General features: G+C 53.1%; 847 protein-coding genes, 19 tRNA genes, 3 rRNA genes, 2 other RNA genes, 4 pseudogenes, 1 CRISPR repeat array, 1 riboswitch and 2 other annotated features (2 of these 879 running past the window's edge). Of the genes and pseudogenes, 407 read left to right on the forward strand and 468 right to left on the reverse strand.

What is annotated here, in order from left to right:
- Together pgm and seqA are read right to left on the reverse strand one after the other, a co-directional pair.
- Positions 1 to 657, reverse strand: the 5' portion of a protein-coding gene (gene pgm / locus GN242_RS14710; RefSeq protein WP_154752124.1) for a phosphoglucomutase (alpha-D-glucose-1,6-bisphosphate-dependent). It extends 984 nt beyond the left edge of the window; the window shows 657 of its 1,641 coding nt (coding positions 1-657); it begins with the start codon at positions 655 to 657; its stop codon lies beyond the left edge, outside the window.
- Between the two features lie 24 nt (positions 658 to 681).
- Positions 682 to 1,233 carry a replication initiation negative regulator SeqA gene (gene seqA, locus GN242_RS14715; RefSeq protein ID WP_154752532.1) on the reverse strand — a complete coding sequence of 184 codons (552 nt, stop codon included), beginning with the start codon at positions 1,231 to 1,233 and terminating at the stop codon, positions 682 to 684.
- Between the two features lie 259 nt (positions 1,234 to 1,492).
- Between seqA and ybfF the strand changes: the two genes are divergently transcribed.
- The 4 genes from ybfF to fur all read left to right on the forward strand — a co-directional run bounded on the left by ybfF (position 1,493) and on the right by fur (position 4,344).
- Positions 1,493 to 2,257 (forward strand): esterase, encoded by a 765-nt coding sequence (gene ybfF, locus GN242_RS14720; protein ID WP_156287736.1) that lies wholly within the window; start codon positions 1,493 to 1,495, stop codon positions 2,255 to 2,257.
- A gap of 294 nt (positions 2,258 to 2,551) precedes the next feature.
- Positions 2,552 to 2,833, forward strand: coding sequence for a LexA regulated protein (gene ybfE / locus GN242_RS14725; RefSeq protein ID WP_154752126.1), 282 nt, complete (start codon positions 2,552 to 2,554; stop codon positions 2,831 to 2,833).
- Between the two features lie 141 nt (positions 2,834 to 2,974).
- On the forward strand, positions 2,975 to 3,505 hold the full coding sequence (fldA, locus tag GN242_RS14730) for a flavodoxin FldA (protein ID WP_154752127.1): 531 nt from the start codon (positions 2,975 to 2,977) through the stop codon (positions 3,503 to 3,505).
- Positions 3,506 to 3,900: 395 nt separating this feature from the next.
- Positions 3,901 to 4,344, forward strand: a complete 444-nt coding sequence (gene fur / locus GN242_RS14735) for a ferric iron uptake transcriptional regulator (RefSeq protein ID WP_154752128.1) — start codon at positions 3,901 to 3,903, stop codon at positions 4,342 to 4,344.
- A gap of 57 nt (positions 4,345 to 4,401) precedes the next feature.
- On the opposite strand, the gene GN242_RS14740 is transcribed toward fur, so the two are convergent.
- The 5 genes from GN242_RS14740 to GN242_RS14760 form a co-directional block, all read right to left on the reverse strand.
- The gene (locus tag GN242_RS14740) at positions 4,402 to 7,056 is read right to left on the reverse strand and encodes a beta-N-acetylhexosaminidase (protein WP_156287737.1); all 2,655 of its coding nucleotides are present in this window, start codon (positions 7,054 to 7,056) and stop codon (positions 4,402 to 4,404) included.
- 72 nt (positions 7,057 to 7,128) lie between these two features.
- The gene (chiP, locus tag GN242_RS14745; protein ID WP_154752130.1) at positions 7,129 to 8,532 is read right to left on the reverse strand and encodes a chitoporin ChiP; all 1,404 of its coding nucleotides are present in this window, start codon (positions 8,530 to 8,532) and stop codon (positions 7,129 to 7,131) included.
- A gap of 230 nt (positions 8,533 to 8,762) precedes the next feature.
- Positions 8,763 to 10,010, reverse strand: coding sequence for a tryptophan permease (gene mtr / locus GN242_RS14750; protein ID WP_156287738.1), 1,248 nt, complete (start codon positions 10,008 to 10,010; stop codon positions 8,763 to 8,765).
- A 116-nt stretch (positions 10,011 to 10,126) separates the two neighbouring features.
- Complete coding sequence (locus GN242_RS14755; protein WP_156287739.1) at positions 10,127 to 10,516, reverse strand: hypothetical protein; 390 nt, start codon at positions 10,514 to 10,516, stop codon at positions 10,127 to 10,129.
- Positions 10,504 to 11,862 carry an MFS transporter gene (locus tag GN242_RS14760; RefSeq protein ID WP_156287740.1) on the reverse strand — a complete coding sequence of 453 codons (1,359 nt, stop codon included), beginning with the start codon at positions 11,860 to 11,862 and terminating at the stop codon, positions 10,504 to 10,506. Before GN242_RS14760 ends, GN242_RS14755 begins: the two co-directional genes overlap by 13 nt.
- Positions 11,863 to 11,942: 80 nt before the next feature.
- Between GN242_RS14760 and GN242_RS14765 the strand changes: the two genes are divergently transcribed.
- Positions 11,943 to 12,833 carry a LysR family transcriptional regulator gene (locus GN242_RS14765; RefSeq protein ID WP_197094734.1) on the forward strand — a complete coding sequence of 297 codons (891 nt, stop codon included), beginning with the start codon at positions 11,943 to 11,945 and terminating at the stop codon, positions 12,831 to 12,833.
- A 56-nt stretch (positions 12,834 to 12,889) separates the two neighbouring features.
- Here the strand turns inward: GN242_RS14765 and glnS are convergent, their stop codons facing one another.
- Together glnS and nagE are read right to left on the reverse strand one after the other, a co-directional pair.
- A complete protein-coding gene (gene glnS, locus GN242_RS14770; RefSeq protein ID WP_154752133.1) occupies positions 12,890 to 14,557 on the reverse strand; it encodes a glutamine--tRNA ligase in 1,668 nt (555 codons plus the stop codon).
- Between the two features lie 202 nt (positions 14,558 to 14,759).
- A complete protein-coding gene (gene nagE / locus GN242_RS14775) occupies positions 14,760 to 16,706 on the reverse strand; it encodes a PTS N-acetyl glucosamine transporter subunit IIABC (RefSeq protein ID WP_156288288.1) in 1,947 nt (648 codons plus the stop codon).
- A 338-nt stretch (positions 16,707 to 17,044) separates the two neighbouring features.
- On the opposite strand from nagE, the gene nagB reads away from it, so the two are divergent.
- The 11 genes from nagB (at position 17,045) to GN242_RS14830 (ending at position 23,869) form a co-directional block, all read left to right on the forward strand.
- Positions 17,045 to 17,845 (forward strand): glucosamine-6-phosphate deaminase, encoded by an 801-nt coding sequence (gene nagB / locus GN242_RS14780; RefSeq protein ID WP_154752135.1) that lies wholly within the window; start codon positions 17,045 to 17,047, stop codon positions 17,843 to 17,845.
- Between the two features lie 99 nt (positions 17,846 to 17,944).
- Positions 17,945 to 19,093, forward strand: a complete 1,149-nt coding sequence (nagA, locus tag GN242_RS14785; protein ID WP_154752136.1) for an N-acetylglucosamine-6-phosphate deacetylase — start codon at positions 17,945 to 17,947, stop codon at positions 19,091 to 19,093.
- Positions 19,094 to 19,100: 7 nt separating this feature from the next.
- On the forward strand, positions 19,101 to 20,321 hold the full coding sequence (gene nagC / locus GN242_RS14790; protein ID WP_156287741.1) for a DNA-binding transcriptional regulator NagC: 1,221 nt from the start codon (positions 19,101 to 19,103) through the stop codon (positions 20,319 to 20,321).
- Between the two features lie 22 nt (positions 20,322 to 20,343).
- Positions 20,344 to 21,096 (forward strand): HAD-IIA family hydrolase, encoded by a 753-nt coding sequence (locus GN242_RS14795; RefSeq protein WP_154752534.1) that lies wholly within the window; start codon positions 20,344 to 20,346, stop codon positions 21,094 to 21,096.
- A gap of 276 nt (positions 21,097 to 21,372) precedes the next feature.
- The gene (gene asnB / locus GN242_RS14800) at positions 21,373 to 23,037 is read left to right on the forward strand and encodes an asparagine synthase B (protein WP_156287742.1); all 1,665 of its coding nucleotides are present in this window, start codon (positions 21,373 to 21,375) and stop codon (positions 23,035 to 23,037) included.
- Between the two features lie 221 nt (positions 23,038 to 23,258).
- Positions 23,259 to 23,335 (forward strand) — tRNA-Met (locus tag GN242_RS14805).
- A 10-nt stretch (positions 23,336 to 23,345) separates the two neighbouring features.
- Positions 23,346 to 23,430, forward strand: a tRNA-Leu gene (locus GN242_RS14810).
- 23 nt (positions 23,431 to 23,453) lie between these two features.
- Positions 23,454 to 23,528 (forward strand) — tRNA-Gln (locus GN242_RS14815).
- Between the two features lie 41 nt (positions 23,529 to 23,569).
- Positions 23,570 to 23,646, forward strand: a tRNA-Met gene (locus GN242_RS14820).
- Positions 23,647 to 23,653: 7 nt separating this feature from the next.
- Positions 23,654 to 23,728, forward strand: a tRNA-Gln gene (locus tag GN242_RS14825).
- 66 nt (positions 23,729 to 23,794) lie between these two features.
- Positions 23,795 to 23,869: transfer RNA gene (locus GN242_RS14830), tRNA-Gln, on the forward strand.
- A 150-nt stretch (positions 23,870 to 24,019) separates the two neighbouring features.
- On the opposite strand, the gene ubiF is transcribed toward GN242_RS14830, so the two are convergent.
- On the reverse strand, positions 24,020 to 25,198 hold the full coding sequence (ubiF, locus tag GN242_RS14835; protein WP_154752139.1) for a 3-demethoxyubiquinol 3-hydroxylase: 1,179 nt from the start codon (positions 25,196 to 25,198) through the stop codon (positions 24,020 to 24,022).
- A 185-nt stretch (positions 25,199 to 25,383) separates the two neighbouring features.
- Here ubiF and miaB point away from each other — a divergent pair, with 185 nt between their 5' ends.
- The 9 genes from miaB (at position 25,384) to GN242_RS14880 (ending at position 34,820) form a co-directional block, all read left to right on the forward strand.
- Positions 25,384 to 26,808: a tRNA (N6-isopentenyl adenosine(37)-C2)-methylthiotransferase MiaB gene (gene miaB / locus GN242_RS14840; RefSeq protein ID WP_154752140.1), complete on the forward strand. Its 1,425-nt coding sequence runs from the start codon at positions 25,384 to 25,386 to the stop codon at positions 26,806 to 26,808.
- 198 nt (positions 26,809 to 27,006) lie between these two features.
- The gene (locus tag GN242_RS14845) at positions 27,007 to 28,071 is read left to right on the forward strand and encodes a PhoH family protein (RefSeq protein WP_156287743.1); all 1,065 of its coding nucleotides are present in this window, start codon (positions 27,007 to 27,009) and stop codon (positions 28,069 to 28,071) included.
- The gene (gene ybeY, locus GN242_RS14850; RefSeq protein WP_154752142.1) at positions 28,068 to 28,535 is read left to right on the forward strand and encodes an rRNA maturation RNase YbeY; all 468 of its coding nucleotides are present in this window, start codon (positions 28,068 to 28,070) and stop codon (positions 28,533 to 28,535) included. Before GN242_RS14845 ends, ybeY begins: the two co-directional genes overlap by 4 nt.
- Before the next feature lie 126 nt (positions 28,536 to 28,661).
- On the forward strand, positions 28,662 to 29,540 hold the full coding sequence (corC, locus tag GN242_RS14855; protein ID WP_154752143.1) for a CNNM family magnesium/cobalt transport protein CorC: 879 nt from the start codon (positions 28,662 to 28,664) through the stop codon (positions 29,538 to 29,540).
- A 7-nt stretch (positions 29,541 to 29,547) separates the two neighbouring features.
- Positions 29,548 to 31,083: an apolipoprotein N-acyltransferase gene (gene lnt / locus GN242_RS14860; RefSeq protein WP_154752144.1), complete on the forward strand. Its 1,536-nt coding sequence runs from the start codon at positions 29,548 to 29,550 to the stop codon at positions 31,081 to 31,083.
- A gap of 402 nt (positions 31,084 to 31,485) precedes the next feature.
- Positions 31,486 to 32,415: an amino acid ABC transporter substrate-binding protein gene (locus GN242_RS14865; protein WP_154752145.1), complete on the forward strand. Its 930-nt coding sequence runs from the start codon at positions 31,486 to 31,488 to the stop codon at positions 32,413 to 32,415.
- A 270-nt stretch (positions 32,416 to 32,685) separates the two neighbouring features.
- Positions 32,686 to 33,417, forward strand: coding sequence for an amino acid ABC transporter permease (locus GN242_RS14870; protein ID WP_154752146.1), 732 nt, complete (start codon positions 32,686 to 32,688; stop codon positions 33,415 to 33,417).
- Complete coding sequence (gltK, locus tag GN242_RS14875) at positions 33,417 to 34,094, forward strand: glutamate/aspartate ABC transporter permease GltK (RefSeq protein WP_154752147.1); 678 nt, start codon at positions 33,417 to 33,419, stop codon at positions 34,092 to 34,094. The genes GN242_RS14870 and gltK overlap by 1 nt, the downstream gene beginning before the upstream one ends.
- Positions 34,095 to 34,820, forward strand: coding sequence for an amino acid ABC transporter ATP-binding protein (locus tag GN242_RS14880; RefSeq protein ID WP_154752148.1), 726 nt, complete (start codon positions 34,095 to 34,097; stop codon positions 34,818 to 34,820).
- A 61-nt stretch (positions 34,821 to 34,881) separates the two neighbouring features.
- On the opposite strand, the gene GN242_RS14885 is transcribed toward GN242_RS14880, so the two are convergent.
- Positions 34,882 to 35,364 carry a zinc ribbon-containing protein gene (locus GN242_RS14885; RefSeq protein ID WP_154752149.1) on the reverse strand — a complete coding sequence of 161 codons (483 nt, stop codon included), beginning with the start codon at positions 35,362 to 35,364 and terminating at the stop codon, positions 34,882 to 34,884.
- A 217-nt stretch (positions 35,365 to 35,581) separates the two neighbouring features.
- On the opposite strand from GN242_RS14885, the gene leuS reads away from it, so the two are divergent.
- From leuS to lipA, 13 genes are all read left to right on the forward strand, one after another.
- Positions 35,582 to 38,164: a leucine--tRNA ligase gene (leuS, locus tag GN242_RS14890; protein ID WP_154752150.1), complete on the forward strand. Its 2,583-nt coding sequence runs from the start codon at positions 35,582 to 35,584 to the stop codon at positions 38,162 to 38,164.
- 14 nt (positions 38,165 to 38,178) lie between these two features.
- Positions 38,179 to 38,778: an LPS assembly lipoprotein LptE gene (gene lptE / locus GN242_RS14895; RefSeq protein ID WP_156287744.1), complete on the forward strand. Its 600-nt coding sequence runs from the start codon at positions 38,179 to 38,181 to the stop codon at positions 38,776 to 38,778.
- The gene (gene holA / locus GN242_RS14900; protein ID WP_154752152.1) at positions 38,775 to 39,806 is read left to right on the forward strand and encodes a DNA polymerase III subunit delta; all 1,032 of its coding nucleotides are present in this window, start codon (positions 38,775 to 38,777) and stop codon (positions 39,804 to 39,806) included. Before lptE ends, holA begins: the two co-directional genes overlap by 4 nt.
- Positions 39,799 to 40,455 carry a nicotinate-nucleotide adenylyltransferase gene (nadD, locus tag GN242_RS14905; RefSeq protein WP_156287745.1) on the forward strand — a complete coding sequence of 219 codons (657 nt, stop codon included), beginning with the start codon at positions 39,799 to 39,801 and terminating at the stop codon, positions 40,453 to 40,455. Before holA ends, nadD begins: the two co-directional genes overlap by 8 nt.
- A 134-nt stretch (positions 40,456 to 40,589) precedes the next feature.
- Positions 40,590 to 40,907, forward strand: coding sequence for a ribosome silencing factor (rsfS, locus tag GN242_RS14910; RefSeq protein WP_154752154.1), 318 nt, complete (start codon positions 40,590 to 40,592; stop codon positions 40,905 to 40,907).
- 3 nt (positions 40,908 to 40,910) lie between these two features.
- Entirely contained in the window at positions 40,911 to 41,381 is a 471-nt protein-coding gene (gene rlmH / locus GN242_RS14915; protein ID WP_056240011.1) for a 23S rRNA (pseudouridine(1915)-N(3))-methyltransferase RlmH, read from the forward strand.
- A gap of 33 nt (positions 41,382 to 41,414) precedes the next feature.
- Complete coding sequence (gene mrdA, locus GN242_RS14920; protein ID WP_154752155.1) at positions 41,415 to 43,319, forward strand: peptidoglycan DD-transpeptidase MrdA; 1,905 nt, start codon at positions 41,415 to 41,417, stop codon at positions 43,317 to 43,319.
- A 6-nt stretch (positions 43,320 to 43,325) separates the two neighbouring features.
- Entirely contained in the window at positions 43,326 to 44,438 is a 1,113-nt protein-coding gene (gene mrdB / locus GN242_RS14925; RefSeq protein WP_156287746.1) for a peptidoglycan glycosyltransferase MrdB, read from the forward strand.
- Positions 44,439 to 44,449: 11 nt separating this feature from the next.
- On the forward strand, positions 44,450 to 45,583 hold the full coding sequence (rlpA, locus tag GN242_RS14930; RefSeq protein ID WP_154752157.1) for an endolytic peptidoglycan transglycosylase RlpA: 1,134 nt from the start codon (positions 44,450 to 44,452) through the stop codon (positions 45,581 to 45,583).
- A 98-nt stretch (positions 45,584 to 45,681) separates the two neighbouring features.
- Positions 45,682 to 46,893, forward strand: a complete 1,212-nt coding sequence (gene dacA, locus GN242_RS14935) for a D-alanyl-D-alanine carboxypeptidase DacA (RefSeq protein WP_154752158.1) — start codon at positions 45,682 to 45,684, stop codon at positions 46,891 to 46,893.
- Between the two features lie 134 nt (positions 46,894 to 47,027).
- Positions 47,028 to 47,291, forward strand: coding sequence for a DUF493 family protein YbeD (gene ybeD, locus GN242_RS14940; protein WP_062745316.1), 264 nt, complete (start codon positions 47,028 to 47,030; stop codon positions 47,289 to 47,291).
- Positions 47,292 to 47,375: 84 nt separating this feature from the next.
- Positions 47,376 to 48,035, forward strand: coding sequence for a lipoyl(octanoyl) transferase LipB (lipB, locus tag GN242_RS14945; RefSeq protein WP_156287747.1), 660 nt, complete (start codon positions 47,376 to 47,378; stop codon positions 48,033 to 48,035).
- Positions 48,036 to 48,225: 190 nt separating this feature from the next.
- Positions 48,226 to 49,191: a lipoyl synthase gene (lipA, locus tag GN242_RS14950; protein WP_154752159.1), complete on the forward strand. Its 966-nt coding sequence runs from the start codon at positions 48,226 to 48,228 to the stop codon at positions 49,189 to 49,191.
- A 62-nt stretch (positions 49,192 to 49,253) separates the two neighbouring features.
- On the opposite strand, the gene tatE is transcribed toward lipA, so the two are convergent.
- The 11 genes from tatE to ltnD all read right to left on the reverse strand — a co-directional run bounded on the left by tatE (position 49,254) and on the right by ltnD (position 58,310).
- Positions 49,254 to 49,457, reverse strand: coding sequence for a twin-arginine translocase subunit TatE (gene tatE / locus GN242_RS14955; protein ID WP_154752160.1), 204 nt, complete (start codon positions 49,455 to 49,457; stop codon positions 49,254 to 49,256).
- A 125-nt stretch (positions 49,458 to 49,582) separates the two neighbouring features.
- Positions 49,583 to 50,371 carry a deaminated glutathione amidase gene (locus GN242_RS14960; RefSeq protein WP_197094799.1) on the reverse strand — a complete coding sequence of 263 codons (789 nt, stop codon included), beginning with the start codon at positions 50,369 to 50,371 and terminating at the stop codon, positions 49,583 to 49,585.
- Entirely contained in the window at positions 50,371 to 50,799 is a 429-nt protein-coding gene (locus GN242_RS14965; protein ID WP_154752162.1) for a GNAT family N-acetyltransferase, read from the reverse strand. The genes GN242_RS14960 and GN242_RS14965 overlap by 1 nt, the downstream gene beginning before the upstream one ends.
- A 400-nt stretch (positions 50,800 to 51,199) precedes the next feature.
- Positions 51,200 to 51,409, reverse strand: a complete 210-nt coding sequence (gene cspE / locus GN242_RS14970; RefSeq protein ID WP_004156612.1) for a transcription antiterminator/RNA stability regulator CspE — start codon at positions 51,407 to 51,409, stop codon at positions 51,200 to 51,202.
- Positions 51,410 to 51,560: 151 nt separating this feature from the next.
- Positions 51,561 to 52,130, reverse strand: a complete 570-nt coding sequence (gene pagP / locus GN242_RS14975) for a lipid IV(A) palmitoyltransferase PagP (RefSeq protein WP_156287748.1) — start codon at positions 52,128 to 52,130, stop codon at positions 51,561 to 51,563.
- A gap of 921 nt (positions 52,131 to 53,051) precedes the next feature.
- A complete protein-coding gene (locus GN242_RS21980; RefSeq protein ID WP_445224722.1) occupies positions 53,052 to 53,153 on the reverse strand; it encodes a small membrane protein YohP in 102 nt (33 codons plus the stop codon).
- A 77-nt stretch (positions 53,154 to 53,230) separates the two neighbouring features.
- Complete coding sequence (locus GN242_RS14980; protein WP_154752163.1) at positions 53,231 to 54,586, reverse strand: GntP family transporter; 1,356 nt, start codon at positions 54,584 to 54,586, stop codon at positions 53,231 to 53,233.
- A 148-nt stretch (positions 54,587 to 54,734) separates the two neighbouring features.
- Positions 54,735 to 55,511 (reverse strand): HPr family phosphocarrier protein, encoded by a 777-nt coding sequence (locus GN242_RS14985; protein WP_156287749.1) that lies wholly within the window; start codon positions 55,509 to 55,511, stop codon positions 54,735 to 54,737.
- A 2-nt stretch (positions 55,512 to 55,513) separates the two neighbouring features.
- Complete coding sequence (gene otnC, locus GN242_RS14990; RefSeq protein ID WP_154752165.1) at positions 55,514 to 56,137, reverse strand: 3-oxo-tetronate 4-phosphate decarboxylase; 624 nt, start codon at positions 56,135 to 56,137, stop codon at positions 55,514 to 55,516.
- Positions 56,134 to 57,396 (reverse strand): 3-oxo-tetronate kinase, encoded by a 1,263-nt coding sequence (gene otnK, locus GN242_RS14995; RefSeq protein WP_156287750.1) that lies wholly within the window; start codon positions 57,394 to 57,396, stop codon positions 56,134 to 56,136. The genes otnC and otnK overlap by 4 nt, the downstream gene beginning before the upstream one ends.
- Positions 57,396 to 58,310: an L-threonate dehydrogenase gene (gene ltnD / locus GN242_RS15000; RefSeq protein WP_156287751.1), complete on the reverse strand. Its 915-nt coding sequence runs from the start codon at positions 58,308 to 58,310 to the stop codon at positions 57,396 to 57,398. Before ltnD ends, otnK begins: the two co-directional genes overlap by 1 nt.
- A 318-nt stretch (positions 58,311 to 58,628) precedes the next feature.
- Between ltnD and ygbI the strand changes: the two genes are divergently transcribed.
- Positions 58,629 to 59,390 carry a DNA-binding transcriptional repressor YgbI gene (gene ygbI, locus GN242_RS15005; RefSeq protein WP_154752168.1) on the forward strand — a complete coding sequence of 254 codons (762 nt, stop codon included), beginning with the start codon at positions 58,629 to 58,631 and terminating at the stop codon, positions 59,388 to 59,390.
- Positions 59,391 to 59,565: 175 nt separating this feature from the next.
- Positions 59,566 to 59,817 (forward strand): hypothetical protein, encoded by a 252-nt coding sequence (locus tag GN242_RS15010; protein WP_156287752.1) that lies wholly within the window; start codon positions 59,566 to 59,568, stop codon positions 59,815 to 59,817.
- A 225-nt stretch (positions 59,818 to 60,042) separates the two neighbouring features.
- Here GN242_RS15010 and GN242_RS15015 read toward each other — a convergent pair whose 3' ends face one another.
- Positions 60,043 to 61,143: a hypothetical protein gene (locus GN242_RS15015; protein ID WP_230320673.1), complete on the reverse strand. Its 1,101-nt coding sequence runs from the start codon at positions 61,141 to 61,143 to the stop codon at positions 60,043 to 60,045.
- A gap of 1,023 nt (positions 61,144 to 62,166) precedes the next feature.
- Between GN242_RS15015 and GN242_RS15020 the strand changes: the two genes are divergently transcribed.
- From GN242_RS15020 to GN242_RS15045, 6 genes are all read left to right on the forward strand, one after another.
- Positions 62,167 to 63,591, forward strand: a complete 1,425-nt coding sequence (locus GN242_RS15020) for a cytochrome ubiquinol oxidase subunit I (RefSeq protein WP_154752170.1) — start codon at positions 62,167 to 62,169, stop codon at positions 63,589 to 63,591.
- Position 63,592: 1 nt separating this feature from the next.
- The gene (cydB, locus tag GN242_RS15025) at positions 63,593 to 64,600 is read left to right on the forward strand and encodes a cytochrome d ubiquinol oxidase subunit II (protein ID WP_156287753.1); all 1,008 of its coding nucleotides are present in this window, start codon (positions 63,593 to 63,595) and stop codon (positions 64,598 to 64,600) included.
- Between the two features lie 205 nt (positions 64,601 to 64,805).
- A complete protein-coding gene (locus GN242_RS15030) occupies positions 64,806 to 65,060 on the forward strand; it encodes a CsbD family protein (protein ID WP_154752171.1) in 255 nt (84 codons plus the stop codon).
- 166 nt (positions 65,061 to 65,226) lie between these two features.
- Positions 65,227 to 65,583 carry a carbohydrate porin gene (locus GN242_RS15035; protein WP_156287754.1) on the forward strand — a complete coding sequence of 119 codons (357 nt, stop codon included), beginning with the start codon at positions 65,227 to 65,229 and terminating at the stop codon, positions 65,581 to 65,583.
- A gap of 315 nt (positions 65,584 to 65,898) precedes the next feature.
- On the forward strand, positions 65,899 to 67,242 hold the full coding sequence (locus GN242_RS15040) for a carbohydrate porin (RefSeq protein ID WP_156287755.1): 1,344 nt from the start codon (positions 65,899 to 65,901) through the stop codon (positions 67,240 to 67,242).
- A 118-nt stretch (positions 67,243 to 67,360) separates the two neighbouring features.
- The gene (locus GN242_RS15045) at positions 67,361 to 68,704 is read left to right on the forward strand and encodes a carbohydrate porin (protein WP_154752174.1); all 1,344 of its coding nucleotides are present in this window, start codon (positions 67,361 to 67,363) and stop codon (positions 68,702 to 68,704) included.
- A gap of 33 nt (positions 68,705 to 68,737) precedes the next feature.
- On the opposite strand, the gene fetB is transcribed toward GN242_RS15045, so the two are convergent.
- Genes fetB through arnB form a run of 9 tightly spaced genes read right to left on the reverse strand, consistent with a single transcriptional unit; the run spans position 68,738 to position 77,555 of the window.
- Positions 68,738 to 69,496, reverse strand: coding sequence for an iron efflux ABC transporter permease subunit FetB (gene fetB / locus GN242_RS15050; RefSeq protein ID WP_154752175.1), 759 nt, complete (start codon positions 69,494 to 69,496; stop codon positions 68,738 to 68,740).
- Positions 69,483 to 70,148: an iron efflux ABC transporter ATP-binding subunit FetA gene (gene fetA, locus GN242_RS15055; protein ID WP_156287756.1), complete on the reverse strand. Its 666-nt coding sequence runs from the start codon at positions 70,146 to 70,148 to the stop codon at positions 69,483 to 69,485. The genes fetB and fetA overlap by 14 nt, the downstream gene beginning before the upstream one ends.
- A gap of 46 nt (positions 70,149 to 70,194) precedes the next feature.
- Positions 70,195 to 70,578 carry a 4-amino-4-deoxy-L-arabinose-phosphoundecaprenol flippase subunit ArnF gene (arnF, locus tag GN242_RS15060; RefSeq protein ID WP_156287757.1) on the reverse strand — a complete coding sequence of 128 codons (384 nt, stop codon included), beginning with the start codon at positions 70,576 to 70,578 and terminating at the stop codon, positions 70,195 to 70,197.
- The gene (gene arnE / locus GN242_RS15065; RefSeq protein ID WP_154752178.1) at positions 70,578 to 70,904 is read right to left on the reverse strand and encodes a 4-amino-4-deoxy-L-arabinose-phosphoundecaprenol flippase subunit ArnE; all 327 of its coding nucleotides are present in this window, start codon (positions 70,902 to 70,904) and stop codon (positions 70,578 to 70,580) included. The genes arnF and arnE overlap by 1 nt, the downstream gene beginning before the upstream one ends.
- Positions 70,901 to 72,562 (reverse strand): lipid IV(A) 4-amino-4-deoxy-L-arabinosyltransferase, encoded by a 1,662-nt coding sequence (gene arnT / locus GN242_RS15070; RefSeq protein ID WP_156287758.1) that lies wholly within the window; start codon positions 72,560 to 72,562, stop codon positions 70,901 to 70,903. The genes arnE and arnT overlap by 4 nt, the downstream gene beginning before the upstream one ends.
- Positions 72,563 to 72,567: 5 nt before the next feature.
- Complete coding sequence (gene arnD, locus GN242_RS15075) at positions 72,568 to 73,461, reverse strand: 4-deoxy-4-formamido-L-arabinose-phosphoundecaprenol deformylase (RefSeq protein ID WP_156287759.1); 894 nt, start codon at positions 73,459 to 73,461, stop codon at positions 72,568 to 72,570.
- Positions 73,458 to 75,440 carry a bifunctional UDP-4-amino-4-deoxy-L-arabinose formyltransferase/UDP-glucuronic acid oxidase ArnA gene (gene arnA / locus GN242_RS15080; RefSeq protein ID WP_156287760.1) on the reverse strand — a complete coding sequence of 661 codons (1,983 nt, stop codon included), beginning with the start codon at positions 75,438 to 75,440 and terminating at the stop codon, positions 73,458 to 73,460. The genes arnD and arnA overlap by 4 nt, the downstream gene beginning before the upstream one ends.
- Positions 75,437 to 76,414, reverse strand: a complete 978-nt coding sequence (gene arnC / locus GN242_RS15085) for an undecaprenyl-phosphate 4-deoxy-4-formamido-L-arabinose transferase (protein ID WP_154752182.1) — start codon at positions 76,412 to 76,414, stop codon at positions 75,437 to 75,439. The genes arnA and arnC overlap by 4 nt, the downstream gene beginning before the upstream one ends.
- Position 76,415: 1 nt before the next feature.
- On the reverse strand, positions 76,416 to 77,555 hold the full coding sequence (gene arnB, locus GN242_RS15090; RefSeq protein WP_156287761.1) for a UDP-4-amino-4-deoxy-L-arabinose aminotransferase: 1,140 nt from the start codon (positions 77,553 to 77,555) through the stop codon (positions 76,416 to 76,418).
- A gap of 488 nt (positions 77,556 to 78,043) precedes the next feature.
- On the opposite strand from arnB, the gene GN242_RS15095 reads away from it, so the two are divergent.
- A complete protein-coding gene (locus GN242_RS15095; protein WP_154752184.1) occupies positions 78,044 to 78,508 on the forward strand; it encodes a PNPOx family protein in 465 nt (154 codons plus the stop codon).
- 92 nt (positions 78,509 to 78,600) lie between these two features.
- Here GN242_RS15095 and GN242_RS15100 read toward each other — a convergent pair whose 3' ends face one another.
- The gene (locus GN242_RS15100; RefSeq protein WP_156287762.1) at positions 78,601 to 80,982 is read right to left on the reverse strand and encodes a glucose/quinate/shikimate family membrane-bound PQQ-dependent dehydrogenase; all 2,382 of its coding nucleotides are present in this window, start codon (positions 80,980 to 80,982) and stop codon (positions 78,601 to 78,603) included.
- Positions 80,983 to 81,138: 156 nt separating this feature from the next.
- Complete coding sequence (gene pqqU, locus GN242_RS15105; protein WP_374189835.1) at positions 81,139 to 83,241, reverse strand: TonB-dependent receptor PqqU; 2,103 nt, start codon at positions 83,239 to 83,241, stop codon at positions 81,139 to 81,141.
- A gap of 542 nt (positions 83,242 to 83,783) precedes the next feature.
- On the opposite strand from pqqU, the gene GN242_RS15110 reads away from it, so the two are divergent.
- Together GN242_RS15110 and GN242_RS15115 are read left to right on the forward strand one after the other, a co-directional pair.
- Positions 83,784 to 84,140 carry a hypothetical protein gene (locus tag GN242_RS15110; protein WP_156287764.1) on the forward strand — a complete coding sequence of 119 codons (357 nt, stop codon included), beginning with the start codon at positions 83,784 to 83,786 and terminating at the stop codon, positions 84,138 to 84,140.
- A gap of 212 nt (positions 84,141 to 84,352) precedes the next feature.
- A complete protein-coding gene (locus GN242_RS15115) occupies positions 84,353 to 84,769 on the forward strand; it encodes an RcnB family protein (protein WP_156287765.1) in 417 nt (138 codons plus the stop codon).
- Positions 84,770 to 84,839: 70 nt separating this feature from the next.
- Here GN242_RS15115 and GN242_RS15120 read toward each other — a convergent pair whose 3' ends face one another.
- The 9 genes from GN242_RS15120 to GN242_RS15160 form a co-directional block, all read right to left on the reverse strand.
- Positions 84,840 to 86,495 carry a methyl-accepting chemotaxis protein gene (locus GN242_RS15120; protein ID WP_156287766.1) on the reverse strand — a complete coding sequence of 552 codons (1,656 nt, stop codon included), beginning with the start codon at positions 86,493 to 86,495 and terminating at the stop codon, positions 84,840 to 84,842.
- A gap of 173 nt (positions 86,496 to 86,668) precedes the next feature.
- A complete protein-coding gene (locus tag GN242_RS15125) occupies positions 86,669 to 88,261 on the reverse strand; it encodes an ABC transporter ATP-binding protein (protein ID WP_156287767.1) in 1,593 nt (530 codons plus the stop codon).
- Positions 88,262 to 88,264: 3 nt separating this feature from the next.
- Positions 88,265 to 89,074: an ABC transporter permease gene (locus GN242_RS15130; protein WP_154752190.1), complete on the reverse strand. Its 810-nt coding sequence runs from the start codon at positions 89,072 to 89,074 to the stop codon at positions 88,265 to 88,267.
- A gap of 70 nt (positions 89,075 to 89,144) precedes the next feature.
- The gene (locus tag GN242_RS15135) at positions 89,145 to 90,134 is read right to left on the reverse strand and encodes an ABC transporter permease (protein WP_156287768.1); all 990 of its coding nucleotides are present in this window, start codon (positions 90,132 to 90,134) and stop codon (positions 89,145 to 89,147) included.
- A gap of 6 nt (positions 90,135 to 90,140) precedes the next feature.
- Positions 90,141 to 91,685 (reverse strand): ABC transporter substrate-binding protein, encoded by a 1,545-nt coding sequence (locus tag GN242_RS15140; protein WP_154752192.1) that lies wholly within the window; start codon positions 91,683 to 91,685, stop codon positions 90,141 to 90,143.
- 59 nt (positions 91,686 to 91,744) lie between these two features.
- Positions 91,745 to 92,647 carry a homocysteine S-methyltransferase family protein gene (locus GN242_RS15145; protein ID WP_156287769.1) on the reverse strand — a complete coding sequence of 301 codons (903 nt, stop codon included), beginning with the start codon at positions 92,645 to 92,647 and terminating at the stop codon, positions 91,745 to 91,747.
- Positions 92,648 to 92,775: 128 nt separating this feature from the next.
- Positions 92,776 to 93,237 carry a hypothetical protein gene (locus tag GN242_RS15150; protein ID WP_231617104.1) on the reverse strand — a complete coding sequence of 154 codons (462 nt, stop codon included), beginning with the start codon at positions 93,235 to 93,237 and terminating at the stop codon, positions 92,776 to 92,778.
- A 302-nt stretch (positions 93,238 to 93,539) separates the two neighbouring features.
- Positions 93,540 to 94,004, reverse strand: coding sequence for an RcnB family protein (locus GN242_RS15155; protein WP_156287770.1), 465 nt, complete (start codon positions 94,002 to 94,004; stop codon positions 93,540 to 93,542).
- Between the two features lie 168 nt (positions 94,005 to 94,172).
- The gene (locus tag GN242_RS15160) at positions 94,173 to 94,604 is read right to left on the reverse strand and encodes an OsmC family protein (protein ID WP_154752195.1); all 432 of its coding nucleotides are present in this window, start codon (positions 94,602 to 94,604) and stop codon (positions 94,173 to 94,175) included.
- 367 nt (positions 94,605 to 94,971) lie between these two features.
- Here GN242_RS15160 and GN242_RS15165 point away from each other — a divergent pair, with 367 nt between their 5' ends.
- Positions 94,972 to 95,349: an ApeI family dehydratase gene (locus tag GN242_RS15165; RefSeq protein ID WP_154752196.1), complete on the forward strand. Its 378-nt coding sequence runs from the start codon at positions 94,972 to 94,974 to the stop codon at positions 95,347 to 95,349.
- A gap of 4 nt (positions 95,350 to 95,353) precedes the next feature.
- Positions 95,354 to 95,848 (forward strand): acyl-CoA thioesterase, encoded by a 495-nt coding sequence (locus tag GN242_RS15170; protein WP_154752197.1) that lies wholly within the window; start codon positions 95,354 to 95,356, stop codon positions 95,846 to 95,848.
- Here the strand turns inward: GN242_RS15170 and fabG are convergent.
- Positions 95,838 to 96,596 (reverse strand): 3-oxoacyl-ACP reductase FabG, encoded by a 759-nt coding sequence (gene fabG, locus GN242_RS15175; protein ID WP_154752198.1) that lies wholly within the window; start codon positions 96,594 to 96,596, stop codon positions 95,838 to 95,840. The two genes, GN242_RS15170 and fabG, sit on opposite strands and share 11 nt — an antisense overlap.
- A 369-nt stretch (positions 96,597 to 96,965) precedes the next feature.
- Between fabG and GN242_RS15180 the strand changes: the two genes are divergently transcribed.
- The 6 genes from GN242_RS15180 (at position 96,966) to GN242_RS15205 (ending at position 101,644) form a co-directional block, all read left to right on the forward strand.
- Entirely contained in the window at positions 96,966 to 98,186 is a 1,221-nt protein-coding gene (locus tag GN242_RS15180) for a beta-ketoacyl-[acyl-carrier-protein] synthase family protein (protein WP_156287771.1), read from the forward strand.
- Positions 98,186 to 99,694 (forward strand): phytoene desaturase family protein, encoded by a 1,509-nt coding sequence (locus GN242_RS15185; RefSeq protein WP_156287772.1) that lies wholly within the window; start codon positions 98,186 to 98,188, stop codon positions 99,692 to 99,694. Before GN242_RS15180 ends, GN242_RS15185 begins: the two co-directional genes overlap by 1 nt.
- 115 nt (positions 99,695 to 99,809) lie before the next feature.
- The gene (locus GN242_RS15190) at positions 99,810 to 100,067 is read left to right on the forward strand and encodes a phosphopantetheine-binding protein (protein ID WP_154752201.1); all 258 of its coding nucleotides are present in this window, start codon (positions 99,810 to 99,812) and stop codon (positions 100,065 to 100,067) included.
- A 21-nt stretch (positions 100,068 to 100,088) separates the two neighbouring features.
- The gene (locus GN242_RS15195; protein WP_154752202.1) at positions 100,089 to 100,511 is read left to right on the forward strand and encodes an ApeP family dehydratase; all 423 of its coding nucleotides are present in this window, start codon (positions 100,089 to 100,091) and stop codon (positions 100,509 to 100,511) included.
- Positions 100,512 to 100,528: 17 nt separating this feature from the next.
- A complete protein-coding gene (locus GN242_RS15200) occupies positions 100,529 to 101,422 on the forward strand; it encodes an alpha/beta hydrolase (RefSeq protein ID WP_154752203.1) in 894 nt (297 codons plus the stop codon).
- Positions 101,423 to 101,545: 123 nt separating this feature from the next.
- Complete coding sequence (locus GN242_RS15205) at positions 101,546 to 101,644, forward strand: YoaK family small membrane protein (RefSeq protein WP_231617105.1); 99 nt, start codon at positions 101,546 to 101,548, stop codon at positions 101,642 to 101,644.
- A 2-nt stretch (positions 101,645 to 101,646) separates the two neighbouring features.
- Here GN242_RS15205 and GN242_RS15210 read toward each other — a convergent pair whose 3' ends face one another.
- Both GN242_RS15210 and ymcF read right to left on the reverse strand, forming a co-directional pair.
- A complete protein-coding gene (locus GN242_RS15210) occupies positions 101,647 to 102,315 on the reverse strand; it encodes an SMI1/KNR4 family protein (RefSeq protein WP_197094736.1) in 669 nt (222 codons plus the stop codon).
- Between the two features lie 70 nt (positions 102,316 to 102,385).
- Positions 102,386 to 102,571, reverse strand: coding sequence for a cold shock small protein YmcF (gene ymcF, locus GN242_RS21985; protein WP_445224723.1), 186 nt, complete (start codon positions 102,569 to 102,571; stop codon positions 102,386 to 102,388).
- Between the two features lie 179 nt (positions 102,572 to 102,750).
- On the opposite strand from ymcF, the gene GN242_RS15215 reads away from it, so the two are divergent.
- The 13 genes from GN242_RS15215 (at position 102,751) to GN242_RS15275 (ending at position 123,692) form a co-directional block, all read left to right on the forward strand.
- Complete coding sequence (locus tag GN242_RS15215) at positions 102,751 to 103,116, forward strand: copper resistance protein (RefSeq protein ID WP_154752204.1); 366 nt, start codon at positions 102,751 to 102,753, stop codon at positions 103,114 to 103,116.
- 46 nt (positions 103,117 to 103,162) lie between these two features.
- Complete coding sequence (locus tag GN242_RS15220; RefSeq protein WP_156287773.1) at positions 103,163 to 105,196, forward strand: protein-disulfide reductase DsbD family protein; 2,034 nt, start codon at positions 103,163 to 103,165, stop codon at positions 105,194 to 105,196.
- Entirely contained in the window at positions 105,193 to 105,912 is a 720-nt protein-coding gene (locus GN242_RS15225; protein WP_156287774.1) for a DsbA family protein, read from the forward strand. Before GN242_RS15220 ends, GN242_RS15225 begins: the two co-directional genes overlap by 4 nt.
- Positions 105,909 to 106,412 (forward strand): protein disulfide oxidoreductase, encoded by a 504-nt coding sequence (locus GN242_RS15230; RefSeq protein ID WP_156287775.1) that lies wholly within the window; start codon positions 105,909 to 105,911, stop codon positions 106,410 to 106,412. The genes GN242_RS15225 and GN242_RS15230 overlap by 4 nt, the downstream gene beginning before the upstream one ends.
- Before the next feature lie 145 nt (positions 106,413 to 106,557).
- Positions 106,558 to 107,022, forward strand: coding sequence for a hypothetical protein (locus tag GN242_RS15235; protein WP_156287776.1), 465 nt, complete (start codon positions 106,558 to 106,560; stop codon positions 107,020 to 107,022).
- Between the two features lie 185 nt (positions 107,023 to 107,207).
- Positions 107,208 to 107,576 (forward strand): hypothetical protein, encoded by a 369-nt coding sequence (locus tag GN242_RS15240; RefSeq protein ID WP_154752209.1) that lies wholly within the window; start codon positions 107,208 to 107,210, stop codon positions 107,574 to 107,576.
- A gap of 142 nt (positions 107,577 to 107,718) precedes the next feature.
- On the forward strand, positions 107,719 to 108,084 hold the full coding sequence (locus GN242_RS15245) for a hypothetical protein (RefSeq protein WP_154752210.1): 366 nt from the start codon (positions 107,719 to 107,721) through the stop codon (positions 108,082 to 108,084).
- Positions 108,085 to 108,117: 33 nt separating this feature from the next.
- Positions 108,118 to 111,750, forward strand: a complete 3,633-nt coding sequence (locus tag GN242_RS15250) for a hypothetical protein (protein ID WP_156287777.1) — start codon at positions 108,118 to 108,120, stop codon at positions 111,748 to 111,750.
- A complete protein-coding gene (locus GN242_RS15255; protein WP_154752212.1) occupies positions 111,747 to 112,037 on the forward strand; it encodes a hypothetical protein in 291 nt (96 codons plus the stop codon). Before GN242_RS15250 ends, GN242_RS15255 begins: the two co-directional genes overlap by 4 nt.
- Entirely contained in the window at positions 112,034 to 112,528 is a 495-nt protein-coding gene (locus GN242_RS15260) for a hypothetical protein (RefSeq protein WP_154752213.1), read from the forward strand. Before GN242_RS15255 ends, GN242_RS15260 begins: the two co-directional genes overlap by 4 nt.
- Before the next feature lie 65 nt (positions 112,529 to 112,593).
- Positions 112,594 to 119,643 carry a hypothetical protein gene (locus tag GN242_RS15265; protein ID WP_156287778.1) on the forward strand — a complete coding sequence of 2,350 codons (7,050 nt, stop codon included), beginning with the start codon at positions 112,594 to 112,596 and terminating at the stop codon, positions 119,641 to 119,643.
- Positions 119,643 to 122,348 carry a glycosyltransferase gene (locus GN242_RS15270; RefSeq protein WP_156287779.1) on the forward strand — a complete coding sequence of 902 codons (2,706 nt, stop codon included), beginning with the start codon at positions 119,643 to 119,645 and terminating at the stop codon, positions 122,346 to 122,348. Before GN242_RS15265 ends, GN242_RS15270 begins: the two co-directional genes overlap by 1 nt.
- A gap of 672 nt (positions 122,349 to 123,020) precedes the next feature.
- On the forward strand, positions 123,021 to 123,692 hold the full coding sequence (locus tag GN242_RS15275) for an SDR family oxidoreductase (protein WP_156287780.1): 672 nt from the start codon (positions 123,021 to 123,023) through the stop codon (positions 123,690 to 123,692).
- Here GN242_RS15275 and GN242_RS15280 read toward each other — a convergent pair.
- The 3 genes from GN242_RS15280 to GN242_RS15290 all read right to left on the reverse strand — a co-directional run bounded on the left by GN242_RS15280 (position 123,678) and on the right by GN242_RS15290 (position 125,229).
- Positions 123,678 to 124,061 (reverse strand): cupin domain-containing protein, encoded by a 384-nt coding sequence (locus tag GN242_RS15280; protein WP_156287781.1) that lies wholly within the window; start codon positions 124,059 to 124,061, stop codon positions 123,678 to 123,680. The two genes, GN242_RS15275 and GN242_RS15280, sit on opposite strands and share 15 nt — an antisense overlap.
- 447 nt (positions 124,062 to 124,508) lie before the next feature.
- Complete coding sequence (locus GN242_RS15285; RefSeq protein WP_156287782.1) at positions 124,509 to 124,931, reverse strand: DUF4186 domain-containing protein; 423 nt, start codon at positions 124,929 to 124,931, stop codon at positions 124,509 to 124,511.
- Positions 124,932 to 124,935: 4 nt separating this feature from the next.
- A complete protein-coding gene (locus GN242_RS15290; protein ID WP_156287783.1) occupies positions 124,936 to 125,229 on the reverse strand; it encodes a hypothetical protein in 294 nt (97 codons plus the stop codon).
- Between the two features lie 228 nt (positions 125,230 to 125,457).
- Here GN242_RS15290 and GN242_RS15295 point away from each other — a divergent pair.
- From GN242_RS15295 to GN242_RS15315, 5 genes are all read left to right on the forward strand, one after another.
- Positions 125,458 to 125,531, forward strand: a tRNA-Gly gene (locus tag GN242_RS15295).
- A 306-nt stretch (positions 125,532 to 125,837) separates the two neighbouring features.
- Positions 125,838 to 126,680 carry an ABC transporter substrate-binding protein gene (locus GN242_RS15300; protein ID WP_154752220.1) on the forward strand — a complete coding sequence of 281 codons (843 nt, stop codon included), beginning with the start codon at positions 125,838 to 125,840 and terminating at the stop codon, positions 126,678 to 126,680.
- A 17-nt stretch (positions 126,681 to 126,697) separates the two neighbouring features.
- The gene (locus GN242_RS15305) at positions 126,698 to 127,528 is read left to right on the forward strand and encodes an amino acid ABC transporter ATP-binding protein (RefSeq protein ID WP_154752221.1); all 831 of its coding nucleotides are present in this window, start codon (positions 126,698 to 126,700) and stop codon (positions 127,526 to 127,528) included.
- Complete coding sequence (locus GN242_RS15310) at positions 127,525 to 128,310, forward strand: amino acid ABC transporter permease (RefSeq protein ID WP_156287784.1); 786 nt, start codon at positions 127,525 to 127,527, stop codon at positions 128,308 to 128,310. Before GN242_RS15305 ends, GN242_RS15310 begins: the two co-directional genes overlap by 4 nt.
- Entirely contained in the window at positions 128,300 to 128,986 is a 687-nt protein-coding gene (locus GN242_RS15315) for an amino acid ABC transporter permease (RefSeq protein ID WP_154752222.1), read from the forward strand. The genes GN242_RS15310 and GN242_RS15315 overlap by 11 nt, the downstream gene beginning before the upstream one ends.
- A gap of 53 nt (positions 128,987 to 129,039) precedes the next feature.
- Here GN242_RS15315 and GN242_RS15320 read toward each other — a convergent pair whose 3' ends face one another.
- The 22 genes from GN242_RS15320 to GN242_RS15425 all read right to left on the reverse strand — a co-directional run bounded on the left by GN242_RS15320 (position 129,040) and on the right by GN242_RS15425 (position 147,744).
- Positions 129,040 to 129,756, reverse strand: a complete 717-nt coding sequence (locus tag GN242_RS15320; RefSeq protein WP_154752223.1) for a YoaK family protein — start codon at positions 129,754 to 129,756, stop codon at positions 129,040 to 129,042.
- Positions 129,757 to 129,974: 218 nt separating this feature from the next.
- Positions 129,975 to 130,868: a putative lateral flagellar export/assembly protein LafU gene (gene lafU, locus GN242_RS15325; protein WP_154752224.1), complete on the reverse strand. Its 894-nt coding sequence runs from the start codon at positions 130,866 to 130,868 to the stop codon at positions 129,975 to 129,977.
- Positions 130,865 to 131,731, reverse strand: a complete 867-nt coding sequence (gene motA / locus GN242_RS15330; protein WP_154752225.1) for a flagellar motor stator protein MotA — start codon at positions 131,729 to 131,731, stop codon at positions 130,865 to 130,867. The genes lafU and motA overlap by 4 nt, the downstream gene beginning before the upstream one ends.
- An 11-nt stretch (positions 131,732 to 131,742) precedes the next feature.
- On the reverse strand, positions 131,743 to 132,438 hold the full coding sequence (locus tag GN242_RS15335; RefSeq protein ID WP_154752226.1) for a FliA/WhiG family RNA polymerase sigma factor: 696 nt from the start codon (positions 132,436 to 132,438) through the stop codon (positions 131,743 to 131,745).
- Between the two features lie 9 nt (positions 132,439 to 132,447).
- Positions 132,448 to 132,918, reverse strand: coding sequence for a flagellar basal body-associated FliL family protein (locus GN242_RS15340; RefSeq protein ID WP_195918343.1), 471 nt, complete (start codon positions 132,916 to 132,918; stop codon positions 132,448 to 132,450).
- 8 nt (positions 132,919 to 132,926) lie between these two features.
- The gene (locus tag GN242_RS21795) at positions 132,927 to 134,693 is read right to left on the reverse strand and encodes a flagellar hook-length control protein FliK (RefSeq protein WP_231617106.1); all 1,767 of its coding nucleotides are present in this window, start codon (positions 134,691 to 134,693) and stop codon (positions 132,927 to 132,929) included.
- The gene (locus tag GN242_RS15350; RefSeq protein WP_156287785.1) at positions 134,693 to 134,998 is read right to left on the reverse strand and encodes a hypothetical protein; all 306 of its coding nucleotides are present in this window, start codon (positions 134,996 to 134,998) and stop codon (positions 134,693 to 134,695) included. The genes GN242_RS21795 and GN242_RS15350 overlap by 1 nt, the downstream gene beginning before the upstream one ends.
- Positions 134,995 to 135,378, reverse strand: a complete 384-nt coding sequence (fliS, locus tag GN242_RS15355) for a flagellar export chaperone FliS (RefSeq protein WP_154752230.1) — start codon at positions 135,376 to 135,378, stop codon at positions 134,995 to 134,997. Before fliS ends, GN242_RS15350 begins: the two co-directional genes overlap by 4 nt.
- A gap of 17 nt (positions 135,379 to 135,395) precedes the next feature.
- Entirely contained in the window at positions 135,396 to 136,715 is a 1,320-nt protein-coding gene (gene fliD / locus GN242_RS15360) for a flagellar filament capping protein FliD (RefSeq protein WP_195918344.1), read from the reverse strand.
- A gap of 213 nt (positions 136,716 to 136,928) precedes the next feature.
- Positions 136,929 to 137,840, reverse strand: a complete 912-nt coding sequence (locus GN242_RS15365; protein ID WP_154752232.1) for a flagellin N-terminal helical domain-containing protein — start codon at positions 137,838 to 137,840, stop codon at positions 136,929 to 136,931.
- Positions 137,841 to 138,039: 199 nt separating this feature from the next.
- Complete coding sequence (locus GN242_RS15370) at positions 138,040 to 139,080, reverse strand: hypothetical protein (protein ID WP_156287786.1); 1,041 nt, start codon at positions 139,078 to 139,080, stop codon at positions 138,040 to 138,042.
- A 9-nt stretch (positions 139,081 to 139,089) separates the two neighbouring features.
- Entirely contained in the window at positions 139,090 to 139,998 is a 909-nt protein-coding gene (flgL, locus tag GN242_RS15375; protein ID WP_154752234.1) for a flagellar hook-associated protein FlgL, read from the reverse strand.
- A 17-nt stretch (positions 139,999 to 140,015) separates the two neighbouring features.
- On the reverse strand, positions 140,016 to 141,380 hold the full coding sequence (gene flgK / locus GN242_RS15380) for a flagellar hook-associated protein FlgK (protein WP_156287787.1): 1,365 nt from the start codon (positions 141,378 to 141,380) through the stop codon (positions 140,016 to 140,018).
- Positions 141,381 to 141,382: 2 nt separating this feature from the next.
- Positions 141,383 to 141,688 (reverse strand): rod-binding protein, encoded by a 306-nt coding sequence (locus tag GN242_RS15385; RefSeq protein ID WP_154752236.1) that lies wholly within the window; start codon positions 141,686 to 141,688, stop codon positions 141,383 to 141,385.
- Positions 141,688 to 142,791, reverse strand: coding sequence for a flagellar basal body P-ring protein FlgI (locus GN242_RS15390; RefSeq protein WP_156287788.1), 1,104 nt, complete (start codon positions 142,789 to 142,791; stop codon positions 141,688 to 141,690). Before GN242_RS15390 ends, GN242_RS15385 begins: the two co-directional genes overlap by 1 nt.
- A gap of 10 nt (positions 142,792 to 142,801) precedes the next feature.
- Complete coding sequence (gene flgH / locus GN242_RS15395) at positions 142,802 to 143,467, reverse strand: flagellar basal body L-ring protein FlgH (protein WP_154752238.1); 666 nt, start codon at positions 143,465 to 143,467, stop codon at positions 142,802 to 142,804.
- 75 nt (positions 143,468 to 143,542) lie between these two features.
- Positions 143,543 to 144,328 carry a flagellar basal-body rod protein FlgG gene (flgG, locus tag GN242_RS15400; protein ID WP_154752239.1) on the reverse strand — a complete coding sequence of 262 codons (786 nt, stop codon included), beginning with the start codon at positions 144,326 to 144,328 and terminating at the stop codon, positions 143,543 to 143,545.
- A gap of 20 nt (positions 144,329 to 144,348) precedes the next feature.
- Positions 144,349 to 145,080: a flagellar basal body rod protein FlgF gene (locus GN242_RS15405; protein WP_156287789.1), complete on the reverse strand. Its 732-nt coding sequence runs from the start codon at positions 145,078 to 145,080 to the stop codon at positions 144,349 to 144,351.
- Between the two features lie 2 nt (positions 145,081 to 145,082).
- Positions 145,083 to 146,282 (reverse strand): flagellar hook protein FlgE, encoded by a 1,200-nt coding sequence (gene flgE, locus GN242_RS15410; protein ID WP_154752241.1) that lies wholly within the window; start codon positions 146,280 to 146,282, stop codon positions 145,083 to 145,085.
- A gap of 18 nt (positions 146,283 to 146,300) precedes the next feature.
- Complete coding sequence (gene flgD / locus GN242_RS15415) at positions 146,301 to 146,966, reverse strand: flagellar hook assembly protein FlgD (RefSeq protein WP_154752242.1); 666 nt, start codon at positions 146,964 to 146,966, stop codon at positions 146,301 to 146,303.
- Positions 146,966 to 147,391 carry a flagellar basal body rod protein FlgC gene (gene flgC, locus GN242_RS15420; RefSeq protein ID WP_156287790.1) on the reverse strand — a complete coding sequence of 142 codons (426 nt, stop codon included), beginning with the start codon at positions 147,389 to 147,391 and terminating at the stop codon, positions 146,966 to 146,968. Before flgC ends, flgD begins: the two co-directional genes overlap by 1 nt.
- Positions 147,392 to 147,393: 2 nt before the next feature.
- Complete coding sequence (locus tag GN242_RS15425) at positions 147,394 to 147,744, reverse strand: flagellar basal body protein (RefSeq protein ID WP_156287791.1); 351 nt, start codon at positions 147,742 to 147,744, stop codon at positions 147,394 to 147,396.
- A gap of 83 nt (positions 147,745 to 147,827) precedes the next feature.
- On the opposite strand from GN242_RS15425, the gene flgA reads away from it, so the two are divergent.
- The 4 genes from flgA to GN242_RS15445 all read left to right on the forward strand — a co-directional run bounded on the left by flgA (position 147,828) and on the right by GN242_RS15445 (position 150,545).
- A complete protein-coding gene (gene flgA, locus GN242_RS15430; protein ID WP_156287792.1) occupies positions 147,828 to 148,583 on the forward strand; it encodes a flagellar basal body P-ring formation chaperone FlgA in 756 nt (251 codons plus the stop codon).
- A 148-nt stretch (positions 148,584 to 148,731) separates the two neighbouring features.
- Positions 148,732 to 148,995, forward strand: a complete 264-nt coding sequence (gene flgM / locus GN242_RS15435) for a flagellar biosynthesis anti-sigma factor FlgM (RefSeq protein WP_154752245.1) — start codon at positions 148,732 to 148,734, stop codon at positions 148,993 to 148,995.
- The gene (locus GN242_RS15440) at positions 148,992 to 149,423 is read left to right on the forward strand and encodes a flagellar protein FlgN (RefSeq protein WP_154752246.1); all 432 of its coding nucleotides are present in this window, start codon (positions 148,992 to 148,994) and stop codon (positions 149,421 to 149,423) included. The genes flgM and GN242_RS15440 overlap by 4 nt, the downstream gene beginning before the upstream one ends.
- A gap of 15 nt (positions 149,424 to 149,438) precedes the next feature.
- Complete coding sequence (locus GN242_RS15445; RefSeq protein ID WP_231617167.1) at positions 149,439 to 150,545, forward strand: CDP-glycerol glycerophosphotransferase family protein; 1,107 nt, start codon at positions 149,439 to 149,441, stop codon at positions 150,543 to 150,545.
- Here the strand turns inward: GN242_RS15445 and GN242_RS15450 are convergent.
- From GN242_RS15450 to GN242_RS15495, 10 genes are all read right to left on the reverse strand, one after another.
- Entirely contained in the window at positions 150,538 to 150,936 is a 399-nt protein-coding gene (locus GN242_RS15450; RefSeq protein WP_154752248.1) for an FAD synthase family protein, read from the reverse strand. The two genes, GN242_RS15445 and GN242_RS15450, sit on opposite strands and share 8 nt — an antisense overlap.
- 6 nt (positions 150,937 to 150,942) lie before the next feature.
- The gene (locus GN242_RS15455; RefSeq protein WP_156287794.1) at positions 150,943 to 151,842 is read right to left on the reverse strand and encodes a hypothetical protein; all 900 of its coding nucleotides are present in this window, start codon (positions 151,840 to 151,842) and stop codon (positions 150,943 to 150,945) included.
- A gap of 69 nt (positions 151,843 to 151,911) precedes the next feature.
- Entirely contained in the window at positions 151,912 to 153,318 is a 1,407-nt protein-coding gene (locus tag GN242_RS15460; protein ID WP_156287795.1) for a glycosyltransferase family 2 protein, read from the reverse strand.
- 4 nt (positions 153,319 to 153,322) lie between these two features.
- Positions 153,323 to 153,772, reverse strand: coding sequence for a flagellar FliJ family protein (locus tag GN242_RS15465; RefSeq protein ID WP_156287796.1), 450 nt, complete (start codon positions 153,770 to 153,772; stop codon positions 153,323 to 153,325).
- Positions 153,773 to 153,809: 37 nt separating this feature from the next.
- The gene (gene fliI / locus GN242_RS15470) at positions 153,810 to 155,129 is read right to left on the reverse strand and encodes a flagellar protein export ATPase FliI (RefSeq protein WP_154752252.1); all 1,320 of its coding nucleotides are present in this window, start codon (positions 155,127 to 155,129) and stop codon (positions 153,810 to 153,812) included.
- Positions 155,126 to 155,845 (reverse strand): flagellar assembly protein FliH, encoded by a 720-nt coding sequence (gene fliH, locus GN242_RS15475; RefSeq protein WP_156287797.1) that lies wholly within the window; start codon positions 155,843 to 155,845, stop codon positions 155,126 to 155,128. The genes fliI and fliH overlap by 4 nt, the downstream gene beginning before the upstream one ends.
- Positions 155,846 to 155,849: 4 nt before the next feature.
- On the reverse strand, positions 155,850 to 156,887 hold the full coding sequence (locus tag GN242_RS15480) for a flagellar motor switch protein FliG (RefSeq protein WP_154752254.1): 1,038 nt from the start codon (positions 156,885 to 156,887) through the stop codon (positions 155,850 to 155,852).
- Positions 156,862 to 158,490, reverse strand: a complete 1,629-nt coding sequence (gene fliF / locus GN242_RS15485) for a flagellar basal-body MS-ring/collar protein FliF (RefSeq protein WP_156287798.1) — start codon at positions 158,488 to 158,490, stop codon at positions 156,862 to 156,864. Before fliF ends, GN242_RS15480 begins: the two co-directional genes overlap by 26 nt.
- 9 nt (positions 158,491 to 158,499) lie before the next feature.
- Positions 158,500 to 158,856, reverse strand: a complete 357-nt coding sequence (gene fliE, locus GN242_RS15490; RefSeq protein WP_374189539.1) for a flagellar hook-basal body complex protein FliE — start codon at positions 158,854 to 158,856, stop codon at positions 158,500 to 158,502.
- 27 nt (positions 158,857 to 158,883) lie between these two features.
- Positions 158,884 to 159,894, reverse strand: a complete 1,011-nt coding sequence (locus tag GN242_RS15495; RefSeq protein WP_154752256.1) for a sigma-54 interaction domain-containing protein — start codon at positions 159,892 to 159,894, stop codon at positions 158,884 to 158,886.
- 482 nt (positions 159,895 to 160,376) lie between these two features.
- Between GN242_RS15495 and GN242_RS15500 the strand changes: the two genes are divergently transcribed.
- The 27 genes from GN242_RS15500 to GN242_RS15630 all read left to right on the forward strand — a co-directional run bounded on the left by GN242_RS15500 (position 160,377) and on the right by GN242_RS15630 (position 191,310).
- Positions 160,377 to 161,327: a FliM/FliN family flagellar motor switch protein gene (locus GN242_RS15500; RefSeq protein ID WP_231617107.1), complete on the forward strand. Its 951-nt coding sequence runs from the start codon at positions 160,377 to 160,379 to the stop codon at positions 161,325 to 161,327.
- On the forward strand, positions 161,320 to 161,700 hold the full coding sequence (fliN, locus tag GN242_RS15505; RefSeq protein ID WP_154752257.1) for a flagellar motor switch protein FliN: 381 nt from the start codon (positions 161,320 to 161,322) through the stop codon (positions 161,698 to 161,700). Before GN242_RS15500 ends, fliN begins: the two co-directional genes overlap by 8 nt.
- Positions 161,697 to 162,464 (forward strand): flagellar type III secretion system pore protein FliP, encoded by a 768-nt coding sequence (gene fliP / locus GN242_RS15510; protein ID WP_154752258.1) that lies wholly within the window; start codon positions 161,697 to 161,699, stop codon positions 162,462 to 162,464. The genes fliN and fliP overlap by 4 nt, the downstream gene beginning before the upstream one ends.
- Positions 162,461 to 162,733, forward strand: coding sequence for a flagellar biosynthesis protein FliQ (fliQ, locus tag GN242_RS15515; protein ID WP_195918345.1), 273 nt, complete (start codon positions 162,461 to 162,463; stop codon positions 162,731 to 162,733). Before fliP ends, fliQ begins: the two co-directional genes overlap by 4 nt.
- Positions 162,734 to 162,735: 2 nt before the next feature.
- Complete coding sequence (gene fliR, locus GN242_RS15520; RefSeq protein ID WP_156287799.1) at positions 162,736 to 163,509, forward strand: flagellar biosynthetic protein FliR; 774 nt, start codon at positions 162,736 to 162,738, stop codon at positions 163,507 to 163,509.
- The gene (flhB, locus tag GN242_RS15525; RefSeq protein WP_154752260.1) at positions 163,509 to 164,642 is read left to right on the forward strand and encodes a flagellar biosynthesis protein FlhB; all 1,134 of its coding nucleotides are present in this window, start codon (positions 163,509 to 163,511) and stop codon (positions 164,640 to 164,642) included. The genes fliR and flhB overlap by 1 nt, the downstream gene beginning before the upstream one ends.
- The gene (locus tag GN242_RS15530) at positions 164,629 to 166,734 is read left to right on the forward strand and encodes a flagellar biosynthesis protein FlhA (protein ID WP_156287800.1); all 2,106 of its coding nucleotides are present in this window, start codon (positions 164,629 to 164,631) and stop codon (positions 166,732 to 166,734) included. Before flhB ends, GN242_RS15530 begins: the two co-directional genes overlap by 14 nt.
- Positions 166,735 to 167,339: 605 nt before the next feature.
- A complete protein-coding gene (locus tag GN242_RS15535) occupies positions 167,340 to 167,480 on the forward strand; it encodes a hypothetical protein (protein ID WP_154752262.1) in 141 nt (46 codons plus the stop codon).
- Between the two features lie 245 nt (positions 167,481 to 167,725).
- Positions 167,726 to 169,447, forward strand: a complete 1,722-nt coding sequence (locus tag GN242_RS15540; RefSeq protein WP_156287801.1) for a ShlB/FhaC/HecB family hemolysin secretion/activation protein — start codon at positions 167,726 to 167,728, stop codon at positions 169,445 to 169,447.
- Between the two features lie 315 nt (positions 169,448 to 169,762).
- Positions 169,763 to 172,138, forward strand: a complete 2,376-nt coding sequence (locus tag GN242_RS15545) for a two-partner secretion domain-containing protein (protein ID WP_197094737.1) — start codon at positions 169,763 to 169,765, stop codon at positions 172,136 to 172,138.
- A 320-nt stretch (positions 172,139 to 172,458) separates the two neighbouring features.
- Positions 172,459 to 175,413: a two-partner secretion domain-containing protein gene (locus GN242_RS15550; RefSeq protein WP_154752265.1), complete on the forward strand. Its 2,955-nt coding sequence runs from the start codon at positions 172,459 to 172,461 to the stop codon at positions 175,411 to 175,413.
- A gap of 325 nt (positions 175,414 to 175,738) precedes the next feature.
- Positions 175,739 to 178,189: a two-partner secretion domain-containing protein gene (locus GN242_RS15555; RefSeq protein WP_197094738.1), complete on the forward strand. Its 2,451-nt coding sequence runs from the start codon at positions 175,739 to 175,741 to the stop codon at positions 178,187 to 178,189.
- Between the two features lie 470 nt (positions 178,190 to 178,659).
- A complete protein-coding gene (locus GN242_RS15560; RefSeq protein ID WP_156287804.1) occupies positions 178,660 to 179,463 on the forward strand; it encodes a transcriptional regulator in 804 nt (267 codons plus the stop codon).
- Positions 179,463 to 179,981: a FidL-like protein gene (locus GN242_RS15565; protein ID WP_154752268.1), complete on the forward strand. Its 519-nt coding sequence runs from the start codon at positions 179,463 to 179,465 to the stop codon at positions 179,979 to 179,981. The genes GN242_RS15560 and GN242_RS15565 overlap by 1 nt, the downstream gene beginning before the upstream one ends.
- Positions 179,982 to 180,386: 405 nt before the next feature.
- Positions 180,387 to 180,665, forward strand: a complete 279-nt coding sequence (locus GN242_RS15570) for a BMC domain-containing protein (RefSeq protein WP_001540796.1) — start codon at positions 180,387 to 180,389, stop codon at positions 180,663 to 180,665.
- Between the two features lie 17 nt (positions 180,666 to 180,682).
- Positions 180,683 to 180,967: a BMC domain-containing protein gene (locus GN242_RS15575; RefSeq protein WP_154752269.1), complete on the forward strand. Its 285-nt coding sequence runs from the start codon at positions 180,683 to 180,685 to the stop codon at positions 180,965 to 180,967.
- A gap of 14 nt (positions 180,968 to 180,981) precedes the next feature.
- A complete protein-coding gene (locus GN242_RS15580) occupies positions 180,982 to 181,260 on the forward strand; it encodes a BMC domain-containing protein (RefSeq protein WP_154752270.1) in 279 nt (92 codons plus the stop codon).
- A 53-nt stretch (positions 181,261 to 181,313) separates the two neighbouring features.
- Positions 181,314 to 182,921: an acetaldehyde dehydrogenase (acetylating) gene (locus tag GN242_RS15585; protein WP_154752271.1), complete on the forward strand. Its 1,608-nt coding sequence runs from the start codon at positions 181,314 to 181,316 to the stop codon at positions 182,919 to 182,921.
- A 25-nt stretch (positions 182,922 to 182,946) separates the two neighbouring features.
- Positions 182,947 to 183,204 carry a EutN/CcmL family microcompartment protein gene (locus GN242_RS15590; protein WP_154752272.1) on the forward strand — a complete coding sequence of 86 codons (258 nt, stop codon included), beginning with the start codon at positions 182,947 to 182,949 and terminating at the stop codon, positions 183,202 to 183,204.
- Positions 183,205 to 183,218: 14 nt separating this feature from the next.
- A complete protein-coding gene (locus tag GN242_RS15595) occupies positions 183,219 to 184,370 on the forward strand; it encodes a 1-propanol dehydrogenase PduQ (RefSeq protein WP_154752273.1) in 1,152 nt (383 codons plus the stop codon).
- A gap of 18 nt (positions 184,371 to 184,388) precedes the next feature.
- On the forward strand, positions 184,389 to 187,781 hold the full coding sequence (cutC, locus tag GN242_RS15600) for a choline trimethylamine-lyase (protein WP_156287805.1): 3,393 nt from the start codon (positions 184,389 to 184,391) through the stop codon (positions 187,779 to 187,781).
- 56 nt (positions 187,782 to 187,837) lie between these two features.
- A complete protein-coding gene (gene cutD, locus GN242_RS15605) occupies positions 187,838 to 188,785 on the forward strand; it encodes a choline TMA-lyase-activating enzyme (protein WP_156287806.1) in 948 nt (315 codons plus the stop codon).
- 12 nt (positions 188,786 to 188,797) lie between these two features.
- Complete coding sequence (locus GN242_RS15610; protein WP_154752275.1) at positions 188,798 to 189,223, forward strand: BMC domain-containing protein; 426 nt, start codon at positions 188,798 to 188,800, stop codon at positions 189,221 to 189,223.
- Positions 189,220 to 189,840 (forward strand): phosphate propanoyltransferase, encoded by a 621-nt coding sequence (locus GN242_RS15615; protein WP_154752276.1) that lies wholly within the window; start codon positions 189,220 to 189,222, stop codon positions 189,838 to 189,840. The genes GN242_RS15610 and GN242_RS15615 overlap by 4 nt, the downstream gene beginning before the upstream one ends.
- 11 nt (positions 189,841 to 189,851) lie before the next feature.
- A complete protein-coding gene (locus tag GN242_RS15620; RefSeq protein WP_156287807.1) occupies positions 189,852 to 190,520 on the forward strand; it encodes a hypothetical protein in 669 nt (222 codons plus the stop codon).
- A gap of 32 nt (positions 190,521 to 190,552) precedes the next feature.
- Positions 190,553 to 190,948 (forward strand): DMT family transporter, encoded by a 396-nt coding sequence (locus GN242_RS15625; RefSeq protein ID WP_156287808.1) that lies wholly within the window; start codon positions 190,553 to 190,555, stop codon positions 190,946 to 190,948.
- A gap of 32 nt (positions 190,949 to 190,980) precedes the next feature.
- Entirely contained in the window at positions 190,981 to 191,310 is a 330-nt protein-coding gene (locus GN242_RS15630) for a DMT family transporter (protein ID WP_154752279.1), read from the forward strand.
- A 92-nt stretch (positions 191,311 to 191,402) separates the two neighbouring features.
- On the opposite strand, the gene GN242_RS15635 is transcribed toward GN242_RS15630, so the two are convergent.
- The 13 genes from GN242_RS15635 to GN242_RS15695 all read right to left on the reverse strand — a co-directional run bounded on the left by GN242_RS15635 (position 191,403) and on the right by GN242_RS15695 (position 207,994).
- Positions 191,403 to 191,867, reverse strand: a complete 465-nt coding sequence (locus GN242_RS15635; protein WP_156287809.1) for a fimbrial protein — start codon at positions 191,865 to 191,867, stop codon at positions 191,403 to 191,405.
- A gap of 249 nt (positions 191,868 to 192,116) precedes the next feature.
- Positions 192,117 to 193,259 carry a glycerate kinase gene (locus tag GN242_RS15640; protein WP_154752281.1) on the reverse strand — a complete coding sequence of 381 codons (1,143 nt, stop codon included), beginning with the start codon at positions 193,257 to 193,259 and terminating at the stop codon, positions 192,117 to 192,119.
- A gap of 140 nt (positions 193,260 to 193,399) precedes the next feature.
- Complete coding sequence (locus tag GN242_RS15645; protein ID WP_154752282.1) at positions 193,400 to 194,746, reverse strand: MFS transporter; 1,347 nt, start codon at positions 194,744 to 194,746, stop codon at positions 193,400 to 193,402.
- 162 nt (positions 194,747 to 194,908) lie between these two features.
- Entirely contained in the window at positions 194,909 to 195,790 is an 882-nt protein-coding gene (gene glxR, locus GN242_RS15650; RefSeq protein ID WP_154752283.1) for a 2-hydroxy-3-oxopropionate reductase, read from the reverse strand.
- A 10-nt stretch (positions 195,791 to 195,800) separates the two neighbouring features.
- Positions 195,801 to 196,580, reverse strand: coding sequence for a hydroxypyruvate isomerase (hyi, locus tag GN242_RS15655; protein ID WP_154752284.1), 780 nt, complete (start codon positions 196,578 to 196,580; stop codon positions 195,801 to 195,803).
- A gap of 11 nt (positions 196,581 to 196,591) precedes the next feature.
- On the reverse strand, positions 196,592 to 198,373 hold the full coding sequence (gene gcl / locus GN242_RS15660; RefSeq protein ID WP_154752285.1) for a glyoxylate carboligase: 1,782 nt from the start codon (positions 198,371 to 198,373) through the stop codon (positions 196,592 to 196,594).
- 134 nt (positions 198,374 to 198,507) lie between these two features.
- Complete coding sequence (allR, locus tag GN242_RS15665) at positions 198,508 to 199,323, reverse strand: HTH-type transcriptional repressor AllR (RefSeq protein WP_154752286.1); 816 nt, start codon at positions 199,321 to 199,323, stop codon at positions 198,508 to 198,510.
- 51 nt (positions 199,324 to 199,374) lie between these two features.
- The gene (locus GN242_RS15670; RefSeq protein WP_154752287.1) at positions 199,375 to 199,875 is read right to left on the reverse strand and encodes an ureidoglycolate lyase; all 501 of its coding nucleotides are present in this window, start codon (positions 199,873 to 199,875) and stop codon (positions 199,375 to 199,377) included.
- Positions 199,876 to 200,280: 405 nt separating this feature from the next.
- Complete coding sequence (gene manA, locus GN242_RS15675; RefSeq protein ID WP_156287810.1) at positions 200,281 to 201,459, reverse strand: mannose-6-phosphate isomerase, class I; 1,179 nt, start codon at positions 201,457 to 201,459, stop codon at positions 200,281 to 200,283.
- A complete protein-coding gene (locus GN242_RS15680) occupies positions 201,456 to 202,865 on the reverse strand; it encodes a glycoside hydrolase family 1 protein (RefSeq protein WP_154752289.1) in 1,410 nt (469 codons plus the stop codon). The genes manA and GN242_RS15680 overlap by 4 nt, the downstream gene beginning before the upstream one ends.
- Before the next feature lie 70 nt (positions 202,866 to 202,935).
- Positions 202,936 to 205,104: a CBM35 domain-containing protein gene (locus GN242_RS15685; RefSeq protein ID WP_156288297.1), complete on the reverse strand. Its 2,169-nt coding sequence runs from the start codon at positions 205,102 to 205,104 to the stop codon at positions 202,936 to 202,938.
- Positions 205,105 to 205,142: 38 nt separating this feature from the next.
- Positions 205,143 to 206,480 carry a maltoporin gene (locus GN242_RS15690; RefSeq protein ID WP_156287811.1) on the reverse strand — a complete coding sequence of 446 codons (1,338 nt, stop codon included), beginning with the start codon at positions 206,478 to 206,480 and terminating at the stop codon, positions 205,143 to 205,145.
- A 239-nt stretch (positions 206,481 to 206,719) separates the two neighbouring features.
- A complete protein-coding gene (locus tag GN242_RS15695) occupies positions 206,720 to 207,994 on the reverse strand; it encodes a PTS sugar transporter subunit IIC (RefSeq protein WP_154752549.1) in 1,275 nt (424 codons plus the stop codon).
- Between the two features lie 178 nt (positions 207,995 to 208,172).
- Between GN242_RS15695 and GN242_RS15700 the strand changes: the two genes are divergently transcribed.
- The 5 genes from GN242_RS15700 (at position 208,173) to GN242_RS15720 (ending at position 212,178) form a co-directional block, all read left to right on the forward strand.
- Positions 208,173 to 208,487 carry a PTS sugar transporter subunit IIB gene (locus tag GN242_RS15700; RefSeq protein WP_154752291.1) on the forward strand — a complete coding sequence of 105 codons (315 nt, stop codon included), beginning with the start codon at positions 208,173 to 208,175 and terminating at the stop codon, positions 208,485 to 208,487.
- A gap of 10 nt (positions 208,488 to 208,497) precedes the next feature.
- Positions 208,498 to 209,823, forward strand: coding sequence for a PTS sugar transporter subunit IIC (locus GN242_RS15705; protein ID WP_156287812.1), 1,326 nt, complete (start codon positions 208,498 to 208,500; stop codon positions 209,821 to 209,823).
- A gap of 31 nt (positions 209,824 to 209,854) precedes the next feature.
- Complete coding sequence (locus tag GN242_RS15710; RefSeq protein ID WP_154752293.1) at positions 209,855 to 210,160, forward strand: PTS lactose/cellobiose transporter subunit IIA; 306 nt, start codon at positions 209,855 to 209,857, stop codon at positions 210,158 to 210,160.
- 52 nt (positions 210,161 to 210,212) lie between these two features.
- Positions 210,213 to 211,133, forward strand: coding sequence for an ROK family protein (locus GN242_RS15715; protein WP_156287813.1), 921 nt, complete (start codon positions 210,213 to 210,215; stop codon positions 211,131 to 211,133).
- Positions 211,134 to 211,215: 82 nt separating this feature from the next.
- On the forward strand, positions 211,216 to 212,178 hold the full coding sequence (locus tag GN242_RS15720) for a LacI family DNA-binding transcriptional regulator (RefSeq protein ID WP_154752295.1): 963 nt from the start codon (positions 211,216 to 211,218) through the stop codon (positions 212,176 to 212,178).
- A 100-nt stretch (positions 212,179 to 212,278) separates the two neighbouring features.
- Here the strand turns inward: GN242_RS15720 and GN242_RS15725 are convergent.
- A tRNA-Arg gene (locus tag GN242_RS15725) sits at positions 212,279 to 212,355 on the reverse strand.
- Positions 212,356 to 212,642: 287 nt separating this feature from the next.
- Between GN242_RS15725 and folD the strand changes: the two genes are divergently transcribed.
- Together folD and ybcJ are read left to right on the forward strand one after the other, a co-directional pair.
- A complete protein-coding gene (gene folD, locus GN242_RS15730; RefSeq protein ID WP_154752296.1) occupies positions 212,643 to 213,509 on the forward strand; it encodes a bifunctional methylenetetrahydrofolate dehydrogenase/methenyltetrahydrofolate cyclohydrolase FolD in 867 nt (288 codons plus the stop codon).
- Positions 213,509 to 213,721 (forward strand): ribosome-associated protein YbcJ, encoded by a 213-nt coding sequence (gene ybcJ / locus GN242_RS15735; RefSeq protein WP_154752297.1) that lies wholly within the window; start codon positions 213,509 to 213,511, stop codon positions 213,719 to 213,721. Before folD ends, ybcJ begins: the two co-directional genes overlap by 1 nt.
- Before the next feature lie 107 nt (positions 213,722 to 213,828).
- Here the strand turns inward: ybcJ and cysS are convergent, their stop codons facing one another.
- Positions 213,829 to 215,217 (reverse strand): cysteine--tRNA ligase, encoded by a 1,389-nt coding sequence (gene cysS / locus GN242_RS15740; protein WP_154752298.1) that lies wholly within the window; start codon positions 215,215 to 215,217, stop codon positions 213,829 to 213,831.
- Positions 215,218 to 215,486: 269 nt separating this feature from the next.
- Between cysS and ppiB the strand changes: the two genes are divergently transcribed.
- The 5 genes from ppiB (at position 215,487) to GN242_RS15765 (ending at position 219,614) form a co-directional block, all read left to right on the forward strand.
- Positions 215,487 to 215,981, forward strand: coding sequence for a peptidylprolyl isomerase B (ppiB, locus tag GN242_RS15745; RefSeq protein WP_154752299.1), 495 nt, complete (start codon positions 215,487 to 215,489; stop codon positions 215,979 to 215,981).
- Entirely contained in the window at positions 215,981 to 216,697 is a 717-nt protein-coding gene (lpxH, locus tag GN242_RS15750) for a UDP-2,3-diacylglucosamine diphosphatase (protein WP_154752300.1), read from the forward strand. Before ppiB ends, lpxH begins: the two co-directional genes overlap by 1 nt.
- Before the next feature lie 153 nt (positions 216,698 to 216,850).
- Positions 216,851 to 217,360, forward strand: coding sequence for a 5-(carboxyamino)imidazole ribonucleotide mutase (gene purE, locus GN242_RS15755; RefSeq protein ID WP_154752301.1), 510 nt, complete (start codon positions 216,851 to 216,853; stop codon positions 217,358 to 217,360).
- On the forward strand, positions 217,357 to 218,424 hold the full coding sequence (gene purK, locus GN242_RS15760) for a 5-(carboxyamino)imidazole ribonucleotide synthase (RefSeq protein ID WP_154752302.1): 1,068 nt from the start codon (positions 217,357 to 217,359) through the stop codon (positions 218,422 to 218,424). The genes purE and purK overlap by 4 nt, the downstream gene beginning before the upstream one ends.
- Before the next feature lie 437 nt (positions 218,425 to 218,861).
- A complete protein-coding gene (locus GN242_RS15765; protein ID WP_154752303.1) occupies positions 218,862 to 219,614 on the forward strand; it encodes a helix-turn-helix transcriptional regulator in 753 nt (250 codons plus the stop codon).
- A gap of 30 nt (positions 219,615 to 219,644) precedes the next feature.
- Here GN242_RS15765 and ybbP read toward each other — a convergent pair whose 3' ends face one another.
- Together ybbP and ybbA are read right to left on the reverse strand one after the other, a co-directional pair.
- Positions 219,645 to 222,062 carry a putative ABC transporter permease subunit YbbP gene (ybbP, locus tag GN242_RS15770; RefSeq protein WP_154752304.1) on the reverse strand — a complete coding sequence of 806 codons (2,418 nt, stop codon included), beginning with the start codon at positions 222,060 to 222,062 and terminating at the stop codon, positions 219,645 to 219,647.
- On the reverse strand, positions 222,059 to 222,745 hold the full coding sequence (ybbA, locus tag GN242_RS15775; RefSeq protein WP_154752305.1) for a putative ABC transporter ATP-binding protein YbbA: 687 nt from the start codon (positions 222,743 to 222,745) through the stop codon (positions 222,059 to 222,061). Before ybbA ends, ybbP begins: the two co-directional genes overlap by 4 nt.
- On the opposite strand from ybbA, the gene tesA reads away from it, so the two are divergent.
- The 7 genes from tesA to GN242_RS15810 all read left to right on the forward strand — a co-directional run bounded on the left by tesA (position 222,716) and on the right by GN242_RS15810 (position 227,925).
- Complete coding sequence (tesA, locus tag GN242_RS15780; RefSeq protein WP_154752306.1) at positions 222,716 to 223,339, forward strand: multifunctional acyl-CoA thioesterase I/protease I/lysophospholipase L1; 624 nt, start codon at positions 222,716 to 222,718, stop codon at positions 223,337 to 223,339. The two genes, ybbA and tesA, sit on opposite strands and share 30 nt — an antisense overlap.
- Positions 223,340 to 223,370: 31 nt before the next feature.
- Positions 223,371 to 224,144, forward strand: a complete 774-nt coding sequence (locus tag GN242_RS15785; RefSeq protein WP_154752307.1) for an SDR family oxidoreductase — start codon at positions 223,371 to 223,373, stop codon at positions 224,142 to 224,144.
- 69 nt (positions 224,145 to 224,213) lie between these two features.
- Entirely contained in the window at positions 224,214 to 225,071 is an 858-nt protein-coding gene (locus tag GN242_RS15790; RefSeq protein WP_154752308.1) for a co-chaperone YbbN, read from the forward strand.
- A gap of 344 nt (positions 225,072 to 225,415) precedes the next feature.
- Positions 225,416 to 226,357: a hypothetical protein gene (locus tag GN242_RS15795; protein WP_154752309.1), complete on the forward strand. Its 942-nt coding sequence runs from the start codon at positions 225,416 to 225,418 to the stop codon at positions 226,355 to 226,357.
- A gap of 72 nt (positions 226,358 to 226,429) precedes the next feature.
- Positions 226,430 to 226,699 (forward strand): hypothetical protein, encoded by a 270-nt coding sequence (locus GN242_RS15800; protein WP_154752310.1) that lies wholly within the window; start codon positions 226,430 to 226,432, stop codon positions 226,697 to 226,699.
- Positions 226,696 to 226,962 carry a hypothetical protein gene (locus GN242_RS15805; RefSeq protein WP_156287814.1) on the forward strand — a complete coding sequence of 89 codons (267 nt, stop codon included), beginning with the start codon at positions 226,696 to 226,698 and terminating at the stop codon, positions 226,960 to 226,962. The genes GN242_RS15800 and GN242_RS15805 overlap by 4 nt, the downstream gene beginning before the upstream one ends.
- A gap of 72 nt (positions 226,963 to 227,034) precedes the next feature.
- A complete protein-coding gene (locus tag GN242_RS15810; RefSeq protein WP_309547401.1) occupies positions 227,035 to 227,925 on the forward strand; it encodes a hypothetical protein in 891 nt (296 codons plus the stop codon).
- A 97-nt stretch (positions 227,926 to 228,022) separates the two neighbouring features.
- Here GN242_RS15810 and GN242_RS15815 read toward each other — a convergent pair whose 3' ends face one another.
- The 5 genes from GN242_RS15815 to fdrA all read right to left on the reverse strand — a co-directional run bounded on the left by GN242_RS15815 (position 228,023) and on the right by fdrA (position 234,079).
- Complete coding sequence (locus tag GN242_RS15815; protein ID WP_154752312.1) at positions 228,023 to 229,255, reverse strand: MFS transporter; 1,233 nt, start codon at positions 229,253 to 229,255, stop codon at positions 228,023 to 228,025.
- A gap of 59 nt (positions 229,256 to 229,314) precedes the next feature.
- Positions 229,315 to 230,217 (reverse strand): carbamate kinase, encoded by a 903-nt coding sequence (locus GN242_RS15820; protein ID WP_154752313.1) that lies wholly within the window; start codon positions 230,215 to 230,217, stop codon positions 229,315 to 229,317.
- Between the two features lie 69 nt (positions 230,218 to 230,286).
- Positions 230,287 to 231,105 carry an oxamate carbamoyltransferase subunit AllH family protein gene (locus GN242_RS15825; protein WP_154752314.1) on the reverse strand — a complete coding sequence of 273 codons (819 nt, stop codon included), beginning with the start codon at positions 231,103 to 231,105 and terminating at the stop codon, positions 230,287 to 230,289.
- Positions 231,106 to 231,133: 28 nt separating this feature from the next.
- Positions 231,134 to 232,399 (reverse strand): YlbE family protein, encoded by a 1,266-nt coding sequence (locus tag GN242_RS15830; protein ID WP_154752315.1) that lies wholly within the window; start codon positions 232,397 to 232,399, stop codon positions 231,134 to 231,136.
- 9 nt (positions 232,400 to 232,408) lie between these two features.
- On the reverse strand, positions 232,409 to 234,079 hold the full coding sequence (fdrA, locus tag GN242_RS15835) for an acyl-CoA synthetase FdrA (protein ID WP_156287815.1): 1,671 nt from the start codon (positions 234,077 to 234,079) through the stop codon (positions 232,409 to 232,411).
- 384 nt (positions 234,080 to 234,463) lie between these two features.
- Here fdrA and allD point away from each other — a divergent pair, with 384 nt between their 5' ends.
- The 7 genes from allD to GN242_RS15870 all read left to right on the forward strand — a co-directional run bounded on the left by allD (position 234,464) and on the right by GN242_RS15870 (position 241,663).
- Positions 234,464 to 235,513 carry an ureidoglycolate dehydrogenase gene (gene allD / locus GN242_RS15840; protein WP_154752317.1) on the forward strand — a complete coding sequence of 350 codons (1,050 nt, stop codon included), beginning with the start codon at positions 234,464 to 234,466 and terminating at the stop codon, positions 235,511 to 235,513.
- 157 nt (positions 235,514 to 235,670) lie between these two features.
- Positions 235,671 to 236,918 carry an allantoate deiminase gene (gene allC / locus GN242_RS15845; RefSeq protein ID WP_156287816.1) on the forward strand — a complete coding sequence of 416 codons (1,248 nt, stop codon included), beginning with the start codon at positions 235,671 to 235,673 and terminating at the stop codon, positions 236,916 to 236,918.
- Complete coding sequence (locus tag GN242_RS15850; RefSeq protein ID WP_154752319.1) at positions 236,915 to 238,195, forward strand: MFS transporter; 1,281 nt, start codon at positions 236,915 to 236,917, stop codon at positions 238,193 to 238,195. Before allC ends, GN242_RS15850 begins: the two co-directional genes overlap by 4 nt.
- Positions 238,196 to 238,252: 57 nt before the next feature.
- Positions 238,253 to 239,038: a (S)-ureidoglycine aminohydrolase gene (allE, locus tag GN242_RS15855; protein WP_154752320.1), complete on the forward strand. Its 786-nt coding sequence runs from the start codon at positions 238,253 to 238,255 to the stop codon at positions 239,036 to 239,038.
- A 184-nt stretch (positions 239,039 to 239,222) separates the two neighbouring features.
- Complete coding sequence (allS, locus tag GN242_RS15860; RefSeq protein ID WP_156287817.1) at positions 239,223 to 240,146, forward strand: HTH-type transcriptional activator AllS; 924 nt, start codon at positions 239,223 to 239,225, stop codon at positions 240,144 to 240,146.
- Between the two features lie 150 nt (positions 240,147 to 240,296).
- Entirely contained in the window at positions 240,297 to 241,211 is a 915-nt protein-coding gene (locus GN242_RS15865) for an SPFH domain-containing protein (RefSeq protein ID WP_154752321.1), read from the forward strand.
- The gene (locus GN242_RS15870; RefSeq protein ID WP_156287818.1) at positions 241,211 to 241,663 is read left to right on the forward strand and encodes an NfeD family protein; all 453 of its coding nucleotides are present in this window, start codon (positions 241,211 to 241,213) and stop codon (positions 241,661 to 241,663) included. The genes GN242_RS15865 and GN242_RS15870 overlap by 1 nt, the downstream gene beginning before the upstream one ends.
- Here the strand turns inward: GN242_RS15870 and cueR are convergent.
- Complete coding sequence (gene cueR / locus GN242_RS15875) at positions 241,660 to 242,070, reverse strand: Cu(I)-responsive transcriptional regulator (RefSeq protein ID WP_154752323.1); 411 nt, start codon at positions 242,068 to 242,070, stop codon at positions 241,660 to 241,662. The two genes, GN242_RS15870 and cueR, sit on opposite strands and share 4 nt — an antisense overlap.
- 95 nt (positions 242,071 to 242,165) lie before the next feature.
- On the opposite strand from cueR, the gene copA reads away from it, so the two are divergent.
- From copA to ybaK, 3 genes are all read left to right on the forward strand, one after another.
- Positions 242,166 to 244,688: a copper-exporting P-type ATPase CopA gene (gene copA, locus GN242_RS15880; protein WP_156287819.1), complete on the forward strand. Its 2,523-nt coding sequence runs from the start codon at positions 242,166 to 242,168 to the stop codon at positions 244,686 to 244,688.
- A gap of 87 nt (positions 244,689 to 244,775) precedes the next feature.
- Entirely contained in the window at positions 244,776 to 245,582 is an 807-nt protein-coding gene (locus GN242_RS15885; RefSeq protein ID WP_154752325.1) for a TraB/GumN family protein, read from the forward strand.
- A gap of 178 nt (positions 245,583 to 245,760) precedes the next feature.
- On the forward strand, positions 245,761 to 246,243 hold the full coding sequence (ybaK, locus tag GN242_RS15890; RefSeq protein WP_154752326.1) for a Cys-tRNA(Pro)/Cys-tRNA(Cys) deacylase YbaK: 483 nt from the start codon (positions 245,761 to 245,763) through the stop codon (positions 246,241 to 246,243).
- A 6-nt stretch (positions 246,244 to 246,249) separates the two neighbouring features.
- Here ybaK and GN242_RS15895 read toward each other — a convergent pair whose 3' ends face one another.
- Entirely contained in the window at positions 246,250 to 247,116 is an 867-nt protein-coding gene (locus GN242_RS15895; RefSeq protein WP_154752327.1) for a LysR family transcriptional regulator, read from the reverse strand.
- An 88-nt stretch (positions 247,117 to 247,204) separates the two neighbouring features.
- Between GN242_RS15895 and GN242_RS15900 the strand changes: the two genes are divergently transcribed.
- The gene (locus tag GN242_RS15900) at positions 247,205 to 247,654 is read left to right on the forward strand and encodes a multidrug/biocide efflux PACE transporter (RefSeq protein WP_154752328.1); all 450 of its coding nucleotides are present in this window, start codon (positions 247,205 to 247,207) and stop codon (positions 247,652 to 247,654) included.
- Positions 247,655 to 247,730: 76 nt separating this feature from the next.
- On the opposite strand, the gene ushA is transcribed toward GN242_RS15900, so the two are convergent.
- Complete coding sequence (gene ushA / locus GN242_RS15905; RefSeq protein ID WP_156287820.1) at positions 247,731 to 249,512, reverse strand: bifunctional UDP-sugar hydrolase/5'-nucleotidase UshA; 1,782 nt, start codon at positions 249,510 to 249,512, stop codon at positions 247,731 to 247,733.
- Between the two features lie 288 nt (positions 249,513 to 249,800).
- Between ushA and GN242_RS15910 the strand changes: the two genes are divergently transcribed.
- Together GN242_RS15910 and ybaL are read left to right on the forward strand one after the other, a co-directional pair.
- Entirely contained in the window at positions 249,801 to 251,000 is a 1,200-nt protein-coding gene (locus GN242_RS15910; protein ID WP_154752329.1) for an MFS transporter, read from the forward strand.
- 333 nt (positions 251,001 to 251,333) lie between these two features.
- Positions 251,334 to 253,016, forward strand: a complete 1,683-nt coding sequence (gene ybaL / locus GN242_RS15915; protein ID WP_154752330.1) for a YbaL family putative K(+) efflux transporter — start codon at positions 251,334 to 251,336, stop codon at positions 253,014 to 253,016.
- Between the two features lie 66 nt (positions 253,017 to 253,082).
- Here the strand turns inward: ybaL and GN242_RS15920 are convergent, their stop codons facing one another.
- From GN242_RS15920 to GN242_RS15950, 7 genes are all read right to left on the reverse strand, one after another.
- Complete coding sequence (locus tag GN242_RS15920; RefSeq protein WP_156287821.1) at positions 253,083 to 254,387, reverse strand: inosine/guanosine kinase; 1,305 nt, start codon at positions 254,385 to 254,387, stop codon at positions 253,083 to 253,085.
- 88 nt (positions 254,388 to 254,475) lie between these two features.
- The gene (gene hemH, locus GN242_RS15925; RefSeq protein ID WP_156287822.1) at positions 254,476 to 255,435 is read right to left on the reverse strand and encodes a ferrochelatase; all 960 of its coding nucleotides are present in this window, start codon (positions 255,433 to 255,435) and stop codon (positions 254,476 to 254,478) included.
- A 125-nt stretch (positions 255,436 to 255,560) separates the two neighbouring features.
- Entirely contained in the window at positions 255,561 to 256,205 is a 645-nt protein-coding gene (gene adk / locus GN242_RS15930; RefSeq protein WP_154752333.1) for an adenylate kinase, read from the reverse strand.
- A gap of 93 nt (positions 256,206 to 256,298) precedes the next feature.
- The gene (locus GN242_RS15935) at positions 256,299 to 257,201 is read right to left on the reverse strand and encodes a DMT family transporter (RefSeq protein ID WP_156287823.1); all 903 of its coding nucleotides are present in this window, start codon (positions 257,199 to 257,201) and stop codon (positions 256,299 to 256,301) included.
- Complete coding sequence (locus GN242_RS15940; RefSeq protein WP_154752335.1) at positions 257,198 to 258,073, reverse strand: DUF6024 family protein; 876 nt, start codon at positions 258,071 to 258,073, stop codon at positions 257,198 to 257,200. Before GN242_RS15940 ends, GN242_RS15935 begins: the two co-directional genes overlap by 4 nt.
- Entirely contained in the window at positions 258,073 to 258,471 is a 399-nt protein-coding gene (locus GN242_RS15945; RefSeq protein ID WP_154752336.1) for an NUDIX hydrolase, read from the reverse strand. Before GN242_RS15945 ends, GN242_RS15940 begins: the two co-directional genes overlap by 1 nt.
- Before the next feature lie 53 nt (positions 258,472 to 258,524).
- Positions 258,525 to 259,229, reverse strand: coding sequence for a hypothetical protein (locus tag GN242_RS15950; protein ID WP_154752337.1), 705 nt, complete (start codon positions 259,227 to 259,229; stop codon positions 258,525 to 258,527).
- 207 nt (positions 259,230 to 259,436) lie between these two features.
- On the opposite strand from GN242_RS15950, the gene GN242_RS15955 reads away from it, so the two are divergent.
- Positions 259,437 to 260,312, forward strand: coding sequence for a LysR substrate-binding domain-containing protein (locus tag GN242_RS15955; protein ID WP_154752338.1), 876 nt, complete (start codon positions 259,437 to 259,439; stop codon positions 260,310 to 260,312).
- Positions 260,313 to 260,426: 114 nt separating this feature from the next.
- Entirely contained in the window at positions 260,427 to 260,912 is a 486-nt protein-coding gene (locus GN242_RS15960; RefSeq protein ID WP_154752339.1) for a transposase, read from the forward strand.
- Between the two features lie 375 nt (positions 260,913 to 261,287).
- Here the strand turns inward: GN242_RS15960 and htpG are convergent, their stop codons facing one another.
- The 7 genes from htpG to GN242_RS15995 form a co-directional block, all read right to left on the reverse strand.
- The gene (gene htpG / locus GN242_RS15965; RefSeq protein WP_197094801.1) at positions 261,288 to 263,156 is read right to left on the reverse strand and encodes a molecular chaperone HtpG; all 1,869 of its coding nucleotides are present in this window, start codon (positions 263,154 to 263,156) and stop codon (positions 261,288 to 261,290) included.
- A gap of 105 nt (positions 263,157 to 263,261) precedes the next feature.
- Complete coding sequence (gene recR / locus GN242_RS15970) at positions 263,262 to 263,867, reverse strand: recombination mediator RecR (protein WP_154752341.1); 606 nt, start codon at positions 263,865 to 263,867, stop codon at positions 263,262 to 263,264.
- The gene (locus tag GN242_RS15975; protein ID WP_017799391.1) at positions 263,867 to 264,196 is read right to left on the reverse strand and encodes a YbaB/EbfC family nucleoid-associated protein; all 330 of its coding nucleotides are present in this window, start codon (positions 264,194 to 264,196) and stop codon (positions 263,867 to 263,869) included. Before GN242_RS15975 ends, recR begins: the two co-directional genes overlap by 1 nt.
- A gap of 52 nt (positions 264,197 to 264,248) precedes the next feature.
- Complete coding sequence (gene dnaX / locus GN242_RS15980) at positions 264,249 to 266,189, reverse strand: DNA polymerase III subunit gamma/tau (RefSeq protein ID WP_156287825.1); 1,941 nt, start codon at positions 266,187 to 266,189, stop codon at positions 264,249 to 264,251.
- Positions 264,849 to 264,910, reverse strand: a sequence feature (DnaX frameshifting element). (Overlaps the previous gene by 62 nt.)
- 247 nt (positions 266,190 to 266,436) lie before the next feature.
- The gene (locus GN242_RS15985; RefSeq protein WP_154752343.1) at positions 266,437 to 267,039 is read right to left on the reverse strand and encodes an Ail/Lom family outer membrane beta-barrel protein; all 603 of its coding nucleotides are present in this window, start codon (positions 267,037 to 267,039) and stop codon (positions 266,437 to 266,439) included.
- 193 nt (positions 267,040 to 267,232) lie between these two features.
- A complete protein-coding gene (gene apt / locus GN242_RS15990; RefSeq protein ID WP_154752344.1) occupies positions 267,233 to 267,784 on the reverse strand; it encodes an adenine phosphoribosyltransferase in 552 nt (183 codons plus the stop codon).
- 156 nt (positions 267,785 to 267,940) lie between these two features.
- Positions 267,941 to 268,318: a DUF454 family protein gene (locus GN242_RS15995; protein ID WP_154752345.1), complete on the reverse strand. Its 378-nt coding sequence runs from the start codon at positions 268,316 to 268,318 to the stop codon at positions 267,941 to 267,943.
- 66 nt (positions 268,319 to 268,384) lie between these two features.
- Here GN242_RS15995 and priC point away from each other — a divergent pair, with 66 nt between their 5' ends.
- From priC to rsmS, 3 genes are all read left to right on the forward strand, one after another.
- Complete coding sequence (gene priC, locus GN242_RS16000; RefSeq protein WP_154752346.1) at positions 268,385 to 268,921, forward strand: primosomal replication protein PriC; 537 nt, start codon at positions 268,385 to 268,387, stop codon at positions 268,919 to 268,921.
- Positions 268,922 to 268,989: 68 nt separating this feature from the next.
- Positions 268,990 to 269,235: a GlsB/YeaQ/YmgE family stress response membrane protein gene (locus GN242_RS16005; protein WP_154752347.1), complete on the forward strand. Its 246-nt coding sequence runs from the start codon at positions 268,990 to 268,992 to the stop codon at positions 269,233 to 269,235.
- A gap of 36 nt (positions 269,236 to 269,271) precedes the next feature.
- Positions 269,272 to 269,421, forward strand: coding sequence for a pleiotropic regulatory protein RsmS (gene rsmS / locus GN242_RS16010; protein ID WP_154752348.1), 150 nt, complete (start codon positions 269,272 to 269,274; stop codon positions 269,419 to 269,421).
- Positions 269,422 to 269,428: 7 nt separating this feature from the next.
- On the opposite strand, the gene acrR is transcribed toward rsmS, so the two are convergent.
- Complete coding sequence (gene acrR, locus GN242_RS16015) at positions 269,429 to 270,067, reverse strand: multidrug efflux transporter transcriptional repressor AcrR (RefSeq protein WP_154752349.1); 639 nt, start codon at positions 270,065 to 270,067, stop codon at positions 269,429 to 269,431.
- 141 nt (positions 270,068 to 270,208) lie between these two features.
- On the opposite strand from acrR, the gene GN242_RS16020 reads away from it, so the two are divergent.
- The 5 genes from GN242_RS16020 (at position 270,209) to GN242_RS16040 (ending at position 276,539) form a co-directional block, all read left to right on the forward strand.
- Positions 270,209 to 271,408, forward strand: coding sequence for an efflux RND transporter periplasmic adaptor subunit (locus tag GN242_RS16020; RefSeq protein ID WP_154752350.1), 1,200 nt, complete (start codon positions 270,209 to 270,211; stop codon positions 271,406 to 271,408).
- 16 nt (positions 271,409 to 271,424) lie between these two features.
- A complete protein-coding gene (gene acrB / locus GN242_RS16025) occupies positions 271,425 to 274,577 on the forward strand; it encodes a multidrug efflux RND transporter permease subunit AcrB (protein WP_154752351.1) in 3,153 nt (1,050 codons plus the stop codon).
- Between the two features lie 139 nt (positions 274,578 to 274,716).
- On the forward strand, positions 274,717 to 274,977 hold the full coding sequence (locus GN242_RS16030; RefSeq protein ID WP_154752352.1) for a type B 50S ribosomal protein L31: 261 nt from the start codon (positions 274,717 to 274,719) through the stop codon (positions 274,975 to 274,977).
- Positions 274,978 to 274,986: 9 nt separating this feature from the next.
- Positions 274,987 to 275,130, forward strand: a complete 144-nt coding sequence (ykgO, locus tag GN242_RS16035; RefSeq protein ID WP_154752353.1) for a type B 50S ribosomal protein L36 — start codon at positions 274,987 to 274,989, stop codon at positions 275,128 to 275,130.
- Positions 275,131 to 275,465: 335 nt separating this feature from the next.
- Positions 275,466 to 276,539, forward strand: coding sequence for a hypothetical protein (locus GN242_RS16040; protein ID WP_154752354.1), 1,074 nt, complete (start codon positions 275,466 to 275,468; stop codon positions 276,537 to 276,539).
- Between the two features lie 36 nt (positions 276,540 to 276,575).
- On the opposite strand, the gene GN242_RS16045 is transcribed toward GN242_RS16040, so the two are convergent.
- The 3 genes from GN242_RS16045 to GN242_RS16055 are packed head-to-tail and all read right to left on the reverse strand — an operon-like array spanning position 276,576 to position 279,006.
- Positions 276,576 to 277,454, reverse strand: a complete 879-nt coding sequence (locus tag GN242_RS16045; RefSeq protein WP_156287826.1) for a metal ABC transporter substrate-binding protein — start codon at positions 277,452 to 277,454, stop codon at positions 276,576 to 276,578.
- 2 nt (positions 277,455 to 277,456) lie between these two features.
- On the reverse strand, positions 277,457 to 278,320 hold the full coding sequence (locus GN242_RS16050) for a metal ABC transporter permease (protein WP_154752356.1): 864 nt from the start codon (positions 278,318 to 278,320) through the stop codon (positions 277,457 to 277,459).
- Positions 278,317 to 279,006, reverse strand: a complete 690-nt coding sequence (locus tag GN242_RS16055; RefSeq protein ID WP_156287827.1) for a metal ABC transporter ATP-binding protein — start codon at positions 279,004 to 279,006, stop codon at positions 278,317 to 278,319. Before GN242_RS16055 ends, GN242_RS16050 begins: the two co-directional genes overlap by 4 nt.
- Positions 279,007 to 279,418: 412 nt before the next feature.
- On the opposite strand from GN242_RS16055, the gene GN242_RS16060 reads away from it, so the two are divergent.
- The 3 genes from GN242_RS16060 (at position 279,419) to GN242_RS16070 (ending at position 280,548) form a co-directional block, all read left to right on the forward strand.
- Positions 279,419 to 279,772 (forward strand): hypothetical protein, encoded by a 354-nt coding sequence (locus tag GN242_RS16060; RefSeq protein ID WP_154752358.1) that lies wholly within the window; start codon positions 279,419 to 279,421, stop codon positions 279,770 to 279,772.
- Positions 279,773 to 279,919: 147 nt separating this feature from the next.
- Positions 279,920 to 280,300: an Hha toxicity modulator TomB gene (gene tomB / locus GN242_RS16065; RefSeq protein ID WP_154752359.1), complete on the forward strand. Its 381-nt coding sequence runs from the start codon at positions 279,920 to 279,922 to the stop codon at positions 280,298 to 280,300.
- Positions 280,301 to 280,329: 29 nt separating this feature from the next.
- Positions 280,330 to 280,548 carry an HHA domain-containing protein gene (locus tag GN242_RS16070; RefSeq protein ID WP_154752360.1) on the forward strand — a complete coding sequence of 73 codons (219 nt, stop codon included), beginning with the start codon at positions 280,330 to 280,332 and terminating at the stop codon, positions 280,546 to 280,548.
- A gap of 60 nt (positions 280,549 to 280,608) precedes the next feature.
- On the opposite strand, the gene ffs is transcribed toward GN242_RS16070, so the two are convergent.
- Positions 280,609 to 280,705: signal recognition particle sRNA small type (gene ffs, locus GN242_RS16075), an RNA gene on the reverse strand.
- A 133-nt stretch (positions 280,706 to 280,838) separates the two neighbouring features.
- Between ffs and GN242_RS16080 the strand changes: the two genes are divergently transcribed.
- Positions 280,839 to 281,153, forward strand: coding sequence for an MGMT family protein (locus tag GN242_RS16080; RefSeq protein ID WP_154752361.1), 315 nt, complete (start codon positions 280,839 to 280,841; stop codon positions 281,151 to 281,153).
- Positions 281,154 to 281,180: 27 nt separating this feature from the next.
- On the opposite strand, the gene GN242_RS16085 is transcribed toward GN242_RS16080, so the two are convergent.
- Positions 281,181 to 281,738 (reverse strand): YbaY family lipoprotein, encoded by a 558-nt coding sequence (locus GN242_RS16085; protein ID WP_154752362.1) that lies wholly within the window; start codon positions 281,736 to 281,738, stop codon positions 281,181 to 281,183.
- 226 nt (positions 281,739 to 281,964) lie between these two features.
- Here GN242_RS16085 and tesB point away from each other — a divergent pair, with 226 nt between their 5' ends.
- Positions 281,965 to 282,825, forward strand: coding sequence for an acyl-CoA thioesterase II (tesB, locus tag GN242_RS16090; RefSeq protein WP_154752363.1), 861 nt, complete (start codon positions 281,965 to 281,967; stop codon positions 282,823 to 282,825).
- Between the two features lie 93 nt (positions 282,826 to 282,918).
- On the opposite strand, the gene amtB is transcribed toward tesB, so the two are convergent.
- The 5 genes from amtB to GN242_RS16115 all read right to left on the reverse strand — a co-directional run bounded on the left by amtB (position 282,919) and on the right by GN242_RS16115 (position 288,873).
- Positions 282,919 to 284,220: an ammonium transporter AmtB gene (gene amtB / locus GN242_RS16095; RefSeq protein WP_154752364.1), complete on the reverse strand. Its 1,302-nt coding sequence runs from the start codon at positions 284,218 to 284,220 to the stop codon at positions 282,919 to 282,921.
- Positions 284,221 to 284,239: 19 nt separating this feature from the next.
- Positions 284,240 to 284,578 carry a P-II family nitrogen regulator gene (glnK, locus tag GN242_RS16100; RefSeq protein ID WP_007886947.1) on the reverse strand — a complete coding sequence of 113 codons (339 nt, stop codon included), beginning with the start codon at positions 284,576 to 284,578 and terminating at the stop codon, positions 284,240 to 284,242.
- A gap of 271 nt (positions 284,579 to 284,849) precedes the next feature.
- Complete coding sequence (locus GN242_RS16105; protein WP_156287828.1) at positions 284,850 to 286,613, reverse strand: SmdB family multidrug efflux ABC transporter permease/ATP-binding protein; 1,764 nt, start codon at positions 286,611 to 286,613, stop codon at positions 284,850 to 284,852.
- Positions 286,606 to 288,375 (reverse strand): SmdA family multidrug ABC transporter permease/ATP-binding protein, encoded by a 1,770-nt coding sequence (locus GN242_RS16110; RefSeq protein WP_156287829.1) that lies wholly within the window; start codon positions 288,373 to 288,375, stop codon positions 286,606 to 286,608. Before GN242_RS16110 ends, GN242_RS16105 begins: the two co-directional genes overlap by 8 nt.
- Before the next feature lie 24 nt (positions 288,376 to 288,399).
- On the reverse strand, positions 288,400 to 288,873 hold the full coding sequence (locus tag GN242_RS16115) for an Lrp/AsnC family transcriptional regulator (RefSeq protein WP_154752366.1): 474 nt from the start codon (positions 288,871 to 288,873) through the stop codon (positions 288,400 to 288,402).
- Positions 288,874 to 288,978: 105 nt separating this feature from the next.
- On the opposite strand from GN242_RS16115, the gene GN242_RS16120 reads away from it, so the two are divergent.
- Entirely contained in the window at positions 288,979 to 289,908 is a 930-nt protein-coding gene (locus GN242_RS16120) for a DMT family transporter (RefSeq protein WP_156287830.1), read from the forward strand.
- 49 nt (positions 289,909 to 289,957) lie between these two features.
- Here the strand turns inward: GN242_RS16120 and cof are convergent, their stop codons facing one another.
- On the reverse strand, positions 289,958 to 290,776 hold the full coding sequence (gene cof / locus GN242_RS16125; protein ID WP_154752553.1) for an HMP-PP phosphatase: 819 nt from the start codon (positions 290,774 to 290,776) through the stop codon (positions 289,958 to 289,960).
- A gap of 103 nt (positions 290,777 to 290,879) precedes the next feature.
- Between cof and GN242_RS16130 the strand changes: the two genes are divergently transcribed.
- Together GN242_RS16130 and queC are read left to right on the forward strand one after the other, a co-directional pair.
- Positions 290,880 to 292,580 carry an SgrR family transcriptional regulator gene (locus GN242_RS16130; RefSeq protein ID WP_156287831.1) on the forward strand — a complete coding sequence of 567 codons (1,701 nt, stop codon included), beginning with the start codon at positions 290,880 to 290,882 and terminating at the stop codon, positions 292,578 to 292,580.
- A 79-nt stretch (positions 292,581 to 292,659) separates the two neighbouring features.
- The gene (gene queC / locus GN242_RS16135; protein WP_154752369.1) at positions 292,660 to 293,355 is read left to right on the forward strand and encodes a 7-cyano-7-deazaguanine synthase QueC; all 696 of its coding nucleotides are present in this window, start codon (positions 292,660 to 292,662) and stop codon (positions 293,353 to 293,355) included.
- A 31-nt stretch (positions 293,356 to 293,386) separates the two neighbouring features.
- Here queC and GN242_RS16140 read toward each other — a convergent pair whose 3' ends face one another.
- The 6 genes from GN242_RS16140 to clpX (GN242_RS16165) all read right to left on the reverse strand — a co-directional run bounded on the left by GN242_RS16140 (position 293,387) and on the right by clpX (GN242_RS16165) (position 300,771).
- Positions 293,387 to 293,785, reverse strand: a complete 399-nt coding sequence (locus GN242_RS16140) for an acyl-CoA thioesterase (protein WP_154752370.1) — start codon at positions 293,783 to 293,785, stop codon at positions 293,387 to 293,389.
- A gap of 106 nt (positions 293,786 to 293,891) precedes the next feature.
- Positions 293,892 to 294,221: a ComEA family DNA-binding protein gene (locus GN242_RS16145; protein WP_154752371.1), complete on the reverse strand. Its 330-nt coding sequence runs from the start codon at positions 294,219 to 294,221 to the stop codon at positions 293,892 to 293,894.
- Positions 294,222 to 294,359: 138 nt separating this feature from the next.
- Positions 294,360 to 296,234 (reverse strand): peptidylprolyl isomerase, encoded by a 1,875-nt coding sequence (ppiD, locus tag GN242_RS16150; protein ID WP_154752372.1) that lies wholly within the window; start codon positions 296,232 to 296,234, stop codon positions 294,360 to 294,362.
- A gap of 221 nt (positions 296,235 to 296,455) precedes the next feature.
- Positions 296,456 to 296,728, reverse strand: coding sequence for a nucleoid-associated protein HU-beta (hupB, locus tag GN242_RS16155; RefSeq protein WP_156287832.1), 273 nt, complete (start codon positions 296,726 to 296,728; stop codon positions 296,456 to 296,458).
- 223 nt (positions 296,729 to 296,951) lie between these two features.
- Entirely contained in the window at positions 296,952 to 299,306 is a 2,355-nt protein-coding gene (lon, locus tag GN242_RS16160) for an endopeptidase La (protein ID WP_154752373.1), read from the reverse strand.
- Positions 299,307 to 299,496: 190 nt separating this feature from the next.
- The gene (gene clpX / locus GN242_RS16165) at positions 299,497 to 300,771 is read right to left on the reverse strand and encodes an ATP-dependent protease ATP-binding subunit ClpX (RefSeq protein WP_154752374.1); all 1,275 of its coding nucleotides are present in this window, start codon (positions 300,769 to 300,771) and stop codon (positions 299,497 to 299,499) included.
- Between the two features lie 285 nt (positions 300,772 to 301,056).
- Here clpX (GN242_RS16165) and GN242_RS16170 point away from each other — a divergent pair, with 285 nt between their 5' ends.
- The gene (locus GN242_RS16170; protein WP_154752375.1) at positions 301,057 to 301,650 is read left to right on the forward strand and encodes an ATP-dependent Clp protease proteolytic subunit; all 594 of its coding nucleotides are present in this window, start codon (positions 301,057 to 301,059) and stop codon (positions 301,648 to 301,650) included.
- 62 nt (positions 301,651 to 301,712) lie between these two features.
- Here the strand turns inward: GN242_RS16170 and clpX (GN242_RS16175) are convergent, their stop codons facing one another.
- The 4 genes from clpX (GN242_RS16175) to bolA all read right to left on the reverse strand — a co-directional run bounded on the left by clpX (GN242_RS16175) (position 301,713) and on the right by bolA (position 305,996).
- Entirely contained in the window at positions 301,713 to 302,987 is a 1,275-nt protein-coding gene (gene clpX, locus GN242_RS16175) for an ATP-dependent protease ATP-binding subunit ClpX (protein ID WP_154752376.1), read from the reverse strand.
- Between the two features lie 107 nt (positions 302,988 to 303,094).
- Entirely contained in the window at positions 303,095 to 303,718 is a 624-nt protein-coding gene (gene clpP, locus GN242_RS16180) for an ATP-dependent Clp endopeptidase proteolytic subunit ClpP (RefSeq protein ID WP_154752377.1), read from the reverse strand.
- A gap of 333 nt (positions 303,719 to 304,051) precedes the next feature.
- On the reverse strand, positions 304,052 to 305,356 hold the full coding sequence (gene tig / locus GN242_RS16185; protein WP_154752378.1) for a trigger factor: 1,305 nt from the start codon (positions 305,354 to 305,356) through the stop codon (positions 304,052 to 304,054).
- A gap of 325 nt (positions 305,357 to 305,681) precedes the next feature.
- Positions 305,682 to 305,996: a transcriptional regulator BolA gene (gene bolA, locus GN242_RS16190; RefSeq protein ID WP_154752379.1), complete on the reverse strand. Its 315-nt coding sequence runs from the start codon at positions 305,994 to 305,996 to the stop codon at positions 305,682 to 305,684.
- A gap of 287 nt (positions 305,997 to 306,283) precedes the next feature.
- Here bolA and GN242_RS16195 point away from each other — a divergent pair, with 287 nt between their 5' ends.
- The 8 genes from GN242_RS16195 to GN242_RS16230 all read left to right on the forward strand — a co-directional run bounded on the left by GN242_RS16195 (position 306,284) and on the right by GN242_RS16230 (position 315,411).
- On the forward strand, positions 306,284 to 306,862 hold the full coding sequence (locus tag GN242_RS16195) for a lipoprotein (protein ID WP_154752380.1): 579 nt from the start codon (positions 306,284 to 306,286) through the stop codon (positions 306,860 to 306,862).
- Positions 306,863 to 306,905: 43 nt separating this feature from the next.
- Positions 306,906 to 308,390, forward strand: a complete 1,485-nt coding sequence (gene ampG / locus GN242_RS16200) for a muropeptide MFS transporter AmpG (RefSeq protein ID WP_154752381.1) — start codon at positions 306,906 to 306,908, stop codon at positions 308,388 to 308,390.
- A 527-nt stretch (positions 308,391 to 308,917) separates the two neighbouring features.
- Complete coding sequence (gene cyoA / locus GN242_RS16205) at positions 308,918 to 309,856, forward strand: cytochrome o ubiquinol oxidase subunit II (RefSeq protein WP_154752382.1); 939 nt, start codon at positions 308,918 to 308,920, stop codon at positions 309,854 to 309,856.
- Positions 309,857 to 309,860: 4 nt separating this feature from the next.
- Complete coding sequence (gene cyoB, locus GN242_RS16210; protein WP_154752383.1) at positions 309,861 to 311,852, forward strand: cytochrome o ubiquinol oxidase subunit I; 1,992 nt, start codon at positions 309,861 to 309,863, stop codon at positions 311,850 to 311,852.
- Positions 311,842 to 312,462 (forward strand): cytochrome o ubiquinol oxidase subunit III, encoded by a 621-nt coding sequence (locus GN242_RS16215; RefSeq protein ID WP_154752384.1) that lies wholly within the window; start codon positions 311,842 to 311,844, stop codon positions 312,460 to 312,462. Before cyoB ends, GN242_RS16215 begins: the two co-directional genes overlap by 11 nt.
- Positions 312,462 to 312,791: a cytochrome o ubiquinol oxidase subunit IV gene (locus GN242_RS16220; RefSeq protein WP_133846311.1), complete on the forward strand. Its 330-nt coding sequence runs from the start codon at positions 312,462 to 312,464 to the stop codon at positions 312,789 to 312,791. Before GN242_RS16215 ends, GN242_RS16220 begins: the two co-directional genes overlap by 1 nt.
- Before the next feature lie 13 nt (positions 312,792 to 312,804).
- Entirely contained in the window at positions 312,805 to 313,692 is an 888-nt protein-coding gene (gene cyoE, locus GN242_RS16225) for a heme o synthase (protein ID WP_154752385.1), read from the forward strand.
- A gap of 351 nt (positions 313,693 to 314,043) precedes the next feature.
- Entirely contained in the window at positions 314,044 to 315,411 is a 1,368-nt protein-coding gene (locus GN242_RS16230) for an MFS transporter (protein ID WP_154752386.1), read from the forward strand.
- Positions 315,412 to 315,607: 196 nt separating this feature from the next.
- On the opposite strand, the gene GN242_RS16235 is transcribed toward GN242_RS16230, so the two are convergent.
- On the reverse strand, positions 315,608 to 316,099 hold the full coding sequence (locus tag GN242_RS16235) for a YajQ family cyclic di-GMP-binding protein (protein WP_154752387.1): 492 nt from the start codon (positions 316,097 to 316,099) through the stop codon (positions 315,608 to 315,610).
- A gap of 127 nt (positions 316,100 to 316,226) precedes the next feature.
- Here GN242_RS16235 and panE point away from each other — a divergent pair, with 127 nt between their 5' ends.
- Positions 316,227 to 317,147, forward strand: coding sequence for a 2-dehydropantoate 2-reductase (gene panE, locus GN242_RS16240; protein ID WP_154752388.1), 921 nt, complete (start codon positions 316,227 to 316,229; stop codon positions 317,145 to 317,147).
- Entirely contained in the window at positions 317,101 to 317,697 is a 597-nt protein-coding gene (gene yajL, locus GN242_RS16245) for a protein deglycase YajL (RefSeq protein WP_154752389.1), read from the forward strand. Before panE ends, yajL begins: the two co-directional genes overlap by 47 nt.
- A gap of 154 nt (positions 317,698 to 317,851) precedes the next feature.
- Here the strand turns inward: yajL and thiI are convergent, their stop codons facing one another.
- A complete protein-coding gene (gene thiI / locus GN242_RS16250; protein WP_156287833.1) occupies positions 317,852 to 319,300 on the reverse strand; it encodes a tRNA uracil 4-sulfurtransferase ThiI in 1,449 nt (482 codons plus the stop codon).
- Positions 319,301 to 319,556: 256 nt separating this feature from the next.
- On the opposite strand from thiI, the gene xseB reads away from it, so the two are divergent.
- The 4 genes from xseB (at position 319,557) to GN242_RS16270 (ending at position 323,649) form a co-directional block, all read left to right on the forward strand.
- Complete coding sequence (gene xseB / locus GN242_RS16255; protein ID WP_154752391.1) at positions 319,557 to 319,799, forward strand: exodeoxyribonuclease VII small subunit; 243 nt, start codon at positions 319,557 to 319,559, stop codon at positions 319,797 to 319,799.
- Positions 319,799 to 320,698, forward strand: coding sequence for a (2E,6E)-farnesyl diphosphate synthase (gene ispA, locus GN242_RS16260; RefSeq protein WP_154752392.1), 900 nt, complete (start codon positions 319,799 to 319,801; stop codon positions 320,696 to 320,698). Before xseB ends, ispA begins: the two co-directional genes overlap by 1 nt.
- Before the next feature lie 18 nt (positions 320,699 to 320,716).
- Entirely contained in the window at positions 320,717 to 322,582 is a 1,866-nt protein-coding gene (gene dxs, locus GN242_RS16265; RefSeq protein WP_156287834.1) for a 1-deoxy-D-xylulose-5-phosphate synthase, read from the forward strand.
- 92 nt (positions 322,583 to 322,674) lie between these two features.
- Positions 322,675 to 323,649: an aldo/keto reductase gene (locus GN242_RS16270; protein ID WP_154752394.1), complete on the forward strand. Its 975-nt coding sequence runs from the start codon at positions 322,675 to 322,677 to the stop codon at positions 323,647 to 323,649.
- Positions 323,650 to 323,693: 44 nt separating this feature from the next.
- On the opposite strand, the gene pgpA is transcribed toward GN242_RS16270, so the two are convergent.
- The 6 genes from pgpA to nrdR all read right to left on the reverse strand — a co-directional run bounded on the left by pgpA (position 323,694) and on the right by nrdR (position 327,758).
- The gene (gene pgpA / locus GN242_RS16275; RefSeq protein WP_374189540.1) at positions 323,694 to 324,152 is read right to left on the reverse strand and encodes a phosphatidylglycerophosphatase A; all 459 of its coding nucleotides are present in this window, start codon (positions 324,150 to 324,152) and stop codon (positions 323,694 to 323,696) included.
- A gap of 25 nt (positions 324,153 to 324,177) precedes the next feature.
- Positions 324,178 to 325,155, reverse strand: coding sequence for a thiamine-phosphate kinase (gene thiL, locus GN242_RS16280; protein ID WP_154752396.1), 978 nt, complete (start codon positions 325,153 to 325,155; stop codon positions 324,178 to 324,180).
- Between the two features lie 51 nt (positions 325,156 to 325,206).
- Entirely contained in the window at positions 325,207 to 325,626 is a 420-nt protein-coding gene (gene nusB / locus GN242_RS16285) for a transcription antitermination factor NusB (RefSeq protein WP_133846297.1), read from the reverse strand.
- Positions 325,627 to 325,642: 16 nt separating this feature from the next.
- Entirely contained in the window at positions 325,643 to 326,113 is a 471-nt protein-coding gene (gene ribH / locus GN242_RS16290; protein WP_154752397.1) for a 6,7-dimethyl-8-ribityllumazine synthase, read from the reverse strand.
- 87 nt (positions 326,114 to 326,200) lie between these two features.
- The gene (gene ribD, locus GN242_RS16295) at positions 326,201 to 327,304 is read right to left on the reverse strand and encodes a bifunctional diaminohydroxyphosphoribosylaminopyrimidine deaminase/5-amino-6-(5-phosphoribosylamino)uracil reductase RibD (RefSeq protein WP_154752398.1); all 1,104 of its coding nucleotides are present in this window, start codon (positions 327,302 to 327,304) and stop codon (positions 326,201 to 326,203) included.
- A gap of 4 nt (positions 327,305 to 327,308) precedes the next feature.
- Entirely contained in the window at positions 327,309 to 327,758 is a 450-nt protein-coding gene (nrdR, locus tag GN242_RS16300; RefSeq protein ID WP_154752399.1) for a transcriptional regulator NrdR, read from the reverse strand.
- Positions 327,759 to 327,948: 190 nt separating this feature from the next.
- Between nrdR and GN242_RS16305 the strand changes: the two genes are divergently transcribed.
- Positions 327,949 to 328,512: a SadB/YajI family lipoprotein gene (locus tag GN242_RS16305; protein WP_156287835.1), complete on the forward strand. Its 564-nt coding sequence runs from the start codon at positions 327,949 to 327,951 to the stop codon at positions 328,510 to 328,512.
- A 426-nt stretch (positions 328,513 to 328,938) separates the two neighbouring features.
- Positions 328,939 to 329,163 carry a hypothetical protein gene (locus GN242_RS16310; RefSeq protein WP_154752401.1) on the forward strand — a complete coding sequence of 75 codons (225 nt, stop codon included), beginning with the start codon at positions 328,939 to 328,941 and terminating at the stop codon, positions 329,161 to 329,163.
- Between the two features lie 62 nt (positions 329,164 to 329,225).
- Here the strand turns inward: GN242_RS16310 and secF are convergent, their stop codons facing one another.
- The 5 genes from secF to queA form a co-directional block, all read right to left on the reverse strand.
- Positions 329,226 to 330,194: a protein translocase subunit SecF gene (gene secF, locus GN242_RS16315; protein ID WP_156287836.1), complete on the reverse strand. Its 969-nt coding sequence runs from the start codon at positions 330,192 to 330,194 to the stop codon at positions 329,226 to 329,228.
- A 10-nt stretch (positions 330,195 to 330,204) separates the two neighbouring features.
- Positions 330,205 to 332,052 (reverse strand): protein translocase subunit SecD, encoded by a 1,848-nt coding sequence (gene secD / locus GN242_RS16320; RefSeq protein WP_156287837.1) that lies wholly within the window; start codon positions 332,050 to 332,052, stop codon positions 330,205 to 330,207.
- Between the two features lie 26 nt (positions 332,053 to 332,078).
- Positions 332,079 to 332,408 carry a preprotein translocase subunit YajC gene (gene yajC, locus GN242_RS16325; RefSeq protein ID WP_062747803.1) on the reverse strand — a complete coding sequence of 110 codons (330 nt, stop codon included), beginning with the start codon at positions 332,406 to 332,408 and terminating at the stop codon, positions 332,079 to 332,081.
- A 17-nt stretch (positions 332,409 to 332,425) separates the two neighbouring features.
- The gene (gene tgt, locus GN242_RS16330) at positions 332,426 to 333,556 is read right to left on the reverse strand and encodes a tRNA guanosine(34) transglycosylase Tgt (protein ID WP_156287838.1); all 1,131 of its coding nucleotides are present in this window, start codon (positions 333,554 to 333,556) and stop codon (positions 332,426 to 332,428) included.
- Positions 333,557 to 333,707: 151 nt separating this feature from the next.
- A complete protein-coding gene (gene queA, locus GN242_RS16335; protein WP_154752557.1) occupies positions 333,708 to 334,778 on the reverse strand; it encodes a tRNA preQ1(34) S-adenosylmethionine ribosyltransferase-isomerase QueA in 1,071 nt (356 codons plus the stop codon).
- A gap of 208 nt (positions 334,779 to 334,986) precedes the next feature.
- Here queA and GN242_RS16340 point away from each other — a divergent pair, with 208 nt between their 5' ends.
- The 7 genes from GN242_RS16340 to GN242_RS16370 all read left to right on the forward strand — a co-directional run bounded on the left by GN242_RS16340 (position 334,987) and on the right by GN242_RS16370 (position 342,583).
- Positions 334,987 to 335,568, forward strand: a complete 582-nt coding sequence (locus GN242_RS16340; RefSeq protein ID WP_156287839.1) for an ACP phosphodiesterase — start codon at positions 334,987 to 334,989, stop codon at positions 335,566 to 335,568.
- A 197-nt stretch (positions 335,569 to 335,765) separates the two neighbouring features.
- Entirely contained in the window at positions 335,766 to 336,368 is a 603-nt protein-coding gene (locus GN242_RS16345) for a peroxiredoxin C (RefSeq protein WP_154752404.1), read from the forward strand.
- A gap of 146 nt (positions 336,369 to 336,514) precedes the next feature.
- Positions 336,515 to 337,822, forward strand: coding sequence for a histidine-type phosphatase (locus GN242_RS16350; protein WP_156287840.1), 1,308 nt, complete (start codon positions 336,515 to 336,517; stop codon positions 337,820 to 337,822).
- Between the two features lie 51 nt (positions 337,823 to 337,873).
- On the forward strand, positions 337,874 to 338,857 hold the full coding sequence (locus GN242_RS16355) for a LacI family DNA-binding transcriptional regulator (RefSeq protein WP_154752406.1): 984 nt from the start codon (positions 337,874 to 337,876) through the stop codon (positions 338,855 to 338,857).
- A 129-nt stretch (positions 338,858 to 338,986) separates the two neighbouring features.
- Positions 338,987 to 339,796, forward strand: a complete 810-nt coding sequence (locus tag GN242_RS16360; RefSeq protein ID WP_154752407.1) for an inositol monophosphatase family protein — start codon at positions 338,987 to 338,989, stop codon at positions 339,794 to 339,796.
- A gap of 112 nt (positions 339,797 to 339,908) precedes the next feature.
- Positions 339,909 to 341,267: an MFS transporter gene (locus GN242_RS16365; RefSeq protein WP_156287841.1), complete on the forward strand. Its 1,359-nt coding sequence runs from the start codon at positions 339,909 to 339,911 to the stop codon at positions 341,265 to 341,267.
- Between the two features lie 41 nt (positions 341,268 to 341,308).
- Positions 341,309 to 342,583 (forward strand): histidine-type phosphatase, encoded by a 1,275-nt coding sequence (locus GN242_RS16370; RefSeq protein WP_154752409.1) that lies wholly within the window; start codon positions 341,309 to 341,311, stop codon positions 342,581 to 342,583.
- A 61-nt stretch (positions 342,584 to 342,644) separates the two neighbouring features.
- Here GN242_RS16370 and proY read toward each other — a convergent pair whose 3' ends face one another.
- The 6 genes from proY to phoB all read right to left on the reverse strand — a co-directional run bounded on the left by proY (position 342,645) and on the right by phoB (position 350,695).
- The gene (proY, locus tag GN242_RS16375) at positions 342,645 to 343,997 is read right to left on the reverse strand and encodes a proline-specific permease ProY (protein ID WP_154752410.1); all 1,353 of its coding nucleotides are present in this window, start codon (positions 343,995 to 343,997) and stop codon (positions 342,645 to 342,647) included.
- A gap of 54 nt (positions 343,998 to 344,051) precedes the next feature.
- Entirely contained in the window at positions 344,052 to 345,374 is a 1,323-nt protein-coding gene (gene brnQ, locus GN242_RS16380; protein ID WP_154752411.1) for a branched-chain amino acid transporter carrier protein BrnQ, read from the reverse strand.
- A 415-nt stretch (positions 345,375 to 345,789) separates the two neighbouring features.
- Positions 345,790 to 346,890 (reverse strand): cobalamin-independent methionine synthase II family protein, encoded by a 1,101-nt coding sequence (locus GN242_RS16385; protein ID WP_154752412.1) that lies wholly within the window; start codon positions 346,888 to 346,890, stop codon positions 345,790 to 345,792.
- A gap of 835 nt (positions 346,891 to 347,725) precedes the next feature.
- On the reverse strand, positions 347,726 to 348,649 hold the full coding sequence (locus tag GN242_RS16390; protein ID WP_154752413.1) for a PstS family phosphate ABC transporter substrate-binding protein: 924 nt from the start codon (positions 348,647 to 348,649) through the stop codon (positions 347,726 to 347,728).
- Positions 348,650 to 348,668: 19 nt separating this feature from the next.
- A complete protein-coding gene (phoR, locus tag GN242_RS16395) occupies positions 348,669 to 349,982 on the reverse strand; it encodes a phosphate regulon sensor histidine kinase PhoR (protein WP_156287842.1) in 1,314 nt (437 codons plus the stop codon).
- 23 nt (positions 349,983 to 350,005) lie between these two features.
- Complete coding sequence (gene phoB / locus GN242_RS16400; protein WP_133846278.1) at positions 350,006 to 350,695, reverse strand: phosphate response regulator transcription factor PhoB; 690 nt, start codon at positions 350,693 to 350,695, stop codon at positions 350,006 to 350,008.
- Between the two features lie 214 nt (positions 350,696 to 350,909).
- Here phoB and sbcD point away from each other — a divergent pair.
- Positions 350,910 to 352,132: pseudogene (gene sbcD, locus GN242_RS16405) on the forward strand (exonuclease subunit SbcD).
- Positions 352,129 to 355,488, forward strand: coding sequence for an exonuclease subunit SbcC (gene sbcC, locus GN242_RS16410; RefSeq protein ID WP_156287843.1), 3,360 nt, complete (start codon positions 352,129 to 352,131; stop codon positions 355,486 to 355,488). The pseudogene sbcD and the gene sbcC overlap by 4 nt, the downstream one beginning before the upstream one ends.
- A gap of 55 nt (positions 355,489 to 355,543) precedes the next feature.
- On the opposite strand, the gene GN242_RS16415 is transcribed toward sbcC, so the two are convergent.
- From GN242_RS16415 to GN242_RS16435, 5 genes are all read right to left on the reverse strand, one after another.
- Positions 355,544 to 356,191, reverse strand: a complete 648-nt coding sequence (locus GN242_RS16415) for a DUF799 domain-containing protein (RefSeq protein WP_154752416.1) — start codon at positions 356,189 to 356,191, stop codon at positions 355,544 to 355,546.
- The gene (locus GN242_RS16420; protein ID WP_154752417.1) at positions 356,191 to 356,541 is read right to left on the reverse strand and encodes a DUF4810 domain-containing protein; all 351 of its coding nucleotides are present in this window, start codon (positions 356,539 to 356,541) and stop codon (positions 356,191 to 356,193) included. Before GN242_RS16420 ends, GN242_RS16415 begins: the two co-directional genes overlap by 1 nt.
- Before the next feature lie 17 nt (positions 356,542 to 356,558).
- A complete protein-coding gene (locus tag GN242_RS16425) occupies positions 356,559 to 357,233 on the reverse strand; it encodes a CsgG/HfaB family protein (protein ID WP_156287844.1) in 675 nt (224 codons plus the stop codon).
- Positions 357,234 to 357,483: 250 nt separating this feature from the next.
- Positions 357,484 to 358,551, reverse strand: coding sequence for an AraC-like transcriptional regulator QhpR (gene qhpR, locus GN242_RS16430; RefSeq protein ID WP_156288301.1), 1,068 nt, complete (start codon positions 358,549 to 358,551; stop codon positions 357,484 to 357,486).
- Between the two features lie 152 nt (positions 358,552 to 358,703).
- A complete protein-coding gene (locus GN242_RS16435) occupies positions 358,704 to 359,708 on the reverse strand; it encodes a phosphotransferase enzyme family protein (protein ID WP_154752419.1) in 1,005 nt (334 codons plus the stop codon).
- Positions 359,709 to 359,992: 284 nt separating this feature from the next.
- Between GN242_RS16435 and eat the strand changes: the two genes are divergently transcribed.
- On the forward strand, positions 359,993 to 361,357 hold the full coding sequence (gene eat / locus GN242_RS16440; protein WP_154752420.1) for an ethanolamine permease: 1,365 nt from the start codon (positions 359,993 to 359,995) through the stop codon (positions 361,355 to 361,357).
- Positions 361,358 to 361,414: 57 nt separating this feature from the next.
- Here the strand turns inward: eat and mak are convergent, their stop codons facing one another.
- Positions 361,415 to 362,320 (reverse strand): fructokinase, encoded by a 906-nt coding sequence (mak, locus tag GN242_RS16445; protein WP_156287845.1) that lies wholly within the window; start codon positions 362,318 to 362,320, stop codon positions 361,415 to 361,417.
- Between the two features lie 145 nt (positions 362,321 to 362,465).
- Here mak and rdgC point away from each other — a divergent pair, with 145 nt between their 5' ends.
- The gene (gene rdgC / locus GN242_RS16450) at positions 362,466 to 363,377 is read left to right on the forward strand and encodes a recombination-associated protein RdgC (RefSeq protein WP_154752421.1); all 912 of its coding nucleotides are present in this window, start codon (positions 362,466 to 362,468) and stop codon (positions 363,375 to 363,377) included.
- A gap of 100 nt (positions 363,378 to 363,477) precedes the next feature.
- Here rdgC and ppnP read toward each other — a convergent pair whose 3' ends face one another.
- The 4 genes from ppnP to aroL all read right to left on the reverse strand — a co-directional run bounded on the left by ppnP (position 363,478) and on the right by aroL (position 365,960).
- The gene (ppnP, locus tag GN242_RS16455) at positions 363,478 to 363,768 is read right to left on the reverse strand and encodes a pyrimidine/purine nucleoside phosphorylase (RefSeq protein ID WP_154752422.1); all 291 of its coding nucleotides are present in this window, start codon (positions 363,766 to 363,768) and stop codon (positions 363,478 to 363,480) included.
- Positions 363,769 to 364,158: 390 nt separating this feature from the next.
- The gene (locus tag GN242_RS16460) at positions 364,159 to 364,950 is read right to left on the reverse strand and encodes an IclR family transcriptional regulator (protein WP_154752423.1); all 792 of its coding nucleotides are present in this window, start codon (positions 364,948 to 364,950) and stop codon (positions 364,159 to 364,161) included.
- Positions 364,951 to 365,101: 151 nt separating this feature from the next.
- Positions 365,102 to 365,293 carry a YaiA family protein gene (locus GN242_RS16465; RefSeq protein WP_154752424.1) on the reverse strand — a complete coding sequence of 64 codons (192 nt, stop codon included), beginning with the start codon at positions 365,291 to 365,293 and terminating at the stop codon, positions 365,102 to 365,104.
- A gap of 142 nt (positions 365,294 to 365,435) precedes the next feature.
- Entirely contained in the window at positions 365,436 to 365,960 is a 525-nt protein-coding gene (gene aroL, locus GN242_RS16470) for a shikimate kinase AroL (RefSeq protein WP_154752425.1), read from the reverse strand.
- Between the two features lie 309 nt (positions 365,961 to 366,269).
- Between aroL and GN242_RS16475 the strand changes: the two genes are divergently transcribed.
- Positions 366,270 to 366,962, forward strand: a complete 693-nt coding sequence (locus GN242_RS16475; protein WP_156287846.1) for a DUF2076 domain-containing protein — start codon at positions 366,270 to 366,272, stop codon at positions 366,960 to 366,962.
- A 42-nt stretch (positions 366,963 to 367,004) separates the two neighbouring features.
- On the opposite strand, the gene GN242_RS16480 is transcribed toward GN242_RS16475, so the two are convergent.
- A complete protein-coding gene (locus GN242_RS16480; protein WP_154752427.1) occupies positions 367,005 to 367,454 on the reverse strand; it encodes a YaiI/YqxD family protein in 450 nt (149 codons plus the stop codon).
- A 171-nt stretch (positions 367,455 to 367,625) separates the two neighbouring features.
- Here GN242_RS16480 and proC point away from each other — a divergent pair, with 171 nt between their 5' ends.
- On the forward strand, positions 367,626 to 368,438 hold the full coding sequence (gene proC, locus GN242_RS16485) for a pyrroline-5-carboxylate reductase (RefSeq protein ID WP_156287847.1): 813 nt from the start codon (positions 367,626 to 367,628) through the stop codon (positions 368,436 to 368,438).
- A gap of 49 nt (positions 368,439 to 368,487) precedes the next feature.
- Here proC and GN242_RS16490 read toward each other — a convergent pair whose 3' ends face one another.
- The 3 genes from GN242_RS16490 to GN242_RS21665 all read right to left on the reverse strand — a co-directional run bounded on the left by GN242_RS16490 (position 368,488) and on the right by GN242_RS21665 (position 369,577).
- Entirely contained in the window at positions 368,488 to 368,793 is a 306-nt protein-coding gene (locus GN242_RS16490) for a PsiF family protein (protein ID WP_154752429.1), read from the reverse strand.
- 156 nt (positions 368,794 to 368,949) lie between these two features.
- A complete protein-coding gene (gene iraP, locus GN242_RS16495; protein WP_154752430.1) occupies positions 368,950 to 369,213 on the reverse strand; it encodes an anti-adapter protein IraP in 264 nt (87 codons plus the stop codon).
- Positions 369,214 to 369,418: 205 nt separating this feature from the next.
- The gene (locus GN242_RS21665; RefSeq protein WP_195918348.1) at positions 369,419 to 369,577 is read right to left on the reverse strand and encodes a hypothetical protein; all 159 of its coding nucleotides are present in this window, start codon (positions 369,575 to 369,577) and stop codon (positions 369,419 to 369,421) included.
- A gap of 295 nt (positions 369,578 to 369,872) precedes the next feature.
- Between GN242_RS21665 and GN242_RS16500 the strand changes: the two genes are divergently transcribed.
- Complete coding sequence (locus GN242_RS16500) at positions 369,873 to 372,977, forward strand: beta-galactosidase (protein WP_156287848.1); 3,105 nt, start codon at positions 369,873 to 369,875, stop codon at positions 372,975 to 372,977.
- Between the two features lie 95 nt (positions 372,978 to 373,072).
- Here GN242_RS16500 and GN242_RS16505 read toward each other — a convergent pair whose 3' ends face one another.
- Positions 373,073 to 374,293, reverse strand: coding sequence for a multidrug efflux MFS transporter (locus GN242_RS16505; RefSeq protein ID WP_154752432.1), 1,221 nt, complete (start codon positions 374,291 to 374,293; stop codon positions 373,073 to 373,075).
- Positions 374,294 to 374,513: 220 nt separating this feature from the next.
- A complete protein-coding gene (gene cspE, locus GN242_RS16510; protein WP_013200976.1) occupies positions 374,514 to 374,726 on the reverse strand; it encodes a transcription antiterminator/RNA stability regulator CspE in 213 nt (70 codons plus the stop codon).
- 442 nt (positions 374,727 to 375,168) lie between these two features.
- Between cspE (GN242_RS16510) and GN242_RS16515 the strand changes: the two genes are divergently transcribed.
- From GN242_RS16515 to GN242_RS16525, 3 genes are all read left to right on the forward strand, one after another.
- A complete protein-coding gene (locus GN242_RS16515) occupies positions 375,169 to 375,837 on the forward strand; it encodes a MarC family NAAT transporter (RefSeq protein ID WP_154752433.1) in 669 nt (222 codons plus the stop codon).
- Between the two features lie 214 nt (positions 375,838 to 376,051).
- The gene (locus tag GN242_RS16520) at positions 376,052 to 376,297 is read left to right on the forward strand and encodes a biofilm development regulator YmgB/AriR family protein (RefSeq protein WP_156287849.1); all 246 of its coding nucleotides are present in this window, start codon (positions 376,052 to 376,054) and stop codon (positions 376,295 to 376,297) included.
- 253 nt (positions 376,298 to 376,550) lie between these two features.
- Positions 376,551 to 377,084: a thioredoxin domain-containing protein gene (locus GN242_RS16525; RefSeq protein WP_154752435.1), complete on the forward strand. Its 534-nt coding sequence runs from the start codon at positions 376,551 to 376,553 to the stop codon at positions 377,082 to 377,084.
- 61 nt (positions 377,085 to 377,145) lie between these two features.
- Here the strand turns inward: GN242_RS16525 and GN242_RS16530 are convergent, their stop codons facing one another.
- Entirely contained in the window at positions 377,146 to 377,442 is a 297-nt protein-coding gene (locus GN242_RS16530; protein WP_156287850.1) for an I78 family peptidase inhibitor, read from the reverse strand.
- Positions 377,443 to 377,818: 376 nt separating this feature from the next.
- Here GN242_RS16530 and GN242_RS16535 point away from each other — a divergent pair, with 376 nt between their 5' ends.
- The 7 genes from GN242_RS16535 (at position 377,819) to GN242_RS16565 (ending at position 385,277) form a co-directional block, all read left to right on the forward strand.
- Entirely contained in the window at positions 377,819 to 378,475 is a 657-nt protein-coding gene (locus GN242_RS16535; RefSeq protein ID WP_156287851.1) for a CPBP family intramembrane glutamic endopeptidase, read from the forward strand.
- A gap of 143 nt (positions 378,476 to 378,618) precedes the next feature.
- The gene (locus GN242_RS16540) at positions 378,619 to 380,187 is read left to right on the forward strand and encodes an ABC transporter substrate-binding protein (RefSeq protein ID WP_156287852.1); all 1,569 of its coding nucleotides are present in this window, start codon (positions 378,619 to 378,621) and stop codon (positions 380,185 to 380,187) included.
- Entirely contained in the window at positions 380,187 to 381,242 is a 1,056-nt protein-coding gene (locus GN242_RS16545) for an ABC transporter permease (protein ID WP_154752439.1), read from the forward strand. The genes GN242_RS16540 and GN242_RS16545 overlap by 1 nt, the downstream gene beginning before the upstream one ends.
- The gene (locus GN242_RS16550; protein ID WP_154752440.1) at positions 381,239 to 382,099 is read left to right on the forward strand and encodes an ABC transporter permease; all 861 of its coding nucleotides are present in this window, start codon (positions 381,239 to 381,241) and stop codon (positions 382,097 to 382,099) included. Before GN242_RS16545 ends, GN242_RS16550 begins: the two co-directional genes overlap by 4 nt.
- Positions 382,089 to 382,937, forward strand: a complete 849-nt coding sequence (locus GN242_RS16555; protein ID WP_154752441.1) for an ABC transporter ATP-binding protein — start codon at positions 382,089 to 382,091, stop codon at positions 382,935 to 382,937. The genes GN242_RS16550 and GN242_RS16555 overlap by 11 nt, the downstream gene beginning before the upstream one ends.
- A complete protein-coding gene (locus GN242_RS16560; RefSeq protein ID WP_154752442.1) occupies positions 382,930 to 383,595 on the forward strand; it encodes an ABC transporter ATP-binding protein in 666 nt (221 codons plus the stop codon). The genes GN242_RS16555 and GN242_RS16560 overlap by 8 nt, the downstream gene beginning before the upstream one ends.
- Positions 383,596 to 383,699: 104 nt before the next feature.
- The gene (locus tag GN242_RS16565) at positions 383,700 to 385,277 is read left to right on the forward strand and encodes an ABC transporter substrate-binding protein (RefSeq protein WP_156287853.1); all 1,578 of its coding nucleotides are present in this window, start codon (positions 383,700 to 383,702) and stop codon (positions 385,275 to 385,277) included.
- Between the two features lie 59 nt (positions 385,278 to 385,336).
- On the opposite strand, the gene GN242_RS16570 is transcribed toward GN242_RS16565, so the two are convergent.
- On the reverse strand, positions 385,337 to 385,531 hold the full coding sequence (locus tag GN242_RS16570; protein WP_154752444.1) for a hypothetical protein: 195 nt from the start codon (positions 385,529 to 385,531) through the stop codon (positions 385,337 to 385,339).
- Positions 385,532 to 385,884: 353 nt separating this feature from the next.
- Between GN242_RS16570 and GN242_RS16575 the strand changes: the two genes are divergently transcribed.
- The 3 genes from GN242_RS16575 (at position 385,885) to GN242_RS16585 (ending at position 387,665) form a co-directional block, all read left to right on the forward strand.
- The gene (locus GN242_RS16575) at positions 385,885 to 386,088 is read left to right on the forward strand and encodes a KTSC domain-containing protein (protein ID WP_154752445.1); all 204 of its coding nucleotides are present in this window, start codon (positions 385,885 to 385,887) and stop codon (positions 386,086 to 386,088) included.
- A gap of 198 nt (positions 386,089 to 386,286) precedes the next feature.
- Positions 386,287 to 386,535: a hypothetical protein gene (locus tag GN242_RS16580; RefSeq protein ID WP_154752446.1), complete on the forward strand. Its 249-nt coding sequence runs from the start codon at positions 386,287 to 386,289 to the stop codon at positions 386,533 to 386,535.
- A 116-nt stretch (positions 386,536 to 386,651) separates the two neighbouring features.
- The gene (locus tag GN242_RS16585; protein ID WP_154752447.1) at positions 386,652 to 387,665 is read left to right on the forward strand and encodes an acyltransferase; all 1,014 of its coding nucleotides are present in this window, start codon (positions 386,652 to 386,654) and stop codon (positions 387,663 to 387,665) included.
- Between the two features lie 80 nt (positions 387,666 to 387,745).
- Here the strand turns inward: GN242_RS16585 and GN242_RS16590 are convergent, their stop codons facing one another.
- Both GN242_RS16590 and GN242_RS16595 read right to left on the reverse strand, forming a co-directional pair.
- Positions 387,746 to 387,976, reverse strand: coding sequence for a hypothetical protein (locus tag GN242_RS16590; protein ID WP_154752448.1), 231 nt, complete (start codon positions 387,974 to 387,976; stop codon positions 387,746 to 387,748).
- A gap of 75 nt (positions 387,977 to 388,051) precedes the next feature.
- Entirely contained in the window at positions 388,052 to 388,636 is a 585-nt protein-coding gene (locus GN242_RS16595; RefSeq protein WP_197094740.1) for a class I SAM-dependent methyltransferase, read from the reverse strand.
- A 426-nt stretch (positions 388,637 to 389,062) separates the two neighbouring features.
- On the opposite strand from GN242_RS16595, the gene yjbE reads away from it, so the two are divergent.
- Positions 389,063 to 389,305: an exopolysaccharide production protein YjbE gene (gene yjbE, locus GN242_RS16600; RefSeq protein WP_154752449.1), complete on the forward strand. Its 243-nt coding sequence runs from the start codon at positions 389,063 to 389,065 to the stop codon at positions 389,303 to 389,305.
- Positions 389,306 to 389,366: 61 nt separating this feature from the next.
- Here yjbE and GN242_RS16605 read toward each other — a convergent pair whose 3' ends face one another.
- Positions 389,367 to 390,257: a dihydrodipicolinate synthase family protein gene (locus GN242_RS16605; protein WP_156287854.1), complete on the reverse strand. Its 891-nt coding sequence runs from the start codon at positions 390,255 to 390,257 to the stop codon at positions 389,367 to 389,369.
- Positions 390,258 to 390,404: 147 nt separating this feature from the next.
- Between GN242_RS16605 and GN242_RS21670 the strand changes: the two genes are divergently transcribed.
- Positions 390,405 to 390,575, forward strand: coding sequence for a hypothetical protein (locus GN242_RS21670; protein WP_195918350.1), 171 nt, complete (start codon positions 390,405 to 390,407; stop codon positions 390,573 to 390,575).
- Here the strand turns inward: GN242_RS21670 and iraP (GN242_RS16610) are convergent.
- The gene (gene iraP, locus GN242_RS16610) at positions 390,572 to 390,865 is read right to left on the reverse strand and encodes an anti-adapter protein IraP (RefSeq protein ID WP_154752451.1); all 294 of its coding nucleotides are present in this window, start codon (positions 390,863 to 390,865) and stop codon (positions 390,572 to 390,574) included. The two genes, GN242_RS21670 and iraP (GN242_RS16610), sit on opposite strands and share 4 nt — an antisense overlap.
- 197 nt (positions 390,866 to 391,062) lie before the next feature.
- Between iraP (GN242_RS16610) and GN242_RS16615 the strand changes: the two genes are divergently transcribed.
- Positions 391,063 to 391,260, forward strand: coding sequence for a hypothetical protein (locus GN242_RS16615; RefSeq protein WP_154752452.1), 198 nt, complete (start codon positions 391,063 to 391,065; stop codon positions 391,258 to 391,260).
- 1 nt (position 391,261) lies between these two features.
- Positions 391,262 to 392,011: a hypothetical protein gene (locus GN242_RS16620; RefSeq protein ID WP_154752453.1), complete on the forward strand. Its 750-nt coding sequence runs from the start codon at positions 391,262 to 391,264 to the stop codon at positions 392,009 to 392,011.
- 2 nt (positions 392,012 to 392,013) lie between these two features.
- Here GN242_RS16620 and crcB read toward each other — a convergent pair whose 3' ends face one another.
- Positions 392,014 to 392,391: a fluoride efflux transporter CrcB gene (crcB, locus tag GN242_RS16625; RefSeq protein ID WP_156287855.1), complete on the reverse strand. Its 378-nt coding sequence runs from the start codon at positions 392,389 to 392,391 to the stop codon at positions 392,014 to 392,016.
- 82 nt (positions 392,392 to 392,473) lie between these two features.
- Positions 392,474 to 392,546: riboswitch (Fluoride riboswitch) on the reverse strand.
- 136 nt (positions 392,547 to 392,682) lie between these two features.
- Between crcB and GN242_RS16630 the strand changes: the two genes are divergently transcribed.
- The 3 genes from GN242_RS16630 (at position 392,683) to GN242_RS16640 (ending at position 395,263) form a co-directional block, all read left to right on the forward strand.
- On the forward strand, positions 392,683 to 393,393 hold the full coding sequence (locus GN242_RS16630; RefSeq protein WP_156287856.1) for a helix-turn-helix transcriptional regulator: 711 nt from the start codon (positions 392,683 to 392,685) through the stop codon (positions 393,391 to 393,393).
- Positions 393,390 to 394,313: a pyridoxal-phosphate dependent enzyme gene (locus GN242_RS16635; protein WP_156287857.1), complete on the forward strand. Its 924-nt coding sequence runs from the start codon at positions 393,390 to 393,392 to the stop codon at positions 394,311 to 394,313. Before GN242_RS16630 ends, GN242_RS16635 begins: the two co-directional genes overlap by 4 nt.
- Positions 394,314 to 394,441: 128 nt before the next feature.
- Positions 394,442 to 395,263, forward strand: a complete 822-nt coding sequence (locus GN242_RS16640; protein ID WP_154752457.1) for a shikimate 5-dehydrogenase — start codon at positions 394,442 to 394,444, stop codon at positions 395,261 to 395,263.
- Positions 395,264 to 395,284: 21 nt separating this feature from the next.
- Here the strand turns inward: GN242_RS16640 and GN242_RS16645 are convergent, their stop codons facing one another.
- Complete coding sequence (locus GN242_RS16645) at positions 395,285 to 396,124, reverse strand: helix-turn-helix transcriptional regulator (protein WP_154752458.1); 840 nt, start codon at positions 396,122 to 396,124, stop codon at positions 395,285 to 395,287.
- A 234-nt stretch (positions 396,125 to 396,358) separates the two neighbouring features.
- Between GN242_RS16645 and GN242_RS16650 the strand changes: the two genes are divergently transcribed.
- The 5 genes from GN242_RS16650 to GN242_RS16670 all read left to right on the forward strand — a co-directional run bounded on the left by GN242_RS16650 (position 396,359) and on the right by GN242_RS16670 (position 401,818).
- On the forward strand, positions 396,359 to 397,549 hold the full coding sequence (locus GN242_RS16650) for a glycoside hydrolase family 88 protein (RefSeq protein ID WP_154752459.1): 1,191 nt from the start codon (positions 396,359 to 396,361) through the stop codon (positions 397,547 to 397,549).
- Positions 397,550 to 397,622: 73 nt separating this feature from the next.
- Positions 397,623 to 398,324 (forward strand): oligogalacturonate-specific porin KdgM family protein, encoded by a 702-nt coding sequence (locus GN242_RS16655; RefSeq protein WP_156287858.1) that lies wholly within the window; start codon positions 397,623 to 397,625, stop codon positions 398,322 to 398,324.
- Between the two features lie 151 nt (positions 398,325 to 398,475).
- Positions 398,476 to 399,783 (forward strand): BNR repeat-containing protein, encoded by a 1,308-nt coding sequence (locus GN242_RS16660; RefSeq protein WP_156287859.1) that lies wholly within the window; start codon positions 398,476 to 398,478, stop codon positions 399,781 to 399,783.
- Positions 399,784 to 399,786: 3 nt separating this feature from the next.
- Complete coding sequence (locus GN242_RS16665; protein ID WP_156287860.1) at positions 399,787 to 401,040, forward strand: oligosaccharide MFS transporter; 1,254 nt, start codon at positions 399,787 to 399,789, stop codon at positions 401,038 to 401,040.
- Positions 401,041 to 401,128: 88 nt separating this feature from the next.
- Positions 401,129 to 401,818 (forward strand): macro domain-containing protein, encoded by a 690-nt coding sequence (locus GN242_RS16670; RefSeq protein WP_154752463.1) that lies wholly within the window; start codon positions 401,129 to 401,131, stop codon positions 401,816 to 401,818.
- Here the strand turns inward: GN242_RS16670 and GN242_RS16675 are convergent.
- Both GN242_RS16675 and GN242_RS16680 read right to left on the reverse strand, forming a co-directional pair.
- Positions 401,815 to 402,933, reverse strand: a complete 1,119-nt coding sequence (locus tag GN242_RS16675) for a DarT ssDNA thymidine ADP-ribosyltransferase family protein (protein ID WP_156287861.1) — start codon at positions 402,931 to 402,933, stop codon at positions 401,815 to 401,817. The two genes, GN242_RS16670 and GN242_RS16675, sit on opposite strands and share 4 nt — an antisense overlap.
- A gap of 86 nt (positions 402,934 to 403,019) precedes the next feature.
- The gene (locus GN242_RS16680) at positions 403,020 to 404,534 is read right to left on the reverse strand and encodes an ATP phosphoribosyltransferase regulatory subunit (RefSeq protein WP_309547408.1); all 1,515 of its coding nucleotides are present in this window, start codon (positions 404,532 to 404,534) and stop codon (positions 403,020 to 403,022) included.
- 780 nt (positions 404,535 to 405,314) lie between these two features.
- Between GN242_RS16680 and hdcC the strand changes: the two genes are divergently transcribed.
- The 3 genes from hdcC to hisS all read left to right on the forward strand — a co-directional run bounded on the left by hdcC (position 405,315) and on the right by hisS (position 409,208).
- Positions 405,315 to 406,664 (forward strand): histidine-histamine antiporter, encoded by a 1,350-nt coding sequence (gene hdcC / locus GN242_RS16685; protein WP_154752466.1) that lies wholly within the window; start codon positions 405,315 to 405,317, stop codon positions 406,662 to 406,664.
- 40 nt (positions 406,665 to 406,704) lie between these two features.
- Positions 406,705 to 407,841, forward strand: a complete 1,137-nt coding sequence (locus tag GN242_RS16690; RefSeq protein ID WP_154752467.1) for a histidine decarboxylase — start codon at positions 406,705 to 406,707, stop codon at positions 407,839 to 407,841.
- A 95-nt stretch (positions 407,842 to 407,936) separates the two neighbouring features.
- Complete coding sequence (hisS, locus tag GN242_RS16695) at positions 407,937 to 409,208, forward strand: histidine--tRNA ligase (protein WP_154752468.1); 1,272 nt, start codon at positions 407,937 to 407,939, stop codon at positions 409,206 to 409,208.
- A gap of 102 nt (positions 409,209 to 409,310) precedes the next feature.
- Here hisS and proA read toward each other — a convergent pair whose 3' ends face one another.
- On the reverse strand, positions 409,311 to 410,564 hold the full coding sequence (gene proA, locus GN242_RS16700; RefSeq protein ID WP_154752469.1) for a glutamate-5-semialdehyde dehydrogenase: 1,254 nt from the start codon (positions 410,562 to 410,564) through the stop codon (positions 409,311 to 409,313).
- Between the two features lie 9 nt (positions 410,565 to 410,573).
- Positions 410,574 to 411,677 (reverse strand): glutamate 5-kinase, encoded by a 1,104-nt coding sequence (gene proB / locus GN242_RS16705; protein ID WP_154752470.1) that lies wholly within the window; start codon positions 411,675 to 411,677, stop codon positions 410,574 to 410,576.
- Between the two features lie 249 nt (positions 411,678 to 411,926).
- Here proB and GN242_RS16710 point away from each other — a divergent pair, with 249 nt between their 5' ends.
- Positions 411,927 to 413,057 carry a porin gene (locus GN242_RS16710; protein WP_154752561.1) on the forward strand — a complete coding sequence of 377 codons (1,131 nt, stop codon included), beginning with the start codon at positions 411,927 to 411,929 and terminating at the stop codon, positions 413,055 to 413,057.
- Positions 413,058 to 413,178: 121 nt separating this feature from the next.
- Here the strand turns inward: GN242_RS16710 and crl are convergent, their stop codons facing one another.
- The 3 genes from crl to gpt all read right to left on the reverse strand — a co-directional run bounded on the left by crl (position 413,179) and on the right by gpt (position 415,537).
- Positions 413,179 to 413,580: a sigma factor-binding protein Crl gene (gene crl / locus GN242_RS16715; protein ID WP_154752471.1), complete on the reverse strand. Its 402-nt coding sequence runs from the start codon at positions 413,578 to 413,580 to the stop codon at positions 413,179 to 413,181.
- 81 nt (positions 413,581 to 413,661) lie between these two features.
- On the reverse strand, positions 413,662 to 414,912 hold the full coding sequence (gene frsA, locus GN242_RS16720; protein WP_154752472.1) for an esterase FrsA: 1,251 nt from the start codon (positions 414,910 to 414,912) through the stop codon (positions 413,662 to 413,664).
- Positions 414,913 to 415,078: 166 nt separating this feature from the next.
- Positions 415,079 to 415,537 carry a xanthine phosphoribosyltransferase gene (gpt, locus tag GN242_RS16725; RefSeq protein ID WP_154752473.1) on the reverse strand — a complete coding sequence of 153 codons (459 nt, stop codon included), beginning with the start codon at positions 415,535 to 415,537 and terminating at the stop codon, positions 415,079 to 415,081.
- Positions 415,538 to 415,800: 263 nt separating this feature from the next.
- On the opposite strand from gpt, the gene pepD reads away from it, so the two are divergent.
- Positions 415,801 to 417,258 (forward strand): beta-Ala-His dipeptidase, encoded by a 1,458-nt coding sequence (gene pepD, locus GN242_RS16730; RefSeq protein WP_156287863.1) that lies wholly within the window; start codon positions 415,801 to 415,803, stop codon positions 417,256 to 417,258.
- A 315-nt stretch (positions 417,259 to 417,573) separates the two neighbouring features.
- Here the strand turns inward: pepD and dinB are convergent, their stop codons facing one another.
- Positions 417,574 to 418,629: a DNA polymerase IV gene (dinB, locus tag GN242_RS16735; RefSeq protein WP_156287864.1), complete on the reverse strand. Its 1,056-nt coding sequence runs from the start codon at positions 418,627 to 418,629 to the stop codon at positions 417,574 to 417,576.
- A gap of 212 nt (positions 418,630 to 418,841) precedes the next feature.
- On the opposite strand from dinB, the gene dpaA reads away from it, so the two are divergent.
- Positions 418,842 to 419,576, forward strand: a complete 735-nt coding sequence (gene dpaA / locus GN242_RS16740; protein ID WP_154752475.1) for a peptidoglycan meso-diaminopimelic acid protein amidase — start codon at positions 418,842 to 418,844, stop codon at positions 419,574 to 419,576.
- Here the strand turns inward: dpaA and GN242_RS16745 are convergent.
- Together GN242_RS16745 and lpcA are read right to left on the reverse strand one after the other, a co-directional pair.
- Complete coding sequence (locus GN242_RS16745) at positions 419,547 to 420,314, reverse strand: class II glutamine amidotransferase (protein WP_154752476.1); 768 nt, start codon at positions 420,312 to 420,314, stop codon at positions 419,547 to 419,549. The two genes, dpaA and GN242_RS16745, sit on opposite strands and share 30 nt — an antisense overlap.
- Positions 420,315 to 420,484: 170 nt before the next feature.
- Positions 420,485 to 421,066: a D-sedoheptulose 7-phosphate isomerase gene (gene lpcA / locus GN242_RS16750; protein ID WP_154752477.1), complete on the reverse strand. Its 582-nt coding sequence runs from the start codon at positions 421,064 to 421,066 to the stop codon at positions 420,485 to 420,487.
- 217 nt (positions 421,067 to 421,283) lie between these two features.
- Between lpcA and fadE the strand changes: the two genes are divergently transcribed.
- Together fadE and GN242_RS16760 are read left to right on the forward strand one after the other, a co-directional pair.
- A complete protein-coding gene (fadE, locus tag GN242_RS16755) occupies positions 421,284 to 423,731 on the forward strand; it encodes an acyl-CoA dehydrogenase FadE (RefSeq protein WP_156287865.1) in 2,448 nt (815 codons plus the stop codon).
- A gap of 195 nt (positions 423,732 to 423,926) precedes the next feature.
- Positions 423,927 to 424,685 carry a COG4705 family protein gene (locus GN242_RS16760; RefSeq protein ID WP_154752479.1) on the forward strand — a complete coding sequence of 253 codons (759 nt, stop codon included), beginning with the start codon at positions 423,927 to 423,929 and terminating at the stop codon, positions 424,683 to 424,685.
- A gap of 86 nt (positions 424,686 to 424,771) precedes the next feature.
- On the opposite strand, the gene mtnK is transcribed toward GN242_RS16760, so the two are convergent.
- Positions 424,772 to 425,971 carry an S-methyl-5-thioribose kinase gene (mtnK, locus tag GN242_RS16765; protein ID WP_156287866.1) on the reverse strand — a complete coding sequence of 400 codons (1,200 nt, stop codon included), beginning with the start codon at positions 425,969 to 425,971 and terminating at the stop codon, positions 424,772 to 424,774.
- 115 nt (positions 425,972 to 426,086) lie between these two features.
- Between mtnK and mtnA the strand changes: the two genes are divergently transcribed.
- Complete coding sequence (gene mtnA / locus GN242_RS16770; RefSeq protein ID WP_156287867.1) at positions 426,087 to 427,112, forward strand: S-methyl-5-thioribose-1-phosphate isomerase; 1,026 nt, start codon at positions 426,087 to 426,089, stop codon at positions 427,110 to 427,112.
- A 342-nt stretch (positions 427,113 to 427,454) separates the two neighbouring features.
- Here the strand turns inward: mtnA and GN242_RS16775 are convergent, their stop codons facing one another.
- Genes GN242_RS16775 through GN242_RS16785 form a run of 3 tightly spaced genes read right to left on the reverse strand, consistent with a single transcriptional unit; the run spans position 427,455 to position 429,294 of the window.
- Positions 427,455 to 427,997, reverse strand: coding sequence for a 1,2-dihydroxy-3-keto-5-methylthiopentene dioxygenase (locus GN242_RS16775; protein ID WP_154752482.1), 543 nt, complete (start codon positions 427,995 to 427,997; stop codon positions 427,455 to 427,457).
- On the reverse strand, positions 427,994 to 428,683 hold the full coding sequence (mtnC, locus tag GN242_RS16780; protein WP_156287868.1) for an acireductone synthase: 690 nt from the start codon (positions 428,681 to 428,683) through the stop codon (positions 427,994 to 427,996). Before mtnC ends, GN242_RS16775 begins: the two co-directional genes overlap by 4 nt.
- Complete coding sequence (locus GN242_RS16785; protein WP_154752484.1) at positions 428,680 to 429,294, reverse strand: methylthioribulose 1-phosphate dehydratase; 615 nt, start codon at positions 429,292 to 429,294, stop codon at positions 428,680 to 428,682. Before GN242_RS16785 ends, mtnC begins: the two co-directional genes overlap by 4 nt.
- A 128-nt stretch (positions 429,295 to 429,422) precedes the next feature.
- Here GN242_RS16785 and GN242_RS16790 point away from each other — a divergent pair, with 128 nt between their 5' ends.
- Both GN242_RS16790 and GN242_RS16795 read left to right on the forward strand, forming a co-directional pair.
- Complete coding sequence (locus GN242_RS16790; protein ID WP_156287869.1) at positions 429,423 to 430,583, forward strand: pyridoxal phosphate-dependent aminotransferase; 1,161 nt, start codon at positions 429,423 to 429,425, stop codon at positions 430,581 to 430,583.
- Positions 430,571 to 431,338: an amidohydrolase gene (locus GN242_RS16795; protein WP_156287870.1), complete on the forward strand. Its 768-nt coding sequence runs from the start codon at positions 430,571 to 430,573 to the stop codon at positions 431,336 to 431,338. The genes GN242_RS16790 and GN242_RS16795 overlap by 13 nt, the downstream gene beginning before the upstream one ends.
- A 55-nt stretch (positions 431,339 to 431,393) precedes the next feature.
- Here GN242_RS16795 and uraH read toward each other — a convergent pair whose 3' ends face one another.
- From uraH to hpxU, 9 genes are all read right to left on the reverse strand, one after another.
- Positions 431,394 to 431,729, reverse strand: a complete 336-nt coding sequence (gene uraH / locus GN242_RS16800) for a hydroxyisourate hydrolase (RefSeq protein ID WP_156287871.1) — start codon at positions 431,727 to 431,729, stop codon at positions 431,394 to 431,396.
- Positions 431,726 to 432,220, reverse strand: a complete 495-nt coding sequence (uraD, locus tag GN242_RS16805) for a 2-oxo-4-hydroxy-4-carboxy-5-ureidoimidazoline decarboxylase (RefSeq protein WP_156287872.1) — start codon at positions 432,218 to 432,220, stop codon at positions 431,726 to 431,728. The genes uraH and uraD overlap by 4 nt, the downstream gene beginning before the upstream one ends.
- A complete protein-coding gene (gene hpxK / locus GN242_RS16810; protein ID WP_156287873.1) occupies positions 432,201 to 433,496 on the reverse strand; it encodes an allantoate amidohydrolase in 1,296 nt (431 codons plus the stop codon). The genes uraD and hpxK overlap by 20 nt, the downstream gene beginning before the upstream one ends.
- Entirely contained in the window at positions 433,493 to 434,731 is a 1,239-nt protein-coding gene (pucG, locus tag GN242_RS16815; protein ID WP_156288306.1) for a pyridoxal-phosphate-dependent aminotransferase family protein, read from the reverse strand. Before pucG ends, hpxK begins: the two co-directional genes overlap by 4 nt.
- A gap of 93 nt (positions 434,732 to 434,824) precedes the next feature.
- Positions 434,825 to 435,559: an amino acid ABC transporter ATP-binding protein gene (locus GN242_RS16820; protein ID WP_154752488.1), complete on the reverse strand. Its 735-nt coding sequence runs from the start codon at positions 435,557 to 435,559 to the stop codon at positions 434,825 to 434,827.
- Positions 435,540 to 436,196 (reverse strand): amino acid ABC transporter permease, encoded by a 657-nt coding sequence (locus tag GN242_RS16825; RefSeq protein ID WP_154752566.1) that lies wholly within the window; start codon positions 436,194 to 436,196, stop codon positions 435,540 to 435,542. Before GN242_RS16825 ends, GN242_RS16820 begins: the two co-directional genes overlap by 20 nt.
- A complete protein-coding gene (locus GN242_RS16830) occupies positions 436,196 to 436,861 on the reverse strand; it encodes an amino acid ABC transporter permease (protein WP_154752489.1) in 666 nt (221 codons plus the stop codon). Before GN242_RS16830 ends, GN242_RS16825 begins: the two co-directional genes overlap by 1 nt.
- A gap of 14 nt (positions 436,862 to 436,875) precedes the next feature.
- The gene (locus GN242_RS16835) at positions 436,876 to 437,658 is read right to left on the reverse strand and encodes a transporter substrate-binding domain-containing protein (protein ID WP_154752490.1); all 783 of its coding nucleotides are present in this window, start codon (positions 437,656 to 437,658) and stop codon (positions 436,876 to 436,878) included.
- 283 nt (positions 437,659 to 437,941) lie between these two features.
- Positions 437,942 to 438,781: a MurR/RpiR family transcriptional regulator HpxU gene (gene hpxU, locus GN242_RS16840; RefSeq protein ID WP_154752491.1), complete on the reverse strand. Its 840-nt coding sequence runs from the start codon at positions 438,779 to 438,781 to the stop codon at positions 437,942 to 437,944.
- A 204-nt stretch (positions 438,782 to 438,985) separates the two neighbouring features.
- Here hpxU and GN242_RS16845 point away from each other — a divergent pair, with 204 nt between their 5' ends.
- The 5 genes from GN242_RS16845 (at position 438,986) to GN242_RS16865 (ending at position 442,999) form a co-directional block, all read left to right on the forward strand.
- The gene (locus GN242_RS16845; RefSeq protein ID WP_156287874.1) at positions 438,986 to 440,572 is read left to right on the forward strand and encodes a gamma-glutamyltransferase family protein; all 1,587 of its coding nucleotides are present in this window, start codon (positions 438,986 to 438,988) and stop codon (positions 440,570 to 440,572) included.
- A gap of 24 nt (positions 440,573 to 440,596) precedes the next feature.
- On the forward strand, positions 440,597 to 440,785 hold the full coding sequence (gene hpxX / locus GN242_RS16850; protein WP_154752493.1) for an oxalurate catabolism protein HpxX: 189 nt from the start codon (positions 440,597 to 440,599) through the stop codon (positions 440,783 to 440,785).
- Entirely contained in the window at positions 440,782 to 442,185 is a 1,404-nt protein-coding gene (locus tag GN242_RS16855; RefSeq protein ID WP_156287875.1) for an AtzE family amidohydrolase, read from the forward strand. The genes hpxX and GN242_RS16855 overlap by 4 nt, the downstream gene beginning before the upstream one ends.
- Positions 442,182 to 442,565, forward strand: a complete 384-nt coding sequence (hpxZ, locus tag GN242_RS16860; RefSeq protein WP_154752495.1) for an oxalurate catabolism protein HpxZ — start codon at positions 442,182 to 442,184, stop codon at positions 442,563 to 442,565. The genes GN242_RS16855 and hpxZ overlap by 4 nt, the downstream gene beginning before the upstream one ends.
- Before the next feature lie 116 nt (positions 442,566 to 442,681).
- Positions 442,682 to 442,999, forward strand: coding sequence for a helix-turn-helix domain-containing protein (locus GN242_RS16865; protein WP_230320678.1), 318 nt, complete (start codon positions 442,682 to 442,684; stop codon positions 442,997 to 442,999).
- Positions 443,000 to 443,021: 22 nt separating this feature from the next.
- Here the strand turns inward: GN242_RS16865 and GN242_RS16870 are convergent, their stop codons facing one another.
- The 5 genes from GN242_RS16870 to GN242_RS16890 all read right to left on the reverse strand — a co-directional run bounded on the left by GN242_RS16870 (position 443,022) and on the right by GN242_RS16890 (position 447,101).
- Complete coding sequence (locus tag GN242_RS16870; RefSeq protein WP_154752496.1) at positions 443,022 to 443,729, reverse strand: helix-turn-helix transcriptional regulator; 708 nt, start codon at positions 443,727 to 443,729, stop codon at positions 443,022 to 443,024.
- 43 nt (positions 443,730 to 443,772) lie between these two features.
- Positions 443,773 to 444,480: a helix-turn-helix transcriptional regulator gene (locus tag GN242_RS16875; protein WP_197094741.1), complete on the reverse strand. Its 708-nt coding sequence runs from the start codon at positions 444,478 to 444,480 to the stop codon at positions 443,773 to 443,775.
- A 161-nt stretch (positions 444,481 to 444,641) separates the two neighbouring features.
- Positions 444,642 to 445,601: an allantoinase PuuE gene (gene puuE, locus GN242_RS16880; RefSeq protein WP_154752498.1), complete on the reverse strand. Its 960-nt coding sequence runs from the start codon at positions 445,599 to 445,601 to the stop codon at positions 444,642 to 444,644.
- Between the two features lie 43 nt (positions 445,602 to 445,644).
- Positions 445,645 to 446,385 (reverse strand): allantoin racemase, encoded by a 741-nt coding sequence (hpxA, locus tag GN242_RS16885; protein ID WP_154752568.1) that lies wholly within the window; start codon positions 446,383 to 446,385, stop codon positions 445,645 to 445,647.
- Between the two features lie 2 nt (positions 446,386 to 446,387).
- A complete protein-coding gene (locus GN242_RS16890; protein WP_156287877.1) occupies positions 446,388 to 447,101 on the reverse strand; it encodes a GntR family transcriptional regulator in 714 nt (237 codons plus the stop codon).
- A gap of 146 nt (positions 447,102 to 447,247) precedes the next feature.
- Between GN242_RS16890 and GN242_RS16895 the strand changes: the two genes are divergently transcribed.
- Positions 447,248 to 448,744 (forward strand): NCS1 family nucleobase:cation symporter-1, encoded by a 1,497-nt coding sequence (locus GN242_RS16895; protein ID WP_154752500.1) that lies wholly within the window; start codon positions 447,248 to 447,250, stop codon positions 448,742 to 448,744.
- Positions 448,745 to 448,843: 99 nt separating this feature from the next.
- Here GN242_RS16895 and GN242_RS16900 read toward each other — a convergent pair.
- Both GN242_RS16900 and dnaQ read right to left on the reverse strand, forming a co-directional pair.
- A tRNA-Asp gene (locus GN242_RS16900) sits at positions 448,844 to 448,920 on the reverse strand.
- 131 nt (positions 448,921 to 449,051) lie between these two features.
- Positions 449,052 to 449,804: a DNA polymerase III subunit epsilon gene (dnaQ, locus tag GN242_RS16905; RefSeq protein ID WP_154752501.1), complete on the reverse strand. Its 753-nt coding sequence runs from the start codon at positions 449,802 to 449,804 to the stop codon at positions 449,052 to 449,054.
- 52 nt (positions 449,805 to 449,856) lie between these two features.
- On the opposite strand from dnaQ, the gene rnhA reads away from it, so the two are divergent.
- Positions 449,857 to 450,324, forward strand: a complete 468-nt coding sequence (gene rnhA / locus GN242_RS16910) for a ribonuclease HI (RefSeq protein ID WP_154752502.1) — start codon at positions 449,857 to 449,859, stop codon at positions 450,322 to 450,324.
- A gap of 53 nt (positions 450,325 to 450,377) precedes the next feature.
- Here rnhA and GN242_RS16915 read toward each other — a convergent pair whose 3' ends face one another.
- Positions 450,378 to 451,100, reverse strand: a complete 723-nt coding sequence (locus GN242_RS16915) for a class I SAM-dependent methyltransferase (RefSeq protein ID WP_156287878.1) — start codon at positions 451,098 to 451,100, stop codon at positions 450,378 to 450,380.
- 43 nt (positions 451,101 to 451,143) lie between these two features.
- On the opposite strand from GN242_RS16915, the gene gloB reads away from it, so the two are divergent.
- Positions 451,144 to 451,899 carry a hydroxyacylglutathione hydrolase gene (gene gloB / locus GN242_RS16920; RefSeq protein WP_156287879.1) on the forward strand — a complete coding sequence of 252 codons (756 nt, stop codon included), beginning with the start codon at positions 451,144 to 451,146 and terminating at the stop codon, positions 451,897 to 451,899.
- A gap of 71 nt (positions 451,900 to 451,970) precedes the next feature.
- Positions 451,971 to 453,350, forward strand: coding sequence for a murein transglycosylase D (mltD, locus tag GN242_RS16925; RefSeq protein ID WP_154752505.1), 1,380 nt, complete (start codon positions 451,971 to 451,973; stop codon positions 453,348 to 453,350).
- Positions 453,351 to 453,410: 60 nt separating this feature from the next.
- Here the strand turns inward: mltD and GN242_RS16930 are convergent, their stop codons facing one another.
- The 8 genes from GN242_RS16930 to gmhB all read right to left on the reverse strand — a co-directional run bounded on the left by GN242_RS16930 (position 453,411) and on the right by gmhB (position 461,468).
- Positions 453,411 to 454,175, reverse strand: coding sequence for a class I SAM-dependent methyltransferase (locus tag GN242_RS16930; protein WP_156287880.1), 765 nt, complete (start codon positions 454,173 to 454,175; stop codon positions 453,411 to 453,413).
- 17 nt (positions 454,176 to 454,192) lie between these two features.
- On the reverse strand, positions 454,193 to 454,996 hold the full coding sequence (locus GN242_RS16935) for an endonuclease/exonuclease/phosphatase family protein (protein WP_156287881.1): 804 nt from the start codon (positions 454,994 to 454,996) through the stop codon (positions 454,193 to 454,195).
- Positions 454,997 to 455,175: 179 nt separating this feature from the next.
- Positions 455,176 to 455,252: transfer RNA gene (locus GN242_RS16940), tRNA-Asp, on the reverse strand.
- Positions 455,253 to 455,352: 100 nt separating this feature from the next.
- Positions 455,353 to 455,468, reverse strand: a 5S ribosomal RNA gene (gene rrf, locus GN242_RS16945).
- Positions 455,469 to 455,676: 208 nt separating this feature from the next.
- A 23S ribosomal RNA gene (locus GN242_RS16950) occupies positions 455,677 to 458,582 on the reverse strand.
- Between the two features lie 220 nt (positions 458,583 to 458,802).
- Positions 458,803 to 458,878 (reverse strand) — tRNA-Glu (locus GN242_RS16955).
- Between the two features lie 72 nt (positions 458,879 to 458,950).
- Positions 458,951 to 460,493 (reverse strand): 16S ribosomal RNA (locus GN242_RS16960).
- Together the 16S, 23S and 5S rRNA genes with 2 tRNA genes alongside form the textbook arrangement of a ribosomal RNA operon.
- Positions 460,494 to 460,907: 414 nt before the next feature.
- Positions 460,908 to 461,468 (reverse strand): D-glycero-beta-D-manno-heptose 1,7-bisphosphate 7-phosphatase, encoded by a 561-nt coding sequence (gene gmhB / locus GN242_RS16965; protein WP_156287882.1) that lies wholly within the window; start codon positions 461,466 to 461,468, stop codon positions 460,908 to 460,910.
- A 188-nt stretch (positions 461,469 to 461,656) separates the two neighbouring features.
- Between gmhB and metN the strand changes: the two genes are divergently transcribed.
- From metN to proS, 7 genes are all read left to right on the forward strand, one after another.
- Positions 461,657 to 462,688 carry a methionine ABC transporter ATP-binding protein MetN gene (metN, locus tag GN242_RS16970; protein WP_154752569.1) on the forward strand — a complete coding sequence of 344 codons (1,032 nt, stop codon included), beginning with the start codon at positions 461,657 to 461,659 and terminating at the stop codon, positions 462,686 to 462,688.
- Complete coding sequence (locus tag GN242_RS16975) at positions 462,681 to 463,334, forward strand: methionine ABC transporter permease MetI (protein WP_154752570.1); 654 nt, start codon at positions 462,681 to 462,683, stop codon at positions 463,332 to 463,334. The genes metN and GN242_RS16975 overlap by 8 nt, the downstream gene beginning before the upstream one ends.
- A 37-nt stretch (positions 463,335 to 463,371) precedes the next feature.
- Entirely contained in the window at positions 463,372 to 464,187 is an 816-nt protein-coding gene (locus GN242_RS16980) for a MetQ/NlpA family lipoprotein (RefSeq protein WP_154752571.1), read from the forward strand.
- A 140-nt stretch (positions 464,188 to 464,327) separates the two neighbouring features.
- Positions 464,328 to 464,732, forward strand: coding sequence for an envelope stress sensor lipoprotein RcsF (gene rcsF / locus GN242_RS16985; protein ID WP_154752572.1), 405 nt, complete (start codon positions 464,328 to 464,330; stop codon positions 464,730 to 464,732).
- A gap of 208 nt (positions 464,733 to 464,940) precedes the next feature.
- Positions 464,941 to 465,336, forward strand: a complete 396-nt coding sequence (gene rcsF / locus GN242_RS16990) for an Rcs stress response system protein RcsF (RefSeq protein WP_154752573.1) — start codon at positions 464,941 to 464,943, stop codon at positions 465,334 to 465,336.
- Positions 465,336 to 466,043, forward strand: coding sequence for a tRNA (N6-threonylcarbamoyladenosine(37)-N6)-methyltransferase TrmO (gene tsaA / locus GN242_RS16995; RefSeq protein WP_156287883.1), 708 nt, complete (start codon positions 465,336 to 465,338; stop codon positions 466,041 to 466,043). Before rcsF (GN242_RS16990) ends, tsaA begins: the two co-directional genes overlap by 1 nt.
- Before the next feature lie 94 nt (positions 466,044 to 466,137).
- A complete protein-coding gene (gene proS / locus GN242_RS17000) occupies positions 466,138 to 467,856 on the forward strand; it encodes a proline--tRNA ligase (RefSeq protein ID WP_156287884.1) in 1,719 nt (572 codons plus the stop codon).
- Positions 467,857 to 468,053: 197 nt separating this feature from the next.
- Here the strand turns inward: proS and arfB are convergent, their stop codons facing one another.
- Both arfB and GN242_RS17010 read right to left on the reverse strand, forming a co-directional pair.
- The gene (arfB, locus tag GN242_RS17005) at positions 468,054 to 468,470 is read right to left on the reverse strand and encodes an alternative ribosome rescue aminoacyl-tRNA hydrolase ArfB (protein ID WP_154752575.1); all 417 of its coding nucleotides are present in this window, start codon (positions 468,468 to 468,470) and stop codon (positions 468,054 to 468,056) included.
- Positions 468,467 to 469,021 carry a YaeQ family protein gene (locus GN242_RS17010; RefSeq protein WP_156287885.1) on the reverse strand — a complete coding sequence of 185 codons (555 nt, stop codon included), beginning with the start codon at positions 469,019 to 469,021 and terminating at the stop codon, positions 468,467 to 468,469. Before GN242_RS17010 ends, arfB begins: the two co-directional genes overlap by 4 nt.
- A 132-nt stretch (positions 469,022 to 469,153) precedes the next feature.
- Here GN242_RS17010 and GN242_RS17015 point away from each other — a divergent pair, with 132 nt between their 5' ends.
- Positions 469,154 to 469,357: a YaeP family protein gene (locus tag GN242_RS17015; RefSeq protein WP_156287886.1), complete on the forward strand. Its 204-nt coding sequence runs from the start codon at positions 469,154 to 469,156 to the stop codon at positions 469,355 to 469,357.
- Positions 469,341 to 469,607, forward strand: coding sequence for a Rho-binding antiterminator (gene rof, locus GN242_RS17020; RefSeq protein ID WP_154752577.1), 267 nt, complete (start codon positions 469,341 to 469,343; stop codon positions 469,605 to 469,607). Before GN242_RS17015 ends, rof begins: the two co-directional genes overlap by 17 nt.
- A gap of 41 nt (positions 469,608 to 469,648) precedes the next feature.
- On the opposite strand, the gene GN242_RS17025 is transcribed toward rof, so the two are convergent.
- The 21 genes from GN242_RS17025 to rpsB all read right to left on the reverse strand — a co-directional run bounded on the left by GN242_RS17025 (position 469,649) and on the right by rpsB (position 494,112).
- Positions 469,649 to 469,963, reverse strand: coding sequence for a c-type cytochrome (locus GN242_RS17025; RefSeq protein ID WP_197094742.1), 315 nt, complete (start codon positions 469,961 to 469,963; stop codon positions 469,649 to 469,651).
- Positions 469,920 to 471,284, reverse strand: coding sequence for a tRNA lysidine(34) synthetase TilS (gene tilS, locus GN242_RS17030; protein ID WP_156287887.1), 1,365 nt, complete (start codon positions 471,282 to 471,284; stop codon positions 469,920 to 469,922). The genes GN242_RS17025 and tilS overlap by 44 nt, the downstream gene beginning before the upstream one ends.
- Before the next feature lie 53 nt (positions 471,285 to 471,337).
- Positions 471,338 to 471,733: a VOC family protein gene (locus GN242_RS17035; protein ID WP_156287888.1), complete on the reverse strand. Its 396-nt coding sequence runs from the start codon at positions 471,731 to 471,733 to the stop codon at positions 471,338 to 471,340.
- An 81-nt stretch (positions 471,734 to 471,814) separates the two neighbouring features.
- Positions 471,815 to 473,965, reverse strand: a complete 2,151-nt coding sequence (locus GN242_RS17040) for a lysine decarboxylase LdcC (protein WP_156287889.1) — start codon at positions 473,963 to 473,965, stop codon at positions 471,815 to 471,817.
- Positions 473,966 to 474,066: 101 nt separating this feature from the next.
- Complete coding sequence (gene accA / locus GN242_RS17045) at positions 474,067 to 475,026, reverse strand: acetyl-CoA carboxylase carboxyl transferase subunit alpha (protein WP_154752582.1); 960 nt, start codon at positions 475,024 to 475,026, stop codon at positions 474,067 to 474,069.
- A gap of 12 nt (positions 475,027 to 475,038) precedes the next feature.
- Positions 475,039 to 478,521, reverse strand: coding sequence for a DNA polymerase III subunit alpha (gene dnaE / locus GN242_RS17050; protein ID WP_154752583.1), 3,483 nt, complete (start codon positions 478,519 to 478,521; stop codon positions 475,039 to 475,041).
- 88 nt (positions 478,522 to 478,609) lie between these two features.
- Complete coding sequence (rnhB, locus tag GN242_RS17055) at positions 478,610 to 479,233, reverse strand: ribonuclease HII (RefSeq protein WP_154752584.1); 624 nt, start codon at positions 479,231 to 479,233, stop codon at positions 478,610 to 478,612.
- A complete protein-coding gene (lpxB, locus tag GN242_RS17060; protein WP_154752585.1) occupies positions 479,230 to 480,375 on the reverse strand; it encodes a lipid-A-disaccharide synthase in 1,146 nt (381 codons plus the stop codon). The genes rnhB and lpxB overlap by 4 nt, the downstream gene beginning before the upstream one ends.
- Before the next feature lie 3 nt (positions 480,376 to 480,378).
- Positions 480,379 to 481,167 carry an acyl-ACP--UDP-N-acetylglucosamine O-acyltransferase gene (gene lpxA, locus GN242_RS17065; protein ID WP_156287890.1) on the reverse strand — a complete coding sequence of 263 codons (789 nt, stop codon included), beginning with the start codon at positions 481,165 to 481,167 and terminating at the stop codon, positions 480,379 to 480,381.
- A gap of 3 nt (positions 481,168 to 481,170) precedes the next feature.
- Complete coding sequence (gene fabZ / locus GN242_RS17070) at positions 481,171 to 481,626, reverse strand: 3-hydroxyacyl-ACP dehydratase FabZ (RefSeq protein ID WP_133842187.1); 456 nt, start codon at positions 481,624 to 481,626, stop codon at positions 481,171 to 481,173.
- 147 nt (positions 481,627 to 481,773) lie between these two features.
- On the reverse strand, positions 481,774 to 482,796 hold the full coding sequence (gene lpxD / locus GN242_RS17075) for a UDP-3-O-(3-hydroxymyristoyl)glucosamine N-acyltransferase (protein ID WP_154752586.1): 1,023 nt from the start codon (positions 482,794 to 482,796) through the stop codon (positions 481,774 to 481,776).
- 3 nt (positions 482,797 to 482,799) lie between these two features.
- Positions 482,800 to 483,297, reverse strand: a complete 498-nt coding sequence (gene skp, locus GN242_RS17080) for a molecular chaperone Skp (protein ID WP_156287891.1) — start codon at positions 483,295 to 483,297, stop codon at positions 482,800 to 482,802.
- A 117-nt stretch (positions 483,298 to 483,414) separates the two neighbouring features.
- The gene (gene bamA, locus GN242_RS17085) at positions 483,415 to 485,826 is read right to left on the reverse strand and encodes an outer membrane protein assembly factor BamA (RefSeq protein ID WP_154752588.1); all 2,412 of its coding nucleotides are present in this window, start codon (positions 485,824 to 485,826) and stop codon (positions 483,415 to 483,417) included.
- Between the two features lie 166 nt (positions 485,827 to 485,992).
- On the reverse strand, positions 485,993 to 487,342 hold the full coding sequence (gene rseP / locus GN242_RS17090) for a sigma E protease regulator RseP (RefSeq protein WP_154752589.1): 1,350 nt from the start codon (positions 487,340 to 487,342) through the stop codon (positions 485,993 to 485,995).
- 9 nt (positions 487,343 to 487,351) lie between these two features.
- On the reverse strand, positions 487,352 to 488,209 hold the full coding sequence (cdsA, locus tag GN242_RS17095) for a phosphatidate cytidylyltransferase (protein WP_154752590.1): 858 nt from the start codon (positions 488,207 to 488,209) through the stop codon (positions 487,352 to 487,354).
- 18 nt (positions 488,210 to 488,227) lie between these two features.
- Positions 488,228 to 488,980, reverse strand: coding sequence for a (2E,6E)-farnesyl-diphosphate-specific ditrans,polycis-undecaprenyl-diphosphate synthase (ispU, locus tag GN242_RS17100; protein WP_154752591.1), 753 nt, complete (start codon positions 488,978 to 488,980; stop codon positions 488,228 to 488,230).
- A 294-nt stretch (positions 488,981 to 489,274) separates the two neighbouring features.
- Complete coding sequence (gene ispC, locus GN242_RS17105) at positions 489,275 to 490,489, reverse strand: 1-deoxy-D-xylulose-5-phosphate reductoisomerase (protein ID WP_154752592.1); 1,215 nt, start codon at positions 490,487 to 490,489, stop codon at positions 489,275 to 489,277.
- A gap of 148 nt (positions 490,490 to 490,637) precedes the next feature.
- Entirely contained in the window at positions 490,638 to 491,195 is a 558-nt protein-coding gene (gene frr, locus GN242_RS17110) for a ribosome recycling factor (RefSeq protein WP_156287892.1), read from the reverse strand.
- Positions 491,196 to 491,328: 133 nt separating this feature from the next.
- A complete protein-coding gene (gene pyrH, locus GN242_RS17115; RefSeq protein ID WP_062747112.1) occupies positions 491,329 to 492,054 on the reverse strand; it encodes a UMP kinase in 726 nt (241 codons plus the stop codon).
- 154 nt (positions 492,055 to 492,208) lie between these two features.
- On the reverse strand, positions 492,209 to 493,060 hold the full coding sequence (gene tsf / locus GN242_RS17120; RefSeq protein WP_154752594.1) for a translation elongation factor Ts: 852 nt from the start codon (positions 493,058 to 493,060) through the stop codon (positions 492,209 to 492,211).
- Between the two features lie 326 nt (positions 493,061 to 493,386).
- A complete protein-coding gene (rpsB, locus tag GN242_RS17125) occupies positions 493,387 to 494,112 on the reverse strand; it encodes a 30S ribosomal protein S2 (RefSeq protein ID WP_062747118.1) in 726 nt (241 codons plus the stop codon).
- Between the two features lie 371 nt (positions 494,113 to 494,483).
- Between rpsB and map the strand changes: the two genes are divergently transcribed.
- The 4 genes from map (at position 494,484) to GN242_RS17145 (ending at position 499,772) form a co-directional block, all read left to right on the forward strand.
- Entirely contained in the window at positions 494,484 to 495,275 is a 792-nt protein-coding gene (map, locus tag GN242_RS17130) for a type I methionyl aminopeptidase (RefSeq protein WP_154752595.1), read from the forward strand.
- A 107-nt stretch (positions 495,276 to 495,382) separates the two neighbouring features.
- On the forward strand, positions 495,383 to 498,040 hold the full coding sequence (gene glnD, locus GN242_RS17135; RefSeq protein ID WP_154752596.1) for a bifunctional uridylyltransferase/uridylyl-removing protein GlnD: 2,658 nt from the start codon (positions 495,383 to 495,385) through the stop codon (positions 498,038 to 498,040).
- Between the two features lie 183 nt (positions 498,041 to 498,223).
- Positions 498,224 to 499,048 (forward strand): 2,3,4,5-tetrahydropyridine-2,6-dicarboxylate N-succinyltransferase, encoded by an 825-nt coding sequence (gene dapD / locus GN242_RS17140; RefSeq protein WP_154752885.1) that lies wholly within the window; start codon positions 498,224 to 498,226, stop codon positions 499,046 to 499,048.
- Positions 499,049 to 499,379: 331 nt separating this feature from the next.
- Positions 499,380 to 499,772: a DUF3461 family protein gene (locus GN242_RS17145; RefSeq protein WP_154752597.1), complete on the forward strand. Its 393-nt coding sequence runs from the start codon at positions 499,380 to 499,382 to the stop codon at positions 499,770 to 499,772.
- Between the two features lie 93 nt (positions 499,773 to 499,865).
- Here the strand turns inward: GN242_RS17145 and degP are convergent, their stop codons facing one another.
- Both degP and dgt read right to left on the reverse strand, forming a co-directional pair.
- Positions 499,866 to 501,311 (reverse strand): serine endoprotease DegP, encoded by a 1,446-nt coding sequence (degP, locus tag GN242_RS17150; RefSeq protein WP_154752598.1) that lies wholly within the window; start codon positions 501,309 to 501,311, stop codon positions 499,866 to 499,868.
- A gap of 148 nt (positions 501,312 to 501,459) precedes the next feature.
- Positions 501,460 to 502,965, reverse strand: a complete 1,506-nt coding sequence (gene dgt, locus GN242_RS17155) for a dGTPase (RefSeq protein ID WP_154752599.1) — start codon at positions 502,963 to 502,965, stop codon at positions 501,460 to 501,462.
- Positions 502,966 to 503,079: 114 nt separating this feature from the next.
- Here dgt and mtnN point away from each other — a divergent pair, with 114 nt between their 5' ends.
- The 3 genes from mtnN (at position 503,080) to GN242_RS17170 (ending at position 504,960) form a co-directional block, all read left to right on the forward strand.
- Complete coding sequence (gene mtnN / locus GN242_RS17160) at positions 503,080 to 503,778, forward strand: 5'-methylthioadenosine/S-adenosylhomocysteine nucleosidase (RefSeq protein ID WP_154752600.1); 699 nt, start codon at positions 503,080 to 503,082, stop codon at positions 503,776 to 503,778.
- Entirely contained in the window at positions 503,771 to 504,574 is an 804-nt protein-coding gene (gene btuF / locus GN242_RS17165) for a vitamin B12 ABC transporter substrate-binding protein BtuF (RefSeq protein WP_156287893.1), read from the forward strand. Before mtnN ends, btuF begins: the two co-directional genes overlap by 8 nt.
- Before the next feature lie 128 nt (positions 504,575 to 504,702).
- Positions 504,703 to 504,960 (forward strand): hypothetical protein, encoded by a 258-nt coding sequence (locus tag GN242_RS17170; RefSeq protein WP_156287894.1) that lies wholly within the window; start codon positions 504,703 to 504,705, stop codon positions 504,958 to 504,960.
- 615 nt (positions 504,961 to 505,575) lie between these two features.
- On the opposite strand, the gene erpA is transcribed toward GN242_RS17170, so the two are convergent.
- Both erpA and clcA read right to left on the reverse strand, forming a co-directional pair.
- Positions 505,576 to 505,923, reverse strand: a complete 348-nt coding sequence (gene erpA, locus GN242_RS17175) for an iron-sulfur cluster insertion protein ErpA (protein ID WP_154752602.1) — start codon at positions 505,921 to 505,923, stop codon at positions 505,576 to 505,578.
- Between the two features lie 95 nt (positions 505,924 to 506,018).
- Positions 506,019 to 507,434: a H(+)/Cl(-) exchange transporter ClcA gene (clcA, locus tag GN242_RS17180; RefSeq protein WP_154752603.1), complete on the reverse strand. Its 1,416-nt coding sequence runs from the start codon at positions 507,432 to 507,434 to the stop codon at positions 506,019 to 506,021.
- Between the two features lie 168 nt (positions 507,435 to 507,602).
- Here clcA and hemL point away from each other — a divergent pair, with 168 nt between their 5' ends.
- Entirely contained in the window at positions 507,603 to 508,883 is a 1,281-nt protein-coding gene (gene hemL / locus GN242_RS17185) for a glutamate-1-semialdehyde 2,1-aminomutase (RefSeq protein ID WP_156287895.1), read from the forward strand.
- Between the two features lie 68 nt (positions 508,884 to 508,951).
- Here the strand turns inward: hemL and fhuB are convergent, their stop codons facing one another.
- From fhuB to GN242_RS17220, 7 genes are all read right to left on the reverse strand, one after another.
- On the reverse strand, positions 508,952 to 510,928 hold the full coding sequence (fhuB, locus tag GN242_RS17190; RefSeq protein WP_156288308.1) for a Fe(3+)-hydroxamate ABC transporter permease FhuB: 1,977 nt from the start codon (positions 510,926 to 510,928) through the stop codon (positions 508,952 to 508,954).
- Entirely contained in the window at positions 510,928 to 511,809 is an 882-nt protein-coding gene (fhuD, locus tag GN242_RS17195; RefSeq protein WP_156288310.1) for a Fe(3+)-hydroxamate ABC transporter substrate-binding protein FhuD, read from the reverse strand. Before fhuD ends, fhuB begins: the two co-directional genes overlap by 1 nt.
- Positions 511,810 to 511,859: 50 nt before the next feature.
- Complete coding sequence (fhuC, locus tag GN242_RS17200) at positions 511,860 to 512,654, reverse strand: Fe3+-hydroxamate ABC transporter ATP-binding protein FhuC (protein ID WP_156287896.1); 795 nt, start codon at positions 512,652 to 512,654, stop codon at positions 511,860 to 511,862.
- A 48-nt stretch (positions 512,655 to 512,702) separates the two neighbouring features.
- Positions 512,703 to 514,913, reverse strand: coding sequence for a ferrichrome porin FhuA (fhuA, locus tag GN242_RS17205; protein WP_154752606.1), 2,211 nt, complete (start codon positions 514,911 to 514,913; stop codon positions 512,703 to 512,705).
- 231 nt (positions 514,914 to 515,144) lie between these two features.
- On the reverse strand, positions 515,145 to 515,879 hold the full coding sequence (locus GN242_RS17210) for an acid phosphatase (RefSeq protein WP_305038621.1): 735 nt from the start codon (positions 515,877 to 515,879) through the stop codon (positions 515,145 to 515,147).
- 246 nt (positions 515,880 to 516,125) lie between these two features.
- Positions 516,126 to 518,666 carry a bifunctional glycosyl transferase/transpeptidase gene (gene mrcB / locus GN242_RS17215; RefSeq protein WP_156287897.1) on the reverse strand — a complete coding sequence of 847 codons (2,541 nt, stop codon included), beginning with the start codon at positions 518,664 to 518,666 and terminating at the stop codon, positions 516,126 to 516,128.
- A gap of 194 nt (positions 518,667 to 518,860) precedes the next feature.
- Positions 518,861 to 519,823: a LysR family transcriptional regulator gene (locus GN242_RS17220; protein ID WP_197094803.1), complete on the reverse strand. Its 963-nt coding sequence runs from the start codon at positions 519,821 to 519,823 to the stop codon at positions 518,861 to 518,863.
- Positions 519,824 to 519,965: 142 nt separating this feature from the next.
- Here GN242_RS17220 and GN242_RS17225 point away from each other — a divergent pair, with 142 nt between their 5' ends.
- The 7 genes from GN242_RS17225 to GN242_RS17255 all read left to right on the forward strand — a co-directional run bounded on the left by GN242_RS17225 (position 519,966) and on the right by GN242_RS17255 (position 525,594).
- The gene (locus GN242_RS17225; RefSeq protein ID WP_156288312.1) at positions 519,966 to 521,429 is read left to right on the forward strand and encodes an NAD(P)-binding domain-containing protein; all 1,464 of its coding nucleotides are present in this window, start codon (positions 519,966 to 519,968) and stop codon (positions 521,427 to 521,429) included.
- Complete coding sequence (locus GN242_RS17230) at positions 521,426 to 521,908, forward strand: CMD domain-containing protein (protein ID WP_156287898.1); 483 nt, start codon at positions 521,426 to 521,428, stop codon at positions 521,906 to 521,908. Before GN242_RS17225 ends, GN242_RS17230 begins: the two co-directional genes overlap by 4 nt.
- Complete coding sequence (locus GN242_RS17235) at positions 521,905 to 522,471, forward strand: peroxidase-related enzyme (RefSeq protein WP_154752609.1); 567 nt, start codon at positions 521,905 to 521,907, stop codon at positions 522,469 to 522,471. Before GN242_RS17230 ends, GN242_RS17235 begins: the two co-directional genes overlap by 4 nt.
- A 38-nt stretch (positions 522,472 to 522,509) precedes the next feature.
- Positions 522,510 to 523,250: an amino acid ABC transporter ATP-binding protein gene (locus GN242_RS17240; RefSeq protein ID WP_156287899.1), complete on the forward strand. Its 741-nt coding sequence runs from the start codon at positions 522,510 to 522,512 to the stop codon at positions 523,248 to 523,250.
- 19 nt (positions 523,251 to 523,269) lie between these two features.
- The gene (locus GN242_RS17245) at positions 523,270 to 524,100 is read left to right on the forward strand and encodes a transporter substrate-binding domain-containing protein (RefSeq protein WP_154752611.1); all 831 of its coding nucleotides are present in this window, start codon (positions 523,270 to 523,272) and stop codon (positions 524,098 to 524,100) included.
- A 74-nt stretch (positions 524,101 to 524,174) separates the two neighbouring features.
- Entirely contained in the window at positions 524,175 to 524,882 is a 708-nt protein-coding gene (locus GN242_RS17250) for an amino acid ABC transporter permease (RefSeq protein WP_154752612.1), read from the forward strand.
- Between the two features lie 19 nt (positions 524,883 to 524,901).
- Positions 524,902 to 525,594, forward strand: coding sequence for an amino acid ABC transporter permease (locus GN242_RS17255; RefSeq protein WP_154752613.1), 693 nt, complete (start codon positions 524,902 to 524,904; stop codon positions 525,592 to 525,594).
- A 54-nt stretch (positions 525,595 to 525,648) separates the two neighbouring features.
- Here the strand turns inward: GN242_RS17255 and hrpB are convergent, their stop codons facing one another.
- On the reverse strand, positions 525,649 to 528,099 hold the full coding sequence (gene hrpB, locus GN242_RS17260) for an ATP-dependent helicase HrpB (protein ID WP_156287900.1): 2,451 nt from the start codon (positions 528,097 to 528,099) through the stop codon (positions 525,649 to 525,651).
- Between the two features lie 79 nt (positions 528,100 to 528,178).
- Here hrpB and thpR point away from each other — a divergent pair, with 79 nt between their 5' ends.
- From thpR to panD, 9 genes are all read left to right on the forward strand, one after another.
- Entirely contained in the window at positions 528,179 to 528,706 is a 528-nt protein-coding gene (gene thpR / locus GN242_RS17265; protein WP_154752615.1) for an RNA 2',3'-cyclic phosphodiesterase, read from the forward strand.
- Between the two features lie 9 nt (positions 528,707 to 528,715).
- Complete coding sequence (gene sfsA, locus GN242_RS17270; protein ID WP_154752616.1) at positions 528,716 to 529,420, forward strand: DNA/RNA nuclease SfsA; 705 nt, start codon at positions 528,716 to 528,718, stop codon at positions 529,418 to 529,420.
- A gap of 372 nt (positions 529,421 to 529,792) precedes the next feature.
- On the forward strand, positions 529,793 to 530,248 hold the full coding sequence (gene dksA / locus GN242_RS17275; protein ID WP_062747161.1) for an RNA polymerase-binding protein DksA: 456 nt from the start codon (positions 529,793 to 529,795) through the stop codon (positions 530,246 to 530,248).
- 67 nt (positions 530,249 to 530,315) lie between these two features.
- Positions 530,316 to 531,224 carry a tRNA glutamyl-Q(34) synthetase GluQRS gene (gluQRS, locus tag GN242_RS17280; RefSeq protein WP_154752617.1) on the forward strand — a complete coding sequence of 303 codons (909 nt, stop codon included), beginning with the start codon at positions 530,316 to 530,318 and terminating at the stop codon, positions 531,222 to 531,224.
- A gap of 58 nt (positions 531,225 to 531,282) precedes the next feature.
- Entirely contained in the window at positions 531,283 to 532,704 is a 1,422-nt protein-coding gene (gene pcnB / locus GN242_RS17285; protein ID WP_231617168.1) for a polynucleotide adenylyltransferase PcnB, read from the forward strand.
- Positions 532,701 to 533,180: a 2-amino-4-hydroxy-6-hydroxymethyldihydropteridine diphosphokinase gene (folK, locus tag GN242_RS17290; RefSeq protein ID WP_156287901.1), complete on the forward strand. Its 480-nt coding sequence runs from the start codon at positions 532,701 to 532,703 to the stop codon at positions 533,178 to 533,180. Before pcnB ends, folK begins: the two co-directional genes overlap by 4 nt.
- Positions 533,181 to 533,599: 419 nt before the next feature.
- Positions 533,600 to 534,394, forward strand: coding sequence for a 3-methyl-2-oxobutanoate hydroxymethyltransferase (panB, locus tag GN242_RS17295; RefSeq protein WP_154752620.1), 795 nt, complete (start codon positions 533,600 to 533,602; stop codon positions 534,392 to 534,394).
- Between the two features lie 15 nt (positions 534,395 to 534,409).
- A complete protein-coding gene (gene panC / locus GN242_RS17300) occupies positions 534,410 to 535,264 on the forward strand; it encodes a pantoate--beta-alanine ligase (RefSeq protein WP_156287902.1) in 855 nt (284 codons plus the stop codon).
- A 64-nt stretch (positions 535,265 to 535,328) separates the two neighbouring features.
- Positions 535,329 to 535,709 (forward strand): aspartate 1-decarboxylase, encoded by a 381-nt coding sequence (panD, locus tag GN242_RS17305; RefSeq protein WP_062747172.1) that lies wholly within the window; start codon positions 535,329 to 535,331, stop codon positions 535,707 to 535,709.
- A 45-nt stretch (positions 535,710 to 535,754) separates the two neighbouring features.
- Here panD and GN242_RS17310 read toward each other — a convergent pair whose 3' ends face one another.
- Together GN242_RS17310 and GN242_RS17315 are read right to left on the reverse strand one after the other, a co-directional pair.
- A complete protein-coding gene (locus tag GN242_RS17310) occupies positions 535,755 to 536,525 on the reverse strand; it encodes an ABC transporter permease (RefSeq protein ID WP_154752621.1) in 771 nt (256 codons plus the stop codon).
- The gene (locus GN242_RS17315) at positions 536,522 to 537,448 is read right to left on the reverse strand and encodes an ABC transporter ATP-binding protein (RefSeq protein ID WP_154752622.1); all 927 of its coding nucleotides are present in this window, start codon (positions 537,446 to 537,448) and stop codon (positions 536,522 to 536,524) included. The genes GN242_RS17310 and GN242_RS17315 overlap by 4 nt, the downstream gene beginning before the upstream one ends.
- A gap of 107 nt (positions 537,449 to 537,555) precedes the next feature.
- Between GN242_RS17315 and can the strand changes: the two genes are divergently transcribed.
- The gene (gene can / locus GN242_RS17320) at positions 537,556 to 538,218 is read left to right on the forward strand and encodes a carbonate dehydratase (RefSeq protein WP_156287903.1); all 663 of its coding nucleotides are present in this window, start codon (positions 537,556 to 537,558) and stop codon (positions 538,216 to 538,218) included.
- Positions 538,219 to 538,320: 102 nt separating this feature from the next.
- Here can and hpt read toward each other — a convergent pair whose 3' ends face one another.
- Together hpt and GN242_RS17330 are read right to left on the reverse strand one after the other, a co-directional pair.
- Complete coding sequence (gene hpt / locus GN242_RS17325) at positions 538,321 to 538,857, reverse strand: hypoxanthine phosphoribosyltransferase (protein ID WP_133842233.1); 537 nt, start codon at positions 538,855 to 538,857, stop codon at positions 538,321 to 538,323.
- Between the two features lie 42 nt (positions 538,858 to 538,899).
- Positions 538,900 to 539,037 (reverse strand): hypothetical protein, encoded by a 138-nt coding sequence (locus GN242_RS17330; protein ID WP_156287904.1) that lies wholly within the window; start codon positions 539,035 to 539,037, stop codon positions 538,900 to 538,902.
- 75 nt (positions 539,038 to 539,112) lie between these two features.
- Between GN242_RS17330 and GN242_RS17335 the strand changes: the two genes are divergently transcribed.
- From GN242_RS17335 to cas6f, 5 genes are all read left to right on the forward strand, one after another.
- The gene (locus GN242_RS17335; RefSeq protein WP_154752625.1) at positions 539,113 to 540,390 is read left to right on the forward strand and encodes a cystathionine gamma-synthase family protein; all 1,278 of its coding nucleotides are present in this window, start codon (positions 539,113 to 539,115) and stop codon (positions 540,388 to 540,390) included.
- 653 nt (positions 540,391 to 541,043) lie between these two features.
- Entirely contained in the window at positions 541,044 to 542,396 is a 1,353-nt protein-coding gene (csy1, locus tag GN242_RS17340; RefSeq protein WP_156287905.1) for a type I-F CRISPR-associated protein Csy1, read from the forward strand.
- Positions 542,393 to 543,352, forward strand: coding sequence for a type I-F CRISPR-associated protein Csy2 (csy2, locus tag GN242_RS17345; RefSeq protein WP_156287906.1), 960 nt, complete (start codon positions 542,393 to 542,395; stop codon positions 543,350 to 543,352). Before csy1 ends, csy2 begins: the two co-directional genes overlap by 4 nt.
- A gap of 23 nt (positions 543,353 to 543,375) precedes the next feature.
- Positions 543,376 to 544,380: a type I-F CRISPR-associated protein Csy3 gene (gene csy3, locus GN242_RS17350; RefSeq protein ID WP_156287907.1), complete on the forward strand. Its 1,005-nt coding sequence runs from the start codon at positions 543,376 to 543,378 to the stop codon at positions 544,378 to 544,380.
- 8 nt (positions 544,381 to 544,388) lie between these two features.
- Positions 544,389 to 544,943: a type I-F CRISPR-associated endoribonuclease Cas6/Csy4 gene (gene cas6f / locus GN242_RS17355; protein WP_156287908.1), complete on the forward strand. Its 555-nt coding sequence runs from the start codon at positions 544,389 to 544,391 to the stop codon at positions 544,941 to 544,943.
- A 235-nt stretch (positions 544,944 to 545,178) separates the two neighbouring features.
- Here cas6f and cas3f read toward each other — a convergent pair whose 3' ends face one another.
- The 3 genes from cas3f to cueO form a co-directional block, all read right to left on the reverse strand.
- Positions 545,179 to 548,502 carry a type I-F CRISPR-associated helicase Cas3f gene (cas3f, locus tag GN242_RS17360; RefSeq protein ID WP_156287909.1) on the reverse strand — a complete coding sequence of 1,108 codons (3,324 nt, stop codon included), beginning with the start codon at positions 548,500 to 548,502 and terminating at the stop codon, positions 545,179 to 545,181.
- Entirely contained in the window at positions 548,499 to 549,476 is a 978-nt protein-coding gene (cas1f, locus tag GN242_RS17365; protein ID WP_231617108.1) for a type I-F CRISPR-associated endonuclease Cas1f, read from the reverse strand. The genes cas3f and cas1f overlap by 4 nt, the downstream gene beginning before the upstream one ends.
- 281 nt (positions 549,477 to 549,757) lie before the next feature.
- Positions 549,758 to 550,501: a CRISPR direct-repeat array (repeat unit 28 nt; unit sequence CTTCTAAGCTGCCTGTGCGGCAGTGAAC).
- Positions 550,502 to 550,511: 10 nt separating this feature from the next.
- A complete protein-coding gene (gene cueO / locus GN242_RS17370; protein ID WP_156288314.1) occupies positions 550,512 to 552,173 on the reverse strand; it encodes a multicopper oxidase CueO in 1,662 nt (553 codons plus the stop codon).
- 240 nt (positions 552,174 to 552,413) lie between these two features.
- Between cueO and GN242_RS17375 the strand changes: the two genes are divergently transcribed.
- The 3 genes from GN242_RS17375 (at position 552,414) to speD (ending at position 554,670) form a co-directional block, all read left to right on the forward strand.
- A complete protein-coding gene (locus tag GN242_RS17375; protein ID WP_048914955.1) occupies positions 552,414 to 552,761 on the forward strand; it encodes a YacC family pilotin-like protein in 348 nt (115 codons plus the stop codon).
- Positions 552,762 to 552,975: 214 nt separating this feature from the next.
- Positions 552,976 to 553,833 (forward strand): polyamine aminopropyltransferase, encoded by an 858-nt coding sequence (gene speE / locus GN242_RS17380; protein ID WP_154752632.1) that lies wholly within the window; start codon positions 552,976 to 552,978, stop codon positions 553,831 to 553,833.
- Positions 553,834 to 553,860: 27 nt separating this feature from the next.
- Positions 553,861 to 554,670, forward strand: a complete 810-nt coding sequence (gene speD / locus GN242_RS17385) for an adenosylmethionine decarboxylase (RefSeq protein ID WP_154752633.1) — start codon at positions 553,861 to 553,863, stop codon at positions 554,668 to 554,670.
- 106 nt (positions 554,671 to 554,776) lie between these two features.
- On the opposite strand, the gene yacL is transcribed toward speD, so the two are convergent.
- The 4 genes from yacL to GN242_RS17405 all read right to left on the reverse strand — a co-directional run bounded on the left by yacL (position 554,777) and on the right by GN242_RS17405 (position 560,900).
- Positions 554,777 to 555,139, reverse strand: a complete 363-nt coding sequence (yacL, locus tag GN242_RS17390; protein WP_154752634.1) for a protein YacL — start codon at positions 555,137 to 555,139, stop codon at positions 554,777 to 554,779.
- Between the two features lie 214 nt (positions 555,140 to 555,353).
- Positions 555,354 to 557,951 (reverse strand): bifunctional aconitate hydratase 2/2-methylisocitrate dehydratase, encoded by a 2,598-nt coding sequence (acnB, locus tag GN242_RS17395; protein WP_156287911.1) that lies wholly within the window; start codon positions 557,949 to 557,951, stop codon positions 555,354 to 555,356.
- A gap of 506 nt (positions 557,952 to 558,457) precedes the next feature.
- Complete coding sequence (gene cspE / locus GN242_RS17400; protein WP_133842250.1) at positions 558,458 to 558,670, reverse strand: transcription antiterminator/RNA stability regulator CspE; 213 nt, start codon at positions 558,668 to 558,670, stop codon at positions 558,458 to 558,460.
- A 1,225-nt stretch (positions 558,671 to 559,895) separates the two neighbouring features.
- A complete protein-coding gene (locus GN242_RS17405; RefSeq protein WP_156288316.1) occupies positions 559,896 to 560,900 on the reverse strand; it encodes an aldo/keto reductase in 1,005 nt (334 codons plus the stop codon).
- Between the two features lie 101 nt (positions 560,901 to 561,001).
- Here GN242_RS17405 and GN242_RS17410 point away from each other — a divergent pair, with 101 nt between their 5' ends.
- Both GN242_RS17410 and GN242_RS17415 read left to right on the forward strand, forming a co-directional pair.
- Positions 561,002 to 561,943: a LysR family transcriptional regulator gene (locus GN242_RS17410; RefSeq protein ID WP_156287912.1), complete on the forward strand. Its 942-nt coding sequence runs from the start codon at positions 561,002 to 561,004 to the stop codon at positions 561,941 to 561,943.
- Positions 561,940 to 562,722: an enoyl-CoA hydratase/isomerase family protein gene (locus GN242_RS17415; RefSeq protein ID WP_156287913.1), complete on the forward strand. Its 783-nt coding sequence runs from the start codon at positions 561,940 to 561,942 to the stop codon at positions 562,720 to 562,722. Before GN242_RS17410 ends, GN242_RS17415 begins: the two co-directional genes overlap by 4 nt.
- A 2-nt stretch (positions 562,723 to 562,724) precedes the next feature.
- Here GN242_RS17415 and GN242_RS17420 read toward each other — a convergent pair whose 3' ends face one another.
- Genes GN242_RS17420 through GN242_RS17430 form a run of 3 tightly spaced genes read right to left on the reverse strand, consistent with a single transcriptional unit; the run spans position 562,725 to position 565,841 of the window.
- Positions 562,725 to 563,930 (reverse strand): thiolase family protein, encoded by a 1,206-nt coding sequence (locus tag GN242_RS17420; RefSeq protein ID WP_156287914.1) that lies wholly within the window; start codon positions 563,928 to 563,930, stop codon positions 562,725 to 562,727.
- Positions 563,893 to 565,404, reverse strand: coding sequence for an AMP-binding protein (locus GN242_RS17425; RefSeq protein WP_156287915.1), 1,512 nt, complete (start codon positions 565,402 to 565,404; stop codon positions 563,893 to 563,895). The genes GN242_RS17420 and GN242_RS17425 overlap by 38 nt, the downstream gene beginning before the upstream one ends.
- Before the next feature lie 5 nt (positions 565,405 to 565,409).
- Positions 565,410 to 565,841 (reverse strand): acyl-CoA thioesterase, encoded by a 432-nt coding sequence (locus GN242_RS17430; RefSeq protein ID WP_374189813.1) that lies wholly within the window; start codon positions 565,839 to 565,841, stop codon positions 565,410 to 565,412.
- A 46-nt stretch (positions 565,842 to 565,887) separates the two neighbouring features.
- Here GN242_RS17430 and GN242_RS17435 point away from each other — a divergent pair, with 46 nt between their 5' ends.
- Positions 565,888 to 566,874: a zinc-dependent alcohol dehydrogenase family protein gene (locus GN242_RS17435; protein WP_154752641.1), complete on the forward strand. Its 987-nt coding sequence runs from the start codon at positions 565,888 to 565,890 to the stop codon at positions 566,872 to 566,874.
- Between the two features lie 506 nt (positions 566,875 to 567,380).
- On the opposite strand, the gene GN242_RS17440 is transcribed toward GN242_RS17435, so the two are convergent.
- From GN242_RS17440 to pdhR, 8 genes are all read right to left on the reverse strand, one after another.
- Complete coding sequence (locus GN242_RS17440; RefSeq protein WP_154752642.1) at positions 567,381 to 567,917, reverse strand: biotin transporter BioY; 537 nt, start codon at positions 567,915 to 567,917, stop codon at positions 567,381 to 567,383.
- Positions 567,917 to 568,561: an energy-coupling factor transporter transmembrane component T family protein gene (locus tag GN242_RS17445; RefSeq protein ID WP_154752643.1), complete on the reverse strand. Its 645-nt coding sequence runs from the start codon at positions 568,559 to 568,561 to the stop codon at positions 567,917 to 567,919. Before GN242_RS17445 ends, GN242_RS17440 begins: the two co-directional genes overlap by 1 nt.
- Positions 568,558 to 569,232, reverse strand: coding sequence for an energy-coupling factor ABC transporter ATP-binding protein (locus tag GN242_RS17450; RefSeq protein ID WP_156287917.1), 675 nt, complete (start codon positions 569,230 to 569,232; stop codon positions 568,558 to 568,560). The genes GN242_RS17445 and GN242_RS17450 overlap by 4 nt, the downstream gene beginning before the upstream one ends.
- A 13-nt stretch (positions 569,233 to 569,245) precedes the next feature.
- The gene (locus GN242_RS17455) at positions 569,246 to 569,950 is read right to left on the reverse strand and encodes an SDR family NAD(P)-dependent oxidoreductase (protein ID WP_156287918.1); all 705 of its coding nucleotides are present in this window, start codon (positions 569,948 to 569,950) and stop codon (positions 569,246 to 569,248) included.
- Between the two features lie 131 nt (positions 569,951 to 570,081).
- The gene (gene lpdA, locus GN242_RS17460; protein WP_154752895.1) at positions 570,082 to 571,509 is read right to left on the reverse strand and encodes a dihydrolipoyl dehydrogenase; all 1,428 of its coding nucleotides are present in this window, start codon (positions 571,507 to 571,509) and stop codon (positions 570,082 to 570,084) included.
- 194 nt (positions 571,510 to 571,703) lie between these two features.
- Complete coding sequence (gene aceF, locus GN242_RS17465; RefSeq protein WP_156287919.1) at positions 571,704 to 573,305, reverse strand: pyruvate dehydrogenase complex dihydrolipoyllysine-residue acetyltransferase; 1,602 nt, start codon at positions 573,303 to 573,305, stop codon at positions 571,704 to 571,706.
- A 14-nt stretch (positions 573,306 to 573,319) separates the two neighbouring features.
- The gene (gene aceE / locus GN242_RS17470; protein WP_154752646.1) at positions 573,320 to 575,983 is read right to left on the reverse strand and encodes a pyruvate dehydrogenase (acetyl-transferring), homodimeric type; all 2,664 of its coding nucleotides are present in this window, start codon (positions 575,981 to 575,983) and stop codon (positions 573,320 to 573,322) included.
- Positions 575,984 to 576,120: 137 nt separating this feature from the next.
- Entirely contained in the window at positions 576,121 to 576,885 is a 765-nt protein-coding gene (gene pdhR, locus GN242_RS17475; protein WP_154752896.1) for a pyruvate dehydrogenase complex transcriptional repressor PdhR, read from the reverse strand.
- A 594-nt stretch (positions 576,886 to 577,479) separates the two neighbouring features.
- On the opposite strand from pdhR, the gene aroP reads away from it, so the two are divergent.
- From aroP to GN242_RS17490, 3 genes are all read left to right on the forward strand, one after another.
- Entirely contained in the window at positions 577,480 to 578,835 is a 1,356-nt protein-coding gene (gene aroP / locus GN242_RS17480) for an aromatic amino acid transporter AroP (RefSeq protein WP_156287920.1), read from the forward strand.
- A 170-nt stretch (positions 578,836 to 579,005) separates the two neighbouring features.
- Positions 579,006 to 580,421, forward strand: coding sequence for a glycoside-pentoside-hexuronide (GPH):cation symporter (locus GN242_RS17485; protein WP_154752648.1), 1,416 nt, complete (start codon positions 579,006 to 579,008; stop codon positions 580,419 to 580,421).
- Positions 580,418 to 581,392, forward strand: a complete 975-nt coding sequence (locus GN242_RS17490; RefSeq protein ID WP_156287921.1) for a glycoside hydrolase family 43 protein — start codon at positions 580,418 to 580,420, stop codon at positions 581,390 to 581,392. Before GN242_RS17485 ends, GN242_RS17490 begins: the two co-directional genes overlap by 4 nt.
- Here the strand turns inward: GN242_RS17490 and ampE are convergent.
- From ampE to GN242_RS17505, 3 genes are all read right to left on the reverse strand, one after another.
- Positions 581,363 to 582,217 carry a beta-lactamase regulator AmpE gene (gene ampE, locus GN242_RS17495; protein ID WP_154752650.1) on the reverse strand — a complete coding sequence of 285 codons (855 nt, stop codon included), beginning with the start codon at positions 582,215 to 582,217 and terminating at the stop codon, positions 581,363 to 581,365. The genes GN242_RS17490 and ampE overlap by 30 nt on opposite strands.
- On the reverse strand, positions 582,214 to 582,783 hold the full coding sequence (ampD, locus tag GN242_RS17500; RefSeq protein WP_154752651.1) for a 1,6-anhydro-N-acetylmuramyl-L-alanine amidase AmpD: 570 nt from the start codon (positions 582,781 to 582,783) through the stop codon (positions 582,214 to 582,216). The genes ampE and ampD overlap by 4 nt, the downstream gene beginning before the upstream one ends.
- Before the next feature lie 220 nt (positions 582,784 to 583,003).
- Positions 583,004 to 583,915, reverse strand: a complete 912-nt coding sequence (locus tag GN242_RS17505; protein WP_154752652.1) for a LysR substrate-binding domain-containing protein — start codon at positions 583,913 to 583,915, stop codon at positions 583,004 to 583,006.
- A 104-nt stretch (positions 583,916 to 584,019) separates the two neighbouring features.
- On the opposite strand from GN242_RS17505, the gene GN242_RS17510 reads away from it, so the two are divergent.
- The 6 genes from GN242_RS17510 (at position 584,020) to hofC (ending at position 588,985) form a co-directional block, all read left to right on the forward strand.
- On the forward strand, positions 584,020 to 584,340 hold the full coding sequence (locus tag GN242_RS17510) for a carboxymuconolactone decarboxylase family protein (RefSeq protein WP_154752653.1): 321 nt from the start codon (positions 584,020 to 584,022) through the stop codon (positions 584,338 to 584,340).
- A gap of 3 nt (positions 584,341 to 584,343) precedes the next feature.
- Positions 584,344 to 584,742 carry a tautomerase family protein gene (locus tag GN242_RS17515; RefSeq protein ID WP_154752654.1) on the forward strand — a complete coding sequence of 133 codons (399 nt, stop codon included), beginning with the start codon at positions 584,344 to 584,346 and terminating at the stop codon, positions 584,740 to 584,742.
- Between the two features lie 80 nt (positions 584,743 to 584,822).
- Entirely contained in the window at positions 584,823 to 585,719 is an 897-nt protein-coding gene (nadC, locus tag GN242_RS17520; protein ID WP_154752655.1) for a carboxylating nicotinate-nucleotide diphosphorylase, read from the forward strand.
- A gap of 236 nt (positions 585,720 to 585,955) precedes the next feature.
- Positions 585,956 to 586,399: a prepilin peptidase-dependent pilin gene (gene ppdD / locus GN242_RS17525; RefSeq protein ID WP_154752656.1), complete on the forward strand. Its 444-nt coding sequence runs from the start codon at positions 585,956 to 585,958 to the stop codon at positions 586,397 to 586,399.
- Entirely contained in the window at positions 586,396 to 587,793 is a 1,398-nt protein-coding gene (gene gspE, locus GN242_RS17530; RefSeq protein WP_154752657.1) for a type II secretion system protein GspE, read from the forward strand. The genes ppdD and gspE overlap by 4 nt, the downstream gene beginning before the upstream one ends.
- Positions 587,786 to 588,985: a protein transport protein HofC gene (gene hofC / locus GN242_RS17535; protein WP_156287922.1), complete on the forward strand. Its 1,200-nt coding sequence runs from the start codon at positions 587,786 to 587,788 to the stop codon at positions 588,983 to 588,985. Before gspE ends, hofC begins: the two co-directional genes overlap by 8 nt.
- 52 nt (positions 588,986 to 589,037) lie before the next feature.
- Here the strand turns inward: hofC and GN242_RS17540 are convergent, their stop codons facing one another.
- Positions 589,038 to 590,078: a GMP reductase gene (locus GN242_RS17540; RefSeq protein ID WP_156287923.1), complete on the reverse strand. Its 1,041-nt coding sequence runs from the start codon at positions 590,076 to 590,078 to the stop codon at positions 589,038 to 589,040.
- A 249-nt stretch (positions 590,079 to 590,327) separates the two neighbouring features.
- Here GN242_RS17540 and coaE point away from each other — a divergent pair, with 249 nt between their 5' ends.
- The 3 genes from coaE to yacG are packed head-to-tail and all read left to right on the forward strand — an operon-like array spanning position 590,328 to position 591,903.
- Complete coding sequence (gene coaE, locus GN242_RS17545) at positions 590,328 to 590,939, forward strand: dephospho-CoA kinase (protein ID WP_154752660.1); 612 nt, start codon at positions 590,328 to 590,330, stop codon at positions 590,937 to 590,939.
- 5 nt (positions 590,940 to 590,944) lie between these two features.
- A complete protein-coding gene (gene zapD / locus GN242_RS17550) occupies positions 590,945 to 591,688 on the forward strand; it encodes a cell division protein ZapD (protein ID WP_154752661.1) in 744 nt (247 codons plus the stop codon).
- Positions 591,689 to 591,699: 11 nt separating this feature from the next.
- Positions 591,700 to 591,903: a DNA gyrase inhibitor YacG gene (gene yacG, locus GN242_RS17555; RefSeq protein ID WP_154752662.1), complete on the forward strand. Its 204-nt coding sequence runs from the start codon at positions 591,700 to 591,702 to the stop codon at positions 591,901 to 591,903.
- A gap of 18 nt (positions 591,904 to 591,921) precedes the next feature.
- Here yacG and mutT read toward each other — a convergent pair whose 3' ends face one another.
- Positions 591,922 to 592,314, reverse strand: coding sequence for an 8-oxo-dGTP diphosphatase MutT (mutT, locus tag GN242_RS17560; protein ID WP_154752663.1), 393 nt, complete (start codon positions 592,312 to 592,314; stop codon positions 591,922 to 591,924).
- Between the two features lie 625 nt (positions 592,315 to 592,939).
- On the opposite strand from mutT, the gene GN242_RS17565 reads away from it, so the two are divergent.
- Positions 592,940 to 593,410: a winged helix-turn-helix domain-containing protein gene (locus tag GN242_RS17565; RefSeq protein WP_154752664.1), complete on the forward strand. Its 471-nt coding sequence runs from the start codon at positions 592,940 to 592,942 to the stop codon at positions 593,408 to 593,410.
- Between the two features lie 344 nt (positions 593,411 to 593,754).
- Positions 593,755 to 594,525, forward strand: coding sequence for a prepilin peptidase (locus tag GN242_RS17570; RefSeq protein WP_154752665.1), 771 nt, complete (start codon positions 593,755 to 593,757; stop codon positions 594,523 to 594,525).
- 100 nt (positions 594,526 to 594,625) lie between these two features.
- On the opposite strand, the gene secA is transcribed toward GN242_RS17570, so the two are convergent.
- Both secA and secM read right to left on the reverse strand, forming a co-directional pair.
- Positions 594,626 to 597,331: a preprotein translocase subunit SecA gene (gene secA / locus GN242_RS17575; RefSeq protein ID WP_156287924.1), complete on the reverse strand. Its 2,706-nt coding sequence runs from the start codon at positions 597,329 to 597,331 to the stop codon at positions 594,626 to 594,628.
- Between the two features lie 71 nt (positions 597,332 to 597,402).
- On the reverse strand, positions 597,403 to 597,909 hold the full coding sequence (secM, locus tag GN242_RS17580; protein ID WP_156287925.1) for a secA translation cis-regulator SecM: 507 nt from the start codon (positions 597,907 to 597,909) through the stop codon (positions 597,403 to 597,405).
- A gap of 21 nt (positions 597,910 to 597,930) precedes the next feature.
- Between secM and GN242_RS17585 the strand changes: the two genes are divergently transcribed.
- The gene (locus GN242_RS17585; RefSeq protein WP_154752668.1) at positions 597,931 to 598,440 is read left to right on the forward strand and encodes a DUF721 domain-containing protein; all 510 of its coding nucleotides are present in this window, start codon (positions 597,931 to 597,933) and stop codon (positions 598,438 to 598,440) included.
- Positions 598,441 to 598,571: 131 nt separating this feature from the next.
- Here the strand turns inward: GN242_RS17585 and lpxC are convergent, their stop codons facing one another.
- The 19 genes from lpxC to ilvI form a co-directional block, all read right to left on the reverse strand.
- Positions 598,572 to 599,489 (reverse strand): UDP-3-O-acyl-N-acetylglucosamine deacetylase, encoded by a 918-nt coding sequence (gene lpxC, locus GN242_RS17590; protein ID WP_154752669.1) that lies wholly within the window; start codon positions 599,487 to 599,489, stop codon positions 598,572 to 598,574.
- 103 nt (positions 599,490 to 599,592) lie between these two features.
- Positions 599,593 to 600,747 carry a cell division protein FtsZ gene (gene ftsZ, locus GN242_RS17595; RefSeq protein ID WP_154752670.1) on the reverse strand — a complete coding sequence of 385 codons (1,155 nt, stop codon included), beginning with the start codon at positions 600,745 to 600,747 and terminating at the stop codon, positions 599,593 to 599,595.
- Between the two features lie 101 nt (positions 600,748 to 600,848).
- Complete coding sequence (gene ftsA / locus GN242_RS17600) at positions 600,849 to 602,105, reverse strand: cell division protein FtsA (RefSeq protein WP_048914885.1); 1,257 nt, start codon at positions 602,103 to 602,105, stop codon at positions 600,849 to 600,851.
- Positions 602,102 to 602,941 carry a cell division protein FtsQ gene (gene ftsQ / locus GN242_RS17605; RefSeq protein ID WP_156287926.1) on the reverse strand — a complete coding sequence of 280 codons (840 nt, stop codon included), beginning with the start codon at positions 602,939 to 602,941 and terminating at the stop codon, positions 602,102 to 602,104. The genes ftsA and ftsQ overlap by 4 nt, the downstream gene beginning before the upstream one ends.
- 1 nt (position 602,942) lies before the next feature.
- Positions 602,943 to 603,863: a D-alanine--D-alanine ligase gene (locus GN242_RS17610; protein WP_154752672.1), complete on the reverse strand. Its 921-nt coding sequence runs from the start codon at positions 603,861 to 603,863 to the stop codon at positions 602,943 to 602,945.
- Positions 603,856 to 605,331, reverse strand: a complete 1,476-nt coding sequence (murC, locus tag GN242_RS17615) for a UDP-N-acetylmuramate--L-alanine ligase (protein WP_154752673.1) — start codon at positions 605,329 to 605,331, stop codon at positions 603,856 to 603,858. Before murC ends, GN242_RS17610 begins: the two co-directional genes overlap by 8 nt.
- Positions 605,332 to 605,454: 123 nt before the next feature.
- Positions 605,455 to 606,513, reverse strand: a complete 1,059-nt coding sequence (gene murG, locus GN242_RS17620; protein WP_154752674.1) for an undecaprenyldiphospho-muramoylpentapeptide beta-N-acetylglucosaminyltransferase — start codon at positions 606,511 to 606,513, stop codon at positions 605,455 to 605,457.
- A 3-nt stretch (positions 606,514 to 606,516) separates the two neighbouring features.
- On the reverse strand, positions 606,517 to 607,725 hold the full coding sequence (ftsW, locus tag GN242_RS17625) for a cell division protein FtsW (protein WP_156287927.1): 1,209 nt from the start codon (positions 607,723 to 607,725) through the stop codon (positions 606,517 to 606,519).
- Positions 607,725 to 609,041 carry a UDP-N-acetylmuramoyl-L-alanine--D-glutamate ligase gene (gene murD, locus GN242_RS17630; RefSeq protein ID WP_154752676.1) on the reverse strand — a complete coding sequence of 439 codons (1,317 nt, stop codon included), beginning with the start codon at positions 609,039 to 609,041 and terminating at the stop codon, positions 607,725 to 607,727. The genes ftsW and murD overlap by 1 nt, the downstream gene beginning before the upstream one ends.
- A 2-nt stretch (positions 609,042 to 609,043) precedes the next feature.
- Positions 609,044 to 610,126, reverse strand: a complete 1,083-nt coding sequence (gene mraY, locus GN242_RS17635; RefSeq protein WP_154752677.1) for a phospho-N-acetylmuramoyl-pentapeptide-transferase — start codon at positions 610,124 to 610,126, stop codon at positions 609,044 to 609,046.
- Positions 610,120 to 611,481 carry a UDP-N-acetylmuramoyl-tripeptide--D-alanyl-D-alanine ligase gene (gene murF, locus GN242_RS17640; protein WP_154752678.1) on the reverse strand — a complete coding sequence of 454 codons (1,362 nt, stop codon included), beginning with the start codon at positions 611,479 to 611,481 and terminating at the stop codon, positions 610,120 to 610,122. Before murF ends, mraY begins: the two co-directional genes overlap by 7 nt.
- The gene (gene murE, locus GN242_RS17645) at positions 611,478 to 612,965 is read right to left on the reverse strand and encodes a UDP-N-acetylmuramoyl-L-alanyl-D-glutamate--2,6-diaminopimelate ligase (protein ID WP_156287928.1); all 1,488 of its coding nucleotides are present in this window, start codon (positions 612,963 to 612,965) and stop codon (positions 611,478 to 611,480) included. The genes murF and murE overlap by 4 nt, the downstream gene beginning before the upstream one ends.
- Complete coding sequence (gene ftsI, locus GN242_RS17650) at positions 612,952 to 614,718, reverse strand: peptidoglycan DD-transpeptidase PBP3 (protein WP_154752679.1); 1,767 nt, start codon at positions 614,716 to 614,718, stop codon at positions 612,952 to 612,954. The genes murE and ftsI overlap by 14 nt, the downstream gene beginning before the upstream one ends.
- Before the next feature lie 15 nt (positions 614,719 to 614,733).
- On the reverse strand, positions 614,734 to 615,054 hold the full coding sequence (gene ftsL, locus GN242_RS17655; protein WP_154752680.1) for a cell division protein FtsL: 321 nt from the start codon (positions 615,052 to 615,054) through the stop codon (positions 614,734 to 614,736).
- Complete coding sequence (gene rsmH, locus GN242_RS17660; RefSeq protein ID WP_154752681.1) at positions 615,051 to 615,992, reverse strand: 16S rRNA (cytosine(1402)-N(4))-methyltransferase RsmH; 942 nt, start codon at positions 615,990 to 615,992, stop codon at positions 615,051 to 615,053. The genes ftsL and rsmH overlap by 4 nt, the downstream gene beginning before the upstream one ends.
- Positions 615,993 to 615,994: 2 nt before the next feature.
- On the reverse strand, positions 615,995 to 616,453 hold the full coding sequence (gene mraZ, locus GN242_RS17665) for a division/cell wall cluster transcriptional repressor MraZ (protein WP_154752682.1): 459 nt from the start codon (positions 616,451 to 616,453) through the stop codon (positions 615,995 to 615,997).
- A gap of 515 nt (positions 616,454 to 616,968) precedes the next feature.
- Complete coding sequence (gene cra / locus GN242_RS17670; RefSeq protein WP_156287929.1) at positions 616,969 to 617,979, reverse strand: catabolite repressor/activator; 1,011 nt, start codon at positions 617,977 to 617,979, stop codon at positions 616,969 to 616,971.
- Positions 617,980 to 618,187: 208 nt separating this feature from the next.
- Complete coding sequence (gene ilvN / locus GN242_RS17675; protein ID WP_154752683.1) at positions 618,188 to 618,679, reverse strand: acetolactate synthase small subunit; 492 nt, start codon at positions 618,677 to 618,679, stop codon at positions 618,188 to 618,190.
- 2 nt (positions 618,680 to 618,681) lie between these two features.
- Positions 618,682 to 620,406 carry an acetolactate synthase 3 large subunit gene (gene ilvI / locus GN242_RS17680; RefSeq protein ID WP_154752684.1) on the reverse strand — a complete coding sequence of 575 codons (1,725 nt, stop codon included), beginning with the start codon at positions 620,404 to 620,406 and terminating at the stop codon, positions 618,682 to 618,684.
- Between the two features lie 474 nt (positions 620,407 to 620,880).
- On the opposite strand from ilvI, the gene leuL reads away from it, so the two are divergent.
- From leuL to leuD, 5 genes are all read left to right on the forward strand, one after another.
- The gene (leuL, locus tag GN242_RS21945; protein ID WP_374189542.1) at positions 620,881 to 620,964 is read left to right on the forward strand and encodes a leu operon leader peptide; all 84 of its coding nucleotides are present in this window, start codon (positions 620,881 to 620,883) and stop codon (positions 620,962 to 620,964) included.
- A 94-nt stretch (positions 620,965 to 621,058) separates the two neighbouring features.
- The gene (gene leuA / locus GN242_RS17690) at positions 621,059 to 622,627 is read left to right on the forward strand and encodes a 2-isopropylmalate synthase (protein WP_154752686.1); all 1,569 of its coding nucleotides are present in this window, start codon (positions 621,059 to 621,061) and stop codon (positions 622,625 to 622,627) included.
- Position 622,628: 1 nt separating this feature from the next.
- Complete coding sequence (leuB, locus tag GN242_RS17695) at positions 622,629 to 623,717, forward strand: 3-isopropylmalate dehydrogenase (RefSeq protein ID WP_156287930.1); 1,089 nt, start codon at positions 622,629 to 622,631, stop codon at positions 623,715 to 623,717.
- Positions 623,718 to 623,721: 4 nt separating this feature from the next.
- Complete coding sequence (leuC, locus tag GN242_RS17700; protein WP_154752688.1) at positions 623,722 to 625,119, forward strand: 3-isopropylmalate dehydratase large subunit; 1,398 nt, start codon at positions 623,722 to 623,724, stop codon at positions 625,117 to 625,119.
- Positions 625,120 to 625,128: 9 nt separating this feature from the next.
- Positions 625,129 to 625,734 carry a 3-isopropylmalate dehydratase small subunit gene (leuD, locus tag GN242_RS17705; RefSeq protein ID WP_154752689.1) on the forward strand — a complete coding sequence of 202 codons (606 nt, stop codon included), beginning with the start codon at positions 625,129 to 625,131 and terminating at the stop codon, positions 625,732 to 625,734.
- Positions 625,735 to 625,822: 88 nt separating this feature from the next.
- Here the strand turns inward: leuD and GN242_RS17710 are convergent, their stop codons facing one another.
- Positions 625,823 to 627,004, reverse strand: coding sequence for an MFS transporter (locus tag GN242_RS17710; protein WP_154752690.1), 1,182 nt, complete (start codon positions 627,002 to 627,004; stop codon positions 625,823 to 625,825).
- A gap of 359 nt (positions 627,005 to 627,363) precedes the next feature.
- Here GN242_RS17710 and sgrR point away from each other — a divergent pair, with 359 nt between their 5' ends.
- The 4 genes from sgrR to thiQ all read left to right on the forward strand — a co-directional run bounded on the left by sgrR (position 627,364) and on the right by thiQ (position 632,374).
- Entirely contained in the window at positions 627,364 to 629,025 is a 1,662-nt protein-coding gene (gene sgrR / locus GN242_RS17715) for an HTH-type transcriptional regulator SgrR (protein WP_154752691.1), read from the forward strand.
- Positions 629,026 to 629,101: 76 nt separating this feature from the next.
- On the forward strand, positions 629,102 to 630,088 hold the full coding sequence (gene thiB, locus GN242_RS17720; protein ID WP_156287931.1) for a thiamine ABC transporter substrate binding subunit: 987 nt from the start codon (positions 629,102 to 629,104) through the stop codon (positions 630,086 to 630,088).
- Positions 630,064 to 631,674 carry a thiamine/thiamine pyrophosphate ABC transporter permease ThiP gene (gene thiP, locus GN242_RS17725; RefSeq protein ID WP_154752692.1) on the forward strand — a complete coding sequence of 537 codons (1,611 nt, stop codon included), beginning with the start codon at positions 630,064 to 630,066 and terminating at the stop codon, positions 631,672 to 631,674. Before thiB ends, thiP begins: the two co-directional genes overlap by 25 nt.
- On the forward strand, positions 631,658 to 632,374 hold the full coding sequence (thiQ, locus tag GN242_RS17730) for a thiamine ABC transporter ATP-binding protein ThiQ (protein WP_154752693.1): 717 nt from the start codon (positions 631,658 to 631,660) through the stop codon (positions 632,372 to 632,374). Before thiP ends, thiQ begins: the two co-directional genes overlap by 17 nt.
- Here thiQ and GN242_RS17735 read toward each other — a convergent pair.
- Positions 632,351 to 633,112 (reverse strand): DedA family protein, encoded by a 762-nt coding sequence (locus tag GN242_RS17735; RefSeq protein ID WP_154752694.1) that lies wholly within the window; start codon positions 633,110 to 633,112, stop codon positions 632,351 to 632,353. The genes thiQ and GN242_RS17735 overlap by 24 nt on opposite strands.
- 298 nt (positions 633,113 to 633,410) lie before the next feature.
- Here GN242_RS17735 and polB point away from each other — a divergent pair, with 298 nt between their 5' ends.
- The 3 genes from polB (at position 633,411) to rluA (ending at position 639,548) form a co-directional block, all read left to right on the forward strand.
- Positions 633,411 to 635,774 carry a DNA polymerase II gene (polB, locus tag GN242_RS17740; RefSeq protein WP_156287932.1) on the forward strand — a complete coding sequence of 788 codons (2,364 nt, stop codon included), beginning with the start codon at positions 633,411 to 633,413 and terminating at the stop codon, positions 635,772 to 635,774.
- A gap of 173 nt (positions 635,775 to 635,947) precedes the next feature.
- The gene (rapA, locus tag GN242_RS17745) at positions 635,948 to 638,854 is read left to right on the forward strand and encodes an RNA polymerase-associated protein RapA (protein ID WP_156287933.1); all 2,907 of its coding nucleotides are present in this window, start codon (positions 635,948 to 635,950) and stop codon (positions 638,852 to 638,854) included.
- 40 nt (positions 638,855 to 638,894) lie between these two features.
- Positions 638,895 to 639,548 carry a bifunctional tRNA pseudouridine(32) synthase/23S rRNA pseudouridine(746) synthase RluA gene (gene rluA / locus GN242_RS17750; RefSeq protein WP_154752697.1) on the forward strand — a complete coding sequence of 218 codons (654 nt, stop codon included), beginning with the start codon at positions 638,895 to 638,897 and terminating at the stop codon, positions 639,546 to 639,548.
- An 87-nt stretch (positions 639,549 to 639,635) separates the two neighbouring features.
- Here rluA and djlA read toward each other — a convergent pair whose 3' ends face one another.
- Positions 639,636 to 640,457 (reverse strand): co-chaperone DjlA, encoded by an 822-nt coding sequence (gene djlA, locus GN242_RS17755; protein ID WP_156287934.1) that lies wholly within the window; start codon positions 640,455 to 640,457, stop codon positions 639,636 to 639,638.
- Between the two features lie 222 nt (positions 640,458 to 640,679).
- Here djlA and lptD point away from each other — a divergent pair, with 222 nt between their 5' ends.
- The 6 genes from lptD to apaH are packed head-to-tail and all read left to right on the forward strand — an operon-like array spanning position 640,680 to position 647,421.
- Positions 640,680 to 643,052: an LPS assembly protein LptD gene (lptD, locus tag GN242_RS17760; RefSeq protein WP_154752699.1), complete on the forward strand. Its 2,373-nt coding sequence runs from the start codon at positions 640,680 to 640,682 to the stop codon at positions 643,050 to 643,052.
- A gap of 54 nt (positions 643,053 to 643,106) precedes the next feature.
- Entirely contained in the window at positions 643,107 to 644,402 is a 1,296-nt protein-coding gene (gene surA, locus GN242_RS17765) for a peptidylprolyl isomerase SurA (RefSeq protein WP_154752700.1), read from the forward strand.
- Positions 644,392 to 645,384 (forward strand): 4-hydroxythreonine-4-phosphate dehydrogenase PdxA, encoded by a 993-nt coding sequence (gene pdxA, locus GN242_RS17770; protein ID WP_156287935.1) that lies wholly within the window; start codon positions 644,392 to 644,394, stop codon positions 645,382 to 645,384. The genes surA and pdxA overlap by 11 nt, the downstream gene beginning before the upstream one ends.
- Positions 645,377 to 646,198 carry a 16S rRNA (adenine(1518)-N(6)/adenine(1519)-N(6))-dimethyltransferase RsmA gene (gene rsmA, locus GN242_RS17775; RefSeq protein WP_154752702.1) on the forward strand — a complete coding sequence of 274 codons (822 nt, stop codon included), beginning with the start codon at positions 645,377 to 645,379 and terminating at the stop codon, positions 646,196 to 646,198. Before pdxA ends, rsmA begins: the two co-directional genes overlap by 8 nt.
- Before the next feature lie 2 nt (positions 646,199 to 646,200).
- Entirely contained in the window at positions 646,201 to 646,578 is a 378-nt protein-coding gene (apaG, locus tag GN242_RS17780) for a Co2+/Mg2+ efflux facilitator ApaG/CorD (RefSeq protein WP_154752703.1), read from the forward strand.
- 15 nt (positions 646,579 to 646,593) lie between these two features.
- A complete protein-coding gene (gene apaH / locus GN242_RS17785; RefSeq protein WP_156287936.1) occupies positions 646,594 to 647,421 on the forward strand; it encodes a bis(5'-nucleosyl)-tetraphosphatase (symmetrical) ApaH in 828 nt (275 codons plus the stop codon).
- A 66-nt stretch (positions 647,422 to 647,487) separates the two neighbouring features.
- Here the strand turns inward: apaH and folA are convergent, their stop codons facing one another.
- On the reverse strand, positions 647,488 to 647,970 hold the full coding sequence (gene folA / locus GN242_RS17790) for a type 3 dihydrofolate reductase (RefSeq protein ID WP_195918356.1): 483 nt from the start codon (positions 647,968 to 647,970) through the stop codon (positions 647,488 to 647,490).
- A gap of 187 nt (positions 647,971 to 648,157) precedes the next feature.
- On the opposite strand from folA, the gene GN242_RS17795 reads away from it, so the two are divergent.
- Together GN242_RS17795 and GN242_RS17800 are read left to right on the forward strand one after the other, a co-directional pair.
- Positions 648,158 to 648,772: a LysE family translocator gene (locus tag GN242_RS17795; protein WP_154752705.1), complete on the forward strand. Its 615-nt coding sequence runs from the start codon at positions 648,158 to 648,160 to the stop codon at positions 648,770 to 648,772.
- Between the two features lie 293 nt (positions 648,773 to 649,065).
- Entirely contained in the window at positions 649,066 to 649,431 is a 366-nt protein-coding gene (locus GN242_RS17800) for a DUF805 domain-containing protein (RefSeq protein ID WP_154752706.1), read from the forward strand.
- Between the two features lie 53 nt (positions 649,432 to 649,484).
- Here GN242_RS17800 and carB read toward each other — a convergent pair whose 3' ends face one another.
- The 8 genes from carB to ribF form a co-directional block, all read right to left on the reverse strand.
- Positions 649,485 to 652,709, reverse strand: a complete 3,225-nt coding sequence (gene carB, locus GN242_RS17805; protein WP_154752707.1) for a carbamoyl-phosphate synthase large subunit — start codon at positions 652,707 to 652,709, stop codon at positions 649,485 to 649,487.
- Positions 652,710 to 652,727: 18 nt separating this feature from the next.
- A complete protein-coding gene (gene carA, locus GN242_RS17810; protein ID WP_156287937.1) occupies positions 652,728 to 653,864 on the reverse strand; it encodes a glutamine-hydrolyzing carbamoyl-phosphate synthase small subunit in 1,137 nt (378 codons plus the stop codon).
- A gap of 468 nt (positions 653,865 to 654,332) precedes the next feature.
- Positions 654,333 to 655,154, reverse strand: a complete 822-nt coding sequence (dapB, locus tag GN242_RS17815; RefSeq protein ID WP_154752709.1) for a 4-hydroxy-tetrahydrodipicolinate reductase — start codon at positions 655,152 to 655,154, stop codon at positions 654,333 to 654,335.
- A 205-nt stretch (positions 655,155 to 655,359) separates the two neighbouring features.
- Positions 655,360 to 656,313, reverse strand: coding sequence for a 4-hydroxy-3-methylbut-2-enyl diphosphate reductase (gene ispH, locus GN242_RS17820; protein WP_154752710.1), 954 nt, complete (start codon positions 656,311 to 656,313; stop codon positions 655,360 to 655,362).
- Positions 656,294 to 656,764 carry an FKBP-type peptidyl-prolyl cis-trans isomerase gene (gene fkpB / locus GN242_RS17825; RefSeq protein WP_154752711.1) on the reverse strand — a complete coding sequence of 157 codons (471 nt, stop codon included), beginning with the start codon at positions 656,762 to 656,764 and terminating at the stop codon, positions 656,294 to 656,296. The genes ispH and fkpB overlap by 20 nt, the downstream gene beginning before the upstream one ends.
- A gap of 2 nt (positions 656,765 to 656,766) precedes the next feature.
- Positions 656,767 to 657,276, reverse strand: coding sequence for a signal peptidase II (lspA, locus tag GN242_RS17830; RefSeq protein ID WP_156287938.1), 510 nt, complete (start codon positions 657,274 to 657,276; stop codon positions 656,767 to 656,769).
- The gene (gene ileS / locus GN242_RS17835; RefSeq protein WP_154752713.1) at positions 657,273 to 660,089 is read right to left on the reverse strand and encodes an isoleucine--tRNA ligase; all 2,817 of its coding nucleotides are present in this window, start codon (positions 660,087 to 660,089) and stop codon (positions 657,273 to 657,275) included. The genes lspA and ileS overlap by 4 nt, the downstream gene beginning before the upstream one ends.
- A 36-nt stretch (positions 660,090 to 660,125) precedes the next feature.
- The gene (ribF, locus tag GN242_RS17840) at positions 660,126 to 661,061 is read right to left on the reverse strand and encodes a bifunctional riboflavin kinase/FAD synthetase (protein ID WP_154752714.1); all 936 of its coding nucleotides are present in this window, start codon (positions 661,059 to 661,061) and stop codon (positions 660,126 to 660,128) included.
- 316 nt (positions 661,062 to 661,377) lie between these two features.
- On the opposite strand from ribF, the gene rpsT reads away from it, so the two are divergent.
- Positions 661,378 to 661,641, forward strand: a complete 264-nt coding sequence (rpsT, locus tag GN242_RS17850) for a 30S ribosomal protein S20 (RefSeq protein WP_048914793.1) — start codon at positions 661,378 to 661,380, stop codon at positions 661,639 to 661,641.
- A gap of 106 nt (positions 661,642 to 661,747) precedes the next feature.
- Here rpsT and nhaR read toward each other — a convergent pair whose 3' ends face one another.
- The 6 genes from nhaR to mog form a co-directional block, all read right to left on the reverse strand.
- A complete protein-coding gene (gene nhaR / locus GN242_RS17855; RefSeq protein ID WP_154752715.1) occupies positions 661,748 to 662,641 on the reverse strand; it encodes a transcriptional activator NhaR in 894 nt (297 codons plus the stop codon).
- Positions 662,642 to 662,658: 17 nt separating this feature from the next.
- Positions 662,659 to 663,834 carry a Na+/H+ antiporter NhaA gene (nhaA, locus tag GN242_RS17860; protein WP_154752716.1) on the reverse strand — a complete coding sequence of 392 codons (1,176 nt, stop codon included), beginning with the start codon at positions 663,832 to 663,834 and terminating at the stop codon, positions 662,659 to 662,661.
- Between the two features lie 254 nt (positions 663,835 to 664,088).
- A complete protein-coding gene (gene dnaJ, locus GN242_RS17865) occupies positions 664,089 to 665,228 on the reverse strand; it encodes a molecular chaperone DnaJ (RefSeq protein ID WP_154752717.1) in 1,140 nt (379 codons plus the stop codon).
- A gap of 107 nt (positions 665,229 to 665,335) precedes the next feature.
- Positions 665,336 to 667,249 carry a molecular chaperone DnaK gene (dnaK, locus tag GN242_RS17870; RefSeq protein ID WP_154752718.1) on the reverse strand — a complete coding sequence of 638 codons (1,914 nt, stop codon included), beginning with the start codon at positions 667,247 to 667,249 and terminating at the stop codon, positions 665,336 to 665,338.
- A gap of 235 nt (positions 667,250 to 667,484) precedes the next feature.
- Positions 667,485 to 668,789 carry an MFS transporter gene (locus GN242_RS17875; protein ID WP_156287939.1) on the reverse strand — a complete coding sequence of 435 codons (1,305 nt, stop codon included), beginning with the start codon at positions 668,787 to 668,789 and terminating at the stop codon, positions 667,485 to 667,487.
- 128 nt (positions 668,790 to 668,917) lie between these two features.
- Complete coding sequence (gene mog / locus GN242_RS17880) at positions 668,918 to 669,505, reverse strand: molybdopterin adenylyltransferase (RefSeq protein WP_154752720.1); 588 nt, start codon at positions 669,503 to 669,505, stop codon at positions 668,918 to 668,920.
- Between the two features lie 429 nt (positions 669,506 to 669,934).
- On the opposite strand from mog, the gene GN242_RS17885 reads away from it, so the two are divergent.
- Genes GN242_RS17885 through GN242_RS17900 form a run of 4 tightly spaced genes read left to right on the forward strand, consistent with a single transcriptional unit; the run spans position 669,935 to position 674,806 of the window.
- Positions 669,935 to 670,537, forward strand: a complete 603-nt coding sequence (locus GN242_RS17885; RefSeq protein ID WP_156287940.1) for a fimbrial protein — start codon at positions 669,935 to 669,937, stop codon at positions 670,535 to 670,537.
- 34 nt (positions 670,538 to 670,571) lie between these two features.
- Positions 670,572 to 671,258 (forward strand): fimbrial biogenesis chaperone, encoded by a 687-nt coding sequence (locus GN242_RS17890; RefSeq protein WP_156287941.1) that lies wholly within the window; start codon positions 670,572 to 670,574, stop codon positions 671,256 to 671,258.
- Between the two features lie 41 nt (positions 671,259 to 671,299).
- A complete protein-coding gene (locus GN242_RS17895) occupies positions 671,300 to 673,708 on the forward strand; it encodes a fimbria/pilus outer membrane usher protein (RefSeq protein ID WP_231617109.1) in 2,409 nt (802 codons plus the stop codon).
- Between the two features lie 12 nt (positions 673,709 to 673,720).
- Positions 673,721 to 674,806: a fimbrial protein gene (locus GN242_RS17900; RefSeq protein ID WP_156287943.1), complete on the forward strand. Its 1,086-nt coding sequence runs from the start codon at positions 673,721 to 673,723 to the stop codon at positions 674,804 to 674,806.
- A gap of 49 nt (positions 674,807 to 674,855) precedes the next feature.
- Here the strand turns inward: GN242_RS17900 and tal are convergent, their stop codons facing one another.
- Positions 674,856 to 675,809 carry a transaldolase gene (tal, locus tag GN242_RS17905; protein WP_154752725.1) on the reverse strand — a complete coding sequence of 318 codons (954 nt, stop codon included), beginning with the start codon at positions 675,807 to 675,809 and terminating at the stop codon, positions 674,856 to 674,858.
- A 259-nt stretch (positions 675,810 to 676,068) separates the two neighbouring features.
- Here tal and yaaA point away from each other — a divergent pair, with 259 nt between their 5' ends.
- Both yaaA and GN242_RS17915 read left to right on the forward strand, forming a co-directional pair.
- Entirely contained in the window at positions 676,069 to 676,839 is a 771-nt protein-coding gene (yaaA, locus tag GN242_RS17910) for a peroxide stress protein YaaA (protein WP_154752726.1), read from the forward strand.
- Positions 676,840 to 677,299: 460 nt separating this feature from the next.
- Entirely contained in the window at positions 677,300 to 677,512 is a 213-nt protein-coding gene (locus tag GN242_RS17915; RefSeq protein WP_156287944.1) for a hypothetical protein, read from the forward strand.
- A gap of 37 nt (positions 677,513 to 677,549) precedes the next feature.
- Here the strand turns inward: GN242_RS17915 and thrC are convergent, their stop codons facing one another.
- From thrC to GN242_RS17940, 5 genes are all read right to left on the reverse strand, one after another.
- Positions 677,550 to 678,836: a threonine synthase gene (thrC, locus tag GN242_RS17920; RefSeq protein ID WP_156287945.1), complete on the reverse strand. Its 1,287-nt coding sequence runs from the start codon at positions 678,834 to 678,836 to the stop codon at positions 677,550 to 677,552.
- A 3-nt stretch (positions 678,837 to 678,839) separates the two neighbouring features.
- Complete coding sequence (gene thrB / locus GN242_RS17925; protein ID WP_156287946.1) at positions 678,840 to 679,769, reverse strand: homoserine kinase; 930 nt, start codon at positions 679,767 to 679,769, stop codon at positions 678,840 to 678,842.
- A 2-nt stretch (positions 679,770 to 679,771) separates the two neighbouring features.
- Positions 679,772 to 682,234: a bifunctional aspartate kinase/homoserine dehydrogenase I gene (gene thrA / locus GN242_RS17930; protein ID WP_154752729.1), complete on the reverse strand. Its 2,463-nt coding sequence runs from the start codon at positions 682,232 to 682,234 to the stop codon at positions 679,772 to 679,774.
- Between the two features lie 25 nt (positions 682,235 to 682,259).
- Positions 682,260 to 682,381: a sequence feature (Thr leader region), on the reverse strand.
- A complete protein-coding gene (gene thrL / locus GN242_RS21950) occupies positions 682,317 to 682,388 on the reverse strand; it encodes a thr operon leader peptide (RefSeq protein ID WP_099753906.1) in 72 nt (23 codons plus the stop codon). It overlaps the preceding feature by 65 nt.
- A gap of 209 nt (positions 682,389 to 682,597) precedes the next feature.
- Positions 682,598 to 683,278 carry a tRNA/rRNA methyltransferase gene (locus tag GN242_RS17940; protein ID WP_156287947.1) on the reverse strand — a complete coding sequence of 227 codons (681 nt, stop codon included), beginning with the start codon at positions 683,276 to 683,278 and terminating at the stop codon, positions 682,598 to 682,600.
- Positions 683,279 to 684,017: 739 nt separating this feature from the next.
- Here GN242_RS17940 and arcA point away from each other — a divergent pair.
- Positions 684,018 to 684,734: a two-component system response regulator ArcA gene (arcA, locus tag GN242_RS17945; protein ID WP_154752731.1), complete on the forward strand. Its 717-nt coding sequence runs from the start codon at positions 684,018 to 684,020 to the stop codon at positions 684,732 to 684,734.
- Between the two features lie 36 nt (positions 684,735 to 684,770).
- Here arcA and creA read toward each other — a convergent pair whose 3' ends face one another.
- Positions 684,771 to 685,244: a protein CreA gene (gene creA, locus GN242_RS17950; RefSeq protein ID WP_154752732.1), complete on the reverse strand. Its 474-nt coding sequence runs from the start codon at positions 685,242 to 685,244 to the stop codon at positions 684,771 to 684,773.
- Positions 685,245 to 685,447: 203 nt separating this feature from the next.
- Between creA and robA the strand changes: the two genes are divergently transcribed.
- Positions 685,448 to 686,323, forward strand: coding sequence for an MDR efflux pump AcrAB transcriptional activator RobA (gene robA, locus GN242_RS17955; protein ID WP_154752733.1), 876 nt, complete (start codon positions 685,448 to 685,450; stop codon positions 686,321 to 686,323).
- A 49-nt stretch (positions 686,324 to 686,372) separates the two neighbouring features.
- Here robA and gpmB read toward each other — a convergent pair whose 3' ends face one another.
- On the reverse strand, positions 686,373 to 687,020 hold the full coding sequence (gene gpmB, locus GN242_RS17960) for a 2,3-diphosphoglycerate-dependent phosphoglycerate mutase GpmB (protein WP_154752734.1): 648 nt from the start codon (positions 687,018 to 687,020) through the stop codon (positions 686,373 to 686,375).
- Between the two features lie 50 nt (positions 687,021 to 687,070).
- Between gpmB and yjjX the strand changes: the two genes are divergently transcribed.
- On the forward strand, positions 687,071 to 687,619 hold the full coding sequence (yjjX, locus tag GN242_RS17965; protein ID WP_154752735.1) for an inosine/xanthosine triphosphatase: 549 nt from the start codon (positions 687,071 to 687,073) through the stop codon (positions 687,617 to 687,619).
- Here the strand turns inward: yjjX and trpR are convergent.
- Entirely contained in the window at positions 687,605 to 687,937 is a 333-nt protein-coding gene (gene trpR / locus GN242_RS17970) for a trp operon repressor (protein ID WP_154752736.1), read from the reverse strand. The genes yjjX and trpR overlap by 15 nt on opposite strands.
- A 111-nt stretch (positions 687,938 to 688,048) precedes the next feature.
- Positions 688,049 to 689,971 carry a murein transglycosylase gene (gene sltY / locus GN242_RS17975; RefSeq protein ID WP_154752737.1) on the reverse strand — a complete coding sequence of 641 codons (1,923 nt, stop codon included), beginning with the start codon at positions 689,969 to 689,971 and terminating at the stop codon, positions 688,049 to 688,051.
- Positions 689,972 to 690,309: 338 nt separating this feature from the next.
- On the opposite strand from sltY, the gene atzF reads away from it, so the two are divergent.
- The 10 genes from atzF to ettA all read left to right on the forward strand — a co-directional run bounded on the left by atzF (position 690,310) and on the right by ettA (position 704,692).
- Positions 690,310 to 692,109, forward strand: coding sequence for an allophanate hydrolase (gene atzF, locus GN242_RS17980; protein WP_156287948.1), 1,800 nt, complete (start codon positions 690,310 to 690,312; stop codon positions 692,107 to 692,109).
- The gene (uca, locus tag GN242_RS17985) at positions 692,102 to 695,719 is read left to right on the forward strand and encodes an urea carboxylase (RefSeq protein WP_156287949.1); all 3,618 of its coding nucleotides are present in this window, start codon (positions 692,102 to 692,104) and stop codon (positions 695,717 to 695,719) included. The genes atzF and uca overlap by 8 nt, the downstream gene beginning before the upstream one ends.
- 10 nt (positions 695,720 to 695,729) lie before the next feature.
- Positions 695,730 to 696,431, forward strand: a complete 702-nt coding sequence (locus GN242_RS17990; protein ID WP_156288325.1) for a GntR family transcriptional regulator — start codon at positions 695,730 to 695,732, stop codon at positions 696,429 to 696,431.
- A 79-nt stretch (positions 696,432 to 696,510) separates the two neighbouring features.
- Complete coding sequence (gene urtA / locus GN242_RS17995) at positions 696,511 to 697,779, forward strand: urea ABC transporter substrate-binding protein (RefSeq protein WP_156287950.1); 1,269 nt, start codon at positions 696,511 to 696,513, stop codon at positions 697,777 to 697,779.
- 62 nt (positions 697,780 to 697,841) lie between these two features.
- A complete protein-coding gene (gene urtB / locus GN242_RS18000) occupies positions 697,842 to 699,401 on the forward strand; it encodes an urea ABC transporter permease subunit UrtB (RefSeq protein WP_195918358.1) in 1,560 nt (519 codons plus the stop codon).
- Positions 699,401 to 700,477: an urea ABC transporter permease subunit UrtC gene (urtC, locus tag GN242_RS18005; RefSeq protein ID WP_154752742.1), complete on the forward strand. Its 1,077-nt coding sequence runs from the start codon at positions 699,401 to 699,403 to the stop codon at positions 700,475 to 700,477. The genes urtB and urtC overlap by 1 nt, the downstream gene beginning before the upstream one ends.
- Complete coding sequence (gene urtD / locus GN242_RS18010) at positions 700,470 to 701,261, forward strand: urea ABC transporter ATP-binding protein UrtD (protein ID WP_154752743.1); 792 nt, start codon at positions 700,470 to 700,472, stop codon at positions 701,259 to 701,261. Before urtC ends, urtD begins: the two co-directional genes overlap by 8 nt.
- A gap of 1 nt (position 701,262) precedes the next feature.
- A complete protein-coding gene (gene urtE / locus GN242_RS18015; RefSeq protein WP_154752744.1) occupies positions 701,263 to 701,961 on the forward strand; it encodes an urea ABC transporter ATP-binding subunit UrtE in 699 nt (232 codons plus the stop codon).
- A gap of 190 nt (positions 701,962 to 702,151) precedes the next feature.
- Positions 702,152 to 702,895 carry a DNA-binding transcriptional repressor DeoR gene (gene deoR, locus GN242_RS18020; protein ID WP_156287951.1) on the forward strand — a complete coding sequence of 248 codons (744 nt, stop codon included), beginning with the start codon at positions 702,152 to 702,154 and terminating at the stop codon, positions 702,893 to 702,895.
- Positions 702,896 to 703,024: 129 nt separating this feature from the next.
- Positions 703,025 to 704,692: an energy-dependent translational throttle protein EttA gene (gene ettA / locus GN242_RS18025; protein WP_156287952.1), complete on the forward strand. Its 1,668-nt coding sequence runs from the start codon at positions 703,025 to 703,027 to the stop codon at positions 704,690 to 704,692.
- A gap of 66 nt (positions 704,693 to 704,758) precedes the next feature.
- On the opposite strand, the gene GN242_RS18030 is transcribed toward ettA, so the two are convergent.
- A complete protein-coding gene (locus GN242_RS18030) occupies positions 704,759 to 705,655 on the reverse strand; it encodes a LysR family transcriptional regulator (protein ID WP_156287953.1) in 897 nt (298 codons plus the stop codon).
- A 96-nt stretch (positions 705,656 to 705,751) separates the two neighbouring features.
- Between GN242_RS18030 and GN242_RS18035 the strand changes: the two genes are divergently transcribed.
- The gene (locus GN242_RS18035) at positions 705,752 to 706,753 is read left to right on the forward strand and encodes a zinc-binding alcohol dehydrogenase family protein (protein WP_154752747.1); all 1,002 of its coding nucleotides are present in this window, start codon (positions 705,752 to 705,754) and stop codon (positions 706,751 to 706,753) included.
- A 53-nt stretch (positions 706,754 to 706,806) separates the two neighbouring features.
- Here the strand turns inward: GN242_RS18035 and nadR are convergent, their stop codons facing one another.
- The 3 genes from nadR to serB are packed head-to-tail and all read right to left on the reverse strand — an operon-like array spanning position 706,807 to position 710,416.
- Complete coding sequence (gene nadR / locus GN242_RS18040; protein WP_156287954.1) at positions 706,807 to 708,033, reverse strand: multifunctional transcriptional regulator/nicotinamide-nucleotide adenylyltransferase/ribosylnicotinamide kinase NadR; 1,227 nt, start codon at positions 708,031 to 708,033, stop codon at positions 706,807 to 706,809.
- A 13-nt stretch (positions 708,034 to 708,046) separates the two neighbouring features.
- A complete protein-coding gene (gene radA, locus GN242_RS18045) occupies positions 708,047 to 709,429 on the reverse strand; it encodes a DNA repair protein RadA (RefSeq protein ID WP_154752749.1) in 1,383 nt (460 codons plus the stop codon).
- A 9-nt stretch (positions 709,430 to 709,438) separates the two neighbouring features.
- A complete protein-coding gene (gene serB / locus GN242_RS18050) occupies positions 709,439 to 710,416 on the reverse strand; it encodes a phosphoserine phosphatase (protein WP_154752750.1) in 978 nt (325 codons plus the stop codon).
- A gap of 134 nt (positions 710,417 to 710,550) precedes the next feature.
- Between serB and GN242_RS18055 the strand changes: the two genes are divergently transcribed.
- A complete protein-coding gene (locus GN242_RS18055; protein ID WP_156287955.1) occupies positions 710,551 to 711,276 on the forward strand; it encodes a YtjB family periplasmic protein in 726 nt (241 codons plus the stop codon).
- Between the two features lie 103 nt (positions 711,277 to 711,379).
- On the opposite strand, the gene deoD is transcribed toward GN242_RS18055, so the two are convergent.
- The 9 genes from deoD to GN242_RS18100 form a co-directional block, all read right to left on the reverse strand.
- Positions 711,380 to 712,099: a purine-nucleoside phosphorylase gene (gene deoD / locus GN242_RS18060; RefSeq protein WP_154752752.1), complete on the reverse strand. Its 720-nt coding sequence runs from the start codon at positions 712,097 to 712,099 to the stop codon at positions 711,380 to 711,382.
- A 148-nt stretch (positions 712,100 to 712,247) separates the two neighbouring features.
- Positions 712,248 to 713,471, reverse strand: a complete 1,224-nt coding sequence (gene deoB / locus GN242_RS18065; protein ID WP_154752753.1) for a phosphopentomutase — start codon at positions 713,469 to 713,471, stop codon at positions 712,248 to 712,250.
- Between the two features lie 133 nt (positions 713,472 to 713,604).
- A complete protein-coding gene (gene deoA / locus GN242_RS18070; RefSeq protein WP_154752754.1) occupies positions 713,605 to 714,924 on the reverse strand; it encodes a thymidine phosphorylase in 1,320 nt (439 codons plus the stop codon).
- A 59-nt stretch (positions 714,925 to 714,983) separates the two neighbouring features.
- The gene (deoC, locus tag GN242_RS18075; protein WP_156287956.1) at positions 714,984 to 715,763 is read right to left on the reverse strand and encodes a deoxyribose-phosphate aldolase; all 780 of its coding nucleotides are present in this window, start codon (positions 715,761 to 715,763) and stop codon (positions 714,984 to 714,986) included.
- Positions 715,764 to 716,038: 275 nt separating this feature from the next.
- On the reverse strand, positions 716,039 to 716,815 hold the full coding sequence (locus tag GN242_RS18080) for a TatD family hydrolase (RefSeq protein WP_156287957.1): 777 nt from the start codon (positions 716,813 to 716,815) through the stop codon (positions 716,039 to 716,041).
- A gap of 205 nt (positions 716,816 to 717,020) precedes the next feature.
- A complete protein-coding gene (locus tag GN242_RS18085) occupies positions 717,021 to 717,182 on the reverse strand; it encodes a DUF1328 domain-containing protein (protein WP_154752903.1) in 162 nt (53 codons plus the stop codon).
- A gap of 201 nt (positions 717,183 to 717,383) precedes the next feature.
- Positions 717,384 to 717,998 (reverse strand): molecular chaperone OsmY, encoded by a 615-nt coding sequence (gene osmY, locus GN242_RS18090; RefSeq protein WP_154752757.1) that lies wholly within the window; start codon positions 717,996 to 717,998, stop codon positions 717,384 to 717,386.
- A gap of 297 nt (positions 717,999 to 718,295) precedes the next feature.
- On the reverse strand, positions 718,296 to 719,885 hold the full coding sequence (gene prfC, locus GN242_RS18095) for a peptide chain release factor 3 (protein ID WP_154752758.1): 1,590 nt from the start codon (positions 719,883 to 719,885) through the stop codon (positions 718,296 to 718,298).
- A 170-nt stretch (positions 719,886 to 720,055) separates the two neighbouring features.
- A complete protein-coding gene (locus GN242_RS18100) occupies positions 720,056 to 720,700 on the reverse strand; it encodes a DNA-3-methyladenine glycosylase I (protein WP_154752759.1) in 645 nt (214 codons plus the stop codon).
- Between the two features lie 136 nt (positions 720,701 to 720,836).
- Between GN242_RS18100 and yghU the strand changes: the two genes are divergently transcribed.
- Complete coding sequence (gene yghU / locus GN242_RS18105) at positions 720,837 to 721,688, forward strand: glutathione-dependent disulfide-bond oxidoreductase (RefSeq protein ID WP_156287958.1); 852 nt, start codon at positions 720,837 to 720,839, stop codon at positions 721,686 to 721,688.
- Between the two features lie 51 nt (positions 721,689 to 721,739).
- On the opposite strand, the gene yjjG is transcribed toward yghU, so the two are convergent.
- The 3 genes from yjjG to GN242_RS18120 are packed head-to-tail and all read right to left on the reverse strand — an operon-like array spanning position 721,740 to position 723,258.
- On the reverse strand, positions 721,740 to 722,420 hold the full coding sequence (gene yjjG / locus GN242_RS18110) for a pyrimidine 5'-nucleotidase (protein ID WP_154752761.1): 681 nt from the start codon (positions 722,418 to 722,420) through the stop codon (positions 721,740 to 721,742).
- A 15-nt stretch (positions 722,421 to 722,435) separates the two neighbouring features.
- On the reverse strand, positions 722,436 to 722,876 hold the full coding sequence (gene rimI / locus GN242_RS18115) for a ribosomal protein S18-alanine N-acetyltransferase (RefSeq protein ID WP_154752762.1): 441 nt from the start codon (positions 722,874 to 722,876) through the stop codon (positions 722,436 to 722,438).
- Entirely contained in the window at positions 722,839 to 723,258 is a 420-nt protein-coding gene (locus GN242_RS18120; protein ID WP_154752763.1) for a DNA polymerase III subunit psi, read from the reverse strand. The genes rimI and GN242_RS18120 overlap by 38 nt, the downstream gene beginning before the upstream one ends.
- A 416-nt stretch (positions 723,259 to 723,674) precedes the next feature.
- Here GN242_RS18120 and rsmC point away from each other — a divergent pair, with 416 nt between their 5' ends.
- From rsmC to GN242_RS18140, 4 genes are all read left to right on the forward strand, one after another.
- A complete protein-coding gene (gene rsmC, locus GN242_RS18125) occupies positions 723,675 to 724,703 on the forward strand; it encodes a 16S rRNA (guanine(1207)-N(2))-methyltransferase RsmC (RefSeq protein WP_156287959.1) in 1,029 nt (342 codons plus the stop codon).
- A gap of 313 nt (positions 724,704 to 725,016) precedes the next feature.
- A tRNA-Leu gene (locus tag GN242_RS18130) sits at positions 725,017 to 725,103 on the forward strand.
- Between the two features lie 33 nt (positions 725,104 to 725,136).
- Positions 725,137 to 725,223, forward strand: a tRNA-Leu gene (locus GN242_RS18135).
- 34 nt (positions 725,224 to 725,257) lie between these two features.
- A tRNA-Leu gene (locus GN242_RS18140) sits at positions 725,258 to 725,344 on the forward strand.
- Between the two features lie 144 nt (positions 725,345 to 725,488).
- On the opposite strand, the gene GN242_RS18145 is transcribed toward GN242_RS18140, so the two are convergent.
- Entirely contained in the window at positions 725,489 to 725,725 is a 237-nt protein-coding gene (locus GN242_RS18145; protein ID WP_154752765.1) for a DUF1435 domain-containing protein, read from the reverse strand.
- Between the two features lie 249 nt (positions 725,726 to 725,974).
- On the opposite strand from GN242_RS18145, the gene GN242_RS18150 reads away from it, so the two are divergent.
- Positions 725,975 to 727,072 carry a GGDEF domain-containing protein gene (locus GN242_RS18150; RefSeq protein WP_154752766.1) on the forward strand — a complete coding sequence of 366 codons (1,098 nt, stop codon included), beginning with the start codon at positions 725,975 to 725,977 and terminating at the stop codon, positions 727,070 to 727,072.
- Positions 727,073 to 727,211: 139 nt separating this feature from the next.
- Here the strand turns inward: GN242_RS18150 and GN242_RS18155 are convergent, their stop codons facing one another.
- The 7 genes from GN242_RS18155 to GN242_RS18185 all read right to left on the reverse strand — a co-directional run bounded on the left by GN242_RS18155 (position 727,212) and on the right by GN242_RS18185 (position 740,410).
- Positions 727,212 to 728,417, reverse strand: a complete 1,206-nt coding sequence (locus GN242_RS18155) for an MFS transporter (RefSeq protein ID WP_156287960.1) — start codon at positions 728,415 to 728,417, stop codon at positions 727,212 to 727,214.
- A gap of 170 nt (positions 728,418 to 728,587) precedes the next feature.
- Positions 728,588 to 729,022: a VOC family protein gene (locus tag GN242_RS18160; protein ID WP_156287961.1), complete on the reverse strand. Its 435-nt coding sequence runs from the start codon at positions 729,020 to 729,022 to the stop codon at positions 728,588 to 728,590.
- A gap of 222 nt (positions 729,023 to 729,244) precedes the next feature.
- Positions 729,245 to 729,811, reverse strand: coding sequence for a hypothetical protein (locus GN242_RS18165; RefSeq protein WP_154752769.1), 567 nt, complete (start codon positions 729,809 to 729,811; stop codon positions 729,245 to 729,247).
- A gap of 17 nt (positions 729,812 to 729,828) precedes the next feature.
- Entirely contained in the window at positions 729,829 to 730,191 is a 363-nt protein-coding gene (locus tag GN242_RS18170) for a DUF596 domain-containing protein (RefSeq protein ID WP_156287962.1), read from the reverse strand.
- Positions 730,188 to 738,167: a two-partner secretion domain-containing protein gene (locus GN242_RS18175; RefSeq protein ID WP_156287963.1), complete on the reverse strand. Its 7,980-nt coding sequence runs from the start codon at positions 738,165 to 738,167 to the stop codon at positions 730,188 to 730,190. Before GN242_RS18175 ends, GN242_RS18170 begins: the two co-directional genes overlap by 4 nt.
- 19 nt (positions 738,168 to 738,186) lie before the next feature.
- Complete coding sequence (locus GN242_RS18180) at positions 738,187 to 738,705, reverse strand: toxin-activating lysine-acyltransferase (protein WP_154752771.1); 519 nt, start codon at positions 738,703 to 738,705, stop codon at positions 738,187 to 738,189.
- Between the two features lies 1 nt (position 738,706).
- The gene (locus tag GN242_RS18185) at positions 738,707 to 740,410 is read right to left on the reverse strand and encodes a ShlB/FhaC/HecB family hemolysin secretion/activation protein (protein ID WP_154752772.1); all 1,704 of its coding nucleotides are present in this window, start codon (positions 740,408 to 740,410) and stop codon (positions 738,707 to 738,709) included.
- A gap of 421 nt (positions 740,411 to 740,831) precedes the next feature.
- Here GN242_RS18185 and GN242_RS18190 point away from each other — a divergent pair, with 421 nt between their 5' ends.
- Together GN242_RS18190 and GN242_RS18195 are read left to right on the forward strand one after the other, a co-directional pair.
- The gene (locus tag GN242_RS18190) at positions 740,832 to 741,275 is read left to right on the forward strand and encodes a DUF2946 family protein (RefSeq protein WP_156287964.1); all 444 of its coding nucleotides are present in this window, start codon (positions 740,832 to 740,834) and stop codon (positions 741,273 to 741,275) included.
- 53 nt (positions 741,276 to 741,328) lie between these two features.
- Complete coding sequence (locus tag GN242_RS18195) at positions 741,329 to 742,753, forward strand: PepSY-associated TM helix domain-containing protein (RefSeq protein WP_156287965.1); 1,425 nt, start codon at positions 741,329 to 741,331, stop codon at positions 742,751 to 742,753.
- A 640-nt stretch (positions 742,754 to 743,393) separates the two neighbouring features.
- On the opposite strand, the gene GN242_RS18200 is transcribed toward GN242_RS18195, so the two are convergent.
- The 3 genes from GN242_RS18200 to GN242_RS18210 all read right to left on the reverse strand — a co-directional run bounded on the left by GN242_RS18200 (position 743,394) and on the right by GN242_RS18210 (position 746,924).
- Positions 743,394 to 744,377: a nucleoside hydrolase gene (locus tag GN242_RS18200; protein ID WP_154752774.1), complete on the reverse strand. Its 984-nt coding sequence runs from the start codon at positions 744,375 to 744,377 to the stop codon at positions 743,394 to 743,396.
- A complete protein-coding gene (locus tag GN242_RS18205; protein WP_156287966.1) occupies positions 744,374 to 745,405 on the reverse strand; it encodes a LacI family DNA-binding transcriptional regulator in 1,032 nt (343 codons plus the stop codon). The genes GN242_RS18200 and GN242_RS18205 overlap by 4 nt, the downstream gene beginning before the upstream one ends.
- A 124-nt stretch (positions 745,406 to 745,529) precedes the next feature.
- Positions 745,530 to 746,924, reverse strand: coding sequence for an MFS transporter (locus GN242_RS18210; RefSeq protein WP_156287967.1), 1,395 nt, complete (start codon positions 746,922 to 746,924; stop codon positions 745,530 to 745,532).
- 568 nt (positions 746,925 to 747,492) lie between these two features.
- Here GN242_RS18210 and GN242_RS18215 point away from each other — a divergent pair.
- From GN242_RS18215 to GN242_RS18225, 3 genes are all read left to right on the forward strand, one after another.
- The gene (locus GN242_RS18215) at positions 747,493 to 748,047 is read left to right on the forward strand and encodes a histidine phosphatase family protein (protein ID WP_154752776.1); all 555 of its coding nucleotides are present in this window, start codon (positions 747,493 to 747,495) and stop codon (positions 748,045 to 748,047) included.
- Positions 748,048 to 748,304: 257 nt separating this feature from the next.
- A tRNA-Ile gene (locus tag GN242_RS18220) sits at positions 748,305 to 748,381 on the forward strand.
- A 192-nt stretch (positions 748,382 to 748,573) separates the two neighbouring features.
- Positions 748,574 to 749,074: an Hcp family type VI secretion system effector gene (locus GN242_RS18225; RefSeq protein ID WP_154752777.1), complete on the forward strand. Its 501-nt coding sequence runs from the start codon at positions 748,574 to 748,576 to the stop codon at positions 749,072 to 749,074.
- Positions 749,075 to 749,134: 60 nt separating this feature from the next.
- On the opposite strand, the gene GN242_RS18230 is transcribed toward GN242_RS18225, so the two are convergent.
- Positions 749,135 to 749,320 (reverse strand): hypothetical protein, encoded by a 186-nt coding sequence (locus GN242_RS18230; protein ID WP_156287968.1) that lies wholly within the window; start codon positions 749,318 to 749,320, stop codon positions 749,135 to 749,137.
- Positions 749,321 to 749,889: 569 nt separating this feature from the next.
- Between GN242_RS18230 and GN242_RS18235 the strand changes: the two genes are divergently transcribed.
- Positions 749,890 to 750,255: a hypothetical protein gene (locus GN242_RS18235; protein ID WP_156287969.1), complete on the forward strand. Its 366-nt coding sequence runs from the start codon at positions 749,890 to 749,892 to the stop codon at positions 750,253 to 750,255.
- A 39-nt stretch (positions 750,256 to 750,294) separates the two neighbouring features.
- Here the strand turns inward: GN242_RS18235 and GN242_RS18240 are convergent, their stop codons facing one another.
- The 11 genes from GN242_RS18240 to GN242_RS18290 all read right to left on the reverse strand — a co-directional run bounded on the left by GN242_RS18240 (position 750,295) and on the right by GN242_RS18290 (position 763,615).
- Positions 750,295 to 752,517, reverse strand: a complete 2,223-nt coding sequence (locus tag GN242_RS18240) for a TonB-dependent receptor domain-containing protein (protein WP_156287970.1) — start codon at positions 752,515 to 752,517, stop codon at positions 750,295 to 750,297.
- Positions 752,514 to 754,628: a S9 family peptidase gene (locus GN242_RS18245; protein WP_156287971.1), complete on the reverse strand. Its 2,115-nt coding sequence runs from the start codon at positions 754,626 to 754,628 to the stop codon at positions 752,514 to 752,516. The genes GN242_RS18240 and GN242_RS18245 overlap by 4 nt, the downstream gene beginning before the upstream one ends.
- 30 nt (positions 754,629 to 754,658) lie before the next feature.
- Positions 754,659 to 755,450: a TonB family protein gene (locus GN242_RS18250; protein ID WP_154752781.1), complete on the reverse strand. Its 792-nt coding sequence runs from the start codon at positions 755,448 to 755,450 to the stop codon at positions 754,659 to 754,661.
- On the reverse strand, positions 755,450 to 756,319 hold the full coding sequence (locus GN242_RS18255) for a ChaN family lipoprotein (protein ID WP_231617110.1): 870 nt from the start codon (positions 756,317 to 756,319) through the stop codon (positions 755,450 to 755,452). The genes GN242_RS18250 and GN242_RS18255 overlap by 1 nt, the downstream gene beginning before the upstream one ends.
- A gap of 206 nt (positions 756,320 to 756,525) precedes the next feature.
- A complete protein-coding gene (gene pqqF / locus GN242_RS18260) occupies positions 756,526 to 758,904 on the reverse strand; it encodes a pyrroloquinoline quinone biosynthesis protein PqqF (RefSeq protein WP_156287972.1) in 2,379 nt (792 codons plus the stop codon).
- A gap of 3 nt (positions 758,905 to 758,907) precedes the next feature.
- Positions 758,908 to 760,056 carry a pyrroloquinoline quinone biosynthesis protein PqqE gene (gene pqqE, locus GN242_RS18265; protein ID WP_156287973.1) on the reverse strand — a complete coding sequence of 383 codons (1,149 nt, stop codon included), beginning with the start codon at positions 760,054 to 760,056 and terminating at the stop codon, positions 758,908 to 758,910.
- Entirely contained in the window at positions 760,043 to 760,300 is a 258-nt protein-coding gene (gene pqqD, locus GN242_RS18270; RefSeq protein WP_231617169.1) for a pyrroloquinoline quinone biosynthesis peptide chaperone PqqD, read from the reverse strand. Before pqqD ends, pqqE begins: the two co-directional genes overlap by 14 nt.
- A 20-nt stretch (positions 760,301 to 760,320) precedes the next feature.
- Complete coding sequence (gene pqqC / locus GN242_RS18275) at positions 760,321 to 761,076, reverse strand: pyrroloquinoline-quinone synthase PqqC (protein WP_154752783.1); 756 nt, start codon at positions 761,074 to 761,076, stop codon at positions 760,321 to 760,323.
- The gene (gene pqqB, locus GN242_RS18280) at positions 761,073 to 761,984 is read right to left on the reverse strand and encodes a pyrroloquinoline quinone biosynthesis protein PqqB (protein ID WP_154752784.1); all 912 of its coding nucleotides are present in this window, start codon (positions 761,982 to 761,984) and stop codon (positions 761,073 to 761,075) included. Before pqqB ends, pqqC begins: the two co-directional genes overlap by 4 nt.
- Positions 761,985 to 762,324: 340 nt before the next feature.
- On the reverse strand, positions 762,325 to 762,396 hold the full coding sequence (pqqA, locus tag GN242_RS18285) for a pyrroloquinoline quinone precursor peptide PqqA (protein ID WP_072166356.1): 72 nt from the start codon (positions 762,394 to 762,396) through the stop codon (positions 762,325 to 762,327).
- A gap of 181 nt (positions 762,397 to 762,577) precedes the next feature.
- Positions 762,578 to 763,615: a dipeptidase gene (locus GN242_RS18290; RefSeq protein ID WP_156287975.1), complete on the reverse strand. Its 1,038-nt coding sequence runs from the start codon at positions 763,613 to 763,615 to the stop codon at positions 762,578 to 762,580.
- Between GN242_RS18290 and GN242_RS21855 the strand changes: the two genes are divergently transcribed.
- Positions 763,614 to 763,739: a hypothetical protein gene (locus tag GN242_RS21855; protein WP_255474431.1), complete on the forward strand. Its 126-nt coding sequence runs from the start codon at positions 763,614 to 763,616 to the stop codon at positions 763,737 to 763,739. The genes GN242_RS18290 and GN242_RS21855 overlap by 2 nt on opposite strands.
- Here GN242_RS21855 and GN242_RS18295 read toward each other — a convergent pair.
- The 5 genes from GN242_RS18295 to GN242_RS18315 form a co-directional block, all read right to left on the reverse strand.
- Positions 763,717 to 763,941 (reverse strand): ogr/Delta-like zinc finger family protein, encoded by a 225-nt coding sequence (locus tag GN242_RS18295; RefSeq protein WP_154752786.1) that lies wholly within the window; start codon positions 763,939 to 763,941, stop codon positions 763,717 to 763,719. The genes GN242_RS21855 and GN242_RS18295 overlap by 23 nt on opposite strands.
- Before the next feature lie 108 nt (positions 763,942 to 764,049).
- The gene (gene lysC, locus GN242_RS21800) at positions 764,050 to 764,343 is read right to left on the reverse strand and encodes an Rz1-like lysis system protein LysC (protein WP_230320701.1); all 294 of its coding nucleotides are present in this window, start codon (positions 764,341 to 764,343) and stop codon (positions 764,050 to 764,052) included.
- 273 nt (positions 764,344 to 764,616) lie between these two features.
- Positions 764,617 to 765,126 (reverse strand): lysozyme, encoded by a 510-nt coding sequence (locus GN242_RS18305; protein ID WP_154752788.1) that lies wholly within the window; start codon positions 765,124 to 765,126, stop codon positions 764,617 to 764,619.
- Entirely contained in the window at positions 765,110 to 765,337 is a 228-nt protein-coding gene (locus tag GN242_RS18310) for a phage holin family protein (RefSeq protein WP_154752789.1), read from the reverse strand. Before GN242_RS18310 ends, GN242_RS18305 begins: the two co-directional genes overlap by 17 nt.
- Before the next feature lie 428 nt (positions 765,338 to 765,765).
- Positions 765,766 to 765,954 carry a hypothetical protein gene (locus GN242_RS18315; RefSeq protein WP_156287976.1) on the reverse strand — a complete coding sequence of 63 codons (189 nt, stop codon included), beginning with the start codon at positions 765,952 to 765,954 and terminating at the stop codon, positions 765,766 to 765,768.
- Between the two features lie 499 nt (positions 765,955 to 766,453).
- Here GN242_RS18315 and GN242_RS18320 point away from each other — a divergent pair, with 499 nt between their 5' ends.
- Complete coding sequence (locus tag GN242_RS18320) at positions 766,454 to 767,068, forward strand: phage repressor protein CI (protein WP_154752790.1); 615 nt, start codon at positions 766,454 to 766,456, stop codon at positions 767,066 to 767,068.
- A 22-nt stretch (positions 767,069 to 767,090) separates the two neighbouring features.
- Here the strand turns inward: GN242_RS18320 and idnR are convergent, their stop codons facing one another.
- The 4 genes from idnR to idnD all read right to left on the reverse strand — a co-directional run bounded on the left by idnR (position 767,091) and on the right by idnD (position 771,399).
- Positions 767,091 to 768,086 (reverse strand): DNA-binding transcriptional regulator IdnR, encoded by a 996-nt coding sequence (idnR, locus tag GN242_RS18325; RefSeq protein WP_154752791.1) that lies wholly within the window; start codon positions 768,084 to 768,086, stop codon positions 767,091 to 767,093.
- Positions 768,087 to 768,170: 84 nt separating this feature from the next.
- On the reverse strand, positions 768,171 to 769,490 hold the full coding sequence (locus GN242_RS18330; RefSeq protein ID WP_154752792.1) for a gluconate:H+ symporter: 1,320 nt from the start codon (positions 769,488 to 769,490) through the stop codon (positions 768,171 to 768,173).
- Between the two features lie 103 nt (positions 769,491 to 769,593).
- Positions 769,594 to 770,358 carry a gluconate 5-dehydrogenase gene (gene idnO, locus GN242_RS18335; RefSeq protein ID WP_156287977.1) on the reverse strand — a complete coding sequence of 255 codons (765 nt, stop codon included), beginning with the start codon at positions 770,356 to 770,358 and terminating at the stop codon, positions 769,594 to 769,596.
- A gap of 9 nt (positions 770,359 to 770,367) precedes the next feature.
- On the reverse strand, positions 770,368 to 771,399 hold the full coding sequence (idnD, locus tag GN242_RS18340; protein ID WP_156287978.1) for an L-idonate 5-dehydrogenase: 1,032 nt from the start codon (positions 771,397 to 771,399) through the stop codon (positions 770,368 to 770,370).
- A 241-nt stretch (positions 771,400 to 771,640) separates the two neighbouring features.
- On the opposite strand from idnD, the gene GN242_RS18345 reads away from it, so the two are divergent.
- Together GN242_RS18345 and GN242_RS18350 are read left to right on the forward strand one after the other, a co-directional pair.
- On the forward strand, positions 771,641 to 773,638 hold the full coding sequence (locus GN242_RS18345) for an NADPH-dependent 2,4-dienoyl-CoA reductase (RefSeq protein WP_156287979.1): 1,998 nt from the start codon (positions 771,641 to 771,643) through the stop codon (positions 773,636 to 773,638).
- 108 nt (positions 773,639 to 773,746) lie between these two features.
- The gene (locus GN242_RS18350; RefSeq protein ID WP_156287980.1) at positions 773,747 to 774,460 is read left to right on the forward strand and encodes a purine nucleoside phosphorylase YfiH/LACC1 family protein; all 714 of its coding nucleotides are present in this window, start codon (positions 773,747 to 773,749) and stop codon (positions 774,458 to 774,460) included.
- Between the two features lie 335 nt (positions 774,461 to 774,795).
- Here the strand turns inward: GN242_RS18350 and rlmG are convergent, their stop codons facing one another.
- Positions 774,796 to 775,923: a 23S rRNA (guanine(1835)-N(2))-methyltransferase RlmG gene (gene rlmG / locus GN242_RS18355; protein WP_154752797.1), complete on the reverse strand. Its 1,128-nt coding sequence runs from the start codon at positions 775,921 to 775,923 to the stop codon at positions 774,796 to 774,798.
- Positions 775,924 to 776,005: 82 nt separating this feature from the next.
- On the opposite strand from rlmG, the gene GN242_RS18360 reads away from it, so the two are divergent.
- A complete protein-coding gene (locus GN242_RS18360) occupies positions 776,006 to 776,509 on the forward strand; it encodes a M48 metallopeptidase family protein (RefSeq protein ID WP_154752798.1) in 504 nt (167 codons plus the stop codon).
- 20 nt (positions 776,510 to 776,529) lie between these two features.
- On the opposite strand, the gene GN242_RS18365 is transcribed toward GN242_RS18360, so the two are convergent.
- The 4 genes from GN242_RS18365 to GN242_RS18380 form a co-directional block, all read right to left on the reverse strand.
- Positions 776,530 to 777,666: a hypothetical protein gene (locus GN242_RS18365; RefSeq protein ID WP_156287981.1), complete on the reverse strand. Its 1,137-nt coding sequence runs from the start codon at positions 777,664 to 777,666 to the stop codon at positions 776,530 to 776,532.
- A 146-nt stretch (positions 777,667 to 777,812) separates the two neighbouring features.
- Complete coding sequence (locus GN242_RS18370; RefSeq protein WP_156287982.1) at positions 777,813 to 778,751, reverse strand: TPM domain-containing protein; 939 nt, start codon at positions 778,749 to 778,751, stop codon at positions 777,813 to 777,815.
- Between the two features lie 9 nt (positions 778,752 to 778,760).
- On the reverse strand, positions 778,761 to 779,375 hold the full coding sequence (locus GN242_RS18375; RefSeq protein WP_156287983.1) for a LemA family protein: 615 nt from the start codon (positions 779,373 to 779,375) through the stop codon (positions 778,761 to 778,763).
- Between the two features lie 69 nt (positions 779,376 to 779,444).
- Positions 779,445 to 781,145, reverse strand: a complete 1,701-nt coding sequence (locus GN242_RS18380; RefSeq protein WP_154752799.1) for a chloride channel protein — start codon at positions 781,143 to 781,145, stop codon at positions 779,445 to 779,447.
- 130 nt (positions 781,146 to 781,275) lie between these two features.
- Between GN242_RS18380 and GN242_RS18385 the strand changes: the two genes are divergently transcribed.
- From GN242_RS18385 to sstT, 3 genes are all read left to right on the forward strand, one after another.
- A complete protein-coding gene (locus GN242_RS18385; RefSeq protein ID WP_154752800.1) occupies positions 781,276 to 782,262 on the forward strand; it encodes a Gfo/Idh/MocA family protein in 987 nt (328 codons plus the stop codon).
- A gap of 318 nt (positions 782,263 to 782,580) precedes the next feature.
- Positions 782,581 to 783,543, forward strand: coding sequence for a TerC family protein (locus GN242_RS18390; RefSeq protein WP_156287984.1), 963 nt, complete (start codon positions 782,581 to 782,583; stop codon positions 783,541 to 783,543).
- 209 nt (positions 783,544 to 783,752) lie between these two features.
- A complete protein-coding gene (gene sstT, locus GN242_RS18395; protein ID WP_154752802.1) occupies positions 783,753 to 784,991 on the forward strand; it encodes a serine/threonine transporter SstT in 1,239 nt (412 codons plus the stop codon).
- Between the two features lie 96 nt (positions 784,992 to 785,087).
- On the opposite strand, the gene GN242_RS18400 is transcribed toward sstT, so the two are convergent.
- From GN242_RS18400 to uxaC, 3 genes are read right to left on the reverse strand one after another with little or no spacing between them, the layout of a single operon-like run.
- The gene (locus GN242_RS18400; protein ID WP_156287985.1) at positions 785,088 to 786,578 is read right to left on the reverse strand and encodes a UxaA family hydrolase; all 1,491 of its coding nucleotides are present in this window, start codon (positions 786,576 to 786,578) and stop codon (positions 785,088 to 785,090) included.
- Between the two features lie 10 nt (positions 786,579 to 786,588).
- Positions 786,589 to 788,037: a tagaturonate reductase gene (locus tag GN242_RS18405; RefSeq protein WP_154752804.1), complete on the reverse strand. Its 1,449-nt coding sequence runs from the start codon at positions 788,035 to 788,037 to the stop codon at positions 786,589 to 786,591.
- 22 nt (positions 788,038 to 788,059) lie between these two features.
- Positions 788,060 to 789,469 (reverse strand): glucuronate isomerase, encoded by a 1,410-nt coding sequence (gene uxaC, locus GN242_RS18410; RefSeq protein WP_154752805.1) that lies wholly within the window; start codon positions 789,467 to 789,469, stop codon positions 788,060 to 788,062.
- 359 nt (positions 789,470 to 789,828) lie between these two features.
- Here uxaC and GN242_RS18415 point away from each other — a divergent pair, with 359 nt between their 5' ends.
- The 12 genes from GN242_RS18415 to GN242_RS21860 all read left to right on the forward strand — a co-directional run bounded on the left by GN242_RS18415 (position 789,829) and on the right by GN242_RS21860 (position 798,720).
- The gene (locus GN242_RS18415) at positions 789,829 to 791,136 is read left to right on the forward strand and encodes an MFS transporter (RefSeq protein WP_154752806.1); all 1,308 of its coding nucleotides are present in this window, start codon (positions 789,829 to 789,831) and stop codon (positions 791,134 to 791,136) included.
- Between the two features lie 130 nt (positions 791,137 to 791,266).
- On the forward strand, positions 791,267 to 792,043 hold the full coding sequence (gene exuR / locus GN242_RS18420) for a transcriptional regulator ExuR (RefSeq protein WP_154752807.1): 777 nt from the start codon (positions 791,267 to 791,269) through the stop codon (positions 792,041 to 792,043).
- Between the two features lie 318 nt (positions 792,044 to 792,361).
- A complete protein-coding gene (locus GN242_RS18425) occupies positions 792,362 to 793,036 on the forward strand; it encodes a DedA family protein (protein ID WP_154752808.1) in 675 nt (224 codons plus the stop codon).
- Positions 793,036 to 793,425: an EnvZ/OmpR regulon moderator MzrA gene (mzrA, locus tag GN242_RS18430; protein WP_154752809.1), complete on the forward strand. Its 390-nt coding sequence runs from the start codon at positions 793,036 to 793,038 to the stop codon at positions 793,423 to 793,425. The genes GN242_RS18425 and mzrA overlap by 1 nt, the downstream gene beginning before the upstream one ends.
- 194 nt (positions 793,426 to 793,619) lie before the next feature.
- A complete protein-coding gene (locus tag GN242_RS18435; protein WP_154752810.1) occupies positions 793,620 to 793,991 on the forward strand; it encodes a DUF1090 domain-containing protein in 372 nt (123 codons plus the stop codon).
- 47 nt (positions 793,992 to 794,038) lie between these two features.
- A complete protein-coding gene (locus GN242_RS18440; RefSeq protein ID WP_154752811.1) occupies positions 794,039 to 794,344 on the forward strand; it encodes an ElaB/YgaM/YqjD family protein in 306 nt (101 codons plus the stop codon).
- 1 nt (position 794,345) lies between these two features.
- A complete protein-coding gene (locus tag GN242_RS18445) occupies positions 794,346 to 794,738 on the forward strand; it encodes a phage holin family protein (protein ID WP_156287986.1) in 393 nt (130 codons plus the stop codon).
- Entirely contained in the window at positions 794,739 to 795,020 is a 282-nt protein-coding gene (locus tag GN242_RS18450; RefSeq protein ID WP_154752813.1) for a YqjK-like family protein, read from the forward strand. It begins immediately after the preceding gene.
- 254 nt (positions 795,021 to 795,274) lie between these two features.
- The gene (locus tag GN242_RS18455) at positions 795,275 to 795,664 is read left to right on the forward strand and encodes a DoxX family protein (protein WP_154752910.1); all 390 of its coding nucleotides are present in this window, start codon (positions 795,275 to 795,277) and stop codon (positions 795,662 to 795,664) included.
- A gap of 154 nt (positions 795,665 to 795,818) precedes the next feature.
- On the forward strand, positions 795,819 to 796,805 hold the full coding sequence (locus tag GN242_RS18460) for a glutathione S-transferase family protein (protein WP_156287987.1): 987 nt from the start codon (positions 795,819 to 795,821) through the stop codon (positions 796,803 to 796,805).
- Between the two features lie 224 nt (positions 796,806 to 797,029).
- Complete coding sequence (locus GN242_RS18465; RefSeq protein WP_156287988.1) at positions 797,030 to 798,427, forward strand: cytochrome c peroxidase; 1,398 nt, start codon at positions 797,030 to 797,032, stop codon at positions 798,425 to 798,427.
- Between the two features lie 158 nt (positions 798,428 to 798,585).
- Positions 798,586 to 798,720, forward strand: coding sequence for a hypothetical protein (locus GN242_RS21860; protein ID WP_255474432.1), 135 nt, complete (start codon positions 798,586 to 798,588; stop codon positions 798,718 to 798,720).
- 23 nt (positions 798,721 to 798,743) lie between these two features.
- On the opposite strand, the gene GN242_RS18470 is transcribed toward GN242_RS21860, so the two are convergent.
- On the reverse strand, positions 798,744 to 799,646 hold the full coding sequence (locus GN242_RS18470; protein ID WP_154752816.1) for a LysR family transcriptional regulator: 903 nt from the start codon (positions 799,644 to 799,646) through the stop codon (positions 798,744 to 798,746).
- Between the two features lie 126 nt (positions 799,647 to 799,772).
- On the opposite strand from GN242_RS18470, the gene GN242_RS18475 reads away from it, so the two are divergent.
- A complete protein-coding gene (locus tag GN242_RS18475) occupies positions 799,773 to 800,477 on the forward strand; it encodes a pirin family protein (RefSeq protein WP_156287990.1) in 705 nt (234 codons plus the stop codon).
- Between the two features lie 13 nt (positions 800,478 to 800,490).
- On the opposite strand, the gene panB (GN242_RS18480) is transcribed toward GN242_RS18475, so the two are convergent.
- Entirely contained in the window at positions 800,491 to 801,291 is an 801-nt protein-coding gene (panB, locus tag GN242_RS18480) for a 3-methyl-2-oxobutanoate hydroxymethyltransferase (protein WP_156287991.1), read from the reverse strand.
- An 11-nt stretch (positions 801,292 to 801,302) separates the two neighbouring features.
- Positions 801,303 to 801,917 (reverse strand): LysE family translocator, encoded by a 615-nt coding sequence (locus tag GN242_RS18485; RefSeq protein ID WP_156287992.1) that lies wholly within the window; start codon positions 801,915 to 801,917, stop codon positions 801,303 to 801,305.
- 117 nt (positions 801,918 to 802,034) lie between these two features.
- On the opposite strand from GN242_RS18485, the gene GN242_RS18490 reads away from it, so the two are divergent.
- A complete protein-coding gene (locus GN242_RS18490; RefSeq protein WP_154752819.1) occupies positions 802,035 to 802,487 on the forward strand; it encodes an Lrp/AsnC family transcriptional regulator in 453 nt (150 codons plus the stop codon).
- A gap of 38 nt (positions 802,488 to 802,525) precedes the next feature.
- Here the strand turns inward: GN242_RS18490 and GN242_RS18495 are convergent, their stop codons facing one another.
- Positions 802,526 to 803,650 carry a ribosomal protein uL16 3-hydroxylase gene (locus tag GN242_RS18495; protein WP_156287993.1) on the reverse strand — a complete coding sequence of 375 codons (1,125 nt, stop codon included), beginning with the start codon at positions 803,648 to 803,650 and terminating at the stop codon, positions 802,526 to 802,528.
- Positions 803,651 to 803,879: 229 nt separating this feature from the next.
- Between GN242_RS18495 and allB the strand changes: the two are divergent.
- A pseudogene (gene allB, locus GN242_RS18500) lies at positions 803,880 to 805,445 on the forward strand (allantoinase AllB); the annotation flags it as partial.
- A gap of 261 nt (positions 805,446 to 805,706) precedes the next feature.
- Here the strand turns inward: allB and rnpB are convergent.
- Both rnpB and rsmI read right to left on the reverse strand, forming a co-directional pair.
- An RNA gene (rnpB, locus tag GN242_RS18505) (RNase P RNA component class A) lies at positions 805,707 to 806,086 on the reverse strand.
- 32 nt (positions 806,087 to 806,118) lie between these two features.
- Entirely contained in the window at positions 806,119 to 806,982 is an 864-nt protein-coding gene (gene rsmI / locus GN242_RS18510) for a 16S rRNA (cytidine(1402)-2'-O)-methyltransferase (RefSeq protein WP_154752821.1), read from the reverse strand.
- Between the two features lie 62 nt (positions 806,983 to 807,044).
- On the opposite strand from rsmI, the gene GN242_RS18515 reads away from it, so the two are divergent.
- The 4 genes from GN242_RS18515 to dolP are packed head-to-tail and all read left to right on the forward strand — an operon-like array spanning position 807,045 to position 810,635.
- Positions 807,045 to 809,072, forward strand: coding sequence for a penicillin-binding protein activator (locus tag GN242_RS18515; protein ID WP_156287994.1), 2,028 nt, complete (start codon positions 807,045 to 807,047; stop codon positions 809,070 to 809,072).
- Positions 809,030 to 809,422 carry a YraN family protein gene (locus GN242_RS18520; RefSeq protein WP_156287995.1) on the forward strand — a complete coding sequence of 131 codons (393 nt, stop codon included), beginning with the start codon at positions 809,030 to 809,032 and terminating at the stop codon, positions 809,420 to 809,422. The genes GN242_RS18515 and GN242_RS18520 overlap by 43 nt, the downstream gene beginning before the upstream one ends.
- A gap of 39 nt (positions 809,423 to 809,461) precedes the next feature.
- Positions 809,462 to 810,052, forward strand: coding sequence for a DnaA initiator-associating protein DiaA (diaA, locus tag GN242_RS18525; RefSeq protein ID WP_156287996.1), 591 nt, complete (start codon positions 809,462 to 809,464; stop codon positions 810,050 to 810,052).
- Positions 810,053 to 810,062: 10 nt separating this feature from the next.
- Positions 810,063 to 810,635, forward strand: coding sequence for a division/outer membrane stress-associated lipid-binding lipoprotein (gene dolP / locus GN242_RS18530; protein ID WP_154752823.1), 573 nt, complete (start codon positions 810,063 to 810,065; stop codon positions 810,633 to 810,635).
- A 97-nt stretch (positions 810,636 to 810,732) separates the two neighbouring features.
- Here dolP and GN242_RS18535 read toward each other — a convergent pair whose 3' ends face one another.
- The 12 genes from GN242_RS18535 to pmbA all read right to left on the reverse strand — a co-directional run bounded on the left by GN242_RS18535 (position 810,733) and on the right by pmbA (position 821,194).
- Positions 810,733 to 812,643 (reverse strand): BglG family transcription antiterminator, encoded by a 1,911-nt coding sequence (locus GN242_RS18535; RefSeq protein WP_156287997.1) that lies wholly within the window; start codon positions 812,641 to 812,643, stop codon positions 810,733 to 810,735.
- 99 nt (positions 812,644 to 812,742) lie between these two features.
- Positions 812,743 to 813,480, reverse strand: a complete 738-nt coding sequence (gene dagF / locus GN242_RS18540) for a 2-dehydro-3-deoxy-phosphogluconate aldolase (RefSeq protein WP_156287998.1) — start codon at positions 813,478 to 813,480, stop codon at positions 812,743 to 812,745.
- A complete protein-coding gene (locus GN242_RS18545; protein WP_156287999.1) occupies positions 813,477 to 814,598 on the reverse strand; it encodes a DgaE family pyridoxal phosphate-dependent ammonia lyase in 1,122 nt (373 codons plus the stop codon). Before GN242_RS18545 ends, dagF begins: the two co-directional genes overlap by 4 nt.
- Entirely contained in the window at positions 814,582 to 815,715 is a 1,134-nt protein-coding gene (locus GN242_RS18550) for an amidohydrolase/deacetylase family metallohydrolase (RefSeq protein ID WP_156288000.1), read from the reverse strand. Before GN242_RS18550 ends, GN242_RS18545 begins: the two co-directional genes overlap by 17 nt.
- A 45-nt stretch (positions 815,716 to 815,760) precedes the next feature.
- A complete protein-coding gene (locus tag GN242_RS18555; RefSeq protein WP_154752827.1) occupies positions 815,761 to 816,411 on the reverse strand; it encodes a DUF4310 family protein in 651 nt (216 codons plus the stop codon).
- A 7-nt stretch (positions 816,412 to 816,418) separates the two neighbouring features.
- A complete protein-coding gene (locus GN242_RS18560) occupies positions 816,419 to 817,195 on the reverse strand; it encodes a DUF4311 domain-containing protein (RefSeq protein WP_154752828.1) in 777 nt (258 codons plus the stop codon).
- Positions 817,196 to 817,286: 91 nt separating this feature from the next.
- The gene (locus tag GN242_RS18565; RefSeq protein ID WP_154752829.1) at positions 817,287 to 817,586 is read right to left on the reverse strand and encodes a DUF4312 family protein; all 300 of its coding nucleotides are present in this window, start codon (positions 817,584 to 817,586) and stop codon (positions 817,287 to 817,289) included.
- Positions 817,586 to 817,945, reverse strand: a complete 360-nt coding sequence (locus tag GN242_RS18570; RefSeq protein WP_154752830.1) for an SFCGS family glycine-rich protein — start codon at positions 817,943 to 817,945, stop codon at positions 817,586 to 817,588. The genes GN242_RS18565 and GN242_RS18570 overlap by 1 nt, the downstream gene beginning before the upstream one ends.
- Positions 817,946 to 818,151: 206 nt before the next feature.
- A complete protein-coding gene (locus tag GN242_RS18575; RefSeq protein ID WP_255476742.1) occupies positions 818,152 to 818,493 on the reverse strand; it encodes a glycine dehydrogenase in 342 nt (113 codons plus the stop codon).
- A 323-nt stretch (positions 818,494 to 818,816) separates the two neighbouring features.
- Complete coding sequence (locus GN242_RS18580; protein WP_156288001.1) at positions 818,817 to 819,068, reverse strand: hypothetical protein; 252 nt, start codon at positions 819,066 to 819,068, stop codon at positions 818,817 to 818,819.
- Between the two features lie 280 nt (positions 819,069 to 819,348).
- Positions 819,349 to 819,735: a cytochrome b562 gene (cybC, locus tag GN242_RS18585; protein ID WP_156288002.1), complete on the reverse strand. Its 387-nt coding sequence runs from the start codon at positions 819,733 to 819,735 to the stop codon at positions 819,349 to 819,351.
- Positions 819,736 to 819,853: 118 nt separating this feature from the next.
- Positions 819,854 to 821,194, reverse strand: coding sequence for a metalloprotease PmbA (pmbA, locus tag GN242_RS18590; RefSeq protein ID WP_154752832.1), 1,341 nt, complete (start codon positions 821,192 to 821,194; stop codon positions 819,854 to 819,856).
- Between the two features lie 163 nt (positions 821,195 to 821,357).
- Between pmbA and yjgA the strand changes: the two genes are divergently transcribed.
- The gene (gene yjgA, locus GN242_RS18595) at positions 821,358 to 821,903 is read left to right on the forward strand and encodes a ribosome biogenesis factor YjgA (RefSeq protein WP_154752833.1); all 546 of its coding nucleotides are present in this window, start codon (positions 821,358 to 821,360) and stop codon (positions 821,901 to 821,903) included.
- Between the two features lie 84 nt (positions 821,904 to 821,987).
- On the opposite strand, the gene mpl is transcribed toward yjgA, so the two are convergent.
- A complete protein-coding gene (gene mpl / locus GN242_RS18600; RefSeq protein ID WP_156288003.1) occupies positions 821,988 to 823,340 on the reverse strand; it encodes a UDP-N-acetylmuramate:L-alanyl-gamma-D-glutamyl-meso-diaminopimelate ligase in 1,353 nt (450 codons plus the stop codon).
- A gap of 166 nt (positions 823,341 to 823,506) precedes the next feature.
- Between mpl and fbp the strand changes: the two genes are divergently transcribed.
- Positions 823,507 to 824,505, forward strand: a complete 999-nt coding sequence (gene fbp / locus GN242_RS18605) for a class 1 fructose-bisphosphatase (protein WP_154752835.1) — start codon at positions 823,507 to 823,509, stop codon at positions 824,503 to 824,505.
- Between the two features lie 58 nt (positions 824,506 to 824,563).
- On the opposite strand, the gene GN242_RS18610 is transcribed toward fbp, so the two are convergent.
- A complete protein-coding gene (locus tag GN242_RS18610; protein WP_154752836.1) occupies positions 824,564 to 826,129 on the reverse strand; it encodes a methyl-accepting chemotaxis protein in 1,566 nt (521 codons plus the stop codon).
- Positions 826,130 to 826,559: 430 nt separating this feature from the next.
- On the opposite strand from GN242_RS18610, the gene ppa reads away from it, so the two are divergent.
- Complete coding sequence (gene ppa / locus GN242_RS18615; protein ID WP_133842529.1) at positions 826,560 to 827,090, forward strand: inorganic diphosphatase; 531 nt, start codon at positions 826,560 to 826,562, stop codon at positions 827,088 to 827,090.
- Positions 827,091 to 827,163: 73 nt separating this feature from the next.
- Here the strand turns inward: ppa and GN242_RS18620 are convergent, their stop codons facing one another.
- The 3 genes from GN242_RS18620 to tamA are packed head-to-tail and all read right to left on the reverse strand — an operon-like array spanning position 827,164 to position 832,999.
- Positions 827,164 to 827,511, reverse strand: coding sequence for a gamma-glutamylcyclotransferase family protein (locus GN242_RS18620; RefSeq protein ID WP_154752837.1), 348 nt, complete (start codon positions 827,509 to 827,511; stop codon positions 827,164 to 827,166).
- A gap of 2 nt (positions 827,512 to 827,513) precedes the next feature.
- On the reverse strand, positions 827,514 to 831,287 hold the full coding sequence (gene tamB, locus GN242_RS18625) for an autotransporter assembly complex protein TamB (RefSeq protein WP_154752838.1): 3,774 nt from the start codon (positions 831,285 to 831,287) through the stop codon (positions 827,514 to 827,516).
- On the reverse strand, positions 831,284 to 832,999 hold the full coding sequence (gene tamA, locus GN242_RS18630; RefSeq protein ID WP_154752839.1) for an autotransporter assembly complex protein TamA: 1,716 nt from the start codon (positions 832,997 to 832,999) through the stop codon (positions 831,284 to 831,286). Before tamA ends, tamB begins: the two co-directional genes overlap by 4 nt.
- A gap of 682 nt (positions 833,000 to 833,681) precedes the next feature.
- Here tamA and paeA point away from each other — a divergent pair.
- On the forward strand, positions 833,682 to 835,022 hold the full coding sequence (paeA, locus tag GN242_RS18635; RefSeq protein WP_154752840.1) for a polyamine export protein PaeA: 1,341 nt from the start codon (positions 833,682 to 833,684) through the stop codon (positions 835,020 to 835,022).
- Positions 835,023 to 835,124: 102 nt separating this feature from the next.
- Here paeA and GN242_RS18640 read toward each other — a convergent pair whose 3' ends face one another.
- Positions 835,125 to 835,331, reverse strand: coding sequence for a DUF1107 domain-containing protein (locus tag GN242_RS18640; protein ID WP_154752841.1), 207 nt, complete (start codon positions 835,329 to 835,331; stop codon positions 835,125 to 835,127).
- A 343-nt stretch (positions 835,332 to 835,674) separates the two neighbouring features.
- Between GN242_RS18640 and GN242_RS18645 the strand changes: the two genes are divergently transcribed.
- Entirely contained in the window at positions 835,675 to 836,208 is a 534-nt protein-coding gene (locus GN242_RS18645) for a YtfJ family protein (RefSeq protein WP_230320709.1), read from the forward strand.
- A 98-nt stretch (positions 836,209 to 836,306) separates the two neighbouring features.
- Here the strand turns inward: GN242_RS18645 and cysQ are convergent, their stop codons facing one another.
- Entirely contained in the window at positions 836,307 to 837,053 is a 747-nt protein-coding gene (gene cysQ / locus GN242_RS18650; RefSeq protein ID WP_156288004.1) for a 3'(2'),5'-bisphosphate nucleotidase CysQ, read from the reverse strand.
- Between the two features lie 472 nt (positions 837,054 to 837,525).
- Positions 837,526 to 838,146 (reverse strand): BamJ family beta-barrel-assembly machinery protein, encoded by a 621-nt coding sequence (gene bamJ, locus GN242_RS18655; RefSeq protein WP_154752843.1) that lies wholly within the window; start codon positions 838,144 to 838,146, stop codon positions 837,526 to 837,528.
- 341 nt (positions 838,147 to 838,487) lie between these two features.
- Here bamJ and GN242_RS18660 point away from each other — a divergent pair, with 341 nt between their 5' ends.
- Entirely contained in the window at positions 838,488 to 839,024 is a 537-nt protein-coding gene (locus GN242_RS18660) for a LysM-like peptidoglycan-binding domain-containing protein (protein WP_154752844.1), read from the forward strand.
- 100 nt (positions 839,025 to 839,124) lie between these two features.
- Here the strand turns inward: GN242_RS18660 and rplI are convergent, their stop codons facing one another.
- The 5 genes from rplI to yjfP all read right to left on the reverse strand — a co-directional run bounded on the left by rplI (position 839,125) and on the right by yjfP (position 841,528).
- The gene (gene rplI, locus GN242_RS18665) at positions 839,125 to 839,577 is read right to left on the reverse strand and encodes a 50S ribosomal protein L9 (RefSeq protein WP_154752845.1); all 453 of its coding nucleotides are present in this window, start codon (positions 839,575 to 839,577) and stop codon (positions 839,125 to 839,127) included.
- A 38-nt stretch (positions 839,578 to 839,615) separates the two neighbouring features.
- Positions 839,616 to 839,843, reverse strand: coding sequence for a 30S ribosomal protein S18 (gene rpsR, locus GN242_RS18670; RefSeq protein WP_062745644.1), 228 nt, complete (start codon positions 839,841 to 839,843; stop codon positions 839,616 to 839,618).
- Positions 839,844 to 839,847: 4 nt separating this feature from the next.
- Positions 839,848 to 840,165 (reverse strand): primosomal replication protein N, encoded by a 318-nt coding sequence (priB, locus tag GN242_RS18675; RefSeq protein ID WP_156288005.1) that lies wholly within the window; start codon positions 840,163 to 840,165, stop codon positions 839,848 to 839,850.
- Between the two features lie 5 nt (positions 840,166 to 840,170).
- Positions 840,171 to 840,566, reverse strand: coding sequence for a 30S ribosomal protein S6 (rpsF, locus tag GN242_RS18680; protein WP_004160104.1), 396 nt, complete (start codon positions 840,564 to 840,566; stop codon positions 840,171 to 840,173).
- A gap of 212 nt (positions 840,567 to 840,778) precedes the next feature.
- Positions 840,779 to 841,528 carry an esterase gene (gene yjfP, locus GN242_RS18685; protein ID WP_154752846.1) on the reverse strand — a complete coding sequence of 250 codons (750 nt, stop codon included), beginning with the start codon at positions 841,526 to 841,528 and terminating at the stop codon, positions 840,779 to 840,781.
- A gap of 198 nt (positions 841,529 to 841,726) precedes the next feature.
- On the opposite strand from yjfP, the gene GN242_RS18690 reads away from it, so the two are divergent.
- Together GN242_RS18690 and bsmA are read left to right on the forward strand one after the other, a co-directional pair.
- On the forward strand, positions 841,727 to 843,664 hold the full coding sequence (locus GN242_RS18690) for a methyl-accepting chemotaxis protein (RefSeq protein WP_154752847.1): 1,938 nt from the start codon (positions 841,727 to 841,729) through the stop codon (positions 843,662 to 843,664).
- Between the two features lie 42 nt (positions 843,665 to 843,706).
- Positions 843,707 to 844,060, forward strand: coding sequence for a biofilm peroxide resistance protein BsmA (gene bsmA / locus GN242_RS18695; protein WP_154752848.1), 354 nt, complete (start codon positions 843,707 to 843,709; stop codon positions 844,058 to 844,060).
- A gap of 5 nt (positions 844,061 to 844,065) precedes the next feature.
- On the opposite strand, the gene rlmB is transcribed toward bsmA, so the two are convergent.
- From rlmB to nnr, 14 genes are all read right to left on the reverse strand, one after another.
- Entirely contained in the window at positions 844,066 to 844,803 is a 738-nt protein-coding gene (rlmB, locus tag GN242_RS18700; protein WP_154752849.1) for a 23S rRNA (guanosine(2251)-2'-O)-methyltransferase RlmB, read from the reverse strand.
- 61 nt (positions 844,804 to 844,864) lie between these two features.
- Entirely contained in the window at positions 844,865 to 847,306 is a 2,442-nt protein-coding gene (rnr, locus tag GN242_RS18705; protein WP_154752850.1) for a ribonuclease R, read from the reverse strand.
- Between the two features lie 16 nt (positions 847,307 to 847,322).
- Positions 847,323 to 847,766: a nitric oxide-sensing transcriptional repressor NsrR gene (nsrR, locus tag GN242_RS18710; protein WP_156288006.1), complete on the reverse strand. Its 444-nt coding sequence runs from the start codon at positions 847,764 to 847,766 to the stop codon at positions 847,323 to 847,325.
- A 186-nt stretch (positions 847,767 to 847,952) separates the two neighbouring features.
- The gene (locus GN242_RS18715) at positions 847,953 to 849,251 is read right to left on the reverse strand and encodes an adenylosuccinate synthase (protein ID WP_154752851.1); all 1,299 of its coding nucleotides are present in this window, start codon (positions 849,249 to 849,251) and stop codon (positions 847,953 to 847,955) included.
- A 135-nt stretch (positions 849,252 to 849,386) separates the two neighbouring features.
- Positions 849,387 to 849,587, reverse strand: coding sequence for a DUF2065 domain-containing protein (locus GN242_RS18720; RefSeq protein WP_154752852.1), 201 nt, complete (start codon positions 849,585 to 849,587; stop codon positions 849,387 to 849,389).
- A gap of 84 nt (positions 849,588 to 849,671) precedes the next feature.
- Positions 849,672 to 850,676 carry a protease modulator HflC gene (hflC, locus tag GN242_RS18725; protein ID WP_154752853.1) on the reverse strand — a complete coding sequence of 335 codons (1,005 nt, stop codon included), beginning with the start codon at positions 850,674 to 850,676 and terminating at the stop codon, positions 849,672 to 849,674.
- 3 nt (positions 850,677 to 850,679) lie between these two features.
- A complete protein-coding gene (hflK, locus tag GN242_RS18730; protein WP_154752854.1) occupies positions 850,680 to 851,936 on the reverse strand; it encodes an FtsH protease activity modulator HflK in 1,257 nt (418 codons plus the stop codon).
- Positions 851,937 to 851,990: 54 nt separating this feature from the next.
- On the reverse strand, positions 851,991 to 853,274 hold the full coding sequence (gene hflX / locus GN242_RS18735; protein WP_154752855.1) for a ribosome rescue GTPase HflX: 1,284 nt from the start codon (positions 853,272 to 853,274) through the stop codon (positions 851,991 to 851,993).
- A gap of 234 nt (positions 853,275 to 853,508) precedes the next feature.
- Positions 853,509 to 853,823, reverse strand: a complete 315-nt coding sequence (gene hfq / locus GN242_RS18740; protein ID WP_154752856.1) for an RNA chaperone Hfq — start codon at positions 853,821 to 853,823, stop codon at positions 853,509 to 853,511.
- A 102-nt stretch (positions 853,824 to 853,925) separates the two neighbouring features.
- Positions 853,926 to 854,876 carry a tRNA (adenosine(37)-N6)-dimethylallyltransferase MiaA gene (gene miaA, locus GN242_RS18745; protein ID WP_154752857.1) on the reverse strand — a complete coding sequence of 317 codons (951 nt, stop codon included), beginning with the start codon at positions 854,874 to 854,876 and terminating at the stop codon, positions 853,926 to 853,928.
- On the reverse strand, positions 854,869 to 856,719 hold the full coding sequence (gene mutL / locus GN242_RS18750; RefSeq protein ID WP_154752858.1) for a DNA mismatch repair endonuclease MutL: 1,851 nt from the start codon (positions 856,717 to 856,719) through the stop codon (positions 854,869 to 854,871). The genes miaA and mutL overlap by 8 nt, the downstream gene beginning before the upstream one ends.
- A gap of 76 nt (positions 856,720 to 856,795) precedes the next feature.
- Positions 856,796 to 858,472, reverse strand: a complete 1,677-nt coding sequence (gene amiB, locus GN242_RS18755) for an N-acetylmuramoyl-L-alanine amidase AmiB (RefSeq protein ID WP_156288007.1) — start codon at positions 858,470 to 858,472, stop codon at positions 856,796 to 856,798.
- Entirely contained in the window at positions 858,469 to 858,945 is a 477-nt protein-coding gene (gene tsaE, locus GN242_RS18760) for a tRNA (adenosine(37)-N6)-threonylcarbamoyltransferase complex ATPase subunit type 1 TsaE (protein ID WP_156288008.1), read from the reverse strand. Before tsaE ends, amiB begins: the two co-directional genes overlap by 4 nt.
- Complete coding sequence (nnr, locus tag GN242_RS18765) at positions 858,942 to 860,465, reverse strand: bifunctional ADP-dependent NAD(P)H-hydrate dehydratase/NAD(P)H-hydrate epimerase (protein WP_154752861.1); 1,524 nt, start codon at positions 860,463 to 860,465, stop codon at positions 858,942 to 858,944. The genes tsaE and nnr overlap by 4 nt, the downstream gene beginning before the upstream one ends.
- Here nnr and queG point away from each other — a divergent pair.
- Entirely contained in the window at positions 860,464 to 861,603 is a 1,140-nt protein-coding gene (gene queG, locus GN242_RS18770) for a tRNA epoxyqueuosine(34) reductase QueG (protein WP_154752862.1), read from the forward strand. The two genes, nnr and queG, sit on opposite strands and share 2 nt — an antisense overlap.
- 317 nt (positions 861,604 to 861,920) lie before the next feature.
- On the opposite strand, the gene GN242_RS18775 is transcribed toward queG, so the two are convergent.
- Positions 861,921 to 861,996: transfer RNA gene (locus tag GN242_RS18775), tRNA-Gly, on the reverse strand.
- 575 nt (positions 861,997 to 862,571) lie between these two features.
- Here GN242_RS18775 and GN242_RS21955 point away from each other — a divergent pair.
- The 3 genes and pseudogenes from GN242_RS21955 to GN242_RS18785 form a co-directional block, all read left to right on the forward strand.
- Positions 862,572 to 862,664 (forward strand): annotated as a pseudogene (locus tag GN242_RS21955) (ESPR domain-containing protein); the annotation flags it as partial.
- Positions 862,665 to 862,730: 66 nt separating this feature from the next.
- Positions 862,731 to 866,660: a YadA-like family protein gene (locus tag GN242_RS18780; RefSeq protein WP_231617112.1), complete on the forward strand. Its 3,930-nt coding sequence runs from the start codon at positions 862,731 to 862,733 to the stop codon at positions 866,658 to 866,660.
- Positions 866,661 to 866,748: 88 nt separating this feature from the next.
- Positions 866,749 to 867,324 (forward strand): tetratricopeptide repeat protein, encoded by a 576-nt coding sequence (locus GN242_RS18785; RefSeq protein ID WP_154752864.1) that lies wholly within the window; start codon positions 866,749 to 866,751, stop codon positions 867,322 to 867,324.
- 180 nt (positions 867,325 to 867,504) lie between these two features.
- Here GN242_RS18785 and GN242_RS18790 read toward each other — a convergent pair.
- From GN242_RS18790 to orn, 3 genes are all read right to left on the reverse strand, one after another.
- Positions 867,505 to 867,580 (reverse strand) — tRNA-Gly (locus GN242_RS18790).
- Positions 867,581 to 867,609: 29 nt separating this feature from the next.
- A tRNA-Gly gene (locus tag GN242_RS18795) sits at positions 867,610 to 867,685 on the reverse strand.
- Between the two features lie 202 nt (positions 867,686 to 867,887).
- Positions 867,888 to 868,433: an oligoribonuclease gene (gene orn, locus GN242_RS18800; protein WP_154752865.1), complete on the reverse strand. Its 546-nt coding sequence runs from the start codon at positions 868,431 to 868,433 to the stop codon at positions 867,888 to 867,890.
- A 133-nt stretch (positions 868,434 to 868,566) separates the two neighbouring features.
- On the opposite strand from orn, the gene rsgA reads away from it, so the two are divergent.
- The 3 genes from rsgA to mscM all read left to right on the forward strand — a co-directional run bounded on the left by rsgA (position 868,567) and on the right by mscM (position 874,116).
- The gene (rsgA, locus tag GN242_RS18805; RefSeq protein ID WP_156288010.1) at positions 868,567 to 869,628 is read left to right on the forward strand and encodes a small ribosomal subunit biogenesis GTPase RsgA; all 1,062 of its coding nucleotides are present in this window, start codon (positions 868,567 to 868,569) and stop codon (positions 869,626 to 869,628) included.
- 243 nt (positions 869,629 to 869,871) lie between these two features.
- Positions 869,872 to 870,771, forward strand: a complete 900-nt coding sequence (gene asd / locus GN242_RS18810; protein ID WP_156288011.1) for an archaetidylserine decarboxylase — start codon at positions 869,872 to 869,874, stop codon at positions 870,769 to 870,771.
- Positions 870,772 to 870,780: 9 nt separating this feature from the next.
- On the forward strand, positions 870,781 to 874,116 hold the full coding sequence (gene mscM / locus GN242_RS18815; protein ID WP_156288012.1) for a miniconductance mechanosensitive channel MscM: 3,336 nt from the start codon (positions 870,781 to 870,783) through the stop codon (positions 874,114 to 874,116).
- 55 nt (positions 874,117 to 874,171) lie between these two features.
- Here the strand turns inward: mscM and epmA are convergent, their stop codons facing one another.
- Entirely contained in the window at positions 874,172 to 875,149 is a 978-nt protein-coding gene (epmA, locus tag GN242_RS18820; RefSeq protein WP_154752868.1) for an elongation factor P--(R)-beta-lysine ligase, read from the reverse strand.
- Between the two features lie 315 nt (positions 875,150 to 875,464).
- Between epmA and frdA the strand changes: the two genes are divergently transcribed.
- The 5 genes from frdA to GN242_RS18845 are packed head-to-tail and all read left to right on the forward strand — an operon-like array spanning position 875,465 to position 879,337.
- Positions 875,465 to 877,255 carry a fumarate reductase (quinol) flavoprotein subunit gene (gene frdA, locus GN242_RS18825; RefSeq protein WP_156288013.1) on the forward strand — a complete coding sequence of 597 codons (1,791 nt, stop codon included), beginning with the start codon at positions 875,465 to 875,467 and terminating at the stop codon, positions 877,253 to 877,255.
- Positions 877,248 to 877,982: a succinate dehydrogenase/fumarate reductase iron-sulfur subunit gene (locus GN242_RS18830; protein ID WP_154752870.1), complete on the forward strand. Its 735-nt coding sequence runs from the start codon at positions 877,248 to 877,250 to the stop codon at positions 877,980 to 877,982. The genes frdA and GN242_RS18830 overlap by 8 nt, the downstream gene beginning before the upstream one ends.
- An 11-nt stretch (positions 877,983 to 877,993) precedes the next feature.
- Complete coding sequence (gene frdC / locus GN242_RS18835; protein WP_154752871.1) at positions 877,994 to 878,389, forward strand: fumarate reductase subunit FrdC; 396 nt, start codon at positions 877,994 to 877,996, stop codon at positions 878,387 to 878,389.
- 9 nt (positions 878,390 to 878,398) lie between these two features.
- A complete protein-coding gene (gene frdD, locus GN242_RS18840; protein WP_154752872.1) occupies positions 878,399 to 878,755 on the forward strand; it encodes a fumarate reductase subunit FrdD in 357 nt (118 codons plus the stop codon).
- A gap of 57 nt (positions 878,756 to 878,812) precedes the next feature.
- Positions 878,813 to 879,337, forward strand: coding sequence for a lipocalin family protein (locus GN242_RS18845; protein WP_156288014.1), 525 nt, complete (start codon positions 878,813 to 878,815; stop codon positions 879,335 to 879,337).
- 51 nt (positions 879,338 to 879,388) lie between these two features.
- Here GN242_RS18845 and GN242_RS18850 read toward each other — a convergent pair whose 3' ends face one another.
- Together GN242_RS18850 and efp are read right to left on the reverse strand one after the other, a co-directional pair.
- On the reverse strand, positions 879,389 to 879,520 hold the full coding sequence (locus tag GN242_RS18850; protein WP_154752874.1) for an entericidin A/B family lipoprotein: 132 nt from the start codon (positions 879,518 to 879,520) through the stop codon (positions 879,389 to 879,391).
- A 158-nt stretch (positions 879,521 to 879,678) separates the two neighbouring features.
- The gene (gene efp, locus GN242_RS18855; protein ID WP_154752875.1) at positions 879,679 to 880,245 is read right to left on the reverse strand and encodes an elongation factor P; all 567 of its coding nucleotides are present in this window, start codon (positions 880,243 to 880,245) and stop codon (positions 879,679 to 879,681) included.
- 41 nt (positions 880,246 to 880,286) lie between these two features.
- Here efp and epmB point away from each other — a divergent pair, with 41 nt between their 5' ends.
- Positions 880,287 to 881,315 carry an EF-P beta-lysylation protein EpmB gene (gene epmB / locus GN242_RS18860; protein ID WP_154752876.1) on the forward strand — a complete coding sequence of 343 codons (1,029 nt, stop codon included), beginning with the start codon at positions 880,287 to 880,289 and terminating at the stop codon, positions 881,313 to 881,315.
- Between the two features lie 33 nt (positions 881,316 to 881,348).
- Here epmB and GN242_RS21865 read toward each other — a convergent pair.
- The 5 genes and pseudogenes from GN242_RS21865 to GN242_RS18885 form a co-directional block, all read right to left on the reverse strand.
- A pseudogene (locus tag GN242_RS21865) lies at positions 881,349 to 881,420 on the reverse strand (DUF2442 domain-containing protein); the annotation flags it as partial.
- Between the two features lie 226 nt (positions 881,421 to 881,646).
- On the reverse strand, positions 881,647 to 881,991 hold the full coding sequence (locus GN242_RS18870) for a DUF4156 domain-containing protein (RefSeq protein WP_154752877.1): 345 nt from the start codon (positions 881,989 to 881,991) through the stop codon (positions 881,647 to 881,649).
- A gap of 224 nt (positions 881,992 to 882,215) precedes the next feature.
- Positions 882,216 to 883,859, reverse strand: coding sequence for a chaperonin GroEL (gene groL, locus GN242_RS18875; RefSeq protein ID WP_154752878.1), 1,644 nt, complete (start codon positions 883,857 to 883,859; stop codon positions 882,216 to 882,218).
- Positions 883,860 to 883,906: 47 nt separating this feature from the next.
- On the reverse strand, positions 883,907 to 884,200 hold the full coding sequence (locus GN242_RS18880; RefSeq protein WP_154752879.1) for a co-chaperone GroES: 294 nt from the start codon (positions 884,198 to 884,200) through the stop codon (positions 883,907 to 883,909).
- Between the two features lie 230 nt (positions 884,201 to 884,430).
- Entirely contained in the window at positions 884,431 to 884,892 is a 462-nt protein-coding gene (locus GN242_RS18885; protein WP_197094743.1) for an FxsA family protein, read from the reverse strand.
- A 368-nt stretch (positions 884,893 to 885,260) separates the two neighbouring features.
- Here GN242_RS18885 and aspA point away from each other — a divergent pair, with 368 nt between their 5' ends.
- From aspA to GN242_RS18950, 13 genes are all read left to right on the forward strand, one after another.
- Complete coding sequence (gene aspA, locus GN242_RS18890) at positions 885,261 to 886,697, forward strand: aspartate ammonia-lyase (protein ID WP_154752881.1); 1,437 nt, start codon at positions 885,261 to 885,263, stop codon at positions 886,695 to 886,697.
- A 116-nt stretch (positions 886,698 to 886,813) separates the two neighbouring features.
- The gene (locus tag GN242_RS18895; protein ID WP_154752882.1) at positions 886,814 to 888,115 is read left to right on the forward strand and encodes an anaerobic C4-dicarboxylate transporter; all 1,302 of its coding nucleotides are present in this window, start codon (positions 886,814 to 886,816) and stop codon (positions 888,113 to 888,115) included.
- Positions 888,116 to 888,235: 120 nt separating this feature from the next.
- Positions 888,236 to 889,951, forward strand: a complete 1,716-nt coding sequence (locus GN242_RS18900) for a protein-disulfide reductase DsbD (RefSeq protein ID WP_156288016.1) — start codon at positions 888,236 to 888,238, stop codon at positions 889,949 to 889,951.
- 41 nt (positions 889,952 to 889,992) lie between these two features.
- A complete protein-coding gene (dicD, locus tag GN242_RS18905; protein ID WP_156288017.1) occupies positions 889,993 to 890,571 on the forward strand; it encodes a division control transcriptional repressor DicD in 579 nt (192 codons plus the stop codon).
- 110 nt (positions 890,572 to 890,681) lie between these two features.
- Positions 890,682 to 890,757, forward strand: a tRNA-Phe gene (locus GN242_RS18910).
- A gap of 1,107 nt (positions 890,758 to 891,864) precedes the next feature.
- Entirely contained in the window at positions 891,865 to 892,428 is a 564-nt protein-coding gene (locus tag GN242_RS18915) for a tyrosine-type DNA invertase (RefSeq protein WP_154754621.1), read from the forward strand.
- A 445-nt stretch (positions 892,429 to 892,873) separates the two neighbouring features.
- Positions 892,874 to 893,446 carry a type 1 fimbrial major subunit FimA gene (fimA, locus tag GN242_RS18920; protein ID WP_154754620.1) on the forward strand — a complete coding sequence of 191 codons (573 nt, stop codon included), beginning with the start codon at positions 892,874 to 892,876 and terminating at the stop codon, positions 893,444 to 893,446.
- 370 nt (positions 893,447 to 893,816) lie between these two features.
- Positions 893,817 to 894,356, forward strand: a complete 540-nt coding sequence (locus GN242_RS18925; RefSeq protein ID WP_154754619.1) for a fimbrial protein — start codon at positions 893,817 to 893,819, stop codon at positions 894,354 to 894,356.
- A gap of 102 nt (positions 894,357 to 894,458) precedes the next feature.
- Positions 894,459 to 895,151 (forward strand): fimbria/pilus periplasmic chaperone, encoded by a 693-nt coding sequence (locus tag GN242_RS18930; protein ID WP_154754626.1) that lies wholly within the window; start codon positions 894,459 to 894,461, stop codon positions 895,149 to 895,151.
- Positions 895,152 to 895,269: 118 nt separating this feature from the next.
- Positions 895,270 to 897,861, forward strand: coding sequence for a fimbrial biogenesis usher protein (locus GN242_RS18935; RefSeq protein ID WP_195918406.1), 2,592 nt, complete (start codon positions 895,270 to 895,272; stop codon positions 897,859 to 897,861).
- A 22-nt stretch (positions 897,862 to 897,883) separates the two neighbouring features.
- Positions 897,884 to 898,411, forward strand: a complete 528-nt coding sequence (gene fimF / locus GN242_RS18940; RefSeq protein WP_154754617.1) for a type 1 fimbrial adaptor subunit FimF — start codon at positions 897,884 to 897,886, stop codon at positions 898,409 to 898,411.
- Between the two features lie 12 nt (positions 898,412 to 898,423).
- Positions 898,424 to 898,927: a type 1 fimbrial minor subunit FimG gene (gene fimG / locus GN242_RS18945; protein WP_154754616.1), complete on the forward strand. Its 504-nt coding sequence runs from the start codon at positions 898,424 to 898,426 to the stop codon at positions 898,925 to 898,927.
- 51 nt (positions 898,928 to 898,978) lie between these two features.
- Positions 898,979 to 899,908 (forward strand): fimbrial protein, encoded by a 930-nt coding sequence (locus GN242_RS18950; RefSeq protein WP_197094804.1) that lies wholly within the window; start codon positions 898,979 to 898,981, stop codon positions 899,906 to 899,908.
- A 55-nt stretch (positions 899,909 to 899,963) separates the two neighbouring features.
- Here the strand turns inward: GN242_RS18950 and GN242_RS18955 are convergent, their stop codons facing one another.
- From GN242_RS18955 to GN242_RS19050, 20 genes are all read right to left on the reverse strand, one after another.
- On the reverse strand, positions 899,964 to 900,380 hold the full coding sequence (locus GN242_RS18955) for an RbsD/FucU domain-containing protein (protein WP_154754615.1): 417 nt from the start codon (positions 900,378 to 900,380) through the stop codon (positions 899,964 to 899,966).
- 50 nt (positions 900,381 to 900,430) lie between these two features.
- A complete protein-coding gene (locus GN242_RS18960) occupies positions 900,431 to 901,195 on the reverse strand; it encodes an SDR family NAD(P)-dependent oxidoreductase (RefSeq protein ID WP_156288019.1) in 765 nt (254 codons plus the stop codon).
- A 38-nt stretch (positions 901,196 to 901,233) separates the two neighbouring features.
- Positions 901,234 to 902,541, reverse strand: a complete 1,308-nt coding sequence (locus GN242_RS18965) for an MFS transporter (RefSeq protein WP_154754624.1) — start codon at positions 902,539 to 902,541, stop codon at positions 901,234 to 901,236.
- An 86-nt stretch (positions 902,542 to 902,627) separates the two neighbouring features.
- Positions 902,628 to 903,113 (reverse strand): gluconokinase, GntK/IdnK-type, encoded by a 486-nt coding sequence (locus tag GN242_RS18970; RefSeq protein WP_154754623.1) that lies wholly within the window; start codon positions 903,111 to 903,113, stop codon positions 902,628 to 902,630.
- A 169-nt stretch (positions 903,114 to 903,282) separates the two neighbouring features.
- Positions 903,283 to 904,329: a LacI family DNA-binding transcriptional regulator gene (locus tag GN242_RS18975; protein ID WP_156288020.1), complete on the reverse strand. Its 1,047-nt coding sequence runs from the start codon at positions 904,327 to 904,329 to the stop codon at positions 903,283 to 903,285.
- Between the two features lie 287 nt (positions 904,330 to 904,616).
- The gene (locus GN242_RS18980) at positions 904,617 to 906,017 is read right to left on the reverse strand and encodes a VasL domain-containing protein (protein ID WP_156288021.1); all 1,401 of its coding nucleotides are present in this window, start codon (positions 906,015 to 906,017) and stop codon (positions 904,617 to 904,619) included.
- Between the two features lie 302 nt (positions 906,018 to 906,319).
- The gene (tssE, locus tag GN242_RS18985) at positions 906,320 to 906,763 is read right to left on the reverse strand and encodes a type VI secretion system baseplate subunit TssE (RefSeq protein ID WP_154754609.1); all 444 of its coding nucleotides are present in this window, start codon (positions 906,761 to 906,763) and stop codon (positions 906,320 to 906,322) included.
- Complete coding sequence (tssJ, locus tag GN242_RS18990) at positions 906,763 to 907,317, reverse strand: type VI secretion system lipoprotein TssJ (RefSeq protein ID WP_156288022.1); 555 nt, start codon at positions 907,315 to 907,317, stop codon at positions 906,763 to 906,765. Before tssJ ends, tssE begins: the two co-directional genes overlap by 1 nt.
- Entirely contained in the window at positions 907,292 to 908,389 is a 1,098-nt protein-coding gene (gene tssG, locus GN242_RS18995) for a type VI secretion system baseplate subunit TssG (protein WP_156288023.1), read from the reverse strand. The genes tssJ and tssG overlap by 26 nt, the downstream gene beginning before the upstream one ends.
- On the reverse strand, positions 908,344 to 910,104 hold the full coding sequence (gene tssF, locus GN242_RS19000) for a type VI secretion system baseplate subunit TssF (protein WP_156288024.1): 1,761 nt from the start codon (positions 910,102 to 910,104) through the stop codon (positions 908,344 to 908,346). Before tssF ends, tssG begins: the two co-directional genes overlap by 46 nt.
- 40 nt (positions 910,105 to 910,144) lie before the next feature.
- The gene (gene tssA / locus GN242_RS19005; protein WP_156288025.1) at positions 910,145 to 911,740 is read right to left on the reverse strand and encodes a type VI secretion system protein TssA; all 1,596 of its coding nucleotides are present in this window, start codon (positions 911,738 to 911,740) and stop codon (positions 910,145 to 910,147) included.
- A 24-nt stretch (positions 911,741 to 911,764) separates the two neighbouring features.
- Positions 911,765 to 915,112 carry an ImcF-related family protein gene (locus GN242_RS19010; protein ID WP_156288333.1) on the reverse strand — a complete coding sequence of 1,116 codons (3,348 nt, stop codon included), beginning with the start codon at positions 915,110 to 915,112 and terminating at the stop codon, positions 911,765 to 911,767.
- A 76-nt stretch (positions 915,113 to 915,188) separates the two neighbouring features.
- The gene (locus GN242_RS19015) at positions 915,189 to 916,370 is read right to left on the reverse strand and encodes a KPHS_23130 family T6SS system protein (RefSeq protein WP_156288026.1); all 1,182 of its coding nucleotides are present in this window, start codon (positions 916,368 to 916,370) and stop codon (positions 915,189 to 915,191) included.
- Between the two features lie 3 nt (positions 916,371 to 916,373).
- The gene (locus GN242_RS19020) at positions 916,374 to 916,631 is read right to left on the reverse strand and encodes a PAAR domain-containing protein (RefSeq protein WP_156288027.1); all 258 of its coding nucleotides are present in this window, start codon (positions 916,629 to 916,631) and stop codon (positions 916,374 to 916,376) included.
- 42 nt (positions 916,632 to 916,673) lie between these two features.
- Complete coding sequence (locus GN242_RS19025; protein WP_156288028.1) at positions 916,674 to 917,363, reverse strand: DUF3592 domain-containing protein; 690 nt, start codon at positions 917,361 to 917,363, stop codon at positions 916,674 to 916,676.
- Between the two features lie 107 nt (positions 917,364 to 917,470).
- A complete protein-coding gene (locus GN242_RS19030; protein WP_231617113.1) occupies positions 917,471 to 918,430 on the reverse strand; it encodes a formylglycine-generating enzyme family protein in 960 nt (319 codons plus the stop codon).
- Between the two features lie 10 nt (positions 918,431 to 918,440).
- Positions 918,441 to 919,388, reverse strand: a complete 948-nt coding sequence (locus GN242_RS19035; RefSeq protein ID WP_156288029.1) for a formylglycine-generating enzyme family protein — start codon at positions 919,386 to 919,388, stop codon at positions 918,441 to 918,443.
- A gap of 10 nt (positions 919,389 to 919,398) precedes the next feature.
- Entirely contained in the window at positions 919,399 to 920,370 is a 972-nt protein-coding gene (locus GN242_RS19040) for a formylglycine-generating enzyme family protein (RefSeq protein ID WP_156288030.1), read from the reverse strand.
- Positions 920,367 to 922,610, reverse strand: a complete 2,244-nt coding sequence (locus tag GN242_RS19045; RefSeq protein WP_156288031.1) for an ATPase — start codon at positions 922,608 to 922,610, stop codon at positions 920,367 to 920,369. The genes GN242_RS19040 and GN242_RS19045 overlap by 4 nt, the downstream gene beginning before the upstream one ends.
- A gap of 64 nt (positions 922,611 to 922,674) precedes the next feature.
- Positions 922,675 to 922,746, reverse strand: the 3' portion of a protein-coding gene (locus GN242_RS19050) for a type VI secretion system Vgr family protein (protein WP_156288032.1). The gene runs 2,445 nt beyond the window's last position; only the last 72 of its 2,517 coding nucleotides appear in the window; its start codon lies off the right edge, out of view — the gene reads right to left on this strand; its stop codon occupies positions 922,675 to 922,677.

Raw genomic sequence — 922,746 nt, forward strand, 5'->3', positions numbered from 1 at the left:
CACGATCTCAGCCAGACCTTCAATATACGGCTGGATCAGATCCTTTTCCGTCAGATGTCCACTGGCCCATGCCTGATCGAGAGGAATACGTTTTACATCTTTCAGCCCGTCTTTAATCAGCGCATTGGCGCGATCTTCCACCACTTTCGTGACGTTAGTATCTGCCGGTCCACCGTTTGGCGGATTGTATTTAATCCCGCCATCTTCCGGCGGATTATGCGAAGGCGTGATCACAATGCCATCGGCCTGTGCGCCACCGGCTTTATTGTGTTCGAGGATCGCATTTGAGATAGCAGGGGTTGGCGTATAGCCGTTGTCCTGCTGAACGATCACATCAACACCGTTAGCCGCCAGTACTTCCAGTACCGAGATAATTGCCGGTTCAGAGAGCGCGTGCGTATCTTTACCCACGAAACAAGGGCCGGTTACACCGTTCTTTTTACGTTCTTCCGCAATCGCCTGGGCAATAGCCAGAATGTGCATCTCATTGAAGCTGTGACGACCCGCACTGCCGCGATGTCCGGAAGTACCAAACTTCACTGCATGCTCTGGATTACCCAGCTCAGGTTGCAGGACATAATATTGAGATGTTAATTGTGCAACGTTAATCAAATCGCTCTGCCGGGCGGGTTGCCCGGCACGGGGGTGATTGGCCATTGGCGCTTCTCCCTGACGCTTCAGTTAGAGGGTACCGCAAACTTTCTCTGTCAGCTCCACCGGGAACTGCATCGACAGCATAATGTGTTCCACCATGCTCCGTTTACGGTCAGTGTTTGTGTTGGTAATCACCCAATACGGTGTGCCCGGAATGTGCTGCGGCTTGGTATGGGTGCCGTTCTCTACCAACGTTTGCTGGTTGCCTGCGAAGTAAACGCGAGTACGCCCTTGCAGAGACTCAGTCGCTGCACCAAACGCTTTGGCATCCAGACTGTATAAAGTCGATAAAATCAGCATAAAACGATTCACCGCGCGTTTCTGCTCTGCATACTCATCTGAAAGCAGCAGTTCACGCATCGCGCGGACACGATCCTGCGGTCGGGATTCAGATTTAATGCTTTCCGCAGCGGAGGCTTTAACCGCCGTCGCCGCAGAAACATTAGCCGCAGCAGAGGCAGTCTGACCCGCAGTGAACTTCAGCATACGGCGCAAAATATCGGATGCGCTTTCTCCGATATGCTGAGTGTGGCTGGCAATATAACGGTATAGCTCTTCGTCGACTTCTATCGTTTTCATCATGATCCAGTACAGTTATAGCTAGTATCAGAACCGATCGTTCAGGAAAAAATCCTTGTCGCCAGCATGGCGTTGAAACGTTCCAGTTCTAACATCAGGATTATAAAGTTAAATCCTGCCGGGGTGTAGCGCCAGACCCGTTTCAGGGCAAAAGTAGGAATATGCCGCAAAAGGATCATGCCTGCTATTTGCACCAGCGGCAGAAGTTGTAAAATCCATGATACCCTAAGCCTTCATGCCAACTGTAAGAACTTTCACTATGAATTTGAATTTCCGCCTGCAAACTGAACAATCCGCCACCGAAGGACTTCCGCTGGTGTTGATCCACGGCCTGTTTGGTAGCCTGGATAATCTCGGCGTACTGGCAAGGGGATTAAAAGACGATCGCCGTCTGATTCAAATCGATGTGCGTAATCACGGTTTGTCTCCGCGTGCGCAAGAGATGGATTATGCGCTGATGGCGCAGGACGTCCTCGATACGCTTAACGAACTAGAGATCGATCGTTTCAGCGTGATTGGGCACTCAATGGGCGGCAAGATCGCCATGTCCCTGACCGCGCTGGCTCCCGATCGGGTGGCTGAGATCGTGGTTATCGATATTGCACCGGTTGCCTACAGCACCCGCCATCACGACAATATTTTTACCGCACTGAATGCAGTCACCGAGGCCGGTATCACCACGCGCAGTGATGCAACAGCGCTGATGCGCCAGACGATCGATGAAGAAGGGGTGATTCAGTTTCTGCTTAAATCATTCCACGACGGTGAATGGCGCTTTAACGTTCCGGTGCTGTTGGCATGTTATGACAAGATTATCGGCTGGCAACCGCTGGCCACCTGGGATAAACCTGTTCTGTTTATCCGCGGAGATCGCTCGCCCTACGTCGCCGACGAGTATCGTGATGCGCTGCTGACCCAGTTCCCGCAGGCACGCGCGCATGTTATTGCTGGTGCCGGCCATTGGGTACATGCAGAAAAACCAGATGCGGTTTTGCGCGCAATCCGTCGTTTTTTAGCGTTGTAAAAACGATTATTTACGCCAATGATTATCCTCACAATAATCCGGGCCTCCTCTTCGAGCGTACTTTTGGCGCTGACGGACGGCCTGGCTATCACTCCCCTGGAGCATTGATAACGATGTGACCGGTGGAATCGAGGCAGCCAGCGCAGGTGCGGCTTGAAGTATCAAGGGTATAAATGATTGTCGTCACCTCTTTCGCTGGGGTATGATGGCGCGCTAAAATTTTGCCGCTGCGCCTTATCAGGCGGCATAACGGCCCTATTCATCAGCAATCCAGCCTTCAGTATTACGATTCCTATGGCAAAAGAGAACACGGACCGCACGACGATCGATCTGTTTGCAGATGAACGGCGTCCGGGACGACCCAAGACTAATCCGCTGACGCGTGATGAGCAGCTGCGTATCAACAAACGCAACCAGCTCAAACGCGATAAAGTGCGCGGCCTGAAGCGTGTCGAGCTAAAAATGAACAGTGACGCGGTTGATGTCCTGAATCAGTTGGCGCTGGAGCGCAATATGAGCCGCAGTGAGCTGATCGAAGAGATGCTGCTGGAACAGTTGCAACGCCACCAGTCCTGATTGTATCGGGGCCTTAGCACTCAGCGACAAAACTGACAGCATTACTGATTTATCCGCTCACGACGGTCTGTTATCATTAGCGATATCTGCTAAAAAATCAGCAGTCACCATATCATTAAGATTCAAGAGGTTATTAAACTCATGGCACTCGTCGGCATTTTCTTTGGTAGCGATACAGGCAATACCGAAAACATTGCAAAAATGATCCAGAAGCAACTGGGGAAAGATGTTGCAGAAGTTCGTGATATTGCTAAAAGCAGCAAAGAAGACCTTGAAGCCTTTGATATTCTGCTGCTTGGTATTCCTACCTGGTACTACGGTGAAGCCCAGTGTGACTGGGATGACTTCTTCCCGACGCTGGAAGAGATCGACTTCACTGGTAAACTGGTAGCGCTGTTTGGCTGTGGCGATCAGGAAGACTATTCCGAATATTTCTGCGATGCCATGGGCACCATTCGCGACATTATTGAGCCAAATGGTGCCGTGATTGTTGGCCACTGGCCAAGCGAGGGTTATCACTTCGAAGCCTCTAAAGGCATGGCAGATGACAACCACTTCCTTGGTCTTGCCATTGATGAAGATCGTCAGCCAGAACTCACTAACGAGCGCGTTGAAAAGTGGGTAAAACAAATTTCTGATGAACTTCAGCTGAAAGATATCATCGAAGCATAACCACACCCGCTTGATGTGGGAGCTATCTCACATCAAGCAAGTGGTTTTTCCTATAGAAGTAATAGATACATGTTTGTAACTTTCATCTGCAAAACTGTACAATAACCCCATCGGTTACCCGCTTACTCAGCGCCTGCCCCACTTTTTGAGAATGTGAGTCGCTCAAAGAGTGGTGAGATGGTGTAAATCGAAATGCTGACCCGGCATAATTCGGACGCGCGCTTCCCTGGATGTAACGACACTTATCCTTACATCCCTTGCGGTTTCAGGCATCCCTTTAGGTTTTCATTTCGCAGTATCAGCTCTATACTGAAACGCACTCATCTTTAGCGTTGACCGATGTTCAGGGCTTTACAGCCACTAAGTGACTAGCAAAGTAACAGGACAATATCCGCATGACTGACAATAACACCGCATTAAAGAAGGCCGGCCTGAAAGTCACGCTTCCCCGACTGAAAATTTTGGAAGTGCTTCAGGAACCAGAGGGCCATCACGTCAGTGCGGAAGATTTGTACAAACGCCTGATTGATATGGGCGAAGAGATCGGTCTGGCCACGGTTTACCGTGTGCTGAACCAGTTCGATGACGCGGGGATCGTTACCCGCCACAATTTTGAAGGCGGTAAATCCGTTTTCGAATTGACCCAGCAGCACCACCACGATCATCTGATCTGCCTGGACTGCGGTAAAGTCATTGAGTTTAGAGACGAATATATTGAGGAGCGTCAGCGTGAAATCGCTACGCGTCACGGTATCAAACTTAGCAATCATAGCCTGTATTTGTATGGCCACTGTGCGCTGGGTGACTGCCGTGAAGACGAGACTCTGCACGATAAATAATCTGTACGACTCAGTGTTAAAAACCGGTGGTTTACCACCGGTTTTTTTATACCTGTTTTACAGTGACTCCTCCCGGCTGAAACGCTGCCCATCGGCACTGACACTGCGGATTTTCACCCCAGGTTTAACCAGCGGTGGGTTTTGCCTGTCGTAGCGCTGCCAGCTCTTCCCGTCATCAGTGCTAAACGCTATCTCCACCCCAGGTAAAGCGGTATTAGCTTCAAGCTTTCCGCTTACAATACGCGCCCCTGGCACCGGCAAACGGTATCTGATGCCGTGCTTCTCAAGCTTCGCCAACTCACGCTGACCGAGAATATTGGCAAACCGCTGCCAGTCCAGAAGCAGAGCCTGCTGGTCAACCCAGTGTGTCTCACCGCCCCGATACTCTTTACCCGCCTGATAATCCTGCTCCCAGGAGGCACGATGCCAGGCCCGTTCAGCCAGAGAGAACAGACGCGGGAACATCATATATTCCATATTGTCATCAGTTCTCACCGTTTCACTCCACAGCTGGGCTGACATACCCGCTGCACCCGGCCAGGCTTTATCAGACTTCGCGCTGAAATAATGGCCGTCACGGTCTGTGGATGTTTCCGCATTTTGTGGCAGGTTATCCGGTGCAAAACTGAACATTTTCCGCTCGTCACTGAAACGGGTTCCCCAGTAATATCCTCTTTCGAGCGGGTTCACCTCATAGGGGAAATCCATATAGAGATAGTCAGGATTGGAAATAATCACCTGATAGCCCTTGTTTGCCCAGTCATTTACCGTATCGAAACCACCCCAGTAAAGCGTATCCCAGAAGTTAACTGCGACCTCTGGCGTGGCAAATGCGTGAGCATCTTCGGCATTTTTTAATCCATCCTGCCATGCCTGCATTCGGTTAATGCCATGCTGTTTCAGCAAACCGCTGACCTTAAGTGCAAAATAACTGGGAAGATGAGCAAGATCGCTTACCTTTCCTGAGGCGATCATCCCCTGACAAACCGGAGATTTTGCCCATGGCAGATCTTCTCTGCTCATATCAAGCTGGCCTTTACCCGCTTCCGGGCGTTTGATATCGGTGTAGCCTGGACCAAGACGGATATTTTTGGCTTCATCACCGCCGAAGTGCCAGCTGCGCAGCGGCTGCCCCGCTTCGTGATGCATAAGCTGAATCTCACTGATAACTTTATCGGCAAAGTGCAATGATGAATCCAGGCAGGGATTCAGATAGCTGGTGCGATCGTAAAGCTGTACTGAGGTGGTATTGGAGTCATCCTCCGGATCGACCAGCCGGTATTCTGACGCCAGTTTATCCTGTCCGGCCTTTTTCAAACGCTGATAGCGCGCTTCCATGGCGATCACCGCCGCACGAGCATGGGCAGGCATATCCACCTCTGGCAGAACCTGAATCCCGCGTGCTTTAGCGAATTTCACAATCTCAATGTAGTCCTGGCGGCTGAAATAGCCGCTGCCGTTATTATCGCTGAACGGCCCTGAACCTAACTGCGGTAACAGACAGCGTTGTTCTTTGAGATCGTGGCATCGCCGGCCGCCAACCTCGGTCAGCTCAGGCAAGCCGGGGATCTCAATACGCCAGCCTTCATCATCGGTCAGATGGAAATGGAAGACGTTAACTTTCCAGGCAGCCATCTGGTCAAGCATCCGCAGGATCGCCGCTTTACTGTGAAAATTTCTCCCTACATCAAGGAAGATGCCCCGGTAAGCAAACCGAGGAGCATCATCAGCTTTCAGCGTGGCAATGCGGCCGCTGCCGTCCGCCGGTAACAGTGACATAATCGATTGCAGCCCGTAGAAAACGCCCTGCTCATCATAGCCAGTCACCTCAGCCCGATCTTTATTGATAACCAGACGATAGGCACCCGATTGCGCAGGAATATCCTTTAGCGCTGCCGGATCAATGCGGGTACTCACCGGATACCCTGCCTTATTCAGGCTGATACCGAGCAGCGAAAAACGCTGTCTGACCGCTTCCGCACGCTCGGCTGGCAGGCTTGCCAGCTCAAGGTGGACGCCGTTGCTAAGGTCGGCATCGTCTTTTGCTATCACAACCTTTAGTGGCGTGGGGGTAATCTGACCGCGCAGATCATCAGGTGCCAACTGTTTGATGTCATGATTTTTCGTAAACCGGCTGTTAGCCTGCATCAGGATATTTTTATCCTCAGCCTTACTTTTCCACTGGTCGCCAAAAGGTGCCACAAAGCTGGTGAGGTCTTCGGTATCGGTAACCTTAATGATTTGTGGGCTGGCATCCCCCGATGTCACATACCAGCGTGGCATGACATCAGTGATAAACAACTGCCAGTATTCATTGACGATCGGAATGGCAATTGACGCACCGGCCGCAATACCAGCAAACTTTTCTGTTGGCTCCAGTCGGGTCAAATCACCAACAATATGCACCATCCGAAACTGATCGCTCTCCACGGCCAGCGTTTTGTGCACATTACTCATATAAATCGCCCAGTTTTTACTGGTGATTGTCGGGCCATTGTTCGTGAGCGTAATTGTGGCGCGGTTACAGGAAGCCCAGTCGGCCCCCAGCGCGGCGCAGTCTACCCCGTGCAGAGCGGCCTGGTTATCAGTGACCTCATAGCGAACACCAAAGTGACTGATTTGATTGACCAGACTCTGACTGGCAGGAACCGCACTGCTCCCCAGGAAACTAACGACAGCCAGGGCTAACAGGCTGATTTTTTTATTGTTCATAGTTGCATCCTTCCTTGTCGCTTACCGAATATTTCATCTACATTTCCAGCCCTTTTTCCTCACGCTACAGAGTCAAAACAGGGTAAAAGGCGCAATGACGATAAACTTAACGTCTTTTTCATCCTGGAAAATATTGTTGTAACCACCCCCGTAGCTGGGAATATTGCTGTGATTGTCATAGCGGGTGTAATGCAGCTTAAATAGCGTTCCTTTGGCTGCACCGCCTTGAATTGTATAAAGTAAGTCAAGATTCCATGCTGACTCCTTCAGGCGCCTGTGCTGATCGTATACCGGGTTGCTGCTGGGTTTTGCATCCCATCCATAGGCATAGGAAGTGCCTACCCCCCATCCGGGAAGTTGCCAGCCAGCCAGATCGTAAATCACTCCGGCAAACAGCGCTTTTTCACCGTTGGCATTCCAGTCAGAGCGGGCATCCCACCATACGTCGAGGCGACCATTTGATGAGGCGTAACCCGGCGTCATACGTTGCAGGAAATAGCCCTGATTACCCTCCGCTTTTACCCAGGTACCTTCCAGACGTAAATCAAACGGCCCTGCGCTATATGCCAGAGTCAGTGCCTGTAACCACGCCATCCCATCATAGACATCATTGACATTATCACTACCGCCCTGCTCTTTATCCTTCGCACCATAAAATTGCCAGCTGGTGAGCAGCTCATTACCGATCAGTGGAAATGCATAAGATGCTTTGGCAAAATACTGATCCATATAATCTGCCGCCTGGCCGAAGGCTCCCTCAATGACCAATTTATTGGTGAAGTCATATTTAAAACCTAAGGAATGCAGATAGCGTATTCCAGTTTCACCATCAGCCTTGCGGAAGTTATACATATTTTCATACCACGGGGCTTTATAGCGGTTGCTCCACATATAAGAAAATGACAGTACACCTGCCTCACCATAGTCGCGGCGGTAGCCACTTTCTGCACCGAGATAAGTCCCGGGTAAAAAACTCCAGTGTGGTGCCAACAGCGTTTGTCCGCCAGGTTGTAAATATCCCGCCCGCAGCCAGATATCTTCATACTTAACTTTTACCGCCGCCTTATAAATGCTGCTACCGCTACGATCGCCACTCCAGCGCTCATCCCAGCGTGTTTTTGCATTACTGAAGCCAATTTCATTCGGAGCCGCAGGCCCGCTGTTCGACATCTCAATAGCGCCAAAAAGCGCCAGATCAAAGCCAATAATATCAGCCGCATATCCGGATGAAAAATCCAGACTGCCGTTGAACGTTGAATGATGCAGGTTCTGCTGATACTGGCCATATTTCTCACTGCCAGGAATAAGATCTTTACGGTCGCGCTGCCGCTGCCAGTAGTAAATAGTACCGTTCAGAGAGGAATCAGCAATTAAACCACTCGCCATCGAGGGAGTAGAATATAAAACCGCAGGTAAAAATAGACTAAACACCAGCGGGGCCGCCAGCGCACGTTGCACAGAGGTAATTGAAAGCATCGAATAATCCCTATTCTTAATTCTTATCGGGCGATAAAAATAACAACTTTCGGTGCCTGATAAATTAGCGCCTTATATATCCCGTGCATCTATACTATTTTTCGCGTCGCGAATTATCAATTAAAAATAAATTATGATGGTAAAAACATGATCCAGGCCACAGATCATTGGGAAGGAGAAATACCATTTTCACTGCGTTTCAAATGGTATTTATTTTTCATTTTTGAATGTTATCCAGCATATTTCGGCAACCAGCCCGCGTAAGAGAGCAGTGAAACCAGCGCATTTAACGCACCGAACAGCAGTACCAGCACAATCGGAGTTATTCCTCCTTTTACCCGCCATCCTGGCGTAGTAAAACGCCGACGGGCCTGCCAGGCCAGCAGCGCGGGAGTAATCACCGCCCAGACGGTGGCAGCCAGACCGGCATAACCTATTGCCAGCAAAAAGCCATCAGGCCAGATCATCGCGGCCATCAGAGGCAGGCTAAACGTCAACAGAGTCGTTTTCAGCCGTCCGCTTGCGGAGTTATCCAGCTTGAAAAGATCTGCGAGGTAATCAAAAAATCCGAGGCTGACACCGAGGAAAGAGCAGGCAACCGCAAAGTTGGAGAAGATATCCAGCAACAGATTCAGCGAGCGATTGTGCAGTACGCCGGACAGCGCGCCTACCAGCACATCAATATTGCCGCCCTGTGCCGCAATCATTTTAAACTGGCTGCGGGGGATATTACCCATCGTGCCAATAATCCAGATAAAGTAGATTGCCAGCGCCATCAGAGTGCCGTAGATCAGACAACGGCTGACGCGTCCCGCATTTTTCTGGTAGTAGCTCATTAGCCCGGCGATATTGCCATGATAGCCGAATGAGGCCAGGCAGAATGGCACCACAATCCAGAGATAAGGCAGATAAGTGCTATCAGCCCCCTGTCTGTCGAGCAGTATAGCGGGCTGTACATGCCACAGCAGACCGCCAAAAATCATCAGGAAAGTAATGATTTTTGCACCAAGAAAAATCAGTGTCATACGGCTGACCACCGCCGTTCCCAGCCAGATAAACAGTGCCACCAGCAGAGTAAACAGCAGTCCGGCGGTTCGCGCCGATATACCGAAGGCTAACTGATTAAGGCTGTGCTGAATAATTGCCCCGCTGGCAGAAATGTAGGCATAGGTCAGGATGCCCAGCACAAACACCACCGAAACACCGTTGATCAGATTCCAGCCACGCCCAAGCAGATCGCGCGTAACCGTATCAAAACTGGCTCCGGCAGGATAATGCAGGCTGGCTTCAAGATAGAGTAACCCGGACAGCAGCATGCAGAACCAGGTGAGGATCAGCAGCCCTGAAGACCAGAGGAACCAGGCACCGGACATCACAACGGGTAGCGAGAACATTCCGGCACCAATAATAGTGCCGCTGATAATCAATGAACCCCACAGGGTTGAGGGCAAACGAACAGCAGAAGCGGGTGCAGCCATGGGATCCCTTAGCGAATACAGAATAAAACCTGCCGCACACCGGGATAATAAACTGGCTTTACGGCAAGAACGCCGCATATTCTACACAGAATTGCACCCGCGAACTAGTACAATAATCAGCTGACGACCATCGTTTCCTGTAAATAGCGCCAGCGCGGTGGTGTAGAGCCACAGTCAATCACCGCCAGTGCAATACGATGAGTATGATTCTCTCCCTGCTGCTGCAATTCGTGATACTGAATCGCCACTTCCTCACCAAACCGGGCGATCACCTTACATTGCTCAATGGTGATTGCCACTCCCTGCCGTCCGCCGGTCAGACGGGTAAACAGCGCAGCAACTTCGTCCAGAGGCATACTTTTTCCGCCGGGGGTGATCATCGTAAAGTCAGAGGAAAAATGCCGCAGCAGTTCAGGAACATAGCTCCCGTCACCGTGGAACACTTTCTCAATGATTTGATGTAATACAATGACGCTTTCGCGCGCTTTTTCGTTTAATTCTGACACAAGGAATCCTTATAACGGTGTAGACGAAAGATTATCCACAGGGGGATCAGGCCGGCAACAGCGGCGATGATAAATACCTGACGATAGGCCTGAACAGCAGAAAAGTGACTGCTTAACAGGGTAAACAGTAGCGTGAACAGTGCAGCTCCGAGACTGAATGAGAGCTGACGATTAATATTCCATATCACGCTGGCCCGCGTCATCTGTTCATCGTGAAAATCAGCCAGGGCGCTGGTTTGTGCCGTATTGGCGCTGACACCACCGCCAACACCCATCAGCAAATAGGCCAAATTGAGTAACATCACCTGTTCCGGGGTGTGCACCAGTGCCAGCAGCGCGATACCTGCCGCATGCATCACTAATCCGAAACTGAACAGAGTAACAGCGCCCAGACGATGATAAAACCGGCCACACAGCAGCATCGCCACCAGCGCCCCGCCTCCGTACAGCAGCATAAATGCCCCGCAACGTTCTGCGGAAAAATGCAGGCACTGTTGCAGATAAAATATGTTGAGCAGATTCACCCCGGTAAAAATCCCCGGAACCGCGTAGTACACCACCACAGAAAGCCTGAGCCGTGAATTTCGCAGCAGACTCAAATCAATAACTGCATAAGGATGATTGCGGTAGTGAAACAGATAACCGAGCGCCAGAACGAGTGAGGCTGAGAGCCACAGTGCAGCCGGGATAACAGAACCAGCCTCAGCCAGTCGCGACAGCCCAAGCAGAACGGTGGTCAGGGACAGGCAGACCAGCAAAATGCCACGGATATCAGGTTTTGAAACTGACAGCGTTTCGCGCCGTACCCAGCTTACGGCCAGCACGGCGGCCATCAAACTGAATGGAATATTGCACCAGAAAATCCAGCGCCATGAGAGGCTATCGACTATCATGCCGCCGAGCATCGGCGACAGCGCAGGGGCAATCAGCGCCACGCTCATAATCAGCGTGGAGATGGTGGCCCGCTCCCGGCCTTTAAACAGGTTAAAGGTCAGCGCCTGCCCGACCGGGATCAGCATTCCCCCCGCCATCCCCTGTATAAAGCGCCAGAGTACCAGCGAGCCAAATGTCTCTGACACTCCGCATCCCAGCGCTGCCAGGCTGAATAACAGCATCGACCCTGCCAGTACCGGCCGGGCACCATAGCGCGCGGCAAGCCAGCCGCTAACCGGAATAATCACCGTTAATCCCAGAATATAGCTGTTAGCCACCCAGCCGAGGGATCCGCTGGCAATATGCAGTTGTCCGGCTATCTCTGGCAGTGCAATCGCAGACATAAAAATATTAATACAATCAATAAAAAAACCGAGCAGGAAAATGGCTGCTATGCGGTAACGATAGCTCATAGTGATACCTCCGGGCGCAGCATAGCGGCGATTGACTACTTAGATCGAGTGGCATAAATTGAAATGATTGTTTGATAAAAGTGAACAATAGAATGCATGCACAGCTCGATAAAATTCATACTTTTTTTGCCGTAGTTGAAAGCGGCAGCTTTACCCGCGCCGCCGATAATCTTGGCCTCAGCAAAGCAATGGTCAGCCTGCATATTAAGGCGCTGGAACAGGCGCTTGGTGTCACCCTGCTTGCGCGTAATACCCGTAATCTGGCGTTAACGGAGAGCGGAAGCCAGCTCTATCAGGACTTCAAGGCCATCTTCTCCGATATCGACCTTGCCGTTGGACGTGTCACTGATGACAGCCAGCCGCTATCAGGCGAACTGCGCATCACCTCCACCTGGGAGTTTGGGCAGCGGTTCCTGATGGCGCCCATCGCACATTTTTGCCAGCGTCATCCCGGGCTAAAACTGAGCTACAACGTTGGCGCTTCGCTTGACGATCTGGTCAGTCACAAACTGGATGTCGCAATCCGGCTTGGTACCCTGCGCGACTCTTCGCTAAAAAGCCGCAGACTGGGGCAGTACCGGATTCTGCTGGTCGCATCTCCCCGGCTTATTGCCCGTTACCCGCTGCAATGCCTCCGCGAGGTTGCCCCGCTACCGTGGATCCATAACAGTAATTTGTCACAGCCTGGCCGCTGGCAGCTTCAGCATGGTGAGGAGCGTTTTGAGCTAAAAAGCGAGGCAAGCTATAGCGCTAATTCAGCGCAGATAATGCGTCAGATGGCGCTGGCCGGTATGGGCGTGGCAATACTGCCAGAATGGCTGATCGAAGAGGATTTAGTGAGTGGAGAGCTTCAGATACTGTTTCCCGGCTGGCAGTTACCACTTCAACCCATCAGCGCTGTGTTTAATGCCGGGCCTGCCCTGCCGCGCAAAACGCGTATGTTTATTGATTATCTGTGTAGCGAATTATAAAAATCAGCCAAAAAAAAGGCCGCATCAGCGGCCTTTATTCAGCAAATCGCGTCGGCTTACTCGCCAGCTTTTGCCCAGGTATCACGCAGGCCAACGGTGCGGTTAAACACCAGCTTGCTGGCGCTGGAGTAAACGCTATCGGCACAGAAGTAGCCTTCACGCTCAAACTGATACGGTGCTGAGGCTTCCGCCTGCTGCATACCCGGCTCCACAAAGCCCTGACGGATCACCAGAGACTGCGGGTTGATGCTGGCAAGGAAGTCCTCTGCTGCCCCCGGGTTCGGTACGCTGAACAGACGATCGTACAGGCGGAATTCCGCAGGCAGCGCATGAACAGCAGATACCCAGTGGATAACGCCTTTCACTTTACGGCCATCAGCCGGATCTTTGCTCAGGGTATCCACATCGCAGGTACAGAACAGGCAGGTAATGTTGCCTTCATCATCTTTGGCAACGCGCTCGGCTTTGATCACGTAAGCATTACGCAGACGCACTTCTTTACCCAGCACCAGACGCTTGTACTGCTTGTTGGCTTCTTCGCGGAAATCGGCACGGTCGATATAGATTTCACGGCTGAACGGCACTTCACGGGTACCCATTTCCGGCTTGCTCGGATGATTCGGCATGCTGATCATCTCTTCATGATGCGCAGGCAGGTTTTCAATCACCACTTTGACCGGATCCATCACCGCCATCGCGCGCGGTGCATTTTCGTTCAGATCGTCACGAATACAGGATTCCAGCGCGGCCATTTCAACGATGTTGTCCTGTTTTGTCACACCAATACGGCGACAGAACTCACGGATAGACTGAGCGGTATAGCCACGGCGACGCAGACCAGAAACGGTCAGCATACGTGGATCATCCCAGCCTTCGACCACTTTTTCTGTCACCAGCATGCTTAACTTACGCTTGGACATGATGGCGTATTCGAGATTCAGACGAGAGAATTCGTACTGACGCGGATGAACCGGGATAGTGATGTTATCCAGCACCCAGTCATACAGGCGACGGTTATCCTGGAACTCCAGGGTACACAGGGAGTGAGTAATGCCTTCCAGCGCATCAGAAATACAGTGGGTAAAGTCGTACATCGGATAGATGCACCACTTGTTGCCAGTCTGGTGATGTTCGGCAAACTTGATACGATAAATAACCGGATCGCGCATAACGATAAAGTTAGAGGCCATATCAATTTTGGCACGCAGGCAGGCCGTACCTTCCGCAAAACCACCGGCACGCATTTTGGCAAACAGCTCAAGGTTCTCTTCCACACTGCGGTCGCGGTATGGGCTGTTTTTGCCCGCAGAGGTCAGGCTGCCACGATATTCGCGGATCTGCTCTGGAGAAAGCTCATCAACGTAAGCCAACCCTTTGGTGATCAGCTCAACGGCATAGTTATGCAGCTGCTCAAAATAGTCAGATGAGTAGCGTACTTCGCCGCTCCACTCGAAACCAAGCCAGCGCACGTCGTGCTTAATCGACTCAACAAACTCCAGATCTTCTTTTACCGGGTTGGTGTCATCGAAGCGCAGGTTACACTGCCCTTGATAATCTTGGGCAATACCAAAGTTCAGGCAGATAGACTTTGCATGGCCAATATGCAGATAACCATTCGGCTCAGGCGGGAATCGGGTATGCACCGAGCTGTGCTTACCGTTCGCCAGATCTTCGTCGATGATCTGACGAATAAAGTTAGTTGGGCGGGCTTCAGCCTCACTCATCTCAATTTCCTCAATTAATGCTGGGCATTGACTCTTAATAACTCGAGTTGCAACAAGGCGGCAACCTGACGTATGACGAGTATGATTTAACGGAGTATGATCCACAAAGCTGCAAGGGGAAACAACCGTTTGTTGAGGGAATCAGATAAAAAAAGGGCGGAAATCGCTTCCCGCCCCGTTACGATCGCACTAACCGACGAAGTTAGCCGTTAATTTCGTACAAACGTGTCTCACCTGCTACCACGGTGTCGCCTGCCAGCAGCGTTAAACCAGCAAAATCTTCGATATTGCTGACCACTACCGGGCTGATCATCGAGCGGGCATTGGCGTTGAGGAACGCAAGATCCATTTCCAGCACTGGCTGCCCCGCCACTACCGCAGAACCTTCCTCAGCCAGGCGAGTGAAGCCTTTACCTTCCAGCGCTACCGTATCCAGCCCCATATGCACCACAATTTCGATGCCTTTTTCGGTTTCAAGACAGAACGCATGGTTAGTATTAAAGATTTTTACCAGCGTACCGGAAGCCGGAGCCACTACCGTGGTGCCGGTTGGCAGTATAGCAAGTCCGTCACCCACCGCTTTACTGGCAAACGCTTCATCCGGTACCTGCTCGATGGCTACAACAGTACCGCTAACCGGAGCAACCAGCGTAGCAATAACGCTTTTGGCTGCATTCGGCACCGCATGTGGAGCGGGTGCGGAAGCAACAGGAGCAGCACTCACCGCAGCAGCGGCAATCGGGCCTTTGGCGATCTGTTTCTTCATCTCTTCGGCGATAGACTCCGCTTTCGCGCCGACAATCACCTGAATGGTCTGTTTATTCAGTTTGACCACGCCGGATGCGCCCAGACGTTTACACATCGCATCGTTCACGCGGGATGCATCTTTTACCGACAGACGCAGGCGGGTAATACAGGCGTCAATAACGTTCAGGTTATCTGAACCACCAATGGCACCAATATACTGACGGGAAAGCTCGCTTAAGCCCTCTTCGGTATTACTGTTAGCTTCATCTTTCACCAGCAGGTCGCCTTCATCTTCACGACCCGGGGTTTTCAGATTCATCATGCGGATCACGGCGCTGAACAACACGAAGTAAACCACAAACGCTACCAGCCCCATCACCAGCAGTAACCAGACATTGCTGCTGGCCGCTGGCAGTTTATACATTAATGCATAGTCGATGGCGCCCGCAGAGAAGGAGAACCCGGCGTGAATACCCAGTGTAGTGGCAACAAACAGACTGATACCGGTCAGGACGGCGTGGATCAGATACAACATCGGCGCCAGGAACATAAACAGGAATTCCAGCGGCTCGGTCACCCCTGTCAGGAATGCAGTCACCGCTACGGAGAGCAGCATACCGCCAACCATCGGACGACGGGCTTTTGGAGCAGCCAGATACATCGCCAGCGCGGCACCCGGCAGACCGAACATCATGATCGGGAAGAAACCGGACATAAACATACCGGCAGTGCCATCACCTGCGTAGAAGCGGTTGATATCACCGTGGAACACCGCACCGGCAGCATTGGTAAACTCACCAATCTGGAACCAGGCAATGGTATTCAGCACCTGATGCAGACCGGTTGGGATCAGCAGACGGTTAACGAAACCGAAGATACCGGCACCGAACGCGCCTTCAGAGACGATCCACTCGCCGCCCGCATGGATGGCAGCCTGTACCGGAGGCCAGATGTAGCCAAACACCGCCGCCAGCACCAGACAGAAGAAGCCCGTCGCAATAGGAACAAAACGTTTGCCGCCAAAGAAGCTCAGGAAGTCAGGCAGTTTAATATCGGCCCAGCGGTTATAGGTCATACCGGCGATCAGGCCGGTGATAATCCCCGCCAGCACGCCCATATTAACCGTAGGGTTGATGGTCACCATCGCCTTGGTCAGGATAAAGTAACCGACTGCACCAGCCAGCGCGGCAGCACCGGCGTTGTCTTTAGACCAGGTTGAGGCCACACCAATAGCGAAGATCAGCGCAAGGTTGTCGAAGATTGCTCCACCGCCCTGGGCGATAAACGGCATATTAAGTAAATCTGGCTGGCCGAAGCGCAGCATCAGTGCAGCAACAGGCAGCACCGCGATTGGCAGCTGTAACGACCGCCCTAATCTTTGAAAGAATCCTAGAATATTCACCATTTCCCCCTATGAGACCCGTTAAGGCGGCAAAAACCGTCTGTTTTTTTTCACGGCTTTTGTAATTCAGTTCGACACTACACACCACGAAACGGAGTGTAAGAAAAAATTAATTCGCTTCGCAAATTAAACGGCCATTTATGTGACTAAAATCACCTAAAAACGCATTATTGTTAGCATGTGACTGGCTAACTGCACAAACTTATTTTATGATTCGAAAAATCAAAACGGACAAATTCCTCTGCTCCGTGACGGTAATCGCGTTACGCTTACCGAAAGCGCAGACAGAGCCCCGTTTTAAACCTATATCCAACTCTGCTTATAAAATGAGGTGCAACATGAGACTGATTCCTCTGGCAACGCCAGCCCAGGTCGGAAAATGGGCAGCACGCCATATCGTTAATCGTATTAATGCGTTTAACCCTACTGCTGATCGCCCCTTCGTGCTGGGCTTACCTACCGGTGGTACCCCACTGGAAGCTTACAAACACCTTATTGAGATGCATAAAGCGGGCCAGGTTAGCTTTAAGCATGTAGTGACCTTCAATATGGACGAATATGTCGGCCTGCCTAAAGAGCATCCGGAAAGCTATCATAGCTTTATGTATCGGAACTTTTTTGATCATGTTGATATTTCGAGTGAAAATATTAACCTTCTGAACGGTAATGCGCCGGATATTGACGAAGAATGTCGCCAGTATGAGCAAAAAATCCGCGCATACGGCAAAATTCACCTGTTTATGGGTGGCGTAGGCAATGACGGCCATATCGCGTTTAACGAACCTGCTTCTTCTCTGGCTTCGCGTACCCGTATTAAAACGCTGACGCACGATACCCGCATCGCCAACTCCCGTTTCTTCGGTGGCGACGTTGATCAGGTACCAAAATATGCGCTGACCGTCGGTGTGGGCACATTACTCGATGCGGAAGAAGTCATGATTTTGGTTACCGGTCACCTTAAGGCGCAGGCGCTGCAGGCTGCCGTTGAAGGCAATGTGAACCATATGTGGACTATCAGCTGTCTGCAATTACATGCTAAAGCCGTTGTGGTGTGTGACGAACCCGCCACCATGGAATTGAAGATGAAAACCGTTAAATATTTCCGCGAGATGGAAGCTGGAAACATTAAAGATCTGTGATCATTCCTGATCGCTGTCATCATTTCAGTACGGTGCCTGCCGGCGGGGCCACTCCCCCACCGGCAGGACAAGAGATATCAGTAAGTCAGGAGAACAACTATGTACGCGTTAACCCAGGGCCGTATCTATACAGGCCATAAAATTCTCGATCGGCATGCGGTGGTGGTCGCCAATGGCCTGATTGAGCGCATCTGTCCGCTGGAGGAGCTGCCCCCAGGCATCGAAACTCGTCAGGTCGACGGAGCAATTATTGCCCCTGGCTTTATTGATCTACAGCTTAATGGCTGTGGCGGCGTGCAGTTTAACGATGATATTTCTGCAATTAGTGTAGAAACTTTGCATACCATGCAGAAAGCGAACGAAAAATCTGGCTGCACCAGCTTTCTGCCTACGCTGATTACCAGCACCGATGAACTGATGAAGCGTGCCGTTGAAGTGATGCGTGCCTGGCTGGCGCAGAACAGTCATCAGGCACTGGGCCTGCATCTGGAAGGCCCGTGGTTAAACCCGCTGAAAAAAGGTACGCATAATCCTGACCTGATCCGTTCACCTGATAAAGAACTGGTCGACTTCCTCTGTGCCAATGCGGATGTTATTAGTCAAATTACGCTTGCGCCGGAACAGGTAGACGCTGCCGTTATTCGTCAGCTGCGCGATGCCGGAATTGTGATCTCTGCCGGTCACTCATACGGCACCTACGATGAAGCCCTTGCCGGTATTGATGCCGGAGTCTCGTTTGCAACGCATCTTTACAATGCCATGCCCGCCACCAGCGGCCGCGAACCAGGCCTGATTGGCGCGCTGTTTGATTCTCCGGATGTATGGTGCGGCATTATCGCTGATGGCCTGCACGTGCATTACGCAAACATTCGTAACGCTAAACGAATTAAAGGCGATAAACTGATTCTGGTCACCGATGCCACTGCACCCGCAGGCGCTGCTATTGATCGATTCATTTTTGCTGGTAAAACAATATACTATCGCGACGGGCTGTGTGTTGACGAGAACGGCACTCTGAGCGGATCTGCGTTAACTATGATTGAAGCTGTAGCTAACAGCGTCGAACATGTAGGCATTTCCCTTGATGAGGCGCTGCGTATGGCAACACTGTATCCAGCCCGCGCAATGGGGGTAGACACTCAATTAGGGTCAATTGAAGTCGGAAAAGTGGCCAATTTGACGGTGTTTACCCGTGACTACAAAATCACCCGGACTATCGTTAACGGTAACGAGGTCTTTAGCGAGTAGATATTTAATGACCACTGGCGGCCAGGCTCAAATTGGAAATGTTGATCTAGTTAAACAACTTAATAGCGCAGCCGTCTACAGGCTGATTGATCAGCAAGGCCCTATCTCACGAATCCAGATTGCCGAGCACAGCCACCTTGCGCCCGCCAGTGTCACCAAAATCACGCGCCAGCTTATTGAGCGCGGTCTGATTAAAGAAGTTGACCAGCAGGCCTCCACCGGAGGCCGCCGCGCCATCTCCATCATCGCTGAAACCCGCGGCTTTAATACAATCGGCGTGCGGCTGGGCCGCAATGATGCCACCGTCACCCTGTTTGACCTGAGCGGAAAATCGCTGGCAGAGGAGCACTACCCGCTGCCGGAGCGTACCCAGGAAACTCTCGAAAACGCACTGTTTAAGGCCATTGCTGATTTTAGCGAACTGCATCAACGCAAATTACGTGAGCTGATTGCCATCTCCGTGATCCTGCCGGGCCTGGTTGACCCAAGCAATGGCATTATTCGCTATATGCCGCATATCAGCGTCAGCCACTGGCCGCTGGTCGCCAATCTGAAGCAGCGGTTTAACGTCACCAGTTTTGTCGGCCACGACATTCGTAGCCTGGCACTGGCAGAGCACTATTTTGGCGCATCACGCGACTGTGCTGACTCCATTCTGGTGCGTGTCCACCGTGGAACCGGGGCCGGGATTATCGCCAACGGTCAGATTTTCCTCGGCAGCAACGGTAACGTAGGCGAGCTGGGGCATATTCAGGTCGATCCATTAGGGGAACGCTGCCACTGTGGAAATTTTGGCTGTCTGGAAACCATTGCTGCCAATAGTGCCATCGAGCACCGGGTGCGCCATCTGCTGACGCAGGGTTATCCCAGTACCCTGAGCCTGGACGATTGTCATATACAATCCATCTGCCGCGCCGCCAATCGCGGCGATGCGCTGGCAGCAGAGGTTATCGAGCACGTTGGCCGTCACCTGGGAAAAGCGGTCGCCATTGCCATCAATTTGTTCAATCCGCAAAAAATAGTCATTGCCGGTGAAATTACTGAAGCAGATAAAGTGCTGCTTCCTGCTATCGAAGGCTGCATCAATACTCAGGCACTGAAAGCATTCCGTAAAAATCTTCCCGTTGTTCGTTCGGAGATAGATCACCGATCGGCAATTGGTGCTTTTGCGCTGGCAAAACGTGCCATGCTCAACGGGATCCTGCTTCAGCGCCTTTTGGAAGGTTAATTGAATGATGGACTCTGAACGCATGACGATAAAAAACGTAATCTGCGATATTGACGGCGTGCTGATGCACGACAATACAGCCATACCCGGCGCACGTGAGTTTTTACAACGTATCGTCGGTAACAACATGCCGCTGGTGGTACTGACAAATTACCCTTCTCAGACCGCGATGGATCTGTCGAATCGGTTTGCTTCAGCCGGAATTGAACTGCCGGAAAGCGTGTTCTACACCTCAGCCATGGCAACGGCGGACTTTCTCAAGCGACAGGAAGGCAAAAAAGCCTATGTCGTTGGCGAGGGGGCGCTGATTCATGAGCTATATAAAGCCGGATTTACCATTACCGATATCAATCCTGACTTCGTTATCGTTGGTGAAACACGCTCATTTAACTGGGATATGATGCACAAGGCCGCTTTCTTTGTGGCAAACGGGGCGCGGTTTATCGCCACTAATCCGGACAGCCGTGGTCATGGGTTCTCCCCTGCCTGTGGCGCACTGTGTGCCGGTATTGAAAAGATCTCTGGCCGTCAGCCCTTCTACGTTGGTAAACCCAGCCCGTGGATTATGCGTGCAGCGCTGAACAAAATTCAGGCGCACTCGGAAGAGACAGTGATTGTCGGTGACAACCTGCGCACCGATATTCTTGCGGGCTTCCAGGCAGGCCTGGAGACTATCCTGGTTCTGTCCGGCGTTTCGACGCTGAGTGACGTCGACGCTATGCCATTCCGCCCTACGTGGATCTATCCTTCCGTTGCCGATATTGACATCATTTAAGTCTTTTTAAGTTCTGTTGCCCGTTTAGCCGGGCATCAGGCCTTTTATCTGACCATTTTCTCTCCGCTTTTTGCCATTTTTTGTCGATCCAACAATAAAAACCTCCCAAAACTGAATATTCGTTAAGAATTAACGGCGGTCAACACTCTATTTTTCACCTAATGCCTAAATTACTTGCATCACCTGTCGGGTTAGCGCATTTTCTTATACATGACGCGATAACTGTCGCTTTAAACCAATATCATCACCGTAAGGTAAGTCGTTAGGGAGCTGTATATGTGTTCTATTTTTGGTGTACTCGATCTGAAAACCGATCCTGCTGAACTGCGCAAGAAAGCCCTGGAGCTTTCACGTCTGATGCGTCACCGTGGCCCGGACTGGTCTGGTGTTTATGCCGATGACCATGCGATCCTCGCCCATGAGCGTCTGTCGATCGTTGACGTGAACAACGGCGCGCAGCCGCTATACAACGCAGCACATACCCACGTTCTTGCGGTAAACGGTGAAATTTACAACCATCAGGCACTGCGCGCTGAACTGAGCGACCGTTATGAGTTCCAGACGGACTCTGACTGTGAAGTTATCCTCGCGCTGTATCAGGAAAAAGGCATCGACTTCCTTGATGACCTGCAAGGTATGTTTGCCTTTATCCTGTATGACTCGGTGAAAAACACCTATCTGATTGGCCGTGACCACATCGGGATTATCCCGCTGTATATGGGCAACGACGAACATGGCAACCTGTATGTCGCTTCCGAAATGAAAGCGCTGGTGCCGGTATGCCGCACCATGAAAGAGTTCCCGCCGGGAAGCTACCTCTCCAGCACCGACGGCGAAATTTGCCGCTACTGGCAGCGCGACTGGTTTGACTATGAAGCAGTAGAAAACAACACTACCGATGCTACTGCGCTGAAAAATGCGCTGGAAGAGTCGGTGAAAAGTCACCTGATGTCTGACGTGCCATACGGCGTGCTGCTCTCCGGAGGTCTCGACTCCTCTATTATTTCAGCCATCACCAAACGTTATGCCGCGAAGCGCGTTGAAGATCAGGATAAAAGCGAAGCCTGGTGGCCACAGCTCCACTCCTTTGCCGTTGGCCTGGAAGGTTCACCGGATCTGACCGCCGCAAAAGCAGTGGCAGAACATCTGGGTACCGTGCATCACGAAATCCATTTCACCGTGCAGGAAGGTCTGGATGCTATCCGCGATGTGATTTACCACATTGAAACCTATGATGTGACCACCATCCGCGCCTCCACGCCGATGTACCTGATGTCGCGTAAGATCAAGGCAATGGGCATTAAGATGGTGCTTTCGGGTGAAGGTGCTGATGAAGTGTTTGGCGGCTACCTCTACTTCCATAAAGCGCCGAATGCCCGCGAATTCCACGAAGAAAACGTGCGCAAGCTGCATGCCCTGCATATGTTTGACTGCGCCCGTGCTAACAAAGCCATGTCCGCATGGGGTGTTGAAGCTCGTGTACCGTTCCTGGATAAGAAATTCCTGGATGTGGCAATGCGCATTAACCCACAAGACAAAATGTGTGGCAGCAACGGTAAAATGGAAAAACACATTCTGCGCGAGTGTTTTGAGTCTTACCTGCCAGCAAGCGTAGCATGGCGCCAGAAAGAACAGTTCTCTGACGGCGTAGGCTACAGCTGGATTGATACGTTGAAAGAAGTGGCCGCAGAGCAGATCAGCGACCAGCAGCTGCAAACAGCGCATTTCCGTTTCGCGTACAACACGCCGACCTCGAAAGAAGCGTATCTGTATCGTGAAATCTTTGAAGAACTGTTCCCTCTGCCAAGCGCGGCAGAATGCGTCCCTGGCGGCCCGTCAGTGGCCTGTTCGTCCGCTAAAGCAATAGAATGGGATGAAGCGTTCAAAAACATGGACGATCCATCAGGTCGCGCTGTGGGCGTACACCAGTCCGCTTACTAATACGTTCCGGATGGTTTATCTCTTACGGGCCATTGTGGCCCGTTTTTATTTAACCGTTGCGTCTGTTAGCATCAGAATTCGTTGATTTTATCGACATCCTGGTCACAAGGCAGCCAAACAACACGATTGTGACAAAAAACGGGAAAAAACTAGTTGACGCTTTTAGGCCAACTACGCATAATGCGCCCCGCAACGCCGCAGAAGGTTACGCGAAAAAAGAAGGCTACTTAGCTCAGCTGGTTAGAGCACAGCACTCATAATGCTGGGGTCACAGGTTCGATTCCCGTAGTAGCCACCATCTTTTTTGCGCGGGAGTGGCGAAATTGGTAGACGCACCAGATTTAGGTTCTGGCGCCGCAAGGTGTGCGAGTTCAAGTCTCGCCTCCCGCACCATTTCCAACAGCGGTTTGCACGGATGGGGTATCGCCAAGCGGTAAGGCACCGGTTTTTGATACCGGCATTCCCTGGTTCGAATCCAGGTACCCCAGCCATTTTTTTAGAAGTGTGTTAGTATAGTAAAGCAGTAAAATTAGGCTACTTAGCTCAGCTGGTTAGAGCACAGCACTCATAATGCTGGGGTCACAGGTTCGATTCCCGTAGTAGCCACCAATTTTATTGGGGTGTCGCCAAGTGGTAAGGCTCTGGTTTCTGATACCAGCATTCCGGGGTTCGAATCCCTGCACCCCAGCCATATTTAGACGGCTGGTAGTACGAGTCGCAAAGAAAAAGACGCCTGGTTCGCCAGTCGCATAAAAATTGGGGTGTCGCCAAGTGGTAAGGCTCTGGTTTCTGATACCAGCATTCCGGGGTTCGAATCCCTGCACCCCAGCCACAAAGTAAAAAAGCCCGCGCAAGCGGGCTTTTTTACGTCTGTCGTTTGGTCACTGCTCAAAAAACTTAATGGCTGTTTAAAAACCACAATAAGTGCGTGAGTTGTGAGCTTTGCCCGTCACGCGCCATTCCTGCCGCGTGACGAGATCGATTACAGCCCTAACGCGTAACGCAGCGCCTGCCGTTTCAACGCCCCGGAACGCTGCGCCACAATCAGCCCCAGATTACGCAGCACTTTTAACGGTGCCGCCTGATTGCTGAAGGTGAAATAGAACAGATCCATGCCGGTTTGCATCAGCAGATTATCTTTCAGACGTTTACGCTGATAGCGCTGTAATACCGCTTCTGATGCCCAGTCTTCCGCACGCAAACGCGACTCACTTAACACGCTGATTAATGCATCAACATCGCGGTAGCCAAGATTAACGCCCTGCCCTGCCAGCGGATTAATGGTGTGGGCCGCATCGCCGACCAGCGCCAGACCGGACTGCACATAGCGCGTGGCGTGGCGACGAACCAGCGGGAATGATCCGGCAGCAACCGGCGTAACGCGGCCGAGGCGCGCCGGAAAATGCGCCTGAATCTCCTTCTGGAGCTGAGGCATCGTCATCCCTTGCAGCTGGCGAATCCGCGCCGGGCTGTCATACCACACCAGCGAAGCCCAGCGGTCGAACAGCGGCAGGAAAGCTCGCGGCCCCTCCGGCGTAAACTGCTGCCAGGTAGTGTCGCCGGCATCCTGTTCACAGCGCACGCTGATCAACATACAGGACTGCGCATAGTTCCAGCCGTGAATACCGATACCCGCTAACTGACGTACCTGCGAATTAGCGCCATCGGCCCCCACCACCAGCCGGGCGGTCAACGTCTCGTCATTGTCCAGCAGGAGCTGCCAGCCGTCGTTAACCTGCTTTAAATCACGCAGACGGGCCGGACAAAGCAGCTCAACCGGCTGCTGCTGCAAACGCTGCCACAGCGCACGCTGCAACACGCTGTTTTCCACCATATAGCCCAGCTCAGGTAAACCGAGCGACTCCGCATCAAATGCAACATGCGCAGTTTGCCACTCCCAGGTCTCCAGTTTGCGGTAAGGGGCACAGCGCATATCCAGCACCGCAGGCCACACTTCCAGCTGCTTCAGCAGCGCCACGGAAGCGGCGCCAATGGCCGAAATCCGCACATCAGGATGGCCTGATGCGTCAAATGCCGCCGGCGCTTCCTGTTCCAGCACGGCCACCTGAAAACCCTGCTGCGTCAGCCCACTCGCCAGCGCGGCACCTACCATGCCGCCACCAACGATGGCCACATCCACTTTATGCTTTATTTCCGTCATTTTTTTTCCTTCTCCGGCCGTATCACGCGTGCTGTGCAACTACACCTCACCGGCAGAATTCTGTTATCCTGATCGTCCGTAAGTGTACCGGATTTTTCTGCGACATACAGAACACCGGCCTCACTGGCAGCGAAGCACAACAATACGCGCCCCGCACTTCTTTCTGCATGACAAATGGCAAGTCGATGACAAAAAAACTACATATCAAAACCTGGGGCTGTCAGATGAATGAGTACGACTCATCCAAAATGGCAGACCTGTTAAACAGCACCCATGGTTACACCCTGACCGATACGGCGGAAGATGCCGATGTCCTGCTGCTTAATACCTGTTCAATTCGTGAAAAGGCCCAGGAAAAAGTTTTCGCTCTGCTTGGCCGCTGGAGAAAACTGAAGGAGTCAAACCCAGACGTCATCATCGGTGTTGGCGGCTGCGTGGCCTCTCAGGAAGGCGACCAGCTGCGCCAGCGCGCCAGCTGTGTGGATATCGTCTTTGGCCCGCAAACCCTGCACCGTCTGCCAGAAATGATCAACACCGTGCGCGGCACGAAAAGTCCGGTGGTGGATGTCAGCTTCCCGGAAATTGAAAAATTTGACCGGATGCCTGAGCCACGCGCGGAAGGGCCAACCGCATTTGTCTCGATTATGGAAGGCTGCAACAAGTATTGTACCTTCTGTGTGGTTCCCTACACGCGCGGAGAAGAAGTCAGCCGCCCTTCAGACGATATCCTGTTCGAAATCGCCCAGCTGGCCGCCCAGGGTGTACGTGAAGTGAATCTGCTTGGGCAGAATGTTAACGCCTATCGCGGTGCAACCTTTGACGGCGGTATCTGTTCGTTCGCCGAGCTGCTGCGCCTGGTCGCGGCGATTGACGGCATCGACCGTATCCGCTTCACCACCAGCCACCCGATCGAATTCACCGACGATATCATTGATGTCTACCGCGATACGCCAGAGCTGGTGAGTTTCCTGCACCTGCCTGTACAGAGCGGCGCTGACCGTATTTTGACGCTAATGAAGCGTGCGCATACGGCGCTGGAGTATAAAGCGATCATTCGTAAACTGGTTGCTGCCCGTCCGGATATCCAGATGAGTTCAGACTTTATTATCGGCTTCCCTGGCGAAACCCAGGCAGACTTTGAGCAGACCATGAAGCTGGTAGGCGAAATCAATTTTGATACCAGCTACAGCTTTATCTATTCAGCGCGGCCGGGCACCCCGGCGGCCGACCTGCCGGATGACGTCTCCGAAGAGGAGAAAAAACAGCGCCTGTATATCCTGCAGGATCGCCTCCACCAGCAGGCCATGGCCTGGAGCCGCCGTAAGCTCGGCACCGTACAGCGTATTCTGGTCGAGGGCACCTCACGTAAAAATGTGATGGAGTTATCGGGCCGAACTGCCTGTAATCGCGTGGTGAACTTTGAAGGCACCCCTGAGCACATTGGAAAGTTCGTCGATGTGGAAATTGTCGACGTCTACGCTAACTCTCTGCGCGGTATTTTCGTGCGTGGTGAAGAGCAGATGGATCTGCGCACTCTCGAAACCCCCGCCTCCGTCATTGCGCGTACGCGCAAAGAGAACGAGCTGGGCGTCGGCACCTTCCAGCCCTGATCCCCCGATAATTGCGGCGTGCCTTCCGGGTTCGCCGCACGATTTCATTGCGCTACACTTGCTTTCTGACTGACGCGCCCAAATATCCACCCAGACGCTTGCAGCTTTTCGTGCTGCCATAAATAATTCGTTTACCGCGCTCAAGCCCGGACTGTCATCCATTTATCAACCTGGCCCTGTGTGACCCAAAGGATTAGTTTGAATATTGAAACACGTGAAGTAACGCTGGAACCCATCGATAACGCCCGGCTGTTGAGCCTGTGCGGCCCGTTTGATGACAACATCAAACTGCTGGAACGCCGACTGGGTATTGAGATCAACCGCCGTGAAAATGCCTTTAAGATGGTTGGACGCGCACTGAGCGTTCATGCCGCCGTGGATATTCTGCGTCATCTTTATGTGGATACTGCGCCCGTGCGCGGCCATATCCCGGATATCGATCCGGAACAGATTCATCTGGCAATTAAAGAGAGCGGCGTGCTTGAACAGACTGCCGACAGCGTGCCCGAGTTTGGCAAAGCGATTCATATCAAAACCAAACGTGGTGTGATTAAGCCGCGTACGCCGAATCAGGCACAGTATATCGCCAATATCTTCGACCATGATGTTACCTTTGGTATCGGCCCTGCGGGGACAGGTAAAACTTATCTGGCGGTCGCTGCCGCAGTGGATGCTCTTGAACGCCAGGAGATCCGCCGCATTATGCTGACACGCCCTGCGGTTGAGGCCGGTGAAAAACTCGGCTTCCTGCCTGGCGACCTGAGCCAGAAAGTTGATCCGTACCTGCGTCCGCTGTATGACGCCCTGTTCGAGATGCTTGGTTTCGAACGCGTCGAAAAGCTGATTGAACGTAATGTGATTGAAGTTGCGCCGCTGGCCTATATGCGTGGCCGTACGCTGAACGATGCGTTTATCATTCTGGATGAGAGCCAGAACACCACCATCGAACAGATGAAGATGTTCCTGACCCGTATTGGATTTAACTCAAAAGCGGTGATCACCGGTGACGTGACGCAGATTGACCTGCCGCGTAACCTGAAATCCGGCCTGCGCCATGCTATTGAGGTGCTGTCTGATGTGGATGAACTGAGCTTTAACTTCTTCCACAGCGAAGACGTGGTGCGCCATCCTGTGGTTGCGCGCATCGTTGTTGCATATGAAGCCTGGGAAGCTGCCGATCAAAAACGGCGCGATACTCAGGCCGAAGAACGTAAACGTGAAGCCCTCGCTGCCCAGCAGCAGGCCTCACAGGAGAACAAATGAGTAATGTGATTCTGGATCTGCAACTCGCCTGCGAGAGCGAACAGGGACTGCCGGCTGAAGCCGATTTTCAACGCTGGCTGGAGGCGGTGCTTCCGCAGTTTCAGCCAGAGAGTGAAGTCACCATCCGGGTTGTTGATGAAGCAGAAAGCCATGAGCTCAATCACACCTATCGTGGTAAAGATAAACCGACCAACGTGCTGTCGTTTCCGTTCGAGGCCCCTCCGGGCATTGAGCTGGCGCTGCTGGGCGATTTAGTTATCTGCCGGCAGGTTGTGGAACAGGAAGCCGCAGAGCAGGAAAAAGCGCCTGAGGCCCACTGGGCGCACATGGTGATCCACGGCAGCCTGCACCTGTTGGGTTATGATCATATCGAAGACGACGAAGCCGAAGAGATGGAATCGCTGGAGACCGAGATAATGCTTGCTCTTGGCTATCCCGATCCGTACATTTCGGAGAAAGAATAAGTACCTGGCCTGTACAGCCTGCAAAGAGTGCCCCGTGCATTCAGCTAACTAAGCTGTACCGGCCATCACGCCTGCGCCTCCACCGGGCAGCCGATTTCCTAATAGAGAGACAAACTCAAAAACGCCATGAGCGATGACCATTCACAAAACAATGACAGTCCCAGTAGCAAAAAGGGATTTTTTACGCTGATTCTCAACCAGCTGTTCCATGGTGAGCCGAAAAACCGCGATGATTTGCTGGAGCTGATCCGGGATTCTGAGCAGAATGACCTGATCGACCCGGACACCAGGGATATGCTGGAAGGCGTGATGGATATCGCCGAGCAGCGTGTACGCGACATCATGATCCCCCGCTCCCAGATGGTCACGCTGAAGCGTAACCAGACCCTGGAAGAGTGCCTGGCGGTGATTATTGAATCGGCTCATTCGCGCTTCCCGGTAATCAGCGAAGACAAAGACCATGTAGAAGGCATCCTGATGGCCAAAGATCTGCTGCCGTTTATGAGCAGTGAATCTGAGCCGTTCAGCATGGACAAGGTGCTGCGTCCTGCGGTTGTGGTTCCGGAAAGCAAACGCGTTGACCGGATGCTGAAAGAGTTTCGTTCACAGCGCTATCATATGGCGATTGTGATTGACGAATTTGGTGGCGTCTCCGGCCTGGTCACTATCGAGGATATCCTTGAGCTGATCGTGGGTGAAATCGAAGACGAATACGACGATGAAGAAGATCGTGATATTCGCCAACTCAGCCGCCACACCTATACCATTCGCGCCCTGACGCCAATTGAAGACTTCAACGAGGTCTTTAACACCCACTTCAGCGATGAAGAAGTGGATACGATCGGCGGTCTGGTTATGCAGGGCTTTGGCCATCTGCCAGCACGCGGTGAAAGCATAGAGATCGATGGTTACCAGTTTAAAGTCGCGATGGCAGACAGCCGTCGTATTATTCAGGTTCACGTCAAAATCCCGGAAAATTCGCCGCAACCGACTCTGGAAGAGTAACCGACTTATGGCAATTGCCTCATTATATCAGCGCCAGCGGGTTCGCCTGCTTTTAGCGCTAATCACGGGTGCCATTGGCACCCTTTCTTTCTCCCCTTATGATTTCTGGCCCGCGGCATTAGTCTCGCTGATTGGCCTGCAGGCGCTGACACTCAGCCGTACCACTCGCCAGGCCAGCGCCATCGGCTTCGTCTGGGGTATGGGCCTGTTCGGCAGCGGCATCAACTGGGTTTACGTCAGCATCGCCACCTTTGGCGGTATGCCAGGCCCGGTCAACGTTTTCCTGGTAATACTGCTGGCAGCTTACCTCTCTCTTTATACCCTGCTGTTTGCCGCCCTGCTCAACCGCCTTAGCCCGAAAACCACGCTGCTGCGCCTCGCCCTCGCTGCGCCGGTATTGTGGCAAATCACCGAGTTCCTGCGCGGCTGGGTGCTGACAGGATTTCCGTGGTTACAGTTTGGCTATAGCCAGATTAATGGCCCGCTGAAAGGCCTGGCTCCGCTGCTGGGCGTCGAAGGCATCACCTTCCTGCTGATGATTATTGCCGGGCTTGCCGTCTATGCGATGCTTAAACGTCGCCTGGCCGCTGGTATTGCAGCTCTGGCACTGCTGCTGCTGCCGTGGCCGCTGCGTCAGATTAGCTGGTTCCAGCCGTTACCCGAACGTGCGGTAGAAGTGGCGCTGGTGCAGGGGAATATTGAGCAGTCGATGAAGTGGGATCCGGATCAGCTGATTAATACGCTGAAAACCTACACCGCTCTCAGCCGCCCGTTTGTAGGTAAAGCGCCGATAATCATCTGGCCGGAATCAGCGATTCCTGATCTGGAAACCCGTCAACAGCCATTCCTGAAGGCGATTGATGAGCAGCTGCGCTCTGGTGGCAGCAGCCTGGTCACCGGAATTGTTGATTCACGCCTCGAAAACAATCGCTACCACGATTACAACTCGATTATCGTGCTGGGTGAATCACAGCCATACAGCTATTTGAGCAAAAATCGCTACCAGAAAAATCACCTGGTGCCGTTTGGCGAGTTCGTACCGCTGGAAACACTGCTGCGGCCGCTGGCACCGTTCTTTGACCTGCCGATGTCATCTTTCAGCCGTGGTGACTACGTACAGCCGCAGCTTCAGGTCGCTGGCTACAACCTTACCGCCGCCATCTGCTACGAGATTGTGCTGGGCCAGCAGGTGCGAGACAACTTCAGGCCGGATACCAACTTCCTGCTGACCATCTCTAATGATGCCTGGTTTGGCCACTCCATTGGCCCCTGGCAGCATTTACAAATGGCGCGTATGCGCGCACTGGAGCTGGGTCGCCCACTGCTGCGCAGCACTAACAACGGTGTGACGGCAGTGGTTGGTGCTGATGGTGATATTGCGCAGATTATTCCGCAGTTCAAAGCGGAAGTGCTGGCGGCAAAAGTAACGCCAGCCACCGGACTAACGCCTTATGCGCGTTTTGGTAACTGGGGTATCTGGGCGATCTCATTGCTGTTTGCTCTGACAGGTCTGTTCTGCACCTGGCGTTCACGCCGTTCATAACTCCACCCGGGCGAGGCATGCCTCGCCCTGCATTTTAATCCTCACATCCCCCCACAGCTTATGCTGCATTTCTGTTAAAAAACCGCCGTTGGCACGATGATTGCAAAATATTTCCGTGAAACGTGTGTCAGCCCGATAACAAGTCGATACGAAATCGCTCCCGCACCGCCATGGCGCAGTAACTGCACCCTTGCGAAGCATTGCGGATAAAACCGCACTGAATTGGTGCGGCGCACCTCGCAAAAAAGAAACTTTTTCGTATCACGCCATTAACATTCAGCTATGTTATTGGGGAAAGGCACCGCTTATAAGTCTGAATAAAACAGATAACTAGCAGGAAACACACATCACATCATGTCGGCGTAAGTTTATTGCGCGCTACAACTGCAAAGGAGTTGGAAAATGAAATTACGGAAACTGGGGCTTTGCCTTGCACTGGCTGGGTTAGCCTCCGGTATAGCTCAGGCTGAGGATGCAAAACCACAGGCCGCTGCTGATGCACAACAGCAAGCGTCTACCCTGGAAAAAATTGCCAAAAACGGCGTAATCGTCGTTGGCCACCGTGAATCCTCCGTCCCGTTCTCCTACTACGACAACCAGCAGAAAGTGGTGGGTTACTCTCAGGATTACTCCAACGCAATTGTTGACGCTATCAAGAAAAAACTGAACAAGCCTGACCTTCAGGTTAAATTGCTGCCAATTACCTCTCAGAACCGTATCCCGCTGTTGCAGAACGGCACCTACGATTTCGAATGTGGCTCGACAACCAATAACCTTGAACGCCAGAAACAGGCCAGCTTCTCTAACAGCATCTTCGTAGTGGGTACGCGTCTGCTGGTGAAAAAAGGCGGGCCAGTTAAAGACTTCGCCGATCTGAAAGGCAAAAGCGTCGTTGTCACCTCAGGTACCACCTCAGAAATTCTGCTCAACAAGTTAAATGAAGAGAAGAAACTGGGTATGCGCATTATCAGCGCGAAAGATCACGGTGACTCTTTCCGCACTCTGGAAAGCGGCCGCGCGGTCGCGTTTATGATGGATGATGCCCTGCTGGCAGGCGAACGAGCTAAAGCGAAAAAACCGGCCAACTGGGAAATTCTCGGCACCCCTCAGTCTCACGAAGCTTACGGCTGTATGCTGCGTAAAGACGACGGCGAGTTTAAAAAGCTGATGGATGAAACCATCGCGCAGGCGCAGACCTCTGGCGAAGCCACTAAGTGGTTCGACAAATGGTTTAAACAGCCAATCCCACCAAAAAACATGACCATGGACTTTGACCTGTCTGATGACATGAAAGCCCTGTTCAAAACGCCTAACGACAAGGCAATGAATTAATAAAGAAAAAACACGCAGAGACGTTCGCGTGTCAACAGGGCGGTGCGCCGCCCTACGATTGTTGAAAACAGGCTCGGACAGACACAGTCAGGCGGACAGGGCTTAAGCCATGCAGCCTGGCGAAGATGCAACGCGGTCGTTCCCCGCTGCGCATATTAAAAATAATCGCAAGAATTGAGTAGCTGGAAAGCCGCTCAAAGAAGGAGATTATTTGAGCCTCTCATCAATCTTCAGGGTAGCGTCTGCTACCCTTTTTTTCCGGAGTATTTTATGTCTATTGATTGGAACTGGGGAATATTCCTGCAAGAGGCCCCATTTGGTAACACCACCTATCTCGGCTGGCTATGGTCTGGCTTTCAGGTCACCATCGCCGTCTCCGTTTGCGCCTGGCTCATCGCTCTGTTAGTTGGCTCCCTGTTTGGTATTCTGCGAACGGTTCCTAACCGCCTGCTTTCCGGCCTCGGCACCTGCTACGTTGAACTGTTCCGTAACGTGCCGCTGATTGTGCAATTTTTTATCTGGTATCTGGTGGTACCGGAACTGCTGCCGGAAGGTATCGGCATGTGGTTTAAATCGGAAATCGATCCGAATATCCAGTTTTTCACCTGTTCGGTGCTGTGTCTCGGCCTGTTTACCGCAGCCCGCGTCTGTGAGCAGGTGCGCGCCGCTATTCAGTCCCTGCCCAGCGGCCAGAAAAATGCCGGCCTGGCAATGGGCCTGACGCTGCCGCAAACCTATCGCTATGTACTGCTGCCGAACGCCTACCGGGTGATTGTGCCGCCAATGACCTCAGAGATGCTTAACCTGGTCAAAAACTCAGCCATTGCCTCCACTATCGGGCTGGTTGATATGGCCGCGCAGGCCGGGAAATTGCTGGACTACTCCGCACACGCCTATGAGTCGTTCACGGCAATTACCCTCGCCTATATCGCCATCAATGCGGTGATCATGCTGTTGATGGGGCTGGTTGAGCGCAAAGTCCGTCTGCCGGGGGGCAAATAATGTACGAGTTTGACTGGAGTACCATTGTTCCCAACCTGCCTTATTTATGGGCGGGTATGGTGGTTACGCTGAAAATTACCGTCACTGCGGTCATCTTCGGTATCGTCTGGGGCACCCTGCTGGCGGTTATGCGCCTGTCATCATTCAAGCCCATCAGCTGGTTCGCCAAAATTTACGTCAACCTGTTCCGCTCTGTTCCGCTGGTAATGGTACTGCTGTGGTTCTACCTGGTGGTGCCGAGCTTCCTGCAACAGGTACTCGGGCTGTCGCCGAAGACGGATATTCGTCTTATCTCCGCGATGGTGGCATTCTCACTGTTTGAAGCGGCCTATTACTCAGAGATTATCCGCGCAGGTATTTTGAGTATCGCTCGCGGTCAGGGCAACGCCGCGCTGGCGCTGGGCATGACCAACTGGCAGGCGATGCAGCTAATCATCCTGCCGCAGGCGTTTCGTGCCATGGTGCCGCTGCTGCTCACCCAGGGCATCGTCCTGTTCCAGGATACATCACTGGTTTACGTTCTGAGCCTCGCGGACTTCTTCCGTACTGCCGATACCATCGGCGTGAATAACGGTACTGAAATTGAAATGGTGCTGTTTGCCGGTGCGGTTTACTTCGTTATCAGCCTGAGCGCATCACTGTTGGTCAGCTATTTAAAGAAAAAAAGGACTGCTTAAATGATTACCCTGAAAAATGTTTCTAAGTGGTATGGTCACTTTCAGGTGCTGACCGACTGCTCAACCGAAGTGAAGAAAGGCGAAGTTGTGGTGGTGTGTGGCCCTTCAGGCTCAGGGAAATCGACGCTAATCAAAACGGTGAACGGCCTTGAACCTATCCAGAAGGGGCTGATTGAGGTAAACGGCACTGCGGTTAACGATAAGAAAACCAATCTTGCACAGCTCCGCTCTAAAGTCGGTATGGTATTTCAGCATTTTGAGCTGTTCCCGCATCTCTCGATCGTTGAGAACCTGACGCTGGCACAGGTAAAAGTGCTGAAACGTAATAAAGAAGAAGCGCGACAGAAAGGCCTGAAACTGCTGGAACGTGTGGGACTGGCCGCTCATGCCAATAAATTCCCCGGCCAGCTCTCCGGCGGTCAGCAGCAGCGCGTGGCAATTGCCCGGGCGCTCTGTATGGATCCCATTGCAATGCTGTTCGATGAACCGACATCGGCGCTGGATCCGGAAATGATCAATGAAGTGCTGGATGTAATGGTTGAACTGGCGAATGAAGGCATGACAATGATGGTGGTCACCCATGAAATGGGCTTCGCGCGCAAGGTAGCAAACCGGGTGATCTTTATGGATGAAGGAAAGATTGTTGAAGATTCACCGAAGGATGAGTTCTTTAATAATCCGCAGTCGGAACGCGCCAAAGACTTCCTCGCCAAGATACTGCATTAACCCGAAGGGGTCGGTATGCCCGCCCCCTGCATTCATTATTTTCCCCGGAGCCAGGATTGGTTTACGGCTCAAACGGCTGACGTACAAACTGGTCATGGTTGCATTCCGGGCAGCGTGTCAGCACCTCTGGCGTATAGATCGCCCGGGTAAACTGACACTGTTCACAGACAAGATTACCCAGCCCTACCACCTCGCCACTTTGGTAGACACCATGGTGGTTCAGATCCTGGAAAACTTCGCGCCACTCCAGCTGGCTCTTATCGGTGATATCTGCCAGCTCTTTCCACAGGCTCTGACGGATTACCCGCATAAATACGCTGTCGCTGAGTTCATCCTGGTTTTCCGCATAGCTGCGGGCAAACTCTTCCAGATCGCGGCGCACAGCCCGACTGACATCATCAATTTCACTACGGGTTAACTCTCCCCGGTTTTGCATTCGCTGACGGGCGCTCTCCACCAGAGCGTCGATGTCGCGTTCTCCACGCTCAAGGCGTTGAGTCATGGAGGAGACCAGCTCACGATAATACTGAGCAACCTTGTTCATAGACACTCCTTATTGATAACGAAAGCGTTTCTCCTCATTCTAGTTGCTGATAGCAAATTCCCATGTTTTCACACTAAATTTTGCCGCCGCGCTTCCAGCTTGCAGAGAAATGCCATCCGGCAGGACGCTTACTGTTGTTGCCCCGGGGGCGGATCAGCTATGCTATGCGGATCTGAACGAACACGAAAAAAATTTATACAAAGGACTACTGGCTACTATGCAAGAGCAATATCGCCCGGAAGAGATAGAATCCCATGTCCAGCAGCAGTGGGATAATAAGCAAACGTTCAAAGTGACCGAAGAAGAAGGTAAAGAGAAGTACTACTGCCTCTCTATGCTGCCTTACCCTTCCGGCCGCCTGCACATGGGGCACGTGCGCAACTATACTATTGGCGATGTGATCTCCCGCTACCAGCGTATGCTCGGTAAAAACGTACTACAGCCAATCGGTTGGGATGCTTTCGGCCTGCCGGCTGAAGGTGCAGCAGTAAAAAACAATACTGCACCGGCCCCATGGACTTACTCCAATATCGACTACATGAAGAACCAGCTTAAACTGCTGGGCTTCGGCTACGACTGGAACCGCGAACTGGCTACCTGCCAGCCGGAATACTATCGCTGGGAACAGTGGTTCTTCACCAAACTCTACGAAAAAGGCCTGGTCTACAAAAAGACCTCGGCGGTGAACTGGTGCCCGCACGATCAGACGGTGCTGGCTAACGAACAGGTAATCGACGGCTGCTGCTGGCGTTGTGATACCAAAGTTGAGCGTAAAGAGATCCCACAGTGGTTTGTGAAAATCACTGATTACGCCGACGAACTGCTGAATGACCTCGACACGCTGGAAAGCTGGCCGGATCAGGTTAAAACCATGCAGCGCAACTGGATTGGCCGCTCTGAAGGGGTGGAGATCGAGTTCAATGTCAGCAACAGCCAGGAAAAACTGCGCGTTTACACCACGCGCCCTGACACCTTTATGGGCGTCACCTATCTGGCAGTTGCCGCAGGCCACCCTCTGGCTGCGCAGGCCGCAGCAAGTAACCCAGCGCTGGCTGACTTTATCGCCGAATGCCGTAACACCAAAGTTGCCGAAGCAGATATGGCGACCATGGAGAAAAAAGGCATGGCCACCGGCCTGTACGCCCAGCACCCGTTAACGGGTGAAGACGTGCCGGTATGGGTTGCCAACTTCGTACTGATGGAATACGGCACCGGTGCGGTAATGGCCGTTCCGGGCCACGATCAGCGTGACTGGGAATTTGCCACTAAATACGCATTGCCGATCAAACCCGTTATCCTTGCGGCCGACGGCAGCGAACCGGAAGTAAGCGCAGCGGCAATGACCGAAAAAGGCACCCTGTTTAATTCCGGTGAGTTTGACGGCCTGTCGTATGAAGAGGGCTTCAACGCCATCGCCACTAAACTGGCTGACAAAGGCGTGGGTGAGCGTAAAGTTAACTACCGTCTGCGTGACTGGGGCGTTTCCCGTCAGCGTTACTGGGGCGCACCAATTCCTATGGTCACCCTGGAAGATGGCACGGTGATGCCAACCCCGGAAGACCAGCTGCCGGTGATCCTGCCGGAAGACGTGGTCATGGACGGTATTACCAGCCCAATTAAAGCTGACCCTGAGTGGGCAAAAACCACGGTAAACGGCCAGCCTGCGCTGCGTGAAACTGACACCTTTGACACCTTTATGGAGTCCTCCTGGTATTACGCACGTTATACCTGCCCGGACTATGATAAAGGTATGCTTGACCCGGCAGCGGCCAACTACTGGCTGCCAGTAGATCAGTATGTTGGTGGTATCGAACACGCCATCATGCACCTGCTGTACTTCCGTTTCTTCCACAAACTGCTGCGTGATGCAGGGCTGGTCAACTCAGATGAACCGGCAAAACGCCTGCTGTGTCAGGGAATGGTGCTGGCGGATGCCTTCTACTATCTCGGCGCCAGCGGTGAGCGTAACTGGGTCTCTCCCGTTGACGTTACCGTAGAACGTGATGAAAAAGGCCGTATTACCAAAGCTGTCGATGCCGAAGGCCACGAGCTGGTGTACGCAGGCATGAGCAAAATGTCGAAGTCGAAAAACAACGGCATCGACCCGCAGATCATGGTTGAACGTTACGGTGCCGATACCGTTCGTCTGTTTATGATGTTCGCTTCTCCGGCTGATATGACGCTGGAATGGCAGGAGTCGGGTGTTGAAGGCGCTAACCGCTTCCTGAAACGCGTGTGGAAACTGGCATTCGAACATACGGAAAAAGGCGCGACCGCAGAGCTTAACGTCAGCGAACTGAACGATGAGCAGAAAAAGCTGCGTCGTGACCTGCACAAAACCATCAGCAAAGTGTCCGATGATATCGGCCGCCGTCAGACCTTCAATACCGCCATTGCGGCGATTATGGAGTTGATGAACAAGCTGACGCGCGCTCCACAGGAGAGCGAACAGGATCGTGCGCTGATGCAGGAAGCTCTGCTGGCCGTTGTTCGTATGCTGAACCCGTTTACTCCGCATGCCTGCTTCGTGCTGTGGCAGGCGTTGGGTGGCGCTGGAGATATCGACAATGCTCCGTGGCCACAGACTGATGATGCCGCGATGGTGGAAGATTCAGTGCTGGTTGTTGTACAGGTTAACGGCAAAGTGCGCGGTAAAATCACCGTAGCAGCTGACGCTAATCAGGAACAGGTGCAGGCTCGCGCTGCGCAGGAGCATCTGGTGGCCAAATATCTTGATGGCGTCACCATTCGTAAAGTGATTTACGTACCGGGCAAGCTGCTTAACCTGGTCGTTGGCTGATGTCTGGAGGAATTGTGCGACATCCGATAGTCTCTCTGTTACTCAGCCTGGCGGTGTTGATCACCGCCGGTTGTGGCTACCATCTGCGCGGCACCACTTCGGTGCCGCCGGAAATGAAAACGCTGATACTCGATACCGCTGACCCGTATGGCCCACTGACACGTGAAGTACGTGAGCAGCTCAGGCTAAATGCAGTGACGATTCTCGACAGTACAGATAAACGTCAGGATGTTCCTTCACTGCGTCTGATGGGTGAAAGATCAGGCCGTGATACTGCGTCGATTTTCCAGGACGGTAAAACAGCTGAATACTCAATGATGATGACGGTGAATGCTCAGGTTCTGGTGCCAAATAAAGGTATCTACCCGATCAGTGCCACCGTGTACCGTTCATTCTTTGATAACCCGCTGGCCGCGCTGGCTAAAGACTCTGAGCAGCAGATCATCATTCATGAGATGCGTACTCAGGCCGTTCAGCAGCTGATACGTAAGCTGCTGACCGTACATGCAGCAGAGAACGATCCGTCAATCAACACCCTTGGCAATACGCCATCGGCGGTTGATCGTATGCCTGATGATGCGAGCAGCATGTCGGACAGCTCCTACACACGATGATCAGGATTTACCCTGAACAGCTGGGCGCTCAACTCCGTGAGGGGCTGCGCGCCTGTTATTTATTGAGCGGTAATGAACCGCTGCTGCTCCAGGAAGCGCAGGATGCTATACGCGCCGCCGCCCAGCAGCAGGGATTTACCGAGCACTTCAGCGTGACGCTGGAGGCAGGTACCGACTGGCAGGATATTTTTGCCTCCTGCCAGGCACTCAGCCTGTTTTCCAGCCGCCAGACGCTGCAACTTACTCTGCCTGAAAATGGCCCCAATGCCGCGATGGGGGAGCAGCTGCTTACCCTGTCTACCCTGCTGCACAACGATATTTTGCTGATTCTGCGCGCAGCCAAATTGACCAAAGCGCAGGAAAATAGCGCCTGGTTTAAAGCACTGAGCGCCCAGGGTGCTATCGTCCCCTGCCAAACACCTGAACAGGCACAGCTTCCGCGCTGGCTGGCTACCCGGGCTAAAAAGCATCAGCTGACACTGGACGATGCAGCCAGCCAGCTGCTCTGTTACTGCTATGAAGGCAACCTGCTGGCGCTGTCTCAGGCACTGGAGCGGCTCTCTTTACTGTGGCCTGACGGCAAGCTGACGTTACCGCGTGTAGAGCAGGCCGTGAACGATGCCGCGCATTTCACCCCCTTCCACTGGGTGGATGCCCTGCTGGCAGGAAAAAGCAAACGCGCCCTGCACATCCTGCGCCAGATGCACTCAGAAGAGAGCGAACCGGTAATCCTGATGCGCACCCTGCAACGGGATCTGCTGCTGCTGGTTACGCTTCAGCGACAGATGGCGCACACGCCATTGCGCACGCTGTTTGATCAGCACCGCGTATGGCAGAACCGTCGCACGCTGTTCAGCGATGCCCTACAGCGCCTGAGTGCGACACAGCTGACTCAGGCCGTGCACCTGCTGACGCAGATTGAGCTGACGCTAAAACAGGATTACGGCCAGTCCGTCTGGTCAGAACTGGAAACCCTGGCGCTGGTACTATGCCATCCGTCCTTCCCGGCAAGTTTTTGTGATGTCTAATCCCTGTGCACTGCATGCGCTGTTCGGCGGCACCTTTGATCCGATTCACTACGGTCATTTGCGGCCGGCAGAAGCTCTGGCAAAGATTACCGGCCTGGAAAAAATTACGCTGCTGCCTAACAACGTTCCGCCGCATCGCCCGCAGCCGGAAGCCAGCCCGACTCAGCGGATTGAGATGGTGAAACTGGCGATTAGCGGTAATCCTCTGTTTGATCTCGATTTACGCGAAATGCAGCGCGATACGCCGTCATACACCATCGATACGCTGGCGGCCCTGCGTCTTGAGCGTGGTGATAAGCAGCCGCTGGCCTTTATCATTGGCCAGGATTCTCTGTTAACCTTACATAAGTGGCATCGCTGGCAGGATCTGCTGTCACTGTGTCATCTGCTGGTCTGCCAGCGCCCTGGCTATCGTAGTGAAATGGAGACGCCGGAGCTGCAAAGCTGGCTCAACCTGCATCTGACATCGCAGCCGCAGGCACTCCGGCAATCGCCCGCAGGTAAAGTTTTCCTGGCTCAAACACCGCTGATTGATATCTCCGCTACGGAAATTCGTACGCGCCGCCATCAGGGACAATCGGATGCAAATCTGCTGCCTCCGGCGGTTAGCGAATATATCGATCGCGAGGGTTTATATCAGAACCTTTAACAGCGTGATATACTGCGCCGCTCGAATTTTCAGGGCGTAAGCCCCATAAAACACACAATGTTACGGTTATCGTTTCGGCTATTAAAAGCGAATATGAGATAACCCATCAGACTTAAATCCCAAGGGGGAACCTTTTGCAAGGTCAAGCACTCCAAGACTTCGTCATTGATAAATGTGACGATTTAAAAGCTCAGAATATCGTCGCTATCGACGTTCAGGGCAAATCAAGCATCACCAGCTGCATGGTTATCTGTACTGGCACCTCAACGCGTCATCTGGTGTCAATCGCCGAACACGTGGTACAGGAAGCCCGTCTCATCGGTCTGGATGCATTTCGTGTTAACAGCCGTGCTCCAAGTGACTGGGTAGTGGTAGATCTGGGTGAAATTATCGTTCACGTCATGGAAGAAGAGAGCCGTAAGCTCTACGAACTGGAAAAGCTCTGGAGCTAAAGCGTGAAGCTGCAACTGGTCGCTGTCGGCACCAAGATGCCTGACTGGGTACAAACAGGTTTTATGGAATATCTGCGGCGTTTTCCAAAAGATATGCCATTTGAACTGGTTGAAGTACCCGCCGGAAAGCGCGGTAAGAATGCGGATATCAAGCGCATTCTTGAAAAAGAAGGCGAACTGATGCTGGCTGCCGCAGGTAAAGGCAACCGCATTGTCACGCTGGACATACCCGGCCAGCCGTGGGAAACCCCGCAGCTTGCCAGCCAGCTGGAGCGCTGGAAGCAGGATGGCCGCGATGTCAGCCTGTTTATCGGCGGCCCGGAAGGCCTGTCACCCGCCTGCAAGGCTGCGGCGGAACAAAGCTGGTCACTCTCAGCGCTGACCCTGCCCCATCCGCTGGTACGCGTATTGGTAGCAGAGAGTTTATATCGTGCATGGAGCATTACTGCGAATCATCCTTATCATCGCGAATAGCGAATAAGACTAACCGGACTGACAAAGCAGCGGATGAAATTACAACGTAACTCCTTTCGTGACTACACCGCCGAGCAAACACTTTTTGTTCGCCGGGCGCTGATTGCCTTTTTTGGCATTATCACGCTTTCCGGTGTTCTGGTGGCTAATCTTTACCACCTGCAAATCGTCCGTTTTGATGACTACAGCACGCGCTCCAATGAAAACCGTATCAAACTGGTTCCCGTCTCCCCCAGTCGTGGAATTATTTACGATCGCAACGGCATCCCGCTGGCGCTTAACCGCACCATCTATCAGCTTGAGCTGATGCCGGAAAAGGTGGATAACCTGCAACAGACCTTGCAGGAACTGAAACCTATTGTCGATCTGACCGATGACGATATCGAAGCCTTCGAAAAAGAGCGTAAACGCTCGCGCCGCTTTACCTCTATAGCGGTGAAAACCAGCCTGAACGATGTCGAAGTGGCACGATTTGCCGTCAACCAGTACCGCTTCCCTGGTGCTGAAGTCAAAGGCTATCAGCGCCGCTACTATCCCTACGGCTCTGCACTGACACATGTGCTGGGCTATGTATCGAAAATAAACGATCGTGATGTCGAACGCCTCGATAAAGAGGGGAAATGGCCGAACTATGCCGCCACCCACGATATCGGCAAGCTGGGCATCGAGCGCTATTACGAAGATGTACTGCACGGTAAAACTGGATACGAAGAGGTAGAGGTTAATAACCGGGGCCGCGTCATCCGCCAGCTGCATGAGCAGTCACCGCAGGCCGGACGCGATATCTACCTGACCATCGACCTTAAACTTCAGCAATATATTGAAACTCTGCTGGCAGGCAGCCGTGCGGCAGTGGTGGTTACCGATCCGCGTAATGGCGAAGTGCTGGCGATGGTTTCCATGCCAAGCTATGACCCGAATCTGTTTGTCGATGGTATCTCCAGTAAGGACTACAACGCCCTGCTGCACGACGAGAACCGTCCATTAATCAACCGTGCCACCCAGGGCGCTTACCCTCCCGCCTCAACGGTGAAGCCTTATATTGCCGTGTCTGCGCTGACGGCCGGGGTAATTACCCGCAACACCAGCCTGTTCGATCCCGGCTGGTGGCAGCTGCCGGGATCTGAAAAACGCTTCCGTGACTGGAAACGCTGGGGGCATGGCCGCCTGAATGTTACCAAATCACTGGAAGAGTCCGCCGATACCTTCTTCTACCAGGTCGCCTATGATATGGGCATTGACCGTCTGGCTGAGTGGATGGGCAAATTTGGCTACGGTCACCTTACCGGTATCGACCTGATTGAAGAGACGCCGGGCAATATGCCCACTCGCGAATGGAAGCTGAAGCGCTTTAAGAAGCCCTGGTATCAGGGTGACACCATTCCGGTAGGTATCGGTCAGGGTTACTGGACGGCAACGCCCGTTCAGATGAACAAAGCGCTGATGATCCTGATTAACGACGGTGTGATCAAAACGCCTCACCTGATGATGGATACTATGCAGGGCGGAGCGAAGGTGCCGTGGCGTCAGCCTGCGGCTGCCCCCATCGCTGATATTCATACCGGATACTGGGAAATTGCCAAAGACGGAATGTATGGCGTAGCGAACCGCCCGAACGGTACTGCGCGTAAAAGCTTTGACAATGCTCCCTACAAAATTGCTGCCAAATCCGGTACTGCCCAGGTATTTGGCCTGAAAGCGAACGAAACCTATAACGCCCATAAACTGACCGAACGCCTGCGTGACCATAAGCTGATGACCGCTTTTGCGCCCTATGACCATCCGCGCGTAGCCGTCAGCATTATTCTCGAAAACGGCGGCGCAGGCCCGGCAGTCGGCACTATCATGCGCCAGATACTCGACCATATTATTCTTGGCGATAACAATACCAACCTGCCTGACGCTGCTCCAACACCGCCAGGCTATGAAGGTGAATAACCGGTTATGAATGATAGCCATCAGAAACGGTCAATCTGGACTCGCATCCACGTTGATCCTCTATTTTGCCTTATCGTCACTGCGCTGCTGATCTACAGCGCGCTGGTGATGTGGAGCGCCAGCGGCCAGGATCCGGGCATGATGGAGCGTAAGCTCGGTCAGATCGCCATGGGTATTATTGTGATGCTGGTTATGGCGCAGATCCCGCCGCGAGTTTATGAAGGCTGGGCACCCTACCTCTATATTATCTGCGTTATCCTGCTGATAGCCGTCGATGCTTTCGGCCATATCAGTAAAGGCGCACAGCGCTGGCTGGATCTCGGCGTGGTGCGATTTCAGCCCTCGGAAATTGCTAAAATTGCCGTACCGCTGATGGTGGCACGCTTTATTAACCGCGATATCTGCCCGCCTACGCTAAAAAATACGGCGATTGCGCTGGTGCTGATCTTTATGCCTACCCTGCTGGTGGCGGCGCAACCGGATCTGGGTACCGCGATACTGATCGCCGCATCCGGGCTGTTTGTGCTCTTTCTTTCCGGCATGAGCTGGAAACTGATCGCCGTGGCATTACTGCTTATCGCCGCATTTATCCCGATACTCTGGTTCTTCCTGATGCACGACTATCAGCGCGACCGCGTGATGATGCTGCTGGATCCGGAAAGTGACCCATTGGGTGCGGGTTACCACATTATTCAGTCGAAGATAGCCATCGGCTCTGGGGGCCTGCGTGGTAAGGGCTGGCTGCACGGAACCCAGTCGCAGCTGGAATTTCTACCCGAACGTCATACCGACTTTATTTTTGCCGTATTGGCAGAAGAATTAGGATTAGTCGGGGTGCTGGTTCTGCTGATACTCTACGTGCTGCTGATTATGCGCGGCCTGATAATGGCCGCCCGCGCGCAGACAACTTTTGGTCGCGTGATGGCTGGCGGCATGATGCTGATCTTCTTTGTCTATGTATTTGTTAATATTGGTATGGTCAGCGGCATTCTGCCCGTGGTTGGGGTACCGTTACCGCTGGTCAGCTATGGGGGTTCCGCGCTGATCGTCCTGATGGCCGGGTTCGGGATCATTATGTCGATTCACACCCATCGAAAACTGTTGTCGAAGAGCGTTTAAGAGGCATAAACATGCGTAAGGATTGGCTTTGGATTGCCCTGGCTTCAGCACTGCTGGCAGCCTGTACTACAGACAGCGACCAGCAGGCGCCCGTCACTCAGCAGCAAGCAGCCTACAACGGCCCGGTGGTCGAAATTGGTGGCGCTGAACCGCGCTATGAACCCGTAAATCCTGCCACTAACCAGGATTACTCGGTAAATGGCAAAACTTATAAGATCGTCAAAGACCCGTCGAACTTCAGTCAGGTAGGCCTGGCCGCCTGGTATGGCGAAGAAGCTAACGGCACCCGCACTGCTATCGGCGAAACCTTTGATCCGAACGCCATGACTGCGGCACACCCAACGCTGCCGCTGCCAAGCTATGTGCGCGTCACCAACGTCGCCAATGGTCGAATGATTGTGGTACGCGTTAACGATCGTGGCCCCTACACGCCAGGACGTATTATCGACCTGTCGCGTGCTGCAGGCGATCGCCTGAATATTTCCAATAACAGCAAAGTACGCATTGATTATATCAGTGTCGCACCGGACGGTACTCTTTCAGGCCCTGGCACCATCGGTACCACCGTGGCAAAACAGAGCTATGCCCTGCCCGCACGTCCTGAGATTGGGGGCGGTATGACAATGGGTGGTGGTGCGGCTGCCGCGCCGGTAATGTCATCACAGACACAGCCCGTTGAGTACTCCAGCCCGCAGCCCCAGGAAACTGAGCAGACACAATCGCGCCCTGTCGATAACAGCTCGCTTAACAGCGACAACACGATGGGTGCCCCGGTGCGCAGCAGCGGTTTTCTTGGCGCAGCCCAGCCTCTGCCGGGCGGCGTACTGGAAAGCAGTGAACCGGCAGTAGCAACGGCACCATCAGCATCTGCTGCTGCGGCACCAGCTGCTGCTGTGGCGGCAGGCGCTAGCGGTAATTATGTCGTGCAGGTCGGCGCACTTAACGACAGCGCACGCGCACAGCAGCTGGCGACCAGTCTGGGTAAACAGTTTGGCGTACCCGGTTCGGTAGATAGCCGGGGAAATGTTTATCGCGTCCAGCTCGGACGGTTCACTTCGCGCCAGCAGGCCGCAGCCCTCCAGCAGCGCCTGGCGAGTGAAGCGCAGCAACAATCGTTTATTACTGTCGCACCTGACGCAATGTAATTCTTGCCGACCCGCTGATTTAGGCGGGTCGTAGCAGGATGATTTTGCTATAGTGAGTCACTTTTTTTAACCTTGCCCATGGATGTTGTCGTCCTTACATGAACACTCTGAATCCATCCCGACTGCTAAAACGCCTGACTACAGGCACGCTTATCGCCCTCAGCCTCAATGTTGTCGCTTACGCTGACGACCTGAACATTAAAACAATGATCCCCGGCGTGCCGGAAATTGACGCTGAAGCCTACGTCCTGATTGATTACAACTCAGGAAAAGTCCTGGCTGAGAAGAATGCCGATGCACGCCGCGATCCGGCAAGCCTGACAAAAATGATGACCAGCTATGTCATCGGCCAGGCAGTCAAAGCCGGTAAAATCCATCAGGATGATATCGTCACTATCGGGAAAGATGCCTGGGCGACCGGCAACCCGGTATTCAAGGGTTCCTCCCTGATGTTCCTGAAACCTGGCGACCGCGTACCCGTTTCTCAGCTGACACGCGGCATTGTGCTCCAGTCAGGCAATGATGCCTGTGTGGCGATGGCTGATTACGTTGCTGGCAGTCAGGATGCATTTGTCGGTCTGATGAATAACTACGTGAAAGCGCTGGGCCTGCAAAACACGCATTTCCAGACGGTACACGGCCTGGATGCTGAAGGGCAGTACAGTTCCGCACGTGATATGGCGCTGATTGGCCGCTCTCTGATCCGTGATGTACCGGATGAGTACGCGATTTACCACGAGAAAGAGTTCACCTTTAACAATATCCGTCAGACGAACCGTAACGGTTTGCTGTGGGATACCAGCCTGAACGTGGACGGCATCAAAACCGGCCATACCGATGCTGCGGGATACAACCTGGTGGCATCAGCCACCGAAGGCCAGATGCGTCTGATCTCTACCGTTATGGGTGGGCATACTTATAAAGGGCGTGAAACCGAAAGCAAGAAATTGCTGACCTGGGGCTTCCGCTTCTTCGAAACAGTAGCACCGCTGAAAGCCGGTAAAGAGTTTGCTTCTGAGCCGGTATGGTTCGGTAACAGCGACCGTGTGCAGCTGGGCGTGGAGAAAGATGTGTTCCTGACCATCCCGCGCGGCCGCATGAAAGATCTGAAAGCCAGCTATACCCTGAGCAATACCGAGTTGCACGCTCCGTTGCAGAAAAATCAGGTTGTCGGCACCATTAACTTCCAGCTGGATGGCAAAACCATTGAACAGCACCCGCTGGTGGTGCTCAATGAAATGCCGGAAGGTGGCTTCTTTGGCCGCATCATTGACTATATCAAGCTGATGTTCCACCACTGGTTCGGTTAACAGCGGATCCGGGTCGGGCCTGCCCGACCCCGTACGATCGCACACGCCTTGAAATAAACCTGAAACATCCCCATATTGTAAAGATGTGAACTCCTGCTGCGGCAGGAGTACTTGTTAGTGTCACCGGAGTCTATATGAAAACCAATCTTAAAGAACTGCTCGAATTCCCCACTTCTTTTACCTATAAAGTAATGGGTCTGGCACAGCCGGAGCTGGTCGATCAAGTGGTTGAAGTGGTGCAGCGCCATGCACCGGGTGACTACTCTCCGGATGTAAAACCTAGCAGCAAAGGCAATTACCATTCCGTATCAATCACCATTACCGCCACCCATATCGAGCAGGTTGAAACCCTGTATGATGAACTGGGCAAGATTGAAATTGTTCGTATGGTGCTGTAACCCCAACGCTGGCAGGGGCAGGCTGGTTCTTGCCCTGTGCCAACGTTATACTGTCCCCCTCATTACCCAACCGGATTGTCCGTTGTGTCCTACACTAGCCTGATTGTCCGCCAACTCGGCATGCAGCCCTGGCTGCCCGTCTCTCAAGCCATGCATCAGTTCACCGACCAGCGCACTGAAGATACGCCGGATGAAATCTGGCTGGTGGAACATCCTCCGGTATTTACTCAGGGGCAGGCAGGGAAAAGCGAGCATCTGTTAATGCCCGGCGATATTCCGGTCATGCAGAGCGATCGCGGCGGCCAGGTGACCTACCACGGCCCGGGTCAGCAGGTGATGTATGTGCTGGTGAATCTGAAACGCCGTAAAATTGGCGTACGCCAGCTGGTAACCGCTCTTGAACAGACCGTAGTCGACACCCTGGCTCACTTCTCAGTTACAGCTAATGCGCGCCCTGACGCCCCCGGCGTCTATGTTGACGGCAAAAAAATCTGTTCACTGGGCCTGCGTATCCGCAATGGCTGCTCATTTCACGGCCTTGCGCTCAACGTCGATATGGATTTGACGCCGTTCCTGCGCATCAATCCCTGCGGTTATGCCGGTATGGAGATGACCCACCTGGCGGCCCTCACCTCCCGTGTGGCGACTACCGATATTCAACCGTTGCTGATCAAACATTTCGCTCTTCAGCTGGCAATAACTGACGTTTCCTGGAGCGAAAGCGCTGAACTCCCGCTAAGATAGGGGGAAAAACGCATGCTGATTTACAATTCTGTAACGCTTTCTCGCACTGGCAGGCTGAATCTGCCGCGAGGAGGTGATATAATTTTTTGCGCTTTATCAAAAAAAGTTGAAAATCACCAACTCATTGAGTGTTAGCGGCTGTTTTGTAAACAGACAGATTGCCGCAATCCAACCTGGAACCTGCAAGAATATGAGTAAACCGATCGTGATGGAACGCGGTGTTAAATACCGCGACGCAGACAAAATGGCCTTGATCCCGGTGAAAACCGTGATAACCGAGCGTACGGAGATCTTGCGTAAACCAGAATGGATGCGTATCAAACTCCCAGCCGATTCCAGCCGTATTCAGGGCATTAAAGCCGCGATGCGTAAAAATGGTCTGCACTCCGTCTGCGAAGAGGCTTCCTGCCCTAACCTTGCTGAATGTTTCAACCACGGTACTGCCACCTTTATGATTCTGGGTGCCATCTGTACGCGTCGCTGCCCGTTCTGCGATGTGGCTCATGGCCGCCCGATGACGCCGGATGCTAATGAACCCGGCAAACTGGCGCAGACTATCGCCGATATGGCCCTGCGCTACGTGGTGATCACCTCTGTTGACCGTGACGATCTGCGCGATGGCGGAGCACAGCACTTTGCTGACTGCATCCGCGCAATCCGTGAAAAAAGCCCGGCAATTAAAATTGAAACGCTGGTTCCGGATTTCCGTGGTCGTATGGATCGCGCTCTGGAAATCCTGATTGATACTCCACCGGATGTGTTTAACCACAACCTGGAAAACGTGCCACGCGTTTACCGTCAGGTGCGTCCGGGGGCGAACTATGACTGGTCACTGAAACTGCTGGAGCGCTTTAAAGAAGCCCACCCGCATATCCCGACCAAATCAGGCCTGATGGTCGGTTTAGGTGAGACGAATGAGGAAATCGTTGAGGTGATGCGAGACCTGCGTCGCCACGGCGTAACGATGCTGACGCTGGGGCAATATCTGTCGCCAAGCCGCCACCATTTACCGGTACAGCGCTACGTCAGCCCTGCCGAATTCGACGAAATGAAAGAAGCAGCAATGGACATGGGTTTCACCCACGCGGCCTGTGGCCCGTTTGTGCGTTCGTCCTACCATGCCGATATGCAGGCGAAAGGTCTGGAAGTGAAATAATCGCGCCTCCGATGGCAAAAAAAACGGATGACTATATGTCATCCGTTTTTTTTTGAGCACTATCACTCTTTATTAGCGATCTGCCCGGCAGGTTTCTCTTCTGCCGCCGTTTTATGCGCGGAAGTTTCATCGTCATTCATGGCTTTTTTAAAACCCTTGATGGCTGAACCTAAGTCCCCACCCAGAGTACGCAGCTTTTTGGTTCCGAATAACAGGACGATTAATGCACCAACGATCAGTAACTTGGCGAGACTGATACCTTCCATACTTACCTTCTTTGATTGACCAGAGCACCGGGACGGCCTTTACACTCGTTACATCACGAATATACCGGTCGCTATTAACGCGCTCTTCACGGGTCAGTTCAACCGCAAGCTGTAACAAAATATGTTCAGGTAAGCTCCGGACGACCGAAGCGCCGATTCAACAGCACAGGCAGCGCACGGCGTGCATCCGCAATCCGCTGCGGATCAATGTCGGCCAGAACCAGCGCAGGCCCCTCCGCCGCTCTGGCAACCGCAACACCAAGCGGGTCAACAACCATACTATTACCAATATTACGCGGCCCGCACTCACCTGCCGCTACCACATAGCAGGTATTTTCCAGCGCACGGGCAGTGATCAACACCTCCCAGTGCATCTCTTTAAGCGGGCCGCGCACCCAGGCCGCAGGCAGTACCAGAAGATCGGCACCGTCAAGCGCCAGACGGCGGGCCAGTTCAGGAAATCGGATGTCATAACAGGTCATCAGCCCGACGTTCAGCCCATCGACCTCCACCAGCGGCGGCACGCGATCGCCCGCGCTAACATTGCGCGACTCCTGCACCGCAAAAGCATCGTAGAGATGCAGCTTGTCGTATCGTGCGACAATTTCACCGGCGCGGATAACCACCAGCGCATTCCACACGCGGCCGTCATTACCCGGCACATGCAGAGTCAATACCGTGGTCAGCGTGTTATTGCTGCTGGCGGCCAACAGCTGGCTGAGAAAAGGGCCATCCAGCGGCTGTGCCGACTTTACGGCAAGGTCAGGGTCACTGATGTCACGAGCCAGCACCGCTTCCGGTAGCACCAGCAGGCGCGCTCCCTGCTGCTGTGCCTGCTGCATCAGATCCACGCAGATCCGCGCATTTTCCTGCCACTCTCGGCGGACAGCAAACTGCCCAAGGGCGACTTTTATCATGCGGACAGCTCTTTAATATGGTAACGCGGAGATTCACTGTAACCTTCACGAGCATAAAATGCGTTGGCCTTTTCACGAAGCTGATGGCAGTGAACTTCCATGCGATCGCAGCCACGATCGCGCGCCAGCTGCTCGGCATGTTGCAGCAAATGCTGCCCGGCACCTTTACTGCGCTCGCCCTCGGCAATACAGAAATAGCTGATGCGGCCGAAATCTCCGGCCAGAGCCAGCTGCGGAATAAAATGCAGCGATAAAAATCCCAGCACCGTATTCCCCTCTTCGGCAATCAGCAGTCGCTCCGTCTCATCGACAATGAGCTGTGCAAGCCTGCGCTCAATAAAGGGAGCGGTATCCGCATATCCCAGTTCAGCTAACAGCGCGCTAAGGGCAAAAGTATCTTTCGATTCAGCCAGACGAATATTCATGGTCATTCTCCGCGGTATGCTGACAAGCTGGGGTTAGCTGGTAAAAAGTTCTGCTTATGTTTATAGCTGGAGCGAGGCGTTCACTGCAAGGCGCGAGATCACAGGGTAATGTTACAAAAGCTAATTAGCGTAATAAATCATCCTTTTCGTGGCAGAAGCAGCGCCAGATTAATGTTTCCTTAATAATAGCCCGGCACACTGGCTATCATTCAGCCAACAGAGATAACCGCCATGAATATCCTTCCTCGTAACAAAAGCGAATACCTTGCCGTGCTGGTGGCATGCAGTGCGGCGATTATCTGGCTAATGCAATATTTTAACGCCTAGGCCCCACCGGGCCGTGGATTGCAGGCAAAAAAAAACCCGCCAGAGGCGGGTTTTTAAAATTCTGTCTGATAACTTAAATAGCGGCAACGTTAGCAGCAGATGGGCCTTTGGCACCGTTGGTGATTTCGAACTCTACGCGCTGACCTTCAGCCAGAGTTTTGAAACCATTGCTCTGGATGGCAGAGAAGTGCACGAACACGTCTTTGCTACCATCTTCAGGAGTAATGAAACCGAATCCTTTGGACTCATTAAACCACTTAACGCTACCTTTGATCTTAGACATCTATATTACCTTTACATGAAAAATGGACACTAAACTGTGTCGGGGGTTAGTACAGCAATTGCTAAGGCTTTTGTCCAGTAGGCGAGCTCGAAAAAGTGATAAATATCGCCTTTTTTCACCCTGCATCATATTTTATGACAAAGCCCGGAGATTAAAACTGCCAGCGCACCCAGGCGAAAAAAACGTTGCCGTTATTGTAAGTTCCTGGAATGTAAGTCATCTGGAAAGATGCCGGCCCATAGCCCACTGAGGCCAGCGGCAGCACCAGCGGAATGGGTATATAGTTCCAGTTATCACGCATTGTTACCCCGGCGGTATAGCCCAGACCCAGGTGAAAATCAGGATCATTCAGTGGCCGCCAGGTCTTCTCCCATCCGTAGCCGCCAATCGGCTCCCACTTATTGTAAGAGTCCTTAAACGCCATTAGATAAATGCCGTTCCAGTTACCTTTCTCATCATAGCGAGAGATGCCACCACCTGCCCCCCATGGCCGCTCATTATAGCGATCGGTTTTCTCTTTATCGTATGTCCAGCGGTTATGCCAGGTGATGGCGGGAACATACAGGTCTACAGTTTGCGGCTCATTCCACGTCTGACTGACGTTTCCACTGAAGGTGTGCCATGTATTGGCAACTCCATCAGCCAGCGTTCCCGCCTGCGCCGCGCTCAAAGTCAATCCTCCGAGCAGTGTCGAAAGTAATAAAGTTGATTTGGTTTTCACAATAAATTCACTGCTCCCTGGATGATAACACTAGCTAACATCCTAAAAATTAGTCAGAAATTCCGACCAAATGAATTGCCTTTTAGGCAAAAGATTCCAAAAAACACCTAAACACTCCATTAATCACCGAAATATGCTTCTCTGGTGAAAAGAGTTTCACGTTATTTCACATTATAAAACATCATGATACCGAAAAAAAATATAATTCAGCGGAGTGAATATAACACCAGGAAAAATCGCAAACATCAATCAACATTCTTCCATAACATGTGCCAAACCTTCATGGCGCTAATCAATTAATGCTGTCCGAATCACTTATCCTGATTAAAATCATTGCAACATGCTTTGAAATTAACTTTTTTATCATTAAAAACAGCACAAAAACCTCAAAAAACAATTAAAATCATCAAGTTAGATTAAATAGCACCCATGAACTATTAGTAAATATAATTTATAGATATCTGTGCGGATTTTGATAAGATATTTCTTATCTGGTTGGGCTCAGGAAGAGTAGAGGATATGGCAATGCTAAGGTGTGGCCGATGCGGAAGTTCCAAATTTATATTTACAACACCCAGTAAAAATAGCGATTACCATGGCGCTGCCTGTGCCGAATGCGGTAAACGTCTGGATGTTAACGATGCTTACGCCCGTTCTGACGAGCCGATATCGGCATGGAGATCATCGCAGAGTGAGAAACTCTCAGCCTGTCGCTATACAGAAAAACCTTTGCGCGGATGATACGGCTGAATAACATGGAGTGCTGATCCGGGAGATCGCGTCCATAATGTTCTCTCTTTCCATTCTGTCATCGCCTTTATATCTTATTTCCGCAAAGCATTATAATGTCAGGTACTAAAGTACGGGGCCAGCAACTGCTGACCGCCGCGTTCAATTGCTATAACACCCTGCAATACACAATTAAAAGATCAGCTTAAATACACCCGTTATGGTCAGTAAACCAACGATGAAAATGATCGCAATAATCCAGAGAATAATCTTCATTCCATGCCCTCTTCTCATTAAAAAAGTCACTACAACGTAGTGACTTAAGTATAGAAGAAGATTTTATCTTCGCGTGGTGCCGCCTGAATCAGAAACTACAGCACCAGCGACAGCATCCACACCAGAATAAATCCAGTCAGCCCCATAGCTGTTGTCAGTACGGTCCAGGTTCGCAGACCATCAGCCACTGACAGACCAAGATAGCGGGTCACCACCCAGAAACCGGCATCATTGACGTGAGACAACCCTAAACCACCAAAGCAGGCGGAGAGTGTGACCAACACCAGCTGCATATCACTCAGCCCGGTAACCGCCTGGGTCAGCAGACCGCTGGTGGTAAGAATCGCCACGGTGGCAGAACCCTGTGAAGCACGCAGCGCCAGCGACAGAATAAAAGCGGCCGGGATCAGCGGCAGGTGAATAGTTTCCAGCGACAGCGCCAGCGCTTTACCTACGCCTGATTCCACCAGCACCTTACCAAATGCGCCCCCCGCACCGGCGACCAGGATCACCCCTGCCGAACTCGGAATAGCACGATCCAGCAGATCTCCCAGCTTCTCTTTACTCCAGCCCCGACGCAGCCCCAGCAGCCAGGCTGAAAGCGCAAGGGCTATCAACAGTGCGATTGCCGGTGTTCCGACCAGCGTCAGGAGCTGGCGCAGGCTATTACCTTCCGGCAGCACGCTATGAGCCAGTGTGCCAACGACGATCAGAATGATAGGAACCACAATCAGCGAGGAGATCATCCAGGCACCCGGAGGCTGCTCATGATTCTGACGCGGTGTGTTTTCCGGTTTCGCCAGCTGAAGCTGTTCCAGCACGCTCAGTGACAGATGATACTGGCGGCGATTCATCGCTTTTGCGACAAAATAGCCCACCACCCCGACCGGAATCGATACCGCAATACCCAGCAGCATCAGCCAGCCCATATCAGATCCTAACAGCCCGGCCGCCGCCGCTGCTCCGGGATGGGTTGGCAACGCCACATGCACAGTTAACATCACGCCGGCCATTGGAAGGCCATATTTTAACGGTGAAACGCGAGCCACCTTAGTAAAGCCATAAATCAGCGGGATAACAATGATAAAACCCACTTCAAAAAAGACCGGGATCCCGAGGATAAACGCCGCCATCGTCAGTGCAGCAACCGTGCGTTTTACTCCCAGCGTATGGGTAAATCGCTGCGCCAGCGACTCTGCCCCACCGGAGGATTCAATAATTGCCCCCAGCATAGCTCCCAGCACAATAATAATCGTGATCGAACCAAGCAGACCGCCCATACCGGAGACAATCACTTTCATAATATTATCAGCGGGAATACCGGTAGCGATGGCCACCAGCAGACTGACTACCAGCAGCGCAACAAACGGATGAACTTTCGCTTTTATTACCAGCAGCAGCAGTATCAGCACGCTGGCAACAGCAATGGTTAACAACAGGGCAGTAGACATCTTTGCGGCCTCGTAGGATTTTATTTTTACGCAGTGCTCTACAGCACCGTTATTTTTATATCTTTCCCTGGCTTTGCCCTCAGATTCAGGCAGCAAAAAGCCAGCGCTGCGCGCCAGAACGCGCAGCGTTATTCAAAAAATCATCTGGTTATTTAAAGGCGTTAAACCAGCCCAGTCCTTCCAGCGTGGTGGTGCGCGGGAAATATTCACAGCCGATCCAGCCGTCATACCCGCTCCGATCCAGCAGGTCAAACAGCCACGGATAGTTGATTTCACCCTCATCCGGTTCATGGCGATCCGGCGCTGAGGCAATCTGGATATGCTGGTATTGCCCGATGTAATCAGTAATCAAATGGCTTAAGTTGCCGTCGACCAGCTGTGCATGAAACAGGTCAAGCTGGCTGAAAACACCCGGGCGATCGATTCGTTTTACTATCTCCAGCACCTGATACTGACTGGAGTAAAGATAATTTGGTTTCGTCTTTGGATTCAGCGCTTCCAGCAAAATACGCACCCCGTGCGGGGCGAAACGATCGGCTGCATAGCGCACATTATCAATAAAGGTTCGGCAGTAGGCTTCACGGTCGGCACCTTCCGGCACCACCGCTGCCATGATATGCACCTGGCGGCAGTTAAGCTCCAGCGCGTACTCCAGCGCGCGGTCGATATCTGCGCGAGCATCAGCTTCACGCCCGGGAATCGCAGCAACACCCCACTCTCCCGCTGCGCTGTTGCCCGGTGCGGTGTTGAACAACACCAGCTCCAGATGATTGCGGGTTAACGCCTGCTTCAGTTGATCCGCGTGGTAGTCATAGGGAAAAAGAAACTCCACCCCATGAAATCCGGCCTGAGCAGCCGCGTCAAAACGCTCCAGAAAAGGCAGCTCATTAAACAAGGTCGAAAGATTGGCAGCAAATTTAGGCATATTCAGCTCCGTAACTCAGCCACTTCGTCATCATTGAGATAGCGAATCGGGCGGTCGCCCAGCGTAAAGATCAGCCGGGCAGTCTCTTCCAGTTCTTCTGTATTATCGGCAGCTTCACGCAGGGTTTTCCCCACCACCACCGGACCATGATTCGCCAGCAGAAACGCCTTATAGTGCGGGGCCAGTTTCGCCAGGTCTTCACCCAGCCGCCGATCGCCAGGACGATAATAAGGCACCACCGGCACATCCCCCACGCGCATCACCACATAAGGCGTGAAGGGACGAATACAGTTTTTCACATCCAGCCCCTCCAGGCAGGAGAGCGCCGTGAGATAGAGGCAGTGCAGGTGAACTATCGCCCCACATGCCGGGTTATTCAGGTAGATTGCGCGATGAAAGCTGATCTCTTTCGAAGGCTTATCTCCGCCGATCCACTCCCCTTCTGGGGTCACTTTTGACAGCCTGTCGGCGACTAATTCGCCCAGGCAGGAACCCGTTGGCGTTGCCAGTAACGAACCATCTTCCAGGCGCATGGACAGATTTCCGGCGGAGCCTGTGGCGTAGCCACGCTGGAAAAACGAGGCCCCGAGCCGAACCATCTCTTCACGTGCTTGTTGTTCAGTCATACTACGAACTCCGTTTGTGCGCGGGCAAAAAAGTTTTCATCACCGAAATTTCCGGACTTCAACGCCAGCGAGATCGGCTGCCCAACGGCTCGCACCCAGGGCACGCCGGGAGAGATCGCCGGGCCGATATGGAACGCATCAATGCCCAGCGTCTGCGCTACCACGCCTGAGGTTTCGCCCCCCGCCACGATAAAGCGCTGCCAGCCTCGCTGTTGTAATTCGCGCGCCACGGCGGCAAACAGCTGCTCAATCGCCTCGCTGCTCTGCTGCGCCCCATACTGCTGCTGAATGCGTTGCAGGCTTTCCGGATCTGAAGTCGCAAACAGCAGCGGAGCCAGCGCATCACCCTCATGCTGTGCCACCCAGTCGCACAGCTCACGGGCATAGGAATCGCGATGGTGCAGCGCACGCTCAACATCAATCGCGGATGCTGCCGCCTGCTGGCGATAGCGCGCCACCTGCCGATTGGTCATGGTCGAACAGGAACCGGACAGCACCACGGCACGCTGGCCCTGAGGTGCACCCGCCGCCTGAGCCACGGTGCAGTCATGTCCGGCGCTGGCCCACTGCCGCGCCAGGCCAATAGCCAACCCGGAGCCGCCGGTCACCAGGCGCATATCGCGCAGCGCCTCACCCTGGGTCAGCAGATGCTGCTCATTGAGTGCGTCCAGCACCACATAGCGCACACCCTGCTGTGCCAGCGCATCCAGCGCCTGACGTACCGCACCCGCCCCCTGATCAAGAACCTGGCTGTTAATCAACCCTGCCTTACCGCTGGCCTGCGCTTCCATCAGCCGCAGCAGATTGCTGTCAGTCATCGGCGTGACCGGGTGGTGGCGCATACCGGAATCGGAGAGCAGCTGATCCATGACAAACAGATACCCCTGATACACGGTACGGCCATTGACCGGCAGTGACGGCGAGATAATAGTTTGTGACTCACCCAGCGCGGTGAGCAGCGCATCGGTAACCGGGCCGATATTTCCCCGGGCGGTACTGTCAAAGGTGGAGCAATATTTGAAGTAGAAGCGCTCGCAGCCCTGCCGTTGCAGCCAGGCCAGCGCCTGTAACGAGTCAGCAACGGCTTTTTCTGGCGCACAGGAGCGCGATTTAAGGCTGACAACGATAGCGTCAGCCTGCGATACCAGCGGTTGCGCCGGAATACCATTCACCTGCACGGTGGACATACCGTTTTGCACCAGGAAACTGGCAATATCCGTCGCCCCGGTAAAATCATCGGCAATGACACCCAGACGCATTATTTCTGCTCCTGTTTAACCGGCAGCGTAATGCCGCTGAAAATTTTAATCACTGCACTGTCATCTTCACGACCAAAGCCTGCATTACTGGCTGAGGTAAACATATTGAACGCAGTGGAAGCCAGCGGTAGCGGGAAATGCAGGGCTTTGGCGGTGTCAGCCACCAGCCCCAGATCCTTAACAAAGATATCAACCGCTGATTTCGGCGAGTAATCACCGTCAACCACGTGGCGCATCCGGTTTTCAAACATCCAGGAGTTACCTGCCGCGTTGGTCACCACGTCATACATGGTATCCAGAGGGATCCCGGCGCGGGCGGCCAGAGCCATGGCTTCTGCACCGGCGGCAATATGCACTCCGGCCAGCAGCTGGTGGATAATTTTTACGGTAGAGCCAAGGCCAATCTCGCTGCCAATGCGATACACCTTCCCGGCGACGGCATCCAGCACCGGCTGTAAACGTTCAAACGCCTCATCGCTGCCGGAGGCCATCACGGTCATTTCACCCGTTGCTGCTTTCGCTGCGCCGCCAGATACCGGTGCATCCAGCATGATTAACTGATGTGCAGCCAGCTGCTGCTCAATCGCCTGGGCATCCTGTGAAGAAATAGTAGAAGAGACCATGACCACGGTGCCGGGTTTTAAACGCATTGCCAGTCCCTGCTCCGCAAACAGGATCTGTTTCACCTGAGCGGCATTCACCACCAGCAGCAGCACGGCATCAAGCTGGGTTGCGAAGTCATTGGCCGAGGTTTCGGCAGCCTGTGCACCACTGTCACGCAATGTTTGCAGCGCCTGCGGGTTAAGATCGACCCCCCAGGTTTTCAGGCCAGCCTTAATACAGGATTGCGCGGCACCCATTCCCATAGATCCGAGACCGACGACGCAAACCGACATTGATGTTGCCTTTAACATACGCTCTCCGTGTTAATTTTAGTGATTATTTGTTTTGATGTGTGAAGTATAGGCGTTTTATTCGGCATTTATGGTGACAGGCATCACAACAATTAACATAAAAAAAGACGATATAACAAGAATTAACACCAGCAATATAAATATGAAACAGTAAAATATGCTTTTATATTCATAGAGATAATCACAATAATCGCTGAATACAGGAAGAGTATTTCCTTCCCATCGTGATAATTTGATAAAAATTGTGGTGCAGAGGACTAACGCACTCCTTTACACTCTGAACAGCTCAAACGGCCATCGCCACAGGACAGGAAAATTATGATCCCGGTAGAACGTCATCAACAAATTTTAGCGCTGGTACAGGAACGCGGTGTGGTGAGCATTGCCGAACTGACCGAACGCCTTGCCGTATCGCATATGACCATTCGACGCGATCTACAAAAACTGGAGGAACAGGGGACAGTATTGCTGGTGTCGGGTGGGGTACGTTCAACGGATCGCCTCGCCAGCGAGCCTACGCATCTGGATAAAACCAGTATGTTCAGCCAGGAAAAACAGGCCATTGGTACCGCTGCTGCACGCCATATCCCGCGTAACAGCTGCATCTATCTTGATGCGGGCACCACCACGCTGGCGCTGGCGCGTGAACTGGGTGTTCGTGACGATCTGCTGATTATCACCAATGATTTTGTGATTGCTAATTTCCTTATTGATACCAGCCAGTGCCGGATGATCCATACCGGCGGCACGCTTTGCCGGGATAACCGCTCCTGCGTCGGAGATGCAGCGGCTACGGCGCTACGCGGTCTTTCGGTAGATATCGCCTTTATTTCTGCCTCCTGCTGGGGAGTTCGCGGCATATTTACCCCCGATGAAGAAAAAATTGCGGTGAAACGTGCAGTCAGTGAAGTCAGCCGCAAACGCGTTCTGCTGGCCGATAGCTCTAAGTACAACAAAATAGCCACCTTCCTCGCCCTGCCGCTAACGCAGTTTGACAGCATCATTACCGACCCTCATCTCCCTGCCGCAGCGCGTCAGGAGCTGGCTGCATTCGAGCTTGACGTAACCCTTGCAAGTTAAATGACCTTGAACCGCCACCCTGAAAAGCAATAAATTTTAGCGAGGGAGATCACGCTATTTCACTTCTTTACGTTTCATACTGAGAGGATTGTGTGCAGCCTGACTAAACTTATCAGGTCACTTTATGGACTCACTTGCTACCCTTTTTTCCCCTGAAAAGTCACAAGGAGATCTTATGAGCACAATCAATACCAGCATGGGCCGTTACAGTCTGAAGGCAAAAAATACAGGCGATCATATCAAAGGTTCGATAGCGATTAACGATGAGGGCGGTGCCCCGCTGACCTCACAGGAGTTCAGGGAACACGATCTGGATGATGTGGTGAACAACGTTATTTTCCCCGTCACCGGTGGCAACCGGCTGATCACCAGTGCCCTGCGTGATGAAATGGAGAAGGCCGGATTCAGGCAACAGCGGCGGAACTGAGAATGAGATTGATGGTATTTTCGGCAATTGATTGCCGAAAGCGGCGATAAATGTACTACCCACTTCACACTTTTATGATCAATCGATTTCGCCGATCGATCCCCTAAAATCGATCTGTATTATCACTTATAATTTCTACGGGAAAAGTGCGATTATTAATTGCCGTAACGATTATGGCAAAGTCAGACGAATAGCTTTAGTTGCCCACTTAAATGTGGGCTTTTTTTATGATGCTGACGGAGGTAAAGCTTCCTCTTTCCGCTCTTCACTATCTGCCTCTTCAACCTCCTGTTTACGCCGGCTGCGCAGGCTTTGACGCACCAGAAACACCGGAGCAGCCAGTAACAGCAACAGGCTACCGGACATCCCGCAAATCACCAGACTGACCAATCCTAACCAGCCTCCACCAGCCGTTACGCCAGCAGCTACCAGCGAAAGCAGGAAGAAAAACATCAATGTCATCGTAACTGGCCATATATTCGCAATATCCATATCGCTCAGAGCCATTTTTACCGGTTTAGACTCCAGCAGAGCAGCCTGCTTTTCAACTTCCATTTTCTCTTGCAGCGCCAGTAAATCGACGCAGGGCGCAACAAAATCCTCTGCGGGCTGCGGATGATGTAGCTCATCAAAAATACGTTCAGGAGACGGGAAGGTCTGTGGCCAGACCGCACTGTGTACTCCGTAACGGCTCAGAGCTGGCAGCGTAATACGCGGCCACTGGATAGCCTGCAAATAGCGATCGTTCAGTACCACCCAGCTCTGTCGCGTGTTGCCCCGGGTCACATGGTAAAGCTTAAAGCGGTCGGCGGGCGGATAGGAGAGATAGGTTACACGTGCCGTAATATAGGGAATATGTCGCTGACGACAGTAATTCACCCTGCTCTGGCCCTGTACCGCCAGCAGTACAGCCAGCGCAGAAATAAAATAGTAAGAGGTGCTTTCAGCCGCGTGTGGCCCTTCAAGATGCTCACGCAGTTTCTCTTCGCTATTGCCATTAAGGTGATCGGGCCACCAGCGCCAGCTGCGTCCAATCACCCGCTCGGTCGGCACCCGATAAATACCCATTGGCTCGGTTTCCGACGGGAGAATAGCAAAGGGGAAAACCTTACTGAAGAAAGTCAGCGCATCGTCCGGGCCATTCCACTCACCGCTGGCCTCCAGCCCGTGCAGGTTGGCGGTAAGCTCACCCCAGCCGTTTTTCCCCAGCATATCAATCTGATATTTGGTATCTGCCAGCCGCTTACCCAGAGCCAGCATATCGCGCGAGATTGCAGACAGATCCAATAAGGGAATGCTGCTGGGCTCGATGTGTTCACTTTCCATACGGCTGTTTACCCCAAAGGCGTGCTAGTATCCGCGCAAAAAATTTGGCTTTAGTAAAAAAATCAATACATATCAATGTAATAGTATACTTAGCAACCGCGATAATTAGCAATATGCCGGACTAAACTGCCGTGATTTTGATGGGGTAAAAAGCGGGATATGGCAAGGATTTATACGAAAAAACAGCAATTAATCGTTTAAAAATAAGCAGTAACCTTGATGAGTTTAAGGCAAAAAAAGTACGCCTGACCGGGCGATGACTGGATGAACTGACAGGCTCTGTCCGGGTTAAACAATCCAGTCCAGCACGATTGTCACAATTGCCACGCAAGATCACCCTTTGCTGGGGGTACATTGATTTTCAGCAAGAACAGAGCAGATACTCGCCACCCAATTGTAACTATATATTTCTAATTACATAATTATGTGTATTACATTCTTAACATTTACCGGCGGCATAATATCATTTCCTCCCTGTAAAATATGTCGCAAGAGAAATGAATTGTTAACATCACGCCATTATAAAATAACAGCGGCAAACAATAACAATATTGCTACATATCTTTCATAAGTCGTGACAAACCATAGGGTTATTATAATAAGGATGCGTAAACGACTTTTTTTATAGCAGTTAAAGCTATATAAAAACAGCTGGCCGCCGGGTTGCTTCAGAATACGAACGTGATAACCCACGCAGAAATCAGCCCCCGACAAAGCAAGAAAAAACGCTTTCACGACATAAAGATACAGCATTTTCACATTCAGGCATCATCCTGATATCCCGAATTAACATTATCCCGCATTGATTTAACCTGATAGCGAAACAATTACTCGTAATAATCGTTACTGTTATAGGCCAGTTCACCTTTACTGTTGCTACTTCTTCACCTGTTTTGGTCTTAGGATCAAACTTCCGATGAGAAGTCCCCGCTGACAAATTTTCTTTTTGGCTATATGTCGCCTATTTGTTAACTGTGGGTAAAAAAATAAAAGGCAGTTGTTCATGTTAGATCGAGGTAAGCAATGTTCGGATTAGATGCGTTCCATCTGGCGAGGATACAGTTTGGTTTCACCGTAGCCTTCCACATTCTCTTCCCAGCCATCACCATTGGCCTGGCCAGCTTTTTGGCTGTGCTCGAAGGCCTGTGGCTGAAAAGCAAAAATGAGGTCTATCGCGACCTTTACCATTTCTGGTCAAAAATCTTTGCCGTTAACTTCGGTATGGGTGTGGTATCCGGCCTGGTGATGGCCTACCAGTTTGGTACCAACTGGGCAGGTTTTTCGCAGTTCGCAGGCAGTATTACCGGCCCGCTATTGACCTATGAAGTGCTTACCGCGTTCTTCCTTGAAGCTGGCTTCCTCGGTGTAATGCTGTTCGGCTGGAATCGCGTCAGCCGTGGCCTGCACTTCTTTGCCACCTGCATGGTTGCGCTGGGTACCATTATCTCGACCTTCTGGATCCTCGCTTCCAACAGCTGGATGCAGACACCGCAAGGTTACACGCTGCAAAACGGCATCGTCGTGCCTGAAGACTGGTTCAAGATAATTTTCAACCCGTCCTTCCCGTACCGCCTGCTGCATATGTCCGTTGCCGCCTTCCTGGTCACCGCATTCTTCGTTGGCGCTTCAGCTGCCTGGCACCTGCTGCGTAAAAACGATACCCCGGCAGTGCGCAAAATGCTGTCAATGTCTCTGTGGATGGCGCTGATTGTCTCCCCGATCCAGGCGATGATTGGTGATGCCCACGGTCTGAACACCCTGGAGCATCAGCCGGCAAAAATCGCTGCGATTGAAGGCCACTGGGAGAACCCGCCGGGAGAAGCTACCCCGCTGATCCTCTTTGGTATCCCGGATATGCAAGAAGAGCGCACCAAGTACGCGCTGGAAATCCCTTACCTCGGCAGCCTGATACTGACCCACAGTCTGGATAAGCAGGTTCCGGCACTGAAAAGCTTCCCGAAAGAGGATCGCCCCAACTCCACCGTGGTGTTCTGGTCATTCCGCGTGATGGTGGCGCTGGGTATGCTGATGATTCTGCTGGGCGTGGTCAGCCTGTGGATGCGTCGCGGTCAGCGTCTCTACACCTCACGTCCGTTCCTGTGGTTTGTCCTGCTGATGGGGCCATCCGGCCTGATTGCGCTGGTAGCAGGGTGGATTACCACAGAAATTGGCCGTCAGCCATGGGTTATCTATGGCCTGCTGCGCACCCGTGACGCTGTTTCGTTGCACAGTACGCTGCAAATGAGCATCAGCCTGATTGCCTTCCTGCTGGTCTACTGCGCCGTGTTTGGCGTCGGCTACAGCTATCTGGCTAATCTGATCAAGAAAGGCCCGCAGACCGGTGAAGGTGACCATACGCCAGAAGGCGGCCCGGGCACATCACATACCCCGTCACGCCCGCTCTCTGCGGTGCAGGATAAATTACATTCGCCGCAGGAGGAGAAGTAAGGTGGGCATCGATCTCTCAATTATCTGGTTTACTATCATCATCTTTGCCACCCTGATGTATATCATCATGGATGGGTTCGATCTGGGTATCGGTATTCTGTTCCCGTTCAATAAAGATCCCATCGAACGCGATATGATGGTCAACACCGTCGCCCCGGTATGGGACGGCAACGAAACCTGGCTGATCCTTGGCGGTGCTGCGCTATTTGGTGCCTTCCCGCTGGCCTATGCGGTGATCACCACCGCGCTGGCGGCACCGTTAACCATTATGCTGATTGGCCTGATTTTCCGTGGCGTGGCGTTTGAATTCCGTTTTAAAGCTACGGAAGAGCATCGCCCGTTCTGGGATAAAGCCTTTATCGGTGGTTCTTTCGTTGCCACCTTCAGCCAGGGCGTCGTGCTGGGCGCGGTGATTAACGGATTCGAAGTGACCAACCGCACCTACAGCGGCCCTGAGCTGGCCTGGCTGACCCCGTTCACCCTGTTCTGCGGTGTCGGTCTGGTTCTGGCCTATGCCCTGCTCGGCAGCACCTGGCTGATTATGAAGACCGAGAACGAGCTGCACCGGAAAATGACCGCGCTGACTAAGCCGCTGCTGATAGGGCTGCTGGTGGTCATTGCCATCGTCAGCGTCTGGACGCCGCTGGCCCACGCTAACATCATGCACCGCTGGTTCACTCTGCCTAACCTGTTCTGGTTTATGCCGGTGCCTTTACTGGTGCTGGCGGCAGCCTGGGGGCTGTGGCGCGCACTGGAACGCCACGCGCATTACACGCCGTTCCTGCTGACCCTGGCGCTGGTGTTCCTTGGTTTTACCGGTCTTGGTATCAGCATCTGGCCGTATATTATTCCGCCTTCCATTACCATCTGGGATGCCGCTTCACCGCCGCAGAGCCAGGGCTTTATGCTGGTTGGTGGTCTGCTGATTATTCCGGTGATCCTGGTCTACACCTTCTGGAGCTACTACGTGTTCCGCGGAAAGATCAAAGCGGACGAAGGCTACCACTGATAGTCTGAGCCACACTTAACACTATTCGCTGTACGGGGGCTGAACACTCCCCATCAAAAGAGGGCAGATCGACGATTTGCCCTCTTTTTTGTCAGTAACTGAGCGGCTTTTAAACATTTTCACACATATCATCTCCGGTAATTCCTCCTGCATGGTCTACGCTTAAAGTCGTTTCAGGAAATCATGCCATCAAAAAGGAGGCACAATGAGTCTGTTTGATAAAGCTAACGATAAAGCGCAAGAAGCCGTCGGCAAAGGTCAGGAAGAGTTTGGTAAAGCCGTAGACTCGCCGGAGCATGAATTCAAAGGTAAAGTGCGTCAGCAGGCAGCAAGAGCCTCTTACGCCGTGGATGATGCGCTGGACTGCGTGAAAAGCAAAACCCAGGATTCTCCCCTGGTATCACTGGCGATTGCCGCTGGTGTTGGATTCCTGGCCGCCAAAATTTTCGGCCGCCGTTAATCCTGCCAGAGCACTCTCTCAACGCCCCTTGCGGGCGTTTTTTTATGCCTGATTTTCCGAATATTTTACCTGCGCATTAAACAGTGAAACGCACACGCCTCGATGTGATTTACTGAAAGAGTCATAAAGTGACTCCAAAAGGTTAATTGCAGCACAAGGTGAACTCATGGAAAGAAAATCACATCTGAACGTATGCGCGTATGCCGTCGGCATCGCCGCACTGTTAATGGCCACCAGCTCCTCTGCCACTTCCCGGCAACTGCTCGCCCACTCCCCGACCGTCGCGCCGAATAATGTTATTACCTTTGATTCGCAAACCATCGCGATCCCTGAGGAGTATCAAAACAATGAACCGCAGCCGCTGATGCGGGGCGAAGGGTTTAATTACAATCTTTACTACAACTACCGTTTAACGCCCCATCTGATTTTGCGACCGAACGTCCAAAAAACAACCAAGCCTGGCTCGGTCAGCGACAGTTCACATCCCTTTGTTGGCGGATTGAGCGCAGGCATTAACTTCTGAAACTACTGACACCCGTTTCAATTCGAAGCGGGTATTTTCAACCAGATGGAACCCAGGCGGATGGTTATCTCACTCAGACATATTTGGTCATCCCTGCCGTTATTTTTATACAATTCAATTAGCTTGCTAATTAAATTCAGCACAAAAATATACTCTCCGCTATTCACTCACATGATGTCATAGCTCGTCGGGAACAGTTTTCGGTAGCCGACGATAAGCATTGTGCATTTTTACCTCGAGCAATCCTCACATCGTCTCCCCACAGAAACCAGCACCCCAGGAGCAAGTGTAGATTGATCGCCTAAGGAGAGAAAAATGAAAAGAAATGGCCTTTTTCAGCGGACGAGTACACATGCCATCCTGGTGTGCAGCAGCGCACTGCTATGGGTTTCAGCGCCAGTATTGGCGGATATGCGCCCATTTAGCGTCGATTCGGATTATCTGTTTGGTGACTGGGGAGGCTATCGCAGCAAATTAAAAGATGACGGGGTCGACTTCCAGGTCAACTACACCATGGAATCAGCCGCTAACCTCGCTGGTGGCTATCACTCCTCGACCACCGCCCGCTATACCGACCAGTGGGCATTTGGTACCACCCTCGACCTGGAAAAACTCCTCAACTGGGATGACACCCAGTTCCAGTTCACGATTACCAGCCGTAGCGGCCGCGACCTGACCCCCTATATCAATGACCCGCGCACCGGCGGTCTGTCGTCATTAGAGGAAGTGTGGGGGCGCGGTCAGACCTGGCGTTTAACCCAATTTTGGGTAAATAAAGGGCTGTTTAATCACCTGGTTGAGATCAAAGCGGGGCGTCTCACCACCGGTGAAGACTTCGACACTACCGATAACAAATTCCAGAACCTTTCATTAGGCAGCGGCCAGCCGGGCAACATGCGCGGCGATCGCTGGTTTAACTGGCCTGTTGCCCAGTGGGGCGGCCGCCTGAAAATTAATTTTACGCCAGAGGTCTTCCTTCAGGTCGGCTTCTATAACCAGTCTCCCGGCAACTACAATACCAGCAATGGTTTCCGTCTGGATACCAGCCCAACCCTGGGCAACCTGGTGCCCGCTGAACTGGTCTGGCAACCCGCTTTCGGGCCGGACAAACTGCCGGGCAATTACCGCATCGGTGCTTTCTACTCCTCAGTCCACGGTGATAACTACTCCAGCTACCATGATGGCGGCTACCACGATAAGAACCATGCTTACGGCGGCTGGCTGCTGTTAGAACAGCAACTCACGGCGACCGGCGGAGATAACAAACGCGGCCTCGATTTAAAACTGCAAGCCGTTATGAACGATCATCAGACCTCAAAAATGGATAACTATCAGGCAATAGCCATGACCTGGAAAGGGCCAACGGAATCACGTTCTCAGGATGAGATCGGTCTGGGTGCCTCTCGTATTCACGTCAACAAAAGCTATGGCCAGATGCAGCGCACTGCCAATCATGAGCACGGTATCAGTGATTACAATAATCCTGGCTACCTGCCGATACAGCGCGGTTCCGAATATAACTTTGAGCTTTATTACAACGCGCATGTCACCAACTGGCTGAATCTGCGGCCTAATCTGCAATACGTTGTCTCACCGGGTGCCGTCAGCCAGGTAAGAAACGCCTTTATCGGCGGCCTGAGCGCCAATATAAACTTCTGACCTGAGTCGGGATGATCTGTGCATACCCGTCGCCGGCATCCTCACTTTGCTTAAGGTCATCCTGAATACCAATAGCGGTCAATCACCAGCAGGAGATATCAATGAGAAGGGGAGAACAATGAAAAAACGTGGCGTTTTTCAGTGGACGAGTAAACATGCCATCGCGATATACAGCAGTGCACTGCTATGGGCTTCTGTTCCGGCCCTGGCAGATATGCGCCCTCTGAGCGCTGACTCAGATTACCTCCTTGGCGACTGGGGAGGTTATCGCAGCAAATTAAAAGATGACGGGATCGACTTCCAGATCAATTACAGCATGGAGTCTGCCGCTAATCTCGCCGGTGGTTATCACTCTTCAACCACCGCGCGTTATACCGACCAGTGGACATTTGGCACCACTCTCGATCTGGAGAAACTCCTCAACTGGGATGACACGCAGTTCCAGTTAAGTATCACCGACCGCAACGGTCGCGATCTGAGCGAGCACATTAATGATCCGCGCACCGGCGGCCTGTCATCGGTGGAGGAGATCTGGGGTAGCGGTCAGACCTGGCGTATGACCCAGTTCTGGATCAATAAAGGCTTCTTTAACCATCTTATTGAAGTCAAAGCGGGCCGTGTTACCAGTGACGAGGATTTTGACAGCACCGACGGGAGTTTTCAGAACCTTGCTTTTGGCGGGGGCCAGCCGGGCAACTGGCGCAGCGATCGCTGGTACACCTGGCCTATATCGCAGTGGGGCGGCCGCGTGAAGTTTAATTTCACCCCGGAAATCTATCTGCAAGTTGGCTTCTACAATCAGACGCCGGGCAACTACGAAACAGGAAATGGTTTCCGCCTGGATACCAGCCCCACTCTCGGCAACATGGTGCCTGTTGAACTGGGCTGGAAGCCCGTTTTCGGGCCGGACAAACTGCCGGGCAGGTATCTTCTTGGTGCCTGGTACTCCTCCGTCAGCGGTGACAACTACTCCAGCTATCATAACGGCGGCTACCATGATAAAAACCGCGCCTACGGCGGCTATGTGCTGTTACAACAGCAGCTTACAGCCACCGGTGGAGATAACCAGCGCGGGCTTGGTATTACCTTGCAGGGGATCATGAACGATCATCAGACCTCGAAAATGGATAACTACCAGTCCATTGCCATGACCTGGAAAGGGCCGACGGCGTCGCGAGCGCAAGATGAGGTCGGGCTGGGTGCCGCGCGTATTCACGTGAACAAAAGCTACAGCCAGATGCAGCGCACGATGAATGGTGAGAGCGGTATCAGCGACTACCGCAACCCGGGCTATCAGCCAATACAGCACGGTTCCGAATATGATTTCGAGCTGTATTACAACGCCCACCTTACCAACTGGCTGAATGTGCGGCCTAACCTGCAATACGTCGTCTCACCCGGTGCTGTCAGCCAGGTAAGAAACGCGTTTGTTGGCGGCCTCAGCGCCGATGTCACTTTCTGATCTGAGCCAGGGCGCACAATTTCAGCCGCCCTGCTATTTCAGCTGCACCCGTGCAGTATAAAAACGCCGCGCCGCCAGGTAGCCGGCAACAATGGTCGACAGGCTGGCGGTGCCAAGCAGCATAAAGGTCACCATAATCTGATACTTAATCGCCTGCACCGGATCGATCCCGGCAAATATCAGACCGGACATCATACCCGGCAAGCTGACCAGCCCAACCGTTTTTGCCGCATCAACCGTCGGGATCATCGCCGCACGGATGCTGTCGCGCACTATTGAAGCGGATGCAAGCCTGGCACTGGCTCCGAGACTGAGCATCTCTTCCACCTTCTGGCGATTATCACTAAAACGCTGATTCAGATTGCTGAAGCACAGCCCCACCGCCACCATCGCGTTTCCGGCAATCATCCCGGAAATCGGGATCACCTGCATTGGCATAAACTCAATTGCGCCACTGAGCAGCAGAATGGTTAACGTCAGCGTGGTGCCGGAGGTAATAGCAATAAACGAAATCACAAAACCCCGATCGATAGCGCGACTGCGTTTTTTCGCATTCAGCGCAGCATTCACGCAGATAAACAGCACCATCAGCACCGTCAGCCAGCGGTTATTCAGATCGAAGATATACTTGAGTACATAGCCAACAATGACCAGCTGAACAATCGCTCGCGCCACGCTCCAGATAATATCTTTTTCCAGCCCCAGCCGCTCTTTTCCGCTGACCAGCAGCGCGATAACCACCAGCACCAGCGCCAGTGCGAGGGATTCGTTGGTAATATTATGCTGATTCATGCTGGCTCTCCTGTCCGCCGGGCAACAGCGTGATTCGCCGCCTGCCATCATCCATCTCAACGCTGTCATGGCTGATCCAGATCGCCGCCGTACCGGTGGCTACCAGCCGATCGATTAACTGCTGCACCTTCTGCTTATTGGCTTCATCCAGCGCGCTGCTGATCTCATCCAGCAACAAAATATCCGGAGGGAACTGAAGATTCCGTAGCAACGCCACGCGCTGTTTCTCCCCGCCGGAGAGCTGATCCACGGGCTTATCGAGCATATCTGGCGACAAACCAACGCGCTGCAATTCAGCGGCAAGATGCTGGCGATTAACCGGCTGCTGACGGATTTGATAAGGCAGGGAGAGGTTGTCATATACCGTGCGGCCAAACAGCTGCGGCGTCTGAAATACGTAGGAGACCCGCTGACGATAAGCTTCCGGTGTCAGTTCATTAATCGGCTGGCCTTTGAACCGTACTTCGCCGCCGGACGGCTCAAGCAGCGAGGCGATAATCTTGAGCAGCGTGCTCTTACCCGCGCCGGATGGCCCCGTCAGCCAGAGAAATTCGCCCTGATGAAGGTCAAAAGAGACCGGTGCGAGCAGGGTTTTCCCCTCACGCACAAAAATAACCTCTCTGACCTGCAAGAGAGGGGATAAATCGCCCATGTCTTTCTAAACTCGCGGTAATTTCGATAGCGCAATAGTAACACTTTCAACGTGCCTTTTGCTGCGGCCAGAAGATTAACAGCAGCCCGGACAGGATCAGCGCCCCCCCGCCCAGCTTGCCCCAGAGAAAGGTTTCATTCAGTCCCGGCAGCCACAGTGCCGCCGTCCACACCAGCAGATAGCTCAGGCTTAACAGGGGATAAGCGCGGCTTAACGGCATGCGCTTTAATGCCAGCAGCCAGAACAGCATCGACAGCACATAAGCCAGCAGCCCGCCAAGCAGTGCCATGGCGGGTAATGGCCCACTTAAAACCACCGAAATAAAGTGCCCTGCCTGGCCGATGGGGGGAAGCTGCATCATCGCCCAGCGCAGCAGCAGCTGTGCAGCACTGACCAGCAGCACGCTGCAAAAAGCAAAGAGCAGGCCCATCAGGTATAGCTCCCCATCACCGCCACTCCGGCGACAATCAGCACAATCCCCAGGCCATGACGCCAGGGAATCGCTTCACGCCACAGCCAGCGGGCGGCAAGAGAAACAAAAATAAAGTTAAGACTCAGCATCGGATAAGCTACCCCCACCGGCACCGCTTGCAGCACCCGCAGCCACACCAGCATCGCCATCGCCAGCAGCAGCACGCTCGCCGCCAGCCATACCAGCAGATGGCGGCGATCATCGCTGCGCACGGTAGCCTGTTTCTGGCACAGCTGCCCGCCACAGCTCAACAGGCTTGCCAGCACAATGAATAGCGTGTTCATGGCTGCTGGCGATAGAAATACAGCAACATTCGCCCGCGCTTTTCAAGGCGATCCGGCGCGGGGATACGCGCATCAATCTCTCCGCTGGCATCTGAGAGTTTCATCACCAGCGAGATATTACCCTGCCGCCGCCGCTGACTCAGCCACCGGGTAAAATCCTCGGTGGATATCAGGCGACTGGCCGCGTCAGGATAGCTTAAGCCATAGGCCAGCTCGCCGGACTGATCCAGCAGCACGATATCGCTGCGTTTCAGCGCCCAGGCCAGCGCCGATGCCGTGCCAATACTGTTTGCCAGCACAAAGCGACTCTGCTGTAACTCCGCGCTGACGCTGGAAATAAACGGCTGTGGCTGCTTGGAGTAAATCACCTTATCGGGAATAGCGACACCAATCACCAGCGCCAGACCGAGTGGACACAGCGCCGCCAGCCGCCAGTATTTTGCTCCACCCCGCATGCTCAACCACCCCACCAGCGCCCAGAACAGAAAGGCACTGGCCCCCAGCAGCACTTTACTCACCTCATGCGAAGCATAAACCGGATGCCTGACCAGACTCCACGGTGCCAGCACAACCATCATCACCAGCAGCAGCACGCCTCCCACCACCAGATTGATTACCCCGTTAGCTTTCAGTCCGCGCCTCCCTGCGGCGGAGAGCGCCAGCGCATGATGGGCCAGCAGCATTGCCAGCGGGGCGAAACAGGGCAGGATATAGGTCGGCAGCTTGCCTTTTGCCACGCTGAAAAATAGCAGTGGCATCACCACCCATCCCAGTAAATAGGCCGTTCCTGCGCTGGCCTGACGTTCACGCCATGCGCGGCGTAATGCACCTGGCAACAGCCCAAGCCACGGCAAGGCTCCGGCAATCAGCACCGGCAGGTAGTACCAGAACGGTGCCTTATGCTGGGCATCACTCTCAGCGAAACGCTGAATATGCTCCACCCAAAAGAAATAGTTCCAGAAGTCAGGCTCATGAAAAGCGATGCTGATTGACCAGGGTGCCGAGATCGCTACGGCACTCAACAACGCCAGTGGACCAAACAGTAACAGCTCTTTCAGCCTGCGCTGCCACACCATCCATGGGACAATCGCAATCACCGGTACCGCCAGCGCCAGAAAACCTTTGGTCATAAAACCCATTCCGCAGGCCAGCCCCAGCAGCAGCCAGCCTGCCGCTCTCTGCCGCAGGCTTCCCCCCTCGCCCACCAGCCAGAAACTGCACATCGCCGCCGTTAACCACAGCGTAATCATCGGATCCAGTACCGCATAGGTGCCGATGCTGTAAACCAGCAGACAGGTGAGGAAGATCACCGCAGAGTGCAAAGCGGTAGCTCGCTGATGCCACAGCCGCAGCGCCAGCCAGTAAATCAGCAGCGCACTGAGCGTGACAGAGAACACCGAACCAAATCGCACGGCGAAATTTGTGCCGCCAAAGATCCACTGGCTGATGTTATTAATCCAGTACCCTGCTATCGGCTTCTCAAAATAGCGCAGGCCAAGAAAATGCGGCACCACCCAGTTTCCACTGCCGAGCATTTCACGGCTGATCTCCGCATAGCGCACTTCATCCGGCTGCCACAGCGCACGGAACTCAAGCGGGATCAGGTAATAGAGCGTATACAACAGGGGCAGTAACCATATATAACGGCTGTATTTCATCCGTATCACTCTGTTGACTGCTGGCATCCCAGCCAGCCTTCTCTGCCGGGGAGACTACCCCGAATGACTTTGCCCGTCGGCAGCTGCGTAACATCCTGCGGCAGCAGCTCACTTAGCGGACAAAAATGGATACCGCGCTGACGCGCCTCCGTCAGTAACGCATCAAACATCTCTGCCAGCACAATCCCTTCCGCTTCCGCATGAATGGTGTAAACCGGAACCCCCTGCTGACGCAGGATCTCATCGAGAATAAACGCGTTATAGCTGGCGCGGGTGACCTGAGTCCCGACCACCTCATCCCATGTCGGCAGTGTGACCGGGATCTGTACGGTACCCGGCTGTCCGTCCGGAAGCAGGGGCCGGAATGGGGTATGGCCACGGCAGTCGCTGTTATAGCGAAAATCATAAGGTTGTTTGGCGGCAATCACCCGACCATCCGCACGCCAGCCCGCTACCGCAGAACAGGCCACCGGCTGGCCGGTGATCTCAGTTAACGCCTCCAGGCCAAGACTAATCTGTTCACTTAGCTTCTCTGCGGGCCACACTCCCGCCCAGGTTTGCCAGGCGAAATGATCCCAGGCATGCAGGCCGATTTCATGCTGCTGACCAGCCGCACGGATCACATCCGCCAGCCCTTCACTGATACGCCGTCCAGGCCAGGCCGTACCCGCCAGCAGAATGTCCCAGCCATACAGCGAAGCAGCATTGGAGCGCAGCATTTTCCAGAGGAAACGCGGTTTCAGCAGACGCCATAAATGTCGGCCCATATTGTCCGGCCCGACGCTGAAGAAAAAACTGGCGCGGATGTGATGGCGTTCCAGAATGGAGAGCAGGCGCGGCACCCCGTCACGGGTGCCGCGCCAGGTATCAACATCGATACGCAAACCCGCATTAATCATTCGGCGTTCTCGCCTGGCTCGACGGTTTGCAGAAAGAAGTCCAGCGTCGCGTCAATGGTGTAGTTCATTGCCACTTCCGGCTGCCAGTTCAACAGGCGTTTAGCATTGCGTATCGACGGTTTACGATGCTCCACATCCTGATATCCCTTGCCGTAATAGCTGCTGCTTTCCACCTCACGGAACCCGGCAAACGGCGGGAAGCGGTGGCGCAGCGGATGGCGTTCAAAGCTCGCCAGCAGCTGTTCAGCCAGCTCTTTAATACTGGCTTCGTTATCCGGGTTACCGATATTAATAATCTGGCCATCGCAGTTCTGCTGCTTGTTTTCGATAATCAGGAACAGCGCTTCAATGCCGTCACTGATATCGGTAAAGCAGCGTTTCTGTCGCCCACCGTCGATCAGTTTGATCGGCGATCCCTCTACCAGATTAAGGATCAGCTGCGTGATAGCGCGTGAACTGCCGATACGTGCCGCATTAAGATTATCCAGCCGCGGCCCCATCCAGTTAAATGGCCGGAACAGGGTAAAATGCAGCCCCTCTTTTTCGCCATAGGCCCAGATAACCCGATCCAGCAGCTGTTTTGATACCGAGTAGATCCAGCGCTGTTTATTAATCGGCCCGACCACCAGGTTTGAGTGATCTTCGTCGAACGTAGCGTCGGTGCTCATGCCATACACTTCGGAAGTGGAAGGGAAGATAATGCGTTTTTTGTACTTTACGCAGTCGCGGATAATCTTCAGGTTCTCTTCGAAATCCAGCTCAAATACGCGCAGCGGATTGCGGGTATATTCAATCGGCGTGGCAATCGCCACCAGCGGCAGCACGACATCACACTTTTTAATGTGATATTCGATCCACTCTGAGTGAATGCTGATATCCCCTTCGACAAAATGAAAGCGCTGATGACCGACAAAGCGGCTGATGGCATCGGAGCCAATATCCAGGCCATAAATCTCGAAATTATCGTCGGCCAGCAGGCGCTCGGTCAGATGATTACCAATAAAACCGTTTACGCCAAGAATCAGCACGCGGGTACGGCGTTTTGCCGCTACCGCTGGCAGACTGTGCAGCAATGCTCCGGCCACCAGACCCAGCGTTTGTGCCAGCTGGCTGCCCTGCATATATACGCCGCTGTCGCTTTGCCCGGTCACCACTTCCAGCGCGCCGTCAACGCAGGCAACGATAAAGGGCGCAACAGAGAGCACCGTACCCGGCTTCGCTGGCTGAAGGTCGTAATGCATCCGCGACTGCCAGATAATAAAGCGTGCGCCACCGGCATAGCTAAATGCCCCCGGCCACGGATCGGTGACCGCACGAACCAGGTTATGGATGCGCTGTACCGGCTGCTGCCAGTTAATACGTCCATCTTCCGGCGTGCGCCGCCCGACATAGCTTGCCTGGCTTTCATCCTGCGGCTGTTCAGAAAAATCTCCACTTTTCAGCTGCGGCAAACTCTGCGCCAGCAGCTGTTGCGCACTTTCACAAACTTTGTAATGGAGGGTCAGCGCATTATCATCTGCCGCTATAGCTACCGACTGGCGGGCAATAATTGCTCCGGCATCGGCACGTTTCACCATACGGTGCAGCGTTACGCCGGTCTCCTCCTCACCGTTCACCAGCACCCAGTTTAACGGTGCGCGGCCGCGATATTTCGGCAGCAACGAGGCATGCAGATTAAAGGCCCCCGCCGATGCGCAGGCGAGGATCTCGTCATTCAGCATCTGACGATAGTGGAAGGAGAAGATCATCTCCGGCTTCATATCACGGATGCGATCAACCCACAGCGGATGGTTAACATCTTCAGGAGCGTAAACCGGCACCCCAAGCTGCGCGGCCACCCGCGCCACCGATCCAAAGAAGTGATTCTCAGCCGGATTATCCGCATGAGTGAATATCGCGCAGATATCAAAACCTGCTTCAGCCAGAGCACGGATCCCGGTGCAGCCCATATCATGGTAGGCAAAAACGACGGCTTTCATGATGATTTATCCTGTGTGGTGTTGGCGTCGTGGCTGACAACGCGCTGAATAAAATAACGGGGACGGGCGCGCACATCGTTATAAATGCGCCCGATATACTCGCCAAGCAGCCCCATACCAACGAACTGCGCGCCGATAAAAATAAACAGCACGGCAAACAGCATAAATACCCCTTCCGCTGCCCACTGCGGGCCGAGGAAGAGACGCAGCGCAATCAACAGCAGGGAAATAGCAAAACCGGCCAGCGCAATCACGCTGCCAAAGACGCTTAACAGACGCAGCGGCGTGGTAGTCAGGCAGGTAATCAGGTCATACATCAGGTTGATCAGACGCATCAGGCTGTATTTAGAGTCGCCAAATTCACGCTCGGCGTGCAGCACCGGGATCTCCGTCGCCCGACGGGCAAAGGTGTTTGCCAGAATAGGGATAAAAGTGCTGCGCTCATGACAGTTGAGCATCGCATCGACAATATGACGGCGATAGGCACGCAGCATGCAGCCGTAGTCACCCATCGCTTTGCCCGTGGTGCGCTGAATCAGATGATTGATCAGGCGCGAGGCGCGCTTGCGGAACCAGCTATCCTGGCGGTTCTGACGCACAGTCCCTACCACGTCATAGCCCTGCCGGGCGGTTTCAACCAGATTGACGATCTCTTCCGGAGGGTTTTGCAAATCGGCATCAAGAGTGATCACCAGATCGCCGCTGATATGGCTGAAACCGGCCATAATCGCTGAATGCTGACCGTAATTTCGATTCAACAGCACCGCGACAATATGGCTGTCCGGGGCTTCTGCGGCGGCAGTCATTATTTCAGCGGAGGCGTCGCTGCTGCCGTCATCTACCAGCAGAATTTCATAGTCGATGCCCAGCTGTGCGCAGGCGGCATCGGTGCGGCGCATCAGCTCCGGCAGGCTTTCCTGCTCGTTGTACACCGGGATCACTACTGAGATTTTGTTGAGTGGTTGATCTGTCATATTATTTACCCACCAGCGTGCGCAGAGCGGTAATCACGCGGTCGCAATCGTCATCGGTCATCCCCGGGAACAGCGGAATTGAGCAGATACGATCTGAGTTCCATTCGGTATGCGGTAAAGAGAGATGCGGGAAGCATTCGCGGTAATACTTCTGCGTGTGTGCCGCACGGAAGTGCAGCCCGCTGCCGATCCCCTGCTCTTTCAGCGCCTGCATCAGTTCGTTACGGCTCAGGCCGCAGCGCGCGGCATCTACGCGCAGGATAAACAGATGCCAGGCGTGCTGATGGGGCCAGGCTGGCAGCGCGAGAGGCCGTAACGGAGTATCAGCCAGTTCGTTAAGGTAACGCAGCGCGATCTGCTCACGCCGGGCGTTGTTCGCCGCCAGCTTATCCAGCTGCACCAGTGCGATCGCCGCATTAATATCGGCCAGATTGTATTTAAAACCGGGGGAGATAACTTCCGCCTGCGGTGCCCGCCCCTGAGTATGGCGATCGAACGCATCCACACCGAGGCCGTGAAATTTCAGGCGCTGTATGCGTTCGGCCAGCCCGGCATCATCGGTAACCACCAGCCCGCCCTCGGCACAGCTCATATTTTTAATCGCGTGGAAAGAGAAGATCGCCGTACCACGATTGCCAATATGGTGCCCGCGATAGTAAGTACCCGCCGCATGAGCGGCATCTTCAATGACCGCAATACCCCGCCGCTCGCCCACTGCGCGAATAGCATCAATATCAGCGGGCGCACCGGCGTAATGCACTGGAATAATGGCTTTGGTTCGCGGGGTGATGGCCGCTTCAATCAGTTCAGGCGTCACCATCAGCGTATCGCGGTCAACATCGATCATCACCGGGGTTGCTCCCAGCAGAACAATCATATTCAGCGTTGAAACCCAGGTCAGCGACGGGGTGATCACCTCATCGCCGGGCTGAATGCCCAGCGCCATCAGGGTGACATGCATCCCCGCCGTTGCCGAACAGACGGCAATCCCGTAACGGTTTCCGGTTAGCTGGCAAAAAGCCTGTTCAAGCTGCTGACTTTTGGGGCCGGTGGTGATCCAACCTGAGCGCAGCACTTCAGCCACTGCATCCAGCTCGTCCGCTCCCATTGCCGGACGTGAGAAAGGCAAAAATTCAGACATTAATAAATTCCATTAAACAATTAACACCACAGATGGATAATCAGAACGGTGGACGCTGGTATTCTGACCTCTGAACTTGAAATGCGAACTGCGAACTGCCACATATTGCCCTTCAGGTGATATACCTCCGCTTCCCGTCACAGGATAAAAAACAGACAAAAACAATTAAGTGTTGCGCTAAAAACATGCAAAAAGAAGTTAAAAGCACCTCATACACGAAGCATAGATGAAAATACTTAGGGGAAGATTAAGAAATATTAGTTGGGGGCAGATTAAATCAGGACGGTTGAAGAAAGGTTTAGCTATAAAAGTTGTTGCCAAAAATTCGTATTAAGAAAAACCGTAAATATAAAATAAACTTCACTGTTTTGTAGCAAAACATGTTTAATGCAACAGATGATGCTGAAAGCCAGCAGGCGGGAAAGTGATGGTGTGAGTTAGTCTCATCACGGGTTAAACTGACCTTTTTTAGCCAGAAGGAATCTGATATGAGCCAAACCACCCTGCCTGACAATCTGCTGGCACTGCTTGACGGTTCGCTGCCTGCCAGCCATCTGCATCAGGCTATTCGCCTTGCAAGCATTGGGGAAAACGGCTGGCCCTATGCGGCACAGCTTAGTTTAGGTGAGATTATTGCCCGTTCAGCGAATGAGCTGCTGTTTGCCATCTGGCCGCAGTCAACCACCACGGGTAATCTGCGCCGTAACGGTAAAATCACCCTCGCGCTGGTTCTGGATGGTGCGGTTATGGAGATTCAGGCGCAGGCAACTCCCCGTGAAGAGACCCTGACGGATCTGTCGCTGGCAGTATTCCATGCGGAGGTGAAGCAGGTGATCGCTCATCGCGCACCTTATGCCACGGTCACCAGCGGCTTAACCTTCACTCTGAAAGATGAAACAGCAGCGCTGGCACGCTGGCGCCAGCAAATCATGGCGCTGAAAGCGCTGGCATAAAAAAAGGGCGACTGTGAAGTCGCCCTTTTGCTTCCTGATCAGGCTAACCTGACCGCAACAGTATTACCTGAGCAACTATGCCCCGGCACTGCTTATTTGCTGTCTGGCAGCGCATACGCTTTCACGTAATCGCCCAGCCTGGTACCAAACGAACCGTGACCACCGGCTACAATCAGAACGTACTGTTTGCCATTCACTTCATACGTCATTGGCGTTGCCTGACCACCTGCTGGCAGACGCGCTTCCCACAGCTGTTTGCCGTTAGAAACGTTGAACGCACGCAGATAGTTATCGGCAGTTGCCGCAATAAAGAACACGTTACCGGCAGTGGTAATAGGTGCGCCCAGCATTGGCATACCCATTTTGAACGGCAGCGGAACCGGTGAGCTGTCGCGCACGGTGCCGATACGTTTTTTCCACACGATATCGTTAGTCTTCAGATCAACCGCAGAGATATAGCCCCATGAAGGCTGCTTGCACGGGAAGCCCAGCGGAGAAAGGAACGGATTCAGCGTTACGCCGTACGGCAGGCCGTACTGTGGCTGTACGCCAGACTCAGTACCGGTGCCGCCTTTATCATTTTCATCCGGCTCAATCGGGTTACCCGGGCCACGAGGGATCAGACGGGAAACAAACGGCAGCGCCATTGGGTTAGTTACCGCAACCTGACGGTCAGTATCCACGGCAATACCGCCCCACTCGAACATCCCCAGGTTACCCGGGAACACCAGAGTACCCTGCTCAGACGGCGGGGTGAACGGGCCTTCATAACGTAACTGATGGAACATCACCCGACAGATCAGCTGATCGTAGATGGTGGCGCCCCACATATCTTTCCCGGCCAGCTGCGCTTTCGGACGGAAGCTCAGTTCAGAGTACGGCTGCGTTGGCGACACGTGATCGCCCTTCGCTGCACCACCCGGAACTTTCATTTCAGGAGCAGGAACAACCGGCTTACCGTTGGTACGGTTCAGCACAAAGATGTCACCGGTTTTGGTCGGAATATAGATGACCGGAACCTTGTTACCGTCTTTGTCGTTGATATCAGCCAGGGTTGGCTGTGCCGGAACGTCCATATCCCACAGATCGTGGTGAACCGTCTGATAGAACCAGGCCAGTTTACCGGTAGTGGCGTTCAGGGCCAGCATACCAGTGGCGAAACGCTCCATCTCAGGGGTACGGTGACCACCCCAGATATCCGGCGTTGAAACACCAATTGGCAGGTAAACCAGATCCAGTTTGGCATCATAAGCAGCTGGTGCCCATGAGTTCGGCGAGTTCGGCGTGTAGTGCTGATCCCCTTCCGCAATCACATTTGGATCTTTCGCGCCGGTATCGAAGGCCCACAGCAGTTTACCTGTGTTGACATCGAAACCACGGATCACACCGGACGGCTCTTTAGTCGAGTAGTTATCGGTGACCGCACCAGCCATTACAATGGTGGTGTTAGTAACGATTGGCGGTGAAGTTGGCTCGTAAGAACCCACTTTGTTGTAAGGCAGGTTGCTTTGCAGGTTCAGCTTACCGTTCTCACCGAATTCCGGGCACAGTGCACCGGTTTCTGCATCCAGCGCATACAGGTTGCCGTCGTTAACCGGCAGCAATATGCGACGTGAGCAGAGCGCAGGCTGAGTCCCGGCTGGGGTAGCTGCGGCTTCCGGCGTCTGATAGTAAGAAACACCACGGCAGGTCACATGCTGGAAGGTCGGATCCGTCTTCATTTTCGGATCAAACATCCACTTCTGCTTACCGGTAGCTGCGTCCAGCGCAAACAGTTTCTGGTGTGCCGTACACAGATACAGAGCATCGCCGATCTTAATCGGGGTCACTTCGTTAGTGATCTCGCCTGGATCGTTAGGCGTTTTCAGGTCGCCGGTCTGGAAAGTCCAGGCTTCCTGCAACTTATCCACGTTGCTGTCGTTAACCTGCTTCAGCGGGGAGTAGCGTGTACCACCCTGAGTACGACCATAGGCCGGCCAGTCGCCTGCCGGGATACCGTCGTCAGCAGGTGCCGGAGCTGCCTGATCTGCACTGAGCGTGCCGTTGATCTCCTGCGGGTCGTTAAACACCGAGTAAGCCAGCACCACCACCACAAACGCCAGCACCGCTGAGAGTGCCACACGTGGGAAGGCGCCGCTTGATCCGAGGCCACGCCAGATAAATGGCAGCACCATCCACAGGCCGAGGAAGAAGGTAACATCCAGACGCGGAGTCAGCGCCCAGAAGTCAGAACCCACTTCCCATAGCGACCAGACAGTGGTCGCCAGCAGGAATAACGCGTAGAGCAGCAACGCTGCGCCACGGCGGCGATAGAGCAGAAAAGCGGTAATCAGCAGAACCACACCAGCGATGATGTAGTAGAGCGAGCCACCCAGTTTAGCCAACCAGATACCGCCAATTAACAGATAAAGGCCACTCAGTGTGGCGAAAATTGCTGTTAACAGGATCAGTATTCTTGATGCTTTACTTTGCATAGTTTGAACCTTACAAAATTTAAAGTCGTCGATTGAGTATTAACCCAATCTTTTAGTTTTGAACTTGCCTATCCATACGGTGTTGTTGGCCTGCGTTTACTCGCGCAGCGGCAGGCCAATACTGGATTCATTGCCGCCATTTAAGGCAGCGAAAACTTAAAACTGATAGATCATAGTGGCACCGCCACCCCAGTTACGGCCCGGGGCCGGTTCGTAGTAGCGGTTATTGCCTTCGTTGACGATTACTGAGCCAACATACTGGCGGTCAAACAGATTATCGACGCGGCCAAACAGATCCAGCGACCACTGGCTCCAGTTGAAACGGTAGCCGGTATTCAGGCTGGTCACGGCATAAGACGGTGCCTGCGCATCGTTGGCATCGTTAGCCTGAATATTGCTCATATAGCGAATATCTGCCCCCGCATGCCAGCCGCTTTCCGGTGCCCATGCCAGTGAAGCGTAGCCCATATTTCGTGCAATGCCCGGCAGACGGTTGCCCGCAGGAGTACAGCTGCTGCCCGAGGCATTGCAGGTTTCATTACGGTATGTCGCATCCAGCAGCGTCCAGGCCAGCTTCAGCTGCCAGTCCATGGCAAACTGCTGGTCGAAGCCCAGTTCCAGACCACGACGGCGCGTCTCGCCAGCGTTTTTATACACCGCACGGCCGCCGGTACTGCTATCAACAACCAGCTCATTATCGGTATTGGTCTGGAACACTGCGGCGGTCAACAGGCCATAGCCGATACGGGTTTTACTGCCCAGCTCAACGGTATCGCTGGTGGCGGGTTTCAGTCCGAGGTTCAGGCCAGTCTGGCTGCCGGAAGTCGAACGGTAGGAGAGTTCGTTAATGGTCGGTGTTTCAAAACCGCGCCCGGCAGAAGCGTAAACATTCCATGCATCGGTAACGGCATAGTTCACTGACCCCATCGGCAACAGCTTGTGATAGCGCGCACTGCCGCTGTCATCGCCATTACTGCTGGTTATATAGTAGTCGGTGGAATCGAAACTCACCGTGCTGTAGCGCAGCCCGGCATCCAGCGTCCACTTTGGCGTCAGCTGCCAGCTGGTTTGCAGATAGGGATCGAGATTCCACATCGTGTTCTTCTCGTTGCGCCGCTGATCGCCCTTCTCACCAAACTGATTAACGCCGTTCACGGTGTTGTAGTTCTGGAACCCCTGACGGCGCTCGGTCATGGTTTCATAATCAAGGCCGCCGATCAGCGTTACCGGCATGGATCCAAGCTGGCCATCGTGTTTCCAGCGGGTATCTACCCCCTGATATTTACGCTCCAGCACAATCACACCGCCAGGATAAGTGGCAAGCTGCTGCGGGCCATAGGGAATTGACTGATACTGCGTGGTGTGGCGTTCGCCGTGCCAGGTCGTCAGCGTCAGCTGGTCGTTCTCACTCATCTCCCGCTGATAGCGCAGGCCGACCTGGGTCTGATCAAGGCTTTTGCGCGTATTGTACTGATCGCCTCGCGGGGACTGTCGCGGGTTGGCTTCGTACTCGGAGGCATCCAGACCACCGGGATCGTTAGCATCTACGGACACGCTGTTAAACATCAGCGTCAGAGTGCTCACGTCATCAAGGCGCACGCCCAGCTTGCCGTTACCGAGGCTTTTTTGCGTACCGCTGTGGTCGCGGAAGCCGTGAGTGGTAAAGCGTGAACCGGAAATAGTGTAATTCACATCACCCTGCCGGGTGCCGTCGCCGGTGGCACCGCTCGCTTTTACGCTATTGCGCCAGGTGCCATAGCTACCAAAGTAAGTACCCGCTTCCAGCGTGGTCGGCTGACTACCGGTGGTGGTATCAATATTCACTACACCACCGGAGGCATTGCCATACAGTGCAGAATAAGGACCGCGCAGCACTTCTACTTTGCCCACAGAGTTAATATCAATATTTGAGGTCTGGCCCTGCCCATCCGGCATGGTGGCGGGAATGCCGTCAACATAGAGCCGGACGCCGCGCACGCCGTACATGGAACGGCTGCCGAAGCCGCGCACGGAGAGTTGCAGATCCTGAGCGTAGTTCTGACGGTTCTGGATTTGCAGCCCCGGAACGCTGCCAAGGTTTTCTGAAAGATTAACCTGTGGGCTGGAGCGTCGCAGATCGTCACCCCCGACCACGCTGACCGCCGCTGGCGTATCCAGTTCGGAGAGGCCGCTACGTTGTTTGATTACCATCAGGGAGGGTTCCTGCCCCTGAGCAGTAGCAGAGGAAGTTTGTGCGTAGCTGATGGCCACTGGCGTCATCAAAAACAGAGGCGTCAGAAAGTAAGCAGAGGTTTTATTATTCACTGGAATTATTCGACAAGTAAAAAAATGCTAATCGTCTTACCCGGCTCCGCCCGGTAAGTGCCCGACATTCCCTGACGTGCAGTGGCTTTGGCATCGCCAGGCAACCCCGCCAGAAGTATATAACCCCCGGAGTAATTTGCTCAGTTTCTCGCCAAAGAACTCTTCCCTGTTACGCGCTGACGTCTTTTTTCCGTGCGGCAGTTACGCGTTCCCGCATGCACTTGTGTGACGTATGTCACAAAACGGTGGCGATTGTAGCACTCATTAATTCGCTTGCGAACTATTGTTAACGATTTAGCTGAATTGATTCAGTTTAACGTTACAAAGTGAAGGGTTATTGAATCCGGCTATCTATAGAGATAGTAAACACTAACTATCAAAACTGGCATTACTACACAATGACGTCGCTGCCGCGCCGGACTATAATCAAACGCATCCCACCTCATGTGAAAACTTCACGAACAGGATGTACTATGCCGAAGTCAGGACTCAGGCTGATGCCATATTTTCCTTCTCCGCAGACAATGAGCCGTGCGCTGCTTGCGTCCATGATATTGCTGCTTGCGGCCTGTTCTTCCGACTATGAAGGTCAGCAGTGCAGCGCAGAGATACAAACCCTGACCGGGGAGCCAAGGGGGAATATTAATGGAATGGTTATCGACCGCTTCAGTTCTTTCTCCATTGCCTTGCCCGACCTCAAGCTCGACAGCGGGCCATTACACTCTAACGACCATCAGCTCTATATCCCTTCGGCAACCACGCCTGATGGCTGGCTGGCACAGCGAATTTCCGATCACCGATTTACCATTATTAACGCCCCCAAAGACCAGGTAATTAACTTTACCTGTCCATAATCCTGGCGGGTAAGCACTGCTGCTACTCACAGTTAAAGATCGTCCGGCTTGCACGCTGCGTCACCGTATCTGCTGGTGACGCAGGATCCCGTAAGGCAATGTTAAAGATTTCGTTAAACCGAATAACTTCAGACTTTTACCCTTGTTGATCCCCTCGTCAGACGCCACATTCCTCCTGTCTGAACACTGATTCAATCGCAAGGAATAACAAGATGAACAAGATCGCCACAATTGCCCTTTCGGCCATGATTTTCGCCAGCAGCAGTCTGAGTGCCTTTGCTGAAGGCCCGGGCAACGGCCCGGATCAACGCCCGCAGCAGCCGGTAAAACATTCACAGCAAAAACAGCAGCACAATTCTCAGCCGCAGGGTCACAGCGCGCAGCCACAGCATACTTCGCAGCATCAGCCAGGTGATGCACAGCGTACAGAACATCAGCAGAAGCCTGAGTTCCGTCGCGGGCACGCGCTGCCGCAACAGTATCGGGGTGAGGGTTATCAGGTTAATGACTGGAAAAAACATGGTTTGAAATCGCCGCCATCCGGTCATCGCTGGATGAACGTTGACGGCAATTATGTATTGATCGCGGTTGCCACCGGGGTGATCGCATCAGTGATTGCTCACCCGTAAGGGCAGCTGTGGATTGAATCAGATAGCCTCAGGGCCGGTTTTTTCCATCCCCGGCCCTCACGCCTGATACTTAAAAAGAACTCCAGTTATCATCCACGGATGCCATCGCAGGCTTCGCTAAACGTGCGGCAGGAGCAATAGCAGGAACTTTATTTCTGTTAGTTTCCCCCGGAAGATGGCGGTCAGCCTGAAGACGGAATGCTGACACCAGCTGGCTCAGAGTGGATGCCTGCTCCTGCAACGACTGCGACGCGGCTGATGCTTCTTCAACCAGCGCGGCGTTCTGCTGAGTGACGGTATCCATCTGACCAATTGCCAGGTGCACCTGCTCGATACCCTGACTCTGTTCGGAGGTGGCTGCCGCCATTTCACCCACGATATCGGCCACCTGACGAATAGAACCCTGCACTTTCGCCATATTTTCCCCCACGTCCGCTGCCTGCACGGAACCGCTTTCTACCAGCTGTGCCGAAGTCACGATCAGATCTTTAATCTCACGGGCGGCAGTGGATGAACGCTGGGCCAGATTACGCACTTCGCTGGCAACAACAGCAAAGCCACGCCCCTGCTCCCCGGCGCGGGCGGCTTCTACCGCCGCGTTTAACGCCAGGATATTGGTCTGGAAGGCAATACCTTCGATCAGCCCGGTGATATCAGAAATTTTACTGGAGCTGGTTCTGATTTTTTCCATTGTGCCGACCATCGCAGCCACGGCATTTCCACTATTTACCGAAAGCTCGTTAGCAGTGCTGGCAAGAGAACTCGCCTGACGGGCATTCTCAGCGCTCTGTTTTACCGTATCGTTCAGCGTACTGATGCTGGCAGATGTCTGCTCAAGTGAGGCTGCCTGCTCCTCTGTTCGAGCGGAGAGATCTTCGTTACCGGCTGCAATCTGAGTCGAGGCAGAACTGACCGACTGGGCAGAGGAAGTGACCGAGCCGAGAACACCAGAAACGCGCGCCATCAGACTGTTAAATGCGGCGGCAGTTTTACCAATCTCATCACTGCGCGATGCATCGGCCTGCTGAGTCAGATCCAGAGACTCGCTTACCGATACCATTAAGCTTTGCATACCGTTCAGGCTGTTACGCACGCTGAAGATGGTTTTGATCGCCAGCAGCCCCAGAACAATAATCGCCGCACTGGCAAAACTCAGCATTCCCCAGAAAACCTTGCTGTAGATTTGTGTATTCTCACGGCGCAGATCGTTGCTGATATCAATATTGAGCTGGATCTGCTCCTTCAGGCCTGCGGAAAGCTTACGAACCACTGAACCGATCCCGTTCTCACCCTGCAATAATGGCAGTGATTTGGCATCATCATGAGTGCGGGAAGCACTAACAAACTCCGGTAACGCTGCCTGAATAACCGAAATGGAGTCCAGTGCATCCTGGGTCATCTTACGATCCAGATCGCTGGAAATATCATTCGTCTGGTAGTAGTCGATCAGCGTCTTAAGCTGGCCAATAATCTGCTCAATTTTCGCTTCAACGGCAGGCTGTTTGCTGCTGTTATTTTCGCTCTGATGTTCATATAGCGCCAGGTTCAGTTCGCTGGCAGCGTTAATGGCTTTATCCAGATCTTTGATACTGGGGATCGCATTCACCTGAACGAACTCGAAACGAGACTGGAACCCGCTTATTGCTGAGAGGGAATACGCCGACAGCGCGATCAACGACAGCGCCAGTAAGGAGAAAATCAAGAACAGCCTTTTCGTGATGGTCATGCGGAATCCCCGATGTGTTTGCAGATGCACTCATAAATGATCCTCGCTGCCTGACGTTGATCGCAGCTGAAGAAGAGTGAGTTTTGTAGGCCAGTCCTGGCTGGCCCTCACACAGGGTTATCGGTAATTCAGCAGCGTAACTTTATTCATTACGCCGCTCTTTTCACTTTATTTTAACTGGACGCGACGGATGCACTCGCTTCCTCAAGCCAGCCGGCGCGCATTTCCGGCACAGCCCGCAGCAGACGCTCCGTATAGTCATCCAGCGGCGCAGTAAATACCTGTTCCAGGCGCCCCTGCCGCACCACACGGCCATAACGTAAAACCATGACTTCGTCAGCTACCGCTCTGACCACGTGCAGATCATGGGTGATGAACAGTAGCGAAACGCCGGTTTCCTGCTGCAACTTTTTAAGCAGCGCCAGCACTTCACGCCCGACCAGCGGATCGAGTGCTGAGGTAGGTTCATCGCAGACAATCAGTTCAGGCTCCACCGCCAGCGCCCGCGCGATGCATACGCGCTGCTTCTGGCCGCCGGAAAGTGCATGTGGATAGCGCCCGGCCAGCAGAGGTGACAGCCCCACCTTCTCCAGCAGCTCTGCCACCCGGGCCTGGCGCTGCTGCGCCGACAGTGCCGTCAGACATACCATCGCCCGCTCAATTTGCAGACCGATTGTCAGGCGCGGGTTAAGTGCGGTATCGGGATGCTGGTGAATCATCTGAATGGTCTGCATCTGCTGACGCGAACGCTGGCGCAGCTGTGGCGGCAGCTGCTGACCATTGAACGTAATATCCCCTGCTGATGGAGCCACCAGACCACACACTGCCCGGCCAAGGGTCGATTTTCCCGCACCTGATTCGCCGATCAGCGCCAGCGTACGTCCGCGCCCCACCGTCAGCGAAACCCCATGCAGCACTGGCGCGCCGTGATAGCCAATATTCACTTCGCGCAGGCTTAACAGCGGTAGCGTTACGCTACGCGGTTGGTGAGGTTCACCGTGGCTGTGCAACAGCTCACGGGTGTACGCCTGGGCAGGTTGAGCCAGCAGCTCCGCCGTCTCGCCGCTTTCTACCTCGCGCCCCTGGCGCAGCACCATAATGCGTTGACTAAGCTGTGCCACCACGGCCAGATCGTGACTGATATAAAGTGCGGCAACGCCGGTCAGGCGGATTATTTGCTGAATGGCTTTAAGCACTTCCAGCTGGGTTGTTACATCCAGCGCGGTGGTGGGTTCATCAAAAACAATCAGCTCCGGTCCGGCGCAGATTGCCATCGCAATCATCGCTCGTTGCAGCTGACCACCAGAGACCTGGTGTGGAAAACGGTGAAAAAACTCCTCCGGCTGCGGCAGTTGCAGCTGGGCGAAGATTTCAACAGCGCGGCGGATTGCCTCCTGCCGGTTAAATACACGGTGGCGAATGGCACTCTCTATTACCTGTTCACCGATCTTCCTCGCCGGGTTGAAAGCGGCGCTGGCCGACTGCGCTACATAGGCTATTTTTGCCCCGCGCACTTTACGCCACTGACGCTCCGACAGCGCGGTAAGTTCCTGTCCGGAAAAATGGATCTGTCCGCCGCTCAGTGTCATTCCGTGGCGAAAATGGCCCAGGACGGCCTGGCCGATAGTCGATTTTCCAGCGCCAGACTCGCCAATCAGCCCCAGTACCTCGCCTTTATGCAGGTTGAATGAGATGTTCTCAACCAGCACCGCATCACCGGCGGTGACCCGCAATTTCTTAACGCTTAACAACGCTTGTTCACTCATCTTCTACTCCTGCCAGCTTCGGCTATGCTGACTTAACAGCCAGTCAGCTACGCTGTTTAATGCCAGTGCCAGCAGAGCGATTGCGGCGCCGGGGATCAGGGCAGCCCAAACACCGAACAGAATACCGTCTTTATTATCACGCGCCAGACCGCCCCAGTCGGCGGTTGGTGGCTGAATGCCCAACCCAAGGAAAGAGAGCGCCGACAGGAACAGCAGAATAAAGATAAAGCGCAGAGCAAACTCTGCCACCAGGGTAGTAAATGCGTTCGGCAAAATCTCACGCCACAGCACCCACCCTAATCGCTCGCCGCGCAGGCGCGCCACTTCGATAAACTCCTGGGAGGCAATATCCAGCGCCAGTGAACGTGCCACGCGCAGCACACGGGTTGATTCGAGGATCCCCAGCACCGCCACAATCACCGGAATGGTTTTCGGCAGCATCGCCAGCACTACGAGAGCTAAGATCAGCGTCGGGATGGCCATCAGAATATCGTTAATACGAGAGATGAGCTGATCTACCCAGCCGCGATAATAACCAGCGAGAAAACCGAGGAAGGTGCCGATGGCAAAGGCCAGCAGCGTAGCTACCGCGCTAACGCTCAGTGAGGTACGGGTACCCCAGATCAAACGCGAAAAGAGATCGCGCCCGAGATTGTCAGTACCCAGCCAGTTTTCTGGCGTGACGCCACTCCAGGCGCTGCCTACCACCTCACCGGGTGCATAAGGGGCCAGCCACGGGGCAAATAGTGCCACAAAAATGAACAGCAGCAGCCCGGTAGCACCGGGAAGCACAGCAAGTTTCAGCCTAAACATCCACATCAGTTCCTTGTAAACCCCTGCCAGCCCCATCGGGCACCGTCAGGATATAAAGCATGGCTATCGGTTAGCGGCTGTGGCGCAGGCGCGGGTTTGCCAGCAGGGCAACGATATCTGCCAGCAGATTGAGCAGGATATAAATTCCCGCCAGCAGCAGCGCACAGTCCTGAATCACCGGGATATCGCGTTTGCTGATACTGTCCACCATATACTGCCCCAGCCCCGGGTAGACAAAGACATTTTCAACTATCACCACGCCGACCATCAGCCAGGCAAGGTTAAGCACAATTACGTTAATGATTGGCCCCCAGGCGTTTGGCAATACATGACGAAACAGAATGGCTGATGGCGACAGCCCTTTCATTAGCGCAGTATCGACATAGGCAGCATTCTGCGCGCTGACCAGCGCCGCACGCGTCATATTGCTCATATGCCCAAGGATGGCAAAAATCAGCGTCAGGCAGGGCAGCGCAATAGCAAGCAGCCGGTCAGTAAGCGGCATATCGTCAGCAATACTGCTGTTGCTGGGCAGCCAGAACAGGGTGATAGAGAAGATCAGAATCAGCAGATAGCCTGAGAAAAACTCCGGTAAAGAGACCGCTGCACGGGTAAACAGGTTAAGCAGGCGGTCAATCCAGCTTCCCTGATAACGTGCCGAAATAAAGCCGATGACCAGCGCCAGCGGCACCGCAACAATGGCGGTGAAAAATGCCAGCGAGAGGGTATTTGCCAGACGATCCAGCAGCACCGGTGCGATGGCCTCACGGCTGGTAAAGCTGTGACCAAAATCACCGTGGAGCACGCCGCCCAGCCAGGCCAGATAGCGGCTAAACGCCGGCTGATCCAGACCAAGCTGCTGGTTTAGCGCCGCCACCGCCTGTGGCGTTGCGGTCTGCCCGAGGATGGCCGTAGCAGCACTGCCCGGCAGCAGTTGAATACCGGCGAAGATCAGTATCGACACCACCAGCAGCATCACCACGCCAGCCAGCAGACGCTGGGCCGTCAGTTTTAACAGGGGAAAGTTGCCCTTCCTTTGACGTTCACTAAAATCACTCATTCGCGGTTATGCAAACCACACTTTTTCTGCGGCGCGGTTACCGCTCATGGTGAAGCCCGGAATGGCAACGAAGCCATGGATTTTACGGCTGGCGGCGTCCAGCGCATCGGCGTACAGCGGAATGATTTCACTGCCCTTCTCCACCAGCATCACCTGAATATCGTGGTAAATCTGACGACGTTTCTGCTCATCCTGTTCGCCACGCGCCGCTGTGACCAGCTGATCAAAGGCTGGTTCTTTCCACTGTGACTCATTCCACGGCGCATTGCTGGTAAACACCAGAGACAGCAGAGCATCCGCCGTCGGGCGCAGCGACCAGTTGGAGGAGACAAATGGCTTCTTCATCCAGACGTTATCCCAGAAGGCATCATCAGGCACACGCTCCACCTTCAATGGAATACCGGCGCGTTCAGCCGAGTTCTGATACAGCTGCCCTGCATCGACTGCCCCCGGGAAGCCTGCTTCAGCTACCGACAGTACCAGCGGCCCGCTGAAGCCGGTTTTCTGCCAGTGATATTTAGCCTTTTCCGGGTCGTAAGGACGCTGCGGGATATCTTTGGCAAAATAGGGGCTGGACGGAAAAATCGGGTTATCGTTGGCGACCGTGCCGTAGCCGCCCAGCACGGTTTTAATAATCTGCTGGCGATCGATGGCGTATTTAAGTGCAAGGCGGCCATCCAGAGTATTAAAGGGCGCTGCCGTCGCCAGACCCGGGAAGGTGAAAATCTGGCTATCACGTGAGCGCAGCAGTTGGATGGTTGGAATATTCTTCAGACGTTCAACAATACGCGGATTTACGCGGTTAATGATATGCGCAGAACCGCTGGCGAGGGCTGCCACACGGGCAGTAGAGTCATTCATTGCCAGCGTTTCAACGGAGTCTACATGACCGCGAGCCGGGTTCCAGTGATTCGGATTGCGCTTCACCAACGTGCGTACGCCCGGCTTAAAGCTCTCCAGAATAAATGCCCCGGTACCGATGCCTTTATCGAAACTTTCGTTTTCGGCGGTAATAGCAAAATGCACGTCACTCAGCAGCGCAATAAACTCTACATTTGGCTCTTTCAGCTTGATAGTTACCTGGTTTGGTGAGGTCGCTTCAAGTGACACAACCGGCTCCAGATAGCCCTTCACCGATGAGCTCGATTTCTCATCGCGATGGTGGTTCAGTGAATAGACCACATCTTTCGCTGTCAGAGTACGGCCATCGTGAAACTGCACACCTTGACGAATGTTCAGTACCCAGGTTTTGCTTCCATCGCTGCTTTCCCAGCTTTCAGCCAGTGACGGTGTGATTTTACCCTGCTCATCGACTTCAGCCAGGCAGTTAAACAGCTGCGAGCCGACAAAATACATATAGGACTCAAACCAGAAGGCCGGATCAAGACGGTCTGTGCTGGAAGCATTATCCATACCGACAATCAGATGACCGCCTTTCTTTGGCGTAACAGGAGCGGTTTCTGCCGCCCATAATGAGTGTAATGGCAGGCCGGAACAGACGGCGGCGACAGAGAGTGCGCCGGTAGTTTTGATAAAGTCGCGACGATTCATGATGTTGTTTTTTTCCTGATATTTTTATTTTTCCGCCGCAGCGGTAGAGAATCTGGTGCTTATTTAAATGCAGAGGCCAGGCGCTGGATATGTTCCGGGCCAATACCGCAGCAGCCGCCTACCAGTGTTGCTCCGGCAGCAACCCACTCCTGCGCCCAGTGCAGGTAGCCTTCAGGGTGGGTGTCTTTACGTAAACCGCTCAGGCCTTCATTGGCACCACCGCCGTTGCTGCCATGCTCAAAAGCGTTGGCATATACGCCAACGCCAGCAGCAGATCCAAGCCGTTGTAGCGTAGCCACAGCCTGCTGTACCGCTGACAGCATTACCTCAGGGTGGCTACAGTTAAACAGAATATTCTCCGCCCCCAGCTCAACCGCTCTGGTCACCGCAGCGGAGACGCTTTCCCCTGAGCGCAAGGTGCTGGCTGTCTTCGGCTGTTCAGGATCGTCATGCAGGCTGAAGGAGAGCCACAAAGGCTGTGAATGGCCCGATAGCGCCTGATGAATAGCCTCTGCTTCAGCAATAGAACTGATGGTCTCACCCAGCCAGATATCAACATAGGGTGACTGCGCTGCTACCAGCACACGATGGATATCCAGCGCGCGCGATGCTTCAAACAGGTCGGGGCGATATGACCCGAGCGCTGGCGGTAAGCTGCCTGCCACCTGAACAGGATGTGCGGCAGCATTAGCGGCATCTCGCGCTAACTCACCAGCCAGTGCGGCCAGACGCTGACCGTCAGCGGAAAATCGCACGTCACCGATATGAAAAGGGACGACGGCATAGCTGTTAGTGGTTATCGTACCCGCCCCGGCAGCCACATAGCTGTCGTGGACTTCGCGAACGCGTTGGGGTGCTTCATAGAGGGCCAGTGCTGACCACTCTGGCTGACGGAAAGGTGCACCTATCCTGGCCAGCTCGCGCCCCATGCCACCATCCAGAATTTTTATATGCTGCGTCATCGGCCTGTTCCCGTTCAGAATTTTCTAATGTCTGCATGCTACATAAATTGATGGCTACATGTCCAGACGTCTATAAGGTGAAATTCGGGATAGTTATATACGGCAGCGTGGAACAGGCCGAAAAACGATTAAAACAGCAGTTTTGCCAGACCAAGCCCCAGAGCGAGCAGGCCGAGCTGCGAGGAGGCAAACCACTTGGTTTGCGTCACCAGTGACTGGTGCAGTTCAGTACGCAATCCCTCCAATTTATTGTCCAGCCGAAAAATGTCCTCTTTGGTGGCATAGTTGGATTTGATCACCGCAACATCTATTTTCAGGGTGCTGACATCCTCCTTAAGTATGCTGACATCCTTTTGCAGGATGCCGACATCTTTCTGCAATATCCCCACATCCTTCTGCAAAATACCGACATCATTCTTTAAGATACCGACATCTTTCTGCAAAATACCGACATCATTCTTTAAGATGCCGACATCCTTTTGCAAAATACCGACATCCTTCTGCAAGATACCGACATCCTTCTGCAAGATACCGACATCCTTCTGCAAAATACTGACGTGCCCTTCCAACTTCCCTACGCGGGTTTCCATGGCTCTTTCTCCCTGAGGTTGCAGCTAAAAAGTGAATTATCGTGCTGGCCTGAATGGCGACCAGCCGACCAGAAAATTGAACATAGTTCATCCCGAGAGAAGAATATTAGATGAAGCAGAGAGGTGAAAACAAGCCGGTGGGAGGCACTCTTTTGCGGCCTGTGCCGTAAAATTGAAATGCAACGCTATGCAACGAGGAAGATAAAAAAATATTTTAAATTAATGAGTTACGCAATCACGTTAGAGGCAGCATGAATAAGAAACAGTATTGCCGGCGGCGGGCGCCACCGGCAAGGGAGACTTTAACGATGACCTAAAACGTTGCCGAGTATGATCGAGGTGATCACACCGGTCGCTGCCGCAATCAACACATAATTGCCGTCAACGTAGGCCCAGTGCTCACCGCGAGGCGGTTCGTCAAGACCACGGTCACGCCAGTCGTTTACGCGGTAATCATCCCCACGATAACGCTCGGGAGCGGGATGACCACGGCGGAAGTCATGGCCGTTCCATGCAAAGTGATCGCGATCGTCATATCTGCCGCGATCGTCGTGCCCCCGACCGCCAGGATTACCATGGTCGCGATGATCGCGATCGTCATGACGATCATCGCGACCGTGCGGGCTATCTCCACGGCTGTTGTGACCACCACTCTGATACCTCGGCTGGTCAGGGCCGTTACCCGGGCCATCGGCATAGGAGAAGCTGGAGAAAAGGCTGCCTGCTGTAAAAAGGCCAATTATCAATGTCAGTGCTGTGTTTTTCATTTTGTTATCCTCGGTTGCTCACGGCCTGATAACTGCCGCAACATCAATATCGGGGATACCACAACACTTCCCTATCTCACGAACTCCTAAACGCAGGTAATTAGCGCCATTTTTTCACAGCCTTAACAGATTCCTTACTCTTGCATGGTTAAAACATCTGTTTGAGGCTTAGTTTTCCAGCTGATAGTCGAGGGTGATCTCAGCACTGAGCAGTTTCGACACCGGGCATCCGGCTTTTGCCTGCTGGATAATTTCGTCAAAAGCCGCTTTTTCAATGCCCGGCAGCTTCACTTTACTTTGCAGGGCAACTTTGGTGATGGCGAAACCACCGTCAACTTTGTCCAGCGACACATCAGCAGTGGTATCGATACTTTCCGGGGTATGACCGGCATCGCCCAGCATCAAAGAGAGCGCCATGGAGAAGCAGGCAGCATGCGCGGCACCAATCAGCTCCTCCGGGTTCGTACCCGCTTTGCCTTCGAAACGGGTATTAAAACCATACGGCTGCTGACTTAATGCGCCGCTCTCAGTTGAGATGGTACCTTTACCCTGCTTGATATTGCCTTCCCAGTGCGCCTGTCCTTTCTTATGAATGGTCATTTTATTCTCCGGTTATTTAACATCAGCTACCAGTATAGACGCTGTGCCGGGAAACGACGGCGGCAAGCCATTGAATGCCTGGTTTCTCACCATCCATGGCGCACTCGCCTCACCCTGAAACTGGAGAAGCATCATCATCCCCTAAATAAACCGGATTACAGGGAAAGTTTACATCAGTAGCTCTCTGTGTCTGAGAGGCGATAGATTTAAAACCCATTTTAAGTTAAAGAGAAAAATAATAACCTGTGGTAATAAAGTCAAAAAATATTGTTTAACTCTGATGACCATAAGGCCATAAGCAATCACCACTCTTTTTTAGCTTTTATTGCCAGCTGGCCGTCATCCCATTTACTACAGCGAGGGCTTTATGTCGGCACTATTTGACGAACTCATTGATGCAGTAACTTCTCCTCCGTCATTGAAAACAACTCAATCAGGTGTTCATGTAATAACGGCAGACTTTTATTTCCCTGCCGAATTTATTGGTTTTCAGGGACATTTTCCAGGTAACCCAATTTTACCCGGTATTGTGCAAATTATGCTGGCGCGTTATACCGCGGCTCAGGGCGGTAGCGGGTTAGTTCACTGTATCAAGCGCTGTAAATTCCTCCAGTCAATCAGACCAAAAGATAATGTGACGGTGCGCGTCGAACAACGCGGCAACGAAAACAGGTATCAGGCTGTTATTTCAGCCAATAATAACCTGTGTGCCATGCTCTCCTTTTCACTCCAGCGAGCGCTTTAATATCATGAGACGTTTCCCATGGAGAGATTCACAATACTGTCTTGATGGCTCGCCCGCTCCTGCCCCGCTGGAGTTTGAGGTAGAACGCATTGCTCGTTTCGATGAAGTTGATGCTCTTGCCATTGTCTGGCACGGACATTACGCCAGCTATTTTGAAGATGCCCGCGTCGCGCTGGGTGAGCACTTCGGCATTGGCTATTCCACGCTTAAGCGCGAACTTACACCCGCGCCAATTAAGCAGCTTTATGTTAACTATCATTTACCACTGGAGTTTGGCGAGCGTTGCCGGATCCTTGTACGCCTGCACTGGTGCGAGGCGGCGCGCATGAATATGTCCTATCAGATCATTAATAACCGTAGCGAAAAAGTCGCCAGCGGCTTCACCGTGCAGATGTTCGCCCAGCCAGGTGGGGGCTATCTCATTGAACAGCCCGCCTTTTATGCTGAATTTTGTCAGCGCTGGAAGCAGGGACAACTGACTAACGGCTTCACCCGGTAAATATCCCGCCGTTAACGCCTATTACCTGCCCGGTTATATAGCTCGACTCATCGGACGCAAGAAAACTGACGACGGCAGCCACCTCTTCAGGCTGCCCGACCCGGCGCAGTGGGATGGTTGCGCTGATGTTCTCCAGCGGCAGCCCGGCGATCATATCTGTAGCAATAAACCCGGGCGCTACCGCATTTACCCGAATATTGCGCCGTCCAAGCTCCACCGCTAAAGAGCGGGTAGCGCCAATTAATCCAGCTTTCGCCGCAGAATAGTTCACCTGCCCGGCCACACCGGTCTGCCCGGAGGTGGACGCGATATTGATAATTCGCCCATGTTTGCAACGCAACATCGCCGCAATCACCGATGAGGTCACGTTGAAGAATCCTCCCAGATGTACCGCCAGTACGCGGTTCCAATCCTCCAACTGCATCATTGCGATAACGCTGTCGCTGGCAAATCCGGCATTGTTGACCAGCACTTCAGGCGGGCCATACTGCTCAATCAGCGGGAGCAACACACTGCGGCACTGTTCAGCATCTGACACATCAAACGATAGCAGCTGACACTCCCCTCCCGCAGCCAGGATATCTGCACGCACACTTTGTGCAGCTGTATGATCGCGGTGGTAATTAACCCATAGCGTGAATCCATCATGGGCCAGTCGCCTGGCAATAGCCGCACCAATGCCTTTGCTCGCCCCGGTGACTAACGCAATTTTCCCACCTGGCACCGTCGGTGCCTTAACTGTCTCCATTCTGCTCTCCTTAATCGTCATAAAAATTCGCTTTTAAACTACCCTAAATAAACTTTACTGTTGGTTAAATTGATAAAATCTTACACTCCATAAAGAATAAAAATAAAAACAATTCCAGAGAAATATTTATCTTCCTGTTTAAGATCGATGAAATAACATTAAATGTTAAACACCCAATCCATTAACTTAAAACCAGATAAAATTATAAACAGCATGTAAATAATAAAGTGATTTCCATTACCGCACCCGACACTCCTGATAAATTATTCTGAAAATGAAGACACGCAGAGTTCACTCTCAATTATTGAAAATGATTAATATGAAGCTGAACGTTAAGCTCATCAACAGAATTAGACCAGGGAGAGCACTATGTTACACCGGGTTGCAATAACAGGATTAGGTATTATTTCCAGTATTGGGACGTCACTGGATGAAGTAACCGAATCTTTATATACCGGTCGTTCCGGCATTGTTGTCGATGAGGAACGCACCTCAATGGGTTTTATCTCCCCACTGACAGCGGCAATTAAAGACTTTACCTGGCGCTATCCTCTGACCAGAAAACAGCGTAAGACGCTGCCACTTTTCGCAGAGTGGGCGGCCGAAGCAGCGATGTGTGCGCTGGCTGATGCCGGACTGAGTCCGGACGATATTCGCAATGACCGCACCGGCTTGATATTTGGCTGTGACTCCAGCCTGCTGGCAGCAGTTGAACAGACTGAACGCCTGAGAGAGACCCACAATACCGCTCTTCTCGGCAGCAGTCTGGTGTTTCGTGCGATGAACTCGACTATTACGATGAATCTTAACGCAATTTTGAAAACTCAGGGTGCCAGCTGGACTCTCAGTGGAGCCTGTGCCAGCAGCGGACATGCGGTGGGTCAGGCTGCGGATTTAATCAGGCTGGGGCGTCAGGATCGGATCATCTGCGGAGGTGCGCAGGAGATCAACTGGCCGTCGATGTGCAGTTTTGATGGTCTGGGCGCGTTCTCCACCCGTATTGATACTCCACAGGCCGCCAGCCGCCCTTTTGCTCGCAGCCGTGATGGTCTGGTGCCGGGAGGGGGGGCCGCCGTTGTGGTGCTGGAGCGTTATGACCTTGCACAGCAGCGTAACGCTCACATCTGGGGAGAGGTGGTGAGCTATGGCTTCTCTTCTGACGGTGAAAATATCGTCGCACCCAGCAGTACCGGCCTGAGGCGGGCCATTCGCCAGGCGCTCGATAATGCCAGATTGAGGCCGCAGGATATCTCCTATGTCTGTGCACACGCCACCGCCACCCCGATTGGAGACAGGATGGAGGCGGGCAGTATCGCGAATATTTTCGGCCCACAGGGCGTGCCAGTATCCTCTACCAAATCGATGACCGGACATGAACTTTGGATGAGCGGTGCCGCGCAGGTGGTTTATACCTGCCTGATGGCAAAGCACGGTTTTATGGCACCCAACATCAACTTTGACGGCCCGGACGAGGCCTCAGAGCCGTTAGATATTATTACCACCACCCGCCAGCAGCCGATCAAATATGCAATGTGCAATGCTGCCGGATTTGGCGGCACCAACTCCTGCCTGACCCTGGGTTTCGCGTAATGATGAAAAATAAACCTACCGCTGTGGTCATCGGTGCTGGCGCTTCCGGTATGGCTTCTGCGCTATTGCTGGCGATGCATGGCTATGAGGTTTCTCTGGTTGAGCGTGCGAAAAAAACCGGCGTAACGATGCGCGGTTTTTTGAAAAGTCGTATCTATTTCGATAGCGGCGTGCATTTTGTCGGAGAGCTGTCGCCACATGGTGTACTGAGCGCCTATCTGCGCTATCTCGGTTTGGAATCGTTGCAGTGCCTCGACTTCGATCAGGATAACTTTGAAACCGTACGTTTTTCGGACGGCAGACAATATGCGCTGTCGGTGGGGTTTGAAGCGATGGTAGCCAGTCTGTGCGCCGATTTTCCGGGGGAAAAAGTCGGTATCTGCGGCTATATGGCAGAGGTCAGAGCCGCTTATAACGCATCCACGTTCCATTCATTGCAGGGGCCATTAAGCAATCCGCAAGAAAATCAGCAGCGCTGGCAATACTCATTGCAGGCGGTTATTGCGCACTTTACCAGCAACCCTTATCTGCAAACGCTGCTGGCGGTGCCCTGCCTCTACCACGGCGTATCACCCTGTAAGGTTTCATTCCTGCAACATGCCCGTGTAGCCGGTAGCCACTTTAATGGTGTACGTACTTTCTCACAGGGAGGAGCTTCACTGGTGCGCTCATTTGAGCAGCGACTACGCGAAGAGAACGTTTCGTTATCCTGTGGAAACAGCGTCACTAAAATCCACTGCGACGCTGATGGCAACCTGAAAAACGTCGAGCTGGATAACGGTGAATGCCTGCCTGGTTCTGTGGTGATTTATACCGGCCATCCGCACTATTTACCGGATATGCTGCCGGAAAATGCCCTTCGCCCGGCGTCCTGTCGCCGCCTGCACCAGCTGTATGACGGAATGTCAGCTCACCTGCTGTATCTCACAGGCGATCGGCATCCCCCTGCTCTGCTGGACAAAAAAAATCTGCTGTACTGCCGTCACGATCGGCCGCTTGAGCAGGCGTTTATGCCCCGGCATAACGGTAATGAGGGGCCATTTTATGTTATGCCCGGCCCTTCGGTACTCGGCAACAGCGGTGCGCATGAGTCGGTGGATTATGTCGCCGTTATTCCCTGTGATGCCACCGAGTATCACGCCTTTTATGGCAGCGGGGTGGGTAAACGTCCGGCTGCCTATCGCCAACAGAAAAAACGTCGACTGGCCGAGCTGGCCGCATCCATGCACCGGGCACTGCCAGAGCTGGCAACGCTGCGGATGGTCGACGGTGCAACCCCTTTGACCTTGCAGAAATACCTGAACACCCCCCATGCGGGGATGTATGGCGCGGCCCATGATATGACGCAGTTTAATCCTCAGCCCACCACTCGTCTGCCCGGGCTGTACCTGGCCGGACAGGCAGTAACCGGCCCTGGCATACTCGGTGCGGTGATCTCCGCTTTTCTGGCCTGCGGTTATCCGCTTGGTCACCAGAACTTGCTGGATGGGGTCAGAATATGTCGTTAAATCTGTAAGTTACAAAAATTCGGGAAGAAATCAGACCTCCCGTTCAAGCGAGTGTTAAATAAATCTTATTGCCTTAGGTGGCATCATCTACAGCATCATTTTGAGGAATAGTTAAATGGATCAAAGTTCTCTGAAAGAAAAAATCAATCAGGTTCTTTTACAGGAATTTGAACTGGAACCTGGCGATATGGTTAGCGAAGCCCTTCTCTACGAAGATCTCGGTCTGGACAGCCTGGACGCGGTGGATATGGTGGTGAGTTTTGAAAAAGCATTTGCGATAAACATAGGGAAAAATACTGAACTGGTATCGATAAAAACGCTCGGAGAGCTCCAGGAATTTATTATCCGCATTATTGCAGCACAACACGGCTGATTATTCCGGAGAGGGACAGCAATGAAATTTCCCCTACGGGCTGAAACGGTGATCCCGCATCGTGCAGGTATGTGCTGCATTGATTCTCTGCTGAGTATCACCCCTCAGCAGGTCACCGCCTGTGTCACGCTACATCCACAGCATCTGCTGCTTACCGCCAGCGGAATGTTGGATCGTAGTGGGTTTATTGAACTGGCCGCTCAGGCGGCCTGTGGCTTAAAAGGTGCCAGTGCCAAAGGCAGACAAGATGCAGCTATCGCTCTGCTCGGAGGGGTGAACAATTTTAACGTCTGCGAAGATGCCTGGGTCAATCAGACGCTGATGATTTACGTCACGATTAGCGGTGAAGTGGCCAAATTAAGCCTGCTGGACTTTCGTATTGAGTGCGAATCGCGACTGCTGGCCAGCGGTGAGCTGAGAGTATTTTATCAGGCCGAAACATAGTGGAGTTGTGCTGCAAAATGACAAATGCCATTTTTTTTAAGGGGAGCCGGATTGCGGTGTTGCTCATTCATGGCCTGACGGGAACGCCCAAAGAGATGGGCTCCGTGGCAATGCGTTTACATCGCTACGGTTTCACTGTTTCCATCCCGGTGTTACCCGGCCACTGTAGTGATATGAGTGCATTATTAGACAGCGATCGACAACAGTGGCTGGCTGCTATCGCTGTGGAATATCAGCGTCTGCACAGGGCTGGCTATGTGGTTTTTGCTGGCGGACTTTCGGTCGGTGCCTCGCTGAGTATTTTGCTGGCGCATCAGTTCCCGGAGCTGCGCGGGCTGGCGCTGTATGCAATCACCCTGAAATGCAACGGCTGGGCGGTGTCAAAGTTATCGTTCTTGCTGCCGCTGCTGCTAAATATTCCGCTATTTCGCAACCACTTTCGCTTTAAGGAGTCATTTCCTTATGGGATTAAAAATCCACAGCTACGTGAACGTGTTCTTATTAAATTACAGAGCGGTGACAGTGCCGCCGCCGGACACACCAATACACCGGGGGTAATTTTGCGGGAGATTTTACGTATCGCTGCGGAAGCAAAAAAGGTGATGCCGGAAATTAAGACCCCCGCGTTGCTGATCCATGCACAAGAAGACGATCTCTCAGATATCTCCAACTCGCGCTATGTTGAACGCCATTACGGCGGCAAAACCGTTTTTGTGCGGCTGGAGCAGAGTTACCATCTGGTGACTATCGATCAGGAGCGCCATCGGGTGGCGGATATAACTGCTGGTTTCTTTTATCAACAGTTAAATGAAGAGGAGCGCCATGAGCTGGCACAGCATGCCCGTAAACCTGTCCCGGGGAGCGCCGGTCAACCGGAAGGCCACTATTCAGAAGGTTCTTCTGAGTCATAAGCGCTGATGAGAAGCAGTCAGCATCTTGCCGTCCGCGCGGCGCGTTGAATATGTTACACTCAGCGCCGCCGCCCGGGAGCCTGGCTCCCTGCTTCTTTTGACTCCACAGAAAGGTGTTATGCCGTGAATAAAAGAGCCATTGCCCCGACCCTGATTTTTGTTGCCGCGATGGCATTTCTGGTGTGGTTTATCGCCTCAGGCGCGGCAATGCCGGGCAGCTGAAATCACTCTTCCGGATCGGATGGAGTGACAGCAATGCGCGTTCCGTCAGGCAGATTCCTGATCTGAACGGCAAACTGAGCACGGCTGCGCATGCCCTCTTCGCTGCGTACCGCATGAAGATTTTCCGGCACAAACTCACCGCCGGCAATAAACGGTGTTTTGGGCACCAGACGGCAGCCAGCAGGCAGTGCGCCATGCTGATCCTGCCAGTCCTGCGCCAGCGGATAGCCGGTCAACACGGAATACTCTTCCAGAATCAGGGCGCTCCAGTGCTCCAGACTTGCTGCCAGCCAGCTAAACTCGCCCGTTTCTGGCTCAAAGCTGAACACGCCATCCTGCCGCAGGCAAAACTGCACGCCAAAGATATCTTCTGCAAAGAACAGCGCATCGCGCGCCATATCCTGAAACGCATCTATCCATAGTTCCGGCTGGTTCCACTGTTGCAGGCCGTGTTCACTGTCGGTAGCCTGCCAGGGGAAGATATGGAGTGCAGAAACAAAACCATAGCAGCCGTTTTTTTGGATAAGCATTTGACGCAGTTCTTCCACCAGCGCGGGGTTAACCGTGGTAGTGAAGTGCATATCCTGCGGGGCGGCAGCAAGGCTGTCACTACAGAGGGAGAGAAGTTTTGCAGTTGAGGTGGTCATCATACGGCCCTGAGATGTCGACATTTAACGGTGGTAAGCCGCTAAGGTTAACATCAACAACAGGCCAGGGGAAAACGCTTGAAAGGTTTTAGCTCTACGCAGCTACAGCCGCAGCGGGCAGACAAACCATCTGTGCTTTACAGAAAATGCAGTTGGCACCATGGGGATTTTTAGCGGTGATACTGAAAGGTGAAAAGCGGTACTGACATCCGTGACAAGACGGGCACTGATATTTAATATTTTGGATAATAGACCTACATATTTTTATTTTAAGAGAAATTTAATTTAAGAGAGATGACGTTAACACACTTTTTACATGCCGTCTGTTTTATCTTTGCAGGGTAACAGCACCTGAAACAGGTATATCCGATCGGATAGCAGACAAAAGTTTACACGCGCGACCATTGTCAAACGCGACCGCCTGGTTAAGATAGGCGCTTATTTCTTTTGGGGCGGGTAATGGCAACACGGCAACGCATTGCAGGGGGTTTTCTGGCACTCGCGTGCCTGGTCATACTGGTCTGTATGGCACAGCGCGTGGCGAGCCTGCACGCCCTGCAAATGCCCCTGGCACCTGCCTCCTCCAGCACTGGCGATACCCTGCCAAATAGCGCTGACGAACCCGCCACCTCCCCCTGTGAGCTAAGTGGAAAAACTCTGCTGCTGGCGATGCCGCTGCTGTTTGAAAGCGCCCTTCCGGCTGTAGCAATACTGCTGTTGGTGCTGGCAGTACGCTGCACTCTTCCACTGATTTTTCCTCCGCCGCGCAGCACTCGCGCTCCGCTGCTACGCATCCACCTTCTGCACTGTAATTTCCGCGAATGATACGCCGCTTACCCCGGCCTTTTTTTATCATTTACGGAGAAATAATATGTTTACGCTTATCAGGAGCTTTGCTCTCCTGCTGTTGTTCTGGCTACCTGCGCTTCAGGCGGCTGACAGCGGCTGGCTGCAAAATCCGCAAAACAGCCACGCTCAGGTGCGCCTGCGCGCCGACCACTCCCAGGCTGACCGCACCCTTATCCTGCTGGATATTCAGTTGCAGGACGGCTGGAAAACCTACTGGCGCTCGCCGGGTGAAGGCGGTATTGCCCCAGAGATCCGCTGGCAAAACAGCGCAATCAATGCCCGCTGGTTCTGGCCGTTACCGCAGCGTTTTGACGTCGCCGGTATCAGCACCCAGGGTTATCATCAGCGGGTAACGCTACCGATTACGCTATCCGGCCCGGTGCCGGACAACCTTGCCGGAGTCCTGACGCTCTCCACCTGTAGTAACGTCTGTATCCTGACCGATTACCCGTTCAGCCTCGATCTGGCCGCCTCTGCGGATGTGTCGTTCGCCCATGATTACGCCCAGGCGATGGGCCGCGTGCCGATTGAAAGCGGTCTGACTGACAGCGTTACAGCGGGTTATCAGCAGGGTGAGCTACAGATTATCGCCGGTCGTCCGGACGGCTGGCAGCACCCTGCACTGTTTATTGATACGCTGGAAGGTGCCAGCTTTGGCGAGCCGCGTTTCACCCTTAACGGATCGCAGCTGGTGGCACATATACCGGTCAGTGATGAATGGGGTGACAGCGCGCCGGATATCGCCGGGAAAAACCTCTCACTGGTGCTGGCCGATGGTGGTCTGGCGCAACAAATCACCCTGCCGGTCAGTGCAGGTGTGCCGTTTAATTCCCCGGCAGTACCGTTCTGGCAGATGCTGCTGATAGCGCTGGCGGGGGGATTTATCCTCAATCTGATGCCCTGTGTGCTGCCGGTGCTGGGGATGAAACTCGGTACGATTATCCATGCTGAACGGCGCGATCGTCGCAGCGTTCGCTTGCAGTTCCTCGCCTCCAGTGCCGGGATTATTGCCTCGTTTCTGGCGCTGGCACTGCTGATGACAGCGCTGCGCCTGGGTAATCACGCCCTGGGTTGGGGTATTCAGTTCCAGAACCCGTGGTTTATTGGCGTGATGGTAGCGGTGACGCTGCTGTTCAGTGCCAGCCTGTTCGGCCTGCTGCATCTGCGCCTGCCCTCCGCATTCAATACCCGGCTGGCCACCCATTCCGGCCGGGGGCTGGGCGGGCATTTCTGCCAGGGGGCGTTTGCCACTCTGCTGGCGACCCCCTGCTCGGCTCCTTTTTTGGGAACGGCAGTAGCCTTTGCGCTGGCGGCCCCGCTGCCGCTGCTGTGGGTGATGTTTGTTGCCCTTGGCATTGGCATGAGTCTGCCCTGGCTGTTGATTGCCGCCTGGCCTGTGCTGGCGCTGAAAATGCCGCGTCCGGGGCGCTGGATGAATGGGCTACAGACGTTGTTAGGTATGCTGATGCTTGGTTCCTGCTTCTGGTTAATCAGCCTGCTGGTCAATCATATTGGCTTCACCGCAACTCTGCTCGTGGCAGCAATAATCGCCCTGCTGCTGCTGGCCGCACTGATAAAACAGTGGGGCATCCGGCGCACGGGCAGCGTAGTGGCGGTGCTGTTACTCACTGCGGGCGGCCTGTGGCAGGCTGGCTTTTATGGCGGCAACACGCCGGCAAAATATGCGTTGCAGGATCGGCTCAACTGGCAGCCGCTATCGGAACAGGCAATCCGCCAGGCGCTGGATGCCCGAAAGCGGGTGTTTATCGATGTCACCGCCGACTGGTGTGTGACCTGTAAAGCCAATAAATATAACGTACTGCTGCGCGATGATGTGCAGCAGGCGCTGCTGGCGGATGACGTCGTCACCCTACGCGGTGACTGGAGCCGTCCTTCGGCTGAGATCGCCCGTTTCCTGCAACAACGCGGCAGCGCTGCCGTCCCCTTTAATCAAATTTATGGCCCGGGCGTCCCGCACGGAGTGGTGCTCTCTCCGCTGCTTGACCGTGCCGACCTGCTGAAAATCCTGGATGATGCCAAAGGAACTGAACAATGAAAAAATCCCTGACAGCCCTGTTACTGGTGACCACTCCCCTGTGGGCCGCTGCGCCGTTTACTGCGGAACAGGAAGCGCGTATTAAACAGCTGATCCGTGAAACACTGGTGGAAAACCCGCAAATTCTCTCTGAAGCCGCCGATGCTTACCAACAACAGACGCAGAAACAGCAGGCCGATGTTATCGGGCAGGTGATTGAGCAGAATAAAGCCGCGCTGTATGAGGACGCAGGATCGCCGCGTATCGGTGCAAAGAACGCCAAACTGACGCTGGTTTCATTTACCGATTACAACTGCCCTTACTGCAAACAGTTCGATCTGCTGCTGGAAAAAATTGTGCAGAAAAACCCTGATGTCGCAGTGATCATCAAGCCGCTGCCGTATCGTTCCGAGAGTTCATTAACCGCTGCACGCGAAGTGCTGACACTCTGGCAGCAACAGCCGGATCGCTGGCTGGCACTGCACCAGCGGCTGATGGCGAAGAAAGGCTACCACGACGACGCCAGTATTCAGGCCGCTGAACAGAAGCTTGGCATCACCATTGAGCAGCCGGATAAGCAGAGTCTGGAGACGGTCAATACTAACCTGAAGCTGGCACAGCATCTGGGGATTGAAGGCACTCCTGCCACGCTGATTGGCAACCATCTGCTGCCCGGAGCCGTCTCGTGGGAGGAGCTGGAAAGCCTGGTGAAACAACAGCTGGCGCAGACGCCATGAGCCGCCTGAAACGCTGGGGGCGCGATCTGCTGGTGCTGGCGCTGCTGATGCTGGTGATGATCTGGGTGATGGACAGCTGGCGTGCCCCACAGGTGCCGCTGGCCTTTGCCGACCAGCCAATGCATACCGTTGACGGGAGAGAGGTCACGCTGAGTACCCTGAGCCAGGAGCGCCCGCTTTTGGTCTATTTTTGGGCCAGCTGGTGCAATATCTGCCGTTTTACCACGCCAGCGGTAGCGGCGATGGCGGAGGATGGCAGCAACGTAATTGGCATCGTATTGCGCTCCGGCGAGGATGCCAAAGTTGAGCGCTACTTACAGGCAAAAGAGTATCGAATGCCGCTGATTAACGACCAGGACGGCAGGCTTTCAGCCAGCTGGCAGGTAAGCGTCACGCCAACGCTGGTGATCATTGATAAAGGCAGGGTGGTAAGTTCCACCTCAGGCTTTACCAGCAGCTGGGGCATAAAACTGCGGCTGTGGTGGGCAGGCTGGCGCTGATCGCAGGAGGCGGGCGGATATATTGTCGCCCGTCTCGCTATATTGACGGGGGGAAATAAATCTGTGCAAAGTGTGAGCAATAACATTACCAGTACTAATCTAAAACAACCCTCCCGCCCGTTGCCTTCAGGAGAATCAACAGTCTATGAGCCAGTTTGTAATTTTCAATGCCAGCAAGTCAGCTATCCATATCAGCGTCAATCAGGGGGATTATTTTATTGTCCCGGCCGCAAGTCAGCCGTCATGGATCCCGGCCCAGCCGCAGGCGGAACCTGATTTTATTAACAAAACAGTGGCGGGGCCTGGGCAGCTTCATCTGGGAGACAACAGCATTACTATTTATCCTGATACCAGTGGCCCTGCGGACTCAGGGGTGTGTACGCTCAAAATCTCCACAGAAATTCCGATCAATTCGCTGCAACTTTATCTGTTCTGGAAAAGTGCTACCAGCGTGGCCCTGGTGGCGTTGCAGGATGGCCAGCCTTTTCAGGCCTCGATCGTTACCCATGACATCACCAGTGTGACCACCAGCACCAGTCCGGCTTTATCCGGCGCGGCTCGCAGCGCTGTTCTGCTTCAGACGGGGCATCAGGTACAAATCAACATGTAAAAATAATTTATGATTTTATTGCGAATGATAAGCCCTAACGTATACTCAATCTCGCGGGCCGGAGTATTCAGAACATTCTTAATGAAATAACAGCCTGTCACCTCTCACCAAAACTGATTTTGAAAACATATCCGCTTAATGAGCCATCGTTAAGCGCCGCAGCGCGATAACAGGAAGAAAAGATCATGCCAAACGCATATATTTTCAACGCATCTGCTGTAAAGATTTCAGTGAGTGTCAATAACGGCGATTTTTTTAGTCTCCCCCCGGCAGACGGTACCAGCTGGGTACCCAGTGCCCCCGCCACAGCCCCCACCTTTGTCAATAATACCAATCCTGGCAGTGGCCAGCTGGGGCTGGGCGCAAACATGATCACACTGTATCCCTCTACCAGCGGACCGGGTTCCAGCGTTAATTTCGTACTCGAAATTCCTACCGAAGTGACCGTCAGTTCACTTCAGCTTTACCTGTTCTGGAAAGATGCACAGAACGTCGCCTGGGCCGCATTGAACGGTGGCCAGTTTATTCAGGTATCAAGCGAAAAGACTTCCTGATAACAACACTGGTGTATATACCTTAAACAGCTCCCGATTATCTATCGTGGGCTTTTATCCGGCCTGATTATTATTTTATTCAGGCCGGGTAAATATTGTATTTAAACGCTCCAGATGAAAATATTTCGACGGGGAGTTGGCGATGGCGAGTGTTAACTTTTTTAATGCCAGCAGCGTTAAATTAATGTTCAGCATTAATAATGGCACTTATATCCCGATAGCCAGCACCAGTGATACTTTTGACTGGGTGCCATTACCGCCAGGGATCAATCCCACCTTTATTAACCAGAGCACCCCGCCGCAGGGCGTTCTTGGGCTGGGCTGCAATCAGCTTACACTTTATCCGGCCAGCAGCGGAGCGGCAGCATCCGCAACGTTAGCCGTGATTATCCCTGAAGCGACCAGTGTCAGCTCGGTGCAGATTTATCTCTACTGGAAAGATGCAAAAAATCTTGGTGCGGTGGTGTGTAATGGTGGGCAATTTATTCAGGCCATCTCATTACCCTAGATAAATTTAATCTATTTTGGGAGTCCGTTTCCAATGTCCAGCCCAGCCACGTCATTAGAAGAGATCTGCCCCGGACTCTATTTAATTGCCGCACCGGCGTTGCCTGATGCCGATACCAGCCCGCTATGGGTCTATTTTCTTGTGAGTGAAACCAGCAAACTATTAAAAAAACCCGGTAAGAAAAAAACAGCTATTCTCTCGCAGACGTTAAATAAAGATGCAGCAGAGATAACGCTGACGGGCAGCTGGAGCACACTTTCTGGCTGGTACTTTTTTACCCAAAGCGAAATAAACCCACAGCAGGCGTTGCAGTTTGTCATCGATGCCCGTCAGGCATTTCCGCCGCTACCAGCCTCTACCAGCCGTGCACATACTATTTTATGGCTACCCGATCCAAAGATTCTGACGGCGGTCGGCAGCATCAGCACGCAGCAGGTCGGGCGCTTTAATACCATTGCGGCAGCAATGACGCTGGACTGGGATGGTTTATCTCTCAGTTTACAGAGTGGGATCCGCGCCGATCTGACGCAGGTTAACGGTTATCCGGTGATCCAGTTCAGCACTAAAAGCGCCGATCTCGATCTGGTCACCCTGAGTTACTATCAGGTACAGCAAACGCTGGGCTATCGCAGTGACGGCTGGCTGATAAATCTCTATCTGGATGGCCCTGCCGCAGGCAGCCTCAGCTTCGGCGTCGGGCTGGATCTGAATCTGCTGACCGCGAGTTTCGGCTGTAACTTCAGCTATACCGTTGGCCAGTCCCGCACGGATCTGCTGCAATATCCTCTCTACCCGGCAATACCGTTCCAGTCAGGGGAGTACTGCGCTTTCGCTGTCTGGCTCAATCCTCTGCTGCCGCTGCGGGCTGGCTCCAGCCGTTTTCAGTTCGATACCACCGGATTGATTGGCAAAATCAGCTGGAAAAACCAGGCCACCAGTCTGCTGACAGATTATTTTTTCACTAACAACGGCGCGGCGCTGCAATTACAGCCGGTTGACCCGATGAGCGGCATTTCGCCTGCTCCAATGGCAACGGGGGCTGGATTTGCCTTTTCCCTGCGACCGGCCGCTGCTTCGCCGTCAGGCTGCGAACTCTATCTCTCTCCGGTGGGTGATTATCACCTGACCGCTGCCAGTTCACCTGAACAGCCGGCGCTACTTCAGGTGATGCCAGGGCTATTTACCCGCGAATTTTTTCGCATCAATAGCGGCGATACCCTGCGCTTTATTAATCATCAGCCCGGCCGGGCGCAGGCTTTTAGCCTGGCAGCATCCCCCGGTGAACCCGCGCCGGATGAAGATCAAGATGAGATCCTCACAGCAGCCTGCACCACCTCCTGGGCGCAGTGGCAGGAGCTGGCCGCTCCCGGATGCTATTTTGGCCAGCCTGCCTCCGCCAGCTTTTTTGGCGACATGCCCGGACAGCCGTTTCCCATCGCTATTGATGTGCTGCTGGAAACCTTCACCACCAGTGCCCTCTTTCCGTGGGTACCCTATGGCGGCAGTGCAGGCAACGGCATGCTTAACCCGGCCGCCAGCAGCGCCGACTTCTCCCGCTTTGAGGCCTCAATTCTTGGTGCCGCACGCCACAGTGCACTGACGATTAATTCCGACGGCCCGGTATTTATACCGCAGAATGCCACGCTTCCCTCAGCGAACCTGATCAGCGTCACCAACCCTCAGGGGGTGTTGATTGACGTGAACAGCGATGGTCGCTGGAACAGCCTGACGCTGGCGATGGAAGAGGCGCATGAGGATGCCAGCCCACCGGAACCGCAGAGTTTTTTACAGTTTCTGTCGAACGACTCTCCCACGGGTTTTCCCAGAGATCTGGCGCTGACCCTGACGCAGAATCAGCTGTTTTATGTGGTCACACTCCCCGGTGCCGACTGGCTGTTTCACAGCATAACGTGGGTGGGTGGCTTTAAGTTCGATATGTCGCTGCTGGACGGGCAGACGATTATGGTATTTAAGTTCAACACAACCGCCACACTCAATGAACTGAGCCAGCGCCACGGCTTATGGACGGCGGCAAAACGGTATAATCGCAACCCCGCCGCCGTATCCGGCTCGTTACAAAGTGCTATCGCCTTTGCGCAGGCTGAGTCGCTGGCACCAAACGATCCTTTTGAAAACTTCAACCGTATCGTCAACGATAAAGAGTGGACGGGCGTGCTGTTTTTCAATGCCAGAATCAACGGTAACGGGATGCCAGCCGACCTGCAAATGCTGCTGGGTGGGATCAACGGCGGGCTGCGCGCGCACCATATTGGTATTCAGGGCAATCTCTTTGGCCACAGCGCATCACCTGAGCAGCTCAGAATTAAAAAAACATCGCTGTTTGGCGTGATTTTCTATGATGGTGCCAGCCATATGGCCAGCCCTGCGGTGCAGGAACAGCCGGTGGATTATGAGGTGGAAAAACTGATCGTGGTCTTCAGTAACTCGGCTATCGCCCAGTTCAATACCACGGTGGGGCTGACGCTGAATCAGCTGTTTGGCCGGGCGGTTATCAAACAGGATGGTGGCACTGCCAGCCCAAATATCAATCCGAATACGTTAAGCATTAAAGGTAAATATCAGGCCAATAGCGATGGCGTCGGGCAGGTGATCTTTATCAGCGACAGCGGCTTTACCTATCGCATTAAGCCTGCCACCGTGAGTGCCACCCAGGTTATTGACCATATCAGGCTCGACAGAGCCTCGCTGGTTCCGGTCAGCAGTACGCCGGGCAGTGGCGATAACAGCAGCATCGTGGTGGCGCAGTTTATCCTCTCCGGACAGCTGTGGTTTAACGCCGATCCCTTCCCCAATAGTGACGGTCTGGATCTGTTCTCCTACGGTAACGACAGCGAAGGACTGGCGCTGTCAGGGCTGGCGGTCAATATTCAGTTCACCCTGGACGAGACAGGATCCAGCGAACCGGGCAGTAAAACGGTGATGCTGGATATCAGTAAACTCAGCGCACAGCCAAAAAATGAGGCCATCCGCCCCGATAGCCTGATGTACAGCATTCCTCTAAAGTTCTCACGCTTTCTCAGCGCCGAAGGCGGTTCACCGCTTAATGCGGCAAAACTCAGCGCCACCAGCGTCAATATTTTACAGCTGGAGGGGCATACCCCTCCCGCCCTCTCCGTACCCACGATCCTCTCCTCACCGGATGCACCTGTTTCACCGAAAGTGACCCCGGCAGTACCCGTTTCATATGTCACCAGTTCGGCACGCTATGCGCTGGAGTTCGACATGTTGCTTGGCTCTTTGGGGGCGCTAGGTGCCAATGCCAGGCTGAATGCCAAAGTGATCCTCGCCTGGGGGCCGTCTGCCACCGTACCGGATAACGACGCCGCAGCGCTGTTCGTCCAGCTGCCGCAGCTGTCGGCCGGGGCAGGCGGCTTTGAGCTGGAGGGGATTCTGAAAACCACCTTTGGTGATGCCAATCTGCTGAAGGTGGATCTCGATGATGGCCGTCAAACGGTCTATGCCTTTTTGTTCAACAACATTCAGCTCAGTGTCTTCGGCTACCGCTTCCCGCCTGGCATGCTGATTGATTTTATGGTGTTTGCCGGAGCAACAACCCCCGGTAAAAAAGAAGCCACCAATGGCAATAATCTGGCGTGGTTCCTCTCGGCTCAACCGCAAAATGCCACTCCTCAGGGGGCGCGATGAAAGCAACAGAAAAGACGGTCAACGATGTGATGCTGTGGCTTAACCAGAACTATGGCCTCTCTCTGCCGGTTTTACCGTTAAAAGGCTGGGCAAAAACGGTAGTGGCACTGTGGCAAAAACTGGTCAACGGTGCGCCGGAACCAGGCCCGCTGCCGCAAAGCATCGAGATCGAAGGTGAATGGCAGCCGCTGGCCGGGAGCCGTTTTACCGTCACCCATATTCGGATCGAGATTCGTGATTCCGATAAAACCGGCAGTAAACCGTTAGTCCACAAGAGGAAGGCATGATGACCAAATTGGCGGTAACAGCTTCTCCCGCAGGTTCCCCCGCCGGGAACGCGGTGACAGTGGCAATCAGCAGCTCATTTCTGATCAATGGACAGTCCGTGGCGATTAGTAGCCAGGATATCGACAATATCAAAAAAGGGATCAACTTCCAGCTGGCGCAGCCCGTGGCGCTCGGCAGCATCAATGATTTTCTCGACTGGCTGAACGAAACCTTTAGTGTGCCGTTAACGGCAAAAGAGCTGGGCGACATGATCGGCAAACTGCCGGACTCGCCGCTGGTGGTGAAAAATATCAAGGATGCCCTCAACGGGATTTTATCGGCGGTGATCACTATTACGGTGCTCTCGGTCAATACTGCCACCGGCGAGTACCGTTTCGGCGTCACCATGACACCGCTGGAGCCAATCAGCATTCTGAATGTGCTGAGTCTGGAAACCATCGGCGTGGAGATCGGTTCATCAGAAACGCCAGCGGGCAGTCCGGCGGGCTGAACGCTGAAATCCTGAGCTGAAGCACTGCGGCGAAATCCTCACTTCCCCTAACCGACTGGCTGACTATGACTGATATCATTCTGAAAATTGCAGGTAGCGCGTTTGGTGTGCCGATGAATGTGGATATGCAGGTGGCCGGTGGCCCCTTCTCATTTTCACTGAAAACGGAACAGTCCATTTCTATCAACGATATCTGGGATTTGTTCAGCGAGCAGCTTGCATCAGTGACCGGCGTGGCATTGCCCACCATTCCGCCCGGCCCATGGCAGAAGATAATGGACGTGAGGATTTTTCCCTCTTTATGGATCACCCCTGATGGCGGTACCGGCAACACCAGCGCGTTTCTGCTGCTGACGCTGGAAGAAGAGCTGTCGCTTGGGGTGAATTACCATGCTGCCGGATTCGACATCACCATTGAACCGAACATTATTATTACCGGACTGGTGATTGGTTATGACGGTGCAGGCGATGGCCTGACGGTGAAAGCCCGTATTAAAACCCCGGTGAGCAGCGGTAATAGCCGCAGCCTGAACGCCAGCCCGGCAAACAGCAAAGAGCAGCTGGTTAACTTCCCGTTCCCGCTTCCGGCACAGAACTCCGTCTCCTCTTTCAAACTGAATTATCTTGGCATCGGCCAGCGCGTTGGCCCGACTCCTCAGGTGCCCGGCAGCGGCAACCCGATGGATCTCATTTTTAATCAGCTGGAAACCCAGCTGACAGGCAACGATCCGGAAACTATTATCACCCGGCTGGCACATGATTTTTACCAGCCGGATCGCGACTGGTTTATCGCCGCAGACGTTGAGTTGCGCGAACTGCGCCTGCGTGTGCTGTTTAACGATCCGGCGATGTACGGCCTTGAAGTCAGTATTCCGATGACCAGCCCGCCCTCATTTTTTAGCGGTCTGCTGTTTGAAATTCTCTATCAGAAGCTCGGGCCAAATCTTGGGGTTTACTACGGCGCTCTGACGCTGCCTTACGGTATGCGGCGCATCCCGCTGGAAGGTTTTATCCTGATTCTGCCAGGCTTTTCCGCGTGGATCTATACCAACGGCGATTTTCGCATCAACGTTGGCTGGCCGGTCACCCCGGATAACGCCATCGGCATCTCTTTCGATATTCTCACCGGCTGGGCCGGATTTTATTTCGCTAAATTACGCAGCGGTGATAACCCCGGAGCCCTGCCCAGCGTTAATTACAATCCGATTCTGGAGTTCGGTATTGGCGTAGCGGTGACGGCAGGCATCAGTATCAGCGCCGGCCCGCTCAGTGCCAGCCTGGCCGTCAGCCTGTCGGCCAGCTTCCAGGGATTGCTGGCATGGGAGGCCAGCGGCAGCTCTATTGCCAACCCGCCAGACCACTACTGGTTTGCCGGCAGCGCCTCGATATCCGTGCTACTCCAGGGCAGCGTCGATCTGGCAATTATTAAAGCCTCGGTGATGGTGAGCTTCAGCGTCAGCGCCGGGGTGGCGTTTGAAACCGGTTATCAGACGGTCATCCCCATCTCAGCATCGGTCAGCGTCAGCGTCTCACTGAAGGTGGTTTTCTTTACCATTCATCTCTCCTTCCACACTACGGTAAATCATACTTTCTATATTGGTGATGGCACCCCGGCTTCGCTTAATGGCCCGCTGGCACCCGGACTAAACGTAATGTCGTCGGCGCCGCAGGCCTGGCAGAAGATAGTCACCAGTGCCAGAGAGTATGCCACGCTGCAACGCACGCAGCTGGCAGACGCCCTGCGCCCGCTGCATGATGTGCATGAGCCGTTACGTTTTCGTGCCAGCAGCGCCCGGCAGCCAGGCATAAACAGGCTGCAATCGGCGCTGACTACCCTCGACGTGGTGTTTGTGCTGCAACCGACCGTGGTCTGGGATAATCAGCAGCAGCCCTGCGTTAATCTGATCGCCTCGCTGGTGATGGAGTGCCCGGCCCCCAACGCGCCAGCGCTGGCCTCCCCCGATGCGGCCACCGGATACGAAGTTGTCATCATTAAGCTGCTGAAATGGTTAATGACTTTTATTCCAGAGCCGCATATTGACCAGCCGCTCTCCGTGACCTTACAGGCTTTATCTGCCCGGCTCGGCAGCGGCAGCGCCGAACCCGGCCCGGCCTTTGGTGGCAAAGATGGTTTCCGCACGCTGCTGGAGGCGTTCTTCGCCAGTACATTGTGCTTTACGCTACGCGGTGTCAGTAGCGGAGAGATCCCCTTTGCTACCGCCGCTGTGCTGCCGATGTTCGACTATTTGCGCATGGAGACAGGTGCCGACAGCGTGGACTTTTCTCGCTTTAATCCCACGCCTGCTAACTACGCCAGCGCACTTAACATCTATTTTGATAACGTCGGGCTGGTCGGCAGCGAGCGCACGGAGCAAGTAAACAGCAGCATCTTACAGGCGGAAGTCTCGCCGCCGGAAGGGCCTGCAATGGCCAGCTATCTGTTTGCTGACTACTTCCTGATGATTGCCCGCTACGCGCTGGAAACGCTGATCCAGGATGCGCAGCAGTACGAAAAACAGCAGGAAACCCAGCTAAGACGCCGGGCGAAACAGGCTGCCGCTAACCATATTGATGCCAATAATCCGCTCGCTTTTCTTGCCGCCATCGGCCCGGAACTCCTGACCGCAAACCCGACTCAGGAGCTCAACACTCTGCTGGATAACCTGGCTTACTGGAGCATTGCCGGTTTTGGTTCGCGCTATCTGATGTCCGGACTGCAACTGCCGGATCCGGCGCAGGTGCCGCCGCAGGTAACGCCGCAAAATATTACCGCCATCCCGACCTCTGCGTTATATCTGCTGTCGGGCCAGCAGTATGCAGTCAGCGGCAGCCCGCCGGATGCCGCTGCCACATTGCGATTTACCCCTGGTCTCGAGGTTGACTGGATCCAGTTTGCTGCGGCCAGCCCCGGCAGCGCCAGCGCCGGATTTGATATTCCCGCCGCTCTGCCAGAGAATCCGGATCCGCAGTGGATATTCCATACCACTTCCGCCTCTCCGGCACCGCTTACCGCCGATACCCTGCTGGTTAATCCGCTGCCTGCGGCGCTGTCAGCCCCCCTGGGCTATCAGCTGAAAAACAGCCTTGCATGGCGTAACGTGCAGGATGCCCGCACGCTGTATATCTTCCCGCAACCGCTGCTGAACCGGCTACAGGCACTGCTCACTCAACCGCCAGAGCAAGCGCACCTGCAACTCAGCCTTGAGGGCAGCGAGCAGGATCAGGACATAGCCAACAGCCCCATCGGCGCAGTTGCCACGCTACAGATTCGCCTTTCGCTGACTCAGGTCAGTACAGCCGCTCTCCATCGCGACGGCTCCCCGGCCTCACCGCAGCCAAAAGTGCAGCCCAATATCTACCAGCTGAACGGCACGGACGAAGCGACCCGGGAACTGATCTATCAGGCACTGCAGGGGGATCTCTCAGGCGCTACGCTGCGCCTGCTCTATCTGCCGCAGGGCAGCACTGAATGGGTATCCGATGATCTGGATCCGCTGGTGCTGTTAGCCAAACTCAACCTGTCGACGCTGAATCAGGTTGAGCAGGTCAGCCGTATGCACAGTATGATGCTGGCTGCCCTGCCAGCCGACAGCGATGCAGCACTGGTCAGTGATGCACAGCGTTTCCTGCGGCTGGTGTGGGAACTGAGCGTGGTTCGTGCGCCGGGTTATTATCTGCATTATCGTTCCCGCGACGGGCAGGGGCTGCCGGACACGCTGTTTGCCGATACCGCCAGCTCCAACGGCTCGCCTGATGATCCCACCCAGAAAACGGTACAGGGCAGCCATGCCGGCACCGCCGACCTGATGATTATTGTTGAGTTTGGCGACCAGCCCGCCAGCCAGCTGACTCTCTCACCCTGCCATAACAGCCTGTGGATTGACGCTGACAGTCAGATCGCCGCGCTGATCGGCCAGCTGTACGATGCCAGCGGAGAGCCGCTCTACGCCTGGCAATCGGCGTACGCTGCGGGCAATATCGGCTTTGCCGCCAGCTGGACGCCGGCCAGCGCTCCTTCCCCTGCACCATCGATTGCGGTCAGCCACCTGTATCATCTGATGCAGTACCGCATTGTCGCCGACGGCACGGAGTACCGCGACTCGGTTTGGAGCCTGCCGGTGGGGCCGACGGAGAGTAGCGCAGCATCCTCGCCCGATGCGCTTTGGCAGCTGCAACAGCTGGTGCCGCTGGTGCCGTTCTGTAGCGCCGGCAGCAACCCTTATGCGGTTATCGGCCACCCCGCCACGCTCTCATTCCGCCTGTGCGATATGTACGGCAACCCGCTGGCCAGCACGCACAATGACAGTTTTATACCGCTATACAGCGACCCGCTGATCGCACTGGGAGAGTGGCCGGGATTAAAGAGCACTTACGCTTTCCTGGCTGACAGCGCAGCCTCGCCGGATAAGGCACTGCTGCTGGTGGAGCTGGAGTTCAGCCCCAATATCGTTGAGCCGCTGACGTCCCCGGGCAATGACACCCGCGCACAGTGGATCAGCATGCGTGACAAATTCCAGCGCATTATCGATCAGCTGAACGATGCACACTGCCACTTTTCACTAAGCTGTAGCCTGATAAACGGCCCGCTGCCTGACGATCCCACGCCGGATCTGCTGGCGTTCGCGACTCTGATTCTCGGTGAGATTAACCAGCATATTCTCGGCAGTCACTCTGCGTTGATCGGCGCGCCGGATACCGTGCTGAAGCAGCCCCTTTTATTTGATCTGCCCTATGCCCTGCTGACGCAGCAGGTGCACGATATTGTCGATATTGGCGTTAGTCTCAACACCCGACGCGACAGTAATCTGGTGGACAGCGAGGTGGTGGAAAAAATACCGCAGGTCGGCCAGGTCAGTTACCCGCTGCTGGCCCGACTGGCATTGACGGATAGTGCGGGGTCGCCCGCCAGCCCGCAGAGTGACGATCTCAGCCTGAACGCTTTTGCTCTGAATTTTGAGCATGCTTTCAGCTGTTTCGATGGAAAAGATGGCTGCCTGAAACTGGCGCAGCGTGCGGGAGAGCAGATCGGCAGCGGCAGCAGTCAGCAACAGGATTTGTGGGCGGTACGTTTCAGCGCCAGCCAGGGGTTTAGCGTGACCTTTGCCCCCGAGCCTCTCTATTTTGCGTTGCGCCCGCTGAATATTATTCCGCGCAGCGGGATGGTCGATAACAGGCAGTATAACGATGTGGATATGGATGCCTGGGCCAGCAGTTTCTTCAGCGCCTTTGATACCTTCCTGTCGCCGCAGATGGGCGTTGCCGTGGCCCTGCTCGACCAGCAAAACCAAACCAACTACTACGATCTGCTGATGCAGAGTAAACAAAAACTGGCAAAGGCGATCCCATATGGACTGGTGCCAGTTTTGCAGAAAGATGCAGATAGCGGTGAGGGGGACAGCGCTGCGGCGCAGCAGCGTTTACAGCAGGCATTGCTGGAAAATCTCTCCAGCGCTTACACCGTATCCACCATTGTGCAGCTGCCGGTGAGCGTCAACGTACAGGGCATTGCTGACGATACCAGCCCGCAGCAGGCCCCCCAGCTTTACGGCAGCCTGCAACAGCCGCCGCAGGGTTCACCTCCGGGTGAAAACAGCAGTAATCTGTATCAGTTCACGCCCGTTACGCTGGATCTGGCTGGCGGGACACAGTGGGCCACCAGCCTGCTGACGGTGGCAAAACCCGGGGATCAGTCGAGCATCACCCTGCCGTTAGAGTATCAGGCCAGCTATCTGCAACACGATTTTACCCCTGACCAATCGCAGGATGGTTACGTACCCAGCTCCTGGCTGAAGTTTGTTCTGCCGGATAGCGAGCCGCTGGTGATGCCCGTTACCGCCACAGGTTCACCGTCGGACAGGGCAACAATCCCCATTCCGCTGCCGTTTGAACCGCCACTGCCGATGCTGGTTTCGCAACAGGCGCTGGGCGTGGAGATGACATCCCCCTCATCCAGCCCCGGTTCGCTGGCCGATGAAATTGCCCAGGCGCTGCAATGGCGTTATCGGGTTCAGGTCTCGCTGGATCTGAAAGATCAGGATCAGTTCTATTTCGATTTTACCCGCAATGTGCTGGCAAATCAGGCGATGCTGCTCAACGACCACCAGCAAAATGCGCATCTGCTGGATGAACTGTTCACCGCGCTGGCCCGCTTTACTTACGACTGGCCTGAACTCTCTTTACAGCTGGGCAGCATCGAACAGCAGGCCTACACCAACCAGCCCGGCGGAGCCTCTGCCGTGGTCGGGCAGTTCTATACTCTGGTGAACAATGTCGCGAGCAGCTGGCCGATAAACTGGAACCGTCGGATGCTGCTGGCAGCCACGCTGTATGAAATCGACCACTTCTGCCTCAGCTTTAGCGGCAACATCCTGCAACTGCGGGGCCAGACTGAACAGGGGGAGCAGAACCCCGCCTTCTGGCCTTCCATTCTGCTGGGCGATAACAGCCAGTGGACACCCGACCGTAACACGGCGCGGTTACAGGACGGCTGGTGGTACATCACCTGTAAAATCAAACAGGCCCCGCTGTTTACGTCGACAACGTTCACATGGGAACCGCTGGCGATCCTTGATTATCAAAGTGCGCAGTTTAGCGCCTGGACGGTACGCAATGCCGAACTGGTGCCGCAGCTGGCGACTAATCCACTGTTCGTCTATCAAACGGACAGCATCCGCTTCCCTGCCCCGATGATCCCGCTGATTGAACGCGACAGCCTGCCTGAAGTTCAGGTTCCGGCTATCAGCCTTAGCGTTCTGCAACAGATCTTGCAGGAGATCATGACGCCGCTGACGGCGGTTAATGAACCGGGCATTAACCCAACAATCAATCTTCAGGTCAGTCACGCCTGGGGGCTGGTGCCGGGTGCCGATCTGCTGGTGGAGTCACCGGTACTGTTGATCAACGCCTTGCAGCTGGACAACGCCTCACCAACTACCCTCGCTGACGAAGTGGCTGAGGAGATCTGGCAGTGGTATCTGGCGAATAACCCCCCGGTTTTACAATCGCAGATGCAGTTTGCCTTTACGCTGTTCGGTTCAGTCAACGGCCAGCAGCTGCCGCTGGTGCAGATAAATCGGATTCCCGTACTGTTTAGTCACCTTCAGGGGGATGTGTAATGGTCACCATGCGCCCGACGCTCACGGTTCCAACCCGCTTTGCGGATTTTCATCAGCGCCATGCAGGCGAAAGTATTCTGGTCTGCGGCTGCGGCAGCTCTCTCAACCAGCTCCAGGAAGCGGAGCACTACGTGACCATTGGGGTTAACGATGTCGGGCGCAAATTTCACCCTGACTATCTGGTGGTGCTGAACGGCCGGCATCAGTTTAGCGCAGAGCGCTTTGCTCCGATTGCCGCCTCACAGGCGCAGGCGATTTTTACCCATCTGTCGCTGGAGATAGACCATCCTAACGTGGTGCGCTTTCTGCTGGGCCAGCGCGGCGGGGTGGAGGTTAACACGCTGGATTCGCTGCCCTATACGCGTAACTCAACCTATGTAGCCGCCTGCCTGGCCATATTTATGGGGGCAAAACGCATCGGGCTGATCGGTGTGGATTTCACCGACCACCACTTTTTTGCTCAAACCGGGCGACATTCGTTAAGCGCAGAACTGGCACGCATTCGCCAGGAGTATGCCCGACTGGCGGAAGCCTGTACCCGGCTGGGCGTTGAGCTGGTCAATCTTAGCGCGCAAAGCGCCGTGGATACTCTGCCTTATGAACCACTGGCTGCGTTTTCCGCCCGAGCCAAGAGCGCAAAATCACTGAATATTGTCTCCTATGCCACCACGCCAGTGGCCGGAGTTCCTAAGCTGTTAAGCGAGTGCATCGAACGCTGCACGCCGCACCGCTGCCGCACGGTCTGGGCCACTCATCGCTACGGCAACGGCGTTGAGTTTGCTGGCGATGTGGAGTGGCAGCATCAGCCCGATATGGCCCGCGCACTGCTGGAAGCGGCGGATCTGGTCATTGTGCATAACGGACATACGGCTGCGCAGCACAATGAGATATTGCGCCACAAACCGGTGATTACCCTGGCGCACAACTATATGTGGAATGTCGATCAGCAGTTTGTAAAACGTGGCCTGCCAGGAATGGTGGTGGCTCAATATCAAGCCTCACTGCCCGAATTTGCCGGATGGCAAGCGGTGCCCAATCCGGTGCCACTTTGGGATCCGCTGTTTGCCCTGGGTGAAAAAGAGCAGCGAATTACTATTGCCTACACTCCGAGCGGTAAACATGAAAAATATCCCCCCGGCCACCGTCTCTACTGGCATTCCAAAGGGTACATCAGCACCATTGCGGTGCTGCAACGTCTGGCACAGCGCTATCCGCTACAGCTGCTCACGACGCAGTCAGGGCAGGTGAGTTTCAGCGAGTCGATGGAGATAAAAAGGCGGGCCCATATTGTTATCGATGAGTGCGTAACCGGCAGCTATCACCGCAACAGCCTGGAAGGCCTGGCTGCCGGTGCGGTGGTGATCAACGGGCTGGGCCTGGAGAGCGCCATCAGTGATGTTTTTCAACGCACGGTTTCTGCCGCACCCTCGCCGTTTGTCTGCGCCAGTCTCGCTACGCTGGAAATGGTGCTGACCGATCTGATCGCGTCAGGCCCGCAGCGCCTGACAGAACAGGGCATCCGTAACCGCCAGTGGCTGCTGCAACACTGGGATTTTTCAGCGCAGTGGCAGCAGTTCTGGCTGCCCCAACTGGCTAATGCGCGCGAAAAGATGCCCCCCGCACCCAACGCCGTACAGGCGGTCAAGCTACCGGCGAGGGTGTCTGCCTCCGCACCTCCGCAAACACTCTGCATCCAGACACCGTTAACGGCGGGCGTCAGTGTGATTATTCCTTTCGCCGGGAATCAACGGACAGAGCAGTTGCGCTGCGTCCTGCTGGGGCTAAAAAAACAGCCTGAGGTTCAGCGTATTATCGTTGTGGAGCTTGACCGCAGTGCCAACGCCCGGGAGATTGCCACCGGGCTGGCAGATGATTATCTGTTTGCTTACACGCAGCAGCCGTTTAGTAAATCACGCGCACTGAATATCGCGCTGCCGTTTGTCACCACACAGTACCTACTCTGGCTGGACAGCGATCTGCTGCTTCCGGAAGGGTTTATTCAGCAGGCGCGCGACGAATGTGAACACCGCGGGCTGGATTGTCTGATCCCCTGGGATACCGTGTATTACCTGGGCCAGGATGAGAGTGAGCAGATCCAGCAGGGAGTTCGCCAGCCCGAAGACGTCCAGCCGGTGCATCAGTTCCAGAGCCGCAGAGGTGCTCAGGGGGGAGCGGTGCTGGTGCGCACAGATTTTATTCTGCAACACGGTGGAATGCCTGTGCAGTTTCAGGGCTGGGGTGGCGAAGATAACGCATGGTTCCATAAGGTCAGCGTGCTGGGAAAAATCGATTACACCGCCGACCGGCAGCGCGCCCTTTTCCATCTCTATCATCCGCTCTCTTCCGGCTATTGTCGCCACGGAGAGCACATTGCGGCCAATCCCCATTATCAGAATAATTTTCAGCTGTTACAGCGGATGCGGTCGGCGCGCAGTGCGGCCACTTTCAGCCAGCGTTATCCCGCCTCAGCCTGGCATGCCGCGCCATGGGATGCCACGCAGGCCATTGTCTGTCCGCCGTCACACGCCGCGCTGGCGCAGCGGCTGCGGGATTTCTACGGCGATGCACTCTCTGTGACGCCGCAGCCGGATATGCAGGCGGTAGATTTATCTCTTTTCAATCCGGATCAGGCGGCGCTGGATCAGACCGTTCTGGCGGTGGTCAGGCATATTTGCACCCTTCACGACCCGTTACTACAGGGATAATCGACAGTCCTGAGGTTTGCAGTAACTCATAGACCTCTGGATAATGTTCTGACAATCAGAAAACAGTAAATTTAAATTAAAAATCTTGTTTGCAATTTATTCACATTCTATCGGGAAAGGTAGCTCAACTCTATTGCGCGTGATGAAAAATGAAATACATCACTTACAGTATAATTATACTCATCTTTTTCCCTGCAGGTGCCTGTGCTATGCAGCGTGTGGCATAGAGGAGTGAATGATCTACCACGTCAAATATATTTTTATATTATCTCCATACAGATAAAGATATTCGTCAGGCACCAGCAGGCAACTATGCGTATTATTTTAAACTCAGAGATCAGGATGGTGCTCAGGCAAACTTCAGTAGCATCATCTGGAGTAATGACTCCGTTTACCCGGAAGGGATTCAACTTATCACTTCATCAGCGTGACCATGAGAAATGGACTAAAAATGATAAAGCGCTACCCCATTTTAATATCTCCAGAAATAAAGAGACACAGACTCTTACTATAGAGCGGTTCGGCTATTAATCATTGCCTTCAGAGTCAGGTAGCGGCCTCACTTCTCCGAAACATGGCTAACCGTTTGCCCGTGCCGTCAGGTTATTGCTATTATCCGTCAAAGAATAAAAAACACCTGCCACTCTTACTCACAAAATAAGGACATCCTCTATGACAACCTCACAGGCATTAATTATCGGCGCATCGCGCGGCATCGGATTAGGGCTGGCAAATATCCTGGCTGAACGCGGCTGGCAGGTCACTGCTACCATGCGTAAGCAGATCCCCTCTGCGGCCTCCGGCATCCGCTGGTTAACGCTGGATATTAATATGCCAGATGAGCGTAAAGCGCTGAAAGAGCAGCTGGCTGGCCAGCAGTTTGATGTGATTTTTATTAACGCCGGTGTTTATGGGCCGGGCCATCAGAAGCTGTCAGCTTCCAGCGATGACGAACTGATGGCGCTGTTTATGACCAACACATTTTCGCCGCTGCGCTGCGCTGAAGAGCTGCTGCCGAACGTCAAACCGCAAACCGGTATCGTGGCGCTGATGTCCTCGCAGCTGGCCAGTCTGAATGAAAACAGTGATGCCACCTACCCGCTTTATGCAGCAAGTAAGGGAGCGCTGAATATGCTGGCTCGCGGATTGTCTGCACAGACCAACGCCCAGGGCCAGACGCTGCTTTGCGTCCATCCGGGCTGGGTGCAAACCGATATGGGCGGTAAAGATGCCCCGCTGACGGTGGCACAGAGTGCCAGCGGTATTGCCGATCAGCTGGCCGCATGGCGCGGTAAAGGCGGCCACCACTTTGTAGGATATGACGGAGAACTACTGGCCTGGTAATGCTTCGTCGGCATCAACCAGCAGTAATGTCCCACTGCTGCCGGGCAATACCCGATGAGGGCTGCCCGGTGGTATTACAATATATTCACCGCTTTTCAACGCCACAATTTCCCCGGCAATCTCCAGCTCCATCTGCCCTGCTATAACGACCAACAGCTCAGAAAAACCCTTATGCACTTCCTCTGGTATCCCGTCGCCGCCCATCCGTATCAGCTTGATGTTGGCCTGACCTGTCTTACTGATAATGGCCGATTGCCACATCTGCGGCAGCGCAGCGGCGCTGGTTAACAATGATGTCGCCTGCAACACAGCTTGCTCCTGAATATTCTCACCGAAGGAGTATTGATACAGGATTTCCTGTAAAGACATATCTAAGATATTTATCTAAGCTTTTCCATTGCAGGCCGTTACGCCACAAGAGGCACTTTTCCTGGCGCAGATCCCTAAAGTTTCAGTAAATGAGACCGATGTAAGTAGCACTCATCCTGAACTCTACCGGACTTATCATGTACCTGATTAAACCCTCAGAGCTGATTTTGCTGTCAATAACCCTGGCATACTGCCTGGCGACCTATTTATGGTTCTAGCCCTCATGGGATGAGGCACAGACCGTAATACCAATGTTTTTGCTAAAGTATTTTTCCCCCTGGCCGATGTAGTGAATGTTGGGGGGAGCAGAAAAAGGCAGCCATGCCGTGTTCCGCACCCAGGTAAACCTGATGGCATAATCCTTGAGTATCTGCAAAATTTAGCCGACGAATGTGAGTCGGCTTTTTTTTCCCGCAAGAGCGGCAGGGTAAAGCTGGCCGGAAAGAGTCAGAGTAACTCCAGCTGCCCGCTCTTATCCTCAGGTGGTTTTTTGGCGGGTACAGGCAGCGGCTGCGGACGCTGCATTTCATGCTGAAGCCATCTCAAAATCACCTGATTGATCCACTGCTGCTGCTGGCTGCTTATTGCCTGGTGCGGGGGGATAGCGTGCCATTTACTCAGGCAGCCACGGCAGCAGGTACCCGTTGCGTGCTGGGCAATAAACACCGGATGACCGCGCATCGGCGTCTGCTTACCGTCGTTGACTGGTTCGGCAGGTGCCAGCCGTTCGCGGATAAACTCTGCGGCGTGCTGCCGGATAATCTCTTCGCCTTTATCGCGGCAATAGCGATACTCGGCCAGACCGAGATGAAAACGCTGGCGAAAGGGTGAACGAGAGAGCCGCAGAAAGAGATCGTCGAGAGAATGCATGGTTTCAGGTCTTATTCACGGTGTAACTTTTGACTTTGCCATTCATCAGCCGGATGGTCAGGGTGCGTCCCTCGGTGGTGCTCATGGCCTTTGCCTGACTCCATGTCCACATCAGGATGCTTTGCCCCTCCGGAAAGGGTGTTTCTGAGGAGGGCTGACCAAACATGGCGATCAGATCCTGTCTGGTGGTTACGTCATATTTGATTTTCGCCAGCTCGCTGTCATCAAAATTATTTCCCACCGAGGCGGTACAGCTCACCAGCATCAGACACAACACTATCACTATCGTTTTAAACATACCTTCCCGGCACCGCTGTGGTTTTCGCCCATTCTGGCACAGTTCCTGCCCGCTGCAAAAATTAACCCGGGGCAATCAGACCAGCGTCATTGTGTGGCAGACGCTGACGATGAGGTGATGTCGGAAGAAGTTTTTTGATATTACTCAACTTTTCCACTTATCGTTGTGTTAACATCCTGCGGCACGGACGTTGAGTTAGCGCTTATCGCATCCGGCACACCCTATCAGGCGGCCATCGTATAATGGTATTACCTCAGCTTCCCAAGCTGATGACACGGGTTCGATTCCCGTTGGCCGCTCCAGCATCTGCTCTGACTCGCCGCTTCCTTTGCAGTAAAACTTCCTTTAGAGACTCTCACAGGCTTCTGTACGTATCAGGAAAAATCCTGAGTATGCGCTTGCAGCCAGCTACTCCTTAATACACCTGTTTAACTCCCTTCATACAAACATTTTACTTATGCATTATTTAGCGGGTGATATATCTTTTTGTTTGTAGCCGCTTTTTTCTCTTTATGTAACGCTATCAATCCTAAAAGAAAATAATAACTATCACCTGTTTTCAGGAAAATGGGATTGCTCCCCTTTCAAACGATACATAAGGAAAAACTATGCTTACAGCAACGCGTAATAACAGCCCGTTCAGTAAAACCCGGATTTCTGCCGCCCTGCTGCTGGCGTTCAGCACTCTCACCACTTTCGCCGCCCACGCTGACCAGCTGGCCGACATTAAAAAAGCCGGTGTGGTCAAAATTGCCACCTTTGATGCCAACCCGCCGTTTGGCTCTGTGGATGCCAAAACCCATGAGATCGTCGGTTATGACGTGGATTTTGCGAAAGCTATCGCTAAAACTCTGGGGGTAAAATTGCAGCTGGTGCCAACAAATCCAGCCAACCGTATTCCTCTGTTGCAGTCCGGCAAGGCCGATTTGATTGTGGCAGATATCACCATCACGCCTGAGCGCGCCAAAGTTATCGATTTCTCCGTGCCTTATTTTGTTACCGGTCAGCAGTTCCTGGTGCCTGTCGGCTCCCCGGATAAGCTTGATGGCTATGCCACTGCGCGTATTGGTGCGGTTAAAGGCACCACCGGTGAGCAGGAATTACATAACCGCTTCCCGCAGTCGCGCGTCCTGTCGTATGACGATATTCCGCTGGCGCTCTCTGCCCTGCGCAACGGCAATGTGCAGGCGATTACTCAGGACAGCACCATTCTTGCCGGCCTGCTCGACGGTGCGCCTGATAAAGCGAAATACAAAGTGTTGCCTGAACTTCTGAGTAAAGAAGAGATTGGCGTTGGGGTGAAAAAGGGCGAAACCAGCCTGCTGAAAGTGGTGAACGACGAGCTGCTGAATCTGGAAAAAAATGGTCAGGCGGTGAGTATTTATAACAGCTGGTTTGGCCCGCAGACCAAATCGCCGCAGCCACGGTTATTCAAAATCGAAGCAAAATAATCAGCCAGGTAACACACATGCAGCAGGAAAATTTATCAACCGCAGCGGCGTCTGCGGTTTTTTCACATTCATCTGTGGCCCCATCCCCTGCCGTCGAGTTCCGCCAGGTGAGTAAGTCTTTTGGCCATCATCAGGTGATTAAAACGGTTAATCTGAGCGTGGCGAGCGGTGAAGTTGTCGCCGTCTGCGGGCCGTCAGGTTCGGGTAAATCCACGCTGATCCGTCTGATCAACCAGCTGGAAACCGTGAGCGACGGTGAGATTCTGATCGACGGCCAGCCTACCCGCGGTCTGAAAGGAGCGGAGCTTCAGCAGCTGCGAACGCATATTGGCTTTGTGTTTCAGCAGTTTAACCTGTACGCCCATCTGACTGCGCAGGACAATGTCAGCCTGGCGTTAGTCAAGGTGCATGGCTGGAAGAGAAATGAAGCCCGGGCTAAAGCGCTGGCACTGCTGACGCGCGTCGGGCTGGCAGATAAAGCACAGCACTATCCTGATCAGCTCTCCGGGGGGCAGCAGCAGCGTGTGGCCATTGCCCGGGCGCTGGCGACTGACCCCAGTATTATCCTGTTTGATGAGCCGACGTCCGCCCTGGATCCGGAGATGATCGGCGAAGTACTGCTGGTCATGCAGGAGCTGGCGCGCAGCGGTATCACCATGATCGTGGTGACTCATGAAATGAGCTTTGCTCGTGAAATATCTGACCGGGTGATCTTTATGGACGGCGGAGAAATCCTCGAACAGGCCGCGCCAGAGGCGTTCTTTACTCGCCCTGCCCATCCGCGCGCCCAGCGCTTTCTGCAAAAAGTCCTGTTTCCACTGCATCCTGAATCACAGGTGGGCCTGTGAACTGGCATCCCGACTGGGCAGGAGTAGTGACCGGGCAACCCCTGCAATGGATTATCTCCGGATTTCTCACCACGCTATACGTCAGTGTGATTGCCAGCCTGTTCGCTACGCTGCTGGTTGTGCTGCTGCTGGTGCTGCGTCTCAGTCCGTCACGTGTGGCTCAGGGGGCAGTTGCGGCCTTTGTCTCCCTGTTTCGCAATACGCCACTGCTGGTGCAGCTGCTGTTCTGGTACTTCGCCGCATGGGGTGCGCTGCCGCAGACGTGGCGTTTTTATATCGGGGATATTCATCCCTGGGCTACCTTTCCCGGCGATATATCCTGGCTGACGCCCGAGTTCCTCTGTGTAGTCTGGGGGCTGGGATTATTTACTGCGGCATTTTTAGTGGAAGAGGTTCAGGCGGGGCTGAATTCGGTACCGAAAGGCCAGCGCGAAGCGGCAGTTTCACAGGGGTTCAGCCGCTGGACGCTGCTGCGGTCAATTCTGCTGCCACAGGCGCTGACCAATGCCTGGCAGCCTATCGCCGGACAGTATCTTAACCTGATGAAGCTCTCCTCGCTGGCAACCGGCATCGGCTTTTCCGAGCTGACCTATCAGGTCAGCCGGATTGAGAGTTATAACGCCCACGCTTTTGAGGGCTTCGCCGTGGGCACCGCGCTGTATCTGCTGCTGGGCGTGGTTTTGGGCGGGCTTCTGACGGCGTTCGGCCCAAAACGACCGCGTCGCCATCAGCCCAGACAGGCAGACTCCCCCCTGACGGAGCGTTCAGAAGATGGAATTTGATTATTCAGTACTGCACGATAATTTTACCTACATGCTGTGGGGAAGAGTGGCAGACGGCGAGCCGGGCGGGGTGTTACTGACGCTGATTATGGCGGTGTCAGCCGGTTTTCTCGCGCTGGTTTTTGGTGTGGTGATGGCCGCTCTGGCCTGGCGCTACGGCGGCTGGACACGCAAAGTACTGTTTATCTGGGCATCCTTTATTCGTGGGATCCCGCTGATTTTTGTGATTTTCTGGCTCTATTTCCTGCTGCCGGTGGTATTTGGCGGATCTATCCCCGGGCCGCTGACGGTGATTATTGCGCTGGCGTGGTTTACCTCTGCGGCCGTCATGCACTCAACGCTGGCGGGGCTGGAGTCTCTGCCTGGCGGACAGACCGAAGCGGGGATTGCGTCGGGCTTCAGTAAAACGCAGATCCTGGTGTTTATTCTGCTGCCGCAGGCGTGGCCCAACTTACTGCCGTCGTATCTGGGGTTACTTATTTCCCTGCTTAAAGACACGTCTCTGGCGTTTATTGTTAACGTCCCGGAGTTAACCACGGTCGCCGGACAGGTCAATAACCGGGTACAAATTTACCCCGCCGAGATCTTCCTGTTTGTTGGCGTTATCTATTATCTGTTATGCAGCGCGCTGGCGTATCTGGCAGGAAAAGGATTAAAGCAGCGCCAGGCGAGCTGAACCAGCCAGGGCGCTCCGCATGCAGCGCCCTGCATTTTATTTTACAGGCATGTTCAGACAGGCTTTCTGTGATTAAACATGGTGTTCATCGCCAGCATCAGCAGACCGACGCCCACCAGAATAAGAAAACCATAATTCAGCCAGTGGAACAGCCAGATACCGGCCACGCCTCCGGCGAGAAATGCCAGCACGGTATAAGCGTGCAGCTGCAACCGTTCAAGATAGAGGTGTGCCACTTTTGGCGATTCTTTACGGCGCAGCACATCAATCAACAGCGCAAGCTCAATGCCAATATCCGTCGCGGTACCGGAGACATGTGTGGTTCTGACCCGCGCATTAGAAATACGGGTGACCACTGCATTCTGTAGCCCCATCAGAAAACTCAGAGTGAGGATCAGCAACGCTACCGGGTGCGAGAGAATAAAGAGGCTTTCAATTATGCCCAGAGCAATCAGCGCCAGCCCCTCAATAAAGATATTCACGGCATAAATGCTGCTGATTTCCCTTCTTCTTCCTGCACTAATAATCAGGGTGGAAAAGGTGGAACCGGCAATAAACAGCATCACAATACCAAGAAAGAATAAACCCGTTTGCAGATCGAGCGTTGCCATACGCTCTGAAAGTACCGAGACGTTGCCCGTCATATTTGCCGCGAAAAAACCCACGCTTTTAAATGCGGCAGTATTCAGAGCCCCAGCCACCGCTGCCAGAGTACAAGCCAGGCGGCTATCCGTGTTGAACGTCCTTGCTTCATCAATAGTGATTAACATTAAGTGAACTCTGATCAAATACAGGATGCCTGATGATCCCCTTGTTTGTAGTGGCAAACAAGGCCCAGGAGCTTTCTGACACCAAAACCAGACATCCGGAAGGGGGATTAGAATGATGTAAGGGTATATTTTATGGGAAGTAAGGGGAAGAGGAGTAAAAAAAACCGGCGGTTGCGGGCCGCCGGGCAAGCAAAACAAGGTGCTTGACGTTATGAAAACTATTGCAGGCGGTCAATAATCGGCTTCACCACCTTAACGCCATCCCGGCCGTAAAATTGATAGAGCGAGTCCGATGCTGCCTGGGTGAGAACCATAATCTCAATGCGGCGATTGCGGGCAGCAAGAGGATTGTCTGGATCCAGCAGCATGCGATCGGCCATGGCATTCACCTGAATCACCCGCCTGGCTTCCAGCCCGCCTTTCTCCAGCACGCTTCTGGCGGCCAGCGCGCGATCGCCGGAAAGGTTCCAGTTGTTATAGCCTGCATTGTTGCGATAGTTGGCTGAGTCAGTATGGCCGTTGATCACCACCTGGTTATCAATACGGTTAAATACCGGGGCCAGTTCACTCAGCAGCCGGGTAAAGAAATGTGTCATCCGCGCACTACCGCGTGGAAACATCAGCCGGTCATTATCATCCTGGAGCAGAATACGCAGCCCTTGTGGCACCTTTTCCAGCGACAGATTTCCCTGCGCGTTAAGTTCGGCAATAATTTTTGTAATCGCCTCGCTCAGTTCATTCAGCTCCCGATCAGAACGCGACAGCACATCCTTCAGTGACTCAGTCTGCTGAGATTCCTCCGTCTCAGTCGCCTCTTTCGTATCGACGATCGCGGGGACCGGGGGGGCAATCGGCAGAGAATTGCTGCCCGAGGAGGGATCGTTAAGCGGGCTAAATGCCCCTCCGCCAAACAGTGAGACTCCGTTCAACTGGGCAACGATTTCCCGCCGCTCATCTTTCGATACTGAGCTGACAATCCACAGCACCATAAACAGCGCCATCATTGCCAGCGTAAAGTCAGCAAAGGCCACCTTCCAGGCGCCGGTATGCACGCCATGGTTAGCTTTTTTACCACCTCGTTTGATGATGGTGGTATGAGCACCCTTCTTCATTCTGGATTCTCACCCATGGCGTTCACCCAGCTGTCCAGCGTGGCAAACGTCGGTTTGGATTCCAGCGATAACATCTTACGGCCTGCATCGACGGCCAGCAGAGTGGGTTTTCCGGCAATATGGTTAACCAGCACGGTACGGATGCAGAAGAAAATAGTCATACGTTTACGCATGCACTGCTCCATGGCGTTAGCTAACGGATCCATCAGGCAGTAGCAGAAGAATACCCCGAGGAATGTGCCGACCAGTGCAGCCGCTACTTTCAGGCCAATCAACGCAATGGATCCATCGATAGACTGCATGGTGATAATAATCCCCAGTACCGCCGCACAGATGCCAAACCCTGGCATGGCTTCTGCCGTACGTTGCAGCGAGCGCGAAGGCACCAGCAGCTCGTCTTCCACCGCTTCTATTTCTGCCTCAAGCAGCCCTTCCATTTCGTGCTCGTTAATTTTACCCATCGCCATCAGGCGGAAGTTATCGGAAATAAAGGTGATAAAACCTTTATCTTTAAGTATTAACGGGTATTTTTTAAACAACACACTGTTATCAGGAACATCAATATGCTCGTCCAGCGCCTTTAAACCACCGTCCTGTACCAGTTCCAGCAGTTCATACATCAGCATTAATAACTGACGTTGAAATTCAGCGTTTTGTTCGTCTTTACTGACGGCGGCTTTTGTCTGTGACCACATCGATTTTAATACATGTTTTGGATTGGCAATAACCATTGCCCCCGCACCGGCTCCGAGAATAATGATCAGCTCGCCCGGCTGCCAGAAAGAAGCAAGGTTACCGCCGGACATTAAATATCCGCCAACCACACAGCCCAGCACCATGATTAATCCAATAAGTTTCTGCATTTTCTATCCGTTTAAAAAAAGGCCTTAATTTTTTCGCTAATCTTTTTATTCAGTTGACATACCCGAGCCTCAGTTATATCCAGGACTAAAGCGATCTCTTTCAGGCTGATTCCCTGCTGGTAATAAAGATTAATAATAATACGCTCTCGTTCATTCAGGCTGTTGAGCGCCAGCGCCAGCGTACGCTGAGTATCGACTTCCTCTTCCAGCTCGCGCCCGACAAAAGCGCCGCGGTGATCCCGCCCTTCAACGGAGAGGATCTCGTCCAGACTCTCCATGGCTCCGGCTGAATCCAGCAGCAGATATTCCTGCCACTCCTCACTGCTTAACCCCAGCTGCTGACGGGCCTCTTCATCCGTTGGCTCACGGCCAAGGCTGCGCGCCATCTCACGCAGGGCATCATTAATTTTGTGCGTTTTCTGCCGCAACGTACGTGGACGCCAGTCGTGCAGCCGGAACTGATCCAGCACCGCACCGCGCACGCGCTGCATGGCATAGCCCGCAAACTGTTCATCGGGCTTGCCATAGCGGCGCAGCGATTCCAGCAGCCCCATCAGCGCTATCTGTTCGATGTCATCGCAGTCCATCATGCCGTTCGCCTGAGGAGAGAGCTGGCGAACTACTTTTTTCACCAGGGGAAGCCACTGCATCATAAAGCGGCTCTCTTCGACGGGTGACAGCGCCGTAATATCCGTAAAGATACTCATGCTAATAGATCACTGGAAGACCATTTTAGAAATGGTCACATCTTCAAAAGGAATGGTGACATCGATGCTTTTGAATGCGCTTTTATAGCGTTCCATCATCATGCTGCGCAGCTCCGTCGCTGACATGCCGCGGACTTCGCCGTATTCCATTGAGGTCAGTATATCCACAGCAATACCCTTGATTTTAGGCAGCAGGCTTTCAGCGCGTTCCGACTGAGATTCATCATTGGTAGTCAGTGCCAGATCGAGCAGCAGATAACGCTCTTTTGCCGAGTCGCTTTTCAGCGTGATCATCAGGTTTTTAATTTCAACAAACTGTAAATTCTTCTCTTCTTTTTCCGCTGGCGATGATGAGAAAAGAGAAATGGACGAACCTTCATCGTCTTTTTTATTCAGGTGCTGTGAACCAAATAAGACCAGCACAGCAGTTACAAGTGCCGTTACCAGAACCAGAATAAAATTGATTAATATCGTCTTCATAAATGTCATTAAGCCATGGTCAATATTGTGCCGTCGGTGCCACGCTGTGCTGTGGTTACCTCTTCGTTATTCTCTGCGATAGCCAGTTCAGGTGGTTTATGATGTCGCTGCTGCTGCCGACTATCGCCATTGTGAGTCGATACCTGAACGTTCACCTGAACGTTGTTTTGTTCACTCAGGCTGGCACGCATTTCATTGCTGATTTGCTGCAATAAACGGGCGACTTCCGGCTGTGCGGCCTGAATCTGAACCTGGAGTTTGCCCGACTCAAAATGAATTGAGATATCCACTTTCCCCATATTGGGCGGGTCGAGTCGGATGGTGGCCTTTTGCACACCTCGATCGATTTGCATTTCCAGCCGTTCAGCCAGCGCTTTATGAAGCGCTTCGGCCTGCTGCTCAGGAGCGGCAGGAAGCACAATCGCCGGTAATGTTTTGCCCGCCGCCTCTCCTCTCAACAGGGCATTAAACAGCGCCGGGGCCGGATGCTGCAGGACGCTGTCGGCAGCGATCGCTTCACGATCGGCACGCAGTACCTGCTGTACCGACCGGCTGACCAGTAACGCATCCGCCGGAGTCGCCAGCTTTGTCGGCGCATTTTGCAGTATGGCAGGCAGCGGTACAGGTTCGTTGGATAGCTGATTCGCTTTACCAGCTGGCAGCTGTTCCGGTGTCTTCACGCCTGCTGACGCTGTTTCCTGTAGCCGCAGGGCTGCCGGAGAACTACCTGTGGCCAGTATGCTATTTCTCAGCAGGCTGGCGTTTTCTGTCGCCACTTCATCACGCGCTGCACTCTTTATCAGGTTGTCAGCCACGATACCAACCTGAGGCTGTGCCTGGGGCTGAACCTGAGCTCGCGCCGGATCTTCGGTTTGTACCGCAGCCGCTGGCTGAACCTGAGCCTGAATCTGCGCCGCATCCCCGGTTTGCACCGCAGCCGCTGGCTGAATCTGAGCCTGAACCCGCACCGCATCCCCGGTTTGTACCGCAGCCGCTGGCTGAACCTGAGCCTGAATCTGCGCCGCATCCCCGGTTTGTACCGCAGCCGCTGGCTGAACCTGAGCCTGAACCCGCGCCAGCTCCCCGGTTTGTACCGCAGCCGCTGGCTGAACCTGAGCCTGAATCTGCGCCGCATCCCCGGTTTGTACCGCAGCCGCTGGCTGAACCTGAGCCTGAATCTGCGCCGCATCCCCGGTTTGTACCGCAGCCGCTGGCTGAATCTGAGCCTGAATCCGTGGCGCATCTTCGGTTTGTACCGCAGCCGCTGGCTGAATCTGAGCCTGAACCCGTGGCGCATCTTCGGTTTGTACCGCAGCCGCTGGCTGAATCTGAGCCTGAACCCGTGGCGCATCTACGGTTTGTACCGCAGCCGCTGGCTGAGTATCAACCAGAGCCTGCCGCTGAGTTTGCAACGGAGCCTCAGAGGGAACCGCCCCCTGATCCATCAGCAAATACTGAGTTTGAGCCTCAGGCAGAATCACCGCAGGAGTATGCAGCGTACCCATGGCTTCTGGCAGGGTAGCGATCGGCGCAGCCAACAGCAGTTCGAGCAGCTGCTCCGGGTCACTTTCGTCCGCTTGCTGCTCAATGTCGCGGTGAGCGGGAAGATCAGTACTCTCCCGCTCAGGCTGAGACGACATGCCGATGACCATCGCTAAACGGCTCTCTTCCAGCGTATCACCCGGCAAAGACGATGCGGCAGCAGGCGGCCTGAGGCCAGGTAACAGGGTTGCAGCCATCCCTGGTGCACCCGTCCCTGATAACATCGTCGGCATTATTCATTCTCCTCATCACTCGCTGAAAACATTTCATAGGCTTGCAGCCCCTCGCGATTTTGCTGGTACTGCTGAAGCTTTATGCGCAGTAAGTCATGTTGTTCGCGACACATTTTTGCTACCCGTGCGTGGCTGCGGCGCAGCTGATCCAGCTCGTGATGCAAATTTTCATACAATCCCTGCTCACGGATCGCCCGCAGCAGGTCGCTTATCTGTGCATCAACGCGGCGGATCTCATTCCAGTTTTCATCGAATGCTGCCTGTTCCAGAGCCTGGTTCAGTTGGAGAATGCGTTTACTTGTCACGCACCCATCCCTTCCCAGCCTTCCTGAATATTGCGCAGGATTTCTTCCACTTCACCGATCTGCTCTACGGAGAGCTGATGGCTGGCGTCATACAGGCGATACACGCAGTAGTCATAAAGCCCGGCTAGCCGCAGCGCCAGTTCACCTCCGCGCTCATAATCCAGGGCGCTGGTCAGGGCATTGAGAATATCAATGCACTTGGTGATGCTCTCTGTTTTGCGTTCAAAACGTCGTGCCTGAATATGGCCTTTGGCACGAATAAGCTCATCCAGCAGGCCGTTTAATAACATGATCACCAGCTGGTGCGGTGTGGCAGCAGCCGTGCGGATCGCCAGATCGGCATCCTGGTATTGCTTAAAATTGTTAGAGTTTCCGTACATAATGGTCTGTTAATTCCCTACCAGAACTGCCCCATCGTTTGGTTCATCTGCGAGAGAATGCCCTGCATATTGCTGAACTCTTTCACATAACGATTGAAGTTCGTTTCATAACGCGTCTGAATCATTTTCTCTTTGCGAACCAGCTGCTGGCTCTTCTGATCCAGGCTCTCCTGACGCTGTTTCAGCGTTCCTTTTGTCCCGCTGAGGAAAATATCCAGCCCCTCTTTTTCTACACGCTTAAGCAAACCTTCGGCACCGTCAAATAATGAGTTAAGCGCATCAGATTTTTCCTTCACTGCTTCATCAAAGATTTTCCCGTCAAGTTTCAGCTGGCCATCTTTTTCAGCGCCGATACCGAATCTGGAAAGTTTCACACCGTTAAACTCACTGCGCAGCAGACTGTTAAGCTTGCTTTCCAGCGTATTAATTCCGGAGTCACCCGCCAATGCACCGCGCGCTACCGAACCGTCGCCGCTGCCACTTTTCGTCAGTTCGTCGAGCTTCTGACGCAGCTGGTTATAGGAAGACACAAAGTTATCCGCCTGTTCGCGCGTGGCCGTTGAGTCGTTTTCAACGTTGATAACCAGCGGTTCATCATCGGCAGTTTTACGAATTACCGTTAATTCCACGCCGGGGATGGTGTCCTTAAAGGTGTTGCTGCTGTTGGTAAAAGTCATGGCATCATTGTCACCCATGGTGATCACTGCATCTTTCGCTGTTGAAATTTGAGTGGCCTGGGTCGTCAACTGACTGTTCAACGCGGCATCGTCAGCGGAGAGGGCGATCGCGTTCGCCGCGCCGGTTTTATCGCTACTAAGCATCAGAATATTCTGGCCGTTTTGCTTCACCAGGGAGGCGGTGGCACCAGAATTGCCGCTCTCAGCGTTGATTTTGTCGCGCAGTTCCGCCAGATTGCTGACGGCGGACATATCAATATCTACCGCTTTATCGCCGATGCTGATTTTCATATTGCCGCTGGCAGCGGCAATATCCGCATCGCCCAACTTTTGAAACGCCAGCTGATCGGCGCTGGCCGTCTCTTTTACGTTGATGTTGTACAGGCCTTTTTTTGCGCTGCTGCTGGCTTTTAACGTGACGTGCCCTTCCGAGCTGGCGGTTGCACTGTTTTTTACGATACCGCCGTTGGTGCCGCTCACGCTCAGTTTTCTGACCGAAGTTCTGAATTCCGTTAGCGCGTTTTTCAGCGTGGTCAGCGCTTTCTGCTGGCCTGAAATCCGGTTCTTTTGGCTTCTCAGCTGAATCTGCTGGGTTTCAATACTGGCGGTTGCCATCTGCTGGGACATGGTTTGCGGATCGAAACTGTCTAACCAACTCATGATTGTCTCCTGTTCACGACTGCGCGGCATGGCGGCAGTGGAATACTTACGGTCTTATTAGCAAACTTCATGCCAACTTTTAAATTTATTACTTTTCATTACGTTAGAATGAGAACGGAATATACACTTCCGCCTGATGCGGAAATGTCTTACCCGTATGCGGAAACAAAAACACCGCTACAGGAGCGGTGTTTTTTATTCCAGGTGAGGGAGTTAGCCCAGCATACCCAGAACCATCTGACTCATGCCGTTAGCCTGCTTCAGCATGGACTGGCTTGACTGCGACAGCATCTGCTGACGCATCATGCTGGTCGCTTCGGTCGCGTAGTTAGCATCGCGGATAATACCCAGGCTGACGTTGGTGTTATCTTTCATGTTTGCCAGGTTAGCCTTGGTGTGGCCCAGACGGTTAATGTTGGCACCCAGGGATGAACGCATAGAACCTACTTCTTTAATCGCGCCATTCAGGGTGTCAATCGCAGCGTTACCCGCCTCAGCTGAGTCCATTTTTATAGTCTGCAAGCTGCCCAGTTTTTCGCCGACTGCTTTCATGTTTTCGCTAAAGTCAACTTTCAGTGTTTCATCGGTGCTGGCACCAATCTGGAACTGCAATTTACCGGCCAGTTTGCCGGAAACTCCGGCGGCCTTACCGACGCTTTTGCCCGAAGCTCCGGTGGAACCACCGCCGCTGGCGCTGGCGCTGAGGGAGATCAGCAGTTTTTCCGTACCGTACGAGGTGTTACCCATGATGTTTGCCAGCTCTGCGTTCAGTTCGCCAAACTCCTGGTTGATAGCTGTGCGGTCGTCGGCGCTGTTGGTATCATCCGCAGCCTGCGTTGCCAGATCCTTCATGCGATACAGGATGTTGTTCACTTCATCAAAAGCACCTTCAGCGGTTTGCAGCATTGAGGTCGCTTTCTCGATGTTATCATGAGCCACACCCATACCATTGGTTTGCGCTTGCAGACGTGTAGCGATTTGCAGGCCAGCAGCATCATCAGCAGCGCTGTTAATACGCTTACCGGTACCTAAACGCTGCATCGCGGTAGTCATACTCGCGATTGATTTGTTCATCGCGTTGTTGGAGCTCATTGATGCTGAGTTTGTGAACAGAGTTAATGCCATGATTTGTTTCTCCTTGAGGAATCACCACGATTCCATTTCCTATGCCAGAGATAAGCGACAGGGAATGGGAGAAAATTAAATGGATTTGGAAATAAAACAGAAAAAAAACAAAAAAAGAAAACAGCTACGCGATATTTTCCCAATAACTCAAGAAAACCCCCCGGGAATTTTCTCCGTTAAGCTCCCGGGGTGCCCTACGCTAACTGCCTGCCAGTACGTTACGTACCCGCGCGCCCCGGACATTAGCCTGACCTGCCAGCGCCTGCGACACAGTGCTAAAATCGCCTTTACGCAGCAGGTTCGACAGATCCTCAGATGCACGTATCGCCGTGGCAGGGCCATCTTTGAAGGTGGCCATACTGTCAATTCGCTGCTGAACCCGGGTACGGGTTCCCTGCAAATTACGCCGCTGACGCGTTACTGTCTCCAGCGATTGTTCCAGAGTGCCGAGCAGCGAACCGGCGCTTGCCGGTGACTGCACCAGCTGTTGTAACGTCTCTTCCAGCGCACTTTCTCTCTGCGGTTTCAGCGGATAAAACTGCCCCTGAGGGTAACGTTCGCCACCACCCTGAACGCTGAGATGCTGGCTGACTTCAGGCCACTGCTGTTCGCTGACCTGGAAATTGAGCTGGCTGCCGTTGATCTGCCCGTGTATTCCCCACTTTCCCAGCGCCTGATTCAGGCGCAGCAGGTTTTGCTGCGGCGAGGAGCCATCCAGTTCTGCTGCGCTGATGCTTCGCTGACGGCCGGCCAGTGAAAATGTCAGCAGTTCCGGCTGCTCGTTCAGCAGCAGCGCGGTACCATCTTGCAGGCTGAAGTTAACCGTCGGCTTGCTCTGTAAACTCAGCTGCAACTGGCGGTCAACGGTTCCTGCGGAAAGCTGTTCACGCCTGGTCAGCAGCTTTTGCAGGCTTTCCGCCTGCCTGGCAACCTCACTACCCGCCGCACGACGGGTAATCAGGTGGTTCAGCTGTAGCACCTTTTTTTCGGTTTCTTGCAGGAAGCCATCCGCCTGCTGAACCGCCGTAATTTGCTGATTGAGCTGCACGTTATAGCGCATTGGCTCAGAGGAGATCAGCGGACGATCAGGATAGGCGGTGGTTGCTTTCTGAGCCGCCTGGGTGCTGGATAAAACCGCATTCGTCGCCCCCGCTGAACGGTGAGCAATCGGCGCTTTGCTGGCGAGTATGCTGGCCGTTGCCGGGGCAGCAGCCCCGGCATGAGGATTAACCTGTATCATGTAATGATCTTAAATCAGTGAAAACAGCGAAAGCTGCTGAATTTTAGTAAAGCTTTTCTGCGAAGCCAGCGCTGCATTATAGAAGTTGGCTAAATCGATGCTCGCTTCCGCCATATCCAGTGCCGTAATGCTGCGGGTGACAGTATCGTTAACCACGTTATTGTCATCGTGGATATCTTTTAACAGCGTCAGGCTGTTCTGCCGCGCCCCCAGCTCGGTATAGAGCGTACTGACGCTGTTATGCGCACTTCCAACGCTGTTAAACGCTGCCTGTATCTCAGCATAATAATCCGCAGGGGCTAAACCTGAGTCCTGCATTTTATTCGCCACCTCCTGTAACTGACTCAGCATCTTCAGATCATCGCCAAAAGCCGGAATAAGCGCAGTGGTGACCTGAACCTCCGTCCCGCCAGCAACCAGCGCGCTGGCGGTGTCGCTGTTTCCCTGATATGACCAGCTCTGGCTTGCGGCGTCAAATACCACCGGTTGCTGATCCGTTTTAGTCCCTGAGAAGAGATAACGCCCGTCCTCATCGCGCGCGTTAATCAGGGTTACAGTGGTTTCAAGCATTGATGCCAGCTGTTTGCCATAACCGCTGATTTCATCCGCAGAAAGCGTTCCACCCATCGCCTCTAACAGCTTATCTTTTATCGCCAGCAGCTGCTGCTCACAGCCTTTGATGCTGTTTTCCTGCGTGGCTAAGTTGCCTGAAAGGCGCTGTATATTGGTCTGATACTGATCGATAGCTGACTTTTCCCGACGTAGCCGGGTCAGCTGTGCGCTGGCAATAGGATCGTCAGATGGTTTAAGCAACCGCGTTTGCTGGCTGATTTTATTCTGCACGTTAAAAAGCTGCGCGTTATTGCGGTTGAAATTAAGCAATGTATTGTTGTTAAAACTCTGGTTACTGATACGCATAATCACTCCCGTAATAATCAGAACAGTGCCAGCAGGTCGCTAAACAGCCGATCGCCGGTGGAGATAACTTTCATATTTGACTGATAGGCTTTGGTATAAACGATCAGATTCATTGCCTCTTCGTCTTCCGAAACGCTGCTGTAATTACTGCGATCGTTTTCAGCCTGGTTTAGCAAGGTTGAAGCCGATGACAGCGCCGCCTGATTATCGCGGCTGTGTATTGCCACGGTGTCTACCAGCGTAGCGCTGGCATTCGATAGCGTCGTGGTGCCCATCCCGGGGATGTCCATTTTCTTGCTGCTAATTTCAACCAGCTTTTTCAGATTGTCACTGTTGCCACTTGCATCTTTAAGGCCGGAAAATGCCAGCTCATCCCAGCTGATATCCGCCACCTTTAGTACCGCATGTGGGTTTTCCGCATCGAATTCGAACAGCGGTTTACCCGGCTGACCATGGAGATCAAAACCGGCCGCCTGCTGTTCGTTAAATGCCCCGGCCAGCGATTTCGCCACTCCCTGAAGCCCTGTTTCCATGCCGTTAAGGGTGTCTGTTTGATAGTGATACATGCCACCTATCGCACCGCCGCAGGCCATTTCCACCGGGAAGGAGCTGTTTGAGAACGAAAGCGTCATGCTGCTGCCGCTCTCTTCCATCATCAGCTTTCCGGCAGTATTTCCGCTGACTAATGGCTGTCCGCTTTTCAGGGTTACCGTGTAGCTGCCTTCTGTAGTTTCATTGATACGGACATCCATAAAGCCACTGAGCTGTTTCACCAGCTCATCACGCTGATCGCGTAAAATACTGGTATCACCGCCGAGAGCCTCAGATTCGACGATCTTCTTGTTGTAATCGGCAAGGCTGCTACTCAGTACGTTAACGCTGCCGATGCTGTTCTGCTGCTGGCTGCGGATGTCGTTGTGCTGCTGACTGATAAACGATTGCAGCTGGTTTAATCGTGTTGACAGCATCTGCGCGCTGGAGAGCACATTCTGGCGCATCGCCTGGCTTTCCGGCCTTTCTGTTGCACCGCTTAATGCGGCAAACAGATTATCCAGCCCCTCGCTCACACCGGTACTTTCCGAACCCATCATGGTTTCCAGCTGACCAAGGTAGTTTTGAGTGGTCGCATAAAAATTTCCCTCACTGTTAGCACGCCATAGCTGCCCGGTGAGAAACTGATCGGCCATACGGCGAATGTGGGTCACCTCGACGCCACTGCCGCTGTCAAATTTCAACGGCCCTGCCGGGCCTGTCGCTATCTGTTCTACGCGCTGGCGTGTGTAGCCAGGTGTGGCGAGGTTGGCGGTGTTGAGCGCAGTCACGTTAAGTTGCGTTTGCGCTGCACGTATCCCGCTGTAACCAATGTTAAAAAGAGAGTTCATCGTTACCTCGTCATGGTGTTATCGGAAAGCTGCTGGATCAGCAGAGCGGCAATACCGGTTGTACGCTGGCTGGCGAGCTCATTCGCCAGTGCATCATCATAAAAATCGCGCAGCGTTCGTGCTTCACGGCTGCTAAACAGGCCATTATCTCCTGCAAGAGCATCCACGCTTTTACGCATTTCTTGCAGCATCTGCCGCAAAAACATCGCTTCGAACTGTCCCGCCGCCTCTTCAAGGCTGTTGGGCTGCACCCGTCCGCTAAAATCGGCGGCACCGGCTGACAGTGGCGCACTGACAGACTTAATCATCAGATCACCACCAGTTCAGCATCCAGCGCGCCGGCTTCGTGAAGCGCCTGTAAAATAGCGATGGTGTCATCAGGTGCAGCCCCCAGGCTGTTAATGGTGTCGACGATGCTGCGCAGGCTGGTGCCTGCCGGAACCACCACCATCTGCCCCTTGCCGCGATCGACGCTGATATCACTCTCTGGCGTAGCCACGGTGGATCCCTCGCTGAATGGCCCTGGCTGGCTGACGTTTTGCGACTCCCGGATGGTGACGATAAGTGAGCCGTGGGAAACCGCCGCCGGGCGTACCACAATTCCCTCACCCATCACGACCGTACCGGTGCGTGCGTTAAAGACCACGCGTGGCGGCTGCTTACCTGCGTCGATCTGTACGTCTTCCAGCATCGACATAAAGGCCACCCTTCCGCCAGGATCTTTTGGTGCATTTACCGCTACATTGGTGGCGTTTTTCGCCAGTGCAGTACCGCTGCCAAACTGCTGATTTAACGCTTTAGCGATATTGTTGGCAGTTTTAAAGCTCGGTCGTTTGAGGTTGAGATACACCTCGTTGTTGTCGATAAAATCACTGGGGATTTCACGTTCAACGGTTGCTCCATTGGGCACAATACCCACGGTGGGGGTGTTGATGGTTACGCTGGATCCGCTGTTGCCGCTGGCGGTCATTCCGCCGACCACTACGTTTCCCTGTGCCAGGGCGTATACCTCGCCATCGGCTCCGCGCAGTTGCGTCAGCAGCAGCGTACCGCCGCGCAGGCTTTTCGCATCGCCCATTGACGATACGGTGACGTTAATCGTCTGTCCGCGCGCATACATCGGCGGCAGCGTGGCGCTTAATGCAACAGCGGCGACGTTTTTCACCTTTGGATCGATTTTTTCCGGCATCTGCACACCGAACTGGCGCAGCATATTAGTCACTGACTGATTGGTGAATTTAACCTGATTACGGTCACCGGAGCCGTCAAGGCCCACCACCAGGCTGTAACCTACCAGCTGGTTACCACGGATACCCTGCACATCCACCAGCTGACTGAGCGGCTGCGCCCGCAGCGGCAGTGAGCTGATAATGATCCCCGCTGCCAGCAGCGAGATAAAGTAACGAAACATAATAAAAGCCTTAGATCGGGAAGAGAGGATGGTTAAAGAAACGCGTCAGCCATCCTGCGGAGTTAGCATCGCTTAACGCTCCGCGCCCGGCATAGGAGATGCGCGCATTGGCGATACGCTGCGATGAGATGGTGTTATCGCGGGCAATATCATCTGAGCGCACCAGACCCGAGACGCGCATATATTCGTCCCCCTGATTAAGGGTCAGCCACTTTTCACCACGTACGACTAATACCCCGTTGGAAAGCACCTTGTGCACCGCGACGGTAATCGATCCGCGCAGCATATTTTGCTGTGCCGAGGTGGCATTGCCGTTGAAATTACGGTTGCCGGAAACCGAACCACTAAACTTATCCAGGGTTTTTCCTGCAACAGTAGGCATACCAAGTTCAACGTCGTTCTTTTTACCGAAGTTGGTTCTGGCCTGCTTGCTGGACTGAGTTGATTCATCCAGGATTACCGTCAAAATATCGCCAACGCGATAGGCGCGACGATCCTGAGTCAGCGACCAGTTATAGCTATTTTGATAAAGCCCACCGCCGCGTACCGCAGCAGCTGGTGCGCTGAAATCTGACGGCGGCGCAAACTCGGCGTCATCTTTCTTTATCAGGTAAGGCGAGCTTTCGCAGCCGCTCAACAGCAGCAACGCTGCCACCAGCAGAAGGTACTTTTTCATTTTTTCCCCGTCAACGCAGGCTTGTTTTGTGCCGCCCGGAGCGGAAGATCCCCTTCCGCTCCGGGCGATTCATATTTACAGCTGCTGATTGAGGAACTTCAGCATGTCATCAGCGGCCGAGACCATTTTCGCGTTCATCTCATAGGCACGCTGCACGGTGATCATATCCACCATCTCTTCAACCACCTGCACGTTGGAGCCTTCGAGCGCTCCCTGCTTCAGCTCACCAAAGGCTTCTTCGCCCGGCACTCCCTCAAACGCTTCACCGCTGGCGGTGGTCTCGCGATAAAGGTTGCCGCCCGTCGCCTCCAGGCCTGCAGGGTTGATAAAGTTCACCAGGGTAATTTGCCCCAGCTCTGCAGGTTCAGTTTCCCCGCCTACCTGCGCGGTTACCGTGCCGTCTCGAGCGATACCGATGCTTTTAGTGCCCTGCGGCAGTTCAATTCCTGGTATCAGCGGAAGTCCCTGAGCGTTGGTCAATACGCCGTCGGCATTGATCCGCAGGTTACCGGCACGCGAATAGGCAATATCACCGCTCGCGGTTTCGATCTGGAAAAAACCCTGTCCGGCAATCGCCACATCCAGCTCTTTTGAGGTCACCTGAATGGAGCCCATGGTGAACGATTTTTCAGTGCCGAGGATTTTTACCCCGCTACCAAACTGAATGCCGCCTGGCGTATTGTTGTTCTGATCCAGCGCCATTCCCGGTGCACGTACGCTTTGATAAAACAGATCCTCAAAAACCACGCGGTCGCGCTTAAATCCGGTGGTATTAACGTTAGCGAGGTTGTTGGAAATAGCGCCCATTTTGGCGTCCTGTGCCGCCAGCCCGGTTTTACTTATCCATAATGCGGGATTCATCGTTGTTGTTCCTTTGTCAGTTAGCTGCCACGGATCAGTTGGTTGCCCGCCTGCGCCAGGGCTTCTGCGGCCTTCATCATTTTTATTTGAGCTTCGAACCGACGGCTTAACGAGAGGGTTGCCACCATTTCATTGATTGCCGAGACGTTGCTGGTTTCCAGATACTCATTGGCAAGCTGGACGTTTTCGCTGCGCGGCTCCACTCCACGGCTGCTGATCAGCAAACCATCATCATTTTTCGTCAGCCGGTCAGCCGGTATGTCCACCAGCTTGATGCGATCCACTTCCATTGCCGCTTCCAGATCGCCGTTTTCAGGGATCACGGTAATCGTGCCGTCATCTCCAATGGCGATCTCGGAAAAAGGTGCCAGCTGGATCGGCCCGGCTTCACCCAGCAGCGGCCTGCCGTTGACCGTCAGGTTCCCCAGCTCATCCATCTGGATATGACCGTTTCGGGTGTAAACCTCACCGCCTCCCTCGCCCAGGGCGAGCAGTCCATCCCCTCTGATACCTACATCCAGATCGCGGCCGGTTTCCCGCAGCGGGGCATTGGCCATATCAATACCGGCATTCTCACTGTTAGCCTGAAAACGGCTGTTATAACCATAGCCTTCCACCGCCAGAGTCTTTGCCTGTTCCAGATCGGCGCGAAAGCCCTCGGTGTTGACATTCGCCAGGTTGTTGGCGTGGATCAGCTGCTGGTTGAGGCTGCGGCCTGCACCGCTTGCGGCAGTAAAAATAAGGCGATCCATGGTTAAATTGCCTGGAACAGAGAGTTCATCATCTGATCGTTGGTTGAGATGACTTTGGTGTTGGCCTGATAGTTACGCTGTGCTGACATCAGCCCGACCAGCTCTGCCGTTAGATCAACGTTTGATGATTCCAGCGCAGCGGAGGAAATCGTGCCGTACATACCTGCTTTTGGCGTCCCCATCAGCGGTGCTCCGGAGCTGTTAGTCTCAAGCCATTTGGTGCCATCTGTGGCCTCTAAACCGTCCAGGTTGACAAAGTTAGCCAGTATCAACTGCCCCTGTAACAGACGCTGGCCGTTACTGAAAGTGGCATAAACCATGCCGTCATCATCAATTTGCTGACCCGTTTTTTCACCGGAGGTATAGCCGTCGGTTTTGTTCTTGGTCACTGAGAAATCAGAGGCATACTGACTGGTGCCGCTGTAATCCAGCTCGATCGCCAGCTTGTCGGCGGCAGGCGCGGGCGTGGAGGCCGCGATCTTGACCGGCTCGGTAGGTTTGACCAGCAGGCCATGCGTATTAAACTCCAGCGCAGAGGAGGTAGCGTTATCTTTATCGCCGTCCACGATGTAGTGAACTTCCCATTTGCTCTCATCAGTTTTAACAAAATACTGCGTCAGGGTGTGCTGGCGGCCCAGCGAGTCATACAGCTGCGTGGTGTAGCTATTGTTGTAGGTATCGAGATCTTCCGGATCGAATTCAGCCTTTGGAGGTTTTTCAGTACGCGCATCCAGATTGGCAACAAAATCAAGGGTTGAGGAGCTTTTTGCTGGCAGACCACCCGTGTTGATTTGCAGATCGCTAACGGTTCCGTTCTGTAAGATCCCCCGATCACTGATTGGATAGCCCTGTAACTTTCCGCCCAGGTTGTTGACCAGGTAGCCGTCGTTGTCCGTGCCAAAGTAACCAGCGCGGGTGTAGCTGGTGGTGCCGCCGCTATCGCGTACTACAAAGAAACCATTGCCGTTGATCGCCAGGTCAAGATTACGGCCGGTGCTGGCAATGCTGCCGCTGATCGAGGTGCTCTGCGACGTGTTACTGACGCTCACGCCCAGCGGCGTTGCATGAGTGGCGTACATTGCAGAAAATTCAGCACGCATAGATTTATAACCGGTGGTTCCGCTGTTGGCGATGTTATTACTGATCGCATTCATCTGCTTAGTAATGGCGTTCAACCCGGTGGTTGCAATGTCAAAACTCATAACTGTAAATCCTTATTTTTATGCCTTGTTGAATTGGCCGCCAAACTGGCTGATGTTGAAGAACGGTATTTCGCCCAGTCCAGGGAGAGTGAGCAGCGGTGAGCCATCCTTCCCTATACGTACGCTATTTACAGTGCCGGCAATTTCAATCGGTACGTTGTTTTCACCCTCTTCGGTGACCACTGACAGGGTATATTTTCCTTTCTGTAGCCCCAGCGCCTGAGGATCGAGAGTAAAGTCCACCAGGCCCTGTTGCTGCCTGCCCAGCTCAAGGGTGGTTTCCTTGCCAGCGGCATCTTTGATATGCACGGTGACATTCCCGGACGGATGCTCAAGGGTCAGACGTCCTGCGATTGGCTGACCATCAAGCTCGATACTGTTAGCGCGCACCATCACCTGTTGTCCAACCAGGTTACCGACGGCCAGAACCTGCATGTTGTCCACCAGCGTGGCAGCGTTCTGCATCATTCCCGTCATATCCTGCATTGACTGCACCTGGGTCATCTGCGCCAGCTGGCCGACATATTCCGTTCCATCGGTAGGATTCAGCGGATCCTGGTTCTGGATCTGCGCCACCAGCAGCTTCATAAACATATTGTTCAGGTCGTCACCGTTCGCAGCCGGTGGACGCGATACGTTTAAATCGTCGCTCTGATAATTCCTCTCTACGTTGCTAACGCTCATCAGGCTTCTCCCAGCCTCAGCAGGCTTTGTTGCATGCTTTTTACGCTGTTTAATACCTCAACGTTGGTTTCAAAGTTACGTGATGCCGACATCATGTCAGCCATCTCCTGTACCGTATTGATATCCGGGTAGAACACCTGCCCCTGTGCATCTGCCAGAGGATGACGCGGTTCATAGCGCCGAATCGCCGTTCCGGTTTCAACCACGTCCAGCACCTGTACGCGTGCCCCGGCGATCGCAGCGTTACCCATCAGGGAGCTGGGCTGATATATCGCCGCAAAAACCGGACGACGCGCTTTATAGGTCGCTTCTGCGCTCTCAGCCGGTGATCCCGCGTTCGCCAGGTTGCTGGCGATGGTGTTCAGACGCACCGTTTGCGCCGTCATCGCCGACCCGGAAACGCGATAAATGTCGTTAAATGACATGCTTATTTCCCTTCAATGGCCTGCTTAAGGCCCATAAGTTTCGAATTCAAAAAGTGCAGACTGGTTTGGTAATCCATCTGGTTTTTGGCGAATTCGGCTTGCTCCACATCAAGTGCAACGGTATTGCCATCGGCAGAAGGCTGATATGGCACGCGATATTTCACCGACATAGCCCCACCTGACGAACTTTTATCCTGATAACGTTGCATCTCAGAGGCAAAATCAATATCTTTAGCCTGAAAGTTAGGAGTATCGACATTCGCCAGGTTTGCCGACAACAGTTCAGCTCGGGAAAGTCGAAGCTGTAGTGCGGCAGCATGAACGCCCAGAGACCTGTCAAAACTTATTCCCACGTTAAACCTCCGTTGAGCAATGATTTACACGCATGAAGCAATATCCATGCCAGTTTTTCAAATTATTGATTTAGGAGGTTTTTATGTGCAATCCCATCGCTAACAGGAAGTCACGCTTCCTCTTGCTGGCTCTCTGGGGTCTGGCGTTTGTTTCCGCCGCTGCGCCTGAGGCAAAAACGGCCCGTAAGCAGATCTATCAGCAGGCAGTTGCCAGCGCCGCAGCAGATATCAAACGCACAGCAATGTTGAAAAAATGGGAAGGCTACCACAGCAAAATCAACGTCTTTATTCCCACCGAAGCCAGCCGTTTTACCCGCTGCGCCCGTCCGCTAACAGTGGCAATGCCGGTGAGCAATCGCCCCGATTTGTCACGGTTACGTTACGATATTCGCTGTGAAGGTGCCGAAGGGTGGGAAGTCAACGTAACGGTAAAACCCGATATCTATCTGCCGATTCTGGTGGCGAGGAGTACGCTGGCGCGCGGTAAATTGCTGGCTGCCAGCGATGTGACGATAAAAAAGAAAAATATTACCGGACTGCGCGATGGGATTATCGTTAATCCTGACGATGCCATCGGCCTGACGGTGAAAAAACGTATTCGCGATATGCAGCCAATCTCCCCTTCAATGCTGGATCAGCCTTTGATGGTAGAGCGGGGACAGCAGGTGGTGATGCTGGCAATGCAGGATGGTGTACAGGCCAGAATGATTGGTGTTGCGATGAAAAAAGGGCGCAAAGGCGACATTATCAAAGTCAAAAATCTCACCAGCGAGCGAACTGTCAGCGCCGTTGTCGAGGGCCAGGGTCTGGTACATATGCAGCTGGCAGCCGGGCAGTAACCTGTTCCGTCCTGCGGGGCGATACGCTACAAATGGCAGTTCCGCTTTTCAGAGGTAACTTTTTTGCTCCTGATTTAAGTTTTTCCTGTCGGCGTCGCTATAAGAAAGCAGACGATGTTTAATACAGAATTCAGGTGGTGAATCCGCGATGAAAATTACCTCTAATCCTTTAGTAGCAGGCGGCCCACTTCAGAGTGCGCCAAAAAGCTCTGCCGCAGAGAGTATGAAAACCGCTACTGTTGCAGCTTCAGCAGCGGCAGGCCCAATCAGCCAGGCCCAGCAGACGCTGCGTGAGATGCCCGATGTCGACAATCAGCGAATTGCCGAGCTGAAAACCGCCATCAGCCAGGGCGAGCTGGATCTTGATCCTCAGTCACTCTCGCGTTCGATGATGGACTATTTCCGTCGATGAGTAGCCCGACCGAGCGCGTCAAGGCTCTGCTACGCGACCTGCAACAGGATGCGCAGCACTATGAGCGACTGGCACAGCTGCTGGAACAGCAGCGTGATGCCATGCTCGCCTGCCACGCGGGGCGCACAACAGAAATCGGCGGCGAGCTGATGTTGCTCTACCCCCTGCTGCAAGCCAGCGCACGCCGCCGGGCGGAGACGCTTAACGGTTTTACCCTCTCTCCTGACGGAGAGGGGCTGCTCGCGCTACTTTCTCGTCTGCCTGCGGCCCTGTGCCAGCGGGCCACCGCCTGGTGGAACCAGCTTGAGCAGCAGGCGCATCTCTGCCAGCGGCTGAATCAACGCAACGGTCAGCTGCTCAACAGCCAGCAGGAGATGCTGGGCAAGCTGCTGCATCAGGATCCGCAGGCGTTTCTTTATGACCGTTAAACCAGAGTAATCGTGATGACCTACCGCACCACCATTGGTTTCTATATGGAAACTGCTTTTCATTATGAGGTGTATAAAAATATCATTGTCGCTCTCCAGCAGCAGGGGCATCCCTGTACTCTGGTGATTGCTGACCTCTGTGAGGCAGAGTTTGTAGGCGAAATGGCGGCGCTGATTAAGACACTGAAGCATGATGGCCTTGAGGTGATGCTGCTTTCCAAAATACTTTCCCAGAAAATCGTGCTGGCAACCATGGTCAGTCCTTACTACACCCCGGTGCTTAACGGTACTGCCCGTCAGCATGTGCGGGCGATGTATGGTCTGGCGAAAGATCGCTGGGGCCATGCCTGGTGGAATGCGTTTTATGATCTGATTCTCTGCTATGGCAACCATACGCGGGACAAATTAAATATTGCAGGCTGCGCGCTAACCGTCGGTAATCCACGTTTCGATGACTGGCACAACCGGCAATATGATCGGCAGCTGGTCAGGGCGCTGATGCGCAATAAATCCAAACCGCTGGTGCTGTATGCGCCGACATTTGGCGAGCTCTGTTCGATTCCATACTGGGCAGAACGGCTGAACGCGTTGCAGCAGTCATGCACGCTGCTGGTCAGGCTGCATCACGGCACCCGGCTGAAATCGTCTGAAGCTGCCTCGCTGCAAACGATGGAAAAATACTTCCGCAAAAATATTGTTAACAGCCTCTCTTCTTTTGCCCTGCTTGAAGCAGCCGACCTGGTGCTGACCGATAACAGCGGTTTTATTTTCGATGCCATACACGCCGGTAAACGCACGGTGCTGCTGGAGTGGCCGGGTTTAAAAGACATTCTTCAGGGTACGGAAACCTATAGCGATAGCAGCAGTGCAGAGCAGACGGCACGCCAGCATATTGACACTGCCAGTACGCTGGAGGAGCTGCAAATGTTGCTGAGTGGCAGCGTAAAATCGTCAGATCCGGCAGAACTGGACGCGTTTCGACAGCACTATTGTGATAGCTATCAGGATGGTCAGGCGGGTTTACGTGCAGCGACAGCGATTACACAGCTGATGAAAACGCCCCAGGACGGGGCGAAGAATTTTTATCTGCAAAGCCTGCGGGAACAGCTCTTTACTAAATAATCTGGCTGCGGGTGACTTCAATAATTGAGGTTGTTGAGATCGACGGCGTACGTGGCAGGTAGCACACCTTGCACAGCGTTTGCAGATGGTCGAAACGCCCGGCCCAGTCATCACCCATCACCAGAACGCTGGCGGAAAACTGCCGTATATACTCCGCTTTCTTCTCCAGTGACTCTTCCAGAAACACCTCATCCACGCCTTTTATCTGGCTGACAATCGCCATCCGCTGCTGCTGCGGATAGACCGGGTGGCGCTGCTTTTTATTAAAATTAAGCCGATCGGATGAAATACCCACCACCAGCCTGTCACCCATCTCACTGGCACGCCGCAGAATATTCAGATGTCCGATATGAAAAATATCGAAGGTGCCAAAAGTAATGACCGTTTTCATTTGCACTTATCTCAGCAGGCTGATGCCGGTCAGCAGCGGGTTATCACTGACAACAATTGCGGTATTGCGTTGCCTGGCAGCAAACAGCGCGGCGATATTTTCATTATCCAGCGTCAGTTCGCTCTGAATAAAGAGGGCACAGAGCATTTTTAAACTGAAATAGCGCTGGCACAGATGGTGATACTGCTGCTCCCACTCTGCCACATCCTCACCCGGGAACAGATGATGATAAAACTCATACAGCATCAGGTTACGGAACACGCTGTGATGCGACTGTAAAAATGCAGCCAGGCGGGTATCCTGCTCCAGCTCTTGCAGCATGTCCTGCAAGTAGCGCGGGGTAAGTACATTAATCTCGTTAAGTTTGAGTACCAGCGTCATGCCGGTTAGCGGATCGAGGCTGGCGTCCAGTTCACAGCGGCTCAACATGCGCAGCGCCTCCAGCTTCCAGGTGTCAATAACCGGAAGCTGCTCAAAGGCCTGTGCCATCGCCCCCTGCTGTAACAGCCCCGCCAGCTCTTCACCGAGCGTCTCAATTTGCTGTGGTTCGCTCTGCTCACGACTTTTACTCAGCAGCACGCCCAGCGTGTAGAGCACCTGTTCAGCCGGAGCATCGCTGGCTATCGCCAGGTTAATCGCCGCCTGATTCATCGCCATTACACGGGGGTCGAGGGGGCTGGCATCCGGCTGTTCTGCCAGAGACTCATGCAGCATAAATGCATCCTCGCGGCACAAAATTTCACCTGCCGCGCGATCGCACTCCAGCAGTGCACTCTGGCGGATCTGCTCCTGCCAGCGGAGGGTTACCAGTGAAGGCTGATGCTGGCAGCCAGGACAGTGGCACTCTCCAACATCCTGTTGCAGGCGCACAACGAATTCAGGGGTGTAGCTTTCAATCGACTTCACAATCGCTCCATGACGTAATAAGTCCCGTGTAACTTCGGGGTTTAGTATTGAATTTATTGAAGACTCGACTTAATCTGGTGGAGTGCTCAGTTTGTTAAAGAAGTGATGAGCCAGCGGCTGGCCCGCCTCATCGCTGTCCTGGTAGATATAACTGGGATAAAGGGCAAACCAGCGCCCCGCTTCGCACAGCGCCTGCCACTGTAAGTTTTGCTGGCAGTGCAGATCGTCTGGTGCCGCCAGCTGCTGCAACCGGGTACTTTTCAGCATGGCCATAAAGTCAGCGTAACGATCCTGATGTACCGCATAGGCCACCGGCCGGCTCGCCTGGGTTGCGCGCAACGCTGCGGGTAACGTCTTCAGCTGTTGCCCTTTTTCCAGCTCGCAGCCCAGCAACAGCACGTCCCATTGCAGCGCACGGCAGGCTGATAACAGCTGGTTAAGGTTCTTTACGGTCTTTTCCTGCCGTACAAAACGGGTACGGTCGTCGAGCAGCAGGTAGTTGTGCCATCCCGCATCCCGTGCTTTTTCCAGCGCCAGTAAATGGCTGGACGCCAGCGGTTCATCTGGCTGCGACGGGATAATTTCCAGCTGTTCAGGCCGGACACCCTGTGCCAGCAGATTGTCGATATACCCCGCCAGCAGCGCCTCATCCGCAGAGCAGGCGTTAACTATCACCCGGTCGAAAAAAGCCCAATCGATTTGTGTATTGACCGGTGCCTGCCGCAGCCGCTGATAAAAGCGTTGCAGATGTGCATCAGTAACATAGTCTGTCAGTTCTCTGTTATCGCGCTCGCTGCTGCCCATCACGAAATCCTTATCAAAGGTGTTCGCGTTATGTGAAATACACAGGATGCTGCGCTCAGGCGCCAGTTGCAGAACCGGCGTAGTAAAATCTTTTAGAAAATGCCCCTCTTCCGCCAGTTTTGCACTATCGTCGTAGCGATGACGTTTAAGGTGCGAGCGGTGATAGGCAAAAGTGCCATTCAGGGCATGACGCGGCCCCAAATTCTTACTCAGATAGACACGGTCAATATGGCTGTACCAGATAGGGATGCTATCGCAGCCAGCAAAGCGCGCCTTGTGGCGCTTCATTTCAGCAATGGTGTAGCTGATCTTATCGGCCGGATAGTAGTCATCATCATCCATACAGATGATGTACTCCCCCTTCGCCAGCGCGTTAAGTTGATTGCGCTTCGCCCCAATGGCCAGCCGCTTCGGCAGATGGTAGTAGCGAATCAGCTCAGGGCAGGCAGCATACTTTTTCATTCCCTCGACAAGGTCAGCATTGCTGCACTCGGAGTCATCCAGAATCACCAGTTCACGGCGATCCGCAGGATAGTCCTGGTACTGGAACATATAGAGCAGATAGGGCAGAAAAGTACGGCGGTTCCACGTTGGCGTGACCACGCTGACAAAAGGTAATGACTGACTTTTCACCACGGCTCTCTTTTCAGCTAATGCCGATCTGTTTTTCATTGTATTAATCCATCCGGCCGGAACGATGTTTACGCATCCAGCTCTGCATCGCCTGAGCATCGGTTATTTTTTGTTGTGCGCGATCCAGCGCCTCTCTGAGCAGGGCTTTTTGCTGGTTGATCACCACGTTGATCGTCATCTCACGGCTGGCCTGTTCTGCCAGCTCACGCTGGATCGCCGCCTGTTCGATCGCCGCCAGCGCCTGCTCCTGCTTTTGCCAGTCGATAACCCGCTGAATATTGGCTTTGAAATTCGCCTGGTTATTCATCTGAGCAGCTCCGGCGCTTATCTCCCGGCTGCTGTCACTTAACGCATTCAGCGCCTCAATATTGTTGTGATAGCGCTGACAGAGCTGTTTCTGCCGGGAAAGCTTGCCGCTGGTCTCTTCCACGGCACGCTGACGCATCTGATGCAGCGTCTCGAGTACGCGAAGGCTTTCAGGTCTGTGGCTCATAGGGCAATATCCTTACGCTCCATTTCTTTCTGCGGCATCAGGCTTTTGCCAGCGTGGCAAGATCGCTGATGCAGCTTTCCAGGGTGCAGCACTCATCTACCTGCTGACGTAAAAAACTTTCTACCGCCGGGAACAGACGCACGGCCCGATCCGCTCCGGCATCCACGCCAGCCACATAGCCGCCAAGAGGCAGCAGCGGTTTAATCGCCATATAGTCGGCGTACATCTGTTTCAGCCCGCGCGCCGCCTGCTGGTGAGATTTGTCCGTCACCTGGCTCATACAGCGACTGATACTCTGGCCGATATCGATTGCCGGATAGTGGCCGGACTCCGCCAGATGGCGCGACAGGACGATATGCCCGTCCAGCACCGCTCTGGCACAGTCAACGATCGGATCCTGCTGATCGTCCCCCTCAGCCAGCACGGTATAGATGGCGGTCATGGTTCCTTCTCCCTGCGCGTTTCCCGCTGTTTCCACCAGCGTGGGGATAATGCCAAACGCCGACGGGGGATAGCCTTTGGTTGCCGGGGGTTCACCCAGAGAGAGCGCGATTTCACGCTGGGCCATGGCATAGCGTGTCAGGGAATCCACCAGCAGCAGTACGTCTTTGCCGCGATCGCGGTAGTAGCTGGCAATCGCATGGCAGAGCTCTGTTGCTTTGATGCGCATCAGCGGTGATTCATCGGCCGGGGCCGCGACGACGACGGATTTCGCCATTCCTGCCGCCTGTAACGAGTTTTCAATAAACTCTTTAACTTCACGACCGCGCTCGCCAATCAGACCGACCACCACCACATCGGCGCTGGTGCTGCGGGTGATCATCCCCAGCAGCACACTTTTCCCAACGCCGGATCCCGCCATCAGACCAACACGCTGTCCTTTGCCGATCGTCAGCAGGCCGTTGATCGTCTTAACACCGACGTCCAGCGGACTATCAACGGCCTTACGGGTCAGCGGATGGATCTGCGGCAGCTGCTGTTGCAGCACCGTGTCGCCTTCCAGCTTGCCGCGCCCGTCAATCGGCTCACCAACGCCGTTGATCACCCGACCAAGCCAGCCGTCGCCTATCAACATTTCGCTGTTTTTCTCTGCCGGAAAGACCCGTGCCCCCGCCATCAGCCCCTGTGGCTGTTTGAACGGCATCAGATAAGTGATATCGCGATCAAAACCGACGGCCTGCGCGTCAATCAGCTCACCACCGCTGCCCTCAATCTGGCAGCGTTGTCCTATCACCAGCTGACAGCCCAGCGACTCCAGCAGCAGGCCGTTAGCCCGCACCAACCTGCCTGCAACCCGGGCAAGGCTTATATTTTCTATAGATTTTAAAGCCTTATCAAAAGCTGTGGGTTTTATCATGGCTCATCTGACTCATCCTGCGGCTGCGACAGACTCTGCGAGAGCACGTCCATACACTGCTCAAGTCGATGCGCACAGCCGACATCCATTTCCGCTGATTCGGTAATAATCCGGCACTCGCCCGCCGCCATATCCGGGTCGGCCGCCAGCCCCCACTCTCGAACTTTTTCAGGTTCTGCTTCGCTAATCCGGGCAAACTCTTCCGGATTCAGCAGTACGCGCAGCCGTTTGGGGGGTTCCGGCAGGGTTCCCAGCGCCTCTTCCACCAGCGCCAGTAGCTGGCCGGGCTGGAGCGCCAGCTCACAGCGGATCACCTGACGAGTGACCTTTTCCACCAGCTGTAACAGTTCACTGCGGCGGCTCTGTTCGTGCTCATCGAGCGCCTGCTGCATGCTGGTGACCAGGTTTTCCAGCGGCTTCGCTGCCAGCATAAATTCGGTATGGGCAATGCGCTTGCCATCTTCACGCCCCTGACGCATGCCCTCTTCGATGCCCCGGGCAAGGCCATCCTGATAGCCCTGATCTTTACCCTGGGTTATTCCCTGTTCGAAACCGTCGCTCACGCCCTGCTGAAAACCACTCATCAGCTGCTGCTGATATTCCCCCGTATCATGAGATCCACCCTGACTCATTCCCGGCGTCCACTGCTTACGCAGCGGAGGAAACTGGTGACGACGCAGGCGGTTGCTATCTGAATTCTGTTTTTTCTCACTCATTCATTTACTCCATGGTCTGTTCACTGAACAGCTGTACCTGGATCTCGCCCTCTTCCGCCAGTTCCCGTACACGCACCATGATATCTTTGCGCACCTGCTCTACGCGGCTGACCGGCAGCGATCCCAATCGCGAGATGGTACTTTGCAGCAGCTGTACCTGACGTTTAGGCATCACGGCGTAAATCGTCTGGCTCAACACCGCTTCGGTTCCCTTCAGGGCAATTGCCCACTGCTCCATCGGGATCTCCTCCAGCAGGCGCTGCATCGTGGCTTCGTTCTGGCGGCTGAGAATGTAGAACTCGTACATTTCGGTTTTCAGCTCATCCACCACATTTTCGTCACGGGCGTGCAGCTGCTCCAGCAATGTTTGCTGACTGCCCGGAATACGGTTAACGATGTTAGCCGCCTGTTTGATACCCTGGACTTTGGAGCCGTGTTCGGACAGAACCGCCACGCCACGTTCGATCAGCCGATCCAGCTCATCCACCACGTCGCGGTTGACGTCATCCAGCCTGGCAATGCGGTAGAGAATTTCATCCTGTCGCGTCTCATCAAGATGGGTCAGCACCGTGGCAGCCACATCTGGCGGCAGGAAGGCGAGAAACACCGCCTGCAACTGTAAATGCTCCTGGTCGATCAGGGCGGCCAGCTGCGGGGTATCAACCCATTGCAGGCGCGCCATGCGATAGCGGATCTCGTCACCGTAGATGCCATTAATAACGCTGCGGGCGATTTCGCCGCCGAGCGCCCGCTCCAGGATGTTGCGCAGATAGCTCCGCGAAGCACCGTTGATGCCGCTCTGCTCGCGATAGTCCTGGAAAAAATTGTTCATCGCCTCCCGTGCCTGCGACAGTTTTATCCCGTGCAGACGCGCCATGGTTTCACTCAGCCGCAGCACCTCCTCACGAGAGAACTTACGCATTACCGTGGCCGCAGCCTCTTCGCCAATGCTCAGTAATACAATGGCCGCCTGTTCCAGACGCGGTGGCTGCGCTGGAGGGCCGCCTTTACTGCTTTTATTTTCTGCTGCTGCTTCGCTCATTGCTGCTAATCCACTGTTTAATCACTTCAGCCACGCGATCGGTCTCGCTCTGGGCCAGGGTTTGTAGGAAGGCGATCTTGGTTTCCAGACCTGAGCTGGACGGAGGCAGGTTTTCCTCCCCCTGGAACGACCCGACAGGCAGAGAAGTTGCCTGACCGTCGGATTCGCCATCCTCATCGCTGCCGCTCGGCGCCGGTACCGATGCCTGCATCTTTGCCGTTGCGGGCTTTTCCGTACGGCGACCAATGCGGCGCAGCATCGGTAGCAGCCCGAATAACGTAATCACCGTAACCAGCAGTGCGATACCACCGCGTTTGCTCCAGTCAATCACTGTCTGCCGCTCCCACCATGGAACATCCGGCTCAACATGCGGCTCAACTTCACTGAAACTGAGCATGGTCATGGTTAATATGTCACCACGTTCGGCATCTATTCCTGCCGCCTGCACCAGCATCACTTCAACCTGCTCCCGCTGCTTTGCCGTCCACGCTTTCACGACAGGGGAGTTCTGATTCAGCACCACGGCGACAGACATTTTCTCCAGCTGGAAGCCTGGATGACGGATATGGCGGACGTCGCGGTCATAATGGAATTTACGCTGTGCCTGGTTACGCGTAGCCTGCGGTTTGGCGCTCTCATCCTCTTCTTTACTTGCAGGCGGATTGACCGGGCGGTTGCTCAGTGAACCTGGAATACCAATGGCCAGCAGCTCGGTGGTATTTTCCTGGGTCATGCTTTCACTGGCCGGACGCGGCTGACCAATAAAGCGCTCCTGAGTCTCCTCGATCTGGCTGAAGTTAAGCTGCGGCACGACGCTGACGCGGAAGTTTTCACTGCCGATAACCGGCATCAGTACATTGGCCAGGCTGCGCTCGGTATCCTGGCGCATGCGCTGAATGGCTTCGCTGCCGGCTTTACCGCCCTGGCGGCGACTCAGATCATATTGATCGGAGGAGAGCAGAGTGCCGTTCTGGTCAACTACCCGCACCTGCTGTGGTTTCAACCCCGGCATACTGCCGGCAACCAGATGAACGATGGCAGACACCTGTTCGTCAGCCAGCTCCTGGCCGTAGCGCAACCGCAACACCACTGAGGCGCTGCTGTCCGGTTTATTACTGAGTACGAAAGAGCTGGTTTCACTGATCCCCAAATGTACGCGGGCAAATTCCACCGCATTCAGCGCCATAATGCTCTGGGCCAGTTCACCCTCCAGGCTGCGTTTAAAACGGACGTTCTGAAGAAACTGGCTGATGCCCAGCGCCTCTTCTTTATCCATCAGCTCGTAACCCGCAGGTGATTGAGCACGAATCCCCTTAGCTGCCAGCGCCATGCGGGCCTTCGGCAGATCGCTTTCACGCACCATCAGACTGCCGCTCTGCGGCTCCACACGATAGGGAATCTGCTCCCCGCCCAACACTTCTACCACCTGTGCTACCGGTATGTTCTGTTGAGCACCGAACAGCATGGTGTAATGGCTATTGTTCTGCCAAAGCAAGGCGACAATGATCGCCGTGGCAGCCAGCGCACCCGCTACAGGTAGCCAGCCCTTTTTCATTTTTTCTACCGGCAGACCCGCCAGCAGTGATTTTAGTTTTTCGCCCACGGAACAACCTTACATTGAGATATTCATGACTTCATCGAAGGCGGCGTTGAGCTTGTTACGCACCTGCATCAAAGCGGAAAACGCGACGGTAGCTTTCTGGCTCTCCAGCATTGCTCCCATCAGGTCATCACTGGTTCCCATATCTACCGCACGCTGTTTCTCAGCGGCCACGTGTTGCTGGCTATCTACGTGCCGGATAGCCTGCTGAAGCACAGAACCAAAGGATGGTGCGGACACTGAGCCCATCTGCGGCTGATGGGCTGCTGCTGCAATCTGGCTGCCGGTTGCCCGGGCGCGCATCTGCTCCATTTCAGCCATTATCTGCGCATGTCCGGCAGAAAATGCGTTAGCGGGGATTTTTTCGATCATAAAATAGTATTCCTGGTCAAAGGATTAAGACATAAAGCCGGAGTCAAATCCCTGCTGGCGCATAGAAGCCAGTCGGTAGCGTAACGCGCGCGGCGTAATGCCGAGAGAGGCCGCAGTTTTAGACTTGTTGCCCTGATGGCATTTCAGTAGATCGACGATGTACTGGAATTCAGCCAGACGCCCGTGCTGTTTAATCGGACGCTCGCCTGACGGCAGCGGCAGCAGCGCTTCGTTAGCGGTACTGGCTGTTTTGATGGCCGGTGCAGAAGTAGCAGCAGGCAGCGGCGCTCCGATACCGAAGCATCCGGCGTCCAGCACCCCTTCACTACACATAATCAAACCACGCTGTATGGCATTTTCCAGCTCGCGCACGTTGCCCGGCCACGGGTAGCGTTGCAGCCAGCTGCGTGCTTCAGCGGTCAGCGTGGGCCGCGTCAGTGAGAACGATCGATATTTACGTAAAAAGAGTTCCGCCAGAGGAATAATGTCCTGCTGACGTTCTCTGAGCGGGGAAATATGAACAGGCACCACGGATAAACGATAAAAGAGATCCTGACGGAAGCGCCCTTCAGCAATTTCATCTTCCAGATTTTTATTGGTAGAGGCAATCAAACGGATATCCAGTTTTATGCGCTGATGGCTACCTAAACGCTCAACTTCCTGCTCCTGTAATACGCGCAGTAATTTGGCCTGCAGGGCCAGCGGCATATCGCCAATTTCATCTAACAATAAGGTTCCGCCATTCGCCTGCTCAAATTTACCCGGCTGACTGGTTACCGCACCGGTGAACGCCCCCTTTTCATAGCCAAAGAGCATTGCTTCCAGCATACTTTCCGGAATTGCGGCACAGTTCACCCCGATATAGGGCGCGGAGTGTTCAAAGGCATGGTGATGAATATATTTTGCCACGCACTCCTTCCCGGTTCCGGTTTCACCGGTAATTAAAACAGGGACATCATGTTTGGCAACACGGCGAGCAAGAGCAAGTAGTTTAATGCTGACATCCGCGTGAGCGATAAAACCCAAACTTTCCATTTTAGAATCTTTTTTTGAAATTTTCACAACAAGACCCTCCCTTTATTACCACTACAGCTAAAACAAAGTGGTTAAGTTACTTCTTATTGTCAGAGTTAAAAATCCGGAAAGCAGAATGCCTAAAAGCCGGGAGATAGATAAAATGAGCGTCGAAAAACCTCACCACAAATAAACTTCATGGCGAGTATACGGTCAATAACAGCCAGAATCACTTCAATTGACATTAAAAATACATAACCAACTAAAATCAAAAGGTTATTTTTTATTTTTTGATTATCAACACCCCACTTAAATAATAAAAATAAGGATCTTAAAGGATTAATAATCACTCTCATATTGCTATAAGCATCGGTAATTGCTCTAATTACACACCTGTAACAGATACAGAACTAAAAGAGAAACGCGCTCATAACTTACTAAAGCGACAGAAACATAGAAGAATTAAACACTTTTATCACCTCACCATAAATAATTCGAGTTGCATGCAGCGCCCCCAGGAACTTACCCGTTTAAGAGGCTGGAGGAAAGATGGGGTCATAATCTATTGGAATAACATCATGCGACACTCCTGTAGCCAGGTAAAAATTTATCATTCTGGTCATCATCCAGAAATGATGAAATTAGAGGTCAATAAGCTCGGTCGGCCGTATCATAAAATCCCAAAGATTTTTAACGATATGCACGACAGTCTGGATGCGAAATTGAATACGTATTTTTTGAAAAAATATCGTGTCAACGCCGCACTAAAGACGATGAGTTTTGAAATGGATGCATGGCAGAAGCAGACAAAAATCCTGTCCAGCGATATTGGCAGCCTGGCTTTTGATATTGAAAGAGGTCTGTTACTGAATGTTTTGCATGATTATTACGGGCTAAACAAAGAACGCCAGGAAAATATTTCTTCAGAAAATGCCCCTGTCACCAAAACGGAAGAGCGGCTGAAGAATAAGCTGGCTCAGGAACTGGTTGCGTTGATTACCGGTGAAGGGCTTTTTGGCAAAGAGTTGCAGATTAAATCCGACCCGGCTTCGCTGATTACGCAATGGTCATACCGTATTAACTTCACCCTTGAGGGGTATGAAGGTGGGTTTTCACTGTTGCTGGATAACGCGCATGTCGATCGTCTGCTGGTGAACTTACGCCAGCAGACCGAGAGTTCTGCGATAAGCCATCCGGAAAAACCGGTAGCAGGTTTGCAAACCTCCTTTATGACGCTGCCAGTCCATCTGACCGGCAGGCTGGTCAGCATTCCTCTAACGGTAGCTGAACTGCTTGAGATTAAAACGGGCGACATCCTGCCAATGACGCCCTGCGACCGCATTCCGCTGTTTATTGGTAAACAGCCGTTATTCATCGCGGTCATTGCTGAAGACCACGGAAAATTATTCTTTTCAGAATTTAGAGAGTTAAACACCGAGAAATCTTATGACTGAAGTAAATAACCAGACGGACAGTAAACTTGATTTTGATTTTTCTCTGGATGAAACCGTAGCAGAAGATACCGGCATCGTTGATGACGCCGGGCAAAACGCGGTAATGCGTGAAAAGCAGCGCCATTTGTCGCTGTTCAGCCGTATCCCGGTCACCCTGACGCTGGAAGTTGCTTCCGTTGAGATCTCACTGGCTGAACTGATCAACGTGAATAATGACTCGGTGCTGGAACTGGACAAAATGGCAGGCGAGCCGCTGGACGTCAAAGTTAACGGCATCCTGCTTGGTAAGGCCGAAGTGGTAGTGCTTAACGATAAGTACGGACTACGGATCATTGAGTTCAACAATAAAGAGCTGGGTGAACTGGCGCTATGAAGCGACCCCTGTTGAGCAAGTTAGCGCAAGTCGCACTGGCATGCGCCCTGCTGTTCACTCCGCTGCTGGCGCTGGCCGCAGATAGCGGGCTGGCGCTGTTCAGCTCTACAACCCAGCCCGACGGCAGCCAGGATTACAGCGTAAAAGTTGAGATCCTGATCCTGATGACTCTGCTCGGGCTGCTGCCGATCATGCTATTAATGATGACCTGCTTTACCCGCTTTATCATCGTTCTGGCGCTGCTGCGTCAGGCGATAGGTCTGCAACAGAGCCCGCCTAATAAAATTTTGACCGGTATTGCACTGGTGCTGACCATTCTGGTGATGCGCCCGGTCTGGACACAGATATATCAGGAAGCGGTGCTGCCCTATCAGGCCGAAGAGATCACCCTGACTCAGGCGCTGGCCACCGGTGAAGTACCGCTGAAAAAATTTATGCTGTCGCAAACCAGCTCAACATCGCTGGCGCAGATCATGACCATCGCCAACGCCAGCGGCGATCCGGAGAAACAGGATCTGACCATCGTGGCACCGGCTTTTGTGCTGAGTGAACTGAAAACAGCGTTTAAGATCGGCTTTATGATCTATATCCCCTTCCTGGTGATTGACCTGATTGTTGCCAGTATTTTGATGGCAATGGGCATGATGATGCTGTCGCCGCTGATTGTTTCACTGCCCTTTAAGCTAATCCTGTTTGTTCTCTGTGACGGCTGGTCTCTGATTGTAGGGACGCTGACGAAAAGCGTTCAGGGGCTGTCGCCATGATGACCATTGATGTTGCGGGCGACATTATTGCCCAGGGTCTGAAGCTGGTGCTGACGATCTCGGTGGTGGCGATTCTGCCCAGCCTGATGACCGGCCTGGTGGTCAGCATCTTTCAGGCCACAACGCAGATTAATGAGCAAACACTCAGCTTTCTTCCGCGACTGGTGATGACCATGCTGGTTCTGGTATTTGCCGGAAAATGGATGCTCACACAGCTGCTCGATTTTACCCTGTTGATTTTTGAACAGGCCGCAGCCTTAGCAGGCTGACCGTGGGCATCTCCATCAATGAGCTGATCGACCCGCTGCTGGCGCTGTGGCTTCCGTTTATCCGCATTGCCGCTTTTTTCCATTTCTGCCCGGTGTTTGAACATCGGGCTTTTCCGCATAAAGCCAAAGCCGGGCTGGCACTGCTGTTAAGCATTCTTATCACGCCGATGCTGGACAACAATGTGGTGCTTAAGGAACTGATGTCGGTGCAGGCGTTACTGCTGACCGGAGAACAGCTCCTCTGGGGTTTGCTGTTTGGCCAGATGCTTAACTGGGTATTTATCGCGCTGCAAACGGCCGGAGCAATATTATCAATGAATATGGGGCTGGGCATGGCGGTAATGAACGATCCTGGCAGCGGCAGCTCGACGATGGTGATTTCGCAAATTGTCTTCGTCTTTACCATTCTGCTGTTTTTCAGTGTGGATGGTCATCTGCTGCTGCTGACCATTCTCTATAAAGGGTTCGCCTATTGGCCGATTGGCCAGGCAATCAACACGTTGACCCTGCGTACGGTTACGACCGGCGTGGGATGGCTGCTGACCAGCGCAGTGCTGCTGGCGCTGCCGACGGTGTTTATTATGCTGCTGGTTCAGGGAGTATTCGGCCTGCTAAACCGTATCTCGCCAACGCTGAACCTGTTTGCCCTTGGATTCCCCATCAGCATGCTGTTTGGTCTGTTCTGCCTGATGCTGCTTAGTGGCAGTATTCCGCAACACTATCTGTCGCTGACCAACCAGATCCTGCTGCTGTTTGATTCGTTAAGGAGCCACTGATGTCGGCCAGTAGCGGTGATAAAAGTGAAAAGCCCAGCGCCCGTAAGCTGAATAAATCACGTAAAAAAGGCGATATTCCGCGCTCAAGGGACGTGACAATGGCCGCAGGTCTGGTAGCCAGTCTGGCGATCATCAGTACCTTTTTTCCCTACTATCGGGAGCAGATACAGGCGTCATTTACTGCGGTAAACCAGATGGCCAGCCGTATTCACGATGATGGCGCTCTGCATCAGTTTATGCTGACTCAGGTGCTGATTATTTTAAAAATACTGGCAACGCTGGTGCCGATACCGCTGATCGCCTGTCTGGCCACACTGGTGCCTGGCGGCTGGATTTTTGCGCCGGGGCGCATCAAACCGGACTTTAAAAAACTGAACCCGATCTCCGGGGCCAAACGTATGGTGGGAAAACAGCACCTTACCGACGTGTTAAAGATGATCGTTAAATGCGCAGTGGTGCTGGGGCTGCTGTGGTCAACAATTCAGGATGAACTGCCGGTGTTTATGACGCTGCAATCTCATTTCCTGCATGAGGCGATTTCAGAGGGGTTTACCCATTACGCCGGAGTCATCAAGGTGTTTGTGATCACCATCGCGCTGTTTGCCTTTATCGACGTGCCGCTGAGTAAGTATTTATTCATAAAAAAAATGCGCATGACCAAAAAAGAGGTGCGCGATGAGCATAAAAACCAGGAGGGTAACCCACAGATTAAGGGCCGTATTCGTCAGCTTCAGCGGCAGATGTCTATGGGGCTGATTAACCAACAGGTACCGCAGGCCGACGTGGTGATTGTTAACCCGACGCACTATGCCGTTGCGCTGAAATACGCGCCGGATAAAGCCGCAGCCCCCTATATCGTGGCAAAAGGACTCGACGAGATAGCGCTACATATTCGTGCCGTGGCCCGACAACACAAAATTGAAGTGGTGGAGTTTCCACCGCTGGCGCGCTCGATTTATTACAGTACGCGCGTTAACCAACAGGTGCCGGCCTCCCTGTATCGGGCTATAGCACAGGTACTGACTTACGTTATGCAGCTCAAGTCCTGGCGTTCCGGGCAGGGTGAACAGCCGCATCTGGATCTGCATATTCCTCTTCCTGAAAATGAGTTTGAAAAACATGGCAACGTTTAATGTAAGCACGCTGAAATCGCTGCTCCGCAATAGTCATATTGGCGTTCCACTGCTGCTACTCAGCGTGCTGGCAATGGTTATTTTACCCCTGTCGCCGATCGTGCTGGACGTACTATTCACCTTTAATATTGTGCTGGCAGTGATGGTATTGCTGGCGAGCGTGAACAGTAAACGCCCGCTGGATTTCGCAGTATTCCCGACCATTCTGCTGGTCACCACTCTGATGCGTCTGACGTTAAACGTTGCCTCCACGCGCGTGGTGTTACTGAATGGTCACGAGGGTGTGGGCGCCGCCGGTAAGGTGATTGAATCCTTCGGTAATGTGGTTATCGGCGGGAACTTTGTGGTGGGCTTCGTGGTGTTTGTCATCCTGATGATCATCAACTTCGTGGTGGTCACTAAAGGTGCCGAACGTATTTCAGAAGTTTCTGCGCGCTTTACCCTCGATGCCTTGCCTGGTAAGCAGATGGCGATCGATGCGGATCTGAATGCCGGTCTGATTAATCAGGAACAGGCACGCGTGAGGCGTAAAGACGTTGCCAGTGAGGCTGACTTCTATGGCGCGATGGACGGTGCCTCCAAGTTTGTACGCGGCGATGCAGTAGCCGGTATTATGATCCTGCTGATCAACGTGATCGGCGGAATTTTGATTGGTATCTTCAAGCATAATCTTGATGCTGGTCAGGCCTTCGATCAGTATGTGCTGCTGACCATTGGTGATGGCCTCGTAGCCCAGATCCCTTCTCTGCTGCTGGCCTCAGCGGCGGCAATTATGGTGACTCGCGTCAGCGACGAAGACAGCAGCGGTATTTCTGAAGATATTCACCGACAGCTGCTGGCTAAACCCGCCACCCTCTACACCGCTGGCTTAGTAATGTTTATTCTGGCGATTGTGCCGGGGATGCCACATCTGGTATTTCTGGCCTTTACCGCCCTGCTGCTATTTACCGCCTGGCGTCAGAGTCAGGCCGTCAAAAAGCCCAGCCAGAATACCCAGGATATGGAGGCGCTAAACAGAGCGCTGGACGATAGCGACAGCGTTAACGTCTGCTGGGAAAGCATTCCGCTAATTGAACCCCTGGGGCTGAATCTCGGCTATAAACTGGTCACTCTGGTTGATAAAGCCAAAGGCAACCCGCTGACTCTGCGTGTGCGGGGGGTCAGGCAGGTGGTGTCTGAAACCAGCGGAGTTTTACTGCCGGAGATTTCAATTCGCGAAGATTTCCGTCTGAAACCGGCACAGTACGCCATTAAGGTGAACGGCGTGCGTACGTCAGTCGGTGAGGTACACCCGGATCGCCTGATGGCTATCCCCACCGCAGAACAGTACGGTGAGGTTGATGGCGTGCTGGATAACGATCCTGCCTATGGCCTGGCGGTCACCTGGATCACGCCGGAGATGAAACCACAGGCGCTAAATCTCGGTTACCAGGTTGTTGACTGCGCCAGCGTGATCGCGACACATATTAACCGGGTGACGCGCGAACATTTGCCCGAGCTGTTTAACTATGACGACATTACCCAATTAAATCTCCGGCTGGCGGGCGTAGCCCCCAGGCTGGCAGATGATCTGAATAGTGCGCTGAACTTCAGCCAGCAGCTAAAGGTATATCGACTGCTGTTGCAGGATCAGGTTTCGCTGAAAGATATCACCACCATCGCCACAACGCTGGTTGAAAGCGCTGCCATCACCAAAGATGCCATTTTACTGGCTTCGGATGTGCGTTTTGCTCTGCGCAGGGCGATGGTGGCGGCTATCGCACCAGATAACAAACCTCTCTCTGCCTATACGCTGGACAACCAGCTTGAAAACCTGCTGCTCGGTTCGCTAAATCAGGCGCAGCAGGCCGGTAAAGTGATGCTCGATAGCTTCCCGGTTGACCCTAATATTCTTACTCAGCTCCAGTCCACGCTGCCGGTAGTACTGGAACAGTTGAAAGCACAAAATCTGACGTCGGTACTGTTGGTCACTCCGCAGCTTCGACCGCTAATCGCTCGTTACAGCCGTCTTTTTGCTTCCGGTCTGCATGTGCTTTCCTATAACGAAGTTCCCGATGAGGTGGATTTACGCATTGTTGGAACAGTGAGTTAAAGGATCGTAGCCGCGCGAAGTGCATTAATGCCCGCGGTGATACGAATAGCCAACAGATGCCCAACGCTAACTGAGACAGGTGTGAAGGCCTGTCTTTGAGAAAAAACTTCCCTTTCAAATATCAATACGGTTATTTATGAAAAAATCAATTAAGCTACTTATTATTATTTTTCTATTTATTTTTTTGACAGCTTATTTCTTTACTTTTCTGACATCAGTTACCGAAACATATCCACCAACAGGTAAAATCAATTCCGACTCAAAAAAAATACACAACAAAAATTATTAACAAATTCAATTAAAAAAATAGAGGCGTTAAATAACGCCCACACACCACAGCCCCTCTAAGTTATCTCACATAAAAAAAATAACACCCCACTAATAAACAAACAAAAATCACCAATAAAATTCAAAAAAAACCAACTAATATAAAACAGTTATCTGGAAAGGCAGAATCAAAAAAAACTATAATTCCAAAATTGACACAAAAACACTTTCTTTTACATAAAAATTAATTTACCCTGCCAGCAAATAATAATAAGAAAGCATTCCATATTTCATGGTGCATGATGCATCTTTCTTGAAAAACCAAAAGGACTTACGTTATGAAAATGAGCCCCCTTTCTCTAAGCCCGATGGCGTTTGCGATCGTTATTGCTTTTATCGCCTCTGCTCATGCAGCAGGAACAGGCACCATCGTTAGCGGTATTCCGGGTATCACCCCAGGTGTTAACGACATTCCGTGACTTATTCCTGGGCTTATTCCTGGCCTCATTCCGGGATTCAACATTGGATTCAATCCGGGATATGCACTAAGTTATAATGTTGGGCAGCATCCTCAACAAAACGCTAGAAGTGCAAATAATAACGCAGGTACCGAAATGCTATACGTACCCAAATACTAAGAATAATTATTCAATTTAACCCCCTACTCCTGGTGGAGGGGGTATTTTTTTAAATCACCAAATGATGCATACGGATAGTTATTAGAATGGAAATTAAAAAAAATACCATCAATAAGACTTTTTGCAACTTTCTTATTGCCACAAGCATACTTCCCGTTAATGCAATGGCGAATAACATCCCTCCGGGAATGACGATGAGTGGAGAGTTACTACAAAACAACCCCATGCTTAATGTTCCCTCGGCACCACAATCAAAGGGTTTAAACGAACTTCAAGATCAGCCTGTCGAAAAGAGTAAAAAGGAAAAAAAAGATTCTAAACGTGGGCCTGAACTGCATGTAAGCAACATAAGGGTTGATGATGCTCCGAAATCTGCTGATAAAATAATTAAAAAATTCGTCGAACAGTATCACGATAAAAACATGACGATCGCAGAGCTGCGTGAAGTTGCTATGGATATCACCTCAATACTCCAGCAGTATGGTGAACGCCTGAGCTATGCTTATGTTCCAAACCAAAAAATAGAGAACGGCACTGTTATTATTAAGATAATGACCGGCCACCTTGAAAACATCAGCCTGCATAAAAACGCATCACTCATTAAAAATTTTTCAATTGAAAAATACGTACAAAGAATAAAAAAATCAAAAAGTGGAATCACTGATATTGAAAGTCAGTTGCTTTATCTTTCTGATTTACCGGGCGTTGGTGAAGTTTCTCCTTTCCTCTCCGCTGGAAAAGAAAAGGGTGGGAGTGTATTAAATCTTGATTTAACCCCTTCTTCACGAATCGACGGTATTGTAGTATTTGATAACACAGGTTCAATATCGAGCGGCCGTAACCGTATCGGTACGCAGATAAATATCAATAGTCCGCTGGGTTTTGGCGATCGGTTGCAGGCCCTCGCTTACTACTCTCCTGACTTTATACAAATAAACAAAGATAGTAAGCACGGCAACACTATTATCTCTCGCTTGTCCTATGATGCTCCAGTCACAACAGGTGGTTCAAGGGCAGGTCTGTCCTATTCAAGGGTCAATTATAAATTAGGGGGCCCTTATTTACATGGTCTGGGGGATGGTTTTGCCGAGGTAGCCTCGCTGTATAGTAGTCATTCACTTATCAGAAGCAGTGGCAGCAATATGACGCTTGGTCTGAATTTCGATCTTAAGAGGATGAATGATAAATTCTGGGATGAAAGTAACAGCCGTTCATCATCAATTATTTCCGCACAGATATCTGGTTATATCCCAAAAATACTTTGGAATGGAAATAATATTTTGCAATACCAATTTTCAACTACCGCAGGCCGTTTAAATAACAGTGATGACTGGAATGGTTTAAGCACTAAGGGGGATTTTTATAAAGCAAATCAGGAGCTAAAATTCCAGCAGGGCTTAATGCCCGGTGTAGCGTTTAATCTAGCGTTAAACGCACAGCAGGCCAGTAAAAACCTGGACGGCGCAGAGAAGATGTCTCTCGGCGGGCCTTATGCAGTTCGCGCCTATAGTAACTCTTCTGCAAGTGCAGATAGCGCATGGATAGTCTCTCCCGGGTTCAGCTTTAGGATACCAGGTTTCAATGGGATGACAGGGCAGATCTTTTATGATTACGCTTCCGGTAAAGTACAGAAGTTTTCCAGGTATCCATCAAAAGTTAAACTTCGCGGCTACGGAGTTGGCTTAAGTTATGAATTTAACTCAAAATTATTTATCAATGCCAGTTATGCATGGCGTGACGGAAAAGATGAGTTACTAAGTTCACAAAATAAAGCCATGGGCTGGATTAATGCTGGTTATCGTTTTTGATTCAGTAAAAAGAGATGTATAAAATAACAGCAGTAAGTTGGTTAAAGATGAAAAGTCATTGGACACCACCAACGGCTAACTAAAGTTATTTAAAGTACAAAACATAAAAACCATGTTTAAAATCACCAGTTAAATAGATATATCAAGAATACATCAGGAACCAAAAGTAGAAATAATACTAAAATAGAATCACACGAAAAAATAAACTTTCTTTTATGGAAAAATTCACCTACCCTGCAACAAAACAATAAATGTAAAATTATTCATTACCAATGATGCATGACGCATCTTTATCAAAGCAAAAGGACTTCCGTTATGAAAATGAAAACCATCGCTTTAAACCCTATGGCACTTGCGGTCGCTATTGCTTTTACCGCCTCTGCTCATGCGGCGGGAACAGGCACCATCGTTAGCGGTAACGGTTCAATTAGCCAAAATCAAAATCATACTGTAGTGAAACAAAACACTGACAAGATGGTTATTAACTGGGACAATATGGACGTTGCCCAAAAAGAGATTTTACAGTTTGTTCAGCCGGGTAAAAACTCAGCCGTACTTAACCGTATTAACTCCCATGACCCCACCCAGATTAATGGCGCATTGCGTGCTAACGGTCAGGTATTTATCGTCAACCCTAACGGGGTATTAATCAATAATGGTGCATCCATTGACGTAGGTAGCCTGATTGCATCATCACTGGATATTCAAGACAGTGACTTTATGAAAGGAAACCTTACATTCTCTGGAAACGGCACGGGAACTGTTTCTAACCAGGGTACTATTTCCGCAGAGAGCTCAGTTGCACTGATCGGTGCCGGGGAAGTAAATAACAAAGGTACCATCACTACGGTTAAAGGGGGAGCTACCCTCGCCGCAGGCGAAGATATCACCCTTTCATTCCCGTCAATGGGTCTGATCAGTGTCAAGATTAATAAAGGCAGCCTGCGCGCACTGGTTAACAACGGTGGTATCATCCGCACGCCTAATGGCTCAATTGCACTGACCGCATGGGCAACTGATACACTGACCCGCAGTGTCATCAATAATACCGGTACGCTGGAAGCCGATCAGATTGTAATGCGTACTGACGGGGTTTACCTGGATAATATTGACAGCGCACAAGCTGGCGACATCAATATTGCTGGCACTGTAACTGGAAATACTATCCACGCCAGCGGTAGCAATATAAAAATCAATCAAAACGCAAGTGTCATTGCCAGTAAGAATATTAATCTCGATGGAAAAAATGTCCATATTGATGGTGATGCTTCATCGGACACACTGAAAATTAATGCAGATACTTTCTCCCAGGGTACCAACTCTTCACTATCTGCCTCAACCGCTAATTTTTATGGTGGCGACTTTGATCTCTCTTCAGGTAAAACCGATCTTGAAAATATCAATGTTTGGAATGCAAATTCATTAAATATCCATACAAATTCATACACTGATCTGGGTTATTCTGAACTCGCTACCAATCTGAATGTTGTCAGTACAGCTGATGTCGCTTTAAAGAACGTCTACGTCGGCGGTTCAGCAGTTATTGAAGCTGACAATATCAGAGCATTACCATCGCCATATGGTAGCTTCTCCTCTTTATTTAGTACTGAAGATATTACACTAAGGGCAAAAAATAACATTGACCTAAAAAACATCAGCGCCATTAATAAAACGTCAATTAAAACCGGTGGTAATCTCACGCTAGATGTACTTGCTGGAAGAGATATTAATGTTGATTCGACAGGATCAGTTAATTTCAAGGGTATTCATTCAGATGGAACTCTTAACATCGTAGCTCAACAAAACTTTAACACGAGCGGTAATATTTATTCCAAGTCAGATATGACGATAAGTGCTCGTAATATAAAAAACGCTGAATCATGGGGTTCAAATACGATCAAGAGTGACGGGAACATCACACTTACCGCAAAAGAAAACATTCACATTAATGATGTGATAGCTAATGCATATACCCCATGGGTAAAGACAATATCAGATGTTTCACTTTCAGCTAAAAATATCACTGCAAATATTATTACTACTGAAGGTAAAGTTAATCTTAATGCGGAAAATAATCTCCACACTGAAATGGTTAAATACGCATCAGATATTAATCTCAAAGCAGGAGGAAAAATCCAGACTGGGGAGTTACAATCCAGAGGTGCTATCACTATTGCTGCTGAAGGCGACGTTAATTTAATGCATAACGTTACTGCCGATAATGACCTCATTATTAACGGCGATAATATCAACGCACACCAATATAACTGGATGACGCCAGTAATTAAGAGCCAAAAAAATATCACACTCACCGCTAAAAATGATATTAATGTCCATCAGGTAATTTCAGAATCATATCGCTGGAACAACTATTTTAATGGGAATGTGCATCTCAGTGGGAAAAACATCTTTGCACGCAGTGTTGAATCCCTCGGAGATGCCACTGTTAATGCTACTAACAACGTTGTAATGCATACTATTTACGCAAACAATGTAGACATTTCAACAACTGGAAATATTGATGTTTCCAACGTGTATGGCTTTGATTCTGTAAATGCCACCTCGACTGATGGGAATATTAGATTTAATTATCTAGCCGCAACCCGCCATAAAAACCTGACAGCATCGAAAGGGGTAAATATTAATTATGACGAAAACAGATATCAATCATCATACTCCCCATGGTATTAATCTTAATATAATTTCACCTGTATAATATCAACATGTTTTTATTATCAGGTTAACTTCCCCCTTTCCTTCGGCAAGGGGGAAATTCCCTTCATCCGGTCATCCTGATTTTTACCAACCGGTGATGATAATTAACAGGCCTCAATATAAGATAATTTACCTTGCTTAAATAAATTGCAATATGAACATTTAAAATAGCGCTACAGAAATAAAATACTATTTCATGAAAACCTTAATATAATCCACCGGGGGGGGGTAATTTTAAAATCATCCATCCCACATGATGCATGACGCATCTTTATTAAACCAAAAGGACTTTCGTTATGAAAATGAAAACCATCGCTTTAAATCCTATGGCGCTTGCAGTCGCTATTGCTTTTACCGCCTCTGCTCATGCGGCGGGAACAGGTACCATCGTTAGCGGTAACGGTTCAATTAGTCAAAATCAAAATCATACTGTAGTGAAACAAAACACTGACAAGATGGTTATTAATTGGGACAATATGGATGTTGCCCAAAAAGAGGTTTTACAGTTTGTTCAGCCTGGTAAAAACTCAGCCGTACTTAACCGTATTAACTCCCATGACCCCACCCAGATTAATGGCGCATTACGTGCCAACGGTCAGGTATTTATCGTCAACCCTAACGGGGTATTAATTAATAATGGTGCATCCATTGACGTAGGTAGCCTGATTGCTTCATCACTGGATATTCAAGACAGTGACTTTATGAAAGGAAACCTTACATTCTCTGGAAACGGCACGGGAACTGTTTCTAACCAGGGTACTATTTCCGCAGAGAGCTCAGTTGCGCTGATCGGTGCCGGGGAAGTAAATAACAAAGGTACCATCACTACGGTTAAAGGGGGGGCTACCCTCGCCGCAGGCGAAGACATCACCCTTTCATTCCCGTCAATGGGTATGATCAATGTCAAAATTAACAAAGGCAGTCTGAGAGCATTGGTAAACAATGGTGGTATCATCCGCACGCCTAATGGCTCAATTGCACTGACCGCATGGGCAACAGATACCCTTACGCGCAGCGTAATCAACAATACCGGTACGATGGAAGCAGACCAGATAATAATGCGCACCGATGGCATATATCTGGAAAATAATAGTAGTGATATAGCTATCGCAGGTACTGTCGCGGGTAATACTATCCACGCCAGTGGTGGTAATATCAGCGTCAAAGATAACTCATTATTAAAAGGCCGTTACCTAACAATTCTTGATGCCAGTAAAAAAGATGGTCACGTCGAATTTGGAAAGTCAACCATCCAGACGGGAATATTAACAATAAAGGCAGACAACGTCCTGGCAGGTGCTGAAGGTCAGGGGCCTGACTTACGAGGAAGCAAGCGCATTGACATTCTGACCAAATCGAATGATTTGGTTATTGGTGATAATTCAGCTAAAACTGCTGATGATTTAATCGCAGGTAAGAGCGTCATCAATGACAATATGGTCAACAGCATTTCCAAATCTGACGCTGTTTTGACTGTTAAAAGTAATGCTAAAAATATCGATTTAGATAATGCTAATGTTAATTATGGAAAACTGCGTATCCATAACTGGTCAGATGATAGCAGCATCAATATTAAGAGTTCAGTTAAAGGCCACTCTCTGGAGCTGGCTGGAAATAAATTTTCACAATCTGAAGGTGCTGATATCAATATGGCAGTTTCATTTTCCGCATCGGTGAATAAAGATATTAATCTGAATGCCAATATTAATGCCAATAATCAAATCATGCTCAAAAGTACACAGGGTAATATAAGCCAGGCAGCTGGAAATAAAAGTGACGCCATGGTGGTTGATTACAGCGGAATAAATATCAAGGTTGATGGTGATATTTCAACGAAATACCTCAACATCAATGCGGAAAAATTCTCCCAGGGAACCAAATCTTCTCTATTAGCAAAGTCGACTAACTTCTATGGCGGGGATTTTGACCTCTCCTCAGGTAAAACAGATCTTGCAAACATCAATATGTGGAATGCAAAATCATTAAATCTTAACACTGATTCACACACTAACTTAGGTGACTCTCAACTTTCCTCTGATCTAAATGTTGTCAGTACAGCTGATGTTAGCTTACAAAACCTTTACATTGGAGGTTCTACACTTATTAAGGCTAACAATATCATCGGATTACCTTCGCCATATGGCGGTAACTCGTCTCTGGTAAGTGATAAAGATATTTCATTAACCGCAAAAAACAATATTAACATCGAAACTGTAAACTCGATGAATAATGTTTCGATTAAATCTGGTGGCAACGCTACGCTGGGCACGCTCAGTGGGGTAGACATCGATGTTGACACTATTGGTTCAGTCAATTTGAAAGGTCTTCATTCAGGCAACACACTTAATATCGCAGCAACAGAAGATGTTAACTTTGCTGGAGATATTTACTCAAAATCTGACATGAATATTAGCGCGAATAACATTCAAACATCTAAATCATGGATTCATAATACCATTCGTAGTGATGGGGATATTACATTTACTGCAAAAAACGACATTAACATTCATGATGTTGTAGCTCACTCATATAATCCATGGCTGGCAGATATATCTGATATTTCAATGTCAGCAAAAAACATCATCACAAATGCTATTACGACAGAAGGCAAAGTTAAGCTTAATGCGGCAAATAATATCTTAACTGAAGTCATCAGATATGCTTCAAATATTGACCTCAATGCAGGAGGAAAAGTTCAGGCCGGTGATTTATTCTCCAAAGGCGGTATCAGTATCGCTGCTAAAGGGGATGTTAATTTATTAACTGGAATCAGTGCAGTTGATAACATCACTATTAGTGGTAATAATATCAATGCCACCCCATATTACTGGGGCCAACCTGTTATTAAAGGCGCTAAAAACATTACACTCAATGCTAAAAATGATATTAATGTCAATGATATAGCTTCAGAACCTGATTACTGGTATAACCATTCTATTGGGAATGTGTATCTTAATGGCAAAAATGTTAATGCACGCAGCGTTTCAACTATTGGCGATGCCTATATTAATGCTACGAATCGAGTTGCAATGGATAGTATTTATGCCGAAAATGTAAATATTACCTCAAGAAACAACATTGATATTAATAATGTTTATGGGCTTGAATCTATAAATGCAAAATCTACAGCTGGTCGCATTAACTTTGATTACCTGGGATTAACGAGTTATAAAAACCTAAGCGCAGCTAAAGGAGTAAATATTAACTATGACGAAAACAGATATCAATCACAATACTACCCATGGTATTAATCTGAATATAATTTCACCTGTATAATATCAACATAATTTATTATAACAGGTTAACTTCCCCCTTTCCTTCGGTAAGGGGGATAATACCTTCATCCAGTCCCCCCGATTTTTACCAACCTCTGATGATAATTAACAGACTTTAAAAAAAGGTGATTTACTTTGTATAAGTAAATTGCAATATGAATATTTAAAGTAGCGCTATAGAAATAAAAACACTTTCTCATGAAAACCTTAATTTAATTCAACTGGGAATAATTATAAAATAAACCATCCTACATGATGCATGAAGCATCATTATAAAAATCCCCAAAAAAGGACTTACGTTATGAAAATGCGGAAAATTTCCCTAAACCCAATGGCGCTTGCAATCGCCATCGCTTTTACCTCCACTGCTCATGCAGCAGGAACAGGCACCATCGTTAGCGGTAACGGTTCAATTAGCCAAAATCAAAATCATACTGTAGTGAAACAAAACACTAACAAGATGGTTATCAACTGGGACAATATGGATGTTGGCCAAAAAGAAATTTTACAGTTCGTCCAGCCGGATAAAAGATCCGCCGTACTCAACCGCATCAATTCACTTGATCCTACTCAGATTGATGGCGCACTGACTGCCAATGGTCAGGTGTATATCGTCAACCCTAATGGTGTCTTAATTAATAAGGGTTCCACCGTAAACGTAGGCAGCCTGATTGCCTCATCTCTGGACATTAAAGATAGTGACTTCATTAAAGGGAATCTCACATTCTCGGGAGGTGGCGAAGGAACAGTATCCAACCAGGGTGTTATTTTATCACAGAGTGAAGTTGCGCTAATCGGTGCAGGTGAAGTCAATAACCATGGCGAGATCACCACTAATTTAGGCGGTGCGGTTCTGGTAGCTGGCGATGATATCACCCTGTCATTTATGGGGTTTGGTTTAATCAATGTGAAAATAAATAAAGGCAGCCTGAGAGCATTAGTTAACAACGGCGGAATCATCCGTACGCCTGGTGGACAAATAGCGCTGACCGCATGGGCAACTGATACTCTGACGCGCAGTGTCATCAATAACACCGGCACGCTGGAAGCAAACCAGGTTGTAATGCGCACTGACGGAGTTTACCTTGAGAATAATGACAAAGACATAACTATCGCTGGTACTGTTACTGGAACCAGAATCTTCGCCAGCGGCGGGAACGTCAACATCAAAGATAATGCATTAATTAAAGGTCGTTTAAATACGAACATTGCGGCCAATAACCAGGATGGTTACGTAGAATTTGGTAAATCAACTGTTGAGACAGCGAGTTTATCAATCAATGCAGATAACGTCCTGGCAAAAGCCGAAGGTCAGAAACCAGATTTCACAAGAACCAAACGAGTTGATATTACCACCAACTCAAATGACCTGGTGATTGGTGATGGTATAGCTAAAACCTCTGGTGACTTGATCGCAGGAAAGAGCATCATCAATGAAAGTCTGGTAAACAGCATTTCAAAATCTGATGCTGTGCTGACTGTTAGAAACAATGCTAAGAATGTCGAACTGGGTAATACCAACGTAAATTATGGAAAACTGGCCGTCCATAACTGGTCACAGGATAACAATATCAATATTAAGGATTCAGTTAAAGGACACTCTTTGGAATTGCGTGGCCTCAACTTGATACAATCTAAAGGTGCTGATGTAAATATGGACGATGTTTTTTCCGCATCGATTATAAATAACACCAATCTGAATGGTAATATTAATGCCAATAACGAAGTTAAAATTACAGGTTCACAGGGGAATATAATTCAGTCTGCGGGTAGTAAAGTTAACTCTTCATCAGTTGATTATAGTGCTAAAAACATTAGACTAGATGGCGATACTTCATCGTACCACCTTGATATCAATGCAGATAAATTTACCCAGGGTGAAAAATCATCACTTTCAGCATCAAATGCTAACTTCCACGGTGGAGATTATGACCTCTCTTCAGGCGAGACCGATCTTGCAAAGATTAAAATGTGGAATGCAAAATCATTAAATCTGAAGACAAACTCATACACCAACCTGAGCGACTCCACGCTCTCTTCCGATCTTAAGGTTGTCAGTACAGCAGATGTCGGTTTACTTAATGTCAATGCTGGCGGTTCAGCACATATTGAAGCTGACAATATCATCGCCTTCGCGCCATCATATGGGAAGACCTCCGCTTTAACTAGTGATAAAGATATTGCATTGAAAGCAAAAAACAATATTGAAATTCAAGATGTAAAAGCCAGTAAAGATGTATCTGTCAAAGCCGGTGGCGACATCACGCTTGACATGCTTTCCGGTTCGAATATAGATGTTGCCTCAATTGGCACAACAAGTCTAAAAAGTGTTTACTCCGATAACGCTTTGAATGTTGTAGCTAAAAAAGATATTAATATGAGTGGTTATGTTTACTCAGGAAGCGACATGAATATGAGCGCTAACAATATTTACAATAAACTAGTTCCAAATCTCATCGAAAGCCATGGAAATATTACCCTAAATGCAGAAAACAGCATTAGCGTTAATAATTTAATAGCTAATTCAGACTACTCATGGATGGGAAAACACTCTAACATTTCCATGACAGCCAAAAATATCTCGACTAATGATATTATGACAGAAGGTGATATTAAACTTAATGCAGAACAAAATATCAATGCTCAAGCACTAAGATTCGCTTCTAACATTGACCTCCATGCAGGAAAAAAAGTAAAAACTGGTGTAATCCAATCCTGGGGGAATATCAGCATTTCTGAAGGGAAAAAATAATATTCATGCTGTAAATGAGAACTCTTTCTCTCTTTCAAGACTGAATGCTAAAATTATTTTATAATTTTACGCCCCTTTCACTCAGTGGAAGGGGCGATTTTGTTATAAAGCACTGCTTATTAAAATTGAGAGCGTAATAGGTTAACCTGTGATGCCACCTCTCGCAGGAGGGTTATCAAAGTTTACTCTTTTCATCAATATTACTATTTTGTAATTTGTGATCTGCTTCGCATTAACAGAGCATCAGCCTCATTAACAACCTTAAAATTATGGGTGCCGATAAGAATATTCATACTAATAATGATAGCGATCAAGTACCAACCTCCCCTTCCGTCGGTATGATCTGAGCCATAACAGATAAGAACGATGTGCGAACTAATGCCCGCAGATAACGCTGATTCGCTCGCTCTTCTCGCGCTTGTCTGCACAATAATGACGCTTCCTGCGTGAAGCTTTAGATTGAGGCCGCGATGCGCTACAACATCAGTGCCCGTCTTATTTATGACGCTACGGACGGCACCCTTACGCTTCCTGAAAGCAATGAACCTGACAGCCAGCTGTCGATTACCTCCAGCGCATTGCTCTACTTTTTCCTGTGCAACCCCCAGGTCATCAGCCGCGATGATGTTCTCAAGAGGGTATGGGATGACAATGGGCTAACGTCATCCAACGCTAACCTCAACCAATATCTGAGCATGCTGCGTAAAACCTTCCGACTCTATGATATTGATAATATTATCATCACCGTTTCACGCGGGTATTTACAGCTCAATCCGGATATTGCCATTGAACAGCTGGATCTGCCGCCACAGTCGTTCGGGGAGGCAGAATCGTTCTCTGAGACGCCCGGCAATGAGCATGAGCCGCCTGTTGTGCTTTCCAGACCGCTTTCGGCACATGAACGCGGTGTTTGCTGGTATATCGCCGGTGTCTGCCTGCTGACTATCGCTGTGTTGCTGGTTTTTTTAAGCTCAATTGGCAGCAAAGCATCCCATCCCATCACCCTTACGCAGATGCCTCATGGCCAGTGTGAAATTGTTGCCAGCGATGAGATGCTGCGATCTGTGAGTGGCACTATTTACGGAAAAAATTTCGATGCCGTACGCCAGGGGCTGGATTTAGCGTGCAAACCAGGTGAACGCTTTGTTTTTTTCTATGGTGACCGGTTAGATAACCATAATCTTGGCCGTGTTTTTCTCGCTCACTGCGCAAGCCATGAAGATAATCCGTTCGGATACTGCGATAACTATTTTTATTACTCATGGAAGTCGTGATGAAACTTGCTCCCCGTCCGTTTTTCGCTCTCTGTACGCTGTTTTTTTTCTGCGCCGCCGGCTTCAGTGCGTGGAAGCTGCTGCCAACAAAAAATGCCGGAGTGATGCGCTGCTCCAGCCGGGCCATAATGCGCTTTGAGAACATGGAAAAAGAGAACGTTAATGGCAATATCCATTTTAACTTTGGCGCCAACGGCAAAGGCTCGATGGTAGTTGAAGGCTACACTGATTCCGCCGCCGGATGGCTCTATCTGCAACGCTATGTCAAATTCAACTATGTCAGTAAGCGTATCTCACTGACAGAACGCCACTATCTGATCAGCAATTGGGAATCCAGTGCATCATCGATTGATGAGTCGCCGGATGTTATCTTCGCTTACTTTATGCGTGAGATGTCTGACAGCCGTGACGGCCTGCTGTTGAACGCGCAGAAACTCAATGAAAAGGCCATCCTGCTCAGTTCCATCAACTCCCCTCTCTTTATCTGCAACCTGAAATCCGGCAGTAAATTTGACTAACATCACACTGTGGTTTTCATCCCGACGCCCCTCCCCTTATATAACTATTTTTCGTATTTAGCCTGCGTCCTAAAACATGATCTTCCCCACACTTAATACGTGCGGCCACCACCACAAATTCGCATTAAATTATCAAGTTTTTAACAACTTCAGCCACGCCATTATTTGGCGAAAAACCCGCCATAGCCATCATATAGAGCTTAAATAAAAACAGCATAAATACATAAACGGGATGCTAAAAACACCTTATTAAAAGCATAAAAAACTAAATACTTCCGTTAAGTGGATTTAAATTCCATTCAATATCTCATTCCCTATAGTAAAAAACGAACACCGATTCTGCGTAATAACGCTATGACGCGGACGGTTTCCCCAAATCACAAAACCTGTCTGGAGGAGATCACCATGGGTGATGCATTAGGACTCATCGAAACCAAAGGTCTGGTGGCCTGTATAGAAGCAGCTGATGCGATGTGTAAAGCCGCCAACGTTGAGCTGATCGGCTATGAAAACGTCGGTTCAGGGCTGGTCACCGCGATGGTGAAAGGCGATGTCGGTGCAGTGAAAGCAGCGGTGGACTCGGGCGTGGAATCGGCGCAGCGCATTGGTGAAGTGGTGACCTCGCTGGTCATTGCACGACCACATAACGACATCAACAAAATTGTCATTAAACACAAGGCCTGAGGGCCAGGAGAGCACAAATGGGTGATGCATTAGGTCTGATTGAAACCAAAGGTCTGGTCGCCTGCATTGAAGCGGCAGATGCGATGTGTAAAGCCGCCAACGTTGAGCTGATTGGCTATGAAAACGTCGGTTCTGGCCTGGTTACCGCGATGGTGAAAGGTGATGTTGGCGCGGTAAAAGCGGCGGTGGACTCGGGCGTGGAATCGGCGCAGCGCATTGGTGAAGTGGTGACTTCGCTGGTCATTGCCCGCCCGCATAACGACATCAGTAAGATCGTCTCACATTACAAAATCGCAGAATAACCGGAGAACAACTGATGAAAGAAGCACTTGGTCTGATTGAAACCAAAGGTCTGGTGGCCTGCATAGAAGCAGCGGATGCGATGTGTAAAGCCGCCAATGTTGAGCTGATTGGTTACGAGAACGTTGGTTCAGGTCTGGTAACCGCGATGGTGAAAGGCGACGTTGGCGCAGTAAAAGCCGCCGTTGACTCCGGCGTGGAATCAGCGAAACGAATTGGCGAAGTCGTCACTTATCGGGTGATTGCACGGCCACATAACGATATTGAGAAAATCGCAGCACAGCACAAAGCATGACCTGACCGGTAACGCCCCATCCCCACTCTTTTAGTCTGAAGAAGGATAGACTCATGATCGAACTGGATTACGATTTGCGCTCCCGACAGCATGTCCGGGAACTGGTACGTAGCGCCAAAAAGGCCCAGGCAACGCTGGCTACTTTTACGCAACAGCAAATCGACGCCATTGTGAAAAACGTGGCCCAGGAGGCTGCACATCACGCCGAATCGCTGGCGAAAATGGCCGCAGAAGAGACCGGTTTTGGCAACTGGCAGGATAAAGTTCTGAAGAACCGTTTTGCCTCGCTGCGCGTTTACGACGCGATTAAAGATATAAAAACCATCGGCATCATTCATGACGATCAGATAAATAAAGTGATGGATGTGGGCGTGCCGCTGGGAGTGATTTGTGCACTGGTGCCGTCAACCAATCCAACTTCTACCGTTATCTACAAAGCACTGATTGCCCTGAAAGCCGGCAACGCGATTATCTTCTCTCCGCATCCTGGAGCTCGCCAGTGCAGCTTGAAAACCATTGAAATCGTTAAACGTGCGGCAGAAGCAGCAGGTGCCCCCGCCGGATGTGTTGATACCATTAGTGAGCTGACGCTGGAGGCCACTTCCGAGCTGATGCACAGCAAAGAGGTGTCGTTAATTCTGGCCACCGGCGGTGAAGGAATGGTACGTGCAGCCTATGCCTCCGGCACCCCAACCATCAGCGGCGGTCCGGGAAACGGCCCGGCATTTATCGAACGCAGCGCCGATATTCATCATGCAGTGAAAGATATTATTACCAGTAAAACCTTCGATAACGGCGTGATCTGCGCCTCCGAGCAGTCGATAATCGTTGAACGTTGCATTTACAACGAAGTGATCCGCGAGCTGGAATCTCAGGGCGCGTATTTTATGAACGAAAGCGAAGCAGCGAAAATCGCCTCCCTGCTGCTGCGCCCTAACGGCTCTATCAACCCAAAAGTGGTTGGCAAATCTGCGCTGACCCTCAGCCAGATGGCCGGGTTCAGTATCCCCACCAGCACCCGCGTACTGATTGCCGAGCAGAGCGTCGTCTCTCGCCAGAACCCCTACTCCAGAGAAAAACTATGCCCGGTTCTCGGTCTCTATGTTGAAGAGGACTGGAAGGCAGCGTGTCAGCGCGTAGTGGAACTGCTGACTAACGAAGGTCTCGGCCATACCCTGGTGATCCATACCCGTAATCAAGACGTCATTCGCCAGTTTAGCCTTGAAAAGCCGGTAAACCGCATTTTGGTTAACACACCAGCAGCGCTGGGTGGCATTGGTGCAACCACCAATCTGAATCCGGCACTGACCCTGGGTTGCGGTGCCGTCGGCGGTGGCTCCAGCTCCGATAACGTTGGCCCGATGAACCTGCTGAACATCCGCAAAGTTGGCTACGGCGTTCGCTCCATTGAAGAACTACGCAGCCCAGGCAGCCGCCCTGAACCACAGCCAGCAAGAGTGGTACCAGGTGACAATCCGTGCCACAGCATCCTCGATGATGTTCGTTTCGCTCCACCATCTGCAAATGCACCTGTCACCAGCAGCACAGCTGCAGCAGACGACCGTTTCACGACCGCCGCCAGCAGCGCCGCTCAGGGTGAAATTACCGAACAAAATGTGGAACGCGTTATTCGTCAGGTGCTGGAAGGCCTGGGAAAATAACGCACTGAAATAAGGCGATAAAACAATGATTCTCGCAAAGGTAACCGGACATGTCGTCGCTACGCAAAAAAGCGATGAGCTACGCGGCAGCAACCTGCTGCTGGTCACTAAATTAGATGATGACCAGCAGCCGATGAAAGACCAGACCTGGGTCGCGGTCGATAGCGTTGGAGCAGGTATGCACGACATCGTGCTGGCTGAGGAGTATTTCGCGCTTAACAAAGACCGCTACAAAGCCATGTCGGTGGTGGCCATTGTCGAGAAAGTGTTTCGGGATCGCTGAGGAGTTAATAACCAATGAGTGAATTTTTGCTGAAACCCCGGATCCGCTTTGGTCAGGACGCACTGACCGTGCTGAACGAGCTGCCCGCCCGTAGCGTACTGCTGGTAACCGATCAGGCGATGGTTAAGTTTGGCCTCGCCGGTCGCGTAATGCAGATGCTGCAACCACGCGGCATCGCCTTACAGGTCTGGGACGACGTGGTGGCCGATCCGGATATCGCCACCGTGGTACGCGGTATGAAGCTGATGGACAACAGCTATCCGGATACGGTTATCGCCCTTGGCGGTGGTTCGGTAATTGATGCAGCCAAAGCGGTTATTTTCGCCCTGGCAAAAACCCGTCCGGACGCTCAACGCCAGCGCCCTTGCTTCGTGGCAATTCCCACCACCAGCGGTACCGGTTCAGAAGTTACCGCTTTTTCGGTGGTGAAAGCTCACGCTGAAAAACTGGTGCTGGTGGATCCTTCTCTGCTGCCGGATATCGCTATTCTTGACCCGGCGCTGGTGGCCTCAGTACCTCCCGCCATCACCGCCGACACCGGTATGGACGTGCTTTGTCACGCGCTTGAAGCCTATGTTTCACGCGCTGCCAGCGATTTTTCTGACGCACTGGCAGAGAAGACGGTACAGCAGGTGTTCCGCTATCTGCCTACCTGCTGGCGTAGCGGTGACAACCTGCTGGCACGGGAAAAAATGCATAACGCTTCCTGCATGGCTGGCATGGCATTTACCAATGCATCCCTCGGAATTACTCATAGCCTCGCCCACGCATTAGGCGGCGTATTCCGCGTACCCCATGGCCGCGCTAATGCGCTGTTGATGGCGGAAGTCGTGGCATGGAACGCCGACTATCAGGGGGAGTGTGACACAGAAGCCGCCCGCAAATATGCCCGTCTGGCACACCTGCTGGATCTGCCTGCACAAACCCCACGGCAGGGCGTGACCAGCCTGCTGGTGGCTATCAGGGCGCTGAAAGATGAGATGGCCATGCCTGATGGCATCCGCGATACCGGGATCAAGGCCACCGATTTTGAACACCAGCTGCCGGAAATGGTAGGCCAGGCGCTGCGCGACAGCTGTACCCCAACCAATCCGCGCACGCCTGACGCTCAGGGATTAATTGATATCTATCGCCGGGCATGGATCGGCCAACCTGAACAAGATTAAAAAATTGGAGACTCTACCATGGCAAATTACAGCCTAACGCCACGCGTCAAAGTGCTGGCAGAACGTTTACTCACTCATAAAAGCACGCTGTGTACTGAACATGCCTCGCTGCTGAACGTCCTTGATAACGATATCGCTGGCGTACCCGCCGCCGTAAAACCAGCACGACGCTTCTATGAACTGATGCGCCAGCTGCCGCTCAACATCAGCCCTGATGAACTGATCGTCGGCAACCAGACCCGTAAACCACACGGGGCGGTTTTCCATGACGAGAGCACTGCGCAGCGCGCATCGGTCTTTCAGTTCCTTAATCTCAACAGCGATCTGGACTCAGCGGATTATAAGCTGGTGATCGAAAAAGGCGTGCTGGCGATCAAACACCAGCTCGAAGAGAAAACTCGCTCGCTGGGCAGTGCCGTCAGCCGCAGCAGTATGGATGAGGTTAACGGCTGCCGCGCAGCGATCTATGCCTGCGACGGCCTGCTCGCTCTGGCACAGAATCTGGCCAGTAGCGCTGAAACTCTGGCCGCCGCCGAAAGTAATGCATTCCGCCAGGCCGAACTGCTCGACAGCGCCGCTATTCTGCACCATGTTCCGGCCCATCCGGCACGTAACTTTAAAGAAGCCTGCCAGGCATTCTATCTGTTCCAGCTGGCGCTACAGCTGGATAATGGCAGCTACGCAGTGAATCCGGAAGGAGCTGACAAAGCCCTGCTCTCCTGGTATCAGCGCGATATTGACAGTGGCCATCTTACTCCTCAGCAGGCCTATGAGATCGTCGAGAGCCTGTGGTTTAAACTGGCAGAATTAAGCGAAGTTCGCGCTGCCAGCGCTATCGATGGCTATCCAATGTTTGACGCCCTGCGCCATGGTTCCAGCCTCGACGATGCCAGCGTGGTGATTAATCCGCTGTCAGAGATGTTCCTGAGTGCACAGCGTAACCTCAGCGCCCTGAACCTGCCGGTACGCCTGTTCAGCAGCGTTCAGGCCGTGTCTGCTGCGCCATTTGCCGCTTACAGCAACGCGGCGGTGATGGAAGGATTAACCCCGCGCCTGCAACGCCTGCGCAATAATTACCTCGAGGCACGCCCGAGCGTCTCAATCTATCGTGCGCTGGCCTTTACCAAGGTGGTCAAAGCCAATCCGGGAATGCCAACCATTCTGTTACGCGCTAAAGCCTTCCGCCATGCCTGTGAAACCGCGCCGATTCTTATCCAGGACGATGAGTTGATTGTCGGCCACCCGTGCGGTAAAGCACGTGCTGGCGCATTTTCACCCGATATAGCCTGGCGTTGGGTTCGTGACGAACTGGACACCATGAGCACACGCCCGCAGGATCCGTTTGAGATCAGCGAAGAAGATAAAAAGACGATTCGCGAAGAGATTGTGCCGTTCTGGGAAGGCCGCTCGCTGGATGAAATTTGTGAAGCGCAATATCGTGAGGCCGGCGTTTGGGAGTTCAGCGGCGAAACGTTCGTCAGCGACCTCTCCTATCACCAGATTAACGGCGGCGGCGATACCTGCCCGGGCTACGACGTCCTGTTATTCACCAAAGGAATGAACGGTATTAAAGCTGACGCGCAGAACCGTCTTGCGCAGTTAAGCATGGAGAACCCGGAAGATATCGACCGTATTTACTACTATAAAGCGGCGATTGAAACCTGTGATGGGGTGATTAATTATTCCCATCGCATCGCATCTCACGCCCGTGAACTGGCGGCTAAAGAGCAGAATGCCCAGCGTCGCGCCGAACTTCTGACCATTGCTGAAGTAAACCAGAATGTACCGGCTAATCCACCTAAAACCTTCCAGGAAGCGTTGCAGAGTATCTGGACCGTCGAGTCACTGTTTGAAGTGGAAGAGAACCAGACCGGGCTGTCGCTGGGGCGCGTTGACCAGTACTGCTACCCGATGTTTGAAGCCGATATCCGCGAAGGGCGTCTGACCCATGAAGGCGCACTGGAGATGATGCAGGCCTTTATCATCAAATGTGCCGAACTGATGTGGATGTCCAGCGAGCTGGGAGCGAAGTACTTCGCCGGTTATCAACCGTTTATCAACCTGACCGTTGGCGGCCAGAAACGTACCGGTGGCGATGCCTGTAACGACCTGACCTATCTGATTATGGACGCGGTGCGCTTTGTGAAGGTTTATCAGCCATCGCTGGCCTGCCGTATTCACAACCAGTCCCCGATAAAATATATGGAAAAAATCGTCGACGTGGTGAAAGCAGGTATGGGCTTCCCGGCCTGCCACTTCGATGACTCGCATATCAAGATGATGCTGCGTAAAGGCTTCGATTTCGAAGACGCCCGTGACTACTGCCTGATGGGCTGCGTTGAGCCGCAGAAATCTGGCCGTATCTATCAGTGGACATCGACCGGCTATACCCAGTGGCCAATCGCTATTGAGTTCGTACTTAACCGCGGTCGCATGGTGCTGTTTGACAGCTATCAGGGACTGGATACCGGCGACCTGCGCGAGCTGCGCACCTTTGAAGAGTTCGATGCTGCGGTGAAAAAGCAGATTGAGCATATCGTCCGCCTGTCGGCAATCGGTACGGTCATCAGCCAGCGCGTCCACCGTGATGTGGCACCAAAGCCGCTGATGTCGCTGCTGGTAGAAGGCTGCATGGAGAGTGGTAAAGACGTCGCCGCAGGGGGTGCCATGATCAACCACGGCCCGGGGCTGATCTTCTCCGGTCTGGCGACCTATGTCGACTCCATCGCCGCCATTCGCAAGCTGGTGTATGAAGATAAAAAATACACTCTTGAGCAAATCCGTGATGCCCTGCTGGCTAACTTTGAAGGTTACGAAGCGCTGCGCCGCGACTGCCTGAATGCGCCGAAGTACGGAAATGACGATAACTACGTCGATCAGTACGCGCTCGATATCACCGAGTGGACAGAGAGAGAGTGCCGTAAGTACAAGATGCTCTACTCCCTCCTCAGCCATGGCACTTTATCTATCTCAAATAATACGCCGATTGGTGAACTGACTAACGCCACGCCGAACGGACGCCTCGCATGGATGCCACTCTCTGACGGCATCAGCCCGACGCAGGGCGCGGATAAACATGGCCCGACCGCGATTATTAAGTCTGTAAGCAAAATGAACGTGGAAACCATGAATATCGGTATGGTGCACAACTTTAAGTTCCTGAAAGGGTTGCTGGATACCACTGAAGGGCGTCAGGGACTGATCACTCTGCTGCGCACCGCCTCAATTCTCGGCAACGGCCAGATGCAGTTCAGCTATGTCGATAACGAAGTACTGAAAAAAGCGCAGCAAGAACCGGAGAAATACCGCGATCTGATTGTACGCGTCGCCGGATACAGCGCCTACTTCGTCGAGCTGTGCAAAGAAGTTCAGGACGAAATCATTAGCCGTACGGTTATTGAGAAGTTCTGATAAAGAGACGGAAGTTAATGGACAAGGACGTCCGCGCTTATCTGTAGGGGGCAAATGTGATCGCAACTCAAGAATTAACAGGCCGAATTTTCAATATCCAGAAATATTCGATCTACGACGGTGATGGTATTCGCACACTGATTTTTTTTAAGGGCTGCAATATTCGCTGCCCATGGTGTGCCAACCCGGAAGGGTTAACCAGCCAGTTTCAGGTGATGTTCTCGCAGGAAAAATGTATTAACTGTGGCGATTGCGTCAACGTCTGCCCAACTGCCGTTCATTATCGTGCAGAAGAAAATGGTGAAATAAAGCATTTTATCGACCGGAATAAAGAGTGTATCGGCTGTCGTAAATGTGAAGAGATATGTACCCAGCGTGCATTAGATATTGTGGGTAAAGATGTCACCGTCAGCGAGCTGATGGATATTATCATGCAGGACTATGATTTTTATGTCTCATCCGGCGGTGGCGTCACCATTGGCGGCGGCGAGATGAGCCTGCAAACCGATTTCGCTGTGGCTTTATTTAGCGAATGCAAAAAGATGATGATTAATACCGCCGTTGAAACCCAGGGGACAACATCATTAGCAAATTATCAAAAACTGGCCCCGGTTACCGATACCTTCTTATTCGATATTAAAGAGATTAACAGTGAACACCACCATGCATTATTTGGCATCAGCAATGAGGGTATTCGCCGCAATCTGGAATGGCTGGTTGATTACGGTGCCAATGTTATTGTCCGCATGCCGCTGGTACGCGGCTACAACGACTCCTGGGGCGCCATTACCGGCGCTATAGATTATGTGAAAAAGTTAGCGAAACGCGGAAATATCCGCCGCATCGATATGCTGCCCTATCACCAGCTGGGCCGTAAAAAATATGAACGGCTGGGTATGTCTTATCCCATGACTGAAGATCCTTCATATACCCCAGAGGAATTAAACCAACTGGAAACGTTTTTCGGGCAATTTGATTTTGATATTCGCCTGGTTCGCCATTAACAGGAGTTCATAATGAAAAGTTTAGGCGTCATTGAAACACGAGGATTTGTCGCTGCCATTCAGGCGGTTGATGCTGCCTGTAAAGCTGCCGGAGTTAACTGTATCGGCTATCGGAAAGTAGGGTCTGGAATTGTCAGCGTCTGCTTTGAAGGTGAAATTAGCGCCATCCATACCGCTATTGAGCGCGGAGTTGCCGTCACCGCAGCGGAGCACCACGTCAGCTCACTGGTTATCGCCCGTCCGGAACGCTGCGTTGTCGAAGCATTAAGCACGCTGAAAGGGATGCCATCCCCGGCGGCCAAAGCTGAACTATCTGCTGCGGTAAAAACTGAAGAACAGGCGCCCCTCCCGGCTGCAAGCGTAGCGCCTGCCACGCAGCCGACTCTACCCGGCGAAGCGGAAGAAACGACCACAACCAGGAAAGGGAAGAAGGCATGATCGACACCCTGCTGTGTGAAAAAATCGTCAGCCGCCTGATCCATACCGCGCCTGCAATCCCGGTGGGCGTCTCAAACCGCCATGTGCATCTGTCACAGCCTGACGTTGAAACCCTGTTTGGCGAGGGCTACTCCCTTACCGAGCTTAAACCACTGCGCCAGCCGGGTCAGTTTGCCGCCAGAGAGTGTGTGACGGTGGTCGGCCCCAAAGGTTCACTGACCAGTGTTCGCGTTCTCGGGCCAACACGGCCCGTTTCCCAGCTGGAAATCTCCCGCTCTGACTGCTTTACGCTCGGGGTAAAGGCCCCGGTGCGTGAATCCGGCCATCTTGATAACAGCGGCGGTGCGTTACTGATTGGCCCGGCGGGTCATGTCGAACTGCATTCACAGGTAATTTGCGCCTGGCGTCATATCCATATGTCACCGCAGGATGCGCGCCAGCTGAATGTGGTTAATGGCCAAAAAGTCAGTGTACGCAGCAACGGTGAACGCCAGCTCACCTTTGATGAAGTGGTTGTGCGGGTACGTGAAGACTTCGTTCTGGAGTTTCACATCGATACCGAAGAGGCCAACGCCGCAGGTCTGAAAAACGGCGCACAGGTCACCCTGATAGGTTAACGGAGGCTGCTATGACCGATGAACAGATCGAACGCCTGGTCACGAACATCCTTCACCGGCTACAGCCGCCGGTACTGGTGATGGTCACCGATGCAGAAGGTTACCGGCAGCAGATCTGCCGTCGGCTGGCAACCAGCGGGCAGCGTATGCAGCTGGCGCTTGATGACACGATCGCCGACAGCGCGCAGTGGCAAAAGACTGGCGAAGTGCTGCCAGCGCATGTCTGGCATAAAGCGCTACCGTCTGAACCCTATCGCGCGCTGCTGCTGCCGTTTCTCGACTATCCGCTGGCGGCACAGCTGGTGAATGGCAACCTGCAAAGCCCCGTCGCGCAGCGCCTGCATGATGCCCTGCTGGCAGGGATCCCGGTGCTGGCGCTGCGTTATCACTGCGATCCCGAGAGTGAACTTAACCAGCTGTGCGGCGTGAAGGCAAACTCAGCTTACGCCGCAAAGATCCAGTCAACTCTGTCACAGCTGGCCGCAGCTGGCGTGACGTTATGCACTATGAATGAACTGCTGAATATTCTGGCATCAGACCAGCCTGAAGCCACGCCAGTCGGGTTTCCGCGCCGATATCTTACGGTGACAGATGTAGAAATGAACCCATCACTGGCAACGACTCCTGATGCCCTTTTGACCGACGCCGCGAAAGATTTTTTAAACGAGAGAAAAATTTAACCTTAATTTTAATCTGACCCTGGAGCTTTAATATGTCTTCGAAAACAAAATGCTGGTTATGGATGCTGCTGGTTATCCTTTCCGAAACATCCGCCACTTCTACGCTCAAAATGTTCAGTAACAGTGAAGGTGGAACCAAAATAGCGTTGCTGGTGCTGCTGGTCTTACTTTATTGCGTCTGCTACTACTCGCTATCCCGTGCGGTAAAAGATATTCCCGTCGGCCTCGCATACGCCTCCTGGTCCGGTACCGGCATTCTGGTGGTCTCCACCCTCGGAATGACGTTTTATGGCCAACATCCGGACACCGCCGCAATAATCGGTATGGCTGTTATTGCCAGCGGGATCGTCATCATGAACCTCTTTTCCAAAATGGGGCATGAGGAGAACGAAGAGCAATCCTCTACAACGACAACTTCGCCAAACTAAAACATCGCCAACTAACAGGAAAGGAATAGCATATGTTTAATCTTGGATTTTTATGGCTGGCGCTGTCAATCGGCTCCGAAATTACCGGCACCTCGATGATCAAAAAAACTAACGGCTTTAGTAAACTGGCGCCGTCAGTGCTGGTTATCTTCGCCTATGCTCTGTGCTACTACGCTCTGACCCGCGCCATGAACACTATCCCGGTCGGTGTCGCCTACTCTCTGTGGTGCGGATTTGGTATCGTCGGTGTGACGATCTGTTCGATGCTTCTTTATAAGCAAAAACCCGATTTCCCGGCGATCTTAGCTATGGCGCTGATCATCGCTGGTGGCATGATCATGAACATATTCTCTACGATGTGACTTCCGGCACCTTCACTAAGAAAGAGAGAAGATGCAAATAACAGAAAAAACCCCGGGCGATGCCGGGGTTTTTCCAGTTTAAAATACAACCATTACGCGTATGACAGGGTATAGCTTGCGGATGCTTTCAGAGAGCCTGCGCAAACCTTATCGCCCGTGACAACCAGGCTTGAAATAAACCTGATCACATTCACTCCTGGATACAGTGGATATTCACGCGGTGTATTAATCGGCAGTATATTGCCATAGGCATCGTACAACCGTACGGCTACAGCCGGATTGGTGCTTTCCAGCGCACCGCTAATGAACTCAGAAGAAATGCCTTCAAAATTCACGCGAACTTTACTGGCGTCATAGTTATCAAATCTCATTTCAAACATAACCGGGCGTACGGCATTGCCGATGCCTGACAGTTGAGACTCGCTGACCGCCCCCATATCGACGTGAATATTTCCAGACGGGCCTGGATCGATTGATTCAATAGCACGACGGATAACAGGAATACTCATTGACTCACGAATGATATCAGCGCTGAAAGTAATAGTTCCATTAGACATATATATTCTCCTTGATTTAACTTTTAATAAAAATCCCGCGATTGCGAGGTGTTTATTCTCTCAGTATCATGCTGGCCGGACAATTCACTGGTAGACAGCACAACAAGAGTCAGAAATTAAATCAGTAATTTTTATAAGCACTGCTGCGAGTTTGAGAATAGTTAGTCTGTATTGCGGATAATGAGGGGGAGTCGTTCTGGTTCACATAAAGGCCATCTGCCTGCACAGCATGGCCTTATTCTTTATTAATTATATTATTTTTTGACCAATCTGCATCGCGCGTGCAATATTCCTCGCGCTTTGCTGCAAATTAATTTCACCCTGCGAAAGGGCATTTTCCAGCGTACACAGTCTTGGCAGGATACTGAATATCGCATCGATACCTTGTTCGTGGAGCGCCTCTGCCCCCTCACCCAGCACCCCCGCCATGGCTATTACTGGCAGTTTGTGACGCTGCGCCAGACGTGCAATACCCGACAACGCCTTGCCGCCCAGCGTCTGATCGTCAATGCGGCCTTCACCCGTTACGATCAGATCTGCTGACATCACGGCATCTTCCAGACGCAGCGCTTCCATGATGATATCAATTCCCGGCTTCAGTGTTGCACCAAGGAATACCAGTGAAGCGATCCCCATCCCCCCTGCGGAACCACCACCAGCAATCTTTCTAATGTCGTTGCCAGTGATCTGTCGGATGACCGCCGCATACTGTTCAAGTGCCTGCTCCAACTGCGCAACGATTTCCGGAGTTGCCCCTTTTTGTGGACCGAAAACAGCCGCCGCCCCCTGTGGCCCCACCAGTGGATTGTCCACATCGCAGGCCACCTCAATGTTACACTGCTGCAAGCGGGGATCCAGTTCAGACAGGTCGATTGCGTTCAAGGTTGCCAGTTCTGCGGCGCCCAAAGAGAGTGCTTTACCGTCCGGACGATAGAAACGCCCGCCCAGTGCCTGAATCATACCCACGCCGCCATCAACCGTGGCACTTCCGCCTATACCCAGAATGATATGACGTATTCCCTGATCCAACGCGTGCCGAATGAGTTCGCCGGTGCCATAGCTGGTTGCATGCAGTGGATTGCGTCGCTCCGCCGGAACCAGCATCAGGCCGCTGGCCGCTGCCATTTCTATTACCGCTGTACCGCCATCACCGCTGATACCATAAAACGCCTGCGTCTTCTCCCCCAATGGCCCCATAACCTCGAGCCATATCTTCTTCCCGCCGGTGGCGGCGACCAGCGCATCTACCGTGCCTTCTCCGCCATCGGCAATTGGCAGACAAATGCATTCCGCTTCAGGGTAAATTTCATGAAATCCTCGAGCAATCGCCAATGCCGCCAATTCAGCGCTGACACTCTCCTTAAAGGAATCTGGCGCAATAACAATTTTCATGATGCATCCTTTTAGACGTAACAAATAAAACTGCCATGCATTTTCACCTGCGGTTAACTGTCAACAACCGATGAAAATACATGGCGAAATAAAATTCAAAAATCACTAAGCAGATAACCTTTGCTCAATAACCGGCATAACTATTTGTTAACCAACTTAGCCGGTACGGTGTAAGTCAGTATCGCGCCTAATAACATCATCGATGACAATACAATCATGGCGACTAAGTTACTGTCAGTCAGCTGTTTAAAATAACCAATGATATAGGGGGAGATAAATCCGCCTATATTGGCGATAGAGTTAATCAGGGCAATACCCGCAGCGGCACAGGCGCCGGTAAATATCGCGTTTGGAAGACTCCAGAACAACGGAGAAGGTACCAGGCTGGACGCTACTGCAACGCATAACGCTGCCATCACCACGTACTTGTTATCCGGGAAAAGACCGATAAAGACCAATGATACCGCAGCTATACAGAAGGGCACGATAATATGCCAGCGGCGTTCCCGATACTTGTCTGAACTGCGCGCCGCCAGCAGCATAGCCACTACCGCCAGCATATAGGGCAGCATGGTCAACAAGCCAATATCCATTACCGATACTACTCCGGTATCACGGATAATGGTTGGCACCCAGAACGCTAACCCCCCCTGGCCCATGACAGTACAAAAACAGATCAGCCACATTTTGGTGAATTCTGACGACTTCAACATGGTTTTCATCGTCCACTCCTTCACCGCAACCGCACCATCCTTTAATTTACGCGGTGCTGTCTCTGCCATATCCTCTTTAATGACTGCCTTTTCTTCAGGAGTGAGCCACTTGGCATTCTGATAGGTATTGTCGAGGAAATAGAAAATAACAACGGCAATCAACAGCGCACGAGGGCCGCTAATAAAGAATAGCCATTGCCAACCGGAAAGCTCCATTACGCCATTCATATTCTCAATGATCCAGCCGCATAGCGGCCCGCCAATGATATTACTCACTGGAATACCACAAACAAACAGGGCGGTCATTTTAGCTCTTTGGCTGGAAGGGAACCAAAGTGTCAGATAGAGAATCACTCCGGGATAAAAGCCTGCTTCTGCCAGCCCAAGCAGAAAACGGGCCAGATAGAACTGCGTTGGGTTGGTAATGAAGATACTCAGCATTGAGATCATCCCCCATACAACCATCAGCAGGGCGATGACTTTTTTTGCTCCGTACTTACTCAGCAGAATATTGCTTGGCACTCCGGCGATGATATAGCCGATAAAAAACACTCCGGCACCCAGACCATAAACCGCTTCTGCCATTGATACGTTGCCGTTAAGAATATCCGGCATCATTTGAAATTTGGAGAATGAAATACCTACTCTGTCCAGATAACCCACAATATAGCTTATCAAAAGAATCGGCATTATTCGCCAGGCGACTTTTCTATATATAATGTTTTTTTCAGGGGCGGTAAATGTTTTTTCAATTACAGCATTATCGGTTGCCATGCAATGTTCTCCTTGGGTTGGCATCCTGCTATTTACTGTCTTTATTGTTTAGGATAATTTTTCTTAAAGAAGACCCTCTTTATATCATAAAGAGGGCACTTCTAATGTCGACTATGTCTAATTTTAATAAATACTAATCTTTATTGATTAGTTAAATTATAATTAACTGGATATTTTATGATTACCCATGATCTCCAGTGCCTGAACCAGCGCAGAGTGGTCGAGATCTGCTGCGCCATTAGCGGCACAAACATTAAACAACTCCTGGCAAGATGCCGTATTCGGCAGGCTAAGTGACATATCCTTAGCCCCCTGCAACGCCAGATTAAGATCCTTTTGATGCAGAGATATGCGGAAACCAGGTGAGAATGCACGTTTAATCATTCGCTCACCGTGCACTTCAAGAATGCGTGATGAGGCAAAACCGCCCATCAGAGCCTCACGTACTTTGGCCGGATCAGCCCCCGCACGAGATGCAAATAGCAAGGCTTCAGAGACAGCTTCTATGTTCAGCGCCACAATAATCTGATTAGCAACCTTACAAGTTTGTCCATCGCCGTTCCCACCGATAAGGGTGATATTTTTGCCCATCAGTTCCAGCAGCGGTTTAACACGCGCAAAGGTCGCCTCATCGCCACCGACCATAATGGTCAGCGTGCCCTGCTTGGCACCCACTTCCCCGCCGGATACCGGCGCATCCAGATAGGCCGCGCCCAGTTCGTTAACTTTTGCTGCAAAACGCTTAGTTTCCAGCGGTGAAATGGAACTCATATCCACCACCACCTTGCCTGTTAGCTTACCTTTGGCGCAGCCATGCTCACCAAACAGTACCTCTTCAACCTGCGGCGTATCCGGTACCATAATGAAGATAATCTCTGCTTCATCCACTACCTGCTGTGGAGTTTTGCAGGCAATCGCACCCTGTTTTACTAATGCAGCAGGCACTTCGCGACGGGTATTGGCATACAGCTGATGTCCACCAGCGATGAGTTTTTCCGCCATTGGCGCACCCATAATGCCCAGACCAATAAATCCTACTTTCATTTTAATCTCCTTAGGATTGATATTTCTTCATCCATGACAGGCCACTTTCTGTCGTGTCCTTCGGCTTATATTCACAGCCGATCCAACCGCTATAACCCATGCGATCCAATGCTGAGAAGATATAATCGTAATTAATCTCGCCGGTGCCTGGTTCGTTACGTCCTGGGTTATCTGCAACCTGTATATGGCTTATCTTAGCGAGCAGACGCTCCATTGTTTGCGTCAACTCCCCTTCCATCCGCTGCATATGATAAATGTCATATTGCAGATAGATATTAGGGTTGCCAATTTTCTCAATTAATTCGATCGCCTGCTGTGACGTTTTTAAATAAAAGTTCGGCATATCATATTTATTGATTGGTTCGATCAGCAGGCGAATATTTGCGTCAGCCAGTTCCTGAGCGGCATAGCTGAGGTTAGCGATAACCAGTTCATCGGTATGATGCTGACTGAGGGAAGGATCCACATTACCAATCAGGCAGTTGATTTGCCCACAGCCCAGCTTTTTCGCGTAATCAATCGCTAAACCAACCCCATCGCGAAACTCACTTTCACGCCCTGGCAGGCAGGCAATGCCGCGTTCACCCGCAGCCCAGTCACCAGCGGGGAGGTTTTGCAGCACCTGCGTTAACTGGTTTTCATCCAGCTCTTTGCGTATCGCATCCATCGGGTAGTCATAAGGGAACATGTACTCTACAGCACTAAACCCCTGCTGTTTCGCGAGGCGAAAACGCTGCATAAAATCAACTTCATTAAACAGCATCGATAAGTTTGCCGAAAACTTAGGCATGACAATTCTCCTTATCTGTAATCAAAGAAACTAACTGACGTTGGCGCATCTTCCGGCGTCGAGGCAGTCGCTTCGAACTCATTTACATTATCCAGCTCGGTGCCCATGGAAATATTGGTAACGCGCTCAAGAATAATTTCCACGACCACAGGTACCTGGTGTTTGTTCATTAACTCTTCAGCCTGCTTGAATGCCGGAGCAATATCTTCCGGTTTGAAAACGCGCAGCGCTTTACATCCCAGCCCTTCGGCAACTTTGACGTGGTCTACGCCGAATTCACCAAGATCTGGATTGTTAATATTTTCAAATGACAGCTGTACGCAATAGTCCATATCGAAACCACGCTGTGACTGGCGGATTAATCCCAGATAAGCGTTGTTCACCAGAACGTGGATATACGGAAGTTTAAACTGTGCGCCGACTGCCAGCTCTTCGATCATAAACTGGAAGTCGTAGTCGCCAGACAGCGCGACAACTTTGCGTTTTGGATCGGCTACACGTACACCCAACGCAGCTGGCAGTGTCCAACCCAGCGGGCCAGCTTGACCAGCGTTAATCCAGTGGCGAGGTTTAAACACGTTCAGCATCTGCGCGGCAGCGATCTGCGACAAACCAATGGTGGTGACATAGCAGGCTTCGCGTCCAAAGGCGCGGTTCATCTCTTCATAAACACGCTGCGGTTTGATAGGCGTGTCATTAAAGTGGGTTTTACGCAGAAGGGTCTGTTTACGCTCGAGGCAGGTTGCACACCATGCGGCGCGATCGGGTAACTGCCCTTTCTCAAAACGACTACGCGCAGTGTCTACCAGCATTTGCAGCGCGATACGCGCATCAGAAACGATACCCAGATCAGGGCAGATGACCCGACCAATCTGTGTCGGCTCAATATCAATATGGATGACTTTACGACCAGCAGTGTATTTATCTACTGAGCCGGTGTGACGGTTCGCCCAACGGTTACCGATACCAAATACCAGGTCGGAATCCAGCAGGTTGGCGTTGCCATAACGATGCGAGGTCTGCAAGCCAGCCATACCGGCCATCAACGGGTGGTCGTCCGGGATTGAGCCCCAGCCCATCAGCGTTGGGATGACCGGCACATTACAAATCTCAGCTAATTCCTGTAACAGATCCGCAGCATCAGCATTATGGATACCGCCACCAGCGATAATTAATGGTTTTTTCGCCGCACACAGCAAGTCTAATGCTTTATCGATCTGCGCCTGAGTGGCCGCTGGTTTGTAGGCTGGTAAAGAAGAGTAGGTATCCGGATCAAACTCAATTTCCGCCATCTGCACATCAAACGGCAAATCGACCAGTACCGGTCCAGGACGGCCAGAACGCATCAGGTGAAACGCCTGCTGCAACACGCGCGGTACCAGTGCAGCTTCCTGCACGGTAACGGCCCACTTGGTCACAGGTTTAGCAATCGACTCAATATCTACAGCCTGAAAATCTTCTTTATGAAGTTTTGCGCGTGGCGCTTGTCCGGTGATACATAAAATTGGAATGGAGTCGGCCGAAGCAGAGTACAGCCCGGTAATCATATCGGTGCCCGCCGGACCGGAGGTTCCAATACAAACGCCGATGTTGCCAGGTTCTGCACGGGTATAGCCTTCCGCCATATGCGAGGCCCCTTCTACGTGCCGCGCCAGATAATGCTTGATGCCGCCATGTTTGCGCATTGCGTTATAAAACGGGTTGATTGCCGCACCAGGAACCCCGAAAGCTGTGGTGACCCCCTCTTTTTCCAGCACGTACATTGCCGCATCTACTGCTCGCATAATTGCCATATTGATTCTCTCCTTAAATTTTGGAAAATTTTTCCAACTTTAATTCTGTTTCAAAAAAACCCGTTCGGCATTCAAACGGGGGTTACCACTCGATACGTACGTCAGTCGGTCACGGCCAGCCAGATCTCTCTCGACTATGCCTTACTACGCGACTCTCCCAATGCGGCACTGATATCCCTGGCGACTTCACCTACCAGCTCTCCCAGTTCCTTAAAGCGCTCCTCGCCCACCCGCGAGCTTGGCCCGGAAATGGAGATAGCTGCGATGACATTGTTATTGCGGTCAAAAATGGCTGATGCCAGGCAGTTCAGGCCCAGAGCATGCTCTTCATCATCGATGGTGTAACCCTGCATCAATGACTGATGTAAATCCTTGCGCAGCAAATTAACGCTGGTGAGCGTTTTTGGCGTATAAGCTTGCAGGCCTGAACGTACGATCAAATCCAGCATCTCTTCCTCCGCCAGCGGGTACAGTAATGCTTTGCCAGCGCCTGACGCATGCAGCGGCAAACGGCTACCCAGCGGGGCGCACATGCGCACCATGGCCTGGCATTCACACTGGCGAATCAGCACTGCATCAAAATTATTACGGATTGCCAGATTAGCGGTCTCACCGGAAAGCAACATCAGTCGACGCATAAACGGCCCGGCCACTGACACTACGTCACGGTCATTCATATAAGCAGAACCAACGGTAAATGACTGGATGCCAATATGCCACCAACCAAGCTGCGGATCTTGAAAAACAAACTCAGATTTTTCCAAAACTTTCAACAACCTGAACGTAGTAGAAAGCGGCAATTCTAACTTTTCTGACAGTACGGAGACGGATGAACTCCCGCCAGCATTTGCCAGATACTGAAGAATCTCCAGCCCACGATCTAAAGCCTGCGCCCCCTTGGTTGCTGCGGCTTCAGTGGATGGTCGCCCCTTTCTGCGTAATTCAGTCATTCAAGCTTTCCTTCGTCTGTTTCATAGGCCCGCTATAATAGACTCCCCCTGCTACAGGCGACCAGCGCTATCCAAAACTATACGATAAGTTCCTGGTAAATCACTCACAATGCAGTTATCTGGTCCTGCCCGATCGATAGTGAAGAAGTCGGTGACCTTTTCAAAAGCGAACAGCGGGTGGTGCCAGACGTTACGATGGAAGTTCACCCCCTGCTTACCGTTGGTGATAAAGGCACGCATGGTGTTAACAGGGATCTCATCGCCAGGTTCAGCAACGATCACCACAAAACGCTCACCGTTCATGGGAACAAAGGCTTGTGATGACAGGGGATGCTTTTCCAGCAGCGAGAATTTCATCGGTAATGGAGTGGGCTCCGCCCGGTTGATACTGGCCAGAACTCTGTTGCCGTCCGAAACTTCGATTTTGGCCAGGTCGTGATAGCGTTCTGTTTTCCCATCATTGATGTGAAAGAAACGCGAACCCTCAATTTGCAGCACATCACCATAGGGCGCAAAGGCTTCTGGCGTTAACTCAGTGATTTTTAGATCCATATGATTCTCCACGACTTATTACCCATGATGACGTTTAAGTGACAACTCTCTTCCTTACAAGTCAACACTCTAGACAGAGCAAGATTAATTTAACAGTCATTTGTTGGAAAATTTTTCCATAACAGGATCAATCGCACACTTTACCACCCTCAGGCCCATGAATAAGGTGAGATTACTACCCGATTATTTGAAAAACACGTAACGCGAGATGCTACTTTATGATTTTTCGATCGCCGCTATCCAGAGAAAAATATTTATCGGGAGCATGGGCGTTTCTGACAGGGAATCGTTTTTTTACGCTGAAATTGATAGATATTTTTAGATAAAGCGACAATCCAGTCGATATCTAAACAACGGCTAATAAAAAAGCTCACGGCGATCCGTGAGCCTGAAATAAAGTAACAACTAGCAATAAACTCTACATAAGGATCCGGTCACTGTGAGTGCCCAGTCACAGGCAGATGCCGGAATAAAGACCGATTGGCCGGTGATAAGAGTTAACGTTTCACCACTGGGATGTTGTAGCGAAGCACGGCCATTAATGACCAGCAGAATTTCTGCACTTTGGGTATGCATCAGTAAATTGCCGGCATCTTTAATCACACTAAAACGAAAATCATCTACCGGAATAGGGTAACTGCTCTGCCCGTTTGCCAGCACGGGGGCCATCAGGAGTGATTGCTGAAGAGTGGGTACAAATGACGTACAGGTAACCAGCTCGGTAAGATTGATTTTTTTACCCGTTAATCCCGCCCGCAGTACATTATCGGAGCTCGCCATTACCTCTATCGCGGTCCCCTGAACATAGGCATGCAGTGTGCCCGGATGAAGAAACATTGCCTCGCCAGGCTGTAATGTTACGCAGTTAAGGAAAAGTGGGGCCAGAACCCCTGTATCGTTCGGATAATGTTGATAAAGCTTCTGAATAAAACGCGCCAGATCATCGCCATACAGTTTCTGAGCACTGTCTGCCAGATGCTGTAACGCCTCCTTTTTTACATAGTCAGGCAACTGCATGATTTCGATAAAAAAGGCCTTCAGCCCTTCTGCATCAGGATGCTGTTCAAGAGCCTTTATTGCGCCCCTCAGCCCCCCGATATCAAGCCTTTTGAAATGCCCAATAATTTCATGTGGCTCACGAAAACCATTCATCGCCATAAAAGGTGTAATAGCGTAAACCAGCTCAGGTTTGTGATTCGCATCGTTGTAGTCAGGTGTGTCGGAGAGGATATCTCCCTGCGCAGCATACCCCAACTCAGCCTGCTCTTTTTGAGGATGAACCTGAATAGACAGAGCACTGTCAGCAGCAAGAATTTTCAGTAAATAAGGCAGGTCGCCGAACCGTTTAGCCGCGGCAGCACCAAGCATGGCCACTTTGTCTGCGGTTATCAGATCAGAGAGAGGCAGCAGTCCGTTTTCCAGGGTGACGCGGGAAATGCCTGCAGGGTGAACCCCCATCCACAGTTCAGCCTGCGGCTGGTCATCAGGGTTTGACACATGAAAGCGCTGGTTTAAAGCGCTATGGCTGCCCCATGGATAGTTTTTTACAACATTGGTTAAAGGATAAAAATAGCACTGGCTCATAACGAATGCTCCTTGCAGGAAAACTGATTACTCTGCGCGAGCTGCCTGAACCAGAGACCGTTTCGCTTGATATGACGCTCCCCGGTATCAAGATCGAGGCGGTAAAAACCATAACGGCGTTTAAAGGAGTTAATCCACGACCAGTTATCGATAAACGTCCACTGGTGCAGGCCGAAGCAGTTGGCCCCCCCGGAAATTGCGCGGTGCAGCTGAACCAGATGTTCTTCCATCAGGCTGATGCGGAAATGGTCATCAATGACGCCATCAGGCTGTACTGGCCCCTCTGACTCAAGATCCATAGCAATGCCTATTTCCGCCAAATACCATTTAATGTTGCCGTAGTTATCGCGAATATTGACAGCTATATCGTAGATTGCCTGAGGATGGATTTCGTTATTATCGCGATAGGGATTGAAGCGACCATTCGGGTCAATATAATTTTCGAAATAGAATTCAGGCGTGAAGTGATCGAGTGTGTACTCAGTTTCCCGCGCCTGAACACGGCGAGGCACGTAGTAATTTACCCCCAGGAAATCGACCCGGGAATCAGTGATTAGCGTAACATCAGCTTTACTGATTTCTGGCAGACAGTTATGAGCCGCCAGTAATTCGCACAATTCTTTGGGGAACTGGTGTTTTACCAGAGGATCAAGAAAGCTGCGGTTAAACAGTAAATCTGCATACCAGGCTGCTTTTTTATCTTCCTCTGAATCACTACGAGTATATGTGGGCGTCAGGTTGAGGACGACACCGATCTCGCCGCTTAAATTCAACTGACGATAACAATTTACCGCTTTGGCATGAGCCAGCATGATGTTGAAACCTACCTGCGCTGCGAGCTTGCCATCTTTTTTACAGGGGTAATGGAAGTCATAAAGGTAACCGCCCTCCACGGGGACAATTGGTTCGTTGAAAGTTACCCAGTATTTAATCTTGTGACCGAAAAGCTTAAACGCAGTGGCAGCAAAGCGGGCGAACAGGTCGGTTACATGGTGGGACTCAAAGCCGCCGTAACGCTGTTGCAACTCTTCTGGCATATCGAAATGATACAGATTGATCATCGGTTCAATACCGTTGTTAATCATTTCGTCGAAGTAATCATTATAAAATTTTACCGCGTCTGTATTCGGTGTGCCGGTTTCAAAATCATCTATCAGACGTGACCACTGAATTGATGTGCGAAACGAGTTAAAGCCGATATTTTTCATCAGCGCGACATCTTCTTTGTACTTATGCAGTGTTTCACAGACCTTTTCAGGGCCAATACCCTGGAAAAAACGCTCGGGGTGACTGGCGTGCCAGCTGTCCCAGATTGAGCGATGGGGTTTACCCTCAGTGCCTTCAGTTTGTGGCCCTGATGCTGCCGCACCCCATAAAAAGTTTTCCGGAAATGCATACGTCTTCATTTATCCTCCTCACTGGTTTTGATGCGGTTGCACCAAAAAAAACTGCGCCCGTTAAGGCGCAGCAAAAGTGCTACTCAGCAGTAACCTGAATAGACTTGATGAATATATATCCCCAGTCGCCGGGGAACTTACCGAGACTAATGGTGTTGTCACCTTGATTAAGCCGAATCGGAATGATCATCTGCTGACCTTTTTCATCGGTTTGCGGGAACTCAATTTGCAGTGGTTTATCACTGTTAACCTGCACTGAGTTTTTCTTACTCCCCCACTTTGCGTTGAAGTTCAGGTGAAGCTGATATTCACCTTCCCACGGTGCATTAATCTGCCAGCTAACCTTGTCACCTTCGTTAGCGAAGGAACCAAGGAAGCCATCTTCACCTGCGGTGAGTTGATTCTCCGCGCTCTTAATGACATTCACTTTTCCCTGAGAATGGGCCAACTCTTTACTGTCAAAGTGGCAGAAATCAGCAGGTGCTTTGGCGGTTGCTTCTGTGACCGTCACATCGATGCTTTTAGCACTCTTCAGCAGGCCGTCATCAGCGGTAAAAGTCAGCTGATAGTCTCCCGGTTCGGGGAACCAGGCTCGGGAAGATGCTTTGTCAGCATTGCAAAAATAAGCCTGTTTTTTCCCTGAACTGATCCACTTCTCACTGACCTGACGAGCGGGCAGATTGTCGTCATTCCAACGCGCATCAAGACTGAGGCCGTTATTCAGCGCGGTGGTTGTTTTAACGTTAAGCTCAATAACCGGTGCCTGATTTTTCTGGTTATGCGTAACGCTAATTACATTAGACGGCGCGGATTTCCCGGATTCGTTTTTCGCAATCACACGGTAGTAATACGTTTTACCTAACGTGAGCGAGGCGTAGTCGTCCCGGAATAAATCCATGGTTGCTGGATTCCACTCCTGAACGCCGTCTGAAATATCGCTACCGACAATTTTCCACGGGCCGCTTTTCGAACCGGCACGTTCAACATCGTAGCTGCGACCTACTGCCGCCCCCATCCAGTTGATGGCAAATGGTGACTGAGTTTCACGCAGTTTCGGTGCTTCTGGTACCGGGAGTGGCGGAGCTTTCTCAAGTCCGGACATCTGCGCTGCGGCAGTCCGAACCAGATTAACCACGTCCATTTCCTGATTGGCTTTCCCTTCCACCGGGAAGCCTGGCAAATGATAGCTGTAATGACCGGTATACTCTTTGTGCCAGTAAAAACCCCCATCGTGGCGATGACCGCGAAAACCCCAGATAAATCCACCGGCAGCTTTAGCCCCGTTCACCTCGGTGTGCACGATAGACTGCATGATGTTGTTCAGGTCTTTGCTGTCGAGTAAGCCAAACTCACCGACCAGATAGACTTTTTTACCGCCAATAGCCTGCAAATCTTTCTTCACCTGATCGGGATGATTATTCCCGGCGTTGGTGTAGTAATGGTTGCTGACAATATCTACGTTCGGGTCATTTACCGAAAAATCATTTATTTTCTTATAAGTGCCATCAACAACCAGCTGATGAGGAGCCAGCTCTTTTATCAACGACGCCGTTTGCTTCAGGAAATCCGCGTTTGTGTCTTCCAGTTCATTACCGGTTTCCCAGGCCATAATGGCTTTTTCGTTATAGTACGGACGCCCCGTTTTGGTATTGGTGCGGGTAATAACCTGACGAATAACATCCTGATAAGCCTTGTAGGTCTTACTGCTGGTGTTATAAAAATCTTCAGGTTTTTCATGATAGAAGGCGGCGAGCTGCTCGCGTCCGCCCCACCACCACCAGTGATCGATAAACGGAACGATTAATCGAAGACCTTGTTTATCAGCCTCGGCGATCATGTTGTCGTAAACCGTCATCGCCTTTTCATTCAGGCGAGGCATGCCCTCGGGTGTTAGAGGCGCAAGAATATGCGTTTCGCGTTCGCACTCTTTATCGTTTTCCTGCTGAACGGAAAGGACGTAAACCCGCTGGGCTTTTGCCCCTGTTTGCACAATGGCGGCGATCCAGTTTTCCTGTTCTTCCGCGGTGGGCCAGGCAAAATATTGCCCCCAGCCACGCGGGTCAGCTTTGCACACACCACGGGCATCGTTTTCAATACGATGCAGTTCTGGCGCATGGATCCCCGCAAAGCGGAATGCCTGATTGCCATCCATTAACTGAGCACCCTGACGCGTTATAAAATGCTCAAAATGGGATTGTTCAGCAGCCATTGCGCCACCGCTGGCTAATGCTGTCATCAGGGACAACATAAGTATTTTTCTTACCGGTAATTTCACGTTGTCTCTCCTCAGAACCACACTTCGCCCTGGATACCGAAGTTCAGAGTGTCTGTTTTCCCACTGCGGCTGTAGCCACCGGAACCGATGGTGTTAGTACTCCAGTCGTAGTTGCCATCCAGCGCATCGGATACACCTTTGTCCCACTTAGCGTAAGTCGCAAATACGCGGATTTGCGGACGGCTCCAGAACCCCGAGTCAAAGGTCAGCGTTGGCGCGATAGTCACTTTGGTTAAACCACCTTTCCCTTTACCATCAACACCTTTGTAGTTTTTATCGTCGAGGTATTCGTAGCCAACTTCATACTGCATGGCGAAGTTTTTGGTGATTTGCTGATAAGGACGAACGCCCGCAACCCAGCTTGAGCGCCCCCACCCTTCGTTATCACTGCTCCACCAGCGATAATTTTTATCTTTTTGGTAGAAGGCGAAGGTAGCAACTTCCCAGCCGTCGCCGATGGTGGCAACGCCGTCGAGAACCAAACGCCATGACTGCGTGTCATCAAGGTTTGCCCATCCCCAGCCGTTTTTACCCAATGAGTCACCCGCCGCAAGACCACGACCATACTGAGCAACAAATTTGGAGCTTCCGCCTGTTAGCCCATAGAAGCCTTCAAAGTTATAGATCCCGGTTACGCCATAGCCTTTTTCTGCTGCGCCAATATGGTTCTCGTTGTTGTTCATGTGATGGGCAATAAGCTCAAGATCGACGGGCGAATCTGCGATTTTTTTAAACCACAGATTGAGTGAATAATCGTCGGGGTAACCCTGGTCGCCTTTATCTACGGGGTATGCCTTCGATTCATCTGTTGTCGTAAAGGCGTAGATCCCGGCATCGAAACGGGCAAAACCGATATCCAGGTTATCGAATCCACCCCCTGTGCCGTTGTACTGAATGTATTCCCAGTCGAACTGGTGGCTGGATGCGTTAGAACTGCTGTAGCGTTTACCAGCCCAGAATGCGACATCAGGCGCAAAATCCAGGTTAGAGAGTTCAACATATCCTTCGCGGAACTGAACGGCCTTGCCATCATCATCAAGGCAGTTCCAGTCAGAGGTGCATTTTGTCTGGTGAGTAATGTTGGTCTGGATTTTAGCGACCACGCCGGAATCCGATTTCAATGTCACCTGTGGGATCAGTTCAATTTTGGTGTCGTCTTCATTGCCAAGGCGGAATTTTCCATCAGGCATCAGACCAAGTGAGTCTGCGCGGTTGCCATCTGATGTCGCCAGGATGCCAGAGCGCATATAACCGTGCATTGTGAAGTCATACTGTTCGGCATGGGCAATGCCGCAGACTGCCGAAGCAATCAGTAAAGACAGAGGTAAAATTCTGTTCAGACTTTTCATGATTTCCCTTTTTATATTTTGACTGGAATAACATCTGAATACGCGGAGGGGAATCTACGGATCATTTACGGAAATGTACATCCAGATACGGAAAGCGCTTTCCGTAATTGCTGGTTCATGTCACAAAATCCTGATGAATGCCTGTGAAATCGTGATGAAGATCGCTTTTTACTGAAGGTGGGCAAAAAAAAGCCAGAGCTCACCCACTCTGGCCTGAGAAAAAACATAGCGAATGTCGATTATTTACTTTCTATTTCAGTGAGTTGTTGTTCATAAACTTTAAAGAATGGACGGTAAATCATCCAGGAGTTGAAGATAGCGAACATGCACATAAACAAATTTTTCCAGCTTCCGTTGGCAGACCATGCTGCACCGAGAGGTGAAGGCATTGACCAGGGGAGCATTGCTACGGCACGGTCGAGTACGCCAAGGTGGGTCAGATACCATGCAATACAGGCATTTACCATGGGTACAAAAATAAACGGTATCAAAAACACAGGGTTAAGGATTATCGGAAAACCGAAGAGGATGGGTTCATTGATATTAAAAAGAGACGGGATAAGACCAATTTTACCGACACTTTTTAACTGACGGGAACGGCTACGCATTGCCATAAAAACCAGCGGTAACGTTGATCCAATTCCACCAATTAATAAATAAAAATCCCAGAATCCCTGTAGATAGATATGGGGAAGTGGAGTGATTCCTCGCGCCAATGCCTGCTGATTTTCAAACAGATAGGTCATCCAGAAAGGGTTCATTATCCCGGTAACTATCAATGCACCATGAATACCTACAAACCAAAGTAAGTTACAGATAAATAAAGAGATAAGCAGCGCGGTGAGGGTATCAGATGCGATGATAAGAGGACGTAAAGCCTCGCTGATCAAATCGGGCAGAATCATGCCAGTGGTGAGCTTTAACCCGGTATTCATCACGGTAATTGATAGCATGATCACCAGCAGAGGCACCAGCAGCTGGAAGCTGTTTCGTGTCATCACCGGGACTTCTTCTGGCAGACGAATACACCACCCTTTGCGATAAAAAAGCCTCACCATTTCAATAGTATAAAAGCTCGAAATCAACGCACTAAAGATCCCCATCCCCCCAAGAAAAATATTGGTTCCGGCATTTTCTTTAAAGCCAATAAACATCAGGAATGCAAGACAGCCGGTAAGCCCGGATAGCCGTTCTGGTAGCTGATACTGCTTGGCCAGACTGGCGCTGGCGCCAAAGGCAATAATCAATGCGACCAGGCCAATAGTGACTTCAAATGTTGGCAACAACATCGGCCTGATGACCTGATAGCACTCACCAAAGAATGATAACTCATTGATACTAAAAGGAAGAAAAAGCAATGGCACCATCAGGCTGCCGACTATGACAAAGGGCATCGCCAGGGCAAAACTATCCCGCATTGCCGTAATGTGATGGTTGCGCGTAAGCATATTAGCGAAAGGTGTTACACGCTGCTCAATCAGCGTGACAGCAACATTCATAAACTGAATGTTCATGGAAGAACCTATAAAAGACCGAGTCGGTTCAGGATCATCTCCTACATGCAGACAAAGTGAAAGCAACCATCTGGTGATCGTGCTCACATTTAATAGATCCGTTAACGGAAAGCGCTTTCCGTATTGTTTCCGTATGACTATAGTCCGCTCATTGTTCTCACACGGTCAGGAGTTGTTTATGAAAAAAATCATGCTTTGTTGTTCCGCTGGAATGTCCACCAGCATGCTGGTTAAAAAAATGGTGGAGGAAGCGGATAAGCGCGCTCTGGAAGTCGACATTAAAGCGTTTGGCGTTGCGGAATTTGAACAACAGGTGGGCAATTACGAGGTTGTCTTACTGGGGCCGCAGGTGAAGTACATGCAAAAAGATCTGCAAAACAAGGCCAGCATTTACGGCATTAAAGTCGAGCCTATCAACATGATGGATTACGGCATGCAAAAAGGTGCAGCAGTTTTAGATTTTGCCCTTTCCTTAATTGAAAATAATAAATAAAGGATAAAAAATGAGCTCTCTGTACTCTAAATTAATCAGCGTGATTGAGGAAAAAATCACGCCAATGGCTGGTGCAGTTGGTCAGCAGAAGTATGTTACCTCTATCCGCGATGGTTTTATTCTGGCGCTGCCATTTATGATCGTCGGCTCCTTTATGCTGGTGTTTATCTTCCCGCCGTTTTCGCCGGATACCACCTGGGGATTTGCCCGGGCCTGGCTGCAATTCTCTATTAATCATCGTGAAAACCTGATGCTGCCGTTTAATTTCAGCATGGGGATCATGACAATATTCATTTCTGTTGGTGTTGCCGCCAGCCTGGCCCGTCACCATGCACTTGACCCACTGACATCCGGTATGCTGTCGCTGATGGGTTTTTTATTGGTTGCCGCTCCGCTAAAAGACGGGCAGATATCCGTGGCTTATTTCTCAGGCCAGGGGATCTTTACCGCGCTGCTGGTGGCAATCTATACCACTGAGCTGTACGCACTGTTGAAACGCAACAACATTACTATCCGCCTGCCGCCTGAAGTCCCTACCGGTGTTGCGCGTTCGTTTGAAATTCTTATTCCTGTATTGGCTGTAGTACTGACACTGCACCCACTGAACCTGTTTATTGAAGCCCAGCTGGGGATGATTATCCCTGAAGCTATTATGTCGCTGGTGAAACCATTGGTTGCCGCTTCAGATACTTTGCCCGCCATTCTTCTCTCTGTACTGGTTTGCCAGATCCTTTGGTTTGCGGGTATTCACGGTGCACTTATCGTTACCGGGATCATGAATCCATTCTGGATGGCCAATCTTTCAGTGAACCAGGCCGCAATGGCCGCAGGCACCGCTATTCCGCATATCTATGTTCAGGGGTTCTGGGATCACTACCTGCTTATTGGCGGCGTCGGTTCGACATTACCGCTGGCCTTTTTACTGATGCGCAGCAAAGCAGTACACCTGCGCACTATCGGTCGTATGGGCGTTGTACCGGGCATGTTCAACATTAACGAACCAATCCTGTTTGGTGCACCCATCATTATGAACCCGCTGTTCTTCCTTCCATTTGTGCTGGTTCCGATGGTGAATGCCTCCATGGCTTATTTTGCTCTCGATTTCGGTTTAGTTGCCCGGGTTGTGTCAATGACGCCATGGACAACGCCTGGCCCGATAGGAGCCTCCTGGGCAGCAAACTGGGCACTTAGCCCAATGATCATGTGTCTGATTTGCATGGTGACTTCGGCAATTATGTATTACCCATTCTTCAAAGCGTTTGAAAAACAATTGCTGGATCAGGAAGCCGGGAACACTAACCCGTCCAATAGCGTCACTCAGTCAGCAACTGCGTAATTTATTATTCTTATTTAAGTCAGAGGTTGTTATGGAATTAGAAGAACAAGTTATGGGCATTATTATTAACGCCGGGCAATCACGAAGCTTATGTTATGAAGCATTACGCAGTGCCAAAGAGGGTAACTTTGCGGATGCTGATGAAAAGATGACAGAGGCACAGCACTATGCCCGTGAAGCGCATCTGGTACAAACCCGGCTGATTGAAGCGGATGAAGGCGAGGGAAAAACCAAAATGACGCTGGTGATGGTTCATGCCCAGGATCATTTGATGACATCCATCCTGGCTAAAGAGCTCGTTACCGAATTAATCGATTTATACAGAACGCGCCACTGAGTTTTTGTGTTTTAGAGAGGCTTTGCCTCTCTTCTTTTTTGCGAGGATAACGATGTTTCATCTTGGTCTGGATATTGGCGGAACGAAAATGGAAGCGGTGCTGCTCGACAACAGTGGCACCCTGCATTTACGCGAGAGACGCCCCACCTGTAAAGAGAGCTACCAGGGATTTATGGATAACCTGATAGCATTAATTGACGATGTTAAAAAATCCATTACGGATGATTTTACCATTGGCATTGGGCTTCCCGGTGCTATTGATCCCCACAGCGGTTTAATAAAAAACTGTAACTGCCTCGTCCTGAATGGGGAAAACTTGCAGTCTGACCTGACGCAGCGATTAGGCCAGCCGGTTTTTTTGGCAAATGATGCCGATTGCTTCACGCTGTCAGAAGCTGTAGATGGTGCTGGCGCGGGGTACAGCACGGTATTTGGCGTCATTGTTGGAACGGGTTGTGGCGGTGGCGTGGTGGTAAATGGCCAGCTGCTTCATGGGCCTAACGCTATTGCCGGAGAGTGGGGACATAATCCGTTACCCGCCTGGGATGCCTCAAAAGATGGCCCTGCACAGCCCTGCTATTGCGGACATGAAAATTGCATCGAAAGTTATATTTCTGGCACCGGATTTACCCGCCGTTTTAACCAGGCAAATAGCCATCAACTGCATGCTGAGACAATCATTGCGGCTGTTGATGCGGGAGAGGCATCGGCAATCGCTCATTATCAGCACTTTATTGATGCGTTTGCCCGCAGTCTTGCCAGCGTTATTAACGTTCTCGATCCCCATGCCATTGTGATTGGCGGCGGGCTATCCAACGTTGAGCGTATTTATCAGGATTTACCCTCAGTGGTTGAGAAATATATTTTCTCTGACTCGCTGCGTACCGCTATCGTCAAAGCGAAGTTTGGAGATTCAAGCGGCGTGCGTGGTGCTGCATGGCTGCCAACCCTTTCACCGCAACGAGGTTTATAAGCGGCTTAACGCACCTGCGGAGGCCAAAAAACCACTCTCATTTATGATACTATAAGGGCAAAACCGTAATACAGAAGACACCATGCCTACTATTGATGATGTTTCAAAGTTAGCCAACGTTTCCCGCGCCACTGTTTCTCGCGTGTTGACGGGGACGCGTGGCGTGCGTGAAGAGAGCCGCGAAGCCGTATTACGGGCAGTGGAGGAGCTCAACTACCACCCAAGTTTTGCCGCGCAGAACCTGGCCAGCAACACGTCCAGTTATATTGGCATGGTTTTACCTGCAAATGAGGTTGGATTAAGTGCAACTTTATTGCCTCAATTATCCCTTGCGGTGAAATCGCTGAATAAATCATTAATGATTCAATACGTTAATGATGCATCGGAACAAAAAACCGTTGTAGAAAACCTCAGACATCAGTGCGTTGCCGTTGTTACCGTAGGTAAAAACGAGGCCAGGGTGGCAAATAACGTTATCGCATTTGATGAGTTTTCTACCACAGGCACAGCCACCCAGGGCTATAACTATGCATTTGCTACCGAAAGTGCCTGTCGTTATTTACTGGGTAAAGGCCACCGTAACATTGCCTTGCTTATCGACAGTGAGGACGACATCGCCAGCAAGCAGATGCTGGAAGGCTATCGCAGCGTGTTGCAAAATTTCTCACTGCCTTTCAACCGGCAGCTAATGGTTACCGCCAACAATCATATTGAGCAGGCACTGCTGACGCTGATTAACAGCTTTACGAAATACACGGCGATTATTGCTAAACGGGACAGTTATGCCGCCGAAGCGATGCGTTTGCTGCGTGAGTTTAATATCGCCATTCCGCAAGAGGTGTCACTGGTAAGCCTTGAAGACTCCCCGCTCGCTTCTCTGGTTCATCCGCCATTAACCTGTATCTCCTACCCTGTCGATCAGCTGCTTGAGCACTGCATGCAACGTATTCGGGCGTTGATTGACGGGCATACAGTCTATGTGCCTGAGGGACGATTATTCACGGGTCGCCTGATCGCGCGCGCTTCCGTTTCGGATCTTAGCTAATCACTGAATTGTGGGGGACGGGGTTAAACGTGACTGCGCTGCCGTTACACGAACCGCAGGCATAAAAAAAGACGTCGCCTGACGTCTCTTAATATGAATTTGGTACGCCCTACAGGATTCGAACCTGTGACCTACGGCTTAGAAGGCCGTTGCTCTATCCAACTGAGCTAAGGGCGCATGGTGAGTGCGTCGAATTATACGGCCCATGCCTGCTGAGTCAACGACTTTACTTCCCCGCCAAGACCCAATGACCAACTTATGAACAACTTATCGTAATAGTTCGATAAAAAGGGATATTAGCTCCATATCAGACCGGTGCAGAGACCGTTTTCTGGGGGTTTCCTGTCTGGCATCAGGACGATTTACCGTTCAACCTGCCAATCTCTGCCTGACAGCGGGTCGCGCTTCTGACAAAATAGAGGCAATCCCCCGATTTAACTCAAAACAGATGGATCCTCTCTCTGATGGTAGCAAAAATTATTGACGGTAAAACGATTGCGCAGCAGGTGCGGCAAGAGGTTGCAGAACTTGTCCGGCAGCGTCTGGCGGCAGGTAAACGTGCACCTGGCCTGGCAGTGGTTTTGGTTGGTGAAAACCCGGCTTCACAGATCTATGTCGGCAGCAAGCGTCGTGCCTGCGAAGAGGTGGGGTTTCTCTCACGCTCTTATGACCTTCCCGCAACCACCAGCGAAGCGGAACTGCTCGATCTGATCACTAAACTGAATAACGACGCGGAAATCGACGGTATTCTGGTACAGCTTCCGCTACCTGCGGGTATCGATAACGTTAAGGTGCTGGAACATATCTCGCCTGATAAAGACGTTGATGGCTTCCACCCGTACAACGTCGGCCGCCTGTGCCAGCGCGCGCCGAAGCTGCGCCCTTGCACCCCGCGTGGCATCGTGACGCTGCTTGAGCGCTACAATATTGACACCTTCGGCCTGAACGCCGTTGTGGTCGGCGCCTCTAATATCGTGGGCCGCCCGATGAGCATGGAGCTGCTGTTAGCCGGTTGCACCACCACCGTGACCCATCGCTTTACCAAAAATCTGCGTCACCATATTGAACACGCGGATTTACTGGTGGTCGCGGTAGGAAAGCCGGGCTTTATTCCTGGCGAATGGATTAAGCCAGGCGCAATTGTGATTGATGTGGGTATCAACCGTCTGGAAAGTGGCAAAGTGGTAGGCGATGTGGAGTTTGACGTAGCGTCTGAGCGCGCGTCTTATATTACCCCGGTGCCTGGCGGCGTGGGGCCAATGACGGTTGCCACACTGATTCAGAATACCCTGCAAGCCTGTGAAAATAACGACGATGGAGCATCAGCATAATGGCAAACTTCTCTCTGGGCGATCATCCACATGTGGATCTGTGCGACCTGATGAAACTGGAAGGTTGGGTAGAAAGCGGCGCAATGGCGAAAATCATGATCGCCGAAGGTCATGTTACCGTTAACGGCGCGGTGGAAACCCGCAAACGCTGCAAAATCATCGCCGGTCAAACGGTGGAATTTGACGGTAACAGCGTGACCGTAACGGCCTGATTCTTCGGCTGTGCGAAAAAAGGCCACCCCTGCGGGTGGCCTTTTTTTATGCGGCAATGGCACTGATTGACAAGGCGGCGCGCTATGCCACCGCCCTGTCTGACAGGTTATTTACGACGCCAGCTGGTACCGCCTGCGCCATCTTCCAGCACAATGCCCATCTCATTGAGCTTATCGCGTGCCACATCGGCCTGCGCCCAGTCCTTCGCGGCACGGGCATCAATACGCATCTGAATCAACGCTTCAATCTGCGCCACTTCTTCATCGTTGATGTTCACGCCGTTTTGCAGGAACTGCTCAGGATCCTGCTCCAGCAGACCCAGCACACCTGCAAGGGTGCGCAGGCGTGCAGCCAGACCGTTCGCAGCGGCTTTATCGGTATCTTTCAAACGGTTCACTTCGCGTGCCAGATCAAACAGCGCGGAGTAAGCTTCCGGCGTATTGAAATCGTCGTCCATGGCAGCGCGGAAACGAGTTTCAAACTCTTCTCCACCGGCCACTTCAGCGTTAGCGTCCGTGTTACGAATAGCAATATACAGGCGTTCCAGGGCAGAACGCGCCTGGTTAAGGTTATCTTCACCGTAGTTCAGCTGGCTGCGATAGTGACCAGACATCAGGAAGTAGCGCACGGTTTCAGCGTCGTAATGCTTCAGCACATCACGCACGGTAAAGAAATTATTCAGCGATTTAGACATCTTCTCGCGATCAACCATCACCATGCCTGAGTGCATCCAGACGTTGACGTAAGGGCCGTCGTGGGCACAGGTAGACTGAGCAATTTCGTTTTCATGATGCGGGAACATCAGGTCTGAACCGCCGCCGTGGATGTCAAAGTGTTCACCCAGCTGTTTGCAGTTCATCGCCGAGCACTCAATGTGCCAGCCCGGACGCCCCATGCCCCACGGAGACTCCCAGCCCGGTTCATCGGCCTTAGACATTTTCCACAGTACGAAGTCCATCGGGTTGCGTTTAACATCAACCGCCACTTCTACGCGCGCTCCGGCCTGAAGCTGCTCAAGATCCTGGCGTGATAGCGAACCATAGTTAGGGTCGCTGTCCACTGAGAACATCACGTCGCCATTGCTGGCGACATAGGCATGTTCGCGGGCAATCAGCCTGGTGACCAGTTCGATGATTTCAGGGATATGGCGCGTGGCGCGTGGCTCCAGATCCGGCGGCAGAATGTTCAGCGCAGCGAAGTCTTTATGCATTTCGGCAATCATACGATTGGTCAGCTGCTCGATGGTTTCGCCGTTTTCATTCGCACGTTTAATGATCTTGTCATCGATATCGGTGATGTTACGCACGTAGTTAAGTTCGTAGCCGCTGTATCGCAGGTAGCGCGCAACCACGTCGAATGCCGCGAAAGTTCTGCCGTGCCCGATATGACAGAGGTCGTAAACGGTAATGCCGCACACATACATACCGACTTTACCGGCATGAATAGGTTTAAATTCCTCTTTTTGACGACTAAGGGTATTAAAAATCTTTAGCATTGAGACATTCCGTTTTAAGCGTGTGCGGGATTAACGATGAAAGGTTAATCCTTTATTCTGCCGTATTCTTGACGTTAGCGCTACGCTAAAGCCAACAGAGTTATCTCTAATGTATTTCGAGCACAACCCCCCGGCAAGCCTAAGTATGAAGGCAGGGCTGACGAGTCATCACATTTTGTGATATAAAAGCCGTCTGCTGCACGGGACAGGCTTCAGTCCCAGTTCCCGGCGCTCAATGTTAAATACTCCAACCCTGACAGGATGAGAATATGGTCACTTTCCAGACTAATCATGGCGATATCGTCATCAAGACTTTCGATGATAAAGCGCCGGCTACCGTTAAAAACTTCCTTGAATATTGCCGCGAAGGGTTTTACGACAACACCATCTTCCACCGTGTGATCAACGGTTTTATGATCCAGGGCGGTGGTTTTGAGCCGGGCATGAAGCAGAAAGACACCAAAGACGAGATCCGCAACGAAGCCAGCAACGGCCTGAAGAACACCAAAGGCACCCTGGCAATGGCCCGTACTCAGGCACCACACTCTGCTACCGCACAGTTCTTTATCAACGTTGCTGATAACGACTTCCTGAACTTCCGTGACGAAAGTCTGCAAGGCTTTGGTTACTGCGTATTTGCAGAAGTGGTTGAAGGCATGGACGTGGTTGAGAAAATCAAAGCTGTCACCACCGGCCGCAGCGGTATGCACCAGGATGTGCCAAAAGACGATGTGATTATTCAGAAAGTCACCGTCAGCGAATAATGTCGCATACGTTATTTATCGCAGATCTCCATCTGTGTACTGAAGAACCGGCAATTACTGCCGGTTTTCTTCATTTTTTACGCCGTGAAGCGCAGTATGCCGATGCTCTTTATATCCTCGGAGACCTGTTTGAAGCCTGGATTGGTGACGATGATCCTAATCCGCTACATTCGGAGGTCGCTGCTGCTCTGCGCGAACTCGCTATCCCCTGCTACTTTATCCACGGCAATCGTGACTTCCTGATTGGTCAGCGTTTTGCTGCGGCTTGCGGTATGACTCTGCTGCCGGAAGAGCAGGTGCTGGATCTCTACGGCAGACGCCTGCTGATTATGCACGGCGACACGCTGTGTACCGATGATGCAGGCTATCTGCGTTTTCGTGCCAAAGTACAGCAACGCTGGCTCCAAAGGTTATTCCTTGCCCTGCCCCTCTTTGCCCGCCAGCGTATTGCGTTAAAAATGCGTGCAGGTAGCCGTCAGGCCAACAGCAGTAAATCTCAGGCGATTATGGATGTAAATCCGCAGGCGGTGATTGATGTGATGAGCCGCCATCAGGTTCAATGGTTAATCCACGGTCATACCCATCGCCCTGCGGTTCACGCTCTGAACATCAATGGTCAATCCGCAGAACGAATCGTTCTTGGTGCCTGGCATGAAGAAGGCTCAATGATTAAAGTCAGCGCCGACGAGATCAGCCTGATCTCCTTCCCGTTCTGATGTAAAACCTGGTTAATCTGGCGGCCATTTCCCGCTACGCAACCGTTTTCCTTGCCGCGCAGTCGTGATATTCTCTCAGCCCTTCCCACCTGAATCGAATCGCCCTTCAGCGCGGCTCAGGTGACGTATTACAATCACAGGAGTCAGACCCGCATGTCATCCAACGCCGCACCGGCCCGCATTGCTATTGTTATGGGTTCCAAAAGTGACTGGGCAACCATGCAATTTACTGCGGAAATCCTCACCAGCCTGGACGTTCCGTTTCACTGCGAAGTGGTGTCTGCACACCGCACGCCGGATAAGCTGTTCAGCTTTGCCGAGCAGGCCGCTGATAACGGCTATCAGGTGATTATTGCGGGCGCAGGCGGTGCAGCGCATCTGCCAGGCATGCTGGCGGCAAAAACGCTGGTGCCGGTACTGGGTGTGCCAGTACAAAGCGCGGCACTGAGTGGCGTCGACAGTCTCTACTCTATTGTGCAGATGCCTCGCGGAATTCCGGTTGGAACCCTGGCGATCGGCAAGGCCGGAGCTGCTAACGCTGCTCTGCTGGCGGCGCAAATTCTTGCCCTGCACGATGCAGAGCTGGCAGGCCGTCTGCACCACTGGCGCCAGAGCCAGACAGATGAAGTACTGAATAACCCGGATCCGCGGGGGGATGCATGAAGCCGGTCTGCGTATTAGGTAATGGCCAGCTGGGAAGAATGCTGCGTCAGGCTGGCGAGCCGCTGGGTATTGCTGTTTATCCGGTCGGACTGGATGCGGAACCCGATTCGTTGCCTATCACGCAAAGTGTTATCACTGCGGAAATTGAGCGCTGGCCTGAAACGGCGTTAACTCGCGAACTGGCAAACCACAATGCCTTTGTTAACCGTGATATCTTTCCACTGCTGGCTGACCGCCTGACGCAGAAACAGCTGCTGGATCGGCTGGGCCTGGCCACTGCTCCATGGCAGCTACTCTCAGGAGCTGACGAGTGGGCGCAGGTCTTCGCCACGCTCGGCCCTCTTGCAATCGTTAAGCGCCGCACCGGCGGCTACGACGGGCGCGGTCAGTGGCGTCTGCGTGCTGATGAAACGGCATCGCTACCTGCTGATTGCTACGGCGAGTGTATTGTCGAGCAGGGAATTAATTTTTCGGGTGAAATGTCGCTGGTGGGTGCACGCGGCCACGATGGCCGCACGGTATTCTACCCGCTGACGCATAACCTGCATCAGGACGGTATTCTCCGCACCAGCGTGGTACTGCCGGGCGTGGATGCACAGCATCAGCAGCAGGCTGAATCGATGCTTTCTGCGATTATGGGCGAGCTGAACTACGTCGGCGTAATGGCAATGGAGTGTTTTGTGGTGCCGGAAGGTTTGTTGATTAACGAACTGGCACCGCGGGTACATAACAGCGGTCACTGGACGCAGAACGGCGCGTCTATCAGCCAGTTTGAGCTGCATCTGCGCGCAATCCTTGATCTGCCGTTGCCAACGCCGGTGGTCAGCACCCCATCAGTGATGGTTAACTTGATCGGTACCGATGTTAACCTGGCATGGCTGGAACAACCGCTGGTTCATCTGCACTGGTATGAGAAAGAAGTTCGTGCCGGACGCAAAGTCGGCCATCTCAACCTGTCTGACGTATGTCCACAGGCATTAATAAATGCGCTGAATGCGCTGGTGCCGCTGCTGCCAGAAGAGTACGCCAGCGGTATTGCCTGGGCAGTAGAAAAGCTGGGTTAACTTTCGACTGTTTTTGAATATCTGATGAAGAACGCTTAATGCGTTCTTCATCTGTTTAAAGTCTCCAGAACTCACCTGGAAAAAGTACAGTGCCAGACTGTACTTTAGTAGGGGTAAGTTTTTTTACATTACAGGGTATTGTACCTGCAACAACAATAAGACACACCGCACCACTCCCTTTTAGCCCTTAGTTTTATTAGATGTCAGCACCGGGGAACTACTTTCTGCTGGATAAGATAAAGCCTTCACATATTCCAGTAGAGAGTGGTTTTCCATCTTTATTTTCCACCTGTTCTACGTTCAAAACTTCTCCTGCCGCAACATTTTTAACACCCACCCTTATTTTAATGATTTTCAACACAGCTAGTTTTAAACGCTCTAATTGTGATAATGTGAAAAATTAAAAAAATATCGATTGTATACAGGGAGGTGACATCATGCGAGATTCATTCTTTAGTAATTCAACCATCAACTCTATAATCAAGCAGCGTTTAGAAAAAAGACTTAAAGCATATAAAAATATAAAATATGTCTATGCCATTATGAGCAAAAACAACCCTGTGAACTTAACCATCATATCTAACAGGCAGGAATGGTTTGAATTTTACAAAGAGAATAACTTTCAATTTATTGATCCCGTCGTGTGCGCAGCATTGCATCGCTTAACACCTTTTTCCTGGGATGAGAACTTCCTTGTGGCTCAGGGAATCAAATCGCTCAGTTTTTTTAATATAGCCAGAAACCATAATATTGTTAATGGGTACACATTCTTACTTCATGACCAATATAACAATCTGGTAATGCTATCCCTTTTTTCAGACAATAATCATGAGAATGGCATTGAAGAAATAATCGAAACAGACAAGGATAAATTTCAGATGTTATTAATGTTAACTCATGAAAAAACAATTCACCTGTATCAAAAAATAGTTTTAGAAAGTGAATTTAAAAAAATGAATAACAATAATATTTTTTCCAACCGAGAAAATGAAATAATTTACTGGGTTAGCGTTGGCAAATCTTATCAGGAAATTGCTGTTATTATCGGCATCAAAGTGACCACTGTTAAATATCACATTGCAAATGCCATTAAAAAACTGGGAGTTAACAACGCCAAACATGCGGTAAGGCTGGGAATTGAGTTACAGCTTATCCGTCCAGTGTTCCCAGACACAACCACAGATCATTGAGGTTCAGGCCGGCTTTCACCGGCCTCCCTATCATCCTGCGTAGTACCCGCGGAACAACGCTTTACCTTTCAGCAGCCGTATTCCCAGCCAGCCCCCACAAAGCGACAGCAGCAGCGCTCCCGTCAGCGGCAGCACCAGCCACAGCACAAAGTCAGGCTGCCAGGGGAAGTCGAAGACCTTCCGTTGCAATCCCCACAGGGCAGCTTCAGCGCCAATTGCTGCCGCCACGCCAGAGACCACACCAAGCAGTGCAAACTCACACCATAGCGTGCCGCGCAGCAGCTTTTTACTGGCACCCAAGGTGCGATAAACCACCAGCTCCTGACGTCGCTGCCGCATCCCTACCTGAATCTGAGCAAGCAGCAGCAGTACCCCGCAGGCAGTCACCAGGATCACCATTATCTCCAGCGCCTGGCTGACCTGCGCCAGCACCTGCCCTATCTGCCGCAGAATGCTGCCGATATCCAGCAGACTGAGCGTCGGGAACTGGCGGTTAAGCTGTGCCAGGGTGGCATTATCATTATCCATACGGAAGCTGGTCAGCCAGGTTTGCGGCTGCCCGTCCAGTGCACCCGGCGGGAAGATAAAGAAAAAGTTCGGTTTCAGGCTTTCCCAGTCCACTTTACGCATACTGCTGATTCTGGCACTGAACTCCTGAGTATCACCCGTAAAAGTCAGCGTATCGCCCAGCTTTACGCCCAGACGGTTTGCCAGCTCCTGCTCAATCGATACCTCTCCACTTTTTGGCGGCCAGCTTCCTGCCGTCATTGGATTATGATCGGGAAGATCTTTCAGCCACGTCAGGTTCAGCTCACGATTCAGGGATTCATCCTGCGCCGGATCGGCAGGTTTATGATTAATGCCTGTCAGGCGCACACGGGCCACCGGGTAGAAAGTCCCGGCTTTCACCTGATGCTGTTGCAGAAACGCCTGCACCTGCGGAACCTGTTGTTCGGTAATATTCAGCAGAAAGTAGTTAGGGCTGTCCGGCGGTAGCTGCTGCTGCCAGCGATCAAGCAGATCACCCCGCATTACCAGCAGGAGAGCAAGGAGCATAAACGACAGGGAAAAAGCCGCCAGCTGACTGAGCGTGGTCCAGGGCTGACGCAGCAACCGGTTGACCGCCAGGCGAAACGCCAGATTACGCAACGTCAGACGACGCAGCAGCAGCAGCCCGCCCCAACCTATTGCTCCCAGCAGCAGTGACAGCAGCACAATGCCCGCCACCAGCGCCCAGAGCAGCTTGCTGCCACCCACCAGCACGGCCAGCAGGCCAATGACTACCAGTGCCATCGCTGGCAAATAGATTTTCAGAGGCCAGATATTAGCGACAGCATCACGTCGCAGAACGCGCAGCGGCTGTGTTGCCAGCAGCAGGCGATACGGGCGCAATCCCACCAGCAGTGAAATCACAAACAATGACCCAATCGCCCACAGCCACGGCCAGGCGCTGGCCGCAGGGAGTTCACCCGGTAATACCGGACGCAGCATGCGCAGCAGCAGAGCTTCAAAGCCCAGCCCGATGGCACTCCCTACGACGGCCGCCAGCAACAGCACGGCAAGCCACTGTCCGATAATCAGTTTACGCAGTGCAATGCGGTTGGCACCGAGCGTTTTGAGCACCGCCACCAGATCGTAACGGCTACGGCAGTAATGGCTCATCGCCACGGCCACGGCCGCAATTGCCAGCATCAACGTTAGCAGTGCCGACAGCAGCAGGAATTGCTGGGCGCGCTGCATGGATTTACCCAGCGCATCCTCGCTATTTTCCACGCTTATCCAGCGCTGATCGGGTGTCAGGCGCGCTTCTATATAGCTGTCGTAACGTGCCAGCTGCGCCGGAGTACCGGAGAACTTATAGCGCCAGGTAATGCGGCTGCCGGGTTGAATAGCGCCAGTTTTCTCCACGTCGGCCAGATTCATCAGCAGTCTCGGCGCAGTCTGGAAAGGATTAAAGCCCGCATCCGGCTCCTGAATCACCTCCCCCCCGATGCGCAGAGTTGTATCTCCTACATCGAGGGAATCCCCCGCTTTTCTTTCCAGCAATGCCAGCAAACGCGGTGCGGCCAGTACGGTTCCTGCTGCTGGCTTTAATCCAGGCGGAGCCGTTGTGAGCTGACCAAACATCGGGTAGAGGTTATCCACGGCCTTGACTGAGGCCAGCTGCGGAGTATCTCCGGCAAAGGTCATGGTCATAAAACTTAGCTGACGCCCTACCTGCAACCCCTCGGCAAGCGCCTGCTCCAGCCAGGCGGCAGGGATTTCTTTACTGCTGCTCAGGGTACGGTCGCCCGCCATAAAGTCACGACTCTGCTGGCTTAACCCTTTTTCCATGCGGTCACTGAGCGATCCAAGGGCAAGCACGCAGGCCACCGCCAGCGTTAATGCCAGCCAGACAATCAGCAGTGAGGGGGATTTCCACTCACGCCAAAACCAGCGCCAAATCATGCCTCCTCCCACAGCTTTCCATCGCGCAACCTCAGACGGCGGTCACAGCGCGCAGCCAGTTGTTCGTCATGAGTCACGAGAATCAGCGTGGTGGCAAAATCACGGTTCATGGAAAATAACAGATCGGCAATACGGTCGCCGGTTTTACGGTCGAGGTTGCCGGTAGGTTCATCAGCAAACAGTAGCGCCGGGCGACCGTTAAAGGCGCGGGCAAGCGCCACACGCTGCTGCTCACCGCCAGATAGCTGCGCAGGCAGATGGCTGAGGCGCTCACTTAAACCCAGCTGTGCCAGCAGCGCCGCTGCCTGTTCCCGGCTTTGGCGATCGCTTTCACCACGCAGCAGTGACGGAAGCTGCACATTTTCCTGCGCATTTAACGTAGGCACCAGCATAAATGACTGGAAAACAAAACCGACATTCTTCGCCCGCAGCTCTGCCCGTTGTTCCTCATCCATCTGATGCAACGGCTGACCAAGCATCATAACCTCCCCTTCACTGCCGTCATCCAGCCCGGCCAGTATCCCCAGCAGCGTCGACTTACCCGAGCCTGATTCGCCAATCAGGGCAAGTGTTTCAGCCGGTTTGACAACCAGCTCAACTCCGGTAAGGATGGAAAGCTGATGCTCACCCTGACCGACGGACTTACTAAGACGATGAACTTCAAGAATGTTTTCCGCTGGCATTACCCTTTCCTGTTCTTATTGGCTTTTATGACGCTTCGTGCAACTGCGGCAGAGACACTGCTGGTGCTGGGCGATAGTCTGAGCGCCGGTTACCGCATGTCTGCCAGTGCTGCGTGGCCTGCGTTACTCAATGATAAATGGAAAAACTCCCCCAGGATCGTTAACGGTAGCATAAGTGGTGATACCGCAGCGCAGGGGCTGGCACGTCTCCCGGCACTGCTGAAACAGCATCAGCCGCGCTGGGTGTTGATCGAACTGGGTGGTAACGATGGTTTACGCGGTTTTCCGCCGCAGCAGATAGAGCAGCAGCTGAGTCAGGCAATCAAGCTGGCGCAGGCGGCTAAAGCACAACCCGTGCTGATGCAGGTTCGCCTGCCTGCCAACTATGGTAAACGTTATACAGAATCGTTTGCCGCCATCTACCCTAAACTGGCTCAGGAACATGCGATCCCGCTGCTCCCGTTCTTTATGGAACAGGTTTACCTGAAACCGGAATGGATGCAGGATGATGGTATTCACCCCACATCTGCTGCCCAGCCGTTTATTGCCGACCTGATGGCCAAAAATCTGGCTCCCCTAGTTAAGCATGAGTGACCCGGCTCTGAGCGCCACAACAGGTAAAGTTATGCAAAAAAGCATTGTTATTACGGGCTGTTCCAGCGGAATTGGCCTGGTCGCAGCCAATGACCTTCTGCGCCGTGGCTACCATATTATCGCCGCCTGCCGTAAGCCCCAGGATGTGGCAAGGATGAACGAGCTGGGATTTAGCGGTGTACTGCTGGATCTGGATGACGCTGCAAGCGTGGAACGCGCCGCTGCGGAGATCCTCATACTTTGCGACGGCCTTCTGTTTGGGCTGTTTAATAACGGCGGCTTTGGCGTTTATGGCCCGCTAAAGTCTGTCTCTCGTCAGCAGCTTGAACAGCAGTTCGCCACCAATCTGTTCGGTACACATCAGCTCACCATTTTGCTGCTGTCCGCATTAATCGCGTCGGGTAGCGGGCGTATTATTAATACCAGTTCAGTAATGGGGCTGATTTCAACGCCTGGTCGCGGTGCCTATGCCGCCAGTAAATATGCACTGGAAGCCTGGTCAGATGCGCTGCGTATGGAGCTGCACAGCAGCGGCGTGCGCGTCAGTCTGATTGAGCCGGGGCCTATTCACAGCCGGTTTACTGATAATGTTCAGCAGGCCGAGCAGGATAAACCGGTTAAAAATCCAGGCATTGCGGCCCGCTTTACGCTACCGCCGGAAGCAATACTACCAAAATTACACCATGCACTGGAGAGCCGCCGCCCGCGCTTGCGCTATCCTGTGACCATGGTTACACATGCCATTACTCTGTTACGCCGTTTGCTGCCGGGGTGGATGATGGATCGGTTTTTACGCCAGAATTAGGCACCAAACCTTGAAGCGCCGCCCCTCGCCCCAATACAGTTATAAACTTACGTGAAAAGAGACGAATTCATGTCACCACAAGCAACTATTGTTGAAATTAATGAAACCAACCTGCATCAGACGCTGGAACAGTCGATGCAGATCCCGGTACTTTTTTATTTCTGGTCTGAACGAAGCCAGCACTGTCAGCAGCTTACGCCACTGCTTGATCGTCTGGCGCAGGAGTACGCCGGGCAATTTATTCTGGCCAGACTGGATTGTGATGCTGAACCTGCCGTAGCACAGCAGTTTGGGCTACGCTCAATTCCTACAGTGTATCTGTTCCAGAACGGCCAGCCGGTTGATGGTTTCCAGGGGCCACAGCCGGAAGAAGCGGTACGCGCTCTGCTGGAAAAAGTATTGCCGAAAGCTGAAGACCTCAAGGCCCAGCAGGCTATGCAGCTGATGGAGGAAGGCAAGCTGATCGATGCTTTGCCGCTGCTGAAAGATGCATGGGCAGTGAGCAATCAACGTAGCGACATCGGCTTTCTGCTGGCCGAAGTGTTGATCGGGCTTAACCGCAGCGAAGAAGCCGAAGCGGTGTTGAAAGCGGTACCATTGCAGGATCAGGATACGCGTTATCAGGGGCTGATTGCCCAGATTGATCTGCTTAAACAGGCTGCGGACACGCCGGAAATTCAGCAACTGCAACAGCAAATTGAAGCTGAACCTGATAATGCCGAGCTGGCAACTCAGCTGGCATTGCAATACCACCAGGTCGGCCGCAATGAGGAAGCGCTAGAGCTGCTGTTCTCCCACCTCAAAAAAGATCTTGGCGCTGCCAATGGTCAGGCACGCAAAATCTTGCAGGAGATTCTCGCGGCGCTGGGCACCGGTGATGCACTGGCTGCAAAATATCGCCGCCAGCTCTACTCTCTGCTGTATTAAAAGCAGTGGGCCGGTGATTTTCCATCGGCCCCTGTAAAAAACCTCTTTCTTATCAAAATACTGACATACCCTTCCCGCAGATCTACCCGGCATTCCTGACATCACCAACAATAGTCTTCAATTAGTCTTAATAATCACAAAGACTAACACACAGACTTATTTCGCGTAAAATGATCTGGATCAAAAAACAAAAGGCACAATTAAGTCTAAAATAAAGCCTGTGGATACTCATAAACAAAAACGCCAACAGCCGACTTAAATGACACCTAATAGTCAGTTACTTTTACCTGCTGTGTGACGAGATGAAGTATCAAAGATATTAATATCTAACGGGAAAATATCTCATGAAACGCACGATGATAGCTTTTGCTCTGATGACTGTTGTGACTTCTTTTAATGCTGCTGCCATCAATCAGTCTCAGTCATTTGATGATGCTGTCTCTGATCTTCACCGCCTGCAGGCGTTAGAAAAAGAAGGTATCGCTCACTACAATGACACAACCAGCAGAGATGGGACTGGCCGTTTTAATCCTGATGGTTCCATGAATTATGCATTAACGTCATTTGATGATCAGATTACTGCGGATCGTCGTGCTGCCGAGCAGAAAGTTAACGGTTCAACTTATCGTGATCAGATTCAGCAGCAGCAAAAAGATGCAGTAACTGCGGCTGCATATAATCGCAATGCAACTGCCGATAAATTAGGCCAGCAGATGCAACAGGAGAAGATGGTTGATCATGGCCGCGTAGCCCGTGATGCGGCGATCGCAAATTTTGATGCTCAGGAAAGAGTGCGCGATCAGCAGGCAAAAAAAATGTCCGGAATGTCCCGTCAGCCGATGGTATCACTGACGCCATCACATACGATCCATCAAACTGCTTCAGCGCATCCAGACACCACTCAGGCTGCCGCAGACGCACAGGCTAAAGCGGTAGCACAGAAACAGCAGCAAGCAATGATCGATAACTACGGTGTGAAAACTAATCCTGCGGGACATCCGGTGAATATGATGAGCGCATCCATTAGCGCGCTTCCTGTGACAGTTGGCGTAAAAACGCCAGTCCAGACTGTGCCATCCGTGATTATGAACAAGCCCGTTGTAACCTCGAAAATTGCTTTCGCTACCGCAAAAGGTAATGGCGGTAGTAAAGGGGGTCATGCTTCCAACGGTGGTTCAGGAAATCGCGGTGGTGACAACGCCCACAGCTCTGCTTTCGGTGGTCACGGCTACGGACATGATAATTCAGGCTCCGAAGGATTTGGTGGTCATTCTCACTTCCACTGAGAACCAACAGTCATGATCAATGGGTCAGGTAAGCGCCTGATCCATTAATGAAATTCTCTGGAAACAGCTTAAATGACACCAGAAAACCTTGCTCTTGTTGCTGAAGCGCGCTCAACCATTTTGAAGGCTCTGTTAGACAGCGAGCATTACCGAAATATAAATCTGAACGCATGCTTACAGCTTTCTGAAGCCGCAAGCCATGCGCTTTCACTGACAATCAAACTTGAACGAGGATCTTTGGCGGATCAGGAAAACTACGCATATCTTCTTGAAATGCAGATGGTTTCTTTACGCGCATGTCAGGGATTGTTAAACAAATTAACTAAGAAGGTGACACAATGACCAGATTTACGCAGGACGTACATAAAAGGGTAAACTCAGATGAGCATCAGCAAATGATCGATTACCTCTCATCAGAATTTGGTGAAGAGGTATCAAGAACGGTGCTGTTGCTTAATGCCCGGCTGATGACGACGAGCATGAGTGACCTCAAATCCGTGGTTATCAATGTGACAACAAAAGATAATGCCCAGCTCACTTTGAAGCGTGAAGGGTCACAAATTGAAGTCAAAGTTAATCATATAAGTCCTGAAGTCTGCGCATAGCATCTTTTGTCAGTCTGTATGACTTTGAAGTCCACCGTCAATTGCCCCACTGATGCTTGCAGGTGTGATATTATGACTTTTCCAGCAACACAGGAAGTTTATAATATGTCACATATTTTCTTTGAGTTCGATCTTGAACCAGGCGTGAAGTCAGTAGCTGATCTCAATTATGTGCTTCGTGATAGTGACAAAAGAACAGCCTTCGTCATGAGTGCTGAGGTAGCCAAGTTTGTCAAAGATGCACTGATCATCAACGACACCATTATCAGCTTTAAAAATTGCTTCTTTGCTTTCGAGAAAGGTGCAGAATTCGTTGAGTTCGACGGTAAAGGAAAGTCCAGGCGTTTTTCTGAGCCTGTCCCGCCATGGTTTGTTAAGCCCGGTGTATTTGCCCGCTCTGACTGGCTGGATAATCACGTTTTAGCCGATCTTCATGCTCCTGATTTCATCATAGCCTTTAATGAGAAATTCCCCGACCTCCAGGAACGGAGAAAGCACGCTGATTATCTATTTGATCTACAGCTAGACAAGATAAAAATACAGCCTGCGGAAACTGCCAGAACGGTAGGGAACACCAGCGGAAAATCAACTAAACCTAAAGTTACCGATCTGGGTTCATTTCAACTTTTTCAGCAATTTTTTGACCGCTTAAAATCTGCCGTAATGGCCGATGAATTTCCTACTCTCAACGTTCTGACGGCATCTGATAATGTTAGCCAGGTTCCCGGCAGCTATCGCCAGGCCATTCGCACCGCGATGAAAGCGGTGACCAATGAGTTACCAGTGAATAATAAACGGTTAGAAGCAGGTAATCCGGCGCTATTCTGTGCACCCGTGCGGGACAAAATTATAGAGATCGAAGAGATCGGTCTGGAGCCTTACTATCAGGAACTGTCAAAAGCTATCGCTCAGGCAGAAGGCAGCTATATTGCCGATTTTTCTTTCCATTACCCAAAAAAATAGCAGTGATAAAACAGTCAACCTAAACGCTTGCTGTTATCAGGGGCGCAGCGTCTGCCGCCGCGCCCAATAAAGCTTTAACTGCCACATCCCCCCATCCTTAAGCGGTCTGCGACGGTTTTCCCTCTCTGACAAACAGCATGGCGATAAAACCAATGATGGTGATCAATCCAGCAAAGTAGAATCCGGCATTCAGTGAACCGGTGCTGTCAGCAATAAGGCCGGTAAGATACGGAGCAAAAATCGACGCCGCCATACCGAAAAAGTTGTACAAACTAAAGGCTGAACTGAGTGCCTTACGCGGAGCGTTATCTGATACCAGGGCTATCAGAACTGGGTTCAGACTGATTTTTCCAATAAAACCATACAGCACCAGAACGGCAATCAGCGCGGCTTCACTGGTAGAGTAAACAATGCCAAAAATCGCCAGCAGCGAAAATGGCAACATCCACAATACTACCGGCTTTCTGCGACCTATCTTATCCGAGATATAGCTGCAAATCAGCGTACCTAATACCGAAATCCACGGCACAATTGAGGCAATACCCGCTGCATGCACAATATCCATACCGCGCTCTTTTTGCAGGTAATACGGTAGCCAGGTAATGATCACAAAGAAACCGTAAATCGAGCAAAAGATAGTGATATATGCCATCAGCAAGTTTCGGTTTTTAAACAGATCGAAAAATCTGAACTCACTTTCCGCCGCTGCGGGAACTTCCTCTTTGCTAACGACCTGCTGCTGGGGCACCTTTTCACGAATAAACACCACCATCAGCAGTGTCACAATAACCACCGGGACTGCCATTGCCAGGAAAGGCATTTTCCAGGATGTTTTGAATTGGTCAACCATCACGCTGGAGAGGTAGTACCCCAGGGCGATACCAAATGACATCCCACTGCCGATTACCGCACTGCCGAGCGTGATCCATTTTTGGGGAATAGCCTCTGATGAAAGTGCGTACTGCGGGCCGTAGTAAACCCCTTGTGCCGCGCCAATCAACATCCAGAGAACGATGAAAATCATAAAGTAAGAGGAGATGCTGATAGCCGCGATAAACACCGCAAACAGCATAAAACCACTGACAAGAATGCGTTTTCTGCCCAGTCGATCGCCCAGCAATCCAGCCGGTATCTGCAACAGGGTATAAGCAAGGAAGAACAGGCTACCAATCAGGCCCAGCTGGCTCTGCGACAAGCCATACTCAGTCTGAATCTGCGGCATCACGGGGCCAAGCACCGCCCGCCCAGCATAGATAACAACCCATCCGAGGAAGAAAATCAGAACGGTTTTAATCCAGTAAGGGAATTCCTTTCTTTTCATAGTTGCCATAGTGCTTTCCTGTAGTAGATGGGCAACTAAATTGCCCATCACATTCCCTGAATAACGACTTATGGAGTTATCAGCGTGCCAGCGGTACCCGCCAGAACAGCATCAATATCCTGCAATGCTCCGATATGCGCTACTTTGCCACTACGCTCGACAAAACGGCTCACAGCCATAATTTTCGGCCCCATCGCACCGTCGGCCACTGCCATTGGTGCCAGTTCCTGAGTCGTTGCCGATCTGATAGCTTGCTGACGTGGCGTACCCCAATGCTGATAAACGGCATCGGCATCGGTGAGGATCACCAGGTGATCGGCATTCAGCGATTCAGCCAGTAGTGCCGACGCGAGATCTTTGTCGATCACGGCTTCGCTTCCGGTCAGCCCTTTATCAGTATTCATTACCGGTACCCCGCCACCGCCATTGCAGATCACAATGTGATTGCTATCGAGCAGCAGTTTGATGGCGTCAATATCGATAATTTTTTTAGGCTCAGGCGATGGCACTACCCGGCGCAGATATTTGCCGTCCAGTTTCATGCTCCAGCCGTATTTTTTCTCCAGTTCCTGCTGCTGTTCTGGCTGATACACTGGCCCGATGTACTTACCCGGCTCCTGATAGGCAGGATCATTGCCGTCTACCTGCACACGAGTCAGCAGTGTTGATACCGGCTGCTCAGGGTCAAGTGCAGTAAGCTGTTGAGCCAGCATATAGCCAATCATTCCCTGAGTTTCAGCCACTAAAATATCTAACGGGTAAGGCGGGACATCGCGATACGCAAGGTTTTGCAGCGCCAGCAGCCCTACCTGCGGGCCGTTGCCATGAACAATCGCAATGCGATATTTCTTCGCCAGCCGGCCAATGGCACCGGCAATTAAAGCAATGCTCTGATACTGATTTTCAGCTGAGAGCACCGCGCCGCGAGGTAACAGGGCATTACCCCCTAAAGCAATAACGAGTGTTTCCATTCCTTCACCTGTATTTTTGGTATAAGTCCCTTACCGGATAAGCACCGGCAGGGTTAAAATTCTTAAGGATTAATGAATTGCGTTAACGGCTTCCGCCCCGAGCCAAATGCCCAGCAGCGTGTCCGCACCAGAAAAATGGCCAATAGCGAGCAGTTCGCTAACGGCGTCTGGTAGCTTTTCCGGATGGAGCAGCGCATACGCTGCTTGCTGCAATGGTGTAGAGAAAATGCCTTGTGCAGCGAATTGCAGATAATGAACGCTGACCAATGTGGTTAGCTCCGCCAGCGGCTGAGTGCCAGTAAAGAAAGCTGGCAAGCATTTGACATCGACCCTCTGGTCAAGCCATGCCACCAGCAACATTCCCATCAGCGTGTCATCATTGCCTGGTGTCAAACCAGGCCCTTTGCCCAGTACCAGACTCCAGTCAACGTTTTCGCCACGCAGCCAGTTGCTGAAAAGCTGCCGTATCTCCAGCGGCTCCCCGCGGCAAGGATGGGTAATAATGTTATCCAGGGGACCGAAAAGCCCCGTGCTGGCAGGGATCCCGGCCAGTGAGGCCTGAAGCGACGGCAGGGATATTATCCCCTGCCGTCTGAGGCGCAGATCCTGGCGAACGGACGGGTAACAGAGACGCAAATTAGCCAACTCGATACCTGTAGCAGAAAGGTGGCAAGCGCCGTTCTCCCGCAGGCAATCGGACACTTCATCGAAATCATCCTCATCAATTACCCACCCCATCGGACTCAACCCACGCCCTGCACGATGCAGGGTAAGAAGTCTCTCCTCTGAAGTCAGGAAATTGATGGCATGCCGGAAGTGCCCCACACAGCGTAATGAACCTTCGTCCTGGCTGGCGTGCTGGCTAACCGCAAGTGCAGTAATCTCCATTACCGATCCCCGACCAAACGCAACATATTTACGCTTTAATACCTAACTCAGCAGCGAGGGCTTCGATAGCTTTCTCAAAGCAACCCAGCGGTGCACGCACGGTTCCTGCACCAATCTGCCCGACGCCTGCTTCGCGGTGTGCAATCCCGGTATTAATCAGTGGCGTGATGCCGGTTTCTACTACCCGACGGGCATCCAGTCCAAGACAGGCACCCTGGAAATCCCAGGTAGGAATTTGCAGCATCATGTTGCGTTCCAGGTAAATCTCCGCCATTTCTTCAGAGATATCCGTCGCAGCGCTCATTCCGCCGGAAGCACCAACAAAGCGCGTTACACCCGGGGCTGCAACCATGGCTGCACCGCCGATACCAAAGGTTTCCGTAATGGCACTGTCACCAATATCCGGGTTGGCGTCTGCCTGGCTGTAACCAGAGAAGAACAGGCCTTCAGGTGTATTAACGGGAGCGGTAAACCAGCGGTCGCCCATCCCACTAATTTTGATACCGAAGTTTTCACCGTTACGCGTCATTACTGTGACGATAGTGCCCTGTTTAATATCTGCGCCCGCGTCCATTGCCGCTTTGCAGTACGCCATCGCAAGGTTAAGGAAGAACTGATCGGTGATACTGAGGAACTGCATCACTTTAGCCAGCTCTGCTTTATCACGATCAAGCAGGCTGATTTGCGGTGCCAGCTGACGCATCAGCAGAGCCGATGCAGCAATGTTTCGCTGGTGGAATTCGTCACCCATCGTAATGGCCTGTGCCATCACCGCAGTTAAGTCGAGGCCGTTTTCATAGGTTGCCAGCACTGCTTTGAGTACCGGAGCCAGAGAATCGCGCATCCAGCGCAGGCGTTCCTGAACATCTTCGCCGTAAGCGCCAAAGCGCATCACTTTGCCGATCCCTTCGTTCATATTGCAGTAAGCATGGTTACCATGAGTCAGGTTTTTAACCACTACCAACGGCATATTTGCCGAGGTAATCCCGCCCATTGGCCCTACTGCACTAACGTTATGACATGGGATAAACTCAATTTCGCCATTCTCCAGCAGTGCCAACGCCTGCTGTTCGTTTTCAGCCCACTTCTCAAAAAGACAGGCACCAATACATGCACCGCGTACAGGGCCACTCATTTCCTGCCAGGTTACCGGTGGTCCGGCATGTAATAATCTGCGCCCCTGCGCCAGTTCTGGAATTAATACTTTCGCTAAATCAACATCCTGCCAGTGCGGACGAGCTTCACGGATTCTGGCGATGACGGCGGCATTTGCCTGTTCAATAGTTTCGTACATATCAATCCCTTACTTTAATTTTCTCAGTATGTTAGCCATGCGTTGATTACCGCCCGCAACAGGGGCCCACTGGTAGTGAACCACTGGAATTTCGTTGCTTTGCAGATCATCAGCAAAACTACGCAGGCCGGCATTAATCACAGAGACACCGGCCAGCATGGCAGGTGCGGGGTCAGAGATACCGACAGCCGGAGGTGCAATCAGCTGACAGGCAAGTTCCACCGCCTCTGGCAGGGAAGTAACGACTGCTATGCCAGCTTCAGTCAGGGTGGCAATCTGCCGGGAACGTTGCTGTGGATCCTGCTCGGTTCCGGTGACGGTTGCGATAACGGCCAGCGGCTGCGATGCACCGCGACGTTCACGCAGTTTTTTAACTTCATTCGCCATAGAATCAGCCGGATCTTCCTGCGCGCCATAGCCGATTACGACATCGAGCAACAGCACACCAACCTGCGGCTGTTGGGCAAGGCGGGCAATTTCCTGATTACGCGTGGAAGGGTCAATCATTGGGTGAGGCTTACCCTGCGTATAGAAGTCATCACCCATATCGATAATACGGTGCCCATCGGCATCAAGCATTGAACCGTGGTGGTGATCGCTATCAGCTTCTATGCCCAGCTGTTCGGCCAGCAACATCGCGCACTCTGCTGCCAACGTACCGCCCGCGTAAAGACCGGAAATCTTGCCGCCGCTTACGGCTGGCTGCTCTGCTGCCCTTTGCTGCACTTCTGCCTGCAATACGGCCAGACGAGCGGCTTCATCCAGAGTAGCGGCAAAGGTAATATTGCCATCGCGTTTTTGCGTAATAGGCGCTCCAAGGAACAGCGCCACCACTGGTTTACCCAGGGTTTTCATCTTCTCAATAACCCGGGTACGCACCGCATCAGCCGGAGGCTTGGAGACAAAAGCCAGCACCTGGCTCTGTTTATCGGCAGCCAGCATCCGCAATGCGCTCATCGCGCTGATTCCGCCAATTTCAGCGGTTAAATCGCGACCACCGAGGCCAATAGCATGAGAAACACCCTGACCTGCCAGCGTAATCTGGGATGTCAGCTCCTGGATACCGGTGCCTGACGCACCAATAATCCCGATGATGCCCTGAGGAGCGACGTTGGCAAAAGCCAGAGGTGCTCCGGCTATATTGGAGGTACCGCAGTCCGGCCCCATCACAATCAGCCCTTTACTGCGCGCCTTGGTTTTTAACGCAACTTCCTGTTCAACGCTGACGTTGTCGGAAAACATCATGACGTTACAGTCATCATCCAACGCCTGGTCAGCCAGTCCGGCAGCATACTCACCGGCAATGGAGATCAATACCAGATTGGCATCTGGCATCTTCTGCCGCGCCGTACGCCAGCTACGCGCTTTCAACAGGCGCTTGCCGCCCTGCTGGCCCTGAGAGACAGCTTTTAAGGCCAGCTCCAGCGCTTCTGCAATTTGCGCGGTAATAGCTTCATCGTTCTTGGATTCAGTTTTAATCCCTACACAAATATCATTGGGTGTAGCGTCACTGAACTGTGGATGCCAAAAACCAGTGGCTTCTAGCAGAGATTTATTGGCAGGAGTCCCCATCATTACTGATATATCTTCTACGCCTGGTGACTCACTAAGTTTGCGGGAAATTAACATCAGACTCACTGAGTCCTGAAAACTCCCTTTTTTAATAAAAGCTTGGATCATCGTTATATCCTCAAAAACAGCACTTGAGCGTTTCTTTCATTTAATAACGGCTAATAACGGCGGCACTAACATGTTTTTGCACAAATAATTGTTTTTACACGCCACTTATTCTCTCCAAACTACAATAAATTAAACTTTTAAGCGTGAGCACCATCACAAATCACCCATTATTAGAAAAAGCCATCCAATGAAACACCCATTGATTAAATAGACAAAATAAAAACAGCCTCTTTATTAAATAAATTCTAATAATGGAGATTTGATTCAACGAAAATTTGAACCAATAAAATAAAGGCAACACAGATCACATTATTCACTTTCAATACTTTATATATTCAAATACAGAAGCGGAGTAAATAAACCGTTGTAATGAAAGGATCATCTATGAAAGTCTCGAAGCAACAATTGCATCAACTCATTCAAAATAAAATTCAGTCTGCAGGTCTGAGTCAGCAACATGCAAGCATTGTTGCAGATGTTTTAGTCCATGCAGACGCCAGGGGGGTCCATTCTCACGGGGCCGTCAGAGTGGAATATTACGCCGAGCGTATCAGCAAAGGTGGAACTAATAACAATCCGCATTTTACTTTCGAGCAAACAGGCCCATGCAGCGGCGTTTTTGATGGTGATAACGGCGCTGGACACGTTGCTGCACAGATAAGTATGGATCACGCTATTGAGATAGCGAAAAAGAACGGTGTTGCAGTTGTAGGTGCACGACGCATCGGCCACAGCGGCGCACTCTCATGGTTTGTACAGCGAGCTGCTCATGCAGGTATGGTTGGAATATCCGTTTGTCAATCAGACCCAATGGTAGTGCCTTACGGCGGTGCAGAGGTGTATTACGGTACTAACCCGATTGCATTTTCCGTACCCGCTGAAGGTAATGAAGTCATGACATTCGACATGGCAACCACCGTACAGGCTTGGGGAAAAGTACTGGACGCACGCTCCCGAAATGTACCGATTCCAGATACCTGGGCCGTAGATAGCAACGGTAAAAATACTACCGATCCTTTTGCTGTCAGCGCACTGTTACCGATTGCCGGGCCAAAAGGTTATGGCCTGATGATGATGGTTGACATCCTTTCTGGCGTACTGCTGGGGCTGCCATTTGGTAAACACGTGAGTTCCATGTATCACGATCTCACCGCTGGCCGCGAACTTGGCCAGCTGCATATAGTCATTAACCCTGGCTTCTTTACTAGCGAAAGTGCCTTCCGTAAAAATATCAGCCAGGTTATGCAAGAGCTGAATAATATTAAACCTGCCCCGGGAGTAGATTCTGTTCTTTATCCTGGACAGGGCAGCCATATTCGCGAATTAGAAAGCGAAAAAAATGGCATCGATATTGTGGACGAAGTGTATGAATATCTCATTTCAGATGAGCTTTATCGAAAGTCTTACGACCATAAGAGTCCTTTTGCCAGCTAAGTAAGTAGACCAAGCATAGAGGTGATGTAACATATTCAATACTGTTGCATCACCAGGTTATTTTCAAACATCCCCTTAGCAACAGCAGAGCTATAGCATAATTAACTGCTATTTAGTTTTGTGATTGTCCCGGGATAATGAGAACGGGGAAATCAAGATGAAAGACTTCAAACCAGAAATAAAAGAATCTTCCGAATGGCTATCAAAAATAGGTGCTGACCCTACCGGTGGTATGACACGATTGTTATATACACCAGAATGGATTGATGCCCAGCTCGCATTAAAAAAGGCATTTGAAACTGCTGGTTTAACTACATCCCGGGATGCTGTCGGTAACCTGTTTGGCCGTCTGACCGGTAGTAAATATCCCGACAAGGTTATCCTGACAGGTTCCCATATTGATACGGTGGTCAACGGTGGCAACCTTGATGGGCAGTTCGGTATTGAAGCCAGTTTTATGGCGATCAAATATCTGAAAGAAACCTATGGCGCACCACTGCGCACTCTGGAAGTTGTATCGCTTGCAGAGGAAGAAGGCAGCCGCTTCCCTTACGTTTTTTGGGGAAGTAAAAATATTGTTGGCTCTGCCAAGGCTGAAGATGTACGTGATATCTGCGATGCAGATTGCGTTAATTTTGTCGATGCCATGCACGCAGCTGGTTTTCATTTCCGTCCTGAAAGTGAGCCGGTGCGCAGTGATATTGCAGCTTTTGTTGAGCTACATATCGAACAGGGCAAAGTACTGGAGACCGAAGGAAAAAATATCGGTGTAGTGACCAGTATTGTTGGTCAACGCCGCTATGACATCCGCCTGAAAGGTGAAGCGAATCACGCTGGCACCACGCCGATGAGCTATCGCAAAGATACAGTTTATGCCTTCAGCCGTATTTGCTACGAGTCCATCGAAAAGGCGCGCGCAGAAGGCGACCCGCTGGTACTGACTTTCGGCAAAGTTGAGCCAAAACCTAACACCGTAAATGTGGTTCCTGGGTTCACTCATTTCACCATAGACTGCCGTCATACGGATAAAGCTACCCTGGTACGTTTCACCAAAGAAATCGAAGCAGATATCCAGAGAATCGCAGGTGAAATGGGAATAACAGCCGAAATCGACCTGTGGATGGATGAAGATCCAATTCCAATGGACAAGCAGCTGGTTGCCTGTCTGAGTCATCTGTGTGAAGCCAACAAAGCAAACTATCGCCTGATGCACAGCGGTGCAGGCCACGACTCACAGATTTTCGCACCACGTGTACCAACAGTCATGATTTTTGTGCCTAGTATCAACGGTATCAGCCACAACCCAGCAGAAAAAACCAATCAGGCTGATCTTGATGAAGGGGTAAGAATGCTGGCACATACCCTGTATCAACTTGCTTATACGGAGCAGGGAGGCAATATATGAGCAAAAATAATGTAACCACTAACGCAACGTCAGATCCGCTTTATTGGAAGAAAATTGTGGTGATCCTCTGCCTTGGATGGGCAGTAATATGGATTTACCGCACAATTCTTACGCCGATATTCCCTGAAATTCAGAACACCATCGGCGCGCATTCTGACGCCGAAATGGGTCTGATCGCCAGTGTCTACTTCTTCTCCTATACCGGTATGCAGATCCCTGCGGGGATGCTGGTCGACCGGTTTGGTAAAAAAGTGGTACTGATCCCCGGCTTCTGCCTGTTTATTATCGCCACCCTGCTGATTGGTAATGCCAGCAGCCTGTCGATGATTTATGCAGGTAGCCTGCTTGCTGGTATAGGCTGCGGCTCTTACTACGGATCGGCTTACTCGCTGTCATCAGAGAATATTCCGCTGGAACGCCGTGGTTTTGCAACGGCGGTAATCAATAGCGGTTCTGCATTGGGGATGGCTATCGGTCTGATCGCGTCCAGCCTGCTGGTTAAAAGCATGGAAATGGACTGGCAGCTCATGATGTTTATTATTACCGCAATGCTGGTGATAATGACTGTCGTGTTCGCCGTCGTGATCAAAGGCGGTTCATATGCTCAGTCACAGGCGACGACATCTTCTGGCCCTGCGGCAGTGACTGAAGAAGAAACCGCTCCTCAAAGCAGCGGACTGTTCAGCGCTCGCATGGTTTCAGCCTATGTGATGTACTTCGCCACCTGCTACGGCTACTACATGATCGTGACCTGGCTCCCCTCTTTCCTGCAGCAGGAACGCGGGTTTGAAGGCGTGGCTATCGGTTTCTCAGCAGCCCTGGTGGCCTTCGCATCTGTTCCAGGTGCCTTGTTCTTCAGCCGTATGTCTGACCGCTTCCGCTCCAAGAAAGTACAGCTGATTATCTTCCTCGAAATCTGTGCTGCCGTGATGCTGGTCTGTACCGTAATTTCTCCAGACTCCACCATCCTGTTGGTCAGCCTGATTCTGTATGGACTGCTCGGCAAACTGGCGGTTGACCCAATCTTGATTTCGTTTATCGCAGATAACGCGCCTAAGAAAGGTTATGGCACCAGCTTTGGCGTCTTTAACTTCTTCGGCATGTTGTCTTCAGTTATCGCGCCTTTCCTCACCGGCATGATTTCTGACAGCACAGGCTCAAAAGTGATGGGCTTCTACATCTCAGCGGCCATTCTTCTGGTCGGCACCATCATCTTCTTTGCTATTAACGTGTTGATGAAACAAAAGAACGATCGCCAGACGCCAGTACAGGCTTAATGTTGAATGGGGGATCGCCGCAGCGTGGTTCCCGTTATATATCAGGAGAATTAAAAAATGGGTTATTTGAATAATCAAACAGGCTATCCGCAGGATATTTTAGCTTCACGTTCAATTATTAAGCGCGATAACTATGCATTGATCCCGACAGACGGATTAGTTCGTAACATCATTCCGGGTTTTGAAAACTGTGATGTCACTATTCTGTCTACACCAAAACTGGGCGCAACGTTCGTCGATTATGTGGTCACGCTTCACGACGGTGGTGGCAATCGCGAAGGCTTCGGTGGTGAAGAAATTGAAACCTTCGTCTACGTCATTGAAGGGAAGATTACCGCTTCCGCCGACAGCAAAGATTATCCACTCACCAGCGGCGGTTATCTCTTCTGTCCGGCAGGTGTGACAATGCGTCTTGAGAACACCAATGGCGGTAAGCCAAGCCAGCTGTTCCTCTACAAACGCCGCTATCAGCGTATCAAAGGCTACGAAGCACACGTAGTAAGTGATAACGTCAGCCGTTTAGAGAAAATCGACTATGAAGGCATGACTGATGTTGCGCTTCAGGACTTACTGCCGAAAGACCTGGGCTTTGATATGAACATTCATATCCTCTCCTTCAAGCCGGGTGCCAGCCACGGTTATATTGAAACTCACGTTCAGGAGCATGGCGCATTAATCCTGTCCGGCCAGGGCGTTTATAACCTTGATAACGAATGGATGCCGGTGAAAAAAGGCGACTATATCTTTATGGCAGCCTATGTACCGCAGGCCGCTTATGGCGTTGGCCACGAAGCGTTCAGCTATATTTACTCAAAAGACTGTAACCGCGACGTTGATTGCTAAGTAATACACTCCGGGCCACCTGCCATTTGAGGTGGCCCATTGTGCTATTTCATCTTAAAACTCAACTCAAAATCATATTTAAGGCTATTTTTAGCTCTGAATCATTATTCTACGAATCCTATTTTGTTAGGCTAGCCGATTAATGTCCGTTTGACGGCCAATACCTACCGGGAGCCTATTATCTGTGCTTGATCAGGAAACGATTCGAACGTTTATCAATGTAGCGGAGAGCAATAGTTTCTCCAAAACGGCTGAAACCTTGTTTAAGACGCCAGCGGCCATCAGCTATCGCATAAAAATGCTGGAGGAAGATGTTGGTACGCAGCTTTTTTTACGCACCACCCGCACAGTTCAGTTAACCCCGGCAGGTGTTCATCTGCTTGAGCAGTGCCGCCAGTGGTTAGCCTGGATGGATGGTATGCCTGGCGAACTACAGCAAATCAATCAGGGCGTCGAACGTCAGGTAAATATTGTTATCAATAACCTGCTCTACAGTCCGGAAGCTATCGCCTGCCTGCTGGCTTATCTCAATAAAAAATTTCCCCTTACTCAGTTTCTTATCTCACGACAGGTCTATATGGGCGTGTGGGATACGTTACTGCATGATGGTTTTCAACTGGCTATAGGCGCAACCGGCTCTGAATCGCTGGCAAACGAGGTCAGGTTGCTAAAGCTGGGCGATATCAGCTGGCAGTGTGTCGTAACCCCCCAGCACCCGCTGGCATCCCATATCGGTGCTCTGCATGAAGACCAGTTGCGTGCCTATCCTGCAATTAACGTGGAAGATACGTCACGTAATCTCACCAAACGAATTGCGTGGTTGCTACCAGGACAGAATGAAATCAAAGTTCCCGACCTGCGTAGTAAGCTGGAATGCCATCTGCAAGGCCTGGGAGTAGGATTTCTGCCGCAGAAAATCTGTCAGAAATACCTTGATAGCGGCCAGTTAGTCCCTCTTGAAGTAGGGAATGAACGCCAACCTTCGCCACTCTCTTTAGCCTGGAAAGCGGACGCAGGTAAGGCAGTAAAAGAAATTGTATCCCTCTTCCGCCGACGCGCAGATCCGATCACAGGATTCCTGAAAAATATTGATCTCTCTGTAGATTAATGTCTGAAAGCAAAAGACTGGCAAACATAATCTGACCAGCGGAAAAAATGCACGATCAAAACTATGCTTTTCATTACTAATACAGCAAACTATTAGTACAGGACAGAAGCGAATCCGTCCTGCTTATAACAATCCGGAGGTTTTTTTTTCATGTTGACTGTGATTCCCGTCATTATCATTCTGGCTCTGATTCTCGTCTGGTCAGGCATAAAAATCGTCCCACAGGGTTATCAGTGGACTGTCGAACGTTTTGGTCGTTATACCACCACGCTCCAACCCGGCCTGAATATTGTGATCCCATTTATGGATCGCGTTGGTCGTAAAATCAATATGATGGAGCAGGTGCTGGATATCCCATCGCAGGAAATCATCTCAAAAGATAACGCCAGCGTTACCATTGATGCGGTGTGTTTTATACAGGTGGTCGATCCTGCACGTGCAGCCTATGAAGTCAGCAACCTTGAGCTGGCAATTATCAACCTGACCATGACGAATATGCGCACCGTGCTGGGTTCAATGGAGCTGGATGAAATGCTTTCGCAGCGCGATAACATCAATACCCGCCTGCTGCATATTGTCGATGAAGCCACTAACCCCTGGGGCATCAAAATCACCCGTATTGAGATTCGCGATGTTCGCCCACCAGCTGAACTTATTGCCTCAATGAACGCGCAGATGAAAGCCGAGCGAACCAAGCGCGCCGATATTCTGGAAGCGGAAGGGGTGCGTCAGGCCGCAATTTTGCGTGCTGAAGGGGAAAAACAGTCGCAGATCTTGAAAGCCGAAGGTGAGCGTCAGTCAGCGTTCCTTGCTGCGGAAGCGCGTGAACGTAGCGCTGAAGCTGAAGCTCTGGCAACAAAAATGGTTTCTGAAGCCATTGCCGCAGGCGATATCCAGGCAATTAACTATTTTGTTGCGCAGAAATATACCGACGCCCTGCAAAACATCGGCTCCTCAACCAACAGTAAAGTGGTTATGCTTCCGCTGGAAGCTAGCAGCCTGATGGGTTCCATTGCCGGAATTAGTGAACTGCTGGGCGAAAGCAGAGCGGAGCGTAAACGCTGATGATCGATGAACTGCTCGCTAACCCATGGATAATATGGCTGACGCTGGGCGGTTTGCTGCTGGCGGCTGAAATGCTGGGAACCAGCGGTTACCTGCTCTGGAGCGGTGTGGCTGCCGTTCTGGTTAGCCTGCTGGTATGGCTGGTACCGATGCCATGGGAGTGGCAGGGGTTAAGCTTCGCTGCGCTGACCATTATTGCCGCATTGTGGTGGTATCGCTGGCTGAAAAACCGCGATCGACGCCATCCGCCCTCAACCCTGAATCAGCGCGGCCAGCAGATGATTGGCCGCCAGCTAACGCTGGATTCAGGGCTGATTAATGGGTTCGGCCATGTGCGTATTGGTGACGGTAACTGGCGTGTACAGGCTGATGAAGAACTGCCCGCAGGAACGCCAATTACCGTAGTGGCAGTGGAAGGCATCACTTTACGCATCGTGCGTCGGCAGCTTTAAGCCGGTTTATCGCTGCGGCAACATCCGGCCAGATGATTGATAATCGGACAGTCTGCGCTTTCATCTCCCGGGCAGCTGGCGGCGAGGTCGAGTAGTTTCTGACGCATCAGCTGAAGTTCACTGATGTGATTCTCGATCTCCCGCACTTTACTAAGCGTCCGCGCCTTTACATCTGCGCTATGGCGTTGCGGATTGTTAAACAGGCTGACCATCTCCCGACACTCATCAAGATTAAATCCGACCTGACGAGCCTGGCGCAGCAGAGTCAACTCCTCCAGATGTTTAGCGCTGTAGCTACGATAGCCATTCTCAGTGCGCAGCGGTGGCGTCACCAGCCCTTTCTCCTCATAAAAACGGATCGCTTTGGGGGTTAATCCTGTCTTCTTTGCCACATCGCTGATATTCATTTTTGCTCCTTGACCTTCCCCTTGATGGAAGGTTTAACCTCTATAACTAATGTAAAACCCCCACCGGGTCAAACCGGATCAACAGGAGTGATAATATGTCACAAGTAACCACCTTAGCCCTGAACGGGCTGACCTGCGGTCACTGCGTTAAACGGGTGAAAGAGACGCTGGAACAGCGTGATGACGTCGAGCAGGCGGAAGTCAGTATCAATGAAGCCCGCATTACCGGTGAAGCCAGCGCAGATGCGCTGATAGCTGCCGTTGAGCAGGCGGGCTACCACGCCAGCCTGTCAGCAGGAGACTCGCACCCAAAGCCTGATACGCTGACAGAATCAGAACCTCAGCCGGAAGCGCTGACAGCGTCCCCGCCCGAGCTTCCGGCGTCTACTCCAACCGACACACCCGACAGCTATCAGCTGCTGATCGACGGCATGAGCTGCGCCAGCTGCGTCAGCCGCGTGCAGAGCGCACTGCAAAATGTACCCGGTGTCAGCCAGGCTCGCGTCAACCTTGCCGAACGCAGCGCCCTGGTGATGGGTTCAGCATCGCCAGAAGCGCTAACCGATGCGGTTATCCGTGCCGGATATAGCGCTGAAATCATTGAAGATGACGTGAAACGCCGCGAAAAACAGCAGCAAACCGCGCAAGCTGCGGTGAAACGTTTCCGCTGGCAGGCAATACTGGCGCTGGCGCTGGGCATTCCCATGATGGGCTGGGGAATGATCGGTGACAATATGATGCTGACCGCAGAAAATCGCAGCGGCTGGCTGGTAGCGGGAGTGCTGACCCTGCTGGTAATGATTATTGCCGGGGGGCACTTTTATCGCAGTGCATGGCGCAGTCTGCTAAATCGCAGCGCCACTATGGATACGCTGGTGGCTCTGGGCACGGCTGCCGCCTGGCTCTATTCTATTACGGTCAATCTGTGGCCGGATCTGTTCCCTATGGCGGCTCGCCATCTCTATTATGAAGCCAGTGCGATGATTATCGGCCTGATAAACCTTGGCCATATGCTGGAGCAGCGCGCCCGTCAGCGCTCCTCAAAAGCGCTGGAAAAATTGCTGGATCTCACACCGCCCACCGCCCGCGTGGTAACAGAAAACGGTGAGCAAACGCTGCCTCTCAGTGAGGTGCAGCTCGGCATGACACTTCGCGTCACTACGGGAGATCGCGTGCCGGTAGATGGCACCATCCTGCGCGGTGAAGCCTGGCTGGATGAAGCCATGCTGACCGGAGAAGCTATCCCGCAGCAGAAATCGCCGGGAGACACGCTACATGCAGGCACCGTACTACAGGACGGCAGCGTACTGTTTAGCGCCACCGCCATCGGCAAAAACACCACCCTGTCGCGTATTATTCAGTTAGTACGCCATGCGCAGAGCAGTAAGCCGGAAATCGGACAGCTGGCTGATAAAATCTCTGCGGTGTTTGTCCCTCTGGTGGTAGCGATAGCGCTGTTTAGTGCCTTCGTATGGTATCTGGTCGGCCCGGCACCACAGATGGTTTACACCCTGGTGATTGCCACCACCGTACTGATTATTGCCTGCCCATGCGCACTGGGGCTGGCTACGCCAATGTCAATTATTGCAGGCGTCGGGCGCGCCGCTGAGTTCGGCGTCCTGGTGCGGGATGCCGATGCACTGCAACGCGCCAGCACCCTGAGTACCCTGGTGTTTGATAAAACCGGCACCCTGACCGAAGGCGTACCGCGCGTCGTTGACGTGCTGCTATTTAACGGCGCGGATATGCACACTGTGCTGCGCCAGGCCGCTGCGCTGGAACAGGGTTCAAGCCATCCTCTGGCACGGGCAATCATTGAGCACGCTGCCCTGCCCGCTCTGCCTGAAATCGATCAATTCCGCACCATACCTGGTCTGGGCGTCAGCGGCATACTTGACGGGATCCCCCTGCTGCTAGGTAATCCGCCGCTGATGGCGCAACAGCAGATAGCCACCGGGGCTGTCACGCAACAGCTGGAACAGCAGGCCGCAAGCGGTGCCACACCGGTATTACTCTCTGCCGGAGGTAAAATAGTCGCTCTGATTGCTATTCGTGACCCGCTGCGTAAAGAGAGTATCAGCGCGCTCCAGCGGTTGCATAAACGCGGCTATCAGCTGGTCATGCTGACGGGTGATAACGAAATCACGGCAAATGCTATTGCGCGCGAGGCCGGTATCGACCGGGTGATTGCTGGCGTGCTGCCGGAAGGGAAAGCCGATGCAATTCGCACCCTCCAACAGCAGGGCCAGCAGGTGGCGATGATTGGCGATGGTATTAACGATGCTCCGGCGCTGGCGCAGGCCGATGTAGGCATCGCCATGGGCGGCGGCAGCGATGTGGCGATTGAAACAGCTGCTATCACGCTGATGCGTCAGGATCTTAATGCCGTAGTGGATGCGTTAGCGATCTCTCAGGCTACCTTGCGCAATATGAAGCAAAATTTGCTCGGGGCATTTATCTATAACGCCTGCGGCATCCCGATAGCTGCCGGAGTACTCTATCCGTTAACAGGTACTCTGCTCAGTCCGGTGGTGGCAGGTGCGGCGATGGCACTCTCATCGATTACCGTGGTGAGTAACGCCAATCGTCTGATTCGCTACAGGCCGCCGCAGTCGTAATTCAAACAACAAGTGCTGCGTTTTGCCCTGTCCGTCAGCGACTTATCACGCTAGCATGGTGTGACTGACAGCATAAGGCGAAGAAAAATGGCGAATATTATTTACAGGTTTCAGACGTTGTGGCGCAGGCTGTTTTCGGTGGGTTACCGCTATCCCGCCATGGATATTACGCTGGAAGGCCGTCGCCATCTGCACCTGGTGGGTAGTATTCATATGGGCACACGTAATATGAAGCCTCTCCCGGCGGTGCTGCATGAACGTCTTCAGGAGGCCGACGCGCTGATTGTTGAGGCTGATATCACCGCCGGGGCCTCTCCCTTCAGCGAGAGCGACCTGTGCCCGCCGCTGGCCCTGCGCCTCTCCGAAGAACAGTTACAAAAACTGCAACGCCACTGTGAAGAATTGAACATCGACCTGTCGCGTGTGGATACGCTGCCCGCCTGGCAGATAGCACTGATGCTCCAGGCGCAGCAGGCACAGCGCCTGGGGTTACGTGCCGACTGCGGTATTGACTACCAGCTGCTCCAGGCAGCGCATGATCAACAGAGAAAAGTCATTGAGCTGGAAGGGCCAGAAGCACAGCTTACGATGCTGAAATCGCTGCCGGATAACGGCCTGCCGCTGCTGGAAGATACGCTACAGCACTGGCAAACTAATGCACGATTGCTGCAAACTATGGTCAGCTGGTGGCTGGAAGCGCCGCCAGGCAGCATCGGAAAACTGGCATTGCCCAGTACTTTCAGTAATAGTCTCAACGATATGTTAATGCACCAGCGTAACCAGCAATGGTGCCAGTTTTTACGTCAGCTACCACCCGGGCGCTATGTAGTTGCGGTAGGTGCCCTGCATCTGTACGGTGAAGGAAACCTGCGTGGACTGCTGGCGAACGGGTAAAAAAAAGGCCGATATCTCTATCGGCCCGTCAATAAGGACATATTTATGATTTTTGTTATCGTCTCAGCGGTTAAGCTGACGCGGGCAAGATTGTCGCTCAAAGCGTAAATTTTCGCCAGCACTTTTGTTCATCAATTGTTCACCCTTTTCTGCAATATCTGACAGAAGGTTAGTGGTTATGACACCCGCAGTAATACTGCTTGAGAAACAAAAAGTCGCATTTACGCTGCACCCCTATGAGCATGACAGCAGTGAAACCAACTTCGGAGACGAAGCGGTGCGCAAACTAAATCTTAATGCCGATCAGGTGTATAAAACCCTGCTGGTCGCCCTGAACGGTGATAATAAAACCCTGGCAGTGGCGGTGACGCCGGTCGCCGGGCAGCTTGACCTGAAGAAAGTGGCAAAAGCTCTGGGTGTAAAAAAGGTTGAGATGGCTGACCCGCAGTTTGCCCAGCGCAGTACCGGCTACCTGCTGGGTGGTATCAGCCCGCTGGGTCAAAAAAAACGACTGCCGACCGTCATTGACCACCTGGCGCAACAGTTTGCCACCATCTATGTTTCCGGCGGCAAGCGCGGGCTGGATATTGAGCTGGCACCGCAGGATCTGGCACGGCTACTGAACGCCAGCTTCGCCGACATCGCAAAACGCACCGATTAAACTGCACTATCCAGAGCGCTGGGCCAGCAGCTGATCCACCATCCAGCGCCCTGCCGGGCCTGGCGGCGTACGTCGTGACCACACCACATCCACCTGGATTCGCTGCGGCCACCCAGCCACACGCAGCTCACGCAGTTTCTGGTGGCCAAACTGCTCAGTCAGCCAGCGCGGCAGGATACTCCAGCCAAAGCCCTGCTCCGCCATCTCCAGCAGCAGCAGATAAGACTGTGCCAGCCATACCCTTCCCGTTGGCGCTGGCGTGCGTTCAACCCAGGTATTCAGCCTCAGCTCACGCAGCTGCTTTAATTCTGCTTCACTGACCATATCTTGTTGTGCCAGCGGATGATCCTGGTGCAGGAAAATGGCCATCTGCGCTTCCACCTGCAGACGCTGCACGGTGATATCAGCGGGATAGTGATCCTGTACGCGTACTACGCCAATGTGGGCACGGTTACTCTGCAACAGGTCGATGACGTCGGCATCTTCGGCGATCATGCACTCAAATTCGATATCCGGATAGCGACTATCGAAGCGTTGCAGCAGCGACTCATGGTAATCCGCCTGCCAGAAATCGGAGATCGCCAGCCGCAGACAGGGCTCTACATCGCCGGCAAGACGGATCGCCAGCTCATCCAGCTGCGCGGCTGCGGCCAAAATCTCTTTGACCTGTACCAGTGCACGCTGACCATTTTCAGTCAGCACCGGATTACGAGACTCCCGGCTGAACAGCGCAAAACCGAGATCGTTTTCAAGATTAGCCACCGAAGTGCTGATGGTGGACTGACTTTTTCGCAGCGCACGCGCTGCCGCCGAGAACGATCCACTCTCGACAGTTTGCACAAAGGCTTCCAGAGACTCCGGTGAATAACGCAAAGATATATCGCTTTTATCGATGGCTGATAATTTTATCTTAGCAAATAAAACGTGGAAAATAGCGGGAATAATAAATTAAGGAGGACGTATGTCTGGTCGTTCACTAAAAGAACGTTTTTTCCATGCTGTAGGTTTCGAAGTTCTGGCAATTGCGCTGGTATCACCTGCTGCCGCATGGATTATGGATAAGCCCCTGTTCCAGATGGGCGCGCTGGCGATTATGCTGTCGACCGTGGCAATGATTTGGAACATGATTTATAACGCCGGGTTTGACCGCCTCTGGCCGCGCGACAAGGTTACTCGCGGCTTAGGGTTGCGCATTTTTCACGCGGTGGCATTTGAATGTGGCTTTATATTGATTGGCCTGCCGCTGGCCGCCTGGATGCTGGGAATCAGCCTGTGGCAGGCACTGATGATTGAAATCGGCTTTTTCTTGTTCTTCCTGCCGTATACCGTGGTTTATAACTGGCTGTATGACAAAATACGCGACCGTATTGTTACATCCAGACATTCTCAGCCACTAAATAAACACGGCTAAATAAACACGGCTAAACGGCATTCTGTACATGAAGGGCGGCAAAACAGCCGCCCTTCTGCTGACATCTGACTGATGGTTAATGCGCAGCGGCTGTCTCCATTTTCATCGGACGCCACTGTTTAGGTGCGGCTGGCTTCCCGCTCTCTATCGTTTTCTCTACCGCCTTTTCTTCTGTTTTCTCTTCTTTCCCTTCTTTCTCTGCGGCTTTTTGATAGATGATCTCACCGGCGGGCTGGTATTTCGCTACATCAAGCGGGGAATGGCTCTGAATATACTGTTTCAGTACTTCGGCATCGACAAAACCGGTGTTCACATAGCCAGGCATCTTATCCACTACCGGATAGCCATCGCCACCCGTGGCGTTAAAGCTCAGAGTCGCCATGCGGTAGATTTTATCAGCTTCCAGCGGCTTGCCGTTGATTTTGATATTACTGACGCCGGTACCGTCTGCTGTCAGACTGACGCGCGCAAACTGCGCATAAGCGCCGGAATCAACCTGCTTATTAGCCACAACCGCGAGGTATTTTTCTACCTCACTGCCTTTCATATCGATATAGACCAGCGTATTACCAAAGGGCTGAACTTTCAGGACATCTTTATAGGTGATAGCACCGCTTTCAATTGAGTCCCGCACCCCGCCACCGCTCATAATAGCGAAATCAGCTTTGGTACGTTCAATCAGCCCTTCCAGTATCAGACGTGCCATACTGGTCTGCTCAAAACGGACTTTGCTGCGATCGCCCTCCAGCCGCCCGTTAACGCTACCGATTTTCACCCCAAGCTGTGCTTCACCTTTTTTCTGAAATGGCGTCAGCAGCTTTTGCATTGCCGGATTTTTGGCGATTTCAGCGGTGTAGTTCACCCATGTGGTGCTGCCGTCAGCATTTTTTACTTTATGCTTGAGGTTGATCGGTACCAGCTCGTAATGATCCAGCGTCAACTTGCCGTTAACAAAGGTAAAGTCTGCGCGCCCGATATATTTACCCCACTCATGAGCCTGCACGATCCAGGTACCGTTTTGACGATCTGGCGTACATGGCGTGCCCGGCACATAGTCAGCCTGCTTCACATTCTCTTTCGCCATACATACCGGATCCTGCGAGTGCCCACCAACGATCATATCGAGGTAACCGGCGGGCAGTTCGCGCGCCATCTCCACATCACCCGGAGCGTTGGATCCATGCTGACCATTATCGTAATGGCCCATATGGGTTGCGGCGATAATCACATCTGGCTTCTCTTTCGCCCGCAGTGCTTCCACTACTGCTTTAGCTTCGGTGGCAGGTTTATGGAACAGAATATCAGTGAAATTTTCCGGGTTGCCGATTTTCGCCGTATCGTCAGTGGTCAGTCCGATAACCGCGATCTTCAGGCCCATCCGGTTGAACAGAGCGTAGGGCTGGAACAGGCGTTTCCCGGTACTTTTTTGATAAATATTGGCCGATAGCAGCGGGAACTTCGCCCACTTCTGCTGCTTGCGCAGGACGGAGAGCGGGTTATCAAATTCGTGATTGCCGATGGCCATCGCATCATAGCCAATCAGGTTCATGCCGCGAAAATCAGGTTCTGCATCCTGTAAATCAGATTCCGGAACACCGGTATTGATATCTCCGCCAGAGAGGATCAGGGTTGCTCCACCGTGAGCCTGCACCTCATAACGGATCTGATCCATCATGGTTTTTTGCGCGGCCAGGCCATATTCGCCCTGCTCGTTATTCCAGAAACGTCCATGGTGGTCATTGGTGTGCAGCACAGTGAACTTATAGACACGGTCTTTCACCCATGCCTGAGCCATAAACGGGGCGCTTAACAATGCCACCGCCAGCACGCTGGCGAGACTTTTTTTACATAATGGCACTATGACCCTCCTTGTTGAAAAACCGTATTAACAGAAATTTTTATACCCACACGGTCTAATAGTAGACCTGAAATAACGGATGCTGGCAGGCGGCAACGCAGCGCATCCCCAGGAGCTTACATCAGTAAGTGACTGGGGTAAGTGAGGAAGAGCCAACGATCCTGCACGTCGAAGTATGACGGGTATCAGGCTTAACGCTAAATGATATTTACTGTACCTTATGTTATTAGCACGTTAACAAATTTTCCGATTTCCAGTTAAAAACATAAAAATTGACGGGTTATTTCAATGGCAAGCGATCAGACTATTTCTTCCTCTAAAGCACCGGTTCGCCGAACTTCATTTGGTATACTTGGCGCTATCAGCGTAGCGCATTTACTTAATGATATGATTCAGTCGCTGATCCTGGCGATTTATCCTTTATTGCGCGATGACTTTTCCCTCAGCTTTGTGCAAATCGGTATGATCACCTTGACCTATCAGATGACCGCCTCGCTGTTACAGCCGATCATTGGTCACTTTACCGATAAATATCCGCAACCGTGGTCGCTGCCGATCGGCATGGGGTTTACCCTTTGTGGCCTGGTACTGCTGGCACTGGCCACCACCTTCCCGATGATTCTGGTTGCAGCGGCACTGGTGGGAACCGGCTCTTCCGTATTCCATCCTGAATCCTCGCGCGTGGCGCGGATGGCCTCCGGCGGACGACATGGCCTTGCGCAGTCACTGTTTCAGGTAGGCGGAAACTTTGGCAGTTCACTTGGCCCCCTGCTGGCTGCATTGCTGATTGCACCTTATGGCCGAGGCAATATAGCCTGGTTTTCTCTGGCAGCCCTGCTGGCAATTATCGTTCTGTTGCAGATTAGTCGTTGGTATCAAACTCAGAATCGCGTGGCAAAAAGCCATGCTGCCCCGGCGGTAAGCTTGCTGCCACGCCGCCAGGTGGCGTTTGCCATCACCATTCTGCTGGTGTTGGTTTTCTCAAAATACTTTTATCTCACCAGCCTGAGCAGCTACTACACTTTTTATTTGATGCATAAATTCGGGCTTTCCGTACAGAATGCGCAGCTACATCTGTTTATGTTCCTGTTTGCGGTGGCAGCGGGAACAGTGATTGGTGGCCCAATCGGCGATAAAATTGGTCGTAAGCGAGTGATTTGGGCATCTATCCTTGGCGTCGCCCCGTTTACCCTGATGCTGCCTTATGCCAACTTATGGTGGACTGGTGCACTTTCGGTAGTGATTGGCTTTGTGCTGGCTTCCGCGTTTTCAGCCATTCTGGTTTACGCTCAGGAGCTGATGCCGGGTCGTATCGGGCTGGTTTCAGGCCTGTTTTTTGGTTTTTCTTTCGGTATGGGTGGGTTGGGTGCAGCGGTGCTGGGTGTCGTTGCTGACCACAAAGGGATTGAGCTGGTTTATCAAATCTGCGCTTATCTACCGCTTCTGGGGATCCTGACGGCTTTCCTGCCCGATAACCGCCATAAATAGCCCTGCCCGGTGCTGATGACTGTTTTTGGCACCGGCTCACTCTCTTGTAACGTCAGCCTCTTGCTCTGATAACTGTCTAAAATCGCACTCTGTGCCACATTTCCTTCAATGATCGAGTTTTTTTGCCATTAAGGCTAATAATCACAAGCGTCATTAAGCAATATGCCATACACTTGAAAACTTACAACTGGACACAATTACATTCTGGATAGTTTAAGTTGCTGGATAACGGCAAGCCTGCGGGTCTCCTGAAACACAATAGCCCTGTGAGCCGGTGTCGCCCAGGTATCTGCAATTTGGATATGTCGAGTATGCACACAAAAGGAGACAGGTATGCATCATACTACCCCGCTTATCACCACCATTGTGGGAGGCTTAGTTCTCGCCTTCCTCTTTGGTATGCTGGCTAATCGCCTGCGCATCTCTCCTCTTGTTGGTTATCTGTTAGCTGGCGTTCTCGCCGGCCCCTTCACCCCGGGCTTTGTTGCCGATACTAATCTGGCACCGGAACTGGCTGAACTGGGCGTGATCCTGCTGATGTTCGGCGTGGGTTTGCACTTCTCTCTGAAAGACCTGATGGCTGTAAAGTCCATCGCCATCCCGGGTGCTGTTGCACAAATCGCTGCCGCCACGCTATTAGGCATGGGGCTGTCGTGGGCGCTGGGATGGCCAATGATGACAGGTCTGGTATTCGGACTTTGCCTTTCAACCGCCAGTACCGTGGTGCTGTTACGTGCGTTGGAAGAGCGGCAGTTAATCGATAGTCAGCGCGGGCAGATTGCTATTGGCTGGCTGATTGTCGAAGATCTGATGATGGTGCTGGCGCTGGTACTGCTACCCGCTGTTGCCGGGCTGTTTGAAGAGGGTAATGCCAGCATTACTGCGGTATTGCTCGATCTGCTGATTACCATTGGCAAGGTTGTGGCCTTTATGGTGCTGATGATGGTAGTGGGTCGACGCGTGGTGCCGTGGATCCTTGCCCGCAGTGCAGCGACCGGTTCACGCGAGCTGTTTACCCTTGCGGTATTAGCACTGGCGCTGGGGATTGCCTTTGGTGCGGTCGAGTTCTTTGACGTCTCCTTCGCGCTGGGTGCTTTCTTTGCCGGTATGGTACTGAACGAATCCGAACTGAGCCACCGCGCTGCTCACGATACCCTGCCACTGCGCGATGCATTTGCGGTGCTGTTCTTTGTTTCCGTCGGCATGCTGTTTGATCCGATGATCCTTATCCAACAGCCGCTGGCGGTGCTGGGTGCGCTGGCGATTATTGTATTTGGTAAATCACTGGTAGCGCTGTTCCTGGTGATGCTGTTCGGCCACTCAAAACGCACTGCACTGACCATCTCCGTCAGTCTGGCGCAGATCGGTGAGTTCGCCTTTATTCTTGCAGGTCTGGGCATTTCCCTGAACCTGCTGCCAGATAGCGGGCGCAATCTGGTGCTGGCGGGCGCTATTCTGTCGATTATGCTGAACCCGATCCTGTTTGCCGTGCTGGAACGCTATCTTGAAAAAACCGAGACCATCGAAGAACAGACGATGGAAGAGGCGATTGAGGAAGAGAAACAGATCCCGGTGGATCTGTGTAATCATGCGGTGATTGTCGGCTTCGGTCGTGTTGGCAGTCTGCTGGGCAGCCGCCTGATGGAGGCGGGTATTCCGATTGTGGTCGTTGAGAGCAGTCGTCCAAGGATTGAGGCATTACGCGAGCAGGGGATAAAAGCGGTGCTGGGCAATGCCGCACGCGGCGATATTATGGAACTGGCGCGCCTGGACTGCGCGCGCTGGCTGCTGCTGACCATTCCTAACGGCTATGAAGCCGGAGAGATTGTCATTGCTGCACGTGAAGCGCGCCCGAATATTGAGATTATCGCCCGTGCGCATTATGACGACGAGGTGGATTATATTATGGAGCGCGGCGCGGATCGCGTGGTGATGGGCGAGCGGGAGATCGCCAATAGTATGTTGAATTTGCTGCTACTTAGCCCGGTAGAGACACCGGCAGAGTGCCCGGTTTAACCTGATTGGGCGAGGCATCCCTCGCCCCTGAAGAGCGAGGACTGCCTCGCTCTTCAGGTTTTAAGCTTACCGCTCCCAGTAAGACTCCTCAAGACTATCTTCCCGCTCCGGCAGCCCGCGCGTCAAACGCGGCGAGTGCTGATTCAGCACCTGATAACTTACGCGGTTCGCGTACTTACATACCTGCGCCAGCGAGGAGTAAGTCAGATAATTGCGCCCGTGCTTACTGGAATTCGGCACATTCGAACGGTGAAAATTATTGGCAGTAATATCGTGCAGTAGCGCCGCCAGCGCGCCATCCCCTGCCCCGTTGGTATTCATGATCTTTTCTGGCCCGCCCATATACGGCGCGATATGGGAAAAGATACGCAGCGGATCGATGCAGTCCTGATGACGCATCGCACGGCTGAATTCATACTGATTAAACTCAGGGATCGCTCCCGGCAGAAGCGGATGCTGCGTGGTACGCTTGCCGGACTCCTCGGTAAAGGCCGCCATATACAGGCCGTTTGGTCCGGCGGTACACAGCACCAGATCTACCCAGTCGAGAGCAACATTTGCCGCCTGTAACGGGTCGCGCTCACCAGTCAGCTCAAACGCTTCATCTTCATTCATCGCCACCACGGAGACATGCTCACGCAGGAAATCACGCCAGAACTGTGGATTATCAGCAATGACATACTTGGTGCCCAGCGTCAGTACAACGGGCACATTGTGTTTCTTCGCCCAGCGAATCGCCTGCATGGTTGCCTCAGGCATAGGTTCACCCGGCTTACAGCGCACCAGATAAGAGGTCAGTACCAGCGCCGATGCTCCGGCAATCACCTCTTCAGGAATACTCTGCGGGTGCAGCTGATTCATCATCCCGGGACTGATAGCGAAAGTACGTTCGCCGTTATCGCCAATCAGCGTGAAACAGCGACCAATCGCCCCATCAACACCCTGCAAATAGTTCAGGTCAGTCCGGCTTGAGGTGTTACACAGGTAACGGTAGGCGTAGCCGCCAATCTGCACGTTATTACACATCACACCCAGTAATACCGAACGGTCATCAGCCAGCACTGAATAGTTGTGCAGCGTATTCCCGATAGTGCCACCAGCAAATTGATGGGTAATCAGGTTGTTATCAACCAGTTCAGCGTAAAGCGCTTCGGCGACATCATCCTCAATCACCAGCGAATGTCCGAGACTCAGGCCATAACGTGCCACAAAGTCATCGTCCACTTTTGCTTCAATATCGACGAGGATCTGATCGATACCGACAATCCAGCTGTTAGCCGCATCATTTTCCGGCTGAACAGGTTGTAATAATGGATCGCGCGCGCTAACGGGGAAATAGTGTTTGGATTTACGTTTACCGGGGAATTTCATAATTGCAGGCTACGGACAGGGGATCAGAGCGCAATCATAGCACAATTGCGCTCTGTGACGATGACAGTGGGCCTCAGGGCACACTGTATTAACGGTACTGGTTTACCAGCTCCAGCATCATGGTGATATGTTCTTCATCATCATTCAGCGCCGGAATGTACTCGAAGCGTGTTCCGCCTGCATGCAGGAAGAATTCGCGGTTCTGCTCGTTAATCTCTTCCAGCGTCTCCAGGCAGTCAGCCGAGAAACCCGGGCTCATAATCTGCACGTGCTTCACACCCTTGGCGGGCAAAGCCTGCATAGTTTCATCGGTGTACGGCGTCAGCCACGGCTCACGGCCAAAACGCGACTGGAAGGTCAGCATGGCTTCGCTGCTGCCGAGGCCCAGCGAGGCAGTCAAAGCGTTGAAGGTGTCATAGCAGCGCTGCGGATAATCATCGCCCTCATCGGCGAAACGCTGCGGGATGCCGTGGAAGGAGGTTACCAGCAGATCGGGCTTACCATGCTGTGCAAACGAGCGCTCAACTGACGCTTTAAGTGCAGCAATATAAGCCGGGTGTTCAGCGTAATCACGGATAAAGTTCACCGACGGCAGGCTGCGGTAACCGGCAAACACCTCGGTAATACCATCCCATACCGCCGCCACAGTCGAGCATGAAAACTGCGGATAGAGCGGCAGTACGATCAAGCGATTAACACCCTGCTGCATCAGGCTATCGATAGCACTTTTTAAGCTCGGATTACCGTAGCTCATCCCCAGCTCCACCGGTATATCCAGCCGCGCCGCCAGCGCCGCACGCTGACGCTGACTGAATACCATCAGCGGGGAGCCGCCATCCATCCATACGGAGGCATACAGTTTTGCCACACGTGGAGAACGAAGCGGAAGAATACCGATATTCAGAATCGGCCACCATAGCCAGCGCGGGGTATCAACCACGCGTTTATCGCTAAGAAACTGTTTCAGATAACGTTTTACGGCAGGTGTGGTAGGAGCATCTGGCGTACCTAAGTTAACCAGTAACACGCCGGGCTTGTCTTGCCTCATTGTTATTCCTTTTTACGGCATCGTCGGGGATTAAACGAGACTTATTCTAGCGGAAAAAAGCGGGGGATAAACCAATTGCTGTCATTGGGCCAGGGTATCTGCTGACCCAATGACAATGCTCTGCACTAACCGAGGATTTTAGCCAGCTCTGCGCTGACTTCTGCCACTTTACGGGTGCCGTCAATTTTGTGGTACGCAGTGTTACCCGCAGCAGCTTCTTTGCTGTAGTAAGCAATCAGCGGAGCGGTCATCTCGTGATATTCCACCAGACGTTTACGTACGGTAGCTTCCTGATCATCTTTACGGATAGTCAGATCTTCACCGGTCACATCATCTTTACCTTCCACTTTTGGTGGATTGTAGGTGACGTGGTAAACGCGGCCAGATGGCGCATGAACCCGGCGACCCACGATACGATCAACGATCAGCTCGTCAGGTACCGCGAACTCCAGCACGTTATCAACTTTGATGCCCGCTTCCTTCATGGCGTCAGCCTGAGGAATGGTGCGTGGGAAGCCATCGAGCAGGAAACCGTTGCGGCAGTCTTCCTGAGCGATACGCTCTTTAACCAGCGCAATCACCAGTTCATCGGTGACCAGTTTACCATCATCCATAATCTGTTTGGCTTTCTGACCCAGCTCCGAACCTGCTTTAACAGCAGCGCGTAACATGTCACCCGTGGAGATTTGCGGAATACCGTATTTCTCCATAATGAACTGAGCCTGAGTCCCTTTACCTGCACCCGGAGCTCCGAGCAGAATAATACGCATTGCGTAAATCCCCTTGCGAATCGCTTAATTGATCACTTTATCTGAGGGCAAGAACATACCATTTTGGCCCGCTGTCCACAAGGAAGGGCGCGGTTATCCTGCATCCGCGTAGCGTTGTAACGACACCTGGCGCCGGGCATAAATCGACTGCGAAATGACCGCAATAATAATCACTGCACCACCAATAACTGCATGAATTGTTGGTACTTCGTCCATAAAAAGATACATCCAAAGTGGAGCGAGCGCCGTTTCCAGCAGTAAAAACAGCCCGGCATTTGCCGGAGAAACAAAACGTGTAGATAAGGTGATTAAGCCCATTGCCAGCGGCATAATCAGTGCACCTTCGGCGATTACCCAACCATATTGCGCCGCCGACACCACTTTCAGACTATCTGCCATATTCGAATCTGGCCACAGTATGATTAACACCGATGCCAGCACCGCGCCAAGTGACGGTAATCCGGCCGTGCCTCCGCTGACGCGTGAAGTAAAGATAAACGCCAGCGCCATCGAGACAGCCGTAGCCAACGCATAAATATTTGCAATACCGCTATGGCCCAGCCCGCGTCCCGCCATGACAATTACCACACCAACAATCCCTGCCAGCGAGGCCAGCATCACACTGCGATCGATGGCAGTTTTAAAGAACAGTCGGGTAATCAGCGCGGAGATAAACGGCGTGGAGGAGATGATTACCAGCACCGTCGCCACGTTACCCCGGTTCAGTGCATTGACGAAACAGGCGGAGGCGATACAGAAAAACAGCGCTGACAGCACATTGTCTTTGTTCAGCCAGGGTGTACCGAGCGTAGAGCGGCTCTGACGCCAGAAAATCCACATCAGCAGGCAAACTCCCCACATACAGATGCCGCGCAGCGCAACAATCAGCCACGAATTCTCAATCCCCATCATGCGGATAAACACAGAATCCGTGCTGAGAATAACGCCGCCCAGTATGCCAATCATATTGCCATTGATAGCAAAGGTGTTTTTCATTTCGACTCCCACAGAGCGCACAGATTCCGTTCAACCTGCTCCGTCATATCGACGGGTTCACTGCCATCCCCGCGTACCCAGCACGACAAACGCAGAGTGTTGGCATGGGGGAAATAGCTGGCACCAGCCGCTTTTACCTGCTGCTGCAAACACTCACTGAGGGCGGGCACAGTGAAACAGCTAAAAGGTAAATCCGGGGCGCTGATCGATGTAAAGTCCATACCCGCTACATCCTTAAGCTGTAGGGGCCTGACTTGCGCCACGTTATACGGCTGCCAGTGCTTGCTGCGAACATTGATCAATGCTTCTTCCAGTGGTTTTGCCGAAGAGGTGGACTCTTCAAACAGGCGTAATTCACTGCGCATCAGCGTACTGAAGTCCTCCGGGCGCAGAGCGATAATTGCCAGTCCGACAGTTAACGACGCATGCTTGTGCAGCGGAGCAACAAAAATAGAACTTTCAGCAGTCAGCTCCCCATGCCGGTTAGTGGCAAAGCTGTGCGAGGCATCTACGACACCTTTACCTTTGCTGTCTTTCAGGCTGTTCACTTCGCCAGTGTAAGGATTGACGTGAGTAATAATGGGTACGCTGCCTGGCCCGGTAAAGTGTGAGGACGGCGGACTGAACAGCTCAGTGATCGGCTGATAGTGCGCGTGTTTCGCCAGGCAGAGCGTGGTCTCCTGTTTATGAAACAGGTGAGACAGAATAACCAGCCCGACGCGCACCGACTGAACAAAAAACAGATCGTAGTCCTGTAATTGATAGACTCGGGTAAGTTCTTCGCGGAGTTCGTCTTTCAGCATAGAAGCTCGCTTATAAAACCGATCGCCGTGGATCTGCTGTAGCTGTGGTGAAAGTGAGGATGCGTCCATTAGTTTATTAACTCCTGCTGGAAAAGCAGCGGCATTACGTTATCGCGGAAGATCGACCCAACCGCAATTTCACAAGGTGGTCTGCGATAGTTCACCCACGCAATTTCTTCGATTTCGTTTCCCGCACGCGGCTGGCCAACTATTTCAACGTGGTAGACATGGTTTTCAATGCCCATCGCTTCAAATTCGGCCCGGCCGTGGAACAGACCAAATGGCCGGAAACTTTTAATCTGCACACCCAGTTCTTCCTGAAGTTCGCGCTTCAGACAGCTCAGGTGATCTTCTCCTGCCAGTGGTTTACCGCCTGGGGAAATAAAAATATCGGTGCCGCGTTTGCGGGTCAGTAACAGCGATCGCTGATTAATAATAATGGCCGCGCATTTAACGATTATTTTCATCTTGGGCTCCGGGTGGCGCACCCCGTGGGATACGCCACCGTTGTCATTCAGATTCAGGCAGCGGCGCTGGTTTTCAGCACTGGAGTCATCAGGGTTTCTCCTGACAGGAAGCGGACGATGTTGTGTGCCAGCGGTGCCTTGTCATGCAGATAGGCGAGGATCACATCATCACTCGGCGTTGAGAAACTGTCGGCAAAGATGCTGATGCCTTCCAGAGACTTGGTCGAAATACCCAGCTGTAGCAGACGGTATTTAACGTCATCTGCCGACTGGGCAAACTCATAAATCGGTGACTGATAATTGATGTCGTACCTGGCCATCATTTCCATCAGGAAGGTTTTCGCCACCTGACGCTGTTCCGGGAACTCCATCTGATAATGTGTAATGCCATCGTTGATGGTATTGATATCGTTGCGATGGCAGAAATCCACCAGATGAGCATGAATTGCCAGTTTCTCCCCCAGCAGCACCAGATTTTTGCGATATTTCAGGATGTCGTCCTCAAGATGTTCAATGGCAATTGAACGGAACGCACCGCTGATATCGGCAATGGTATGGGCAACAACCAGGTCACCAAACCGGCTTTTTAATTCATCAACACGGTGTGACAAAATGCCACGATGTAGTGAACATCCGCTGTTTCCTGACCAGAGGTGTACAGGGATACCCTGTAACATCAGATAACACGCTGCCAGGGTGCTATCACGACCGCCGGTAAACATGACGAGTTGGGTTTTTACTGAATGCTGATTTGTCATTTTCCTTTCCTTCGCATAGATGATGAATGTAATCGTGGGCTGACAAGGGGAAAATACGGCTGTGTAACAAGAGAAACCAGAAAGGGGTGTTTGCTGATGGCTGACAGGACAGCACCCCGACCCGGAAGCCAGAGTAGGGAAATTGTGCTGGACTTGAAAATGATATAAACAGACACTGATTGTTAGTTTTTCTAACAGGGTATGATTATGTCTGGCCTTCCTTCACTGCGCGCTCTGCGCTACTTTCATCAGGCGGCGCTGCATCAAAGCTTTAGCCTGGCGGCCCAGTCGTTGAATGTGACGCACAGCGCCGTAAGCCATCAAATCAAGCAGTTAGAGGAGTGGCTGGGGAAACCGTTATTTCTGCGGGTGAATGGCCGGGTGCAATTAACCGCAGACGGAGAGCGGCTGAAAGTATGTTGTATACAGACCTTCCGCGAGATAGAAGTAACCTGCGAAAAAATCCGGGCACGTAATCTGCACAGTCTTACCGTCTCCTGCGCCCCCAGTTTCCTGGCACAGTGGCTGATCCCACGCATCAGTCGCTTCTCCGAACGGCATGGCAATATCGCCCTCACCTTTCAGACCCATGTAGATATAGAGCGGGTACGCAGCGAACATACCGATGTATTGATTGTCAGCCATGAGCAACCGTTGCAGGAAGATATCGCCGCCACGCTGATCACCGTCGACTATATTGGCCCGGTGTGTGCTCCGGAGTTCAGCAATCGTTTTACCTACCAGACAGATTTCTCCACCCTGCCGCTGCTGCATGCCGATACCAAGCTGCATGCATGGGCGGAATGGGCAAAAAAAACCGGCGCGCGCGGTGATTTTTGGGCGGGCCGTCATTTCGACAATCTGACCCTGGCGATTCAGGCCGCACGTAACGGAATGGGCATTATTATGACGCCGCAGATTTTAGTAAAAAAAGAGATCCGCGACGGTTCGTTAATTGCACCGCTGGGGTTTGCCGAAGTGGATCGCGCCACATGGATGATGGTGAAAGCGTCACGCAAAGAGGAAACGGAGATTGAGCTATTTCGCAGGTGGTTATTAGAAGAGGCATCGACGGTGGGATAGACGGGGCATGCCTGCCCCTGCGTAGAGAGTATAATTACGAGCAGTCTCGACATTCTGGCCCCCGGAAACTTCCGACCAGGCCTGTGCTGATATCCTGAGCAACAGGAGGATGTCATGACACAAAGGAAATCTTTACGCTTATCACATTATGATTACCACCAGCCGGGATATTACTATCTGACACTGTGCTGTCAGCAGAAAAACGCTATTTTCGGGCGCTGTTTAAATAACCAACGTTATCTCAGCCAATATGGCATCATCGCCCGACAATACCTTTACGCATTACCCGACCATTATCCAGGTTGCCAGATCGACAGCTGTATTATTATGCCCGACCATCTGCACTGCATTTTAGTGCTGCCAGAGCGGTATAAGTATTCTGTTGGAACGGTGGTTGGCAGTTATAAATCGGCAGTGGCAAATAAGATTCGACGTTTGAATCCAGGGTTGAAAGTATGGCAGCGAGGATATTGGGATAGAGTGATTCGCAACCAGCGTGAGCTGAATAATGTGCGGGAATATATGTTAAATAACCCGTTACGCTGGTGCTTACGGGAAAAAACAGGGTCAGGCATGCCTGACCCCTACGAAGGATCGTAACTCTATCCAGGCGCGGGCGAGGCACGCCTCGCCCGTCGTCAATAACAACCCGGAGCGTAATCTTACGCAGGGGCGAGGTACGCCTCGCCCGTCGTCAATAACAACCCGGAGCGTAATCTTACGCAGGGGCGAGGTACGCCTCGCCCGTCGTCAATAACAACCCGTAGCGTAATCTTACGCAGGGGCGAGGCACGCCTCCCGTCGTCAATAACAACCCGGAGCGTAATCTTACGCAGGGGCGAGGTACGCCTCGCCCGTCGTCAATAACAACCCGGAGCGTAATCTTACATAGGGGCGAGGCACGCCTCGCCCGTCATCAATAACAACCCGGAGCGTAATCTTACGTAGGGGCGAGGCACGCCTCGCCCTTATCAGTTAACCCAACAGCAGCTGATTCATACGGCGAATAAACTGGTTCGGATCTTCCAGCGATCCTTTCTCTGCCAGCAGCGCCTGATCCAACAGCAGCTCGACCCACTCGGCGAAGCGAGCTTCATCCTGAGTATCGGCGGCGCGTTTAACCAGTGCATGTTCAGGGTTAAGCTCAAACAGGTATTTCACCTCAGGCACTTCCTGACCCGCAGCGGCAAACAGCTTCGCCATCTGGGTAGTCATTTCGTTAGCTTCGGTGGTTACAATGGCCGGAGTATCGGTCAGACGGTGCGTCAGACGCACTTCTTTGACGCGATCGCCCAGCAGTGTTTTCACACGCTCAACGAATGGCTCCAGCGCCTTCTCAGCTTCTTTCTGCTCTTCGGTCTCTTCATCTGCCAGCTTACTCAGCGAATCATCCGCTTTGCTCACTGACTGGAAGGTTTTACCATCGAACTCAGTCAGATAGCTCATCATCCACTCATCGATACGATCGGAGAGCAGCAGAACCTCGATACCTTTCTTACGGAACAGCTCAAGATGCGGGCTGCTTTTCGCCGCGGCATAGCTATCAGCAGTGATGTAATAAATCTTCTCCTGCCCTTCCACCATGCGGCTGACATAGTCTTCCAGCGATACGGTCTGCGCCGGGCCTTCGCTGCTGGTGCTGGCGAATCTCAGCAGTTTAGCGATGGTTTGGGCATTGCTGCTGTCTTCTGCCGGGCCCTCTTTCAGCACCAGACCAAACTGCTGCCAGAATGACTGATATTTAGCCTCGTCGTCTTTTGCTACTTTTTCCAGCATTTGCAGAGAACGCTTAGTCAGCGCACCGCGCAGGCTCTGGGTAATACGGCTGTCCTGTAAAATTTCACGTGAGACGTTCAGCGGCAGATCGTTAGAATCGATCAGCCCTTTTACAAAGCGCAGGTAGTTCGGCATAAACTGCTCTGCGTCATCCATGATAAACACGCGCTGCACATACAATTTCAAGCCGTGCTTATGATCACGGTTCCACATATCCCACGGTGCCTGAGCCGGAATATAGAGCAGGCTGGTGTACTCCTGCTTACCCTCTACGCGGTTGTGGCTCCATGTCAGTGGGTCAGCGAAATCATGGGCGACGTGTTTGTAGAACTCTTTATACTCGTACTCACTAATCTCAGATTTGTTACGCGTCCACAGCGCCTGTGCCTTGTTGATCTTTTCCCACGATGTTGTGTTGTCTTCTTCGTTATGGGTTTCGATTTCAACCGGCAGCGCTATATGGTCGGAGTACTTGCTGATGATGCTGCGCACACGCCAGGCATCAAGGAACTCATCTTCACCTTCACGCAGATGCAGGGTAATTTCGGTTCCGCGATCCGCTTTTTCGATATCGGCGATGGTGTATTCACCTTCACCGGCTGACTCCCAGAACACGCCTTCTGACGCAGCAGCGCCTGCGGCACGGGTACGCACGGAAACTTTATCAGCGACGATAAACGCCGAGTAGAAGCCAACGCCAAATTGACCAATCAGCTGGCTGTCTTTTGCCTGGTCAGATCCCAGCGACTCGAGGAATGATTTGGTGCCGGATTTCGCGATTGTACCCAGGTTTTCAATGACTTCTTCACGACGCATACCGATGCCGTTATCACTCAACGTCAGGGTGCGATTGTCTTTGTCGATAGAAACCCGTACCCGCAGTTCGCCATCACCCTCATAGAGATCCGGAGTGGATAACGCACGGAAGCGCAGCTTATCAGCAGCATCTGAAGCGTTAGAGATTAACTCACGCAGGAAGATTTCTTTATTTGAATAGAGTGAGTGGATCATCAGATGCAGAAGCTGTTTTACCTCTGACTGGAAGCCACGTGTCTCTTGTCCTTTCATGGTCATTGCTACCTCAACTAAAAACAGATGATGAACGTTGAGGTATTAAATGGGGGTAACCTTGAATATTTCAAGACGGCACGAAGGACTCGTGCCGTTGATTGTTCAGAATTTAAACTTTTGACGCCCGGCCAGCGAATGCGACAGCGTGGTGCCGTCAACCATCTCCAGCTCACCGCCCACAGGAACACCATGGGCTATGCGGCTGGCCTCCACGCCATACTGTTCACACAGGCTGGCAATGTAGTTGGCAGTCGCCTCCCCTTCCACCGTTGGATTGGTGGCAAGGATAACTTCTACAATCGTCTCTTTTTCCAGCCGCTGCTCAAGGCGATCGAGGCCGATATCATTCGGCCCGATGCCATCCAGCGGTGACAGATGCCCCATCAGCACAAAGTAACGACCGGCAAACTGACCGGTCTGTTCGATGGCGTGGATATCTGCCGGGCTTTCCACCACGCAGATCAGCCCATTCTGCTGACGCCGTGGATTGGCGCAGATGGTACAGATTTCCTGCTCGGTGAATGTGCGGCAATCGGAACAGTGACCGATTTCCGACATCGCCCGCGTCAGCGCCTGCGCAAGGCGCATACCGCCGCTGCGGTCACGCTGTAACAGCTGGAATGCCATGCGCTGCGCCGATTTCGGCCCAACGCCTGGCAGGCAACGCAGCGACTCCATTAATGCTTCAAGGAGCGGGCTGGTTTGCATCAGAATGGCATCTTGAAGCCAGGTGGCAGCTGCATACCACTTGATACGGCAGCCATTTTCTCTTTCTGAGTTTCAGCAACACGACGTGCCGCATCATTGAAAGCGGCAGCAACCAGATCTTCCAGCATGTCTTTGTCATCTTCCAGCAGGCTCGGGTCGACTTCCACACGACGGCAGTTATGCGCACCGTTGATAGTCACTTTTACCAGGCCAGCGCCGGATTCACCGGTTACTTCCATCGCAGCAATCTCTTCCTGCACCTGGGCCATTTTGTCCTGCATTTGCTGGGCCTGCTTCATCAGGTTGCCCAATCCGGCTTTACCAAACATAAGTTCTCTCTCTTCAGATCAGGCCGCATCAACGTTACTGCGATGCGGCGGGTTAAACAGGTCGGATACTCTCTTCGTCAACGTCGGCATCGAAAAACCGACGCAACGTCTGAATATGAGTATCCGTGATAATCGACTGACGCGCCTGCGCCAGTTTCTCTTCATAGATTTTTTGCCGCCATTCCAGCGGCGTCAGCACCGCAGGATTATCATCTTCCACCACAGTTAATTCAATGGGGTGTCCGGCAGCGGCATTCAAGGCATCACTTAAGGCTTTTTGCGCCGAGGGAGAATTCAGATGGCGCTGAGTAGTGCGCAGATGCAGGCAGATGCCGTTATCGGTCTGCTCCTTCCACGCGTTCAGCGCCAGCTGCTGCACCAGTTTTGGCATCGTCAGCGCCGCAATTTCAGCGGCCCAGGGATCACGCTCCAGTGATTCCGCCACCAGCTTCACCATCAGCTCTGGGTTTTTCTCATGCTCCAGCGCCGTACGTAATGCTTTTGGCGTCGCAACCGGTTCAGCCTTCACTTCCGTAGGGTTTTGCGCCTTCCAGCGGTATGCCTCTTCTTTTACAGGAACGGCTTCTGCCGCTGCCTGCTGCAAGCGTTGCTGCCCGCGTTCGGTAACCGCAGCAAGGCGCTCCAGTGCCGAACTCGCCGGCCGCGCACCCTGCGCTGCCGGCTCAGTCTTTTTTGGCTTACTCGCCCCCTGATGGCGCAACAGCTGGGTTCGCGCCTGAAGGAGCTGGCTGGTGGAGTCGGATAATCCATGAGGAGGCGGTGATTCCTGCGCCGGCGGTGATGATGGCTGTGGCACACTCCCCGCCACAGCACTTTGCCCTGGAGCCTGATCGGCAGATGGCTGCAAGGTCATGGTCGGGCGCGCAACCGGGTCGGCAATCACCGCTTTAGGATGAAATGCCAGTGCGCGCAGCAGCGTCATTTCAACACCCATACGGCGATCTGGCGCTAAAGACAGCTCTTTACGCCCCACTAACAGCGTCTGGTAATAGAGCTGAACATCGGCAGGCGGTAATACCCGCGCCAGCTCTCGCAGCCGCTGCTCGATGGCCGCCATATCTTCACCCAGCGCAGAAGGCAGCAGCTGAATCATTGCTACACGATGTAATAGCGTGAGCATTTCCACCAGCAGTGCTTCCCACTCAACTCCGCGTGAAGCCGCCTGGTTTAGCAGCGCCATAACCTGGGCGCCATCAGCCTGAACCAGCGCTTCAATCAGCGCCAGCGGCTGTTCATCGTCAAGCGTACCGAGCATGTCATTGACGGTGGCGGTAGTGACCTGCCCCTGCCCCATCGCAATCGCCTGATCGGCAAGACTGAGTGCATCACGCATACTGCCGTCAGCAGCGCGCGCCAGCAGTTGCAAAGCTCGGGTTTCCGCACTGATCTGTTCGGCGTGCAGCACATGCTCCAGCTGACCACGGATCTGTTCCTGATCCAGGGCTTTCAGATGGAATTGCAGGCAGCGCGACAAAATGGTGACCGGTAGTTTCTGCGGATCGGTGGTGGCAAGCAGGAATTTTACGTGTTCCGGCGGCTCTTCCAGCGTTTTCAACAGCGCGTTAAAGCTGTGGCGCGAGAGCATATGGACTTCATCGATCAGATAAACTTTGAAGCGACCGCGCGCCGGTGCGTACTGCACGTTATCCAGCAGATCGCGGGTATCTTCAACTTTAGTACGAGATGCAGCGTCAATCTCAATCAGATCGACAAAACGGCCCTGTTCGATCTCCCGGCAATTATCGCACTGCCCGCAAGGGGTGGCAGTGATGCCAGTTTCACAGTTAAGACCTTTTGCCAGTAAACGGGCAATGGTTGTTTTCCCGACGCCACGGGTGCCGGAAAAGAGATAAGCATGATGGATGCGGCCAAGGGACAAACCATTAGCCAACGCGGTGAGTACGTGTTGCTGACCAACAACATCTGTAAACGCTTGTGGACGCCACTTGCGCGCCAGTACCTGATAGCTCATTAAGACTTCATCATTGTTTTGTTACTGAATTACTAACCTTAACAGTGAGAAACCGCAGTTTAGCCTGTTGACGGATATCAGCCGAATCAACCGTATTTACGGCCGTTAAGCGGATTAAAGGAAGGTACTATAACAGATGGCCCACCTCTCGCCATGCTGTTGCACGCTTTATTTTACCCTGGCAACCGGCTTGTTTTTCAATGATGCCGCGCTAATAAATACTACCGTAGTTTCAGTGATTGCAGGCTCAAAACTGATAGCCCACGCCCACATTAAAACCATTGCTGGACGTTTTAAGTACATGTCCCCCCTGGTAACCCACATCCAGAATCACATTATTCGTTACGTTGAACTGCATGCCTGCTCCCCAGGCAAAACGAGCATCGAATATTTTATAACGCGCTGAGTGGTCGCCGGATGCGTTATGATAATTGTTCTTGTTGTAACTACTTTCCACCCCCGCCCCCATCAGCACATACATACTGGCCCAGCTTGCAACGCGATATGCAGGCCCCACCATCAGGGAGTAGTAGCGCACACGGTGATTTTTATCCACGGAAGAGTCACCAAAATCATGGGACTGGCTGCCACGCCCGTTCATCCATGTCAGAGATACCACAGCACTCAGCGGCAACTCCGGAATCTCATAGTGATACTTAAGGTTGATACCTTTTATATTTTTGAAATGTTTAATATGGCTCTGGGCATAGCCAAGAGTGAAGGTGTGCTGACCGGTAATGCCTGCGGTCTGATACTGATACTCTGAAGGTACGCTATTTTCGCCCGCAACCGCCTCTCCAGCACTGGCTACAGCGGTGAGTACAGTCAATATAGTGGTTAGTTTCTTCATTCCGATCGTCCTTAATCGCTATCGCAACATACAGTGCTTCTGCGTTTTTCGATTAAGTTTATCCAGCAAAATATGTGAGTTACTGCTTTTTGTGCCGAAGAGGCGATAAGGGCATTTTTGAATGGGTAAGAGAAGAGGATAAGAAGAGGTGATGAAACGATTACAAGGGGCAGGCTGCCTGCCCCTCAAAGTCTTAGTGACCGGAGAAGTTCACCAGACTGTAGCTTTCAACGCCCTGCGCTTTCAGACGAGACTCGCCCGTCAGATCAAACAGGTTAATGATAAATGCGGCGTCTTTAACGCTGCCACCAGCACGGCGAATCAGCTTAACGGTAGCTTCAATAGTACCGCCGGTTGCCAGCAGGTCATCAATAACCAGCACAATATCGCCTGGCTGAATTGCATCACAGTGCAGCTCCAGCGTGTCGGTGCCGTACTCCAGCTCATAGGTTTCAGCAAAGGTTTTACGTGGGAGTTTCCCCGGCTTACGTACCGGAACAAAACCAACGCCAAGCCCGAGAGCCACAGGTGCGCCGAACAGGAATCCACGCGCTTCGGTGCCTACTACTTTGGTGATGCCAGCGTCACGATAGCGTTCAACCAACAGTTCAATGCTCAGTGCAAACGCTTTCGGATCTTCCAGCAGACTGGTTACATCGCGAAAGAGAATGCCCGGTTTTGGGTAATCCGGGATGCTTTTGATACTGTTTTTAATCAATTCAAGCTGCTGCGCAGTCGCGGTCATAATGTTATGCCTGGTGTATACAAATCTGACTCGCGCAGCTTCATCCCACTCTGCGGCAAGATTGCCGGGTGAAATTCTGACATTAAGGGGAAGCCGCGCACGAAAACGATCAAATTTATGCAAAGCGCCGGACAATTGCAACAGCGTTTAGTAAAATCACGACTTTTCTTGCTTCTCATCAACCACAGGTAAACGGCTCATAAAGATCAGCAGACAGCAGAGGATCGTCAGCAGCAGCAGTCTCACCCAAAGAATTTTCACCATCCACAGCGAAAAAGCAAAAGTCAGCAAAATAAACAGAATTGCTCTACTTTTTGCGCCGGGAGGCATTGCCCGGTATTGCTGCCAGTGACGCAGATAGCGGCCAAATACCGACCGGTGCAGCAGCCAGTGGTGAAAACGAGGTGAAGAGCGGGCAAAGCACCAGGCAGCCAGCAGCAAAAACGGAGTCGTCGGCAGCAGCGGCAGCACCACGCCCAGCGTAGCCAGTACCACTGCAACCCAGCCGAAAAAAATAAGAATGTAACGCTGCATGGCACACCCGAAAAAATGTCTCAGAATCAGAGTATCATACAGAGCATTAACACCACGGAGAACAAGATGAAAAGCGCAGGCTTACTGCAACAACTAGATATGCAATTTGAACAGCTTGCGCGCACCGTGGAGCCTCATGCCAACAAGCGCACCGGACAGGCGCGCTTCGATATCAAATTATTTCACTGCCACACCACGCGCCTGGGGGATTATTTACTGGAAATTCGTCAGACGCTCGAACAGTTGAAACAGAGCGTGAAAGATAATCGCACTGAAAGCGTGGCATGGATGGCCGAGCGCGTTGTTATGCAGATGAGCGCTCTGCAACGTGAACTGGCGACACAGACAATGCGCAGCAACGAATCTCGCGCGGCCCCGGTGAAAGAAAATCTGTATGAGAAGCTGGCGGAACATCAAGGTTTCGAGCGCCGCTTACGTGCGATGATCAGCGACCGTGAAAGCCTGCTGGCGACTCAGGAAACCCTGGCACAGCAGCAACAGTTGCAGCGCGAACTGGCTGCACTCGAAGGACGGCTGCAACGGTGCTTACAGGCGCTAAAGCGAATAGAACGCGGCATTGAAAATCGTGAACGTGGCGGTTAATCTGGCATCCGGCCCCTTCCAGATGAGAGGCTATAATTTTCATATTTCCCTCGACGTGGAGTGAAACGATGGGCCTGATCTCCTGGCTGATTATCGGCCTGCTGGTGGGCTTTATTGCCCGTTATTTCTTCCCCGGTCGGCCAGGCGGGCTGGTTCCTGCGCTGGTACTCGCTGCGGTGGGAGCGCTAATCGGCGGCTATATCAGCACCTATATCAATTACGGCACACTGGCCACCATTGACCCTCGCGCCATGTTAATAGCGCTGGCGGGTGCACTGTTGATGACAGTCGTCGTCAAAATTTTACGCATCTGACCGCCTGTCGCGCTGGTTAACTAAAAAGGAAAGAATATGTCGCTGGAAACCGCGCCAGAAGAAGTCAAACTTGCTGTTGATTTGATTATGTTATTGGAAGAGAATCATATTGCGCCAGAAACCGTAGTGGCTGCACTGGCAATAGTGCTGCGAGATTTTGAACAAAAAGTCGCAACACGATCTTGACCGAATATTAAGCGGAGTTACGCAGCGTCGGGCAGAGTAACAGCATATCAATAAGCGTCTCTACCAGTTGCGGAGCATCGCGCGCCAGATCAAAGCTGTTTGGCATAAATAACCAGTTCTCAATAATGCCGGTAATATAGCCGCGCATCACAACAGCGGCACGCCGGGTATCGAGATTTTCGGGGAGTTGTTTTGCATCAATGCATTGAGCTAATACCTCTTCTATCTTCTCATAACACTCCAGATAGAGGTTTTGCTGCATCAGTTGCAGAGTGGCCATCTCACCAACAAATTCACACTTGTGGTAAATAATTTCCATAAGCGCACGTCTTCTTGGGTCACTGGCTGTTGCGTCAAGGACATAGAGCAACATACCGCGCATCACAGAAAGTGGATCAGAAGGATATTTTGATTGATACTCAAGCTCCAGGTCCGCCATTACGGATTCGGACTGCGCCCAGATTTCATTGAGCAAATCAGTTTTATTTTTGAAATGCCAGTAGATTGCACCCCGCGTCACGCCAGCACTTGAGGCGATATCAGCCAGTGACGTTTTAGAAACGCCATATTCAGAGAAACGTTCGATAGCGGCATCGATGATCTGATTGCGAGTTTCCTGCGCTTGTTGTTTGGTATTTCGTGCCATGAGGGTGTTATTTACAAAGGGTTAGACTTACATACATTTTCGAATGTATGTACCATAGCACGACCATAATTTAAACGCAGCAATGGGTTTATGGGTTTGTGATCCATTGAACAATCGATATCGGACACTCGAGGTTTATTTATGAACAAAAACAGAGGGTTAACGCCTCTGGCGGCCGTCCTGATGCTCTCAGGCAGCTTAGTGCTAACGGGATGTGATAACAAAGAATCGCAGCAGGCCGGACAGCAGCAAGCACCTGAAGTGGGTATCAAGACGTTGAAAAGCGCCCCGCTTAAAATTACTACCGACCTGCCAGGTCGTACCTCATCGTTCCGTATTGCAGAAGTTCGCCCACAGGTATCAGGCATTATTCTGAAACGTAACTTTGTAGAGGGTAGCGATATCAAGGCTGGTGAGTCTTTATATCAAATTGATCCAGCCACTTATCAAGCCGCTTATAACAGCGCTAAAGGGGATCTGGCACAGGCACAAGCCAACGCACAGATCGCCGCATTAACGGTTAAACGCTATAAACCACTGCTGGGCACCAAGTACATCAGCCAGCAGGATTACGACACGGCAATGGCAACGCAAAGCCAGACTGCCGCTGCCGTTCAGGCTGCACAGGCCACGGTTGAAACAGCACGCATTAACCTCGCATATACCCGCGTGACCTCGCCTATCAGCGGTCGCATTGGTAAATCGTCGGTTACCGAAGGCGCGTTAGTCGCCAATGCGCAAACCACTGCGCTGGCAACGGTACAACAGCTTGACCCTATCTATGTTGATGTCACTCAGTCCAGTGAAGACTTCATGCGTCTTCGCGACGAACTGAATTCTGGCAAGTTACAGCAGACCAACGGTAAGGCTGAAGTAAAACTACTGACACAAAACGGTAGCGAATATGCACAGAGCGGAACATTGGAATTCTCTGATGTTACTGTGGATGAAACTACCGGTTCCATCACACTGCGTGCCGTGTTCCCTAACCCGGATCACAGCCTGCTGCCAGGCATGTTCGTGCGTGCCCGTCTGGATGAAGGTACCAACCCGAATGCGCTGTTAGTGCCTCAGCAGGGTGTGACCCGTACACCAACCGGCCAGGCGACTGCCATGGTGGTGGGTGCGGATAACAAGGTCGAAGTACGTACCCTTACAGCCGATCAGGCATTTGGGGACAAGTGGCTGGTGTCTGCGGGTCTGAAAGATGGCGATCGTGTAATTGTGACTGGCCTGCAACGCGTGAAACCTGGTATCACGGTAACACCTCAGGAAGTCAGTGATGACAGCGCCAAAGCAGGGACTGAGTCTCAGGCAAAGTCTGAACAACCGAAGTCTTAACAGGAGCCGCTGAGACATGGCTAAGTTTTTTATCGATCGCCCCATCTTTGCCTGGGTAATCTCCATCATCATTATGTTGGCGGGTGTGCTGTCGATTCTTAAACTGCCGATCGAGCAATATCCTAACGTTGCTCCAACGGCAATTGAGATCACAGCAACCTACCCTGGTGCTGATGCGAAAACGCTGCAGGACTCCGTCACGCAGGTTATCGAACAAAATATGAACGGCATCGATGGCCTGATGTATATGGGTTCGAGCAGCGACTCCTCCGGGACGCTGCAGCTGACGCTGACATTTGAGTCAGGTACAGATGCCGATATCGCCCAGGTGCAGGTGCAGAACAAACTGCAACTGGCGATGCCGCTGTTACCACAGGAAGTACAGCAACAGGGGATTAAGGTTCAGAAATCCTCCAGTAGCTTCCTGATGGTGGCCGGTTTCATTAACGACAACGGCACCATGACGCAGAACGACCTCTCCGACTATGTCGGGTCAAATATTAAAGACCCTATCAGTCGAGTGTCTGGCGTCGGTGACACCCAGCTGTTCGGTGCGCAGTACGCCATGCGTATCTGGATGGATCCCCACAAGCTCAACAACTACTCACTGACGCCAGTTGATGTCATCAGTGCGATCAATACGCAGAACGCCCAGGTGGCGGCAGGCCAGCTAGGCGGTTCACCACCTGTTAAGGGTCAGCAGCTTAACGCCTCAATTATTGCGCAGACGCGCCTGACTTCGGCTGAAGAGTTCGGCAAAATTTTGCTGAAGGTTAACACCGATGGTTCACGTGTCCGCCTGAGCGACGTGGCACATATCGAGCTGGGTGGTGAAAACTACGAGGTTATTGCGCGCTTTAATGGGCAACCGGCATCGGGTCTGGGCATTAAACTGGCAACCGGCGCTAACGCACTGGATACCGCCGCAGCCGTTAAAGCAGAACTTGAAAAGCTGAAGCCTTTCTTCCCTGCCGGGATGAAAGTGGTTTATCCCTATGACACCACGCCATTCGTTAAGATCTCTATTAACGAAGTAGTGAAAACGCTGATTGAAGCTATCGTGCTGGTGTTCCTGGTAATGTATCTGTTCCTGCAAAACTTCCGCGCCACGCTGATCCCAACGATCGCCGTGCCGGTAGTACTGCTGGGTACGTTTGCCATTATCAGCGCCTTCGGGTATTCGATAAACACGCTAACAATGTTCGGGATGGTACTGGCCATCGGCCTGCTGGTGGATGATGCCATCGTAGTGGTAGAGAACGTCGAGCGTGTTATGGCCGAAGAGGGCCTGCCGCCGAAGGAAGCTACCCGTAAGTCGATGGAGCAGATCCAGGGTGCTCTGGTGGGTATTGCCATGGTGCTGTCAGCGGTATTCATCCCGATGGCATTCTTCGGCGGATCAACCGGCGTAATCTACCGTCAGTTCTCGATTACCATCGTTTCTGCGATGGTGCTGTCGGTGGTCGTTGCACTGGTACTGACTCCGGCACTTTGTGCCACCATGTTGAAACCTGTTGCTAAAGGCGATCACGGGAAAACTACCGGTTTCTTCGGCTGGTTTAACCGCCTGTTTGATAAAAGCACCAATCATTACACCGACAGTGTTGGGCACATTGTGCGCAGCACAGGCCGTTACATGGTGCTTTATCTGCTGATTGTTATCGGCATGGCGTTCCTGTTCCTGCGTCTGCCTACCTCCTTCCTTCCGGAAGAGGATCAGGGTGTGTTCCTGACGATGGCTCAACTTCCAGCTGGTGCCACCCAGGAACGTACTCAGAAAGTGCTGGATGAAGTAACGGATTACTACCTGAATAAAGAAAAAGCCACAGTTAACTCCGTCTTTACCGTTAACGGCTTTGGCTTTGCAGGTCGTGGTCAGAACACCGGTCTGGCTTTCGTCAGTCTTAAACCATGGGGCGAACGCTCTGGTGCCGAAAACAAAGTTCCGGCTATTGCCGGGCGGGCAATGGGTGCGTTCTCATCTATCAAAGATGCGATGGTCATCCCATTCAACCTGCCAGCAATTGTTGAACTGGGCCAGGCGACCGGCTTCGACTTCCAGCTTATCGATCAGGGCGGCCTCGGCCATGAGAAACTGACCGCAGCACGTAACCAGCTGCTGGGTATGATTGCTCAACACCCGGATGTACTGGTTGGTGTTCGTCCTAACGGTCTGGAAGATACACCACAGTACAAACTGACTATTGACCAGGAAAAAGCACAGGCGCTGGGGGTATCGTTGTCTGATATCAACACCACGCTGGCAGCTGCCTGGGGTGGCTCCTACGTTAATGACTTCATTGACCGTGGCCGCGTGAAGAAAGTTTACGTGATGGGTGAAGCCCCTTATCGTATGCTGCCTGGCGATATCGGTAACTGGTATGTACGCTCCTCCAGCGGCGAGATGGTGTCATTCAACTCCTTCGCCTCGGCCAACTGGGTGTATGGTTCACCTCGTCTGGAGCGTTATAACGGCCTGCCGTCTATGGAGCTGTTAGGTCAGCCTGCACCGGGTAAAAGCTCCGGTGAAGCAATGAACCTGATGCAGGATCTGGCGTCGAAACTGCCAACCGGTATCGGTTACGACTGGACAGGTATGTCTTACCAGGAACGCTTATCTGGTAACCAGGCTCCTGCTCTGTATGCTATCTCGCTGATCGTCGTGTTCCTGTGTCTGGCAGCACTGTATGAAAGCTGGTCGATTCCATTCTCGGTCATGCTGGTTGTACCGTTGGGTGTTGTCGGTGCACTGCTGTTTACGACGCTGCGTGGGTTGAGCAACGACGTTTACTTTGTTGTGGGGCTGCTAACAACCGTAGGGTTGTCAGCGAAGAACGCCATCCTGATAGTTGAGTTTGCTAAAGACTTGATGGAGAAAGAAGGTAAAGGGCTGATTGAGGCTACACTGGAGGCGGTGCGTATGCGTTTACGTCCAATTCTGATGACCTCCCTGGCATTTATCCTCGGTGTTCTGCCGCTGGCAATCAGTAGCGGTGCAGGTTCCGGTGCTCAGAACGCCGTAGGTACGGGCGTTATGGGCGGTATGGTAACCGCAACTGTGCTGGCTATCTTCTTCGTTCCTATGTTCTTCGTGGTGGTTCGTCGCCGCTTCAGCAAGAACAAAGATGAACTGGAACACAGCCACCCTGTTGATTCACAGCATCACTAATCAACATTAAGTTGATATGAATAAGAGGCCACCTTCGGGTGGCCTCTTTTTTTGTTTTGGCCCTTCCCTTTTGCGGTTGCAATTTGAAAATCAGCGGAGCATACTATTGTTATAGTATAACATTACATAGAGGTAGATAATGAAACAGGGTATTCATCCTGCTTACCGCCAGGTGGTATTCCATGACACCACGGCTGATGCTTACTTTGTGGTGGGCTCCACCATCAAAACTGACAGAACAATTGAACACGAAGGTAAAGTGATGCCGTATGTCCTGCTGGACGTCTCTTCTGCCTCACATGTTTATTACACCGGTAAACAGAAAGAGTTTGCTAAAGAAGGGAGCGCTGCACGTTTCAGTCAGCGTTTTGGCGGTTTTCTTGGCGTAATGAAAAAGTAAGGAGCCATCATGCAAGTTTTGAGTTCACTGGCTTCTGCCAAAAAACGTCACAAGGATTGCAAAGTTGTTCGCCGTCATGGCCGGGTATTTGTTATTTGTAAGAGCAATCCGCGCTTTAAAGCGGTACAGGGGCGGGGCGGAAAAAAACACTGATTATACGAATGAGCTTGTTGTTGTATCCGGAGGGGATAGCCTGTGCTATCCCCTTTTTATGCGTTTTTATTTTCATGTAACAAAACACCTTTCAACAAGCATTAATAAATCCCCTTCATTTCTACTTAGTTAGCCCTGCCGCCGTGGCCAGCAGCCCGTCTCCCCCTGGCTGTCAGGCATTTTTCATCAAAAAAAGAACCCTTCAATCATTAGGTTAGGACTTATCGTCGACTCTGATATTTATCATAAGCAGACGATGACAGTGGCTATCGTGACAAGAAGCCACTCCCAAAAATCATTAGTGTTACGCCTCATTGTTTAATAGGGATATGCAAATGAAACGCACAACTTTGACTCTATTACTCTCATGCGCGATGTACTCAGTCGTAGGTCAGGCGACGCCTGTCCAGCTCTCATCTTTCAACAATTTTCCAGAAGATACTGAAGTCGACGGCTTTCATGCCAGCCTGTTTGACAGCACAACCGGGACGGTAAACGGATTCGACCTGCCGATTCTTGGTTACAGTGAAATGGATCAGCTCAATGGTTTCCAGCTTGGTCTACTCGCGGGTTCCAACATTCATAACGGCATGAACGGTGCCGCCATTGGATTGTTCAACTGGCACGGAGGTTATGACAATGGACTCAACCTCGGTATCGCCAACAGCGTGGGCAATCTTTATGGTGCAAACCTGGGTATATATAGTGCTGCAAAAACTGTTAACGGGGTAAACCTGGGCGTAGCCACTCAGTCCGGAGATGTTAACGGCTTTAACTTTGGTGCCATTGCAAACTACACAACCGGACAGGTGAATGGGGTCAACATTGCCCCCTTCAACTGGACACAGCAGGATACTAATGGGGTCAACTTCAGCGTGCTTAACCACTCTGGTAACGTTAACGGTGTTAACGTTGGGGCCCTGGGTAACTGGAGCGAAGGTAATATCAACGGTCTGAACCTGGGTATCGTCAATGTTTCCGGCAATGTCACAGGAGCCAACCTCGCTCCATTTAACTACTCGGGTGATATTGTGGGTGCGAACATTGGTGTAGCCAGTATGTCCCATGATGTAACGGGGATGAACCTCGGCGCTGTGAATGTCACCAATAACGTTACCGGCCTGAATTTAGGCGGTCTGAACGTAGCTCAGGATGTTGACGGCGCCAATATTGGCGCAATTAACGTCTCACATAATGTTAACGGCCTCAATCTTGGTGCAGTTAACGTTTCTACCGGTGAAAGCGGCACAGATATTGGTGCTTTCAACTATGCAGATACCACTTCATTCCAGTTCGGCGTGGTCAACGCCACTCAACATCTGGAGGGCTTGCAGATCGGCGTTATCAATATCGCGACTAACGCAGCAGTACCTGTCTTGCCTCTGGTTAACTTCCATCGAACCTTCTGATTCTCCAGCCCCCTGCGGAGGGGGGCTGGAGTCTTCTCACTTCATACTGTTAATCATTGTATTAACGTTATGTTTGAAAGCTGCGATATAGCTGTCTGCGGATCCGCCCCTGGCGCTCAATGCCTCAGGGTAGAGTTCCCCGCCGGAAGTTGCACCGCCGGAGGTGGCAATCTGCTTGACCAGACGCGGATCAGTCTGATTTTCAATAAAATAAACGTGTATTTTTTCACTCTTCAATTGGGTTATCAAAGCGGCAACGTCAGAGGCACTGGCCTCTGACTCAGTGGAAAATCCAACCGGCGACAGGAATTTCACTCCATAACGCTGGCCGAAATAACCAAAGGCATCATGGCTGGTCAGTACTTTTCGTTTGTCCTGCGGGATAGCACTAAAAGATTTTTGTGCCCAGCTATCAAGCTGTTTTAACTGTTCGATATAGTCACCGCCACGCTGGCGGAAATATTCGGCATCTTGCGGATCGGCAGCAATCAGCGCATTCATCACATTGGTGGCATAGGTCACGCCATTCTGCATACTGTTCCATGCATGCGGATCGGTAATCGTCTGGCCATCCTCTTCCATCTTACGGGTATTAATACCGCTGGATGCTATCACCGTCTGGCCTTTATAGCCGGATGCGGTAATCAGACGATCCATCCACCCTTCCATTCCCAGACCACTGACGAAAACCAGATCAGCATGAGCCAGTGCCTGGCTATCTTTTGGCGTTGGTTCAAAGCTGTGGGGGTCTCCGTTTGGGCCAACCAGGCTTTTAACACTGACATGTTCACCACCAACATTTTTCACAATGTCCGCCAGCACGGTAAAACTGGCTACCGCTTCCACTGTTTTTGCCATCGCCAGCGGGGCAGCCATTAACGCTGATAGCGCCAGCACTACAGGTAACTTCTTCATACTTACTCCTTTGCCATAGACCATGCTTTACGTGCCGAAAAAATGCCACCACAAGGCCCGATTAAAATAGAAATAAAAAACAGAATAGCCGCACTGAGTACTACGGCCGGCCCGGCGGGTAATGAGAGATAAAATGAGGCGTAAAGGCCACTAAAGCTGGCGGTGGTAGCCAGTATCATCGCCGCGGCCAGCGTGCCGGAGAGATGCCGGCTCCAGAAACGTGCACTGGCCGCAGGCAGCATCATCAGTCCCACGCTCATTAGCGTGCCGAGTACCTGAAACCCAGCCACCAGATTCACCACCACCAGCACCAGAAAAATGCCGTGCACCAGCGGTGATGCCCAGCGGTTCTGAGCGCGTAAAAAAGTCGGGTCGAAGGCATCAATCACCAGCGGACGGTAGATCAGAGAAAAAATCAGCAGTGAAACACCGCTGATGGTACTGACCAGAACTATTGAGGGGACATCCACAGCCAGCAGCGAACCAAACAGTACGTGTAGCAGATCCACGCTGGAACCCCGCAATGACACCAGCGTGACACCCAGCGCCAGCGAGCCAAGATAGAAACCAGCAAAACTGGCATCTTCACGCAATGGGGTATAGCGGCTTACAGCTCCGGAGAGCAGCGCCACTGTCAGCCCGGCAATTGCCCCCCCAACGCCCATCGCCACCAGCGAAAGGCCGGAAATAAGGTAACCAATTGCGGCGCCAGGCAGAACGGCGTGGGATAAAGCATCTCCCACCAGGCTCATGCGGCGTAGTAACAGAAAAACGCCCAATGGAGTTGCGCTGAGTGATAACGCCACGCAGGCAACCAGAGCACGGCGCATAAAACCAAATTCGATAAATGGTTGTATCAGCATCATGCGCTGGCACCTTCATTACGTCCGAAACTCAGCCCGGTCACACCGCAATCGCTGCACGACCACTCGCTATGCTGCTCTTTCAGGCGTAATACCTGCGGGAAGTGCTGCGCCACTGTCGCCATATCATGTAAAACAACGATCAGTGTGCACCCCGCACGATGGCGCTCTGCCAGCAGCTCCAGCAGCAGCGCTACGGTATGACTGTCAACGCCGGTGAAAGGCTCGTCCAGTAGTAACAGTTCCGCATCCTGTACCAGCAGCCGGGCAAACAGCACACGTTGCAGCTGACCTCCGGACAGCGTACCCGGCGCAGCATCGGCACAGGACAACATATCTACCCGCTCCAGCGCCTGCATTGCCTGCTGACGCTGCCCGCGGGAGATCCCCCGCAGCCAGCCACAGCGCCGCCAGAACCCCATCGCCACCAGATCAAACACGGTAAGCGGGAAGTTTTTCTCAATTTCAGAATGCTGCGGCAACCACGCAATGGAGGGACGCGGAGCAGTAAAGCTTAATGAGCCACTAACTGCGGGCAACATTCCGCAAATAGTTTTCAGCAGCGTTGACTTACCACAGCCGTTGGCCCCAACCAGTGCGGTCATACTGCCACGCATAAATTCGCCGCCAAGCGCGGGGGTAACCGCACGATACTGATAGCCAACAACAAGTTGATTAAGTACGATCATCAGACAGCTGCCCACCATGTAAGCAGCACCAGCACGGCGACTAACTGAGCCATAAGAGCCATACGTAACCATGCGGGCCAGGATAAAAGCGTACCGCGCCTTAAAAACTGATGAGTAGTGTTCATAAAGCCACTGTAGATATGTTATAACGTAACAATAAAATAACGCATAATGATGATTGCTGGCAGGATAAAAATGTATCTAAGTATTACGCAGACAAAATGCTGGCATAGTGAGTTTTTATATAAACAAAACTCAACAGCCAATACATGCACCGGAGAAAGTCAGGTTCGATGCAAAAATAATTAACTGACAAATCATAACGATAGACTACACTTCATTTACCGGTTGCCGTAATTAGCCTAATGAAGCAATTATCCTGATTAGTAAAGATTAACTCTAAGGGGAAAAAATGCGCAAAACAATACCGCTAAAATATCGTCAAACTGAGCTTAACCCGCTAGAATTAATGGAAGAGCTACAACAGATAATTCCCAAAATAGAAGATGACCTTGTCGGCTCTCTGGATTGGTATTCTCAAAATGCACGATATGTTCCCGATAGCATCAGAATTATTTCCCTGGAACATTTGCAGCAATCGCGTTATAAACTTAACTATAGTTTTCGCTGGAACGTCTTCAATGCATGCCTGGATATTGATGCGTTTGAAACAACCAACCAATCGGTAAATTTTAGCTGCGGCCCGGATGCACTGGTGTTTGAGTTCATTGATAACGATCGCCACGCTATGTCAGACGAATTGTAATAATGGCTCAGACTTCTTCCGTTTAATTTATAATTAGTTATATTTTGTATAGATGTTTATAGTTGAGATGTATTTACCACTTCCTGGCACACCCTGTTTAAAAGTGCGGTCACATTGCATATTTCGCAAGCTATGGAGGGGAAAAAGATGGACGAATACTCGCCGAGAAGGCATGATATTGCCCAGCTTAAATTCTTATGTGAAAGCCTGTATGATGAAAGCCTGGCAACATTAGGTGACAGTCATCATGGCTGGGTTAACGATCCCACCTCTGCTGTCAATCTACAGCTTAACGATCTGATTGAGCATATTGCAGCATTCACGATGAATTACAAAATTAAGCACATTGAGGATTTTGATCTGATAAGTCAGGTTGATGAATACCTTGATGACACTTTTATGTTGTTCAGCAATTACGGCATTAATGTTCAGGACTTACAACGCTGGCAAAAATCAGCGAAGCGACTTTTCAACATTTTTGCAGAAGAGTGCGCAACGAGCCGGATACAGGCGAGCCATTCCTTTTAGCAACCCATTACTCTTTCTACGGTTTAATAATGACAGACAAACTTTTAACGAAAACTGATTATCTTATGCGCCTCAGACGCTGTCGTTCAATCGACACGCTTGAGCGCGTGATAGAAAAGAACAAGTACGAATTATCTGATGACGAATTGGCTATATTCTATTCTGCTGCGGATCACCGCCTGGCAGAGCTAACGATGAATAAGCTGTACGACAAAGTTCCGGTAGCAGTCTGGAAGTTTGTTCGCTAACGAGTTTGTGACTGATTTGAGTAAGATGGGAAAAACTGGTGGGGCAGAATTGGGTGGGGGCCCTGCCAGCTACATCCCGGCACACGCGTCATCTGTTACGGCTGCTTCCTTCCGGATCTGACCGAGTTCACAAATTAGCATTGCGGGAGAACCAACCGGGCCCCCATTGATTGCGCTGGATAACCAGAGCGCAGGCATTATCAATGATGCCCCCGCCAATTGCAAGCAGCCCTCTGATGACCGTTGGTTTCTTGCACGATATGCAGATTATTTCCCCGTTATGGAACGCTATGAATCCCGAACACGACACTTTTCAACAACGCGTCTACCAGATTGTAGCGGCTGTCCCCTATGGCTTTGTGACCACTTATGGTGAAATTGCCCAGCTGGCGGGTTCCCCACGTGCCGCGCGTCAGGTCGGCGGTGTGCTGAAACGTTTGCCAGCAGGCAGCAAATTGCCCTGGCATCGCGTGATTAATCGTAAAGGTGAGATTTCGTTGGCAGGTGACGATCTTGGCAGGCAGCGCAGTGCCTTATTAAAAGAGGGTATTCAGGTGTCGCCTGAGGGGAAGATTGACCTGACGCGCTATCGCTGGCATCCGTAAAAACGCCCCTTGCGGGGCGTTAAGCTATTACAGCGAGGTAGGAGCCGGAACAGCCGAGGAAGGGGAAACCTGAGTTGGTGAGGTAGAAGGCACCGTGGTTGTCGCCCCGCTCTGCGATGGCATCGCCACAGAAGGCACTGGAACCAGCGTCAGATCCTGGTGTGTTCCGCCGGTGGTGACAACCTGCTTCACTGAATCAGTGATAAACAGCATTTTATCTTCCACCATCACCGCTGCACTCAGCAGGATACGTGCGTTAGGCTGAATTTCAGCTGGATTAAATGGCAGGGTAAACTGGAACGGTGCCTGTTTACCATTGGTGCGTACAGCGCGCTGCGCCAGAACTTTAGACGGTGCATCCGCCTGAGAAGCATCGGACAGCGTCACCGTCAGTACAGCATTCGGCGGCAGTGCCACTTTCTGACGGATCCAGACCGTACCGCTCACGTTAGGCTGCTGTATCACCGCCTTCTGACCATTCACCTGAGAGCCCAGAGTTGGCGTCGGCACATCTTTGCTTTTATCAGCACAGCCTGAAATAGCTACAGCCAGCGCTGCACCACTTAATACATGCCAGAGTTTCATTGATAGTTTCTCCTTTCGATCAATGCTTACGGCAGTCACTTCGCCGCAAAAAGACAGATGCTATCTGCCAGCGTAGGTTTAATTCTGGCACAAGTTGCTGATTTTTGCATCGAAGCCGCACTATTCCCACTTTATCGACTGCCCGACAGATCGTATAAACAGTCGTTGACGCTCACTGGTCGGATCTCGCAAACTGGTAAGGATAAAAAATCATGAGGAAGCGAATATGGGCCAGGCACTGGAAAACTTATTAAATCTGCTGGACTTGGAAACCCTTGAAGAGGGACTGTTCCGCGGGCAAAGTGAAGATCTGGGTTTGCGCCAGGTATTTGGCGGTCAGGTAGTTGGACAGGCGCTGTATGCAGCGAAGCAGACCGTACCGCAGGAGCGTATTATCCACTCCTTTCATAGCTACTTTCTGCGCCCGGGTGATAGTCAGAAAGCGATAATTTATGATGTCGAAAACCTGCGCGATGGTCAGAGTTTCAGTGCACGTCGCGTGAAAGCGGTGCAGAACGGCAAGCCCATTTTTTATATGACCGCCTCCTTCCAGGGGCCAGAAAGCGGTTTTGAACATCAGAAAACCATGCCTGAAGTTATCGGGCCAGATAATCTGCCTTCTGAGACGGAGATCGCCCGCCAGATGGCGCAGTACATCCCCGAGAAAGCCCGCGACAAGTTTCTATCTGAAAAACCTTTCGAGATCCGTCCGGTGGAGTTTCATAACCCGTTAAAGGGGCATGTCAGCGAGCCTTTCCGCTATACCTGGCTGCGCGCCAACGGCACCATGCCTGAGGATAAACGCACCCATCAGTATCTGCTGGGCTACGCCTCTGATTTCAACTTCCTGCCGGTATCATTGCAGCCGCATGGTAAGGGTTTTCTGGAGCCGGGAATGCAGGTAGCCACCATCGACCACTCCATGTGGTTCCATCGTCCCTTCGACCTCAACGAATGGCTGCTGTATAGCGTAGAGAGCACCTCCGCCTCCGGTGCCCGAGGTTTTGTGCGCGGTGAGTTCTGGAATCAGCAGGGTGAGCTGGTAGCGTCAACGGTACAGGAAGGGGTTATCCGTCAGCGTTCCTGACTGGTGAGATAAAAAAAGCGGGCCTTATGGCCCGCTTACTAACTTTTTTATTTTTAGCGCACTACTCTTCTTAATACTCAGGCTCGTAACAGCTTACTGGTTGTAAGCGTTCTCGCCGTGACTGTTGACGTCCAGACCTTCACGTTCCTGCTCTTCCGGAACACGCAGCCCGACAATCATATCTGCAACTTTGAAGCCGATGAAGGCAACAACCGCAGTCCACACGATGGTCAGGCCAACGCTGAACAGCTGTACCCAGACCTGATGGCCCATGGTCACTCCTTCAGCGTAACCCACACCGCCAAGAGAAGAAGAAGCGAAGATACCGGTCAGGATACAGCCTACGATGCCGCACACGCCGTGAACACCGAACACGTCACATGGGTCATCAACACGCAGCCATTTTTTCAGGATGGTGACACCCCACAGCCCCGCCAGACCACCGATCAGACCAATAATCAGCGCACCGCCTACTCCCACATAACCACAGGCTGGAGTAATCGCTACCAGACCAGCAATCACACCGGAGCTGACGCCCAGCAGCGATGGTTTGCCGCGCAACGCCCACTCACCGAATGTCCAACTCAGCATCGCACCTGCCGTTGCAATAACGGTATTGAGGAATGCCAGACCAGCGATTTCGTTAGCCGCACTGGCTGAACCTGCGTTAAAGCCGAACCAGCCAAAGTACAGGATTGCCGTACCGGTAAATACCATCGGCAGATTGTGTGGTTTGAATGCTTCTTTACCGAAACCAGCACGTTTACCCACGAGGTAAGCGCCCACCAGCCCTGCAACAGCAGCGTTGATATGCACAACGGTACCGCCCGCAAAGTCCAGCGCGCCGTCCTGAGCGAGGAAACCACCGGCCCAGACCATATGAGCAATGGGCAGGTAGGCGAAGGTCAGCCAGATCACTACGAAGATCAGAAGCGCAGAGAAACGAATACGCTCGGCAATAGAACCAACAATCAGACCCACTGTGATACAGGCGAAGGATGCCTGGAACGCTACGTGAATATACTGATAGAAAGAGCCCATCAGCGAAGTCGGTGCGATATTTTTCAGCATCGCCCAGTTGAAGCCGCCGAAGAAGGCGTTACCTTCACTGAAGGCCAGCGAGTAGCCGTAAACCATCCATAATACGCAAACTATCGCAAAGGTCATGGCAACCTGGGTCAGCATCGACAGCACGTTTTTAGCGCGGATCAGGCCGCCATAAAACAGTGCGATGCCAGGAATTGTCATAAACAGCACCAGCGCGGTGCATATCATCATAAAGGCGTTATCAGCTTTGTCGGCTACCGCAGGCGCGGCGGCCATTGCCAGCGACGGTAACAGAGCAGCACCGGCGAGGCCAAACTTAGCGAGTTTTTTCATTTTGTCCCATCCCATCACAATTCAGAGCCCCGAATTACAGTGCTGCTTCGTCAGTTTCGCCGGTGCGAATACGGATGACCCGTTGCAGTTCTGCAACGAAGATCTTCCCGTCACCAATTTTTCCCGTGTAGGCCGCTTTGCTAATCACATCAACCACTTCATCAAGCTGGTCGTCTGCAATAGCGATATCAATTTTTACTTTTGGCAGGAAGTTCACACTGTATTCAGCACCGCGATACAGTTCTGCATGTCCTTTCTGGCGGCCGAAGCCTTTAACTTCAGTGACGGTAAGACCCTGAATGCCGATTGACGACAGTGCTTCACGCACGTCTTCCAGTTTGAACGGTTTGATTACCACGGTAACCAGCTTCATACGATCCCCTCCAGGTAAAAAAATAGGTTGTTTCAGCGACACGAAATGATTAAAGCAAAGGCTGTGCCAGAGTTTAAAAATCTGAATTTTTCAGACGATTAGTCAGTGCTGGTCTGAGTCACAGCTGAGACGCAGATCACAGAGAAATGAAAGGCACTTAAATGAGTATAGAAAAAACGCACCAGAAAGGTGCGTTGTGCGTTAAGGCAGTGCATTTGTGCCATTATTGCGGATTTTTTCGCCTGAATTTGGTGCAGCGCACCGGCAGTGATTAACTGTTTTCTGCCGCTGCCAGCTCCTCGCCTGCTAGTTGCAGTTGATACATCTGCCAGTAGCGACCCTGCGCAGCCAGCAACTGCTGATGGCTGCCTCGCTCCACCGCCTGCCCCCGATGCAATACCAAAATAGTGTCAGCTTCGGTGATGGTCGACAGTCGGTGAGCAATAACCACCAGCGTTGTACGCTCGCGCACAGCTTGCAGAGCTTTCTGGATTGCCTGCTCGGTGCCGGAGTCAATATTGGCCGTTGCTTCATCCAGAATTAAGATCTTCGGGGTTGCCACCAGTACACGAGCCATAGCCAGCAGCTGTTTTTGCCCTACGGAGAGGTTATTGCCCTGCTCGCCTAATTGAGTGTGGATCCCCTCCGGAAGCTCACGCGCCAGAGCGGCTAACTGCACCGTCTCCAGCGCCTGCCAGACGGCATCTTCGTTAATATCGCGCCCGAGCGTGACATTGGCAAAGAAGGTGTCGGCCAGCACCACCGGATCCTGCTGTACCATCGCCACAGAGCCACGCAGTGCTGCATGGCTGAGGGAGGCGAGCGGACGCCCATCAAGCAAAATCTCACCCTGACTGAGCGGATAGTAGCCCATCAGCAAATTGGCAAGCGTACTTTTTCCACTGCCGGTATGTCCCACCAGCGCAACAAAATGACGCGACGGAACCGACAAATTAATATCCGTGAGAACCGGGCGACCGCTGCGATAGGCGAAAGTCACGTCACGTATCTCGATACTGCCACTGTGCAGTGGTTCGTTGTCATCGCCATAGGGCTGACGTGGAGCATCCATCAGTTCAAAGATACGCTCCCCCGCTACCACAGCCTGTTGCAGCATCGACTGCTGCGTGGTGAGTTCGATCAGCGGCTCATTCAGACGCCCGAGATAGTTGATAAAGGCATACAGCACGCCAACCTCAATAGTACCAACGGAGGTCAGGCCGAACAGCAGCATCAAGCCGCACAGAATCATTGCAGAAAACAGACTAAGCAATGGCCGCAGCAGAAATCCGTCCAGCCTTAGCGTTTGCATGCGCGCAAGATAGTGAGAGCGGCTGGCCTCACCCATCCTTTCGCCAAAACGCGCCTGTTGACGGAACTGCTGGATCACGCTCATGCCGTTGATCACTTCATTGAAGCCGTTATTGATCTCCGCCAGATAGCTGCGCACCCGCCGTACAATCGGCGTGCTGTAGCGCTGATATATCAGCATTACCACCAGCACCGCAGGGAAAATAGTGATGGCTACCAGCGCCATGCGCCAGTCAAGGCTGAACATTGCCACCAGCATCGCCCCGACCAGTGCTGCACTGCGCAATACGGTAGCGACCACGGTGACGTAGAGATCGCGTACCACTTCTGTGTCATTGGTCACGCGCGAAATAATCTGCCCAACCGGCTGAGTATCAAATGCCCCCAGCGGCTGGCGCAGCGCCGCATCCATCACATCAGTACGCAGGCGCTGTACGACCCCCACTGCCGCCTGGTTAAACAGCAGTGCCTGAAAATAGTGAAGCGTGGCCGCCAGCACCTGTAGCAACAGAAAACTGACCATCAGCCCGGCGGCAAGCGCCACCGGCATCCGGTGTTTTGCCACCATGTTGTCAATAAAATAGCTGACCAGTACCGGCCCCAGCACCTCAGCAGCGGCGGCAACCCACAGCATCACCACCGCCAGACTCAGGGATTTACGCCACGGCGCACCGTAGGAGAGCAGCCGTTTGATGGTTGGCCACACCTGGATTACGTTAGCCATGCGTGGCTCCCTGTTCTGTTTCTTCGTCGTCCAGTGCTGCCTCAAGCTGTTGATAACGGTACATATCGCGGTACCAACCTTCCATGGCAGCTAGCTGTTCATGATCGCCACGCTGCGCAATCTGACCATGCTGTAACACCAGAATTTCGTTGGCTTCGGTCAGCGCTGAGAGACGATGGGCGCTGATAACGACCGTGCGCCCCTCCCCCCAGCTGCGCAGGTTATGCAGGATTTGGTGTTCAGTACGACCGTCCACCGCTGACAGAGCATCATCCAGCACTAAAATTTCAGCGTTAAGCAGCAGCGCGCGTGCGATCGAGATGCGCTGTTTCTGCCCGCCGGAGAGCATCACACCGCGCTCCCCCACTTCCGTCTGATAACCATCGGGCAGACGTAAAATGTCATCATGGACAAAAGCGAGTTTAGCGGCTTGCTCAATTTCACTCTGCGTGGCATCCGGGCGGCCCAGAGCAATATTGCTGGCTACGCTATCGGAGAAGAGGAAAGGCGTCTGACTGACCACGGCCAGCCTGCTGCGCCAGCCATCAAGATGAAGCTGCGGCAGAGGAATACCGTGGTAACAAATCTCTCCCTGGTCAATATCGAAATGGCGCTGAAGCAGGCTGAGTAACGTACTTTTACCCGCGCCGGTTGGCCCGCACAGCCCCAGCATCTGCCCTGGTTTGATCTCAACATGCACATTATGCAGCGCAGGCTGCTGCGCGCCAGGATAGCGGAATTCTCTCACCGCGATCTGCAACAGGCCGCGACCTTCTGGCAGCTGCCGATCGCCGTCAACCACCGCAGGAGCTTCTGCCAGCATCGCCTGAATGCGCGTCCAGGCCGCGCTACCGCGTTCAACGATGTTAAACATCCATGCCAGCGCCAGCATAGGCCAGATCATCAGGCCCAGATACATCACAAAACTGGTGAGCTGGCCCAGCGTCATCGTCTCGTGCCATACCATCCAGCTCCCGCCGCCAATTGCCAGCAGGTTCGACAAGCCGATAGCAATGTAAATTGTCGGATCAAAGCGGGCATCAACTCGCGCTACCCGCATATTTTTCTCGCCGGTATCTTTTGCAATAGCCGCGAACTGACCTGACTGGTGATCCTCAAGCCCAAAAGCTTTAATCATGCGGATGCTACTCAGGCTTTCCTGAGTCTGATCGTTAAGCGAAGAAAAAGCAGCCTGAGCCAGTTTGAAGCGCTGATGCAGCTGGTCACCGTAGCGTTTGATCACTATCGCCATTACCGGCATCGGTAACAGAGCCAGCAGAGTAAGCTGCCAGCTGATTTGAGTGCTCATGACTATCAGCACCGCCATACCCATCACCAGAGAATCCACCAGCGTCAGCACGCCTTCACCAGCGGCAAATACCACACGATCCACGTCGTTGGTGGCACGGGCGATGAGATCGCCGGTACGGTGACGTAAATAGAATCCGGGGTGTTGACGGCTCAGTTGCCGGTAAAAATCCTCACGCAGCTCAACTGCCAGCTGATAGGAAGCACCAAACAGCAGTACGCGCCAGACATAGCGCAACAGATATACGACGATAGCTGTGGCCAGCATCACGCCAACCCACATCATAAGCTGGCTGTTGCTCATGCTCTCGCGGCTGACGCCGTCAACGATCTTGCCCACCACATGAGGGGGCAGGAGTTGCAATAATGCAATCACGATTAACAGCAAAACAGCACCCAAATAACGGCGCCATTCACGCAGGAAATACCAGCTTAGTTGGCTAAAAAGTCGCACAAAAATGTCCTGATTATTGACCGGTTAAAGGGCAACCGGCAAAGCAGTGGTGTATTTTATCTCTTCCATCGCAAAACTCGAAGTGACATCGATCAGACCTGGAACGCCGTTCACCAGCCGCTTGTAAAAGCCGTCATAGCTTTTCATATCGGCTACCTGTACCCGCAGCAGATAGTCATACTCGCCCGCCATGCGGTAGAAACCCATCACTTCCGGCATCGCCTGCACCACGTTAACAAACTGCTGAAACCACTCGCTGCTGTGCTGTTGGGTTTTAATCAGCACAAAGGCGGTGAGGCCCAGTCCAAGCTTTTCGCCATCCAGCAAGGCAACCCGGCCGCGAATATAGCCTTCATCCTCGAGTCTTTTCAAGCGCTTCCAACAAGGAGTCGTTGTCAGGCTGACGGCATCCGCCAGGGCTTGCAGAGAAAGGGTGCAATCCTGCTGAAGCAGGTCTAACAGCATACGATCTTTCTTATCCAGCGATATTGGTAGCAAAATTTTCTCCTCCACATCAGAAACGCAGCAGCATTATAGCAATTTTTTCCCCAGGGATTTCGTTAATCTGATAGCCACTTATTATCACCTTCAGGGAGGACCGGGATGAACACCAAAATTTATCGTAACCTGTTGATCATGGGATTATTCAGCGCCGTAGCTCTTACATGGGGCACCACCTGGATGGCGATGAAGATTACCGTTGCCACCGTTCCCCCTGTATTTGCCACCGGGCTGCGTTTTCTCTGCGCTGCGCCGCTGTTGCTGCTGCTGGCACGCTATAAAAAAGCCCCGTTACTGTTCCCGGCCGGCCTGCGTGGTTTCCAGCTCTGCGTGATGCTGTTCTACTTTGCTATTCCGTTTACGCTGATGATCTATGGCGAACGCTACACCTCATCCAGCCTGGCGGCGATTATCTTTGCCACCATGCCCGCTGCGGTGCTGGCCGCCTCCCTGCTTTTCCTGCGTGAGAGAACGTCTCTACAGCAGCTGCTGGGGCTGGCCATCAGTCTTGGTGCTTTAAGCACTATTCTGTGGCATGAAACCCGCGACAGTGGCGAGAGTCAGTTACAGGGGATTGTGGCCCTGGTTGCTGCGGTACTTATTCACGCCGTGATGTACGTTCAGTGTAAAAAACGCTGTGCCGGTATTTCCGTACTGAGCTACAACGCGCTGCCCTGCCTTGGCGCGGGTATAGTGCTGACGCTGGCGGGCCTGACGGAAGCACCGAATTATCAGGCTTTTTCCCCACAGGCGTTGCTCGCCATTGCCTATCTTGGTGCGGTGGCTGGGGTGGGCGGTATTCTGGCCTATTTTGCCCTGCAACAGACTGCAAAACCCTTTCAGGCGTCGCTGGTCTTTCTGGTATTCCCGCTGATCGCCGTGGCGCTGGAGAGTAAAATAAACGGCACCAGCATCAGCCATGAATCGTTACTGTTGATGCTCCCCTTCCTGCTGGGTATTTTGCTGACGCTATATCGTGGTGCGCGCGGTCGCCAGCCAGATCTGGTGGCAAAACCGGCGCTGCGGCGTTAGATAAAAAAAAGCCGGACATCCCCGTCCGGCTCTCTGGCTGATAAGCTGATTATTCGGGGGAATAGACCAGGTGTGGTGTGGTAAGCCAATGATTAAGGTAATGCGACACACCCTGTGTAGAACAATCACCAATAACGGGTAAATGCGGCAGTTTAGCTTTCAGCTCATGCATCGCATTACGCATGATAAAACCGTGACCAACACGCCCGAGCATCTCCAGATCGTTCATCGCGTCGCCAAAAGCCATGCACTCCGCCATCGGCACATCCAGCCTTGCTGCAAGCTGCGCGAGGGCAGCGCCCTTATTGCAGTCCAGAGGCAATACTTCCAGGCAGTCCTGCGCCGAAAAACAGATGTGCGCTCGCTCACCCAATACTTCGCGCAGCTGAATTTTCAACGCGCAAAGCTCCTTATAATCAGCGATAAAGCAGACTTTCGTCACCTGATGCGCGGGAAGGGTTCGCAGGTCGGTAAGCTGGTAAGTAAAACCTGAGAGCTGATGTGCCTTTAAAATCTCCGGACAATCATCGTCAGTAAACCAGCCATTATCATTAAAGACGTGCAGAGTGGCACGGGTATCCCAGTGGCTGTGGATCACCAGTCGCGCCACGTCAGGTGAGAGATCGCTGGCATAGAGCAGTTCGCCGAAGGGATCGTGAATACGAGTGCCATTGCCGCTGATCAAAAAAGCGGGCAGATCGTATTTATGCATCAGCGGCTGCATCTCCAGATAATGGCGACCGGTGGCAAAACTGAGCTGTACCGGATGCGCCTGAAGTGCGCGCAGACTGTGCAGGGTTTGCGTCCCCAACTGATGGTCAGGCATCAGCAGTGTTCCATCCATATCAAATGCAGCAAGGCGCACCATTTTCTCTCCCGTTGATGGGTTTTTCATCTGCACTGAGTATCCTCTGGCATTTGCGGAACTAATAGTGAATACTTTTTTTAAACTGTTCCGGGTTTAAGGTGAGATGAGACAACTCAATCGATTGAACCAGTATCAGCGTCTGTGGCAACACAGCGCGGGGCAACCCCAGTCCACCAACGTTGCCGAGATCGCCAACTGCTGTTTTTGCAGCGAACGCCATGCGCGCACCCTGCTGCGTCAATGGCAGAGCAGCGGCTGGCTGGAATGGCAGGCCTCATCAGGGCGAAGCAAACGCGGCCAGCTGACCTTTCTGCACTCGCCCGCTATGTTGCGTAGTCAACTGATGCTGGAGCAGCTCGACAACGGCCAGCCTCAACATGCATTACAGATGGTTCCGCTGGCTCCAGAGCAACTCAGCCAGCTGTTACAGCCGTTTATGGGCGGGCAGTGGCAGAACAACCAGCCAACGCTGCGCATTCCCTATTACCGGCCCCTCGACCCTCTGCGCCCGCTGCTGCAACCTGGCCGCGCCGAACAGCATCTCGCCCAGCAGGTATTCGCCGGATTAAGCCGCCTGTCAGGAGATGACGCCGTACCCGACCTCGCCCACCGCTGGCAGATCAGCGAAGACGGTCTGAGCTGGTTCTTCTTTTTACGCCCGCAGCTACGCTGGCATCATGGTGAAGCGGTTACCGTTGCTCAACTGCAACAGCGCCTGCTGACTGTCCTTGCCTCACCAGTCGGCCAGCGGCTGCTCTCCTGCGTAAAAAATGTTATTCAGGCCCATGTGCTCTGCCTGCGTATCGATTTGCATACGCCGGATAACTGGCTGGCTCACCGGCTGGCGAGCGTACCGTGTCTGCTGCCCCACCCGGATAACCCTGATATTGGTGCAGGACCGTGGCGACTGATGGTCAACTCGCCTGCGCTGCTGCGGCTGGAGAGCCACGGCTGGTACCACGGCCCCCATCCTCTGATGCAGGCGATTGAATACTGGATTGCGCCGCAGCTGTTCGACCCGGGACTGGGTACCAGCTGCCGCCATCCGGTACAGATTGCTATTGGTGCGCAGCAGGACTTAACTACCTTGCAGCCGGTCAGTCAGCGCATCAGTCTCGGATTCTGCTATCTGGCTATTGGTCAGCGGGCCGGACTCTCTGCGGCCCAGGCGCGGCATATCATGTCGCTGGTGCATCAATCCGGTATCATTGAGCAGTTACCCCTGGAAGAGGGTTTAATCACGCCAAGCCGTGAAATGCTGCCGGGCTGGCATATCCCTGACTGGCAGCCAGACCCTGATATTACCCTGCCTGCAAAGCTCAACCTGCACTACCATCTGCCGGTGGAACTGCACGCGATGGCGGAAAAGCTTCAGCAATTACTCACCATGCAGGGGTGCCTGCTGACACTGCATTTTCATCCGGCAAAAAACTGGCAGGAGTATCCATCGCTCGCAGAGGCCGACCTGGTGATGGGAGACAGGCTGATCGGTGAAGCTCCGGTATTTACTCTGGAGAGCTGGCTGCGGCTCGATCCTCTGTGGCCAATTTTATCCGGTAGCGCAGGCTGGCAGCGGCTGCTTACACAATTAAATGAGCTACAGCGCTACCCGGATCAGCAACGGCGTCATCAGCGACTCAAAGCGCTATATCAGCAGCTAATGTCGGATGCGGTTATTACTCCGCTGTTTAACTATCGTTATCAGGTCAGCGCTCCGCCAGATGTAGAAGGAGTGCGGATGAATGCCTGGGGCTGGTTTGATTTTTCCCGCGCGTGGATCCCGCCGCCGGTCACCATTCCCTGAGCGCTCAGGGCAAAGGGGATACCTTTCTGCGCAGCAAGGTATTACCATAGCCAGCAGAAACTCATCAGGAAAAATAAGTATGAAACGTGCAGTGGTGGTATTCAGTGGTGGCCAGGATTCAACAACCTGCCTTATTCAAGCCTTACAGCAGTATGACGAGGTGCACTGCGTCACCTTCGATTATGGCCAGCGCCACCGTGCAGAAATCGACGTAGCCCGAACCTTATCGCTGTCGCTGGGTGCCCGCGCCCACAAAGTGCTGGATGTGACCATGCTTAACGAGCTGGCAGTCAGCAGCCTGACGCGCGATAACATACCGGTTCCGGATTACGATCCCGATGCCAGCGGCCTGCCGAGTACCTTTGTACCGGGACGCAATATCCTGTTTTTAACCTTCGCAGCAATTTACGCTTATCAGATCGAAGCCGAAGCGGTGATCACCGGCGTATGTGAGACCGATTTTTCCGGCTATCCCGACTGCCGCGACGAGTTTGTCAAAGCGTTGAATCATGCTGTCAGTCTCGGCATGGCGCGAGAAATTCGTTTCGAGACCCCGCTGATGTGGCTGAATAAAGCGGAAACCTGGGCACTGGCAGATTACTGGCAGCAGCTTCCTCTGATTCGCAATCAGACACTAACCTGTTACAACGGCGTTCAGGGCGATGGGTGCGGTGATTGCGCGGCCTGCCATCTGCGCGCCAACGGCCTGCATGAATACCAGAAAAACCCGGCAGCGGTGATGCAGGCGATGAAAACTAAAACAGGCCTGATTTGATATCACGCCAGGGGCGGCAGATGCTCCGCCCTTAATGGTTAATGCTTTCCAGCCGCGACCGCAGCTCGCCCTCAAGCGGTAACGCTTTCTTTGATTGCAGATCGATGCAGACAAATGTCAGTGACGCATCAGCAATAGCGCTGCCATCAGACTGTAAAGAGACACGCTGATCGATGATCCCGCTTTTCCCCCCCAGCGTCAGCAGCTGGCTGTTAATCACCAGCACATCCCCCATCAACGCCGGACGGCGATAGTTGATATTAATATTGACCACCACAAAAGCCATTCTGCGCTCATTCATCCAGTGAAATGCTTCATGCTGTTCCAGCCAGGCCCAGCGCGCTTCTTCAAGAAACTCCAGGTAGCGCGCATTATTCACATGTTGATAAACATCCAGGTGGTAGCCGCGTACTTTAATCGTGGTCTGCATAATGCGTCCTCTGTGATAAAAAGGTCACACCAACTGGTATGACCTCATTGATATTAGCAGTCAGATCACGCTTTTTACGGAGCGAAGTGCTGACTCTGGATACAGATCACAATTTAATATTCGCGAGGTTACGCTCCACCAGAATGTTCCCTATGCCGGGTACCTCTTTGAGCTGTTCGAGATGGGTAAACGGCCCATACTGTTCGCGATAGCTGACGATAGACTCGGCTTTCTTCTTGCCGACACCACTCATCGCCGCCATCAGCTCATCGGCGCTGGCGCTGTTGATGCTCACCTGGGCTGCACTTTCTTTTCCGCCTTTTTCCGTGGCGGTTTCGATGGCAGCCGCTGGTGCCGAAGCAGTATTAGCCTGCGCAGGCAGCATCATGCCCATGGCAAGTGCGAAAGAGAGTGCCTGTAAAATACGATTAATCATGCTGTTTCCTCCTTGTGTTTGACAGCAACGCTACCCTAACGTCACGCTGACCCTCCGGCAAACAGCAGATTTCAAAAATGGAAAAGGCCGCATAAGCGGCCTTTAGTCTTGCAATCAGTTGCAGTGAGTTTGCGAGGCTTATTGCGCCTGCGCGGCTGCACCATATTTGATTTTGGCGTCTTTACGCAGGTTGCTCAACAGAGCCGCAAAGGCCAGCTGGGCATTATTCTGGGTGATACCCTGAACCAGCGCCTGCTTCTGTGCATCCGGCATGGTGCCTTTTTGAACTTTATCAAGCGCCATCACCACAATGTTCCCCTGAGCATCTTCGCTGACACCGAATGAAGGTTTACCTTCTGATGGCAGCGGCAGTGCAAAGGCTGCCTGTGACAGTGCATCCTGGCCAGTACGCGACAGCGTCTGCTGCGCACCAAAGCTCAGGCCTGCGGCTTTCAGAGCCTCATCACCCTTACCTGCTTTAAGTTCAGCCAGCAATTTATCAGCCTGAGCTTTCGCTTCCTGCTGTGCTTTCTGCACCTTCAGCATATCGGTAATCTGAGCGGTAACCTCACTCAGCGGTTTAAGAGCTTCAGGCTTATGCTGGCTGATGCGCAGCACAAAGGCACGGTCACCATCCACGGTAATGATGTCGGAGTTGCTTCCCGGCGAACCGTTTTCGCCCACCAGATTGCCGTCAAAGATCGCATCCTGCACCGCTTTAAAGTTCAGCTCGGCAGGGAGACTGTCACGGCCAAACCAGCCTGTTTCAACGGCTTTAACGCCAGCAACCTGCTCTGCACCGGCCAGCGACTCGTTGTCGTTGCTCGCCGCATCGCTTACTTTCTGTTGCAGCTTATAGTAAGCATCAACAGCTTTTTCCTGCTTCACTGTTGCAGCAATCTCGTCATGCATTTCAGCCAGAGGTTTGATTTTCTCTGGTTGGATATCATCAAGGCGCGCAACAATAAAGCCGACGGAGGATTTGATGACTGAAGAAAGCTGACCTTTCTCTTTCAGCCCGGCATTTTTCAGCTCATCTGGTGTGGTGTCAGGTTCCAGCCAGCCCATATCGCCACCGTTACGGGCAGAAATAGGATCAGCGGATTTCTGTTTCGCCAGTGTGGCGAAGTCACCGCCTTTCTTCAGCGCATCCAGAACAGACTGAGCTTCAGCTTCTGTTTTGGTCTGGATGATGCTGTAACGATTACGCTGCGGCTGGGTGTAACTCTGCTGGTGTTGATCGTACCAGCTCTGAATGTCGCTCTCGCTCACCGGCTGCTGCATGCTGGCTGCATCCAGCTTGATGTAGCTCACGCGGAACTGCTCAGGAGACATAAAGTTGTTTTTGTTCTGCTGGTAGTAGCTGTTGATCTCTTCCGGGGTCACGGTCTGCTTTGCTACCAGGGCATCGATGTTAATCGTAACTTCACGCACCAGACGCTGCTGAGATACCAGTGCCGCCAGGGAATCTGTTTCATTAGCCAGCATGAAATCCGTTCCGGTCACGGACTGAATCAGCTGCTGCGTGGTCAGCTGCTTACGCAGTGCTTCAGCATACTGATCGGCAGAGAAGCCCATGTTATTGATAATGCTCATATACTTGGCATTATCAAATTTACCATTGGTCTGGAATGCGGGCTGATTGAAAATCGCCTGTTTGACCTGCTCATCACTAATAGCAAGACCAAGATCTTTGGCATACTCGTCCAGTAACAGTTCATCAATCAGCTGAGAGAGCGCCTGCTGGCGGATCTGCTGCATGTAACCTTCGTTACCCGCCAGAGCCGAGAACTGATCGCCCAGCATCTGCTGCTGGCGTGAACGTTCGCTGCTGAAAGCACGTTCTAACTGTGCACGGCTGATTTCCTGGCCATTAACTTTGGCGGCGTAATCACCACCGATACCGCCTGTCAGATACCCGCCTACGCCGGTAAGGACGAAGGAAAGGATGATCAGGCCCAGTATAATTTTGAGCACGACATGGTTCGACGCCGCGCGTAAATTGTCCATCATGGTGTGACAACACTCCGCTGTAGTGTGAATGTAAAACCTTGCGCTGCCGTCCCGAGTTCCCGAGGACGCACTTAGCCATTTAGACAACCGCAGCACGCGTTTGTCATTGAAACATAAAAAAAGGCACATCAAGCTGCTGATGTGCCCCGTATGTTACATGAGAACGCGTTGGCGATCCTCAATACGCCGAAGAAATCTGCTTCTGCGACTGCTTAATGCACTTAATTTACAGAGTCTTTCAACGCTTTACCGGCACGGAACCCAGGTACTTTACCCGCAGCAATAGTAATTTCTTTACCGGTTTGTGGGTTGCGACCAGTACGCTCGGCGCGTTCACGCACGGAGAAAGTACCGAAGCCGACCAGCGCTACTTCATCGCCAGCCTGCAAAGATTCAGTAACTGAACTGATAAAAGCATCTAACACACGTCCCGCTGCTGCTTTGGAAATATCGGCGTTGGCAGCAATTTTGTCGATCAACTGTGACTTATTCACTCACTCATCCCCTCTTTTATTTTTACACCGTAACAGGTTTTCTGACCTGAACGTTCGTGCGTTATTTGTTATGGCTATTCTGCCAGAGCTTGTTGAGCCTCAGTAACCCGCAACTTTTACCGTCACTGGCTTAACAGCATCCTAACTTAACGGCACAAAAAAAAGCTGGCAAGCACCAATTCACTTACCAGCTCTAGTTTTACCGTGAGTTTGCCTTAAATCACTATTTTGCTGTGACAACCTGCATGCCGTAAGGGGCATTTTGCAGGGCCAGAGCTAATACTTCTTCAATGCGTTTCACCGGATGGATGTCCAGATCGGCAATTACGTTGTCAGGAATTTCTTCCAGGTCACGTTTGTTCTCATCTGGGATCAGCACCGTTTTAATGCCGCCACGGTGAGCTGCCAGCAGTTTTTCTTTCAGACCGCCAATCGGCAGAACCTGACCACGCAGCGTGATCTCACCCGTCATAGCAACATCCGCACGTACCGGGTTGCCCGTCAGGCAGGAGACCAGAGCCGTACACATGGCGATACCTGCGCTTGGGCCATCTTTTGGCGTTGCTCCTTCAGGCACGTGAACATGGATATCACGTTTCTCGTAGAAGTCGCCATTGATGCCCAGTTTTTCAGCACGGGCGCGCACTACGGTCAGCGCAGCCTGAATCGACTCCTGCATGACCTCACCCAAAGAACCGGTATAGGTCAGTTTGCCTTTACCAGGCACACACGCGGTTTCGATGGTCAGCAGATCGCCGCCCACTTCAGTCCATGCCAGACCCGTTACCTGACCTACGCGGTTTTCGCTATCGGCACGACCATAGTCAAAACGCTGCACGCCGAGGTAATCTTTGAGGTTATCGCCGTTAATCTCGATGTGTTTGATGGACTTGTCCATCAGCAACGTTTTCACCGCCTTACGGCACAGTTTGGACAATTCACGCTCAAGGCTACGTACCCCCGCTTCACGGGTGTAATAACGAATGATGCCAACAATGGCGCTGTCGTCCACGGTCAGTTCATTTTTCTTTAGTGCGTTACGCTCAATCTGTTTCGACAGCAGGTGCTGTTTAGCAATGTTGAGTTTTTCATCTTCGGTGTAGCCCGACAGACGAATCACTTCCATACGATCCAGCAGCGGTGCCGGGATGTTCATTGAGTTAGACGTTGCCACAAACATCACATCGGAAAGATCGTAATCCACTTCCAGATAGTGATCGTTAAAAGCAATGTTTTGCTCTGGATCAAGCACTTCCAGCAGCGCTGATGCAGGGTCACCACGCATGTCTGAGGACATTTTGTCGATCTCATCCAACAGGAACAGCGGGTTTTTTACCCCCACTTTTGCCATTTTTTGGATCAGTTTGCCCGGCATGGAACCAATATAAGTACGGCGGTGACCGCGGATTTCCGCTTCATCACGTACCCCACCCAAAGCCATACGCACGTATTTACGCCCGGTGGCTTTAGCAATGGATTGCCCCAGCGAGGTTTTACCCACACCCGGAGGCCCCACCAGGCACAGGATTGGGCCTTTAATTTTGCTGACGCGGCTCTGGACTGCCAAATATTCCAGGATACGGTCTTTAACACGCTCAAGGCCGAAGTGGTCGGTATCCAGCGTTTCCTGCGCCTTAACCAGATCTTTCTTCACTTTGCTGCGCGCATTCCATGGCACCTGTACCATCCAGTCAATGTAACCACGCACTACAGTGGCTTCCGCTGACATTGGCGACATCATTTTCAGCTTTTGCAGCTCGGCTTCGGTCTTTTCACGCGCTTCTTTCGGCATTTTAGCCGCATCGATTTTGCGTTTCAGCGCTTCGTTTTCATCCGGCGCATCGTCCATCTCGCCCAGTTCTTTCTGAATGGCCTTCATCTGCTCATTCAGATAGTACTCACGCTGGCTTTTTTCCATCTGTTTTTTGACGCGGTTACGGATGCGTTTCTCAACCTGTAACAGGTCAATCTCCGACTCCATCATCGCCATCAGATATTCCAGACGCTCGTTGATATCTGACATTTCGAGAACAGACTGTTTATCAGCCAGTTTCAGCGGCATATGTGCAGCAACGGTATCGGCCAGACGCGCAGCATCATCAATGCTGTTAAGTGAGGTCAGAACTTCCGGCGGGATCTTCTTGTTCAGTTTGATATAACCTTCAAACTGATTGATCGCCGTACGCACCAGCACTTCCTGCTCGCGCTCTTCAATTTCAGGCGACTCCAGGTATTCTGCCTGAGCCGTAAAGTGGTCGCCGTTATCAGATAAGGTAGTGATATGTGCACGCTGTAAACCTTCCACCAGCACTTTTACCGTGCCGTCCGGGAGTTTCAGCATTTGCAGAATAGAGGCAACCGTCCCGACTGAGAAGAGATCGTTGATGCCAGGTTCATCCGTTGAAGCTTCTTTCTGAGCGACCAGCATGATTTTTTTGTCATGATCCATGGCGGCTTCAAGGCAGCGAATTGATTTTTCACGACCAACAAACAACGGAATGACCATGTGCGGATAAACCACTACGTCACGCAACGGCAACACAGGGATTTCAATGCGTTCAGAACGCTCAGGATTCATAGAGCTCTCTCTTAGTTTAATTTCCGCCAGGGTAAGGGGAACCGCATCATCCAGAAAAAGTGCAGTTTGACCCACAGGTATCTGAGTATATGGGGATGAACGGAATAGATTCAATGTTGGCTTTACGAGAAAAGCAAAAGGGGGAACATTTTCCCCCTTTTCAGATAACTGACTGGAATGATTTGCTTATTTATTCGCCAGATGCCTGCTGTGCTTCGGGCTTGCTGTAAATCAGTAACGGCTCACTGTTGCCATCAATAACTGACTCATCAATCACCACTTTCTCCACGTCATCAAGCGACGGCAGATCGTACATGGTATTCAGCAGCGCACCTTCCACGATGGAGCGCAGGCCGCGGGCACCGGTTTTGCGTGACATCGCCTTTTTAGCTATCGCCGTCAGCGCTTCCTCACGGAACTCCAGCTCAACGCCTTCCAGGCTGAACAATGCCTGATACTGCTTGGTCAGCGCATTTTTTGGCTCACGCAGGATCTGGATCAGCGCGTCTTCACTCAGCTCCGTCAGCGTTGCCACCACCGGCAGACGGCCGATGAACTCGGGGATCAGACCAAACTTAATCAGATCTTCCGGCTCTACCTGCGCCAGCAGTTCGCCTTCGGTCGCTTTCTCAGACTTGCCCTTTACCGACGCGCCAAAACCAATCCCGGTGCCGGTGTCCACGCGCTGCGATACCACTTTATCCAGGCCGGCAAACGCACCGCCACAGATAAACAGAATTTTCGAAGTATCAACCTGCAAAAACTCCTGCTGCGGATGCTTACGCCCACCCTGCGGCGGCACGGCGGCCACCGTGCCTTCGATCAGCTTCAGCAGCGCCTGCTGCACGCCTTCGCCGGACACGTCGCGGGTAATCGACGGGTTATCTGACTTACGGGAAATCTTGTCGATTTCATCGATGTAGACAATCCCGCGCTGCGCCTTCTGCACATCATAGTCGCACTTCTGCAACAGCTTCTGGATGATGTTTTCCACATCTTCGCCCACATAACCGGCTTCGGTCAGGGTGGTGGCGTCGGCCATGGTAAACGGCACGTCCAGCAGGCGCGCCAGCGTTTCAGCCAGCAGGGTTTTACCGCTACCGGTCGGGCCGATCAGCAGGATGTTACTTTTGCCCAGCTCGATGCCGTTGCTGGTATCGCCATTACGCAGGCGCTTGTAGTGGTTATAAACCGCCACCGACAAGACCTTCTTCGCCCGCTCCTGACCGATAACATAGTCATCAAGATGGTGGCGGATTTCATGCGGCGTAGGCAGCGAGCTGCGCTCACGATGCGGCACAACTTCTTTGATCTCTTCGCGAATAATGTCGTTACATAAGTCGACGCATTCATCGCAGATGTAGACTGACGGGCCGGCAATCAGCTTACGCACTTCATGCTGGCTTTTGCCGCAAAAAGAGCAGTACAGCAGTTTCCCTGAACCGTCTTTGCGCTTATCTGTCATCAGTTAACCTCATGCCTTACTTAATTTACACGTACCAGTCCTTAATATAGCCCATTTCCGGCTTTAATTGGGAGTAAAAGTCCGTCAGGCTACGTCATCACAAGAGTTAAAGACAAATAGTCTTAGCGTGTACAATAAATGAGCGAATGCCGGGCTTTTTAGACAAAAAAACATTTAACATACTGTTTTAAATACCAATGCCCCATGGATATTACTGTTGATTTAGCTGCTAACTGGATTATGCTAAACTCTGGTCACTTATGAATATCCGATGGAGTGTAAAGCATGCCTCAAGAGCCAAATAAAGAAGAAAACGGGCAGGAAGAGAAGATTTCCTCACTGGCAGTCAGCAAGCTACTTCAGTCACGCTCTATTATCATTTCTGGTGAGATTAATCAGGCACTTGCTGAAAAAGTGACCGCACAGCTGCTGATCCTGCAAGAGATGGGTGATGAGCCTGTTAAGCTGTTTATCAACAGCCAGGGTGGTCATGTTGAAGCGGGTGATACCATCCACGACATGATTAAATTTGTGAAACCTAAAGTGCTGGTGATTGGTACCGGCTGGGTTGCCAGCGCAGGTATCACTATCTTCCTTGCGGCAGAAAAAGAGGATCGTTACTCGCTGCCAAATACGCGCTTTATGATCCATCAGCCGCTGGGCGGCGTTCGTGGTAAGGTCTCTGATATTGAGATTGAAGCGAAAGAGCTCCTGCGTGCGCGTGCGCGTATCAACCAGCTGATTAGCAAAGCAACAGGCCAGCCGCTGGAAAAAGTAGAAAAAGATACTGACAGTAACTACTGGATGAGCCCTGAACAGGCCGTTGATTACGGGATTACTACCCACGTCATCAGCCAGTGGGATGAGCTGAAAGTCTGAGCCGGTTTTCAGTCAAAAAAAGGCCCGCAGATGCGGGCCTTTTTTATTGGCACAATATCAGGTTATTCGCCTGATGCCTGCTGAGTTTCGGGCTTGCCGTAGATCAGCTTAGGTTCGCTGTCACCTTCAATGACCGGCGCATCTACCACGACTTTCTCCACGTCATCAAGCGACGGCAGATCGTACATGGTATTCAGCAGCGCACCTTCCACGATGGAGCGCAGGCCGCGGGCACCGGTTTTGCGCGACATTGCCTTTTTGGCTATCGCCGTCAGCGCATCTTCACGGAACTCCAGCTCAACGCCTTCCAGGCTGAACAATGCCTGATACTGCTTGGTAAGCGCATTTTTTGGCTCACGCAGGATCTGGATCAGCGCGTCTTCACTCAGCTCCGTCAGCGTTGCCACCACCGGCAGGCGGCCGATGAACTCGGGGATCAGACCAAACTTGATCAGATCTTCCGGCTCTACCTGCGCCAGCAGTTCGCCTTCGGTCGCTTTCTCAGACTTGCCCTTCACCGAAGCGCCAAAACCAATCCCGGTGCCGGTGTCCACGCGCTGCGATACCACTTTATCCAGGCCGGCAAACGCACCGCCACAGATAAACAGAATTTTCGAAGTATCAACCTGCAAAAACTCCTGCTGCGGATGCTTGCGCCCACCCTGCGGCGGCACGGCGGCCACCGTGCCTTCGATCAGCTTCAGCAGCGCCTGCTGCACGCCTTCGCCGGACACGTCGCGGGTAATCGACGGGTTATCTGACTTACGGGAAATCTTGTCGATTTCATCGATGTAGACAATTCCGCGCTGCGCCTTCTGCACATCATAGTCGCACTTCTGCAACAGCTTCTGGATGATGTTTTCCACATCTTCGCCCACATAACCGGCTTCGGTCAGGGTGGTGGCGTCGGCCATGGTAAACGGCACGTCCAGCAGGCGCGCCAGCGTTTCAGCCAGCAGGGTTTTACCGCTACCGGTCGGGCCGATCAGCAGGATGTTACTTTTGCCCAGCTCGATGCCGTTGCTGGTATCGCCATTGCGCAGGCGCTTGTAGTGGTTATAAACCGCCACCGACAAGACCTTCTTCGCCCGCTCCTGACCGATAACATAGTCATCAAGATGGTGGCGGATTTCGTGCGGCGTGGGCAGCGAGCTGCGCTCGCGGTGCGGCGCAACTTCTTTGATCTCTTCGCGAATAATGTCGTTACATAAGTCGACGCATTCATCGCAGACATACACAGACGGGCCGGCGATCAGCTTACGCACTTCATGCTGGCTTTTGCCGCAAAAAGAGCAGTACAGCAGTTTCCCTGAACCGTCTTTGCGTTTATCAGTCATTTACTTCCCCCTCATTGTCACACTCACCTTCCCACCAGGGGTTAGTTACGCAGGCCGCCACCAGAGCTATCTGCGAAGGCAACGGCTACATGTCACAACATGTTTAATCAGTTACGCTGGGACAGCACAGAATCCACTAAGCCGTACTCTACGGATTCGCTGGCCGACAGGAAACGGTCGCGGTTGGTATCACGCTCAATGGTTTCAATTGTCTGCCCGGTATGTTTTGCCATCAGCTCGTTCATCATCTGCTTAGTTTTGATGATTTCACGTGCATGAATATCAATATCTGATGCCTGGCCCTGGAAACCGCCCAGCGGCTGGTGGATCATCACACGCGAATTAGGCAGGCAGTAACGTTTGCCCTTCGCTCCCGCAGTCAGCAGGAAAGCCCCCATCGAACAGGCCTGACCCATACAAATCGTGCTGACGTCAGGTTTGATAAACTGCATAGTGTCGTAAATTGACATCCCTGCGGTGATGACGCCACCAGGAGAGTTAATGTACAGGTGGATATCCTTTTCAGGGTTCTCCGCTTCCAAAAACAGCATCTGCGCAACGATCAGGTTAGCCATATGGTCTTCGACCTGGCCGGTCAGAAAAATAATGCGCTCTTTCAGCAGGCGCGAGTAGATGTCGTAAGAACGCTCTCCGCGAGAAGTTTGTTCGACCACCATTGGCACCAGAGCCATATGAGGTGCAGTTTGTTCACGTTCGCCGCTGTATGACATTATCGTCTCCTGGATAAATTTCATTTGGCAACACTCTGAAGCAATTCTACTTGAGAGCGATCAGGAACACTATGATTCCAGGCCTTTCACCCGACACCGTCCGGACAGTTATCGGGCCTGATGACTTCGTTGTAACGATTTGGGGATGATCCCCTGCTATTTCAAGCATAACAACGTTTTTATCAACTGCTAACCAGGAAAAGTAGCTTAGTCGATATTTTGCAGATTAAATGCGCAAATAGCCCACAAAAGCAGTGCGATTTTTGCCCATAAACGACAAAAGCCCGCAACCAGAAGGCTGCGGGCTTTCACGTCAACTTACAAGTCTGAAGATCAGGCCGTAGCGGTCTGGTTCATCAGTTCCTGGAAGTTAGTGGCTTTTTCAGTCACTTTCGCTTTTTCCAGCACGGCTTCAACAGCCTGCTCTTCCAGCGCGACGTTACGCATGTTGTTCATCAGCTCATTGTTTTTGCTGTAGAACTCGATCACTTCTGATGGATCTTCGTACGCAGAAGCCATCTCTTCGATCAGCGCTTTAACACGGTCTTCGTCAGCTTTCAGCTCATGGGTACGAATCACTTCGCCCAACAGCAGGCCAACAACTACGCGGCGTTTAGCCTGCTCTTCGAACAGTTCACGAGGCAGCTCCAGAGCCTGCTTCTCGTTACCGCCAAAGCGCTGTGCAGCCTGACGCTTAAGCACATCGATTTCACCGTCAACCAGCGCAGCAGGAACATCGATGTCGTTGGCTTTCACCAGACCGTCGATTGCCTGAGTCTTAACACGGTTACGCACGGCACCTTTCAGCTCACGCTGCATGTTCTTACGCACTTCAGCACGCAGACCTGCGATAGAACCATCTTCCACGCCGAAACGCTTGATGAACTCTTCGGTGAACTCAGGCAGTTCGCGTACTTCAACTTTCTTCAGTACGATTTCAAACTTCGCTGCTTTACCTTTCAGGTTCTCAGCGTGGTAATCGTCCGGGAAGTTAACGTCGATAGTGAAGGTTTCGCCCGCTTTGTGGCCAACAACACCCTCTTCGAAGCCTGGAATCATACGACCCTGGCCCATTGCCAGTACGAAATCAGTCGCTTTGCCGCCTTCGAACTCTTCGCCGTCTACAGAACCAGAGAAGTCGATGGTTGCACGATCTTCAGCGGTAGCCGCTGCGTCAGTCTCTTTCCAGGTGGCCTGCTGCTTGCGCAGAGTGTCCAGCATGGCATCAACATCAGCATCAGTCACTTCTACAACCGGTTTTTCAACTTCGATTGCATCCAGACCTTTCAGCTCAACTTCCGGGTACACTTCAAACTCCGCAGAGAATGTGAAGTCTTCACCCAATTTGTATTCGCCAGGCACATATTTTGGTGCGCCAGCCGGATTGATCTTTTCTTTGATGATGGCGTCAACAAAGCTGCGCTGCATCAGATCGCCCAGAACATCCTGGCGAACAGAGGCACCGTAGCGCTGTTCTACAACAGTCATCGGCACTTTTCCTTTGCGGAAACCGTCGATACGCACTTTTTTAGCTACGCTGACCAGCTCACTTTTCACCGCGTTTTCGATCACATCTTTCTCAACGGTAATCGTTACGCGACGGCCCAGGCCCTGAGTTGTTTCTACTGAAACTTGCATCTTAATACCTCAAAAAAATCACGTGCTCGGTCAACTTCAGACTTACCCCACTGGGGTCAGCAGAGCGAATCTAAGAACCGGGACGGCTTCTGATGCCAGAACCACATTCCCTGTTTTACAGAAGCGTCCCGAAGACATTCCGGAAAAATTAGACGCAGCATTATAGCGGCAACGTCTTTATGAGTCGAGGCTACACTCTCGCCTGAACTACGCTCCTTTTTACATTTTTACCGACAAATCGCAAGAATTTGGTTAAGGCCACATTTTTTTCAGTATCTGTAAATAAAAAAACGGCCCACAGGCCGTTTTTAGTTTTCACGTCGGATCATGCCAGCGTACCGGCACCGCGACAGTTAGGTGAGGCCGGAACGGTGTCTTGTAACCCCGCCCACTCTTTCAAGGTATAACTGTGTAGCGCCAGCGCATGGACGCTTCCTGCCAGCTCGTCAGCCAGCACACCATATATAGCCCGGTGCCGGGTGAGAAAACGCTGGTCGTTAAAGCTGTCACTGACAATCACCACTTTAAAGTGACTCTCAGCGCCCGCTGGCACATTGTGGCGATAGCTTTCATCATGCACCTCAAGATGCACCGGAGAAAACGCCGTACGTAACTTTTCTTCTATTTGTTCACGGATCATACCTGGACTCCTCTGATGCAGAGAACTGCGCCCCATCCCTTTAAATCGTAGTCGCTTTTTATATAAACCGACGCACTTTAACGAATTTTTCCTTGCGGCATTCACTTTTCATGCGCGGTCATGAAACGTAACGGCAGTGACGAGGTCGTAAACATGAAAGCCCGGGAGTTTGAAAATTCTGCAACGCGATGAATTTACGCTCTATCGGGGCTTTCCCTGCCGACAGGCAATGATATGATGACCGAAGTTTCGTCAGCAATACTACTCACGTAATCGAGAAAATAAGCATGTTAAAAAAACTATTTTTCCCTCTGCTGGCCGTGTTTATCCTGGCTGGCTGCGCAGGGAGCAGCAATACGCTCGACATTTCACCTAAGATTCAGCTGCCACAGCGTGACCCAAGCCTGACGGGCATCACCATTAGCATCACCGGTGCCGATCAGCGCAGCGATCAGGCGCTGGCAAAAGTTAACCGCGATGGTCAGCTGATAACGTTGACCCCATCCCGCGATCTGCGCTTCCTGTTGCAGGAGACGCTGGAGAAGCAAATGACCGCACGCGGCTATATGGTCGGGCCAAGCGGCGCTGTTGATCTGCAAATTGTAGTTAATGGCCTGTACGCTGACGTTACCCAGGGGAACGTACGCTACAGCATCACGACCAAAGCAGATATCTCCATCATCGCTACGGCTAAAAATGGTAGTAAGCAGGTTAAAAACTATCGCCAGACCAGCAGTGTTGAAGGCGCTTTCTCTGCCACTAATCAGAAAATCACCAATGTCGTCAACAACACCCTTGGTGACGTGATTAGTGATATGGCACAGGACACCAGCGTTAACGACTTTATTAAGCAAAACGCGCGTTAATCCCTCTGGCCCGGCAGGACGCCGGGCCTGATCTAAGGTCCGTATGCCTAATCACTATCTGCAAATCTTCACCCGACGTAACTCCGCCCTTCTTCTATTACTCGGTTTCGCTTCAGGTCTGCCGCTGGCGCTCACCTCCGGCACGCTACAGGCGTGGATGGCGGTTGAGAATATCGATATTAAAACCATCGGATTCTTTTCTCTTGTCGGCCAGGCTTATGTCTTTAAATTCCTCTGGTCACCGCTGATGGATCGCTACACGCCGCCGTTTCTCGGGCGCAGGCGTGGCTGGCTGTTGCTGACACAACTACTGCTGATTGTGGGTATCGCTCTGATGGGCTTTATGCAGCCGTCGCGCGATCTGACCCTGCTGGCTGCGCTGGCAGTGCTGGTGGCGTTCTGCTCCGCCTCGCAGGATATCGTGTTTGATGCCTGGAAAACCGATGTGCTGTCAGCTGCTGAACGCGGCGGCGGTGCGGCGATTAGTGTGCTGGGCTACCGGCTGGCGATGCTGGTCTCCGGCGGGCTGGCCCTGTGGCTGGCAGATCGCTATCTCGGCTGGCAGGCAATCTGGTGGCTGATGGCGGCAATGATGCTGCCCGGGGTGATCGCAACCCTGCTGGCTAAAGAGCCAGATGCGACGGCCGATCGTCCCCATACGCTGGAAGAAGCGGTTATCGCTCCGCTGCGCGATTTTTTCAACCGCAACAATGCCTGGCTGATCCTCTCACTGATTGTCCTTTATAAGCTGGGCGATGCTTTCGCTGCCAGCCTGACTACCATATTTCTGATCCGTGGTGTCGGCTTTGACGCCGGCGATGTAGGACTGGTGAATAAAACGCTTGGGCTAATAGCGACTATAATAGGTGCGCTGGCTGGCGGAGTGCTGATGCAGCGCCTTAGCCTGTTCCGTGCTCTGATGCTGTTCGGTATTTTACAGGCCGTCTCGAACCTGGGTTACTGGGTGCTGTCGGTGACTGACAAACACCTTTACAGCATGGCGGCAGCGGTAACGGTAGAAAATCTGTGTGGTGGTATGGGTACGGCGGCTTTCGTAGCGCTGCTGATGACCCTGTGCAACCGCTCATTTTCAGCAACACAGTTTGCCCTGCTCTCCGCACTTTCAGCCGTTGGCCGCGTCTACGTCGGCCCGGTTGCGGGATGGTTTGTCGAGTCCTGGGGTTGGCCGGCGTTTTATGCTTTTTCAGTGGTTGCTGCACTGCCTGGCTTGCTGCTGCTGCTTGGATGCCGCTCTACGCTGGAATATGCGCAAAATCACGCCGATTTTCCGCTGCGCACTGCCTATCGTTCCGGCTATCGCTGGGCGTTCAGAGGGCTAATCGCTGGCTGCGTGATGCTGGCTGCCTGGCTGTTAGTCCTGACGACAGATGCCTTAGGATGGCTGTCGCTGACAGGGGTGAGCACCCCGCTGTTTGCGATAGCTATGGTGATGATTTTGGGTGGAATCCTGGCGGGAACGGTACTGGATTTCATGGCGTTAAAAAGATCACATATGCGTATAAATTAGCAACATTTCCTTTCCGCCGAACAAGATGTTAAGGAAATTATTTGACCAACAAAGAGTTAACAAAATCGGGTTGTTTTTGCAGCACACAATGCGCAACCCGAAGGTAACACATCAGAAAACTTGATAGCTTGACGTAAAATATTATTTTTATTTTTTATTGAGCCAAATAAAAAAAATCTGAAAAGCCGAAGAGGCTTAACTCAGGTATTAAAAACCGGTGCGTAATTAGTTTTCGTTAATTAATATCACACGATTGATAATAATTTGTTAAATAATTGGTGCGTAATCTGGCTGGTTATAGCAGATACACTTTTTGTACGGTTTTTTCCATTGGATTTTGTTATATTGACGCCAACCCTTTGCCTGTATTCATATTTTGTCACTTCCAGCAACATATGTGACAGCGTTTGCAAAAGGTGTCAACACTCTGCTGACACAACCTGTTGCAGGTTTACAGTACTGAAACCTTCCCGTAAAATGCCGCCACACTTAAACGACAATAGAGCCCTTGTCATTGAGGTCGTTAAATGAGACTCATGAAATACAATAAAAGTTTGGGGATTTTGTCATTAATCGCAAGCATGATTTTGTTAAGTGGTTGTGATAGTGCGTTATTAAATCCCAAAGGACAGGTTGCACTGGAGCAGCGTTCGCTGATTTTGACGGCCTTTGGCCTGATGATGATCGTCGTTATCCCCGCAGTCTTGATGGCCGTGGTGTTCGCCTGGAAATATCGGGCATCTAACACCAATGCGAAATACAGCCCAAACTGGTCCCACTCGAACAAAGTGGAAGCGGTTGTCTGGACTGTGCCGATCTTGATCATTGTCTTCCTTGGCATACTGACGTGGAAATCTACTCACGCTCTGGAACCAAGCAAGCCTCTGGCATCTGACGCGAAACCCGTGGTGATCGAAGTTGTCGCCCTTGACTGGAAATGGCTGTTTATTTACCCGGAACAGGGTATTGCTACCGTTAACCAGATCGCTTTCCCGGCTAATCGCCCTGTGAGCTTCAAGATTACCTCAAATACCGTCATGAACTCCTTCTTCATTCCTACCCTCGGTAGCCAGATTTACGCTATGGCGGGTATGCAGACAAGATTGAACCTGATCGCGAATGAAGCCGGCACCTTTAATGGTATTTCCTCGAACTTCAGTGGTCGTGGTTTCTCTGGTATGAAGTTTAAAGCGATTGCCACTCCTGACGAAGCGTCTTTCGAACAGTGGGTTGCTAAAGCAAAACAGTCACCAGACACCCTCATGACAATGGATGATTTTAAAAAGCTGGCTGCGCCTAGCGAAAATCACCCGGTTGAATTCTTCTCAAGTGTGAAACCTGAACTGTTTAAAGACGTTATTGGTCAGTTCAAGATGAACCACGGCGGAAGCATGGACATGTCCCACGGCGAAGGCCATGAAGGCATGGATATGAGCAATACCGCTCACGCGGGAGCCGAGGAATAATACGATGCTAGGTAAATTAACACTGGATGCAGTGCCGTATCATGAACCCATTATCATGGTTACGGTTGCCGCCATTATTCTTGGTGGTTTGGCGCTGGTCGCCGCACTGACTTACTTCGGTAAGTGGAAATACCTGTGGACCGAGTGGCTGACCTCTGTCGACCACAAAAAACTCGGTATCATGTACATCATCATGGCATTTGTCATGCTGCTGCGCGGCTTTGCCGATGCGGTGATGATGCGTACCCAGCAGGTGCTTGCCTCTGCGGGTGAAGCGGGCATTTTGCCTCCGCACCACTACGATCAGATCTTCACCGCCCATGGCGTGATTATGATCTTCTTCGTAGCGATGCCATTCGTTGTCGGCCTGATGAACATTGCTGTTCCATTACAGATCGGCGCGCGTGACGTGGCCTTCCCGTTCCTGAACAACCTCAGCTTCTGGTTTACCGCTGTAGGTGTGGTTCTGGTGAACCTGTCACTGGGTGTGGGTGAATTCGCACAGACCGGCTGGCTGGCTTACCCTCCATTATCGGGGGCGGAATACAGTCCGGGAGTCGGTGTCGACTACTGGATATGGAGTCTACAGCTCTCCGGTATAGGTACGACCCTGACAGGTATCAACTTCTTCGTGACCATCATGAAGATGCGTGCACCTGGCATGACGATGTTTAAAATGCCAGTGTTCACATGGGCATCCCTGTGCACCAACGTACTGATCATCGCCTCGTTCCCGGTTCTGACCGTGACCCTGGCTCTGCTGACCCTTGACCGTTATCTTGGCTTCCATTTCTTTACCAATGATATGGGCGGCAACATGATGATGTACGTCAACCTGATTTGGGTTTGGGGTCATCCGGAAGTTTACATCCTGGTTCTGCCGGTCTTCGGTGTGTTCTCGGAAGTCGTTGCTACCTTCTCGAAAAAACGTCTGTTTGGCTATACTTCACTGGTTTGGGCAACGGTAGTTATTACCATCCTGTCCTTTATCGTGTGGCTGCACCACTTCTTCACCATGGGTGCGGGTGCCAACGTTAACGCCTTCTTCGGTATTATGACGATGATTATCGCCATTCCGACCGGTGTTAAAATCTTCAACTGGCTGTTCACCATGTACCAGGGTCGCATTGAAATGCACTCCTGTATGCTGTGGACCGTTGGCTTCCTGGTCACCTTCTCTGTAGGTGGTATGACCGGGGTACTGCTGGCCGTGCCAGGTGCAGACTTCGTGCTGCACAACAGTCTGTTCCTGATTGCTCACTTCCATAACGTGATTATCGGTGGTGTGGTGTTCGGTTGCTTTGCTGGTGTGACTTATTGGTTCCCGAAAGCATTTGGCTTCAAGCTGAATGAAACCTGGGGTATCCGTGCGTTCTGGTTCTGGATTATTGGCTTCTTCGTTGCCTTTATGCCGCTGTACGTGCTGGGCTTCATGGGTATGACTCGTCGTATTAGCCAGGACATCGATCCTCAGTTCCACTCAATGCTGGTTGTTGCGGCATGTGGTGCTGGTCTGATTGCCTGTGGTGTTATTTGCCAGCTCACTCAGTTCTATGTTTCGGTTCGTGACCGTGAGCAGCTGCGTGATGTGACAGGTGACCCATGGGGTGGCCGTACTCTGGAGTGGTCTACCTCTTCACCACCACCGTTCTATAACTTTGCTGTTGTTCCTGAAATTCACGAGCGCGATGCGTTCTGGGAAATGAAGGAAAAAGGCGATGCTTATAAGCAGCCTGCGCACTATGAAGAGATTCATATGCCGAAAAACAGCGGTGCCGGTGTGGTAATTGGTTTCTTCAGCGTGGTCTTTGGTTTTGCTGCAATCTGGCATATCTGGTGGCTGGTAGGCCTGTCATTCCTGGGCATGATTGTATCCTGGATCGTCAAAAGCTTTGACGAAGACGTGGATTACTACGTTCCTGTTGCTGAGGTTCAAAAAATCGAGAATCAGCACTTTGACGAAATTAGCAAAGCAGGTCTGAAAAATGTCGACTGAAACTGTGACTAAACACCACGAAGCCCATGCGGAGCATGGGCACCATCACCACGATACAGGCGCCAATAAAGTCTTTGGCTTCTGGATCTACCTGATGAGTGACTGCATCATCTTCGCCACTCTGTTCGCGACGTATGGTGTGATGGTTAACAACACTGCGGGCGGCCCGGCAGGCAAAGATATCTTTGAACTGCCCTTCGTCCTGGTGGAAACTGCCCTACTTCTGTTGAGCTCCATTACCTATGGTATGGCGGTCATCAACATGAACAACAAACAGAAAGGCGCAGTCATTGGCTGGCTGGCACTGACCTTCCTGTTTGGTCTGGGCTTCATCGGTATGGAAATCTATGAATTCCATCATCTGATTAAAGAAGGCTTCGGCCCGGATCGTAGCGGCTTCCTCTCTGCGTTCTTTACGCTGGTGGGAACTCACGGTCTGCACGTGACTTCAGGCCTGATCTGGATGCTGGTGCTGATGTATCAGATTGCTAAACGTGGTCTGACCGATACCAACCGTACCCGTATCATGTGCCTGAGCCTCTTCTGGCACTTCCTGGACGTGGTGTGGATCTGCGTATTCACCATTGTTTACCTGATGGGGGTTATGTAATGAGCCATTCAGCAACTGAGCATGGCGCTTCTCACGGCAGCGTGAAGTCTTATATGATCGGCTTTATTCTGTCGATCATTCTGACCGGTATCCCATTCTGGATGGTCATGGACGGCGGCGCTTCTAAAGCGACCATCCTCGCTGTTGTTCTGGTGTGTGCGGTAGTCCAGGTGCTGGTGCATCTGGTTTACTTCCTGCACCTGGACAGCAAGTCTGAGGGCGGCTGGAACCTGATTGCTATCGTGTTTGCAGCACTTATCATCCTGATTGTTGTTGTCGGCTCGCTATGGATCATGTGGAACCTCAACTACAACATGATGAGCCACTAACAGAGCTACTGTGATGATTAAGCAATACCTGCAAGTAACAAAACCAGGAATTATTTTCGGGAATTTAATTTCTGTCATCGGGGGATTTCTGCTGGCTTCTAAAGGCAGCATTGACTATTCCCTGTTTCTCTTCACCTTAGTCGGCGTCTCGCTGGTGGTTGCTTCAGGTTGTGTTTATAACAACTTTATCGACCGTGATATCGACAAAAAAATGGAGAGAACCAAGAATCGGGTGCTGGTTAAAGGCCTCATCTCTCCGAAATTAAGCCTGGTTTATGCAACCGCTTTGGGTATTGCTGGCTTCGCGATGCTGTATTTCGGAGCAAATCCGCTGGCGATGTGGCTGGCGGTGATGGGTTTTGTGGTTTATGTCGGCGTTTACAGCCTCTACATGAAGCGCAACTCCGTATACGGCACTCTGATTGGCAGCCTTTCCGGCGCTGCGCCTCCAGTGATTGGCTACTGTGCCGTCACCAACCAGTTTGATGCTGGTGCGTTGATCCTGCTGGCTATCTTTAGCCTGTGGCAGATGCCGCATTCTTATGCGATTGCTATCTTCCGCTTTAAAGATTACCAGGCAGCCAATATCCCGGTTCTGCCGGTGGTGAAAGGTATCTCAGTGGCGAAAAACCATATCACGGTGTATATCATCGCGTTTATGGTTGCCACTCTGATGCTGACGCTGGTGGGTTATGCCGGATATAAATATCTGGTTGTGGCCGCCGCAGTTAGCGTCTGGTGGCTGGGTATGGCACTGTCAGGTTACAAAACTCAGAACGATCGCGTCTGGGCTCGTAAGCTGTTTGTGTTCTCGATTGTGGCAATCACCGCGTTAAGCGTGATGATGTCTGTCGACTTTATGACCCCAGCCTCTAAAGACCTGCTGACTTACGTCAGATAACGGTTAGTACACATCTCTGCTAAGGGCGCGATTTCGCGCCCTTTCTTTTTGTTACCACTAACTCGAAAGTATTGTTTTACCCCCCCTGCCCTCCCACATAAACTATACCCCTAATAATTCGAGGTGCAGGCAGGCGGCAACGCAGCGAATCCTCAGGTGTTTACTCCGGTCAATGACCTGCGCCTCTTAGTATGACGCTATCTATACCCTAAATAATTCAGGGTGCAGGCAGGCGGCAACGCAGCAAATCCCCGGGAGCTTACTCCAGTAAGTGACCGGGGTGAGCGAGGAGAGTCAACGATCCTGCGGCCTGAAGTATGACGGGTATAAGTGCGACAGATTGAGGTAGTAATGAACGACAATAAAATGACTCCAGTCGAGCTGCGTGCGACATGGGGTTTGGGGACGGTTTTTTCCCTACGAATGCTGGGAATGTTTATGGTGTTGCCTGTGCTGACCACTTACGGCATGGCATTGCAGGGAGCGAGTGAAGCACTTATCGGACTCGCCATTGGCATATATGGCCTGGCACAGGCCGTGTTTCAAATTCCTTTCGGGCTTCTTTCTGACCGCATTGGTCGTAAGCCGCTGATTGTTGGTGGATTACTGATTTTTGTTCTCGGTAGTGTTATTGCTGCGATGACCACGTCGATTTGGGGCATTATCCTCGGACGAGCCTTACAGGGTTCGGGTGCTATTGCTGCGGCGGTGATGGCTCTGCTGTCCGATCTGACGCGCGAACAGAATCGTACCAAAGCGATGGCCTTTATCGGCATCAGCTTCGGTATTACCTTTGCCATTGCTATGGTGCTTGGCCCGATAATCACCAATGCCCTCGGCCTTCATGCCCTGTTCTGGATGATTGCTCTGCTGGCTTGCGGCGGGATTATTATCACTCTGCTGGTGGTGCCGTCAGCATCAAATCATGTGCTTAACCGTGAATCCGGTATTGTTAAGGGCAGTATCCGCGATGTGCTGACTAACAGCCGCCTGGTAAAGCTGAATATTGGTATTCTCTGCCTGCATATTCTGTTGATGTCGAGTTTTGTCGCTTTGCCTGGACAATTTGAGCAGGCCGGACTGCCCCCTGCTGAACACTGGAAAGTGTATCTGGTGACCATGCTGATCGCTTTTGCCAGCGTGCTGCCGTTTATTATCTATGCCGAAGTGAAACGCCGTATGAAACGGGTGTTTGTCGGCTGCGTGGCATTGATGCTGGTGGCAGAGGTGGTGCTGTGGGGTGCCGGTAATCATTTCTGGACGCTGGTAATTGGCGTGCAGCTGTTCTTTATTGGCTTCAACCTGATGGAGGCTATTCTGCCTTCACTGGTCAGCAAAGAGTCGCCTCCGGGTTATAAGGGCACGGCAATGGGGCTCTACTCCACCAGTCAGTTTATTGGCGTGGCAATTGGCGGCAGCATGGGCGGCTGGGTGTATGGCCATATTGATGCACAAAGTGTCTTTCTGGTCGGGGCATTAATCGCCGCTGCCTGGCTGCTGGTGAGTTTAAGCATGCAGGAACCGCCCTATGTCAGCAGCCTGCGCATCACGCTGGAAGACAGTAACGAAGATAAAGATATTCTGGAGCAGCGTCTGAAAGCCCAGCCGGGCGTGGCAGCAGTATTTATCGTGCCCGAAGAGCGTAGCGCCTACGTCAAAATCGACAGTAAAGTGACAAGCCGCGCGGAATTGGAAAAACTGATCGCAGCAGCGGTATAAAACTCGCTGCGCAGCCGGGGCGTTACCGGCGTAGTTAGTCTGGATTCGAACAGCGCTTTAATCCCGGAGCGCAGGCGTAGTGCGTGAGGATTTTATTCGCTGCGCTCACCCTCCGGGCAGTCCGGAGGGTGTTCAAATTGCCAGGCTATTCGTGAGCACTGTGCGAATTCAGAATGGCTGGTAAGATAGCCCGAAGTTAATCGCGGAAGTTCTTGAACTGGAACGGCTGCCCCAAATCCGCCTTACGCACTAATGCCATAGCTGCCTGCAGGTCATCCCGTGACTTACCGGTCACGCGCAGTTCATCACCCTGAATCTGCGTCTGTACTTTGATCTTGCTGTCTTTGATCTGCTTAACCAATTTTTTAGCGATATCGGATTCGATACCTTTTTTCATTTTGGCTTCAACAGTCCAGGTTTTACCGCTATGGATAATCTGCTCAGGCACGTCCAGCGCTGCACCTTCAATGCCGCGCTTCAGCAACTTCTCACGCAGAATGTCCACCAGCTGCTTCACCTGGAAGTCAGACTCGCTCAATACTTTGATGGATTCGTTTTTTTCGTTCAGTTCAAAACTCGCTTCTACACCGCGAAAATCGAAGCGGGTAGAAATCTCACGGTTGGCAATATCCACCGCGTTACGCACTTCCTGCATATCAATTTCAGAAACGATATCGAAAGATGGCATGATCTATTCTCCTGATACTAAAGTGACAGGCATAATACCTTCTTGCAGCAGGTAAATAAAACCGCTGGCGCTGAAAGCTATAATAATGAGCAGGACGGGTAACTCAACCCGCATGCGGGGAGGAACAATGAAAATTACCGTATTAGGATGCGGAGCTTTGGGGCAGATTTGGTTAGCTGCACTTGAACAGCAGGGACATGAGGTTCAGGGCTGGCTGCGGGTTCCACAGCCATACTGCTCGGTCAATGTTATCGGCCTTAACGGCGAGACGCTGAATAAGACATTCATTGCTAACGATCCGGCTTTTCTTGGAGACAGCGAACTGCTTATCGTCACGCTAAAAGCCTGGCAGGTTTCTGAAGCAGTGAAAAATATGCAGTCTGTTCTGCCCGCGCACTGCCCGGTGCTCCTGTTACACAACGGTATGGGTACGCTGGATGAGTTACAAGGGCTGCCCCAGCCGCTGCTGCGCGGTGTCACCACGCACGCTGCCAGACGCGATGGCACGGTTATTGTGCATGTCGCCTCGGGCATTACCCATATTGGCCCTGTCTCTGCCGCCGGTGAAGATATGAGCGAGCTGGCCGAAATACTGCACCGCGCCCTGCCGGACGTTGCCTGGCATAATAACGTCGCCTCAGCCGCCTGGCAGAAACTGGCGGTGAACTGCGTGATTAACCCGCTGTCCGTTTTCTACAACTGTACTAACGGTGAGCTGGCTGAACATCGGCAGGAGATCGAGGCGTTAAGTAATGAAGTCGCCGCAGTGATGGAGCGTGAAGGTCAGCATACCTCGCGCGAATGGCTAATCGACTATGTGCTGGAAGTCATCCGCAGTACGGCGGGTAACACCTCGTCAATGTTGCAGGACATCCGCGCACAGCGCCGTACTGAAATCGACTACATCAACGGCTATGTTATCCGTCGTGGGCGCGCCCAGGGGATCTCCAGTCCGGAAAACAGCCGTCTCTACGAATTTATTAAGCGAAAGGAACAAGATTATGACCGCGAATCCATCGGTTCTGGTTTGCCTGGCACCTGGGAGTGAAGAAACCGAGGCCGTCACCACCATCGATTTATTGGTACGTGCCGGGATCACCGTGGTCACCGCCAGCGTTGCTGACGATGGTAACTGTGAAATAGTCTGCTCGCGCGGCGTACGGCTGCTGGCCGATGCCCCTCTGGTAGAAGTCGCTGACGATGAATACGCCGCGATTGTCCTGCCTGGTGGCCTGAAAGGCGCTGAGTGCTTCCGCGACAGCCCACTGCTGGTGGAAACCGTGCGTCATTTCAATCAGGCTGGCCGTATCGTTGCCGCTATCTGCGCCGCTGCGGGTACGGTGCTGATCCCACACGACCTGTTCCCGGTAGGCAATATGACTGGCTATCCTGGCCTGAAAGAGACGATACCGGAAGAAAAATGGATGGATCGCCGCGTAGTCTGGGACAGGCGCGTCAATCTGCTGACCAGCCAGGGGCCGGGCACTGCGATTGATTTCGCACTGAAGCTGATTGATTTAATCGTCGGGAAAGAGAAAGCGCGGGAAGTGGCGGAGCAGATGGTATTGGCCGCAGGGATTTACGATTATCGCGATTAATATTTTGTAAGTGTGCGGCCGGACGTACCAGACGCCGGCGGCGCAGCCAGTTCGCGTCCGGCCAGCGCACAGCCACCGCAGCATACAATGAGTACGTGAGGATGGCGAGCACTGCCCGGGCACGAAATGGCAGGTAAGCCAGGATGGAACAGACTTACGGACGATACACTTTAACGTTTTTGAAGCCCTGCTCGTGCAGATAGAGCGCCTGAAGGCGGCTCATCACACCACGCTCGCAGTACAGCAGCCAGGTCTTATTCTGGTCGAGATCGCCAAACTGCGTAGCCAGCTTATAAAACGGCAGCGATTTGACTTCCACGCCTTCCAGCATCAGCGGTCGTGCATCCTGCTCGTCGTTAGAGCGGATATCCAGAACCACATCGTTTTCAGAGAAAGAGGCCACGGTTTCAACCTCAGCCACCTCTTCTTCTGTCTTCTCAGCGATCTGGCGAATATCAACGTTGGTCGCTTCATCAACCATGCGGTCGAGAATAGCAAAGTCAAAGTTCTGCTCTTCCGCTTCAATCTTCGCTTTTACCGCTTTCACCGTCGGGCTTTTAGATATTACACCGCAGTATTCAGGCATGGTACGGGCAAAATCTTCCGTGCCAATCTCACGTGCAATTTTGATGATGTGCTCTTTATCATGGGAGATCAGCGGGCGCAGAATCAGCGTATCACTGGCATTATCGATCAGCCGCAGGTTGGTTAGCGTCTGGCTCGACACCTGGCCTAAAGCCTCACCCGTGACCAGCGCCTGCACGCCATAGCGCTCGGCCACTTTTGATGCAGCGCGCACCATCATGCGTTTCAGCACTACGCCCATCTGGCCGTCATCGATTTTTTCGAGGATCTCACCCACTACCGGCTCAAAGTTTATTGCGACAAAACGCACGCGATGCGAACTGCCGTAACGCTTCCACAGATAGTGCGCCACCTGACGAACACCGATTTCATGTGCGGCACCGCCAAGATTAAAGAAGCAGTAGTGCACGCGGCAGCCACGGCGCATCAGCATATAGCTGGAAACGCCGGAATCAAAACCACCGGAGATCAGCGACAGCACATCTTCCTGAGTACCGATTGGATAACCACCGATACCTTCATAACGTGCGGTCACCAGGATCAGGCGATCGTCTTCGATCTCCAGATTCACCGTAACTTCCGGACGATTAAGCTGCACCTGAGCAGTGGCAACATGCTGATTGAGGCCGCCCCCCACATAGCGTTCCACATCCTGTGAGCTGAATTCATGTTTCCCACGGCGCTTTACGCGCACGCAGAACGTCTTACCTTCGATGCGCTCGCGGTTCATTTCCAGAACCTGCTCGAAAATATGATGCACATCGTTATACGAGCGATCTTCCACGGCCAGAACATGATGAATGCCCGGGATACGTGTCAGTTCAGCAACGATTGCTTCACGCTGATTTTCGTCTTTGGCACGGACTTCGATATTGTCCCAGTGGCGTACCACCGCGAGGCTCTCATCGTAATGCTTCAGAACGTTGCGGATGTTACCAGTGAGGATTTTGATAAAGCGCAGGCGTACAGACTGACTTTTAATCGTAATTTCAGGGAATAACTTAATGATAAACTTCATGGCGGCATGTATTCGTCAGGTAATTAAGTGCTGAAAAGGAGGGCGCTTAACTGATAAAATCAGAGTCTTGCAAATTGGCTTACGCCCTTTGCATCCAGGCGCAGTAGTATATCATCTTTGTACAGAGGCCGCTTTCTTGATCTGCAGCCCTGATTACCCTTCCCGGCATTGCGAAAAATGCAGGGATATTTTGCTAATCATTTAGAGTCAGCTACCATGAGCGCTTACTGATGAAAATGATAAGTCAGGATTAAAAATGCCGAAAAAAGCCGAACAACCCGCAAACTTTGAAACCTCACTGCAACAGCTGGAGCAGATTGTCACCCGCCTTGAGAGCGGTAATCTGCCGCTGGAAGAGGCGTTGAATGAATTTGAGCGGGGCGTGCAGCTGGCACGCACCGGGCAGCAGACGCTGCAACAGGCTGAACAGCGCGTACAGATTTTACTGAGCGATGATAAAAATGCCGATCTCACCCCTTTCACGCCGGAAAATGAGTAATGGATTTTAACCTGTTACTCACCGCGCACTATCAGCGGGTGAACGCAGCACTGCAACGCTTTATATCGCAACTGCCATTTCAGAGTAGTCCTCTGGTGCAGGCCATGGAATATGGTGCATTATTAGGTGGCAAGCGGTTGCGCCCTTTCCTGGTGTATGCCACGGGTGAAATGCTGCACGCTGACGATGCCGCGCTTGATGCCCCGGCTGCTGCCGTTGAGTGTATTCACGCATATTCTCTGATCCATGACGACCTGCCAGCAATGGATGATGACAGCCTGCGTCGTGGCCAGCCCACCTGCCATATCAAGTTTGGCGAAGATTCTGCCATTCTGGCGGGGGATGCCCTACAGACTCTGGCCTTTTCTATTCTTGCCGATACGCCGATGCCTGGCGTGACGGCTGAAGCCCGTATCGCCATGCTGTCAGAGCTGGCACAGGCCAGCGGTGTCGCCGGGATGTGCGGGGGCCAGGCGCTGGATCTGGCAGCCGAAGGTAAACAGGTCAATCTCCAGGAGCTGGAGAAGATTCATCGCCATAAGACCGGCGCGCTGATCCGTTCTGCGGTGCGTCTTGGCGCGCTCGCAGCCGGTGATGCAGGGCGCGCTGCCCTGCCCGCGCTCGATCGTTATGCCAATGCGATAGGTCTGGCTTTCCAGGTACAGGACGACATTCTGGACGTTATCGGCGATACCGCCGTGCTCGGCAAACGGCAGGGAGCCGATCAGCAATTAGGTAAAAGCACCTACCCGGCACTGATGGGTCTTGACAGCGCCCGGGCAAAAGCATGGGATCTCTATCAGGAATCCCTCAGCGCATTAGAAACGCTTGCCGCACAGTCTTACAACACGGCCCCTCTGCGGGCGTTGGCAGGCTTTATAATTGAACGCGATAAATAACTTCCAAATGAGTGTCCGATGAGTTTTGAACCTGCAAAATACCCGACGCTTGCCCTGGCAAGCACGGTGCAAGAATTACGTTTGCTACCGAAAGAGAGCCTGCCAAAACTCTGCGACGAGCTGCGCCGATATCTGCTCGACAGCGTTAGCCGCTCCAGCGGTCATTTTGCGTCTGGTCTTGGCGTGGTGGAACTCACCGTGGCGCTGCACTATGTCTATAACACGCCGTTCGATCATCTGGTGTGGGATGTGGGTCACCAGGCCTACCCGCATAAAATTCTGACCGGACGTCGTGACCGCATTGGTACCATTCGCCAGAAAAATGGCCTGCACCCGTTCCCGTGGCGTGATGAAAGTGAGTTTGACGTACTTAACGTAGGTCACTCATCCACTTCAATCAGCGCCGGGTTGGGAATGGCGGTAGCCGCTGGAAAAGAAGGTAAAGGGCGTCGTACCGCCTGTGTGATCGGTGATGGCGCAATTACCGCAGGCATGGCTTTTGAAGCGATGAACCATGCTGGCGATATTAAAGCCGACCTGCTGGTGGTGCTCAACGACAACGAAATGTCGATTTCAGAAAATGTGGGCGCGTTAAACAACCGTCTGGCGCAAATCCTCTCCGGCAAAACGTATTCGCGCCTGCGTGAAGGTGGCAAAAAAGTGCTGGGCGGTTTGCCGCCGATTAAAGAGCTGGTCAAGCGCACCGAAGAGCACCTGAAAGGTATGGTGGTGCCGGGCACACTATTTGAAGAGCTGGGCTTTAACTATATTGGCCCGGTAGACGGGCACGACGTGCTGGCGCTGGTACAGACACTGCGCAATATGCGGGCACTAAAAGGCCCGCAGTTCCTGCACGTGATGACCAAAAAAGGCAAAGGCTACGCTCCCGCAGAGAAAGATCCGATTAGCTGGCACGCAGTACCAAAATTCGATCCGGCCAGCGGTCTGCTGCCAAAAAGTGCCGAAGGGCTGCCAAGCTACTCTAAAATTTTCGGCCAGTGGCTGAGTGAAACCGCCGCTGAAGACAACAAGCTGATGGCGGTCACGCCAGCGATGCGTGAAGGGTCGGGTATGGTCAGCTTCTCACGCGACTATCCGCAGCAATATTTTGACGTGGCTATTGCCGAACAGCACGCGGTGACTTTTGCCGCCGGGCTGGCGATCGGTGGCTACAAACCGGTGGTGGCGATCTACTCAACCTTCCTGCAACGTGCTTACGATCAGCTGATTCATGATGTGGCGATTCAAAAACTGCCGGTGCTGTTTGCTATCGACCGTGGCGGTATCGTCGGTGCCGATGGCCAGACCCATCAGGGCGCATTTGATATCGCGTTCCTGCGCTGTATTCCTAATATGGTGATCATGACGCCAGCCGATGAGAACGAATGCCGTCAGATGCTGTACACCGGTTATCATCACAGCAGCGGGCCAAGCGCCGTACGTTATCCACGCGGTAACGGTACCGGGGCTGTGCTGGAGCCACTGGCTGCCTTGCCGCTGGGTAAAGGCCGTAAGCTGCGTGAAGGTACTGACCTGGCCATCCTCAACTTCGGTACTTTACTGCCGGAAGCGGCGGCGGTGGCAGAAACACTGAATGCCACGCTGGTTGATATGCGCTTCGTTAAACCGCTGGATGAGTCGTTAATCCTTGAGCTGGCAGCCAGCCATGATGCACTCATTACCCTTGAAGAGGGCGCGATTAAAGGCGGTGCCGGAAGTGGTGTTAACGAACTGCTGATGGCTAAACGCCGGATGGTGCCCGTTCTGAACATTGGCCTGCCGGATGAGTTTATTCCTCAGGGGACTCAGGATGAAGTGCGTATCGATTACCAGCTGGATGCCGCTGGTATCCGCCAGCAGATTGACGCCTGGCTGGCGCAGTAATTTATCCGCATAAAGTGATTCAAAATGCTCCTGTAACCAGGAGCTTTTTTTTGCCTGCTATCCTTACAGGAAGATAAACAGCAGGAGTCAGCATGAAAACCCTTCAGTTAGCCAATACCGACCTGACCGTTTCCCGCCTCTGCTTAGGCTGTATGACCTACGGTGAACCTGACCGGGGTAAACACGCCTGGACGCTACCCGAAGAGAGCAGCCGCCCGTTGATAAAGCAGGCGCTGGAGGCAGGTATTAATTTTTTCGACACCGCTAACAGTTACTCTGACGGCAGCAGCGAAGAGATAGTCGGCCGTGCCCTGCGCGATTTTGCCCGCCGCGATGAGGTTGTGGTGGCGACCAAAGTCTATTTCCCGATGAGCAACCTGTCCGGCGGCCTTTCACGCGCCTCTATTCTGCAATCCATTGATGACAGCCTGCAACGCCTGGGAATGGAATACGTTGACCTGTTACAGATCCACCGCTGGGATTACGATACGCCCCTGGAAGAGACGCTGGAAGCACTGCACGACGTGGTAAAAGCGGGTAAAGCACGTTATATCGGTGCCTCATCCATGCATGCCAGCCAGTTTGCCACGGCTCTGCAAACCGCCGACCGCCATGGCTGGACGCGTTTTGTCAGCATGCAGGATCAGTACAACCTGATTCAGCGTGAGGAGGAGCGTGAAATGCATCCGCTGTGCCTGAAAGAGAATATCGCCGTACTGCCGTGGAGCCCGCTTGCTCGTGGCCGTCTGACGCGTCCATGGGGAGAAACCACCGCCCGCTCCGTCTCAGATGAATACGGTCAGACGCTCTACAGTCAGAGCGAAGAAAACGACGCTGAAATAGCACAGCGTGTGGAAAATATTGCTAAAGATAAAGGAGTAAGCCGGGCACAAATTGCTCTGGCGTGGCTGTTGAGTAAACCCGCTGTCACCGCACCGATCATTGGTGCTTCGCGCGGCGAGCAGCTGGACGATTTGGTCAAAGCTGTGGATGTTGAATTAACGCAGGAAGAGATTTTTGAGCTGGAGAGTGCTTATAAACCGCACCCGGCGGTGGGATTTGAGTAACGGATAACGGTTCGCAGGGGTCGGGCATGCCTGACCCCATTTGCCTAAACCAGCCAGTAGTGCCCTGCGGCAAACAGAATCCCGGCGGAGATAACACCGGCAATAATGTCATCGACCATAATGCCCATGCCGCCGTGAACGTTGCGGTCAAACCAGCGGATCGGCCAGGGTTTCCAGATATCCAGCACACGAAACACCAGGAAGCCCGCCAGCACCCACTGCCAGCTGTGAACCGGGATCGCCATCAGGGTGATCCACATCCCGATAAACTCATCCCAGACGATGCTGCCGTGATCGTGTACGCCCATATCTTTCGCAGTGCGATGGCAAAGATAGACGCCAATACTGATGCCCACCAACAGCACCAGCGAGTAGAGATCCTGCGGCAGTAACTCAAGCAGATACCAGAAGGGGATAGCCGCAAGAGAACCAGCAGTACCCGGCATCCATGGAAACAGGCCGCTACCAAAACCGGTTGCCAGCAGATGCCACGGATTGCTCATCTTCAGGCGACTTTTCGCCACATCCTTAGCGCGAGCCAAAATGGTCAAATCCTTTCAGGTTCATCTCTACCGGCTTATCGTCCTGCAACAGCGTTAAGCCTTCCGACTGCGGAGCAATCTGCCCGACGCAGGTAAACGGCACGCCAAGATAGCCCAGCGCCACGTCCAGCGCACCACGGTTTATCTCTGGTACGGTAAAGCAGAGTTCATAATCTTCGCCTCCGCTTAATGCCCAGCGCAGCGCCTGCTGCGGCTCGAAGTGCTGCCTGAGGACGGCTGACAGCGGCAGGGCATCAAGATTAAGACGCGCACCACAGTCGCTGGCCTTGAGAATATGGCCAAGATCGGAGATCAATCCGTCAGAGAGATCGATAGCCGAACTGGCCAGATCGCGCAGCGCCTGCCCCTGAAGGATTCGCGGCATCGGCCGCAGATGGCGCTTGATCAGGGCTTCATGGACGGCGGGATCGTTAATTTTCATATGGTGCTGGAGCAGCGCCAGCCCTGCCGCGCTATCGCCCAGCGTGCCGGTAACGTAAATCCAGTCACCGACCCGTGCGCCGCTGCGCTTCAGCGCCCTGCCCTGTGGCACAAGGCCGTGGATACCCAACGTCATGCTGAGTGGCCCGCGCGTGGTATCGCCACCAATCAACTGCATATCGTAGTAGTCCAGCAGCTCAAACAGACTGTCGCTGAAATCCTTCAACCACTCTTCGTTAATTTCAGGCAGCGTCAGGGCCAGCGTCAGCCATGCGGGATCGGCACCCATGGCAGCCAGGTCGCTGAGGTTTACTGCAAGCGCTTTGTAACCGAGGTCGGCGGGATGAATATCACGCAGAAAATGCACGCCTTCTACCAGCGTGTCGGTGCTGATAGCGAGGGTCTGTTTTTCCGGTACGCCGAGTAATGCGCAGTCGTCACCGATGCCTTTTTCAACATCACGACGGGAACTGGTCACACGGTCAAAATAACGTGCGATCAGTTCAAATTCGCCACAAGCCATATTGCATTCCGGGAGTAAAAAGAAGAGGCCGTGATTAGCGGCCTCAGAGAATTATTTGCGGTTTGGACGGATGAACGGACCGGCTTTATCCAGCACGCCGTTGACGAACTTGTGGCTGTCTTCAGCGCCAAACACTTTCGCCAGTTCGATCCCTTCGTTAATCGCAACTTTGTAGGGAACGTCTGAACGCTTACTGAGCTCAAACAGAGAAATACGCAGGATAGCCTTCTCGACCTGTCCCAGCTCTTCCAGCTGGCGCGACAGGTAAGGTTGCATCAGGCCGTCGAGGTATGCACTGTTAGTTGCAACGCCGCCGACCAGCTCACGGAAGTAAGTAATATCGACGTCTTTAACGTCCTGTTCCGCCAGAAACTGGTATTCGACATCAGCGATGTCGTTTTTGGAAATTTGCCAGGAGTAAAGTGCCTGAACAGCACATTCACGGGCGCGGCGACGAGCAGCAGGTTTCACGAAATTCCCCTTAAAATCAGCCTTTGATGGCTCTTAATACGTTAATCATTTCCAGAGCGGTCAGGGCTGCTTCAGCACCTTTATTACCCGCTTTGGTTCCGGCACGTTCAATGGCCTGCTCGATGTTTTCCGTCGTCAGTACGCCAAAAGCAACCGGGATATCGCAGTTCATGGCAACACTGGCCAGGCCAGAACTGGCCTCACCTGCCACATATTCAAAATGAGCTGTACCGCCACGGATTACCGTTCCCAGAGCGACAACAGCATCATGCTTGCCGGTATTAGCCAGCGCACGTGCTGTCACTGGCAGCTCATAAGCACCCGGAACCCAGACAACGGTGATGTTTTCATCTTTGACCTGACCAATACGCTTCAGGGCATCGATGGCACCGCTCAACAGGCTGTCGTTGATAAAGTTGTTGAAACGCGCAATAACCAGAGCAACGCGCGCATCAGGGGTAGCAACAGCAGCTTCAATAACGTTCATAATCTTCCTTTCAGGGTTCTGTTTGGCCCCGCAGGGGGGCGGATTCTATCACACTCTTTACCAGTCTGCTTGTTTTTGCGCAAACCGTTATAACGGGTTCAGCGTCAGGCGCACGTCCGGCCCAACCTGACGAATATCACTAAAGGCAAAGGCAGGCGCATCGGCAAGATGCTCAAAACCCGGTAGCTGGCAAAGTCCGCGCGCGCTGTCGCCAAGCAGTTTTGGTGCAAGATAGACAATCAGCTCATCCACCACCCCGGCCTGCAACAGTGCACCGGCAAACTCTGCCCCGGCTTCCACCCAGATGCTGTTAATCTGTTTTCTTCCCAACAGCATCATCATCGCCACCAGATCCAGCCGCTCATTGTGACGAGGAACACTGAACTGAGTCACATTCTCTGGCCAGTCCTGCTCATCACAGGCGGTACGCGCCAGCCAGGTTTCCCCTGATTGTGCAATAAGTTGATGCTGTGGTGTAACGCGATTCTGGCTGTCGACAATAATTCTTACCGGCTGGCGCAGCAGATCTGCGGGGTAATCCCCCTGCGTAACGCTATCCAGTTCATGATAACGCACCGTCAGCGAAGGGTTGTCTGCCAGCACCGTGGCGCTGGTACTGAGTATGGCAGAGCTTTGCGCCCGCAGACGCTGCACATCGCGCCGCGCCTGCGGAGAGGTTATCCACTGGCTTTTGCCGTTTGCGAGCGCGGTACGACCATCCAGCGAAGCTCCGAGTTTCAGCTGCACCCAGGGGAACCCGGTGCGCATACGCTTGAGAAAACCGCGATTCAGCGCTTCAGCCTCCTGCATCATCAGACCGTGGCTGACGTCGATGCCTGCCTGCTGCAAGCGATAAAGCCCGCGCCCCGCCACTTCAGGATTCGGATCCTGCATCGCCGCCACCACCCGAGTCACCCCGGCAGCGATCAGCGCATCACAACAGGGCGGCGTGCGCCCATGATGGCTGCACGGCTCCAGCGTTACATAGGCTGTCGCCCCTTGCGCCTTGTCACCCGCCATACGCAGCGCATGCACTTCAGCATGGGGTTCACCCGCACGCAGATGATAGCCTTCACCCACAATTTCGCCATCGCGCACAATCACACAGCCGACGTTCGGATTGGGAGTGGTGGTAAAACGGCCACGGCGTGCCAGCTCCAGCGCCCGCGCCATATACACTTCATCACGCATCGCGTTAATCCTGTAAGCGGGCGATCTCTTCGCCGAATTCGCGGATATCTTCAAAGCTGCGATACACCGATGCAAAGCGGATATAGGCCACTTTATCGAGTTTTTTCAGCTCATCCATTACCAGACTACCGATCAGCTTGCTTACCACTTCACGCTCACCCGTGGCGCGTAGCTGACTTTTAATATGGCTGAGGGCGGTTTCCACCGCATCCGAGTTGACCGGGCGTTTCTCCAGCGCCTTCATCAGGCCGCTGCGCAGTTTGTCTTCGTTAAATGGCTCACGCACGTCATTACTTTTCACTACGCGTGGCATCACCAGTTCAGCCACCTCAAACGTGGTGAAACGCTCATGACACACCAGACACTGACGGCGGCGGCGCACCGAGGTGCCTTCCCCAACCAGGCGGGAGTCGATCACTTTCGTATCCACAGCAGAACAGAATGGGCAATGCATGACATGTCCTGATTATTCTTAAGAGTGGCGGCTAGTGTACCGCGAACCCGGCTGAGTGCCAAAGGCGCGTCAACAAAAGCGTCTTAATTTCACCCGGCTTAAGCCACAAATTGCCCTATTTCTTTACAGGCGATCAAGACCCGTTTGCTCTAAGATAAAGTCATTCGTTTAAATCACAAGGAAATGAACAATGACAAGCACTTATCTCAGACTATCACTGGGATCATTGTTGCTGTTGGCGGGTTGTGCCAGTACCCCCCCTCAGCCGAAACTAACTCAGTTGCATAACGAAGTGGGGAAACTCACCCAGCAGATGCGCCAGCTGACCTCTCAGGCCGCCGCTCTGGAGCAGCAGGGCAATTTGAATAGCGGATCGACCCAGGGGGCCTGGCTGCTGCCTGCGGCAAAAACTGGCGTGATCCTGAAAAGTCAGGCGGGAGAACTGAAGCTCTCACTGAGCAACGTTCAGCCTGAAGCTAATGGCACACGCGCTATCCTGCATATCCGCGCCAGCGGGAATGCGCCACTACCGGCATTTACCGCCCAGGTTGAATGGGGTGAACTGGATAGCACCACCAGCAAGCCACTCACCGTGAACAGTCAGGTTCAGCAAATCGAAGTGCCTGCCACACTGCTGGCGAAGAGCGAGGCCACCGTGTCATTACGCCTGAGCAATCTGCCACCAGAGCAACTGGGGTATGTACGAGTGCATGATGTCGTGGTAACGCCCGCTACCAGCAGTACCAGTAACTGATCCTGCCCCCGTACTTGCTGTTTAGCATTGAGAAGCCGCAATGCGCGCTCAATGCTAAACACCTTCCCCACCTGTTTCATAAAAATAGTTAAACAAAAAAGCCGCAAACTGGTTAAAAAAAACGCATAAAGCTTGCTAATAAGCCATCTTGCATTACGCTTGATTAAGTTTTAACCACTACCGACAGTATCAGACAGTTTTGACACTTTTGAGGACGCTACCATGTTTCACAGCATTAGTGTTTCCTGCACGTGTTTTTGCACCCCGCCCTTCAGCAATAACTGGCATCAAACCAAACTGTTCAGCAGTTAGCTTGTTGCAGTAATCCTCCCCATTTTAATTGATCACAGCATTATGCTGCGGCTGCCTGCTGTTGTGTTTTTTCAGCATGCTCCCGGCGACCCACTCCTTTAAGGAAAACAGACTATGGCGAAGTATATGACTCAACCAATGAGTGCCGGCGTACATCCTAAAATCACCTATTACCGTAAACAGAGTGCTCATCCGCCCCATGATGAATCAGAAAAATTTACTGCGGATGCGACAAGTGACTATGCCACGACCAACGGTGTTAACAAGGATCAGGTAGAACAAGGGACTTACAGAAGTAACCAGGGCGTGCCAGTCGGCGGCATCGTTCAGGAGATCTGAAGCTGAGGGATAAAAAAAGGGCCACAAAAATAATGTGGCCCTTTTTTACTGACTACCCGCAATTAAGGCAGAATCGAAGGCTGATCTGCGCCCTCTTTTTCCACTTTCTGTTGCTGTATATGTTCACGCTTCATACCCAGCTTCAATGCCAGCGCCGAAGCAACATAGATTGAAGAGACGGTACCGATGGAAACACCGATCAGCATGGTCAGCGAGAAGCCTTCCAGCAGAGCGCCACCGAAGATAAACAGCATCAACACCACCATCAGCGTGGTTGCTGAGGTCATGATGGTACGGCTTAACGTCTGCGTCAGCGAAACGTTAAAGATATCGTAAGGCGTACCGCGACGGATCTTGCGGAAGTTCTCACGAATACGATCCGATACCACAATACTGTCGTTCAGCGAGTAACCGATTACCGACATCAGCGAGGCGATGATGGTCAGGTCAATCTCAATATGGAACAGAGAAAGAACACCCATCGTAATCACCACGTCATGCGCCAGAGCCAATACCGCGCCCAGTGCCAGACGCCATTCGAAACGGAAGCCGACGTAAATCAGGATGGCAATCAGTGCCACCAGCAGCGCCATACCGCCCGCCTGCGCCAGATCGCTGCCCACGCTTGGGCCGACGAACTCAATACGCTTAACGGTAGCATTCTGCTCGCTGGCCTGGTTGATGATGTTCACCACCTTGTTACCCAGCTCCTGGCCCGCATTGCCTTCGTTTGGTGACATACGCACCAGAACATCACGGCTGCTGCCGAAGTTCTGTACCTGCGGGTCAACAAAGCCAGATTTCTCCAGCGCGCCGCGCAGCTGATCAATATCAGCCGGTTTTTCTAAGGTAATTTCAATCACCGTACCGCCGGTGAAATCCAGACCCCAGTTAAACCCCTTCATCCCCATAATCAGGCATGAGGCGATCAGCAGCAGACCAGAAATAGTAAAGGCCAGCTTGTCCCAGCGCATAAAGTCATGGACTTTACGGCCGTAGTTCAGTTGTTCAACGCTATAGTCCTGTGCCACAACGCACTCCTCAGATAGACAGCTTGTTGATGCGTTTGCCGCCGTACAACAGGTTTACGATGGCGCGGGTACCGACAATGGCAGTGAACATTGAAGTCGCAACACCGATAGCCGTGGTGATAGCGAAGCCTTTGATCGAACCGGTGCCGACTGCGTACAGAATAATCGCGGTAATCAGCGTGGTGATGTTGGCATCAACGATACTGGAGAACGCGCCTTTATAGCCCTCATGGATTGCCTGCTGAATGGAACGCCCATTCTTAAGCTCTTCCTTGATACGTTCGTTAATCAGTACGTTGGCATCCACCGCGACCGCCAGCGTCAGCACGATACCGGCAATACCAGGCATGGTGAGCGTAGCGCCCGGCAGCAGAGACATAATCCCGACAATCAGCACCAGGTTAGCGACCAGAGCCGTGGTGGCGATCACACCGAACTTACGGTACCAGACCACCATAAATACGATAGAGGCGATCAGACCCCACAGGCATGCTTCCAGACCCTGAGTGATGTTCTGCGCACCCATGGTTGGCCCAATGGTACGTTCTTCCACAATCTGGATTGGTGCAATCAACGCACCAGCACGCAGCAGCAGCGACAGCTGACGGGCTTCGTTCGGGTTGTTGATACCGGTAATACGGAAGCTGTTACCCAGACGAGACTGGATATTCGCGACGTTAATCACCTCTTCCTGCTTCTCAAGGATCGCACGGCCATTGGCGTCTTTCTTACCACTGTCTTTGTACTCAACAAACAGGGTTGCCATTGCTTTGCCGACGCTGTCCTTAGTGAAGTTGGACATGATGTTACCGCCAGCGCTATCCAGGGAGATATTAACCTGAGGCTGGTTGTATTCATCGGTGCTTGAGGTGGAATCGGTAATATGGTCACCGGTGAGGATCACTCGCTTGTACAGCACAACAGGCTGCCCATCGCGGGTGTTTTTCACTTCTGAGTCGCCCGGCACACGGCCGTTTGCCGCAGCGGTGGCATCCACGCTGGTATTCACCAGACGGAACTCCAGGGTTGCCGTTGCGCCGAGGATCTCTTTAGCACGAGCGGTGTCCTGAATCCCCGGCAGCTCGACCACGATACGGTCAGAACCCTGACGCTGTACCAGTGGCTCCGCTACGCCCAGCTGATTGACACGGTTGCGCAGAATATTGATGTTCTGCTGCACCGCGTATTCACGGGCTTCACGCATACGCTCATCACTCATTACCGCCGACAGGGCATTGCTGCCGCTGCTGTTGATCACCATATCGCGATGGCGGCCAGCAAGATAGCTGACGGCTTGATCGCGAGCGGCATCATCACGGAAACGAATTTCCAGGCCGTAATTGTTAGTTTTGCGAACGTTAACGTAAGGAATGCTTTTATCACGCAGGTCGCTACGCAGGTTGTCGATGTTCTGCTCCTGGAGTTTACCCAGAGCGGTATCCATATCGACTTCCATCAGGAAGTGTACGCCACCGCGCAGATCAAGACCGAGTTTCATCGGTTCTGCGGAGAGCATAGCTAACCAGGCGGGTGTCGCCGGGGCGAGGTTAAGCGCCACCACGTAATTCTCGCCAAGTGCCTTCAGAATTGCTTCACGCGCGCGCATCTGCACGTCTGTGTTAGCGAAACGCGCCAGAATAGCGCCATTCTCCAGTGCAATAGATTTGCTCTGGATATTGTCTTCTTTAAGTGCAGTCTGGATCTGAACCAGCGTTTGCTCACTGGCGGCGCTTCCGCGCGCACCAGTGATCTGAACAGCCGGATCCTCACCATACAGGTTAGGCAGTGCATACAGCAGACCGACGATTAACACGACGATCAGCATGATGTACTTCCACAAAGGATAACGGTTTAACACGGCAGTTCCCTTAGGGAAATCGAAAATTAAAGCGCCTTCATTGTACCTTTCGGCAGAACGGCAGCTACGAAGTCACGTTTGACCACAACTTCAGTGGTTTCGTTCAATGCAATAGCAACGTAGCCGGTTTCAGCGACTTTAGTCACACGGCCTACCAGGCCACCGGTGGTCAGCACTTCATCACCTTTTGAAATTGAGTCCATCAGTTTCTTGTGCTCTTTCGCACGTTTCTGCTGAGGGCGCAGGATCATAAAGTAAAAAATCAAACCAAACACAACCAGCATGATCACCAGAGAGTAAGGACTTCCCTGAGATGGAGCTGCGGCTGCCACGGCATCAGAAGTGAAAAAGCTCATTAAAATTCCCTCATTGTTTAATTATCAGACGTTAAAGGCGGAACCGCCATCCCCGTCCGTTGGTAGAATTCGGTCACGAAGAGTTCTAATTTACCCTCTTCGATAGCCTGGCGTAAACCTGCCATCAGGCGCTGATAATAACGCAGATTATGGATGGTGTTCAGACGTGCACCCAAAATTTCGTTACAGCGATCAAGATGATACAGGTAGGCGCGGCTGTAATTGCGGCAGGTATAGCAGTCGCATTCAGCATCCAGCGGAGACGTGTCATCTTTATACTTCGCATTGCGGATTTTCACCACACCGTCGGTGACGAACAGATGTCCGTTACGCGCGTTGCGGGTAGGCATCACACAGTCAAACATATCAATACCACGGCGCACGCCTTCCACCAGATCCTGCGGCTTACCGACGCCCATTAAGTAGCGCGGTTTATCCTGAGGAAGCTGCGGGCAAACATGCTCCAGAATACGGTGCATATCTTCTTTTGGCTCACCGACCGCCAGGCCGCCCACAGCGTACCCATCAAAGCCAATATCTACCAGTCCTTTAACCGAGACATCTCGTAAATCTTCGTAAACGCCCCCCTGGATAATTCCAAACAACGCGTTCTTATTACCCAGAGAATCAAAGCGATCGCGGCTACGCTGCGCCCAGCGCAGTGACATCTCCATTGAGCGCTTCGCATAATCCCAGTCGGCAGGATATGGGGTGCATTCATCAAAGATCATCACGATATCAGAGCCGAGATCGTACTGAATTTCCATCGATTTTTCAGGATCGAGGAAGATCGCATCGCCGTTGATCGGGTTACGGAAATGTACACCCTTCTCGGTGATCTTGCGGATATCGCCCAGGCTGAAGACCTGGAAGCCGCCGGAATCAGTCAGAATCGGGCCTTTCCACTGCATAAAATCATGCAGGTCGCCGTGCAGCTTCATGATCTCCTGGCCCGGACGCAACCATAAGTGGAAGGTATTGCCGAGGATGATCTGAGCACCGGTATCAATCACCTCTTCCGGGGTCATGCCTTTTACGGTGCCGTAAGTGCCCACGGGCATAAATGCCGGGGTTTCTACCACGCCACGGTCAAAGACCAGGCGGCCACGGCGCGCGCGGCCGTCAGTTGTGTCTAATTCGAACTTCACATTGCCTCCATCAGAGAAACAGTCTGATGTAATTATTGTTTGAGGGCGAGGCATGCCTCGCCCCTACGGGGAACTCAGTCCGCTGGTGAGGCATACCTCGCCCGTGCGGGGAACTCAGTCCGCTGGCGGGTCGTGCATCGCCAGTGGGAAATTACTGGCCCGGGATCTCGCTGAATGCCTGCGGATTACGGGTAATAAACATCGCATCGCCATAGCTGAAGAAGCGGTACTGCTCTGCCACCGCCTGCTGATAGGCATGCATGGTGTGCCGATAACCGGCAAACGCTGATACCAGCATAATCAGCGTTGATTCTGGCAGGTGGAAATTGGTGATCAACACATCAATAACCTGATAGTGATAGCCAGGATAGATAAAGATTTTCGTATCGCCGAAGAAAGGGGCAATTAACGCATCCCCTGCCGCTTGTGCCGCGCTTTCCAGTGAGCGCACCGAGGTGGTGCCGACTGCAATTACGCGGTTGCCGCGCGCTTTACACGCCAGCACCGCGTCTACGACATCCTGCGGTACCTCGGCATATTCAGCATGCATAATATGATCTTCGATGGTATCAACACGCACCGGCTGGAAGGTTCCCGCGCCAACGTGCAGGGTGACAAACGCCGTTTCAACGCCCCGTTCGCGCAGTGCAGCCAGCAGCGGCTCGTCAAAATGCAGGCCCGCGGTTGGGGCAGCAACTGCCCCCGGTTTCTGGCTGTATACCGTCTGGTAAAGTTCACGGTCAGCGTCTTCATCAGGACGATCAATATAGGGCGGCAGCGGCATATGGCCGATTGCGTTCAGGATATCCAGCACCGCACGCTCATCATGAAACTCAATCTCAAACAGCGCATCGTGGCGGGCAACCATCGTCGCCTGCACACTTTCATCATCGCCCAGCAGCAGCTCGCTGCCAGGTTTAGGCGCTTTTGAAGAGCGCACATGCGCCAGCACGCGCTTATCGTCGAGCATGCGTTCAATCAGCACCTCGATTTTCCCGCCGCTGGCTTTACGACCAAAAATACGCGCCGGGATCACGCGCGTATTATTAAACACCAGCAGATCGCCAGGATTGAGCTTATCGAGCAAATCGGTGAATACCCCGTGCGTCAATTCGCCATCCGGGCCATTCAGCGAGAGCAGACGGCACCCGCTGCGCTGGGCTTGCGGATAGTGGGCAATCAAAGATTCAGGCAACTCAAAAGAAAAATCGGCAACGCGCATGGTCATTCACAGTCAGGGAAATCAGGGCGCACATTCTAGCTGAAAACTGACCATAGCTAAACAATCTGCTTAATTTCGCCAAAAAACCTACGCAATATGATGCGACCAGCTCCCCCCCAAAGGGATGAGGCCGGGACCTGATTAAGTACCGAGTGCTACCCTCTCACCTGCCGCTTGAAGTATGACGGGTATCAGATAGAATCGCGCCATGAACTATCTTGCTCACCTCCATCTTGCCACTCTTGCCGACAGCTCGCTGCTGGGAAATATGATGGCCGATTATGTGCGTGGTAACCCCTATCAGCAATGGCCGGATGCTATCGCTGATGGTATAGCCCTGCATCGCCGCATTGATGCGCTGACGGATTCACTTCCGGAAGTACGCAACGCCCGCCAGCTTTTTCGCAGTGACACCCGCCGGGTAGCTCCGATTACTCTCGACGTTATCTGGGATCATTTTCTGTCATCTCACTGGGATAAACTGGTGCCGGAAATTTCTTTGCCAGCTTTTTTGTCCAATGTCAGAAGTGTGATCGAACCACAGCTTGAGACTACGCCAGAGCGCTTCCAGAATCTTAACCATCACTTATGGGCCGGACGCTGGATGGAGCGCTATGCTGATGCCTGTTTCTTACAGGACGTGCTGAGAGGCATGGCCAGCCGCCGTCCGAAACTGGCGGCGCTGGCAGACAGTTACCATGATTTCATCAATAACTATCAACAGCTTGAAGAGATTTTCTGGCAGATATATCCGCGCATGATGGCACAGGCGGCGCAACGCGAGCTGTAAAATAAAATGCCCATATTTACACCTTGCCCTTTTCAATAAAAAGGTTATTGTATAATCCTGCTTTATAATTATTCATATTTTGATAGGCGTAAGCTATCAGAGTAATCGGCGCATTATGCTGGCCCCGATCCGGGTATGCCCCGTATACTGGCCGCATATTGTCACCTTATCTTCAACTTACCTTTACAGGAGTGAATATGGTTTTGGTAACTCGTCCAGCCCCTGATTTTACCGCCGCAGCAGTACTGGGCAACGGTGAGATCGTAGAAAACTTCAACTTTAAAAAACACACCGCTGGTAAAGCCACCGTTGTGTTCTTTTGGCCAATGGACTTCACCTTCGTATGCCCTTCTGAGCTGATCGCTTTCGACAAGCGTTATGCTGAATTCCAGAAACGTGGCGTGGAAGTTGTAGGTGTTTCCTTCGATTCAGAGTTCGTGCACAACGCATGGCGTAAAACTCCGGTTGATAAAGGCGGCATCGGCGAAGTTCAGTACGCAATGGTTGCTGACGTTAAACGCGAAATTCAGAAAGCCTACGGCATTGAGCACCCGGATGCGGGCGTTGCTCTGCGTGGTTCTTTCCTGATCGACAAAAACGGTGTGGTTCGCCACCAGGTTGTTAACGACCTGCCACTGGGCCGTAACGTTGATGAAATGCTGCGTATGGTTGACGCGCTGCAATTCCACGAAGAGCATGGCGAAGTGTGCCCGGCTCAGTGGGAAAAAGGGAAAGAAGGTATGGGCGCATCTCCTGAAGGTGTCGCTAAATACCTGTCTGAAAACGCTTCTAAGCTGTAATTCAGGCTGCATTTCCAGAAAAGCTCGCTTCGGCGGGCTTTTTTTTTGCCTCTATTTGCTCTTCTTCGCACCTTTGGTTACATCTGTCAGCGAAACTTTGTAATCATAACCGCAGGCATACACCACTCTCTCCAGAGACGATTCCGATGAAAAAGAGCACCCGCCATCTTTACTTTGCAGCGCTGTTCGGCGTAATCACTTTTTCAGTCCAGGCTGCACCTCACTATGTGCTGGAAAAAGTGGTGGAAGTCAGCCGTCACGGCGTACGCCCGCCAACGGCTGGTAACCGAAAAGAGATGGAAACCGGCAGCGGTCGCCCCTGGGCCAGCTGGTTAACAGCAGATGGTCAGCTTACCGGTCACGGCTACAGCGCGGCCTGGCTCAAAGGTCAGTACGAAGGGAATAACTATCGGCAATCCGGTCTGATCGGTGCGGGCTGCCCGACGCCCAGGGAAATTTTTGTCTGGGCCAGTCCATTGCAGCGTACGCGAGCCACCGCTGAGGCGCTGACGGACGGTGCGTTTCCTGGCTGTGGCATCCCGATTCACCATTCCGCCGAGAAAAACGATCCCCTGTTTCAAAATCAGGGCCCGGGTATTGCCACTCTGGATGAAGAGATGCAGCGCAAAGGTGCATTAGCCGCATTGGGGGGAAGCCTGAGTGCAGCGCAAAAACGCCTGCAACCAGAGATTTCGTTGTTAAAACAGGCAGTATGTCTGCCCGGTGCACCCTGCCCGGTGTTTGATCAACCATGGAAGATTAAATTCGCCTCCGACGGGCGCATTATGATTACTGGCCTGGACACGCTGGCGGCCATGGCAGAAACTCTGCGACTCGAATGGAGCGATAATAAACCGCTTAATCAGGTGGCCTTTGGTCATGCCACCAGCGCCGCGCAGATCGGCAAACTGATGCCGCTGCTCACCATCAAATATGATGCCACCAACGATCAGCCCTATGTGGCCCGACGCGGCGGTTCCTTATTGATGGATCAGATTGCCAAAGCGCTGCAACAGGGCGTAACGGTAAGGCCGCTGCAAGATGCGCCGCCCGATACGCGCTGGCTGCTGTTCGTCGCCCACGATGTCAATATCGCCTTTCTGCGCACTTTACTGAACTTCAGCTGGCAGCAGGGGGAATACCCGCGCGGTACTGTCCAGCCAGCCGGAAGCCTGGTGTTTGAGCGCTGGCAGGAGATCCAAAGTGGGAAGCGATTTATCCGCATTCTGTTTCGGGGGCAAAGCCTGGATCAGATCCGCCTCCTGACGCCCGTCAGCGACCAGCATCCGCTGCTGGAAAGCGAGCTGACATTCAGCGGCTGTGAGAAAACCGATGTTGGTACGCTCTGTCCGTATGACAGCGCGCTGGCACGTTTACGCCAGCATATCGATCCCTCCCTGATACAGCCGGTAAGCTATCAGGATCAGCTCGCAACATCCCGAGAAACGCCATGACTTTCCACCGCAATACGGTAAGATTTAGCGGCATACATAAAGGGAGTGCCGATGGCGTCTGAAAATAAGAGTTGGGTTACTGCGGCTGACGTTGCCCGCCTTGCCGGTGTTTCACGGTCTGCCGTCTCCCGCACCTTTACCCCTGGCGCTTCCGTTTCCGAGCCAACGCGCAAGAAAGTCATGGCTGCCGCCAGTGAGCTGGGCTATCAGGTTAATATCATTGCCCGCACGATGATCACCGGAAACAGTAATTTTGTCGGTATCATTACCGCCGGTTTTGATAATCCGTTTCGCAGTAAACTGCTTGCCCCGCTGGTTCATCATCTGGCGCTACAGGGGTTTATTCCCCTGCTGATGAATGCCGACGATCCGCAGCAGTTAGCCCCTTCTCTGCGCCAGTTGCTCAGTTATCACGTTACCGGGGTGATCCTCACCTCCGGCGCGCCGCCTCTGTCGCTGGCCGAAGAGTATCTGTCGAAGAAAATCCCGGTCACCCTGATCAACCGCCATGCGGATCTGCCCGGTGCCGATCGTATATGCAGCGATAATGCCCAGGGTGCCGGGCTGGTTTCCGCACTGTTCAGCCAGCAGGGGCTGCATCGGCTGGCTTTTATTGGCGAAGATGCCGCAAACTTCAGTACATCCCAGCGCTGGCAGGCCTTCCATCAGTGCCAGCCGCAGGCGGTTGCACTATTCTGCCCGAACGGAGGCTATCAGGCTGGATGGGATGCCGCAGAAAAGCTGCTGGCTGACTACCCCGATCGCCAGGGACTGTTCTGCGCGACTGATATGCTGGCGATGGGCGCACTGGATTATCTACGTCAGCATCCGGCTTTTTCAGCCATCAAAGTTGTCGGTTTTGATGATATTCCTCAGGCATCATTCGCCGCCTATCAGCTCACCACAATCCAGCAAGATACCGACCAACTTGCCCTACTTGCCGTTCATTCGCTGCTGGAACGCCTCAAGAACTTTTCTCAACCCTCCCAACAAAAAACCGTCCCTGTACAGCTGATCCGCCGTCATTCCGCCTGATTTGAAAAATTTGTTTTATGTTATGGCGATCACGGAATAATATTTTCGTCTTCGTCATTATCCTGTCACGACTCTGTAACAAGTAAGTTTTATATTATCAATTGCACACGTGTGCATATGGAGAAAAACATGGAACACCTCTCGCCGCAGGATATTGAACAGCGCTATCAGTTCGCCTGTGAAGTGGCGATGGCCGCCGCAGATTGTGCCTTTGGATTTTACCAGCAGCGAAACCAGCTGGAGGTCGAACACAAAGGCCAGGATTTGCAGGATGTGGTCAGCATCGCAGACCGGACGGTGGAAGCATTAGCCCGCAGCATGATTACAGGACGGTTTCCCGACGACGACTTTCTCGGCGAGGAGACGGGCGGCGGCGATGAAAATGCACGCTGCACCTGGGTGGTTGATCCGATTGACGGCACCAGCTGCTTTCTTAACGGGCTGCACAACTGGTGCGTTTCCATCGGCATCCTGGTAGCCGGGGAACCGACCATCGGCGTGGTATACGATCCAAATCACCGTGAGCTTTTTCGTGCCTGCAAAGGTAAAGGGGCCTGGGTCAATGATGCACCAATGCGCGTCCACAGCGGCACTACGGTAGCGGATGGCGTAATGGGCGTCGGTACCTCGCACCGCGTAACACCTGAGATATTCGTCCCCTTTATCAGCGCGCTGCTGCATGAAGGCGGCATGTTTATCCGCAGCGGATCCGGAGCGCTGATGACCGCCTGGGTGGCTGCGGGCCGTCTGATTGGCTATTACGAGCCGCATATGAATGCCTGGGATAGTCTGCCCGGTCTGGTGCTGGTGCGCGAAGCGGGCGGTATCAGCAATGATTTCTTAGCCAATCACGGCCTGCTGCGCGGTAACCCGCTGCTGCTGGCCAATGAGACCCTCTATCGCCAGTTGAGCGGAATGATCGCCCACCCGCTGGCCTGACGGTCAACCTGAAACCAATACGTGCTCACACTCTGATAACCCTACGCCATTATCGCCCTGAGAGGCGCGGCAAACGTCAGAAAGCGGTACGTTCTCTGTACGGAGATTTAAGATGTCTGGATTGCTTAACTTCTTTAAAGCAGCACCTCCCGCGCCATCACCGGGGCGGTTTGATCAGCGGAAGTTTACCTTTCTGCGCTGGCAAACTTTCCTCGCGATGACGCTGGCTTATGTCACTTTCTATGTCTGTCGCCTGTCGTTTACCGTGGCTAAAAGCGCGCTGGTTGAGCTGGGCATGACGCCGACAGAGCTTGGCATGATTGGCTCCGCGCTGTTCTTCTCTTACGCCATCGGCAAGCTGGTCAACGGTTTTATTGCTGACCATGCCAACGTAGTGCGTTTTATGAGTCTGGGGCTGCTGCTCAGTGCGGGGATGAACCTGCTGATGGGCTTTACCACCAACGCGCTGTGGCTGACGCTGTTCTGGGGGATCAATGGCTGGGCGCAGTCGATGGGCGTTGGCCCCTGCGCTGTCTCACTGGCACGCTGGTACGGCAGCAAAGAGCGCGGCACCTTTTATTCCATGTGGTCAACCGCTCACAATATCGGCGAGGCCGTCACCTATATGGTAATTGCCAGCGTTATTGCCGGATTTGGCTGGCACGCAGGCTACTTCACCACGGCGATGCTGGGCGTGGCGGGGATTGTGGTGATCCTGCTGTTTATGCGCGACTCACCGCAGAGCGCCGGTTATCCGCCAATTAGCGTAATTCGCGATGAACCTCAGGAGATTGAAGAGCAGCAGGGTTCGGTTTTTAAAAATCAGCTGCTATCGCTGCGTAATCCGGCTCTCTGGCTGCTGGCTCTTGCTTCGGCGTTTATGTATATCGATCGCTACGCGGTCAACTCCTGGGGCATCTTCTTTCTGCAACAGGCCAAGCACTACACTACGGTGGAAGCCTCCGGGATCGTTGGCGTCAACGCCATCGCCGGAATTGTCGGGACGATTCTCGCGGGGGTGCTTTCTGACCGCTTTTTCCCGCGTAACCGCAGTGTGATGGCAGGATTTATCAGCCTGCTGAACGTGGCAGGGCTGGCCCTGATGCTGTGGCTGCCGCGCAGTAACTACACCGATATCCTGTCGATGATACTGTTTGGCGCGACAATTGGTGCTCTGACATGCTTCCTCGGCGGGTTAATCGCTGTCGATATCTCCTCGAAAAAAGCCGCAGGTGCGGCACTCGGCACCATCGGTATTGCCAGCTATGCCGGAGCCGGTCTGGGGGAGTTTATTACCGGGGTGATTATCGATCGTACCTCGGTCATTGAGGCCGGCAAAACGTTGTATAACTTCCATAGTCTGTCGCAGTTCTGGATCGGCTGTGGTCTGATTTCCACCCTGCTGTGCTTTATTACCGCCGGTATTGTTGCCCGCCGCCATAGTCTGGCGCAGGCTCATTCGGTTGGCTGATTTATTTCGTTTTTTAATCTGACCTTATTGAAGGAATTATTATGTTAACGATACAGACGGCGTTATCGCGCCTGGCATTTGCCCTGATTATGGTACCCGTGCTGAGTAGTCAGGTGGTGCAGGCAGCAGATTTCGAGCTGGAGAAGGTGGTTGAAGTCAGCCGCCACGGGGTGCGTCCGCCAACGCCGGATAACACTAAAGCGATGGAAGCCGGCACCGATCGCCCCTGGCCGCAGTGGCTGACTGCCGATGGTGAACTGACCGGACATGGTTACGCCGCTGCTGTCCTGAAAGGCGGCTACGAGGCCAACGGCTGGCGTCAGGCAGGACTGCTGACCTCAGGCTGCCCGGACAGCAAGGCGCTGTTTGTCTGGGCCAGCCCGTTACAGCGAACTAAAGCCACTGCGAAGGCGCTCACTGACGGTGCGTTTCCGGGCTGCGACGTGACAGTACACAGCGTTAGTGACGACAGCGATCCCCTGTTCCAGAGCGATAAAATGGGGCTGGCCCCGCTGGATGAAGCAAAAGCACGGGCAGGGATTCAGCAGGCCATGGGCGGCACTGTAGAGCAGGCAGAGCAGCGCGCAGCGCCGGAGATCGCGCGCCTGAAAGCCGTGGTCTGTCTGGCTGACCATCCTTGTCCGATCTTCGATCGCCCCTGGAGCATCAAGCGCAACAAGGACGGGCGTTTCGAAGTTGAAGGACTGGCGACACTGGCCAATATGGCAGAAACGTTCCGCCTCGCCTGGAGTGAGAACCAGCCCTCAGCGAACGTGGCATTTGGCCATGTCCACTCTGCCGCTGACGTGGCAAAGCTGATGCCGCTGCTGACCACCAAATATGATTACATCAACGATGTGCCCTACATCGCGCGCCGTGGCGGTTCCGTGCTGATGGATCAGATAGCTAAAGGGCTGGCGGCTAAACCGGTCAAAGATGGCCCGCCGGACGTACGCTGGCTGCTGTATGTGGCGCACGATACCAATATCTCCTGGCTGCGCACCATGCTGGACTTTAGCTGGCAGCTGGCTGAATACCCGCGTGGCAATATTCCTCCGGCGGGGAGCCTGGTGTTTGAACGCTGGCGCGAAACGCACAGCGGCAAGCGCTATATCCGCCTCTATTTCCAGGCACAGACCCTCGACCAGATCCGTAATCTGGCTCCGCTGGCGGGAAAAAATGCCCTGGTGAGGAAAGAGTTTAGCGCGCCTGATTGCCGGATCACGTCCGCAGGTGTGATGTGCCCGTATGACAGCATGATGGCACGTATTACGCACAGCATCGACCGCAGTGCCGTCACTCCCGTGCACTATTAATTAACTGTTCTGATGGTAAAAAAAAGGCCCCCTGACGGTGGCCTTTTCTCTTATTTTCGCGCTAGCGATTGTTGCGCTTTACCCACTGCCAGCTAATCAGCAGCAGCAGGATCCAGCCCATACCGACATACAGCGAAATACGGGTATCCGGGAAATAACCAATCAGGCCGATGACAAACGCCAGGAACAGGATACCGATAACGGCGGTAACGTTACCGCCCGGCAGCGCAAACTTTAGCTCTTTCTGCTGCTCAGGCGTCAGTGTACGACGGAAAGCAATTTGCGAAAGAAGGATCATAATCCACACCCATACGGTGGCGAACGTTGCCAGTGAAGCGATCACCAGGAATACTTTCTGTGGCATCAGATAATTAAGATAAACCGCCACCAGCATTGCCAGCATCATCGCCAACACCGTCACCCACGGCACACCTCTGCGCGATACCGAAGCAAACACTTTAGGTGCATGCCCCTGCTCTGCCATGCCATGCAGCATGCGGCCAACGCCGAATACGTCACTGTTGATTGCTGACAGCGAAGCGGTAATCACCACGAAGTTAAGGATCGTTGCGGCCGCAGCAATTCCCATATGCTGGAACGTCAGAACAAACGGACTGCCGTTAGTGCCCACCTGGTTCCACGGATAGATAGACATAATGACGAACAGCGTACCCACATAGAACACCAGAATACGCAGCGGCACGGTATTGATCGCACGTGGAATCGACACCTGAGGATCTTTCGCTTCGCCCGCTGTGATACCGATAATTTCGATACCACCGAAAGCAAACATCACCACCTGGAGCGACAGCACCACGCCAATCCAGCCGTTCGGCATAAACCCGCCGTTGGTCCACAGATTGCTGATCCCCGTTGCCTGGCCGCCGTTACCGATGCCCCAGAGAATAATGCCAAAACCGGCGACAATCATCAGGATAATGGTGGCGACTTTAAACAACGACAGCCAGAATTCCACTTCACCGAACACCTTAACCGTAGCAAGATTAAGTGCGCCGATAATCAACACCACGCTTAAAACCCAAATCCAGTGCTGCACATCCGGGAACCACACGCCCATATAGATACCAAAGGCGGTAACATCCGCAATGGCAACTATCAGGATTTCAAAGCAGTAGGTCCAACCGGTGATATAACCTGAGAGCGGGCCAAGATAATCACGCGCATAGCGTGAAAATGAACTGGCCTGAGGGTTATTAACGGACATTTCGCCAAGGGCGCGCATAATAATATATGCAGCAGCCCCTCCTACCAGGTAGGCAATCAGGACGCCAGGACCGGCCATTCTGATGGCATCAGCCGAGCCATAAAACAGCCCGGTACCAATAGCTGAACCGAGAGCCATAAACCGAATATGGCGAGTGCTCAGACCTTTTTTGAGTGTTGAACTTGTCATAATTACACCTGTCGGCCCCTTACCGGCAAGGAGGCAAGGGAAAGTTTTACAACGCTATTGCTGATGCGCAGTAACCGACTGGCGGCCTGAAACGCGATCGTACAAAGCCACCAATACCAGCATCACCAGTGAAGGCGGCAACCATGCCAATCCCTGATCGGCTAAAGGCAGACTTTGGGTAAATGCTGGCAGTATTGCCTTAAAGTTTGTGCTTTTTATTGCATCGACAATACCGAAAAGCAGACTAATCAGCATAACTGGCGCGATGATTCTCGTGCTTTTATTCCACCACTTTAAGGTAAAACTTAACAGTACCAGCACAATACAAGGTGGGTAAATCGCAGTTAATACTGGAATTGAAATCTGGATAAGATGACTCAGACCCAGGTTTGAAACCACCATCGAGAACAGGCCAAGAATAAACACTAACTGACGATAGCTAAGAGGCAGGTAGTGCTCAAAGAACTCTGCACAGGCGCAGGTCAGACCAACAGCCGTCACCATACAGGCAACGAAAATCAGTGCGGCCAGGAAGAAGCTGCCCATATTTCCGAAGGTGTGCTGCACATAAGCATGCAGAATAGCGGCACCGTTAGCATTCTGGTCAACGATAGAAGCGCTGTCAGAACCGAGCTTAAACAGTGCCAGATAAACCAGCGTCAGGCCCACACCAGCAATCAGACCCGCAATCACGGTGTAACGGGTTAATAATTTCGCTTCACTGATGCCGCGCGAGCGTGCTGCGTTGACAATAACAATGCCAAACACCAGCGCCCCGAGGGTATCCATGGTCAGATAACCGTTCACAAAGCCGCTGGAGAATGCCGCACGTTGATAATCAACGGTTGCAGGCGCGAGGCCACCCGCCGGCCACAGCAGCGCGGCCAGACCCAGAATAGTCAGGGCAAAAATTTTCAGCGGTGCCAGCACATGGCCTACGGTATCCAGCAGTTTGCCCGGATAGAGGGAGACGCCTATCACCAGAGCAAAGTAAACCATGCTGTAGAGCATCAGCGGCAGCGTGCCGTCGCCCGTCAGCGGGGCAATCCCCACTTCAAACGATACCGTCGCGGTACGTGGCGTAGCAAACAGCGGGCCAACGGCCAGATAACAGACGGTCGCCAGCACCACGCCAGCCGCTTTACCTATTGGCGAACTAAGGGCGTCAATACCGCCGCCGACGCGTGCCAGCGCAATAACGGTAATCACCGGCAGTCCCACTGCGGTGATCAGAAAGCCGAGAGCGGCAATCCAGACGTGTTCACCAGACTGGATCCCCACCATTGGTGGGAAAATGATGTTTCCGGCACCGACAAACAGGGCAAAAGTCATAAAGCCCAGCGCCAGAATATCTTTGGAAGTTAAACGATGTGTCATAAGAAATCGTGTTGCCCGTGATGTTGTAAAAGGTCGTGATGTCAGGTTGTTACTGAAATCTATCCCTCTGCTCGCTCTAAAAACATTGTCACATAAATTCAATACAGTGGAATGCACTTGTTTTGGCTATATCAACAGTGAAAGTGAGCTGGTTATTTTCTGTATACAGGGGGATGACGAAAAAACGGGGGTAAGTAGAACGTTTATAGGGGAGAAAGGCAATACAGGATTGGAAAAGCAGGATGATATAGCGTAAAAAACCACTTAACCAGTGCATATCTTTAGATCTGGCTACGAATGCATTAGATGATTTGTATCTTTTTTATCCGACCCAGGGTTAATTTCCGCATTAAATCCGGGTGAGATGCACAAAAGGCGCGGAAATCCGCGCCCTGTACACAAACTGATGCAGCGATTACCAGACCCGGCTGGCAACATCCACGACCAGACGCACCTTGGCCCACTGCTGCTCTTCCGTCAGGCTATTACCCTCTTCAGTTGAGGCAAAGCCGCACTGCGGGCTGAGACAGATCTGATTGAGACTGACAAACTGCGATGCTTCACGCAGGCGTTTCTCTACGGTTTCTGCCGCTTCAAGCTCACCATTTTTGGTCGTGATCAGACCCAGCACGACCTGCTGTTTTCCTGGTTTGATAAAGCGCAGTGGCTCAAAGCCGCCGGAACGCTCGTTATCGTACTCAAGGAAGAAAGCATCGATATTGACACCGCCAAACAGAATTTCGGCCACCGGCTCATAGCCACCTTCCGAGATCCAGGTGGAGCGGAAGTTACCACGACACACATGCAGGCCAATCACCAGATCGTCCGGCTTCCCTTCGATAGCTTTATTCAACACGCGGGCATAGGTACGCGCCAGCTCTTCCGGGTTGTCACCGCGATCGCGGATCTGCTGTTTTTGATCGTCAGAGCAGAGATAGGCCCAGACGGTATCATCCAGTTGCAGATAACGGCAGCCAGCATCATAGAAAGCTTTAATTGCATCGCGATAGGTCTGCGCCAGATCGTCAAAATAGACATTAAGATCCGGATAGACATCCGCATCGATCACTTTACGCCCGCCGCGAAAATGCAGCACGCTTGGGCTGGGGATAGTCATTTTAGCGACGGCATCACCGCTGATACTTTGCAAAAAACGGAAATCTTCCAGCATTGGGTGGTTGCTGAAGCCCAGCTTACCGGTCACCTTCACACCGCGAGCCTTGGTCTGAACGCCGTTAAACTGAATGCCCTGCTCGGCCTCATAACGCTCTACGCCGTCCAGGCCATCAAAGAAATCGAAATGCCACCAGGCGCGGCGGAATTCACCATCGGTCACTACCTGCAAGCCATTTTCGCGCTGACGGGCAACCACTTTGCGGATCGCCTCATCCTCGACTGCGCGCAGTGCGGCGGCATCAATTTCTCCCGCTTCAAACTGCTTACGGGCCTGTTTAATTTCCGCCGGGCGCAGATAGCTGCCAACCACTTCGGCGCGGTATGGGGTGAATGTTGTCATAATAAATAGCTCCTGGCCTGCACTCGGCACATAATTTAGTGACGTAATAATTACATCAAGTTATATGTAGACTTCTGGACGTCTATATGTCTGTTACTTAAGAGTGTCATGAGAAGTCATCCGCGGCAAACGAGTAAATTTCATGTGAGTTGAAAAATATTCATGTTGTGGCAGGAGCGGGTCAGGCATGCCTGACCCCTACGAGTACGGTTTACATTCGTGAAGTGGAAGTACGCACGAACCCGGCAATACGCAGCTATGCCTCGCCCACAGCGAGTACGGTTTTACATTCATGAAGCGAAAGCACGCACAAACCCGGCAATACGCAGCTATGCCTCCGCAGGGGCGAGGCACGCCTCGTCCACGGCGAGTACGGTTTACATTCGTGAAGTGGAAGCACGCACAAACCCGGCAATACGCAGCTATGCCTCCGCAGGAGCGAGGCACGCCTCGCACACAGCGAGTACGGTTTACATTCGCGAAGTGGAAGCACGCACAAACCCGGCAATACGCAGCTATGCCTTCGTAGGGGCGAGGCACGCCTCGCCCACAGCGAGTACGGTTTTACATTCGTGAAGTGGAAGCACGCACAAACCCGGCAATACGCAGCTATGCCTCCGCAGGAGCGAGGCACGCCTCGCCCACAGCGAGTACGGTTTTACATTCATGAAGCGAAAGCACGCACAAACCCGGCAATACGCAGCTATGCCTCCGTAGGGGCGAGGCACGCCTCGCCCACAGCGAGTACGGTTTACATTCGTGAAGTGGAAGTACGCACGAACCCGGCAATACGCAGCTATGCCTTCGCAGGGGCGAGGCACGCCTCGCCCAGGCATTATTCAGCCAGCATAGCGCGGGCGCGCTGCATCTGCTGTTCCGACAATGGCAAATACCCTGCCTGACTGACCAGAGCCTGGCCCTGCGTTGACAGCGCCAGACGTAAAAAAGCAGCCGTCAGCGGTTCCAGCGGTTTATCCGGCGCTTTATTCACATAGATATAGAGAGGGCGGGCGTAAGGGTAGCGGCCGCTGCGGATATTCTCAGCGCTCGGCGCAATCCACTCATTGCCATTGCGCGCTACCGGCACGATCTTAACACCGCTGATATGAAATCCGGCGCTGGCATAACCAATACCGTTTAACGTACCCGCCACCGCCTGCACAACGGCGGCAGAACCGGGATATTCGCCCACGTCATTGCGGAAATCACCGTTACACAGCGCCTGCTGTTTAAAGAACCCCCAGGTGCCGGATGCGGAATTACGCCCAAAACGTTGCAGTCCACGCGTCGCCCATTCTGGCTGGGTCAGCTCTAAATCCCCCCAGGTTTTCGGTACCGACAGCCCGCCGCAGCGGCGGGTCACGGAAAAAATAGCATCCAGCTGTTGGGCATTCAGCCCGTTCAACGGGTTGTCCTGATTGACCACCACCACCAGCGCATCCATCGCCACCGGAACCGCCAGCGGCTGATAGCCGTAGCTGTCCTCAAACAGCTGGCGCTCTACAGCCTGCATCGGGCGGCTCATGGCACCGAGCTGCGCAGCACCTGCCGCCAGCGCCGTAGGTGCAGTTGACGATCCGGCCGCCTGAATCTGCACATTGACTCCGGGGTACTGACGGTTAAAGCTCTCACCCCACAGGGCCATCAGGTTACCCAGCGTATCAGAGCCGACGCTGGTCAGATTGCCCGCCAGCATTCCCTCTTTCGCCAGCGCCTGCGAACTTACCAGCAACAGCGCCAGCGCGATTAACATTTTCATTGCATGGGTTCCGTGAGACTTAACGCAGGGCATTCTCGGCCAGTTCGGCACTGACAATCAACCTTGGTGGTAATTGAAAGCTGAAACAGGTTTCACGCCCGGGGACGCTGCTGATATCCAGGCGCGTATTGTGGTGGCTGAGGGCATGCTTCACGATAGCCAGCCCCAGGCCGCTGCCGCCGGTTTGCCGTGAACGTGCTTTGTCGACGCGATAAAATCGCTCGGTGAGACGAGGCAGATGTTCCGGCGCGATCCCCGGCCCGTTGTCCCTGACTTTGAACTGCGCTCCCTGCGGATTACGCAGCCAGCTTACGTCGATGCGCGTACCGTCCGGCGTATGGTTAACAGCGTTATACACCAGATTCGAGATTGCACTGCGCAGCTGTTCGTCGTTGCCATACACGCGCAGATGCGGATCGGTATGAAAATAGATGTCATGCCGGCCGTTACTCAGCGTTTCCGCCTCGCGCTGCAATACGCGCAGCATCATCGGCACGTCCACTTTTTCCTGCAAATCCAGCGCCGGGGCAGCTTCAATACGTGACAGGGTCAGCAGCTGCTTCACCAGGCTGTCCATACGTTTGGTTTGCTCCTGCATAGTATGCAGCGCTTTATCGCGCAGGCTCCCCTCCAGAACGGAGTCGTTCATCATCTCCAGATAACCCTGCAATACGGTTAACGGCGTACGCAGCTCATGACTGACATTGGCAAAGAAGTTACGCCGCGCCCCTTCCAGCTGATGCATCTGAGTAACATCTCGTGCCACCAGCAGCCACTGCCCTTCGCTGTAAGGCATCACGCGGAACTCAAGATGACGATGACTGTTGAGTACCAGCGTCAGCGGGCGTGAGAAATCACGCTGCCGCAGATAGCGGGTAAACTCCGGATAGCGCAGCAGGTTAAGGATGTTCTGACCGTTATCTTCCGGCCAGCGCAGGCCCAGCATCTGCTGTGCAAGGCCGTTACACCAGAAAATCGTACCCTCTTCGGTAGTCAGCACCACGGCATCAGGCAGGGACTCCGCCCCGCTGCGAAAACGTTTAATCAGATGGCCAAGTTCACGGCGGCGGCGGCGGTTACGCGCCTGCATTTGATACAGGCCGTAAAACAGCGGTTCCCAGCTGCCACGGCCGCTGGGTGGAGTCATGCTGCGGTCAACCCACAGCCAGTGAGAGAGTCGAAGTAAGTTGTTGAAATGAAAACCCAGCACGCACAGCACTGAGACTAACAGCAGCCAGGGCAGCCCGCCCACCAGCAGCCCAAGCACTAATGCGGGCAGACCGGCAAGCAGCAGCTCAAACAGTAATCTCTTCCAGGAGAGGCGTTCCAACACGGTTCAGACTCCAGCGCGAACAATCAATAGCGTGCAGAGAAACGATAACCTGTTCCGCGAACCGTCTGCACCATACGATCGTGTCCGGTCAGTTCCAGCGCTTTACGCAGGCGACGAATATGGACATCAACGGTACGATCTTCGACGTAGACATTCGTGCCCCAGACATGATTTAGCAACTGTTCACGACTATATACGCGTTCCGGGTGCGTCATAAAGAAGTGCAGCAATTTATATTCTGTCGGCCCCATTTCCAGAGGCTGGGTGTCAGACATCACGCGGTGCGATGAGGGATCCAGACTCAGCCCCTGCATCTCTATCACCTCTTCTACGGCCATCGGTGAGATACGGCGCATCACGGCTTTAATACGTGCTACCAGCTCTTTTGGCGAAAAAGGTTTGGTAATATAGTCGTCTGCACCCACTTCAAGGCCCCGGACGCGATCCTCTTCCTCGCCGCGTGCGGTCAGCATCATCACCGGAATATCGCGGGTCATGGCTTCGCGCTTCAGGTGTTTGATAAACTGAATGCCGGAACCGCCCGGTAGCATCCAGTCCAGCAGGATTAGGTCCGGCCACGGCTCAATAAGCATACTTACTGCGCTGTCATAGTCCTCGGCTTCGATCGGTTGATAGTCATTTTGTTCCAGAACGAAACACAACATCTCACGGATTGGGGCTTCATCTTCCACCACCAGAATTCGCTTGGCCATTATTGCTCCTGCTGTTGTGACAGATTTGTCACGGGGATATGCGGCGCCATTATGCGTCAGTTTTATGACACTTTTATGAAAAAAGCACCCCCCTAAAAGCATTGATGGAATTAAATAAAATCCCCGCCTCATCAATATGTTTATCGGCTCTGAATAATTCGGGATGCAGGACAGGTATAATACTCCCCTCGCTTTCTGCCATGAAAGGATCCCCATGCGCATCATTCATACTGCCGACTGGCACCTGGGTCAGTTTTTTTATACCAAAAGCCGTGCGGCCGAACACCAGGCATTTCTTGACTGGCTGCTGGAGAAGGCAGAAGCGCAGCAGGCTGACGCCATTATTGTTGCGGGCGACATCTTTGATACTGGTTCTCCGCCGAGCTATGCGCGTGAGCTGTATAACCGCTTTGTGGTCAGGCTACAGCAGACTGGCTGTCAGCTGGTGGTGCTGGGGGGAAATCACGACTCGGTGGCAATGCTGAATGAATCACGCGAACTGCTGGCCTGCCTGAATACCCGGGTGATTGCCGCCGCTGGCGATGATGTGAGCCAGCAGGTGCTGGTACTGAACCGCCGCGACGGCCAGCCCGGTGCGTTGCTGTGTGCTATTCCGTTTTTACGCCCGCGCGATATTTTACGCAGTCAGAGCGGTCAGTCCGGGCGCGAGAAGCAGCAGAGCCTGCTGGAGGCCATCACTGAACACTATCAGCGCTGCTGGCAGGAAGCTTTGACCGGCGCGATGCTCTTGGCCTGGCGCTGCCAATTATCGCCACCGGGCACCTCACTACGATGGGCGTCACCAAAAGCGATGCGGTGCGCGATATCTATATTGGTACCCTTGATGCCTTCCCGGCCGACTGCTTTCCACCCGCTGACTATATTGCCCTGGGGCATATTCATCGTGCCCAGCGTATCGCCAACAGCGAACATATTCGCTACAGCGGCTCCCCTATTCCGCTCAGTTTTGACGAGCTGGGTAAAGCCAAAAGTGTATTTCAGGTGGATTTCTGTAACGGCAGCCTGAGTGCCGTTGACGCGCTGCCGATCCCGCTGTTTCAGCCAATGCAGATGATTAAAGGTTCACTGGAGCAGATCGAACAGCAGCTGGCAGCAATCACCGCCGGTCCGCAGGATGCAACCATCTGGCTGGATATTGAAATCGTTACCGATGCTTACCTCAGTGAACTACAGCGCCGCATTCAGGAGCTGACCGAAGCCCTGCCGGTGGAAGTTGTGCTACTACGCCGCAGTCGCGAACAGCGCGAGCAGGTGATTGCCCGGCAGAACAATGAAACCCTGAGTGAGTTAAGCGTTGAAGAGGTATTTTCCCGCCGTCTGGCGCTGGAAGAGGAAGAGCCTGAACGGCTGGAGCGGGCCAGAGCGCTGTTTGCCCGTACGCTGGAAGCGGTTCGTCATGAGGAGGAGCCATCATGAAAATTTTGACCCTGCGCTTTAAGAATCTCAACTCCCTGAAGGGCGAATGGAAAATCGACTTCACGGCGGAACCCTTTGCCAGCAACGGCCTGTTCGCGATAACCGGCCCCACCGGAGCGGGTAAAACCACCCTGCTGGATGCCATCTGTCTGGCGCTGTATCACGAAACGCCGCGCCTGAAGGGTATCACCCAGTCGCAGAATGATCTGATGACGCGTGACACCGCCGAGTGTCTGGCGGAAGTGGAGTTTGAGGTAAAGGGTGTCGCCTGGCGCGCCTTCTGGAGCCAGAATCGTGCTCGCGGGGCTGCTGATGGTAATTTACAGGCTCCACGCGTTGAGCTGGCGCGCTGCCAGGATAACCAAATCGTTGCTGATAAAGTAAAAGATAAGCTGGAGATGATCGCCAGCCTGACCGGGCTGGACTTCGAACGCTTCACCAAATCAATGATGCTGTCACAGGGTCAGTTCGCCGCCTTCCTGAATGCCGATGCTAATAAACGTGCGGAGCTGCTGGAAGAGCTGACCGGTACCGAAATTTATGGTCGGCTGTCGGCGGCGGTGTTTGACCGCCATAAGCAGGCAAAGGTGGCGCTGGATACCCTGCGCGCCCAGTCCAGCGGGATGGAGTTACTCACCGCAGAACAGCATACAATCCTGAACAGCCAGCTGGCAGAGAGCGTAGCGGAGGAGCAGGCGCTCACTTCGCAACAGCAGATGCAGCAGCAAAAAATGCAGCAGCTGCAACAGCTTGAGCGCCTTCATCGGGAAAAACAGCAGCTGATCGCCACGACAAAGCAGCTGGAAGAGCAGTTGCAGCAGGAGCAGCAGGCGCTGACGGCGGCTACACAGCAGCAGCAGCAGGTATTGCAGGCGCAGGAGCAGCATCAGGCGCTGCGCTTGCAGCAGGAAACGCTGATTACCGAACAGGTATTGCCGCTCGATTTGCAGCTGTCCTCCCTGCATGAACAGGCGCAACAGCTGGAGCGTGAGCGAAGTGAACACCAACTAGCGCTTCAAACACGCCAGCAGGAAAGAGTAAAAAACCAGCAGATTCAGCAGGATAAACAGGCCCAACAGCAGCAGCTGAACGCCTGGCGTGAGGCACATCCACAGTTTGAACACTACGGTGAGTATCTGCCGCTGTGGCGCGAACGCTTTAGCCAGCAGCAGGAGAGTGAGCAATCACTGACTTCACTTCGCCTGCGGGTAAAGGCCCAGCAGCAGCAGGTACAGCAATTTGAAGAGGCCAGCCAGCGGCTTCAGCAGCAGCAGGCACCGCTGCAACAACAGCTCACAGCAGCCCAGAACAGCCTCGATTTGGCACAGCAGCGGCTGGCACCGCTTCAGCAACAGCATCCTGAAGAGAAACTCCGTGCTGCTCTGGAACAATATGCGCGCCAGCGTCCACAGCGTCTTTTGCTGGCTACCCTGCTTCCGCAGTGGCAGCAGCTGGCAACACGCCGCACGCGCTTGCAGCAGGAGCGCCAGACGCTGAGGCAGCAAATCCAGCAAAACAGTGAGCGGTTACTTACCCTGCGAGCCAGCTGGAAAGAGAAATATCAGCATCAGCAGGATCTCGATAAGCGCTGCGAGCTGGAACGACGCATTGCCGATCTGGAGCAGCACCGGGCGCAGCTGGAGCCAGGCCAGCCCTGCCCCCTGTGTGGTTCAGAAATACATCCCGCCGTGCAGCAGTATCAGGCTCTTGAACTGTCGGAAAATCAGCAGCGGCTGGCGGCGTTAAAACGCGAAGTAGAACAGCTTAAAGATGAGGGCAGCACCTGCGCTGCGCTGGAGAAACAGGCGCAGCAGCAGGACGAACGTCAGCAGCAGGAAGAGGCGGAGCTCACCCGGCAGGCGCAACAGCTGGAACAGCAGTGGCAGGCCGCCGCCGCCGTGCTGGCCCTGACGTTCAGCCCGGAACAGCACCAGCAGGTCAGCGACTGGCTGACGCAGCAGGAAGAGCAGGAAACCACGCTGCAACAGCAGCTGCATCAGCTGGAGCAGGCGCTGCGTCACTGCCAGCAGCAGAAGGAAGCGCTGTATCAGCAGCAGCAGGCATGGCAAACCCTGCAACAGCAGACTCAGCTGCACCAGCAGCAGATGGCTGCCGCCGTACAGGCCCTGAATGAGCAGCAGCAGCAACTTGCACAGGATGAGCAACGCGCAGAACAGCTACGCAACAAACTGGCGGAAGGTGTTGCCCCTCTGGGGCTGACGCTGCCGCAGGATGGCGATTATCAGGGCTGGTTACAGCAGCGCGAAACGCAGTGGCAGCAGTGGCGCACTAACAGTGAGGCTCTTAGCGCGCTGGTGCCGGAGCTGGCTACTCTCAGCAGCCGTCAGCAGGCGCTGGATGAAGAGCTTCAGCAACAGCAGGAACGACTCAGCGCACTGGAGCAGCGCCTGCAACGGCAGCAGAAAACAGTGGAGCAGTGCCGCCAGCAGCGTCAGGATCTGTTTGGCGACCGCGTGGTGGCAACGGTGCAGCAGCAGCTGCGTACGGAAACAGAGCAGCACATACAGGCCGTTCGCCGGATACAAACCGAGTGGCAGCAGCAGCAGGACAGGATAAATACCCTGACCGGACAGCATAAATCACTAAATGAGCAGTTGATTAATCTACAGTCACAGTTAGATGAAGCAGTGAGCATAGCGGGCCATATTGATGACTTATCTGCACAGCGGGCGCTGCTGGAAACTCATCTCACTACGCTCAACCATCAACTGCGCGAACTGGCCAGCCAGCAGGGGCAACTACGCCAGCAGCTTCGGGATGACAGTGAGCGCCGTAGCCGCCAGCAGTCGCTGCTGCTCGAAATCGCCGCCAACGAACAGCAGCTGGAAGACTGGAGCTACCTCAACCAGCTAATCGGTTCCAAAGAGGGGGATAAATTCCGCCGCTTTGCCCAGGGACTTACGCTGGATCACCTGGTGTGGCTGGCAAATAATCAGCTTAACCGTCTGCATGGCCGCTATCTGTTGCAGCGTAAATCACAGGAAGCGTTAGAGCTGCAGGTGGTCGATACCTGGCAGGCCGACGCGCAGCGCGATACGCGTACACTGTCAGGCGGTGAAAGCTTCCTTGTCAGCCTCGCACTGGCACTGGCGCTTTCCGATCTGGTGAGCCACAAAACCCGTATTGAGTCGCTGTTCCTGGATGAAGGTTTTGGCACGCTGGATGCGGAGACGCTCGACAGCGCTCTCGACGCCCTGGATACGCTAAACGCCAGTGGTAAAACCATTGGGGTGATCAGCCACGTTGAGGCGATGAAGGAGCGGATTCCGGTGCAGATTAAGGTGAAAAAGATTAACGGGCTGGGTTACAGCAGGCTGGAAACGCCGACGCCTTAAATAAAAAAAGGGGCGATCGTCGCCGATCGCCCCGCTATATCTCCAGCGCTTTCTCTTAGTGTGCGCTGTTTACCTTCGCACGCGGCCCCGGCAGAATGCTGCCGTTACGGCCATCGGCGGTGAGCATCGATGCTCCGGCAATAGCGGCAATGTCGTGGCTTTTATCGGTGATATTGTTGGAAATCTGCTTCACCGCTGCGGTAATCAACATCCCCACCAGGCCATTGTTGTTACTGTCCTGAGCGTCAGAGGCATAGCCCTTGCCGGACCAGATCTGTTTTCCACTGCGCAGATCCACCAGGCGCGCCGTGGCGCTCACCTCGGTCACGCTGTCCAGTACCATATATTTGGTGCCATAGGTTTCAACATCGATATACAGCGCCGCATCAGCGTTGAAAATCTCACGCAGTCTGGCAGTGCTAACCCCCTGAGCGTCAGCAGCACTGGAAAGGCCGTTCTGTTCAAACGTTTTATCCACTACCGCCACCGGGAAGACGTAATAACCAGACTCGGCCAGCGGCGCAGCGATCGTCGACACCAGGCTATGGGCAGCATTAATATCCGGGCTGCTGTTTTTGGCGGGCAGTACAACAATCGAGGCCGGTTTACTGGCACGGAAGGCGCTGTAATCATACGGTTGCTGTTTCGCACAACCGCTCAGTATCAATACCGATGCTACGGCAATAAGGGCAGATAATTTCATTATTTTTTCTCCTTATTACGCATCAGGAAATCCATATAGGCCGCTGATTCCGGGAACTGTGCTTTTTCACTATTAAACTGCTGAAAAGCCAGGTCAGGACGACCGGTATCCACATATAACAAGCCAATCTGAGCATGCAGGCCTGGAGGTACGGGTTTGTTTTTCGCTTTCGCCTGCTCAACGATCGCATTCAGCGATTCAATCTGTTGCTCAGGAGATTTATCATGCTGATAATAGCTGTAGAGCGAAGACTGATAGTCTCCCCAATAATACATCGGCTCTTTATTTTTGGCGCAGGAGGTTATCAGCAGCGCAGCAATAGCCACGCCAGCAATATTCATCACTTTCATTATTTATTCCCTGAAAACTATTTTACCGGACGCCATGCGCCAGATTCGATTCCATTCACCAGATGATTAACCGCTTCGCGTACCGCTAAATCCATCACCTTGCCATTTAACGTCGAGTCATAGCTGGCAGTACCGCCAAAACCAATCACTTCACGGTTTGACAGACTATATTCTCCGGCGCCCTGAACGGAATAAACCACCTCAGAGGTAGCAACATCCACGACATTAAGATTCACTTTGGCGTAGGCCACCTGAGACTTACCGCGACCGAGAATACCCCACAGCTGCTGGTCGCCTACTTCTTTGCGGCCAAACTCAGTAATATCACCGGTGATAACGTAGTTAGCCCCTTTGATGGTCTGCTGAGTGCCCTTGTACTGCGATTCAGCTTTGATCTCATCCAGATTTGCACGGTCAAGAACATTAAAACGACCGGTCTGCTGCAAATGAGTAATCAGAATTGTTTTCGACTGGTTGCCCAGGCGATCGACACCGTCAGAGAACACGCCGTTCATATACGCGGAGCGGTTATCGAATTTGCCAACAGCAATCGGGCTTTTTGCCCCGTGATATTGTGGCTGAGATGCCGCCGTAACCTGAGGAGCTTCTATTGAGCGGGAAGATTCAGTCGCACAGCCCGTAACCATCGCTGCGCTTAATATTGATAAGGCAATAATGCTTTTGGATTTCATTTCATATCCCTGAATGAAGTCATAACGCAAATAACAACCCTGATTCTGAATGAATACTCAGAATATAATCAGCGAAGGTTATTATAAATAAAGGCAGGACGCCTTTGGCACGAAAGATTACCACAGGGAATTTGTAAAAATAAACTGAAAGATTAAATTATTTTAATTTATCACGGGTATAAACTAAGTATTATCTTAACTTAACGCAAATAATAAATTTCCCATATACCGGCAGGACGCTTTGCAGGGCTTAACCCGCCAGCTCATGCTGCCGCCACTGACGCGGGCTGATGCCGAACCAGCGACGGAAAGCACGGGAGAATGCGCTCACCTCTGAGTAACCGAGCAGCAAAGCCATTTCGGAGATCGGCAGCTGACGCTGCTGTAAATAGTGTTTCGCCATTTCACAGCGAACGGTATCTACCAGCGTGGTAAAGCTTAACCCTTCTTCACGCAGACGCCGCTGTAATGACCAGCTGGACAAGCCCATTTTTTCCGCCACATCCTCCAGTACCGGCTCCCCCTGGAGGATCACCTGATGAACCTGTGCCCGCGCCTGATCGACAATGTTCTGCTGCGGTGTCGTGCTGTTCAGGCGGCGAATGGCATCCTGCATCACCCCCAGCAGCAGCGGATCGCTGTCCGGCATGGCGCGCAGCAGATCGCGTTTTGGGATCAGTAAAGAGTTAAACGGCTGATCAAAATAGACCGGAGCATCAAAGACTTTACAGTGCTCGTGCCACTGTCCTGGACGGGGATGTTCAAAATGGACTTCACGCGGTGCCCAGTTTTTTCCGGCCACGTGGCGGATCAGATTAAGGAACATCCCCAGCGTCAGCTCTGCATCCTGACGGCGGCAGAGGATGGCACCGTGGCGCACCTGATAGTCCAGCCGCCAGCAGTCGCCCTTATCCACCAGCCGTGTCAGCGTATCGTGCTGATGCCATGGAAAGGCGCTGACGACATTATGCAGTGCCTGCTCCAGCGTGGCGCTGCACAGACCGATATAGCCAATCAGACCTAATGACTGCGGTTTGAACTGCCTGCCGTAATGCAAACCGAAGTTATCACAACCTGAATGACGAGCGGCCTCTTCCATCACACGGCAGTAGTTAATTAAGCCGAGGCTGAGGGTGGGCTGCGCCAGCAGCTCCGGATTGATACCGCTGACGCCAAAGATACGATCGACGTCGCCGCCGCTGTGACTGATAAACTCGCTGAGTCCGCTGGCAGCGGCGGCCAGCACGCCGCGGTTACAGGCGCTGGCGCTGCCAAGGACATGGCTGATTTCCGGCCTGGCCAGGTTGCTTTGCATCATCATCGTTATTGCCTTTAAGCTGCGGTGGATACCTTATTTACAGCAAGTTCCGTACCAACCCCAGCCTTCAGCAAATTCATGCATTTACCCTTTAATTATTGGCACGGTAAGCACCGCCGGGGCGCAGAGTGCCCGACAACGGTGCAACCGGCTCAGGCTCCAACCGGCAGTTCACTGGTTTCAAGATAACGACGACACAGGCGCACCGAGTGATCGGCCCACTGGGATCCAAGGCTCTGCGCCATCTCGGTTTCCGCGTGAGATCCTGCCCAGGCCAGCAGCTGAATACGACGCTGGATCAGCAGCGCAGGTATCTTTTCCATCTCCGCATCGCTGATGTGCGCCACCTGCTCATAGCCGCGGATCCAGTGATCAACCCACTCAGCCGCACGCGGATGATGCTCAACAAAACTGATCGCCGCGGCCAGATCGTGCAGATACCAGCCGAACCCGCAGTCATCAAAATCGATCACCCGGGTTTCGCCCTTGTGCAGCAACAGATTTGTCAGCCGCAGATCCGCATGGATCAGCCCGTAGTTATGCGGATCTTTACCAAAGTCAGTCAGCGTCGATCCTACGTGCGCAATGGTCTCTTCAACGACGCGATGATCCGCTCCCCGCAGATTCGGCGCATCGCGCCAGTCGCCCCAGTGACTTTGCGGGCTGACCATGGTGTGATGATCCCAGATGATGCGCTGAAAACCCGCCGGGCGCTGCCAGCTGCGGCTGTGCTGATGCAGACGAGCGGTAATATTCCCCAACTGCTGAAAAGCGCGTGGATCCACATCTGTTCCGGGCATCTCCCCGTCAATCCAGTGGAACAATACCGCATAGCGCACGACGCCCTCTTCCAGCAGCAGACTTTGTACGGTTTGCCCTTCGCGGTCGGCTACTGCCTGCGGCACCTCGATGCCGGTTTCCCGCAGTGCATCCAGCCAGTGCAGCTCACTTTCGATATCAGCACGCTGATGGTAATCCGCACGGTGCAGCCGCAGGGCATAGCGTTTACCGCCAGCCTCCACTAAAAAGGTGGCATTTTCTGATCGGCACAGCAGGCTGAGTTTGCCCTGGAACGCCGCCGGATAGCGTAACAGGGTCATTTCGGCGAGGCGCAGCAGCGCGGCATTGGTCAGGGTGTCATATTGTTTGGCGGTCATAGTCTGGCTCCGGAGTCAGTTTCAGGCAGTGCTTCTTTGCCTGACAGCATCCTATCGCTGGCCCCCTTCCGGCTTGACCGCAGACGACCCTGTTTTGACCGCAGCGTACACCTGGCACTTTTTTTGCGAGGGAGTTGACCACAGAGCACAAAAATCATCATGCCCGCGTCAAGTTTCCCCTAACGGGCAACGGCATTATCGAATAACGCCCTCCAACAAACTTTACGCGACAGGTTGCTGCAACGTGGGGAATGGCGGGGAAACACACTGACGGGGATAACAGCATGACAAATAAATTAAAGCCCACGCTGGGCACCATACATTTGTGGGGCATTGCAGTAGGTCTGGTAATTTCCGGGGAATATTTTGGCTGGAGCTATGGCTGGGGAGTGGCGGGCACGCTCGGCTTTCTGCTGACAACGCTGATGATCGCTACCATGTATACCTGTTTTATCTTCAGTTTTACCGAACTGACCACCGCGATCCCCCATGCCGGTGGCCCGTTTGCCTATAGCCGTCGTGCATTTGGTGAGACCGGCGGGCTGATTGCCGGTATGGCAACGCTGATTGAATTCGTCTTTGCTCCCCCGGCGATCGCCATGGCTATCGGTGCCTACCTCAATGTTCAGTATCCGGAGCTGAATCCAAAGTACGCGGCGGTGGGTGCCTATATCGTCTTTATGACGCTGAATATTCTCGGCGTAAAGCTGGCCGCGATGTTTGAGCTGGTGGTTACCGTACTGGCAGTGATCGAACTGCTGGTGTTTATGGGCGTGGTCGCTCCGGGCTTCAGCATTGCCAACTTCGCCGCCAACGGCTGGGCAGGCGGTGAGCACTTTGGTATGCCTGCACTTTCCGGTATTTTTGCCGCGATCCCGTTTGCTATCTGGTTCTTCCTCGCCATTGAAGGCGCAGCGATGGCCGCAGAAGAAGCGAAAGATCCGAAGCGGACGATCCCGCGCGCCTATATTGCCGGGATCCTGACGCTGGTCGTGCTGGCACTTGGCGTGATGCTGATGGCTGGCGGTGCCGGAGACTGGCGGGCGCTGTCAAACATCAACGATCCGCTGCCGCAGGCGATGAAAATGATCGTCGGTGAGCACTCCAACTGGATGCATATGCTGGTGTGGATCGGTCTGTTTGGTCTGATCGCCAGCTTCCACGGCATTATTCTTGGCTATTCGCGCCAGTTCTTTGCCCTCTCCCGCGCCGGTTATCTGCCTGCGGGCCTGGCGAAACTGTCACGCTTCCAGACGCCTCACCGGGCGATTATTGCTGGCGGTGTGATCGGCATTGCGGCGATCTTCAGCGACAGCTGGATCAATTTACAAGGGATGTCACTGACCGCCGCAATGATCACCATGGCCGTGTTTGGTGCCATCGTGATGTATATCATGAGTATGTTGAGCCTGTTCCGTTTGCGCCGTATCGCGCCGGAGCTGGATCGTAGTTTCCTCGCCCCTGGCTACCCGATAGTGCCGGGTATTGCGCTGGTACTGGCGGTGGTGTGTCTGGTAGCGATGCTGTGGTTCAACGCGCTGATTGGCGCGCTGTTTGTCGCACTAATGCTGGCGGGCTATATGTGGTTCCTGCTGACCAAAAGCCAGCGTGATAACGCGCCGCATGATGCCATGCTGCAAGGGGAATAAGCTTCTGGTTAACTGATTAAGGGGCGGCCTGTAATGAGGGTCGCCCCATTTTTATTTTTACAGCGGCCACAGCCAGGCTGCACCGCGCACTCCGCTGGAATCGCCATGAACGGCGCGACGGATTGGCGTTTCAAATTCCCCGCCAAATACCCAGTTTTTTACCAGCAGTGGCACCGTCTGATAGAGCCGCTCGACGTTGCTCATACCTCCGCCCAGCACAATCATGTCCGGATCAAGAATATTGACCACATGAGCCAGCGACTTTGCAAGACGCAGCTCATAGCGGCTCATCGCCAGCTCGGCGACGGGATCCTGTTTGATAACCCGCTGCATAATTTCCGCGCCTGTTAACGCCGTGCCGCTGAGTCGCTGATAGTCGGTGGCGAAACCGGTGCCGGAGATAAAAGTTTCAATACAGCCTGACTTACCGCAGTAGCAGGGAACTTCTTCACGGTAGCGCAGCTCATCTTCATCCATCCACGGCAGCGGATTATGGCCCCACTCTCCGGCGTTGCCGTTACCGCCGCTATGCGCCTGTCCGTTCACCGCCACGCCAGCCCCACAGCCGGTACCGATAATTACCGCAAATACCGTCTGCTTTCCTGCCGCCGCACCGTCTACCGCTTCCGACACCGCAAGGCAGTTAGCGTCATTGGCAATGCGTACTTCACGGCCCAGACGCTGCTGTAGATCTTTATCCAGCGGCTGGCCATTAAGCCAGGTGGAGTTAGCATTTTTTACCCGACGGGTGTAGGGCGACAGCGTACCGGGAATGCCCAGACCAACGCTCCCCTGCTGCCCCGTCACCTCCTCGGCACGCCTGACCAGTCCGACGATGGTTTCCAGGGTTTTTTCATAGTCGTTGCGCGGCGTGGGAACGCGATAGCGAAACAGCTCTTCACCCTGGTCAGATAAAGCGATCACTTCTGTTTTTGTGCCACCTAAATCGATACCGATACGCACTTGTTATTCCTCATGATTTGACGGCGAGATTAATACCTTAGAAGGCGCGATGCGGAAAGGCAATGAAACGCCGCCGCTGATTCGCTATCATGCGCGCTGACTTTGAACTCGCGCGCGTTATGCGCGTCCGGAGAGGGAATGCAGCATGCTGTGGTTTAAAAATTTGATGGTTTATCGTCTTAATCGCGACATTCCGCTGGTGGCAGACGAGATGGAAAAACAGCTCGATGCCTTCTCCTTCACCCCCTGCGGTAGCCAGGATATGGCCAAAACCGGCTGGGTTTCTCCTATCGGCCCCCGTAGTGAAGACCTGACTCACGTTACGAACGGTCAGATTCTGATCTGTGCGCGTAAAGAAGAGAAAATGCTGCCATCGCCGGTGATTAAGCAGGCGCTGGAAGCGAAAATCAGCAAGCTGGAAGCCGAGCAGTCACGCAAGCTGAAGAAGACTGAAAAAGACTCGCTGAAAGATGAAGTGCTGCACAGCCTGCTGCCACGTGCCTTTAGCCGTTACAGCCAGACCTATGTGTGGATCGATACCGTCAATAATCTGATTATGGTCGACTGCGCCAGCGCGAAAAAAGCGGAAGATACCTTAGCCCTGCTGCGTAAAAGCCTTGGCTCTCTGCCGGTGGTGCCGCTGACGCTGGAAAGCCCGATTGAGCTGACGATGACCGAATGGGTGCGTTCCGGTGAACTGCCTGCCGGTTTTGCGCTGATGGACGAAGCCGAACTGAAAGCGATTCTGGAAGATGGTGGCGTAATTCGCTGTAAGAAGCAGGATCTGGTGTGTGACGAGATTGCCAACCATATTGAAGCGGGCAAACTGGTGACTAAACTTGCCCTCGACTGGCAGGAACGTATTCAGATGATCCTCTCAGATGACGGTTCAATTAAACGCCTGAAGTTCTCCGATATCCTGCGCGAGCAGAATGATGATATTGATCGTGAAGACGTCACCGGGCGCTTTGATGCTGACTTTGTTCTGATGACGGGTGAACTGGCTGCGTTAATCAGCAACACTGTAGAAGCACTTGGCGGGGAAGCCGAACGTTAATTTTCTGTCCTGGCGGGCAGAGCTGACAGGTCAAAGTCTCTGCCTGTAGCGCTGACGTGCTGCACGTACGGGTCGGGCATTGCCGACCCGCATGATGAAATTAATCTTTCAGATAGCGGCACAGATACGCTGAAGGCTCTGGCACCTGTAAATGGAATTCGCTGTGGCCCGGCACGTTAAAGATCTGGCCCGGCTGATAGAGTTTCCACTCCACCTCCCCTGGCAGTAACACTTTCAGCGAGCCGCTGACAACCGTCATCTCTTCTGCCTGAGCCGTCCCAAAGGTATATTCTCCCTCTGCCATCACACCCACGCTGGCACGGCCTGTGCTGGCGCTCTCATAACCAATCGACTTTACTTTACCGTCGAAATACTCACTAACGTTGAGCATATAAATTCCTTAAAATCAGAGACAAAGGTAAGTTTGCAGTGTAGAGCCATAATTAACGGCCTGTCACGTAATATTACATTCTGCACACCGCAATCGTGACTCGTGCCAACAGTTCTGCCGTCAGCCGGTCAGAGCGTAATACCGGACACCCTGTGTTTAACCTTAATCGTGATTTCATCAATCTGCGAATCGATACCGCAAATGTTATGGCTTACGCCGAAAGGAAGGTGGTTCCGGATATAACAGAGAGATCCCCTGAGCGAATCAGGGGATCCTTCTGGAGATAATTATCCTGCCTCTGTCGGGCTTTTAGATAATCATCATGACAAGGTCGTGCTACTACAGGAGCCCTGGTGAGGCGTACTTCATATCCCGAAGGAGATGAGGTAATTACTGCACGGCTGAGGTGATATTGCCTCCCAGCCATGCCCGGTCGCCATATTTCCCTGCCAGCTGCCGCGTGACGATTTGCAATGCATCCAGCGCGGAGGATGGACAGGGTGACGCCTGATGTTGTGAAGGAAACGACAGACAGAGTGCCACCGTTTCCCCACGGTGTTTGTTAGTGATAGTGGTGGATACCGCGCTGATCCCCTGTAAGGTCTCATTGCGGGCCATCGCCCATCCCTGCTGACGAATCAGCGCCAGTTCAGCCAGCAAATGCTCCAGCGTCTGCGGTGAATTAGGCGAGTTTACCTGCCATGCCCCGGCATACAGCTGACGCACAAAGTCATCGCTATAGCGTGAGAGGATCGCCCGACCCACGGAGGTTTCAGCCGCAGGTAAACGGCTGCCCGGTGGGGTGACAACCTGGATAAACATCCGCCCCTGGAACATACGCATAACCATAATTTCACGCCCCTCCAGCACTGAGATGTAGCCGGTACAGCTGGATTCTGCGGCCAGTCTCGCCATCATCGACGACGCGCCATCCACCAGCGGCGTGGAGAGATAGTTACTGGCCAGCGTCAGCAGCATATGGCCAACATGAAAACAGCGTGTATCCGGATCGCGCTCCAGCAGCCCTTCGCTTTCCATTGTCGATAACAGGCGCGAGACGGTGCTTTTCGGTAGCCCCAGCGTCTGAGCGATATCAGTGAATGTCAGCCCCGGCTGCCCCTGGCTTACTCCACTTTGATTAAAAAGTTTCAGTACTGCGGTAGCGTTTTCTAAGGTGGTCATACCTTATGTTCCGTTATATGGAACTACTGTTCCTGTTTTGGCATTCAGTTAAACCTACGGCGAGGCTGTTTCAGGGTCAAGAATTTAATTTAATCAGAGAAAAAAAAATGCTACGCGGGGAAATGATGACCGGCGTCCTTGCCGGGAGGAATTACTCTTTCGTCTGGTCTTCATAACGTTTTTTTGCATCCAGCGCTTCCTGCTCAGTTTTGTGCTCGCTGATCAGTGAGTCAGGTTTCGGATGGTCTGCACGTAACTCATACCAGATTACCGATTTGCCGGGTGCGCCTTTCTCGACCGGTACGATGTTCGCTTCTCGTGGATATGGCGGTCTTCCTGGCATAGTGCTCCCCTCTTTGATGTCTGTAAAAGTGCGTGGTCACTGTTATGACCGATACCAAGTATAGACAATCGAAACGGGTTATCAGCGGAGACAGAAGATGAAAGCAGATTTAACGGGTGCAGGCAGTGCTGCACCGGGAGAGTTAGCTGGCGCGGGCGAGAGAAAGAACGCTGAGAATCTGGCTGACTACGGCATCAGGAGAGTGCATCGCGTTAATAATATGGTGCGCCGTCTCACGATATAAACTATCACGCGCCGCCAGTACCTCTACCATCTCTTCCGCGATTGGCCGCCCGGTCAGGGTCGGGCGTTGTTCAGCTTCCGGATAAGCCTCAAGGCGGGCAGCCAGTACGGCGGCATCAGCATTCAGGTAGATGACCTGACCATGCTCACGCATAAATTGGCGGTTCTCTTCTGACAGCACCATGCCGCCACCGGTAGCGATTACGGTCGAAGGCGCTGTCACGGCCTTCAGCGAGGCGGTTTCACGTAAACGAAAGCCCGGCCACCCTTCACGTGCAACAATATCTGCTACGGTTTGCCCACTGGCTTGCTGAAGAGCATGGTCGGTGTCACAAAAGGCGTACCCTAATGCCAGCGCCAGCGCATGACCAACGGTTGTTTTGCCGCAGCCGCGTGCACCGATCAGATAAATAGGTAATGACATAACGGGCACTTTTCCTTTTAGCGAACGCCGACGCCAGAGATTGCGCGCAGCTTACCGACCAATGTTTAACGTTGCAGCGCATGATACCCGACATTGCTCCAGGGGGCTAGTAGTAACGTTTTATTTACAGCACAAAGAGAGATATACCCATCTAACCTCATGTTTAACATAAAGTTACCTGTGTAATTATTTATTTACACCAACAAAAAACAGGCTATATCTGCCGCAACATTTCCTTACTCCAGCATGATTTACTTTCCCACGGGTATTGCCACTATAAAGGCTGTCGCCCGTTTTCGGAGAATCCCTATGCAGAACGAAGAACAGCAGTTAATTGAAAGCCTGTTTACCCGCTTAAAACAGGCGGAATCACAGTCAGGCCCTCGTGACAGTGCGGCAGAAAAATTTATCCAGCAGCAGGTACAGCAGCAGCCAGGTGCCCCGTACTATATGGCGCAGTCCATTTTGATCCAGGAGGCAGCGCTGAAGCAGCTGAACGCGCGCGTCAGTCAGCTGGAAAGCGAACTGACACAGGCCCGGCAACAACCACAGCAGAGCAGCGGCGGTTTCCTCTCCGGGCTGTTCGGTGGCGGCAACCGCGCTCAACCCGTGCAGCCGTCACCTGCTTCTTCACAGCCCTGGGGTAATGCTCCAACGCAGACGCAGCAACAGCCTGCTTATGCTCCGGCAAGCGCCCCTGCCGCTGGCCGTGGCTTTCTCGGCGGCGCATTACAAACGGCCGCTGGCGTGGCAGGTGGTGTGGTGCTGGCTGAGATGCTGACCAGTATGTTCCACCATTCGCAGCCGGAAGAGATTGTAAATATCATTAACGAACCGGCGCTGCCGGATCCTGATTTCAACAATAACCTCGATACCTTTAACGGCGGCGACAATGCCTCTTTTCTAAACCAGGATAACGGCCTGCAACAGGATTTCGCTCGCGACGATTTTAGTAACGACGGCTTTGATGATAATGATTTTGATGACGACAATTTTGTCTGAATAGTGATATTGCCTCTCCTGCCCGGCGGGAGAGGCTCTACCTCATCTGCGCTGTTGCTGAAGCCATTTATCCAGTTCATTAGCAAACTGCTGGCGATCGCGCTGGTTCAGTACCGGCGGCCCGCCCGTTTGTACGCCGCTTGCACGCAGGGTATCCATAAAATCGCGCATCGTCAGGCGCTCACGAATGGTCGCTTCACTGTAGCGCTCTCCACGGGGATTTAGCGCTATCGCCCCTTTCTCCATCACTTCGGCCGCCAGCGGAATATCTGCGGTGATCACCAGATCCCCCGCTTCCACACGCTGAACAATTTCGTTATCTGCCACATCAAAACCGGCCGCAACACGCAGGGTTCGCAGGAAACGCGATGGCGGCACGCTCAGTGACTGATTAGCGACGAGCGTCACCATCATCTGCTCACGCTCTGCCGCACGATACAGCACTTCTTTTATTACTTTCGGACAGGCATCGGCATCAACCCAGATTGGCATCACGATTTCCTTTTAATAAGAGTCGGGAATAATTACGATCTTCAACATTGTTGCGCTCAATGGCAACCTAAAATTCAGATACCCTTTAAGGTTTAAGCCTGACCTGAGCTGAGTTAAGGTGGAGGGAAAGGATCAGCCGGATTCTTACAGACTGTCATTAGCAGGGAGAACATCATGGATAAGAAAGTAGGCTTTATTGGCTGCGGTAATATGTCAAAAGCCATTATTGCGGGCCTGGTCGCCGCCGGGCAGGTCAAACCTGAAAATATTCTGGTTTTCGACCATAAGCCAGCTACCAATCAGGAGATGCAGCAGCAGTACGGGATTACACCGGCAGAGAGTGCCGAAGAGGTGGCAAAGCAGTCCGATATTCTGTTTGGTGCGGTAAAGCCTAATGTGATCCTGTCCGTTCTGAAGGACATTGCCGGGAGCCTGGACAAAGAGACGCTGATTGTCTCTATCGCCGCTGGCGTGACGCTTGATTCGCTGGCTTCCGTTCTGGGCCATGATCGCAAAATTGTGCGCGTCATGCCAAATACCCCCGCGCTGGTCAACGAAGGTATGACCTCGGTAACGCCGAATGTGCTGGTGAGTGCCGAAGAAGCCGATGAAGTGGTGAAAATTTTTAACAGTTTCGGTAAAGCGGCGCTGGTGCCTGAATATATGATCCATGCGGTGGTCGGCGTCAGCGGATCGGCCCCGGCTTACGTGTTTATGTTTATTGAAGCGATGGCAGATGCCGCCGTGCTGGGTGGAATGCCACGCGCTCAGGCCTATCAGTTTGCCGCCCAGGCGGTGAAAGGAGCCGCGCAGATGGTGCTGGAGACCGGCAAACACCCCGGCGAGCTGAAAGATATGGTCTGTTCCCCAGGCGGTACCACTATTGAAGCGGTGAAGGTGCTTGAGCAAAAAGGGTTCCGCTCTGCGGTGATTGAAGCGATGCAGCAGTGTATGGCGAAATCGGAGCGCATGAGCAGAGAGTAATGACCTCGCTGCCGGTTATCATTATGTGGGCCGGATGGCCCACATAAACTCAGCTTTTTTTCAGGCAGTTGCTCATAAAGGTTTTACGCTCATCCCCTTTCAGCATTTTTTCACCGGCCTGAGCATTACAGGTTTTCATCTTCATCTGCTGCGGCGTTATGCCCTCTGCTTTGCTCTCTTTCTTCAGGCAGCTACTCATAAAAGTTTTACGCTCGTCCCCTTTCAGCGCTTTGTCCCCCGCCTGTTGATTACAGATGGTCATCTTTTGTTGCTGTGCAGTTTTCTCTGCGGCGCCAGCATAGCCGGCGGCGGTGAGCGACAACAGGGCTGCTGCTATCAGTAATTGAACTTTCATTCACATACCATCCCAATTTGGTTATAAGCACAATATCAGTGTGGCATGGCTTTTATTTTCAGCGAGTGAATCGGCAGGGAAATTTAAGAAAGGTGATATTAATACGCGCATCGCCACATACATGTGAGCACGACCGCGTTTTAATCAGGCTGGAAATTACTGCCGGGGATGATTCAGCAGGCGCTGGATATAGTTTTCCAGCATAGAGGCGTCTTTAGTATAGTCAGGAGCCATTGAGGTTGATGCGGTGTGCATTGCCTCAGAAATACTGGTGTTGATCTGCTGTAGCTGATTGCTATCCAGCTTGCGCAGCAGTGCCGTCACCACAATTTCCAGCGCTTCAACCTGAGCGACCAGTTCCTTTGACTCTTCTTCTTTTTCCGCCAGTCTGACCAGTAATTCAGCAATGAGATTTTTCATGCGACTGTCTCAGCGAGTTAAAGCAAGACGGTATCATTCTCATAAAAAAAAGAAAACTGATATTCACGTTATAATTTCGTGACTTATGCCCCAAAACAGAGCAATTAATGCACTATTTTTATGCGAAACGTTTCGCTGAATGACGGCTGTTTATCAACGGCCAGAAATAAATCGGGAACGGAATTCGTCCCCGACCTGTCACTCTCTAGCGCCCCTGCTCCATAAAGCCACCGCGAGGGCCGCCGCCACCGCCGCCGCCATGTCCTCCTCCCCAGCCACCGCCACCACCCGGAGGTGGAAACAGACAACCGCTTAATGCTGCGACCAGCGCAATAATACTGACTGTTTTAATAATACGAACCATGATAACCCCTGGTATTGCTGTGAATAACAACTGGCGCTGATAGTAAGCGTCACATCTGTCACCCACAATGCAGAATACTCTGGTTCCCCGCCGTTTTAACCGGAGGTAACGACGCTTAACGCTTTCCTGCTGTTTTACCGCTATTTTCCCGCTATAACCCTGCGGCAGACGGGACATTTACCGATTATCTTCAGCGGAAAATGTTGAGATCGGCATCGCATACCACGCTATTTTTTCTTTACTTCATGGCTGTTCAGCATCAATGTGAGCGCATAACATTTTCGAGGAATCTGGCATGACCGACTTCGCACCACTCTCTCTGCAACAGCTACTGTCTCAGCGTCACTGGGAAAATCCGGCGGTCACGCAGCTTAACCGTCTGCCTGCCCATCCTCCTTTTGCCAGCTGGCGAAACGTGGAGGCAGCAAGGGACGATAGCACCAGCCCAAGTATCCGGAAGCTGAATGGAGAGTGGTGTTTCAGTTATTTCTCTCGCCCGGAGTCAGTTCCTGATGAGTGGATCAGCGCCGATTTACCACAGTCAGACCGCTTAATCGTTCCCGCTAACTGGCAGATGGCGGGCTATGATGCGCCGATATATACCAACGTACAGTATCCGATCCCGGTTGATCCCCCCTACGTTCCGGCCGAGAACCCCACCGGATGTTACTCGCTCACATTCGATTGTCATGCTGACTGGCTGGACAGTGGCCAGACGCGTATTATTTTTGATGGCGTCAACTCCGCCTTCTATCTGTGGTGTAACGGGGAATTTATCGGTTACTCCCAGGACAGCCGCCTGCCCGCTGAGTTTGACCTCAGCCAGAGTTTGCAGGCGGGTGAGAACCGTATTGCCGTGATGGTATTGCGCTGGTGTGACGGCAGCTATCTTGAAGACCAGGATATGTGGCGCATGAGCGGGATCTTCCGCGATGTCAGCCTGCTGCATAAGCCCGCGATCAGGCTGTGTGATGTTCAGATCGAAACGCACCTCAGCCCGGAGTATCGCTCTGCACAGTTAAAAGTGCTGGCCCTCACTTCGCTGACGGATGCCAGCGACTATCAATTACAGGTTACGCTGTGGCGAGAAGAGCAGCAGATTGCCCAATATCAGCAGCCGTTTGGCACTGAAATTATCGACGAACGTGGACGCTACCTCGATCGCACACGCCTGACGCTGCACGTCGATCGCCCCCTGCTCTGGAGCGCTGAAACTCCTGATCTTTATCGCTTGGTAGTAGCTCTGCTGGATGCCGATGGCACCCTGATTGAGGCAGAAGCTTATGACGCAGGCTTCCGTCACGTCGAGGTCAGCGGTGGGCTGCTGAAGCTTAACGGCAAGGCGCTGCTGATTCGTGGCACTAACCGCCATGAGCATCATCCTGAGCATGGGCAGGCGGTAGATGAAGCCACCATGATTCAAGATATCCTGCTTATGAAGCAGCATAATTTTAATGCGGTGCGCTGCTCTCATTATCCAAACCATCCGCTATGGTATCGCCTGTGCGACCGCTTTGGACTGTATGTGGTCGATGAGGCCAATATCGAAACCCACGGGATGCAGCCGATGAACCGGCTGTCTGACGATCCCGCCTGGTTCAACGCCTTCAGTGAACGCGTGACTCGCATGGTGCAGCGCGATCGTAACCATGCCTGCATTATTATCTGGTCGCTGGGTAATGAGTCCGGCCATGGCAGCACCCACGATGCGCTGTATCGCTGGATTAAAAGCCAGGATCCAACTCGTCCGGTTCAGTATGAAGGCGGCGGGGCCGCTACAGCCGCCACCGATATCATTTGCCCGATGTATGCACGTGTCGATCAGGATCAACCGTTTGATGCGGTACCTAAATGGTCGATTAAAAAGTGGATCGGTCTGCCGGAGGAGAACCGCCCGCTGATCCTTTGCGAGTATGCCCATGCGATGGGCAACAGTTTTGGCGGTTTCGATCGTTACTGGCAGGCCTTCCGCCAGTTCCCACGTTTGCAGGGCGGTTTTGTCTGGGACTGGGTCGATCAGAGCCTGACGCACCATGACGAAAACGGTACTCCTTTCCAGGCTTACGGCGGTGATTTTGGCGATACCCCCAATGACCGTCAGTTCTGTATGAACGGGCTGGTATTTGCCGATCGCACTCCTCATCCGGCACTGTTTGAAGCCCAGCGCGCCCAGCAGTTCTTCCAGTTTGAGCTGACCTGTACCGCGCCATTAACCGTGCGTGTTAACAGCGAATACCTGTTCCGCCGCTGTGACAACGAGCAGCTGCACTGGCGTATTGAACATCAGGGGCTGCGGGTGGCTGAAGGGCAGCATACGCTGGATCTTGCCCCGGAAGGAAGTATCGAGCTGACGCTGGGCGCACTGCCTTCGCTGGCGGGTGAGCTATGGCTGCGGGTTGAGGTGATCCAACCTTCCGCGACCTCATGGGCACCTGCGGGACAGCGCGTGGCATGGGATGGCTGGCGTCTGCCTGCTGCACTGTCGCTGCCTCAGCCGCTGGCGGCTGGCGAAATTCCGCAGCTCAGTCAGGATCCACAGTGGATTGAAGCGCAGCATGGAGATCAGCGCTGGCAGTTCTGCCGTCAGAGCGGTGAGCTGGTGCAGTGGCTGCGCAGTGGCGATCCCCAGCTGCTCTCCCCGCTGCGCGATCTGTTTGCCCGTGCGCCTGTTGATAATGATATTGGCATCAGCGAAGCCACGCGCATCGATCCTCATGCCTGGGTGGAGCGCTGGAAACGGGCGGGCCATTATCAACTGGAGAGTCAGCTGCTGCGTCTGCATGCGGACAGGCTTAGTGATGGTGTGCAGATCCGAAGTGAACACGCCTGGCTGGCTGATGGAGAAGTGCGATTCCTCAGCCGTAAATGCTACCGGATCAACGCGCAGGGCGAGATGCATATCGAAGTGGAGGTGGATATTGCCGCCGGTCAGCCGGAACCGGCGCGTATTGGCCTGCGTTGTCAGCTGGCAGAGGTGACGGAAAATGTCAGCTGGCTGGGGCTTGGCCCGCATGAAAACTATCCCGACCGTCGGCTGGCGGCAGAGTTCTCACGCTGGCAGCTGCCGCTGAAGAGTATGAGCACGCCGTATGTCTTCCCCGGCGAGAATGGCCTGCGCGGCGGCACTCAGCAGCTGGAATATGGCCGCTTGCAGGTGAACGGTGAGTTCCACTTTTCACTCAGTCGCCACAGTGTGGAGCAGCTGCGCGCGACTTCGCACCGCCATCTGCTGCACGATGAGCCAGGATGCTGGCTGATTTTAGATGGCTACCATATGGGGGTGGGCGGTGATGACTCCTGGAGCCCGAGCGTCAGTCCGGACTTCCTGCTATCTGAGCGCCAGTACCGTTATCAGCTGCGCCTGTCACTTCCCCGCACAGATACAACCAGGGCATGCTGAAATAGCCGCAGGTAAAGGAGGAAGGTCTGATTTCAGCAGGCCTCCTCCTGCACGCTGTTACAGTATCTATAGCGAGGCACAGCTTAATAACGACTTCACCGCTTAGTGCCACGGTTCAGCACAGCCGTACGCCGCGACTGGCGATAGACCCAGATAAGCTGCACGCTGTTCACCAGCACAACCACCGCCGTGGCGGCAAACACCCAGCGAAAACCGCCGATGGCAGAAATCCCCGACCCCATCAGTGGCCCGATGACGTTCCCGAGATACATAAACGACTGGTTATAGCCAAAAATACGCCCGGTGACCTGGTCGCTGGAGTAGCGCAGCAGCAGTGTCTGAACCGCCGGCATCATCGCCCCATCAGCAAAGCCGAGCAGGAAACGAAAAATTCCCAGCTCTACGGCGCTGTCGGCCCAGGACATACCAACAAACAGCACCACGGAAAAAATCAGCGCAGCAAAGAGAATACGTTCCGCACCGATACGATCGCCGAGCTTGCCAAGCGTGGGGGCCGAAAGCAGCGCCGAGACGCCCGGGATAGCGGCAACCATACCGCTGACAAACGCGATGTTCTGAACGTTCGGTTCAAGTTCACGTACAAATAACGTTAAAATCGGGCTAATTGAACCGTTACAAAGCTGAATCACCAGCGTGGTGACAAACAGACTGATCACCAGCCCCGGGCGACTCAGGGTGTGGAATACCATACTGCCGCTTAGTTTATCCTCTTTCTTCACCCGTGGCGGCCCGCCCTCTTTAATCAGGAACAGAGTGATCATAAAGCTGATCAGCAGCAGCCCGGAAGTAATCAGAAATACTGCCCGCAGCCCGACCCAATCCGCCAGCAGGCCGCCCATCAGCGGCCCCATAATCACTCCGCAGATCTGCGCGGTGCTGACCATACTGAGCGCCCAGCCGCTGCGCTCACGCGGAACCTGCGCCGCCACCAGCGCCATGGCATTGGGAATATAGCCAGAGGTCAGCCCCATCAGCGCGCGCAGCGCCAGCAGCTGCCACACGTTAGTGACAAACGCCTGCAGAAGGATGACCACGCCCATACCAAGCGAAGCACGCAGCAGCATCAGCTTGCGGCCTTTACGGTCGGCAAGGCTACCCCACATGGGCGAGACAATAGCAGAAACAAGGAAGGTGACACTGAAGATCAGGCCCGACCAGAGTGTCAGTGCGCTGTGGTCGGTAATGCCCAGTTGTTCAACATAGAGCGGGAGGAACGGGATAATCTGGCTGATCGCCAGCCCGGTAAACAAACAACCGAACCAGACGGAGATAAGATTTACTTTCCAGGATTCCATCGTGTTGTACGTACAACCTGTCGCGGGGAGCTGAGATTTGAGTGTAACAACACTCGCTACAGCCGTCAGGTTATTCTCAATTACGTTTAATAAAAAATATTAACAGAGAAGCGTTAGCTAAAATCCAGACGCAAAAAACCCGCCATAAGGCGGGTTTTTTGGCTTCGCTTTGTATTACTCAGATTTGACTCTGTGTGATACTCACGAAAAAGTTTCTATCTTACAGAGCAGTAACGTTAGCTGCTGCTGGGCCTTTCTGGCCATTTTCGATAGAGAACTCAACTTTCTGGCCTTCTTCCAGCGTCTTGAAGCCGCCGTTCTGAATTGCAGAGAAGTGTACGAAAACGTCTTTGCTGCCGTCGGTTGGGGAGATGAAACCGAAACCTTTCTCAGCGTTGAACCATTTTACCAAACCAGTCATTTTGTTAGACATGAGTCTTTCCTTCAATATTGTAGTAAGCCACAGTGGGCACAGGGTTCGTCAACAGGGATTACTATGAGGCACTCAAGAAGGAAGTCAGGAAGAAGCTTAGGCTAACGCTTGAACTGAAGACTGCTTTACTAAAATTGCTCGCATACGTGGGTCTGTATCAAAACCGACGAGTGCATTTACTCATAACGCAGACTTGAGTACAAGTGCTGCAAAGATAAAAAACAGATAAAAAGCATAATACCTTGATTTATATAAATATATAATTTTAACTTTTCGTTTAACTTGATATGGCAAGCGTCATTAAGCTATTACTGCCTTAGCTGCACCTGATCATTTGAAGTTAACTCACACATTCCGCGATTCAGTTACACTTCGCATCCCTGTGGGGAAAATGCATGATGATGTGCTCTTCCCCCTTCTATCGCATATAAGGATCCCAGCGATGTTAGATCTGATTAAAGCCATTAGCCTTGGCCTTGTGGTACTGCTGCCGCTGGCAAACCCACTGACCACCGTAGCGCTGTTCCTGGGACTGGCTGGCGACATGAACTATCAGGAACGTAACCGGCAGGCACTACAGGCCTCTGTTTATGTGTTTTCTATTATGGCCGTTGCCTATTACGCCGGAAATGCAGTGATGGATACCTTCGGTATCTCCATTCCAGGCTTACGCATTGCCGGTGGGCTGATTGTCGCCTTCCTCGGTTTCCGTATGCTATTTCCGCAACAGCAGGCAGGGAAATCGGTGGAAGCCGATCACAAAATGGATGAGATGGACGGGCAAAAAAACGTCAATATCGCCTTTGTGCCGCTGGCGATGCCAAGTACCGCTGGCCCGGGTACCATTGCGATGATTATCAGCACCGCCTCAACCATTCACAGCGGTACCCCTTTTGCCCCCTGGATCATTACCGTTGCTCCTCCACTCACCTTTGCTGCCGTCAGCATTATCCTGTGGGGATGTCTGCGCAGTTCCGGAGCGATTATGCGTCTGGTTGGTAAAGGCGGTATTGAAGCTATCTCGCGTTTGATGGGCTTCCTGCTGGTGTGTATGGGCGTGCAGTTTATGATTAACGGCATCCTTGAAGTTATCACCACATACCACAGCTGAGTTGTGCGCTGATGTCAGAAATAAAAAATACTACTTTTTGATACTGGCATTCCAGCACACGCCATCTAGAGTATTAAACAACCAACGCCTGTTTATTTTCCAGGCAGCTGGCGGGCTGTTGTTCTGACAGCCCAGTTCCACTTCGATAGCGTTATCAATTAACTGATCCCCGGTGACCTTATGGCCACCGATGACGCGTTTGTGGAGGTTTGCCATGAGTCAGCAGCTACCGGGCGCCGGGCGCGCCATCACCGATTATTTTAACAGCCCGTCGTTTCATGCACCGAAAGAGAGTGAATTACTGGAAGCGGTCATGCATGAGTTGATGAAGTCCGGCAGAACGCCTAGTAATAAAGCCATAATAGCCAGTGTGATTGATCGTCTGGAGCAGGAAGTTGATGAGTCGGTACTTGAAGGTTATCGCAATCTACTGGCCCAGATTCTGGCAGGCACCCGATAGGAAAAAACGTCACGCTGCGGGCAAAAAAAGTCCCGCACAAGGCGGGAGAAGACGAGCATTGCATATTTTTCAGCGTGACGAGGAAATCACGTTTATTGCTGGCTTTACCCTATCCCGCTGACGTTGCAGCAAGATGACAATGCTGCGCTGTTTTCTTCCCCTCACTATTCCCTATACGAATGTTTACACACCTGATGATTGCCATTCGTCATGACCTCTTTAAGATAAGCGCCTACTCAGGCGGAGGCAGGACATGCGCAACTGGCACAACACACTGATAAACCAATTTAAGAAGGTCAGCAATTACCTGCTGCTTCCTCTTCTGGTCATGATTTTATTTATTCGCCTGATCGACGGTATTCGCGCCCCAAATCTTCCCGACGATATCGCCGTGCAGATTCTGCATACCATCGACGGGAAGAATCTGACGCTGGCGGAACTGAGTGAGAAAACGCCTCTACTGGTCTGGTTCTGGGATCGCTGGTGCGGAACCTGCCATGACACCATCCCGCTGCTGATGAAACTGAATGACAAGCATACCAATGTGCTGACTATCGCTAATCGCTCAGGCAATGACATTAACATTGTGCGCTTTTTAAATGGACATCATCTGACGCTACCCGTGGTAAACGACAACCACGGCGAACTGGCTGCCCGCTGGCAGATAACCACCACGCCCACGCTGCTGATTGTGGCAAAAGGGGAAGTTGTTGGTACCACCAGCGGCTGGACAAGCGCACCGGGGATTGGCTTACGCCTCTGGTGGGTAAGAAAATGGCATTATTGATCGATGAATGGGGCGACTATCAAACAGCCGCCCGCCCTGAAGGGATACAGGGTGACCACAATTATCCGCAGTAGACCCGGCTAATCACGTTCTGCTTATCGCCCATAAAGTTGATGCGATTAAGATTGAAGTCCATGGTGACGGCAGAGTTATACGGTATTGCACGTACCGTGCGGTCAAAACGCAGCGACTCAATCGCCGACAGCGGCTTGCCAACATATTGCTGATATTGCGATGCACCACACATATCCATTTCTGGATCGACCGGGGCCGTTGCTGCACTTTTCTCACTGCCAGACTGGCATCCCGATAAAGCAATCAGTGCTGCAAATACGGCAATTTTTCCATAATGTTTCACGGTTATTTCTCCTATCCAAGCGTAAAAAAACGGCAATGTCTTTGAAAGACTAACAGATTACCGCGATATTGCGCAGTCATAATCCCACCTGGCATACCGTGCGCTGAAACCGTTGAGACGCACGTATTGTTCACAATTAAACCAACCATTAGCTATTCTTTTAAGAGTTATCTCAACAGAGGATCTGCTGATGGAACTGGTCATTTTTATCACATTCACCGTTATCATGACCCTGGTTGCTGTCCGGGTTCGTTAACCTCTGTCCGCGCTTCTGCCTCCTTGTTCAGAAGCGCGTTTCCCACTATTCCCTGTGGCTCGACAGCTTCAATGGTGCTTGCTAACATCGCATTTTTCCTGCTGCTATCGGGCCATATCCATGACACCATCGACCGACCGGGTGAACCATACCCTGCTTTGCGCAGGTGTATTTATGGTCTGGTACGCCATTACGGTGATACTCAGCAGTTTTCCTCATTTTGAGCTGCTGAAAAGTCGCGGCCTGCTGATGCCGATACTCTGCCTGTTTGAATTTGCCGCTCTGGTGCCAATCTATCGCTGGTATCTGCGTAGCTATTCCGACATTCCATTGGGCCATCTGCGGGCACGCCAGTCACTGCTGTTTAGCGTACTGCTGCTGGCGGTGATTGCCAGTCAGTCACTCTACCTGCGGCAGGAGAGCTGGACAGGCGAGCAACTCAGCCACAGTAATCTCAATCTGCTGTGGTTTACCCTCGCAGTAGTGGTTCTGGCTCCGGTATTTGAAGAGATACTGTTTCGCGGCTTTATACTCCAGGCTTTTATGATGTGGGCACCGCGTCAGCGTATCGCCTGCTCGCTGCTGGCCTCGATTATTTTCGCCGCCATGCATACCCAGTACGTGCATCTGCAAACCATGATTGCCCTGATGATACTTTCGCTGCTGCTGTGTGCGGCACGCATAATCTCTGGCGGACTAAAACTACCGATATTCCTCCATATGCTGAACAACCTCCTGGGCATCGGTCCAATGCTGTGGAGCGCTCTCAGTCAATAGCTATCGCTTCCTGGCGCTGACGGGAAATTTATAACCGTTTTTTTTGGCTTATAACTTCCAGGCATAACGATAGCGAATAATCTACTATTATTCTTATCGCTTGTTCCCTTACACTCGCCAAAAATGTCACCTCAGGAAACGTCATGAAAATTGCAGTCCCTTCTGTTATCGCCCTGGCACTGGCAGCATCCTTTGCTGCATCGGCCGCGACGCCTGCTGACACTCTGGTTATCGCCCAGTCCATCGATGATGCGAAAAGCTTCGATCCGGCAGATGGCTTCGAACTGACCTCAGTACAGGCATTCACTAACCTGTATCAGCGCCTGGTGCAGTCTGACCCGCAAAATCCGATCGATCTCAAACCTACGCTCGCCACCAGCTGGACTCCGGGCAGCGATAACCGCAGCATGACGTTTACCCTGCGTGAAGGGGCCAAATTTGCCTCTGGCAATCCGCTGCGCCCGGAAGATGTGATCTTCTCGCTGTCGCGTGTGGTCAAACTTAATCTCGACCCCTCCTTTATTCTGACCCAGCTGGGCTGGACAAAAGAGAATGTCGACGCCCAGCTTAAGAAGATCGACGATAATCATGTGCAGATCAGCTGGAGCGCGAATGTCAGTCCGACCTATGTCCTGAGCCTGCTGGCCGCACCGGTTTCATCCATCGTTGATGAAAAAACCGTGACCGCGCACGAGCAGAACGGCGATCTGGGTAATAAGTGGCTGGCGCTGAATTCCGCAGGCAGCGGCCCGTATCAGATTCGCAAATACATTCCTCATGAGGTGGTGCTGTTCAGCGCTAACCCGACCTCTCCGGCGGGTGCACCGAAGCTGAAGAATGTGCTGATTAAGAACGTGCCTGAACCTGCTGCCCGCCGCCTGCTGCTGGAGCAGGGGGATGCCGATATTGCGCGTAACCTGGGTGCTGACCAGATGGCGTCCCTGAAAGGGAAAGCGGGCGTGAAAACCCTCGCGGTGCCAATGGCCTCTCTGTATTACATTCAGTTCAACATTGATGCTAACCCGGTGCTGAAAAACCCGGCACTGTGGGAAGCTTCGCGCTATCTGTTCGACTATAAAGGCATCGCTAACGACCTGCTGAAAGGTCAGTTCCAGGTGCATCAGTCATTCCTGCCGGAAGGTTTCCTCGGCGCGCTGAATGAAAACCCGTACAGCTACGACCCGGAAAAAGCCAAAGCGATTCTGAAAAAGGCGGGCCTGACCAACGTCAGCTTTAAGCTGGCCGTCAGCAACCAGCCGCCGTATCTGGATATTGCCCAGGCATTACAGGCAAGCTTTGCCAAAGGTGGCGTAAAAGTTGAGGTGCAGCCGGGTATCAGCTCTGAAGTAGCCACCCGCGTGAAAGCCCATCAGTACGAATCAACCCTGAATGCCTGGGGCGCGGACTATTTCGATCCGAATACCAACGCCGCCGCCTTTGCCTATAATCCTGAAGATGGCAGCAAAACGCTGGCATGGCGCTCTAACTGGCATATTCCTGAACTGAGCAAGCAGACGCTGGCCGCCACGGCAGAAACCGATAAAGCTAAACGCGTTGAGCTGTATGAAAAAATGCAGCGCGAAGTGCAGAAAAACTCACCGTATGTTATCGGCATGCAGGCCAGGAATCTGGTGGCGCTGCGCGATAACCTGAAAGGCTACGTGCAGGGGATCAACCCGGATATGGTTTACTACAGCCAGGTCACCAAGTAATGGCGGTAGCCGAACACAGCGCCGGGTCTTCTGCCCGGCTTTTCTGGCGCCGTAGCGGTGGGGCACTCAGTGCCCTGCTCTCGCTGGTGGTGACGCTGCTGGGGCTGCTGGTGTTTACCTTTGCTCTCTCGCATCTTTCCCCGGTCGATCCGGTATTGCAAATCGCAGGCGATCACGCCAGCGAGTCTACCTATGCTCAGGTGCGCGCCAGCCTCGGGCTTGATCAGCCGGTACCGCTGCAATTCTGGCACTATCTGGAACACTTAGTGCGCGGCGATCTTGGTATCTCCAGCATCACTAATCAGCCCGTTGCCAGCGATCTGCTGCGCACCTTCCCGGCCACTATTGAGCTGGCGACGTGCGCGATGATCTTTGGTGCGGTGTTTGGCATTTTGCTGGCACTGCTGGCAGCATGGAAGCCAGGCAGCGTGCTGGATAACGTGGCGCGTATGATCTCCCTGCTGGGCTATTCGGTGCCGGTTTTCTGGCTCGGATTGCTCGGATTGCTGCTGTTCTACGCGGTGCTGCACTGGTCTGCCGGGCCGGGACGTCTGGATGATATCTGGATTTACACCCTGGAACCGAAGACCGGTCTGGTGCTGATCGACAGCTGGCTCTCCGGTGATATGGAGATGTTCCGCAACGCCATTGCTCACCTGTGGCTGCCGGTGGTGGTGCTCGGCCTGCTATCGATGGCAACCATTACCCGCCTGCTGCGCGCAGCTCTGCTGGAAGAGAGCAGTAAAGAGTATGTCACTCTTGCTCGTGCCAAAGGTGCGAGCCGTGGGCGTATTCTCCTGCTGCATATTTTCCCTAACGTACGCGGGACGCTGATTACCGTGCTGGCGCTCTCTTATGCCACGCTGCTGGAAGGTTCGGTGCTGACTGAAACCGTCTTTGCCTGGCCTGGCGTCGGGCGTTATATGACCACCGCGCTGTTCGCCTCCGATACCCCGGCGATCCTCGGCTCCACCCTGCTGATTGGCGGCTGCTTTATCGCCATCAATGCGCTGGCGGATGCGTTAACTTATCTGACCGACCCGAGAACCCGATGACGCAATCTCTTTCTGAAACTGCAAGCGTCAAGCCGCGCGCGCGGCGTACACGTCGTAATATTACGCTAACCATTGGCCTTAGCCTGGTTGCCCTGTTGATTTTTGCCGCGCTGTTTGCACCGCTGCTGGCCCCCTTTGATCCCAATGCCCAGGAGATGGGCGTGCGCCTGATGCCGCCTTCCGCCAGCCACTGGCTGGGCACCGATGGTTTTGGCCGCGACCTGTTATCCCGGGTGATTTACGGCGCACGGCCTACCCTGCTGCTGGTGTCGCTGATTCTGGTACTGACCATTCCGGTAGGCATGCTGATCGGTATCAGCGCCGGTTATCTCGGCGGCTGGAGTGAGCGCGTACTGATGCGTATCACCGATATTTTTCTCTCGCTACCTAATCTGGTGATTGCGCTGGCGCTGGTGGCCATGATGGGACCAGGATTAATGAACGGTGCACTGGCGCTGGCGCTGACCAGCTGGCCGCCATTCGCACGCCAGGCACGAGCAGAGACGCTGGCGCTGCGCCGTAGCGACTATCTTGCCGCCGCGCGAATGCAGGGAATTAACGGCATACGTCTGATGTTTGGCCATATTTTGCCGCTCTGCCTGCCAACTGCCGTGGTGCGCGCCGCCCTGAGCCTCGGAGGGATTATTCTCTCCGCAGCGGGCCTCGGGTTCCTCGGTATGGGCATTCAGCCGCCGACCGCTGAATGGGGTTCGATGGTGGCCGAAGGCAGCAAAGTGATTTTTGATCAGTGGTGGGTGGCTGCCGTTCCCGGTGGCGCGATTCTGTTCGCCAGCCTGGCATTTAACCTGACAGGCGATGGCCTGCGTGACCGACTGGATACCCGCAATGGCAACTGATTCCTCTGCACAGATCGTCGCTGACGGTTTGACGATTAGCAGCGCTGACGGTATAGCGCTGGTGAAAAATATCAGCTTTACCCTTGGACGTGAGCGCGTGGCGCTGGTCGGGGAGTCCGGCTCCGGAAAATCATTAACCGCACGCTCGCTGATGGGGCTGCTGGCCCCGTCACTGCAAGTTCAGGCCAACACGCTGAGTATCGCCGGTGAGGATGCCCTGACGCTTAACGAACGGCGCTGGAGCCAGCTGCGCGGCAGTCAGCTTGGCATGGTGATGCAGGATCCGAAATACGCGCTCAATCCACTGCGCACCATTGGCTGGCAGGTAGCAGAACCTCTGAAGCTGCATGGCCGTTTCAGCCGTGCGGAAATCAAAGAAAAGGTCTGCGATATGCTTGATGCCGTCGGCCTGCCGCAGCCAGCAGAGCAGATGAAACGCTATCCGCATCAGCTCTCCGGCGGTATGGGTCAGCGCGTTATGCTGGCCATGGCGCTGATCGCCGAACCGCGTTTTCTGATCGCCGACGAACCCACCTCCGCACTCGATCACGCGATGCGCGATCAGGTGCTGGGACTGATCCGCAACCTGGTGGAGCAGCGTAATATGGGCCTGCTGCTGATCAGCCACGATCTGCAACAGGTTTCTGAACATTGCGAGCGCGTGATGGTGATGTATCAGGGCGAAGTGCTCGATCAGCTGGCGGCGGCAGATTTACCGAATGCTACTCATCCCTACACCCGTACGCTGTGGTCATGCCGCCCGAACAAATCAACCCGGGGTAAACCGCTGCCGGTACTGGATCGCGAAGCGCTGGCAAGGGGACTCAGCCATGATTGAATTATCCCAACTGAGCGTGGCTCACAAGCAGGGCTATGACCTGCGTACCGTTGTCCATGATGTGACGCTTTCAGTTAGTCCCGGTGAATGTTTCGGGCTGGTTGGCCCTTCCGGCTGTGGAAAATCGTCGCTGCTATGGGTGATGGCGGGATTAAATCCGCACTGGCAGGGCGAGATGCAGCTGGCGGGTCATCAGGCGCAGCCGGGCAAGCCATTTACCGGGCAGCTCAGACGTGATGTACAGATGGTATTTCAGGATCCGTATGCCTCACTGCATCCCCGCCATCGCCTGCGTCGTACCCTGGCCGAGCCGCTGAAACTGCTCAAAACAGACAATATTAATGATCGCATCGATCAGGGCTTCCGACATGTCGGACTGGATCCGGCCCTCGCCGATCGCTATCCGCATCAGATTTCTGGCGGTCAGCGTCAGCGCGTTGCCATCGTACGGGCACTGCTGCTTGAACCTAAAATCCTGCTGCTGGACGAACCCACCTCAGCGCTGGATATGTCGGTGCAGGCAGAGATCCTCAATCTGCTGAATCAGCTTAAACAGCAGGACAACCTGACGATGGTACTGGTGAGCCACGATCCGGATGTGATCGACCATATGTGCGATCGCGCCGTACAGATGGCGCAGGGCCGTATCGTTGGTTAACCTGGTTCTGTTTTTAACAGCTAACCATAGTCAAATACGGCATTTCTGATCGCAAAAGTATCCGCCTATAGTCCTGATATCTCTCCCGTTTCAGGACTCTCTTCATGCAAAAACTTGTTCCACTGCTCCTTGCCAGCACGCTGGCTTTAACCTATAGCGCTCAGGCCGCTACTCCTGCCGATACGCTGGTGGTGGCTCTCTCACTTGACGGGATTATCAGCTTCGATCCTGCGGAAAGTTTTGAGACCGTCAGCACCAGCAGCCTGCGTAATGTTTACCAGACGCTGGTGGCCCCGGAGATCCACAACGAGCGCAACCTTACCCCAGCTCTCGCCAGCAAATGGCAGCCGGGCAGCACGGATCACAGCCTGCTGTTTACGTTAAAGCCCGGACAGAAGTTTGCCAGCGGTAACCCGGTCACCAGCGACGATGTGATCTACTCGCTGACGCGCGCGGTTAAGCTGAATAAAACTCCGGTATTTATTCTGGGCGAATTCGGCTGGACACCAGAAAATATTGATACGCAGTTCACGCGAAAAAGCGACTCGCAGTTTGAGCTGCGCTGGCAGTCAGCCATTGGCCAGGATCTGGCGCTGCGCCTGCTGACTTCTGCCGTGGCCTCAACGGTGGACAGCAAGCTGGTGCAGCAGCATGTCAGCCAGCAGGATTACGGCAATAACTGGCTACGTACCCATTCCGCAGGCAGCGGTGCCTATACCATCAGCAAATATGTGCCACAGCAGGCGCTGGTGCTGGAACAAAATCCTCATGCGCAGCCTGCCCCACACCTGAAGCGTGTGCTGCTAAAAAGCGTGGCCGATGCCGGATCACGCCGACTGCTGCTGGAAAAAGGCGATGCTGACGTAGCTTATGACCTGGGGGCAGACCAGTTCGCCACGCTGAAAAATCAGACCAATGTGCGCGTTGCCAGCTACCCTTCCAGCCTGATTTATTATCTGGCGTTCAACACCCAGGATAAGCAGCAGCCCGCGCTGGGTAATCCGGCACTGTGGCAGGCTGCCCGCTGGCTGGTAGATTACAGCAGCCTCTCCACGCAGCTGCTGAAGGGCCAGTATCAACCCCATCAGGCCTTCCTGCCTGCCGGTTTCGACGGTGCACTGACCAGTCAACCTTTCCATTACGACCTGGCGAAAGCCAAGGCCATTCTGGCAAAAGGCGGGATTAAGCCTGGTACTCGTTTCTCATTGACGATAATTAATCAGCCGCCGTACAGCGATGTGGCGCAGGCATTACAGGCCAGCTTTGCCAGGGCCGATATTCAGATAGATATTCAGCCGGTGGCTGAATCCGAGCTGTGGGGAAAAATGCGTGGACGTAATTTTCAGTCGATCTTTATTTACTGGGGCGCGGATTACGTTGATGCCAACAGCAATGCCAGCACCTTCGCCTATAACGTTGCAGGAGGGCCGAAAACGCTGGCCTGGCGTATTGGCTGGAATATTCCAGAGCTGAGTGCCAAAACCCGTGCGGCGGCGGCAGAAAGCGATGTCAAAAAACGTACCGCGCTGTATCAGGAGTTGCAAACCGATATCGAGCAGAACTCGCCGTACGTGGTGACGTTACAGGGGCAAAAACAGGTTGGCTTAGGTAAAAATATTGACGGGGATTATCAGGGGATTGGCAACAGTCTGCTCTATTTCGATCTGGTCAGTAAAAAATAGTGAACCTCAGCTACGGGCCGCGACCCGTAGCTGCAAAACAGGTCTCACTGAGACGCGTCTCAGGAGATGGCGGATTCTGACGAGTGCTTGTGCTTTTCTGCTTCGAAGTGAGTTTTAAACTGCTCGTAGATCGAGATCATATTGGCCGCATCGCCCTGTAACGGGCTTAATTTACCTGCGCGAACCAGTTCAATCACTAATTGTAAGGCAGCCTGTTTTGGGCTGTTGGACGGGTGTGCAATTTCATTCGACATATCAAATTCCGCTAAACCAGTGAGGTAAGGCACTTTAGCAAGTTTGAACGTCGGGCGACATCCTTTTTGCCCACAGACCGCACCGCCAAAAACCTGTACAATAAAAATTAATGTTGTACAAGTTTGTGCCCGACAGGTAGAGTAGCCCCCGTAACGAATTATGCATTTGCATGGCCTCGGGAAGTGTTGCTGGGTTTCCCACTTCCCGAGGCTCATTTTTTCCCCCTCCCCCCCACTACTCCATCCCCCGTTAATCAAAATGTGCCCGAGGCAAATTTTTGTGACTTACGACAAAGTAAAATTACAGAAATAGATTAAATTTTAATCACACCTATTGGTTCAAGGAGGAGGATATGAAACGTCAACCGGTTGCCTCATCTGCAATTCACTCTGTTGGCTACGATGCTGACAAACGGATACTTGAAGTGGAACTGCGCGGTAGCGGAACATCGACTTACCGTGATGTTCCACTTACTACCTGGCATTTTTTTATGGCAGCGCCGTCGAAAGGTCTGTTCTTTTATCAGCACATTAACCATCGGTTTTCACAGCATTAATCACTGTGCTTCAGGGCGGAAACACGTTTGTTTCCGCCTTTACTTCAGATCCAGTCAAATTAAGAGTATTCTCATAGAGAAGCGCCCCCATTAACACCGATATTGCCCCAGATTTATGACAAGTTACGGTCGTAATGTGATCGGGTCGTAGTGACCTGCGCTGAATGCAATAACAGCAAGGCTAATGGAGGGCACCCTATGTCGCAGTTTAGCGACAAAACAGACATCACCGCAGCTATTCCGCTCATTCTCCTGATGGCCGGTCTGAGCCTTTTTACGCCTTTTTCCACGGCAGAAAAAAGGGTTATTTCTTTATCCCAGGAGCAGGATGGCGGCGATGCAGGCCGTGCCTGTATCTATGTTCATCAAGGTAAAGCTGAGTTTCGCATCGTCAAACCCGGCGAATCCTGCGCCCCGGAAATTACTGTCAACATTCAGAAAAGTTAGTTAATGCTAATTTTTGCAGGTTAAACAGCAGACTTCAGCAGAGATATGATACCTTTATGGGAGTGAATACCTGCAGCTACTATGCAGCGTAGCCCTTTGGCAAAGGAATCAGTTGTTTGAAAACCCTGAATATTAAACTGTTAACGCTTATCGCCACCTACCTGGTCATTTTGTTACATACCGCGGCGATCCCGTTTAGCACCTTTCATAGTGCATGGTCGATAGCGGTCATGTATGACGCGTTGGGGCGAATTTCGTTTCCCTTATTTTTGCTGATCGCCGGTTACATCTCGCTGAATAAAAATGAATCACTGCTAAGTACATTGAAAACGCGCGTGCTGGATCTGCTGTTACCGCTGATCGCCTGGACTGTGATTTATTTTATTTACAACCGTATGGCTAACGGCAGTACCACCGCATTTAGTCTGCTCGATCTTCTCAGTACCCCGGCCTACGGGCATCTGTGGTTTATCTATACCCTGATCCTGCTGTTTCTGGTGACTCCGCTGCTCAATACCTTTATTCAGCACGGCAGCCAGCAGCGAATAAACTACATTCTTGCCGTCTGGTTCGCACTGGCTTCCGTATATATGCTGTTTGATAATTTCAAAGAGACCGTACTGGAAAATCACCCTGCACAGATCCCCAGTAATATTGATATGGTGGTCTACCTTTCAGGCTTTTATATTATTGGTGGAGTAGTTCGTCGATATAAGCTGTCGCCAAAAGTTACAATTGCGACAATTATATTTATCCTGAGCGCGGTATTAACCGCCGTGATGGGGTATTCACTGTCGATAAGTATTGGTGAACCAAACGAGATTTTCCTGTTCTATTCTGCGCCAACTATTGTGACTCTCGCGCTGGCCTGCTTCTTTATGCTGCTCAACGCCCCGCTGCAATTTTCACGGCGGGTGAATCTGATTATCCGCACCCTGGCCAGACTCAGTGTCGGGATATTCTTTGTGCATATGCTGGTGCTGGAAACGTTACTGCGGCTGTGGTCGGTGAGCTTTAATGATTACTATTCGGTACTGAGTATTCCTGGCGTCGCACTGGTCAGCTTTATGGTGTCAGCACTGCTGATCTATCTGATGGAACGCGTTCCCGGGCTTAAGCGCCTGACCTGATAGCGGTACAATGGCCGTTCAGTGAACTACTGAACGGCCGCTGACGTACGGCAACAAAAGCACCGTTTACAGACAGGGTATCAGAACCTTGCCTCCGCAAATTTGTGCGGTTGGTTGATCGCCCGACGGGCAATCCAATAGAGTAGAATACGCTCGTCATCCTGATCCTGGTCGGCCATCGCCAGCAGCTTTAAGCCCAGCGTGGATTTGTTAACCGGCTGCCCCGTAATACTCAGGTCAACCACTGCTTTCCCGATGATATTACACACTTCTTCTTCGCTTGAAACTGGTACCGCTTCTTCAGTGCTCATCTTGTCCTCCTCTTGGGTTAAAGATTAAGCATAGCAAAGCTGTGACAATAACAAGTCAGAGTCGGATCTATCTCATTACAGGCTGCGACTGGCCCAGGGTAACTGCGCCAGGGAATGACCACGATAGACCCACGCAGGCGGCAGATTCGCCAGCACGCGCGTACGGTTCCAGGCAAAATAACCGGACAGTAGCGGTTCGCAAAGGGAAGTGTACTGGAACTGAACGAATACACCGTCAGCACTCAGCTGTGAGGCTGCCTGTTGCAAAATACGGTGGCGCACTTCATGGGGCAGCGACAGCAGCGGCAGGCCAGAAAATATCGCATCAAACTCACCGCTCAGTGTCTCCGCTGATTCGCCACTCACCTGTAAACGCGTATCCTGAAGTGCCGCCAGCCGCGGGTGAAAACGCGGATTGGTTTCAAAGGTCAGCAGGCTGGCATCCGGGCGCATTCGGGTTAACAGATGTCGGGTTAATACGCCGTCCCCTGCTCCCAGCTCGGCAATACGCAGGCTGCGCTGCCAGTCCACAGCATCTGACATAGTTTTGCACAGTGCCTGTGATGAAGGGGCGATGGTGCCCGTCTTACGGGGGTCTGCAATAAACTCCTGAAGATACCCGGTTTTATTCTTGATATACGACAGTGCGGATAACAACATATTCCCCTCAGTTCAGCGCGGCAGTCTCCAGTAGGCCATATCTGGCTTAACAAGTTCTTAAAACCTTGGGGATTTGGTTAAAACCAGGATTAATCGCAAACTTTCCGGGAGGGAAGTGGCCAATTACCGGGAAAAGGGCATATTCTGAAAAACGGGCTGATTTTCCAGCCATCTCCGGACACGTTTCACAACCAGCATTACCCGCGATTGATAACGGAAAATTCTCACCCGCATTGCGCCGCTGCGCTAAAAGCGACTATGACATTATTATGACGGTAAAAAAGACCAGCTATAGCTGGATCTTTTTCCCGTCCAGAGGGGCTGGAGTCGCAATCGATCGGCTGTGAGATGGCCATATCACAACACCTTAAATCTTATTATCCTTCCCTGGCAGCACCTGCTGTCTCCATGCCCGAGGATAATAAAATGAAATATATTAAGTCAGTTTTTCTGCTGGTATTACTGGCAGGCAGCGCCAACACCTGGGCCGTCACCGGTGCAGGTGAGGCAGCGGGCAGTAGCGCGTCATCCATGTCAGACGGCACATCAGATGCAGTCGGCGTGGGCGTAGTCGCTGCTTTGCTGGGCGTTGCCCTTGCTACATACGGCGGCGGCGATGGTTCTAACACCGGGACAACGACCACAACAACATCTACCGTTTCCCGCTAGTTTTTATTTAGCACACAGCATTTAATGGCCCTGCGATTTCGCCGGGCCATTTCTGTATTGATTACTCCACTTCCGGCAACGCCAGCAGCACCTGCTCAACTTTTCTGCGCTCAGTACTATCCAGCCCCAATAGCGGACGTGGCAGTTCAGGCTGGCAAATCCCCAGAATATCCGCAGCTGCATACATCACGCGCAGGCTGCTCAGACTCTGGAATAACTGCCACAGCGGTTCCAGCTGCTGATTGAGTTCCGCAACCTTTTCGCTCTCGCCTGCCTGTGCTGCGCAGGTTAATGCCAGCGCCTGCCGGGGCAACAGTCCTCCCATAACGCTAAACCACAGGTCGCCTCCCGCCAGTAATGCTCCGGCTGCATGCCAGTCGCCGCTATAGCCAACGGCAAAACCGGCGGGAAATAACGAACGCAGCCCGGCCACATCACCCTGATTCAGATCCGCCTGGCCGGGCTGTTTCAGCGCCCTGATCTGTGGCAGTGTTGCCAGCCGTGTTAACAGCGCAGGGGTGAAGGTAAAGTGAGTCGTGCCGGGATTATTGTAGATACAGACAGGCAGGCTGCTGCTTTGTGCGACAGCGGCATAATGCTGGAATACTTCTTCTTCACGTAACGGCGTGTAGGATACTGGCGCAAGTAAAATACCTCGTGCTCCGGCGCGTTCTGCATCTTCAGCCAGCCTGCAGGCATCATCAGTGCGCAGTGCTCCGGCGCTGGCGATTAGCGGAATATCTGCGCCAAGACAGTCAGCTGCGGCTTCAATGGCGCGCTGCTTCTGTTCGCGGCTCAGATAAGCATACAGCCCGGTACTGCCAAGTAGCCCCACCGAGTCCACGCCTGCCTGTTTCAGTCTGAGCAACACCTTTTCCAGGGCAGGGATATCAACCACACCGGCCGCATTTGTCGGCGTTATGGGGAAAGCAGAGAGTCCGTTAAACTGCATGACAAAAACTCCTGATATAACAGAAAAAGCGCGGCAACGATTTGTAATAAAAACAAAACTGACCAGCACAAGGGGATTACACTCCCGGGGAGTTGTCGCCTATACTCTATTTCAGCTTCAGTCCCTTTTCGGTCAAAGGAGTGAGTCATGTTAATCGGCTTCGTATTACTCGTCAGTGCCTGTGGATATGATGCTTGTGACGCGCTTCCGGTTTCCGAGCATATCTATCCCACCCGAAGCGCCTGTGAACAGATGGCTGAACGTATTCTTAAACGTCGTCCAAACGTCGTACTGCTCTGCGGCGAGGTTTATCGTTAGCTCTCTTCGGTCGATGCCGCGTCATCTACATATCGTGTGACCGCCAGCAGGCGGTTAACGTGTGTCAGCAGCAGATCAACATCGGTTTGTAGAAAACCGTCGCCGCTGCGTGACGCCGTCAGTACTGCATTGTTAATATTTTCCGAGATGGAGGATGACCCTTCTTTACCTGCGGTCAACAGCAGCGCGGCAATCAGCAGTGACTGCGCTTCCACCTGGGCTGTCAGCTCTTTCGTATCAACATCCATTTTGGCGAGCTTCATTAAAATATCGATGACCAGTTGCTTCATGTCGCTATTATCCATCCGTATCAGATTATCCGTATGAAATTACCACTGTCCCTAATCCGGGTAAACAGTGCAGGCGGGGTGATAAAGCAATTTATCGCGATTTCCAGACAATCTCTCAGAACGCACTTTCGCCTTCGTCTGATAGCGCAAACTGAACTCAGCTGCCAGACTTCTCCGAAACCCATGAGGAGAACCTAATGTTCCGTTTTATTTGCTCTCTGTTTTCCAGCCCGGAATCCCTGTTGCAGGTGATGAGCCAGCGCGATATCGCCGAATCTATTGAAGAGGGAGAACGTATTCTGATTGATGAAGATGGCTGTGCGATGGTGAATTTTTCCAGTTACGAGGTGCACGAAGACTTTGCCCGCCACGTTAATGAACTGAAGGGGGCGTAAAATGGGAACGGCGATATTTATGGTGCTGATGGTGTGCGGCTATTGGTACACCAGCCGCGACCTCTCTACCCGGTTTAAAATCAAACGCTCATTCGGCTGGGATGTTTACTTCCTGGTTGCGCTATATGGCTGCATCTTTGTACTTCAGGGGGTGCTGGCTACCGGGCTGATCTGGCTGCTGCTGCTGGCTATTTCAGCAACGTTTAATGCGATCCCATCGCTGGCTGACGGCCTGCATCATCAGTGGCAGATCGAGTTTATGACCTGGAGCTTTTTAGGCATTCAGGCACCGGTAGTGATCATGCTGACCTTTGCGGTGGCCTTCTGCCTGTATCGCTCAAGCTGGTCAGGCAGCGCCCGGCTGGACAGCAGCGGCAGAAAAAAACTGTATAAGAAGCTCTCCAAATCAAATGGCGTCGAAGGACTGCTGTTTCAGTGTATGGAGGAGGGAGAGCTGGCATGGATCACGCTTAAATCGCGCCGCATCTATATCGGCATGATCCACGCCGCTTCGTATGACAATGTCGCTACCGCAAACGTGGTGCTGATCCCGATGTTGAGCGGCTACCGCGACGGCAAAAGTCTTAACTTATGCATTGAGCATAACTACAGCCGCTGGTACGCCGAGCATGGCATCACGCTGGACTCAGAACCGAAATCAGCGATGGCATTCCGTAAGGTGATTATGCTTGAACAGATTGAGAGCCTGTCGCTGTTTGATGCAGCCAGCGCCAGCGCACTGGCGCGCTAGCCTTAAAATAACAGTGAAATCAGCCAGAACCCGGCGAAAGTCATCAGCAGTGATCCAATAACATGCACGGTGACCGAGACCATAGCCCAGAGATAGTTTCCCGCCTGTAGCAGCGTAACGACCTCCAGCGAAAAGGTGGAGAAAGTGGTCATTCCGCCGCACAGCCCGGTGGTGATCAGCAGCTTCCAGGCGGGGTCGATCCCCGGGTGGCGCACAAACCACGCTACCGTTGCGCCAATAATAAAACCGCCCACCAGATTAACCAGCAGCGTACCGGGTGGCAGATTGGGAAACAGAGAGTTCAGACGTACGGCCAGCAGCCAGCGGATCACACAGCCCGCGCAGCCGCCAATCATGACAGCCAGTAATGGTTTCAACATAAAATCCTCAGGATGGAGAGGAAGGCACCAGCAGGCGGATGACAAATAGCCTGACAGACCGACCTCTGGTTTAACAGAGTCAGGGTTATCAGGCGTCATCAGCCCTTTATATTCAGGGCGGTTGGGAAAGGTGGAACACCATCACCTTGTGGTGTTTAAGATAATCAGCGCCCGGAGGTTTTGCAAGGGGCAGTGCAGACCCGCAAGCGCACCTGAATTCAACAATTTGTTGATTACTAAACTCCTCGTTGATATTCTGCCCTCTTATTTTCTTACCCGCGTAGAGACCTCATGTCTGCTCATACCCCGGCTATTACTCGCGAACGTGCTCTGATTCTGCAAACGCTACGCGCTGCCGTCACGGCGCTCGGCTCCGTGGTCGGTCGCAATACTGAAATCGTCCTCCATGACCTGGATCATCCGGAAAAATCGGTGCTGGCGATTGCTAACGGCCATGTTACCGGCCGCAAACCGGGCAGCCCGGTGCTGGCGGTGCCCGTTGAAGATCAGGGACTGAAGACGTTACTCAATGATGATGCCCGCACGGGCGATAATACGCCGACGGTGATCCCCGACTACCCTACCCGGGGTAAAAACGGTCAGACGCTCCGCAGCGCCACCGCACTCTATCGCGACAGCAACGGCCAGCCGTTTGCCGCGCTCTGTATCAATACCGATAACAGCGAACTGCTGGCGGCGCAGCGCTGCCTTAACAGCCTGCTTAACGGCGCGGACAGCACACAGCAACCGGCGGAGGAGAGCGCGGATATGGAGCAGCTGATGACCGATATCATTGCTGATTCACTAAATGAAATGAACGGCGATGCGCGCCTTTCGCGTAAACAGGCCAAGCTGGCGGCGGTACGGAAAATGCAGGATCGCGGCATGTTTATTGTTAAAGGCGGTATTGAGAAAGCGGCGGCGGCGCTCGGCGTCACCCGCTACACCATCTACAACTATCTGGATGAACTCCGCGATGAGCGGTCTGGGAACGCATCATGAGTCTGCATATTACTACCCCGCTTCTCTCCTCTCGTCCGCTGAGTCTGCTGGCCGGGCGCGAAGTACTGCTGAAAATGGAGGCGTTACAGCCGCCGGGATCATTTAAGATCCGCGGAATCGGGCTGGCCTGCGAAACTTACCAGCGCCAGGGGGCGCAGCGCTTTGTCTCCTCGTCGGGGGGAAATGCCGGGCTGGCCGTGGCCTGGGCCGGGCGTCATCTCGGCGTTGCCGTCACCGTAGTGGTGCCGGAAACCACTTCCCTGCGTGCGCAGGAGCTGCTGCGCCAGGAGCAGGCGGAGGTGATCGTTTACGGCAGTTCCTGGCAGGAGGCCAATCAATATGCCAGTTCGCTGCTCGGTGCACGGGATGCATTTCTCCACCCCTTCGACGATCCGCTGCTGTGGCAGGGGCATGCAAGCATGATTGATGAAGTGGCACAAAGCGGTATCAAACCGGATGCCGTGGTGCTGTCGGTAGGGGGCGGCGGCCTGCTGGCTGGAGTGGTCGCCGGGCTACAGCGTAACGGCTGGCGGGATGTTCCGGTGCTGGCAGTTGAAACCACAGGCGCAGCATCGTTCCACGCGGCACAGGCTGCCGGACACAGCGTTGAACTGGCTGAAATCAACAGCATCGCCTCTTCTTTGGGAGCCAAGCGGGTATGCGACCAGGCGTTACGCTGCGCCAGTGAGCACCCGATAGAGAGCCTGCTGGTTTCCGACCTGGCAGCCGTCAGCGCCTGCGAACGCTTTCTTGACGATCACCGAGTACTGGTAGAACCCGCCTGTGGAGCGAGCCTCGCGCTGGTCTATGAAGCACATCCGCAGATCGCCGCCTATCAAAAACTGCTGGTAATCGTCTGCGGCGGAGCCACCAGCAGCGTTGAGCAGCTGCAAAAAACAGCCGCTGCTTTACGTGGCTAATGTCACTGCGGAAACTCCCCTTGCGGCCAGTGATGCTAAAAGGGGAAGTTATTCAGCCTGTTCAGCAGTTTTTTATCTCGCGCTTTTAGTCCATTCTGGTTGTCACTTTCCCTTTCAGAGATGATCCGATGACCAGAAACCTCAGTAAAGATACCCAGGTCTGCATGTCACTGGCAGCACGACCGGGCAATTTTGGCACCCGTTTCCACAACTATCTGTATAACGCCCTCGATCTGGATTACCTCTACAAAGCCTTTACCACCAGCGATCTCACCGCTGCTATTGGCGGTGTACGGGCGCTGGGTATTCGCGGCTGCGCCATTTCAATGCCGTTTAAAGAGGCCTGTATTCCCCTGCTGGATGAGCTGGACGCCTCAGCTAAGGCCATCAATTCGGTGAATACCATCGTTAACACCAATGGCTACCTGAAAGCCTACAACACCGACTATATCGCCATCGTCAGCCTGCTGAAGCAGTATCAGGTGCCGGCCGGGCTGACTTTCGCCCTGCGCGGCAGCGGCGGCATGGCAAAAGCGGTCGCCTGCGCGTTAAAAGATAGCGGCTTTCATCAGGGTTTCATTATTGCGCGGAATGAGGAGCGTGGCCGCGAGCTGGCCGGGTTATATGGTTTTGAATGGCGTGCCGATCTCAATGGAATTCAGCCCGGACTGCTGATCAACGCCACACCAACCGGCATGGCAGGCGGTGCTGATGCCGACGAGCTGTCATTCGATAAAGCAGCCATTGATGCCGCCAGCGTGGTCTTTGAAGTAGTGGCATTGCCCGAGCTGACGCCGCTGGTGAAATATGCCCGCAGCCAGCAGAAAACAACGATTACCGGTTCAGAGGTGTTCGCCATCCAGGCGGTGGAGCAGTTCGCCCTGTATACCGGCGTGCGTCCGGATGACGCGCTGTTCCGGCAGGCCGCAGAGTATGCCCGTCAGTCATAACACCTGCTGCGGGCACCCCGCTCAACCGTGATTTTTCCGGTACTGTAGCGGGGTTTCCCCCATGCCTTTCCTAAACGTGCTGATAAAGTAGGTCACTTCAGCAAACCCCACCATCAGTGCAATCTGCTGAATGGAATGCGAGGTTTGCATCAGTAGTTCACAGGATTTACGCAGCCGAAAGGTAGTCAGGTAATCATGGATCATCTCCCCGGTTTCGACCTGAAAGCGTCGGGATACGTAGCTTTTTGAGCGTTCCAGCGCAGCCGCCAGCCGTGCAAGGCTGAATTTTTCCATGTAGTGATCCTCAATCCAGAACAGCACCAGCGTAGAGAGCCGGGAGGTATCTGCGGACACTGCGGGCGGGTTCTCCGGCAGCATGCCGAACAGCGAAAGCAGCAGACAGGCAACATGTTCAGCACTCAATGCCCCTCCGGCTGCGCGTGCGGCATAGCTGGAAAACAGATGATCAATATGCTGATGAATATTAGCCGCATCAAGCACCACGGCATCGCTGCCACGCTGTGAAAGCTGCTGTAGCTGATGCTGGTTTTGCGGGAACTCTTTCAGGATATTCAGCACTGCGTGGTGGTCAACATGAATAATGGTTCGCCGGTAACAGTCGCGTGCCCCCTCCTCCACCATAATTTTATGAATGGTAAAAGGTGGAAAGATAAACAGTCTGCCGGGGCGCATGGTGTACTGCTTGTTGCCCACCATCACCACGCCATACCCCTCCTCCACATACAGCACCTCAAGACACTGATGCCAGTGGTGATAGCGCACCGGATTAGCAAACAGTCGGCTAAACGACACGATACTGTCTTTTAGGGCAATCAGTTCCAGACGTTCATCTTCCACCATAGTGCAACCGTTTTAAATTTTAGGACGCTAAACACTAAGACTAAACCACCGTTTTAAATTTCAAAAATTCCCGATAATAAATAAATAGCAGATGTGACCGACATAACATTTCGGGCAACCGTCGATTCATTATTCTCTTGATGGAAAAGAGCGGATTACCGCAGAAAACGGGTAATAAAACACAGCAGAGTGAAAAATAAATCTGTTGTCCTGAAATACAGGAGTCAGTGAAGTATGTCAGACCACATCTTTAAAGAGACATTAACGCCCGCCCCCACCGGGGGAATCGATCGAGTAGCGTTTTATCAACAAATGCAGACGGCGAAAGAGCAGACGCTGACTCTGCTGAAACAGCGACTGACGCAGTTTGGTGAACGTTTTCCGGCTGAAAACTGTGTTAATGGCCGCTACCCGTTAACGGATAACGTGGAGTGGACCACCGGCTTCTGGACAGGACAGCTGTGGCTGGCATGGGAACTAAGCGGGGATAAAGCCTTTCTTCGGAGGGCGGAGCAACATGTTCGCTCCTTCGGTCAGCGCATTGCCAGCCGCCATGATACCAACACGCATGATCTGGGTTTTCTCTACACGCTATCCTGCGTCCCCGCCTGGCGGCTGACGGGCAACCGCGAAGCCCGTGGTTTCTCGCTGCTGGCAGCAGAAGCGCTGATGGAGCGCTTCCACCCCACTGCGCAGATTATCCAGGCTTGGGGCAACCTGAACGATCCGCAGGAAGCAGGACGGATGATTATTGACTGCAATATGAATCTGCCGCTGCTTTACTGGGCCAGCGAGCAGACCGGCGATCGCCGCTTTGCAGATGCCGCCCGCGCCCATATCCGCCAGGCTGCACGTTACCTGGTACGTTCCGATACCTCCACCTGGCACACCTACTATATGGATGTGGTTAGCGGTGCACCGCGTTACGGCAATACCCAGCAAGGCTATGCCGACGACTCCTGCTGGTCACGCGGCCAGGCGTGGGGAATTTATGGGTTTATGTTGAGCTACCGCTATACCGGCGACAAAAGCCTGCCTGAGCTGTCAAAACGCCTCGCCAATTACTTCCTCAATCGCCTGCCTGACGATGCCGTCTGCCACTGGGATCTGGCACTGCTGGGGAGTGATGCACTGCGTGACTCCTCGTCCGCTGCCATTGCGGTATGCGGGCTGCTGGAGCTGGTGAAGCAGCTGCCGGTGACCGACCCTGAACGCGAACAGTATCAGCAGTGGGCGATAGCTATTATGTCCTCACTGACCCGCAACTATCTGGTGAACAAAGATGACAACTGCGATGGCCTGTTGAAACACTCCGTCTATCACTTTGACAGCAATAAAGGTGTGGATGAGTGCTGCCTGTGGGGTGACTATTTCTATATGGAGGCGCTGGTGCGTATGACGCAGTGCTGGGAGCTTTACTGGTAAAAAGAACGATATTGCCCGGTTTTCCCTGGCAATATCACTATTAATAAAAAACCTCTGACCGGATAATAAAAAAATGAATAAAGATCACACATTGCTGTGGCTGGGTGCCGCTTGCGTATTATACTCCTCTACGGCTATATCGGCCGGAGGTTATATTGAAGCCCGCGAAGCTTATAATACAGCTTCAGATAAACATGAATTAGCCCTGCGCGCAGGATATGGTTTTGAAAATGGCGCAGGAATTATGTATACCAATGCTTACAGCACTCAACGCTGGGATGAATTTAAAACCAGCTATAACGAAATGGAAGGCTGGTATCCAATATATAAACCATCACCTGAACTTACGCTACAGCTAGGTGGAATCATTAACTCCAGCAAGGATGGTTCGGGTGGCGCCGCCTATGGTGACGTTAACTATAAATTCACACCTGATTTTAACGTCACCGCGCGCTACCGTTATAATCATAAAAACCATGACACCATTAACCTGTTGGGAGATAACGATAAAAATGATGTTCATCAGTTTATTATGTACTGGAACTACCGCATCAATGAAAGCTGGTCTTACACTTTTGAACCGGATTATTATATTGTCGTCAATGATTACCACCAAAAAAATGGCCGCGATAACAGCTGGGAATTAAACAACAAGCTGACCTGGAACTACACCCCACACTGGAAACCTTATATTGAGCTTTCATGGTTAGACCGCTGGATTGATTACAGTAAAGAACAGTATCGCATTCGCCTTGGTGTTCGCTACTACTTCTAGAAAAAATATAAATCATCAGGAATATTATCTGCCAGTTAATTAAACATCAAAAAAATCTTATTTATTTAAACCAGCGGTGTGACTTAGGTAACACTCTGAATTTATCACAAGCTGTTATGATCTTTTTCATAAGCCAGCTCAGGAGATAATAATGTCAGATCCAAAAAACCCATTGATAACTGAATCGGTTATCGGAGAATGCTGCGCTGATTTTACCGTGGATTATTGTCTATTAGTCCAGGATAAATTTTATGTTGCCTATTATAACCACGATCATTGTCTGACGGTTGCCAGCCGCTTACCGCAGGAGGAGTGCTGGCAGATTAGCCATCCTTTGGGAGAATGGCTGCCTGAAGTTCAGCGTTTTATGCATCAGACCGAATACGACAGCCACAACTATCTGACACTGGCTATCGACAGCCTGGGCTATATTCACCTCTCCGGGAATATGCATAAAGATAAGCTGGTCTATTTCCGCTCTGCCGGACCAGGTGATATCCATCATCTGGTGCAGCAGCCCATGACCGGACTGCGTGAAGAGAGCACCACTTATCCACTCTTTTTTACGGATGCCCGGGGTGAACTCCTGTTTCGTTATCGTGATGGTGAAAGCGGTAATGGCGACGATATTTACAACCGCTGGAATAGTCAGAGCCAGCGCTGGCAGCGTCTGTTAGAGCAGCCGCTGTTAAGCGGACACGGCCTGCGCAATGCCTATGCCCGCCTGCCCGTCGCTGGTCCCGATGGAATGTGGCATATGATCTGGATGTGGCGCGAAACTCCGCACTGTGAAACCAATCACTCATTATCTTATGCCCGCAGTGCCGATCTGCTGAACTGGACGCGCCACGACGGTCAGCCGCTGACGCTGCCAATCACGCTGGAGAGCGGCGACCTGATTGATGGCGCGCTTCCTGGAGAAGGGCTGATCAATATGAGCCAAAATCTCGGCTTCGACAGTAAAGGCAACCCGGTTGTGACTTACCACCGCTACGATGCGGCAGGCAATTCGCAGGCGTGGATCGCACGCGTTGAAGCAGGACGCTGGCATACCCGGCCCCTGAGTCAGTGGCATTTCCGCTGGGACTTTCGCGGCATGGGTTCTATCCCCGCAGATGTCATCATTTCTGCACCCTTTATATCAGAGGGCGATCTGTCAGTCAGTTTCACTCTGGCGGATGGCCGCTCTGGCCGCTGGCGCATTGCCGAGGATGACCTGCGGGTGATCGCCACAGAGAACGCCCACGTTCAGGCACTCTCCGCCGACTACTATCGCTGCCACCAGCATCTTCATCCACAGGCGGAAGTACAGCTAATTCCGGAGCTATATCGTCAGCCTCCGGCCCATTTCCTGCGCTGGGAAGCCTTGCCCATTCAGCGCGACACCGCCTCCGGGCTGGCGCTCAAGGCCGGTACGCTCTCGGTATTAAGCATTGACCAACATAATAATAAGGAATAAATCATGGTTACCTCCGTGGCTCACCGTTCCGCTTATATGCGGATCAGTACCTGTCTGTTCCTGTACTATTTTGCCTGGTCAATCAGCTGGTCTTTCCTTGCGATCTGGCTTGGCGATGTGGTTGGGTTCAGCAGTACGCAAATAGGCTATACCCTGTCAATCAATGCGCTGTTTGCCCTGGCAATTAAACCGATTTTTGGCTTTGTGATGGACAGGCTCGGCTTAAATAAAGGCCTGCTAATCGCCGTTGCCATCGCATCCATTTTCGCCGCTCCGTTCTTTATCTATCTTTATCAAAACCTGCTGCACAGTCACCGGCTACTGGGGATGGTGCTGGGCGGATTTTATCTTGGCACCGCCTACCTTTCCGGAGTGCTGGTATTTGAATCTTATGCCGATCGCTACAGCCGGGCCTGGGGATTTGAGTTTGGCCGGGTGCGGATGTGGGGCTCGCTGGGATGGGCAATGGCGTCCATCTTCGCCGGACAGCTGTTCAATCTCGATCCCCATTACAACTTCGCGATTACCTCCTGCGTGTCGCTGTTAGTGCTTATGATGCTGATGACGCTGAAAACCCGGGGTGAGGGCATTAACTGGCAGGCGGTTAACGAAGCCCGCAAAGATAAAGTGAGCGGCGGCGATGTGAAAGCACTGTTTCGTCATGGTCGTTTCTGGATACTGATGCTGTTTTATGGCGGCATAATCTGGATGATGCAGAGCGCCGAACAGCAATTCCCGCGCTATTTTGTCAGCTTCTTTGGCGACCATAAGTCGGGTAATGCGCTGCTGGGCTATATGGGATTTGTACAGTCAGCCTGTGAATTCCTGCTGATGTTTACCGTTCCCTGGCTGATTAACCGGGTTGGTGCGCGGAACGGTCTGCTGCTGGCGGGGTTTGTTATTGGTCTGCGACTGATCCTCTCCGGTTTCGCCACTGAACCCTGGATGATCGTTATTCTAAAACCATTTTATGGCCTTGAGATGTCACTGCTGCTGGTATCGATCTTCAAATTTCTCGCCAGCCATTTTGATAAGCGGCTGACCGGTACTATTTATATGGTATTGGGCTGCTTTAACTATCTTGGCATTACCGCTATCAACCCGATTGCCGGACACTTCTACGATCGGTACGGCTTTGCCAGCACCTATATCGTAATGGGAGCCATCGCCTGGCTGATTACCCTTGCTGGCTGCCGCTTCCTTGGCAGGCCGTTTAGCACCGGGCGAGCTGAGTCACACATCAGGCTAACGCAGTAATTTCCGGCTGGATGGCTTCTCCGCAAGGTTTACTTTAACATTAGCCTTCCAGCCGGATGAGTAACGGCACATCAGTATGGGGTAAACAATGGCAGTTACCGTGGTTCGCGGCAATATCTTCAACAGCAGGTGCACAACGCTGGTGAATACCGTTAATTGCAGCGGCTTTATGGGCCGCGGTATTGCGCTGGAGTTCCGCCTGCGTTACCCCGAAATGTTTGAGAAATATGCCCGAATCTGTACCAGCGGTCAGCTGAAACCCGGCCTGCTTTGGGTGTATCAGGCGGCTGACAGAACCGTACTGAATTTCCCCACTAAGGATGACTGGAGAGCGCCCTCAGAGATGCGCTTTATTCAGTCAGGACTGGAAAAATTTAGTGAGAAATACCAGGAGAAGGGGATCACATCGATCGCCTTTCCCCTGCTGGGTACCAGCAACGGCGGGCTGAATGAAGAGGATGTTCTGAAGTTGATGATCCAGTCGCTCTCCGGACTCAATATTGACGTCGAGATCTATCACTACCAGCCCGATGCCTCTGACGATCTATATCAGCGCTTTGAGGGAATGATTCTCGATCATTCCGCGACCGAGATCGCCACGTTAACCGGGGTCAGATCGCATATTATCAGCACGATACAAAGCGCGGTTAAATTACAACCTTACCATCAGATTAATCAGCTGATGTCGATTAAGGGCGTTGGTGAACAGACTCTGATTAAGCTGTTCGACTTTATGCGTCAGCAGCAAAGTATCGGACAGCTTACCCTGCACGATTAATGCAGGGTAAAGAAGCGCTGCGGGCTGACACTCAGTGTGATATGGCCAGGCAAGGTAATACTCTCCTGCGCGCAGTGCGCCAGAAAGCGCGATTTTGACCTTACCGAAGAAAAATGAAATGTATCAATAAATAGCGGATCAACCCGTTCAGGTATCAGCATTTCACTCATCATCAGCTGTTTTATCTTCTCATTTTCAGCCCACTCCTCGCTGAACACCGCCTCCCATTCCCACTGCGCTGCCTCAGCAATCGCACTGGTAAACGTCGCCGATCTTGCAGCAGCATTGTGATAGCTAAACAGGCTCTCCGGTAATAAACAGAGGGTGCGCCGCATCTCAACGATAGCAATCTGATCGGGGTGCTCTTTTTGAACCCGATAGAGCATGGCATTTTTTATATTGAAATAAAAAGGCACATAATGATGGATCGATTTCCTGAACACGGTTTCAATTTTACGCGATCGTGACTGGTTAATGTTCCGGTCGGAGATGTCGGTATATTCTGCAACTGCGCGATGCGATAGCAGTCCACGCGTCAGGATCCCAGCCAGGTTAGATTGATGGGTCATATGAAATACTTTGCTAAAGCGCAGCCGGCCTAAGTGCTGCTCTTTCATCAGGATCACCGCCGCCAGCCAGTCATCAAGTGGCACTTGATCAATGGTGCGCGGAGAAAAAGCAGTCTCAATCTGTTCAAAAACCGATGCAGGCAGGCCGGTGATCTTTTCTCGATCTTTATGCTGCGGCGTCAGGCCAATGTTCTTACAGGCACGCGTCAGACACTGCTGCATGCTGATATCGTTAACCAGCAAATCATCTTGGTTCTCTTTGACGGGTGTTGCCGCCGCATAAGTATCAAAATGTTCTTCAAACCGCTTCAGGTTATCTGCGCGAATATCGGTCTGCTGCTGCTGAAATTCTTTAATTAACTCGACCATTGTCTTACGCCCCGTGGATTCTGGCGATAAACGGAGTGTATTTTCAGCGGCAGTGGGAAGGGTAGCAACCGGGCGGGGCTTATTTATCGATGCCAGATCTGGCGCAGATTTTTTTTTCGAGTTATCGATAAATTTTCCAATAACCGCCAGCGCAATAATGGCAATCAAAAACCACATGAATCCATCCACCCAAATATAAGATTTTTCTTACTATACAGCAGAGGTGGAGGAAAATGTACGGAAAATCAGCATCCAACGGCGGCTTACAGATTCAGACTCTGGCTGAGAATGCCAATCATAGTGGTGACATTGACCCTCTGTTTTTGCTGCCGCTCCTGATCGTACATTTCCATCTGCCCGACGGGATCTTCGTGCGGCACAACAATGATAAAGCGCCCTCCCTGACGATCCGCATTGCGTTTAGAGGCGCCGATGCGCATTTCTGAGCAATCGTTCACAATACTCAGTTGTGGAAAGGCCTCTCTCAGCATGCGACCAATCCCAAGCGCATGTGCTCTGGCTTCCCAGGTACGTGAGATTATCACTACGTCGGTCATGCGCGCCTTCAGCCTGTTTTTGTTGGTGAGCTGCTGAAGACGCATTAATGGCTCAAGCATAAATGCAAATCCACAGGCGTATATCTTCCTGCCAAGCAGAGCGCTGGCACTGTGATCATAACGGCCACCACGGCATAGCAGAGTTCCCTCCTCCAGTTTATCGCTGTGCCACTCAAAAAAAGTATGACAGTAGGCATTCGCCGGGTAGAACGTCTTCACGACCGCAAACGGAATACCGGCACGGGTCAGCCCATTGAGTAACGACTCAAAGCGCTGGCGTGAGGATGCCGATACAAAAGTTTCAAGTTCAGGTGCTTTACTCCGCAAGGTGGCAAGCAGGATATCCGTTGATTGCAAAAGTTTTTCTGGCTTATCTGCCAGCCAGTCAATCCACTGCTCTTTGAGAAAGGGAATAAAGGGCTGGTAATACTCGCGCAGGGCCTGACGGAAGGTAAAAAACTCCTGAGCAGTGCCCGGAGTATTTATCTTCAACTCAATATGGCTTTCCAGCCGCAGAGATTTAAAGAAGTCATACTGTAAAATAAAATGTTCCAGCTCAATATCCACATGCGGATAACCGAAAGCCTCAATACCCAGCTGCTGATACTGTTCAATATGATTATGTTCATCTTTCGGTTCGCGGAACATCGCCCCCAGATACCACAGCTTACTGGTTGATTGCAGATCCCGGTGTTGGCCGATAGCACGCAGGCAACCCAGAGTTCCTTCACGCCGTAACAGCGTTGGGTGATCAATGGAAATCAGGCTCTCTCCGGCATCATCATGAGCAAAATCAGGTATCTGCCTTAACGACTCTCCCCAACGCTCCAGCAAGGGCAGCCTGATTTCATGATAGCAATAGCGCTGCAACAGCTGTGACGCCTGATTTTCCAGCCATACCCAATCCATCACCTGATTATGGTAGTACTTCCTTGGCCTGCCAGGCAGTCGCGGCCTGACACGACGATGCAGTGAGAACTCAATCTGCTGGCAGAAACCCGGTGTACCCAGCACACAATTCTGGCTGAGACAGCGGGTAATTTTTTGCAGGATCGCCGGGCTGAGGGCCGCCTGAATAAAACGGCGATACTGTAATGCTTGTTCAGCAGCATTTTTCCCTAACTTCAGATACTCATCATGGGCAGTGATCCTGACTAATTTTTCCTCACCGATATTATGACGATAGCTACTCCTTATAGGTAAATCATGCTTATCTGTCATACCGGTATCGATATATTGCTGGACAAGTAAAAAATATGCGCCGGGTTCAATCAGACAATTATTGTAGCGCCCCTCCCAAAGCGCACCGCTCCGGCTATATTTTTTATTAAAATAAAATATATAGCTACGGCCAATGTGCTGCACCAGGCGACTGAGATCATCTTTAGATTGCGGCGTTAATAACAGTAAAAACTCTGTTGAATGAAGGGAATAAGCATGTAACTCGCATGAATAAAGCGCCATTGCCTTATCAAGGCAATTAAGGAAAACATCATAATCCTCGTTATCCACAAAGAGAGAGTCATGATTATTCCCTTTGATTTGTATAACCTGCGGTAAACCCTGAATATAAATTCGCTCTTTTCTAGACATTGCGCCCTGATATTTAAAAAATATAATCACATGTGTATTATCGCCCAATGCAACGTATTGGATATTTTACCCATAAAAGAATGCATTAAACATGCCGGAGTTGTCAACTGTGGGAGTAAAACTTAACCTTCAATAAACAATATTGGGTTATTTTTAAATGAAAACACACAAACAAGCATGTTATTTACACACAACCACTAAAGCATAAAGCACAAAAAAAGGGGGACGGAGTGATTAATTAATATTTTAATCAAAAATCGCCCTATTTTTAGCCAATAAAAGACACAACGTGCTCTTTCCCTCATCCATTATCTAAAAAAACCTATCCCGTATTATTAAAATCACAGCCATATCGGTGATACCACATGGACATCACTTTTTTATGGCAACTACAACAGGACATTTAATATGGGAACCATAAGTGCAGGCAAAGCTCACAAAATGGGGGTTGTGGCACTTACGCTTGTTACCGCATCAAATATGATGGGTTCAGGTGTATTTATGTTACCAACTAACCTTGCCGGAGTGGGTTATATCTCTCTCTGGGGATGGCTGTTCACTATTATTGGCGTAATCGCATTAGCACTGGTGTTTTCAAAAACCAGCCTGGTGACCCCGCGCAGCGGTGGGATCGTCGCCTATGCCAGCGATGCCTTTGGCCCTTTTATCGGCTTCCAGACTACGATGTGTTACTGGATAAGCGCCTGGATTGGTAACGTAGCGCTGCTGGTGGCTGGGGTCGGCTATCTTAGCTACTTCTTCCCGCAGTTAAAAAACCCGGCTATCGGTAGCGTTGTGGCAATTGTCATTCTGTGGGCATTTATCGTGCTGGCAAGCTTCGGCGCACGCGTAGCCGGGCGGGCGCAGTCCTTTACTGCCAGCTGTATGCTGGTGGTGGTACTGGGTATCGGCGTGGTGGGCTGGTTCTGGTTTGACCCGACCATGTTTTCTCAGGTGTATAACGGTACCGGCAAAAGCGATTCCTCGGCGATTATTGCCGCTGCATCAATTGCTCTCTGGGGCTTCCTTGGCGTCGAGTCCGCAGTGGTCTCCAGTGGTCAGGTGGAGAATCCGGAATCTACCGTTCCTAAAGCCACGGTATTTGGGCTGTTAATCGCCTCTGTCTGCTATGTCGGCAGCTGTACGGTAATTATGGGTCTGGTACCTCATGCAGAACTGGTTAAGTCAGCCGCGCCATTTGCCGATGCCGCCCGCTACATGTTTGGTAATACCGCAGGGAACATCGCCTCAGCCTTGAGTATTATTGCCTGTTTCGGCTCTATCTCCGGCTGGTTAATCCTGCAATCTGAGGGGCCTCGTGCAGGTGCAAAACAGGGCCTGTTCCCTAAATTCTTCTCTGACGCCAATAAAAACGACGTCCCCATGAAAAGCCTGATATTTACTGGCGTCTTGATGACACTGGTATTATTGATGACCGCTTCACCGGATCTGGCAAAACAGTTCCAGACAGTTATTCTGATGTCAGTTTTTGCCTCACTGCTTCCTTATATTTACGCGCTTATTTCACTGCCAATTATTATGGTATCCAAAAAACTCAACCGTGGACGCAGCTTTATTTTTTACAGCTTCATGGTGGTTATTGGCATGATTTACAGCCTCTTCGCCATGCTTGGCTCCGGTACAGAATCAATGTTCTGGGGCGTAGTGATGATCATAGTTACTATTCCATTATTTAGTTTCGTGGCAGCCGGTCGCAGTAAAAAGGGTGTAGACATCCTTTATCTGGATAAAAAATAACAGTACTAATTAATTCGTTAACCGCAAAAAGGAGTACAAAATGACTTTATCTATTCAAGATCAAAACAAACTGGACGCCTTCTGGTCTCACTGTGTTAAAAACCAATATTTCAATATTGGTTATCCTGAATCGGCGGATTTCGATTATACCAATCTTGAGCGTTTTATGCGCTTTTCAATTAACAACTGCGGGGACTGGAGTGAATATTGTAACTACCTTCTGAACTCTTTCGAATTTGAAAAAGAAGTAATGGAGTATTTCGCTAATCTTTTCAAAATCCCATTCGAACAGAGCTGGGGATATGTCACCAACGGCGGCACTGAGGGTAATATGTTTGGTTGTTACCTTGGCCGGGAAATTTTCCCTGACGGTACTCTCTACTATTCGAAAGATACCCACTATTCCGTCGCTAAGATCGTAAAACTGTTGCGTATTAAATCACGGGTGGTTGAATCACTGCCTAATGGTGAAGTGGACTATGATGATTTAATTAATAAGATTGCGCGGGATAATGAAAAACATCCGATTATTTTCGCCAACATCGGCACAACCGTACGCGGGGCTATCGATGATATCAAACTGATCCAGCAGCGCCTGAAAGATGCCGGTTTTAAACGCGAAGATTACTATCTGCACGCCGATGCTGCGCTGAGTGGGATGATCCTGCCGTTTGTTGATGATCCACAGCCATTCACTTTCGCTGATGGTATCGACTCTATTGGGGTTTCCGGCCATAAAATGATTGGCTCACCGATCCCCTGTGGCATTGTTGTGGCGAAAAAATCCAATGTTGATCGTATCACCGTCGAAATTGACTATATCTCCGGCCATGATAAAACAATTACCGGTTCGCGTAACGGCCATACGCCGATGATGATGTGGGAAGCTATCCGCAGCCACAGTCAGGCTGACTGGAAACGCCGTATTGAACATAGTCTGAATATGGCTCAGTACGCTGTCCGCCGTTTGCAGGAGGCAGGTATTAATGCCTGGTGCAATAAAAACTCTATCACCGTGGTCTTCCCTTGCCCATCTGAAGCGGTGTGGAAAAAACACTGCCTGGCGACCTCAGGCGATGTGGCACATCTCATCGCCACGGCTCACCATCTCGATACCAGTAAAATCGACGTCCTGATCGACGATGTGATAGCCGACCGCTCCACCAGAGCGGCTTAAACACTTCTGACTTCCTGACGTTGCCGGATTTGTCTCAGACAGACCGGCAACTCAGTAAGCAGCGAGTTTACTGATTCAGAGTATAAGGATTTACCATGAGCAAAATTCAGTCAATCCGGGGAATGCGCAGCATCCTGCCGGAAGAGACGCCAGTTTGGCAGTGGCTGGAAAGTAAGGTGCGATCGATTGCCTGGCGCTATGGCTATCAGGAAGTGCGTCTGCCGATTCTTGAACCCGTCTCGCTGTTTGAACGCGCGGTGGGTGAATCAACGGATATTGTGTCGAAAGAGATGTATAACTTCCTGGATAAAAGCGGGGAGCACATCACTCTCAGACCGGAGGGAACCAGCGGCTGTGTGCGCGCGGTAGTCGAAAATAATATGTGTTATAACACCACACAGCGGCTGTGGTATCAGGGGCCGATGTTCCGCTATGAGCGCCCGCAGAAAGGTCGTTTGCGTCAGTTTACCCAGTTTGGTGTCGAAACCTTTGGTATGCCAGGTGCCGATATTGATGCTGAACTGATCTATATGGCCTGGGATATTTTCAAGGCGCTAAAAGTGGACCGTTTTATCCGTCTCGAAATCAATTCCCTGGGTACCCTGCCCGAACGTAAAGAGCATCGGCAGCAGCTGGTCAGCTGGTTTAATCAGCATCATGCCTTGCTGGATGAAGACAGTCTGCGTCGGCTTGAAACCAACCCTCTGCGTATTCTCGACAGTAAAAATCCGCAAATGCAGGAGATGATCGAAGGCGCGCCACGGCTGCTGGATTTTCTTGGCGATGAATCCCGCGAGCATTTTAACGCGCTGCGCACGCTGTTAGATAACGCGGGGATCAGTTACGTGATTAATCCACGGCTGGTCAGGGGCCTGGACTACTACACGCGCACGGTTTTCGAATGGATTACTGATGAGCTTGGCGCGCAGGGAACCGTCTGCGGCGGCGGTCGCTACGATGGCCTGGTTGAGCTGTTCAGCGATAAACAACTACCGGCATCGGGTTTTGCTATCGGCATTGAGCGGCTGCTGCTGCTGCTGCAAACCACCGGAGGTGACAACCATATTCACAACAATCCTGATATTGTCGTTACCTATGAAGATCCGCAGCAGAATATTGATGCACTGCTGCTGGCTCACACCCTGCGCCAGCATCTGCCTGCACAGAAAATATTCAGTGATTTCAGCGGATCGCGGCTTAAACGTCAGCACAGTAACGCCCTGAAAAGTGGCTGTCGGTTTATTGTCACGCTTAACGGCGATCGGCGCATCGGCCTGTGGGATCTGGCTGGTAATCGCCATGAAACCCTGAGACTGGAGGAGGTGTGGAAGACCATCAGCGCCGCCAGCAAACTGGCTGGCCGCTAAACAGATCGGCTGTTAAATCCCCGGTATACGCAATGTCATCGCATATTATCGGGGATCTCTCGATTAACGCTTATCCACCCTCTCTGCGGTATGGCTTAAAGCTTAAGCACGTACGGTATCATCACCCCAGGCCACCCACTTATAGGTAGTAAGAGCTTCAAGGCCCATCGGCCCGCGTGCGTGCAGCTTCTGGGTACTGACCGCTACCTCTGCGCCAAGACCAAACTGGCCACCGTCGGTAAAACGGGTGCTGGCGTTCACATACACCGCAGATGAATCCACTTCATTGATGAAGCGGTCTGCATGCTGAATGGTACGCGTCAGAATAGCATCGGAGTGCTGCGTACCGTACTCACGAATATGGGCAATTCCCTCATCCAGCGAGTCCACCAGCTTCACGTTCAGATCCAGCGCCAGCCACTCATCACGATACTGCTCTTCAGTAACGGCGCTGACGCTGGCCGGGCCATTCTGCAACAGCGGCAATGAACGCGGATCGGCATGCAGGGTGATACCTTCCTGCGCCATACGGGCGCTGAGAGCGGGCAGGAAAGAGTCAGCGATTGAGGCATCGATCAGCAGGGTTTCCAGCGAATTACAGGCGCTTGGGCGCTGCTTCTTGGCATTGACGATCACCTTCAGCGCCGCGTCCTGTTCAATGCTGCGATCGACATAAATATGGCAAACACCGATGCCGCCGGTGATCACCGGAATGGTGGAGTGCTCACGGCACAGCTTGTGCAGTCCGGCACCGCCGCGTGGGATCAGCATATCAACATAGCGATCGAGCTTCAGCAGCTGGTTCACCAGCTCACGATCCGGGCTTTCAATGGCCTGTACCGCTCCGGCTGGCAGGCCGTGCTGCTTCAGTGCATCCTGAATGACCCGCACGGTGGCAGCATTGGTGCGATATGTCTCTTTGCCACCGCGCAGGATCACCGCATTGCCGGTTTTCAGACACAGGCTGGCAACGTCTACGGTGACGTTCGGGCGCGCTTCATAAATTACCCCCACCACACCGAGCGGTACGCGGCGGCGTTCAATGCGCAGTCCGCTATCCAGTTTGCCACCGTCGATCACTACGCCTACCGGGTCGGCCAGACGGCAGACCTGACGAACATCATCCGCAATCCCTTTCAGGCGCGACTGATCCAGCATCAGGCGATCCAGCAGCGCCGCGCTCATACCGTTCTGGCGCGCATCCGCCAGGTCGAGTTCGTTGGCTGCCAGGATGGACGCGCTCTGCGCTTCCAGATGGTCCGCGATAGTCAGCAGTACCTGATTTTTCTGTGCGGTAGAGAGTACCGACAGCTGATACGAGGCGGCCTTGGCGGCTTTACCCATTTGTTCAAGCATGAGCATTCCTTAAGAAACAATCATATCGTCGCGGTGGACAGCTACCGGACCATATTCATAACCTAAAATGTCGCTGATCTGCTGGGAGTGATGCCCGGCGATCATGCGCATGGCATCGCTGTTATAGCGCGATACGCCGTGGGCAACGTCGCGCCCCTGCATACTGCGAATGCGGATCACTTCACCACGGGAGAAGTTACCGCTGATCTCACGGATACCCTTTGGCAACAGTGAGCTACCGCGTTCCAGAATTGCTGACAGCGCCCCGTCGTCCACCACCAGTTCACCTGCGGGCGGCGCACCAAAGATCCAGCGCTTACGGTTCTCCAGCGGGGTTTCAAAGGCGTGAAAACGGGTGCCTACCGGATTAGAGGCAATCACATCACCAATCACTCCCGGGCGGCTGCCCGCTGCAATGATGGTGTCGATACCGGCGCGACAGGCTACATCGGCCGCCTGTAATTTCGTTGCCATACCGCCCGTGCCAAGACCAGAAACACTGTCACCGGCCAGCGCACGCAGCGCGTCGTCAATGCCGTGAACGTCGCGAATCAGTTCCGCCTGGGGATTATTGCGCGGATCGGCAGTAAACAGCCCCTGCTGATCGGTCAGCAGCAGCAGTTTATCGGCACCCGCGAGGATAGCAGCCAGCGCAGACAGATTATCGTTATCCCCCACTTTAATTTCGGCGGTGGCCACCGCGTCATTTTCATTGATCACGGGAACAATATGGTTATCGAGCAGCGCGCGCATGGTGTCACGGGCGTTAAGGAAGCGCTCACGATCTTCCAGGTCAGCACGCGTCAGCAGCATCTGGCCGATATGAATACCGTAGATAGAGAACAGCTGTTCCCACAGTTGAATCAGGCGGCTCTGCCCCACCGCAGCCAGCAGCTGCTTTGAGGCGATGGTCGGGGGCAGCTCGGGATAGCCAAGATGCTCACGTCCGGCTGCCATGGCACCCGAAGTGACAATCACAATCCGGTGACCCGCCGCATGTTGCTGCGCGCACTGACGCACCAGCTCCACGATATGTGCCCGATTCAACCGACGCGATCCGCCGGTCAGTACGCTTGTCCCCAGTTTCACTACCAGGGTCTGGCTGCTGCTCATTATTTCCTGCCATTTCGCAAAAAAGTATACAAAGAAACGTTTTAGCAGGTGTGGTGCCCGAAGCCAACAGCCAGCTGGGTAAAAGGTCGAAAAAGCCCAGACCATTTGCTAGTCGAAAAGTTCGCAATTAACAAGAAATGTTGAAAAGTGTAATAAAAGTTTAATAGATAAAGGGTAAAAAGTCCGTGCTTTAAGAAGAACCTACGGGCCACTTATTACTTTTACTCTTTCGGGATTGATAGCAAAATGATGAAGAAAAGCGCACTGGCAATCTTAACCGCAGCTCTGGCTCTGTCCACCGCTGCACAAGCCGCAGAAGTCTATAACAAAGACGGCAACAAGCTGGATTTCTACGGCAAAGTTAAAGCAATGCGTTACATGAGCGACGCGGATACCAACGCCAGCAACAACGCTGACAAATCCTACGTTCGTATTGGCTTCAAGGGCCAGACCCAGATTAACGACCAGCTGACCGGCTATGGCCAGTGGGAATACAACTTCAGCGCCAGCAACTCCGAAAGCAGCACTGATGCGCAAAACGGCAACAAGACGCGTCTGGGCTTCGCAGGTCTGAAACTGAAAGATTTTGGCTCCCTCGACTACGGCCGCAACTATGGCGTGATCTACGATGTAGAAGCTTTCACCGATATGATGCCTGAGTTTGGTGCCACTGCTTACACCCGCGCTGATACCTATATGCTGACCCGTGGTAACGGGATGTTGACCTACCGTAATAACGATTTCTTCGGTCTGGTTGATGGCCTGAAATTTGCCTTGCAGTACCAGGGGAAAAACGACGAATCCTCTTCGCGCAGCGGCAACGTCTCTAACGGTGACGGCTACGGCGCCTCACTTTCTTATAAAATTATCGATAGCGTAACCATTAACGGTGCGGTCTCTTCATCAAACCGTCTGATCCAGACGCAGAAAGATAGCGAGTTCGGTTCTGGTGATAAAGCTGATGCATGGGCAACCGGTCTGAAATATGACGACAGCAGCCTGTACCTGGCAGCGACCTACGCTGAAACGCGTAATATGAACCCAATCAACAGCGGTGCAACCTTTACTCAGGCCAACGGCGTAACCCGTACCGTATCTGGCTATGTGAACAAATTACAGAACATTGAAGTGGTTGCTCAGTACCAGTTTGATTTCGGCCTGCGTCCATCCCTGGCCTATGTTCAGGCTAAGGGCAAGGATATGGAAGACGGAATTGGCGATGCTGACCTGTACAAATTTGTTGATATCGGTGCCACTTATTACTTCAACAAAAACATGTCAACATTCGTAGATTACAAAGTTAACCTGCTGAACGATGACAACAAACTGGGTCTGAACACCGACGATATCGTCGCTGTTGGTGTGATGTATCAGTTCTGACAGTGCTATAACGCTGCGCCATGCCACTGCCGCAGTAAGCCGTTAAAACGCCCTCATGCTGTGTCTGAACCAAAAAAAAGGCTGGAGCAATCCAGCCTTTCTTCATTCTTCATCTGATGTTTTAATCGGTCAGCTTGACCTGCTCATCAGCAAAACCGGCTGCCGGGATCAGCCCCAGCTCCAACTCTGCCAGCGTCGCTTTTAAACGCACATGGAAGTTACGTAACGTCTCTTCAAGACGGGCATTATTATCCTTACCCTTCACCGTGCTCGGCTTCCAGTTGCCTTCTTTATCAAACAGGCCAAAGTGATACTCATAGGTGAAATGGTCAGTCTGGGCTTCCAGCTCCATCCACCAGCCCCAGAATTCACGCAGCTCTGGTTGTGGTTTCACATTGACGCAAACTGCCAGGCAATCGAAGAAGAACTTTTCGCCTTCACACTTACCTTCACGGATATAAGGACCTAAAGAGTGAAAGCGCTTTATCAGCCTGCTCTTAGGATGTCCACTTGGTAACGTCATTGCTTAACCTCCTTGGTTGGGCCTGTGTACTCGTCATCGTTCATGCTGCTTGTGCATCACAAACTCATGAATATTAGCAACTCATGCCCCTAAGCGCTGCACCAACCAGTCACAAATGTCGCGAAGACCTTTATCAAAGTTCTCCATAACCGGAGAGGTATTGATTTTTAACAGGCGTCCGGCGCTGGAGGAGTTGGTGATCAAGCGTGATTCCTCCTCCGGGCTGAACGGATCATTAGCCCAGTAGCCGGAGAGCATGGGGGTCGGGCAACGGCGGCCCAGCAGCCCCTGTATTTTAAGCGAGAAGCGGCTCAACTCAGTGCGCAGCGCACTATCCGTTGCCCCGGACATACCAAGCCGGCTTGCCAGCATATCCATATACATCTCTGGTACGCGATCCTGCAAGTTGGTATCACTTAACAGACTGTGTACCACCGGCCCGAGGCAGGCAACGCCGCGCAGACGCTGGCTTTCCAGATATGCCAGCCTGACCGCGATATTGGCACCGAAACGGAAACCAAAGGCGGCAACGCGAGTGTGATCGACCCACGGAATATTTTCCAGCTGGCGTACCACATGCTGATGCAGGAAGCTGGTGTCCTGAGTCAGTTTCCATTTTGATGAGAATCCGACTGACGGCATATCCAGCGTCAGCATCGCTATGCCGCGCGGAGCGAGATAATCGTGGAACAGCCGGTAGTGGTCACTTTGCAGCGCATCAAGGCTGCCGCACACCAGCACCGTTGGATACGGAGCTTTAACCTCCGGCGGCATATGCAGAAAGCCGGTGACCGGGCTGCCGCCTGGGATGGCAAATTCCAGGGATTTCAACTCCCCGGGCAGGCGATGAGTCGCCTCCTCATAGGCGCGGATGGCAAACAGCTGCGCCTGCTCTGCCAGCTCATCCTCTTTCAGATGTGGATAGCCCGCTACGCTGTAGAGGTTTGCCGCATGCAGCCAGCACTGACCCGCTTCGTGATCGTCGCTGCATTCGCTGGCCTTCTGCTGCCAGATCGCCGCCTGTTTGGACCATTCATAGATCCAGTTACCGCCACGATAGCCAATTACGGTATCCAGCAGCTTATCGTCGGTGTGCTCAACGGTACTGATGGCAATGCGCGCCAGCACTTCGCTCACTTCCTGCGGTGTCAGGCCGCGCCACGTCCACAGCAGGCGGTTGATCATACGATACCAGCCAGCATGAGTCTCACCATCCAGAGCAGACTGGATGCTCATCGGGCGATGGTGGGACAGACGTCGCACAAGGGTTGAGGTTTCCGGGTGTTTAAAACGCGGCTTGAAGAGTTCTTCGCTGAGATTTTTCGGCGACATAACAGGGAGATCCTCCAAAGTACGAACAGGCATAGAGTCTATCGCAGCGGAGGGGTTCAGGCGAAGGGTAAAAACAGACGCGCCCGACAGATTCGGGCACGAATTGATCTAAACACCTTAAAGGGCGTAGATTATGGCTGGAAACCTGAAAGTCAGGGGCGCTGAATCAGCTTTTTACCAGCGGTGGAATATAGGCAATGCCCATGTCCCATGGCTGTTCGATCCAGGTGTTCTGCGGGATATCGATTATGTAATCGTCTACCAGCGGGCGACCGGCCGGTTTGGCGAAAATCGTCACAAAATGCGCCTTCGGATACATATCACGAATCGCCTGCGCGGTACCGCCGGTATCGACCAGGTCATCAATAACGATAAACCCTTCGCCGTCGCCTTCTGCACGTTTCAGCACGGTCATTTCACGTTGATTATCGTGGTCGTAGCTGGAGATGCAAACGGTATCGACATGGCGGATACAGAGCTCGCGGGCCAGTAAGGCGGCAGGAACCAGGCCACCACGGCTGACGGCAATAATGCCTTTCCACTGTTCAGCCGGCAGCAAACGCTCGGCCAGTTTACGGGCATGGATTTGTAGCATGTCCCAGGTGACGATGTATTTTTCACTCATTAAAAGAATCCCGGCCAGTAAAATTGGCTTAAAAATTGTGCAATGGGAGCGGTTGCGCGAAATTATAGTGATCTGAGGCGCTAAAAACCAGCCCGCAACGCCCTGTAGCCCCTTTTTTCCTGGGGCAGCGTGAGCATGAGTCAGGAAACGATGATATTCTTTTGCCATCGCGCCGGATTCGCTGGCGGGAATTTTCCAACCGATATCAATGCATGCCTCCTGCCTGTGCGGCAGAAAGGCGGTGCTGACACAGGAGAGTTATCGTGTCTGAATTGTCTCAACTATCCCCGCAGCCACTGTGGGATATTTTTGCCAAAATCTGCTCCATTCCCCACCCTTCATATCATGAAGAACAGCTGGCAGCCCATGTGACCGCCTGGGCGACAGAGCAGGGTTTGTGGAATGAGCGCGACCAGGTGGGTAACATCCTGATCCGTAAACCGGCAACTAAGGGTTATGAAAACCGTAAACCTGTGGCCCTGCAAGCACACCTTGATATGGTGCCGCAGAAAAACAACGATACCGTTCATGACTTTACCAAAGACCCGATTCAGCCATGGATTGATGGCGAATGGGTGAAAGCCCGCGGTACCACGCTGGGCGCGGATAACGGTATTGGTATGGCCTCTGCGCTGGCGGTGCTGGCTGACAACAGCCTGGAGCACGGGCCGCTGGAAGTGCTGCTGACCATGACCGAAGAGACCGGTATGGCCGGGGCCTTTGGTTTGCAGGCGGGCTGGTTACAGGCAGATATTTTGATCAACACCGATTCTGAAGAAGAAGGTGAGATCTATATGGGTTGTGCGGGCGGTATCGACTTTACCAGCACCCTGGCACTGACCCGTGAAGCGATTCCGGCTGGTTATCAGACGGTGAAGCTGACCCTGAAGGGCCTGAAAGGCGGCCATTCCGGCTGTGATATTCATGTCGGTCTGGGCAATGCCAACAAGCTGCTGGCGCGCTTCCTGTTCGCTCATGCGCAAGATCTGGATCTGCGTCTGGTCGATTTCAGCGGCGGTACGCTGCGTAATGCTATCCCGCGTGAAGCTTTTGCCACGCTGGCGGTTGCACCGGCCCATCTCGACAAACTCAAATCACTGGCGGCAAGCTATCTGCTGACGCTGCAAAATGAACTGAGCCTGAAAGAGAAGAATATCGCCGTAGTGGTGGAAGAGCTGGCTCATGCAGAGCAGGCTCTGAGCGCCACCAGCCGTGACACATTTATCGCCCTGCTGAACAGCACTCCGAACGGTGTGATCCGTAATTCAGACGTGATGAAAGGCGTAGTTGAAACCTCGCTGAACGTGGGCGTGGTGTCGTTTGAAGGTAATGAAGCAAAAATTAACTGCCTGATTCGTTCACTGATCGACAGCGGTAAAGAGTACGTGGTGGAAATGCTGACTGCCCTTGGTCAGCTGGCCGGGGCAAAAACCCTCGCTAAAGGCAGCTACCCTGGCTGGCAGCCGGATGCCAATTCACCCGTTATGGCGCTGGTGCGTGAAACCTATGAAAAACTGTTCGATAAAACCCCGAACATTCAGGTTATTCACGCAGGTCTGGAGTGCGGTCTGTTTAAAGAGCCGTACCCGCAGATGGATATGGTGTCGATTGGGCCAACCATTACCGGGCCACACTCGCCGGATGAGCAGGTGCATATTGCCAGCGTTGGCCTGTACTGGCAGCTGCTGACTGCGCTGCTGAAGGCGATTCCGGTTAAGTAATTAATCCGTGGGTTAAACGGGCGAGGCGTGCCTCGCCCCTACGGAATTCAGATCGCTGTAACAATTTTGCCTGCGTTTTGCGGACGAGGTATGCCTCGCCCCTACGGTATTCAGATCGCTGTAACAATTTTTGCCTGCGTTGCGCGGACGAGGCGTGCCTCGCCCCTACGGAATTCAGATCGCTGTAACAATTTTGCCTGCGTTGCGCGGACGAGGCGTGCCTCGCCCCTACGGTATTCGGATCGCTGTAACAATTTTGCCTGCGTTGCGCGGATGAGGCATGCCTCGCCCCTACGGTATTCAGGCCGTGGCTGGTTATAATCCCAGCAGCAGCTGGCGCTCAATTTGCGGATCGAGCAGCGTCACATGCAGCCCCACCAGCCTTACGCCGCGCCCTGCCCGTCGCTCATCCCAGCTTTTGCGCGCAATTTCGATTAAATCGGCTTTATTCAGCATCTGCCAGACATGCTCCTGCGTGGTCTGCTGGAAGTCATGAAATTTCAGCTTCACTCCCTGACGGGCGATCTGACGATCCGGTTTGATTTTATCCAGCCGCCGTTCCAGCTCGTCGTACAACAGATCGATAATCTCCAGACAGTCATCCCACTGATGAATATCCTCCGACAGCGTACGCTCAACGCCGAGAGATTTACGCTCCCTTGAGGTGATCACTGCACGGTCGTCAATACCGTTACATCGCTCCCACAGCACACGGCCAAACTTGCCAAAACGCTTTAACAACGTAGCAAGATCGGTTTTTTGCACATCGGCGCAGGTGGTCAACCCCAGCTCTTCCAGCTTACGCGCCGTCACTTTTCCCACGCCGGGGATTTTCGCCAGCGGCAGAGCTGTCAGAAAATCCGACATCTCATGGGGGGTGATCACAAACTGGCCGTTGGGCTTATTGATATCGGAGGCGATTTTTGCCAAAAACTTAATCGGTGCAACGCCAGCCGAGGCAGTAAGGTTGAGTTCACGCTGGATGGTGTCACGTATTTCACGGGCGATAAGCGTGGCGGAACCGTGGCAGTGCAGGCTGTCGGTGACATCGAGGTAGGCTTCATCCAGCGACAGAGGTTCAATCAGAGAGGTATAGCGGGAGAAGATGTCACGAATATGGACGCTGGCTTCTTTATAGGCCTCATAGCGGCCGCGAATCACCGTCAGATGCGGGCAGAGCTTTAACGCCATCGCCGTTGACATTGCGCTGTGTACGCCAAATTTTCGTGCCGGATAGTTGGCTGTGCTGATGACACCGCGCTGTTTTTCGCTGCCGCCAATAGCGATGGGAATATCGCGCAGGCTGGGATTATCGCGCATTTCTACTGCGGCGAAAAAGCAGTCCATATCAACGTGAATGATTTTACGCATAGCCCCTCCGACAGTACTGGATAAGTATACAGTCTAATTATCAGAGTTCAATACGCGCCAAAAGATGCACAATTTAAGTTTTTTTATTCTCCGCTGTCTTGATAAAAAAATAGACAGTGCTAAGGTGACGCAGCGATAGCGGATTCGTCCGATATTGTCAGTACCGACGCCGTCCGGCGTTGCTTTCAACCCTACATTTCAAGGGAACAAGAATGGGCAAAATCGCACTGCTGTTTGCGATGATTTTTCTGCCAACCGTTGTCTTTGCCAGCGTACCGGATTCGGTAACCCCACTGGCGCCGGTAAGCAAAGAGTTAAAGAAACAATTAATTGGCACTCCCGTGTACCTGCAAATCTTCAAAGAAGAGCGCACGCTGGAGTTATACGGCAAGATCGGCAATGAATTCCGCCTGCTTAACAGTTACCGCATCTGTAATTTTTCTGGTGGACTGGGGCCTAAGCGTGTTCAGGGTGATTTTAAAAGCCCGGAAGGTTTTTACAGCGTAGGTATTTCCCAGCTGAAACCCGACAGTCGCTTTTATCGTGCGATTAATGTCGGCTTCCCGAACGAGTATGACCGTCAGCAAGGTTATCAGGGTAAATATCTGATGATCCACGGCAACTGCGTGTCAATTGGCTGTTACGCCATGACCGATGCCTATATGGACGAAATTTATCACTATGTGGAAGCGGCGCTGCGTAACGGCCAGCCGCGCGTTGAGGTCAGCATTTATCCGTTCCGCATGACGGAAAGCAATATGCAGCGTCACCGCTACTCCACCTATATTAATTTCTGGAAGCAGCTACAGCCGGGTTATACGCAGTTTGTCCAGACCAGACAGCCACCGTCAGTGAATGTCAGCGACGGCAAGTACGTGTTGAGCCGCCCGATTGCGGGCAACTCAGGCGCACCGGAATCAGCTCTGGCGCTCACCCAGACAAAATAACGCCCATTCACCTGGCTCAATCTTGTGCCAGGTTTCATTCGCCGTCAGCGGCTGAGTGGCAACCACTGTGACCACGTCATTTGGCGTGGTCTGCTTCTGAAAATCAATTTCCACATCCTGATCCAGCAGCTTGGCTTTGCCAAACGGCGCACGTCGGGTGATCCAGAATAGATTGGTTGAGCAGAACGCCATCAGATAACGTCCATCCGAAAGCAGCATATTAAATACGCCCTTCTCCCGCATTTCTGCCGCCAACTCAGCAATATAACGGAACACTGCCGGCCAGTTACCCGGCGTACGCGGGTAGCGCGTGGTCAACTTATGCAGCAGCCAGCAGAAGGCCAGTTCGCTGTCGGTTTCACCCACCGGACGGTACGGGCCGGTATCAAGGTTTTTGTAACCTTTTAGCTGTCCGTTATGCGCGTATGTCCAGTTGCGTCCCCACAGTTCGCGGGTAAAGGGATGGGTGTTTTCCAGTGATACTTCACCACGGTTCGCCTGGCGGATATGCGCCACCACCGAACAGGATTTAATCGGATATTCCTGAACCAGCCGGGCAATGGGTGATTGAAAGCTGGGTTGCGGATCTTTAAATGTACGGCAGCCTTTCCCTTCATAAAAGGTAATGCCCCAGCCATCTTTATGCGGACCTGTTCCGCCACCGCGCTGCACCAGCCCGGTAAAGCTAAAACAGATGTCCGTCGGGACATTTGCGCTCATCCCGAGCAGTTCGCACATAGGATTACCTCAGTAATTAGATCAGTTTCGCCCCGCAGGATGACAGCAAAATAGCCGCTGATTTCACATTACAGCAAGGCGGCAATCAGGTAACCCCCCGGGAGGTTACCTCAATAAGCTACCGGGGGATTACGCGTAAAGCTAACGCAGCTGCGGCGCGAAAGAGAAGGCTATTTTTTTACCATCTCTTTTTCGATAAGTAGCATCAGGATATGAATTACCTTAATGTGAATCTCCTGAATACGGTCAGCATAACCGAAGTGCGGTACGCGGATTTCCACATCAGCCACGCCATCCATTTTCCCGCCGTCTTTACCGGTCAGGGTAATGACCTGCATCCCTTTGGCCCGCGCCGCTTCAACGGCTTTAATAATATTAGCGGAGTTACCGGAGGTGGAGATCCCTAACAGCACATCCCCTGCTTTACCCACCGCTTCGATATAGCGTGAGAAAACAAAATCGTAGCCAAAGTCATTGCTTACGCAGGAGAGATGGCTGACATCAGAAATCGCAATCGCCGGATAGCCGGGACGGTTTTCACGATAGCGCCCGGTCAGTTCCTCAGCAAAATGCATTGCATCACAGTGCGAACCACCATTACCACAGGAGAGAACCTTTCCGCCCGCTTTGAATGAATCCGCCAGCAGCACTGCCGCACGCTGGATCGCCTCAATGTTTGCATCTTCACTTAGAAATTTATTTAGCGTCTGTGCCGCTTCGTCCAGCTCGGCGCGAATGATGTCCTGATACATAGGGGATGTCCTTTTTGGAAAGAGGTATAGCAGGAGTTTATCAAGTTGCCAGAGAGGCGGGAAGCGATCTCCCCGTCACCCTGAGGGATTAACCCTTTGTGCCCGCGCTTTGTGAGCCAGGTTGTAATTATTATGTAAACAGATTGCACACAGCGCCGGGGTAATCTAAACATATAACCAACAGGTCAGACCTCTTACTACTTACGGAGCACACGTTATGATGGTTCTCAGTATTGTGGCGACGATCCTTTTGATTGGCGCCCTGTTTTATCACCGTATAAATCTACTGGCTGCCAGTGCTGCACTGCTGGTCTGGACTGCGGCACTCGGCTTTTCTGGGCTGTGGACATTATGGCTGCTGGTGCCGCTGGCGATTATTCTGCTGCCGTTTAATTTTCTGCCGATGCGCCGGGCGCTGTTCAGCAAACCCACGCTGAATACCTTCCAGAAAGTGATGCCGCCGATGTCACGCACCGAAAAAGAAGCTATCGAAGCGGGCACCACCTGGTGGGAAGGGGATCTGTTCCGTGGTAAGCCTGACTGGCAGAAACTGCATAGCTATCCGCAACCGCGACTGACGCCGGAAGAGCAGGCATTTATTGATGGCCCGGTAGAAGAAGCCTGCCGTATGGCGAATGATTTCCAGATCACCCATGAAATGGCCGATCTGCCCCCTGAGCTGTGGGCCTATCTGAAACAGCATCGCTTTTTTGCCATGATTATCAAAAAAGAGTACGGCGGGCTGGAATTCTCAGCCTACGCTCAGGCGCGCGTGCTGCAAAAGCTGGCGGGCGTGTCCGGTATCCTGGCGATTACCGTTGGTGTACCTAACTCCCTCGGGCCTGGGGAACTGCTGCAACATTACGGTACCGAAGCGCAGAAAGATCACTATCTGCCCCGCCTGGCGCGTGGTCAGGAGATCCCCTGCTTTGCCCTGACCAGCCCGGAAGCCGGTTCCGATGCGGGCGCCATTCCGGATGTCGGCGTGGTCTGTATGGGTGAATGGGAGGGTCGCCAGGTGCTGGGTATGCGCCTCACCTGGAATAAACGCTATATCACGCTCGCTCCTGTCGCCACAGTGCTTGGACTGGCATTTAAACTTTCCGATCCTGACGGCTTGCTGGGAGAAACAAAAGAGTTGGGGATCACCTGTGCCCTGATCCCGACGCAGACGCCGGGCGTAGAGATTGGCCAGCGGCACTTCCCGCTTAACGTACCGTTCCAGAATGGCCCGACGCGCGGCAAAGATATCTTTGTGCCCATTGACTTTATTATCGGTGGCCCGGAAATGGCCGGTCAGGGCTGGCGGATGCTGGTTGAGTGCCTGTCGGTTGGCCGTGGTATCACCCTGCCGTCCAACTCCACCGGCAGCCTGAAAAGTATCGCGCTGGCAATTGGCGCTTATGCGCATATTCGCCGTCAGTTCCGCCTGCCGATTGGCAAGATGGAAGGGATTGAAGAGCCGCTGGCACGCATCGCCGGGAACACCTACGTAATGGATGCCGCCGCGACGCTGATCACCAGCGGGATTATGCTCGGTGAAAAACCTGCGGTTCTCTCTGCCATCGTTAAATATCACTGCACCCATCGCGGACAGCGGGCGATCGTCGATGCCATGGATATTGCCGGTGGTAAGGGGATTATGCTGGGCAACAGCAACTTCCTTGCCCGTGCTTACCAGGGCGCACCGATTGCCATTACCGTAGAAGGGGCAAATATTCTGACCCGCAGCATGATTATCTTCGGACAGGGGGCTATTCGCTGCCATCCTTACGTGCTGGAAGAGATGGCTGCGGCGCAGAACGGCGACGTTACTGCCTTTGATAAGGCGCTATTCAGCCATATCGGTCATGTGGGCAGCAGCACCATGCGCAGCCTGTGGCTGGGGATCACCGGCGGGCTGACCAGTGCGTCGCCAACCCGCGATGCCACCCGCCGCTACTATCAGCATCTTAATCGTATCAGCGCCAACCTTGCTCTGCTGTCCGATGTTTCCATGTCGGTACTCGGCGGCAGCCTGAAACGACGCGAGCGTATCTCCGCCCGGCTGGGGGATATTCTCAGCCAGCTCTACCTGGCCTCCGCTGCGCTGAAACGTTATGAAGATGAAGGACGTAATGAAGCTGATTTACCACTGCTGCACTGGGGTGTGCAGGATGCGCTAAATCAGGCGGAAACCGCCATCGACGATCTGCTGCGTAACTTCCCGAATCGTCTGGTTGCAGGTCTGGTGCGCATGGTGGTCTTCCCGACCGGCCGCCGCAGCCATGCACCGTCAGACCGCCTTGATCATCAGCTGGCGCTTATCATGCAAGTTCCGTCTGCAACCCGTAGCCGTCTGGGGCGCGGACAGTATCTGGCACCAGGCGAGCATAATCCGGCTGGTCAGCTGGAGGAAGCTCTGCAACATGTGATGGCAGCAGAAGTGATTCACGATCGCCTGTGTAAACAGCAGAAGAAACATCTGTCGTTTACCCGTCTTGATGCACTTGCCGCACAGGGGCTGGAGAACGGATGGATCACCCAGGAAGAGGCTGACATTCTGATTCGCGCTGAAGCCAGCCGCCTGCGTTCGATTAACGTTGACGAGTTTGATCCCGATGCTTTGGCAACCCAGCCGGTAAAAGAAACGGCAGCACTGCCACGAAAGATTGAAGCGGCATAACAGCGAGTATCAAAAGGGCGGCCGACAGGGGCCGCCTTTTTTTTTTTAACTGATAAATAGTTCTGATATTAAATATTAGTTCGCTATTGATCCGATCCCTCTTTTTATCCTCCGGCTGCTTTTCTTAATCTTAAACTAATAAAAAACACTTATATTTCCCGGTAAAGCACATCGCTTTCATCTGGGGTAATAATAATGAACGAAACGCAGCGTAACTTAAGTAAAATCCCGGCGATAACCGCCATCTTCTGGTTAATCAAAATTGCTGCTACTACGCTGGGTGAAACCGGTGGCGATGCAGTGACTATGTCTATGAACCTTGGCTATCTGACCGGTACGCTGATTTTTGCCGTGATCTTTATTGCCGCAGTTATCGTCCAGATTAAATCCAGCCGCTTCAATCCCTATATTTACTGGTTTACCGTTATTGCTACCACCACCGTTGGCACCACGCTGGCCGACTTTGCCGACCGCTCTTTAGGCATAGGTTACCTGGGCGGGTCAATTATTCTCAGCCTGCTGTTAATTACCTCGTTATTTTGCTGGCGCATGATGTGTGGCACAGTTTCAGTCTATTCAGTTAATAACCGTCGGGCAGAGATCTTTTACTGGGTAACAATTATGTTTTCCCAGACCCTGGGTACCGCGCTGGGCGACTGGACCGCTGACTCTGCTGGCATGGGATATCTGGGTGGCATCGCGATTTTTGTACTGGCGCTGGTGGGGTTGCTGGGCTGCTATCTGTTTACCCGCTGGTCACGTACGGCAATTTTCTGGGCGGCCTTTATTCTCACGCGTCCGTTAGGGGCAGTAGTCGGAGACTTCCTCGATAAGCCTCTTTCACACGGCGGATTGGATCTTAGTCGCTTCGGTGCGTCTTTAACCCTGATGTTATTTATCACTGTCTGTATCCTGCTGCTGCCACAGCGTTCCGCGCAGCGCGACACAGTCTAAAACTGACGGGGCGACCGCTGTTAAATGGTCGCCCCGGGCAGAATATCCGTTACATCTGTCAGGGGCGGCCCCGCCCCTCAAAAACGTTAACTATTTTGGCGGATACGTGCAATCAGCGCCTCAGGATCCGCAACGTGATCGGCCAGCAGGATCAGGCTGCGGCCGAGGATAATGGCCTGACGTACGCATTCAACGCGCATCGCTTCATCTTTAATATTCTTGATATCTGCCACCTGCGACATACCAACGGTACGACGAATCAGCTCAGTACCGCAGTAGCCAATCGTATCGCTCCAGACCTTACGCAAAAACTCGCGGGAATAACCGGGTACCGCCAGCGCACGATCGCGGCTTTTTTCTGCCGCCAGCGCAAGGAAGCTCTCACTGAAACTCAGCCATACTTCGCGTACATCGTTGAGACGATTTTCACGCGCAGCCGCCGCCTCACGCGGTGCCAGCAGGCCTGGTGCCGCACAGTAGCTGATCAGTAAATTGCCCAGCGCGCTGCCGATGTCAAAGCCCATCGGGCCGTAGAAACCAAATTCTGCATCAATCACTTTCAGGCGGCCTTCAGCCACAAAGATCGAACCGCTATGCACGTCTCCGTGCAACAGGGCTTCAGCATGACAGTAAAAGCGATGCTTCAGACCGCCGACGGCGAGTCTCAGTGCTTCATCATCTCGCAGCGATTCGGCCAGCGGTTCCAGCGCTCGCGGATAGGCATTACGCTCGTGAATTTCGTAAGGTTCGTTGAAAAACAGCTCTTCGGTAATGTCGCACAGCTCAGGGTTAGTAAAACGGATCACGTCCGCTTTTTTCTGGTAGGGATGCTGGAAGAAATCGGATGTATGGAACAGGGTTTGCGCCAGGTACTCCCCCAACTGCCCTGCCGCCTGCGGATATTCAACGCCATTCACCAGTTCGCTGCGCCAGATAGCGTGATCGGAGAGATCTTCCATCACCATCACCGCCAGATCCGGATCGTAATGCAGGATATTCACCGTATGCTGTGGGCAGAATTTTCCGTGCTCAATCAGTACTTCAGCTTCCAGACGCGCACGGTCAAGGGTGAGAGGCCAGGATTCGCCGACGCAGCGCACATAGGGCAGTGCCTGTTTAACGATCACGCGGCTGACGCCTGCCGTATCGAAAATCTTGAACACCAGGTTCAGATTCCCATCGCCCACTTCCTGCGAATCAACCAGCGTGTGGGGGTTAGCCACGCCGCCAAACTGGCGAGCATATTCCACGGCATCCGCTGCGGTGAACGTACGGTATTGCGACATTAATCAGCCCCTCAAAAATAACCTGTGTTTAGTTGTAATAAGCCGTTCAGACGTCTATACATCCGTTAACCATGTTGGCACAATATGATGCATTAAAGCAACCAGGATTTAACCCATGCAAACACTCAGCACCACCAGCTTACAGGTTCGTGATAATCAGCTCTGGATCCTCGATCAGCAGGCCCTGCCACAGCAGAAAATCTGGTGTCCGACGCCGGACGTCGCCGAACTGGTGGGTCATATTAAAGCGCTGCGCGTGCGTGGTGCGCCGCTAATCGGGCTGTCTGCCAGCCTGCTGCTGGCACTGCTGGCTGAAAATGGTATGGCGAAGCCCGCGCTGGCAGAGGCACTTGAGGTACTGCGCGCCTCCCGCCCGACGGCGGTCAACCTGATGAATAATCTCGATCGGATGAAGCTGGCGCTGGCCCAGGACGATTTCGTCAGTGCGCTTGGCACTGAGGCATTGCGGCTGATCGATGAAGATAAAGCGCTGTGTGACAGTATTGCCGCTGCCGGTAGCGCACTGATTACCCCGGGCAGCCGTCTGCTCACCCACTGTAATACTGGAGGGCTGGCAACGGCAGGCGTCGGTACCGCATTAGGCGTGATCGCCCGCGGCTGGCAGGAAGGTTCGGTCGCCAGCGTCTGGGTAGATGAAACCCGCCCGCTGTTGCAGGGTGGCCGCCTGACGGCATGGGAGCTGGGCGAGCTTGGCGTACCTTATAAGCTGATTTGTGACTCGATGGCCGCCAGCCTGATGGCGCAGGGGCAGGTTGATGCTATCTGGGTCGGTGCCGATCGCATCGCCGCGAACGGTGATGTGGCTAATAAAATCGGTACCTACAGCCTGGCGGTTCTGGCGAAATATCACAACGTTCCCTTCTACGTTGCGGCCCCGCATACCACGCTGGATCGCGAATGCCCGAACGGTGACGCCATTCCCATCGAGCAGCGCGCCGCCCGTGAAGTGACCGGCGCAGCAGGCAGTTTTGGCGATGTGCAGTGGGCACCAGAAGCTGCGCAGGTCTATAACCCGGCGTTTGATGTTACGCCCGCGTCACTGATTAGCGGCTGGGTGCTGGATACCGGAGTGGTGACGCCACAGCAGGTGCAGGCGGGCGAATTTCAGCCAGGACGTTAATTTGCGGGTCAGGCGTGCCTGACCCCTACGAAAAAATGGTGATGTCAGCCAGGTTATGGTGCAGCGGTTAATTTCCGGATCAGGCGTGCCTGACCCCTGGGAAAAATGGTGATGTCAGCCAGGTTATGGTGCAGCGGTTAATTTCCGGGTCAGACGTGCCTGGCCCCTGGGAAAAATGGTGATGCCAGCCAGGTTATGGTGCAGCAGTTAATTTCCGGGTCAGGCGTGCCTGCCCCCTGGGAAAAATGGTGATGTCAGCCAGGTTATGGTGCAGCGGTTAATTTCCGGATCAGGCGTGCCTGGCCCTGCGAGAAATGGCGGGGCCAGGTTTTGCGGCGAGTATTATGGGAGGCGAGGATAAGCGTCAGCGATCGTATCACCGGTAAATTTCGCCACCCAGCCTTCCTGGTTGTCGAAAATTCGAATAGCGGTGAAGTGAGGAGATGATCCCATATCAAACCAGTGCGGCGTTCCGGCCGGCACGGAGATCAAATCGTTCTTCTCGCACAGAATCTGATAGATATGCCCATCAAGGTGCAGACAGAACAGCCCCGCACCTTCCACAAAGAAACGCACTTCATCTTCACCGTGGGTGTGCTCCGAAAGAAACTTGGTGCGCAGCACCTCTTTCTGCGGGTTATCGGCACGCATGCTGATCACATCCCAGCTCTGATAGCCTTTCTCTGCCACCAGCCGGTCAATAGCGTGCTGGTAGGCGTTAATTACCGTAGCAGAATCCGGATTTTCGCCGAGATCGCGGTCAGCTTCCCAGCGTTCAAAACGTACCTCTTTGCTGCGCAGCTTGTCAGCAATCTCTGCCGCATCGGTACTGTGCCAGACCGGCGTGGTCGCTTCGGTATCGGTAAAAATTGTCAGTGCGCTCATGGATTTAACAGCTCCTGGTTAATCTGATCAAAACCTGCAACCTGGCGATGACGGCTCTCGGTGTCCGCTTCGCCGCGTATTAACTGCACGGTGTTCCAGCCTGCATCCTGTGCTGCGTCCAGCTCCTGGTGTATATCGGATAAGAACAGCAGTTCCTGTGCCGGTAAACCGATGTGGCTGGCGATGGTGCGGTAGGAATCGACTTCACGTTTGGCACCCACATGGGTATCAAAATATCCGCTAAACAGCCCAGTGATATCACCTGCATCGCTGTAGCCAAATAACAATTTCTGCGCAGCTACTGAGCCAGATGAATAAACATACAGCGCCACACTCTGCTGCTGCCACTGTTTTAGGGCAGGCAGCACGTCGGCATACAGATGGCCGGTAAAGCTGCCATTCTCGTAGCCTGCACGCCAGATCATGCCTTGCAGCGCCTTGAGCGCCGTCGATTTACGATCCTGATCCATAAAACTAAACAGCACCTGCACCAGCTTATCCGCAGTGGCCTGCGGGTTATCAATCTCAGCGCGCAAATCGTCCAGCGCCTGGGCTACCATCGGTTGCTGATGATGTTCAGCAATAAAGCCCGACAGATGCTGACGCGCATAGGGGAACAGGACGTTATGCACAAAGCGAATATCGCTGGTGGTGCCTTCAATATCAGTGACGATAGCGCGGATCATTGGCTCTCCAGAACGCGGCGTTGTAATTCACACTGGAAGAGAAATTCCAGCCCTTCAAGATGGCGGCGTGCCTCATTGACATCTTTGCCCCAGCAGGTCAGCCCGTGGCCACGCAGCAGGAAACCATAACGCAGCGGCGTATGGGCGGCAAACTGTTCAATTCGCTGCGCCAGCCCGTCAATATCCTGATCGTTATCGAACAGTGCAATCGACACGCTGTCGAGATGCGAGCTTTGCCCGGAGAGCGTCTTCTGCATTTCATAGCCCTGTAACGTCAGAGCACTGCTTTTCTCTACGCGCGACAGCACGGTGGAGTTTACCGTATGGGTATGCAGCACCGCGCCAGCATCAGGAAACAGACGATAGATCAGCGTGTGCAGGCCAGTCTCAGCTGAAGGCCTGCGGCCGGATGGAACGCTATTGGTGGCAATCGCGACCTGAATAAAATCGTCACGCGTCAGGCTGCCTTTGTCTTTGCCTGATTCACTCAGCAGGCAGAACTCTGCATCCTGGCGCAGCGACATATTACCGCCGGTGGCGGGTGCCCAGCCGCGCGCACCAATCCAGTGACAGGCAGCAACTAATTGGTCTAACTGAGAGCTTTGCGTCATCTCTTTCCTTAGTGTGAAAGATGATAAAGGAGAATATAGACGTCTATGCGTCTTGATTGCCAAATACTATCACCGTGATATATTCAGAGTCCAACATCATAAAACCGCATTCACAAGGGTTGAGATCTATGAGCCAGACGCCATTCATCCCAGAGAGCAAGCTGCCTGCGCTGGGTACCACGATTTTCACCCAGATGAGCGCACTCGCACAGCAGTACAATGCCATCAATCTGTCCCAGGGTTTCCCCGATTTTGACGGCCCGCAATATCTGCAACAGCGCCTGGCACATCATGTCAGCCAGGGGGCAAACCAGTATGCACCGATGATCGGCGTAGCCCCCTTACGTGAAGCGATTGCCAGAAAAACCGCCGAGCTGTACGGCTATGCCCCCGATGTGAATAGCGAAATTACCGTTACCGCCGGGGCTACTGAAGCACTCTATGCGGCGATTACCGCGCTGGTGCGGGCGGGTGATGAAGTTATCTGCTTTGATCCCAGCTACGACAGCTATGCTCCGGCGGTAACGCTGGCAGGCGGCGTGCTGAAGCGTATCGCATTGCAGCCGCCGGGCTTCCGTCCTGACTGGCAGGCATTTGCCGCGCTGCTGTCGCCGAAAACCCGGCTGGTTATCCTTAATACTCCGCACAATCCGTCTGCCACCGTCTGGCAGCAGAGCGATTTTACCCAGCTGTGGGAAGCCGTGCGTCAGCAGGAAATCTACGTACTGAGCGATGAAGTGTATGAGCACATCTGCTTTGACACTCACGGTCACGCCAGCGTGCTGGCCCATGCTGAGTTGCGCGCCCGTGCGATTGCCGTGTCTTCCTTTGGCAAAACCTTCCATATGACCGGCTGGAAAGTGGGTTACTGTGTGGCACCAGCTGCAATAAGTGCCGAACTGCGCAAAGTTCATCAGTATCTGACTTTCTCGGTGAATACCCCGGCACAGCTGGCGATTGCCGATATGCTGGAGCAGCATCCGGAGCATTACCGCGAACTGCCGGAATTCTACCGGGCACGGCGCGATCGCTTTGTGAAAGCACTGTCCGGCAGTCGTTTTAAACTGCTGCCCTGTGAAGGTACCTATTTCCTGCTGGCAGATTACAGCGCCATCTCCGATCTGGACGATGTTGCGTTCTGCCAGTGGCTGACCCAGGAAGTGGGCGTAGCCGCGATACCGCTGTCGGTGTTCTGCGCTGACACCTTCCCCCATAAACTGATCCGCCTGTGCTTCGCAAAACAGGAAGCCACGCTGGATGCTGCCGCGGAGCGCCTGTGTCAACTTTAAACATTACCGTACTTCAGCAGCCGCTGGTGTGGATGGATGGCCCGGCGAACCTGGCGTTTTTCGACGGGCTGCTGGCCGGTGTTCAGGGCCGTGACCTGATTATCCTGCCGGAGATGTTTACTACCGGCTTTGCGATGGAGGCAGCGGCCAGCTCGCTGCCCGAAAAAGATGTGATTGCCTGGCTCCAGGCTAAGGCCGCAGCAACTCAGGCGATGGTGGCAGGCAGTGCCGCTATTCAGGTTGAGAAAGGAGCAGTCAATCGTTTCTTCCTCGTTGAGCCTGAAGGCAAGGTGCATTTCTATGATAAGCGCCATCTGTTCCGCATGGCCGGGGAGCATGAGTACTATCTGGCAGGGGATCGCCGCGAGGTGATCGCATGGCGCGGCTGGCGAATTCTGCCGCAGGTGTGCTACGACCTGCGCTTCCCGGTGTTTGCACGCAATCAGAACGATTACGACCTGGCGCTGTATGTCGCCAACTGGCCTGCACCGCGAACGCTGCACTGGCAGACGCTGTTACAGGCGCGGGCCATTGAAAACCAGGCTTATATCGCCGGATGTAACCGCGTGGGCAGCGACGGTAATGGCCATCAATACAGTGGCGATAGCCGTATTATCAGCCCACAGGGTGAGATTCTGGCCCTGGGTGAGCCCTGGCAGCCTGCTCGTCTGGATGCCGCACTGTCGCTGGAAAACCTGCGTGAATACCGCGAGAAGTTTCCGGCATGGCGCGACGCGGACAGCTTTAGTTTGTGATACTGAAGGAGGCGGTATCCGGCCTCCTGACGTTACAGCCCCCCGGCGGGCAGGCTTATGACCCGCGATAGGTCGACCATGACCACGGAGAGATCAGAAACGGCAGATGATAATGGCTGCCCGTGGCCGGAAGTACGAAATCGATTTGCGCCGAGACGTAGAGCGCATCACGGCCGCTGGCAGCAAAGTAGTCGCCAATGGCTGCCGTCAGCCGGTAGTGACCTGGCGCCAGCCCCTGCGGAGTCAGATCGCTGATGCGGCCATCATCATTAGTTACGCCTGTAGCCTGCAACAGCCAATTTGTGCCGTTCTCCCGCTCCAGGATGATCGTAACGCCGACTGCCGGCTGGCCCAGGGCCGTATCCAAAATATGCGTGGTAATCGTGCTCACCTGAACGTCTCCTTTAAGCGTAACAGCGTGATCTCCCGCAGCTGTTGCAGGGCCTCACGCTGTTCCTGCTGCGCGTCATTCAGCAGACGACGGCGCAGTTCCGCGAGGATCTGCTCACCGCTACGATCTTTGGCGCGGATCAAAAACACTCGCCCGAAACGCTGTTCATAGGCCGCATTTCCCGCCCGTAATGCCTGAGCCAGCGCTGTATCTGCCGGGTTTACCTGCCCCTGCTCCCGGCTGGAGAGTTCAGCCTCTTTGCCTGTGCCTGGTGCCCGTTCGCCAATACGCGGATGGGCAGATAACGCCTGGTTTAGCGCTGCTTCATCCCAGGCCTGCGCCAGAGCGTCGGCCTTAAGCCAAAGAGCCTCGAGGGAGGAGAAAGGCCTGGCATCCACCAGCCCCGCAGCCCAGTCCGGTAGCGCCACACAGTGATCAATGCTGTGCTGTGCCTCGGCCGCACTCGCCAGGTTAAAGTGAATCAGATTCATTGTTGCCGCCCTTCAACCCGGTTCGCCCGATGTCTGTAACAGCCTGAACGTATGCCTGCACGGCCAGCGCAACATCATCGACCATCACCGATTCAGCTGGATGATGGCTGATTCCGCGATCGCAACGTACAAACAGCATCCCCACCGGCCAGCGTTCGGCAATAGCAATCGCATCATGTCCGGCACCGCTTGGCAGTGACAGGCTGCGCCCCTGAACGGTGGTGACTGCGTGGGTCAGAGCCGCCTGCAAACCATCATCACAGCGCGTAGCCGGGATCTGATAATACTCTTCTGCACTGAACTTCAGACCACGGCGCTGTGCAATAGCATCGCCCTGAGCCAGCAGTTCATCCAGCAGCGTCGCCAGCGGCAGCTCTTCCGGCCCGCGAACATCAAGCGTCAACGTCACCTCACCGGGAATTACATTGACCGCGCCAGGATGGCATTGCAGCGTTCCCACCGTCGCCACCAGCTGTGGATTATGCTGGGGGGTGCGCTGCTCGATAAACACCATCCACTCCGCCGCAGCGGCCAGCGCGTCTTTACGATGGGTCATCGGCACCGTGCCCGCATGCCCCGCCTCACCGGTAAAGCGGCAGTTAAGGCGGCGGGCGCCATTAATGGCCGTGACCACCCCCAGCGCCAGCTGCTCCTGTTCCAGGCAAGGCCCCTGTTCAATATGCAGTTCCAGGTAGGCGACAAAATCCTCAGCGTCACGCGCGGCCTGCCACAGCAGATCCGGGTTGAAGCCGATATTTTTCATCGCCTGCCCCACGGTGATACCTTTGCTATCCGGGTGCGACAGCCAGTGCTCAGGCCAGGTGCCAGTCAGGCCGCGACTGCCAAGCAGCGTGATGCCGAAGCGGGTTCCCTCTTCATCAGCAAACCCGATAATCTCGATTGCCAGCGGCAGACGCTCGGCGCGATCGTGCAGATACTGAACGGTTTCAATCGCCGTCAGCACGCCTAGCATCCCGTCGTAGCGCCCGGCATTACGCACGGTATCCAGGTGTGAGCCCAGCAGCAGGGCTTTCGCATCCTGCCGCTGGCCTTCGTAGCGTCCGCAAATATTGCCTACGCTATCCTGCCACACCTGCATACCCGCTGCCTGCATCCACTTGCCCACCATGGCATTAGCACGCAGATGCTCCGGTGACAGGTAGACGCGAGTGAGGTATTCCGGGGTTTCACTGATTTCTGCCAACGCATCACAGCGGGCCATCACCCGCGCAGCGGCCGCAGCCGCTGCTGTGGCATTCATCAGGCATCCACTCATCCACGACTCCCGTTGTAATGATCCCAGGCGGCCTGCATCGCTGCGCCCTGTGTGCTGTGGAAACCGAGGTGATTCAGCACGGATTCCAGCGCACTCAGGGTTTGCATCACGCAGTCTTTACGAGCGTTGTAACCCATGGTGCCGATGCGCCAGACTTTGCCGGTCATCGGGCCAAATGAGGTACCGATTTCAATGCCAAAATCTTCCAGCATCAGCTTACGCACCTGATCGCCGTTAACGCTCTGCGGAATAATAACGCCGAGCACGTTATTCATTTTGTGTTTCAGATCGCCGTAAGTCTCAAGCCCCATACCCTGGATGCCTTTCAGCAGCGCATCACCATGCAGTTTGTGGCGGGCTATGCCGTTATCCAGCCCCTCTTCGAGGATCAGACGCGCGCATTCACGTGCCCCAAACAGCGCAGAGGTGGCTTCGGTATGGTGATTAAGGCGCTCCGGGCCCCAGTAATCCATGATCATGCCGAGATCGAAATAGTTGGAGTAGATCATCTCGTCGTCGCCGTCATGATGAGCGTCGGTACGCAGCCCCTCTTCCACACATTTGCGTTCACGAATCACTGCTTCCATTGCCGGACTCAGGGTTATTGGCGAGGTGCCGGAGGGGCCACCAAGGCACTTTTGCATCCCGGCAGAGACGGCATCCAGCCCCCAGGCATCGGTTTCCAGCGCGTTACCGGCAAACGAGGCGGTGGCATCGGTGTAGAACAGCACGCCGTATTTACGGCAGATTGCACCCAGCTCTTCCAGCGGTTGCAGCATGGTAGTGGAGGTATCGCCCTGCACCGTCAGCAGCAGGCGCGGTTTCACCTTTTTGATGGCATCTTCAATCTGATCCGGGGTGAATACTTCGCCCCACGGCACTTCGATAGTATGGACTTCTGCACGGCAGCGGCGGGCAATCTCACATAGCAGGTGTCCAAAGCGACCAAATACCGGCACCAGCACTTTATCGCCGGGGCGGATCGCCGACACCAGTATCGCCTCAATTCCGGCGCGAGAAGTGCCGTTGATCAGCATCGTCCAGCGATTTTCAGTGCGGAACACGCCGCGATACAGCTCCATCACTTCATTCATGTAGTGCGTCATTGCCGGATCGTACTGTCCGATCAGCTGGCTGGACATTGCACGCAACACGCGTGGATCAGCATTGATCGGGCCTGGCCCCATCAGCAGACGCTGCGGCGGGTTAATCTGTGGGTATTTTGATAAATCCATCATCGATTCCTTTTTATTGATGATTACACTTCAGACACTCCTGATACTGCCAGTCCAGGCATTGCTCTGGTTTAAAACGGCAAACCAGATAGCCTACAGGCCACGCACCGAAGAGATAAACTGTTTTAATTCATTCGTCTGGGGATTGGCAAATACCGTCTGGCTATCGCCCTGCTCCCACACACGCCCCTGGTGCATAAACACCACGCGGTCACCGACTTCACGGGCGAAATTCATTTCGTGCGTAACGAGGATCAGCGTCATGCCCTCTTTTGCCAGCTGCTCCAGCACTTTCAATACTTCCCCCACCAGCTCAGGATCAAGAGCCGAGGTGATCTCGTCACACAGCAGCACTTTTGGTGACATCGCCAGCGCACGGGCGATGGCTACGCGCTGCTGCTGACCGCCGGAGAGATTGGCAGGGTAGTAATCCATACGGTCACCCAGACCGACTTTTTCCAGCATGCGCGCGGCCAGCTCGCGGCACTCCGCTTCTTTCTTCTTCAATACGCGGCGCGGTGCCAGCATCACGTTTTCCAGCGCAGTCATGTGCGGGAAAAGATTGAAGTTCTGGAAGACCATTCCGACGGAGCGGCTGATATCGCGCGCCTGGGTATCCCGGTCAGTTATGGTCATGCCACCGAGTTTTATGCTGCCTTCCTGATAACCTTCCAGCCCGTTGATACAGCGCAGCAGAGTGCTTTTACCCGAACCGCTACGGCCGATAATGGAGATTACTTCGCCCATTTCGATATCGAGATCCACGCCTTTCAGTACGTGGTTGTCGCCATAGTATTTCTGCACCTGATTAATGGTGATGAGCGGCATTGAATTTCTTCTCCAGATACTGGCTGTAGCGTGACAGCGGGTAACACATCAGGAAATAGCCGAGGGCCACTAACCCGAACACTTTAAATGGCTGATAGGTCACATTATTCAGGATGGTGCCCGCTTTAGTAAGCTCTATAAAGCCGATAATTGAGGCCAGCGCCGTTCCTTTTACTACCTGAACAGCAAAACCAACGGTTGGAGCGATGCCAATGCGCAGCGCCTGCGGCAGTACCACGCGATAAAGGGTCTGGCCAAAGCTCAGACCGAGGCATCGACAGGCTTCCCACTGCCCTTTTGGCAAGGCTTTAATGCTGCCATGCCAGATATCCACCAGAAAAGCACTGGTGTAAAAGGTCAGTGCCAGCGAGGCTGCCGTCCACGGTGAAACATCAATGCCGAATAATGCCACGCCGAAGAAGGCGAGAAAGAGCTGCATCAATAGCGGAGTGCCCTGAAATAGCTCGATATAGCAGCGGACAACACGGTTTGGCCAGATACGCCCGCTAAGACGCACCATTACCAGCGGCATCGCTACCAGCGTACCGCCGAGAAAGGCGGTAAATGAGAGCGCCAGCGTCCAGCGTGCTGCCAGCAGCAGATTGCGCAGGATGTCCCAGTCTGTAAAAGTTGTCATCATGGCTGCTCTCCAAACCACTTACGCCCCGCAGCCAGCAGTAGCTGACGCATCGCTATCGACAGCGCCAGATACATCAGCGTGGTCACCAGATAGACTTCAAAACTCAAAAAGGTGCGCGACTGAATCAGATTGGCGGCAAAGGTCAGCTCCTCATAGGAGACCTGCGACACCACCGACGAACCGAGCATGACGATAATGCACTGGCTGACCAGAGCCGGGTAAATACGCTTCATCGACGGTGGCAATACCACCCGGATAAACGTCTGTGTACGCGTAAGGCCAAGTACCCGGCCTGCTTCCCACTGCCCTTTCGGCGTCACCTGGATTCCGGCGCGGATAATTTCAGTACTGTAAGCGCCAAGATTAATCAGCATCGCCAGCAGCGCCGCCTCTCCGGCCGTCAGCTTCAGCCCCAGATTCGGCAGGCCAAAGACGATAAAAAACAGCTGTACCACAAAAGGCGTATTACGGATCAGCTCGACATACAGGCCCCAGATACGGCTTAACGTCGAGGGTTTGCCGCTACGCAGCGCCGCGCCGAAAATACCGAGCGCTACCCCGCCTACTGTTGCCATCACCGTCAGTTGGATGGTTACCCACAGGCCGGAAAGGAGATCTGGCCAGTAGGGCCAAAGTGCGGGAAAATTCAGTTGCCCGATCATCTGTCAGCCCTCTGCTAACCGAGGTTGGCAGGCAGCGGTGCTTTCAGCCACTGCTCGGAGAGATTATTCAGGGTTTTGTCCTGAATCGCCTGCTCAATCAGCCCATCAATTTTCGCTTTCAGCGCCGGTTCATTCTTCTTCATCCCGATAAAGCACGGTGAATCTTTCAGCATAAATTTAGCAACGGGGGCTTTATCACTATTCTGGCGGGCAATAGCCGCAACCACCAGGTTACCCGTAGCGACATACTCCACCTGGCCTGAAAGCCAGGCTGACAGCGTGGTGTTGTTATCTTCGTAGCGTTTCACCTGGGCTTCTTTCGGGGCGATGCTGGTAAGAACCATATCTTCTACCGCGCCACGGGTGACACCAATCGATTTACCACTCAGCGCTGCCGCATCTTTCAGCGTGCCGTCTTTCGGGCCAAATACACCGAGGAAGAACGGCGCATAGGCGCGGCTAAAGTCGATAACTTTTTCGCGTTCCGGATTCTTGCCCAGGCTGGAAATGACCAGATCCACTTTATCCGTTTGCAGATAAGGCACCCGGTTGGCACTGGTCACCGGCACCAGCTGCAACTTAAGTTTCATCTGTTTCGCCAGGTATTTCGCCATGTCGATATCGTAGCCCTGCGGCTGTAAGTCAGTACCAACCGAGCCAAACGGTGGGAAATCCTGCGGCACAGCGATGCGGATAACGCCGCGTTTTTCAATATCCTGTAGCTGATCGGCATGGGCTGTTACTGCCTGAGTTAACAGCACTGCACCTGCCAGTATTGCGAATAAGCCTTTTTTCATCTTCACTTCCCCGGTTAATACATCATGAAACGAAAGATTCTTAAAGGATTTTATTGCAACTTATGTGCCAGCGAATGCAGGGTTCCAGATTTATTGATTCAGCATTTACCGATAAAGAAAGAATTCGAGCAAAATCCTCATATTATCTACAAAAACCCGCCAGAACTGCGGTGAGAGTCAGAAGCCAGGGTAACTCATATTCAGGAAACGGACAGGAAACGGAAATAAAAAAGGGCGCTTTTTTGCGCCCTAAAACCATGCAATGCACCATAACGACGCCCCATCAGCGTTGTTCCAGTTCATCCAGCTGCCCGTAAAGGTCGGCAATCTGATGAATACGCTGTCGGCCCTGGCTTAATAATTCATGTAAAAGCGCGTTAGCCAGCAGATTGATCAGACTGTTGGCTGACGCGTAACTGTCAAAGGCCGATACGCTATCCAACGGAGCGCAGAGCTGCCAGCGTGCCAGAGCAATTACCCCCTGGGCCTGCGGTTCACACAGTGCCAGCGTGGGGATACCGCTCTGCTGTAGCTGCTGTAATAGCGGGCGGATAATGCGTGGACGGCGGCGAAATGCCATGACCACCACCATATCGTCCGGGGTTAGATCCACCAGCTCCTCGGAGAGTGTTTGCCCCGGCTGTGGCAAAACCTGTACCTGGGTTCTGGCCTGCAATAGCTGCTGGCGCAGGTGCAACGCCACCGGATAGGCATTACGCATCCCAATGATAAATATACGCTTACTTCTTGCCAGCGCCTGTACCACCTCGCCAAAATGCAGCGCATCAATTTCGTTGACCCACTGGGTAAGGTTGGCCATCTCCTGCTTATAGTGGCGAGCCAGCAGCGTATTGCCCTGTACTGCATCCCGGTTGTCCGTTAGCGGCATTCCGCTCTGGCGCAGGGTACGCAGCTCATCGCGCATATCTTTATATTTTTCATAACCTAAATGCTTAAACAGGCGGCTTACCGTCGCTTTAGAAACCCCGCTCAGGCGTGCCAGTTCAGCGCTGTTGTAGCTGATCAAGTCATCGAAATGGTCGAAAACAAAATCCGCTATACGCTGTTCCTGTGGGGAAAGCTGCGCGTAATGGCTGCGCAGGCGTTCGTCAAGCTGCATCATGGTGTTAGCCCTGTAACGTTCGTTTCATCTGTTGAATGATATACAAATAACGTGCCCGTCTGTAGCGAGTGCTGAAAACGCTTTAAAATCAGCGAAACAATGCGGCCAGAATGACTGAGATCGCACGCCTCTGACCCAGACTCGAAAAACTGGAACGGCTATTGCTTTAGTTACTGCATCAGCTATCCGGCCAACGAGAAAAAAATGAATCAAAGTAATCTGGCCCCGCTGGGGATGGCAGTGACGCCTCATCACCTGGCGAGTGAAACGGCATTGCGAATTTTGCGCGAAGGCGGGAATGCCATTGAAGCAATGGTGGCCGCCGCCGCCACTATCGCGGTGGTCTATCCGCATATGAATGGTCTGGGAGGAGACGGTTTCTGGTTGATTGTGCCACCAAAGGGCGATCCGGTTGCCATTGATGCCAGCGGGGCTGCGGGAACGCTGGCAACCATCGATTTCTATCGGGGCAGCAGCACTATTCCCCATCGCGGCCCGAAAGCGGCACTGACGGTAGCCGGTACAGTCAGCGGCTGGTCAGAAGCGCTGGAAATATCTCGTGAAATGGGTGGTCAGCAGCAGCCACTGCCGCGCCTGCTGGCCGATGCTATCCGCTATGCCGCTGACGGTATTCCGGTCACCGCCTCCCAGGCAGCAGCCACCGCAAGTAAACATGAAGAACTGGTGAATCAGCCGGGATTTTCTGCCACCTATTTACCCGACGGCACCGTGCCCGCATGCGGCAGCCGTTTTACTCAGCCTGATCTGGCAAACACGCTGATCCACCTGGCCGAAGCCGGGCTGGAGAGCTTCTATCGCGGGCCTCTCGCCCGCAAGCTTGCCAGTGAGATGTCCTGCCTGGGAATGCCCGTTACGCTGGAAGATCTTAATCGTCAACGAGCCAGACGCCGCACACCGCTACGTATTCGTCATCAGTATGGCGACGTTTTCAATATGACACCGCCCACACAGGGGCTGGTATCACTGGCCATCCTTGGGATCACCGACCACCTGAATATGGCCGATGCCGATGAGGCACAAACAATCCACCGTATTGTTGAAGCGACCAAGCTGGCGTTTGGCCTGCGCGATCGTTATATCACCGACCCTCTGCATATGCCTGAACAGATGCAGGCTCTGCTCGACAGCGATCGCCTGCGGCAGATGGCGGCGCAAATCGATGTCAGTCAGGCGGCCCCGTGGGGTACGGGTAAAGGGCCAGGGGATACGGTGTGGATGGGCGTAATGGACAGCAGCGGGCTGGCGGTTTCCTTTATCCAAAGTATTTACCACGAGTTCGGCAGCGGAGTAGTGATCCCCGGTACCGGCATCACCTGGCAGAATCGCGGGGCTGCCTTCAGCCTCAACCCTGACCATCTGCTGGCTCTACTGCCCGGCAAACAGCCTTTTCATACCCTGAACCCTGCAGCAGCAAGGCTTAACGATGGCAGGACGATGGTCTACGGCTCGATGGGTGGCGATGGTCAGCCCCAGACTCAGGCGGCAATCTTTACCCGTCATGTTGTACAGGGGATGCCGTTGCAGCAGGCGGTCAGTGCACCACGCTGGCTGCTGGGGCGTACCTGGGGCCAGGCGTCTGATTCACTCAAGCTGGAGGGCCGCTTTTCGCCGGAAACCATCGCCATGCTGCGCACTCTGGGCCATGAGGTAGAGCTGCTGCCTGACTATAGCGAAGCCGTGGGTCATGCCGGAGCCATCGTGCGCCACAACAACGGCATGCTTGAAGGGGCATTCGATCCGCGCAGCAACGGCAGCGCGGCAGGATTTTGAACGATGATCAGAAAGGAGAGATATATGCAACAAACTGCCCCCGACTGGACGGCCTATATTACCCAGATGGAACAGGTTTTAAATCTGGAACTTGATGAGCTACGTCGTGCAGAACTGCTGCTTCAGTTTAGCCGCATTGCCGGTATGGCCGCCCCTTTATTAGCCTTCCCGCTGGACGACCGCATGGAAGTGGCGGGAGTGTATAACGCATGAATCTGGCCTCCCTATCGATTGCCGGACTGACTCAGGCATTTGCTGCCGGAGAGTTAAGCGCACGCGAGATTGCCCATCACACGCTGGCAGCCATTGAGCGCGACAACCCGACGCTGAATGCCTGGACTCATATAACGCAGGATCGCATGTTGCAGGAGGCCGAACGTCTGGATCGTCTTAAATGCAGCGGTCAGCCGCTGCCGCCATTAGCGGCGGTACCTTATGCTGTGAAAAATCTGTTTGATATTGCCGGACATACCACGCTGGCCGGAGCCAGCTTGTTTAGCGAGCGTAAACCCGCCAGCCAGGATGCCTGGGCGGTACAACGGCTGACCAACAGCGGTGGAATGCTGTGCGGTATGCTGAATATGGATGCATACGCTTACGGATTTACCACGGAAAACAGCCATTACGGTGCGACCCGTAATCCCCACGATAATGCACGTATCGCTGGGGGTTCTTCCGGCGGTTCGGCGGCGGCGGTGGCGGCTGGCCTGGTGCACTTCTCCCTCGGCTCCGATACTAATGGTTCAATTCGCGTACCCGCGTCGTTATGCGGTATTTTCGGCCTGAAACCGACCTTTGGCCGTCTGTCGCGCAGCGGTAGCCATCCGTTTGTTGCCAGTCTTGATCATATCGGCCCCTTTGCACGCTCAGTCAGCGATCTTACCCACATCTACGATATATTGCAGGGCGCTGACCCAGCGGATAAATTCCAGGCAGAGAATGCGAATCAACCCGTAAGCCCTCTGCTGAGGCAAGGCGGTGAAGGGTTACGCTGCGGAGTGCTGGGTGGGTACTTTCAGCAGTGGTGCGATAGCGACGCCCGGGCAGCGGTCACTTTGGTTGCCAGTGCACTAAATGCCAGCGAAGAGTTTGTGCTGCCGGAAGCCGAGCTGGCGCGTACTTCTGCGTTTATTATCAGCGCCTCTGAGGGAGGGAATCATTATTTGCCCGCACTGCGCAACTCCCCGGAACGCTTCGAGCCACTGTCGCGCGAGCGCCTGACCGCCGGGGCAATGATCCCGGCAGCCTGGTATATTCAGGCACAGCGTTTTCGCCGCTATTTTCAGCAGCAGGTACTGCCGTTGTTTAACCATGTGGATGTGCTGATTGCACCAGCCACTCCTACCAGTGCGACCTTAATCGGTCAGGAAACAATGCATATTAATGGTGTGGACTTGCCCGTTCGCGCCAGTATGGGCATGCTGACTCAGCCCATTTCTTTCCTGGGTCTGCCGGTGACCACAGTGCCGTTGCGTACCGCCACTGGGTTGCCCATTGGCCTGCAACTGATTGCAGCCCCCTTTAACGAAGCAGCCTGTCTGCGTGCCGCCCGGGCACTGGAGCAGATGGGTATTACGCAGGCCACACCTGCCAGCATGGAGCTATTGTCATGAACAGTGAACATATTGATCGCCCGGTAATTCTTGCTGAAGTTACCGCCGCCTTTTATCGCTATGAAGAGGCATTAATCAGCAATGATATTGCCGTGCTGGATGAGCTGTTCTGGCATGATAAAAGAACGGTACGCCTCGGTGCCGGAGAAAATCTATACGGTATTGATGCTATTCGCGCCTTCCGTGCGGCCCGTCCTTCAGCCGGGTTATTTCGCCAGCTACAGAATACGGTTATCACCAGTTACGGCGATGATTTCGCGGTGTGCAGCACTGAGTTCACCCGCGAGGGCAGTGATAAAACGGGGCGCCAGCAGCAGACATGGATAAAACTTCCCTGTGGCTGGCGGATCGTAGCGGCACAGGTCAGTTTAATGAGTTGATGATTTCAGCCGAGGCCATGATGTTATCGAGATAATATTCCGTAATTCTCACGGTGGTGCAGCCTGGCTGCCGATGATACAACTCGGTATCCCTTCATTTTGAAAAGGATATACAGATGACGTTGCAAATGCTTCAGAAAGCAGCCACCGGAGTACAAAACTCATCCTCAGTGAAAGACTGGCATCGTGAAGAGATAAAGTGTGCTATCCGCCTGCGAGGTTACTCAATTGCAGGTCTGTCACGTGCGCATGGACTTGCTGATGGAACCCTTGCTAACGCGCTGGTTCGCCCATGGCCAAAGGGTGAGAAAATTATTGCCACGCTAATCGGGCTTGATCCCGCCGAAATATGGCCAAGTCGGTATGCTGCCCGTAAAGCTAAATTAGTTTCCTCCCGTGTAGATTTATCCGCGCCATGCCTGGAGGGGAAATAGCCCCTCCTCATTTAAGTTTCACTCAGGTATCAAACGGAATAATAGAATCACATTGCTGAAAAATACTTTGCGGTATGAAGTTATTAAATCCCATTTCAATACAATAATCGATTAGGCCGCGTTTATTGCCAACACCAGCTTTTTTGTAAATTCGACATAAGGTATCTTCTACCGTTCTGTTAGATACACCGATAGCTGCTTCAATCATTTTCGGTGTAAATAACTGACACGTGTAAAAAATAATCTCCCACTCTTTATCAGTAAAAAGTTCTGTTGGGGGCGTAAAAACCAGTGAGGTGGGAATTTTTATTTTCGACAGACGAGTAATGAAAATCGACTCAACCGGGCGACAGTGAGCGATAACCCCCAGAGGGGTACCATCCTCATCGATAATTGGGAATTTTTCAGAATACCATGGTTGTAAAAAATCCTGTTTGTCGAATTCATGAATCTCAACAGATGTTACGCGATCTTTTACTTTTTCTACCATACGATCGTGGGACTGAAATGCAGGTTCGAATTCATGCATAGCTAAAGGAAGCTCACCGTCGTAACGACCTTCTATTTTAAATTCTTTCGATAACCCAATGAAATTGTACATGCGTTTATTAGCATAAACGAACTGAGATAAATTATTTTTAACTAACCATGGCTCGTTACTGCCTTCCCAGAAACGAACTAACGGGGTAATAATCTTTTCAATTTTTCGATCTAGCTCTTTTTGTTTCATAGTCTCTCACCTGAATATTTTAATGCGAGATGAATAGCACACTCTAAAGGTCAAACGGAATAATAGAATCACATTGCTGAAAAATACTTTGCGGTATGAAGTTATTAAATCCCATTTCAATACAATAATCGATTAGGCCGCGTTTATTGCCAACACCCGCTTTTTTGTAAATTCGACATAAGGTATCTTCTACCGTTCTGTTAGATACACCGATAGCTGCTTCAATCATTTTCGGTGTAAATAACTGACACGTGTAAAAAATAATCTCCCACTCTTTATCAGTAAAAAGTTCTGTTGGGGGCGTAAAAACCAGTGAGGTGGGAATTTTTATTTTTTTGAGTCGGGTAATAAACATTGATTCAATAGGACGGTTATGAGCAATAACTCCCAAAACATTCCCAGAATTGTCTATTATTGGAAACTTATCACAATACCATGGCAGGAAGAAATCATTGTCTCCAACCTTATGAATCTCGATAGAAGTTACTCTATCCCCAGCCTGCTCGACCTGCCTGTCATGAGCTTGAAATTGTGGTTCAAACTCGTGAATGGCAATAGGAAGATCACCATCAAACCGGCCTTCCATTTGAAACTCTTTCGGGATCGCCAAAAAATCTTTTAAATGCTGATTTACATAAACAAACTCAGAAGTATGACTCTTCACCCACCAGGACTCATTACTTCTTTCCCAGAAATTAATTAGAGGTTTGATTATCTCTTCAAGTTTTGAATCTTTTTCATCATTTCTCACAAAAAAAACCCTTAAATAAAATATGCACAACAATCAATATATAAACTAATACAAGCACCTGTAAGAGACGCCATCATTTATTAGCACTTATTGAATAAGAAAATAGCCATTTTATTGTTTTTGTGATCAAGGATGGCGGGGGAGATCCCCGCCATTAAGAATTATACGGCGGGGGCCGGATGTTTTTTCATCCAGTGGTCGGCAATTTGCTGACGGGTGCAGATCCAGACGGCTTCATGCTGCTGGATATAGTCGAGGAAACGTTGTAATGCACGAAAACGGCCCGGACGGCCAAGCAGGCGACAATGCATACCAATCGACAGCATTTTAGGGGCGCTTTCACCCTCTTCGTACAGAACATCAAAGCTGTCTTTCAGATAGGTATAAAACTGTTCAGCGGTGTTAAACCCTTGCGGAGTGGCGAAACGCATATCGTTAGTTTCAAGCGTATAAGGGATGATCAGATGCGGCTTTACGGTACCGTCCTGACAGGTGACCTGCGTCCAGAACGGCAGGTCGTCGCCATAATAGTCGCTGTCGTAGGTCAGGCCGCCCTGCTCAACCACCAGCCGACGGGTATTAGGGCTGTCGCGCCCGGTGTACCAGCCGGTTGGCGTCTTGCCGAACAGATCGGTCAGAGTATCCAACGCCTGTTGCATATGCTGACGTTCAGTTTTCGCATCCATACCCTGATAATGGATCCAGCGCCAGCCGTGGCTGACAACATCATAATCTGCGGCTTTGATCGCCTCGACAATCTCAGGGTGTCGCGCCAGCGCCATTGCCACACCAAATACCGTCAGCGGCAGGCCGCGTTTTTGAAATTCGTTGTGAATACGCCAGAAACCGGCGCGCGAGCCGTATTCATACAGTGAGTCCATCGACATATGCCGCTCGGGGTAGCTGGCAGCACCAATGATATCGGAGAGAAACTGCTCGGAGCCTGCATCACCATGAAGCACATTATTTTCGGCACCCTCTTCATAGTTGAGGACAAACTGCACCGCAATTTTCGCCTTTCCAGGCCAGGCCGCGTGAGGAGGATGGCCTGCGTAGCCGCGCAAATCACGCGGATAGTTTTTGTTGAAGCTGTACTCTTTTTTTTCCGGAGTGTTACTCATCGTCTCAGTCCTTAACGTGGCAAAAAGAAATGGGACCCGACTTTCAGTTTAGGCGCTCAAACTGACCCGACAGTTTTTTTCGTATCGGATAGTCAAGATCACCATGCTTGCTGGTACTCAGACCTAATGCCAGCAGCGACTCCACCATTTTGACAGCTGCCGTCACACCATCAATGACCGGCACGCCCAGTTCACGCGTCAGCTCCTGCGCCAGGTCGGCCATACCGCCACAGCCAAGCACAATTGCTCCGCATCCGTCCTCACGTATGGATTGTATACAACGCTGACGCACTTTCTCCTGCGCCTTACCGCTGCCATCTTCCAGCGCCAGCACCGGCAGATCGATGGCATGTAGCGCAGCACAATGATGTTCAAATCCATACTGTTGAAGCAGATGGCGGGCAATAATCAACGTGCGCGGCAGGGTGGTAACAATGGAGAAACGCGTGGCGACCAGGGTGGCCATATGCATCGCCGCTTCCGCAATACCCACCACCGGCCCCTGTGCCAGTTCGCGCGCAGCCAGCAGGCCCGGATCGCCGAAACAGGCGATAACATGACCGCTGACGCCCTGTTCACGCCCTGCTTTAATCTGCTCCAGTACCCCAATAGCTGCAATAGCCTCGTCAAAGTGACCTTCGATTGAAGGTACGCCCTGAGCCGGACATACAGCAATGATCTCAGTATTTTCTGCTGCTACCGCCCGTGCCGCAGCGCCTATTGTTTCCGTCATCGCCAGGCTGGTATTGGGGTTAATGACCTGAATAATCTGTTTGCTACTCATCATCACACTCCTTTTGATGCAAACAGCCGGGAAAAGTCCGGCAGTGTTTCACCGCTGCGTTCAAAGCGCAGACTGGCAACAATATGATCGAAATGGTGCTGAAGTGCGCCAGTCAGTTTGGTTATAGATTTTTCCCGCAGCAGCACAATCAGGCGATCATGATCGTCACAACGGCACCCCTGCTGCCACGGCGCACCGTAGGCCGCCACCACCAGCGAAGATCGCTGCGTCAGACGGGTGACGATCTCAGTCAGCACCTGGTTATCAGAAATAGCCTGTAGCTGAATATGAAAAGCTGCTGACAAACGAATAGCCGCTGCGCCGTCATGATTCTCATGGGCCTGCTGCTCCTGAAGATTGAGTTTTTCCAGCGCGGCGAGATGAGGTGCCTGACAGTGCTTCAGTACCTCAGGCAGATTGGCGCATTCAATCAGGCTACGGCTGCGGAAGATATCCTGCGCTTCTTCCACCGTTGGCGTGGCAACCTGTGCACCACGCTTGGGCGTTAAGGTGATCATCTGCACTGCTGCGAGGCGCTGAAGTACTTTACGGATGCCGGTGCGGCTAACGCCAAATACTTCCGAGAGGGCCTCCTCCGGCAATTTACTGCCCGGTGGTAACTGATGTTCCACGATGGCCGTCATCAGCGCCTGATAGATAGGCTCATCCTTGTCACTCAGGTCGGAGGCCGTTTTCAGCCCGGTTTCACTCTTCATTCCCTACTCCGGTAAACATCATTTCCGTCAATAATCGTACACAGGAATACTTGTTTTTGTATACATGAAATTACATTCTGGCCTGGATCCTGCAATGTCTCTTCCAACCCGGTTTATTGATAACTGTATTCAGAGGAGCAGGTTTCATGCCAAACAGTCAAGGTTCTTCCCCGGCAGCGGCATCTCACGCCGCAGCAAATTACAGCCCACGGCTGTGCAATGAGGATCTGGCACCGACCCGTGACCAGAACTGGAGCTGGTACAATATATTTTCTTTCTGGATGTCAGATGTACACAGTATGGGCGGCTATGTCGTGGCGGCCAGCTTCTTTACGCTGGGCCTTGCCAGCTGGCAGGTGCTGCTGTGTCTGCTGGTCGGTATCTGTATTGTGCAGGTGTGTGCCAACCTGGTAGCAAAACCAAGTCAGATGGCAGGCGTACCTTATGCGGTCATCTGTCGCCAGGCGTTCGGCGTGTTCGGAGCCAATATTCCGGCAGTAATCCGTGGATTAATCGCCTTTGCCTGGTATGGTATTCAGACCTACCTGGCGGCGAATGCGCTGATGCTGGTGTCGCTGAAGTTCTGGCCTGGGCTATCGTCGCTGACGCACGTTTCCTGGCTGGGTCTGTCTCAGCTAGGCTGGATCTGCTTTGGTATTATGTGGTTGTTACAGGCAATGGTGTTCTGGCACGGCATGAACGCGATCAAACGTTTTATTGATATCGCCGGCCCGGCGGTATACGTGGTGATGGTGGCACTGGCGGGATGGATTGTATACAAAACAGGGTTTGACGGTATCTCCTTCACGCTGGCGAGCAAAGCACTGTCCGGCGGCGAGCAGGCGTGGCAAATGCTGACTGCAACCGCACTGGTGGTGTCGTATTTCTCTGGCCCGCTGTTGAATTTTGGTGATTTCTCCCGCTACGGGAAAAGTATGAGTGAAATCCGGCGCGGCAACCGCTGGGGGCTGCCTTTCAACTTCCTGCTGTTTTCCATCGTCACCGTGGTGATCGTGTCTGGTACTCAGTCGCTGTTTGGTCGCATGATTACCGATCCGATTGAGACAGTGAGTATGGTCGGGAACGATCTGGCTGTGGCTATCGGTCTGCTGACGATGATTACAGCGACCATCGGCATTAATATCGTGGCGAACTTTGTCTCCCCGGCGTTCGATTTTTCCAACTGTTCACCACAAAAAATCAGCTTCCGTACAGGTGGCATGATCGCCGCGGTCGGTTCGGTACTGCTGACACCATGGAATCTGTTCCAGTCTCCTGAGTTGATCCACTATACGCTGGATGTACTGGGTGCCTTTATCGGCCCACTGTTCGGTATTTTGCTTGCCGACTTCTATCTGATAAAGCGCAGCCAGATCTCCGTTGACGATCTGTTTGATGCCACGCCTAAAGGGAAATACTGGTATCGCGGTGGCTTTAACCCGAAAGCGATAGTGGCGTTGCTGCCGTCGGTAGCTATTGGTCTGGTGATCAGCTTTATTCCGTCGCTACATGCCGTAGCAAACTTTAGCTGGTTTATTGGAGTTGCTCTTGGGGCAGGAAGTTATCGCTGGATTGCCCGTGGTGACATCGCTGATGCAGCAGTAAAAGGTTACGTTGCAAAGGTGGCAATGCAGAAAGAGTAATTGTTACAGAGAGGAGCATAAGGAACTGGCCCCTCTGCTCCAGAGTTCGCCAATAACGAAAAAGGCCGATTCTTTCGAATCGGCCTTTCTCTAAATGCTTGGCGGAACGGACGGGGCTCGAACCCGCGACCCCCTGCGTGACAGGCAGGTATTCTAACCAACTGAACTACCGCTCCACCGATGTTCCCCGTCGGGAACGAGCCGCATATTACGGGGGAGCCTGCCCTTCGTCAACGCTTTTTACAGCGAATTATTTTAACTGCTCTCTTTTTCACCGTAAGGACGTTTTTACCCGCATTTTAATCACTTATGACCCGCTGACTTCTTCCGGACGCCACAAACAGCTACCGCCTTTTTTCTGCACCAAATCAAGACGTGACTCATGCGCGGCAAGCTCCTGCTCACTGGCACGCACTACACGCAGGCCGGATGGTGGCCTGGCAATGCGGTGAATAGTTTCGCCATCGTCCTGCTCTTCACGATCTCCTTCCATTGAGAAGGTCAGCGAGGTTTGCCCGCCCGTCATGGTCAGGAAGACTTCAGCCAGAATTTCGGAGTCAAGCAGTGCGCCGTGCAGCGTACGCTTGCTGTTATCTATCTCATAGCGCGAACAGAGCGCATCAAGACTGTTACGTTTGCCGGGAAACAGCTTACGCGCCATCGCCAGGCTGTCAGTGATTTGACAGAAGGTTTCTGTTTTCGCTATCCCACGCTGTAATTTGGCAAACTCATAGTCCATAAAGCCGATATCAAACGAGGCATTATGGATTACCAGCTCCGCACCACGAATATAATCGAGGAAGTCATCAGCAACCTGGGCAAAAGTCGGTTTATCCAGCAGGAATTCGTCGGCAATACCGTGTACGCCAAACGCCTCAGGATCCACCAGACGATCTGGCTTGAGATAGACATGGAAATTATTGCCCGTCAGGCGGCGGTTGATCACCTCCACGGCACCAATTTCAATAATACGATGCCCCTCATAGTGGACACCGATCATGTTCATACCGGTGGTTTCGGTATCGAGAACGATCTGACGTGTGGTATTTACTGTGCTCATAGGACCCGTTTATGGCAGACTTGGCGTTTTTTCTACAGGGAGTCTACCAGAGATGCTTAAGCAGGTAGAAATTTTCACCGACGGATCGTGCCTTGGTAACCCTGGCCCCGGGGGATACGGTGCGATTATGCGCTATGGCAAACACGAGAAAACCTTTAGTGCTGGCTTCCATCTGACCACTAATAACCGCATGGAGATGATGGCGGCGATTGTGGCGCTGGAAGCGCTGACGCAGCCCTGCTCCGTGGTGCTGAGTACCGATAGCCAGTATGTGCGTCAGGGGATCACTACGTGGATACATAACTGGAAAAAACGTGGCTGGAAAACCGCTGATAAGAAACCGGTTAAGAACGTAGATCTTTGGAAGCGTCTGGATGCCGCTCTCAGCCATCATGAAATTACCTGGAAGTGGGTTAAAGGTCATGCTGGTCACGTTGAGAATGAACGATGTGATGAGCTGGCGCGCGCGGCGGCCGGTAACCCAACCGCCGACGATGTCGGTTATCTGTCTGAATCCTGACCTATCCGACCAGGGCTGACCTCTAATAGTAGTCAGCCCTAACTAATCAGTCTTTAACTTTTGCGCTCTTCCCGATACTGGCTGGTTGCCCCCACTGCATGCAGCTGCCGTTGACTGGCACTCTTCTTTGCCGGGTTTCTGGTGAGAGGGAAAGTACGTTTACGAGCCACTATTAAACTCAGGCAGCCAAGCGCAGGTAAATGCGTACTAATTATTTTACCCCCCTGACGATTCCACGGCAGTACCTGAAAACGCGTGCGCTCCATTACTTCATAATTAAGCAGGCTCAACCAGTCCAGCAGCCGCATTTGGGTAAACATCCGGCTATTCCAGGGAACTTTACGACGTACGCCTGGAATCAGCTTTCCGATCCCCAGAACACTAAACAGATTAAATCCAGTGATAATCATCCAGCCATCATCGATCAGCACCCGATCGACCTCACGCAGTACACGATGAGGATCGCTGCTCCACGCCAGAGTATGTGCCAGCAAGCAGGCATCCACCGACTTCGACTCAAACGGTAAACTGAGGGGATCGGCTTTGACATGATGGGATGCGCTGCCAAAACCGACACTCACCTGATGTGAGATAGCGCAGCTTGCCGTATCTATTTCCGCACTCAGGTTGCCAATTTTTAGCAAATGAAAGCCGTAAAGCTTACCGAGACTGGGCCGCAGATGATGTGACAGAGCATCACGATAAAATTCACCGCAGGGTATTTGCGACCATGACTCTGGCACGTGACGGATTTGGCGTGTTTTAGCTGGCTTCATGCTTTACCATCTTCTTTCCCTTGAGCATCCAGGAGCGATAAAAATGAATCTTACCAGTATTCCAGCATTGCAGGATAACTACATCTGGACGTTGAATGATGTTGAAGGCCGCTGCCTGATTGTTGACCCCGGCGAAGCAGCCCCTGTGTTGCGCGTAATAGAAGAAAATAAGTGGCAACCGGTGGCGATTTTGCTCACCCATCACCATCATGATCATGTTGGTGGTGTCGCCGAATTGCTCTCTCACTACCCCAATTTAGAGGTGTATGGGCCGGAAGAAACACGCGCTAAAGGTGCAAAGATTATCGTCTCTGAGGGCGATAACGTGCAGATTTTAGGTCGGGATTTTACGATTTATGCTACACCCGGTCACACTTTAGGACATATCTCATATTTCAGCTTCCCTTACCTTTTCTGCGGAGACACGCTTTTTTCCGGCGGCTGCGGCAGGCTCTTCGAGGGCACAGCAAAGCAAATGTTTGATTCATTTCAGAAGCTTAACGCATTGTCTGAAGAAACTCTGGTTTGTTGCGCGCATGAATATACGTTATCAAATTTAACCTTTGCACGGGCTATTTACCCTCAAGATGCGGAAATAGAGCGCTATTACCGAGAAATTAAGGAGTTACGCGCTAAAAACGGCATAAGTTTGCCTACAAAACTGGCACTGGAGCGGAAAATTAATGTTTTTTTGCTCACGCAACGCCATGATTTACAACAACAAATTGGATTAGAAACAACTCCGCAACATGAATGGCAGGTATTTGCGGCTCTACGCGAGAAGAAAGACGCTTTTTGATATTTTTGGTTGTGTTGTCTGGATCGACCACGTATCATTGCTCGTCTTTTAAGCGAACTATTGACATACACATGAAGGCTAAAGCGATATTACTCGCCTCAGTCTTGCTGGTCGGATGCCAGGCGTCAAGGCACGATGCTAACATCCCCGAACAGCATGCACAGAGTTTGTCTTCGGCAGGTCAAGGTGAAAATGGACAGTACTCAGATGAAATGTTGTCGCCGCGCTGGCAGGACGATGGAACGTCACTTGCGCAAGACAGAGATCTGTGGAATTTCATTGGCGACGAGCTGAAGATGAAGGTTCCGGATAATTACCGGATACGCGAACAAAAACAGAAGTACCTGAGTAACAAGAGCTATCTCCACGATGTAACATTACGGGCAGAGCCGTATATGTACTGGATTGTCGAGCAGATTAAGCAACGTAAAATGCCGATGGAACTGGTACTACTACCCATAGTGGAGAGCGCTTTTAATCCCCACGCTACATCATCTGCGAATGCCGCTGGCATCTGGCAGATTGTGCCGCAGACTGGGCGAAATTATGGTCTTAAACAGACCCAGTGGTATGACGGAAGACGCGATATTGTCGCATCGACCAAAGTTGCTCTGGATATGATGCAGCGCCTTAACGGCATGTTTGACGGTGACTGGTTACTGACCATTGCCGCCTATAACAGCGGTGAAGGTCGCGTACTCAAAGCGATAAAAGCCAATAAGGCTAAAGGTCGGCCAACTGATTTCTGGTCACTTGCGCTGCCAAGAGAAACAACGGTCTATGTGCCAAAAATGCTGGCTTTAGGGCAGATCCTTAAAGACAGTAAGCGCTATGGCGTACGTCTGCCAGCACCAAACGAAGCACGTGCTCTGGCGCGAGTTGAAGTTGGTCAGCAGATTGAGCTGACACAGGCAGCCGAAATGGCTGGCATGTCTCTAAGCAAATTGAAGAGCTTTAATACCGGCTACAAACGCGGTACGACGGCACCTAATGGGCCTCACTACATTATGGTTCCGAAGTCCAATGTCGCCAAGCTGCGTAACTCACTGGCAAGCGGTGATATCTCAGCGGTACAGCCAACTTCTCTTGCGAAGAACAGTGTTTCTCCGGCATCTTACAAGGTGCGCAGCGGTGATACTCTGTCAGGCATAGCTAAACGTCTCGGGGTTCCTGTCAGAGATCTGCAACGTGCAAATAATCTGCGCGGTGCCAGCATCAAACCCGGTCAGACACTTAGCCTGGGCAACAGCAGTACGCGACTGGCAGATAACGGCGACAGCATCACCTATAAGGTACGTAAGGGTGATTCTCTGGCCAGTATCGCAAAACGTCACGGCGTAAACATCAAGGATGTTGTGCGCTGGAATAGCGTCGCCAGTAATACTAAAAACATTCAGCCCGGTGATAAACTGACGCTGTTTGTGGATAATAACGCGACGCCTGACAGTTAATCGTCAGTCACTGCCGGATGAAAAATCCAGACAAAAAAGCCCGTCATTGACGGGCTTTTTTTATGGCCGGATGGCCTCGATAAAAATGATATCTGTGCTGAAACTGCCGTCTGGCTGTAGCGCATAGTAACGCTGCACTTCGTCAGGGGCTGAACGCTGATAAGCGCGTATCGCCTTCACCAATACATCGGGAGTGCGCATCCGCTTTACCCAACTGCTAAATTCAAGATCAAGACGATCTTGTGACACAGACTGGATCACCAGCCCGCTCTCTGTCATTAATGTCAGCCACTCGCCAGGAGCGTAGTCCTGCACGTGGGAAGTATCACGCAGAGCTTCCACCGTCTGTAACCAGATATCCAGCACCGGGTGACCAGGTGCACTCACATCCATAAATATCGCTTTTCCACCTGGTTTTAAAACGCGACGGACTTCTCGCAGTGCACTGCCAACATCGTGCCAGTGATGCGCTGAATAGCGACTGATAACGATATCAAACTCGCTTTCGGCAAAGGGCAGGCTCTCCACATATCCCTGCTGAGTAGTAAGGTGGTGATAGCCCCGCTCTAATGCCGTTGACCGCACAACCTCCAACATCTTTTCTGACAAATCGTATGCCACGACTTTTTTTACGTGCTGTGCAGCAATAAAACTCGCATGTCCTGCCCCGCATCCCAGATCGAGAACCGTCGCATCTGATCCACCAAACAGGCGCTCTGCCAGTCGAACGAGGTCACGACCGCTGGCATGAACAGTACTGTTCAGATAGGCCCCGGCTTGCTCGCCAAACTGTTTATCTACGTTATCATGGTGCTTTGACGCCATTGGTAGCAATATCCTTGTTAAACAGAATCCGATGGATGTGCCTCAAATTCTACCAGCAGCGGGTTATGATCGGATGCGCTGGTCACCAGCACAGAGGCTTCCGCAACGTTTAATCCACGATAGAAAACAAAATCCAACGGGCGGCCAAAGGCTTTGCGCCGATGGTCATCGGTGAAACGCACCTCGCGCAAACCCATTTCCCGGGAAAAACGATATAGCGCATTGATTCGCTGCCGGCTCCAGGCATTGAAGTCACCGGCCATAATAACTGGCCCCTGATGATGAATAATTTGTTCGCCGATAGGCCCCAGTTGCTTACTGTAGACATCAATACCCAGGCTGAAATTAACCGCGTGAATATTCACAACCATCAGCATCTGATTACCCGGTAAAGGGTACGCGGTGACCAGCGCTGATTTAGCCAACCTGAGAAGCGGCTCACGCTCACGCAATGGACAACAATAGACTGGATGAGCTGAGGCGAGTGTCATCACACCCGAAGGGTGCTGGGGTAGCATGAAAGCGGGAACCTGATCGGCTGCAAGATAATTAGTGGTAGCGAAACGCACCAGCTCGGGTGTGGTTTGTGCCTCCTGGAGCAATACCAGATGAGCATCCTTACCAAAGGTTTGCAAAACCGAAAGCCAGTCAGCACGCTGTTGCTTGAAAATATTCCATACCAGTACTTTGATACGAGCTTCAGGGGTGAGTGGCGCGCCTGGCGGCAATGCCTGTCCGACATGCAGCATCGCCACGGGAGGGAAAATACGCTCCGCTGGCTGACCTGCTACGTATCTCATGGCATAAGTCTTTTTCTGCACGTTACCGCCTGCACTTTTTACAACTGAATGGATTTACCATCTACCAGTTATAGGGACTTTGCCGCTTACTTTCAATCGGAGAGCGCCAATTCGCGCAGGATTGTACGTAAGGAAATGAAAATAGAAAAACTGAATACAAAAAAGCCCTGACTCTTATGAGTCAGGGCTTCCTGTTTAAGTGGCGGAACGGACGGGGCTCGAACCCGCGACCCCCTGCGTGACAGGCAGGTATTCTAACCAACTGAACTACCGCTCCACCGATTCTGTACTGACTTCAGACTGCGTCTGACTTCAGGTGTTTCGCCCTTACCTTGTCAGGGGTAAGGTCACGACCCGCTTACGGGTCTTAATTTGATGCCTGGCAGTTCCCTACTCTCGCATGGGGAGACCCCACACTACCATCGGCGCTACGGCGTTTCACTTCTGAGTTCGGCATGGGGTCAGGTGGGACCACCGCGCTAAAGCCGCCAGGCAAATTCTTTGTGCTCTGTCCTGTGTCTTTTGTGCTCTGACTGCGTTGCCTGCGCTCGTAAGCTCAGTCACATACTCATGTATGCTCCTTCCCTCACTTCACTGGCCGCCTTGTCACAGCGCAAAATACTTCGGACTTAATTCCGGTACAGGCTGAAAATCGTCTTTCGCGTCTCTCATAACGCTCACCAGAACGCTTCTGGCGTTGTAAGGTTAAGCCTCACGGGTCATTAGTACCGGTTAGCTCAACGCATCGCTGCGCTTACACACCCGGCCTATCAACGTCGTAGTCTTCAACGTCCCTTCAGGACTCTCAAGGAGTCAGGGAGAATTCATCTCGAGGCAAGTTTCGCGCTTAGATGCTTTCAGCGCTTATCTTTTCCGCACTTAGCTACCGGGCAATGCCATTGGCATGACAACCCGAACACCAGTGGTGCGTTCACTCCGGTCCTCTCGTACTAGGAGCAACCCCTCTCAATTCTCCAGCGCCCACGGCAGATAGGGACCGAACTGTCTCACGACGTTCTAAACCCAGCTCGCGTACCACTTTAAACGGCGAACAGCCGTACCCTTGGGACCTACTTCAGCCCCAGGATGTGATGAGCCGACATCGAGGTGCCAAACACCGCCGTCGATATGAACTCTTGGGCGGTATCAGCCTGTTATCCCCGGAGTACCTTTTATCCGTTGAGCGATGGCCCTTCCATTCAGAACCACCGGATCACTATGACCTGCTTTCGCACCTGCTCGAGCCGTCACTCTCGCAGTCAAGCCAGCTTATGCCATTGCACTAACCTCACGATGTCCGACCGTGATTAGCTGACCTTCGTGCTCCTCCGTTACTCTTTAGGAGGAGACCGCCCCAGTCAAACTACCCACCAGACACTGTCCCCACGCCGGATCACGGCGCCAGGTTAGAACATCAAACGTTAAAGGGTGGTATTTCAAGGTTGGCTCCACGCAGACTGGCGTCCACGCTTCAAAGCCTCCCACCTATCCTACACATCAAGGCTCAATGTTCAGTGTCAAGCTGTAGTAAAGGTTCACGGGGTCTTTCCGTCTTGCCGCGGGTACACTGCATCTTCACAGCGAGTTCAATTTCACTGAGTCTCGGGTGGAGACAGCCTGGCCATCATTACGCCATTCGTGCAGGTCGGAACTTACCCGACAAGGAATTTCGCTACCTTAGGACCGTTATAGTTACGGCCGCCGTTTACCGGGGCTTCGATCAAGAGCTTCTCCTTGCGGATAACCCCATCAATTAACCTTCCGGCACCGGGCAGGCGTCACACCGTATACGTCCACTTTCGTGTTTGCACAGTGCTGTGTTTTTAATAAACAGTTGCAGCCAGCTGGTATCTTCGACTGGCTTCAGCTCCGGGAGCAAGTCCCTTCACCTACGCGCCAGCGTGCCTTCTCCCGAAGTTACGGCACCATTTTGCCTAGTTCCTTCACCCGAGTTCTCTCAAGCGCCTTGGTATTCTCTACCTGACCACCTGTGTCGGTTTGGGGTACGATTGATGTTACCTGATGCTTAGAGGCTTTTCCTGGAAGCAGGGCATTTGTTACTTCAGCACCGTAGTGCCTCGTCATCACACCTCAGCCTTAAAGAGTTCCGGATTTGCCTGGAACTCAAGCCTACATGCTTAAACCGGGACAACCGTCGCCCGGCTAACATAGCCTTCTCCGTCCCCCCTTCGCAGTAACACCCAGTACGGGAATATTAACCCGTTTCCCATCGACTACGCCTTTCGGCCTCGCCTTAGGGGTCGACTCACCCTGCCCCGATTAACGTTGGACAGGAACCCTTGGTCTTCCGGCGAGCGGGCTTTTCACCCGCTTTATCGTTACTTATGTCAGCATTCGCACTTCTGATACCTCCAGCAGCCCTCACAGGCCACCTTCGACGGCTTACAGAACGCTCCCCTACCCAACAATACTTGCGTATCGCTGCCGCAGCTTCGGTGCATGGTTTAGCCCCGTTACATCTTCCGCGCAGGCCGACTCGACCAGTGAGCTATTACGCTTTCTTTAAATGATGGCTGCTTCTAAGCCAACATCCTGGCTGTCTGTGCCTTCCCACATCGTTTCCCACTTAACCATGACTTTGGGACCTTAGCTGGCGGTCTGGGTTGTTTCCCTCTTCACGACGGACGTTAGCACCCGCCGTGTGTCTCCCGTGATAACATTCTCCGGTATTCGCAGTTTGCATCGGGTTGGTAAGCCGGGATGGCCCCCTAGCCGAAACAGTGCTCTACCCCCGGAGATGAGTTCACGAGGCGCTACCTAAATAGCTTTCGGGGAGAACCAGCTATCTCCCGGTTTGATTGGCCTTTCACCCCCAGCCACAAGTCATCCGCTAATTTTTCAACATTAGTCGGTTCGGTCCTCCAGTTAGTGTTACCCAACCTTCAACCTGCCCATGGCTAGATCACCGGGTTTCGGGTCTATACCCTGCAACTTAACGCCCAGTTAAGACTCGGTTTCCCTGCGGCTCCCCTATACGGTTAACCTTGCTACAGAATATAAGTCGCTGACCCATTATACAAAAGGTACGCAGTCACACCACGAAGGTGCTCCCACTGCTTGTACGTACACGGTTTCAGGTTCTTTTTCACTCCCCTCGCCGGGGTTCTTTTCGCCTTTCCCTCACGGTACTGGTTCACTATCGGTCAGTCAGGAGTATTTAGCCTTGGAGGATGGTCCCCCCATATTCAGACAGGATGTCACGTGTCCCGCCCTACTCATCGAACTCACAGCAAGTGCATTTTTGTGTACGGGAGTATCACCCTGTACCCTGCGACTTTCCAGACGCTTCCACTAATGCACAAACTGATTCAGGTTCTGGGCTGTTCCCCGTTCGCTCGCCGCTACTGGGGGAATCTCGGTTGATTTCTTTTCCTCGGGGTACTTAGATGTTTCAGTTCCCCCGGTTCGCCTCATGCCACTATGTATTCATGACATGATAGTGTGCCGGAGCACACTGGGTTTCCCCATTCGGGTATCGTCGGCTGTTGCGGTTCATATCACCTTACCGACGCTTATCGCAGATTAGCACGCCCTTCATCGCCTCTGACTGCCTAGGCATCCACCGTGTACGCTTAGTCGCTTAACCTCACAACCCACAAGCGTCCCGGAGGACACATTGCTGTTGCGAGCATTTGAGAGACTCGAACATATCGTTGATTTCATTCTTATTTACGGAGAATGAAAACGACATGTCGTTTCAATTTTCAGCTTGTTCCGGATTGTTAAAGAGCAAATATCTCAAACATGACTCGTTAAAGTCAGCTTTGAGATACTGGGTGGCAACGTCTTTCACGTCGTTACCGGTATGGCGTCCCCAAGGGGATTCGAACCCCTGTTACAGCCGTGAAAGGGCAGTGTCCTGGGCCTCTAGACGATGGGGACTCGGGTACTACTTTTGCTCGTTACTTCTATCAGACAATCTGTGTGGACACTGCGCGGGAAGGTATCTTCAGGTAAGGAGGTGATCCAACCGCAGGTTCCCCTACGGTTACCTTGTTACGACTTCACCCCAGTCATGAATCACAAAGTGGTAAGCGCCCTCCCGAAGGTTAAGCTACCTACTTCTTTTGCAACCCACTCCCATGGTGTGACGGGCGGTGTGTACAAGGCCCGGGAACGTATTCACCGTAGCATTCTGATCTACGATTACTAGCGATTCCGACTTCACGGAGTCGAGTTGCAGACTCCGATCCGGACTACGACGCACTTTATGAGGTCCGCTTGCTCTCGCGAGGTCGCTTCTCTTTGTATGCGCCATTGTAGCACGTGTGTAGCCCTGGCCGTAAGGGCCATGATGACTTGACGTCATCCCCACCTTCCTCCGGTTTATCACCGGCAGTCTCCTTTGAGTTCCCGGCATTACCCGCTGGCAACAAAGGATAAGGGTTGCGCTCGTTGCGGGACTTAACCCAACATTTCACAACACGAGCTGACGACAGCCATGCAGCACCTGTCTCACGGTTCCCGAAGGCACTTTCGCATCTCTGCAAAATTCCGTGGATGTCAAGGCCAGGTAAGGTTCTTCGCGTTGCATCGAATTAAACCACATGCTCCACCGCTTGTGCGGGCCCCCGTCAATTCATTTGAGTTTTAACCTTGCGGCCGTACTCCCCAGGCGGTCGACTTAACGCGTTAGCTCCGGAAGCCACGCCTCAAGGGCACAACCTCCAAGTCGACATCGTTTACGGCGTGGACTACCAGGGTATCTAATCCTGTTTGCTCCCCACGCTTTCGCACCTGAGCGTCAGTCTTTGTCCAGGGGGCCGCCTTCGCCACCGGTATTCCTCCAGATCTCTACGCATTTCACCGCTACACCTGGAATTCTACCCCCCTCTACAAGACTCTAGCCTGCCAGTTTCGGATGCAGTTCCCAGGTTGAGCCCGGGGATTTCACATCCGACTTGACAGACCGCCTGCGTGCGCTTTACGCCCAGTAATTCCGATTAACGCTTGCACCCTCCGTATTACCGCGGCTGCTGGCACGGAGTTAGCCGGTGCTTCTTCTGCGGGTAACGTCAATCAGCGAAGCTATTAACTTCTCTGCCTTCCTCCCCACTGAAAGTACTTTACAACCCGAAGGCCTTCTTCATACACGCGGCATGGCTGCATCAGGCTTGCGCCCATTGTGCAATATTCCCCACTGCTGCCTCCCGTAGGAGTCTGGGCCGTGTCTCAGTCCCAGTGTGGCTGGTCATCCTCTCAGACCAGCTAGGGATCGTCGCCTAGGTGAGCCGTTACCTCACCTACTAGCTAATCCCACCTGGGCACATCCGATGGTGTGAGGCCCGAAGGTCCCCCACTTTGGTCCGAAGACGTTATGCGGTATTAGCCACCGTTTCCAGTGGTTATCCCCCTCCATCGGGCAGTTTCCCAGGCATTACTCACCCGTCCGCCACTCGTCACCCAAGGAGCAAGCTCCTCTGTGCTACCGTCCGACTTGCATGTGTTAGGCCTGCCGCCAGCGTTCAATCTGAGCCATGATCAAACTCTTCAATTAAAAGTTCGATTTGCTGCAACAAGTGCAGCGATGCTCAAGTGTAAAACGTCATAATGAATTTCATTATGTGTTCACTCTTAAGACTTGATATTTTTTCGACACCCGAAGGTGTCTTGATATCAATCCTGCGAGTGCCCACACAGATTGTCTGATAAATTGTTAAAGAGCGGTGCAATCAGTGCCTGAAGCATCAGTTGCGAGGTGGCGTATATTACGCTTTCCTCCTTCGGAGTCAACTTCTTTTTGAGAAGTTTTTTCCGGCGGTTCAGATACTTCCTGAACCTCCTGAGCCGCTGGCCTGTAAGCCGTTGTGCCGTCTCAGTAGTTGCGCATTATAGACAGGTGCCGCAGGAACGCAAGCAGTAATATCAACTTTCTCACTGCTTGCTTGAAATTCGTGCGAAGCGCTGTTTTTTAGCCCTGTTTAATACGTGCAGGTAGCTCTTTCAGGCTATTAAGCACCCAATCCGCTGCACTCTCGCCTTCAGCAGTGACAGGCTTCCCGCTACGAACCAGCACCTTTTTACCTACTCCGGCAGCTAAAGCCGCCTGCATGTCTTCTATCTTATCGCCAACCATATAGGAAGCGGCCATATCGATGTTGAGATCCTTCTGCGCAGTAAGCAACATTCCCGGCTGCGGCTTACGGCAGTCACATGCCTGACGTAACTCTTCTACTATTGCTTCCGGATGATGCGGACAGAAATAGATACCATCCAAATCCACATCACGATCTGCCAGCGACCAGTCCATCCACTCAGTCAGGTGCATAAACTGAGCCTCAGTAAACATACCGCGCGCAATTCCAGACTGGTTCGTCACCAGTACCAGCGCGAAGCCCATCTCCTTCAGTTCACGCATGGCATCTATTACACCATCGATAAACTCAAAGTTGTCGCTTTCAAAGACATAACCGTGATCGACATTGATAGTGCCATCCCGGTCGAGGAAAATTGCGGGGACTTTCTCAGCCACGTAGTAACTCCTGCTAAAAAATTTGCCGTAGTGTATCGCATCATTACCATAAAAGAGAGAATGGCAGATTGAATGACTTCGATTGATTTAGACGTCTGGATGCCCTACCATCCATTCAGTCCCTTCAATGCGGGATGCAGTTATAATTTACGCCACGGATAACTCCCATCACGATAATAAATAAATCAATGATTAAACTTTCCAATATCACCAAAGTGTTCCAACAGGGTTCACGCACAATTACTGCGCTGTCTGATGTCAGTCTGCATGTGCCCGCCGGACAGATTTATGGCGTAATCGGCGCTTCCGGTGCAGGTAAAAGCACCTTAATCCGCTGCGTCAATTTACTGGAGCGTCCGACTTCCGGTAGCGTTCTGGTTGATAACCAGGATCTTACTACGCTGTCTGAAGGGCAGTTAACGCTGGCACGCCGCCAGATAGGTATGATCTTCCAGCACTTCAATCTGCTGAATTCACGCACCGTCGCCGGTAATGTTGCGCTACCGCTTGAGCTGGGTAACCTGTCAAAAGCTGAGATTAAAACCCGCGTCAGTGAACTATTGGATCTGGTTGGTCTTGCCGACAAGCATGACTCCTGGCCCGCTAATCTTTCCGGTGGACAGAAGCAGCGTGTGGCAATTGCCCGTGCGCTTGCCAGTAACCCAAAAGTCCTGCTTTGCGATGAAGCTACCAGCGCACTGGATCCGGCAACCACCCGTTCTATCCTCGAGCTACTGAAAGACATCAACCGCCGCCTGGGCATCACCATTCTATTGATTACTCATGAAATGGACGTGGTGAAACGTATCTGTGACTGTGTGGCAGTTATCAGTAATGGCCAGCTGATTGAGCAGGACACCGTTAGCGAAGTCTTCTCTCATCCGAAAACTCCACTGGCGCAGCAGTTTATTCAATCAACGCTGCATCTGGATATCCCGGAAGACTACCTGAAACGCCTGTCACCGCAGCCCAGCGCCACAACCGTTCCTTTATTACGCCTGGAGTTCACCGGTCAGTCGGTGGATGCACCGCTGCTCTCCGAAGCAGCACGTCGTTTTAATGTGAACAACAATATTATCAGTGCGCAGATGGATTACGCCGGTGGCGTTAAGTTCGGCATCATGCTGACTGAGATCCACGGTGAAGTTGCCGACACTCAGGCAGCCATTGCTTTCCTGCAAGAGCAACATGTAAAGATAGAGGTATTAGGTTATGTCTGAGGCGATGATGTGGTTAATGGGCCGCGGCATCTGGGAAACCCTGATGATGACCTTTGTCTCCGGCTTTTTCGGTTTTGTACTTGGCCTGCCGGTCGGCGTTCTTCTCTATGTTACCCGTCCCGGACAGATAGTCGCGAACGCGAAACTTTATCGTGTGCTGTCGGCAGCGGTGAATATCTTCCGCTCGATTCCTTTCATTATCTTACTGGTCTGGATGATCCCCTTCACCCGGATTATCGTAGGTACCTCGATTGGCCTACAGGCGGCGATTGTTCCTCTGACCGTTGGCGCAGCACCCTTTATTGCGCGTATGGTTGAGAATGCCCTGCTCGAACTGCCAACTGGCCTGATCGAGGCTTCCCGTGCCATGGGTGCTACGCCGTTGCAGATTATCCGCAAGGTTCTGCTGCCGGAAGCACTGCCAGGCCTGGTAAATGCCGCTACTATTACACTGATTACCCTGGTCGGCTACTCAGCGATGGGTGGTGCCGTCGGCGCAGGCGGTCTGGGTCAGATTGGCTATCAGTATGGCTATATCGGTTACAACGCGACGGTGATGAACACGGTATTAGTTCTGCTGGTTGTTTTGGTGTATTTGATTCAGTTCTGTGGCGATCGCATTGTTCGTGCGGTTACCCACAAGTAAACACAACAGTAGTTTCTCTCTATATTAAGGAAGGGATATGTCTTTTAATATTAAAACGCTTGCCGCTGTCGGCGCGCTTATCGGTACACTTGCACTGGCTGGCTGCGATCAGAAAGAGAAAGATCCAAACCACATCAAAGTGGGTGTGATTGTCGGTAGCGAACAGCAGGTAGCCGAAGTAGCAGCTAAAGTGGCGAAAGATAAGTACGGCCTGGATGTAGAACTGGTAACTTTCAACGATTACGTTCTGCCTAACGAAGCGTTAAGCAAAGGCGATATCGACGTGAATGCCTTCCAGCACAAACCTTATCTGGATCAGCAGATCAAAGACCGCGGCTACAAACTGGTTTCTGTAGGCAGTACTTTTGTTTACCCAATTGCCGGTTACTCCAAAAAGATTAAATCTCTGGACGAGTTGCAGAACGGTGCACAAGTGGCGATCCCTAACGATCCAACCAACCTTGGTCGCTCCCTGCTGCTGTTGCAGAAAGTTGGTCTGATCAAACTAAAAGATGGCGTTGGTCTGCTGCCAACCTCACTGGATGTGGTTGAGAACCCGAAAAACCTGAAGCTGGTAGAGCTTGAAGCGCCACAGCTGCCACGTTCTCTGGACGATCAGCAGATCGCTCTGGCAGTGATCAACACCACTTACGCCAGCCAGATCAACCTGACGCCAGCAAAAGATGGAATCTTCGTTGAAGATAAAGACTCACCATACGTAAACCTGATCGTTGCCCGTGAAGATAATAAAGACGCGGAAAACGTGAAAAAATTCGTCCAGGCTTATCAGTCAGATGAAGTTAACGACGCGGCGAACAAAGTGTTCAACGGCGGCGCAGTGAAAGGCTGGTAATTACCCGCTGCGGGTGGCTCCCTGTCACCCGCAATAATCGGCTCTTCGCCCATACGTGCCCGACTACACTCTCTCCGCTTGTTATTTCTGCTCCAGCTTGTTTCAATAACGCCACTTTTACCGAACATGAGGATGTTCCCATGCGTGTTTTACCGCTCTGTTTGTTAGCGCTGTCGCTGACAGGGTGTTCGTTGCTGCCACGGCCGTATGAGCCAGTGAAGCCATTTCCGCAGTCAACACAAACTGACTCATCGAAGTCGAAACCAGCAGCACGCCCTGCCCCGGTAAAACTCTACACTGATGCCAGCGATCTGGTCAGCAAACCATTCCGGGATCTGGGTGAGGTTTATGGCGATGATTGCCAGAGTAACGCACAAGATTCCCCACCGAACCTGGCAACCGCACGTAAACGTATGCAGATCCGGGCATCCGGTATGAAAGCAAACGCCGTGCTGGTGCATAAATGTGAAATTGTGAGCGGCGCTCAGGGCTGCCTGCGTCAGGCAGTATGCCAGGGATCAGCGTTGAAAGTTTCCAGCCAGTAAAAGACCATGCTTGTTCTGTACCGGGGGCAGTGATAACCCCTGGTTCTGAATATCCTTACAGTCTCAGAAATACTTCCCCCCTACTCATTCCCACTTACCTTATAAGATAAACCTTAGATTTATCATATTTTTCAACTAGTTATTTGAAATAAAAAATCATACTGGTAGACTTGTAACTTCAAATGTCTATATACAAAGGGATTGTATAATGCGTAAGTTAGTTTTTATTTTGGTATCATTAGCACTTACCGGCTGTGCAAATACAGCTGATAAAAGTGTTCAGAAAGCAGCACCAGCGAAAAAAGAGGCTCCAAACTCCGCGTTAGTTGTGAAATCCCCATCGAGCGTTCAGCTGCTGAGTAATACAGATGAACTCGGTGGCAAATCTTTCCTGGCTTTAGGTGTGGTTAGTGGTTCCGCCTGTCAGGCAAAGGCCACAGATTTCCCAACCGATATGAATGTCGTGCGTCGCCAGATGCAGGCTAACGCAATGCCTCTGAATGCCGATGCTGTATTGCTGAATAATTGTGAAATCATTACTAATACCCAGAGCTGCTATCGTCAGACTCTGTGTAAAGGTTCAGCACTGAGAGTTGCCCAATAGTGACGACATTTTCCTTCCAAAAAATTGGCACCATCCATTCCCCATGGAAGGAAAAATTCGCTGTTCCCCGCCAGCCTGGTTTAATTCAGGATGGCGGCGGAGAGCTCCATTTTCAGGCCCCGTATAATCATCCTGACGCCGTACGTGGGCTTGAAGAGTTCAGCCATCTGTGGCTGCTCTTTATTTTCCATCAAACAATGGAAGGTGGCTGGCGCCCCACGGTACGTCCTCCACGTTTAGGCGGCAATGCACGTATGGGTGTTTTCGCCACGCGTTCCACCTTCCGTCCTAATCCTGTCGGCATGTCTCTGGTTGAACTAAAAGGTATTCGCTATGAGCGGCAGCAGGTGATCCTTGAGCTAGGCAGCCTCGACCTGGTAGACGGAACACCTATCGTCGATATCAAACCCTACCTTCCTTTTGCCGAAGCGCTGCCAGATGCTCGTGCCGGGTTCGCCCAGCAGGCCCCGATTGCCGATATGCCGGTGAGTTTTAGTACAAATGCACAGCAGCAATTGGCGCAGCATCAGCAGCACTATCCTCACCTTGAGCGTTTTATCCGCCAGGTTCTGGCTCAGGATCCGCGGCCTGCATATCGTAAAGGGGAGGAACCCGACCGCGAATATGCCGCCTGGCTGCTGGAATTCAACGTTCGCTGGCGCGTAATGCACTCAGGTACCGAAGTTATCGCCATCGACCCGCGTTAATTTCTCCCGGCATCTTTTGACTCTCCTGTCGCGCTGGTACACTAGCGTCCATGTTTTTTTTGGCTCTCTTTCCGTTCATATGGAATCGTAACTCATGCGTACTACTCAATACCTGCTCTCCACTCTTAAGGAGACACCTGCCGACGCTGAAGTGATCAGCCACCAGCTGATGCTGCGCGCCGGGATGATCCGTAAACTGGCATCCGGTCTGTATACCTGGTTGCCGACCGGTTTACGCGTGCTGAAAAAAGTTGAAAACATCGTGCGTGAAGAGATGAACAACGCCGGTGCGATTGAGATTTCTATGCCGGTAGTTCAGCCTGCGGATCTGTGGCAGGAGAGTGGGCGCTGGGAGCAGTACGGCCCGGAGCTGCTGCGCTTTGTTGACCGTGGCGAGCGCCCGTTCGTTCTTGGCCCAACGCATGAAGAAGTCATTACCGATCTGATCCGTAATGAACTCAGCTCATATAAGCAGCTGCCGCTGAACTTGTTCCAGATCCAAACTAAATTCCGTGATGAAGTACGCCCGCGTTTCGGCGTGATGCGCTCACGTGAGTTCATCATGAAAGATGCCTACTCGTTCCATACGTCGCAGGAATCCCTGCAAGAAACCTATGATGCAATGTATCGCGCCTACAGCCAGATCTTCAGCCGTATGGGCCTGAATTTCCGCGCCGTGGATGCAGATACAGGCTCCATCGGTGGCAGCGCATCCCATGAGTTCCAGGTGCTGGCTCAGAGCGGTGAAGATGATGTGGTCTTCTCTACCGAATCTGACTACGCTGCAAATATGGAAAAAGCAGAAGCTATTGCTCCAGCCGGTGGCCGTGCGACTGCTACGCAACCAATGATGCAGTTCGATACGCCAGATGCGAAAACTATCGCTGAACTGGTGGAACAGTTTGCAATACCGATCGAAAAAACCGTTAAAACACTGATGGTTCACGCAACTAAAGAGAGCGGTCACACGCTGGTCGCACTGCTGGTTCGCGGCGATCATGAACTGAACGAAATCAAAGCCGAGCATATTGATATTGTTGCTGAACCGCTGACTTTCGCCACCGAAGAAGAGATTCGTACGCTGGTTAACGCAGGCCCGGGTTCCCTTGGCCCGGTGGGTCTGAATATGCCAATTATTGCTGACCGTACCGTGGCAGCAATGAGCGACTTCAGCGCGGGTGCCAATATTGACGGCCAGCATTTGAAAGGCATTAACTGGGAGCGCGATCTGCCGCTGCCACGCGTGGCCGATATCCGTAATGTGGTTGAAGGTGATGCCAGCCCGGATGGTAAAGGCACATTGCTGATCAAACGCGGTATTGAAGTGGGACACATCTTCCAGCTCGGCACCAAATACTCTGAAGCGATGAAAGCATCGGTACAGGGTGAAGATGGCCGCAACCAGGTGATGACCATGGGATGCTACGGTATTGGTATTACGCGCATCGTTGCGGCAGCCATTGAGCAGAACCACGACGATCGCGGAATTATCTGGTCTCCAGCGCTGGCACCTTTCCAGGTAGCGATTCTGCCAATGAATATGCAGAAGTCATTCCGCGTGAAAGAACTGGCTGAAGAGCTGTATGCCACGCTGCGTGCGAAAGGCATTGACGTTATCCTCGACGATCGCAAAGAGCGCCCTGGTGTCATGTTCGCTGATATGGAACTGATTGGCGTACCGCATACTATCGTGATTGGCGACCGTAATCTCGATAGCGAAGAAGTGGAATATAAAGCGCGTCGTGCCGGTGAAAAACGTATGATCAAAACCAATGAAATCGTTGATTTCCTGGTGAGTGAACTGGCGGTCTGACGCTAACTGAGGAGATGCTCAAGAAACCTGGCTTCTTTTCGATAAGACAAAAAAGCCACCGCATATACATAGATGCGGTGGCTTTTTTATTTAGTGCTGCTGCCAGAAGACACACAGGCATAACTTAACTGAGAAAAACCATTCTTATCGCTGCTTAATGCGTGCGGTTATTTCTGCGGAATTATCCCTGGTGCAATTCAATCACCGCGAACTTTACCGCGCAATGATTTAGTCGATGCTTTTCGCGCTTTACCTTCCAGACGGCGTTTACGTGAGGCCATCGTCGGACGCGTAGCCCGGCGGGTTTTTTCCACCACAGTCAGTTCAAGAATTAAATTTTCCAGCCGCTTTAATGCAGCCTCACGATTCATCTCCTGACTGCGATACTCCTGCGCTTTAATAATCACAATGCCTTCAGGGGTGATCAGATGGTGGCTGACGGCCATCATGCGTTCCTGATAGAACAGCGGCAGGCTGGAGGCGCGAATATCGAAACGTAAATGAATTGCCGTCGAACTTTTATTCACGTTCTGACCACCGTTTCCCTGCGCTCTGATCGCGGTGATTTCGATTTCTGCATCAGGAATAGTGACGCTACGTGATAATACAATCATGTCCTTTTTCCGGCCTCCAGCCACTGCTCAAATTGAATTTCCAGATGATTATTATCATCTGAAAGCCAGATTGTGCCGTCCTGGATAGTCGCCTGCAACGTCATTGAACGCGAGGCAAGCCGGGTCAGGGCACTGAGCTGTTCATCATTCAGATAACGTATCGTCAGGTTGTCATGCTGGGCAAGCTTGTTTTGATGCTGCTGCCACCAGGGCTGTGCGGCGCGCCAGTTATAGGTGTAAAGCCAGACATGCTGAGAACGGCTACAGGCTTTTTTGATTCTGCGCTCATCCGGCAGGCCGAGGTCAATCCATACATCAATGCCGCCATGGTCGTTCAACTGCCACACTTCAGGCTCATCTTCGGCGCTTAACCCTCGGGTAAAGGTCAGGCGCTCATTAGCATGAACCAGCCAGGCCAGCAGACGCAGCATCAGGCGCTCTTCAGTTTCAGAAGGGTGTCGGGCCAGCGTCAAGGTATTATCAATAAATACATTGCGATCCATGTCTGCGACATTGACCGTGGCTTTATAAATCGTTGCTTTAAGTGCCATAGGGATCCTTATCTCAATTACCCGCCATTGTAACCTGATGACGTCGTAAATCACTCGCTCACAGGCTGATTTCCCGTAAATGCCTGTGCTATAGTCGGTTAATCGCCAGAGAAAACTCTGAAGGGGGTGCATGTGCAAAAGTATTGCGAATTAGTTCGCCAGAAATATGCTGAAATCGGCAGTGGCGATCTGGGATACGTGCCTGACGCACTTACGTGCGTGTTGAAAGCGCTTGATGAAGTAGCGGGCAATTCTGAGCTACCGTCTTCCATCAGGGACAAGGCAGCCTATGCTGCCGCCAACTTATTGGTGAGCGACTATGTTGACGAAAGATGAAGCCTACAAACCGATAAACTGCGATGACTATGACAATCTGGAGCTCGCCTGCCAGAACAGCTGGATGCTGACACTGGCGTTAAAAGACGGTGAGCAGCTTAAGGCGAAGGCCAAAGATATGGTGTCGCGTAAAAATGTGGAATACCTGAGCATTGAAGTGGCCGGGGAAAACCGCGATTTACGTCTTGATCATATTGCCAGCTTCAGCCACCCGGATCTCGGCACCGTGGTAGTAAGCGAGTCTGATTAGACACTTCTTTCAGGCGGATCGTCGTTGATCCGCCTCTTCTCTCAGGGTTTCAAGCCCGCGTAATACGCTGCTAAATCGTCAATATCATCGTCACTCAGCCCGGCAACAAATGCTTTCATCACCTCAGCCTGCCCGCCGCTACGCGCTCCGCTTTTGTAAGCCTGCAAAGCCAGAACCAGGTATGCCTCATGCTGCCCGGCAAGATTAGGATAGATTGGCGCAGCCGCTTTCCCATCAGCCCCGTGACAGGCAAGGCAGCGTACTGACTTCTCCTGCCCTGCACTGCTGTTACCTGCTGCCAGCGCGGGCATACTACAACTTAGCAGCAGCGCCGCTATCAGTCTGACCTTCATCACCGATCTCCATCTTGTTATTTTCCCGACACCAGTCAATATTCCAGGTCGTTTCCGGGCTATCGGGGGCACCGTCACGGGTGACGAAGACGCCTGCTGCGGCAATCAAACGATCGCCATAAAAAATAAGCGGCGTCCGTTCGCGCTGCCACGGTGGGATCGCCAGCTCCTGCCACAATTTTTTTAGCGGGCGCCGCCCTGCGCGCCCGACAATATAAAACGATCCCTGTGCCTGAAAGCGCACAATGAGCGGCTCTTCAGGCCCCGGGCGACGCAGCGCCACTCCACGGTTATTTAGCCGCAACAGTCCAAGCCCATCCGGTAGCATTAACGGCTGTGCGGTGTCCGTCCACTCCAGCTGGTATCCTGCGAGTGACTGCATCAGTGGCAGCCAGTAGAGGCGGTCACGGAAGCGACGTACCTCATAGTGCCCCAGCCGCAGCCGTGGCTCTGCATCCTCTCGGCTACAGGCCACTTCCTGCCAAAGACGCCGCAGCGCATCCCGCGAGGGCATGCTGCCCTTCTGCCCGGCAATCCAGCGGCGAAGTAATGCATAACGCCGGGCATCGCTCATCTCCAGCATCGGTGCAATCGCCAGCGTACCGCAGGCATCCACCAGCAAGGCCAGAGACTCCGACAGCAGCTCATCTAATAGTTGCTCCTGCTCACCACAGAGCGCTGCACTACGGGCCACCGCTCGCGAGAAATTGGGCCAGCGTGCATTCAGCACTGGCAACACATCAAGACGCAGGAAATTACGGTCATAACGTGCGTCACTGTTGCTGTCATCCTCGATCCACGTCAGATGGTGCTGATGTGCCCAGGCTTCCAGCTGCTGGCGGCTTTGCTCAAGCAAGGGTCGCAGATGCCGGTGCGCGCCCAGCCAGTGCTGTTGCGGCATGGCTGCCAGTCCAGCCGGGCCGCTACCGCGTTTCAGTGCCAGCAGCAGCGTTTCGCTCTGATCGTCCAGGTGTTGCGCCGTTAACAGCGTTTCATCCTCCAGCAGCAGTTCACTGAAGGCGTGATAACGCGCAGTACGCGCGGCGGCTTCAATGCCACCCTGGCGCGCATCGACATCGACACAGACCACTTCCAGCGGAACCTGCCACTGCACACACTGCTGCCGACAGTGTGCTACCCAGCTGTCCGCCAGTGGGCTTAAACCATGATGGATATGCACCGCCCGCAGCTGTAACCCCGGGCGCTGGCTTCTGAGCAGCACCAGCTGATGCAGCAGCACGCTGGAGTCCAGCCCACCGCTGTAGGCCAGCAACACGCGGTGCTCACTCGCAAGCTGGGCCTGAAGAGGCGCAATAGAAGACATGGCGTTCCTGAAAGAAGAACCCGGCACAAAACCGGGTTTAGCAGAGGGCTATTCTAAACCTGGTATAGCTCAAGGGGCAATCCGTCGGGATCGTTGAAGAAAGTAAAGCGTTTACCGGTCACGGGATCGATGCGAACTGTTTCACAGCTTACGCCATGGCTTTCGAGATGCTGCTTCGCTGCATCAACATCCTCTACGCTGAAGGCGAGATGACGCAGACCGCAGGCTTCAGGTTGGGTCGGACGCACAGGAGGCTGCGGAAAAGAGAACAGCTCAATAATATACTCACCGTTAAGGGTCAGGTCGCCTTTCCACGAATCGCGCTCCTTACGGTAGACCTCGCCCATCAGGCCGAAACCCAGAATGTCGCAGTAAAACGCCTTACTCAGCGCATAGTCACGGGCGATAATCGCCACATGATGGACTTTTTTTAACTGTAGACCTGACATTGTTGCTCCTGATTAATGCATACCTGACGACCTTAACCGCCAGGCATAAGTAGCGGCAATGGCACAATTCTGGAACTTTGATTAAATCTCTACGTCATTTTTCAACACGCGTACCAGATACTGCCCTTCATCGGTAAGCTTCGCGCCATGAATATCTGTTTCAAAGCCCGGATAGTGTTTACCTATGGCACACAGCATCAGCAAAAAGTCGAGCACGGCACGGCTCTGTTCAGTGATCATCTCACCGGGCATCACCACCGGTACGCCTGGCGGATAAGGCAGGATCATATTGGCCGAGACGCGCCCCACCAGTTCACTGATATCCACCGTTTCGATATTGCCTTTTACCTGCTGCTGGAACATATGATGCGGCGTCAGCTTCATCTCTGGCAGTGTGGCAAAGGCCTGTAACATCAGGCGCGGTAAATCGTGTTGGCGGATCAGCGTGTGGATCCCCCGGGCCAGATCCTGAATACGCATATTCCGGTAGAAATCAGGATCTTCTGCATAGAGATCCGGCAACATGTTTTTCACGCGAAGATTGAGGTCATAGGAGCGTTTAAACTCGGTCAGACCGCGCAGCACGCTCATCGCTTTGGTTTTATCAATACCGATGCTGAACAGGAACAGCAGGTTGTACGGCCCGGTTTTTTCCACCACTACGCCGCGCTCGTCGAGGAATTTCGCCACCAGCGCCGCCGGGATCCCCTCTTCTGCCATCTCGCCCAGCTCGCTCATCCCGGGTGTAAGGATGGTGACTTTGATCGGATCGAGGTACATATGATCCGCATCGGCATCACGGAAACCGTGCCACTCTTCCTCACCGGGCTGGATCGGCCAGCACTCCGGCTCATCCACGCCTTCCGGCTGCCAGATATCAAAGAACCAGCCTTCAGACTCTTCACGCAGGCGCTGAACTTCACGACGAAAATGCAGCGCCCGCTCTACCGAACGGTTGATTAAACGCTTACCCGGGTTACCGCGCAGCATAGCCGCCGCCGTTTCGATAGAAGCAACAATCGCATAGTTAGGTGAGGTGGTGGTGTGCATCATGTAGGCTTCATTAAAGGTCTGTTCGTCGTAGTCGCCTTTAATGTGGATCAGCGAGGCCTGCGAGAATGCAGCCAGCAGTTTATGCGTCGACTGGGTTTCGTAAATCACCTTACCCGGCGTGCGCTCCCCGCTCATGCCACTCAGCCCCTGATAAATTGGATGGAAGTTGGTATAGGGTACCCAGGCAGAATCAAAGTGAATTGATGGCACATCCAGCGTCTCTTTAATGTACTGCGTATTGTACAGCAGCCCGTCGTAGGTAGAGTTGGTGATCACCGCATGCACCGGCCAGCTGGCGCGAGGTGTTTGCGCCACTTTCAGCGCAATACTCTCTTTGGTGAACTCACGTTTCGGGATGCCGCCAAGAATACCCAGCGCATTACGAGTTGGCTTCAGCCAGATAGGAATAATATCGCTCATCATTAACAGGTGGGTGAGCGACTTATGGCAGTTACGATCTACCAGCATCGTACTGCCCGCCGGGGCAGCGTACATGCCGACAATTTTATTGGAGGTCGAGGTGCCATTGGTGACCATATAGCTCTGCTCGGCACCGAAAGTCCGCGCGACATACTCTTCGGCTTCCAGGTGTGGCCCGGTGTGATCAAGCAGCGAACCCAGTTCAGTGACGGAAATCGAGATATCCGCCTTCAGGGCATTGGCTCCGAAAAAATCATAAAACAGACTGCCGACCGGGCTTTTCTGGAATGCGGTTCCCGCCATATGTCCAGGCGTGCAGAAGGTGTATTTGCCCTCTTTCACATAGGTGAACAGCGCCTTCGTCAGGGGGGGCGTAATGGTATCAATATATTCATCGGTGTACTGACGTATGCGCTGGGCGATCTCATCGGCGGCGTTCAGGGCATATTCAAAGAACCAGATGGTCATGCGCATTTCATTAATGCTGACATCCATCGTTGAGTGCGTGTTGATAAAGGCATACAGCGGCAGATATTCGTTGAGCAGATTGATTTCACTGCATAGATCGAGGCTGTACTCATCCCAGTCAAACACGACACCACAGATACGTGGATTATGTTCAATCAGCTTCAGCAGGTCACTGGCGTCGTGCGGGTAGATCGTCTGAAAGCCCTGGCTTTTTAAAGTGATATCCAGCTCACGGATGGGTTCATCTTTGTAGAATGCGTTATGCGGTCCCATGATCGCGATAATATTCAATGTGGCCTCCTGGTCTGTTTGCTCCAGTGCGTAAGCATAGTGGACGCAAAACAAAAAGGGCCAGACAGTGTCTGACCCTTTGGGTAACGAAAGGTGAGCAATCAGGCGTAGCCGTAGCTCATCAGACGCTGATAGCGGCGATCCAACAGCTCTTCTTTAGAGAAAGTATCCAGATCGGCCAGATCGGCCAGCAGCTGGGCTTTCAATGATTCACCGATCGCCAGCGGATTGCGATGCGCGCCGCCCAGAGGTTCCGGGATCACGGTATCGATCAGCTTAAGTTCTTTCAGACGCGGTGCAATAATACCCATTGCTTCTGCGGCCAGAGGCGCTTTATCGGCGCTTTTCCACAGAATCGAGGCACAGCCTTCCGGCGAAATCACCGAATAGGTGCTGTACTGCAACATGTTAACTTTGTCGCCGACGCCAATAGCCAGTGCGCCACCAGAACCGCCTTCACCAATAACAGTGCAGATAACCGGCACCGTAAGGCCTGACATTTCGCGCAGGTTACGCGCGATAGCTTCAGACTGACCACGCTCTTCAGCACCAACGCCAGGGTAAGCACCCGGGGTATCGATAAAGGTGATGATCGGCATATTGAAACGTTCAGCCATCTCCATCAGGCGCAGCGCTTTACGGTAACCTTCCGGGGCTGGCATACCGAAGTTACGACGAATTTTCTCTTTGGTTTCACGCCCTTTCTGATGACCAATGATCATCACCGGACGGCCATCGAGACGTGCAATACCACCAACGATAGCTTTATCATCGGCATAGGCACGGTCGCCCGCCAGCTCGTCAAAGTCAGTAAATACATTGCGAACATAGTCCAGCGTATACGGGCGCAGCGGATGACGCGCAAGCTGCGCGATCTGCCAGGCACCTAAATCTGAGAAGATTTTACGGGTCAGCTCAACGCTTTTATCGCGCAGACGCTGAATCTCTTCATCCAGATTAATATCCAGTTTTTCATCCTGACGGCCAACCGACTTGAGCGAATCAATTTTCGCTTCAAGTTCAGCGATTGGCTGTTCGAAATCCAGGTAATTAAGACTCATAATAATCCTGTTTTAGTCAAACTCCAGTTCCACCTGCTCCGATCCTATCAACGATCGCAGATCGTTCAGCAAACGATCGCTCGGCGACACGCGCCAGGTTGCACCGAAGCGCAACTTCGCCCGCGCATCCTCTCTCTGATAGTAGAGATGTACCGGAATTGTCCCCGAACGATGGGGTTCCAGGGATTGACGGAGACGGTTCAAAAGCTGGTCATCAATTTGCCTGTCCGTCAGCGAGATAGCAAGCCCACGTGCATATTTTTCACGTGCTTCATCAATGTCCATCATATCGCGGGCCATCATTTTAAGCCCGCCGTTGAAGTCATCAAAGCTGACCTGCCCACTGACGATCAGGATACGGTCTTTCTCCAGCATATGCTGGAACTTGTCTAACGCATCTGTAAATAACATCACTTCCAGACGACCAGAGCGATCGTCCAGCGTGCAGATGCCAATACGGTTACCGCGTTTAGTTACCATGACGCGGGCCGCCACCACCAGACCGGCTGCGGTAGTCATTTTACCACGCTCGGTCGGGTGCATGTCTTTCAGGCGCAGTCCACCAACGTAGCGCTCAATCTCTTTCAAATACTGGTTGATCGGGTGGCCCGTTAAGTAAAGTCCTAACGTCTCCCTTTCGCCATCCAGCTGAATCTGTTCCGGCCAGGGTGTGACATCCGCATAGGACTTCTCCACCTGTTCAGGAGCTTCCGCCAGCACGCCAAACATATCGGCCTGGCCGATAGCTTCTGCTTTGGCATGCTGATCTGCCGCTTTCAGTGCGTCCGGCAAGGCGCTCATCAGCGCCGCACGGTGCGGGCCTAAGCGGTCAAATGCCCCGGACATAATCAATTTTTCCAGCACCCGCTTATTCAGCTTTTTGGTGTCGGTACGCGCGCAAAGGTCAAACAGCTCACGGAAATAGCCACCTTCGTTACGCGCGTCAATAATCGCTTCAATCGGGCCTTCGCCAACGCCTTTAATCGCGCCAATGCCGTAGACAATTTCCCCGGCCTCGTTAACGTGGAACTGATACTGCCCGGAGTTAATATCCGGTGGCAATACCTTCAGCCCCATGCGCCAGCACTCATCCACCAGGCCTACCACTTTCTCGGTGTTATCCATATCGGCAGTCATTACCGCCGCCATAAACTCAGCGGGATAGTGCGCTTTCAGCCACAGCGTCTGGTAAGAAACCAGCGCATAGGCTGCGGAGTGCGATTTGTTAAAACCATAACCGGCGAATTTTTCCACCAGGTCGAATATTTTAACTGCCAGTTCGCCGTCAATACCGCGGGATTTTGCCCCGTCTTCAAAACCGCCGCGCTGCTTGGCCATTTCGACCGGGTTCTTTTTACCCATTGCGCGACGCAGCATATCCGCGCCCCCCAGGCTGTATCCCGCCAGCACCTGGGCAATCTGCATGACCTGTTCCTGATAGAGGATAATGCCGTAGGTTGGCTCCAGCACCGGCTTCAGCGACTCATGCTGCCACTGAATATCCGGATAGGAGATCTCTTCACGTCCGTGTTTACGGTCAATAAAGTTGTCCACCATTCCGGACTGAAGCGGGCCTGGGCGGAACAGCGCCACCAGAGCGATCATATCCTCGAAGCAGTCGGGCTTCAGGCGCTTGATCAGGTCTTTCATGCCGCGTGATTCAAGCTGGAAGACCGCCGTGGTTTCCGAGCGTTGCAGCATATCGAAACTTTTTTTATCTTCAAGCGGAATCGCCGCGATATCGATCGGCGGCTCACCCTGCTTTTCGCGCCGGGCGTTAATCATCGCCAGCGCCCAGTCGATAATGGTCAGCGTGCGCAGACCCAGGAAGTCGAACTTCACCAGCCCGGCATATTCCACATCGTTCTTATCGAACTGAGTGACCGGATGGTTACCGTTTTCATCGCAGTACAGCGGCGCGAAATCGGTAATCTTGGTTGGCGCGATCACCACACCACCGGCATGTTTACCGGCGTTACGCGTGACGCCTTCCAAAATGCGCGCCATATCGATCAGCGCTTTAACCTCTTCATCTGCCTCATAAATTTCAGGCAACTGAGGTTCCGCCGCAAAGGCTTTCTCAAGCGTCATACCCGGGTCTGGCGGCACCAGTTTAGAGATGCGATCTACGAAACCGTACGGGTGCCCCAGCACGCGGCCAACGTCGCGGATTACCGCTTTCGCGGCCATCGTACCAAAGGTAATAATCTGTGAAACCGCCTGACGCCCGTACATTTCTGCTACGTGCTCAATCACCAGATCGCGCTTTTCCATACAGAAATCGACGTCGAAGTCAGGCATTGAGACACGTTCCGGGTTAAGGAAACGTTCGAACAGCAGGTCAAATGCCAGCGGGTCAAGATCGGTGATTTTTAGCGCATAAGCCACCAGTGAACCGGCACCGGAACCACGTCCTGGCCCTACCGGCACATCGTTATCTTTCGACCACTGAATAAACTCCATCACGATCAGGAAGTAACCAGGGAACCCCATCTGGTTAATTACCTTCAGCTCGATGTCCAGACGCTCGTCATATTCTGGACGGCGCTCGGCACGCACCTGTTCATCCGGGAAGAGAAATGCCAGACGCTCTTCCAGCCCCTCTTTTGATTTCACGACAAGGAAATCTTCCGTGGTCATGTCACCAGTCGGGAACTGGGGCAGGAAGTACTCACCCAGACGGATTGTCACGTTACAGCGGCGGGCGATTTCTACGCTGTTTTCCAGCGCTTCAGGGATGTCCGAGAACAGCTCGCACATCTCCTCTTCGCTGCGCATGTACTGCTGAGGGCTGTAATTACGCGGACGTTTTGGGTCATCGAGAGTGAAACCGTCATGGATCGCAACACGGATTTCATGGGCATCAAATTCAGTTTCCTTCAGGAAACAGACTTCGTTAGTAGCCACCACCGGAATACTGTTCGCGATAGCCAATTCAACCGCCGCGTGCAGCCAGGTCTCTTCATCCTGACGGCCAGTGCGGATCAGTTCAAGATAGTAGCGATCGGGAAAATGGTGCTGATAAAACGCCAGGCACTCTGCGACCAGCGCATTGTTCCCACGCAACAGCATTTTACCGACATCGCCACGTCGTCCGCCGGACAGCAGGATAATTCCCTGCTGGTGTTCAACCAGCCAGTCCCGATCGATAGTCGGGCCTGCCGGGCCGTAGCCACGCTGATATGCGCGTGAAATCAGCAGGGTAAGGTTTTGATAACCATCGTTATCGGCGGCCAGCACGGTTATTTGCGACAGTTCATCGCCCATCGCCTCGCTGTTAACATTGAAATCAGCGCCGATAATCGGCTTCATGCCTTGACTGTGAGCAGTGCCGTAAAACTTCACCAACCCGCAAAGGTTAGTGAAGTCAGTAATCGCAATAGCAGGCATCCCCATTTTTGCCGCGTTTTTCACCAACGGGCCAGTTTTGGCTAGCCCATCGATCATGGAGTAGTCGCTGTGGACGCGTAAATGAATAAAACGAGGTTCGGCCATCGGTGATCCTGTTAAAACGGAGGAAGAAGATTCTTACCCTGCAAACGTAAAACTGCACCCTGGTACAGTTTACGTCACGCTGTGTGAGTTATCGCGTACGGGTAACAACAGCGGCAACGTCAGCATCCATCAAGACATTGCGCACCGGGGCAAAACTGCGCCGGTGCTGCGCTGTTGCACCAAACTGAGCCAGCTTTTCCATATGCAATGCGGTCGGGTAACCTTTGTGTTGAGCAAAACCATATTCAGGATAGAGCAGATCCAGCTCGGCCATTTCACGGTCACGCGTCACCTTAGCAATAATCGAGGCAGCGCTGATCTCTCTCACCAGACTATCGCCTTTGACTACCGCCTGGCTTGGCATCGCCAACGCCGGACAACGATTGCCGTCAATCAGAACAAAGTCCGGCGTCAGGTGCAACCCTGCCACCGCGCGCTGCATCGCCAGCATAGTGGCGTGCAGAATGTTCAGCTGGTCAATCTCTTCTGGTTCGGCGCGGCCCAGGCTCCAGCTTAATGCCTTCTCTTTAATCTCGTCGTACAGCGCCAGCCGACGTTTTTCAGATAGTTTTTTCGAGTCAGCCAGGCCGATAATGGGTTGCGACGGATCGAGGATCACGGCGGCGGTCACCACCGCGCCAACTAATGGGCCACGGCCCACTTCATCAACACCCGCAATCAGCGCGGCATTGGGATAGATAAATTCACTCATGGACACAGCTCCAGTACAGCCGCCGCAGCCTGTTCGTCGGCGTTCCAGCGGATCTGGTGATGCAGTTCAGCAAATGTCGCCAGCAGTTTATCGCGGGTTTCACCCTGAGCCAGCAGCGGCTCTAACGCGGCGGCCAGCAGATCGGGCTGACATTCATCCTGAAGCAACTCTTTCACCAGCTCGCGGCCTGCCAGCAGATTCGGCAATGAGACATAGTCTGTTTTCACCAGGCGTTTCGCCAGCCAGAAGGTAAAGGGCTTCATACGATAACCCACAACCATTGGGCATTTGGCCAGCATACACTCGAGCGCAGCCGTGCCGGACGCCAGCAGTGCGGCATCGCTGGCGACCATGGCCTGACGTCCCTGACCATCAAGAAGATGCATGGTCAGATCTGGCGCGACCTGATTTTTGATGTTCTCAAACTGCTCGCGGCGACGCGGATTTACCAGCGGCACCACGATCTCCAGCGCCGGATATTTTGCCCGTAACAGCATCGCAGCTCGCAGGAAATCGCCACTCAGCATTTCCACTTCAGCCCCGCGGCTGCCGGGTAGCAGAGCCAGGCAGAGCGCATCGTCAGCAATACCCAGTTCGCGGCGAGCCGCCTGTTTATCCGGCTCAATTGGCATCGCATCGGCCATAGTATGACCAATAAAGCGGCATGGCACGTTAAAACGATCGTAGAACGCTTTTTCGAAAGGCAGAAATGCCAGCACCAGGTCAGTGGAGCGGCCAATCTTAAACACCCGTTTCTGACGCCACGCCCACACGGAAGGACTGACGTAATGAATGGTGCGAATGCCCTGCTGTTTCAGGCGTCCTTCCAGGGTGATATTGAAATCTGGCGCATCAATGCCGACAAAAACGTCAGGCTTTAGCGCAGTAAAGCGGCGGGTAAGATCGCGCCGGATATGCAGGAGGCGGCGTAAACGGCCAAGCACTTCAACAATGCCCATCACCGCCAGCTCTTCCATCTCATACCAGGCTTCACAGCCCTCAGCCTGCATTAGCGGGCCAGCAACGCCAACAAAGCGAGCGTCAGGGTGCTTTTCTTTCAGCGCACGGATGAGACCTGCACCAAGAATATCGCCGGAGGTTTCTCCGGCGACAAGGGCAATCGTTAAGGGATGCTTTGGCATGAGTTAACGAATTAAACCCCTTGTAGAGCGGGCAAAGAAGTCGTAAAACGGCTGAACCTCAGGATGCGCTTTCGCGATCTCAGCGATTTCAGGTTTCACTTCATCCAGCGTTTTCCCGCTGCGATACAGTAGTTTGTACGCCGCAGTAATAGCATGCAGAGCATCTTTGCTGAAACCACGACGTTTCAGGCCAACCAGGTTGATACCAAACGGTGTCGCATGGTTACCCTGAGCGATAACGTAAGGCGGCACATCCTGGGCAACGCCGGAGCAGCCGCCCACCATAACGTGAGCGCCGATAACACAGAACTGATGCACCGCCGTCATACCGCCAATAATCGCATAATCATCAACGGTTACATGACCAGCCAGGGTCGCATTATTCGCCAAAATGCAATGATTCCCCACTACACAGTCATGCGCTACGTGTGCATTAACCATCAGCAGATTGTCATCACCCACTTTCGTCAGACCATCAGACTGCGCCGTACCACGATGAATAGTAACGCTTTCACGGATGCGGTTTCGGTCACCGATCTCAACGCGTGTTGGTTCACCGGCGTATTTAAGATCCTGATTAGCTTCACCAATCGAAGCAAACTGATAGATGGTGTTGTCTTTACCAATAACGGTATGACCATTGACCACTACATGTGATTTCAGAACCGTGCCCTCACCAATCGAAACGTTCGCGCCAACAACGCAAAACGGGCCGATCTGGACACCAGCACCAATAATGGCGCCGTCTTCAACGATAGAGCTGGGATGTATTATGGCGGTGCTATCAATCACGTATTAAGCCTCCCGGCTGCGAGCACACATCATAGTTGCTTCGCAGACAATTTTACCGTCTACGGTGGCCACGCCTTTAAAGCGCGTCACACCACGGCGGGTTTTTTCGAAAGTGACTTCCATGATCATTTGGTCGCCTGGTACCACAGGGCGCTTGAAACGCGCGTCGTCGATACCGGCAAAATAATAGAGTTCGCCCGGTTCCAGTTTCCCAACGCTTTTAAACGCCAGAATCCCCGTTGCCTGTGCCATCGCTTCCAGAATCAGCACACCAGGGAAAATCGGTTTACCAGGGAAATGGCCCTGGAAAAACGGTTCGTTAACCGAGACATTTTTTACTGCACGCAGGAACTTGTGTTCTTCGAACTCGAGTACGCGATCTACCAGCAAAAATGGGTAACGGTGCGGTAAAAGTTCAATAATCTCTTCAATCTTCAGAGTATGAGTTTCAGTAGTCAAAATACTCTTCCTGTCCTAAAAATTCTGATGGCATCAATGACACGGCCCGCAACGATCATCCAATCGTCTGCAGGCCGCAAATTATATCTGTACGCAAAAGCTTTCGCATATTCTATTTATGAAAGCCGGACAGCGCGGTGACAGCGCTTAGTCTTTAGTGACCTTACGCTCGATGGCTTTTAAGCGTTTGCTTATTTCATCGATGTTCATCACCAGAGCTGCAGTTTTGCGCCAGGTTTTGTTGGGCTGCAGCGGAATCCCGGAGGAGTATACTCCAGGTTCAGTGATAGGTCTCATCACCATTCCCATCCCTGTGACGGTAACTTTGTCACAAATCTCCATATGACCATTAATCACGCTGGCCCCGCCAATCATGCAATAGCGGCCGATTTTCAGGCTGCCAGCCATGATTACGCCGCCTGCCACTGCGGTATTGTCGCCAATCACCACATTGTGTGCAATCTGGCACTGGTTATCTATGATAACACCATTCCCTATTTGGGTGTTATCCAGAGCACCGCGATCGATGGTGGTACAAGCACCAATCTCTACACGATCGCCGATAACAACCGTGCCTAACTGGGGGATCTTCACCCAATTGCCGCGATCGTTAGCGTAGCCGAAGCCATCAGCACCGATTACCGTACCGGACTGAATCAGGCAATCACAACCAATTTCGATTTCATGGTAGACAGAAACGTTTGCCCACAGGCGACTACCCGCGCCAATACGGGTCTTTTTACCTACAAAGCAACCCGGGCCGATAACAACATTATCGCCGAGTACAACATCAGATTCGATAACCGCATTGGCGCCGATTGAGACGTTATTGCCAAGCTGTGCGCTGGCATCAATAACGGCGCTGGGGGCGATATTTTTGGCAGGTTGCGGAGTCGTATCCAGCAGCTGTGCCATACGGGCGTAGGTCAGATACGGGTTTTTAACCACCAGCGCAGCGCCAGGGAAAAATTCCAGATCCGCTTCAGTGAGCACCACGGCTGAAGCCTGACAGGCTGCGAGCTGCTCGCGGTAACGGCTGTTTGAAAGAAACGTGATCTGACCGGATTGGGCGGATTGCATAGAAGCAACGCCGGAGATGACGATATCGCCATCTCCGTGCAATTCTGCATCCAACTGCTGGGCTAAATCAGCCAGTCGAATTGAAAACATGAATTATTTAACCTGTTTCAGAACATCAGCAGTGATGTCTTTAGATTTAGCAGCGTAAGCAACCGCGTTCTGATCGATTACAACATCGTAACCTTCGCTATCAGCCACTTTCTGTACAGCGTCCTGAATACGGCTCAGGATTTTGTTACGCTCTTCCATCTGGCGACGACGGTTATCCTGCTCGAATGCCTGCGCTTTAGTTGAGAACGCTTCACGTTGAGCCATCACGTCTTTTTCCATGCGGCTACGCTCGGTGGCCTTCATGGTAGAACCGTCACGCTGGAGACGCTGCATTTTAGTTTGCAGATCGCGCTCCATACCCTGCAACTCAGTTGCACGGCCTTTGAACTCGTTCTCCAATTGTTTCGCAACGGTAGCACGCGCTGGTAACTGTTGGAAAATGCTGGAAACGTTCACCACTGCAATTTTATCAGCAGCCTGAGCACCAGCGGAAACCGCCAGAGCAATACCCAGACCTGCGGCACACAACAACTTTTTCACTATAAAACTCCTTACCATCAACGTTTGTGTCACGGACACATGTGTTGCGCTTACCGTCTTTCTTACAAAACTAAGTAAGCGCGATACTCTCGTGCTGTGCTTCCGTGCAAGTCCGAATTACCAGGTTTTACCAATGTTAAATTGGAACTGTTCGGCCTTATCTCCATCATACTTTTTGAACGGCTGGGCGTATGAGAACACCAGCGGGCCAAGAGGCGACATCCACTGCAGTGCCAGACCGGCTGACATGCGGATATTACCCGGATCGCTGTAGTCAGGAATACCTGCGGCACGAGTGGCGGCAGTATTTTCCCATTTGGTGTCCCATACGGTACCAGCATCCACAAACAGGGATGTTCGTACGGAGTTAGCGTACTTCTCGCTCAAGAACGGCGTCGGAGTAATCAGCTCTGCGCTGGCAACAGCCATAGCGTTACCACCGATCGCATCATCGGAATTACAGACGCGGTTTACATCTGTACCAGAACAATCGGAAGACCCGTTATTCAGATAAGCAGCTTTAGGACCAATGTTATTGGAACGGAAGCCACGAACGGTGCTGGAACCACCGGCATAGAAGTTCTCATAGAACGGCATCTCTTTACCGCTCAGACCATCGCCATAACCAATACGGCCACGTCCCAGGAGCACCCAGGTGCGATCCTGGTTCAGCGGCACATACTGTTGAGTATCCACCGTTACCTTGTAGAAGGCGTTATCTGAGCCAGGAATGGTAATTTTACCATTCAGGTTGGAACGGTTACCTGCCGTTGGGAAGAAACCGCGGTCAAGGGTGTTATACGTCCAGCCATAGTTAAAGGTGAAGTCGTCTGCGGAGTAGTCTTCGTCGCCAGAAAGCGTCGGATTCTGCCCTACAGAACGCAGATAACGCCACATGGCAATCTGCGGCTGCATGTTAGACAGGCTGTTATGTACATAGCCCAGGCCAACACGCAGACTGTTGTTTTCATTAATCGGGAAGCCCAGCGTTCCGTCTACACCATAACTTTTGTTAGTGTAGTCAGACAGATCAGCATCGTCCGCTTTAAAGTCGTTATAGAAGACGCGACCACCCAGACTCACCCCATCAACCGTGAAATACGGGTCGGTCAGTGAGAATTCTGCGTAGGTCTGGTAGTCGTTTTTGGTACCGCTGATACCAACGGTGTTACCCGTACCCAGCCAGTTATCCTGAGTAACGCCAACCTGGAAACTGATGCCGCTCTCGGTGCCGTAACCAACGCCGAAGTTCAGCGTACCGGTGTTACGTTCTTTCACCTTGTATACCACGTCCACCTGGTCAGGTGAGCCTGGTACACGTTGAGTTTCGGTATCTACGGTTTCAAAGTAACCCAGACGGTTCAGACGCTCTTTGCCCTGCTCTACCAGGTCGCTGCCCAGCCAGGCCCCTTCCATCTGACGCATTTCGCGACGCAGAACGGAATCTTTTGAGGTGTCGTTACCTTCAAAGCGTACTTTACGCACATAGAAACGGTTGCCCGCATCTACATTGATATGCAGCTTAACGGTTTTGTTAGCATCATCGATTTCTGGCTGAGTCTGTACACGCGGGTAAGCGTAACCATAACGGCCCAGCAGTTTCTTGATGTCATCTTCAATACGCGTCACTTTCGAACCGTTATACAGTTCGCCCGGCGTGACTTTACTCAGGGTTTCGATTTCCGCTGAGTGTCCGGCCAGGTTACCGCTAACAGTTACGCCTGAAAGCTTGTACTGCTCGCCTTCATTGATGTTAACGGTAATATAAATACCTTTTTTGTCCGGCGTCAGGCTGACCTGAGTGGAGTCGATATTGAAACGAGCATAGCCGCGATCCAGATAGAAGCTACGCAGTGTTTCCAGATCGCCTGCCAGTTTCTGTTTCTGATATTTGCGATCGCCGACAACGTTCCACCATGGCACTTCATCACGCAGCTGGAAGCGAGAGATCAGTTCATCAGAGGTGTAAGCTTTATTACCTACGATGTTGATCTGCTGAATCTGAGCGGAAACGCCTTCAGTGAAGACCAGCTTCAGGTCAACACGGTTACGTGGCAGTGGCGTTACCACAGCTTTCACACTGGCGCTGTATTTACCAACGCTGTAATAGAAGTCTTCCAGCCCTTTCTCAATTGAGGAGATCGTGGTGCGATCCAGAGCTTCACCAACGCGCACACCTGATGCTTCAAGGTTCTGTTTAAGCATGTCCTCTTTCACCGCTTTGTTACCGGAGAAAGTGATGCTGGCAATGGTCGGACGCTCTTTCACCTGGACGATCAGCGTATTGCCGTCGCGCAGAACCTGAACGTCTTCGAAATTCCCGGTCGCAAACAGTGCACGAATAGTGTTACTGAGATCTTCATCGGAAACGGTATCTCCAACGCGGACTGGCATACTGAGCAATGCCGCACCGACGGCGACTCGCTGCAGGCCTTCAAAGTGAATATCATTCACTACGAATCCGTCTGCACCGTATACGGTAGCGCTGCTAAGCAGCAGCGACGCTATGAGCAACTTTTTCATCGCCATCGTTTTTATGCATTCTTCCTAACAGGTTCTCGTGCCATGAAAAGAAATAGCTGCGCGTCGAGCATAAGGCGTTGTAACTCTACTCAAATGCTTATTTACCCTGGTAAACTGCACTTTTTCGTAATCTTCCGCTTTGTCTGCTCTTAGCTTGCGAATTTCTGAATCACTATAGCCTTGAGAAATCATTGAATAGCGCAAGCCCCATTAACAGCACCAGCACAATCGAGCCGATACGATAACTGAAGTCCTGAACTCGCTCGGACACCTGCCCCCCTTTGATCTTCTCGATCAGCAGGAAAAGCAAATGGCCACCATCTAACACCGGCAATGGGAACAGATTGATAATCCCGAGGTTCACGCTAATCAGAGCGAGGAACATAAGGTAGTAAATCAAACCGTATTCCGCTGACATCCCAGCTCCCTGCGCGATCGAAATCGGCCCGCTGAGATTATTCAACTTCACATCACCAACAATCAATTTGCCCAGCATACTGACCGTAAGTTTCATCAGTTGCCACGTTTTCGCACTGGCTTCACCAATGGCGGCAAACGGGCCATACTGGCGCACCGTTCTGTACTCTTCAGGCAGAGGAATAATGCGCGGAATAACCCCGGCAAACCCTTGCGCCTTATTATCAGGATTGACGTCCGGCTTGAGAGTCAAATCGACTGTGCTGCCCTGACGTTCCACCTCAATTGCTATGTTTTTACCGGGACTGTCACGAACCGTGGCAACAAAATTCTGCCACTGTTCCAGAGGCTGGCCATCGACTTTAACGATCCTGTCGCCAGCTTGCAAACCCGCTCGACTTGCAGCGGAATTCTTTTGCACCTGTGCCAGTATCGATTCGATTTGTGGCCCACGCGGCTGTATCCCCAATGATGTCACCGGATCCTGCTTGTCTGGCTCAAACTGCCAGCCGCGCAGATTTACCTTCATATCACTGGTTTTTTCAGTGCCGAATGGAGCTACGGTAAAAGTGGTGCTTTCATCACCAATCTTCGCAACCAGTGCCATACGCACAGCATCCCAATCAGGCGTTTCGATACCGTCAACGGCTTTAAGTTCCGTACCAGGGGTAATTTGCGCTTCAGCGGCAGGCGATCCGCTTACTATTTCGCCAATAACGGGACGAACGCCAGGCACACCGATGATAAACACCAGCCAGTAAGCGAAGATAGCAAAGATGAAATTAGCGATTGGACCGGCACTAATGATGGCGGTACGCTGGAGAATAGTTTTGTTATTGAAGGACTGATGGCGAAGTTCAGGTGGCACGCTTTCCACACGCTCATCAAGCATCTTAACGTAGCCACCTAACGGGATCAGCGCAATAACGTACTCTGTGCCCTGCTTGTCACGGCGTCGCCATAACGCCTTGCCAAAACCAATAGAGAAACGCTCTACTTTCACGCCACAGCGCCTGGCCACCCAAAAATGGCCAAATTCATGCACGGTGATTAAAATCCCCAGGGCAAGAACAAAAGCAGCAAAACTCCAGAGTACGCTCAACATAATGTTTCCCTACAGCGTCCCAAAGACCAGCAGCAACAGGCAGGCAAATACCGGCACAGCCGCTGTGAGGCTATCAATACGGTCAAGAATACCGCCATGACCCGGAATCAGATTACCACTGTCTTTAATGCCCGCTTCACGCTTAAACATGCTTTCGGTTAAATCACCGAGCACTGAAGCCAGCGCAGCGGTAATCGAGCAGATCAGTAAGGTCAGCAGCGGCACTTGCAGCGGAGCAAATACGCTGAACAGCCACGAAAGAAGGGCTGAGGTAACCAGTCCGCCAAAAAATCCTTCCCACGTTTTGCCTGGCGATACCTTCGGTGCCAGCTTATGCTTGCCAAATAGCTTGCCAAACATATAAGCACCAGAGTCGGCTCCCCAAACGAGGAACATCACATACAGCAGCCACCAGGCGCCAGCATAATGATCGGCTTCATAGTGGTACTGGCGCAGGGCCAGCATCCCCCAGAAGAACGGGACGATAGTGAGCAGGCCGAACACCAGCCGCAGCGGACGGGAATTGCGCCAGAACGCGGCAGAGCCTGGATAGGAAAGCACCAGCAACAGCGCCACCACCCACCACCCGAGCGCGACCCAAAGGGCACCACCGATTTGTGGCAGATGCACAGAGTGCTGATAAGCAGGAAGCGTGAAAAGCATAAATGCCAGCAACAGGCCGCACAGCAGTGCGAGCCAGATGCGCTGGGAACGGGCAGCAAAGCCCGCAAACTGGCCCCATTCCCATGCGGCCAGCATGCAGATCACTAAAATAGTGATGGCAAACCCTAACGGCGGCAGCAAAAACAGCGCTGCAATGACGATGGGAATTAATATAAACGCGGTAATCAGGCGAGATTTTAACAAAGATTACCCCCAGTGCGCTTATGCGCCGCCGGGTGCTGCGCCGCCAAACCGACGCTCTCGTTGTGCAAACGCATTCAGTGCACCTTCAAAAACTTGTTCATCAAAATCAGGCCAAAGAGTTTCGGTAAACCAGAACTCCGCATAGGCAACTTGCCACAGCAGGAAATTACTAATCCGATGCTCTCCCCCGGTCCTTATTACCAGATCCACAGGTGCCAGTTCATTGAGGCAAAGATACGGGCTAAGGGTCTCTTCTTCAATCTGATCCGGACGAAGAAGTCCTTCCTGTACTCGCTCTGCTATTTTTCTGACCCCGTGGATAATATCCCAACGTCCGCCATAATTCGCGGCAATGTTGAGTGTTAGTCCATTATTTTGTTGAGTAAGTTCCTCAGCACGTCGAATGCGCTCTTGCAGGCGGGCGTTGAACCGACTGATATCACCGATAATTTTCAACCGGACATTATGTTTATGCAGGCTTTTAACTTCGCTATCGAGTGCCCAGACGAACAACTCCATCAGCGCCAGAACTTCCTGCTGAGGGCGATTCCAGTTTTCACTACTGAAGGCATAAAGCGTGAGCGCATCCAGCTTATTGCTGACCGCGAAGCTCACCGCACGGCGCACGGATTTCACTCCCGCTTTATGACCAGAAATACGCAGCTTGCCCTGGTTTTTTGCCCAGCGGCCGTTGCCATCCATAATGATGGCCACATGGCGGGGGCCTGCCCCCTGCGGGTCATCGGTTTGTAATTGATTTTCGGACGACATAACGCGTAACTATTTCCTTATTCAGAAATATACCCTTCATTATCGAAGCTGCCGCTGAGTTGGCTGTGTGCCTCCACTCCGCCCACTTAATAATATAAGTTTCCAGAGGATCAGACACTCGCCGCCTTGCTGCAACTCCACTGATTTGGGTATGCATCGGCTTCTGAAATATCTCACCTGCCCGGCGCAAAAACAGTGCAATTGCGCGAAGTTATCCGCCAAATCACATCGTGATACCGAAACAGTGGGGCAAGACTATACCACCTCCGTACAGCGCTCACAAATAGCGACGCGTTAAATTGCGCTGACCCGACCAGCAGAAAAACGTGGCAGTAAAGCAGTCGCTGTAGCGCGGGCTTCCTGGTCAATAGCGATGACCGCTTCAACACTTGAAGGCTCCTGGCACGTCAACGATTCCAGAACTGCAACATTCAACGCAGCAATGTCGGTAAAGCGGATTTCAGACGCAAGAAAAGCGGCAACCGCAATTTCATTAGCTGCATTCAGCGTGGTGGTCGCCGCCTGCCCCGTGATACTGGCATCGATAGCCAGTTTGAGGCAGGGATAGCGGGCGTAATCAGGTTCAGCAAAGGTCAGCGCCGACATGCGGGTGAAATCAAGTGGTTGGGCACCTGAGTTTACGCGCTGCGGCCAGGCCATCGCGTGAGCTATTGGCGTACGCATATCCGGCGATCCAAGCTGGGCAATAACGCTGCCATCCCGATAACGTACCATCGAATGAATAACAGACTGCGGATGCAGAACAACTTCCATCTGCGCATCGGTTGCATTAAACAACCAGCGGGCTTCGATATATTCCAGGCCTTTATTCATCATGGTGGCCGAGTCGACGGAGATTTTTCGCCCCATCGACCAGTTCGGATGCGCGCACGCCTGGTCGGGCGTCATATGGCGTAATTCTGCCAGCGGCGTCTCACGAAACGGGCCACCTGACCCCGTGAGGATAATGCTGTTAATGCCATTATCTTCCAGAGAAGCGTACCCTAACTGCTGCTGGAGGGAAGCAGGCAAACTCTGAAAAATGGCATTGTGCTCACTGTCGATAGGCAACAGCTGTGCTTTGGAGGCGCTTACCGCATCCAGAAAAAGGCGACCGCAGGTAACAAGCGACTCTTTATTCGCCAGTAACACCTGCTTTCCGGCACGAATTGCGGCCAGGGTAGGTAATAATCCTGCTGCACCAACAATAGCGGCCATTACCTGGTCGACGCCATCAAGTGCGGCGAGATCGCAGGCGGCCTGCTCTCCACTTAATACTTCGGTGTCTACATTCAGATCTTTCAGACGAAGCCGCAGTGCTTCCGCTGCTTTATCATCCGACATCGCGGCATATTCCGGGCGAAATGCCAGACATTGTTCGGCCATCAGTTCAACATTACGCCCGGCAACCAGTGCCTTAACGGCAAACAGGTGGGGGTTAGCACTTACCACGGACAGCGTGCTGGTACCGATTGAACCGGTCGAACCGAGGATCGTCAAATGTTTCATGAGGCTGCTCTGTGTAGTGACCCGATGCAGGCGAAATTCAGGAAAGGGAAACATGCCCACCGGGGTAGTTAACAAATGCAAAACGCCGCCAGAGCGGCCCTTCGTGCGAACGGCAATCTGTGCGGCGTTTCATTGGGTGATGACGAACTCAGAAGTCCATCAGCTCCGCTTCTTTTTCTGCCAGGCCGACATCAATTTTCTTGATAAACACGTCGGTCATTTTCTGAATCTCTTCCTGTGAACGACGATCGTCGTCTTCACTGATCTCTTTATCTTTCAGCAGCGCTTTTACTTTGTCGTTTGCATCACGACGTACGTTGCGCACAGAGACACGACCCTGCTCGGCTTCACCGCGCACGATTTTGATCAGGTCTTTACGACGCTCTTCAGTCAGTGCTGGCAACGGTACGCGAATATCGGTACCCGCTGACATTGGGTTCAGACCCAGGTCAGAGGCCATGATCGCTTTTTCCACAGCAGCACTAATTGAACGGTCGAAAACGTTGATTTTCAGCGTACGGGAGTCTTCTACCGTGACGCTGGCCAACTGACGCAGCGGAGTCGCAGAGCCGTAATAATCAACCATGATACCGTCGAGAATGCTTGGCGAAGCGCGACCGGTGCGAATTTTGCTGATATGGTTTTTGAATGCCTCAACGCATTTATCCATGCGTGTTTCTGCATCTTTCTTGATGTCGTTAATCACGTGGGAACCCTTGGATTCTGTTTGATCCACCGACTTCAGGCGCTGCCTGAAGCCGTTCGAATGCATATAAAGATAATCCTGATACGGATTAATACTCCGGGTAATTATACCTTACTTTGACCACAGACTGATATTAATGCGTGATCAGTGTGCCTTCTTTTTCACCCATCACCACGCGACGCAGTGCGCCAGGCTTGTTCATATTGAACACGCGAATCGGCAATGAGTGGTCACGAGCCAGGGTAAATGCCGCCAGATCCATGACTTTCAGCTCTTTATCCAGCACTTCAGTATAGGTCAGCTGATCGTGCAGGACGGCATCCGGGTTCTTCACCGGGTCGGAAGAGTAAACGCCGTCAACTTTAGTCGCTTTCAGCACGACATCGGCTTCAATTTCAATCCCACGCAGGCAGGCTGCGGAGTCAGTGGTGAAGAACGGGTTGCCGGTACCAGCGGAGAAAATCACTACGCGGTTATTACGCAGCAGGCTGATAGCTTCTGCCCAGCTGTAGTTGTCACACACGCCGTTCAGTGGAATTGCAGACATCAGGCGGGCGTTAACATAGGCACGGTGCAAAGCATCACGCATTGCCAGGCCATTCATCACTGTTGCCAGCATACCCATATGGTCGCCAACAACACGGTTCATCCCTGCCTGGGCCAGACCTGCACCACGGAACAGATTACCACCACCGATAACCACACCTACCTGAATGCCCAGCTCTACCAGCTCTTTCACTTCCTGAGCCATACGATCCAGCACGCTGGCATCGATACCGAAGCCTTCAGCGCCTTGCAGGGCTTCGCCACTCAGTTTCAGCAGGATACGTTGATATACGGGTTTTGCATTGGTCGCCATGGTTTTTTTCCTGGAAGATATCGTCGAAAAGGGGTGTTAACTGTGTGCGGTATCATCCTAAAAGCATCGGAGAATTACTATTGGGATGAGACTGAAAATGCGCTGCTAAATGCAGGCAAAAAAGAACCGCCATCTGGCGGTTCTTTTCGGAACATTAAGACTGTTTGGACATCGCTGCGACTTCTGCCGCAAAGTCTGTCTCAGCTTTCTCAATGCCTTCGCCCACTTCAAAGCGGATGAAGTTGGTCACGTCTGCATTTTTCTCTTTCAGCAACTGGCCCACAGTTTTGCTTGGGTCGATGACGAAAGGCTGACCGGTCAGAGAAACTTCGCCGGTGAATTTCTTCATGCGGCCTTCAACCATTTTCTCTGCGATTTCTTTTGGCTTGCCAGACTGCATAGCGATGTCCAGCTGAACCTGGTACTCTTTCTCTACCACTTCAGCAGACACATCTTCAGGCTTAACGAATTCTGGCTTGCTAGCAGCAACGTGCATTGCCAGCTGCTTAACCAGCTCTTCGTCAGCGCCTTTAGCAGCGATCAGAACACCGATGCGCGCACCGTGCAGGTATGAACCCAGCACTTCGCCTTCCAGAGAAGATACGCGACGAATGTTGATGTTCTCACCGATCTTAGCAACCAGCGCAACGCGCTCTTCTTCGAACTGGGCTTTCAGCACTTCAACGTCAGTGATTTTGCCTGCAAAAGCAGCATCCAGCACTTTGTCAGCGAATGCCTGGAAACCAGCATCTTTAGCAACGAAGTCGGTCTGGCAGTTAACTTCCAGAATCACACCGTAGCTGCCTTCGATCTTGGTTTTGATCACGCCATCAGCAGCAACGTTGCCTGCTTTCTTAGCGGCTTTGATCGCGCCAGATTTACGCATGTTCTCGATCGCCAGCTCGATGTCGCCATTGGCTTCGGTCAGTGCTTTTTTACAATCCATCATGCCAGCGCCAGTGCGCTCGCGCAGTTCTTTTACCAGAGCAGCGGTAATATCAGCCATTCTCTAATCCTCGGTTAGCGTGCATCTGTCAGCTGGCCAGTGATGGCGTTCGCTACAGATGCCTGGTCTCGGGAGAAACATTCTGCCCCGCCGAATTTTCCTTCATCTTTCCAGCCGCAGATGCGTTGGCTGTCTTCGGTCCTCCCAGTCACCTACTGATGTAAGCCTCTGGACTGCCCTCAGTTGCCGCCTTACTGCAACGTGAAATCTATCGGATTAATATGACAATCGGCAAAGCGAAGTCGAAAAAATAAAGGGGCCAATCAAGGCCCCTTCCTTACAGATTCACATCTGATGTACAAGGGCTCTGTTAAGAGCAAGCCTTATTACTCAGCTTCAGCGAAGGTTTCTTCAGCCTGCTGAGCCAGATCCTGAGAGCGACCTTCACGTACAGTGGTAGCCACTGCAGTCAGGTACAGGCTAACAGCACGGATTGCATCGTCATTACCTGGGATAATGAAGTCAACGCCGTCTGGATCAGAGTTGGTATCAACGATAGAAAACACTGGGATACCCAGGTTGTTTGCTTCTTTGATAGCGATGTGTTCGTGATCTGCATCAACAACAAACAGTGCGTCTGGCAGGCCGCCCATGTCTTTGATCCCGCCCAGGCTGTTTTCCAGCTTGGCCAGTTCACGAGCGCGCATCAGAGCTTCTTTCTTGGTCAGTTTGTCGAAAGTGCCATCCTGAGACTGAATTTCCAGATCTTTCAGTCGTTTGATTGACTGACGAACAGTTTTCCAGTTAGTCAGCATACCACCCAACCAGCGGTGATTAACGAAGAACTGGTCGCAGCTCAGAGCGTGCTCTTTTACCGCTTCGCTTGCAGCGCGCTTAGTACCAACGAACAGGATCTTACCTTTACGGGAAGAGATCTTGCTCAACTCAGCCAGAGCTTCGTTGAACATTGGTACAGTCTTCTCAAGGTTGATGATGTGAACTTTGTTACGAGCGCCGAAGATGAATGGCTTCATTTTCGGGTTCCAGTAACGGGTCTGGTGACCGAAGTGTACACCGGCCTTGAGCATGTCGCGCATGGAAACAGTTGCCATGATTACCTCTATAGATATAGTTTGGGGTTAAGCCTCCACGTATCCCATACAACCGACCTATCGGCTCTTTCGAACCAGCAAGGCACCCCGGCGTAGGTGTCGATACGTGTGTGTTATTTACACATAGTGAGATTTATGCGTTTCTCTGGCCTCAGTGAAACTCCACCAGACAGAGAATCGTCGGCGCGCTTTATACCATAATTCATGGGTTGAAGCCAACCAGTAGTTGCTTTATCCGCCGAAATTGACCGATCCGCCTATCTACCGCAGCTTACGCCACAAACTACAATTGGCAGCGTCCTGGGGGACTGCTACCATTGCAGCACTATTTTTATTATTGTCGAAAATGACGACAAATGCGGATCTGATGAATGGCTATTTCAATTAAAACCCCAGAAGAGATCGAAAAAATGCGCGTGGCTGGCCGCCTCGCCGCCGAAGTGCTTGAGATGATTGAAGAGCACGTTAAACCTGGCGTCAGCACCGGCGAGCTTGATCGTCTGTGCCACGATCATATTGTGAACAAACAGCACGCCGTTTCTGCCAGCCTTGGCTACCACGGCTTCCCTAAGTCTGTGTGCATTTCAGTGAATGAAGTGGTGTGTCACGGCATTCCGAGCGATGAAAAAATCCTTAAAGATGGCGATATCGTCAATATTGATGTCACCGTTATTAAAGATGAGTATCACGGCGATACCTCCACCATGTTTATCGTCGGCAAACCGACCATTCAGGGCGAGCGCCTGTGCCGCGTCACTCAGGAGAGCCTCTATCTTGCTCTGCGTCTGGTGAAACCAGGAATCCGTCTGCGCACCCTGGGCCGTGAGATCCAGAAATTCGTAGAGGCGCAGGATTTCTCGGTCGTGCGTGAATACTGCGGTCACGGCATCGGTAAAGGCTTCCATGAAGAACCACAGGTACTGCACTACGATGCTGATGACGGCGGCGTAGTATTGCAGGCTGGTATGGCTTTCACCATTGAACCTATGGTCAATGCCGGTGATTACCGCATTCGCAGCATGAAAGATGGCTGGACGGTAAAAACTAAAGATCGCAGCTTGTCCGCTCAGTACGAACACACTATTGTGGTGACAGAAAACGGCTGCGAAATTATGACGCTGCGCAAAGACGACACTATCCCGGCCATTCTGGTTGCAGAATAGTACGTGCGTAGCAGCTGACCTTCTTTTCGGTCAGCCTTCAGAACATTAAGCCGGCGCCCGCCGGCTTTTTTATGCGTGCAGCACGCGATCCACATTGGGGCGGTGAAATGAATAAAGACGTACCTGAAGCCAGCATCCTGAAAAAACTCACTAAGGCCCCGCGCCGCTGGGAAGATGCAGAGCTGAATCGCGATACGCTCAGGCATCATCTGGACGTTTTCCAGCAGCATCTCGCCGCCGCTTTTGACGCCGGACAGGACGTCGAGAGCCTGATCGACGCCCGTACGCTGTTTATTGACCGCCTGCTTCGACGCCTCTGGCGCTTCTTTGGCTTTCCGGAAAAAGAGGGTATTGCTCTGGTGGCGGTCGGCGGCTATGGGCGTGGCGAACTGCACCCGCTGTCGGATATCGATGTGCTTATCCTTAGCAGAAAACCCCTCTCTGACGAAGATGCCCGCCGCACCAGCGAACTGCTCACCCTGATGTGGGATCTTAAACTGGAAGTCGGCCACAGCGTACGTACGCTGGAAGAGTGCCTGCTTGAAGGTCTGTCCGATCTCACCATCTCAACCAACCTGATTGAATCGCGCATGCTTACCGGCGATCTGCCGCTGTTTCTTGAGATGCAAAAAAACGTCTTCAGCGATGGATTCTGGCCATCAGACCGTTTCTTCGCCGCTAAAATAGACGAACAGCAGGTACGTCACCAGCGCTATCACGGCACCAGCTATAACCTTGAGCCGGACATTAAAAGCAGCCCCGGCGGCCTGCGCGATATTCACACTCTGCTGTGGGTGGCCCGCCGTCACTTCGGCGCAACTTCGCTGGATGAGATGGTCGGCTTTGGCTTCCTGACCGAAGCCGAGCGTAACGAGCTGAACGAGTGCCAGAGCTTCCTGTGGCGCATCCGCTTTGCCCTGCATCTGACGCTGCCACGCTACGATAATCGCCTGCTGTTCGATCGCCAGCTCAATGTTGCCCAGCGCCTGAACTATCAGGGCGAAGGTAATGAGCCTGTGGAACGCATGATGAAGGATTTTTTCCGCGTCACGCGCCGCGTTGGTGAGCTTAATCAGATGCTGTTGCAGCTATTTGATGAGGCGATACTGGCCCTGCCCACCGATGAAAAACCTCGTCCGATGGATGATGAATTTCAGCTACGCGGCACGCTGATAGATCTGCGCGATGAAACGCTGTTTGCGCGCCAGCCGGAATCCATCATGCGCATGTTTTACACGATGGTGCGTACGCCAAAAATTACCGGTATCTACTCCACTACCCTGCGGCACCTGCGCCATGCGCGCCGCAATCTCAAACAACCGCTGTGTACCATTCCAGAGGCCAGGGAACTGTTTCTGTCGATTCTGCGCCATCCGGGTGCCGTCAGCCGGGCTTTGGTACCGATGCACCGTCACAGCGTGCTATGGGCTTATATGCCGCAGTGGAGCAATATCGTCGGCCAGATGCAGTTTGACCTGTTCCATGCCTACACCGTCGATGAACACACCATTCGTGTGCTGCAAAAGCTGGAGAGCTTTGCTGACGAGCGCACCCGCCCGCAACATCCGCTGTGCGTGGAACTATGGCCGCGCCTGCCGCAGCTGGAACTGCTGCTGATGGCGGCACTGTTCCACGATATCGCCAAAGGGCGCGGCGGCGACCACTCGATTCTTGGTGCGCAGGATGCACTGGAGTTTGCCGAAATGCACGGCCTGAACTCGCGTGAGACGCAGCTGGTTGCCTGGCTGGTGCGTCATCATCTGCTGATGTCGGTAACCGCACAGCGCCGTGACATTCAGGATCCCACCGAGATCCAGCAGTTTGCTGAAGTGATGCAGAACGAAAATCGTCTGCGTTATCTGGTTTGCCTCACCGTGGCCGATATCTGTGCCACCAACGAAACGCTATGGAACAGCTGGAAGCAGAGTCTGTTACGCGAGCTGTTCTTCGCCACCGAGAAACAGCTGCGTCGGGGCATGGAAAACAGCCCGGATCTGCGCGAACGCGTACGTCATCACCGGCTACAGGCGCTGGCGCTGCTGCGAATGGACAATATCGACGAAGAAGCGCTGCACAGTATCTGGAGCCGCTGCCGCGCCGACTACTTCCTGCGCCACACGCCGAACCAGCTGGCCTGGCATGCGCGTCACCTGATGAACCATGACCTTACCCAGCCGCTGATCCTCGTCAGCCCACAGGCAACGCGCGGCGGCACAGAGATTTTTATCTGGAGCCCCGATCGCCCGTATCTGTTTGCTGCCGTGGCTGGTGAGCTGGATCGACGCAATCTCAGCGTACACGATGCGCAAATCTTCACCAGCCGGGATGGCATGGCAATGGATACGTTTATTGTACTGGAACCAGACGGTAGCCCGCTGGCGACAGATCGCCACGAGGTAACGCGTCAGGCGCTGGAACAGGCAATCTGCCAGACCACCTGGCAGCCACCGCGTACCCGCCGTCAGTCCGCCCGTCTGAAGCACTTTAATGTGGATACTGCGGTAAACTTCTTACCCACACATACTGACAGGCGAACTTATCTGGAATTAGTGGCGCTCGATCAGCCGGGATTACTGGCTCGCGTTGGCGAGGTTTTTGCCGATCTGAACGTCTCTCTGCACGGCGCGCGCATCAGTACTATTGGCGAACGCGTAGAGGATTTATTTATTCTCGCCAACAGTGAACGTCGGGCATTAGACGCAGATTTACGTGAACGGCTGCAACAACGGTTGACAGAGGCCCTTAATCCAAACGATAAAGTGTGATCCAGATTTACTTTTATAACTGAAGAAGTGACACAGGCTTTATTGTCGCAGACAGTTTGAGTGCGGACAGCGAACAGCCACCGGAGCGTACTACAGTACGTAAGGATGGCGAGCACTGCCCAGGCTCAAAATGGCATGTAAAATAGCCTGTTACACCGACCTCACTGAAATTGAGAGATTATGATGCAACAGTTACAGAGTGTTATTGAAGCGGCCTTTGAGCGCCGTGCGGACATTACCCCAGCTAACGCTGACACTGCCACCCGTGACGCGGTAAATCAGGTTATCGCCCTGCTGGACAGCGGTGCCCTGCGCGTGGCTGAGAAAATCGGCGGCGAATGGATCACTCATCAGTGGCTGAAGAAAGCGGTACTGCTCTCTTTCCGCATCAATGACAATCAGGTAATTGATGGCGCAGAAAGCCGTTATTACGACAAAGTTCCAATGAAATTCGCTGACTACGATGAAGCGCGCTTTAAAAAAGAGGGCTTCCGTGTAGTACCACCAGCGGCCGTACGCCAGGGTGCATTTATCGCCCGTAACACCGTACTGATGCCTTCTTACGTCAATATCGGTGCTTATGTTGATGAAGGTTCTATGGTCGACACCTGGGCCACCGTGGGTTCATGCGCGCAAATCGGTAAAAACGTTCACCTGTCTGGTGGCGTTGGTATCGGCGGCGTGCTGGAGCCATTGCAGGCTAATCCGACCATCATCGAAGACAACTGCTTTATTGGCGCACGTTCAGAAATTGTTGAAGGCGTGATCGTTGAAGAGGGTTCGGTGATCTCCATGGGCGTGTATATCGGCCAGAGCACCAAGATCTTCGATCGTGAAACCGGCGAAGTGCACTACGGTCGCGTTCCAGCAGGTTCTGTGGTTGTTTCAGGTAACCTGCCATCGAAAGACGGCACCTACAGCCTGTACTGCGCGGTTATCGTTAAAAAAGTTGATGCCAAAACTTTGGGTAAAACCGGTATTAACGAACTGCTGCGTACCATCGACTAATCGTCGTACGGGCCACCCCGGTGGCCCGTAAATATTTCTTTCCACTTATCCCGACGACAACCTCTTTCACTGCGCGAAACAAGTGGTGCTATTGTGTACAATCTGCGCCATAATCCGCGCCAGAAAATCCTGTTCTTAAATTAACCGATCCTGACTGTTTCATGTGCGAAACATCAAGCACAAAGTACGGAACGAGCGAGCTAAGTGAAGACAAGGCGTAGCGCGCAGCCACCAGGGCATACATAAAGTATGTGAGGATGGCGAGCACTGCACAACGCAGTATTCACAACGCGCAGCCGGATCGACATCGACCGCCTAAGGAACTCAAAATATGTATGACAATTTGAAAGGGTTGGGTATTGCTTCACCTGAAGATATCGACCGCTACAGCCTGCGTCAGGAAGCAAATAATGACATCCTGAAAATTTATTTCCGCAAAGATAAAGGTGAGTTTTTCGCTAAAAGCGTGAAATTTAAATATCCGCGCCAGCGCAAAACCGTGGTGGCAGATAACGCCAGCCAGGGTTACAAAGAAGTTCAGGAAATCAGCCCTAACCTGCGCTATGTGATTGATGAGCTGGATCAGATTTGTCAGCGTGATCAGGTTGAAGTTGATCTTAAACGTAAAATCCTTGATGACCTGCGTCATCTGGAGAGCGTTGTTTCTAATAAAATTGCTGAGATTGAATCCGATCTGGATAAACTGACTCGCGGCGGTCGTTAAAATAAAAAAGGGGTAACCGTAAAAGGCCACCCCTGATATTTATTCCAGTGAAAGAGCGGATCTGATTGTTAGATCCGCTCTTTTTCATCTGGATTACTGCATCAGCAGATAAATGCTGGCATCACCACGCTGAATATTCAGCGCCAGTACTGACGGTTTGGTATCGAGGATTTTACGCAGCTCACCCAGATTAGCGATTGGCTGCTGGTTAACACCTAAAATCACATCATCTTTCTTCAAGCCAATACGCGCCGCAGCAGAGCCAGCTTTAACGTTATCGACTTTAACGCCTTTTACACCTTTCACATCATAGTTACTCAGATCGGCGCCTTCGATGCCGTTGTAGATGGTGCCGGAATCCACTTTCGCCGCACTGCTTTGCTGCAATGCCACGGTCACTTTCATCGGCTTACCATCACGAATCAGACCCAGCTCCATTTTGGTACCTACCGGCAGCGAACCGACTTCTGCACGCAGCGCAGCAAAGCTGGAGATCGACTTGTTATTCAGCGAGACAATCACGTCACCGGCTTTAATGCCCGCCTGAGCGGCTGAAGACTTCGGCAGCACCTGACTGACAAAAGCACCGCGCTGGGCATCAACTTTCATCGCTTTTGCCAGCTCAGAGTTCAGTTCGGTTCCCATGATACCCAGTTCGCCACGCTTCACCTGGCCGAATTCGACCATCTGCGAGGTCAGGTTTTTCACCATATTACTTGGGATGGCGAAGCCAATACCGATATTGCCACCGTCCGGAGCGAGGATTGCGGTGTTAATCCCGATCAGCTCACCATTCAGATTTACCAGCGCACCGCCGGAGTTACCACGGTTAATCGCCGCATCGGTCTGGATAAAGTTTTCGTAGTTTTCCACGTTCAGGCCGCTACGGCCCAGCGCAGAAACAATACCTGAGGTCACGGTTTCACCCAGGCCGTACGGGTTACCAATGGCAACCGTGTAGTCACCTACGCGCAGACTGTCAGAGTCAGCAATCTTAATGGCGGTCAGGTTCTTCGCATCAATCAGCTGGATCAGCGCGATATCGGAGCGCGGGTCTTTACCGATTATTTTCGCTTCGTATTTACGACCATCACTCAGCTGAACCTGAATTTTAGTGGCGTTATCCACTACGTGGTTGTTAGTCACCACATAACCTTTAGCAGCATCAATCACCACGCCTGAACCCAGGGCGCGGAATTTCTGCTGCTGATTATCTGCCCCGCCATTGCCTCTCCCCTGCGGACCGCCATCCTGACACATTGGCGAGCCCTGGAAAGGAGATCCATCCTGGCAGAATGGCGAGTTATCACCAAAGAACTGCTGGAACTGCTGAGGCATACGTGGTGTACGCACCGTAGTGCTGCCTTCCACATTAATGCTGACAACTGAAGGCATAACCTTTTCCAGCATAGGTGCCAGGCTTGGCAGCTGCTGGGTTGTCGACGAAGACGCAGTTTCGGCTGCGGTAGCGGCTAACGGATTTAACGCCAGCCCCAGACTCAGAGCCAGTGCACTCAATACTAAAGTAGTTTTTTTCATTAGTCGGATTCTCAAGTGATTCAGTGAAGTAACCATTGCTGTGGTTGTGAAGGTGAGATTAATTTTTTAGCGCGAAGTTCATGTTTAAATTTAAATGATAAGTAAAAATATATTGTCATTCTTTACAAATCATAACCCCCCTCCTGACTTATTCCACCGCCATCAGTCGCCGGTACTCATCCCATGCATACAGATCGGTCATCCCACTAATGTAATCCTGCAATAAACGCACGCGATAATAATATTCCCAGATAGCCTCTTCCTCTGGACTTTTATCCAAAGATTCCACTGCTTCGCTGTAGGCAAGACGGAAGCGTGTCGATAGTTTATGGAACAGGCGGGTTTCAATAGGATAGCCTTTTAAATAATCTTTTTCCGTTAATTCGCTGAACTCTTCCTGTGTTAACCGCAGCAGCGGCCGGTAGATCTCCAGCAGGCCGCTAATTACCCGATAGCCTTGTAACTCCAGCTGCTCAACTTCCGGATGATTAAATACATGACGGAAAGCGACTTTTTTGAAAATATCCAGCAGCTGACTGTGCGGGCTGCCATCTTCCAGTAACGCTTCGTTAAACTCACCGTTAAAAACCGCAGGCAGATGGTCAATAAAGCGGCTGGCCGCATGGGGAACCAATTCAGCCACAGTGTTCACACGCAGATACATGAAGAACTGATCTTCATTGCTCAGGTTTGTCCGGCGACTGCGGGATTTATCCAGCGCGCTGGTGACCACGGTAGCGAACAGATCCTCTGTCTGATGGTCAGGCCAGAGCTGGAATAAATGTTGATACAACTGCTCAACGGTGAAGATATTTTTTTCTACTGCATCTTCTAAATCAGCTACACAGTAAGAAATATCATCAGCGGCTTCCATAATATAGGTGAGCGGGAAACGACAGTGCGGCTGAAGGTCTAATTGCTCACGCAGTCGTTCAATATATTCCTCTTCAGCCAGGTAATATCCTGGTTTTTTCATTAAATAGCTGTGGCTGGCAGGAACAGCACCGCTATGCCAGGCAGGACGCGTGTACTTCAAAATACAGCCAACCTGTGCCCACGTGAGATTCATCTTCATCAAAGTATGCACCATGCGGATTGCCTGAGCATTACCTTCAAAGTGGGATAAGTCCTGACGAACTTTCGCCCGCAGTTCATTCAGGCCATCTTCCTGATGGTGGAGTACCGCTGGCACACAACGATCTTCGCGCCCACTCTCTGGCTGCCAGCCTGCATCCAGCTGCTGACTGAACCAGTCATTAATCGCCGCCTCGCCAAAATGACCAAACGGTGGGTTGCCAATATCGTGCATCAGACAGGCCATCTCAACGATGCTTTCAAACGGCCCGGTTAACTGCTCCAGCCCCAGCGACGCCAGGCAATCGGCCTCATGCAGGCGCGTAAGCACTTCTTTGGCGATATAACGCCCCACCTGTTGCACTTCCAGCGAGTGAGTCAGCCGGGTACGTACTGCGGCATTTCGCTCCAGCGGGAAGACCTGCGTTTTCTGCTGCAAGCGGCGAATAGCCGCCGAATTAATGATTCTGCCGCGATCGCTTTCAAAGATACGCAGAATTTCATGCTCATCCTTTGGCCCCTGATACGGGCGATAGCGCCGCTGCCAGTTGATTTTTTTGCGAAAGTCGATCCCGGTCATACCTTGTTCCCTCTGGTTAACGGCGCAGTCATTCTCGCAGTGGAGTTTATGTTTGTCATGATAGACTATGCCCCGTAATGAAAGGCAAATTCCACTACTTCAGAGAGTATCCCTATGAAAGCAGGCATTATTGGCGCAATGGAACAGGAAGTGACGCTGCTGCGTGACAAAATTGAAAACCGTCAGACTCTGACTTTGGCGGGCTGTGAAATTTACACCGGCACACTGAATGGCGTAGAGGTTGCTCTGCTGAAATCAGGTATTGGCAAGGTTTCAGCGGCGATGGGTACCACCCTGCTGCTGGAGCTGTGCAAACCTGATGTGGTGATCAACACCGGTTCAGCCGGTGGTCTGGCACCTACGCTAAAAGTTGGCGATATTGTGGTCTCTGATGAAGTGCGCTATCACGATGCCGACGTCACGGCGTTTGGCTATGAGCCTGGCCAGATGGCGGGCTGCCCGGCAGCCTTCAAAGCAGATGAGAAACTGATTACCGCTGCCGAAGAGTGCATCGGTCAGTTGAATCTGAATGCAGTTCGTGGTCTGGTCGTCAGCGGCGATGCCTTTATCAACGGTGCCGCTCCGCTGGCCCGCATTCGCAGCACCTTCCCGCAGGCGATTGCAGTTGAGATGGAAGCGACGGCAATCGGCCATGTGTGCCACCAGTTCGGCACTCCGTTTGTGGTAGTTCGCGCCATTTCTGATGTGGCGGATCAGGAGTCTCACCTCAGCTTTGACGAGTTCCTTGTGGTCGCAGCCCGGCAATCGTCACTGATGGTAGAAACCCTGCTGGCTCATCTTTCCCGTGGCTAAAAGACTCTGTAGCCTGATACTGCTGTGGCTGGCCTGCGCCGCCACGGTTCAGGCTGCCCCCCGGGTAGTCACGCTGGCACCGAACCTTACTGAACTGGCCTTTGCGGCTGGTATAACGCCGGTCGGAGTTAGCGCATACTCCGATTACCCCCCTGCCGCACAGCAGATCGAACAGGTTGCTAACTGGCAGGGGATTAACAGTGAAAAACTGCTGAGGCTGAAACCGGATGTGGTGATTGCCTGGAAAGGTGGCGCCCCGCAGCGTCAGATCGATCAGCTTCAGGCGCTGGGTATAACCGTGGTCTGGCTGGCACCGGATTCTATTGCAGAGCTGATTTCCAGCCTGCGTCGGCTCGCAGCTTTTAGCCCGCAGCCCGCACAGGCAGAACAGGCCGCAGCGGTGCTACAACAGCAGTTTGCTGAACTGCGTCAGCGCTATCAGCACTCCACTGTCAAACGCGTCTTTCTCCAGTTTGGCCTTAAACCGCTGTTTACCGCCTCGGGAAACACGCTACAAAATGAAGTACTACAACTGTGTGGCGGAGAGAATATCTTTGCCGATTCGCGCGTACCCTGGCCTCAGGTCAGCCGTGAGCAGGTGCTGTTACGTCACCCCGCCGCAATAGTCACCCCCGGCGATAGCGCCCATGCGATGCAGATTGCCGCCTTCTGGCAGCCCCAGCTGAATATCCCGGTGATTGCTATCAATGATGACTGGATTAGCCGTGCAGGCCCGCGTATGATTCTGGCCGCTCAAAAGATGTGCAGTGCTTTACACTCCTTCGGGCAACCGTAACCACAATAATCATCACCAAAGATGAGTAAAGTTTCGGCAAAAATTGCCGTTAACCTGTAGTAACGGGCGATGTTTCGTTCGTTTTTTTCAGGGTATCTGCCCTGTTTTTATTACCAGGAATTTGCATCATGAAAACCGTTTATCTGGCTCTCGGGCTGATGATGACGGGCCACGCCTTTGCCGCTTCCACCACCGGCAGCATTGGTGTGAAATTAACCATCTACTCGCAGTGCAGCGTGGAAGGCAGTAACCTGTCTGCCACCCGGGCGCCCCCCGGCATTGCGTGTGGAAAACAACCTGAAGCGCAGCCAAAAGTGACACAAACCGTGGTTACTCGCGATGCGGATACCGGACAGGAAAGAAGGTTAGTTACCGTCGAATGGTAAGCTCTTAACAAACTGTATGAAATGATTGGCGCAGCTGCGGCGTCATGCGTCATGCATTATAAAGGTGATATTTACCCGAAATAATTGCCGTTGCAGCAAGGCGATAAGAGAGCGAGTCCCCGGGAGCTTACACTGGTAAGTGACCGGGGCGAGAGCGCGCAGCCAACGCAGCTGCGGCGTCATGCGTCATGCATTATAAAGGTAATATTTACCCGAAATAATTGCCGTTGCAGCAAGGCGATAAGAGAGCGAGTCCCCGGGAGCTTACACTGGTAAGTGACCGGGGCGAGAGCGCGCAGCCAACGCAGCTGCGGCGTCATGCGTCATGCGTCATGCGTCATGCGTCATGCACTATAAAGGTGATATTTACCCGAAATAATTGCCGTTGCAGCAAGGCGGCAAGAGAGCGAGTCCCCGGGAGCTTACACTGGTAAGTGACCGGGGCGAGAGCGCGCAGCCAACGCAGCTGCGGCGTCATAAAGGTGATATTTACCCGAAATAATTGGCGTTGCAGCAAGGCGGCAAGAGAGCGAGTCCCCGGGAGCTTACACTGGTAAGTGACCGGGGCGAGAGAGCGCAGCCAACGCAGCTGCGGCGTCAAGTATGAAGGGTAAATCAGATGCTGAAAGAGGAGCCGCACCCACAGGTCGTCTTGGCATTCGGGTTTGTCACAATAAAGCGCGATCCTTCCAGCCCTTCGGTATAATCCACTGCGCCGCCCACCAGATATTGCAGGCTCATCGGGTCGACAACCAGCGCCACACCTGACTTCTCAATGGTCATATCACCATCGTTAATTTTATCGTCAAAGGTAAAACCATACTGGAAACCGCTACAGCCGCCACCGGTGATGTAGACGCGCAGTTTCAGATCCGGGTTATTCTCATCGGAAATCAGGTTTTTAACTTTACTGGCCGCCGCTTCAGTAAATTGCAGGGGCAGTACTGCTACATCGTCGCTCATAGGTAACTCCAGTATACATACAGGCCGGTGCCTGAAAGGTCACAAATCGACCATAATTATTGTCATTATCTAACACAGTGGGATCGCAATCAAGTTTAGCCTGTACCACCCTGTGCGGTGGCTGCCTGGTTATCGCGCTGCTGCTGTTTCGCTAAGGTGCGGGCCAGCAGCGAGGAATACAAGGGTTCTCCCCCCAGAAATTGGGCCAGTAGTGTGGCTCCCAGGCAGGTAATGATCATCGGCAGGATCAGCTGATAGTTATCGGTCATTTCCAGAACCAGCACAATCCCGGTGAGCGGTGCACGGACGGAGGCGGCAAACAGCGCTCCCATTCCGGCGATAGCAAAGGTGGCGGCTTGCAGATGATATTCCGGAAGCCAGAAAGCTGCACACAGGCCAAACGCAGTGCCCAGCAGCGTGCCAAGCGCCAGCATGGGAGCAAAAATACCTCCGGGCGCTCCGGAGCAGAAACATAACAGCGTCGTCGCCAGACGCACAATAAACAGGAAAAGCAGCATTCCGATGGAGAAATTCCCAGCTGCCGCCAGGGGGATCAGACTGGAGCCACCCCCGGCTGCGGCCGGTAGCAGCAGGCCCAGCACACCGCACAGCCCGCCCAGCAGTGCGCCGATCAGCAGCACTTTATTGATGCGGCCACCGTGTAATCGCTGAAACAGATCCTGAATACGAAATATAAGCTGGTTAAACATCACCCCGACCACGCCAAACACCATTCCCAGCAACAGATACAGCCACAGCGTATTGACCGGTGCATCGGCCAGACGACCAATCTCGATCACTGCATGTTCACCGTTAAAAATACGGAACACCACGCTCGACATAATCACACCGACGAAAACGGCCTTGATGGAGATCAGGCTGTAGCGGAACTGCAACCTCATCTCTTCAATAATAAACAGGATCCCGGCAAGTGGTGCATTGAATGCTGCCGCCAGCCCCGCTGCCGCACCGGTAGCCAGCAGCGTATGACGCGCCTCGGTGCTTTTCATGCGAAAGATATCCAGCAGCATGCGACCGATATTGCCGCCCATCTGTACCGTCGGCCCTTCACGCCCCAGTACCATTCCAGCCCCCAGCGTGCCCATACCGCCGACAAACTTAACCGGGATCACCCGCCACCAGCGCACCGGGCGCAGCTCCTCCAGCGCGCCTTCAATTTCCGGAATACCTGACCCCGCAGCCTCCGATGCAAAGCGGCGTACCAGATAATAGCCGACTGTCGCCAGCAGAGCAGAGGCTATAAAGGCAAGCAAACACATGATCAGCGGATGATTTTCCAGTGTCAGCAGCTCGCGGGTTCGCAGGTCAATAATTGCGTTTACCACCTTTTCGAAAGCTACCCCGACCAGACCGGTCAGCGTTCCGGCAATCCCCGCCATCACCAGGATCAGCAGCGGGGTTTTATCACGCCTCAGCAACAGTCGCAGAAAATCGCCGCGCCGGGCAGGCACAACCTTCAGATCGTCAGTAGAGGAGGTTTGCTGATTCATAGGCCATTCATTTCACTGTAAAGACAGGTCAATATATTACTCGTTCCCGCCATTAATACCCGAGCTTAAATTCTCTCTAATCGTGTCAGAGACAGTATCAGCCTTTGGCTGCTCCGCGAAGTTCACTTAGAATAGAGCGTTGTTACATGAATTATCAGGAGTGGTTCCATGAGTAAGTCTGAAAATCTGTACGCCCAGGCGCAGCAGTTAATACCCGGTGGCGTTAACTCGCCGGTGCGAGCCTTTAACGGCGTTGGCGGCGTACCGCTGTTTATCGAGCGTGCTGACGGAGCATTGCTCTACGATGCGGATGGCAAAGCCTATATCGACTATGTCGGCTCCTGGGGCCCGATGGTGCTGGGCCATAATCACCCTGCTATCCGGAATGCGGTGATCGAAGCGGCCGGGCGTGGCCTGAGCTTTGGTGCCCCGACTGAGATGGAAGTAAAAATGGCGAAGCTGGTCACCGAACTGGTGCCAACGATGGATATGGTGCGCATGGTTAACTCCGGCACCGAAGCCACCATGAGCGCCATTCGCCTGGCGCGTGGTTTCACCCACCGCGACAAAATTATCAAATTTGAAGGCTGTTACCACGGTCACGCCGACTGCCTGCTGGTAAAAGCAGGCTCCGGCGCGCTGACGCTGGGCCAGCCGAACTCACCGGGTGTCCCGGCTGATTTCGCCAAACATACTCTGACCTGCACGTTTAACGATCTGACCACGGTTCGCGCTGCCTTTGAGCAATATCCGGAAGAGATCGCCTGTATTATCGTTGAGCCGGTAGCAGGCAATATGAACTGCATTCCTCCGCAGCCGGACTTCCTGCCTGGTCTGCGTGCACTTTGCGATGAGTTTGGTGCGCTGCTGATTATCGATGAAGTGATGACCGGTTTCCGCGTGGCACTGGCGGGTGCTCAGGCTTACTACGGCGTGAAGCCGGATCTGACCTGCCTCGGCAAAATCATTGGTGGAGGTATGCCGGTGGGAGCCTTTGGTGGACGCCGCGAAGTAATGGAAGCGCTGGCGCCTGGCGGCCCGGTGTATCAGGCAGGAACCCTGTCTGGTAACCCGATTGCGATGGCGGCGGGCTTTGCCTGCCTGACAGAAGTTGCTCGCCCTGGCACCCATGAAACCCTGACCCGTCTGACCACGCAGCTGGCCGATGGCCTGCTGGCGGCGGCAAAAGCCGAAAATATCCCGCTGGTTGTTAACCATGTTGGCGGTATGTTCGGGATATTCTTCACTGATGCAGAGAGTGTGACACGCTATGCGGATGTGACGAAATGCGACGTTGAGCGCTTTAAACGTTTCTTCCACCTGATGCTGGAGGAAGGGGTTTATCTGGCACCGTCCGCCTATGAAGCAGGCTTTATGTCGCTGGCACACAGCCCGGCAGATATTCAGCGTACCATCGATGCCGCGCAACGCAGCTTCGCGAAATTGTAATAAGCCAGACGGGCGGGATATCTCCCGCCACGACGGATTGTGTAGGGGCCAGGCATGCCTGGCCCTTTTTATACCTTACGCAACAGATAGATAAAGTAAGGTGCGCCGATAAACGTTGCCAGCAACCCCGCCGGGATCTGATCCGGAAACGACAGCATCCTTCCACACCAGTCCGCCGCCACCATCAGCCCTCCCCCTAACAGCGCCGCCATCACCTGCTGCGGTAAGGCACGCCGGAAACCAAGCATGCGGGCAATATGCGGAGCCATCAGTCCGACAAAACTTAACGGCCCGATAGTCAGCGTTGCGGCGGCAGTCAGTACCGCAGCCAGCAGCAGCAGCGTAAGACGCGAAGGCGTTAGCGCCATACCAACCGCACGGGCGGTAGCTCCACCAAGTGGTAAAATCGTCAGCCAGCGGCGACATAGCGGTACCAGCGCCAGCAGCACCACCATAATAATCAGCGTGCGCTTCGCTTGCAGGACATCAATGTTATAGGTTGATCCGGAGATCCACGTCAGCAGATTCGCCATGCGCGGATCGCCACTGGCAAGCAGCAGCATCATCAGTGTGGTAAAAGCGGTACTCAGCGCCATCCCGGCCAGCAGCATCCGCTCTGGCGAGAAGCCACCGCGTCCGGCCGCTATCGAGATAACCAGCAGCGTCAGTGCCGCGCCAATGCTCCCGGCAGGCAGTAACCACCCAAATGCATCCCCCGGCACGATAAACAGCATCACCACTACGCCGAACGCCGCACCGGAACTGATGCCCAGCACTTCCGGACTGGCCATCGGGTTACCGGTCAGGCGCTGCACCACACAGCCCGCCACGCCGAGCATCATGCCGGTTGCCATCGCCGCCACCAGACGCGGCCAGCGCCAGGGAAGCAGCTGCTGCCACAGTTCACCCGTGGCCCACACCCAGCCGTTGGCATCCCGTCCGAAGCTTAACGCCACCGCCATTAACAGCAGCAGCACTGCGCCGCCGACAAATGCCCACCACAGCACCCGGTGGCGTTCCATCGGCACATTATCGCCCTGGTTCATCGCTGGCGGTATCGATCCGGTACGCAGGCGCGGCAGCAGCCACAGCAGCAGCGGCGCACCGATAACGGCGGTGACCGTCCCCGTGGAAATCTCCCCCATACGGCTGGTCAGCCATAGCACCGACTGATCCGCCAGCCACAGCAGCAGCGCACCGATTAACGGCGCCAGCAGCAGACGACTGAGTAAGCGACGGAAGCCCAGCATCTTCGCCAGCAGAGGCGAGAACAGCCCGATAAAGCCAATAATACCCACTGCATTAACCAGCGAGGCGCTGATTAAGATCGCCAGCGCCAGCACGCCAAAACGCGCCAGGGAGATAGCCAGGCCGAGGTTTTTCGCCACGCCGTCATCCAGCCCCATCAGCGTCATCGGACGCAGCAGCAGCAGCGTCAATGCCAGCCCGCCGAGCAAACGAGGCCAGAGGAACTCAACGTTACTCCAGTCCATCTGATTCAGTGAACCGGTGCTCCACAGGAACATATTTTGCAGCTGATCATGATTGAAGATGGCAAATATCTGGTTTACCGCACCGCAATACAACGAGACCACCAGCCCTGCGAGGATCAGCGTCACTGGTGACATGCGTTTACCCCAGGCAACACCAAAGACGATCAGCCCCACCAGCACGGCCCCCGTCATCGCTGCCAGCTGCTGGGTCACCATACCGCCCGGCACACCCCATAGCGTTACCACGGTCAGCCCCAGCTGGGCGCCGCTGGCAACGCCGAGAGTTGCGGGTTCCGCCAGCGGATTGCGCAGCACCTGCTGGAACAGCAGACCGACCAGCCCCAGGCCTGCGCCCGCCAGCAGGGAAAGTGTCAGGCGCGGCATCAGGCTGTAATGAAACACCATCTGATCAATGCGGTTCGTATCCGGCGTCAGCAACGCGGTCAACCACAGCTGATGCGGCAGTCGTTGTTGCAGATTAATTAACGTCAACGCCAGCGCGACGATAAACAGTACGCTTAACAGCAGAACAGGCAGGCGATAGTGGCGCATCATTTCACCTCCAGCGCATGATCAAGGCTGCCGATCAGCTGCATCGCTGAGAGCGTGGCTCCATAGAACCAGACGCGCGGCATCTGTTTAAAACGCCCGCTGCGCACAAAGGGCAGCGACTGCCAGAGGGCGGTGGCGGTCACCTGGTCAACAATATTCTGATTACCATGTTCAAAGCCGATAGCGTCAACATCCCCCAGCTCTGCCAGACGTTCAATGCCGATCACCACGCTGCCCCAGAAGGTAGTCTCCGCTTTCCAGGCATTTTCCAGCCCGACATTGTCCAGCACTTCCTGAAACAGCCCGTTGGCGCTGAAAACAATGACATGACGCGGGTCGAGAATGGACATCAGCAGCAGCGGGCGCTTAGGCCGATTAGCCAGTTTGGTTTTCAGCCGCTGAAGCTGATTATCCAGATCGGCGAGGTGGGCCACGGCCTGCGGAACGCGATCGATATGCGTTGCCAGCTTCATCAGCGAGTGACGCGCACTGGTTAACGGTTTACCCGTGCCGCCCTCATTAAAGGTAAAACCCAGGCCTGGCGCAATGCGCATAAAACGTGCCGGATCCGGGCCATAGCCCTGTGAATAGAGGATCAGGGAAGGTTTCATCTGGGTGATCAGTTCAAGATTGGGTTCGGTGCGTAGCCCGACATCCACCACGGACTCAGGCAGCTGTGGCTCACCAACCCACTGGCGATAGCCGTAGAGTTCCGCAGCGCCCGCTGGCATCACGCCCAGCGCCATCAGCAGTTCGAGGGGTAGCCACTCCAGCGCGATAATGCGCTGCTCCGTGGCGGCACGTGCAGCAAAAGGGAACTGGGCCAGCAGCGGGGACAAGGCCAGTGCCGTTAGCAAACGGCGACGCATAATATCCGGCATCACAACATCAATCCTTAAAGCCCATTCCAACGGCCTTATTGAATAAGCGCTTAATAAACAAAGCTCACCGGTGCCCCACCCTGCGGATGCGGCAAAATACCCATCGGAATGCCATAAATCTGTTCCAGCACTTCTCCGGTCATAATCTCTGCGGGGCCGCCCTGAGCAATCATTTCGCCACTGCGCAGCGCCACCAGATGGTCGCAGTAGCGCGCGGCCATATTGATATCGTGCAGTACGGCAATCACCGTCAGGCCACGTTCACGACTGAGGCGCTGGATCAGCGCCAGCACGTCAACCTGATGGGCGATATCCAGCGCAGACGTTGGCTCATCCAGCAGCAGGCAACGGCTGTTTTGCGCCACCAGCATGGCAATCCATGCGCGCTGACGTTCACCGCCGGACAGACTATCCACCAGGCGATGTGCAAAAGGTTTTAGTCCGACAAGTGCAATCGCTTCATCAACACGTTCCCGATCTTCCACCCCATAGCGCCCCAGCGCACCGTGCCACGGATAGCGACCAATGGCGACCAGCTCACGTACCGTCATCCCTTCTGCCGCCGGCAGCTGCTGCGGAAGATAGGCGACTTCACGGGCAAAAGCTTTGCTCTGCCAGCTGGCAACGGGCTGCTGATTAAGCAACACCTGTCCGGATGATGCCGCGTGATGGCGGCCAAGCATTTTCAGCAGCGTCGATTTCCCGGAGCCATTGTGGCCTATCAGGCCACAGACTTTTCCGGCAGGAAAGGCCAGCGACAACGGCTGTAACAGTGTCCGGCCCGGAACGCTAAAACTGACACGATCCAGGGTGAAGGTCGTTTCTGAGGTGTGCTGTTGTTGCATGGTGATCTTCTGATTGGCGGGCGCAGCGAACCGCGCCCGGTGAGACATTTAGAAACGGAAGGTGGCAGTACCAACAATCTGACGTTCCGCGCCCCAGTAGCAGGCGTGTTCACGATAACAGCTGGCAACATACTCGCGGTCAAACAGGTTATTAACGTTTACGCCAATAGAAGAACCTGGCAGGCCAAAGCGTGCCAGATCGTATTTAATTACCGCATCAACCAGCGTGTAGCCTGCCACATCAAAGTTCTGATCCTGTTTGTCGCCATTACTTTCCTGATGACGATAGAGACCTTTGCTTTCGCCGACATAACGCAGACCGGTGCCCAGCGTCAGACCAGAGACAGGGCCGTCATTGAAGGTGTAGTCACCCCAAAGTGACGCCATGTGCTTAGGCACCTGCACTGGTGTTTTGCCCCGCAGATAGTTGTCTTCGGTGTATTCAGCATCGGTGTAGCTGTAAGAGGCAGTGATATTAATATTGGCATTTACAGCAGCTTTTGCCTCAAATTCAAAACCACGCGAACGGATTTCGCCACCCTGTACGCTGAACAATGGCGCTGTCGGATCGCCCATCAGGTTGTTATTTTTGGTCAGCTGATAAACCGCACCAGTCAGCACAATCGGGCGGTCTTTCGGCACATATTTCACCCCCGCTTCATACTGTTTTGCACGGGAAGGGGTGAAGGTTTCACCGCCAATGGTGGTGCCGGTATTAGGAATAAAGGATTCGCTATAGCTGAAGTAAGGTGCAATACCATTATCAAAGACATAGTTAACACCGCCGCGCCAGGTGAACGCCTGATCGTGGGTTTTATTCTCGCTTCCGTTACGATCAAAGGCAGACATGGTGAGATAGTCATAACGACCGCCCAGCGTCAGTACCCAGCGATCCCACTCCATCTGATCCTGAGCATACAGGCCAGTCTGTACCTGCTTATTAAGATACTGATAAGGGTTGTAAAGTGCGGTTGGCTGATCGTTGCCATACTGTGGATTTAGCGCATCCAGCGGTGCGGCGGCTCCAAAGATTGCATCAATATCATTTCTAGAACGCTGATAATCCACGCCCATCAACAGCGTATGATCCAGCTCTCCGGTAGCAAATTTAGCCTGAGCCTGGGTATCTACCGCGAACTGATTCAGTTTTTCCTCAGAATGAGCATAACCGCGGTCAATGGTATTATTTTCCGTATTCAGGCCGTTACCATAAATACTCAGATAGTTGGTGCGCATCTGGGCGTAACGTAAATTCTGACGTACGGTCCAGGTATCATTGAAGGCATGGTCGAAGCTATAACCAACCATTTTCGTATTACGCGAGATCTTATTGCTGTTTTCGCCTTCATCAAAGTCACTCGGCAACTTATGCTGATTGCCGTTAGCATCGGTAATCGGTACGACCGTTCCCTCACGCGGCAGCCAGCCGTAATAGCCCGTTTCCGGTTCATTCTGGAAGTAGCTCAGGAAGGTGAAATTAGTATTCTCATCTGGCTGCCAGCTAAAGGAAGGCGCAATCGTATAGCGCTTCTCTTTATTCATCTCCTGCTGGGCATCTGCACTGCGTGCCAGACCAGTCAGGCGGTAAGAAAACTCTCCGCTATCATCCAGAGCATCGCTGAAGTCAAATCCTGTGGAAAACAGGTTATCGGTACCCATCTGGAACTGCACTTCACGCAGGGGTTCAGTGGTTGGTCTCTTGCTTACCATCGCCACAATTCCACCGGGATTACTCTTGCCATAAAGGACTGAAGTCGGCCCCCGCATCAGCTCTACACGCTCAAGGAAATAGGGATCGACGGCAAACTCAGAGTAGTTATCACCCTGTAACTTCAATCCATTGAGATACTGATTGGTATTTGTTTCGCTAAAACCACGAATGGATAAGGCATCAATAACGTTGGAAGCACCGCGGTTACCTACCATCACTCCCGTGGTATAGCCCAGTGCTTCTTTCACTGATAACGGCTGATGCGTCTGCATTTCCTGGCTGGTCACAACTGATACAGACTGCGGGTTTTTCTCAATTGGCGTGTCGGTTTTCGTGCCGGTGGCGCTGTGTTTTGCTGCAATAGTCGGGGCCGGCCCCCAGGCGCTTTCCTGTGGCTCACCGCCCGCATTAGCAGTGACATTAATCGTCTGCTCTGCGGCAGCACAGGCTGCTCCGCTGGTGAGGGACAAGGCAACAAAAGCTGCCAGTTGACATTTTGCTGTCTTCAGATGGGGAAACCTGGTGAGTAAATCGTGCGCGCGAGCCATTGAGCTTTTCTCTAAACAAGGATTGTTGAATGTGAAACGAAACGATAATTATTATTATATCGCTTGGATAATATGCGAAACAAAGTAAGTTCTGCAAGAAAAAATCCCCGCATTATCTGCCACACAAGCGGCATGGAGATTGAGGCGGGGAGGAATTATTGGCGTTTTTTGACAACCGGGAAAAGCATTTCCCGGTTAATTACGAGGGTGTTTGTGACAGATCAAAAAAAGCTATCGATTAAGCTCCTGTTTTACCTGTTCTAATACCAGCCTGAACTGCGAAATACTTTGCAGATGCGCAAATTCAACGGCACCGACATAGCGACCGGCATCGACATCACTCTGCCAGTGAGCACCACAAACCACCCTGCTCTGACCAAACTCCCAGCCACGCTTCGCCAACTCCCTGGCTTTATCTGGTTTAGCTTCTGCCAGCATCAGGGCAAACGCCGTACCAAAAGTGGTATGCCCGGAGGGATAAGAGCCATCTTTACGCATTCCGGCCTCCTGAGAAGATGACTCACAGCTATGATGGCCATAAACGACGAAAGGACGCGTGCGCATATAGTATTTTTTTGCTGCTGCCGGAGCATATCTGGTCACAATTAACATGTTCCGCAACATATACCAGGTTGCCGGCGTGGTGCTTTCACTGATGGTTACCCCGAGAATCGGCGAGAAGATTTTAGCTATATTTGCCGGACTCAGATTGGCATCGCCCGTGGCCTGGTGCCAGCGCGGCGATCCTTTCAGGGCATAGCCGTTAAGATAGGCGCCTTTATCATTAGTAAAACCGGGGCTTTGCTCTGTTGGCGGCGGCGGCAGATAATCGAGGCTGTTCACCGCCTGCTGTTCAGTGTGAAAAGGTACCATGGGGGTTGTGGGGGTGATTGCTGCGTAAGTGGATGGGAGCGTAATCAGAGCGCTGCCGATTATCAGGCCTAAAATACGAGATGATGTTTTCATTTAAATTCCCTTTTAATAGTAAGATCCACAGTCATATTTACTTCAAGGGGTAACTAAAAAATGAGAGCCTCACCTCATTAATTGATAGATTAATTTCAACGGTCTCCTTTAAGCACCGTAAATCAAAAAACATAATTTAATCAATAGTTTGAATTTATCACAATTAGAAACACCCCTGAATATCAGGTATAAAAAAAGCCGGTTTCCCGGCTTTTTTATTTGGCTTATTGTTTGGCTTAGATAAGGTTATTTGCCGAACATATCCTTGATCCAACCTGCCACGCCATCGCTATCTTTCTGCTCATTTTGCGGTTGTTGCTGCTGCTGCTGCTGTTGAGCAGGCTGCTGATTCTGCTGCTGCAACATCTGCTGCTGCTGCTGAACCTGCTGCTGCTGTTGCTGGCACAGGGCTCCAGCATCGGTTGTCCAGACTGGCAGACGACGCCAGCTGCTGCTGGCACTGTCGCAGACGAAATTACCGGCAGAATCCACGTTCATCGGGGCAATATCTTCCGGTGGCGTGAGGGTTAACGGCATCGGAGCCTGATTTTCCAGGTAACGACGATAGAGCTGCATCGCACCGCTGGCACCATATAGCTTGGTTGGCTGGTTGTTATCGCGACCAATCCAGGTAATCGCCACTTCCTTGCCATCAATACCGGCAAACCAGCTATCGACCAGATTGTTGGTAGTACCGGTTTTACCCGCCAGCGTGGCTTTCGGGAACTTCGCGCCTAAGGCACGAGCCGTACCGTGATCGGCCACCTGCTGCATGGTATACAGCGTCAGATAGGCCGCCTGGGCAGGAACGGCGCGCTCGGCCTGCGGGAAGCTCTGATACAGTACGGTGCCATCTTCAGCAATGACCGAGCGCAAGGCCGAAAGCGGTGCCCGGCTACCGCCGCTGGCAATGGTCTGGAAGGCCTGCGCCACTTCAACCGGCGTCAGGTTTAGCGCACCCAGCAGCATGGCCGGTACAGGATGAAGCTGATCCTGCGGCACACCCAGTTTAGTCCAGGTATCCACCACCTGCGGCAGACCCAGCGTCATCCCCAGGTTGACCGTTGGTACGTTCATCGAATTGGTCAGCGCATCCACCAGCATCACCTGCCCGCTGAAACGATGATCGTCATTCTGCGGCTTCCATACTTGCCCGTTCGGCTGTTTTAGCGCAATCGGGTTATCTGCAATCCAGGTATTCAGACGATAGGTATCAGGCTGGCTCAGAGCCGTCAGATAGGTAGCAGGTTTAGCCAGTGAACCAATGGAGCGGCGCGCCTGCAAGGCACGGTTATAGCCCGCAAACTGCGGATCGGCACCGCCCACCATGGCACGAACTTCACCGCTGAAGCGGTCAACCACCACCATCGCGGTTTCCAGATCGTTCACACCACGCTGTTTACGCAGCGCCGGGATCCCCTCTTCCACCGACTTCTCGGCAGCACCCTGTGAAACTGAATCCAGCGTGGTGAAAATTTTCACCCCGGAGAGATCTTTCACTTTATCGCCAAGTTTGCTCTGTAACTCGTTGCGCACCATCTGCATAAACGCTGGCTGCGGGGTGATCACACCGCCTTTCGGCTGAACGCCCAGCGGACGCGCACTCAGCATGTCGTACAGCTCCTGGTCGATCACCTTCTGCTGCTGCAACAGACGCAGTACCAGATTACGACGCTCCAGCGACAGTTTAGGGTTACGCCATGGGTTATATAGCGACGCACCTTTCACCATACCAACCAGCAGCGCCTGCTGATCCAGACTCAGCTCATCAACCGGGCGGCCAAAGTAATACAGACTGGCCAGCGGGAAACCACGGATCTGATCGTTACCGGCCTGACCGAGGTACACCTCATTCAGGTACAGCTCAAGAATGCGATCTTTGCTGTAGCGCGCATCCATAATCAGCGCCATATAGGCTTCGTTGGCTTTACGCCACAGCGAGCGCTCGTTGGTCAGGAACAGGTTCTTCACCAGCTGCTGGGTCAGCGTACTGCCGCCCTGCACTGCACGGCCAGCGGTGATGTTGGCGAGGAAAGCACGGCCAATGGAATAGAAACTGATGCCATCATGCTGGTAGAAATGACGGTCTTCGGTGGCAACCAGCGTATCCACCAGCAGATCCGGGAATCCGGCGCGAGGCACAAACAGACGCTGCTCACCGTTTGGCGACTGCAACATGGTGATCAGGCGCGGATCGAGACGGAAGAAGCCAAAGCTGCGGCCGTTGTCGAGGTTCTTGATATCACTCAGCTGATCGCCGCTGAAGGTCAGGCGTGCGCGGATCTGCCCCTCTTTACTGTCGGGGAAATCAAACGGACGACGGATCATCTCAATGCTGTTGGCCTGCACGGTAAATTCGCCTGGACGGGTCATGCGCGTCACTTCGCGGTACTGTGTGCCTTCCAGCAGCGTGATCATCTCTTTTTTGTTGTACGACATGCCTGGCTCAAGGTTGACCATTCGGCCATACACCGTGGCCGGGAGCTGCCAGACTTTGCCGTCAATACGGCTGCGGATCTGCGAATCAAGATAGAAACCATAAATGGCCATCACCACCGCGAAGATCAGAAATAGCTTAAACAGTAAGCCAATCCAGCCTCTTTTCTTACGCGTACCGCGTCCTTTTCCTTTACGTGGCATCGGGGTTACCTCTTCTTCATCCTGATCATCATCCTGATCGTCATAGTCATCATATTCTTCTTCCCTGCGGCGACTACGCCCCGCTTTATTACGCGGAGGCTGAGGCTGTTTTCCTTTGCGCCCGATAGGTTCGCGATCGTCAGACATGTCTTTTATTTCTCCAGGGGGCAGGCGTCGGCAAGGCCGACTACTCTCGTCGCACAGCGGCAGTTACGGAACCAGAACCTTCTGAAAGCATTATGCTGGCCCGCAAGCGCGACAGAATACCATTTATTAACGGCAGGCTTCATCCCGAATTGTTTTAGGGTAAGTATCTGCTGCCCGTTACACAGGAATAATCATTACTCTTCCTGATGCAGCAGCTGGATCACACGCGCATGCTCACCGGCATCAAGGCAGACAAACTCCGGCAGGAGGCTGGCGGCGGCCTGCTTCAGGGCATCAATCAGTGCCAGAACGCTGGGACGCGGCGGCTTTGACTGCGGCGTGGTGACGCCAAAATAATAGGGGATCTCCACATCCAGCTCTCTGATCGCCACGCCCGCCACGGGTAAGCCATAAGCGGTGACCGGTTCAAGTATCGCCACGCCTAAACCAGAACGAATGCAGGCCAGAATATTGACCGATGAGTTGGTTTCAATCACCCCCGCCGGTTTAACCCGCGCCTTGCGCAATACCTGTTCATAACGCCTGCGCAGACGATAAGGGTTATAGGGAGTAATCAACTTACGCGACATCAAATCGCTTAACAGCACCTGTCCTTTTTGCGCCAGCGGGTCATCTTCGCGCAACGCAATCACGCAGCGCGACTGGCCGATCCAGTGCACCTGAGCGCCCTGATGCTCCAGCGGCAGGCTGCTGATACCCAGCTCGGCCTTGCCGGTAATAATGGCATGTGCGGTCTGTTCGGCGGAGTCACTCAGGATCTGCACGGAATCATCCAGATTTATCAGCGCCAGCGCCTCAGGCAGCAGGCCGGAAGACATCGAGGGCGTGGCAGCAATCAGCAGCGGCGTTTTCTCTTCTTTCCAGATCTCATTGGCGCGCAGACGAATCTGTTGCAGCGAGGTCAGCGCCGTCGCCACGTATTCGTGCAGACGTAATGCCTGCTCCGTCGGGTAAATCCTTGGCCCGTTTCGCAGAAACAGCGGATACCCGAGGGTGTTCTCCAGATCCTGAATCAGCCGCGATACCGCCGGTTGCGAACGCTGCAATACTTTGGCTGCCGCTGTCACACTCCCGGACGAAATGACCGCTGAGAAAGCCTGAAGCTGGCGAAGATCAAGATCGTTAAGTGAAGCTATGTTCTGCATCCGGGGGATCCTTTTTTTCAGCAGCCATAATTATCTAGTGCATTTTTTGAATAAGCTAATTATTAATTAGTATTAAGAATACACATACATACTAATTCATAATGCGTTTTACATATACTACGAGGGCTTAATGATGTCAGCAGAGAGTAGCAACAAAACCGGTCTGGACGCGCTTGAAAAAAGGCTGTCTGAGGATTTGTCTTTGCTGGAACTGCCCGCGAAATCCTGGGTGCCCGCACGTCAGTATAATGGCGCTCCCGTCCGCGACGTGGTCGTGATCGGTGGCGGTATGTGTGGTCTGGCGGCAACAGCGAAGCTGATTCTCAGCGGGATCGATAACGTCGTCGCCTACGATGCGGCACCTTCCGGTCTGGAAGGGCCGTGGGTGACGTTTGCCCGCATGGAAACGCTGCGTTCTCCTAAAACCCTGCACGGCCCGGCTCTGGGCCTGCCGCAGCTCACCTTCCGTGCCTGGTTTACAGCGCAGTGGGGAGATGAAGCCTGGGCGTCACTGGATAAAATTCCTAAAAATCAGTGGATGGATTATCTCATCTGGTATCGCCAGGTTCTGGCGCTGCCGGTACGAAATAATGTGCGGATGACCGGCATTTCTGCCGCCGGGGATCTGATTGCCCTCGATCTCGACGGTGCCGAGAGCGGCCGCGTTTATACCCGCCACCTGGTTCTGGCAACCGGCCGCTCCGGACTGGGCGGTTTTGCGGTTCCCGAATCTCTCCAGGGCGTTGATCGCTCGCTCTGGTCACACTCCGCCGATGATATCGATTTCACCGCGCTGCGCGGCAAACGACTGGCGGTGATCGGGGCAGGCGCCTCGTCGATGGATAACGCCGCTGCGGCGCTGGAGTCCGGCGCTGGGTCTGTTGACCTGCTGATCCGCCGTAAAGAGATGCCGCGCATTAACAAGATGACCGGCATCGGCAGCCAGGGAGTGGTGCACGGGATGCATCTGCTGCCCGACGCATGGAAATGGAAGTTTGTTGACTATACCAACACCACCCAGACGCCACCGCCACGCTCTTCTACGCTGCGCGTCTCCCGTCATGCGAATGCACGCTTCCTGCTGGACTGCGGCATCAAAACGGTAAATGAGGAAGCGGGTGAACTGCTGATCGACACCACGCAAGGGCCGCTGCGCTACGATTTCCTGATTGCTGCAACGGGCTTTACCAACGACTTTAACGGCCGCCCGGAGTTTGCCGCCATCGCGCCGCATATCCGTACCTGGGCGGACGGGCGCTACACGCCGGAGATGGGCGCGCCGCGACCTGGAATGCTGGCTTCCCCCGATCTCGGGCCGGGCTTTGAATTCCGCGAGCGCATATCCGGTTCCTGCCCGATGCTGGCAAAGATTCACTGCTTCAACGATGCCGCCATGCTGACGCACGGTAAAGTTTCCGGCGATATTCCGGCGGTCAGCGCCGGAGCCGATCGTCTGGTGCGGGGCATTGCTTCCGCGCTATTTGCTGACGATGTCGACACACATTTCGCCAGTCTGGTGGCATACGACATCCCAGAACTGCTGGGAGATGAATGGACTGACTCCACTCCCCAACTACAGAAGGATAATGCATTGTGATTGATGCTATCGATAAGGCGGCGGGCCTTGATGCAGAAGATGCGCTGTACGGCACCCGACGCTTTCGCCCGGAGTTTGTAGAGGGTGCCGAACTGTGCCGTCTCTCTGTGCTGCACCCGGAAAACGATCAGGGTCTGTCTACCGACTGGCGTCTTGCCGTGGCGTTGCGCATCGCAACCCTGAATGACGATGCGGCACTGGTAGCGCAGTACAGCACACAGCTGGCGGAGTTCACCCCTGATGCCGCGCTGTTCGACTTTGCCCGGGGGGCGACGCCGCCGGATGAACCGCTGGCGACCCTCGCCCGTCATGTTGACCTCGTCACCCTGACTCCGGGTAAGGCTGATGCGGGTACCGTCGCACGGCTGGATGCAGCTGGATGGAATAATCCGCAAATCGTCGCGCTCTCCGAGCTGATCGCCTTTGTGAATTTTCAGACCAAAGTGGCCAGCGGTTTGCGCCTGATGAGGATCTCATGATCCCTTCCGTTACCCTGAAGCCACTGAGCTGGCATCCGTATATCACCCCGGTGGAAGTGGCAGATGCCACCCCGGCACAGATTGAGGCGATGAAGGTCACGCCGTCCAATAAAAAAGTCTCGGAATATGTCCGCACGCTGGCGCACGACCCGGAAAGTTATGTCGCCCGCACGGTGCTGTTTAACGCCATTATGTATGTCGATGGCGGACTCCCGCACGCCGACCGTGAGCTGGGTGCGCTGGGAGCTTCCATGGTCAATGGCTGCAAGTTCTGCGCCGTGGTTCATGCGCGCCGTCACTCCGGTCTGACTAAGAACAGCAGCGTGGTGAGTGCGCTCTATTTCGCCAGGCCCGAACAGCTCGGCCCGCGTGATGCGGCCATTTACCATTTTGCCCGCCAGCTGTCGGCAGTGCCGTCGCAGGCGACAGAGGAAGATATTATCCGCCTGCGATCCGTCGGCATGAATGACGTTGATATTGTCGATCTGATCCACGCCATCTCCATCTTCGGCTGGGCAAACCGTCTGATGCACGTTCTCGGCCATGCCGATAGCGGCAGCTAAAGCGACTTAACGCCAACTGCGCCAGGAAACTGACCAATATGCTTGAACTGAACAATATAAAGCTCGCCTACGGCAGCTCACCCATTTTGAAAGGCGTTAATCTCTCGGTAAAACGTGGGGATGTGCTGTCGATTATCGGCCCAAGCGGTACCGGCAAGACTACGCTGCTGCGCTGCATCAACTATCTGGCAAAGCCCTCTTCCGGCAGCATCACTTTCGATCAGATTCGCATGGATTATCAGTCTGTGGATAAAGCCGCAGTGCAGGCCATCCGTCTGCGCACGGCGATGGTATTCCAGCAGTTTAACGTGTTCAAAAATATGACGGTGATCCAGAACGTTATGGATCCGCTGATCGTCGTACAGCGTAAATCAGCTGATGAAGCGCGCAAAATAGCGCTGGAAGAGCTGGATCGCGTTGGCCTGTCTGACAAGCGCGACCACTATCCCTCGCAGCTCTCCGGCGGACAGTTACAGAGAACCGGCATTGCCCGCGCGCTGGCAGTACGCCCGGATGTCATTCTCTTTGATGAGCCGACCTCCTCGCTGGATCCGGAACTGGTCGGCGAAGTGCTGAAGGTGATCAAAGACGTCACCTCATCCGGCATCACCTCACTGCTGGTCACCCACGAGATGCAATTTGCTAAAAACGTCTCAAACCGCATCGTGTTTATGGATCAGGGCATTGTCGCGGCTGAAGGCAGCCCGGCGGAGATTTTCGACACTCCCGCCAATCCGCGACTCGCGCAATTCCTTACGTCCGAAACGTCACTCTACTAATAATACAAGGATAAAAAAAATGCCTGCAAACGCATCTACCTTCCGTCGTCGCCTGACTCTGGCGTTACTTGGCGGTGTGGCCATCGCTGCCTCAAGCATCGGTTCTGTCTACGCGCAGACGCCGGTACGCGTCATTAAAGTCGCCACGGCGGCAGAATCTAAACCGCTCTCATGGGGCGCTATCGGCCATGAACCTCAGGGTTATGAGCCTGACCTGCTGCGGGCGATCAACGCCAGGCTTCCGCAGTACCGCTTTGTGCTGGAAGGCGCGGCGGATATTGCTCAGGAAACCGGCCTCGCAACCGGCAAATACGATATGGCAACCGGCGGCTTTTATACCGCTCCGGCACGCAGTAAACAGTTCCTGATCCCGGCCACCCCGATGGGTGCCAGCCTGATGAAAATCTACAGCCGTAAAGAGAGCAATATCAACACCATGAAGGATCTGGTGGGTAAGAAAATTGTTCCGGTTACCGCTGGCGGTGGCGTCTACAAGTTCGTCACTCAGTGGCAGCAGGAGAACCCGGACTCTGCGGTGAAAATTTCCGCCTCCAGCGCCGGGATCCCTTATCCGGATCGCCTGAAGGAAGTACAGCGCGGCAAGTATGATGCCCTGATTCTGCCTTCCAATCTGGGTGAGCAGGCGGTAATCGATAACCAGAAGCTGGATATCAAAGCCAGCGAGCCGGTAGCCACTAACAATACCTATGTGCTGATCCACCGCTCAGACGAAAACCAGCGCCTGGCAAATGACGTTAACGATGCGCTTAAGTCGCTGAAAGAGGATGGCACCTTCGACAAACTGTCGCAGAAATGGTTTGGCGAAGACGTGGTTAAGTACATCAAGTAACGCGAACGCGAAACAGTGCCCGGCGTTGTTGGGTCAACGGTCAAGGCTGACACCATTATCAGGAGTGTTTCATCATGGATCTCACCGTCATGATCCCAGAGCTACTCTCGGCCTTGCCGTTGACGCTCGCAATTATGTTTGTGGCGCTTATCGCTGGCTTTGTGCTGGCGCTGATTGCCACCACCTTCAGGATTCGCAGGATACTGGTTATCAGCCAGCTGGCAGACCTTTACGTCTCCTATGCCCGCAGCGTACCGGTGGTATTACAGCTGTTCGTTGCTTTCTACGGACTGCCGGTATTTGTCGCCCTGTTTGGTATGAAAGATTTTGTTTCGCCCACGCTGGCATCAATGGTGGGACTGAGCCTGTATCACGGTGGCTATCTGTCAGAGGTGATACGCCCCGCTTATCTTGCCGTTGAGCGCGGCCAGCATGATGCGGCAGACAGCCTCGGCTACAGCTTCTGGCAAAAACTGACCCGTATTGCCGGGCCGCAGGCTCTGCATATTGCCCTACCCGGTTACGGTAACGCGGTGATCTATATGATCCACAACGTGGCACTGGTGATGTATATCGGAGCCGCAGACATTATGGCGACCGCGCATCTGGTGATGGAGCGCGATTATAACCAGTACCAGTTCAGTACCTATCTGGTACTGGGGGTGCTTTATTCCCTGCTGTGCCTGATTTCATGGCTGATTGTGCGCGTCTTTGAACGCCGTTTCGCCCGCTACACATCGAAAACAGCACCGTCCAAAATTAAGCTCACGGCGAGCATCTGACCGGAAAAGGTGATTAACCATGTTTGATTGGGATGTTTTGCTGCCGGATTTTTTGAGCATCATGGACGCCGTGCCGTTGACGCTGATGATGGCAGTGACAATTTTTATCTTCTCCACGCTGATGGGTGGCCTGTTTGCACTGATTGAGTACCGGCGAATACCGGTGCTGCGCGAACTGGTGATCGGTTACAAAGTGGTGTTTAAAGGCGTGCCAATGGTGGTGATGATTTTCCTTGCCTACTACGGCCTGCCTCCGGCGTTGCAGTTCAGCGCCGCGCTGACAGGTATTGACTATAACGGTCACTCAATGCCGAACTGGGTAATAATCGTCGTCGCCTTAACCGCCTGCGTGGCGGCGTTCCAGGCTGAGGTGATCAAAGGCGCGCTGAACTCCTTCGATAGCGGTCAGTCGGATGCTGCGCATTCGCTGGGTTATTCCAACGGACAGCTGTTCCGGCGGGTGCTTTTCCCTCAGGTGATCATCGCGGCGATCCCGGATTTAGCGAACTCCTTTATGGTGATCATGAAGGCGCTCTCTCTGGCCTTCGCCATTGAAGTGGTGGATATCTTTGCCCAGGCGCAGCTGACAGCGGCACTGAATTATTACTACCTTGAAGCGTTCCTGGTGGCGGTGGTGTTCTATATGGTGATTGCTTACGTCATCACCAAAATTGCTGACAAGCTGGAGGCGGCGCTCAGAATCAGAACCTGAGGGCGTTTTATCGGCAGGAATACGCGCCCCGGAAGGATGCCCGGGGCGCGACAATCACTTCTTCGGGGACGGAGTAGAAAACCGTTTTACCCGGCTGGTCGGCAGCGTGTTAGCCGGATCGTCAGGCCACAGATGCTTTGGATAGCGCCCTTTCATCTCCTTTTGCACTTCACGATAAGCTCCCGACCAGAATGCGGCCAAATCGCGGGTGATCTGCAACGGCCGCTGCGCCGGGGAGAGCAGCTCCAGCACCAGCGGCACACGCCCGTTCGCCACGCTGGGATTTTTCGCCTCGCCGTACATCTCCTGTAATCGCACCGCCAGCGCCGGAGGCTTGTCCTGATGATAGTGAATCGGCAAGCGGCTGCCGGTGGGTACCACATAATGAGTGGGCAGCACCGCGTCCAGCTGCTGGCGTTGCGCCCATGTCAGCAGCCCGGCCAGCGCATTGCCCACATCAAGCTGGCGCAGGCCTTTGCCATCGCGCACGCCGCTCATGGCAGGCAGCAGCCATTTCTCCAGCGTTGCCAGCAGCGCAGGCTCCTCTGCGGCGGGCCAGCCCCCTTCCGGCAGCCACTGGGCGGCACAAATCAGCCGCAAACGCAGCTGTTCAGCCTGCGGCGTCCAGTTGAGTACCGACAGGCCTTTACTGCGTACCCAGCGCAGCATCGCAGCGTGCAGCTCGCCCTCTTCAGGCTTCGCCAGCGGCTGTGATTTCAGTACCAGCTGACCAATCTGTTCACGACGCCAGGCGCGCAGGGTACCTTTTTCTTCATCCCACTCCACCTCGGTCTGCTGCTGTACCAGCGTCGGGCACTGGCTGACCAGCTGTTCAATATCCAGCGGCAGCGCCTGTAAAATCCGCGCATCCGGCTGGCCGTTGCCCTGCAATAAAGCAGGAGCGATCAGCCATTCGCTGCGGGTTAAGCCATCTTCACGATCGAGCGACGCTCCGCTACCGTTTGCCAGCTGATAACGCCCGTCCACGCCGCGTCGGCGCGCGATCCTGTCAGGAAATGCCGCCGCCAGCAGCGGTGCAATAAGGTCATCATCTGCCCGTCCTTCGCTGATATTTACACGCTGCTGCAGCTGACGTGCGCGGCGCTGCCACTGCGGCAAACGGCGATGGAAGCTGTCGCGCAGATCCGTACTGCCGCGCACCGGCTCCTCCAGCATCGCTACCAGTTGAGCCGCCGTGGCCACCGCATCGGGGTCACTCCCCGCCGCCATCAATAGCGCGGCAAAGCGTGGTTCACTGCCCAGCGAGGCCATTTTGCGCCCGCCGGAGGTCAGCCTGCCCTCTTCATCGGTCGCGCCCAGCTGTTGCAGCAGCTGACGCGCCGCCGCAATCCCAGCCTGAGGAGGTATATCCAGCCACTTAAGCTGGCTGACATCCTGGCAGCCCCACTGCAACAGATCGAGCCACAGGGCCGCGAGGTCGCAGTTAAGAATTTCCGGTTCACTATGGGTAGCGGCACGTTCAGCCTGCTCTTTAGCGATCAGATGCAGGCAGATACCCGGCTCCAGACGGCCGGCACGTCCGGCACGCTGCGTCATTGAAGCCTGACTGACGCGCTGGGTTTGCAGGCAGGTTACTCCGCTGCGCACGTCAAACTGCGCGCTGCGCTCCTGTGCGCTGTCTACCACCAGACGAATTCCCTCAATGGTCAGACTGGTTTCCGCAATATTGGTCGCCAGCACCACTTTACGACGTCCGGCAGGAGACGGCAGAATTGCCCGGCGCTGGTCAGCCAGCGACAGCGCACCGTACAGCGGACAGAGGTCAACATCGCTGGCAACTCTTTCCGCCAGCTGCGTCTGGACGCGTTGAATCTCCGAAACACCCGGCAGAAAGAGCAGCATCGATCCCGCTTCTTCACGCAAAAGCTGGCTGGCCTGGCGTGCGACCGCTTCCTCAAACCGCAGATTAGCGGCCAGCGGCTGGTAACGGCGCTCCACCGGAAACGAGCGCCCTTCAGAGCTGATTAACGGTGCCTGCGGCAGCCATTCGCGCAGACGCGAGTTATCCAGCGTGGCAGACATGATCAGCACCTTCAGGTCATCGCGTAGCCCGCCCTGAACATCAAGCAGCAGCGCCAGCGCCAGATCGCCCTGTAAGCTGCGTTCGTGAAATTCATCGAGGATCACCAGCGATACGCCTTCCAGCATCGGATCCTGCTGTAACATGCGCGTGAGGATCCCTTCGGTCACCACCTCAAGCCGGGTCTGTTTACCGCTGCGGCTTTCACCGCGCATACGGTAGCCAACGGTGGCTCCCGGCTCTTCTCCCAGCTGTTCAGCCAGCCGCTGTGCAACATTTCGCGCCGCCAGCCTGCGGGGTTCAAGCAGCAAAATACGCCCGTCAAATCCGCACTCTTGCAGGATCTGTAGCGGCAGCCAGGTGGATTTCCCTGCACCGGTGGGTGCCGCGAGAAGCACCTGAGGAGAGCTTTTCAGCGCGCGGAATAAATCGGGTAACACGGCACTGACCGGTAGTGAACTCACGTTTTTATGCTCCATAACGGCATGGTCTAAATCTGGCAGGCATTGTAGCATTGCCCGGGTCGATTTACCGGAGGACGCCATGAGCGCAACAAAACGGCTGTTTTTCGGCCTCGAACTGCCGGATCAATGCAAGCATGAGATTATTCAATGGCGTGCAGAAACCTTCCCCGCTGAAGCCGGGCATCCGGTCGGCGCTGACAGCCTGCATCTGACGCTGGCGTTCCTCGGGGATATCAGCGAGGCAAAACAGCAGGCGTTAATGCAGCTGGCCGGGCGCATTCAGCAGCCCGGGTTTACCCTGACGCTGGACGACGCAGGTCACTGGCCGCGCTCTGGCGTGGTGTGGCTCGGCCCCCGCCAGGCCCCGCGCGGCCTGTTGCAACTGGCGGATTTGCTACGATCCCAGGCGGCACGCAGCGGATGTTTTCAAAGTCCCCTGCCGTTTCATCCGCATGTCACATTACTGCGTAACGCTGCGCTGTCAGTATCGCTGCCGCCGCGCAATTTTCACTGGTCACTGCCCGTGGAGCGCTTTGTGCTGTTTCATTCACAGTTTGAGCGTGGGCGCACCCGCTATCAGGAGATCGCGGACTGGAAATTACGATAAGGAATTCCTATGGAATTTACCCCTGACTTGCAGTCAGCACGACTGATTAAACGCTATAAACGCTTTCTGGCAGATATTGTCACCCCTGAAGGAGAGCACCTGACCATCCACTGCGCTAACACCGGCGCGATGACCGGATGTGCCATCCCGGGTGATACGGTTTGGTATTCGACATCGGAAAGTGTGACAAGAAAATATCCGCACAGCTGGGAGCTGACGGAGACACAAAATGGCCACTGGATTTGCGTTAATACGCTACGAGCTAACGGACTGGTACGTGAAGCATTAAAAGAGGCCCGTATTCCAGAGTTGTCTGGTTACGATATCGTGTTACCTGAAGTGAAATACGGCAGCGAAAACAGCCGGATTGACTTTCTGTTACAGGCGAATAATCGCAGTAACTGCTATATTGAAGTCAAATCCGTGACGCTGTTACAGCAGGGTAAAGGGTATTTTCCGGATGCGGTGACCGAGCGTGGCCAGAAGCATTTACGCGAACTGATTCAGATCGCGCAATCTGGCCATCGGGCGGTACTGTTCTTCGCCGTTCTGCATTCGGGGATTGAGGACGTTTCCCCGGCGCGTCACATCGATGCACGCTACGCGGAACTATTGGCACAGGCACGGCTGAGTGGCGTTGAGCTGCTCTGCTATAAGGCGCAGTTATCACCAGAAGGGATCAACCTGCACCGCCCCCTGAAGGTGGAGTTGTAAAATTTAGCGCAATTTGCTGTGATACGGCGATCAAGTGCTTTCACCTGATTTCAAACTGTAGCGAAGCGACAACTGAACCAATCTCCGGATGCCAGCTTAAAGCAGCAATCGGGGAGAAAAGAGCAGGAAGCCAATACCGCTGCGGGTTGAAAGATGAAGATTGGCCGCGCTAAATACGCTTTTCCTCACATGCTTGTCAAGTCATGTCCAGGAATAATTGCTAACCTTGACCGCTTCTGTTATTTATAGCGGCCTGTTTTTTTCCCCACAGTGGGATCGATACCCAAAATTTTGGGGTTGCAGGGTAGCTGCCAACGCACCTTGCAGCTTTAAAGATGAAGGGTGTAGTGCGTGTTATCCAGGAGAAACAACATGCAAGAAGGGCAAAACCGTAAAACATCGTCCCTGAGTATTCTCGCCATCGCTGGGGTGGAGCCATACCAGGAGAAGCCAGGCGAAGAGTATATGAACGAAGCCCAGCTGGAGCACTTCAAGAAAATTCTTGAAGCCTGGCGCAACCAGCTTCGTGATGAAGTGGATCGCACTGTTTCGCACATGCAAGATGAAGCCGCTAACTTCCCGGATCCCGCTGACCGCGCCACTCAGGAAGAAGAGTTTAGTCTTGAACTGCGTAACCGTGACCGTGAGCGTAAGCTGATTAAAAAGATCGAGAAGACGCTGAAGAAAGTGCTGGATGACGATTTTGGCTACTGTGAATCCTGTGGCGTTGAAATCGGCATTCGTCGCCTTGAAGCGCGTCCTACTGCGGATCTTTGCATTGACTGCAAAACGCTGGCGGAAATCCGCGAAAAACAAATGGCCGGTTAACGGTCCATTGATTGTGCAATGAAGCAGGGGGCGGTCTCCGCTTCCGCTTCATTGCCTTTCTAAAATTATGCCATCATCTTATATCGGGCGCTTTGCCCCTTCCCCGTCCGGCGACCTCCATTTCGGCTCCCTTATTGCTGCCTTAGGCAGTTACCTTCAGGCACGTGCGCAGCAGGGTATCTGGCGAGTGCGTATCGAAGATATCGATCCTCCGCGCGAAGTTCCCGGTGCCGCTACACGCATTCTGCATCAGCTGGAAGATCACGGTCTGGAGTGGGATGGAGAAGTGCTATGGCAGTCACAGCGTCATGAGGCTTATCGCGCAGCACTCCACGACCTGCAACAGCAGGGGCTATGCTATTACTGTATCTGCCCGCGCAGCCGCATCCAGCAAATTGGCGGTCTGTATGACGGCCACTGTCGCACCCTTGGTCATGGCCCGCATCAGGCGGCGCTGCGTTTAAAAGTCGACAGCCCGGTACTGGCGTTTGATGACCGCCTGCGCGGTGTCGTCCAGGCTGACGCCAGGCTGGCTTATGAAGATTTTATTATTCACCGGCGCGACGGGCTGTTTGCTTATAACCTGGCTGTTGTGGTCGACGACCATTTTCAGGGCATCACCGAGGTGGTGCGCGGTGCCGATCTGATTGAGCCAACGGTACGCCAGATAACCTTATATCAGCAGTCTGGCTGGAAGGCGCCCGCGCATTTGCATCTGCCGCTGGTGCTTAATCATGACGGCAATAAACTGTCGAAACAAAATCATGCTCCGGCGCTTCCCGCAGGCGATCCGCGTCCGGCGCTGGTAGCAGCACTGGATTTTCTCGGCCAGACCGTTACCGCTGGCTGGCGCGATTTAACGCTGACAACGCTATTACAGCAGGCAATTGAGCGTTGGGAGTACAAAAAAATCCCAATTAACGACGCCATGCTTGCGCATACAACCACTTCGGCATTCTCAAACGGCTCACTCTGAGCTATGATTAGCCGCTGTTTTTACTGACCAGATTTCAATGTCACTATCGAGGTGTCCCATTTTTACCCGAGTTGCTAATTTTTGCCGGAAAGTCCTCAGTCGTGATGAGGTGGCGCCAGCTGTGGTCGAGGAAGTACGCCAGATGGCTATCGTTCCACGTGACGCCCATAACATCTCGCGCAAGGACATCAGTGAAAATGCCCTCAAGGTTCTTTATCGCCTGAATAAAGCCGGATACGAAGCCTACCTGGTAGGCGGCGGCGTGCGCGATTTACTGCTGGGTAAAAAACCGAAAGACTTTGATGTGACCACCAATGCCACGCCGGAACAGATGCGTAAGCTGTTCCGCAACTGCCGTCTGGTTGGTCGCCGCTTCCGCCTGGCGCACGTTATGTTTGGCCCGGAAATCATCGAGGTTGCCACCTTCCGCGGTCACCACGAAGCTGAACAACAGGTTGCCGACGACCGCAACAGCTCACAGCGCGGCCAGAACGGTATGCTGTTGCGCGACAATATTTTTGGTTCGATTGAAGATGACGCCCAGCGCCGCGATCTGACCATTAACAGCCTCTATTACAGCGTGGCCGACTTCACCGTTCGTGATTATGTTGGTGGCCTGAGCGATCTGCAACAGGGCATTATCCGCATGATTGGCGACCCGGAAACCCGCTACCGCGAAGACCCGGTTCGTATGCTGCGCGTAGTGCGCTTTGCCGCCAAGCTGGATATGAGCATTGCCCCTGAAACCGGCGAACCTATTCCACGCCTGGCAACACTGCTCAATGATATTCCCCCGGCGCGCCTGTTTGAGGAAACCCTCAAACTATTGCAATCAGGCTACGGCCACAGCACCTATCTGAAACTGCGTGAATACCAGTTATTCCAGCCGCTATTTCCGATTATCACCCGCTACTTCACCGAACAGGGTGACAGTAATATGGAGCGGATGATTCTTCAGGTGCTGAAAAATACCGATAACCGCATCCATAATCAGATGCGCGTTAATCCGGCGTTCCTGTTTGCCGCTATCTTCTGGTATCCGCAGCTGGAAGCAGCACAGAAAATTGCTCAGGAGAGCGGCCTCGCCTATTACGATGCCTTTGCCCTGTCGATGAACGACGTGCTTGATGAAGCCTGCCGTTCGCTGGCGATTCCGAAACGTATTACCACTCTGGTGCGTGATATCTGGACGTTACAGCTGCGCCTGTCGCGCCGTCACGGCAAACGCGCCTGGAAGCTGATGGAGCATCCTAAGTTCCGCGCCGCCTATGATCTGCTTGCTCTTCGGGCAGAAGTGGAAAATAACCACGAACTGCAACGCCTCACCACCTGGTGGAGCGAGTTCCAGGTTTCTGCTCCACCTCAGCAGAAAACTATGCTGAATACCCTCGGCGACGATCCGGTACCACGTCGCCGTACCCGTCGCCCGCGTAAACGCGTGCCCGGTGCTCCACGCCGCGATTATAACAACGACGCATGATCCGCGTTTATCTGGCGCTGGGCAGTAATCTGGCCGACCCGTTGCATCAGGTGCAGTCTGCACTTAATGCGCTGGCGGCCATTCCTGACAGCACGCTGGTTGCCACCTCTTCCCTGTATCGAACTCCCCCTTACGGCCCGCCGGATCAGCCCGATTTTCTTAACGCTGCCGTGGCGCTGGATACCCGGCTGGACGCAGAAAGCCTGCTAGACCACACCCAGCGTATTGAGCTGGAGCAGGGGCGCGTGCGTAAAGAACACCGCTGGGGGCCGCGTACTCTCGATCTCGATATTATGCTATTCGGCGACCAGACGCTAAACACCCCGCGCCTGACGGTACCGCATTACGATATGCATAACCGCGCGTTTATGCTGCTGCCGTTGCTGGAGATCGCCCCTGCGCTTTGCCTGCCGGATGGCACACCACTGGCGGATATTCTGTCCACCCTCGACTGTAGCAGCATCCAGCGCTGGTAACCCCGGATGGGGCATGCCCCACCCCTACGGAAAATCCCCGCCGCTGACCACCTGCGGAAAATCATCCCTCTCTTTTCCTACCCGCAACGGATAACCCCGGATGGGGCATGCACCACCCCTACGGAAAATCACCCGCCGCTGACCACCTGCGGAAAATCATCCCTCTCTTTTCCTACCCGCAACGGATAACCCCGGATGGGGCATGCCCCACCCCTACGGAAAATCACCCGCCGCTGACCACCTGCGGAAAATCATCCCTCTCTTTTCATACCCGCAACGGATAACCCGGATGGGGCATGCACCACCTTAACCCATCTCTCTATACCCGTAGGGGCGAGGCACGCCTCGCCCGTGACAATGCTGACATCCCTCTTCCCTTCCTTTAAGATACGCCAACTCAGATTTCTTAAGGTGAAATGATGAAACCGACAACTGTCTCAACCTTGCATCAGTGGAAGCAACAGGGGCGTAAATTTGCCTCGATCACCGCCTACGATTTCAGCTTCGCCAAACTCTTTGCCGATGAAGGCGTTGACGTGCTGCTGGTTGGTGATTCCCTTGGCATGGTGGTACAGGGCCATGATTCGACGCTGCCGGTAACGGTCGCTGATATTGCCTATCACACCCAGGCCGTGCGCCGTGGTAGCCCCGGCTCCCTGCTGCTCGCTGACCTGCCGTTTATGAGTTACGCCACACCTGAACAGACCTTTGAAAGCGCGGCGCAGCTGATGCGTGCCGGTGCCAATATGGTCAAGCTGGAAGGCGGTAAATGGCTGGCAGAGACGGTGAAACAGTTAACCGAGCGCGCAGTGCCGGTATGCGGTCACCTTGGTCTGACACCACAGTCGGTCAATATTTTTGGTGGCTATAAAGTCCAGGGCCGCGCCAGTGCCGATGCAGATCGCCTGCTTGAGGATGCGCTGGCGCTGGAAGCCGCCGGAATGCAGCTGCTGGTGCTGGAGTGCGTACCGGTAGCGCTGGCGCAGCGCATTACCGAAGCGCTGACCATTCCGACCATCGGCATTGGTGCCGGTAATGTGACCGACGGGCAGATTCTGGTGATGCACGATGCTTTTGGGATCACCGGCGGTCATATTCCAAAATTCGCCAAAAACTTCCTCGCTGAAGCCGGAGATATCCGCGCCGCAGTGCGCCAGTATGTGGCTGAAGTGGCAGCCGGAAGCTATCCGGCTGAACAACACAGTTTCCAGTAACCGAGGAGAAAGCCCGTGCTGATTATTGAAACCCTGCCGATGCTGCGCCGTGAAGTGCGCCGCTGGCGTCATGATGGTAAACGGATTGCGCTGGTTCCCACCATGGGCAACTTGCATGACGGTCATATGACGCTGGTCGACGAAGCTCGCGCCACTGCCGATATCGTGGTGGTATCGATTTTCGTTAATCCGATGCAGTTTGAACGCGCTGATGATCTGGCCCGCTACCCGCGTACGCTCCAGGAAGATTGCGAGAAGCTCAACCGCCGTGGCGTTGACCTGGTATTTGCGCCAGCTCCAGAGGATGTATACCCGAAAGGGCTGGGTGAGCAGACCTTTGTTGACGTTCCCGGCCTTTCGACGCTGCTGGAAGGTGCCAGCCGTCCGGGACACTTCCGCGGCGTCTCTACTATCGTCAGCAAGCTGTTTAATCTCGTGCAGCCCGATATCGCCTGTTTCGGCGAAAAAGATTATCAACAGCTGGCGCTGATCCGAAAAATGGTGGCGGATATGGGCTACGATATTGAGATTATCGGCGTCCCTACCGTACGTGCCAAAGATGGGCTGGCGCTCAGTTCACGCAACGGCTACCTCTCCGCTGAGGAGCGCAAACTCGCGCCCGTTGTCAGTCAGGTGATGAACAGCATCGCGGAGAAACTGGGCCAGGGCGAGCGCCATGTGGAACAGCTTATCGAGGATGCTGAAAGTGCACTAAGCGAGCAGGGATTGCAGCCTGACGGGCTGGCGATTGTCGATGCTGATACGCTGCTGCCGCTAAATGTGGATAGCCAGCGGGCGGTGATCCTGATGGCGGCATGGTTGGGTAAAGCGCGTTTGATAGATAACCAACAGGTTGATCTGACGCAGTAGACAGCCGCGCCCGCAAAGGCAATACTGACGACCGTTTTTTTGAACCGATGCAGAGTGAATATTTATGAACCGTACTATGTTGCAGGGCAAACTTCACCGGGTCAAAGTGACTCAGGCAGACCTCAATTACGAAGGTTCCTGCGCCATCGACCAGGACTTCCTCGACGCTTCCGGCATTCTGCAATACGAAGCGATTGATATCTATAACGTTAACAACGGCCAGCGTTTCTCCACCTATGCGATTGCCGCTGAACGTGGTTCAAAGATCATTTCAGTAAACGGCGCTGCGGCACGCTGTGCCTGTGAAGGTGACCTGCTGATTATCTGCTCTTACGTGCAGATGTCAGATGCGGAAGCGCGGGAATGGCAGCCAAAAGTGGCCTATTTTGAAGGCGACAACCAGATGAAACGGGTAGCGAAAGCCGTACCGGTTCAGGTCGCATAACTAAGAAATTTCAGGGCCGACCTTGCTGGCCGGCCCTCTTTCACATCAGGTACGCAGCCCGCGACCGCGCTGAATTAACACCCAAACCAGCGCGTAAAACACCACGATAAACGCCACCAGCACACCCAGCGTAAACACCAGCGGCACATCGTTAATTCCGAGGAAACCATAGCGGAAGCCACTGATCATATAGACGATTGGGTTCAGCTTTGACACCATCTGCCAGACCGGCGGCAGCAGCGTCAGCGAGTAGAACACCCCGCCTAAATAAGTCAGCGGCGTCAGCACAAAGGTCGGGATCAGGCTGATATCATCAAAAGTACGGGCAAAGACCGCGTTCAGCAGCCCCGCCAGTGAGAACAGTATCGCCGTCAGAACCAGGGTTACCGCTACCATCAGCCACGAATGCACCTGGAACGGCACAAAGAACAGTGAAATTACCGTGACCAGAACGCCCACACAGATTCCGCGCGCCACGCCGCCGCCCACATAGCCTGCGATTATCACATGCGTCGGCACCGGTGCGACCAGCAGCTCTTCGATATTGCGCTGAAACTTGGCGCTGAAGAATGAGGATGCCACGTTAGCGTAAGCGTTAGTGATCACCGCCATCATAATCAGGCCCGGCACAATAAACTGCATATAGCTGAAGCCGTGCATTTCACCAATGCGCGAACCAATCAGATTGCCGAAAATAATAAAATAGAGCGTCATGGTGATAACCGGCGGCACCAGCGTCTGGATCCAGATACGCGCAAAACGGTTAACTTCTTTACCCCAGATACTTTTCAGCGCTACCCAATACAGATGCATCATGCTTTATCTCCTTTGTGACCGTTGACCAGGTCGACAAACAGCTCCTCAAGACGGTTAGCCTTATTGCGCATACTGAGTACCTGAACACCCTGATGACTGAGCTGGCTGAACACGCTGTTCAGGCCCTGCTCGCGCAGTACTTCCACTTCCAGCGTGGAGGTATCTGCCAGACGATAGTGAAACCCTTCAAGCTTCGGCACCGGACTTTTCGGCGCGAGATCGAGGATAAAGGTTTCTGATTTCAGCTTGGAGAGCAGCCCTTTCATTGAGGTGTTCTCCACCAGCTCACCGCGCTGAATAATGCCGATATTGCGGCACAGCATCTCGGCTTCTTCAAGGTAGTGAGTGGTCAGAATAATGGTGGTGCCCTGCGCATTCAGCTCTTGCAGGAAAGTCCACATTGAGCGGCGCAGTTCAATATCTACCCCCGCTGTGGGTTCATCGAGGATCAGCAGCTTGGGCTCATGCATCAGCGCACGGGCAATCATCAGGCGGCGCTTCATACCGCCGGAGAGCATACGCGCACGTTCGTTACGCTTTTCCCATAAATCGAGCTGCTTAAGATACTTTTCAGCACGTTTTTGCGCTTCAGGTTTCTCCACACCGTACAGCCCCGCCTGGCTTACAACAATCTGAAGCACGGTTTCAAACTGGTTAAAGTTGAACTCCTGCGGCACCAGCCCCAGCTGACGCTTGGCGTTTACCACGTCCTGCTGTAGATCGTAGCCAAATACCCGCACTTTACCGGCGGTTTTATTAACCAGTGAACTGATAATACCAATGGTGGTGGACTTGCCAGCGCCGTTTGGCCCCAGCAGCGCATAGAAGTCACCGGCTTCTACCGCAAGGTCGATTCCTTTTAGCGCCTGAACCCCGCCAGCGTAGGTTTTGGTCAGCTTTTCAAGCTCCAGTGCATAAGTCATAGGTTAAAGAGTGCCCTGTTTAGTTGAGGTTTCTTGTTTGTCATTTTCAATCACGTCACATTGCCCTATATTACTTCATCGCTTTTGAGCAATTGGTCGACACCATTATGAAAGACATTGATACCCTGATCAGCAACAATCGTGAGTGGTCCCGGTTGCTGAGGGAGGAGGATCCTGGTTTTTTTGAGCGTCTTTCTCTGACGCAAAAGCCCCGATTCCTCTGGATTGGCTGCTCTGATAGCCGCGTACCTGCGGAACGCCTGACCGGGCTGGAGCCGGGTGAACTGTTTGTTCACCGCAATGTAGCCAACCTGGTTATCCATACTGATTTAAACTGCCTCTCAGTAGTGCAATACGCGGTTGAAGTGCTGGAAGTCGAGCACATCATCATCTGTGGCCACTACGGTTGCGGGGGTGTTCAGGCCGCTGTAGAAAATCCGGAGCTTGGCCTGATCGACAACTGGCTGCTGCATATTCGCGATTTGTGGTACAAGCATAGTGCGTTTCTGGGCGAACTTCCGCCAGAAAAGCGTTTCGATAAACTGTGTGAAATCAACGTGATTGAGCAGGTGTATAACCTGGGTCACTCTACGGTGATGCAGTCGGCCTGGAAACGCGGGCAGAAGGTCAATATTCATGGCTGGGTTTACGGCATCATGGATGGCTACCTGCGCGACCTCGGCGTCAGCTCAACCAACCGTGAAACCCTTGAACAGCGCTATCGCCAGGGCATTGCTAATCTGCTGAACGATCCGGATCTTAAACCGTAAATCGCCCCTCTAAATAGTTCACGCCGGGTGCAAACACACAGCCAGCGTGAAGTATAACCAATAACCCTGCTCTCCGGTGTTGGTCGATTGTGCTCTGCCAGATTATTCGTCCAGCATCACCACTTTACCCACATAGGGCAGATGGCGATAACGCTGTGCATAATCAATGCCGTAGCCCACAACAAATTCGTCGGGGATGGCGAAGCCAACATACTCTACCGGCACGTCTACTTCGCGGCGCGAAGGCTTATCCAGCAAGGTACAGATAGCCAGCGACTTCGGCCCGCGCAGGCTGAAGATCTCGCGCACTTTGCTCAATGTATTACCTGAATCAATAATATCTTCGACGATAAGCACGTCTTTGCCCCGGATGTCTTCATCCAGATCCTTAAGGATTTTCACGTCACGCGTGCTTGAAGTGCCGTTGCCATAGCTGGAGGCCGTCATAAAATCGACTTCATGAGACACGTCAATGGTACGGCAGAGGTCGGCCATAAACATAAAGGAGCCGCGCAGCAGGCCCACCAGCACCATGTCGCTGCCGCTGTCACGGTAGTGGTCACTGATTTGCTTGCCGAGTTCGGCAACGCGGGATTTGATTTCAGCTTCGGAGATCATTACTTCAACGGTGTGTTTCATATAGATAGCGCTTCGTCGATTGCTCTGGGAAAGCGGTAAAGTTTACCACACTTCCTGGCCACTAAGCTCACTGTTGCGCAACGTCATCTCCCGCGCTACACGCAGACATATAGACTGCCATACGTTCAGACAGCCATATTTCATATGGCATTTTGATTTAACCATAGAGCGTTTATTCATTTATGCCGCACTCCTGCCCCGTGCTAGCTTATGCGCAACAATAACAATGCTTCATGCCTTAAAGCCGGAGTTTGCATGCCCTCTTCACATTCTAAAAAAACACATATTGGTACGCGTGAACTGCATCCTGAAACCCAGATGCTTAACTATGGCTATGACCCTTCCCTTTCAGAAGGCGCGGTTAAGCCGCCGGTATTTCTGACCTCCACCTTCGTGTTTAACAGCGCGGAAGAGGGACGGGACTTCTTTGACTATGTTTCCGGACGCCGCGAACCGCCAGCGGGAGAAGGTAACGGGCTGGTTTATTCACGTTTTAACCACCCCAACAGTGAGATTGTTGAAGACCGTCTGGCGATTTATGAGCGTACCGACAGCGCTGCGCTATTCTCTTCCGGAATGTCTGCCATCTCCACTACTCTGCTGGCATTTGTGAAGCCCGGCGATACCATCCTGCACTCGCAGCCGTTATATGGCGGCACCGAAACGCTGTTAAGTAAAACCTTCCGCAATCTTGGCGTTTCAACGCTGGGCTTTGCTGATGGCGTTGACGAGGCCGTGGTACAGGCCGCCGCTGAAGAGGCAATGAAACTGGGGCGGATTTCGGTGATTCTGATCGAGTCCCCCGCTAACCCGACCAACAGTCTGGTGGATATCGCGCTGATAAAGCGCGTGGCGGATCATATTGAGCGCCAGCAGCAGCATCGTCCGGTGATCGCCTGCGACAACACCCTGCTTGGCCCGGTGTTTTCGCGCCCAACGGAACACGGTGCTGATATCTCCCTTTATTCCCTGACCAAATACGTTGGCGGCCACTCCGACCTGATTGCCGGAGCCGCAATGGGCAACAAGGCATTAATCCGCCAGGTGAAGGCGCTGCGTAGCGCCATCGGTACACAGCTTGATCCGCACTCCAGCTGGATGATTGGACGCTCGCTGGAAACGCTGGCGCTGCGGATGGAGCGCGCCAACGATAATGCCGCTGCGGTTGCTGCATTCCTGCAAAGTCATCCGCAGGTGGAAAAAGTACATTATCTGCCGTTCCTCGATCCCGCCTCAGCGGCAGGAAAGGTATTCAGCACTCAGTGCAGCGGCGCGGGCTCGACCTTCTCGTTTGATATTCGCGGCGGCGAGGCGGCAGCATTCCGTTTCCTCAACACCCTGCAACTGTTTAAGCTGGCAGTAAGCCTGGGCGGCACCGAGTCTCTCGCCAGCCACCCGGCCAGCACTACCCACTCCGGCGTACCGCTGGATGTGCGCAACCGTTTTGGCATTACCTCATCCACTATTCGCCTGTCGATTGGCATTGAGAATAAGGATGATTTGATCGAAGACGTACGGCTGTCACTGGAGTAATCCAGTCGGGAACGGCAGGAGAACATTATTGCCGTTATAAGGGGGCGAGGCATGCCTCGCCCCTACTGTGGTCTGCTTCTTTGTCGGGGCGGACATGCCCCGTTCTTGCTAAAGATTTTTTTAATTTATTGCTCGTGATGCCCTCTGTTTTGTGTAAATAAGAAAAAACACTGATTTAATAAATACAAATATCCGCATAATGACATCACCTCCCATAAAAAAATAACGACCAGCTATAAATAATATTCAAACCCACAGCTCACGCAACATTCCCAATATAATCACCAAAAAAACATATATAAATAACAAATTCAAACCAGATAATTTCTCAATCTTCCACACTATTAGTGCGATACTCATTCACCAGGCACTAAATAACCAAAAAACCAACTGACAAAAAATCACTTTTAAACTTGATTATATTAAATCGCAGGGTAAAGTGTTCTGCACCCATACCAGTAATAACAAATAATAAAAAACCTCTCTATTAGACAGGCTTGGTCTATGTTAATTAAGATTTTTTACCAAACTGGTGGTAATGAGTATCTTGCTTGCCGGCCAAATGTTGCGAACCCTCCGCATCAACATCACATTAAACATATTTAAATTATTATTTTCCGCTTAATTTCACTGCATACAGTAAAGGAGGCAGTATGTTGCGAGAAACACTAACAGATTTTATTACCACATATATCGAAGATCGTAAAAATGAAAAAATGGATCCCATTCTTAAGAGTGCAGAAAAGAAACTAGCGGGAATAGTTGCGCAGGATGAGCTTCATCAGACAAGGATCGAACTAAACAAGAAGCATGCCAAGCTGGAAAGCTCTTATGAGATTACTGCATGGCTGACGGATGCTTCCATACGATCAAAACAAATTTACCAAGTGACACATGCTTTAAAATTCACGCACAGCCATGCGAAAGGAAGCAGTGTCTATTCCAGGGTTAAACCCGCGAAAAACTCGTACCTTACCACTCAATCACTGTCGAAACCGGTGTTTGATTTTGTCGGAAACGCAGCTATTTTTGATGTTGCCAAACTATTACACACCGAGGTGGAAGGCGACTCACTGATTGCCAGCCTGCATCGCGGTGATGTTTCTGCGCTGGAACCTTTTACTAACGATCGCCAGCTGCTTGATAGCTGGGTCAACAGCTTTAAACAGGTTCTGATCGACAGAGAACCCGCCAGCCATAAGCTGGCAAAGCAGCTCTATTTTCCCATTGGTAAGTCACAGTATCACCTTCTCAGCCCGCTATTCTCTTCATCGCTTTATCATGCTTTGCACCAGCGCATTACCGCTGCACGCTTTAGCGAAGAGGCTAAAGCGGCACGCAGCGCGATGAGGGAAGGTCGCTGGCACTCTGACCCGGTAACCTTCTATCCGGCAACGGCAGTGATGGGTATCGGCGGAAAACAACCACAGAATATTTCATACCTGAACCACAGCGTTCACGGCGGCAAGGTCTGGCTGCTCTCCTGTGCATCCCCAAGTTGGAAAAGCATCAGTACGCCGCCGTTTCGCCACAAAACAATTTTTAACTTCAACATAGAGTTTGCCCGCCAGGCGAGGCCGGTTATTGCGCGCCTGAAGCGTTTTTTATACAGCGTAAAGTCGCTGGAGAATACCGCTGAGATCCGCCAGCAGCGGCTGGCATTTACCGACGAAATTATCGATATCCTGTTTAACTATGTGCTCGGTATTCAGAATCAGACTGAGAATCGGTGCTGGAGTACGCAAGAAAATTGTCAATTAAAACGCGCCCAGCAGCTGTGGCTGGATCCTTATCGTAGCCAGACGGATAAAGATTTTCGTTTTGAGCGCGAAGGGGGCGACTGGAAAAAAGAGGTGGCACGTGACTTTGGTCACTGGATGATTAGCCAGATCCAGGATGAGCATCTGCGTTTGGGGGCGGTTGAGCGGCGAGAGTTTTCCACTGCCCCGCTGTTTAAACAGCGCCTGCGTGAGCTGGAGCAAGATTTGCAGGAGGAGCTGTCATGAGTTCGCTGATTATTTTGCGCAATATGCGTATCGAAAATGCTAACGCGGTGGCCGGACTGACCTGGGGGTTTCCGGCGATCACCCATTTCCTCGGTTTCACCCATGCCCTCTCAAGGCAACTTCAGCCAAGCCACGGGCTGTCGCTGGATGGCTGCGGGGTGATTTGTCATCAGCAGCAGGTTCATGCATACAGCTCCGATCGAGGCAGAGATTACTATTTTTCCCTGACGCGTAACCCTCTGACGCGTGAGGCGAAAGTCCGCCCTTTCAATGAAGAGGGGCGTATGCATATGACCGTATCCCTGGTGATGGAGTGCAACGGCATGATGGCGGGTGGTGAGCAGGGTATTGCAGCATTAAAGGCACATCTCGCCATGATATGTCCGCGCTTACGCCTGGCGGGCGGCACGATTATTGACCCGGGACAAATAGAGGTCAGAGGCTGGCCGCAAGATGAGCGGGAAATGAGACGCGTGCTGCGCCGTCTGTTGCCTGGATTTGCGCTGCTGGATCGTTCTTCGCTGCTTTCCGAACATTTTTCGCGGATGAAACAGTCACAGCCTGAGGCTGAAATGCTTGATGCCTGGCTGGACTTCGCCGCGCTAAAAATACAGTCGCCACAAACATCTGAAACCGAAGAAAAAGAGACAGCCGGATGGGTTTATCAACCTAAGCCTGCGGGTGGCTTCCTGGTGCCGCTGATGATCGGTTACCAGGCAATCTCGCCGCTTTATCCCGCCGGTAAGGTGCTCAACAGCCGCGATAACGAAACCCCATTCTGTTTCACTGAGGCAGTGTACGGCGTAGGAGAGTGGCGCGGGTTGCATCGCATCAACGATCTGGACGAACTGTTATGGCGCTATCACTACCAGGATGAGCAGTATCTCTGCCGCTGCAAGAAAGCCGCTGGCGAACAGTTTTATGACGTATCTGATGAAGAAATTGACTACAGCTAATTAAATTTTATAAGGAAATAATCATGACTAAATCAGCAATCAAAACCGCTTCCGTCCTCGCCTTTGAGCGTAAATTATCCAACTCAGACGCCATTATGATGGCGGGAACCTGGCAGGCCGAAAATGGATGGGTTCCGGTGGCAATTCAGGAGAAAGCGGTGCGCGGCACGATTTCTAACCGCCTTAAAAATGCCATCGCCAGCGATAATTTAAAACTGGATGCTGAAATCCAGAAAGCTAACTTGCAGCGGGTGGATGTGGCCGCACTGCCGCATACCTGCGATACCTTAAAAGTCTGTTTTACTCTGCGAGTGTTAGGGGATTTAGCTACGCCTTCAGTCTGTAATGACCAGCTTTATCAGGCAGAACTGACCAGGGTGATTAATGACTATATTACCCGTAATGGCTTCGGTGAACTGGCGGCACGCTATGCCGAAAACATTGCTAACGGACGTTTCCTGTGGCGTAACCGCATTGGAGCTGAACGCATTAGGGTAAAGGTCAGCTGTGGGACGGAAGAGTGGGAATTCGATGGCTATAACTACAACCTGCGCGCATTCAGCCAGCCAGAGGGAGATCTGCTAAAACTGGCAAGGGCAATTGAGGAAGGACTGACTGGCAAAGCGTTTGCTCTGTTTAACGTAGAAGCGCAGGTGCTGCTGGGTAACGGGCAGGAAATCTTCCCGTCACAGGAGCTGGTGCTGGATACCGGCAGTAAGAAAAGCAAAGTTCTGTATCAGGTAAATGATATTGCTGCCATGCACTCACAGAAGATTGGTAACGCCCTGCGCACCATCGATACCTGGTACCCGGATGCAGATGTGAGTGAGTTCGGGCCGATTGCCGTTGAACCCTATGGTGCAGTAACCAGTCGCGGGACGGCCTATCGCCAGCCAGCGAAAAAAATGGATTTCTACACTCTGCTGGATAACTGGATTACAAAGGGGAAAGTACCGGATCTCGAACAGCAGCACTTTGTGATGGCAACCCTGATTCGTGGCGGCGTATTTGGTGAAAAAAGCGAGTAGGAGGCGTGATGGATCATTATCAGGATATACAGGTGATTGCTGACGCGGAAACCAGCGGCCCGGTGCTGCTTGCTCAACTGTTTATGCGCCTGCATCAGATGCTGGGTAGAGTTGCTGCGGGGCGTATTGGCGTCAGCTTTCCCCTGGTAGCCCGGACGCTCGGCGATTGCTTAAGAGTACACGGCACCCTCGCTGACCTCACCGCCTTACAGCAGAGCGGCTGGCAGCAGGGGCTGCGGGATTACATCATTAGCGGTGAAATCAGTGCCGTACCGCAGGAAGTTTCCTGGCGGGTGGTTAAACGCGTACAGGTGAAAAGCAGTGCGGAACGTCTGCGTCGGCGTTCAGTGAATAAAGGGTGGATCAGTGAGGAGGAGGCTCGCGAGCGTATCAGCGTGCTTAAAGAGCAGCGCAGCAATTTACCCTATGTGTTAATTAAGAGTGGTTCCAACGGTAATGCTTACCCGCTGTTTATAGAGCACGGCCCGCTTCAGTCAACGCCGGTTAGCGGAGGTTTTAATTCCTACGGTCTGAGCGCCACGGCAACCATTCCCTGGTTCTGACCTTTTTTGCCGCTGGAGCTGGCCTGTTAATTTTACCTGCCACCAGAGGCAACAGAGTGTTCACTGCCGCACAGGCAGCTTAGAAGCGTCTGATAGACAGGTTATTTATCACATTACTGCCGTACAGGCAGCGGACATTTCATATGATTTTTGACGACACAGACTAAAGTGTCGTCAAAAATCTATGGATTGAAACCAACAAATCGATGATTAGCTTTATCCTACGCAACCCCCGTCACTCGCCATACACCCCCAAAAACGGGTCGAAGAACCATATTTCTGGTGCATCATTCCTTTCATCTCTCAAACTAATCTCACCAAACTTCATACTGACGTCCACCAGCTCCATATGCAGCGCCTCCGCCAGTCTCAGATAAATCCGCTGATAATCTGTGTCGACCCAGGCGCTGACGCCGGATGCAAACTGCGGAGCTTTTCCGCGTTCAATAGCGCTTTTTTTTCTGCCCGCTGCACCGCTGTCGAGCATATAAAATTCAGGCCGATCGCCCTCCTCCTCAATCAGCAGATAGTGCAGCGCCTGGGGAGAGGATTTTCTGAAGGGCTTAAGGCGTTGCGGTTCACCGCTCCAGCTCATCTCTTCCCGCCACCACAATGCGGCAAAATAGTCGCTTTTATTTTTGCGGCCCACGCCCTGTAACTCCTGCCATAATCGGCTGTGCTCAAGATCGACCAGATTATGAAATGGCAGGGAATTATCCGTATCAGCACGCTCTGTGATACGGGGAATAGCGTTAATCGTCTGGTATTGCTCCTTTTTCAGTAACTGACTGAGATCATGGCTGGCGAGCATAAAATGTTCATTCTCAAACCCTGGGCGGCAGTAGGCAGGCCGCTGATTGTCCGATGATTGTAAGGCGCGAATATTCTGCTGAAGGATAAGTAAGTTATCATCGGGCTTCGATTCCTGCCGGTGGCGCTGTACCCTGCCCGCCAGCTGGATCAGTGAGCGCATCGAACTCGGCTCGGCAATCGCCCAATCGTAGTCGTGGTCGCGCCCGACCTCAGTAACCGCAGTGCCTAGCACGACAAAAAGATGATGCTGCTGCTGAGGATATGCCTCCAGCGCCTGCTGTACCTCTGCTATCTGCCAAAGTGCGCCCCGTTCCTCGCGCATCAGGGCCGCATCGAGGCGTTCCTCTATCCATGAGCGCATCGCCAGCGGGTGCTGGCTGTGATAAACGCAGTAGTGAATATGGGTATTTTCCGGTGCCGGAGTGGCAAGCAACAGCTGCGCCACCGCCACCAGCGGATTGATATTCGCCATACGAACCAGGCCGAGAGACACCGTCTTAATGCCATCGGGATGGAGCTGATGATGAGCTGCATGAAGCTGCTGCATCGAGCGGAAGATCGTGTCTGCCACACAGGTGTAGACCATCTGGCTGTTGTTATTCTCGGGCACTACCGGGAGTAAACGAGCACGCCTGAGCACCGGCTGGCGACCAAGCCAGTCTGCGCGCTGTGTCACAAACGCCTGATGCTGCTGTTTAAACTGTAATGGGCGGCGTAGGTCTTTTATGCTGGTATCCCGCTCATCAAACCATGCGCAGCAGATATCACTTTCCGCCGTCAGACCGCAGGCCTGGTTAAATATCTCGCGCCCGTTGCGGTAGGCATTAAACAGCGCCTGCACCATAGCCGGAGGCAGGGTCGCCGAGGAGAGTAATACCCGGGAACCCAGCATTCCTGCCCAGTTCACCAGGCGGCATAAGGCGTGTAAGTCATTAACATCGAAATCGTCCGGCTCATCAAGCACCAGATCGGAAGTCAGCAGCCGCAGCATCGGTGCAATTTGCTTACCACCGCGCACCCCTTCCGTTGCGCCAATCAGATGGTCAATTGTCGTCACCAGCACCGGCGCGCTAACCAGTTTATTAAGCTTATCGTGCCCCTTTGAATGATCGGATCCCTCAGCGCCTTTCAGCCAGCGGCTCAGGCGTCCGTCATCCAGACTGCCGTCATAGCGCACATACTGATGCCCGGCAAAAAGCGCTTCCGATGACTCACTGCCGCTGGCATCTTGCTCGTCTGGTTGGTGACGGTTTAGCTTATGCAGCTGGGCAACGGGCTGTGAACCAATCAGCACACCCAGATCATCCTCCTCCAATCCCAGCCGCTTACGCAGGGCGTCGCCGGTTTGCAGCGTTAAGGTTCTTAAGCCCAGCGCTATCGAGAAACGGCAGCCCTGCTGTTCATCGGCCAGAGCATACATAATGCGCGCATTGGCTAAGGTTTTCCCGCAGCCGGTTGATGCCATATTGACACCGAAAAATCCCTGTTTAAATGCACGTTCACGCAGGGCGCAGGTGGTTTGCCATGCTTTATCCTGCCAGCGATACTTATCATTCTCACTGCGTTTTTTAAACCCTTTATGCCGGGTAATAGCTGGCAGAGTTTTACGTAGCTGCGGCAGGCTGCGTGCCAGCAGTAGCGCGTTTTGGGCCACGCCGATATTGTGCTCATCCAGACGCTGCTTCAGCTCACCGCTTACGCGATCGGTATTGGCGCTGGCAGTATAAGCAGGATCCTGCCAGGCGGGAGTGGGTGGGCGGGCTGAATAGATGTGATCGGCCAGCATCAGCGACAGCCGCGCCATATGGCAGGTAAAACGTTGCCTGAGGTTGATATGCTCCATCCAGGCAGGCTGAGTTAATACCCGTTGTGCGATTTTTTGTGCCCTGGTACGCCATAAAGCACTGCGCAGCGGTGTCCCCTCTGGGAATTGCCATTGCGCCTGAAAATCGGCGGGCTTCAACTCCCTGGAGTGATGGTTAACCGCATTCCATAGCGCATCCAACTGGCTGCATAACCACTCCTCACTGTATTGCAGCTTCGGGGGATTGTCATAGCCCCAGGACGGATAAGCAGGAAGACGGTGGTGAGAAAGGATCAACCATGCCACAACCTGCGCCACCGGCGGCAGGCCAGCGAAGGGGGAGCTTATGGTTAATTCCTGGAGTGAATCCTTTACCAGTTCATCGAAAACGCGCTGTTCGTCAGCAGCTGCCACCTGCGCCAGCGATGCGATCCACTCTTTATCTGCACGCTTGCCAACAAAAGCAACAAACAGCCGCAGCGACACCCACTCATGGCGATAAGGCTGGTATGTTTTTGCCCCACTCTTTTTATGCAGCATTTGCTGAAACAGGCGGTTTGATTTGCCAAAATCATGAAACAGTCCGGCAATAGCCGCCAGCAGGCTGATAGCATTAACGCTGTGCCAGCTATTCTCATCGTGGCTTTTTAATATATCGCGCCGGGTGGTATGCGTTGGCACCACGCCGCATTGATTAAAACGACGCAGATTACCTACAATCCACAGCAGTTCAGTCTGACCACTATTTTTTATCCAGTGACACGCCACGGCAGTATTACGACGTGCCGTTTTACGTAACAGCTTCCTTAAGGTATCCAGTCCCTGTTTGGTTATAGCGGTTTGCCAGCTTCGGTCGCCTTTGCGCTCTGCAAACTGATCCAAAATGCGGCGGCTTTCATCCAGAGCATTTTTATTACACTGGGAGATCAATAAGATATTCATACCCCCACCTGACTACACTGACGGGCGGTCAGCTCCAGTGATTCAATCATCGTATCCAGTGCGTCTGCGTTCTGCATGTTTGAAATACAACGCTGACGGAACTCCTGCTCCTCTTCACCGGCCATCGCAGCCACAAAAGCCTGGGGCAAAATTAAGGCATCTTTAATCAGATCGGCTACATCAAAAACCAACCCGCCACGACGCGTTTTACCATGTAATACCGCCAACCCATGAGGCAAACCCAGCACCCAGCAGGCCACAGCCGCCAGACCGTACGCCAGATAATTCCCGTGATCGAGAAAACGGTTAGCATAGTCGATCCCACCGCCACGCTTCGCACGGATAAATTCACCGTAACTTACCGCTTCCGCTGCCAGTTTATATAAAAATTTTGTCATTACCGCTTCCTGCGCCAGCAGCTCAGTGGTATTTCGGCAATCCTTTAAATTTTCCTCAAAACGATCAAGTGCATTAATTAGCTGTGACGGATTAATATTGAACTTATTTTCCCGTTGCATCCGTTCACTCAGCCAGTGCTGACGTATTTGTGCAATTCTCACCTTCTGGAAAGCGACTGCTGCTGCCAGACGATGCGCTTCATCAAACCAGAAACTGACCCAATGTTGCAGATATTCTGTCGGGCGATATTCACTTTGAGAATTGAGCCATGAAACATCCACTTCCACCTCGTTGGCGGCATACAGCGGCGTTCCACCACCGCCGCAAAATCCAACTAATACTCCCGCGCGAGCAAACTCACGCATGGCCGCCTGAGTCACTGAAGTACCGGTTCCCAGCATCACCACGGTGGTGTTAGCTATCGGGATATTCCAGTATAAAGATTGTTTACCTTCATCGGTCACATACTCAACCCGCCCGCCATTAACCAGCACACGACAATATTGCAGGTAATAAATATTGCTACGCTTAGAGTGTAGAATGGTTTTTAAATCCGAAGGTGTAATCGATTTCAATCTGGTCATCCTTGTCAGAAATTACTTCCACGCATTCATTTAAATAAAAAATCAACACCGAACCAACAACCACGAAATTAAACAACATACCAGCCACATATTTTTGAATATCAACACCTCAATATCCTGGCTGTCATTTAAGCTGAAATAATAAAAATAACAATGAGTGCGCCCCGATATAATCAAAAATCACTGAAAAAAACGATATGGGGAAGGCAGGACAGATCGGGGCGACAAAAATCACAGAGACATTAACATCTATGGGGCGTTCGCCCCGATGTTTTTTAAGCTGCCTGCACGGCAGTGAAAGCCATTATGGCCGACGGTGATACTGACCTTCTAAGCTGCCTGTACGGCAGTGAACGAAAGCAGCAAGGATAAGGGCTGGATTATTTCACTTCTAAGCTGCCTGTGCGGCAGTGAACTGTTACTTTCTGAGCCATTGGAGTGAGACTTTCTTCTAAGCTGCCTGTGCGGCAGTGAACATCCTAGTCTTCGTGCCCTGTTACGATGCGCCACTTCTAAGCTGCCTGTGCGGCAGTGAACTCGGCACATCGCCCACACTTACATGGGTCATCTTCTAAGCTGCCTGTGCGGCAGTGAACGCGTCACCGCGATAAAAATTAACGCCGCATGACTTCTAAGCTGCCTGTGCGGCAGTGAACAATCAGCGGCAGGCTGCTCATGCTCAGGTGGGCTTCTAAGCTGCCTGTGCGGCAGTGAACTTCAGCAGGGCGGGCAGATCAAGGACTCGTTCCTTCTAAGCTGCCTGTGCGGCAGTGAACTGCGTGATAGGAAGCCCTCGGCTATCGATACCCTTCTAAGCTGCCTGTGCGGCAGTGAACCTCGTCGCGCTCACGTACTGCCGCTTCCAGTTCTTCTAAGCTGCCTGTGCGGCAGTGAACGATGCGGTTAAGCCGCTCCTGCCTCTGACCAACTTCTAAGCTGCCTGTGCGGCAGTGAACTTTCCCAGTCCACTTTACGCATACTGCTGATTCTTCTAAGCTGCCTGTGCGGCAGTGAACGTAATAAAAATTACGCTACAGTAAAGCCCAGCATCATGCCGGTATCTTCATGCTCAAGCAGATGGCAGTGCGCCATATAGGCATTAGCAGCATCAGCTTTATGGTTAAAACGCACCAGCACTTCGCTGCGCGCGCCCTCTACCTCAACGATATCCTTCCAGCCGCTGCGGTGGGCCGCCGGGGGTTTTCCGTTTTCAGAAAGAATGCGGAACTGGGTGCCGTGAACATGGAATGGGTGCAGCATCATGTCGCCCTCACCGGAGATAGTCCATTTTTCATATTCACCCTGCTTTGCCTCAAACGACGGTTTATCCATATTAAATGCAACGCCGTTAATACGGTTTCCATCATGGAAATCATATTCTTTGGCTGGCTTACCGTGATTCATCCCAGCCATATCACCGTGTTTCATTCCGGCCATATTGCCATGATCAGTCCCAGCCATATCGCCGTGTTTCATTCCGGACATATTGCCATGATCCATCCCAGCCATATTACCGTGATCCATTCCGGACATATCACCGTGATCCATTCCCGCCATCGATGCCTTGCCGTGCTTTTGCATCATCGCCATCATGCCGCGATGATCGAGCTCCGGATCCATCGTCAGCTGTAACCAGCGGCTTTTCAGTCCATCGGTGGCAGGAATAGCTGGCACATCGACCAGTTTGTCCGGCAGCGATCCGCTGGCCAACACGCGCAACGGCATAATCGCCAGTACCGGCAGCGGCTGATCAAAGGGTTGCAGGGTCATGCCCATTTGCCGCACCGGCAGGGTTTGCAGATCAAAAGCCTTCCCGTCTGAGGTATCTACCAGTACCTCGAAGCGCTCACCAGGCAACATCGGCAGCTCGCTCAATTTGACCGGTTCAGCCAGCAGACCGCCATCGCTGGCAATCACATACATCGGGCGTCGATCGCTGGTGGCCAGATTCAGCGAACGGGCATTACAGCCGTTCAGTAAGCGCAGACGCAGCCAGCCCCGCGATACTCCGGTCTGCGGATAGATAGCGCCGTTAGTCAGCATCGTATCGCCAAACCAGCCCACCGCAGCGCTCATAATATCCAGCTGATAGTCGATCTGTGTGCCGTCTGAACTCAGACGTTTATCCTGCAAAATTACCGGAATATCATCAATGCCCCACTGCTTAGGCAGCAGCAGCTTGCCGCTTTCAGGATCATTAATCAGCATCAGTCCCGCCAGTCCCTGCGAAACCTGATAGCCGGTACGGCCGTGCTGATGCGGATGGAACCAGCAGGTCGAGGCGGGCTGATCGGGAGTAAAGGTCACACGGCGGCTTTTGTTCGGCTCAATACGCGCCTGCGGCCCACCATCAACCTCTCCCGGTACTTCCAGGCCGTGCCAGTGCACCGTGGTGGCTTCCGGCAGGCGGTTATGTATGTTGATATTGACTTCCTTGCCGCGCTCTAACTGAATAGCGGGGCCAAGCAGACTACCGTTATAGCCCCAGGTTGGCACATTTTTGCCACGCCAGTTGCTGATACCTGCCTGAGCTGTCAGGGTGATTTCACTGCGTGCATCGGGGGTCAGTAATGTGGGGATCGGCAGCAGCGGGCGCTGTTCCGCTGCCATTAATGAACGGCTCCACAGTGGCAATGCACTGGCTGCGCCGAGAGCAGCGCTTAATTTTATAAAATCACGACGTTGCATCATCCATTCCTTTTGTCAGATGTCGATATAGCCATCATACTGTAAGCTGCACAGGCCTTGCCGCAACTCGAATTATTGAGGGCATGCTAACTGTGCAGCATAAACCTTGCCCTAGCGGGAAGGTCAAGGCCGTAAAAAAAATGCGAAATAGAGGCTCCAGGATTTTTCTACGGTAAAAGTGGCTGGAACCCGGAGTGAACTGTGCTAACGTCAGCTTATTGCACACGTATGAGATATGTCATGAAGAAAAGCATCAAGGCTCTGTTGCTGTTAGGGCTGTTTGGCTTCTCCTCCACCAGTTTCGCACTAAGCGAATCGGAAGCAGAAGATTTGGCAGATTTAACCGCTGTATTTGTGTACCTGAAAAACGATTGTGGTTACCAGGATCTCCCTGACGGGCAGATCCGCCGTGCGTTGGTGTTCTTCGCACAGCAAAATCGTTGGGATTTAACCAATTACAATAGTTTCAATATGAAAGCATTAGGTGAGGATAGCTATCGCGATCTCAGCGGTATTGCTGTCCCGAACGATACTAAGTGTAAATCTCTGGCTCGTGATTCTCTGAGCCTGCTTGCCTACGTTAAGTAATCGTCTGAACTCATCCTCCTGATGATGATTTGACCGTGCAACCGCGGTCATAAATAGCTATGATACTGGCCCATTTTTTGCGGCTGTTATACTCATCATGATTCAGGTTGCAACTGCACTGGCTGCGTTTATTCCCCGGTTCACAGAGTGTTCACGGGGATGCCGCCTTGCTGCAACGTGGTAAATGAAGAGTATACAAGGAGGAATCCCCACCATGACCGATAATGAAATGTGGTATGAAACGCTTCATGCCGGATTCGGACAGTATTTTTCTGTCGATAAAGTTCTGTATCGTGAAAAAACCGATCATCAGGATCTGATTATCTTCGAAAATGCGGCATTAGGCCGCGTTATGGCGCTGGACGGCGTGGTACAAACCACCGAGCGCGATGAGTTTATTTATCACGAAATGATGACCCATGTCCCGCTGCTGGCCCACGGTGCACCTAAACGCGTGCTGATTATTGGCGGCGGTGACGGCGCGATGCTGCGTGAAGTGAGTCGTCACAAAAACATCGAACAGATCACCATGGTCGAGATCGATGCAGGCGTGGTCAACTTCTGCAAAGAGCACCTGCCAAACCACAGCCAGGGCGCCTATGATGATCCGCGCTTTACGCTGGTGATTGACGATGGTGTAAACTTTGTTAAGCAGACCAGCGACACCTTCGACGTCATTATTTCTGACTGCACCGATCCGATTGGGCCGGGAGAAAGTCTGTTTACCTCAGACTTCTATGCAGGCTGCCGCCGCTGCCTGAATCAAGATGGCATTTTCGTGGCGCAGAACGGCGTCTGCTTCCTTCAGCAGGATGAAGCGGTTAACAGCCATCGCAAACTGAGCCACTATTTCGGCGATGTCAGCTTCTACCAGGCCGCGATCCCGACCTATTACGGCGGCATTATGACTTTTGCCTGGGCCAGTGATAATCCGGCGTTACGCCAGCTCGATAGCGCGACGATTGCTTCACGTTTCGCTCAGGCAGGACTGACCTGCCGTTACTATAATCCAGCGATCCACATCGGCAGCTTTGCCCTGCCGCAATATCTGTTAAATGCACTGGCTGACTAGCCGGGCATTTTAAAGGGGCGAACCAAATTGCAAAAACTTAAACTACATGGCTTCAATAATCTGACAAAAAGCCTGAGTTTTTGTATCTATGATATCTGCTACGCCAACACGGATGCTGAGCGAGATGGGTATATTGCATACATTGATGAGCAGTATAATGCTAACCGGCTGACCGAGATCCTGAGCGAAACCTGCTCAATTATCGGGGCAAATGTGTTAAACATTGCGCGCCAGGATTATGAACCTCAGGGTGCCAGCGTGACGATTCTGGTCAGTGAAGAACCCATGGATCCGCGTGATATTGACACCTCTGAACACCCAGGCCCACTGCCCAACTCAGTTGTGGCACATCTCGATAAAAGTCATATCTGCGTACACACCTACCCGGAAAGCCACCCTGAAGGCGGTCTGTGTACCTTTCGTGCAGATATTGAAGTCTCCACCTGTGGCGTGATTTCGCCGCTGAAAGCGCTGAACTATTTAATTCACCAGCTGGAATCCGATATTGTCACCATCGATTATCGCGTGCGTGGGTTTACCCGCGATGTGAACGGTGTAAAACACTTTATCGATCATGAGATTAACTCTATTCAGAATTTTATGTCGGACGATATGAAGTCGATGTACGACATGATGGATGTGAATGTGTATCAGGAAAACATGTTCCATACCAAAATGCTGTTGAAAGAGTTCGATCTGAAACATTATCTGTTTAATACCGAGCCTTCCGATCTGAGTCCACAGGAACACAAGCATATTACTGACCTGCTGTGGAAAGAGATGCGTGAGATTTATTACGGTCGCAATATCCCATCGCTGGGATTGAAGACCCAGTAACAGATTGTTTGTATCGATATCAGTAACTGGCGACCTGCGGGTCGCCTTTTTATTGGCTTTGGCGTGAAATTTTACAATTCAGGAGAGAGGGAGGATAGCGCCCCGATTAGCGGCCCTGTAAAAATGCACGGTAGGCGGCGATCACAGCGAGAAAGTCCTCCACGCCGCAGAACGAGAGGCTCTCTTCGTCGTAATAGTTCATTCCATCTTCCATCTCATCCCCTTCAAAGCCGAGCTGGTTTGAGCGGATCATCACCTCTTCCTCATCCAGCAGCAGGGTATATTCACGCCCCACACGCTGCCACTGACGCACGCTGCCTTTAACCTCTGCAGCTGCGGCTTCTACTTCGTCAAGAATGCTGAGATCTTCATTCACTTCATCATTAAACCAGTGACCGACGGCCTCATGGCCCATCGTCATGCGAACCTTCACTCCACCGGTGATATCTCTTAAAAATTCATATTCCATCGCGCTTTCCTCCCGGCCAGCCTGCTGTACAGGCTTACCCCTATTTTGCGCGTCTGCCGCGACAATTCTGAGCTTTGGCGCGCATTATCGCAGGCTGCCGCGCGAAAAGCAGTGGGTTTTTACCTGGCTTCTCTCAATTTTAACGCTGTCTCTCTCCACTTCACCCATAAAAAAACCGGGCACATGGCCCGGTTTCTATAGCGCTGACTGAGGATTAAACCGCAGTCTGGAAAATCACGCTGTCGGCTTTATCAGTGTACTGACTCAGCTGGTCGAAGTTCAGATAACGATAGGTATCCACGGCAGTTTTATCCACCTGATCCATAAAGTGCAGATACTCTTCCGGCGTTGGCAGTTTACCCAGCAGAGACGCTACCGCTGACAGCTCGGCAGAAGCCAGGAACACATTCGCGCCAGTACCGAGACGGTTCGGGAAGTTACGCGTTGAAGTCGACACTACCGTTGCACCGTCCGCCACACGCGCCTGGTTACCCATGCACAGAGAACAGCCAGGAATCTCGATACGCGCACCGCTCTTACCGAACACGCTGTAATAACCTTCTTCGGTCAGCTGCGCTGCATCCATCTTGGTTGGCGGAGCAACCCACAGACGGGTTGGCAACTGACCCTTATGGGCATCCAGCAGCTTACCGGCAGCACGGAAGTGGCCGATGTTGGTCATGCAGGAACCGATAAATACTTCATCGATTTTTGTACCCTGCACATCAGACAACAGGCGGGCATCATCCGGATCGTTTGGCGCACACAGAATTGGCTCTTTGATATCCGCCAGATCGATTTCGATCACTGCGGCGTACTCTGCATCTGCATCGCCTTCAAGCAGCTGCGGATCGGCCAGCCATTTTTCCATGCCCTGAATACGGCGTTCGATAGTACGACGATCGCCATAACCTTCGGAGATCATCCACTTCAGCAGCACGATATTAGAGTTCAGATACTCAATGATTGGATCTTTGTTCAGCTTGATGGAACACCCTGCGGCAGAACGCTCGGCGGATGCATCGGACAGCTCAAATGCCTGCTCAACTTTCAGATCCGGCAGACCTTCAATTTCCAGAATGCGGCCGGAGAAGATGTTTTTCTTACCTTTCTTCTCAACGGTCAGCAGGCCAGCTTTGATGGCATACAGCGGGATAGCATGTACCAGATCGCGCAGGGTAATACCCGGCTGCATTTTGCCTTTAAAGCGCACCAGCACTGATTCCGGCATATCCAGCGGCATCACACCGGTCGCAGCAGCAAAGGCCACCAGGCCAGAACCCGCCGGGAAAGAGATACCAATCGGGAAGCGGGTGTGAGAGTCGCCACCGGTACCAACGGTATCCGGCAGCAGCATACGGTTCAGCCAGCTATGGATAATACCGTCACCCGGGCGCAGCGATACGCCGCCACGGTTCATAATAAAATCAGGCAGCGTATGGTGGGTAGTCACGTCAACCGGCTTCGGATAAGCAGCGGTGTGACAGAAAGACTGCATGACCAGATCGGCAGAGAAACCGAGGCACGCCAGATCTTTCAGCTCATCACGGGTCATCGGGCCGGTGGTGTCCTGTGAGCCAACCGAGGTCATTTTCGGTTCACAGTAAGCACCAGGACGCACACCGTCAACGCCGCATGCGCGACCAACCATTTTCTGCGCCAGTGAGAATCCACGGGTGCTGGACGCGACATCTTTCGCCTGCTCAAACACATTGCTGTGCGGCAGACCGAGAGATTCACGTGCTTTAGTGGTCAAACCACGGCCAATAATCAGTGGAATACGGCCACCAGCACGAACTTCATCCACCAGCACGTTGGTTTTCAGTTCGAAGTTAGCCAGCACTTCACCGGTTTCATGGTTACGGACTTCACCTTTATATGGGTAGATATCGATAACATCGCCCATATTCAGACGGTCAACGTCCACTTCAATCGGCAGTGCGCCTGCATCTTCCATGGTGTTAAAGAAGATAGGGGCGATTTTACCGCCGAGGCAGACACCGCCGCCCTTCTTGTTTGGCACGTAAGGAATATCGTCACCCATAAACCACAGCACCGAGTTGGTGGCAGATTTACGCGAAGAACCGGTACCGACCACATCGCCGACGTAGGTCAGCGGGAAGCCTTTTGCTTTTAATGCTTCGATCTGTTTGATCGGGCCTACGTTACCAGCATCGTCGGGTTCGATACCTTCACGGGCGTTTTTCAACATCGCCAGCGCGTGCAGTGGAATATCCGGGCGAGACCATGCATCCGGCGCCGGAGAGAGGTCGTCGGTATTGGTTTCGCCGGTCACTTTAAACACGGTTACGGTGATTTTTTCTGCAAGTTTAGGACGCTTCAGGAACCATTCGGCGTCAGCCCACGACTGAATAATTTTTTTCGCGTGTGGGTTACCTGCTTTGGATTTGTCTTCGACATCATAGAAGTTGTCAAACATCAGCAGCGTGTGAGACAGCGCTTCAGCAGCAATCGGTGCCAGCTTTTCATCGTCAAGCGCGTCAATCAGCGCATGGATGTTATAGCCACCCTGCATGGTGCCCAGCAGTTTGACTGCCAGTTCAGGAGTGACCAGAGGAGAAGTTGTTTCGCCTTTCGCGACGGCAGCCAGGAAACCGGCTTTGACATACGCCGCTTCATCTACGCCCGGCGGCACTCGATTGATTAACAGATCGGACAGAAATTCTTCTTCACCCGCTGGAGGGGCTTTTAGCAGTTCAACCAGCGCGGCCATTTGGGAAGCATCTAACGGTTTTGGAACAATCCCCTGGGCAGCACGCTCGGCAACGTGCTTACGGTATTCTTCTAGCACGACGTTCTCCTCGCTCTCATTGTATTTAGCATCCCGGACTACCTGAGTCACCGCAAAGTGAAAACAATCCATGTGTAGGGTAAGGTGCCCGGTTCCGCGAGGGCCAGCATAGCAGGATTTCGGTTGCATGTTAATCTGTTTACAAAAAAGCAACATCAATAGCCTGACAGGTTTTATGGGCTAAAAAGCTGTTTCCCAGCGCTTTTAACTGGTTTTTCAGTCCAGGTCTTTCAGTTATTCTTCATGTGTGGTTAAAAAACAGTATATCTTCCGCAGCTGAATCTCCCGCTACGAACTGTGGAAATAAATGCAGCTTATTTTAAATGGCAGTTCAATAACTTATCAACGTGAGGAGTGGTGGGGGGATCGATACGGGGAAAGACGCCGTTTTCACGGAGCACAAAAACAAAAAAAGCCGCACTTGGCGGCTTTTTTATCACTAACACGTCACTGCTCAGGCTACTGCCGTCATCGCTGTCGTCAATGTTAGCGAGATTATCGGCTTATTACAGCGCGATAACGTTTACAGCTGATGGGCCTTTAGCGCCGTTCTCGATAGAGAACTCAACTTTCTGGCCTTCATCTAAGGTTTTGAAATCGCTGCTCTGGATAGCAGAGAAATGTACGAATACATCTTTGCTGCCGTCTGCTGGAGTGATGAAACCGAAGCCTTTATCAGCGTTGAACCATTTTACTAAACCAGTCATTTTGTTAGACATGATATTTCCTTTCATATTTGAGCCACTTAGTGTGGCGAACATGGCCTGTTTTCAGATTTAATCTTATTTGGCACTTAGGAGGAGGCTCTCGATGAAGGGATATCTGTGATAACACTTGTACTGAGGACTGCTTTACTAAAACTGCGTTCATAAGGTCTGTATTCCAAACCGATGCAAACATAGTAGACCGGATTCGCCTGAACAAGCAAGGATTCATTTCATTTATATTTTTTTGAACTTTATGCATCACCACGGGTCAGCGGATCCGGGCCGTCGGGCGCGGCAGTGATAAGTGTAAAGCAAGGCAACGCCATGAAAAAGCAGACTTCCACGGAAATGAAAAAGCCCTGACGGATATCGCCAGGGCTTTTAGGTTACTGCATACTCAAACTTTAACATTAATGAACTTAACGAGTAATTACTGCTATTAATACTTCGTCAAATGTACGTGTTTATTACGGATTGTATTGGTGACTAAAATACTAGCTTACCTCCATAAATGACATTTAACATCATCATGCCTGTCTCAAGACATGGCGGATTAAACAAGTACACTCCCCATCGCGACGTAGACTCTTTGATACGTGGCTTGACTTCGATTGTGATTAGCGGAACAGACATCACAATATTCAGACTCGCATATATCGGTAAATCATAGCCTTATGCCATCGCGCTTACGTTCCCATCCTGCGATTCTGCAACTGACTGCGTGGCCTTAAAGCATCATCGAAGCGAGCACATATAGAAACTAAACTCACAACGACTCACCCATACAACAATACTTCGTGACCTTCATCGCAAATATAACTCTTACTAACTTTTTCTATCACTTACTCTAACTAACTTTTTACTCTTACAGCCGGTAATATTCTCCTGCTGTGAGTTCTAATCTACTGCTTTAAATTTAAGTGTCAATACTGTTTTTAATGCCATGTGATTATTATCAGTGTTTACCACCACAATTGGCCCGATCCCGCAAAATCTGATGATATAAACATCAGTTATCAGTTAAGCCAAACGTCAGACTTAATATAAACACCGGAAAAACAAGGCGAAATCAATATTCATGCCAACATAAGCCGCAATGAAAAATAAATAAGCCCACCGCCAAACTATTTGGACACTTATTTTTAACAGGGGGACTACTTATGGTTCAGTGAGCCATCACTGTTGCGATAAGGCAAAATCTGACAGCTCACCTGAAGAGTTATTGAGCCAGGAAAATCTACTGCGGCGAGTCACGCTCTACCAGCGTAAGCTCCTGTGGCGTATAGCGTTCACCAATAATATTCTCCGCAGCAAACAGACCATCGAGCAACGCCAGATCCTCAACCGCCAGCCGAAGCGCCACGGCGCGGCAGTTATCTTCCAGATGGGGGATTTTGCTGGCACCGGGCACAGGCACAATGTTTTCCCCTTTCGCCAGTACCCAGGCCAGCGCCAGCTGGGCCGCGCTGGCACCGTAACCACCGGCCATCTCTTTTAACTGCCCGACTAATTTCAGATTATGAGTCAGCGCCTCTCCCTGAAAACGCGGCAGATAATGGCGGAAGTCATCGGCTCCCAGTGCCGGAAGCTTGCCAGAGAGGAAACCTCGCCCCAGCGGGCTGTATGGCACGAAACCGACATTGAGCTGTTGGCAGGTGGCAAGCAGGCTGGATTCAGGCTCCCGTGACCACAGTGAATATTCACTCTGCACCGCAGTAATCGGGTGTACAGCATGAGCACGTTTTAGTGTCTCACTGGAAATTTCAGACAGCCCCAGGTGCAGGATTTTCCCTTCGCGCACCAGATCCGCCATCGTTCCCACCACATCCTCCACAGGAACTCGTGGATCAACACGGTGCTGATAGCAGAGGTCGATGGCCTCCACGCCCAGGCGCAGCAATGAAGCCTCCACTGCGCTACGTATATTAGCGGGCTGGCTGTTCACGCCTTTAATGCGCTCCCAGCCTTCCCCCTCACCGGTGATGTGAAAACCAAACTTGGTGGCTATCTTCACGCTGTCACGGCGACCTTTCAGAGCCTTTCCTATCAGGGATTCATTAGTGAACGGGCCGTAGACTTCCGCCGTATCGAGAAAATTCACGCCAAGATCAAAGGCGCGATGCAGTGTGCTGATGTTCTGCTGCTCATCGCCTGGCTGTCCGTAGGCAAAACTCATCCCCATGCAGCCGAGACCGATAGCGGAAACCTGGAAATTCTCACTGCCTAATGTTCTCTGTTTCATCATTTTTATCCGGTTGATTAGCGACAGTGCAGTTATACTTTTGTCGGTTTAAATCAACAATTGACGCTGATTAAGCGCATTAATGAAGAATAATCATCAATATGAAAAATCGCGCCACACTACAGGAACTGGAGATTTTCGCCGCCATTGCCCGCCATCTTAATTTCCGCAAGGCGGCGGAAGAGCGTAACGTCACCCCCTCAACGCTGAGTCATACCATCACCAACCTGGAGCAGCGCATTGGGGTACGGCTGCTGAATCGCACTACGCGCAGCGTATCGCTGACCGAGGCAGGGCGTGCCTTTCTGGCCCGTATTGAACCGGCATTAGTTGACCTCTCCAGCGCAGTCGATGAGCTGAATACCTGGCGCGCCGACCCGCGCGGTACCCTGCGCCTTAATTTACCGCGAAACGCGGAAGCCATTGCCCTGCACTCCATTCTGCTGCCGTTCCACCAGCACTATCCTGAGATTGCACTGGAGATCGCCACCAGCGACGGTTTTGTGAATATCGTTGAGGAGGGTTTCGATGCCGGGGTTCGCTTTGGCAATACGCTTCCTCAGGATATGGTTGCCATTCCCTTCGGGCCTGCGGTATCCGGTGCGGTGGTAGCCAGCCCTGCATTTATTGCCCGCCATGGCGCACCGCAGCATCCGGACGATCTGCCTGGTTATTGTTGCATCCAGCGGCGCTTCCCCAGCGGCATGCAATATAAGTGGGAGTTTCAGGTTCAGGGAAAACTGCAGGAGATCGCCGTTAAAGGCGGAGTCACGCTGGATAACGACCAGACGATGATTCAGGCGGCACAGGCCGGGGTGGGTATCGCATTTGTTATGCGTGACCTGGCGAAAAGCGCGCTGGCAAAGGGGGAACTGGTAGAACTGCTGGCAGACTATGCTGCTCCTGCGGAAAAATTCTGGCTCTATTACCCCAGCCGCAAATATCACTCCGCCGCGCTACGCTGCTTTATTGAGTGGTTGCAGCAGAGTAATCGCGGCGTGATACACTCGGATCCCTCGCTGAACTGCGGTAATCCTTTATGAATAGCGAACAACCGAATACACAACTGATCCGCTGCGACCGCCCGATCCCACACGTGGTGCGCCTGACGCTGCACCGTCCCACTGCGCGTAATGCTTATAATGCTGTGATGATTAGCGAGCTGGAACAGTGCCTGAACTGGTGCGAACAGCAGGCAGATATTCGTACAGTGATCCTTACCGGCAGCGGTACGGTGTTTTGCGGCGGAGCCGATCTGCAAGAAGCGTTTACCGATGGCGGCAAAGGTCTGGTCAACTCGCACGGCGGCTTTAATCCATTGCAGCATCTGCCCCGGCGCAAAATCTGGATTGCGGCGCTAAACGGTCATGCTTTTGGCGGCGGACTGGAACTGGCGCTGGAATGTGATTTTATTATCGCCGCTGAACAGGTAAAAATCGCCCTGCCGGAAGTAAAACACGGCCTGTTGCCGCTTGGCGGAGCTATTGGTCAGCTGGCAACACGTCTGCCTGTCAGTATTGCGCGTGAGATGTTGCTGATTGGCGAGCCAATGGATGCACAGCGTGCGCTGGCGCTGGGGCTGTTTTACCAGCTGGTGGATGCCGCTGAACTTACCGATGCCGCACTGGCGCTGGCGCAACGCCTCAACCGTAATGCCCCGCTGGCAGTGCAGGCATGTAACGCTCTGCTGAAGCAGGCCCATGCGCAGGATCTGCGTCAAAGCAGTGCGGCGGAGTTAAAACAGCTGCAGGGTAGTGGGGATTATCAGGAAAGCCTGCTCGCCTTCAGCGAAAAGCGGGCACCGCTGTGGCGCGGAAAATAAATTTATAAGCGCACCGCTTTAAACAGTGCGCTTAACCCCAACCCACCGGCAATCCCCAGCATCGCCAGGCCAAAACCGTTGCTCTGCGGCTGGCACAACAGCTGGCTGAACAGGCGCGTAACCATAATGGCACCGGAAGCTCCGTAAGGATGGCCCAAAGCAATCGCCCCGCCCTGCCGGTTAATCTTCAGTTCATCGATATGCAACGCATCGATCGATCCCAGCACCTGCGCAGCAAAAGCTTCGTTAAACTCAATAACATCAATCTGATCCAGCGTCAGACCCGGCTGGCGCGCCAGCAGTTTCTGCGTGGCTGGCACCGGGCCAAGACCAAGCAGATTCGGATCAACGCCTGCGCTACAGGCATCAGCAAACAGCAACCCTTCGGTAAAACCACTGGCGCGCGCCAGACGGCGGCTCATTACCAGCAGCAGCGATGCGCCATCGTTAAGCGGGCAGCAGTTACCTGCGGTTACCGTACCGTCAGCGGCAAATACCGGAGACAGGGCCGCCAGCCTGGCCAGTGAGGTATCCGCACGCGGGCACTCATCCTTCTCCACCAGATGACCTTTGACACTAAGCGGAACAATCTCCTGCTGAAATGCCCCCTGCTGCTGTGCCGCCAGCGCCCGTTGATGGCTACGTAGCGCAAACTGATCCTGACGTTCGCGGCTAATACCGCACTGGCGGGCCACGTTTTCGGCAGCGATACCCATTTCCGGATCGCCGATCTCATCCGGGGAAAACTGCGCACGGCCATAAAAACGTGGCATCTGCTTCAGCGAGGAAGGCTTCTCCACCCGCCATGGCGCAGTACTGACGCTTTCGACACCGCCCGCCAGATAACACTCCCCCGCCCTCGCCTGCACCAGGCGACAGGCATTAATCACCGCCTCCAGTCCGGAACCACACTGACGATCGACCGTCACGGCGGGAACCGAGAGCGGAAGCCCGGCGGTTAACGCAGCCAGCCGGGCAATATTACCGCCGCCGCCAGTCGCATTGCCGATAATCACTTCATCAATCGCGCTGAAATCCTGCGGCAAGGTCGCCATGATGCGCTTAAACAGCGGGGCAAGTAATGCCTCCATCGACAGGCTGGCAAAGACGCCATAAGCTTTGCCAACGGGGGTGCGGTGGGCGGCGACAATTACTGGCTGCCACTCATCCTCAGGCTGATAATTCAGTAAGCTCTGTGCTGCTGCCATGTTGTGCGATCCTTTTTTCCAGCTCGGCGCGTTTTATTTTACCGCTCGGCGTGAGTGGCCAGTGGGTAATACGGTAGAACTGGCGGGGAAGTTTATATTTCGCCAGCCGAGATCGGCAGCGTTGTGGTAACTCATCCAGATCCTCCGGTGCAGCCTCCACAATGGCTACCATCTTTTTACCTAAATAATCATCATCGACGGCAATAACCACGGCTTCAATAATACCGGGCAGTGATTTAATGACCGACTCTATTTCCGAGAGATAGATATTATTACCGCCGCTGAGGATCATATTTCCCCGGCGGCCAATGACATGCAGGCGCTGCGCATCATCCAGATAGCCAATATCCGCCACCGTGGCCGTTGAGTGATATTTAACAAATGCACTGCCATCATCACCCCATAAATAGCGGTCGATAATCTGTTCGCTGGTAATAAAGATGGTGCCCGGCTGATTGGCGGTCAGAAGCTCACCCTCATCATTACGGATGCCGATCTCCACGCCGGGGAAAGCATGACCCACCGTCGCCAGCGATTCGTTGATATGGCTATCATCAAGGGTTGAGACAGCGATAAAACCCAGCTCGGACGCGCCGTAATACTCCTGAATTCGCGCCGCAGGAAACAGCGCCCGCGCCTGGCGATAATGATTCAGCTCCAGCTTGGCTCCGGCGCTTAACAGGCTGTGCAGGCCGGGATAAGTCTGCTCTGCTGCCACGCGGGCAAAACCGGCGATCATGGTCGGCACTACTACCAGCCGCTCGATCTGCTGCTGCGCTATCAGCGCCAACGTCGCCGCAGGCTGCCACTGGCCAGGGCTGTAGAAAGTCCCTCCGGAGTACAGCGTTTCATTCAGGCAATAAAGGCCTATTCCGTGCGAGAGCGGACCAGGAAACAGCGTTGAGGGCGCATCTTCTAAGCCAAAGATCGCTTCACCGTTTTCAAAACTACAGCGCCAGGATCGGCGCGATCGGATAAAGGCTTTCGGCAGGCTGGTGGTACCAGAGGTGAAGTTGATCAGAAACGGGGTGTTGTCCTGCATCCCGGCGATAAACGCGGGATCGTCAGGCACCACGGGCAGTGCATGCCAGCTATCAAGGGCCAGCCAGCAGATCCCCAGGCGTTCAGCCAGCGCAATCAGCGTCGGATCTTCTGCTTTCAATAGCAGCAGATCCGGTGCCAGCCTGTGCAGCATATCGTGCAGCTGTTCCGCTGGTGCCTGATGGTCAATAATTGCCGCAGTGAACGGCTGTGCCGTGGCCGCCAGCCAGGCGATGGGAAAGGTGATATCGTTCCCGGTAGCGATGGCAATAACGCGATTTTTGCTGGCAAACACCTGCTGATAAAGGGTGTGGTACAGCGCCTGTGCGCCCTGCCACAGCTGCTGCCAGCTGAGAGTTTTACCTTCAATATCAACGGCTATATGTGCAGGTTTTTGTTCTGCATGAAACTTTACTCTGTCGTGAACCGGCATAATGCTCAGGCCCCGGCCAGCGGGAAGTGGTTTACAAGCGCCTGGCGGGCATCATCGGGAATCGTGCACGGTTTATTATCCGACAGGCTCACACAGACCCAGATAAACTGACCTTCAGCGCAGAGCGTAATCTTATCGTCGAGCATCAAACGTACCGTGAAAATTAAACTGCTATTACCGATTTTCTCAATCAATACCTGAGGTAATACCACATCATCAACCGAGAGGGGATGAAAGAAGGTGGCTTCGCATTTTTTCACATGATAGGCAACGCCCGCAGTGTGCGGTCGAAATAAAGGCAGAATATCAGCCCGGCGAAACGCATTTACAATGGCATCTTCACAATAATCTAAATATACAGAATTATGCACATGACCATTTAAATCTATATCGCGCATTGATACGCGAAATGCTTCGCTATTATACTGTTCCTGCATAAAAATCATTAGCCTGTAAACCGGACAACACTGAAGAAAATATACCATGAAAGAGACTTTATTCACCAGAGCAGTCGTCCGGGAGTTCGGCAATATCGCCGAGGTTATGCGGCTTGAACAGAGCGCACAGGCAGAGTTGTCCGCAGGCCAGGTGCGGGTCAAAATGACGTTCGCCACCATTAATCCCTCTGATATTATTACTATTTCTGGTGCCTACCGTTCCCGTATTGCCCTGCCCTTTGTGCCGGGGTTCGAAGGCGTGGGCAGAATCAGTGAGAGTGATGATGCCAGTCTGCCTGTCGGGCAGCGCGTACTGCCGGTGGGAAGCATGGGGGCCTGGCAGCAGTATAAAGACAGCGATGCGCAATGGTGCTTTACCCTGCCCGATTTTGTGACCGATCGGCAGGCAGCGACCAGCTATGTGAACCCGATGACAGCGCTGTTAATGCTGACGGAAGAGCTGCATTTCACCCCCGGTATGCGCATTATTATCAATGCGGCAAACTCAGCCATTGGTAAGATGCTGATCCGCATTGCCAACCATTTGGGGTTGAAGCCAGTTGCCATCGTGCGTAAGGCAGAGAATCTCGGTTTATTTAGCGATTATGTTACTGAGCAGGTGCTGAACAGCAGCGCTGCCGATTATCCCCAGGCGCTGAATGCGCTGGCACACAGCGGCGGCGTGGCAGCTATTCTCGACTGCATCGGCGGTGAAGAGTCCCTGACGCTGGCTCACGCGCTGATGCCGGGCGGGCAGTTTATTCATTATGGCCTGCTGTCTGGCCAGCCGATCCCGGCTACCTTCTGGCGCAGCCGCCCGGATATTCGCTTCTCTAACTTTCATCTGCGCCTGTGGGTGCACGGCCATGAGAAGACGCTGGTTCAACGCAAAATTAATGAGGTGATGGCGCTGATCCGCGACGGGGTGATTGCCACCGAGATTGTCGCAGAATATGCGCTGGATGAGATCGATCAGGCGGTCAGAGACGTGCAGTCAGGGGAGCTGAAAGGCAAAATTTTACTGCGGCTGTAACCCATTATTCCGGTAAAAACCCGGGCGAGGCGTGCCTCGCCCCTACGAAAATCCACGCAGGGGGGCGGGCATGCCGGCCCGTTTACTACGTCGGATATAATCACCGCTGGAGGGCGAGGCGTGCCTCGCCCCTACGCAAATCCACGCAGGGGCCGGGCATGCCGGCCCGTTTACAGCGTCGGATATAATCACCCCTGGCGTGCCTCGCCCCTACGAAAATCCACGCTGGGGGCGGGCATGCCGGCCCGTTTACAACATCGGATATAATCACCGCTGGAGGGCGAGGCGTGCCTCGCCCCTACGAAAATCCACGCAGGGGCCGGGCATGCCGGCCCGTTTACAGCGTCGGATATAAACACCGCCGGCGGGCGAGGCGTGCCTCGCCCCTACGCAAACCTACGCAGGGGCCGGGCATGCCGACCCGTTTTACAGCGTCGGATATAATCACCCCTGGCGTGCCTCGCCCCTACGCAAATCCACGTAGGGGGCGGGCATGCCCGACCCGTTTACAGCGTCGGGTACGCCCGGCGCACTGCGCGTACAATCAGCACCGCCAGCACCACTTTAACGATATCTCCAGGCAGGAAGCCAAGAGATCCCAGCGCGGCCTGTTTCAGAGATAACCCGGCGACCATCGCAATCCACGGAATCCCCGCAGAGTAGATCAGCACTACGCCGCCCAGCGCCAGAAACATCACCTCTTTTGCCAGCGTCAGCGAACGCAGGTTACGTTGATACAGGTAGCCAATCAGTAGCGCCGCCAGCGGCCACGCCAGAATAAAGCCGCCGCTGGGGCCAAGGAAAATGCCCAGACCACCGCGACCACCGGCCAGCAGCGGCAGACCAATCGCGACCAGCACCACAAACAGCACCAGCGCCAGCGCGCCGCGTTTCGCTCCGGCAATAGCACCGGCCAGCATCGGGCCTAGCGTCTGGGCGGTGATCGGTACCGCAATCACCGGCAGGCTGAATGCCGGGAACAGACCCAGCGCGGCGGTGATCGCAGCGAACAACGCAATATAAACAATATCTCTGGTGGACATTAAGACTCTCTCACTTTCTCAGCATCGGTGCGCTCACGGCGCAGTTGGGGATCATAGGCGCGGGCTTCGAGCGCCGCAGCAATATCATCCGCCATTTTCAGGGTACGGACGATCACCGGGATGGCGATAGCGATCAGGCTGCGATCCAGCCCCCGGGCTTTTTGCGCTTCACGCACTTCAGCCACGATTGCCGCCAGAACAGGGATAAAACGCATCGCCAGCGACAGCGCCAGGCTCACCTTAGCCGGATTAATACGTAAAAAACGCAGCCAGAACAACCCCCTCTCCAGCGAGTCGATCATCGCTGTGGTACGGGTTGTCAATGTTACCAGCGCCGCCATCAGCATCAGCGCCGCCAGCCGGGCAATCACCAGCACGCCGGACTGCCAGCTCACCATCCACCACTGAACAACAAACAGCAGTGCCAGCACCCACAGCAGCGGTTTCAGCTGTAACAGCATAATACGTGGGGAGATGCGCGCCAGCGGATAGAGCAGCATCACCAGCAGCAGCACCGCCAGCGAGGCATCCAGACGCGGGAAAACAAAGAGCAGCGTACCCATCAGCGCCAGCGAAAGGATCTTTAATCCCGGGGGCGTACGGTGAATAAGCGAACTCCCCGGTATATAGTCACTTAACATCATGACATCATCCTGACGTACTCCTTCAGCGCCACTGAGGGCAGATCATCCACCACCACCTGCCCGTGATCAAACACCAGCACGCGGTCAAAATCCTGTAAAAACTCCAGATCGTGAGACACCACAATAGCCGTCTGATCGAGATCGGCAATTGCCTGGGCGATACGGCGTTTATTACGCAGATCGAGCAGCGTAGTCGGCTCATCAAAAACGATATATTCCGGCTCCATTACCAGCACGCCGGAGATCGCCAGCAGCTGCTTTTGCCCACCGCTTAACAGATGCGCAGGATGCTGACGCAGATCCTGCATATCGTAACGTGCCAGCGCGGCCTCGGTGCGCTCGCGGATCACCTGCTTCGACAGACCAAGATTTTTCATACCAAAGGCGAGATCTTCCTCAACCACCGGGAAGACAATCTGATTATCCGGGTTCTGAAACACGAAGCCGACTTTACGCCGCACCGCTTTACCCTGCTTACGGGTATTCAGCCCGTCGACCAGCACCTCCCCCTGCTGGGGTAATAACAGGCCGTTCAGCAGGCGCGCAAAGGAACTTTTGCCACAGCCGTTACTGCCGACAATCCCAATACGCTTTTCCGTAAGTTGCAGATTGATATTATTGAGTACCTGACGCTCACCGTAAGCATGCGATACCCCTTTCAGTTCCAGCATACTGTCTCCTGGCTCAGACGGGTTTACGCGGCCGGTACTGCCGCCCGATGGTGAGCTGTTCCACAACCGCAGCAGGGGACAACGACATAACGAACTCAACCGCGCGGCAGATATCATTGGTACTCAGCATCTCATCGGATGCCAGGCCGGAACCCTGGGCCATATCGGTATCCACCACATCAGGGCACAGCGTGGTGACTTTTATGCCCTGCGTACCCAGTTCACGGGCAATCGATCGGCTGTAACCCACCAGCGCATGTTTACTGGCAGCATAGCTGGCCACGCTGCCGAAAGGCTGCACACCGCTGACTGAGGCGAGATTAAAGATGCGGCCATCCTGCGATTTGAGCAGCCAGGGTGTACAAAGCTGGCAGAGATGGTGGATAGCGGTAACATTGGTCGCCAGCATATCGTTGAAATCATCCAACGGCGTCTGAGTTGATCCGGCACGAAAAATTCCAGCCGCATTGATCAGCACATCAAGCCGGGAATGGGCAGCCAGCGTCTGCTGCACCTGCTGCGCAACTGCCGGATAATCACAGACGTCGATCGCCAGCGTCTGCACGCGCGATGGATCGAGTGTGCTCGCAAACGCATTCAGCGCCTCTGCGCCCCGGGCGATTAAAATCAGATGATAGCCCGCAGCATAGAAATGGCGGGCAAGATGGAGACCGATACCGCGTGAGGCACCGGTAATCAGGGCAACTTTATTCGACACAACAAGCCTTTTAACCGGTCAGAAATTGCCTGCAAAGATACGCGATTTTGTGGCATTCTGCGCGGTTTTTTACGGAGAGACAGACAGCAAAACGGCCCCCGCAGGAGCCGTTATTTAAACCTTATGGCGAATTATTTCTTTTTCGCTTTCGGGTTTGGCAGGTCGGTAATACTACCTTCGAAGATTTCCGCCGCCAGACCAACCGATTCGTGCAGGGTTGGGTGTGCGTGGATGGTCAGTGCCAAATCTTCAGCATCACAACCCATCTCGATAGCCAGACCGATTTCACCCAGCAGCTCGCCGCCGTTGGTACCGACAATCGCACCACCGATTACGCGGTGAGTGGTTTTGTCGAAGATCAGTTTGGTCATGCCGTCTGCACAGTCGGAAGCAATAGCACGGCCTGATGCAGCCCACGGGAAAGTGGACGTTTCGTAGCTGATGCCTTTCTCTTTCGCTTCTTTCTCGGTCAGACCAACCCAGGCAACTTCTGGCTCAGTATAGGCGATAGATGGGATCACTTTCGGATCGAAGTAGTGCTTCAGACCAGAAATGACTTCCGCCGCTACGTGGCCTTCATGCACGCCTTTGTGTGCCAGCATTGGCTGGCCCACGATATCGCCGATAGCGAAGATATGTGGCACGTTGGTACGCATCTGCTTGTCGACGCGGATAAATCCACGGTCGTCCACTTCCACGCCCGCTTTACCTGCATCCAGACCTTTGCCGTTTGGCACACGGCCAATCGCTACCAGAACGGCATCGTAACGCTGCGGTTCAGATGGGGCTTTTTTGCCTTCCATCGTCACATAGATGCCATCTTCTTTGGCTTCTACTGCGGTCACTTTGGTTTCCAGCATCAGGTTGAACTGCTTAGAGATACGCTTAGTGAAAACTTTCACCACGTCTTTATCAGCAGCCGGGATCACCTGGTCAAACATCTCTACCACGTCGATCTGAGAACCCAGCGCGTGATAGACGGTGCCCATTTCCAGACCGATGATACCGCCGCCCATTACCAGCAGACGCTCAGGAACTTCTTTCAGTTCCAGCGCATCGGTAGAATCCCAGACGCGTGGGTCTTCATGTGGAATAAATGGCAGTTCAATCGGACGGGAGCCAGCTGCGATGATGGCATTGTCGAAAGTGATTACGGTTTTAGAACCATCTTCAGCGGTCACTTCCAGAGTGTTGGCACCGGTGAATTTACCCAGGCCGTTAACCACGTTAACTTTGCGGCCTTTCGCCATACCAGCCAGACCACCGGTCAGCTGAGTGATGACTTTCTCTTTCCAGCTGCGGATCTTATTCACGTCAGTCTGCGGCTTGCCGAACACGATACCGTGTGCTTCCAGCGCTTTAGCTTCTTCAATCACCTTCGCCACGTGCAGCAGGGCTTTAGAAGGGATACAGCCAACATTCAGACACACACCACCGAGGGTGCTGTAACGCTCAACGATTACGGTCTCCAGACCTAAATCTGCTGCACGGAAGGCTGCGGAGTAACCTGCAGGGCCTGCCCCAAGTACCACGACCTGAGTTTTAATTTCTGTACTCATCATGACCTCTTATTTGATTGTCCGGTGGGTCAGCGCTTATACCCGTATATTAGGTATATTATTCAACGCCCTCATTCCACCGGGACGCGTTCACCGCAAGAGTTTACAGAATTGTTAACAAACTGCAAACAGCGGTACCACGAATCACAACAACATCTTACAAGAAGGCCGGCTTACGCCGGCCTTCTGGAGGGTTACATCACCAGACGGCGAATGTCGGCCAGTGCATTGTTAATGATGGTGATGAAACGCGCACCATCAGCACCGTCAATTACGCGGTGGTCGAAGGAGAGCGACATCGGCATCATCAGACGCGGAGTAAACTCTTTGCCATTCCAGACCGGCTCAATCGCAGACTTGGAGACACCAAGGATAGCCACTTCCGGCGCGTTAACGATAGGCGCGAAGTGAGTCGTCCCGATACCACCCAGGCTGGAGATGGTGAAGCAGCCGCCCTGCATTTCGCCCGCAGTCAGCTTGCCGTCACGTGCTTTTTTGGAGATAGCCATCAGCTCGCGAGACAGCTCGGTGATGCCTTTCTTGTTCACATCCTTGAACACCGGAACCACCAGACCGTTTGGCGTATCAACCGCCACACCGATGTTGATGTATTTCTTCAACGTCAGTTTCTGCGCGTCTTCAGACAGCGAGCTGTTAAAGCGTGGCATCTGCTCAAGGGCAGCAGCGACCGCTTTCATGATGAACACCACAGGGGTGAACTTCACATCCAGTTTACGCTTTTCAGCTTCGGCGTTCTGCTGTTTACGGAACGCTTCCAACTCGGTGATATCGGTTTTGTCGAAGTGAGTCACATGGGGGATCATCACCCAGTTACGGCTCAGGTTTGCACCAGAGATTTTCTGGATGCGGCCCAGTTCAACTTCTTCAATTTCGCCAAATTTGCTGAAGTCCACTTTCGGCCACGGCAGCATGCCAGGCAGACCACCGCCAGCGGCAGCAGGTGCTTCAGCGCGTTTAACCGCGTCTTTCACATAGCTCTGCACGTCTTCTTTCAGAATACGGCCTTTACGTCCGGTGCCTTTGACTTTCGCCAGGTTTACACCAAATTCACGTGCCAGACGACGGATAACCGGAGTGGCATGTACGTAAGCATCGTTTTCTGCAAATTCAGACTTCGCATCCGCCTTCGCAGGGGCAGCAGCAGGAGCCGCTTTCTCTTCCTGTTTAGCCGGAGCAGGTGCAGCAGCTTCAGCTTTGGCAGCAGGAGCGGCAGCCGGAGCAGCGCCCTCCACTTCAAACACCATCACCAGGGAGCCGGTGCTGACTTTATCGCCGTTGCTGACTTTGATCTCTTTAACCGTACCGGCAAATGGCGCAGGCACTTCCATTGAGGCTTTATCGCCTTCAACGGTGAGGATCGACTGTTCAGCTTCGACTTTGTCGCCCACTTTAACCATGATCTCGGTAACTTCAACTTCGTCACCGCCGATATCAGGTACGTTAACTTCTTTCGCTGCGCTGGCCGCCGGGGCCGCAGCAGGAGCGGCTGCCGGAGCTGCTTCTTCTTTCTTCTCTTCTGCCGGAGCCGGTGCTGCTGCACCGCCTGCTGCTTCGAAGATCATGATCAGTTTGCCGGTTTCGACTTTGTCGCCAACGGTTACCTTGATCTCTTTCACTACGCCAGCCTGTGGGGACGGCACTTCCATTGAGGCTTTATCACCTTCAACTACCAGCAGTGACTGCTCAACTTCTACAGTGTCGCCCACTTTGACCAGAATCTCGGTGACTTCAACTTCATCTGCGCCGATGTCCGGGACCTTAATTTCGATAGCCATTACTCTATTACCTCTTATGCCAGACGCGGGTTAACTTTATCAGCATCGATATCGAACTTAGCGATGGCATCAGCAACCACTTGTTTGTCGATTTCGCCACGTTTAGCCAGTTCACCCAGGGCTGCAACCACCACGTAAGATGCGTCCACTTCGAAGTGGTGACGCAGATTTTCACGGCTGTCTGAACGACCGAAGCCATCAGTACCCAGCACGCGATAATCGCTGGCAGGGATATAGCTGCGAACCTGTTCGGCGAACAGTTTCATGTAGTCAGTCGATGCAACGGCTGGCGCATCGTTCATCACCTGCGCGATGTACGGAACGCGCGCTTCTGCCGTTGGGTGCAGCATGTTCCAGCGCTCACAGTCCTGACCGTCACGGGCCAGTTCAGTGAAGGAAGTCACGCTGTAAACGTCGGAACCCACACCGTAGTCTTTCGCCAGGATATTTGCCGCTTCACGCACGTGACGCAGGATAGAGCCTGAACCCAGCAGCTGAACTTTACCTTTGCTACCTTCGATGGTGTCCAGTTTATAGATACCTTTACGGATACCCTCTTCTGCACCGGCCGGCATTGCTGGCATATGGTAGTTTTCGTTCAGCGTGGTGATGTAGTAGTAAACGTTTTCCTGCGCTTCGCCGTACATACGAACCAGACCGTCATGCATGATAACGGCAACTTCGTAAGCGTACGCTGGATCGTAAGAGATACAGTTCGGGATAGTCAGAGACTGAATGTGGCTGTGACCATCTTCGTGCTGCAAACCTTCGCCGTTCAGCGTAGTACGACCTGAAGTACCGCCTACCAGGAAGCCGCGTGCCTGCTGGTCACCTGCTGCCCAGCACAGGTCGCCGATACGCTGGAAACCGAACATGGAGTAGTAGATGTAGAACGGGATCATTGGCAGGTTGTTGGTGCTGTAAGACGTTGCCGCCGCCAGCCACGATGCGCCTGCACCCAGTTCGTTGATACCTTCTTGCAGGATCTGACCTTTCTCGTCTTCTTTATAGTAAGCAACCTGCTCACGATCCTGTGGGGTGTACTGCTGGCCATTCGGGCTGTAGATACCGATCTGGCGGAACAGACCTTCCATACCGAAGGTACGCGCTTCGTCAGCGATGATTGGCACCAGGCGATCTTTGATCGACGGGTTTTTCAGCATCACGTTCAGAGCACGCACGAAGGCGATAGTAGTTGAGATCTCTTTGTTCTGCTCATCCAGCAGCTGGCGGAAATCTTCCAGCACTGGCATCTCCAGCTTCTCGCTGAACTTCGCTACACGAGTCGGCAGGTAGCCGCCCAGTTTTTCACGCTGGCCGTGCAGGTAGTTATACTCGTCAGACCCTTTTTCGAAGGTCACATACGGCAGTTTTTCAATAGCTTCATCGCTGACCGGCACGTTGAAACGATCACGGATATAGCGTACGCCATCCATGTTCATTTTCTTCACCTGGTGCGCGATGTTTTTGCCTTCGGCAGTCTCGCCCATACCATAACCTTTGATGGTATGTGCCAGAATCACTACAGGTTTGCCTTTGGTATCCTGCGCTTTTTTCAGTGCAGCGAAGACTTTCTTCGGATCGTGTCCACCACGGTTCAGAGACCAGATTTCATCATCGGTCAGATCTTTCACCAGCTCGGCAGTTTCAGGATATTTACCGAAGAAGTGCTCACGAACATAGGCACCGTTACGGGATTTGAAGGTCTGATAGTCGCCGTCAACGGTTTCGTTCATCAGCTGAATCAGTTTGCCGCTGGTATCTTTACGCAGCAGCTCATCCCAGCGACCGCCCCAGATAACTTTGATCACTTCCCAGCCAGCGCCACCAAAGATGCCGTCCAGCTCGTTGATGATCTTGCCGTTACCGGTGACCGGGCCATCCAGGCGTTGCAGGTTACAGTTAATGATGAAGACCAGGTTATCCAGTTTCTCACGGGTAGCGATAGTGATCGCCCCTTTGGATTCCGGCTCATCCATCTCACCGTCGCCCAGGAAGGCATAAACGGTCTGCTGAGAGGTGTCTTTCAGGCCACGGTGTTCCAGATATTTCAGGAACTTAGCCTGGTAGATGGCACCCAACGGCCCCAGACCCATCGATACGGTCGGGAACTGCCAGAAGTCAGGCATCAGTTTAGGGTGCGGGTAAGAGGACAGGCCTTTACCGTGAACTTCCTGACGGAAGTTGTTCATCTGATCTTCGGTCAGGCGACCTTCCAGGAATGCACGTGCATAAACGCCCGGAGAAATGTGGCCCTGGAAGTAAACCAGATCGCCGCCGTCTTTTTCAGTGCGCGCACGGAAGAAGTGGTTAAAGCACACTTCATACACGGTGGCAGAAGACTGGAAGGAGGACATGTGGCCGCCCAGATCCATATCTTTCTTAGAAGCACGCAGAACGGTCATGATCGCGTTCCAGCGGATAGCTGAACGAATACGGCGCTCTAAAGACGTGTTGCCCGGGTACTCCGGCTCATCTTCAACAGCAATAGAGTTGATATAGTCACTGGCTCCCGCGCCGGCAGCCACTTTCACGCCACCTTTACGTGCGCCGCTCAATACCTGGTCAATCAGATACTGTGCGCGCTCAACACCTTCTTCACGGATGACCGATTCGATCGCTTCTAACCAGTCGCGAGTTTCGATCGGATCCACGTCATTGTTTAAACGTTCTGACATGGGGGGTATTCCTTATCTGTGTCTAATTACGTTGAATGTACTGGAGCCTGTCTCTATGTATGCTCCCCTCGATCGGGGTTGGTTAACACACATAAAGACAGGCCCAAAGTTCGATGCCGCGTCTTTTAAAATACGCGTTAATCCTTACGTTGCTGTATACGTCGCAAGGAGCGCTCTCTACGACTCTGCTCCCGACTTCTGTCCAGCAATATTTCCTCGATAAACGCCAGGTGGCGGTGTGAAGCTTCGCGGGCCTGTTCCGGCTCACGTGCCACAATCGCCTCAAAAATACTGGCGCGATGACTACTTACTTTCGCCAGCATCTCTCGGCGCGAGTAGAGCATTTCGAAATTCTGTCTGACGTTCTGTTCCAGCATAGGACCCATGCTGCGAAGCAAATGCAGTAACACCACATTATGGGCTGCTTCTGTGACAGCGATCTGATACTGCATTACCGCCCCCGCTTCTGCGTCAAGATCGCCACTTTGCTGGGCGCTCTGAATATGTAGAAAGCAGTCGCGGATACGCGCAAGATCTTCGTCAGTGCCGCGCAGTGCGGCGTAATAGGCGGCAATCCCTTCCAGCGCATGACGTGTTTCAAGCAGGTCGAACTGGGATTCAGGATGGCCGGCAAGTAATTCTACGAGCGGATCGCTCAGGCTTTTCCATAAGTTGGTCTGGACAAAGGTGCCCCCGCCCTGACGGCGTAATAACAGCCCCTTAGCTTCAAGGCGTTGAATAGCCTCGCGCAGCGAAGGACGGGAAACATCAAACTGCACGGCCAGCTCACGCTCAGGCAGCAGTTTCTCTCCGGGACGCAGCGTCCCTTCCATAATCAGGGATTCAAGCTGCTGCTCGATAGCATCAGAGAGCTTTGGTTGGCGGATCTTGCTGTAGGCCATCATCCCCTTCTTCTGTTTGCGGAGTAAATTGGTCATACCAATTGCAAAAAGGTGACCGTAAAGTAACAAAGTATTCACCTGATGTCCATATGGTAGCCTGCTGAAATCAGACCCTCATCTCGCTGTCGATCAAGGGTTAAGCGGGTAAACAAGGGGCGATTTCCTTCAGTTTTCAAATGTTAAATCCGGTAACTTTTTCGAAAGACGGCAGCGAGTTACTGGATAAATTACGATTTCACCATAAGAGAATGTTATTCGTCATTCTTGCTGTTTTGTGACAGAAAATGAGGAGACAAAACTGAGAGCGATCGTTGATTTTTTAGGCGTTCTTTCGCACAAAAGGCGAAAGCGAGTGCATTGAAAGCCGCTTAACACTATTCTTTCAATCGCGGTAGGTTCTGCCCGGATTTTCGCTTACACAACAGCGTAAAGTTTTTAATACAATATCAAAAATTCTACCCAAAATAGTTCGGATTGCAGGTAAGCGAAACGTCTCTGAATCGCTAAACATAGTTAACTATGTGACTGACGTGAGCAGATATCGCCAACGCCCCTGCGGCTCAACGTAGAAGGGTATATAAGAACGAGGTTTATATGGAACAGCAGCAGGGCGACACGCTGAAACGCGGTTTAAAAAACCGTCATATTCAGCTGATCGCATTGGGCGGGGCCGTCGGTACTGGTCTTTTTCTGGGCAGTGCATCGGTTATTCAATCCGCAGGCCCTGGCGTAATACTTGGCTATGCAATTGCCGGGTTTATTGCCTTTCTGATTATGCGCCAGTTAGGCGAAATGGTAGTAGAAGAGCCGGTTGCCGGCAGCTTTAGCCACTTTGCTTATAAATACTGGGGCAATTTTGCCGGTTTTGCTTCAGGCTGGAACTACTGGGTGCTGTATGTGCTGGTGGCGATGGCAGAGCTGACCGCCGTCGGTAAATATATCCAGTTCTGGTATCCCGAGATCCCAACCTGGATGTCTGCTGCTGTGTTCTTCGTGCTGATCAACGCCATCAACCTGACCAACGTGAAAGTGTTTGGTGAGATGGAGTTCTGGTTTGCCATCATTAAAGTCGTTGCCGTAGTGGCAATGATCCTGTTCGGCGGCTGGCTGCTGTTCAGCGGCACCGGCGGTCCGCAGGCGAGCGTGCGTAACCTGTGGGAACAGGGCGGTTTCCTGCCTAATGGCTTTAGCGGATTAATGATGATGATGGCGATCATCATGTTCTCCTTCGGCGGTCTTGAGCTGGTGGGGATTACCGCAGCTGAAGCAGATAACCCGGAAACCAGCATTCCGAAGGCGACCAACCAGGTTATCTATCGCATTCTGATTTTCTATGTTGGCTCACTGGCGGTGCTGCTGTCGCTGATGCCGTGGACGCGTGTAACCGCAGATACCAGCCCGTTCGTATTGATTTTCCACGAGCTGGGTGATGCGCTGGTTGCCAACGCCCTTAACGTCGTTATCCTTACGGCCGCGCTGTCGGTGTACAACAGCTGCGTTTACTGTAACAGCCGTATGCTGTTTGGCCTGGCTCAACAGGGGAACGCCCCTAAAGCCCTGCTGAAAGTTGACCGTCGTGGTGTGCCGGTCATCTCCATCATGTTCTCAGCAATCGCCACTGCCCTGTGCGTACTGCTCAACTACCTGATGCCGGGCGAGGCCTTTGGCCTGCTGATGGCGCTGGTGGTATCAGCCCTGGTGATCAACTGGGCGATGATCAGCCTGGCGCATATGAAATTCCGCCGTAAGAAAGATCAGCAGGGTGTTAAAACCCGCTTCCCTGCGCTGTTCTACCCATTGGGTAACTGGATCTGCCTGCTGTTTATGGCCGGTATTCTGGTACTGATGGCGATGACTCCGGGGATGGCAATCTCCGTCTGGCTGATCCCGGTATGGGTATTAATCCTCGCCGTAGGCTACTGGATTAAAAACCGCACGCAGCGTTCGTAATCATCAAACCTGCTTCTGATTCGGCCAGCACGCGCTGGCCGAATTGTTATCTGCTTCACACTTTCCTCTCCCCAGGCGTTTTGTCCATCTCTGCGACGTATTGCACCTGCGCACAGCTTTCAATAAGCGTGAATACTCTCGATTACAAATGATAAGCGGGAGAATTATCCATGAAGGGCACAAAGCTCTCAGTCAGAGAGAAAATTGGTTACGGAATGGGCGATGCCGGATGCAATATGATCGGCGGCGCCATCATGCTTTTTCTTAACTATTTCTACACTGACGTCTTCGGTCTTGCACCAGCGCTGGTGGGGATTCTGCTGTTATCGGTCAGGGTAATCGATGCGGTGACTGATCCGATTATGGGGGCAATTGCCGACCGAACTAAAAGCCGCTGGGGGCGCTTCCGCCCATGGCTGCTGTGGATCTCCCTGCCTTATGTTCTGTTCAGCGTACTGATGTTCACCACGCCGGACTGGACATATAACAGCAAAGTAATTTGGGCGTTTGTAACCTACTTTCTGATGTCACTGACCTATACCGCTATTAATATCCCCTACTGCTCTCTGGGCGGGGTGATTACCAGCGACCCGGGCGAGCGTGTCTCCTGCCAGTCGTACCGCTTTGTGATGGTTGGTGTTGCCACCCTGATCCTGTCACTGACATTATTACCGCTGGCGGAATGGTTCGGCGGTGACAACAAAGCGCGCGGTTACCAGATGTCCATGGGTGTGATGGCGCTGGTGGCCCTGCTGATGTTCCTGTTTTGCTTTGCCACGGTACGTGAGCGTATCCGTCCGGCGGTACCCAGCAATGACGATCTGAAAGCTGACCTGCGCGACGTCTGGAAAAACGATCAGTGGGTACGCATCCTCCTGCTGACCTTCTGCAACGTCTGCCCGGGCTTTATCCGTATGGCAGCCACCATGTATTACGTCACCTGGGTAATGCAGCAGTCAACTCACTTCGCCACGCTGTTTATCAGCCTGGGTGTGGTGGGCATGATGATAGGCAGTACGCTGGCGAAAATACTCACCGACCGCTGGTGTAAGTTGAAAGTGTTCTTTTGGACAAACATCGTACTGGCAATATTTTCCGGAGGCTTTTACTTCCTTGACCCGCACGCAACGGTATTGGTACTGGTGATGTACTTCCTGCTGAATATTCTGCACCAGATCCCTTCACCGCTGCACTGGTCACTGATGGCCGACGTTGATGATTACGGCGAGTGGAAAACCGGCAAACGCATTACCGGTATCAGCTTTTCCGGCAACCTGTTCTTCCTGAAAGTCGGACTGGCCGTAGCGGGTGCAATGGTTGGCTTTCTCCTCTCCTGGTATGGCTACGACGCCGGAGCGAAACAGCAAAGCCCGGCAGCGCTGAACGGTATCGTTCTGCTGTTTACCGTTATCCCGGCGGTCGGTTACCTGATCACCGCTGGCGTGGTACGCCTGCTGAAAGTAGATCGCAAAATGATGCTGCAAATTCAGCAGGATCTGGAGCATCGCCGCAATAATTACCAGGAACTGAACGATTATAAGAACAGCAAAGAGCTGAAAATTAAACCACAAGGAGCCGCACGATGAGCCACTGGCCTAACCCGTTAATTGAACAGCGCGCCGATCCCTTTATTCTGCGCCATCAGGGGAGCTACTACTTTATCGCTTCGGTGCCGGAGTATGACCGGCTGGAGATCCGCCGTGCCACCACCCTGGCAGGGCTGGCAGAGGCTGAAGCGGTGGTAGTCTGGCGTAAACCCGAACGCGGGCCAATGAGCGCGCTGATTTGGGCACCGGAACTGCATATTATTGATGGACAGTGGGTGATCTATTTTGCGGCGGCACCGTCAAAAGAGATTAAACAGGGGCTGTTTCAGCACCGCATGTTTGTCCTTACCTGCGATGATGCCGACCCACTCAGCGGCGAATGGATCGAACGCGGGCAGATTCAAACGCCCATCGACAGCTTCGCGCTGGATGCTACCCACTTCGTCCATCAGGGGAAAAACTGGTATCTGTGGGCGCAGAAAGATCCGGCGATTCCGGGCAATTCCAACCTCTACCTGGCAGAGCTGGCGACACCATGGCAAATTAAAGGCCAGCCGGTGATGCTCAGTCGCCCGCAATATGAGTGGGAGTGTGCCGGGTTCAGCGTCAATGAAGGCCCGGCGGCTATCCATCACGGTCAGCGGCTGTTTGTCAGCTATTCGGCCAGCGCCACCGATGAGAACTACTGTATGGGACTGCTGTGGATTGATGTTGATGCAGACCCGTTACAGGCGGGAAACTGGCACAAATCTGCCGCTCCGGTATTTACCACCAGCTGGGAGAATCGGCAGTATGGTCCGGGGCACAATAGTTTTACCGTAGGCGAGAACGGTGAAGACGTACTGGTGTATCACGCACGCAACTACACTGAAATCGAAGGGGATCCGCTGTATGACCCTAACCGCCATACCCGGGTGAAAACATTCAGCTGGGATGCCGATGGCATGCCGCAGTTTGGCACACCACCGGCAGACACGGTGTTACACCAGCGTGCCGTAAATAGTCAGTAACGCCACCACCACCACAATCACCAGCGAAACCTTTTTCGCCAGTGCCACCGCTACGCGCGGGGTCTCGACCTTATCCAGGTGGGGATCTCGCGCCAGTGAGAACTGGGCAAGGCGGGTCAGCACCTGATACTGTGGCGTATGGCGGTCACCCAGTGAAGCAAACCACGCAGGCAGTGCCCGCTCCCCGTGCCCCAACAGCGCATAAGCCACGCCCACCAGCCGCACCGGGATCCAGTCGACCCAATGAAGAATGGCATCCACACCGGACTGCGCGCGAGCCAGCGGATTTTTCTGCCGCGCCAGCCAGCTCTGCCAGGCACGCAGGAAGGCATAGCCCACCATCAGCACCGGCCCCCAGGGGCCACCAACTACAAACCAGAACAGCGGTGCCAGATAGAAACGATAGTTAATCCACATCAGCGCATTTTGCAGCTCCGATAAGAATTCGCGCTCGTTACACTCGCCAGACACACCGTGAATCAGCGTCAGCTCTTCAATCATCGCATTATGAGCATCGGTATCATTGTGGCTGGCGGCTTTCAGATAAGCGTGATAATGCAGACGCACGGATCCGGCACCTATACACAGCAGGCCGATCAGGATCCAGAACAGCAGCCTCGGCACACCAAAAAATAGTCCATTCAGCGCCAGCAGGCACAGGGCAACAACAGCCATCACCAGCGCGGTCATTAATAGCGTACGCAGCAAAGAAAACCGCTGACGAGTGCGGAACAGCGGTATCAGATGATGGTCAAGCTGCCAGTGCTCCCCCATTTTAAATAATCGTTCCCATCCGAGAACCAGCAACAGGCTAAATAACGTCATGCCTTACTCCCTTTCAAAGTGATCCGTTCACCAAGGTCTGCGCGAAAACGCGCCCAGTCAAAAGATGGTCCGGGGTCAGTTTTACGTTCAGGCGCAATATCACTGTGCCCGGTAATATGTTGCGCGATAGAGGGATAGTGCTTTATTAACAGTTCCGTCACCGTCCGCAACGACTGATATTGTGCATCGGTATAGGGCAGCGTATCAGTACCCTCAAGCTCAATGCCAATAGAGAAATCATTGCAGGCCTCCCGTCCCTGATAACGAGAAACCCCCGCGTGCCATGCGCGCAGATGAAAAGGAACATACTGCACGACTTCACCGTCACGTCGAATCAGGCAGTGTGCCGATACCTGTAAATGACAGATATCGGCAAAATAGGGATGAACGCTGGGGTTAAGCTGACCAGTAAACAGTGCGTCTATCCAGGGGCCGCCAAACTCACCGGGTGGCAGACTGATATTGTGAATCACCAATAGCGAAGGTGACTCATCGTCAGGTCGCTGATTAACGTGCGGCGACGGAACATGTCGTGCCCCCGCGATCCACCCCTCTTGCAACTGCATACTGCTTCTCCTGTGTTCAGACTTTCGCAGATTAACATGATTTTTTTCTGCTCAATCAAACTTCTCTGTCGGTCTCCCGGAAACGATCAACGCTATTTTCACTATTTCCCAGCCGATTTCCACCCACAACCGTGGATAGACTTCATCAGCATAGTTGTGGCAGAGACTGGCCTGGCAGATATCCCGGAGGGCTTCAGGGTGCAAGTCGTATACAGAGAAATCAATCGGCTATCATCACACTGGCCTGCGGCAGTACCGGAGCCAGCTGTGTCAGTAGTATTTCTCGCAGGCGCTCTGCGGCAGGGGGTAATATCTCCTGTCCCAGATGCAGTGCCATAGCCAGATCAGGTACCTGCGGCAATAAAGGATGTTGTAGTTTCTGAAGCCCGGCGGGAAGTCCAATATCACTGCGCAGCGTCAGGCCCAACCCGGCGGCAGCGGCGGCCCAGATTCCGCTCAGGCTGCGGCTGGTAAATGCCACCCGCCACGGAATAGCGGCATGATCCAGCGCATCAATAGCGCGAGTACGCATCAGGCAGGGTGCATCAAACAGCAACAGCGGTAATGCCTCACCCTGCCCGAACCATCGCGCCAGCAGTGTTGCATCCAGGCCTATCCAGGAGAGCGCGGCAGCCGGTAGTGGCTGCATAAAGCGTGATGTCTCCTCCCCCTGCCAGCATAGCGCCAGATCCAGCTCCCCCTGGCGCACGCCATGAAGTAGTTCGCTGTTACGCCCGATGCGCGCAGAAATCTGCACGAGAGGATGTGCCCGGGAAAATTGTCCCAGCAGTTCAGGTAGCAATGCTTCACCAAAATCTTCTTGCAGACCGATACGGACTCTACCGGCAATATCCCGACCGGACAGCGCGCTAAACGCCTCATCATTCAGCGCCAGCAAGCGCCGCCCGTAAGCCATCAGCAGTTCACCACTATCAGTGAGTATCAGACGTCGCCCGCTTTTTTGTAACAGCTGTAATCCCGTTTGCTGCTCAAGTTTTTTTAACTGCGCGCTGACGGCAGAGGTTGAACGGTTCAGGCGATCGGCTGCCTGCGTGAAACTCCCCAGCTCAGTGCCGATAACAAAGGTGCGTAGCGCATCCAGATCAAAAGTCATACGTTTAAAAGGCTGCATTAATCATCCTGTTTTTCGGGATTATTGATACGAATATATGCGATTTTAAAAACGATTTCGCCGAACTATGCTGCTGACTTCTTCCATGATAAAGGAACAGCAGCATGACAACGCCCCTCGACCGTAACAGCCTGGCCAGTATTGCTCCCACGCTGGCTGCCATTACTGAACAAACACTGTTTGGTACTATCTGGCAACGAGAAGAGCTTAATAAACGCGAGCGCAGCCTGATTACCGTGGCAGCTTTAATCGCCCTTGGTCGCCACCAGCAGCTGCCCTGGCATCTGGATTTTGCCCGGAAACATGGCATCACTAACAGCGAACTGGCTGAAGTCATGACACACCTTGCGTTCTATTGTGGCTGGCCCGCAGCAGTCTCGGCTCTCAGCCAGTTACCGCAGTCCGACAGCAAAGCTCAGGAGTAAGCCATGCCTTTTAGCCGTATTGCCCTGCCCGCAGGAAAAACACCTATTTTCCGTCAGACGCTCTCTGAAATCCTGCATCGTACGCTGGTCGATTTTTTCGACGTGCCTCGTGACGACTGCTTTCAACTGCTGGATGAGTACGCGCCAGGCCAGCGAGTATTTCCGCGCTATTACCTTGGCGGCCCACGCTCTGAAGGCTTTATATGGTTTCATATCACCGCTGGACGGCCGCGTTCCATGCAGCAAAAGCAGCAGTTTTATCACCATCTGTCGCTCAGGCTCGCCTCTGAACTGGCAGTACGCCCGGAAGACGTGATGATTACCCTAAGCTTTACTCAGCCAGAAGACTGGTCGTTTGCCAACGGTGACGCCTTTGACTGGCCTGTGCAAATTGACGTGTAATCGCACCCCGGCGGCTGGTGTAGCAGCAGTAAACACGCTAGCATGGCACCCTCTGTTATCCGACATTTCGGAGTTTGATCATGACCTCCCGCCGTTACGATCCGGACAGCCGCCGCGCTGAATTAATGGGCCGTATTAAGGACGATATTCCCCCAAGTGTTGCCCAGGCGCTGCGTGAAGACCTGGGCGGTGAAACCGATCCCTGCCAGGACATTACCGCCAGCCTGCTCTCAGCCGATACGCCTTCGCACGCGGTGGTGATAACCCGTGAACCGGGTATTTTCTGCGGCAGACGCTGGGTGGAAGAAGTGTTTATCCAGCTGGGCGACAAAACGCAGATTGTCTGGCATGTGGAAGACGGTGATGCGATCGTTGCCAATCAAACGCTGTTTGAAGTGACCGGCCCGGCTCCGCTGATCCTGACCGCAGAACGCACCGCGCTGAACTTCGTGCAGACGCTCTCCGGCGTGGCAACGGAAGTCCGCCGCTATGTCGCCCTGCTGGAAGGTACCCGCACTCAGCTGCTGGACACGCGTAAAACTTTGCCCGGGCTGCGCACCGCGCTGAAATATGCCGTCCTGTGCGGCGGTGGAGCCAACCACCGCCTGGGTCTTTCCGATGCATTCCTGATTAAAGAAAACCACATCATTGCCTGCGGTTCGATCGCCCGGGCGGTGGAGAAAGCCTCCTGGCTGCGCCCTGACGTACCGGTTGAGGTAGAAGTTGAGTCGCTGGACGAACTGGAGCAGGCATTGCAGGCCGGTGCCGACATTGTGATGCTGGACAACTTTACCGTTGAGCAGATGCGCGAAGCGGTGAGGTTGAGCGACAGCCGCGCGCTGCTGGAAGTTTCGGGCAATGTGACGGATAAGACCCTGCGTACCTTTGCGGAGACTGGTGTGGACTATATTTCCGTAGGTGCCCTGACCAAACATGTGCGTGCCCTCGATCTGTCGATGCGTTTTCGCCAAGAGTAACGACGCTTAAAAGAGACTGCGTCAGCCAATGACCACCTTTTACCTCAGGCCAGCCGGGCGTGCTGGCCTTTTTTCTGCTTCTGTGCTGTTTATGCGAGGCAGCTTCCAACCCATCTCCTGATTGATGTAACGTGCAAAAACTCTTTACAGCCTTCCTCTGAAAGCGGCCGTTTGCCGCTGGCTGACTGTCGTACTGCGGATTATGTTGCCTGCCTCATTACACAAGGAGGTTAATCATGATCCACCAACGAGGTTTTACCCTTATCGAATTAATGATAGTTATCGCTATCATCGCCATTCTTAGCGCGATCGGTCTGCCGGCTTATCAGGGATACCTGCAAAAAGCAGCACTGACCGATATGCTACAAACCGCTATGCCATACAAAACGGGCGTCGAACTGTGTTCCATTGAGCGCGGGGGCAGCGGCAACTGTAGTGCAGGCAGCCACGGTGTTCCAACTGAACGTACCTCACGCTATGTTTCGGCACTCACTACGAACGCAGGAGTGATTACTCTTACCGGGCAGGAGAGTCTGACCGGATTAACTGTCAAGCTGACCCCACAGTGGAATAACAATAATGGCCAGTTAAACTGGCAGCGCAGCTGTACCAGTAGCAATGATGGACTGAAGGAAGCTTGTGAGGAGATGTTCCGCTTTGATGAGGAGCAGACGCCATGAACGCGGAGACACAGCGCGCCTTAGAAGCCATCTGCCACCGTTACCACGCCATTATTATTGAGTGCACTCCGCAGCGGCTTCATATTGCTCTGGCCGATACCCCCGGTCATGAAATGATGGCTGAGTTGCGCTTTGCTACACACAGCGCCATCAATGTCGAATGCTGGCCACAGGCCAGGCTGGAACAGTTTAGCCGGCAGGCATCCATCGCCTCCGGACAGGAACCCGCCGCGGAAGAACATAGCACGACTGCGGTGGATCAAATTAATCAGCTGCTGACTCAGGCATTACAAAAACGCGCCTCCGATCTGCATATTGAACCGCAGGAAAAAGGGCTACGCCTCCGCTTACGCGTTGATGGCGTGTTGCAACTGCTGCCGGGTAGCGGGTTTGAAAACAGCTCACAGCTGATTGCGCGGCTGAAAATTCTTGCAGGTCTGGATATAGCAGAGCGACGTGTCCCGCAGGACGGGCAGTTCTCTGTGACACTGAACAATAATAATGAGTCTTTTCGCCTGTCGACCTTGCCAACACGCTTCGGAGAAAAAGCCGTGGTACGTCTGTTGCAAAGCGATGCCCGCACGATTGAGCTGGATAACATCGGAATGCCCGGGCCGCTTCTCAAGCGCTACCGCGATGCGTTATCCCGTCCACAAGGGATGATTCTGGTTACCGGCCCTACCGGCAGCGGAAAAACATTCACTCTTTACAGCGGCCTGAGCTGGCTGAATGTTGCTACACGTAATCTTTGCAGCGTGGAGGATCCGGTGGAGATCCCTCTTTCTGGAGTCAATCAGACGCAGATCCACACCCGCTCGGGTCTCGATTTTCACCGTGTGCTACGCGCGCTGCTGCGACAGGATCCTGATGTGATTATGATCGGGGAGATCCGCGATGGTGAAACCGCCGAAATTGCCGTTAAAGCGGCTCAAACCGGCCATCTGGTACTCTCCACCCTGCACACTAACTCCACAACTGAAACTCTGGTACGTTTGGGGCAAATGGGTGTGCCAGGATATCTGCTGGCATCGGCCCTCAAACTGGTGATCGCCCAACGTTTGGTGCGCAGGTTGTGTAAGCACTGTCGCCAGCCCGCAGAAGCAACGGCGCATTTCCCTCCTCATATCTGGCCGGGAACTGTTCAAAACTGGCGCGCAGTAGGCTGTGAACACTGCTTTTCTGGTTTTTATGGTCGTCTGCCGCTATTTGAGCTGCTGCCTGTCACCGCACGTCTGCAAAATGCCCTCGCTAAATCAGCGCGCCCGGAGGAGCTGGCAGAAATTGCTCGCCAGCAGGGTATGAACTCGCTGTTTGTTGAGGGTCTGCACTGCGTTAACCGTGGCGATACGACCCTCGAAGAGCTGACGCGGGTCGCGGGTGACAGTCATGAATAAACGAATACTATTTCGCTGGCAGTCCATTGACGACAGCGGGCAACTTTATCAGGGCAGTCGTTTTGCCAGCAGCGCCGCACAGATTGCAGCAGAGCTTGCAGCCGAACAGCAGCTACCGCTTAAAATCAGCCGTGGTCGCCGCTATAGCGCGCGCCACTGGCAGTGGCAACAAAAAATCGCGTTCGTCCGCCAGCTGGCTACCCTACTGAAAGCCGGAATGCCGCTAACTGGCTGCCTGCAACTGCTGGGTGAAGATCATCATGAGCCTTCCTGGCAAGCGCTGCTCTTATGGTTGCAGCAGAGTATCTCGTCCGGAGAGCCTTTCTCACAGGCCATGGCGCAGTGGCCCGAGGTTTTTCCTCCGTTGTTTCCGGCACTCATCCATATTGGTGAACTTACCGGTGAGCTGGATGAGTGCTGCATACAGCTGGCAAACCAGCAGGAGCGGCAACAGGAGCTACAGCAGAAAGTGAAAAAAGCGCTGCGCTACCCACTGTTTATCCTTGCGGTAGCGCTGCTGGTTAGCGTTGGAATGCTGGTGTTTGTTTTACCGGAGTTTGTTGCGATTTACCGCACTTTCAACGCTCCTCTTCCCGCCTTTACTGCGGCAGTGATTAGCCTTTCTCAGTCCATGCAACAGCACGGGTTGTTTTTCATCACGTTCATCATTGTTAGCGGAATACTGTGGCGCACTCAGCGCAGTAAATCGCTGCCCTGGCAGCGGTATGAACAACGTCAGCTGCTACGGATCCCTCTGATTGCTGCGCTTTATCAGGGCAGCCTGTTAAGCCAGATCTTTACCACACTGGCCATGACACAGCGCGCAGGGTTAACACTGCTGCAAAGCCTGCAAGCGGTTGAGAAAACCCTTTCCCCACTGCTCTGGCGCGAAGCTATTACGCAATTACAGCAACATATTACAAAGGGTCATCCACTACATCAGGCCCTGAAGTCACATCTGTTGTTTACTCCTCTCTGTTATCAACTGGTCAAAGTCGGTGAAGAGTCTGGTTCTCTGGATACACTGCTGGAGAGGCTGGCTATCTGGCATGAACAAAAGACACATCAGCTGGCAGACCAGCTGGCCGCTGCACTTGAGCCGCTAATGATGATGGTGATTGGAGGGATTGTTGGCACATTAGTCGTGGCGATGTACCTGCCTGTATTCCGCCTGGGAGATGCTCTGGGCTGAAGGTCATTCCCCCGCCTTGATGGCGGGGGAAACTGTTCGCAGGCGGCAAGTGTTACCGGTTAAATACGCGGTTTTCCTGCTCATTAACGCGAATAAACGTTGTGCGTTTGGTCAGTTCTTTCAATCGTTCTGCACCTACGTAAGTACAGGCAGAACGCAGGCCGCCGAGGATATCACGGGCAGTAAATTCAACAGGCCCACGAAGCGGGAGCCTTACGGTCTTTCCTTCCGCCGCACGATACTGCGCCACGCTTCCTACGTGTCGCTTCATGGCAGACTCTGAACTCATACCGTAGAACAGCATAAACTGTTCGCCGTTCTCTTCCACCAGCGTGCCTTCACATTCGTCATGAGCCGCCAGCATGCCGCCGAGCATGACAAAATCAGCCCCGCCGCCAAAGGCTTTCGCAACATCACCTGGTACTGAGCAACCGCCATCACTGACGATCTGTCCGCCAAGGCCATGCGCCGCATCAGCACACTCAATAACGGCTGACAGCTGCGGATAACCCACGCCGGTTTTTACTCGGGTAGTACAAACCGAACCAGGGCCGATACCCACTTTTACAATGTCAGCACCGGAGAGAATAAGTTCCTCAACCATTTCGCCGGTCACCACATTCCCTGCGCAGATGGTTTTCCCCGGACAGGCTTCACGGGCGCGGCGCAAGAAAGCAACAAAGTGCTCTGAGTAACCGTTAGCAACGTCGATACAAATAAAGTTAAGTGCTGGCGACAAAGCAAGGATCTGCTGTAGTTTCAGGAAGTCAGCCTCGGATGTGCCGGTGGACACCATCACATGCTGAAGCACTTCCGGAGTAGCACCTTCAACAAATGCCCGCCACTGCTCCACGCTGTAATGTTTATGTACTGCCGTAAGAATATCAAATGATGCCAGAGCCTCCGCCATGCTGAAGGTTCCGACGGTATCCATATTGGCGGCAATAATCGGCACACCAGACCAGGCGATACCTGAATGCTTGAAGGTAAACTGACGCTCCAGTTCAACCTGAGAACGGCTTTGCAGCGTTGAACGCTTTGGCCGGATAAGAACATCTTTGAAGCCTAACTTGATATCTTCTTCGATACGCATAACAGATTTCCTGGTTGATGGCGTTAGTGCAACAACGCACCCTGCGGGTAGCGTTTGCGCTCACAAGCTGAATGCCAGCTCCAGTGACGCTATCATACGCGCTAAAAACGTGCCGACAAGACTGCGAAAGTCGCTTTATTTACGTTACAATCCCACAAATTTACCTGTAAATGTGTCTTGTGACCTGCGCCGCAAATTTGCATTAATCATGCAAACACCTGTGCCACAAGGCACCGAGAGTCAAGACGTATGGGTTATACCGTTGCGCTGACCGGTGGTATCGGTAGCGGAAAAAGTACCATTGCCAATGCCTTTGCCATGCTGGGCGTTGATATTGTCGATGCAGATATCATCGCACGTCAGGTCGTGGAAAAAGGCCAGCCAGCGCTGGAACTCATTCACGCCAGGTTTGGTCATGACGTCCTGCATCCGGATGGAACCTTAAATCGCGCCGTATTGCGTCAAAAGATTTTCAGCTCGCCGGTGGAAAAGCGGTGGATTGATAATTTGTTACATCCTCTTATCCACGCAGAAACCCGCAAGCAGCTAGCATTAACCCGGTCACCGTGGTGTCTGTGGGTGGTACCCCTGTTGGTGGAAAACAACTTACAGCATCAGGCCGATCGGGTGCTGGTGGTCGATGTTGATCCTGAGACACAGCTGGCACGTACCATGCGTCGTGACAACATCAGCCGGGAACAGGCCGAAAATATTCTTGCTGCGCAGGCGACACGCGAAGCGCGCCTGGCAGTAGCAGATGACATTATTGATAATTGCGGCTCACCTGAAACGGTGATTGCGCACGTTGCCGAACTCCACCAGCGTTATCTGGCGCTGGCTGCGGCAAGCCATCGGGATTAAAAGTTATGAGCACAACGATTCTTTTTGAGCACCCTCTGAATGAGAAAATGCGTACCTGGCTGCGTATCGAATTTTTATTAAAACAGCTTATCGCCAGCCAGAAAATTGTAGATCATCTCAGCGCGCTCACCTTTTTTCGCAATGCAGCAGAGCTGCTGGACGTGTTCGAACGCGGCGAGTTACGTACCGAGATCCTAAAAGAGCTTGAGCGCCAGCAGCAAAAATTGCTGGGTTGGGCAGAAGTACCCGGGGTCGATATGGCGCGCATTAACGCACTACGTAGCGATCTGAAAAAGTGTAGCACTGTACTGATGGCCGCTCCGCGCATGGGTCAGCAAATGCGCGAGGAGCGTCTGATTGGCCTTGTGCGTCAGCGCCTGAGTATTCCGGGCGGCTGTTGCAGTTTTGATCTGCCCACCCTGCATATCTGGCTGCATATTGAACAGCATCTGCGCGATCAGCAGGTGACAATTTGGCTGGACTCACTATCGCCAATTCACAGCGCATTGACGATGGTTCTTGACCTGATACGTCAGTCCGGCATCTTCCGCAACCACACCAGCCTGAATGGTTTTTTCCAGGATAATGCCGAAGGTGCCGATCTGCTGCGGATGCAGCTAAAGCTGGAGGATGCGTTGTATCCTCAAATATCCGGCCACAAGAGCCGCTATGCCATCCGTTTTCTACCGCTGGATAGCGAGCGTGGTGAAATTCCTGCCCGTTTCGATTTCGAACTGGCATGTTGTTAAAGGAAAGAGTCATGAATGATGTAACCGTAGTTAACTGCCCGACCTGTAGCAAAAAGGTTATCTGGGATGAACTCAGCAGTTGGCGCCCGTTTTGCAGCAAGCGCTGCCAGTTAATCGACCTTGGCGAATGGGCCGCTGAAGAGAAAAGGATTCCCAGCAGCGATGACCTGACTGACAGCGATAACTGGAGCGAGCAGCCGTTCGATCGGGAGTAAATTACGCTCTGACGAAAATCAGGCGCTGGCTTTCAGTCTGGCAACAATCTCAGCGTTGGCGGGGGGGAAATCCTCCGCATTCAGTTCACTCTGCAAGACCCAACGCTGAGGCTGGCCTTCGCGCCCGTAAGGCTGGTTGTTCCAGCTGTCGACAATAAAAAAATAGAGCGTAACGCGCAAATCGGTATAGGTATGATCAACGGTATCGTAGGGCGCCGCGTTTAGTACCTCAATACCCGTCTCTTCCAGCAGCTCACGTTTCAGTGCCTGCTCTGGCGTTTCACCCGCTTCGATTTTCCCCCCCGGGAACTCCCATTTATTCCCCATGTAAGCACTCGCAGGGCGTTGTGCTAAAAATATCTGCTGCTCGCTGTCGCGGATAATTCCTACTGAAACCTGTAAGTGCTTCATCGCTGCTCACTCCTCGTGAGTGTATTAAATAAGGTGAAATTTTATCATTGATGCCTAACGGTGTCTCGCTGAACCCTAAGAGCTATTCAACCAACCAGCTCTCGTCCGGTGGATGGAATTGATTAACTTTATTAATGATTCACTCAAAAAATATTTATTATTCTCTCAACAAAAAATAACAATATTTCAATCTCTGACTCTCACTTTATTTTACCAATAGCGCCTACACCTCAAGCCCCCCAACAACCATTCACTCTTTTCTCTGTCGAAATAAAACTAAGACACCCCCTACCCCCAAAGGCTTGTTATATAAGAATCAATGCTCCCACCCCACAAAACACCTGCCAAACCGCAAGTTAATACGGCATCTTAAAGCAATTTAAATAACTTACATGAATAAAATAAAACCTTTAAAAACAATAAATTAAACATTAATAATAAAATAAAAAAACTTTAATGTGTTGCAATAAATGTAACCATCTTTATGCTAACTAACGAACAATAAGCAAGAATGCTTAAATTAAGAAAACCTACGAGTTATTTAAGGGGGGTAATGGTATTTCCACTCCCCTGGCGTACCAGTTAAAATCCGCTGATGGCGGGGACATCATGAGGAAGACAACAAATGTATAGCGTTGAACAATGTGAAGAAATTCTCGACATTGAACATATTGAGTTCAATAGCCTTTTCACTCTGGACTGCCAGATGAATACACTTTACGTGCCATGTAAAAGCCTGGCTATACCGTTAAGTGAAACCCAAAAAAGACTGTTAATCTGCCTGAAAAACAAAATTAACAATAAGCGAGATATTATTAATATTGTTTGGTATGAGAATCATCAATGTGTTCGCGACAACAACTACCATCAATTGGTCTTTCAGCTGCGAGCCTTACTGAAACGAAATCAGTTACCGGCAAAAATTATTATCACTGTGCCTTACTACGGTTTGAAACTTAACGAGCCTTTAATGCAGAAAATAGAGCTGGAATCGCTGCCAGATCAAAGTGCAATCCAGCCGGTGAGTGAAAAAAATACGGCCGGAAAAGACCATATAACTTCGTTGCGTCAGTGGTTTCTGAACGCCTTGCGCTAGCCTGTATTTTTTCACGGTTTCACACTGGTTATGCCACAAGATTTTAGCCAGGTTAACGCCCGTCACCTTATTCAGTTAACGCGATGTCATTGGTTACTTCAGCGACTATTGCTGGTTAAAGTGCGGCGCTGCTCGAAAAACGTAACAAAACTCCAGTGTTATCGCTGGAGTGGGATGCAGAGCGATAGCTGTTACATTTACACTCCGCCGTTAAGCTACCCACCAGCAAATGTGGGTAGCGCCCGGGTACTCGTCTGAGTCGATGTATACGCTGCAACTCCCCCGCTGTTGGTCAAAATCAGGGGAGAAAGTTGAGCATCTTAGCGGTCTGGAGCTGAAACAAAATGAATGGGTATTATTTCTTCTTGTTAGCACTGCTGGGGATAAGCGTTGGCAGTTTGCTGAATGTAGTCACCTACCGTCTGCCACTGATGATAAGCAACAATGCCTTACCAGCCTTTAACTTATGGCTGCCAGCCTCACACTGTACGCAATGCAAAAAGAGCGTGCGCTGGTATGACAATCTACCTTTACTAAGCTGGTGGATTCTTAAGGGACGCTGCCGCTACTGCCATCTGCGCATATCGTGCAGGTACCCTCTTACCGAGCTGTCATCATTATTACTGACACTGCTTTGTGCTCTGCTATTTCCTCCTGGGAAATTGCTGCTGGTACTGCTGCCATTTAGCTGGTTATTGCTGGCGTTGATATTAATAGATGCAGATTGTCAGCTGCTGCCGGATATCCTGACTCTGCCGCTGCTCTGGCTTGGGCTGCTGGCCAATACAGTGGGATGGTTGCCGCAGTTGCCGCTTCCAGAGGCGGTAACTGGAGCGATGCTGGGGTATTGCGGGTTGGCGCTACTGTCTCATGGCTATCGCGCGCTGACAGGTAAAAATGCTCTGGGGCTGGGAGACGCCAAACTACTGGCAGCGCTCGGTGCGTGGCTGGGCTGGCAGCTTATCCCACAGCTGCTGCTGGCAGCGTCACTGGGAGGGATTTGCTGGGTTATTCTCGGACGTCTGTTATACCGTCGCTCAATCAGTGCACCGCTGGCGTTTGGGCCTTTTCTTGCTGTCGCTGGCTGGGTGCTGATGGTGGTGCAATACCGCTAGCTGATGACGCTCTGTCCGTTTTCGAAGCAGTATCAGCCCTGGGGCTGTAATAAAAAAAGGACGGGCACCAGCCCGTCCTTTTTCAGTGTGTCATACGCCGTTACGCCAGGCGACCGTGACACTGTTTGTATTTTTTACCAGAACCGCACGGGCACAGATCATTACGCCCGACTTTTCGTTCACCGCCCTGTTCAGCAATAGACTGCGCGGCTTCAGTTTCAGAATCCACATGGCTCAACTGCTGCTGTTGAGCCAGACGTTCAGCTTCCTGGCGACGCTGTTCTTCCATCTGCTCAACTTCTTCCGGCATACGTACCTGCACTTTGCACAGGGTGCTGATCACTTCATACTTCAGTGACTCCAGCATCGCGGAAAACATAGCGAAGGATTCACGTTTGTACTCCTGCTTAGGATCTTTCTGCGCATAGCCGCGCAGATGGATGCCCTGGCGCAGATAATCCATTGCCGCCAGGTGCTCTTTCCACAGGGAGTCCAGCGTTTGCAGCATGACGCCTTTCTCGAAGTTGCGCATCATTTCCACACCGACGATCTCTTCTTTACGCTGGTACATCTCTTTTGCCTGCTCAAGAATGCGCTCGCGCAGCGTCTCTTCATGCAGATCCGGCTCTTTATCCAGCCATTCAGAGAGCGGCAGATTCAGGTCGAAGTCATTACTCAGACGCTCCTGAAGACCGGCGATATCCCACATCTCTTCCAGAGACTGCGGCGGAATATAGGTGTCGATGGTCGTTTTGAACACGTCTTCACGAATGCTGTTGATGGTTTCAGATACGTCAGACACATCCAGCAGTTCGTTACGCTGGCTGTAGATGGCACGGCGTTGATCGTTGGCCACATCATCGTATTCCAGCAGCTGCTTACGGATATCGAAGTTACGGCTTTCCACTTTACGCTGCGCGTTGGCAATAGCTTTGGTCACCCATGGATGTTCAATCGCTTCACCTGGCTTCATACCCAGCTTACGCATCATATTAGTTACGCGGTCTGAGGCGAAGATACGCATCAGGGCATCTTCCATGGACAGATAGAAACGTGATGAACCCTGGTCACCCTGACGACCTGAACGGCCGCGCAGCTGGTTATCGATACGGCGTGACTCATGGCGCTCAGTACCAATAATATGCAGGCCACCGGAGGCCAGTACTGCATCGTGACGAATTTTCCACGCGCTCTTGATAGCTTCAATCTGCTCGGCTGTAGGCTCTTCCAGGGCAGCAATCTCTGCCTGCCAGCTACCGCCCAGCACGATGTCGGTACCACGACCAGCCATGTTTGTAGCGATGGTCACAGCACCCGGCTGACCAGCCTGTGAGACAATCTCGGCTTCGCGGGCGTGGAACTTGGCGTTCAGTACTTCGTGCTTGATACCCGCCTTCGTCAGTTCGTTTGATACCACTTCGGATTTCTCGATCGAGATGGTACCTACCAGCACAGGCTGGCCGTTAGCTGTACGCTCACGGATGTCTTCAATGATCGCACCGATCTTCTCCAGTTCAGTCATATAGACCAGGTCTGGCAGATCTTTACGCACCATCGGACGGTTGGTTGGCACTACGATGGTATCCAGCTTATAGATGGAGCTGAATTCAAAAGCTTCAGTGTCAGCAGTACCGGTCATCCCGGCCAGTTTGTTATAGAGGCGGAAATAGTTCTGGAAGGTGATTGAGGCCAGCGTCTGGTTCTCGTTCTGGATTTCCACGCCTTCTTTGGCTTCCACCGCCTGATGCAGGCCATCAGACCAGCGACGTCCCTGCATGGTACGGCCAGTGTGCTCATCAACGATGATAACTTCGCCATCTTTCACGATGTAGTCAACATCACGGGTAAACAGCACGTGAGCGCGTAATGCAGCTGTTACGTGGTGCATCATCATGATATTGCCCGGCGAGTAGAGAGACTCACCTTCATCCATAATGCCTTCGCTAACCATCAACTCTTCTACAGCAACCAGACCACGTTCAGTCAGGTGTACCTGGCGAGATTTCTCATCAACAGAGAAGTGCCCTTCGCCCTGGAAGCTGTCTGAGTCTTCTTTTTCCTGGCGGATCAGCTTAGGAATGATCTTGTTGACCTTGATATACAGCTCAGAGCTGTCTTCAGCTGGACCGGAGATGATTAACGGGGTACGGGCTTCATCGATTAAGATTGAATCCACCTCATCCACCAGCGCGTAGTTCAGCTTACGCTGTACACGATCTTCAGGGCTGAATGCCATGTTGTCGCGCAGGTAGTCAAAGCCGTATTCGTTGTTGGTACCGTAGGTAATATCCGCAGCATAGGCAGCACGTTTAGCCGGAGCTGGCATGCCCGGCAGGTTAATACCGATGCTCAGACCCAGGAACTCAAACAGAGGGCGGTTGTTTTCCGCATCACGCTGGGCAAGATAATCGTTGACGGTGACCACGTGAACGCCCTGGCCGCTCAAGGCGTTAAGATAGGCTGGCAGCGTTGCGGTTAAGGTTTTACCTTCACCTGTACGCATTTCTGCGATGCAGCGGTCGTTAAGAACCATACCGCCGAGCAGCTGTACATCGAAGTGACGCATGGCAAATACGCGCTTACTGGCTTCACGTACGGTAGCAAAGGCTTCGGGGATCAGGTTCTCCAGCACTTCGCCTTTTTCCAGACGCGCGCGGAACTCCACGGTTTTCGCTTTAAGCTCATCGTCAGACAGCTTCTCGAAATCCGGCTCCATTTTGTTGATGAGTTCTACTGTTTTGCGCATACGGCGCAGCGTACGATCGTTACTGCTACCAAAAACTTTGGTTAATAGTTTGATTAACATAATAAATAATTTCTCTCAGCCACCGCATACCACGATGGACACTTAATGTTTGATTTTAAACTGACTGATTTTTATGAATTAAGAGATGAGAAAGGCCCGGCGCGGATGCCCTGAACCTGCGCCAGCCAAAGGCCGGTTTGATGACGAGGTGTGGCTTCAACCTGACGTTGTGCCGTATAGCGGATGATGACCGGCGGTTTCGCTTCGTGGGTCAGCAGTGCGTTAAGCGTGTCCAGCAGCGCCAGCTTATGGGCTTCAAGAGGCTGTTCAGCTTCAGTAACGGGTGAAACCGCCGGAGTCAGGGTAAATGACAGATGGCGGATAACCGTGCGTATGGCATGCTGATGCCAGTAATCGACGCTGAACGAAGGACGCCGCGCGCACTCAAGCAGCGCAAGACTATCAAAACGCGCAGCAGTGCCAATATTCAGGCTTCGTGACGAGGTTTCTGCTAAGGTAGTGCGATCGTGCGCTGAAGCATGAGGCAGCCCAAGACTCGCCGCGACCATCCCCAAAAGGAGATGCGGCCAGAAATAGCGTCTGCCAAATTGTCGCCAACGATTAAGAATACCGATCACTGTGTTCCGCCGGAGCTTGCTATGCGAGATAGTCGCCCACAATCAATTGATAGTTTTTTCGATATGGCTCAGGATCAGAGCGTGCTGCAAAACGTGCAGCAACGAGCTATTGCCCTGAACAAGCTGAATCGCGCAGTGCAGGGAGTTATTCCTGCCCAACTGCATCCCTGGTGCCGTGTGGCAAATTTTCGCCAGGGGATTCTGGTTATCGAAACGGCTAATGCCAGCTGGTTGATGCGCTTACGCTATGAACAATCCAGCCTGCTATCAGCTTTACGTGCGCAGATATTACCATCATTGACGTCAATCGACATCAGGATAAATCCTTCGCTGGCTGCAAAAGGTCAGGAATCTGTACAAGAAAACAACACTCAGGCTAAGGCAGCTGAGAAACCGCCGATGAGACAGCTAAGTGAACAAAGTGCAGAGATTTTACGCGGTGTCGCGAGCCAGAGCCCGGAAAAACTGAAGAAGATATTAGAACGACTGGCCTCACTGGCCGGAGAGGGTACCAGCTCAACCAGTCGTTAAGTTCCCCGTAATTACAGCTTCCGCTTATATTGGCTACCTGTTTTCACCTGAATCATCTACCGAAGTAGAAGAGGTTTAATCAGTTGCCGCATTGCCTCAGCTGCAATTACTTTGGGATATCTGATGCTGGCTTATGCCAGAACCAGGTTTGGAGCTTTGAATTTCACCGGGAGTGCAGCTTCGTCTTCAAACGTTGCCCATTCCCAGGCTTCCTGTTTCGCCAGAACAGCCTGTAACAGCTTGTTGTTCAGCGCGTGACCAGATTTGAATGCGGTAAACGCACCAATAATATTATGGCCACACATGTACAGGTCACCGATCGCATCCAGCATTTTGTGACGTACAAATTCGTCTTCAAAGCGCAGGCCATCTTCGTTCAATACGCGGTAGTCATCCACCACGATTGCACAGTCAAAGCTGCCACCAAGGCACAGGCCACGGGACTGCAATGCTTCGATGTCACGCATAAAGCCGAAAGTACGAGCACGGCTGATCTGACGGGCAAAAGCTTCCGCAGAAAAGTCCATGCTATAGCGCTGTGAGCTGGAGTCGATAGCCGGATGGTTAAAATCAATGGTGAAATCCAAAGTAAAACCATTATGCGGCGAAAGCTCTGCCCATTTGTCACCATCTTCAACCCGGACAGGCTGCTTGATGCGGACAAATTTCTTAGCGCAATTCAACTCTTCAATGCCTGCGTCCATCAGCAGATAGATAAAGGGTGCGGCGCTGCCATCCATAATAGGAATTTCAGGCGCGTTCACTTCCACCACAATATTATCAATACCGAGTCCCGCAAGGGCTGCGTTCAGATGTTCGACTGTAGAAATACGCACGTCATGCTCATTAACCAGGCAAGTACAGAGCATGGTATCACGCACGGATTTGGCATCAGCCGGGAAATCTACCGGTGGATTCAAGTCAGTGCGACGATAGATGACCCCGGTATTAGCCGACGCAGGGCGTAAGGTCAGCGTGACTTTTTTGCCGGTGTGTAAACCGACGCCAGTCGTCTGAACAATACGTTTTAATGTCCGTTGTTTGATCATCGTATTATCTCGCAAAAATTATCCGTCCGACCATCAGTTTACTCCACTGACGGGCGAACAGTTTAACACAAAGAGCGAAGAATCCCACTTTATCGGGTTATTCTTAGTCTGCCTGCTTACGCAAGAAGGCCGGAATATCAAGATAATCGGGTTCTTTGTTAGTTTGTGCACCCGGATCGTTAACCACTTTAGCAGCAGGTTTCTGTTCAGTTGGCAGCGGTGCCATACCGTGCTGCTGATAACGGTTGTCCATCAGCGGCTGAGTAGCCTGTTTGTTGGTCACCAGGGTGATCTCTGGACGTTTGTCCATGCCGATACCCGTTGCCACCACGGTCACACGCAGTTCATCGTTCATTTCCGGGTCAAGGGAAGTACCGATAACAACGGTAGCGTTGTCAGAGGCGAACGCACGGATAGTGTTACCCACGGTTTCGAACTCATCCAGACGCAGGTCAAAGCCAGCAGTGATGTTAACCAGCACACCACGTGCACCTGACAGGTCAATATCTTCCAACAGCGGGCTGGAAATCGCCATTTCAGCAGCTTCTTCCGCACGGTCTTCGCCACACGCAACGCCAGAACCCATCATCGCGTAGCCCATCTCGGACATCACGGTGCGCACGTCAGCAAAGTCGACGTTCATCAGGCCAGGACGGGTGATCAGCTCTGCGATACCCTGCACCGCGCCTTTCAGCACGTCGTTAGCCGCGCCAAACGCGTCCAGCAGAGAAATACCTCGGCCAAGCACTTTCAGCAGCTTGTCGTTAGGAATAGTGATCAGTGAATCGACATGCTTAGAAAGCTCTGCGATACCCTGTTCAGCAAATGCCATGCGCTTCTTACCTTCAAAATTGAAAGGCTTAGTCACAACGGCAACAGTCAAGATACCCAGCTCTTTCGCCACTTCCGCGACAACTGGTGCAGCGCCAGTACCGGTACCACCGCCCATACCTGCGGCGATAAACACCATGTCTGCACCTTCAAGTGCCTGACGCAGTGCTTCACGGTCTTCTTCTGCTGAGTTACGCCCTACTTCCGGGTTTGCGCCCGCACCGAGGCCTTTAGTAATACCATTGCCGATCTGAATGGTCTGACCCACCGCAGTTTTGCGCAGGGCCTGAGCATCGGTATTTACCGCGAAGAACTCGACACCTTCGATACGTTCACGCACCATGTGCTCAACAGCATTACCGCCGCCGCCACCAACGCCGATGACTTTAATCACCGCGTCATTGGTTAATTCCATAGGTTCAAACATAATTTCTCTCCGTTATGTACCTGTTCGCCTGGAGATCACTAATAAGTCTATACCTGCAACTTAATTTTGCTTAGGTATAGCATGATCTGCTTTGGTAAAAATTAAAACTCTTTTCTCAGCCAGCTATTGATTTTCTTGAACCAATTACCCACTGAGGCTCTTTTTTCTACTTCTGCCTCACCATTAAGATGAGATTCTTTTCCGTAGTGCAGTAAGCCTACCGCCGTTGAGTAGTACGGCTCCTGCGCGTAATCCGTTAATCCAGTGATATTCAGCGGCTGTCCGATGCGTACCTGCGTATGAAATACACGCTGCGCGCAAGCCGCCAGTCCTTCAATTTGTGCCGCGCCGCCGGTCAATACGATACCGGCTGCGAGGTGATGTTTAACGCCCTGCTGGCGTAACTGCTCCTGCAATTGCAGAATTTCGTCGTTCACCAGATTGAGCAGCTCGGTGTAACGCGGTTCGATAACCTCTGCCAGCGTCTGCCGTTGCAGACTGCGCGGAGGGCGGCCACCAACGCTCGGGACTTCCACGTTTTCGTCTTTACCAACAATCGACCCCAGAGCGCATCCGTGACGGACTTTGATGGCTTCTGCATCCGTTGGCGGTGTACCGAAGGCGTAAGCGATATCGCTGGTTACCACGTTACCGGCATAAGGTATGACTTTGGTATGGCGCAGTGCACCGCCGGTATATACGGCGATATCCATCGTTCCGCCACCCACGTCAACCACACAGACGCCCAGCTCGCGCTCATCTTCAGTGAGCACAGCAAAACTCGATGCCAGCCCGGCGAAAATTAACTGATCAACTTTCAGGCCACAGCGTTCAACCGCTTTGACGATGTTTTTCGCCATATCATTGTGACAGGTTATCAGATGCACTTTCGCCTGCATGCGCACACCGGATAATCCGACCGGATTTTTGATCCCTTCCTGATAGTCAATCGCATATTCTTGCGGAATAACGTGGAGGATGCGGTGTTCATCGCGAACACGGACGGATTTGGCAGTGTGAACCACATTCTCCACATCTTCCTGCGTCACTTCCTCTTCGGAAATAGGAACCATCCCTATTTCGTTCTGACAACTAATATGTTTGCCCGACAATGCAAGGTAAACCGACGAAATCTGGCAGTCAGCCATCAGTTCGGCCTGGTCGATAGCACGCTGAACGCACTTTACTACCGATTCCAGATCGTTAACGCCGCCTTTATCCATACCGCGAGATGGGCAGCTGCCCACCCCGATAATATTCACCATGCCATCAGGCAGAACTTCCCCTACCAGGGCGGCCACCTTCGCGGTGCCTATCTCGAGTCCAACTACCAGTTTTCTGTCCGTCGACTTGATCATTGTTGTTTAGCCTGTGCCTGATTCTGTTGCTGGTTACTGTCTGCGGGCGCAATAGGTGCCGGTGCCCAACCTACCGCTGCGCCAGAGTCGTAACGCAGATCAACGTAGGTAATAAGCTTATTTTCCGCCTGTGCCTGCTGTTGCAGGGTGGGGTATAACTCAATAAAGCGCTGTAGTCGCTTCATATCTTCGTTACGCCCCAGCTCAAGCCGAATATCATCCTGTAGCACCAACTGCCATGAACGCCGTGCGGTCATGGACGCCGCTTTCAATTTCAATTTACTGGCCGCCAGAACATCACTCATCTGGTGGAAGCCGGCCAATACTTCGGACTCGCTGCCCTCCGGCCCATACAGCATCGGCATCACTTCTTTGCCGAGATGGCTGGCCGGAACGCTGAACGATTTCCCATCCGCATCAACCATATGCACATCATTCCAGCGTGCAACCGGGACATACTCAACCAGATGAATTTTTAATTCGTCCGGCCACTGCTTACGCACGCTCACCTGCTGAATCCATGGCAAGCGTTCAATCTGTTGCTGAATAACGTCCACATCCTGCGACATAAAAGTACCGGGCTCACCCAGCGACAAAATCGCCTGGCGGATGTCATCGTTAGTGGTGTAATGCGTCTGCCCGGTGACCACCAGCTTAGACAGCGGTAGCCTCGATGCATCGTTCATCCACTTCAACACCACAAAGCCACCGGCCAGCATCACACCAATCACCATCAGCAGGAACACAATCCCTGCGAGGCGTGAGCCGTTACTGCGCCCGGTACGTGCCTTTTCCTGCGCCTCACGGTTACGGACATTCAGAGCAGCCTGAGACATATCAGTCGGCCAGTTCCAGAATGCGCGCTACCAGCTGCGAAAAACTCATGCCTGCCTGTTTTGCCGCCATCGGCACCAGACTGTGGCTGGTCATACCCGGAGAAGTATTCACTTCAAGCAGATAGAAACGCCCGTCGCCGCCCATCATGACGTCAACGCGTCCCCACCCGCTGCAACCCAGTGCGCGCCAGGCTGCAATGACCAGATCGCTTAATTCTGCTTCTTTTTCTGCACTCAACCCGGCAGGACAGAAGTACTGAGTATCGTCAGAAATGTATTTCGCTTCATAGTCATAGAACTCACTGGCAGTCTGAATGCGAATCGATGGCAAGATCTCTTCGCCAATTACGCCCACCGTGTACTCCGGCCCGCTGAGAAACGCTTCCACCAGCACTTCATCGTCATGACGGAACGCTTCATCCAGTGCCGCCGGGAATTGCCAGGCTTCATTGACCCGAGAAATCCCCACGCTCGAACCTTCACGGCTCGGTTTAACGAACAGCGGCAGGCCAAGGGCATCAATGCTTTCCAGCTCTTCGGGTGTCAGGCCGTCATCCATCTGCTTACGCGTCAACGCAACAAACGGAGAAACCGGTAAACCACAGCCCTGCCACAGATACTTACTGCGCAGTTTGTCCATGGTGATAGCGGATGCCATAACGCCACTGCCGGTGTAAGGGATGTTGAGAAACTCCAGCACACCTTGCAACGTTCCATCTTCACCGCCGCGGCCATGCAGGGCGATAAAGGCTTTATCAAAACCTTCTTCTTTCAGACGCATCACCGGGAAATCACGGATATCCACCGGATGTGCATTGATGCCAGCTTCCTGCAAGCCCTGAAGTACCGCAGCACCAGATAACAGCGATACGTCTCGTTCTGCGGAGGTTCCACCCAGCAATACTGCTACTTTCTCAGCCATGATGTTCCTCGTTGGTTATTTGCAGCTGTAGCTTTTGCTCTGCCAGAGTGCGGGCAATACGCCCGACGTTACCGGCTCCCTGAACCAGGATCAGGTCGTTACCGGTCAGTTTTGGCAGCAGCATTTCCATTACCGCATCATGGTCTGAGACCAGGATCGGATCGACTTTGCCACGTCCGCGAATAGTGCGGCACAGTGAGCGGCTGTCCGCCCCGGGAATCGGCGACTCTCCGGCGGCATAGACATCCAGCATTAACAGTACGTCTACCTGAGACAGCACATTCGCGAAATCGTCATATAAATCACGGGTTCGCGTATAGCGGTGCGGCTGGAAAATCATCACCAGATTTTTATCCGGCCAGCCTGCACGCGCTGCTTTGATCGTAACATCCACTTCGGTCGGATGGTGGCCGTAATCATCAACCAGCATCGCCGTGCCGCCCTGGCCGTTCACCGCATCCAGCGGATATTCACCCAGGAAGTCAAAGCGACGGCCGGTTCCCTGGAAACTCTCCAGCGCGTTAAGAATATCTTCGTCTTCGATATTCTCTTCGGTCGCTACCGCTACGGCTGCCGCTGCATTCAGCGCATTATGACGCCCCGGAGCATTGAGGGTGACATGCATCAGCGGCTTGTCCTGACGTACCAGCGTAAAGTGCCCCTGGGCACCGCGCTGTTCGTAGTTCTCTATACGAACGTCCGCATCGTCGCTGAAACCGTAGGTCGTGATTTGGCGACCCACGCGTGGGATCAGATCGCGGATCACCGCATCATCAACACACAGTACAGCCCGGCCATAAAACGGCAGGTTGTGCAAAAAATTGATAAAGGTCTGCTTTAAATTTTCGAAGTCGCCCTGATAAGTATCCATATGGTCGGCTTCAATGTTCGTGACGATCGCCACCATCGGTTGCAGATGCAGGAACGATGCATCGCTCTCATCGGCTTCCGCAATCAGGTAACGGCTGCTGCCCAGGCGCGCATGGGTGCCTGCGGCTTTCACCAGTCCACCGTTGACAAACGTTGGGTCGAGGCCGCCTTCAGCGTAAATGCTCGACACCATCGCCGTAGTGGTGGTTTTACCGTGCGTACCGGCTACCGCAATGCCATGGCGGAAACGCATCAGCTCTGCCAGCATCTCAGCACGGCGAATGACCGGGATACGTGCTTCACGCGCTGCAACCACTTCCGGGTTATCCTGGGATACCGCGGTGGAGACAACCACAACGCTGGCATCGCTGACATTTTCCGGACGATGGTGAAAGTAAATCGTCGCGCCCAGCGCCGTCAGATGCTGGGTCACCGCGTTTGGAGCCAGGTCTGAACCACTGATTTCGTAACCTTCGTTCGCTAACACTTCGGCAATACCGCCCATGCCAGCACCACCGATGCCAACAAAGTGAATGTGCCGGACGCGACGCATCTCGGGCACGATAGAACGCAGTTTTGCCAGTTGCTGTGTATTCATCTCTTACCTGTGTTGCTCCGGGTCGGGCATGCCCGACCCCTACAAAATTCTTAATCAGATCGGGCATGCCCGACCCCTGCAATTCTCAACGGGCCGGGTATGCCCTGCCCTGTCCCTGCAATATCATTTTGCCGCTTTGCTTACTTCAGCAGCAACGCGCTCAGTTGCGTCCGGAATCGCCACCGCGCGGGCTTTTTCAGCCATCTGCAACAACGTTTTACGATCCCAGCGTGTCAGCGTTGCCGCCACCACTTCAGGGGTAAACTGCGGCTGCTCGTAAATCTTGGCAGCTCCGGCCTGCTCCAGCGGCAGGGCATTCCAGTACTGCTGACGATCTTTGTGCTGAAACGGTACAAAAATCGCCGGTAAACCTGCGGCTGCAATTTCACTGACGGTCAGCGCACCGGAACGACACACCACAACATCTGCCCACGCGTAGGCGCTGGCCATATCGTCGATAAACTCCGACACCCGATGCTGCGTCTGGTTCACCCGGTGATAATGTTGATTAACCGCATCAAGAGCACCCTTGCCTACCTGGTGCCACAGGATGATGTTGTCACCCATCAATTCAGCTACCTGCGGCATCGTCTGGTTAAGTACGCGCGCACCCTGACTGCCGCCAATCACCAGTATACGTGTCGGGCCTTCTCGTCCGGCTAAACGCGCCGCTGGCAGGGGCAGAGCCAGTACATCCGTACGCACCGGGTTACCCACGACTTCCGCATTGGGGAAGGCACCGGGAAACGCCTGCATCACTTTTGTCGCGATCTTTGCCAGCCACTTGTTGGTTAAACCGGCAATACCATTTTGTTCGTGCAGCACCACCGGGATACCGCAACTCCAGGCCGCCAGGCCGCCAGGACCGGAAACATAACCGCCCATACCCAGCACCACATCCGGCTTCCAGGCCTTCATAATGGCCCGCGCCTGGCGCCAGGCGTTAAAGATACGCAGTGGCGCTGCTAACAGCGCTTTAATACCTTTACCGCGCAGTCCGCTGATGCGAATAAAATCAATGTCGATACCATGCTTCGGCACTAAATCCGCTTCCATACGGTCAGCGGTACCCAGCCAGCGCACCTGCCAGCCCTGTGCCATCAGATGGTGTGCTACCGCCAGCCCGGGGAAAACATGCCCGCCAGTTCCGCCAGCCATCACCATCAGTCGCTTTCCACTCATCGACTATCCTCTGCTAAACGCCTGCGCTTTTGCCAGACGCGTTTCATAATCTATACGTAATAAGAACACGATGGCGGTCGACATTATAATCAGACTGGAACCACCGTAACTGATCAGCGGCAAGGTCAGGCCCTTTGTGGGCAACATGCCTGCCGCAGCTCCGACGTTAACCAGCGCCTGGAAACTGAACCAGACACCAATAGAACAGGCTAGAAAGCCGGAAAAACGCTGATCGAGTTCTAAAGCGCGCCGCCCGATGGACATCGCGCGAAAAGCGACGAAGAATACCATTAACAGGGCTAAAACCACACCGATATAACCCAGTTCTTCACCGATAATCGAGAAGATGAAGTCAGTATGCGCTTCGGGTAAATACTCCAGTTTTTGCACTGAATTTCCCAGGCCCTGTCCCCAAAATTCTCCGCGACCAAAAGCCATTAACGATTGGGTTAACTGGTAACCGCTACCGAAGGGATCTTCCCATGGATTCCAGAAAGAAGTGACGCGGCGCATACGATAAGGTTCGGCCACAATCAGCAGACATACGGCAAAAATTCCGGAGCCGATAATCGCCAGGAACTGCCACAGTTTTGCCCCCGCCAGGAACAGCATTGCCAGCGTGGTGACAAACAGCACGACCACCGTACCGAGGTCAGGCTGCGCCAGCAGCAATACTGCCAGCACCACCATCACGCCCATCGGCTTACAGAAGCCCCAGAAGTTATTTCGCACTTCCTCAACCTTGCGTACCAGGTAGCTGGCGAGGTAGCAGAACAGCGTCAGCTTGGATAATTCCGCAGGCTGAATACGCAGCGGCCCGAGAGCAATCCAGCGCGAGGCACCGTTTACCGAGCTACCCACCACCAGCACTATCAGCAGCATCACCACCGACCCCAGCAGCATAATGTTGCTGTAGCGCTGCCAGAAATCCATTGGCACACGCAGGGTGACCAGCGACATCCCCAGCGCCAGCGCCAGATAGAAAGCATCACGCTTGGCAAAATAGAACGGATCATCGTTCAGGCGCTGACCTACCGGCATCGATGCGGAGGTAACCATCACAAAGCCAATAATTGCCAGACCAAAAGTCAGCCACAGCAGAGTGCGGTCATACAGCACAATGGAGTTGGTGTCACTTTCACGCGACCCCATCACCCATGATTTCAATTTATCGGACAGGCCACCGGCCAGGCTCAGACCTGGAAAACGCATCAGTCGACCTCCCGCGCCAGCAGAGCAAACTGATCGCCGCGTTGCTCAAAGTTTTTAAACTGATCGAGGCTGGCGCAGGCAGGTGACAGCAGCACCAGATCCCCTGGCTGTACGCGGGATGCAATCTGCTGCACCGCTTCAGCCATGGTTTGCGTCTGTACGGCAATATCAGGGCGCAGGGCCGCCAGGGCCGCACCGTCACGGCCAAAGCAGTAAGTACGGATCCGCTCACCCTGTAAATAACGGGTCAGTGAGCTGAAGTCAGCCGACTTCCCATCACCGCCGAGCAGCAGCCATAACGTTCCCTGCACCTGTAAACCATTCAGCGCCGCCTCGGTACTGCCGACATTGGTTGCTTTTGAGTCATTAATCCAGCGCACACCGTTGTGCTCATGTACCAGCTGGAAACGGTGCGGCAGCCCACCAAAGGTGGTTAATGCTTTCAGACTGGTGGCACGGGGCAGGCCAACGGCATCGGCCAATGCCAGTGCGGCCAGCGCGTTGGTATAGTTATGCTGACCGACCAGGTGCATTTCGTCGGTATTCAGAACTTTCTCGCCTTTCACCCGCAGCCAGACGCTGCCCTGCTGGTGATTAAGGTGATAGTCGCCAACGTCAACGCCAAAACTGACGCAGCGTTTGTCGGCACCGCGCACCGGCATGGTCATCGCATCGTCGGCATTCACCACACAAACGGCGGCGTTTTCATAGACGCGCAGCTTGGCGGCACGATATTGCTGCATTCCGAACGGATAGCGATCCATATGATCCTCAGTAACGTTGAGGATCGTCGCCGCAGCAGCCTTGAGGCTGTGGGTGGTTTCCAGCTGGAAACTGGATAACTCCAGTACATACAGCTGCGCAGGCTGTTCCAGCAGCATCAGCGCTGGCAGGCCGATATTGCCGCCCACGCCCACCTGCCAGCCTGCGGCTTTCGCCATTTCGCCCACCAGAGTGGTGACCGTGCTTTTACCGTTCGAGCCGGTAATGGCGACAATCGGCGCCTGCGCTTCACGGCAGAACAGCTCGATATCACCAACAATCTCTACGCCCGCATCAGCCGCTTCAATCAGTGACGGATGAGCCAGCGCCATCCCCGGGCTGGCTACAATCAGATCGGCGCTTTGCAGCCAGTCGTCATTTAACGATCCCAGCCAGCGCTCGACGTTTTCCGGCAGCTTTTCCAGCCCCGGCGGCACGACACGGGTATCCATCACGCGTGGTGTCACACCGCGCGCGACGAAGAAATCAACACAGGAGAGGCCCGTCAGACCCAACCCGATAATGACCACTTTTTTACCCTGATAGTCAGCCATAATTAACGCACCTTCAGTGTTGCCAGGCCAATCAGCACCAGCATCAGCGAAATGATCCAGAAACGCACAATCACGCGTGGTTCTGGCCAGCCCTTCAACTCATAGTGGTGGTGGATCGGTGCCATGCGGAAAATACGCTGTCCGCGCAGTTTGAACGACCCGACCTGGAGAATTACCGACAGAGTTTCAACTACAAACACACCGCCCATAATGACCAGCAGGAACTCCTGGCGCAGCAGCACAGCGATAGTTCCCAAAGCGCCGCCCAGCGCCAGAGAACCAACGTCACCCATAAAGACCTGCGCCGGGTAAGTGTTAAACCACAGGAACCCTAAGCCCGCACCGACAATCGCGGTACAGACAATCACCAGCTCACCGGCATGGCGCAGATACGGAATATGCAGATATTCAGCGAACTTAACGTTACCTGTAGCCCAGGCAACCAGCGCAAAACCGGCAGCGACAAACACCGTTGGCATAATCGCCAGGCCATCAAGGCCATCGGTCAGGTTGACGGCATTACTGGTGCCGACAATGACAAAGTAAGCCAGCAGCAGATAGAGCAGACCCAGCTGTGGCATCACGTCTTTGAAGAACGGCACCACCAGCTCAGTAGCCGGGGTATCTTTGCCAATCATATACATGACAAACGCCGCACCCAGCGCGATTACCGACTGCCAGAAGTACTTCCAGCGGGCAATCAGGCCTTTAGTGTCTTTGCGCACCACTTTGCGATAGTCATCAACAAAGCCGACGGCACCATAACCCAGCAGAACGAACAGCACACACCAGACATACGGATTGGATGGATAGGCCCACAGCAGCACCGAAATGGTGATGGATGTGAGGATCATAATCCCCCCCATCGTTGGCGTTCCACGCTTGCTGAAATGCGATTCCGGGCCGTCGTTACGCACAACCTGACCAAATGACATTTCCTGCAAGCGGGCGATCATACGCGGCCCCATCCACAGTGAGATAAACAGCGCGGTCAGCAGGCTGACAATGGCGCGAAACGTCAGATACGAAAAGACGTTAAAGCCGGAATAAAATGTGACCAGATGCTCGGCCAGCCAGACTAACATGCGCCTTTCTCCTGTAAGGTTTGCACGACCTGCTCCATCGCAGAGCTGCGTGAACCTTTAATCAATACGGTAATCTGTTGATGTTGTGACAGCAGCTCCAGCGCACGTGCGCTGAGTGTCGCCTTATCAAGGAAGTGCTCGCCCACGCCGCTGGCATCCGAGATACCCTGGCTGAGTGAGCCCACGCTTAATACTTTGTCGATGCCTGCGGCGTGAATAGCTGCGCCTACCTGACGGTGGCACTCGGCGGCTTCTGCTCCCAGCTCGCCCATATCCCCAACAATCATCACGCGATAGCCTGGCATTTCAGCCAGCACCTGTGCGGCGGCAGTCATCGAGCCGACGTTGGCATTGTAGCTGTCGTCCAGCAGCAGCTTGTCCGCACTGAGCACCACCGGAAACAGACGCCCCGGAACGGCTTTCAGCGTACTCAACCCATGCTGTACGGCACTCAGTGGCGCATCAACTGATAGCGCCAGCGCAGTAGCCGCCAGTGCGTTAGCAATATTGTGACGCCCCGGCAGCGGCAGCATCACAGCGGCCTCACCTCGTGGCGTATGCAGGGTAAAATGCGTTCCGCGAGTACTGAAGCTCACGTCTGTGGCATAAAAGTCACTGTCGGCCTGTTGCTCTGGCGAGAAGCGCCAGACGGTTTTACCGTGCAGGGCCTGCTGCCAGTGCGGCCAGTCGTTGCTGTCGCTGTTGATAATGGCAGTACCATGCAGCGGCAGACCGTTAAAAATTTCACCTTTGGCTTTCGCCACGCCCGCCAGCGATCCAAAGCCTTCCAGATGCGCGGCAGCAAGGTTATTTACCAGTGCCGTCTCCGGGCGGGTCAGTTCGGTGGTGTAAGCGATTTCGCCCTGATGGTTAGCTCCCAGTTCTATTACTGCATACTGGTGCTCTTTCGTCAGACGCAGCAGCGTCAGGGGCACGCCGATATCATTATTCAGGTTACCGGCGGTATACAGCGTCTCACCGCATTCACGCAGGATAGCGGCGGTCATCTCTTTTACCGATGTCTTACCGGAAGAACCGGTCAGCGCCACCACTCGTGCACCGGATTGCTGACGCACCCAGCCAGCCAGCTGACCGAGCGCAATACGGGTGTCAGCGACCACCACCTGGGGTACGGCCACAGGTAAGTGCTTACTCACTAATAATGCAAGCGCACCGGAAGTGAGCGCATCAGCAACAAACTCATGTGCATCAAAACGCTCGCCTTTGAGAGCGATGAACAGACAACCTGCGCTGACTTTACGGGTATCCGTAGTGACCGCATCAATTGACAGGTCGCCGCCATACAGCGTACCGCCGGTGATTTCGGCCAGCTGCTGTAGCGTGAAAGCGATCATGCTAATACCCCCAGCAGACGTGCCACGGTAATGCGATCGGAGTAGTCAAACCGCTGATTGCCAATAATCTGATAATCTTCATGGCCTTTGCCCGCAACCAGCACAATGTCGCCTTCCTGCGCCTGCATTACCGCGTTAGTGACCGCTTGCGCACGCCCCATCACTACGCGCGCACGGCCCGCATCCAGCAGCCCGCTGAGAATATCGGTAACAATCGCTGCCGGATCCTCACTGCGCGGATTGTCGTCGGTAATTACCACCACGTCGGCAAACTGTTCGGCAATTGCCCCCATCAGCGGGCGTTTACCCTTGTCACGATCGCCGCCGCAACCAAACAGACACCACAGCTGGCCTTTACAGTGCAGGCGCGCCGCAGCCAGAGCTTTTTCCAGCGCGTCCGGGGTGTGGGCATAATCCACCACCACCGTTGGTTTACCTGGCGCACTGAACACTTCCATACGCCCGGTGACCGGCAGCAGCCTGTCGCCGGTAGCGATAAGTTCAGCCAGTGGATAATCCAGAGACAGCAATGTCGCCAGCGCCACCAGCAGGTTGCTGACGTTAAATGCCCCCATCAGGCGGCTTTCAATTTCACCGTTCCCCCAGCTGGACTCAAAGCGCACTAACGCGCCACCATCGTGATAGTTGACGTCGGTCGCTTTCAGCCAGCGCCCACGGCAGCCCGGCTGTAAATTGTTTTCCATGGTGACGGCAACGGCGTCCGGCAGTCTTTCCAGCCAGCGGCGTCCCACTTCATCATCGGCATTAATAATTGCCTGCCCCACCTGATGCTCGGAGAACAGCAGCCATTTTGCGGCTTCATAGCGCGCCATGTCGCCGTGATAATCGAGGTGGTCGCGGCTGAGATTAGTAAAGGCTGCGGCAGCAAACGGCAGAGCTGCAACGCGGTGCTGCACCAGACCGTGCGAAGAGACTTCCATCGCCGCCAGCGTTGCGCCCTTGTTGACCAGTGACGCCAGCAGATGCTGAACATCTACCGCCGAACCTGTGGTGTTCTCTGCCGGAGCCAGCTGACCATAGACGCCGTTACCAACGGTGCCCATTACGGCACCGGTTTCGCCCAGCAGCTGTGCCCATTGCGCCAGCAGCTGAGTGATGGTGGTTTTTCCGTTAGTGCCGGTGACGCCAATCAGCTTCAGTTTCTCACCTGGCTGCTGATAAAAACGCCCGGCCAGCGCCGACAGACGCTGAGAAAGCTGCGCCAGGTAGATCACCGGCACACCGTGCATCTGAACAATTTGTCCGTCTTCCGCTTCGCCTTCAGCTTCAGCAATCACTGCCGTCACGCCCTGGGCAATCGCCTGGGGAATAAAACGGCGGCCATCAGCTGCGTGGCCTTTAATAGCCACAAACAGGTCACCAGATGCCGCAATACGGCTATCCAGCGTCATCTCACGCAGTGGGAGTTCCGGTGCGCCCGGCACCCATGGGGCCAGTAAGTCGCGCAAATTACGATCGGTCACTCGATCCCTCACTCTTGTTAGTTACCATCTCGCTCTTGTCACTGGTGGGTAACGCATCAGGTTCAACGTTCATGGTGCGCAGTACGCCGCCCATGATGGCGCCAAACACCGGCGCGGATACCGCGCCACCGTAATATTTGCCTGCCTGCGGGTCGTTAATAACCACCACCAGTGCAAAACGAGGGTTGCTTGCTGGTGCCACACCAGCGGTATAAGCAATGTATTTGTTGACGTATTTACCGTCCGGGCCGACTTTCTTCGCCGTACCTGTTTTAATCGCTATCCGGTAGCCCTTGATGGCGGCTTTCACCCCACCGCCACCCGGCAGGGCAACGCTTTCCATCATATGCAGTACGGTACGAACCTGCGATTCCGGGAAAACGCGTTGACCCGCCACCGGCGGGTCAACTTTGGTAATCGACAGAGGGCGATAAATGCCGTAGCTGCCCATAGTTGCGTAGACTCGCGCTAACTGTAACGGTGTTACCATTAGCCCATAGCCGAAAGAGAAGGTGGCCCTCTCTATGTCAGACCACCGTTGTTTTTGAGGATATAAGCCACTGCTTTCTCCGACCAACCCCAAATTGGTCGCTTTGCCGAAGCCAAAACGAGAGTAAGTATCTACTAACGCATTGGACGGCATCGCTAACGCCAGTCGGGAAACACCGACGTTAGACGACTTCTGTAGTACCCCGGTCAGGGTCAACTCGCTGTAACGCGCCACGTCTTTGATTTCGTGACCGTTAATCCTGTAAGGCACCGTGTTCAGCACGCTGCCTTCGCGCACCACACCACGTTGCAGCGCGGTCATTACCACCATCGGTTTGACGGTTGAACCCGGCTCAAAAATATCGGTGATAGCGCGGTTACGCATGACATCTTTAGTGGTGCCAGCGAGGTTGTTTGGGTTGTAGGCCGGGCTGTTAGCCATGGCCAGAACTTCACCGGTATTCACATCCACCAGTACCGCTGTACCGGACTCAGCTTTGTTGAATGCCACGGCGTTATTCAGCTCGCGATAAACCTGCGCTTGCAGACGCTCATCGATGCTCAATGCGAGGTTATGTGCTGCCTGGCTGTCCACCGAAGAGATATCTTCTATTACGCGGCCAAAGCGGTCTTTACGTACCGTACGTTCGCCCGGCTGGCCGGTCAGCCACTTATCAAAGCTCTTTTCAACGCCTTCAATACCCTGGCCGTCGATATTGGTGAAACCAATCAGATGGGAGGTAACCTGCCCGGCAGGATAATAGCGGCGTGACTCCTGGCGCAGAAAGATGCCCGGCAGCTTGAGTTTTTTGATGTAGTCGCCAATGGCGGGATTGACCTGACGGGCGAGATAGACAAAACGACCATTCGGATTGGCATTAACGCGGGCCGCCAGCTGGTCGAGAGGAATGGAGAGTGCATCCGACAGAGCTTTCCAGCGGCTATCGAGGGTAATACCGCCCTTATCGTGCAGCTCTTTCGGATCGGCCCAGATAGCGTTGACCGGAACGCTGACCGCCAGCGGACGCCCCGCACGGTCACTGATCATACCGCGCGACGTAGGAATCGCCTGTACGCGCAGCGAGCGCATATCGCCTTCCCGCACCAGGCGATCGGGGTTAATCACCTGTAAATAAGCGACCCGCAGCAGCAGCCCTGCCAGCGCCAGAAAAATACAGCAACACAGCAACGCAAAACGCCAGCTTACAAAGCTGGCCTGATCGTCCGGACGTTTCGACTTCGGTGTCTTGGTTGCGGCTCTCATTGAGTCCGTGAGTCCTTATTGCTGTACCACAATATTTTCCTGCGAAGGATCAACATGCTGCATCTGTAGTTTCTCCGTTGCGGTGCGCTCCACCCGGCTATGATCGCCCAGTGCATTCTCTTCAAGGATCAGGTTGCGCCACTCAATATCGAGGGCATCACGCTCCAGCACTAACTGTTCGCGCTGGGCGGTCAGCAGACGCGTTTTATGCGCCGTAGTGACCACCAGCACCGCTGAAACCAGCGATGCAATCAGCAGGATCAGTGGGATTTTGCCGTGTCGCAGCAGGTCACCACCGATCACACCCGGCAGGCTGTGGCGTTCGTTGCCGATCATGCCTCAGTACGCTCCGCAATACGCAACACTGAACTACGCGCACGCGGGTTGTCGCCGACTTCAGTCTCGCCTGGCATCATTTTGCCTAACGCTTTCAGGCGGCGGCCACCAAGGCTGTTCAACTGCGCCTCAGTCATCGGAATACCGTGCGGCACCTGAGGACCACGGCTCTGTTCACGCATAAAACGCTTCACAATTCGGTCTTCCAGCGAGTGGAAACTGATCACCGACAGACGACCACCCGGTGCCAGCGCACTCAGTGCCCCCTTCAGCGCCAGCTCAATCTCTTCCAGCTCACTGTTCACCCAGATACGAATCGCCTGGAAGCTGCGCGTCGCCGGATGTTTAAACTTGTCTTTCACCGGAGTGGCGTTATAAATCACGTCAGCCAGCTCTTTAGTGCGGGTCATTGGCTGTTCGCGGTTACGTTCGACGATGGCGCGCGCAATACGTTTAGCAAAGCGCTCTTCACCGAACGTCTTCAGCACAAAGACAATGTCGGTTTCTTCCGCTTTCAGCAGCCATTCCGCTGCTGACTGGCCGCGCGTTGGATCCATACGCATATCCAGCGGCCCGTCGCGCATAAATGAGAAGCCGCGTTCGGCATCGTCCAGCTGCGGTGACGAGACGCCGAGATCCAACAGGATCCCGTTAATTTTTCCGGTCAGCCCGCGCTCCTCGACATATTCTGCCAGCGCAGAAAAAGGGCCATGGATGATGCTGAAACGTGGGTCGGTGATCTCAGCAGCGGCTTTGATCGCCTGTGGATCGCGATCAATGGCATACAAACGTCCCTGCTCACCCAGCTGGGAGAGGATCAGGCGTGAGTGTCCACCGCGCCCAAAGGTGCCATCAATATAGATACCGTCAGAGTGAATATTGAGGCCGTTTACCGCCTCGTCTAACAGTACTGTGGTGTGTTTAAAATTATCCTGCATAGCTATAACGACAAATCCTGCAACCGCTCAGACAAAGGTTCTTGAGAGGACTGCTCTGCGTCAATATCTTCCTTGACTTGTTGATACCAGGTCTGTTCATCCCACAGCTCAAACTTGTTGAACTGCCCAACCAGCATCACTTCTTTGGTCAGGCTCGCATGCTGTCGAAGGGTATTCGCCAACAGTAAACGGCCTGCATTATCCATCTGACATTCACTGGCGTGCCCCAAAAGCAGGCGCTGTACTCGGCGCTCTGCCGGGTTCATGCTGGATAAACGCGACAATTTTTGTTCAATTACTTCCCATTCGGGCAGGGTGTAAAGCAACAGGCATGGCTGGTGAAGGTCAATGGTACAAACCATATGGCCTTGTGATTCCCCGATCAGCGTTTCGCGGTACCGCGTTGGCACGGCAAGCCGGCCTTTGCTGTCGAGATTGACTAACGTTGCTCCACGGAACATGCCAGTCTCACCCCCTTTCACCCAAAATCACCACTTAACTCCACAAATTCCCACCAAAAGAGTGTACGGAGCGGAGGAAAACATTGTCAAGCCGCAGTAATAGCGGATCGGCATTATTTCTTTGGGAGATATAACGCGGTGAAGTTAAAAACAAACCACCTGAAGCGGGGATTTAAAATTAAACTAATGAATAATGGCAGGAAATTCTCGCGAGTTTGGCAACTGCTCAAAAACATACCACTTTCTTGTCGCTTAAAATAAGCTGCCCGCTTTGCGACATGGGCGGCATTTTAAGTTATTTCTTAAAATATTCCCAGCACAACACTGCTATGGCGCTGGCACCGCCAGCAAGAGTGCGCTCTGAGTATATATAAACGTCAGGCTTTATAATCGAATACTGACATTCAGCCGAACCATTTACTTTTAGTTACCTTATGTAAATCGAAGACAGTGGCTAAATTGTGCCCACACCGCCATAAGGATATGAAAAAGGCAGCCTGCGCTGCCTTAATAACTTAGTTAGATTTGCGGTTTAAACGCCCGCGCCGATAAAGGTTTCGCCGAATTCGCGTCAGGCCCGGTTTTGGTTTACGCGGTTCATCAAGGCTTGCGAGCACCAGCTCCAGCACACGCTCTGCAACATCACGATGACGCTGGCCCACAGCCAGCACCGGGCAGTCGAGGAAATCGAGCAGTTCATGATCGCCAAAGGTAGCGATGGCTAAATCCTGCGGCAGCCGACCCTCACGGCGTAATGTCACGTCCATCACGCCCTGCAACAACCCGAAAGATGTGGTAAACAGCGCCTCGGGCATATCATGAGTTTCCAGGTATTTTTCAAACAATAGTGCTGCTGCGCTGCGTTCAAAACTGTTGGCATAGATAAAGTCTATGGGACGTTCATCCCCCTTCCACGCATCGCGGAAGCCGAGTTCACGCAGGAAACTGACGGAGAGTTCCGGCAATGCCCCCAGGAACAGCACAGATTTTGCTGGCAGCTTGCGCAGTTCAGCACCTAATGCTTCGGCATCATCCTGATCGGCACCGACCACGCTGGTAAAGTGTTCACGATCCAGCGCCCGATCCAGCGCAATGATAGGCAGCGGATCGTTAATCCAGCGCTGATAGAAAGGATGCTCCGGAGGCAGTGATGTGGAGACGATAATTGCATCAACCTGGCGTTGCAGCAGATGCTCAACGCAGCGCATTTCGTTATCAGGCTGATCTTCAGAGCAGGCGATCAGCAACTGGTAGCCACGCTGGCGCGCCTGACGTTCCAGATAGTTAGCAATTCTTGTATAACTGGTATTTTCCAGGTCAGGAATAACCAGTCCTATCGAACGTGTGCGTCCGGCGCGTAACCCTGCCGCCACCGCGTTCGGGTGGTAATTATGCTCGCGCACCACCGCCATAACTTTCTCAACGGTTTTATCGCTGACACGATACTGCTTTGCCTTGCCATTAATGACGTAGCTGGCAGTCGTGCGCGAAACACCCGCCAGGCGCGCAATTTCATCCAGTTTCACAATAACCCCACACTTCGCTATGGATTAGTATTTGTAACATCTAACCCCAGAATAGTTGAGCGAGCAACCGCTTTTCATCAGCGGCTGAAGCTTTATGACAAAAATAAAAAAACCCGGCATTACGCCGGGTTAGCTTAATCCGCTTCACACTGTAAAGTGCAGCCATATTCGCATCGCACTTTAATTGTGAGATTCGCCTGGTAAATAATCAGCGCATAATACGTTCGCCGCGCGCTACACCGACGATTCCTGAACGCGCAACTTCAACAATTTCCGCAACTTCACGCACAGCGCTGAGGAAGGCATCCAGCTTGTCGCTGGTGCCAGCAAGCTGAACCGTGTAAAGCGATGGCGTCACATCGACAATCTGACCACGGAAAATATCAGCGCAGCGCTTAACTTCTTCACGTCCGTAGCCGCTGGCCTGAATTTTCACCAGCATGATCTCACGCTCAACAAATGCACCCTGTCCCAGCTCACTGACGCGCAGCACATCGACCAGCTTGTGCAACTGCTTCTCGATCTGCTCCAGAACTTTTGCATCACCCACCGTCTGAATAGTCATGCGCGACAGCGTTGGATCATCCGTTGGAGCCACGGTCAGGCTTTCAATGTTGTAGCCACGCTGGGAGAAGAGACCCACCACGCGGGACAATGCGCCGGATTCATTTTCCAGCAGAACCGATAATACACGACGCATAATTATGTCCTCTCCGTTTTGCTCAACCACATTTCGTCCATACCGCCACCACGAATATGCATCGGGTAAACGTGTTCCGTGCCGTCTACGTTCACATCAACAAACACCAGGCGTTCGCGGCCCAGATGTTCGAGCGCTTCAGCCAGCTTCGACTCCAGCTCGTCCGGGCGATTAATCGAAATACCCACATGACCGTAAGCCTCTGCAAGACGAACAAAATCAGGCAGTGACTCCATATAAGACTGTGAGTGACGACCGGAATAAATCATATCCTGCCACTGCTTCACCATACCGAGGAAACGGTTGTTAAGGTTCAGCACCAGCACCGGAATGCCATACTGCAACGCCGTCGACAGCTCCTGAATATTCATCTGAATACTCCCGTCACCGGTGACACAGACCACGGTCTCCTGCGGCAGTGCCAGCTTCACGCCCAGCGCAGCAGGCAGGCCGAAGCCCATAGTGCCCAGCCCACCGGAGTTGATCCAGCGGCGTGGTTTATCAAACTGATAATAGAGCGCTGCAAACATCTGATGCTGACCCACGTCAGAGGTTACATAGGCATCTCCATTGGTCAGGCGGCAAATGGTTTCGATAACCGCCTGCGGCTTGATTTTATCGCTGGTGCGGTCGAACTCCAGGCACTTACGTGAACGCCACTGATCGATGCTCTGCCACCAGTCGCGTACGCTGTCATAATCCTGCTGCGCATCGCTCTGCGCCAGAATCTCCAGCATCTGTTGCAGCACCAGTTTTGCATCACCGACGATCGGCACATCCGCTGCCACGGTTTTCGAAATCGACGTTGGGTCAATATCGATATGCAGCACGGTGGCATTCGGGCAATATTTTGCCAGGTTGTTAGTGGTCCGGTCATCGAAACGCACACCCACCGCGAAGATCACGTCAGAATTGTGCATCGTCATGTTGGCTTCATAGGTACCATGCATACCCAGCATGCCTACGCACTGACGGTGAGTGCCAGGGAAAGCGCCCAGGCCCATCAGCGAGGTGGTTACCGGAATATTCAGCTTTTCGGCCAGCTCACGTAACTCATCATGACAGGCTGCATTAATTACGCCACCGCCCGCATAGATAACCGGTTTTTTCGCCGCCAGCAGCGTCTGCAACGCGCGTTTAATCTGGCCTTTGTGGCCCTGCGTGGTCGGGCTGTAGGAGCGCATGCTGACCTCATCAGGCCAGACATACGGCAGCTTGTTGGCCGGGCTCATCATATCTTTTGGCAGGTCAACCACCACCGGGCCAGGACGACCACTGGCCGCCAGCCAGAAGGCTTTCTTCATAATGGTCGGGATATCTTCCACCCGCTTCACCATAAAGCTATGTTTGACCACCGGGCGGGAAATACCCACCATGTCGCACTCCTGGAAAGCGTCGTAACCGATCAGCGATGACATCACCTGACCAGAGAGCACTACCATCGGAATTGAATCCATATAGGCGGTAGCAATACCGGTAATGGCATTGGTCGCGCCAGGGCCTGATGTGACCAGCACGACGCCGACATCACCGGTGGCACGCGCATAGCCATCGGCCATATGCACGGCACCCTGCTCATGACGGACGAGGATGTGATCCACACCGCCAACGGTTTGCAGAGCGTCGTAAATATCGAGGACTGCTCCTCCGGGATAGCCGAATACATGTTTTACGCCCTGATCGATTAACGATCGGACTACCATCTCGGCTCCTGACAACATCTCCATTTTTGCCTCCAGGCTTTTAAGGTGGTGATTTATCTGTTGCGGAGAGCGTGAGTACGCCTGGCGGCAGATAAGGTCAAAACCTGTTTTTTTTATGCTCAGATAGTGGAAGTCATTTCCAAAATCCAGGTACAGGGCGAAGCCCCAGTTTTTTGAGGTGATGGCAAATACCATAACCGTAGAAAAGTTAGCAGGCAAACGGCAAACCATACGACACGTGCGGAAATGGCTAATTAAGGCTCTGCTCCCCGGCACTTGCCGTCGAGGAATACACTGTCTGTTTACCGTTCTAAAAGCGGAATATACTGTGGCGACAGAATATACATTGTGATCGTTTTGTTATTAAAACCCAGCGGCCTTTAATGCGCGGTTGGACAAATATTTCCCATGTTCTGGGGATTGTTATTGAAGGTTGACAGCCCCGGCATTTATCAGGTATCAATAAAGTCACTTACAGAATTAATGAGGTTTGAGTTAATGATTCGTTCTAATCGCCTACTCGTTCTACTACTAAACGCATCCCCTTTGCGCGGTAGACTTGTGGGCGGAATCAATCACTGATTCAGGCCTGTAAAACCTAAGAAACCCGCGCCGATGCGCGGGTTTTTTTTTGCTCGTAGCGGCAGGCGACGTAAACCAGACAAGGATCTATTCCATGAGCGACCAAGTCATTATTTTCGATACCACACTGCGCGATGGCGAGCAGGCATTACAGGCCAGCCTGAGTGTGAAAGAAAAACTGCAAATTGCCCTGGCACTCGAACGTATGGGCGTTGATGTGATGGAGGTCGGTTTTCCGGTATCGTCTCCTGGTGATTTTGAATCCGTGCAGACCATCGCGCGTCAAATCAAGAATAGCCGGGTGTGTGGCCTGGCACGCTGTGTAGAAAAAGATATCGACGCAGCCTATGAAGCGCTGCGCGTGGCAGATGCCTACCGTATCCACACCTTCCTCGCCACCTCGCCTATGCATATCGCCACCAAACTGCGCAGCACTCTGCCAGAAGTGATTGAGCGCGCAGTTAAAATGGTGAAACGTGCTCGTAACTATACCGATGACGTGGAGTTCTCCTGCGAGGACGGCGGCCGTACCCCGATTGATGACCTGTGCCGCGTAGTGGAAGCCGCTATCAATGCAGGTGCAACCACCATCAACATTCCTGACACCGTCGGCTATACGCTGCCGTACGAGTACGCCAATATCTTCAGCGCCCTGCGCGAGCGCGTGCCGAACATCGATAAAGCTATCCTGTCTGTTCATACCCATGATGACCTGGGAATGGCGGTGGGCAATGCGCTGGCAGCGGTTAACGCCGGTGCCCGTCAGGTTGAAGGTGCCATGAACGGTCTGGGCGAGCGCGCCGGTAACTGTGCGCTGGAAGAAGTGATTATGGCGATTAAAACCCGCGGCCAGCTGATGAATGTTCAGACGCGGATTAATCATCAGGAGATTTACCGTACCTGCCAGACCGTCAGCAAAATCTGCAATATGCCGATCCCGGCTCACAAAGCCATTATCGGTTCCAACGCCTTCGCCCACTCTTCCGGTATCCATCAGGACGGCGTGCTGAAAAACCGTGAGAACTACGAAATCCTGACGCCGGAGTCCATCGGCCTGAAACAGGTTCAGCTGAATCTGACCTCCCGTTCCGGGCGCGCTGCCGTGAAGCACCGCATGGAAGAGATGGGTTACACCGAAACCGAATACAACATGGACACGCTGTACGACGCCTTTAAAGCGCTGGCAGATAAGAAAGGCCAGGTGTTCGATTACGACCTGGAAGCGCTGGCATTTATTAACAAGCAGTCGGAAGAGCCAGAATACTTCAAGCTGGATACCTTTAATGTGCAGTCCGGCTCTACCGTCATTGCCACCGCTACCGTGCAGCTGGGCTGCGGCGGCGAGCAGAAAACCGAAGCCGCGACCGGGAACGGCCCGGTGGATGCCATCTACCAGGCAATTAACCGAATCACCAGCTTCGACACTGAGCTGATCAACTATCAGCTGACCGCTAAAGGTCACGGTAAAGATGCGCTGGGTCAGGTGGATATCGTGGTGCAGTACAACGGCCGCAAATTCCACGGCATTGGCCTGGCGACGGATATCGTCGAATCATCCGCGATGGCGATGGTTAACGCATTAAATACGATCTGGCGCGCCCGTCAGGTTGAACAGGAATTGCAGCGTAAATCTCAGAACAAAGACCAAAAGGAAGCCGTATAACATGTCTCGCACTTATCATATTGCAGTGTTACCCGGTGATGGCATCGGCCCGGAAGTCATGACCCAGGCCAGCAAAGTACTGGATGCTATTCGCCAGCGTTTTAATCTGCGGATCTCCACCAGCGAATATGATGTTGGTGGTATTGCCATTGACCGCCAGGGCGTACCGCTGCCTGAAGCAACCGTGAAAGGGTGCGAGCAGGCCGACGCTATCCTGTTCGGTTCCGTCGGTGGCCCAAAATGGGAACACCTTCCACCAACGGAACAACCTGAGCGTGGAGCCTTGCTGCCGCTGCGTAAACATTTCCAGCTGTTCAGCAACCTGCGTCCGGCCAGTCTGTATAAAGGGCTGGAAGATTTCTGCCCGCTGCGCCGCGATATTGCCGACCGTGGGTTTGATATCCTGGTGGTGCGCGAACTGACCGGCGGAATCTATTTCGGCCAGCCGAAAGGCCGTGAAGGCAGCGGAATGCATGAACGCGCCTTTGATACCGAGGTGTATCACCGTTTTGAGATCGAACGTATCGCGCGTATCGCCTTTGAATCAGCGCGTAAACGCAGTAATAAAGTCACCTCCATTGATAAAGCCAACGTGCTGCAATCCTCAATTCTATGGCGTCAGATCGTCACTGAAGTGGCGCAGGATTACCCGGACGTGGCGTTAACTCATATGTATATCGACAACGCTACCATGCAGCTGATCAAGGATCCGTCACAGTTCGACGTGATGCTCTGCTCTAACCTGTTTGGTGACATCCTCTCAGATGAGTGCGCGATGATCACCGGCTCCATGGGCATGCTGCCATCGGCCAGCCTTAACGAGAAAGGCTTTGGTCTGTTCGAACCGGCGGGCGGCTCTGCCCCGGATATCGCTGGCAAGAATATCGCCAACCCGATAGCGCAGATCCTGTCGCTGGCCCTGTTGCTGCGCTACAGCCTGGATGCGGCGGATGCCGCCGATGCGATTGAGCAGGCCATCAACCGGGCGCTGGCCGAGGGTTACCGAACGGGCGATCTGGCGGGCAGCGGTAAGTCGATCGGCACCGATGAAATGGGCAGCATCATTGCCCGGTTTATTCGCGAAGCATAACAATATGAAAACACTGTACGAGAAGCTGTTTGATGCGCATGTCGTGCACGAAGCACCGAATGAAACGCCGCTGATCTATATCGATCGTCACCTCGTCCATGAGGTGACATCAGCGCAGGCCTTTGACGGCCTGCGCGCTCACGGTCGTCCGGTGCGTCAGCCGTCAAAAACCTTTGCCACCATGGATCACAACGTCTCCACCCAGTCGCGCGATATTAACGCCAGCGGCGAGATGGCCCGTATCCAGATGTCGGCGCTGATCAAGAACTGTGAAGCTTTCGGCGTGCAGCTGTTTGACCTCAGTCACCAGTTCCAGGGCATTGTGCATGTGATGGGGCCGGAACAGGGATTATCGCTGCCGGGGATGACTATCGTCTGCGGCGATTCCCACACCTCCACCCACGGCGCGCTCGGTGCACTGGCCTTTGGTATTGGCACCTCAGAAGTGGAACATGTGCTGGCAACGCAGACGCTGAAGCAGGCGCGGGCCAAAACGATGAAGGTTGAGGTACGCGGGCAGACTGCTCCGGGTATTACAGCAAAAGATATCGCGCTGGCCATCATCGGTAAAACCGGCAGCGGCGGCGGCAACGGCCATGTGGTGGAGTTTTGCGGTGAAGCCGTAGAAGCGTTGAGCATGGAAGGGCGTATGACGCTGTGCAATATGGCCATCGAACTCGGCGCTAAGGCCGGGCTGATTGCGCCGGACGACACCACCTTTAACTATGTAAACGGCCGCCGTTTTGCGCCAAAAGAGGCGCTCTGGCAGCAGGCGGTTGACTACTGGCGCACGCTGAAAACCGATGAGGGGGCGCACTTTGATAAAGTTGTGACGCTCAACGCGGCAGATATTGCGCCACAGGTCACCTGGGGCACGAACCCCGGCCAGGTGATTGCGGTCAGCGATCCGATCCCCGATCCGGCCTCCTTCAGCGATCCGGTAGAGCGGGCCTCCGCCGAAAAAGCGCTGGCCTATATGGATCTGAAACCCGGCATTCGCCTTACCGACGTGCCGGTAGATAAAGTGTTTATCGGCTCCTGCACCAACTCGCGCATTGAAGATTTACGCGCAGCGGCGGCGGTGGTCAAAGGGCATAAGATTGCTCAGGGCGTGCAGGGTTACGTGGTGCCCGGTTCTGGCCCGGTCAAAGCACAGGCCGAAGCGGAAGGGCTGGATAAGATCTTTCTCGATGCAGGCTTTGAGTGGCGCCTGCCGGGCTGCTCAATGTGTCTGGCGATGAATAACGATCGTCTCAGCCCGGGAGAGCGCTGTGCCTCCACCAGCAACCGTAACTTTGAAGGTCGCCAGGGTCGCGGCGGCCGTACCCATCTGGTCAGCCCGGCAATGGCCGCCGCCGCAGCGGTAGCCGGTCACTTTGCTGATATCCGCGAGCTGATTTAAGGAGCTGTTATGGCGAAGAAATTTACTCAACACAGCGGCATCGTGGTGCCGCTGGACGCGGCGAACGTCGATACCGATGCGATTATCCCCAAGCAGTTTTTGCAGATGGTCACGCGCACCGGATTCGGCCGCAACCTGTTTTATGACTGGCGCTACACCGACGCCGAAGGGCAGATTGCCAACCCGGAATTTGTCCTGAATAAACCCGAGTTCAGCGGTGCCAGCATTATGCTGACGCGGGAAAACTTTGGCTGCGGCTCCTCACGGGAGCATGCTCCGTGGGCGCTGACCGACTACGGTATACAGGCAATTATCGGCTCCGGCTTTGCCGATATCTTTGCCAACAACTCGTTCAATAACCAGCTGCTACTGGTAACCCTGAGTGAAGCGCAGGTGGATGAGCTGTTCCAGCAGGTGGCCGCACAGCCGGGTATGCATTTTACCGTCGACCTGGAAAATCAGCAGGTGCTGGCCGGTGAGAAAATTTATCCCTTTGAGATTGATAGCTTCCGTCGCCACTGCCTGATTAACGGGCTGGATGCTATTGGCCTGACCTTGCAGCACGAGGCTGACATCAGCGCGTACGAGCAGAAACAGCCAGCATTTTTACGCTAATACCTGCCACCACCCCCGTAGGGGTCAGGCATACCTGACCCTTTCATGCCCCGCCACACCACGCCTGACCCACAGCAGCATCCGCAGTTTAAATCACCCGCTTCTCACGCACCCGCCATGACAGCGCCAATGCCACCAGCGCCAGTACAAACGCAGCCCAGTACACCGAATGATGCCCGAAGGTTTCCGCCAGCGCGCCCTGTATCACGCCCGCCAGAATCACCCCGGTGGAAATGCTGTTGGTAAACAGCGTCGTGGCGGCACCAGGCCGCGAAGGCATCAGATCCTGAAACCAGATCATGCCAATCCCGGCAATAATGCCGATATACACCGCATTAAATAGCTGCAATATCATCAATGCGCTGCGGCTGTGGAACAGCACCAGTCCGAGATAAAATAATACCCCGCAGCCGATAGCCAACAGCATCATATTGCGTTTGCCGAAGCGTTTTACGTAGTGGCCGGCCAGCAGCATCACCGGAATCTCCAGCCCGGCGGCCGTCCCCATTAACAGCCCGGCCAGCGTATCCGGCATCCCCAGCACGCCGCTGATATAGAGCGGCATATCGATGATATACATCGTATTACAGGTCCACATCAGTACCGAACCGATAAACAACATACGCACGTCGCGGTTCTTCCAGCCGCCGATCTCAGCGATCGGTACTGCCACAGAAACCTGTGCACGCGGCACGGACGGCAGGGTAAACCAGACCAGCGCCACACAAATGACAAACAGCAGCGCGGCAACCAGAAACATGGCGGTAAAACCGTAGTTAAGGGCGATGGCAAAGGAGAGCGGCGGCCCGATTACCCAGGCCAGTGAAAGCTGGGCGCGCATCACAGAGCTGAACATCACCGCTTCACGGGCGGAGCTGTCGGCATACTCACGGGCAAGAGCAAAAATTTGTGGCATTGCCACGCTGGCTACCGCCGAAAGAAAAACCCCGGCGGTAATTAATGTCAGATAGTGGCGATTAAATGCAAACAACAGCGCATTACCCACCGCCATCGCACAGCAAAACAGAATCAGCATACGCCGATCGCCGCGACTGTCCGAACGCTTCGCCAGCAGCAGGCTGACCACAATCCCCGCCACCGCATTGACGGTGTAAAACAGCCCGACCCAGAACGGACGCACCGCCACTTCGCGGCTGAGAAACAGGCTAAGGGTAGGAGCCTGTAATGCGCCAGCAATCCCGACCATAAAAGAAACCGCCATAAAAGCCAGATACACCGGATGAATACGACGGCTAAGGAGCGATTTCATTAATAAGGCCTCGAATGGCGAAAAAGAGAGTCGACAGACCAACAGCTTAGAAGAAAACCCATGAAAAAAGCCAGCTATGCCGAAGCCAGCTGGCTGGTGAAAAGCACCATACTCAGAATACCCATCACCTTGCGCGCCGCAGGTGCGTGGTCTGCAATCGCTTACTCCAGTCACAGACTACTGTAAGCTCAGGAAGAGTCACTTATTGCCGCCTTCCTGCAACGCGAAATATCTTGGGTATTTAATTGGATGATTAAGTGCCATTCCTAAGAATGCCTCCCACTCTTTCATCTGTTGCCATTATGGCCGTAATATAAGGCAGGAAAAACAGACAGCTTTTAACACAGGGTTCCTCTTTTATGTCCTCACCCCGTTTACAGCAGCAATTTATCCGGCTCTGGCAGTGTTGCGAGGGTCAGCCGCAGGAAACCACTCTCAGCGATCTGGCAGTGCAACTCAGCTGCTCACGTCGCCATATGCGTAACCTGCTGAACGCCATGCAGGAGCAGGGCTGGCTCGAGTGGCAGGCGGAAGCCGGGCGCGGCAAACGTTCGCGCCTCTCCTTTCGCTATACCGGGCTGGCGCTGCAACAGCAGCGGGCTGAGGATCTGCTGGAACAGGATCGCATCGACCAGCTGGTGCAGTTAGTCGGCGATAAAAACCGCGTACGCCAGATGCTGCTCTCCCATTTAGGCCGCAGCTTCCGCCAGGGCAAGCATATTCTGCGCGTGCTTTACTACCGCCCACTGCTCAATCTGCTACCCGGCACACCGCTGCGCCGCTCGGAAACCCACCTCGCCCGGCAGATTTTTAACGGCCTGGCACGGATAAATGAGGAAAACGGGGAAATCGAACCGGATATTGCCCATCACTGGCAACAGCTCGCCCCCCTGCACTGGCGCTTCTATTTACGCCCGGCTATCCACTTCCACCATGGCCGCGAGCTGGAGATGGACGATGTCATTACCACCCTCGAACGGTTAAAAGAGCAGCCGCTGTTCAACCATTTTGAAAGAATTGAGTGCCACACCCCCTGGACGCTGGATATCCATCTGCGCCATGAAGATAGCTGGCTGCCGTGGCTGCTGGGCAGCGTCAGCGCGATGATCCTGCCGAAAGAGTGGCCGCATATGCGCAACTTTGCGCGCCAGCCGGTAGGCACCGGCGCTTACGCGGTTGAACGTAACCAGCACAGCCAGCTGCGTATCTCAGCCTTTGACGATTACTTTGGCTATCGCGCGCTGATTGATGAAGTAAATATCTGGGTGCTTCCGGAGATCAGCGACGAGCTGGTCTATTCTGGCGTTAAGCTGCAAAGCGAAAGTACCGATGAAAAATCAGAAGAGAGCCGTCTCGAAGAGGGCTGCTATTTCCTGATGTTTGATCAGCGATCTGAACACGGCCGGAACGAACAGCTGCGGCGCTGGATCAGCACTATCTTCAACCCGATTGCCCTGCTGAACCACAGCGGAATCGCCTATCAACGCTACTGGTTCCCGGCCTACAGCCTGCTGCCGCGCTGGCATCACCGCCGCGATATGTCGATTGCTGAGAAGCCCGAAGGGCTCACTTCACTGACCATCACCTGGTACAGCGACCATATAGAACATCAGGGCATTGCCAACGCGCTGGGGCCAATCCTCGCCGCACACGGCGTCGAGCTGATCACCCAGGAGATTGATTATGAGAGCTGGTATCGCGGCGATGCAGAAAGCGATATCTGGCTCGGCAGTGCCAACTTTACCCTGCCGCTGGAGTTCTCCCTGTTTGCCCTGCTGTACGAAATCCCGCTGATGCACCACTGCGTGCCCATTGACTGGGAAAATGATGCCCGCCAGTGGCGTGAGCAAAAGCTGCCGCTGGCCGAATGGAGCAAACAGCTGATCGACAGCAACTTCCTGCATCCGCTGTTCCATCACTGGCTGCTGCTGCACGGCCAGCGCAGTATGCGCGGCGTACGTATGAACACTCTCGGCTGGTTCGACTTTAAATCCGCCTGGTTTGCCCCACCCGAATCATGATGCTTTCGTAACAAAGACGAAGTCACTAGAATGAGCCGCGTTCATCGGCTGCGCTACCCTACTTAAGGAACGCTAAGTGTTAAAAAAAATTCTTCCTCTGCTGGTGCTGTTTTCCCTGCCTGCCCTCGCGGCCAAACAGACCCTGACGGTCTATACCTACGACTCCTTTTCTGCTGAGTGGGGGCCTGGGCCGGCAATTAAAAAAGCCTTTGAGGCGCAGTGTGGCTGCGAGCTGAAATTTGTTGCGCTGGAAGATGGCGTGTCGCTGCTGAACCGCCTGCGTATAGAAGGGAAAAACAGCAAAGCTGATGTGGTACTGGGGCTGGATAACAACCTGCTGGATGCCGCTGAAAAAACCGGGCTGTTCAGCCCGTCAAACGTAGATACCGCACAAAGTACGGTGCCGGGCGGCTGGAAGAACACCACCTTTGTGCCTTATGACTACGGCTGGTTTGCCTTCGTCTACGACAAAACCAAACTGCAAAATCCGCCAAAAAGCCTGAAAGAGCTGGTGGAGAGCGATCGTCCACTCAAGATCATCTACGAAGATCCGCGCACCAGCACCCCGGGGCTGGGTCTGCTGCTGTGGATGCAGCAGGTATTCGGCGATAAAAGCCCGGAAGCATGGCAAAAACTGGCGAAGAAAACCGTCACCGTTACCAAAGGCTGGAGTGAGGCCTATGGGCTGTTCCTGAAGGGTGAGAGCGATATGGTTCTCAGCTACACGACTTCTCCCGCTTATCATCTGATTGAAGAGAAGAAAGATCAGTACGCCGCCGCCAGCTTCAGCGAAGGACACTATCTGCAGGTTGAAGTAGCCGGGCAGTTAAAAGCCAGCAAACAGCCCAAACTGGCGCAACAGTTTATGCAGTTTGTACTGACCAAACCATTCCAGCAGACCATTGCCACCGGCAACTGGATGTATCCGGCCATCAATACGCCGCTGCCTGCCGGCTTTAACACCCTGAGCATTCCGGCCACCTCATTACAGTACAGCCCACAGGACGTGGCCACTCAGCGCAGCAACTGGATTAATGCATGGCAACGCGCCGTCAGCCGCTAATCCCCGGCTGGTTAGTTCCTGGCTTACTGGCTGCACTGCTGCTGGTCGGCGTAGCGATGATGGCGTTTTTTGCCCTGTGGCAAAATGCTCCCGCCACCGACTGGCACGCCCTGTGGCAGGACAGCTATCTGTGGCATGTGCTGCGCTTCTCCTTCTGGCAGGCACTGCTCTCTGCACTGCTGTCGGTGGTGCCCGCGATTCCGCTGTCTCGTGCCCTCTATCGTCGTCGCTTCCCGGGCCGCAGCACGCTGCTGCGGCTTTGTGCCATGACGCTGGTACTGCCGGTGCTGGTGGCGGTATTTGGTATTCTCAGCGTCTATGGCCGTAGCGGCTGGCTGGCACAACTCTGCGCACTGCTCGGCATTGACTACTCATTCACTCCTTATGGCCTGCAGGGGATCCTGCTGGCTCACGTCTTTTTCAACCTGCCGCTGGCTACCCGCCTGCTGCTCCAGGCGCTTCAGCAGATCCCCGGCGAACAGCGACAGATTGCCGCCCAGCTCGGCCTTGGCGGCTGGGCACATTTCCGTATTGTTGAATGGCCGTGGCTGCGGCGTCAGATCCTGCCTGCCGCCGCGCTGATCTTTATGCTGTGCTTTGCCAGCTTTGCCACCGTGCTGTCGCTGGGCGGCGGCCCGCAGGCTACCACGATTGAGCTGGCGATCTTCCAGGCGCTGAGTTTTGACTACGACCCCGGACGCGCCGCACTGCTGGCGTTATTACAGATGATCTGCTGTCTGGGGCTGGTCATGTTAAGCCAGCGTCTGAGCAAAGCGATCCCGGCGGGCAGCGATAGTCTGGGCGGCTGGTGTAATCCGCAGGATAGCCGCCGCGCCCGCCTGCTGGATGGGCTGCTGATCGCCGCCGTGCTTCTGCTGATCCTGCCGCCGCTGCTGGCGGTGGTGGTCGACGGGCTGAATCAGGGATTAGGCGCAGTGTTGCACCAGCCCGCGCTGTGGCAGGCAATGCTGACCTCGCTGCGCATTGCCCTTGGTGCTGGCGTATTGAGCGTGGTACTGACGCTGATGCTGCTGTGGACCAGCCGCGAACTGCGCCTGCGTCAGCGCCCGCTATGGGGGCAAACGCTGGAACTGAGCGGAATGCTGATCCTTGCGATGCCGGGAATTGTTCTGGCAACCGGATTTTTCCTGCTGCTGAACCAGACCGTGGGCCTGCCGGAATCAGCGGAGGGGATAGTTATCGTCACCAACGCGCTGATGGCGGTTCCTTATGCGATGAAAGTGCTGGAGAACCCGCTGCGCGATATCGCCGCACGCTATAACCCGCTCTGCCTGTCGCTGGATATTCGCGGCTGGAACCGCCTGCGCCTGATTGAACTACGGGCGCTGAAACGCCCGCTGGCGCAGGCGCTGGCCTTTGCCTGTGTGCTGTCGATTGGCGATTTTGGCGTGGTCGCACTGTTCGGTAATGAGAACTTCCGCACGCTGCCTTTCTACCTTTATCAGCAGATAGGGTCGTATCGCAGCAGCGACGGCGCGGTTACCGCGCTGTTACTGCTGCTGCTCTGCTTCCTGCTGTTTACCCTGATTGAAAAACTCCCGGGACGCCATGTTAAGCCTGACTAATCTGACTTATCTCTATCATCATCTGCCAATGCGTTTTAACTTTAACGTCAAGGCGGGCGAAAGAGTGGCAATCCTCGGCCCGAGCGGCGCAGGTAAAAGCACCCTGCTGAGTCTGATTGCCGGGTTTCTGCCGGTTAACAGCGGCGAATTGCAACTTAACGGCAGCGATCATCGCGACAGCCCGCCCGCCCGGCGTCCGGTATCCATGCTGTTTCAGGAAAATAACCTGTTTCCGCATCTGACGGTAGCGCAGAACATCGGGCTGGGGCTGCATCCCGGCCTGAAGCTGAATCATCAGCAAAAGCATGAGTTGCAGAATATCGCCAGCCGCGTCGGGCTGACGGAGCATTTATCGCGGCTGCCGCATCAGCTTTCAGGCGGTCAGCGCCAGCGTGCTGCGCTCGCCCGCTGCCTGGTACGTCAGCAGCCGATACTGCTGCTGGATGAACCCTTTTCAGCACTGGATCCGGCACTGCGTAAGGAGATGCTGGGCCTGGTAGATGATGTATGCCACGAACGCAATCTCACCCTGCTGATGGTGTCACACAGCATTGAAGACGCCGCGCATATTGCCCCACGCAGCCTGCTGATTGTCGATGGCAGAGTGTACTGGAACGGCGACACCGCACAGTTACAGCGCGGTGCCGTGCCGGAAGCGGCAGTGCTGGGGATCGCCTTAGAAGAACACATCCCACAGTAAATGGCGGAAAATCGGCATCATCGGATGGAACTGAATGGCACTGAAACTCACCACCGCCAGCACGATAGTTAGCGGTGCCAGCCAGCGCAGGCGCGCCAGCGGCAGATACGCCGTCGCCCAGTCGTTCTGCTTCTTTGCACGTATCCAGCGCCAACCCAGCCAGCAGCCCAGCCAGACCAGAATCGCCACCCCCAGCAGCAGCCATTTGAACAGGCCGCTGTTGGCATCTTTCGGTACATCAATCGCCACTCCGGCGAGGATCCCCGGCAGTAAATAGAGCGGCGGCCAGAGAATACAGCCGATAATATTCGGTGGGATAAACTTGCGCACCGGCAGCTCCAGCATCCCGGCTACCAGCGGGATCAGCGGGCGCGTCGGGCCAACAAAGCGCCCAACGATAATGGTAAACATGCTGTGTGCATGCAGCGCATGTTCTGTTTTATCCATCAGCTTCTGATGTTTTTTAATAAACGACCAGCGGTGCAGCGGCCCCTTAAACTGCCAGCCAATCAGATAGGAGATCCAGTCGCCTAACAGGCAGCCCAGCGTGCCAACGGCCCAGGCGGGATACAGCCCAATTTGTCCACTGCCAATCAGCGCACCAAAAGAAGCCATCAGGACCGTACCCGGTAACAGCAACCCGACCAGCGCCAGCGATTCAAAGAAGGTCACCAGCCCGACAGCCAGCAGTGACCAGGCCAAAGATTGGGTGATTAAATGTTGTAGCCAGGCTTCCATAAAATTCCAAAAAAATGAGCAGAACCCCGGATTGTCCAGAGGCGGCAGGAAAGCGTCAAGGCCTGTTTTGTATGGGAACGTAGCGGCGGAGTAAAGGTCTGGGTTTAACAGATGAACACTGTATAAATAAACATGCTAATATTTAACAATAACGAATATATCCAAAATAGTTCGAGCGGTATCAAAGCGGCAGAGTTGAACGCTGCGCGCAGCTGCCCGTACAAGGGCGAGACCCGGGGATGGGTCGGGTAATGAGTGCAGCCAACGCAGAGGTAGCTTGAAGTATGAAGGAGACAGTGTGAACGACGCATCCGCAGGATTCCTGCTTACCCGCCACTGGCGGGATACGCCCGCAGGCAGCGAAATCACGCTGTGGCTGGCGACAGACTCCGGGCCTCAGCAGGTGGTATTACCGCCACAGGAGTCCGTCGCCTTTATTCCTGCCGGGCAGCAGTCAAAGGCCACGGCGCTGTTAGCCGGTGAGCGTCACTGGCGTTTTGCCGCCCTTGAGCTGAAAGATTTCCACCAGCGCCCGGTGGTCGGCCTCTATTGCCGCCAGCAGCGGCAGCTACAGAAGCTGGAAAAGCTGCTGCGTGAAAACGGCATAACGCTGTACGAAGCTGACATCCGCCCGCCTGAGCGCTTTCTGATGGAGCGCTTTATCACCGCGCCGGTCTGGTTCAGCGGCGAACCTGCCGGGAACCGCCTGCTCAACACCCGTCTTAAACCACATCCGAATTATCGCCCGCCGCTGAAATGGGTTTCGCTGGATATTGAAACCACCCGCCACGGCGAGCTGTACTGCATTGGGCTGGAAGGCTGCGGTCAGCGCGACGTGTATATGCTTGGCCCGGAAAATGGCGATGCCAGCCAGCTTGATTTCAACCTGGAATATGTTGCCAGCCGTCCGCTGCTGCTGGAAAAACTCAACGCCTGGTTTGCCCGTCACGACCCCGATGTTCTGATTGGCTGGAACGTGGTGCAGTTTGACCTGCGCGTGCTGCAAAAACACGCCGACCGCTATGGTATTCCGCTTAACCTGGGGCGCGGCCACAACGCGGCGCTGGAGTGGCGCGAGCACGGCTTTAAGCCGGGTATCTTCTTTGCTCAGGCCAGCGGCCGGTTGATAATCGATGGCATCGAGGCGCTGAAATCCGCTTTCTGGAACTTTGAATCCTTCAGCCTTGAGGCCGTCTCACGCGAGCTGCTGGGGGAAGGGAAGGCGATTAATAATCCGTGGCAGCGCATGGAAGAGATCGACCAGCGCTTTGCGGAAGACAAGCCTGCTCTGGCCCACTACAACCTGAAAGACTGCGAGCTGGTCACACGTATTTTCCAGCATACCGAACTGATGCCCTTCCTGCTGGAGCGCGCGTCGGTAAATGGCCTGGCGGTAGATCGCCACGGCGGATCGGTAGCCGCCTTTGGTCACCTCTATCTGCCGCGCATGCATCGCGCCGGTTTTGTGGCACCCAATCTGGGTGACGTGGCCCCGGAGGCCAGCCCGGGCGGTTACGTTATGGACTCACAGCCCGGGCTGTATGACTCGGTGCTGGTACTGGATTATAAAAGCCTGTACCCGTCGATTATCCGCACCTTTCTTATCGATCCCGTAGGGCTGGTTGAAGGCATGGCGCAGCCAGACGAGGCGCACTCCGTCCCCGGCTATCGCGGCGCGCACTTTTCCCGCACCAACCACTGTCTGCCGGCTATCGTTAACCAGATCTGGTTAGGACGTGAAGAAGCGAAAAAACAGGGCAACAAGCCACTTTCACAGGCGCTGAAAATCATTATGAATGCGTTTTATGGTGTACTGGGCACCAGCGCCTGCCGTTTCTTCGATCCCCGCCTCGCCTCCTCCATCACCATGCGCGGCCACGATATTATGCGCCAGACCCGCGAGCTGATTGAGGCGGAAGGCTATGATGTGATTTATGGCGATACTGACTCCACCTTCGTCTGGCTGAAGTCGGCTCACGATGAAGCGCGGGCGGCGGAGATTGGCCGCCATCTGGTTGCCACGGTAAATCAATGGTGGCAGCAGCATCTGCGCAAAGAGTTCAACGTTGAAAGCGCGCTGGAGCTGGAGTACGAAACGCACTTCTGCCGGTTCCTGATGCCAACGATTCGCGGTGCCGAACAGGGGAGTAAAAAACGCTATGCCGGGCTGATCCGCAGCGGTGACACTCAGCGTATGGTGTTTAAAGGGCTGGAAACAGTGCGCACCGACTGGACGCCGCTGGCTCAAAAATTTCAGCAGGAGCTTTATCTGCGCATTTTTACCGGCCAGCCCTATCAGGATTATATTCGTGAAACCGTGCGCCAGCTGCTGGACGGCGAACTGGACGAGCAGCTTACTTACAGTAAACGCCTGCGCCGCCCCCTTGGCGAATACCAGCGTAATGTGCCACCGCATGTACGCGCCGCACGGATTGCTGATGAGCAAAACCAGAAGCTGGGCCGCCCGCAGCTCTATCAGAAAGGCGGAAAAATTCGTTATGTAATGGCGACTTCCGGTCCGGAACCGCTGGAGGCACGTCTGACGCCGCTGGACTACGATCACTATCTTACGCGCCAACTGCAACCGGTGGCTGACGGTATACTCCCTTTTATGCAGGATGACTTTGCTACACTGGTTACCGGACAGTTGGGGCTTTTTTGACAGGTGACGAATGGACGGCCTTCCAGTACCATATAGCCCTTCCTAAGTTATCAACACCCTTCATAGTTGAAGCTGCTGCTGTGTAGACTGCGTGTATTTACCGCCGGGCACTCTTTGCCGGGCAGCAGTGCTATTGCCTGAAACAAACTAGACGAGAATCGAGCCGAATATTTATGCCTTTTACACTTGGTCAACGCTGGATAAGCGATACGGAAAGCGAACTGGGATTGGGAACTGTGGTTGCCGTAGATACACGTATGGTTACCCTGCTCTTTCCTGCCACGGGCGAAAACCGTCTCTACGCCAGAAATGATTCTCCCATCACTCGCGTGGTGTTCAATCCCGGCGACACCATTACCAGCCATGAAGGCTGGCAAATGGAAGTTGACGAGGTAAAAACCGACAATGGCGTTGTCAGCTATATCGGCACCCGGCTTGATAACAAGGAAGCTAACGTCACCCTGCGTGAGGTCATGCTCGACAGCAAACTGGTGTTTGGTAAGCCACAGGATCGTCTGTTTGCCGGACAGCTGGATCGTATGGATCGTTTCGCGCTGCGTTTTCGTGCGCGCAAATATCAGAGCGAGCAGTACCGCCTCGCCACCAGCGGCCTGCGCGGAATGCGCACCAGCCTGATCCCGCATCAGCTGCATATCGCTCACGATGTTGGCCGCCGTCATGCGCCGCGTGTGCTGCTGGCCGATGAAGTAGGCTTAGGGAAAACTATCGAAGCCGGGATGATCATTCACCAGCAGCTGCTGGCGGGTCGTGCCGAGCGTATTCTGATCGTGGTGCCGGAAACCCTGCAACACCAGTGGCTGGTGGAAATGCTGCGCCGTTTCAACCTGCGCTTTGCGCTGTTTGATGATGACCGTTACGCCGAAGCACAGCATGACAGCGACAACCCGTTTGAAACCGAGCAGATGATTATCTGTTCGCTGGACTTTGTGCGCCGTAACAAGCAGCGCCTGGAAAAACTGGCGGACGCCGAGTGGGATCTGATGGTGGTGGATGAAGCCCATCACCTTGTCTGGTCAGAAGAAGCACCAAGCCGCGAATACCAGGTGATAGAGCAGCTGGCCGAGCAGATCCCCGGTATCCTGCTGCTGACCGCCACCCCGGAACAGCTGGGTATGGAGAGCCACTTTGCGCGTCTGCGCCTGCTGGATCCTAACCGTTTCCACGACTTCGAACAGTTCGTTGAAGAGCAGAAACACTTCCGTCCGATTGCTGACGCGGTAGCCATGCTGCTGGCCGACAAAACCATCAGCGATGAAGAACTCAACCTGTTGAACGATCTGATGGGCGAGCAGGATATTGAGCCGCTGCTGCAAACCGCCAACAGCGATCGGGAAGGCAAGCTGGAAGCCCGTCAGGAGCTGATCAGCATGCTGATGGATCGCCACGGTACCAGCCGCGTGCTGTTCCGTAACACCCGTAACGGCGTAAAAGGTTTCCCGAAACGCGAACTGCATCAGATCCGCCTGCCGCTGCCAACGCAGTATCAGACGGCGATTAAAGTCTCCGGCATTATGAGCGCCCGTAAATCTGCCGATGAGCGTGCACGCGATATGCTCTATCCGGAACAGATTTATCAGGAATTTGAAGGCGACAGCGGTACCTGGTGGAACTTTGACCCGCGTGTAGAGTGGCTGATGGGTTTCCTGACCAGCAACCGCGACAAAAAGGTGCTGGTGATCTGCGCCAAGGCTGCGACGGCATTGCAGCTGGAACAGGTACTGCGTGAGCGTGAAGGTATTCGCGCCGCCGTATTCCACGAAGGCCTGTCGATTATTGAACGCGACCGCGCGGCGGCATGGTTTGCCTCCGAAGAGGATGGCGCTCAGGTGCTGCTGTGTTCGGAAATCGGTTCAGAGGGCCGTAACTTCCAGTTCGCCAGCCAGATGGTGATGTTCGACCTGCCGTTCAACCCGGATCTGCTGGAGCAGCGTATCGGCCGTCTTGACCGTATTGGTCAGGCCCATGATATTCAGATCCACGTTCCTTATCTGGAGAAAACCGCGCAGTCGGTGCTGGTGAAGTGGTATCACGAAGGGCTGGATGCTTTCGAGCACACCTGCCCGACCGGGCGTGCCGTTTACGACAGCGTCTATGCACCGCTGATTCAGTACCTGGCCGCACCGGAAAATACCGAAGGTCTGGATGACTTTATCGTTCAGTGCCGCAAGCAGCACGACTCGCTGAAAGCACAGCTGGAGCAGGGCCGTGACCGCCTGCTGGAGCTGAACTCTAACGGCGGCGAGAAAGCTCAGGCGCTGGCGAACCTGATTGCCGAACAGGACAACGACATTGAGCTGGTGAACTTTGCACTTAACCTGTTCGATATCGTCGGGATTAATCAGGAAGATCGCAGCGACAATCTGATTATCCTGACGCCGGGCGATCATATGCTGGTGCCTGACTTCCCGGGCCTGCCGGAAGATGGCTGTACCATCACCTTCGACCGTAATCAGGCGCTGTCGCGTGAAGACGCACAGTATGTCAGCTGGGAGCACCCGATTATTCGTAACGGCCTGGATCTGATCCTCTCCGGCGATACCGGCAGCTGTGCAATCTCTCTGCTGAAAAACAAAGCGCTGCCGGTGGGTACTCTGCTGCTCGAACTGATCTACGTGGTGGAAGCTCAGGCGCCGAAGCATCTGCAACTGACCCGTTTCCTGCCACCTACGCCGGTTCGTATGCTGGTTGACCGCAAGGGCACTAACCTGGCAGCAAAAGTGGAGTTTGAGAGCTTTAACCGTCAGCTTAACGCGGTAAACCGCCACACCGGCAGCAAGCTGGTGAACGCCGTGCAGCAAGATGTGCATGAAATCATCAAGCTGTCGGAAGAACAGGCAGCGGTAGAAGCACGTAAGCTTATTGATGCCGCTCGCGTCGAGGCCAATGAAAAACTGAGTTCCGAGCTGTCACGTCTGCAAGCGTTAAGCGCCGTTAACCCGAACATCCGTCAGGATGAGATCGAGGCGCTGGAAAACAATCGCGAACAGGTACTGGCTAATCTGGATGAGGCTGGCTGGCGCCTGGACGCGCTGCGCCTGATCGTTGTCACGCATCAGTAACGAAACAGGGCCGGTGCTCACCGGCCCTTACGAGAGAGCTATGGAACCCTACAACCCGCCGCAAGAACCCTGGCTGCATATTCTCTACCAGGATGATCACATCATGGTGGTGAATAAACCCAGCGGCCTGCTGTCCGTTCCCGGACGCCTTGAAGAGCACAAAGATAGCGTGATGACGCGAGTCCAGCGTGACTATCCAGCGGCGGAATCTGTACATCGTCTGGATATGGCGACCAGCGGCGTGATAGTGGTAGCGATGACCAAAGCCGCCGAGCGCGAGCTGAAGCGTCAGTTCCGTGAGCGTGAGCCACAGAAAACCTATGTGGCGCGCGTCTGGGGACATCCGCAGCCGGAGAAAGGGTTGGTGGATTTACCGCTGATTTGTGACTGGCCGAACCGGCCGAAGCAGAAGGTCTGTTTTGAAACCGGAAAATCGGCACAAACTGAATACCAGGTACTGGATTACGCCAGTGATAACAGTGCCCGCATACAGTTAAAACCGATTACCGGACGCTCTCATCAGCTGCGTGTGCATATGCTGGCGCTGGGCCATCCGATTCTCGGCGATAATTTCTATGCGCACCCTGAAGCAAAAGCGATGGCACCGCGCCTGCAACTCCATGCCGAAAGCCTGAGCATTACCCATCCGCAGTTCGGTACGCCGATGACGTTCAGGCAGCCAGCGGAGTTTTAATTAATTGGTATACGGGTCGGGCGTGCCCGACCCCTACGAAAATCACCATCGTAGTGGCCGGGCATGCCCGGCCAGCCAGCCTGATAGCTATTTAAAGCCTTTTTCGCGTTTGATCAGGTCGTAAGCCCCCTGAATCTCCTGCGCTTTTTGCTTCGCCATCTCCATCATTTCTGGCGGTAAACCTTTCGCTACCAGCTTATCCGGATGATGCTCGCTCATCAGCTTACGGTAGGCGCGTTTAATGGTGGTGGCATCATCGCTGCTTTTCACCCCTAACACGCTACAGGCATCTTCCAGCGTTGGCCCACGCTGCGCTCCGGCAAACCCACCTTGTGACGACCCGCCATAATGGGCACCGCCGCCAAACTGCTGGCCGCTCTCCATCATGCGCAGGAACTGATCGAACTGCGCACGCGAAATGCCCAGCTCTTCAGCAATCACATACAGCACCTGGCGCTCGTTAGGATGCAGTGAACCGTCGGCAAACGCTGCCTGAATCTGAATTTCCAGAAACATACGGATCAGATCAAAACGACCAAAACAGGCGCTACGCAGTTCACGCAGTTTGTCGCGCAGGGGATAATCGCCCTGCTTTCCCTCACGGAAAGCGTGCTGTGCAGCGATGCGCCCATCACCATGCAGCTGCATACGATCCATCAGCTGTGTCGCCATCTGGATATCGGCGTCAGTAACACGGCCTTTTGATTTTGTCAGATGCCCCATCACCTGGAAGGTGGTGCGGAAAAACAGCGCCTGACGTGTCTGTTGATTCGCAAAATAGCCCTGACGGGCAGGCGAACGCGCTTTATCAATCAGGTGCCCGGCCAGCAGGCCAAAAACTACACCCCAAAAGCCCGCGCCGGACAATAAACCCAGCACAAGGCCCAAAACTTTTCCCCAATAGCGCATATACTCCTCAATTCGCCATGCTGAAGGCTAGAAATTGCATTATCATACCTGTCATTTATCTCACAGCCTATTGGTTCGCAGCCAAACCACCAGAAGTAGACCTGCCAATCTCCAAATAATTCGAGCTGCACGCAGCCAGAAGTATGAAGCGATAATATTAAAGATGCAGGGTATGACTAGCGGAATGCTTTTGAGTACGTTAGTCTCTGACCGTTTGTCGGCATGATGCCAGTGATTACGGAATTCTCGATACCACGTATGAATAAAAGACTACCTACGTTGCTGGCCACCTTGATTGGCACAGCACTCTACAGCCATCAAGGGCTGGCCGATGACCTCGCATCCCAATGTATGCTCGGGGTGCCCAGTTACGACCGTCCTTTGGTGCAGGGAAAGGCCACCAACGAGCTACCCGTTACGATTGATGCCGATAAAGCCACGGGCAACTATCCGGAAAGCGGCGTTTTTACCGGTAATGTAGATATTCGTCAGGGCAACAGCCGCCTGCAATCTGATGAAGTCCAGCTCCATCAGAAAACGCTCGAAGGGCAGACTACGCCAACGCGTACCGTCGATGCACTGGGTAATGTGCACTACGATGACAACCAGGTCATTCTGAAAGGCCCGAAAGCCTGGTCAAACCTGAATACCAAAGACACTAACGTGTGGAACGGTAACTACCAGATGGTGGGTCGTCAGGGGCGCGGCGATGCGGATCAGATGAAACTGCGCGGAGAAAACCGCTATACCATTCTGGAAAACGGCTCGTTCACCTCGTGCCTGCCGGGTCAAAACAGCTGGAGCGTGGTGGGGTCTGAAATCATTCATGACCGCGACGAGCAGCTGGCTGAAATCTGGAATGCGCGATTTAAAATTGGCTCAGTGCCGGTATTCTACAGCCCGTACTTGCAGCTGCCGATAGGCGATAAGCGCCGTTCAGGTTTCCTGATCCCGAATGCAAAATACGGTAGTAAAAGCGGCTTCGAGTTTATGCTGCCGTACTACTGGAACATTGCACCGCAGGCCGATGCAACTCTGACACCACACTATATCAGCCGCCGCGGCATGCAGTGGCAGAACGAATTCCGTTATCTGACGGGTGTCGGTGCCGGTCTGATGGAGTTCGATTATATGAACTCCGACAGTGTCTATAACGATAAACATCCGGAAGATAAAGATGCCAATCGCTGGCTGTTCTTCTGGCGTCATTCGGGCGTTTACGATCAGCACTGGCGCTTCAACGCTAACTATACCAAGGTCAGCGACCCGTACTACTTCACCGATCTTGATTCAGAGTACGGCTCAACCACCGATGGCTACGTAACGCAGAAATTCAGCATTGGCTACGCGGAAGAGAACTGGGATGCCACACTGTCGACTAAACAGTTCCAGATTTTCTCCACCAACGCCAATAACGATATCTATCGCGCCGAGCCACAGCTCGACCTTAACTACTACAAAAACGATCTCGGGCCGTTCGATGCTCATCTGTATGCGCAGGCAGTGAAATTCACCAACGTGAATGAAAATATGCCGGATGCTACGCGCCTGCATCTCGAACCGACCATTAACCTCCCGCTGTCCAATCGCTGGGGGAGTATCAATACTGAAGCCAAACTGCTGGCGACACATTACGAACAGAACGACATCAATTACTACAATGAACGCAACAGCGACAACCAGTTGAAGAACTCGGTCAATCGTGTGATGCCGCAGTTTAAAGTCGATGGCAAACTGGTATTTGACCGTGATATGGACTGGTCTCCGGGCTACACGCAAACGCTGGAACCGCGTATGCAGTATCTCTACACGCCTTATCGCGATCAGAGCGACATCCGCGCCTACGACTCCACGCTGCTGCAAAGTGACTACACCGGCCTGTTCCGTGACCGTACTTATAGCGGCCTCGATCGTATCGCTTCGGCGAATCAGATGACGACCGGTGTGACCACGCGAATTTATGATAACGATCTGGTTGAACGTTTTAATGCTTCCATTGGTCAAATCTACTCGTTCACCCCAGCTCGTACCGGGTTGAACTCAACTGATGATGACGATCGCGGTAGCCTGGTGTGGGCTGGTGATACTTACTGGAAGATCAGTGACCGTTGGGCAGCACGTGGTGGCCTGCAATATGACACCCGCCTGGATAACGTTTCACAGGGTAATGCCGTGCTGGAATGGCGTCGTGATGCCGATCGTATGGTGCAGTTAAACTACCGCTACACCAGCGAGGAGTATATTAAGCAGACGCTGACCCAGTACAACAACCCGCTGTACCAGAAAGGAATTTCGCAGATCGGTGCTACCGGCAGCTGGCCAATCGCCGACGCCTGGTCGGTGGTGGGTGCATGGTATTACGATACCAAAGCTAATCAGGCCGCCGATCAGCTGGTCGGAATCCAGTACAGCTCCTGTTGCTACGCGCTGCGTCTGGGTTACGAACGCAAAATTACCAGTTGGGAAGACGACAGAAGTAAGTACGACAATAAAATCTCGTTCAACATTGAACTGCGTGGCCTCAGCCCAAGCTATGGCTTAGGCACCGGTCAAATGCTGCGTCAGGGCATCCTGCCTTATCAACGCGCTTTCTGATGTTGTAATGTTTGTTATGCAAACCCGCAGTGCGGATAGAAGAATGGAAAAAGTATGAAGAACTGGAGAATGCTGATCCTCGGTGCAGCCCTGACAGCCAGCACTGCGTTCGCAGCCCCGCAAGTTGTTGATAAAGTTGCCGCTGTCGTGAATAACGGCGTAGTTTTAGAAAGTGACGTGGACGGCATGATGCAGTCCGTGAAAGGTCAGGCGCAGCAGGCAGGCCAGCAGCTGCCGGATGACAAAACCCTGCGTCATCAGATCGTTGAACGTCTGGTAATGGACAATATTCTGTTGCAGATGGCAAAGCAGGCCGGTATTCAGGTCAGCGACGCGCAGTTAGACCAGGCAATTGCTAATATCGCTGCTCAAAACAAAATGAGTGTCGATCAGCTGCGTAGCCGTCTTGCTTACGACGGTCTGAACTATGCCACCTACCGCGAGCAGATCCGCAAAGAGATGCTCACCTCAGAAGTGCGTAATAACGAAGTGCGTCGTCGTGTCACCATTCTGCCGCAGGAAGTGGATCAGCTGGCGACACAGATGGCTTCACAGAATGATGCAGGAACTGAACTGAACCTCAGCCATATCCTGTTGCCGCTGCCGGAAAACCCTACGCAGCAGCAGGTTGACGATCAGGAGAGCCTGGCAAAACAGCTGACCGATGAAGCTAAAGGCGGCGCTGATTTCGGCAAACTGGCGATCACCTACTCTGCGGATCCGCAGGCGCTGAAAGGCGGGAACATGGGCTGGGGCCGTATTCAGGAGCTGCCATCGCTGTTTGCTCAGGCGCTGGTTACCGCGAAAAAAGGCGATATTATCGGCCCTATTCGCTCCGGTGTAGGTTTCCATATTCTGAAAGTGAACGATATGCGCGGTGACAACCAGAGCATTTCCGTTACCGAAGTACACGCTCGCCATATCCTGCTCAAGCCGTCACCAATCATGACTGACGATCAGGCGCGCCAGAAATTGCAGGAAGTTGCTGCTGAAATTAAAAGCGGTAAGCTGACCTTTGCTGATGCAGCTAAACAGCTGTCGCAGGATCCTGGTTCAGCGAACCAGGGTGGCGATCTGGGCTGGAGCTCACCGGAAGTCTACGACCCTGCTTTCCGTGACGCGCTGCTGCGTCTGCAAAAAGGCCAGGTCAGCGGCCCGGTGCACTCTTCCTTTGGCTGGCACCTGATCCAGCTGTTAGATACCCGTAAGGTAGATAAGACCGATGCGGCGAAGAAAGAGCGTGCATACCGCCTGCTGTTTAACCGTAAATTCTCTGAAGAAGCACAAACCTGGATGCAGGAACAGCGTGCTGCTGCCTACGTGAAAATTCTGGATGCGAATGCTCAGTAATCAACGTGTGGTGATCACTCCCGGCGAACCCGCCGGGATTGGTCCCGATTTAATCGTTCAGCTGGCACAGGAAAACTGGCCCGTTGAACTGGTTGTCTGTGCTGACCCTGAGCTGCTGCGCACCCGCGCGGCAGCTTTGCATTTACCCCTGACCCTGCGCGAGTACCTGCCGGGAAGTCTGGCCCAGCCGCAACAGGCGGGCACGCTTACGGTGTTGCCAGTGCGGCTGTCGCAGCCAGTGGTTGCAGGTGAGCTGTGCGTGGATAACGGTCACTATGTGCTGGCGACCCTCGCCCGTGCCTGTGACGGCTGTCTGAGCGGCGAATTTGCGGCACTGATTACCGGGCCGGTACACAAGGGCGTAATTAACGATGCCGGTATCCCGTTTAGCGGGCATACCGAGTTCTTCGCCGAGCGTGCCGCCTGTGACCGCGTGGTGATGATGCTGGCAACGGAGGAGCTGCGCGTTGCGCTGGCGACTACCCACCTGCCGCTCAAGGATGTTGCCGCCGCGATTACCCGTGAGACTCTTCACGAGGTGATCACTATTTTGCACAGCGATCTGCAAAGCAAGTTTGGCCGTTCTGCACCGCATATCTTTGTCTGCGGTCTGAATCCGCATGCGGGCGAAGGCGGTCATATGGGCCGTGAAGAGATCGATGTGATTATTCCAGCGCTGGATGAGCTACGACTGCGTGGAATGCAGCTTACCGGCCCGCTGCCTGCGGATACGCTGTTCCAGCCCAAATATCTGCAACATGCCGATGCGGTGCTGGCGATGTATCACGATCAGGGGCTTCCGGTGCTAAAATATCAGGGCTTTGGTCGGGCGGTGAATATCACCCTCGGTCTGCCATTTATCCGCACGTCTGTTGACCACGGCACAGCGCTTGAGCTGGCTGGAAGCGGTCAGGCTGATGCGGGCAGCTTCAAGACGGCGCTTAACCTCGCCATTACCATGATTAAGAGCAGTAATGAATAGTCGCGTTCACCAGGGCCACTTCGCCCGCAAACGTTTTGGACAGAACTTCCTTAACGATCAGTATATTATCGAAAGCATTGTCAACGCTATCCACCCGCAGAAGGGTGAGGTTGTTGTCGAAATCGGCCCAGGCCTTGCCGCTCTTACTGAGCCGGTAGGAGAGCGTCTGGACGCCATGACGGTGATTGAAATTGACCGCGATCTTGCTGCGCGTCTGCAAACTCATCCGTTCCTTGGCCCTAAACTGACCATCTTCCAACAGGATGCGATGGCGTTTGACTTTGCCGCTTACGCGCAGGAAAAAGGCCAGAAGTTACGTGTCTTCGGCAATCTGCCGTATAACATCTCCACCCCCCTGATGTTCCACCTGTTCAGCTATACGGGTGCGATTCAGGACATGCATTTTATGTTGCAAAAAGAGGTGGTTAACCGTCTGGTTGCCGGGCCTGGCAGCAAAGCCTATGGCCGCCTCACCGTGATGGCACAGTACTATTGCCAGGTGATCCCGGTGCTGGAAGTTCCACCAGAATCCTTTACCCCGGCGCCGAAAGTCGACTCTGCCGTGGTGCGTCTGATGCCTTATGCACAGATCCCGCACCCGGTGGAAGATATTCGCGCCCTGAGCCGCATCACCACTGAAGCCTTCGGTAAACGCCGTAAAACTCTGCGTAACAGCCTCGGCCATCTGTTCTCTGCTGAAGCTCTGGTGGAAATGGAGATCGACCCGACGTTGCGCGCCGAGAATATCAGCGTGGCACAATATTGCCGCATGGCGAACTGGTTGACTGCGCACCCTCAGCCGCAGGAGAACTAAGTATGGCCGATACGCCCAAGGTCTGCGTTCAGGTACAGAGCGCCTATATTGCGTCACACTCTGCACCCGAAGAAGCACGTTATGTGTTTGCTTATACCATCACTATTCGTAATCTTGGACGTACCCCGGTTCAGCTTATTGGCCGTTACTGGTTAATCACCAACGGTAACGGTCATGAAACCGAAGTACAGGGCGAAGGCGTGGTCGGCGAACAGCCCCACATTGAGCCCGGCGAAGAGTTTCAGTATACCAGCGGGGCCGTTCTTGAAACCCCGATGGGCACCATGCAAGGTCACTATGAGATGCTCGATGCCAGCGGCGAACCCTTTACCGTTGATATTCCAGTGTTTCGCCTGGCGATCGCCACCCATATTCACTAATCCGGCCTTTTTAGCATGAGCACTTACTTAATCGGTGATGTCCACGGTTGCTATGACGAATTGCGATCGCTTCTAAACCAGGTGCAGTTTGATCCTGATGCCGACCAGCTATGGCTGACCGGAGATCTGGTGGCTCGCGGGCCTGACTCACTTGAAGTTCTGCGCTATGTTCGCTCGCTGGGCGACAGCGTGAAGCTGGTTCTGGGCAACCATGACCTGCATCTGCTGGCGGTCTATGCCGGTATCAGCCGCAACAAACCCAAGGATCAGATCACTCCCTTGCTGGAAGCTGAGGACGCTGACGATCTGATTAACTGGCTGCGCCGCCAGCCATTATTACAGGTAGACGACGAAAAAAAGCTGGTAATGGCCCACGCCGGGATCACCCCGCAGTGGGATATCGAAACGGCAAAAAGCTGTGCGCGTGAAGTAGAATCGGTTTTGAGCAGCGATACCTATCCGCTGTTTCTTAATGCCATGTACGGCGATATGCCTAACAACTGGTCGCCGGAACTGAGCGGTCTGGCGCGGCTGCGTTTTAGCACCAATGCCCTGACGCGTATGCGTTTTTGCTTTCCCAACGGTCAGCTGGATATGATCGCGAAAGAGGCACCTGACAGCGCACCGCCGCCGTTAAAGCCATGGTTTACCATCTCCGGACCGGTCTCACGTGAGTATACAATTGTGTTTGGTCACTGGGCATCGCTGGAAGGAAAAGGCACACCGGAAGGGATTATTGCCCTGGACACCGGCTGCTGCTGGGGTGGCACATTAACCATGCTGCGCTGGGAAGATAAACGTAAGTTTGTCCAGGTCTCTAACCGCAAAAACGAAATAGGGTAAACCATTACCTGTACGGGTCGGGCACACCCGACCCGTATTTCTCGGCATACCCGAACAGGATTTCGATTAACGACGGTCTAAGATCTCAAAGCAAAAGCTGTGTGAGTTTTTGTCATCCGCATCATGGAATTCACTGAAGGTTGACTGCCACTCGTCAGGCTCGTAGTCAGGGAAATGTGTATCCCCTTCCACTTCCGCATCAATATGTGTCAGATAGAGACGGTCAGCGCGCGCCAGCAGCTGCTCGTAAACTCGCCCGCCGCCAATCACCATCAGCTCTTCAACCTCACCGGCAACTTTTAGCGCTTCGTCAATAGAGGTTACCCATGTCACGCCCTCGGCATCGCCCGGACGGCTGCTGATAACAATATTCAGGCGACCAGGCAGCGGACGGCCGATAGATTCCCAGGTGCGGCGCCCCATAATTACAGGTTTGTTCAGGGTATGCTTTTTAAACCACGCCAGGTCGGCCGGTAAATGCCACGGCATGGCATTTTCCATCCCAATCACGCGGTCGGCCGCAAGGGCCGCAATCAGGCTAATCATCATATAAACTCATTGGGGTAAAATTGGCGCCATCATACGTAAAGGCGAAACTTTCGTCGATAGGTAAGCGGAGGATATTCAGTAAAGGTTTTACAGGTTATCGGTTGCGTCACCTTCCGCCTGTTTTTCCCCCACATTAAAGCGGCAGTCATGATAGAATCCGCGGCTCGTTCAGCTACAGACCTTCGCTATGTTAGAAACCAGCTTATTTGTCGCCACCATCGCGGCACTCGGGATGCTCTCCCCCGGCCCTGACTTTTTTCTGATTATCAAAAACGCCGCGCGTTATCGTCGCAGCGCAGCCATGATGACCGCAATGGGCGTGAATTTCGCCGTTGCCACTCATATGGCTTACTGTGTTGCCGGGCTGGCGGTGGTGATCACCACTACGCCTTGGCTGTTTATGCTGCTGAAATATGCCGGTGCCGGTTACCTGATCTACATCGGTATTCAGGCTCTGCGCTCCCGTGGCAACAGCAAAATGGATCTCAGCAACGTTGCTCCTGAGAACACTTCGCTGAAAAAAGCTTTTCTCCAGGGCTATCTGTGCAACCTGCTGAATCCTAAAGCCACGCTGTTTTTCCTGTCGATCTTCACCCAGGTGTTGAACGTGAATTCTAACGTGCATGAGAAACTGCTGTATGCCGGTATTATCCTCGGTCTGTCGACCTTGTGGTGGCCGCTGCTGGTCGTGCTGATCCAGAGCGCCCCGGTGCGCCGTGGCCTGGCAAAAGCCCAGCGTATCGTTGATAAGCTGCTGGGCGGCGTATTAATTGCGCTGGGGATCAAGGTAGCCCTGTCGTAAGGGTCAGACACGCCTGATCCAGGGCGGGCCATGGTCCGCCCCTACAAACACTCCCGCCTCCCTCAAACCGCATTAACACTCCACTTCAATGTTTTCCCCCACCTGAGTATCTCCAACAGTGCAGATTTGCGCGGCCTTAGGCAAAATTTCACCCGCAGCAGGACATAACGGGAGTAAGCCCGCTGAATTACTGCGTGGGGTAACATGATTGTTGATTTTTGAGAGCTGCAAGCAATAGATTCCGACATTGCCAGATATCAGTTGATATCTCTCACTCAATAAGGATGTTAAAAATGTCGTGGTACCTTGCTGTATTAAAAAATTATGCTGAATTCTCAGGCCGTGCACGCCGCAAAGAATACTGGATGTTTATTCTGTTTAACACACTGATACAAATGGTGTTGATGGTACTTTTCTTCCACACCGATGGAAGTTTTCTGCAAAGCCCGATTTTGATTATTTATGGGGTCTATACAGTTGCTACGCTTTCCCCGCTGTTAGCGGTGAGCGTCAGGCGTCTTCATGATACTAACCGCCCTGGCTGGTGGATGCTGTTATATTTTGTTCCGTTTGGCGGCATCGTCATCCTGGTAATCTTGTGTCTTGACGGCGATAAAGAGAGTAACCGCTTCGGGGCGCCCCCTAAAAGCAGTCTGTAAACAGGCATAAAAAAACCCCGCCGGTGCGGGGTTTTGACATTTAACAGGCAGAGTTACGCGTTAATCTGTGCGTGCATTTCCTGTACGGAGATAACCTGCTCCGTCGCGCTGGCATGCAGCGAGGTGGTGGTGGCAAATGCCCCGTTCAACGTGGTGTCGTAGTGCACTTTGTATTGCAGGGCGCTGCGGCGAATCAGCTTGGAATCCTCAATCGCCTGACGTCCCGCAGTGGTATTGACGATATAGACATATTCGCCATTTTTCACGCGATCCTGAATATGTGGGCGCCCTTCATGAACCTTGTTCACCTGGCGCACCTCAATCCCGGCGGCTTTCAGCACTGCGGCAGTTCCTGCGGTAGCATCCAGTTCGAAACCAAAGTCTTGCAGACGACGAGCCAGCTCAACGATGCGTTTCTTATCACCTTCGCGCACTGACAGCAGCGCCCGACCACTTTTCTTCATGATGCTCTGCGCGCCCAGCATGGCTTTGCAGAAAGCTTCGGCAAAGGTACGGCCCACGCCCATCACTTCGCCGGTGGAACGCATTTCCGGGCCAAGGATAGGGTCAACGCCCTGGAACTTATTAAACGGCAGCACCACCTCTTTCACCGAGTAATACGGTGGGATGATCTCTTTTGTCACACCCTGAGCAGCCAGCGTTTTGCCCGCCATTACGCGTGCGGCTATTTTTGCCAGCGGCATTCCGGTCGCTTTAGAGACGAACGGCACCGTACGTGCGGCACGTGGGTTAACTTCTATCAGGTAAACTTCGTTATCCTTCACGGCGAACTGCACGTTCATCAGACCGCGTACGCCCAGTTCAAAGGCCAGCTTTTTAACCTGATCGCGCATGACGTCCTGGATTGCCTGACTCAGTGTGTAAGCAGGCAGTGAACAGGCCGAGTCACCGGAGTGCACGCCCGCCTGCTCGATATGTTCCATAATGCCGCCAATCAGCACCTGTTCACCGTCGCAGATGGCATCAACGTCGACTTCTACTGCGTCATCAAGGAATCGATCCAGCAGCACTGGTGCATCGTTTGAAACCGACACCGCCGTGTTGAAATAGCGCTTCAGGTCGATTTCGTCGTACACAATCTCCATCGCGCGGCCGCCCAGTACATAAGACGGGCGCACCACCAGCGGATAGCCAATCAGCGCGGCTTTTTCTACGGCCATTTCAATGGCTGTTACGGTCGCATTGGCGGGTTGTTTCAGGCCCAGGCGCTCAACGGCCTGCTGGAAACGTTCGCGGTCTTCTGCACGGTCAATGGCATCCGGGCTGGTACCAATCACCGGTACGCCTGCGGCTTCCAGCGCACGCGCCAGCTTCAGCGGAGTCTGACCACCGTACTGCACGATAACGCCCTTCGGCTTCTCGATACGCACGATTTCCAGCACATCTTCCAGCGTCACCGGCTCGAAATAGAGGCGGTCAGAGGTGTCGTAATCGGTAGAAACAGTCTCAGGGTTACAGTTAACCATGATGGTTTCAAACCCGTCTTCACGCAGCGCCAGCGAGGCGTGTACACAGCAGTAATCAAACTCAATACCCTGGCCGATACGGTTTGGACCGCCGCCCAGCACCATAATTTTGTCACGATCCTGGTTAGGATTCGCTTCGCACTCCTCCTCGTAGGTGGAGTACATATAGGCGGTATTGGTTGAGAACTCTGCCGCACAGGTATCAACGCGTTTGTAGACCGGGTGCAGGTTATGCTGCTCGCGCAGTGCGCGGATTTCCGCTTCAGAAACGCCTGCCACATCGGCCAGGCGTGCATCAGCAAAGCCTTTACGCTTGAGGGCGCGCAGGAAGTCATAGCTCAGGCCGTTAATGCCCTGCTCTGCTACCTGCTGCTCCAGCTGCACCAGCTCTTCTATCTGTACCAGGAACCAGCGGTCAACGTTGGTCAGGCCGAAAACATCCTCCACGCTCATACCCGCACGGAAGGCATCAGCGATATACCAGATACGGTCACAGCCAGCATCTTTCAGCTCACGGCGAATAGTGGTGAGCGCTTCCGGGTCGTTGAGATCCACTTTCGGGTCGAAGCCGTTAGCGCCCACTTCGAGACCGCGCAGGGCTTTCTGCATTGACTCCTGCAAGGTACGGCCAATCGCCATCACTTCACCAACAGATTTCATCTGCGTGGTCAGACGGTCGTTAGCACCGGCAAACTTCTCGAAGTTGAAGCGAGGAATTTTGGTGACAACATAGTCGATAGAGGGTTCGAAAGAGGCTGGAGTCAGGCCGCCGGTAATATCGTTGGTCAGTTCATCCAGCGTAAAGCCCACGGCCAGCTTGGCGGCGATTTTCGCAATCGGGAAGCCGGTCGCTTTTGATGCCAGCGCGGAAGAGCGCGATACGCGCGGATTCATCTCGATAACAATCAGACGGCCATTTTCCGGATTTACCGAGAACTGCACGTTTGAACCACCGGTTTCCACGCCGATTTCACGCAGCACCGCCAGCGAGGCGTTACGCATGATCTGGTACTCTTTATCGGTGAGGGTCTGCGCTGGCGCAACCGTAATCGAGTCACCGGTATGGATACCCATGGCATCGAAGTTTTCAATTGAGCAGACGATGATGCAGTTGTCGTTTTTATCACGCACCACTTCCATCTCATACTCTTTCCAGCCAATCAGAGACTCATCAATCAGCAGCTCATTGGTTGGCGACAGGTCGAGACCGCGTTCGCAAATCTCTTCAAACTCTTCGCGGTTGTAAGCGATGCCGCCGCCGGTGCCACCCATGGTAAATGACGGGCGGATAATGCACGGGAAGCCCACGTCAGCAGCAACTGCCAGCGCCTCTTCCATGGTATGCGCAATACCGGAACGGGCGGTATCCAGACCGATTTTCTTCATCGCGACATCGAAACGACGGCGGTCTTCGGCTTTATCGATGGCATCGGCAGTGGCACCAATCATGGTGACACCAAATTCAGCCAGCACGCCCTGACGCTCCAGCTCCAGCGCACAGTTCAGCGCAGTCTGGCCGCCCATGGTTGGCAGCACTGCATCCGGGCGCTCTTTCTCGATAATTTTGCGCACTACTTCCCAGTGAATAGGCTCGATATAGGTCGCATCGGCCATATCCGGGTCGGTCATAATGGTGGCGGGGTTAGAGTTCACCAGGATAACGCGGTAGCCCTCTTCACGCAGCGCTTTACACGCCTGCGCACCAGAGTAGTCAAATTCGCAGGCCTGGCCGATAACAATCGGGCCAGCACCAAGGATCAGGATACTTTTTATGTCTGTACGTTTTGGCATTTTCTTTCTCTCCCGATCTTATTTAGCTGCTTTAATCAGTTCGATAAAGTGATCGAACAGGGGGGCCGCATCATGTGGGCCTGGGCTGGCTTCAGGGTGCCCCTGGAAGCTGAAAGCTGCTTTATCGGTGCGGTGAATGCCCTGTACCGTGTGGTCAAACAGCGAAGTGTGCGTGACGCGCAGATTAGCGGGCAGGTTGCTGTCATCGACGGCAAAACCGTGGTTCTGCGCGGTGATCATCACGGTGTTATTGTCGTGATCTTTCACCGGATGGTTACCGCCGTGGTGGCCAAGCTTCATCTTCACGGTTTTTGCACCGCTGGCCAGCGCCAGAAGCTGATGACCCAGACAGATACCAAACACCGGAATATCAGTTTCCAGCAGGCGCTTAATCGCGCTGATTGCATAGTCACACGGTTCCGGATCGCCAGGGCCGTTTGAGAGAAACACGCCGTCTGGATTCAGCTTCAGCACTTCTTCAGCAGAAGTCTGCGCCGGTACCACCGTCAGACGACAGCCGCGATCGACCAGCATACGCAGGATGTTGCGTTTCACACCGTAGTCATAGGCCACTACGTGGAACGGCAGGTCAGCAACGGCCCGCGGTGCAGGCAGCTCGCCTTCCAGCGTCCAGCTACCCTGCTGCCATTGATAGGCATCCTGCGTGGTGACTTCTTTCGCCAGATCCATACCTTTCAGGCCCGGGAAGGCTTTAGCTTTTTCCAGTGCTACTGCGGCATCCAGTGCATCGCCCGCAATAATACAGCCGTTCTGTGCCCCTTTTTCGCGCAGCAAACGGGTCAGCTTACGCGTATCGATATCGGCAATAGCGACAATGTTGTGACGAGTCAGATAGTCAGACAGGCCTTCTTCATTGCGATAGTTGCTGGCAATCAGCGGTAAATCACGGATAACCAGACCCGCTGCATGTACCTGAGTTGATTCTTCGTCAGCTGAGTTGGTGCCGACATTGCCGATATGAGGATAAGTGAGGGTGACGATTTGGCGGGAATAGGAAGGATCAGTGAGGATTTCTTGATAACCGGTCATTGAAGTGTTGAAAACAACTTCTCCCACTGCCGATCCGGTTGCCCCGATGGCCCGACCGTGGAATTGGGTTCCGTCTTCCAGAACCAATAGCGCTGACTTAATCAAAACATCCTCCAGGGGAATAAACAGTCACAATATCTGCATATTAATTCAGGAATGACCCCAAAATCAATGCAAAAACCGCCTGACTGCTCAGTTTTTGGCAAATTGCGCGCATTCTAATGATCGCCCTCACCCTTGTCTACCCTGTGAGGCCATTTTTCTGTGTTTTTTAACTAACTGGCGATAAATCCGGAAGATTTACCCCGAAAGCATGACACATCCCGGTCATAAAATCGGTTGCATAGACGCTGACATATGATTTCAGGTTGCGAGGAGCAAAAAACCAGACCAAATGGTCAAAAACAGCAATTTGAACGGATGAAAAACAGAGATAACCATCAATTATATGCATTACGAGAAGAAATAATATTTAAGATGCCATTTTTACAAAATAAAAAGGGCAATAAAATTATTGCCCATCCAATCAAAACTTTATGATTGAAATAACCACATCACGATGGTACACAACACTTATAAATCATCAAGATTTAACACGTTACGCATATCAAAAAGACCTGATTTATGCGCTTCCAACCAAATTGCAGCACGAACCGCGCCATTAGCGAAGGTCATACGGCTTGAAGCCTTGTGGGTTATCTCTACACGTTCGCCAACATCTGCAAACATTGCGGTGTGCTCACCGATGATATCTCCGGCACGTACGGTGGCAAAACCAATGGTCTGGGCTTCACGTTCACCGGTATGGCCCTCACGGCTATAGACCGCATGCTCATTCAGGTTCCAGTTCATTGCATCGGCAATCGCTTCCCCCATCGCCAATGCTGTCCCCGATGGTGCATCAACTTTATGACGGTGGTGCGCTTCAATTATTTCAATATCCGCATAGTCACCCATCACTTTGGCGGCTTTCTCCAGCAGCTTCAGCACCAGATTCACACCCACGCTAAAGTTAGCGGCAAAGACAATACCAATATCAGCAGCAGCGGCCTGGATGGCGGCTTTACCTGCCTCATCGAAACCGGTGGTGCCAATCACCATCGCTTTTTTATGCTGACGGCAAAACTCCATATAGTGCAGCGTGCCTTCCGGACGGGTGAAGTCGATCAGCACATCGAAGTCGTTGACGACCGCATCCAGATTATCGGTCACCTTTATGCCCAGCGGCCCACAACCGGCCAGCTCACCAGCATCAGCACCCGTCAATGAAGAACCTGAACGTACCAGCGCCGCGCCAAGACGTGCGCCTTCAGCCTGAACCGTCGCCTGAATTAACTGACGTCCCATACGCCCTGCGGCTCCCACAATGGCGATACGGACTTCTGCATTACTCATAATTATTCATTCCTGACAGATTTCTATGCATATACGGCTTACACAGATTAACCATGCGTTAACCTCTGTGCCACACTTAAAACAACATAATAAGAATTTTACGCCAGCGCGTGAGGATTATCAGTAAAACAGATTTTGTAAGGATTGGGGAAGGAAATGGAGGGGGGTTTGTGGCAGGGGTCGGGAATACCGACCCCTCAGGCGATCACTCTACCTGTCTGACTTCAACTCTTAACTCTTTCGGCACTTCAAAAACGATATTTTCTTCGCGGCCAATCAGCTCGATAGCGCCCACACCGCCCAGAGCATTCAGGCGCTCGATAACCTGCTGCACCAGAATATCCGGGGCAGACGCTCCAGCGGTCACGCCGACACAGCCTACACCCCTGACCCACTCTTCCTGAATATCATCAGCTGAGTCAATCAGACGCGCCAGCTTACCGGCTCGCTGTGCCAGCTCTGCAAGGCGGTTTGAGTTCGAGGAGTTTTTCGAACCGACCACCAGTACCACATCAGCATCACGAGCCAGCGTACGTACCGCTTCCTGGCGGTTAGTGGTGGCATAACAGATATCGTCTTTACGCGGGCCAACAATCTTCGGGAAACGGGCGCGCAGTGCGTCGATCACCTCATAGGTGTCATCAACAGAGAGCGTGGTTTGCGTCATAAAGCACAGGTTATCTTCATCTTTAACCTGAAGCTCCCAGACATCCGCCGGTGCTTCCACCAGGTACATTCCCCCTTTCGGGTTGTTGTACTGGCCCATTGTCCCTTCCACTTCCGGGTGCCCCGCATGCCCGATCAGGATAGCTTCTGTGCCTTTACGACTGGCACGCGCCACTTCCATATGCACTTTGGTGACCAGCGGACAGGTAGCGTCAAACAACATTGTCAGCTCACGCGCTTTCGCTTCTGCCCGCACCGCCTGCGAGACGCCGTGAGCCGAGAAGATCAGGATAGAACCATCCGGCACTTCAGCGATCTCTTCAATAAAGATCGCCCCGCGCTCACGCAGACTGTTTACCACATAGCGGTTATGCACCACTTCATGCCGCACATAGATAGGCGCGCCATACATCTCCAGCGCGCGCTCCACAATGCTGATAGCACGATCAACGCCGGCGCAGAAACCGCGCGGGTTAGCCAACAGGATCTGCATTGCTCGTCTCCCGTACCGGATCAATTTCCAGCACTTCTACGTCAAAGTGAATGGTCTGCCCGGCCAGAGGGTGATTGAAATCAACGGTGATCGAATCACCGGAGATTTCACGGATCACACCCGGCATCTCGTTACCGTCCATGCCGCTAAACAGCATGATGGCACCGATTTCCGGCTCCCCCGCCTGCACAAAGTCACGGCGCGAAAAATACTGGATAAGGTCAGGGCTGATGCCGCCAAATGCGTCTTCCGCTTCCAGCGCAAAAGCACACTTCTCACCCGCTTTCAGCCCAATCAGATGACTTTCCAGCCTTTCTGACAGGCTGCCATCGCCAAGACAAAACAGCGCCGGTTTCCCGTGACTGCGCGTGGATTCCGCAGTGGAACCGTCCGCCAGTTTTAAGGTGAAATGCACCAGCACTGCGCTGTCACGCTGTACAGAATCGGTCATGCTTACCCTTTATTCTTAGCCTGTTTGCCGGACGGGCTGATAAACCCTTCCAGCACGATCAGCGCGGCTCCAAGACAGATAGCGCAGTCGGCAATATTAAACGTGGCAAAGTGCCAGTCATCGACATAGAAGTCGATGAAATCCACCACAAAGCCATGATATGACCGGTCAAACAGGTTGCCCACTGCGCCACCAACGATCAGCGCATAGGCGATGTTATTCAGTTTATTGCTCGCGCTGGTGCGATACATCATCACCAGCAGCACCACGACGATAGCAATAGCGATACCGGCAAAGAACCAGCGCTGCCAGCCACCTTTATCGGCGAGGAAGCTAAACGCCGCGCCGTAGTTGTGAGCATAGAAGAAGTTAAAGTATGGCATCACTGACATTGATTCGTGCAGCATCAGATTATTCATAATCCACTGCTTACTGGCGAAATCAATGGCAATCACCACCAGCACCAGCCACAGCCAGCGCAATCCGGTTGAGAGAACAGGTCTGCTCATCATGCAAACTTACGCTGTTCGCCGCTGCCCGCGACGTTAGTGACGCAACGACCGCAGACATCCGCATGTTCTGCGTTCTGACCGATGTCGTTAGTGTAATGCCAGCAGCGTGGGCATTTCTCGCCTTCTGCTTTGTTCAGGGCAATTTTCAGACCTTTCACCACGTCACTCTGCTGCGCATCGTCGCTCGCCTGCGCATAATCAGCGACCTGCGCGCCAGAGGTCAGCAGCACAAAGCGCAGCTCTTCACCCAGGCTGGTCAGCTTCGCCGCCAGTTCGGCATCGGCATACAGCGTTACGCTGGCTTCCAGAGAACCACCAATACGCTTATCCGCACGCGCCTGCTCGATCACCTTGTTGACTTCACCGCGTACTTTCAGCAGTTCAGCCCAGTAGCTGTCGTTCATTGGCTGATTCTCTTCCAGGCTGAACAGCCCGTCGAACCACTCTTCGGTAAACACATACTGGCTGCGTTTGCCCGGCAGGTAGCCCCAGATTTCATCAGCGGTGAAGGACATGATCGGTGCCATCCAGCGCACCAGCGCCTCCGCGATATACCACAGTGCGGTCTGGCAGCTGCGACGTGCCAGTCCATCAGATTTGGCGGTGTACTGACGGTCTTTGATGATATCCAGATAGAAGGAGCCCATCTCAACCGAGCAGAACTGCATCAGTCGCTGCACGACTTCGTGGAAATCATAGGCTTCATAAGAAGCCACGATATCCTTCTGAGCATCCAGCGCACGGCCTACTGCCCAGCGGTCAACGACCACCATCTCTTCTGGTTTCACCAGATCGGTTTCCGGATTGAAACCAGCAAGGTTCGCCAGCAGGAAACGTGCGGTATTACGGATACGGCGATAGCTGTCAGCAGAGCGCTTGAGGATTTCGTCAGAAACGGCGATTTCACCGGAGTAATCAGTTGATGCCACCCACAGACGCAGGATATCAGCGCCCAGCTTGTTCATCACGTCCTGCGGGCTGACGGTATTGCCCAATGACTTGGACATCTTGCGGCCCTGGCCATCAACGGTGAAGCCGTGCGTCAGTACCTGACGGTAAGGTGCTTTACCCTTCATCGCGGTAGAGATCATCAGCGAGGACATAAACCAGCCACGGTGCTGATCCGAACCTTCCAGATACATGTCGGGTTCGTTGCCGCCAAACTCAGGGCGGGCATCCACTACGGAATAGCTGGTTGATCCTGAATCGAACCACACATCGAGGGTGTCCGGCACTTTGACATAGTTGTCAGCATCGGCACCCATCAGCTCGCGGGCATCAAGATCCCACCACGCCTGAATGCCGTCCTGCTCTACGCGCTGGGCAACTTTCTCCATCAGCTCCAGCGAGTCCGGGTGCAGCTGCTCGGTGTCTTTATGCACGAACAGCGCCATCGGTACACCCCAGGTGCGCTGGCGTGAGATACACCAGTCCGGGCGGTTAGCAACCATCGATTCGATACGCGCCTGGCCCCAGTCAGGGATCCACTGCACGCCTTTGATCTCTTTCAGCGACTGCGCACGCAGGCCTTTTTGATCCATGCTGATAAACCACTGCGGGGTTGCACGGAAGATGATCGGTGTTTTGTGGCGCCAGCAGTGTGGGTAGCTGTGATGCAGTTTCTCTACATGCAGCAGCGCACCTTTTTCACGCAGCAGCTCAACGATCATATCGTTGGCTTTAAATACGTTAACGCCGTCCAGCGTTGGGTAAGTTCCCGGCAGGAAGCTGCCGTCCGGCCCAACCGGGTTAGCCACTTCAATGCCGTATTTCTGACCGATAACATAGTCATCCGGGCCGTGACCTGGTGCCGTATGTACCGCACCAGTACCGGCTTCCAGGGTCACATGTTCGCCCAATACTACCGGGGACGTATGGCCAAGGAACGGATGCTGGAAGCCCATCAGCTCAAGGTCTGCGCCTTTCGCTTCGCCCAGTACAGTCCAGGAGGCAATGCCAACGCGCTTCATCACGCTGTCGACCATATCTTTCGCCAGGATCAGCGCGCGGCCATCAATCTGTACCAGCTGATACTCGAACTCAGGATGCAGGGAGATAGCGCGGTTAGCGGGCATGGTCCATGGAGTGGTGGTCCAGATAACCAGGGCAATCGGGCCATCAACGCTGGCAGCAGCGAATTTAGCCTGCACCGCGTCTTTATCGACGGCGTTAAACATCACATCGATGGAGGGTGACGTTTTGTCGTAATATTCAACTTCGGCTTCAGCCAGCGCAGAGCGGCAGTCCAGGCACCAGTGCACCGGCTTGGCACCTTTGTGCAGGTGACCATTACCAATGATTTTGCCCAGCGCACGGATGATATTGGCTTCAGTTTTGAAGTTCATCGTCAGATACGGACGATCCCAGTCACCCAGCACGCCCAGACGGATAAAGTCGGCTTTCTGCCCTTCCACCTGCTCGGCTGCATATTTGCGGCAGGCTGCACGGAACTCAGAGGCGCTGACTTTCTCCCCCGGCTTGCCGATCATCTGCTCAACTTTATGTTCGATAGGCAGACCGTGGCAGTCCCAGCCAGGAACATAAGGTGAGTCATAGCCCGCCATGCCTTTCGACTTAACGATAATGTCTTTCAGAATCTTATTAACTGAGTGACCAATATGAATGCTGCCGTTCGCGTAAGGAGGGCCATCATGCAGAATAAAGGTTTTTTTCCCTTTCTTGGCTTCGCGGATGATGCCGTACAGTTTGTCATCATACCAACGTTGCAGCATGCCCGGTTCGCGCTTGGCCAGATCGCCACGCATCGGGAACCCCGTTTCCGGCAAATTCAGGGTAGATTTATAGTCACTCATCAGATTCTCGGTTCCGTATGTCGGTTCTATGTAAACTTAAACCGATGTCTTCAGCCCAAAAAAGGTTCGGGCAGTCACCACATCGTTTGCAATTTGTTCTTTCAGTGCGTCGAGCGAGGCAAAACGCTGCTCGCTACGTATTTTTTCGCGCAGCACCACTTCAATATGGCGCCCGTAGAGGTCAAGAGAGACATCAAGCAGATGTACCTCCAGCTGCTGGCGCAGCCCCGCTACGGTTGGCCGGGTACCGATATTTGCCACACCTGGCAACGGCGCACCCAGCCCTAAAACTTCAACGGCATACACCCCTTTAACCGGGGAAACCGTACGACGCAGCGGCAGGTTAGCCGTAGGAAAACCAATGGTGCGGCCCAGCGCATCGCCATGCACGACACGGCCAGAAATGCTGAAAGGACGCCCCAGCAGAGTCGCGGCCATTGACAGATTGTCCTCTGCCAGCGCCTGGCGAATCGCCGTGCTGCTGATGCGTTTACCATCATCGCAGAATGTCTGGGTGCTGATGACATCAAAGCCATATTCCACGCCAGCATTCTGTAATAACAGGAAATCGCCCTGGCGACCAGCGCCAAAACGGAAATCATCCCCTACCGCGAGGAACTGAACGCCCAGTTTATCAACCAGCAGATCGGCGACAAAACTTTGTGCCGTACGGGCGGCAAAGCGGCGATCGAAATGCACACACAGCACTGCATCAACGCCAGCCTGTTTAAGGTAACGAACTTTTTCCCGCAGGCGCGTCAGGCGCGCAGGTGCTTTCTCCGCTGCAAACAGTTCCAGCGGCTGAGGCTCAAACAGCATTACCATTACCGGTAAATTACGCTGACGCCCCTCTTTGCATAGCTGCGCCAGCAGCGCCTGGTGGCCGCGATGTACGCCATCGAAATTACCGATGGTCAGTACGCAGCCGCGATGCTGCTCTCTAAGGTTATGTATGCCGCGGATAAACTTCATGGCTGGCTCAAATTTGTGGAAATCGGCGGATTATACCTTGTACAGGCGTGAAGGTTAACCCACGAATACCGGCTTTCATGCTTTCTTCTCGCCATTTAGCTCTGTATGGTGCTGATCCGGAGCGAGTTGATATTTTTCTTGTGAATAAGCTGTATTCGACTGCATGAAGCTGATAGAATCTTGCGCCATCGAAACGTAATCAAGTGCCACTGTTTGACCGGCGCTTATTTGCACAAATCCATTGACAACCGAAGGCGAAAAGGGCATATTCCTCGGCCTTTGAATTGTCCTCATAGAACTATTTGGGAGTTGGACCTTGGCTAATATCAAATCAGCTAAGAAACGCGCCGTAACGTCTGAGAAGCGTCGTAAGCACAACGCTAGCCGTCGTTCAATGTTGCGTACTTTTATCAAGAAAGTTTACGCGGCTATCGCTACTGGCGATAAAGCGGCTGCGCAGAATGCATTTAATGATATGCAACCAATTGTGGACCGTCAGGCAGCTAAAGGCCTGATCCACAAGAACAAAGCTGCACGTCATAAAGCAAATCTGGCTGCACAGATCAGCAAACTGGCTTAATGTCTGTTTGTTAATCAAGCTTTGATAAAGAAACCGCTTCGGCGGTTTTTTTATTTTTTATCCCTTCAGACAGATGTCTGCTGCTCTCTGTTACCTGTTTAAAAAATCATCCTCCAGAAAATAATTCGCTGAAGTCACGGCTACAGATGCGCTGCACCGCCGGGTGTTGAATCATTCTTTCGGCAAAAATAACGTGATACTCCTCCATCACTGTCTCGATACATCCCAGTTCGACAATTCCCTCATGATGAAAACTCTCGCGCCCGTAAAGCGTAGGAGCCACAAAGATCGCCTGATTTGCCACACCAAACGCCTTCATCAGCGCCGCATCATCAAACTCCCCCAAAATATCGACGTTCAGCCCCTGCGACTGGAACCAGTTGAGCACTTTACGGCCCAGCATAGAACGGCGGCCGGGGATCAAAAGTTTATGGCTGCTCAGACACTCAGGAAATGGCAGCGGTGGCAGCGGTGCATGGCACCAGAAACTTACCGCGCACTCGCCAAGCTTCACGGAGAACAGCCCCTCCTGCAATGAGGAACCCACTGAACAGTCGGAGAGAATCATATCCAGCTTGTGCTGACTAAGCTGCTCCAGCAGTAGCTCATGAGTGGATTCAAAGCAGCGCAGATGAATAGGCTCACCCGCGACTACTGCCGTTTCCAATATTTTGCTGACTACTCGCTTCGACAGGGCATCCGCCACGCCAACGTCGAACAGCAGGTTCGCCTCCTTGCGATAGTTGACGATATCCAGCATCTCCTGGCTGAGAGTGAACATACGGTCAGCATAGCGGAACACCAGCTGCCCCAGCTCAGACGGCACCAGACCGCGTCCCTGACGTTTAAACAGTTTGCCTTGCAGACGCTCCTCCAGCGATTTCAGCTGCCCGGTGACGGTCTGAGGGGCCAGATTCAGCACCTCAGCCGCACCGACCACGGAGCCGGTTTTGCACACTTGCCAGAAATAGTAGAGGTGGTTGTAATTCATCTGCGACATAGCCGGCTACCGTGCAATTAATGCTGCGGCTGCGGGCGCAGTTTAATCCGCAGCAGAATATAGCCCGCAACTGCTGACAGCACTGAACCAGTCAGAATCCCCAGTTTCGCCAGCGTTACCATCTCCTCGTGCGCCGCATCAAACGCCAGCGAGGCGATAAAGATCGACATGGTAAAGCCAATACCGCACAGCACGCCGACGGCAGCAATATCCACCATCTTGGTATTTTCCGGCAGAGCGGCAATTTTCAGCTTCACCGATAGCCAGCAAATCAGCGTAATGCCCAGCGGTTTACCCACCAGCAGGCCAAGAATGATCCCCAGCGGAACCATAGAGAACAGCCCGTCAAACGAAACGCCATTCAGTGAAACACCGGCATTGGCAAAGGCAAACAGCGGCAGAATAAGCCAGCTCACCCACGGATGCAGACCATGTTCCAGCTCGATAGCTGGAGAGTGCCCATCCTGTTTTTTCAGTGGAATAAACAGCCCGACAATCACACCCGCCAGCGTGGCATGTACCCCAGACTTCAGCACCGCCACCCACAGCACTATGCCGACCAGCAGGTATACCGAGGTTCTGCGCACGCCGCACAGGTTGAGTACAGCCAGCACCACAATGGCAGCCGCAGCAACGCCCAGTGAGGTCAGCGACAGGTCATTGGTATAGAAAAAGGCGATAATCACAATCGCGCCAAGATCGTCGATAACGGCCAGCGCCATCAGGAACATTTTTAGCGCCGGAGGTACGCGGCTGCCGAGCAGCGCCAGGATACCCAGCGCAAACGCAATATCCGTAGCCGCAGGAATCGCCCAGCCGTGGATAGCCAGCGCATCGTTATGGTTCAGCGCTGCATAGATCAGCCCCGGAGCCAGCATTCCGCCCAGTGCCGCGATCAACGGGAACATCGCCCGCTCGCGCCCCCTCAGCGATCCCATCATCAGTTCACGCTTCACTTCCAGACCAATCATCAGGAAAAACAGCGCCATTAACGCATCATTAATCCATAGCAACAGGTCTTTATTGATATCAAGTGCGCCAATGCGGAACTGAACCGGCAGCGCCAGAATGGCATGATAGGCCTGCTCAGTGCTGGCATTATTGGCAAGAAACATTGCTACCGCAGCGGCGATAATCAGCACCACGCCGCCAGTGGCATCGTTCTTTAAGAGTTTTTTTAGAAAGAGGGTCATAACAGGCTCCGCTGTAAATCTCAGAGGGTTAAATCAGATGACCGCTAGCATACGTCTTTCGACCGCTCGAAAAAAACAGTTTATTCCCGCATCAGACATCGGAATTTACGAGCTATTAAGTTTTTTTAGCGGGAAGGGACAGGGGATAAGTGCAGATGAAAGCCGGACTGCGAACGAAAAAGCCGCGCGAAGATGGCAGAAAAAGCGGATTTACTAATAAGTACGGCCCCCTGATTATCAGGGAGCCGCTGCGATTAACGCGTCAGATCATCAAAGAATTTCTTCACGCCATCGAAAAAGCTTTTAGAGCGCGGGCTGTTTTTCTCACCGGATGGACCGCCGAAGCTCTCCTCCAGTTCGCGTAACAGTGCTTTCTGCTTCTCACTCAGGCTGACCGGAGTTTCCACCACTACGCGGCACAGCAGGTCACCCTGCGCACCACCACGTACCGATTTCACCCCTTTGCCACGCATACGGAACAGCTTACCGGTTTGCGTTTCCGCAGGAACTTTCAGCTTCACGCGGCCATCCAGCGTAGGCACTTCGATTTCTCCACCCAGCGCTGCCAGCACAAAGTTGATTGGCACTTCGCAGTACAGATTGTTCTCTTCACGCTCAAAGATATGGTGCTTACGCACCTGAACCTGAACGTACAGGTCGCCTGATGGCGCACCCTGCTCACCTGCTTCCCCTTCGCCGGTCAGACGAATGCGGTCACCGGTATCCACGCCAGCCGGAATTTTCACCGACAGGGTTTTCGAACGCTCAACCCGGCCATGACCATGACAGGCATTGCACGGATCTTTAATCACTGAGCCGCGACCATGACAGGTCGGACACGCCTGCTGTACGGTGAAGAAGCCCTGGCGCATATGCACCTGGCCAGCACCGTGGCAGGTGCCACAGGTTTGCGGCTGAGTACCCGCCCTGGCACCGCTACCGTGGCAGACATCACACTCTTCCAGTGTAGGAATGCGGATCTCTTTGGTCACGCCGCGTACCGCTTCTTCCAGCGACAGCTCAATGTTGTAGCGTAAATCAGCGCCGCGTGCGGCACGCTGCTGACGGCGGCCTCCGCCGAAGATATCGCCGAATACGTCGCCAAAGATATCACTGAAGTCAGCACCGCCACCGCCGCCGAAGCCGCCGTGACCGCCTCCCATACCGCCCTGTTCAAAGGCTGCATGGCCATACTGATCGTAAGCCGCACGTTTCTGGGCATCGGTCAGTATTTCGTAGGCCTCTTTGACCTCTTTAAACTTCTCTTCGGCACCTTCCCCCTGATTGCGGTCTGGGTGGAACTTCATTGCCAGGCGTTTATAGGCCTTTTTGATTTCACGCTCATCCGCCGATTTGGGGACGCCTAAAACCTCGTAGTAGTCTCTCTTCGCCATTGTTATCGATCCTGCCCTTAACATGCATGCACGGGCGTAGGATTTCTCCGACGCCCGTGCTGGTAATCAATGGCGCATGACACGCCACCTTGCCCGCTCAAGGGCGATTATTTTTTGTTGTCTTTCACTTCTTCAAATTCAGCGTCGACAACATCATCATCTTTCTTCGCACCGTCAGTCGCATCTGCTGCGCCGCCAGCCGCCTGCTGCTGTTGAGCGAACTCCATCAGCTTGCCGGACACTTCCATCAGAGCCTGGATCTTGGCTTCGATTTCCGCTTTGTCTTCGCCTTTCAGCGCAGTGTTCAGATCGGTCAGAGCTGCTTCGATAGGCGCTTTGTCATCCGCTGGCAGTTTATCGCCCGCTTCATCCAGCTGCTTACGAGTGCTGTGTGACAGCTGGTCGCCCTGGTTACGAGTCTGAACCAGTTCTTCGAACTTACGGTCAGCTTCAGCGTTAGCTTCTGCATCACGCACCATTGCTGCGATCTCTTCTTCGTTCAGGCCAGAAGAAGCTTTGATGGTGATCTTCTGCTCTTTACCGCTGTTTTTGTCTTTAGCAGACACGTGCAGGATACCATCGGCATCGATGTCAAAGGTGACTTCGATCTGCGGCATACCGCGCGGTGCATTCTGGATACCGTCCAGGTTGAACTGACCCAGAGATTTGTTATCTGCGGCACGTTTACGCTCACCCTGTACAACATGGATGGTTACCGCAGACTGGTTGTCTTCCGCCGTAGAGAACACCTGGCTGTGCTTGGTCGGGATAGTGGTGTTCTTGCTGATCAGCGCAGTCATCACGCCGCCCATGGTTTCGATACCCAGAGACAGCGGGGTAACGTCCAGCAGCAGAACGTCTTTCACTTCACCAGCCAGCACACCACCCTGAACCGCTGCACCTACGGCAACAGCTTCATCCGGGTTCACGTCTTTACGTGGCTCTTTACCGAAGAACTCAGCCACTTTCGCCTGCACCATTGGCATACGAGTCTGACCACCAACCAGAATCACGTCGTTGATGTCAGAAACTGACAGACCGGCGTCCTGTAAAGCAACTTTCAGCGGCTCGATTGAACGGGCAACCAGGTCTTCTACCAGTGATTCCAGTTTTGCACGAGTCACTTTGATGTTCAGGTGTTTAGGACCTGTTGCATCAGCAGTGATGTACGGCAAGTTCACGTCGGTCTGCTGTGCAGAAGAGAGCTCGATTTTCGCTTTCTCTGCCGCTTCTTTCAGACGCTGCATCGCCAGTGGATCGTTGTGCAGATCGATGCCCTGATCTTTCTTAAACTCAGCCACCAGGTAGTTAATCATACGGCTGTCGAAGTCTTCACCACCCAGGTGGGTATCACCGTTGGTAGCCAGAACTTCAAAGGTTTTTTCGCCATCAACTTCATCGATTTCGATGATAGAGATATCGAAAGTACCACCACCCAGGTCATATACCGCGATGGTGCGGTTACCCTGACCTTTATCCAGACCGTAGGCCAGTGCCGCTGCGGTTGGTTCGTTGATGATACGTTTTACTTCCAGACCGGCGATACGACCTGCATCTTTGGTCGCCTGACGCTGTGCGTCGTTAAAGTAAGCCGGTACGGTGATAACCGCTTCAGTTACTGGTTCACCCAGATAATCTTCAGCCGTTTTCTTCATTTTTTTCAGCACTTCAGCTGAAATCTGTGGCGGAGCCATACGCTGGCCTTTCACGTCAAGCCATGCGTCACCGTTGTCAGCGCCAACGATTTTAAACGGCATGATTTTCAGGTCACGCTGTACTTCTTCGTCCTGGAAGCGACGGCCAATCAGGCGCTTAATCGCAAACAGAGTATTCTGTGGGTTGGTCACGGCCTGACGTTTAGCAGGCTGCCCTACCAGAATTTCACCATCCTGGGTGTAAGCAATGATGGAAGGCGTTGTACGATCGCCCTCTGCATTCTCCAGTACACGCGCTTTGCCGCCATCCATAATGGCCACACAAGAGTTAGTTGTACCCAGGTCAATACCAATAATCTTACCCATTTAGACATCTCCCACTTAAATTCAATTCAAATCAGCTTATGAACCATTAATGCGGGCGATTTTTCCAGTTTCAACTGTGCGCCCTACGCTTTTTTTCCAGGTCCGTAGCCTCGGATGCCAACTAAGATGGGGCCGGGCGACGCGGCATCAAGGGGCAGATAGAAAAAAATTTTCACTTTGCCTGAAAAAGACAACGGGCCAGCCTGAGCTGACCCGTTTATCCTTTTGTGCGGGGTTACTGTGCGCGAATCTGATTGATCAGCACCTGCTGCCCGGCTTCGCGCCGCAGCCAGCAGCCCACCAGCACCCCCATCGCTGCCAGCGCCAATACATAATACGCCGGTGCCATTGGCGACAGCTTCAGCATCAGAGTAAGAGCTATCGGCGTCAGTCCGCCAAAGATGGCGTAGGCGATATTATAAGAGAAGGAAATGCCGGTAAAACGCACCTCTGCCGGGAAGGCGCTCACCATCACGAATGGCACCACGCCTACAACGCCAACGCACAGCCCGGCAATCGCATAGGCGATAAACAGATATTCAGGCGCATGGGCTGCCACATTGAAAAACGCCCAGCTTGAGGCGGCCATTAACAAGCTTCCTGCAATAAGGGTGGTGGCAGCACCAATGCGATCCACCAGTGCCCCGGCGATAATACAGCCGAATATCAGCATCACCGTTGCCAGGCTATTGGCCTGAAGCGTCAGTGCCGCAGGCAGACCGTGTAGCTTTTGCAACAGTGCCGGAGCCATCAGTAATACCACTACAATACAGGCCGATAGCAGCCAGGTTAGCAGCATCGACACCACCACGCCGTGAGTATGGCGCACCACTACGGTTTTCAATGGCAGCTCGGCAGAAAGCGCCTTGCGCTGTTTCATCTGAAGAAACACTGGCGTTTCATGCAGCCAGCGGCGCAGATACATCGCCAGCAGGCCAAAACCACCGCCCAGCAGGAAAGGAATGCGCCAGCCGGTCTCAGCCACCGCTTGTGCACTCATGGTGGTGGTGATTAATGTTGCGACCAGCGATCCGAGCAGAATACCGAAGGTGAGTCCGGCGGTTAGCGTTCCGCAGGCGAAGCCGATACGTTTTTCCGGTACATGTTCCGCTACAAATACCCAGGCACCCGGTACTTCACCGCCAATCGCCGCCCCCTGCAAAATACGCAGCAACAGCAGCAACAGCGGCGCCGCAATACCAATAGAGGCATAGGTGGGCAGCAGGCCCATCGCCAGCGTGGGTAACGCCATCATCAGGATACTGAGGCTGAACATTTTCTTGCGCCCCTGGCTGTCGCCAAAGTGCGCCATAATCAGTCCTCCCAGCGGGCGGGCCAGATAACCCGCAGCAAAAATTCCGAACGTCTGCAACTGGCGCAGCCATTCGGGAATGTCAGACGGGAAAAATAGCTCGCCAATCACACTGGCGAAGAAAACAAAGATAATAAAGTCGTAGAACTCCAGCGCGCCACCCAGCGCAGCCAGAGTTAATGTCTTGTAGTCCTGACGGTTCAGGCGGCGCGTATGATCAAGGGACATAGTTTTTCACAATAATCCAGAGTCAGAAGTAAACAGTATAGTTAGCATGTGTAAAGCTGGAGTTACTATACCGTCAATTTTCTGCCACAGCAGCGCCGGGTGGATCTTATGCGTGAAAAGAGTAATTTTTAGCTGTTTGTTTCGCGCCGTGCGCTTTTAGGACGAAATGCTGCTACTACCTGCGGGTCTGTCTCGATATAAGGTCCGTCCAGCAGCTGGATACAATACGGTACGCTGGCGAAAATACCCTGAACCTTTGCCTTACCCTCTTCGTCTTTCAAACCTTCCAGCGTTTCTTTAATCGACTTCGGCTGCCCCGGCAGATTAATCACCAGCGACTGCTTGCGGATCACCGCGGTCTGGCGCGACAAAATGGCAGTGGGCACAAAGTTAAGGCTGATCTGTCGCATCTGCTCGCCAAAACCTGGCATTTCCCGGTCAGCAATTGCCAGCGTCGCATCCGGGGTGACATCGCGCCTGGCGGGTCCGGTTCCACCGGTGGTAAGTACCAGATGACAAAACATCTCATCAACCAGTTCACAGATCGTCTGCTCGATCATTGGCTGCTCATCGGGTACCAGCCGTTTTTCCACTTCAAAAGGAGTTGTCAGGGCTGCGGACAACCATGCCTCAAGGGCGGGTAATCCCTGATCCTGATAGATGCCGTTCGCAGCGCGATCGGAGACTGAGATCAATCCTATGCGTAGAGTATTCATTATGTTCTTGCCCTTGTTACCTGACCGGATGGTTACAAGCCGGGTTGGTGAGATTCTTAGCACAAATAATACACTGAAGTCCGGAACAGTGGCAAAGAGAGAGGAAGCATGCAATGAGAAAAAAATGCAAACATGACAAAATTAATTTTAATATTCAAAAAATAATTATTTAACATTATTAATAATGAATTAGAAAATAAAGAAACAAAATAAATAGCTTCCTCTGCGCATTTTTTGATAGCGCTAAACCATGAAAAAAAAGCCAAAATCGCCAAAAACAACATTGATAGATAAGGAAAGCACTGCGGAATAAACCAAAAGCATATCAACTTAATTTTATTCAACATTCAGTAACCAATCCATGATGCAGACATCAATGGATAGATTTATGCACGCTGTTTTTTCAACCCTTATAAAAGAGTGAGTAACATGAAGAATATTATCATCGCCAGTAGCATCATCCCTTTAGCACTCGTGAGTTCATTAAGCTATGCCGCAACAAGTGTTTCCGGGGGAACAATAAACTTTTCGGGTGCTGTGACTGATGCCACCTGTACAATTAACGGTAATAACTCCGCCAGTCTGTCCGTGGTACTGAATCCCATCACCACACAGCAGGCTGGAACGGCTGAGGGTATTATTGATGCAGGGAAAAAAGCGTTTTCTCTGGACTTCTCTAACTGCGCATCAGCTCAGGCAGCTACAGCAGCAGCCGGAGGAGGTGCGGCACCAGCATCAACGCTTAAAATGAGATTCTCATCGCCCAATACTATTTCCAATGATGGAAAATACCTGATCAACCAGGTAAATAACGCTCAGGGTAACCCGCTGAATGTAGGTATCGCTATTGTTCTGCAAAGTACGGAAACGCAGCCTATTTCCCTGCAAAAGGATCTGGATACTAAATTAGCTGGTAATAAGACTACGCCTGAGACGCTGAATTTCTATGCGAAATACTACAAGGTAGGTACTGCGGCAGCTGAAGCCGGTACGGTTCGTACCATGGTGACATATAGCATTTCTTATCTCTAATTGTTAATAGCGCACCACGTTGAGAGATGGTTCCATGAGAAAGTATTTACTATTACTTTTGTTACTCCCTGGCTTGTGTTCCGCCAATGTTATTATCAGCGCAACCCGCGCTATTTATCTTTCTGACAAGAAAGAGATCGCGGTTCAATTGCTCAACGATGGTGCCGACCCTTCGCTGGTACAGGCATGGATTGATAATGGCAACCCTGATTCAACCCCTGAAACGGCAAAAGTACCTTTTTTGCTGATGCCGCCGGTGGTAAAAGTTCCCGCGCATGGCGGGCAACAGTTAAGAGTAAAATATCTCGGCAACATACCGATTCAGGATCGTGAGTCGGTATATTATCTTAACGTACTGGATATTCCGCCTGTACCTGAAAACTTGCAGGGGAAAAACGTTATGCAGTTAGCAATTCGTTCGCGTATAAAACTTTTCTTCCGTCCTGCCGGATTGAAAATAACACTGAACGATATGATCAGCCATTTAACACTAACAGCGATGAATAAGAGCATTCTTATCCATAACGCAAGCCCCTATTATCTGACACTGTCAGCCTTACGAGCGGGGAAAGAAAATCTTCTTAGCGAAGGTTTAATGGTGGCTCCATTTTCACAAACAACACTCGCTGTAAAAGGCTCGGTGACGCGCGGAATGCCCCTGTCTGTTGTTTATCTTAATGATTATGGCGCAAGTATAGAATCTAAGAAAAATGCACAGTAACTATGACTCACTTTATAAAAAACCGAGTAACACGTCGGTTTATGCTGGCGTGCTCCCTTTTACTCGAACATCATGTTGTTTATGCATTATCATTTAACACAGACTTTCTTGCCGGTGGTTCCGATCATTCTGATTTAACGCGATTTTATCAAAATAGCGATCTGCCTGAAGGCAATTACTCCGTCGACATTTACGTAAATAATGACTGGAAAGGAAATTATAATGTAAAGCTGGTAACCACTAATGATGATATTCGCCTTGATCCTGACGACTTCAATCGGCTGGGAATAAAATCCCACTTTGATAAAGATGAATTGAAAGGTAATAATTATATTAACCTCTTTAAACTTCCCGGTGGAGTAAAAAGCAGTTTTGATGCCGGACTAATGAAGGTTAATATCAGTGTGCCGCAGCAGGAACTGAATACTAAATGGCAGGGTTATGTTGATCCTAAATTTTGGGATGAAGGTATACCTGGCCTGACACTCTCCTATCAGGCTAACTATTACCATTCAACCACTCATCATCAACCTGATGAGGATACCGCTTATGTCTCCTTAAACAGCGGGCTTAATCTGCTTAACTGGCAATTCCGTGACAACAGTGCATATAACTATTCGCATCGGGGAAAATCAAGCTGGGTGAATAATACGCGCTATCTGCAACGGAATTTCAGCGGTATCAACTCTCAGCTGCGTATTGGTGACAGCTACACCACCTCCGATTTATTTGACTCATACCGCTTTCGTGGAGTCACCATCGGAACCGATATTCGAATGTTTCCTGACTCGATGCAGGGCTTTGCGCCAATCGTACACGGCGTAGCTCAGACCAACGCACTGGTTAAAATTATCCAGAATGGCGTCACCATCTATCAGCAAAATGTCTCGCCAGGGCCGTTCGCCATCAATGATATTTTGCCAACGGGATCAGGGGGCGATCTGCATGTGGAAGTCGATGAAGCAGATGGACGTATTCAGCGCTTTATCGTGCCGTACTCATCGGTTCCCGGCATGTTGAAGGAGGGTGTCAATGTCTACAACATCGCCATAGGTGAAGTGCGTATTCCGGATACCAGCGCACATCCGAACTTCGTTCAGGGGACATGGCGCCGGGGGATGTCTAATCTGTTTACCGTCTATGGCGGAGCTATCTGGAGCAGCCACTACGGCTCAGTGCTCGCAGGCACCGGCCTGAACCTGCCTTTCGGTGCCCTCTCTTTTGATATCACTGAGGCGCGACAGTCATCATTCCACCATCTGCATAGCAGCAGCGGACAGAGTTACCGGCTGGCCTACAGCAAATTTTTCTCTGATACCGGTACTAACCTGGCGCTGGCGGCCTGGCGCTATTCAACCAGCGGCTTTCTTACCCTGGAAGATTCGGTACAGATACAAAGTAGCGGTGGAGAACAAGTATATAACTCCACGATTAACCAAAAAAATAGTTTCAACGTCAATATCAATCAAAACCTGGGCGGTTCCGCCGGCTCTTTTTTTCTTTCCGGCACGGTCAGGGATTACTGGAACGGTCAGCGGAAAAGCAGAGAGTACCAGGTTGGCTATTCAAATACGCTTTACAACATTACCTATAACCTTTCTGCCAGCCGCACGCGCAACAATGATAATCATGAAGAGATGCGTTATTACCTGGGTCTATCCATACCGTTTACGATGTTTGATTCCCCCATGTATCTCTCTGCCAATTCAGCTTTTAGAGGCGCTCACTACACCAACAGCGACCTTGGTTTAAGCGGCAGCGCGGGCCAGGCGAACCAGTGGAACTACAATGTGAATCTGACCAATAATCAGGGTGGAAAAACCACAGCCAACACCAACGCCAGTTATCGTGGGTCTGCCAGCACGGTCAGTGCCTCATGGAGTCAGTCTTCTGATTTCAGCCAAACAGGCCTGGGGATGACAGGAAGCGTGGTCGCATACCAGGGCGGTGTCTTGTTTGCCAATCAGGTCGGGAATACGTTTGCCATTGTTGATGCCCCCGGCCTGGCGAATGCGCGGGTCAACAGCGACGGCACCATCCTGACAAATAGTAAAGGCCGGGCGCTGGTGCCTTATATGTCACCTTACCGTAAGAATGCCCTGACTATTGATACTACCGGTGCTGAAGGTGATGCTCAGTTGCTCAGTAACCGTAAAGATGTGGTTCCTTATTCAGGTTCTATTTCCTGGGTGAAATTCGACACTGACCAGAGAAAGAGCTTTATTTTTTATGCTCTCGACAATCATAACGGCCCCCTGCCTTTTGGTACGCTGGTTACCGATAGTCAAAGTAACCAAATCGGCTATGTCGGTCAGGGCAGCGTTATATTCCTGCAAAGTGAAAAATTACCTGACACCGTTGTCGTTCATTTCTCCGGCAACACTAATCATATCTGTACGATTAACAACCCGAAAACCAATCTGTCCAGTGATGTCAATCATTGCCAGTAATCAGAGAAAGAGATGAAGACGATACGTATTTTAACGGGCAGTATTATCACGTTTACCTTGCTGATGCTGCTACCATTACAGTGCCGGGCAGGTTGCACTCAGCCCTCCCCCACTGATGCCGTGCCACTCTATTACGATGCGACCAGTGCTCTTAACTCGGCAGGTAGCGCTTCTGTAACGCAGAGAACCAATTACCCCGGTAGCTTCAAATGCAACGCCCCCCCATGGGGTATTTTGGGTGGTAAAAACACTGTTGCAAATTTATCACCCTATACCTCTAATACCATCTATTTAAAGTTTCCAGGAGATGCTTACGTCAGCGTATCTGTTACCGGCCTCACACCACAGCAGGTAAATCCCAGCGTAGGCAGTAACAGTGCATCATCAATTAATGCGAGTTTCACAATCAATCTTAAACTGATGAATACGGTGCCGACGAAAAATGTCATGACTGTTAATGGCGACCTGGCGACAATTAAACCGATTGTCCTTGCACAGGACAATACCGGCCTGACACTCCTGCAATCCATTAGCCGACTTATCACTGATTTCACCTACTTTATATTCCACTGGAGCTGGCCACAGCACGATTACGATATTTATTATCAGTCGATACAAATACGCTTTGTTAAATCGGTTACCACCTGCCAATTTGATGATGCAAATAAAACAGTGGTGCTGAATAATATCGACAGATCTTCATTACTTTCAGGAAGTTCAAATGGGAAAAAAGACTTTACGCTCAACTTCACCTGCGCCCTGTTTCAAAACAAGATCGCCACCCGTAGTGTGCAGGCCTTTCTGAGCAGTCGCTACCTGCTGGCATCAGATAATACTACGCTGATCTCTTCGGCCCCTGACGCGGCAGGCGGCGTCGGGATTCGCCTCGCCAAAGCGAGTGATAATATTCCGTTGAAGATGAGCTCGTCATCCAGCGCGCAAGGAAACGCCACCGCACTGTTTTCCTACTCAGCTTACCAGGTTATGCCGCCGGTATTCTCAATACCAATGAGTGCGTGGTATTACGTTTATAACAAAGCTGCGCTCTCTGGTGGTCCGGTCAGGACAACAGCGGTGCTGAATTTTGTTTACGACTAAGAGTGGGGATCAAGAACGGTAGCCCGGGCGGACTACCGCATATGGACAATTACAGCAGATCGGCAATCATCTTATCGAGTTTGCCCTGGTCGATGGCAAAGTTGCGGATGCCTTCAGCCAGTTTCTGTACTGCCATTGGATCCTGGTTGTGCTGCCACAGGAACTCAGACTCGGTCATTTTGGCCGGGCGCGCTTTTACTTCGCCGCTGTAAGCCAGCTTACGCTCAACGGTACCTTCCGTCTCAGCCAGCTCTTTCAGCAGACCTGGGGAGATGGTCAGACGGTCACAGCCAGCCAGTTCAATGATTTCACCGACATTACGGAAGCTGGCGCCCATCACCACGGTCTCGTAGCCGTGCTGTTTGTAGTATTCGTAGATTTCAGTGACCGACACCACGCCTGGATCTTCATGTGGCGCGTACTCTTTTTTGTCGGTGTTTGCCTTGTACCAGTCGAGGATACGGCCAACAAACGGTGAAATCAGGAACACACCCGCTTCAGCACACGCGCGCGCCTGTGCGAAGGAGAACAGCAGCGTCAGGTTACAGTTGATGCCTTCTTTTTCCAGCTGTTCAGCGGCGCGGATACCCTGCCAGGTTGAAGCCAGTTTGATCAGGATGCGGTCATTGCTGATGCCAGCATCGTTATACAGTTTGATCAGACTACGGGCTTTGGCGATGCTGCCTTCGGTGTCGTAAGAGAGACGGGCATCAACTTCGGTAGAGATACGGCCAGGAACCAGTTTCAGAATTTCCAGACCAATGTTCACAGCCAGTTTATCGGCAGCGTAGCCCACCTGCTCTTCTTTGTTGCTGCTCTGCTCACGCGCCCACGCCACAGCTTCGTCGATCAGCTTGCGGTATTCAGGGATTTGAGCGGCACTTAGAATCAGAGAAGGGTTGGTGGTTGCATCTTGAGGTTTGTAGAGTTTCATCGCTGCGATGTCGCCGGTATCAGCAACAACTGTAGTGACTTGACGCAGGGAAGATAGTTTGTCCGTCATAGTTGTCATTCTCATCAAAGTTGATTTGTCAGGGTGTTGAAAATGTCTGCCCCGGATGATAGCACGCGCACTCCTCCATGCAAGGGGCGTAAATCATCAAGCCACAACAGGATAAATTCATCACAGCAAAGGCCTTTTTCTCTTATGGATTATATGGTCATCAACTGCCACCAATGACAGCGATTAGTCACCCGCCCTCGCTTTTTTGCTAAAGTAGGCGCTGATAATGTTTCCGAACAATAAACAAAAGGACGCCTGCATGTTACTGGTCATTTCCCCGGCTAAGACGCTGGACTTTGAAAGCCCGCTGGCGACTCAACGCTATACCCAGCCTGCGCTGCTGGAAGAGTCGCAAAAGCTGATCGCCGTGGCGCGTAAGCTCTCTCCGGCGGAGATTGGCTCACTGATGCATATCAGCGATAAGCTGGCTGAGTTGAACGCTCAACGGTTTAACGACTGGCAGCCAGATTTCACGCCGGATAACGCCCGTCAGGCAATCCTCGCCTTTAAAGGTGACGTCTATACCGGATTGCAGGCTGAAACCTTTAACGAGAAAGAGTTCGAGTTTGCCCAGCAGCATCTGCGTATGCTGTCCGGCCTGTATGGCCTGCTGCGCCCGCTGGATTTGATGCAGGCTTACCGCCTTGAGATGGGGATTAAGCTGGCCAACCCGGCCGGTAAAGACCTCTACAGTTTCTGGGGCGATAAGCTGACCCATGCGCTGAATGACGCGCTGGCGGCGCAGGGAGATGCGGTGCTGATTAACCTCGCCTCCGATGAGTATTTTAAAGCGGTGAAGCCTAAGCTGCTGCAAGGCGACATCATCAAGCCGGTGTTCCTTGATGAGAAGAACGGTAAATTCAAGGTGATCAGCTTCTACGCCAAGAAGGCCCGTGGCCTGATGAGCCGTTTTATTATTGAAAATCAGCTCACCAAACCTGAGCAGTTAAAGCAGTTCGATGTGGATGGTTACTTTTTTGATGCGGAATCAAGCGCAGGCAACGAGCTGGTATTTAAACGTCACGAGTAAAGATCAGAGATGTGTGCCCAAGGGCGAGGCAGGCCTCGCCCCTACGCTAACAGTGGCCACGTGATATTTTCCCGCAGGAGTCAGGCCAGCGAATTATCCCGCAGGGCGAGGCAGGCCTCGCCCCTACGCTAACAGTGGCGCGTGATATTTTCCCGCAGGGGTCAGGTCAGCGAATTATCCCGCAGGGCGAGGCATGCCTCGCCCCTACGTTAACAGTGGCCACGTGATATTTTCCCGCAGGAGCCTGGTCAGCGAATTATCCCGCAGGGCGAGGCAGGCCTCGCCCCTACGTTAACAGTGGCGCGTGATATTTTCCCGCAGGAGTCAGGTCAGCGAATTATCCCGCAGGGCGAGGCATGCCTCGCCCCTACGCTAACAGTGGCCACGTGATATTTTCCCGCAGAGGTCAGGTCAGCGAATTATCCCGCAGGGCGAGGCAGGCCTCGCCCCTACGCTAACAGTGGCGCGTGATATTTTTCCGCAGGAGTCAGGCCAGCGAATTATCCCGCAGGGCGAGGCAGGCCTCGCCCCTACGTTAACAGTGGCGCGTGATATTTTCCCGCAGGAGCCTGGTCAGCGAATTATCCCGCAGGGCGAGGCAGGCCTCGCCCCTACGCTAACAGTGGCGCGTGATATTTTCCCGCAGGAGTCAGGTCAGCGAATTATCCTGTAGGGGTCAGGCACGCCTGACCCAATACCAAACAGCGGCATTATTTCTTCAGCAGGAACTCACGCAGCTCGGCAAACTCACCTTTCATGCTGTGCGACAGCAGCGGCAGATCGGCGCGTTCGGCCAGAGCTTCCGGTAATGGCAGCTTCTGATCGAGGATAGCTTCCACGCTCTCTTTAAATTTCGCCGGATGCGCGGTGCCCAGGAACAGACCATACTCCCCATCTTGCAGCTGATCGCGCAGCAGACGGTAGGCGATCGCCGCGTGAGGCTCAGACAGGTAACCCAGACCGGCCAGCTCGCGCATGGCCGCTTTGGTAGTTTCGTCATCGACAGCACCGTAGCCCAGATCCTGCAGGCGCCAGATTTTGCGGCGGAAGATCTCTTCCACGCGCGGCCAGTTATTTGGCTGGCTAACATCCATCGCATTCGACAGCGTAGCAACGGTAGCGTTAGGTGCCCACTCGCCGTTCACCAGGAAGCGTGGCACGGTGTCGTTAGCGTTAGTGGCGGCAATAAAGCGTTTTACCGGCAGGCCAAGGCATTTCGCCAGCAGGCCAGCGGTCAGATCGCCGAAGTTGCCGCTCGGCACAGAGATAACCAGCTGATTACGTTTTTCCTGCGGCAGCTGCGCCACGGCTTCAAAGTAGTAGCAGATCTGCGCCAGCAGACGGCTGATATTGATGGAGTTGGCAGAGTTCAGGCCGATAGCCTTCTTCAGCTCTTCATCGTCAAACGCCTGTTTCACCAGCGACTGGCAGGCATCAAAATCACCGTCGACCGCAATAGTCTCGATGTTTCCACCCAGCGTACAGAACAGCTTCTCCTGCAACGGACTGATTTTGCCCTGTGGATAGAGGATCACCACGCGCACGTTTTCCATGCCATAGAAGGCATGAGCAACCGCGGCCCCGGTATCGCCGGAGGTTGCGGTCAGGATGGTGATTTTCTCATCCGCACCGCTGACATAAGAGAGCATCTGCGCCATAAAACGGCCGCCGAAATCTTTAAATGCCAGCGTCGGGCCGTGGAACAACTCCAGCGCGGCGATATCGTCAGTGACTTTCACTACCGGTGCGGGGAAGGTAAACGCCGTTTTCAGACGCTCATTCAGCTGATGCGCGTCAATCTCATCACCAATAAAGGCCGACAGGATCTTGCTGCTGCGGGTCACAAAATCCATTTCCAGCATCGCGTCGATGTCGGTCAGTTCAAACTCAGGCAGTTCCAGCGGAAAGAACAGGCCCTGCTGTTTGCCCAGGCCCTGCTTCACCGCCTGGGCGAAGCTCACCTGCTCGTTGTGATCCTTAAGATTATACAGTTTCATGCGTTATCCCAGTTTGCGTGCGCCTGCCGTGTCTAAACGGCAAATATGGACGAAGCCTTCATCATTTTGCAGATAGTGCTGGCGGAGCCAGTCTGCCATACGTTGTGCGGTATCTGGCTGATTGCACACGGCAAACAGCGTTGGGCCGGAGCCAGAAATACCGCAGGCCAGCGCACCAATATCGGCAGCGGCCTGACGGGCTTCACTGAAGCCCGGTAACAATTTGGTGCGATACGGTTCCGCAATCACATCCTGCATCAGCTTTGCCGCCAGTAACGGCTGCTGGGTATGGCAGGCGTGAATAAAGCCGCCGAGATAGCGACCATGCCGGATAATATCCTCTTTACGATACTGCGCAGGCAGGATCGCACGAGCTTCGGCGGTCGACACTTTAATACCCGGGTACGCCATTACCCACAGCCAGTCATTAAAGCCTGGCACTTCCTGGCTGATAATGCCGTTCTCTTCCAGCATCAACTGCATGCCACCAAGGAAGCAAGGGGCCACATTGTCATAGTGCACGCTGCCGGAGATGCGCCCTTCCAGCTCGCCCATCAGCGCCAGCAGTTCGGTGTCATTCAGCGGCTTACCGCAAAACTCGTTCATCGCCATCAGGCCGGCAACAACCGAGCAGGCGCTGGAGCCGAGGCCGGAACCGATCGGCATATTTTTTTCCAGCGTCATCTTTACCGGTACGCGCTTGCCAATCGCTTCACAGAAACGATCCCAGCACTGATACACGATATTTTCCTGCGGATTGGTCGGCAGTTTGCTGACGAAACTGCCTTCGTTATGCAGACTGAACTCGTCCGCCGCTTCCACGGTAACGCAGTCGCCAAGCAGGGTGCCATCAACCGGCGACACCGCAGCCCCAAGAACGTCAAAGCCAACGCTGACGTTGCCAATTGAGGCAGGGGCATGAATTCTAACCATGATTAAACTCCCAACTTCCACGACAGAGTACGTAACAGATCGGCGAACACGCCCGCTGCGGTCACATCATTACCGGCACCGTAACCGCGCAGCACCAGCGGGATCGGCTGATAATAGCGGCTGTAGAAAGCCAGCGCATTCTCACCATTTTTCACTTTATACAGCGGATCGTTACCGTCAACGGCATCGATTTTCACTTTACACGCCCCACCCTCTTCGATGGCGCCAACGAAACGTAATACTTTACCTTCCTCACGGGCGCTGGCAACTCTTGCGGCAAAACTGTCATCCAGTTCCGGCAGGCGCGCCATAAAGGTTTCCACATCAGCAATAGCCGTCAGCTCTGGCGGTAATACCGCTTCGATTTCGATATCACTCAGCTCCAGCTGATAGCCCGCTTCACGGGCCAGGATCAGCAGCTTACGAGCCACATCCAGCCCGGAGAGATCTTCCCGCGGATCCGGCTCGGTAAAGCCCATCTCACGCGCCATATTAGTGGCCTGTGATAGTGATACGCCCTCGTCCAGCTTGCCGAAAATAAACGACAGTGAGCCGGAAAGAATACCAGAGAAGCTAATCAGCTCATCGCCAGCGTTCAGCAGGTTTTGCAGGTTTTCAATGACCGGCAGACCAGCACCAACGTTGGTGTCGTAGAGGAACTTACGGCGCGATTTTGCCGCTGCCGCACGCATCTGCTGATAGTAATTATAAGACGAGGTGTTAGCCTTTTTATTCGGCGTCACCACGTGGAAACCGTCAGTGAGGAAGTCGGCATACTGGTCGGCTACCTGCTGGCTGGAAGTACAGTCAACGATTACCGGGTTCAGCAAATGATACTCTTTCACCAGGCGATTCAGACGACCAAGGTCAAACGGCTCTTTTGCAGCTTTGAGCTGATCCTGCCAGTTATCCAGCGGGATACCGTGGACGTTGGTCAGCAATGCACTTGAGTTGGCAATACCGCAAACACGCAGGTCGATATGCTTGTTTTTCAGCCAGGTCTGCTGGCGATGCAGCTGCTCAATCAGCGCCGCACCCACGCCGCCCACGCCGATAACAAACACTTCAATTACCTGATCGGTAGCAAACAGCATCTGATGCACTACACGTACGCCGGTAGTAGCTTCGTCATTATTTACCACCACGGAGATTGAACGCTCAGACGAGCCCTGCGCAATAGCAACAATATTGATATTGGCACGAGCGAGAGCAGAGAAGAACTTCGCCGAGATACCGCGCAGGGTGCGCATCCCGTCACCGACCACCGAGATCACCGCCAGATTTTCCATCACGTCCAGAGGTTCCAGCAGGCCATCTTTCAGCTCCAGCAGGAACTCATCTTCCAGCACGCGGCGCGCACGCGCCAGATCGCTCTGTGATACACAAAAGCTGATGCTGTATTCCGACGAAGACTGGGTGATCAGCACGACAGAGATGCCGCTACGCGACATCGCAGCAAATACACGCGCCGCCATGCCGACCATGCCTTTCATCCCCGGACCGGAGACGTTGAACATCGCCATATTGTTCAGGTTGGTGATGCCTTTCACCGGATTATCATCGTCGCTGCCATCGCCACCGATAAGGGTGCCGGGAGCTTGCGGGTTGGCGGTGTTTTTAATCAGGCAGGGAATTTGGAACTGGGCAATCGGGGAAATGGTGCGGGGGTGAAGGACTTTTGCGCCAAAATAGGAGAGCTCCATCGCCTCCTGATAGGACATCGACTTCAGCAGTCGCGCGTCCGGCACCTGGCGCGGGTCACAGGTATAAACCCCGTCGACGTCAGTCCAGATTTCGCAACAGTCGGCGCGCAGACAGGCTGCCAGCACCGCTGCTGAATAGTCAGAACCGTTACGCCCCAGCACCACCAGTTCGCCACGCTCATTACCGGCGGTGAAGCCTGCCATCAGCACCATGTTGTCCGCCGGGATCTGACTGGCGGCAATGCGTCGAGTGGACTCGGCGATATCTACGGTAGACTCAAGATAGTGCCCCACCGCCAGCAGCTGCTCTACCGGATTAATGACGCTGACGCCATAGCCACGCGCCTGTAACAGTGCTTCCATAATGGCGATTGAAAGTTTTTCACCCCGGCAAATAATCGCAGCATTGACGCTATCCGGGCACTGGCCAAGCATCGCAATACCTTGCAGAACCTGCTTAAGCTGAACAAACTCCTGATCAACCAGCGCTTTCAGCTTGTCATAAGCAAAGCCGGGCTGCGCGTCGGCGAGACCCTGTAACAGCTCGGCGAAAATACGCTCGGCATCGCTGATATTAGGTAATGCATCCTGACCGCTGATGGTTTTCTCAATCATTGCCACCAGGTGATTGGTAATCTTCGCTGGCGCGGACAATACGGTAGCAACCTGTCCCTGCTTTGCATTACTTTCCAGAATGTCAGCCACACGCAGAAAACGTTCTGCATTGGCTACCGAGGTTCCACCGAATTTCAGCACACGCATGTTCAAGCTCTCCTGAATTTTTGCCGAAAAAAAAGCCCGCACTGGTTAGGTGCGGGCTTTTTCTTTATTTTTCCTGTATGCGTCAGCCCGCACCGTTACCTGTAGTAATGGTGGTGGTAATAATGATTGTGGTAATCAGGCTGTGTTTACGCATTGAGATTTATCTTTTTGTCTGTCTGTTAAATCTGTCGGCTTTCAGAAGTAAAGCAAACTGCCGGCTAAGTCAATTTTTTTATCAAAACACCGGTTTTTGCCAACCATGCCGTCAGACCTTTTTCTGCATCATCACCAATTTCTTCTGTTACTCAGAGAAAAAACGGCAGCAAATCACACTGATTTTGTTCTAATAACCAGCGTTTTTATCTATAACTTTTTTTCTATGTCATGCAGCAGCCGATGCAGCATAGCGGTATCCCGCTGCTGTAACAGGCCGATGCGCTGCTGTAGCCAGTCTGCCAGTTTTTCATCCCCGGCGACCTCCAGCCGCTGTAACAGATATTGTGCACGCTGGCGCAGTGCTGCCAGCTGTGGCACATCGGCAGCTGGCTCTGTCTGCGCGCAGACCTGACGCAGTGCTGAAAGCTGGTAGCAATAGACCATTACCGCCTGCCCGAGATTCAACGAGGGATAATCCCCGGCCATCGGGATGCCGGTAAGCAGGTCAACCAGCGCCAGTTCATCATTGGTCAGGCCGCTATCCTCACGGCCAAAGACCAGCGCGGCACTGCCAATCCACTGCTGCTTCTCTTCCAGCACCTGCTGTACCTGCTGCGGGGTGGCATAGTAGCGAAACTTTGCACGCGAGCGGGCGGTGGTGGCGATACTAAACTCGATATCTTCCAGCGCTGAAGCCAGCGATGGCCAGTTGCTGGCGTTCTCCAGAATCTCCCCGGCCCCATGCGCCACTCTCAGCGCTGCCGGATCGAGATGCACCTTGCTATCGACAATGCGTAACTCGCTAAATCCCATGGTTTTCATGGCCCGGGCCGCTGCGCCGACATTTTCAGCACGTGCGGGAGAAACAAGGATAAGAGGAAAACGCATAGCCACCTTCATTAGAGAGAGAAAATCACGAGATTGATGCTGCCTGAGCCTGGGTGAAAAAACAGCAGGAGCATAAGTTCAGACGCTGCCAGGAGGGTAAACCAACGCTTCGGAACAGCGTAATTGAATGATATCGCTGTTTTTTTATTAACAGATCATATAAACAGGCACTATCCAAAGACAAGCTCTTTATTATCAACAAATTAACAATTTTTGAATAGTATTTCCTCTGGCTGTTAACGTCCTTCATTTAATCGCTTACTTTAACCGCAATTGTGACCTAACCTGCCAATTTGGGAACAGTTTTTCACAAAAGTGTTAACGTGCTACAATTGGTTTGATATAAGTCAACTAAGCGTTGTTTTATTGCGTGATGGTTGTTGCCTGTGCTGTTATGTTGCTGTTAATACAGTTAGGATATACGCCGTTTTGGCACTGCCGGGGCATGCAGGATAGATCCTAATGGCTACGCATTTACCCGGAATAACGGGGCTTTCAGCGGAGCTGAAAAACGATATACCTTGGGTAATCCGAGTTGCAGCCTATGCCGGGGCAGTATGAAGTATAAAGGGGTTATCCAAAACAATCCGAGTTGCATCAAGGCGACAAACGATCGTGTATCAAGAATATCATTCTGTACTGCTGTTGTTTTGCTTCTGGCTCTGACACCGGGTTTAGCCAGCGCCAACAGCCGTATGTCCTGTTTTCGATTTTGTTGGCAATTTTAGGTAGCGAACACATGCAGACCCCGCACATACTTATCGTTGAAGACGAATTAGTTACTCGTAATACGCTCAAAAGTATTTTTGAAGCCGAAGGCTACATGGTTTATGAAGCTACTGACGGCGCTGAAATGCATCAGATTCTGACGGAAAATGACGTCAATCTGGTGATTATGGACATCAACCTGCCGGGCAAAAATGGCCTGTTGCTGGCACGTGAGCTGCGCGAGCAGGCTAACGTCGCACTGATGTTCCTGACCGGACGCGATAACGAGGTCGATAAGATCCTCGGTCTGGAAATTGGCGCAGACGACTACATAACCAAACCGTTTAACCCACGTGAACTGACGATTCGTGCACGTAACCTGCTCTCCCGCACCATGAATCTGGCTGCGGTAAGCGAAGAGCGGAAACTGGTTGAATCTTATCGTTTTAATGGCTGGGAGCTGGATATCAACAGCCGCTCACTGGTCAGCCCACAGGGCGAACAGTATAAGCTGCCGCGTAGCGAGTTCCGTGCCATGCTGCACTTCTGTGAAAACCCAGGCAAGATTCAGACCCGCGCTGACCTGCTGAAGAAAATGACCGGCCGCGAGCTGAAGCCACACGACCGCACCGTCGATGTGACTATTCGCCGCATCCGTAAGCATTTCGAGTCCACGCCTGATACTCCGGAAATTATCGCCACGATCCACGGCGAAGGTTACCGTTTCTGTGGCGACTTGCAGGAATAATCTGCTCTAAGGGCGAGGCAAGCCTCGCCCTACGGATTATTTACCCCACGGCATAATCGGTACCGCACTCAGCGCATTTTTTGGCGACCCGTCCACGACCTTGTCAGAATAGCTAAGATAAATTAAAGCATTACGATTCTTATCGTAAAATCGCACAACCTGAAGCTTTTTAAACACCAGCGACGTTCTTTTACGGAATACCACGTCCCCTTCCGTTTTTCCCTGCGCGATTTTTTCGCTAAGTTCAACCGGCCCCACCTGCTGACATGAGATGGCCGCATCCGAAGTATCCTCAGCCAGACCCAGTCCCCCTTTGATCCCACCGGTCTTTGCTCTGCTCAGATAGCAGGTCACATTTTTCACATCCGGATCGTCAAACGCTTCCACCACGATCTTATGGTCGGGGCCAAACACCTTAAATACCGTATCTACGGAACCGATCTGCTCCGCATGCAGGGCGACGGAAAAAAAGATGACTGAAGTGACTACTAACACTTTTTTAATTGTCATGACGTTACCATTTCAAAGAAAATAGATGACATTGTAATGGACATGAGCAACAGTCATGCCTTTACGATTTATCACGCGATGAATCTAAAACTAGCGCGGATATCAGTACGTTTTTCAGTTAGAACCTAATCATTAGCAATCAATGTTACTATTCGTCAACTTTGCTTACCTTGCACCAATTCTGAGTAACATGAGGACGATTTATGGACCAAGCCGGTATCATTCGAGATTTGCTTGTCTGGCTGGAGAGCCACCTGGACCAACCATTATCCCTGGATAATGTCGCGGCGAAGGCAGGTTATTCAAAATGGCACTTGCAAAGAATGTTCAAGGACGTCACTGGCCATGCGATTGGCGCATATATTCGTGCCCGTCGTCTGTCAAAAGCCGCTGTAGCTTTACGTCTTACGAGTCGTCCGATTCTGGATATAGCTTTACAGTATCGTTTCGACTCTCAGCAAACATTCACCAGAGCGTTTAAAAAGCAATTTGCCCAAACTCCTGCCTGGTATCGCCGATCATCCGACTGGAACGCTTACGGGCTGCGCCCTCCGATCCGCCTTGATGATGTCAGATTACCCGAACCCACCTGGGTAAGTCTGCCTGAAATCATGCTGATTGGGCAAACGCAGTCTTATACCTGCACACTGGAACAGATCTCCCGCTTCCGTGATGAAATGCGCCTGCACTTCTGGCGTCAGTTCCTGACGGAAACGGATACCGTTCCGCCAGTGCTGTATGGTCTGCATCAGTCTCGTCCCAGCACGGAGAAAGATGATGAACAGGAAATTCTCTACACGACTGCTGTACCCGCTGAAGAGATCCCCAGTCAGTTACATTCGACGCAGACGGTATTGCTGGAGGGAGGGGACTATGTGCAGTTCACCTATGAAGGGCCGCGTAACGGGCTTCAGAGTTTTGTGTTACAGATTTACGGCACCTGTATGCCAACCCTGAATCTGACACGTCGCCACGGTCAGGATATTGAGCGATTCTATACCCACGGCGGTAAGAAACGCGCTGAGCCACCGGTCGACATTCACTGTGAATATCTGATCCCGATCCGACGTCAGTCGTAGTCAGCAGATAATGCAGAAAGGGCCGATAATATCGGCCCTTTTTTAATGGCTAGCGCTGCAATTCGTCGAGGGACGAATCCTCAAGATGGGCAACATCCCCAGCGGTTTCCACCACCCAGCCAGAAGCCAGCCACGGGCTTTGCTGATGATCAACCCGGGAAATTGAGCAGTTACGCAGGCGCAGACGGCGCTCCGCATTCGCCGGTAAACCCAGGATAGTGCTGAGTAGCACCCCCAGCGCCATACCGTGGCTGACAATCAGCGGGCGGCTTCCTTCCGGCAGTGCCAGACAGGCATCCAGCGCCTGATGCATACGCTGCGCCATTTCACTCATCGACTCGCCCTGCGGAATGCGGCCATTCTCCGTGCCATCCACCAGCGCCCTGCGCCAGCCCTCCTCTTCTGCGCTGAGTGAATCCAGCAGGCGCTCTTCCAGCACCCCCATATTCAGCTCACGCAGACGTGGGTCAAACACCACTGAGCAGCCACATGCGTCGGCTATAATCTCGGCGGTACGACGGGTACGCCCCAGATCGCTGGCAATCACATGGGTTATGCCCTGATGTTTTACCCGCTCTCCTACCTGATGAGCCTGCTGCTCTCCTTTCTCAGTCAGCGCGCTGTCTGACTGCCCCTGAATGCGACGTGCCGCATTCCATAGCGTTTCTCCGTGGCGAACAAGATAGACCTGTAACATGCGATTTTCCGTTATACTGCGACAAATTTGCGTAGAGGGTTCAAACAATTATGTACCATGTTGTCGCTGCTACCATCAATCCAGCCAAAATTAAGGCAATTTCTCAAGCGTTCAGCGATATCTTCGGAGAAGGATCCTGCCATATTGAGGGTGTCGAGGTCGACAGCGGCGTTGCTGCACAGCCGATCACAAACACAGAAACGCGAACTGGCGCACGTCAGCGCGTGATGAATGCCCGCCAGGTAAGACCTGAAGCTGACTTCTGGGTCGCCATTGAGGCAGGCATTGAAGAGAACACGGCTTTTGCGTGGATGGTGGTGGAAAACCATAAATTACGCGGCGAGTCGCGTTCTGCCAGCTTCACTCTGCCAGCCATCGTAATGAAAGGCATTCATGAGGGGCGTGAACTGGGTGAGGAGATGGCGCGCCTGACGGGCGTTAACGATATCAAACACAAAGGCGGTGCCATCGGCGCATTTACTGCCGGTCATCTGACACGCACCAGCGTTTATCACCAGGCGCTGATCCTTGCGCTGTGCCCGTTTCATAACGAAATCTATCAGCGCAAAGTTGACGACGACGCTTCAGACCTTATCTGATCCGTTGAGAAGCTGTGTCTCCAGCCACGCCTTAAGGGCCGGAGGCGCACTTTTCAGACTGTTAGAGCCGCGCGTAATCGTCGCAATGCCTGCCCCCAGCTCATTTTTCAGCTCACGCTGGCTCATCTGGCCCCGCATCAGCTCCTCAACGATACGCAGCCGTGTACCCAGCGCCTCGCGCTCGTCCGGGGTTAGCATCAGTTGTAATAGCGGAAGGTGCAGCTCGCTTTGATAGGCGCGTTGCAACAGCGTGACAAAACGCAGCCAGTCTTCGCTGGCCGGATCGGCCGTGACAGGAACAGGAATTTGGTTGGTCATGATATGCCGCCATACTATTTAACTAGTACAATAGCATATCATCATAGCCGTCATACTTGAAGCCGCCGCTGTGCTGGCTGTCGCTTCAGGTATTCAGGCTATAAAAATCAATCAGTAGCGCTGCTGCCACTCACTGTCGGCAAACAGCTGATCGGATTTCCCCAGGAAGTGGCGATAGTAGGCGTCATAGGCCAGCACGTTCTTCACATAGCCACGGGTTTCCGAGAAGGGAATAGTCTCGATAAATGCCACAGCATCAAGTTTCCCTGCGCTGTTACCCTGCCAGGTACGCACCCGCGATGGCCCGGCGTTATATGCCGCTGAGGCAAAGATACGGTTGTCGCCAAACTGCTGATACACCGATTCCAGGTACTGCGTACCAATCTGAATATTGGTTTCCGCATCCAGCAGCTGGCTGCTGTTGCTGTAGCCAGGAATGCCAAACTTCGTCACCGTATGCTGCGCCGTCGCTGGCATCACCTGCATCAGGCCAGAAGCGCCTACCGGTGAGCGTGCTTTAGGATTCCACGCACTCTCCTGACGGGCAATCGCCATTGCATAGCTGATCGGGATATCCTTACCGCTGATATTACGCTCAAACTGCGGCTGCCACGCCAGCGGGAAACGCTCCTGCAAACTGTTCCACAGTTTTCCGGTAATCGTTGCCTGAACGCTGAGATCCCACCAGTTTTGCTGCCGTGCATAGCTCGCCAGCATCTGCTGCTGCGACGTCGTCCGGCTGGACACCAGATAGCTCCACTCGCTGCGCGCCAGGTTATCCATCCCCCAGTACATCAGCTCACGAACGCGGGCAATCTCCGGGCCGTTAGTCAGGCTGCCGTCCACCGCGGGTGCTTTATCAACCTGCAACGGGTAATCCACCCCGAGCTTCTGCGCCGCCACCATTGGATAGAAACCGCGCTCCTGCATCAGCTTACGCAGAATGCTCTCGCCCTCCTCTTTACGCCCCTGCTCAATCAACAGGTCAGCCTGCCAGTATTGCCACTCATCCTTCGTCTTGGCTTCCACCGGCAGGCGGGCAATCCAGGTATTCATACCACGGCGGTCGTTATTGCCTAGCGACATACGCACCCGCCGCTCAATCAGTGAGGTGGAATCGCTGCGCATCACCACATCATCGCGCCAGCGCGCCTGCTCACTGGTAATATCGTTGCCCATCAGACGCCAGGCTACCGCCTCTTTCAGCTCCTGGGCCTGCTCTTCGTCCAGCTTCTGTAGCTGCACCAGCGATGGGATCATCTGGCGTGCCGCTTCGGCATCGGTACGGGCAAAGCTGGTAAATGCGATTGCCGTAGCCTGACGGGTAAAGTCAGTTGCCCCAACGTTACGTGCAAAGTTCTCCACCGTGCCGGGATTGTTCTGCAAATCCATCACCGCATTGGCAATGGTCTGGTAATCCTGCGGCAGCTGCTTCGCGAGGAAATTAACCAGATTACTGTTGCCCGCTTTCATCGCCAGGCGAATGCGCTCCAGCGTGGTTATCGGGTTCTGCTGCCCCGCCATTTGCCAGGCGCTAAAAAGTTTATCGCAGGTGGCAGGCAGTGAGCTGCCGGTCAGCCAGATAGATTTGGCCCCTTCCCACGCTACCTGCTGTTGCCCGGTAGCCCATTTGGCGTAATACCAGTTACAGCGCGCCGCCACCGGTTTAGGGGCTTCGGGGCTGAATACCAGCAGACCGCGCCAGTCTTCCCGGCGTGCCAGCTCGTTCACAAAGCGTGAAGAGAGCGACCGCACCGGCGGCAGGGTTGGGTAACGTTTGATAAAATCGTTCACCGCCAGCCCGGTTTCCTGATCGAGGTTTTGCGCCAGCTGGCGATATTCGAGGTAGGGATAGAGCGGATAGTCGCGCAGCGTGGGCATCAGCTGATCCACGGTATCCATCTGTTTATTATCCCACGCCTGCTTTATTTGCAGGTAACGGGTACGCTGTTCATCCAGTGAGTCTGCACGGGCACTGCCGGTTACTGCGGTTAAACAGACTGCTACTACCCACCACTGCCACTTGTCCACCATGACTCTCCCCACCTTGTTTGCCTTGTTTTATCCTGAACTGCCAAGTATATCCAAAATCCCCCGGGCGGCCGGAAAGCCATTAGCAGATCGGATGCCAGAAGAATTAAAAAATATAACCCCCTCACATGCTAACCGGGAGCAGCCCGTCGTGCCATGCGCTCAACAAATATTTACGGTAGGACGTTAACGCCCTGCCCCATGATTAAACAAACTCTGCGCACTAATCGTGCAGACGATCTGCGACTGGAAAAATTAATCATTTACTATCAATAGATTAAAATATGGCACGGCCTTTGCTCTGTTGAATTCCATCTTGTATACCAGATGGAATTCAACTTATGGCTTTTACCACAGGATTTACGTTACAGGACTGGCAGCGCCACTATCGACAGCATCCGCAGGAGGTACTCTCCACGCTGGAGGCGCTGCTGGCCGATCTCTCCACTGACGATAACGCCTGGCTTTACCTCGCCACGCCTGCACAGCTGCGTGCTCAGGTGGAACCGCTGCTGGCTGCCTGGCAGCAGGATCCGGCATCGCTGCCGCTGTTTGGCGTTCCCTTCGCGGTAAAAGACAATATTGATATCGCAGGCTGGCCGACCAGCGCCGCCTGTCCGGCCTTTACCTATGTGGCGGAAAGCGATGCCGTAGCGGTGGCCAATCTGAAAGGGGCCGGAGCAATCGTGCTGGGTAAAACCAATCTTGACCAGTACGCTACCGGGCTGGTCGGCACCCGCTCGCCGTTCGGAGCGGTATGTAACACCTTCAATCCTGAGTATGTCAGCGGCGGCTCCAGCTCCGGCTCGGCATCCGTTACCGCTCGCGGCCTGGTCTGTTTTGCGCTCGGTACCGATACCGCGGGATCTGGCCGCGTACCCGCCGGATTTAATAATATCATTGGCCTGAAGCCGACCAAAGGCTGGCTTTCTGCCACCGGCGTGGTGCCCGCCTGCCGTCTGAACGACACTATCTCGATTTTTGCCCTGACGGTAGAGGACGCCTTTCTCACTGCCAGCTGCGCCGCAGGCTATGACGGCCTGGATGCCTACTCCCGCGTGAATCCGGGCCGCGCTCCCGCCGCGCTACCGGCTACGCCGCGCTTCGCCATACCGTCCAGCCCGGAGTTCTTCGGCGATACCAGAGCGCAGGCCGCCTGGGAAGCCGCCTGCGCGGATCTTATCGCTGGCGGAGCCACTTTACAGCCCATCGACTTTACCCCCTTCTCACAGCTGGCCGAACAGCTTTACTACGGCCCGTGGGTGGCGGAGCGCACCGTCGCCGTCGGCGAGATGCTGACACGCCCGGACGAGATGGATCCGGTGGTATACGGCATTGTTGCCAGCGGCAATAACTATAGCGCGGTGGATGCCTACAAAGCGGAGTACCTGCGTGCCGAACTGACACGTCAAATCCAGCAAACCCTCAGCCAGTTTGATGCGCTGGTGGTACCAACCTCGCCCACCATTCATACCCTGGAAGAGATGAAACAGGAGCCGGTGCAGTACAACTCGCAGTTCGGTACCTATACCAATTTCACCAATCTCGCCGATTTATCAGCGCTGGCGCTTCCGGCCACGTTCCGCACGGACGGCCTGCCTGCCGGGATCACCCTGATAGCTCCGGCCTGGTATGACCGTGCGCTGGCAACCTTTGGCATCCGCTGGCAGCAGCAGCAGGCCCTGAGCCTGGGTGCTACCGGTAACGCCCTGCCTGCCGCCGGATCCCTGCCTGCCTCACCGCTGCACGTGCGTGTGGCGGTAGTCGGTGCGCATCTGACAGGCATGCCGCTCAACCACCAGCTCACCCGCCGTCATGCGGTGCTGGTGGAAGAGACGCAGACTGCCGCCTGCTACCGACTCTATGCGCTGGCAAACACTATTCCGGCCAAGCCCGGACTGGCGAAAGATAACTCAGGCGCGGCGATCATCGTCGAGCTGTGGGATATCCCGCTGGCACGCTTTGGCGAGTTTGTCGCGGAGATCCCCGCCCCGCTGGGCATTGGCACGCTGGAACTGGCCGATGGCCGCAGCGTAAAAGGCTTTATCTGTGAACCTGCCGCGCTGGCAGACGCTACCGACATTACCGAATTTGGCGGCTGGCGTCGCTGGCTGACCCGCGAGGAGCATCCACATGTTTAATACCGTACTGATTGCTAACCGTGGCGAAATCGCCTGCCGCGCCATTCGCACCCTGAAACGGCTGGGGATCACCAGCGTGGCGGTCTATTCGCTGGCGGACAAAAACGCACAGCATGTCAAAGATGCTGATATCGCCATCCCCCTCGGCGGCGAAAAAGCCAGCGACAGCTACCTGGTGATAGACAAGATACTCGATGCTGCCCGCGAGAGCGGCGCACAGGCTATCTGGCCGGGCTATGGATTCCTGTCAGAGAGCCTGCCGTTTGCCGCCGCCTGCGAGGCCGCCGGCATTATCTTTATCGGCCCGACGGCCCATCAGATCGGCGAATTTGGCCTGAAGCACCGCGCCCGTGAACTGGCAGCAGCAGCGGGTGTTCCGATGACTCCAGGTACTCCGCTACTGGTTTCGCTGGATGAAGCCCTCACCGCCGCCCGGCATATTGGCTACCCGGTGATGCTGAAAAGCACCGCCGGCGGCGGCGGAATCGGCCTGACGCGCTGTGCCGATGAAACAACGCTTATCGGTGCCTGGGAGAGCGTACGCCGCCTGGGCGAACAGTTTTTCAGCGATGCCGGTGTGTTTCTTGAACGCTGTATCGACCAGGCCCGCCACGTTGAAGTGCAAATCTTTGGTGATGGTCAGGGCAAAGTGGTGGCGCTGGGCGAGCGCGACTGTTCGCTGCAACGCCGTAATCAGAAAGTCGTGGAGGAGACACCCGCGCCAAATCTGCCTGCCGCTACCCGTGCTGCTCTGCTCGACTCGGCGGTCAAACTCGGTGAGCTGGTTAACTATCGCAGCGCCGGAACGGTGGAGTATATCTACGATGCGGCACGTGATGAGTTCTACTTTCTGGAAGTGAACACCCGTTTACAGGTGGAGCATCCGGTCACCGAGTGCGTTACCGGGCTGGATCTGGTGGAGTGCATGTTGCAGGTCGCCGCAGGAGAACAGCCGGACTGGGCTCGTATGGCGCAGGCACCGCAGGGCGCCTCGATCGAAGTCCGTATCTATGCCGAAGATCCGCTGAAGAACTTCCAGCCCAGCCCCGGCGTCCTGACCGAGGTCTGCTTCCCGGAAGGCGTGCGCATCGATAGCTGGATCAGCACCGGTACCGAAGTATCTGCATTCTACGATCCGATGATCGCCAAGCTGATCGTACATGGTAAAACCCGTGAGGCGGCGCTGGAAAAAATGCAGACGGCGCTCAATGAAACCCGCCTGCACGGTATCGCCACCAACCTGGATTATCTGCGCCAGATTATTGCCACCGGAGCATTTCAGAGTGGAGAAGTGTGGACGCGGCTGCTTGACAGTTTCACTCCGCATTCGCCAGTGGTGGAAGTTATCCAGCCGGGAACATGGAGCAGCATCCAGGATTATCCGGGCCGCCTCGGCTACTGGGATATCGGCGTTCCGCCGTCAGGGCCGATGGATGACTACGCCTTCCGCCTCGCCAACCGTATTGTCGGCAACGCCGAAGAAGCCGCCGGACTCGAATTTACCTTGCAGGGGCCGACCCTGCGTTTTCACAGCGATGCGCTGATCGCGCTGACCGGAGCCGCCTGCCCGGCACATCTTGACGGTACAGAGGTGGCGTACTGGCAGCCGCTGGCGGTTAAAGCCGGGCAGACGCTGACGCTGGGACGTGCCCAACAGGGCTGCCGCACTTATCTGGCGGTACGCAATGGTTTTGACGTACCGGAATATCTCGGCAGCCGTTCCACCTTTGCACTGGGTCAGTTTGGCGGGCATGCCGGACGCACCCTGCGCGTGGCAGATATGCTGGCGATTTCCCAGCCATCACTGGCCGCCTGCACCACTCCGGCACCGGTCAGCGCCCCCCAGCCCCTTCCTGCCGAAGCACAGCCGGTCTACGGTGACGAATGGCGCATCGGTGTGCTGTACGGCCCGCACGGTGCACCGGAGTTCTTTACCCAGCACTCTATTGATGAGTTTTTCGCCAGCGAATGGCAGGTGCATTACAACTCCAACCGCCTCGGCGTACGTCTGGTCGGGCCGAAACCTGGCTGGACGCGCGCCAACGGGGGTGAAGCCGGACTGCATCCGTCCAACGTCCACGACTGTGAATACGCCATTGGCGCGGTGAATTTTACCGGTGATTTCCCGGTTATCCTCACCCGTGACGGGCCAAGCCTCGGCGGCTTCGTCTGCCCGGTAACCATCGCCAAAGCCGAACTGTGGAAAGTCGGCCAGGTGAAACCAGGCGATCGCATTCGTTTCCATCCTATAAGCTTCGACGAGGCCCACGCGCTGGAACAGGCGCAGAGCCGCAGCGTTCAGCGCCTCAACTCTCTGCACGCCCCGGTATTTGAGGTGCCGTCACTGGCTGAAACCGTTAACGGCCCGGCCACGGCACTGGCGACCATCAAAGCGACAGAGACCACACCGACTGCCATCTATCGCCAGGCAGGAGATAACTACATTCTGCTGGAGTACGGCGACAACGTGCTGGATCTCGCGCTGCGGCTGCGCGTCCATCTGCTGATGAGCGCCATCAATGAGACCGGGCAACCCGGTATTGAAGAGCTCTCTCCGGGGGTGCGTTCGCTGCAAATCCGCTATGACAGCCAGATCCTGAGTCAGAAACAGCTGATGACTCTGCTGCTTCAGCTGGAGAAAGGTCTGGGTGATGTGACACGCATGAGCGTGCCGTCGCGCATTGTCCATCTGCCAATGGCATTTGAAGACAGCGCAACGCTCGGGGCGGTGGAGCGCTACTCAGAGACGGTACGCGCCAGCGCCCCGTGGCTGCCGAATAACGTCGATTTTATTCAGCGTATTAACGGCCTCAGCAGCCGTGAAGAGGTCAGCGCGACCATTTTTGACGCCAGCTATTTGATCCTCGGCCTCGGCGATGTCTATCTCGGCGCACCCTGTGCCGTACCGATCGACCCGCGCCATCGTCTGCTCAGTTCCAAATATAATCCGGCGCGCACCTTCACCGCTGAAGGCACCGTGGGTATCGGCGGCATGTATATGTGCATCTATGGCATGGACTCCCCCGGCGGCTATCAGCTGGTGGGCCGTACCCTGCCTATCTGGAACAAGTTTCTGAAAAACAAACAGTTCGCGCCAAACGAACCCTGGCTGCTGCACTTCTTTGACCAGGTGCGTTTCTATCCGGTCAGTGAAGCTGAACTGGACGTGCTGCGCGATGACTTCCGCGAAGGGCGCGCCACCATCCGCATTGAACAGTCGGTGTTTGATTTTGCTGAACATACGCAGTTCCTCAGCGACCATGCGGCCTCTATCGCGCAGTTCCGCCAGCGGCAGGCCAGCGCCTTTGATACCGAGGTCGCTCTGTGGGCGCAGGAGGAGGAAGGCGCACCGCTCACCAGTGAAGAGACGCTGCTGCCACCAGAAGAAGATGAGGGGGCCACCCAGGTGAGCGCTGATATGAACGGCAATATCTGGAAAGTACTGGTGCAGCCGGGCGATGAAGTGGTAGCCGGCCAGCCGCTGATCATCGTTGAAGCAATGAAAATGGAGCTGGCAATTTATGCCCCGCAGGCAGGGCGCGTAAAACGTATCGCCTGCCAGCCGGGCCGCCCGGTCAGCCCCGGGGATGCCCTGCTGTGGCTGGAATAAGGACGTGACTATGGAGGAGGTGCCGCAGAAACGCAGTAAAGATCGCCCGGAAGCGCTGGCCGACCGCGTCTATCACCGGTTGAAAAATGACATCTTTGATTTTCGTCTGATGCCGGGTGACCGCTTCAGCGAAAGCGAAGTTGCCGAGCGTATGGATGTCAGCCGTACGCCGGTTCGTCAGGCGCTGTTTCGTCTTGAGAGAGAAGGCTATGTCGAAGTCTGGTTTCGTAGCGGCTGGCAGGTACGACAGTTCGATTTTGCCTATTTCGAGGAGCTGTACGACCTGCGTACCGTGCTGGAGTGCGAAGCGGTAAAACGCCTGTGCCACCTGCCTGCCGACCAGACCGCCGCGCTGCTGATGCCCCTGACCTGCTTCTGGATAGATGAACCACGACTGGAAGAGGGGATGGCCGTATCGCTACACGATGAAGCCTTCCATATCGCCCTGGTGACAGCGGCAGGCAACAGCGAAATGGCGCGTATCCACCGCGAATTAACCGAAAAGATCCGCATTATCCGTCGCCTGGACTTTACCCGCGAAGACCGGATCAGTGCGACCTATAACGAACATGCGCGCATCCTGCGCGCGATATTGCATCAGCACAGTGAGGAGGCACAGCGCATTCTGACCAGCCATATTGCCGTAAGCCGCGCCGAGGTCAGAAAAATCACCATCCACATGCTCCAGCAGGCCAGGCTCGCCCCGGAATAATTCGGGGAGAGGCCTCCGGTGGTCAACGGGGGAACAGGGTTTCATACCAATAATCTTACATACACTTAGGGGTTTACTGATGAAGAGACGTTCACTGCTCAAGGCTTTCGCGCTTTCTGCCACCGTTGTCAGCATGGGATTATCCTGGGGTGCTCAGGCGGCTGACACCATCAAAGTGGGTATTATGCATTCACTCTCCGGCACGATGGCCATCTCCGAAACGCCGCTGAAAGACGTGGCGCTGATGACCATTGATGAGATTAACGCGAACGGCGGTGTGCTGGGTAAAAAGCTGGAACCGGTGGTGGTTGATCCCGCCTCGAACTGGCCGTTATTTGCGGAAAAAGCCCGTCAGCTGCTGACTCATGACAAGGCGGCGGTAGTCTTCGGCTGCTGGACTTCAGTTTCGCGCAAATCGGTGCTGCCGGTGTTTGAAGAGCTGAACGGCCTGCTGTTCTACCCGGTACAGTATGAAGGCGAAGAGATGTCGCCAAACGTGTTCTACACCGGTGCTGCGCCTAATCAGCAGGCCATCCCGGCTGTGGAATACCTGATGAGCGAAGACGGCGGCAGCGCTAAACGCTTCTTCCTGCTGGGTACCGACTATGTCTATCCGCGTACCACCAACAAGATCCTGCGTGCCTTCCTGCACTCAAAAGGGGTGAAAGACAGCGATATCGAAGAGGTCTACACGCCGTTTGGCTACAGCGACTATCAGACTATCGTTTCCAACATTAAAAAATTCTCTGCCGGCGGCAAAACTGCGGTGGTTTCTACTATCAACGGTGACTCCAACGTACCGTTCTATAAAGAGCTGGCTAACCAGGGTATCAAAGCGACCGATGTCCCGGTTGTGGCCTTCTCGGTAGGTGAGGAAGAGCTGCGCGGCATCGATACCAGACCGCTGGTAGGAAATCTGGCCGCATGGAACTACTTCGAATCCGTCGATAACCCAACCAACGCGAAATTCGTCGCCGCTTACCGCGCCTATGCCAAAGCTCACAAACTGCCAAATGCCGATACCGTCGTTACTAACGACCCGATGGAAGCGACCTATGTTGGCATTCATATGTGGGCGCAGGCGGTAGAGAAAGCAGGCACCACCGATGTGGATAAAGTGCGTGCAGCTATGGCCGGTCAGACCTTTGCCGCGCCGGATGGCTTTACCCTGACGATGGATCAGACCAACCACCATCTGCACAAACCGGTGATGATTGGCGAAATCGAAGATAACGGCCAGTTCAACGTGGTCTGGCAGACCGATAAACCGGTGCGTGCTCAACCATGGAGCCCGTATATCGCCGGTAACGATAAAAAACCCGATCACCCGGTAAAAACCAGCAATTAAACCCGTTATATCCATCACCGTAGGGGTCGGGCCTGCCCGACCCGCTACCGGAGCCACTTATGATGACGCGATTCCTGCTGCTACTGCTGTTCAGCCTGCCGCTGCTGGCCCAGGCCGGATCGGCCACCGATTTTGTTACCGCCAGCCGCAGCGATCAACTGACTCTCTTACAGCAGTGGGCCGCCGCACCGAACGCCAGCCGTCTGCCTCTGTTGCAGGCGCTGCACAGTGAAAGCGTGGTGCTGGACGAGAACAAACAGCCCTTTACCCGGGTTCAGGATCGGCTGGTGCCGCTGGAAGGCCATGCGGCCCCGGTTGGCAACACCAAAAAACTGTTTATGAATAACCGGCTGCGCGTAATGATCGCCAGCGCACTGGCGGCACACCAGCTGGTCAGCCCGATCAGCGCCGTACGTCTGCAAGCGGCCCGCGCATTGCAAAATGATGCGAGTCTGGATCAGCTGCCGCTGCTGAAACAGCGCCTTGCAGGCGAAGAGGATGCCGCCGTTCATGCGGTACTGGCGCAGGCGGTTGCCGGATTACAGCTATCAGACAGTAATCCGCTGATGCGCCTGGAGGCAGTAAAACTGCTGGGGGAAACCAGCGATCCGCAAACCCAGGCCAGTCTGGAACGCCTGCTTCAGCCGCAGAACGAGACCGACGCCCGCGTACGTGCTGCGGCGGCAGAAAGCCTGAAACAGATTCGCTATCGTCTGCTGCCGGGCGATCTGCTTGGGCAGGCTTTTACCGGATTGTCGCTGGGTTCGGTACTGCTGCTGGCCGCCCTCGGGCTGGCGATCACCTACGGCCTGCTGGGGGTGATCAATATGGCCCACGGCGAAATGCTGATGATTGGCGCTTATGCCACCTGGATGGTTCAGAATCTGTTTCAGCGCTTCGCCCCTGAGTGGCTGGCGTTTTATCCGCTGCTGGCGCTGCCGGTGGCCTTCTTTATCACTGCCGCCATCGGCATGGTGCTGGAACGCACCATTATTCGCCATCTTTACGGACGCCCGCTGGAAACACTGCTCGCCACCTGGGGCATCAGCCTGATGCTGATCCAGCTGGTGCGTATTCTGTTTGGTGCCCAAAACCTCGAAGTGGCCAACCCGCCGTGGCTCTCCGGAGGTCTGCAAGTGTTGCCCAACCTGGTACTGCCGTACAACCGTATGGCGGTGATCCTGTTTGTAATTGGCGTGCTGGTGCTGACCTGGCTGCTGCTGAATAAAACCCGCCTGGGGATGAATGTCCGGGCCGTTACGCAAAACCGTGCGATGGCAGACTGCTGCGGCGTACCGACCGGGCGCATTGATATGCTGGCATTTGGCCTCGGTTCCGGCATTGCCGGTCTGGGCGGCGTGGCGCTGTCGCAGCTTGGCAACGTTGGCCCGGAGCTGGGACAGGGCTACATCATCGACTCCTTCCTCGTGGTGGTTACCGGCGGCGTCGGCCAGCTGGCGGGTACCGTCGTGGCGGCGCTCGGCCTTGGCATCCTTAATAAAGTGCTGGAACCGCAGATCGGCGCGGTGCTCGGTAAAATCCTGATCCTGGTGTTAATCGTGCTGTTTATACAGAAACGACCGCAGGGACTGTTCGCCTTTAAAGGGAGGGTGATTGACTGATGACGCAACCCATGACGCTGACCCTGGTACAAAAATCTCCGCGCCTGATAACCGGCCTCGGTGCGCTAGTGCTGCTGATCTTGCTGCTGCTGCCTTTTTTCGCGCTGCTGCCCGCAGAAAATCCTCTGGCGCTGTCGACCTATACCCTGACGCTGGTTGGCAAAATCCTCTGCTATGCCATTGTTGCGGTAGCGCTGGATCTGGTGTGGGGTTACGCAGGGCTGTTATCCCTCGGCCACGGGCTGTTCTTCGCTCTCGGCGGCTATGCAATGGGCATGTACCTGATGCGCCAGGCGGCGGGAGACGGTCTGCCCGCTTTTATGTCGTTTCTCTCGTGGAGTGAGATGCCCTGGTTCTGGAGCGGAACCCAGCACTTTGCCTGGGCCTTATGCCTGATTGTGCTGGTGCCCGGCCTGCTGGCGCTGGTGTTTGGCTGGTTCGCCTTCCGCTCAAAAATTAAAGGCGTCTATTTTTCGATTATGACCCAGGCGCTGACCTATGCCGGGATGCTGCTGTTCTTCCGCAATGAAACCGGCTTCGGCGGCAACAATGGCTTTACCGGTTTCACCACGCTGCTCGGCTTTCCGGTGACCGCCACCGGTACACGCATCGGGCTGTTTGTGACCACGGTATTGCTGCTTGCTGCCAGCCTTGCCGCTGGTCTGCTGCTGGCGCGCAGCAAGTTTGGCCGCGTGCTGACGGCGGTACGCGATGCAGAAAACCGCCTGATGTTCTGCGGCTATGATCCCCGGGGATTTAAGCTGTTTGTCTGGACGCTGTCGGCGGTGCTGTGCGGGCTGGCGGGAGCACTGTATGTGCCGCAGGTTGGCATTATTAACCCTGGCGAGATGTCCCCCACCAACTCGATTGAGGCCGCTATCTGGGTAGCGCTTGGCGGGCGCGGTACGCTGATTGGCCCGCTGCTGGGTGCCGGCATCGTTAACGGTGCCAAAAGCTGGTTCACCGTCGCATTCCCGGAATACTGGCTGTTCTTCTTAGGGCTGATGTTTATCCTCGTCACGCTATTTCTGCCGCGTGGCGTCATTGGCCTGCTGCGCCGGAGAAAACATGACTGATCAACTGTTTACCCAACCCCATCGCGCCGATCGCCATCGCGAGCAGACCGACCCGGTGCTCCAGCTGGAGAATATCAATGTGTCGTTTGATGGTTTTAAAGCGCTGACCGACCTCTCTTTACAGATTGGCGTGGGTGAGTTGCGCTGCATCATCGGCCCTAACGGCGCGGGAAAAACCACGCTGATGGATGTGATCACCGGTAAAACCCGCCCCGATAATGGCCGGGTGCTCTACGACCAGAGCATCGACCTGACCACCCTCTCCCCGGTGGAGATTGCCCGCATCGGGATTGGCCGTAAATTCCAAAAACCGACGGTATTTGAAGCGCTAACGGTGTTTGAAAATCTGGAGATTGCGTTAAAAACCGATAAGTCAGTATGGGCCTGCCTGCGTGCCAGACTGAACGGTGAACAGCAGGATCGCATTGATGAAGTCCTTAAGCTGCTGCGCCTCGGCAGCGAACGCCAGCGCCCGGCGGGACTGCTGTCACACGGGCAGAAACAGTTTCTGGAGATCGGTATGCTGCTGGTACAGGATCCGCACCTGCTGCTGCTGGATGAACCAGCCGCCGGAATGACCGATGCGGAAACCGACTATACCGCCGAGCTGTTTCGTACTCTTGCCGGCCAGCATTCGCTGATGGTAGTCGAGCATGATATGGGCTTTGTCGAAACCATTGCTGACCATGTGACAGTACTGCATCAGGGCCAGGTTCTGGCTGAGGGTTCGCTGCGCGAGGTGCAGGCGAACGAGCAGGTAATTGAAGTTTATCTGGGGCGTTAATATGTTACAGGTCTCTGAACTACATCAATATTATGGCGGAAGTCATATTCTGCGCGGGCTGTCATTTGAGACAAAACCCGGCGAAATCACCTGTCTGCTGGGACGGAACGGCGTGGGGAAAACCACCCTGCTGAAATGCCTGATGGGGCTGATTCCGGCGAAGTCCGGCAGCATTAACTGGCAGGGCCGCTCGATCAACCATCGCAAACCGCACCAGCGGGTGCAGGCAGGGATCGCTTACGTACCGCAGGGCCGTGAGATCTTCCCGCGTCTGACGGTAGAAGAAAATCTGCTGATGGGGCTGGCGCGCTTCTCCGGCGCGGAGGCAGCACAGGTGCCGGAGGAGATTTGGCAGCTTTTTCCGGTGCTGTGGCAGATGAAGCAGCGGCGCGGCGGCGATCTTTCCGGTGGACAGCAGCAGCAGCTGGCCATCGGGCGGGCGCTGGCGTGTAAACCGCAGCTGCTGATCCTTGATGAACCAACCGAAGGTATTCAGCCCTCGGTGATCAAAGAGATCGGTGCGGTGATCCGCCAGCTGGCCGCACGTGGTGATATGGCTATTCTGCTGGTTGAACAGTTTTATGATTTTGCCGCCGGACTGGCGGACAATTATCTGGTGATGTCACGGGGCGAAATCGTTCAGCGCGGTCTGGGAAAAGAGATGGAAAGCGACGGCGTACGGGGGCTGGTGACAATTTGACAGCCAGGCGGCCATAACCAGCGCTGTTCTCTACGGAAATCCTGCTGCGGGGTCGGCCATCTTTTTTCGGTCGGCCCTTGTCATTTGCAGCACTATTCCATTGAAGGTAAACTGCAAAAAAGACAAAAACGCAGCAGGCAATCGTTTTCCATCACATCATTCCTGCCTGCAATAATGGAAAAAAACATTTATGGAAAACCGGCGCGAAGATCGTATTAATAAGCTGGCGCAGGCGCTGAAACGCACCGATAAAATCCATCTGAAGGAAGCTGCACACCTGCTTGGTGTGTCTGAAATGACAGTGCGCCGCGATCTGAATGACGGGCCGGGCGTGGTGGTACTGCTTGGCGGCTATATCGTCAGCGATCCGATGCTGAATCAGAGCCACTATTTTGTTTCCGATCAGCAGGGCCAGAACGTTGACCGCAAGCGCGTGCTCGGGCAACAGGCCGCGGCAACGATCGTTGCCGGAGAAACGGTCTACTTCGACTGCGGCACCACCGTACCCTGGATCATTGACGCCATTGACGATGATCTGCCGTTTACTGCGGTCTGCTACGCCATGAATACTTTTCTGGCCCTTAAGGAAAAAAGCGCCTGCCGTGTGATCATGAGCGGCGGAGAGTTCCACCCGGATAACGCTATTTTTACCCCGCTGGGCCAGCTGTCAGTCATGGACAGCCTCTGCCCGGATAAAGCGTTTATCTCCGCTGCGGGTATAGATCTCCAGCAGGGAGCCAGCTGCTACAACCTCAATGAACTACCGATGAAGCACCTGGCGCTACAGCGCGCACGTTCCCGGCTGCTGGTGGTGGACAGCAGCAAGTTTGGAAAAGTGCTGCCCGCACGTATTGCCGATCTCAGCGCCTTTGACGGCCTGATCAGCGATGCTGCCCCGGAGCAGGATTTAGGCATTAAGGTGATTGCGCCTTAACTCAGGTCGCCAGGTGTGTTTCAGCGCAAAGCCTGGGATAATGCGGCTGTGAATAAGGCGGTAAAACAGCTAAACTCCGCTATCTGAGTGGGCGTCCTTATGCCCTGCTAATTAAGAGGCTCAAACTACGTGGCTCAATTCGTCTATAGCATGCATCGCGTCGGCAAAGTCGTTCCGCCGAAGCGTCATATTTTAAAGAACATCTCCCTCAGCTTCTTCCCCGGCGCTAAAATTGGCGTACTGGGTCTGAACGGGGCGGGTAAATCTACCCTGCTGCGCATTATGGCGGGCATCGATAAAGATATCGAAGGGGAAGCGCGTCCGCAGCCAGGCCTGAAAATTGGCTATCTGCAACAGGAACCGCAGCTGAACCTGGAACACACCGTACGCGAGTCGGTGGAAGAAGCCGTGGCTGAAGTTGTGGGTGCACTGAAGCGCCTCGACGAAGTTTACGCACTGTACGCCGCCGAAGACGCTGACTTTGATAAGCTGGCTAAAGAACAGGGCGTGCTGGAAGAGATTATCCAGGCGCACGACGGCCACAACCTGAACACCCAGCTGGAACGTGCCGCCGATGCGCTGCGTCTGCCGGATTGGGATGCGAAGATCGCTAATCTGTCCGGTGGTGAACGTCGCCGCGTCGCGCTGTGCCGTCTGCTGCTGGAAAAACCAGATATGCTGCTGCTCGACGAACCAACCAACCACCTGGATGCAGAATCCGTGGCCTGGCTGGAGCGCTTCCTGCACGACTTCGAAGGTACCGTAGTGGCGATCACGCATGACCGTTACTTCCTCGATAACGTAGCCGGATGGATCCTGGAGCTTGACCGTGGTGAAGGTATTCCATGGGAAGGTAACTACTCCTCCTGGCTGGAGCAGAAAGATGCGCGTCTGGCGCAGGAAGCCTCCTCTGAAGCCGCTCGTCGTAAATCGATTGAGAAAGAGCTGGAGTGGGTGCGTAAAGGTGCCAAAGGTCAGCAATCCAAAGGTAAAGCCCGTCTGGCGCGCTTTGAAGAGCTGAACAACACCGAATACCAGAAACGTAATGAAACTAACGAACTGTTTATTCCACCGGGTGCACGCCTGGGTGATAAAGTTCTGGAAGTCAGCAACCTGCGTAAATCCTACGGCGATCGCCTGCTGATTGACGATCTCTCCTTCTCGGTTCCGAAGGGTGCAATTGTCGGCATCATCGGCCCGAACGGCGCGGGTAAATCCACGCTGTTCCGTATGATGTCCGGGCAGGAAGAGCCTGATTCCGGCAGCATCGTACTGGGTGAAACCGTTAAGCTGGCTTCCGTTGACCAGTTCCGTGACAGCATGGATAACTCCAAAACTGTCTGGGAAGAAGTGTCTGGCGGCCAGGATATTATGCGTATCGGCAACACCGAAATGCCAAGCCGCGCCTACGTTGGCCGCTTTAACTTTAAAGGGGTTGATCAGGGCAAACGCGTAGGTGAGCTGTCGGGTGGTGAGCGTGGCCGTCTGCACCTGGCCAAGCTGTTACAGGTGGGCGGCAACATGCTGCTGCTGGATGAACCAACCAACGACCTGGATATTGAGACTCTGCGTGCGCTGGAAAACGCCCTGCTGGAGTTCCCGGGCTGTGCGATGGTGATCTCGCATGACCGCTGGTTCCTCGACCGTATTGCTACTCATATTCTGGACTACCAGGATGAGGGCAAAATTGAGTTCTTCGAAGGTAACTTTACTGAATACGAAGAGTACAAGAAGCGTACGCTGGGCGCAGAAGCGCTTGAGCCGAAGCGTATCAAGTACAAGCGTATGATTAAGTAAGGATTTGCGGGCCAGGTTATTTTACTGGCCCGATGCTCCACGGCGGTCTCTGGCCGCCGTCTCTCCTTACTGATAAAACTCCCTGAATACCGGCGACTGCATCGCAAAATCAATAAACCGCGACAGCGCGGGAGAATTTAACTTACGGCTCGGATAGACCAGCCACAGCTCATTCCCCTCCACTTCCCACTCTGGCAGCACCTGTATCAACCTGCCCTGCGGCACCACCTCATCGGTTAAAAATCCTGGCAGCAGCGTAATCCCCGCATGACCCAGCGCACACTCGCGCGCATACACCAGATTGTCGGTCATATGCGTCGGCGGCAGCAGCCAGCGGTAATACTCCTCATCACGTTTTAACACCCACTCTGTCCAGGCACGGTGCGCAATGCAACGATGCGCTGAAAGCTGGCCGGGATGAGTGAGCGGCGCACAGGTGGCGAGGTAGTCAGGCGAGGCCACCAGCAGACGCTGGCAGTAACCGATACGACGGCCTATCAGCGAAGAATCCTGCGGCCGGCCAGTACGCAGCGCCACATCAAAACCATCCTGCACCAGATCGCGGATCTCATCGGAAACCGAAACATCCAGCGTCACATCGGGATATTCCAGCTGAAACGCGGTATTGAAACGCGCCAGCAGTGTGGCACCTATTCCGGCAGGAGAGGTAATCCGCAGCCGCCCGCTGGGGTTATCGCGCAGCCGCTCTATCACCGTCCCGGCCCGCTCACTGGCCTGCAACATCTCCTGACAGTGCACCAGATAGCGCTCGCCTGCAAAGGTCAGATTCAACTGGCGCGTGGTGCGATTAATCAGACGCAGACCCAGCGCCTGTTCAAGCTGGCTGATGCGCTGGCTGACGCTGGATTTCGGCAGACCCGCACGATTTGCAGCGGCGGTAAAACTGCCGCACTCGGCCACCAGCGCGAACAGAGCCATATCCTGCAACTGTTTAAACATTATTGTTCATCCTGTACGAACACTGCTTGCGTTATTGTCCATCTTATCATTGCGGTAATCATTCTCTACACTGATAGCACATCATTCAGGAGAAGAGCTATGACCATCAAAGCAATTGCGATCAATCCGGATAAACCGCAGCAGTTTATTGAGATCCAGCAGCCACAGCTGACACCAGACGCATATGATCTGCTGGTTGAAGTGAAAGCGGTATCGGTTAACCCGGTGGATACCAAAGTCCATAAAGGTGCACAGAAGAACGGCCTGCAACAGCCGCGTGTACTGGGCTGGGATGCCAGCGGTATCGTGCTGGCGGTGGGAGAGAAGGTCAGCGGCTTTAAAGCGGGCGATGAAGTCTATTACGCCGGGGATCTCACCCGTCCGGGCAGTAATGCCAGCCAGCAGCTGGTTGATGCCCGTATTACCGGCCATAAACCGCGCTCACTTGACTGGGCAGAGTCCGCCGCTATCCCGCTTACCGCGCTGACCGCGTGGGAAGGTCTGTTTGATCGTCTGCAACTGGATGCCGCTGCTGAGGGTAAAACTCTGCTGATTGTCGGCGGCGCGGGCGGCGTAGGCTCACTGGCTATTCCACTGGCGAAACTGCACAGTAAAGTGACGGTGATCGCCACGGCATCACGCCCTGACTCAGCGCAGTGGTGTAAAGATCGCGGGGCGGATCTGGTGATCGACTACCGCGATATGGCGGGAGAACTCGCGAAGCACGATATCAAACAGGTGGACTACATTTTCTGCCTGAATGACACCGATGGCCACTGGGACGCGATGAGCAAACTGATTGCACCGCAGGGGCATATCTGCACCATCGTTGAAAACGAAAAACCGTTAAATATGGATCAGCTGAAGCTGAAAAGCGCCGCGCTGCATTTTGAATTTATGTACACGCGCAGCATGTTTACCACCCCGGACATCGCCCGTCAGGGAGAGATTCTGGATGAGACAGCGAAGCTGCTGGATGCCGGTAAACTCACAGGTTCACTGAGCAAAACCCTGCACGGTCTGAGCGTTGAGACGCTGTCAGAAGCCCACCAGCTGGTGCTGGAAGGCCATATGCGTGGCAAAGTGGTTATTGTCTATTAACCGATCGGTTTGATTACGGGCGAGATTAACTCGCCCGTTTAATGCAGTGCAGGTTATGAACCCAGCATCTCTTTCACCAGCTCGACACAGCGCAGGAAGCGCTCGTCGTAGTTGTCCTGCTCAACGTGCACATAGTTGATATTATTCTCGCCCAGCATGGAGATCAGCAGCGACTGGAACTCTTTGCGATCCACCGAACTCCCCAGACTGCGCAGCCCGTCCGCCACCCACGGCACATTGTTCTCCACCAGGATCACCAGGTCGAAGCGATATTCGTCAATCAGCGCCTGCACAAAGGGATGTTCCCGCCCTTCATACTTCTTACAGAATGCCTGTGTGGTCACAAAATCGGTGTCGATAAACGCCACTTTATTGGCATATTTCACCGCAAAGTCGATGTACTGTGCCTGGCCGAGAGCGATTTTATCGTAGTCCGAATATTGCAGCGCCATCTCATCGCCGCCCAGATGCGAGAAGACATAATCACGGCCAAACTCCCACGCACTGGTGGTGTTAAAAATGTTCGCCAGCTTATTCACCAGCGTTGATTTGCCGCTCGATTCGCCGCCGAGGATCGCCACGGTGCGCACGAAAAAGGGTTTCACTTCGGTGGGAATATACTCCCAGTAGCGGAACGGATCCTGGCGGATCTGCCCACCGCTGATGCTCATAAATGAGCGCTTTGGATCGATGACGATGGTTTCCACACCGAGATGCGCGGTGAACTGTTCAGCATCCGCCTCTTCGCTGGTGTAGATACAGTTCGGCACGATGCCGTGATCGTCCATAAACGCCCGCACGCCGTGGCTCCAGACATCCCAGCCGTGAGGATACGGCTCCATTCCCTCTTCATTGAAGGAATGAATGCGAATGTTTTTCTGATACTTAAAGGTCTGTAGCAGCCAGCGCAGGCGGTCGCTGACCGTGGGCTGCTGCGACATCGCACTGGCTTCAAACAGCTCACGATCGCGTGGCTCATCGTAACCCATGATGATATGCAGCTCATCCACCTGGCTACAGGCGCGCTGGATCAGATAGATATGGCCGGTATGCAGCGGATAAAACTTACCGAATACCACGCCGATAGTCTTCTCGCGGCGCGGAAATTCCAGCCCAAGAAAGCGGTGCAGCGCCTCCAGCTTCTGTGCGCTGGGGCTTTTAATTTTCGCATTCAACAGCTGACTGAGGTAACCCTTGGTCATGCCGCTGGCATCAGATACCTGCTGTAAGGTACAACCCTGCTGGCGAATGGCGGTTTTAAGGTAGTCAAACGATGACATGCGTTAACTCCATTTATAATTCGTCAAGTACAGACAACGCGTCAGCCAGCTTTTTTACCCCGTAGACTTTCATATTTTCCGGCGGTTTTTTCGGCACATTGGCTATCGGTACAATGGCGCGGCGGAAGCCGTGCTTGGCCGCTTCCGAGATGCGCTCCTGGCCACTGGGCACCGGGCGGATCTCCCCGGCCAGCCCCACCTCACCAAACACCACCAGATCGTGCGGCAGCGGACGATCGCGCAGGCTGGAGACCATCGACAGCATCAGCGCCAGGTCGGCGCTGGTTTCGGTGACTTTTACCCCGCCGACCACGTTTACAAACACATCCTGGTCAGCCATTTGCAGTCCGCCGTGACGGTGCAGCACCGCCAGCAGAATAGCCAGACGGTTCTGCTCCAGCCCCACCGCCACACGCCGTGGATTACCCATCATCGAATGATCCACCAGCGCCTGAATCTCCACCAGCAGCGGACGCGTTCCTTCCCACAGCACCATAACCGAGCTGCCTGAGGTGACTTCGTCGCCGCGGCTTAAGAAGATAGCCGACGGATTACTGACTTCACGCAGCCCCTGCTCGGTCATGGCAAACACGCCCAGCTCATTCACCGCACCAAAACGGTTTTTATGGCTGCGCAGGGTGCGGAATCGGGAATCAGCATCACCATCCAGCAGCACCGAACAGTCGATACAGTGCTCCAGCACTTTTGGACCTGCCAGCGAACCATCTTTGGTTACGTGGCCGACCATCACAATGGCGACACCTTTGGTTTTGGCGAAACGGGTCAGATAAGCGGCGGTTTCACGCACCTGAGCCACGCTGCCGGGAGAGGACTGGATATCGGCCATATGCATCACCTGAATCGAGTCGATCACCATCAGCTTCGGCTGCTCCTGCTCTGCGATGAGGCAGATCTGCTCGATGCTGGTTTCCGACAGCATATTCAGATTTTCGGTGGGCAGCCCCAGACGATGGGCGCGCATCGCCACCTGTTGCAGCGACTCCTCCCCGGTGACGTAGAGGGTTTTCATCCCTTCCGACAGCCTGCACAGGGTTTGCAGCAGCAGGGTACTTTTCCCTGCGCCGGGGTTGCCGCCGATCAGGATCGCACTGCCTGGCACCACGCCGCCGCCCAGCACGCGGTCAAACTCTTTAAATCCGGTAGAGAAGCGCGGCAGCTCATCCAGGCTGATCTCCGACAGCTTCTGTACCCGGCTGGGTCCGGCGCTGCCAGCATAGCCCGTCAGACGCTCATTGCGCGCCACAACAGGCGATGCCGCCAGACGTACTTCGGTAATTGTATTCCAGGCCTGGCAGGCGCTACATTGGCCCTGCCAGCGAGGATAATCTGCGCCACACTCGTTACAAACAAAGGCACGCTTTACCGCTTTGGCCAAATCTACCCCTTAACGCTCTTCATGGATCAGGCTGCCGCTGAGGATACAGAACACCCCCATCAGGTCAGCATGACGAATAATAACTTCGGTCTGCTCATTTACTTTCGGTTTGGCGTGATAAGCGATGCCCAGCGCCGAGGCTTTAATCATCGGCAGGTCGTTGGCACCATCGCCGACAGCCACCGTCTGCTCAGGAGCGATCTCAAAGCGAGCTGCCAGCTTGCGCAGCGTATCCGCTTTATATTGCGCATCGACGATATCGCCCAGCACTTCTCCGGTCAGCTTTCCGTCGCGAATTTCCAGCACGTTAGCCGCAATCGCCGAGAGGTGCAGCGTATCGCGCAGATATTCCGCAAAATAGGTGAAGCCGCCAGAGGCGATAGCCACATGCCAGCCCAGCGCCTGAAGTTTAGCCACCAGCGAGGTCAGGCCCGGCATAAGCGGCAGTTGATCACGCACGGTTTTCAGAATATTGGCATCGGCATCTTTCAGTGTTGCCACCCGCTGGCGCAGGCTGGCAGCGAAGTCCAGCTCGCCACGCATCGCGCGCTCTGTCACTTCCGCCACCAGCTCACCGCTGCCTGCCAGTTTGGCGATCTCATCAATGCATTCGATCTCAATCGCCGTGGAGTCCATATCCATCACCAGCAGACCCGGGGTTTTCAGATGAGGAATACGCCCTAACGGAGCCACGTCCAGACCAGCTTCATGGGCCAGCTTCATTGCACGCGGCGTCAGCGATCCCGCCAGGCGTACCACATGATAATCGTCCACTATCCAGGCACTGACAATCACCATGGCTGCACCTAGCTGACGCTGGTATTCAGTCAGCCGGGCTTTGTCGAGTTGACGCCCATACAGTAACCAGCCGGAACGTCCGGCACGGTAATCCAGCGGCATTACTTCATCGCCGCTCAAAGAAAGAGGCAACCCCGGCCAGAGAGAGACTTCGGCAGGCAGGTCGCACCAGGTGAGGCTATTTGGCATCACAGCTCCTGTAGGGACATTCAATACGCAATTCTGCGCAAAATAATGCAAGAGGCTACCCTGTAAGCCCGCCTTCTGGCAACATAAAGCTAATGACCGCAAGCCGGTTCGTCCACCAAGATTAAAGGGTTGAGATGGCAAAAGCCAAACTGAAGTTTCGCCTGCACCGTACGGTGATCGTCCTGATCTGCCTGACGCTGCTGGTCGTGCTGATGCAGGGGGCATCCTGGTTCAGCCTCGGGCATCAGATGGCCCGCTCTGAACAGGTTGAGGAGCTGGCGCATACCCTGACGCGCCAGGTCGCATGGAATCTGACGCCGCTGATGGAAAACCCTGACGATAACCATCAGAAAATCATTGATTCGCTCGACCAGCTGACGCATGAAAGCCGCATTCTTGATGCCTCACTGTACGATATTAACGGCAGCCTTATCGCACACAGCGGAGAAACCATTAACGTCCGTGACCGGCTGGCACTCGACGGGCAGCGTGCCGGTAGTTACTTTAACCATCAGATTGTTCAGCCGCTGGCGAGTAAAGACGGCCCGCGTGGTTTTCTGCGCGTTACGCTGGATACGCACGTGCTGGTGACCGAAGCCAAGCAGGTGGATAACACCACAAATATTCTGCGCCTGATGATGATTCTGGCGCTGGCTATCGGCATTATTCTCTCCCGTACTCTGCTGCGCGATCGCCGTACCCGCTGGCAGCAGTCGCCCTTCCTGCTTACCGCCAATAATCCGGTAAAAGAGGATGATGATGATGAGAATGAAGGTGAAAATAGCGGCGACAGTCACCCGCAGCCATCCGCTGACGAAGGCAAAAAACAGCCTGCAACATCAGGCGGTAAAAGCGAATAGTCACGACGCCGGGCCTGAAAGGCGATCCCGGAAGATAAGACGATAGCGGTTAGCAGGGGAAATAACGGGGCTGACAGAGCGTCAGCCTCCGGTAAGAAAATAATTACTCTTTGTCGCCCAACAGCACTGACTCCAGCGCGATTTCAATCATCTCACTGAACGTGGTCTGACGCTCTGCTGCGGTGGTCTGCTCATGGGTACGGATATGGTCAGACACGGTGCAAATAGTCAGCGCTTTAGCACCAAACTCTGCTGCCACGCCGTAGATACCCGCCGCTTCCATCTCCACACCGAGAATGCCGTACTTTTCCATCACATCGAACATCTGCGGATCGGGCGTGTAGAACAGGTCAGCGGAGAAGATGTTACCCACACGAGCATCTACGCCCAGCGCTTTCGCCGCATCAACCGCGTTGCGCACCATGTCGAAGTCAGCGATTGCTGAGAAGTCATGGTCTTTAAAACGCATACGGTTCACTTTAGAGTCGGTACAGGCGCCCATACCAATCACCACGTCACGCAGTTTCACATCGGCCCGTACTGCACCGCAGGAACCCACACGGATGATTTTCTTGACGCCGAACTCGGTGATCAGCTCTTTCGCATAGATAGAGCAGGATGGGATACCCATACCGTGACCCATTACGGAGATCTTACGGCCTTTATAGGTTCCGGTGTAGCCCAACATGCCGCGCACGTTGTTTACTTCCACCGCATCCTGCAGGAAGGTCTCAGCAATGTGCTTTGCGCGCAGTGGATCGCCCGGCATCAGCACCACGTCAGCAAAATCACCCATTTCAGCGTTAATATGAGGCGTAGCCATGTTCAATCCTTATCTTAATTATTAATGTCACTTTTTACCCTCCAGATTTCGCATTACAGAAAGAGGCCAACTGAACAAAACCCCGATGACCTACAAAAGTAAGTGACCGGGGATTGCAGCTAACGCACCTGGAGTACGAAAGATGAGGTTACAGAATGGATTTACCGTATTCCATCGGCGACAGACCAAAATAGCTGGCTACCGTCTGGCCGATGTCCGCAAAGGTATCGCGGTAACCGTAATCGCCAGGTTTCACGCCCGGTCCGTAAATCAGTACCGGGATATGCTCACGGGTATGATCGGTTCCAGGCCAGCTTGGGTCACAGCCGTGGTCGGCGGTGAGGATCAGAATATCCCCCTCTTTCACCAGCTCCATTAACTGTGGCAGGCGGCGGTCGAACAGCTCCAGCCCCCCGGCGTAGCCAGGAATATCACGGCGGTGTCCCCAGGCTGAGTCGAAGTCAACAAAGTTGGTAAACACGATGCTGTTATCCGGCGCGGTTTTCATTTCAGCAATAGTGGCATCAAACAGCGCATCCAGGCCGGTTGCTTTCACTTTTTTGGTGATGCCAACCTGCGCATAGATATCTGCAATTTTACCGACTGAAATCACTTCTCCGCCCTTCTCATCCACCAGCTTTTTCAAGATGGTTGGTGCAGGGGGTTCTACCGCCAGGTCATGGCGATTGCCGGTACGCTCGAAGTTACCGGCTTTGTCACCGATAAACGGACGCGCAATCACACGACCGATATTGTAACCACCTTCGGTCAGCGCTTCGCGGGCAATTTCACACAGCTCGTAGAGACGATCCAGACCAAATGTCTCTTCATGGCAGGCAATCTGGAACACCGAGTCAGCGGAGGTATAGAAAATCGGCTTACCGGTTTTCATATGCTCTTCACCCAGCTGGTCAAGGATCACCGTGCCGGAGGAGTGGCAGTTACCGAGGTAGCCCGGCAGATTGGCTTTTTCTACCAGCAGATCGAGCAGCTCCTGCGGGAAGCTGTTTTCAACATCGCTGAAATAACCCCAGTCAAACAGCACCGGCACACCGGCAATTTCCCAGTGTCCGGAGGGGGTATCTTTACCCGAAGAAAGTTCGCTGGCGTAGGCATATGCGCCAATAATTTCCGCGTCTTTGTCCAGCCCTAACGGGAACTGTCCGCAGGAGGCTTCCGCCGCTTTGCCCAAACCCAGCGCTGTCAGATTCGGCAGGTGCAGTGGGCCTTTACGTCCTTTGTCTGCTTCACCCTTGAAGCACGCCTCGGCAATATGCCCGAGGGTATTAGAGCCTTTATCGCCAAACTTGTCGGCGTCTTTGCTGTACCCAATTCCGAAGGAATCAAGCACCATGATAAATGCACGTTTCATCCTGATCTCCTGCGCGATAGTCGCGGTGAGCGTTAAAAAACTGCGATCAGAACAGAATACCGCTTATCCCCGTGATACTTCAAGTCGCAGAGAGTGGATTACGCCGCCTGCGACCTGAAGTGTTCAAAGTTATTTACGAAATTCTGCGATAAATAACAGGGGTCGGTTCCGGCTTAACGTCACCGACAGTGACAGCACGTTTTACAGCGGCGGCAGCTTCCTGCCAGCTGTTTTCGTCTGCGGCGTGGATCACTGCCAGCGGACGCTGACCGTCAACCGTATCACCCAGCATAGCCATATCACTGAGGCCGACGCTGTAGTCGATAGGATCTGCTGCGCGACGACGGCCGCCACCCATATGCACTACAGCCATACCCAGCGCGCGCGTATCCATCGCACCGACAATGCCAGGCTGGTCGGCATAGACGGCTTTACTCAGCATTGGTGCCGGCAGGTAGCTGTCCATACGTTCGATAAAGTCTGCCGGGCCTTTCTGCGCCGCAACCATACGACCAAACACTTCTGCGGCACGGCCATTGTCCAGCACCGCCTGCAACCTGGTATGGGCTTCTTCTGCGGATTTTGCCAGTCCACCGGAGATCAGCATCTCGCTGCACAGCGCCATTGTGGCTTCCAGCAGACGTGGATTGCGATAGTGACCAGTGAGGAAATGCACAGCCTCACGCACTTCAACCGCATTACCTGCGCTGGATGCCAGCACCTGGTTCATATCAGTTAACAGTGCGGTGGTTTTGCAACCTGCGCCGTTCGCCACGCCAACAATCGCCTGCGCCAGTGCTTCTGATTTCTCATAGGTTGGCATAAATGCACCTGAACCTACTTTGACGTCCATAACCAGCGCATCCAGGCCTTCAGCCAGTTTTTTGCCGAGGATCGATGCAGTAATCAGCGGAATGGCATCAACGGTGGCGGTAATATCACGCGTTGCATAGAAACGTTTATCTGCCGGAGCCAGCGAGGTGGTCTGGCCAATAATTGCCACACCCACATCTTTAATAATCTGGCGGAAACGATCGTCCTCAGGGAAAATATCAAATCCCGGAATCGCTTCCAGCTTATCCAGCGTACCGCCGGTATGACCCAGGCCACGGCCGGAAATCATCGGCACATAGCCGCCGCAGGCCGCTACCATCGGCCCAAGCATCAGAGAGGTGACGTCGCCTACACCGCCGGTTGAGTGCTTATCCACGATCGGGCCGTTGAGGTTCAGCGCTTTCCAGTCCAGTACTGAACCAGAGTCACGCATCGCCATGGTCAGCGCCACGCGCTCAGGCAGTGACATATCCTGGAAATAGATGGTCATTGCCAGCGCGGCAATCTGCCCTTCCGATACCGTGTTGTCGCGTACGCCAAAGATGAAGGAGCGAATCTCTTCTTCACTTAACGTATGCCCGTCACGCTTTTTACGAATAATCTCTTGTGGCAGGAACATGGTTACCCCCAGTATTTAAATAAAAGTCCGTTTCAAACAGGTGTGATTGGTACAGCCTGTTAGTATTTGCTATTGCTGGTGGCACCGGTGAAACCTGCCGCATTCAGCAGGCTGGCAAGCAGGCTGGAGGCACCAAAACGGAAATGACGGGCATCAGCCCAGCCGGTGCCGAGAATGTCATCGGCCAGTTTCAGATAGATCGCGGCATCGTCGGCGGTGCGCACACCACCCGCAGGTTTAAAGCCGACCTGCTGTTTCACGCCTTTTTCGGCGATCACACGCATCATGATTTCAGCCACTTCCGGGGTCGCATTTACTGGCACTTTACCGGTAGAGGTTTTGATAAAGTCAGCGCCCGCATCAATTGAGATTTCAGAAGCTTTACGGATCAGCGCTTCTTCTTTCAGCTCACCGGTTTCGATAATTACTTTTAGCAGCACGTTCGCTTCAGAACACGCCTTTTTACACGCTTTTACCAGCTCAAAACCGACAGTTTCATTACCGGCGATCAGGGCGCGGTATGGGAATACCACGTCAACTTCATCAGCGCCGTAGGCGATGGCTGCACGGGTTTCCGCCACTGCGATATCAATATCGTCGTTGCCGTGCGGGAAGTTAGTAACGGTCGCAATGCGGATATCCGGAGTGCCCTGCTCACGCAGGGTCTTACGTGCAATCGGGATAAAGCGCGGATAAATGCAGATGGCCGCGGTATTGCCGCCCGGAGATTTCGCCTGATGGCAGAGTTCAATAACTTTTGCATCAGTATCGTCGTCATTCAGGGTGGTTAAATCCATCAGTTGCAGCGCACGCAGCGCCTGAGTTTTTACATCGGACATTGTAGTCTCCAGACAGTTTCGGTTAGGGCTCGGTTGAGAGGTTCAAACCATTGTCGCCCTGTAATGTTAGAATTATAACACTGAGCATTAGACTATTTTGTGGCGCATTTCACAATAAAAGGATTCTTATTTCATAAATATTGTTCGGATGATGAGCAAGATCACAACTAAAAGCAGTTTTAAGCTCAACAGCGACACTCTGAAGGTCACAGTGAAATGTTATAATTATAACATTTGTGCTTTTTGTCGCTAAGGGCGCTAAAAGTTCAGGCCACTCACACGCCAAATATCAGGCGCGTGTTTTCTCGCAGGGTATCAGCAATGTGCTGCGGGGATTCAGGTCTGAGTGCGCACAGTGTTTGCCAGACATCCTTCACCCGCTCAGGACGGTTAGGCTGCCCCTGAAACCCCTGTAATGGCATATCCGGTGAGTCGGTTTCCAGCAGCAGCGAGGCCAGAGGGAGACGGGAAAATGTCTGGCGGGTTTTACTGGCACGCTCATAGGTAATGGTGCCGCCAACGCCTATCGCATACCCGGCGCGGATAAACGCCAGCGCCTGCTGCTCGCTCCCGGCAAACCCGTGCACCACTCCGCGGCGTGGCAGGTCGATACGGCGCAGCTGCATCGCCAGCTTGTCATGGGAACGACGCGAATGCAGGATCACCGGCAAATCATAATTGCGCGCCAGCCGAAGCTGCGCATCCAGCAGCGCCTGCTGGCGCTCAAATTGCGGGTTTTCAATAAAGAGGTCGAGGCCAATCTCCCCGATAGCCACCAGCTTGTCAGGCCGACGTTGCAGATGCTGCTCCAGCATCGCCAGATCCTCTGGCTGATGCTCCGCTATCGCCATCGGATGCACTCCCAGCGCGGCATACACCGCCTGGTGCTGCTCTGCCAGCGCCATCACCGTATCAAAGCGCGCAGCGGAAACGCCCACGGCGATGATCTTCTCCACGCCTGCGGCAGCAGCACGGGTCAGACTGGCTGTTTCGTCACCAACAAATGGCGGAAAATCAAAATGGCAGTGGGTATCAACAAAGCGTAACGTCATGCCCGCGATCCTTTTAAATCGTGATTACTGGCTAAAGCGTAGCGTGTTTATAAGGCAGATAACAGGGGGGAATAGCGGGAGGGAGCGGGGTAAACAGGCTGAAAAAAACTCAGGTATCCTCTCATCTGAACAGAGAGGATACCTGTTATCGGTCACCTGCGTGAGGCATATGCATCTTGTACAGAGCACGCCTCAGGCAATGGCACTAAAGTTTTTTACGTCCGGTAAACAGACTGATAAGAAAGATCACGATACCGACAACAAAGACGATTTTTGCTGCCCATGCCGCTGTACCTGCCAAACCACCGAAACCTAACGCTGCTGCAATCAGCGCGATGATCAGAAAAATAATACCCCATCGAAACATGTGTCTCTCCTTACCAGTAGTGAAATCGAACTTACCCGTGACACTTCGCGCTGCCGGAGGCTGACGGGCATACCGCCTGCCCGCAACCCGAACTGTTTTGGGTATTTTTTTATCATTCACATCACCTGCATCGCAGGGGTGAATGTTTTTTCTTTGTCGCTGAAATAACGGGCAGCCCCTGACTCTCGGGCTGCCGTGTTATTACGATTTAACGGTCAAATCGTTTTTAACGCTTTTCACGCCTTCAATGGCTTTAGCAATGCCTTCAGCTCGTTCAGACTGCGCCTGAGTTTTTACCGTACCGGACAGCTGTACCACGCCATTGGTGGTTTCCACTTTCACATTACGTGAAGGTACGATGTCATCAGCTAACAGTTTAGCTTTAATTTCGCTGGTGGTTGCCGTATCACCGGCATAGCCACTAACTGACGATTTTGTGCTGTCTTTTACGTGTAGTTTGTCGCTAACGGATTTTACGCCTTCCACTTTCTTCGCGGCGGCTACGGCCAGTTCAGCCTGATCCTGGGAGGTAACGAAACCGTTCAGTGTTACCACACCATTGTGTGTTTCCACGGAGATATCGGTGCTTTTAATAGCATCGTTATCAACCAGCGCAGCTTTTACCTTAGCGGTAACGCCGCTGTCATCCATGTAACCACCGACTTTTTTCATGGAGCTATCGATCTTAGAACCCGCGCTATCGGCGGAGGACTGTGCTTTGTTCATCATGGTGTCTTCTGCCATAGCAGAACCACTTACCAGCGCAGAACCTACCATTACCGCCATCAGAGTTTTTGCAATCTTAGTCTTCATCATCGATTCGTTCCTTTTGTCTTATACCACTCACAACGGTGAGCTTTTCAGCCACAAACGACGTGACTGTAGTTGTTGGCAATATCGTGCTTTTGCCCTTGAACGTTGCAGCCATCTCGCCGCATATTTTTCGTCCTGTAGAAATTAATATAGTCGGTAATCAGGAATTCACCGGGGATGGTGGTTGATTTGATGGATAAACCAGCGATTACGAGAGGTTTTAGGAGGAGTCTGTAAGAGATGAGGGAAATGTGAGTGAGAACGGGACGGCCCGGACAGGCCATCCCGCTATTGCGCAGATTAATGCTCGCGGGTTTTACGGAACACCACGTCAGGATAACGCTCCTGGGTGATATTCAGATTGACCATGGTCGGCGCGATGTAAGTCAGGTTGTTGCCGCCATCCAGTGCCAGGTTAACCTCATTTTTACGTTGGAATTCATCGAACTTCTTCGCATCACTGCACTCCACCCAGCGGGCGGTAGAGACGTTGATAGCTTCGTAGATAGCTTCCACGTTGTATTCACTTTTAAGACGCGCAACCACCACGTCGAACTGCAACACGCCCACTGCGCCAACAATCAAATCGTTGTTGATAAGCGGACGGAAGACCTGCACAGCGCCCTCTTCTGAGAGCTGCACCAGACCTTTGAGCAGCTGTTTCTGTTTCAGCGGATCGCGCAGACGGATACGACGGAACAGTTCCGGGGCGAAGTTCGGAATACCGGTGAACTTCATATTCTCGCCCTGGGTAAAGGTGTCACCAATCTGGATGGTGCCGTGGTTATGCAGGCCGATAATATCGCCCGGATAAGCCTCTTCAACGTGTGAACGGTCACCGGCCATAAAGGTCAGCGCATCGGCAATCACCACATCTTTACCGGTACGCACCTGGCGCAGCTTCATGCCTTTTTCATATTTGCCGGACACCACGCGCATAAAAGCAACGCGGTCACGGTGTTTCGGATCCATATTCGCCTGGATCTTAAATACGAAACCGGAAAATTTCTCGTCAGAGGCGGTAACAGTACGCACGTCAGTGTCGCGCGGCATCGGTGATGGTGCCCACTCAACGAGGCCATCCAGCATATGATCAACGCCAAAGTTACCCAGCGCAGTACCAAAGAACACCGGGCTTAACTTGCCCTTCAGGAACTCTTCACGGTCGAACTCGTGGGATGCGCCCTGCACCAGCTCCAGTTCGTCACGCAGCTGTGCTGCCAGCTCTTCACCAATCGCCGCGTCCAGTTCCGGATTATCCAGCCCTTTAACGATGCGTACTTCCTGAATGGTATGGCCCTTACCGGTCTGATAGAGGTAAGTTTCATTTTTATACAGGTGGTAAACGCCCTTAAACATCTTGCCGCAGCCAATCGGCCAGGTGATCGGCGCACAGGCAATTTTCAGCTCGCTTTCCACTTCGTCCATCACTTCCATCGGGTCGCGGATGTCACGGTCGAGTTTGTTCATAAACGTCAGGATCGGCGTATCGCGCAGACGGGTAACTTCCATCAGTTTACGGGTACGATCCTCAACGCCTTTCGCGGCGTCAATCACCATCAGGCAGCAGTCGACCGCCGTCAGAGTACGATAGGTATCCTCAGAGAAGTCTTCGTGTCCGGGGGTGTCCAGCAGGTTCACCAGGCTGCCACGGTAAGGGAACTGCATCACCGAGGTGGTAATGGAGATCCCACGCTGTTTTTCCATCTCCATCCAGTCAGATTTCGCATGCTGGTTAGAGCCACGGCCTTTTACCGTACCGGCGGTCTGAATAGCGTGTCCGAACAGCAACACCTTTTCAGTGATGGTGGTTTTACCGGCATCCGGGTGAGAAATGATGGCAAAAGTGCGGCGGCGCGCCACCTCTTGCATAAAGGGTGCATTTGACATGGAGCTTCTTCTGGTTTGGCGCTGTGCCTGCGCACGACAGAATGCGTGCTACGGTTTTCACAGCCGATTAATCAATAATGGCCGGCATTTTCGCCTATCCCGGCGTCAGACACAATGACTGGCCGCCGCTTATTCAGCCAAAAAAGCGGATGCCTGCTCACGGACGTCTGTTAAGGCCGTTGCAATGCGGCGCGATCGGCCTCGCACTCTGCCCGACAGCAGCACCCCTCAAGATGATCGTTCACCAGCCCCAGCGCCTGCATCAGCGCATAGCAGGTAACCGGGCCGACCCACGTCCAGCCGCGTTTTTTTAGCGCTTTCGACATCGCTATCGCTTCCGGCGAAGTGCTCTGCGTCTGCCAGAATTGCAGGTCAACCCGCAGCGGCCGGTTATCTGCCGTTGGTTCAAACTGCCAGAACCAGGCGGCCAGCGACCCGGCTTCCGTTACCAGCGCCTGGGCGCAGCGGGCATTGTTAATGGCTGAAAGGATCTTGGCGCGATTTCTGACGATACTTTTATCCACCATCAGTCGTGCCACATCCTGCTCGCTATAGGCAGCCACCCTGTCGAAATCGAAACCGTCGAAGGCGCGACGAAAATTTTCGCGCTTGTTATAAATCAGGTGCCAGGACATGCCGGAGTGAAAACTTTCCAGGCAGACTTTTTCAAACAGCAGACGATCGCTGACCACCGGCCTGCCCCACTCACTATCGTGATAGTCCGGCATGTTGGCCTGCCAGGCGCAACAGATACGCCCATCATCGGTGATGCGCAGGCCCGCCTGCTGGAGTTCTGCTTCGTCAGTTGCCGCCATTTTTTTCTCTCCCTGTGATAAACAGTGCTCTTTGAGGATAAACCTGCGGCTCCCGGCAATGCTATACATGAACGCTGTTTACCTGCATTTTAAACCACTACCACACCCATTTACCGTGAAAAGGGCCATGACTGCTATGAGTAATAACGACTATCAGCCAGCGAAAGTCTGGAGCGAGAATAAAGGCCTCGGAGGTACCTGGGGCAGCATTAACCGTCCAACGGCTGGCGCACGTTTCGAGGCCGACCTGCCGGTGGGAAAACACCCGTTGCAGCTCTATTCACTGGGAACACCGAACGGGCAGAAGGTGACCATTCTGCTGGAGGAGCTGCTGGCGCTGAATGTACAAGGTGCGGAGTATGACGCGCATCTGATCCGCATCGGTGAAAGCGAACAGTTCTCTTCCGGCTTTGTGGCGCTAAACCCGAATTCAAAAATCCCGGCGCTGCTGGATACCACCACCATCCCGGGCATCCGCGTGTTTGAGTCCGGAGCTATCCTGCTCTATCTGGCAGAAAAGTTTGGTCACTTCTTGCCAAAAGATCTGGCTGGTCGCACCGAAACGCTGAACTGGCTGTTCTGGCTACAGGGCGCAGCACCTTACCTCGGCGGCGGCTTCGGGCATTTCTATCACTATGCACCGGTCAAAATTGAATACGCCATCGATCGCTTTACCATGGAAGCCAAACGCCAGCTCGACCTGCTGGATAAACAGCTGGCAGAGCATCGCTATATTGCCGGGGATGAGTACAGCATTGCGGATATCGCCATCTGGCCTTGGTACGGCGCGCTGGTACAGGGATTGATGTATGACGCGGCAGAGTTTATTGATGCTGCCTCGTATAAAAATCTGCTGCGCTGGGCCGATGAGGTGGCGCAGCGTCCGGCGGTGAAACGGGGTCGCATCGTTAACCGCACCTGGGGTGCACCGGAAGAGCAGCTGGCCGAACGTCACGACGCGTCAGACTTCGACAAACTCGGCCTGTAACAGGCAGGGGCGACCGGATAACAGGCCGCCCCACTCTACTCTGCCCGCCGGTTAGAGGCCGAGCTTATCCTGTAATTCCTTCAGCGACGTCACCTGCCAGGTCGGGTGGATCCCTTCCGGCTGTGCGCGTCCGTCGGCATTCAACCAGCAGGTTGCCATGCCCGCGTTGATACCGCCAAGAATATCCGAATCAGGGTTATCACCCACCATCAGCACACGCTCACGCGGCGGATTACCCATCTGGTTTAACGCATAATTGAAGATTGCCGGATGTGGTTTGGCATAACCCACCTGTTCAGAGATCACCAGCAGATCGAAAACGCCGAGAAAACCGGTACGTTCAAGACGAGCCTGTTGCAGCGCGGTAAAACCGTTGGTGATAATACCCACTTTCACCCGGCCTTTTAGCGCATTCAGCAGTTCGGCGGCCCCGGCCAGCGGCGTACAGATCTCTGCCATCGCATTCAAAAAGCCTTTATTCAGCTCATGAGGTGTCGCATCCAGCTTCGCAGCCCAGCTCTCAAAACGCTGATGCTGTAACTGTAAGGCACTGATCGCCCCGTTCTGATAGTCCACCCACAGCGGCTTATTGATTGCCTGATAATCATCGTAATCGGCACGACTGAACTGCACATCATAGTGCTGGAACAGACGCTGCAAACCGGCAAACGCATCGAAGTGGAATAGCGTGTCGTCTGCATCAAAGAGGATCCAGTCCCAGTCTTGTAGCATCGGTAATGTTCCTGGTTAAATTGTCAGAGCCATCATGATCGCGTCTTCTTTACCCTCTTTCGTTGGGTAATAATTGCGGCGAATCGAGACTTCATTGAAATCCAGCTGCTCATACAGCGCAATAGCCGCGCTGTTCGAAGCGCGCACTTCCAGCCACAGCGTTAGCACGCCGCGCTGTTCCAGTTCGCTAATCAAATGCTGTAACAGCTGCCGTCCCAGGCCACGGCGTTGAAATGCCGGATCGACCGCAAGGTTGAACAGCGTGGCCTCGTCCAGCACCACCTGAGTGATGGCAAACGCGGCCAGCACGCCGTCAACCTCCAGGCGGAAGTTCAGGTAACGTTCACCCTGATTACTGGCAAAGGTTTTTTCTGTCCAGGGAAAAGCGTGGCTGCGCTGCTCAATGGCAAACGCCCGTTCAAGGTCGTGCGTTGTGAGTAAAGAAATCTGATTCATGTTGGCAAATTTGCAGCCAGAGCGCCCGTTTGGCGTCGGCATTGTGATAAAGCTCCGCCAGCAAGGGCGAGGCAAGTTGGGTTCCGGCCAATGGCACCGGGGCATCAAGTCCTAAACGCCAGCTATTGCAGCTGGCATCATCCGGCAACATCGCCAGCTGATCGGGAGTGAATAGCTGTACCTGCGGTTCACGCAGATTCAGGGCGCGCAGCACATCCATCACTAACGGATCGTGCAGTGCAGGCAGCGTTTCCGCCACAATCACCAGGCGGGTGTCTGCGGGCAGAGTCACCGCAATTTCCCCTTGCAGCGCGCGTGGACGCCGCAGCGTATATTGCGTAATGCCCATTTGCTGTAATAACCAGTCACGTCTGGAAGACATCTTTATATTTTCCTGTCTGGTCGCCTGATTGCGCCGCCATGCTAGCAAATTCGTTGAAACTGCGCCAACAAACCACAGTATTAAGCCGGATAATACACGCAGCCAACACCGTTGCAGTTTCAAGTATGCCAGCCCATATACCCCAAAAATTGGAGTTGCAACAAGGCGGCAAGGGGATGAGTCCCCGGGAGCTTACTCCGGTAAGTGACCGGGGTGAATACGCGCAGCCAGCACAGTTGCAGCTTCAAGTATGCCAGGCCTGTACCCAAATAATTGGAGTTGCAACAAGGCGGCAAGGGGATGAGTCCCCGGGAGCTTACTCCGGTAAGTGACCGGGGTGAATACGCGCAGCCAACACAGTTGCAGCTTCAAGTATGCAGGGTATAATCGCCGCTCTGATTTATAAGGAGCCATCGATGTCCGCATTTACCCCGGCCAGTGAAGTGATACTGCGCCATAGTGATGAGTTTACTGAACGCCGCGTGCTTTTTGCTGGTGACCTGCAGGATGACCTGCCCGCCCAGCTGGAAACCGCGCTGAGCCGGGTACATACCCAGCAATACCATCACTGGCAGATCCTCAGCCGTGCCCTTGGGGAGAGCGCCCATTATGGCCTGGTTGCCACCGCTGAGGTGGTCGCCGACTGCGATACCCTGGTCTATTACTGGCCAAAGAACAAGCCGGAAGCACAGTTCCAGCTGCAGAATTTGCTGTCACTGCTGCCCGTTGGCAGCGATATTTTCGTTATCGGTGAAAACCGTAGCGGCGTGCGCAGTGCGGAGCAGATGCTGGAAGGTTGGGCTTCGGTCACCAAGATCGACAGCGCCCGCCGCTGTGGTCTTTATCATGGTCGCCTGGATAAACAGCCTGCCTTTGATGTTGACACTTTCTGGGATGAATACCCGCTGGGCGATTTGACCATCAAAACGCTGCCGGGCGTATTCAGTCGCGATGCGCTGGATATCGGCAGCCAGCTGCTGCTCTCCACCCTTAAGCCACACACTAAAGGCAAAGTGCTGGATATGGGCTGTGGTGCGGGTGTGATTGCGGCGCTGCTTGCCAGCCACTCACCAAAAGTGCGCCTGACGCTGACCGATGTGAACGCTGCCGCTATCGAAGCCAGTAAAGCCACTCTGGCGGCGAACCAGCTGGAAGGCGAAGTATTCGCCAGTAATGTCTACTCCGACATTCCGGGCCGCTTCGATATGATCCTCTCCAACCCACCGTTCCATGACGGAGTGCAGACCAGCCTGGATGCTGCGCATACGCTGATCCGTGGGGCGATCACTCACCTTAACACCGGCGGTGAACTGAGGATTGTGGCGAATGCCTTCCTGCCTTACCCGCAGGTGCTGGATGAGACCTTCGGCAGCCATGAAGTGCTGTTGCAGAACGGGCGTTTCAAAGTGTACCGCGCAGTGAAAGGGCGTATGCCGAAGAAATAATCGCCCGGGGCAGCGATACAGGGGTCAGGCACGCCTGACCCGCCTTATACGTCTCTCCTTGCTCCCGCCGTAGGGGTCAGGTACGTCTGCCCCGTCTTATACGCCTCTCCCTGCTTCTACCGTAGGGGTCAGGCACGCCTGACCCGCCTTATACGCCTCTCCCTGCTCCCGCCGTAGGGGTCAGGCACGCCTGACCCGCCGTTGTTTTTCCAGGCGGTTGTTTCAACAATAAGAAATAACTGTTGACGTACCTGGTAAAATCTCTAGAATGCGCCTCCGTGGTTGCGATATAACTTTGTTATGTTGCGGGTATGCGAAGGTGGCGGAATTGGTAGACGCGCTAGCTTCAGGTGTTAGTGTCTTAACGGACGTGAGGGTTCAAGTCCCTCTCTTCGCACCAAAAACCACGTTGTTCATATTACGCAGCATCTGCGCGAAGGTGGCGGAATTGGTAGACGCGCTAGCTTCAGGTGTTAGTGTCTTAACGGACGTGAGGGTTCAAGTCCCTCTCTTCGCACCAAATGCGGTGATATGAATAGATAGTTCAACAGGACGCGAAGGTGGCGGAATTGGTAGACGCGCTAGCTTCAGGTGTTAGTGTCTTAACGGACGTGAGGGTTCAAGTCCCTCTCTTCGCACCATGTTGAATACCTCTGAAGTTGAATACCTCTGAAATTCCTTCCAAGATATCTCCTCATTTTTCAAAACATTCAATCAGTAAAAAATAATACCCCTGATTTAATATGCTCCCTGCTCTGCTATTTTCTTGCTGCTAACACTACAGCTTATAGCGTTGAATAATTTACAGATATCGCCGCAATACCGCCCGCCAGCGCAATGCAGGAAGGCAGCAGCATATAGTGGCGCAGCCGCTTATGAAACAGCATCACCACCGTCGCCAGAAACGCCACCACCATTAGCACACGCCACTCGCTGAATGACAATTCCATCAACGTTACCAGCGGCATCAGTGCGCAGGGCACCAGCACCCCCCAGCCACTATCCAGTGTTTTTCCTGTCATCTGGTTAACCCCACACAATCTCAAATGATAATGATTACCAATAGCATATGATAGTTCTTATCACTTTGCAGCAAGATTGTTGAAACTTTATCCCTGCGGATGACAGCCCTAGGTTTAAGTGGTAAATTGGCAGCGATCACTATTCAGAAAAATCTAATAATAACGGCTCTACACTATTCCAATTACGAGATATCGGCCACGTCCGTGTGCCATCACTTTGATATTTCAGGGCAGTCACGAGTAACTATAATGAAATTACAAAGCTACGATGAATTGCTTCACAGCAAGCATCGGCTATCGCTGATGCTATTTCTTTTTTTAAACACAGCTACTGCCGTCTTTTGCATGTTTAATGTTAATAGCCTTGCCGTATCAATGGTCACTGCCCCCACGGCAATCATCATAATATTGAGCATAATGTTACTAATATGGATGGTTTTAAAACCTTTAGGTAAATTTCCACTATTAAATATTGCCGCGCTACTGACCGGATTACTTTGGGCCTGGCAAATCGTGTTGAAGTATCACCAGAGCTTTTATTTCGATGATAGCTATCTGCTGGTTGCTCTGGTCAGCGTATTCTTTATCAGTGCTATTGCGCTGGGCGATCACCTGCTCGCCTTCTGCCTGCACACGGCGCCCGCTTCCGCAACGGTGCTGATGCTCGATCACGGCCAGAATACGCTGGTGATCCTGTTTACCATTTTCCTGCCGCTGTTTGGTTTTACCCTGCATCATCTGATGCAGCGTCGGCGCGATAACTTTACCCAGCGCCTTGTCAGCCAGCTGTACGAAGAGAAAGAGACCTACAGCGACCTGAGTATGCTCGACCCGCTCACCGGGCTGTATAACCGCCGGGGGCTGAAAAACCGTCTTGAAAATATTCTTGATAACCATGCAGGCAGCCACTTTGTTCTGCTGCTGGATATTGACCATTTCAAAGCTTATAACGACAACTACGGCCATGCGATGGGTGACCAGGCGCTGGCCCGCGTCTCGGTGGCTATCCGCGATGCGGTGCGCTCACGCGATATTGTCACCCGTTACGGCGGCGAGGAGTTTCTGGTGTTATTGACTAACGTTAATGAGTCGATAGCCATGAAGCTGGCAGAGCGTATTCGTCAATACGTACTGGATCTGGAAATTCCCCATCGCTTTAATGACCGGGTCGCGACTCATGTCACCATTAGTGCCGGAATCGCCCCACTGATTGAAGATGATTTTGACAATGCGCTGGCGAATGCCGATCGTGCATTATATCTGGCAAAGAATCAGGGCCGTAATACCATTCTCTCACATCATGATATGGTAAAAAGACCTCTCAACCAGCGTGCCGATGTACTATAAAAAATGAAGTTGGCCTATTTTCGGGCCAACTCATTTTAAAAACTTAACCTTTTTTTTAATACAAATGACCGCCAGGCCGCATGAAATTAAGATATTATCGCGAATTAAGTTATTAACTGATTAATGGCCGTGTTTATTTCTATGGCTGACCGGAAATTTTCACCCCACGCGTTTCTCGTCCAAAGGCAACAATCAGGCAGATTAAAACGGCCACCGTACCAGCGACTATCGCCATTGCCAGCCCATAGTTATTGCCATGAGCCACGGCAATTTTTGATTGCAGCGTGGCATTAACCGAGGCCACCAGATTCCCCAGCTGATAGACAAAACCTGGCAGCACAGCGCGCGCGTTGGCCGGTACCAGTTCGGTCAGCCAGCCCGGCACTACGCCCCAGGCCCCCTGCACCATAAACTGCATCAGAAATGCGCCAATCCCCACCATCCAGGATCCACTGGCAAACGCCCATAGCGGCAGCACCGGTAATGCCAGGAAAGCAGCAATCATAATCGCCTTCTTACGGCCTATCTTTTCCGACAGCGCCCCAAAGATAACCCCGCCAAGAATCGCCGCAATATTGTAGAAGATGGCAATAATACTGATGGTGTGTGGCTCAAAACCATGCTGAATTTTCAGATAAGTTGGATAGAGATCCTGGGTTCCATGGCTGAAAAAGTTAAAGCAGGCCATTAACAACACCAGATAGAGGCAGAGCTTCCAGTGACTTTTAAGCACTGGCAATAGCGCCACGCTCTCTTTGCGCTGACGCGCCGCCAGCCAGACGGGTGATTCCGGCACCTTAAAATAGATAAACGGCAGCAGCAGCACTGGCAGAGCGCCAATCAGAAACATTCCGCGCCAGCCCACCAGACTGTAGGACAGGCCAAAAACTATCGAAGCCAGCAGATATCCACACGGGTAGCCCGCCTGAAATATCCCGGACATCAGGCCGCGTGAGCGATCGGGAATTGTTTCCATCGCCAGAGACGACGCCACGCCCCATACGCCGCCCATCGCCACGCCGTAAATTACGCGGAAGATAAGAAACCACAGCAGTGAAGGTGACCAGGCAGAAAGCAGCTCAAAGACGGTGAAGGCAACGATATTGAGCATCAGGATCGGGCGGCGGCCAAACTTTTCCGCGAGGCGACCAAACAGCAGCGCCCCTATCGGCCGCACCGCCAGCGTCAGCATAATTGCCAGCGACACATCGGTGATGCTGACGTGGAAATTTTCCGCAATATCGCTGAGTACAAACACCAGAATAAAGAAGTCAAATGCGTCCAGCATCCAGCTGCCAAAACTGGCGAACGCCACATTACGTTGAGTGGAAGTCCAGTTAAACATAGGGAGGGAGTCCTGTCTTAGAGACAAACAAAAAATGTTAACCATTTGTTTATAGCATGTAAGACAGCGGTCGATTATGGCGCTTTTGTCAGGCTTGGCAGCAGACTGTAAAGAGAGATGTCATTTTGTTACCAGGCTAATGATTAGACTGGTAACTTTCAGTTCACTGGCTACAGATCGCGGGTCAGCATCGCCTGCAATCCCACCTGCTGGCCGTGTGAAAGCTCAAGAGTATTGCCATCCGGATCGGCAAAAAACGCCCAGTATCCTACCGGCGCGGGCGAGGCAACCGGGGCTTTACGCAGCACTCCTTCCTGCTCCGCCAGCGCCACTTTCTGGTCAATCTCTTCACGGGTGGCGCAGGCAACACCGAGATGGCCGAACGGGCCAAGGGGAGTATCCCTTCTGACCGCCGTCTGCACCAGCACCAGCGCGAATGGCCGCGTGAGGTCGGAGAGCCAGGCAACGGCTTGCGCTTCGGGCACCCCCGGCTGGCGCTGATGCACTACCTGCATCCCGGCATAGCGTTGATAGAAATCGATACTCTTCTGGAGATCCTGCACTTCAAACGCCACATGGGTGAACCCCACATCAATCGCAGACATCGCCCGCTCCTTATTCAGTTAGCAGAGCGCTTATCATGGCGTGTCTGGCAGGTATCAGGTGATCGTCAGTGCGGGCGGGAAGAGCGAAGAGCACGGGAAGCGCAATTTCTGTTCAGGGAGTGACCAGCAAAGGTCGATCAGGCGATAGCAACCCGACTGGCACCGCTGCGGAGATTTTCAGCGGTGCGCGCCATAAGTTGTTAAGCGATGAGCAGTACCTGCTTACCCGGCTGAGACCCGGCGCGTCATTGCCTGCCAGCCACCATCCTGCGGCAGATATTTATTGCCGTAAGTGAGATTGGCGACAGGTTTCAACACCCACTGCCCCGCCGCATCTTTAACCAGCTCATCAGCCGAGGCGCGGCAGCGATACATTTTCAGATCGACCACCTGGCTCAACTGATAATAGTGGCCTTTTTCCGGAACAAAGCTGACGATATTCATGCAGTGGTTCTTACCGCGCGCGTAGCTGTGATAAACCGTGGTTTTTCGGCCCGCATATACCGGCGTTTCGAAATAATCGCTGCTGTAGGCGGCTTCTTTCCCGCTCACCTTCGGCATCCCCCGATCCTGGGTATTTCGCAGCACCCATTCACTTTTACGGATCAACCCCCCGCGCAGTTTACCGTTCTCCATCTGATAGAGTGCGCTGCTCTCGGTGCTGCCCATGATCCGCAGCCCGGCAACCTCAGCGTCTGCCGGAGGCGGGGTAAAAAACTCCTGCTGTGGCAGCAGGCTACAGCCACTGAGCAGCAGCCCCGCCAGCGGAAGTATCCGTTGATAATGCATCGACTGCCTCCGCGATGTCAGGTCCAAATCTCCTGGCCCTCAGGGGTGATCCACACCAGCCCGGCGGGCGCTTTCGCCAGGAACCAGAAGCCGGTTTCATCAAGATCGTCCAGCTCATCGTCAGAGCCGGGCTGCGGCCATGCTGCGGCCAGCTGCTCTAGCTGCTGCTCAACCGTGCCGCTCAGGTAAACGCCATCACAGGCCAGCCGCGCTGCTCCCGTTGTCAGCAGCTGCTGCAACAGGCCAAAGAACAGCTCTTTTCTCAGGGCGCTGTTGTCGGGAATGCTGCGGCACTCAACCTCGATATGCTGCCAGACAGCGCCGAGCGACAGGCCCCGGGCGCTGGCCAGCACGCTGTTGTATATGCTCTCTCTGTTCACTGGAATTTCATCTCCACTTTTTTCCCTTTATTTATGGACGGGGTAATCACGTCAATCGTCCATTTGGCCCCGGTCTGCCCGGTCGAGTTAGAGAAGTCCCGCAGGGTCATGGTACTGCCTGCATTGGCTCCGCTGGTCACCTTGACAGAGTAAAGGGTGCCTTTACCGGGAATAGTCTTCGCCGCAGGCAGCACTTCAGCGCCGGAAATCTGCTGGAAGTATGTTTTCACTTCAGCTTCAGAGGCACCTTTAAATACCGGCGCACCGATACTGGTATTGGGATCGGCCATTAACGTTTTTCCGTTCATCGACAGTGTGAAATCTTTCGGCGTAAGCGAGGCGTTATTATACATAGCCGCCAGATCATTGATCTTATTTTGCGCCTGCTGCTGATACACCATACCGGTGGTTTTTGTGCTGAGATCAGTCGCATTTTTATTGTTCTGCGCAATACGCTCCAGCGCTGCGGCCTCTTCCATAATATTCGCAGTACTGCCGCTGTTAACGGTTTTTCCCGATGCGGCAGGGGCTTTCATGGTGCCCGGCATATAGGCGCTGGCCAGTGAAACGGTAATCGCGTGCAGCTGCATCACCGTATCGTAACGGTCGGCGATCTCATCCCAGCTTTTACCAGAATCCCTGGCGATAGCAGTAATCGCGCGGTCACGCGTGACGCTCCCGGCATCCACCCCGGACATAATCGCGCTGGCGTTAGCGGCATCCTGCGGATACAGCTCGCTGTAAAGCAACCGCACGCTCACGCTCTTCCCGTAGCTGTCGAGCGCCTGCTGCGCCTTGCTTACCAGCGCGGTGCAGGCTGCGCCGCCTTTATTACCGTTGGTGCAGACGTCCTTGATCGCCTGGTCGCGGGCTTTATCCACCTTGCGCGTGGCGCTCAGTTCGCTGGCCTCGGCGGCGCTCAATGTGCCCAGGCGCTCTTTGCGCTCCAGCACTGCCTTACGCTCCGCTTCTCCGGCGCTGAGGTAGTTATGCTCCATCGCATTCTTACCGGCGTTATAGCCTTCTGCCGCCCCCTGGCTGTCGCCGCTGGCGACGGCACCTGCCAGGCTGGAGGCAATCAGCGCGAGGTTCTTGATGGTACTTTTCTGCTGATCGTTAAGATCGCTGGTCGCCACGTCCGGATAGAGCGCGTTATGGATGGTTCGGATCGCCAGCTCACCACCGCCAGCGCCTGCCGCGCCCGCAGCTGCATTCTGCCCGCTCATCTCTGCCACCACGCCGCCGAGGATCGCATGAGCAAAGGCGTTAGTGGCGATCTCTTCCGCCGTTGGATTTTTTGGATCTGACAGCGTCAGGTCTTTGATCACCCCGGCCATATAAGGCGCAGAGGCCTGGGCCAGTGCTTTACTGGCATCGCCCCCCGCCAGCGCAGTAATCGCCGTTGCGGCGGCGTTCGCGGCCATTTTGATGCTGCCGTCATCCTTGTAGTCTTTCATCATATCCTGGTAGATATCGCTGCCTTTTACCCGCTCCCAGTAGGCTGCGCGATCTTGTTTCGTGGCGTCCGCGCCCGGCGCTTCACCCGCTTCTTTAATGCCAGCTTCCAGCGCCCAGTATTCGCGTTCAGCAATGGCTGCGCTGACGGTCTGGCTCGCCACCTGACCAATCAGCTGGACGGTTTGCAGGCGCTTCTGCTCTTTAGCCTTATCAAAAATCGGGCTGAGTGTTTGGTTGGCATGTTCAACGTCGCGACTCAGAGTGCTGACATCCTGCTGCTGTGCATCGCTGTTGCGTACAATCAGCGTTCCGTCAGAAACTGCCGAATACGTGGTGCTCTCACCGCTGCCGCTGGAGCGCGACGCTGACATCGATGTCGGTGCCAGGTTATCGCCAAGCTGCTGAGTCACCGTGCGTTTCTCTGTCTGTTTGTCTGCCGGTAGCGACGAGTTATCCTCATCTTTCAGCGAGACAGAGCTGGTCATCCCCAGACTGACACCTGAGGTATCATAATCGGCCTGATTCTGAATATCAGTGAAGCCAAGCGTCCCGGTATCAAGACGGTTTTTTGCCGTTTCAGCGGTACTGCCAATCACTGCGCCGTTAAGCTGCGTGTGGTTACCCACGGTCACATCGTAGCCGCTATCCCCGGCGAAGAGACCGCTCTGCTCCTGCACGCTGTCGTAGTTGCTGTTGATCTTGTCATTGCTGATCGACAGGCTGCCGCTGGCGGTCATCGAGCCAAATGTGAAGCTCAGACCGCCGCTGATATTCTGATCTTTCGATTTATAGTTGTTGCTGTCCTGCTCGCTGGTAATCGTCAGGTCACGCCCGACGTCAGCCACAATGCGATCGGCGCTGACCTGTGCACCGGTGAGCGTCGTATCACGGCCGCTCAACAGCGTAACTTTGTTACCCGCATCCAGCGTGGTTTCGTTATGGGTCAGACCATCGCCATTTTCGCTGCCTTTGCCTTTATTACCATTGGCAAAGATACTGATCCCCCAGCCACCGGAACCCACGCCAATACTGGCCCCGACCGCGCCGCCGCCGCTGCTTTTACTGCTGCTGGAGAGCTGGGTATTTTCTGCTGACAGCAGGCTGATATCGCGGGAAGCCGACAGCAGCATCTCATTTCCGGCCTGTAGCTGGCTGCCCTGCACCAGGATATCCCCATCCTGCATCGATCCATCGCTGCCGGTAGCGAAGATATTCAGATCCCGCGCCGCCTGAATAGCGCTGCCCGCTGACGTCATCTGGTCGCTCTGGCTTTCGCTCTGCGCTTTCTGCATTCCCAGCGACAGGCTGATACCAACAAAGCTGGTATTGGTGGGATCCTGCACCGCCCCGCGTACCGCCTGCGCTGCCTGATAGCCGTCCAGCCCCGCCTTAACCTGTTGCAGGCGTGCCACGCGATCGTCCTGCTTATCGGTTTCCATCTCAGAGATGGTTTTTGCAGTACTCAGCGCCGAGCCCACCGCCCCGGAGAGAGCCAGCGTCAGACCGCTGGAGCGCGATTCGGTGGTGCTGTGTTTGCTGGCGCGATTCTCTGCGGATCCAATCTCAACGTTTTTCCCCATCAGATTGATATCGTTACCGGCGATCACATCCGATCCGCTGATCTTCAGGTCGTTACCGGCAATCAAGGTGGTATCGCCGCTCACCGATCCCAGCTGGCTGCCCTTCGCCGTCTGTCCGGTAGTTTCATCGGTAGATTTATTAAACGTTGACCCCACGGTAAAGCCAATTCCGCCGCTGCTCATCAGGCCGGACTTGGTTTTCTGCGTCATCGCCCAGCCGTCGCGGCTCTCCTGCGCACTATCCACCGTCAGGTTGTTGCCCGCTTTGGCGGTAAGTGAGTCATCGGCCGCTACGTTACTGCCGTTAATGCCCAGATCGTGTCCGGCTGACAGCGTAATATCCTGCCCGCCGAGGTTACTCCCTGCGACGTTCTGCTGATTAAATCCGGCACGAGTGGTGGTGGTGTTGCTGGACATAAAGCCAGAGCCTTTCACCTTCGATGCCATATCCAGCGACGACTGCTCACCCGCGGTGCCGATAGTCATATCGTTCCCGGCGGTGAGGCTCAGGCTATTGGTGGCATTGAGCGTGGCCGCCGCTGCCGTCAGATTATTCGCCGCCTGAAGTGCCACATCGCCTGCGCCTGTAATTTCACTGCCAACGGCGGTGGTTGAACTCTGGCTCAGGTGATTGTCTTTATTCCATACCACGCTGTCGCTGCTGCCGGCATGCACCGCCGTGAGGTTAATATCGCGCCCGGCCACCACGGTGGTCTGGCTGTTCTCACCCGCGTTAACCACTTTGGCACCCTGCACATTAACGTCGCGCGCAGCCTGGAGAGCCAGCTTGCCGTTATCCTGCTGTACATACATACCCGCCACGCGAGATACCGTGTCACGGCTAAAGCTGTTGCTGCCGTTGCGGCTTTCCGTATGAGTGGTTTGTGATACCAGGTTAAGATCGCGCCCAGCGCTTGCCACCAGCGAGTTCTGCGCCTGAATCAGTCCGCCGTTATTGGTCAGGTCATTATTCGCCAGCAGCTGTACGCTGCCGCCGCTGATAATACCGCCGACGTTGGTGATGGTATCGCCGCTAATACTCAGCAGCTGGCTGGCATTGACCCGGCCCGAGTTGAGCATATTGCCGCTGACGCCGATGGCAATATTGCGCCCGGCCAGCAACGCCCCGCTGCCGTCGATATCGCCCTGTTTAACCTGCGCATAGACCTGCGGCACCAGTACACTCTGACGGCTGCCGTCAGCCAGCGTGACATCACGCGCCACCAGCCACACCATGTCGCTGGTGATATTGGCCATCTGGCTGGCGGTCAGCGCTACGCCCGGCACCAGGTTAAAGGTTTTACCGAACGCTACCCCGGCTTCCATCAGTGCTTTATATTGATCTTCATCGCTCTGATATCCGGCCAGATAGCGATCGCCGGTCAGCTCCACCAGCTGCTCACGCACCAGACGCTGCTCGTAGAAGCCATCGCCGAGGCGTTTCTGCGTGATATCCGGATCGGACTGCAACTGCGACAGCATAAAGTCAGAACTGAGCCAGGTTTTCTGGTTGGTATAACGCGGATCGGTTTCGATCAGATAGCTGCTGGAGGCGGAAGGCAGCTGGTTAAACAGGCTGTTCTCCGGCAGGGTGGTATCCGGTACCTGTGAGCGGATCACCGTGGAGTCGGTGCCGCCCGCAATCTCGATACGCTGGCCGCCAGGCAGCGAAGCCAGATCGCCGCTGTTCAGCAGGCCGAGGCTGTAGCCATTAAGGGCCGGGGCGCTGCTGTCTGTGCGGGTGTTACCCGTTGCCACGCTCGGTGACAGGGCAATAGACTGGATCTCATCCGGTGGTGTGTACGGTGAAGCATCATGCTTCTGTTTATCGTGGCCTTTCTTATGGATGCGATCCCACTCGATCACCTGTCCCACTTTCTGGATCAGCAGGGTGCCTGCCTGCTCAACGTTTTTCAGGTTAGCATTGCTGACCAGCAGGTCGCTCCCGGCAATAATGCGGCTCTTATCGTTGAGGGTGCTGTCTGCATTGATCGACAGATTACCGCCCGCAATAATCTGCGCCGGATCGCTTTCGGTGATCTGCTCCTGCCAGGTGCTCTGGGTGTAGGCATACTGGTAGTAGTGATCCTGTTTACATATGACGCCGCTGATGCAGATATGCTGCACTTCGTCGTGATAGAAGCTGATGTCATAGTCGCTGGTGCCGTAATGGACGCCGTTATTCAGCCCCACCACCATATATTCATCTTTCTGCTCATCGGAGATGTGCACCATCCCGGTAGCAAAGTGGTCGTTGATATTGTTCAGCGTGGCGGTATTGATCAGCATATTCCCGGCGGATTCAATCGTCGCGCTATGGTTATTCAGGGTAGTGGCGCGGCCGCTGGCGGCGAAATCCTCATCGAGCTGGCCGCCAATCGACATATCACCGCCGCTGTAGATCAGGCTGTGCGCGCTGTTGTTCAGGGTACCAACGCCGAGATCAAGGCGCTGACGGGCAGCAATAGTGGCAGCGCTCTCACCCTCCATCAGGTTATTCAGCTCGCCCGCCTGAATCGCCAGATGGTCGCCATAAATACGCCCGGTGCCGATATTATTTAGCGTGCCTGCACGAAGTACGGTTTCTACGCCGTCAATCACACCGCGGTTGTTCAGCTCACGGGCCACATCCACATGCGTAATCTGCCCGCTGATATCGCCGCTCTGCTGGTTGTTCAGGTCGGCCGCCGTCACTGCCAGCTGCTGGCCCGCGCTAAGTTGCCCCGTATTTTCCAGCGCCCCCTGAACCGCAAGGTCAAGGTTGCCATTGGCAAGGGTGCTGCCAGCGTTACTGAAGTCACCGTTGACCGCCAGCTGCATATCGCCCAGCGAAAGAAGCTGCCCGTTGCCGCTGACTGATTGCAGGTCGCCATGAAGGTTTTTCCCGGTAATCACCTTACCGCCCTCATTATTCAGCCCCCCTGCGCTCAGGGTTGCCGATTCAACAGCGGCGATGCCGCCATTCTGGTTATTGAGCGCCAGTCCGCCACTATCGAGCGTCAGCTGCTGGCCGACCATTGTGCCGCCCACGTTATTGATGCCAGTGCTGCGCACCTGCACGTCGCCCGCCGATTCCAGCCGCCCGCCGTTATTGTCCAGCTGCGCGCTGGTCAGGGAGAGATCGCCCGCGAGCGCGGAGATCATGCCGCGATCGTTATTCAGCGATCCGGCAGAGTTGACCGTCACCGCCGATCCCGCGCTGCGGCTGTCGCTCAGGTCGATCTCTGCGGCCTGCATTTCAAGTTTCCCGGCCGCCAGATTCTGCCCGTGGCTGGCGATTTTCCGCTGGCCGGAGAGCGTCAGGTTACCGCTTTTTCCTACGCTGCCATCGGCGCTGATCCCACCGCCAAAGACTGAATTTTTGCTGCTGTTAAGATCAGCGGCGCTGGCATGGGTATCACGCCCGGCGGCAATCAGGCCGTCGTTGTTCAGCTCCCCGCTGACGCTGGCAGTCAGATCGCGAGCAGCATACAGGGTACCGCTGCTGTTGCTTAACTGGCCGCTGGTCGCCACCAGATCGCCACTGAGCGCGGAGATCTTACCGCGATCGTTATTCAGAGTGCCGTTGGTAGTCAGCGCCACATCGGCACCGCTGCTCTGGCTGTCGCTGAGGTCAATCTCTGTGCCCTGAATCGCCAGTTTTCCCGCTGCCATGTTCTGGCCGTGGCTGGCCAGCTTGCCGCTGCTGGTCAGGGTTAAATCGCCTTCTGTGCCCAGGCTGCCATCACTTTTCACTCCGGCACCGAAGACAGATTTTTTGCTGCTGTCGATCGCGCCCGCACTTACGCGGGTATGGCGCGAGGCAACTACCATGCCGTCATTATTAAGCTGGTCGCTGACAGTGGCCTGCACATCGCGCCGGGCATACAGCGTGCCGCTGTTGGTGAGTGCGCTACCACTGAGCTGAATATCGTCGCTGGCGTTGATTTTCCCGCTGTTTTCAATATGCCCGTCCGCGCTGATAGTGACGCTGCCCGCCTGTGCACCCAGCGTTCCGGCATTACGTACCCCAACGCCCTTTTCAGTCCCGATTAGCTGAATTTTCCCGGCATACATCCCGCCCAGCTGCGCCACATCCAGCGCCAGCACCGGCTTCGCATCGTTATCACCGGCGCTATTTTTGCTGATGTTTTTTCCATCGGCGCTGACGCGGTTTTTCCCGGTGGTCACTTTGAGATCGTTCGCCCAGATGCCGCTGTTCACTTGCACGGTATGCGCAATCAGGTCGGTATAGTCCTGACGGCTGCTGTCCATCCCGGCACCCTGCACCACAATCTGACCGCCGTTTACCTGATACCCCGTCAGCTGTCCGTTCTGGATAATGGCTTTACCGGTGGTCAGCGAGGCGCGGTTGGCGTTAATAAAGCCGCAGCCATCGCAGGTAATCCCGGCAGGGTTAGCGATCACCACCTGGGCTCTTTTTCCCGCCACTTCGATATAGCCATTCAGCTTGCTGGGATCGCGCGAGTTCACCTCGTTGAGGATCACTTTTGCTTCACCGCGCGCCAGATAAGGGTTGCCGGACACCCAGCCCCCCTGCTGCGTCCGTACATCGCGGTGGGAGTTATTCAGGATCACGCCTTTTTTATCAACGTCGAACTGGCTGTAGTTATTACGCGACACGCCGCCCGCACTCGGTGCCTGAATATTGACCTGCGGCGTTCCGTTGGCGGTCTTTCCGACCATCGGCTGCTGACCGGACGGCGCTTTGCCGTCTGCGACAATTCCCGCCGCCTGCGCCTGTGGCATCAGTGCCACCATGCCCAGCGCGCCGAGGGTAAAGAAGGCCAGCGGCGTCAGCTGACCAATCAACTGGCTGAGTGTGTGCCCTTCGCCGCTCACCGCCGGGCCTTTACCATGACCACGGCCATTTTCAGCAACCACCATCAACAGGCCGCGCGCCTTGTTGAAAATTACGCGATAAAGATTCTTATTCACCTGGGTTCATCCCTTCCAGTTAATGGCTTGCCAGCGGCGTTTCGCGCTGCCAGCGTGCAAAATCCTGATGCGTCACCGCATCGCCACGGAAATTCATCACACGCAGACCGCGCTCCTCACCTTTGTGATACAGCGAGCGGAAGCAGTGATGCGGAAATAGCGTGCCGCCAACCAGGCGACGCAGCGCCTGCTGCTCACCAAATGGTGCGATCCAGTCGCGGATCCACAGACGGTCACCGCTGTTCCAGTCACGCTCCTGCACGTAAATGCCGGGCTGCGTGAGATAACGCTGTTCCGCTTCCTCATCCAGCCAGGCCCAGCTCAGGAAAAGCACCGGCTTATCGTCACGCATCGCCAGCGTAAACTGCTGGTGCTTAATCGCCGGCAGCAGCAGCGTCGACAGGGCGCTGAGAGGAATATCGCGATGCTGTGCCGAATGCATCCACAGCCAGACGCTGGCGCCCAGCACTTCAGATTCGCTGAACCCGCTACTCAACAGCGGTGAGATCACCTGAAAACCATTTACGGGGATTGTCATATCAGTATTGCCAGCTCAGGTTGAAACCGAGGGATACCGGGCTGGTGCGAAAACCGTCCGGTTTAGAGAACGGCACCCCCGCAAACAGGTCGTAACCGGTATTAAACGCGTTACCTCGCAGGCCGATAACTCCCCCCGCCAGATGGCGGCCGACCTGATAATCAATCCCGCCCTTCACTTCGCCATAGTCAGCGCCGAGGTAGAGCTCCTGATTAGGCAGCGGGGTGCTCCAGGCAATGTCGTTGCGGACAAACCAGCCCTCATCACCATTAAGCGTGTATTCGCCGTCGAAACCGCGCACTGTCCAGCGGTTACCGATAGACATCTGATCCTGCGGCGTCAGCGGAGAGTGGGTCATCTGGCGCTGGAACTGCCCGTTATAACGGAATGACTGCCCCCACATCTGGAAAGGAGCATCCAGCTGCAGGGAAAGCTGAATAATTTTCGCCAGCCCGGTGCCTTCGCCAAAACTCTCTTCCGGCGCGGGTTCCGCACCGAACCAGCGAGTACCGCGCTGATAGCTCACCCCGGCATCCAGAGTGGCCGGGCCGATATAGTGACGATGCTGTAAACCCAGGCGCCATGCAGCGGTCTGCCGGTGCTGTTGCAGGATCTCTGTATCATTGATGTAGTTGCTGGACTCGCGCGTCATCACCTCATAGGTAAAGGAGGTTTTCTGACTGCCGCTGCGGTGCAGTACGCGCCCGAGCTGCCAGTTCACGCTTTTGGTTTTACCGCTGTAGCTATAGTCGAAACCCGTACCCTGCCCGGACTGGCGGAAATCGTAATCGCTGAAGGTCACGCCGGTGTTCCAGTAACCGAAAGGCACGGAGTAGTGAATCAGGGTGTTTTTGCTGTTCTTATCGCCCTTCTGCTGTAAATCGCCGCCGGCAGAGACGTAAAACATATCGCTAAGTGATAAAGGGTTGTCGATGTAGAGGGTCAGTCCCCCCTGATAGCGCCCGGTGCTTTTACTGCCTGAGTCATCAAGGTTGGCACCCAGCCGCCAGTGACGCGACTGCTTCCAGCTGACGTTGATATCGCTTTCGCCAGGCTCTTCACCGGGCACAATCTGCATATCCGCCTGCACCGTCGGCAAGCGCTGTAGGTTTTCCAGCCCCTGCTCGATATCACGCAGATCCAGCAGCTCCCCTGAACGGGCAGGCAGTGCGGTATAGAGCTGAATATAGCGGTCGCTATCTGGCGTCAGGCGTACATTGCGCACCCTGCCCGGCACCAGCAACAGTTTCAGACTACCGCTGTTAAGATCCTGCGGCGGTGCCAGCACGCGGGCGGTGACATAACCGTGGTCGACCAGGCGGTTCTGCAAGGCACTCATCAGCAGATTGATACCTTTTCCGCCCAGGCACTGCCCCTTTGCCTCATCGGCCAGCTTTTGCAGCGGCATCCACTGTGGAAACGCCTCTCTCCCCTGTAACTCAATCTGTTGCAGGGCAAAACAGGGCTGTTCCGCAGGGAACTGGATATGGCTAAAGAAACTTCCCGGGGGCTGTAAACGTACGTCTGGTGTTGGCGGAGCCAGCTGACGTTCAATTGCGCGCTGACGCTCCTGCTGGTTAATTAATTGCTGATCGCCAGGCGTGGCTGCGGCCACATTACCTGTGTGAAATAAACTGATAATAATGGCCAAACTGCTGAGACGAGCAGGAGTTATCCCGTCTTTTTCAGACGCAATCCGTAGCATAGTGATGCCCTGAGCAAGGTTTATTATTTATATGATGTTGATGCCAGGTACTTTAACGATTTCTTACCCAGGATTGTTCCTAAACTTACACAACGCTTACAATTCAGTGACGATTTAAACGACAGAAATATCAGGAAAATCCTAATATTTAACATTTATAAATAAGATAAAATTTATATATATCAAATAGATAAATACACATTAAGGAAAAACACATAAAGAGACATAAGTCAAATTCACATCTTTGAATTAACTGGAAACAAGTAGAAATCGTTAAGATAAAACCTAGGTTATATAGAGACTGCTGGCCCGGAAAAGCAGGTGATATCCAACGAAAATAAACTCTGCAAGGTTATTACTTTTACCTCTGCCAATAATTTAAAGTACACTCCCGCCGGGTATTTCTGCTGAAAGAAAAGGCGTGTCACTGATCTCATTCTCTATCACCCGTAGTCGCCTTGCCGCCTGGCTAGGTCTGCTGGCGATACTGCTGCTGTTTATTGCTCCGGTGATCTCAAAATCACTGGCGCAGGCGCGTGGCAGCGATAGCATGATGATGCATCATGGGATGATGATGGAGATGTCTGACATGCCAGATATGCCAGATATGTCACCTCCGCCCGGTGCTGCTGTTCCTCAGGAACATCATCCGATGTCGATGATGGATGACAATGCCTGCGGCTACTGTGTACTGCTGGCGCATCTGCCCCTTGACCTGCTGACGCTGCCGCAGCTGTGGTGGTCGTTACAGGCCGCAGCCCTGCCGGATGTGCCGCTGTTTCAGCCCGTCGTTGCCCGTTTTGTTCCGCGTTTCTTTCATCCCCGCGCCCCGCCGCCCGCCATGGTTTCACGTTCAGTCAGTTAACGTTGAGATGTGGGAAAGCCCGCATTCCCTGTGAATGCCTGTAAAACAGGCAGATGGAAGAGACTATGTCAGAAAATATCCGGCACGCGGCCACGCACGCCACCCGCACCCGTAGTACGCTGATCCCGCTGCTGCGTCGCCTGCATTTCTATATCGGGCTGTTTATTGCACCGTTTATCTTTGTTGCGGCGCTGACCGGCACGCTGTATGTGCTCACCCCTCAGCTGGAAAATACACTCTATCACTCCCAGTTATTCACCGCGTCAACCGGGGAAGATCGCCCGCTTTCGGAGCAAATTGCTACTGCAACTGCCATTATGGGCCATGAAACTCATATCGCTGCCGTGCGCCCTGCTCCTCATTCTGGTGAAACCACCCGCGTGATGTTTTCCGCAGCCGATCTCGGCCCATCGGAAAGCCGGGCAGTATTTATTGACCCGAAAACCCTTGAGATCCGCGGCGCGCTGACGGTATACGGCACCAGCGGGGTGCTGCCACTGCGTACCTGGCTGGACTATCTGCACCGCAGCCTGCTGCTGGGCGATTTCGGCCGCAACTACAGTGAGCTGGCGGCGAGCTGGTTATGGATTGCAGCACTTGGCGGTGTCGTACTCTGGGCCACCAGCCGTACACCGCGCCGTAAAACGTTACGGGCCAAACCCACGCCCGCCCAGCGCCTGGCCGGTCAGCGTCACTGGCACACCACGCTCGGCCTGCTGCTGTTGCTGGGTCTGATATTCTTCTCCGCCACCGGACTGACCTGGTCGCGCTGGGCGGGGGATAATATCTCCCTGCTGCGCAGCCATTTTGGCTGGATGACTCCCTCGGTGAACACCGCGCTGCATCCCGCATCAGCGATGGCAATGGATATGCCGCTGGATGAACACGCGGAGCATAAGGGCCATATGATGATGGCTCATGACGCGGTACCGGCGGCGGTCAGCCCGGCACAGTTTGATGCGGTACTGCAAGCGGCGCGGGCTGCCGGGATTGATGCGGCGAAGCTGGAGATCCGACCATCATATCGGGCAGATAAAGCCTGGACAGTAAATGAGATCGACCGCAGCTGGCCGACTCAGGTCGATAGCGTAGCGGTTGATCCGCAGAGTAACGCGGTGATCGATAAAGTAGAGTTCGCCAACTTCGGCATGCTGGCAAAGCTGACGCGCTGGGGGGTGGATGCGCATATGGGGGTGCTGTTCGGCGTGGCGAATCAGCTGGTGCTGGCACTATTCGGTTCCGGGCTGTGCGTGATGATTGTGTTCGGTTATCGCATGTGGTGGCTGCGTCGCCCGCAGAAAGGACAGGTTTCGCCGCTGGATACGCTGATGGGCTGCTGGCAACCGCTATCAATCAGCGCTCGTTTTCTGCTGCTGACACTCACGCTGATTGCCGCAGTTTGTTTACCGGTGATGGGATTGAGTTTGCTGATGTTGCTGGGAGTGGATCTGTGGAGATGGCGGAAAGCGATTAGCTGAGTTTTGCGGCCAGGATCAGCCCAAAAGCGCAGGAATTCGGATTAATGTCAGCCGCAGGGATCAGGACGAGGCGTGCCTGACCCATCGGTGCAGGACGAGGCGTGCCTCGCCCCTACGAAACCGGATGGATATCTGTTGTAGGGGTCAGGCATGCCTGACCCTGCGAAAGCGGATGGATATCTGTCGTAGGGGTCAGGCATGCCTGACCCGTCAGTGCAGGACGAGGCATGCCTCGCCCCTACGAAACCGGACGGGTATCTGTTGCAGGGGTCAGGCACGCCTGACCCTGCGAAAGCGGATGGATATCTGTCGTAGGGGTCAGGCATGCCTGACCCGTCAGTGCAGGACGAGGCGTGCCTCGCCCCTACGAAACCGGATGAGTGTCTGTTGTAGGGGTCAGGCATGCCTGACCCGTCGGTGCAGGACGAGGCATGCCTCGCCCCTACGAAACCGGACGGGTATCTGTTGTAGGGGTCAGGCATGCCTGACCCTGCGAAAGCGGATGGATATCTGTCGTAGGGGTCAGGCACGCCTGACCCGTCAGTGCAGGACGAGGCGTGCCTCGCCCCTACAAAAGCGGATGGATATCTGTCGTAGGGGTCAGGCACGCCTGACCCGCAGGTTCAAAGGGCAGCGGCCCCTACAATGGCTTCGCCAGATAATGTTCCAGCATCCCCAACAACAGCTGATTATCCACCGTCTGCAACACATGCACCAACCCGCCCTGCGGCTCACCAATGCCCACATCGACACGTAGCGGCTGGCGGAAACGCCATGACTTGCCGCGCGTCATCCCCGGCCGCAGCTCTACATCAACAAAATAATCCGCCGCCGTGCCCACCCGCTGGTTAAGCAGCCATGCCACCACCAGCGCATCGTGGATCCAGCTACCTGGCAGATGGCGCGTCTGAATCGAATAATCAATCCAGGGACGCAGCGTCTCAGTTACAAAACGTGCCAGCGGCGTATCTATTTGCGCAATACGGTTAAGATTTTGATGGGTCATCAGCGTCTGGCTGGTAACATCCATCGGCACCAGCGTGATGTTCGCACCGCTGGTCAGCACCTGATGCGCCGCCTCGGGATCGATACCGAAATTGGTGTCTTTAATAAAATCATCCAGCGCAAACACACCGCCCATAATGGCGATCTCCTGCACCGCATCGGCCATCTCCGGATAGCGTTCCAGCGCCAGCGCGACGTTGGTTAATGGGCCAATCGCCACCAGAGTAATCTTTCCCGGATTAGCGCAGATCAGCTGCCCTATCGCATCTGCGGCTTCAACCGCTGGGGGAGTAAATGAGTGCGGCTGACGCACGCCGCGCCACAGATGTCCCAGCTGATTGCTGTGTACACGCTCATCCAATGCCTGACGCCATGGCCCGGCGGGTTCGCACAGCGCGGCATCAGCCCCTTTCACTACGTCTACCGGTTGCCCGATACGATCCATCAAATCTTTCACTACGCTGTATCCCACATGACTTGGGGTATTCCCCGCAACCGTGGTGATCAGCTCCAGCGAAATTTCCGGCGCAGCCAGCGCCAGAGCAATAGCTAACCCGTCATCGACGTTAGCACCCGCAATACCATTCCCCGGATCACAATCAATAATTAATCTTTTCATATTGTTATCTTATTATCGGCCAGCTCACAGCCGCAGGATTCACCAAGTTCAAGATGATGAGAGAACTCACTGAGCATGCTCTCACCTTTCCACGCCGCCAGCATTTTTATGGCAGTTTTTGCCATCTCATGCACCGGCTGACGAACGGTAGTCAGTGAAGGCACGTGATAAGCAGATTGATCGGTGCCGTTAAAACAGACCAGCGCCAGCTGATCCGGCACGCGGATTTGGTGTTCAGACAGGGCACGGATGCAACCAATAGCCTGCGCTTCGTTGGAAGTAAACAGCGCCCGCGGACGCGTCGATCCCTGCATCATGCGCTGTGCCGCCTGATAACCACCATCGCGGGTGTAAGTGGTATGGAAGATCCACTCAGGGCGCTCTTCCACACCAAATTCCGCTAGCGCATCACGCCATCCGAGCAGACGATCCTGTGTATTCAGCATCTCCGGCGGGCCGCAGAAAATGCCCACTTCCTGATAGCCGTGACTCAACAGATGAGCGGTGACCTGACGCGATGCTGCGCGTTCATCAACGCGTATTACATTTACCTGCAATGAGGGATCAACCCGATCCAGCATCACAAAAGGGGTGCCGCTGGATTGCAGCACATCAATATAGGGGTGACGATCGACGCTGATATAGAACAGGCCGTTCACCTGCTGACTCAGCAGATTGTTGATCAGCTGCAACTCGCGTTTACGGCTGTCGCCAGCATCGCCCAGCAGCATTACCATATCGTTTGCCAGCGCCTGCTGTTGCAGCTCATGAGCCAGCGAAGCAATAAACGCGTTACCAATATTCGGCACCACCAGCCCGTAGGTTCGCGTGGTGCCGGAAGCCAGCGCACGAGCCACGCTATTCGGGCGATAACCGGTGCTTTTAATCGCGGCAAGTACGCGCTCACGGGTCGCTGGTGCCACCGGACGCGGCCCGTTATTCACGACGTAGCTCACTACCGCCACCGAGGTTCCGGCTGCCTTTGCTACATCAGCACGAGTAGCACGATGATGAATCTGTTTTGCCACAGGCACTCTTCCTTACAGATACACAGAGTCAGGCCGGATAAATCCGGCCCGTGAGTCCCTTAAAATGTCTATCCAGCGAAATAATCGTGCCAAACACCACACTATTTAACGCTGCCTTCCATGGTTAAATCGCATCTTCCGGTGCGTTAAGATCGCGGCCTCGCGTTTCCGGTGCCACAAAAGTAGTGAAGAAACCGATACCCGCCATTACCGCAAAGTAAGTGGCAATAGGCCACCAGTGACCGGTCCAGGCCAGGAGCGCAGATGCCACTAGCGGGGCAGTGCCACCGGAAAGAATTGACCCCAGCTCTTTCGCTGTCGCCATTTTGGTGTAGCGGTGGTGAACGCCAAACAGCTCCACCCCCCATGCCGCCTGTACGCCGAAAATGCCCAGCGATGCCAGGCCCATACCTGTCACTATAGTCGCAATCACGATCGCCGGTTCACGCGAGTCCAGCAGCATAAAGGCCGGGAAAGCGTAGAGGATCAGCAGCAGACAGAAGACACGATAGGTAATACGGCGACCAAAGCGATCCGACAGCCAGCCGGCCAGCGGGATAATCAGGAAGCCAAGTAGCGAAGCGATAAACACTGCGGTGGTAGCCACCGATTTATCCACCGCCAGCACTTTCACTACGTAGCCGATAATAAAGCCCTGAGCAAGATAGGACGGGCCGTTTTCGCCAATGCGCAGGCCGACCATCGTCAGGAAGGCACGGCTGCGTCTCCAGAATCCACGGCTATCTGCTACCGCTGGCGCAGCGGCCAGAACCTGCTGGCGCTCGGCCTCAAGCTCGGCTTTTTTGCGCTCAAATACCGGGGTTTCACGCAGGTTACGACGGATCCACAGCGCTGCCAGCGCAATCAGCGAGCTGCACAGGAACGGGATACGCCAGCCCCACTCTTGCAGGGATTGCTGATCCATCTGCACTACTGCCAGCCAGACCAGCGAGGCCAGCAGCGTACCGCTGTTGGAGCCGAGGGCAATAATCGAGGAGACCAGACCGCGCCGCTGTGCCGGTGCATATTCGCCCAGCATCACCGTACCGCCGGAGAGTTCTGCTCCCGCCCCAAAGCCCTGGCTAAAGCGCAGCACCACCAGACATGCCGGTGCCCAGAGGCCAATTGAGGCATAGCTGGGGATAAGACCAATAAGAGTGGTGGATGCGCCCATCAGGATGATGGTGGAGACCATGACGACTTTTCGACCTTTACGATCGCCAAGCCAGCCAAAGAAGAGTGCACCAATCGGGCGGGCAATAAAGCCAACCGACCAGGTTGCAAAAGTAGAGAGTAGTGCCATTGCCGGGGTGGCTTCGGGGAAGAATACATCACCGAAAATAATTCCGGCAGCCAGACCATATAAGGCGAAATCGGCGTATTCCATCGCCGTGCCAAGCCAGCACGAGAAAGTTGCACGCCAAAAATCCTTGCGCCCTTCCGGTGTCGCTAAACGTTCATCTGCCGCCGAACTGGACGGCATTGCAATATCCTGTGCAACGCTTTGAGGTGTAGACATGAAAAAAAATCCCTGAGGTGAGGAGTTTGTTCGGTACCGTCCCTGGCACACACTCCTCCTGCGGAGGAAAATTCGCCAGTGAAGATGCCGTGTTAAAAAGCCATGACGAAAGGTCGGTATGAGGTTCCCTGGTGTTGGAACGCATCTTCGCTTTGCGCCGACGGTCTAAAATTGACCAATCGTATAAGTAACGCGAAACAAAGTTGACCTTCACGTAGCTGCTAACCATCAAGCACCGTGAATTTTCACTACGCAGCTATTGTATCTACGCGTGTAGATAAATCAAGGTGACTATATTGCATTAGTTAGATTTTCTTGACATTCAATGCTGCTAACGCCTCAGAAAACCAAATAAAATCAACAAAATAAATCGTTTAAAAAACATGCATTTTTTTCAATCGTCAATATCTGAGAAACACTTAAGACAAATAAGCAGCGCCCCCTATCCCGACTCCGATGTTTTAGCCCCTGCATATTGCGAAGAGATGACAGACTGAAAGTTTATGGCCGGTTTGTATTTGCCAGACGGGCTGGTTAAGCTGAAAACTATCTTACCAGGCGGAATAAAATGACGATTACACTAATGCGCCACGGCAAACCAGACCACTATCTGCCCGGTCGCCGTTCTGCGCTGGCAATGGCGGAATGGTGTGAGGCTTACGACCTGGCTGAAATCTGCGATCTGCCGCCGGAGCGCAGCCTGCGGCTGGCCGCCGATGCTGACATAATTGTGACCAGCACACTGCCACGTGCCCTCTCCTCGCTGGCGAAACTCGGCCAATCCGCCAGCCATGTAGATGCAATCTATCGCGAAGCGGCGCTGCCGGTGATGCCGCTGGCGTTCCCCGCCCTGCCCCCGCTGCTGTGGCTGCCACTACTGCGGGCGATGTGGTTATTTGGCTACAAAGGGCAGGTTGAGTCTTACGCCCAGGCAAAACAGCGGGCTATTATGGCCGCTGAACAGCTGATCCAGCTCTCAGCCAAAGGTAATGTGTTGCTGGTCGGGCACGGTATTATGAATAAGCTGATTGCGCGCAGGCTACGCCATCTGGGATGGCTGGGAGAGAAGCACGCCAGCAGCCGCTACTGGAGCAGCGCCATTTATCATCCCCCGGTTATTTAACGAATTTCGCTGGCTGCGAGCCTGTAAAAACTGCGCAGCCAGTGGCGTTAAAGCCATTTACGTGCAACAGCTGGACAGAATGCAAGCAACCACTACACTGGCTGCCACTATCGCTAAAGGTGCATGGTGACTGGGTTTGGCGAGATAACGGTTATGATTCAACCAGTTCGCGGAATAGTAATTTTGCCTGGAAATGCGCCACACGCAAGTTAAGCGCTGGATCCGGCCGCGCAGTTACATTATAATCCTGCGCCTCAGGCCCCATAGCTCAGTTGGTTAGAGCACGCGACTCATAATCGCTTGGTCGCTGGTTCAAGTCCAGCTGGGGCCACCAAATTTTACCTGTTAAATCAGGGCATAAAGCCACTCTGCAAGGAGTGGCTTTTTATCATCTGTAGCAAACGCAGCAAAAGTGCCACTCTTTAGCCCGACAATTCCAAATCAGCAGAAATGCATGACAAAATTTATCGGTACATTCATCGAACGTGTGCATTATTTGCAATGATCAGATCTACATATTGAATAGATGACGCCAAAAGGAGATAACGGTGAGTTTCAATATTTTTTAAACTTAGTAGGTGAGCAGCAAGGAGTAATATCTGCTGGTTGCAACACTATAGATTCTGTTGGTAACAAATATCAAAAAAACCACCCAAACGAAATACAAGTACTCTCATTAAATCATAGTTTGTCACGTGAACAACATTGCAATCATCACCCTATAGAATTTATAAAGCCTGTAGATAAATCATCACCGCTAATAGGGGTGGCAATATCTAACAATGAAAGGCTTACCGCTACCTTTGAGGTATATTGGCTTAATCAATCAGGTGTATTGGAAGTTTTTTATAGAGTTAAATTGAAACATGCAACTATTGTGAATGTGAGTTCAACTTACCCACACGTAATTAATAGCTCTGGAATAATGCCGTACGAACAAATCTCATTGAGATACGAATCAATTAAATGGGAACATAAAATAGCAGCAACATCGGGTTATAGCATTTGGGATGACCGCGTTTACTAAATACACTACATTTAAGTTGCTTGCATTTAAATGCAAGCAACTTAAATTAACATTATAAAATCATCGTAGCTTATTAACTAATATATCGCTAATATAAAAAGAAAATATAACCCCTATAACAGCAATAAATATAACAACATTTTCAGGAAAAAGCGTTGCCACCAATATCGATAAAACAGAAAACGCAAAGGCTAGCATATAGCTTAAAATATCCAGTGCAACCGAACCAAAAGACTTAAACATCATGACTACCTCTTGTGGAACACATCGGCTAAAGCAAAAATCAATGCATCGGCGTTTCCATGATCATTTGATAGACTTACCTTATTTAATAGATTTACTTTACTTACAAGAATAACAAAACGCATTTCCACCTATGAGAATAAAACGAATTATAAATATTAAACTCAGTTAATTAACCTCATAACCACCATGTAAAAAAAAACAGAGTGATTGTTAAAATATCCTTAACTAATTGATAACCAGAAATCAATAATGGCGAAATTAAGTGACCTGAACAATAAATAAATATTATAAACCACGAAAACCTGTTTGATACTGGCCGATCATAGCATCTATAACCAATCCAAAAAAGTCATTAATATAATGAGCCACCCACAAGCATCCACATAAAACAATATATTTTAACTCAAATTTTTTTTAGTTATTTATATCGCAATGTCGCAAAAGATGTCATCAACCTCGTTAAAATAAGGATAATTAATATTAGTAAGTAATTTCTGAATTTCTTCTTCGCTCTTTACTGCTAAAATCCAGCTGCTCTGATAACAACGTCAATAACATGGAAGATTTCGATGAAAAAGATCCTGGGCCTTATGCTGGTTGCGGTCGCGTTCAGCTCACAGGCAGCATTCGTGCACCCTCTGGACTTCAACAACAGCGCTGAACAGCAGAAAGTGGTGCTCGACTACATTAAGGAAAAAGTGAAGCATGAGTACTGCGATGGCCCGGTTGATCTGTGCCAGCCAACTACGCTGCGGATGATGGAAAAAGAGAATCTGAGGGCTTTCAAAGAGTTGACCAAGGCAACCAATCGTCCGATGCTGGATCAGATGATCGAAAATTACTGTCATAGCTCCATTGATATGTGTAACTACATCACCATTAATTTGATGTATAAAGAGAATCTGAAAGCCAGCGATGAAGAACTTAGCTGGTAATCTGAGAAAACAGGCCCCTTCCGGCGGCCTGTTCTTTTATCAGAAGCGAACCTCTCCGCCGAATACATAAGTACGGCCACGGGCCGTGTTGTTTATCGACACTCCCTCCGCAGCGTTACTGAGATCCTGATTAAGACGGTTCAGCGCATCGGCGTAGTTTTTATTTGCCACGTTTTGTACGGTAAAACGTAAGTCCATATTATCCGTTACCTGATAACTGCTGTAGAGATCGATAATTGTCGGCACCTTCGGCATATCAATCTTATGAACCGAGTTGGTATCAACGTTAATCCCTTCAGTATCCAGACGCTTCGATCTTCCGGTGTACTTTATCAGGCTGCCCACCACCAGCTTCTGCTCGAAGAAGCGCGCGCCAATATCCAGCGTTATATAGCGGCGCGGCAGGTCGCTGATATCATCATAACCAAAGTCCTGAGTAGAGCTGGCAAGCGAGGTCGGCTGGTTGGTGTACTGCTCGCTATAGGAGAGGTTGAGATAGGCGACCTGCGCATCGTAGCTCAGTTCTGCTTCATAACCATTAGCGGTTACCGGCGTCGCGGAGTTGGTAAACACCCGGGCATTAAAGCCGGAGGATGAATTGTCGATATCGTGGCACAGTGCGCCATCATTACACAGGAAGAACGACTCTCCGGCGATGTAGCCTTTAGTGCGCGTACGGTAGGCAAGGGCTTTTAACATCAGCTTATCCTCCTGTAGCAGCAGCCCGTCTTTCACCACGTTCACGCCCAGCTGCCAGGTCTCAGCTTTTTCCGGTTTAAGGAATGGATTCATCGATGCGCCGCCCTCGTTGGAGAAAAACACTTCCTGCACGTTCGGTGCGCGTGAGGAGCGGCTCCATGTGACGAACGGTTGCAGCCAGGGGGTAACCTGTGCCGATAAGGTTGCCGAGGGGTTAACAGCCTTATGATCAAGCTCCAGCGTTGCTTCACCCTGCGGGAAACAGCGCTCGTCATCCGCACAGGCGGGTTTCACACCGCTCACCTGGCTGCGCGTATAGTTCAGATTAACATCCAGCTGGTAGATATCTTTATTGATGGTCAGCCCGGTATACAGAGCGCTAATCTTCTGCGATCCGCTGGGCGCAAATGCATTACGGCCGGTGACATACTCCTGCTGAAACTGGCGCGTATAGTCAGTATCAACAATTTTACCGCCCAGCAGGAAGGTGAGGTCATAATCCGCCAGCGAGAAACGGCTGGTGTTGCTGGCATCTATCGCGTTGGATTTATTGGTGGTTGATGCGCTGTTAAAGTTTGAAATCGAGTCAAATTCATAGTTTTGATTGGAACGACTGCTGCTGAGAAGCAGATTCACATCCACCAGCTCAGAAAGCGGGAAATAGTGATATTTAAGATAGTAATCGTCGCTGGTGATCTCGCGGCGGGTATATTTGCTGTCGTAATTACGTGCGCTAAACTCAATATCGTTATTGCCGTCAGGGCTGAAATCCAGCTTATACAGCTGTGACTTCGGCTCCTGTTTCATATAGTTACTGTCTTCACCGATCATCTCTTTACTGTCCTGCCCGGCACCATTTTTCCAGGTAGGATAGGTGGTAGTGCGGCTTATCCCAACCAGTGCGCCCAGATGGCCGCCGTTACCGAATTTCTCCGTTTTTCCGGCGGCTGCCACCATTCCGCTGCGGCCCATTCCATTATCGCCCAGTGAAAAACGGGACATTACGCCGGTCTGGCGGTTATGTTGCACCACATCATCAACGCCGATAGTGCGCATATTGGCGCTGCCCGCCAGCGCATTCACCCCCTGCGATCCGGCGCTGGTACCGCGTGTTATATCCACTCCAGCCAGGAAGTTAGGGTCGATCAGCACAGCGGCAGAGCTGTTGGTTCCGGCGTGATAGCTGGTAGGTGCCATGCCGTAATAGGTCTGCGTCACCCCATCGACCATGGTATTGACCCGCCCCAGCCCGCTCATTCCACGCACGTTCATCGTCACCGCGCCCTGCAACGGGTCAAGCTGGGTATAAGTACCAGGTACGCTACGCAGCGTACTGTCGAGGCTTTGCAGTTTTTTACTGGCTACCCGTGAGCTGACGGCACCCGGTGTAATAAACGTCGCTTCAGAGGATCCCACATCCTCCTGTCTGGTCTGTTTACTGGAGTCAGAGACAGATAATGTTGAGAAAACGGTACTGCCTTTTTCCCCTTCGGCAGCGATGGTGGCGGCAGGTATAACAAGGAAACTCGCCAACGCGCAGTTGGCTAAAGATAAGGATTTCAACGCGGTGCTCCTGAAGAATGATTATTGTTGTTATCGCTGTAGATCAAAAAGCTGAAAGCCTGCGCCGAATCCTTCAGGCGCGCATATCGTCCGGCGCTACCGCCATGGCCCGCCTGCATATTGGTGGTCAGCAGTAGCAGAGGATGCGGGCGAGTATTTACCGTGCGCAGGCGGGCGATATATTTTGCCGCCTCCCAGTAAGGCACCCGGGTGTCGTACAGTCCGCTGGTGACCAGCATGTTCGGATAGGGTTGTGTACGCAGGTTGTCATAAGGACTCCAGGCTTTGATCGCCTGCCAGGCACTGGCATCTGCGGGATTGCCCCACTCGTCAAACTCCTGCTGCGTCAGCGGTAACGAACTATCCAGCATGGTGTTGAGCACATCGACAAACGGCACCTGCATCACCACCGCCCGGAACTGCTGTGGCTGCTGATTTACTGCGGCGGCCACCAGCAGCCCACCCGCACTGCCCCCCATGGCGTACAGACGATTGGCAGCACCAAAACCCTGCGCTATCAGGCCCTGTGCCGCATCGTTAAAGTCATTAATGCTGTGCTGTTTATGGTTTTTTTTGCCGTTGAGATACCAGTCAATGCCCTTTTCGCCGCCGCCGCGCACATGGGCAATGGCAAAGACGAAACCGCGATCGAGCAGGCTGAGACGCGGGGCGCTAAACGCCACATCCACACTGATGCCATAAGCGCCGTAGCCATACACCAGCAGAGGGTTTTTACCGTGATGAAACAGATCCCGGCGATAAACCAGCGACACCGGAATTGACTCTCCGTCACGAGAGACAACCGTGACAAATTCGCTCTGATAGCGGCTCAAATCCACACCGGGCAACTGTTTCTGATGAACCAGACGCGTCTGATTACTCCTCAGATCCCACTGGTAATAACCCAGCGGTTTAGCCAGCGAAGAGTAGATATAATTAAATACGCCTGCGCCGGAGCGGCTGTTGCTACCCGGACGCACCATATAGCTCTGGTCGGGAAAATTCAGGTTCTGCCATTCGCCGCTGGCAAGCTGTAGTTTCGCCAGGCGGGTCTGACCACCAGCGCGCCGCGCCACCACCAGCCACTGGTCAAACAGGAAGAAATTTTCAATTTCGCTGTCAGGGGCAGGCGCGAACAGGCTTTGCCACGCCTCCTCCGGCTGATGAAAGGTGTAGATACCGAAGTTTTTATCCGCATGGTTGCTGCGCACGGTGAATCGATCGTTGTTATGGTCGAGGTAGTACTCCTGCCCCTTGATCCGTGGCCGGATAAGCTGCGGGCGCCTATTGTCCTCATTCAGCGGTAGCACCCGTGCCTCGGAGGTATCATTGCCGCTCAGGGTAATAATCAGATAGGCACCGGAAGCGGAGCGGGCAATACCGGTATACAGGCTGTCATCCTGCTCCTCATAGACCAGCCGGTCAGGGCGTTCGCCCGTCAGCCAGTGCTGCATCACCCGATATGGCGTCAGAGTTTGCGGATGATTAGCCACATAAAACAGCGAGCGTCCGTCCTGGCTGAATACCACTTCACCGGAGGTGCCTTTAGTCAGCTGAGGCAGCCACTGCTGGCGCGATATATCCATCACGCTAATCTGATTCTGACCGTCACCGCGGGTATCTTCGGCAATGGCCAGATAGCGGTTATCTTCGCTGACCGCATAGCGAGAGAGGCTGTAGTAAGCGTGGCCTTTGCTACGCTCACGCGCATCCAGCACCTTTTCCCAGCGAGAGCTGCCGTTTTTCTGACGTAGCAGCTGTGGATAGTTGGCGTGCTGCGCAAAGGTGCTTTGATAGGTGAAATCATTATTCTGCCAGGGCTGGGCATAATTATCCTGCGACTGACGCTCGCTCATCTCCTGAAGGATGGTCTCGGTTAAGCCCTGCCAGCGCTGCGATTGCTGTGCGGCGTAGCGGTTCTCGGCATTTAAATAATCCATTACCGCTGGCGCTGTTCGCCGGTCATCACGCAGCCAGTGATAATTATCCACTCTGACGTCACCGTGAGTGGTCACGCTAAACGGAACAATCTGTGCTACAGGCGGATTTTCGGCAGCAGCAAGACACGGCGCCAGTATGATGCCGGCAGCCAGACCCCAAAGGTATTTCATTAATTAAGACTCTCAGTCAGCGTGAAATAATTATTTCTTTAAATCAAAACTTACCGGCAGGGTGATGCGGTAACGCCCTGCTTCTAATAAATTTTCCGGCGGCGGCGGCAGCGGGGATGCCCGTTGGAGCATGGCTAACGCCTCGCGATCGAGTGCGATAGTGCCAGACGAATCGGCCAGCTGGCTGGCAAGGATCTCGCCGCGACCGTTGACGGTGAAGGTCACTCTGGCAACGCCTGCGCGACCACGGCGTTTTGCCTCTGCCGGGTACTGTTTCACCCGGTTCAGCGCTCCCATCACCAGCCCTTCCCAGGTTATTCTGGCCAGCTGATTATGTGCAGCATCGCTCTCTACCGGTGCGGCGGTTTTTTCAGCGCGCTTTTGCTGCGGCTGCGGCGCGGCCTGGCTGGTGACCAGAGAATTTCCCGCCAGCGCCTGCTGATTCAGGGAATTTTCACGCGGAACATCGCGTTTTTTCACCGGTTTGGGTGCAGGCTCAGGTTTCTGCAACGCCAGTTCGCCCTCATCTGCCTCCACTGCCCGTGCGGTTTCTGGCTTCTCCGGCGTCACTTCCGCTTTAGAAGCCTCGACCCGACGCTGCTGATTCACTCCCGTCGGCAACGCCGGACGGGTAATGGCGGTTTGCACCTCAGGGGCAAATTCCAGCATGACGGCGGCCGGGGAGATCGTTTCAATGCTCTGTTTTTCAAAGGTGACCACCGCCAGCAAGGCCAGTATCAGGTGAGCGCTCAGGCTGAGTAACGCTCCTTTGCCCCAGGAGGACTCAGGCTGCGGCGTTATGGCGTTGAATAGCGCGCTCATCAGGGAGATGTCGCCGGGAGATACCAGACATAATCGCCCTCTTCTGCCTGCACTTCCGTTCCGCTCGCCGCAAGGATGACCACCACCGGAGCCGGCCCGTTGAGATCCGCCATATGCAGCGGCACACCGAGATTTTTCGCCGCGTGGAAGCTACCGGCAATCAGCAGCGCAGGTTTGGGAGCGTTGAGAAGCTGCTGCGCCATCATGCGATCGCGGTTTTGCTGTATCGACAGCATGGATTTGAGCTGGGAGCGCTCCATTTTCCCGCCATGCATCGCAACAATAGCGGCGGATAAGGCGCGGATTACCGGCGGCGCGCTGCTGCGCTCTCCAGGCGGAAACTGCGGGGTTTGGTAGAGCGCGCTGACTTCAGCGCGGCTGAGATTGGCCGCCAGTAACGGATATCTGGCATACAGCGCGGTAAGCACCACGCCGCGATAGAGCGGCCAGGGCCAGCCGCTATTCCAGTTCAGCAGTTCCTGAATGCGCTGTTCACGAATGTAAGGGCTTGCTTTCAGCCCCTGCCTGAGGCTATCAACGGCGGCCTGCTGGTCGCTGCTAATCATCTCCAGCAGCACGCTACCCTGCGGACGTTTTTCCGCCAGCCGGGTCATTAACCACTGTTCGATTTCATGGTGCGCCGCCTCGCGATGGTTTTCTCCAACGATCACCATTCCCGCGCTACTGAGGCGCTCAACCAGCGCCTGCGGCGTCAGCGTTTGCGACTGCGTCAGGCTTTTAATCTGCGAGGTTTCCAGCACAGCGCGGCTGAGGGCCGCCTGCGGCACGGTCGCCTTCTGCTGGCAGGCGGTTAACAGCGAGGCGAGCGAAAGCAGCAGTGCCCCTGCAATAAAGTTTATTTTCATCATCTTATGTGTGGCTTCATGCCAGTCTTCTGACGAAGACTCCCCAAAGGCGCTGCATCGCAGCAAAAGAAAAAGACACTATTCTTTTTGAGAATCGTGATCAATATGATTATCACTCTCATTTACATTAAGCTAGCAAAAATAGCACGAAATGCTATGCACAGTGTTAACAAAATTTCAGGGCGGAAAAATCAGTAACGCGAGGGAGATCAGGAACAGGGGTGGTTAACAAGGTGCCATGCTCGCTGACTGTCGGCCAGCAGGCGCTGATGATATTGCCACAGCACTGCGGGGGTCAGCGCACTCAGATCGGCAAGATCGGGCTGTGGTGCATTCTGCTGTGCCAGCAGCCAGCGATGACGACTGCCCTCCAGCACGCCTGCTGGCATCTGGTGCTGTTCTGCCAGCAGTGCCTGACACTTTTCCCACCATATTTCTGCGCTGATAGTAGCGATAGTGGCGTCGATCTCCGCTAAAAACAGATCAATATGAGCCGATAGCTGCGCGGTGGTGAGATGCGGCGATTGCAGGGCAAATAAGATCCCTGACTGCCCTGCCGCCTGATAAAAACGGCAGCTCACCACATAGCCAATATTCAGCTCCACACGCAGGCGCTGGAAAAAAAGCGGCTGGTAAATCATTGCCAGCAGTTGCCAGGCGGCCAGACAGGCTGCGCTCTCCTCAACCAGCGGGCAGAAGCGCAGCAACGCCGATTCCTGGCTACGGGTGGCGACTACAGCGTGCAGCGGCGGCGGCAGAGGCTGCGGCATGGTACGCGCAGCAGGAGCGATCGCAGCGGGGAAATCACTCAGCAGGCAGGATAGCTGCTGATGCAGCAAGTGGTTACCGCCTTCCAGCACCGCGCACCAAGGCTGCGTCAGCGGATGCGCTTGCGCTGTGGGATAGTGCGCAGACAATAACTGCTCAGGCAGTGCGTTGAGGAGTGCCCGGATGGCAATATCATCATGCCGCACCTGCTGTTGCCGCTGATAGTCACGTTTACCCCGCGCAATGACCGCTGGTGAAATATCCCCTAGCAGATCGTTTATTGATGCCAGCGTGCTGACCATCAGCGCCGCCTCTCCCTGTAACTGAATCAGCCAGCGCCCCTGCTGACAGCTGACCACCAGCTCACCGCCCTGGTGAATGCAGGCCGCCGCCAGCGCACGCAGGCGGATATGCAGGATCTGCCCCCAGGGCGCAGGCAGTTCACCCGCCGGGCTGAGAAGCAGCACGCTGGACTCTTCATCAGGGCGATGATGAGCCAGCGCCGCCTGACGAAGGGGCAGCAACGGCAAAGTATGCGAATGCGGCTGCGGGAAAAAGCTCAGTACCGCCCCGGCAGCATCGGCCTGCACCACCCTTCGCGTCTGCGGCTGGCAGGCGAGCGACAAGCCCTGCACCTGCACACGCCCCGCCAGCTGGCTGTTGGTTATCCACAGGCGCATCACAGGAGCCGCGGACAGCTGCGCAAACCATAATCCCCCACTCTCCTCCCTGTCCTGCTCCGGGGCAAAACCAAAGGCGCGCTCACGCAGCTGATCCATTACCGTCAGCCGGAAAAACTGACGCCGGGCCAGCTGCGCATAGTGAGCGCGCTGGCCTGCTGTTATTGCCGCCAGCTGCATCAGCCAGTGCTGCACCAGTGCTTCTGCGCGTTCAGCTTCGCGGGCATCAACCAGCACCAGCTCAATGGAGATAACCGTTTGTTGCGCGCTGCGATAGGGCAGCAGCAGGCGGATATCATCGCACCACTCCTGCTCGCGCAGTGCCGCCATCAGGCTGCCTTGCGCTTCATCCAGCAGCAGCTGACGCAACAACGCCAGCCCGCCCGGCCGATCAAGCAGGAAGGAGAGACGCAGACGCGGGGCACCGCCGAGTTGCAGAGCCAGATCGCAGGAAGAATCGGGTATCAGCGCAGGCAGGGGCAGAGGCGGCACGCCACCAGACGGGAATGCTGCGCCGGCCTGCCGTGCCAGCTGCCACAGCGCATCCATCGACTGCGGCCCCTGCACCCACAGGGTGATATTCCCGGCATGATAATAGCGCTGATGGAACTGTTGCAGGGCCGCACGCAGGGCGGCGGTATCGTTGCCGAAAACCTCTGCATTACCCGTCAGGAAACGCTGCCACGGATGGGGCCGGAAAGCAGCGCTGAGTGCCGCATCGCACAGCGTATCCTGATGGTCAGCCAGCAGGCGGCATTCAGCATCAATGGTGGCAACTTCCTGGCGAATCGCCTGCTCTGCAAGCAGCGGAGCCACCAGCATATCCGTCAGACGCGCCAGCGCATCCGCCAGTATTTCAGGGGCACATTCGAAAAAACAGGCGGTACTGCTGCCCAGGGTGGTGGCATTCAGCCTCCCCCCCTGGGCGGGCAGCCAGGCCATCAGACGCTGCTGATCCTGAAAAGCCTGGCTTCCGGCAAACAGCAGATGCTCCAGCAGATGCGCCAGCCCCGGCCAGGCATCAGGTTCATGATGGCTGCCCACATCCACCTGAAACAGCGCTGAAGCGCGTGTCGCCTGCGGGTCGGATATCAACTCCACCCGTAAGCCGTTGTTTAAGCGCCGCTGCTGTTGCTGCACGGGTCAGACCTTGAAGATCAGCTGGGAATTCACCCGCTCAGAGTTAGCGCGGTTGCGGAACTGAAGCTGGCTGACCTGGATGTTGGTGCAGTTGGCCTGTTCGCGTGCTTCAAGAATTTTATGATGATGTTCAGATTTGCTGCATACCGGGTCAGCATTATCCGCATTGCCAGTCAGCATAAATGCCTGGCAGCGGCATCCGCCGAAATCCTTCTCTTTTTCTGAACAGGAACGGCAGGGTTCCGGCATCCAGTCAAAGCCGCGATAGCGGTTAAAACCAAAGGAGTTAAACCAGATATCCTGCAAACTCTGCTCCAGCACCGAGGGGAACTGCACTGGCAGCTGACGCGCACTGTGGCAAGGCAGCGCGGTGCCTTCCGGCGTCACGCTGAGGAAGATCGCTCCCCAGCCGCCCATGCAGCCTTTTGGCCGCTCTTCGTAATAATCGGGCGTAACAAACAGCAGGTTAGCGAGGTTATCGCTGGCGGCCATTTTTTCACGGTAGCGATGCACCACGGCTTCCGCACGCTCAATCTGATCACGGGTTGGCAGCAGGCCTTCACGGTTGAGCTGCGCCCAGCCGTAGAACTGGCAGGTGGCAAGCTCTACGTCATCCGCTTCCAGCTCAATGCACAGTTCGATAATGCGGTCGATCTGGTCGATATTATGACGATGCAGCACAAAGTTAAGCACCATCGGATAGCCATGTGCTTTTACCGCACGCGCCATCTCCAGCTTCTGCTGGAAGGCTTTTTTGGATCCGGCCAGCGCCGCGTTAAGCACTTCATCGCTGGCCTGGAAGCTGATCTGAATATGATCTAACCCGGCTTCAGCAAAGGCGTCGATCTTCTTCTGCGTCAGGCCGATCCCCGAGGTGATCAGGTTGGTGTAGAAACCGAGATCCCGTGCGGCGCGGATCAGCTCCGGCAGATCTTTACGCACCAGCGGTTCACCGCCAGAGAAGCCGATCTGCACCGCGCCCATCGCTCGTGCCTGTTTAAAGACTTCGACCCACTGAGCGGTGGTCAGCTCTTTTTCCTGCTGGGCAAAGTCCAGCGGATTCGAGCAATACGGACACTGCAACGGGCAGCGGTAGGTCAGCTCGGCCAGCAGCCACAGCGGCGGTTTAACGGCAGTATCAGGCAGGTTCACGGAAAATAATCCACTTCTGTTCACGCGCAGCGGCGAAGAAATCTTTTACATCATCATCCACGCCGCCCGCTTCCGGGAAGCGCGTGTTAAGCGCCAGAATAATCTCTGCCAGCGTGCGTTGACCGTCCACCAGTTCGAGGATCATCGTGGCGCTGTCGTTGAGTTTTGCCATTCCTTCCGGGTAGAGGATCACATGGCAGTTCTGCACTTCTTCCCACTGCAGGCGATAGCCACGGCGGAACATCGGGATGGTTTGTTGGTTGATCACAGCAGTTTTCCTTGGTGCCAGACCGGCTGATCCGTCACGGTGTGGTATGGCGGGCGGTTGAGGGCGTAAGCCATGGTCATCGCATCCAGCATCGTCCACAGAATATCGAGTTTGAACTGTAAAATTTCCAGCATCCGCTGCTGTTTTTCTACCGTGTTGCAGTACTCCAGCGCCAGCTGTAGCCCGTGCTCCACGTCGCGGCGTGCCTGGCTGAGACGACCACGGAAATAACCGTAACCTTCTGCTTCAATCCAGGTGTAATGCTGCGGCCAGCTATCAAGGCGCGACTGGTGGATCTGCGGTGCAAACAGTTCGGTCAGCGAGCTACAGGCTGCTTCCTGCCATACCGCACGGCGGGCAAAGCTGACGTAGGCATCCACGGCGAAGCGCACGCCGGGAAGTACCATCCGTTCGGAAAGCAGTACCTCACGATCAAGACCAACCGCTTCACCCAGCCGCAGCCAGGCTTCAATTCCGCCATCGTTATCGCCCTGACCATCGTGATCGAGAATACGCTGCACCCATTTACGTCGGGTCAGCGGATCCGGGCAGTTAGCCATAATCGCCGCATCCTTCAGCGGGATGCTGGTCTGGTAATAAAAGCGATTCGCCACCCAGCCCTGGATCTGCTCGCGGGTCGCTTCACCGTTGTGCATGGCGATATGGAATGGATGATGGATATGGTAATAAGCACCGCGATCGCGCAGCGCCTGTTCAAACTGTTCCGGGGTCATCAGGATCGGATTGCTCATAGTTCAATACTCATGCCGTCATAGCTGACCTCGATGCCGCGCCGCGTCAGCGCCTGGCGCTCTGCGGAGGATTCATCAAGGATCGGATTGGTGTTGTTGATATGAATCAGGATTTTACGCTGCGCCGGCAGATTACTGAGTACCGCCATCAGGCCCTGCTCTTCACCCAGCGCCAGATGGCCCATATCGCGCCCGGTATTGCGACCGACGCCGGTGGTAGCCAGCTCATTATCCTGCCACAGCGTACCGTCAATCAGCAGGCAGTCGGCCTGCGCCATCAGCGCCAGCAGTGCCGCATCGGGTTCACCTAAGCCTGGCGCATACAGCAGCTTTTTGCCGCTGGCGCTGTTTTCGATCATCAGCGCGATATTGTGGCCGGGCAGCGGACGCCCGCGATAGGGTGAATAAGGTGGCGCATTGCTGAGGATCGGGATCGCCGTGAATTGCAGTGACGGGCAGACCGCCACAGAAAACGGCTCCGCAGGCTGGATAGCGTGATGAATCAACCCGCCGTTCCAGTGCTTTAGCATGGTGAAGATCGGGAAGCCGCTGGTCAGATCCGCGTGCACTTCCGGGGTGCACCATACGGAATGCGGGCAGCCTTCGCGCAGGTTAAGCAGGCCGGTGCAGTGATCGATCTGGCTGTCGGTGAGAATGATCGATCCTATCGCCGTTCCGCGCAGTACGTCCTGCTTGTGCAGTTCAGGATTGGCAGCAATCTGGTGGCAGATATCGGGCGAGGCATTACACAGCACCCAGTCGATACCGTTATCGCTGACCGCAATCGATGACTGGGTGCGCGCCGTAGCCGTTACGCTGCCGTCACGTACACCCTGGCAGTTAGGGCAATGGCAGTTCCACTGAGGGAAACCACCACCCGCAGCAGAGCCGAGAACTTTGATTTTCATGGATAAACCGGAAGATAAATTAAAAATGCCCGCTCACATGCAGGCATCAATTTTAGCCGAAGTCAGAAGTATGATGGCTGGATTAATTGCCAAAATAATTCGTGCTGTAACAAGGCGACGACGCAGCGAATCCCCGGGAGCTTACATCAGTAACTGACTGAAGCAGAGGAGGAAAGCCAACGCGGTTACAGCACGAAGAATCACGGCTAATTGAATTGCCAAAATAATTCGTACCGTAACAAGGCGTCGACGCAGCGCATCCCCGGGAGCTTACATCAGTAAGTGACCGGGGTAAGCGAGGAAAGCCAACGCGGTTACAGCACGAAGAATGACGGCAATTTTAGCGGTTGGAGATATACAAAGTAACTTCCAGACCCAGACGCATATCGATAAAGGTAGGTTTAGTCCACATAGTGTTTCCCTCAAGGTGTTTAAAAATCAACCGCTCTACTTTGATTGTTGGTAGATGATCGGCATGTTGTCAAATTACTGTAATTTGGCGGCATAGATGTTGCGCCTATGATAAATCTATATCAACCCTAAAAAGTGCACGGGTTATGCTGTTTTGAACTATTTGGTTCAAAAATCAGCCATTATTCTTTCCAGGTTTTTCGCAGTACCCTTAGCCAGTTGTCGCGACATAGCTTTTTCAGCAGCGGTTCGTTATAGCCTGCCGTGCGCAGCGCGGCCAGCAGATGCGGCAGCCCGGTAACATCGCCGATCTTATCGGGCAGATTGATACCGTCGAAGTCTGATCCAAAGGCAACGCTATTTTCCCCCAGTTTTTCCAGCAGGTAATCCAGATGTTGCACCATTACGCTGAGGGGCATGTCTCCATCACGTTTGCCATCGCTGCGCAGGAAAGAGGTGCCGAAATTCAGCCCGACCAGTCCGTCGCTTTCGGCAATCGCGGTTAGCTGGGCATCTGTCAGGTTACGCGGCTGGGGGCACAATGTGTGGACGTTGGAGTGGCTGGCAACCAGCGGCGCGTCACTGAGCTGTGCGGTTTGCCAGAAGGCTTTTTCATTCATATGCGACAGATCAATCATCAGGCCGCGCTGATTACAGGCAGCGATCAGCCGCTTTCCGGCGGCGGTCAGCCCTTCTCCGGTATCCGGCGAGCCGGGGAAACTGCCGCTGATACCAAAGCCAAAGCGGTTCGGCAGATTCCAGAACGGCCCGATGCTGCGCAGGCCGGCCTGCTGCCAGCGATCCAGCTGACTGAGTTCATCATCCAGCGCTTCCGCGCCTTCGATATGCATTACCATCGCCAGCACGCCGTTTGCCATGCAGTGTTCGATTTCACTGACGCTACGGCAAATTTTCGCCTGCCCTGCTGACTGTGCTTCCAGCTGTTGCAGGATAGCGATCTGCTGTTCGGTAATGGCCAGCGGATCGTGCACGTCGCCCTGGCGGCTGGGGAATTTTGCTACATAATCGGCAGGCGGCACAAACACCGCAAACAGCCCTCCGGCAAAACCACCTGTACGCATGCGGTTGAGGTCGAGGTGGCCGCTCAGGCGCTGATGCAGAAAGGCTTCAGCGGGATTATCCGCGTGATGCAGCCACAGGTGCAGCAGCAGATCGTTGTGACCGTCAAAGATGGGAGTTATCGAAGAAGAATTTGTCATGGGTGCGCCAGCATTCGTCTGTGAGGCAGAACAGGATAGCGCAGATTTGCAGGAACTGGCGGATGCAAAAATCAGGGCGGGGGTGACCCCGCCGCTGACGGTTAGCTTCCACGGCGGCTGGTAGTGGCTTTCACCGCTGGCGCGGAAGCAGGCTGTGTACCTCCTTCCTGCGGCCGGGCAACAATACCGGTTATGGATTCCATCGATTTAAAGGTGCAGCTACATTTCAGGTTCTGACACTGGTGATAACGCTCCTTGGTTTCGCTGCTGAGAATACGGCTGGAACGGGCGTGACTGTTATGTTGGCAAATCGGGCATGGCATCATGGTTGACCTCCAATAGTCATTAGTCTCACTCACACTTTGTGAATAAAACTAATTATATTCACTTAAAGTGAATTAGCAAGTAAAATTAATCACTTTATGGAAGCTCATCTATAACCCGTCTGTCACGCCTTGCCGCACTGAACCGGCTTTGAGGTAATGCTGTTGCTGGCACTGTTTAATGGTTTCAACTTGCAGGCCACACGTCAGCAGCGCCTGTTCCAGCTGGTGGATAACGGTCAGCAGATCACCCTGGGTCTGCGCCTGATTTGCCGGGATCGAACAGCTGCTGACGGCGGGACATCCACTCCAGATAATCTCCGGGGGTGGCGAAGGACGGGTGCTGCTGCAAGCGGATAATCCCGTCAGGCAAAGCAGCATCACTCCAGTGTTGTAATACTTCATTGCGGCGTATAATCCTCTGATCGTTAAGCTGTTGTTGGCTGGCGATGGCGCTGGATCTGATCAGCGACTGGCGTAGCTCCCGTTCCGCCTCAGCCTGGCGGCCAAGCTCATCTTGCAGCTGTTTGATCACCTGCTCACGCTGGCTGACTGCCGCACTGAACAGCGCATTCGCCCGCTGTAACGCCATCTGTTCACGGTGCATATGGGCCAGGTAGGTGCCCATGCCGCCAAGCGTGGTCAGTAACAGCAGCAGCAGAGTGATAAACAGACGGTTCATGGCACCCCCTTTATGCACCGGGCATATTCTGCCGCGCGCCGTGCTTCAATCCCTTTATTACGTACGCCCGCCACATAAACCCAGCGTCTGAGCTGATCGCAGGCCGCCTGCCACTGCCGCTGATTAATCAGCCGGGCAAACGTAGAGCGGCAAACTGCACCAACGCCGACGTTAAATGCAAAAGAGACCGTGGCGTCGTACACCGCCTGCGGCATCTCAACCGCCATACAGCGCGCAATACCGTTCTCCACCCGCTGTACGTCATCAATCAGGTTTACCGCCACCTGTCGTTCATTGACCTCGGTTACAGACGTCACACCACGGGTATGTCCGATGCCATTTGTCCAGACGCCTGCACTGCACTGATACGGCGACAGACGGCAGCCCTCAGCATCGGCCAGCAGCTGCAACCCTTCGCTGGAGATGCGCAGAGAAGAGAACGAAGGCAGTGTGGCCGCCAGCGCCAGTACCAGCAGTAGCGCGCACTTCTTAGCTGTTGAATTCATCCTCATTCCTGCCCGTTTGCCGCTGTTGCAACAACCGCCAGGTTTTACGGCGGTAGTGCCAGTTAATAAAAAAATTCGCGATGTTAATGCCCAGAGTTGCCACCGCCACCAGCGCCCCCACCATAAAAGCAATGTCCTGAACCGTATGGCGAGCTGACCACATCATGATCGCGCCGATCAGATAAGTGATAAATGAGCTGCTTTTTTCCATCGGTCAGCTCCAGGCAGTTAGCGTACGAATTACAGGATGAAAACAGCGCTTATCAACGCTGTCGTGAAGCAGGTTATTACTTTTCATATTCCACTCCCCCGTCATGGGTAGGCGATAAACAGAAAAGGCAGAGAAAGGAGCGAGTGTCTCCCCGCAGTCTCGCTTTGCCTGGTAAGCACAGGCAGTGTGCTTTTTCGACTATCACTTCTCAATCGGGGGGTGTTGTAGGGAAAGTCTGACAACGATATGCCGCCTGCCAGGCAAACGCTTTTCATAATTAAGCGGGCAACGGCGGTGAAAAGATAAAAAAAGCCCCCTAAATGGGGGCATCAGCAGAACTACACGAAGTGGGGGAAGAGTCCTTTCGGCGCACGTGTGGTCTGAGTCTCCAGTCTGCAAGGGGTAGCTGGAAAACAGTAATAAAAGCCTTAACTCTCGTTCGGCGGAGAAAAGACCACCGAAAAATGGGAGTTTTTAAGCTCCACTCCGCTGGCGATTTCGGCAATCAAATGCAGCGCGATCTCGCGATCCCGCTCCCGGCAAACTCCTTCAGAGGTTAATCTTGCTATCAGTTCCACGCGCTCCAGAATTACTCTTTCGGCTAATTCTTTGTCCACAATTCCCCCTCCTTATTACTGTATATACATACAGTAGCATAGCGCTAACTAATAAGAAAAGTTTTTTACCAATGCCAGGGGAAATCCTTATCACCATGATAATCATCAAATTAATACCCTGAGACGATTGGATCAATTCTCCGGCTCTGGCAGCATTTGTCCTTGTTTTTCACAGCAGCACCTTACCTTTCAGCGTAAACAAGCAGGGTTGGCTAAGGGGGTATTAATTAGCATTCCTGATGTGCTGTCAGACGGATAGCGTATCTGATTTGTCGATAAATCCCCTTTAAACACCTGTCCTCAGCTGAGTAACGCGAGATTCACTAAAGATGAATGTTGTGGCTGAAATAGCAAAGGAGAGGGGGTTTTCAGGTTGTAAAAATGACCACTTTCGGGCAAAATTATGGGTAATTTATGTGCTCGCCATCCTGATGTACTCATAAAGCTACAAGTTTCACTGCACATCCCCAAAAGATGAATTAACCAGGAGTTTGAGAGAGTGAGCCTTAAAATCGATTTCCAAAGCGGCGCCAAAGAAGTGCTGGATCGGGTGCTCCAGGCGTACGGGTTTACCACTAAACTGGCGCTGGCTGAACATCTGGGTATCGCCAGCAGCAGCCTTGCTAATCGCTATTCGCGCGGCCACTTCCCTTCAGATATTGTGATTCGCTGCATGGCTGATACCCAGGCTTCATTACAGTGGCTGGCTACCGGGGAGGGAGAACCCTTTTCCGGCACACCGGCCGAAAAGTGCTCTGCATCTTCACAAAATGAAAACTTACTGTCGCTTCCCCGTCAACGTCTTGATGCCGGTAAGCTGACCGATCTCACCAGCATCACGCTGGAGACCGCCTTCTTTGAAACCTGGCCTGCCCGCATTATGCAGCCGCTGCTGATCGTTGATGGTCATCAGCAGTTTATTGCCGAGAAAGCTTTTGGCGAGATCCTCGACGGCGACTGGCTGGTATCGCTGGAGGGCCAGGTCAGCATCCGCACCCTGACGCGCATCCCGCCGGGGCGAGTGCGGGTTGCCAGCGGTCAGCAGCAGTTTGAGTGCGCTCTTAATGAGCTGGTTCCGCTGGCGCGTATCGTGGTTGCCTGCAAGCCGGTGTAACGTTGCAGGCCCGTATACCCTGCTAGATGGTTTCGCCCATAAATATCTGATAGCTCAGATCGACCGAATCAGCAGAAAAACGGCTGTCGCTAATTTTTTTTAGCAGCAGTTCGGCGGCGGTATAGCCGATAGCGTAGCGTGGGGTAATAACGCTGGCCATGGTTGGGTACATTTCGCGGCTGATATCCAGCCCGTGGAATCCGGCAATGGCAATGCGTCCAGGAACAGCAATGCCGTGGCGCTGACAGTGCAGCAGCGCCCCCAGCGCGAGGTCGTCATTAGTGCAGAAGATCGCGTCGAGATCCGGAAACCGCTCCAGCGCGCTGGCCAGCATCGCAGCGCCCAGCTTCTGCGATGAGATTGCCTTCGGATTGACCCGATCCCCCGTACCGCCCCGCTCCTCCATCGCCTGACAGTAACCGCGATAGCGAAACTCATCGCGGCGATCGTCCTGCGAACCAAAGTAGATCACCCGTTTTCGCCCCTGGTCGAGCAGCGTACGGGTCATATCGTAGCCCGCACTGAAGTTGTTAAAACCTACCTGCATATCCAGACAGCTGCCCTGAGTATCCATGACTTCGACAATCGGGATCTGCGCCGCCCTCAGGTACTTCACAGCGCGCAGGGTATGATCCTTTTCGCTGAGAATAATGCCGTCAATGTTATACGACAGCAGATTGATGATCTGCTCCTCTTCCGTCTGTTTGTCGTAGTTATAGTTGGCGATCAGCGTCTGATAGCGCCCCTCTTTGGTGGCCGCCTCAATTCCGCTCAGGAGATCGGCAAAGATCTGATTTTTAAACGAGGGGATCAGCACGCCCAGAGTGTAGCTTTTGGAACTCAGCAGCATCTCCGGCGCACGGTTGGGAATATAGTTAATTTCTTCAATAATTTGCGCGATCTTCGCTCCGGTTTCCGGCGATACACGGTCGGGTGTGCGCAGATAGCGGCTGACCGTCATTTTGGTGACGCCTGCCAGCGTAGCGATGTCCTGAAGCGATATACGATGAGCACGCATCGGGTGTTTCCATTCAATGTGAAAGGGGCCAGGCATGCCTGACCCCTGCGGGAATTGTTGCTGATGGGGCTGATTTTGCCGATATTAATGAATTATCGCATTCAGAATCAATACACCCCCAAGGCCGAGGAAGGAGATCAAGGTCTCCATCACCGTCCAGGTTTTCAGCGTCTCGGTCACGCTCAGGTTAAAGTAGCCTTTAAACAGCCAGAAGCCTGGGTCGTTAACGTGAGAAGCAATAACACTGCCGGATCCAACCGCCAGCACCATCAGCGCCGGATCTGCGTGGGTGATAGCGATAATTGGCGTCACAATACCGGCGGTAGTAATCGCGGCCACGGTGGCGGAACCCAGCGCGATACGCAGCATCGCCGCGACCGTCCAGCACATCAGCAGCGGAGAGAGTGAAGAGCCTTTCATCATATCGGCGATATAGTTGCCCACGCCGCTGTCCACCAGCACCTGTTTAAAGGCACCGCCACCGGCAATGATAAAGACGATCATGGCAATAGCGGCAATCGACGAGCCGCACATCTCCATCACTTCTTCCATTTTACGCCCGTTGCGCAGGCCGAGGGTGAATACCGCGATAACTACCGAGATAAACAGCGCCACCGCCGGGTTACCGATAAATTCAAAGAACTGGCGCAGTACGTTCTCTTTTGGTGTGGTCAGCTCAAACACCGCAGCAACTGCCATCAGGATCACCGGGATCACCGCCGCGAAGATGCTGGTCCAGAAGCCCGGCATTTCATGATCTTCAAAGATTTTTGGGTTATAGAGTCCTTCCGGTGGTGATTTTTCGAAGCCTTTCAGGAATTTCGAGAAGATCGGACCGGCGATAATTACCGTTGGAATGGTGATAATCATCCCGTAGAGCAGCGTAGTACCGAGGTTAGCGCCAAAGATAGTGGCAATGGCAGTCGGCCCCGGATGCGGCGGCAGGAAGCAGTGCGTGACTGACAGCGCGGCAACCATCGGAACGCCAACGTAGAGCAGTGGCATCCCCGATGCGGCCACCACGGTAAAGACCAGCGGTAACAGCAGCACGAAGCCAATCTCATAGAACATCGCCAGGCCAACGATCAGTCCGGTAACCATCAGCGCCCACTGTACGCGCTGCTTTCCAAAGGAGGCGATGAGCGTAGTAGCCACGCGTTGAGCCGCTCCGGTATCCGATACCAGCTTGCCGAGCATCGCCCCGAAGCCAAGAATCAGTGCCAGGCTGCCGAGCGTACCGCCAACCCCTTTTTGAATTGAAGCAATGACCGCCAGCGGCGTCATCCCCTCCGCAATCCCTACCACGGCCGACACAAAGATTAAGGCGATAAAGCCGTTGACCTTGAAGAAGATCATCAGCACAAGCAGCAGGATTACGCCAATAGCTATTATTGTAATGGGCATAAAGCACTTCCTATAGGTGAGGTAAAAAGTTTGGTAATCACTCTTATCCATAAGATTTCAGGTTGCAGCCAGCACTGCGGCAACCTGAAAGATAAAGCATAGGTCAGACCGCGACGCGCATACCGCCATCAACAAAAAGTAAGTGTCCGTTCACAAAATCAGAGGCTTTCGAGGCAAGAAACACCGCTGCACCAATCAGCTCTTCCGGGTTACCCCAGCGCGCCGCAGGTGTACGTTTGCATAGCCAGGAGGTGAAAGCTTCATCATCGGCCAGCGCCTGGGTCATCTCAGTTTTGAAGTAGCCCGGTGCGATGCCGTTGACCTGTATATTGTGGCGCGCCAGTTCTACACACATACCGCGTGTCAGCATGGTGACCGCCCCTTTCGATGCCGCATAAGGGGTGATGGTGTCGCGCCCCAGTTCACTTTGCATCGAACCAATATTGATGATTTTTCCCTGCTGACGCGTCACCATCTGGCGGGCAACCGCCTGAGATACCAGGAACACTGCCGTCTGGTTTACCGCTATCACATCGTTCCAGTCCTGCTCCGGAAACTCCAGAAACGGGCGGCGGCGCTGGATCCCTGCGTTGTTCACCAGCACATCAATCGGGCCGATTTCACGTTCAATCTTCTCGACGCCAGCATTCACCTCCGCAGATTGCGTCACATTAAACGCCACGGCATGAGCCTTGAAACCCTGCTGTTGCAGATCTGCCGCGGCTTTCTCAGCGCCCTGCTGGGTGGTGGCGTTAATGATCACTTCGGCCCCGGCCTGTGCCAGACCTTTCGCCATCAAAAAACCAATGCCGCGTCCGGAGCCGGTGATCAGTACACGTTTATTTTCGAGCGAGAAAAGCGTCGTCATGGTCATCCCTTAAAAAGTCAGCTGCACTTTGGCGGCCTGGGTTTTATCACCGGCAAATTGCAGCGCAGCGTCAATGTTCTGGTAGTCGTATTCGCCGCTGAACAGCGGCAGCGGGTTTACCGTTCCGTTACCCAGCCACTCAACCGCAGTGTTGAACTCGGTGGTGAAGCGGAACGATCCGACCAGTTTGATCTCTTTGGCAATCAGCATCATGATCGGGAAGCCAGGCACATCACCGCCCATCCCCACCTGTACCAGAGTGCCTTTTGCTCGCGTCACTTCCAGACAGCGCGTCAGTGAAGAGGGGTGGCCGGAGGCTTCAAACGCCACGTCAAAATAGCCTTTCTCGGCCAGATACGGGGTAAAATCACCGCTGGCAGCGTGAAGGGTGCTGGTAGCGCCCATTGCCGTTGCCATTGCCAGTGAGCGCTCGCTGACGTCGGCGCAAACCACTTCCGCCGCCCCTTTTGCCCTGGCTGCCGCCGCAATCAGGCAGCCGATCGGACCAACGCCGGAGATAAAGACTTTTTTGCCGTGCAGATCGCCGCCCTGGTTAGCCGCATGAATGCAGACCGCGAGAGGTTCAGCAAACACCATCACCTTATCGTCGGCGGTATTATCGAAGGGAATGCACTGGCTGCTGTCGACCACTTTGTACTGAGTGAAACCGCCGTCCACGTGCGGGTAGTACATCGCGCTGCCAAAGAAACGCATGGTGGTGCACTGATTTTCTTCCTGCGCCAGGCAATATTTACACTCACCGCAGGGTTTAGAGGGGTTTACCGCAACTTTCTGATTCTCTTTAAGCGCCGGATTGTCACTTTTCACCACATAGCCAATCACTTCATGGCCCAGGATCATCGGCATTTTTACCGCAAAGCTGCCCACTTTGCCGTGCTGATAGTAGTGCAGATCTGAACCGCAAATGCCGCCGCGTGTAATGCGTACCAGCGTCCCTGTGCCCTGATAGTTGACCTGCTGGCTGATAACTTCGACCTGCTCTTTACCGTTAATCATGCAGGATTGCGTAAGGGTACTCATGGTGATCTCCAGGACGTTTCGATTTATTGCGCCTATCAAATCGATATTTAAGATGCAAAACTGTGAAACCGATCACTAAAAATCATGTTACTAAATCAATGTTACGCATAACGTGAACCACGTTGTCCTTTCTCCCGGCGCTATTCAGTGGCATGCATCACAAAGCGATTAACTGCACTTTCATCGCGCTCATTTGACCGCTACAGTAAAACTCATCCGACCACTTCAGGAATCGCTGACGATGAGCCTGTCACTGTTCACCCCGCTGGATCTGGGTTTTACCCAGCTTAAAAACCGTTTTCTGATGGGATCGATGCATACCGGGCTGGAAGAGCACCCGGATGGCGCAGCCCGGCTGGCGGCGTTCTATGCCGAACGCGCTCGCGCCGGAGTGGCGCTGATTGTGACCGGCGGCATTGCCCCTTCACCAGAGGGCGTGGTGAGCGCCGGGGCATCGGTGCTGAATGAGGAGAGCCAGCTGGAACATCACCGGCAGGTAACGGACGCAGTACATCAGGCAGGTGGCAAAATCGCTATGCAGATCCTGCACGCCGGGCGCTACAGCTATCAGCCCGCGCTGGTGGCCCCTTCCGCTCTTCAGGCCCCGATCAACCCGTTTTGCCCTCGTGAGCTGACTCGTCATGAGATTCTGCAACTGATTGCTGATTACGCCCGCTGTGCTCGTCTGGCGCAGCAGGCGGGCTACGACGGCGTAGAGATTATGGCCTCCGAAGGCTATCTGATTAACCAGTTTCTGGTGGCACACACTAACCAGCGCAGCGATGAATGGGGCGGCAGCGAAGAGCATCGCCAGCGTTTTGCCCTCGCGATCCTGCGCGCAGTGCGCGAGGCGGTGGGTAGCGAATTTATTATTATTTTCCGCCTGTCGATGCTGGATCTGGTGGAACAGGGCAGTACGCTGGAGCAAACCATTCGCCTGGCACAGGCGGTGGAACAGGCCGGAGCGACCCTGATTAATACCGGTATCGGCTGGCATGAGGCACGCATTCCGACCATTGCCACCTCCGTGCCGCGCGCGGCCTTTGCCTGGGTGACTCAGGCATTGAAACAGCACGTTACTATCCCGCTGATTGCCACCAACCGTATTAACCACCCTGATGTAGCGCAGCGCGTGCTGGATGAAGGCTGTGCCGATATGGTATCGATGGCGCGCCCGTTTCTCGCTGACCCTGAGTTTGTGCTAAAAGCGCAGCAGGGGCGCAGCGATGAGATTAATACCTGCATCGGCTGTAATCAGGCCTGTCTTGACCAGATTTTCGCAGGCAAGCTGACCTCCTGTCTGGTCAACCCCCGTGCCTGCCATGAAACGGAACTGGTGCAAATGCCTGCGTTGGCGGTAAAAAATCTGGCAGTGGTGGGTGCCGGCCCCGCCGGACTGGCCTTTGCGGTCAATGCCGCACAGCGCGGTCACCAGGTTACGCTGTTTGATACGCACCCCGAGCCAGGAGGACAGTTTAATATTGCCCGCCAGATCCCCGGTAAAGAAGAGTTTAGCGAAACGCTGCGCTACTTCAGGCGTCAGCTTGAGCTGCACCGCGTTACGCTGCGGCTGGGCCATCGCGCCACCGTGGAGGATTTAACCACATTTGATGAGGTGGTGCTGGCTACCGGCATTGTGCCGCGTACCCCGCCGATCCCGGGTATCGATCACCCCTGCGTACTGAGTTATCTGGAGGTAATCCGCGACAAGAAACCGGTTGGCCAACGCGTGGCGATTATCGGTGCTGGCGGCATTGGTTTCGATACTGCGGAGTATCTGGTGGCGTCGGCACAGGATATTAGCGGCTTCTGTCAGGAGTGGGGCATTGACCGCACCCTCACCCGGCCAGGCGGGCTGCTGCCGCCAGAGAAGCCTGAATCCAGGCGTCAGGTGTGGCTGTTACAGCGCAAACCTGGCAAGCCGGGGGCCGGACTGGCAAAAACCACAGGCTGGATCCATCGTGCCAGCCTGCAAATGCACGGCGTACAGATGTGGGGCAGCGTCGAGTATCAGCAGATTGATGATCAGGGCCTGCATCTGCTGGTGAACGGCGAACCGCAGCTGCTGGCCGTCGATAATGTGGTGATCTGCGCCGGGCAGGAGCCGGAGCGCTCGCTGGCGGATGCCCTGCTGGCACAGGGGATTGCTGTGCATATTATTGGCGGCGCTGACGTGGCACAGGAGCTTGACGCGCGGCGGGCAATCGCTCAGGGCACCCTGCTGGCGCTGGCGATATAATCGACATCAGGCGGAACCCATCTTCGGTTCCGCTCTTATCCTGATAGTGTCCGCCCGGTTTTCCCGGTAGCATCTTAAAGATAAAGATCTGCCTGGAAGGAAAATCCAATGTCGCTCCCTTACCACTCACCGCTTCTCTCGCGCCTGGACTGGCTTGATCACACTTTTATGCCCGCAGGCGCACGCCCGCCGCAGGAGGCGATTTACAATCAGCAGCGCCATAGCGCCCGGGTCATCCTTGATGTTGATGCCCTGCCGCTAAAAAGCCAGGAGGCTGATGGCCTGATTGGTAGCGGGCAACATCCCGTGGCGGTGTATACCGCTGACTGTCTGCCGATTTTGCTCGCCGACAGCCGTCAACAGCAGGTGGCAGCGGTACACGGTGGGTTAAAAGGAGTGCTGAGTGGCGTGCTGATTAACGCTATTCAGCGCCTGTGCGAGCGTGGGGCAACGCCAGAGAGCCTGTTTATTGCCATTGGCCCGGCGATTGGCCCCTGCTGTTACGAACTAGGACGCGAAGTGACCGACCAGGCGCAGCGGGAGGATCCTTATCATCTGGCCGGACTGATGTCATGGTCTGCCAGCCCCCCGCCTAATCCGGCTGCGGTTCGCCCACAGGCGCAGGGCACCACCGCAGGCGTGTGGTTTGACCTGCCGCTGCTGGCAAAGCGTATTGCACTGCGTGCGGGGGTACCGGAAGCGCAGATTGAACTGGCCCGGATCTGTACTTATTGCATGGCGGAGGAGGTGGCAAGTTATCGCCGTAACAGCCATTTCCAGCACGGTTACCAGCAACGATTTTCGTGGATTGCCAAACGTTAAGGGCGAGGCGTGCCTCGCCCCTACGGGGGGGACATCGCGGATATCGTGGGGGCGACAAGGGCGAGGCGTGCCTCGCCCCTACGGGGGGCATCGCGGATATCGTGGGGGCGACAAGGGCGAGGCGTGCCTTGCCCCTACGGGGGGCATCGCGGATATCGTGGGGGCGACAAGGGCGAGGCGTGCCTTGCCCCTACGGGGGGCATCGCGGATATCGTGGGGGCGACAAGGGCGAGGCGTGCCTCGCCCCTACGGGGGCTTCGGGGATATCGTGGGGGCGACAAGGGCGAGGCAGATATCGTAGGGGTCGGGCATGCCCGACCCACAGGTTGCTGGCTTTAAGGCATTTTCACCGAACGCAGTACCACAAATTTCTGGTTGCTTGCCACGGTGGTACAGTTGCCAAACAGCTTCTTCATTTTGTGATAATTGTCGAGATGACGGTTACCAACAATACGCAGTTCGCCGCCATCTTGCAGACAACGGCGTGCATCACGCAACATTTGCCAGGCAATATGGTCGGTAACCGCATTCTGCTGGTGGAATGGCGGATTACACAGTACTGCATGCAGACGGTCTGAAGGATAACCGGCCAGCACGTTATTAACGCTGAACTCACTGCGCGCCAGATCTTGCGGACGGTTGGCGGTAATATTCATCCGGCTGGATGCCACCGCCATATACGACTCATCAACAAAATGCACCTGCGCCAGCGGGTTCTGCTGCAACGCCATCAGGCCAATTACCCCATTGCCGCAGCCGAGATCGACAATCTCCCCTTCCAGATCTGACGGCAGATGCTGTAAAAAGAAGCGCGCGCCAACATCCAGGCTGCCGCGAGAAAAGACATTGGCATGGTTATGGATCTGATAATCGGTGCCGTCCAGCTGCCAGGTGGCAATCACATCGCTCGGCTTCAGCTCGGGTGCGCTGAACGTGCAGTAAATCAGGCGGGCTTTTTTGCGCGCCAGCGAAGTCGTGGTTACGCCGAGGATTTTTTCAAACAGCTGCAAGGTTGACGTGTGGATCTCTTTCGCTTTACCGGCAGCCACAATCTGCGTTTCCGCAGTGACGACATCACGCAGCGCGCGCAGCTGGTGCTCCAGTAGCGCGAGGGTTTTTGGCACTTTAATCAGGACGCGGGCCGGAGCAGCGGGCAGCGGGCTAAGGCTGTCCAAAAGTTGCACGTCTGCTTCATCCAGATGATTCAGCGCCAGGTTCTGACGGGTCGCCTGCTGGTTGAGCCAGGAGTCGCTGATGCTGTAAACCCCCTCGCCCGCCAGTGCGCAGCCCAGCGCGCCAAAGGTGTCGTTAAAAATTAGCGTAGGGCCGCTGACCGGGGCATCGCCAAGATGCTGTAACAGATATTCGTCGGCAGCATCCCAGGCCTGCAACGGGCTTTCTTCGCGCATTTGGGGAAAACGATGCAGCGTCAGCATGCGGTTGCTTAGTTCGAGTTGGCTCATGGGATCACCTTAGTGGTAAAATTCCCGCGTTTTATCCCCTAAAACGGGCGCACAGTAAACGTTTTTCTTTACCGGAGTTGGTATGTCGTCGCTTATTTATCTGCAAGGTTACCCTGAATCACTGCTGTCACAGGTACGTACGCTGATAGAACAGCAGCGTCTGTCGGAGGTGCTGAACAAGCGTTATCCCTCCTCACACAGCATCACCAGTGATAAAGCACTGTACGATTATGCACTGGATTTAAAAAACCAGTCGCTGCGCAATGCACCACCGCTGAACAAGGTAATTTACGACAGCAAAATTAAGGTGATGAAGCACGCGCTGGGACTGCATACGGCGATTTCACGCGTGCAGGGCGGCAAGCTGAAGGCCAAAGCGGAGATCCGCGTTGCCACCATTTTCAAAAATGCCCCGGAGGCATTTCTGCGGATGATCGTGGTGCATGAGCTGGCGCATATTAAAGAGAAAGATCACAACAAGGCGTTTTACCAGCTCTGCTGCCATATGGAGCCACAGTACCATCAGCTGGAGTTTGATACACGCCTGTGGCTGACAGCACAGGCGCTGGAGGGGCGCGAGGGATAACATGATGAACGCGCGCCTGGCTATCGGCTGGGCAGCGATTTCACTTCGCTTTTGTTGAAGGGGATACAATCCTGTGCCGCTGCAATCAGCGCGTCATTTAGTTGCTGATCGTACTGTCTGTCGCCAGGTCTGAAGTTCATACTTTTTTTGTAAACCTCGAGCACATTAACCGGGCAAATCAACCTGATATCTCCGAAAGAGTACATTTTCACACCATGAATAACATAGCGATCTCTGTTCTGTAGCAGAGCCAGCTTCCACTGAGTCTTATCCAGCAGCTCGACCGGGTAATCCTTATCCTGCACCAGAAACGTATGGATTTGATAGTCAGCGACGCCTGACAGTTTCATGGTGGCATGAATAATCAATATGGGTATTGACGTAATGATCCATGACATACAGAACAGTCCTGTCAGCGCGGCGGCAATGATTTTCACTATTCTGACCGGCAACGCTGCTGTTATTTTCTCTCGCAGATAGACAGCAACTGGAAAGAGAGCAAAAATAATGACAATGATGGAGGTAAAAGCAGCGTAAATCATTACCTTAATTTCGCCTGCATGGTCAGGAAGCTGTAACTTGCCAAAAATCAAACTTAAAGGGCAGGCATAGAGAAATGAAACTAAAAAGAGTGCAGATGGAATAAGACAGAAAAAAGTCCTGTAACCTTCCCTTTTTGTTTTTTTGTTTTTAAATCTCAATACCTCTGAAACTGCCTTTCGGTTAAAAAAATATCCGGAGAACAGTGAGATAAACAGCATTCCGCTAACCGCGATAGTGAAAACTTTCCAGCTACTGAATTTTTTCGCCTCGATAAGCCATACGGCCATAAAAAAAACCATTATCGCCAGCAGGTGAATAATTACGGAGAGCCTAATAAAGTTATCTTTAATTTTTTGATAGTTATAAAAAACTTCATTATCTTTTTTTATAATAAGGGAGATTAACAAGGAAGGTATGTAAAAAATCAGGCAAATCATGCAGACACTGCATACCAGAAACATCGCAACAACAACAAATAAGTCCTTGAAGGTAATAGACTCAAGAAAAACATCCAGCCGCCCCATGCGATTCAGATAGAGCCATATCGTCCCCAGCGCCATCAACGTGCTGATAAATGTGGGTGTCACAATTGAAATCAAAGAGGGTTTTTTCACGATCCTGGTTCCTCCAATCTATCGGCTTACCGGCCAACGGCCTGAACTGTTCTGCTATCCAGTACGGGCGCGGATTGAAAGCCTTCACCTTTTCTTTTTTACCCCTGACGCCCATACGAAGGATCTTCGGTTTTAGCGCATGCTGGTTACCATTTCCCCGAAGCCCCACCACCACCGCTGCGACCACCGCCACCGCTAAAGCCACCATCACTGCCGCCAGAATCGCTGCGGTCATCGGAACGACTGTTTGAGCTGTCATCCGAACGGTCGCGGCTGCCGCCACCGCCGCCAAACAGGGTGCCGATCAGCGATGAGATGATCATCTGCACCATCAGACTGCCGCCGAACAGCAGGCCCACATTGTCACCACTGATACTCTCAACGCCCGAAGTCACCAGCGTGCTGAGAGTTGAAATGCCCGTCACAATCCCGCTGACAAACAGCCCCCGCACCAGTGGATTACGGCGCAGGAAGAAGAACGGCAGAATCATCATGCCCAGTAGCCAGAGGCCAATGCTGCCGCCGGATAGCGTGATGGAATCATCCGATACAGGACGGGGAGCGGGTTCCGCCACCGGACGCGGCGTGGCTACAGGAGCATCCCCGGCTACCGCTACACCCAGCTGGCGCGAGATCGCTTCTACGCCCGCGACTAATCCCTGACCAAACTCACCCTGCTTAAAGCGAGGAATGATGGTGCCGTTGATCGTCTCGCTGGCCTGTACGTCAGTAAAATCCCCTTCCAGGCCGTAACCAACTTCGATACGCACGGTACGGTCATTTTTTGCCATCACCAGCAGCAGGCCGTCATCGCGTTGTTTATCGCCGAGTTTCCATGCTTCAAATACCCGGATGGCGTACTGCTCAATGCTGTCATCGCCGGTGGTGTCAACTGTCAGGACTGCCAGCTGATGTCCGGTTTTTTTCTCCAGGGCCATAATCTGTTCGGTTATCTGCTGCGCTTCTGTCGCATTCAGCACCCCGCTCCGATCGGTAACCCGCTGCTGAAGCGTCGGGACGGGCACCGTCGCAGCCATGCCGGTGAACGGCAAGCAGAACAGCAAAATCAGGGTAATAAATCGCATGGTTAACCCTTATTTGGCATGAGCTGGCGGGGTGAAATCAACTTCAGGAGCAGTGGAGATCTGCTGCACATTTTTCGGCTGGAAGTTCTCTTTACGCTGGTAACCCATAACTTTCGCCGTCAGTGAGCCAGGGAACTGGCGGATCAACAGGTTGTACTCCTGAACCGCACGCACATAGCGCTGACGCGCCACGGTAATGCGGTTTTCCGTGCCTTCCAACTGCACCATCAGGTTGTTAAACATTTTATCGGCTTTTAAATCGGGGTAGCGCTCGCTGATTATCAGCAGGCGAGACATGGCACTGCTCAGTTCTGACTGCGACTGCTGGTAAGCCTGCATGGTCTGTGCATCTTCCGGGGCGTTCTGTACCTGCGTCAGGCTGCCGATTTTAGCGCGGGCGTCAGCGATACTTTTAAATACCTCAGCTTCATGGCTGGCATTGGCCTGGGCGGTAGCAACCAGATTAGGGATCAGGTCGGCACGGCGTTGATACTGATTAAGCACTTCTGACCATTCAGCGGAGACCGCTTCGTCGCGCTGTTGAATCTGGTTATAGTCACAGCCGGAAAGCCAGAACATCAAGGGCAACAGCAGTAGCCAGCGCACATGCACAAGGAATGACATAATTTTGTCCTTAAAATGAAAAAGTGGCAGGCGGCATTATACAGACCCCGCCCTAACGTGCTGTTTTAGTCAGATAAAATCTTTCGCCTGACGGATCAGGCTGGTCTTGGTCAGGGCACCAAGATATTTACGCTCCAGCGGATTATTCAGTACCGGCAGGCGCTCCAGCGTCACCTGAGCAAAGGCATCCCAGCCCTCTTTAATGGTCTGGTTCTCATACACCGTCGGGAAGTTGGCATCCATAACGCAGCTGACCGGTGAGGTCAGGGTGATCTCTTTATCCAGCACTTTGTGCGAGATATCGTGGATTGATACCGCCCCGAGAAACTCCCCCTGCTCACTGATCACATAGACAAAACGTTCACGTTTCAGCGAGCTAACCGCCAGCGCTTTGCCAACGGAGTCCTGCGGCGTCAGCGCCGCGCCGGAGACAATAAACTGCGAAATGATGCCGTTATCAAAATCAAACTTGGCATCGGAGCGGCTGAAGTGGCTGGTCATCACTGAATAGGTGCTGCTGGAGTGCAGGCGATAAACCGTCATTGAGGCAAGCACGCTGGCGATCATCGCCGGGAAGAGCAGACTGCTGTTAAGCGTCATCTCCAGCACCATCAGCATCGCCATCAGCGGTGCCTGACTCACTGACGCCAGCACTGCGCCCATCCCCACGGCGGCAAACACTTCGGCATTACCGACGGGGAAACCGGCGGCGGAGGCCAGCAGCGCCACCATTTCCCCCATCAGCGCGCCAATCAGCAGCGCCGGGGTAAACAGGCCGCCGACCGCGTTAGAGCCGACGGAAATTGCCGTCGCCAGCATCTTAAGCAGCAGCAGGGCCAGCAGCACTGGCAGCAGAAAATCTCCCGCCATAATGCGCACAATTACCTCATAACCGTTGCCGAGTATCTGTGTACTGCCGATAGCCAGCGTGCCCACCAGCAGCCCCCCCAGACCGAGGCGCAGCGGCAGGCTGCTGATGGGGGCGAAGAGACGCTTACTCTGACCAATCAGCCAGATCATCGCCCAGCCCAGCAGGCCCGCCAGCAGCCCGATCGCCACGGTCAGGGCAATGCTGCCCGGCGTCAGATCAAACTGGCTGTGAGAAAAAGGATACATCGCAGAACGGTGCCCCAGCGACCACATGGTCAGCACCGCAACGCCGGAGGCGATAATCAGCGGGATCAGTCGCTGCATGGCAGAGATGCCAAACGCTATTTCTGCCACAAAAATCGCTGAGGCCAGCGGCGCATGATAGACAGATGACAGCCCGGCTGCGGCGGCCATCGCCACCACATCGCTGTTTTTCAGCGGCAGCGATTTGAACCACCAGCGCCCCATCAGGCTGCCCGCTAATGCCGACAGCTGCACCATCGGCCCTTCGCGCCCGATGGAAGCACCGCTGCTGATACTGGCCAGTGAAGAGAGGCTTCGAAACAGTGAAGTGCGGGCAGGTACCGCATCCAGTTGAGCGTTGATCACTTCCAGATAATCGGTACGCACCGTCTGTTTTTGCTCAATGGCGGTGGCATAGCGCAGGAGGAAACCGGCAATCAACCCGCCTATACCGACTATCAGCGGCCAGCAGTACCAGGGGTAAACGCGCATCGCCTGGGTGATATCGGTCTGCCCGTTAAACACCAGGCCATCAATCAGGTTAATCGCCTCACGGAAGCCCAGCGTCACCAGGGAAGCCACCAGCCCCACCGGGATAGCGATCAGAATGCTGATCCAGTTAAGTGCATGTTTGCTTTGCGGGCTGCGAACGCTCATCGGGTTCCCTCGGGATGATTTTCTCTATCGTGCGAGAGGTGGAAGGAAAAATCAAATATGCTGGTTTAGTCATTGCCCTGCGAAACATGCATGATAATCTGGCTTTTTTGCTAATTCGAACAGGAACGCTATGATTCGCTTTGCCGTGGTTGGAACCAACTGGATCACCCGTCAGTTTGTTGATGCAGCCCATGAAACCGGAAAAATGAAGCTGACCGCCGTTTACTCGCGCTCGCTGGAGCAGGCAAAAACCTTCGCCAGCGATTATCCGGTAGAACTGCTGTTTGATTCCCTGGAGCAAATGGCGCAGTCCGATGCTATTGATGCGGTCTATATCGCCAGCCCTAACGCCCTGCACTGCCCCCAGTCACTGCTGTTCCTGCGCCACCGTAAACACGTTATCTGCGAAAAACCCCTGGCGTCGAATCTGCACGAAGTTGAGGCGATGATCGCCTGCGCTGCTGAGAACCAGGTGGTGCTGTTTGAAGCGTTCAAAACTGCCAGCGTGCCGAACTTCCTGACGCTGCGACAGGCGCTGCCGAAAGCAGGCACGCTGCGCAAAGCCTTTCTCAACTACTGTCAGTACTCCTCGCGCTACCAGCGCTACCTCGATGGCGAAAACCCCAATACCTTTAATCCTGCATGGTCTAACGGCTCGATTATGGATATCGGCTATTACTGCCTCGCTACGGCGGTCAGCCTGTGGGGGGAACCGGTCAGCGTCAGTGCCAGCGCCACCCTGCTGGCGAGCGGCGTTGACGGGCATGGTAGCGTGATCCTTAACTACGGCGATTTTGACGTCACCTTGCAGCACTCGAAAATCAGTCAGTCTACGCTGCCGAGTGAAATTCAGGGGGAAGAGGGGTCACTGGTGATTGAGCAGGTATCTGAATGCCAGCGCATCAGCTTTGTGCCGCGCGGTGGCAAAGCGCAGGATCTCACTCAACCGCAGCATATCAATACCATGCTGTATGAGGCGGAAGTGTTTGCCTGCCTGGTTGAGAGCCATCAGGTTGATCATCCGGGGCTGGAGACGTCGCGTATTACGGCGAAATTGCTGACGGAGATCCGCCGTCAGACCGGAGTCGTATTCCCGGCAGACAGCGCCGCTGTGTAAATATTTCTAAATATGACTGAAGAATATTGACCTGCGGCAGCGGCCAACCTATCTTTTGCCACAGCAAAGGGGAGTAACTTCTTCGTCAGTTAATCGTCAATACGACATCCTCATGATGTCCGGTTACTGAGCAACCAAATCCTGGTTGTAAGTGAGACCTTGCCGGAAGGCGAGGTTTTGCTTACAGCATCAATAATATTGTGGCTGATCCCTTCCGATATCCCCCTACAGATTTCATCTTGCAGTCAGGCGTAAGTGCCTCTGCCACTTGAAAGATGACGGGTATCTGACCATTTTATTTTGTTTGGGATGCTTAAAATGAACACAGTCGGCACACCGTTACTCTGGGGCAGCTTCGCTGTCGTGGTGGTAATTATGCTGGCGATCGACCTGCTGTTGCAGGGCCGTCGCGGCGCACACACTATGACCATGAAACAGGCAGCCGCCTGGTCGCTGGTCTGGGTGACTCTCTCGCTGTTATTTAACGCTGCCTTCTGGTGGTATCTCACCGGCACCGCCGGGCGCGAGGTCGCGGATACTCAGGCTCTGGCGTTCCTCACCGGTTATCTGATTGAAAAAGCGCTGGCCGTCGACAATGTGTTTGTCTGGCTGATGCTGTTCAGCTACTTTGCTGTCCCTGCGGCGTTGCAGCGCCGGGTGTTGATTTATGGCGTACTGGGCGCGATTGTGCTGCGTACTATTATGATCTTCGCCGGTAGCTGGCTGGTAACACAGTTCAGCTGGCTGCTCTATATCTTCGGCGCGTTTCTGCTGTTTACCGGTATCAAAATGGCACTGGCGAAAGAAGATGACGGCGCCATCGGTGATAAGCCGCTGGTACGCTGGCTGCGCAGTCGGATGCGTATGACGGACAAAATTGAAGGCGAGCGCTTTTTTGTGCGTAAAAACGGGGTACTGTTTGCCACCCCGCTGCTGCTGGTGCTGATTATGGTGGAGTTAAGCGACGTGATTTTCGCCGTGGACAGTATTCCGGCCATTTTCGCGGTCACTACCGATCCGTTTATCGTACTGACCTCCAACCTGTTTGCCATCCTCGGCCTGCGCGCCATGTACTTCCTGCTGGCTAACGTAGCAGAGCGCTTCTCGATGCTGAAATATGGCCTGTCGATTATTCTGGTGTTTATCGGCGTGAAGATGCTGATTGTTGATTTCTTCCATATTCCGATCGCAATTTCACTCGGTATTGTCGGCGGTATTCTGGCACTGACGCTGATCGTGAATGCCATCGTTAACTACCGTAACGACCATAAGACTTCCTGATCGCCATCCCGGGGATGACCAGAAAATGGTCATCCTCTTCTGCTGCCGCTTTTGCCCTGTCAGACAGATCCATTTGCAGGCTGGCGGGTTGAAACAGCGCATTTTTCCCTTCCCCTGCCTGCTCATTTCCTTATACTCCCCTGCGCAAACACACAATGCCCCGGCAGCGCCGGATGGCAGAACATCGATAAAGATAGCGATTTTAAAATATGCGTACAGAAAACAGTGGTCGTGGGCTGGTTCAGCGCCTGTTGCAGGGCAGCCTGGTAACACAAATTTTGATCGGACTGGTGGCAGGTATTGCCCTGGCCTGGTTCTCGAAAAGTAATGCACTGGCGGTGGGACTGCTGGGCGAGCTGTTTGTCAGCGCGCTGAAAGCCGTGGCACCGCTGCTGGTGCTGGTGCTGGTGATCTCTTCCATTGCCAACCATCAGCAGGGGCAGAAAACCAATATCCGCCCGATTGTGATGCTCTATCTGCTCAGTACCTTTTTTGCTGCGGTGGTGGCGGTAGTCGCCAGCCATATGCTGCCACAGACGCTGACCTTAAAGACGGCCAGCACTGAGATTGTGCCGCCGTCCGGGATTCTGGAGGTGCTGCACGGGCTGCTGATGAGTATGGTTGCCAACCCGATTGAAGCGCTGATGAAAGCTAACTATATCGGTATCCTGGTGTGGGCTATCGGCCTTGGCTTTGCTTTCCGCCACAGCAGCGAGAGCACCCGCACCTTCCTCAACGATGCTTCGGATGCGGTAACGCGTCTGGTACGTATTGTGATCCGCTTTGCGCCTATCGGTATTTTTGGTCTGGTGGGTTCGATTCTGGCGTCCACCGGCTTTGATGCGCTGTGGGAATATGCCAGCCTGCTGATGCTGCTGTTGGGCTGTATGCTGCTGATGGCGCTGGTGTTTAACCCGCTTCTGGTGTGGTGGCAGATCCGCCGTAATCCCTATCCGCTGGTGTTTACCTGCCTGCGTGAAAGCGGCGTGACGGCGTTCTTTACCCGCAGTTCTGCCGCCAATATTCCGGTGAATATGGCACTGGCGAAAAAACTCGGCCTGGATGAAGACACCTATTCAGTGTCAATTCCGATTGGGGCAAATATCAGTATGGCGGGCGCGTCGATCACCATTACCGTGCTGACGCTGGCGGCAGTGCATACGCTGGGGATCCACGTTGATGTTGGTACAGCCATTCTGTTAAGCCTGGTGGCATCGGTCTGTGCCTGCGGTGCTTCTGGCGTAGCGGGCGGTTCACTGCTGCTGATCCCGGTGGCCTGTAATATGTTCGGCATTCCGAATGAAGTGGCGATGCAGGTAGTGGCCGTGGGCTTTATTATCGGCGTGTTGCAGGATTCAGCAGAAACCGCGCTGAACTCGTCAGCGGATATTTTGTTTACCGCAGCGGCATGTATGGCGGAAGATCGTCGGGTTGAACAAAACGCGTAATTTTGGGCGAGGCGTGCCTCGCTCCAACGAAGATGAGGTTCACCGTAGGGGTCGGGCATGCCCGACCCAATTATCCGGCAGCGACAGGCCGCCCCTTTACAACGTCACCCCGCTTTTAAATATTGCCAGCTCGCGGAAATCATTCACTTCATTACGCGTCTGCTGCCCGTTGGCTATCGCCACGATGGTATCGACAAACTGCGCCAGCAGCGCAGGCATCTCAACGCCGTGGATCAGCTGCCCGGCATCAAAATCAATCCAGTGTGGCTTCTTGGCTGCCAGTTCGCTGTTGGTGGCTAACTTCACCGTAGGAACAAAACCACCGTAAGGTGTGCCGCGTCCGGTACTGAACAACACCATATGGCAGCCTGCACCGGCCAGCGCGCTGGTGGCAACCGCATCGTTGCCCGGTGCACTAAGCAGGTTAAGGCCCGGCTGCTTCAGGCGTTCGCCATATTTCAGCACGTCGACCACCTGGCTCTGCCCTGCCTTCTGAGTACAGCCCAGCGATTTCTCTTCCAGCGTGGTGATCCCGCCCGCTTTATTTCCCGGCGACGGATTCTCATAAATCGGCTGGTTGTGAGCGATAAAGTACTGTTTAAAGTCGTTTACCATACTGACGGTTTTGCTGAAGGTTGCTTCATCGCGGCAGCGACTCATCAGAATACGCTCCGCGCCGAACATCTCCGGCACTTCCGTTAGCACCGTGGTTCCCCCGTTGGCGATCATCTGATCAGAGAAACGCCCCAGCAGCGGATTAGCAGTGATGCCTGAAAGACCGTCCGAACCACCACACTCCAGCCCGAATTTCAGCTCGCTAAGACGGCCCGGCTGGCGACGATCGTGGCGCATTACTGCATACAGTTCATGCAGCAGCGCCAGTCCGGCCTCTACCTCGTCGTCCTGCTGCTGGCAAATCATAAACTTCACCCGCTGATCGTCGGTCTCGCCCAGCGTTTCCCGGAAGATATCCACCTGATTATTTTCACAGCCAAGACCAATCACCAGCACCGCACCGGCATTAGGATGCCGTACCATATTTTGCAGCATGGTGCGGGTGTTGACATGATCCTGACCCAGCTGGGAGCAGCCAAACGGGTGGCTGAACAGATGCACTCCGTCAATACCGGCCGCTTCAGACGTCTCTTTAAGGAAACGTTGCAGGATCTGGCGGGCAATACCGTTAACACAGCCGACAGTGGGCAGGATCCACAGCTCATTGCGGATCCCCACCTCTCCGCTGCTGCGGCGGTAAATCTGTACTTCACGGTCGGCGGCCTGCTCCGGCAGCGAAGCAAACGCGGGCTGATACTGATACTCATCCAGGTCGCTGAGATTGGTGCGCGCATTATTGGAGTGAATAATCTCCCCGGCGGCGATGGGCTGAGTGGCATGACCGATAGGCAGGCCATACTTCATGACCTGTGCATTGACTTCCAGCGGTTCCAGAGCAAATTTATGCCCGCGCCCCACCGCCTGTTTCAGCACCAGCGCATGCTCTGCAACGCTGACTATTTCGCCCTCTTCGAGGTCACGTAAGGCGACAGCGACGTTATCCAGGCTGTGAATTTTAATGATGCTTTGCATGGTTTCCGCCTTAGTTGATCTGCGCCATAGCTGCGCGCATGCCAAGCGTTGTGATCTGCTGCAACTGCGTTGTCACGCGCTCGGCCAGCCCGGGAAGCTGAGTGAGATCCTGCTCCCAGTGGGCGACGTCACTCAGCACCTCATCAACCAGCTGGCGCAGAGAGATATCATGGCAGTCGACCTGCGGCCATAGCGTGGCAAAGCGCTCTAACCAGTGTGCGTCGTCCTGGAGCGGATAGCGCTCACCGTTACGTTCACCGCGGTAATAGGCCAGCAGCGCCGCCAGGGCAAAACTCAAACGCGGTGAAGGCTGACCCTGATGTTCCTGCTGCCACAGCAGCGCAGGAAGCAGACGGGTACGGAATTTCGTCATGCCGTTCAGGGCAATAGCGCTGAGTTGATGGCGGATAAATGGGTTACGAAAACGGTTCAGTACGCTGTCGGCAAAGGCGTCCAGCTCTGCTTTTGGCTGTGTCAGCGTCGGGATAATCTCCTCGCGCAGGGTGCTGTCGATAAACGCCGCTATCGCCGCATCCTCCATGGCTTCCCCTACTGACTCCAGCCCGGCGAGATACGCCACCGGCACCATCGCAGTGTGTGCACCGTTGAGGATCGCCACTTTCCGCTCTTTATAAGGTTTGATGTCATCCACCAGCAGGATATTCAGCGGCAGCTGGTCGAGCCGCAGCTCTTGCGCCACCGATGCCGGCCCCTGGATCACCAGCTGGTAATAGACCTCACCCGCCACCAGGTAGTCATCCAGATAACCGAGCTGCTGCTCCAGTTCGCTGGCATCATCCGGGTAACCGGTGACAATACGATCCACCAGCGTTGAGCAGAAGGTATTGTGCTGCTCCACCCACTGCACAAAGGCGGCAGGCAGCTGCCATGCATCGGCAGTTTGCAGTACCCGGGCACGTAACGCCTCGCCGTTGTCGTCAATCAGTTCACAAGGCAGCATCAGCCAGCCTTTGTCCGCTGCGCCGTCAAAATGCTGCCAGCGAGCCAGCAACAGGCGGGTCAGCTTGGCCGGATAGCTTACCGGTGGTGCAGATTCCAGCGTATCTGACGGGTCAAAATAGATCCCCGCCTCCGTGGTGTTGGAGAAGACAAAACGCAGTTGTGGATCCTGCGCCAGTGCCATAAATGCAGCAAACTCCTCTACGGGCTGGATTTCCCGGTTAACTGAGCGGATCAGGCGCGGCTCGCTTACCACTTCGCCCTGTGCGTTGATACCGCGAATGACGGTGGTATACAGGCCGTCCTGGCTGTTCAGGCTGCGCGGGCTGCCGCTACTAAGCGGGCGCACTACCACAACCCCTGCCGCCAGGTCAGTATGTTGATTCAACTGGTCGATCTGCCAGTCGATAAAGGCACGCAGGAAATTGCCTTCACCAAACTGAATGATGCGCTCAGGATAGTGTGGCCCTGGAAAGTCTTTTCGGTTCAGCTTACGCATCTTATATCCTCTGTGGCGTGCTCTACAGCTCAATGGCAAAGTAGTCGCGTGCGTTGTTAAAGCAGATGTTCTGCACCATTTCACCCAGCAGCGCGATATCGCCTGGCGCTTCACCTTTTTCCACCCAGCGGCCAATCATCTGGCACAGCAGGCGACGGAAATATTCATGACGGGTATAGGAGAGGAAGCTGCGGCTGTCGGTCAGCATGCCAACAAAGCGGCTTAACAGCCCCATTTGTGCCAGCTGGGTCATCTGCCGCTCCATGCCATCTTTTTGATCGTTAAACCACCATGCCGAACCAAACTGCATCTTGCCCGGCTGACCTTCACCCTGGAAATTGCCCGCCATGGTAGCCAGCACTTCGTTATCACGCGGGTTGAGGCAGTAGAGGATGGTTTTTGGCAGCGCGTTATCGCGATTCTGCGCATCGAGCAGGCGCGACAGTGGCTCCGCCAGCGGACGGTCGTTAATCGAGTCAAAGCCGACATCCGGCCCCAGCAGCTGGAGCTGGCGGCGGTTGTTATTGCGCAACGCACCAATGTGATACTGCTGCACCCAACCACGGCGGGCATATTCCGCACCAAGCCATACCAGCACAGCGGTTTTAAACTGGGCGATTTCGCTTTCCTGCGGAGTGTTACCGGCCAGGCGACGAGCCAGAATCGCGTCCAGCGTGGCGTCATCAGCCTCGGCGTACAGCACCACATCCAGTGCATGATCAGAGACTTTGCAGCCGTGTGCCGCAAAATGGTCGAGCCGTACATTCAGAGCGCGTCTGAGGTCATCAAAACGAGTGATATCGACATTGGCAACCGCAGAGAGCGTTTGCAGATAGTCAACAAATCCTTCCGCTTCAATATTAAAGGCTTTATCCGGCCGCCAGCTTGGCAGCACTTTGGTGGTGAAACTGGCATCTTCGGCCAAAGCACGATGATGGCGCAAATCATCCACCGGATCGTCTGTGGTGCCGACCATTTTTACCTTCATCTGCTGCATGATGCCGCGTGCGCTGAAGGCATCCTGCTCCAGCAACTCATTGCACTGGTTCCAGATTGTGTCGGCGGTCGCGGGAGAAAGCAGCGTATTAGTAATGCCAAACGGGCGACGCAGCTCCAGATGCGTCCAGTGGTAGAGCGGGTTACCGATGGTATCCGGCACCGTACGTGCCCAGGCATCAAATTTGGCGCGATCGCTGGCATCACCGGTACAGAGCGCTTCCGGCACGCCGTTAGCCCGCATCGCCCGCCACTTGTAGTGATCCCCCTTGAGCCAGATGTCATACAGATTTTTGAAGCGGTAATTTTCCGCAATCTGCTGTGGTGGCAGATGGCAGTGGTAATCAAAGATTGGCTGTTCGGCTGCGTAATCATGGTAAAGCCGACGGGCAAATTCACTGTCCAGTAAAAAGTCTTCACTCATAAAACGTGACATACGGGTCTCTCCTGCATTGTCTCAATGCCAGTAAAGTTATCATACCAATTATGACCAGCGCTGAGATAATAGTGAGAAACCGATCACAAAAACACTACTAATTATCCGTGAATTATCCAGCCAGCCATCTTTTAAGGCGCTACCCTCCTGTATTTTCAGCCATTTTATTATCCCCCATTGTAAAAATGGTTTTTGTGATGGCTCTCAACTTTTAAACCTGTATGACAAGTTATCGTAGCGGCGTTCGATACTGAGCAGGCAAGGTTGTCGTTTAAAGACGGTGCGGGGGCTTTATCCCGCCCTATACAGGTGCACGCCAGCGGCGGAGCATCAATAATAATGACGGGAAGAGGTTTTAGATGCGTAAAATTAAAGGGTTACGCTGGTATATGATCGGTCTGGTGACCATCGGTACCATTCTGGGTTATCTGACGCGTAACGCCATCGCCGTGGCGGCCCCCACGCTGGAGACTGAGCTGCATATCACCACGCAGCAATACTCTTATATCGTTGCCGCATATTCGGCCTGCTACACCATTATGCAGCCGGTTGCGGGCTACATTCTGGATGTGCTGGGCACCAAAATCGGCTATGCCATGTTTGCCATTCTTTGGGCGATATTCTGTGCCGCTACCGCGCTGGCGGGCAGCTGGGGCGGACTGGCATTTGCACGTGGTGCGGTGGGTGCGGCAGAAGCAGCAATGATCCCCGCCGGGCTGAAGGCGAGCAGTGAGTGGTTCCCGGCGAAGGAGCGCTCCATTGCCGTGGGCTATTTCAATGTGGGGTCTTCGATTGGCGCCATGCTGGCACCGCCGCTGGTGGTGTGGGCTATTGTCGCGCACAGCTGGCAGCTGGCCTTTGTTATCACCGGTATTTTGAGCATGATCTGGGCACTGTGCTGGCTGGTGTTCTACAAACATCCGAAGGATCAGAAGAAACTTGATCCTGAAGAGCGCGAGTACATCCTTTCCGGCCAGGAAGCGCAGCATCAGACTAACAATGGCAAAAAAATGTCCGCCTGGCAGATTATCCGTAATCGTCAGTTCTGGGGGATTGCTCTGCCACGTTTTCTGGCTGAACCCGCATGGGGGACGTTTAACGCCTGGATCCCGCTGTTTATGTTCAAGGCATACGGCTTCAATCTGAAAGAGATTGCCATGTTCGCCTGGATGCCAATGCTGTTTGCCGACCTCGGCTGCATTGTCGGTGGCTATCTGCCGCCATTATTCCAGCGCGTGTTTGGCGTTAACCTGATTGTCTCCCGTAAGCTGGTGGTTACGATGGGCGCGGTGCTGATGATTGGCCCGGGCACCATTGGCCTGTTTACCAGCCCGTATGCAGCCATTGCTTTGCTGTGCGTGGGCGGATTTGCTCACCAGGCACTCTCCGGCTCACTGATCACCCTCTCTTCTGACGTCTTCGGACGTAATGAAGTTGCTACCGCCAACGGCCTGACCGGCATGGCAGCCTGGACAGCCAGTACCATGTTCGCTCTGGTGGTCGGCGCACTGGCGGATACCATGGGCTTCAGCCCGCTGTTTGCCGCGCTGGCAGTATTTGATCTGTTAGGCGCTGTGGCTATCTGGACACTGTTGAAAAACAAGCCGATCTCCGAATTAGAACAGGAGAAAAGTGCACGACTGGCAGGCGCTGTCACTCAGCCTTAAGCGCCCTCCAGACCATCACCGATCCGGGGTGTCTCTTTAGCCACCCCGGTCTCCCCCCTCATTTACCTGAACCTGCAAAAAGTGGTATAACAAATTCCATTCTCAGAGTGTTCTAACGGGAGTCTGGAGCATGGAACAAACAGAGTCACGCCGCCTTTATCAGCAGCTTGCCACTGAACTGAAGCGCCGCCTTGAGCAGGACGTGTATCAGGTGGGCGATAAACTACCCGCAGAACGTTTTATTGCGGAAGAGATGGGCGTCAGCCGCACCGTCGTGCGCGAAGCGATTATTATGCTGGAGGTGGAGGGTTACGTGGAGGTGCGTAAAGGCTCCGGAATTCACGTGATCTCTCAGCGTCAGCAGAACCGCGTCAATACCAGCAGCCAGTTAGAATTTGCCAGTTTTGGCCCATTTGAGCTGTTACAGGCGCGCCAGCTGATTGAAAGCAATGTCGCTGAGTTTGCCGCAACCCAGGTGACTCGCCAGGATATTCTGCAATTAATGGAGATTCAGGCACAGGCACGAAAAGAGGATCGCTTTCGCGATTCAGAATGGGATATGAAATTTCACGTGCAGATAGCGATGTCGACGCAAAACAGTGCGCTCGCGGCCATTGTGGAAAAGATGTGGTTACACCGCCTGCATAACCCCTACTGGCTGAAACTGCATGAACATATTGATGACAAATCCATTGAGAGCTGGTGCTCCGATCATGACACCATTCTTAAGGCCCTGATGCGTAAAGACCCGGCAGCCAGCAAGCTGGCGATGTGGCAGCACCTGGAAAATACCAAACAAATGCTGTTCCACGCTACCACTGATGATTTTGAATTTAACGTTGACCGCTATATGTTTGCCGAAAATCCGGTCGTCATGCCAGATAGCGTGACTAACGACGAAAAGTAGCAGTTATCCCTCAGGCTGGCCCCTTCGTTGAGTCAACATACGTTCAATAGTGTCAGCCTGTGTAAAACTCCTTTCAGACAGTCGATTCCAACGGTAAAACATCGTTGGACTTGCGTTTCTTCCTGTCCAGGCTATCGTAATTTTGTTACAATTATCCGCTTCTTTTTACCCTTCCACGCGGGTAACGACAAGCTGTGGTATTCACCCGCTCTGCTGTTGAACCGCGTTCGTTAACTGGCTAAAAAGCACCGAATATAACGATTAATTAAGTGTGCGAAAAACCGTGAAACGAGCCAACTATGATGTTCAGGACGACTAATGGATATTTTTAAATCCCTTGTGCATGCCCTCTGGCAACAGGATTACGCAACGCTGTCGGATCCGACGCTGGTCTGGGCGATCTATTTTATCTTGTTTATGATTTTATTCCTGGAGAATGGACTGCTCCCCGCCGCCTTTCTTCCCGGTGACAGTTTGCTGATCTTGGTTGGCGTGCTGATTGCCAAAGGCACCATGAATTTTGCGCTGACCATTTGTATCCTGACCACTGCCGCCAGCCTCGGCTGCTGGGTAAGTTATATTCAGGGGCGATGGCTGGGCAATACGGTCATAGTACAGAAATGGCTGGCACATCTGCCTGCGCAATATCATCAACGCGCACATCAGATGTTTCACCGTCACGGGCTATCCGCACTGCTGATTGGCCGCTTCATCGCCTTTGTGCGTACACTGCTGCCAACCATTGCCGGGCTTTCCGGCCTGAGCAATGCACGGTTTCAATTTTTCAACTGGATGAGCGGTCTGCTTTGGGTTGTTATATTGACGGTGCTTGGCTTCGCTTTAGGGAAAACACCTATTTTCCTCAAATACGAAGATCAGATGATGTTTTGCCTGATGCTGCTTCCACTGGTATTACTGGTGTTCGGGCTGTTCGGGTCGCTGTACGTTCTTTGGCGTAAAAAACAGTCAACTAATGAGAAAGGAAGCTCATAATGCCTGGTTTTATTAAGTTATCCTCACGCACGCTGCGACTGCTGCCGCTCATGACGCTGGCGGCACTGGCTCTGGTGGCTCTGGCCCTGATGCCCGCTCTGTTTCGCAGCGAGAGTTCTTTGCATATCCGTGCGTCCCGGCATGGCACTACGCTGCCAGATGGGTTTTACGTTTACCAGACGCTGAGTGCTCAGGGTATCCATATCAAGAGCATTACCCCTGAACAGGACTCTCTGGTCATCAAGTTTGACTCAATGGAACAGAGTGATGCTGCGGAAAAAGTCCTGCGTAAGCTACTGCCCTATGGGTTTGATATTGCACGTCAGCAGGGCCATGGCGCGGCAAACTGGATAAATCGCATTAGCTTTAGCTCCCAGTCCGTTGGTTAACTGATGCCCGCCCCGCCACTTCCTGACAGCGCTGAAGTCACTAAGAATGCTCTCTTTTTCATCTTTCGTACTTTACAGCCTATGATTTTTAAGCAGTTACGGTCTATGCTTAATAAGCATTACTAAGGAACCCTTATCAACAGGATAGAATATCTTTAATGCAGATATTCACACAAAGGAAGGTAACGTTCATTATGAGAAATCGGATTATTTTAGGCATCAGCCTGCTTACCCTGGCAACTTTCGCTCAGGCAAACAGCGTTTGTAAACAGAAAGAACAGGCCATTCTGAAACAAATCGATTATGCGAAAAAATATGGCAACCATTACCGGGTAGCAGGTCTGGAGCGGGCATTAAGCAATGTACGCACCTACTGTTCCGATGCCAGCGTTCAGGCTGCACATCAGCAAAAGATTCAGCAGCTGGAACAAAAAGTAGCTCAACGTGAACAAGAATTAAGGCGCGAAAAGGCGCAAGGTAACAACCGTAAGAAGATTGCAAAACTCGAAAAGAAACTCGCTGAAGCCCAAGAAAAGCTGAGAGAAGCGAAGTCTTCTCCCTACTAAAACCTGCTTGTGGCCAGCGCCATTAAAACTAAATTAAGGAGTTTTTAATGTCCAGAGATACCACATCAGAACACCTGCGTGCCGAGCTGAAAAACCTGGCTGACACCCTGGAAGAAGTGTTAACCACTTCTGGTGAGAAGTCCAAAACTGAGCTGGATAAATTGCGTAGCAAAGCCCAGAGCGCACTGAAAGATACCCGTGCCCGCCTTGGCGATTCCGGTGACCGTATTGCCCAGACTACTCGCGAAGCAGCTGACCGCGCCGACGTTTATGTTCGCGATAATCCGTGGACAAGCGTTGGTATTGGTGCCGCAATCGGTGTGGTATTAGGCGTGCTGCTGACCCGTCGTTAATATGGCCGAGCATCAACCAAGCCACGGCCCCGGCAAAGGGGTCATTAACATCGGGCAGCGTATCGTCACCACTCTGGTGGGGATGGTAGAAACGCGCGTCCGGCTGGCGGTGGTAGAGCTGGAAGCTGAGAAAGCTAACCTTATACAAATGCTGTTAATGGTTGGCCTGACGATGTTGTTCACTGCCTTTGGTCTGATGAGCCTGATGGTACTGATTATCTGGGCAGTGGATGCGCAATATCGTTTGATGGCTATCGGCATTACCACCGGTTTGCTATTCGGCCTTGCGCTGATTTTCGGTCTGTGGACGCTGGCCAAATCACGACGTTCAACGCTGCTCAGTGCCACCCGCAGGGAGCTGTCTGAAGACCGCAAGCTGTTGGAGGATGAGTAAATGAGCCGCGAACGTGATGCCAGGAAAGCTCAACTGTTGCGTCAAATCCAGCAACAACGGCTGGATTTGAGCGCCGGACGTAAAGCCTGGCTGGACACTACAGCCCGCTATGACCATGGTTTTCTGGCGTTACTGAGTGCCAAACGCTGGCTGACCGTTGGCAGCGGAGTAATGGCCATCTGGTCAGTACGTAATCCGCGCTTTATGGGCCGCTGGGCAAGACGCGGCCTTGGTGCATGGAGTACCTGGAGGATGGTGCGTAACTATCTGCCGCGCCGCTAGTCCCCCGAATCTACAGACTCAAAATCTATCTACTTGTCCTGACTGAAGTTGCCAAGACCATAGCGGCAACTTTAGTCAGGACAAGTAGCTCCAGTTTTCTTGAACATCTTCGACAGATTATCTCGCTTACAATCCCTTCTCCCCCCGACTATTATCTCCAGCAACGAACGGCACTGGGCGGTTAACGCGCATCAGGCCTGAGTAAAATCCGTTGTGCCAGTTGCATGACTCAAAATTCTTGTTTGGGGTTGATGATGAAAAAATTAGAAGATACCGGTTTTGTTGTAGCGCGCCTGATGATGGTGATTCTGTTTATCGTTGCCGGTTACGGCAAACTGACGAATTACGCAGGTACTCAGGAATTTATGGCATCCATGGGCATTCCGTCTATCTTCGTGCCATTGACCGTGTTACTTGAGTTTGGCGGCGGTCTGGCTATTTTATTCGGCTTCTTTACCCGCACAACTGCACTGATTACCGCTATCTTTACCGTGCTGACCGCTATTCTGGCGCACAGTAACTTTGCCGTGGACGGTTCTACTATGTTCCTGAAGAACATCAGCATTGCCGGTGGTTTCCTGCTACTGGCTATCACAGGTCCTGGCGCATACAGCATTGACCGTCTGCTGGGTAAGAAGTGGTAAATTAGCTATACCCTTAATAACTCTGGCTGCGGATGCATTAAATTGCATCAAAACCAGGCCCCCGTCAGGGGATTCAAAATATTGGGTATATACTTAAGTTTCTGGGGCGATGATTTTATCTTCGCCCCTTTTTACCTTTATAAGGAGAAGCATTATGGGACAACTGATTGAGGGAGTCTGGCACGATCAGTGGTATGACACTAAAGCTACAGGAGGCCGTTTTAAGCGCTCTGAATCTGCTTTTCGCAATTGGATTACTGCCGATGGTGAAGCAGGCCCGAGTGGTAAAGCAGGTTTTCGTGCTGAAGCTGACCGCTACCATCTTTATGTTTCTCTCGCCTGCCCCTGGGCACACCGCACGCTGATCATGCGTCAGCTGAAAGGGCTGGAAGATATGATTTCGGTATCGGTGGTACATCCATTGATGCTGGAAAATGGCTGGACTTTTGATGAAGATTTCCCTGCTGCTACCGGCGACAGCCTGTATCAGAACGAATATCTTTACCAACTCTATCTGCATGCCGATCCCCAGTACAGCGGTCGTGTTACCGTTCCGGTGCTGTGGGATAAACATCAGAACACGATCGTCAGTAATGAGTCGGCCGATATTATTCGTATGCTGAACAGTGCATTCGATGGAGTGGGAGCAAAAGCGGGTGATTATTATCCGCAGGAACTGCGCGAGGAGATCGACGCGCTGAACGGCTGGATCTACGATACCGTGAATAACGGTGTCTATAAGTCCGGGTTCGCCACCAGCCAGGCGGCCTACGATGAAGCAGCTAACGCACTATTTTCATCGCTCGACCGCCTTGAAACGCTGCTCGGCCAGCACCGCTATCTGGCTGGTGAACAACTTACCGAAGCAGATATTCGCCTGTGGACCACTCTTGTGCGCTTTGATCCGGTGTATGTTACTCACTTCAAATGCGATCGTCATCGCATCAGCGACTACCTTAATCTGAACGGTTTTCTGCGTGACCTCTGGCAGACACCCGGCCTGGCTGAGACAGTTAACCTTGAGCATATCCGCCATCATTATTACTGTAGCCACAAGACCATTAACCCAAGCGGCGTAATCTCATTAGGCCCGGCGTATGACTGGGATGAACCTCACGGAAGAGACCGCCACTTCGGCTGATCCCCTGCTCTGGTCTGGCGAGAGGAGAATAACACCACAGGTTCCCCTCGCCAGTTTTCTACCCAGCTCCCCCCTGGTTTTTACGTATTGCCTCACATCCCGGTAAAAATAGTAAAAGTACCGCCTTATCCCGCAGCTTTTTAGCAAATCTCCTCTCCCGCGTTCAGATAAAATTATCAGTGTGTCAACAGGACAATATATGGATACCCACCATGGAGGGGGCTATGTTCAAAAAAATTGCGGCAGGCTGTGTACTGGTAATTGTTGCAGCCTGGCTGGTGAGCGTGGCGGTGGTTCATCGCTTTGACAGCGATCGCGTTGAGACCGTCAAAGGTGGAAAAATAGAAAAAATACTGGTCGCCCATGGCTGTGATTACTGCCATACACCGTCTGCTAAGTTGCCTTTCTACGCCAATATGCCAGTCAGTAAGCAGCTGATGCAAAATGATATACAAACGGGTATGCGCCACTTTGATATCCGGCCAACGCTGGCCGCCTTACAGCAGAATACAGCAGTGCCTGAAGCAGACCTGGCAAAAATGCAGGTGGAAATTGCCAGAAATGAAATGCCGCCGCCGCTCTATAAAGTGATGCACTGGTCAGGCTTTATGAGCGAGCAGGATCGCACCACGTTAGAACAATGGATCGTTGGTGAACGGGAAAAATACTACACCCCACCTACAACGCCTGAAGTCATACGCGGCAATATAGTTCTGCCGCTGCCCTATTCTCTGCCGACCAACCCGCACAAGGTGGCGCTGGGTGAAGAGCTGTTCAATGACACCCGACTCTCAAAGGACAATACGCTGTCCTGCGCTTCATGCCACGTGCTGAATAACGGCGGAGCAGACGGTCGTATCACATCATGGGGCGTTGATGCGCAACGCGGCCCGATTAATGCACCTACCGTATTTAACTCTGCCTTCAACCTTACCCAGTTCTGGGACGGACGGGCAAAAGATCTACAAGAACAGGCAGATGGCCCGGTTCAAAACCCGGTAGAAATGGGTTCTGCATGGCCACAGGCGATCGCCAAATTGAACCAGGATGCACCACTGAAAGCCCGGTTTGAACGGGTCTACCCGGCCGGTTTTACCTCATTGAATATTACGGATGCCATTGCAGAATTTGAGAAGACGTTGCTCACACCAGGCAGCCCGTTTGACCGCTACCTGTCAGGGGATGCCAGCGCGCTAACTGCGCAGCAGAAACGTGGTTATCAATCTTTTATAAAATACAAATGCGGAACCTGCCATACAGGAACCAACCTCGGCGGACAGTCATTTGAGCTGATGGGGTTAAAAGCTGACTATTTTGCTGACCGTGGACAGATAACCAATGCTGACTTTGGGCGTTATAACGTCACCCATATTGAACGCGATCGTTTTCGTTTCAAAACGCCCACTCTGCGGAATATCAGCCTGACAGGGCCATGGTTCCATGACGCCAGCGCAACGCGCCTCTCAGACGCAGTGAAGATAATGTTGAAATATCAGGTTGGCGTCAGTTTACCTGACAGCGATGTTAGCGATCTGGTGGCACTACTGGAGAGTATGAAAGGCGTATACACCCCTACACCACTATTGAATCCCGCATCTGAAGCATCGACAGGTCAGCATTAACTTGATGAGCATCCAGGGCGATTTTAATCTCGCCCTGGCTGTTCCGCATGCTTTATTGATCTGGCACAACTTGCCCGGTTTCCCGCTTACGTATCTTTACTGATGTAAACACCTAAAACCGTAATCAATGCGGAAGAGTTCTCTCCTGGAGTGAAACCATGATCAAACCTATCGCTGTCTGCCTTGCCGTCGTAATGCTCTGCTATGTGGCCTTCGTCGGCCATTATTACTATCAGACTTTTTCAACCTTTAGCAGCGTTGAACACTCTCAGGAAGTCACACCTTCACCGTAGTCTGTCAGCGGTACTGCGGGTGATTACCCCTGGCGTTTAGCCATAAGTTTTGGGATCTCCCGCAGGCACCAGGATTTTGCTTCACCCATACTGTCACGCCGCCACGCCATAATAATATCGACTTCGCGAGTGTATTCCGGACTGACTACGCGCAGCCGCCCTTCTGCGATATCTTTCTCTACCATTGAGTACGGCATCGTGCCAATTCCTAAGCCTGCCAGCAGCGCACGATGCTTATCTTCAATGGTGCTGACCGTCAGGCGCTGCTGCTTGTCCAGTAGCGTCACGGTCAGCACAGGACGCTCACGCGCGGTATCTGCGACGGCAATGCCACGGTATTTCACGCGAGTGGTTTCCGAAAGCGGTTCCGGTTCCTGATGGATGGGATGATCCGGGCTGGCGACGTACACACTCATCAACGTGTACAGCTTGCGGGTGTTGATCTCAGACGACGCGCGAAAGTGCATATCAGGGGCAATGACAATATCAGCACGGCCCTGCTCCAGTCGCTCCCATGCACCTGCCAGCACTTCGGTCATCAGCGACACCTGGGTATTGGCTTTATCCGCCAGTTTTACCACCAGAGGGAACAGCAGTTCGGTGGAGACCAGCGCTTCGGTAGCAATGGTCAGATGGGTTTCCCAACCGCGCGCCAGCGCTTCAGCATCCGTGGTCAGCTTATCGGCAGCTTCCAGCAGCACCCGGCCACGCTCCAGCAGCATACGTCCGACGTTGGTAAATTTGGTGCGGTGGCCGGAACGGTCAAACAGCACAACATCCAACTCTTCTTCCAACTTCTGCATTGTATAACTGAGGGCGGAAGGTACGCGGCCCAGTTCATCTGCGGCAGCAGCAAAGCTCCCGCGACGATCGATAGCATCCATAACCCGCAGTGCTTCCAGCGTCAGAGCGCGATCTTTAGCCATATTGATTCTCTGTCAGGAAATTTGAATATTGCCAGCAGATTAACTGGCTAACAATCCGGCGTCCAGAAACTTACCATATCAGGATAAAAAACGGCCGGGATGCTTTCGGCCGATAAGGAGAACCCTATGATAACCAGTCGAACCGCTGAACAGTGTGGCAAAGCCGATTATGGCTGGCTACAGGCGCGCTATACCTTCTCCTTTGGTCACTATTTTGATCCCAAGCTGTTGGGCTATGCCTCTTTACGCGTACTCAATCAGGAAGTGCTGGCACCGGGGGCCTCTTTTCAGCCCAGAGCCTATCCTAAAGTCGATGTTTTGAATCTGATTTTGCAGGGTGCGGCAGAGTATCGCGACAGTGAAGGTCATCATGTGCAGGCTCAGGCCGGGGAAGCGCTGCTGCTCTCTACCCAGCCAGGAGTCAGCTATTCAGAGCATAATATCAGCAAAGAGCGCAGCCTGACGCGTATGCAATTGTGGCTGGATGCCTGTCCTCAGCGTGAAAATGCGGCAGTGCAGCGCATGCCGGTATCAGAACAGCAGCGTTATACCCTGCTGGCCTCCCCTGACGGTAGCGCAGGCAGCCTGCAACTGCGACAGCAGGTGTGGATTCACCAGGTCATTTTGGAACCAGGAGAGAGTTACAGCCTGCCGCTGCAAGGAGCACGAGCTTACCTGCAATCGATTCACGGATCGCTGGAGGCCGAAGCGCACTCACAGCAGCAAGAGTCACTGACCTGTGGCGATGGTGCCTTTCTCCATGAAGAACAGAGCGTGACGCTAAAGGCAATAACGCCGCTGCGTGCACTGGTGATTGATCTACCGGTGTGATCCTGGGCCTGCGTTATTCCCGGTAGCCATGTTCTGCTGCCGGGAATATCCCCTCTTTTACGGCAATCACATAGCTTTTCAACGCATCCTGAATGCTCATCTGTCCGTGCATAAAATTGTGCACAAACTTTGGTACCCGCCCTGTCAGGCTCAATCCGAGCATATCGTGCAATACCAGCACCTGACCATCGGTGCCAGCCCCGGCACCAATACCAATTACCGGCACAGTGACGGCATCACTCAGCTTTTTCCCCAGTGATACTGGCACGGCTTCCACAAGGATCATCGCCGCACCTGCTGCCTCAAGAGCCTGTGCTGTCTCCACTAGCGCTTTTGCCTGCTGCGGATCGCGTCCCTGTACTTTAAACCCACCCAGCACATTGACCGACTGCGGCGTCAATCCAATATGAGCGCAAACCGGCACGCCGTTACGAGTAAGCTGGCGTATGGTTTCACCGAGCCACTCTCCCCCTTCCAGTTTGACCATATGCGCTCCTGCCTGCATCAGACAGCCTGCGCTGTACAACGCCTGTGCCGGTGAGGAGTAGGTCATAAACGAGAGGTCAGAGAGAATAAAACTGCCTGCGTTTCCACGTTTTACACTGGCAGTGTGATAGACCATATCCTCAAGGGTGACCGGCAGCGTACTGTCATGGCCCTGTAAAATCATCCCCAGCGTATCGCCAATTAAGAGAATATCGACGCCGGCGGCACTGCTGGCCGCGGCAAACGTCGCATCGTAACAGGTAAGCATCGCAATTTTTTCACCACGCTGCTTCATCAGGGTGAGCTGTGACAAAGTGATATCAGACATTTTTTATCTTCTTAAAAGAGTGATTCAGCCAATAACAGCAGCGCGATAAGACACATCACGATACCGGAGATCTGACTAACACGTTGTGCAGCACGCGGCCGGGTTTGCAGCACCTTACCAGAGCCAAATCCCACCAGCAGGTAAACCAGCCCGCAGCTGACAATGTGCAAACCTCCCAGCGCCAGAATTTGCAGCGGAACCGGCCAGGCGCTGGCAGGATCGGTAAACTGTGGTAACAATGCCAGAAAAAGCAGAAAGACCTTAGGATTCATGCCACTAACGCAGACCCCTTTCGCAAGCCAGGTAAACCATGAACCTGTGGAATGAACGTTACCAGCCGCCGGGACAGAGGGGTGAATCACCATATTGATACCAAGCCATAACAGATAGAGCGCGCCAGCCACTGTCAACAGCGTCAGCGCCGCTGGGGTCTCTGTCACCAGCGCACCCACGCCCGCTGCCACCGCCAGAGTTGCAATCAGATGCCCGAGCAATAAGCCCGCCACTGCCGGCGTCACTGCGCGCTTCCACATCCCCGCCGACATGGCATAAGCCCAGTCCACGCCAGGAGTGATAACAAAAAGGATGGATACCGCCCAGAATGAAACAAAAAGATGCAACGCCACAATAGCCTTCCCACATGATTAGGTGACAATCAGATGTTGGAAAGAATATCCTTCTGTCGTTAAAATGTGCTGCTAATGTTGACTGCTCAATCGGCGTTTAAAGAGAGATTTTTCCAAATGGATAAGATTGACCGCAAGATTCTTGCTGAACTGCAAATTGATGGGCGTCTTTCTGTTACCGACCTGTCAGAAAGGATTGGCCTCAGTCTATCACCCTGCCACCGGCGGGTTCGGGCGCTGGAACAATCTGGTGTGATTCGGCATTACCGCGCACATCTTGATCCCGCCATGCTGGGTTTTAATTTCTCTGCCATTGTATTTGTCACGCTGCGCGAAGGAGACCGGCAGGCGGTGGCCGCGTTTGAAGCAGCAGTAGTGGAGATCCCACAGATTGTTCAGGCGCAGCGCCTGTTTGGCGATCCTGATTACCTTCTGAATGTTCTGACTCAGGATCTGACCGCCTTTCAGAAGCTTTATGACGAGCAGCTTTCAGGAATGCCGGGTGTGCAGCGTCTCACCTCAACCTTAGTGATGAAGACGATTATTCAGGATCGCTCACTGCCAATCTGAACCCTCTATTTTTTACACACCCGGCAGCGATCCTCCGGCTACTCTTCGTCGAAGAACCAGTAACCCTGATTAACCAGCCCTGTCAGTTCAGCAACAAAAGCCGGATTGTGCAGCGCCTCTCCGAGTTCATCTTTACCGAGAATGGTGAAACGGCACAGCGCGTCCGCGCCTTTAACATCAACCGTTTCCAGCGGTTCATTGTTGATAAAGAAACTGTCCCCGACCTGTAGCATCCGCAAGCCGCTGAGGCGATTCAATACATCACCGCTCATCAGGGCGTCGACAATCTCATCCTGTTGATAAGGTGGCTCTGCGGGAGCGATATCCAGCTCATGACGCGGGGTGGTGGCAAAACGACCGAACCACTGCCTGAAATCTCCAGGCTGATTGATCACCTCGATCATCATCGCCCGCAGGCGATCGAGCTCATACTCTTCCACCCGTCCCGGATGTTCCCGACAGGTCAGATCCGGATCGCTGTAATGCTCGCCGCCGAGATCGTTTTCCAGCGCATAGTCAGCAAAACTACTGATTAAGTCGCGACCGTTAGGCCCACGGAAGCCGACAGAGTAGTTGAGGGTGCTTTCAAAGGTGAAACCATCGTGCGGGAATCCCGGCGGAATATAGAGAATATCCCCTGCCGAGAGCTCTTCATCGATGATCGGCGTAAAAGGCTCAACGTGCAGCAGCGCCGGATGCGGGCAAAACTGTTTCAGCGGCAGTTTATCACCCACGCGCCAGCGGCGACGGCCCATTCCCTGAATGATAAAGACATCATACTGATCGATATGTGGCCCGACACCCCCACCCGGAACGGAGAAAGAGATCATCAGATCGTCTAAACGCCAGTCGGGCAGCACGCGGAACGGACGCACCAGTTCGGCAGAGGGAGCATGCCAGTGGTTCACCGCCTGTGCCAGCAGCGACCAGCCTGTTTCGCCCAGCCCATCAAAGTGCTCAAAAGGCCCGTTGCTGGCCTGCCACTCGCCATTTTTATGACTGACAAGACGACTGTCGATTTCCGGCTCCATTGCCAGCCCTGCCAGTTCGTCAGGAGTGATCGGATCAACAAAGTCCGGCAGCGCATTTTTTAAAACAACAGGTTGTTTTTGCCAGTATTTTTCTAAAAATTCAGGCCAGTTAAGATCAAGCTGATAAGCCATAGGTTTCCGCCAATAAGAAGACAAACGGCCTTGATTATAAAGAGGCAGGTCGTTGGCATACCTTGTCATGCATCAAGACCAGGCAGACTAATTATCGACCATTGTTAAAGCCACACATTAATTTACCTGTTAATACCATTAGTAGTATTTCTATCTTTGCAAAATAATCGTTTATTAATTAGCCTGTCTCTATCCCATTAAGGGATTAAATAAACTGAAGGAGTAGTATATGAACGCTAAAATGGAAAAAGGCCCAGGAAAATATCAATCGAAAACAGCCACTACAGACTCCCCACAAAAGAAAAAATCTGGCCCGACCACAAAAAATGCCGCTGGCAAAACGTCGAGCATTACAGGACAGAAATCTCCAGATTCATTTACTGAAAAAAGTAAAATCCAGGACCCATTACCAGAAAAAAAACCTGCAAAAAATGGTGATTACGATTTAATTATCAGTAATGGTTTAGTAATTCTGGATAGTGGGGAAGTACATACCGATATTGCGGTTAAAAACGGAAAAATTGCTGCAATAGGCGTTGCGCTCCAGGGAGCAAAACAGGTTATCGATGCAAAAGGACTGATTGTCAGCCCCGGAATGATTGACGCGCATGTGCATTTTAATGAGCCGGGTGGCGGCATACGTGACGACTGGGAGGGCTATGTTACGGGAACCCGAGCCTGTGCCAGAGGCGGTGTGACAACCATTATTGAAATGCCGCTGAATCAACTCCCTGCAACAGTAGATAAAAAAACCCTCGATATAAAATATGCCGCCGGAAAGAATAAATTAGCCATCGATGTGGCATCGCACGGTGGACTGGTGCCAACTAATTTACAGCATGACGAAATAAAACAGCTCAGTGATGGCGGTGTCGTTGGGTATAAATGTTTTATGGCAACAGTTGGCGATCGCTCTATTAAAGGTGATTTCCAGAATGTCGACGACTACTCTTTATATGAGGGTATGAAGCAGATAGCGAAGACGGGTAAAATTTTGATGATTCATGCGGAAAATGCCGCTATTACCGATGAGCTGGGAAAAATAGCTCAAGCATCTGGTGAAAAAACCCTAAAAGCTTATGTCGCTACCCGTCCGGTATTTACCGAGGTTGAGGCGGTCAGGCGCGCAATACTTTTTGCCAGTATCACCGGCTGCCCAATTAATATCTGCCATATGTCCAGCCCGGAAGGGGTTGATGAAGTGGTTAAAGCGCGGGCAAAAGGCATTAACGTTACCTGCGAAACATGTAATCAGTATCTGGTTATGGTGACTGATGAGCTGGATGAAATCGGCGCTACAGCAAAATGTTCGCCTCCAATCAGGGATAAGGCCGCGCAGGACGGGCTATGGAAACATGTTCTCGCCGGAAATATTCATTTTATCACCTCCGATCACTCTCCCTGCCCGGCACTGCTAAAGGATAAAGATAACGCCTTTGAAGCCTGGGGTGGAATTGCCGGGGTGCAGAATGATATCGATATCTTCTTTGATGAAAGCGTACAGAAACGCGGTATGTCGCTGAAGCAGTTCGCCCATCTTACCGCTGCAAACCCTGCCGATCGCTTTGCCCTTCACTCTAAAGGAAGGATTGCCGTAGGGAAGGATGCGGACTTTGCCTTTATCAAACCTCACTGCTCCTACGTATTAACAGCTGAAGACCTGGAGTACCGCAACAAAATTAGTGCTTATGTTGGCCGTAAAATTGGTGCGCGGGTAGTACGTACCATTTTACGCGGAACCACGGTATATAGTCAGGAAAGCGGTGTGAACCAGGATTTCACAGGGCAATATATCAAAGTAGCCAATCGTCTGAATCAGACACCGGGCGAGGCGTGCCTCGCTCCTACAAGCAGCAATGCGCAGACCTCGTAGGGATCAGGCGTCCTGACCCCCAGCACACCGGGCGAGGCGTGCCTCGCTCCTACAAGCAGCACTGCGCTGACCTCGTAGGGGTCAGGCATGCCTGACCCGCAGCACACCGGGGCGCGGCGTGCCCCTACAGTTAAGATTGCTAAATGCAAAAAACCCGCCGAAGCGGGTTTTTTTACTGAATAAGTTCGAAGCTGACCGTTAAGCCGGGTTCTGTCTTGGACAGTCATTCATCTAGGCCAGCAATCGCTCACTGGCTCAAGCAGCCTACCCGGGTTCAGTACGGGCCGTACCTGGTGAACCCCTATTTGGCCTTGCTCCGGGTGGAGTTTACCGTGCCACGAACTGTTACCAGCCGCGCGGTGCGCTCTTACCGCACCCTTTCACCCTTACCTGATCCCACTTGCGTGGGCCATCGGCGGTTTGCTCTCTGTTGCACTAGTCGTGGGCTTGCGCCCCCCAGGCGTTACCTGGCACCCTGCCCTATGGAGCCCGGACTTTCCTCCCCTCTGTCTGTCTCCCCCGAAGGAGGACGGCAACAAAGCGGCGACTGTCTGGTCAGCTTCGGCGCGCAGTGTATAGGGTTTTCTACGAGTTGTCACTCACCCTGCTGCTCCAGGGCGTACTTATATAGCGCATTTTTCTTCACACCATGGATTTCCGCCGTAAGCGCAGCGGCTTTCTTCAGCGGTAACTCGCTCTGCAACAGCGCCAGGGTACGCAGCGCTTCTACCGGTAATGCCTCTTCCACTGCGTGAAAACCTTCCACAATCAGCACCATTTCGCCTTTACGGCGATTTTCATCTTCCAGCACCCAAGCCAGCAGTTCACCCACCGGCGCGCCGAAGATCGACTCCCAGGTTTTGGTGATTTCACGCGCCAGTACCACATAACGATCCGGACCAAGCACAGTGACCATATCTTGCAAACTGTCGAGCAGGCGATGCGTTGATTCATAAAAGATAATCGTGCGCGGCTCCTGCTCAAGGGCGCGCAGCGTGTCGCAGCGTCCTTTGCTTTTCGCTGGCAGGAAACCTTCATAACAGAAACGGTCAGAGGGCAATCCGGCGGCGCTTAAAGCAGTAATAGCGGCACAGGCACCTGGTAAAGGCACGACGCGGATACCCGCTTCACGACACAAACGCACCAAATGATAGCCAGGATCGTTAATCAAGGGAGTGCCAGCGTCGGAAACTAACGCTATGCTTTGACCCTCGCGCAGCTTCGCCAGCAAGACTTCCGCCTTCTGCTGTTCATTATGATCATGCAATGCGAAGAGGCGCGCATTGATGGCGAAATGTTGTAGCAACAGCCCGGTATGACGTGTATCTTCCGCAGCGATCAGATCGACGCTCGCAAGCACCGTCAGTGCCCGCTGGGTGATATCGCCCAGGTTACCAATCGGTGTTGGAACGATATAGAGCGTGCTGGCAGAAATATCTGCCCGATCGTGTTGTTTCATTGTTTGATCCGAATTGCCGATTTAATATTGAGCATCTTGAAAAAAACATCACTGGATACAGTATGCTTCCTTCGAAAGTAGTTCACTGCAAAGCAGTACGCACGGTGCCACTGCTGCTGGCCGCCCTGATTTTCGCCGGGTGTACCGGCCAAGCTCCGCAAACGCCTACGGCGAATGTACAGGGGGCAGCCAACGGAACCTCTGACTATTATCTGCAACAGATGCAGCAAAGCGCAGATGATAACAAGGTTGACTGGCAATTACTCGCAATCAGAGCGTTGTTGAACGAAGGGAAGATTCCTCAAGCCAACGACCAGCTAACGCAATTACCGCAGGATCTGAATGCCACCCGGCTCCAGGAGCTGCTGCTGCTTCAGGCACAGATGAGTGTGGCGCAGCAGAACCTGCCTGATGCTGCCGCGAAACTGAAACAGATCGACACCAGCGCGCTGTCACCAGAGCAGCAGGTACGTTACTTCCAGCTGCAAATAGCCACCAGCCAGGGGCGCCCTTCGCTGGATGTCCTGCGCGCCTATATTGCCCAGCAAGCGCTGCTAACTAACCCGGCCGATAAGCAGAAAAATATCGATGCCACCTGGCAAACCCTGGCACAGATGACGCCAGAGCAGATGAACAATATCACCATCAACGCCGATGAAAATGTGTTGCAGGGCTGGATAGATTTGCTGGGCGTGTATCATGCCAACGTCAGCGACCCGGATATGCTTAAAGCGGGCATCAGCGACTGGCAGACGCGTTATCCTAATAACCCTGCGGCCAAAATGCTGCCGACGGCGCTGACGCAGGTACAGAACTTCCAGCCTGCCTCTACCGGGAAAATCGCCCTGCTGCTGCCGTTGAGCGGCCAGGCGCAGGTGTTTGCCAACGCCATCCAGAAGGGCTTTAACGACGCAAAAAATGGCGTTCTGGCTCAGGGCAGCACCCCGGCTCCGGCAGAAGCAGCTCCGGTTCAGGCTCCTGAAGCAGTACCGGCAGCGCCTGACGCCGTAGTCAGCACGTCTGCTGCGCCAACGGATACTACCGCAGCCCAGCCAGCAGAGGTTCAGCCGCAGTCGGTTCCGGCCAACAGCGTTGAAACGGCGGCACCGTCGAGCAGTACTCAGGTTCAGGTTTACGACAGCAGTACCCAACCCGTTGATCAGCTGCTGGCCCAGGCAAAAAATGATGGCGCTACGCTGGTGGTCGGCCCGCTATTGAAAAATCACGTTGAACAGCTGGCTAACAGCCAGACGCCACTGAACGTTCTGGCGCTGAATGAACCGGAAAATATCCAGAACCGTCCGAATCTTTGCTACTTTGCGCTTTCTCCTGAAGACGAAGCGCGGGATGCTGCGCATCATATGTGGGATCAGGGCAAGCGCACTCCGCTGATGCTGGTGCCTCGCAGTTCGTTAGGTGATCGCGTAAATAAAGCCTTTGCTGCGGAGTGGCAGAAGCTGGGTGGCGGCACAGTATTGCAGCAGCAGTTCGGTTCTAAAACGGAGCTGAGACAGGGTATTAACAGTGGCGGGGGGATCCGTCTGACCGGTACTCCGGTCAATGTACAGCCTGCGGCAGCGACAGGGGTGACCATTGGTGGCCTGACTATTCCGGCCCCGATAACCGATCCACAGGTCAGCACCAGCAACGGCAGCGTGGATTCAGTGTATATTGTCGCCACACAGGATGAACTGGCGCTGATTAAGCCGATGATCGCCATGCGTGTCAGCAGCCGTGATAATGTGGGGCTGTATGCCAGCTCACGCAGCAATCAGGCGGGGGCAGGTCCGGACTACCGTCTGGAGATGGACGGCTTGCAATATAGCGATATCCCGCTGCTTTCTGGTGCTAATCCGGCCCTGATGCAGCAGGCAGTGAAGACGTTTAACAATGATTACTCACTGGTTCGTCTCTATGCGATGGGCATTGACGCCTGGACGCTGGCGAATCACTTCAGCGAGATGCGCTCGCTGCCTGGTTTCCAGATCAAAGGGGACACCGGCAACCTGAGCGCGACTCAGGACTGCGTCATTAACAGGAAGTTAGTGTGGAGCCAGTATCGTCAGGGGCAGGTCGTTCCGGCCGCCTGAGTCGACAACAACAAGGGGCGGCCTGCGAACGTCAGGCGCGCCACCTGTTGCAAACATCAGGTCTGCGTTTTGTCGCCGCCAATGTGCGCTACCGCGCAGGCGAAATTGACCTGATTATGCGTGATAAACTGGTGTGGGTTTTTGTTGAGGTTCGCTACCGGCGCGATGCCCGATTTGGTGGCGCAGCGGCCAGCATTACCCGCAGTAAACAACAAAAGCTGTTGCATGCAGCGGCGCTATGGCTGAACAGCCGTGGGCAGAGTTTCGACACGGCTGACTGCCGTTTTGATGTGGTAGCCTTCACCGGCGAACAGGTGGAGTGGTTACCCAATGCATTTACAGCAGAATAATGGCCTGTTTTAACAGGCTAAATCAACCAGGTGAATGACGTGCTGGAAAGAATTAAAGTCTGTTTTACCGAAAGTATTCAAACCCAAATCGCAGCGGCAGAAGCCCTGCCGGATGCCATATCACGCGCAGCGATGACCATCGTCCAGTCGCTGCTTAATGGCAACAAAATCCTGAGCTGTGGCAACGGAACCTCCAGCGCCAATGCCCAGCATTTTGCTGCCAGCATGATCAACCGTTTTGAAACCGAGCGCCCAAGCCTGCCTGCTATCGCTCTCAGCGCCGATAATGTGCTGCTGACGGCGATTGGCAACGATCGCCTGCACGAAGAGATCTACGCCAAGCAGGTGCGCGCCTTAGGCCACGCCGGAGATATTTTGCTGGCGATCTCAACCCGCGGCAACAGCCGTGATATTGTCAAAGCTGTAGAAGCAGCGGTTACGCGTGATATGACGATTATTGCGCTGACCGGCTACGACGGCGGTGAACTCGCCGGTCTGCTGGGACCACAGGATGTGGAGATTCGTATCCCCTCGCATCGCAGCGCGAGAATTCAGGAAATGCATATGTTAACCGTGAATTGTCTGTGCGATTTAATAGATAACACTTTGTTTCCCCACCAGGATGTTTAAAGGAGCTTAAATGAAGGCATTATCTGCATGTGCAGTTATCCTTACCGCGTTGATGTTACAGGGCTGTGTGGCTGCGGTTGTAGGCAGCGCGGCCGTCGCAACAAAAAGCGCCACCGATCCCCGCTCCGTAGGCACTCAGGTTGATGACGGCACCTTAGAGCTGCGAGTCACTAACGCGTTATCCAAAGACGAACAGATCAAACAAAATACCCATATTGTCGCCACGGCCTATCAGGGCAAAGTGCTGCTGACCGGTCAGGCGCCAAGCAGCGACCTGGCAACCCGGGCGAAACAGATCGCCGTAGGCGTGGATGGTGCTACTGAGGTCTATAACGAAATCCGCACCGGTAGCAAAGTCAGCTTCGGTACGGCTTCTTCTGATACCTGGATCACCACCAAAGTACGTTCACAGCTGCTGGGCAGCGATCAGGTGAAATCCTCAAACGTGAAGGTCACCACTGAAAATGGTGAAGTGTTCCTGCTGGGCCTGGTAACAGAGTCCGAAGGGAAAGCGGCGGCAGATATCGCCAGCCGGGTGAACGGCGTTAAGCACGTCACCACCGCGTTTACCATTTTGAAATAAGCATCGAGAAAAGGGTCAGGGATGCCTGACCCTCTTCATAAATAAATTCGCTGATAATATCAATCCGCTACTGTTTCCCGCCCGCTGTTCCCACGCTTTATAAACGGCTTAAGCAGTCCATCGCCACCGCCTTAAAACTGGCAAAATCACGGCTGTCACGCAGTCGGCTCATCGCCCTTTCACGCATAAACGTCACAAACAGATCGTAAATGGCCATCGCCTCTTCATACTCTGATTTACTGATCGCCAGCAGGAAAATCACATACGCCGTCTCATCACCCCAGGCTATCCCCTGAGGGGCCAGTACGGTGTAGACACAGGTTTTCTTCGCCATCAGCCCGAGGGAGTGCGGTAGCGCAATTCCTTCGCCAAGCATGGTGCTGACAATCGCTTCGCGCTCCTCCACCGACGGATAAAACGATGCATCGACCATGCCCTCGCCTTCCAGCTGATCGCACAGCTGGCGGAATAATCCGGAACGATCCATCGGGCGATCGATAATGCAAAAGTGGCCGGCGTCGAAGAAACGCTCCAGCATATAGGGGCGCGTTCGATCCAGCAGCACCAGTTTCCCTATCTGCTCAAGCTGGTATTCGGTAGGGAACGGTGACATCACCACTACCGGTTTACCCTTGTCGCTGAGGCGCACCGTGGAGATAACAAAATCCTCCTCTACGCTCGCTTTCAGCTCATATTCACGCAGAGAAATGGTATCACTCACCACAATCTGCGGATATTTTCGCAGCAGCATGGCTTCGATCATGCGCACGGTGGAGTTGCCGGTATCACACACCAGCAGAATTTGCGGATGGCGCTGATAGCCCACGTTGTAGTGGCGCTCCAGACCCACACCAATATGCAGCACCAGGAAGCCGATCTCGTTTTCACTGATGGTATAGGGCGAGTATTTCCCCCAGCTGGAGACCGCCGCCAGCGTTACATCCCACGCCATCGGATAGTGCTGTTTGATATTGGACAGCAGCGGATTAGGGATCTGGATCTGATAACGCACCCGGGTGATCATCGTCTTAATATGCGTCAGCAGATCCGCATGGAGCTGCGGATCGTTTTGCAGATTGAAATTATAATGGGTGTTGATATACCTGAGGATATAGTCCACCAGCGAGTCACCATCATCCGGGCTGATCACGCTGGCTACGCTCTCTTCAACCCGACGGGCCGCGATATTCACACGCAGATAGGCCTCTTCCGCCGGGGAGATTGCCTTTCCGGTCATTGGCCTCATCATATTCACAATATGGCGCGCAGCATGGCGCACCTCATCATCAACGTCTTCCGCCGTGAAATCCGTCAACGGGTAGCCCTCGCTGATACGACGAACCGCAACGGCACAGTAGAGGCGCAGATAGAGCTCGCCCTCATCGGTAAGGCGAATATTAAAGCGCGACAGGCACTGTTGCAGCAGCGGTTGCAGGGTATCGAGCATCCCCTGGTTCAGCGCTTCCAGCCTGAGCAACGGACTGTCACTGTCCTCCTGAGCGATCTGATACAGCAAATCCGTCAGGCTGGTGCGCATTGCCACTTCTGTACCAAACAGTTTCATCCCGTAACGTGGTTTGGTTTCAATTGCCAGCTGATAACGGGCCAGCCATTCTCTGACTTCCGCCATATCGCTTTGCAATGTGGTGCGACTGACAAACCATTCATCCGCCAGGTCTTCCAGCTTCAGGGAAAAAGCCGAAGTCAGAAAACGGGTGAGCAGGTAATGCACACGCTCCGGCGAAGTACGCGGTACCCGCAGATGGGAGGGAGATTGCTGTAGCAGCGCGGTGTAGCGCGGCAGATCGTCAATTTTTAGCTGGTAGCCCGCGCCGCGATTCAGCACCAGACTGGCACCGTGATCGGCCAGCAGCTCATTCAGCACATTGATATCGGTACGCACGGTGCGCGTAGAGACGGCCAAACGGCGCGCCAGCTCATCCTGCGGCAGCGTTTCGTTTTGCAGTAAATCAAACAACTGAGCCAGTCGTTGGTTCGGGAATCTCACGGAGGCATCACTTTTAAATATTTCACCAAGAGAAAACGTAACTTATTTTTCGACGAAAAAATAGTGCACCCCGGACGGTGCCGGGGCATATGGCCGGGATCAACCCACTAACTTTTTCGTTATTGTCAGCAACGTAGCCACATCTTCCGGGCGGGTCTGCCCTTCGCTATCAATAATGGAGCTGTAGATATGCGGGATAATTTTGCTGACGCCCGCGTCCAGTGCGATCCGCAGGATCGCCTCAAAGTTTTCCAGATCGATCCCGCCGGTCGGCTCCAGCCAGAAGTCCTGCGCGGCGCAGGCTTCCGCTACCGCTGTGAATTCATCAATGGATTTCAGTCCCCCCATCGGGAAGTACTTCACTGAGCTGCCGCCCATATCTTTCAGCATGGCAATCGCCGTTGTCACCGGAATAACGCCATCTGCGGCCTGTGAACTGAGCGGCCCGGTAGAAATTTTCACCAGACCAGGCTGGCCGGTTGGCGAAATCAGCCCGTTAACCACGGTCTGCGACTGACGCAGCAGCGCACGGCTGGTGCCGACGCCGGTAAACACCTGATTAACGTGCTGTGGTTGAATCTGTGCGGAGATCTCACTGACCATCAGTGACTGGTTCGGGTCACCCGCTCCCAGCCCGACGGAGAGCGCATTGTCGATTAGCGTGGCATACTCACGCATATCCGTTACGGCGCTTGCCACATCGGGATAATTTTTGGAGAGGACGCCGACCAGCACGTGGCCTTCAGCCGCCAGCCAGATATCGCGGGCGTTCTGTTTAGATCCGGCCAGTACATTAAGGCACACCCGGTCACGGTAAAATTTTGGTGTCAGCGTCATGCGCGATTCTCCCTGTTTAACAGCGTCTGAATAGAGACAAAAATAGTGTGCAGCTGATCCACCGACACGCTGCGCACGTCGACTTCAACAATGCCTTCATTGGCTTTATAGCCACGGAAATAGATGGCGATATCGCCGGTTTTCAGCGCATGAACCACCTCACCGGTGGTACGGCCAATGGCCGCCTCATCAAAGTGAATTTCTGCCCGGGCAATATCACGCCCGGCGGCATCCCACACCACGCGCGCCTGAATCCCGCAAAGCTGGTTGAGGTTGTTGATAAATGGCGTCATTTTCTCCACCATCTGCGCCCCGGTAATCTTCTCCAGACGCTGGAAGTTTTCAATCGCCTGCGTCAGGCCGAGGATGCCCTCTTTGCCTACTTTCATGGCCCGGCCAATCCCCTGCGATTGGCGTTTCACCCACTCAACGTACTGCGCTTTACCGGTCACCAATCCGCTGGTTGGCCCTTCAATGGCTTTGGCCCCGCTGTAGATCACCAGGTCAGCCCCCAGGGCATAATAGATCTGTAAATCCTCTTCGGCGGCAGCATCGACGATCAGCGGCACACCGTGTTTACGCGCAACCACCGCCGCCTGCTCAACGCTGAGATGGCTTTTCTGCACGCTGTGATGGGATTTGATATAGAGAATGGCTGCCGTTTGCGGCGTGATGGCCGCTGAGAGCTGTTCAGGTGAACATTCGTTGGCGTAGCCTGCCTCTATCAGACGGCCGCCGCCCAGCGCCACCATGGTGCCCACCGGCGCGCCAAAGTTGACGTTGTGGCCTTTCGGCAGCACGATCTCGTGCGGTACCGTCAGAGGGGCCGCATGGAGATTTTCCAGTAGCCAGTGATTATCTTTCACAATTACCGCGGCCACCGACTGGGCGATACCCGCCGAAGCACAGGAAACCACGACCGCCGCTTCGCATCCCAGCAGCCCTGCAATATAGGCACCGGTTTTATTCACCAGATCTTTCATTTCAAAGTAGTGATTCAGCCCATAATTCACCGTCTCCACCACATCCGCACTCGGGGTCGACACACCGAGAATGGTCATGCGGCCGGAGGCATTAATCACCTGCTTTAAGCCATATTTTTCATACACTGAAGTCATTACGTTTTTTCCCTTCGTTAGTCACGAATACCTGCCCGCCAACCACAGCGGCCACCGGCACCAGCTGTGTTGCGCCAGACAGTGTTTGTCCGTCAGAGTCACTGAACAGGCAGGATCCCTGCTGTACAGCAAAGAGAGTCAGATCGGCATCCTCTCCGGGCAGCAGCCGTCCTTTGCCCTTCAGCCGCAGCCCGTCGGCGGCATGGCAGGTTACGCAATCAATCACCTGAGGTAGCGTCATGCCGATGTTCAGAAATTTGGACATCACATGGGCCAGGGTATACACCGGCCCGTGGAGGCGGTTGCGGCAGTAGATATCCGAACTGATGGTATGAGGCAAAATGCCCTGAGCAATCGCTGCCTGTGCCACCGCAAAACTAAAGCTGGCGCTGCCATGACCGACATCCAGCCGCACGCCACGCTGCAGCGCGCGGGTAATCGAGGCACGCAGCTCTCCTTCCGGCGTCAGGATGCGGTTTGGTTTACCGTTAAAGCAGTGGGTAATGATGTCGCCCGAGGTCAGCAGATCGGCAATGTCATCAAGGTTCGGCGGGTTGTTACCGATATGCACCATCAGCGGCAGCAGTCCGTTCTCCTGCTGCATCGTTTTGGCACGCTCCAGCGGCTGAATACCGTTTTTCTCAACCACGCTGCTGCTGATACGGGCCTTCAGACCGAGGATAAAGCCCGGCAGACGCTGCACCGCAGCACGGACAGCAGGCCCGTCAATCCGCGCCATATCCGCCAGCTCATTCTGAGTCAGAATGCCGCTGCGGGCGATATTCAACAGCGCGTATACGCGAGTGTCGGCGCTGCGGGTGAGCTGATAGAAATCATCAATATCATCAGCTCCGGTACTGCCAGCATCCACTACCGTGGTTACCCCGGTGTCGACGCCAATCCGGTCAGCTTCATCATGGTAAATCGGTGATTTCGGGTAGCAGTGAACGTGTGAGTCAATCCAGCCCGCACTCAGCCAGTAACGCCCGGCCAGATCCCATTCACGCTTCGCCGCGCCAGCCACCTGCCCGAGCGCCGCAATTTTGCCGTCGTGGATGGCGATATCGCTCAAAGTGCCGTCGCTGAGACGCCCCCGCCGGATAATCAGATCAAACATTGCAGACTCCTCGGCGTGACGTCCAATGGCCGCCACGCGGGTTAGTTACAGCGCTACCGGGAAGATGGCACCCAGCGCCATTGCACCGAGGATAGCGCCACCGGTAATCGGCTTGTTCCACAGGTAAAACAGCAGTGAACCGGCCAGCGAACCCAGCCCGATAGGAATCGAGGCGGCCATAGCTGAGAGAATAATCAACGGCCCGAGGAAACGACCGGAAGTGTTGCCCGCGCCCATCATCACATCTGCACCGTAGGTGGAGTCGCTGTTGCTGATGGTGAATTTACGCGCGAGGATAATCAGGTATCCCACCGCCAGGCCAAGCGCCATGCCGGTAACCAAAGAGGCGGCAAAGTTTGCGACCGGAAAGATAAACCCGGCCCCCAGCAGCAGGGCAGGCACACCAAGACCAATCCCGGTCTGAATGGCTCCGCCGATATCAAGTATCCCTACCAGCGAACCTTCGATAATCCGTGCAAACAGGAAGCTGGCACCGAACGCCGCTACCGCGCCATAGACGCCGGTTTCCATTCCTGCACGCAGCATCGAGACGAAGGCCACTTCGTTAAATGCGCCCAGCCCGTAGACGTAATACATATGCGTCCCGGCGAAGACGCCGGAGGAGAGCAGGCCCACAAAGATCGGAAACGACCAGTCGGCATACCAGAAACCACTTTTTGTATTTTCCATTTCCATCGTCCTCTTATTTGCCGCTCATGGAGTTGTGGATCATATCCAGCCAGCCGGGTACGCCCAGCTGGAAGGACTCCAGCAGCTTCATATCAAAGCCACGGAAGAAGCCGCTGAGGACGAACAGCAGGACGATGGCGGTCATCATCACTTTGGTGACACGGTTCCAGCCCGCCTCTTCTACCCCTTTACCGATCAGGATCCCGAGCACCAGACCCGGTACTGCGTTCCCCATAATCAGCTGCGCCAGTCCGCCAAAAATAGTGGCCCAGAAGCCCGATTTTTTACCGGCATCAATTGCTGCCAGCCAGAAGATAACCGGCATCACGGTGTTGACCAGCAGGTTTGCCGCCGGAACCAGCACTTTCACTGCGGTCACCTGCAACGCCGCTGGAACCGCTGACGCCGTGGAGTTGAGGAACGCCACTACGATCATGCCGATGATGCCGCAGGCAATCGCCATCTTCTTCGGGTTGTGCAGGGTATCTGCCACGTTGCGGTTTTTTACCATCAGAGCCGCCGCGCCCCAGTTGGGGATAATGCGGTGGTCAACGTCCTGGGTAAAAGAACCCGCCGCCACAGAGGAAGCCCAGGCGTTAAAGAAGAAGCCAAGGCCAAAGGAGAAGTGAGAGGCCGGATCGCCTTCACATGAGTTCAGTTCACCTAATGTACGAAAGGCGCCCATGCCCTGGGTGGTCGGCGCATGGAACATTCGTGCTGCTCCTGCGCCCACACCGACACCAACAAGGCCGCCAATAATCAATGACTTAAATAAGATAATCAGGAACATCAGCCTTTCCTTTTGTTATATACCCTTTGCTCTTCAGGCGGCTGCTCTGCTCTCCGCTCGCTGTGCTTCTCGGGTATGCGCCCTCATATTTTTATGAGGAAACGGTAAAATCTACCTGGTCGGTATCCACCATCGTCACGTTAACGGTGATCTCCAGATCAACGCTGTAGAGCCGCCGTTCGCGCGCCAGGAAGAAGAAGAGAAACTTTTCCGTTTTGACGCGAACTCCGGCCCTCAGCACCTTCACATCCACGGGTTCAATACGCAGAAGAATTTTGCTGGTAGATTTCAGTACCGTGTTTTGCACCCGGCTCAGGGCATCGGCAAAGGCTTTACCTTTGCTGTCGCCCTTACCGCTGACGCTCACCGTGGTGGTGAATTGCTCTTTCATCAGCCGTGCTTCTTCTGCCACGCCTGTACCAGACGTTCACCCAGCTCTTCTTTATCCATAAAGCCGAAACCGAGCACCGTAGCACCTTCATTAATGGCGGTGACGCCCTCATCAATGGAGCGCATTCCGTGTTTAGCTTTGTAGCCATATTTGTTCTGTGCGGTGATGGCACCTGCACCGCCGCTGCCGCAGAAGGAGATGCCGAAGCTGGCGTTTTCCGCCTTCATCACGTCACCCAGTTTCATATCTGCCGCAACGCCCGGCACGACGATGGCCTTGCCTCCTGCTTTTTCGATTCCTGCTGCCACTTTCTGGCCTTTACCTAAACGGTCGCCGATTACTACGATGATTTGAGACATAGTATTTTCCTTGTTGTATTTAGCGGGCGGGGCATGCCCCGCCCCTGCGGGTTCGGTGTATATTTCCGGAGAAGCGGTAAGCGTTTTTACAGGCATCGTGGCGCAGTCAGTTCGGGTGCGGACAGCGCGCAAAAACCGGAGCGTACAGGTTGTACGTGAGGATTTTAAACACTGCCCAAACCTAAAATGGCAAGCAGACCAGGCCGCTATTCATTCTCTTTGGCGACTTCGAAATGCACAGAGAGCAACCAGGCCTCTTCTTTGGGCAGATTGCCGAACAGATCCACTACCTGCTGCGCCAGCGCCATCGACTCGGCGGAAATATCCTCAAACAGGTCAGCTTCAACCTCGGGTAATGCTTCACCAGTCAGGGAACGCAGCGCCATGGCCCGCACATGAGAATTAAGCATCTGCTGTTGCACAGGATTTGGCAGAATATTTCTGGCGGCAAACAGATGAGTAATTTGCGCCATAACCTGCACAGCCAGCGCCTGAATTTCATTATCCTGTAGTGTTAACGCGCTCGCTGGCGCGGCTCCGTTGCTCACGTTCGTCCCCTCTTATTAACCATGGGGTTAAGTTAACCTCAGGCCTGAGTTCTGTGTAGAACGACTTTTTCCGCATTGAAGTGGAAATAAACGGATAGCGCCGGGTTGATGTCGCAAAAGCGGTGAAATGTGCACAGGGGAGATTAAATCGGGAGAGAAATCACAAAAAAAAGGATTTATTTACATGATTAATGCATGAAGGTGAGGGATAAAAGGAAAAACTCTGTTTGTAACAGCGCAGACAGAAGTAAACCTTATGACCCAAAGATCATATAAAAAAGAGTGGGAAAGTCATTACTTCAGCGCGTTATGATAACAAGCCATTATTTATTATATTTATTTCTATTTAATTCAGACCTCTGATCTTTTTTTCGCCAAAAAAGTTTATCGCTAATTCTGTCACCAAAATAATAAAGGCAGAATGCTAAAGCAAAGAGAAAAGCCGCAGGTATGGCATAAATATATTTATACTCAGACTCTGAGAAAAAAACAAACCAGGCAAATATAATTATGCTACCGCCAAACAAAAGCTGACCCAATCCATGAAGAATCATAGAGAAAAACTTCATCAACATGTTAAACATCATTTTCTCAATATAATGAGGAATTGATCAAAGATATCATCAAACAATCCCTTGTTAGAATCATATGCAGCGGAAGCTATCATAAATGGATTTACACTAGAAAAAAGTAAAAGCAAAACCACTGGTTATATTAAATCAAATCTTGTTACAGAGAGCTATAACAACTTAAGAATCAGCATTGCTTTACAGCGCACAGTGGTAAAACAGACGGTCGCCGCAACGATCGTCTGGGAAATAACATCCGATTAACACAAAGCAACGCACACGATAATTAGCGGAATTTTTTATGTCCGGCATCGCGGGTATCGGCAAATTTCTTCGCCTCTTCCTTTGCCCCAGGCAGGTCACCGCTGTTTGCCAGCTTCAGGCTGGTATCAATCTGGCCAATCAGCTTATCAAGCTCGGCGCGGTAGTCTTTTCTTTGCGCACTGTCCTCCGCCTGGCCTTTGAGTTTATCTGGCGTCTGAGTTTTAGCACTTTCCGCTGCTGCACGCATATCGGTTAAGGCTCTCACCATTTCAGCTTTATCGTCGGTCTTCTGTACCGTGCGATATGCACCTTTGAGAATATCCATATTACCTTCCAGATCCTGCGCCAGCAGCGAGAAACTGGAGCACAACAAGGTGGTACTCAACATTGCAATCAATAATTTACGCATCTCAGATCCTATTTTTTGTATACCCTGAAGGCTGCCGGGTATAAATGGGTATCATTTGTACATTAAAAAAGGCGACCATTAGAAGGTCGCCTTTTCAGCATACGCTTAAATTCGAAAATTACTGCCCGGCGATCTTCATTTCTGGTAACAAAACTGAACCGCACTGGATATTACTGCGCGTTTCAATGTCGCTGCCCACGGTGACAATGTTGCGCCACATATCTTTCAGGTTACCGGCAATGGTGATCTCACTGACCGGATACTGAATCACGCCGTTTTCAACCCAGAAGCCGGACGCGCCACGGGAGTAGTCTCCGGTAATTCCGCTGACACCCTGCCCCATCAACTCCGTCACCAGCAGCCCGGTGCCCAGCTGTTTCAGCATAGCGTCAAAGCTGTGACCCTGACCGGCGATGCGCCAGTTATGAATGCCGCCAGCATGTCCGGTGCTTTGCAGCCCCAGCTTGCGTGCGGAGTAGCTGGTCATCAGCCAGCTCTGCAACACGCCATCTTTGATGATGTCGCGGCGCTGAGTACGAACCCCTTCGCTGTCAAACGGCGTTGACGCCAACCCTTTCAACAGATGTGGGTGCTCTTCAATGGTCAGCCACTCAGGCAGAATCTGCTGGCCGAGTGAATCAAGCAGGAAGGTCGATTTACGGTAAACGCTGCCCCCGCTGATCGCCCCCACTAAATGGCCGAACAGGCCGGTTGCCACTTCAGCGGCAAACATCACCGGCGCTTTCATGGTTGAGAGTTTACGCGGAGAAAGGCGCGACAGGGTGCGGCGGGCACACTCTTCACCCACCGCTTCCGGAGATTTCAGATCTGCAAAGGCACGACCAATAGTGTAAGCGTAATCCCGCTCCATATCACCGTTCTCTTCCGCGATCACACAGCTGGATAGAGAGTGACGGCTGGAGCAGTAGCCCTGTAACATGCCGTGGCTGTTACCAAACACTTTAATCCCGACGTGGCTGTTAAAACTGCCGCCTTCGGTGTTGGTGATACGCTTATCAGCCTTCAGTGCAGCCTGCTCGGCACGCGCCGCCAGTTCGATAGCGCGATCGGCGTCGATCTCTGCCGGATGAAACAGATCGAGATCCGGCGCATCAAACGCCAGCAGATCGCGATCGGCTACACCCGCGTAAGGATCGGGAGAGGTGTAACGGGCGATATCCAGCGCAGCCTGCACGGTGCGTTTAATCGCATCCGGGCTGAGGTCGGTGGAAGAGGCGCTGCCTTTGCGGTTCTGATGATAAACGGTGATGCCCAGAGCACCATCGCTGTTAAATTCAACATTTTCCACTTCGCCATAGCGCGTACTTACGCTGATGCCGGTGGTTTTGGTTACCGCGACTTCCGCTCCGTCGCTGCTGGCGCTTGCCAGTTCGAGTGCTGTCGCTATCGCCTGTTCCAGGGTTTTACGCTGTTCTGCAACTTGGGAGAGTAATTTCATCGACCTGCCATATAATTAATAGTGCGATTTTTCGGTGGCTTAACGCGCTGGCGAAACCGCGCCAGGGTGATAAGGCTTATTTTGAGTCTAACAGACTCAGAGAACAATTTCGCAGTAGCCTCGTAACCTGATAGCATTAGCCTCTTTTTCAGGAGCCGTACCAATGACCAAGCAGCCCGACGACTGGCTCGATGATGTACCAGATAACGAAGAAGAAGAAGACGATGAGATTATCTGGGTCAGTAAAAGTGAGATAAAACGTGACGCCGAGGAGCTGAAGCGCCTGGGTGGTGAGCTGGTGGAGCTGGGGAAAAATTCCCTGGATAAAATTCCACTGGATGAGGATCTGCGTGCCGCTATAGAGCTGGCGCAGAAGATTAAGAAAGAGGGCCGCCGTCGCCAGATGCAGCTGATCGGTAAAATGCTGCGTTCACGCGATGAAGAGCCGATCCGTACCGCTTTGGATAAGCTGAAGAACCGTCACAACCAGCAGGTTGCGCTGTTCCATAAGCTGGAAGTACTGCGTGATCGTCTGGTCGAGTCAGGCGATGAAGCGGTGCCAGAGGTGCTTAATCTCTACCCAAATGCTGACCGCCAGCAGCTGCGTGCGATGATTCGTAATGCGCAGAAAGAGAAAGCCACCAACAAACCGCCGAAAGCATACCGTCAGATTTTCCAGTATCTGCGCGAGCTGGCCCAGGCGTCTTAATTACATTTTTTTCCGGTATCGGCCCGGCATGCCAGCCCCCTACGCACAGGGGCGGGGCATGCCTCGCCTGCTTCACCAGCTGACTTACGCCAGCCTGTCTAACAATTTCTGATGGATCCCACCAAAGCCGCCGTTGCTCATCACCAGGATGGTATCTCCCGGCTGGGCTTTTTTGGCGATCATCTCTACCAGCGTATCGAGATCGGCACTCCATTGGGCAGGCTGAATACAGGCATCTGCCACTTCAGAAACCTGCCACGGAATGTGGTGCGGCTGATACAGGAACACTTCATCAGCACGCCCCAGCGCCGGAGCCAGATCGTCCTTGCTGATGCCCATTTTCATGGTATTCGAACGCGGTTCCAGTACCGCCAGGATACGTGCCGTGCCGCCCACTTTACCGCGTAGTGCAGCCAGCGTAGCGAGGATTGCCGTCGGGTGATGGGCAAAGTCATCATAGACTTTGATGCCGTTACTCTCCCCACGCAGCTCCAGACGACGGCGCGCATTGATGAAATCGTTCAGCGCACGTCCCGCATCTTCCGGCTTCACCCCAACATGGCGGGCGGCGGCAATGGCCATCATGCCGTTATGCATGTTGTGCTCACCCACCAGCGACCAGTTCACTTGCGCCACACGCTCACCGTCGAGCAGCACTTCCCAGTGCGAAGCATCCGGCGACAGCTTTTTCGCCTGCCAGTGGCCGTTATCGCCCACGGTTTCCTGCTCGCTCCAGCAGCCCATCGCGATCACCTGTTTCAGATTAGCATCATGCTCTGGCAGCAAGATTTTTCCCTGCCCTGGTACGATACGAATCAGATGATGGAACTGTTTTTGAATCGCCCGCAGATCGTCAAAAATATCGGCATGGTCGAATTCTAGGTTGTTGAGGATCAGGGTGCGCGGGCAGTAATGAACAAACTTCGAGCGCTTGTCAAAAAACGCGCAGTCGTACTCATCGGCCTCAATAACGAAGAATGAGCTTTTTCCTAAATTCGCTGATACTTCGAAATTTCCCGGAACGCCACCGATAACAAAGCCCGGTTCATAGCCGCAGGCCTGTAAAATCCACGCTGCCATGCCTGCGGTGGTGGTTTTGCCATGAGTGCCAGCGACCGCAATAACCCAACGGTCACGCAGCACAAAATCATGCAGCCACTGTGGGCCAGAAAGGTAGGGGATATTGCGCTCAAGCACCGCTTCCACGCACGGGTTGCCACGGGTCATCGCGTTACCGATGATCACCAGATCCGGCGCAGGATCGAGCTGTGAAGCATCATAACCCTGAATTAAATCAATACCCTGCTTTTCCAATAGCGTGCTCATTGGCGGGTAAACGTTAGCATCAGAGCCGGTCACTTCATGGCCTAGCTCGCGGGCCAGCATCGCCAGTCCACCCATAAAGGTGCCGCAGATACCAAGGATATGAATACGCATAAAAGGTCCGTTTCGTAAAAGTTCGGCCCTAGTGTAGCGCCCTCAACGTGCGGAAGAAACGGATTTGCCCTATGTTCTTTATCGTTCAATCGGCTAAACTGCGTACGCATACGTTGGCAGTTTGTGAACCAGGCTGCTACTCAACCGCAGATTCAGGGATTGTGTTATGAAAACGTTAGGCGAATTTATCGTCGAGAAGCAACACGACTTTCCACACGCAACGGGTGAACTGACCGCTTTGATCTCCGCGATCAAGCTGGGCGCCAAGATCATCCACCGCGATATTAACAAGGCCGGCCTCGTCGATATTCTGGGTGCCAGCGGCGCTGAGAATATTCAGGGCGAAGTGCAGATGAAGCTCGATCTGTTTGCCAATGAAAAGCTGAAAGCCGCGCTGAAGGCTCGTGGAATTGTTGCCGGTATTGCATCAGAAGAAGAAGATGAGTTTGTGATCTTCGAAGGTGCAGAAAACGGCAAGTACGTGGTGCTGATGGATCCTCTCGACGGCTCCTCAAACATTGATGTAAACGTTTCTGTCGGAACTATTTTCTCCATCTATCGCCGCATTACCCCGCCAGGTACGCCGGTGACTGAAGAAGACTTCCTACAGCCGGGTAGCCAGCAGGTTGCAGCAGGTTACGTGGTCTACGGCTCGTCCACCATGCTGGTTTATACCACTGGCTGTGGCGTGCATGCCTTTACCTACGACCCGTCGCTGGGCGTATTCTGCCTGAGCGCAGAGCGTATGACCTTCCCGGAAAAGGGTTACACCTACTCCATTAACGAAGGTAACTACATCCGCTTCCCGCAGGGTGTGAAGAAATATCTGAAATTCTGTCAGGAAGAGGATGTCGCCACTCAGCGTCCTTACACCTCACGTTATATCGGTTCGCTGGTGGCAGATTTCCACCGTAACCTGCTGAAAGGCGGGATCTACCTCTATCCAAGCACCGCCAGCCACCCGAAAGGCAAGCTGCGTCTGCTGTATGAGTGCAACCCGATGGCGTTCCTGGCAGAACAGGCAGGCGGTAAAGCCAGCGATGGTGAAAACCGTATCCTCGACCTGGTGCCGCAAAGCCTGCATGAGCGTTCGCCGTTCTTCGTTGGTAACGATCATATGGTGAACGATACCGAACGTTTCCTGCGTGAATACCCGGATAAATAAGCCTCTGGCTGTTTAAACGAAACCCGGGGGGCGAGGCTGATGTCTCGCCCCCTGTTTTTTATGCTGCCTGAGTCACCCTGAAGACTGCCATAGTCTGCACCAGCTGCTGGGACTGCTCTTCCAGCGATTGCGTAGCGGCAGCCGCTTCTTCAACCAGTGCGGCATTCTGTTGCGCCACTTCATCCATCTGTGTCACCGCCAGATTCACCTGCTCAATACCACGACTCTGTTCCTGCGAGGCGCTGGAGATCTCTTTCATCAACGTGGTTACACGCATCACTTCCGTTGAGATTTCATCCATGGTTTCCCCGGCTTTGGTTGCCATATCAGAGCCTTCACTGACGCGAGTCTGCGACTCACTAATCAGGGTACGAATCTCTTTCGCCGCCGTCGCGCTGCGCTGTGCAAGGTTACGCACCTCGGTAGCAACCACGGCAAAGCCACGGCCCTGTTCACCCGCTCGTGCGGCTTCAACAGAGGCATTCAGCGCCAGGATATTGGTCTGGAAGGCGATACCATCAATCACCCCGAGGATGTCGCCGATACGCTGTGAGCTGTTAGAGATTTCAGACATCTTCTCCATAACGTAGCACACCACTTCAGCACCGCGATCGGCAGTATCAGATACGGCACTCGCCAGCAGATGCGCCTGGTGAGCGTTATCGGCATTCTGCTTCACTGTAGCAGTCAGCTGCTCCATGCTTGCGGCAGTCTGTTCCAGCGAGGCTGCCGACTCTTCGGTACGCTGGGAGAGGTTAAGGTTACCCGAGGCCAGCTCACGGCTGCCAATATCAATCTGCATACTGGCATCACGCACCAGGCCGACCGAATGCTGTAGCGACTGCTGCATCGTATCAAGTGCTGCATTTAACCGGCCCAGCTCATTGTTGCTGCTTTCCGGTACCGGCTGGGTCAGATCGCCTGCGGCCACGTGTTCCAGATGTTTGATGGCGTTATCCAGCGGCCTCAGCAGCAGCACACGCAGGATCATCCACGCCAGCGCCACCAGCAGCAGCGTCAGTGCTCCACTCACCAGGATCAGCACCGTCATTACGGTTTGATTATGTGCTGCCTGAGCCATCTGGCCGGCGCTCACCTCATCGGCATATTTGCCAAACGCATCTACCGCATTGGAGAAATTACCCGCAAGTTCAGAGATGTTCCCTTCCAGGATGCTGTAGTAGTTATCCACCTGCTGTTTTTGCAAAGCATCCATCAGCGGCGTAATACCCTTCGCAAGATATTCCTGATGGGTGGAAACTACAGCTTGAGCAAGAATTCTGCCGTGTTCTGTCACCGTTCCGGCATCAACGAATCGTTTCAGCTCGCTTTCCGATAAAGCCACATAGCTGGCAGAATGTTTGGCAATATCTGCGGCCTCATCCGGCAGACCCACTTCAAGTTTGCGTACGGCCAGCGCAGCGGTGGCACGGGCGCGCAGCAGATTGCCGTTGCTCATATAGAGCGCATTTAACTCAATGCCCTGGATGCGGTTGATAACATCCAACGAGCGATTTCCTTTTTGGATAGCGATAATTCCCATCACGCTGACGACTAGCAGCAGCAGCGTCATCATGGTCAGTAGCGCTAATAAACCCGTACGTATTGAGATTCTCTTTAGCATGATCGTTTCCCGATAGAGTGAAGTCTGGTCATTTCTGGCACCTAAAATCGTCCAGGGTATCGGCAATAACATTATTCAGCTTTAACCGTAATCAGGATTAAATTGATCCATCACAGGAAACCCGTTAGCCGCTATTAAGCGGCTTTCAGCATTTTTATTGTGCTTTGCCTCAACAGGCCGAAAAAGTGTCAAGCGGCATGAGGGAAATACACATCGGGAAAGGAAGAAAACTGGAAAATGATTAAACAGTGCTCCTTAAGTCAAACTCGCAATAAAAAAGAGCGGACTTTCTGTTCATTTTGCCACCGCAGGCAGCATGATAACCGCTCCGGCACGGAGCAATCTGAAAGGCGGAAAAAGGAAAGGTACTTTGAAGATGACACGGCTATAATAGCCAGCACTCAACCTAAGATGATTGAAGGAATTCACAATGAGCTTGAACCTGGTACCAGCGGGTAAAGACCTGCCAGACGATATCTACGTCGTGATCGAAATCCCGGCTAACGCCTCTCCGATCAAATACGAAGTCGACAAAGAGACTGGCGCACTGTTCGTTGACCGTTTCATGGCGACAGCGATGTTCTATCCGTGCAACTACGGCTACATCAACCACACCCTGTCTCTGGACGGTGACCCGGTTGACGTACTGGTTCCAACTCCATATCCGTTACAGCCTGGTTCTGTGATTCGCTGCCGTCCGGTTGGCGTACTGAAAATGACCGACGAATCTGGCGAAGATGCCAAAGTTGTTGCGGTTCCACACAGCAAACTGAGCAAAGAGTACGAGCACATCCAGGATGTGAACGACCTGCCAGAACTGCTGCGCGGCCAGATCACCCACTTCTTCGAGCAGTATAAAGCGCTGGAAAAAGGCAAATGGGTTAAAGTTGACGGCTGGGAAGGCGTTGAAGCCGCTAAAGCTGAAATCGTCTCTTCTTTCGAGCGCGCTGCGAAGAAATAAGCCGGTTTAACGCCGTACGGTTCGCCGTCAGGCGCAAAAAAACACCGCTCATTGAGCGGTGTTTTTTTATGGGTTACTTGTTGCTATCACGTTGCAGCCAGTCGCCGCTATCGATGCGCTCCCTGCCCGCCACGGAACGTTGATAAACGTACAGCCAGGCACTTCCGTAAGGGGTTTGTACCAGCTCACGCTTGTACTCCCCCCCTTTGGTTCTGAGCGCATCCAGCTCGCCCAGGGTAGAGGCATCGATCCGGTAAACTTCGCACCAGACCTTCCCCTCACCCGCAACCACTCCCGGATAATGACCAAAACTGTAAAGTGCGTAGCCGTCGATCTGATGATCGCCCAGCCACTGCCCGTTTGTCATCCAGTGACTATTACCTTGCTTACGCCGCAGGCTACCATAGACAATTATTCGCATTGCTAGAACTCAAACTGATAGAGCACATCCAGTGCCTGATCAATACCAGACACGGCTTCCAAATAGAGTTTGGGCATCAGGCGGTAACGCAACGTTAACGTCGCCAGTGAATCAAATATGCCAACACCGTATTTTACCTGTAGACCCGGCAGTACATAGCCGCTGACCTGCACCTGCTGGCTGTCGCCAACACCCGCAGTATCCAGCGCCAGGTTACTGACACCAAAGGTCTCTCCGATTTTACCCACAACCTGCCCACTTTGTGCAACCCCCAATCCTACCAGAGCGGAAGTTAATGCATCACTATCGCTACCGCTGGCACCTAAACCCTGCCCGCGCAGCAGATAAGACAAGGCTTCCTGCTGGGATTTCGCCGGATCGGAGAAGATCTCCACCTTCGGCTCGTCCGCCATGCCGGTCACGCGTACCCCGGCAGTAACATCATCTTCAGTGGCATCCGGGTTGCGGATCGCCTCAATATTCACATAAGGCTGATCCGGCGGACCGGAGAATTGCAGCTCGCCTTTACGCACGATCAGATCCTGACCGTAAGCATGGAAGCGCCCGGACGGAATATTGATCTGGCCATTCAGCCCCAGGCCGCGTTTATCCTGCGCCAGCTTGAGATCGCCGTTGAGTTTGGCCTTCAGACCAAAGGCACTCAGGCGCACATCGTTACCGACGTGAATCGTCAGGTTGCTGTTGATCGGGATACCGCTGCTCTTCGGCGCAACAGGCTTCAGGTCTTTATCCAGCAGCACTTCATCAGAGGAGACACCAACGGCACTTTCCGGCACCTCCTGCACGGTGATGCGCGCCCAGGGAATATCTACGCGACCATCAAGGTTGAACAGCTCGGGTGTAGCTTCAAATACCAGATCCGGTGACACGTCCATTCGAACCATCGGCGGCACGGTGACGCGAACTTTATCGCCCTTCGCCGCAATGCGCGCACGCCACGCGTCGAGCTGGTTCCAGTCAGCATCGCCGTTAAGAGCAATCTGCCCCTGTGAGGTCTGAATCACCCCTTCCAGCGTCGAACTCATACCGTTGAACACCATCGAGAGGCTGGCGGTAGTGAGGTCGACCGGCATAAAGCTGCCTTCAACGTCGACACCACGCAGCCCGAGCTGGCCGAAGACCTGCGGTTTTTGCAGGTTACCGCCCAGGCGCAGATTACTGTTCAGCATGCCGGTAATTTTCTCGCCCTGCATCAGGGCCGGGTTGAGCATTGCCAGCGACAGGCTGGTGATATTCACGTTACCGGACAAGGTACGCCGCCCTTCAGGATCGGCAATCTGCACGTTACCATCGAGCTGACCGTTACCCGCGATGCGGATCAGCCAGTCGAGCTGTGCACGACCGTTTTTCAGTGCGGCGTTAAGATTCAGCGTGTTGAAGGCGATGGGCAGCGTATTGCCCTGCACATCCTGCTCCACTTTCACACCGTTGCCCTTCAGGGATACACGGCCAGTCGGCAGAGCACCGTCGGCAGTCCAGGCAACATCGGCATCACCGCTGAATACTCCGGTAAGCTGGGTAGCTTCAGGCATAAACGGCTTGATCATCGCCAGATTAAAGCGGTTGAGCACCACGCGCGCATGCCCGGATGGGCCAGCTTCAATCGTCTGCGGCACGCACAGCTCGGCATTTGGGTTCTGCCAGCAGTGCGCCCCGATGCTGACGGTCTGCTTCGCGTTAAGATAATCGAGTGCAATAGCGCGGGTTAAACGCCATTCGCCCACCGGCGTATCAAAACGGGTGTTATTCAGATTGCCCTGCCAGCGCTCTGTGGCGCGGTCAAAGCTACCGCTGAGAGCCAGCTGGCCAGATACCGGTTCACCCTGCATATTCAGCTTCAGCTGATGCTGTTTTTCCGTTCCGCTGGCATCCAGCGTCAGCAGATTAACCGCCAGTGCATCCTGCTTAAGCTGCTCCACGCGCAGCTTCAACTTGCCCTGGATCTGCTCGCCGGAACTGACATCTCCGTCCAGCTTGACACGCCCAATGCTCATGGCCTGCCAGCGCAGCCCGGTAGCAGTAAGATCCGCCAGCAGCTGCGGCGTTTTCAGATCGCCACGAGCACGGATAGTGCCTTTCGCCACTCCGCCAAGACCCGGCAGAGCATTATCCAGATGCTGTGCATCAATATCGGCATCCAGGTTCAGCTTGTCACCCAGCGAGCCTTTGAGGTTGATATTGTTGCGCCCCAGCACCAGTTTAATGCCGGGAATATCCCACTGATTATAGCTGTTGCCGTACAGGGTGCCGTCAGCGCTGATCGCGTTATTCCGCACGTTGCCCCTGAGTTTCAGTTCCGGTACGCGCATCTGCCAGCTGCCGCCATACAGGCTGCCTCGGGTAGTGATTTTACCCTCCAGTTTTGCCGGCCAGTCCGGGTACTGCTTCGCCGTGTTGATACCGGAGAGCGTCAGTTCACTGCGCCAGCTGATCGCTTTGCTCCAGTCCACCATCGCCGTCAGATCAGTATTACCCTGCAATGCCGCCAGACGCAGCTTATCCAGCGAGAACTGTTCCACGTTGCCTTTGCCATCCAGCGTCAGCGTAGCAGGCGGGATACCCTGCCCTTTAAGCGCCGCCTTCAGCGACATCACATAGTCGGTAGCCTTACCGTTAAAACTGAAGTTGAAATTATCCGCCTGGTATTGCGTCTCACCTTCCAGCGGCCAGCGCAGCTGTGGGCTTTGCAGCGTCATATTGAGCGGCAGGCCCGCTTCAGCCAGACGGGTATCGGCATCCAGCTGTACACGCACCGGGCCAGAGAGATTCAGACCGAGCTTCAGCGTCTCACGCAGCCCGCCACCCAGCGTCATTTTGATCTTCTCACCTTTGATCGGATCCATATTGAGCTGGCTGTAGAGGGTAAAGTTAACCGGCCAGCCACCACTCAGCGTCGCCTCGCCCTGGGCATTCAGCTGCCCCTGTGGCGAATCGATATCCAGCGTCTGAAGCTGGAGCCGGTTATTTTCGGTTTTCGCCTTCAGCAGCAGGCGCTGAACGGCAATATCAGTATCGCCGGTAATTCGCAGCTGTTCACCGAGGATCTCCTGCACATTAACGTCAATCGGCAGGATGAACTCTGGCAGATCCGGCAGCAACGGTTTGGCGAACATCGCCTTTAGCGTTTCCCCCAGCGGCGGTTCTTCTGCGGTTGGCTGCTGCACTTTCGGCTGAATAACTTCTTCATTGGCGACTTTCGCCGCTTTGGGCAGCGCAATTAACAGCCCCTGAATATGGGTTGGGGTCAGCGTCATCGAGCGCCCCTCCCAGTGCAGGCCACTGGTGAAATCTGCCAGCGAAATCGCGGTATCGTCGATGGTGAGATTAATGTTATGCAGCGCCAGTCTGCTAAGAGTGAGCGGATATGGCGTGCTGATTTCGCCGCCGCTGCTCTCTTCCTCTACCGGTGGGTTGGCCGGAGGCGGCATCTTTTTACTGTCCACAACCACGTGAACGTCCTTCAGTGAAAGATCGTTAACGCAGAAGGCGCTCTGTTTCAGGCAGCCGAGCCGTAATGCCAGATGGAACTCGCCCGCGTTGACCGTAACGCCCGGCATTTCATACTTTACGCCGCGCAGGGTCAGGTCGCGCCAGCCTCCGTTCACCTGCTGAATATCCAGCCCGGGAACCCAGCGTGCAGCACCATTCAGCACCATATGCAGGCCGGTTGTGGTTCCGATTAGAAATGCCACGCCGCCAAACAGCAGCACGATAAAAATAAGAATGCCAATCAGGCCCTTTTTCCACCACTTCATAGCTCAGGCCCCAAACCAATGTAAAACTGAATATCACGATGATCGTCGTCGCCAATTGCACGGGCGATATCAAGTTTTATCGGCCCTACCGGCGACTCCCAGCGCACGCCTACACCCGCACCGGTTTTAAAATTGCTCTTCTTGATGTCGTTAACGGCTTCGCCGGAGTCAATAAACATTGCCCCCCACCACTTCCCGCTGACGTTGTACTGATATTCGAGCGAGCCGGTAGCCAGCTTCGAGGCACCGGTCAGTTTGCCTTCATCATCTCGTGGTGAAATACCTTTGTATTTGTAACCACGAATACTGCGGTCGCCCCCGGCGAAGAAACGCAGATCTGGCGGGACTTTTTCAAAGTCGTTGGTTTCAATCCAGCCAAGATTGCCGCGCACCACAAAACGGTGCTTATCCTGCAAGGTACGGATCCAGACGTTCTGAGCCTGGATCACCGCGAAGTCGATATCCGAACCCCAGGTGGTGTCAGAGACGTCAAGAGAGTAGCGCTGTGAATCACCCCAGGTAGGCATCAGGCCGCCGCGAGAGCGGGTGCGGTTGACGCTGACACCAGGATAAATCAGCATCGTGGTGTTGGTAACGCTACCCTGCGTAAAGTGGTCGAGGCTCCAGCGCAGGTTAACCGCGCGCTGCCAGCCGCTGGAACTGTCCCAGTAGCGAGAGGCGGCCAGCGTGGTTGAGTCCGCTTTGGTATCGTTAAGATCGGTACGTTTCAGCCCGCCCTGCAGCAGGTAATATTGCTCCAGTGGGCTTTTACGCAGCGGCATTTTATAGCTGAAATCTAACTGCTGTTCAGGTGCGGAGATGTTAGCGCTGGTGCTGAGGCTGTGCCCGCGATCGTTAACCCAGGGCTTTTTCCACGTAGCTTTGACGCGCGGGCCGACGTCCGTCGAGTAACCAACGCCGGTTTCAATGGTGTTCTCGGTGCGCGGCGAAACAACGCCATGCAGCGGCAGCACCTTGCTGTCACGTCCTTTATCAAATTCAGGGGCAACCACCACCGAGTTAAACCAGCCGGTGGCAGAGAGGCGGCGGTTAAGTTCGGCTAAATCGCGAGAATTGTAGTAATCCCCCTTTTTAAACGGCACCAGGTTTTGCAGGTAATCTTCGCGGATTTGCGAGCCTTCGAAACTGACGTCGCCAAAGCGATAACGCTGGCCGCTGTCATAATCGAGATCCCAAAAGGCCTCACGCCGTTCAACCGATACGCCAAGCTGGCTTTTGCGGTAATCGCCGTCAAAGTAGCCTTTACGCAGCGCCATATTGCTGAGAGAGCTTTTAAACTTATCGTAATCGCTGTGGTTCAGCACCGTACCCAGTTTAGGTTTACCATCGCGAACCAGCTGCTGGTAATCTTCATCAGTGCGGGCGCCGCCGCGCAGAATCACCGTCTCTCCGGCAATTTTCACCGGCTCCCCCGGTGTAACCTTTGCGATCAGAACCTGACGTTTCCCACCTGCTGGCGGCGGCTGAAGCTCGAAATCGATCTGCGGTTCATAGTAACCCAGCGCTTTCAGCCCCTCTTTCACCGCATCGCTAACGCGCGCACGAAAGCGCCCGTCGGAGGTGACTTCATCACTGGTGATGGTGGATAAACGCGCCCTGACGTTCTTCTGTAATTCCCCCGATAAACCTGTTACCTGCAAACGAACATTCGCAGCCTGAGCGACAGGTGCGACGATCAGCAGACAAGACATGCAATACACATGAAATCGTGGCACGCTTACTCCCGTTTTTATTGCCAGCCCGCTATCCACTGGGCTTAATCTGGTAAAAATTAATTCGCGAACCGAAAAAAAAGTGTTGTTTTGCGCACTACCTTACCTCTTCTTCTGGCTCGATTCAGTCCGTACCTAACGCAAATTTCGTGCTTATTCTGTGCAAAGTCACGGTACGTTACAACACAGGATCGTAATTTGCCGTAAAAGGAGTGTAACGTGCTATCAGTATCAGACAAGTATCATCCCGTTTATCAGCCCGCCTTCTCTCTGCGCTGACGCCCTGGAGGTGTAGTGGCTACGGTAAGATTGCACCTGGATTTTCATAAGCTGTCATCTGGCATAAACCACGTAATTAGTGTGCCTTAAGGATAATTAGCGTCTGTGCGCTGCCGCAATTGTAAGCGCCCGATGCCGCAGCTATAATCACCTCACAGGCCGCTCCGCAGCCTGATTACCCTTCTGCTCCGGCGCTGGCCGAATCGCAGACATTTTTGGCACGGATAGCCCTGAATCACTGCACTACCTGATGTGATGTACGCAGGAAATACTGACTGCGCGCTGCCCAGGCCAAAAATGACAAGTGATTAACCCGGCCTTCTCTTTCCGCGCGATTGTTTTCCCGATTGCCCACTGAGCCGAGCCAACTAATGGATGCTTTATGTTAGACAGTTTTCTTGTCATCGTGCTGCTGATCGCGATCAGCTCGTTTTTCTCTCTCTCTGAAATCTCGCTGGCGGCTGCCCGCAAAATAAAACTCAAGCTGCTTGCCGACGAAGGCAATGTCAATGCGCAACACGTGATGAAGATGCAGGAGAATCCCGGCATGTTCTTTACCGTGGTGCAGATTGGCCTGAATGCCGTGGCGATCCTCGGCGGTATTGTCGGCGACTCCGCATTTTCACCCGCGTTCCGTGCGCTGTTTGAGCGCGTGACTACCCCGGAAACGGCCGAAAGTATCAGCTTTATCTGTTCTTTCACGCTGGTCACCAGCCTGTTTATTCTATTCGCTGACCTGTTCCCCAAACGCCTGGGGATGATTGCACCAGAGACCGTTGCGCTGAAAATCATCCATCCTATGCGCTTTTGTCTGTTTATGTTCCGCCCTCTGGTGTGGTTCTTTAACGGCGGGGCGAACATCATTTTCCGCCTGTTTAAAATTCCACTGGTGCGCAAAGACGACATTACCTCTGACGATATCTATGCGGTGGTGGAAGCCGGAGCGCTGGCAGGCGTTTTACGTAAGCAGGAGCATGAACTGATTGAGAACGTCTTTGAGCTGGAGTCACGCACGGTGCCTTCATCAATGACCTCGCGTGAAAACGTAGTCTGGTTCGATCTGCATGAAGATGAGAACAGCCTGAAAGAGAAGATTGCGCGCCATCCGCACTCTAAGTTCCTGGTCTGTAACGAAGATATTGACCATATTGTTGGCTATGTCGACTCGAAAGAGCTGCTGCTGCGCGTGCTGGGCAATCAGAGTATGGCGCTGAACAGCGGCCTGCAAATCCGTTCGGCACTAATCGTACCCGATACGCTGACGCTGTCAGAGGCACTGGAGAGCTTTAAAGCCGCCGGGGAAGACTTCGCGGTAATCATGAATGAATATGCGCTGGTGGTGGGGATTATCACTCTTAACGACGTGATGACCACGCTGATGGGCGATCTGGTTGGTCAGGGGCTGGAAGAGCAGATTGTCGCCCGTGATGAGAACTCGTGGCTGGTTGAAGGCGGCACCCCGATTGATGACGTGATGCGTGTACTGCATATCGATGAGTTCCCGCAGTCAGGTAACTACGAAACGATTGGCGGCTTTATGATGTTTATGCTGCGTAAGATTCCTAAGCGCACCGACTTTGTGAAGTTCCATGGCTTTAAGTTTGAGGTGGTGGATATCGACAGTTACCGTATTGATCAGCTGTTGGTGACCCGTATTGATGCGCGCCCGCCAACAGCGCCTGCATTACCGAAGGATCCTGAAGACGCCACTATGTCTTCGTAGGAGTGTCAGGCGAGGCAGTCGCCGACACAAAGAGAGAAGCAAAGTGAAGTCTCTCGCTCTGAATTTCAGACACAAAAAAGGCGCTGTCAGCGCCTTTTTTTGTTAGTTAAATTCGGTCTGCAATCGCAAGACCTGACGGTTAACTTCCGACATCACACTGTAGTGCTGCTTATCTTTGACGCGTGGAATAAGGATCTTGCCCTTATCAAACTCAAAAGCACCAACGTCTTTGATATATAACCGTCCGCGAAACAACGTCTTAACATATTTCGCTACCTGAAATGGGTTATATTTCTGGAAAATCTTCATTCTTGTTCAACTCCTAAAGAGTAAATACGCCTCGTCGTTGCCAAGCTGGGCACGAATTGGTGAAACGCAAAGTGCCTGTACTATAGAACATCGTTCGCTTCCAATGTTCCTAAAATTGAATTTTTTTACTGTGTTTACACATCATGACAGTACTCTCTGTTACCTGACTGTACAGACACAGTATAAACCTTCAATTCACAGGGATTTGTGCGGTGTGTTGCAAAGATGTTAGTTCGATGCGACAGCAGCATCATCCGCGCATATTATTTCAGTAGCATGACTAACTGATCAGACCACTAAACATACTGGAGCAACTATGTCAGGAATCCGTATTTTCGCAGTAATGCTTTCCGTGCTGCTGCTGCCGTTCACCACGGCGGCACACAATGTTCACCCCGGTGAGCGCCTGGCACCGGTTGGCGTCGCAGACAGGGGGGAGCTGCTTTTCAAAGAGGATAAGTTTAGCTACAAAAACTGGAACAGTGCACAGCTGGCAGGGAAAGTACGGGTGATCCAACATATTGCCGGACGCTCTTCGGCTAAAGAGCAGAATGCCGCACTGATAGAGGCTATCAAAGCCGCCAAACTGCCTCATGACCGTTATCAGACCACCACGATTGTAAATACTGACGATGCGATCCCGGGCACCGGTATGTTTGTGCGCAGCAGTATTGAGAACAATAAACGGCAGTTCCCATGGTCGCAGTTTATTGTCGATAGCAATGGCGCAGTCAATCAGGCGTGGCAATTGGCTGGCGGCGGCTCGGCGATTATCGTGCTGGATAAACACGCGCAGGTACAATTCGTCAAAGAAGGGGCGCTGACGCAGGATGAGGTAAAACAGGTGATGGCGTTGTTACATCAGCTACTGCAATAGAGCATGATGTCGGGCTGACCGGATAACCCGGTCAGCGCAGCGGAGCGCAGATAGCGCAGATAGCGCAGATAGCGCAGATAGCGCCCCGCTATCACGAATCAGTAGATCGACACGCGGAAACCTGGGTTGAGGAAGGATTCGCGCGGCGTATAGTCCAGCGTTTTCCCCTGCCAGTCAGTCACATGCGCGCCTGCTGCCAGTGCCACGGCGTGACCTGCGCCGGTATCCCAGATATTGGTCGGCCCAAAGCGGGGATAGAGCTGGGCTTTTCCTTCCGCCACCAGGCAGAATTTTAACGAGGAGCCGATTGCCGTGGTCTGATGCTCACCCATTTGAGCCAGATACTCTTTCAGCTCTTCATCTGAGCTGGCGTGAGAGCGGCTAATCACCACCAGCGGCGGGCGCGCATCCTGCACCTGAATCTGTATTTTATGGCCGCCCTCTTCTTTCCAGGCTTTGCCCTGTTCCGCCGAGTACATCACATTCAGCACCGGGGCATAAACCACGCCCAGCACCGGTTTACCCTGCTGAATCAGGGCAATATTTACTGTGAACTCGCCGTTACGCTTGATAAATTCTTTGGTGCCATCCAGCGGATCAACCAGCCAGTACTGCTGCCAGTGCTGGCGGATTTCCCAGCTGGCAGGATCTTCTTCTGACAGTACCGGGATTTCCGGTGTCAGCTGTGACAGCCCGGCAACGATAACTTTGTGCGCAGCAATATCCGCCGCCGTCACCGGTGAATCATCTGATTTATGCGCCACATCAAGCGGCACCTGTCCGTCGTATACGCGCATAATGGCATCGCCTGCTTCACGTGCCATCTGGCAAATTTTATCTAACACTGTTCACCTCCTGATCGCCTGGCGTTATCACGGCACTGCTGCGCAGCACCGGATGCCCCTATTTAAGGATAGCAGTTCCATCTATGGCGCATGCTGCCGTGGTAAAACGCACTGGGTAAGCCTTTTTTCAACAGCATAGCGCACCTGCCTTAGCGGGACACGCTTTCCTGTAATTTTTGACTGCATTGACGGATGTCAGGTGAGGCGATGTGCCATTGGTTCTCCGGACGGCTAAATCCGCGAACAGCATCACAATTTCCTGTGATAGCACGGCAAGATTTCACTCTATTCTGCGAGGGTTACCCGACTTCAATCCGTAACACGGAGGGAGGGTTCAGGTTCAGGCTTTGTCTCATCGCTCATTATCGCCTGCGCGCAATAATGAGTCAGCGCCACCAGTAGAAACAAAAATGCCAGCCTGAGTTTAGCGGCTGGCATTCGTGTTAATGACTTAGTGTAATTCTTGCAGAAATTACAGAATTTCCAGCAGTTCCACTTCAAACACCAGGGTGCTGAATGGTGGAATGGAGGCACCGGCACCACGCTCGCCGTAAGCCAGGTTGTGAGGGATAACCAGTTCCCATTTGGAGCCTACTGGCATCAGCGTCAGTGCTTCGATCCAGCCAGGGATCACTCCGCTTACCGGGAATTCAGCCGGTTCGCCACGCTGTACGGAACTGTCGAACACGCTGCCATCGATCAGTTTACCGGTGTAATGGACGCGTACGCGATCCTGACGGGATGGGATAGCTCCTTCACCCTGAGTCAGCACGCTGAACTGTAAGCCTGTCTCAGTGCTGCTGACGCCTTCACGCTTCGCGTTATCTTCCAGGAACTTCTGACCTTCTACTGCCATCGCCTTCTGACGTTCCTGACGGACGACTTCAGCACGCTCGTGAACTTCACGCAGGGCGCGGTGAACCACATCAACAGGAACGGACGGGGCATTCCCTTCCAGCGCATCGCGCAGACCTGCCAGCAGTGCTTCCGGCAGCAGACCCTGCAAACCTGATTCCTGCAACTGTTGACCGACCTGTAAGCCGATACCGTAACTTGCTTGCGCTTCAACGCTGTCAAAAGAAGGGGTTGTCATGGATTTTCCTTTCATCATTGATAAAACCGAAGACGAAGCATAACAGCGCAGGCAACGGGCGTAAAATCCCATCTTCCACTGGTGACTTTTCGCCAGGAAACAGAAACAATACCGCCTCTCACTATTCAGCATCTCCTGTGGCTGTCAGGCCTATACTTTCATTAGCCGGGATTTTTATCCTGGGCATAACGGGTATCGGTTCAGCTACATGTATTCAGAGGTTTTAAATGGGCCAGATTGCCCGCAGGCGAAGGAAAAGGCCGCTTTTTGTTGCCAGAGTCAAACAATGGATAACGAAGAGCTTACCGATCGCGCGAGTGTCGCGCCAGGAGGAAGACACCATGCCAAATGTACCGCTTATATCACGCTTATCGCCGTGGTTCAGCCGTCTCTGGCATCTGCCAGATGATATTCGCTGGATGGATCCACTGCCGCCCTCGCATCGCCGCGGGATTATTGCTGCGGCGCTGTTGATCCTGCTGGCCTTCCTGTGGCCTGCACCGGCTCCACAACGTACCGTGACGCCGATACAGAGTGGAGCAACCGATGTTCCTTTGCAGGCAGAACTGTCGGATGCGCCTCCGCCTCCTGCCTCCACACAGCAGCAGGATTCACAGGGCGAATGGCATGATTTCACCATCGCTTCAGGCCAGACGCTGGCGCAGCTGTTCCGCGATAATAATCTGCCGGTCAATGATGTGTTTGCGATGGCGCAGGTGGAGGGCGACGACAAACCCCTCAGCACGTTACATGCCGGGCAGGCAGTGAGGATCCGTCAGGATGCACAGGGAGTGGTAACCGGGTTAACGCTGGCAGGAGCAGATGGCGAGATTCTGTTTACCCGACAGCCAGACGGGACGTTTATAAAAGCGCAGTAATATTGCTGCCCCAGCAGTCGCCTGCTATTACGGCGACTACGGCGACAAACAAAAACGCCGCCCCGAGGGGCGGCGTTTTGTACATGCGATACTGAGGCGATTAAGCTTCAGGAACGATGTTTACGATCAGTTTAGCGAATACTTCGCTGTGAACCTGGAAGTCCACTTCGTGCTCACCGGTAGTACGCAGAACGCCGTTCGGCAGACGAACTTCGCTCTTAGCCACTTCAACGCCAGCCGCAGTTACTGCGTCAGCGATGTCACGGGTACCGATGGAACCGAACAGTTTACCTTCGTCGCCTGATTTAGACGCGATGGTAACGGTGCCCAGTGCATTGATTTTCTCTGCGCGTGCATTAGCTGCAGACAGAACGTCAGCCAGTTTGGCTTCCAGTTCTGCACGACGTGCTTCGAAGAATTCAACGTTTTTCTTGGTAGCAGGAACAGCTTTGCCCTGTGGTACCAGGAAGTTACGAGCGTAGCCCGCTTTAACGTTAACCTGATCACCCAGGCTGCCCAGGTTTGCTACTTTATCAAGCAGAATAACTTGCATTACCTTATCCTCTTAAAGTCGTTAATGGACAGTTGCCGTTACTGATGACGATCAGTGTACGGCAGCAGGGACAGGTAACGCGCGCGCTTGATAGCACGAGCCAGCTGACGCTGGTATTTTGCGCGAGTACCGGTGATACGGCTCGGTACGATCTTACCGCTTTCAGTGACATAATTTTTCAGCGTTGCGATATCTTTATAATCGATCTCTTGAACGCCTTCCGCTGTGAAACGGCAGAACTTGCGACGACGGAAATAACGTGCCATTTGGCTAGTCTCCAGAATCTATCAATTCAATCTGCTCGGCATGCAGTACGAGTTTATTCAGGCCGTTGCGCCCTTGATGGCTGCAAACAAATCCCTGAACAGTTAGCTGCGTGCCGACCGTTATACTTTGAGTAATGGCCTGATGGGCTTTGCCGCTGATAATCACCGGCATCCGACACCAGGCTTGCCGGTTATAACCGGCTTCCACCTGCTCTGAACGATGCTCAAGCACGAACTGGCAGTGTGGAATTCCTGACGGGCTGACCTTTCGCGTTGGTGCCTTGCACACAGTGCCCGACAGCATCAGTCGATTAGCCGTCACGGAAATTACTCTTCAGAATCCCCAGCATCTGCATCATCAGAGGTTTCGTTAGCAAAATCTTCACGACGCTCACGGCGCTCGTCTTTCGCTTTAACCATCGGAGATGCTTCAGTTACCGCGTGCTTAACGCGCATAACCATGCTGCGGATAACGGCGTCGTTGAAGCGGAAGTTAGTTTCCAGCTCATCGATCGCTTCCTGCGGAGCTTCAACGTTCAGCAGAACGTAGTGGGCTTTGTGCAGTTTGTTGATCGGGTAAGCCAGCTGACGGCGGCCCCAGTCTTCCAGGCGGTGGATCGTACCTTCTGCACCAGTGATGGTTGCAGAGTAACGCTCGATCATGCCAGGAACCTGTTCGCTTTGGTCAGGGTGAACCATAAATACGATTTCGTAATGACGCATCGAATTTGCTCCTTACGGATTATTCAGCCTCCTGTCGGGGTCAGCCGCGGCCCATGGAAGCAAGGAACGTTATAAGCCATGACCAAAAAAGTGCCGGTCACGACCTGAGAATGCGGCTGAAAAATTGACGCGTAATCATACTTGCGAGGGGCGACGAACACAAGGTAAATCTCTGGGGCGAACCTGGGCGGGTCATCCCCCGCCCGCAAGGATTACAAATGGTGCTTAAAGAAGGCCGTCATCGCGGTCAACGCTGGCGGCGTGATGCGGTGCCCGATGCCCTTTTCTGTCAGGTAGGTCAGATTGCTGTCTTGCCCGCTTTCACGCAGGGCTTTTTCCAGCCGTACACTTTCAGCGACAGGCACCACATCATCCGCTTCGCCGTGCCATACCAGCAGCGGGCGGTTGGCTATTTTGGCTAACTGGTGGCTGACCTCATACTCATCCAGCGGTGCCAGCCTTTCAGCCAGCACCTTTCGCTGATCAGGGGTGCGCGCCACCAGCGGCGGAAACAGCGTATGGGCCAGCTGGCTGAAGTAGCCAGAACCCATCATGCAGGCTGCGCTGCGCAGCTGTGGATAACGTGCCAGCGCTCCCAGTGCAGTCATCCCGCCCATTGAGGCCCCGGCTACCGCCAGCCTTGCCCCCTCAATCAGAGTCTGCTCCCGCAGCGCCTGTACAATACCCGCCACTTCGTCAATATTGCTACGCAGGATCTCCCAAAAGTGGGTTAAGCGCCGCTCGCTGTCACCGTCGTAACGTGATCCGTGCATATCTGCATCCGGGAGAATGGCACGGAAACCCGCCTGCGCCAGCGCTACCGCAAAGTAGGAATAGACCTCTTTTGATGACGTGTAGCCATGATAGAACAGCACCGTAGGCAGTGGCTCATGTCGCTGACCCGCCGGACAGGCATGTAAGCATTCGATATTGGCGAAACGTTCTGTGTTCACTTCAATCATTACATCTCCTTGTCAAAATGCGCGCGATGCCCACTTTTTTTTAGAACATAGCGCCGTAGTGGTGAATAAAAGCACAGCCTTATTAACAGGATATCGCGAGCAGAAAAACACAGCCGGTTTCCCCTGAGTTTAAGGGGTAAACTTTCTTCCAGGAATGCCGTTAATTCGTGTAATCCCCTAACGAATTAAGGCATAACGATGAAGCGTCTCTCTCTCAAGACATGGAGTCTGGGCGTAAAACTTTCGGTAATGACCTCTATAAGCGTTGCTGTGCTGTTTATTATTCTAACCCTGACGCTCAGTCATAACGCAGCAAAACAGGCCCACACCCTGACGCTGACGGATATGGAAAACCAGGTAAGCGGCATCGGCGATATGGCCAGTATGTTTAACACTACTCTGGCCGAAGAGGTCAGTAACTACAGCGAACTGTTCCAGAGTTTCCTGCCGAAACGCTTCTCGCTGGACGAATCCCAGCCAATCGCAGTCGGCGACCAGCAGACGCCAACCCTGCGTGCCGGGCTGCGCACTCTGAACCTTGATCAGGTGCTGGTTGATGATTTCCAGGAGCGTACCGACGCCATCGCCACTATTTTTGTCCGTACTCAGGCCGGGGAGTTTGTACGAATCTCCACCTCACTGCGCAAAGAAAATGGCGAGCGAGCTATCGGAACCAAACTTGACCATAGCAGCCCCGCCTGGCAACCGATACAGAAAGGGGAGGTTTTTCGCGGTATGGCGATGCTGTTTGGCAAGCGCTATATCACTCAATACCTGCCGATTCGTAATGCCGCAGGTGAGGTGATTGCCATTCTGTTTGTCGGTGTAGATATCACAAAACAGTACGCGATTATCCGCCAAAAAGTGCTGGTGAAGCACCCGAGTGCTGACGGTTCTTTCTACGTACTGAACCGGGCTGAGGGGAAGCAGTACGGCGACTATCTGTTCCACACCTCACTTGAGGGTAAAAAGCCCGATCTGCCGCAGGAGGCCCGTGACCGGCTGTTAAAACAGCCTGATGGCACGCTGGAAACCACGGACAGCGCAGGTAAAGAGAGGATCCTCACCTGGAAATATGTGCCGGAATGGAACTGGGTCGTTGTGGGCGATGTTGATAAAACCAGCCTGCTGGCACCAGTGAAGCAGACGCGCAATCTGTTTCTGCTGATTGGTGCTGCAATGGTGCTGCTGTTTGCCATGATGTTTGTCTGGATCACACGTCGCTGGGTGAGCCAGCCGCTGCAACAGGTGATTACCCTGGCACGGCAGTATGCCGCGGGCAATCTGCTGGCAACCCTGGATACACGACGTGAGGATGAAATTGGTCAGCTGATTGTCGCTATTAACGGCATCGGTGACGGCCTTGAACGTGTGGTGGCCCAGGTACGTCATGCAGCGGATGACATTGCCAGCGGTACCGAAGCCATTGTCACCAGCAGCGGAAACATCAGTGAGCAGATTACCCGCCAGGCCAGCAGCGTTGAGGAGACATCCACAAGTATGGAACAGCTGGGCGCCACGGTGGAACAGAACGCGGGCAATGTAGCCCAGGCGTTGCAGCTGGTCGGGGAAGCCTCAGAAGCTGTCAGCCAGGGTTCCGCCACCGTCAGCCATTCGGTGGTCACCATGTCTGATATCAAGACCGCATCTCAGGGCATTGCCGATATCACTCAGGTTATTGAGTCTATCGCTTTCCAGACCAATATTCTGGCACTGAATGCTGCGGTGGAAGCGGCGCGTGCCGGGGAAAATGGCAAAGGTTTCGCCGTCGTTGCCGCTGAAGTACGGGCTCTGGCCCAGCGCAGCGCACATGCCGCGAAAGAGATTGATCACCTGATTGCTGATTCACTACGTAAAGTGGTGCAGGGGCATGAGTTGTCTGAACAAACCCGCCAGGCAATGGACAATATCACCGGACGCATTGAGCAGGTGAAAGCGTTAATGAGTGAAATTAACGTTGCGTCACACGAGCAGTCCAGCGGTATCAGTCATGTGAATATGGCCATGGCGCAAATCGGTCAGGCAACGCATCAAAACAGTGAACTGGTTATGCATTCTGAGCAAACCGCACAGGAACTCAGCCGTAAGGGGCATCACCTCAGCGAACTGGTGAAGGTGTTTAACGTCAAGTCTTAAACTGGCGTACACTGAAAGTCATATCGTTTTGAGATGATGACTATGCTTCCGATTAAGCGCCCGATAACGGCCCTGCTGATTGCCCTGTTATTAAGCAGCTGTAGCGTGCTAAAGAGTACGCCGCAGCCTCCGCCCGCCCCCAAAGCGCAGGCGGTGGAGATTAACCGGGCGCAGAGTGGATCGCTGCCTCGTATCGGTAGTGCCAGCGTGACAGTGCGCGGATCCCCTGACGATGCAATTCGAGCGCTGGCAGCGAGAGCCAATCAAGCGGGAGCACGTTACTATCAAATTCTGCTGGTTAACGAAACGGTGGCACCCGGTCTGTGGTACGCATCGGCGATTTTCTACGGGGCTTCAGAGGGTAATAATTCCGGAGCGCTGGGAACGCCCCGGTAAGGTGGTTACTTCACGCTGCGCTGGCGCACCGCTTCAAACAGGCAAACGCCGGTCGCTACCGAGACGTTGAGCGAGGAGACGCTGCCCGCCATTGGGATGCTGATCAGCTCATCGCAGTGTTCACGGGTCAGACGACGCATTCCTTCACCTTCTGCGCCCATCACCAGCGCCATCGGGCCGGTCATTTTGCTTTGGTACAGGGTGTGATCGGCTTCTCCAGCAGTACCGACGATCCATACGTTGGCTTCCTGTAAAACACGCATAGTGCGCGCCAGGTTAGTTACGCGAATCAGCGGGATATGTTCAGCCGCGCCGCTGGCGACTTTTTTCGCCGTGGCATTCAGCTGGGCTGAACGGTCTTTTGGCAGAATAATCGCATGGACACCGGCTGCATCTGCGCTGCGCATACAGGCACCAAGGTTATGCGGATCAGTTACACCGTCAAGGATCAGCAGGAACGGGCTATCCAGACTGGCCAGCAGATCCGGCAGATCGCCTTCCTGATACTGACGGCCTGGCTTCACGCGGGCAATAATCCCCTGGTGTACCGCCCCTTCAGATTTGCTATCCAGCACCTGCTTGCTCGCCACCTGAATGACGATGCCCTGCGCTTCCAGTGCTTTGACCAGCGTCTGCAAACGACGGTCATCGCGCCCTTTCAGAATAAAGACTTCCTGGAAACGCTGCGGGTCGCTGTCAAGCAGCGCCTGCACGGCGTGGATCCCAAAAACAATTTCACTCATTTCATTGACTCAGTAGTTCGTAATTTACGCCCCGGGTGACGCAAGCGTCACCCGGAGGCTGTTATGCGTCGTCAGTTTTCTTCGCACGCTTCGCGCGGGTGGCCGAGGCGATTTTACGGGTTTTATCCGACGGTTTGCGCGGTTTTTTCTCTTTGGCAGCGGCCGGAGCGCCGTCTGCTGTTTTTGCCGGACGGAATGCGCTGTCCGGTTCAAAGTTTGCTCCTTTACGCGGTGCACGGCGGCGGCTGCCGCTGTTCTTCGGTGCAGCACGCTTTTCGCGTTCACGTTCGGTTTTGCCTTCGCCACGTGGCTTGCGGCTGCTGGAAACCAACGCAAAGTCGATCTTACGTTCGTCCATATGCACCGCATCGACACGCACTTCCACCGTGTCACCGAGACGATAAGTACGGCCACCGGATTCACCAATCAGGCGCTGCCCGACGGCGTCAAAGCGGTAGTAGTCATTATCCAGGGTGGAGACGTGAACCAGGCCGTCGATAAACAGATCAGTCAGGCGCACAAAGAAACCAAAGCCGGTAACGCTGGAGATCACCCCGGTAAAGGTTTCCCCCACCTGATCCTGCATAAAGTCACATTTCAGCCAGTCGGCAACATCGCGAGTGGCTTCATCCGCACGGCGCTCGGTCATCGAACAGTGCTGGCCAAGTTGCAGCATCTGCTGCATCTCGTAGTGGTAGCCACCGGTCGGTGTGGTATTGCCCTGCAAGGTGCCCGCTTCTTTCGCCAGCAAATACTTGATGGCGCGGTGCAATAACAGGTCAGGATAACGACGAATTGGCGACGTAAAGTGCGCATAAGACGCCAGCGCCAGGCCGAAGTGGCCACGGTTTTCCGGGTCATAGACCGCCTGCTTCATCGAACGCAGCAGCATGGTTTGCAGCATTTCGTGATCCTGACGACCGGCAATCTGATTCAGCAGCGCGGAGTAGTCTACCGGCTGCGGTTTATCGCCGCCCGGCAGCGTCAGCCCCAGCTCATTCAGCACGGAACGGAAGCTTTTGATGCTTTCATCGCCCGGACGGTCGTGGTCACGGAACAGCGCAGGTTCGTTATTTTTCTCAACGTAACGCGCTGAGGCGATGTTCGCGAGGATCATGCACTCTTCAATCAGCTTGTGCGCATCGTTACGGGAAACCTGCTCAACGCGCTCAATGCGGCGATCGGCATTGAAGATGAATTTCGCTTCATCGGTTTCAAACGAGATACCGCCGCGCTGCTCACGAGCTTTTTCCAGCGCCAGGTACATGCGGTGCAACTCTTCCAGGTCTTTCACCAGCGGTTCATACTGCTGACGCAGTTCCTGATGGCCCTGGAGAATGTTCCACACTTTGTTATAGGTCAGGCGGGCGAAGGAGTTCATCACCGCTTCGTAGTGCTTGTAGCCGGTCAGCTTACCGGTGGAGGAGATAGTCATCTCGCACACCATGCACAGGCGGTCAACTTCCGGGTTCAGTGAACACAGGCCGTTAGACAGCACTTCCGGCAGCATTGGCACGACCTGAGACGGGAAGTAAACCGAGGTACCACGGTTAACCGCTTCATCGTCCAGCGGGGTGCCCGGGCGCACGTAGTAGCTTACGTCGGCAATGGCTACCCACAGGCGCCAGCCGCCGCCGCGTTTACGTTCACAGAATACCGCATCATCAAAGTCACGGGCATCTTCACCATCGATGGTGACCAGCGGCAAATCGCGCAGATCTACGCGGCCACGCTTGGCTTCTTCCGGCACTTCTTCTTTCAGATCGGCAATCTGTTTTTCCAGCGCTTCCGGCCATTCATGTGGAATATCATGAGTGCGCAGCGCCATATCTACGGCCATGCTGGTGCCCATGTTGTCACCCAGCACTTCAACGATTTTACCGACGGCTTTGCTGCGGCGGGTTGGGCGCTGAGTCAGCTCCACCACTACCACATAGCCCATGCGCGCACCCATCAGCTCTTCAGCCGGGATCAGGATGTCAAAGCTCAGACGGCTGTCGTCCGGCACTACGAAGCCAACGCCAGAATCGGTAAAGTAACGGCCAACAATCTGGCTGTTACGTGGTTCAACTACGCGCACTACGCGCGCTTCGCGACGACCTTTACGGTCAGCGCCCATTGCCTGCGCGAGGATCATGTCCCCGTGCATGCACATTTTCATCTGTTCGGCAGAGAGATAAAGATCGTCTTTACTCCCTTCGATGCGTAAGAAGCCGAAGCCATCGCGGTGACCGATAACTTTGCCTTTTAACAGGTCAAGACGTTCCGGCAGCGCGTAGCACTGACGGCGGGTAAAGACCAGCTGACCGTCACGCTCCATGGCGCGCAGGCGGCGGCGCAGGGCTTCGGTTTGTTCTTCTCCGCTAATCGCTAACTCTTCTGCCAGCTCTTCACGGCTGGCAGGTTTTTCGCGTTTGTCCAGATGAGCAAGAATGAATTCGCGGCTGGGAATAGGGTTTTCGTATTTTTCAGCTTCGCGTTCCTGAAAGGGATCGTGTGACATCGAGGTTCCTCCGTTGTCAGCTGCTTAGTGAAGGTCGTTCACTGAGCAAAATTTGGTAGAGCGGATTGTTATTTTCAACCAGGTCGGCCAGGGTGTATTGATCAAGCTCGCGCAGAAAACTCTGCACGGCATCATGCAGCGCTTTTTTCAGGCGGCAGGCTGAGGTGATGTGACAAAAGTCACTGTGGCAGTTCACCAACTGTAGTGGTTCCAGCGCGCGTACCACCTGACCAATCACAATATCTTCGGCAGGCTTACCCAGGCGAATTCCGCCATTCTTACCGCGCACTGCGGCAATGTATCCGGCCCGACTAAGGTGATTGATTATTTTGACCATATGATTACGTGACACACCGTAGGTGTCAGTTACTTCGCTGATACTGGTCATCTGGCCCGCAGGTAGCGAAGCAAGATAGATCAGTGCACGTAAGCCGTAATCGGTAAAACTGGTTAGCTGCACGGTAACCCCAGAGATACAACCGCAGGTGAAGTTGTGATCCGCTCAAGAATTTGTATTGTTAACAATGATAATAAACCAGCCACAGCTAGCCGGGCCATTTTATTTAAGGTGAGAACGGCAGAAGAGAACGGCAGGAAACCGGTACTGAATAAAAACTGGCCGGGCAATGCCCGGCCTGAAACTGAATTATGCGTCAAACGGGTCGCGCAGAATCATGGTTTCACTACGATCCGGGCCGGTAGAAATAATATCAATCGGCACTCCGGTCACGTCTTCAACGCGCTTAATGTAGTTGCGCGCTGCCTGCGGCAGGCCTTCCAGCGTTTTCACACCAAAAGTGGTCTCAGACCAGCCTGGCATCGTTTCGTAGATTGGTTCAATGCCTTCCCAACCTTCCGCTGCCAGAGGGGTGGTGGTCATTTCACGGCCATCTGGCATACGGTAAGCAACACAGATTTTTACTTCTTTCAGGCCATCCAGCACGTCCAGTTTGGTCATGCAGAAGCCAGAGAGAGAGTTAATCTGAACCGCACGGCGCACGGCAACCGCATCAAGCCAGCCGGTACGACGACGACGGCCAGTAGTAGCACCGAACTCGTTACCCTGCTTGCACAGGAACTCACCGGTCTCATCGAAAAGCTCAGTCGGGAATGGACCCGCACCCACGCGAGTGGAGTAAGCTTTCACGATACCCAGTACGTAATCAACGTAACGAGGGCCAATACCTGAACCCGTTGCAACGCCACCAGCAGTGGTGTTAGACGAGGTCACATACGGATAGGTACCGTGGTCGATATCCAGCAGTGTACCCTGCGCGCCTTCGAACATGATCAGGTCGCCACGCTTACGTGCGCCGTCCAGCAGTTCGGAAACGTCAACCACCATGCCAGTCAGGATATCGGCAATTGCCAGAGTATCCGCCAGCACTTTATCGTAATCTACTGCTTCAACTTTGTAGTAGTTCACCAGCTGGAAGTTATGGTACTCCATCACTTCTTTCAGCTTCTCGGCAAAGGTCTCTTTGTTGAACAGATCGCCTACGCGCAGACCACGACGGGCTACTTTATCTTCATACGCCGGGCCGATACCGCGACCAGTGGTGCCGATAGCTTTTGCGCCACGCGCTTTTTCGCGCGCTACGTCCAGCGCCACATGATACTCAAGGATCAGCGGGCAGGCTTCAGAAATGAACAGACGCTCACGCACCGGGAAACCGCGATCTTCCAAACCTTTCATCTCTTTCATCAGCGCAGCCGGAGACAGCACAACACCGTTGCCGATGATGCTGGTCACGTTCTCACGCAGGATGCCAGACGGAATTAAGTGGAGGACGGTTTTTTCACCGTTGATGACTAGCGTATGGCCAGCGTTATGGCCTCCCTGGTAGCGCACTACATATTTAGCGCGTTCGGTCAGGAGGTCAACTATCTTACCTTTACCTTCGTCACCCCATTGGGTGCCCAGTACGACGACGTTCTTACCCATTTTTTTAAATCACCAGATTGCTTAAAAAAGGATTCTACCATCGTCATTTGCCTCTTTCAGCAATTTAAGCATACGATTGCATAGTTTTTTGCCAGTTAGCACTTTGTGCCGCTGTGACAGCACTTCGCGATACTCTTAACCACCGTTTCCGCGATTAAGCATGTAGTAAATCACCGAGCCTGCCACCACCAGCCCACCCCCAACTCTTCGCAGCAGGCCATCGGGCATGTGTGCCATGGCAATTATCATCCGCCGCCAGATACGCGGATACAGCATCGGGCCTAACCCTTCAAATACCAGCACTAACCCCAGCGCCATCCACACTGTCGCATTCATGTTGTTCACTCACCGTCTTTGCTATTAAAAGAAACATAAAAAAAGGGCCGGAAAATCCGGCCCTTATAATGCGATATTAGATGATTAGCGGGTGGTGGTGGAAGGACTCTTCATAAAGCGGAAGAAATCACTATCCGGACTCAGCACCATTACATCCTGGTTGCTATTGAAGCTGTTTTCGTAGGCACGCAGGCTACGGATAAAGGCATAGAAGTCTGGATCCTGACTGAAGGAATCAGCAAACAGTTTCGCCACTTCCGCATCACCTTCACCCTGAGTAATCAGCGCCTGACGGCGGGCTTCGGCCAGCGTACGTTCAACTTCGTAGTCTGCCTGAGCTCTCACCTTTGCTGCTTCCTCTGCACCCTGAGCACGCTGGCTTCGAGCAACAGATTCACGCTCTGCGCGCATACGTGCGTAGATCGCATCAGAGACTTCAGTTGGCAGGTTAATCTGCTTGATACGCACATCAACAACATGGATACCCAACGCCGCCATACTGTTCGGGTTGATCGCCGGTTCGTTGCTGTTGGTCTCGCTTTCAACGCGTTTCGCGACGGAAGCAATAGCATCATCAGCAGCTGGTGTAGCAACTTCATCATCCTGACCAGCACTGCCGGTGTTCAGCGCATCGCGAACGTCAGTGGTAAGACGGCCACGGGAATCGGTGACGATATCTTTCACATCCAGACGGCCAATCTCAGAACGCAGACGGTCACTAAATTTACGTTTCAGCAGCACTTCTGCCTGAGAAACATCACCACCGCCGGTGGCGAGGTAGTAACGGCTGAAGTCGCTCACGCGCCATTTGATATAGGAATCAACAATCAGGTCTTTCTTCTCTTTAGTGACGAAGCGGTCAGCCTGGTTGTCCATCGTCTGGATACGTGCATCAAGTGACTTCACTGATTCCAGGAAAGGAATCTTGAAGTGCAGACCTGGTGCATAAACCAGCGGTTTATTATCAGAATCGCGCAGAACTTTGCCGAAGCGCATCACAATGCCGCGCTGGCCTTCCTGCACAACAAACAGTGACGCGTACAGCACCACCAGCACAACAATCAATACTACGATTAATGGCTTACGCATCGCTTATTCTCTCCCTTCGCGCTGGGCATTGTTACGTTGAGCATTCACCCGGCGTTGATCCATAATATCGTCCGGACTGAACGACGAACTGCCGCTGACGCGCTCGTTACTGCCTGATGCCGGTGGCAGACGCAGCAAACCACCGCTACCGTCCTGACCGTTGGCAGATGCACCACCCTGACCACGCATTAGCTGATCCAGTGGCAATACCATCAGGTTGCTACCTTTATCATTAACCAGCACTTTGCGGGTATGACCCAGCACGCGCTCCATGGTTTCGATATACAGACGCTCACGGGTAATCTGTGGCGCTGCTTTGTATTCCGGAAGAATACGCGCAAAGCTATCCACTTCACCCTGTGCTTCCAGTGTTACGCGAGATTTGTAGGCACGAGCCTTTTCCAGAATTCCCTGCGCATCACCACGGGCACGTGGCAGCTTGTCATTAGCATAAGCTTCTGCTTCACGTACCGCCTGCTCGCGGTTTTCACGTGCGGCAATCGCATCATCGAAGGACGCTTTAACATCTTCCGGTGGGCGCGCCGTCTGGAAGTTAACGTCCAGCAGGGTGATCCCCATATCGTATGGACGAATAGTTTCTTCCAGCTCACGCTGTGTTTCGCTACGCACCACGGTACGGCCTTCGGTCAAAATACGATCCATGGTGGAGCGCCCGATAACACCGCGCAGGGCGCTGTCGGTTGCCTGACGCAGACTGTCATCCGCACTGGTGACGGAGAACAGATAGCGTTCTGGATTCGTTACACGGTACTGCACGTTCATTTCAACGCGCACAACGTTTTCATCAGAGGTCAGCATGGTGCCGGAAGCCGACAGCTCGCGTACCGACTCCACGTTCACTGCGCGAACCTGATCAACGAAAGTCGGTTTCCAGTTCAGGCCCGGCTCTACCAGATGGCTGAATTTCCCGAAGCGGGTAACTACACCGCGTTCAGCTTCTTTGATGGTATAGAAGCCGCTCGCAGCCCAGATAACTACCGCTGCAACAGCTACGATACCAACCAGACGCCCGGCATTGCCTGGCTTACGCTGGCTGCTGCCGTTTCCTGTACCGTCACCGCCTTTTTTACCACCGCCCAGGCCACCAAGCTTATTGCTCAGTTTACGGAAGATATCATCTAAATCAGGGGGCCCTTTATCACGCCCTCCTTTATTTCCCCCAGAGTTGCCGCCTTGATTATTGCTGCTTCCCCACGGGTCGCGGTCCTGTCCGTTATTCCCGGGCTGATTCCACGCCATGTTTATACTCCATTAATTGTGTGTGCGGTGGTATCCCAGGCCGGGATACACGTGTCAGGCAACTATATAATCGACCAGGGTCGGTTCCTGTTTACACAGTCGACGCCAGTCAACAATCGGCATACGTATTTGTAACCCTACGCTACCATCATCTTCATTCCACTCTTTCTCTATCGCATGCAGCTGGTAAAAGCGGCTGCGTAGCCGCCCTGCTGCTGGCGGCAGGCGTAAATCATACTGCGCGATTTCACCGGCCAGACGTTCAGTAAGCGCCTGGAACAGCAGCGGAACCCCTTCTCCGGTCTGGGCTGAAAGCCAGACACGAACAGGCAGGTTCTCTTCATCACGATCGATACGCGGAACAAAATCTTCCAGCATATCAATCTTATTCATCACCAGCAGGCTGGGGATTTTATCGGATTCAATTTCTTCCAACACCACATTGACCGCTTCGATGTTTTCATCAAGCCGGGCATCTGCGGCATCAATCACGTGCAGCAACAGCGTCGCCTCACGGGTTTCCTGTAGCGTGGCTTTAAACGCCGCCACCAGGTCATGGGGCAAATGACGAATAAAGCCTACGGTATCCGCCAGCACCACTTCCCCCACGTCTACCACGTCAACACGACGCAGGGTCGGGTCAAGGGTGGCGAACAGCTGATCGGCCACATACACCTCAGAGGTGGTCAGGCAGTTAAATAATGTGGACTTACCGGCGTTGGTATATCCCACCAGTGACACGGTAGGGACATCGGCCTTGTTGCGAGCCTGCCTGCCCTGCTCGCGCTGTTTCGAGACGCGCTCAAGGCGGGAAAGAATCAGGGTAATACGATTACGCAGTAAACGGCGGTCGGTTTCTAACTGGGTTTCACCCGGGCCACGCAGGCCGATACCGCCTTTCTGGCGCTCAAGGTGCGTCCAGCCGCGAACCAGTCGCGTGGCAAGGTGACGAAGCTGCGCCAGCTCAACCTGCAGTTTACCTTCATGGGTACGGGCGCGTTGGGCGAAGATATCCAGGATCAGTCCGGTGCGGTCAATAACCCGACATTCACACAGCGCTTCAAGGTTGCGCTCCTGTGCCGGACTCAGGGCGTGATCGAACAGCACCACGGAGGCACCGCTCTCTTTTACCGCTTCGGCAATTTCAACAGCCTTTCCTTCACCAACGAAATATTTAGGGTGTGGTGCTTTGCGGCTACCAGTAACGACACGCAGCGCCTCAACGCCAGCAGAAGACACCAGAGTTTCAAACTCCTGTAGATCTTCTGTATCTCTTTCTTGCGAGAAATAGATGTGCACCAGTACGGCCTGCTCTCCGGCATCATAACGGTCAAACAAACTTAAAACCTCTCGATACTTTGTTAAACCTGCTGCGCGTTGGCCATACTGCGTCAAAACCAGATTCAAAATGCGCGTTCAGCTCACTAAACGGCGTTTTTTGCATGGATTCACTTAATGTCTAAGACGCAATAAGGAAGCCAGGCGATATATTTGTTGCCATGACTGGGCATTTTGCCAGGACGGGGAACTAAGATCACCAGACTCCCCGTCTTGGAGGGACAGCCACGCTAATTACTCAGCGTCGTCACTGTCTTGCTGAGGCTGCTGAGAAGAGGCCCCCTGGTTACTTCCGCTATGGTGATAGTTGCTGCTTCCGCCACCCGCATTGTTACTGTGATGGGAGACCGGACGGGACGGAACAACGGTAGAGATCGCGTGCTTATACACCATCTGGCTAACCGTGTTTTTTAAAAGAATAACAAATTGATCAAACGACTCGATCTGGCCCTGTAGTTTGATACCATTTACCAAATAAATCGAAACCGGAACACGTTCGCGACGCAGTGCGTTCAAGAACGGATCTTGCAATGATTGCCCCTTAGCCATTCTATCTTTTCCTTATATGCTTGTTGTTTGTAACTTAAGAACCATAGGGTTCGAAATACGACGTAAAAAATTTGCGCAAGATAACCCACCAATTGTACACAATCACCCAGGCTTCGCACTAAGAACCTGTAACACCGTAGAGTAGGCATCATCAGGGCGTTCGCTATCAAGCCAGTGAACGTCCTTCCAGCCACGTAACCAGGTCATCTGTCGTTTAGCCAACTGCCGGGTTGCGCAAATTCCCCGATAAACCATGTCATCGTAATCAATTTCACCGGATAAAAATGACCACATCTGGCGATAACCGACACAACGAATGGAAGGCATATCCGTATGCAAATCACCTCGTGCAAAGAGCGCCCGAGCCTCCGCTTCAAATCCTGACGCCAGCATCTGGTGATAGCGCTGCTCAATACGCTGATGAATCAGTTCGCGGCTCGCCGGAGCGATAGCAAACTGGTAAACATCATACGGCAGTGGATCGCCCGACGTTTTTGTCAGTTCCGTTAAAGTTTTACCCGAAATAAAAAAAACTTCCAGTGCTCGCGAGAGTCTCTGGGGATCATTCGGATGAATACGACGTCCAGCAACGGGATCTACATCACATAACTGGCGGTGAAGGGCTTCCCATCCTTCTTCGCTCGCCATCTGCTCTATACGCTGACGTACCTCTGGATCGGCCGAGGGCAACGGCGATAATCCTTCAAGTAACGCCTTGTAATAAAGCATGGTGCCACCAACAAGCAACGGAATATTACCCCGCCGGGTAATTTCCGCCATTTCAGCCAGCGCATCACGCCGGAACTCTGCGGCCGAATAGGCCTCAGACGGATCGCGGATGTCCAGCAAACGATGGGGCGCAAGCGCCAGTTCTTCTGCGGATGGTTTGGCGGTTCCAATATCCATCCCGCGGTAGATCAGCGCTGAATCAACACTAATTAGCTCTACAGGTAACGCCTGGCGCAATGCTATTGCCAGCGCGGTTTTCCCGGAGGCCGTCGGTCCCATCAAAAATATTGCCTTAGGCAGGCCAGCCGTGGATTGTTCACTCATGCTTCAGGGCGTTCATCGCCGTTTCAATATCGATGTATTGCAGTAGTCCAGAAGGTGGCGATTTCACTAACTGCGGGCAAAGCCTTTCAACTTCTGCCAGCAAGGTAATCGCCTGCGAGTGATTCCAGTGCTGATGCTCAGAAACCGACTGACGCGCTAACCACTGCGCCGTCTGGCTGGCTGAAACATCCTGCTGCCGGGCTAAATACCCTAACATTTCTGGAATCAAGTTTTGTAAATTTTGTTGGCGTAATGGTAAAGGTACGGCTCGCAGCATCACATGATGAGCATCAAATAGCAGGTCAATGCCCATCTGACTCAATAATGCGCCATGGCGTTTTCCAGCTTCACTCTCTGTTTTTTCCAGTTTCAGCCGGATCGGAATCAATAATGGCTGCGGCTTTAATCCTTCCTCACCAGGTTCCAGTTGCATCTGCTTTAGCCAGCGTTCGGCCACCGCCAGCGACATTAATGCCACGCCTGCGGCTCCGTCGACCAGCGCATACTGCTCCTGAACCACCGTCAATACGCGACCAAAGCTATGGACGTGCCCGGGCAAAGGCGCTGGCTGAACTTCTTTTTTTGCCGGTGTCATCTGGCGCGGCTCTTCGCTGTGCTTCACGGCCGGAGTGTTTAATAGCTGCTGATAGACCGCGCCCTCACGTTTCTGATAGCCCGGTTCCTGACGCTGCCAACTACTGCCGCCGCCCCCATTACCAGCAGGCACAGAGTGAGATGTTACCGCAGGGGCAGGCACGGAGAAGTGATTACCTCCTGCCGCCGGGCGATTTTCTGGCTGCCAGCGCTCTGCCGGTGCCTGCGACATCTCAGGCAGAGTTTCGGCTCCGCTCTCCTGCAAAACGCTGACTACGCCCTGATAAATAAAGTCATGAACCAGACGCGACTGATGAAAACGCACTTCATGTTTTGCCGGGTGTACGTTTACATCCACCTGATGCGGGTCGATTTCCAGATACAGCACATAGGCAGGCTGATGCTGATCCCCAAGCTTATCCTGGTAGGCCTGGCGGATAGCGTGATTGATCAAGCGATCGCGCATCATACGACCATTAACGTAGCAGTACTGTAATTCGGGCAGCGCTTTTGACCCCACCGGATCGGCCACCCAACCGCGCAAACTCAGCTCACCATGCTGCCATTCAATCGTCAGGGCATGCGTCATAAACGCCGTACCGCAGATAGCAGCCACGCGGCGCTCACGTTGGGTATTGTCGCTAACGCCGCGATACTGGCGCACCAGCTTACCGTTATGGGAAAGCGAGATCGCCACATCAAAGCGCGCCAGCGCAATGCGCCGGATCACTTCATCAATATGAGTAAATTCGGTTTTTTCGGTGCGCATAAATTTACGGCGCGCCGGGGTGTTGTAGAACAGGTCAAGCACCTCTAGTGTGGTGCCAACCGGATGTGCAGCCGGTTTCACGGTGACCGTCTGATCGCGCCCTTCCGCATAAGCCTGCCAGGCTTCACTCTGTGTTTCCGTTCGGGATGTCAGAATCAGACGTGATACTGAACTGATACTTGCCAGCGCCTCACCGCGAAATCCCAGGCTGATAATCGCTTCCAGATCGTCCAGCGTGGTAATCTTACTGGTTGCGTGACGCGCAAGCGCCATCGCCAGCTCATCTTTATCAATCCCGCAGCCGTTATCACGAATACGGATCAGCTTTGCGCCGCCTTTTTCAATGTCGATATCAATGCGCGTGGCACCCGCATCAAGGCTATTTTCCACCAGCTCCTTCACCACCGACGCCGGGCGCTCGACCACCTCTCCGGCGGCAATCTGGTTCGCAAGCTGTGGTGGTAGTACTTGAATGCGCATGGCTTGTCCTTGTTATCAACACCGCCATCCTGGACGGGAGTTCCCCCCGGCAAGATGGCAAAAAATTGGCCCTTTCTTATGATGCCGGAATTTTTAGTGTCTGCCCCAGCATCACATTCTGAGACTTCATCTTATTCGCCTGCTGAATTGCCTGCGGGCTGACGCCGTAATGGGCGGCAATCGCCGTTAACGAATCCCCACGAACCACTTTATGTCTGGCTGGCTGGCGTGTTTTCACCACAGCAGTAGCAACCTGTTTGCTGCCTGCCGGTACTTTCAGGCGCTGCCCAACCCACACTACATCCTTTTTCAGGGTGTTCATCGAGCGAAGCGTCTCCATGCTAACCCCGTAACTGGCAGCAATGCCGGAGAGCGTCTCACCACGTTTGACTACATGGCGCTGTGTCGCCCCGGTATATTGCGTTGCTGCGGGTACCGGGATCTCCTCTGGCTCAACCGCCGCTGCGCTTTGCAACGGTCGGTTTTCCTCCTTTGGGATCGATTGTAGCGGGTGCGCCAGGAAGTAGTTGCGTAAGCCTTTATAAATCGACTCGGCAATCTTCTGCTGGTAAGCGCTACTGCCAAGCAGTCGCTCCTCCGAAGGATTACTGATAAAGCCGGTTTCCACCAGCAGAGAAGGAATATCCGGCGAGCGCAGTACGCCCAGACTGGCATGTTCCGGCCGGCGCTTATGGAGCGCACCCACGCGTTGCAACTGCGCGATCACCTTAACAGCTACATCGTAACCCACACGCTGCGAATGCCCGAACTGCAAGTCCAGCACTGCCTGGCTCAGATAAGGGTCGGCCTGGCTGTTAGCCAGCAGATCGCCTGCACCACCCAGCAGTTCAGACTGCTTCTCATGCTGCTCAAGCCAGCCAGCCATTTCACTATTTGCACGGCGGTTAGAGAGCACCCATACCGACGCCCCGGAGGCGCTGCGGTTAGGCGCTGCATCAGCGTGAATGGAAACCAGCAGGTTAGCGTTCTGCTTACGCGCAACATCGGATCGGCCCATTACGGAGATAAAGTAGTCGCCGTCGCGGGTCATCACACCTTTAAACATCGGATCGGCATTGAGCAGCTCTTTCAGCCTGCGCGCAATAGCGATGGTCACATTCTTCTCTTTCAGTCCGCCCCCGCCAATCGCGCCGGGATCCTGACCGCCATGACCGGCATCGATGGCCACAATCACCGTATCATTGCTGCTAACAGTGCTGCTGCGCGGTCGCGCCACCTCGTTACCGCTGCTGACAGCAGTAACCGGGTTAGCATTAAACGGGCTTTTCCCTGGCTGGCTGGCTGGACGCGAACTGGAGACACTGCTCACCGGCGCGTTGCGGCTGGCAGTTTGCGCTGCGGGCTGAGTACCGGTAATGGTAAACACCACATTGTAATTATTGCCGTTACGCTGGGTGACGGCGCGAGTTTTACCCCGCTGAGTCAGCTCCAGTACCAGGCGAATACTCTGGCTATCTTTCGCGGTACTGGAGCGAATACGCTTTACAATATTTTCACCGCTGAAATTGAGCGGCAGGCCCTGCACAATGCCACTCTGGCGAATGTCCAGTACCACCCGTTCCGGGTTATGCAGAGGAAAGAAAGCATAAACCGGCTGACCGGCAAAACTCAGGGTGACCTGTGCCTGATTACTGCCGTTAGAAACTTGGATATCCGATAAATTTGCCGCCAGCGAACTAAATGAACAGCAAAACAGGGCCAGCAGGCACCAGGCTTTGAATCGCAGCATCATGCTCCACCCTGTTTATCAGTCATACGCTCCAGCATCGCTTCACCCGCAGATGAGCGGGCACGGAGTAGCGCTTCGCGGGAGTGCCCTTGATAGCTGAGGTGCAATTCTAAATCTGGTTCAGGCAACACCCCCGCTCCCTGCTGCGGCCACTCAACCAGGCACAGACTATCAGGGCCGAAGTAATCACGAATTCCCATAAATTCCAACTCTTCCGGATCAGACAAACGGTACAGATCGAAATGATAAACCCGGCAGCCGGGCAGTATATAGGGCTCAACCAAAGTATAAGTGGGGCTTTTTACATTCCCCTGATGGCCTAGTGCCTGTAAAAAACCGCGGCTGAAGGTGGTTTTACCTGCACCCAGGTCACCATAGAGATAGAGGGTCGCCGCGCCGTTACAGACGCGGGCCAGGCTGGCACCCAGTGCGAGAGTTGCTGCCTCATCGGGCAATGAAATTACACAGGTCATCATTCTTTAGTATTCGAAATCTCAGGATTGACAAACAGATACAGCTCGGAGAACAGATCGGTGGCTAACATACCGCGAGTGCCGCGGCGTTGTGCCACTGCGTCAGCCGCCGCTCCATGCGCTACGCATCCTGCGCAGGCGGCATCGTACAGAGAGAGCTTTTGCCCTGCCAGACTGCCGATAACCCCTGATAAAACATCTCCCATTCCCCCGCTGGCCATACCTGCATTGCCCACATCGGCAATCGCCAGCTCATCCAGCTCGCCAGCAATCAGCGTTCCGGCGCCCTTAAGCACCACAACACCACCGTAACGTTTTGCCAGACGGCGCACAGCCAGTAAGCGGTCACTTTCAATATCGCTAACTTTTACATTAAGCAGCCTTGCGGCCTCGCCAGGGTGCGGCGTAATAATGCGATTTTGACGTTTATCGGGGCTGATTGCCAGCAGGTTAAGCGCATCTGCGTCCCAAAGCATCGTTTTCTGAGAGTTTTCTACTTTTTTCAAGGCCTTTTTACCCCAGCTTCCCTGACCAAGCCCTGGACCGATAACAATGACATCGGCCCATTCTAGGGCAGCATCCAGCGCCTCTGTTGTTAACTCTTGCACCATCAGTTCTGGTCGTGCAGTCAGCAATGGCCCAACATTCTCAATGTGAGTAAGTACTCGCACAAGCCCTGAGCCACTGCGCAAAGCGGCTTCTGCAGTCATACGGATGGCACCTGCAGTACCGTGATCGCCGCCAATCACCAGCAGACGTCCATGATCCCCTTTATGGGAGGTGGCCCGCCTTGGCGGCAGCCATCGGGTCAGATGGCTGGCATCATAGCGCGCAATAGGTGCCGGCCTGCCTTGTAACCACAAGTCCAGATTCAGGCTGTGATAATGCAATTTTCCCACATGGTCACGCGCTTTGCCCGTCAACAGCCCCGGCTTTAGCGCTATAAACGTCAGAGTATGTTCAGCATCTATTACCACACCAGGGACTGTACCGTTAGCAGCCACTAATCCGGAAGGGATATCTACGGAGAATACGGGAGCGGAATGACGATTAGCCTGCTCGATCAGTTGGGTATATGGCTCATCGGGAGAGCGATTTAAACCGGTACCAAGCAGCGCATCAACAATTAGCGCGATACTTTCAGGCCAGCGGGCGGAAGCATCATGGATCACCCCACCGGCAGCCAGCCAGTTTTCACGAGCCTGATTCGCTTCCTCTGGCAATGCCCTGTCACTGTCAACGGCAATCAGCGTCACCTTCAGACCAGCAGCCTGCGCCAGGCGTGCTATGACAAAACCATCGCCGCCGTTGTTGCCGTAACCGCAGAGAATCATCCAGTGCTGCGCCTGAGGCCACAACTGTCGTATCAGGCTAAAGGCGGCTTCCCCCGCCCGCAGCATTAACTCAAACAGGGTGATACCCTGACTATCTGCTCCTTCGCGCTCCAGTCCGGCTATCGCTTCTACAGGCCAGACAGAATAGGGTAAACTGGTGCGGTCTTTTTGCTGGTTCAGGTTATTCATGTCGCATCCTCTCGATTTCCATCAACTCGCCCTGGATATTAAACAGTGGGGGCTTGATCTCGGCTTCCAGCAGGTGGGTATCTGTGATACCGACTTAACATTGGAAGAACCACGGCTTCAGGCCTGGCTTGATAAACAATACCACGGTGAGATGGACTGGATGGCCCGTCACGGCATGATGCGCGCCCGCCCCCATGAACTGCTGCCCGGCACACTGCGGGTGATCAGTGTGCGGATGAATTATCTCCCCGCTAAAGCCGCATTTGCCAGCACGCTGAAAAACCCACTTCTGGGGTATGTCAGCCGCTACGCGCTAGGCCGTGATTACCACAAAGTATTACGCAATCGACTGAAAAAGCTTGGCGATATGATCCGTGAGCGCTGTGGCGATGCCCAGTTCCGCCCTTTCGTCGACTCTGCCCCCTTGCTTGAGCGCCCGCTGGCGGCAAAAGCAGGTTTAGGCTGGACAGGTAAGCATTCGCTGATCCTCAATCGGGAAGCGGGTTCATGGTTTTTCCTGGGCGAACTGCTTATCGATTTGCCGCTGCCTGTTGACCAGCCGGTTGAAGAAAATTGCGGGCGCTGTGTCGCCTGCATCACTACCTGCCCAACGGGGGCCATTGTCGAGCCTTATACCGTTGATGCCCGTCGCTGCATTTCCTATCTTACGATTGAACTGGAAGGCTCTATCCCGGAAGAGTTTCGCCCTTTAATCGGCAACCGGATTTATGGCTGTGACGATTGTCAGCTAATTTGTCCGTGGAACCGTTACGGGCAGCTTACTGATGAAGACGATTTCAGCCCACGTGCAGTCTTACATGCCCCGCCACTCACCGAACTTTTTGCCTGGGATGAAGCGAAATTCCTGCGGATTACTGAAGGATCCGCTATTCGTCGCATTGGCCATCTGCGCTGGCTACGTAATATTGCCGTGGCGCTGGGCAATGCGCCATGGGATGAGAGCCACCTGGTGGCGCTGGAAGCGCGGCGTGGTGAAAACAGTATGCTGGATGAACATATTGACTGGGCAATTGGCTGCCAGCTGGCACGACGAGTTGAATCAGCTATTGAGGTACAAAGCAGCCAGCAGCGACGGCTGGTGAGGGTAATTGAAAAGGGGTTACCGCGTGATGCTTAAATGTACAATTAAGGGTGGGTAAACCACGCAGAATGTTTTCCACATGCTGTGCATAAAATTAAAAAGTCGTTGTCATTCAACCGTCACAGAAACCGCAAGCGATCCACATAACAAATTTTAAGATTCACAATAACATTAAAAACAATGGGTTATACAGATTAAACACTTTACACAGGATTTTCAGAGCGCAAAGCTTAACAACATAAGCTGTGGATAAGTCTGTTAAAAACATTTTTGTGCTGGACAGTAGAATGCTATCGCACGGCGTTAATAGCTGTGGATAATTCTGAAGAAGAAAATTGAGAAGATATTTAATTTGGAGCGGGAAACGAGACTCGAACTCGCGACCCCGACCTTGGCAAGGTCGTGCTCTACCAACTGAGCTATTCCCGCTTAGGGTTACTGCTGAAATTATGAGCTAAAACCTTATAACTGCTTGATTATTTTAGCTTTTAACTCTTCCTTCCGGAGGAGAGGTCGCTATTATGGCCCTGTTTGCGGATGCTGGCAAGCCCTGTATCAAAAAAAATTCATTCTGGTTACTAAACCAGCAACCCCGTGTGTTTATCAGACCTCAATATAACCTCATTAATCCTGCAATCACTTTTTCGGGAGTAAAACTCAAATACTAATTTCAATGAAAACAGGATAGACAATAAGAAAAACAAACAAGAACAAAACATGAAGATTACAATTACCTGTTAATAAAAAAGGTAAAAGAAAGAAAAATCATCTAATATCCAGGGTGGATATAATGACAACCGAACAAGAAAAAAACAAAAAGAACAGTACTCATAAAAAAACCTTAATTGACACAAAGCAGCTCACATCGCTACCATAACTCTAATTAACAACACCTTAAAGGAGCCTATAAGCAATAATCGGAAAAAATAGAATTAATTAAATCAATAAAAGAACCAAAAACTCACCAGGATGGAAATTACTTAATTTAACGGACTAATATTTATATGAATAAGATATTCAAAGTGATTTGGAACAAAAATGCTCACTGCTTCGTAGTTACGTCAGAACTGGCTAAAAGCACTATTAAGAGTGGGCGTCAAAAGCTAGCTCCTAAAAGTCAGAGTATTTCAGGCCTCTTTAGTTACTCTCTTCTTGTCTCATCATTGTTAGTAGCCATCTCCGGAACCGCATATGCGGCTAACGCTGAACCAACAAAAGATCTCTTAAACCAAAAATATAAAGCAGCAAATGGCCTGATCAGCATTGCAGGTGGGGGCGAGGGTGACGCTTTTGCGACAGATAGCAATAATGAACAGAATGACGAATATAGCAATGACTATGGTATTGCTATCGGAGCAGGCGCTAAAGGTTTTTGGGCCAGCGTCGCCATGGGGGATACGGCTGAAGCCAGATCGCTTTATGGCACGGCTATTGGGCCGAAGGCAACAATTGATAATGATTCAAACTATGCCGTATCACTGGGAAATAACGCCAGTGTTAAAACCAGTAATAACGGCATTGTGCTGGGTTCTAATGCCAACCTTACCGCTTCAGGAGACTCCGTTGCCATAGGTAACGCGTCATCCATAAAAAATTCAACAAACTCTGTTGCTATAGGTAACGCAACATCCATTGACGGCGCTAAAAACTCCGTAGCCCTGGGTGCAAATTCAACAGCAACGGCTGATGATACCGTCTCCATTGGCTCTATTGGCAAAGAGAGAAAGCTGGTCAATCTGGCTGAAGGGGCACTATCCAGTAGCTCAACTGAAGCCGTCAACGGCAGCCAGCTATTTAAAGTTGACCAGCAGGTACAGCAGTTCGATTCCCTTATCAGCAATAATGCCAACAATATCGACAGCCTGACAAATGGCAGCGCCGGTCTTATACAGTTGAGCAAGAACAAAAAGACGCTGCTGGTCGGTGGTGCTGCCGGCGGAACAACTAAACTTGATCTTGGCAATCGCGATCTCACAGGCGTAAATAAAGGTCAGGTCAATGACACCTCCACCGACGCAGTTAACGGCAGCCAGCTACACGAAACCCGCGAGCAGATTAAAGAGTATGGCGACAATATCACCGCCAACGCAGCTAACATCAGCACCAACGCCGGCAACATTGCCACCAACACCAGCAATATCGATGCCCTTAACAACGGCAAGGCCGGCCTGGTGCAGCTGAACAGCGACGGCACCACCATGATCGTCGGCGATGTGGCGAAGGATGCCACGGCCTTCGACCTGGCCGGGCGTAAAGTTACCGGCGTAACAGAAGGTGAGCTTGCCGCCGATTCCACCGACGCGGTTAACGGCGGCCAGCTGTTTGAGATTGAGAAGGATCTGGACGGCAAAATCGCTACCAATACGAATAACATCAGCACCAACGCCGGCAATATTGCCACCAATACCAGCAATATTGACGCCCTCAGCAGCGGCAAGGCCGGCCTGGTACAGCTGAACAGCGACGGCACCACTATGATCGTCGGCGATGTGGCAAAGGATGCGATGATATTTGACCTGGCCGGGCGTAAGGTTACCGGCGTAACAGAGGGTGAGCTTGCCGCCGATTCCACCGACGCGGTTAACGGCAGCCAGCTGCATGAAACCCGCGAGCAGATTAAAGAGTATGGCGACATCACCACTGCCAATACGGAGAATATCACCGCCAATGCGGGCAACATTGCCACCAATACCACCAATATTGCCACCAATACCAGCAATATTGATGCCCTCAGCAGCGGCAAGGCCGGCCTGGTGCAGCTGAACAGCGACGGCACCAGCATGATCGTCGGCGATGTGGCGAAGGGTGCTACGGCCTTCGACCTGGCCGGGCGTAAGATCACCGGCGTAACAGAGGGTGAGCTCGCCGCGGATTCCACCGACGCGGTTAACGGCAGCCAGCTGCATGAAACCCGCGAGCAGATTAAAGAGTATGGCGACAATATCACTGCCAACACGAATAACATCAGCACCAACGCCGGCAATATTGCCACCAATACCAGCAACATCGATGCCCTTAACAGCGGCAAGGCGGGCCTGGTACAGTTGAGCAGCGACGGCAGCACCATGATCGTCGGCGATGTGGCGAAGGATGCCACGGCCTTCGACCTGGCCGGGCGTAAGGTTACCGGCGTAACAGAGGGTGAGCTTGCCGCCGATTCCACCGACGCAGTTAACGGCAGCCAGCTGCACGAAACCCGCGAGCAGATCAAAGAGTATGGCGACATCACCACTGCCAATACGGAGAACATCAGCGCCAATGCGGGCAATATTGCCACCAATACCACCAATATTGATGCTCTTAACAGCGGCAAGGCCGGCCTGGTGCAGTTGAGCAGCGACGGCACCAGCATGATCGTCGGCGATGTGGCGAAGGATGCGATGGTATTTGACCTGGCCGGGCGTAAGGTTACCGGCGTAACAGAGGGTGAGCTTACCGCCGATTCCACCGATGCGGTTAACGGTAGCCAGCTGCATGAAACCCGTGAGCAGATTAAAGATTTTAGCGGTAATATCACTGCTAATACCGATAACATCAGCACCAATGCGGGCAACATTGCTACCAACACCACTAATATTGCCACCAACACCAGCAATATTGATGCCCTTAACAGCGGCAAGGCGGGCCTGGTGCAGTTGAGCAGCGACGGCAGCACCATGATCGTCGGCGATGTGGCAAAGGATGCGATGATCTTTGACCTCGCTGGCCGAACTGTTACTGGCATTAAAGAAGGCAAACTGAGTGCTGACTCCACCGACGCCATCAACGGTGCCCAACTGTTTAAAACCAACAGCAACGTTCAGCTAAACACTGAGAATATTACCAGCCTTTCGCAGAATATCGCCGATATCTCTGTAGGCAAAGCGGGCCTGGTGCAGCTGAATGAAGAGGGCAACCTGGCTTTCAGTGATACCGCAGTGGATGCTAAAAAATTCGAGGTCAACCGCACCCTGTCTGGTGTGACAGATGGAACAATCGCGGCAGACTCGACCGAGGCTGTCAACGGTAGTCAGCTGTTCCTGACCAACAGTGACGTTAAGAAAAATACAGGTGATATCAACGACCTTGTGACGGGAAAAGCTGGTCTGGTGCAACTGAGCGGGGGGAACCTGATCTTCGGTAGTGCCGCCGACAGTGCCAGAGTCTTTAATATCGGCGGCCGCAAAATCAGTGGCGTACAGGCGGGCGAGCTCAGTTCAACTTCTACTGAAGCTGTAAACGGCAGCCAGCTGCATGAAACCAATACGCGTGTTGATGACCTGGAGAAAAACATCAGTAATGGTGGTAATGGAGCCGCCGGAATGCTGGAGATGGGTGAAGGCGGTGAGTCTCTGGTGATTAGCGAGGCAGGTAAAAACGCCAAGACACTGGATTTAGGCGGTGACCGTACTATTAGCGGCCTTAAGGCAGGAGAACTGAGTGATACCTCTACCGAAGCGGTAAACGGTTCTCAGCTGCATGCTACTAATCAACAGGTCTCCAAAAACACTAATGATATTAGTAAATTGAGCAATGATATCAGCAGCGGAAAAGCTGGTGTTGCGCAAATTGATGGCGACAAAATTGTTTTCAATGATGGCAATAAAGGCACCACAACCGTGGATGTCGGTGGTCGTAACATCGCAAACATTAAAAATGGTGCCGTGACCAAAGACTCAAAAGATGCGGTAAATGGTTCACAACTCTTTGAAACTAATACCAAAGTCGACCTTAACACGGCCAACATTGAAATTAACAGGACTGACATCAACAAAAACAAGACGGCTATTGCCAGCAACACCTCAAAGATCACCGATCTTGAGAACTCTTTCTCCAGTATGAATAGCTCATTCAAGAACCTGTCGAAAGAAGTTAACAAGAACAAAAAACGGGCTGATGCAGGTATTGCAGGAGCGATGGCGATGACGGCAATACCTTTCGTGCACGCCGACGACTTCTCTTTCGGCATGGCATTGTCAGGTTACAGAGATCAAGGAGCGTTAGCCGCGGGAATGACATTTAAAACCAGTGAGCATACAGCAATGAAAATACACTCTTCCTGGGATACCCAGAATGGTACTGGCATTGCAGCAGGTTTTGCCTGGGGCTGGTAATTTAGATTAACTGATAACCACCTGGATTTAATTCCAGGTGGTTATACCCGTTATGTTCTAATTTGCTGGTACGCTGGCAATTTAAAGCATGATGGGTATAGAAAAGGTTAGCGTTACAATGAGAACTTTTCTTTACGGCATTATCATCATCATGGTGAGCTCAATTATCTCCACCGCTGGCGCACTCTATTTATCAGATAAAAGCACACTCCTTTTTGAACACTTTACACAACCCACCGCTGATAATCAGCATGAAAAATCACTCCAGTTACTCAAAAGATCGGCCATAACCGGTAATATGCACGCCCAGTTTAAACTGGGAACGATTTATTACCTGGGACATAATGTCGCCAAAGATGATGTTGAATCACGCTTTTGGTTCAATGTTGCTTACAACAGCGGCAGTATGGATGCGGAAGTTAACCTTGCATCGATGTATAAATATGGTGAGGGCGGAGAGAAAGACCTGAAAAAATCCATCGAGTTATATTCAGATGCTGCGCGAAAAGGCTCATCAGTCGCCTTATACAATTTAGGTAAGATGTATTTAAGCGGTGACTCACTGGAAAAAAACGAACGCTACGGGGTCTCACTATTGCAGGACTCCTGCAAAGCAGGCTTCGAGAAAAGCTGTCACCTGCTGCAACAAATTTTCTCTCACTAATCCCGCCGGGCGCGTGCAGCCCGCACTGAAAAACTGGCAGAGGTCAGAGGGAAGAAGCGGTAAGCAATGAGTACCGGAACCAGCACAATATTTATTATAAAAAGCAGACATAAAAAAAGAGCCTTTCGGCTCTTTTTTTACTGATTTACAGACAGGATAGCCTCTCTGCAAATTAAATTTTGGAGCGGGAAACGAGACTCGAACTCGCGACCCCGACCTTGGCAAGGTCGTGCTCTACCAACTGAGCTATTCCCGCTTGGGTGGTGCTTAACTGCTTAAAAAATTTGGAGCGGGAAACGAGACTCGAACTCGCGACCCCGACCTTGGCAAGGTCGTGCTCTACCAACTGAGCTATTCCCGCTCTGGGTAACAATGAAATTCTTCATCGGTACGGGGTGCGAATTATACGAGGATTTTGCCCCTATACAACCCCTCTAGCCAAAAAGATTTCATATTTTCAACCGAGTGCTGGTTTAGCAGCCAATATGATGATTTAGCCACCAATTTTCACTCAATAACCCAGGCCGCAGGCTATGTCACTGTAGCCTGGGTTAGCGGACAACTCACAACTGAATAAAATGCTCGCGGTAATACGCCAGTTCCGCTACGGACTCGCGGATATCATCCATCGCCTGATGCGTACCCTGCTTTTTGAAGCCCGGCAAGATTTCTGGTTTCCAGCGACGCGCCAGCTCTTTTAGCGTGCTGACATCCAGGTAACGGTAATGGAAATACTCCTCCAGCTTTGGCATGTACTTAAACAGGAAGCGGCGATCCTGACCGATGCTGTTGCCACAGATAGGTGAACTGTTCGCCGGTACCCACTTTTCCAGGAACTCAATGGTAGCCTGTACGGCGGCGTCTTCATCATACTGGCTGGCCTTAACTCGCTCGACCAGTCCGCTACTGGTATGGGTGCGCACGTTCCAGTCATCCATTAACGCCAGCTGGGCATCTGACTGATGGATGGCAAGCACAGGTCCTTCCGCCAGAATATTCAGATCGGCATCGGTGACCAGCGTGGCGATCTCAATAATACGATCCTGCTCCGGGTCAAGTCCGGTCATCTCAAGATCAATCCAAATCAGGTTGTTAGCATTAGCAGTCATAGTTTTCTCACGGTGTATACTCGTCATACTTAAACGCGAATTAATTAGAGTATAGGGCGGCATGGTTAAGTAGCGTGTATGATAGACCTTTTGCCCTGCCAGGGCGAAATATGCAGAATCGGTGTGAGGAACAGTGACTAAAAACAAACTATCCAAAGGTCAGCAACGTCGCGTGAGTGCCAACCACGATCGTCGCCTGAAGCAGCGGGCCGATAAACCTGAGCCAGATGACAATCTGTTCGGTGAAGTCCGTGATGGCGTAGTGATCAGCCGTTTTGGTATGCATGCAGATGTGGAAGATGCGGATGGTTCCGTTCACCGTTGTAACATCCGCCGTACCATCCGCTCGCTGGTAACCGGTGACCGCGTGCGCTGGCGTCCAGGCGTAGAAGGCGGCGCAACGGTAAAAGGCATCGTTGAGGCTGTTCATGAACGCACATCGGTGCTGACCCGTCCCGACTTCTATGATGGTGTAAAACCCATCGCCGCCAACATTAATCAGATTGTGGTAGTTTCAGCGATTCTGCCGGAGCTGTCGTTGAATATTATCGACCGCTATCTGGTGGCCTGCGAAACGCTGGGCGTCGAGCCGCTGCTGGTGCTGAACAAAACCGACCTGCTTGATGACGAAGGCCGGGCCTTTGTTGATGAGCAGATGGATATCTATCGCCATATTGGCTACAAGGTGCTGATGGTATCGAGCCATCGCAAAGAGGGCCTGGTTGAGCTGGAGCAGGCGCTGACCGACCGCGTGAGTATCTTCGCCGGGCAATCCGGGGTAGGTAAATCCAGCCTGCTGAATGCCCTGCTGGGCCTGGAACTGAGCAACGCAGAGATTCTGACTAATGACGTCTCCGATAACTCAGGCCTGGGTCAGCACACCACCACGGCTTCACGTCTGTACCACTTCCCGCACGGCGGCGATGTGATTGACTCCCCGGGCGTGCGTGAATTTGGTTTATGGCACCTCGAACCGGAACAAATCACTCAGGGATTTGTCGAATTTCGTACCTATTTAGGTGGATGTAAGTTCCGTGACTGTAAACATGACACCGATCCCGGCTGTGCCATTCGTGAAGCAGTGGAAAAAGGTGAAATCAACGAGTCACGTTTTGCCAACTACCACCTGATTTTGGAAACTATGTCTGAAGTACAGGCGAAAACACGCCGTAACTTTACTACAGACAAAAACTAACCATGCAGGCCTGAATATAGAGCGCAAGGGCACTTGATATTGCACCGTGGACCAGGTATTAGCCTTAACCCACGGGCACTGCTACAATCCGCCCCCTTTATATTTCTACAGCCTATTGACCCAAAATATTTCGAGTTGCAAAAGCAAGAGGCTTTAGCCTTTTAGCACAGCGAGAGCCAGAGCAGCGAACGCATCTGCAGCCTGAAGTATGAAGGGGATATGTGATTGAGCCAGGAGGCTAACGTGTTAGACCGTATTAAACTCGGCCTGAATAAAATATTGCCTAAAAAGGCTCTCACTGAACTGGCCGGCTGGGGCGCCAGCAAGCGTGGTGGATGGCTGACAAAAGCGGTAATCGATGCTTTTGTCTGGTACTACAAGGTGGATATGAAAGAGGCGCAGAAGCCTGACACCGCCAGCTATCGTACCTTTAATGAATTCTTCGTGCGCCCATTGCGCGATGAAGCTCGCCCAATCGAAACGGATCCGAATTTGCTGGTTCTTCCCGCCGATGGTGCTATCAGCCAGTTAGGCCATATTGAGGGTGAGCAGATTTTTCAGGCAAAAGGCCACACCTATTCACTGGAAGCACTGTTAGCCGGTAATAGCGCGATGACAGAGATGTTCCGCGACGGCGAATTTGTGACTACTTATCTCGCACCGCGTGACTATCACCGCGTGCATATGCCGTGCAACGGTATCCTGCGCGAAATGATCTACGTGCCGGGGGATCTCTACTCCGTGAACCCGCTCACCGCGCAGAACATTCCCAATCTGTTTGCGCGTAACGAGCGCGTTATCTGCCTGTTTGATACTGAATTTGGCCCGATGGCGCAGATTCTGGTCGGTGCCACCATCGTGGGCAGCATCGAAACTGCATGGGCGGGAACCGTTACACCACCGCGTGAAGGTGTAATCAAGCGCTGGAGCTGGCCGGGTGCGGATGCCGACGGTTCCGTGGTTCTGCTGAAAGGCCAGGAGATGGGTCGATTCAAACTTGGCTCAACGGTGATCAACCTGTTCGCCCCGGGCAAAGTAAAGCTGGCTGAGAGCCTGGCGGCAGAAAGTAAAACACGTCTTGGCGCAACCCTGGCCATCGCACTACAGAAAGACAGTGCGGAAGACGTCCTCCACCATCCATAGCGGATAACCATGTCACGTCTGATTCTCACTCTTTTGTTAGGCTGGAGCTTGCTCCAGCCAGTTTATGCAGCCAGCGTACCGGATGCATCGCAGATTAAACAACAACTTGAAGAGGTAAAGTCAGACAAGACTACGCCAGGTCAGGCGGCACTCATTGAGGCCCTGCAATCCACCCTCACCTGGCTGGACGAGCGTCAGAACTCGCTTAACCTAACTCAGGAATATCAGCAGGTCATTGACGACTTCCCTAAACTTTCCCGCGAGTTACGCCAGCAGATCGTGACGCTGACGGACAGTAGCAAACCGCTGCGCAGTAATATGAGCGCTGCCGATCTCGATCAGGAGATCCTTCAGGTCAGCAGCCAGCTGGTGGAGGAGAACAGGCAGGTTCAGCAAGAGCAGGATCGCGCACGCGAAATCAGTGATTCCCTTTCCCAGCTGCCGCAGCAGCAAACGGAAGCGCGCCGTGCGCTAAATGAAATCGAACGCCGTTTGCAGGGGCAGCCAGCGCCCACTACCCCACTCGGTCAGGCGCAGCTTGCCCAGCGTCAGGCAGAGTCTGCCGCGCAAAAAGCCCGGGTGGATGAGCTGGAACTGGCGCAGCTGTCGGCCAATAACCGCCAGGAGCTGGCGCGGATGCGCGCCGAAGTCCACCAGCGTAAAGCCGCCAGCCTGGATGCCTATCTCCAGGATCTTCGTAACCAGCTAAACAGCCTGCGCCAGCGCGAAGCCGAAATGGCGCTGGCACGAACCGAGCAGCTGGCGGAAAACAGCGGTGATATGCCGCAGGGCATTATCGAACAGTTCCGCGTTAACCGCGAACTCTCCAGCGCACTGAATCAGCAGGCGCAGCGCATGGATCTGGTGGCTTCGCAGCAGCGTACCGCCGCCAATCAAACCATTCAGGTGCGCCAGGCACTGAGCACCATTCGCGAGCAGTCACAGTGGCTGGGCGTATCCAACGTGCTGGGTGAAGCATTAAGGGCGCAGGTTGCGCGCCTGCCGGACATGCCTAAGCCGCAGCAGCTGGACAACGAAATGGCCCAGCTGCGGGTCCAGCGTCTCTATTATGAAGACCTGCTTGAGCGTCAGCAGTCGCTGCAACAGCTGCGCCAGGATGACAACAGCAAGCTGACTACCGAGCAGCGGCGCATTCTCGATGCCCAGCTGAAAACCCAGCGAGAGCTGCTGACGTCCCTGCTTTCCGGCTGTGATAACCTGATCCTCGGCGTCACCAAGCTGAAAGTGGCCAACAGCCAGCTGGTGGATGCGCTAAACGAAGTAAAAGAGGCGACCCACCGCTATCTCTTCTGGACAGCGGACGTCAGTGCCGTGGACTTCAGCTACCCTATCGATCTGGCACGTGATCTGCACCGCCTGCTGTCGCTGGACACTTTTGGCCAGTTGGGTGGCGCAATGGTGATGATGGTGACCAGCCGCGAAACCGTGCTCCCCCTGCTTGGTGCAGTGCTGCTGGTGGGCTTCAGCATCAGTTCACGTCGCCACTTCCGTAATTTCCTTGAGCGCGCTTCCAGCAAGGTGGGTAAAGTCACTCAGGATCATTTCAGCCTGACGCTGCGAACCGTGTTCTGGTCAATTCTGGTGGCATTACCGCTGCCAGTATTATGGGCAGCGCTGGGGTATGGTTTGCAACACGCCTGGCCCTACCCCATCGCCATTGCTATCGGCGACGGCGTAACCGCCAGCGTCCCGCTGCTATGGGCCTTTATGGTCAGCAATACCTTTGCCCGTCCGCAGGGCCTGTTTATCGTCCATTTCCGCTGGCCGAAAGCCCGCGTGGCGCGCGCTATGCGCTTTTATACCTTGTGCATCGGGCTGGTTGTTCCGCTGATGATGATGCTGATCGCCTTCGACAACCTCGAAGATCGCGAATTCTCAGCCACCCTTGGCCGCCTCTGCTTTATCCTGATTTGTGGCGCATTGAGCCTGGTAACCGTCAGCCTTAAACGTGCCGGTATCCCGCTGCATCTCGATAAAGAGGGCAACGGTGAGAACTTTATTAATAATGTGCTGTGGAATGCGATGATCGCCATTCCGATGGTGGCGGCGTTAGCCTCCTGCATCGGCTACCTGGCAACGGCACAGGCGCTGCTGGCACGTCTGGAAACCTCGGTGGCAATCTGGTTCCTGCTGCTGGTGATTTACCATATTATTCGCCGCTGGATGCTGATTCAGCGACGGCGCATCGCCTTTGACCGCGCCCGCCAGCGCCGTGCGGAAATCCTCGCCCAGCGCGCGCGCGGTGAAGAGGAAATAGCCGCTCAACAGACCGCTGCCGATAGCGTAGATGTAGAAGAACCGGTGATTGACCTGGATGCTATCAGTGCGCAGTCTTTACGCCTGGTACGTTCAATCCTGACGCTGGTTGCGCTGGTTTCAGTGATCGTACTCTGGTCTGAGATCCACTCGGCGTTCGGCTTCCTCGAAAATATCCGCCTGTGGGATGTCAGCACCACCGTTCAGGGAGTGGAGAGCCTGCAACCGATCACTCTGGGATCGGTGATGATCGCCGTTCTGGTGCTGATTATTACCACCCAGCTGGTACGCAACATGCCTGCCCTGCTGGAACTGGCGCTGCTGCAACACCTCAGCCTGACGCCGGGAACAGGTTATGCCATCACCACCCTGACCAAATATGTGCTGATTCTGATTGGCGGGCTGGCCGGTTTCTCGCTTATTGGCATCGACTGGTCAAAATTGCAGTGGCTGGTCGCCGGATTGACGGTAGGTCTGGGTTTTGGTTTGCAGGAGATCTTCGCCAACTTTATTTCTGGTCTGATCATTCTGTTTGAGAAACCCATCCGCATTGGCGATACGGTAACTATCCGCGAGCTGACCGGCAGCATCACCCGTATCAACACCCGCGCTACCACCATTACCGACTGGGATCGCAAAGAGATTATCGTGCCGAATAAGGCCTTTATCACCGAGCAGTTTATTAACTGGTCACTTTCTGACTCGGTCACCCGCGTGGTACTGACCATTCCGGCAGCGGCAGAAGCCAACAGTGAAGAAGTAACCAACGTGCTGCTGACGGCGGCACAGCGATGCAGCTACGTGCTGGATACACCGCAGCCGGAAGCATTCCTGGTCGATTTACAGCAGGGGATTCAGCTATTCGAGCTGCGTATTCACGCCGCTGAGATGGGACATCGTATGCCGCTGCGGCATGAGCTGCATCAGCTGATCCTGCGTGGTTATCAGGAGCACGGGCTGGAAATGCCGTTCCCACCGTTCCAGGTACGCATGGAGACTATCGGGCGTAAAACCCCAGCCAGCAACGGCGCACCGGCGGCAAGAAATTATAAATCGGGCGGCCTGTAAGACGATCATCAGGGTCAGATATGCCTGACCCTGACTCATTATCGGCTAAACACGCTTAACAGCGATCGACGGTGAACGCGATCACATCGCTCAGTTGCTCTGCCTTCAGCGCCAGCATCACAATGCGATCAACCCCTAACGCCACGCCGGAGCTCTCCGGCATACCGTGGGCCAGCGCATCCAGCAGGTTGGTATCAATCGGCTGTACCGGCAGACCCGCTGCCGCGCGCTTACGATTATCCTGCTCAAAACGCAGACGCTGTTCCCGGCTGTCAGTCAGCTCACGGAAACCGTTAGCCAGCTCAATACCTTTGAAGTAAACCTCAAAACGTTCAGCTACGCGGTGATCTTCCGTACTGATCTCTGCCAGCGCCGCCTGGCTGGCCGGGAAGTGATAGACGAAAGCCGGTTTCTCTTTACCGATTTCCGGTTCCACACCCAGCATAAACAGCAGCTGCAACAGCGTATCGCGATCTTCTTCACGATGAGCAAGATCCCCAGCCCCCAGCTTTTCAGCCACTTCACGCAGCTGGGCTTTGTCAGCGGAGAGGGGATCAATCTCCAGATGGCGAATAAATGCCTGCTGGTAGGAGAGCGTCTCAGCCGGGGCACACTCCAGCACCTGTTGCAGCAGATCGTCCACCTCGTTCATCAGGCGATACATATCGTAATGGGGGCGATACCACTCCAGCATGGTGAACTCAGGATTATGATGACGCCCCATCTCCTCATTGCGGAAACTGCGGCACAGCTGGAAGATCGGCCCACTGCCCGCAGCCAGCAGCCGCTTCATATGGTATTCAGGGCTGGTCATCAGATAAAGATCGATACCTGCGGCAGCGCCCGGGCCAACAAACCGGGTCTGGAACGGAAACAGATGCACATCGGTTACCGTCGCCTGGCTCATCGCCGGGGTTTCCACTTCCAGTACGCCACGATCGGCAAAGAAACGCCGGATTTCAGCCATAATCGCCGCACGCTTTAATAAATTAGCGATGGATGCACTTGGCTGCCAGCTGGCCGAATCGCTCATCTTTTTTACTCCAAATTCTGTAGGGTCAAGAAGTCTACCTGTACAGGCAGCAACACACAATTCTACGCCGAAAAAACCAGCAACAGGTTTTCCACAAAAAGTGAATGGTTTTTATCTGTTACCCGCCAAAATGCCCGAACATATCAAATTAGCGCATTTTTAACCCCCCTATACTGGGCAGCGACTGCTGGGTAGAGCCACCCGCTTTGCCTCTGGAAAAAATTTCAAACACAAAATACCCACCATGGTTCGCGTCGCGGAAACATTGTCAACGCACATGCAGCGCGGAGTATGCCGGGTATAAGGGAGGAAACTGTGCAAACCCTGAATGCCGATTTGGTCATTGTTGGTGCTGGTGGAGCCGGGTTACGAGCTGCGATTGCCGCAGCAGAAGCCAACCCGCGACTGAAAATTGCCCTGATATCAAAAGTCTATCCGATGCGCAGCCACACTGTGGCAGCCGAAGGGGGGGCCGCCGCCGTCACCCAGCAGCAGGACAGCTTCGATTCTCATTTCCACGATACCGTTGCCGGGGGCGACTGGCTGTGTGAGCAGCCTGTGGTGGACTATTTTGTGCAGCACTGCCCTGAGGAAATGGCGCAGTTAGAACAGTGGGGATGCCCCTGGAGCCGCAAAGAGGACGGATCCATTAACGTTCGCCGCTTTGGTGGCATGAAGATTGAGCGCACCTGGTTCGCTGCCGATAAAACCGGCTTCCACATGCTGCATACCCTGTTTCAAACCTCGCTAAAATACCCCCAAATCCAGCGCCTTGATGAACATTTCGTCCTCGACCTGCTGGTAGATGACGGCGTAGCCCACGGGCTGGTAGCCATCAATATGATGGAAGGTACGCTGTTGGAAGTGCGCGCACAGTCGGTGATCCTTGCTACCGGCGGCGCGGGGCGCGTTTATCGCTATAACACTAATGGCGGCATCGTCACCGGTGACGGCATGGGCATGGCGTTCCGCCACGGCGTCCCGCTGCGCGATATGGAGTTTGTTCAGTACCATCCGACCGGCCTGCCGGGTTCCGGCATCCTGATGACCGAAGGCTGCCGTGGTGAAGGCGGTATTCTGGTCAACAAAGACGGATATCGTTACCTGCAAGATTACGGCATGGGTCCGGAAACTCCGCTGGGTGAACCTAAAAACAAATATATGGAGCTTGGTCCACGCGATAAAGTCTCCCAGGCCTTCTGGCATGAATGGCGTGCCGGGCGCACCATCGCTACCCCGCGCGGGGATGTGGTCTACCTTGATCTGCGCCATCTTGGCGAGAAAAAATTACGTGAGCGCCTGCCGTTTATCTGTGAACTAAGTAAAGCCTACGTCGGCGTTGATCCCATCACAGCCCCCATCCCGGTGCGCCCGACCGCGCACTACACCATGGGCGGCATTGAAACCAACGGCGAATGTGAAACCCGTATTCAGGGGCTGTTTGCCGTAGGTGAATGTTCATCAGTTGGGCTGCACGGTGCTAACCGCCTCGGTTCTAACTCGCTGGCAGAGCTGGTGGTATTTGGCCGCCTGGCAGGAGAGCAGGCCGCACAGCGTGCCTCTCAGCCACATCCGGTACGGGATACGGCGCTGAGTGCACAGCGCAACGATATTGAAAAACGGCTGCACGGCCTGGTGAATCAGCAGGGCAGCGAAAATGCGGCCACTCTGCGTGATGAGATGGGTATGGCAATGGAAGAGGGTTGCGGGATCTACCGCACCACGGAGCTGATGCAAAAAACCATCGATAAGCTGGCAGAGCTGAAGCAGCGTTTCTCCAACCTGCGTGTGACCGATACCTCCAGCGTATTCAACACTGAACTGCTGTATGCCGTTGAGCTGGCCCACGGGCTGGATGTGGCGGAATGTATGGCCCACTCGGCCATTCAGCGTAAAGAGTCTCGTGGAGCACATCAGCGGCTGGATGAAGGCTGCACCACCCGCGATGACGAAAACTTCCTGGCACATACCCTGACGTTCTTCAACCCGCAGGGTGCGCCAACGGTCGCTTATGATCCAGTGACCATTACCCACCTGCCGCCGGCCGCACGCGTGTATGGCGCGGCCTCTGAGGGCACTACCCACAAGGAGCCTGGTCATGAGTGAGAGCAAAAGCCGTCAGATAAACATTATGCGCTACAACCCGGAAACCGATCTGGTGCCGCGTAATGAGATCTTTGACGTTCCCTGGGATGAGACCACCTCGCTGCTCGATGCCCTCGGCTACATCAAAGATAACCTGGCCTTTGACCTGTCATATCGCTGGTCATGCCGCATGGCAATTTGCGGTTCGTGCGGCATGATGGTCAACGGCGTTCCTAAACTGGCCTGTAAAACCTTCCTGCGTGATTACCCGGCAGGGGTAAAAGTAGAACCGCTGGCAAACTTCCCCATCGAGCGCGACCTGGTGGTCGATATGACGCACTTTATGGAAAGCCTGGAGGCGATTAAGCCATGGGTGATTGGTAATACGCGTAAGGCAAGCGAAGGCCCGGGCCTGCAAACCCCCGGACAGATGGCGAAATACCATCAGTTCTCCGGCTGCATTAACTGCGGGCTGTGTTATGCCGCATGCCCGCAGTTCGGCCTGAACCCAGAGTTTATTGGCCCGGCGGCGATCACCCTCGCCCACCGCTATAACCTCGACAGCCGCGACCATGGTAAAGCAGAGCGTATGCCGCAGCTTAACGGCATTAACGGCGTGTGGAGCTGCACCTTTGTCGGCTTCTGCTCGGAAGTATGCCCGAAACATGTCGACCCGGCAGCGGCTATCCAGCAGGGCAAAGTGGAGAGCAGTAAAGACTTCCTGATCGCCACGCTGAAACCCCATTAAGGAGACCGTCTATGACCACCAAACGTAAGGCTTATATTCGCCCCATGCGGGGCAACTGGTGGCAATCGCTGCCGTTCTACCGCCTCTATATGCTGCGCGAAGGCACCGCCGTTCCTGCACTGTGGTTCAGCATTGAGCTTATTATCGGCCTGTTTGCCCTGAAAATGGGGCCGGAAAGCTGGGCAGGTTTTGTTTCCTTCCTGCAAAACCCTATTGTCCTGCTGCTCAATCTGGTGACGCTGATCGCGGCACTGCATCACAGTAAAACCTGGTTCGACCTGGCCCCGAAAGCACAAATTATTATCGTTAAAGGCGAGAAGCTGCCGCCGGAGCCGGTAATCAAGGGGCTGTGGATCGTGATGATTGTTTTAAGCGTCGCCGTACTGGCCGTGTCGCTGCTGGCTTAAGGAGTGAGAATGAAAACTCAACCGCAACGTTCTGATGAACCGATCTTCTGGGGCCTGTTTGGCGCAGGAGGCATGTGGGCTGCGCTGGTCAGCCCGGTGGTAGTCCTGCTGGCAGGGCTGCTGTTGCCGCTGGGCTGGGCACCGGCAGAGGCTTTCAGCTATGAACGTATACTGGGGTTTGCTCAGTCGCTGCCCGGCAGAGTGATCCTGCTGCTGGTGATTGTGCTGCCGCTCTGGTGCGCCCTGCACCGTCTGCATCACAGTATGCATGACCTGAAACTGCATATTCCGGCCAGCAAACTGCTCTGTTACGGTATTGCCGCGCTGTTAAGCGTGATAACGCTGATTGGTATCATCGCCATATAAGCCGCAGCACACACTATACTTACAGCCATTCAATAGGATAAGAAAGGAATGGCTAATATGTCGCTGTGGAAAATGTTCACCGCAGGCGCCGGGGCACTGCTCTCGGTAGCCTGCTCTACCACCCCACCGCAAGGTGTCACTCCCATTTCAGGGTTCAATGCCGAACGCTATCTCGGTAGCTGGTATGAAATCGCCCGCCTCGATCACCGCTTTGAACGCGGGCTTGACCATGTTACCGCCACCTACAGTAAACGCGACGATGGCGGTCTGAAGGTAGTGAACCGTGGCTTTAATACCCGTAAACAGCGCTGGCAGGAGAGCATCGGTAAAGCGTATTTTACCGGCCCAGCCGATCAGGCGGCGCTTAAGGTGTCATTCTTCGGGCCATTTTACGGTGGTTATAACGTGATCGCGCTGGACAGCAATTATCAACATGCGCTGGTGTGCGGGCCGAATCGGGATTATCTGTGGATTTTATCGCGTACGCCTCAGCTGGATGCCGGGATAAAAGCAGAGTTGCTGGCGAAAGCTCGTAGTGCCGGGTTCGCCGTAGATCAGCTGATTTGGGTGAATCAGCAGTAAATATCACACTCTGTATCAGCCGGTGCAGCAAGCACCGGCCTTGCAAACAGATTAGTTGGTGCTTTTCTGAATTGCCTTACCACCCGCCTCAACGTCTTCACCCACGCCACGCGTAGTGTTACAGGCAGAGAGTACGGAAGTGAGTACCAGAACAGAAAGAAGGGCAACAATACTTTTCTTCATAGCAATTTCCTTTTTAGTTAGAGATAAGCACAGCGCTATAAGCATAGCTGCAATTTATGCGCTTGCCCGTCCGGCACTGAAAAAAGGAATGTTTGAGAGTATAAAGCGGCAATCTGCAAGATAAGGGCCTGACAGTGCAGGCCCTTACTGATTCGGGCTTATTTTACGCGTGAAACGTATTCGCCAGAACGGGTATCAACTTTAATCACTTCACCAATCTGCACAAACAGTGGCACTTTCACTACCGCACCGGTAGAAAGTGTCGCTGGCTTGCCGCCGGTACCTGCGGTATCACCCTTCAGGCCTGGATCAGTATCAGTGATTTCCAGCTCAACAAAGTTCGGTGGCAGCACCTGGATCGGCTTACCATTCCACAGAGTCACGATACACTCAGCGTTGTCGAGCAGCCATTTTGCTGCATCGCCCACGGTTTTCGCTTCAACAGGGTGCTGTTCGAAGGTTTCCGGGTGCATAAAGTGGAAGAACTCACCGTCGTTGTACAGATAGTTCAGGTTGGTATCAACTACGTCAGCGCCTTCAGCGGAGTCGGTAGATTTAAAAGTTTTCTCAACACGAGTTCCGGTCAGAAGACGACGCATTTTAACGCGTGCGAATGCCTGGCCTTTACCTGGCTTAACAAACTCGCTTGATTCGATGGCATAAGGCTCACCTTCGAACATGATTTTAAGACCGGGACGGAAATCGTTGCTAGAATAAGTCGCCATAAAGGCCCTCTACAATTTATTACTGGTACTTAGCCAAAAAAATGGCACACATTGTAACCCTAAATACCCCTGTGCGAGAAGAATGGTTGCATCAACTTGCCGATGTAATCACTGATCCGGATGAATTACTGCAACTTTTAGCGTTGCAACACCACCCTGAACTGGTTTCAGGCCATGACGCACGGCGTCTGTTTGCCCTGCGCGTCCCCCGGGCCTTCGCTACACGTATGCGTAAAGGCGATCCGCAGGATCCTCTGCTGCTACAGGTGATCACCTCGCAGCAGGAGTTCGTTGATGCACCGGGTTACAGTACCGATCCGCTGGATGAGCAGAGCAGTGTGGTGCCGGGTCTGTTACATAAATATCGTAATCGTGCGCTATTGCTGGTCAAAGGCGGCTGTGCCGTCAATTGCCGTTACTGTTTTCGCCGCCATTTTCCGTACTCTGATAATCAGGGCAATAAACGCAACTGGCAGCAAGCCCTGGAGTATATCCGACATCAGCCAGAACTGGATGAGATTATTTTCTCCGGCGGCGATCCACTGATGGCAAAGGATCACGAGCTTGACTGGCTGATAACAGAACTGGAGCAAATTCCGCATATCAAGCGCTTGCGCATCCACAGTCGCCTGCCGGTAGTGATTCCTAAGCGCATCACTGAAGCGTTGTGTCAGCGGCTGGCACAGTCGCGCCTGCAAACGCTGATGGTGACGCATATCAACCACGCACAGGAGATCGACGACGACCTGCGCCACGGTATGCGGATGCTAAAGCGGGCAGGCGTCACGCTGTTGAATCAAAGCGTACTGCTGCGGGGCATCAACGACAGTGCCACTACGCTGGCCACTCTGAGCAACGCGCTGTTTGATGCAGGGATACTGCCCTACTATCTGCACGTGCTGGATAAAGTGCAGGGAGCCGCGCATTTCTACGTTGATGATAACCGCGCGCGCGCTATTGTGCGTGAACTGCTGGGAATGGTATCAGGTTATATGGTGCCAAAGCTGGCGCGTGAAATCGGTGGCGAACCCAGTAAAACACCGCTGGATTTGCAGCTTCGTCAGGAGTAGATTTTCGGGCGGAACGGATCTCCGCCCCATTATTCACGCCGTTTGTCGCAGTAAGCCCGCCGCACTCAGATCTTCATCCAATTCGGGCCAGTGAATCCCGCGTCCTGCCTGGCAAAGTAGAACAAGCTGAAACCAGACTCAAGCAATCAGCAAAGTTATCATTCAGAGATGCGGCGAATCACAGTAATAAATTGAAAAATAAGCAATAAAACAGAGATAATTGCGAGGCGGATCGAGGATTTTAAAATTGAAGTGGGGCGAAAAACAAAACAGGGTGAGCCACTGTGGGCCACCCTGTTTCAGAACCTGATAATGCATCAGATCAAAATGTTTACTGGCACTTATAAACCTGGCCACTCATTTTGCTATCCAGCGGCGCGAAGTTAGACCAGATATTCTGGGTTGGACTGGTGGCACCATAAATCACATTACCACCCATCTCTGCCGCACGGTTACGCAGGTCGTTGGCCGCGCCGCGCAGTGAACTGCCTTCGCCGCCAGAACCTGAGAACCAGTTACTTTGCGCACCGGTAACGTTGCCCAACAGCTGGCAGTTACTGGCCGGTTGCTGATCGGTAAAGGTGACACGTTCGCCGGCAGAACTCAGCGTGTTAGAAGAACTACAGCCTGCCAGCAGCAGGGCTGCCACTGAGAGCCCCAGCAAATTAATCCGCATTTTAATCCCCATTTATTATCATCAGAATCAGGCCAGAGCGTAACGGAAATCAGCATGATTTCATATTCATCCTTGCCCCAGAACCGCCTATACCCGCCATACTGCAATTTGAACTATTTTGAGCATATCGGGTAAGCTTCGCGCCATTACTTATACTATTTTCCCCCCAAAAAGAAAAACCCCCTGTCAAAGACAGAGGGTTTTTACTCACGTGCGGTGGGGGATTACATCATGCCGCCCATGCCGCCCATACCACCCATGCCGCCAGCACCTAAATCAGGCGCGTCGCCTTTAGGCAGGTCGGTCACCATACATTCGGTGGTGATCATCAGACCAGCAACAGAGGCCGCGTACTGCAGGGCAGAACGGGTCACTTTGGTTGGATCCAGAATACCGAAGTCGATCATATCGCCGTACTCTTCGGTCTGAGCGTTGTAACCGTAGTTACCTTCGCCCGCTTTCACGTTGTTAGTCACAACAGATGGCTCTTCACCGGCGTTAGCAACGATCTGACGCAGTGGGGATTCCATTGCGCGCAGCGCAACTTTGATACCCACGTTCTGGTCTTCGTTCTGGCCACGCAGATCGGCCAGTTTAGAAGCCACGCGTACCAGAGCAACACCACCACCAGCAACCACGCCTTCTTCTACCGCAGCACGGGTAGCGTGCAGAGCATCTTCAACGCGAGCTTTCTTCTCTTTCATTTCAACTTCAGTTGCTGCACCAACTTTCAGAACGGCAACGCCGCCTGCCAGTTTAGCTACACGCTCCTGCAATTTCTCACGATCGTAGTCAGAAGTTGCTTCTTCGATCTGCTGACGAATCTGAGTCACGCGACCGTTGATTGCTGCTTCTTCACCGGTACCATCGATGATGATAGTGGTGTCTTTATTGATAACAACGCGTTTCGCCTGGCCCATATCTTCCAGACCTGCTTTTTCCAGCTCCATACCGATCTCTTCAGAGATTACGGTACCACCGGTCAGCACAGCGATATCCTGCAACATAGCTTTACGACGGTCGCCGAAGCCAGGTGCTTTAACAGCAGCGACTTTCACGATACCGCGCATGGTGTTAACCACCAGTGTTGCCAGCGCTTCGCCTTCAACATCTTCAGCGATGATCAGCAGTGGTTTACCGGCCTTAGCAACGGCTTCCAGTACTGGCAGCATTTCACGGATGTTGGAGATTTTTTTGTCAGCCAGCAGGATAAATGGAGATTCCAGCTCAACTGCGCCAGTTTCTGGCTTGTTGATGAAGTAAGGGGACAGGTAGCCACGGTCAAACTGCATACCTTCTACAACATCCAGCTCATCCTGCAAGCCAGTGCCTTCTTCAACGGTGATTACGCCTTCTTTGCCCACTTTCTCCATCGCCTGAGCAATCAGTTCGCCCACGGTCTCATCGGAGTTAGCAGAAATAGTACCTACCTGAGCAATGGCTTTAGAGTCGGAGCAGGGTACAGACAGTTTTTTCAGCTCTTCAACCGCAGCGATAACCGCCTGGTCGATACCGCGTTTCAGATCCATTGGGTTCATACCCGCAGCGACGGCCTTCAGGCCTTCGGTGATAATGGACTGAGCCAGTACGGTTGCAGTAGTGGTACCGTCACCGGCAGCGTCATTGGCTTTAGAAGCAACTTCTTTCACCATCTGAGCGCCCATGTTCTCGAACTTATCTTCCAGCTCGATTTCACGCGCAACAGATACACCATCTTTAGTGATGGTCGGTGCACCAAAAGATTTATCCAGAACCACGTTACGGCCTTTCGGGCCCAGGGTAACTTTTACTGCATCTGCCAGTACGTTAACACCGCGCAGCATTTTTACACGCGCGTCATTACCGAATTTTACGTCTTTAGCTGCCATTTTATCTCTATCCTTAAATTCGTTTCGTTCAGTGAATTACGCGTTGATTACGCTTCAACAATCGCCAGAATGTCGTTTTCTGAGATGATCAGAACTTCTTCGTTGTCGATTTTTTCAGTTTTCGCGCCGTAGCCTTCGCTGAAGATGACCACATCACCCACTTTCACGTCCAGCGGCTTAACTTCGCCACTTTCCAGGATGCGACCATTGCCAACAGCCAGGATTTCGCCACGGGTAGATTTACCCGCCGCAGAGCCGGTCAGCACGATGCCACCCGCAGATTTGGATTCAACTTCTTTACGCTTGACGATAACACGATCGTGCAATGGACGAATTTTCATTGTTAGCTCTCCTTTGAGAAGTCCAATCAGTTTTGGGATGAAAGCCGGGCTGCATTGGCTACCGGCCTCGTGACGGAAGAGATGCGGTCGCGGAAGATACCTTTCAAGGGTAAGAAGTAAATTTTTTTGTTAACTGCCTTGTTCGACGATTTTTTGCGCACTCGTTGCAACAGACAAAATAAAACGGCGCTCCGGGAAAGAGAGCGCCGTTTTGAAGTAACTGGTATGAATTAATGTTTGTCGTTATTGCGGTCGTGCTCAATCAGGTGTGAGTCTTTACGTTCGTACTCACCGTCAACGGTAAATCCGCTATCCGGCCCCGCCCCCGGGCCGCGCCATACTTTCAAATGCGGCATCAGTTTCAGCGTCAGATGCTTCTGTACCGGAGGCAGCAACAGCAGCAGACCTAAGAAATCGGTAAAAAAGCCCGGCAGTAACAGCAGGAACCCGGCCAGGATCAGAGACACGCTCTTAATCATCTCAGCTGCCGGACTCTCACCCGCATTGAGCTTCTGCTGCATCAGCATAAAGTTTTTCATCCCCTGATTTTTCACCAGCGAGATACCAATGCAGGAGGTGAAGATCACCAGCAGCATAGTCACTAACACGCCCATCACATGGGCTACCTGAATGAAGAGAGAGATCTCGATCCACACCAGGGCAAATATCACTAAGAACGGTAACCAGCGCACCGTATTCTCCTGTATCAATGGCCACCCTGCGGAGTGCACGGCGGCATAAAATGGCGATCATAGTGACCGATAGTATAGAAGGTGGGAACGGTAAGCCTCTTTTTCAACGGGAAATGTTGAAATACCTCCCATCCCTTTCATTGTGAGTACGATCACATATCATTGAAACTGTTTGATATGGCAGGCAGTTTAAGTGATCTGGATTCAGGCTTTTACATCGCAACAGAATATGATCGTGCTCAGGGTGACACAAACAGATAAAATCTTGTAGCAGCCGTTCCCTGGCACGATATTCTTTTGGATGTCGCCCGCCGAAAGAGGCACTTAAATTGTGACGATTTTACCGGTATTCCTTAAAGAAGGTTCTCATGGCTAATAACATTCGTATCGAAGAAGACCTGTTAGGTATGCGTGAAGTCCCCGCTGATGCTTACTACGGTGTTCATACTCTGCGTGCGATTGAAAACTTCTATATCAGCAACAGCAAAATCAGTGATATTCCTGAGTTTGTGCGCGGTATGGTTATGGTTAAAAAAGCGGCAGCACTGGCGAATAAAGAGCTACAAACCATCCCACGTGACGTGGCAAATGCGATTATCAACGCCTGTGATGAAGTGCTGAACAACGGCAGATGCATGGATCAGTTCCCGATCGATGTCTACCAGGGCGGTGCAGGTACCTCCGTGAATATGAACACCAACGAGGTGCTGGCAAATATCGGCCTTGAGCTGATGGGCCATCAGAAAGGGGAATATCAGTTCCTCAATCCTAACGATCACGTCAACAAATGCCAGTCCACTAACGATGCCTACCCTACCGGTTTCCGCATTGCAGTTTACAGCTCCATTTTAAAACTGCTGGACGCTATCGGCCAGCTGAGTGAAGGCTTCCAGCGTAAGGCCGTAGAATTTACGACTATCCTGAAAATGGGCCGTACCCAGCTTCAGGATGCCGTTCCGATGACGCTCGGTCAGGAGTTCCACGCCTTTAATGTTCTGCTAAATGAAGAGATCCGCAGTATTCTGCGTACCGCTGAACTGCTGCTGGAAGTGAATCTGGGCGCTACCGCCATCGGTACCCGCCTGAACACGCCGGATGGTTATCAGCAGCTGGCGGTACAGAAGCTGGCGGAAGTTAGCGGCCTCGCCTGTGTACCAGCGGAAGATCTGATCGAAGCGACCTCTGACTGCGGCGCTTACGTCATGGTGCACAGCTCGCTGAAGCGCCTGGCAGTAAAACTGTCGAAAATTTGTAATGACCTGCGCCTGCTCTCATCCGGGCCGCGCGCTGGTCTGAACGAAATCAACCTGCCGGAATTGCAGGCGGGTTCGTCAATCATGCCAGCCAAGGTTAACCCGGTGGTGCCTGAAGTAGTTAATCAGGTGTGCTTTAAAGTCATCGGTAACGATATTACCGTCACCATGGCTTCAGAAGCTGGCCAGCTCCAGCTTAACGTAATGGAGCCGGTGATTGGCCAGGCCATGTTCGAATCCATTCATATTTTGACCAACGCCTGCTACAACCTGCTGGAAAAATGCGTCGACGGCATCACCGCCAACAAAGCGGTGTGTGAAGCCTACGTATTTAACTCCATCGGTATTGTCACTTATCTTAACCCGTATATCGGCCATCATAATGGCGATATCGTTGGCAAGATCTGTGCCGAAACGGGCAAAAGCGTGCGTGAAGTGGTGCTTGAGCGCGGCCTGCTGACCGAAAGCGAACTGGATGACATTTTCTCTACGCAGAACCTGATGTTCCCGGTATATAAAGCCAAACGTTATACCGACGAAAATGAACAATAACAGACCGGATAACTAACTTTTTAAGGCACGCTTTTCTGATGAACTGCGTGCCTTTTTACTTTTTACGGCACACAAGATTTTAACTGTTTATTAGCAAAAAAATTAAGGAACACCTTATGTTATTACCTGAGCTTATCGTCGTCTTTGCCGCGATTTATCTTGGCAGTCGGCTGGGAGGGATCGGCATCGGCTTTGCCGGTGGTCTCGGGGTGCTGGTGCTTACCCTGGGATTCCAAATCAAACCCGGAGCCATCCCGTTCGATGTAATCGAAATCATCATGGGCGTGATCGCCGCCATCGCCGCTATGCAGGTAGCCGGGGGGATGGATTATCTCGTCAACCTTGCTGAACGCCTGCTGCGTAAACATCCCCGCCATATCACCCTTCTTGCACCGCTGGTGACCTATGTGATGACGCTACTGGCGGGCACCGGACATACGGCGTTCTCCACGCTGCCGGTGATTGCAGAAGTGGCAAAAGAACAGGGCGTTCGCCCTTCCAGGCCGCTATCGATTGCGGTGGTCTCTTCACAGATAGCCATTACCGCCTCACCCATTTCTGCGGCCGTAGTGTTTATGGCGGGCATACTTGAACCGAAAGGGATCAGCTACCTGATGCTGCTGGCAGTGGCGATCCCCTCTACAATGGCGGCTATCTTTATTGCGGCGCTGATTACCAGTTTCCTTGGTAAAGAGCTGAAGGACGATCCGGTCTATCAAGCGCGACTGGCAAAAGGCGAAGTTGCCCTGCGCGGAGCCAGCAAGTTTCAGGAAAAACCGGGGGCGAAGCGCTCAGTGTTGCTGCTGCTGCTCGGCATTGTTGCAGTGGTGCTTTATGCCACCGCCATCAGCGATGCCGTGGGTCTTATCCAAAACCCGATGCTGCCGCGTAACGAAGCCATCGTGGTGTTTATGCTCACCGTTGCTGCACTGATCTGCCTGACCTGCAAAATTGATACCGGGGAAATCCTTAACGCCAGCACCTTTAAATCCGGGATGAGCGCCTGCGTCTGCGTGCTTGGTGTAGCCTGGCTGGGTGATACTTTTGTTAAAGCCCATATCAGCGATATCCAGCAGGTAGCGGGTGAACTGTTACGCGACTATCCGTGGATGCTGGCGGTGATCCTGTTCTTTGCTTCAACGCTGCTCTATTCGCAGGCGGCAACCACCAAAGCGCTGATGCCGGCAGCCCTGATGCTGGGCGTTTCCCCAGTGACAGCTGTGGCTTCATTTGCCGCGGTATCAGCACTGTTTGTGCTGCCAACCTATCCGACGCTGCTGGCAGCCGTAGAAATGGACGATACCGGCTCCACGCGTATCGGCCGCTTCGTGTTCAACCACTCATTCCTGATCCCCGGCACGCTGGCAATTGTTCTTTCGGTGGCATTTGGATTCCTGTTCGGCGGTATTATTCTTTAACGCTTCTCACGGCAGGGTGGGGAATGCCTCGTCCTGCTCGTGCTCTCCCCTCTGGTTGTCATGCTATTATCTCTCTCTTCGCCGCCCGGCTGGTCCCACATGGAGAGAACAAGACCCGTTATGACCCAGCGACTTACATACCTTATCTTTCTGATTTTTGTCACTCTTTTCAGCGTCAGCACCAGCGCATCGCTGTTCGGGCAGACTAACAACAGCCAGTTTGTGCCGGTCAATCAGGCCTTCGCGTTCGATTTTTCCCAGAAGAGCGACACCCTTACCCTGAGCTGGCAGGTGAAGCCTGGCTACTATCTCTATCGCCAGCAGCTAAAGATCAGCGTAGAGGGGGCCACTCTTGCCAAATGGAGCCTGCCCGCAGGTCAGCCCCATGAAGATGAGTTCTACGGCAAAACCGAGATCTATCCGCAGAGCCTGACGCTGCCCTTCACGATCGCCCAGGCCGATTCAGGGGCACAGATGACGGTCACCTATCAGGGTTGTGCGGCGGCAGGTTTCTGTTATCCGCCAGAAACGCGCGTGGTGCCACTGAATCCGGTGACAGCACATAGCGCACCTGAAACCGCTTCTGCGTCAGCCGCAGCTTCAGAGCCAACCAGCAGCAACAATTTGCCCTTCTCGCCGCTGTGGGCGCTGCTGATTGGCATTGGCGTTGCCTTTACGCCCTGTGTGTTGCCAATGTACCCGCTCATTTCCGGAATTATTCTTGGAGGAAGCCGCCGTTATGGTCTGGGCCGGCTGTTTGCTCTGGCCATGGTCTATGTGCAGGGCATGGCGCTAACCTACACCGTGATGGGGATTGTGGTGGCCGCCGCCGGGCTGCGCTTCCAGGCCGCACTCCAGGCCCCGGCAATACTAATCGGCCTTTCTGTGCTGTTTATCGTGCTGGCTCTGTCCATGTTTGGCCTGTACACCCTGCAACTTCCCTCCTCATTGCAGACACGGCTCACGCTGTGGAGTAACCGTCAGCAGGGCGGTTCCCTGCCCGGGGTATTCCTGATGGGCGCACTGGCCGGGCTAATCTGCTCGCCCTGCACCACTGCCCCTCTTAGTGCCATCCTGCTATACATTGCCCAGAGCGGTAATATGCTGGCGGGTGCCGGAACGCTCTATCTCTATGCGCTGGGAATGGGTCTGCCGCTGATTGCGATTACGTTGTTTGGTAATCGTATGCTGCCGAAAAGCGGCCCGTGGATGCAGACAGTAAAAGAGGGTTTTGGCTTTGTGATCCTTGCTCTGCCGGTATTTCTGCTGGAGCGTGTCATCGGTGATGAGTGGGGAGTGCGCCTGTGGAGTTTGCTGGCCGTCGCCTTCTTCGGGTGGGCGTTTATTATCAGCCTGAAAAGCAATCGTGGCTGGCTGCGTGTGCTGCAAATTCTGCTGCTGGGTGCAATGCTGATAGCCTCACGTCCGTTACAGGACTGGGCATTTGGAACTACTGCACGGCCTGAAGCCAGCGCACATTTAGCCTTTACCCGCATCAGCAATATTGAGCAGCTTAATCAGCGGTTGGCAAACAGTGCGGACAACATCACCATGCTCGACCTGTATGCCGACTGGTGTGTAGCCTGCAAAGAGTTTGAGAAGTACACTTTTAGTGACCCTCAGGTGCAGGCGGCTTTTGGCAATATGCAGCTGTTACAGGCCGATGTCACGGCCAATAGCGCCACCGACAGTGCGCTGCTGAATCACCTGAATGTGCTGGGACTACCTACCCTGCTGTTCTTTGATGCTCATGGTAAAGAGATTCCCGGATCGCGCGTAACCGGCTTTCTAAAACCGGCAGCGTTTCGCGCACATTTGCAGAAACTGACGCAGTAAACGACACTAGGTTTTGAGAAATGTTAAACGAGGAGAAGTAAGTGCAGCGTGAACAGGTACTCGAACAGGCTCTGGAGATCCTTGAGCTTAACGGACTCGCCGCCACCACTTCCCTGACCATAATGGCAGGAAAACTAGGGTGCAGCGAACAGGAACTTCAGCGCTTCTGGCCGGATCGTGATGCGCTACTGTATGACGCACTGCGCTACCATGGTCAGCAGATTGATGTCTGGCGGCGAAAGCTGCTGCTGGACGAAAGCCTCAGCCCGGAGAAAAAGCTGTTGGCTCGCTATCAGGTGCTGGCAGAAGCCGTCAACAATCATCGCTATCCAGGCTGTCTGTTTATTGCTGCCTGTAGCTTTTATCCTCAGCCAGATCACCCGATACATGAAGTGGCAGAACTGCAAAAACAAGCCTCCTGGCAGTATACCCACGAGCTGTTAACCGAGTTGCATACCGATAATCCTGAACTGGTGGCACATCAGATGGAGCTGATCCTGGAAGGCTGCCTTTCTCGTCTGCTGGTGAAGCGTAATGTGCAGGAAGTGGAGAATGCCCGTCGCCTGGCAGAGGATGTACTGAGTATTGCCCTGTGCCGTAAAAATGGTGCCTTAAGCTAAACCACTTTTCTCTGTTTCGGGCAAAAAGCAGGCAACCGGCACTGTTTTACCACTTTTTTATGACAAAGCCGTTGACGCGGAACGGCCTTTACGGTTTAATGCGCCCCGTTGCCCGGATAGCTCAGTCGGTAGAGCAGGGGATTGAAAATCCCCGTGTCCTTGGTTCGATTCCGAGTCCGGGCACCACTATTTAAAGAAACCCGCCTGTGGCGGGTTTTTTGCTTTCTGAGTCGCCGGACTCTCCATCGAACTCCGTTCGATTACTCGTCTCATCCATGAGACTCGCCCCTCCGGGGCTGGTGCTGAAGCACCATGCAAAAACGTTCCCGACGTTTTTGTCCGAGTCCGCGGCACCACTATTTAAAGAAACCCGCCTGTGGCGGGTTTTTTGCTTTCTGAGTCGCCGGACTCTCCATCGAACTCCGTTCGATTACTCGTCTCATCCATGAGACTCGCCCCTCCGGGGCTGGTGCTGAAGCACCATGCAAAAACGTTCCCGACGTTTTTGTCCGAGTCCGGGCACCACTATTTAAAGAAACCCGCCTGTGGCGGGTTTTTTGCTTTCTGAGTCGCCGGACTCTCCATCGAACTCCGTTCGATTACTCGTCTCATCCATGAGACTCGCCCCTCCGGGGCTGGTGCTGAAGCACCATGCAAAAACGCTCCCGACGTTTTTGTCCGAGTCCGGGCACCACTATTTAAAGAAACCTTTCGATTCCCCCTCTTAATTTATATGTACCTTATTTATCATTAATCCCCCTTAGTTAACTTACAAATATATTAAATAAATCACCTACCACATGAAATATATTTACTTCCATACACCCAGAACAAATTGAATTCGCAAATCGACTAGCTAAATTAATTACAACGATATGCACCTAAAAATTCCCAATAAAAATTAGCACGCTATGCAATGAGATAAAAACCAATGATTTTATAGAAAAATTTCACACGCATTGAAAGATCATTAAATTTTCACAGCAGGGATGGTACTGATAATTGATAACACTTTATTCTAAAATAAGAGGTTTAGGCATTGTTATTTAAATAACATGCATAAAAAACTTAGATATTATACTGTTTAAGTGATATAACCGCTGCTTTCATAAAAACACATCCTAACCAGAAATTATTTAACAAAAAAAGCGAAATAACTCCAATACATCTTCACCTGTTAGTGCTGAATGCATCGGGGATGTTGCGCCCCAGAATTTTTCTTGTGAATATCAATATCTTATTAAATAACGCTGAAATTATTTTTTCACACTGCTCACAGCCCGGAGACTCATTATGAAAAAAAGAAAGTTTCTCACTCAAGAAGAAATCACACGTTTACTTAAAGCATCACGCCTGGGTACCTTCCCCAGGCGTGATGAGTGCTTTATCAAAATGTGTTTTATCCACGGATTTCGCGTCAGCGAGCTATGTAATCTGACGTTCTCAGATATCAATCTTGAAGACTGTGTAATACATGTAAACAGATTAAAAAATGGCCTTAAGACCACGCATCCTCTCATTGAATCAGAGATCATATTACTGCGGAAATGGTTAAAAGAGCGTCAAAACTGGCGTGGTGCTGATGCGCCCTGGATTTTTCTTTCGCAAAAAGGGGGGCAGTTGTCCCGTCAGCAAGTATATAAAATGCTCAGGAGCTATGGCATTAAAGCGGGAATATCAATCACGCTGAGTCCACACATGTTGCGTCATTCATGTGGGTATGCTTTAGCAAATAAAGGGGCAGATACACGCTTGATCCAAGACTATCTGGGTCACCGCAACATCCAGCATACGGTGTTGTATACCTCGAGTAATCCTGAACGATTTATTGGAGTATGGCAGAAAGGGAGACAATAAGATGGAGTAGACAAAATGAACCAAACTGTAAACATTATGAATCGCCAATTAGATAAAGTCAATTAGGGTCGTATATCTTTTTTAAAAAAGATTTAAAACTTCAATCTTCCCCATAAGCAGTCAGAAATAGAATTAAAACTCGCTTATCTGCATCTCCTCTTGCAAGCCTCCATCCCTCCACCTTTTAACAACCATGAATTATCGCGATCTTTTCTGATATATAAAACCATAAATAATAGCTTTATCAATTAAAAAACCTGTTACAGCATTAAGTTTCAGTCATTAAATGCAAATGAAACATTTTGGTTCATTTTGTCTACTTAGACCACGTTTTTTAATCCCGAAGACATAAAACACCGGGTGGAGCACAGGTTTAAAATATACTTTTGAATCAAATAGTTATGCCAGTTTATGGCAATTTTCCCAATATATGGAGTTTTAAAACATGCGTAAGTTCAGCCTCATCAACACCCTGATCGCAGCTTCGTTGTTAACAGCAGGTATGGCACATGCAGCCGAAACCCCCGCCGCACCAGTTACCACTACCGTTAATGGCGGAACTATTCATTTTAAAGGTGAAGTTGTTAACGCCGCCTGTGCTGTAGGTGCAGGTTCTATTGACCAAACCGTACAGCTGGGTCAGGTGAGAACGGCCGCCCTGAACGCTAAAGATAAAGTTACCGCTCCAGTAGGTTTTAACATTGAACTGAATGACTGTGACACGGCTGTCGCCACTAAAGCTGCTATCGCCTTCTCCGGCGTAGCTGTAAATGGCGAAAACCCAACCGCACTGGCTCTGGAAGGTACCTCATCTTCCGGTGGTGCTGCCAACGTTGGCATCCAGGTTCTGGATAGAACAGGGAAAGCTCTGGCATTTGATGGTGCTACTTTTGGTCCTCAGTTCACGCTGAACGAGGGTGTAAACACTATTCCATTCCAGGTGCGTTATATCGCGACAGGTGTTGCCACCGCGGGTACTGCTAACGCTAACGCCAACTTTAAAGTGCAATACGAGTAATACCAGTCTTTAAAAATGCTTTTTCAGGCCAGGGATGGCCTGTTTCAGTAGTTGAAAGAGTAAGGACACACTCTCAGGCCAGGATGGCTATTTTCAGCAGCTGAAACCGTAAGGATGCACTCTCAGGCCAGGATGGCTGTGTTTTAAGTAGTTGAACTCGTAAGGATGCACTCTCAGGCCAGGAGGGCTATTTTCAGCAGCTGAAACCGTAAGGATGCACTCTCAGGCCAGGATGGCTGTGTTTTAAGCCGTTGAACTCGTAAGGATGCACTCTCAGGCCAGGATGGCTGTGTTTTAAGCAGTTGAACTCGTAAGGACGCACTCTCAGGCCAGGATGGCCTGTTTTTGGCAACAGGAAAGGGAGAAATCGATGCTAAAAATCAAACTGGGATTCTTCCTGATGATAATTGCACCGCTGTCGATGGCGAGCAACAAGTGGCCTGTCACGCTTGCTGGCGGACAGATGCGCTTCCAGGGCGAACTGCTTGCTGAGACTTGTACAGTCGAAGCTGGCGACAGGCAGCTGATTGTTCGAATGGGGCAAGTCAGCAGCAATCGATTCAAATCATCAGGAGATGATGCCAACCCAGTGTCCTTTGCCTTACACCTTCATGATTGTAATACCAACGTCAGTGACCGGGTTGGCATTGTCTTTCACGGCGTCGCCGATGGTAAAAATCCCAACATCCTCTCGGTCGGCGAGGGAGAGGGCATTGCATCTGGTGTTGGCATCGCCCTGTTCGATAGCAATGGGAGAATCTTACCAATAATATCTGAAAATCAGACATGGCGGCCGCAAATCCATAGATCGCGCGTGCTGCAGTTTGTCGCTAAATACCGCGCAACCGGAAATACAGTTATCGGTGGTGCCGCCAATGGACAGGCCTGGTTTTCTCTTACCTATCAATAAGATTCGTTATCATACTTTTTAAACGTTTATCCATAAGAGATAAGCGATTGCACAAAGCTAATCAATGGCGGTTATCCGCATTAAGAGGTTAACGTGACAAAAATGAAAACAAGCGGAAAAGTCATGGGGCCACTGTTGGCTCTGGCAGTGATCTTATTCGCCAGCCATGCGCAAGCGGGTGTCGCTCTTGGAGCCACGCGTGTTATTTACCCAGCAGAGCAGAAACAGGTCAGTTTGGGAATGAGCAGCAACGATGATAAAGATACGTTTCTGATTCAATCCTGGATTGAAAATGATGATGGAAAAAAAGAGGGTCGCTTCGTTATAACCCCGCCGTTATTTGTTATGAAGGGAAAAAAAGAAAACACCTTGCGTATTATCGATGCGACAAATAACAGCCTGGCAAAAGACAGAGAAAGTCTGTTTTGGGTCAATGTTAAGGCGATCCCTTCGCTGGAGAAAGCCCAACAGAAAGAAAACACTCTCCAGCTGGCAATTACCAGCCGGATAAAAATGTTTTATCGCCCGGGGAATCTCAATATTGCGCCAGACCAGGCTCCGGAAAAGATAACGTTCAAACGCAGTGCAAATCAATTAGTACTGACTAACCCAACACCATACTTTCTGACGGTCACCGAATTAAAGGCGGGCAGTCGTACACTGGACAGTGTCATGGTGCCCCCGCTGGAAACAGCGACGGTGAAGTTACCAAACAATGCCGGCAGCGAAATCACTTACCGCACCATTAACGATTACGGTGCGCTGACTAAAGTGATGAAGGGCAGTACGCAGTAAATCTTCTGGACATTCGCGAGATAATGGATTTAACAGCGCAGGTAAACGGAATACCTGCACGGATAATTGTATTCAGGAGAGTTTGCCGCACCTGAATGAAAGAGCAGGCAGGGAAAGCATGAAAAAATACCATATCAGGGCAGTGCCCCTTAAAAAAGCGATGCTGACTCCGCTGGCATTGCTTTTGGTGGCTTCGACATTTTCCGCACGTGCAGGAAATTATTTTAACCCGCGATTCCTGGCTGAAGATACAGAGTCTGTTGCTGATTTATCCGGCTTTGAACAAGGCCTGGATGCGCCACCCGGTACCTACCGTGTCGATATCTATATAAATGATGGCTATATGACCACCCGTGATATCACTTTTGATAAAAACCATGACGGTAAAAAACTGGAACCTTGCCTGACACGTTCTCAGCTGTCCTCTTTTGGGGTTAATACGCTGACAGTTCCTGATATTGCGGGTATGAAGAGCGACGCCTGTGTGCCTTTTACCCGATTGATGACCGATGCATCTAGTTCATTTGATGTCGGGCTCCAGCGCCTCCATATCAGTATTCCCCAGGCATTTATGGGTAACCAGGCTCGCGGGTATATTGCTCCAGAACTGTGGGACGACGGCATTACCGCCGGTTTACTCAATTACAACTATACCGCCAGCGAAGTACATAACAGTAACGGGGGGACACGCCGCTATTCATTCCTTAACCTGCAAACCGGTTTCAATCTCAAAGCATGGCGGCTGCGAAATAACACTACCTGGAGCTACAGCAGCGGTGCGGGTTCTAACCAAAATCGCTGGCAGCACATCAACACCTGGCTCGAACGTGACATTGTGGCGCTCCGTAGCAGGTTAACCATTGGCGATGGTTATACGGCAGATGATATTTTTGAGGGCATCAACTTCCGCGGTATTCAGGTGGCTTCAGACGATAATATGCTGCCCGATAGCCAGCGCGGCTTCGCACCCGTAATTCATGGAATAGCACGGGGGACTGCGCGCGTCTCTGTAAAACAGAACGGCTATGAAATTTATCAGACCACCGTGCCCCCGGGCGCATTCACTATCAATGATCTGTATGCAGCAGGCAATAGCGGTGACCTGCAAGTTACCGTGAAAGAAGCTGATGGAGCAGACCAGGTTTTTACCGTGCCATTCTCAACGGTGCCTATGTTGCTGCGAGAAGGACATGTGAAATATACGATGACCGCAGGACAATATCGCAGTGGTAATCAACAACAGGATAAGCCGGAGTTTTTCCAGAGTACCGCCATTTTGGGATTGCGAAAGGGCTGGACAGCCTATGGCGGTAGCCGCTTGTCACGCAATTACCGCTCGATCAACCTCGGGCTGGGTAAAAACCTTGGGCGTCTCGGGGCAATATCTGCGGACATCACTCAGGCCAGCGCCAACCTGCCTGACAGCAGCAAGCATCAGGGGCAATCCCTGCGTTTTCTTTATAACAAATCTCTGAATGAGCTGGGCACCAATTTCCAACTGGTCGGATACCGTTATTCAACAAAAGGTTTCTATTCGATGGCTGATACCGCGTGGCGGCGCATGAGAGGATATTCCGTGATGAGCGAAGACGGAATTGTAAATATAAAGCCAAAGCTGACGGATTATTACAACCTGAACTACAAAAAGCGCGGGCGCGTGCAGGCGACTGTAACACAGCAGCTTGGCCGTACCTCGACGTTATATTTAACCGGCAGCCACCAAAGCTATTGGAACACCAGGCGATCAGATGAGCAGCTCCAGCTAGGCTATAACAGCACTATAGAGGATATCAGCTGGAATATGAGTTACAGCCTGGCCAAAAATGCCTGGTCAGACGGAAAAGACCAGCTGCTGGCTTTCAATATTAATATTCCATTTAGTCACTGGATGCGCTCGGACAGCCGATCCGCATTCAGAAATGCCAGTGCAAGCTATAACACATCTACTGATTTACATGGGCATACCACCAACACGGCAGGACTTTATGGCACGCTGCTTGAGGACAGCAACCTCAGCTATAGCGTCCAGACAGGCTATGCCAGCGGCGGTAGCGGCAATTCAAATGCTACGGGCAACACGGCTCTTAATTACCGTGGTACGTATGGCAATGCCAACATTGGTTACAGTCACAGCGGTGACGCTAATCAGCTTTATTACGGGTTCAGCGGTGGTCTGCTGGCGCATGCGGATGGCATAACTCTTAGCCAGCCGCTTAACGATACCACGGTGCTGATCAAAGCCCCGGGGGCGAAACATGTCGCCGTTGAGAACCAGAGCGGGGTAAGCACCGACTGGCGCGGTTATACCGTTATCCCTTATGCCATGGACTACCGTGAAAACCGCATATCGTTAAATACCGGCACTCTTGAGAACAATGTTGAGTTGGAAGAGTCGGTATTAAGCGTGGTGCCTACGCGGGGGGCGGTGGTGCGTGCAGACTTTAAAACACGCATTGGATTGAAAGTTCTGATGACTTTAACCAATAACGGTAAGCCTGTTCCCTTTGGCTCAGTGGTCTCATATGGGGATGGCCAATCGGGCAGCATTGTTGCAGATGGTGGGCTGGTTTATCTGACCGGCCTCGCACCAGAGGGAACGGTTAACGCGAAATGGGGCAATGGCCCAAATGAGCTCTGTACGGCGACGTATAGCTTGCCGACTAACAGCCAGAAGCAGGCGCTAAGTTACGCCTCTGCCATTTGCCGCTGATAAACCAGGAGAAGATAAACCGATGAGAAGACACCTTTCAGTGTTGTGCTTTCTGCCATCTCTCATGGGGTATGCCCATGCAGCGGACAGTACCATCGCTATTACAGGTTATCTAAGAGGCGACAACACCTGCTCAATCTCAGTGGACTCTCAGAACTTTTCTGTGGATTTAATGAGCTATAAACCAGAAGAACTATATGCCGTGGGGGTCGTTACTCCCTACGTTCCCTTTAGGATTATTTTCAATAAGTGTGGCAGTTTAGCGACAGCCGTAAAGGTGGGTTATATGGGGCCATCTGATAATGAGAATACCACCCTGTTGAAAATTGACGCAGGAATTAACGCGGCAAGCGGCATGGCAATACAGATTCTGGATAACGACAAGAACCCGGTTGCACTCAATGCATCCCGGGATTCTCTTCACTGGACCAGACTAACGCCAAATCAGTCCAACACTCTGGAATTTTATGCACGCCTTATGGTGACGCGCTCTCCCATTTCGTCTGGAATTGTAGCGGCGACAGTTAATTTTAACTTAGAGTTTCAGTAAGAGAGCCTGAAGATGACCATTTTAAAGATAGCTCTGCTGGCGGGAATATTAATATTCAGCGTAGCGCTCAGTTCCCATGCAGCCGATGTCACCATTACCGTTAACGGTCGCGTTGTTGCCAAGCCCTGCACCGTGTCAACGCCATCAGGCACGGTAGATTTGGGTGACTTGTTTACCTTCAATTTTGTTCAGGCGGGAGACAGCTCTGACTGGTATCCGGTAACGATGGATCTGACAAACTGTCCGATTGGCACCTCAAGAGTCACCGCAACCTTTACCGGTACCACCGACAGCACCGGGTATTATAAAAATCTCGGGGACGCTGCCAATCTTCAGCTGGAGTTGCAGGACACCAGCAGCAATAACCTTAGCAATGGCAAGAAAATGACAGTAGAGGTTAACGACTCAACACAAGCAGCGAGTCTGCCGCTGCGGGTGCGTGCATTATCGGTGAATGGCAATGCAAAGCAAGGAAGCATCCAGGCTGTGATTAATGTCACCTACTCCTACACTTAAAATCAAGGGAGTTCTCAAATGAAACCTGCTTTAAAAATGAAAAACATGTTTATAAAAAAAAATCTCACTGCCTTAGTTATATCGTGTCTAATAATGGCGTATTCGTCGGGTGCTGATGCATTTACCTGCCGTGACGCCCAAGGAAACAAACTTAACAGTGGGAATATTACAGGATCATTAAATGTTTATGTTAATATAGATCCAATTCTACAGACAGATAAAGTTATGGTTGTGAATTTAAGTAATTCAATAAGTTGCTTAAATAACGCTCCTGGCTCTAGAAATGATATGGTAAGATTGGCTGTAGGTTCTGCCTATGGTGGCGTATTAGATAACTTTATTGGCACCTTGAGATATTATAACTATGAGTATAATTTCCCACTCCGTTATGAAACAAGTTCAGTGAACATCACTGAAGGATACTATACTCCCTGGAGAGTTCAACTTTTCCTGACTCCAATATCTACTGCCAGCGGGGTGGTAATCAGGCAAGGTAGACTTATAGCTAAGTTAGTAATGAGGCAGGTTGGTTCGAATATTTCTGATGGAGGGAACATTCATACGGCCACTTTTACATGGAATATTTATGCCAATAACAATGTGGTGGTACCCACTGGCGGCTGTGATGTTTCATCACGCAATGTGGCGGTTCGCCTGCCAGATTATCCTGGTACCGCTGCAGTACCATTAACTGTCCACTGTGCAAAAGACCAACGGGTCGCCTATTATCTTACCGGCACAACCACTGATACCGCCAGCACCCTATTTGCCAATACCTCGTCTTCAAATCCGGCGAAGGGCATAGGTGTTCAGCTTTCTAACAATAAAGGTGTAATTGCTACCAACAAAAGAATATCGCTGGGAACAGTAGGAACCGGCCCTGTAAGCCTGGGATTGACCACCTCTTATGCAAGAACAAGTGGACAAGTAGTGGCCGGTGATGTCCAGTCGGTTATTGGGGTCACCTTCGTATACGAATAAATCTTAATCATATCCGGATCGAACAACATCCCTGTCATCCCCTCCTTCGGGGCTGTTACATCACTGGGGCAACCGTCAGCAACAGATTGGCAAAGCGGCGCTGTTCACCCGTGGCGATAATCAACAGCGTTTGATCCGCTTTAGCTTCGGCATAAAAATCTTCGCGCGCAAGGTGCTCGATGTGGCAACTTTCCGGCAGCAGATGCAGGTACTCAGCTTCGATGGTGTTGATAAAATCCTGCGGACAGGCCATCAGAGCTGCGCTCTCGACATTGATGCAGTGCAGAATTTTTTCCAGAATCAGTGGAGCCGCAACGGTTCCCGGCGACAGGTTTAAATAAACGATGGTGGCATCTTTTGGCGAGTTGGTGACAAAGGCGTAGTTACTGTCTGCAATAAGAATCCGGGTTTTATGGCCGCATTTTGCCAGCGCGTATAACAACTCCGGATGAATAATATCTGATTTAATCATAACTATTCCCTGATAACAGAGGCAGCCGAAGCAGGCTGCCTGCCAGTTATTTACATGCGATAAATACCGCCATTAATATCAATGGTAGCGCCGGAGACGAAGCCGTCATATTCCGCCGCCAGGAAAGTAATCACGCGCGCCACATCCTCCGGCGTACCTGCCCTGCCCAGCGGAATAGATTTTATCGTCTCCTCAGCCGAAGCTTTAGTGGTATGACGGTTATGGAAGTTGGTACCGAGGATCAGCCCGGGAGCAACCGCATTAACCCGGATGCCATGTTCACCCAGCTCTGCTGCCAGAGAGCGCGTCCAGGTCAGTACCGCGCCTTTGGTTGTAGAGTAAACCAGAGAGCCGGAATGCCCGCCGGAACGGCCAGCCAGCGAGGCCAGGTTAATAATACTGGCACCGTCTGACGCCGCTTTTAAGAATGGCAACGCGCTCTGCGTTACGTTCAACATTGTGGTCATATTGATATCGATAACGGTTCGCCAGAACTGGCCGTCGATCTCGCCCAGCCATTTACGAGCCACAATACCACCCGCATTATTAATCAAAATATCTATGCCGCCTAAAAACTCAGCGCCAGCCAAAACACAGCGTTCAGCCTCTGCGGGCAGGATTAAATCAGCCTTTCCGCTGGCAGCCTTTTGCCCGAGGGAGTGTGCCAGCGCTATTAATTCTTTCGGGCCATCCTCAGCACTGTGATAATGAATATAAATATCGCAACCGGCCTGAATTAATCGCTCCGCAGTTGCCCGGCCAATACCCTGATCGGCTGCGCTGATAAAGACTTTTTTTCCCGCAAGATTACCCATTATTAACTCCTCGTTATTAATCCCCTCCTATAAAGGGATTAAGAATTGATGACACCTTCACGTTGTCTGGCGCAGTACAAAATGCATATCAGACCGGTGACCAGTAAGCATAAAGAGAGGAATATCAGCCCCGGCGTGCTGCTATGCGTTAAATCGTTCAGCACTCCCACCACGTAGGGAGCGACAAAGCCGCCGATGTTGCCGATACAGCTCACCACCGCCAGCCCTGCTGCCGCCGCCGCTCCTGTCGAAATGTTGGCGGGCATGGATAAGAACGGCGGTACAGAGGTGTAAATACCGATGGAGGCGATACACAAGAATGAGAGCGAAACAAACAGATTATATTTAAAGAAGATCACCGCACCGACCAGACCAATAGCGGCAACAATCATACTGATTCCGGCGAATACGCCGATTTTTTTGGTTTTGCTGGCCCAATAGCTCCAGGGATAAACCAGTAATGCAGCCAGACCATAAGGGATAAGCGCCAGCAGACTGACTCTGAATATATTCCCACCGGAAATCGCGGTAAGAATGGAAGGAAGCCACATCCCGAAGCCATAAATTCCACAGACCATGCCAAAGTTCAGCATGGCATAGATAAGATATTTTTTATTTTTAATCCCATTAAAGAAGTCGGAAAACGTTATTTTAGAACCTGACCGGGTTCGGCTGGTGCTATCCATCAGCCAGGCCTTTTCCTCAACATCTAAATACCCAATATCTTTCGGTGAGTTTTTGATGATAAACGGAATAAGAATGCCGATAATTACCGGAGGAAGACCTTCGAGGATAAACAGCAGCTGCCAGGGTTCAAATCCAAACCAGCCATGATCAATATTGAGGATAAGCCCGGATATAGGAGAGCCTACCGCATTGGACAGCGGCTGAACGATAATAAACATTCCCAGAATTTTTGTTCTGTATTTCTCCGGAAAGAAAACCGTAAAATAATAGACCACTGAAGGGAAGAAACCCGCTTCACAAACGCCCAGCATAAACCGGCAAATATAGAGCTCCATCGGTGTTCTGACAAAGCCAAGAAGAGTGGCAAACACCCCCCATGAGATCAAGATTCTGGCAAACCAGATACGCGGGCCAAATTTAATAGTTCCTGCGTTACTGGGTATCTCAAACATAAAATAACCAATAAAAAATATGCCTGATGCAAAACCAAAAGCAGAAGCTGTTAATCCCAGACTGTCCTCTAATGCCATTGCAGCATAGGCCATATTGTTTCGATCAAGGAAAGCCAGAAAGTATAGCAAAATCATTAAGGGAACAATATGCAGCGTAAGCTTTCTTATTGCGCTGCGCTCAATATCCTGCGGTGTTCTTTTTTTCATAATAGATCTCTTCCAATATAGACAATCGGAATAATTAATCACCCGTTCCTTCAAGGCACTCTTAATAAAGAAGAGGGGATGTGAGTTCAGGAACCCTGAATTTTATTAATGCATTCAGCAACAACCTGTTCTAGCGGTCGTTCAATATTGATTATGACAATATCCTTTTCATCTATTGATGGCATTTCTAAATCTCTGAACTGCGAGTCAAGCATATCCTCACGGAAATAATGCCCTTTCCGTTTTCTTAAACGCTCCTTAATAACATCATGGCTACCATTAAGGAAAATAAAGTGCAGTCCGGAATTTCCGTGGCGCAGCATATCGCGATAACGTTTTTTCAGCGCTGAACACACCATCAGTGAAGTGGTGTTAGTGCGCAGCATGGCGTAGGCAGCATCATTAAGCGCCTGCAACCAGGGCAAGCGATCGTTATCATCCAGCGCATCACCGGCAGCCATTTTGTCAACATTATGCCGTGGATGAAGGAAATCACCGTCCAGACAAGGGATCCCTGACTGCGCAGCCAGGCTCTGAGCGACCGCAGATTTACCACACCCTGAGACCCCCATCAAAACCCAAAGCTGTCGTGGCTCTGTTACTCCGGCATTCAATATCTGCCGGGTAGAGAGACTATTTACATGGCTATTCATACTGTTTCCTCTGATGTTGGCTGACTCTTTTCCAAACGAAAGAAAGTGCTTATCACCTGAAATTTTTTAGTTTTTACAACCGTGCGAGTTAACTCGCTTTGGTTTTTACCGATTGCCGACAGATCAAGGTGGGAGGAAAAAGAAACTCATCGGGCATTATCGCGCCATTATTTATGCGGCTAATCAGGCGCTCAACCATCACCTGAGCCATTTCTGCTCGCGGCGGCATAACCGATGTCAGGCCTGGATCAGCCAGTCCGGATAAAAAAATATTATCGATGCCGACAATAGATATATCGGCAGGGACACTCACTCCGGCTTTACGCAATCCCACCATTAAACCAATACCTAATGCGTCATTAATTGCCACAATACCGTCCGGACGGGGCGTCAAAGCAAGTATTTCTGCCACCAGCGTCAAACCCAGCTCGAACATTTCCGTATCACCATATTCACTGCGGGCTTTGCCTTCGATAACACAGTGCTCAATGGGCAGCTGATAATTACGTAATACGGTGAGAAAACCATCAATCTTATGGCTGCGCCCTATCGTCAATGCTGATTCGGTCGCAAACACGATATATTTGCAGCCACACTCAATTAAATGTTGAGCGGCTATACGTCCCGCTGCAATATTGTCCATCGATACGCTATCGAACACCCGATGATCAGCTGCCATACTGTCTGAATAATGGTTGTCATAGCTGACTATCATCATTCCTTTTTCAGCAGCCCGTACGAAATGGGTTTTTCTGATATCACTTGCCGCCACAATTATCCCGCGAACCCCATGCGAGAACATATCCTCAATAAATGCAGCTTCTTCATTATCCTGACGATAAGAATTACCGAGCAATACGCGGTAACGATATGCTCGCGCAGATAAATCAACAGCATACGCCAGCGCCGAAAAACTGGGATTCACAATTGATGGAACCAAAAGGCCAATGATTTTTTTCTGAATATTTTTATCAGACACCGACACTCTTTCGGGCTGATAATTCAGCTTATTCATAGCCTGTTCGATCCGCAGCCGGGTTTTCTCGCTCATCTGGCCTGCTCTGTTATTCAGAACATTTGAGACGCTGCTAATGGACACCCCGGCCAGCCGGGCCACATCACGAATATTAGCCATTTTGACGGCACCTTTTTTATTGCCTGAGCTGACAGACTCAATCAGCTATTTATTTTCCCCAAAAGTAAACCGAAACACTTTCCCCTGCGATCTTCTGCTTTCCTTCCTGTCGGCGTTTGGAAATTTATAAGGAAAAATCTCCGCAAGCAAGCCTCAACGTGCCCTGTTAATAACCAGATAGCGTTTTTGTGAAAACAGTCATACGCAGGCTTATTTGTTTACTAAACAGAGAAAAAATAAATTCAGAGCAAAAAAAACCCGCATCATGCGGGTTTTGACTATTTGAATTATGGGCTTTCACTGCCCTTATCCTGTCTGAGCAGAAAATAGCGCTTCTGTAGCTGCTGGAGCGCCATTTCTGCCTGCCTTCTCTGAACGTCTGACGGACTGCTGGCGTAAAGGCGCAGCTGCTCCTCCACAGGAACTGAACGGTTAAAAGCCTGCGTTGCACTATACACCACAGACTTTAGCTCGCTGACCGTCATATATTTTCCCCGCTTACCGTCAAGCGTATTGAGCTTCGCGGTGAGCTGCTGTAACTCTGTCATCCCCTGGTGCCAGCCGCGCAGCGCGTCAACCGGCAGTGCTGTCGCATCAAGCTGCTGCTGCCAGGTTTGTGCCAGTTTTTTCGCAGCATCATCTTCCGGCCGCAGTAACTGCAACTGTTTTACCAGCTGCTCACCATAGGCAAGCGACCAGTCCGGACTGTAGGTAGCAATCCAGGCCAGCTGCTGGCGGGTCTGCTCAACAAAATCCTCTGGTACGCGATGATCAGGGGGCAAAGAGTGAATCTGAGTGCCCGATAACGGCACCGGGAGCGGAGCAACTGAACTTTCCAGCTGCACCAGCAGCGGATTCGGCGGGAAAAAGATATTCCAGCCCCAAAGTGCAGCGCCCGCCACTACCAGCATGACGCACATCCCTGCCGCAAATGGCTTCCAGAACATGGGTTTGCCCGGTATGACCGCCGCAACGCCCTCCTCCTCATCAGGCTGCGCGACATAGATCCACCTGACCTGAGCAGGTGCTTCCTCAGGTGCAATCTCAGGAGGTGGAGTTACCTTATCAGGCACCCTTGCCGGAGGCTCAGGCACAGCTATTTTCGCCGCCAGCCTGTCGCTGCTTTCCATAAATTCAACACTGTTTGTCTCTGTCTCATCACTGTTTTCCAGCCGCGTCATAATGGTTTGCACCAGTGAGGTCAGGGTATCAAACTGGCAAAGGTGCTGAACCTCACGGCGCTGCAATCCCTTATTAAGTCGCATAAGCTGTTCTTCTGCCAGATACAGCTGGTCGAGGTTGAGATCGCTGTAGCTGAGGGGCAGCGTGCGCAGCATCTTTTGCAAACGCCGGCTCAGGCTACTGAGTATTTCCACTCGCGCATGTACCGACTGTGGCCAAAGTGTTTCCCACTGATAGCTGATAAGCGCCTCAAGGATAGCCAGCCCTTCGTTCAGCCCGGACAACCCGGCCAGCTGTGCACGCGTCTGGGTATACCAGGCTGCCGTCTGTAGCTCCACACCATTGTGCTCAAACAGCGCCAGGCAGCGTTTGTGCACAAAAACCCAGTTAACGTCAGGCCGGGCCGGATGTGCCAGCTTACTCAGCTCATCGCGCAGGGATGCATAATCTGGCAAGGTACGCGGATCGCCGCCAGTTTTCAGGTAACGTTTAGATAATTGATTCATAATATTCTTAATTAATAAGATGTTTTACGCCATATAAATAGAGTGATGTATCCTTCATAATTGAAGTTGCAGAGTAGCTGGCTTTCCTTGTTATTCAGCCCAGTCACCTACCAGAGTAATATTCTAAGGACTTATGGCGTTACCACCCGCCTGCGCTTCGAATTATTGAGGGTATATAAAACATTATTGCAATAAATTTAACTCGTACAAAAAAAATTAGTGCGAGGTCTGAAATAATATATAGCCTCAATATTACCCTGTCTGTAGTTATTCCCACCGTAAAGAGGGCATTTAAATAAAACTTAATTATTAATATATTGCTGCTGCTTCATATGGCGAATAAGCACTTTTCCTTCTGGCATAAACTCTGTGCCATAACGTACCAGCCCGATGCCTTTCAGTTCAGCATCAACGGCATAACGCAGCTCGCCGGGCATGGTTTGCTCCAGCATAACCACATTAATTCTCTTCAGTCGTGGCTCGTACCTGAGCAGCACATCTGACAGCGTAGTCATCAGCTGATGTGCGGTACCGGGCATCCCTTGCAGGATCTTCGTCATATCTGGCAGGCCATAATCGGGCAGATGCGCCAGCGTTCCGGCCCGGCAGTTAAGGATACGCTGCATATTGTCCAGCACTGAAAGGATCACCTGCTCCTCTTCGCTGACGCTATGCAGATCCAGTCCGCCGGAAAAATTGCCATACAGCATTTCATATAGCGAGGGCCTGTTATGGGAGTCTGTCATTACTGCTCCTTGAGCGGTTGCAGGGTCAGTGTCTGCTGGTTCAGCTCAATTTTGCGCGCGTTATCCGGATCCAGAGCATCACGGCCTATCACCAGACGCCAGCTATTTCCCTCTTCATCGGGGGAGAGAAACATGGCAGCTACGGCCACAAACTGTGCCTTCTCTTGCAGCGGCATATCGACAGTTATCGCCTCTCCGGGCCTTATCTGGATATCTTGTTGCGCCACCAGATCAGCTTTCAGCGCCTGGCTGTCGATGGTAAACAGGGATGCATAGTCCGAACTGTCAAACGCCTTGCGGTCTTTCAACTGGTAGATCCTCACCACCGTGGAAAGCGCATTGCCGCTGGCGTTATTATTCACCCCTTCGCGGGCACGGATATCAAGGTGCAGCGTTTTAACCTGTTTATAAAAAATGGATCGTGTCATCGCCACCGTGCCATCACTGACTTTTTGCGTCAAACCGCAGCCATTTAACACTATTGGCATCAGCGTAACGGCGGCCAGTTTTTTTATCGTGGTGGGGATACTAATCACGGTAATTGCCCTCTTCATCGGTGTCCCTTCTGTTGTAATGTTCCTTTAAGCGTTGATAACGGCCCAGGTTGATAGTAATCGGTGGGCTATCCCCCGAGGCACACCCGGCCTGAGGGCGCATAACGGCAGTTCTTCCCAGTAACACACGACTGTTTCCCATACAGCTAAGAGCGGCATCGGGCAGAAGTTCACGCGCCAGCGTCAGCGTCATTCGCACATCCAGTCTTGCACCTAAATACACCGCAAGCAGTGCCAGTAAGTCAGTATGCAACTGCTCCCCCGGCAACCAGCTCATCGCTTCCTGCTGATTACGCGTTGTCAGGCGAAGATGAACCTGGTGATTAACATCAGTGGCATGACTCCCCATTACCGGTCGGTATGCCAGTAATGCAGGTTGCGATACGCTCATCGTCAGCGGCTGTTGCAGCGCGACCCTCACCGCGTCGTGCGGGATGATTTCCGCGTCTGTATCGGGGGCGAGCAGCCGCACAATCGCATGAATGCCTTCGCTGGTTCGTGTCGGCAGCCGCATTATTCCGGACAAAGCAAGGAAGCGTGAAATCGGTGTGGCAATGTTCCTGGCACTGCCTTTCAGCCCCAGCCCGGCGAGGCTCAACAGGTACTGCGAAGTTTTATCTTTGCCCCCCTCCTCAAATGAGGCAGGCCAGGAGTATTTGCGCCAGATACGGTAATACTGGGTGATCAGGCGATGATTAAAGATATCGAGAAAGTCAGTGACGGCGTCATACCCATCGCGACGTTGTGCAATATCATCAATGCAGGCACCCGGTAGCGGAGATTCAACGCCATACAGCCCCATAAAGGTCACGCGCGCTGTAACTGGATCGCCAGCGATCTCCGGAAATTCCAGCCGTTTAAACTCCCCCGCCGGAAAGCCCATACCCGGATGTGGACGAAAGCGCACCGCATCCGCGCCTATTCTCCAGGTACTACCGAGTGGCGGGGCATCGGGCTGGCTCTGCTCGAGCATCTGACAAAAACGATAAAAGTTTGCGCGGCTGATGTGAGGCTGAAGCTGCCGCGTCAGCCGGGTAGTCGCTGATTGTGATTTTCTTTCCATCGGATACATTTATTTTCCGGCTGAACAATAAGAGTGAGCTGGTTAAACAGGTGGATATCGCTATACAGCGCCAGAAAACGGTTGAGCATCTCACCGAACAGGTAAATATCCCCTTCCCCGCTAAAACCATTGCTGTCGAGCGTCACTTCAATATCAACGCCGCGCAGCAGATAGCCTTTTTCAAAGCGCTGGATCAGATGATGCTGAACCTTCTGAATAGCATCCAGCCTGCGCAGGTTCATTTCGTCGTGCTGCCAGTTGTACAGTTCCAGCGTGTTACGCAGCACCTCTGCACTGCTCATGATGTTGAGGAAGCTGGAGCCCAGATGGCTGAGGATTCGCCAGTGGAAACCGTCGTCCGCAGGGGGCCAGGCAGGAAGCGTCGGCTTGCAGAGATTTCTCACCGTCAACGGCGTTTGCGTGATTTGCTCACAGCGATCTAACAGCGTGCTTTGCAGCGCTTTTCGCGGTAGCTGGCCGTTAGTGCCGGTAACATTTAGCGAGAGCGTTTCACCACTCATGTTGCGGTCTGCCTCCCACCGATCGCCACCAAGAATCAGCCAGGTATCGTGCAGTCCACTGGGGCCTTTGCGCACGCGGGTATGGAAGTAGCGCTCCGGGGCCGAAGAGCGCATCATCCCTCCCTTGTGGCGAAAGCTGGCAAACGGGGCATAACGCGCATCACTGCTGCGTTTTGAACCACTCACGGAATCCACTGAATAAATTTCGGTATGCCCGTCCTGCAGGCGGCGCGGCCGAAGCAGGTATTCACTTTCAAGGCCGTTTACCCGTAGCGGGTCGGCCTGGACGGTAAACAGGTTGATCACCGGGACACAGTGCAGACATATCGCATCTTGCGCGATCGGCAGATTACTGTCCCACTGCTCGTTCAGCACAACTTCAAGGGTAAAGTGGCGTATTCCAGCCGGAATTGTGACGTTTTCCAGACCGTGGAGATGCACAAAACGGAATTTCTCGCGGAAGGTGAAAAATTCCAGCAGTAACTGATACCCACTGAAAGCGGTATCGCCTTTTGGCCAGAGCGCATCCTCTTCACGGAACCCGCCAGGAGAGAACCCGCCATCAAGACGAATACGTTCACTTTGCCCCAGGCGAATATAGAGTGCCGCCTGCCGTCGGGTCAGCGACAGGTGAAGCGCGTTGCTGACCGGCACCTCATCCGCCAGGTAAAACGCTAGCTGACGTAAATCACACTGCCGCCAGTCTGCCTGTGGATGACACTCCAGCCGGAGGCAGAGCCTGGATCGACCATCCGGCTCGGTATCCATTACCACCTGCGACAAACGAAGCGGGTTAAGCGGCATATCCCGGGTGGTGCGATACTGGCAAACAGTCTGTTTCGGCCCAACCGGGCGCGAAAAAATATCCAGGCCAGCCGGAACTGTCTCTCCCATTTTCATCGCCGAGATATCCGGTTCCAACGCCACAATAGACAGCGACGGAATAGTTTTCAGATAGTGTGGCCAGAGCTGGCTCACCAGACCTTCGGTCAGTTCCGGCAGGTCATCATCAATTTTTTCACGCAGGCGGCCCATCGAGAAGGCAAAACCTTCAAACAAACGCTCCACGAAAGGATCGGGGGTTCCGGCTTTATCCAGATCCAGCATGGCCGCCCGGTCGGGATGTGCACGGGCAAATTCTTTTGCCGCATCACGCAGATAACGCATTTCAGCATCGAAATAGCGCAGGGTTAAATCGTCCATAAATTCACTGTCCTTACAGCATGTTTGTCTGACTACTGCTTTACCCGCACAAGACTGCCGCCCTGACCGGATCAAGCTGAATCAATCCACTAACCAGCCTGTCCATCTTCTCTTGCAGGCGCTGCCGGTCACTTTCGCTGCGTGCCGCCCTGATACGCAGCAGGTGCAGGGAACGCGCCTTCACTTCAAACACCAGTTCCGGCTCCCACATTTCCAGCGTCAGTTCCTGCACATCGATTTCGAGGGCATCAAGCAGGTGTGCGGCCAGTTCGTTTTTACCGTGCTGCTCTGCAACTCTTGCCATCAACAGACGTAACTTCCAGCGGCTACGAACGCTTGTTGCTCCAGGACGGTTTTGCAACCAACTCAGCGCTGACTCAACGCCGCCTTTATCGGCCTGCTCCAGCGCTTCTGGTTCCAGCAATAAAATATCGTCTTCTACCGGTGTGCTGTTTTTCCATTCATCACTCCAGCCCGCCTCGCTGCCCATGACCTGAAGCGTGATCCAGCTCTGCGTCACTTCATCGGCAAACGCACTGCCATCACTCCAGGACAGCCCTTCTAATCCCGGCATCCGGCTTAACATTCCCTGGAGATCCTGACGCAAAATCTCAGCCCATTTTTCATGCAAGCCCCCCATTTTGCTGAGGGCCTGGCACTGATACCACTGCAAGTCGAGCCAGAGATGGTTGACGCTTTCAGCAAACATGGAATCGGCCAGTTCAAGCAGCTCCTGCCAGCTCTGTTGCAGATACAGACGCTTAAGCTGGGCACGATACTCTGCTTTCGGTGCGGTTAATCGCGTGCGGCCCTCCGCATCCAACGCGGGTAATTGGTGCAGCGTGTCCCACCGTACCCCCTTCATCAGACGATGACTGGAAAGCCAGCCATCAGGCTGATTGCGCAGATATCTGGCCAGCTTTTTTGCCTCATCCATCAGCTCACGTCCGGAGGTAATGTCATAGCTGGACGCCATAAAACTGGTGGCAACTTTCTTGTGTGACTCAGCGCTGGCGCTATTTTGCGGCACCACGGCATCCATGCCGCCAGACTGCACCATCCGGGTGTCCAGTGCGCGATAAAGTGCACCCAGATCAGGCTGTGCGGCATCATCCCAGCTCTGCGTTACCTGCTCCAGCAGCGCCAGCGCACCGGCCGTCAGACGGAAGTCATGTTTGCTGACCTCCGGATAGAGCGACAATGTATCAAGCACTTTGCTACCCGCCAGCCACTCCAGAGCAGCCTTGCGTTGCCTTTCGCGACGGGGATACAACTCCCCCTGATAGTGCGCCAGCAGTGCAGCCAGCAGACAGATCCCCTGAGCAAATCCGGCTTCACCATCCTGTTGCAGCCGCGCCCAGATATAGAAAGTGACAACGCGGATATCCTTACTCTCTTCAACCAGCAGGGTTTCCGCCAGTGAGCAGATCAGCTCGCTATTAATACCTGAGAGTTTATTCACTTCTTCGCGCATCATCTGGAAGTCATCGTGATAGCTGATGTCTCCTCCGGTGGGCTCCTGTTCAGATATCGGCTCCAGCCAGCGCGCCCACAAATCGAGCGATGGTCTGGCGAGTTGCATCAGCGCCTGTTGTTCTTCGCCACAGGCGTTAACTAGTTGATTTAGCGTGGCCATAAGAGATCCTGCCAGATGAGGTGATTAGTCGATGTCCGTTTCAGCTAAAGAGGACGTAATCCAGGGTTCTGATACGCTCGCCGTCGTCTGGAAAATAGCCTCCGGCAGAACAAAGTTGCGTAACTTCAACAGAGCCAGCGGCCCTTCACCGGCCTCGGTTCGCAGCACATAGTTAAGTTTGCGTCCATCCGGGGCGTTCCAGTTCAACTGCCAGCTGCTGTTCAGCCCTGGATAAGGGGAGACCTGTGCTGTATCCAGCAAACGTATCCAGCCCCAGGTACCGGGAATATCAGCCAGAAGTCGCGTCCCTGCCTGTGTGCTTATCCAGCTCAGTGCCGCTCCCGGCGCTTCGGTGTCCGCAGGCCAGGTGAAACGTTTCCAGGCAGGCATCTGGTTGACGTAGACCAGCTTCTGGCTGTCGATGGTCAGGCTGGTCTGCATCACCCCCTCTGCGGTACCGGGGCGTATTTCAAAATGCATTCCTGCGGAACCGCTGGTGAACACCACATCCGCGATATAGCTCAATGTATCCATGGCGCGAATAAATGCCGGGTTAAACGTCAGCCCTTGCGCATTGATACTGTCCGCCACCCAGCGGCTCCCTTCTTTTTGTAGCACACCGTTAAGACGGGTTTGCAGGAAGCGCGCAATACGTCCGTTATCCGCATTAAGATACTGCGCCAGCAGTGGCAGGGAGAGCTCACTGCTGCTGGATTTCAGCGGATAACGCCCGCCAAACGCCGTGTTCCAGTCGTCGACGATGGCCGCCTGCCACTGTGCATTCAGGCTATCCGCAGCGGGGGTCAATACCTGCTGCCAGGCCTGCTCCATCGGACGTATAAACAGCGCCCCACCAAAGCCGTGCCACTCCTGGCCGAGACTGGCTGCGACCAGGCTGCCGTAGTCGCGCGTTTCTGTCAGATCAATGGCTTTGCCCTGAAATACCGTCTGCGCCAGCGTACGGGTCATCGCCTGGGGATCAGCGGCGTTGAGCACCTGCTGTAGTTTAAGCCGCACCTGAGTCACGCGAGTGAGATAGGTTTGCAGACTGAGCTGATCACCAGCCGTACCGTCAACAAGCGCGAGCAGCGGGCCGAACGTGGCGTCAAGCGGGCCATGCATCCCTTCAGTCCGATCGATGGCGGGCTGGCCGCGTTTGTTAAACAGTTTCTGAGCAGATTTTACCAGCGAGTCCGTCAGCCCCTCTCCGGTTTGCCCGGTACGGCCCTGCTCGCTCAGAGTATTCATCAGGGCAACCAGGGGTGACTGGCGTATATCGGCCATTAGCGTGAGCTGATCGACTGCATCCGACAGGGTCAGCGCATTTTCCCATTGCAGGCTGTTGAGGAAGTTCAGCCAGCTGCCGGAGAAATCAGCAAAATAGCGCGCGGCCAGACGCTGTTGCAGAACCTCTGACGTTATTGCCTCAGTGACGGCAGCCTTACTGTCACTGAGAACCCAGTCCAGCTCTTCACGGCGCTCACCAGCCACCTTTGCAATCGCTGGCTGCACCGCTTCTTCCCACGCCTGACGGCTGAACATCCCCGGCACGACCTCATCGGTGGCAAACAACCTGGCGGCATCGGTTTCTGCCACCATATCCTGTAGCCGCAGGTCAGCATATTGTTGCGCCACCTGCTTTAACATTTTTTGATAGAGGGATGATTCACCGTTACGCACGCCCATCTGACGAACCAGAATGGCCCGCGTATCCTCCACCAGTCGCTCATCTGATGGCTGCTTCCAGTGCGGATGCTGAGGCAAATTAGCGGCATAGAAATTCAGCAGTAACGGACCGCTTCCCTGCCAGTAGCCATCCTTAACGCCATCCCTTACCGGCCAGGCTTTCAGCAGCGACGACGAAAACCACACCGCATCCATCTTCTGCGGACGGGTCAGCATCAGATACATTTTCAGCTGATTATAGGCAGGCTTAATCATCGCCTCACGTCTGGGGCTGTCCGCTGGCTGTGCAACCAGCGCGGTTAACTGCTGGCGCAGATGGTCTGCGGCTGCGTCACGAATCAGCGGCAGCGCCCGGTTGCCATACTGCGGCCAGAGCGCAGCCAGCAGATCATCATGCTGGTTAAGGCCGAAGCGTGTATACCACTTTGCCCCCCGCTGCTGCTGATGCTGTAACCGATCGATTAACTGCTGTAGCTCAAGTAGCGCCTGTAAGCGCGGCTGGGGAGACAAGCGGTCGTCGGCAGCCTGACTGACCAGCGTTTTCCCTTCATTTATCAGCGCCCGGTTGGAGATAAATGAGGCCGCCATCCCGGCGGTATACAGCATCATCATGGCTGCCAGCAGTATTGTCACAGTGCGCTGCCAGGAAACTCCCAACCGTTGAGCACGCAGACCAGATGGCAGAGTTTCCAGGGAGTGCAGCAGGCCGTCCCAGCGGCGATCTTTACCCCAGTGATGCTTTATCTGACGGGCAGCATCGGGGGCTGGCAGACTAAACATAACTCCGGCCAGCGGTAGCGGGCGATAAGGATTGAGCAGGATGGAAAGCATGTTCGACGGCGAGGTATGCTGCGCGGACAGCAAACTCTTCAGCTCTAGCAGAAAGCGATGGTGCGGGCTGGAGCATACCTGCCGCGTTCCTGGTTCCGTGAGTTCATCCGCCAGCATAGCCAGCTGCTCATCAAGGTCTTCCGGGGTAGCATCAGCCGGTAACAGGCAGCCTGCCGACGGCACCACCTGCCCCGCCTGCTGATCGGAGTGCAACGACCAGACGTAGAGCGGCAGCCGCCAGCCGAGGGCGGTATAACGGACGCTCAGATGATGAGCAAGCTTGTCCATATCGTCTGCCGAGAGTGAACTTTCAGCGGGCTGAAAACCCAACTTACCGGCAGAGCTAAATGCACGGTTTACCCATACCAGCGCATCCACCGGACGGCGACGCAGCCTGCGCAGCGCATGAAGCCACTGGCTGTCTGGCGCGCTGCTGGTACTGCCTCCCCATAGCAATAAAGTGCCGCTGTCTTCCAGCCACTGCTGGGTGCTGAGGCCGGGAGCCAGGCCTTCCACATCGGCGACTTCGCCCGTCAGCATAACAACCGATATCCTGCGCCACCAGAAAAGGCCATGCTGGCGCTGCATAGCGCGTTTTAATTCGGTGATGGTGGTCGGGTGGGTATCATGGCTTTGACTTTCGGCGGCCAGACCACGTTTCTCTCCCCGGCTCAACTCCCGGAGTTGCTGCATAAAACTCAGTGAGATCAGCCACTGCCAGAGACGAGCGATAAGATCATCGCAAAGCAGAATAAACAGGCATCCCCCTGCAACCACAAGGGACACTTTCAGTTTTTTCTCTTGAGTGGGCAGTTGAAGTATCGGATTATTAATCCAAATCAGGCAGGCAGCCATGACAGCGATAATGATAATAAATATCCAGGTACTGACCCGTAGTCCCTTTTTCACATTATATTCCCTTAAGGCCTTATCAGACCGGACGTACAATCGCCATATGGGGCGATTGATCCCCTATTAGCAACCACTGTGCATGGGTGGTCGCAACGCTATGTTCACTGGCGCAAATCAATGCGATATTCCCTACGGCAGAGCCCGGCATGCCGAATAAATCATCCAGCGCATTATCGCCCTGGCAACCATGCAGAAAACCCTGTTTATCCATCGCCAGAAGCGTATCCGAAAGTGTCTGTCTCTCTACCTGTGTGCGCCAGAACGTATAAGGTATACCGGCTGATAATTTTCCCCAGCGAGCAACATCGCTGAGAGATTCACTAACCTCTATCAGACTCACCGGGCGATGAATAAGTGACAACGGCGCAGCCCCAGAGCGTCTTAGCCAGCCAGGAGAAGCCAGCAATATTGCTGATACTGACTCCGCCTGGTGGTGTCGAGGCTGTAGAAACAGGTTTATCTCCACCGAAATCACTAAGGTTGCCTGAGCATCGTCCAGCCACTCATCGAGCCACATCAGGCCATTACCCTCGGTCAATACTTTTAGTTCATCAACAATATATGACGGCGGAAACAGTCGCAGCCATGTGGTCTTGATCTCATCATCTGACAAAATTCCATCGTGACGAATGCGTATCGTGAGGTTATCAACGAACTGAGATAACTCTGGTTTAAGCATTCGGATCACGTGAGCCAACACTTCCTCCAGGCGTGACTGGTATGCTGCTTTATTCAAACTGGCTGGCCTGGGTTGAAGTACTGCGCTGGTTATGGCTTTTTGGACTTCAGATGAGTATGAAGTGTGTAGCTGACTGCTCCCCTGTAATAACGCAGCAGCGAGTTTGTTACAGGCATTCGGCGTAGTATAAGAGACCCCCATTAAACCAACCGCCTGTTGGCCAAGTGTAACGTGTTGATCGTATTGTTCCTGATAAATCTGGTTCCAATAAAAAATACGGTCTCTTTCATTTTCGTGATGCAATAATTTCAAGGCAAAACAGATAACTCCGACAGACAGCGGTATAACTAACGAACAGAACCAAAACCAGCCAGAATGTGTTGGGTTACTTTTAGGCCAAATGGATAGAGAAATCACGAAGCCTATTAATGTGATTAAAACAATAACTATCATCCAGCGGTATTTGTCCGGTGGTACTGGCTGAGATAGTTTTCCCGGAATCTGTTTCAAGTTAACTGGCATAAATCACCCTCTCCCAGCCTGAGGCAATGAAGTGATTAAGATGCAGCCACAGCCACAACGATGTCCGTGAAGTGCAATTGGCTTTCCGTTAACTTTTAAAACATCATCACCTTCAGCAATAAATGTTTCTCCGTGAAGAGGACATGAGACCCTATCCATCAAACAAGCAACTTCCTTGCCCATAAATTTTACTCCAGAACTTCCTTCCAGTACCGTACCGCCATGAGTAGTATTATCTCCCAGGCGAATAACACCAGCCATTTTCCACCCCGATTTACTTTTAGATAAAAATTATTTCACTGCTTATGCCTTTTCAGGAAGAACAGAGAGATCGACATAGTATTTTTTAAAATCATTTAGTGCGACATACACTGTTATTTTATTGTTTTTAATGTACGGACTAGGATCATAGAAAATATTCTCACTTTTAAATATATATATCCTCTCGGATTGGGGGGCATGCCACTGGCAGATAATCCGCCACGGTGATCGCCCATTAATTTCGATACTATCATTTAGAACAACATCAACGATCTCAGCCTGAACAGGCTTTCCATTATGTTTAAGTCTTTTTTTATTCCCACCACGAAATATTATTAAAACCCCAATAAAACCTATCAACATAAATACCGCAGAAATAAATCCGACAACTGCCGACATAGCATAGAGGCTTATAGCATCGTCAATTATTGCTTCCCCGGGATTATCCCTTGAATAAATTACGCCAATACTTTTCCCGAGCAGATCATGATATCTACTGCTACTAACGGAAGATCTGAAAACCCATTGTTTTCCACTACTATCGTTAAAAGTAACTTCCGGAGCCCATGACCCCGACGAACCCTTTTCTCCACGTTTGAAGTGTAGTTCGGTTACCTCACCTTCGGTATAAACAGCCTCTTGCTTAAATTTATTTGCATCATAGAACAGGTAACCACTCAAACCAGCCAGAATAATCCCAATAGCAAGAATAACATTAAAAATCTTTTTCATTCCTTTTCCTTAAGATAATATACGCAACCATCAAACTTTAAATTGATAAGATTAAATTTTCGGATATAAACAGAGAAATTAAAATATAAATAAAAAAGTAGATCTAATTATTTCACCGGGTGCGGGCTGTTCACGGCGCAGCGGACTGTTTTATCTCCTGGGGGATGAAGCTGACTTTCCGGGTCGGCGTTAAAGCGCGTCATAGTCAGCCCTCCCCACCAGCTGGAAAAATCCTGGCTGCGCAGCACCCGGGTATAATGACCATCAATATCTTTAAAAACCGGCTTATCAGGGCCCTGCGGATCCTTCACCGGAGAGTGCTTGTAGTAGTCTGGATCGTACCAGTCTTTTACCCACTCCCAGCCGTTGCCCGCCATATCGTAGATACCCAGCGGGTTGGGTGGACGAAAATCGCCGGGCGTCGGGGAGCTATACTCCAGGCCGGTACCGGCTTCAGACGCATACGCTTTGCGATCATAGCCAGTAGCCACATTAATTCCTTTTCGACCTTCAATACGCAACGTTCCGTCATCGGTAGGTGCAGCGAAATACTGACCGCGACTGCGCGCCGCGTATTCCCACTGCGCCTCAGTGGGTAACGAGAAGGGCAGTTCGGTAATCTTTGCCAGCCAGTCGCAATACTCCCTGGCTTCATTCCAGTCCACATGTGCAGGAGTACCTGAGGTTTGTGCCCGTTCTTCCCAGTCTTTAGCTCTCAAACGCCCTTTAAAACTGCGCCCTTTAATATCGTTCCACTCCAGGTAAAACTGATACTGCTGATTGCTGGCCTTAAACTTACTCAGCGAATAGCTGGTCAGCGCCACCTGATGCAGTGGCTTGCTGTCCTGGCGACTGTCAAAGGGCAGACGGTCGCGGCCATACTGCTCACCAAAGTCTCCCATCAGGAACTCGCCACCCTCCACAAAGATCAGCTGTGATTTCACTTGCTGAATAAACTGTTCCAGCCGGGCGTAATCTTCGGGGCTGTGCCCGGTTTCTGTGGCGACTGTATTCTGGTCGCAGCCTGCTGCGGCCATTGCCACTAAAAAGATGCAAATCCTTTGCATGGCTGACTCCTTATTTCACCGGCTGCGGGCTGTTCACGGCGCAGCGGACTGTTTTATCTGTTGGTGGATGCCTGTTACTATGAGGATCGGCGTTATAGCGCGTCATAGTCAGCCCTCCCCAGGCGCTGGAGTAATTAAACCCGCGTAACACGCGGGTATAATGACCATCAAGGTCTTTAAAAACCGGCTTATCAGGGCCCTGCGGATCCTTCACCGGAGAGCGCTTGTAGTAGTCCGGATCGTACCAGTCCTTTACCCACTCCCAGCCGTTCCCCGCCATATCGTAGATTCCCAGCGGGTTGGGTGGCCTAAAATCCCCCGGTAAAGGTGCTAAGACACCCATGCTGTTAAGCATTTTCTTGGCATAATCCTCTCGGTCATTTTCTGAAGAAATATTGCTCCCTTTTCTGCCTTCAATGCGCAAAGTTCCATCATCGGTAGGCGCAGTGAAATACTGACCTCGACTGCGCGCCGCGTATTCCCACTGCGCCTCAGTGGGTAACGAGAAGGGCAGTTCGGTAATTTTCGCCAACCAAGTGCAGTACTTTGTCGCTTCACCCCAGTCTACACGAGCCGGTGTGTCAGGAATGCTAACCCTGTCCGTCCAGTATTTTCTGTCAATCTGGCGCCCCTGAAGGCCGTTCCACGCCAGGTAAAACTGATACTGCTGATTGCTGGCCTTAAACTTACTCAGCGAATAGCTGGTCAGCGCCACCTGATGCAGTGGCTTGCTGTCCTGGCGGCTGTCAAAGGGCAGACGGTCGCGGCCATACTGCTCACCAAAGTCTCCCATCAGGAACTCACCACCCTCCACAAAGATCAGCTGTGAGTTCACTTGCTGAATAAACTGTTCCAGCCGGGCGTGATCTTCGGAGCTGCGCCCGGTATCTGTGGCGACTGTATTCTGGTCGCAGCCTGCTGCGGCCATTGCCACTAAAAAGATGCAAATCCTTTGCATGGCTGACTCCTTATTTCACCGGCTGCGGGCTGTTCACGGCGCAGCGGACTGTTTTATCTACAGGGGGATAGCGCCGACTTTCCGGGTCGGCGTTAAAGCGCGTCATAGTCAGCCCTCCCCACCAGCTGGAAAAATCCTGGCTGCGCAGCACCCGGGTATAATGACCATCAATATCTTTAAAAACCGGCTTATCAGGGCCCTGCGGATCCTTCACCGGAGAGTGCTTGTAGTAGTCCGGATCGTACCAGTCTTTTACCCACTCCCAGCCGTTGCCCGCCATATCGTAGATACCCAGCGGGTTGGGTGGACGAAAATCGCCGGGCGTCGGGGAGCTATACTCAAGGCCGGTACCGGCTTCAGACGCATACGCTTTGCGATCATAGCCAGTAGCCACATTAATTCCTTTTCGACCTTCAATACGCAACGTTCCGTCATCGGTAGGCGCAGCGAAATACTGACCGCGACTGCGCGCCGCGTATTCCCACTGCGCCTCAGTGGGTAACGAGAAGGGCAGTTCAGTAATCTTTGCCAGCCAGGCGCAATACTCTTTAGCTTCATTCCAATCTATATAAGCTGGAGTAACCTTAGTTTGGGCTCTTTCACGCCATTTTCTATTTCTCCTTTCCCCCTCCAATTCTCGTTTCGGAAATCCGTTCCACTCCAGGTAAAACTGATACTGCTGATTGCTGGCCTTAAACTTACTCAGCGAATAGCTGGTCAGCGCCACCTGATGCAGTGGCTTGCTGTCCTGGCGACTGTCAAAGGGCAGACGGTCGCGGCCATACTGCTCTCCAAAGTCTCCCATCAGGAACTCGCCACCCTCCACAAAGATCAGCTGTGATTTCACTTGCTGAATAAACTGTTCCAGCCGGGCGTGATCTTCGGGGCTGCGCCCGGTATCTGTGGCGACTGTATTCTGGTCGCAGCCGGACAGCAGGAAAAAAGCGGTGGTGATCGTCAGGGATAAAAACGTCCTGTTCATATATTATCCTTAGAATTAGAACTGTTCAGCGACAGGGGTGAAAAAGTGGCCATTCGGGTATAAAAAGGATTATCTGCCTGAGCCAGGCGATAGGCCCAGGTATTATTCATCGCCAGCGCGTAACCGATGCAGGGCTTAATTTTTAATGCGCGATAGATATTATCCATCTCATTATCCCGATCCCTCCCCTCCTGCAGATAGCGGCGTAGCTCGTTCATCTTATTCTGCGCCACCATATACTTCAGCGCAGAATTACCGCCCGCCAGATCCTCTCCATTCGCATTAATCCGGCTAAGAACCTGAAACCACTCACGCTGCGTCTGAATAGAGTGCAGTATAACTAATATCGCTGCTTTACGTGAACCGTAGATATCCGGAATAAACTCATCGCCGCGATTATCACGGTCGAAGTGATCCATGATGCCATGGCGAGTTAGAATATATAGTAGTATTCCTTTTGACTCAGGAGTACAACTCAAAAGGAATCCCGGAGTGGACAATATATTACTCGCTATTAAATTCCTTTTTTTCGAGGCATCAATACCTGAATCAATAGTATTTATAAATTTTGAGTAAATATCATCTAAAGTCTGAACGCTCTCTATACAGGCTCTCATCCCATATTCAATCGATACTTTAAAGTCCGAGAGCAGCATCACGCTCACTTGAGTAAACGCTGTAAATGCCCACGGAGTCACTACATCAAAAAAAGTATAATCCAGGCTGTAAAGCTGGTAGATCAGCCAACCGCCAAAATCTTTTAATTTATCGTAGTCTACTGCCGCCTCGAGGCTGCCTTTGGCTCCAACACCAAGGCACAGGCTTGCGGCTATTTTGAAGCAGAATCTGCCGTTAATAAAATCGCACTGAAAAGCGCCACCGATGCCCGCGCCCGCCATGCCCACCAGTGACTCTGAAAACGAACAGAAATCAACGAACTGGCCTGCTTTTTTGGCATCCTTGCCAGTTTTTCCCTGCCAGGTGGTTAAGTCAGGCGGCTGTAGCCACTGTATACCCCCACTCATCTTCATTTCTCCGCGAGCACCACCGAAAATTTCGCCGCTGGCGCTCAGACCATCCTTATCTTCTGCGCTTTGTTCACGGGCGTTGTGGAAAGTGGCACCGGTTGTTCGACGCTCACTAAAGCGCGGTAGGCGGGCCTGGCGGTCACCAGTGATGAGCTGTTTACCATTGAGGGTTTTTACCTGCAATTGCGCTTCCAGCTGGGCCGATGCCCCGGCGAAACCAATCAGTGAGGTAGAAAAATAACAGCGCAACATCCCCATATTAAGCGGCTTCGGCTGATTTTCTAACTGATAAGATAGCGACCAGCCGATACGATCGGGAATATAGAAGGTTCCTTTGGCGGTGCCGGAAGCCAGCGACAGTCTGGCCTGAGCTTCCGCTTTAAACGCCAGCTCGCCCTTTTGCGGATCCCATCCGCCGGAAGCGCCCATATTGCAAGCAAAGCGCATAAATTGTGCGCCAGCAGAGACATCAACATGCTGGCCTAACTCCTCATTCAGCACCAGGCTGTTATTCCAGCTTTCAGCCCATCCGGTCAGCGTTTTATCGATATCGCAAATATCGTCCTTAGAAAAGAACTTCGCCGACTCATTATTCGTACGTAATGTCGTAAGCTGTTTTTTCAGTTTAGCCGTCGCGATTTTATTTATATTGTTTTTTTTGTCGCGGATAAAAATACTTTCTCCCGGCGACTCTTTAAATTTTACCCGATGTTTTACCCCAGTACCGAGCTTGTCAATATAGCCTTTTTTCGCATAGGCGTAGCGTTTTCCTTTCCTCGAGCGTGAGCCTTTATTAGTACGTTCACGAATAGGAATAAGCTCAACAATATCTTCATATCCCGCGCCAGAGGATTCAAATTCACCCAGTATTTCCTGTAGCGCCTCACGTTTTTCAGCGAGGATATTTTCTTTACGCGCAATTTCAGCTTCCTTTACTGCCAGCCCGGCCGACTCACTAATCTGTGAGTTAAGTACGCCATACTCCTGAATGGCTTCCGAGTAGAGGGCTTTTGCCTGGGTAAACCCATCCACTACCGTCATCATTTCACCGGCATGCCTGTCAAGGTTTGCGGCTGCTTGTGTTGTTAAAAAAATTATTTCCTGACTTCCTGTACAAAACCAGGCTTCGGCCGACTCATGTTCGACTTTGATGGTATTGTTATCTTTCTTACTTAGGGTATGTACTGCATCAGGTGATGTGTTATCACTCATAGCGCCTCCCTGGCTTATTACATAACAAATTTTATGAGATCATTTACAGCGAACAGGTGAATGCTTATTCAAAAAAGAATTTTATCGCAGAGGGATCCATACCGTAATGTCCCTGAGTGTATCCCTCTTTATCGGT

It is taken from the genome of Erwinia sorbitola, assembly GCF_009738185.1.
GTDB classification, from domain to species: Bacteria; Pseudomonadota; Gammaproteobacteria; order Enterobacterales; family Enterobacteriaceae; genus Erwinia; species Erwinia sorbitola.

Coding starts and splice junctions, on each gene's coding strand:
- rseP (WP_154752589.1), bottom strand. CDS start 487,342: ATGTTGAGCGTACTCTGGAGTTTTGCTGCTTTTGTTCTTGCCCTGGGG.
- GN242_RS15785 (WP_154752307.1), top strand. CDS start 223,371: ATGCAAAAAAGCATTGTTATTACGGGCTGTTCCAGCGGAATTGGCCTG.
- clpX (WP_154752374.1), bottom strand. CDS start 300,771: ATGACAGATAAGCGCAAAGACGGTTCAGGGAAACTGCTGTACTGCTCT.
- ftsW (WP_156287927.1), bottom strand. CDS start 607,725: ATGCGTTTTCCAGGTCTGAGCCTGGCCGGTGGCCTGTCCGATAAATTG.
- GN242_RS16835 (WP_154752490.1), bottom strand. CDS start 437,658: ATGAAAAAAGGCTTATTCGCAATACTGGCAGGTGCAGTGCTGTTAACT.
- GN242_RS17515 (WP_154752654.1), top strand. CDS start 584,344: ATGCCTTTTAGCCGTATTGCCCTGCCCGCAGGAAAAACACCTATTTTC.
- GN242_RS16855 (WP_156287875.1), top strand. CDS start 440,782: ATGAATCTGGCCTCCCTATCGATTGCCGGACTGACTCAGGCATTTGCT.
- pmbA (WP_154752832.1), bottom strand. CDS start 821,194: ATGAAATTACTCTCCCAAGTTGCAGAACAGCGTAAAACCCTGGAACAG.
- thiQ (WP_154752693.1), top strand. CDS start 631,658: ATGTTAAGCCTGACTAATCTGACTTATCTCTATCATCATCTGCCAATG.
- rdgC (WP_154752421.1), top strand. CDS start 362,466: ATGCTGTGGTTTAAAAATTTGATGGTTTATCGTCTTAATCGCGACATT.
- GN242_RS16425 (WP_156287844.1), bottom strand. CDS start 357,233: ATGAAATCCAAAAGCATTATTGCCTTATCAATATTAAGCGCAGCGATG.
- lpxD (WP_154752586.1), bottom strand. CDS start 482,796: ATGTTTTCAATTCGACTGGCTGATTTAGCCCAGCAGTTGGATGCAGAA.
- GN242_RS15250 (WP_156287777.1), top strand. CDS start 108,118: ATGTCCAGCCCAGCCACGTCATTAGAAGAGATCTGCCCCGGACTCTAT.
- rnr (WP_154752850.1), bottom strand. CDS start 847,306: ATGTCACACGATCCCTTTCAGGAACGCGAAGCTGAAAAATACGAAAAC.
- GN242_RS17405 (WP_156288316.1), bottom strand. CDS start 560,900: ATGAAACAGAGAACATTAGGCAGTGAGAATTTCCAGGTTTCCGCTATC.
- dapB (WP_154752709.1), bottom strand. CDS start 655,154: ATGAGTAATGCAGAAGTCCGTATCGCCATTGTGGGAGCCGCAGGGCGT.
- GN242_RS16555 (WP_154752441.1), top strand. CDS start 382,089: ATGGCAACTGATTCCTCTGCACAGATCGTCGCTGACGGTTTGACGATT.
- speE (WP_154752632.1), top strand. CDS start 552,976: ATGACCGATAATGAAATGTGGTATGAAACGCTTCATGCCGGATTCGGA.
- ftsA (WP_048914885.1), bottom strand. CDS start 602,105: ATGATCAAGTCGACGGACAGAAAACTGGTAGTTGGACTCGAGATAGGC.
- GN242_RS18145 (WP_154752765.1), bottom strand. CDS start 725,725: ATGACAGGAAAAACACTGGATAGTGGCTGGGGGGTGCTGGTGCCCTGC.
- lnt (WP_154752144.1), top strand. CDS start 29,548: ATGGCAATTGCCTCATTATATCAGCGCCAGCGGGTTCGCCTGCTTTTA.
- flgC (WP_156287790.1), bottom strand. CDS start 147,391: ATGTCATTTAACGACATTTATCGCGTTTCCGGGTCGGCGATGACGGCG.
- GN242_RS15315 (WP_154752222.1), top strand. CDS start 128,300: ATGGAATTTGATTATTCAGTACTGCACGATAATTTTACCTACATGCTG.
- GN242_RS15635 (WP_156287809.1), bottom strand. CDS start 191,867: ATGTCTAATGGAACTATTACTTTCAGCGCTGATATCATTCGTGAGTCA.
- GN242_RS19045 (WP_156288031.1), bottom strand. CDS start 922,610: ATGAGTGATAACACATCACCTGATGCAGTACATACCCTAAGTAAGAAA.
- cspE (WP_013200976.1), bottom strand. CDS start 374,726: ATGTCTAACAAAATGACTGGTTTGGTAAAATGGTTCAACGCTGAGAAA.
- ftsI (WP_154752679.1), bottom strand. CDS start 614,718: ATGAGAGCCGCAACCAAGACACCGAAGTCGAAACGTCCGGACGATCAG.
- serB (WP_154752750.1), bottom strand. CDS start 710,416: ATGCCAAATAGCCTCACCTGGTGCGACCTGCCTGCCGAAGTCTCTCTC.
- GN242_RS15270 (WP_156287779.1), top strand. CDS start 119,643: ATGGTCACCATGCGCCCGACGCTCACGGTTCCAACCCGCTTTGCGGAT.
- GN242_RS21855 (WP_255474431.1), top strand. CDS start 763,614: ATGGGTGCGCCAGCATTCGTCTGTGAGGCAGAACAGGATAGCGCAGAT.
- GN242_RS15705 (WP_156287812.1), top strand. CDS start 208,498: ATGAGCTCTCTGTACTCTAAATTAATCAGCGTGATTGAGGAAAAAATC.
- exuR (WP_154752807.1), top strand. CDS start 791,267: ATGGAACAAACAGAGTCACGCCGCCTTTATCAGCAGCTTGCCACTGAA.
- GN242_RS17800 (WP_154752706.1), top strand. CDS start 649,066: ATGTCGTGGTACCTTGCTGTATTAAAAAATTATGCTGAATTCTCAGGC.
- GN242_RS15285 (WP_156287782.1), bottom strand. CDS start 124,931: ATGCATTCTCTCGACGATCTCTTTCTGCGGCTCTCTCGTTCACCCTTT.
- GN242_RS15715 (WP_156287813.1), top strand. CDS start 210,213: ATGTTTCATCTTGGTCTGGATATTGGCGGAACGAAAATGGAAGCGGTG.
- murD (WP_154752676.1), bottom strand. CDS start 609,041: ATGGCTGACTATCAGGGTAAAAAAGTGGTCATTATCGGGTTGGGTCTG.
- cof (WP_154752553.1), bottom strand. CDS start 290,776: ATGGTGCGCCTTGCTGCATTTGATATGGATGGAACACTGCTGATGCCT.
- flgL (WP_154752234.1), bottom strand. CDS start 139,998: ATGCGTATCAGTAACCAGAGTTTTAACAACAATACATTGCTTAATTTC.
- GN242_RS15095 (WP_154752184.1), top strand. CDS start 78,044: ATGAGCCAAACCACCCTGCCTGACAATCTGCTGGCACTGCTTGACGGT.
- GN242_RS16660 (WP_156287859.1), top strand. CDS start 398,476: ATGTCAGATCCAAAAAACCCATTGATAACTGAATCGGTTATCGGAGAA.
- thiP (WP_154752692.1), top strand. CDS start 630,064: ATGGCAACGCGCCGTCAGCCGCTAATCCCCGGCTGGTTAGTTCCTGGC.
- GN242_RS16620 (WP_154752453.1), top strand. CDS start 391,262: ATGGGAACGGCGATATTTATGGTGCTGATGGTGTGCGGCTATTGGTAC.
- GN242_RS18880 (WP_154752879.1), bottom strand. CDS start 884,200: ATGAAAATTCGTCCATTGCACGATCGTGTTATCGTCAAGCGTAAAGAA.
- GN242_RS15615 (WP_154752276.1), top strand. CDS start 189,220: ATGATCGACACCCTGCTGTGTGAAAAAATCGTCAGCCGCCTGATCCAT.
- leuA (WP_154752686.1), top strand. CDS start 621,059: ATGAGCGACCAAGTCATTATTTTCGATACCACACTGCGCGATGGCGAG.
- cas6f (WP_156287908.1), top strand. CDS start 544,389: ATGGATCATTATCAGGATATACAGGTGATTGCTGACGCGGAAACCAGC.
- GN242_RS18450 (WP_154752813.1), top strand. CDS start 794,739: ATGAGCCGCGAACGTGATGCCAGGAAAGCTCAACTGTTGCGTCAAATC.
- GN242_RS16605 (WP_156287854.1), bottom strand. CDS start 390,257: ATGCAGTTTAACGGACTCTCTGCTTTCCCCATAACGCCGACAAATGCG.
- GN242_RS15685 (WP_156288297.1), bottom strand. CDS start 205,104: ATGTTGTCCCTGATGACAGCATTAGCCAGCGGTGGCGCAATGGCTGCT.
- GN242_RS17990 (WP_156288325.1), top strand. CDS start 695,730: ATGGAGGAGGTGCCGCAGAAACGCAGTAAAGATCGCCCGGAAGCGCTG.
- csy1 (WP_156287905.1), top strand. CDS start 541,044: ATGTTGCGAGAAACACTAACAGATTTTATTACCACATATATCGAAGAT.
- pqqC (WP_154752783.1), bottom strand. CDS start 761,076: ATGAGCAATCCGATCCTGATGACCCCGGAACAGTTTGAACAGGCGCTG.
- map (WP_154752595.1), top strand. CDS start 494,484: ATGGCTATTTCAATTAAAACCCCAGAAGAGATCGAAAAAATGCGCGTG.
- mpl (WP_156288003.1), bottom strand. CDS start 823,340: ATGCGTATTCATATCCTTGGTATCTGCGGCACCTTTATGGGTGGACTG.
- GN242_RS15940 (WP_154752335.1), bottom strand. CDS start 258,073: ATGGACGCATCCTCACTTTCACCACAGCTACAGCAGATCCACGGCGAT.
- GN242_RS15900 (WP_154752328.1), top strand. CDS start 247,205: ATGTCTGGTCGTTCACTAAAAGAACGTTTTTTCCATGCTGTAGGTTTC.
- GN242_RS18455 (WP_154752910.1), top strand. CDS start 795,275: ATGAAAAAATTAGAAGATACCGGTTTTGTTGTAGCGCGCCTGATGATG.
- mrcB (WP_156287897.1), bottom strand. CDS start 518,666: ATGTCTGACGATCGCGAACCTATCGGGCGCAAAGGAAAACAGCCTCAG.
- GN242_RS15795 (WP_154752309.1), top strand. CDS start 225,416: ATGAAACGCACGATGATAGCTTTTGCTCTGATGACTGTTGTGACTTCT.
- GN242_RS21980 (WP_445224722.1), bottom strand. CDS start 53,153: ATGAGAAGAGGGCATGGAATGAAGATTATTCTCTGGATTATTGCGATC.
- GN242_RS15610 (WP_154752275.1), top strand. CDS start 188,798: ATGAAAAGTTTAGGCGTCATTGAAACACGAGGATTTGTCGCTGCCATT.
- tamB (WP_154752838.1), bottom strand. CDS start 831,287: ATGAAGTGGTGGAAAAAGGGCCTGATTGGCATTCTTATTTTTATCGTG.
- flgH (WP_154752238.1), bottom strand. CDS start 143,467: ATGAAAAAGTACCTTCTGCTGGTGGCAGCGTTGCTGCTGTTGAGCGGC.
- bolA (WP_154752379.1), bottom strand. CDS start 305,996: ATGATCCGTGAACAAATAGAAGAAAAGTTACGTACGGCGTTTTCTCCG.
- surA (WP_154752700.1), top strand. CDS start 643,107: ATGAAGAACTGGAGAATGCTGATCCTCGGTGCAGCCCTGACAGCCAGC.
- GN242_RS15255 (WP_154752212.1), top strand. CDS start 111,747: ATGAAAGCAACAGAAAAGACGGTCAACGATGTGATGCTGTGGCTTAAC.
- thiI (WP_156287833.1), bottom strand. CDS start 319,300: ATGAAGTTTATCATTAAGTTATTCCCTGAAATTACGATTAAAAGTCAG.
- GN242_RS17010 (WP_156287885.1), bottom strand. CDS start 469,021: ATGGCACTTAAAGCAACGATTTATAAAGCCACGGTCAATGTCGCAGAC.
- ybaL (WP_154752330.1), top strand. CDS start 251,334: ATGCATCATACTACCCCGCTTATCACCACCATTGTGGGAGGCTTAGTT.
- GN242_RS15585 (WP_154752271.1), top strand. CDS start 181,314: ATGATCGAACTGGATTACGATTTGCGCTCCCGACAGCATGTCCGGGAA.
- ampG (WP_154752381.1), top strand. CDS start 306,906: ATGCCTAATCACTATCTGCAAATCTTCACCCGACGTAACTCCGCCCTT.
- GN242_RS17245 (WP_154752611.1), top strand. CDS start 523,270: ATGCCTGCAAACGCATCTACCTTCCGTCGTCGCCTGACTCTGGCGTTA.
- cueO (WP_156288314.1), bottom strand. CDS start 552,173: ATGCAACGTCGTGATTTTATAAAATTAAGCGCTGCTCTCGGCGCAGCC.
- GN242_RS18385 (WP_154752800.1), top strand. CDS start 781,276: ATGATTCGCTTTGCCGTGGTTGGAACCAACTGGATCACCCGTCAGTTT.
- GN242_RS18225 (WP_154752777.1), top strand. CDS start 748,574: ATGACGCCAAAAGGAGATAACGGTGAGTTTCAATATTTTTTAAACTTA.
- yajL (WP_154752389.1), top strand. CDS start 317,101: ATGACCGCGAATCCATCGGTTCTGGTTTGCCTGGCACCTGGGAGTGAA.
- GN242_RS16655 (WP_156287858.1), top strand. CDS start 397,623: ATGAATAAAGATCACACATTGCTGTGGCTGGGTGCCGCTTGCGTATTA.
- cysS (WP_154752298.1), bottom strand. CDS start 215,217: ATGCTAAAGATTTTTAATACCCTTAGTCGTCAAAAAGAGGAATTTAAA.
- fliP (WP_154752258.1), top strand. CDS start 161,697: ATGAAGCGACCCCTGTTGAGCAAGTTAGCGCAAGTCGCACTGGCATGC.
- GN242_RS18400 (WP_156287985.1), bottom strand. CDS start 786,578: ATGCAAAGCATCATTAAAATTCACAGCCTGGATAACGTCGCTGTCGCC.
- fldA (WP_154752127.1), top strand. CDS start 2,975: ATGGCACTCGTCGGCATTTTCTTTGGTAGCGATACAGGCAATACCGAA.
- GN242_RS18785 (WP_154752864.1), top strand. CDS start 866,749: ATGATGGGTATAGAAAAGGTTAGCGTTACAATGAGAACTTTTCTTTAC.
- GN242_RS21665 (WP_195918348.1), bottom strand. CDS start 369,577: ATGGTTCGTATTATTAAAACAGTCAGTATTATTGCGCTGGTCGCAGCA.
- GN242_RS18425 (WP_154752808.1), top strand. CDS start 792,362: ATGGATATTTTTAAATCCCTTGTGCATGCCCTCTGGCAACAGGATTAC.
- ygbI (WP_154752168.1), top strand. CDS start 58,629: ATGATCCCGGTAGAACGTCATCAACAAATTTTAGCGCTGGTACAGGAA.
- mscM (WP_156288012.1), top strand. CDS start 870,781: ATGTCACGTCTGATTCTCACTCTTTTGTTAGGCTGGAGCTTGCTCCAG.
- GN242_RS16760 (WP_154752479.1), top strand. CDS start 423,927: ATGAACGAAACGCAGCGTAACTTAAGTAAAATCCCGGCGATAACCGCC.
- GN242_RS16595 (WP_197094740.1), bottom strand. CDS start 388,636: ATGTTGTTATCCGCACTGTCGTATATCAAGAATAAAACCGGGTATCTT.
- GN242_RS18235 (WP_156287969.1), top strand. CDS start 749,890: ATGAAAAAGATCCTGGGCCTTATGCTGGTTGCGGTCGCGTTCAGCTCA.
- ilvI (WP_154752684.1), bottom strand. CDS start 620,406: ATGGAGATGTTGTCAGGAGCCGAGATGGTAGTCCGATCGTTAATCGAT.
- dinB (WP_156287864.1), bottom strand. CDS start 418,629: ATGCGTAAAATCATTCACGTTGATATGGACTGCTTTTTCGCCGCAGTA.
- miaA (WP_154752857.1), bottom strand. CDS start 854,876: ATGAGTGAACAATCCACGGCTGGCCTGCCTAAGGCAATATTTTTGATG.
- GN242_RS15765 (WP_154752303.1), top strand. CDS start 218,862: ATGCGAGATTCATTCTTTAGTAATTCAACCATCAACTCTATAATCAAG.
- GN242_RS16570 (WP_154752444.1), bottom strand. CDS start 385,531: ATGTCGAATGAAATTGCACACCCGTCCAACAGCCCAAAACAGGCTGCC.
- GN242_RS21670 (WP_195918350.1), top strand. CDS start 390,405: ATGTTAATCGGCTTCGTATTACTCGTCAGTGCCTGTGGATATGATGCT.
- GN242_RS16590 (WP_154752448.1), bottom strand. CDS start 387,976: ATGAGCACTGAAGAAGCGGTACCAGTTTCAAGCGAAGAAGAAGTGTGT.
- GN242_RS16360 (WP_154752407.1), top strand. CDS start 338,987: ATGGAACACCTCTCGCCGCAGGATATTGAACAGCGCTATCAGTTCGCC.
- GN242_RS15935 (WP_156287823.1), bottom strand. CDS start 257,201: ATGAAAAACACCTTTGCTATCAATGGCAATATGATTGGCATACTGGGC.
- GN242_RS15040 (WP_156287755.1), top strand. CDS start 65,899: ATGAAAAGAAATGGCCTTTTTCAGCGGACGAGTACACATGCCATCCTG.
- trpR (WP_154752736.1), bottom strand. CDS start 687,937: ATGACCAACCAAATTCCTGTTCCTGTCACGGCCGATCCGGCCAGCGAA.
- GN242_RS15440 (WP_154752246.1), top strand. CDS start 148,992: ATGAGTAGCCCGACCGAGCGCGTCAAGGCTCTGCTACGCGACCTGCAA.
- GN242_RS15480 (WP_154752254.1), bottom strand. CDS start 156,887: ATGAGCGAAGCAGCAGCAGAAAATAAAAGCAGTAAAGGCGGCCCTCCA.
- GN242_RS18350 (WP_156287980.1), top strand. CDS start 773,747: ATGTCGCTCCCTTACCACTCACCGCTTCTCTCGCGCCTGGACTGGCTT.
- fhuD (WP_156288310.1), bottom strand. CDS start 511,809: ATGCCGGATATTATGCGTCGCCGTTTGCTAACGGCACTGGCCTTGTCC.
- motA (WP_154752225.1), bottom strand. CDS start 131,731: ATGCAGAAACTTATTGGATTAATCATGGTGCTGGGCTGTGTGGTTGGC.
- nhaR (WP_154752715.1), bottom strand. CDS start 662,641: ATGTCGCAGATGAATTACAACCACCTCTACTATTTCTGGCAAGTGTGC.
- GN242_RS16895 (WP_154752500.1), top strand. CDS start 447,248: ATGCCAAACAGTCAAGGTTCTTCCCCGGCAGCGGCATCTCACGCCGCA.
- GN242_RS16565 (WP_156287853.1), top strand. CDS start 383,700: ATGCAAAAACTTGTTCCACTGCTCCTTGCCAGCACGCTGGCTTTAACC.
- fliD (WP_195918344.1), bottom strand. CDS start 136,715: ATGAGTTGGTTAGACAGTTTCGATCCGCAAACCATGTCCCAGCAGATG.
- GN242_RS18445 (WP_156287986.1), top strand. CDS start 794,346: ATGGCCGAGCATCAACCAAGCCACGGCCCCGGCAAAGGGGTCATTAAC.
- GN242_RS18290 (WP_156287975.1), bottom strand. CDS start 763,615: ATGACAAATTCTTCTTCGATAACTCCCATCTTTGACGGTCACAACGAT.
- GN242_RS15670 (WP_154752287.1), bottom strand. CDS start 199,875: ATGGATCTAAAAATCACTGAGTTAACGCCAGAAGCCTTTGCGCCCTAT.
- GN242_RS16365 (WP_156287841.1), top strand. CDS start 339,909: ATGTCTGGATTGCTTAACTTCTTTAAAGCAGCACCTCCCGCGCCATCA.
- GN242_RS17440 (WP_154752642.1), bottom strand. CDS start 567,917: ATGTCCACCAGAGATATTGTTTATATTGCGTTGTTCGCTGCGATCACC.
- GN242_RS18515 (WP_156287994.1), top strand. CDS start 807,045: ATGCTTCCTTCGAAAGTAGTTCACTGCAAAGCAGTACGCACGGTGCCA.
- GN242_RS15015 (WP_230320673.1), bottom strand. CDS start 61,143: ATGGAAAGTGAACACATCGAGCCCAGCAGCATTCCCTTATTGGATCTG.
- erpA (WP_154752602.1), bottom strand. CDS start 505,923: ATGAGCGACGATGTAGCAGTACTGCCCCTGCAATTTACTGAAGCGGCG.
- tal (WP_154752725.1), bottom strand. CDS start 675,809: ATGACGGACAAACTATCTTCCCTGCGTCAAGTCACTACAGTTGTTGCT.
- GN242_RS15535 (WP_154752262.1), top strand. CDS start 167,340: ATGAAAATGAGCCCCCTTTCTCTAAGCCCGATGGCGTTTGCGATCGTT.
- aceE (WP_154752646.1), bottom strand. CDS start 575,983: ATGTCAGAACGTTTAAACAATGACGTGGATCCGATCGAAACTCGCGAC.
- GN242_RS17735 (WP_154752694.1), bottom strand. CDS start 633,112: ATGGAAGCCTGGCTACAACATTTAATCACCCAATCTTTGGCCTGGTCA.
- GN242_RS16480 (WP_154752427.1), bottom strand. CDS start 367,454: ATGCCAATCTGGGTTGATGCCGATGCCTGTCCGAAAGTAATAAAAGAA.
- GN242_RS16645 (WP_154752458.1), bottom strand. CDS start 396,124: ATGGTGGAAGATGAACGTCTGGAACTGATTGCCCTAAAAGACAGTATC.
- GN242_RS14760 (WP_156287740.1), bottom strand. CDS start 11,862: ATGAGCTATCGTTACCGCATAGCAGCCATTTTCCTGCTCGGTTTTTTT.
- sgrR (WP_154752691.1), top strand. CDS start 627,364: ATGTCCTCACCCCGTTTACAGCAGCAATTTATCCGGCTCTGGCAGTGT.
- GN242_RS17510 (WP_154752653.1), top strand. CDS start 584,020: ATGACAACGCCCCTCGACCGTAACAGCCTGGCCAGTATTGCTCCCACG.
- hdcC (WP_154752466.1), top strand. CDS start 405,315: ATGGGAACCATAAGTGCAGGCAAAGCTCACAAAATGGGGGTTGTGGCA.
- nhaA (WP_154752716.1), bottom strand. CDS start 663,834: ATGACCCTCTTTCTAAAAAAACTCTTAAAGAACGATGCCACTGGCGGC.
- cueR (WP_154752323.1), bottom strand. CDS start 242,070: ATGAATATCAGCGATGTGGCAAAGAAGACAGGATTAACCCCCAAAGCG.
- tssA (WP_156288025.1), bottom strand. CDS start 911,740: ATGGCCACGCTAAATCAACTAGTTAACGCCTGTGGCGAAGAACAACAG.
- fhuA (WP_154752606.1), bottom strand. CDS start 514,913: ATGGCTCGCGCGCACGATTTACTCACCAGGTTTCCCCATCTGAAGACA.
- GN242_RS18900 (WP_156288016.1), top strand. CDS start 888,236: ATGACCCAGCGACTTACATACCTTATCTTTCTGATTTTTGTCACTCTT.
- paeA (WP_154752840.1), top strand. CDS start 833,682: ATGTTAGACAGTTTTCTTGTCATCGTGCTGCTGATCGCGATCAGCTCG.
- brnQ (WP_154752411.1), bottom strand. CDS start 345,374: ATGACACATCGTTTAACTTCCAAAGATATTCTGGCGCTGGGCTTTATG.
- mtnK (WP_156287866.1), bottom strand. CDS start 425,971: ATGTCGCAATACCGTACGTTCACCGCAGCGGATGCCGTGGAATATGCT.
- GN242_RS16890 (WP_156287877.1), bottom strand. CDS start 447,101: ATGAAGAGTGAAACCGGGCTGAAAACGGCCTCCGACCTGAGTGACAAG.
- murC (WP_154752673.1), bottom strand. CDS start 605,331: ATGAATACACAGCAACTGGCAAAACTGCGTTCTATCGTGCCCGAGATG.
- GN242_RS18565 (WP_154752829.1), bottom strand. CDS start 817,586: ATGAAAGAGCAATTCACCACCACGGTGAGCGTCAGCGGTAAGGGCGAC.
- thrB (WP_156287946.1), bottom strand. CDS start 679,769: ATGGTTAGAATTCATGCCCCTGCCTCAATTGGCAACGTCAGCGTTGGC.
- GN242_RS16305 (WP_156287835.1), top strand. CDS start 327,949: ATGACAAGCACTTATCTCAGACTATCACTGGGATCATTGTTGCTGTTG.
- GN242_RS16535 (WP_156287851.1), top strand. CDS start 377,819: ATGACACCATCGACCGACCGGGTGAACCATACCCTGCTTTGCGCAGGT.
- GN242_RS16060 (WP_154752358.1), top strand. CDS start 279,419: ATGCGCAAAACAATACCGCTAAAATATCGTCAAACTGAGCTTAACCCG.
- GN242_RS18255 (WP_231617110.1), bottom strand. CDS start 756,319: ATGATGAAAATAAACTTTATTGCAGGGGCACTGCTGCTTTCGCTCGCC.
- epmA (WP_154752868.1), bottom strand. CDS start 875,149: ATGAGCGATTCGGCCAGCTGGCAGCCAAGTGCATCCATCGCTAATTTA.
- mltD (WP_154752505.1), top strand. CDS start 451,971: ATGAAGGCTAAAGCGATATTACTCGCCTCAGTCTTGCTGGTCGGATGC.
- aroP (WP_156287920.1), top strand. CDS start 577,480: ATGGAACAGCAGCAGGGCGACACGCTGAAACGCGGTTTAAAAAACCGT.
- gloB (WP_156287879.1), top strand. CDS start 451,144: ATGAATCTTACCAGTATTCCAGCATTGCAGGATAACTACATCTGGACG.
- GN242_RS16745 (WP_154752476.1), bottom strand. CDS start 420,314: ATGTGCGAACTGCTCGGGATGAGCGCAAATGTCCCGACGGACATCTGT.
- GN242_RS16830 (WP_154752489.1), bottom strand. CDS start 436,861: ATGATCGGGCAACTGAATTTTCCCGCACTTTGGCCCTACTGGCCAGAT.
- ispH (WP_154752710.1), bottom strand. CDS start 656,313: ATGCAGATCCTGTTGGCTAACCCGCGCGGTTTCTGCGCCGGCGTTGAT.
- GN242_RS16140 (WP_154752370.1), bottom strand. CDS start 293,785: ATGCAGACCACGATTAAAGTACGCGGCTACCACCTGGATGTTTATCAA.
- GN242_RS16870 (WP_154752496.1), bottom strand. CDS start 443,729: ATGAAACAAAAAGAGCTAGATCGAAAAATTGAAAAGATTATTACCCCG.
- idnR (WP_154752791.1), bottom strand. CDS start 768,086: ATGCGTGCTCATCGTATATCGCTTCAGGACATCGCTACGCTGGCAGGC.
- GN242_RS15120 (WP_156287766.1), bottom strand. CDS start 86,495: ATGACCATCACGAAAAGGCTGTTCTTGATTTTCTCCTTACTGGCGCTG.
- lipA (WP_154752159.1), top strand. CDS start 48,226: ATGAGTAAACCGATCGTGATGGAACGCGGTGTTAAATACCGCGACGCA.
- GN242_RS15385 (WP_154752236.1), bottom strand. CDS start 141,688: ATGATTAAGTCTGTCAGTGCGCCACTGTCAGCCGGTGCCGCCGATTTT.
- rof (WP_154752577.1), top strand. CDS start 469,341: ATGTTGACGAAAGATGAAGCCTACAAACCGATAAACTGCGATGACTAT.
- GN242_RS18055 (WP_156287955.1), top strand. CDS start 710,551: ATGGCAAAAGCCAAACTGAAGTTTCGCCTGCACCGTACGGTGATCGTC.
- GN242_RS15590 (WP_154752272.1), top strand. CDS start 182,947: ATGATTCTCGCAAAGGTAACCGGACATGTCGTCGCTACGCAAAAAAGC.
- GN242_RS16820 (WP_154752488.1), bottom strand. CDS start 435,559: ATGCCGCTCATCACCATTAATCAGGTGCAGAAATACTATGGCGACAAC.
- GN242_RS16710 (WP_154752561.1), top strand. CDS start 411,927: ATGAAGAAAAGCGCACTGGCAATCTTAACCGCAGCTCTGGCTCTGTCC.
- GN242_RS15945 (WP_154752336.1), bottom strand. CDS start 258,471: ATGAAAATAATCGTTAAATGCGCGGCCATTATTATTAATCAGCGATCG.
- GN242_RS19030 (WP_231617113.1), bottom strand. CDS start 918,430: ATGCAAAGGATTTGCATCTTTTTAGTGGCAATGGCCGCAGCAGGCTGC.
- dxs (WP_156287834.1), top strand. CDS start 320,717: ATGAGTTTTGAACCTGCAAAATACCCGACGCTTGCCCTGGCAAGCACG.
- GN242_RS15370 (WP_156287786.1), bottom strand. CDS start 139,080: ATGATACAGGTTAATCCTCATGCCGGGGCTGCTGCCCCGGCAACGGCC.
- rsmC (WP_156287959.1), top strand. CDS start 723,675: ATGTCCGCATTTACCCCGGCCAGTGAAGTGATACTGCGCCATAGTGAT.
- degP (WP_154752598.1), bottom strand. CDS start 501,311: ATGAAAAAAACTACTTTAGTATTGAGTGCACTGGCTCTGAGTCTGGGG.
- GN242_RS18895 (WP_154752882.1), top strand. CDS start 886,814: ATGTTATTACCTGAGCTTATCGTCGTCTTTGCCGCGATTTATCTTGGC.
- GN242_RS17895 (WP_231617109.1), top strand. CDS start 671,300: ATGCTGGCGTGCTCCCTTTTACTCGAACATCATGTTGTTTATGCATTA.
- GN242_RS16545 (WP_154752439.1), top strand. CDS start 380,187: ATGGCGGTAGCCGAACACAGCGCCGGGTCTTCTGCCCGGCTTTTCTGG.
- mutT (WP_154752663.1), bottom strand. CDS start 592,314: ATGAAGCACTTACAGGTTTCAGTAGGAATTATCCGCGACAGCGAGCAG.
- GN242_RS18925 (WP_154754619.1), top strand. CDS start 893,817: ATGCTAAAAATCAAACTGGGATTCTTCCTGATGATAATTGCACCGCTG.
- arnE (WP_154752178.1), bottom strand. CDS start 70,904: ATGAACACGCTATTCATTGTGCTGGCAAGCCTGTTGAGCTGTGGCGGG.
- deoD (WP_154752752.1), bottom strand. CDS start 712,099: ATGGCTACGCCTCATATTAACGCTGAAATGGGTGATTTTGCTGACGTG.
- mraZ (WP_154752682.1), bottom strand. CDS start 616,453: ATGTTCCGTGGAGCAACGTTAGTCAATCTCGACAGCAAAGGCCGGCTT.
- GN242_RS18545 (WP_156287999.1), bottom strand. CDS start 814,598: ATGACTTCAGTGTATGAAAAATATGGCTTAAAGCAGGTGATTAATGCC.
- nnr (WP_154752861.1), bottom strand. CDS start 860,465: ATGAATAACCTGAACCAGCAAAAAGACCGCACCAGTTTACCCTATTCT.
- GN242_RS15710 (WP_154752293.1), top strand. CDS start 209,855: ATGGAATTAGAAGAACAAGTTATGGGCATTATTATTAACGCCGGGCAA.
- GN242_RS16560 (WP_154752442.1), top strand. CDS start 382,930: ATGATTGAATTATCCCAACTGAGCGTGGCTCACAAGCAGGGCTATGAC.
- purK (WP_154752302.1), top strand. CDS start 217,357: ATGAAGCCGGTCTGCGTATTAGGTAATGGCCAGCTGGGAAGAATGCTG.
- GN242_RS15825 (WP_154752314.1), bottom strand. CDS start 231,105: ATGGAGATTACTGCACTTGCGGTTAGCCAGCACGCCAGCCAGGACGAA.
- thrA (WP_154752729.1), bottom strand. CDS start 682,234: ATGCGTGTGCTGAAATTCGGTGGAACCTCGGTAGCCAATGCAGAACGT.
- uraD (WP_156287872.1), bottom strand. CDS start 432,220: ATGAATCTGATTCACTTTAACCTGGCGAGTGCGGCCGAGGCACAGCAC.
- dnaJ (WP_154752717.1), bottom strand. CDS start 665,228: ATGGCGAAGAGAGACTACTACGAGGTTTTAGGCGTCCCCAAATCGGCG.
- GN242_RS16520 (WP_156287849.1), top strand. CDS start 376,052: ATGAGTCAGCAGCTACCGGGCGCCGGGCGCGCCATCACCGATTATTTT.
- GN242_RS15135 (WP_156287768.1), bottom strand. CDS start 90,134: ATGAGTGATTTTAGTGAACGTCAAAGGAAGGGCAACTTTCCCCTGTTA.
- GN242_RS14795 (WP_154752534.1), top strand. CDS start 20,344: ATGACGATAAAAAACGTAATCTGCGATATTGACGGCGTGCTGATGCAC.
- GN242_RS15290 (WP_156287783.1), bottom strand. CDS start 125,229: ATGTTTAAAACGATAGTGATAGTGTTGTGTCTGATGCTGGTGAGCTGT.
- ybcJ (WP_154752297.1), top strand. CDS start 213,509: ATGGCAAACTTCTCTCTGGGCGATCATCCACATGTGGATCTGTGCGAC.
- GN242_RS16575 (WP_154752445.1), top strand. CDS start 385,885: ATGAAACGTCAACCGGTTGCCTCATCTGCAATTCACTCTGTTGGCTAC.
- GN242_RS16460 (WP_154752423.1), bottom strand. CDS start 364,950: ATGACCACCTTAGAAAACGCTACCGCAGTACTGAAACTTTTTAATCAA.
- GN242_RS17435 (WP_154752641.1), top strand. CDS start 565,888: ATGAAAGAGACTTTATTCACCAGAGCAGTCGTCCGGGAGTTCGGCAAT.
- GN242_RS16235 (WP_154752387.1), bottom strand. CDS start 316,099: ATGCCATCTTTCGATATCGTTTCTGAAATTGATATGCAGGAAGTGCGT.
- apaG (WP_154752703.1), top strand. CDS start 646,201: ATGGCCGATACGCCCAAGGTCTGCGTTCAGGTACAGAGCGCCTATATT.
- GN242_RS18440 (WP_154752811.1), top strand. CDS start 794,039: ATGTCCAGAGATACCACATCAGAACACCTGCGTGCCGAGCTGAAAAAC.
- GN242_RS15820 (WP_154752313.1), bottom strand. CDS start 230,217: ATGGAAACACTCGTTATTGCTTTAGGGGGTAATGCCCTGTTACCTCGC.
- GN242_RS18360 (WP_154752798.1), top strand. CDS start 776,006: ATGTCGTCGCTTATTTATCTGCAAGGTTACCCTGAATCACTGCTGTCA.
- GN242_RS18965 (WP_154754624.1), bottom strand. CDS start 902,541: ATGAAAAAAAGAACACCGCAGGATATTGAGCGCAGCGCAATAAGAAAG.
- proS (WP_156287884.1), top strand. CDS start 466,138: ATGCGTACTACTCAATACCTGCTCTCCACTCTTAAGGAGACACCTGCC.
- secA (WP_156287924.1), bottom strand. CDS start 597,331: ATGTTAATCAAACTATTAACCAAAGTTTTTGGTAGCAGTAACGATCGT.
- panB (WP_156287991.1), bottom strand. CDS start 801,291: ATGTCTGATATCACTTTGTCACAGCTCACCCTGATGAAGCAGCGTGGT.
- GN242_RS17875 (WP_156287939.1), bottom strand. CDS start 668,789: ATGTCCCTTGATCATACGCGCCGCCTGAACCGTCAGGACTACAAGACA.
- GN242_RS15030 (WP_154752171.1), top strand. CDS start 64,806: ATGAGTCTGTTTGATAAAGCTAACGATAAAGCGCAAGAAGCCGTCGGC.
- fhuC (WP_156287896.1), bottom strand. CDS start 512,654: ATGCAACAACAGCACACCTCAGAAACGACCTTCACCCTGGATCGTGTC.
- GN242_RS16105 (WP_156287828.1), bottom strand. CDS start 286,613: ATGGCTAACGTAATCCAGGTGTGGCCAACCATCAAACGGCTGCTCTCC.
- GN242_RS15815 (WP_154752312.1), bottom strand. CDS start 229,255: ATGGCAACTATGAAAAGAAAGGAATTCCCTTACTGGATTAAAACCGTT.
- cspE (WP_133842250.1), bottom strand. CDS start 558,670: ATGTCTAACAAAATGACTGGTTTAGTAAAATGGTTCAACGCTGATAAA.
- GN242_RS18870 (WP_154752877.1), bottom strand. CDS start 881,991: ATGCGGATTAATTTGCTGGGGCTCTCAGTGGCAGCCCTGCTGCTGGCA.
- ppa (WP_133842529.1), top strand. CDS start 826,560: ATGAGCTTGAACCTGGTACCAGCGGGTAAAGACCTGCCAGACGATATC.
- allR (WP_154752286.1), bottom strand. CDS start 199,323: ATGACTGAATTACGCAGAAAGGGGCGACCATCCACTGAAGCCGCAGCA.
- rsmA (WP_154752702.1), top strand. CDS start 645,377: ATGAATAGTCGCGTTCACCAGGGCCACTTCGCCCGCAAACGTTTTGGA.
- GN242_RS16540 (WP_156287852.1), top strand. CDS start 378,619: ATGAAAATTGCAGTCCCTTCTGTTATCGCCCTGGCACTGGCAGCATCC.
- GN242_RS18660 (WP_154752844.1), top strand. CDS start 838,488: ATGCCAAATGTACCGCTTATATCACGCTTATCGCCGTGGTTCAGCCGT.
- GN242_RS17410 (WP_156287912.1), top strand. CDS start 561,002: ATGAAAAATCGCGCCACACTACAGGAACTGGAGATTTTCGCCGCCATT.
- GN242_RS16670 (WP_154752463.1), top strand. CDS start 401,129: ATGGCAGTTACCGTGGTTCGCGGCAATATCTTCAACAGCAGGTGCACA.
- GN242_RS15465 (WP_156287796.1), bottom strand. CDS start 153,772: ATGAGCCACAGACCTGAAAGCCTTCGCGTACTCGAGACGCTGCATCAG.
- GN242_RS15320 (WP_154752223.1), bottom strand. CDS start 129,756: ATGTTAATCACTATTGATGAAGCAAGGACGTTCAACACGGATAGCCGC.
- nagA (WP_154752136.1), top strand. CDS start 17,945: ATGTACGCGTTAACCCAGGGCCGTATCTATACAGGCCATAAAATTCTC.
- GN242_RS15625 (WP_156287808.1), top strand. CDS start 190,553: ATGTCTTCGAAAACAAAATGCTGGTTATGGATGCTGCTGGTTATCCTT.
- hflC (WP_154752853.1), bottom strand. CDS start 850,676: ATGCGTAAGCCATTAATCGTAGTATTGATTGTTGTGCTGGTGGTGCTG.
- GN242_RS15550 (WP_154752265.1), top strand. CDS start 172,459: ATGAAAATGAAAACCATCGCTTTAAATCCTATGGCGCTTGCAGTCGCT.
- atzF (WP_156287948.1), top strand. CDS start 690,310: ATGGCTTTTACCACAGGATTTACGTTACAGGACTGGCAGCGCCACTAT.
- bamA (WP_154752588.1), bottom strand. CDS start 485,826: ATGGCGATGAAAAAGTTGCTCATAGCGTCGCTGCTGCTTAGCAGCGCT.
- thiL (WP_154752396.1), bottom strand. CDS start 325,155: ATGGCTTGTGGCGAATTTGAACTGATCGCACGTTATTTTGACCGTGTG.
- GN242_RS19020 (WP_156288027.1), bottom strand. CDS start 916,631: ATGGCTGGTGTTATTCGCCTGGGAGATAATACTACTCATGGCGGTACG.
- GN242_RS15245 (WP_154752210.1), top strand. CDS start 107,719: ATGGCGAGTGTTAACTTTTTTAATGCCAGCAGCGTTAAATTAATGTTC.
- tssF (WP_156288024.1), bottom strand. CDS start 910,104: ATGGACGATTTAACCCTGCGCTATTTCGATGCTGAAATGCGTTATCTG.
- GN242_RS18085 (WP_154752903.1), bottom strand. CDS start 717,182: ATGTTTCGATGGGGTATTATTTTTCTGATCATCGCGCTGATTGCAGCA.
- fetA (WP_156287756.1), bottom strand. CDS start 70,148: ATGGGCGATTTATCCCCTCTCTTGCAGGTCAGAGAGGTTATTTTTGTG.
- GN242_RS18345 (WP_156287979.1), top strand. CDS start 771,641: ATGAGCCTGTCACTGTTCACCCCGCTGGATCTGGGTTTTACCCAGCTT.
- GN242_RS18475 (WP_156287990.1), top strand. CDS start 799,773: ATGATAACCAGTCGAACCGCTGAACAGTGTGGCAAAGCCGATTATGGC.
- GN242_RS18560 (WP_154752828.1), bottom strand. CDS start 817,195: ATGTTCCTGATTATCTTATTTAAGTCATTGATTATTGGCGGCCTTGTT.
- GN242_RS16680 (WP_309547408.1), bottom strand. CDS start 404,534: ATGACAGATAAGCATGATTTACCTATAAGGAGTAGCTATCGTCATAAT.
- GN242_RS15260 (WP_154752213.1), top strand. CDS start 112,034: ATGATGACCAAATTGGCGGTAACAGCTTCTCCCGCAGGTTCCCCCGCC.
- fadE (WP_156287865.1), top strand. CDS start 421,284: ATGATGGTTCTCAGTATTGTGGCGACGATCCTTTTGATTGGCGCCCTG.
- mzrA (WP_154752809.1), top strand. CDS start 793,036: ATGCCTGGTTTTATTAAGTTATCCTCACGCACGCTGCGACTGCTGCCG.
- iraP (WP_154752451.1), bottom strand. CDS start 390,865: ATGAAGCAACTGGTCATCGATATTTTAATGAAGCTCGCCAAAATGGAT.
- gcl (WP_154752285.1), bottom strand. CDS start 198,373: ATGGCAATTATGCGAGCAGTAGATGCGGCAATGTACGTGCTGGAAAAA.
- allD (WP_154752317.1), top strand. CDS start 234,464: ATGAAAGTCTCGAAGCAACAATTGCATCAACTCATTCAAAATAAAATT.
- rsmS (WP_154752348.1), top strand. CDS start 269,272: ATGTCGCTGGAAACCGCGCCAGAAGAAGTCAAACTTGCTGTTGATTTG.
- dnaX (WP_156287825.1), bottom strand. CDS start 266,189: ATGAGCTATCAGGTACTGGCGCGCAAGTGGCGTCCACAAGCGTTTACA.
- fbp (WP_154752835.1), top strand. CDS start 823,507: ATGAAAACGTTAGGCGAATTTATCGTCGAGAAGCAACACGACTTTCCA.
- lpcA (WP_154752477.1), bottom strand. CDS start 421,066: ATGTATCAGGACATCATTCGCGCCGAGCTGGACGAAGCGGCACAGACG.
- GN242_RS16825 (WP_154752566.1), bottom strand. CDS start 436,196: ATGACAACTTTTACAGACTGGGACATCCTGCGCAATCTGCTGCTGGCA.
- pyrH (WP_062747112.1), bottom strand. CDS start 492,054: ATGGCGACCAATGCAAAACCCGTATATCAACGTATCCTGCTGAAACTG.
- uxaC (WP_154752805.1), bottom strand. CDS start 789,469: ATGTCACGTTTTATGAGTGAAGACTTTTTACTGGACAGTGAATTTGCC.
- GN242_RS17225 (WP_156288312.1), top strand. CDS start 519,966: ATGTCAGCAGAGAGTAGCAACAAAACCGGTCTGGACGCGCTTGAAAAA.
- GN242_RS17315 (WP_154752622.1), bottom strand. CDS start 537,448: ATGACTTATGCACTGGAGCTTGAAAAGCTGACCAAAACCTACGCTGGC.
- GN242_RS18930 (WP_154754626.1), top strand. CDS start 894,459: ATGAAAACAAGCGGAAAAGTCATGGGGCCACTGTTGGCTCTGGCAGTG.
- GN242_RS16975 (WP_154752570.1), top strand. CDS start 462,681: ATGTCTGAGGCGATGATGTGGTTAATGGGCCGCGGCATCTGGGAAACC.
- aspA (WP_154752881.1), top strand. CDS start 885,261: ATGGCTAATAACATTCGTATCGAAGAAGACCTGTTAGGTATGCGTGAA.
- GN242_RS17445 (WP_154752643.1), bottom strand. CDS start 568,561: ATGATGTTAAGTGACTATATACCGGGGAGTTCGCTTATTCACCGTACG.
- fhuB (WP_156288308.1), bottom strand. CDS start 510,928: ATGCGCCACTATCGCCTGCCTGTTCTGCTGTTAAGCGTACTGTTTATC.
- clpP (WP_154752377.1), bottom strand. CDS start 303,718: ATGTCATACAGCGGCGAACGTGAACAAACTGCACCTCATATGGCTCTG.
- GN242_RS16550 (WP_154752440.1), top strand. CDS start 381,239: ATGACGCAATCTCTTTCTGAAACTGCAAGCGTCAAGCCGCGCGCGCGG.
- GN242_RS18570 (WP_154752830.1), bottom strand. CDS start 817,945: ATGTCTCAAATCATCGTAGTAATCGGCGACCGTTTAGGTAAAGGCCAG.
- sbcC (WP_156287843.1), top strand. CDS start 352,129: ATGAAAATTTTGACCCTGCGCTTTAAGAATCTCAACTCCCTGAAGGGC.
- GN242_RS18495 (WP_156287993.1), bottom strand. CDS start 803,650: ATGGCTTATCAGCTTGATCTTAACTGGCCTGAATTTTTAGAAAAATAC.
- rnhB (WP_154752584.1), bottom strand. CDS start 479,233: ATGAGTGAATTTATCTATCCCAATGCCGCGCTGATTGCGGGTGTTGAT.
- mtnA (WP_156287867.1), top strand. CDS start 426,087: ATGCAAACACTCAGCACCACCAGCTTACAGGTTCGTGATAATCAGCTC.
- apt (WP_154752344.1), bottom strand. CDS start 267,784: ATGACCGCGACTGCGCAGCAGCTTGAATTGATTAAAAACAGTATCAAA.
- GN242_RS16040 (WP_154752354.1), top strand. CDS start 275,466: ATGAAACGCACAACTTTGACTCTATTACTCTCATGCGCGATGTACTCA.
- uca (WP_156287949.1), top strand. CDS start 692,102: ATGTTTAATACCGTACTGATTGCTAACCGTGGCGAAATCGCCTGCCGC.
- apaH (WP_156287936.1), top strand. CDS start 646,594: ATGAGCACTTACTTAATCGGTGATGTCCACGGTTGCTATGACGAATTG.
- GN242_RS15545 (WP_197094737.1), top strand. CDS start 169,763: ATGAAAATGAAAACCATCGCTTTAAACCCTATGGCACTTGCGGTCGCT.
- robA (WP_154752733.1), top strand. CDS start 685,448: ATGGACCAAGCCGGTATCATTCGAGATTTGCTTGTCTGGCTGGAGAGC.
- GN242_RS17425 (WP_156287915.1), bottom strand. CDS start 565,404: ATGCCGGTTCACGACAGAGTAAAGTTTCATGCAGAACAAAAACCTGCA.
- GN242_RS16385 (WP_154752412.1), bottom strand. CDS start 346,890: ATGACAACATTCACCCCATACCGCGCCGAAGTGGTTGGCAGCTATCTG.
- glxR (WP_154752283.1), bottom strand. CDS start 195,790: ATGAAAGTAGGATTTATTGGTCTGGGCATTATGGGTGCGCCAATGGCG.
- thpR (WP_154752615.1), top strand. CDS start 528,179: ATGAGCGCAACAAAACGGCTGTTTTTCGGCCTCGAACTGCCGGATCAA.
- GN242_RS18180 (WP_154752771.1), bottom strand. CDS start 738,705: ATGACAATCCCCGTAAATGGTTTTCAGGTGATCTCACCGCTGTTGAGT.
- ltnD (WP_156287751.1), bottom strand. CDS start 58,310: ATGTTAAAGGCAACATCAATGTCGGTTTGCGTCGTCGGTCTCGGATCT.
- bsmA (WP_154752848.1), top strand. CDS start 843,707: ATGCTTCCGATTAAGCGCCCGATAACGGCCCTGCTGATTGCCCTGTTA.
- queA (WP_154752557.1), bottom strand. CDS start 334,778: ATGCGCGTTGCCGATTTTTCTTTTGAGTTGCCTGAATCTTTGATTGCC.
- GN242_RS16350 (WP_156287840.1), top strand. CDS start 336,515: ATGAAAAAGAGCACCCGCCATCTTTACTTTGCAGCGCTGTTCGGCGTA.
- nagB (WP_154752135.1), top strand. CDS start 17,045: ATGAGACTGATTCCTCTGGCAACGCCAGCCCAGGTCGGAAAATGGGCA.
- GN242_RS17450 (WP_156287917.1), bottom strand. CDS start 569,232: ATGCTGGAACTGAAAGGGGTATCGCATGCTTACGGTGAGCGTCAGGTA.
- ispA (WP_154752392.1), top strand. CDS start 319,799: ATGGATTTTAACCTGTTACTCACCGCGCACTATCAGCGGGTGAACGCA.
- GN242_RS18845 (WP_156288014.1), top strand. CDS start 878,813: ATGTCGCTGTGGAAAATGTTCACCGCAGGCGCCGGGGCACTGCTCTCG.
- fimG (WP_154754616.1), top strand. CDS start 898,424: ATGACCATTTTAAAGATAGCTCTGCTGGCGGGAATATTAATATTCAGC.
- GN242_RS15960 (WP_154752339.1), top strand. CDS start 260,427: ATGACACAAAGGAAATCTTTACGCTTATCACATTATGATTACCACCAG.
- metN (WP_154752569.1), top strand. CDS start 461,657: ATGATTAAACTTTCCAATATCACCAAAGTGTTCCAACAGGGTTCACGC.
- GN242_RS15390 (WP_156287788.1), bottom strand. CDS start 142,791: ATGTTTCGTTACTTTATCTCGCTGCTGGCAGCGGGGATCATTATCAGC.
- GN242_RS18035 (WP_154752747.1), top strand. CDS start 705,752: ATGACCATCAAAGCAATTGCGATCAATCCGGATAAACCGCAGCAGTTT.
- GN242_RS18465 (WP_156287988.1), top strand. CDS start 797,030: ATGTTCAAAAAAATTGCGGCAGGCTGTGTACTGGTAATTGTTGCAGCC.
- arnD (WP_156287759.1), bottom strand. CDS start 73,461: ATGATTAATGCGGGTTTGCGTATCGATGTTGATACCTGGCGCGGCACC.
- cas3f (WP_156287909.1), bottom strand. CDS start 548,502: ATGAATATCTTATTGATCTCCCAGTGTAATAAAAATGCTCTGGATGAA.
- GN242_RS16465 (WP_154752424.1), bottom strand. CDS start 365,293: ATGCCAGGAAGACCGCCATATCCACGAGAAGCGAACATCGTACCGGTC.
- mtr (WP_156287738.1), bottom strand. CDS start 10,010: ATGGCTGCACCCGCTTCTGCTGTTCGTTTGCCCTCAACCCTGTGGGGT.
- GN242_RS16005 (WP_154752347.1), top strand. CDS start 268,990: ATGGGCCTGATCTCCTGGCTGATTATCGGCCTGCTGGTGGGCTTTATT.
- GN242_RS15240 (WP_154752209.1), top strand. CDS start 107,208: ATGCCAAACGCATATATTTTCAACGCATCTGCTGTAAAGATTTCAGTG.
- proB (WP_154752470.1), bottom strand. CDS start 411,677: ATGAGCAGCAGCCAGACCCTGGTAGTGAAACTGGGGACAAGCGTACTG.
- GN242_RS15790 (WP_154752308.1), top strand. CDS start 224,214: ATGTCACCACAAGCAACTATTGTTGAAATTAATGAAACCAACCTGCAT.
- GN242_RS15805 (WP_156287814.1), top strand. CDS start 226,696: ATGACCAGATTTACGCAGGACGTACATAAAAGGGTAAACTCAGATGAG.
- GN242_RS17335 (WP_154752625.1), top strand. CDS start 539,113: ATGCCCTCTTCACATTCTAAAAAAACACATATTGGTACGCGTGAACTG.
- yajC (WP_062747803.1), bottom strand. CDS start 332,408: ATGAGCTTTTTCACTTCTGATGCCGTGGCAGCCGCAGCTCCATCTCAG.
- fetB (WP_154752175.1), bottom strand. CDS start 69,496: ATGAATCAGCATAATATTACCAACGAATCCCTCGCACTGGCGCTGGTG.
- GN242_RS16085 (WP_154752362.1), bottom strand. CDS start 281,738: ATGAAACTCTGGCATGTATTAAGTGGTGCAGCGCTGGCTGTAGCTATT.
- rplI (WP_154752845.1), bottom strand. CDS start 839,577: ATGCAAGTTATTCTGCTTGATAAAGTAGCAAACCTGGGCAGCCTGGGT.
- dagF (WP_156287998.1), bottom strand. CDS start 813,480: ATGACGCTGACACCAAAATTTTACCGTGACCGGGTGTGCCTTAATGTA.
- rlpA (WP_154752157.1), top strand. CDS start 44,450: ATGCGTAAGGATTGGCTTTGGATTGCCCTGGCTTCAGCACTGCTGGCA.
- GN242_RS15595 (WP_154752273.1), top strand. CDS start 183,219: ATGAGTGAATTTTTGCTGAAACCCCGGATCCGCTTTGGTCAGGACGCA.
- mtnN (WP_154752600.1), top strand. CDS start 503,080: ATGAAAGCAGGCATTATTGGCGCAATGGAACAGGAAGTGACGCTGCTG.
- ampD (WP_154752651.1), bottom strand. CDS start 582,783: ATGCAGTTGCAAGAGGGGTGGATCGCGGGGGCACGACATGTTCCGTCG.
- GN242_RS15335 (WP_154752226.1), bottom strand. CDS start 132,438: ATGAGTATCTTTACGGATATTACGGCGCTGTCACCCGTCGAAGAGAGC.
- mog (WP_154752720.1), bottom strand. CDS start 669,505: ATGAATACTCTACGCATAGGATTGATCTCAGTCTCCGATCGCGCTGCG.
- GN242_RS15045 (WP_154752174.1), top strand. CDS start 67,361: ATGAAAAAACGTGGCGTTTTTCAGTGGACGAGTAAACATGCCATCGCG.
- GN242_RS15150 (WP_231617104.1), bottom strand. CDS start 93,237: ATGGAAACCCGCGTAGGGAAGTTGGAAGGGCACGTCAGTATTTTGCAG.
- GN242_RS18470 (WP_154752816.1), bottom strand. CDS start 799,646: ATGGCTAAAGATCGCGCTCTGACGCTGGAAGCACTGCGGGTTATGGAT.
- hpxX (WP_154752493.1), top strand. CDS start 440,597: ATGCAACAAACTGCCCCCGACTGGACGGCCTATATTACCCAGATGGAA.
- GN242_RS18555 (WP_154752827.1), bottom strand. CDS start 816,411: ATGGAAATGGAAAATACAAAAAGTGGTTTCTGGTATGCCGACTGGTCG.
- dolP (WP_154752823.1), top strand. CDS start 810,063: ATGAAGGCATTATCTGCATGTGCAGTTATCCTTACCGCGTTGATGTTA.
- GN242_RS15870 (WP_156287818.1), top strand. CDS start 241,211: ATGATCGATGAACTGCTCGCTAACCCATGGATAATATGGCTGACGCTG.
- GN242_RS15110 (WP_156287764.1), top strand. CDS start 83,784: ATGCCATATTTTCCTTCTCCGCAGACAATGAGCCGTGCGCTGCTTGCG.
- ppnP (WP_154752422.1), bottom strand. CDS start 363,768: ATGCTCAACGTTAGTGAGTATTTCGACGGTAAAGTAAAGTCGATTGGT.
- GN242_RS17035 (WP_156287888.1), bottom strand. CDS start 471,733: ATGTCAGGTCTACAGTTAAAAAAAGTCCATCATGTGGCGATTATCGCC.
- cyoB (WP_154752383.1), top strand. CDS start 309,861: ATGCTAGGTAAATTAACACTGGATGCAGTGCCGTATCATGAACCCATT.
- miaB (WP_154752140.1), top strand. CDS start 25,384: ATGACAAAAAAACTACATATCAAAACCTGGGGCTGTCAGATGAATGAG.
- dnaQ (WP_154752501.1), bottom strand. CDS start 449,804: ATGAGCACAGTAAATACCACACGTCAGATCGTTCTCGATACCGAAACC.
- rpsR (WP_062745644.1), bottom strand. CDS start 839,843: ATGGCACGTTATTTCCGTCGTCGCAAGTTCTGCCGTTTCACAGCGGAA.
- csy3 (WP_156287907.1), top strand. CDS start 543,376: ATGACTAAATCAGCAATCAAAACCGCTTCCGTCCTCGCCTTTGAGCGT.
- amtB (WP_154752364.1), bottom strand. CDS start 284,220: ATGGGATGGGACAAAATGAAAAAACTCGCTAAGTTTGGCCTCGCCGGT.
- groL (WP_154752878.1), bottom strand. CDS start 883,859: ATGGCAGCTAAAGACGTAAAATTCGGTAATGACGCGCGTGTAAAAATG.
- GN242_RS16675 (WP_156287861.1), bottom strand. CDS start 402,933: ATGTGGTTTTTGATTGCCATTATTGCGCTGGCGGTTATTGGAAAATTT.
- GN242_RS18645 (WP_230320709.1), top strand. CDS start 835,675: ATGCTTTCCGTGCTGCTGCTGCCGTTCACCACGGCGGCACACAATGTT.
- rapA (WP_156287933.1), top strand. CDS start 635,948: ATGCCTTTTACACTTGGTCAACGCTGGATAAGCGATACGGAAAGCGAA.
- mraY (WP_154752677.1), bottom strand. CDS start 610,126: ATGTTAGTCTGGCTGGCCGAGCATCTGGTCACATTTTATTCCGGCTTT.
- GN242_RS14885 (WP_154752149.1), bottom strand. CDS start 35,364: ATGAACAAGGTTGCTCAGTATTATCGTGAGCTGGTCTCCTCCATGACT.
- copA (WP_156287819.1), top strand. CDS start 242,166: ATGTCACAAGTAACCACCTTAGCCCTGAACGGGCTGACCTGCGGTCAC.
- GN242_RS16130 (WP_156287831.1), top strand. CDS start 290,880: ATGAGACAACTCAATCGATTGAACCAGTATCAGCGTCTGTGGCAACAC.
- GN242_RS17250 (WP_154752612.1), top strand. CDS start 524,175: ATGGATCTCACCGTCATGATCCCAGAGCTACTCTCGGCCTTGCCGTTG.
- rluA (WP_154752697.1), top strand. CDS start 638,895: ATGGAACCCTACAACCCGCCGCAAGAACCCTGGCTGCATATTCTCTAC.
- leuD (WP_154752689.1), top strand. CDS start 625,129: ATGGCGAAGAAATTTACTCAACACAGCGGCATCGTGGTGCCGCTGGAC.
- urtA (WP_156287950.1), top strand. CDS start 696,511: ATGAAGAGACGTTCACTGCTCAAGGCTTTCGCGCTTTCTGCCACCGTT.
- GN242_RS15640 (WP_154752281.1), bottom strand. CDS start 193,259: ATGAAAATTGTTATTGCGCCAGATTCCTTTAAGGAGAGTGTCAGCGCT.
- ppdD (WP_154752656.1), top strand. CDS start 585,956: ATGATCCACCAACGAGGTTTTACCCTTATCGAATTAATGATAGTTATC.
- lysC (WP_230320701.1), bottom strand. CDS start 764,343: ATGAAGTATTACAACACTGGAGTGATGCTGCTTTGCCTGACGGGATTA.
- tesA (WP_154752306.1), top strand. CDS start 222,716: ATGAACTTCAAGAATGTTTTCCGCTGGCATTACCCTTTCCTGTTCTTA.
- ftsQ (WP_156287926.1), bottom strand. CDS start 602,941: ATGTCTCAGGCTGCTCTGAATGTCCGTAACCGTGAGGCGCAGGAAAAG.
- GN242_RS15530 (WP_156287800.1), top strand. CDS start 164,629: ATGGCAACGTTTAATGTAAGCACGCTGAAATCGCTGCTCCGCAATAGT.
- GN242_RS15275 (WP_156287780.1), top strand. CDS start 123,021: ATGACAACCTCACAGGCATTAATTATCGGCGCATCGCGCGGCATCGGA.
- GN242_RS15865 (WP_154752321.1), top strand. CDS start 240,297: ATGTTGACTGTGATTCCCGTCATTATCATTCTGGCTCTGATTCTCGTC.
- GN242_RS18390 (WP_156287984.1), top strand. CDS start 782,581: ATGAACACAGTCGGCACACCGTTACTCTGGGGCAGCTTCGCTGTCGTG.
- GN242_RS15995 (WP_154752345.1), bottom strand. CDS start 268,318: ATGCAGCGTTACATTCTTATTTTTTTCGGCTGGGTTGCAGTGGTACTG.
- GN242_RS15645 (WP_154752282.1), bottom strand. CDS start 194,746: ATGGCAACCGATAATGCTGTAATTGAAAAAACATTTACCGCCCCTGAA.
- GN242_RS15220 (WP_156287773.1), top strand. CDS start 103,163: ATGTTTACGCTTATCAGGAGCTTTGCTCTCCTGCTGTTGTTCTGGCTA.
- mutL (WP_154752858.1), bottom strand. CDS start 856,719: ATGCGCATTCAAGTACTACCACCACAGCTTGCGAACCAGATTGCCGCC.
- GN242_RS16220 (WP_133846311.1), top strand. CDS start 312,462: ATGAGCCATTCAGCAACTGAGCATGGCGCTTCTCACGGCAGCGTGAAG.
- ribD (WP_154752398.1), bottom strand. CDS start 327,304: ATGCGTGATGAAGTGTATATGGCGCGGGCGCTGGAGCTGGCACGCCGT.
- fliN (WP_154752257.1), top strand. CDS start 161,320: ATGACTGAAGTAAATAACCAGACGGACAGTAAACTTGATTTTGATTTT.
- dnaK (WP_154752718.1), bottom strand. CDS start 667,249: ATGGGTAAGATTATTGGTATTGACCTGGGTACAACTAACTCTTGTGTG.
- GN242_RS16195 (WP_154752380.1), top strand. CDS start 306,284: ATGTTAAAAAAACTATTTTTCCCTCTGCTGGCCGTGTTTATCCTGGCT.
- GN242_RS14965 (WP_154752162.1), bottom strand. CDS start 50,799: ATGAATATTCGTCTGGCTGAATCGAAAGATACTTTTGCCCTTAGCGCG.
- rlmG (WP_154752797.1), bottom strand. CDS start 775,923: ATGAGCCAACTCGAACTAAGCAACCGCATGCTGACGCTGCATCGTTTT.
- purE (WP_154752301.1), top strand. CDS start 216,851: ATGTCATCCAACGCCGCACCGGCCCGCATTGCTATTGTTATGGGTTCC.
- GN242_RS16435 (WP_154752419.1), bottom strand. CDS start 359,708: ATGACCGCCAAACAATATGACACCCTGACCAATGCCGCGCTGCTGCGC.
- arfB (WP_154752575.1), bottom strand. CDS start 468,470: ATGATTGTATTATCACGTAGCGTCACTATTCCTGATGCAGAAATCGAA.
- folA (WP_195918356.1), bottom strand. CDS start 647,970: ATGATGATTAGCCTGATTGCGGCCCTTGCGGCCGACCGCGTGATTGGG.
- puuE (WP_154752498.1), bottom strand. CDS start 445,601: ATGAGTAACACTCCGGAAAAAAAAGAGTACAGCTTCAACAAAAACTAT.
- ampE (WP_154752650.1), bottom strand. CDS start 582,217: ATGACGTTATTTAGCCTGTTGCTGGTTCTCGGATGGGAACGATTATTT.
- GN242_RS16145 (WP_154752371.1), bottom strand. CDS start 294,221: ATGATTAATCGTATTTTACAGGCACTCTCTTTCGCACTTGCCATGGGC.
- ribF (WP_154752714.1), bottom strand. CDS start 661,061: ATGAAGTTTATCCGCGGCATACATAACCTTAGAGAGCAGCATCGCGGC.
- ybfF (WP_156287736.1), top strand. CDS start 1,493: ATGAATTTGAATTTCCGCCTGCAAACTGAACAATCCGCCACCGAAGGA.
- GN242_RS15445 (WP_231617167.1), top strand. CDS start 149,439: ATGACCTACCGCACCACCATTGGTTTCTATATGGAAACTGCTTTTCAT.
- GN242_RS15950 (WP_154752337.1), bottom strand. CDS start 259,229: ATGACAAATCAGCATTCAGTAAAAACCCAACTCGTCATGTTTACCGGC.
- GN242_RS18310 (WP_154752789.1), bottom strand. CDS start 765,337: ATGGAAAAAAGCAGCTCATTTATCACTTATCTGATCGGCGCGATCATG.
- GN242_RS15620 (WP_156287807.1), top strand. CDS start 189,852: ATGACCGATGAACAGATCGAACGCCTGGTCACGAACATCCTTCACCGG.
- GN242_RS15560 (WP_156287804.1), top strand. CDS start 178,660: ATGCGCTACAACATCAGTGCCCGTCTTATTTATGACGCTACGGACGGC.
- mrdA (WP_154752155.1), top strand. CDS start 41,415: ATGAAATTACAACGTAACTCCTTTCGTGACTACACCGCCGAGCAAACA.
- ybbA (WP_154752305.1), bottom strand. CDS start 222,745: ATGCCAGCGGAAAACATTCTTGAAGTTCATCGTCTTAGTAAGTCCGTC.
- GN242_RS17885 (WP_156287940.1), top strand. CDS start 669,935: ATGAAGAATATTATCATCGCCAGTAGCATCATCCCTTTAGCACTCGTG.
- ybfE (WP_154752126.1), top strand. CDS start 2,552: ATGGCAAAAGAGAACACGGACCGCACGACGATCGATCTGTTTGCAGAT.
- rcsF (WP_154752573.1), top strand. CDS start 464,941: ATGCGTAAGTTAGTTTTTATTTTGGTATCATTAGCACTTACCGGCTGT.
- GN242_RS15305 (WP_154752221.1), top strand. CDS start 126,698: ATGCAGCAGGAAAATTTATCAACCGCAGCGGCGTCTGCGGTTTTTTCA.
- GN242_RS16230 (WP_154752386.1), top strand. CDS start 314,044: ATGAACGACAATAAAATGACTCCAGTCGAGCTGCGTGCGACATGGGGT.
- arcA (WP_154752731.1), top strand. CDS start 684,018: ATGCAGACCCCGCACATACTTATCGTTGAAGACGAATTAGTTACTCGT.
- GN242_RS15850 (WP_154752319.1), top strand. CDS start 236,915: ATGAGCAAAAATAATGTAACCACTAACGCAACGTCAGATCCGCTTTAT.
- rcsF (WP_154752572.1), top strand. CDS start 464,328: ATGCGTGTTTTACCGCTCTGTTTGTTAGCGCTGTCGCTGACAGGGTGT.
- GN242_RS17255 (WP_154752613.1), top strand. CDS start 524,902: ATGTTTGATTGGGATGTTTTGCTGCCGGATTTTTTGAGCATCATGGAC.
- GN242_RS18100 (WP_154752759.1), bottom strand. CDS start 720,700: ATGGCGGCAACTGACGAAGCAGAACTCCAGCAGGCGGGCCTGCGCATC.
- GN242_RS15200 (WP_154752203.1), top strand. CDS start 100,529: ATGACAAATGCCATTTTTTTTAAGGGGAGCCGGATTGCGGTGTTGCTC.
- GN242_RS16615 (WP_154752452.1), top strand. CDS start 391,063: ATGTTCCGTTTTATTTGCTCTCTGTTTTCCAGCCCGGAATCCCTGTTG.
- queG (WP_154752862.1), top strand. CDS start 860,464: ATGTCGCATCCTCTCGATTTCCATCAACTCGCCCTGGATATTAAACAG.
- GN242_RS15180 (WP_156287771.1), top strand. CDS start 96,966: ATGTTACACCGGGTTGCAATAACAGGATTAGGTATTATTTCCAGTATT.
- lpdA (WP_154752895.1), bottom strand. CDS start 571,509: ATGAGTACAGAAATTAAAACTCAGGTCGTGGTACTTGGGGCAGGCCCT.
- ybeD (WP_062745316.1), top strand. CDS start 47,028: ATGAAAACCAATCTTAAAGAACTGCTCGAATTCCCCACTTCTTTTACC.
- adk (WP_154752333.1), bottom strand. CDS start 256,205: ATGCGTATTATTCTGCTCGGAGCTCCGGGTGCAGGTAAAGGGACTCAG.
- yjjX (WP_154752735.1), top strand. CDS start 687,071: ATGTACCATGTTGTCGCTGCTACCATCAATCCAGCCAAAATTAAGGCA.
- tssE (WP_154754609.1), bottom strand. CDS start 906,763: ATGACAGACTCCCATAACAGGCCCTCGCTATATGAAATGCTGTATGGC.
- ftsZ (WP_154752670.1), bottom strand. CDS start 600,747: ATGTTTGAACCTATGGAATTAACCAATGACGCGGTGATTAAAGTCATC.
- urtD (WP_154752743.1), top strand. CDS start 700,470: ATGACTGATCAACTGTTTACCCAACCCCATCGCGCCGATCGCCATCGC.
- GN242_RS19025 (WP_156288028.1), bottom strand. CDS start 917,363: ATGAAAAAGATTTTTAATGTTATTCTTGCTATTGGGATTATTCTGGCT.
- idnD (WP_156287978.1), bottom strand. CDS start 771,399: ATGAGTACCCTTACGCAATCCTGCATGATTAACGGTAAAGAGCAGGTC.
- acrR (WP_154752349.1), bottom strand. CDS start 270,067: ATGGCACGAAATACCAAACAACAAGCGCAGGAAACTCGCAATCAGATC.
- glnS (WP_154752133.1), bottom strand. CDS start 14,557: ATGAGTGAGGCTGAAGCCCGCCCAACTAACTTTATTCGTCAGATCATC.
- pdhR (WP_154752896.1), bottom strand. CDS start 576,885: ATGGCCTACAGCAAGATCCGCCAACCAAAGCTCTCTGATGCTATCGAG.
- GN242_RS17540 (WP_156287923.1), bottom strand. CDS start 590,078: ATGCGTATCGAAGAAGATATCAAGTTAGGCTTCAAAGATGTTCTTATC.
- bamJ (WP_154752843.1), bottom strand. CDS start 838,146: ATGACAACCCCTTCTTTTGACAGCGTTGAAGCGCAAGCAAGTTACGGT.
- GN242_RS16630 (WP_156287856.1), top strand. CDS start 392,683: ATGTCTGCTCATACCCCGGCTATTACTCGCGAACGTGCTCTGATTCTG.
- GN242_RS18975 (WP_156288020.1), bottom strand. CDS start 904,329: ATGGCTAATATTCGTGATGTGGCCCGGCTGGCCGGGGTGTCCATTAGC.
- GN242_RS17795 (WP_154752705.1), top strand. CDS start 648,158: ATGTTAGAAACCAGCTTATTTGTCGCCACCATCGCGGCACTCGGGATG.
- GN242_RS16980 (WP_154752571.1), top strand. CDS start 463,372: ATGTCTTTTAATATTAAAACGCTTGCCGCTGTCGGCGCGCTTATCGGT.
- GN242_RS16370 (WP_154752409.1), top strand. CDS start 341,309: ATGTTAACGATACAGACGGCGTTATCGCGCCTGGCATTTGCCCTGATT.
- GN242_RS18690 (WP_154752847.1), top strand. CDS start 841,727: ATGAAGCGTCTCTCTCTCAAGACATGGAGTCTGGGCGTAAAACTTTCG.
- GN242_RS18200 (WP_154752774.1), bottom strand. CDS start 744,377: ATGAAAAGATTAATTATTGATTGTGATCCGGGGAATGGTATTGCGGGT.
- hpxA (WP_154752568.1), bottom strand. CDS start 446,385: ATGAGTAGCAAACAGATTATTCAGGTCATTAACCCCAATACCAGCCTG.
- tsf (WP_154752594.1), bottom strand. CDS start 493,060: ATGGCTGATATTACCGCTGCTCTGGTAAAAGAACTGCGCGAGCGCACT.
- GN242_RS17145 (WP_154752597.1), top strand. CDS start 499,380: ATGTATGACAATTTGAAAGGGTTGGGTATTGCTTCACCTGAAGATATC.
- GN242_RS18720 (WP_154752852.1), bottom strand. CDS start 849,587: ATGAATGCGACAGTGTGGATGGCGCTGGGGTTAGTGCTGGTATTTGAA.
- cyoA (WP_154752382.1), top strand. CDS start 308,918: ATGAGACTCATGAAATACAATAAAAGTTTGGGGATTTTGTCATTAATC.
- GN242_RS18250 (WP_154752781.1), bottom strand. CDS start 755,450: ATGAGCGCGCTATTCAACGCCATAACGCCGCAGCCTGAGTCCTCCTGG.
- tssJ (WP_156288022.1), bottom strand. CDS start 907,317: ATGAAGAGGGCAATTACCGTGATTAGTATCCCCACCACGATAAAAAAA.
- GN242_RS18155 (WP_156287960.1), bottom strand. CDS start 728,417: ATGTTTAACTGGACTTCCACTCAACGTAATGTGGCGTTCGCCAGTTTT.
- GN242_RS18405 (WP_154752804.1), bottom strand. CDS start 788,037: ATGCGTAAGCTGAACCGAAAAGACTTTCCAGGGCCACACTATCCTGAG.
- rsmH (WP_154752681.1), bottom strand. CDS start 615,992: ATGCAGGATAATTTTAAACACACCACAGTACTGTTAGACGAGGCGGTA.
- prfC (WP_154752758.1), bottom strand. CDS start 719,885: ATGTCAAATGCACCCTTTATGCAAGAGGTGGCGCGCCGCCGCACTTTT.
- GN242_RS15910 (WP_154752329.1), top strand. CDS start 249,801: ATGGCAAGCGATCAGACTATTTCTTCCTCTAAAGCACCGGTTCGCCGA.
- fliH (WP_156287797.1), bottom strand. CDS start 155,845: ATGAGTGAGAAAAAACAGAATTCAGATAGCAACCGCCTGCGTCGTCAC.
- nadR (WP_156287954.1), bottom strand. CDS start 708,033: ATGTCATCGTTTGACTACCTTAAAACCGCCATTCGCCAGCAGGGTTGT.
- GN242_RS15160 (WP_154752195.1), bottom strand. CDS start 94,604: ATGACCATTCATAAGAAAGGACAGGCGCACTGGGAAGGCAATATCAAG.
- GN242_RS15215 (WP_154752204.1), top strand. CDS start 102,751: ATGGCAACACGGCAACGCATTGCAGGGGGTTTTCTGGCACTCGCGTGC.
- cutC (WP_156287805.1), top strand. CDS start 184,389: ATGGCAAATTACAGCCTAACGCCACGCGTCAAAGTGCTGGCAGAACGT.
- GN242_RS17375 (WP_048914955.1), top strand. CDS start 552,414: ATGAAGAAAAGCATCAAGGCTCTGTTGCTGTTAGGGCTGTTTGGCTTC.
- GN242_RS14880 (WP_154752148.1), top strand. CDS start 34,095: ATGATTACCCTGAAAAATGTTTCTAAGTGGTATGGTCACTTTCAGGTG.
- GN242_RS16340 (WP_156287839.1), top strand. CDS start 334,987: ATGAACTATCTTGCTCACCTCCATCTTGCCACTCTTGCCGACAGCTCG.
- GN242_RS18165 (WP_154752769.1), bottom strand. CDS start 729,811: ATGCATTATCAACGGATACTTCCGCTGGCGGGGCTGCTGCTCAGTGGC.
- GN242_RS14740 (WP_156287737.1), bottom strand. CDS start 7,056: ATGAACAATAAAAAAATCAGCCTGTTAGCCCTGGCTGTCGTTAGTTTC.
- GN242_RS15125 (WP_156287767.1), bottom strand. CDS start 88,261: ATGAGTGAACAAGCGTTGTTAAGCGTTAAGAAATTGCGGGTCACCGCC.
- leuC (WP_154752688.1), top strand. CDS start 623,722: ATGAAAACACTGTACGAGAAGCTGTTTGATGCGCATGTCGTGCACGAA.
- pqqD (WP_231617169.1), bottom strand. CDS start 760,300: ATGTTCCGCCGTGGCTATCGCCTGCAGTGGGAAGAAGTGCAGAACTGC.
- pdxA (WP_156287935.1), top strand. CDS start 644,392: ATGCTCAGTAATCAACGTGTGGTGATCACTCCCGGCGAACCCGCCGGG.
- GN242_RS15540 (WP_156287801.1), top strand. CDS start 167,726: ATGGAAATTAAAAAAAATACCATCAATAAGACTTTTTGCAACTTTCTT.
- GN242_RS15700 (WP_154752291.1), top strand. CDS start 208,173: ATGAAAAAAATCATGCTTTGTTGTTCCGCTGGAATGTCCACCAGCATG.
- urtE (WP_154752744.1), top strand. CDS start 701,263: ATGTTACAGGTCTCTGAACTACATCAATATTATGGCGGAAGTCATATT.
- GN242_RS19010 (WP_156288333.1), bottom strand. CDS start 915,112: ATGGCTGCCTGCCTGATTTGGATTAATAATCCGATACTTCAACTGCCC.
- dnaE (WP_154752583.1), bottom strand. CDS start 478,521: ATGGCCGAACCTCGTTTTATTCATTTACGCGTCCACAGCGACTACTCC.
- phoB (WP_133846278.1), bottom strand. CDS start 350,695: ATGGCCAAGCGAATTCTGGTGGTGGAAGATGAAGCCCCAATCCGTGAG.
- deoB (WP_154752753.1), bottom strand. CDS start 713,471: ATGAAACGTGCATTTATCATGGTGCTTGATTCCTTCGGAATTGGGTAC.
- GN242_RS18210 (WP_156287967.1), bottom strand. CDS start 746,924: ATGTCTACACCTCAAAGCGTTGCACAGGATATTGCAATGCCGTCCAGT.
- yjfP (WP_154752846.1), bottom strand. CDS start 841,528: ATGATTGAAGTGAACACAGAACGTTTCGCCAATATCGAATGCTTACAT.
- priC (WP_154752346.1), top strand. CDS start 268,385: ATGAAAAGCGCAGGCTTACTGCAACAACTAGATATGCAATTTGAACAG.
- flgE (WP_154752241.1), bottom strand. CDS start 146,282: ATGAGTTTTGACATTGCAACCACCGGGTTGAACGCCATTACTAAGCAG.
- GN242_RS17585 (WP_154752668.1), top strand. CDS start 597,931: ATGCGAGATAGTCGCCCACAATCAATTGATAGTTTTTTCGATATGGCT.
- GN242_RS15340 (WP_195918343.1), bottom strand. CDS start 132,918: ATGAAGACGATATTAATCAATTTTATTCTGGTTCTGGTAACGGCACTT.
- GN242_RS15885 (WP_154752325.1), top strand. CDS start 244,776: ATGGCGAATATTATTTACAGGTTTCAGACGTTGTGGCGCAGGCTGTTT.
- GN242_RS15035 (WP_156287754.1), top strand. CDS start 65,227: ATGGAAAGAAAATCACATCTGAACGTATGCGCGTATGCCGTCGGCATC.
- GN242_RS18375 (WP_156287983.1), bottom strand. CDS start 779,375: ATGTCATTCCTTGTGCATGTGCGCTGGCTACTGCTGTTGCCCTTGATG.
- dpaA (WP_154752475.1), top strand. CDS start 418,842: ATGGGCAAAATCGCACTGCTGTTTGCGATGATTTTTCTGCCAACCGTT.
- GN242_RS16490 (WP_154752429.1), bottom strand. CDS start 368,793: ATGAAAGTTCAATTACTGATAGCAGCAGCCCTGTTGTCGCTCACCGCC.
- GN242_RS17565 (WP_154752664.1), top strand. CDS start 592,940: ATGTATAGCGTTGAACAATGTGAAGAAATTCTCGACATTGAACATATT.
- GN242_RS17570 (WP_154752665.1), top strand. CDS start 593,755: ATGAATGGGTATTATTTCTTCTTGTTAGCACTGCTGGGGATAAGCGTT.
- GN242_RS15630 (WP_154752279.1), top strand. CDS start 190,981: ATGTTTAATCTTGGATTTTTATGGCTGGCGCTGTCAATCGGCTCCGAA.
- rpsB (WP_062747118.1), bottom strand. CDS start 494,112: ATGGCAACTGTTTCCATGCGCGACATGCTCAAGGCCGGTGTACACTTC.
- nadD (WP_156287745.1), top strand. CDS start 39,799: ATGTCTAATCCCTGTGCACTGCATGCGCTGTTCGGCGGCACCTTTGAT.
- hfq (WP_154752856.1), bottom strand. CDS start 853,823: ATGGCTAAGGGGCAATCATTGCAAGATCCGTTCTTGAACGCACTGCGT.
- frsA (WP_154752472.1), bottom strand. CDS start 414,912: ATGTCGCCGAAAAATCTCAGCGAAGAACTCTTCAAGCCGCGTTTTAAA.
- corC (WP_154752143.1), top strand. CDS start 28,662: ATGAGCGATGACCATTCACAAAACAATGACAGTCCCAGTAGCAAAAAG.
- GN242_RS15555 (WP_197094738.1), top strand. CDS start 175,739: ATGAAAATGCGGAAAATTTCCCTAAACCCAATGGCGCTTGCAATCGCC.
- GN242_RS16030 (WP_154752352.1), top strand. CDS start 274,717: ATGAAACAGGGTATTCATCCTGCTTACCGCCAGGTGGTATTCCATGAC.
- GN242_RS16930 (WP_156287880.1), bottom strand. CDS start 454,175: ATGGCGTCAAAGCACCATGATAACGTAGATAAACAGTTTGGCGAGCAA.
- GN242_RS16790 (WP_156287869.1), top strand. CDS start 429,423: ATGAGCCAGACGCCATTCATCCCAGAGAGCAAGCTGCCTGCGCTGGGT.
- GN242_RS15450 (WP_154752248.1), bottom strand. CDS start 150,936: ATGAAAACGGTCATTACTTTTGGCACCTTCGATATTTTTCATATCGGA.
- GN242_RS16170 (WP_154752375.1), top strand. CDS start 301,057: ATGCCTCAAGAGCCAAATAAAGAAGAAAACGGGCAGGAAGAGAAGATT.
- GN242_RS15265 (WP_156287778.1), top strand. CDS start 112,594: ATGACTGATATCATTCTGAAAATTGCAGGTAGCGCGTTTGGTGTGCCG.
- ftsL (WP_154752680.1), bottom strand. CDS start 615,054: ATGATCGGCAACGAACGCCACAGCCTGCCGGGTGTGATCGGTGGTGAC.
- can (WP_156287903.1), top strand. CDS start 537,556: ATGAAAGACATTGATACCCTGATCAGCAACAATCGTGAGTGGTCCCGG.
- deoR (WP_156287951.1), top strand. CDS start 702,152: ATGGAAAACCGGCGCGAAGATCGTATTAATAAGCTGGCGCAGGCGCTG.
- GN242_RS16775 (WP_154752482.1), bottom strand. CDS start 427,997: ATGAGCGCACTGACAATTTTTACCGATACCGAAGCGACCACGCCGGTC.
- frdC (WP_154752871.1), top strand. CDS start 877,994: ATGACCACCAAACGTAAGGCTTATATTCGCCCCATGCGGGGCAACTGG.
- hisS (WP_154752468.1), top strand. CDS start 407,937: ATGAGCAAAATTCAGTCAATCCGGGGAATGCGCAGCATCCTGCCGGAA.
- cyoE (WP_154752385.1), top strand. CDS start 312,805: ATGATTAAGCAATACCTGCAAGTAACAAAACCAGGAATTATTTTCGGG.
- tilS (WP_156287887.1), bottom strand. CDS start 471,284: ATGTCTTCTATTGCGCCTCTTCAGGCCCAGCTTGCGAGTGAGCACCGC.
- GN242_RS17330 (WP_156287904.1), bottom strand. CDS start 539,037: ATGAATAAACGCTCTATGGTTAAATCAAAATGCCATATGAAATATGGC.
- nrdR (WP_154752399.1), bottom strand. CDS start 327,758: ATGCATTGCCCATTCTGTTCTGCTGTGGATACGAAAGTGATCGACTCC.
- GN242_RS18215 (WP_154752776.1), top strand. CDS start 747,493: ATGACGATTACACTAATGCGCCACGGCAAACCAGACCACTATCTGCCC.
- seqA (WP_154752532.1), bottom strand. CDS start 1,233: ATGAAAACGATAGAAGTCGACGAAGAGCTATACCGTTATATTGCCAGC.
- thrC (WP_156287945.1), bottom strand. CDS start 678,836: ATGAAACTGTATAATCTTAAGGATCACAACGAGCAGGTGAGCTTCGCC.
- queC (WP_154752369.1), top strand. CDS start 292,660: ATGAAACGTGCAGTGGTGGTATTCAGTGGTGGCCAGGATTCAACAACC.
- murF (WP_154752678.1), bottom strand. CDS start 611,481: ATGATCGCTTTCACGCTACAGCAGCTGGCCGAAATCACCGGCGGTACG.
- hemL (WP_156287895.1), top strand. CDS start 507,603: ATGAGTAAGTCTGAAAATCTGTACGCCCAGGCGCAGCAGTTAATACCC.
- GN242_RS15565 (WP_154752268.1), top strand. CDS start 179,463: ATGAAACTTGCTCCCCGTCCGTTTTTCGCTCTCTGTACGCTGTTTTTT.
- yghU (WP_156287958.1), top strand. CDS start 720,837: ATGAGTAATAACGACTATCAGCCAGCGAAAGTCTGGAGCGAGAATAAA.
- yacL (WP_154752634.1), bottom strand. CDS start 555,139: ATGGAATATGAATTTTTAAGAGATATCACCGGTGGAGTGAAGGTTCGC.
- arnC (WP_154752182.1), bottom strand. CDS start 76,414: ATGACAGATCAACCACTCAACAAAATCTCAGTAGTGATCCCGGTGTAC.
- GN242_RS16355 (WP_154752406.1), top strand. CDS start 337,874: ATGGCGTCTGAAAATAAGAGTTGGGTTACTGCGGCTGACGTTGCCCGC.
- arnF (WP_156287757.1), bottom strand. CDS start 70,578: ATGGGCCTGCTCTTTGCTTTTTGCAGCGTGCTGCTGGTCAGTGCTGCA.
- GN242_RS18150 (WP_154752766.1), top strand. CDS start 725,975: ATGAAATTACAAAGCTACGATGAATTGCTTCACAGCAAGCATCGGCTA.
- rpsF (WP_004160104.1), bottom strand. CDS start 840,566: ATGCGTCATTACGAAATCGTATTTATGGTTCACCCTGACCAAAGCGAA.
- ybbP (WP_154752304.1), bottom strand. CDS start 222,062: ATGATTTGGCGCTGGTTTTGGCGTGAGTGGAAATCCCCCTCACTGCTG.
- dacA (WP_154752158.1), top strand. CDS start 45,682: ATGAACACTCTGAATCCATCCCGACTGCTAAAACGCCTGACTACAGGC.
- GN242_RS15720 (WP_154752295.1), top strand. CDS start 211,216: ATGCCTACTATTGATGATGTTTCAAAGTTAGCCAACGTTTCCCGCGCC.
- pucG (WP_156288306.1), bottom strand. CDS start 434,731: ATGGATTTATCAAAATACCCACAGATTAACCCGCCGCAGCGTCTGCTG.
- qhpR (WP_156288301.1), bottom strand. CDS start 358,551: ATGATGCAAAGCAACCTGGCCAGGCCGGAAATCAGCCATGTCCTTGGC.
- eat (WP_154752420.1), top strand. CDS start 359,993: ATGACAAATAAATTAAAGCCCACGCTGGGCACCATACATTTGTGGGGC.
- GN242_RS15690 (WP_156287811.1), bottom strand. CDS start 206,480: ATGAAAAGTCTGAACAGAATTTTACCTCTGTCTTTACTGATTGCTTCG.
- GN242_RS18915 (WP_154754621.1), top strand. CDS start 891,865: ATGAAAAAAAGAAAGTTTCTCACTCAAGAAGAAATCACACGTTTACTT.
- GN242_RS15155 (WP_156287770.1), bottom strand. CDS start 94,004: ATGAAAAACACAGCACTGACATTGATAATTGGCCTTTTTACAGCAGGC.
- ispU (WP_154752591.1), bottom strand. CDS start 488,980: ATGTCGTCCGAAAATCAATTACAAACCGATGACCCGCAGGGGGCAGGC.
- GN242_RS15580 (WP_154752270.1), top strand. CDS start 180,982: ATGAAAGAAGCACTTGGTCTGATTGAAACCAAAGGTCTGGTGGCCTGC.
- GN242_RS17170 (WP_156287894.1), top strand. CDS start 504,703: ATGAAAACCGTTTATCTGGCTCTCGGGCTGATGATGACGGGCCACGCC.
- ybaK (WP_154752326.1), top strand. CDS start 245,761: ATGACACCCGCAGTAATACTGCTTGAGAAACAAAAAGTCGCATTTACG.
- nagC (WP_156287741.1), top strand. CDS start 19,101: ATGACCACTGGCGGCCAGGCTCAAATTGGAAATGTTGATCTAGTTAAA.
- GN242_RS18715 (WP_154752851.1), bottom strand. CDS start 849,251: ATGGGTAAGAACGTCGTCGTACTGGGCACCCAATGGGGTGACGAAGGT.
- GN242_RS16580 (WP_154752446.1), top strand. CDS start 386,287: ATGTCGCAGTTTAGCGACAAAACAGACATCACCGCAGCTATTCCGCTC.
- GN242_RS18330 (WP_154752792.1), bottom strand. CDS start 769,490: ATGCCCATTACAATAATAGCTATTGGCGTAATCCTGCTGCTTGTGCTG.
- arnA (WP_156287760.1), bottom strand. CDS start 75,440: ATGAAAGCCGTCGTTTTTGCCTACCATGATATGGGCTGCACCGGGATC.
- GN242_RS18620 (WP_154752837.1), bottom strand. CDS start 827,511: ATGCGAATAATTGTCTATGGTAGCCTGCGGCGTAAGCAAGGTAATAGT.
- creA (WP_154752732.1), bottom strand. CDS start 685,244: ATGACAATTAAAAAAGTGTTAGTAGTCACTTCAGTCATCTTTTTTTCC.
- GN242_RS18370 (WP_156287982.1), bottom strand. CDS start 778,751: ATGCGATTTATTACCCTGATTTTGCTGTTCTGCTTGCCGTTCACCGGC.
- GN242_RS16415 (WP_154752416.1), bottom strand. CDS start 356,191: ATGAAATTATCTGCCCTTATTGCCGTAGCATCGGTATTGATACTGAGC.
- GN242_RS16345 (WP_154752404.1), top strand. CDS start 335,766: ATGGTTTTGGTAACTCGTCCAGCCCCTGATTTTACCGCCGCAGCAGTA.
- GN242_RS18230 (WP_156287968.1), bottom strand. CDS start 749,320: ATGATGTTTAAGTCTTTTGGTTCGGTTGCACTGGATATTTTAAGCTAT.
- hofC (WP_156287922.1), top strand. CDS start 587,786: ATGAATAAACGAATACTATTTCGCTGGCAGTCCATTGACGACAGCGGG.
- GN242_RS16640 (WP_154752457.1), top strand. CDS start 394,442: ATGACCAGAAACCTCAGTAAAGATACCCAGGTCTGCATGTCACTGGCA.
- fliI (WP_154752252.1), bottom strand. CDS start 155,129: ATGATAAAACCCACAGCTTTTGATAAGGCTTTAAAATCTATAGAAAAT.
- GN242_RS14870 (WP_154752146.1), top strand. CDS start 32,686: ATGTCTATTGATTGGAACTGGGGAATATTCCTGCAAGAGGCCCCATTT.
- frdD (WP_154752872.1), top strand. CDS start 878,399: ATGAAAACTCAACCGCAACGTTCTGATGAACCGATCTTCTGGGGCCTG.
- coaE (WP_154752660.1), top strand. CDS start 590,328: ATGGGTTATACCGTTGCGCTGACCGGTGGTATCGGTAGCGGAAAAAGT.
- GN242_RS17415 (WP_156287913.1), top strand. CDS start 561,940: ATGAATAGCGAACAACCGAATACACAACTGATCCGCTGCGACCGCCCG.
- GN242_RS16420 (WP_154752417.1), bottom strand. CDS start 356,541: ATGAAAGTGATGAATATTGCTGGCGTGGCTATTGCTGCGCTGCTGATA.
- GN242_RS18120 (WP_154752763.1), bottom strand. CDS start 723,258: ATGTCTTCCAGACGTGACTGGTTATTACAGCAAATGGGCATTACGCAA.
- dgt (WP_154752599.1), bottom strand. CDS start 502,965: ATGACCGGGATCGACTTTCGCAAAAAAATCAACTGGCAGCGGCGCTAT.
- tatE (WP_154752160.1), bottom strand. CDS start 49,457: ATGGAAGGTATCAGTCTCGCCAAGTTACTGATCGTTGGTGCATTAATC.
- tig (WP_154752378.1), bottom strand. CDS start 305,356: ATGCAAGTTTCAGTAGAAACAACTCAGGGCCTGGGCCGTCGCGTAACG.
- ribH (WP_154752397.1), bottom strand. CDS start 326,113: ATGAACGTTATTGAAGCTGCTGTTGCTACCCCTGATGCGCGCGTTGCT.
- mtnC (WP_156287868.1), bottom strand. CDS start 428,683: ATGATCCGCGCTATCGTCACTGATATTGAAGGCACCACCAGCGATATT.
- GN242_RS15300 (WP_154752220.1), top strand. CDS start 125,838: ATGCTTACAGCAACGCGTAATAACAGCCCGTTCAGTAAAACCCGGATT.
- GN242_RS15680 (WP_154752289.1), bottom strand. CDS start 202,865: ATGAAGACGTATGCATTTCCGGAAAACTTTTTATGGGGTGCGGCAGCA.
- yaaA (WP_154752726.1), top strand. CDS start 676,069: ATGTTACTGGTCATTTCCCCGGCTAAGACGCTGGACTTTGAAAGCCCG.
- efp (WP_154752875.1), bottom strand. CDS start 880,245: ATGGCGACTTATTCTAGCAACGATTTCCGTCCCGGTCTTAAAATCATG.
- GN242_RS18195 (WP_156287965.1), top strand. CDS start 741,329: ATGGAAGAGACTATGTCAGAAAATATCCGGCACGCGGCCACGCACGCC.
- ispC (WP_154752592.1), bottom strand. CDS start 490,489: ATGAAACATTTGACGATCCTCGGTTCGACCGGTTCAATCGGTACCAGC.
- hpt (WP_133842233.1), bottom strand. CDS start 538,857: ATGAAACACACCGTTGAAGTAATGATCTCCGAAGCTGAAATCAAATCC.
- GN242_RS18970 (WP_154754623.1), bottom strand. CDS start 903,113: ATGGGGGTCTCAGGGTGTGGTAAATCTGCGGTCGCTCAGAGCCTGGCT.
- proY (WP_154752410.1), bottom strand. CDS start 343,997: ATGACAAGTTCAACACTCAAAAAAGGTCTGAGCACTCGCCATATTCGG.
- GN242_RS18380 (WP_154752799.1), bottom strand. CDS start 781,145: ATGAGCGTTCGCAGCCCGCAAAGCAAACATGCACTTAACTGGATCAGC.
- GN242_RS19040 (WP_156288030.1), bottom strand. CDS start 920,370: ATGAACAGGACGTTTTTATCCCTGACGATCACCACCGCTTTTTTCCTG.
- GN242_RS15100 (WP_156287762.1), bottom strand. CDS start 80,982: ATGCAAAGTAAAGCATCAAGAATACTGATCCTGTTAACAGCAATTTTC.
- allE (WP_154752320.1), top strand. CDS start 238,253: ATGGGTTATTTGAATAATCAAACAGGCTATCCGCAGGATATTTTAGCT.
- GN242_RS17940 (WP_156287947.1), bottom strand. CDS start 683,278: ATGCGTTTTCCTCTTATCCTTGTTTCTCCCGCACGTGCTGAAAATGTC.
- flgM (WP_154752245.1), top strand. CDS start 148,732: ATGAAAATTACCTCTAATCCTTTAGTAGCAGGCGGCCCACTTCAGAGT.
- murG (WP_154752674.1), bottom strand. CDS start 606,513: ATGAGTGGAAAGCGACTGATGGTGATGGCTGGCGGAACTGGCGGGCAT.
- lpxH (WP_154752300.1), top strand. CDS start 215,981: ATGTCGCATACGTTATTTATCGCAGATCTCCATCTGTGTACTGAAGAA.
- lon (WP_154752373.1), bottom strand. CDS start 299,306: ATGAATCCTGAGCGTTCTGAACGCATTGAAATCCCTGTGTTGCCGTTG.
- GN242_RS16050 (WP_154752356.1), bottom strand. CDS start 278,320: ATGATGCTGATACAACCATTTATCGAATTTGGTTTTATGCGCCGTGCT.
- GN242_RS18550 (WP_156288000.1), bottom strand. CDS start 815,715: ATGTTTGATCTGATTATCCGGCGGGGGCGTCTCAGCGACGGCACTTTG.
- GN242_RS15230 (WP_156287775.1), top strand. CDS start 105,909: ATGAGCCGCCTGAAACGCTGGGGGCGCGATCTGCTGGTGCTGGCGCTG.
- iraP (WP_154752430.1), bottom strand. CDS start 369,213: ATGAAAAATCTCATTGCTGAATTACTGGTCAGACTGGCGGAAAAAGAA.
- GN242_RS16845 (WP_156287874.1), top strand. CDS start 438,986: ATGAATCAAAGTAATCTGGCCCCGCTGGGGATGGCAGTGACGCCTCAT.
- GN242_RS17505 (WP_154752652.1), bottom strand. CDS start 583,915: ATGCAGCCTTTTAAACGTATGACTTTTGATCTGGATGCGCTACGCACC.
- fimA (WP_154754620.1), top strand. CDS start 892,874: ATGCGTAAGTTCAGCCTCATCAACACCCTGATCGCAGCTTCGTTGTTA.
- GN242_RS15145 (WP_156287769.1), bottom strand. CDS start 92,647: ATGACGCAGCATATAAAAATTCTGGATGGTGGCATGGGGCGCGAGCTG.
- idnO (WP_156287977.1), bottom strand. CDS start 770,358: ATGACGACGCTTTTCTCGCTCGAAAATAAACGTGTACTGATCACCGGC.
- ppiD (WP_154752372.1), bottom strand. CDS start 296,234: ATGATGGACAATTTACGCGCGGCGTCGAACCATGTCGTGCTCAAAATT.
- pqqU (WP_374189835.1), bottom strand. CDS start 83,241: ATGACGCCAGTGGCCATCAGCTACGCACAAACTTCCTCTGCTACTGCT.
- GN242_RS18640 (WP_154752841.1), bottom strand. CDS start 835,331: ATGAAGATTTTCCAGAAATATAACCCATTTCAGGTAGCGAAATATGTT.
- allC (WP_156287816.1), top strand. CDS start 235,671: ATGAAAGACTTCAAACCAGAAATAAAAGAATCTTCCGAATGGCTATCA.
- GN242_RS15405 (WP_156287789.1), bottom strand. CDS start 145,080: ATGGATCGCCTTATTTTTACTGCCGCAAGCGGTGCAGGCCGCAGCCTC.
- GN242_RS18185 (WP_154752772.1), bottom strand. CDS start 740,410: ATGCTACGGATTGCGTCTGAAAAAGACGGGATAACTCCTGCTCGTCTC.
- yjbE (WP_154752449.1), top strand. CDS start 389,063: ATGAAATATATTAAGTCAGTTTTTCTGCTGGTATTACTGGCAGGCAGC.
- GN242_RS16045 (WP_156287826.1), bottom strand. CDS start 277,454: ATGAAGAAGTTACCTGTAGTGCTGGCGCTATCAGCGTTAATGGCTGCC.
- GN242_RS18610 (WP_154752836.1), bottom strand. CDS start 826,129: ATGCTAAAGAGAATCTCAATACGTACGGGTTTATTAGCGCTACTGACC.
- yacG (WP_154752662.1), top strand. CDS start 591,700: ATGAATGATGTAACCGTAGTTAACTGCCCGACCTGTAGCAAAAAGGTT.
- hpxU (WP_154752491.1), bottom strand. CDS start 438,781: ATGATGCAGCTTGACGAACGCCTGCGCAGCCATTACGCGCAGCTTTCC.
- orn (WP_154752865.1), bottom strand. CDS start 868,433: ATGACTGCTAATGCTAACAACCTGATTTGGATTGATCTTGAGATGACC.
- GN242_RS16475 (WP_156287846.1), top strand. CDS start 366,270: ATGCAGAACGAAGAACAGCAGTTAATTGAAAGCCTGTTTACCCGCTTA.
- dksA (WP_062747161.1), top strand. CDS start 529,793: ATGCAAGAAGGGCAAAACCGTAAAACATCGTCCCTGAGTATTCTCGCC.
- GN242_RS16215 (WP_154752384.1), top strand. CDS start 311,842: ATGTCGACTGAAACTGTGACTAAACACCACGAAGCCCATGCGGAGCAT.
- GN242_RS16865 (WP_230320678.1), top strand. CDS start 442,682: ATGACGTTGCAAATGCTTCAGAAAGCAGCCACCGGAGTACAAAACTCA.
- GN242_RS15955 (WP_154752338.1), top strand. CDS start 259,437: ATGTCTGGCCTTCCTTCACTGCGCGCTCTGCGCTACTTTCATCAGGCG.
- nadC (WP_154752655.1), top strand. CDS start 584,823: ATGACCTCCCGCCGTTACGATCCGGACAGCCGCCGCGCTGAATTAATG.
- fliQ (WP_195918345.1), top strand. CDS start 162,461: ATGATGACCATTGATGTTGCGGGCGACATTATTGCCCAGGGTCTGAAG.
- clcA (WP_154752603.1), bottom strand. CDS start 507,434: ATGAATCAGCAAACCTCCTCTACTGACGATCTGAAGGTTGTGCCTGCC.
- GN242_RS15225 (WP_156287774.1), top strand. CDS start 105,193: ATGAAAAAATCCCTGACAGCCCTGTTACTGGTGACCACTCCCCTGTGG.
- deoA (WP_154752754.1), bottom strand. CDS start 714,924: ATGTTCCTGCCACAAGAGATTATTCGTAAAAAGCGTGACGGGCATACG.
- tsaE (WP_156288008.1), bottom strand. CDS start 858,945: ATGATGACCTGTGTAATTTCATTGCCCGATGAGGCAGCAACTCTCGCA.
- lpxB (WP_154752585.1), bottom strand. CDS start 480,375: ATGCCAAAGCATCCCTTAACGATTGCCCTTGTCGCCGGAGAAACCTCC.
- asnB (WP_156287742.1), top strand. CDS start 21,373: ATGTGTTCTATTTTTGGTGTACTCGATCTGAAAACCGATCCTGCTGAA.
- manA (WP_156287810.1), bottom strand. CDS start 201,459: ATGAGCCAGTGCTATTTTTATCCTTTAACCAATGTTGTAAAAAACTAT.
- GN242_RS15210 (WP_197094736.1), bottom strand. CDS start 102,315: ATGTCGACATCTCAGGGCCGTATGATGACCACCTCAACTGCAAAACTT.
- sltY (WP_154752737.1), bottom strand. CDS start 689,971: ATGGTGGACAAGTGGCAGTGGTGGGTAGTAGCAGTCTGTTTAACCGCA.
- panB (WP_154752620.1), top strand. CDS start 533,600: ATGAAACCGACAACTGTCTCAACCTTGCATCAGTGGAAGCAACAGGGG.
- GN242_RS18935 (WP_195918406.1), top strand. CDS start 895,270: ATGAAAAAATACCATATCAGGGCAGTGCCCCTTAAAAAAGCGATGCTG.
- hyi (WP_154752284.1), bottom strand. CDS start 196,580: ATGCCTAAGTTTTCGGCAAACTTATCGATGCTGTTTAATGAAGTTGAT.
- GN242_RS16785 (WP_154752484.1), bottom strand. CDS start 429,294: ATGACGCAAAGCTCTCAGTTAGACCAATTAGTTGCTGCCTGTCACTGG.
- acrB (WP_154752351.1), top strand. CDS start 271,425: ATGGCTAAGTTTTTTATCGATCGCCCCATCTTTGCCTGGGTAATCTCC.
- GN242_RS15695 (WP_154752549.1), bottom strand. CDS start 207,994: ATGAACATTCAGTTTATGAATGTTGCTGTCACGCTGATTGAGCAGCGT.
- lptD (WP_154752699.1), top strand. CDS start 640,680: ATGATGCCAGTGATTACGGAATTCTCGATACCACGTATGAATAAAAGA.
- deoC (WP_156287956.1), bottom strand. CDS start 715,763: ATGTCCGATGTAAAAACTCAGGCGCTGCGTGCGCTGCAACTGATGGAT.
- GN242_RS17240 (WP_156287899.1), top strand. CDS start 522,510: ATGCTTGAACTGAACAATATAAAGCTCGCCTACGGCAGCTCACCCATT.
- GN242_RS18955 (WP_154754615.1), bottom strand. CDS start 900,380: ATGATTAAATCAGATATTATTCATCCGGAGTTGTTATACGCGCTGGCA.
- GN242_RS16055 (WP_156287827.1), bottom strand. CDS start 279,006: ATGATCGTACTTAATCAACTTGTTGTTGGCTATCAGTATCGTGCGGTT.
- csy2 (WP_156287906.1), top strand. CDS start 542,393: ATGAGTTCGCTGATTATTTTGCGCAATATGCGTATCGAAAATGCTAAC.
- lspA (WP_156287938.1), bottom strand. CDS start 657,276: ATGATGAGCAGACCTGTTCTCTCAACCGGATTGCGCTGGCTGTGGCTG.
- GN242_RS16505 (WP_154752432.1), bottom strand. CDS start 374,293: ATGGAATCCTGGAAAGTAAATCTTATCTCCGTCTGGTTCGGTTGTTTG.
- zapD (WP_154752661.1), top strand. CDS start 590,945: ATGAGCACAACGATTCTTTTTGAGCACCCTCTGAATGAGAAAATGCGT.
- GN242_RS15020 (WP_154752170.1), top strand. CDS start 62,167: ATGTTCGGATTAGATGCGTTCCATCTGGCGAGGATACAGTTTGGTTTC.
- GN242_RS18415 (WP_154752806.1), top strand. CDS start 789,829: ATGCGTAAAATTAAAGGGTTACGCTGGTATATGATCGGTCTGGTGACC.
- tssG (WP_156288023.1), bottom strand. CDS start 908,389: ATGTATCCGATGGAAAGAAAATCACAATCAGCGACTACCCGGCTGACG.
- rlmB (WP_154752849.1), bottom strand. CDS start 844,803: ATGAGTGAAATTGTTTTTGGGATCCACGCCGTGCAGGCGCTGCTTGAC.
- GN242_RS15365 (WP_154752232.1), bottom strand. CDS start 137,840: ATGGCATTAACTCTGTTCACAAACTCAGCATCAATGAGCTCCAACAAC.
- ubiF (WP_154752139.1), bottom strand. CDS start 25,198: ATGACGGAAATAAAGCATAAAGTGGATGTGGCCATCGTTGGTGGCGGC.
- GN242_RS17420 (WP_156287914.1), bottom strand. CDS start 563,930: ATGGCAGCAGCACAGAGCTTACTGAATTATCAGCCTGAGGATGAGTGG.
- ileS (WP_154752713.1), bottom strand. CDS start 660,089: ATGAGTGACTATAAATCTACCCTGAATTTGCCGGAAACGGGGTTCCCG.
- GN242_RS16120 (WP_156287830.1), top strand. CDS start 288,979: ATGAACACCAAAATTTATCGTAACCTGTTGATCATGGGATTATTCAGC.
- osmY (WP_154752757.1), bottom strand. CDS start 717,998: ATGATGAAGACTAAGATTGCAAAAACTCTGATGGCGGTAATGGTAGGT.
- ppiB (WP_154752299.1), top strand. CDS start 215,487: ATGGTCACTTTCCAGACTAATCATGGCGATATCGTCATCAAGACTTTC.
- GN242_RS19015 (WP_156288026.1), bottom strand. CDS start 916,370: ATGCCAGTTAACTTGAAACAGATTCCGGGAAAACTATCTCAGCCAGTA.
- GN242_RS18850 (WP_154752874.1), bottom strand. CDS start 879,520: ATGAAGAAAAGTATTGTTGCCCTTCTTTCTGTTCTGGTACTCACTTCC.
- proA (WP_154752469.1), bottom strand. CDS start 410,564: ATGCTTGAACAAATGGGTAAAGCCGCCAAGGCCGCCTCGTATCAGCTG.
- GN242_RS18435 (WP_154752810.1), top strand. CDS start 793,620: ATGAGAAATCGGATTATTTTAGGCATCAGCCTGCTTACCCTGGCAACT.
- GN242_RS18490 (WP_154752819.1), top strand. CDS start 802,035: ATGGATAAGATTGACCGCAAGATTCTTGCTGAACTGCAAATTGATGGG.
- GN242_RS15985 (WP_154752343.1), bottom strand. CDS start 267,039: ATGAAGAAACTAACCACTATATTGACTGTACTCACCGCTGTAGCCAGT.
- panE (WP_154752388.1), top strand. CDS start 316,227: ATGAAAATTACCGTATTAGGATGCGGAGCTTTGGGGCAGATTTGGTTA.
- GN242_RS15235 (WP_156287776.1), top strand. CDS start 106,558: ATGAGCCAGTTTGTAATTTTCAATGCCAGCAAGTCAGCTATCCATATC.
- GN242_RS15195 (WP_154752202.1), top strand. CDS start 100,089: ATGAAATTTCCCCTACGGGCTGAAACGGTGATCCCGCATCGTGCAGGT.
- GN242_RS16650 (WP_154752459.1), top strand. CDS start 396,359: ATGTCAGACCACATCTTTAAAGAGACATTAACGCCCGCCCCCACCGGG.
- fdrA (WP_156287815.1), bottom strand. CDS start 234,079: ATGATCCAAGCTTTTATTAAAAAAGGGAGTTTTCAGGACTCAGTGAGT.
- leuB (WP_156287930.1), top strand. CDS start 622,629: ATGTCTCGCACTTATCATATTGCAGTGTTACCCGGTGATGGCATCGGC.
- lpxC (WP_154752669.1), bottom strand. CDS start 599,489: ATGATCAAACAACGGACATTAAAACGTATTGTTCAGACGACTGGCGTC.
- yjjG (WP_154752761.1), bottom strand. CDS start 722,420: ATGCTACAAGACTGGGACTGGATCCTCTTTGATGCAGACGACACGCTA.
- pqqB (WP_154752784.1), bottom strand. CDS start 761,984: ATGAAAATCAAAGTTCTCGGCTCTGCTGCGGGTGGTGGTTTCCCTCAG.
- crcB (WP_156287855.1), bottom strand. CDS start 392,391: ATGTTGAAACCATTACTGGCTGTCATGATTGGCGGCTGCGCGGGCTGT.
- GN242_RS18245 (WP_156287971.1), bottom strand. CDS start 754,628: ATGAAATACCTTTGGGGTCTGGCTGCCGGCATCATACTGGCGCCGTGT.
- glnK (WP_007886947.1), bottom strand. CDS start 284,578: ATGAAGCTGGTTACCGTGGTAATCAAACCGTTCAAACTGGAAGACGTG.
- ykgO (WP_154752353.1), top strand. CDS start 274,987: ATGCAAGTTTTGAGTTCACTGGCTTCTGCCAAAAAACGTCACAAGGAT.
- hemH (WP_156287822.1), bottom strand. CDS start 255,435: ATGAGGCAAGACAAGCCCGGCGTGTTACTGGTTAACTTAGGTACGCCA.
- GN242_RS17430 (WP_374189813.1), bottom strand. CDS start 565,841: ATGCAGGAACAGTATAATAGCGAAGCATTTCGCGTATCAATGCGCGAT.
- yjgA (WP_154752833.1), top strand. CDS start 821,358: ATGACCAAGCAGCCCGACGACTGGCTCGATGATGTACCAGATAACGAA.
- GN242_RS15975 (WP_017799391.1), bottom strand. CDS start 264,196: ATGTTTGGTAAAGCCGGATTGGGCAACCTGATGAAGCAGGCCCAGCAA.
- GN242_RS16665 (WP_156287860.1), top strand. CDS start 399,787: ATGGTTACCTCCGTGGCTCACCGTTCCGCTTATATGCGGATCAGTACC.
- GN242_RS16310 (WP_154752401.1), top strand. CDS start 328,939: ATGGCGAAGTATATGACTCAACCAATGAGTGCCGGCGTACATCCTAAA.
- hpxK (WP_156287873.1), bottom strand. CDS start 433,496: ATGAGTGGATGCCTGATGAATGCCACAGCAGCGGCTGCGGCCGCTGCG.
- GN242_RS15800 (WP_154752310.1), top strand. CDS start 226,430: ATGACACCAGAAAACCTTGCTCTTGTTGCTGAAGCGCGCTCAACCATT.
- GN242_RS17235 (WP_154752609.1), top strand. CDS start 521,905: ATGATCCCTTCCGTTACCCTGAAGCCACTGAGCTGGCATCCGTATATC.
- xseB (WP_154752391.1), top strand. CDS start 319,557: ATGCCGAAAAAAGCCGAACAACCCGCAAACTTTGAAACCTCACTGCAA.
- otnC (WP_154752165.1), bottom strand. CDS start 56,137: ATGACTGAACAACAAGCACGTGAAGAGATGGTTCGGCTCGGGGCCTCG.
- GN242_RS16270 (WP_154752394.1), top strand. CDS start 322,675: ATGAAAACCCTTCAGTTAGCCAATACCGACCTGACCGTTTCCCGCCTC.
- GN242_RS21795 (WP_231617106.1), bottom strand. CDS start 134,693: ATGCCGACGATGTTATCAGGGACGGGTGCACCAGGGATGGCTGCAACC.
- folK (WP_156287901.1), top strand. CDS start 532,701: ATGATCCGCGTTTATCTGGCGCTGGGCAGTAATCTGGCCGACCCGTTG.
- GN242_RS18980 (WP_156288021.1), bottom strand. CDS start 906,017: ATGAATCAATTATCTAAACGTTACCTGAAAACTGGCGGCGATCCGCGT.
- fimF (WP_154754617.1), top strand. CDS start 897,884: ATGAGAAGACACCTTTCAGTGTTGTGCTTTCTGCCATCTCTCATGGGG.
- gltK (WP_154752147.1), top strand. CDS start 33,417: ATGTACGAGTTTGACTGGAGTACCATTGTTCCCAACCTGCCTTATTTA.
- folD (WP_154752296.1), top strand. CDS start 212,643: ATGGTAGCAAAAATTATTGACGGTAAAACGATTGCGCAGCAGGTGCGG.
- GN242_RS18580 (WP_156288001.1), bottom strand. CDS start 819,068: ATGTTGATGAAGTTTTTCTCTATGATTCTTCATGGATTGGGTCAGCTT.
- GN242_RS16080 (WP_154752361.1), top strand. CDS start 280,839: ATGAATCCCGAACACGACACTTTTCAACAACGCGTCTACCAGATTGTA.
- tesB (WP_154752363.1), top strand. CDS start 281,965: ATGGGCCAGGCACTGGAAAACTTATTAAATCTGCTGGACTTGGAAACC.
- GN242_RS21860 (WP_255474432.1), top strand. CDS start 798,586: ATGATCAAACCTATCGCTGTCTGCCTTGCCGTCGTAATGCTCTGCTAT.
- GN242_RS15830 (WP_154752315.1), bottom strand. CDS start 232,399: ATGTACGAAACTATTGAACAGGCAAATGCCGCCGTCATCGCCAGAATC.
- GN242_RS15570 (WP_001540796.1), top strand. CDS start 180,387: ATGGGTGATGCATTAGGACTCATCGAAACCAAAGGTCTGGTGGCCTGT.
- glnD (WP_154752596.1), top strand. CDS start 495,383: ATGAATAAAGACGTACCTGAAGCCAGCATCCTGAAAAAACTCACTAAG.
- fliS (WP_154752230.1), bottom strand. CDS start 135,378: ATGTACGGAAACTCTAACAATTTTAAGCAATACCAGGATGCCGATCTG.
- GN242_RS14980 (WP_154752163.1), bottom strand. CDS start 54,586: ATGTCTACTGCCCTGTTGTTAACCATTGCTGTTGCCAGCGTGCTGATA.
- flgA (WP_156287792.1), top strand. CDS start 147,828: ATGTGCAATCCCATCGCTAACAGGAAGTCACGCTTCCTCTTGCTGGCT.
- GN242_RS15140 (WP_154752192.1), bottom strand. CDS start 91,685: ATGAATCGTCGCGACTTTATCAAAACTACCGGCGCACTCTCTGTCGCC.
- GN242_RS17485 (WP_154752648.1), top strand. CDS start 579,006: ATGAAGGGCACAAAGCTCTCAGTCAGAGAGAAAATTGGTTACGGAATG.
- carB (WP_154752707.1), bottom strand. CDS start 652,709: ATGCCAAAACGTACAGACATAAAAAGTATCCTGATCCTTGGTGCTGGC.
- GN242_RS16070 (WP_154752360.1), top strand. CDS start 280,330: ATGACAGACAAACTTTTAACGAAAACTGATTATCTTATGCGCCTCAGA.
- GN242_RS15810 (WP_309547401.1), top strand. CDS start 227,035: ATGACTTTTCCAGCAACACAGGAAGTTTATAATATGTCACATATTTTC.
- fkpB (WP_154752711.1), bottom strand. CDS start 656,764: ATGACCGATTCTGTACAGCGTGACAGCGCAGTGCTGGTGCATTTCACC.
- GN242_RS17210 (WP_305038621.1), bottom strand. CDS start 515,879: ATGAAAACATCATCTCGTATTTTAGGCCTGATAATCGGCAGCGCTCTG.
- fur (WP_154752128.1), top strand. CDS start 3,901: ATGACTGACAATAACACCGCATTAAAGAAGGCCGGCCTGAAAGTCACG.
- leuL (WP_374189542.1), top strand. CDS start 620,881: ATGATTCGTTCTAATCGCCTACTCGTTCTACTACTAAACGCATCCCCT.
- GN242_RS17900 (WP_156287943.1), top strand. CDS start 673,721: ATGAAGACGATACGTATTTTAACGGGCAGTATTATCACGTTTACCTTG.
- dapD (WP_154752885.1), top strand. CDS start 498,224: ATGCAACAGTTACAGAGTGTTATTGAAGCGGCCTTTGAGCGCCGTGCG.
- panD (WP_062747172.1), top strand. CDS start 535,329: ATGAACCGTACTATGTTGCAGGGCAAACTTCACCGGGTCAAAGTGACT.
- urtB (WP_195918358.1), top strand. CDS start 697,842: ATGACGCGATTCCTGCTGCTACTGCTGTTCAGCCTGCCGCTGCTGGCC.
- pgpA (WP_374189540.1), bottom strand. CDS start 324,152: ATGAGCAATCCGTGGCATCTGCTGGCAACCGGTTTTGGTAGCGGCCTG.
- hflK (WP_154752854.1), bottom strand. CDS start 851,936: ATGGCGTGGAATCAGCCCGGGAATAACGGACAGGACCGCGACCCGTGG.
- mrdB (WP_156287746.1), top strand. CDS start 43,326: ATGAATGATAGCCATCAGAAACGGTCAATCTGGACTCGCATCCACGTT.
- urtC (WP_154752742.1), top strand. CDS start 699,401: ATGACGCAACCCATGACGCTGACCCTGGTACAAAAATCTCCGCGCCTG.
- clpX (WP_154752376.1), bottom strand. CDS start 302,987: ATGACTGATAAACGCAAAGACGGTTCAGGGAAACTGCTGTACTGCTCT.
- fabG (WP_154752198.1), bottom strand. CDS start 96,596: ATGGAGACAGTTAAGGCACCGACGGTGCCAGGTGGGAAAATTGCGTTA.
- GN242_RS15185 (WP_156287772.1), top strand. CDS start 98,186: ATGATGAAAAATAAACCTACCGCTGTGGTCATCGGTGCTGGCGCTTCC.
- flgK (WP_156287787.1), bottom strand. CDS start 141,380: ATGAACTCTCTTTTTAACATTGGTTACAGCGGGATACGTGCAGCGCAA.
- lafU (WP_154752224.1), bottom strand. CDS start 130,868: ATGAAGAAGGGTGCTCATACCACCATCATCAAACGAGGTGGTAAAAAA.
- otnK (WP_156287750.1), bottom strand. CDS start 57,396: ATGCGTCTGGGTGTCATTGCCGATGATTTTACCGGGGCGACGGATATT.
- GN242_RS14985 (WP_156287749.1), bottom strand. CDS start 55,511: ATGCCTAAATTTGCTGCCAATCTTTCGACCTTGTTTAATGAGCTGCCT.
- GN242_RS16390 (WP_154752413.1), bottom strand. CDS start 348,649: ATGAAAATGTTAATCGCGCTGGCGCTGTTGCTGGTAAGTTCGCAGGCG.
- GN242_RS17710 (WP_154752690.1), bottom strand. CDS start 627,004: ATGAAATCGCTCCTTAGCCGTCGTATTCATCCGGTGTATCTGGCTTTT.
- GN242_RS15130 (WP_154752190.1), bottom strand. CDS start 89,074: ATGTTTAGGCTGAAACTTGCTGTGCTTCCCGGTGCTACCGGGCTGCTG.
- amiB (WP_156288007.1), bottom strand. CDS start 858,472: ATGATGCTGCGATTCAAAGCCTGGTGCCTGCTGGCCCTGTTTTGCTGT.
- cspE (WP_004156612.1), bottom strand. CDS start 51,409: ATGTCTAAGATCAAAGGTAGCGTTAAGTGGTTTAATGAGTCCAAAGGA.
- epmB (WP_154752876.1), top strand. CDS start 880,287: ATGGCACACATTGTAACCCTAAATACCCCTGTGCGAGAAGAATGGTTG.
- GN242_RS17890 (WP_156287941.1), top strand. CDS start 670,572: ATGAGAAAGTATTTACTATTACTTTTGTTACTCCCTGGCTTGTGTTCC.
- djlA (WP_156287934.1), bottom strand. CDS start 640,457: ATGCGCTATTGGGGAAAAGTTTTGGGCCTTGTGCTGGGTTTATTGTCC.
- GN242_RS18830 (WP_154752870.1), top strand. CDS start 877,248: ATGAGTGAGAGCAAAAGCCGTCAGATAAACATTATGCGCTACAACCCG.
- leuS (WP_154752150.1), top strand. CDS start 35,582: ATGCAAGAGCAATATCGCCCGGAAGAGATAGAATCCCATGTCCAGCAG.
- GN242_RS18295 (WP_154752786.1), bottom strand. CDS start 763,941: ATGATGCCATGCCCGATTTGCCAACATAACAGTCACGCCCGTTCCAGC.
- GN242_RS15170 (WP_154752197.1), top strand. CDS start 95,354: ATGAGACGTTTCCCATGGAGAGATTCACAATACTGTCTTGATGGCTCG.
- accA (WP_154752582.1), bottom strand. CDS start 475,026: ATGAGTCTTAATTACCTGGATTTCGAACAGCCAATCGCTGAACTTGAA.
- GN242_RS15190 (WP_154752201.1), top strand. CDS start 99,810: ATGGATCAAAGTTCTCTGAAAGAAAAAATCAATCAGGTTCTTTTACAG.
- GN242_RS18080 (WP_156287957.1), bottom strand. CDS start 716,815: ATGACGTTACGCTTTGTTGATACCCACTGCCATTTTGATTTTCCGCCA.
- flgG (WP_154752239.1), bottom strand. CDS start 144,328: ATGAATCCCGCATTATGGATAAGTAAAACCGGGCTGGCGGCACAGGAC.
- GN242_RS17490 (WP_156287921.1), top strand. CDS start 580,418: ATGAGCCACTGGCCTAACCCGTTAATTGAACAGCGCGCCGATCCCTTT.
- arnB (WP_156287761.1), bottom strand. CDS start 77,555: ATGTCTGAATTTTTGCCTTTCTCACGTCCGGCAATGGGAGCGGACGAG.
- GN242_RS15920 (WP_156287821.1), bottom strand. CDS start 254,387: ATGAAATTCCCCGGTAAACGTAAATCCAAACACTATTTCCCCGTTAGC.
- GN242_RS17610 (WP_154752672.1), bottom strand. CDS start 603,863: ATGGCTGAGAAAGTAGCAGTATTGCTGGGTGGAACCTCCGCAGAACGA.
- rnhA (WP_154752502.1), top strand. CDS start 449,857: ATGCTTAAGCAGGTAGAAATTTTCACCGACGGATCGTGCCTTGGTAAC.
- GN242_RS16500 (WP_156287848.1), top strand. CDS start 369,873: ATGACCGACTTCGCACCACTCTCTCTGCAACAGCTACTGTCTCAGCGT.
- GN242_RS15495 (WP_154752256.1), bottom strand. CDS start 159,894: ATGGAAAGTTTGGGTTTTATCGCTCACGCGGATGTCAGCATTAAACTA.
- aceF (WP_156287919.1), bottom strand. CDS start 573,305: ATGGCTATCGAAATTAAGGTCCCGGACATCGGCGCAGATGAAGTTGAA.
- htpG (WP_197094801.1), bottom strand. CDS start 263,156: ATGAAAGGACAAGAGACACGTGGCTTCCAGTCAGAGGTAAAACAGCTT.
- flhB (WP_154752260.1), top strand. CDS start 163,509: ATGTCGGCCAGTAGCGGTGATAAAAGTGAAAAGCCCAGCGCCCGTAAG.
- sstT (WP_154752802.1), top strand. CDS start 783,753: ATGCGTACAGAAAACAGTGGTCGTGGGCTGGTTCAGCGCCTGTTGCAG.
- gpt (WP_154752473.1), bottom strand. CDS start 415,537: ATGAGTGAAAAATACATCGTCACCTGGGACATGCTACAAATCCATGCC.
- GN242_RS15575 (WP_154752269.1), top strand. CDS start 180,683: ATGGGTGATGCATTAGGTCTGATTGAAACCAAAGGTCTGGTCGCCTGC.
- GN242_RS15500 (WP_231617107.1), top strand. CDS start 160,377: ATGCAGCGCCCCCAGGAACTTACCCGTTTAAGAGGCTGGAGGAAAGAT.
- GN242_RS18960 (WP_156288019.1), bottom strand. CDS start 901,195: ATGGGTAATCTTGCGGGAAAAAAAGTCTTTATCAGCGCAGCCGATCAG.
- GN242_RS15165 (WP_154752196.1), top strand. CDS start 94,972: ATGTCGGCACTATTTGACGAACTCATTGATGCAGTAACTTCTCCTCCG.
- GN242_RS18305 (WP_154752788.1), bottom strand. CDS start 765,126: ATGAATTCAACAGCTAAGAAGTGCGCGCTACTGCTGGTACTGGCGCTG.
- hpxZ (WP_154752495.1), top strand. CDS start 442,182: ATGAACAGTGAACATATTGATCGCCCGGTAATTCTTGCTGAAGTTACC.
- GN242_RS16635 (WP_156287857.1), top strand. CDS start 393,390: ATGAGTCTGCATATTACTACCCCGCTTCTCTCCTCTCGTCCGCTGAGT.
- rimI (WP_154752762.1), bottom strand. CDS start 722,876: ATGAATCAGATTTCTTTACTCACAACGCACGACCTTGAACGGGCGTTT.
- GN242_RS16020 (WP_154752350.1), top strand. CDS start 270,209: ATGAACAAAAACAGAGGGTTAACGCCTCTGGCGGCCGTCCTGATGCTC.
- crl (WP_154752471.1), bottom strand. CDS start 413,580: ATGACGTTACCAAGTGGACATCCTAAGAGCAGGCTGATAAAGCGCTTT.
- flgD (WP_154752242.1), bottom strand. CDS start 146,966: ATGAGCGTTAGCAACGTAGAGAGGAATTATCAGAGCGACGATTTAAAC.
- GN242_RS17310 (WP_154752621.1), bottom strand. CDS start 536,525: ATGATGCATCTGTATTGGGTAGCGCTGAAAAGTATCTGGGGTAAAGAA.
- gluQRS (WP_154752617.1), top strand. CDS start 530,316: ATGCCATCATCTTATATCGGGCGCTTTGCCCCTTCCCCGTCCGGCGAC.
- holA (WP_154752152.1), top strand. CDS start 38,775: ATGATCAGGATTTACCCTGAACAGCTGGGCGCTCAACTCCGTGAGGGG.
- recR (WP_154752341.1), bottom strand. CDS start 263,867: ATGCAAACCAGCCCGCTCCTTGAAGCATTAATGGAGTCGCTGCGTTGC.
- GN242_RS15460 (WP_156287795.1), bottom strand. CDS start 153,318: ATGAAAAACAGATCGGCATTAGCTGAAAAGAGAGCCGTGGTGAAAAGT.
- GN242_RS16915 (WP_156287878.1), bottom strand. CDS start 451,100: ATGAAGCCAGCTAAAACACGCCAAATCCGTCACGTGCCAGAGTCATGG.
- ilvN (WP_154752683.1), bottom strand. CDS start 618,679: ATGCGTCGTGTATTATCGGTTCTGCTGGAAAATGAATCCGGCGCATTG.
- GN242_RS15010 (WP_156287752.1), top strand. CDS start 59,566: ATGAGCACAATCAATACCAGCATGGGCCGTTACAGTCTGAAGGCAAAA.
- tomB (WP_154752359.1), top strand. CDS start 279,920: ATGGACGAATACTCGCCGAGAAGGCATGATATTGCCCAGCTTAAATTC.
- gspE (WP_154752657.1), top strand. CDS start 586,396: ATGAACGCGGAGACACAGCGCGCCTTAGAAGCCATCTGCCACCGTTAC.
- tamA (WP_154752839.1), bottom strand. CDS start 832,999: ATGTCTTGTCTGCTGATCGTCGCACCTGTCGCTCAGGCTGCGAATGTT.
- rsmI (WP_154752821.1), bottom strand. CDS start 806,982: ATGAAACAACACGATCGGGCAGATATTTCTGCCAGCACGCTCTATATC.
- GN242_RS16525 (WP_154752435.1), top strand. CDS start 376,551: ATGCGCAACTGGCACAACACACTGATAAACCAATTTAAGAAGGTCAGC.
- sfsA (WP_154752616.1), top strand. CDS start 528,716: ATGGAATTTACCCCTGACTTGCAGTCAGCACGACTGATTAAACGCTAT.
- arnT (WP_156287758.1), bottom strand. CDS start 72,562: ATGAAATACAGCCGTTATATATGGTTACTGCCCCTGTTGTATACGCTC.
- GN242_RS14865 (WP_154752145.1), top strand. CDS start 31,486: ATGAAATTACGGAAACTGGGGCTTTGCCTTGCACTGGCTGGGTTAGCC.
- ybeY (WP_154752142.1), top strand. CDS start 28,068: ATGAGTAATGTGATTCTGGATCTGCAACTCGCCTGCGAGAGCGAACAG.
- GN242_RS15280 (WP_156287781.1), bottom strand. CDS start 124,061: ATGTCTTTACAGGAAATCCTGTATCAATACTCCTTCGGTGAGAATATT.
- GN242_RS16515 (WP_154752433.1), top strand. CDS start 375,169: ATGTTAGATCTGATTAAAGCCATTAGCCTTGGCCTTGTGGTACTGCTG.
- chiP (WP_154752130.1), bottom strand. CDS start 8,532: ATGCTTTCAATTACCTCTGTGCAACGTGCGCTGGCGGCCCCGCTGGTG.
- GN242_RS15115 (WP_156287765.1), top strand. CDS start 84,353: ATGAACAAGATCGCCACAATTGCCCTTTCGGCCATGATTTTCGCCAGC.
- cybC (WP_156288002.1), bottom strand. CDS start 819,735: ATGCGTAAATTATTGATTGCAATGTTGAGTACCACCTTGTTGTGCTCC.
- GN242_RS16690 (WP_154752467.1), top strand. CDS start 406,705: ATGACTTTATCTATTCAAGATCAAAACAAACTGGACGCCTTCTGGTCT.
- GN242_RS18460 (WP_156287987.1), top strand. CDS start 795,819: ATGGGACAACTGATTGAGGGAGTCTGGCACGATCAGTGGTATGACACT.
- GN242_RS19035 (WP_156288029.1), bottom strand. CDS start 919,388: ATGCAAAGGATTTGCATCTTTTTAGTGGCAATGGCCGCAGCAGGCTGC.
- gpmB (WP_154752734.1), bottom strand. CDS start 687,020: ATGTTACAGGTCTATCTTGTTCGCCACGGAGAAACGCTATGGAATGCG.
- GN242_RS18160 (WP_156287961.1), bottom strand. CDS start 729,022: ATGTCTGCGATTGATGTGGGGTTCACCCATGTGGCGTTTGAAGTGCAG.
- aroL (WP_154752425.1), bottom strand. CDS start 365,960: ATGTCATTACCTATTTATCTGATCGGTGCACGCGGCTGCGGCAAAACA.